At 63.4% G+C, this 916,925-nt stretch carries 793 protein-coding genes, 4 tRNA genes, 18 pseudogenes and 1 riboswitch (2 of these 816 cut by a window edge); of the genes and pseudogenes, 387 read left to right on the top strand and 428 right to left on the bottom strand.

The window, feature by feature from the left end:
• Positions 1–563, bottom strand: partial view of a TonB-dependent receptor plug domain-containing protein gene (locus M1D87_RS17965; RefSeq protein WP_183596767.1) — the beginning only. Its footprint begins 1,585 nt before the window's first position; the window shows 563 of its 2,148 coding nt (coding positions 1–563); its start codon is at positions 561–563; its stop codon lies off the left edge, out of view.
• Positions 564–747: 184 nt separating this feature from the next.
• Between M1D87_RS17965 and M1D87_RS17960 the strand changes: the two genes are divergently transcribed.
• From M1D87_RS17960 to M1D87_RS17900, 13 genes are all read left to right on the top strand, one after another.
• The gene (locus M1D87_RS17960; RefSeq protein WP_025339958.1) at positions 748–1,773 is read left to right on the top strand and encodes an NAD(P)H-dependent glycerol-3-phosphate dehydrogenase; all 1,026 of its coding nucleotides are present in this window, start codon (positions 748–750) and stop codon (positions 1,771–1,773) included.
• 36 nt (positions 1,774–1,809) lie between these two features.
• Complete coding sequence (locus M1D87_RS17955) at positions 1,810–2,157, top strand: DUF4389 domain-containing protein (protein ID WP_013973424.1); 348 nt, start codon at positions 1,810–1,812, stop codon at positions 2,155–2,157.
• Entirely contained in the window at positions 2,154–2,612 is a 459-nt protein-coding gene (gene sixA / locus M1D87_RS17950; protein ID WP_015271084.1) for a phosphohistidine phosphatase SixA, read from the top strand. The genes M1D87_RS17955 and sixA overlap by 4 nt, the downstream gene beginning before the upstream one ends.
• Positions 2,613–2,847: 235 nt before the next feature.
• Entirely contained in the window at positions 2,848–3,636 is a 789-nt protein-coding gene (locus tag M1D87_RS17945; RefSeq protein WP_123085602.1) for an alpha/beta fold hydrolase, read from the top strand.
• Positions 3,633–4,487 (top strand): alpha/beta hydrolase, encoded by an 855-nt coding sequence (locus M1D87_RS17940; protein WP_123085601.1) that lies wholly within the window; start codon positions 3,633–3,635, stop codon positions 4,485–4,487. Before M1D87_RS17945 ends, M1D87_RS17940 begins: the two co-directional genes overlap by 4 nt.
• A 109-nt stretch (positions 4,488–4,596) precedes the next feature.
• A complete protein-coding gene (locus tag M1D87_RS17935) occupies positions 4,597–5,391 on the top strand; it encodes a DUF4892 domain-containing protein (protein ID WP_023661209.1) in 795 nt (264 codons plus the stop codon).
• Between the two features lie 12 nt (positions 5,392–5,403).
• Positions 5,404–6,456: an AI-2E family transporter gene (locus M1D87_RS17930; protein ID WP_061304235.1), complete on the top strand. Its 1,053-nt coding sequence runs from the start codon at positions 5,404–5,406 to the stop codon at positions 6,454–6,456.
• Between the two features lie 239 nt (positions 6,457–6,695).
• Entirely contained in the window at positions 6,696–6,785 is a 90-nt protein-coding gene (gene kdpF, locus M1D87_RS17925) for a K(+)-transporting ATPase subunit F (RefSeq protein WP_003251485.1), read from the top strand.
• A gap of 9 nt (positions 6,786–6,794) precedes the next feature.
• Positions 6,795–8,489: a potassium-transporting ATPase subunit KdpA gene (gene kdpA / locus M1D87_RS17920; protein WP_123085600.1), complete on the top strand. Its 1,695-nt coding sequence runs from the start codon at positions 6,795–6,797 to the stop codon at positions 8,487–8,489.
• A 9-nt stretch (positions 8,490–8,498) separates the two neighbouring features.
• The gene (kdpB, locus tag M1D87_RS17915; protein ID WP_123085599.1) at positions 8,499–10,553 is read left to right on the top strand and encodes a potassium-transporting ATPase subunit KdpB; all 2,055 of its coding nucleotides are present in this window, start codon (positions 8,499–8,501) and stop codon (positions 10,551–10,553) included.
• 10 nt (positions 10,554–10,563) lie between these two features.
• Positions 10,564–11,115 (top strand): potassium-transporting ATPase subunit KdpC, encoded by a 552-nt coding sequence (gene kdpC / locus M1D87_RS17910; RefSeq protein WP_123085598.1) that lies wholly within the window; start codon positions 10,564–10,566, stop codon positions 11,113–11,115.
• A 156-nt stretch (positions 11,116–11,271) separates the two neighbouring features.
• Complete coding sequence (locus M1D87_RS17905) at positions 11,272–13,926, top strand: sensor histidine kinase (RefSeq protein WP_123085597.1); 2,655 nt, start codon at positions 11,272–11,274, stop codon at positions 13,924–13,926.
• A complete protein-coding gene (locus M1D87_RS17900; RefSeq protein ID WP_038409994.1) occupies positions 13,923–14,618 on the top strand; it encodes a response regulator in 696 nt (231 codons plus the stop codon). Before M1D87_RS17905 ends, M1D87_RS17900 begins: the two co-directional genes overlap by 4 nt.
• 370 nt (positions 14,619–14,988) lie before the next feature.
• On the opposite strand, the gene M1D87_RS17895 is transcribed toward M1D87_RS17900, so the two are convergent.
• The 5 genes from M1D87_RS17895 to M1D87_RS17875 form a co-directional block, all read right to left on the bottom strand.
• Entirely contained in the window at positions 14,989–15,594 is a 606-nt protein-coding gene (locus tag M1D87_RS17895; RefSeq protein ID WP_311133381.1) for a DUF6708 domain-containing protein, read from the bottom strand.
• A 164-nt stretch (positions 15,595–15,758) separates the two neighbouring features.
• A complete protein-coding gene (locus tag M1D87_RS17890) occupies positions 15,759–18,941 on the bottom strand; it encodes a T6SS effector BTH_I2691 family protein (protein WP_322264609.1) in 3,183 nt (1,060 codons plus the stop codon).
• Positions 18,938–19,897 (bottom strand): hypothetical protein, encoded by a 960-nt coding sequence (locus M1D87_RS17885; RefSeq protein ID WP_123085710.1) that lies wholly within the window; start codon positions 19,895–19,897, stop codon positions 18,938–18,940. Before M1D87_RS17885 ends, M1D87_RS17890 begins: the two co-directional genes overlap by 4 nt.
• A gap of 122 nt (positions 19,898–20,019) precedes the next feature.
• The gene (locus tag M1D87_RS17880; RefSeq protein ID WP_013973410.1) at positions 20,020–20,925 is read right to left on the bottom strand and encodes a LysR family transcriptional regulator; all 906 of its coding nucleotides are present in this window, start codon (positions 20,923–20,925) and stop codon (positions 20,020–20,022) included.
• Positions 20,926–21,287: 362 nt separating this feature from the next.
• Complete coding sequence (locus M1D87_RS17875) at positions 21,288–24,218, bottom strand: aminotransferase (protein ID WP_421091568.1); 2,931 nt, start codon at positions 24,216–24,218, stop codon at positions 21,288–21,290.
• A 327-nt stretch (positions 24,219–24,545) separates the two neighbouring features.
• Between M1D87_RS17875 and M1D87_RS17870 the strand changes: the two are divergent.
• Positions 24,546–24,737, top strand: a pseudogene (locus tag M1D87_RS17870) (ATP-binding protein); the annotation flags it as partial.
• A gap of 476 nt (positions 24,738–25,213) precedes the next feature.
• Here M1D87_RS17870 and M1D87_RS17865 read toward each other — a convergent pair.
• The 7 genes from M1D87_RS17865 to gloB form a co-directional block, all read right to left on the bottom strand.
• Entirely contained in the window at positions 25,214–26,824 is a 1,611-nt protein-coding gene (locus tag M1D87_RS17865; RefSeq protein ID WP_123085708.1) for an ABC transporter ATP-binding protein, read from the bottom strand.
• A gap of 1 nt (position 26,825) precedes the next feature.
• Positions 26,826–27,845: an ABC transporter permease gene (locus M1D87_RS17860; RefSeq protein WP_013973404.1), complete on the bottom strand. Its 1,020-nt coding sequence runs from the start codon at positions 27,843–27,845 to the stop codon at positions 26,826–26,828.
• 1 nt (position 27,846) lies between these two features.
• Positions 27,847–28,920: a microcin C ABC transporter permease YejB gene (locus M1D87_RS17855; RefSeq protein WP_009686399.1), complete on the bottom strand. Its 1,074-nt coding sequence runs from the start codon at positions 28,918–28,920 to the stop codon at positions 27,847–27,849.
• A 1-nt stretch (position 28,921) separates the two neighbouring features.
• Entirely contained in the window at positions 28,922–30,757 is a 1,836-nt protein-coding gene (locus tag M1D87_RS17850; RefSeq protein WP_039613094.1) for an extracellular solute-binding protein, read from the bottom strand.
• Entirely contained in the window at positions 30,754–32,583 is a 1,830-nt protein-coding gene (locus tag M1D87_RS17845) for an extracellular solute-binding protein (RefSeq protein WP_024087409.1), read from the bottom strand. The genes M1D87_RS17850 and M1D87_RS17845 overlap by 4 nt, the downstream gene beginning before the upstream one ends.
• Before the next feature lie 222 nt (positions 32,584–32,805).
• Positions 32,806–34,236 carry a lytic transglycosylase domain-containing protein gene (locus M1D87_RS17840; RefSeq protein WP_013973401.1) on the bottom strand — a complete coding sequence of 477 codons (1,431 nt, stop codon included), beginning with the start codon at positions 34,234–34,236 and terminating at the stop codon, positions 32,806–32,808.
• A gap of 100 nt (positions 34,237–34,336) precedes the next feature.
• On the bottom strand, positions 34,337–35,116 hold the full coding sequence (gene gloB / locus M1D87_RS17835) for a hydroxyacylglutathione hydrolase (RefSeq protein ID WP_123085707.1): 780 nt from the start codon (positions 35,114–35,116) through the stop codon (positions 34,337–34,339).
• Between the two features lie 85 nt (positions 35,117–35,201).
• On the opposite strand from gloB, the gene M1D87_RS17830 reads away from it, so the two are divergent.
• From M1D87_RS17830 to M1D87_RS17815, 4 genes are all read left to right on the top strand, one after another.
• A complete protein-coding gene (locus M1D87_RS17830; protein WP_123085706.1) occupies positions 35,202–35,975 on the top strand; it encodes a class I SAM-dependent methyltransferase in 774 nt (257 codons plus the stop codon).
• A gap of 13 nt (positions 35,976–35,988) precedes the next feature.
• A complete protein-coding gene (gene rnhA / locus M1D87_RS17825; protein WP_003261021.1) occupies positions 35,989–36,435 on the top strand; it encodes a ribonuclease HI in 447 nt (148 codons plus the stop codon).
• Between the two features lie 51 nt (positions 36,436–36,486).
• A complete protein-coding gene (gene dnaQ / locus M1D87_RS17820; RefSeq protein WP_039613097.1) occupies positions 36,487–37,245 on the top strand; it encodes a DNA polymerase III subunit epsilon in 759 nt (252 codons plus the stop codon).
• A 266-nt stretch (positions 37,246–37,511) separates the two neighbouring features.
• Positions 37,512–39,761 carry an Orn/Lys/Arg family decarboxylase gene (locus tag M1D87_RS17815; protein WP_123085711.1) on the top strand — a complete coding sequence of 750 codons (2,250 nt, stop codon included), beginning with the start codon at positions 37,512–37,514 and terminating at the stop codon, positions 39,759–39,761.
• On the opposite strand, the gene M1D87_RS17810 is transcribed toward M1D87_RS17815, so the two are convergent.
• Positions 39,745–39,963 carry a hypothetical protein gene (locus M1D87_RS17810; protein WP_003261019.1) on the bottom strand — a complete coding sequence of 73 codons (219 nt, stop codon included), beginning with the start codon at positions 39,961–39,963 and terminating at the stop codon, positions 39,745–39,747. The genes M1D87_RS17815 and M1D87_RS17810 overlap by 17 nt on opposite strands.
• A 157-nt stretch (positions 39,964–40,120) precedes the next feature.
• Here M1D87_RS17810 and chrR point away from each other — a divergent pair, with 157 nt between their 5' ends.
• Positions 40,121–40,681: a class I chromate reductase ChrR gene (chrR, locus tag M1D87_RS17805; RefSeq protein WP_123085705.1), complete on the top strand. Its 561-nt coding sequence runs from the start codon at positions 40,121–40,123 to the stop codon at positions 40,679–40,681.
• 172 nt (positions 40,682–40,853) lie between these two features.
• Here the strand turns inward: chrR and M1D87_RS17800 are convergent, their stop codons facing one another.
• The gene (locus tag M1D87_RS17800) at positions 40,854–42,920 is read right to left on the bottom strand and encodes a TonB-dependent receptor family protein (protein ID WP_232881182.1); all 2,067 of its coding nucleotides are present in this window, start codon (positions 42,918–42,920) and stop codon (positions 40,854–40,856) included.
• A 220-nt stretch (positions 42,921–43,140) separates the two neighbouring features.
• On the opposite strand from M1D87_RS17800, the gene M1D87_RS17795 reads away from it, so the two are divergent.
• The 3 genes from M1D87_RS17795 to M1D87_RS17785 are packed head-to-tail and all read left to right on the top strand — an operon-like array spanning position 43,141 to position 44,103.
• Positions 43,141–43,389: a helix-turn-helix domain-containing protein gene (locus tag M1D87_RS17795; protein WP_003261017.1), complete on the top strand. Its 249-nt coding sequence runs from the start codon at positions 43,141–43,143 to the stop codon at positions 43,387–43,389.
• Positions 43,390–43,400: 11 nt separating this feature from the next.
• Positions 43,401–43,748, top strand: a complete 348-nt coding sequence (locus M1D87_RS17790) for a head completion/stabilization protein (protein WP_123085703.1) — start codon at positions 43,401–43,403, stop codon at positions 43,746–43,748.
• Positions 43,741–44,103 carry a hypothetical protein gene (locus tag M1D87_RS17785; protein WP_015271057.1) on the top strand — a complete coding sequence of 121 codons (363 nt, stop codon included), beginning with the start codon at positions 43,741–43,743 and terminating at the stop codon, positions 44,101–44,103. Before M1D87_RS17790 ends, M1D87_RS17785 begins: the two co-directional genes overlap by 8 nt.
• Here M1D87_RS17785 and M1D87_RS17780 read toward each other — a convergent pair.
• Positions 44,100–44,492 carry a helix-turn-helix domain-containing protein gene (locus tag M1D87_RS17780; protein WP_003261013.1) on the bottom strand — a complete coding sequence of 131 codons (393 nt, stop codon included), beginning with the start codon at positions 44,490–44,492 and terminating at the stop codon, positions 44,100–44,102. The genes M1D87_RS17785 and M1D87_RS17780 overlap by 4 nt on opposite strands.
• 200 nt (positions 44,493–44,692) lie before the next feature.
• Between M1D87_RS17780 and M1D87_RS17775 the strand changes: the two genes are divergently transcribed.
• Positions 44,693–44,956, top strand: a complete 264-nt coding sequence (locus M1D87_RS17775) for an Ogr/Delta-like zinc finger protein (protein ID WP_023662582.1) — start codon at positions 44,693–44,695, stop codon at positions 44,954–44,956.
• Between the two features lie 78 nt (positions 44,957–45,034).
• On the opposite strand, the gene nuoN is transcribed toward M1D87_RS17775, so the two are convergent.
• From nuoN to M1D87_RS17705, 14 genes are all read right to left on the bottom strand, one after another.
• Positions 45,035–46,504: an NADH-quinone oxidoreductase subunit NuoN gene (gene nuoN, locus M1D87_RS17770; RefSeq protein ID WP_013973390.1), complete on the bottom strand. Its 1,470-nt coding sequence runs from the start codon at positions 46,502–46,504 to the stop codon at positions 45,035–45,037.
• A 7-nt stretch (positions 46,505–46,511) separates the two neighbouring features.
• The gene (gene nuoM, locus M1D87_RS17765) at positions 46,512–48,044 is read right to left on the bottom strand and encodes an NADH-quinone oxidoreductase subunit M (protein ID WP_015271056.1); all 1,533 of its coding nucleotides are present in this window, start codon (positions 48,042–48,044) and stop codon (positions 46,512–46,514) included.
• Between the two features lie 49 nt (positions 48,045–48,093).
• Positions 48,094–49,947 (bottom strand): NADH-quinone oxidoreductase subunit L, encoded by a 1,854-nt coding sequence (gene nuoL, locus M1D87_RS17760; RefSeq protein WP_013973388.1) that lies wholly within the window; start codon positions 49,945–49,947, stop codon positions 48,094–48,096.
• Positions 49,944–50,252: an NADH-quinone oxidoreductase subunit NuoK gene (gene nuoK / locus M1D87_RS17755; RefSeq protein ID WP_123085702.1), complete on the bottom strand. Its 309-nt coding sequence runs from the start codon at positions 50,250–50,252 to the stop codon at positions 49,944–49,946. The genes nuoL and nuoK overlap by 4 nt, the downstream gene beginning before the upstream one ends.
• A gap of 3 nt (positions 50,253–50,255) precedes the next feature.
• Positions 50,256–50,756, bottom strand: coding sequence for an NADH-quinone oxidoreductase subunit J (gene nuoJ, locus M1D87_RS17750; protein ID WP_003261007.1), 501 nt, complete (start codon positions 50,754–50,756; stop codon positions 50,256–50,258).
• 10 nt (positions 50,757–50,766) lie between these two features.
• On the bottom strand, positions 50,767–51,315 hold the full coding sequence (gene nuoI, locus M1D87_RS17745) for an NADH-quinone oxidoreductase subunit NuoI (protein WP_003251442.1): 549 nt from the start codon (positions 51,313–51,315) through the stop codon (positions 50,767–50,769).
• 11 nt (positions 51,316–51,326) lie between these two features.
• Positions 51,327–52,334 carry an NADH-quinone oxidoreductase subunit NuoH gene (gene nuoH, locus M1D87_RS17740; protein ID WP_003251440.1) on the bottom strand — a complete coding sequence of 336 codons (1,008 nt, stop codon included), beginning with the start codon at positions 52,332–52,334 and terminating at the stop codon, positions 51,327–51,329.
• The gene (gene nuoG / locus M1D87_RS17735; protein ID WP_015271054.1) at positions 52,331–55,045 is read right to left on the bottom strand and encodes an NADH-quinone oxidoreductase subunit NuoG; all 2,715 of its coding nucleotides are present in this window, start codon (positions 55,043–55,045) and stop codon (positions 52,331–52,333) included. Before nuoG ends, nuoH begins: the two co-directional genes overlap by 4 nt.
• 133 nt (positions 55,046–55,178) lie before the next feature.
• Positions 55,179–56,543, bottom strand: a complete 1,365-nt coding sequence (gene nuoF / locus M1D87_RS17730; protein WP_025339923.1) for an NADH-quinone oxidoreductase subunit NuoF — start codon at positions 56,541–56,543, stop codon at positions 55,179–55,181.
• Positions 56,540–57,037 carry an NADH-quinone oxidoreductase subunit NuoE gene (nuoE, locus tag M1D87_RS17725; protein ID WP_003251433.1) on the bottom strand — a complete coding sequence of 166 codons (498 nt, stop codon included), beginning with the start codon at positions 57,035–57,037 and terminating at the stop codon, positions 56,540–56,542. Before nuoE ends, nuoF begins: the two co-directional genes overlap by 4 nt.
• A 2-nt stretch (positions 57,038–57,039) precedes the next feature.
• Positions 57,040–58,821, bottom strand: a complete 1,782-nt coding sequence (gene nuoC / locus M1D87_RS17720; protein ID WP_013973384.1) for an NADH-quinone oxidoreductase subunit C/D — start codon at positions 58,819–58,821, stop codon at positions 57,040–57,042.
• 78 nt (positions 58,822–58,899) lie between these two features.
• Complete coding sequence (locus tag M1D87_RS17715) at positions 58,900–59,577, bottom strand: NuoB/complex I 20 kDa subunit family protein (protein ID WP_003251429.1); 678 nt, start codon at positions 59,575–59,577, stop codon at positions 58,900–58,902.
• 9 nt (positions 59,578–59,586) lie between these two features.
• Positions 59,587–60,000 (bottom strand): NADH-quinone oxidoreductase subunit A, encoded by a 414-nt coding sequence (locus M1D87_RS17710; RefSeq protein WP_003251427.1) that lies wholly within the window; start codon positions 59,998–60,000, stop codon positions 59,587–59,589.
• Between the two features lie 383 nt (positions 60,001–60,383).
• Positions 60,384–61,046 carry a lysoplasmalogenase gene (locus M1D87_RS17705; protein WP_123085701.1) on the bottom strand — a complete coding sequence of 221 codons (663 nt, stop codon included), beginning with the start codon at positions 61,044–61,046 and terminating at the stop codon, positions 60,384–60,386.
• Positions 61,047–61,792: 746 nt separating this feature from the next.
• Between M1D87_RS17705 and M1D87_RS17700 the strand changes: the two genes are divergently transcribed.
• Together M1D87_RS17700 and M1D87_RS17695 are read left to right on the top strand one after the other, a co-directional pair.
• Positions 61,793–62,035, top strand: coding sequence for a hypothetical protein (locus M1D87_RS17700; protein WP_123085143.1), 243 nt, complete (start codon positions 61,793–61,795; stop codon positions 62,033–62,035).
• 156 nt (positions 62,036–62,191) lie between these two features.
• Positions 62,192–62,455: a DUF3077 domain-containing protein gene (locus M1D87_RS17695; RefSeq protein WP_123085142.1), complete on the top strand. Its 264-nt coding sequence runs from the start codon at positions 62,192–62,194 to the stop codon at positions 62,453–62,455.
• Between the two features lie 228 nt (positions 62,456–62,683).
• On the opposite strand, the gene aceA is transcribed toward M1D87_RS17695, so the two are convergent.
• Together aceA and M1D87_RS17685 are read right to left on the bottom strand one after the other, a co-directional pair.
• Positions 62,684–64,009: an isocitrate lyase gene (aceA, locus tag M1D87_RS17690; protein ID WP_013973380.1), complete on the bottom strand. Its 1,326-nt coding sequence runs from the start codon at positions 64,007–64,009 to the stop codon at positions 62,684–62,686.
• 489 nt (positions 64,010–64,498) lie between these two features.
• A complete protein-coding gene (locus M1D87_RS17685; RefSeq protein WP_123085147.1) occupies positions 64,499–65,233 on the bottom strand; it encodes a secretin N-terminal domain-containing protein in 735 nt (244 codons plus the stop codon).
• 164 nt (positions 65,234–65,397) lie between these two features.
• Here M1D87_RS17685 and M1D87_RS17680 point away from each other — a divergent pair, with 164 nt between their 5' ends.
• A complete protein-coding gene (locus tag M1D87_RS17680) occupies positions 65,398–66,840 on the top strand; it encodes a SulP family inorganic anion transporter (protein ID WP_123085141.1) in 1,443 nt (480 codons plus the stop codon).
• Between the two features lie 112 nt (positions 66,841–66,952).
• Here the strand turns inward: M1D87_RS17680 and fusA are convergent, their stop codons facing one another.
• The gene (fusA, locus tag M1D87_RS17675) at positions 66,953–69,064 is read right to left on the bottom strand and encodes an elongation factor G (protein ID WP_013973378.1); all 2,112 of its coding nucleotides are present in this window, start codon (positions 69,062–69,064) and stop codon (positions 66,953–66,955) included.
• A gap of 73 nt (positions 69,065–69,137) precedes the next feature.
• Positions 69,138–69,563 (bottom strand): hypothetical protein, encoded by a 426-nt coding sequence (locus M1D87_RS17670; protein WP_025339916.1) that lies wholly within the window; start codon positions 69,561–69,563, stop codon positions 69,138–69,140.
• Between the two features lie 245 nt (positions 69,564–69,808).
• On the opposite strand from M1D87_RS17670, the gene M1D87_RS17665 reads away from it, so the two are divergent.
• Complete coding sequence (locus M1D87_RS17665) at positions 69,809–70,111, top strand: hypothetical protein (RefSeq protein ID WP_013973376.1); 303 nt, start codon at positions 69,809–69,811, stop codon at positions 70,109–70,111.
• 12 nt (positions 70,112–70,123) lie between these two features.
• Here the strand turns inward: M1D87_RS17665 and M1D87_RS17660 are convergent, their stop codons facing one another.
• Entirely contained in the window at positions 70,124–71,377 is a 1,254-nt protein-coding gene (locus M1D87_RS17660) for a 2-aminoadipate transaminase (RefSeq protein ID WP_123085140.1), read from the bottom strand.
• Positions 71,378–71,612: 235 nt separating this feature from the next.
• Positions 71,613–72,509: a LysR substrate-binding domain-containing protein gene (locus M1D87_RS17655; RefSeq protein WP_061304210.1), complete on the bottom strand. Its 897-nt coding sequence runs from the start codon at positions 72,507–72,509 to the stop codon at positions 71,613–71,615.
• 255 nt (positions 72,510–72,764) lie between these two features.
• Here M1D87_RS17655 and M1D87_RS17650 point away from each other — a divergent pair, with 255 nt between their 5' ends.
• The 3 genes from M1D87_RS17650 to M1D87_RS17640 all read left to right on the top strand — a co-directional run bounded on the left by M1D87_RS17650 (position 72,765) and on the right by M1D87_RS17640 (position 75,489).
• On the top strand, positions 72,765–74,147 hold the full coding sequence (locus M1D87_RS17650; protein ID WP_015271043.1) for an amino acid permease: 1,383 nt from the start codon (positions 72,765–72,767) through the stop codon (positions 74,145–74,147).
• A 61-nt stretch (positions 74,148–74,208) separates the two neighbouring features.
• Positions 74,209–74,706, top strand: coding sequence for a PaaI family thioesterase (locus tag M1D87_RS17645; RefSeq protein WP_039613110.1), 498 nt, complete (start codon positions 74,209–74,211; stop codon positions 74,704–74,706).
• Positions 74,707–74,793: 87 nt separating this feature from the next.
• Entirely contained in the window at positions 74,794–75,489 is a 696-nt protein-coding gene (locus tag M1D87_RS17640) for a glutathione S-transferase N-terminal domain-containing protein (protein WP_085614405.1), read from the top strand.
• Between the two features lie 173 nt (positions 75,490–75,662).
• Here M1D87_RS17640 and M1D87_RS17635 read toward each other — a convergent pair whose 3' ends face one another.
• Positions 75,663–77,279: an inorganic phosphate transporter gene (locus M1D87_RS17635; protein WP_123085139.1), complete on the bottom strand. Its 1,617-nt coding sequence runs from the start codon at positions 77,277–77,279 to the stop codon at positions 75,663–75,665.
• A gap of 128 nt (positions 77,280–77,407) precedes the next feature.
• Between M1D87_RS17635 and M1D87_RS17630 the strand changes: the two genes are divergently transcribed.
• The 7 genes from M1D87_RS17630 to M1D87_RS17600 all read left to right on the top strand — a co-directional run bounded on the left by M1D87_RS17630 (position 77,408) and on the right by M1D87_RS17600 (position 82,181).
• Positions 77,408–77,794, top strand: coding sequence for a DUF488 domain-containing protein (locus M1D87_RS17630; RefSeq protein ID WP_085720500.1), 387 nt, complete (start codon positions 77,408–77,410; stop codon positions 77,792–77,794).
• Positions 77,795–77,978: 184 nt separating this feature from the next.
• The gene (locus M1D87_RS17625) at positions 77,979–78,413 is read left to right on the top strand and encodes a GNAT family N-acetyltransferase (RefSeq protein ID WP_123085138.1); all 435 of its coding nucleotides are present in this window, start codon (positions 77,979–77,981) and stop codon (positions 78,411–78,413) included.
• A gap of 113 nt (positions 78,414–78,526) precedes the next feature.
• Positions 78,527–78,916 carry a helix-turn-helix domain-containing protein gene (locus M1D87_RS17620; protein ID WP_123085137.1) on the top strand — a complete coding sequence of 130 codons (390 nt, stop codon included), beginning with the start codon at positions 78,527–78,529 and terminating at the stop codon, positions 78,914–78,916.
• 63 nt (positions 78,917–78,979) lie between these two features.
• Positions 78,980–79,618, top strand: coding sequence for a response regulator transcription factor GacA (gene gacA / locus M1D87_RS17615; protein ID WP_015271036.1), 639 nt, complete (start codon positions 78,980–78,982; stop codon positions 79,616–79,618).
• Between the two features lie 6 nt (positions 79,619–79,624).
• Positions 79,625–81,448: an excinuclease ABC subunit UvrC gene (uvrC, locus tag M1D87_RS17610; RefSeq protein WP_013973365.1), complete on the top strand. Its 1,824-nt coding sequence runs from the start codon at positions 79,625–79,627 to the stop codon at positions 81,446–81,448.
• A gap of 32 nt (positions 81,449–81,480) precedes the next feature.
• A complete protein-coding gene (gene pgsA, locus M1D87_RS17605; protein ID WP_039613116.1) occupies positions 81,481–82,041 on the top strand; it encodes a CDP-diacylglycerol--glycerol-3-phosphate 3-phosphatidyltransferase in 561 nt (186 codons plus the stop codon).
• A gap of 64 nt (positions 82,042–82,105) precedes the next feature.
• A tRNA-Gly gene (locus M1D87_RS17600) sits at positions 82,106–82,181 on the top strand.
• Between the two features lie 162 nt (positions 82,182–82,343).
• On the opposite strand, the gene M1D87_RS17595 is transcribed toward M1D87_RS17600, so the two are convergent.
• Positions 82,344–82,853, bottom strand: a complete 510-nt coding sequence (locus M1D87_RS17595; protein WP_039613117.1) for an autoinducer binding domain-containing protein — start codon at positions 82,851–82,853, stop codon at positions 82,344–82,346.
• 308 nt (positions 82,854–83,161) lie between these two features.
• A pseudogene (tssI, locus tag M1D87_RS17590) lies at positions 83,162–83,938 on the bottom strand (type VI secretion system tip protein TssI/VgrG); the annotation flags it as partial.
• Between tssI and M1D87_RS17585 the strand changes: the two are divergent.
• From M1D87_RS17585 to tssM (M1D87_RS17570), 4 pseudogenes are all read left to right on the top strand, one after another.
• Positions 83,936–84,136, top strand: a pseudogene (locus M1D87_RS17585) (GPW/gp25 family protein); the annotation flags it as partial. The pseudogenes tssI and M1D87_RS17585 overlap by 3 nt on opposite strands.
• Before the next feature lie 3 nt (positions 84,137–84,139).
• A pseudogene (locus M1D87_RS17580) lies at positions 84,140–84,346 on the top strand (type VI secretion system baseplate subunit TssF); the annotation flags it as partial.
• A gap of 91 nt (positions 84,347–84,437) precedes the next feature.
• Positions 84,438–85,595 (top strand): annotated as a pseudogene (gene tssA, locus M1D87_RS17575) (type VI secretion system protein TssA); the annotation flags it as partial.
• Positions 85,540–87,462, top strand: a pseudogene (gene tssM, locus M1D87_RS17570) (type VI secretion system membrane subunit TssM); the annotation flags it as partial. The pseudogenes tssA (M1D87_RS17575) and tssM (M1D87_RS17570), both read left to right, overlap by 56 nt.
• A gap of 30 nt (positions 87,463–87,492) precedes the next feature.
• Here tssM (M1D87_RS17570) and M1D87_RS17565 read toward each other — a convergent pair.
• The 4 genes from M1D87_RS17565 to M1D87_RS17550 form a co-directional block, all read right to left on the bottom strand.
• The gene (locus M1D87_RS17565) at positions 87,493–89,082 is read right to left on the bottom strand and encodes a methyl-accepting chemotaxis protein (protein WP_123085128.1); all 1,590 of its coding nucleotides are present in this window, start codon (positions 89,080–89,082) and stop codon (positions 87,493–87,495) included.
• Positions 89,079–91,325 carry a putative bifunctional diguanylate cyclase/phosphodiesterase gene (locus M1D87_RS17560; protein WP_039613136.1) on the bottom strand — a complete coding sequence of 749 codons (2,247 nt, stop codon included), beginning with the start codon at positions 91,323–91,325 and terminating at the stop codon, positions 89,079–89,081. The genes M1D87_RS17565 and M1D87_RS17560 overlap by 4 nt, the downstream gene beginning before the upstream one ends.
• A 170-nt stretch (positions 91,326–91,495) precedes the next feature.
• Positions 91,496–91,807: a hypothetical protein gene (locus M1D87_RS17555; protein ID WP_061551120.1), complete on the bottom strand. Its 312-nt coding sequence runs from the start codon at positions 91,805–91,807 to the stop codon at positions 91,496–91,498.
• A 167-nt stretch (positions 91,808–91,974) separates the two neighbouring features.
• Positions 91,975–92,661 carry a FadR/GntR family transcriptional regulator gene (locus tag M1D87_RS17550; protein WP_061551121.1) on the bottom strand — a complete coding sequence of 229 codons (687 nt, stop codon included), beginning with the start codon at positions 92,659–92,661 and terminating at the stop codon, positions 91,975–91,977.
• Positions 92,662–92,923: 262 nt separating this feature from the next.
• On the opposite strand from M1D87_RS17550, the gene M1D87_RS17545 reads away from it, so the two are divergent.
• Genes M1D87_RS17545 through M1D87_RS17530 form a run of 4 tightly spaced genes read left to right on the top strand, consistent with a single transcriptional unit; the run spans position 92,924 to position 95,766 of the window.
• Entirely contained in the window at positions 92,924–93,709 is a 786-nt protein-coding gene (locus M1D87_RS17545) for a transporter substrate-binding domain-containing protein (protein WP_013973355.1), read from the top strand.
• A gap of 22 nt (positions 93,710–93,731) precedes the next feature.
• A complete protein-coding gene (locus M1D87_RS17540; protein ID WP_003258372.1) occupies positions 93,732–94,397 on the top strand; it encodes an amino acid ABC transporter permease in 666 nt (221 codons plus the stop codon).
• On the top strand, positions 94,398–95,045 hold the full coding sequence (locus M1D87_RS17535; RefSeq protein WP_013973354.1) for an amino acid ABC transporter permease: 648 nt from the start codon (positions 94,398–94,400) through the stop codon (positions 95,043–95,045). It begins immediately after the preceding gene.
• The gene (locus M1D87_RS17530; RefSeq protein ID WP_015271020.1) at positions 95,032–95,766 is read left to right on the top strand and encodes an amino acid ABC transporter ATP-binding protein; all 735 of its coding nucleotides are present in this window, start codon (positions 95,032–95,034) and stop codon (positions 95,764–95,766) included. The genes M1D87_RS17535 and M1D87_RS17530 overlap by 14 nt, the downstream gene beginning before the upstream one ends.
• 165 nt (positions 95,767–95,931) lie before the next feature.
• On the opposite strand, the gene M1D87_RS17525 is transcribed toward M1D87_RS17530, so the two are convergent.
• The 4 genes from M1D87_RS17525 to M1D87_RS17510 all read right to left on the bottom strand — a co-directional run bounded on the left by M1D87_RS17525 (position 95,932) and on the right by M1D87_RS17510 (position 99,922).
• A complete protein-coding gene (locus M1D87_RS17525; protein WP_232881178.1) occupies positions 95,932–96,930 on the bottom strand; it encodes a transketolase family protein in 999 nt (332 codons plus the stop codon).
• Complete coding sequence (locus M1D87_RS17520; RefSeq protein WP_013973351.1) at positions 96,927–97,775, bottom strand: transketolase; 849 nt, start codon at positions 97,773–97,775, stop codon at positions 96,927–96,929. Before M1D87_RS17520 ends, M1D87_RS17525 begins: the two co-directional genes overlap by 4 nt.
• A gap of 23 nt (positions 97,776–97,798) precedes the next feature.
• Positions 97,799–99,097, bottom strand: a complete 1,299-nt coding sequence (locus M1D87_RS17515; protein ID WP_013973350.1) for an MFS transporter — start codon at positions 99,095–99,097, stop codon at positions 97,799–97,801.
• A gap of 75 nt (positions 99,098–99,172) precedes the next feature.
• Positions 99,173–99,922 (bottom strand): SDR family NAD(P)-dependent oxidoreductase, encoded by a 750-nt coding sequence (locus M1D87_RS17510; RefSeq protein WP_013973349.1) that lies wholly within the window; start codon positions 99,920–99,922, stop codon positions 99,173–99,175.
• A gap of 198 nt (positions 99,923–100,120) precedes the next feature.
• Between M1D87_RS17510 and M1D87_RS17505 the strand changes: the two genes are divergently transcribed.
• Together M1D87_RS17505 and M1D87_RS17500 are read left to right on the top strand one after the other, a co-directional pair.
• Entirely contained in the window at positions 100,121–101,041 is a 921-nt protein-coding gene (locus tag M1D87_RS17505) for a LysR substrate-binding domain-containing protein (protein WP_123085126.1), read from the top strand.
• A 239-nt stretch (positions 101,042–101,280) separates the two neighbouring features.
• Positions 101,281–102,471 (top strand): Bcr/CflA family efflux MFS transporter, encoded by a 1,191-nt coding sequence (locus M1D87_RS17500; RefSeq protein WP_421091567.1) that lies wholly within the window; start codon positions 101,281–101,283, stop codon positions 102,469–102,471.
• A 53-nt stretch (positions 102,472–102,524) separates the two neighbouring features.
• Here M1D87_RS17500 and M1D87_RS17495 read toward each other — a convergent pair whose 3' ends face one another.
• Together M1D87_RS17495 and M1D87_RS17490 are read right to left on the bottom strand one after the other, a co-directional pair.
• Positions 102,525–103,040, bottom strand: a complete 516-nt coding sequence (locus M1D87_RS17495) for a DUF4880 domain-containing protein (RefSeq protein ID WP_123085124.1) — start codon at positions 103,038–103,040, stop codon at positions 102,525–102,527.
• A 437-nt stretch (positions 103,041–103,477) separates the two neighbouring features.
• Positions 103,478–103,789, bottom strand: a complete 312-nt coding sequence (locus tag M1D87_RS17490; RefSeq protein ID WP_025339827.1) for a DUF6124 family protein — start codon at positions 103,787–103,789, stop codon at positions 103,478–103,480.
• Between the two features lie 130 nt (positions 103,790–103,919).
• On the opposite strand from M1D87_RS17490, the gene M1D87_RS17485 reads away from it, so the two are divergent.
• Positions 103,920–104,585, top strand: coding sequence for a LexA family transcriptional regulator (locus M1D87_RS17485; RefSeq protein WP_013973344.1), 666 nt, complete (start codon positions 103,920–103,922; stop codon positions 104,583–104,585).
• 136 nt (positions 104,586–104,721) lie between these two features.
• Here the strand turns inward: M1D87_RS17485 and M1D87_RS17480 are convergent, their stop codons facing one another.
• Genes M1D87_RS17480 through M1D87_RS17465 form a run of 4 tightly spaced genes read right to left on the bottom strand, consistent with a single transcriptional unit; the run spans position 104,722 to position 110,280 of the window.
• Positions 104,722–106,674, bottom strand: a complete 1,953-nt coding sequence (locus M1D87_RS17480; RefSeq protein WP_123085123.1) for an acetyl/propionyl/methylcrotonyl-CoA carboxylase subunit alpha — start codon at positions 106,672–106,674, stop codon at positions 104,722–104,724.
• Positions 106,671–107,486: a gamma-carboxygeranoyl-CoA hydratase gene (locus tag M1D87_RS17475; protein ID WP_039613144.1), complete on the bottom strand. Its 816-nt coding sequence runs from the start codon at positions 107,484–107,486 to the stop codon at positions 106,671–106,673. The genes M1D87_RS17480 and M1D87_RS17475 overlap by 4 nt, the downstream gene beginning before the upstream one ends.
• Before the next feature lie 3 nt (positions 107,487–107,489).
• Positions 107,490–109,097 carry a carboxyl transferase domain-containing protein gene (locus M1D87_RS17470; RefSeq protein WP_046615628.1) on the bottom strand — a complete coding sequence of 536 codons (1,608 nt, stop codon included), beginning with the start codon at positions 109,095–109,097 and terminating at the stop codon, positions 107,490–107,492.
• Positions 109,098–109,116: 19 nt separating this feature from the next.
• Positions 109,117–110,280 carry an isovaleryl-CoA dehydrogenase gene (locus tag M1D87_RS17465; RefSeq protein WP_013973339.1) on the bottom strand — a complete coding sequence of 388 codons (1,164 nt, stop codon included), beginning with the start codon at positions 110,278–110,280 and terminating at the stop codon, positions 109,117–109,119.
• Positions 110,281–110,600: 320 nt separating this feature from the next.
• Between M1D87_RS17465 and M1D87_RS17460 the strand changes: the two genes are divergently transcribed.
• Entirely contained in the window at positions 110,601–112,283 is a 1,683-nt protein-coding gene (locus tag M1D87_RS17460; RefSeq protein ID WP_232881173.1) for an AMP-binding protein, read from the top strand.
• A gap of 140 nt (positions 112,284–112,423) precedes the next feature.
• Here M1D87_RS17460 and M1D87_RS17455 read toward each other — a convergent pair whose 3' ends face one another.
• Complete coding sequence (locus M1D87_RS17455) at positions 112,424–112,585, bottom strand: hypothetical protein (RefSeq protein WP_003251307.1); 162 nt, start codon at positions 112,583–112,585, stop codon at positions 112,424–112,426.
• 140 nt (positions 112,586–112,725) lie between these two features.
• Here M1D87_RS17455 and M1D87_RS17450 point away from each other — a divergent pair, with 140 nt between their 5' ends.
• From M1D87_RS17450 to glgB, 3 genes are all read left to right on the top strand, one after another.
• Positions 112,726–114,744 (top strand): alpha-1,4-glucan--maltose-1-phosphate maltosyltransferase, encoded by a 2,019-nt coding sequence (locus tag M1D87_RS17450; RefSeq protein WP_013973336.1) that lies wholly within the window; start codon positions 112,726–112,728, stop codon positions 114,742–114,744.
• Positions 114,745–114,883: 139 nt separating this feature from the next.
• Entirely contained in the window at positions 114,884–118,201 is a 3,318-nt protein-coding gene (gene treS, locus M1D87_RS17445) for a maltose alpha-D-glucosyltransferase (protein ID WP_421091566.1), read from the top strand.
• Positions 118,202–120,412: a 1,4-alpha-glucan branching protein GlgB gene (gene glgB / locus M1D87_RS17440; RefSeq protein ID WP_123085120.1), complete on the top strand. Its 2,211-nt coding sequence runs from the start codon at positions 118,202–118,204 to the stop codon at positions 120,410–120,412.
• A gap of 117 nt (positions 120,413–120,529) precedes the next feature.
• On the opposite strand, the gene M1D87_RS17435 is transcribed toward glgB, so the two are convergent.
• The 9 genes from M1D87_RS17435 to M1D87_RS17395 form a co-directional block, all read right to left on the bottom strand.
• On the bottom strand, positions 120,530–121,606 hold the full coding sequence (locus M1D87_RS17435) for an autotransporter domain-containing protein (protein ID WP_100412900.1): 1,077 nt from the start codon (positions 121,604–121,606) through the stop codon (positions 120,530–120,532).
• Between the two features lie 300 nt (positions 121,607–121,906).
• On the bottom strand, positions 121,907–122,716 hold the full coding sequence (locus M1D87_RS17430) for an endonuclease/exonuclease/phosphatase family protein (RefSeq protein ID WP_015271002.1): 810 nt from the start codon (positions 122,714–122,716) through the stop codon (positions 121,907–121,909).
• A 177-nt stretch (positions 122,717–122,893) separates the two neighbouring features.
• Positions 122,894–125,047, bottom strand: a complete 2,154-nt coding sequence (gene glgX, locus M1D87_RS17425; protein ID WP_123085119.1) for a glycogen debranching protein GlgX — start codon at positions 125,045–125,047, stop codon at positions 122,894–122,896.
• A 153-nt stretch (positions 125,048–125,200) separates the two neighbouring features.
• Entirely contained in the window at positions 125,201–125,449 is a 249-nt protein-coding gene (locus tag M1D87_RS17420; RefSeq protein WP_061551133.1) for a DUF2934 domain-containing protein, read from the bottom strand.
• A gap of 14 nt (positions 125,450–125,463) precedes the next feature.
• Positions 125,464–128,238, bottom strand: coding sequence for a malto-oligosyltrehalose synthase (locus tag M1D87_RS17415; RefSeq protein ID WP_322264477.1), 2,775 nt, complete (start codon positions 128,236–128,238; stop codon positions 125,464–125,466).
• Positions 128,235–130,304 carry a 4-alpha-glucanotransferase gene (gene malQ, locus M1D87_RS17410; protein ID WP_123085117.1) on the bottom strand — a complete coding sequence of 690 codons (2,070 nt, stop codon included), beginning with the start codon at positions 130,302–130,304 and terminating at the stop codon, positions 128,235–128,237. Before malQ ends, M1D87_RS17415 begins: the two co-directional genes overlap by 4 nt.
• Complete coding sequence (gene treZ, locus M1D87_RS17405) at positions 130,301–132,043, bottom strand: malto-oligosyltrehalose trehalohydrolase (RefSeq protein ID WP_409280041.1); 1,743 nt, start codon at positions 132,041–132,043, stop codon at positions 130,301–130,303. Before treZ ends, malQ begins: the two co-directional genes overlap by 4 nt.
• Positions 132,044–132,057: 14 nt before the next feature.
• Positions 132,058–133,617: a glycogen synthase GlgA gene (gene glgA, locus M1D87_RS17400; RefSeq protein ID WP_013973326.1), complete on the bottom strand. Its 1,560-nt coding sequence runs from the start codon at positions 133,615–133,617 to the stop codon at positions 132,058–132,060.
• A gap of 594 nt (positions 133,618–134,211) precedes the next feature.
• Positions 134,212–134,379: a DUF6026 family protein gene (locus M1D87_RS17395; protein ID WP_015270996.1), complete on the bottom strand. Its 168-nt coding sequence runs from the start codon at positions 134,377–134,379 to the stop codon at positions 134,212–134,214.
• A 203-nt stretch (positions 134,380–134,582) separates the two neighbouring features.
• Between M1D87_RS17395 and gnd the strand changes: the two genes are divergently transcribed.
• The 4 genes from gnd to M1D87_RS17375 all read left to right on the top strand — a co-directional run bounded on the left by gnd (position 134,583) and on the right by M1D87_RS17375 (position 139,980).
• The gene (gnd, locus tag M1D87_RS17390) at positions 134,583–135,566 is read left to right on the top strand and encodes a phosphogluconate dehydrogenase (NAD(+)-dependent, decarboxylating) (protein WP_461241457.1); all 984 of its coding nucleotides are present in this window, start codon (positions 134,583–134,585) and stop codon (positions 135,564–135,566) included.
• The gene (gene zwf, locus M1D87_RS17385) at positions 135,563–137,068 is read left to right on the top strand and encodes a glucose-6-phosphate dehydrogenase (RefSeq protein ID WP_421091565.1); all 1,506 of its coding nucleotides are present in this window, start codon (positions 135,563–135,565) and stop codon (positions 137,066–137,068) included. Before gnd ends, zwf begins: the two co-directional genes overlap by 4 nt.
• 195 nt (positions 137,069–137,263) lie before the next feature.
• A complete protein-coding gene (locus M1D87_RS17380; protein WP_421091564.1) occupies positions 137,264–139,060 on the top strand; it encodes a glycoside hydrolase family 15 protein in 1,797 nt (598 codons plus the stop codon).
• A gap of 299 nt (positions 139,061–139,359) precedes the next feature.
• On the top strand, positions 139,360–139,980 hold the full coding sequence (locus tag M1D87_RS17375) for a TetR/AcrR family transcriptional regulator (protein ID WP_421091563.1): 621 nt from the start codon (positions 139,360–139,362) through the stop codon (positions 139,978–139,980).
• A gap of 147 nt (positions 139,981–140,127) precedes the next feature.
• Here M1D87_RS17375 and preA read toward each other — a convergent pair whose 3' ends face one another.
• The 3 genes from preA to hydA all read right to left on the bottom strand — a co-directional run bounded on the left by preA (position 140,128) and on the right by hydA (position 144,375).
• Positions 140,128–141,402 (bottom strand): NAD-dependent dihydropyrimidine dehydrogenase subunit PreA, encoded by a 1,275-nt coding sequence (gene preA / locus M1D87_RS17370; RefSeq protein ID WP_322264469.1) that lies wholly within the window; start codon positions 141,400–141,402, stop codon positions 140,128–140,130.
• Positions 141,403–142,770 (bottom strand): NAD(P)-dependent oxidoreductase, encoded by a 1,368-nt coding sequence (locus M1D87_RS17365; RefSeq protein WP_123085113.1) that lies wholly within the window; start codon positions 142,768–142,770, stop codon positions 141,403–141,405.
• Between the two features lie 165 nt (positions 142,771–142,935).
• Positions 142,936–144,375 (bottom strand): dihydropyrimidinase, encoded by a 1,440-nt coding sequence (gene hydA, locus M1D87_RS17360; RefSeq protein ID WP_061551141.1) that lies wholly within the window; start codon positions 144,373–144,375, stop codon positions 142,936–142,938.
• Between the two features lie 340 nt (positions 144,376–144,715).
• On the opposite strand from hydA, the gene M1D87_RS17355 reads away from it, so the two are divergent.
• Together M1D87_RS17355 and M1D87_RS17350 are read left to right on the top strand one after the other, a co-directional pair.
• Entirely contained in the window at positions 144,716–146,206 is a 1,491-nt protein-coding gene (locus M1D87_RS17355) for an NCS1 family nucleobase:cation symporter-1 (RefSeq protein WP_397460688.1), read from the top strand.
• Positions 146,207–146,343: 137 nt separating this feature from the next.
• On the top strand, positions 146,344–147,627 hold the full coding sequence (locus M1D87_RS17350) for a Zn-dependent hydrolase (RefSeq protein ID WP_421091562.1): 1,284 nt from the start codon (positions 146,344–146,346) through the stop codon (positions 147,625–147,627).
• A 139-nt stretch (positions 147,628–147,766) separates the two neighbouring features.
• On the opposite strand, the gene M1D87_RS17345 is transcribed toward M1D87_RS17350, so the two are convergent.
• The 4 genes and pseudogenes from M1D87_RS17345 to nhaB all read right to left on the bottom strand — a co-directional run bounded on the left by M1D87_RS17345 (position 147,767) and on the right by nhaB (position 151,840).
• Positions 147,767–148,726 (bottom strand): ribonuclease Z, encoded by a 960-nt coding sequence (locus M1D87_RS17345; RefSeq protein ID WP_085720537.1) that lies wholly within the window; start codon positions 148,724–148,726, stop codon positions 147,767–147,769.
• A gap of 177 nt (positions 148,727–148,903) precedes the next feature.
• Complete coding sequence (locus M1D87_RS17340; protein WP_013973308.1) at positions 148,904–149,449, bottom strand: lipocalin family protein; 546 nt, start codon at positions 149,447–149,449, stop codon at positions 148,904–148,906.
• An 80-nt stretch (positions 149,450–149,529) separates the two neighbouring features.
• Positions 149,530–150,142: pseudogene (locus M1D87_RS17335) on the bottom strand (dihydrofolate reductase family protein).
• Positions 150,143–150,337: 195 nt separating this feature from the next.
• Positions 150,338–151,840: a sodium/proton antiporter NhaB gene (gene nhaB, locus M1D87_RS17330; RefSeq protein ID WP_322264464.1), complete on the bottom strand. Its 1,503-nt coding sequence runs from the start codon at positions 151,838–151,840 to the stop codon at positions 150,338–150,340.
• A gap of 150 nt (positions 151,841–151,990) precedes the next feature.
• On the opposite strand from nhaB, the gene M1D87_RS17325 reads away from it, so the two are divergent.
• Positions 151,991–152,803: a crotonase/enoyl-CoA hydratase family protein gene (locus tag M1D87_RS17325; RefSeq protein WP_013973305.1), complete on the top strand. Its 813-nt coding sequence runs from the start codon at positions 151,991–151,993 to the stop codon at positions 152,801–152,803.
• Positions 152,804–152,839: 36 nt separating this feature from the next.
• Positions 152,840–153,670 carry an NAD(+) diphosphatase gene (gene nudC, locus M1D87_RS17320; RefSeq protein WP_123084450.1) on the top strand — a complete coding sequence of 277 codons (831 nt, stop codon included), beginning with the start codon at positions 152,840–152,842 and terminating at the stop codon, positions 153,668–153,670.
• A 129-nt stretch (positions 153,671–153,799) separates the two neighbouring features.
• Here nudC and M1D87_RS17315 read toward each other — a convergent pair whose 3' ends face one another.
• From M1D87_RS17315 to M1D87_RS17260, 12 genes are all read right to left on the bottom strand, one after another.
• Positions 153,800–154,579 carry a TSUP family transporter gene (locus M1D87_RS17315; protein ID WP_232881167.1) on the bottom strand — a complete coding sequence of 260 codons (780 nt, stop codon included), beginning with the start codon at positions 154,577–154,579 and terminating at the stop codon, positions 153,800–153,802.
• A 128-nt stretch (positions 154,580–154,707) separates the two neighbouring features.
• Positions 154,708–155,613, bottom strand: coding sequence for an RHS repeat-associated core domain-containing protein (locus tag M1D87_RS17310; RefSeq protein ID WP_322264459.1), 906 nt, complete (start codon positions 155,611–155,613; stop codon positions 154,708–154,710).
• A gap of 230 nt (positions 155,614–155,843) precedes the next feature.
• The gene (locus M1D87_RS17305) at positions 155,844–156,674 is read right to left on the bottom strand and encodes an alpha/beta fold hydrolase (protein WP_039613168.1); all 831 of its coding nucleotides are present in this window, start codon (positions 156,672–156,674) and stop codon (positions 155,844–155,846) included.
• 238 nt (positions 156,675–156,912) lie between these two features.
• Entirely contained in the window at positions 156,913–158,202 is a 1,290-nt protein-coding gene (locus tag M1D87_RS17300; RefSeq protein ID WP_123084455.1) for an NAD(P)/FAD-dependent oxidoreductase, read from the bottom strand.
• Between the two features lie 234 nt (positions 158,203–158,436).
• Positions 158,437–160,380 (bottom strand): DNA topoisomerase III, encoded by a 1,944-nt coding sequence (locus M1D87_RS17295; protein ID WP_169774869.1) that lies wholly within the window; start codon positions 160,378–160,380, stop codon positions 158,437–158,439.
• A 200-nt stretch (positions 160,381–160,580) separates the two neighbouring features.
• On the bottom strand, positions 160,581–161,009 hold the full coding sequence (locus M1D87_RS17290) for a GNAT family N-acetyltransferase (RefSeq protein WP_003258855.1): 429 nt from the start codon (positions 161,007–161,009) through the stop codon (positions 160,581–160,583).
• Complete coding sequence (locus M1D87_RS17285) at positions 161,002–162,168, bottom strand: ribosomal protein uL16 3-hydroxylase (protein WP_123084457.1); 1,167 nt, start codon at positions 162,166–162,168, stop codon at positions 161,002–161,004. The genes M1D87_RS17290 and M1D87_RS17285 overlap by 8 nt, the downstream gene beginning before the upstream one ends.
• Positions 162,169–162,249: 81 nt before the next feature.
• On the bottom strand, positions 162,250–163,620 hold the full coding sequence (gene purB, locus M1D87_RS17280; protein ID WP_013973297.1) for an adenylosuccinate lyase: 1,371 nt from the start codon (positions 163,618–163,620) through the stop codon (positions 162,250–162,252).
• A gap of 249 nt (positions 163,621–163,869) precedes the next feature.
• On the bottom strand, positions 163,870–164,496 hold the full coding sequence (hflD, locus tag M1D87_RS17275) for a high frequency lysogenization protein HflD (RefSeq protein ID WP_015270973.1): 627 nt from the start codon (positions 164,494–164,496) through the stop codon (positions 163,870–163,872).
• Positions 164,493–165,617, bottom strand: coding sequence for a tRNA 2-thiouridine(34) synthase MnmA (gene mnmA, locus M1D87_RS17270; RefSeq protein ID WP_039614508.1), 1,125 nt, complete (start codon positions 165,615–165,617; stop codon positions 164,493–164,495). Before mnmA ends, hflD begins: the two co-directional genes overlap by 4 nt.
• A gap of 60 nt (positions 165,618–165,677) precedes the next feature.
• Positions 165,678–166,118 (bottom strand): NUDIX hydrolase, encoded by a 441-nt coding sequence (locus M1D87_RS17265; RefSeq protein ID WP_023662388.1) that lies wholly within the window; start codon positions 166,116–166,118, stop codon positions 165,678–165,680.
• Positions 166,119–166,309: 191 nt separating this feature from the next.
• Positions 166,310–168,535 carry an NADP-dependent isocitrate dehydrogenase gene (locus tag M1D87_RS17260; protein ID WP_013973293.1) on the bottom strand — a complete coding sequence of 742 codons (2,226 nt, stop codon included), beginning with the start codon at positions 168,533–168,535 and terminating at the stop codon, positions 166,310–166,312.
• 427 nt (positions 168,536–168,962) lie between these two features.
• Here M1D87_RS17260 and icd point away from each other — a divergent pair, with 427 nt between their 5' ends.
• Positions 168,963–170,219 (top strand): NADP-dependent isocitrate dehydrogenase, encoded by a 1,257-nt coding sequence (gene icd, locus M1D87_RS17255; RefSeq protein WP_013973292.1) that lies wholly within the window; start codon positions 168,963–168,965, stop codon positions 170,217–170,219.
• 74 nt (positions 170,220–170,293) lie between these two features.
• Here the strand turns inward: icd and cspD are convergent, their stop codons facing one another.
• The gene (gene cspD / locus M1D87_RS17250) at positions 170,294–170,554 is read right to left on the bottom strand and encodes a cold shock domain-containing protein CspD (protein WP_013973291.1); all 261 of its coding nucleotides are present in this window, start codon (positions 170,552–170,554) and stop codon (positions 170,294–170,296) included.
• 229 nt (positions 170,555–170,783) lie between these two features.
• Between cspD and clpS the strand changes: the two genes are divergently transcribed.
• Both clpS and clpA read left to right on the top strand, forming a co-directional pair.
• A complete protein-coding gene (clpS, locus tag M1D87_RS17245) occupies positions 170,784–171,146 on the top strand; it encodes an ATP-dependent Clp protease adapter ClpS (RefSeq protein WP_013973290.1) in 363 nt (120 codons plus the stop codon).
• Between the two features lie 30 nt (positions 171,147–171,176).
• Positions 171,177–173,447: an ATP-dependent Clp protease ATP-binding subunit ClpA gene (gene clpA / locus M1D87_RS17240; protein ID WP_013973289.1), complete on the top strand. Its 2,271-nt coding sequence runs from the start codon at positions 171,177–171,179 to the stop codon at positions 173,445–173,447.
• Positions 173,448–173,589: 142 nt separating this feature from the next.
• Here clpA and infA read toward each other — a convergent pair whose 3' ends face one another.
• The 3 genes from infA to aat form a co-directional block, all read right to left on the bottom strand.
• Positions 173,590–173,808, bottom strand: a complete 219-nt coding sequence (infA, locus tag M1D87_RS17235) for a translation initiation factor IF-1 (RefSeq protein ID WP_002553999.1) — start codon at positions 173,806–173,808, stop codon at positions 173,590–173,592.
• Positions 173,809–173,910: 102 nt separating this feature from the next.
• The gene (locus tag M1D87_RS17230) at positions 173,911–174,618 is read right to left on the bottom strand and encodes an arginyltransferase (RefSeq protein WP_061551154.1); all 708 of its coding nucleotides are present in this window, start codon (positions 174,616–174,618) and stop codon (positions 173,911–173,913) included.
• 55 nt (positions 174,619–174,673) lie between these two features.
• Positions 174,674–175,354: a leucyl/phenylalanyl-tRNA--protein transferase gene (gene aat, locus M1D87_RS17225; protein ID WP_015270969.1), complete on the bottom strand. Its 681-nt coding sequence runs from the start codon at positions 175,352–175,354 to the stop codon at positions 174,674–174,676.
• Positions 175,355–175,739: 385 nt separating this feature from the next.
• On the opposite strand from aat, the gene M1D87_RS17220 reads away from it, so the two are divergent.
• The 6 genes from M1D87_RS17220 (at position 175,740) to cysG (ending at position 183,399) form a co-directional block, all read left to right on the top strand.
• Positions 175,740–178,289: a DNA translocase FtsK gene (locus M1D87_RS17220; RefSeq protein ID WP_371034493.1), complete on the top strand. Its 2,550-nt coding sequence runs from the start codon at positions 175,740–175,742 to the stop codon at positions 178,287–178,289.
• Positions 178,290–178,351: 62 nt separating this feature from the next.
• Positions 178,352–178,987 carry an outer membrane lipoprotein chaperone LolA gene (lolA, locus tag M1D87_RS17215; RefSeq protein WP_003258873.1) on the top strand — a complete coding sequence of 212 codons (636 nt, stop codon included), beginning with the start codon at positions 178,352–178,354 and terminating at the stop codon, positions 178,985–178,987.
• 12 nt (positions 178,988–178,999) lie between these two features.
• Positions 179,000–180,325, top strand: a complete 1,326-nt coding sequence (locus M1D87_RS17210; protein WP_371034494.1) for a replication-associated recombination protein A — start codon at positions 179,000–179,002, stop codon at positions 180,323–180,325.
• Positions 180,322–180,696: a fluoride efflux transporter CrcB gene (gene crcB / locus M1D87_RS17205; protein ID WP_015270966.1), complete on the top strand. Its 375-nt coding sequence runs from the start codon at positions 180,322–180,324 to the stop codon at positions 180,694–180,696. Before M1D87_RS17210 ends, crcB begins: the two co-directional genes overlap by 4 nt.
• 30 nt (positions 180,697–180,726) lie before the next feature.
• On the top strand, positions 180,727–182,007 hold the full coding sequence (gene serS, locus M1D87_RS17200; RefSeq protein ID WP_003258877.1) for a serine--tRNA ligase: 1,281 nt from the start codon (positions 180,727–180,729) through the stop codon (positions 182,005–182,007).
• Positions 182,008–183,399, top strand: a complete 1,392-nt coding sequence (gene cysG / locus M1D87_RS17195) for a siroheme synthase CysG (protein WP_421091561.1) — start codon at positions 182,008–182,010, stop codon at positions 183,397–183,399.
• 117 nt (positions 183,400–183,516) lie between these two features.
• Here cysG and M1D87_RS17190 read toward each other — a convergent pair whose 3' ends face one another.
• The 8 genes from M1D87_RS17190 to M1D87_RS17155 all read right to left on the bottom strand — a co-directional run bounded on the left by M1D87_RS17190 (position 183,517) and on the right by M1D87_RS17155 (position 189,504).
• Entirely contained in the window at positions 183,517–184,476 is a 960-nt protein-coding gene (locus M1D87_RS17190) for a glutathione S-transferase family protein (protein ID WP_123084463.1), read from the bottom strand.
• Positions 184,477–184,568: 92 nt separating this feature from the next.
• Complete coding sequence (locus tag M1D87_RS17185) at positions 184,569–185,573, bottom strand: glycosyl transferase family protein (RefSeq protein WP_421091560.1); 1,005 nt, start codon at positions 185,571–185,573, stop codon at positions 184,569–184,571.
• The gene (locus M1D87_RS17180; protein ID WP_003258880.1) at positions 185,570–185,905 is read right to left on the bottom strand and encodes a TusE/DsrC/DsvC family sulfur relay protein; all 336 of its coding nucleotides are present in this window, start codon (positions 185,903–185,905) and stop codon (positions 185,570–185,572) included. Before M1D87_RS17180 ends, M1D87_RS17185 begins: the two co-directional genes overlap by 4 nt.
• Complete coding sequence (tusB, locus tag M1D87_RS17175; protein ID WP_371034496.1) at positions 185,902–186,198, bottom strand: sulfurtransferase complex subunit TusB; 297 nt, start codon at positions 186,196–186,198, stop codon at positions 185,902–185,904. The genes M1D87_RS17180 and tusB overlap by 4 nt, the downstream gene beginning before the upstream one ends.
• Positions 186,198–186,557: a sulfurtransferase complex subunit TusC gene (gene tusC / locus M1D87_RS17170; protein WP_326432554.1), complete on the bottom strand. Its 360-nt coding sequence runs from the start codon at positions 186,555–186,557 to the stop codon at positions 186,198–186,200. The genes tusB and tusC overlap by 1 nt, the downstream gene beginning before the upstream one ends.
• 1 nt (position 186,558) lies before the next feature.
• Entirely contained in the window at positions 186,559–186,951 is a 393-nt protein-coding gene (gene tusD, locus M1D87_RS17165; protein WP_013973276.1) for a sulfurtransferase complex subunit TusD, read from the bottom strand.
• Positions 186,952–187,135: 184 nt separating this feature from the next.
• Complete coding sequence (locus M1D87_RS17160; protein WP_013973275.1) at positions 187,136–188,515, bottom strand: nucleobase:cation symporter-2 family protein; 1,380 nt, start codon at positions 188,513–188,515, stop codon at positions 187,136–187,138.
• A 317-nt stretch (positions 188,516–188,832) separates the two neighbouring features.
• Positions 188,833–189,504, bottom strand: a complete 672-nt coding sequence (locus M1D87_RS17155; protein WP_003251184.1) for a Bax inhibitor-1/YccA family protein — start codon at positions 189,502–189,504, stop codon at positions 188,833–188,835.
• Between the two features lie 134 nt (positions 189,505–189,638).
• Between M1D87_RS17155 and M1D87_RS17150 the strand changes: the two genes are divergently transcribed.
• A tRNA-Ser gene (locus tag M1D87_RS17150) sits at positions 189,639–189,726 on the top strand.
• Positions 189,727–190,073: 347 nt separating this feature from the next.
• On the opposite strand, the gene M1D87_RS17145 is transcribed toward M1D87_RS17150, so the two are convergent.
• The 3 genes from M1D87_RS17145 to M1D87_RS17135 all read right to left on the bottom strand — a co-directional run bounded on the left by M1D87_RS17145 (position 190,074) and on the right by M1D87_RS17135 (position 191,479).
• A complete protein-coding gene (locus M1D87_RS17145) occupies positions 190,074–190,259 on the bottom strand; it encodes a hypothetical protein (RefSeq protein WP_085599347.1) in 186 nt (61 codons plus the stop codon).
• 320 nt (positions 190,260–190,579) lie between these two features.
• The gene (locus M1D87_RS17140) at positions 190,580–190,780 is read right to left on the bottom strand and encodes an alpha/beta hydrolase (protein ID WP_123084467.1); all 201 of its coding nucleotides are present in this window, start codon (positions 190,778–190,780) and stop codon (positions 190,580–190,582) included.
• A gap of 120 nt (positions 190,781–190,900) precedes the next feature.
• On the bottom strand, positions 190,901–191,479 hold the full coding sequence (locus tag M1D87_RS17135; protein ID WP_013973220.1) for a cysteine hydrolase family protein: 579 nt from the start codon (positions 191,477–191,479) through the stop codon (positions 190,901–190,903).
• Positions 191,480–191,755: 276 nt separating this feature from the next.
• Between M1D87_RS17135 and M1D87_RS17130 the strand changes: the two genes are divergently transcribed.
• Positions 191,756–192,091 (top strand): hypothetical protein, encoded by a 336-nt coding sequence (locus M1D87_RS17130; RefSeq protein ID WP_148043852.1) that lies wholly within the window; start codon positions 191,756–191,758, stop codon positions 192,089–192,091.
• A 227-nt stretch (positions 192,092–192,318) separates the two neighbouring features.
• On the opposite strand, the gene M1D87_RS17125 is transcribed toward M1D87_RS17130, so the two are convergent.
• The gene (locus tag M1D87_RS17125) at positions 192,319–193,224 is read right to left on the bottom strand and encodes a LysR family transcriptional regulator (protein WP_421091559.1); all 906 of its coding nucleotides are present in this window, start codon (positions 193,222–193,224) and stop codon (positions 192,319–192,321) included.
• A gap of 98 nt (positions 193,225–193,322) precedes the next feature.
• Between M1D87_RS17125 and M1D87_RS17120 the strand changes: the two genes are divergently transcribed.
• Positions 193,323–194,084, top strand: coding sequence for a sulfite exporter TauE/SafE family protein (locus M1D87_RS17120; RefSeq protein WP_421091558.1), 762 nt, complete (start codon positions 193,323–193,325; stop codon positions 194,082–194,084).
• A 1-nt stretch (position 194,085) separates the two neighbouring features.
• Here the strand turns inward: M1D87_RS17120 and M1D87_RS17115 are convergent, their stop codons facing one another.
• The 5 genes from M1D87_RS17115 to M1D87_RS17095 form a co-directional block, all read right to left on the bottom strand.
• Positions 194,086–195,510: a GGDEF domain-containing protein gene (locus M1D87_RS17115; RefSeq protein ID WP_123084471.1), complete on the bottom strand. Its 1,425-nt coding sequence runs from the start codon at positions 195,508–195,510 to the stop codon at positions 194,086–194,088.
• 137 nt (positions 195,511–195,647) lie between these two features.
• Complete coding sequence (locus tag M1D87_RS17110) at positions 195,648–197,477, bottom strand: SLC13 family permease (protein WP_023662098.1); 1,830 nt, start codon at positions 197,475–197,477, stop codon at positions 195,648–195,650.
• Between the two features lie 138 nt (positions 197,478–197,615).
• Positions 197,616–197,999 carry a glycine zipper domain-containing protein gene (locus M1D87_RS17105; protein WP_013973215.1) on the bottom strand — a complete coding sequence of 128 codons (384 nt, stop codon included), beginning with the start codon at positions 197,997–197,999 and terminating at the stop codon, positions 197,616–197,618.
• A 74-nt stretch (positions 198,000–198,073) separates the two neighbouring features.
• Positions 198,074–198,265: a hypothetical protein gene (locus M1D87_RS17100; RefSeq protein WP_003257401.1), complete on the bottom strand. Its 192-nt coding sequence runs from the start codon at positions 198,263–198,265 to the stop codon at positions 198,074–198,076.
• Positions 198,266–198,394: 129 nt separating this feature from the next.
• On the bottom strand, positions 198,395–198,685 hold the full coding sequence (locus M1D87_RS17095) for an RcnB family protein (protein WP_421091557.1): 291 nt from the start codon (positions 198,683–198,685) through the stop codon (positions 198,395–198,397).
• Positions 198,686–198,799: 114 nt separating this feature from the next.
• On the opposite strand from M1D87_RS17095, the gene M1D87_RS17090 reads away from it, so the two are divergent.
• Positions 198,800–199,150, top strand: coding sequence for a hypothetical protein (locus M1D87_RS17090; RefSeq protein ID WP_016498900.1), 351 nt, complete (start codon positions 198,800–198,802; stop codon positions 199,148–199,150).
• A gap of 215 nt (positions 199,151–199,365) precedes the next feature.
• Positions 199,366–200,187: a class I SAM-dependent methyltransferase gene (locus M1D87_RS17085; protein WP_322264419.1), complete on the top strand. Its 822-nt coding sequence runs from the start codon at positions 199,366–199,368 to the stop codon at positions 200,185–200,187.
• Here the strand turns inward: M1D87_RS17085 and M1D87_RS17080 are convergent, their stop codons facing one another.
• The 4 genes from M1D87_RS17080 to M1D87_RS17065 all read right to left on the bottom strand — a co-directional run bounded on the left by M1D87_RS17080 (position 200,188) and on the right by M1D87_RS17065 (position 203,438).
• Positions 200,188–200,955 (bottom strand): SDR family oxidoreductase, encoded by a 768-nt coding sequence (locus M1D87_RS17080; protein ID WP_039614494.1) that lies wholly within the window; start codon positions 200,953–200,955, stop codon positions 200,188–200,190.
• A 36-nt stretch (positions 200,956–200,991) separates the two neighbouring features.
• Positions 200,992–202,059 carry a phosphotransferase family protein gene (locus tag M1D87_RS17075; RefSeq protein ID WP_123084476.1) on the bottom strand — a complete coding sequence of 356 codons (1,068 nt, stop codon included), beginning with the start codon at positions 202,057–202,059 and terminating at the stop codon, positions 200,992–200,994.
• Between the two features lie 294 nt (positions 202,060–202,353).
• Complete coding sequence (locus tag M1D87_RS17070; protein ID WP_003257405.1) at positions 202,354–202,671, bottom strand: SCP2 sterol-binding domain-containing protein; 318 nt, start codon at positions 202,669–202,671, stop codon at positions 202,354–202,356.
• Between the two features lie 56 nt (positions 202,672–202,727).
• Positions 202,728–203,438, bottom strand: coding sequence for a histidine phosphatase family protein (locus M1D87_RS17065; RefSeq protein WP_123084477.1), 711 nt, complete (start codon positions 203,436–203,438; stop codon positions 202,728–202,730).
• 197 nt (positions 203,439–203,635) lie between these two features.
• Here M1D87_RS17065 and sohB point away from each other — a divergent pair, with 197 nt between their 5' ends.
• The 3 genes from sohB to M1D87_RS17050 all read left to right on the top strand — a co-directional run bounded on the left by sohB (position 203,636) and on the right by M1D87_RS17050 (position 205,723).
• Positions 203,636–204,655 (top strand): protease SohB, encoded by a 1,020-nt coding sequence (gene sohB / locus M1D87_RS17060; protein WP_023662815.1) that lies wholly within the window; start codon positions 203,636–203,638, stop codon positions 204,653–204,655.
• 154 nt (positions 204,656–204,809) lie between these two features.
• Positions 204,810–204,883 (top strand) — tRNA-Cys (locus tag M1D87_RS17055).
• A gap of 393 nt (positions 204,884–205,276) precedes the next feature.
• Entirely contained in the window at positions 205,277–205,723 is a 447-nt protein-coding gene (locus M1D87_RS17050) for a hypothetical protein (RefSeq protein ID WP_148043853.1), read from the top strand.
• Positions 205,724–205,846: 123 nt separating this feature from the next.
• Here the strand turns inward: M1D87_RS17050 and M1D87_RS17045 are convergent, their stop codons facing one another.
• The 4 genes from M1D87_RS17045 to M1D87_RS17030 form a co-directional block, all read right to left on the bottom strand.
• Positions 205,847–206,137, bottom strand: coding sequence for a DUF1330 domain-containing protein (locus M1D87_RS17045; RefSeq protein ID WP_123084479.1), 291 nt, complete (start codon positions 206,135–206,137; stop codon positions 205,847–205,849).
• A 39-nt stretch (positions 206,138–206,176) separates the two neighbouring features.
• A complete protein-coding gene (locus M1D87_RS17040; protein ID WP_123084539.1) occupies positions 206,177–206,731 on the bottom strand; it encodes a pyridoxamine 5'-phosphate oxidase family protein in 555 nt (184 codons plus the stop codon).
• Positions 206,732–206,787: 56 nt separating this feature from the next.
• Positions 206,788–207,492 carry an SDR family oxidoreductase gene (locus tag M1D87_RS17035; protein WP_123084480.1) on the bottom strand — a complete coding sequence of 235 codons (705 nt, stop codon included), beginning with the start codon at positions 207,490–207,492 and terminating at the stop codon, positions 206,788–206,790.
• A gap of 98 nt (positions 207,493–207,590) precedes the next feature.
• Entirely contained in the window at positions 207,591–208,484 is an 894-nt protein-coding gene (locus tag M1D87_RS17030; protein ID WP_123084481.1) for a LysR substrate-binding domain-containing protein, read from the bottom strand.
• A gap of 217 nt (positions 208,485–208,701) precedes the next feature.
• Between M1D87_RS17030 and M1D87_RS17025 the strand changes: the two genes are divergently transcribed.
• Positions 208,702–209,916, top strand: coding sequence for an aldose 1-epimerase family protein (locus M1D87_RS17025; RefSeq protein WP_123084482.1), 1,215 nt, complete (start codon positions 208,702–208,704; stop codon positions 209,914–209,916).
• A 78-nt stretch (positions 209,917–209,994) separates the two neighbouring features.
• Here the strand turns inward: M1D87_RS17025 and M1D87_RS17020 are convergent, their stop codons facing one another.
• The 4 genes from M1D87_RS17020 to M1D87_RS17005 are packed head-to-tail and all read right to left on the bottom strand — an operon-like array spanning position 209,995 to position 212,362.
• Positions 209,995–210,462, bottom strand: a complete 468-nt coding sequence (locus tag M1D87_RS17020) for a DoxX family protein (protein ID WP_061305873.1) — start codon at positions 210,460–210,462, stop codon at positions 209,995–209,997.
• 10 nt (positions 210,463–210,472) lie between these two features.
• Positions 210,473–211,228 (bottom strand): HvfC/BufC N-terminal domain-containing protein, encoded by a 756-nt coding sequence (locus M1D87_RS17015; RefSeq protein ID WP_123084483.1) that lies wholly within the window; start codon positions 211,226–211,228, stop codon positions 210,473–210,475.
• Positions 211,225–212,058 (bottom strand): MNIO family bufferin maturase, encoded by an 834-nt coding sequence (gene bufB, locus M1D87_RS17010; RefSeq protein ID WP_123084484.1) that lies wholly within the window; start codon positions 212,056–212,058, stop codon positions 211,225–211,227. Before bufB ends, M1D87_RS17015 begins: the two co-directional genes overlap by 4 nt.
• Positions 212,059–212,074: 16 nt before the next feature.
• Complete coding sequence (locus M1D87_RS17005; protein WP_061305797.1) at positions 212,075–212,362, bottom strand: BufA1 family periplasmic bufferin-type metallophore; 288 nt, start codon at positions 212,360–212,362, stop codon at positions 212,075–212,077.
• A gap of 230 nt (positions 212,363–212,592) precedes the next feature.
• Between M1D87_RS17005 and M1D87_RS17000 the strand changes: the two genes are divergently transcribed.
• Both M1D87_RS17000 and M1D87_RS16995 read left to right on the top strand, forming a co-directional pair.
• Positions 212,593–213,183, top strand: a complete 591-nt coding sequence (locus tag M1D87_RS17000; RefSeq protein ID WP_123084485.1) for a sigma-70 family RNA polymerase sigma factor — start codon at positions 212,593–212,595, stop codon at positions 213,181–213,183.
• A pseudogene (locus M1D87_RS16995) lies at positions 213,170–213,748 on the top strand (DUF1109 domain-containing protein); the annotation flags it as partial. The gene M1D87_RS17000 and the pseudogene M1D87_RS16995, both read left to right, overlap by 14 nt.
• Here M1D87_RS16995 and M1D87_RS16990 read toward each other — a convergent pair.
• The 3 genes from M1D87_RS16990 to adhP all read right to left on the bottom strand — a co-directional run bounded on the left by M1D87_RS16990 (position 213,665) and on the right by adhP (position 215,547).
• Positions 213,665–213,856, bottom strand: coding sequence for a hypothetical protein (locus tag M1D87_RS16990; RefSeq protein WP_461241456.1), 192 nt, complete (start codon positions 213,854–213,856; stop codon positions 213,665–213,667). The pseudogene M1D87_RS16995 and the gene M1D87_RS16990 sit on opposite strands and share 84 nt — an antisense overlap.
• A gap of 278 nt (positions 213,857–214,134) precedes the next feature.
• Positions 214,135–214,371, bottom strand: a complete 237-nt coding sequence (locus M1D87_RS16985; RefSeq protein ID WP_013973199.1) for a hypothetical protein — start codon at positions 214,369–214,371, stop codon at positions 214,135–214,137.
• A gap of 165 nt (positions 214,372–214,536) precedes the next feature.
• Positions 214,537–215,547 carry an alcohol dehydrogenase AdhP gene (gene adhP, locus M1D87_RS16980; RefSeq protein ID WP_013973198.1) on the bottom strand — a complete coding sequence of 337 codons (1,011 nt, stop codon included), beginning with the start codon at positions 215,545–215,547 and terminating at the stop codon, positions 214,537–214,539.
• Positions 215,548–216,006: 459 nt separating this feature from the next.
• On the opposite strand from adhP, the gene M1D87_RS16975 reads away from it, so the two are divergent.
• Entirely contained in the window at positions 216,007–216,204 is a 198-nt protein-coding gene (locus M1D87_RS16975; RefSeq protein WP_013973197.1) for a hypothetical protein, read from the top strand.
• A gap of 1 nt (position 216,205) precedes the next feature.
• On the opposite strand, the gene M1D87_RS16970 is transcribed toward M1D87_RS16975, so the two are convergent.
• Entirely contained in the window at positions 216,206–216,619 is a 414-nt protein-coding gene (locus M1D87_RS16970) for a DoxX family protein (RefSeq protein WP_123084487.1), read from the bottom strand.
• 105 nt (positions 216,620–216,724) lie between these two features.
• Positions 216,725–216,809: transfer RNA gene (locus M1D87_RS16965), tRNA-Leu, on the bottom strand.
• Between the two features lie 202 nt (positions 216,810–217,011).
• Between M1D87_RS16965 and M1D87_RS16960 the strand changes: the two genes are divergently transcribed.
• Genes M1D87_RS16960 through M1D87_RS16945 form a run of 4 tightly spaced genes read left to right on the top strand, consistent with a single transcriptional unit; the run spans position 217,012 to position 220,307 of the window.
• Positions 217,012–217,287, top strand: coding sequence for a hypothetical protein (locus M1D87_RS16960; RefSeq protein WP_024087373.1), 276 nt, complete (start codon positions 217,012–217,014; stop codon positions 217,285–217,287).
• 42 nt (positions 217,288–217,329) lie between these two features.
• Complete coding sequence (locus M1D87_RS16955; protein ID WP_123084488.1) at positions 217,330–218,490, top strand: two-component system sensor histidine kinase NtrB; 1,161 nt, start codon at positions 217,330–217,332, stop codon at positions 218,488–218,490.
• 6 nt (positions 218,491–218,496) lie between these two features.
• A complete protein-coding gene (locus M1D87_RS16950; protein ID WP_039614485.1) occupies positions 218,497–219,942 on the top strand; it encodes an ATPase domain-containing protein in 1,446 nt (481 codons plus the stop codon).
• An 11-nt stretch (positions 219,943–219,953) separates the two neighbouring features.
• A complete protein-coding gene (locus M1D87_RS16945) occupies positions 219,954–220,307 on the top strand; it encodes a response regulator (protein WP_123084489.1) in 354 nt (117 codons plus the stop codon).
• Positions 220,308–220,352: 45 nt separating this feature from the next.
• On the opposite strand, the gene csrA is transcribed toward M1D87_RS16945, so the two are convergent.
• The 8 genes from csrA to M1D87_RS16905 form a co-directional block, all read right to left on the bottom strand.
• Positions 220,353–220,550 carry a carbon storage regulator CsrA gene (csrA, locus tag M1D87_RS16940; protein WP_004375914.1) on the bottom strand — a complete coding sequence of 66 codons (198 nt, stop codon included), beginning with the start codon at positions 220,548–220,550 and terminating at the stop codon, positions 220,353–220,355.
• Positions 220,551–220,803: 253 nt separating this feature from the next.
• Entirely contained in the window at positions 220,804–221,826 is a 1,023-nt protein-coding gene (locus M1D87_RS16935; protein ID WP_123084490.1) for a DNA topoisomerase IB, read from the bottom strand.
• 57 nt (positions 221,827–221,883) lie between these two features.
• A complete protein-coding gene (gene modC, locus M1D87_RS16930) occupies positions 221,884–222,975 on the bottom strand; it encodes a molybdenum ABC transporter ATP-binding protein (protein WP_123084491.1) in 1,092 nt (363 codons plus the stop codon).
• 1 nt (position 222,976) lies between these two features.
• Complete coding sequence (gene modB, locus M1D87_RS16925) at positions 222,977–223,657, bottom strand: molybdate ABC transporter permease subunit (protein ID WP_123084492.1); 681 nt, start codon at positions 223,655–223,657, stop codon at positions 222,977–222,979.
• Positions 223,657–224,415: a molybdate ABC transporter substrate-binding protein gene (gene modA / locus M1D87_RS16920; protein WP_421091556.1), complete on the bottom strand. Its 759-nt coding sequence runs from the start codon at positions 224,413–224,415 to the stop codon at positions 223,657–223,659. Before modA ends, modB begins: the two co-directional genes overlap by 1 nt.
• Before the next feature lie 195 nt (positions 224,416–224,610).
• Positions 224,611–225,699, bottom strand: a complete 1,089-nt coding sequence (locus M1D87_RS16915; RefSeq protein WP_123084494.1) for an NAD(P)H-dependent flavin oxidoreductase — start codon at positions 225,697–225,699, stop codon at positions 224,611–224,613.
• 43 nt (positions 225,700–225,742) lie between these two features.
• Positions 225,743–225,913, bottom strand: coding sequence for a hypothetical protein (locus M1D87_RS16910; RefSeq protein WP_013973186.1), 171 nt, complete (start codon positions 225,911–225,913; stop codon positions 225,743–225,745).
• A gap of 7 nt (positions 225,914–225,920) precedes the next feature.
• Positions 225,921–226,223 (bottom strand): DUF1883 domain-containing protein, encoded by a 303-nt coding sequence (locus M1D87_RS16905; protein WP_013973185.1) that lies wholly within the window; start codon positions 226,221–226,223, stop codon positions 225,921–225,923.
• A 160-nt stretch (positions 226,224–226,383) separates the two neighbouring features.
• On the opposite strand from M1D87_RS16905, the gene M1D87_RS16900 reads away from it, so the two are divergent.
• The 8 genes from M1D87_RS16900 (at position 226,384) to M1D87_RS16865 (ending at position 234,089) form a co-directional block, all read left to right on the top strand.
• Positions 226,384–226,743, top strand: coding sequence for a hypothetical protein (locus M1D87_RS16900; RefSeq protein WP_047933625.1), 360 nt, complete (start codon positions 226,384–226,386; stop codon positions 226,741–226,743).
• A 77-nt stretch (positions 226,744–226,820) separates the two neighbouring features.
• Positions 226,821–227,471: a c-type cytochrome gene (locus M1D87_RS16895; RefSeq protein ID WP_123084495.1), complete on the top strand. Its 651-nt coding sequence runs from the start codon at positions 226,821–226,823 to the stop codon at positions 227,469–227,471.
• On the top strand, positions 227,468–228,382 hold the full coding sequence (locus M1D87_RS16890; RefSeq protein WP_054572095.1) for a c-type cytochrome: 915 nt from the start codon (positions 227,468–227,470) through the stop codon (positions 228,380–228,382). Before M1D87_RS16895 ends, M1D87_RS16890 begins: the two co-directional genes overlap by 4 nt.
• A gap of 302 nt (positions 228,383–228,684) precedes the next feature.
• On the top strand, positions 228,685–229,524 hold the full coding sequence (gene galU / locus M1D87_RS16885; RefSeq protein WP_013973181.1) for a UTP--glucose-1-phosphate uridylyltransferase GalU: 840 nt from the start codon (positions 228,685–228,687) through the stop codon (positions 229,522–229,524).
• Between the two features lie 188 nt (positions 229,525–229,712).
• Entirely contained in the window at positions 229,713–231,068 is a 1,356-nt protein-coding gene (gorA, locus tag M1D87_RS16880; protein WP_123084496.1) for a glutathione-disulfide reductase, read from the top strand.
• A 268-nt stretch (positions 231,069–231,336) separates the two neighbouring features.
• Positions 231,337–231,900 (top strand): alkyl hydroperoxide reductase subunit C, encoded by a 564-nt coding sequence (gene ahpC / locus M1D87_RS16875; protein WP_004375926.1) that lies wholly within the window; start codon positions 231,337–231,339, stop codon positions 231,898–231,900.
• Positions 231,901–232,168: 268 nt separating this feature from the next.
• On the top strand, positions 232,169–233,731 hold the full coding sequence (gene ahpF, locus M1D87_RS16870) for an alkyl hydroperoxide reductase subunit F (RefSeq protein WP_123084497.1): 1,563 nt from the start codon (positions 232,169–232,171) through the stop codon (positions 233,729–233,731).
• A gap of 169 nt (positions 233,732–233,900) precedes the next feature.
• Positions 233,901–234,089 carry a hypothetical protein gene (locus tag M1D87_RS16865; protein WP_013973178.1) on the top strand — a complete coding sequence of 63 codons (189 nt, stop codon included), beginning with the start codon at positions 233,901–233,903 and terminating at the stop codon, positions 234,087–234,089.
• Positions 234,090–234,093: 4 nt separating this feature from the next.
• On the opposite strand, the gene M1D87_RS16860 is transcribed toward M1D87_RS16865, so the two are convergent.
• The 6 genes from M1D87_RS16860 to M1D87_RS16835 form a co-directional block, all read right to left on the bottom strand.
• Positions 234,094–234,741, bottom strand: coding sequence for a YceH family protein (locus tag M1D87_RS16860; protein WP_025339663.1), 648 nt, complete (start codon positions 234,739–234,741; stop codon positions 234,094–234,096).
• Between the two features lie 167 nt (positions 234,742–234,908).
• Positions 234,909–236,120 (bottom strand): serine/threonine transporter SstT, encoded by a 1,212-nt coding sequence (gene sstT / locus M1D87_RS16855; RefSeq protein ID WP_013973176.1) that lies wholly within the window; start codon positions 236,118–236,120, stop codon positions 234,909–234,911.
• Between the two features lie 78 nt (positions 236,121–236,198).
• The gene (locus M1D87_RS16850; RefSeq protein WP_039614474.1) at positions 236,199–236,768 is read right to left on the bottom strand and encodes a GNAT family N-acetyltransferase; all 570 of its coding nucleotides are present in this window, start codon (positions 236,766–236,768) and stop codon (positions 236,199–236,201) included.
• Positions 236,769–236,846: 78 nt separating this feature from the next.
• Complete coding sequence (locus M1D87_RS16845; protein WP_039614473.1) at positions 236,847–237,191, bottom strand: carboxymuconolactone decarboxylase family protein; 345 nt, start codon at positions 237,189–237,191, stop codon at positions 236,847–236,849.
• Between the two features lie 119 nt (positions 237,192–237,310).
• Complete coding sequence (gene lpxO, locus M1D87_RS16840; protein WP_123084498.1) at positions 237,311–238,210, bottom strand: lipid A hydroxylase LpxO; 900 nt, start codon at positions 238,208–238,210, stop codon at positions 237,311–237,313.
• 147 nt (positions 238,211–238,357) lie between these two features.
• The gene (locus tag M1D87_RS16835; protein WP_123084499.1) at positions 238,358–239,158 is read right to left on the bottom strand and encodes a hypothetical protein; all 801 of its coding nucleotides are present in this window, start codon (positions 239,156–239,158) and stop codon (positions 238,358–238,360) included.
• 124 nt (positions 239,159–239,282) lie between these two features.
• On the opposite strand from M1D87_RS16835, the gene thpR reads away from it, so the two are divergent.
• Positions 239,283–239,828, top strand: coding sequence for an RNA 2',3'-cyclic phosphodiesterase (gene thpR / locus M1D87_RS16830; RefSeq protein WP_123084500.1), 546 nt, complete (start codon positions 239,283–239,285; stop codon positions 239,826–239,828).
• Position 239,829: 1 nt separating this feature from the next.
• Here the strand turns inward: thpR and M1D87_RS16825 are convergent, their stop codons facing one another.
• Positions 239,830–240,426, bottom strand: a complete 597-nt coding sequence (locus tag M1D87_RS16825) for an NAD(P)H-dependent oxidoreductase (RefSeq protein WP_039614470.1) — start codon at positions 240,424–240,426, stop codon at positions 239,830–239,832.
• A gap of 93 nt (positions 240,427–240,519) precedes the next feature.
• Here M1D87_RS16825 and M1D87_RS16820 point away from each other — a divergent pair, with 93 nt between their 5' ends.
• Complete coding sequence (locus tag M1D87_RS16820; RefSeq protein WP_100412870.1) at positions 240,520–241,116, top strand: TetR/AcrR family transcriptional regulator; 597 nt, start codon at positions 240,520–240,522, stop codon at positions 241,114–241,116.
• A 329-nt stretch (positions 241,117–241,445) separates the two neighbouring features.
• On the opposite strand, the gene M1D87_RS16815 is transcribed toward M1D87_RS16820, so the two are convergent.
• Positions 241,446–242,351: an AraC family transcriptional regulator gene (locus M1D87_RS16815; protein WP_004375934.1), complete on the bottom strand. Its 906-nt coding sequence runs from the start codon at positions 242,349–242,351 to the stop codon at positions 241,446–241,448.
• A 180-nt stretch (positions 242,352–242,531) separates the two neighbouring features.
• Here M1D87_RS16815 and calA point away from each other — a divergent pair, with 180 nt between their 5' ends.
• A complete protein-coding gene (gene calA / locus M1D87_RS16810; protein ID WP_123084540.1) occupies positions 242,532–243,584 on the top strand; it encodes a vanillin reductase in 1,053 nt (350 codons plus the stop codon).
• A 178-nt stretch (positions 243,585–243,762) separates the two neighbouring features.
• Here the strand turns inward: calA and M1D87_RS16805 are convergent, their stop codons facing one another.
• Complete coding sequence (locus M1D87_RS16805; RefSeq protein WP_123084541.1) at positions 243,763–245,082, bottom strand: PQQ-binding-like beta-propeller repeat protein; 1,320 nt, start codon at positions 245,080–245,082, stop codon at positions 243,763–243,765.
• A 204-nt stretch (positions 245,083–245,286) separates the two neighbouring features.
• Between M1D87_RS16805 and M1D87_RS16800 the strand changes: the two genes are divergently transcribed.
• Positions 245,287–246,486 carry a sugar transporter gene (locus tag M1D87_RS16800; protein WP_123084501.1) on the top strand — a complete coding sequence of 400 codons (1,200 nt, stop codon included), beginning with the start codon at positions 245,287–245,289 and terminating at the stop codon, positions 246,484–246,486.
• Positions 246,487–246,625: 139 nt separating this feature from the next.
• Here the strand turns inward: M1D87_RS16800 and M1D87_RS16795 are convergent, their stop codons facing one another.
• Genes M1D87_RS16795 through M1D87_RS16785 form a run of 3 tightly spaced genes read right to left on the bottom strand, consistent with a single transcriptional unit; the run spans position 246,626 to position 249,062 of the window.
• Positions 246,626–247,210, bottom strand: coding sequence for a LysE family translocator (locus M1D87_RS16795; protein WP_061304060.1), 585 nt, complete (start codon positions 247,208–247,210; stop codon positions 246,626–246,628).
• A 50-nt stretch (positions 247,211–247,260) separates the two neighbouring features.
• On the bottom strand, positions 247,261–248,091 hold the full coding sequence (locus M1D87_RS16790) for an AraC family transcriptional regulator (RefSeq protein ID WP_123084502.1): 831 nt from the start codon (positions 248,089–248,091) through the stop codon (positions 247,261–247,263).
• 47 nt (positions 248,092–248,138) lie between these two features.
• On the bottom strand, positions 248,139–249,062 hold the full coding sequence (locus tag M1D87_RS16785; protein ID WP_003260976.1) for a LysR family transcriptional regulator: 924 nt from the start codon (positions 249,060–249,062) through the stop codon (positions 248,139–248,141).
• A gap of 104 nt (positions 249,063–249,166) precedes the next feature.
• Here M1D87_RS16785 and nfsB point away from each other — a divergent pair, with 104 nt between their 5' ends.
• The 3 genes from nfsB (at position 249,167) to M1D87_RS16770 (ending at position 250,802) form a co-directional block, all read left to right on the top strand.
• A complete protein-coding gene (gene nfsB, locus M1D87_RS16780; protein ID WP_003260975.1) occupies positions 249,167–249,820 on the top strand; it encodes an oxygen-insensitive NAD(P)H nitroreductase in 654 nt (217 codons plus the stop codon).
• A 98-nt stretch (positions 249,821–249,918) separates the two neighbouring features.
• Positions 249,919–250,368 (top strand): antitoxin Xre/MbcA/ParS toxin-binding domain-containing protein, encoded by a 450-nt coding sequence (locus M1D87_RS16775; protein WP_013973163.1) that lies wholly within the window; start codon positions 249,919–249,921, stop codon positions 250,366–250,368.
• Complete coding sequence (locus M1D87_RS16770; protein WP_015270851.1) at positions 250,365–250,802, top strand: RES family NAD+ phosphorylase; 438 nt, start codon at positions 250,365–250,367, stop codon at positions 250,800–250,802. The genes M1D87_RS16775 and M1D87_RS16770 overlap by 4 nt, the downstream gene beginning before the upstream one ends.
• Before the next feature lie 7 nt (positions 250,803–250,809).
• Here the strand turns inward: M1D87_RS16770 and M1D87_RS16765 are convergent, their stop codons facing one another.
• Positions 250,810–251,964, bottom strand: coding sequence for a cysteine desulfurase family protein (locus M1D87_RS16765; protein ID WP_123084503.1), 1,155 nt, complete (start codon positions 251,962–251,964; stop codon positions 250,810–250,812).
• Positions 251,965–252,135: 171 nt separating this feature from the next.
• Positions 252,136–253,062, bottom strand: a complete 927-nt coding sequence (locus M1D87_RS16760) for a LysR family transcriptional regulator (RefSeq protein ID WP_013973160.1) — start codon at positions 253,060–253,062, stop codon at positions 252,136–252,138.
• Positions 253,063–253,202: 140 nt separating this feature from the next.
• Between M1D87_RS16760 and M1D87_RS16755 the strand changes: the two genes are divergently transcribed.
• Positions 253,203–254,432, top strand: a complete 1,230-nt coding sequence (locus M1D87_RS16755; RefSeq protein ID WP_013973159.1) for an acyl-CoA dehydrogenase — start codon at positions 253,203–253,205, stop codon at positions 254,430–254,432.
• 76 nt (positions 254,433–254,508) lie between these two features.
• On the opposite strand, the gene M1D87_RS16750 is transcribed toward M1D87_RS16755, so the two are convergent.
• The 7 genes from M1D87_RS16750 to ribBA all read right to left on the bottom strand — a co-directional run bounded on the left by M1D87_RS16750 (position 254,509) and on the right by ribBA (position 262,691).
• Complete coding sequence (locus M1D87_RS16750; protein ID WP_123084504.1) at positions 254,509–255,573, bottom strand: TerC family protein; 1,065 nt, start codon at positions 255,571–255,573, stop codon at positions 254,509–254,511.
• A 292-nt stretch (positions 255,574–255,865) separates the two neighbouring features.
• A complete protein-coding gene (locus M1D87_RS16745) occupies positions 255,866–257,173 on the bottom strand; it encodes a substrate-binding domain-containing protein (protein ID WP_123084505.1) in 1,308 nt (435 codons plus the stop codon).
• 143 nt (positions 257,174–257,316) lie between these two features.
• Entirely contained in the window at positions 257,317–258,465 is a 1,149-nt protein-coding gene (locus tag M1D87_RS16740) for an ABC transporter ATP-binding protein (RefSeq protein WP_025339644.1), read from the bottom strand.
• Between the two features lie 19 nt (positions 258,466–258,484).
• Positions 258,485–259,294: an ABC transporter permease gene (locus tag M1D87_RS16735; RefSeq protein ID WP_015270845.1), complete on the bottom strand. Its 810-nt coding sequence runs from the start codon at positions 259,292–259,294 to the stop codon at positions 258,485–258,487.
• 6 nt (positions 259,295–259,300) lie between these two features.
• Entirely contained in the window at positions 259,301–260,218 is a 918-nt protein-coding gene (locus tag M1D87_RS16730) for an ABC transporter permease (RefSeq protein WP_015270844.1), read from the bottom strand.
• Positions 260,215–261,240 carry an ABC transporter substrate-binding protein gene (locus M1D87_RS16725; RefSeq protein WP_013973153.1) on the bottom strand — a complete coding sequence of 342 codons (1,026 nt, stop codon included), beginning with the start codon at positions 261,238–261,240 and terminating at the stop codon, positions 260,215–260,217. The genes M1D87_RS16730 and M1D87_RS16725 overlap by 4 nt, the downstream gene beginning before the upstream one ends.
• Positions 261,241–261,569: 329 nt before the next feature.
• Positions 261,570–262,691 carry a bifunctional 3,4-dihydroxy-2-butanone-4-phosphate synthase/GTP cyclohydrolase II gene (ribBA, locus tag M1D87_RS16720; RefSeq protein WP_123084506.1) on the bottom strand — a complete coding sequence of 374 codons (1,122 nt, stop codon included), beginning with the start codon at positions 262,689–262,691 and terminating at the stop codon, positions 261,570–261,572.
• 78 nt (positions 262,692–262,769) lie between these two features.
• Between ribBA and M1D87_RS16715 the strand changes: the two genes are divergently transcribed.
• A complete protein-coding gene (locus M1D87_RS16715) occupies positions 262,770–263,063 on the top strand; it encodes a DUF1330 domain-containing protein (protein ID WP_025339641.1) in 294 nt (97 codons plus the stop codon).
• Between the two features lie 114 nt (positions 263,064–263,177).
• On the opposite strand, the gene M1D87_RS16710 is transcribed toward M1D87_RS16715, so the two are convergent.
• A complete protein-coding gene (locus M1D87_RS16710) occupies positions 263,178–263,900 on the bottom strand; it encodes a pirin family protein (RefSeq protein ID WP_013973150.1) in 723 nt (240 codons plus the stop codon).
• A gap of 54 nt (positions 263,901–263,954) precedes the next feature.
• Entirely contained in the window at positions 263,955–264,974 is a 1,020-nt protein-coding gene (locus tag M1D87_RS16705; protein WP_123084508.1) for an alpha/beta hydrolase, read from the bottom strand.
• A gap of 145 nt (positions 264,975–265,119) precedes the next feature.
• Here M1D87_RS16705 and M1D87_RS16700 point away from each other — a divergent pair, with 145 nt between their 5' ends.
• Positions 265,120–266,004, top strand: a complete 885-nt coding sequence (locus M1D87_RS16700) for a LysR family transcriptional regulator (RefSeq protein WP_123084509.1) — start codon at positions 265,120–265,122, stop codon at positions 266,002–266,004.
• 241 nt (positions 266,005–266,245) lie between these two features.
• Here the strand turns inward: M1D87_RS16700 and M1D87_RS16695 are convergent, their stop codons facing one another.
• The 6 genes from M1D87_RS16695 to purU are packed head-to-tail and all read right to left on the bottom strand — an operon-like array spanning position 266,246 to position 273,070.
• Entirely contained in the window at positions 266,246–266,851 is a 606-nt protein-coding gene (locus M1D87_RS16695; RefSeq protein ID WP_123084510.1) for a sarcosine oxidase subunit gamma, read from the bottom strand.
• A 3-nt stretch (positions 266,852–266,854) separates the two neighbouring features.
• The gene (locus M1D87_RS16690; RefSeq protein ID WP_123084511.1) at positions 266,855–269,758 is read right to left on the bottom strand and encodes a 2Fe-2S iron-sulfur cluster-binding protein; all 2,904 of its coding nucleotides are present in this window, start codon (positions 269,756–269,758) and stop codon (positions 266,855–266,857) included.
• Entirely contained in the window at positions 269,755–270,060 is a 306-nt protein-coding gene (locus M1D87_RS16685) for a sarcosine oxidase subunit delta (RefSeq protein WP_013973145.1), read from the bottom strand. The genes M1D87_RS16690 and M1D87_RS16685 overlap by 4 nt, the downstream gene beginning before the upstream one ends.
• Positions 270,061–270,072: 12 nt before the next feature.
• Positions 270,073–271,314: an FAD-dependent oxidoreductase gene (locus tag M1D87_RS16680; protein ID WP_013973144.1), complete on the bottom strand. Its 1,242-nt coding sequence runs from the start codon at positions 271,312–271,314 to the stop codon at positions 270,073–270,075.
• Positions 271,296–272,207: a bifunctional methylenetetrahydrofolate dehydrogenase/methenyltetrahydrofolate cyclohydrolase FolD gene (gene folD, locus M1D87_RS16675; protein ID WP_123084512.1), complete on the bottom strand. Its 912-nt coding sequence runs from the start codon at positions 272,205–272,207 to the stop codon at positions 271,296–271,298. The genes M1D87_RS16680 and folD overlap by 19 nt, the downstream gene beginning before the upstream one ends.
• Positions 272,204–273,070 carry a formyltetrahydrofolate deformylase gene (gene purU, locus M1D87_RS16670; RefSeq protein ID WP_013973142.1) on the bottom strand — a complete coding sequence of 289 codons (867 nt, stop codon included), beginning with the start codon at positions 273,068–273,070 and terminating at the stop codon, positions 272,204–272,206. The genes folD and purU overlap by 4 nt, the downstream gene beginning before the upstream one ends.
• Before the next feature lie 240 nt (positions 273,071–273,310).
• Between purU and M1D87_RS16665 the strand changes: the two genes are divergently transcribed.
• From M1D87_RS16665 to M1D87_RS16645, 5 genes are all read left to right on the top strand, one after another.
• On the top strand, positions 273,311–273,712 hold the full coding sequence (locus M1D87_RS16665) for a hypothetical protein (RefSeq protein ID WP_023662857.1): 402 nt from the start codon (positions 273,311–273,313) through the stop codon (positions 273,710–273,712).
• Between the two features lie 103 nt (positions 273,713–273,815).
• Positions 273,816–274,037, top strand: a complete 222-nt coding sequence (locus M1D87_RS16660; protein ID WP_003256222.1) for an MbtH family protein — start codon at positions 273,816–273,818, stop codon at positions 274,035–274,037.
• Positions 274,034–274,753 (top strand): thioesterase II family protein, encoded by a 720-nt coding sequence (locus M1D87_RS16655; RefSeq protein ID WP_038409926.1) that lies wholly within the window; start codon positions 274,034–274,036, stop codon positions 274,751–274,753. The genes M1D87_RS16660 and M1D87_RS16655 overlap by 4 nt, the downstream gene beginning before the upstream one ends.
• Before the next feature lie 57 nt (positions 274,754–274,810).
• Positions 274,811–275,362, top strand: coding sequence for an isochorismatase family protein (locus M1D87_RS16650; protein ID WP_123084513.1), 552 nt, complete (start codon positions 274,811–274,813; stop codon positions 275,360–275,362).
• A gap of 26 nt (positions 275,363–275,388) precedes the next feature.
• Positions 275,389–276,441 carry a DUF1615 domain-containing protein gene (locus tag M1D87_RS16645; protein ID WP_123084514.1) on the top strand — a complete coding sequence of 351 codons (1,053 nt, stop codon included), beginning with the start codon at positions 275,389–275,391 and terminating at the stop codon, positions 276,439–276,441.
• A 165-nt stretch (positions 276,442–276,606) separates the two neighbouring features.
• On the opposite strand, the gene M1D87_RS16640 is transcribed toward M1D87_RS16645, so the two are convergent.
• From M1D87_RS16640 to M1D87_RS16600, 9 genes are all read right to left on the bottom strand, one after another.
• Complete coding sequence (locus M1D87_RS16640; RefSeq protein ID WP_123084515.1) at positions 276,607–277,470, bottom strand: metal ABC transporter solute-binding protein, Zn/Mn family; 864 nt, start codon at positions 277,468–277,470, stop codon at positions 276,607–276,609.
• Positions 277,467–278,366, bottom strand: a complete 900-nt coding sequence (locus M1D87_RS16635; protein ID WP_123084516.1) for a metal ABC transporter permease — start codon at positions 278,364–278,366, stop codon at positions 277,467–277,469. Before M1D87_RS16635 ends, M1D87_RS16640 begins: the two co-directional genes overlap by 4 nt.
• Positions 278,366–279,112, bottom strand: a complete 747-nt coding sequence (locus M1D87_RS16630) for a metal ABC transporter ATP-binding protein (RefSeq protein WP_123084517.1) — start codon at positions 279,110–279,112, stop codon at positions 278,366–278,368. The genes M1D87_RS16635 and M1D87_RS16630 overlap by 1 nt, the downstream gene beginning before the upstream one ends.
• Positions 279,109–280,011, bottom strand: coding sequence for a metal ABC transporter substrate-binding protein (locus M1D87_RS16625; RefSeq protein ID WP_421091805.1), 903 nt, complete (start codon positions 280,009–280,011; stop codon positions 279,109–279,111). The genes M1D87_RS16630 and M1D87_RS16625 overlap by 4 nt, the downstream gene beginning before the upstream one ends.
• A 16-nt stretch (positions 280,012–280,027) precedes the next feature.
• A complete protein-coding gene (locus M1D87_RS16620) occupies positions 280,028–280,597 on the bottom strand; it encodes a DUF6162 family protein (protein WP_123084519.1) in 570 nt (189 codons plus the stop codon).
• Positions 280,594–280,914, bottom strand: coding sequence for a hypothetical protein (locus tag M1D87_RS16615; protein ID WP_013973133.1), 321 nt, complete (start codon positions 280,912–280,914; stop codon positions 280,594–280,596). Before M1D87_RS16615 ends, M1D87_RS16620 begins: the two co-directional genes overlap by 4 nt.
• Positions 280,911–281,450: a hypothetical protein gene (locus M1D87_RS16610; protein WP_013973132.1), complete on the bottom strand. Its 540-nt coding sequence runs from the start codon at positions 281,448–281,450 to the stop codon at positions 280,911–280,913. Before M1D87_RS16610 ends, M1D87_RS16615 begins: the two co-directional genes overlap by 4 nt.
• Positions 281,447–282,640 carry a PepSY-associated TM helix domain-containing protein gene (locus M1D87_RS16605; protein ID WP_421091804.1) on the bottom strand — a complete coding sequence of 398 codons (1,194 nt, stop codon included), beginning with the start codon at positions 282,638–282,640 and terminating at the stop codon, positions 281,447–281,449. The genes M1D87_RS16610 and M1D87_RS16605 overlap by 4 nt, the downstream gene beginning before the upstream one ends.
• 305 nt (positions 282,641–282,945) lie before the next feature.
• Positions 282,946–284,280 carry a lysine N(6)-hydroxylase/L-ornithine N(5)-oxygenase family protein gene (locus tag M1D87_RS16600; protein ID WP_123084521.1) on the bottom strand — a complete coding sequence of 445 codons (1,335 nt, stop codon included), beginning with the start codon at positions 284,278–284,280 and terminating at the stop codon, positions 282,946–282,948.
• 201 nt (positions 284,281–284,481) lie between these two features.
• On the opposite strand from M1D87_RS16600, the gene M1D87_RS16595 reads away from it, so the two are divergent.
• Positions 284,482–284,916: a kinetochore Spc7 family protein gene (locus tag M1D87_RS16595; protein WP_123084522.1), complete on the top strand. Its 435-nt coding sequence runs from the start codon at positions 284,482–284,484 to the stop codon at positions 284,914–284,916.
• A gap of 151 nt (positions 284,917–285,067) precedes the next feature.
• On the opposite strand, the gene pbpG is transcribed toward M1D87_RS16595, so the two are convergent.
• The 7 genes and pseudogenes from pbpG to M1D87_RS16560 form a co-directional block, all read right to left on the bottom strand.
• On the bottom strand, positions 285,068–285,994 hold the full coding sequence (gene pbpG, locus M1D87_RS16590) for a D-alanyl-D-alanine endopeptidase (protein WP_023662495.1): 927 nt from the start codon (positions 285,992–285,994) through the stop codon (positions 285,068–285,070).
• A gap of 131 nt (positions 285,995–286,125) precedes the next feature.
• Positions 286,126–286,359: pseudogene (locus M1D87_RS16585) on the bottom strand (hypothetical protein); the annotation flags it as partial.
• A gap of 332 nt (positions 286,360–286,691) precedes the next feature.
• A complete protein-coding gene (locus M1D87_RS16580) occupies positions 286,692–287,465 on the bottom strand; it encodes an amino acid ABC transporter ATP-binding protein (protein WP_123084523.1) in 774 nt (257 codons plus the stop codon).
• A gap of 2 nt (positions 287,466–287,467) precedes the next feature.
• A complete protein-coding gene (locus M1D87_RS16575) occupies positions 287,468–288,142 on the bottom strand; it encodes an amino acid ABC transporter permease (protein WP_123084524.1) in 675 nt (224 codons plus the stop codon).
• Positions 288,143–288,147: 5 nt separating this feature from the next.
• Positions 288,148–288,987, bottom strand: a complete 840-nt coding sequence (locus tag M1D87_RS16570) for a transporter substrate-binding domain-containing protein (RefSeq protein ID WP_221177153.1) — start codon at positions 288,985–288,987, stop codon at positions 288,148–288,150.
• Positions 288,988–289,149: 162 nt separating this feature from the next.
• On the bottom strand, positions 289,150–290,397 hold the full coding sequence (locus M1D87_RS16565) for an NAD(P)/FAD-dependent oxidoreductase (RefSeq protein WP_123084526.1): 1,248 nt from the start codon (positions 290,395–290,397) through the stop codon (positions 289,150–289,152).
• A 34-nt stretch (positions 290,398–290,431) separates the two neighbouring features.
• On the bottom strand, positions 290,432–291,130 hold the full coding sequence (locus M1D87_RS16560) for an aspartate/glutamate racemase family protein (RefSeq protein WP_061305787.1): 699 nt from the start codon (positions 291,128–291,130) through the stop codon (positions 290,432–290,434).
• Between the two features lie 277 nt (positions 291,131–291,407).
• On the opposite strand from M1D87_RS16560, the gene M1D87_RS16555 reads away from it, so the two are divergent.
• Complete coding sequence (locus tag M1D87_RS16555) at positions 291,408–293,117, top strand: thiamine pyrophosphate-binding protein (protein ID WP_221177154.1); 1,710 nt, start codon at positions 291,408–291,410, stop codon at positions 293,115–293,117.
• Positions 293,118–293,229: 112 nt separating this feature from the next.
• Complete coding sequence (locus tag M1D87_RS16550; protein WP_183596601.1) at positions 293,230–294,540, top strand: OprD family porin; 1,311 nt, start codon at positions 293,230–293,232, stop codon at positions 294,538–294,540.
• 37 nt (positions 294,541–294,577) lie between these two features.
• Here M1D87_RS16550 and M1D87_RS16545 read toward each other — a convergent pair whose 3' ends face one another.
• From M1D87_RS16545 to M1D87_RS16535, 3 genes are all read right to left on the bottom strand, one after another.
• Entirely contained in the window at positions 294,578–295,501 is a 924-nt protein-coding gene (locus tag M1D87_RS16545) for a LysR substrate-binding domain-containing protein (protein WP_123084528.1), read from the bottom strand.
• Positions 295,502–295,697: 196 nt separating this feature from the next.
• The gene (locus M1D87_RS16540) at positions 295,698–296,828 is read right to left on the bottom strand and encodes a sensor histidine kinase (RefSeq protein ID WP_061305516.1); all 1,131 of its coding nucleotides are present in this window, start codon (positions 296,826–296,828) and stop codon (positions 295,698–295,700) included.
• Between the two features lie 166 nt (positions 296,829–296,994).
• Positions 296,995–297,669 carry a polysaccharide lyase family 7 protein gene (locus M1D87_RS16535; protein ID WP_123084529.1) on the bottom strand — a complete coding sequence of 225 codons (675 nt, stop codon included), beginning with the start codon at positions 297,667–297,669 and terminating at the stop codon, positions 296,995–296,997.
• Positions 297,670–297,905: 236 nt separating this feature from the next.
• Between M1D87_RS16535 and M1D87_RS16530 the strand changes: the two genes are divergently transcribed.
• The gene (locus M1D87_RS16530; protein WP_061551720.1) at positions 297,906–298,229 is read left to right on the top strand and encodes a DUF1654 domain-containing protein; all 324 of its coding nucleotides are present in this window, start codon (positions 297,906–297,908) and stop codon (positions 298,227–298,229) included.
• A 302-nt stretch (positions 298,230–298,531) separates the two neighbouring features.
• On the opposite strand, the gene M1D87_RS16525 is transcribed toward M1D87_RS16530, so the two are convergent.
• Complete coding sequence (locus tag M1D87_RS16525) at positions 298,532–299,356, bottom strand: S24 family peptidase (protein ID WP_123084543.1); 825 nt, start codon at positions 299,354–299,356, stop codon at positions 298,532–298,534.
• Between the two features lie 162 nt (positions 299,357–299,518).
• Between M1D87_RS16525 and M1D87_RS16520 the strand changes: the two genes are divergently transcribed.
• A complete protein-coding gene (locus M1D87_RS16520) occupies positions 299,519–299,884 on the top strand; it encodes a hypothetical protein (RefSeq protein WP_013973123.1) in 366 nt (121 codons plus the stop codon).
• A 64-nt stretch (positions 299,885–299,948) separates the two neighbouring features.
• A complete protein-coding gene (locus M1D87_RS16515; protein WP_123084530.1) occupies positions 299,949–300,434 on the top strand; it encodes a glycoside hydrolase family 24 protein in 486 nt (161 codons plus the stop codon).
• Between the two features lie 73 nt (positions 300,435–300,507).
• Here M1D87_RS16515 and M1D87_RS16510 read toward each other — a convergent pair whose 3' ends face one another.
• Positions 300,508–300,690 carry a hypothetical protein gene (locus M1D87_RS16510; protein WP_014590513.1) on the bottom strand — a complete coding sequence of 61 codons (183 nt, stop codon included), beginning with the start codon at positions 300,688–300,690 and terminating at the stop codon, positions 300,508–300,510.
• Positions 300,691–300,784: 94 nt separating this feature from the next.
• Positions 300,785–301,129: a hypothetical protein gene (locus M1D87_RS16505; protein WP_039613931.1), complete on the bottom strand. Its 345-nt coding sequence runs from the start codon at positions 301,127–301,129 to the stop codon at positions 300,785–300,787.
• A gap of 162 nt (positions 301,130–301,291) precedes the next feature.
• Between M1D87_RS16505 and M1D87_RS16500 the strand changes: the two genes are divergently transcribed.
• Positions 301,292–302,113, top strand: a complete 822-nt coding sequence (locus M1D87_RS16500) for a shikimate 5-dehydrogenase (protein WP_061304033.1) — start codon at positions 301,292–301,294, stop codon at positions 302,111–302,113.
• 127 nt (positions 302,114–302,240) lie between these two features.
• Here the strand turns inward: M1D87_RS16500 and M1D87_RS16495 are convergent, their stop codons facing one another.
• The 3 genes from M1D87_RS16495 to M1D87_RS16485 form a co-directional block, all read right to left on the bottom strand.
• Complete coding sequence (locus M1D87_RS16495; RefSeq protein WP_023660829.1) at positions 302,241–302,483, bottom strand: hypothetical protein; 243 nt, start codon at positions 302,481–302,483, stop codon at positions 302,241–302,243.
• A gap of 97 nt (positions 302,484–302,580) precedes the next feature.
• Complete coding sequence (gloA, locus tag M1D87_RS16490; protein ID WP_123084531.1) at positions 302,581–303,108, bottom strand: lactoylglutathione lyase; 528 nt, start codon at positions 303,106–303,108, stop codon at positions 302,581–302,583.
• Between the two features lie 225 nt (positions 303,109–303,333).
• Positions 303,334–303,693, bottom strand: coding sequence for a histone-like nucleoid-structuring protein, MvaT/MvaU family (locus M1D87_RS16485; protein WP_015270810.1), 360 nt, complete (start codon positions 303,691–303,693; stop codon positions 303,334–303,336).
• Between the two features lie 361 nt (positions 303,694–304,054).
• Between M1D87_RS16485 and M1D87_RS16480 the strand changes: the two genes are divergently transcribed.
• Positions 304,055–305,344 carry an OprD family porin gene (locus M1D87_RS16480; protein ID WP_039613930.1) on the top strand — a complete coding sequence of 430 codons (1,290 nt, stop codon included), beginning with the start codon at positions 304,055–304,057 and terminating at the stop codon, positions 305,342–305,344.
• Between the two features lie 67 nt (positions 305,345–305,411).
• Entirely contained in the window at positions 305,412–306,161 is a 750-nt protein-coding gene (cobF, locus tag M1D87_RS16475) for a precorrin-6A synthase (deacetylating) (protein ID WP_123084532.1), read from the top strand.
• A 121-nt stretch (positions 306,162–306,282) separates the two neighbouring features.
• Here cobF and M1D87_RS16470 read toward each other — a convergent pair whose 3' ends face one another.
• Entirely contained in the window at positions 306,283–306,633 is a 351-nt protein-coding gene (locus M1D87_RS16470; RefSeq protein ID WP_123084533.1) for a response regulator, read from the bottom strand.
• A 246-nt stretch (positions 306,634–306,879) separates the two neighbouring features.
• Between M1D87_RS16470 and M1D87_RS16465 the strand changes: the two genes are divergently transcribed.
• From M1D87_RS16465 to M1D87_RS16445, 5 genes are read left to right on the top strand one after another with little or no spacing between them, the layout of a single operon-like run.
• The gene (locus tag M1D87_RS16465; RefSeq protein ID WP_123084534.1) at positions 306,880–310,347 is read left to right on the top strand and encodes a response regulator; all 3,468 of its coding nucleotides are present in this window, start codon (positions 306,880–306,882) and stop codon (positions 310,345–310,347) included.
• Positions 310,344–311,165 (top strand): CheR family methyltransferase, encoded by an 822-nt coding sequence (locus M1D87_RS16460; protein ID WP_003259474.1) that lies wholly within the window; start codon positions 310,344–310,346, stop codon positions 311,163–311,165. Before M1D87_RS16465 ends, M1D87_RS16460 begins: the two co-directional genes overlap by 4 nt.
• Complete coding sequence (locus M1D87_RS16455) at positions 311,162–311,737, top strand: chemotaxis protein CheB (RefSeq protein ID WP_123084535.1); 576 nt, start codon at positions 311,162–311,164, stop codon at positions 311,735–311,737. The genes M1D87_RS16460 and M1D87_RS16455 overlap by 4 nt, the downstream gene beginning before the upstream one ends.
• Positions 311,731–312,957 (top strand): hybrid sensor histidine kinase/response regulator, encoded by a 1,227-nt coding sequence (locus M1D87_RS16450; protein ID WP_123084536.1) that lies wholly within the window; start codon positions 311,731–311,733, stop codon positions 312,955–312,957. The genes M1D87_RS16455 and M1D87_RS16450 overlap by 7 nt, the downstream gene beginning before the upstream one ends.
• Positions 312,958–313,001: 44 nt before the next feature.
• Entirely contained in the window at positions 313,002–313,379 is a 378-nt protein-coding gene (locus M1D87_RS16445; RefSeq protein ID WP_003256176.1) for a response regulator, read from the top strand.
• A 110-nt stretch (positions 313,380–313,489) separates the two neighbouring features.
• Here the strand turns inward: M1D87_RS16445 and M1D87_RS16440 are convergent, their stop codons facing one another.
• The 3 genes from M1D87_RS16440 to M1D87_RS16430 are packed head-to-tail and all read right to left on the bottom strand — an operon-like array spanning position 313,490 to position 316,130.
• On the bottom strand, positions 313,490–314,071 hold the full coding sequence (locus M1D87_RS16440; RefSeq protein ID WP_061551712.1) for a TetR/AcrR family transcriptional regulator: 582 nt from the start codon (positions 314,069–314,071) through the stop codon (positions 313,490–313,492).
• A 12-nt stretch (positions 314,072–314,083) separates the two neighbouring features.
• On the bottom strand, positions 314,084–314,932 hold the full coding sequence (locus tag M1D87_RS16435) for a 3-hydroxybutyryl-CoA dehydrogenase (RefSeq protein WP_085720596.1): 849 nt from the start codon (positions 314,930–314,932) through the stop codon (positions 314,084–314,086).
• A 13-nt stretch (positions 314,933–314,945) separates the two neighbouring features.
• Positions 314,946–316,130 carry an acetyl-CoA C-acyltransferase family protein gene (locus tag M1D87_RS16430; protein ID WP_013973108.1) on the bottom strand — a complete coding sequence of 395 codons (1,185 nt, stop codon included), beginning with the start codon at positions 316,128–316,130 and terminating at the stop codon, positions 314,946–314,948.
• A 168-nt stretch (positions 316,131–316,298) separates the two neighbouring features.
• Here M1D87_RS16430 and M1D87_RS16425 point away from each other — a divergent pair, with 168 nt between their 5' ends.
• Positions 316,299–317,309, top strand: a complete 1,011-nt coding sequence (locus M1D87_RS16425) for an AraC family transcriptional regulator (RefSeq protein ID WP_025338699.1) — start codon at positions 316,299–316,301, stop codon at positions 317,307–317,309.
• Positions 317,310–317,440: 131 nt separating this feature from the next.
• On the opposite strand, the gene M1D87_RS16420 is transcribed toward M1D87_RS16425, so the two are convergent.
• Positions 317,441–317,878 carry a carboxymuconolactone decarboxylase family protein gene (locus tag M1D87_RS16420; protein ID WP_023661771.1) on the bottom strand — a complete coding sequence of 146 codons (438 nt, stop codon included), beginning with the start codon at positions 317,876–317,878 and terminating at the stop codon, positions 317,441–317,443.
• A 316-nt stretch (positions 317,879–318,194) separates the two neighbouring features.
• On the opposite strand from M1D87_RS16420, the gene M1D87_RS16415 reads away from it, so the two are divergent.
• Both M1D87_RS16415 and M1D87_RS16410 read left to right on the top strand, forming a co-directional pair.
• On the top strand, positions 318,195–318,653 hold the full coding sequence (locus M1D87_RS16415) for a nucleoside deaminase (RefSeq protein WP_039613922.1): 459 nt from the start codon (positions 318,195–318,197) through the stop codon (positions 318,651–318,653).
• The gene (locus M1D87_RS16410; RefSeq protein WP_123084537.1) at positions 318,650–319,846 is read left to right on the top strand and encodes a CynX/NimT family MFS transporter; all 1,197 of its coding nucleotides are present in this window, start codon (positions 318,650–318,652) and stop codon (positions 319,844–319,846) included. Before M1D87_RS16415 ends, M1D87_RS16410 begins: the two co-directional genes overlap by 4 nt.
• Here M1D87_RS16410 and pdxR read toward each other — a convergent pair.
• The 7 genes from pdxR to glcD form a co-directional block, all read right to left on the bottom strand.
• Positions 319,839–321,272, bottom strand: coding sequence for a MocR-like pyridoxine biosynthesis transcription factor PdxR (gene pdxR, locus M1D87_RS16405; protein WP_123084538.1), 1,434 nt, complete (start codon positions 321,270–321,272; stop codon positions 319,839–319,841). The two genes, M1D87_RS16410 and pdxR, sit on opposite strands and share 8 nt — an antisense overlap.
• Before the next feature lie 86 nt (positions 321,273–321,358).
• Positions 321,359–321,697, bottom strand: a complete 339-nt coding sequence (locus M1D87_RS16400) for a hypothetical protein (protein WP_061551706.1) — start codon at positions 321,695–321,697, stop codon at positions 321,359–321,361.
• Between the two features lie 547 nt (positions 321,698–322,244).
• Positions 322,245–324,416, bottom strand: coding sequence for a malate synthase G (locus tag M1D87_RS16395; RefSeq protein ID WP_123085938.1), 2,172 nt, complete (start codon positions 324,414–324,416; stop codon positions 322,245–322,247).
• A 152-nt stretch (positions 324,417–324,568) separates the two neighbouring features.
• Positions 324,569–324,967 carry a heme-binding protein gene (locus M1D87_RS16390; RefSeq protein ID WP_024087335.1) on the bottom strand — a complete coding sequence of 133 codons (399 nt, stop codon included), beginning with the start codon at positions 324,965–324,967 and terminating at the stop codon, positions 324,569–324,571.
• Positions 324,960–326,195: a glycolate oxidase subunit GlcF gene (gene glcF, locus M1D87_RS16385; protein ID WP_123085939.1), complete on the bottom strand. Its 1,236-nt coding sequence runs from the start codon at positions 326,193–326,195 to the stop codon at positions 324,960–324,962. Before glcF ends, M1D87_RS16390 begins: the two co-directional genes overlap by 8 nt.
• A gap of 9 nt (positions 326,196–326,204) precedes the next feature.
• Positions 326,205–327,257 (bottom strand): glycolate oxidase subunit GlcE, encoded by a 1,053-nt coding sequence (gene glcE, locus M1D87_RS16380; protein ID WP_123085940.1) that lies wholly within the window; start codon positions 327,255–327,257, stop codon positions 326,205–326,207.
• Complete coding sequence (glcD, locus tag M1D87_RS16375) at positions 327,257–328,756, bottom strand: glycolate oxidase subunit GlcD (RefSeq protein WP_123085941.1); 1,500 nt, start codon at positions 328,754–328,756, stop codon at positions 327,257–327,259. The genes glcE and glcD overlap by 1 nt, the downstream gene beginning before the upstream one ends.
• A 194-nt stretch (positions 328,757–328,950) precedes the next feature.
• Here glcD and glcC point away from each other — a divergent pair, with 194 nt between their 5' ends.
• The gene (gene glcC, locus M1D87_RS16370; RefSeq protein WP_013973097.1) at positions 328,951–329,715 is read left to right on the top strand and encodes a transcriptional regulator GlcC; all 765 of its coding nucleotides are present in this window, start codon (positions 328,951–328,953) and stop codon (positions 329,713–329,715) included.
• 126 nt (positions 329,716–329,841) lie between these two features.
• Here glcC and M1D87_RS16365 read toward each other — a convergent pair whose 3' ends face one another.
• Complete coding sequence (locus M1D87_RS16365; protein ID WP_003260922.1) at positions 329,842–330,159, bottom strand: DUF2388 domain-containing protein; 318 nt, start codon at positions 330,157–330,159, stop codon at positions 329,842–329,844.
• 171 nt (positions 330,160–330,330) lie between these two features.
• Here M1D87_RS16365 and M1D87_RS16360 point away from each other — a divergent pair, with 171 nt between their 5' ends.
• A complete protein-coding gene (locus tag M1D87_RS16360) occupies positions 330,331–330,957 on the top strand; it encodes a glutathione S-transferase family protein (RefSeq protein WP_061305479.1) in 627 nt (208 codons plus the stop codon).
• Between the two features lie 94 nt (positions 330,958–331,051).
• Here the strand turns inward: M1D87_RS16360 and M1D87_RS16355 are convergent, their stop codons facing one another.
• Positions 331,052–331,294: a hypothetical protein gene (locus tag M1D87_RS16355; protein WP_052261066.1), complete on the bottom strand. Its 243-nt coding sequence runs from the start codon at positions 331,292–331,294 to the stop codon at positions 331,052–331,054.
• Between the two features lie 20 nt (positions 331,295–331,314).
• Between M1D87_RS16355 and M1D87_RS16350 the strand changes: the two genes are divergently transcribed.
• Complete coding sequence (locus M1D87_RS16350) at positions 331,315–331,647, top strand: hypothetical protein (RefSeq protein WP_183596844.1); 333 nt, start codon at positions 331,315–331,317, stop codon at positions 331,645–331,647.
• Between the two features lie 209 nt (positions 331,648–331,856).
• Here M1D87_RS16350 and mrdA read toward each other — a convergent pair whose 3' ends face one another.
• Positions 331,857–333,752 (bottom strand): penicillin-binding protein 2, encoded by a 1,896-nt coding sequence (gene mrdA, locus M1D87_RS16345; protein ID WP_123085463.1) that lies wholly within the window; start codon positions 333,750–333,752, stop codon positions 331,857–331,859.
• A gap of 396 nt (positions 333,753–334,148) precedes the next feature.
• On the opposite strand from mrdA, the gene M1D87_RS16340 reads away from it, so the two are divergent.
• The 3 genes from M1D87_RS16340 to M1D87_RS16330 are packed head-to-tail and all read left to right on the top strand — an operon-like array spanning position 334,149 to position 338,321.
• Positions 334,149–334,817: an ABC transporter ATP-binding protein gene (locus tag M1D87_RS16340; RefSeq protein ID WP_123085464.1), complete on the top strand. Its 669-nt coding sequence runs from the start codon at positions 334,149–334,151 to the stop codon at positions 334,815–334,817.
• Entirely contained in the window at positions 334,814–337,276 is a 2,463-nt protein-coding gene (locus tag M1D87_RS16335; protein ID WP_123085465.1) for an ABC transporter permease, read from the top strand. Before M1D87_RS16340 ends, M1D87_RS16335 begins: the two co-directional genes overlap by 4 nt.
• Entirely contained in the window at positions 337,266–338,321 is a 1,056-nt protein-coding gene (locus M1D87_RS16330) for a lipocalin-like domain-containing protein (protein WP_123085466.1), read from the top strand. Before M1D87_RS16335 ends, M1D87_RS16330 begins: the two co-directional genes overlap by 11 nt.
• A gap of 352 nt (positions 338,322–338,673) precedes the next feature.
• Here M1D87_RS16330 and M1D87_RS16325 read toward each other — a convergent pair whose 3' ends face one another.
• Positions 338,674–339,420 (bottom strand): enoyl-CoA hydratase, encoded by a 747-nt coding sequence (locus tag M1D87_RS16325; RefSeq protein WP_123085467.1) that lies wholly within the window; start codon positions 339,418–339,420, stop codon positions 338,674–338,676.
• A gap of 102 nt (positions 339,421–339,522) precedes the next feature.
• On the opposite strand from M1D87_RS16325, the gene M1D87_RS16320 reads away from it, so the two are divergent.
• The 16 genes from M1D87_RS16320 to M1D87_RS16245 all read left to right on the top strand — a co-directional run bounded on the left by M1D87_RS16320 (position 339,523) and on the right by M1D87_RS16245 (position 360,074).
• Positions 339,523–340,167: a TetR family transcriptional regulator C-terminal domain-containing protein gene (locus M1D87_RS16320; RefSeq protein ID WP_015270774.1), complete on the top strand. Its 645-nt coding sequence runs from the start codon at positions 339,523–339,525 to the stop codon at positions 340,165–340,167.
• Between the two features lie 75 nt (positions 340,168–340,242).
• Positions 340,243–340,959: a response regulator gene (locus M1D87_RS16315; RefSeq protein WP_013973084.1), complete on the top strand. Its 717-nt coding sequence runs from the start codon at positions 340,243–340,245 to the stop codon at positions 340,957–340,959.
• Complete coding sequence (locus M1D87_RS16310) at positions 340,956–341,732, top strand: substrate-binding periplasmic protein (protein WP_123085468.1); 777 nt, start codon at positions 340,956–340,958, stop codon at positions 341,730–341,732. Before M1D87_RS16315 ends, M1D87_RS16310 begins: the two co-directional genes overlap by 4 nt.
• Positions 341,729–343,981 carry an ATP-binding protein gene (locus tag M1D87_RS16305; RefSeq protein ID WP_421091803.1) on the top strand — a complete coding sequence of 751 codons (2,253 nt, stop codon included), beginning with the start codon at positions 341,729–341,731 and terminating at the stop codon, positions 343,979–343,981. The genes M1D87_RS16310 and M1D87_RS16305 overlap by 4 nt, the downstream gene beginning before the upstream one ends.
• 217 nt (positions 343,982–344,198) lie before the next feature.
• A complete protein-coding gene (locus tag M1D87_RS16300; protein ID WP_123085470.1) occupies positions 344,199–345,605 on the top strand; it encodes an amino acid permease in 1,407 nt (468 codons plus the stop codon).
• 240 nt (positions 345,606–345,845) lie between these two features.
• Positions 345,846–346,640 carry an enoyl-CoA hydratase/isomerase family protein gene (locus tag M1D87_RS16295; protein WP_123085471.1) on the top strand — a complete coding sequence of 265 codons (795 nt, stop codon included), beginning with the start codon at positions 345,846–345,848 and terminating at the stop codon, positions 346,638–346,640.
• Positions 346,641–346,673: 33 nt separating this feature from the next.
• Positions 346,674–347,834: an acyl-CoA dehydrogenase family protein gene (locus M1D87_RS16290; protein WP_015270769.1), complete on the top strand. Its 1,161-nt coding sequence runs from the start codon at positions 346,674–346,676 to the stop codon at positions 347,832–347,834.
• Between the two features lie 17 nt (positions 347,835–347,851).
• Positions 347,852–349,969 carry an acetate--CoA ligase family protein gene (locus M1D87_RS16285; protein ID WP_123085472.1) on the top strand — a complete coding sequence of 706 codons (2,118 nt, stop codon included), beginning with the start codon at positions 347,852–347,854 and terminating at the stop codon, positions 349,967–349,969.
• Entirely contained in the window at positions 349,962–351,569 is a 1,608-nt protein-coding gene (locus M1D87_RS16280) for a 5-guanidino-2-oxopentanoate decarboxylase (RefSeq protein ID WP_123085473.1), read from the top strand. The genes M1D87_RS16285 and M1D87_RS16280 overlap by 8 nt, the downstream gene beginning before the upstream one ends.
• 34 nt (positions 351,570–351,603) lie before the next feature.
• A complete protein-coding gene (gene alr, locus M1D87_RS16275) occupies positions 351,604–352,833 on the top strand; it encodes an alanine racemase (protein WP_013973076.1) in 1,230 nt (409 codons plus the stop codon).
• A 23-nt stretch (positions 352,834–352,856) separates the two neighbouring features.
• Positions 352,857–354,047: a pyridoxal phosphate-dependent aminotransferase gene (locus tag M1D87_RS16270; protein ID WP_123085474.1), complete on the top strand. Its 1,191-nt coding sequence runs from the start codon at positions 352,857–352,859 to the stop codon at positions 354,045–354,047.
• Entirely contained in the window at positions 354,040–355,455 is a 1,416-nt protein-coding gene (locus M1D87_RS16265; RefSeq protein ID WP_061551682.1) for an aldehyde dehydrogenase family protein, read from the top strand. Before M1D87_RS16270 ends, M1D87_RS16265 begins: the two co-directional genes overlap by 8 nt.
• A gap of 42 nt (positions 355,456–355,497) precedes the next feature.
• On the top strand, positions 355,498–356,199 hold the full coding sequence (locus M1D87_RS16260) for an NAD(P)H-dependent oxidoreductase (protein ID WP_015270763.1): 702 nt from the start codon (positions 355,498–355,500) through the stop codon (positions 356,197–356,199).
• A 437-nt stretch (positions 356,200–356,636) separates the two neighbouring features.
• Positions 356,637–357,740 (top strand): polyamine ABC transporter substrate-binding protein, encoded by a 1,104-nt coding sequence (locus M1D87_RS16255; protein WP_123084895.1) that lies wholly within the window; start codon positions 356,637–356,639, stop codon positions 357,738–357,740.
• A gap of 34 nt (positions 357,741–357,774) precedes the next feature.
• Positions 357,775–359,187: an aminotransferase gene (locus M1D87_RS16250; protein WP_123084894.1), complete on the top strand. Its 1,413-nt coding sequence runs from the start codon at positions 357,775–357,777 to the stop codon at positions 359,185–359,187.
• Between the two features lie 53 nt (positions 359,188–359,240).
• Positions 359,241–360,074, top strand: a complete 834-nt coding sequence (locus tag M1D87_RS16245; protein ID WP_232880594.1) for a LuxR C-terminal-related transcriptional regulator — start codon at positions 359,241–359,243, stop codon at positions 360,072–360,074.
• Positions 360,075–360,235: 161 nt separating this feature from the next.
• Here M1D87_RS16245 and M1D87_RS16240 read toward each other — a convergent pair whose 3' ends face one another.
• Both M1D87_RS16240 and catR read right to left on the bottom strand, forming a co-directional pair.
• The gene (locus M1D87_RS16240; protein WP_123084892.1) at positions 360,236–361,570 is read right to left on the bottom strand and encodes a D-serine ammonia-lyase; all 1,335 of its coding nucleotides are present in this window, start codon (positions 361,568–361,570) and stop codon (positions 360,236–360,238) included.
• Positions 361,567–362,445, bottom strand: a complete 879-nt coding sequence (catR, locus tag M1D87_RS16235) for an HTH-type transcriptional regulator CatR (RefSeq protein WP_123084891.1) — start codon at positions 362,443–362,445, stop codon at positions 361,567–361,569. The genes M1D87_RS16240 and catR overlap by 4 nt, the downstream gene beginning before the upstream one ends.
• A 135-nt stretch (positions 362,446–362,580) precedes the next feature.
• On the opposite strand from catR, the gene M1D87_RS16230 reads away from it, so the two are divergent.
• The 5 genes from M1D87_RS16230 (at position 362,581) to M1D87_RS16210 (ending at position 367,967) form a co-directional block, all read left to right on the top strand.
• A complete protein-coding gene (locus M1D87_RS16230) occupies positions 362,581–363,702 on the top strand; it encodes a muconate cycloisomerase family protein (RefSeq protein WP_123084890.1) in 1,122 nt (373 codons plus the stop codon).
• Positions 363,703–363,729: 27 nt separating this feature from the next.
• Positions 363,730–364,020 (top strand): muconolactone Delta-isomerase, encoded by a 291-nt coding sequence (catC, locus tag M1D87_RS16225; protein ID WP_013973066.1) that lies wholly within the window; start codon positions 363,730–363,732, stop codon positions 364,018–364,020.
• Between the two features lie 43 nt (positions 364,021–364,063).
• Entirely contained in the window at positions 364,064–364,999 is a 936-nt protein-coding gene (gene catA / locus M1D87_RS16220) for a catechol 1,2-dioxygenase (RefSeq protein ID WP_013973065.1), read from the top strand.
• A 248-nt stretch (positions 365,000–365,247) separates the two neighbouring features.
• Complete coding sequence (locus M1D87_RS16215) at positions 365,248–365,742, top strand: GNAT family N-acetyltransferase (protein WP_123084889.1); 495 nt, start codon at positions 365,248–365,250, stop codon at positions 365,740–365,742.
• 128 nt (positions 365,743–365,870) lie between these two features.
• Positions 365,871–367,967, top strand: a complete 2,097-nt coding sequence (locus M1D87_RS16210; RefSeq protein WP_123084888.1) for a putative bifunctional diguanylate cyclase/phosphodiesterase — start codon at positions 365,871–365,873, stop codon at positions 367,965–367,967.
• A 173-nt stretch (positions 367,968–368,140) separates the two neighbouring features.
• On the opposite strand, the gene M1D87_RS16205 is transcribed toward M1D87_RS16210, so the two are convergent.
• Positions 368,141–368,965 (bottom strand): aldo/keto reductase, encoded by an 825-nt coding sequence (locus M1D87_RS16205; protein ID WP_123084887.1) that lies wholly within the window; start codon positions 368,963–368,965, stop codon positions 368,141–368,143.
• A gap of 247 nt (positions 368,966–369,212) precedes the next feature.
• Here M1D87_RS16205 and M1D87_RS16200 point away from each other — a divergent pair, with 247 nt between their 5' ends.
• Positions 369,213–370,091, top strand: a complete 879-nt coding sequence (locus tag M1D87_RS16200; protein ID WP_015270753.1) for a DMT family transporter — start codon at positions 369,213–369,215, stop codon at positions 370,089–370,091.
• Positions 370,092–370,268: 177 nt separating this feature from the next.
• On the opposite strand, the gene M1D87_RS16195 is transcribed toward M1D87_RS16200, so the two are convergent.
• Complete coding sequence (locus M1D87_RS16195) at positions 370,269–370,865, bottom strand: hypothetical protein (protein ID WP_123084886.1); 597 nt, start codon at positions 370,863–370,865, stop codon at positions 370,269–370,271.
• A 99-nt stretch (positions 370,866–370,964) separates the two neighbouring features.
• Positions 370,965–371,870 (bottom strand): LysR family transcriptional regulator, encoded by a 906-nt coding sequence (locus tag M1D87_RS16190; protein WP_013973059.1) that lies wholly within the window; start codon positions 371,868–371,870, stop codon positions 370,965–370,967.
• A 362-nt stretch (positions 371,871–372,232) separates the two neighbouring features.
• On the opposite strand from M1D87_RS16190, the gene katG reads away from it, so the two are divergent.
• Positions 372,233–374,479 carry a catalase/peroxidase HPI gene (gene katG, locus M1D87_RS16185; RefSeq protein ID WP_123084884.1) on the top strand — a complete coding sequence of 749 codons (2,247 nt, stop codon included), beginning with the start codon at positions 372,233–372,235 and terminating at the stop codon, positions 374,477–374,479.
• Positions 374,480–374,695: 216 nt separating this feature from the next.
• Entirely contained in the window at positions 374,696–376,024 is a 1,329-nt protein-coding gene (pssA, locus tag M1D87_RS16180) for a CDP-diacylglycerol--serine O-phosphatidyltransferase (RefSeq protein ID WP_123084883.1), read from the top strand.
• A gap of 335 nt (positions 376,025–376,359) precedes the next feature.
• Here the strand turns inward: pssA and M1D87_RS16175 are convergent, their stop codons facing one another.
• Together M1D87_RS16175 and M1D87_RS16170 are read right to left on the bottom strand one after the other, a co-directional pair.
• Entirely contained in the window at positions 376,360–377,319 is a 960-nt protein-coding gene (locus tag M1D87_RS16175) for a DMT family transporter (protein ID WP_015270749.1), read from the bottom strand.
• Positions 377,320–377,578: 259 nt separating this feature from the next.
• Positions 377,579–377,899, bottom strand: a complete 321-nt coding sequence (locus M1D87_RS16170) for a hypothetical protein (protein ID WP_123084882.1) — start codon at positions 377,897–377,899, stop codon at positions 377,579–377,581.
• Positions 377,900–378,234: 335 nt separating this feature from the next.
• Between M1D87_RS16170 and M1D87_RS16165 the strand changes: the two genes are divergently transcribed.
• Positions 378,235–379,380 carry a GGDEF domain-containing protein gene (locus tag M1D87_RS16165; RefSeq protein ID WP_038409787.1) on the top strand — a complete coding sequence of 382 codons (1,146 nt, stop codon included), beginning with the start codon at positions 378,235–378,237 and terminating at the stop codon, positions 379,378–379,380.
• A gap of 419 nt (positions 379,381–379,799) precedes the next feature.
• Here M1D87_RS16165 and ppnN read toward each other — a convergent pair whose 3' ends face one another.
• Together ppnN and M1D87_RS16155 are read right to left on the bottom strand one after the other, a co-directional pair.
• The gene (gene ppnN, locus M1D87_RS16160) at positions 379,800–381,173 is read right to left on the bottom strand and encodes a nucleotide 5'-monophosphate nucleosidase PpnN (RefSeq protein WP_054572595.1); all 1,374 of its coding nucleotides are present in this window, start codon (positions 381,171–381,173) and stop codon (positions 379,800–379,802) included.
• A gap of 212 nt (positions 381,174–381,385) precedes the next feature.
• Positions 381,386–382,447, bottom strand: coding sequence for a YeiH family protein (locus tag M1D87_RS16155; protein WP_061551670.1), 1,062 nt, complete (start codon positions 382,445–382,447; stop codon positions 381,386–381,388).
• Positions 382,448–382,558: 111 nt separating this feature from the next.
• Between M1D87_RS16155 and M1D87_RS16150 the strand changes: the two genes are divergently transcribed.
• Positions 382,559–383,446 carry a LysR family transcriptional regulator gene (locus M1D87_RS16150; RefSeq protein WP_421091846.1) on the top strand — a complete coding sequence of 296 codons (888 nt, stop codon included), beginning with the start codon at positions 382,559–382,561 and terminating at the stop codon, positions 383,444–383,446.
• A 95-nt stretch (positions 383,447–383,541) separates the two neighbouring features.
• On the opposite strand, the gene pncB is transcribed toward M1D87_RS16150, so the two are convergent.
• Complete coding sequence (pncB, locus tag M1D87_RS16145) at positions 383,542–384,741, bottom strand: nicotinate phosphoribosyltransferase (RefSeq protein ID WP_123084879.1); 1,200 nt, start codon at positions 384,739–384,741, stop codon at positions 383,542–383,544.
• On the bottom strand, positions 384,738–385,388 hold the full coding sequence (locus M1D87_RS16140) for an isochorismatase family protein (RefSeq protein WP_013973045.1): 651 nt from the start codon (positions 385,386–385,388) through the stop codon (positions 384,738–384,740). The genes pncB and M1D87_RS16140 overlap by 4 nt, the downstream gene beginning before the upstream one ends.
• Positions 385,389–385,526: 138 nt before the next feature.
• Here M1D87_RS16140 and M1D87_RS16135 point away from each other — a divergent pair, with 138 nt between their 5' ends.
• Entirely contained in the window at positions 385,527–386,231 is a 705-nt protein-coding gene (locus M1D87_RS16135; RefSeq protein ID WP_123084878.1) for an NUDIX hydrolase, read from the top strand.
• A gap of 63 nt (positions 386,232–386,294) precedes the next feature.
• Here the strand turns inward: M1D87_RS16135 and M1D87_RS16130 are convergent, their stop codons facing one another.
• Positions 386,295–386,888: a helix-turn-helix domain-containing protein gene (locus M1D87_RS16130; protein WP_061551665.1), complete on the bottom strand. Its 594-nt coding sequence runs from the start codon at positions 386,886–386,888 to the stop codon at positions 386,295–386,297.
• A 314-nt stretch (positions 386,889–387,202) separates the two neighbouring features.
• Here M1D87_RS16130 and glnT point away from each other — a divergent pair, with 314 nt between their 5' ends.
• From glnT to M1D87_RS16105, 5 genes are all read left to right on the top strand, one after another.
• Entirely contained in the window at positions 387,203–388,537 is a 1,335-nt protein-coding gene (glnT, locus tag M1D87_RS16125) for a type III glutamate--ammonia ligase (protein WP_123084877.1), read from the top strand.
• 66 nt (positions 388,538–388,603) lie between these two features.
• Positions 388,604–389,509 carry a class II glutamine amidotransferase gene (locus tag M1D87_RS16120; RefSeq protein WP_232880591.1) on the top strand — a complete coding sequence of 302 codons (906 nt, stop codon included), beginning with the start codon at positions 388,604–388,606 and terminating at the stop codon, positions 389,507–389,509.
• Between the two features lie 27 nt (positions 389,510–389,536).
• On the top strand, positions 389,537–390,211 hold the full coding sequence (locus M1D87_RS16115) for a GltB/FmdC/FwdC-like GXGXG domain-containing protein (protein ID WP_013973040.1): 675 nt from the start codon (positions 389,537–389,539) through the stop codon (positions 390,209–390,211).
• Between the two features lie 15 nt (positions 390,212–390,226).
• On the top strand, positions 390,227–391,552 hold the full coding sequence (locus tag M1D87_RS16110) for an FMN-binding glutamate synthase family protein (RefSeq protein ID WP_123084875.1): 1,326 nt from the start codon (positions 390,227–390,229) through the stop codon (positions 391,550–391,552).
• Between the two features lie 156 nt (positions 391,553–391,708).
• Positions 391,709–393,013 carry an ammonium transporter gene (locus M1D87_RS16105; RefSeq protein WP_085720635.1) on the top strand — a complete coding sequence of 435 codons (1,305 nt, stop codon included), beginning with the start codon at positions 391,709–391,711 and terminating at the stop codon, positions 393,011–393,013.
• Between the two features lie 126 nt (positions 393,014–393,139).
• Here M1D87_RS16105 and M1D87_RS16100 read toward each other — a convergent pair whose 3' ends face one another.
• Positions 393,140–394,552 carry a purine-cytosine permease family protein gene (locus M1D87_RS16100; protein ID WP_123084874.1) on the bottom strand — a complete coding sequence of 471 codons (1,413 nt, stop codon included), beginning with the start codon at positions 394,550–394,552 and terminating at the stop codon, positions 393,140–393,142.
• 414 nt (positions 394,553–394,966) lie between these two features.
• Positions 394,967–395,419, bottom strand: a complete 453-nt coding sequence (locus tag M1D87_RS16095) for an Lrp/AsnC family transcriptional regulator (RefSeq protein ID WP_015270735.1) — start codon at positions 395,417–395,419, stop codon at positions 394,967–394,969.
• A gap of 112 nt (positions 395,420–395,531) precedes the next feature.
• On the opposite strand from M1D87_RS16095, the gene M1D87_RS16090 reads away from it, so the two are divergent.
• Positions 395,532–396,146, top strand: a complete 615-nt coding sequence (locus M1D87_RS16090) for a LysE family translocator (RefSeq protein ID WP_061551660.1) — start codon at positions 395,532–395,534, stop codon at positions 396,144–396,146.
• Between the two features lie 240 nt (positions 396,147–396,386).
• The gene (locus M1D87_RS16085) at positions 396,387–397,019 is read left to right on the top strand and encodes a LysE family translocator (protein WP_123084872.1); all 633 of its coding nucleotides are present in this window, start codon (positions 396,387–396,389) and stop codon (positions 397,017–397,019) included.
• 3 nt (positions 397,020–397,022) lie between these two features.
• Here the strand turns inward: M1D87_RS16085 and M1D87_RS16080 are convergent, their stop codons facing one another.
• The 10 genes from M1D87_RS16080 to M1D87_RS16035 form a co-directional block, all read right to left on the bottom strand.
• A complete protein-coding gene (locus M1D87_RS16080; protein WP_044047081.1) occupies positions 397,023–398,804 on the bottom strand; it encodes an ATP-binding protein in 1,782 nt (593 codons plus the stop codon).
• Between the two features lie 182 nt (positions 398,805–398,986).
• A complete protein-coding gene (locus M1D87_RS16075; RefSeq protein ID WP_013973032.1) occupies positions 398,987–399,550 on the bottom strand; it encodes an NUDIX hydrolase in 564 nt (187 codons plus the stop codon).
• A gap of 21 nt (positions 399,551–399,571) precedes the next feature.
• Positions 399,572–400,318: a GntR family transcriptional regulator gene (locus M1D87_RS16070; RefSeq protein ID WP_013973031.1), complete on the bottom strand. Its 747-nt coding sequence runs from the start codon at positions 400,316–400,318 to the stop codon at positions 399,572–399,574.
• Between the two features lie 90 nt (positions 400,319–400,408).
• Positions 400,409–400,798 carry a carboxymuconolactone decarboxylase family protein gene (locus M1D87_RS16065; protein WP_008100863.1) on the bottom strand — a complete coding sequence of 130 codons (390 nt, stop codon included), beginning with the start codon at positions 400,796–400,798 and terminating at the stop codon, positions 400,409–400,411.
• Positions 400,799–400,949: 151 nt separating this feature from the next.
• Complete coding sequence (locus tag M1D87_RS16060) at positions 400,950–401,435, bottom strand: flavin reductase family protein (protein WP_003258675.1); 486 nt, start codon at positions 401,433–401,435, stop codon at positions 400,950–400,952.
• Between the two features lie 13 nt (positions 401,436–401,448).
• On the bottom strand, positions 401,449–402,930 hold the full coding sequence (locus tag M1D87_RS16055; protein ID WP_024087305.1) for an aldehyde dehydrogenase: 1,482 nt from the start codon (positions 402,928–402,930) through the stop codon (positions 401,449–401,451).
• Entirely contained in the window at positions 402,927–403,760 is an 834-nt protein-coding gene (locus M1D87_RS16050; protein WP_013973028.1) for an alpha/beta fold hydrolase, read from the bottom strand. Before M1D87_RS16050 ends, M1D87_RS16055 begins: the two co-directional genes overlap by 4 nt.
• 68 nt (positions 403,761–403,828) lie before the next feature.
• A complete protein-coding gene (locus M1D87_RS16045) occupies positions 403,829–404,425 on the bottom strand; it encodes an amino acid synthesis family protein (RefSeq protein ID WP_003258678.1) in 597 nt (198 codons plus the stop codon).
• A gap of 335 nt (positions 404,426–404,760) precedes the next feature.
• Positions 404,761–405,801 (bottom strand): LLM class flavin-dependent oxidoreductase, encoded by a 1,041-nt coding sequence (locus tag M1D87_RS16040; RefSeq protein ID WP_039613864.1) that lies wholly within the window; start codon positions 405,799–405,801, stop codon positions 404,761–404,763.
• Positions 405,802–405,877: 76 nt separating this feature from the next.
• Entirely contained in the window at positions 405,878–406,363 is a 486-nt protein-coding gene (locus M1D87_RS16035; protein WP_003259250.1) for a flavin reductase family protein, read from the bottom strand.
• 318 nt (positions 406,364–406,681) lie between these two features.
• Between M1D87_RS16035 and M1D87_RS16030 the strand changes: the two genes are divergently transcribed.
• A complete protein-coding gene (locus M1D87_RS16030; protein WP_015270727.1) occupies positions 406,682–408,088 on the top strand; it encodes a purine-cytosine permease family protein in 1,407 nt (468 codons plus the stop codon).
• A gap of 153 nt (positions 408,089–408,241) precedes the next feature.
• Here the strand turns inward: M1D87_RS16030 and M1D87_RS16025 are convergent, their stop codons facing one another.
• On the bottom strand, positions 408,242–409,444 hold the full coding sequence (locus M1D87_RS16025) for an NAD(P)/FAD-dependent oxidoreductase (protein ID WP_123084871.1): 1,203 nt from the start codon (positions 409,442–409,444) through the stop codon (positions 408,242–408,244).
• A gap of 258 nt (positions 409,445–409,702) precedes the next feature.
• Between M1D87_RS16025 and M1D87_RS16020 the strand changes: the two genes are divergently transcribed.
• Positions 409,703–410,242 carry an RrF2 family transcriptional regulator gene (locus M1D87_RS16020; protein WP_003259245.1) on the top strand — a complete coding sequence of 180 codons (540 nt, stop codon included), beginning with the start codon at positions 409,703–409,705 and terminating at the stop codon, positions 410,240–410,242.
• Between the two features lie 118 nt (positions 410,243–410,360).
• On the opposite strand, the gene M1D87_RS16015 is transcribed toward M1D87_RS16020, so the two are convergent.
• The gene (locus tag M1D87_RS16015; protein ID WP_123084870.1) at positions 410,361–411,272 is read right to left on the bottom strand and encodes an AraC family transcriptional regulator; all 912 of its coding nucleotides are present in this window, start codon (positions 411,270–411,272) and stop codon (positions 410,361–410,363) included.
• 102 nt (positions 411,273–411,374) lie between these two features.
• Here M1D87_RS16015 and M1D87_RS16010 point away from each other — a divergent pair, with 102 nt between their 5' ends.
• From M1D87_RS16010 to M1D87_RS15990, 5 genes are all read left to right on the top strand, one after another.
• Positions 411,375–411,935 (top strand): carboxymuconolactone decarboxylase family protein, encoded by a 561-nt coding sequence (locus M1D87_RS16010; RefSeq protein WP_085720641.1) that lies wholly within the window; start codon positions 411,375–411,377, stop codon positions 411,933–411,935.
• Between the two features lie 99 nt (positions 411,936–412,034).
• Positions 412,035–413,099 (top strand): acyl-CoA dehydrogenase family protein, encoded by a 1,065-nt coding sequence (locus tag M1D87_RS16005; protein ID WP_085720642.1) that lies wholly within the window; start codon positions 412,035–412,037, stop codon positions 413,097–413,099.
• Positions 413,096–413,917, top strand: a complete 822-nt coding sequence (locus M1D87_RS16000) for an ABC transporter ATP-binding protein (RefSeq protein ID WP_038409780.1) — start codon at positions 413,096–413,098, stop codon at positions 413,915–413,917. Before M1D87_RS16005 ends, M1D87_RS16000 begins: the two co-directional genes overlap by 4 nt.
• Positions 413,904–415,109, top strand: a complete 1,206-nt coding sequence (locus M1D87_RS15995; protein WP_039613858.1) for an ABC transporter substrate-binding protein — start codon at positions 413,904–413,906, stop codon at positions 415,107–415,109. Before M1D87_RS16000 ends, M1D87_RS15995 begins: the two co-directional genes overlap by 14 nt.
• Entirely contained in the window at positions 415,109–415,864 is a 756-nt protein-coding gene (locus M1D87_RS15990; RefSeq protein WP_039613857.1) for an ABC transporter permease, read from the top strand. The genes M1D87_RS15995 and M1D87_RS15990 overlap by 1 nt, the downstream gene beginning before the upstream one ends.
• Positions 415,865–416,358: 494 nt before the next feature.
• Here the strand turns inward: M1D87_RS15990 and M1D87_RS15985 are convergent, their stop codons facing one another.
• Both M1D87_RS15985 and argC read right to left on the bottom strand, forming a co-directional pair.
• Positions 416,359–417,045 (bottom strand): GNAT family N-acetyltransferase, encoded by a 687-nt coding sequence (locus M1D87_RS15985; protein ID WP_232880584.1) that lies wholly within the window; start codon positions 417,043–417,045, stop codon positions 416,359–416,361.
• A 79-nt stretch (positions 417,046–417,124) separates the two neighbouring features.
• The gene (argC, locus tag M1D87_RS15980; RefSeq protein ID WP_123084869.1) at positions 417,125–418,066 is read right to left on the bottom strand and encodes an N-acetyl-gamma-glutamyl-phosphate reductase; all 942 of its coding nucleotides are present in this window, start codon (positions 418,064–418,066) and stop codon (positions 417,125–417,127) included.
• Positions 418,067–418,174: 108 nt separating this feature from the next.
• On the opposite strand from argC, the gene M1D87_RS15975 reads away from it, so the two are divergent.
• Positions 418,175–419,056 carry a LysR family transcriptional regulator gene (locus M1D87_RS15975; RefSeq protein WP_123084896.1) on the top strand — a complete coding sequence of 294 codons (882 nt, stop codon included), beginning with the start codon at positions 418,175–418,177 and terminating at the stop codon, positions 419,054–419,056.
• Between the two features lie 117 nt (positions 419,057–419,173).
• Here M1D87_RS15975 and M1D87_RS15970 read toward each other — a convergent pair whose 3' ends face one another.
• Both M1D87_RS15970 and M1D87_RS15965 read right to left on the bottom strand, forming a co-directional pair.
• A complete protein-coding gene (locus M1D87_RS15970) occupies positions 419,174–419,380 on the bottom strand; it encodes a tautomerase family protein (protein ID WP_039615259.1) in 207 nt (68 codons plus the stop codon).
• Between the two features lie 17 nt (positions 419,381–419,397).
• Positions 419,398–420,132 carry an SDR family NAD(P)-dependent oxidoreductase gene (locus tag M1D87_RS15965; protein ID WP_123084868.1) on the bottom strand — a complete coding sequence of 245 codons (735 nt, stop codon included), beginning with the start codon at positions 420,130–420,132 and terminating at the stop codon, positions 419,398–419,400.
• Positions 420,133–420,256: 124 nt separating this feature from the next.
• On the opposite strand from M1D87_RS15965, the gene M1D87_RS15960 reads away from it, so the two are divergent.
• Both M1D87_RS15960 and M1D87_RS15955 read left to right on the top strand, forming a co-directional pair.
• Positions 420,257–421,165 (top strand): LysR family transcriptional regulator, encoded by a 909-nt coding sequence (locus M1D87_RS15960; RefSeq protein WP_123084867.1) that lies wholly within the window; start codon positions 420,257–420,259, stop codon positions 421,163–421,165.
• Positions 421,166–421,271: 106 nt separating this feature from the next.
• Entirely contained in the window at positions 421,272–421,544 is a 273-nt protein-coding gene (locus M1D87_RS15955) for a hypothetical protein (protein ID WP_013973013.1), read from the top strand.
• A 123-nt stretch (positions 421,545–421,667) separates the two neighbouring features.
• Here the strand turns inward: M1D87_RS15955 and M1D87_RS15950 are convergent, their stop codons facing one another.
• The gene (locus M1D87_RS15950; RefSeq protein WP_123084865.1) at positions 421,668–422,318 is read right to left on the bottom strand and encodes a TIGR04211 family SH3 domain-containing protein; all 651 of its coding nucleotides are present in this window, start codon (positions 422,316–422,318) and stop codon (positions 421,668–421,670) included.
• A 206-nt stretch (positions 422,319–422,524) separates the two neighbouring features.
• Here M1D87_RS15950 and M1D87_RS15945 point away from each other — a divergent pair, with 206 nt between their 5' ends.
• The gene (locus M1D87_RS15945) at positions 422,525–423,004 is read left to right on the top strand and encodes a VOC family protein (RefSeq protein WP_123084864.1); all 480 of its coding nucleotides are present in this window, start codon (positions 422,525–422,527) and stop codon (positions 423,002–423,004) included.
• Positions 423,005–423,070: 66 nt separating this feature from the next.
• Here the strand turns inward: M1D87_RS15945 and M1D87_RS15940 are convergent, their stop codons facing one another.
• Positions 423,071–424,819, bottom strand: a complete 1,749-nt coding sequence (locus tag M1D87_RS15940; RefSeq protein ID WP_123084863.1) for a BCCT family transporter — start codon at positions 424,817–424,819, stop codon at positions 423,071–423,073.
• A gap of 316 nt (positions 424,820–425,135) precedes the next feature.
• Here M1D87_RS15940 and M1D87_RS15935 point away from each other — a divergent pair, with 316 nt between their 5' ends.
• The 4 genes from M1D87_RS15935 to M1D87_RS15920 all read left to right on the top strand — a co-directional run bounded on the left by M1D87_RS15935 (position 425,136) and on the right by M1D87_RS15920 (position 427,306).
• Positions 425,136–425,453, top strand: coding sequence for a hypothetical protein (locus M1D87_RS15935; protein WP_003259233.1), 318 nt, complete (start codon positions 425,136–425,138; stop codon positions 425,451–425,453).
• Positions 425,454–425,458: 5 nt separating this feature from the next.
• Positions 425,459–425,659 (top strand): DUF1289 domain-containing protein, encoded by a 201-nt coding sequence (locus tag M1D87_RS15930; RefSeq protein ID WP_123084862.1) that lies wholly within the window; start codon positions 425,459–425,461, stop codon positions 425,657–425,659.
• A 50-nt stretch (positions 425,660–425,709) separates the two neighbouring features.
• A complete protein-coding gene (locus M1D87_RS15925; protein ID WP_015270713.1) occupies positions 425,710–426,351 on the top strand; it encodes a LysE family translocator in 642 nt (213 codons plus the stop codon).
• 166 nt (positions 426,352–426,517) lie between these two features.
• Positions 426,518–427,306, top strand: a complete 789-nt coding sequence (locus M1D87_RS15920) for a substrate-binding periplasmic protein (RefSeq protein ID WP_123084861.1) — start codon at positions 426,518–426,520, stop codon at positions 427,304–427,306.
• Positions 427,307–427,327: 21 nt separating this feature from the next.
• On the opposite strand, the gene M1D87_RS15915 is transcribed toward M1D87_RS15920, so the two are convergent.
• The 4 genes from M1D87_RS15915 to M1D87_RS15900 all read right to left on the bottom strand — a co-directional run bounded on the left by M1D87_RS15915 (position 427,328) and on the right by M1D87_RS15900 (position 432,564).
• Positions 427,328–428,347, bottom strand: a complete 1,020-nt coding sequence (locus tag M1D87_RS15915; RefSeq protein ID WP_123084860.1) for an XdhC family protein — start codon at positions 428,345–428,347, stop codon at positions 427,328–427,330.
• A gap of 151 nt (positions 428,348–428,498) precedes the next feature.
• On the bottom strand, positions 428,499–429,842 hold the full coding sequence (locus M1D87_RS15910) for a c-type cytochrome (protein WP_123084859.1): 1,344 nt from the start codon (positions 429,840–429,842) through the stop codon (positions 428,499–428,501).
• A 17-nt stretch (positions 429,843–429,859) separates the two neighbouring features.
• Positions 429,860–432,109: a xanthine dehydrogenase family protein molybdopterin-binding subunit gene (locus tag M1D87_RS15905; RefSeq protein WP_061551640.1), complete on the bottom strand. Its 2,250-nt coding sequence runs from the start codon at positions 432,107–432,109 to the stop codon at positions 429,860–429,862.
• Complete coding sequence (locus tag M1D87_RS15900; protein WP_003259224.1) at positions 432,109–432,564, bottom strand: (2Fe-2S)-binding protein; 456 nt, start codon at positions 432,562–432,564, stop codon at positions 432,109–432,111. Before M1D87_RS15900 ends, M1D87_RS15905 begins: the two co-directional genes overlap by 1 nt.
• Before the next feature lie 389 nt (positions 432,565–432,953).
• On the opposite strand from M1D87_RS15900, the gene M1D87_RS15895 reads away from it, so the two are divergent.
• Together M1D87_RS15895 and M1D87_RS15890 are read left to right on the top strand one after the other, a co-directional pair.
• Positions 432,954–435,140 (top strand): OsmC domain/YcaO domain-containing protein, encoded by a 2,187-nt coding sequence (locus M1D87_RS15895; protein WP_013973003.1) that lies wholly within the window; start codon positions 432,954–432,956, stop codon positions 435,138–435,140.
• Positions 435,141–435,421: 281 nt separating this feature from the next.
• Positions 435,422–436,234, top strand: coding sequence for a class I SAM-dependent methyltransferase (locus M1D87_RS15890; RefSeq protein ID WP_039615268.1), 813 nt, complete (start codon positions 435,422–435,424; stop codon positions 436,232–436,234).
• Between the two features lie 17 nt (positions 436,235–436,251).
• Here M1D87_RS15890 and M1D87_RS15885 read toward each other — a convergent pair whose 3' ends face one another.
• Complete coding sequence (locus M1D87_RS15885) at positions 436,252–436,551, bottom strand: hypothetical protein (protein ID WP_003260568.1); 300 nt, start codon at positions 436,549–436,551, stop codon at positions 436,252–436,254.
• A 220-nt stretch (positions 436,552–436,771) separates the two neighbouring features.
• A complete protein-coding gene (locus M1D87_RS15880; protein WP_123084858.1) occupies positions 436,772–438,901 on the bottom strand; it encodes a TonB-dependent receptor in 2,130 nt (709 codons plus the stop codon).
• A gap of 228 nt (positions 438,902–439,129) precedes the next feature.
• On the opposite strand from M1D87_RS15880, the gene M1D87_RS15875 reads away from it, so the two are divergent.
• On the top strand, positions 439,130–439,711 hold the full coding sequence (locus M1D87_RS15875) for a hypothetical protein (protein WP_123084857.1): 582 nt from the start codon (positions 439,130–439,132) through the stop codon (positions 439,709–439,711).
• Positions 439,712–440,204: 493 nt separating this feature from the next.
• Positions 440,205–440,723 (top strand): DMT family transporter, encoded by a 519-nt coding sequence (locus M1D87_RS15870; protein ID WP_123084856.1) that lies wholly within the window; start codon positions 440,205–440,207, stop codon positions 440,721–440,723.
• Here the strand turns inward: M1D87_RS15870 and M1D87_RS15865 are convergent, their stop codons facing one another.
• From M1D87_RS15865 to M1D87_RS15855, 3 genes are all read right to left on the bottom strand, one after another.
• Positions 440,724–441,632, bottom strand: coding sequence for a LysR family transcriptional regulator (locus tag M1D87_RS15865; RefSeq protein WP_123084855.1), 909 nt, complete (start codon positions 441,630–441,632; stop codon positions 440,724–440,726).
• Between the two features lie 261 nt (positions 441,633–441,893).
• Positions 441,894–442,223, bottom strand: coding sequence for a hypothetical protein (locus M1D87_RS15860; protein WP_023660807.1), 330 nt, complete (start codon positions 442,221–442,223; stop codon positions 441,894–441,896).
• Positions 442,224–442,297: 74 nt separating this feature from the next.
• Positions 442,298–442,948 (bottom strand): DUF998 domain-containing protein, encoded by a 651-nt coding sequence (locus tag M1D87_RS15855; RefSeq protein ID WP_123084853.1) that lies wholly within the window; start codon positions 442,946–442,948, stop codon positions 442,298–442,300.
• A gap of 195 nt (positions 442,949–443,143) precedes the next feature.
• Between M1D87_RS15855 and M1D87_RS15850 the strand changes: the two genes are divergently transcribed.
• A complete protein-coding gene (locus M1D87_RS15850; RefSeq protein WP_232880577.1) occupies positions 443,144–443,893 on the top strand; it encodes a FadR/GntR family transcriptional regulator in 750 nt (249 codons plus the stop codon).
• A 173-nt stretch (positions 443,894–444,066) separates the two neighbouring features.
• On the opposite strand, the gene M1D87_RS15845 is transcribed toward M1D87_RS15850, so the two are convergent.
• From M1D87_RS15845 to M1D87_RS15795, 11 genes are all read right to left on the bottom strand, one after another.
• The gene (locus M1D87_RS15845) at positions 444,067–445,647 is read right to left on the bottom strand and encodes an aldehyde dehydrogenase (NADP(+)) (protein ID WP_123084852.1); all 1,581 of its coding nucleotides are present in this window, start codon (positions 445,645–445,647) and stop codon (positions 444,067–444,069) included.
• A 186-nt stretch (positions 445,648–445,833) separates the two neighbouring features.
• Entirely contained in the window at positions 445,834–447,387 is a 1,554-nt protein-coding gene (gene garD, locus M1D87_RS15840) for a galactarate dehydratase (RefSeq protein ID WP_123084851.1), read from the bottom strand.
• A 77-nt stretch (positions 447,388–447,464) separates the two neighbouring features.
• Entirely contained in the window at positions 447,465–448,826 is a 1,362-nt protein-coding gene (locus tag M1D87_RS15835) for an MFS transporter (protein ID WP_075044995.1), read from the bottom strand.
• Positions 448,827–448,930: 104 nt separating this feature from the next.
• On the bottom strand, positions 448,931–449,842 hold the full coding sequence (kdgD, locus tag M1D87_RS15830; RefSeq protein WP_039615340.1) for a 5-dehydro-4-deoxyglucarate dehydratase: 912 nt from the start codon (positions 449,840–449,842) through the stop codon (positions 448,931–448,933).
• A gap of 449 nt (positions 449,843–450,291) precedes the next feature.
• On the bottom strand, positions 450,292–451,101 hold the full coding sequence (locus tag M1D87_RS15825; protein WP_013972989.1) for a gamma-glutamyl-gamma-aminobutyrate hydrolase family protein: 810 nt from the start codon (positions 451,099–451,101) through the stop codon (positions 450,292–450,294).
• A 621-nt stretch (positions 451,102–451,722) separates the two neighbouring features.
• Entirely contained in the window at positions 451,723–452,505 is a 783-nt protein-coding gene (locus M1D87_RS15820) for an amino acid ABC transporter ATP-binding protein (RefSeq protein WP_013972988.1), read from the bottom strand.
• A gap of 22 nt (positions 452,506–452,527) precedes the next feature.
• Positions 452,528–453,772 (bottom strand): NAD(P)/FAD-dependent oxidoreductase, encoded by a 1,245-nt coding sequence (locus M1D87_RS15815; protein ID WP_013972987.1) that lies wholly within the window; start codon positions 453,770–453,772, stop codon positions 452,528–452,530.
• Between the two features lie 16 nt (positions 453,773–453,788).
• A complete protein-coding gene (locus M1D87_RS15810) occupies positions 453,789–454,499 on the bottom strand; it encodes an ABC transporter permease (protein ID WP_004376258.1) in 711 nt (236 codons plus the stop codon).
• Positions 454,496–455,215 carry an ABC transporter permease gene (locus tag M1D87_RS15805; protein ID WP_004376260.1) on the bottom strand — a complete coding sequence of 240 codons (720 nt, stop codon included), beginning with the start codon at positions 455,213–455,215 and terminating at the stop codon, positions 454,496–454,498. The genes M1D87_RS15810 and M1D87_RS15805 overlap by 4 nt, the downstream gene beginning before the upstream one ends.
• Positions 455,216–455,360: 145 nt before the next feature.
• Positions 455,361–456,113 (bottom strand): transporter substrate-binding domain-containing protein, encoded by a 753-nt coding sequence (locus M1D87_RS15800; RefSeq protein WP_004376261.1) that lies wholly within the window; start codon positions 456,111–456,113, stop codon positions 455,361–455,363.
• 22 nt (positions 456,114–456,135) lie between these two features.
• The gene (locus M1D87_RS15795; protein ID WP_123084848.1) at positions 456,136–457,008 is read right to left on the bottom strand and encodes a MurR/RpiR family transcriptional regulator; all 873 of its coding nucleotides are present in this window, start codon (positions 457,006–457,008) and stop codon (positions 456,136–456,138) included.
• Between the two features lie 143 nt (positions 457,009–457,151).
• Between M1D87_RS15795 and M1D87_RS15790 the strand changes: the two genes are divergently transcribed.
• From M1D87_RS15790 to M1D87_RS15750, 9 genes are all read left to right on the top strand, one after another.
• Positions 457,152–458,177, top strand: coding sequence for an Ldh family oxidoreductase (locus M1D87_RS15790; RefSeq protein ID WP_024087284.1), 1,026 nt, complete (start codon positions 457,152–457,154; stop codon positions 458,175–458,177).
• A gap of 225 nt (positions 458,178–458,402) precedes the next feature.
• The gene (locus M1D87_RS15785) at positions 458,403–459,599 is read left to right on the top strand and encodes an amino acid aminotransferase (RefSeq protein ID WP_015270691.1); all 1,197 of its coding nucleotides are present in this window, start codon (positions 458,403–458,405) and stop codon (positions 459,597–459,599) included.
• A 346-nt stretch (positions 459,600–459,945) separates the two neighbouring features.
• On the top strand, positions 459,946–461,226 hold the full coding sequence (locus tag M1D87_RS15780; protein ID WP_013972981.1) for a serine/threonine transporter: 1,281 nt from the start codon (positions 459,946–459,948) through the stop codon (positions 461,224–461,226).
• Positions 461,227–461,391: 165 nt separating this feature from the next.
• Entirely contained in the window at positions 461,392–461,892 is a 501-nt protein-coding gene (gene tpx, locus M1D87_RS15775) for a thiol peroxidase (protein WP_039614183.1), read from the top strand.
• A 458-nt stretch (positions 461,893–462,350) separates the two neighbouring features.
• A complete protein-coding gene (locus tag M1D87_RS15770; RefSeq protein ID WP_123084847.1) occupies positions 462,351–463,673 on the top strand; it encodes an MdtA/MuxA family multidrug efflux RND transporter periplasmic adaptor subunit in 1,323 nt (440 codons plus the stop codon).
• Positions 463,670–466,768: an MdtB/MuxB family multidrug efflux RND transporter permease subunit gene (locus M1D87_RS15765; protein WP_123084846.1), complete on the top strand. Its 3,099-nt coding sequence runs from the start codon at positions 463,670–463,672 to the stop codon at positions 466,766–466,768. Before M1D87_RS15770 ends, M1D87_RS15765 begins: the two co-directional genes overlap by 4 nt.
• Complete coding sequence (locus M1D87_RS15760) at positions 466,765–469,872, top strand: efflux RND transporter permease subunit (RefSeq protein WP_123084845.1); 3,108 nt, start codon at positions 466,765–466,767, stop codon at positions 469,870–469,872. The genes M1D87_RS15765 and M1D87_RS15760 overlap by 4 nt, the downstream gene beginning before the upstream one ends.
• Positions 469,869–471,356 carry an efflux transporter outer membrane subunit gene (locus tag M1D87_RS15755; RefSeq protein ID WP_123084844.1) on the top strand — a complete coding sequence of 496 codons (1,488 nt, stop codon included), beginning with the start codon at positions 469,869–469,871 and terminating at the stop codon, positions 471,354–471,356. Before M1D87_RS15760 ends, M1D87_RS15755 begins: the two co-directional genes overlap by 4 nt.
• Before the next feature lie 272 nt (positions 471,357–471,628).
• The gene (locus M1D87_RS15750) at positions 471,629–473,719 is read left to right on the top strand and encodes a putative bifunctional diguanylate cyclase/phosphodiesterase (RefSeq protein WP_123084843.1); all 2,091 of its coding nucleotides are present in this window, start codon (positions 471,629–471,631) and stop codon (positions 473,717–473,719) included.
• On the opposite strand, the gene M1D87_RS15745 is transcribed toward M1D87_RS15750, so the two are convergent.
• Both M1D87_RS15745 and M1D87_RS15740 read right to left on the bottom strand, forming a co-directional pair.
• Positions 473,716–473,976 carry a DUF1652 domain-containing protein gene (locus M1D87_RS15745; RefSeq protein WP_013972974.1) on the bottom strand — a complete coding sequence of 87 codons (261 nt, stop codon included), beginning with the start codon at positions 473,974–473,976 and terminating at the stop codon, positions 473,716–473,718. The two genes, M1D87_RS15750 and M1D87_RS15745, sit on opposite strands and share 4 nt — an antisense overlap.
• 274 nt (positions 473,977–474,250) lie before the next feature.
• Positions 474,251–474,898, bottom strand: coding sequence for a DUF1345 domain-containing protein (locus tag M1D87_RS15740; protein WP_013972973.1), 648 nt, complete (start codon positions 474,896–474,898; stop codon positions 474,251–474,253).
• Positions 474,899–475,201: 303 nt separating this feature from the next.
• Here M1D87_RS15740 and pgm point away from each other — a divergent pair, with 303 nt between their 5' ends.
• The 4 genes from pgm to M1D87_RS15720 all read left to right on the top strand — a co-directional run bounded on the left by pgm (position 475,202) and on the right by M1D87_RS15720 (position 480,843).
• The gene (pgm, locus tag M1D87_RS15735; RefSeq protein WP_013972972.1) at positions 475,202–476,839 is read left to right on the top strand and encodes a phosphoglucomutase (alpha-D-glucose-1,6-bisphosphate-dependent); all 1,638 of its coding nucleotides are present in this window, start codon (positions 475,202–475,204) and stop codon (positions 476,837–476,839) included.
• Positions 476,840–476,917: 78 nt separating this feature from the next.
• Positions 476,918–477,427 carry a sigma-70 family RNA polymerase sigma factor gene (locus M1D87_RS15730; protein ID WP_013972971.1) on the top strand — a complete coding sequence of 170 codons (510 nt, stop codon included), beginning with the start codon at positions 476,918–476,920 and terminating at the stop codon, positions 477,425–477,427.
• Positions 477,427–478,371, top strand: a complete 945-nt coding sequence (locus tag M1D87_RS15725) for a FecR domain-containing protein (RefSeq protein WP_024087280.1) — start codon at positions 477,427–477,429, stop codon at positions 478,369–478,371. Before M1D87_RS15730 ends, M1D87_RS15725 begins: the two co-directional genes overlap by 1 nt.
• A gap of 66 nt (positions 478,372–478,437) precedes the next feature.
• Positions 478,438–480,843 (top strand): TonB-dependent receptor, encoded by a 2,406-nt coding sequence (locus M1D87_RS15720; protein ID WP_123084842.1) that lies wholly within the window; start codon positions 478,438–478,440, stop codon positions 480,841–480,843.
• 158 nt (positions 480,844–481,001) lie between these two features.
• Here M1D87_RS15720 and M1D87_RS15715 read toward each other — a convergent pair whose 3' ends face one another.
• Positions 481,002–481,418: a RidA family protein gene (locus M1D87_RS15715; protein WP_015270679.1), complete on the bottom strand. Its 417-nt coding sequence runs from the start codon at positions 481,416–481,418 to the stop codon at positions 481,002–481,004.
• On the bottom strand, positions 481,418–482,737 hold the full coding sequence (locus M1D87_RS15710) for a flavin-containing monooxygenase (protein WP_015270678.1): 1,320 nt from the start codon (positions 482,735–482,737) through the stop codon (positions 481,418–481,420). Before M1D87_RS15710 ends, M1D87_RS15715 begins: the two co-directional genes overlap by 1 nt.
• A gap of 371 nt (positions 482,738–483,108) precedes the next feature.
• Between M1D87_RS15710 and M1D87_RS15705 the strand changes: the two genes are divergently transcribed.
• Complete coding sequence (locus M1D87_RS15705; RefSeq protein ID WP_085720659.1) at positions 483,109–483,786, top strand: DUF1028 domain-containing protein; 678 nt, start codon at positions 483,109–483,111, stop codon at positions 483,784–483,786.
• On the top strand, positions 483,779–484,939 hold the full coding sequence (gene argE / locus M1D87_RS15700) for an acetylornithine deacetylase (protein WP_039614196.1): 1,161 nt from the start codon (positions 483,779–483,781) through the stop codon (positions 484,937–484,939). The genes M1D87_RS15705 and argE overlap by 8 nt, the downstream gene beginning before the upstream one ends.
• Positions 484,940–485,058: 119 nt before the next feature.
• Here argE and M1D87_RS15695 read toward each other — a convergent pair whose 3' ends face one another.
• The 3 genes from M1D87_RS15695 to M1D87_RS15685 all read right to left on the bottom strand — a co-directional run bounded on the left by M1D87_RS15695 (position 485,059) and on the right by M1D87_RS15685 (position 489,558).
• A complete protein-coding gene (locus M1D87_RS15695; RefSeq protein ID WP_123084841.1) occupies positions 485,059–486,327 on the bottom strand; it encodes a carbohydrate porin in 1,269 nt (422 codons plus the stop codon).
• 128 nt (positions 486,328–486,455) lie between these two features.
• Positions 486,456–488,873 carry a glucose/quinate/shikimate family membrane-bound PQQ-dependent dehydrogenase gene (locus M1D87_RS15690; protein WP_123084840.1) on the bottom strand — a complete coding sequence of 806 codons (2,418 nt, stop codon included), beginning with the start codon at positions 488,871–488,873 and terminating at the stop codon, positions 486,456–486,458.
• A 334-nt stretch (positions 488,874–489,207) separates the two neighbouring features.
• Positions 489,208–489,558, bottom strand: a complete 351-nt coding sequence (locus M1D87_RS15685; protein WP_061551615.1) for a cupin domain-containing protein — start codon at positions 489,556–489,558, stop codon at positions 489,208–489,210.
• 117 nt (positions 489,559–489,675) lie between these two features.
• Between M1D87_RS15685 and M1D87_RS15680 the strand changes: the two genes are divergently transcribed.
• Together M1D87_RS15680 and M1D87_RS15675 are read left to right on the top strand one after the other, a co-directional pair.
• Positions 489,676–490,581 carry a LysR family transcriptional regulator gene (locus M1D87_RS15680; protein ID WP_039614199.1) on the top strand — a complete coding sequence of 302 codons (906 nt, stop codon included), beginning with the start codon at positions 489,676–489,678 and terminating at the stop codon, positions 490,579–490,581.
• A 105-nt stretch (positions 490,582–490,686) separates the two neighbouring features.
• Positions 490,687–491,886 (top strand): MFS transporter, encoded by a 1,200-nt coding sequence (locus tag M1D87_RS15675; RefSeq protein WP_123084839.1) that lies wholly within the window; start codon positions 490,687–490,689, stop codon positions 491,884–491,886.
• A 57-nt stretch (positions 491,887–491,943) separates the two neighbouring features.
• Here the strand turns inward: M1D87_RS15675 and M1D87_RS15670 are convergent, their stop codons facing one another.
• Entirely contained in the window at positions 491,944–492,555 is a 612-nt protein-coding gene (locus tag M1D87_RS15670; RefSeq protein ID WP_004376275.1) for a LysE family translocator, read from the bottom strand.
• Between the two features lie 106 nt (positions 492,556–492,661).
• On the opposite strand from M1D87_RS15670, the gene M1D87_RS15665 reads away from it, so the two are divergent.
• Entirely contained in the window at positions 492,662–493,633 is a 972-nt protein-coding gene (locus M1D87_RS15665) for a GlxA family transcriptional regulator (protein ID WP_038409758.1), read from the top strand.
• A gap of 156 nt (positions 493,634–493,789) precedes the next feature.
• Here M1D87_RS15665 and M1D87_RS15660 read toward each other — a convergent pair whose 3' ends face one another.
• From M1D87_RS15660 to M1D87_RS15625, 8 genes and pseudogenes are all read right to left on the bottom strand, one after another.
• The gene (locus tag M1D87_RS15660; RefSeq protein ID WP_061551610.1) at positions 493,790–494,641 is read right to left on the bottom strand and encodes a CAP domain-containing protein; all 852 of its coding nucleotides are present in this window, start codon (positions 494,639–494,641) and stop codon (positions 493,790–493,792) included.
• Positions 494,642–494,861: 220 nt separating this feature from the next.
• Positions 494,862–495,473, bottom strand: coding sequence for a cell wall hydrolase (locus M1D87_RS15655; protein WP_039614203.1), 612 nt, complete (start codon positions 495,471–495,473; stop codon positions 494,862–494,864).
• Between the two features lie 35 nt (positions 495,474–495,508).
• A complete protein-coding gene (locus M1D87_RS15650) occupies positions 495,509–496,426 on the bottom strand; it encodes an AEC family transporter (protein ID WP_013972955.1) in 918 nt (305 codons plus the stop codon).
• Between the two features lie 251 nt (positions 496,427–496,677).
• Positions 496,678–497,541 carry a LysR family transcriptional regulator gene (locus M1D87_RS15645; protein WP_038409756.1) on the bottom strand — a complete coding sequence of 288 codons (864 nt, stop codon included), beginning with the start codon at positions 497,539–497,541 and terminating at the stop codon, positions 496,678–496,680.
• Positions 497,542–497,649: 108 nt separating this feature from the next.
• Positions 497,650–498,498 carry an ABC transporter permease gene (locus M1D87_RS15640; RefSeq protein WP_013972953.1) on the bottom strand — a complete coding sequence of 283 codons (849 nt, stop codon included), beginning with the start codon at positions 498,496–498,498 and terminating at the stop codon, positions 497,650–497,652.
• A complete protein-coding gene (locus tag M1D87_RS15635; RefSeq protein WP_061551607.1) occupies positions 498,495–499,511 on the bottom strand; it encodes an ABC transporter substrate-binding protein in 1,017 nt (338 codons plus the stop codon). Before M1D87_RS15635 ends, M1D87_RS15640 begins: the two co-directional genes overlap by 4 nt.
• 105 nt (positions 499,512–499,616) lie before the next feature.
• Positions 499,617–500,129 (bottom strand): annotated as a pseudogene (locus M1D87_RS15630) (methyl-accepting chemotaxis protein); the annotation flags it as partial.
• Between the two features lie 393 nt (positions 500,130–500,522).
• Positions 500,523–501,440, bottom strand: a pseudogene (locus M1D87_RS15625) (methyl-accepting chemotaxis protein); the annotation flags it as partial.
• Positions 501,441–502,272: 832 nt separating this feature from the next.
• Here M1D87_RS15625 and M1D87_RS15620 point away from each other — a divergent pair.
• Entirely contained in the window at positions 502,273–503,592 is a 1,320-nt protein-coding gene (locus M1D87_RS15620; protein WP_421091571.1) for a Na+/H+ antiporter family protein, read from the top strand.
• Between the two features lie 13 nt (positions 503,593–503,605).
• On the opposite strand, the gene M1D87_RS15615 is transcribed toward M1D87_RS15620, so the two are convergent.
• The 3 genes from M1D87_RS15615 to M1D87_RS15605 all read right to left on the bottom strand — a co-directional run bounded on the left by M1D87_RS15615 (position 503,606) and on the right by M1D87_RS15605 (position 508,447).
• A complete protein-coding gene (locus M1D87_RS15615) occupies positions 503,606–504,613 on the bottom strand; it encodes a FecR family protein (RefSeq protein WP_024087268.1) in 1,008 nt (335 codons plus the stop codon).
• Positions 504,614–504,890: 277 nt separating this feature from the next.
• Entirely contained in the window at positions 504,891–506,660 is a 1,770-nt protein-coding gene (locus M1D87_RS15610; RefSeq protein ID WP_123085015.1) for an acyl-CoA dehydrogenase C-terminal domain-containing protein, read from the bottom strand.
• 164 nt (positions 506,661–506,824) lie between these two features.
• Positions 506,825–508,447 (bottom strand): acyl-CoA synthetase, encoded by a 1,623-nt coding sequence (locus M1D87_RS15605; protein ID WP_123085016.1) that lies wholly within the window; start codon positions 508,445–508,447, stop codon positions 506,825–506,827.
• Between the two features lie 194 nt (positions 508,448–508,641).
• Here M1D87_RS15605 and M1D87_RS15600 point away from each other — a divergent pair, with 194 nt between their 5' ends.
• The 5 genes from M1D87_RS15600 to M1D87_RS15580 all read left to right on the top strand — a co-directional run bounded on the left by M1D87_RS15600 (position 508,642) and on the right by M1D87_RS15580 (position 514,060).
• A complete protein-coding gene (locus M1D87_RS15600; RefSeq protein ID WP_123085017.1) occupies positions 508,642–510,048 on the top strand; it encodes a sensor histidine kinase in 1,407 nt (468 codons plus the stop codon).
• 6 nt (positions 510,049–510,054) lie between these two features.
• On the top strand, positions 510,055–510,690 hold the full coding sequence (locus M1D87_RS15595; RefSeq protein WP_061305020.1) for a response regulator transcription factor: 636 nt from the start codon (positions 510,055–510,057) through the stop codon (positions 510,688–510,690).
• Between the two features lie 140 nt (positions 510,691–510,830).
• Positions 510,831–511,304: a MarR family winged helix-turn-helix transcriptional regulator gene (locus M1D87_RS15590; RefSeq protein ID WP_003260288.1), complete on the top strand. Its 474-nt coding sequence runs from the start codon at positions 510,831–510,833 to the stop codon at positions 511,302–511,304.
• 30 nt (positions 511,305–511,334) lie between these two features.
• Positions 511,335–512,528 (top strand): HlyD family secretion protein, encoded by a 1,194-nt coding sequence (locus M1D87_RS15585; protein ID WP_039614211.1) that lies wholly within the window; start codon positions 511,335–511,337, stop codon positions 512,526–512,528.
• Positions 512,525–514,060, top strand: coding sequence for a DHA2 family efflux MFS transporter permease subunit (locus M1D87_RS15580; protein WP_023663084.1), 1,536 nt, complete (start codon positions 512,525–512,527; stop codon positions 514,058–514,060). Before M1D87_RS15585 ends, M1D87_RS15580 begins: the two co-directional genes overlap by 4 nt.
• A 42-nt stretch (positions 514,061–514,102) precedes the next feature.
• Here the strand turns inward: M1D87_RS15580 and M1D87_RS15575 are convergent, their stop codons facing one another.
• Both M1D87_RS15575 and rsxC read right to left on the bottom strand, forming a co-directional pair.
• Positions 514,103–515,053 carry an RnfABCDGE type electron transport complex subunit D gene (locus tag M1D87_RS15575; RefSeq protein ID WP_123085018.1) on the bottom strand — a complete coding sequence of 317 codons (951 nt, stop codon included), beginning with the start codon at positions 515,051–515,053 and terminating at the stop codon, positions 514,103–514,105.
• Positions 515,050–516,450 carry an electron transport complex subunit RsxC gene (gene rsxC / locus M1D87_RS15570; RefSeq protein ID WP_123085019.1) on the bottom strand — a complete coding sequence of 467 codons (1,401 nt, stop codon included), beginning with the start codon at positions 516,448–516,450 and terminating at the stop codon, positions 515,050–515,052. Before rsxC ends, M1D87_RS15575 begins: the two co-directional genes overlap by 4 nt.
• A gap of 250 nt (positions 516,451–516,700) precedes the next feature.
• Between rsxC and M1D87_RS15565 the strand changes: the two genes are divergently transcribed.
• Positions 516,701–517,717 (top strand): FAD:protein FMN transferase, encoded by a 1,017-nt coding sequence (locus M1D87_RS15565; RefSeq protein ID WP_003260284.1) that lies wholly within the window; start codon positions 516,701–516,703, stop codon positions 517,715–517,717.
• Between the two features lie 76 nt (positions 517,718–517,793).
• Positions 517,794–518,540: an SDR family oxidoreductase gene (locus M1D87_RS15560; protein WP_039614214.1), complete on the top strand. Its 747-nt coding sequence runs from the start codon at positions 517,794–517,796 to the stop codon at positions 518,538–518,540.
• Positions 518,541–518,549: 9 nt separating this feature from the next.
• Here M1D87_RS15560 and M1D87_RS15555 read toward each other — a convergent pair whose 3' ends face one another.
• From M1D87_RS15555 to M1D87_RS15535, 5 genes are all read right to left on the bottom strand, one after another.
• Complete coding sequence (locus tag M1D87_RS15555) at positions 518,550–520,244, bottom strand: response regulator (RefSeq protein WP_123085020.1); 1,695 nt, start codon at positions 520,242–520,244, stop codon at positions 518,550–518,552.
• Positions 520,245–520,307: 63 nt separating this feature from the next.
• Positions 520,308–521,963 carry a PAS domain-containing sensor histidine kinase gene (locus tag M1D87_RS15550; protein WP_123085021.1) on the bottom strand — a complete coding sequence of 552 codons (1,656 nt, stop codon included), beginning with the start codon at positions 521,961–521,963 and terminating at the stop codon, positions 520,308–520,310.
• Positions 521,964–522,020: 57 nt separating this feature from the next.
• Positions 522,021–523,430 (bottom strand): GntR family transcriptional regulator MpaR, encoded by a 1,410-nt coding sequence (mapR, locus tag M1D87_RS15545; protein ID WP_039614217.1) that lies wholly within the window; start codon positions 523,428–523,430, stop codon positions 522,021–522,023.
• A gap of 50 nt (positions 523,431–523,480) precedes the next feature.
• On the bottom strand, positions 523,481–524,884 hold the full coding sequence (gene ccoG / locus M1D87_RS15540; protein WP_123085022.1) for a cytochrome c oxidase accessory protein CcoG: 1,404 nt from the start codon (positions 524,882–524,884) through the stop codon (positions 523,481–523,483).
• Positions 524,885–525,005: 121 nt separating this feature from the next.
• Positions 525,006–525,245 carry a DUF3203 family protein gene (locus M1D87_RS15535; RefSeq protein WP_013972933.1) on the bottom strand — a complete coding sequence of 80 codons (240 nt, stop codon included), beginning with the start codon at positions 525,243–525,245 and terminating at the stop codon, positions 525,006–525,008.
• A gap of 250 nt (positions 525,246–525,495) precedes the next feature.
• Between M1D87_RS15535 and M1D87_RS15530 the strand changes: the two genes are divergently transcribed.
• Positions 525,496–526,014 carry an MgtC/SapB family protein gene (locus tag M1D87_RS15530; protein ID WP_123085023.1) on the top strand — a complete coding sequence of 173 codons (519 nt, stop codon included), beginning with the start codon at positions 525,496–525,498 and terminating at the stop codon, positions 526,012–526,014.
• A gap of 532 nt (positions 526,015–526,546) precedes the next feature.
• Here M1D87_RS15530 and M1D87_RS15525 read toward each other — a convergent pair.
• The 3 genes from M1D87_RS15525 to M1D87_RS15515 form a co-directional block, all read right to left on the bottom strand.
• Complete coding sequence (locus M1D87_RS15525) at positions 526,547–527,446, bottom strand: hydroxymethylglutaryl-CoA lyase (RefSeq protein ID WP_015270649.1); 900 nt, start codon at positions 527,444–527,446, stop codon at positions 526,547–526,549.
• A 19-nt stretch (positions 527,447–527,465) separates the two neighbouring features.
• Entirely contained in the window at positions 527,466–527,864 is a 399-nt protein-coding gene (locus M1D87_RS15520) for a MerR family transcriptional regulator (RefSeq protein WP_013972930.1), read from the bottom strand.
• 200 nt (positions 527,865–528,064) lie between these two features.
• On the bottom strand, positions 528,065–528,943 hold the full coding sequence (locus tag M1D87_RS15515; protein WP_123085024.1) for a helix-turn-helix domain-containing protein: 879 nt from the start codon (positions 528,941–528,943) through the stop codon (positions 528,065–528,067).
• A 172-nt stretch (positions 528,944–529,115) separates the two neighbouring features.
• On the opposite strand from M1D87_RS15515, the gene pobA reads away from it, so the two are divergent.
• A complete protein-coding gene (gene pobA, locus M1D87_RS15510) occupies positions 529,116–530,303 on the top strand; it encodes a 4-hydroxybenzoate 3-monooxygenase (protein WP_123085025.1) in 1,188 nt (395 codons plus the stop codon).
• A 217-nt stretch (positions 530,304–530,520) separates the two neighbouring features.
• On the opposite strand, the gene M1D87_RS15505 is transcribed toward pobA, so the two are convergent.
• Positions 530,521–531,171, bottom strand: a complete 651-nt coding sequence (locus M1D87_RS15505) for an ankyrin repeat domain-containing protein (RefSeq protein WP_024087255.1) — start codon at positions 531,169–531,171, stop codon at positions 530,521–530,523.
• Between the two features lie 118 nt (positions 531,172–531,289).
• Between M1D87_RS15505 and ggt the strand changes: the two genes are divergently transcribed.
• Positions 531,290–533,080, top strand: coding sequence for a gamma-glutamyltransferase (gene ggt / locus M1D87_RS15500; RefSeq protein ID WP_123085027.1), 1,791 nt, complete (start codon positions 531,290–531,292; stop codon positions 533,078–533,080).
• 70 nt (positions 533,081–533,150) lie between these two features.
• Positions 533,151–534,032: a LysR substrate-binding domain-containing protein gene (locus tag M1D87_RS15495; RefSeq protein ID WP_015270644.1), complete on the top strand. Its 882-nt coding sequence runs from the start codon at positions 533,151–533,153 to the stop codon at positions 534,030–534,032.
• A 53-nt stretch (positions 534,033–534,085) separates the two neighbouring features.
• Here the strand turns inward: M1D87_RS15495 and M1D87_RS15490 are convergent, their stop codons facing one another.
• From M1D87_RS15490 to M1D87_RS15475, 4 genes are all read right to left on the bottom strand, one after another.
• Entirely contained in the window at positions 534,086–534,685 is a 600-nt protein-coding gene (locus M1D87_RS15490) for an START domain-containing protein (protein WP_003257236.1), read from the bottom strand.
• Between the two features lie 160 nt (positions 534,686–534,845).
• Positions 534,846–535,682: a bifunctional allantoicase/(S)-ureidoglycine aminohydrolase gene (locus M1D87_RS15485; RefSeq protein ID WP_013972924.1), complete on the bottom strand. Its 837-nt coding sequence runs from the start codon at positions 535,680–535,682 to the stop codon at positions 534,846–534,848.
• A 106-nt stretch (positions 535,683–535,788) separates the two neighbouring features.
• A complete protein-coding gene (locus M1D87_RS15480) occupies positions 535,789–537,180 on the bottom strand; it encodes an LLM class flavin-dependent oxidoreductase (protein WP_123085029.1) in 1,392 nt (463 codons plus the stop codon).
• 16 nt (positions 537,181–537,196) lie between these two features.
• Entirely contained in the window at positions 537,197–538,177 is a 981-nt protein-coding gene (locus tag M1D87_RS15475) for an aliphatic sulfonate ABC transporter substrate-binding protein (protein ID WP_039614223.1), read from the bottom strand.
• A 298-nt stretch (positions 538,178–538,475) separates the two neighbouring features.
• Here M1D87_RS15475 and M1D87_RS15470 point away from each other — a divergent pair, with 298 nt between their 5' ends.
• Complete coding sequence (locus tag M1D87_RS15470; protein ID WP_015270640.1) at positions 538,476–539,159, top strand: TetR/AcrR family transcriptional regulator; 684 nt, start codon at positions 538,476–538,478, stop codon at positions 539,157–539,159.
• 99 nt (positions 539,160–539,258) lie between these two features.
• Here the strand turns inward: M1D87_RS15470 and xthA are convergent, their stop codons facing one another.
• Positions 539,259–540,071 carry an exodeoxyribonuclease III gene (xthA, locus tag M1D87_RS15465; RefSeq protein ID WP_013972920.1) on the bottom strand — a complete coding sequence of 271 codons (813 nt, stop codon included), beginning with the start codon at positions 540,069–540,071 and terminating at the stop codon, positions 539,259–539,261.
• A gap of 133 nt (positions 540,072–540,204) precedes the next feature.
• Between xthA and M1D87_RS15460 the strand changes: the two genes are divergently transcribed.
• From M1D87_RS15460 to M1D87_RS15450, 3 genes are read left to right on the top strand one after another with little or no spacing between them, the layout of a single operon-like run.
• A complete protein-coding gene (locus M1D87_RS15460; protein WP_013972919.1) occupies positions 540,205–540,855 on the top strand; it encodes a GNAT family N-acetyltransferase in 651 nt (216 codons plus the stop codon).
• A 52-nt stretch (positions 540,856–540,907) separates the two neighbouring features.
• Positions 540,908–542,650, top strand: a complete 1,743-nt coding sequence (locus M1D87_RS15455; RefSeq protein ID WP_061551773.1) for an autotransporter assembly complex protein TamA — start codon at positions 540,908–540,910, stop codon at positions 542,648–542,650.
• Complete coding sequence (locus tag M1D87_RS15450; RefSeq protein WP_123085030.1) at positions 542,647–546,321, top strand: translocation/assembly module TamB domain-containing protein; 3,675 nt, start codon at positions 542,647–542,649, stop codon at positions 546,319–546,321. The genes M1D87_RS15455 and M1D87_RS15450 overlap by 4 nt, the downstream gene beginning before the upstream one ends.
• A gap of 18 nt (positions 546,322–546,339) precedes the next feature.
• Here M1D87_RS15450 and M1D87_RS15445 read toward each other — a convergent pair whose 3' ends face one another.
• The 7 genes from M1D87_RS15445 to M1D87_RS15415 all read right to left on the bottom strand — a co-directional run bounded on the left by M1D87_RS15445 (position 546,340) and on the right by M1D87_RS15415 (position 554,754).
• On the bottom strand, positions 546,340–546,894 hold the full coding sequence (locus tag M1D87_RS15445; protein ID WP_061304603.1) for a DUF2589 domain-containing protein: 555 nt from the start codon (positions 546,892–546,894) through the stop codon (positions 546,340–546,342).
• A 76-nt stretch (positions 546,895–546,970) separates the two neighbouring features.
• A complete protein-coding gene (locus M1D87_RS15440) occupies positions 546,971–547,627 on the bottom strand; it encodes a DUF2589 domain-containing protein (RefSeq protein ID WP_061551588.1) in 657 nt (218 codons plus the stop codon).
• A gap of 518 nt (positions 547,628–548,145) precedes the next feature.
• Positions 548,146–550,551: a hypothetical protein gene (locus tag M1D87_RS15435; protein ID WP_421091572.1), complete on the bottom strand. Its 2,406-nt coding sequence runs from the start codon at positions 550,549–550,551 to the stop codon at positions 548,146–548,148.
• On the bottom strand, positions 550,545–551,486 hold the full coding sequence (locus M1D87_RS15430; RefSeq protein ID WP_421091573.1) for an AAA family ATPase: 942 nt from the start codon (positions 551,484–551,486) through the stop codon (positions 550,545–550,547). The genes M1D87_RS15435 and M1D87_RS15430 overlap by 7 nt, the downstream gene beginning before the upstream one ends.
• Positions 551,476–553,410, bottom strand: coding sequence for a transposase (locus M1D87_RS15425; protein WP_421091574.1), 1,935 nt, complete (start codon positions 553,408–553,410; stop codon positions 551,476–551,478). The genes M1D87_RS15430 and M1D87_RS15425 overlap by 11 nt, the downstream gene beginning before the upstream one ends.
• Positions 553,411–553,437: 27 nt before the next feature.
• Entirely contained in the window at positions 553,438–554,067 is a 630-nt protein-coding gene (locus tag M1D87_RS15420) for a hypothetical protein (protein ID WP_421091575.1), read from the bottom strand.
• A gap of 39 nt (positions 554,068–554,106) precedes the next feature.
• Positions 554,107–554,754 (bottom strand): hypothetical protein, encoded by a 648-nt coding sequence (locus M1D87_RS15415; protein ID WP_421091576.1) that lies wholly within the window; start codon positions 554,752–554,754, stop codon positions 554,107–554,109.
• 712 nt (positions 554,755–555,466) lie between these two features.
• On the opposite strand from M1D87_RS15415, the gene M1D87_RS15410 reads away from it, so the two are divergent.
• Positions 555,467–556,333, top strand: coding sequence for a hypothetical protein (locus tag M1D87_RS15410; protein ID WP_421091577.1), 867 nt, complete (start codon positions 555,467–555,469; stop codon positions 556,331–556,333).
• A gap of 63 nt (positions 556,334–556,396) precedes the next feature.
• Here M1D87_RS15410 and M1D87_RS15405 read toward each other — a convergent pair whose 3' ends face one another.
• The 3 genes from M1D87_RS15405 to M1D87_RS15395 form a co-directional block, all read right to left on the bottom strand.
• Complete coding sequence (locus tag M1D87_RS15405; protein WP_421091578.1) at positions 556,397–557,404, bottom strand: DNA-binding protein; 1,008 nt, start codon at positions 557,402–557,404, stop codon at positions 556,397–556,399.
• A gap of 119 nt (positions 557,405–557,523) precedes the next feature.
• A complete protein-coding gene (locus M1D87_RS15400) occupies positions 557,524–558,285 on the bottom strand; it encodes an SIR2 family NAD-dependent protein deacylase (RefSeq protein ID WP_421091579.1) in 762 nt (253 codons plus the stop codon).
• 101 nt (positions 558,286–558,386) lie between these two features.
• On the bottom strand, positions 558,387–558,692 hold the full coding sequence (locus M1D87_RS15395; protein ID WP_421091580.1) for a hypothetical protein: 306 nt from the start codon (positions 558,690–558,692) through the stop codon (positions 558,387–558,389).
• Positions 558,693–559,109: 417 nt separating this feature from the next.
• Here M1D87_RS15395 and M1D87_RS15390 point away from each other — a divergent pair, with 417 nt between their 5' ends.
• Positions 559,110–560,018, top strand: a complete 909-nt coding sequence (locus M1D87_RS15390; RefSeq protein WP_421091581.1) for a site-specific integrase — start codon at positions 559,110–559,112, stop codon at positions 560,016–560,018.
• Between the two features lie 1,064 nt (positions 560,019–561,082).
• On the opposite strand, the gene M1D87_RS15385 is transcribed toward M1D87_RS15390, so the two are convergent.
• Positions 561,083–562,233 (bottom strand): IS3 family transposase gene (locus tag M1D87_RS15385; protein ID WP_421091582.1). Its coding sequence is split into 2 segments (ribosomal slippage): positions 561,083–561,996 and positions 561,996–562,233, totalling 1,152 coding nucleotides; the frame shifts between segments, so codons are not numbered across the junction.
• A 481-nt stretch (positions 562,234–562,714) separates the two neighbouring features.
• Complete coding sequence (prpR, locus tag M1D87_RS15380) at positions 562,715–564,667, bottom strand: propionate catabolism operon regulatory protein PrpR (protein WP_090342431.1); 1,953 nt, start codon at positions 564,665–564,667, stop codon at positions 562,715–562,717.
• A 202-nt stretch (positions 564,668–564,869) separates the two neighbouring features.
• Here prpR and M1D87_RS15375 point away from each other — a divergent pair, with 202 nt between their 5' ends.
• From M1D87_RS15375 to M1D87_RS15345, 7 genes are all read left to right on the top strand, one after another.
• Positions 564,870–565,928, top strand: coding sequence for a phosphotransferase family protein (locus M1D87_RS15375; protein ID WP_015270462.1), 1,059 nt, complete (start codon positions 564,870–564,872; stop codon positions 565,926–565,928).
• Positions 565,925–566,281 (top strand): 4-hydroxypentanoyl-CoA kinase subunit LvaB, encoded by a 357-nt coding sequence (lvaB, locus tag M1D87_RS15370; protein WP_015270461.1) that lies wholly within the window; start codon positions 565,925–565,927, stop codon positions 566,279–566,281. Before M1D87_RS15375 ends, lvaB begins: the two co-directional genes overlap by 4 nt.
• Before the next feature lie 53 nt (positions 566,282–566,334).
• Complete coding sequence (locus M1D87_RS15365; protein WP_015270460.1) at positions 566,335–567,507, top strand: acyl-CoA dehydrogenase family protein; 1,173 nt, start codon at positions 566,335–566,337, stop codon at positions 567,505–567,507.
• Complete coding sequence (locus tag M1D87_RS15360) at positions 567,507–568,274, top strand: SDR family NAD(P)-dependent oxidoreductase (RefSeq protein ID WP_015270459.1); 768 nt, start codon at positions 567,507–567,509, stop codon at positions 568,272–568,274. Before M1D87_RS15365 ends, M1D87_RS15360 begins: the two co-directional genes overlap by 1 nt.
• An 83-nt stretch (positions 568,275–568,357) precedes the next feature.
• Positions 568,358–570,010, top strand: coding sequence for an acyl-CoA synthetase (locus M1D87_RS15355; protein WP_043936168.1), 1,653 nt, complete (start codon positions 568,358–568,360; stop codon positions 570,008–570,010).
• A gap of 56 nt (positions 570,011–570,066) precedes the next feature.
• Positions 570,067–570,390 carry a DUF485 domain-containing protein gene (locus M1D87_RS15350; RefSeq protein ID WP_015270457.1) on the top strand — a complete coding sequence of 108 codons (324 nt, stop codon included), beginning with the start codon at positions 570,067–570,069 and terminating at the stop codon, positions 570,388–570,390.
• Positions 570,387–572,045, top strand: a complete 1,659-nt coding sequence (locus M1D87_RS15345) for a cation acetate symporter (protein ID WP_015270456.1) — start codon at positions 570,387–570,389, stop codon at positions 572,043–572,045. Before M1D87_RS15350 ends, M1D87_RS15345 begins: the two co-directional genes overlap by 4 nt.
• A gap of 49 nt (positions 572,046–572,094) precedes the next feature.
• Here M1D87_RS15345 and M1D87_RS15340 read toward each other — a convergent pair whose 3' ends face one another.
• The 10 genes from M1D87_RS15340 to M1D87_RS15295 all read right to left on the bottom strand — a co-directional run bounded on the left by M1D87_RS15340 (position 572,095) and on the right by M1D87_RS15295 (position 583,525).
• Positions 572,095–572,247: a hypothetical protein gene (locus M1D87_RS15340; RefSeq protein WP_043935652.1), complete on the bottom strand. Its 153-nt coding sequence runs from the start codon at positions 572,245–572,247 to the stop codon at positions 572,095–572,097.
• A 66-nt stretch (positions 572,248–572,313) separates the two neighbouring features.
• Entirely contained in the window at positions 572,314–573,222 is a 909-nt protein-coding gene (locus M1D87_RS15335; protein WP_015270455.1) for an NAD(P)-dependent oxidoreductase, read from the bottom strand.
• Between the two features lie 53 nt (positions 573,223–573,275).
• Positions 573,276–574,655, bottom strand: coding sequence for an aspartate aminotransferase family protein (locus M1D87_RS15330; RefSeq protein ID WP_015270454.1), 1,380 nt, complete (start codon positions 574,653–574,655; stop codon positions 573,276–573,278).
• 96 nt (positions 574,656–574,751) lie between these two features.
• On the bottom strand, positions 574,752–576,005 hold the full coding sequence (locus tag M1D87_RS15325; protein ID WP_015270453.1) for an aspartate aminotransferase family protein: 1,254 nt from the start codon (positions 576,003–576,005) through the stop codon (positions 574,752–574,754).
• A 45-nt stretch (positions 576,006–576,050) separates the two neighbouring features.
• Entirely contained in the window at positions 576,051–577,475 is a 1,425-nt protein-coding gene (locus tag M1D87_RS15320) for a gamma-aminobutyraldehyde dehydrogenase (RefSeq protein WP_015270452.1), read from the bottom strand.
• 79 nt (positions 577,476–577,554) lie between these two features.
• Positions 577,555–578,886 carry an APC family permease gene (locus M1D87_RS15315; protein ID WP_015270451.1) on the bottom strand — a complete coding sequence of 444 codons (1,332 nt, stop codon included), beginning with the start codon at positions 578,884–578,886 and terminating at the stop codon, positions 577,555–577,557.
• A 12-nt stretch (positions 578,887–578,898) separates the two neighbouring features.
• On the bottom strand, positions 578,899–580,056 hold the full coding sequence (locus M1D87_RS15310) for an iron-containing alcohol dehydrogenase (protein ID WP_015270450.1): 1,158 nt from the start codon (positions 580,054–580,056) through the stop codon (positions 578,899–578,901).
• A gap of 194 nt (positions 580,057–580,250) precedes the next feature.
• On the bottom strand, positions 580,251–581,126 hold the full coding sequence (locus M1D87_RS15305; protein ID WP_003257190.1) for an alpha/beta fold hydrolase: 876 nt from the start codon (positions 581,124–581,126) through the stop codon (positions 580,251–580,253).
• Positions 581,123–582,649: a flavin-containing monooxygenase gene (locus M1D87_RS15300; RefSeq protein ID WP_043935650.1), complete on the bottom strand. Its 1,527-nt coding sequence runs from the start codon at positions 582,647–582,649 to the stop codon at positions 581,123–581,125. The genes M1D87_RS15305 and M1D87_RS15300 overlap by 4 nt, the downstream gene beginning before the upstream one ends.
• Positions 582,650–582,943: 294 nt before the next feature.
• Positions 582,944–583,525: a TetR/AcrR family transcriptional regulator gene (locus tag M1D87_RS15295; RefSeq protein WP_090342460.1), complete on the bottom strand. Its 582-nt coding sequence runs from the start codon at positions 583,523–583,525 to the stop codon at positions 582,944–582,946.
• Between the two features lie 493 nt (positions 583,526–584,018).
• Between M1D87_RS15295 and M1D87_RS15290 the strand changes: the two genes are divergently transcribed.
• The 7 genes from M1D87_RS15290 (at position 584,019) to M1D87_RS15260 (ending at position 593,916) form a co-directional block, all read left to right on the top strand.
• Positions 584,019–584,906: a phytanoyl-CoA dioxygenase family protein gene (locus tag M1D87_RS15290; RefSeq protein WP_015270447.1), complete on the top strand. Its 888-nt coding sequence runs from the start codon at positions 584,019–584,021 to the stop codon at positions 584,904–584,906.
• 36 nt (positions 584,907–584,942) lie between these two features.
• Positions 584,943–586,310: an NAD(P)/FAD-dependent oxidoreductase gene (locus tag M1D87_RS15285; RefSeq protein ID WP_015270446.1), complete on the top strand. Its 1,368-nt coding sequence runs from the start codon at positions 584,943–584,945 to the stop codon at positions 586,308–586,310.
• 17 nt (positions 586,311–586,327) lie between these two features.
• A complete protein-coding gene (locus M1D87_RS15280) occupies positions 586,328–587,035 on the top strand; it encodes a hypothetical protein (protein WP_015270445.1) in 708 nt (235 codons plus the stop codon).
• A 392-nt stretch (positions 587,036–587,427) separates the two neighbouring features.
• Entirely contained in the window at positions 587,428–588,849 is a 1,422-nt protein-coding gene (locus M1D87_RS15275; protein ID WP_003257183.1) for a DUF1329 domain-containing protein, read from the top strand.
• 84 nt (positions 588,850–588,933) lie between these two features.
• On the top strand, positions 588,934–590,520 hold the full coding sequence (locus tag M1D87_RS15270) for a DUF1302 domain-containing protein (protein ID WP_015270444.1): 1,587 nt from the start codon (positions 588,934–588,936) through the stop codon (positions 590,518–590,520).
• Between the two features lie 8 nt (positions 590,521–590,528).
• Entirely contained in the window at positions 590,529–592,943 is a 2,415-nt protein-coding gene (locus M1D87_RS15265) for an efflux RND transporter permease subunit (protein ID WP_043935645.1), read from the top strand.
• Between the two features lie 10 nt (positions 592,944–592,953).
• On the top strand, positions 592,954–593,916 hold the full coding sequence (locus M1D87_RS15260) for a WD40/YVTN/BNR-like repeat-containing protein (RefSeq protein ID WP_015270442.1): 963 nt from the start codon (positions 592,954–592,956) through the stop codon (positions 593,914–593,916).
• A gap of 111 nt (positions 593,917–594,027) precedes the next feature.
• Here M1D87_RS15260 and M1D87_RS15255 read toward each other — a convergent pair whose 3' ends face one another.
• Positions 594,028–594,897 carry a phytanoyl-CoA dioxygenase family protein gene (locus M1D87_RS15255; protein ID WP_015270441.1) on the bottom strand — a complete coding sequence of 290 codons (870 nt, stop codon included), beginning with the start codon at positions 594,895–594,897 and terminating at the stop codon, positions 594,028–594,030.
• A gap of 179 nt (positions 594,898–595,076) precedes the next feature.
• Between M1D87_RS15255 and M1D87_RS15250 the strand changes: the two genes are divergently transcribed.
• A complete protein-coding gene (locus M1D87_RS15250) occupies positions 595,077–596,390 on the top strand; it encodes a PucR family transcriptional regulator (RefSeq protein ID WP_015270440.1) in 1,314 nt (437 codons plus the stop codon).
• A 60-nt stretch (positions 596,391–596,450) separates the two neighbouring features.
• Here M1D87_RS15250 and M1D87_RS15245 read toward each other — a convergent pair whose 3' ends face one another.
• Positions 596,451–597,017: a TetR/AcrR family transcriptional regulator gene (locus M1D87_RS15245; RefSeq protein WP_015270439.1), complete on the bottom strand. Its 567-nt coding sequence runs from the start codon at positions 597,015–597,017 to the stop codon at positions 596,451–596,453.
• Positions 597,018–597,111: 94 nt separating this feature from the next.
• On the opposite strand from M1D87_RS15245, the gene M1D87_RS15240 reads away from it, so the two are divergent.
• From M1D87_RS15240 to M1D87_RS15230, 3 genes are read left to right on the top strand one after another with little or no spacing between them, the layout of a single operon-like run.
• Positions 597,112–598,245, top strand: a complete 1,134-nt coding sequence (locus M1D87_RS15240; protein WP_043935643.1) for a MexC family multidrug efflux RND transporter periplasmic adaptor subunit — start codon at positions 597,112–597,114, stop codon at positions 598,243–598,245.
• A gap of 15 nt (positions 598,246–598,260) precedes the next feature.
• Positions 598,261–601,389 (top strand): efflux RND transporter permease subunit, encoded by a 3,129-nt coding sequence (locus M1D87_RS15235; RefSeq protein WP_015270437.1) that lies wholly within the window; start codon positions 598,261–598,263, stop codon positions 601,387–601,389.
• Complete coding sequence (locus M1D87_RS15230; RefSeq protein WP_015270436.1) at positions 601,389–602,792, top strand: efflux transporter outer membrane subunit; 1,404 nt, start codon at positions 601,389–601,391, stop codon at positions 602,790–602,792. The genes M1D87_RS15235 and M1D87_RS15230 overlap by 1 nt, the downstream gene beginning before the upstream one ends.
• An 84-nt stretch (positions 602,793–602,876) precedes the next feature.
• Here M1D87_RS15230 and M1D87_RS15225 read toward each other — a convergent pair whose 3' ends face one another.
• The 7 genes and pseudogenes from M1D87_RS15225 to M1D87_RS15195 form a co-directional block, all read right to left on the bottom strand.
• Positions 602,877–603,434, bottom strand: a complete 558-nt coding sequence (locus tag M1D87_RS15225) for a TetR/AcrR family transcriptional regulator (protein WP_015270435.1) — start codon at positions 603,432–603,434, stop codon at positions 602,877–602,879.
• 178 nt (positions 603,435–603,612) lie between these two features.
• Entirely contained in the window at positions 603,613–604,017 is a 405-nt protein-coding gene (locus M1D87_RS15220; protein ID WP_003259136.1) for a hypothetical protein, read from the bottom strand.
• Between the two features lie 10 nt (positions 604,018–604,027).
• Positions 604,028–605,188, bottom strand: coding sequence for a porin (locus M1D87_RS15215; RefSeq protein ID WP_080604876.1), 1,161 nt, complete (start codon positions 605,186–605,188; stop codon positions 604,028–604,030).
• A gap of 29 nt (positions 605,189–605,217) precedes the next feature.
• Positions 605,218–605,733, bottom strand: a pseudogene (locus tag M1D87_RS15210) (methyl-accepting chemotaxis protein); the annotation flags it as partial.
• A gap of 390 nt (positions 605,734–606,123) precedes the next feature.
• Positions 606,124–606,207, bottom strand: a pseudogene (locus tag M1D87_RS15205) (hypothetical protein); the annotation flags it as partial.
• 1,216 nt (positions 606,208–607,423) lie between these two features.
• A complete protein-coding gene (locus M1D87_RS15200) occupies positions 607,424–608,098 on the bottom strand; it encodes a TetR/AcrR family transcriptional regulator (RefSeq protein WP_015270431.1) in 675 nt (224 codons plus the stop codon).
• Between the two features lie 113 nt (positions 608,099–608,211).
• Positions 608,212–608,352, bottom strand: a pseudogene (locus M1D87_RS15195) (integrase); the annotation flags it as partial.
• A 1,012-nt stretch (positions 608,353–609,364) separates the two neighbouring features.
• On the opposite strand from M1D87_RS15195, the gene M1D87_RS15190 reads away from it, so the two are divergent.
• Positions 609,365–609,733, top strand: coding sequence for a histone-like nucleoid-structuring protein, MvaT/MvaU family (locus tag M1D87_RS15190; protein ID WP_421091583.1), 369 nt, complete (start codon positions 609,365–609,367; stop codon positions 609,731–609,733).
• A 138-nt stretch (positions 609,734–609,871) separates the two neighbouring features.
• Here the strand turns inward: M1D87_RS15190 and M1D87_RS15185 are convergent, their stop codons facing one another.
• The 3 genes from M1D87_RS15185 to M1D87_RS15175 form a co-directional block, all read right to left on the bottom strand.
• Positions 609,872–610,138: an antitoxin Xre/MbcA/ParS toxin-binding domain-containing protein gene (locus tag M1D87_RS15185; RefSeq protein WP_421091584.1), complete on the bottom strand. Its 267-nt coding sequence runs from the start codon at positions 610,136–610,138 to the stop codon at positions 609,872–609,874.
• A gap of 179 nt (positions 610,139–610,317) precedes the next feature.
• Positions 610,318–610,686 carry a Mor transcription activator family protein gene (locus M1D87_RS15180; RefSeq protein ID WP_003259190.1) on the bottom strand — a complete coding sequence of 123 codons (369 nt, stop codon included), beginning with the start codon at positions 610,684–610,686 and terminating at the stop codon, positions 610,318–610,320.
• Positions 610,687–610,937: 251 nt separating this feature from the next.
• A complete protein-coding gene (locus M1D87_RS15175) occupies positions 610,938–611,396 on the bottom strand; it encodes a hypothetical protein (RefSeq protein ID WP_044047073.1) in 459 nt (152 codons plus the stop codon).
• 151 nt (positions 611,397–611,547) lie between these two features.
• Here M1D87_RS15175 and M1D87_RS15170 point away from each other — a divergent pair, with 151 nt between their 5' ends.
• Positions 611,548–611,736 carry a hypothetical protein gene (locus tag M1D87_RS15170; RefSeq protein ID WP_003248064.1) on the top strand — a complete coding sequence of 63 codons (189 nt, stop codon included), beginning with the start codon at positions 611,548–611,550 and terminating at the stop codon, positions 611,734–611,736.
• A 36-nt stretch (positions 611,737–611,772) separates the two neighbouring features.
• Here M1D87_RS15170 and M1D87_RS15165 read toward each other — a convergent pair whose 3' ends face one another.
• A complete protein-coding gene (locus tag M1D87_RS15165) occupies positions 611,773–612,147 on the bottom strand; it encodes a fe2+ zn2+ uptake regulation protein (RefSeq protein WP_023661040.1) in 375 nt (124 codons plus the stop codon).
• A gap of 194 nt (positions 612,148–612,341) precedes the next feature.
• Here M1D87_RS15165 and pvdQ point away from each other — a divergent pair, with 194 nt between their 5' ends.
• Entirely contained in the window at positions 612,342–614,657 is a 2,316-nt protein-coding gene (gene pvdQ / locus M1D87_RS15160; RefSeq protein WP_123085031.1) for a bifunctional acylase PvdQ, read from the top strand.
• A 121-nt stretch (positions 614,658–614,778) separates the two neighbouring features.
• Here the strand turns inward: pvdQ and M1D87_RS15155 are convergent, their stop codons facing one another.
• Complete coding sequence (locus M1D87_RS15155; RefSeq protein WP_013972909.1) at positions 614,779–615,501, bottom strand: UDP-2,3-diacylglucosamine diphosphatase; 723 nt, start codon at positions 615,499–615,501, stop codon at positions 614,779–614,781.
• Complete coding sequence (locus tag M1D87_RS15150) at positions 615,498–615,998, bottom strand: peptidylprolyl isomerase (RefSeq protein ID WP_003259195.1); 501 nt, start codon at positions 615,996–615,998, stop codon at positions 615,498–615,500. The genes M1D87_RS15155 and M1D87_RS15150 overlap by 4 nt, the downstream gene beginning before the upstream one ends.
• Before the next feature lie 247 nt (positions 615,999–616,245).
• Between M1D87_RS15150 and M1D87_RS15145 the strand changes: the two genes are divergently transcribed.
• Positions 616,246–617,949: a glutamine--tRNA ligase/YqeY domain fusion protein gene (locus tag M1D87_RS15145; RefSeq protein WP_039614230.1), complete on the top strand. Its 1,704-nt coding sequence runs from the start codon at positions 616,246–616,248 to the stop codon at positions 617,947–617,949.
• A 9-nt stretch (positions 617,950–617,958) separates the two neighbouring features.
• Entirely contained in the window at positions 617,959–619,341 is a 1,383-nt protein-coding gene (cysS, locus tag M1D87_RS15140; protein ID WP_123085032.1) for a cysteine--tRNA ligase, read from the top strand.
• A 122-nt stretch (positions 619,342–619,463) separates the two neighbouring features.
• Here the strand turns inward: cysS and M1D87_RS15135 are convergent, their stop codons facing one another.
• From M1D87_RS15135 to csiR, 3 genes are all read right to left on the bottom strand, one after another.
• Complete coding sequence (locus M1D87_RS15135; RefSeq protein WP_123085033.1) at positions 619,464–620,855, bottom strand: sensor histidine kinase; 1,392 nt, start codon at positions 620,853–620,855, stop codon at positions 619,464–619,466.
• Positions 620,833–621,513 carry a response regulator transcription factor gene (locus tag M1D87_RS15130; protein ID WP_013972905.1) on the bottom strand — a complete coding sequence of 227 codons (681 nt, stop codon included), beginning with the start codon at positions 621,511–621,513 and terminating at the stop codon, positions 620,833–620,835. Before M1D87_RS15130 ends, M1D87_RS15135 begins: the two co-directional genes overlap by 23 nt.
• A 200-nt stretch (positions 621,514–621,713) precedes the next feature.
• Complete coding sequence (gene csiR, locus M1D87_RS15125) at positions 621,714–622,409, bottom strand: DNA-binding transcriptional regulator CsiR (protein ID WP_015270630.1); 696 nt, start codon at positions 622,407–622,409, stop codon at positions 621,714–621,716.
• Positions 622,410–622,604: 195 nt separating this feature from the next.
• Between csiR and glaH the strand changes: the two genes are divergently transcribed.
• The 6 genes from glaH to proP all read left to right on the top strand — a co-directional run bounded on the left by glaH (position 622,605) and on the right by proP (position 630,400).
• Positions 622,605–623,582: a glutarate dioxygenase GlaH gene (gene glaH, locus M1D87_RS15120; protein ID WP_085720687.1), complete on the top strand. Its 978-nt coding sequence runs from the start codon at positions 622,605–622,607 to the stop codon at positions 623,580–623,582.
• Positions 623,583–623,696: 114 nt separating this feature from the next.
• Positions 623,697–624,959, top strand: coding sequence for an L-2-hydroxyglutarate oxidase (lhgO, locus tag M1D87_RS15115; RefSeq protein WP_003260140.1), 1,263 nt, complete (start codon positions 623,697–623,699; stop codon positions 624,957–624,959).
• Positions 624,960–625,110: 151 nt separating this feature from the next.
• Positions 625,111–626,502 (top strand): GABA permease, encoded by a 1,392-nt coding sequence (gene gabP, locus M1D87_RS15110; protein WP_123085034.1) that lies wholly within the window; start codon positions 625,111–625,113, stop codon positions 626,500–626,502.
• 87 nt (positions 626,503–626,589) lie between these two features.
• Complete coding sequence (locus tag M1D87_RS15105) at positions 626,590–627,483, top strand: PA4780 family RIO1-like protein kinase (protein WP_123085035.1); 894 nt, start codon at positions 626,590–626,592, stop codon at positions 627,481–627,483.
• A gap of 280 nt (positions 627,484–627,763) precedes the next feature.
• The gene (gene hemB, locus M1D87_RS15100; RefSeq protein WP_013972900.1) at positions 627,764–628,738 is read left to right on the top strand and encodes a porphobilinogen synthase; all 975 of its coding nucleotides are present in this window, start codon (positions 627,764–627,766) and stop codon (positions 628,736–628,738) included.
• A 159-nt stretch (positions 628,739–628,897) separates the two neighbouring features.
• Positions 628,898–630,400, top strand: coding sequence for a glycine betaine/L-proline transporter ProP (proP, locus tag M1D87_RS15095; RefSeq protein WP_038409740.1), 1,503 nt, complete (start codon positions 628,898–628,900; stop codon positions 630,398–630,400).
• Here the strand turns inward: proP and M1D87_RS15090 are convergent, their stop codons facing one another.
• From M1D87_RS15090 to M1D87_RS15070, 5 genes are all read right to left on the bottom strand, one after another.
• Positions 630,401–631,102, bottom strand: coding sequence for a YoaK family protein (locus tag M1D87_RS15090; protein WP_013972898.1), 702 nt, complete (start codon positions 631,100–631,102; stop codon positions 630,401–630,403).
• Positions 631,103–631,112: 10 nt separating this feature from the next.
• Entirely contained in the window at positions 631,113–631,739 is a 627-nt protein-coding gene (locus M1D87_RS15085; protein ID WP_039614236.1) for a riboflavin synthase, read from the bottom strand.
• Between the two features lie 510 nt (positions 631,740–632,249).
• A complete protein-coding gene (gene treS, locus M1D87_RS15080; protein WP_123085036.1) occupies positions 632,250–634,316 on the bottom strand; it encodes a maltose alpha-D-glucosyltransferase in 2,067 nt (688 codons plus the stop codon).
• 203 nt (positions 634,317–634,519) lie between these two features.
• A complete protein-coding gene (locus M1D87_RS15075; protein WP_013972895.1) occupies positions 634,520–635,362 on the bottom strand; it encodes a TIGR03915 family putative DNA repair protein in 843 nt (280 codons plus the stop codon).
• Positions 635,353–636,573 (bottom strand): putative DNA modification/repair radical SAM protein, encoded by a 1,221-nt coding sequence (locus tag M1D87_RS15070; RefSeq protein WP_013972894.1) that lies wholly within the window; start codon positions 636,571–636,573, stop codon positions 635,353–635,355. The genes M1D87_RS15075 and M1D87_RS15070 overlap by 10 nt, the downstream gene beginning before the upstream one ends.
• A gap of 144 nt (positions 636,574–636,717) precedes the next feature.
• On the opposite strand from M1D87_RS15070, the gene mqo reads away from it, so the two are divergent.
• Entirely contained in the window at positions 636,718–638,295 is a 1,578-nt protein-coding gene (gene mqo, locus M1D87_RS15065) for a malate dehydrogenase (quinone) (protein ID WP_123085037.1), read from the top strand.
• Here the strand turns inward: mqo and M1D87_RS15060 are convergent.
• Genes M1D87_RS15060 through M1D87_RS15050 form a run of 3 tightly spaced genes read right to left on the bottom strand, consistent with a single transcriptional unit; the run spans position 638,285 to position 640,704 of the window.
• Entirely contained in the window at positions 638,285–638,395 is a 111-nt protein-coding gene (locus M1D87_RS15060; protein ID WP_003258571.1) for an NAD-dependent epimerase/dehydratase family protein, read from the bottom strand. The genes mqo and M1D87_RS15060 overlap by 11 nt on opposite strands.
• On the bottom strand, positions 638,383–639,720 hold the full coding sequence (locus tag M1D87_RS15055; RefSeq protein ID WP_003258572.1) for a UDP-glucose dehydrogenase family protein: 1,338 nt from the start codon (positions 639,718–639,720) through the stop codon (positions 638,383–638,385). Before M1D87_RS15055 ends, M1D87_RS15060 begins: the two co-directional genes overlap by 13 nt.
• 48 nt (positions 639,721–639,768) lie before the next feature.
• Entirely contained in the window at positions 639,769–640,704 is a 936-nt protein-coding gene (locus M1D87_RS15050; RefSeq protein ID WP_123085061.1) for a LysR family transcriptional regulator, read from the bottom strand.
• A gap of 119 nt (positions 640,705–640,823) precedes the next feature.
• Here M1D87_RS15050 and M1D87_RS15045 point away from each other — a divergent pair, with 119 nt between their 5' ends.
• The gene (locus M1D87_RS15045) at positions 640,824–641,687 is read left to right on the top strand and encodes a type 1 glutamine amidotransferase domain-containing protein (protein WP_013972890.1); all 864 of its coding nucleotides are present in this window, start codon (positions 640,824–640,826) and stop codon (positions 641,685–641,687) included.
• Between the two features lie 62 nt (positions 641,688–641,749).
• On the opposite strand, the gene M1D87_RS15040 is transcribed toward M1D87_RS15045, so the two are convergent.
• The 7 genes from M1D87_RS15040 to M1D87_RS15010 form a co-directional block, all read right to left on the bottom strand.
• On the bottom strand, positions 641,750–642,994 hold the full coding sequence (locus tag M1D87_RS15040) for a saccharopine dehydrogenase family protein (protein WP_003248123.1): 1,245 nt from the start codon (positions 642,992–642,994) through the stop codon (positions 641,750–641,752).
• 31 nt (positions 642,995–643,025) lie between these two features.
• Positions 643,026–644,123 (bottom strand): carboxynorspermidine decarboxylase, encoded by a 1,098-nt coding sequence (gene nspC, locus M1D87_RS15035; RefSeq protein WP_123085038.1) that lies wholly within the window; start codon positions 644,121–644,123, stop codon positions 643,026–643,028.
• Positions 644,124–644,459: 336 nt separating this feature from the next.
• On the bottom strand, positions 644,460–645,377 hold the full coding sequence (locus M1D87_RS15030) for a pyridoxal-phosphate dependent enzyme (protein ID WP_232880532.1): 918 nt from the start codon (positions 645,375–645,377) through the stop codon (positions 644,460–644,462).
• Positions 645,374–646,048, bottom strand: coding sequence for a helix-turn-helix transcriptional regulator (locus tag M1D87_RS15025; protein ID WP_123085040.1), 675 nt, complete (start codon positions 646,046–646,048; stop codon positions 645,374–645,376). Before M1D87_RS15025 ends, M1D87_RS15030 begins: the two co-directional genes overlap by 4 nt.
• 385 nt (positions 646,049–646,433) lie before the next feature.
• Positions 646,434–648,137 carry an amidase gene (locus M1D87_RS15020; RefSeq protein WP_061304581.1) on the bottom strand — a complete coding sequence of 568 codons (1,704 nt, stop codon included), beginning with the start codon at positions 648,135–648,137 and terminating at the stop codon, positions 646,434–646,436.
• Between the two features lie 196 nt (positions 648,138–648,333).
• Complete coding sequence (locus M1D87_RS15015; RefSeq protein ID WP_123085041.1) at positions 648,334–650,334, bottom strand: peptidase U32 family protein; 2,001 nt, start codon at positions 650,332–650,334, stop codon at positions 648,334–648,336.
• A 216-nt stretch (positions 650,335–650,550) separates the two neighbouring features.
• Positions 650,551–650,931 carry a RidA family protein gene (locus M1D87_RS15010; protein WP_015270613.1) on the bottom strand — a complete coding sequence of 127 codons (381 nt, stop codon included), beginning with the start codon at positions 650,929–650,931 and terminating at the stop codon, positions 650,551–650,553.
• Positions 650,932–651,067: 136 nt separating this feature from the next.
• On the opposite strand from M1D87_RS15010, the gene M1D87_RS15005 reads away from it, so the two are divergent.
• The gene (locus M1D87_RS15005) at positions 651,068–651,760 is read left to right on the top strand and encodes a tRNA (adenine(22)-N(1))-methyltransferase (protein WP_123085042.1); all 693 of its coding nucleotides are present in this window, start codon (positions 651,068–651,070) and stop codon (positions 651,758–651,760) included.
• A 1-nt stretch (position 651,761) separates the two neighbouring features.
• Here M1D87_RS15005 and M1D87_RS15000 read toward each other — a convergent pair whose 3' ends face one another.
• Positions 651,762–652,025: a DUF2790 domain-containing protein gene (locus M1D87_RS15000; RefSeq protein WP_015270611.1), complete on the bottom strand. Its 264-nt coding sequence runs from the start codon at positions 652,023–652,025 to the stop codon at positions 651,762–651,764.
• A 123-nt stretch (positions 652,026–652,148) separates the two neighbouring features.
• Between M1D87_RS15000 and M1D87_RS14995 the strand changes: the two genes are divergently transcribed.
• A complete protein-coding gene (locus M1D87_RS14995) occupies positions 652,149–653,081 on the top strand; it encodes a LysR family transcriptional regulator (RefSeq protein ID WP_013972881.1) in 933 nt (310 codons plus the stop codon).
• A gap of 162 nt (positions 653,082–653,243) precedes the next feature.
• Here M1D87_RS14995 and M1D87_RS14990 read toward each other — a convergent pair whose 3' ends face one another.
• Positions 653,244–654,395 carry an acyl-CoA dehydrogenase family protein gene (locus tag M1D87_RS14990; protein WP_003258582.1) on the bottom strand — a complete coding sequence of 384 codons (1,152 nt, stop codon included), beginning with the start codon at positions 654,393–654,395 and terminating at the stop codon, positions 653,244–653,246.
• Positions 654,396–654,411: 16 nt separating this feature from the next.
• Positions 654,412–655,482: an enoyl-CoA hydratase/isomerase family protein gene (locus tag M1D87_RS14985; RefSeq protein WP_123085043.1), complete on the bottom strand. Its 1,071-nt coding sequence runs from the start codon at positions 655,480–655,482 to the stop codon at positions 654,412–654,414.
• A gap of 252 nt (positions 655,483–655,734) precedes the next feature.
• Here M1D87_RS14985 and mdcA point away from each other — a divergent pair, with 252 nt between their 5' ends.
• The 28 genes from mdcA (at position 655,735) to M1D87_RS14845 (ending at position 685,317) form a co-directional block, all read left to right on the top strand.
• Positions 655,735–657,396 (top strand): malonate decarboxylase subunit alpha, encoded by a 1,662-nt coding sequence (gene mdcA, locus M1D87_RS14980; protein ID WP_123085044.1) that lies wholly within the window; start codon positions 655,735–655,737, stop codon positions 657,394–657,396.
• Entirely contained in the window at positions 657,396–658,340 is a 945-nt protein-coding gene (locus tag M1D87_RS14975; protein ID WP_123085045.1) for a triphosphoribosyl-dephospho-CoA synthase, read from the top strand. Before mdcA ends, M1D87_RS14975 begins: the two co-directional genes overlap by 1 nt.
• 1 nt (position 658,341) lies before the next feature.
• Positions 658,342–658,641 carry a malonate decarboxylase subunit delta gene (locus M1D87_RS14970; RefSeq protein ID WP_123085046.1) on the top strand — a complete coding sequence of 100 codons (300 nt, stop codon included), beginning with the start codon at positions 658,342–658,344 and terminating at the stop codon, positions 658,639–658,641.
• On the top strand, positions 658,634–659,482 hold the full coding sequence (locus M1D87_RS14965) for a biotin-independent malonate decarboxylase subunit beta (protein WP_123085047.1): 849 nt from the start codon (positions 658,634–658,636) through the stop codon (positions 659,480–659,482). Before M1D87_RS14970 ends, M1D87_RS14965 begins: the two co-directional genes overlap by 8 nt.
• Positions 659,479–660,270: a biotin-independent malonate decarboxylase subunit gamma gene (mdcE, locus tag M1D87_RS14960; RefSeq protein WP_123085048.1), complete on the top strand. Its 792-nt coding sequence runs from the start codon at positions 659,479–659,481 to the stop codon at positions 660,268–660,270. The genes M1D87_RS14965 and mdcE overlap by 4 nt, the downstream gene beginning before the upstream one ends.
• A 1-nt stretch (position 660,271) precedes the next feature.
• Complete coding sequence (locus M1D87_RS14955) at positions 660,272–660,886, top strand: malonate decarboxylase holo-ACP synthase (protein WP_123085049.1); 615 nt, start codon at positions 660,272–660,274, stop codon at positions 660,884–660,886.
• Positions 660,883–661,803 carry a malonate decarboxylase subunit epsilon gene (gene mdcH / locus M1D87_RS14950; RefSeq protein WP_123085050.1) on the top strand — a complete coding sequence of 307 codons (921 nt, stop codon included), beginning with the start codon at positions 660,883–660,885 and terminating at the stop codon, positions 661,801–661,803. Before M1D87_RS14955 ends, mdcH begins: the two co-directional genes overlap by 4 nt.
• A gap of 204 nt (positions 661,804–662,007) precedes the next feature.
• Positions 662,008–662,430, top strand: coding sequence for a malonate transporter subunit MadL (gene madL / locus M1D87_RS14945; RefSeq protein WP_003258591.1), 423 nt, complete (start codon positions 662,008–662,010; stop codon positions 662,428–662,430).
• Positions 662,431–662,432: 2 nt separating this feature from the next.
• Positions 662,433–663,197, top strand: a complete 765-nt coding sequence (gene madM / locus M1D87_RS14940) for a malonate transporter subunit MadM (RefSeq protein WP_024087229.1) — start codon at positions 662,433–662,435, stop codon at positions 663,195–663,197.
• Between the two features lie 629 nt (positions 663,198–663,826).
• Positions 663,827–669,673, top strand: a complete 5,847-nt coding sequence (gene mnxG, locus M1D87_RS14935) for a manganese-oxidizing multicopper oxidase MnxG (RefSeq protein WP_123085052.1) — start codon at positions 663,827–663,829, stop codon at positions 669,671–669,673.
• Between the two features lie 20 nt (positions 669,674–669,693).
• Entirely contained in the window at positions 669,694–671,670 is a 1,977-nt protein-coding gene (locus M1D87_RS14930) for a YncE family protein (RefSeq protein WP_039615435.1), read from the top strand.
• Positions 671,667–672,323, top strand: coding sequence for an SCO family protein (locus M1D87_RS14925; RefSeq protein ID WP_015270598.1), 657 nt, complete (start codon positions 671,667–671,669; stop codon positions 672,321–672,323). The genes M1D87_RS14930 and M1D87_RS14925 overlap by 4 nt, the downstream gene beginning before the upstream one ends.
• Entirely contained in the window at positions 672,320–672,985 is a 666-nt protein-coding gene (locus tag M1D87_RS14920; protein WP_123085053.1) for an SCO family protein, read from the top strand. The genes M1D87_RS14925 and M1D87_RS14920 overlap by 4 nt, the downstream gene beginning before the upstream one ends.
• A gap of 221 nt (positions 672,986–673,206) precedes the next feature.
• The gene (locus tag M1D87_RS14915) at positions 673,207–674,727 is read left to right on the top strand and encodes a cytochrome c/ABC transporter substrate-binding protein (RefSeq protein WP_232880529.1); all 1,521 of its coding nucleotides are present in this window, start codon (positions 673,207–673,209) and stop codon (positions 674,725–674,727) included.
• 12 nt (positions 674,728–674,739) lie between these two features.
• Positions 674,740–675,381, top strand: a complete 642-nt coding sequence (locus M1D87_RS14910) for a SurA N-terminal domain-containing protein (RefSeq protein ID WP_123085054.1) — start codon at positions 674,740–674,742, stop codon at positions 675,379–675,381.
• Between the two features lie 248 nt (positions 675,382–675,629).
• Entirely contained in the window at positions 675,630–676,163 is a 534-nt protein-coding gene (locus M1D87_RS14905) for a response regulator (protein WP_031325917.1), read from the top strand.
• Positions 676,164–676,223: 60 nt separating this feature from the next.
• A complete protein-coding gene (locus M1D87_RS14900; protein WP_232880520.1) occupies positions 676,224–678,029 on the top strand; it encodes a GspE/PulE family protein in 1,806 nt (601 codons plus the stop codon).
• Entirely contained in the window at positions 678,013–678,804 is a 792-nt protein-coding gene (locus M1D87_RS14895; RefSeq protein ID WP_085720393.1) for a hypothetical protein, read from the top strand. Before M1D87_RS14900 ends, M1D87_RS14895 begins: the two co-directional genes overlap by 17 nt.
• A 1-nt stretch (position 678,805) precedes the next feature.
• Positions 678,806–679,348, top strand: a complete 543-nt coding sequence (locus M1D87_RS14890) for a PilN domain-containing protein (RefSeq protein WP_085720392.1) — start codon at positions 678,806–678,808, stop codon at positions 679,346–679,348.
• Positions 679,335–679,898 (top strand): GspMb/PilO family protein, encoded by a 564-nt coding sequence (locus M1D87_RS14885; protein ID WP_015270592.1) that lies wholly within the window; start codon positions 679,335–679,337, stop codon positions 679,896–679,898. Before M1D87_RS14890 ends, M1D87_RS14885 begins: the two co-directional genes overlap by 14 nt.
• Positions 679,898–680,407 (top strand): hypothetical protein, encoded by a 510-nt coding sequence (locus M1D87_RS14880; RefSeq protein WP_123085063.1) that lies wholly within the window; start codon positions 679,898–679,900, stop codon positions 680,405–680,407. The genes M1D87_RS14885 and M1D87_RS14880 overlap by 1 nt, the downstream gene beginning before the upstream one ends.
• The gene (locus M1D87_RS14875) at positions 680,404–682,269 is read left to right on the top strand and encodes a secretin N-terminal domain-containing protein (protein WP_015270590.1); all 1,866 of its coding nucleotides are present in this window, start codon (positions 680,404–680,406) and stop codon (positions 682,267–682,269) included. Before M1D87_RS14880 ends, M1D87_RS14875 begins: the two co-directional genes overlap by 4 nt.
• Positions 682,266–682,745: a type II secretion system protein gene (locus tag M1D87_RS14870; protein ID WP_013972858.1), complete on the top strand. Its 480-nt coding sequence runs from the start codon at positions 682,266–682,268 to the stop codon at positions 682,743–682,745. Before M1D87_RS14875 ends, M1D87_RS14870 begins: the two co-directional genes overlap by 4 nt.
• 5 nt (positions 682,746–682,750) lie before the next feature.
• Positions 682,751–683,125 (top strand): type II secretion system protein, encoded by a 375-nt coding sequence (locus tag M1D87_RS14865; protein ID WP_024087221.1) that lies wholly within the window; start codon positions 682,751–682,753, stop codon positions 683,123–683,125.
• On the top strand, positions 683,100–683,627 hold the full coding sequence (locus M1D87_RS14860; protein ID WP_013972856.1) for a type II secretion system protein: 528 nt from the start codon (positions 683,100–683,102) through the stop codon (positions 683,625–683,627). Before M1D87_RS14865 ends, M1D87_RS14860 begins: the two co-directional genes overlap by 26 nt.
• Positions 683,624–684,025, top strand: coding sequence for a curli production assembly/transport protein CsgE (gene csgE / locus M1D87_RS14855; protein WP_013972855.1), 402 nt, complete (start codon positions 683,624–683,626; stop codon positions 684,023–684,025). Before M1D87_RS14860 ends, csgE begins: the two co-directional genes overlap by 4 nt.
• Entirely contained in the window at positions 684,022–684,435 is a 414-nt protein-coding gene (locus M1D87_RS14850; protein ID WP_013972854.1) for a curli assembly protein CsgF, read from the top strand. The genes csgE and M1D87_RS14850 overlap by 4 nt, the downstream gene beginning before the upstream one ends.
• Before the next feature lie 33 nt (positions 684,436–684,468).
• The gene (locus tag M1D87_RS14845) at positions 684,469–685,317 is read left to right on the top strand and encodes a CsgG/HfaB family protein (protein ID WP_038409719.1); all 849 of its coding nucleotides are present in this window, start codon (positions 684,469–684,471) and stop codon (positions 685,315–685,317) included.
• A gap of 167 nt (positions 685,318–685,484) precedes the next feature.
• Here the strand turns inward: M1D87_RS14845 and M1D87_RS14840 are convergent, their stop codons facing one another.
• On the bottom strand, positions 685,485–687,815 hold the full coding sequence (locus M1D87_RS14840) for an nSTAND3 domain-containing NTPase (RefSeq protein WP_409280508.1): 2,331 nt from the start codon (positions 687,813–687,815) through the stop codon (positions 685,485–685,487).
• 710 nt (positions 687,816–688,525) lie between these two features.
• Between M1D87_RS14840 and M1D87_RS14835 the strand changes: the two are divergent.
• From M1D87_RS14835 to qhpG, 6 genes and pseudogenes are all read left to right on the top strand, one after another.
• Positions 688,526–688,755 (top strand): annotated as a pseudogene (locus tag M1D87_RS14835) (hypothetical protein).
• A 645-nt stretch (positions 688,756–689,400) separates the two neighbouring features.
• Positions 689,401–689,637 carry a hypothetical protein gene (locus M1D87_RS14830; RefSeq protein ID WP_015270586.1) on the top strand — a complete coding sequence of 79 codons (237 nt, stop codon included), beginning with the start codon at positions 689,401–689,403 and terminating at the stop codon, positions 689,635–689,637.
• A 641-nt stretch (positions 689,638–690,278) separates the two neighbouring features.
• Positions 690,279–692,189, top strand: a complete 1,911-nt coding sequence (locus M1D87_RS14825; protein ID WP_123085057.1) for a sigma-54-dependent Fis family transcriptional regulator — start codon at positions 690,279–690,281, stop codon at positions 692,187–692,189.
• Between the two features lies 1 nt (position 692,190).
• On the top strand, positions 692,191–693,924 hold the full coding sequence (locus M1D87_RS14820) for an ABC transporter ATP-binding protein (RefSeq protein ID WP_123085058.1): 1,734 nt from the start codon (positions 692,191–692,193) through the stop codon (positions 693,922–693,924).
• Positions 693,914–694,591 (top strand): subtilisin-like serine protease QhpE, encoded by a 678-nt coding sequence (gene qhpE / locus M1D87_RS14815; RefSeq protein WP_123085059.1) that lies wholly within the window; start codon positions 693,914–693,916, stop codon positions 694,589–694,591. The genes M1D87_RS14820 and qhpE overlap by 11 nt, the downstream gene beginning before the upstream one ends.
• Entirely contained in the window at positions 694,584–695,876 is a 1,293-nt protein-coding gene (gene qhpG, locus M1D87_RS14810; RefSeq protein ID WP_421091792.1) for a flavin-dependent monooxygenase QhpG, read from the top strand. The genes qhpE and qhpG overlap by 8 nt, the downstream gene beginning before the upstream one ends.
• A gap of 138 nt (positions 695,877–696,014) precedes the next feature.
• On the opposite strand, the gene M1D87_RS14805 is transcribed toward qhpG, so the two are convergent.
• Together M1D87_RS14805 and M1D87_RS14800 are read right to left on the bottom strand one after the other, a co-directional pair.
• Positions 696,015–697,328: an alginate export family protein gene (locus tag M1D87_RS14805; RefSeq protein ID WP_123085177.1), complete on the bottom strand. Its 1,314-nt coding sequence runs from the start codon at positions 697,326–697,328 to the stop codon at positions 696,015–696,017.
• A gap of 137 nt (positions 697,329–697,465) precedes the next feature.
• Entirely contained in the window at positions 697,466–698,959 is a 1,494-nt protein-coding gene (locus M1D87_RS14800) for an aldehyde dehydrogenase family protein (RefSeq protein ID WP_046614337.1), read from the bottom strand.
• 492 nt (positions 698,960–699,451) lie between these two features.
• On the opposite strand from M1D87_RS14800, the gene peaA reads away from it, so the two are divergent.
• From peaA to M1D87_RS14775, 5 genes are all read left to right on the top strand, one after another.
• Positions 699,452–701,017 carry a quinohemoprotein amine dehydrogenase subunit alpha gene (peaA, locus tag M1D87_RS14795; RefSeq protein ID WP_123085178.1) on the top strand — a complete coding sequence of 522 codons (1,566 nt, stop codon included), beginning with the start codon at positions 699,452–699,454 and terminating at the stop codon, positions 701,015–701,017.
• 49 nt (positions 701,018–701,066) lie between these two features.
• Entirely contained in the window at positions 701,067–702,497 is a 1,431-nt protein-coding gene (gene peaB, locus M1D87_RS14790; protein ID WP_123085179.1) for a quinohemoprotein amine dehydrogenase maturation protein, read from the top strand.
• A gap of 1 nt (position 702,498) precedes the next feature.
• Positions 702,499–702,822, top strand: coding sequence for a quinohemoprotein amine dehydrogenase subunit gamma (qhpC, locus tag M1D87_RS14785; RefSeq protein ID WP_004375838.1), 324 nt, complete (start codon positions 702,499–702,501; stop codon positions 702,820–702,822).
• Positions 702,823–702,854: 32 nt separating this feature from the next.
• Positions 702,855–703,976 carry a quinohemoprotein amine dehydrogenase subunit beta gene (peaD, locus tag M1D87_RS14780; RefSeq protein ID WP_015270567.1) on the top strand — a complete coding sequence of 374 codons (1,122 nt, stop codon included), beginning with the start codon at positions 702,855–702,857 and terminating at the stop codon, positions 703,974–703,976.
• A gap of 131 nt (positions 703,977–704,107) precedes the next feature.
• Complete coding sequence (locus M1D87_RS14775; RefSeq protein WP_123085180.1) at positions 704,108–705,781, top strand: fatty acid CoA ligase family protein; 1,674 nt, start codon at positions 704,108–704,110, stop codon at positions 705,779–705,781.
• A 129-nt stretch (positions 705,782–705,910) separates the two neighbouring features.
• On the opposite strand, the gene mobA is transcribed toward M1D87_RS14775, so the two are convergent.
• From mobA to M1D87_RS14760, 3 genes are all read right to left on the bottom strand, one after another.
• Positions 705,911–706,483, bottom strand: a complete 573-nt coding sequence (mobA, locus tag M1D87_RS14770) for a molybdenum cofactor guanylyltransferase MobA (RefSeq protein ID WP_421091793.1) — start codon at positions 706,481–706,483, stop codon at positions 705,911–705,913.
• Positions 706,484–706,544: 61 nt separating this feature from the next.
• Positions 706,545–709,673 carry an efflux RND transporter permease subunit gene (locus M1D87_RS14765; RefSeq protein ID WP_232880502.1) on the bottom strand — a complete coding sequence of 1,043 codons (3,129 nt, stop codon included), beginning with the start codon at positions 709,671–709,673 and terminating at the stop codon, positions 706,545–706,547.
• Between the two features lie 11 nt (positions 709,674–709,684).
• Positions 709,685–710,860 carry an efflux RND transporter periplasmic adaptor subunit gene (locus M1D87_RS14760; RefSeq protein WP_123085181.1) on the bottom strand — a complete coding sequence of 392 codons (1,176 nt, stop codon included), beginning with the start codon at positions 710,858–710,860 and terminating at the stop codon, positions 709,685–709,687.
• A gap of 272 nt (positions 710,861–711,132) precedes the next feature.
• Here M1D87_RS14760 and M1D87_RS14755 point away from each other — a divergent pair, with 272 nt between their 5' ends.
• Both M1D87_RS14755 and M1D87_RS14750 read left to right on the top strand, forming a co-directional pair.
• Positions 711,133–711,834, top strand: a complete 702-nt coding sequence (locus M1D87_RS14755) for a response regulator (protein WP_003259958.1) — start codon at positions 711,133–711,135, stop codon at positions 711,832–711,834.
• A gap of 6 nt (positions 711,835–711,840) precedes the next feature.
• On the top strand, positions 711,841–713,139 hold the full coding sequence (locus M1D87_RS14750; protein WP_123085183.1) for an ATP-binding protein: 1,299 nt from the start codon (positions 711,841–711,843) through the stop codon (positions 713,137–713,139).
• Positions 713,140–713,255: 116 nt separating this feature from the next.
• On the opposite strand, the gene M1D87_RS14745 is transcribed toward M1D87_RS14750, so the two are convergent.
• The 4 genes from M1D87_RS14745 to nfrB form a co-directional block, all read right to left on the bottom strand.
• Complete coding sequence (locus M1D87_RS14745; RefSeq protein ID WP_123085184.1) at positions 713,256–714,347, bottom strand: GGDEF domain-containing protein; 1,092 nt, start codon at positions 714,345–714,347, stop codon at positions 713,256–713,258.
• 122 nt (positions 714,348–714,469) lie between these two features.
• Positions 714,470–715,309, bottom strand: a complete 840-nt coding sequence (locus tag M1D87_RS14740) for a DUF4434 family protein (RefSeq protein WP_123085185.1) — start codon at positions 715,307–715,309, stop codon at positions 714,470–714,472.
• A complete protein-coding gene (locus tag M1D87_RS14735) occupies positions 715,309–718,314 on the bottom strand; it encodes a phage receptor (protein ID WP_123085186.1) in 3,006 nt (1,001 codons plus the stop codon). The genes M1D87_RS14740 and M1D87_RS14735 overlap by 1 nt, the downstream gene beginning before the upstream one ends.
• On the bottom strand, positions 718,311–720,485 hold the full coding sequence (gene nfrB / locus M1D87_RS14730; protein ID WP_123085187.1) for a cyclic di-3',5'-guanylate-activated glycosyltransferase NfrB: 2,175 nt from the start codon (positions 720,483–720,485) through the stop codon (positions 718,311–718,313). Before nfrB ends, M1D87_RS14735 begins: the two co-directional genes overlap by 4 nt.
• A 193-nt stretch (positions 720,486–720,678) precedes the next feature.
• On the opposite strand from nfrB, the gene M1D87_RS14725 reads away from it, so the two are divergent.
• Together M1D87_RS14725 and ilvA are read left to right on the top strand one after the other, a co-directional pair.
• A complete protein-coding gene (locus M1D87_RS14725; protein WP_003259966.1) occupies positions 720,679–721,110 on the top strand; it encodes a PACE efflux transporter in 432 nt (143 codons plus the stop codon).
• Between the two features lie 181 nt (positions 721,111–721,291).
• Positions 721,292–722,851: a threonine ammonia-lyase, biosynthetic gene (ilvA, locus tag M1D87_RS14720; protein WP_015270558.1), complete on the top strand. Its 1,560-nt coding sequence runs from the start codon at positions 721,292–721,294 to the stop codon at positions 722,849–722,851.
• A 226-nt stretch (positions 722,852–723,077) separates the two neighbouring features.
• On the opposite strand, the gene M1D87_RS14715 is transcribed toward ilvA, so the two are convergent.
• The 4 genes from M1D87_RS14715 to M1D87_RS14700 all read right to left on the bottom strand — a co-directional run bounded on the left by M1D87_RS14715 (position 723,078) and on the right by M1D87_RS14700 (position 730,495).
• Positions 723,078–724,259: a hypothetical protein gene (locus tag M1D87_RS14715; RefSeq protein ID WP_421091794.1), complete on the bottom strand. Its 1,182-nt coding sequence runs from the start codon at positions 724,257–724,259 to the stop codon at positions 723,078–723,080.
• Between the two features lie 56 nt (positions 724,260–724,315).
• The gene (locus tag M1D87_RS14710; RefSeq protein ID WP_061552582.1) at positions 724,316–724,789 is read right to left on the bottom strand and encodes a VOC family protein; all 474 of its coding nucleotides are present in this window, start codon (positions 724,787–724,789) and stop codon (positions 724,316–724,318) included.
• Between the two features lie 110 nt (positions 724,790–724,899).
• Positions 724,900–726,519, bottom strand: a complete 1,620-nt coding sequence (locus M1D87_RS14705; protein WP_024087207.1) for an NADP-dependent glyceraldehyde-3-phosphate dehydrogenase — start codon at positions 726,517–726,519, stop codon at positions 724,900–724,902.
• A gap of 148 nt (positions 726,520–726,667) precedes the next feature.
• On the bottom strand, positions 726,668–730,495 hold the full coding sequence (locus tag M1D87_RS14700; RefSeq protein WP_123085190.1) for a dermonecrotic toxin domain-containing protein: 3,828 nt from the start codon (positions 730,493–730,495) through the stop codon (positions 726,668–726,670).
• 339 nt (positions 730,496–730,834) lie between these two features.
• Between M1D87_RS14700 and M1D87_RS14695 the strand changes: the two genes are divergently transcribed.
• The 3 genes from M1D87_RS14695 (at position 730,835) to M1D87_RS14685 (ending at position 734,007) form a co-directional block, all read left to right on the top strand.
• Positions 730,835–731,989 carry a GNAT family protein gene (locus M1D87_RS14695; RefSeq protein WP_123085191.1) on the top strand — a complete coding sequence of 385 codons (1,155 nt, stop codon included), beginning with the start codon at positions 730,835–730,837 and terminating at the stop codon, positions 731,987–731,989.
• Positions 731,990–732,061: 72 nt separating this feature from the next.
• The gene (locus M1D87_RS14690) at positions 732,062–733,180 is read left to right on the top strand and encodes a glycosyltransferase family 61 protein (RefSeq protein WP_039614698.1); all 1,119 of its coding nucleotides are present in this window, start codon (positions 732,062–732,064) and stop codon (positions 733,178–733,180) included.
• A 44-nt stretch (positions 733,181–733,224) separates the two neighbouring features.
• Positions 733,225–734,007 (top strand): AraC family transcriptional regulator, encoded by a 783-nt coding sequence (locus M1D87_RS14685; protein WP_013972825.1) that lies wholly within the window; start codon positions 733,225–733,227, stop codon positions 734,005–734,007.
• A gap of 99 nt (positions 734,008–734,106) precedes the next feature.
• Here M1D87_RS14685 and M1D87_RS14680 read toward each other — a convergent pair whose 3' ends face one another.
• On the bottom strand, positions 734,107–734,688 hold the full coding sequence (locus M1D87_RS14680) for a LysE family translocator (protein WP_013972824.1): 582 nt from the start codon (positions 734,686–734,688) through the stop codon (positions 734,107–734,109).
• A 395-nt stretch (positions 734,689–735,083) separates the two neighbouring features.
• On the opposite strand from M1D87_RS14680, the gene M1D87_RS14675 reads away from it, so the two are divergent.
• A complete protein-coding gene (locus M1D87_RS14675) occupies positions 735,084–736,655 on the top strand; it encodes a TerC family protein (protein WP_123085192.1) in 1,572 nt (523 codons plus the stop codon).
• Here M1D87_RS14675 and rarD read toward each other — a convergent pair.
• Together rarD and M1D87_RS14665 are read right to left on the bottom strand one after the other, a co-directional pair.
• Positions 736,618–737,505, bottom strand: a complete 888-nt coding sequence (gene rarD / locus M1D87_RS14670) for an EamA family transporter RarD (RefSeq protein ID WP_039614701.1) — start codon at positions 737,503–737,505, stop codon at positions 736,618–736,620. The genes M1D87_RS14675 and rarD overlap by 38 nt on opposite strands.
• Positions 737,506–737,537: 32 nt before the next feature.
• Complete coding sequence (locus M1D87_RS14665; RefSeq protein ID WP_322264060.1) at positions 737,538–739,124, bottom strand: cyclic diguanylate phosphodiesterase; 1,587 nt, start codon at positions 739,122–739,124, stop codon at positions 737,538–737,540.
• Positions 739,125–739,423: 299 nt separating this feature from the next.
• Here M1D87_RS14665 and hppD point away from each other — a divergent pair, with 299 nt between their 5' ends.
• The gene (hppD, locus tag M1D87_RS14660; RefSeq protein ID WP_013972820.1) at positions 739,424–740,500 is read left to right on the top strand and encodes a 4-hydroxyphenylpyruvate dioxygenase; all 1,077 of its coding nucleotides are present in this window, start codon (positions 739,424–739,426) and stop codon (positions 740,498–740,500) included.
• Positions 740,501–740,538: 38 nt separating this feature from the next.
• On the opposite strand, the gene M1D87_RS14655 is transcribed toward hppD, so the two are convergent.
• Both M1D87_RS14655 and M1D87_RS14650 read right to left on the bottom strand, forming a co-directional pair.
• Entirely contained in the window at positions 740,539–741,234 is a 696-nt protein-coding gene (locus M1D87_RS14655; RefSeq protein ID WP_421091795.1) for a CSS-motif domain-containing protein, read from the bottom strand.
• 216 nt (positions 741,235–741,450) lie between these two features.
• Positions 741,451–742,137, bottom strand: coding sequence for a type 1 glutamine amidotransferase domain-containing protein (locus M1D87_RS14650; protein WP_061552573.1), 687 nt, complete (start codon positions 742,135–742,137; stop codon positions 741,451–741,453).
• Between the two features lie 211 nt (positions 742,138–742,348).
• Between M1D87_RS14650 and M1D87_RS14645 the strand changes: the two genes are divergently transcribed.
• A complete protein-coding gene (locus M1D87_RS14645) occupies positions 742,349–744,379 on the top strand; it encodes a hybrid sensor histidine kinase/response regulator (RefSeq protein WP_123085206.1) in 2,031 nt (676 codons plus the stop codon).
• Between the two features lie 6 nt (positions 744,380–744,385).
• Here M1D87_RS14645 and M1D87_RS14640 read toward each other — a convergent pair whose 3' ends face one another.
• The 7 genes from M1D87_RS14640 to gspG all read right to left on the bottom strand — a co-directional run bounded on the left by M1D87_RS14640 (position 744,386) and on the right by gspG (position 755,246).
• A complete protein-coding gene (locus M1D87_RS14640; RefSeq protein WP_123085194.1) occupies positions 744,386–746,002 on the bottom strand; it encodes a response regulator in 1,617 nt (538 codons plus the stop codon).
• Positions 746,003–746,083: 81 nt separating this feature from the next.
• A complete protein-coding gene (locus M1D87_RS14635) occupies positions 746,084–747,139 on the bottom strand; it encodes a tetratricopeptide repeat protein (RefSeq protein WP_039614706.1) in 1,056 nt (351 codons plus the stop codon).
• A 464-nt stretch (positions 747,140–747,603) separates the two neighbouring features.
• Positions 747,604–749,019, bottom strand: coding sequence for an efflux transporter outer membrane subunit (locus M1D87_RS14630; protein WP_061304537.1), 1,416 nt, complete (start codon positions 749,017–749,019; stop codon positions 747,604–747,606).
• Positions 749,016–752,195 (bottom strand): efflux RND transporter permease subunit, encoded by a 3,180-nt coding sequence (locus M1D87_RS14625; RefSeq protein ID WP_039614707.1) that lies wholly within the window; start codon positions 752,193–752,195, stop codon positions 749,016–749,018. The genes M1D87_RS14630 and M1D87_RS14625 overlap by 4 nt, the downstream gene beginning before the upstream one ends.
• 12 nt (positions 752,196–752,207) lie before the next feature.
• Entirely contained in the window at positions 752,208–753,449 is a 1,242-nt protein-coding gene (gene mexE, locus M1D87_RS14620) for a multidrug efflux RND transporter periplasmic adaptor subunit MexE (RefSeq protein WP_015270540.1), read from the bottom strand.
• Positions 753,450–753,618: 169 nt separating this feature from the next.
• Entirely contained in the window at positions 753,619–754,809 is a 1,191-nt protein-coding gene (locus M1D87_RS14615) for a type II secretion system F family protein (protein ID WP_123085197.1), read from the bottom strand.
• An 11-nt stretch (positions 754,810–754,820) separates the two neighbouring features.
• Positions 754,821–755,246: a type II secretion system major pseudopilin GspG gene (gene gspG, locus M1D87_RS14610; RefSeq protein ID WP_003258264.1), complete on the bottom strand. Its 426-nt coding sequence runs from the start codon at positions 755,244–755,246 to the stop codon at positions 754,821–754,823.
• A 186-nt stretch (positions 755,247–755,432) separates the two neighbouring features.
• Here gspG and M1D87_RS14605 point away from each other — a divergent pair, with 186 nt between their 5' ends.
• The 4 genes from M1D87_RS14605 to M1D87_RS14590 all read left to right on the top strand — a co-directional run bounded on the left by M1D87_RS14605 (position 755,433) and on the right by M1D87_RS14590 (position 760,935).
• Positions 755,433–756,017: a lytic transglycosylase domain-containing protein gene (locus tag M1D87_RS14605; RefSeq protein WP_039614709.1), complete on the top strand. Its 585-nt coding sequence runs from the start codon at positions 755,433–755,435 to the stop codon at positions 756,015–756,017.
• Between the two features lie 270 nt (positions 756,018–756,287).
• A complete protein-coding gene (locus M1D87_RS14600; RefSeq protein WP_123085198.1) occupies positions 756,288–757,748 on the top strand; it encodes a sensor histidine kinase in 1,461 nt (486 codons plus the stop codon).
• A 297-nt stretch (positions 757,749–758,045) separates the two neighbouring features.
• Positions 758,046–759,539: a sensor histidine kinase gene (locus tag M1D87_RS14595; RefSeq protein ID WP_123085207.1), complete on the top strand. Its 1,494-nt coding sequence runs from the start codon at positions 758,046–758,048 to the stop codon at positions 759,537–759,539.
• The gene (locus M1D87_RS14590) at positions 759,508–760,935 is read left to right on the top strand and encodes a sigma-54-dependent transcriptional regulator (RefSeq protein WP_015270534.1); all 1,428 of its coding nucleotides are present in this window, start codon (positions 759,508–759,510) and stop codon (positions 760,933–760,935) included. Before M1D87_RS14595 ends, M1D87_RS14590 begins: the two co-directional genes overlap by 32 nt.
• A 153-nt stretch (positions 760,936–761,088) precedes the next feature.
• On the opposite strand, the gene M1D87_RS14585 is transcribed toward M1D87_RS14590, so the two are convergent.
• The 3 genes from M1D87_RS14585 to M1D87_RS14575 all read right to left on the bottom strand — a co-directional run bounded on the left by M1D87_RS14585 (position 761,089) and on the right by M1D87_RS14575 (position 763,470).
• Positions 761,089–761,382 (bottom strand): hypothetical protein, encoded by a 294-nt coding sequence (locus M1D87_RS14585; RefSeq protein ID WP_123085199.1) that lies wholly within the window; start codon positions 761,380–761,382, stop codon positions 761,089–761,091.
• An 84-nt stretch (positions 761,383–761,466) separates the two neighbouring features.
• Entirely contained in the window at positions 761,467–762,819 is a 1,353-nt protein-coding gene (locus tag M1D87_RS14580; RefSeq protein ID WP_015270532.1) for a GntP family permease, read from the bottom strand.
• Between the two features lie 111 nt (positions 762,820–762,930).
• A complete protein-coding gene (locus M1D87_RS14575) occupies positions 762,931–763,470 on the bottom strand; it encodes a gluconokinase (protein WP_421091796.1) in 540 nt (179 codons plus the stop codon).
• A 206-nt stretch (positions 763,471–763,676) separates the two neighbouring features.
• Here M1D87_RS14575 and gntR point away from each other — a divergent pair, with 206 nt between their 5' ends.
• From gntR to M1D87_RS14560, 3 genes and pseudogenes are all read left to right on the top strand, one after another.
• Positions 763,677–764,696, top strand: coding sequence for an HTH-type transcriptional regulator GntR (gene gntR / locus M1D87_RS14570; RefSeq protein WP_024087200.1), 1,020 nt, complete (start codon positions 763,677–763,679; stop codon positions 764,694–764,696).
• 291 nt (positions 764,697–764,987) lie between these two features.
• Positions 764,988–765,758, top strand: a pseudogene (locus M1D87_RS14565) (PAS domain-containing protein); the annotation flags it as partial.
• A 15-nt stretch (positions 765,759–765,773) separates the two neighbouring features.
• Positions 765,774–766,343: a methyl-accepting chemotaxis protein gene (locus tag M1D87_RS14560; RefSeq protein ID WP_230491509.1), complete on the top strand. Its 570-nt coding sequence runs from the start codon at positions 765,774–765,776 to the stop codon at positions 766,341–766,343.
• Here the strand turns inward: M1D87_RS14560 and M1D87_RS14555 are convergent.
• From M1D87_RS14555 to M1D87_RS14520, 8 genes are all read right to left on the bottom strand, one after another.
• A complete protein-coding gene (locus M1D87_RS14555) occupies positions 766,318–769,590 on the bottom strand; it encodes a transporter substrate-binding domain-containing protein (RefSeq protein ID WP_421091798.1) in 3,273 nt (1,090 codons plus the stop codon). The genes M1D87_RS14560 and M1D87_RS14555 overlap by 26 nt on opposite strands.
• A 13-nt stretch (positions 769,591–769,603) precedes the next feature.
• Positions 769,604–770,218: a response regulator transcription factor gene (locus M1D87_RS14550; RefSeq protein WP_123085201.1), complete on the bottom strand. Its 615-nt coding sequence runs from the start codon at positions 770,216–770,218 to the stop codon at positions 769,604–769,606.
• A 219-nt stretch (positions 770,219–770,437) separates the two neighbouring features.
• A complete protein-coding gene (locus M1D87_RS14545) occupies positions 770,438–770,680 on the bottom strand; it encodes a DUF1272 domain-containing protein (RefSeq protein WP_013972792.1) in 243 nt (80 codons plus the stop codon).
• Positions 770,681–770,746: 66 nt separating this feature from the next.
• The gene (cobM, locus tag M1D87_RS14540) at positions 770,747–771,499 is read right to left on the bottom strand and encodes a precorrin-4 C(11)-methyltransferase (RefSeq protein ID WP_123085202.1); all 753 of its coding nucleotides are present in this window, start codon (positions 771,497–771,499) and stop codon (positions 770,747–770,749) included.
• Positions 771,500–771,530: 31 nt separating this feature from the next.
• Positions 771,531–771,917 carry a cobalamin biosynthesis protein gene (locus M1D87_RS14535; protein ID WP_123085203.1) on the bottom strand — a complete coding sequence of 129 codons (387 nt, stop codon included), beginning with the start codon at positions 771,915–771,917 and terminating at the stop codon, positions 771,531–771,533.
• On the bottom strand, positions 771,917–772,603 hold the full coding sequence (locus M1D87_RS14530) for a CbtA family protein (protein WP_421091797.1): 687 nt from the start codon (positions 772,601–772,603) through the stop codon (positions 771,917–771,919). Before M1D87_RS14530 ends, M1D87_RS14535 begins: the two co-directional genes overlap by 1 nt.
• A 9-nt stretch (positions 772,604–772,612) precedes the next feature.
• Positions 772,613–772,801 (bottom strand): CbtB domain-containing protein, encoded by a 189-nt coding sequence (locus tag M1D87_RS14525; RefSeq protein WP_003258255.1) that lies wholly within the window; start codon positions 772,799–772,801, stop codon positions 772,613–772,615.
• Positions 772,802–772,894: 93 nt separating this feature from the next.
• Positions 772,895–773,117, bottom strand: a riboswitch (cobalamin riboswitch).
• 411 nt (positions 773,118–773,528) lie between these two features.
• Complete coding sequence (locus M1D87_RS14520; RefSeq protein WP_003260330.1) at positions 773,529–774,008, bottom strand: GNAT family N-acetyltransferase; 480 nt, start codon at positions 774,006–774,008, stop codon at positions 773,529–773,531.
• A 133-nt stretch (positions 774,009–774,141) separates the two neighbouring features.
• Between M1D87_RS14520 and M1D87_RS14515 the strand changes: the two genes are divergently transcribed.
• The 5 genes from M1D87_RS14515 (at position 774,142) to M1D87_RS14495 (ending at position 778,205) form a co-directional block, all read left to right on the top strand.
• Positions 774,142–774,762, top strand: coding sequence for a LysE family translocator (locus M1D87_RS14515; protein ID WP_015270522.1), 621 nt, complete (start codon positions 774,142–774,144; stop codon positions 774,760–774,762).
• Positions 774,763–774,783: 21 nt separating this feature from the next.
• Positions 774,784–775,668 carry an alpha/beta fold hydrolase gene (locus tag M1D87_RS14510; RefSeq protein WP_123085286.1) on the top strand — a complete coding sequence of 295 codons (885 nt, stop codon included), beginning with the start codon at positions 774,784–774,786 and terminating at the stop codon, positions 775,666–775,668.
• A 120-nt stretch (positions 775,669–775,788) separates the two neighbouring features.
• Positions 775,789–776,676, top strand: a complete 888-nt coding sequence (locus M1D87_RS14505) for a pirin family protein (RefSeq protein ID WP_232880478.1) — start codon at positions 775,789–775,791, stop codon at positions 776,674–776,676.
• A 154-nt stretch (positions 776,677–776,830) separates the two neighbouring features.
• Positions 776,831–777,760 carry a DNA-3-methyladenine glycosylase family protein gene (locus M1D87_RS14500; protein ID WP_123085288.1) on the top strand — a complete coding sequence of 310 codons (930 nt, stop codon included), beginning with the start codon at positions 776,831–776,833 and terminating at the stop codon, positions 777,758–777,760.
• A gap of 184 nt (positions 777,761–777,944) precedes the next feature.
• Positions 777,945–778,205: a DUF1652 domain-containing protein gene (locus M1D87_RS14495; protein ID WP_024087193.1), complete on the top strand. Its 261-nt coding sequence runs from the start codon at positions 777,945–777,947 to the stop codon at positions 778,203–778,205.
• Between the two features lie 18 nt (positions 778,206–778,223).
• Here the strand turns inward: M1D87_RS14495 and M1D87_RS14490 are convergent, their stop codons facing one another.
• Positions 778,224–778,838, bottom strand: a complete 615-nt coding sequence (locus M1D87_RS14490; protein WP_123085289.1) for a Yip1 family protein — start codon at positions 778,836–778,838, stop codon at positions 778,224–778,226.
• A 96-nt stretch (positions 778,839–778,934) separates the two neighbouring features.
• Complete coding sequence (locus M1D87_RS14485) at positions 778,935–779,222, bottom strand: hypothetical protein (protein ID WP_013972780.1); 288 nt, start codon at positions 779,220–779,222, stop codon at positions 778,935–778,937.
• Between the two features lie 291 nt (positions 779,223–779,513).
• Here M1D87_RS14485 and M1D87_RS14480 point away from each other — a divergent pair, with 291 nt between their 5' ends.
• Both M1D87_RS14480 and M1D87_RS14475 read left to right on the top strand, forming a co-directional pair.
• Positions 779,514–780,278 (top strand): RHS repeat-associated core domain-containing protein, encoded by a 765-nt coding sequence (locus tag M1D87_RS14480; RefSeq protein ID WP_183596706.1) that lies wholly within the window; start codon positions 779,514–779,516, stop codon positions 780,276–780,278.
• 96 nt (positions 780,279–780,374) lie between these two features.
• On the top strand, positions 780,375–781,358 hold the full coding sequence (locus tag M1D87_RS14475; protein ID WP_123085883.1) for an IS5-like element IS2000 family transposase: 984 nt from the start codon (positions 780,375–780,377) through the stop codon (positions 781,356–781,358).
• Positions 781,359–781,554: 196 nt separating this feature from the next.
• On the opposite strand, the gene alkB is transcribed toward M1D87_RS14475, so the two are convergent.
• From alkB to M1D87_RS14450, 5 genes are all read right to left on the bottom strand, one after another.
• Positions 781,555–782,199: a DNA oxidative demethylase AlkB gene (gene alkB / locus M1D87_RS14470; protein WP_123085311.1), complete on the bottom strand. Its 645-nt coding sequence runs from the start codon at positions 782,197–782,199 to the stop codon at positions 781,555–781,557.
• Between the two features lie 150 nt (positions 782,200–782,349).
• A complete protein-coding gene (locus M1D87_RS14465) occupies positions 782,350–783,795 on the bottom strand; it encodes a curlin (protein ID WP_123085291.1) in 1,446 nt (481 codons plus the stop codon).
• 16 nt (positions 783,796–783,811) lie between these two features.
• A complete protein-coding gene (locus M1D87_RS14460) occupies positions 783,812–784,285 on the bottom strand; it encodes a curlin (protein WP_123085292.1) in 474 nt (157 codons plus the stop codon).
• A gap of 15 nt (positions 784,286–784,300) precedes the next feature.
• A complete protein-coding gene (locus tag M1D87_RS14455; protein ID WP_123085293.1) occupies positions 784,301–786,532 on the bottom strand; it encodes an Ig-like domain-containing protein in 2,232 nt (743 codons plus the stop codon).
• A 32-nt stretch (positions 786,533–786,564) separates the two neighbouring features.
• A complete protein-coding gene (locus tag M1D87_RS14450; RefSeq protein ID WP_123085294.1) occupies positions 786,565–787,893 on the bottom strand; it encodes a hypothetical protein in 1,329 nt (442 codons plus the stop codon).
• A gap of 443 nt (positions 787,894–788,336) precedes the next feature.
• Between M1D87_RS14450 and M1D87_RS14445 the strand changes: the two genes are divergently transcribed.
• From M1D87_RS14445 to M1D87_RS14410, 8 genes are all read left to right on the top strand, one after another.
• Complete coding sequence (locus M1D87_RS14445; protein ID WP_123085295.1) at positions 788,337–789,077, top strand: gluconate 2-dehydrogenase subunit 3 family protein; 741 nt, start codon at positions 788,337–788,339, stop codon at positions 789,075–789,077.
• 3 nt (positions 789,078–789,080) lie between these two features.
• Positions 789,081–790,865, top strand: a complete 1,785-nt coding sequence (locus tag M1D87_RS14440) for a GMC family oxidoreductase (protein WP_123085296.1) — start codon at positions 789,081–789,083, stop codon at positions 790,863–790,865.
• 12 nt (positions 790,866–790,877) lie between these two features.
• Complete coding sequence (locus M1D87_RS14435) at positions 790,878–792,122, top strand: cytochrome c (protein ID WP_123085297.1); 1,245 nt, start codon at positions 790,878–790,880, stop codon at positions 792,120–792,122.
• 272 nt (positions 792,123–792,394) lie between these two features.
• Complete coding sequence (ptxS, locus tag M1D87_RS14430; RefSeq protein WP_123085298.1) at positions 792,395–793,414, top strand: transcriptional regulator PtxS; 1,020 nt, start codon at positions 792,395–792,397, stop codon at positions 793,412–793,414.
• Between the two features lie 67 nt (positions 793,415–793,481).
• Positions 793,482–794,270: a TIM barrel protein gene (locus tag M1D87_RS14425; RefSeq protein ID WP_013972768.1), complete on the top strand. Its 789-nt coding sequence runs from the start codon at positions 793,482–793,484 to the stop codon at positions 794,268–794,270.
• Positions 794,263–795,213, top strand: coding sequence for a sugar kinase (locus M1D87_RS14420; protein WP_123085299.1), 951 nt, complete (start codon positions 794,263–794,265; stop codon positions 795,211–795,213). Before M1D87_RS14425 ends, M1D87_RS14420 begins: the two co-directional genes overlap by 8 nt.
• Before the next feature lie 58 nt (positions 795,214–795,271).
• Complete coding sequence (locus tag M1D87_RS14415; protein ID WP_039613684.1) at positions 795,272–796,564, top strand: MFS transporter; 1,293 nt, start codon at positions 795,272–795,274, stop codon at positions 796,562–796,564.
• A gap of 11 nt (positions 796,565–796,575) precedes the next feature.
• The gene (locus M1D87_RS14410) at positions 796,576–797,538 is read left to right on the top strand and encodes a 2-hydroxyacid dehydrogenase (protein ID WP_123085300.1); all 963 of its coding nucleotides are present in this window, start codon (positions 796,576–796,578) and stop codon (positions 797,536–797,538) included.
• 107 nt (positions 797,539–797,645) lie between these two features.
• Here the strand turns inward: M1D87_RS14410 and M1D87_RS14405 are convergent, their stop codons facing one another.
• Positions 797,646–798,950 (bottom strand): MFS transporter, encoded by a 1,305-nt coding sequence (locus tag M1D87_RS14405; protein ID WP_123085301.1) that lies wholly within the window; start codon positions 798,948–798,950, stop codon positions 797,646–797,648.
• Between the two features lie 324 nt (positions 798,951–799,274).
• Here M1D87_RS14405 and M1D87_RS14400 point away from each other — a divergent pair, with 324 nt between their 5' ends.
• The gene (locus M1D87_RS14400) at positions 799,275–800,150 is read left to right on the top strand and encodes an AEC family transporter (protein WP_061304514.1); all 876 of its coding nucleotides are present in this window, start codon (positions 799,275–799,277) and stop codon (positions 800,148–800,150) included.
• A gap of 117 nt (positions 800,151–800,267) precedes the next feature.
• On the opposite strand, the gene M1D87_RS14395 is transcribed toward M1D87_RS14400, so the two are convergent.
• From M1D87_RS14395 to M1D87_RS14285, 23 genes are all read right to left on the bottom strand, one after another.
• On the bottom strand, positions 800,268–800,861 hold the full coding sequence (locus M1D87_RS14395) for a hypothetical protein (protein ID WP_015270503.1): 594 nt from the start codon (positions 800,859–800,861) through the stop codon (positions 800,268–800,270).
• 212 nt (positions 800,862–801,073) lie between these two features.
• Positions 801,074–803,590 (bottom strand): excinuclease ABC subunit UvrA, encoded by a 2,517-nt coding sequence (gene uvrA / locus M1D87_RS14390; RefSeq protein ID WP_123085302.1) that lies wholly within the window; start codon positions 803,588–803,590, stop codon positions 801,074–801,076.
• Positions 803,591–803,745: 155 nt separating this feature from the next.
• Entirely contained in the window at positions 803,746–804,843 is a 1,098-nt protein-coding gene (tssA, locus tag M1D87_RS14385; RefSeq protein WP_003260519.1) for a type VI secretion system protein TssA, read from the bottom strand.
• 94 nt (positions 804,844–804,937) lie between these two features.
• Positions 804,938–805,456, bottom strand: a complete 519-nt coding sequence (locus M1D87_RS14380) for an Hcp family type VI secretion system effector (RefSeq protein WP_039613679.1) — start codon at positions 805,454–805,456, stop codon at positions 804,938–804,940.
• A 143-nt stretch (positions 805,457–805,599) separates the two neighbouring features.
• On the bottom strand, positions 805,600–808,095 hold the full coding sequence (gene tssM / locus M1D87_RS14375; RefSeq protein WP_123085303.1) for a type VI secretion system membrane subunit TssM: 2,496 nt from the start codon (positions 808,093–808,095) through the stop codon (positions 805,600–805,602).
• Complete coding sequence (gene tagF / locus M1D87_RS14370) at positions 808,092–809,000, bottom strand: type VI secretion system-associated protein TagF (protein WP_123085304.1); 909 nt, start codon at positions 808,998–809,000, stop codon at positions 808,092–808,094. The genes tssM (M1D87_RS14375) and tagF overlap by 4 nt, the downstream gene beginning before the upstream one ends.
• Positions 808,997–812,800: a type VI secretion protein IcmF/TssM N-terminal domain-containing protein gene (locus M1D87_RS14365; protein ID WP_421091842.1), complete on the bottom strand. Its 3,804-nt coding sequence runs from the start codon at positions 812,798–812,800 to the stop codon at positions 808,997–808,999. Before M1D87_RS14365 ends, tagF begins: the two co-directional genes overlap by 4 nt.
• A gap of 30 nt (positions 812,801–812,830) precedes the next feature.
• Positions 812,831–813,547 (bottom strand): type IVB secretion system protein IcmH/DotU, encoded by a 717-nt coding sequence (gene icmH, locus M1D87_RS14360; protein WP_023661181.1) that lies wholly within the window; start codon positions 813,545–813,547, stop codon positions 812,831–812,833.
• Positions 813,544–814,887, bottom strand: a complete 1,344-nt coding sequence (gene tssK / locus M1D87_RS14355; protein ID WP_061552524.1) for a type VI secretion system baseplate subunit TssK — start codon at positions 814,885–814,887, stop codon at positions 813,544–813,546. Before tssK ends, icmH begins: the two co-directional genes overlap by 4 nt.
• The gene (gene tssJ / locus M1D87_RS14350) at positions 814,884–815,606 is read right to left on the bottom strand and encodes a type VI secretion system lipoprotein TssJ (protein ID WP_013972753.1); all 723 of its coding nucleotides are present in this window, start codon (positions 815,604–815,606) and stop codon (positions 814,884–814,886) included. Before tssJ ends, tssK begins: the two co-directional genes overlap by 4 nt.
• 24 nt (positions 815,607–815,630) lie before the next feature.
• Complete coding sequence (tssH, locus tag M1D87_RS14345) at positions 815,631–818,228, bottom strand: type VI secretion system ATPase TssH (protein WP_015270494.1); 2,598 nt, start codon at positions 818,226–818,228, stop codon at positions 815,631–815,633.
• Positions 818,225–819,295 carry a type VI secretion system baseplate subunit TssG gene (gene tssG / locus M1D87_RS14340; RefSeq protein WP_015270493.1) on the bottom strand — a complete coding sequence of 357 codons (1,071 nt, stop codon included), beginning with the start codon at positions 819,293–819,295 and terminating at the stop codon, positions 818,225–818,227. The genes tssH and tssG overlap by 4 nt, the downstream gene beginning before the upstream one ends.
• Entirely contained in the window at positions 819,259–821,079 is a 1,821-nt protein-coding gene (gene tssF, locus M1D87_RS14335; protein ID WP_123085306.1) for a type VI secretion system baseplate subunit TssF, read from the bottom strand. The genes tssG and tssF overlap by 37 nt, the downstream gene beginning before the upstream one ends.
• Positions 821,079–821,561 carry a type VI secretion system baseplate subunit TssE gene (gene tssE / locus M1D87_RS14330; protein WP_013972749.1) on the bottom strand — a complete coding sequence of 161 codons (483 nt, stop codon included), beginning with the start codon at positions 821,559–821,561 and terminating at the stop codon, positions 821,079–821,081. The genes tssF and tssE overlap by 1 nt, the downstream gene beginning before the upstream one ends.
• Positions 821,562–821,587: 26 nt before the next feature.
• Positions 821,588–823,090 (bottom strand): type VI secretion system contractile sheath large subunit, encoded by a 1,503-nt coding sequence (gene tssC / locus M1D87_RS14325; RefSeq protein ID WP_039613672.1) that lies wholly within the window; start codon positions 823,088–823,090, stop codon positions 821,588–821,590.
• Positions 823,091–823,104: 14 nt separating this feature from the next.
• Positions 823,105–823,644 (bottom strand): type VI secretion system contractile sheath small subunit, encoded by a 540-nt coding sequence (gene tssB, locus M1D87_RS14320; protein WP_012272397.1) that lies wholly within the window; start codon positions 823,642–823,644, stop codon positions 823,105–823,107.
• 64 nt (positions 823,645–823,708) lie between these two features.
• Positions 823,709–824,458 (bottom strand): hypothetical protein, encoded by a 750-nt coding sequence (locus M1D87_RS14315; protein ID WP_123085312.1) that lies wholly within the window; start codon positions 824,456–824,458, stop codon positions 823,709–823,711.
• A 439-nt stretch (positions 824,459–824,897) separates the two neighbouring features.
• On the bottom strand, positions 824,898–825,467 hold the full coding sequence (locus tag M1D87_RS14310; RefSeq protein ID WP_015270490.1) for a hypothetical protein: 570 nt from the start codon (positions 825,465–825,467) through the stop codon (positions 824,898–824,900).
• Positions 825,468–825,494: 27 nt separating this feature from the next.
• The gene (locus M1D87_RS14305; RefSeq protein ID WP_123085307.1) at positions 825,495–825,995 is read right to left on the bottom strand and encodes a hypothetical protein; all 501 of its coding nucleotides are present in this window, start codon (positions 825,993–825,995) and stop codon (positions 825,495–825,497) included.
• Between the two features lie 40 nt (positions 825,996–826,035).
• Positions 826,036–826,338 (bottom strand): immunity protein Tsi6 family protein, encoded by a 303-nt coding sequence (locus M1D87_RS14300; RefSeq protein WP_024087174.1) that lies wholly within the window; start codon positions 826,336–826,338, stop codon positions 826,036–826,038.
• A gap of 1 nt (position 826,339) precedes the next feature.
• On the bottom strand, positions 826,340–826,477 hold the full coding sequence (locus M1D87_RS14295; protein WP_232880450.1) for a hypothetical protein: 138 nt from the start codon (positions 826,475–826,477) through the stop codon (positions 826,340–826,342).
• A 178-nt stretch (positions 826,478–826,655) separates the two neighbouring features.
• Positions 826,656–827,198, bottom strand: coding sequence for a hypothetical protein (locus tag M1D87_RS14290; RefSeq protein ID WP_065110705.1), 543 nt, complete (start codon positions 827,196–827,198; stop codon positions 826,656–826,658).
• A 10-nt stretch (positions 827,199–827,208) separates the two neighbouring features.
• Entirely contained in the window at positions 827,209–828,225 is a 1,017-nt protein-coding gene (locus tag M1D87_RS14285) for a hypothetical protein (RefSeq protein ID WP_183596708.1), read from the bottom strand.
• 319 nt (positions 828,226–828,544) lie between these two features.
• Here M1D87_RS14285 and M1D87_RS14280 point away from each other — a divergent pair, with 319 nt between their 5' ends.
• The 16 genes and pseudogenes from M1D87_RS14280 to M1D87_RS14205 all read left to right on the top strand — a co-directional run bounded on the left by M1D87_RS14280 (position 828,545) and on the right by M1D87_RS14205 (position 845,546).
• Positions 828,545–830,395 carry a type VI secretion system Vgr family protein gene (locus tag M1D87_RS14280; protein WP_123085308.1) on the top strand — a complete coding sequence of 617 codons (1,851 nt, stop codon included), beginning with the start codon at positions 828,545–828,547 and terminating at the stop codon, positions 830,393–830,395.
• Positions 830,396–830,406: 11 nt separating this feature from the next.
• Positions 830,407–830,994, top strand: coding sequence for a hypothetical protein (locus tag M1D87_RS14275; RefSeq protein WP_123085309.1), 588 nt, complete (start codon positions 830,407–830,409; stop codon positions 830,992–830,994).
• A gap of 39 nt (positions 830,995–831,033) precedes the next feature.
• On the top strand, positions 831,034–831,501 hold the full coding sequence (locus M1D87_RS14270) for a DcrB-related protein (protein WP_123085310.1): 468 nt from the start codon (positions 831,034–831,036) through the stop codon (positions 831,499–831,501).
• 4 nt (positions 831,502–831,505) lie between these two features.
• Positions 831,506–835,717, top strand: coding sequence for an RHS repeat-associated core domain-containing protein (locus M1D87_RS14265; RefSeq protein WP_421091841.1), 4,212 nt, complete (start codon positions 831,506–831,508; stop codon positions 835,715–835,717).
• 7 nt (positions 835,718–835,724) lie between these two features.
• Positions 835,725–836,039, top strand: a complete 315-nt coding sequence (locus tag M1D87_RS14260; protein ID WP_061305611.1) for a DUF7716 domain-containing protein — start codon at positions 835,725–835,727, stop codon at positions 836,037–836,039.
• A 314-nt stretch (positions 836,040–836,353) separates the two neighbouring features.
• Positions 836,354–836,539: pseudogene (locus M1D87_RS14255) on the top strand (RHS repeat-associated core domain-containing protein); the annotation flags it as partial.
• Between the two features lie 27 nt (positions 836,540–836,566).
• Complete coding sequence (locus M1D87_RS14250; RefSeq protein ID WP_311133383.1) at positions 836,567–836,809, top strand: AHH domain-containing protein; 243 nt, start codon at positions 836,567–836,569, stop codon at positions 836,807–836,809.
• Between the two features lie 304 nt (positions 836,810–837,113).
• On the top strand, positions 837,114–837,470 hold the full coding sequence (locus M1D87_RS14245; protein WP_421091840.1) for a hypothetical protein: 357 nt from the start codon (positions 837,114–837,116) through the stop codon (positions 837,468–837,470).
• Positions 837,471–837,572: 102 nt separating this feature from the next.
• Positions 837,573–837,965: pseudogene (locus M1D87_RS14240) on the top strand (RHS repeat-associated core domain-containing protein); the annotation flags it as partial.
• Positions 837,966–838,081: 116 nt separating this feature from the next.
• The gene (locus tag M1D87_RS14235) at positions 838,082–838,357 is read left to right on the top strand and encodes a hypothetical protein (protein WP_148043887.1); all 276 of its coding nucleotides are present in this window, start codon (positions 838,082–838,084) and stop codon (positions 838,355–838,357) included.
• Positions 838,358–838,768 (top strand): immunity 22 family protein, encoded by a 411-nt coding sequence (locus M1D87_RS14230; RefSeq protein WP_061305778.1) that lies wholly within the window; start codon positions 838,358–838,360, stop codon positions 838,766–838,768.
• Between the two features lie 240 nt (positions 838,769–839,008).
• A complete protein-coding gene (locus M1D87_RS14225) occupies positions 839,009–839,992 on the top strand; it encodes an IS5-like element IS2000 family transposase (protein WP_123085883.1) in 984 nt (327 codons plus the stop codon).
• Between the two features lie 692 nt (positions 839,993–840,684).
• A complete protein-coding gene (locus M1D87_RS14220; protein ID WP_123085882.1) occupies positions 840,685–841,860 on the top strand; it encodes a M20 aminoacylase family protein in 1,176 nt (391 codons plus the stop codon).
• Positions 841,861–841,942: 82 nt separating this feature from the next.
• Positions 841,943–843,253, top strand: coding sequence for a citrate-proton symporter (locus tag M1D87_RS14215; protein WP_015270478.1), 1,311 nt, complete (start codon positions 841,943–841,945; stop codon positions 843,251–843,253).
• Positions 843,253–844,707, top strand: coding sequence for an amidase (locus tag M1D87_RS14210; RefSeq protein WP_183596836.1), 1,455 nt, complete (start codon positions 843,253–843,255; stop codon positions 844,705–844,707). The genes M1D87_RS14215 and M1D87_RS14210 overlap by 1 nt, the downstream gene beginning before the upstream one ends.
• A gap of 65 nt (positions 844,708–844,772) precedes the next feature.
• Positions 844,773–845,546 carry an IclR family transcriptional regulator gene (locus tag M1D87_RS14205; RefSeq protein ID WP_061304489.1) on the top strand — a complete coding sequence of 258 codons (774 nt, stop codon included), beginning with the start codon at positions 844,773–844,775 and terminating at the stop codon, positions 845,544–845,546.
• Positions 845,547–845,894: 348 nt separating this feature from the next.
• On the opposite strand, the gene M1D87_RS14200 is transcribed toward M1D87_RS14205, so the two are convergent.
• From M1D87_RS14200 to M1D87_RS14190, 3 genes are all read right to left on the bottom strand, one after another.
• On the bottom strand, positions 845,895–846,806 hold the full coding sequence (locus M1D87_RS14200) for a LysR family transcriptional regulator (protein ID WP_003260483.1): 912 nt from the start codon (positions 846,804–846,806) through the stop codon (positions 845,895–845,897).
• Positions 846,807–847,087: 281 nt separating this feature from the next.
• Entirely contained in the window at positions 847,088–847,744 is a 657-nt protein-coding gene (locus tag M1D87_RS14195; RefSeq protein ID WP_061551812.1) for an HAD family hydrolase, read from the bottom strand.
• A gap of 356 nt (positions 847,745–848,100) precedes the next feature.
• The gene (locus tag M1D87_RS14190; RefSeq protein WP_123084069.1) at positions 848,101–848,496 is read right to left on the bottom strand and encodes a RidA family protein; all 396 of its coding nucleotides are present in this window, start codon (positions 848,494–848,496) and stop codon (positions 848,101–848,103) included.
• Between the two features lie 141 nt (positions 848,497–848,637).
• On the opposite strand from M1D87_RS14190, the gene M1D87_RS14185 reads away from it, so the two are divergent.
• From M1D87_RS14185 to M1D87_RS14165, 5 genes are all read left to right on the top strand, one after another.
• Positions 848,638–849,552, top strand: coding sequence for a LysR family transcriptional regulator (locus M1D87_RS14185; RefSeq protein WP_061304487.1), 915 nt, complete (start codon positions 848,638–848,640; stop codon positions 849,550–849,552).
• A gap of 138 nt (positions 849,553–849,690) precedes the next feature.
• Entirely contained in the window at positions 849,691–850,299 is a 609-nt protein-coding gene (gene lexA / locus M1D87_RS14180; RefSeq protein ID WP_013972727.1) for a transcriptional repressor LexA, read from the top strand.
• Positions 850,299–850,919, top strand: a complete 621-nt coding sequence (gene imuA / locus M1D87_RS14175; protein ID WP_025339259.1) for a translesion DNA synthesis-associated protein ImuA — start codon at positions 850,299–850,301, stop codon at positions 850,917–850,919. The genes lexA and imuA overlap by 1 nt, the downstream gene beginning before the upstream one ends.
• 6 nt (positions 850,920–850,925) lie before the next feature.
• Positions 850,926–852,344, top strand: coding sequence for a Y-family DNA polymerase (locus M1D87_RS14170; RefSeq protein ID WP_123084070.1), 1,419 nt, complete (start codon positions 850,926–850,928; stop codon positions 852,342–852,344).
• On the top strand, positions 852,341–855,421 hold the full coding sequence (locus M1D87_RS14165; RefSeq protein WP_123084071.1) for an error-prone DNA polymerase: 3,081 nt from the start codon (positions 852,341–852,343) through the stop codon (positions 855,419–855,421). The genes M1D87_RS14170 and M1D87_RS14165 overlap by 4 nt, the downstream gene beginning before the upstream one ends.
• A 172-nt stretch (positions 855,422–855,593) precedes the next feature.
• Here the strand turns inward: M1D87_RS14165 and M1D87_RS14160 are convergent, their stop codons facing one another.
• Positions 855,594–856,415, bottom strand: coding sequence for an aldo/keto reductase (locus M1D87_RS14160; RefSeq protein ID WP_013972723.1), 822 nt, complete (start codon positions 856,413–856,415; stop codon positions 855,594–855,596).
• Positions 856,403–857,308, bottom strand: coding sequence for a LysR family transcriptional regulator (locus M1D87_RS14155; protein ID WP_013972722.1), 906 nt, complete (start codon positions 857,306–857,308; stop codon positions 856,403–856,405). The genes M1D87_RS14160 and M1D87_RS14155 overlap by 13 nt, the downstream gene beginning before the upstream one ends.
• 140 nt (positions 857,309–857,448) lie before the next feature.
• Between M1D87_RS14155 and M1D87_RS14150 the strand changes: the two genes are divergently transcribed.
• The 9 genes from M1D87_RS14150 to M1D87_RS14110 all read left to right on the top strand — a co-directional run bounded on the left by M1D87_RS14150 (position 857,449) and on the right by M1D87_RS14110 (position 865,976).
• Positions 857,449–858,147 (top strand): CoA transferase subunit A, encoded by a 699-nt coding sequence (locus M1D87_RS14150; protein ID WP_015270421.1) that lies wholly within the window; start codon positions 857,449–857,451, stop codon positions 858,145–858,147.
• A gap of 35 nt (positions 858,148–858,182) precedes the next feature.
• Positions 858,183–858,839: a CoA transferase subunit B gene (locus tag M1D87_RS14145; protein WP_003260585.1), complete on the top strand. Its 657-nt coding sequence runs from the start codon at positions 858,183–858,185 to the stop codon at positions 858,837–858,839.
• Between the two features lie 171 nt (positions 858,840–859,010).
• A complete protein-coding gene (locus M1D87_RS14140; protein WP_123084072.1) occupies positions 859,011–860,429 on the top strand; it encodes a short-chain fatty acid transporter in 1,419 nt (472 codons plus the stop codon).
• A 222-nt stretch (positions 860,430–860,651) separates the two neighbouring features.
• Positions 860,652–861,194 (top strand): helix-turn-helix domain-containing protein, encoded by a 543-nt coding sequence (locus M1D87_RS14135; protein WP_015270419.1) that lies wholly within the window; start codon positions 860,652–860,654, stop codon positions 861,192–861,194.
• A gap of 250 nt (positions 861,195–861,444) precedes the next feature.
• On the top strand, positions 861,445–861,621 hold the full coding sequence (gene eppA / locus M1D87_RS14130) for an EPS-associated small membrane protein EppA (RefSeq protein WP_013972718.1): 177 nt from the start codon (positions 861,445–861,447) through the stop codon (positions 861,619–861,621).
• Between the two features lie 258 nt (positions 861,622–861,879).
• Positions 861,880–862,437: a polysaccharide biosynthesis/export family protein gene (locus M1D87_RS14125; protein ID WP_015270418.1), complete on the top strand. Its 558-nt coding sequence runs from the start codon at positions 861,880–861,882 to the stop codon at positions 862,435–862,437.
• A gap of 24 nt (positions 862,438–862,461) precedes the next feature.
• Entirely contained in the window at positions 862,462–863,577 is a 1,116-nt protein-coding gene (locus tag M1D87_RS14120; protein ID WP_024087164.1) for a hypothetical protein, read from the top strand.
• Positions 863,578–863,596: 19 nt separating this feature from the next.
• Entirely contained in the window at positions 863,597–865,159 is a 1,563-nt protein-coding gene (locus M1D87_RS14115) for a GumC family protein (protein ID WP_232881253.1), read from the top strand.
• A 10-nt stretch (positions 865,160–865,169) separates the two neighbouring features.
• A complete protein-coding gene (locus M1D87_RS14110; RefSeq protein WP_123084074.1) occupies positions 865,170–865,976 on the top strand; it encodes a CpsD/CapB family tyrosine-protein kinase in 807 nt (268 codons plus the stop codon).
• A gap of 423 nt (positions 865,977–866,399) precedes the next feature.
• Here the strand turns inward: M1D87_RS14110 and galE are convergent, their stop codons facing one another.
• The 3 genes from galE to M1D87_RS14095 all read right to left on the bottom strand — a co-directional run bounded on the left by galE (position 866,400) and on the right by M1D87_RS14095 (position 871,604).
• The gene (galE, locus tag M1D87_RS14105; RefSeq protein ID WP_013972713.1) at positions 866,400–867,377 is read right to left on the bottom strand and encodes a UDP-glucose 4-epimerase GalE; all 978 of its coding nucleotides are present in this window, start codon (positions 867,375–867,377) and stop codon (positions 866,400–866,402) included.
• A 79-nt stretch (positions 867,378–867,456) separates the two neighbouring features.
• The gene (locus tag M1D87_RS14100; RefSeq protein WP_123084075.1) at positions 867,457–870,072 is read right to left on the bottom strand and encodes a cellulase family glycosylhydrolase; all 2,616 of its coding nucleotides are present in this window, start codon (positions 870,070–870,072) and stop codon (positions 867,457–867,459) included.
• 5 nt (positions 870,073–870,077) lie between these two features.
• Positions 870,078–871,604, bottom strand: a complete 1,527-nt coding sequence (locus M1D87_RS14095; RefSeq protein WP_013972711.1) for an O-antigen ligase family protein — start codon at positions 871,602–871,604, stop codon at positions 870,078–870,080.
• A 96-nt stretch (positions 871,605–871,700) separates the two neighbouring features.
• Here M1D87_RS14095 and M1D87_RS14090 point away from each other — a divergent pair, with 96 nt between their 5' ends.
• The 11 genes from M1D87_RS14090 (at position 871,701) to M1D87_RS14040 (ending at position 883,776) form a co-directional block, all read left to right on the top strand.
• A complete protein-coding gene (locus M1D87_RS14090) occupies positions 871,701–873,077 on the top strand; it encodes an oligosaccharide flippase family protein (protein WP_123084076.1) in 1,377 nt (458 codons plus the stop codon).
• 236 nt (positions 873,078–873,313) lie between these two features.
• Positions 873,314–874,780, top strand: a complete 1,467-nt coding sequence (locus tag M1D87_RS14085) for an FAD-dependent oxidoreductase (protein ID WP_123084077.1) — start codon at positions 873,314–873,316, stop codon at positions 874,778–874,780.
• A 105-nt stretch (positions 874,781–874,885) separates the two neighbouring features.
• A complete protein-coding gene (locus tag M1D87_RS14080; protein WP_024087161.1) occupies positions 874,886–875,503 on the top strand; it encodes an acyltransferase in 618 nt (205 codons plus the stop codon).
• On the top strand, positions 875,496–876,452 hold the full coding sequence (locus M1D87_RS14075) for a glycosyltransferase family 2 protein (protein WP_039613634.1): 957 nt from the start codon (positions 875,496–875,498) through the stop codon (positions 876,450–876,452). Before M1D87_RS14080 ends, M1D87_RS14075 begins: the two co-directional genes overlap by 8 nt.
• An 8-nt stretch (positions 876,453–876,460) precedes the next feature.
• On the top strand, positions 876,461–876,985 hold the full coding sequence (locus tag M1D87_RS14070; protein WP_013972705.1) for a serine O-acetyltransferase: 525 nt from the start codon (positions 876,461–876,463) through the stop codon (positions 876,983–876,985).
• Positions 876,986–876,990: 5 nt separating this feature from the next.
• On the top strand, positions 876,991–877,968 hold the full coding sequence (locus tag M1D87_RS14065) for a glycosyltransferase family 2 protein (RefSeq protein WP_123084078.1): 978 nt from the start codon (positions 876,991–876,993) through the stop codon (positions 877,966–877,968).
• A 9-nt stretch (positions 877,969–877,977) separates the two neighbouring features.
• A complete protein-coding gene (locus tag M1D87_RS14060) occupies positions 877,978–878,982 on the top strand; it encodes a VirK/YbjX family protein (RefSeq protein ID WP_123084079.1) in 1,005 nt (334 codons plus the stop codon).
• Positions 878,983–879,042: 60 nt separating this feature from the next.
• A complete protein-coding gene (locus M1D87_RS14055; RefSeq protein ID WP_013972702.1) occupies positions 879,043–880,245 on the top strand; it encodes a glycosyltransferase in 1,203 nt (400 codons plus the stop codon).
• A complete protein-coding gene (locus tag M1D87_RS14050) occupies positions 880,242–881,429 on the top strand; it encodes a glycosyltransferase family 2 protein (RefSeq protein ID WP_123084080.1) in 1,188 nt (395 codons plus the stop codon). The genes M1D87_RS14055 and M1D87_RS14050 overlap by 4 nt, the downstream gene beginning before the upstream one ends.
• Positions 881,429–882,205, top strand: coding sequence for a WecB/TagA/CpsF family glycosyltransferase (locus tag M1D87_RS14045; protein ID WP_123084081.1), 777 nt, complete (start codon positions 881,429–881,431; stop codon positions 882,203–882,205). The genes M1D87_RS14050 and M1D87_RS14045 overlap by 1 nt, the downstream gene beginning before the upstream one ends.
• A gap of 149 nt (positions 882,206–882,354) precedes the next feature.
• On the top strand, positions 882,355–883,776 hold the full coding sequence (locus M1D87_RS14040) for an undecaprenyl-phosphate glucose phosphotransferase (protein WP_123084082.1): 1,422 nt from the start codon (positions 882,355–882,357) through the stop codon (positions 883,774–883,776).
• Between the two features lie 226 nt (positions 883,777–884,002).
• Here M1D87_RS14040 and M1D87_RS14035 read toward each other — a convergent pair whose 3' ends face one another.
• The gene (locus M1D87_RS14035; RefSeq protein ID WP_013972698.1) at positions 884,003–884,944 is read right to left on the bottom strand and encodes a LysR substrate-binding domain-containing protein; all 942 of its coding nucleotides are present in this window, start codon (positions 884,942–884,944) and stop codon (positions 884,003–884,005) included.
• A gap of 146 nt (positions 884,945–885,090) precedes the next feature.
• On the opposite strand from M1D87_RS14035, the gene M1D87_RS14030 reads away from it, so the two are divergent.
• Positions 885,091–886,467: an L-serine ammonia-lyase gene (locus tag M1D87_RS14030; protein WP_123084083.1), complete on the top strand. Its 1,377-nt coding sequence runs from the start codon at positions 885,091–885,093 to the stop codon at positions 886,465–886,467.
• Positions 886,468–886,607: 140 nt separating this feature from the next.
• On the opposite strand, the gene M1D87_RS14025 is transcribed toward M1D87_RS14030, so the two are convergent.
• Positions 886,608–887,285 carry a DUF3313 domain-containing protein gene (locus M1D87_RS14025; RefSeq protein WP_024087157.1) on the bottom strand — a complete coding sequence of 226 codons (678 nt, stop codon included), beginning with the start codon at positions 887,283–887,285 and terminating at the stop codon, positions 886,608–886,610.
• A 211-nt stretch (positions 887,286–887,496) separates the two neighbouring features.
• Here M1D87_RS14025 and M1D87_RS14020 point away from each other — a divergent pair, with 211 nt between their 5' ends.
• Both M1D87_RS14020 and M1D87_RS14015 read left to right on the top strand, forming a co-directional pair.
• A complete protein-coding gene (locus M1D87_RS14020) occupies positions 887,497–887,811 on the top strand; it encodes a type II toxin-antitoxin system RelE/ParE family toxin (protein WP_437370199.1) in 315 nt (104 codons plus the stop codon).
• A 45-nt stretch (positions 887,812–887,856) separates the two neighbouring features.
• Positions 887,857–888,162: a helix-turn-helix domain-containing protein gene (locus M1D87_RS14015; RefSeq protein ID WP_003260255.1), complete on the top strand. Its 306-nt coding sequence runs from the start codon at positions 887,857–887,859 to the stop codon at positions 888,160–888,162.
• A 103-nt stretch (positions 888,163–888,265) separates the two neighbouring features.
• Here the strand turns inward: M1D87_RS14015 and M1D87_RS14010 are convergent, their stop codons facing one another.
• The 3 genes from M1D87_RS14010 to M1D87_RS14000 all read right to left on the bottom strand — a co-directional run bounded on the left by M1D87_RS14010 (position 888,266) and on the right by M1D87_RS14000 (position 892,212).
• The gene (locus tag M1D87_RS14010; RefSeq protein WP_421091839.1) at positions 888,266–889,561 is read right to left on the bottom strand and encodes an NAD(P)/FAD-dependent oxidoreductase; all 1,296 of its coding nucleotides are present in this window, start codon (positions 889,559–889,561) and stop codon (positions 888,266–888,268) included.
• Between the two features lie 13 nt (positions 889,562–889,574).
• Complete coding sequence (locus M1D87_RS14005; RefSeq protein ID WP_024087156.1) at positions 889,575–890,663, bottom strand: polyamine ABC transporter substrate-binding protein; 1,089 nt, start codon at positions 890,661–890,663, stop codon at positions 889,575–889,577.
• 190 nt (positions 890,664–890,853) lie between these two features.
• Complete coding sequence (locus tag M1D87_RS14000) at positions 890,854–892,212, bottom strand: glutamine synthetase family protein (protein WP_013972693.1); 1,359 nt, start codon at positions 892,210–892,212, stop codon at positions 890,854–890,856.
• A gap of 183 nt (positions 892,213–892,395) precedes the next feature.
• Between M1D87_RS14000 and M1D87_RS13995 the strand changes: the two genes are divergently transcribed.
• Both M1D87_RS13995 and M1D87_RS13990 read left to right on the top strand, forming a co-directional pair.
• Positions 892,396–893,295: a helix-turn-helix domain-containing protein gene (locus M1D87_RS13995; protein WP_232881251.1), complete on the top strand. Its 900-nt coding sequence runs from the start codon at positions 892,396–892,398 to the stop codon at positions 893,293–893,295.
• 190 nt (positions 893,296–893,485) lie between these two features.
• Positions 893,486–895,396: a DEAD/DEAH box helicase gene (locus tag M1D87_RS13990; RefSeq protein WP_123084087.1), complete on the top strand. Its 1,911-nt coding sequence runs from the start codon at positions 893,486–893,488 to the stop codon at positions 895,394–895,396.
• 325 nt (positions 895,397–895,721) lie between these two features.
• Here M1D87_RS13990 and M1D87_RS13985 read toward each other — a convergent pair whose 3' ends face one another.
• Positions 895,722–897,107, bottom strand: coding sequence for an aldehyde dehydrogenase family protein (locus M1D87_RS13985; protein ID WP_039613622.1), 1,386 nt, complete (start codon positions 897,105–897,107; stop codon positions 895,722–895,724).
• Between the two features lie 107 nt (positions 897,108–897,214).
• Here M1D87_RS13985 and ptrR point away from each other — a divergent pair, with 107 nt between their 5' ends.
• From ptrR to M1D87_RS13965, 4 genes are all read left to right on the top strand, one after another.
• Entirely contained in the window at positions 897,215–898,081 is an 867-nt protein-coding gene (ptrR, locus tag M1D87_RS13980; RefSeq protein WP_061551842.1) for a putrescine utilization regulator PtrR, read from the top strand.
• Between the two features lie 125 nt (positions 898,082–898,206).
• On the top strand, positions 898,207–898,650 hold the full coding sequence (locus tag M1D87_RS13975; RefSeq protein WP_054573257.1) for a hypothetical protein: 444 nt from the start codon (positions 898,207–898,209) through the stop codon (positions 898,648–898,650).
• Positions 898,651–898,704: 54 nt separating this feature from the next.
• A complete protein-coding gene (locus M1D87_RS13970; RefSeq protein WP_061551840.1) occupies positions 898,705–899,451 on the top strand; it encodes a phytanoyl-CoA dioxygenase family protein in 747 nt (248 codons plus the stop codon).
• A gap of 197 nt (positions 899,452–899,648) precedes the next feature.
• The gene (locus M1D87_RS13965; protein WP_015270391.1) at positions 899,649–900,170 is read left to right on the top strand and encodes an acyloxyacyl hydrolase; all 522 of its coding nucleotides are present in this window, start codon (positions 899,649–899,651) and stop codon (positions 900,168–900,170) included.
• 118 nt (positions 900,171–900,288) lie between these two features.
• Here the strand turns inward: M1D87_RS13965 and M1D87_RS13960 are convergent, their stop codons facing one another.
• On the bottom strand, positions 900,289–902,424 hold the full coding sequence (locus M1D87_RS13960; RefSeq protein WP_061551841.1) for a TonB-dependent siderophore receptor: 2,136 nt from the start codon (positions 902,422–902,424) through the stop codon (positions 900,289–900,291).
• Positions 902,425–902,870: 446 nt separating this feature from the next.
• Entirely contained in the window at positions 902,871–903,761 is an 891-nt protein-coding gene (locus M1D87_RS13955; protein WP_013972683.1) for a universal stress protein, read from the bottom strand.
• A 147-nt stretch (positions 903,762–903,908) separates the two neighbouring features.
• Here M1D87_RS13955 and hisN point away from each other — a divergent pair, with 147 nt between their 5' ends.
• A complete protein-coding gene (hisN, locus tag M1D87_RS13950; protein WP_061551251.1) occupies positions 903,909–904,700 on the top strand; it encodes a histidinol-phosphatase in 792 nt (263 codons plus the stop codon).
• A 71-nt stretch (positions 904,701–904,771) separates the two neighbouring features.
• Here hisN and M1D87_RS13945 read toward each other — a convergent pair whose 3' ends face one another.
• Positions 904,772–906,406, bottom strand: a complete 1,635-nt coding sequence (locus M1D87_RS13945; RefSeq protein WP_232881250.1) for a S8 family serine peptidase — start codon at positions 906,404–906,406, stop codon at positions 904,772–904,774.
• Positions 906,407–906,779: 373 nt separating this feature from the next.
• Here M1D87_RS13945 and M1D87_RS13940 point away from each other — a divergent pair, with 373 nt between their 5' ends.
• The 10 genes from M1D87_RS13940 to M1D87_RS13895 all read left to right on the top strand — a co-directional run.
• Complete coding sequence (locus tag M1D87_RS13940; RefSeq protein ID WP_061551252.1) at positions 906,780–907,511, top strand: hypothetical protein; 732 nt, start codon at positions 906,780–906,782, stop codon at positions 907,509–907,511.
• 258 nt (positions 907,512–907,769) lie between these two features.
• On the top strand, positions 907,770–908,726 hold the full coding sequence (gene benR, locus M1D87_RS13935) for a benABC operon transcriptional activator BenR (RefSeq protein ID WP_061551249.1): 957 nt from the start codon (positions 907,770–907,772) through the stop codon (positions 908,724–908,726).
• Between the two features lie 94 nt (positions 908,727–908,820).
• A complete protein-coding gene (locus tag M1D87_RS13930; protein ID WP_123084090.1) occupies positions 908,821–909,528 on the top strand; it encodes an RHS repeat-associated core domain-containing protein in 708 nt (235 codons plus the stop codon).
• A gap of 83 nt (positions 909,529–909,611) precedes the next feature.
• On the top strand, positions 909,612–910,970 hold the full coding sequence (benA, locus tag M1D87_RS13925) for a benzoate 1,2-dioxygenase large subunit (protein ID WP_123084091.1): 1,359 nt from the start codon (positions 909,612–909,614) through the stop codon (positions 910,968–910,970).
• Positions 910,967–911,452, top strand: a complete 486-nt coding sequence (gene benB, locus M1D87_RS13920) for a benzoate 1,2-dioxygenase small subunit (RefSeq protein WP_013972678.1) — start codon at positions 910,967–910,969, stop codon at positions 911,450–911,452. Before benA ends, benB begins: the two co-directional genes overlap by 4 nt.
• 72 nt (positions 911,453–911,524) lie before the next feature.
• A complete protein-coding gene (benC, locus tag M1D87_RS13915; protein WP_013972677.1) occupies positions 911,525–912,535 on the top strand; it encodes a benzoate 1,2-dioxygenase electron transfer component BenC in 1,011 nt (336 codons plus the stop codon).
• A gap of 144 nt (positions 912,536–912,679) precedes the next feature.
• The gene (locus tag M1D87_RS13910; protein WP_013972676.1) at positions 912,680–913,441 is read left to right on the top strand and encodes a 1,6-dihydroxycyclohexa-2,4-diene-1-carboxylate dehydrogenase; all 762 of its coding nucleotides are present in this window, start codon (positions 912,680–912,682) and stop codon (positions 913,439–913,441) included.
• A gap of 57 nt (positions 913,442–913,498) precedes the next feature.
• Entirely contained in the window at positions 913,499–914,827 is a 1,329-nt protein-coding gene (locus tag M1D87_RS13905; RefSeq protein WP_123084093.1) for an MFS transporter, read from the top strand.
• Positions 914,828–914,857: 30 nt separating this feature from the next.
• Entirely contained in the window at positions 914,858–915,772 is a 915-nt protein-coding gene (gene catA / locus M1D87_RS13900; protein ID WP_061551245.1) for a catechol 1,2-dioxygenase, read from the top strand.
• Positions 915,773–915,933: 161 nt separating this feature from the next.
• Positions 915,934–916,925: the 5' portion of a benzoate/H(+) symporter BenE family transporter gene (locus tag M1D87_RS13895; RefSeq protein ID WP_123084094.1), read on the top strand. 208 nt of this gene lie beyond the right edge of the window; only the first 992 of its 1,200 coding nucleotides appear in the window; its start codon is at positions 915,934–915,936; its stop codon lies beyond the right edge, outside the window.

The following is a 916,925-nucleotide window of genomic DNA, read 5'->3' as shown; positions in this document are numbered from 1 at the left end:
CCACGGGTCATCTTCAACCGCGTGCCATGGCTGTCGGCAGGGTTGCGGGTAAGGATGTTGACCACAGCCATCAGCGCGTTGGCGCCATAGCTGACCGTGTTGGGGCCGCGGAACACCTCGATGCGCTCGATATCCTCCATGGCCAGCGGGATGTCGCTCCAGTCCACCGTGGCCAGGCCGGCGCGGTACACCGAACGGCCATCGATCAGCACCTGCATGCGCCGGGCATCGTTGACGTTGCTGCCGTGGTAGTTGACCGTGGGTTGGTTGCCGGCGTTGTAGCCCACCATCATGCCCGGCACCAGGCGCAGCAGCTCGGGGATGTCACGGGCACCGCTGGCCCGGATCAGCTCGCTGTCGAGCACGGTCATGCTGCCCGGGACTGCGGCGGGGGATTGTTTCAGGCGCGTGGCGGTCAGAACCTGCGGCAGGTCCGTGTTGTCGATGAACAGGTCATCGGCCACGGCCGGGCCGCCGAGCAGGGCAGTCAGTATGAGCAGGCGCGGGTACGAGGGCGTGCCAGGGAACACAAAGCGGCCTTGTATCAGGATTGAAACAGGCATGGTAACTGACCGTGGGGGTTTTGCCAGTGATCTGCTTGCCAGTGAAGCCCGATCTAAGGACATGCACGGTACCTGTAGGAGCAGCCTTGCGCTGCGAAAGGGCCGGTACTGACACTGGTTCTGTAGCAGGCGAGCCGTATAATGGCTGGGTCGCCACTTAACTTTTGGCTTTAACGGATTGGATATGACTGAACAGCAACCTGTTGCAGTTCTGGGAGGCGGCAGCTTCGGCACCGCCGTGGCGAACCTGCTGGCAGAAAACGGTGTGCCGGTGCGCCAATGGATGCGCGATCCGGAACAGGCCGAGGCCATGCGCGTCAATCGCGAGAATCCGCGCTACCTCAAGGGCATCCGCCTGCACGACGGCGTCGAGCCGGTCAGCGACCTGCTGGCCACCTTGCAGGCCAGCGAGCTGATTTTCGTCGCCCTGCCATCGAGCGCCTTGCGTAGCGTGCTGGCTCCGCATGCCGAGTTGCTGCGCGGCAAGGGCCTGGTCAGCCTGACCAAGGGCATCGAAGCGCAAAGCTTCAAGCTGATGAGCCAGATCCTCGAGGAAATCGCCCCCGAGGCGCGCATCGGCGTGCTGTCCGGCCCCAACCTGGCCCGTGAAATCGCCGAACATGCGCTGACCGCCACGGTGGTCGCCAGCGAGGATGAAAAACTGTGCCAGCAGGTGCAGGCCGTGCTGCATGGGCGTACCTTCCGCGTCTACGCCAGTGCCGACCGCTTTGGCGTCGAGCTGGGCGGGGCGCTGAAGAACGTCTACGCCATCATCGCTGGCATGGCGGTGGCCCTGGGCATGGGCGAGAACACCAAGAGCATGCTGATTACCCGCGCCCTGGCCGAGATGACCCGCTTCGCCGTCAGCCAGGGTGCCAACCCCATGACCTTCCTTGGCCTGGCCGGTGTCGGTGACCTGATCGTCACCTGCTCCTCGCCAAAGAGCCGCAACTACCAGGTCGGCCACGCGCTGGGCCAGGGCCTGAGCCTGGAGCAGGCGGTCAACCGCCTGGGCGAAGTAGCCGAAGGCGTCAACACCCTCAAGGTGCTCAAGGCCAAGGCGCAGGAAGTGCAGGTATACATGCCGCTGGTGGCAGGCCTGCATGCCATCCTGTTCGAAGGCCGCACGCTGAACCAGGTGATCGAGCACCTGATGCGTGCCGAGCCAAAGACCGATGTCGATTTCATTTCCATCAGCGGTTTCAACTGAGCCTTCAGCGGCTCTGACAACAGCAAGGAGCAACACATGAACGATACGCCCGAACGCGCCCAGCGCGAGTCGATCATCCTGCGGGCCCTGTGGATGCTGGTGTTCCTGGTGGTCTGGCAGCTGGCCGAGCTGTTGCTCGGTGGCCTGGTGCTGGTACAACTGATCTACCGCCTGGTGTACGGCGCCCCCAGCGCCAGCCTGATGAACTTCGGCGACAGCCTGAGCCAGTACCTGGCGCAGATCGGCCGCTTCGGCAGCTTCCACAGCGACCAGAAGCCCTGGCCGTTCGCCGACTGGCCGGCACCGCGTGCCCCGGAAGGCGAGGCGCCGCATGCGGTGGCCCCGGCCCCGCACCCGGTGCGTGACGAGGAGCCCAAGCTGTGAAGCTGTGGGTTCTGCGCCACGGCGAAGCGGAGCCGCGGGCCAACAGCGATGCCGAGCGCCGGCTGACCGCCCATGGTCGCGAACAGGTGCTGCATAGCGCCGCCCGCCTGCTGGGCCAGCCGCTGCAGGCGATCATCGCCAGCCCTTACGTACGCGCCCAGCAAACGGCTGCCCTGGTGCATGACACCCTGGGCTTCGCCGAACCGGTGCGCACCGTGCCCTGGCTGACGCCTGACAGTGATGTGCAGCAGGTTATCGGCGAAATCGAGCGCCTGGGCCTGGAGCATGTGCTGCTGGTCAGCCACCAGCCGCTGGTGGGTACCCTGGTAGGGGCGTTGCAGCATGGCCACCAGCAGCAACCGGCGGGCATGAGCACTGCAAGCCTGGCGGAGCTGGAAGGGGACTGGCCGCTGGCTGGGTTGATGACCCTTCGGGCGATCAACTCGCCGGCCTGAGCTCTCAGGCTATCTCGGTTTCCTGTAGGAGCAGCCTTGTGCTGCGAAGAGGCCAGTAGGGCAATAGCTCTTCTCCGGCAGTTATGGCCTCTTCGCAGCACAAGGCTGCTCCTACAGGGAGTGCCCGCGTCCGCAAGCCTGACCTGATAGCCCTCGCCGATGACCTTTCCGGACGTTGCCGAACCGCCCCGCGATACCGACAATGGGCCATCATCTCGCATCCGGACCCGGCGCCATGTCGCAGCAGATCTTCTTCGCCCATGCCAACGGTTTCCCGTCGGCCACCTACGGCAAGCTGTTCGCCGCCCTGGCACCGGACTACCAGGTGCAGCACCTGGCCCAGCACGGCCACGATCCGCGCTTTCCGGTGGACGACAACTGGCAGAGCCTGGTCGATGAATTGCTGCACCACCTGGCCCGGCAGGGCCAGCCGGTATGGGGCGTCGGCCATTCGCTGGGCGGGGTGTTGCACCTGCACGCAGCCTTGCGCTGCCCCGAGTACTACCGCGGCGTGGTGATGCTCGACTCGCCGGTGCTCACCCGCGCCGACCAGTGGCTGCTGCGCACCGCCAAGCGCTTCGGCTTCATTGACCGTATCACCCCGGCTGGCCGCACCCTGGGGCGCCGCGAAACCTTCAATGACCGCGACAGTGCCCGGGACTATTTCGCCGGCAAGTCACTGTTCCGCCATTTCGATCCCGAATGCCTCGATGCCTACATAGAGCACGGCCTGCAGGCGATGGAGCAGGGGCTGCAGTTGCGCTTCGACCCGGCCACGGAAATCAGCATCTACCGCAGCATCCCGCATACCAGCCCTGCGCCCGCGCGGCAATTGCAGGTGCCGCTGGCCATGGTCCGCGGCGAGCGCAGCAACGTCATTCGCCGCCACCACACACTGGCCGTGCGCGGCATGCCCAGGGGCGAGTTCCACAGCGTGCCCGGTGGGCACATGTTCCCGCTTGAGCGACCAACCGACACCGCCAGCCTGATCAAGGGCCTGTTCGACCGCTGGAGCCAGGCATGAGCGCGCAGGTCGAGGAGATCCGCCTGAGCCTGGGCCATATCGAACTGGCGGCGCACCTGTTCGGCCCCGAGGATGGGCTGCCGGTGATCGCCCTGCATGGCTGGCTGGACAACGCCAACAGCTTCGCCCGCCTGGCGCCGCAGCTGAAAGGCCTGCGCATCGTCGCCCTGGACCTGGCCGGGCATGGTTATTCCGAGCACCGGCCGCTCGGCGCCGGTTATGCCCTGGCCGACTACGCCCATGACGTGCTGCGGGTGGCCGAGCAGCTGGGTTGGCAACGTTTCGCCCTGCTGGGCCATTCGCTGGGGGCAATCATTTCGGTGCAACTGGCTGGCGCGCTGCCGGAACGGGTCAGCCATCTGGCCCTGATCGACGGGGTCATTCCGCCGACCGGCGCCGAGCAGGACGCCGGGGAGCGGCTGGGCATGGCACTGCAGGCCCAGTTGCGCCTGGATGGCAAGCGCAAGTCGGTATACACCACACTGGAGCAGGGCGTGCAGGCACGCATGAAAGGCATGGTCGCGGTCAGCCGTGAGGCGGCCGAGCTGCTGGCCCAGCGCGGCCTGATGCCGGTGCCCGGCGGTTACAGCTGGCGCAGCGACAGCCGCCTGACCCTGCCTTCGCCAGTGCGCCTGAGCGAGGGCCAGGCCATGGCCTATGTGCACCGGGTGAGTTGCCCGACGCGCCTGGTCGTGGCCGCCGACGGCATGCTGGCGCGCCACACCGGGTTGCTGGAGCAGCTACCCTTTGAGCAGGTGACGCTGCCCGGTGGCCATCACCTGCACCTGAACGATGAGCAGGGCGCGGCCCTTGTCGCAGACTGTTTCAATCGCTTCTTTGGCTTTGCTTGACTTGCATCGGACAAGTGTCGAGGCTTGGCGGGTTGAACAGGGAGACAACCATGCAACTGCCAGACATCCTGGAGCTTCATCTCGGCGCTGAGCGCCGTCTGGTTCGCCAATGAGCGCGCCTGTTGCCATCCGTAATGCCTTCGCTGCCTGCCTGGTGTTCGCCAGCCCCGTTTTGTGGGCCGGCAGCCTGCCGGTACCGGTGGACGCCAAGGTGGTCGACCAGCGCCCGGCCGTGGAGCAGGAGCGCGTCTACCCCATGGGCCCGCTGCGCAAGATCAGCGGCCGCCTTCGGGTCGAGGACAAGGTCGAAAGCCGTGGCCAGGTCAGCTCGGTAACCTACGAACTGCCGGTCGAGCGTACTGCTCGCGAAGCCTTCACCAGCGCTCGCGAAGCACTGCAGCGCGACGGCGGCTACCCGCTGTTCTGGTGCCAGGGCCGCGATTGCGGCGAGGCCAGCCTGTGGGCCAATGATGTGTTCGGCAATGCCCGCCTCAACGGCGGCGACGAGCAGCAGGCGTTCATCCTTCTGCGCCGCTCGGCGGAGCAGGCCGACACCCTCGTCGCACTGTACAGCGTCACCCGCGGCAACCGCCGCGCCTACCTGCACGTGGAAGAGTTCGTCGCCGGCAGCCCGCTGGGCGAACTGCTGCCGACCGCCGCCACGGTGCTGCGCGAAATGCGCGACACCGGCAAGCTCGACTACCCTGACCTGGCCGCGCCGCAAGACGCCTGGGCGAACCTGCTGGCCCGTAGCCTGAACCTCGACAGCACCCTGCGTGCCAGCCTCAGTGGGGCCCAGGCTGAAGCCTGGCGCGAGGCGCTGGTCAAGGCGGGCGTGCGCAATGGCCGCCTCGAAGTCGGTAGTGCACCTACCGACGGCCTGCACCTTGAACTGATCCGTTGAACGAGCACCACCATGGCTAACAATGACCGCTTGCTGGTCCAGATTCTGCTGCTGGCGCTGCTGGGTGCCGGCCTGTGGGTAATGGCACCTTTCATTTCAGCGCTGTTGTGGGGAGCCATCCTGGCCTTTGCCAGCTGGCCCTTGATGCGCTTGCTGACGCGTGCGCTGGGCGGGCGTGAAACCCTGGCGGCAAGCCTGCTGACCACTGCCTGGATCCTGATCGTAGCGCTGCCGCTGGTGTGGCTGGGGTTCAACCTGGCCGATCATATTCGCGACGCGACGGCTTTCGTGCGTGACGTGCAGGTGGACGGCCTGCCCGACGCTCCGGCGTGGCTGGGTGGCATCCCGGTGGTTGGCGAGCGCCTGGTCAGCTGGTGGCAATCGCTGGACCAGCAGGGCGCGGCCTTGCTGGCCTCGGTCAAGCCGCACCTGGGGCAGGTGGGCAATTGGTTGCTGGCGCGCAGCGCGCAGATCGGCAGCGGCGTGCTGGAGCTGACCCTTAGCCTGGTGTTCGTGTTCTTCTTCTACCGCGACGGGCCGCGCTTGTCGGCGTTCGTCCTGCGCTTGCTGCACCGTCTGATGGGCGACCGTGCCGAGTACTACCTGGAGCTGGTCGCCGGTACGGTGCAGCGGGTGGTCAATGGGGTGATCGGTACAGCCGCCGCGCAGGGCGTGCTTGCATTGATCGGCTTCCTGATTGCCGGTGTGCCCGGGGCCATTGTGCTGGGCCTGGTGACCTTCATGCTCAGCCTGATTCCCATGGGCCCGCCACTGGCATGGATTCCGGCCACCGGCTGGCTGGTATGGAAAGGCGAATACGGCATGGCGGTGTTCCTGGGAGCCTGGGGCACCTTCATTATCAGTGGCGTGGACAACGTACTCAAACCGTACCTGATCAGCCGTGGCGGCAACCTGCCGTTGGTGATCGTGCTTCTGGGCGTGTTCGGCGGCCTGCTCGCCTTTGGCTTCATTGGCCTGTTCATCGGGCCGACCTTGCTGGCGGTCGGCTACAGCCTGCTGCTGGACTGGAGCCGCAACGCCGTCCCGCAGCCGCCTCAGCAGTGAACCTGTACTGGCCTCTTCGCGGGTGAACCCGCTCCCACAAGGATCTCCACAGCCCGGGAGAGCGGTGCGGTCCCTGTAGGAGCGGGTTTACCCGCGAAGAGGCCGGTTCAGGCAACCTCGACTTCCGATCTTTACGCCTTCTTTATCGCCATCCCCACCTCCCAGTCTCGCCCCTTTACGCCCCTCGCTCGGACAATTTCCCCAAAGCGGCCCAAGCCGCACCACGGGGAGAACCACACATGAACATGCTCGACGGGCTGTCACTGCTGCTGGCAGTGGCATTGGCGTTTTATCTGCTGGTGGCGCTGCTGCGCGCCGATCGCAGCTAGGGAGCGGCCATGCACAGTTACGATTTCGCCTTGCTGTTGGCATTTTTCGCCATCGTGCTGCTACCGGCACCCTGGCTCGGGCGGTTCTACTTCAAGGTCATGGAAGGCCAGCGCACCTGGCTGTCGCCCGTGCTGGGCCCGGTCGAGCAAGCCTGCTACCGGCTGGCGGGCGTGCGCGCCAGCCAGGAACAGAACTGGCAGCAGTACACCCTGGCTCTGCTGGCCTTCAACCTGGCCGGGTTCCTGCTGCTGTTCGCCGTGCTGCTGTTGCAGGGCTACCTGCCATTCAACCCGCAGCATCTGCCCGGCCAGGAATGGTCGCTGGCGTTCAACACCGCGATCAGCTTCGTAACCAACACCAACTGGCAGGCCTACAGCGGTGAAGCGTCGGTCAGCTACCTGAGCCAGATGCTCGGCCTGACCGTGCAGAACTTCGTCAGCGCCGCCACCGGACTGGCCGTGCTGGTCGCCCTGTGCCGCGGCATCGCACGGCGCAGCGCCACGACGCTAGGCAACTTCTGGGTCGACATGACCCGCGCCACCCTTTACGGCTTGCTGCCGCTGTGCCTGCTGCTGGCGTTGCTGCTGGTATGGCAGGGCGTACCGCAAACCTTGGCCGACTACGCCCACGCGGTCACCCTGCAAGGCACCGAGCAGACCATCCCGCTGGGCCCGGCCGCCAGCCAGATCGCCATCAAGCAACTGGGTACCAATGGCGGTGGCTTCTTCGGAGTCAACTCGGCGCACCCGTTCGAAAACCCCACGGCCTGGAGCAACCTGTTCGAGGTGGCTTCGATCATCCTCATTCCGGTGGCGCTGGTGTTCACCTTTGGCCACTACGTGAAGGACCTGCGCCAGAGCCGCGCAATCCTCGCCTGCATGCTGGCCCTGTTCCTGATCGGCGGCAGCACGGCGTTGTGGTCCGAGTACCAGCCCAACCCGGCCCTCGAGAGCGCGCAGGTACAGCAAAGCGCCCCGATGGAGGGCAAGGAAGCCCGCTTCGGCACCACCGGTTCTGTGCTGTGGACAGTGACTACCACCTCTGCCTCCAACGGTTCGGTCAATGCCATGCACGACAGCCTCAACCCGCTGACCGGCATGGTGGCGATGGTCAACATGATGGTCGGTGAGGTGATCTTCGGCGGCGTCGGTGCAGGGCTTTACGGCATGCTGTTGTTCGTATTGATCGCGGTGTTCCTGGCCGGGCTGATGATCGGCCGCACCCCGGAATACCTGGGCAAGAAACTGCAGGCCCGCGAGGTGCAGTTGCTGGTGGCGACCCTGCTGGTGATGCCGGTCGGCGTGTTGGTGCTCGGCGCCATTGCCGCCAGCCTGCCAGGCCCGGCAGGTGCGGTCAGCAACCCGGGTGCGCATGGTTTCAGCCAGCTGCTGTATGCCTATACGTCGGGCACGGCCAACAACGGCTCGGCCTTTGCCGGCTTTGGTGCCAACACGGTGTACCACAACCTGATGATCGGCCTGGCCATGCTCATCGGCCGCTTCGGCTACATCCTGCCGGTACTGGCGCTGGCCGGCAGCCTGGCGGCGAAGAAAAGCGCGCCCCAGGGGCTTAACAGCTTCCCCACCCATGGCCCGCTGTTCACCAGCCTGCTGCTGGTCACCATCCTGCTGGTCGGTGGCCTGACCTTCCTGCCGACCCTGGCCCTTGGGCCGATCGCCGAACATTTGAGTCTGGGTTTTTGAGGACCGACCATGAACATGCCCATTGCTGAAGTAAAAGCCCGGCAAAGTGCCAAGGATCAGACCCGTTTCGCCGCATTGTGGCGCCCGGCGCTGGTGCAGGCATTCGTCAAGCTCGACCCGCGCCAACTCAAGCGCTCGCCGGTGATGCTGGTGGTCGCCCTGACTGCGGTACTGACCACCGTCCTGTGTTTCGCTCCCGGCAGCGGTGTGAGCACTGGTGTGGCCGTGCAGATCGCGCTGTGGCTGTGGTTCACCGTGCTGTTCGCCAACTTTGCCGAGGCCCTGGCCGAAGGTCGTGGCAAGGCCCGCGCCGACAGCCTCAAGGCTGGCAGCCAAGGGCTTACCGCCCAGCGTCGCAAGCGTGATGGCAGCTACGAAACCGTAGCAGCCAGCGCGCTGCGCAAGGACGATGTGGTGCGCGTGGTAGCTGGTGAAATGATTCCCGGTGACGGCGAGGTGCTTGAAGGTATCGCTGCGGTCAACGAGGCCGCCATTACCGGCGAGTCCGCGCCGGTGATCCGCGAGTCCGGCGGCGATCGCTCAGCGGTGACCGGCAATACCCGGCTGGTCTCAGACTGGTTGTTGATCCGCGTAACCAGCAACCCGGGCGAATCGACCCTCGACCGCATGATTGCCCTGGTCGAGGGCGCCAAGCGGCAGAAGACGCCCAACGAGATCGCCCTCGACATCCTGCTGATCGGCCTGACCCTGATCTTCCTGATCGTGGTGGTGACCCTGCAGCCGTTCGCCCACTTTGTCGGTGGCAGCCTGCCGCTGATCTTTCTCGCCGCATTACTGGTAACGCTGATCCCCACCACCATCGGCGGCCTGCTGTCGGCCATCGGCATTGCCGGCATGGACCGGCTGGTGCGGCTGAACGTCATCGCCCGCTCGGGCCGGGCGGTGGAGGCGGCCGGTGACGTGCATACGCTGATGCTCGACAAGACTGGCACCATTACCTTCGGCAACCGCCGCTGCAGTGCGCTGCACGCGGCACCGGGCATCACCGCCCGCGAGCTGGGGGAGGGCGCCTTGCTGGCCTCGCTGGCGGACGACACCGCCGAGGGCAAGTCGATCGTCGAGTATCTGCGCCAGCTGCATGATTTTGTCGAACCGTCCGCCGGCCAGTTCGAGGCCGTGGCTTTCAGCGCCGAGACGCGCCTGTCGGGGATCGACTTCCAGCAACACCGCTACCGCAAGGGCGCTGTCGATGCCGTACTGGCGTTCGTCGGCATGCAACGCCTGGAAATGCCACCGGCACTGGCCCGTGAAGTGGAGCGTATTGCCCAGAGCGGCGGTACACCGCTGCTGGTGTGCCTGGACAAGCGCCTGCTTGGCGTGATCCACCTCAAGGATGTGGTCAAACCCGGCATCCGCGAGCGCTTTGCCGAGCTGCGCAAGCTGGGCATCCGCACGGTGATGGTGACCGGCGACAACCCGCTGACCGCCGCCGCCATCGCTGCCGAGGCCGGTGTGGATGACGTGCTGGCCGAGGCCACGCCAGAGAAGAAGCTGGCGCGCATCCGCCAGGAGCAGAACGACGGCCGCCTGGTGGCCATGTGCGGCGACGGTGCCAACGACGCCCCGGCACTGGCCCAGGCTGACGTGGGCATGGCCATGAACGACGGTACCCAGGCGGCGCGCGAGGCAGCCAACATGGTCGACCTGGACAGCGACCCGACCAAGCTGCTGGATGTGGTGCAGGTCGGCAAGGAGTTGTTGGTGACCCGCGGCGCGCTGACCACCTTCTCCATCGCCAATGATGTGGCCAAGTATTTCGCCATCCTCCCGGCACTGTTCGCCGCCATCTACCCGCAGTTGGGCGTGCTCAACCTGATGCACCTGGCCAGCCCGCAGAGTGCGATTCTGTCGGCCATCGTGTTCAACGCGCTGATCATCATTGTGCTGATCCCGCTGGCGCTGCGCGGCGTGCGGGTGCAGGCGGCCAGTGCGGCGCACCTGCTGCGGCGCAACCTGCTGATCTACGGGCTGGGCGGCATTGTCGTGCCGTTTGCCGGGATCAAGCTGATCGACCTGCTGCTCAATGCTCTGCACCTGGTCTGAGGAGGCCACCATGAATGCTTATGTACGCCCGGCATTGAGCCTGGCCCTGTTGATGACCCTGGTGACCGGCGCGCTGTATCCGTTGGCGGTGACCGGTATTGCCCAGGTGTTTTTCCCCAGCCAGGCCAATGGCAGCCTGGTGCGCGATGACCGGGGCCAGGTGCGCGGTTCGGCGCTGATTGCCCAGGATTTCCAGGGCGATGGCTGGTTCCACGCGCGGCCATCGGCAGGCGCCTACGCCACCGTGGCCAGCAGCGCCAGCAACCTGTCGCCGAGCAACCCGGCGCTGGCCGAGCGGGTCAAGGGCGATGCGGCTGCGTTGTACCAGGCGCAGCAGGGGCCGGTGCCCCAGGCGCTGCTCACCACCTCGGGCAGCGGCCTCGACCCGCACCTGCCGCCGGAGGCCGTGGCCTACCAGATCCCGCGGGTGGCGGCGGCACGGCAGTTGCCGGTGGAGCGCTTGCAAGGCTTGCTGGAAGAGGCCACCCTCCACCCATTGATCGGCCCGCCGGTGGTCAATGTGCTGGCCTTGAACCAGGCCTTGGAAAACTTCAGCCATTGATAGATGACTTGAGGGGCTAGCAGGGACCCTGTGGGAGCGGGTTTACCCGCGAATGCGTCGGTGGCGCTTTTACTGCATTCGCGGGTGAACCCGCTCCCACAGGTACGGTGTTTGTCCCTGGATTTGCTGCTTGCTGGAAATAGCAAAGGATGAAAGATGAGTGACTCCGCCCGCGCAGACGCGCTGTTGGCTACCCTCCCGCGAAGCGGCCGGGGGCGGTTGAAGGTGTTCCTTGGCGCCGCCCCCGGCGTCGGCAAGACCTTCGCCATGCTCCAGGCCGCCCACGCCCAGCAACGCCAGAACGTGCAGGTGCTGGCTGGGGTGGTCGAAACCCATGGCCGTGCCGAAACCGAGGTATTGCTCGCTGGCCTTCAGCAGCAGCCCCTGCTGCGTAGCCAGTACCGCGGCGTCACCCTAGAGGAAATGGACCTCGACGGCCTTCTCAAGGCCGCGCCGGCCCTGGTGCTGGTCGACGAATTGGCCCACACCAATGCGCCCGGCAGCCGCCATGCCAAACGCTGGCAGGACGTACAGGAACTGCTGGCCGCCGGCATCGATGTGTACACCACGGTCAACGTCCAGCACCTGGAAAGCCTCAACGACAAGGTCCGCGACATTACTGGCGTGCAAGTGCGCGAAACCCTTCCGGACTGGGTGCTGCAGGAAGCCTTCGAGCTGGTGCTGATCGACCTGCCCCCCCGGGAGCTGCTTGAACGCCTGCGCGAAGGCAAGGTGTACGTGCCCGAGCAGGCGCGGGCCGCCATCGATGCGTTCTTCTCGCAAACCAACCTTACCGCCCTGCGCGAACTGGCCATGCAGACCGCCGCTGCCCAGGTGGATGCCGACCTGGCCCACGGTTATCGCCAACGCGGCCAGGAAGCCCCGGCCCTGCGTGGGCGCTTGCTGGTGGGCGTGGATGGTGACGACCAGGCGGAACGTTTGGTGCGCCATGCCAGCCGCGTGGCGCAACGCCGCCACCTGCCCTGGAGCCTGGTGCACGTGGACAACGGCCGCCTGCGCGACGAAACCGCACGCCAGCGCCTGCAAGCTGCCCAGCAACTGGCCGAACGCCTGGGCGGCGAGGTGGTACTGCTGCGTGCCGGCGAAGTGGTGCGCACACTGATCCAGCATGCTGCCGAACGGCGGGCCAGCCTGGTGCTGGTTGGGCAGTCCCGCGACCGCCTGCGCCGGCGCCTGTTCGGTGCCGGTGTGGCCGCGCGGCTGCTGCGCGAAAGCCACGGCCTGGAAATCAACGTGCTGGACCGCGACGCGCAGCCGCCAGCGCCGCGTTCGGCGGTACGGCGGGTGTGGGTCTGGCGCCATTACCTGCTGGCGCTGCTGGCCACGGTCATGGCCGCAGGCCTGGCCTGGGCGGTGTCGAGTGTGCTGGCGCTGCCCAACATATCGCTGGTGTTCCTGGCCGCGGTGTTGCTGGTGGCAGTGCGCAGCAGCCTGGGGCCTGCGCTGGCCTGCGCGGTGCTGTCGTTCCTGACCTACGACTTCCTGTTCATCCCGCCCAACCTGTCGTTCAGGATCCAGCGCGAAGAAGACGTGCTGACCCTGGTGTTCTTCCTGTTGATGGCCGCGCTCACCGGCAACCTGGCCGCCCGCCAGCGCCGCCAGTTGCAGGCGCTGCGCGAGACCCAGGCGCAGACCAGCCAGTTGCTCGACCTGTCGCGCCGGCTGACCGTGGCCACCGACCGCCAGGCGGTGTTCAACGCCGCCGGCCAGCACCTGGACGGTTGGCAGGACATGCAGGTGTGCCTGCTGGAGCGCAATGTCGAAGGCCAGTTGCAGGTGGCCAGCGGCGAAGCCCATGCCTTCAGCGATAACGAACGCGCCGCCGCAGAGTGGGCCTGGCAGCACGGCCAGGCCGCCGGTCATGGCAGCGACACCCTGCCCAATGGCCGCTGGTGGTGGTGGCCGCTGGCGGTGGATGAGCAGCCCCTGGCATTGCTTGGTGTGCGCCCACGCTCCGGCCAGCCGCTCAGCGACCCGCGCCGGCGCCTGCTCACTGCCCTTGGCCAACCACTGGCCCAGGCCCTGGCCCGCGCCCGGCTGGCCGAACAGCTGGAGGCTGCGCGTCTGCATGGCGAAACCGAGCAGTTGCGCAGCGCCTTGCTCGCGTCCGTTTCCCATGATTTGCGCACCCCGCTGACCGCCATGCGCGGCAGCATCGACAGCCTGCTGGCGCTGGGCGAGGCGATCCCCGCCGCCGACCGCCGCGAACTGCTGGAGGGCACCCGCAACGAGGCCGAACGCCTCGACCGCTACATCCAGAACCTGCTCGACATGACCCGCCTGGGCCACGGCGGCCTCAAGCTGGCCCGCGACTGGGTGGCCCCGGCCGACATCGTCGGTAGCGCGCTCAACCGCCTGCGCGCGGTGCTGGCGCCGCTGCGGGTACACACCGACGTGCCGGCCGAGCTGCCGTTGCTGTTCGTGCATGCGGCGTTGATCGAGCAGGCGCTGGTCAACGTGCTGGAAAATGCCGCGCGCTTCTCGCCAGCCAATGGCCGGCTGGAGCTGCAGGTGACGGTGCAGGACGCCCGGTTGTGCTTTGCCGTCAGCGACCAGGGCCCCGGTATTCCCGTGGAAGACCGCGAGAAGATCTTCGACATGTTCTACACCGCCGCTCGCGGTGACCGCGGCGGGCAGGGCACCGGCCTGGGCCTGGCGATCTGCCAGGGCATGATCGGCGCCCATGGCGGCCAGATCCTGGTGGGCGAAGGCATCGATGGCCAGGGCACCAGCATCACTTTATGCTTGCCGCTGCCCCCTCAACCTGAAACCGAAAGCGAAACCCCATGAGTCAGTCCGCCACCCTCCTGGTCATCGACGATGAACCGCAGATCCGCAAGTTCCTGCGCATCAGCCTGGCCTCGCAAGGCTACAAGGTGCTCGAGGCCGCCACTGGCGCGGAAGGGCTCGCTCAGGCGGCGCTGGGCAAGCCGGACCTGGTGGTACTCGACCTGGGCCTGCCGGACATGGACGGCCAGCAGGTACTGCGTGACCTGCGCGAATGGAGCGCGGTGCCGGTGCTGGTGTTGTCGGTGCGCGCCAGTGAAGTGCAGAAGGTCGATGCGCTGGATGGCGGCGCCAACGACTATGTGACCAAGCCGTTCGGCATCCAGGAGTTCCTGGCGCGGGTGCGCGCCTTGCTGCGCCAGGTGCCGCAGGCCGGTGGCTCGGAAGTGGCGGCCAGCTTTGGGCCGCTGATGGTGGACTTTGCCTTTCGCCGGGTGACCCTGGATGGCGCGGAAGTGGCGCTGACCCGCAAGGAGTATGCGCTGCTGGCGCAACTGGCCGGGCACCCGGGGCGAGTGATTACCCAGCAGCAGCTGCTCAAGGATATCTGGGGGCCTACCCATGTGGATGACACCCATTACCTGCGGATAGTGGTCGGGCATCTGCGGCAAAAGCTGGGCGATGACCCCACGGCGCCGCGGTTCATCATCACCGAGCCAGGTGTGGGATACAGGTTGGTGGCGCCCACCATGTAACCCCTGTGGGAGCGGGCATGCCCGCGAAGAATCCAGCGCGGTGCATGGCACCGGCTGCGCCGGTGTTCGCGGGCATGCCCGCTCCCACAGGGTCCCTGCTAATCCAATGAGTCATGTGCAACCTAAGAGAGATTGCCCAGCCCTTTGGGCTGCGCTGTCGCGTAAAAAACTGAATTCGCAAACGGCCCGCGTACCCTGTGGGAGCGGCTTTAGCCGCGAAGAATCCAACGCGGTGCATGGCACCGGCTGCGCCGGTGTTCGCGGCTGAAGCCGCTCCCACAGAGTCCCTGCTAACTCAATGAGTCATGTGCAGTTCTATGAGAGCTGGCATGCCGGCGATGGGCCAGAGCAAGCAGCGCAAGACAGTAGCTCAGGGGGCGGTTCTCGACTCCTGATCCATTTCCGCTGGCCACTCTACTCGGGGTGCCAGGCGCAGGGCGAACTCACACCAGAGCACATCGTTGTGATCCTTGGGGGGGGCGGGTGGTGGCAGGGCTGAGGGGCCTTCCTGCATGTAGGTGCAGATGTAGGCCCAGACATGTTGGTCGGCCCCCATCGTAACCAGAGGAAAACGGTCGATGACATTGTTTGTGCCTGGTGCAACGATGGAGAGTGTGACACCCCATTTGAAAATTAACCCACCGTTTGGCAGTGCGCCGGTCTGGGACCAGCGCTCGGCGCGGACTTGGGACCAGTCGTAGCAAACTGTTTCTACTTTCCAGTTCGTGAAGGGGTTCCACCAGCAGTACTTGAAATTGTATGCATACAATTTTTTACGTACTCGGTTGAAGCGAAGGGGTTCATCTCGGGGTGGGGATATGCTTACTCGAAGGCAAAATACGGATGCCCATACTCCGCATGCAAGTATTAATATATCAATTAGCACGGATTCGAAGTCTCTCTGCTCTATGTTGGAGTTTATGAAACTGAGCAGAGGGGTGGTGATGGCGATAGTTGGAAGCGAAAGGAAAGCCATTACTTCTCTTGCCCAACCAAGGGGTCTGGGTACTTCAAGGTAGATGGGATCCTGATGGTTAGGGGATTGATTGCCCAGGCTGGCTTCGATCGCAATGGGAGTGTCAGGATGGGGTAGGTCCTCTATCCATCCTGTACATGGCGGGTTAAGGTGCGGGCGGGCCATTAGAATAGACCCCTTAGCGAGGATAGATTGTTTTCTCTCATTGTCACTTTTGCATAACCTGACATGTCATGCTTGTTGGGCCAATAAGTGAGCGTTAGCTCAATGGCTTTTGTGCAATGGTTATCCTGTAGTGGAATTGAAGTGCTGATGTGCAGGGTCTTATCGGTGGTTTTAAAAATTATTCGTTCGCTGACGCTTTCAGGGCTAGCAAAGGTTTTTTTGGTTTCTTCGGGCACGTATTCGACTACTTTTGGATGTAAACTATTACCAGAGAGATGAAAAGGCAGTCGATTTTGCCCTGCTGGGTACACAGTCACTTGCCATTTGTACTGTGCGTCTTCAGTACTGAAATTTGGCAAGCTTATGTACAAATCGAGATAAAAACCTGCCGCAACAGCAGCGTCATCGCTGATGAAGGCTTTAGTTTGGTCTAGCGTGTGGGTACTGTGAGTTGGTTGAAATCTTGTCTCAATTGAAACCTGCGCTTGAACTCCCAAGGCTGCCGCGTTCAGTGAGCCAATTGCGGTATCCAGATCTTGTGGATTCATCCAGCGCCGATGTTCCTCTGGTGTTCCCCATCTACTGTGTCGGGACCAAAGCTCTAATAGTGAAGATTCTTGATTTTTGGCATCCATCGCCAGCGTATAGGCTGCCAGACCAAGGATGATCGTAAAGCCTAAGGGACCGAGTAGCGAACTTGCGAATAATGCCGAGTAAATACCAGAGACAGTGGAAACCGTAGCAAGCACGGCCGCGCGAGCGTACTGGTTTGCAGAGGTACTGTCCCCTTGGTTATTAGTTCTGGCGAGCGCATTCACGTATTGCACTGCATCCATGGCATTGGCGAGTGCAGCGATGGCGCCGCCGTACTTGGCTAGGTTCTTTCCTAGTGAAGCTGTGGTTACCGTTCTGGGCCACGGTATCTTCGGTTGTACAAGTGTGACAGCAAGCCCTGCCGCTTCGACACTCACTCCCAACAACCCAAGCGATGAAGACCAGATCGCGGCAAGCGCCTCTGGATTGTTCTGATGCGTCTCCTGCAACGCCCGATAGTTCTTGCCCAGGCTGTCCTGCTGGAACCATATGCCCCCCAAGGCAAGCATCAGCTTCCCACTTCCACTGCTCGCTGCAGCATCCCGCAGGCTGCGCATCGCATCGCTTGCCAGGCTTTGCGCGGCCGTAGAACTGATCTTCAAACCACCCGTAACCTGCGCACGCAGCGTACCCGCACCAATCGCAACATTGCGTACCAGCGCCCCGACGCCGCCGGCTGCACCCTCGCGCAACTGCACCAGCCGCGCCTGCAAACTCTCGGCGCTTTCCAACGTCCAGAGCATCACCTCGATCATCTGGCTACGGTTACCCGCTGCCGCAATATTGATCGCGCCACTCAGCACCATGGCCCGCACCTTGCGGCCCAGGGGATCACGGAACTGCTTGTCTACCTGCTGCAGAAACGCATCGGTCCGGGCCTCCAGGGCTTCGTTGAGCAGGCTCATGTATTCGCCCACTGTCAGCGACACCCGCAGCGGCGTCACCTGCTGCCCGGCGAAGAGTGCAAGCGCCGAGCGATGCACATGGCCGATCAGGGTCTTGGTCCGTTCACTGATGTGCTGGCTGAGCGCATTCCCGGCGCTGTTGGTCGCGGCCAGCAACTGGCCAACGGCATCCTGTATCGGCTTGATCATCAGCAGTTGGCCATCGGCGGTCCCGGCGATGCCCTTGATGATGTCGTACACCTTGCCGAAGTCGTCCCCGGACAGCGCGCTGGCCACCTGCTGCATCAGCTTCTGATTCTTGGCCAGCAGTGCCTGGTAAAGCAGGCTGCGGTCGTCTTCCAGCAACTGCTGCCAGATATGCTGGGTGATCCCGAGCGGCTGACCCTCCTGAGGCAAGGTTTCAGTGGGCCCGCCGGCCAGGCAGGCGGCCATCATCTGGATGAAGTACTCCACCGAAACGGGGGAGGTCGCGTCATAGTCGTAGTAGCCGATCTGTTGAAACGCCCGCTTGGCATAGTGCCGCGCATACAGATCGCCAACCTGGTCGATCATCGACTGCCAGTTTTTCAGTTCGCGGTCGTAGTCGGCCTGGAACGCTGCGCGGGCGCCTTCGTCGTAACGCTCTTCCAGCCGCTCGCGGGCGTCCTGCTGCTTGCGCGCGGTGTTGCGTTCGGTCTGCGCGTCGATGTCCACCGGCGGCAGATACGCCTTGGCCGCGATCGGGCTGTCGTTCCATTGCTCGACCTGCCGGGCTTCCCGCTGCGCGTCCTCGGCACCCTGCACGGCCGCCATGGCCGCGTGCAATTCGCGGATGCCCAGTAGTGCTTGCGAGGTGAAGTATTCGAAGTGCCGCTGCGGCTGCGCCCGCCATTCCTGCAGGGCCTGCACCCAGCCAGTGCGTTGCGCGTTGAGCTCCATGACCATGCCGACCGGGTCGGGCAGTGTCAGCGCCAGCACGCCATTGGGCAGTTGTTCCTGCTCGATCACATTGCGCACATGAGTGCGGGTTTCATGCCAGCGGCCCAGGCGGCTGTAAAAGCCATGGACGCTGGTAAACCTGGCAGAGGAAAAGGTGGAGAACTCCAGCACCTGTTCCAGGCCGAAGCGGAAGCTGTCGGTCATGGCGATGCCGAGGCTGGCAGGGTCGTTGCGTGCGGTGTTCAGGTCCACTTCGACGAAGCGGGCGAGGGTGCCCGCGTCACTGTCGGCGATGCCTTGCCGATAGCGGTCGAGTACCGCACGGGGCCAAGGGTCGTTGGCGAAGGCGATCCAGGCCTTGCGGTAGAGCAGGGTATCGATGTTGATGAACGAGGCAATCACATCGTGGCCTTCGGTGGCGCATACCTTGGGTAACGGCCTGGGTGGCCCGAAGGGCATCTGCGACACCGGAAAGCGCTGCAAGGTACCTTCCGCCGCTACCTCGTAGGCCTGCCAGATTTCCTGGTCGAGCAGTACGTAGACATAACCCTGGCGCAGGAGGCGCAACTGGTCGGTGTGCATCGGGTGGAAGATGATTTCGCTGTCGTCTGCCAGGCGATAGGGGCGCCCTGTATCCGGGCGCGGGGCGTAGGCCTCGCGCAGCAGCAGAATCGGCAGGCCGGAGCGTTCGCAGGCATTGCAGGTGCCGTAGGTGTTGGGGATCTCTTCCTGCATGGCGATGTGGATGGCTTTGCTGATGCTCATGGGTAACTCCTTGCCTTCGGCAGGCCGGCGACGATGTGCGACCAGGTGCAGTCGTCGTAGCTGGCGAAGCGGTCCGCCAGGCGCTGCTCGCCGGCCGCTGCCCTTTCCACCTCGTGCTGGATGGTCGGGTGCTGAAGGAGCAATGGGTGGATCATGAGCATGTGCAGGCTCATGCACTGGATATCGGCGCGGTCGCGCAGGCCCTGCTTGAACGCCTTGAGGATCAGGTTCATGGCATGGGTGGGGGCGTTTTCCGGCAAGCCTGAGGAGCCTGCGAAGTGCCAAGGTGCATGGGGATGCTGCACGGCACTCAGGCGATGCCAGGCGCCGAGCAGTTGAATGATCTGTGGTGCGACGTGCTGGGTCGCCCTTACGGCCTCGGGGACGGCCAGTTCGCCAGCCATGGGTTCTCGCTCGAATACCTCGCAACTGCCACAACCATCGGGATGTAGCCAACTGCGAACAGGCCCGAGGAGTTCGCCTGCGTTTTTCAGGGTCGCGCGTAGCAGCGCCAGCCGCACGGGCTCGAACCAGGCGGTGATACCGTGCGGTTCTGGTTGGTGCAGCACCTGACACTGGTGGCTGATGTGCTGGGCGATGAGGTCGGCGGGTTGATCGCTGATCAGCCAGCCACACACGTAGTGCCAGGTAGCTGCCGATTCACGAGCGGCGCAGGTCGCGCTTAATAGGGCAAGGGCTGTGGGCGCATCGCCGGGTTCGGCGAGCCGCACCAGAGCTGGCCAGCACTCAGGATCCTGCACCAGCCCGCTGCAGTCGACGCGCGTTACGGCATCACTACCCAGCGCTTCGCTGAGGGCAGCGATGGCCAGCGGGTGCTCAGGCGGGCAGCCGGCGAATGGGTCCAGTAAAAGGTAGAGGGCCTCTTCTGGTTGGCGCTGCTGGTTGGCGAAGTGATCGACCGACTGCACGTAGCCCTGCGTGGACTGGCTCGACATGAGAAGTTCCTTTTCTTCTTGATGGCGAGCAGAAACCTAACGGGGAATCAATGCTGCAGGTAGTTATCGGCTTCCTAACCAGATGTAGGATTTTTCGCTGTCGGACGAGGCAGTCGTATCGCTCAGGACCTCGGGGATTCTGTTTCAAAGCATTGGCGCATCACGTCAAGGTAACGCCGCGCGCCCAGGCCCAACGGGCGCGACTTGACCCAGATGATGTCCACCCACAAGCGCAATCGGCTGGCCATGTTGTCGAAACGCACCTCCGCCAGCGCGCCCGAAGCAATCAACGGCTCTACCAAAGGCTGCGGCAGGTAGGCCCAACCGAGCCCCGATTGCACCAGGTCCAGCGTGGCCAGGTAGCTGTCGGTCAGCCAGATGCGCCGCGACAGCACCATGCGCGGGTCCGACCCGGTGGCCTTGCCCGACGCCACAATGATCTGCCGCTGTTCGGCGAAAGTTTCTTCCGGCAACGGCGTGCCGCTGTTCTGCCCGGCCGGATGGCGGGGGGATGCGACGGCCACCAGCAACTGGCTGCCGGCCTCCAGGAATGACTCGCGCTCGTCGATGCCAGGCCGTTCGAAGACCAGTGCCAGTTGCACGCTGCCGTCATGCAGCAGGCGGATGGCTTCGGCCTGGGTGGCCGAGCGTACTTCGATTTCCAGGCTGGGAAATTCCTGGGCGAGGGTTTCCAGCGGCTGGCTCCAGCGGCCGGTCTGCAGCTCGGGGGCCATGGCGATAGTCAGGCGCTTTTCCAGCCCTTTGTGCAGTTGCAGGGCCTGGGCGTCGAGCAGGTTGAGCTGGCAGATCACCTGCCTGGCCTGGGGCTCCAGGGCCAGGGCGGCGCTGGTGGGCAAGGCTTTGCGCGTGGCCCGGTCGAACAGCACCAGGTCCAGCTCCGCCTCCAGCTGGGCGATGGCCATGCTCACGGCCGAAGGCACACGCCCCAGCTTGCGCGCGGCGGCAGAGAACGAGCCTGCTTCCAGCACCGCGAGGAAGATTGCCAGGGAGTCGCTGGTAAAGGCCATTGTCAGTAAACCTGATGACGGGGAGTGTTATGGAAGAAAATTATGGGGCTTTTGTTTGAGAATGCACCAGGGTGCCGAGCGGTTCGGCGGGGGATTGTCAGCGCCTGTGAGATCGAGCGCCGCCCGCGCGGCGCTTCGCAGCACAAGGCTGCTCCTACATTTGTTTCGGGCCAGTAACGCCTGTACCAGTGCACGCGACCGCCTTGTTTTCCCGACACGATATTGAGGTGGACACCAAGGGGCCGCGCGCCCTCGCCTCAGGATTTATTGGCCCGAAACAAATGTAGGAGCAGCCTTGTGCTGCGAAGCGCCGCGCGGGCGGCGCTCGATCTCACAGGCGCTGAAAAACCAAAGCCAAGCACTTACAGCCCTTCACCCAGCACCCGATCAATGCTGTCGACGAAGTAGTCCACGCTCGCCCGGGTGGTGCACATCGGCGGCTTGATCTTGAGGATGTTCAGGTAATCACCGGTCGGCTGCATGAAGATGCCCAGGTCACGCAGGCGGTTGCACAGGGCCATGGTTTCCTCGGTGGCCGGCTCCAGTGTTGCGCGGTCGCGCACCAGTTCCAGCCCCAGGTAGAAGCCCGAACCATGCGCCGCGCCGGCCAGCGGGTGCTTGTCGACCAGTGCCTGCAGGCGCGCCTTGAAATAGCGCCCGGTATCGCGCGCGTTGTCCCACAGGCCTTCTTCCTGCATCACATCCAGCACCGCCATGCCGATGCGGCAGCTGACCGGGCTGCCGCCGGCCGAGGAGAAGAAGTAGCCCTCGGCCTCCAGCGCTTCGGCGATCTCGCGGCGGGTGATGACTACGCCCAGTGGCTGGCCGTTGCCCATGCCCTTGGCCATTGTGATGATGTCGGGCACCACGCCCTGTTCCTCGAAGCCCCAGAAGTACTCGCCCAGGCGGCCATAGCCGACCTGTACCTCGTCGGCGATGCACACACCGCCCCGGGCGCGGACCTTGGCATAGGCGTCGCGCAGGTAACCCGCCGGCAACGAAATACCACCGGCATTACCGTACACCGGTTCGCAGATGATGCCCGCCAACTGGCGACCACGGGCGTCGAGGTCGGCCAGCTTGGCGTCGACGTCGCGCAGGTAGTGGGTGGCGCTGTCGGCGCCACGGAAGCGGCCGCGGAAGGTGTTCGGCGCCTCGACCGGGTGCACCCAGTCCGGGCGGGTTTCCAGGGCCTGCGGGTTGTCGGCGATGGAAGTGGAAATGGCATCGGTGGCCACCGACCAGCCGTGGTAGGCCTCCAGCACGCTGAGCAGGTCGCGCCCGCCGCTGTAGGCCCAGGCCAGGCGAATCGCCAGGTCGTTGGCTTCGGTACCACTGTTGACCATGAACACCCGGTCGAAGCCTTCGGGTGCCAACTCCAGCAGGCGTTCGGAGAATTCGGTGATGGCCGCGTAGTGGAAGCGCGAGTTGGTGTTCAGCAGCGACCACTGCCGTGCCGACTCGGCGACCATGCGCGGGTGGCCGTGGCCCAGCACCGCGACGTTGTTGAGCATGTCGAGGTACGAGCGGCCCTGCATGTCGATCAGGTAGTTGCGCCAGCCGCGTTCGATGTGAGGCGGTTGCGCGTAGTAATGCTTCTGCGAGCGGGCGAAGCTGGCGTCGCGGCGAGCCAGCAGGGCCTGCGGGTCGGGCAGCGGCTCGGCATTGCAGTCGAAGCCCAGCAACGCAGCTGGCGACGGGCACAGGGCCAGCCAGGCGGCTGCCTGGGATGGGGTGGCGAAGAACGGCGGCTGGATGCCGCTATCCAGGCACAGTTGCACGCAGAGGAAGCCACAACTGCTGCCCAGCGACTGGCCTTTTTCCACGGCCTGGCCATCTGCAGGCGCGTCTTCCAGGCCTTGCAGCCACAACGCCCAGTGCGCGCTGCGCAGGCAGCCACGGCCGTCGCCATGGCGCTGCCAGGTGCCGGCGTCTGGCGCTTGCACCAGGCTGCCGTTGGGTACATGCAGCTCGACGCCCAGGGCACAGGTGGCAGGCTCTTCGGGGCGATCGATATGGGTTTGCGACAGGCGATACTGCCCGTGCAGGCTGCAGGCCGGTGCTGGTTGCGTGGTCAGCAGGTGCTGGTCGAAGCCCGGTTGCTCCCAGTTGCCCGCCTCGCAATGCACGCTGAGCACGCCCAGATCGACGCGCGTCACTGCCTGCTGATCCAGTTCAGGGAGCAGAAGGGCGCAGCCGCTCAGGTCCGGCGTGGCTGGCTGCAGGCCCGCAGCTTGCAGGATGGCCGCTTCCATCAACGCGAAAGGTACGGCGGTGGCAGTGTCGAAGATTTCCCATTCATGGGCGATGTTGTCGCGGGTGTACTGGTTGCCGGGGTCGACGGCGAGCTGTTGCTCGCTGCTCAGCACCAGCACGGCAGCGCGGTTGAGCACCAGTGGCCACAGCGCCCGCAGTTCGGCTTCGCTCAGAGGGTTGAGCGCCTGGTAGGCACGTACTGCCGGCAGGATGCGCAGCGGTTCGCCCTCGGCGTGGTGCAACAACGCAGCGCAGGTCACCGACAGGTCGGCGATGCGCCAGGTGCGCAACAGGTCGCCGAAATCGATCACCCCTTGCAGCTGCCACTGGCGCTCGCCATCGCGGGCCCAGACGGCATTGTCGTCGGTGATGTCCAGATGCACGGCCTGGCTTGGCAGCTGGTCGACCAGCGGCGCCAGGTGCTCGGCGGCCAGCTGGGTGGCCTGCTCGATGCGGGCGCGTTGCTCGGCGTTGCCCAGCACGGGCAGCAGGTGCTGGATCAGTGCCTGGGCATGTTGCGGGTCCCATTGCAGGGTGCGCGCCAGGCCCGGGTGGTCGAAAGTGGCCAGGGCCTTGTCCAGCCGCGCGCAGAGCCCGCCGAGTTCGGCCATCAGGCGTGGCTCCATGTGCTTGAGGCGGGTCAGTGGCTGGCCTTCGATGTAGTCGAGCAGGCGCATGCGCAGCGGTTGCCCGTCTATTTCCAACGCCAGCAGCATCTGGCCATCGCTAGCCGGGCGCACGGCCGGCACAGGCAAGCCCTGTTCGCGCAGGTAGGCCAGGGCCGCGTGCTGGGCCTCGAGCTCCACCTGGGCGTAGCTGCCGTGGCAGGCCTTGAGCACGAAACGGCCTTGTGGTGCGTCTACACGGAAGTTCAGGTCCTGTTGGCTGCCCAGTGCCGAGAGGTTGCCGGTAATGCCGTAGTGCGTTTGCAGCACGGCATGTGCCTGGGCTTCGCCGAGCGCAGGGCTGGGCAGGCCGGAGCGCTGGATCAGCGTGGTCAGGGCAGGGGAGGCGGGCTGGTGTTGTGGGCTGGACATGGGGCTCTACCGTTGCTGCTGGGGTTGACGGTGGAGAATTTATGCCTGATCTGGCTGATGATGGAAGACGATTGTTGTCAGAAAATTTGATGATGGCTTTCGAGCCGACCTGCCTGTACACCGTTACATTAAATTATTCGCTGCCAATAATTATTGGTATTCAATAATTTTCAATAAAGCCATGGTCGACATCTTCCCGCGCCGTGAATTGGCTGCCGACATGGCCAGGTAGCTGTTGAAACCGTCCGCCCTGGATATCGGCCTGAGATCATGGCTGTTTTTCTACGGGCTGCGCAGGACTGGCAAAACCTCTTTTTTAAGATTGCCCGGATCGCATCGGTCGAAGGCGATGCGCGTGGGGTGTTCTCCAACGAAGCGGCGGCCGAGTATTCGAAGGCTGTGGGGCGTGAAGTGCGTGTCGAAGAGATACAGCCGGTTGCCAACGAACTGCTGGCCGCTAACCTGATCATGCGTCGGGGGCATGGGCTGTATGGGGTGACCGACCCCTTTGTACAGTAGATCTGGCGCGAGCGGCAGGAGTTGTTGGGCCGGCTCTGAGCTAGATCAGCCTAGGCCAGCTGGTGCCGGACCCATCAGCGCTTCGGCCATCGCACTCAGGCAGTGGGCAGCCCAGATCATCCTCGGATTCTAGACAGTGAATTGGAGGATTCCGTAGTCATTTTGAATACCCTGAAAATTCTCGACTGCCCGGACCGGCCTCTTCGCGGGCACGCCCGCTCCCACAGGTACTGCGCAAGTCTTGAAGCCTGTGGTGTCCCTGTGGGAGCGGGCATGCCCGCGAAAGGGCCGGCCCTGGCGACATATTAATCAGTCTTGGTGCAAGTCTTGGGTTCGGCGAGGACTGGGAAATGGCCTACAAGGAAGGGGAGAAGTCTGTTTTTCGCCTCGCCGAAAGCGGGCCGCTTTGCGGCCCATCGCCGGCAAGCCAGCTCCCACAGGGATAGCGCATGGCTTGAAGCCGGCGCGGTCAAAAGCTAATTAGCCGCATCCACTTCCAAGAACGCCGCCTCCAGCAACTGCCGGGTATACGGATGCTGCGGCGCATGGAAGATCGCTTGCGCATCCCCTTGTTCCACTACATGCCCATGCTTGATCACCATCAACTGGTGGCTCAACGCCTTGACCACCGCCAGGTCATGGCTGATGAACAGGTAGGTCAGGTTGTATTTCTGCTGCAGATTGCGCAGCAACTCCACCACCTGCCGCTGCACCGTGCGGTCCAGCGCCGACGTAGGTTCATCCAGCAGGATCAGCGCCGGTTTCAATACCAACGCCCGGGCAATGGCAATGCGCTGGCGCTGCCCACCGGAAAACTCGTGCGGATAGCGATGCCGTGTGCGTGGGTCCAGCCCCACTTCCTCCAGGGCCGCAATAATTGCCGCTTCCTGTTCCTGCGCCGTGCCGATGCGGTGGATGCGCAACCCTTCGCCGACAATGTCCTCCACGCACATGCGCGGGCTCAGGCTGCCGAACGGGTCCTGGAACACCACCTGCATTTCCCGGCGCAACGGGCGCACGGCCTTCTGGTTCAGCCCTTCCAGATCCTGCCCATGAAAGCGAATGCCGCCCTGGCTGGAGATCAGCCGCAAGATCGCCAAACCCAAAGTCGACTTGCCCGACCCGGACTCGCCGACAATCCCCAGCGTCTGCCCTTGCGGCAAGCTGAAGTTGATCCCGTCCACCGCCTTCACATGGTCGACCGTGCGCCGTAGCAGGCCCTTCTTGATCGGGAACCACACCTTGAGGTCATCCACCTCCAGCAATGGCGCGCCCACCGGGTTGTGCGCCGGCAGCCCGCTGGGTTCGGCATTGATCAGCATCTGCGTGTAGTGGTGCTGCGGTGCGCTGAACAGCTTGGCGCATTCGGCCTGCTCGACAATCTGCCCGTGCTGCATCACGCACACACGGTGGGCGATGCGTCGCACCAGGTTCAGGTCATGGCTGATCAGCAGCAGGGCCATGCCCAGACGCGCCTGCAGTTCCTTGAGCAGTTCGAGAATCTTCAACTGCACAGTCACGTCCAGCGCCGTGGTCGGCTCATCCGCAATCAGCAGTTCCGGCTCGTTGGCCAGGGCCATGGCGATCATCACCCGCTGGCGCTGCCCGCCCGACAGCTCATGGGGCAAAGCCTTCAGACGCTTGCGTGGCTCGGGAATGCCGACCATCTCCAGCAGCTCCAGGGTGCGCACCGTGGCCTCCTTGCCGGTCAGGCCCTTGTGCAGCAGGAGGATTTCGTTGATCTGCTTCTCGATGCAGTGCAGCGGGTTAAGCGAGGTCATCGGCTCCTGGAAGATCATTGCAATGCGGTTGCCGCGAATGCGCTGCATGGTCTTCTCGTTCTGCTGCAGCAGGTCCTTGCCCTCGTAGAGGATGCTGCCGCTGGGGTGGCGGGCCAGGGGGTAGGGCAGCAGGCGCAGGAGCGAATGCGCGGTGACCGATTTGCCCGAGCCACTCTCGCCCACCAGTGCCAGCGTCTCACCCTTGCGGATGTCGAAGCTGATGCCGTTCACAACGCGGTGGGCCTGGTCCCCGGTGACGAACTCCACCGCCAGGTCGCGCACTTCGATCAGGTTCTGTTCACTCATGTCACTTCCTCGGGTCGAAGGCATCACGGGCGGATTCGCCGATGAACACCAGCAGGCTCAGCATCAGCGCCAGCACGGCGAAGGCGCTGATGCCCAGCCATGGGGCCTGCAGGTTGGACTTGCCCTGGGCCACCAGCTCGCCCAGCGACGGTGCGCCCGGCGGCAGGCCGAAACCAAGGAAGTCCAGGGCGGTGAGGGTGCCGATGGCGCCGGTGAGAATGAATGGCATGAAGGTCATGGTCGAGATCATGGCGTTGGGCAGGATATGCCGGTACATGATCGCGCCATTGCGCATGCCCAGGGCGCGGGCGGCACGTACGTATTCCAGGTTGCGCCCGCGCAGGAACTCGGCGCGTACCACATCCACCAGGCTCATCCAAGAGAACAGCAGCATGATGCCCAGCAACCACCAGAAGTTGGGCTGCACGAAGCTGGCGAGGATGATCAGCAGATACAGCACCGGCAGGCCCGACCAGACTTCCAGGAAGCGTTGCCCGGCCAGGTCGACCCAGCCGCCATAGAAGCCCTGCAAGGCGCCGGCGATCACGCCGACGATGGAACTGAGCAGGGTCAGCGTCAGGGCGAACAGCACGGAAATGCGGAAACCGTAGATCACCCGTGCCAGCACGTCGCGGCCCTGGTCGTCGGTGCCCAGCCAGTTGTCCGCCGACGGTGGGGCCGGGGCGGGTACCCGCAGGTCATAGTTGATGCTCTGGTAGCTGAACGGGATCGGTGCCCACAGCACGAAGCTGTCTTTCTTCTCCAGCAGTTCGCGGATGTACGGGCTCTTGTAGTTGGCTTCCAGCGGGAATTCGCCGCCGAAGGTGGTTTCCGGGTAGCGCTTGAATGCCGGGAAGTACCATTCGCCGTCGTAGCGCACGGCAATCGGCTTGTCGTTGGCGATCAGTTCGGCGCCCAGGCTCAGGCCGAACAGGATCAGGAACAGCCACAGCGACCACCAGCCACGGCGGTTGGCCTTGAAGCGCTCGAAGCGCCGGCGGTTGAGGGGGGACAAGGCCATGTCAGTGCTCCCGGCTGGCGAAGTCGATGCGTGGATCGACCAGGGTGTAGGTCAGGTCGCCGATCAGTTTCACCACCAGCCCCAGCAGGGTGAAGATGAACAGGGTGCCGAAGACCACCGGGTAGTCACGGTTGATGGCTGCCTCGAAACTCATCAGGCCGAGGCCGTCGAGGCTGAAGATCACCTCGATCAGCAAGGAACCGGTGAAGAAGATGCCGATGAACGCCGAAGGGAAACCGGCAATCACCAGCAGCATGGCGTTGCGGAACACATGGCCGTACAGCACCCGTGGCCGGCTCAGGCCCTTGGCCTTGGCGGTGACCACGTATTGCTTGTTGATCTCGTCTAGGAAGCTGTTCTTGGTCAGCAAGGTCATGGTGGCGAAGTTGCCGATGACCAGCGCGGTGATCGGCAGCACCAGGTGCCAGAAGTAGTCCAGCACCTTGCCGGTGGTGCTCAGCTCGTCGAAGTTGTTGGAGGTGAGGCCGCGCAGCGGGAACCAGTCGAAGTAGCTGCCGCCGGCGAACAGCACGATCAGCAGGATGGCGAACAGGAACGCGGGGATGGCGTAGCCGACGATGATCGCCGAACTGGTCCACACGTCGAAATGGCTGCCGTGGCGCACGGCCTTGGCGATGCCCAGCGGGATCGACACCAGGTACATGATCAGCGTGCTCCATAGCCCCAGCGAAATCGACACAGGCATCTTCTCGATGATCAGGTCGATAACCTTGGCATCGCGGAAGAAGCTGTCGCCGAAGTCCAGCCGGGCGTAGTTCTTGATCATGATCCACAGGCGCTCGGGCGGCGACTTGTCGAAGCCGTACATGCGTTCGATCTCGGCGATCAGTGCCGGGTCCAGGCCCTGGGCTCCACGGTAGTTGGAGCCGGCCACGGACACTTCGGCACCGCCACCGGCAATGCGGCTGGTGGCGCCTTCGAAACCTTCGAGCTTGGCGATCATCTGCTCGACCGGGCCGCCGGGGGCGGCCTGGACGATGATGAAGTTGATGATCAGGATGCCGAACAGGGTCGGGATGATCAGCAGCAGGCGGCGCAGGATGTAGGCCAGCATGTTATTCGGCCTCGTCCGCAGTGGTTTCGCTGACGGCCGGGGTTACGCCGGGCTTGATCCACCAGGTATCGATGCCGATGTCGTACTTGGGCGAGACGTCCGGGTGGCCGATGTGGTTCCAGTAGGCCACGCGCCAGGTCTTGATGTGCCAGTTGGGGATCACGTAGTAGCCCCACAGCAGCACGCGGTCGAGGGCCCGGCAGTGGTCGATCAGGCTCTGCCGCGAATCGGCATTGATCAGCTGTTCCACCAGCTGGTCGATGGCCGGGTCGCGCAGGCCGATGAAGTTGCGGCTGCCGGGGTTGTCGGCGGCGGCACTGGACCAGAACTCGCGCTGCTCGTTACCCGGCGAGTTGGACTGCGGGTAGCCACCGACGATCATGTCGTAGTCGCGCGAGCGCAGGCGGGTGATGTACTGGGACACGTCGACCCGGCGGATGTTCAGGTCGATGCCAAGGTCGGCGAGGTTGCGCTTGAACGGCAGCAGGATGCGTTCGAACTCGGTCTGTGCCAGCAGGAATTCGATGCTTACCGGCTTGCCCTGGGCGTCGACCATCTTGTCATCGACGATTTTCCAGCCGGCTTCCTGCAGCAGCTTGTAGGCCTGGCGCTGCTGTTCGCGGATCATGCCGCTGCCGTCGCTGACCGGGTTGCGGAAGGCTTCGCTGAATACCTGCTCGGGGACCTTGCCACGTAGCGGTTCGAGGATTTTCAGTTCGCTGGGGCTGGGCAGGCCGCGGGCGGCCATTTCCGAGTTTTCGAAGTAGCTGCCGGTGCGGGTGTAGGCACCGTTGAACAGCTGCTTGTTGGTCCACTCGTAGTCCAGCAGCAGGCTCAGCGCCTGGCGCACGCGCACGTCCTGGAACACCGGTCGGCGGATGTTGAAGATGAAGCCCTGCATGCCCGTGGGGTTGCCGTTGGGCAACTCTTCCTTGATCAGGCGGCCATCGCGCACGGCGGGTACGTTGTAGGCGGTGGCCCAGTTCTTCGCGCTGACTTCCAGCGCATAGTCGAACGCACCGGCCTTGAGTGCTTCCAGGGCGACAGTGGTGTCGCGGTAGGAGTCGAAGGTCATCACGTCGAAGTTGTAGAAGCCGCGGTTGATCGGCAGGTCCTTGGCCCAGTAGTCCTTGACCCGCTCGTAGCGCACCGAGCGCCCGGCCTTGACCTCGGCAACCTTGTAAGGGCCGCTGCCCAGCGGGATTTCCAGGTTGCCGCGGTTGAACTCGCGGCTTTCGTACCAGTGCTTGGGCAGTACCGGCAGCTGGCCGAGAATCAGCGGCAGCTCGCGGTTGTTCTTGTGCTTGAAGGTGAACAGCACCGTCAGCGGGTCTTCGGCGACCACTTCAGCGACGTCGGCATAGTACTGGCGGTACAGCGGCGCGCCGTCCTTGATCAGGGCATTGAAGGTGAACACCACGTCGTCGGCGCGCATCGGGTGGCCGTCGTGGAAGCGTGCCTCGGGGCGCAGGTAGAAGCGCACCCAGCTGTTGTCCGGGGCTTTTTCGATCTTGCCGGCCACCAGGCCGTACTCGGTGAACGGCTCGTCCTGGCTCTGGCGCATCAGGGTGTCGTAGATGCTGCCGATGTTCTCGGCCGGCACCCCCTTGTTGATGAACGGGTTGAGGCTGTCGAAGCCGCCGAAGCTGGACTGGCGGAAGGTGCCACCCTTGGGTGCGTCAGGGTTGACGTAGGCAAAGTGCTTGAAGTCGGCGGGGTATTTTGGGGGCTCGTCGTACAGGGTGAGCGCGTGTTGCGGTGCGGCCAGGGCGGGAAGGCTCAGGCAGGCAAGCAACAGGCTGCCGGCCAACCGGCGCAGTCGGTGCGTTGGCGTCATTGGGCTTTCTCCGAAGTCTTGATCCACCAGCTGTTCAGCCCAAGGGTGTAGGGCGGCGTGGTGACGAAGGCGAACCGGTTGCGGTAGGCCAGGCGATGATTGTCGAGGTACCAGTTGGGGATCATGTAGTACTGCCATGAGAGCACGCGGTCCAGGGCGCGGGCGGCGGCGACCTGATCATCGCGGGTGCGGGCGGCCAGCAGGGTGTCGAGCAGATGGTCGACCACCGGGTCCTTGACCCCAGCATAGTTCTTGCTGCCCTTGGTGGTTGCCTGGCTGGAGTGGAAGTACAGCCACTGTTCGAGGCCCGGGCTCAGGGTCTGGTTCAGGGTCATCAGAATCATGTCGAAATCGAACTGGTCCAGGCGTTGTTTGTACTGGGCGCGGTCCACGGTACGCAAGCGCGCATCGATGCCGATGCTGGCCAGGTTTTCGACATAAGGTTGCAGGATGCGTTCAAGGTTGGGGTTTACCAGCAGCAGTTCCATGCGCAGCTGCTGGCCCTTGCTGTCGACCAGACGTTGGCCGTTCAGCTTCCAGCCGGCCTCGGCGAGCAGGCCGAGGGCCTGGCGCAGGGTCTGGCGGTTGATGCCACGGCCATCGGTATGGCTGACCTTGTAGGGTTCGCTGAACAGGCTGGCCGGCAACTGGTCACGAAACGGTGCCAGCAACAGCCATTCCTTGCCGGTGGGCAGGCCGGTGGCGGCGAATTCGCTGTTTGGGTAGTAGCTGGTCGAGCGGCGGTAGGCGCCGCTGAACAGCGCGCGGTTGGTCCACTCGAAGTCGAGCATCAGCCCCAGTGCCTGGCGTACCCGTGGGTCGCTGAAGGTGGCCCGGCGGCTGTTCATGAACAGGCCCTGGGTTTGCGTGGGGATGCGGTGCGGGATCTGCGCCTTGATCACCTCGCCCCGGCGCACGGCCGGGAAGTTGTAGCCGTTGGCCCAGTTCTTCGCCTGGTGCTCGATATAGATGTCGAACTCGCCGGCCTTGAACGCCTCGAAGGCGACCGTAGCGTCGCGGTAGAACTCGTATTCCACGCGGTTGAAGTTGTACTTGCCACGGTTCACCGCCAGGTCCTTGCCCCAGTAGTTCTTCACCCGTTCGAACACCAACCGGCGCCCAGGCTGGACCTGGGTGATGCGGTAAGGGCCGCTGCCCAGTGGAGGCTCGAAGGTGGTGGCCTTGAAGTCACGCTTTTGCCAGTAGTGCTTGGGCAGCACCGGCATTTCGCCCAGGCGCAGGATCAGCAGCGGGTTGCCGGCGCGCTTGAATACGAAGCGGATGCGCAGCGGGCCAAGGATGTCCACCCGCTGCACTTCCTGCAGGTTGGTGCGGTAGATCGGGTGGCCATCCTTGAGCAGCGTGCGGTAGGAGAAGGCCACGTCTGCCGAGGTGATCGGCTTGCCGTCATGCCAGCGGGCCTCCGGGCGCAGGTTGAACACCACCCAGCTGCGGTCCTCGCTGTACTCCACCGAGCGGGCGATCAGGCCGTAGCTGGAGGTCGGTTCGTCGCCGGACGGGTCGTACTGACCGGTGCCGACCATCAGCGGCTCGTTCAGCTCGCTGATGCCGTACTGCTGGAAATTGGGCGTGGTAATCGGGCTCGACCCCTTGAAGGTGTAGGGGTTGAGGGTGTCGAAGGTTCCGAAAGCCATCGCCCGCAAGGTGCCGCCCTTGGGCGCTTGCGGGTTGACCCAGTCGAAATGGGTGAATGTGGCTGGGTACTTGAGCGTGCCGAACTGCGCGTATCCGTGGCTTTCGCTCACCATCGCGGCTGCGGGAAAGCTCAAGGCCAGGCTGAGAGACAGCAGGAGGGGACGTATCAAGTCGGCATCCGATCCAGAGGCGTTGGGCTTTGATCGGGGTACAGTAACAGCTTGGTGGGGTTGGAAAAAGAGAGGGGGCAGGGGTTTTCCAGTGTGTATTTCTCAGGCCCATTCGCGGGCACGCCCGCTCCCACAGGTACAACACCGGCCTTGATGGCGGTGAAAAACCTGTGGGAGCGGGCGTGCCCGCGAATGGGCTGCAAAGCAGCCCCTGTAACTACATCAATGCGAGAGGTAGACGGTCAGGGTCTGGCCTGGCTTCAGGGCATGGCCGCTGCGCGGGTTCCAGCGCTTGAGGTGTTTCATTTCCACGTTGAAGCGCTTGGCCACCAGGTACAGCGAATCGCCTTTGCGTACCTTGTACTGCGTGGAGCGCTGCCCGGAGGCGGCTACCCGATTGCCAGCAGCGCTCGGCGCGCTGCCGCCGCGCAGGGCCAGGACCTGGCCAGCGCGCACGTTGTTGCCGGAGAGACGGTTCCAGCGCTTGATGTCCTTGACCGAAACGCGGTTGGCCTTGGCGATGGCGCCCAGGTTGTCGCCGCGCTTGACCCGGTAGCTGCGCGCCGCCACTGGGGCCTTGGCTTCGGCCACGGCGCGGGCGAACACAGCCTTGTTCGGCTGCAGGCTGACCAGCTGCTCGGGTTTGAGGTTGGACAGGCTGTCGCTCAGCAGCTGCGCCTTGGCGGTGGGTACCAGCAGCTGCTGCGGGCCGTCCACGGTCATGCGTTTCTTGAATGCCGGGTTGAGCTGGATCAGCTCGTCCTCGTCGATGTTGGCGAAGGCCGCTACCCGCGACAGGTCCAGGCGGTCGTTGATGGCCACCGCCTCGAAGTAGGGTTCGTTGGCGATCGGGTTCAGGTTCACGCCATAGGCTTGCGGCGTGAGTACCACCTGCGACAGGGCCAGCAGCTTGGGCACGTAGTCGCGGGTTTCCTGCGGCAGCGGCAGGTTCCAGTAGTCGGTGGGCAGGCCGAGCCGCTCGTTGCGCTCGATGGCGCGGCTGACCGTGCCTTCGCCGGCGTTGTAGGCAGCCAGGGCCAGCAACCAGTCGCCGTTGAACATGTCGTGCAGGCGGCTGAGGTAGTCCAGTGCGGCGTTGGTCGAGGCGGTCACGTCGCGACGGCCATCGTAGAAGTTGGTCTGGCGCAGGTTGAAGTGACGACCGGTGGACGGAATGAACTGCCACATGCCCGCGGCATGGGCGCGCGAGTAGGCCATAGGGTTGTAGGCGCTTTCGATGGCTGGCAGCAGGGCCAGCTCCAGCGGCATGTCGCGTTCTTCGAGGCGCTCGACAATGTAGTGCAGGTAGAGGCTGCCACGCTCGCCGGCGCTTTCGATGAAGCTTGGATTGCTGGCGAACCACAGGCGCTGCTGTTCGATGCGCGGGTTGACGTCGATGTTGTCCTGCAGGGCGAAGCCCTGGCGCATGCGTTCCCACACGTCCTGCGGTGCCTGTTCGGCCGGCTTTACCAGCAGCGGTGAAGGCTTGTGCTTGATCCGCGCCTGGTAGTTGTGCGCGCGAACGCTATCGGATTCGTCGAGCTGACGGGTGCTCTGGCAGCCCACCAAAGTGGCGGCCAGGGCCAGCGCACTGATTTGGGCCAGGCGCGTCAGGGCGACGGAATGAGAGGTTCTGCGGCTACGTGAAGACATCGGCTGACACAGGTTTCCGGGCGAAAAATTTCGGCGATTCTAGAAACCGCTCCGGGCCTGGTCAACCTTTGACCATCGCTTGCGATATATCTTGAGGTTATCAGAAGGTGTCCTTCCAAGACCTCAAGGCAGCAAAAACAGCGACATGCGAGGGGTTTGAATGTCCCTTCCATTCGTCTGCTTTTTGTTTAACTAATGTTTCAGAGGTGCGCAGGAAGGGGTTGGTCAGGCGCTCCAGACCGATCGTTGATGGCAATGTGATGCGATTTTCGGCACGCAAACGGGTAACGTCCTCGAACCGCTGCTGAACGTGCGGGTTGTCGGGTTCCACCGCCTTGGCGAAACGCAGGTTGCTCAGGGTGTATTCGTGGGCGCAGTACACCTCGGTCTGCTCTGGCAGGGCTGCCAGGCGGGCGAGGGCTGGCTGCATCTGTTCGGGAGTGCCTTCGAACATGCGCCCGCAACCGGCGGCGAACAGCGTGTCGCCACTGAACAGCACCGGCGTTGCCGGCTGGTCGCTGAACAAGGCGATGTGCCCCAGGGTATGGCCGGGCACGGCCAGCACCTGGAAGGTCACGCCCAGCACGGTCACCTGGTCACCTTCGTCCAGCGCCAGGTCACGGCAGGGGATGCGCTCGTGGGCCGGGCCGCAGACCCGGGCCCCGGTCAGCTGCTTGAGCCTTTCCACGCCGCCGACGTGGTCGTTGTGGTGGTGGGTGACCAGGATGTCACTCAGCACCCAGTCGGGGTTGGCCGACAGCCAGCGTTCCACTGGGCCGGCGTCACCCGGATCGACCACCGCGCAGCGGCGTTTGGCAGTATCCTGTAACAACCAGATGTAGTTGTCGGAGAAAGCGGGGAGAGCATCGATCTGTATCATGGTGCGGATCCGATTCGCCTAGCGTGGCACATGAAGGCATCTTATCCGCGATGGCGCGGTGCGAGAACCTTCGAGGGAGAGCGCAATGACCGACCAAGCCTTTGCCCAGGCCGACCCGGACTGGGTCAAGCTGATCAGCCTGGCCCGTGAGTGGTTCAACGGCCCACTCGGCCAACTGATGCTCAGGGAGGAGGAAAAACTGCTGGAAGAAGAGCTCGGGCGCTTCTTCGGGGGTTACCTTGTGCACTACGGGCCCTGCGCCGAGCCACCGCCCAGCGCACCCCAGGTACAGCGCAGCGTGCGCCTCGGTGCACCGCTGCCGGGGGTGGAGATTGTCTGCGAGGAGCAGGCCTGGCCGCTGAGCGAGCACGCCGCCGACGTGGTGGTGCTGCAGCATGGCCTGGATTTCTGCCTTTCGCCCCACGGCTTGCTGCGCGAGGCGGCCAGCGCCGTGCGCCCTGGCGGGCACCTGCTTATCGTCGGGATCAACCCCTGGAGCAGCTGGGGCATGCGCCATTTCTTCAGCCACGGCGCCTTGCGCAAGGCCCGTTGCATCTCGCCGTCACGGGTGGGCGACTGGCTCAACCTGCTGGGCTTCGCGCTGGAGAAACGCCGCTTCGGGTGCTATCGTCCGCCGCTTGCCTCACCGGCCTGGCAGCAACGCCTGGCGGGCTGGGAACGGGTGGCTGGCGGCTGGCAGAGTTCCGGTGGCGGTGTGTACCTGCTGGTAGCACGCAAGATGGTGGTGGGCCTGCGGCCGTTGCGCCAGGAGCGTCGCGAGCCGATGGGCAAGCTGCTGCCGCTGCCCCTGGCCAAGGTCAACCGCACGGCGGCCAACCCGGATACTGAAAAGCACTGAACATGAGTGGTACATGAGCGAAAGCGTCGAGATGTTTACCGATGGTGCCTGCAAGGGCAACCCTGGCCCTGGCGGCTGGGGCGTCCTTATGATCTACAAGGGCGTCGAGAAGGAACTGTGGGGCGGCGAACGCGAAACCACCAACAACCGCATGGAACTGATGGCCGCGATCCAGGGCTTGATGGCGCTGAAGCGCGAATGCGAAGTGGTGCTGACCACCGACTCGCAGTACGTGATGAAGGGCATCAACGAATGGATGACCAACTGGAAGAAGCGCGGCTGGAAAACCGCGGCCAAGGAGCCGGTGAAGAACGCCGACCTGTGGCAGCAGCTGGATGAGCAGGTCAACCGCCACAAGGTGACCTGGAAGTGGGTGCGCGGACATATCGGCCACCCCGGCAACGAACGCGCCGACCAGCTGGCCAACCGTGGGGTCGATGAAGTGCGCGCCAAGCGTTGAGCTGGGGTACAATTCCGGCCTTTGTAACTGATGCAAGTTGGAGCGCCCCGCGTGGAGCAGCAGCAAGATAAACGGTTCGTCATTCTCGATACCGAAACCACGGGTATGCCGGTCAGCGAAGGCCACCGGATCATCGAGATCGGCTGTGTCGAGGTCATCGGCCGGCGCCTGACCGGGCGGCACTTCCACGTCTACCTGCAGCCAGACCGCGAGAGTGACGAGGGCGCCATCAACGTCCACGGCATCACCGATGCCTTCCTGGTCGGCAAGCCACGCTTTGGCGATGTCGCAGAGGAGTTCTTCGAGTTCATCCAGGGCGCCACGCTGGTCATCCACAACGCGGCGTTCGACGTTGGCTTCATCAACAACGAATTTGCCTTGCTGGGCCAGCAGGACCGCGCGGACATTTCGCAGCACTGCACCATCCTCGACACCCTGCTGCTGGCGCGCGCGCGCCACCCGGGGCAGCGCAACAGCCTGGATGCGCTGTGCAAACGCTACGATATCGACAACTCGGGCCGTGAACTGCATGGCGCATTGCTCGACTCGGAATTGCTGGCTGACGTCTACCTGGCAATGACCGGTGGCCAGACCAGCCTGTCGCTGGCCGCGCATGGGGCAGAAGCCGGGGATGAAGGGACGGGTGCTGGTGGCAGCGAGATTCGCCGTATTACCGGGCGTGTGCCCGGGCGGGTGATCATGGCCAGTGCCGAGGAGCTGGAGGCGCATGCCGAGCGCCTGGCGGCCATTGCCAAGTCGGCGGGTGGGCCATCCATGTGGCAGGCTCTGACCGAGACACCTGCTGGCTGATCTTTCGCCTGCTCCGGCCCTTTCGCGGGTGAACCCGCTCCCACAGGTTCATCACAAGTTCCGAAGCCGGTGATGTACCTGTAGGAGCAGCCTTGTGCTGCGAAGAGGCCATTTCTGCTGAAGAAGATCTGTTGCCCTACCGGCCTCTTCGCAGCACAAGGCTGCTCCTACAGATCCTGCGCATGTCTTGAAGGCGATACCGGTCCTGACCACACAGGTTCTACTACCCTGAAATGGACGCCATGTCCTTCGGAGGTAGCCACCTGATGTACAAGGACCTCAAGTTCCCCATCCTCATCGTGCACCGCGCCATCAAGGTTGACAGCGTCGCTGGGGAGCGTGTGCGGGGCATCGCCGAGGAGCTGCGCCAGGATGGCTTTGCCATCCTCGCCGCCGCCGACCATGCCGAGGCCTGCCTGGTCGCTGCCACCCACCATGGCCTGGCCTGCATGCTGATTGCCGCCGAGGGCGTCGGCGAGAATACCCACCTGCTGCAGAACATGGCCGAGCTGATCCGCCTGGCCCGCCTGCGCGCCCCCAACCTGCCGATTTTCGCCTTGGGCGAACAGGTGACCCTGGAAAACGCCCCCGCCGAAGCCATGAGCGAGCTCAACCAGTTGCGGGGCATCCTCTACCTGTTCGAAGACACCGTGCCGTTTCTTGCGCGCCAGGTGGCGCGTGCCGCACATATCTACCTGGACGGCCTGCTGCCGCCGTTCTTCAAGGCCCTGGTGCAGCACACCGCGCAGTCCAATTATTCCTGGCACACCCCGGGCCACGGCGGCGGCGTGGCCTATCGCAAAAGCCCAGTGGGCCAGGCCTTTCACCAGTTCTTCGGGGAAAACACCCTACGCTCGGACCTGTCCGTTTCCGTGCCCGAGCTGGGCTCGCTGCTCGATCACACCGGCCCCTTGGCCGAAGCCGAAGCCAGGGCTGCGCGCAACTTTGGCGCCGACCACACCTTTTTCGTCATCAACGGCACCTCCACGGCCAACAAGATCGTCTGGCACGCCATGGTCGGCCGCGACGACCTGGTGCTGGTGGACCGCAACTGCCACAAGTCGGTAGTGCATGCGATCATCATGACCGGTGCCATTCCCCTCTATTTGTGCCCGGAGCGCAACGAACTCGGGATCATCGGCCCGATCCCGCTCAGCGAGTTCAGCCCCGAGGCGATCCAGGCGAAGATCCAGGCCAACCCTCTTGCTCGCGATCGCGGGCAGCGCATCAAGCTGGCGGTGGTGACCAACTCCACCTACGACGGCCTGTGCTACCACGCCGGGCTGATCAAGCAGACCCTGGGCGCCAGTGTCGAGGTGCTGCACTTCGACGAGGCCTGGTTCGCCTATGCGGCATTCCACGAGTTCTTTACCGGGCGCTATGCCATGGGCACGGCCTGCGCGGCAGACAGCCCGCTGGTGATCAGCACCCATTCCACCCACAAGCTGCTGGCCGCGTTCAGCCAGGCCTCGATGATTCATGTGCAGGACGGGGCCAGGCGCCAGCTGGACCGTGACCGCTTCAACGAAGCGTTCATGATGCACATCTCGACCTCGCCGCAGTACAGCATCCTCGCTTCGCTGGACGTGGCCTCGACCATGATGGAAGGGCCGGCCGGGCGTTCGCTGCTGCAAGAAATGTTCGACGAGGCGCTGAGCTTTCGCCGTGCCCTGGCCAACCTGCGCGAGCACATCGCTGCCGACGACTGGTGGTTCAGCATCTGGCAGCCGCCGAGCGCCGAAGGCATCCACCGCCTGGCCGCGCAGGACTGGCTGCTGCAGCCGGGGGCGGAGTGGCACGGCTTTGGCGAAGTGGCGGACGACTATGTGCTGCTCGACCCGCTGAAGGTGACCCTGGTGATGCCGGGCCTGAGCGCGGGCGGTGCACTGGGCGAGCATGGCATCCCGGCGGCAGTGGTCAGCAAGTTTCTCTGGGAGCGGGGGCTGGTGGTGGAGAAAACCGGCCTGTACAGCTTTCTGGTGCTGTTCTCCATGGGCATCACCAAGGGCAAGTGGAGCACCTTGCTCACCGAGTTGCTGGAGTTCAAGCGCCACTATGACAGCAATACCGCCCTGAGCAACTGCCTGCCGAGCGTGGTGGCTGCCGATGTCTCACGCTATCAGGGCATGGGCCTGCGCGACCTGTGCGACCAGTTGCATGGCTGCTACCGCGCCAATGCCACGGCCAAGCAACTGAAACGGTTGTTCACGCGCTTGCCGGAGGTGGCCGTGAGCCCGGCCCGGGCCTATGACCAGATGGTGCGCGGTGAGGTGGAGGCGGTGCCGATCGAGGCGCTGCTGGGGCGTGTGGCAGCGGTGATGCTGGTGCCGTACCCGCCTGGTATTCCGTTGATCATGCCGGGGGAGCGGTTTACCGAGGCGACCCGCTCGATAGTCGATTACCTGGCCTTCGCCCGGGCGTTCAACCAGGGCTTCCCAGGTTTCGTCGCCGACGTGCACGGCCTGCAGAATGAAAGCGGCCGCTACACGGTGGACTGCATCAAGGAATGCGAATGATCTCGACGCCGCTGCGTGCCAGTTCGAAGCGGTTTTCACCCAGATGGTTGACCTTGTCGCCGATGGCCAGGCGATAGGTGGTTATGGGCGCGCCCAGCGTGCTGCCGTCGGTTTGCAGGGTCGACTCCTGGAACTCGTGCACGGGGTAGATGCGGCCTTCGGCGTCACGGGCGTGGAATTGGCCGACCATTACTGCTGCCATTTGGGTGGAAACCTCTGAATTGCGTGGGAAATGTCTGCAGGCATAGACCGTGTAACAGCGTCGGAAGTTTTCGCCCCGCGGAAAAAAAAACCAAAGCGCCGAGGAACGGTCATCTATAACTACAACGTCCCTTTACTCAGCAAAGGTTGGAATTGCCATGAGCCAGGTGTATTCGGTAGCGGTTGTCGTCGGTAGCTTGCGCAAGGACTCCTACAACCGCAAGATCGCCCGCGCACTCTCGGAGCTGGCGCCGTCCAGCCTTGCCCTGAAGATCGTCGAGATTGGCGATTTGCCGCTTTACAACGAGGATGTCGAGGCCGAAACAGCGCCGGAAGCGTGGAAGCGTTTTCGCGACGAGATCCGCCGCAGTGATGCGGTGCTGTTCGTCACCCCGGAGTACAACCGCTCGGTGCCTGGCGGCCTGAAGAATGCCATCGATGTGGGTTCGCGGCCCTACGGGCAAAGTGCCTGGAGTGGCAAGCCGGCGGCGGTGGTCAGTGTGTCGCCTGGGGCCATTGGTGGCTTTGGCGCCAACCATGCCGTGCGCCAGTCGCTGGTGTTTCTGGACATGCCGTGCATGCAGATGCCCGAGGCCTACATCGGTGGTGCGGCTAGCCTGTTCGAGGATTCGGGCAAGCTCAATGACAAGACCCGGCCGTTCTTGCAGGCGTTTATCGACAAGTTCGCTTCCTGGGTGAAGTTGAACAGGGCGGTTTGACCTGCCTTGAGCAATTATCGCTGAGGGCACGAACCCTGTAGGAGCGGCCTTGTGTCGCGAAAGGGCTGCGCAGCAGCCCCAGGATTTCAGCTTCGCAACATAAATTGCCGGGGCTGCTGCGCAGCCCTTTCGCGACACAAGGCCGCTCCTACAAAAAGCTGTGCACAGCGGCCTAGCGGAAGCTGTAGGAAACCCCGGCATACACGCCAAAGCCTTCGCCCGGTGTCGAACGGGCTCTATCCAGGCCTGCATCGTCGTAGGTGGGGGTCACCGTCGCCGCATAGCGCTTGTTGGTCAGGTTGCGCAGGTCCAGCCAGGTCTGCCAGTCCTGCTTCGGTGAATCCCAGCCCAGGCGTGCGCCGAGCAAGGCATATTCATCGGCGTGGTAACTGTTGGCGTAGTCCACCTGCACCTTCGACGCCATCTGCGTGTTCACCCCGGCGTAGAAACCGCTCGGCCAGTCATAGCGCAACTCGGCCTGGTAGTAGTGCATGGGGATGCCCGGCAGGCGGTTGTCGCCGAACTTGTCGTCATCGCGGTAGTGGAAGTCACTGAGGGTGTAGGCCTGGCGCAAGCTCAGCCTGCCAGTACCGGCGCGTTCCCACAGGGTACTGTCGAGGCCGGCTTCCACGCCCTGGTGCACGGTGGCGCTGGCGTTGAATTCCTTGGCCGGAGCGCCTTGCACGATCTCCACCGCCAGCAATTCATGGCGAACCTGCGAGTAGTACCACGCCAGGTCCCAATGCCCCAATGCCGATTCGCCGCGTGCACCCAATTCCAGTGTGGTGGCCGTCTGGTTTTGCATCTCGATCGGTTGGTTGGCTGTGGGCGCACTCCAGATCAGGGCCCAGGGATGGGGCGGCTCTACCGAGCGGCTCAGATTGCCGTACACCTGCAAGTCCGGGCTGATGTCATAGCGCAGCCCCAGGCGTGGTGCATAGTCCCAGTCATGCTGGCTCACTTTGCCGCCCCCGGCAGGGTGGTAAGTGACATCACTTTCACGGCGGGTATAGATCATCGCCAGGCCAGTGGTCAGCCACAGGTTCGGTACCAGCTCCAGGTCATTGCCCACATGCAGCACGGTGTCCGAACCCTGGTAGCTGAAGTCACGGGTGCGCTCACCGAACACGTCGCCATTACGGGTGAACTGTGAAGCACCGCTGTTGGGCAGGTGCTTGGTGGTGCGCCAGCCGACGGTGGTCTTGCTCTCGTGGCCGAACAGGGTGTCGCGGCGGAAGTAGTTCAAGGTGCCGCTCACATCGGTATAGGCCACCTTCAGGCGCATCGGTCCTTCGCGCAGGTCCATCGGGTAGTCGTGGTAGACCAGGCCGGCTTCCAGGCGCGCATCGTCGTCGAGGTAGAAGGTGGTCTTGTTGCCCACCCAGGTGCTGCCCGGCTGCGGGCGGCTGTCGTCGCGGGCCAGGTAGGCCGGGTTGGCCGCGCGTGGGTGATGCTTGATCTGCTCCTTGGTCAGGCGCCCGGCCAACTCGTTCTCGGTTTCCCGGTAGCGCAGGTAGAAGCGGGTTTCCAGGTTCGGGTTGAAGCGGTAGCCGACATTGACCGCCACACCCTTGGCACTGCCGCTGCTGTGCGCCTGGTAGCCGTCATATTCCGAATCGGTCAGGGCCACGTAGTAGTCGAGGTTGCCCAGTACCTGCCCCGAGCTGATGTGCCGATGCTGGTAGCCGCGGCTGCCGACTTCGTAGCGCACCTGCAGCGGCGCTGCGTCGTAGCCGGTGTGGGTGACGTAGTTGATCGCACCGCCCAGGGCGAGGGAACCCTGGTCGAAGCCGTTGGCGCCGCGCAGCACTTCGGCACGGCTCAGCCACAGCGGCTCGAACAGCTCGTAGGGCGTACCGCCCGGGCCGGTCAGGGGCAGGCCGTCGAACATCGTGTACACCCCGGAGCCATGGGCCCCCGGTGCGCGGTTGATGCCCGAACCGCGGATCGACAGTTTGATGCCATCGTTGCCCGCCGATTGCGCGAACACCCCGGGCTGGTAGGCCAGTACATCCTGGTTGCTGGCAACCCGGCCTTGCCCTACACGCTGCATGTCCACCAGGTTGCTTGCGCCCGGCACTTCGTGCAGGCGTTCGCTGGCTGCAGTCAGGTCGTTCTGCTCCTCATCGGTGATCAGCACCTGGCCCAACTCGACCGAAGGTGCCGCCAGGGCGGGCTGGGAGGCAGCGAAAGCAGCCAGCAGGCCGAGGCAGGATGGTGGGGGCAAAACGCAACGCATTGTACGACTCCAGGCGAAAGGCGAATGGACAACGGCGTTGAGACGAGCGAAATGCCGCTTGGAGCACGAGGAAAGTCGACAAAAATCGCGCAACCTTCGTCAGACGGTTTTGTACGAAAGTTCTTTACAAGCCGTAGCGATGGAGCAGGGCGACCCGCGCTTCGTAAGGTGATTGCAGACCGGCAGCGATGCCTCGCTCAATCACCCGTGGAGTTCAAACATGACTGACAACGCACGACACTCGCAGCAACCCCTGGCGGACGCCCCGGTTCGCCTGACGCCACGTGAACGGCAAGTGCTGTTGTGGTGTGCCTACGGAAAGAGCTCGTGGGAGATTGGCCAGATCCTGGAGTGCAAGGAATCGACGGTGAACTTCCATGTGTCGAACATCCTGCGCAAGTTCGATGTGCCCACGCGGGTGGCTGCAGTGATCAAGGCCATTCGCTACGGCATGCTGGCCGAGCAGTGAGGGGGTGAAGCATGGGCAACGATCCTCGGTTACGGCGTTTTGCCGATTGCCATGACCCCTTCTGGCCACGGGTGGAACTGAACAGGCTGCGTGAGCGCCTGAACCTGCAGCGGCCTGTCAGTGAGGCTGTGCTGGAAGTGGCCGCACGCTGCGCTGCCATCGACGCTGTACGCGAATTCGCGCGCTGGCGCGCGGTGTTGCGAGAACGGGGCTACAAGCGCCTCGAGGATGTGGCCGGGCATGACCACGGGCGTGCATTGCGGGTGTGCTATATCCGCTTTGTCGAAGCCGCGGTCATGCATTACCTGGGCTCGACCGCCTACCTGCCCGCCGCACACCGAGGGGCTGCCCATGACTGAAAAATCTGTTGTCGACAGCCTGGCCCCGGCGCTGGTGGAGTTGCTGGGCGTGGATGGCAATGTCCTGTTCGCTGCGCTGCTGGGGGCTTTGCTGGTGAGTGCGGCGCGCGACCGCTTGATCACCAACACGGCCAGGCGCCTGACGCTGGGCAAGAAACTCTTGCTGGTGTTCGTGACCGTGGGGGTTGGCCACCTGTTCGAGCCGCTGGTTTCGTCACTGGTACCCTTGCTGAGCCGTGGCATGGCAGGGTTCGTGGCTGCCGTGGTGGTGATCCCCATCAGCCTCAAGGTGATGGTCTGGCTGGATACGCTGGACCCGCGCGAACTCATCCAGCGCTGGCGCCGCCGGGGCTAGCCGCTGGCGGCATTGGGCGAGCGACTGGTCAGCGCGCTCAATTGCCGCTCAAGCTGCTGGATGCGTTGCTTGTCCTGAACCAGCAGGAGAACGGCTTGGCGATCGGCAAGCGACAGGGTGCGCAGGCGCGCGAGCATGTCCTGTTCCCAGCCTTCGTCGTCCAGGCCTGCGCGATGTCGTTCGGGTTCACCCAGCAGAAGCCAGTCCAGTGAGCATGCATACTGCCTGGCGATATCTATGCAAAGTGAATAAGGAATGCTGTCGCGTACCTTCCAGCTGCTCAATGTCTGCGGGCTGATCGAGAGCGCTCTGGACAGCTCGGCGTCCGATTCCGTAGCGGTCAGAAGCTTCAGCCTGGTAAGCACCGAAGCAAGTACGTGGGTACTCATAACAAATATCCATGACTGGTTTAATGATATTCCATGGGCTTAAACTACTCGTTATGAATACAGCCCTGCGTTTTAAGGAGCATTCCTGCAATGAGAAACATCAAACTGAAGAATACACCTATATATGCAGCCAATACTGACAAAACCGGACGACTATTCTCACAGAAGGTAAGCCCGAACAATGCTTGCAGGTACTTGCCGTGAGTACATACAAGCTGGTTTGCCCGCATTGCCACAGCCGGATGCGTATACGCACCAGTGAAGGGCGTCATATTTTCCTGCGGATCGCCTATTTGCAATGCACCAACGAGGCGTGTGGCTGGTCGGTGCGTGCCGAGTTCGAGATGACCCATGAGCTCTCGCCCAGCGGCATGCCCAACCCGGAAGTGTACCTGCCTTCGGCCAACGGTGATTTACGCAAGGCAGCGCTGCCGGGGGCCGTCCAGGACAATCCTGGTGAATAAGCCTTCATGCTCACGGATAAAAGCGTGCAGATAAAAAAACACCCCGCATAAGCGGGGTGTCTTGTTTTGCCGGGGCGATCAGCCGATCAGTTGCAGGCCGGCTTGCTGGACCATTTCCAGCAGCGGTTGCGGGTACACACCCAGCACGAAGGCGAGAATGGCGATGGCCAGCAGCATGACGCCGCCGGTGCGCTGTTCCCATTTCAGCGGGGCGTCGTGGCGACGCAGGTTCGGCTCGACCAGGTACAGGGTGACCATGACGCGCAGGTAGTAGTAGACACCGATGGCGCTACCGATCACCAGGGCACCGACCAGCCACCACAGGTGCGACTCGACGCCGGTGGCGATGATGTAGAACTTGCCGATGAAGCCGGCGGTCAGCGGGATACCCGCCAGCGACAGCATCATCACGGTCAGTACCGCAGTCAGGTACGGACGGCGCCAGAACAGGCCGCGGTACTCGTACAGTGCATCGGCGTCACGGCCGCCGTAAGGCGAGGACATCAGGGTGATGACACCGAAGGCGCCCAGGCTGGTGATCACGTAGGTGACCAGGTACACGCCCATGGCTTCCAGGGCCAGGCCCTTGCTGGCGACCAGGGCGATGACCAGGTAACCGAAGTGGGCGATGGACGAGTAACCGAGCAGGCGCTTGAGGTTGCTCTGGGTCAGTGCCAGCAGGTTGCCGATCAGGATCGAGGCCACGGCAATCACCGCCAGTACGGTGCTCAGCGCGCCGCTGCTGGCAGCAGGGGAGAGCATGAACAGGCGCACGACCACGGCGAACACCGCGACCTTGCTGGCGGTGGCCAGGAAGGCGGCGACCGGTGCCGGGGCGCCTTCGTACACGTCCGGGGTCCACAGGTGGAACGGTACCAGCGACAGCTTGAAGGCCAGGCCGACCAGCATCATGCCCAGGCCCAGTTGGGCCACCAGGCTTGGCATGCTGGTGGCGGCCAGGGCCTTGCCGATCTGGTCGAAGCTCAGGCTGCCGGCGTCGGCGTACAGCAAGGCCATGCCGAACAGCAGGAAGGCCGAGCCTGCGGCCGACAGCACCATGTACTTGATGCCGGCTTCCAGCGAGCGCTTGTTGAAGAAGGCATACGCCACCAGGCCATAGACCGGTACCGACAACAGCTCCAGGCCGATGAACAGGCCGGCCAGGTGGTTGGCGCTGACCAGCACCAGGCCACCGAGGGCCGACATCAGCAGCAGCAGGTACAGTTCTTCACGGTTGCCCGGGAAACCCTTGGAGCCTTCGCCGAGGTAGGCGTGGGCAAGGGTGACGCAGGCCAGCGTCGCCACCAGGATGATCGCCATGTACAGGCAGGCGAACTTGTCGATGGTGATCAGCGGGGTGACCGCCAGCGGCGCAACCTTCAGCGCCGGCAGGATCGACAGCAGGGCCAGGTTGAGGCCCACGGTGGACAGCAGGAAGGTCTGCGAGTGGTTGCGCTTCCAGGCGATCGCCAGCATCACCACCACCGTGGTGATGGTGGTGATCAGCATCGGCGCCAATGCGATGAAGTGTTGAGTGGTGAATTCCATAGCGCTCTTACCGGGCCGAAGCGAGTTGAGTGAAAGCGGAACCGAGCCACTGCTGCACACCACTCATGGTGGCGGCAGAGGTGTCGAGGAACGGCTGCGGATACACGCCCAGCAGGATCAGCAGTACCGCCAGGCCCAGGACCATGATCAGTTCGCGTCCGTCCATGCCGGCCAGCACGGTGTCGGTCTTGGCCGGGCCGAAGTAGGCGCGGTGGATCATAATCAGCGAGTACACCGAACCGAACACCAGGCCAGTGGTGGCGATCACGGTGATCCAAGGCACGCTGGCGAAGCTGCCGATCAGGATCAGGAACTCGCCGACGAAGTTGCCTGTACCGGGCAGGCCCAGGGAGGCGGCGGCGAAGAACAGGCTGATGGCCGGCAGGTAGGCGATGCGGTGCCACAGGCCACCCATCTGGCGCATGTCACGGGTGTGCAAGCGCTCGTACAGCTGGCCGGCCAGGATGAACAGCGCGGCAGCGGACAGGCCGTGGGCCAGCATCTGGATCACCGCGCCTTGCAGGGCCTGCTGGCTGCCGGAATAGATACCGATCAGCACGAAGCCCATGTGCGAGACGCTGGAGAAGGCGACCAGGCGCTTGATGTCGGTTTGCGCAAAGGCCAGGAAGGCACCGTAGAAGATACCGATCAGGCCCAGGGTCATGGCGATTGGCGCAAACTCGGCCGAAGCGTTCGGGAACAGCGGCAGGGCGAAGCGCAGCAGGCCGTAGGCCGCAGTCTTCAGCAAGATACCGGCCAGGTCCACGGAACCTGCGGTCGGTGCCTGGGCGTGAGCGTCAGGCAGCCAGGAGTGGAACGGCACCACCGGCAGCTTCACCGCGAAGGCGATGAAGAAGCCCAGCATCAGCAGGTATTCGGTACCGGCTGGCAGTTCTGCCTTGAGCAGGTCGCTGTAGTTGAAGGTGATCACGCCGGTGTTGGTGTAGTTGACCAGCACCAGGCCGAGGATCGCCACCAGCATGATCAGGCCGCTGGCCTGGGTGAAGATGAAGAACTTGGTCGCCGCGTAGATCCGGGTCTTCTTGCCGTCCGACGAGCTGTGACCCCAGAGCGCGATGAGGAAGTACATCGGCACCAGCATCATTTCCCAGAAGAAGAAGAACAGGAACAGGTCCAGGGCCAGGAACACACCGACCACGCCGCCAAGGATCCACATCAGGTTGAGGTGGAAGAAGCCGACGTGACGCTGGATCTCTTTCCAGGAACACAGTACCGACAGCACACCGAGCAGGCCGGTGAGCAGGATCATCAGCAGCGACAGGCCGTCGAGGGCCAGGTGGATGCTGATGCCGAAACGCTGGATCCACTGGACTTTGTATTCCAGGGCCCAGGCAGGCTCGGCGCCCGGAGCGGGTGCCAGGGTGTAGTCGCCGTTACCCCACAGCCACAGGCCGATGCCGAGCAGAAGGGACATGGTCAGCAGCGCGATCCAGCGTGGCAGGGTGGCGCCGAAGCGCTCACCCAGCCAGCACAGGAAGCCGCCGATGAAGGGGATCAGGATCAGCCAAGGCAAAATCATGACGGGTTCGTTTCCTTTTGCAGGGTCGCAAGGTTCGCAAGGTTCATGGTCATACCGCGGCCACTACCACAGCGCCGAGTACCAGCACTGCGCCAACGGCGATCGAAGCGGTGTACCAGCGCAGCTGGCCGGTCTCGGTCTTGCTCATGGCGACGTGGCCGCCGCGAGCCAGGCGAGGAATCAGGCCGATGCTGCGGTCAACCGGATCCTTGCGCAGGATGTGGCTGATCAGCAGGTAAGGTTTGACGAACAGCTTGTCGTAGATCCAGTCGAAGCCCCAGGCGGCGAACCACCAGGCCGACAGGACACGACCGATACCGCTGTTGGCGACGGCGCTGACGAAGCGGCGCTTGCCCAGGAACAGCAGGGCCGACAGCAGGATACCGGCGATGGCGATGGCGCCCGAAGTGATCTCCAGCGCGTGCTTGGCTTCGCCACCGGCGTGGCCGGCGCTTTCAGGCAGCACACCTGCCAGTGGCGGGGTGATCCAGGCGCCGACGAAGGTCGACAGCACGATCAGCACGCCCAGCGGCAGCCAGTGGCTGATGCCGTGGCCAGCGTGGGCTTCGGTCTTGGCTTCGCCGTGGAAGGCGATGAAGATCAGGCGGAAGGTGTACAGCGAGGTCATGAACGCACCGACCAGGCCGGCGTACAGCAGGCCGGTGTTGCCGCTGGCGAAGGCTTCCCAGAGGATCTCGTCCTTGGAGTAGAAGCCCACGGTCACGATCGGCAGGGCAGCCAGGGCAGCGCCACCGACCACGAAGCTGGCGTAGGCCAGCGGCAGTTTCTTCCACAGGCCGCCCATCTTGAAGATGTCCTGCTCGTGGTGGCAGGCAACGATCACCGCACCGGAGGCAAGGAACAGCAGGGCCTTGAAGAAGGCGTGGGTCATCAGGTGGAAGATCGCCGCGTCCCAGGCGCCAACGCCCAGGGCCAGGAACATGTAGCCGATCTGGCTCATGGTCGAGTAGGCGAGGATACGCTTGATGTCGGTCTGCACCAGCGCGGCGAAGCCGGCCAGTACCAGGGTCACGCCACCGACCACCCCTACCAGGTGCAGGATGTCCGGCGCCAGCAGGAACAGGCCGTTGGTACGGGCGATCAGGTACACGCCCGCAGTCACCATGGTTGCCGCGTGGATCAGCGCGGAGACCGGAGTCGGGCCGGCCATCGCGTCGGCCAGCCAGGTCTGCAGTGGTAGCTGGGCCGATTTACCGACCGCACCACCCAGCAGCATCAGGGTTGCCAGCACCATCCAGGTGTCGCCAGCCTGGAACTTCTGCGGTGCCAGCACCAGCAGTTCCTGCACGTTCAGGGTACCCAGCTGGACGAACAGGATGAACAGGCCGATGGCCATGAACACGTCGCCGATACGGGTGACGATGAATGCCTTGAGTGCCGCGTTACCGTTGTTGCGGTTGCTGTAGTAGAAACCGATCAACAGGTACGAGCACAGGCCCACGCCTTCCCAGCCGAAGTAGATGAACAGCAGGTTGTCGCCAAGCACCAGGAACAGCATGCTGGCGATGAACAGGTTGGTGTACGCGAAGAAGCGCGAGTAACCGGCTTCGCCACGCATGTACCAGGAAGCGAACAGGTGGATCAGGAAGCCGACACCGGTGACAACGCCGAGCATGGTGACCGACAGGCCGTCCAGGTACAGGGTGAAGTTCGGCGCGAAGCCGTCCACCGACATCCACTGCCACAGCAGCTGGCTGTACGCGCCGCCTTCAGGCGGGGCGACATTGAATTGCCAGATGACGTAGGCGGCGGTGGCCGCCGAAAGGCCTACCGAGCCGACGCCGATCAGGGCGGACAGGTTCTCCGAGAACCGCCCGCGCGAGAACGACAGCAGCAGGAAGCCGACGAGGGGGAAGACGAAAGTCAGGAAGAGAAGGTTCATCCGCGCATCTCACTGGCAGCATCGATGTCGAGAGTGTGGAAGCGGCGATACAGCTGCAGCAGGATGGCCAGGCCAATACTGGCCTCGGCGGCTGCCAGGCTGATCACCAGAATGAACATCACCTGGCCGTCGGGCTGGACCCAACGGGCACCGGCGACGACGAACGCCAGGGCAGAGGCGTTCATCATGACTTCCAGGCTCATGAGCACGAAGAGGATGTTGCGGCGGACCATCAGGCCAACCAGACCTAAGCATAACAGGATGCCGGCGACCGCCAGACCATGCTCGAGAGGGATAGCACCCATGATTTACTCCTTCGCCTCGTTGCGGCCCAGGTGGAAGGCGGTGACGGCCGCGGCCAGCAGCAGCATCGAAGCCAGTTCGACCACCAGCAGGTAAGGGCCGAACAGGCTGATGCCGACTTCTTTCGGGCCCACGGTGGTACCGCTGATGCCGGCGCCGCTCGGGGTGACGAACAGCACGTACAGCAGCTCCAGCAGCAGCAGGGCGGCGAGGATCACCGGCCCGGCCCAGATACCGGGCTTGAGCCAGCCCCGTTCCTGGGCGACCGAAGCCGGCCCGAGGTTGAGCATCATCACCACGAACACGAACAGCACCATGATGGCGCCGGCGTAGGCGATCACTTCCAGGGCGCCGGCGAACGGCGCACCCAGGGCGAAGAAGATCATGGCCACGGAAATCAGCGAAATGATCAGGTAAAGCAAGGCGTGCACGGGGTTGGTGCCGGTCACCACCCGAAGGGTGGAGACCACGGCGATCCCGGATGCGAAGTAGAAAGCGAATTCCATCTTTCTGTCCTTATGGGAGCAAGCTCTTCACGTTGATCGGCTCGGCTTCGTTCTGTGCAGAGCCCTTCGGCTTGCCAGCGATTGCCATGCCGGCAACACGGTAGAAGTTGTAGTCAGGGTTCTTGCCGGGGCCGGAGATCAGCAGATCTTCTTTCTCGTACACCAGGTCCTGACGCTTGAACTCGGCCATTTCGAAATCCGGAGTCAGCTGGATCGCGGTGGTCGGGCACGCTTCTTCACACAGGCCGCAGAAGATGCAGCGCGAGAAGTTGATGCGGAAGAACTCCGGGTACCAGCGGCCGTCCTCGGTCTCGGCCTTCTGCAGCGAGATGCAGCCGACCGGGCAGGCCACCGCGCAGAGGTTGCACGCTACGCAGCGCTCCTCGCCATCGGGGTCGCGGGTGAGGACGATGCGGCCGCGGTAGCGCGGCGGCAGGTACACGGGTTCTTCGGGGTACTGCAGGGTGTCGCGCTTGCGGAACCCGTGGGAGAACACCATTGCCAGGCTGCGCAGCTGGGTGCCGGTGCCCTTAACGATGTCGCCGATATACTTGAACATGGGTCAAATCCTCACTGGGCCGCGACGGCTGGCGTGTTGTAGAGCACGATCGCAGCGGTCACCAGCAAATTGATCAGGGTCAGCGGCAGGCAGAACTTCCAGCTGAAGTCCATCACCTGGTCATAGCGTGGGCGCGGGATCGAGGCGCGCAGCAGGATGAACAGCATGATGAAGAACGCGGTCTTCAGCGCGAACCACAGGAACGACAGTTGCGGCAGGATGCCGAACGGGCCGTGCCAGCCGCCGAAGAACAGGGTTACCAGCAGCGCCGAGATGAGGATGATGCCGATGTACTCACCGACGAAGAACATGCCCCATTTCATGCCGGCATACTCGATGTGGTAGCCGTCGGCCAGTTCCTGTTCCGCTTCGGGCTGGTCGAACGGGTGACGGTGAGTCACGGCGACGCCAGCGATGAAGAAGGTGCAGAAGCCGAAGAACTGCGGAATGATGAACCACAGGTTCTGGGCCTGGTATTCAACGATGTCGCGCATGTTGAACGAACCCACCTGCACCACCACGCCCATCAGCGCCAGGCCCAGGAACACTTCGTACGACACGGTCTGTGCCGAGGCACGCAAGCTGCCCAGCAGGGCGTACTTGTTGTTCGACGACCAGCCGGCGAACAGCACCGCGTAGACCGACAGGCCGGCCATGGCGAAGAAGAACAGCAGGCCGATGTTCAGGTCGGCGACGCCCCAGGTCGGGGTGATCGGGATGACCACGAAGGCGATCAGCAGGGCGCTCATGGCCACTACCGGTGCCAGGGTGAAGATCACGCGGTCGACGAAGGGCGGGTTCCAGTCTTCCTTGAAGAACATCTTCAGCATGTCGGCAGCGATCTGGAACATGCCGAACGGGCCGACGCGGTTCGGACCGTAACGGTCCTGCCACCAGCCCAGCAGGCGGCGCTCGACGAAGCTGAGCAGCGCGCCGCAGACCACCACCGCCAGCAGGACCACGATGGCCCGCAGCACGGTCAGGATCACATCGATCACTTCGGGGGTGAACCAGCTCATTGTGCTGCCTCCTGCAGACCTTCGACGGATGCACCGAAGATGGCAGGCGGAATGCCGGCCAGGCCTTTCGGCAACGCGACCAGGCCAGCGCCCAGCTCTTCATTGATACGCAGCGGCAGGCGCAGGGCCACACCGGCAACGTTCAGGCTCAGCAGGGCACCGTCGTTGACGCCCAGGCGGTCGGCTTCGGACTTGGCCAGGGCCACGTAGGCTGCCGGGATGCGCTCTTGTACCGGTGCGGCGCGCGAGGAGCTTTCTTCGCTGCCGAACAGGTGGAAGAATGGCACGGCAGTCCAGGTACCACGGGCCGGGTTGAAGGCGCCCGGAATGGTATTGAACCAGTGCAGGCGGTCGCCTTGCGGTTCGATCAGGCGTACGCCCGGGTCACCTGCACGCAGGTGGCCACCGACCTCGTCCTGGAACTTGTTCCAGGCTTGCGGCGAGTTCCAGCCCGGCGACCAGGCGAACGGCACTTGCTGACGCGGTTCGGCCGAACCCGAGTAGCCTTCCATGGAGAAGGCGAACGCGGTGTCCTTGTCTTGCGGAGTACGCGGCTCGTGCACGCTGATGTTGGCGCGCATGGCGGTACGGCCGGAGTAGCGCAGCGGCTCACGGGCCAGTTTCATGCCCTTGATGCGGAACGCGGCGCTTGGCGCGGCGTTGACGATGCCGGCCAGTTGCGGGGCGGCTTCGGCGCAGGCGCTGGTGACGTGGTCCAGCTGGGTCCAGTCGACCGGCTTGTTCAGCAGGGTGGCACGCAGGGCGTGCATCCAGCGCCAGCCTTCGTGGATCTGGATGCTGCTGTCCAGGTATTGCGGGTCGAAGACCTGGAAGAAACGCTGGGCGCGGCCTTCCTGGCTGACCAGGGTACCGTCGCCTTCGGCGAACGAGGCGGCCGGTAGCACCAGGTGGGCGCGGTCGACAGTCGGGGTTTTCGAGTGGTCGGCAACGATCACTACCTTGGCCGCGGCCAGGGCTGCATCGACCTTGGCGGCCGGTACGCGGGCGTACAGGTCGTTTTCCAGCACGACGATGGCGTCGGCCTTGCCGCTGATGACCGCGTCCAGCGCGGCATCGACCGACTCGCCACCGAGCATGGCCAGGCCGAGGCTGTTGGCTTCAGGCACCACCAGGCTCAGTGAGCCGTTCTTCTCGCGCAGTTTCAGCGCCTTGGCGATGTTGGCGGCGGCTTCGATCAGCGCCGGGTCGGCCAGCGAAGTACCGGCTACGACCAGTGGGCGCTTGGCCGCGACCAGGGCGTCGGCGATGCGCTGGGCCAGGGCTTTCGCTTCGGCGTCCAGGCCTTCGACGGCAGGGGCGCTCGGGTCGATGGCGTGGGCCACGGCAAAACCGATGCGGGCCAGATCGGCCGGGGCGGCGTGCACGCATTCTTCGGCGACGTCGTCCAGCTTGGTTTCAGCCAGCGAAGCGATGAACAGCGGGTACAGCGCGTGCTGGCCGATGTTCTTCACGGCGGCGTCGAGCCACGGCTGCACCTTCATCGCTTCGGCCATGGCCTCGGCCTTGCCCTTGGTGGCCTGGCGCACGGCCAGGGCGACGCGGGCGGCGGTCTGGGTCAGGTCTTCACCGAGCACGAACACGGCGTCGTGGTCTTCGATGTCGCGCAGGGTCGGGACCGGCAGCGGGCTGTTGTTCAGCACGTTCAGGGCCAGGCGTACGCGGGCCAGTTCGCCGGCTTCCATACCCGAGTAGAAGTACTCGGCACCGACCAGCTCACGCAGGCCGTAGTTGCTTTCCAGGCTGGCGCGTGGCGAGCCGATACCGACGATGGTACGGCCGCGCAGCAAGTCGGCGGCCTTGTCCAGAGCGGCGTCCAGGCCCAGCTTGGTGCCGTCGGCCAGGTGTGGCTGGCGTGGGCGATCCTTGCGGTTGACGTAGCCATAGCCGAAGCGGCCACGGTCGCACAGGAAGTACTGGTTGACCGAGCCGTTGAAGCGGTTTTCCACCCGACGCAGTTCGCCGTAGCGCTCGCCCGGGCTGATGTTGCAGCCGCTGGAGCAGCCGTGGCAGATGCTCGGGGCAAACTGCATGTCCCACTTGCGGTTGTAGCGCTCGGAGTGGGTCTTGTCGGTGAACACGCCGGTCGGGCAGACCTCGGTCAGGTTGCCGGAGAATTCGCTTTCCAGCACGCCGTCTTCGACGCGGCCGAAGTACACGTTGTCGTGGGCGCCGTAAACGCCCAGGTCGGTACCACCGGCATAGTCCTTGTAGTAGCGCACGCAGCGGTAGCAGGCGATGCAGCGGTTCATCTCATGGGCGATGAACGGGCCGAGGTCCTGGTTCTGGTGGGTACGCTTGGTGAAACGGTAGCGGCGCTCGTTGTGGCCGGTCATTACCGTCATGTCCTGCAGGTGGCAGTGACCGCCTTCCTCGCACACCGGGCAGTCGTGCGGGTGGTTGGTCATCAGCCATTCGACGACGCTGGCGCGGAACGCCTTGGACTCTTCATCGTCGATGGAGATCCAGGTGCCGTCGGAGGCAGGGGTCATGCAGGACATGACGATACGACCGCGGGTGTCGTTCTCGTCGGTGTACTGCTTGACCGCGCACTGCCGGCAGGCGCCAACGCTACCAAGCGCCGGGTGCCAGCAGAAATAAGGGATGTCGAGGCCGAGCGACAGACAGGCCTGTAACAGGTTGTCTGCACCGTTGACTTCGAGCGCTTTGCCGTCTACGTGGATAGTGGCCATTGTTCAAAGTTCTTCGTTGGCCCGCGTGAGCGGGCGTGGCTAATGGAAATCGGTGAGCTTGCGACACGCCACGATTTCTCGGGCCTGCCGGCAAGCTGGCGAGTGGCACGGACCACCCGCCTTAATCATCTTGTTATGCGCCGACCACGATCGGCTTCGCCAGGTTCGGGCGCAGCGCATCGCCAGCACCAGCTGGAGCGACACCTGCCTCGAATTCCGAGCGGAAGTATTTGATGGCACTGCCCAGCGGCTCGACGGCACCTGGTGCGTGAGCACAGAAGGTACGGCCAGGGCCGAGGAAGTTGACCAGGCCCAGCAGCGTCTCGATGTCTTCGGCGCGGCCCTGGCCTTTTTCCAGTGCGCGCAGCATCTTCACGCTCCATGGCAGGCCGTCACGGCATGGGGTGCACCAGCCGCACGATTCGCGGGCGAAGAACTCTTCCATGTTGCGCAGCAGCGAAACCATGTTGATGCTGTCGTCCACCGCCATTGCCAGACCGGTACCCATACGGGTGCCGACCTTGGCGATGCCGCCGGCGTACATCTGCGCGTCGAGGTGCTCGGGCAGCAGGAAGCCGGTACCGGCGCCGCCTGGCTGCCAGCACTTGAGCTTGAAGCCGTCGCGCATGCCGCCGGCATAGTCTTCGAACAGTTCGCGGGCGGTGACGCCGAACGGCAGTTCCCACAGGCCCGGGTTCTTCACCTTGCCGGAGAAGCCCATCAGCTTGGTGCCATGGTCTTCGCTGCCTTCGCGGGCCAGCGACTTGTACCAGTCGTTGCCGTTGGCGACGATGGCCGGGACGTTGCACAGGGTTTCGACGTTGTTCACGCAAGTCGGCTTGCCCCACACGCCCACGGCGGCAGGGAAGGGCGGCTTGGAGCGCGGGTTGGCGCGGCGGCCTTCCAGCGAGTTGATCAGTGCGGTTTCTTCACCGCAGATGTAGCGGCCGGCACCGGTGTGCACGAACAGCTCGAAATCGAAACCGCTGCCGAGGATGTTCTTGCCCAGCAGGCCGGCGGCCTTGGCTTCCTCGATGGCGCGGTTCAGGTTCTTCGCTGCGGTGGTGTATTCGCCACGCAGGAAGATGTAGCCACGGTAGGCCTTCAGGGCGCGGGCGCTGATCAGCATGCCCTCGACCAGCAGATGGGGCTGTTGCTCCATCAGCATGCGGTCCTTCCAGGTGTTCGGCTCCATTTCGTCCGCGTTGCACAGCAGGTAGCGGATGTTCATGGATTCGTCTTTGGGCATCAGGCCCCACTTCACGCCAGTGGGGAAGCCTGCACCACCGCGGCCCTTGAGGCCGGAGTCCTTGACGCTTTGCACGATGTCGTCGGCCGACATCTGCGCCAGCGCCTTGCGGGCGGCAGCGTAGCCGTTCTTCGATTCGTACTCGGCAAGCCAGACCGGCTCGCCGTCGTCACGCAGGCGCCAGGTCAGCGGGTGGGTTTCGGCCGTGCGCGCGATGCGGTTGGCCGGGCCGAAGGAAGTAATGGTCATACGTAACCCTCCAGCAATTTGGAAACGCCAGCCGGCTGTACGTCACCGAAGGTGTCGTCGTCGATCATCAGCGCCGGGGCCTTGTCGCAGTTGCCCAGGCAGCATACCGGCAGCAGGGTGAAGCGGCCGTCGGCGGTGGTCTGGCCCAGGCCGATGCCCAGTTCGCTTTGAATCTGGCTGACCACGGATTCATGGCCGCCGATGTAGCAGACCATGCTGTCGCACACGCGGATGATGTGGCGGCCGACCGGCTGACGGAAGATCTGGCTGTAGAAGGTGGCGACACCTTCGACGTCGCTGGCCGGGATGCCCAGTACTTCGCCGATGGCGTGGATGGCGCCGTCCGGCACCCAGCCACGTTCCTTCTGGACGATCTTCAGGGCTTCGATGGACGCCGCGCGTGGGTCCTCGTAGTGATGCATTTCGTGCTCGATGGCCGAGCGCTCGGTTTCGCTCAGGGCGAAACGGTCTGTCTGGATAAGCGTACTGTTCATGCTTAGCGGTCCACGTCAGCCATAACGAAGTCGATACTGCCCAGGTACGCAATGAGGTCGGCGACCATGCTGCCTTTGATCACCGAAGGGATCTGCTGCAGGTGCGGGTAGCTCGGGGTACGGATCCGGGTGCGGTAGCTCATGGTGCCGCCATCGCTCGTCAGGTAGTAACTGTTGATGCCCTTGGTCGCCTCGATCATCTGGAACGACTCGTTGGCCGGCATGACCGGGCCCCACGAGACTTGCAGGAAGTGCGTGATCAGGGTTTCGATGTGCTGCAGGGTGCGCTCTTTCGGCGGCGGCGTGGTCAGCGGGTGATCCGCCTTGTACGGGCCTTCCGGCATGTTGCGCAGGCACTGGTCGATGATGCGGATACTCTGGCGCATCTCCTCGACACGGACCATGCAGCGATCGTAGGCATCGCCATTGTGGGCCAGCGGTACTTCGAACTCGAAGTTCTCGTAACCGGAGTAGGGGCGGGCTTTACGCAGGTCGAAGTCGCAACCGGTGGCACGCAGGCCGGCACCGGTGGTACCCCAGGCCAGGGCTTCCTTGGTGTTGTACGCGGCAACGCCGATGGTCCGGCCCTTGAGGATGCTGTTCTGCAGGGCGGCCTTTTCGTACTCGTCGAGGCGCTTGGGCAGCCATTCGACGAAGTCCTTGACCAGCTTGTCCCAGCCGCGCGGCAGGTCGTGGGCGACGCCACCGATGCGGTACCAGGCCGGGTGCAGGCGGAAACCGGTGATCGCTTCGATCACGGTGTACGCGCGCTGGCGGTCGGTGAAGGTGAAGAACACCGGGGTCATGGCGCCGACGTCCTGGATGTAGGTGCCCAGGAACAGCAGGTGACTGGTGATACGGAAGAACTCGGCCAGCATCACGCGGATGGTGTCGACCTTCTGTGGCACCTTGATGCCGGCCAGCTTCTCGACCGCGAGCACGTACGGCAGGTTGTTCATTACCCCGCCGAGGTAGTCGATACGGTCGGTGTAGGGGATGAAGCTGTGCCAGGACTGGCGTTCGGCCATTTTTTCGGCGCCACGGTGGTGGTAGCCAATGTCCGGTACGCAGTCGACGATCTCTTCACCGTCCAGCTGCAGGACGATACGGAAGGCACCGTGCGCGGAAGGGTGGTTGGGGCCGAGGTTGAGGAACATGTAGTCCTCGTTGGCGCCCTGGCGCTTCATGCCCCAGGCTTCAGGGTTGAAGCGTGCCGATTCCTCTTCAAGCTGCTGCTTGGCCAGGGTCAGGCTGTAGGGATCGAACTCGGTGGCGCGGGCCGGGTAGTCCTTGCGCAGCGGGTGGCCTTCCCAGGTGGGTGGCATCATGATGCGGCTGAGGTGCGGGTGGCCGGCAAAGTCGATGCCGAACATGTCCCAGACTTCGCGCTCGTACCAGTTGGCGTTCGGCCAGATACCGGTCACGGTCGGCAGGTTCAGGTCGCCTTCGCTGAGCGACACCTTGATCATCACATCGCTGTTACGCTCGATCGACAGCAGGTGGTAGAACACGCTGAAGTCGGCGGCTGGCAGGCCGCGGCGCTGGGTGCGCAGGCGCTCGTCGACGCCGTGCAGGTCGTACAGCATGCTGTAGGGCTTGGCTACGCCGCGCAGGAAGCTGAGCACTTCCTTGAGCTGCTCGCGCTTGACCCACAGCACGGGCATGCCGGTGCGGGTTTCCTGGGCGACGAATGCTTCGGCGCCAAAACGATTGTGCAGTTCGACGACCACATCCTGGTCGTCAGCCTTGTAGGGCGGAATGAAAATAGCGTTGTCCGCTGTCATGGTCTCGGTCGCTTTGGGTCAACGTTAAGAATGAAGCCAGGCCGCCGGCTCCAGGGGAGCGGGCGGCAGGTCGCTGGATCAGACTTCGTCGGGGCTGCGCAGGTTGGTTACTGCAATGCGCTGCTCACGACGCAGGTCTTTCTGGGCTGGCATCTCGGCACGGTAAATACCTTGATCACCAACAACCCAGGAAAGCGGGCGTCGTTCTTGGCCGATCGACTCCTGCAGCAGCATCAAGCCTTGCAGGAAAGCCTCAGGGCGTGGCGGGCAGCCGGGCACATAGACGTCCACGGGGAGGAACTTGTCGACCCCCTGAACGACCGAGTAGATGTCGTACATGCCGCCGGAGTTGGCGCACGAACCCATGGAGATTACCCATTTCGGCTCGAGCATCTGCTCGTACAGGCGCTGGATGATCGGCGCCATTTTGACGAAGCAGGTACCGGCGATGACCATGAAGTCGGCCTGACGCGGCGATGCCCGGATGACTTCGGCGCCGAAGCGGGCGATGTCGTGGGGTGCCGTGAAGGCCGTGGTCATTTCCACGTAGCAGCAGGACAGGCCGAAGTTGTACGGCCAGAGGGAGTTCTTGCGACCCCAGTTGACCGCGCCACGCAGCACATCTTCAAGCTTGCCCATGAAGATGTTCTTGTGGACCTGGTCCTCCAGCAGTTGATCGGTGACGGTTTCCCGTTCACCGACCGGGTACTGCTCGTTGGGCGCATCCGGATCGATTCTGGTGAGATTGTATTGCATGCCAAAGCCTCATTGTTTCAGCTTCGCTTGCCGCTTGCGGCGACCTTCGGGAGCCCAATCAAGTGCCCCGACGCGCCATAGGTAGACAAGACCAGCCAACAGAATTGCTATGAAAACGAGTGCTTCGACGAATCCGGTCCAGCCGCTTTCGCGGACGGACACAGACCATGCAAAGAGAAAGAGGGCTTCGATATCGAAGATCACGAACAGCATCGCGACCAGATAGAATTTGGCGGACAGGCGCAGGCGGGCGCTGCCGACGGGCAGCATGCCGGATTCGAAGGGTTCGTTCTTGGCGCGGCCCCAGGCCTTGCTACCGAGCAGGCTGGAAAGGCCGAGCATGAAGGCGCACAGGCCGACGACACCCAGGAGGAAGATGGCAAAGCCCCAGTTGTGGGCGATGAGTCCTGCCGAATCGGACATGCTAGAGATCCTTATACAGAGACCCAGCTCTGCAGTCTGAAATAAGTGTAGAGCGGCGACCTGGTGTCGCACATGCAGTGACCAAATGTCGCAGCTGAATCAATCGCGCTGATTTTATGGGTAAACCCCGTGCAAGTAAAATTTCTGTAGCAAATTTATTCGTAGGATTAAGTACAAAAGCCGCTTGTAACTGGCTGAAAGCCTTGAGATTCGGGCATTGCGTGCGGTTTTGTTAATTATGTTTCCTGCGAATGGTAACGAATTGCAAGTTTCGAAATGATAATTAATATCATTTGATCTGATGTCTGATATTTCCGTTGTTCTGTGTCTTGTAAAGTTCATCTGGCGATTCCCCCTACTTGCAAATGCAAAAAACGCCTGTTCTAGCAGCTTCTGACGCCGCTTGCCCCGCCCTGGGTCAATACTTTACCGATTGAGCGATGACTGGCTGATGAAGCGATCGCCCATTGGCCGAGCCAGTAGGTGAGGATGATCAGGTACGGCGCGGCGGCGAACGGGCTGACGAAGCGGTCGATACCGATCAGGCTGTCGGAGAGCACGAACAGGCAGGCGCCGAGCGCGGCGAGCCCGCCACAGGCCAGGGCGCGCCAGAGCATGGCGCTGATGGCCAAGGCATAGAGCACGATCGGGATCAGCAGCGGGCCGAGGCCGTGGCTGGCCAGCACGCCGAGCAGAGTGATGCCGGTAATGGCGCTCAGCAGCAGTGCGGGCAGGGCTGGGCGCAGGGTCTGGCTGCAATAGGCGCGCAGGTAGGCCAAGTGGGCGCAGAGGAAGGCAGCCAGGCCGAACACGAACAGGTCGGCGGGGATGGCCAGCAGGATGTCGCCGAGTACCGAGAGTGCCAGGCCGAGGGTGATCCACTGGCGATAAGGTGTGGCAGAGGTGCTGCGCAGCCAGGCGATCAGGGTCAGTACCGGGATTGGTTTGGCCAGGAGGGCAAGCAGGGTGCTGTCGCTGGCCAGTGCATATATATAGAGGGCGGCGGCGGTCAGGGCGAGAATCATCAGGTGGCTTGGACGAAGCATGGGCGGTCCTTGCGGCTGTGCTGCCTCAAGCATAGACCTGAATATGGGTTTTGCCGGTGATGCCTTTGGATTGTGTTGGGGCTGCCATGGGCTTGATGAAAGGAATGTGGCGCCTGTGAGACCGAGCGCCGCCCGCGCGGCGCTTCGCGGGACAAGCCCGCTCCCACATTTGTTGCAACGTGCCGAACCTGTCAGGCCATGGTTGTCAGCCTGGTTGCCCTGGCCTGATTTCTCGACTGGCGCTGCTGCCGTCCCATCTGTCTCAAGTCATGCGCCAAGGCGGACAACGCGTCTCCCACAGGCATGGCCACGTTGCAACAAATGTGGGAGCGGGCTTGTCCCGCGAAGCGCCGCGCGGGCGGCGCTCGATCTACGCAACACCGCAAAAACCAAGGCAGGCACCTCGCCGCCCTGACGCAACCGGGCGCAGAACACCTGAGATGTCGGATTTAACCCCTTCCATGTAGGCCATTTCCCAAACATACTCTTGCCGCCTTTTTTCCGTTGCGGCTGCTGTGGCAGCGCTCTAGTCTCGGCGTGCCGTTGCACATCAACGACAAGGCTTTGACAGGCCGGAATTGAAAGAAGGTGCACTCGCTTTGCCTCAATGGCGGCTGTGCGTGTGGGCACGCTCGCGTGCGCCGGTCTTTCTTTCTTTCCACCGGTCTGTCAACCCGCGCATAGCTGCCACCCAACCGTTTGACAGCGGGCGGATGGTAGCCAAACAGGAAAGAAAGGAGCGAGTCATGCTGAAAGTTGTCCCCGATCCACCCCACAACCCCCATTCCCTCGAAGACACCCTGATCCAGGCCACCGACTACGCGCTGTGCGCGGCGACCGTGGTGCATCAGGCCTTGCTGCTGCAGCCCAAATCACCAGCGTCGATCCTGATGATGACCTCGATGCATGACCTTGAGGCGCTGCGGGCTTTGCTTGAGTCGGCATTGATTCAGGTGCAGATGCCTTCTGAGCCTCGGACTTTGCACTGAGGCTTGAGTGATGTGTTGTCTGGGCGGGCCTCTTCGCGGGTAAACCCGTTCCCACAGGTTCACCACAGTCTTCAAGACTTGCACAGTCCCTGTGGGAGCGGGTTTACCCGCGAAAGGGCCCGTCCAGGCAGTCGAGAATTTTCAGGGGATTCAAAAATGACCACAGAAGACACCCAATTCACTGTCGGCAAGACCACCTTCTACCAAGGCGAATACGGCACCCACCCACTGTTCCGCATCGAGCCAGGTATTCCCTGTCGCGACGCCCGCGAGCAGTCTTCGGAATTGATGGGTTACGTGCGCGAACTGACCATCACCGGCCTGATGGATGAGAAACCGATGATGATCTGGGCCGCCCACTATCTGAGCGCGATGGCCAAGGCACTGATGGATGATGCGGAACTGGGCATGAAGCACTGAGGTAGTGCAGGGCTTCGCGATTGCTTTGTAGGAGCGGCCTTGTGTCGCGAAAGGGCCGCAGAGCGGCCCCAGGATTTAAGCATCGAGGCAAAAAATGCGGGGGCTGCTTTGCAGCCCTTCGCGACACAAGGCCGCTCCTACAGGGTCCGTGTATTTCTGGGTACAGACCAAAAAGAAAGGCCCGGGGCTTTAACAAGCCTCGGGCCTTTCTTCAACAGCAACCCACTATCAGTGGAACTGCTCTTCCTCGGTCGAACCGGTCAGTGCAGTCACCGACGATGCGCCACCCTGAATCACGGTGGTCATGTCGTCGAAGTAGCCAGTGCCCACTTCCTGCTGGTGCGCCACGAAGGTGTAGCCTTTGTTGGCGTCAGCGAATTCCTGCTCCTGCAGCTTCACGTAGGCGGTCATGTCGTTGCGGGCGTAGTCGTGCGCCAGGTTGAACATGCCGTGCCACATGTTGTGGATGCCGGCCAGGGTGATGAACTGGTGCTTGTAGCCCATTGCCGACAGCTCGCGCTGGAACTTGGCGATGGTCGCGTCGTCCAGGTTCTTCTTCCAGTTGAAGGAAGGCGAGCAGTTGTACGACAGGATCTGGTCCGGATACTCCTTCTTGATCGCTTCGGCGAAGCGGCGGGCTTCGTCCAGGTCCGGCTTGGCGGTTTCGCACCAGATCAGGTCGGCGTACGGCGCGTAGGCCAGGCCGCGGGCGATGGCCTGGTCGAGGCCGGCGCGTACCTTGTAGAAGCCTTCACGGGTGCGCTCGCCAATCACGAACGGCTGGTCGTACGGGTCGCAGTCGCTGGTCAGCAGGTCGGCGGCGTTGGCGTCGGTGCGGGCCAGGATGATGGTCGGCACGCCCGATACGTCAGCTGCCAGGCGCGCGGCCACCAGCTTTTGCACGGCTTCCTGGGTCGGTACCAGTACCTTGCCACCCATGTGGCCGCATTTTTTCACCGAGGCCAGCTGGTCTTCGAAGTGCACACCGGCGGCGCCTGCTTCGATCATGTTCTTCATCAGTTCGTAGGCGTTCAGCACGCCACCGAAACCGGCTTCGGCGTCGGCCACGATCGGTGCGAAGTAGTCGATGTAGCCATCGTCGCCCGGGTTCTTGCCGGCTTTCCACTGAATCTGGTCGGCGCGGCGGAAGGCGTTGTTGATGCGCTTGACCACGGTCGGTACCGAGTCGACCGGGTACAGCGACTGGTCAGGGTACATGGACTCGGCCGAGTTGTTGTCGGCGGCAACCTGCCAGCCGGACAGGTAGATGGCCTGGATGCCGGCCTTGACCTGCTGCACTGCCTGGCCGCCGGTCAGGGCGCCCATGCAGTTGACGAAATCTTTTTCTGGGCGGAAGGACGGGTGGGCACCTTCGGTGACCAGCTTCCACAGTTTTTCTGCACCCAGGCGGGCCAGGGTGTGCTCCGGCTGCAGGGAGCCACGCAGGCGAACGACATCAGCGGCGGTGTAGGTACGGGTCACGCCTTTCCAGCGCGGGTTCTCGGCCCAGTCTTTCTCGAGGGCTGCAATTTGCTGTTCGCGTGTCAGTGCCATGGAAATAAACCTCGTCGCATCGATCTTGGGGTAATTGTGCTGATGCTCGGAGCAGATCAGGAGCTGGCGGCTGTCCTGTTCGCAGGAGTGCGGCGGCGAACGCGAAGGCTCGAAGGGGAAGGGTGTGCAGGCCAGGCGAAAGGGTGCTCCGGCAGGTTGGCTCGTGGTTGCCTTGCTGCGGTGCTACGCGATTGCCAGTACTGCGGTGATGCGCTTCCGTCCCTCGGGACAACTTCTTCGTTGCAGTCGCAATCCCGTCGAACCGCCTTGTGGGCCGTATAGACACGAGACGCCTCCAGGGGTGGGAGGAGCGCGCCTCGAAGGCCCTTGCCAGGGCCCCTGATTAGCGGGAGCGAGGCCATCATGCCCTTGGGAAAAAGACCCTGTCAAATGTTTTGTAGTGGTTTTTTTCACTTACTACATCTTTGGTCTAATGCGACTTGGCAGTCAGTTTCAAGGCCTTTGGTCGAGGCCTTGAATTGCCTGGGATCAGTCGAGAAGGTCGACTTTGACGCGCAAAGTCATGTTTTCACCCCGTTGGGTGCTGTAACTGTGGCTTGAGGCGCTACGGTCGGCTTGGCTCTGCTGGTTGTAGCCCGCCAGTGTGATCCATTCTCCGAGCTTGCCGGTGATTGTCGTGTCGGTGCTTTGCACTTTCACTACATCAGCACGTTCCTGGCTGATACGGTCATTATTGGTGCTTATTTGCAGACGAACCGTATCGCCACTCAAGCTGGGGGTGACGTAGAAGCCCTGGGGCACGTTGCGGTATTCGGTATTGCTCTGGATGCGCCCGTAGCCGTCGGTGCTGGTGCTGGTGATCGGGATGCTCTGGCCAATCTGGATCAGCGCCGGCTGGCCTTCGCTGGCCTGAATCTGCTGCATGCCGCCGTCACGGTTGCTGGTGCCATAGTGGATGACGCGCGCGTTGCCACGGTTGTCCTGGAAGTTGCTGTCGTTGTTGTCGACGCTGATCAGCAGGCGCTTGGGTGCGGTGTCCAGCTGTTGCAGCAGGGTGCGCAGGTCGTCGATGCGTTCGGGGCTGGCGTTGACGATCAGCTTGTTCTCGAAGGCGCTGACCGTGCCGTCCTTGCCGATGAATGCCTGGGCGGCGGGCAGCAGTTCGGCGCTGCTGCGGTGTTGTAGCGGCAATACCTCGGTGGCGGCCTGGGCGGTGAGGCTGGCGGCCAGCAGCAAGGCGGCGAATAGGGGGCGTAGCGGCATGTCCATGATCTCCGCAGGTGGAATGTTCATGATGGCAAATTTGCCCAGCTTCTGCTGGTTTCACGTTACAGAACCCCTTGAGCGGTGGCCGCTGTCAGACAAATTCCGTAACATCGCGCCCCTTGTTTTTGTACCGTCCGCCCGGATTGCCTCACAGGATGCCCATGAAACCCGCCCGACTTCGCGCCGACGTGCTCGCCGGCCTGACCACCTCGTTCGCCTTGGTGCCCGAGTGCATCGCCTTTGCCCTGGTGGCTCACCTGAACCCGCTGATGGGCCTGTATGGCGCCTTCATCATCTGCACCCTGACGGCGCTTTTCGGTGGTCGACCGGGGATGATTTCCGGTGCCGCCGGCTCGATGGCGGTGGTGATCGTTGCGCTGGTGGTGCAGCACGGTGCGCAGTACCTGCTGGCCACGGTTTTGCTGGGCGGCGTGGTGATGATGCTGTTCGGCTTGCTGCGCCTGGGCAAGCTGGTACGGTTGGTGCCGTACCCGGTGATGCTCGGCTTCGTCAACGGCCTGGCCATCGTTATCGCCTTGGCCCAACTGGAACACTTCAAGGAGGGCGGGCACTGGCTCAGCGGTACGCCGCTGTACCTGATGATCGGCCTGGTGGCGCTGACCATGGCGGTGGTCTACGTGCTGCCGAAGTTGACCCGTACGGTGCCGCCAGCGCTGGTGGCGATCCTTGGCGTTGGTTTGCTGGTGTACCTGCTTGGCCTGCCCACACGCACCCTGGGCGATATGGCGCGCATCGCCGGTGGCCTGCCGCAGCTGGCCCTGCCGGACGTGCCGTGGAACCTCGAGACCCTGAAGATCATCGCCCCCTATGCGGTGCTGATGGCCATGGTCGGCCTGCTTGAGACCCTGCTTACGCTCAACCTGACCGATGAAATCACCGAGAGCCGTGGCTACCCGGACCGCGAGTGCGTGGCGCTGGGCGCGGCGAACATGGTTTCCGGCCTGTGCGGTGGCATGGGTGGTTGCGCGATGATCGGCCAGACCATGATCAACCTCAGCTCCAATGGCCGTGGTCGGCTATCGGGGGTGGTGGCCGGGGTTATGGTCTTGTTGTTCGTATTGTTCCTGTCGCCGTTGATCGAGCGTATTCCGCTGGCGGCGCTGGTCGGGGTGATGTTCGTGGTGGCGCAGCAGACCTTTGCCTGGGCGTCTTTGCGGGTGCTGCACAAGGTGCCGCTGAGCGATGTGCTGGCGATCATTGCGGTGACCGTGGTCACGGTGTTCACCGACCTGGCCGTGGCGGTGCTGTTCGGCATCGTCATCGCGGCGGTGAACTTTGCCTGGCAGCATGCGCGGGAGCTGTATGCCGACAGCCATGAGGATGCAGAGGAGGGCAAGCATTACCAGGTGCATGGCACGCTGTTCTTTGCCTCGACTACGGTGTTCCTGAACCAGTTCGACCCGGCTAACGACCCGGCCAAGGTGACCCTGGATTGCCAGCATTTGAGCTTTGTCGATTATTCGGCGATTGCGGCGTTGAAGACCTTGCGGGAGCGGTATGCGAGGGCGGGCAAGCAACTGCGGGTGGTGCATTTGTCCGAGCGCTGCAAGAAGCTGCTGAAGCGGGCTGGGGAGCAGCACTGAGAAGGGTTGTTGCCTGTGCTGGCCTCTTCGCGGCTAAAGCCGCTCCCACAGGGAACGCATATCCCCTGTAGGAGCGGCTTTAGCCGCGAAGAGGCCAGCACAGGCGAACGAATCACTCCCCGCGGTTCTTCTTGACGATGGCATCGGCAATGCTCGCCGGTGCCTCGGCATAACGGGTGAACTCCATCGAGAAGCTGGCCCGGCCCTGGGTCATGGAGCGCATCGAGGTGGCGTAGCCGAACATCTCGCCCAGCGGCACCTCGGCACGGATCACCTTGCCGGCCGGCGTTTCGTCACCGTCCTGGATCATCCCGCGGCGCCGGCTCAGGTCGCCGAGGATGTCACCCTGGTACTCCTCCGGGGTCACCACTTCCACCTTCATCACCGGCTCCAGCAACACCGCCCCACCTTTCTGCGACAGCTGCTTGGTGGCCATCGAGGCGGCGATCTTGTAGGCCATTTCGTTCGAGTCGACATCGTGGTACGAGCCGTCGAACACCGCCGCCTTCAGGTTGATCAGCGGGTAGCCGGCCAGCACGCCGTTCTTCATCTGCTCCTCGATGCCTTTCTGGATAGCCGGGATGTATTCGCGTGGGACCACGCCGCCAACGATCTCGTTGATGAACTCCAGGCCTTCCTTGCCCTCGTCGCCGGGGGCGAAGCGGATCCAGCAGTGGCCGTACTGGCCCCGGCCGCCGGACTGGCGGACGAAGCGGCCCTCAATCTCGCAGGTGTTGCGGATTTTCTCTCGGTAGGCCACCTGTGGCTTGCCGATGTTGGCTTCGACGTTGAACTCGCGGCGCATGCGGTCGACGATGATGTCCAGGTGCAACTCGCCCATGCCCGAGATAATGGTCTGGCCGGTCTCCTCGTCGGTGCGCACGCGGAATGACGGGTCCTCCTGGGCCAGCTTGCCCAGGGCGATGCCCATTTTTTCCTGATCGGCCTTGGTCTTTGGCTCCACCGCCACGGAAATTACCGGGTCGGGGAAGTCCATGCGCTCGAGGATGATCGGCTTGTCCATGTCGCACAGGGTGTCGCCGGTGGTCACGTCCTTCATGCCGATCAGCGCGGCGATGTCGCCGGCGCACACATCCTTGATTTCAGCCCGCTGGTTGGCATGCATCTGCACCATGCGGCCGATGCGTTCCTTCTTGCCCTTGACCGAGTTGAGCACCGCGTTGCCGGAGCTGAGCACGCCGGAGTACACCCGGGCGAAGGTCAGGGTGCCGACGAACGGATCGGTGGCGATCTTGAATGCCAGGGCGGAGAACGGTTCGCTGTCGTCGGCGTGTCGCTCCAGGTGCTTTTCTTCGTCATCCGGGTCGGTGCCCTTGATGGCCGGAATCTCCGAAGGGGCGGGCAGGTAGTCGATGACCGCATCGAGCATCAGTGGCACGCCCTTGTTCTTGAACGACGAGCCGAGGATGGTCGGTACGATTTCGTTGGCGATGGTGCGTTGGCGCAGAGCTGCCTTGATTTCGTCGACGCTCAGTTCCTGACCTTCGAGAAACTTCATGGTGAGCTCGTCATTGGCCTCGGCCGCTGCCTCGACCATGTGCGCGCGCCACTCGTCGGCCAGCGCCTGCAGCTCGGCAGGGATGTCTTCTTCGCGGTAGCTGGTGCCCTGGTCGGCATCGTTCCAGTAGATGGCCTTCATTTTCACCAGGTCGATCTGGCCGATGAAGTTCTCTTCACTGCCGATGGCCAGCTGGATCGGCACCGGGTGGTGGCCCAGGCGCTGGTCGATCTGCTTGACCACGCGCAGGAAGTCGGCGCCCTGGCGGTCCATCTTGTTGATGTAGGCCAGGCGCGGCACGTGGTACTTGTTGGCCTGGCGCCATACGGTCTCGGACTGCGGTTCGACCCCGTCCGCGCCGCTGAACACCACTACCGCGCCATCGAGCACGCGCAGCGAGCGCTCCACCTCGATGGTGAAGTCGACGTGGCCCGGGGTGTCAATGATGTTGAAGCGATACTTGTGGGCGAACTGCTTGGTCGAGCCCTGCCAGAAGGCAGTGGTCGCCGCCGAGGTGATGGTGATGCCGCGCTCCTGCTCCTGGGCCATCCAGTCCATGGTCGCGGCACCATCGTGCACTTCGCCCATCTTGTGGTTGACCCCGGTGTAGAACAGGATCCGCTCGGTGGTCGTGGTCTTGCCGGCGTCCACGTGGGCGACGATACCGATATTGCGGTACAGCTCGATGGGCGTTGTACGGGCCATGGCGGACTACCTGCGGATGAGCGGATTCTCCCACGGTAGCAGAACGGGAGAATCCTGCTTTACCGCCGGGCCGTCAGTCGGCCTGGGCTTGCAGCAGCCACTGGCCATCCACTTCGCGGGCCAGGCCGCTGGCTGGCAGCAGAGCCAGCAGGCGCGTGTGCAGGGCGGCTTCGGTGAAGGTCTTGAGGGTGGCCAGGTCCAGTGCGCCGACCAGGTTGAGATCGGCCTTGGTGTACGACAGCCAGGCCTTTTTCAGGGCTTGGGCGACGTCGCTGCCGGAGGTGCTGGCAAAGCGGCGGTGCCATTGGCGGCCGTCGAAGGTGAAGGTGTGGGCGTGGCTGTAGGTGCCTTGGTCGCCCCCTTCGGTGCAGCGATGGCAACGGCACGGGCCTTCGCCGAAGGCGTTGCGCAGGTAGCTGTTGAAGTCCACCACGGGCTTGAGGGACAGGCGTTTGTCGACTTCGAACAGGTCGGCGATCAGGGGTTCTTCGGCGCTCACTCGGGATCCTCGTGTGGTGTGGCGTGCATCGGCGGGCACCCTAACAGATCGGGGAATTCAGATCACCTTTTGCAGGCCCGGCCTCTTCGCGGGTAAACCCGCTCCCACAGGTACTGCGCAGGCCTTGGGCAATGTGCGGTCACTGTAGGAGCGGGTTTACCCGCGAAGAGGCCAGTAGAGACAATAGAGATCACCTGCCGTACTCTACGCGCCCATACGCCTACACACCCACAGAGGTAACCCGCTTGAGCACCAAGTACCCGTACATCGCCACCATCACCGTCAGCGCCGAAGACCGTGGCGGCGACGCCGAGGCCTCGGAAAACCCCAATATGCGCGTTGGTCTGGAAGCGGTGACCGAAACGCTGAAGAAGGTGCATTTCGTCGGTACGCTCGCAGCCCCCGAAAAGAACGCCACGCACATCTGCGTGACCCTGGAGAACGGCCTGACCTACTACGGCCCGATCGTCAACGGGCACGCCGAACTCGAAGGCGGCTGGATTGCCTTCGAGTCCGACATGCTCACCCCGCAGGAACTGGGTCTTTAAGCCCCGTTCTTCTCAGGAGCCCAGCTCCGCCAGGCACTGCTCGAGGATATCCAGGCCCTCCTCGAGCACTTCGGCCTCGATGGTCAGCGGTGCCAGCAGGCGGATGATGTGCCGCGCCTTGCCGCTGGGCATCAGCAACAGGCCCTTGGCCCGCGCCGCTTCCATCACCTTGGCCAGTTGCGCCGGTGCCGGGCTGCCGTCGGCATTGACGAACTCGATCCCGCGCATCGCGCCGACGCCGGTGAGGCGGCCGATGAACGGGCTCAGTCCCGAGGCCTTCCAACACTCGAAGCGGCGCACGATTGCCTGCTCCTGGCGCTCACCCCAGGTAGCGACGTTCTCGTCGGTCATCTGCGCCAGGCTGGCCAGGGCCGCTGCGCAGGCGATCGGGTTGCCTGAGTAGGTGCCACCCAGGCCGCCCTTGGGCAGCGCTGCCATCAACTCCTTGCGCCCGACCACCGCACCCAGCGGCATGCCGCCGGCAATGCTCTTGGCCAACAGCAGCAGGTCGGGCTCGATGCCCAGACGCGGGAAGGCGAAGCGCTGGCCGGTGCGGCCGAAGCCCGACTGGATCTCGTCGATGATGATCAGGATGCCGTGCTCGTCGCAGAAGCGGCGCAGGGCCTGGGCGAAGGCTGGGTCAAGGGCGAGGAAGCCGCCTTCGCCCTGCACCGGCTCGAAGATGAACGCCGCCACGTCCTCCACTGCCAGCTCGACGCTGAACAGGCGGTCCATGGCCTTGAGGGCCTGTTCGCAGGTAACCCCGGTGTCGGCGCTGGGGTAGGGCAGGTGGTACACCGGCCCCGGCAGTTCACCGACCCGCTGCTTGTATGGGGCGACCTTGCCGTTGAGGTTCAGGGTGGCCAGGGTGCGACCGTGGAAGCCGCCGTCGAAGGCGATGATGGCGCGTTTGCCGGTGGCACCACGGGCCACTTTCAGGGCGTTTTCCGCAGCTTCCGCGCCGCTGTTGGTGAGCATGCCGGCCAATGGGTAGCTGACCGGTACGAATTGGCTCAGTTGCTCCATCAGCGCCAGATATGGGCCGTGGGGGGCTGCGTTGAAGGCGTAGTGGGTCAGGCGAGCGGCCTGGGCCTGGATCGCTTCGACCACGGCCGGGTTGCAGTGGCCCAGGTTGAGTACACCGATACCGCCGACGAAGTCGATGTAGCGATTGCCGTCGGTGTCCCAGACTTCGGCATTACGGCCATGGGAAAGTGTGATCGGGTGAACGATGGCAATGGATTGGCTGATACTTTCCTGGTTCATGGGCACGCGGACCTTTGTTCGAATTTCTTATTATCCAAGCGTGTTGGCAGGTTATTCCGCAAACGAATTATTCGATTGCGGTCATTCCCTGGATTCTTGATCTTGGCTGATTTTGTATTGCTAGCACTGGCCTCTTCGCGGGTGAACCCGCTCCCACAGGTACGGCGCCACGCTTGAAATGTGTGCGATCCCTGTGGGAGCGGGTTTACCCGCGAAGAGGCCCGCCCATGTGATATCAGTCCCCCTCGGCCACCCGCTCCCGAATCCACTGCACGAAGGCCCTGACCTTGGGCACTTCGGCCGCATGCTCGGCATGGGCGATGAAGTGCCGGCCGTTGCTCGCCACCGGGTGGTCCCAGGCCACTACCAGCTTGCGCTCGCTCAACTCTTCGGCCACCAGGTAGCGCGGAATCAGGGCGATGCCGCAGCCGGCAATGGCTGCGCGGATGCACAGGTAGAACGTGTCGAAGCGGGGCCCGTGGTAGCTGTTCTGGCTATGCAGCCCCAGCCCCAGGAACCATTCGTGCCAGGCCTCCGGGCGTGACACACACTGCAACAGGCGGTGCTCGGTCAGCGCCTGGGCGCTGTCGAACCGGTGGTTGGCCAGCAGCTGCGGGCTGCACACCGGCACCACTTCCTCGCTGAACAGTTCGATGCAGGTTGCCCCGGGCCAGGTGCCCTGGCCGAAGAAAAACGCAATGTCGGCCTTGGCCTGCACCAGGTCGAACGGCTCCAGTTCGTTGCGGATATCCAGGTGAATGCGCGGGTAGCGGTCGCCAAAACCCTTCAGCCGAGGTACCAGCCAGCGCGCGCCGAAGGTGGGCTGGGTGGCGATACGCAGCACTTCGGTCTCGTCGCCGTAGCTGAGGATGTAGCGGCTGGAAATGTCGATCTGGGTGAGGATCTTGTTCACTTCGGTGAGGTACAGCGCGCCAGCCGGGGTCAGGTGCAGGCGCCGGCGAATGCGCTGGAACAGCGAGTGCGACAGCATGTCCTCGAGCTGCGCCACCTGCTTGCTGACGGCGCTCTGGGTCAGGTGCAGTTCCTGGGCCGCGCGGGTGAAGCTGAGGTGGCGGGCGGCCGCTTCGAAGCACTGAAGGGCGGTGGTCGAAGGCATCAGGCGTTTGGACATGACGGGCAAATACCGAGCAAAAAAGGAAGGAGTTCATTCCATAACGGAATCATGTGTTTCGAAAAGGTCGTTTGTTGACCTCGGCCTATAGATTAATACTGACCTGGATCAACGATTACAACCGGTCGTGCGAAGAGGAGGTCAGTACCCGCTTCCGGCATCTGCAAAACAACAAAAACGAACATCAGAAATTTATAAGAATTCTGCTCCAGTCTTCAGCCGCCCCGCTGCGGCCGACCCATTCGAGGGTTCTTCATGGCTTCGCCAAACAACAACAAACAGCGCTCCCTGCAGCACGGCCTGACGTCCCGTCAGGTATCCATGATCTCCATCGCCGGCATCATCGGTGCCGGCCTGTTCATCGGTTCTTCCAACGCCATCGCCACCGCCGGCCCGGCCATCCTCATCTCCTACGCCATGACCGGTCTGCTGGTCTTGCTGGTGATGCGCATGCTGGGTGAAATGGCCATCGCCAACCCCAACAGCGGCTCGTTTTCCACCTATGCCTCCGAAGCCATCGGCCCTTGGGCGGGCTTTACCATCGGCTGGCTGTACTGGTGGTTCTGGGTACTGATCATTCCGGTCGAGGCCATTGCCGGCGCCGACATCCTGCATGCCTACTTCCCTGGCGTGCCGTCGTGGCTGTTCGCCTTCCTGATCATGCTGGTGCTGTCGGGTACCAACCTGATCAGCGTGAAGAACTTCGGTGCCTTCGAGTACTGGTTCGCGTTGGTCAAGGTGGTGGCGATCATCGCCTTCATCGTGGTCAGCAGCCTGGCGGTGTTCGGCGTCTGGCCGCTGGCCGAGGTGTCCGGGGTCAGCCGGTTGTGGGACAACGGCGGCTTCATGCCCAACGGTTTCGGCACCGTGCTCGGCGGCGTACTGATCACCATCTTCTCTTTCTTCGGCGCTGAAATCGTCACCATCGCCGCTGACGAAACCGCCAACCCGAAAGACAAGATCCGCCGCGCTACCAACCTTGTTGTGTACCGCATCGCCATCTTCTACCTGGCGTCGATCTTCCTTGTGGTGTCGCTTGTGGCGTGGAACGACCCGGGCCTCAAAGCGGTAGGTTCGTTCCAGCGCGTGCTGGAAGTGCTGAACGTGCCGGGCGCCAAGCTGCTGGTGGATATCGTGGTGCTGGTTGCCGTGACCAGTTGCATGAACTCGGGCCTGTACACTGCGTCGCGCATGCTCTATTCGCTGGGCGCCCGTGGCCAGGCGCTGAGCGTTACCAAGCGTATCTCCGGCTCGGGCGTACCGACCGTGGCGGTCATCTTCTCGACCCTGGCCGGCTTTGCCGGGTGCTTCGTCAACTATGTGTTCCCGGGCAAGGTATTCGGCTTCCTGCTGTCCACCACCGGCGCCATCGCCTTGCTGGTGTACCTGGTGATTGCCGTTTCGCAGTTGCGCATGCGGGCCCGTGCCGAGCGCGAAGGGCGGCCGCTGGAGCTGAAGATGTGGCTGTTCCCATGGCTGACCTGGCTGGTGATCGGCACCATCGTCATGGTGCTGGGCTACATGCTGTTCAGCGATGCCTACCGCTACGAGACGCTGATGACCGCCGGGGTGACCGCGTTCATCCTGCTGGTTTCGCTGACCCAGCGGCGCGCCAGGGTGGTTGCCCAGACGGCTTGATGTTTCTGCTTTAATGTGGGGGCGTTGCGCGCCCCCCCATATCAATAAGTACAGGAAGCGTATGAACGACCACCCCCTTTCCCTCCAGGCTCTCGCCGCACCCGACGGCACTTGCTACGGCTGCGGTTGCTCCCACCCCAGCGGCCTGCACCTGCAAAGCCACTGGGACGCCGACGGCATCCACCTGGTGTGCCGGCACGCGCCCGACAGCACCTTCATCGGCTGGCCCGGCCTGGTCTACGGCGGGCTGCTGGCGATGCTGGTCGACTGCCACTCCAACTGGACGGCAATGGCTTACCACTACCGCAACGAAGGTCGCGAAGCGGGCAGCCTGCCGCGTATCGACTGTGTCACTGGCAGCCTTGGCCTGAACTACCTCAAGCCCACGCCCATGGGTGTGGAATTGTTGCTCAAGGCGCGTGTGGAAGGTGAGGTGGGGCGCAAGACCCGGGTGCTCTGCGAAGTCTGGGCCGACGATGTGCTGACAGTGACTGCCGACTCGGTGTTCGTTCGCGTCGATACCGAAAAGCTCAAGCTCAAGGCCCACGGCCAGGCCTGAGCCGCCGGTGCTGATGAGTGGTCGGTGATGGTCAGCGGCCGGGGATGTCTCTAGAGTGAGAGGTTCATTCCCCAGGCCAGGTTGATCATGACCGATCTCAGTGCTTTCCCCATTACCCGCAAGTGGCCCGCCAGACACCCCGAGCGCCTGCAGCTGTATTCGCTGCCGACGCCCAACGGCGTCAAGGTGTCGATCATGCTCGAAGAGATCGGCCTGGCCTATGAGCCGCACAAGGTCAGCTTCGACAACGATGACCAGCTGAGCCCCGAGTTCATCTCGCTCAGCGCCAACAACAAAATCCCCGCCATCCTCGACCCCAATGGCCCGGGCGGCCAGCCGCTGCCGTTGTTCGAGTCGGGGGCGATCCTGCAGTACCTGGCAGAGAAGAGCGGCCAGTTGCTCAGCCAGGACCCGGCCCAGCGTTACCAGACCTTGCAGTGGCTGATGTTCCAGATGGGTGGCATCGGGCCGATGTTCGGCCAGGTCGGGTTCTTCCATTTCTTTGCTGGCAAGGAATACGAGGACAAGCGCCCGCGGGACCGTTATGTCAATGAGTCCAAGCGCCTGCTTGGTGTTCTGGACCGGCATCTGAAGGGCCGGGAATGGATGGTCGACGAGTACAGCATTGCCGATATCGCGATCTTCCCGTGGGTGCGTAACCTGGTTGAGCGTTACAACGCCCGAGACCTGGTTGGCTTCGATCAGTTCAAGGAAGTGCAGCGAGTGCTGGCGGCGTTCCTCGAGCGGCCGGCCGTGCAACGGGGCCTGAAAATCCCAGGCTGATCAGGCAACACCGGCCTTATGTGCATGCACCGGCCATTGTAGGAGCGGCCTTGTGTCGCGAAAGGGCCGCAAGGCGGCCCCGGGATTTCAGCACTGATGCATAAATCGCCGGGGCTGCCTTGCGGCCCTTTCGCGACACAAGACCGCTCCTACAAGGGGCGTATTCCAGCTTTTCAGAAAATGTGGTGCAGAAGCCAGTACAGGCTGCCGGCCAACAGCATCGCTGCCGGCAAGGTCAGCACCCAGGCCATCAGCAGGTTGACCAGCGTGCGCTTCTGAATCCCCGAACCGTTGGCCACCATGGTCCCGGCCACCCCGGAGCTCAGCACATGGGTGGTCGACACCGGCAACCCGAACATGTCGGCCGCACCAATGGTACACATTGCCACCACTTCGGCCGAAGCCCCCTGGGCATAGCTGAGGTGGGTCTTGCCGATCTTCTCGCCTACCGTCACCACGATGCGCCGCCAGCCGACCATGGTGCCCAGCCCCAGTGCGATGGCCACGGCCACTTTCACCCACAGCGGGATGTAGCGGGTGGCATCATCCAGTTGGGTCTTGAACAGCAGCACCTGGCTGCGTGTACCTGCATCGAATGCCACCAGCTGGTTCTTCTCGATCAGGCGGATGGCTTCGCTGGTCAGGTACATGTCGTTGCGCACGTTGGCCATGGCTTCGGCCGGTACTCGTTTGAGCGAGCCATAACCTTTGACCTCTTCGCCGATCATGCCGGTCAGCGCCGCCAGCGCCGGTATCAGTTGCGGGTTGGCCCTGGGCTCGGCAATGAACGTGGTCAGCACCTGGCGTGGGTCGGCCGGTGCCGCTTGTGGGGCGCCGCGCACCAGTGCCTGGCGGGTTACCTCGGCGACCGCGGAAAACTGCAAGGCCTGTTCATTGGGCATGGTCTTGTTCAATGCGTAAGCCATCGGCAGGGTGCCAACCAGGATCAGCATGATCAGGCCCATGCCTTTCTGGCCGTCGTTGGAGCCGTGGGCAAAGGACACCCCGGTGCAGGTCAGGATCAGTACACCGCGAATCCACCATGGTGGTGGTGTCTGGCCTTCCGGCGCCTGGTACAGCGCCTTGCGCTTGACCAGCGCGCGCAGGGCCAGCAGCAACAGGGCGGCACAGGCAAAGCCGAGCAGTGGCGAGAACAGCAGGGCATAACCGACCTTGCTGGCCTGGGCCCAGTCCACACCACTGGTGCCGTCGCGCCCATGCATCAGGGCATTGGCCACGCCCACGCCGATGATCGAACCGATCAGGGTGTGCGAGGATGAGGCCGGCAGGCCCAGCCACCAGGTGCCGAGGTTCCAGATGATCGCTGCCAGCAGCAGGGCGAAGACCATGGCGAAACCGGCCGAAGAGCCGACCTGCAGAATCAGCTCCACCGGCAGCAGGGCGATGATGCCGAACGCCACCGCGCCACTGGAAAGCAGCACGCCGAGGAAGTTGCACAGCCCGGACCAGACCACGGCGACGGGGGCAGGCAACGAGTGGGTGTAGATGACGGTGGCCACTGCGTTGGCGGTGTCATGGAAGCCATTGACGAACTCGAAGCCCAGTGCAATCAGCAATGCCAGGCCCAGCAGCAGGAATGGCGTGACCGTGGTGATTACCGTGCCGCTGGCCGTCACATCCTGCCTCAGGCTCCAGGCGGTGTAGGCAATGCCGGCCAGCAGCAGGCCGAAGAACAACACCAGGGTGGCTCGCCCGGGCTTGTGGGCAAGTTGCGGGCGGGCATCGCGTTGGGCCAGTTGCGGCAGGCTGGCCAGTGAGGGGGTTGCCATGGTGGCTCCGGTCGGGGTGTGGCAAGGGTGCCGAAGGCCTTGAGCATAGAAACAATTCGTAACCCGGCCGTGACCTCGATCAATGATTTATCTAGGCTCAAGACGGACGGTAGTGGCAGGAGAAACCCATGATTCGCTGCAAGCGTGTCTACGATGCGGTTGAGCAAGACGACGGCCAGCGCGTGCTGGTCGATCGCCTGTGGCCGCGTAACAAGCGCAAGGAAGACCTGCACGGGCAGTGGTTGCGCGAAGTTGCACCCTCGGATGAGTTGCGCAAGGCGTTTCACCAGGGTGAAGTGGATTTCGCCGGCTTCACCCAGCGTTACCAGCACGAACTGGCGGCCCACCCCGAGCACTGGTATCCGCTGCTGGACCTGGCCGGAAAGGGCACGCTGACATTGCTTTATGCGGGCAAGGATACCGAGCACAACAATGCCCGGGTGTTGGCTGAATGGCTGGAGGACGAACTGGACCGGCGTGGGCCCGGCAGTTCGCCCGTGTGCTACGCCCAATGAGCGATAATGATTTATCGGGACTGTGCTGACCCCTGTAGGAGCGGCCTTGTGTCGCGAAAGGGCCGCAAAGCGGCCCCAGCAATTTTGCAGGAATGCGAAGACCCTGGGGGCGCTTCGCACCCCTTTCGCGACACAAGGCCGCTCCTACAAACGACAGTGCAAGAGCTGCCAGACCAGAGAACCCATGCCTCTACAACTGACCCCCGCCAACGACACCCACCGCACCTTCGCCCGCGACCTCACGCGCCGCGCCATGCTGCCGTACTACCGCGAATACGACCTGCTGTGGCTAGAGGAAGCCTTCGACGAAGCCTGGGGCTGGCGCGAGCAGTGGCTGGTGACCGAAGGCGACACGGTACTCGGCTTCTGCAGCCTCAGCCAGGACCGCCAGGCGCTGTTCATTCGCGAGTTGCACCTGCTACCCGAGCACCGTGGGCGCGGGGTCGGCAGCTGGGTGCTGGAGCAGCTGGCACTGTGGGCCCGCCAGCGGCACCTGCCGCTGCTGCGGCTGATGGTGTTTCGCAGCAACCCGGCGCGGGTGCTCTACCAGCGCCACGGCTTCGTCGAAATGGGTGAGGACGAATGCTTCGTGCGCATGCAGCGCACGATCGACCAATAACTCAATGATGGCTTGTCGCCACTGGTGAGCATCGGCATAGTGAACCCAAGCGTTCACGGCTACCTGCAGCGGGTAGTCCGTACATGAGTATGACCAGGGATAAGGAGACCCCCATGAATGGAATCGGTCCGCGGCTGCGGGAAGAGCGAGAACGCCTGGGGATGACCCAGCGCGTGTTTGGCGATATCGGCGGCGTCGAACCCAATGCCCAGGGCAAATACGAGAGTGGTGAACGATTGCCGCGGCTCGATTACCTGGCGGCATTGGCAACCCGAGGCGTGGATGCACTATATGTGCTCAGCGGTATCCGCACCCCGGCACCGCTAGAGGGGCTGAGCGCCGATGAGTCCCGTTTGCTGGGGGCTTTCCGGCAGTTGTCGTTCGACGATCAGGCGGCACTTTGGCACTTGTTGCGGCGTTTGACCAACAACGACAAATCCCGACAGACAGTGAGACCGCCTACGGTTGAACCTCAGGCGTTTCTTACGGACGGAATGCGTTAGGTCCGCCGTGAAAAATTTTGTTAAGGTGGCGGGATCCAATCGCCCTGCTGACGAGGTGTGTGCTTGATTAGGGTCTTAGTGGTCGACGATCACGATCTGGTACGAACCGGTATTACACGCATGCTGGCCGACATCGATGGCCTGCAGGTGGTGGGTGAGGGCGATTCGGGCGAGTCGGCGCTCAGGCTGGCCCGTGAACTGAAGCCGGATGTGGTGCTGATGGACGTGAAAATGCCCGGCATCGGCGGCCTTGAGGCCACCCGCAAGCTGCTGCGCAGCCACCCGGACATCAAGGTGGTTGCCGTGACCGTGTGCGAGGAAGACCCGTTCCCCACGCGCCTGCTGCAGGCCGGCGCTGCTGGCTACCTGACCAAGGGCGCCGGCCTCGACGAAATGGTCCAGGCCATCCGCCTGGCCTTCGCCGGCCAGCGCTACATCAGCCCCCAGATTGCCCAGCAGATGGCGCTGAAGCCATTCCAGCCACAGGGCTCACCGTTCGATGCCTTGTCGGAACGGGAAATCCAGATTGCCCTGATGATCGTCGGCTGCCAGAAAGTGCAGATCATCTCCGACAAGTTGTGCCTCTCGCCCAAGACCGTCAATACTTACCGTTATCGGATCTTTGAAAAACTCTCGGTCACCAGCGACGTCGAACTGACCTTGCTGGCCGTTCGCCACGGCATGGTCGACGCAAGCCTGTAAAACCTCATGTCCCAAGTTTTCGATGCCAGCGCATTCCTGGCTACCTGCAGTGGTCGCCCGGGCGTCTACCGGATGTTCGACGGCGAAGCCCGGCTGCTTTACGTGGGCAAGGCCAAGAACCTCAAGAAGCGCCTGGCCAGCTATTTCCGCAAGACCGGCCTGGCGCCCAAGACCGCCGCGCTGGTGGCCCGCATCGCCCAGGTCGAAACCACCATCACCGCCAACGAAACCGAGGCGCTGCTGCTGGAGCAGAACCTGATCAAGGAGTGGCGGCCGCCGTACAACATCCTGCTGCGCGATGACAAATCCTACCCCTACGTGTTCCTTTCCGACGGCGAGTTTCCGCGGCTGGGCATTCACCGTGGGGCGAAGAAGGCCAAGGGCCGCTACTTTGGCCCGTACCCCAGCGCAGGCGCCATTCGCGAAAGCCTCAGCCTGCTGCAAAAGGCCTTTTCGGTGCGCCAGTGCGAAGACAGCTACTACGCCAACCGCACCCGGCCATGCTTGCAGTACCAGATCAAACGCTGCAAAGGGCCCTGCACGGGCCTGGTGACCGCCGAGGAATATGCCGAGGACGTGCGCCACTCGGTGATGTTCCTAGAAGGGCGTAGCCAGCAACTGGGCAACGAGCTCAATGCCGAGATGGAGAAGGCCGCCATGGCCCTCAATTTCGAGAAGGCCGCCGAGTTGCGCGACCAGATCGCCTTGCTGCGGCGCGTCCAGGACCAGCAGTACATCGAAGGCGGCAGCGGCGACGTCGACGTTATCGCCGCCTTCGTCAACCCCGGTGGCGCCTGCGTGCACCTGATCAGCGTGCGTGGCGGGCGGGTGCTGGGCAGCAAGAACTTCTTCCCGCAGGTGGGCATCGAGGAGGAGGTGGCCGAAGTAATGGCCGCTTTCCTCTCCCAGTATTACCTGGGCAATGCCGAGCGCGAATTGCCGGGCGAACTGATCGTCAACGTGGTGCACGAAGACTTCGCAGCCATCAGCGAAGCCCTGCAGACCTTGCGCGGCCGCGAGTTGACCATCAGCCACCGGGTACGCGGTACCCGCGCCCGCTGGCAGCAGCTGGCGGTGACCAACGCCGAGCAGGCGCTCAATGCGCGCCTGGCCAACCGCCAGCACATGGCCGCACGTTTCGAGGCCCTGGCCGAGGTGCTGGGCCTGGACGAGGTGCCGCAGCGCCTGGAGTGCTACGACATCAGCCATTCCAGCGGCGAAGCCACCGTGGCCAGCTGCGTGGTGTTCGGCCCCGAAGGCCCGCTCAAGTCCGACTACCGCCGCTTCAACATCGAAGGCGTCACCGCTGGTGACGACTACGCCGCCATGCACCAGGCCCTGACCCGCCGCTACGGGCGCATCAAGGATGGCGAGGGCAAGCTGCCCGACGTGCTGCTGGTGGACGGCGGCAAAGGCCAGTTGAACATGGCCCGTGACGTGATGCAGGAGCTGGGCTTCAGCGACCTGACCCTGCTTGGGGTGGCCAAGGGCGTGACGCGCAAGGCCGGTTTCGAAACCCTGTACCTGAACGACGTGCACCATGAGTTCACCCTCAAGGGCGACTCACCGGCCTTGCACCTGATCCAGCAGATCCGCGACGAGGCCCACCGTTTCGCCATCACCGGCCACCGCGCCCGCCGCGGCAAGGCCCGCCGGGTGTCCAGCCTGGAGGATGTGGCCGGGGTAGGGCCCAAGCGCCGGCGCGACCTGCTGAAACATTTCGGCGGCCTGCAGGAGCTCAACCGCGCCAGTGTCGATGAAATCGCCAAAGCACCCGGCATCAGTAAAAAGCTTGCCGAGTCGATTTATGCCAGCCTGCATAGCGAGTAGAATGCGGGCTCAACTTGCGGCCAGTCGTACCGATGAATATTCCAAACCTGCTCACCGTTCTACGCGTCCTGCTCATCCCGATTTTCATCCTGCTGTTCTATATGCCCTACCACTGGAGCTACATGGCCGCCAGCAGTGTGTTCGCCGTTGCCGCCGCCACCGACTGGCTGGACGGCTATCTGGCGCGTCGTCTGCAGCAGAGCACGCCGTTCGGTGCCTTCCTCGACCCAGTGGCCGACAAGCTGATGGTGGCGGTGGCCCTGGTGCTGCTGGTGCAGACCCACGCCAACTTCTGGCTGACCTTGCCGGCCGCGGTGATCATCGGCCGCGAGATCGTGGTTTCGGCGCTGCGCGAGTGGATGGCCGAGCTGGGCGCGCGGGCGCATGTGGCGGTGTCCAACCTCGGCAAGTGGAAAACCGCGGCACAGATGCTGGCGCTGGTGATCCTGCTGGGCAACCCGCCGGCGGTGACCTTCTGGGTAATCCTCGGCTACGCGCTGCTGCTGGTGGCGGCGGGGCTGACGCTGTGGTCGATGGTGCACTACCTGCTGGCCGCCTGGCCGCACCTGCGCGAAGGCTCGGAGCAGAAATAAAAGTTTTTTTGAATCAAGGGGTTGACGCTGTTTTAGAAATCGCTAGAATGGCACCCATCACGACGCGGGAATAGCTCAGTTGGTAGAGCACGACCTTGCCAAGGTCGGGGTCGCGAGTTCGAGTCTCGTTTCCCGCTCCAAATATAGATTTACAGGGTTCCATAGAAGTCTGTAGATCATTGAAAAAAGACGCTTCGGCGTCTTTTTTCGTTTCAGTCAAAGCCACTATTTCACTGTCGCGGTAGCGGACCGTCGTTAGGCCTACTGCAGGCCGATGATAGCGTCCGATGGCTGACTCCAGGTTACTCGTTATAATGCGCACGGAGGTCCATAGGGCTCGTGAGCGTAGCTGAGTGCTGCTCCCCTTGAGTTGCCGCCAAGTGCAGGCGTTCACTCAGCCACATGATCTGCGCAGCTTTCTGATAGAGCTCCTGTACCGAAAGACTCACATGTGGCCGTAACAGCGCCAGGCTGCTTTGCCTGGCGTCATCGTGCACGGGTTGGATCAACCCGTGGCGTAGTCCAAGCCCCTGCGCGACCTCCCACAACCGGGGCCTATTCAAGAAGACATCCTTGGTCCAAAGGACGGGAACAGTCGCTTGTTGGCGATGATGGGGCCTGAAGTCCAATGCGGTCTGGACAAGTCGTTCTCCACCCGGTGGAAGGTTGCCCGCATGAACCTCGTGGGTGGGACAGGTGCAGCTGAAGCTGTAGAAATGGAAGCCCAGTTCATCCGTGATTGCAGGGAGTTCCTTGAGCAAGGCGGGCAGCGCTCGCAAACGCTCCCAGTCTTGTGCTGTTCTGTTGAGCATCGTACCTCCCTGTAGGATCGCTCGTACGGTCGGAGGACTGGCACTCAGCGTCTTCAAATACCAACCGGCCCCATCAACTATAAGCGGGGCATAGCGTCGAAGAAATAAACAAAATGTTTAAAGTCTTATCGCGTGGATGAAAAATTGTTCATCGTGGCCAGGCAGCAACAGAAATTCTGGCTCATAGCTGTTCGGGCTCGTATAGACATACAGGCTGGGCAGCCCGCTCTGCACTTCCTGCAGCAAGCGCAATCCCTGCCAGTGAAACAGCGTCCGGTATATCGGCTCGGCTTCGCCTGGCTTGTACACCGCTTTGCTGATCCGTCGCCCCAGCTGCCACCGGCCCAGCCTTGCGACACACGCACCCAGCAGGAGCTGAACTCGTCGTTCTGGCTTTCACGGTCCCAGGGAAAGCTGACCTTCACCCGGCCCCACTCATCGCAATAGATCTCTTCTCCCTTCGGGCCGACCACGGTAGCCATGTGCGGGCCATCAACGCGTGGTTTTGATAGTGGGGCAGGGCGCCATTCGGTCCGACCGGGGACCAGCACGGCGGTCTGCTCGTAGCGCGTGCCTTGTTCCACACCTGCGGCTTCTTCTTGCAGGCTGGTGAACTGGATGCCTGTGTGGGTAACCGTGTTCACCCGCCAGTGCGTGTTGAGGTCGTCACGTGGGTGACCTGTCAGGGTGAAGCTCAGGCCCGGTTGCAGGCGAACATCGTCACCCTCAACTTCGGCAATACGTACATCGTGGCGCAGCGCAGTGATGCGGTTCTCAGTGAACGGCTTGCCGACCACATCGCGTTTGTAACGGCCCGGGTAATCGAAGAATTCGTACTCTTTGGACTGATGCTCCAGGAAGGGCCCGGCAGCTCTGTGTTCCTGGCGGTAGGCCGGGTTGGTAAAGGTGTAGTCACGCTGAACCTGGCGAGCGGTGCGCACCTGCTCGCTGTAGCGCAAACGGCGAAGGCACGGCATGGCTTGATCGCCACCGCCGGTGGCTTGGTACAGCACGCTGTTGGGGTCTACAGGCTCGTCGGCATCAAATAAGCCCTCGTCGTCATCCTCGGCCTTGATGGTCCCATGAGCGCGGACATCCGCCGCACCATTCAGCGCTTTGAGCCGCGTGTGCACGTGCGCGCGCTCAAGGCCGTCCCCGATTGCCATGCCCCGCTGGAACTGCATTTCAGGCTGGACTGCCACGTGCAGGTCAACAACCACACGGAGCAGCTGCAACTGGAGCTGCTGGTCAATGGCCATAACCGCCACACCCGAGTGAGGTGACCTATGTCACTCAAGGACCGATTCAGCGAAGAGTTGCGTTACCTCCATGAACTGGGGAACGACTTCGCTCAGGACAACCCACAACTTGCCCGCCTGCTCGGCAAGGGTGGCAGCGACCCGGATGTCGAACGCCTGATGGAAGCCTTTGCATTCCTCACGGCCAAACTGCGGCTCAAGCTGGAGGACGACCTGCCCGAGCTGACGCACCCGGCAGACCCGGACTTCCAGCTACGTGGCGGCTACGACAACCTGATGCTGGATGCAGCTGCGCCACTGTTTGGCCTGGTGATACGCCTGCGCACAGGAGTGCAAGCACCTGCGCATCGTCGCGCACCTGGGTGTCGCTTGGCTGCGCAGCCAATGCTGGGAGCGCTGGGGTTATACCGTCGCACTGCTGGCCGGCATGGTCGAAGCCTATTGGGAAAGCGCATACCCGAAACCGGGCCCCAAAGGGTTCCTCGGCAAACGCAAGCTGGTTGGCCTGATGCTCAACCGTTTGCTCGTGGCGTTGCCGCGCCTGGACCGCTTCACGTTCAGCCCCGCGCACGCCGCGGCGGCTCAGGGCGCGCTGCAACGCCTGCAACAGCAGCAGGAAGCAGCGCAGCTCGATGAAGCGGCCCTTGGCGAACTGGAGCGCCTGCTACGCAAGCACACGGAGCTTTCGAACGGCCTTGCCGAGCCCACCACGGACAAGCCCCCTGCAAAGGCCATCAAGTCTGCGCCACTGGCCGAGGTCATTGCCACGCCGACGCCCCGTGTGTCGTTGGGCAACGAGCGGGAATCACGAAGGGCCATGCTGACCATGGCCGAGCTGATCAATCAACAGGACCCTTACGATCCTGCTGGCTACCAGTTGCGTCGGTTCGGCTTGTGGGCGCACATCCAGACACCGCCTCAAACCAGGCAGGGCAACCGCACGGAGCTGATGGCGGTGCCGCAGGACATTGCCGGGGACTATGAGGATGCCATTGCCGCTACTGCAATCGACGCGGCCCTGCTGCTGCGGATCGAAAAGAGCGTGACGGCTTGCCCCTACTGGATTCGCGGCAGCTTTCTGGCAGCGAGCGCTGCCACGCGGCTGGCGATGGGCGAGGTGGCTGAGGCCATTCGCGCTGCGACCGCGCGGTTCGTGCAGCGCATGCCCGCGCTGCAGCAGTTGTGCTTCAGCGACGGCAAGGTATTTGTCGATGACCAATGTCTGGCGTGGCTCAGGGGGGCACAAGGGCAATCCGATTCGGACGCAGCCTCTCAGGAATTCGCCACGTTGCGAGAGGAGCTGGCCTGCCAACTGGAAACCAGCGGCGTGGAAGCGGTGTTGCTCAGGCTGCAGGGCATGCAGGCGGACTTCCGCAGCCTGCGTGAGCGCTGCCATACCACGGTGATCGCGGCTGATCTGCTGGCGGCTCGACGAGGCCTACCTGAGCTTGCTCTCCAGGCGCTTCCTGCCAGCCTTGGCCAGCGGTGTGATCGATGCCATGGACGCCGCGCCGCCGGGCAGCGAACAGCAGATGGCTGCGCTTCGGGTTTATCGAATGCTGGAGGACCGCCAGAGCCGCCGCCCCGAATGGGTCGAGGACTGGATGGCCCGCCAGTGGCAACAGAAGTTCCCCGGGCAGGGGCAATTGCAAGGCGACCTCATGCGGCACCTGAAGTATGCCTTGGCCTATGCCGATACCGATCTGCCGCAGTATCGCCAGCGTATTGCAGAGGTGCAGCAGGTCCTGCGCAAGGTACCTTTGCCAGAGCGGGTGTACGCGAGCCTGAAACAGCAGGCTGGAGAGCAGTTGAATGCCGGCCTGGACCTGCGTCATCAGGTGGGGCCAGCGTTCGATGTGGTGTATCAGTCGTCTCCTGGCTTCAGGCAGGGCGATGGTGTCCTGATAGCGCCGATGCTCACCGCCAAGGGCTTCAAAGAGTACTTCGAACCACGTAGTCAAAGGTTTGCAGATATGGCCATGATCGACCAGTGGGCACTTGGAGAACGTGGCCAGCTCGATTACTCGGATGCCGACCGGGAGGCGCTGGGCGAACGGCTACGTAACTTGTACAGCGCCGATTTCATTGACAGTTGGCGTCGTGCCTTGAATGCCTTTTCGGTGGCTGACTTCCACGACCTGGATCATGGCGTAGCGATCCTGGGGCAGTTGACCGGGCCAGCAGCGCCCCTGCATCGGTTGCTGGACACAGTGAGGGACAACACATCTCTTTCATCAGCCGTTGTCGCTGAGGCACCCGGGGAGGTCGAAGCGTTGCGACCGACAAGTGGCAGGCCTGATCAACAACAGGCCTGGGCCATTCAGCGGGCCTTTGCCGGGCTGAGTGCCATGCTGCAGGCAACCGGTGAGAAACCCAGCTACTACGATGAAACTCTTGGTGCCATCGCGGCCGTGCACGACTATGCCAAGGCGGTGCAGGACAGCCCCGACCGAGGCAAGGCTGCCCTGCAGGCCGTGCATCAGCGATTCTCGATGACAGGGCAAGACCCCATCGGCACCCTGCAGCGGGTGGCCACCGGCTTACCGGAACCGATCAACCACCAGGTCAGAAAGATGGCCGATCAAACAGCACAGGTGCTGAATGTCGAAGCCTTGCGCGAATTGGAGCGACGCTGGGACGCCGAGGTATACAGCTTCTTCCAGCAGCGCCTGGCAGGGCGTTACCCCTTTGTCGTGAAGGCTCCCGACGCTTCGCTGGACGACTTTGAGGCCTTCTTCGGGCCGAAGGGGCGGCTGCAGCGGTTCCATGATCAATACCTGAAGGTCTTCCTGAGGGATAACCTCGAAGCCCTGCAGGCCGGCCAGCAGGGGCAGTCGCTGATCCGCAGTGATGTGCTCGAACAGCTGGAGCGGGCAGATCGTATCCGCGAGACCTTCTTTGATCAGCGCGGCAACCTGAGTGTGCAGTTCAGCATCGAGCCGTTGGGCCTGAGTGCCAACCAACGCACGAGCTTGCTGGACCTGGACGGCCAATTGATTCCCTACACCCATGGCCCGAGCCAGATCACCGGTATCGTCTGGCCCAATACCTTGGGGCAGCAGGTGCGCAGTAACCTGACCTTGCTCCGGCAGAACGGCAACAGCAGCAGCCTTGAGTACCGTGGCCCCTGGTCGATGTTCCGCTTGCTCAGCCGTGGCTCGCTCAATGGGCGCACGGCGACCAGCGTGGACCTGAGCTTCAGGACCGGCGATGGCGTGATGCGCTACAGGCTTAACGCGCAGAAAGCCTTCAACCCTATTACGCAAGAGCCTTTCAAAGGTTTCCAGTTGCCACGAGGGTTGTTGCAGAAGTCGCCCAAGCTGGGGCCGACCACGCAGGCCGGCTTGTGAGGGTTGGCTTGGGAGTACGGTGCGAACCGGTCACCCATTGCGCTGGCGCCCCCAAAGTTGCGCCGACAGCAGTTGAAGGCGCTCGGCCAGCTTGGCGACATGGGCGGCAGTGGTTCGACTCTGGTTGCTGGCGAGCACGCTTTTCTGGGTGGTTTGACTGATATCGGCCAGGTTGCACTGGATGCTGTCACCCACCGCGCTCTGCTCCTCTACGGCGGCAGCGATCTGCACGCTCATGCCGCTTATTTCATCTACGCGCTGGGTGATCCCGTCCAGCGCCCGGGCAGCCAGCAGTGCCTGTTCGACACTGACACCGGCCTTGCTGTGACTGCGCTGCATCGCAAGCACGGCATCCCCCGTGGAACGCCGCAGGGTGTCGATGGTGCCCTGGATGTGAGCAGTGGATTGCTGAGTCCGCGAAGCCAACCCGCGCACCTCGTCGGCGACCACCGCGAAACCCCGGCCCGCCTCTCCAGCGCGGGCAGCCTCGATGGCGGCGTTGAGGGCAAGCAGGTTGGTCTGTTCGGCGATGCTTTGAATCACCTCGAGTACGCGGTCAATTTCATTGCCATGCTGTTCCAGTTGATGAATCACCAAGCTGGTCTGTTGCACCTCGCTGGCGAGGCTATCAATGTGCTGGCGGGTCTGCTCAACCAGTTGGTGGCCGCGGTCGGATTCCTGGTTGGCCAGGTTCGCGGCGCTGGCGGTGAGCTGAGCGTTGCGCGCCACTTCCTGCACACTGCTGGCCATCTGGGTTATTGCGCTGGCAACCTGGGCAGTTTCCCCCTGCTGGCGGAGGGTCGCGCAATTGTTGTTGTCCACAGCAGACAGAAGCTCTTCGGCTTCCTTGCTCAACTGGCGGGACGAATCGGCAATGCGTCCGACTATTGCCCGGGTCTCGGCTTCGAGCATTTGCAGGGTGAAATCGATCTGGCCAAACTGGTCGCGGCGGCCGCTGTAGAGAATCTGGCTCAGCGGATTGTCGGCGATATTCCTGGCTTTTCGGGCAAGGGCGTCGAGGGGGCGCAGGCTGAAGCGCAACACGCCGCCAAGCAGCAAGCTCGATAGCGTCATGGAGAAAGCGGCATGGCTCCAGGACAACGCACCCAACAAGCCCAAGGCAGCAAAGCACAGCAGGTTCACGCCAGTGCTGGCAAGTGCCAGACGCATGCCGACGGACAGCCGTGACATACGCAGGCAGTTGGTCTTTTTACCACTACGCAACTGTGCATAGAGATGTTCAGCAGCTTCCACCAGCGCTTTGGCCGGTAGCGTGCGAACCGATTGGTATTCCACTGTTTCGCCATTGCGCTGCATCGGCGTGACGTAGGCGCTGACCCAGTAGTGGTCACCATTCTTGCAGCGATTTTTTACCAGCCCCATCCACGAGCGCCCATCCTTGAGTGTCTGCCACATATGCGCAAAAGCTTCTGGCGGCATGTCCGGGTGGCGCACGATGTTGTGATTGACGCCGAGCAATTCGGCTTCACTGAATCCGCTGATGTTGATGAAATCGGGATTGACGTAAGTGATGGCGCCCTTTGGGTTGGTTGTTGAAAGAATGTTCGCGTTTGCGCTGAATTCGACGGCACGACCACTGACCGGAAGATTGGTTTTCATTGTTTTTCTCCTGAACTGACAGGTACGCGCCGCGTAACTGCGCTTCCTTCGAAACGGTCTTCTGTGCTGAGCAGGTGTTGTATCTGAGCGGCGGGTTGTGGCCGGCTGAACCAGTAGCCTTGGGCGTAGTGGCAGCCTTCACCGACCACGAATTCGAGTTGCGCCGAACTCTCGATGCCTTCGGCCACTACTTCCAGGCCGAGGCTACGGCCGAGAACGATGATTGCCTGGCTGATCGCGCTCTGTTTGTTCTCGTAAGGCACGCCGGTGATGAAGCTCTTGTCGAGCTTGAGGATGTGCAGCGGAAAGCGCGTGAGGTAGCCGAGCGAGGAGTAACCCGTGCCAAAATCGTCCAGCGCCAGCAGAACACCAAGGCTGGTCAGCTCATGCAGACAGGCCAGCGTGTCCATGTCGTCATGCATCAGTTGGCTTTCGGTGATCTCCAGGATCAGGCTGGCGGGAGGCAGGCCGCTTTCTTGCAGGATATCGATCAGCCGGAGGGTGAAGTCGGCTTGTTGCAATTGCGTGCTGGAAATGTTCACCGAGCAGCGCAGGCGCTCATGCCCGGCCAGTTGCCAGGCCCGGGCCTGCTGACAGGCCTGGCGCAGTACCCATTCGCCGACGCGGATGATCTCTCCCGATTCCTCCAGCGCAGGGATGAACTCCAGTGGCGAGATCAAACGTTCGCCATGGCGCCACCGCAACAGCGCCTCGACCCCGGTCACCACAGGTGTCCCTTGGTCCAGGTGATAGATCGGTTGGTAGTACAGTTCGAATTCATTCTGTTGCAGTGCCTGGCCTAGCGCGGATTCCAGTTCCAGATGCTGCTGCGCGGTATCTTGCAGTGTTTCGTCGTAGTGGGCGTACCGCGCCTTGCCGGCAGACTTGGCTCGGTAGAGGGCAAGGTCGGCAGCCTGCAGCACATCCAGGGCTTTGCCATTGTCGTGCAACGGAGCGATGCCGATGCTGGCGCTGACCACCAGGGTTCGACCGTCCATGTGCAGCGGTTGGTGCAGGTTGTCGAGGATGCGTTGGGATATCTGCTCGGCGTCGCGGTCGCAGGTGAGGTCGTGAAGCAAAACGATGAATTCGTCTCCGCCGAAGCGGAACAGTTGGTCAGTGGGGCGCAGCGACTCTTTCAAGCGCCTTGCCACTTCCACCAGCACGCGATCACCGACGTTGTGGCCGAGGCTATCGTTGATCAACTTGAAGCGGTCCAGATCGATGAACAGCAGCGCTTCGTAGTCACCGCCCTTGCGCTGCTTCCTGAAGGTCTTCTGCATTTGCTCGTCAAGCCGGATGCGGTTGGCCAGGCCGGTCAACGGGTCATGCTGGGCGGTATGTTGGAGGCGCTGCTCGGCATCCTTGCGTGCACTGATATCAGACTGCGAGCCAGCCATGCGTAGCTCGCCAGGGTTGGTCATTTCGGCGACCCCTCGCACGAGGACCCAGATGTAGTCGCCGTTGTGCTTGCGGATACGGTACTCGTGGTGAACGGATGATGTCTGCCCTTGAAGATGGGCATCGATGGCATGGCGGAAATCGGGCAGGTCGTCCGGGTGCACGCGACCGAACCAACTGGAACTGCTCTCGCCGATGCTGTCGCGGCTGAGGCCAAGCATGCTGGCCCAACGCTCTGAAACGTAGAGCCGGTCCTGATCGACATGCCAGTCCCACAGCCCGTCGTTGGCACCGCGCAGCGCGCGGGCGAAGCGAGCCTCACTATCTTCCAGCGCCTTGTGCTGGGCCGCACTGTAGGTATCGATGGCCAGCGTCATGTCGAAGAACACTGCCTTCAACAGGCTGGAATACAGCGTGGCATCCGGGCTGTCGCCGAACACGCTTTCAAGCATGTCGTCGAGGTAAAGCCGATAGCTGCCGAGATACCACTTCAGCTCCAGGCCGATCTGCTGATGGATCACACCGATGCGCAGGCGGCCGTTGACGTAGGTTTCATCGTAGGGGCCGCTCCACAAGCGCTGGTAATACTCAGCCTGGCTCTGCTTCAAACGGGCGGTGACTTCCGGCGTGCGAAGCAACGCGGACGGCGTGGAAAATTCCGCCAGGTGACGGTACAGATGGTCGACGAAAGCTTGCTGGGACGGGGCCATGTACTGAGCTGCTACGCCTAGTCGTCTGGCATCTTCGGCGCTCCAGTCGAGAAAGCGAAAGCGTTCGACAATCTCCGCATGGTCGAGACGGATACGCTTGAGTAATTCCTCGAGGTCTTTTGTCACCTTCATTCACATCCCCCGGTGTTGGAGAAGATTCCTTTTTGCTGAACAAAAAAAAGCGCCGTGACAACAAGTTCTGCTCAAGAACTTGTTGTCACGGCGCTTCGTCTTTCAGGCCTATTATCCTGCTCGGCAAAGCCGGTTCCCGCAGGGCGGAACCTGGTGATGGCACATTCACATCACTGGGGATCTTCCGACAATTTATCCAGCAATGCAACCAGGCGTCGCCGCAGCAGCCCCAGTTCGCGGGATTTGAAGGCGTGTCGGGTCTGTTCGAGAACCTCGGTGGCATCCAGCAAGGCAGCCTGTATCTGCCCAGCCGAGCCCAACTGGGTTTCACCGAGCCAGCGGCAAAGCGGGGCGACGCTGCAATTGCCAGGCGTACTCAGCACCTCGCAATCGGGTGCTACAGGCGCCAACAACTGGCGCAATTGATCGGCCAGTTCAAGATTGTTGCAGATAATTCTGGTTGCCTGGTTGGACTCGCTCATCAAACTGCATTCCCATATGTTTGGTGTGCTGTTTACAACACCGCCCATGGTGTTTGACTGATTCAGGTCAATGCTGAAGCCTTTCCACTTACCCTGTGAGGGTGATGTTGCCGTGTGTTGTCATGCACGGGGTCGCTGGCCTGGTATTGCGGTGTTTGGCTGACCAGTCAACATGGGAACACCACGTTCGTGCGCGATGCCGCGTTGCGGATATGCTCCTGCATTGCACGCTGTGCCCCGGCCTGGTTGCCACGGGCAAGCTGGCGCAGGATCTTGCGGTGTTCCTGCCAGGTCTCCATGGCGCGTTCAGGGCGAATGAAAGGCAGCTTCTGGCTCTCCAGGAAAATGTCCTGGCTGGTGGTGATCACCTGCAGCATGGCGTGGTTGCCACTCGCTTCCAGGAGGCGGCGGTGAAAGGCGAAGTCCAGGCGCGCTGCGGCCTCGAAATTGCCGGCGCGCAGCTCTTGGCGCATCGACTCGACATTGGCTTCGAGCGCATCGATGTCCGCTGCCGTCAGGTACAGCGCCGCCAAGCCGGCGGCAAACCCTTCGAGTGCATAGCGCAGTTGGAAGGTATCGACGGCGGATACCTGTTCGGCATAGGGCCAGGAGAAGCCGGTGGCGGATGGCGGCGCCTGGACGAATACCCCCTTGCCCGGTTGTACGCTCACCAGCCCCAAGGCGCTCAAGGAGGACAGCGCCTCGCGCAGGGAGGCGCGGCTTACACCCAACTGCTCTGCCAGGTCACGTTGGGAGGGCAGGGCATCACCGGGCTGGTAGTCGCCTTCCTGGATCAGTTTGCGGATAGCCTGCAAGGCGATTTCCGGAACTGCGCGGGGGAGTGTCTCGAGCATCTGTTCAGACCAGCTGGCAAGGGGTCTGCGCTTTTTAAAGGCTTTACCGGTTGCCTGGCAAGTATCGCCCCATGCTGACGCAGCGGGGCAGGTGGCTGCACGAAAGGGGGGCGATGGCAGAGGGTAGGCGCTAGCTGTTCAGACCAGTAAGACCGCGTGATGCCAAGGGGCGAAAGCGTATTCCGGGGCTGCCGGGCAACACTGGCACGGCCTGTGCTTTTCGGGCTAGGCAACTTCTTCGCATGCACCCGAGGCATTTTCCATGAAAAACATCCGTTCCTTGCTTCTGGCCGCCCTGGTTTGTGGCGGCGTCATGAGCGTTTCCCACGCCCAGGCCGATGCGCTGGCCGACATCACTGCCCGGGGCGTGCTCAAGGTAGCCGTACCCCAGGACTTCCCTCCCTTCGGCTCGGTGGGGCCGGACCTCAAACCTCGCGGCCTGGACATCGACACCGCGCAGTTACTGGCTGACAGGCTCGGCGTCAAGCTGGCGCTGACCCCGGTCAACAGTACCAACCGCATTCCGTTCCTCACTACCGGAAAGGTCGACCTGGTGATTTCCAGCCTGGGCAAGAACCCGGAGCGGGAAGCGGTGATCGATTTTTCCCGCCCCTACGCACCGTTCTACCTGGCAGTGTTCGGGCCGGCCGAGACGTCGATCGACAATATCGGTGCCGTTGCCGGCAAGACCATCAGTGTCACGCGTGGCTCGATCGAGGACATGGAGTTATCCGCGGTCGCCCCTCAGGGTGCGGTCATCAAGCGCTTCGAGGACAACAACTCGACCATCGCCGCCTACCTGTCGGGCCAGGTCGAGCTGATCGCCAGCGGCAGCGTGGTAATGGCTGTCATTGCCGAGAAGAACCCGAACAAGGTGCCGGTCATGAAGGTCAAGCTCAAGGACTCGCCAGTGTACGTGGGGCTGGCCAAGCAGGAGCCGGCCTTGCTCGAGAAGGTCAACGCCACTCTGAATGCGGCCAAGGCCGACGGCAGCCTCGACCGCAATGCCGAAAAGTGGCTGAAGCAGCCATTGCCGGCCGACCTTTGAACGGCCCTGGAGTCGCCGACCCATGGCCTATCAATTTGACTTTTCCCCTGTGCTGGCCCAAGGCGGCCTGCTGCTCGAAGGGGCTGTGTTCACGCTAGAGCTGACGTTGATCGGCACCCTGTTCGGGGTGGCTATCGGTGTGCTGGGTGCGGTGGTGCGCGCCTGGCGACTACGGCCGTTCGATGCGCTGTTCGGCCTTTACGTGGAGCTGATCCGCAACACGCCCTTCATCGTCCAGTTGTTCTTCATCTTCTTCGGCCTGCCCTCGCTTGGCGTTCGGTTGACGGAATGGCAGGCGGCGGTACTGGCCATGGTGATCAACCTTGGGGCCTATTCCACCGAAATCATTCGGGCGGGTATCCAGGCCATTCCCAGAGGGCAACTGGAGGCTGCGGCGGCATTGGCCATGAGTCGTTTCGAGGCTTTTCGCCATGTGGTGCTGCAACCTGCACTGGCCAAGGTCTGGCCGGCCCTGTCGAGCCAGATCGTGATCGTAATGCTCGGGTCGGCGGTGTGCTCGCAGATCGCCACAGAAGAACTGTCGTTCGCTGCCAACTTCATCCAGTCGCGCAACTTCCGGGCTTTCGAGACATACCTGCTGACCACGGCTCTGTACCTGGTCATGGCCATCCTGGTGCGCCAACTGCTGGCATGGATCGGCCGGCGCGCTTTGACGGGGAGACGCTGAATGGATTTCACCTTGTGGGACATCGTGCGCAACCTGCTCGCAGGTTTGCAATGGACCTTGCTGCTGTCGCTGGTGGCGTTCGTCTGCGGTGGTATTGCCGGGCTGTTGCTGCTGTTGGCGCGAATCTCCGATAGCCGGATGCTGCGTGGCGCGGCCAGGAGCTACATCGAGCTGTTCCAGGGGACGCCGCTGCTGATGCAGCTGTTCATGGTGTTTTTCGGCATCGCCCTGTTCGGCATCGATGTTTCGGCCTGGATGGCGGCGGCCATCGCCTTGACGTTGTTCACCAGTGCCTTTCTCGCCGAGATCTGGCGAGGCTGCGTCGAGTCCATACCACATGGCCAGTGGGAGGCTTCCGGCAGCCTGGCCATGAGCCGTCTGGAGCAGTTGCGCCACGTGATCCTGCCCCAGGCCCTGCGCATTGCCGTCGCGCCGACTGTCGGGTTCTCGGTGCAGGTGGTCAAGGGCACGGCGGTGACCTCGATCATCGGTTTCACCGAGCTGACCAAGACCGGCGGCATGTTGGCCAACGCCACTTTCGAACCGTTCCTGATCTACGGTCTGGTGGCCGTGGGTTACTTCGTCCTTTGCTACCCGCTCTCGCTGAGCGCCCGTTACCTGGAGAGGAGGCTGCATGCCCCTGCTTAGAGTGTCCGCATTGCACAAGTACTACGGCGACAATCATGTGCTCAAGGGTGTCGACCTGGCGATCGAGGAGGGCGAGGTGGTCGCCATCATCGGCCGTAGCGGTTCCGGCAAGAGTACCTTCCTGCGTACCCTCAACGGCCTGGAGTCGATCAGCGATGGGGTGATCGAGGTGGACGGCGAATACCTGGATGCCGGCCGCGCCGACTTGCGCTCGCTGCGGCAGAAGGTTGGCATGGTGTTCCAGCAGTTCAACCTCTTCCCTCACCTGACAGTGGGCCAGAACGTGATGCTTGCGCCCCAGGTGGTGAAGAAGGCCGGCAAGGCCGAGGCCCGCCAGTTGGCCGAGCAGATGCTCGCCAGGGTTGGACTGGGCGACAAGTTCGACGCCTACCCGGACCGCCTTTCCGGCGGCCAGCAGCAGCGGGTGGCGATTGCACGGGCGCTTGCCATGTCGCCAAAGGTGTTGCTGTGCGACGAGATCACCTCGGCGCTCGACCCCGAGTTGGTCAACGAAGTGCTCGGTGTGGTGCGCCAACTGGCCAGTGAAGGCATGACCCTGATCATGGTCACCCACGAAATGCGTTTTGCCCGGGAAGTCGGTGACAAGCTGGTCTTCATGCATCAAGGCAAGGTCCACGAGACTGGCCATCCACGCGAGGTTTTTGCGGCGCCCCGAACAGCTGAGCTGGCGAATTTCATCGGTAGCGTGGCAGGAGGTTAGGTGGCGTCTGCAGGTTTCGTCGCCCCAAAAAATGCTCCGTATCGAATGTTACGGAGCATTTTTCATCATTGCCTGGATCCCAGGGGCTGCGGTGTGCCTTTGTCATGGGCCAGGTATCCATCACGCTTGCATCCACCGCGCTTCAGGTTTGACCCACGGCTACGGTCAAAGCCATGCCTTGATCTGCCTCGACACAGCGTCAGTGGAGATCCCGTATCGGTCATGCAAAGTCGGCAGTGCCCCTGCATCGAGAAACGCATCCGGTAGCGCGATCTGGCGGAAGGTTGGTGTGACCCCGTTGCGCAGCAGTACGCCGGCCACAGCTTCCCCCAGGCCCCCTATGATCGAGTGGTTTTCCGCAGTGACCACCAGGCGACCAGGCTTGCGTGCCTCGGCGAGGATGGTCTGTTCATCGAGCGGTTTGATGGTAGGCACGTGCAGTACCGACACGTCCACTCCGTCCTTTTGCAACTGCTCGGCAGCCTCCAGCGCGCGCATGGTCATGAGGCCGCTGGCAATCAACAGCACATCCCGGCCACCGCGCAGCACCTGTGCCTTGCCCAGCTGGAACTGGTAATCGTAGCGATCGAGCACCAAGGGTACGCTGCCGCGCAGCAGCCTCATGTAGACCGGCCCCTGATGGGCGGCGATCGCTGGCACAGCCTGCTCGATCTCCAGCGCATCACAGGGGTCGACGATCATAAGGTTGGGCATCGCCCGGAAGATGGCCAGGTCATCCGTGGCCTGGTGGCTAGGACCATAACCGGTGGTCAGGCCAGGCAGCCCACAGACGATCTTGACGTTGAGGTTCTCTTCTGCGATTGCCATGCAGATGAAGTCATAGGCCCGACGGGAAGCGAACACCGCATAGGTGGTGGCAAAGGGGGTCATGCCTTCTCGTGCCATGCCGGCAGCGGCGCTCATCAGCAATTGTTCGGCCATGCCCATTTGATAGAAGCGCTCGGGGTGGGCTTTGGCGAAGATGTGCAGGTCGGTGTACTTGGACAGATCGGCACTTAGGCCAACTATATCCTGACGTTGCTCGGCAAGGCTTGCCAGGGCATGGCCGAACGGGGCAGGGCGGGTCGGCTGGCCGTCGGCGGCAATCGAGGCGATCATGGCCGAGGTGGTCAGGCGTTTCTTGGGTGAGTTCACAGTGCTCATGCTTGGCTCCCGGCGTCCAGCGCTTTCAGGGCGAGGTCCCATTCGTTTTCATCGACGCGAATGAAGTGCGTCTTGTCGCGGTTTTCCAGGAAAGGCACGCCTTTGCCCATGCGGGTATCGCAGATGATCACGCGCGGTTGCGCCCCGGCGTGGGCACGGGCCTGGTCGAAGGCGCCGACCAGCGCATCCAGGTCATTGCCGTCCACGCGTTGAACGAACCAGCCAAAGGCTTGCCAGCGGTCGACGATTGGTTCGAAGGCCAGTACCTCGCTGGAATGGCCATCCGCCTGCTGGTTGTTCACATCGATGATGGCGATCAGGTTGTCCAGGCGCCAATGGCTGGCCGACATGGCGGCCTCCCAGGTCGAGCCCTCGTTGAGCTCTCCATCGGACAGCAGGTTGTACACCCAGCTGTCCGACCCCTTGCGTTTGAGCCCGAGGCAGGCGCCGACGGCGATGCCCAAGCCGTGGCCGAGCGAGCCACCGGTGATCTCCATGCCGGGGGTATAGGCAGCCATACCAGACATGGGCAAGCGGCTATCGTCGCTACCGTAGGTTTCAAGCTCATCCTCTGGGATTACGCCGGCCTCGATCAGTGCGGCATAGAGGGCAATCGCGTAGTGCCCGATGGACAGGTAGAAACGGTCGCGCTGCTCCCATTCGGGGTTGCCGGGGTCGAGGCGCAGCGCATGGAAATACGCGACCGCCAGCAGGTCGGCGGCGCCCAGCGCCTGGCCGACATAGCCCTGGCCCTGGACTTGCCCCATGCGCAATGCGTGGCGGCGGATATTGCGAGCGCGCACAGCCAGCGGCAGCGCCTCGGTGTAGGTAGGCACAGCAGTCATTGAAGTGACTCCTTTCTATCGAATCAACGATTGACCAGATGAGCCGGTACTCGCGACACCAGGAAGGCGCCAAACATGAGTACGGCCGTGATGAGATACATGCCGATGGCATTGCTGCCCAAGGTGGTAGTGACCCAGCCGATCAGGTAGGGCGAGCAGAAGCCGGCGAGGTTGGCGAAACTGTTCACCGCCGCGATGCCTGCCGCCGCCGATACACCTCCCAACAGCGTGGTGGGCAGCATCCAGAACAGTGAAGAGGCGGATAGCACTCCAGCCGCAGCGAGGCACAGGCTGAGGATCGACAGCGTCAGGCTGCTGCCCAGTGCTGCGGCGAGGCTCAGGCCCAGAGCGCCGATCAGCATGGGGATCGCCAGGTGCCAGCGGCGTTCACGGTGACGGTCGCCGCTGCGCCCGGCCCACAGCATCGCGACGATGGCACACAGGTACGGCAGGCTGGTCAGCAGGCCGATGTGCAAAGGTTCGCTGACGCCGGCATTGCGTACCAGTGTGGGTAGCCAGAACGTGATTGCGTACTGGCCCATCACTACGCAGAAGTAGATGCCCGCCAGCAACCAGAGCCGACGGTCGCGGATGAAGTCGGCCACCGAGCCGTGGTTTACCTTGTGTTGTTCGTCTTCAGCCAGCTCCTTGCGCACCAGGGCTTTTTCTTCGTCGCTCAGCCAGTGAGCCTGATCGACGCCATCCTTCAGGTAGCTCAGCACCAGGACGCCCACCAGTACCGTGGGGATGGCTTCGAGCAGGAACATCCACTGCCAGCCCGCCCAGCCGTGAACGCCGGCAAAGCGCTCCATGATCCAACCCGACAAGGGGCCGCCGATCATGCCCGACAGCGGAATCGCGATGAACCACAGTGCGGTCATCTTCGCTCGGCGGTAAGACGGGAACCAATAGGTCAGGTACAGCAGAAGCCCTGGTGCCAGGCCTGCTTCGGCGATCCCCAGCAAAAAACGCAGGGTATAGAATTGCCAGGCTGTCTCCACCAGGGCGAACATCGCCGAGATGATGCCCCAGGTGATCATGATGCGAGCGATCCAGCGTCGAGCGCCCACTTTGTGCAGAATGATGTTGCTGGGCACCTCGCAGAGAAAGTAGCCAATGAAGAACATGCCGGCGCCCAGCCCGTAGACCGCTTCGGAAAGGGCCAGGTCGTCCATCATCTGCAGCTTCGCAAAGCCGACATTGACCCTGTCCAGATAGGCGCACAGGTAGCAGAGCATGAGAAAAGGCATCAGTCGCCAGGCCGTTTTACGGTAGGCACTGCTGCGTGCGGCGGATACCGCATCGAGCGCTAATGTGGTCATTCGTTCTGATCTCTTGTTGTTATCGAACGCGTGGCCTGCGCCGGGCTCGGGTGCAGGTCACGATGCACCGGGTGCTCAGTGGATCAGCATCCCGCCGTTGACATCCAGGGTAATGCCCGTCAGGTAGCTGGACAGGTCACTGGCCAGGAACAAGGCCGCATTGGCGACATCGCGCGCCTCGCCCAGGCGGCCCAAGGGGATGCCTTCGATGATGGCGTGACGGCGCTCATCCTGCATGAGGCCTCCGGTGATGTCAGTGTGAATCAGGCCTGGCGTGATCGAGTTGACGCGAATATTGTCCGGCCCCAGCTCGCGGGCCATCGCCTTGCCCAATCCAAGCACGCCAGCCTTCGCCGCGCTGTAGTGAGGGCCACCGAAGATGCCGCCACCACGCTGGGCAGACACAGAGGACATGCAGATGATGCTGCCGGCGCGTTGCGCACGCATGGTTGGGATCACCGCCTGGGACATCAACAATGTGCCACGAAGGTTCACGTTGAGAATCCGGTCATAGTCGGCCCCGGTGATTTCCAGGGTTTTCACCGGTTGAGTGATGCCGGCATTGTTTACCAGCACGTCGATCCGACCGAATTGCGCGAGCACTTGAGCGATGGCATCACGCACTTGTGCTTCATCGGCAACGTTGGCAGCCACGCCGAGGTGGCCTTCGCCCAGTGAAGCGGCAGCCTCGGTCGCGGCGGAGGCGTCCAGGTCCAGGATCGCGACTTTGGCGCCCTGAGCGGCAAACGCCTGGGCTGTTGCGCGGCCGATGCCGCGGGCAGAGGCCGCGCCAGTGATCACGGCAAATTTTCCTGTTAACAGCATCGAAGGTGCTCCAGATGGTTGTTGTTGTGAGCGGCGGTTCCAGGCAGAACCGATAGGCACAGCTTCGTCCCGGACAGCACCCCGAGCAACGCTGCCTCCTTCACCCGGTGCTGAAAAAAATTCAGCCCTCGACTTGTGCCTTGGGCTTACAGGAAGGTAAAAGCCTTGGTATCGCTTCGAATCCTTCAGGAAATGGTCATGAGCCTGGACATCCTCAGAAAATCGCCTCAGATCCCTTCCCTGAAAGCAATTCAGGCCTTCGAGCAAGTCGCTCGCTTCGCCAACGTTGCACGGGCCGCAGAGCAGTTGAACCTCACGCCCTCTGCGGTGAGCCACCAGATCGCCAATCTGGAAGCCTTGATCGGTCGTCCGTTGTTCATTCGCGAAGCGCGCGGTGTTGCATTGACCCCGGCCGGAGAGCAGTACCTGCGCGAGGTATCAGGCATATTGCAAAGCCTGGCTACGGCCACCGAGCGCGCCGGCAACTCGGTGGGCTTCGATTGCTTGCGGCTTCATTCCGCGCCCAGCTTTGGCCTGCTCTGGTTGCTGCCGCGCCTGGACCATTTTCGTAACAGTCATCCGCAGATCCAGATCAACCTGTCGTGCTCCTACGAGTCGCTGCACTTCGGCCGCCATCAGATCGATCTGGATATCCGTCATGGCTATCCCAACTGGCCCAGCCTGGAAGTGCGTACCATCCGGCATGAACGTGCAACTGTGCTGGCCTCGCCACAGCTTCTCGAGCGTACGCCTATCAAGCAGCCGGGCGATCTGCTGGGGCAGAACCTGATTCTTTCGGAAGCCGCATTGGTGCAGTGGCCCCAATGGTTCGCCCAGCAAGGCGTGGCGTTGCCTCAAACCCCCTACGCCCTGAGCTTCGATCGCTCCTACATGAGCCTGGAGGCCGCCAGCCACGGGTATGGGGTGGCCTTGGAGAGTTCCCTGCTGGCGCAGGACTACATTGCCCGAGGCGAGTTGGTACCGGTATTTACAGAAGACCTGGCGACGCCCGTCAGTGCCCACCACCTGGTTTTTCCTCGAGGCCATGCTGAAACCCCCAGGGTTCGACAGTTCCTTGAATGGATGCAGGGCCAGCTCGGTCATGACTTCAATTACTGAGAGCAGTTTGCACAACAGATGAACTGCGCTATGGGCCGGCTATCAAGTCAGCAGAATGTTGGATAGCACCAGAACTCAACGGTAATAAGCAACAAGGGAAAAGCCCTACAACCCTATCGGAAGTTTCGCTGCCGGGTTCGGGTTGTACATCTTCAGGGTGTCGCTACCATCAGGGCTCGGCGCTTCCATGGAGATTCCAGTGACTACTTCCGGCAATACAAGAAGGCGGGGTTGGTAGCGTGAATCAGCCCTTGGGTTCGTTCACTAGCTTTCTGCGCTCGGCCTTGCTGATTCTGTTGTGTCTATTGGGCGTATTCCCTCTGGATGTGACCCTGCCATCATTCCCGGCGCTCGCAGACGAGTTTCACGTCGAGCCAAAGCAGATAGCCTACTCGGTGAGCTTCTTTGCGTTTGGTGTCGCCTTGGCGCAAATCGTGATCGGGCCATTGTCGGATGGCATGGGGCGCAAGCGGTTGTTGCTCGCTGGGTTGGGAGTGTCCATTGCAGGGGCAGTGGGTTGTGTACTTGCAACCCGCTATGAGACGTTCATGGCGTTCCGTTTGCTGCAGGCCCTGGGTTGCGGGAGTTTCGTGCTGGGCCAGGCGCTCGTGCAGGATCTGTACAGCGGTAGACAACGCAATGCCATGCGTATCCTGCTGACCAGCGCAAGTGGGCTGTTCATTTCGTTGTCACCGGTCGCAGGCGCTTTTCTCCAACAATCCTTTGGCTGGAAGGGCAGTTTTACGGTATTCGCTTTCATAGCCGTGATCGTTTCATGCCTGTCATATGCATTGCTGCAGGACACGCCTGCATCGCGAGGCCGTACGTCGGGCATGCGCAGCTACTGGGTCATGCTGCGTGATACGACCTATCTTGCGCACGCCCTGTTGTCCAGCCTCGCGTTTGCCTGCCATTTTTCCTTCATCGTTGTCGCGCCATTGGCGTTGATGGACAGCCTGGGGCTGACGCCATATCAATTCTCGGTGGTATTTATCGCCTATGGGCTTGCGTATATCGCTGGCGGAGTAGCCGCGACCTATTTGAACAACCGCGTAAGCCCGCAGGTTCAGATCAAGACAGGATTCCTGCTCATAGCTGCCGGGGGCATCACACTGTTGATCTGGGAGCAGGTTGCAGGGTTGACGGTGGCGAGTCTTATGCTGCCGATGATCATCTGCACGACGGGGACAACGCTGGTGCGTCCTGCTGCGACGACCCAAGCCTTGGCGCGTTACCCGCAGCAAGCCGGTGCGGCAGCGTCGCTCAATACGACATTGTTGTTCGCAGGTGGCGGTTTGGCCGGCAGTCTTGTTGCTGGCGTCGAAAGCGAGCTGCCGATGAGCCTGGGGCTTCTGTTCCTGGGTGTCAGTTTGTGCGGATGGCTACTGCTTGCATGCCTGACGGAAACGCTGACCAGCACTCGAACTTGATAACAAACGAGCCATCCGCAGTGAAAACGATAACGGTGTAGCGCAGGTGTTGATCAGGCCCAGAAACCAAACAGCACCAACGCCGCCACGCCAAGCCCGACCGCAACCGAACAGCCGCCCAACGACAGTGCCGCCCGACCTTGCCGGTACCAACCATCCTGGCCCAGCTGCCGTGCCGGTGCCAACAGGCTGCGCCAGTGCATTTCCGTGTCATGAAACGCCTGCAAGTTCGCCATGTCCGCATCCAGCCAACGGCGAAAATCGATCCGCTCGCACGCCGTCACCTGTGGGCTCTGCAAGCGCACATACCATTGCCCGGCAACACTCGCCAGCACATCCCGGCGCGAACGACCAGCCTGCAGTGCCTGGGCCATGTGCCGCTCGATGCTCGCCAATGGCAGGTCGAGGCGGGCGGCGATGCTGGAGAAGTCCAGTTGGTCGAGGCGGTTGAGCAGGAATACTTGTTGGACACGCCGTGGCAGGCGTTTCAGTGCGTACAGCAGGGCGTCGTCGGCATGATGTTCGGCAGCAGGGGTTGGGTACTCAAGGGGCAGCAGCAGACGGGTCATGGACAGCTCCTTGCTCTGTGGAGGGGGAGGGATGGGGGCATCTTCCGTGATGCGTGATCAGCGTAGGTTAAACGATATTGATTCTCAAGTGCTGATTCCGCAAAGTTTTGTAATGAGCGTTCACGCCCTGAAACACCTTTGCTATCATGCGCGCCATCACGATCTTCATTAGCCTGAAGAGCCAAAAAAAAGACCCAGCAAAAAGCTGGGTCAAAAACCGTGATTAGCCTGATGAGGAGATAATCTGAGAGCGACCTAAGCTCCAGGTTATCCAGCAGATCTCGCGATCAGCTGAGTGCAATAATAATCGTTATCATTTGCCAGTCAAATGAATTTTCGCTAATCCGGTAAAAAAGTTTTACCGGTGCGCTTCCTTGTCCCGGCAATCGGGGCCTTCGCCGTTACCCGGCCATCACGTTCTCTCCCTTCTTTCTTGCTTACAAACCCGATTCCACGGTGCGTTTGTGCTCGAGCAGTGCGCGCGCCATGTCCATCATGTGCATCAGGGCAAAGGTCAGTTCGCGCTGGCTGCCGTGCTGGTGGGTAGCAGTTTCCTGCGCGGTGGCGGCGGCGCAGCGCAGCAGGGCGATGGCGTGTTCCTGGGCCTGGTCGCCGGTTACACCCTCGTGCAGGGTCCAGATCCTGTTGTCCAGGGTGGGACGCGGCGGGTTGGGGTTGAGGTAGTAGTCGAGGGCGCGGCGGGCGGCTTCGCTGTCGAGATCTGTTTCGTCGTTTTTCGGGGGTTTCATCCTGATACCTGCTAACACCAGTGGGGAAAGGGCTCAGGTCGATACTAATACCTAAAGTATTTTTGTGCTTTCCGATAAATAATACTGAATGTTTATTGAGCGCTAGAAGGCAGTCCGTATCGTGCCAGCGATGAATATGGATAAATGGATTGCCCTCGTCCGTGACCGGATGGAGGAGCTAGGGCTCACTCAGGAGCAGCTTGCCGAGCGCGTTGGCGTGTCTCAAGGCAGCGTGGGGCATTGGGTGAACAAGCGGCGTCAGCCGAAGATCGAGTCGATGAACCGCACGTTCGTCGAGATTGGCATGCCCCATTACAACGTCAGCCTGCAGTTGCGCATTGTTGGTCAGGTCGGCGAGGAGCGTGGCATTTACGAGGTCGATGACTCCGATGATGACCTGGACCTCATGCAATACATCGTGTGCTTCCGCTACCCGGTGCTGGGCTGGGATGAGTTAGGTATCGCAGAGGGGGCGGAGCCAGGTGTGTTCGAGCAGACGGACTACCTGGCCCAAGGCAAGGCGTTCTGGCTGACTGTCGAGAATGATGCGATGAGTGCCGCCAGTGGCCGCAGTGTGCCGCAGGGCATGCGGATGTTGGTGGATCCTGGGGTAGATGCCGAGCCAGGGCGTCTGGTTATCGCTCGTCAGCCGGGCAAACCGGCGATTTTCCGTGAGTTGGCGGAGGAAGGTGGGCAACGGTACCTGAAGGCACTCAACAGCAACTACCCGGCGCTGTTGTGTGAGGAAGGCTGCGAGTTTCTGGGTGTGGTCGTGCGAGTGCATGGCTCCTTCTAGATTGCCGGGGCTGCTGCGCAGCCCTTTCGCGACACAAGGCCGCTCCCACAAGTACCGCACCAACCTAAGGGTATGCACCGTACCTGTAGGAGCGGCCTTGTGTCGCGAAAGGGCCGCAAAGCGGCCCCCAGGACTCTTACTCCGCCAGTTCGACCAGCACCGTCCCTTCGCTGACCATATCCCCTTCCTGGCAGAACAACGCCTTCACCGTGCCGCCATGCGGCGCGCGAATGCTGTGCTCCATCTTCATGGCCTCCAGCACTACCAGCGCCGTACCTGCCTCCACCACCTGCCCAGGCTCCACCAGCACCCGCACGATGCTGCCGTTCATGGGCGCGCCCAGGCCGCCCTGGTGGCTGTGGCTGGCCTCGGCCTCGGCGATCGGGTCGAAGGCTTCGATGGCATGCATCTCGCCGTCCCAGTGCAAGTACAGCGTGCCACCGCGGCGGATCGCCAGATGCTGGCGACGCACACCAGCCTGGTCATGCACCAACTGCTCGCCCAGCAACTGCCAGGTAGACGCAGCGCTGCGCTCCAGGGCGACTGCCTGGTCCTGCCCGCCACTGACCAGGTGCAGGCTGCTGCGCGCCGGCAGGCCCAGGCGCAGGCCGTTGCGCTCGGCCCACGGCGAACTGCGGTCGTCCTCCCGCTGGTGTGCGGCCTGGCCCTGCAACCAGGCCTCGGCCGCGGCTTCCCAGAAGCCTGCCGGCAGCGCTTGCGGCGCGGGCAGCAAAACCTCCTGGTGACGCGGAATGAAGCCAGTATCCAGTTCCGCTGCAGCAAACGCCGGGTGGGCGAGAATGCGCCGCAGGAAGGCGATGTTGGTCTTCAACCCGCCAATGGCAAATTCGTCGAGCATGGCCAGCAAACGCAGGCGCGCCTGCTCGCGGTCTTCGCCCCAGGCGATCAGCTTGCCCAGCATCGGGTCGTAGAACGGCGACACCACGTCACCCTCGCTGACCCCGCTGTCCACCCGTCGCCCTTCGCCGGCTGCCGACTCGCGGTACAGCGCCAGCTTGCCGGTCGCGGGCAGGAATTCGTTGGTCGGGTCCTCGGCATACAGGCGCACTTCGATGGCATGGCCGATCAGCGGCACCTGTTCCTGGGTGATCGGCAGGGCCTCGCCGCAGGCCACGCGAATCTGCCAGGCCACCAGGTCGAGCCCGGTAATGGCCTCGGTGACCGGGTGCTCCACCTGCAGGCGGGTGTTCATCTCCATGAAGAAGAATTCGCCACGGGCATCGAGCAAAAACTCCACGGTGCCGGCGCCCACGTAGCCGATGGCCTGGGCCGCGCGTACCGCCGCCTCACCCATGGCACGGCGCAATTCGGCTGACAGGCCTGGCGCTGGGGCTTCTTCCACCACCTTCTGGTGACGGCGCTGTATCGAGCAGTCACGCTCGTTGAGGTACAGGCAGTTGCCGTGCTGGTCGGCGAATACCTGGATTTCCACATGGCGCGGCTTGAGCACGTATTTTTCCACCAGCATGCGCGCATCGCCGAACGACGACTGCGCCTCACGCTGGGCCGAGGCCAGGGCGTCGGCCAGCTGGCTTTCTTCCTCGACCACTTTCATGCCTTTGCCACCGCCGCCGGCGCTGGCCTTGAGCAGTACCGGGTAGCCGATGCGTTCGGCGGCGGCGCGGAAGGTGTCCAGGTCCTGGGCTTCGCCATGGTAGCCCGGCACCAGTGGCACGCCAGCGGCTTCCATCAGTGCCTTGGCCGCCGACTTGCTGCCCATGGCGTCGATGGCGCTGGCCGGTGGGCCGAGGAAGATCAGTCCGGCCTCTTCGATGGCACGGGCGAAGCCTGCGTTCTCGGACAGGAAGCCATAGCCCGGGTGGATGGCCTGGGCGCCGCTGGCCTTGGCTGCGGCCAGCAGCTTGTCGACCAGCAGGTAGCTTTCGGCAGCCTTGGTGCCGCCGAGGTCGACGCGGATATCGGCTTCGCGGCTGTGCCGGGCATCACGGTCGGTGGCACTGTGCACGGCCACGGTGGTCAGGCCCATGGCCTTGGCGGTGCGCATCACCCGGCAGGCGATTTCGCCGCGGTTGGCGACCAGCAGGGTGGTCAAAGCGGGGCGGCTCATGGGCGCGGCTCCTTCTTGTCGTCGGTTTGCCAGGCGGGGCGGCGTTTTTCCAGGAAGGCGCGCAGGCCCTCCTGGCCTTCGGCGCTGACTCGGATGCGGGCGATGGTGTTTTCGCAGTAGCGGCGCAAGGCCGGGCTGAGTTCACCGTCGTCCACTTCACGCAGCAGGTCCTTGGTGGCGCGCAGCGCTTGCGGGCTGTTCTGCAGCAGGTTGCTCACCCAGGCTTCGACCTGGGCGTCCAGTTCGCTGGCCGGGTAGACCTCGGCCAGCAGGCCCAGCTCGCGGGCCCGCACGCCGCTGAAACGCTCGGCGGTAAGGGCATAGCGGCGCGCGGCACGCTCGCCGATGGCCTTGACCACGAACGGGCTGATCACTGCCGGGGCCAGGCCGATGCGCACTTCCGACAGGCACAGCTGAGCGTCTTCGGCACCGATGGCCATGTCGCAGCAACTGATCAGGCCCAGCGCGCCGCCAAAGGCCGCGCCTTGCACCACGGCCAGGGTCGGCGCCTTGAGGCGGTGCAGGGCATACATCAGCTCGCCCAGCTCGCGGGCATCATCCAGGTTGGTGTTGAAGTCCAGCTGCGCCGACTGCTGCATCCAGGCCAGATCGGCGCCGGCGCTGAAGTGCCGGCCGCGGCCGCGCAGCAGCACGAAGCGCAGGCTGGCGTCCTCGGCCAACTGGTCGAGGGCGACGATCAGCTCGCGGATCATCAAGGCGTTGAAGGCGTTGTTCTTGTCCTCGCGGCTCAGCCACAGGGTGGCGAAGCCGCGCGGGTCGCGGATCACTTCGAGAGTGCTGAAATCGCTCATGGGTCACATCCGGAAAATGCCGAAGCGGCTCTGTTCGATCGGTGCGTTCAGCGCGGCGGACAACGCCAGGCCGAGCACGTCGCGGGTCTGTGCCGGGTCGATGACACCGTCGTCCCACAGGCGGGCGCTGGAGTAGTAGGGGTGGCCCTGGTGCTCGTACTGGTCAAGGATCGGCTGTTTGAGCCGGGCTTCGTCTTCGGCGCTGAACGGGTGGCCACTGCGCTCGCTCTGTTCGCGCTTGACCTGGGCCAGCACGCCGGCAGCCTGTTCGGCCCCCATCACGCCGATCCGCGCATTGGGCCACATCCACAGGAAGCGCGGGTCGTAGGCACGGCCGCACATGCCGTAGTTGCCGGCGCCAAAGCTGCCGCCAATGATCACCGTGAACTTCGGCACCTGGGCGCAGGCCACGGCAGTGACCAGCTTGGCGCCGTGCTTGGCGATGCCGCCTTCTTCGTACTTCTTGCCGACCATGAAACCGGTGATGTTCTGCAGGAACAGCAGCGGGATGCCGCGCTGGCAGGCCAGTTCGATGAAGTGCGCGCCTTTTTGCGCCGCTTCGGCGAACAGGATGCCGTTGTTGGCGAGGATCGCCACCGGGTAGCCGTGCAGGTGGGCGAAGCCGCACACCAGGGTGGTACCGAACAGCGCCTTGAACTCGTCGAACACCGAGCCGTCGACCAGACGCGCGATAACCTCGCGCACGTCGAACGGTTGCTTGGCATCGGCCGGCACCACGCCATACAGCTCATCGGCGGCGTACAGCGGTGCCACCGGGGCCAGGCGCTGCAGCTTGCCCAGCTTGTGCCAGTTGAGGTTGGCCACGCTGCGTCGGGCCAGGGCCAGGGCATGTTCGTCGTTGTCGGCATAGTGGTCGGCCACGCCGCTGGTGCGGCAGTGCACATCGGCACCGCCAAGGTCTTCGGCGCTAACCACCTCGCCAGTGGCCGCCTTCACCAGTGGCGGGCCGGCGAGGAAGATGGTCGCCTGCTGGCGCACCATGATCGCTTCGTCGGCCATCGCGGGCACGTAGGCACCGCCGGCAGTGCACGAGCCCATCACCACGGCAATCTGCGGAATGCCCAGCGCGCTCATGTTGGCCTGGTTGAAGAAGATCCGCCCGAAGTGCTCGCGGTCGGGGAACACTTCGTCCTGGCGTGGCAGGTTGGCGCCGCCGGAGTCCACCAGGTAGATGCACGGCAGGCGGTTCTGCAGGGCGATGGTCTGCGCACGCAGGTGCTTCTTCACCGTCAGCGGGTAGTAGGAACCGCCTTTGACCGTGGCGTCGTTGGCCACGATCATGCATTCCACGCCTTCGACGCGGCCGATGCCGGCGATCACGCCCGCAGCGGGCACGTCTTCGCCATACACCTCATGGGCAGCCAGTTGGCCGATTTCGAGGAACGGCGAGCCCGGGTCCAGCAGGCGGTCGATACGCTCGCGTGGCAACAGCTTGCCACGCGAAGTGTGCCGCTCCTGAGCCTTGGGCCCACCGCCCTGGGCCACCTGGGCGAGCAGGCCGCGCAGGGCCTGGACCTGTTCGAGCATGGCCGCGCTGTTGCTGGCGAACTCTGCCGAACGCGGGTTGATCTGGGTGTGCAAGGTAGCCATGTGCGCCCGTCCCTTGTGCTCAGCGGGTTTCGTTGAACAGTTCGCGGCCAATCAGCATCCGGCGGATTTCGCTGGTGCCGGCACCGATCTCGTACAGCTTGGCGTCGCGCAGCAGGCGGCCTGCCGGGAATTCGTTGATATAGCCGTTGCCGCCGAGAATCTGGATCGCCTCCAGGGCCATTTGCGTGGCGCGCTCAGCGGTGTACAGGATCACCCCGGCGGCGTCCTTGCGGGTGGTCTCGCCACGGTCGCAGGCCTGGGCCACGGCATACAGGTAGGCACGGCTGGCGTTGAGCTGGGTGTACATGTCGGCGATCTTGCCCTGGATCAGCTGAAACTCGCCGATGCTCTGGCCGAACTGCTTGCGGTCGTGAATGTAGGGCACTACCAGGTCCATGCAGCTCTGCATGATGCCGGTCGGGCCGCCGGACAGCACCACGCGCTCGTAGTCCAGGCCGCTCATCAGCACGCGCACGCCACCGTTGAGCTGGCCGAGGATGTTTTCTTCCGGCACTTCGACGCCGTCGAAGAACAGCTCGCAGGTGTTGGAGCCACGCATGCCCAGCTTGTCGAACTTGTTGCTGCGGCTGAAGCCTTTCCAGTCACGCTCGACGATGAACGCGGTGATGCCGTGCGCACCCTTTTCCAGGTCGGTCTTGGCATAGATCACGTAGGTGTTGGCGTCCGGGCCGTTGGTGATCCAGGTCTTGCTGCCGTTGAGCACGTAGTGGTCGCCGCGCTTTTCCGCGCGCAGCTTCATCGATACCACGTCGGAACCGGCGTTGGGCTCGCTCATGGCCAGGGCGCCGATGTGCTCGCCGCTGATCAGCTTGGGCAGGTACTTGAGCTTCTGCTCGTGGCTGCCGTTGCGGTTGATCTGGTTGACGCAGAGGTTGGAGTGGGCACCGTAGGACAGTGCCACCGAGGCCGAGCCACGGCTGATTTCTTCCATCGAAACCACGTGGGCCAGGTAGCCCAGGCCGGCACCGCCGTATTCTTCCGGCACGGTGATGCCCAGCAGGCCCATGTCGCCGAACTTGCGCCACATGTCGGCAGGGAACAGGTTGTCGTGGTCGATTTGCGCGGCGCGCGGAGCCAGTTCGGCGGCGACGAAGGTGCGCACCTGGTCGCGGAGCATGTCGATGGTTTCGCCCAGGGCGAAGTTCAGGGTGGGGTAATGCATGCTGGGGCACCTTCTTGTTCTTGAAATTGGGTAACACCGTAGCTCAAGGGCTATCCACCGGCCCTGTGGGAGCGGGTTTACCCGCGAATGCGTCAGCAGGGCCACCGTCATTGCCTGGATGATCGCATTCGCGGGTAAACCCGCTCCCACAGGGTCGGTGGTGCGCCGACAAACCCGATGTCGTTTTCACCTTTACGTTAACGTAAACCTGCATGCACTTACTGTCAATCGACTCATCACCTTTACGTAAACGTAAATCTGCGCCAGAGTATTCCCGCTTGCTTCAGTCGTGCCCAGAACAACCACAAGAAGGGACACCCATGAGTCAACCAAGCTATACCCGCGGTCGCCAGGACCAAGCCTTGCTGACCCAGACCATCGGCCAGGCCTTCGACGCCACCGTGGCCCGTTGTGCCGACGGCGAGGCCCTGGTGTCGCGCCATCAGGGCCTGCGCTACAGCTGGCGGCAGTTGGCCGAGCAGGTCGAGGTGCATGCTCGTGCCCTGATGGCCCTGGGCGTGAACACCGGCGATCGGGTCGGCATCTGGTCGCCCAACTGCGCCCAGTGGTGCATCCTGCAGCTGGCCAGCGCCAAGGTCGGTGCCATCCTGGTCAACATCAACCCGGCCTACCGCGTGGGCGAGCTGGAATACGTGCTGCGTCAGTCCGGTTGCCGCTGGCTGGTGTGTGCCGATGCCTTCAAGACGTCCGACTACCACGCCATGGTCCAGGAACTGGCGCCGGAGCTGGCCAGCGCCACCCCGGGTGAAATGGCCAGTGAACGCCTGCCCGACCTGCGTGGTGTGGTCAGCCTGGCCGCCAACCCGCCGGCAGGCTTCCTGCCTTGGCAAGCGCTGGCCGAGCGGGCAGGGCAGACCTCCGTCGAGGCTTACGCGAAGCGCCAGCAAAGCCTGCAGTTCGACCAGCCGGTGAACATCCAGTACACCTCCGGCACCACCGGCGCACCGAAGGGCGCCACGCTCAGCCACTACAACATCCTCAACAACGGCTTCATGGTCGGCGAAAGCCTGGGCCTGACCGCACGCGACCGCATGGTGATCCCGGTACCGCTGTACCACTGCTTCGGCATGGTCATGGCCAACCTCGGCTGCATCACCCATGGCAGCACCATGATCTACCCCAACGACGCCTTCGACGCCGAGCTCACCCTGCGCGCCGTGGCCGAAGAGCGTGCCAGCATCCTCTATGGCGTGCCGACCATGTTCATCGCCATGCTCGACCACCCCGCGCGCGGGCAAATGGACCTGTCGACCCTGCGCAGCGGCATCATGGCCGGCGCCACCTGCCCGATCGAGGTGATGCGCCGGGTCATCGACCAGATGCACATGGCCGAAGTACAGATCGCCTACGGCATGACCGAAACCAGCCCGGTGTCGCTGCAGACCGGCCCGGACGACGACCTGGAGCTACGCGTGACCACCGTCGGCCGCACCCAGCCGCAGCTGGAGAACAAGCTGGTGGACGCCGACGGCTGCATCGTCCCGCGCGGCGAGATCGGCGAGCTGTGCACCCGCGGCTACAGCGTGATGCTCGGCTACTGGGACAACCCCCAGGCCACGGCAGATGCCATCGACCCGGCCGGCTGGATGCATTCTGGCGACCTGGCGGTGATGGACGAGCACGGCTACGTGCGCATTGTCGGGCGCAACAAGGACATGATCATTCGCGGCGGCGAGAACATCTACCCGCGTGAACTGGAAGAGTTCTTCTACACCCACCCGGCGGTGGCCGATGCCCAGGTGATCGGCATCCCGTGCAGCCGTTATGGCGAGGAGATCGTCGCCTGGATCAAGCTGCACCCGGGGCACAGTGCCACGGTCGAGGAACTGCAGGGCTGGTGCAAGGCGCGCATTGCACACTTCAAGGTGCCGCGGCATATCCGCTTTGTCGACGAGTACCCGATGACGGTGACTGGCAAGGTGCAGAAGTTCCGCATGCGGGAGATCAGTGTGGCGGAGATCTCGGCTTTAACTGCTGGTTGATGTATTGATGCTGCCGGCCCTTTCGCGGGTAAACCCGCTCCTACAGGTACAGCGCCGCGTTCGAAATCGGCGTGGTCCCTGTGGGAGCGGGCGTGCCCGCGAAGAGGCCGGCCCTGCCAGCACAAGATCCTGGTCTACCCTTAAGCCTTCACCGGTGGTTCCTGGCTCGGCGGGTCGCCTACCGTCGGCGGGACGGTCGGCTTGATCGGCAGCTCGTCCGGGTCTTCCTCCGGCACGGGCGGCGGCAGGCTCGGGTCGTCGATGTTGGGATCGGGAGTCTCCGGTGGAATGGGAATGTTCATGGCCTGACCTCGCTTGGGTAATTGAAGAGGTGCTGCAGGCTTCGACCCCTCGCAGCTGCCGTTCGCTCAATTTTTTTGAACCCCACGCCTGTGCCCGGCTCTGAACCCTTACCGCCACCAGCCTGAGGGAGCAAGGTCCGATGTCACGAAACGAGCCCTTCGAAAGCGTGCCCATGGCCAACGATCACCCGGACCAGGCCATCAGCCTGTCCCAGGCGCTGCTGGCGCCGCGCATCGTGATCGAAGACACCCAACCCGTGCTCGAGGCCGGCACCTTCGCCGCCAAGGCCATCAGTGGCCAGCCGGTGGCGGTCAGCAGCAAGGTCTACAGCGACGGCCACGACCGCCTGGCCGTGATGCTCAACTGGCGCCAGGCCCACAGCCGGCGCTGGCATTGCGTACCCATGCACTCGCCGGGCAACGACCTGTGGCTGGCCGAGTTCACCCCCACCGAACTGGGCCCGCACCTGTTCAGCATCGAGGCCTGGATCGACCCGTTCGCTACTTACTGCCACGACCTGGAGAAGAAGTACCACGCCGGTGTCGAGGTCCGGTTGGAGCTGGAGGAAGGCCGATTGATGCTGGGCAAGGGCATCGAGCTGTGCAACGGTGCCCTGCGCGAGGAGCTCCAGGCATTGCAGCAGCGCCTGCCCACGCTGAATGCCGACGACCAGGTGGCACTGTTTCTCGACCCCGCTACCGCCCGCCTGATGAGCGACGCCGAGCACCGCAGCTACCTGGCCCGCAGCCGCGAATTCCCCGTCGATGTCGACCGCCCGGCCGCGCAGTTCGCCAGCTGGTACGAGCTGTTCCCGCGTTCGGTCACCGACAGCCCCGAGCGCCACGGCACGTTCAACGATGTGCACGAGCGCCTGCCGATGATCCGCGACATGGGCTTCGACGTACTGTATTTTCCGCCGATCCATCCCATCGGCATGCAGCACCGCAAGGGCCGCAACAACGCCCTCACCGCGGAGCCCGGCGACCCGGGCAGCCCGTATGCCATCGGCAGCGCGGAAGGCGGCCACGAGGCGATTCACCCACAACTGGGCAGCCGCGACGACTTCCGTCGCCTGGTGGCCGCAGCGGCCGAGCATGGCCTGGAAATCGCCCTCGACTTCGCGATCCAGTGCTCCCAGGACCACCCCTGGCTCAAGGAGCACCCCGGCTGGTTCAGCTGGCGACCGGACGGCACCATCCGATATGCCGAGAACCCGCCGAAGAAATACCAGGACATCGTCAACGTCGATTTCTACGCGCCCGAGGCCGTGCCCTCGCTGTGGCTGGCTTTGCGTGACGTAGTGGTTGGCTGGGTCGAGGAGGGTGTGAAGACCTTCCGCGTCGACAACCCGCACACCAAACCACTGCCATTCTGGCAATGGCTGATCGCCAATGTGCGCAGCCGGCACCCGGAGGTCATCTTCCTCGCCGAAGCCTTCACCAAACCGGCGATGATGGCCCGCCTGGGCAAGGTCGGGTACGCGCAGAGCTATACCTACTTCACCTGGCGCAATCACAAACAGGAACTGCGCGAATACTTCGAGCAGCTCAACCAGCCGCCATGGAGCCAGTGCTACCGGCCCAACTTCTTCGTCAACACGCCCGACATCAACCCGTACTTCCTGCATACCTCCGGCCGTGCCGGCTTCCTCATACGCGCTGCACTGGCCACCATGGGGTCGGGGCTGTGGGGCATGTATTCGGGCTTCGAACTGTGCGAAGGCACACCGCTGCCGGGCAAGGAGGAGTACCTGGATTCGGAGAAGTACGAAATCCGCCCACGCGATTTCAGCCAACCCGGCAACATCATTGCCGAGATCGCCCAGCTCAACCGCATCCGCCGGCAGAACCGCGCCTTGCAGACCCACCTGGGCGTGGCGTTCTTCAACTGCTGGAACGACAACATCCTGTACTTCGCCAAGCGCACGCCCGAGCGCGACAACTACATTCTGGTGGCAATCAGCCTCGACCCGCACAACGCCCAGGAGGCGCACTTCGAGCTGCCGCTGTGGGAGCTGGGGCTGGATGACAACGCCGAAACCCATGGTGAGGACTTGATGAACGGACATCGCTGGTCGTGGTACGGCAAGACCCAATGGATGCGCATCGAACCCTGGCATCTGCCTTTCGGTATCTGGCGCATCGAAAAGGCCCGCTAACGGTGGTTCGCGATCCTCTGTAGGAGCGGGCGCGCCCGCGAACACCGGCACAGCCGGTGCCATACACTGCGGTGTCTGTTTCGCGGGCAAGCCCGCTCCTACAGGGGCCAGAGCAACCAGAAATTGAAAGGAGTCGCACATGGCCAAGCGTTCCCGCCCGGCAGCCTTCATCGACGACCCGCTGTGGTACAAGGACGCCGTCATCTACCAGCTGCACATCAAGTCGTTCTTCGATTCGAACAACGACGGCATCGGCGACTTCGCCGGCCTGATCAGCAAGCTCGACTACATCGCCGAGCTGGGCGTCAACACCCTGTGGCTGCTACCGTTCTATCCCTCGCCACGCCGCGACGACGGCTACGACATCGCCGAATACAAGGCCGTGCACCCCGACTACGGCAACCTGGCCGATGCCCGCCGCTTCATCGCCGAGGCGCATAAACGCGGCCTGCGGGTAATCACCGAGCTAGTCATCAACCACACCAGCGACCAGCACCCCTGGTTCCAGCGCGCCCGCCATGCCAAGCGCGGCAGCAAGGCACGGGACTTCTACGTGTGGTCGGATGATGACCAGAAGTACGACGGCACGCGCATCATCTTCCTCGACACCGAGAAGTCCAACTGGACCTGGGACCCGGTCGCCGGCCAGTACTTCTGGCACCGCTTCTACTCGCACCAGCCCGACCTCAACTTCGACAACCCGCAAGTGCTCAAGGCCGTGATCGGGGTGATGCGCTTCTGGCTGGACCTGGGTGTCGATGGCCTGCGCCTGGACGCCATCCCTTACCTGATCGAGCGTGACGGCACCAACAACGAGAACCTTGCCGAAACCCACGACGTGCTCAAGGCGATCCGCGCCGAAATCGACGCCAACTACCCCGACCGCATGCTGCTGGCCGAGGCCAACCAGTGGCCCGAGGACACCCGCCCGTACTTTGGCGAAGGCGAGGGCGACGAATGCCACATGGCCTTCCACTTCCCGTTGATGCCGCGCATGTACATGGCCCTGGCCATGGAAGACCGCTTCCCGATCACCGACATCCTGCGCCAGACCCCGGAAATCCCCGCCAACTGCCAATGGGCGATCTTCCTGCGCAACCACGATGAGCTGACCCTGGAAATGGTTACCGACCGCGAGCGCGACTACTTGTGGAACTACTACGCCGAAGACCGCCGCGCCCGCATCAACCTGGGCATCCGCCGCCGCCTGGCGCCGTTGCTGCAGCGTGACCGCCGGCGCATCGAACTGCTCACCAGCCTGCTGCTGTCGATGCCCGGCACGCCCACCCTGTACTACGGCGACGAACTGGGCATGGGCGACAACATCTACCTGGGCGACCGCGACGGAGTGCGCACGCCCATGCAATGGTCGCCGGACCGCAACGGCGGTTTCTCCCGCGCAGACCCGCAGCGCCTGGTACTGCCGCCGATCATGGACCCGCTGTATGGTTACCAGACCGTCAACGTCGAAGCCCAGGCCAACGACCCGCATTCGCTGCTGAACTGGACCCGGCGCATGCTGGCGGTGCGCAAGCAGCAGAAGGCCTTCGGCCGCGGCAGCCTGCGCACCCTCACGCCGAACAACCGGCGCATCCTCGCCTACTTGCGCGAGTACACCGACGCCGATGGCAACACTGAAGTCATCCTGTGCGTGGCCAACGTTTCCCGCGCCGCCCAGGCAGCTGAACTGGAACTGTCACAATACGCCGACAAAGTACCGGTGGAGATGCTCGGCGGCAGCGCCTTCCCGCCAATCGGGCAACTGCCGTTCCTGCTGACATTGCCACCCTACGCCTTTTACTGGTTCCTGCTGGCCAGCCACGACCGCATGCCCAGCTGGCACATCCAGGCCACCGAGGGGTTACCCGAATTGACCACACTGGTATTGCGCAAGCGCATGGAAGAACTGCTGGAGGCCCCCTCCAGCGATACCCTGCAAAGCGCCATCCTGCCGCAGTACCTGCCCAAGCGGCGCTGGTTCGCCGGCAAGGAAGGGCCGATCGACCAGGTGCGCCTGTGCTACGGCGTGCGTTTCGGCACCGCCACCACGCCGGTGCTGCTCGGTGAAATCGAAGTGCTCAGCGAGGGTGTGGCTACCCGCTATCAGCTGCCGTTCGGCCTGCTGCCCGAAGAGCAGATCAGTACCGCGTTGCCGCAGCAGCTGGCCCTGGCGCGGGTGCGCCGTGCCCATCAGGTTGGCCTGATCACCGATGCCTTCGTCCTCGAGCCATTCATCCGCGCGGTGCTGCGTGCCTGTGAGGGCGGCATGCATCTGCCTTGTGGCAACGGCGAGGGCGAGCTGCGCTTCGAAAGCACGCAGCAGTTGGCGAGCCTGGCGTTGAACGACGAAAGCAGCGTGCGCTACCTCAGCGCCGAGCAGTCCAACAGCTCGGTGGTGATTGGCGACCAGGTGGTGCTCAAGCTGATTCGCCGGGTCAACCCGGGCGTGCACCCCGAGCTGGAAATGAGTGCCTACCTGACCGCCGCAGGCTTTGCCAACATTTCGCCGCTGCTGGCCTGGGTCAGCCGGGTGGACGAGCAGGGCGCGCCACACCTGCTGATGATCGCCCAGGGCTACCTGAGCAACCAGGGTGACGCCTGGGCCTGGACCCAGAACACCCTGGAACGGGCGATCCGCGACCAGATGGAGCCCTCCAGCCTCGACGCCGATGCGCACACCGATGCACTGGCCGAACTCACCGGCTTTGCCGCCTTGCTCGGCCAGCGCCTGGGCGAGATGCACCTGCTGCTGGCGACACCGACCAATGACGAAGCCTTCCAGCCGCGCCCAAGCGATGCCGACGACAGCGAACGCTGGAGTGCGCAGATCAGCGCCGAACTCACCCATGCCCTCGACCTGCTGGCCCAGCACCGCGACAGCCTAGACAGCGAAAGCCAGGCGCTGGTCGACGATTTGCAGCAACAGCGCGACGGCCTGGCCCAGCACATCGCCAACCTGACCCGCCAAGCCCAGGGCGGCCTGCTGATGCGCGTGCACGGCGACCTGCACCTGGGCCAGGTGCTGGTGGTGCAGGGCGACGCCTACCTCATCGATTTCGAAGGTGAACCGGCCCGGTCGCTGCAAGAGCGTCGGGCAAAACACAGCCCGTACAAAGATGTCAGCGGCGTGCTGCGATCCTTCGACTATGCTGCTGCCATGATCTTGCGCAGCGCGTCTGCGGTCGACCTTTCCGACCCGGCGCGCCAAGCCCGGCAACGGGTTGCCAGGCAGTACCTGCACCAGTCGCGGCATGCCTTTGTCGAAGCCTATGGCCTGGCCACCGCGGCCATGCCTCACGCCTGGCAACAGGCCGAGGGTGAGCGTGCTGCACTGGAGCTGTTCTGCCTGGAAAAAGCCGCCTACGAAATCACATACGAAGCCGAGAACCGTCCGAGCTGGCTGGCCGTGCCTTTGCATGGCCTGCATGGACTGATCAGTACCTGGGGAGAGTCATAGATGAATGCAACCACGCGTGAAAACGGCGGCCTTCGGCAACGGGACCTCGACGCCCTGGCCCGCGCCGAGCACGCCGATCCATTTGCGGTACTCGGCCCCCATGGCGATGGCGCCGGCGGGCAGGTGGTCCGCGCCTTCCTGCCCAACGCCCTGAATGTGCGCATCCTGGCCCGGCATGACGGGCGCATCCTCGCCGAAATGGAGCAGGGCAGCCTGCCAGGGTTGTTCACCGCGCACCTCGATGAGGCACACCCGTACCTGCTGCAGATCGGTTGGGCCGGTGGCGAGCAGATTACCGAAGACCCCTACAGCTTCGGCCCGCAATTGGGCGACATGGACCTGTACCTGTTCGCCGAAGGCAACCACCGCGACCTGTCCGGGCGCTTCGGCGCCCAACCCATCCAGGTCGATGGCGTCGATGGCGTGTGTTTCTCGGTGTGGGCACCGAACGCCCGGCGGGTGTCGGTGGTGGGTGACTTCAACAACTGGGATGGCCGCCGCCACCCCATGCGCCTGCGCCACAGCGCCGGGGTGTGGGAGCTGTTCGTGCCGCGCCTGGGCGTGGGCGAAACCTACAAGTTCGAGGTGCTGGGCAAGGACGGCATACTGCCCCTGAAGGCCGACCCGCTGGCGCGCGCCACCGAACTGCCGCCGAGCACCGCATCCAAGGTGGCAGGGGCGCTCAGCCACGACTGGCAAGACCACGACTGGATGGCGCAACGCGCGCAACGCCATGCCTACAGCGCGCCGCTGTCGATCTACGAACTGCACCCGGGGTCGTGGCGCTGCGAGCTGGATGAGGCGGGCGAGGTCGGGCGCTATTACAACTGGCGCGAGCTGGCCGAGCGCCTGGTGCCGTACGTTCAGGAACTGGGCTTCACCCACATCGAACTGCTGCCGATCATGGAGCACCCCTTCGGCGGCTCCTGGGGCTACCAGCCGCTGTCGCTGTTCGCGCCCACCTCGCGCTACGGCAGCGCCGAGGACTTCGCCGCGTTCATCGACGCGTGCCACCAAGGGGGCATTGGTGTACTGCTGGACTGGGTACCGGCGCATTTCCCCACCGACGAACACGGCCTGGCGCGTTTCGACGGCACCGCACTGTACGAATACGACAACCCCCTGGAGGGCTACCACCAGGACTGGAACACGCTGATCTACAACCTTGGCCGCAACGAAGTGCGCGGCTTCATGATGGCCTCGGCGCTGCACTGGCTGAAGCACTTCCACATCGATGGCCTGCGCGTCGATGCGGTGGCTTCGATGCTGTACCGCGACTACTCGCGCAAGGCCGGCGAATGGGTGCCCAACCGCCACGGCGGGCGCGAGAACCTGGAGGCCATCGACTTCATCCGCCACCTCAACGGCGTGGCGGCCCACGAGGCCCCGGGCGCGCTGATCATCGCCGAGGAGTCCACCGCCTGGCCCGGCGTCAGCCAGCCGACCCAGCAGGGTGGCCTGGGCTTTGCCTACAAGTGGAACATGGGCTGGATGCACGACACCTTGCATTACATCCAGAACGACCCGGTGCACCGCACTTATCATCACAACGAGATGAGCTTCGGGCTGATCTATGCCTATTCCGAGCACTTCATCCTGCCCATCTCCCACGACGAAGTGGTGCACGGCAAGCATTCGCTGATCGACAAGATGCCCGGCGACCGCTGGCAGAAGTTCGCCAACCTGCGTGCCTACCTCACCTTCATGTGGGCGCATCCGGGCAAGAAGCTGCTGTTCATGGGCTGCGAGTTCGGCCAGTGGCGTGAGTGGGACCACGATAGCGAGCTGGACTGGTACCTGCTGCAGTACCCTGAGCACCAGGGTGTACAGCGCCTGGTAGGCGACCTCAACCGCCTGTACCGCGAGGTGCCGGCGTTGCATGAGCAGGATTGCCAGCCGCAGGGGTTCCAGTGGCTGATTGGTGACGATGCGCAGAACAGCGTGTATGCCTGGTTGCGCTGGAGCAGCAGTGGCGAGCCGGTGCTGGTGGTGGCCAACTTCACCCCGGTGCCGCGCGAGGGGTATCGCATTGGCGTGCCGTTTGGCGAGCGCTGGCAGGAGCTGTTGAACAGTGATGCGGAGCTGTATGCCGGGTCCAATGTCGGCAACCTGGGGAGGGTGGAGAGTGAGCAGATAGCCAGCCATGGGCAGCCGCAGTCGCTGGCCCTGAACCTGCCGCCGCTGGGTGTTCTGATAATGAAACCAGCCTGATGCTTTGCCAGTACTGGCCTCTTCGCGGGTAAACCCGCTCCCACAGGTATTGCACAAGCTTCAGACCCTGTGCGGTCCTTGTGGGAGCGGGTTCACCCGCGAAAGGGCCGACCCTGCCTACCACCGCATCCGCACCCCAAGGCTGCCAATCAACCCATTCAGATCATTATCGTCCACGTCACTGCTGTAATCGGCACTGACGAACAGCGCCACCGTGGGTGTCACCCGCGCCACCAGCCCCAACCCCAGTTCCACCGTGGTCGAGTAGCGCGAACTGGAGATCTTGTCGACCTGGTCCAGCTTCACCTCATCGGCATTGCTGAAGTCATACCACACGTTGGTCCGCACATAGGGTTCGATCGGCATGCCGCGTACTTCATAACGCCCGGACAGCCTGGCGCCGACCCGACCGCTCCAGCTCGGCTGGCTGTCGAAGGCCTGCAAGGTCTCTTCCTGCGCCCGGCTGCCGGGGAAGAACTGCTGGTTGATCAACTGTGCCTGTGGCTCGATCACCCAGCCGCCACCCAGGCCGATGGGGATGCCGCCTTCCAGCGAAAAGGTCATCGCGTGGCCGCTATCGTCCAGACGCTGGCCGTTTTCGCCACGGCCGTTGACGTCGATGCGTGAGCCCATGGCCACGGCATCCAGGTGCCAGCCCTGTTCATGGGTCATGCTCCAGTACACCCCCAGGCTTTCGCCGCTGAGGTTCACGGCGTTGCGTTGCTTGTCGCCCAACAGCTGGCGCATGCCGTTGAAGTTGGTCTGCAGGTTGTTTTGCCCCACGAAGATCCCCGCGCGGTGCACATTGCCCGCTGCAGTTTCACGCACGAACAGGTCCGGGCCGATCATCAGTTGCTGGCTGGGGGCCTCCAGCTGGTCCGGAGGCTGCACGCCACTGCGCGCGGTGGTGGGGAAGAACTGCGCCCACTGGCTGGCGACCAGGTCCGGTGCAGGCTGCCCATGGCGCTCGCTCATCTTTTGCGAGAACGCGTTCAAGGTACCGATACTCAAGCCACTGGCGCTGACCGGGTCGAGCGTAAGCTGTGGTACTGCCGGTTGTTGCAGGAAGCCGGGCGAGGTCGGGTCGTCCTGCAGTTCATACGCGATAGTTTCCACCGGGGTTGCCAGAAGCAGCGACGTGGAAACCGCGTAGAAAATGCTTTCGAAGCGCAAGGGGCTCGAGGTGCTTTTCATGGCGGATCTCCTCTGTTTTTGTGTTACAGCCCTAGGACCTGGCCTGTTGTCACGAGCTGTACGGCAAAAACAGTGGGCGACCCAAACCAGCACGCCTGGCTTTGTGCAACGCGCACGAAGGCGCGAGCTAGAGGCCCTGCGCGAGATCATTACTGCTTGATATGTTCAGCTAAGGAGAAGGCGCCGCTTGCGTCAAGAAAGCGTGAAGGAAGTGTTCAGGTTCCGTGGCTTTGTTCAACTTGTTGAATCACAAGATAATTCCGCTAGGTATAGCCAGGTTCGCTATTTGCCGTGCTGCGGCTATGAAGAATGATTGCTAAGCCTGACTTCTACCGACAACGGCAGGTGGTCCGACAGGTGCGACCAAGGTTTGTGCCCCAGAATCCGCGGCCCATGGCTTTCGGCGTTGCGCAGGTAGACACGGTCCAGGCGCAACAGCGGCAGCCGCGCAGGATAGGTGCGGGCCAGGTGGCCATGGTGGCGTTCGAAGGCCTCGTGCAGGTCACGCTGCAGGCCCAAGGTGCGGTTGCCGTGGGATTTCCAGTCGTTGAAGTCGCCAGCGATGATCACCGGGGCGTCGGCGGGCAAGGATTCGAGCAGCTTGCGCAGCAGTTGCAGCTGCTTCTGGCGGTGGCTTTCCAGTAACGACAGATGTACGCAGATGGCATGTACCTGATGCTGGCCAGGCACGTCGAGGACGCAGTGCAGCAGGCCACGTCGTTCGGGGCCGGTGATCGACACGTCGAGGTTGCGATGTTCGATGATCGGGTATTTGGACAGCAGCGCGTTGCCGTGGTGGCCGTCGGGGTAGACCGCGTTGCGCCCGTAGGCGAAGTCGCTCCACATGCTGTCGGCGAGGAACTCGTACTGCGAGGTCTGCGGCCAGCCGGGGTAGCGCGCGGCGTGGCGGTCGTGGCTGCCGAGCACCTCCTGGAGAAAGACGATGTCGGCCTGGGTGCTGCGCACCGCCTCGCGCAGTTCCGGCAGGATGAAGCGCCGGTTGAAGGCGGTGAAGCCCTTGTGGGTATTCACCGTCAGCACCCGCAGCCGCTTCACGGCCGGGGCCTGGTTGACACTGGCGAAACCTTTACTGCCGGCTTCGGGGTTCACGGTTACTCCTCGGTCACGGGTTTGCGCGGATCCTTGTAGGAGCGGCCTTGTGTCGCGATCGGGCCGCGCAGCGGCCCCGTTTGTCAGCACCAAGGCAAGAATAGCTGGGGCCGCTGTGCGGCCCGATCGCGACACAAGGCCGCTCCTACACAAGGGACACATACCAGCGTTTCAGGTTCACTCCTCATCACGCTGCAACACCAGCAGCAGCAACGACCGCCCCTTCACCTCGAACGTGCTGTCGAACTGCAGATGCTGCCCCTTGCGCAGCTCTGGCCGGTCGGTATCGACCAGGCAGCTCCAGTAATCCCCCTCGGGCACGGTTGGCAGCTGGAACGGCACGATGTCATGGTGGGCATTGACGATCAGCAGCACGGTGGCCTCGGCGCCTGGCCTGGCAATGCCGCTGACCTGGGCACGGCCATCGATCAACATGCCCAGGCAACGCCCGTGCGGGTCTTCCCATTGTTCCACGCTCATCTCGTTGCCATCCGGTGCCAGCCAGGTCACATCCTTGACGCCGATCGCCTCATTGTAGTCGCCAACCAGGAAGCGCGAGCGGCGCAGTACCGGGTAGGCCAGGCGCAGGCGGGTGAGGCGCTTGACGAAAGCCAGCAGCTCTTTGCCCTCCTGGTCCAGGTCCCAGTTCACCCAGCCGATCTCGCTGTCCTGGCAATAGGCATTGTTGTTGCCGTGCTGGGTACGGCTGAACTCGTCACCGGCGACGATCATCGGCGTGCCTTGGGCCAGCAGCAGGGTTGCGAAATAGTTGCGCATCTGGCGCATGCGCAGGGCATTCACGGCCGGGTCGTCGGTTGGCCCCTCGACACCGCAGTTCCACGACAGGTTGTTATCGGTGCCGTCCTGGTTGTTCTCGTCGTTGTCTTCGTTGTGCTTGTGGTTGTACGACACCAGGTCGCGCAAGGTGAAACCGTCGTGGGCGGTGACGAAGTTGACCGAGGCATAGGGACGCCGGCCACGGTTGTTGAACATGTCCCCCGAGGCTGTCATGCGCGAGGCAAAGTCGGCCAGTTGGCCTTCGTCGCCTTTCCAGAAGGCGCGCACGGTGTCGCGGAAGCGGTCGTTCCACTCTGCCCAGCCCGGGGCAAAGTTGCCCACCTGGTAGCCGCCCGGGCCGCAGTCCCATGGTTCGGCAATCAGCTTCACCTGGCTCAGCATCGGGTCCTGGCGGCAGGCGACGAGGAAGCCGTGGCGTTCGCTGTAGCCGTCGTGGTAGCGGCCAAGGATGGTCGCCAGGTCGAAGCGGAAGCCGTCCACGTGCATTTCGCCGGCCCAGTAGCGCAGCGAGTCGGTGACCAGCTGCAGCACGCAGGGGTGGCTCAGGTCCAGGGTGTTGCCGGTGCCGGAATCGTTGATGTAATAGCGCTTGTCGTCCGGCATCAGGCGGTAGTACGAGGCGTTGTCGATACCGCGCATCGACAGCGTGGGGCCGCGCTCGTTGCCTTCGGCGGTGTGGTTGTAGACCACATCCAGGATCACCTCCAGCCCGGCGTCGTGCAGGTGTGCGACCATTTCCTTGAACTCGGCGATCTTGCCGCTGGCCAGGTAACGCGGGTGGGGAGCGAAAAAGGCGATGCTGTTATAGCCCCAGTAGTTGTTCAGGCCCTTGTCCAGCAGGTGCTGGTCGTTGACGAAGGCGTGAATCGGCAGCAGCTCGATGCTGGAAACGCCCAGCTCCTTGATGTGCTTGAGCAACTCGTCATTGGCCAGGCCGGCGAAGGTGCCGCGCAGTTCTTCCGGCACCGCTGGGTGGCGCATGCTGATGCCACGGGTGTGGGCCTCATAAATGATCGTACGCTCCCAGGGGATCTGCACGCGCTGGTCGCGGCCCCAGGTGAATGCAGGGTCGATCACCTTGCACTTGGGCACGAAGGGCGCGCTGTCGCGCTCGTCGAACGACAGATCGCCGTCGGGGTGGCCGATGGTGTAGCCGAACAGTGCTTCGGACCATTGCAGGCTGCCGACCAGTTGCTTGGCATACGGGTCGATCAGCAGTTTGTTGGGGTTGAAGCGGTGGCCGTTCTCCGGCTCGTAGGGGCCGTGCACGCGGTAGCCGTAGACCAGCCCTGGGTGAGCGTCAGGCAGGTAGCCGTGGTAGATCTCGTCGGTGTATTCGGGGAGCTCGATGCGTTCGATTTCGTGCTCGCCGGTGGAGTCGAACAGGCACAGCTCGACCTTGGTGGCATTGGCCGAGAACAGGGCAAAGTTGACCCCAAGGCCATCCCAGGTGGCGCCGAGGGGGAAGGGCAGGCCTTCGCGGATACGCGACGGGGCTACCGAGCGGGTTTTCTTCGGGGTGCGGGGGCTCATGGCGGTCCTCTGTGGCCGTGGTGGTGGAGGGAGCTGCGTAGGCCTGTACCGGCCTCTTCGCGGGTGAACCCGCTCCTACAGGGATAGCGCCAGGCTTGAGGATGACGGTGTACCTGTGGGAGCGGGTTTACCCGCGAAGAGGCCGGTGCAGGCTCAACCGGCAGCCGGCTTTTTCACCGCCCGGGGTTTCTTCACTGCCACGGCCTTCTCGACCGGCTCAGCCGCTACCTTGGGCTTGGCCGGGGCCCGTTTGCGCGGCGCCGCCTTGGGTGCCAGTGCCTCGGCTTCGGCCAGCTTGCGAGCCATGTCCCAATGGCGGTCTTCCTGGCCGGCGGGCTTACCCTCGGACTCCCAGATCTGGTAGGCAAATTCGCGGATACGTTTTTCATCAACACTCATCATGACGCTCCTGATGTTCAAGATTGTTGTATCAGCAGGTTGACCGGAAACTCCGCCAGCACGGCGCTCAACATCAGCTCCCTGCAAGAGCTGACCGCAGCGCTGGGGAAAAGTCCCGTCGAGTTGGCAGGCGACAAGGCAAACGGCAGGTTTACCCGGGTGTCGTCCCAGTTCTGTGCCGGGATCAGGGGTATCGGTGCACCTGCCAGCAGGGTACTGGCCAGGCGTGGCGCGATGATGACGGCCCGTTCGCCCTCGCCAAGGCGAGCGAACGCGATCACCTTTTCGGCATGCCGACCCTGCACGGTCAGGGGCAGGTAGGCGCCACGACGGAACAGCTCGGCATGGGCCTGGCGGCAGTCCAGCACCCGGGCGATCAGCGCCTGCTTGAGGCGGCCATCGCGCCAGTGTTCCAGCAGCTCGGCAACCGGCGTTGCATCGTCCAGGGTGCGACGCCGGCACGCGTAGTCCACCGCGCGCCGGTTATCCGGGTCGACCAGGCTGAAATCCCAGTATTCGTTGCCCTGGTACAGGTCCGGTACGCCCGGCGTGGTCATGCGCAGCAGGGCCTGGACCAGGCCGTTGAGGGCACCGGGGCAGGCCAGCAGCTGTGAGGCGTCGGCCAGCGACTTGCGCAGCTGCTGGTTCTCGCCGTCCAGCAGCAGGCCATCGATGTAGCGGGCACAGGCGCTTTCGTAGGCTTCGTTCGGGGCGCTCCAGCTGCTGCGCAGCTTGGCCTCGCGCAGGGCTTTCTGCTGCCACTGGCGAATGCGTTCGGCGTACTGGCCAAGGGCGTTGACATCGTGCAGGTCGAGGTCCAGCGGCCAGCTGCCCAGCAAGGTCTGCAACAGCATCAGCTCGTCGCCGGGGCTGGGCGCCAGGCCGTCATCCAGTTGCGTGCGCAACGGCGTGGCCAGTTCGCGCCAGTGTTCCATTCGGCTGGCCAGCCACGGGCCGCGCTCGCTGAGCACGGCCAGGCGTGCACGAGTGTCTTCGCCGCGCTTGTGGTCATGGGTGGCGCTTGCCAGCAGGTTGTCGGGGAAGTCGCGCAGGCGCCGCTGGGCCTCGTTGTGGAAGTGCTCGAGCGGGGCGCTGAAACGCTCGGCGTCGAAGCCCACATCGTTGCGCGACAGCAGCCGCGCGCTGCGGTAGAAGGCGGTGTCTTCCACGGCCTTGGCGGCGCTGGGTGCGGTCAGTTGCTGGAAGCGCACGCAGGCGTGGCGTAGCTGCTTGCGCGCCCGGCCTGCTGGCAGGCGGCGCCAGGCTTGCCCGCCCAGCCATTGTTGCAGGTGCTCGAGCAGTGGCCAGTCGGCTTCGCCGAGGTCGAGGCGGGCATTGGCCAGGGCCTGCTGGAAAAACCCTTCGTCTTCTGCCGGGCGCCCGCAGGCATTGAAGTAGGTGCGATACACCGGGTAATGCGCCACCAGCGCCTGCAAGGCACGGCGAATCGCGCCCAGGGTCAGGTCGCGGGTCATCAGGTCGTTGCGTGCCACCTGCAACAGCGCCTGGGCCACCGACTCGCAGTCGCCGGCCAGGCTGGCATTGAGTACCAGGTGGCGGGCCTGACGTACTTCTTCGGGGAAGTCGGGGCGTTCGCTCACATTGGCCCACAGCTCGGTCAGCGCTGCTTCGCCTGCCGGGTCGTGCTGCAGCAGCGAAACCTGGTTCATGAATTCGTAGCCGGTAGTGCCATCGGTAAGCCAGTCGCGGTGCAGGTGCTCGTTGGCGCCGAGGATCTTCTCCACGTAGATCGGGAAATGCTCCAGGGCGGCATTCAACGGCCGCCGTGCCAGCAGGCCATCGACCCGTCGGCGCAGCTTGCGACAGTAACCGCGCGGGTCGGCCAGGCCGTCGATATGGTCGATGCGCAGGCCGTCCACCAGGCCGCGCTCGATCAGTTCGAACAGCTTGGCGTGGGTGGCCTCGAACACCACCGCGCGTTCCACCCGCAAGCCGCCCAGCTCGTTGATGTCGAAGAAGCGCCGCCAGTTGATGTCGTCGGCGGCGGTACGCCAGCTGGCCAGGCGGTAGGTCTGGCGTTCCAACAGCAGGTGCAGGCGCTTGAAGCCATTCTCGCTGCGGCTGTCGAACGCCACCAGAGCCGATTCGAGGTCAGCGCCTTCGCCCGCCAGGCGCGCCAGTTCAGCTTGCAGGGGCAGGGCGTCGGCCAGCGGCGTGGCCGATGCGTTCAACGCGGTGAAGCGTTCCGCCAGGGCCTTGAGCGCCGGCTCCGGGCTGAGCGCGAGAATCCAGCCATAATCGACCGGGCAGATCGGGAAGCGGTGTTGGTAATGGGCGACCTGCAGCAGCCCATGGTGCTTCTCGAACTCGAGCGGTATCTCGCCATTTTTCAGCGCCACGCCATAGTCGCTGGCGAGGAACGGCAACAGCAACTGGCCGGCCAGCAGTGGGTCGCTGGAGTGCCACTGGATGTCGAAGAACTCTGCATACGGGCTGCGCCGGCCCCAGGCCAGCAGGCTCTGCCACCAGGGGTTGTCGGCACCGCCCACGGCCATGTGGTTGGACACCGTGTCGAGGATCAGCCCCATGCCGTGCTGACGCAGGGCGGCGACCAGCCGTTGCAGCGCCGCTTCGCCGCCCAGCTCGGGGTTGACGCAGGTCGGGTCGACCACGTCGTAGCCATGGCGCGAGCCGGCGCGGGCCTTGAGGATGGGCGAGGCATACAGGTGGCTGATGCCCAACTGGGCGAAGTACGGCACCAGCGGCACGGCGTGATCGAGGGTGAAGTCACTGTGAAACTGCAGGCGCAGGGTCGCGGTCAGCGCTTTCATCGGTCACGCTCCCAAGCCTGTTCGCGGGCCTGGGCCAGCAGTTCCAGGCGCCGCGCAGCGTCCTCGTCGTCGAGCAGTTCACGTACCGGCCGGGCAAAGCGTCGGCGCCAGTTGGGGTGGCCGGAGGTGGTGCCCGGCAGGTTGGGTTGCTCGTCACAACCCAGCAGGTCTTCCAATGGCACCAGCACCAGCGGTGCGCGGGTGTGGCCAACGTAACGGATGGCAGCGTCGATCAGCGCGTCGTTGTTCGGCAGCGTGCCGTAGTTGGCCTCCAGGGTGCGGCGCAAACCATCGTGCTCCTTCTGCCGCTCGTGGCGCCAGTGCAGTTCGGTGGCAGCATCGATCAGTTGCAGGCGGTGGCTCCAGTCGATGTCGCGGTTTTCCAGCCAGCCGGCCAGCGGCGCCAGGTCGTGGGTGCCGGTGGTGGCCAGGGCGTTGTCCGGCCAGTCGAGAATCGGCTTGAAATGGCCGGGCTGGGTCTGCTCGAAGGGCAGCACACGCATGCCCAGCACGGCCTTGGCCGCCAGTTGCTCGCGCAGGCCGTCCGGCACGGTGCCCAGGTCTTCGCCGAGGATGATTGCCTGGTGGCGCACCGACTCCAGGGCCAGCAGGCGTAACAGATCTTCCAGCGGGTAGTTGAGGTAGGCGCCTTCGCTGGGCTTGGCCCCCTGCGGGATCAGCCACAGCCGGCGCAGGCCCATGACATGGTCGATGCGCAGGCCGCCGGCGTGGGCGAGGTTGGCCCGGAGCATTTCTATGAAAGCGCGGTAGCCGTTGCGCTTGAGCCCTTCAGGCGAGAAGGCGCAGATGCCCCAGTCCTGGCCGGCACGGTTGAGGATGTCAGGCGGTGCACCCACCTTCAGGCCTGCCAGCAGCTCGTCCTGGCGGCTCCAGGCCTGGCTGCCGGCACCGTCGGCGCCCACCGCCAGGTCAGCGATCAGGCCGACCGCCATGCCGTTGCCGCGCGCTGCTTCCTGGGCGCGTTGCAGGCCCCGTTCGGTCAGCCATTGGCAGAAGGCATGGAACTCGACCTTGGCCGGGTAGGCGTTGGCGAAGGCCTCCACTTCCGGGTGGTATGGGTCGTGCCAGGCCTTGGGCCAGTGGCGCCAGTCGGCGCCCAGGCCATGCTCCACGGCTTGCGCCTGCAGCACTTCGAAGCGGCAATGGTGCTCCAGCGCCTGGCCACCGGCTTTGCGGAAACTGTCGAAGTCCTTGCGTAGCGGGTGGTCGCCCTGGCTGAAGCCCTGATACAGGGCTTCGAGCAGGCGCTGTCGGGCGCTGGCGGCACGCGGCCAGTCTACCAGCGGGCCTTGCTCAAGGTCTTCGAGCTGTTGCTCCAGGCCGCAGGCTTCGATGGCCACGCGCACCTCCCGCTCGCCCAGCAGCGCGGCTGGGCTGGCGTACAGGGTATTGAGCAGCAGGCGGCTGGAGGGCGAGTAGGGGCTGTAGTGCGTCTGGTCGATGGCCGACAGGGCGTGTATCGGGCTGATGGCCAAGGCATCGGCGCCGCGTTCGGCAGCCGCGCGGGCCAGTTGTTCCAGGGCCAGGCAGTCGCCATAGCCGCCATCGCCGGGGCGGCGCAAGCTGTACAGCTGCACCGCCAGGCCCCAGCAGCGCGGTGGCGGCTGTTGCACCCGGTCTTCAAGGCTGTGGCAGCGCAGCGGGGCCACGGCCACGGTGAAGCGGCGGCTGTCGATTTCCACCTGGTGGTAGCCGATGGGTAGCGCGCCGGGCAGGCGGGCCTGGTCGTCAAGGCTGAGGGTGAGGGCGCTGTGGTCCTCCAAGGTGCAGTGCGCGACGCTGGCGGCGCTGAAGTAGCGCGCCAGTGCCAATGGCTGGCCTAGGTCGGCGGTCAGCAGCGGCGGCAGGTGCTCACTGTCTTCGGCAGCGTCCACGGCGCGCAGGCTGGCGGCGATGGCGGCGTCATCGTTGGCAGGGTGGCCAAGGCCTTCAAGTATGTTGCGCAGTACCTCGTCGCTGACACGCTGGGGCCGGGCATTGGCGTCGATCCAGTCGCGGCTCAGCCCGACGCGGCTCGCCAGACGGTGCAGGGCGGTTTCGCTCATGGGCACTCCTGGGCAGGGGGAAGCAGGCTGACCACGCAGCTGTAGGCGGCCAGATGGTTATCGGGGTGCCGGGTGTCGCTGCTGTCGAACAGGCGGTTGGCCGGCGCGGGCAACTCGACCACCTGCGGGGTTGCGGCCAGGTTCAGGTCGATGCGCAGGGTGGTGCCATTGCCCAGGCACCAGCGTGCGGTCAGGGCCTTGTCGCCGTGTACTTCGGCACCCAGCGCACGGCTGCCCGGCAGGTGCGGGATCACATGGCGGCGGCGCAGTTCGAGCAGGTGCTGGTAAAGGCCGTGCCAGCCGGCGATCACTTCCTTGCCTTGCGGGCGGGAGGCCTCGAAGGTCTGTTCGGCGTTGGGGTCGGGGATGCGTTGGCGCTGCTCGGGGTCGGCGAAGGCGGCGAAATGGGCGAACTCGCCGCGCCGGCCTTCGCGCACGGCGTCGGCCAGCTGGTCATGGAAGTCGGTGAAGAACAGGAACGGCCGGCAGCTGCCATCGTCGTCGCCCATGAACAGCAGCGGAATCATCGGCGCCAGCAGCAGCAGCCCGGTGGCCGCCCGCAGCGCCTGCGGTGGGCACAGGCGGGTCAGGCGCTCGCCCAGGGCGCGGTTGCCGACCTGGTCATGGTTCTGCAGGAACAGCACGAAAGCGCTGGGTGGCAGGTGCGCGCTGGGCTCGCCGCGGGGCGTGCCATGGCGGTTGGCCTGGCCCTGGAACACGAAACCTTCGGCAAGGCAGCGGGCCAGCTGGTCGATGGGGCGCTGCTGGTAGTCGGCGTAGTAGCCTTCGGTTTCGCCGGTCAGCAGCACATGCAGGGCATTGTGGCCGTCGTCGTTCCACTGGGCGTCGAAGCCTTGCTCCAGCAGGAAGGCCTGGTTGTGTTCGTTCTCAAGTACCAGCCATACGTGGCGGCCCGGTTCCACCGCAGCGCGTACCCTTTGCGCCAGCTCGACCAGAAAGTCGGGCTGGTCGATGGCGTGCACGGCATCCAGGCGCAGGCCGTCAAAGCGGTAGTCGCACAGCCACATCAGGGCGTTCTGGATGAAGAATTCGCGCACCTGCGGGCGACGGAAGTCGATGGCTGCGCCCCAGGGGGTCTGCCGGTCTTCGCGGAAGAACGGGCTGGCGTACTGGTGCAGGTAATTGCCGTCAGGGCCGAAGTGGTTGTACACCACATCGACCAGCACCATCAGCCCGTGGCCATGTGCCTGGTCGACCAGCGCACACAGCTGCTCGGGGCTGCCATAGGTGTTTTGCGGCGCATAGGGCAACACGCCGTCGTAACCCCAGTTGCGCTCGCCGGGGAACTGCCCCAGCGGCATCAGTTCGACGGCACTGATGCCCAGTTCGGCCAGCCGCGGCAGTTGCCGGGCGACCCCGGCGTAGCCATCGAGCAGGCCGACATGCAGCTCCTGTATGACCGCCTCGTGCCAGGGCCGGCCTTGCCAGGGGTGTCGCCAGGCATAGCTGGCCACATTCACCACCTGGCTCGGCCCCTGCACGCCATCGGGCTGATAGCGCGAGGCCGGGTCGGCCACCTTCAGTGCACCGTCGATACGGTAGTGGTAACGGTCACCGGCCTGGCACGGGGCCACGCCGGTGAACCAGCCATCATCGTCGGGCAACAGCTCGATGGCCGGCTGCTGCTCCAGTTCCACGCTCACGCTGCGCGCATCCGGCGCCCAGAGGGCGAAGCGCGCCGACGTGGCGTCCAGCAGGTGTGCGCCATGCCTGTGCATCTTCAACTCCCCGCTCAGTAGTGGCTGTGCTGCGCCTGCTTGACCAGGTCCTCGTACAGACGTGCATAGGGCTCCACGGCCTGGCACCAGTTGAACGGTTGGGTCATCGACAGGCAGCGCATGGCGTTCAGCAGGTCCTTCTTGCCATATACATAGAAGGCGCGGCTGAGTGCCTCGCGATAGCTCTCGACGGTGGACTCGTTGAATAGGAAGCCGGTAACGCCGCACTCGATGGTGTCGGCCAGGCCACCGGTCTTGCGCGCTACCGGCAGCGAGCCGAAGCGCTGCGCGTACATCTGGCTGAGGCCGCATGGCTCGTAGCGAGACGGCATCAGCAGGAAGTCGCTGCCGGCGAACATGCGCCGGGCATCGGTTTCGTTGAAGCCGATGCGCACGCCGATACGGCCCGGGTGGCGTAGCGCCAGTTCGCGCATAGCCTGCTCTTCTTCCGGCTCGCCACGGCCGATGATCGCGATTTGCCCGCCTTGCTCGACGATGTAGTCGGCCACACCCAGGGTCAGGTCCAGGCCTTTCTGGTAGACCAGGCGCGAAACCACTGCGAACAAGGGCCCTTCGGAGGGCTGCAGTTCGAACAGCGCGCGTACTTCCTGGGCATTGCGCGCCTTGCCTTCCCAGTCGTTGATGCTGAAGTTGTGCTGCAGGTGCTTGTCGGTGGCCGAGTCCCAGCTTTCGTCGATGCCGTTGGGAATGCCGCCGAGCAGGCCTTGCTGGGCCTTGCTGGCGAGGAAACCGTCCAGGCCGCAGCCAAATTCCGGTGTCGTGATTTCCCGGGCATAGGTGGCGCTGACCGTGGTGATGTGGCTGGCGTAGGCCAGGCCAGCCTTGAGGAACGACAGCTTGCCGTAGAACTCCATGCCTTCCTGCTGCATGGCGTGTTCGGGGATTGCCAGTTCCGGGCTGCAGCCGCGGCTGTACACACCTTGGTAGGCCAGGTTGTGGATGGTGAACAGGGTTGGCGTGCTCAGCCCGCGCCAGTGCATGTAGGCCGGTGCCAGGCCGGCGGGCCAGTCGTGGGCGTGCACCACTTCGGGCTTCCAGTGGATCCTGCCTTCGCCGGCGGCGATTTCGGCGGCGGCCAGGCCCAGGCGGGCGAAGCGGATGTGGTTGTCGGGCCAGTCGCGGCCGTTGTTGGCACCATAGGGAGTGCCGTCACGCTGGTACAGCTCGGGGCAGATCAGCACATAGATGACCAGGCCGTCGGCCATGTCCATGCGCCCGATCTTGCACGGCGGCAGTGCGGCGTGGCCACCCAGTTCACCGACGATGTGGATGGGGTTGTCGCTTTCCATCACCTGCCGGTAGCCGGGGATCAGCACCCGCACATCATGCAGGTGCGCCAGGGCGCGGGGCAGGGCGGCGGACACGTCTCCCAGGCCACCGGTTTTCACCAGGTCGGCGATTTCCGAGGTCACGAACAAAATCTTGCGCTTGTTGCGGTTGTGCTGGCGCTGGGCGCCGGGTGCCTTGCCTGTCGTGGCGAAGTCCGGGGTGAGCGGTTCGCGGTTGTCCGGGTTGAATGAATCTACGTGAGGCTCGACAGCGGCACTGATCATACTTCTCTCCGTCCCTATGCTTGGCCGGGTGCTGGCACCCGTGGCGATGTTTCGTGTTGGTTCTCTCTGATTCTGGATTCTGCGTAGTGCGTTCCATGCCCCAGGGTCGTGCGCGCAGGCACGGCGCGATCGGCATTCCGGCCGAAGGCGATTGGGCTGGTGGGGTATGTGGGCCGATGCTGGGAAGTCCCTTTGCGTTTGGCCTACTTAGTTCCTGACCTGCCCGCGTTCCGGAAAGTTCGACTTTTTTTCGTCACTCTTCCGTTGAGCAAATGGCGGGCCGAAACCCGAGTGTAGGAGAGAAATAGATGAAAAGGTGACCCGCTGGTCACTATTGTCATGCCGCGGAGTAGACGCAAACGTTGGCGGTTGTGACCGGATGTGAAAAGGTGCGGGCGGGGTTACGGGGATGGTGCGCCAAATTGTGGCTTTCAGGTGCTGATGCACCAGAGTGGGGCGCAAGGCAGATGTTGGATTCTTTCGCAGTCTTCGTGGGAGCGGGCGTGCCCGCGAAGAAGCCGGGCCTGGAAAAGAGGAATCAGAGAGAGACAAGCAGGGTGGGAGCCGTTCAGCTCCCACGAGAAGAAGGTAGAATCAGAGGCTGACAGCTTTGTCTTCAGCGCGTTGTTGCGCCAGCAGCAGGTTCAGTTGGGCGACCTGCTGGCGCAGCTGGTCACGTTCGTCCTTCAGTTTACGCAGCTCATCACGGCGCACGGAGACATAGAGGGTCTGGGTTGGAGTTGCAGGCATCAAGGTACCCATGAGCACACCTCGCGGTATTGGCTAGTGACAAGTCAAAGCGTAGACGCTTCACGCGGGCGCATTCTGAATTCTTTCGCAGGTCTTGGGAACTTTTTTGTTTATCGTGGTCCCGCCGTTCGTCGCTGAACCCTCGAGCGGTACGCTGGACTAATCTGAAAAGCTGGATTGTGTTGTCATTTATTTCGAAAGGGGAGCATCGGCTCATGCAACTGGGAATCATCGGGCTGGGCCGCATGGGCGGCAATATCGCAAGGCGCCTGATGCGCGCCGGCCACCGTACTGTGGTGCATGACCGCAACCGTGAGGCCATCACCGGTCTGGAGGGCGAGGGCGCCCAGGGTGCGCACGACCTCGGTGCGCTGGTACAGAAGCTGAAAGCGCCGCGCGCGGTGTGGGTCATGTTGCCCGCCGGCGAGCCCACCGAGCAGACCATCGCCCAACTGGCCGAACTGCTGGAGCCGGGCGATGCGATCATCGACGGCGGCAACACCTTCTACAAGGACGACATGCGCCGCGCCGCCGAACTGGCCAAGCGCGGGCTGCATTACCTGGATGTCGGCACCTCGGGCGGTGTGTGGGGCCTGGACCGTGGCTACTGCATGATGATCGGTGGCGAAACGGACGTGTTCGAGCGCCTGGAGCCGCTGTTCAAGGCGCTGGCCCCGGGCGTGGGTGACATCCCGCGTACCCATGGCCGCAGCGGCGAGCACCAGCGTGCCGAGCACGGCTACATCCATGCCGGCCCACCCGGTGCCGGGCACTACGTGAAAATGGTGCACAACGGCATCGAATACGGCCTGATGCAGGCATACGCCGAAGGCTTCGACCTGCTGCGCAGCAAGGGCGGCAACGAACTGCCGGAAGACCAGCGTTTCGACCTGAACGTTGCAGAAATCGCCGAAGTGTGGCGGCGTGGCAGCGTGGTCACCTCGTGGCTGCTCGACCTCACTGCCGATGCGCTGGTGGCCGACCCGCAGCTGTCGCAATTCAGTGGCTCGGTGTCCGACAGTGGTGAGGGCCGTTGGACCATCGACGCCGCCGTCGAGCAGGCGGTGCCGGTGCCGGTGCTGTCCAGCGCGCTGTTCGCCCGCTTCCGCTCGCGCCAGCAGCAAGGCACCTATGGTGACAAGATTCTCTCGGCCATGCGCCTGGGCTTCGGTGGCCACGTCGAGAAAAAAGCCGAATGACCAAACAGAGCATTCCGGCTGCTCCGCCATGCACCCTGTTCCTGTTCGGCGCCAATGGCGACCTGGTAAAGCGCCTGCTGATGCCGGCGCTTTACAACCTCAGCCGTGACGGTCTGCTGGACCGCAACCTGCGCATTGTTGGCGTCGACCACAACCCGGCCACTGCCGAGGAATTCGCCGAACGCCTGCACGCGTTCATGGTCGAGCGTGACAAAGGCGGCGAGGGCACGGCCAAGTGCCTGGATGAGAAGCTCTGGGCACGCCTGGCCAAGCGCCTGGATTACCAGACCGGGGACTTCCTCGACCCGGCCACCTACCAGGCCCTTGCCAAGCGCATCGACACAACCCGCCATGGCAACTCCATCTTCTACCTGGCGACCTCGCCGCGCTTCTTCCCCGAGGTGGCGCAGCGCCTGGGGCAGGCCGGGCTGCTCGACGAATCTGCCGGCGGCTTTCGCCGGGTCGTGGTGGAAAAGCCCTTCGGCACCGACCTGGCCAGCGCCGAGGCGCTCAACGCCTGCCTGCTGAAGGTGATGGGCGAGCGGCAGATCTACCGCATCGACCATTACCTGGGCAAAGAGACGGTGCAGAACATCCTGGTCAGCCGGTTCTCCAACGGCTTGTTCGAATCGTTCTGGAACAACCACTACATCGACCATGTGCAGATCACCGCCGCGGAAACCGTCGGCGTCGAGACCCGTGGTGCGTTCTATGACAGCACCGGAGCGCTGCGCGACATGGTGCCCAACCACCTGTTCCAGTTGCTGGCGATGGTGGCCATGGAGCCCCCGGCCGCGTTCGCCGCCGATGCCGTGCGCAGCGAAAAGGCCAAGGTGGTCGGCGCCATCCGCCCATGGTCGGCGAAGATGGCCCTGAAAAATTCCGTGCGAGGCCAGTACGGCGCCGGCAAACAGGGGCGCAAGCAGTTGCCTGGCTACCGCCACGAGCCCAACGTCGCGGCGGATAGCCAGACCGAGACCTATGTGGCGCTCAAGGTGATGATCGACAACTGGCGCTGGGCCGGCGTGCCGTTCTACCTGCGTACTGGCAAGCGCATGAGCGTGCGTGATACCGAAATCGCCATCTGCTTCAAGCCTGCGCCCTATGCGCAGTTCCGCGAGTCGGAGCTGGAGCGACCCAAACCCAATTACCTGAAGATCCAGATCCAGCCCAACGAAGGCATGTGGTTCGACCTGCAGGCCAAGCGCCCCGGGCCGGAGCTGGTGATGGAGAATGTCGAGCTGGGCTTTGCCTACAAGGACTTCTTCAAGATGACCCCGGCGACCGGCTACGAGACGCTGATCTACGACTGCCTGACCGGTGACCAGACCTTGTTCCAGCGGGCTGACAACATCGAGAACGGCTGGCGCGCGGTGCAGCCGTTCCTCGATGCCTGGGCCCAGGGCGGCGAGGTGCATGAGTACCCGGCCGGAGAAGACGGGCCCGAGGCCGGCAATGAATTGCTGGCGCGGGACAAGCGCGAGTGGCATCGCTTGGGGTGAGGTTTCTGGAAGGCCTGTGCCGGCCCCTGTCTCAGGGGTTGCACTGACCTGTAGGAGCAGCCTTGTGCTGCGAAAGGGCCGGGAAGGTTCATCAAATTGTGTAGGCCTTACTGGCCTCTTCGCAGCACAAGGCTGCTCCTACAAGTCAGCGAGATCCCTGGGAGCAGGTACAGGCAACCACACAAAGGAGCCCCAATGCCTGCCCACATCGAAGACTATGCCCTGCTGGGCAACTGCCGCAGCGCCGCCCTGGTCAGCCGCGATGGCTCGCTCGACTGGCTGTGCCTGCCACGCTTCGACGCCCCCGCGGTATTCGCCGCACTGCTGGGCAACGAGGAAAACGGCCGCTGGCGCCTGGCCCCCTGCGACCCGGTCGAACACAGCAGCCGCCAATACCTGGACGACACCCTGGTGCTGGAAACCACCTGGGTCACTGCCACCGGCCGCGCCCGCGTGCTCGACTTCATGCCGCTGGGCGAGGTCAACTCGCTGGTGCGTATCGTCGAGGGCCTCGCAGGCGAAACCAACTTCGAGATGGACCTGGTGATGCGCTTCGACTATGGCCGCAGCGTGCCCTGGGTAGAACGGCTGGACCCGCTGACCCTCAGCGCCGTCGCCGGCCCCGACCGGCTGATCCTGTGCAGCACCGTCCCCCCGCATGCCCGCGACCAGCACACGGTCGCCCGCTTTCGCGTTGGTGCGGGCGAACGCCAGGTGTTCAGCCTGCGCCACCAGCCCTCGCACCTGCCGGTGCAGCCCGGCTGTGATATCGACCAAGCGCTGGCGCAGACTATCGACCAATGGCAGGCCTTCGCCGCCCGCTGCCCACAGGTGGGCCCATATTCCGCCCTGGTGCGCCGCTCGCTGCTGACCCTCAAGGCCATGACCTACGCGCCCACCGGCGGCATCGTTGCCGCCGTCACCACCTCGCTGCCCGAGCGCATCGGCCACGAGCGCAACTGGGACTACCGCTTCTGTTGGCTACGCGACGCGACCATGACCCTGCTGGCCTTCATGAACCTCGGCTACTTCGACGAAGCCCAGGCCTGGCGGGAATGGCTGTTACGCTCGGTGGCCGGCAACCCCGAGCAGATGCAGATCATGTACGGCCTGGCCGGTGAGCGCGACCTGCAGGAATACACCTTGCCGTGGCTGGCCGGCTACGAGCACTCGCAACCGGTGCGGGTGGGCAATGCAGCGTCAGGGCAGATGCAACTGGACATCTACGGCGAACTCGCCGATGCCATGACCCAGGCAATAAAGGGTGGCTTGCCCCGCCATCCACGTAGCGCCGCCATCTCACGTCTGATCCTGCCTTACGTCGAGCGCATCTGGCGCCAGCCGGACGAAGGCATCTGGGAAGTGCGCGGCGGCCGGCAGCAGTTCGTGCACTCCAAGGTCATGGCCTGGGTTGCCTTCGACCGTGCCGCAGGGCTGGCCGACACCACCGAGGAAGGCCGCGAGCGTGGTCAGCATTACCGCCAGGTGGCTGACGAGATTCGTCGTGAAGTATGCGCGCGGGGCCTGGACCCCAGCGGCCGTTTTTTCGTCCAGGCCTATGGCTCGACCGAGATGGACGCCAGTTTGTTGCACATCGCCCTTACCGGCTTCCTGCCGGCGGATGACCCACGCTTCTTGCGCACGCTCGAACAGGTCGAACAGCGCCTGCTGAAAAACGGCCTGCTGCTGCGCTATGACAGTGACCGCTGCAGCGACGGCCTGACGCCCGGGGAGGGCACCTTCCTGGTGTGTTCGTTCTGGCTGGCCGACGTGTATGTATTGCTGGGCCGCCAGGCACAAGCGCAGGCACTGTACGAACGCCTGACCGGCCTGTGCAACGACCTTGGCCTGCTGGCCGAACAGTACGACCCGGCGGGCCAGCGAATGCTCGGCAACTTCCCCCAGGCGTTCAGCCATATCGGCATCATCAACACCGCACTGAACCTGCACCGCGCACAGTGCCCGGTGCGCGATCGGGCGAGTTGCAGCTAAGTCAGGTGGCGGTCTCCCCCTGTAGGAGCGGCCTTGTGTCGCGATCGGGCTGCAAAGCAGCCCCGGCAATTCATGCAGTGAGGCTGAAATCCCGGGGGCGCTACGCACCCCTTTCGCGACACAAGGCCGCTCCTACAGGGATTGCGCTGGCTTGGAGTAAGCGGAGTAGACTAGGGCATACCCCTTCGGCACGGAGCACACATGGGCATTTGCGGTACTGATCGGCAGATCGACAACATCGAGTTCAATTTCATCTACCCAGACGGTTATGAGCTGGCGGTGTGGACGGCCCAAGCCTGATGGCCAATCACAAGATCGAAATACGTCGGCGCAATATCGAGAAGATCCTGCAGGCGGCGGAAAAGGTGTTCGCCGAGAAGGGCTACGGCGCCACGTCGATGGGTGATATCGCCGAGCAGGCCGAGCTGCCGCGTTCCAACCTGCATTATTACTTCAGCACCAAGGACGATCTGTTCCGCGCGGTGCTGCAGGACCTGCTGGATGTGTGGAAGCAGGACGCGCTGTGCTTCGAGAACTTCGACGACCCGCGCGTGGTGCTGACCAGTTACATCCGGGCGAAGATGGGCCACTCGCGCTCGCGGCCGCTGGGGTCGAAGATCTGGGCCGAAGAGATGCTGCACGGGGCGCCGGTGTTGGGGGTGAACCTGAATGAAAGCCTGGTGCCCTGGGCCAAGCTGAAGGAAGCCAAGATCCGTCGCTGGGTGGAGGAGGGGCGCATCCTGCCCGTGGAGCCCTCGGCACTTTTGTACATGATCTGGGCCTCGACCCAGCACTATGCCGACTTTGGTTACCAGGTGACGTTGCTCAATGGCGGGGAGGCGTTGTCGGACATGGCCTTTGAAAATGCCGTGCAGACGGTGACCAGCGTGATCTTGCGGGGGATCGGGCTGGAGCCTTGAGGTCGGAGTACGCTGAGCGATTGGGGCCGCTTTGCGGCCCTTCGCGGGCACGCCCGCTCCCACAGGTGTTTCGCTGCCCTCCCAAGCGGCGCGATCCCTGTGGGAGCGGGCGTGCCCGCGAAGGGCTGCAAGGCAGCCCCAATTGCCTCAACTGGCCTCGCGGTAGGGATTGCGCGGGTCCTGTGTCCAGTTCAGGTACGGCTTGCCGGTATCCTGAGCCACCATCTCGATGCAGCTCTCCACCGGGCAGGTGATCTGGCACAGGTTGCAGCCCACGCATTCCTCCTCGATCACGCTGTAGGCATGCGTGCCATCGGCCTGCAACGTACTGGCAATCGCCTGGTGCGAAGTGTCCTCACAGGCAATGTGGCAGCGCCCGCAGCCAATGCATGCTTGCTGGTCGATGTGCGCCACCGACTTGTAGTTCATGTCCAGGTACTTCCAGTCGGTGGTATGCCCGACCGCCTGGCCGCGGAACGCTTCGATGTTGGGGTGCCCGTGCTGGTCCATCCAGCGCGCCAGGCCGTCCTTCATGTCCTCGACGATGCGGAAGCCGTGCAGCATCGCTGCCGTGCACACCTGTACAGCGCCACTGCCCAGGGCCATGAACTCGGCTGCGTCACGCCAACTGCCGATGCCGCCAATACCACAGATCGGCAAGCCGAGCGTTTGCGGGTCGCGGGCGATTTCCGCGACCATGTTCAGGGCAATCGGCTTCACCGCCGAACCGCAATAACCACCATGGGTGCTCTGGTCGCCAACGATGGGGTGGGCGACCATGCGATCGAGGTCGACGCTGGTGATCGAGTTGATGGTATTGATCAACGACACCGCATCCGCCCCGCCACGGTGCGCGGCGCGGGCCGACTGGCGGATATCGGTGATGTTCGGCGTGAGTTTGACGATCACCGGCAGCGAGCAGTACGTCTTGCACCAGCGGGTGACCATCTCCACGTACTCCGGCACCTGGCCGACCGCCGCGCCCATGCCGCGCTCCGGCATGCCGTGCGGGCAGCCGAAATTCAGTTCGATGCCATCGGCCCCGGTGGCTTCCACCAGCGGCAGTATGAACTTCCACGAGTCTTCCACGCAGGGCACCATCAGCGACACGATCAGTGCGCGGTCGGGCCAGTCCTTCTTCACCTGGGTGATTTCGCGCAGGTTGATGTCCAGTGAGCGGTCGGTGATGAGCTCGATGTTGTTGATGCCCTGCACCTGGCGGTTGGGGCCGTAATGCGCCGAGTAGCGCGACGACACGTTGACTGCCGCCGGGTCTTCACCGAGTGTTTTCCACACTACGCCACCCCAGCCGGCCTCAAAGGCGCGGACCACGTTGTAGGCCTTGTCGGTTGGCGGAGCGGAGGCCAGCCAGAAGGGGTTGGGTGCCTTGATGCCGGCAAATTCGATGGACAGGTCGGCCATTTACGCAGCCTCCACGTTGAGCATGAGTTGGGCATGGATGGCTTCGGCGGCCAGCTTGCCGTGTTGCACGGCCTGGACGGTAAGGTCCTGGCCCAGGGCGGTGCAGTCGCCGCCGGCATAGACGCCCGGCAGGCTGGTCTGCATCGTTTCGTCGACGCGGATGCGCTCGCCATCGCGCGCCAGTTGTGCGGCCACCGGGTCGACGAGGCTGGCGTCGTCGAAGCGTTGGCCGATGGCCTTGAAGATGGCATCGGCAGCCAGTTCGAAGGTTTCGCCGGTGTCGCGCAGGCGGCCGTCTGCCAGCTCGGTGCGGGCAAAGCGCATACCGCGCACCTTGCCGCTGTCGTCCAGCAACACGGCATCGGGGCGGGCCCAGGTATGCAGGCGCACCTGGTTGGCCTTGGCGATGTCCTGCTCGTGGCCGGTGGCGCCCATGTCGGCATGGCCACGGCGGTACACCAGGTTGACGTCGCGGGCACCCAGGCGGCTCATCTGCACGGCCATGTCGATCGCGGTGTTGCCGGCGCCGATCACCAGGCAGCGGTCGGCCAGGGGCAACTGGCTCAGGTCGTCGGTCTGGCGCAGTTCGCGTATGTATGCGGTGGCGGCGAGCAGGCCAGGGGCTTCTTCATCAGGCAGGCCGAGCTGGCGCACGGCATTCAGGCCCAGGCCGAGGAACACTGCGTCGAACTGGTCGCGCAGCTCGCCCAGGCCAAAGTTGCTGCCCAGGCGCTGGCCATGGCGGATCTCGATGCCGCCGATGCCGAGCAGGAATTCCACTTCACGCTGGGCATAGTCGTCCACCAGCTTGTAGCGGGCGATGCCGTACTCGTTGAGGCCACCGGCCTTGTCGCTGGCCTCGAACACCACCACATCATGCCCGTGCATGGCCAGGCGGTGGGCACACGACAGCCCGGCAGGGCCGGCACCGACCACGGCGATGCGTTTGCCGGTGGCCGGCGAGCGCTGGAACGGGTGCTTGGTGAAGTGGGCATTGTCCAGAGCATAGCGCTGCAGCTGGCCGATCAGCACCGGTGCGCATTCCTGCGCGTTGTTGCGCACGCAGGCTTGCTGGCAAAGGATTTCGGTGGGGCAGACGCGGGCGCAACTGCCGCCGAGGATGTTGGCCGAGAGGATGCGCTCGGCGGCGCCTTGCAGGTTTTCGTCGCTGATGCGGTGGATGAACGACGGGATGTCGATGTCGCTGGGGCAAGCGTTGACGCAGGGGGCGTCATAGCAATACAGGCAGCGTGCGCTTTCGACGGCGGCCTGGCGGGCGGTGAGGGGTGGGGCCAGGTCGCTGAAGCGCTCGGCCAGCTGGTCGGCGCCGGCCCGTGGGCGCGGCAAGTGGTTCAGGGCGTCGATCACGGTTGTAGCCTCTCTATTTTTTATGGATGCAGGCGACAAGCATTGCGGTGGTTTCTGGGGCCGCTGCGCGCCCCATCGCGACACAAGGCCGCTCCTACAAGGAACCGCGCACTCCTGTAGGAGCGGCCTTGTGTCGCGATGGGCTGCGCAGTAGCCCCAATGGCTTCAGCGCTGGACGGGCGTCGGCCGCTGCACTTCGGCCCTGCGCCCCAGCACTTCATACACCGACGGATACGCCGGCCGTTCCACATACCGCCCCGCGCCTTTTTCCGCGCGCAGGTCGCCATCGGCCCAGAGCACCTTGCCCTGGCTGATGGTATGGCTGGGGATGCCGCGCACGGTACGGCCTTCGAAGATGTTGAAGTCCACCTGCTGGTGGTGGGTCTTGGCCGAGATGGTGCGCGTGCCTTGCGGGTCCCACAGCACCAGGTCGGCGTCGGCACCAACACGAATGGCACCCTTGCGAGGGAAAAGGTTGAAGATTTTCGCGGTGTTGGTGGAGGTCAGCGCAACGAACTCATGCATCGACAGGCGCCCGTTGTTGACCCCTGCATCCCACAGCACCGCCATGCGGTCCTCGATGCCGGCAGTGCCATTGGGGATACGGCTGAAATCGTCGCGCCCCATGGCTTTCTGCTCGGCGCAGAAGCAGCAGTGGTCGGTGGCGGTGGTGTGCAGGTTGCCCGATTGCAGGCCACGCCACAGCGCCTCCTGGTGTTCACGCGGACGGAACGGGGGACTCATCACGTAGCCTGCGGCGGTGGCCCAGTCAGGGTCACGGTAGACGCTGTCATCCAGCAGCAGATGGCCGGGCAGGACTTCGCCGTAGACCGGCTGGCCCTTGCCTCTGGCATAGGCGATTTCATCCAGCGCTTCGCGGCTGGAAACGTGCACCAGATACAGTGGTGTGCCCAGCGTCTCGGCAATGCGGATGGCTCGGCTGGCCGCTTCACCCTCGACCTGGGATGGGCGTGACAGCGGGTGGGCTTCCGGCCCGGTCAGGCCCTGGGCCAGCAGTTTTTTCTGCAGGTGGTACACCAGTTCGCCGTTCTCGGCATGCACGGTGGGCACCGCACCCAGTTGCAGGCAGCGCTCGAAGCTGGCCACCAGGGTGTCGTCGGCGGCCATGATCGCATTCTTGTAGGCCATGAAGTGCTTGAAGCTGTTCACCCCATGTTTGGCCACCAGTTCGCCCATCTCTTCGGCTACCTGCTCGCTCCACCAGGTGATGGCGACATGGAAGCCGTAGTCGCTGGCGCTTTTCTGCGCCCAGCCGCGCCAGGTGTGGAAGGCCTCAAGCAACGACTGCTGCGGGTTGGGGATGACGAAGTCGATGATCGAGGTGGTGCCACCGGCCAGGCCCGCGGCGGTGCCGCTGAAGAAATCCTCGCTGGCCACCGTGCCCATGAACGGCAGCTGCATGTGGGTGTGCGGGTCGATGCCGCCGGGCATCAGGTACTGGCCACTGCCGTCGAGGATCTGGCAGTCGGTGGGCGGTTCGAGGTTTTGCCCAATGGCACGGATCAGGCCATCGGCACACAGGACATCAGCGGGGTAACTCTCTTCGTGGGTGACCACGGTGGCGCCACGGATCAACAGGGACATGCCGTTTTCCTCGCAGGCTGACCGGTCTGGGCCGGTTCTTGGAGTTTTCTTGATGCAGGGCGGGCAGGGCGGTTAATCCTGTCAGGCCTGACAAGATTCGAGGCTAGATGCTGATCCGCGATTCGGCAAGAAAATTTCCCATTAATTTTGTGGTTTTTAAGTAATTGAAATTAAAGGGTTAATTTAATTATTGGCGCTGGCTGCGTAGCTTTCTGATGCTTTGACTTACTTGACAAGATGAAAATCTGGTCGAGATTTTCAAGCACATGAACCGTGAGTACTCCGGCCATCGCATCAGCCCGATGGGCAACAACTAGAAGAAAATCTGGAGAAAGCCCCCATGCAGCAGAGCAGATCGGAAGTGGTCGAGCGCGATGGCCTGTTCGAGCTGTCCGAAGGTAGCGATGTCCTCGACAGCCCGCGCTACAACCGCGACATCGCCCCGACCAAGGTGCACCAGCGCACCTGGAACAAATGGCACATCACCGCCCTGTGGGTGGGTATGTCCATCTGCGTGCCCACCTACACCCTCGGTGGCGTGCTGACCGCCTACTTCGGCCTCAGTGTGGGCGAGGCCTTGCTGGCTATTCTGCTGGCCAACCTGATCGTGCTGATCCCGCTCACCCTCAACGCCTTCCCTGGCACCAAGTATGGCATTCCGTTCCCGGTGCTGCTGCGTTCGTCGTTCGGCATACTCGGCTCAAACGTGCCATGCCTGATCCGGGCGGTGGTCGCCTGTGGCTGGTTCGGCATCCAGACCATGTTCGGTGGCCTGGCCATCCACCTGTTCCTTGGCTCGGTGTTCGACGGCTGGAAGGCCCTGGGCGGCACCGGCGAGGTGATCGGCTTCATGATCTTCTGGTGCCTGAACCTGTGGGTGGTGCTGCGTGGCGCCGAGTCGATCAAGTGGCTCGAAACGCTGTCGGCACCGCTGCTGGTGGCGGTCGGCGTCGGCCTGCTGTTCTGGGCCTTGCCGCACATGTCGATGACCGAACTGCTGGCCCAGCCGCCCAAGCGCCCAGAAGGGGCGAACATGCTCGGCTACTTCTGCGCCGGGCTTACCGCCATGGTCGGTTTCTGGGCCACGCTATCGCTGAACATCCCCGACTTCAGCCGCTACGCCCGCAGCCAGAAGGACCAGATTCTCGGGCAGATCTTCGGCTTGCCGCTGACCATGTTCCTGTTCGCCTCGCTGGGCGTGGTGCTGACTGCTGCCTCGGCATCGCTGGTTGGCGAGACCGTGTCCGACCCGGTCAGCCTGATCGGCAAGATCCACAGCCCGTTCTGGGTGGCCCTGGCCATGGCGCTGATCGTGATCGCCACGCTGTCGACCAATACTGCAGCGAACATCGTGTCGCCGACCAACGACTTCCAGAACATCGCCCCACGCCTGATCGGGCGCAGCCGCGCGGTGTGGTTGACCGGTTTCATCGGCCTGGCGCTGATGGGCCATGAGTTGCTGAAGAAGCTGGGCTGGATCGTTTCCGACCTGAGCCTGGAGAGCGTGTACTCCAACTGGCTGCTGGGGTATTCGAGCCTGCTGGGGCCGATCGCCGGGATCATGGTGGTGGACTACTTCCTGATCCGCCGGCAGGAGCTGGACCTGGCCGGGCTGTACCGTGACGACGTATACCCGGCATGGAACTGGGCCGGTTTTGCCGCCTTTGCGTTGCCGGTGGCGCTGACCGTCATGGCGATTGGCAACAGCAGTTTCAGCTGGTTCTACGACTACGGTTGGTTCACCGGTTCGCTGCTGGGTGGGGCGCTGTATTACCTCTTGGCCCGTGTGGTCGCGCGCAGCCCGGCGCGGGTGGTCAAGCCTTTGCCGTGAGACCGCGCCGGCTTCTTCGCGGGTAAACCCGCTCCCACAGGTACAGCGCAGGTCCTGAGGCCAGCGCTGTACCTGTGGGAGCGGGTTTACCCGCGAAGAGGCCGGCACAGACAACAAAAATGCCTGAGGAAAATCCCATGACCCCAGCCCAACAAGTACTGCAATCCACCCAGCACCACATCGACAGCACCCGCCTGTGGCAGTCCCTGATGGACCTGGCCCGCCTCGGTGCCACCGCCAAGGGTGGCGTGTGCCGCCTGGCCTTGACCGACCTCGACCGCCAGGCCCGCGACCTGTTCGTGCAGTGGTGCGAGGCCGCCGGTTGCACGGTCACCATCGACGCCATCGGCAACATTTTCGCCCGTCGCCCTGGGCGTAACCCCAAGCTGCCCCCGGTGATGACCGGCAGCCATATCGACACCCAGCCCACCGGTGGAAAGTTCGACGGTTGCTTCGGGGTGATGGCCGGGCTGGAGGTAGTTCGTACCCTCAACGATCTCGGCGTGGAAACCGAAGCACCGCTGGAAGTTGTGGTGTGGACCAACGAGGAAGGCTCGCGCTTTGCGCCGTGCATGATGGGTTCCGGGGTATTCGCCAGCAAGTTCACCCTGGAAGAAACCCTGGCCAAGCGCGACGCCCAGGGTGTCAGTGTTGGTGAGGCGTTGAACGCCATCGGCTACGCCGGCCCGCGTGCTGTATCAGGGCACCCGGTGGGGGCCTATTTCGAAGCGCATATCGAGCAAGGCCCGATCCTCGAAGATCAGGGCAAGACCATCGGCGTGGTGCTGGGCGCGCTGGGCCAGAAGTGGTTCGACCTGACCCTGCGCGGTGTCGAGGCCCATGCCGGCCCTACGCCCATGCACCTGCGCAAGGACGCCCTGGTCGGCGCGGCGGCAGTGGTGGAGGCAGTCAACCGCACCGCCCTCGGCCACCAGCCCCATGCCTGTGGGACGGTGGGTTGCCTGCAGGCCTACCCGGGCTCGCGCAACGTGATCCCGGGCGAAGTGCGCATGACCCTGGATTTCCGTCACCTGGAGGGTGAGCAGCTGAATGCGATGATTGCCGATGTGCGTGCGGTGATCGAGGCGACCTGTGCCAGGCATGGCCTGAGCCACGAATTGGTGCCTACGGCTGATTTCCCGGCGTTGTACTTCGATAAAGGGTGTGTCGATGCCGTGCGCGAATCGGCGCAGGCGCTGGGCCTGCCGCACATGGACATCGTCAGCGGCGCGGGGCACGACGCGATCTTCCTGGCCGAACTGGGGCCGGCGGGGATGATATTCGTGCCGTGCGAGAACGGTATCAGCCATAACGAGATCGAGAACGCCACGCCCGAGGACCTGGCTGCGGGCTGCGCAGTGTTGCTGCGCGCGATGCTGGCGGCGTCGGAGGCGATTGCCAGTGGGCGGTTGGCGGCATAGTGGAGCGGCTGGTTGTGGAGGGCTTCGCATGTGTTCGCCACAACATCTTCATCGCCTGTGAAATCGAGCGCCGCGCGGGCGGCGCTCGATTTCACAGGCGATGAAGATGTTGTGGCGAGCACCTGCGAATCTCCACAATTCATCCCGCGGGCTCAAGACAGCCATCGCGCCCGATGTGATAGCGCTGCAGGTCCTGCGCCAGGGTAAGCTGCCCGCTGTAGTGGGCGAGGGCTTCGTCGCGCACGTTGTCGATGCTCGGGCTGCGCCGTGGGTCGTGCTGGTAGCGGGCGCTGAAATGCGTCAGCACCAAATTGCGCACGCCCGCAGTTTCGGCAAAGCGCGCCACCGCAGCTGCGGTGCTGTGGCCGAAGGTGACCCCCGTGCGCTCGACCACCGCCTGGGTGAACGTGGCTTCGTGCACCAGCACGTCCGCGCCCCTGGCGACGTCGGCCAACAGCTCGGGGTTGTCGTTGTCGCCGCACACGATCACCCGCCGCGGCGGGCGCGAAGGGCGCAAGTAGTCATTGCCGTGCAGCAACTGCCCGGCATGCTGCACCGTCAGGCCCTTGGCCAGGTCGCCCCACAGCGGGCCGCGGGGGATACCTTCGGCTTCCAGGCGCGGGATGTTCAGTCGCGGTTCGGGGTTGAGCTCGGTGAACACGAAGCCGACGCTCGGCACCCGGTGCGACAACTGTACGCTGGTCACTTCCAGGGCGTCACTGTGCCATTCCACCAGCTCTTCCACGGCCAGCAGGCGCAGTTCGAACGGCAGGAAGGTATCGCTGGCCACCAGCCCCTGGCGCACCCAGTCGTGCAGGGCGGCGGGCAGGACAAGGTCCAGCGGCTGGGTGCGCCCGCTCATGCCGGCGCTGGCCAGCAGGCCCGGCAGGCCGAAGCAATGGTCGCCGTGCACGTGGGTAATGAAGATGGCGCGCAGGTCGCGGATCGACAGCGGTGTGTGCAGCAGCCGGTGCTGGGTGCCTTCGCCACAGTCGACCAGGTACCAGTGGCTGCCACTGGCCTCGATCACTGCGGTACCGCTCACATTGCGTGCCTTGGTCGGCACGCCGGCGGAGGTGCCCAGGAACAGCAAATCCATGGTCTGGCTCCTTGTTTCAGCCCAGCAGTAACGTCTCCACCAGCGGGCCGATGGGTGTCGGGCGGATGCAAGGTGCTGGTGGCGGCGTGGTACTCAACGGGCTCGTTCCTTCGAGGTAGTAAGGGCGCACACCTTAGCCGGATTGCCGCATGTCGTCGATGGCCTGCCAGGTCTTGCCTACTCGGCCTGCCGCCAGATGAGCTTGCTGGTGTCATAGCCTTGCTCCCGGGCGATCGTCAGCAGTTGCTCGCGCATCTGGTCCGTGACTGCAGGCGTGCGTGAAAGCAGCCACAGGTATTCTCGGTTCGGGTGGCCGACCAAGGCTACGCGGTAGTCCTGGTCGTGGTACAGCACCCAGTACTCGCCCTTGGTAAGGCCGGGCGCGAGGCGGCTGAACCAGTTGTCGAAGCGCACCCAGAGCTTGTCGGTGCTGCCCGGTTGCTGGGCTTCGGCGATGCCCTTGGCCTGGTTCCACTGGCCGTCCTTTTCCTGGCAGCGGTTGGTCACGTCGAGGCGACCATCCTCTCGCAGGCCATACTGCGCCTCGGACTGCACGCAGTTGCGCTGGAAGAACATCGGCAGCCGGGCGAGTTCGTACCAGGTGCCCTGGTAACGTTGCAGGTCGACCTGCTGGGTACGCGGCGGTGCCGGGTGATCGTTGCCGGCGCAGCCGAGCAGGGCCAAGGTCATGCAGGAAAGCAGCAACGTGGTGCGTAGCGCCATGGTGAACCTCCTTGATACGGACGGGGCTTACTTGGGTTTCGATGCGAGCGAGAGGCAAAAGTTGTACAGGATTATGCCTTTCAGAACGAACCGGTCTGCACTTCGCCTGCACGCACGTAACGGGCGATGAGCACGCCTGTGGGCGAAACCTGCGAATGCTGCAGTGTGAAGGCCGCCGCTGCCGCATCGTCGCCGAACAGGCGCTTGCCGTGGCCGAGCAGCAACGGGTGGATCAGCAGTTGCAGTTCATCGACCAGGCCCGCCGCCAGCAGTTGCTGCACCAGATCGCTGCTGCCCTGGGTCAGCAGGTTGGCGCCGTCCTGTTGTTTCAGCGCGTGGACCGCTGCGGTGATGTCTGCGCCCAGTGCATGGCTGTTGTGCCAGTCGAGGGTTGCGGGGGTGTGGGTGGCCACGTGCTTGGGCACGCTGTTGAAGGTTGGCGATGGAGAAGTCTTCCGAGCTGCCTTTTACCTTTGGCCAGTAGCCGGCGAAGATGTCGTAGGTGCGCCGGCCCAACAGCAGTTCGAAGGGCTGGCTGAACAGGGCTTGCATGGCTTGGCCGAAGATTTCCTCGGCGTAGGGTACGATCCAGCCGCCGTAGGTGAAGCCGCCGCTGGTGTCTTCCTGCGGACCACCGGGGGCCTGCATGACACCGTCGAGGCTGATGAAGGCGGCTACGATGAGTTTGCGCATGGGGACTCTCCTGTGTGCAGCCGGGGTGGCTGGGGGCATGGGATAGTCGAATGGCGGCGGACAGAATCGACAACGCAAACCTGTGCCGGCCCTTTCGCGGGCATGCCCGCTCCCACAGGATCACCACAGCTCCAGAAAGCGGTGCAGTGCCTGTAGGAGCAGCCTTGTGCTGCGAAGAGGCCGATGCAGGCTACCTCAAAGCCAGTAGGTCACCGCCCACCACCCCAGCCCACCCATCACTACGGTATAGGGCAAGGCCATCCACACCATTCGCCCATACGACAGCCGGATCAGCGGCGCAATCGCCGAAGTCAGCAGGAACAGGAACGCCGCCTGCCCATTCGGCGTCGCCACGCTCGGCAGGTTGGTGCCGGTGTTGATCGCCACCGCCAGCGTCTCGAAATGCTCGCGGCTCATGCTGCCATTGAGGAACGCCTGCTTCACCTCGGTGATGTAGATGGTGGCAACGAACACGTTGTCGCTGATCGCCGACAGCAGGCCGTTGGCCAGGTACAGCATGCCCGGTTGCTGCTCCGCCGGCAGCGCCAGCACCCAGGCAATCAACGGGCTGAACAGTTGCTGCTGATGAATCACCGCCACCACGGCGAAGAACACCACCAGCAAAGCGGTGAACGGCATGGCGTCCTGGAAGGCACGGCCCAGGCGGTGTTCGTCGGTAATGCCGGTGAATGCCGTGATCAGCACGATCACCATCAGGCCGATCAGGCCGACCTCGGCAACGTGCAGCCCCAGGCAGACGATCAGGATCAGTGCGGCGAACCCTTGCACCCACAGTGCGATGCGCTGGGCAGTGGTGCGTGCAGCATCGTCCTCGGCGGCGTAGGCGGCCAGTACCTGACGCACCGGCTCGGGCATCAACGTGCCGTAGCCGAACAGGCGCAGCTTCTCCAGCAGCACGCAGGTCAGCAGGCCGGCGCCCAGCACCGGCAGTGACACCGGTGCCACCTTCAGGAAGAAATCGGCAAAGTGCCAGCCCATTTCGTGGCCGATCAGCAGGTTCTGCGGCTCGCCCACCAGCGTGCACACGCCGCCCAGGGCGGTACCCACCGCGCCATGCATCAGCAGGCTGCGCAGGAAGGCGCGGAACTGGTCGAGGTCTTCACGGTGCAACTGTGCGACCTGCTGGTCGCTGTCCAGCGCACTGTCTTCGCGCGGGTTGTCCCCGGAGGCAACGCGGTGGTACACCGCATAGAAACCGACCGCGGCGCTGATGATCACGGCGGTCACGGTCAGCGCATCGAGAAACGCCGAGAGGAATGCCGACAGCACGCAGAACAGCAACGCCAGGATCGCCTTCGAACGCACCCCCAGCAGGATGCGCGAAAACAGGAACAGCAGCAGTTCCTTCATGAAGTGGATGCCCGCGACCATGAACATCAGCAGCAGGATCACCGGGAAGTTGTGCTGCAGCTCTTCGTACAGGGCTTGCGGGGTAGTCATCTGCAACAGCAGGGCTTCGACCAGCAGCAGGCCGCCAGGCATGAGCGGGTAGCACTTCAGGGCCATGCCCAGGGTGAAGATGAATTCGAGCACCAGTGCCCAGCCGGCAGCGACCGGGCCGACGGTCACCAGCAGCAGCGGGTTGAGCACCAGGAACAGGCAGATGACTGCCTTGTACCAAAGCGGCGACTGGCCCAGAAAGCTGTGGGCGAGGGCGCCGGTCAGGGAGCGCGACATGAATTTGTATCCTTATGATTCGGCGATGGCGCACGGTGCCGGATCAGCGCCTCTTAGGCAAGGCGTAAAGTCCCGTTTTTGGCACAAGTGCGGTCATCGGGCTGGGTTAACATCCAGGCCATGAACCCTTTATCCGCAGGAGTGCCGCCCGTGACCGAGTACAGCGCATTCAAGGTCGAACTGACCAACAGCATCGCCCACGTTCAGATCAACCGCCCGGACAAGCGCAATGCGATGAACGCTGCCTTCTGGGAGGAGATCATCGACATCTTTCAGTGGGTCGACGACACCGATGCAGTGCGAGCGGTAGTGATCAGCGGTGCCGGCAAGCATTTTTCCGCCGGTATCGACCTGATGATGCTGGCTTCGCTGGCCGGGCAGATGGGCAAGGACGTGGGTCGTAACGCGCGCTTCCTGCGCAGCACCATCCTGCGCCTGCAGGCATCGTTCAATGCCGTGGACAAATGCCGCAAGCCGGTACTGGCCGCGGTGCAGGGTTACTGCATTGGCGGCGCCATCGACCTCATCTCGGCTTGCGACATGCGCTACTGCAGCAGCGACGCGCAGTTCTCGATCAAGGAAATCGACATGGGCATGGCCGCCGATGTCGGCACACTGCAACGTTTGCCTCGTATCATCGGTGACGGCATGATGCGTGAGCTGGCTTTCACCGGGCGCAATGTCGAGGCAGAAGAGGCGCTGCGCATCGGCCTGGTCAACCGGGTTTATGATGATCAGGCCGCGCTGATGGACGGGGTCTTTGCCATCGCTGGCGAGATTGCCGCAAAATCGCCGATCGCCGTGGCCGGCACCAAGGAAATGCTCAGCTACATGCGTGACCATCGCATCGATGATGGCCTGGAGTACATCGCCACCTGGAACGCCGCGATGCTGCAGTCCGAAGACCTGCGCGTGGCGGTGGCGGCGCACATGAGCAAACAGAAACCGACGTTCGCCGACTGATCAGGCCGGGGGACGCGAAGTAAGGGAACCCCCGACATGTCAGCACGCTGGACTACCGCAGTACTCGACCCGCAGATCACCGGGGGGCTGGCCGTGGCCCGCAGCCCGGAAGGGTTCCTGGTGGACGACAACGGCGCGCTGTTCCCTCGCGACTGGCTCAAGCGCCAGGACCTCGACGTACTGTGCGAGCACGGCATCGGCCACTTCGACGGCCAGCCGGTGTTCCTGCTGGAGCTGCGCAGCGCCACCGATGTGCCCGGCTGCTCCTGGCGCGGCCTTCGCGCGTTCATGCTCGAAGGTGACTCCGACACATACAAGGTGCTGGGCTATGCCGCGCAGATCGGCACCTGGGCCCGCGAGCACCGATTCTGCGGCAGCTGTGGCCAGGCGATGACGCAAATTCGCTGGGAACGGGCAATGTACTGCCAGCCGTGCGACCTGCGCAGCTACCCGCGCATTTCGCCGAGCATGATCGTGCTGGTGACCCGTGGCGACGAAATCCTGCTGGCGCGTTCGCCACGCTTCGTCACCGGGGTGTACAGCACACTGGCAGGCTTTGCCGAGCCGGGCGAGTCGGCCGAGGACTGCCTGGTGCGCGAAGTGCGTGAAGAAGTGGCGGTGGAGGTGCAGAACATCCAGTACGTCGGCAGCCAGTGCTGGCCGTTCCCGCATTCGATGATGCTGGGCTTCCATGCCGAGTATGCCGGCGGCGAGATCGTCATGCAGCCGGACGAGATCGAGGACGCCAAGTGGTTCAGCGTTCACGACCTGCCGCCGCTGCCGGCCGGGCGGTCCATCGCCCGGTATCTGATCGACCTGTATGTTGCACGGCGGCTGGGCTGTGATATCCCTGCTTTCCCGTCCTAGCTGCAGTGAGAAATGTTCTCCGACTAGGCGCAGGACTTGGCAATGGTCATTCCATTGCCAAGTCCTGCAACGACGGCGGAGGACATTTCTCGCGCAGATAGGGCGGGAAAGCAGGGGTATCACAGCCCATCAGGCTTGGCCGAACCAGTGCTGCCACGCTAGACGCACGGTCAGTGCCAGCACCACGGTGATGAACACTGGGCGGATGAACTTGCTGCCGCCACTGATCGCCGTGCGTGCGCCGAAGAATGCGCCAACCATCACCGACAGGCCCATGCACAGGCCGACGATGTAGTCCACCTGCCCGGAAATGATGAACACCGTCAGCGCTGCGATGTTGCTGACGAAGTTCATGCTGCGCGCCACGCCGCTGGCACGGACCAGGTCGATGGGGTAGAGCAGCAGGGTGCTGACCGTCCAGAACGCCCCGGTACCCGGGCCGGCCACGCCGTCATAGAAGCCCAGGGTAATGCCTTGCGGTACTTGCCACTTTTTCCTGATCGGCGCATCGGCATCCAGCGGCGCCTTGGGCGTGCCGCCGAACAGCAGGTAGACACCACAGGCGAAGACGATCACCGGCAACATCTTGTTCAGCCATTCGGCCGGCATGTAGTGGGCGATCACTGCACCGAGCAAAGCGCCGACCAAAGTGGCGAACAATGCCGGGCGCCACTGCGCCGGGTGGAACAGTTTGCGCCTGTAGTAGGTGAAGCTGGCGGTGGCCGAGCCGAAGGTAGAGCTGAGCTTGTTGGTGCCCAGTACCAGGTGCGGCGGCATGCCCGCGGTGAGTAGCGCCGGGGTGGTGAGCAAGCCGCCACCGCCGGCGATGGCATCGATGAAACCGGCGACGAAGGCGACCAGGGCCAGGATCAGCAGGGTGAGGGGTTCTACGGTGAGTTCGAAGGGCATGGGAGGCTTCAGGCTGAAGGATCGGTTTGCGGCTAATGGAGAGATAAACGGGCATGATAATCCCACGTCCCCAAGGCTGTCAGTGTTTCCGGCCGCTTACTTGTTTCAAACCAACCCTGCAGGGGTATCTAGGTACCACGTATCGCTGATCTGGCAGTTGTGGGGCGTGATACCTCAGGTGAAGCAGGTGACAACTGACTGCTCGAATTCATTGTAGTGGGTTCATGTGACGCCAAGTTGCTCAGTAGGGTTCTGTACTTAAGGATTTTTGCCTCTAGGGCTATGTAATTAAGCTGCTCGTCCATGTACAGGTGTTTGTAGTAGTTAAAGTCATGAGTGATGGGGACTTCAATGTTGCCATGCTTTAAGCGCCAGTTGCGGACTGCTGTATCCTTGAGATCGCTGAGCATGGCATCACTCTTCGGAAGCTTGTAAATCGCCTTGAGGGTTTTTATGGTTACGTTCTTGTCATCAATGACTGCGGAATACTTTTCGAGATTCGGATTCTCGGTAATTGCTTTCCTTGCTTTATCGATGTAGTGGATTCTGGGTTTTACAACTTTATCCTTTACGTTATTCCATACTTTCCTGGCGCGACGCAACATATGCCCTGAAGGGTCGTGATGGTTCACGGGGTCTCCCAAGCAATAGGCGTAGGCGTTATGTGTGTGTTTCTTAAACGGGCTGAGGCTGTCCGCTGAGTAAAATCGCGCCAGCCTAGTACTAAAGGCACGATAGCCGTTGCCAAGGAGGTAGCAGTTTGTGACGCTATCGGAGCGTTGTCCGGTGAAGCCCATCATATGAGCTGTGGAGCTGTATCCGTAAGCGGTGTAGGCCAGGTTGTGAATGCTTTCGCGATGAGAACGGTTGATTATGGAGCTCTGAGAGTCTGCCGCCAGTAGTAGTGTCTCGGTCGAGCGTTGCGCTAGAGAAAGGTTTGAGATTGAAAAGACTGTGACGGAACGATCGCTGCCGATCTCCAAAGACAGTTGGCCATTCTTGTAGAATAAACGCTGCTTCCTGTTCTGTGCCATGGTCAGCCTGCTGGTGCGAGAAGTACTGAATTTAAATTACCTTCATGCAAAATAGACAGGCGCGCAACTGGCAGTTTTGCCAGTTGCATACACTCATGAAATAAGTATGTTGACAGTGCCGGCCCTTTCGCGGGCTCGCCCGCTCCCACAGGTTATATGTATATCTCAAGACCTATGCAGTACCTGTGGGACCGGGCGTGCCCGCGAAGAGGCCGGTGCAGGCGACTACATCAGCTACGTATGAACGCCAGCAAATCCGCATTGATCACATCGGCATGGGTGGTCGGCATGCCATGCGGGTAGCCTTTGTAAGTCTTCAACGCGCCATTGGGCAGCAGCTTCGCCGACAGCACTCCGGAGTTCTCATACGGCACGATCTGGTCATCATCGCCGTGCATCACCAGCACAGGTTGCTGGATGCCCTTCAGGTCCTCGGTAAAATCGGTCTGGGAAAATGCCACGATGCCATCGTAATGGGCCTTGGCGCTGCCGATCATGCCCTGGCGCCACCAGTTACCAATGATGCCCTCACTCGCTTCTACACCAGGGCGGTTGTAGCCGTAGAACGGCCCGGCTGGCACATCCCGGTAGAACTGCGCGCGGTTGCTGGCGACCTGGGCCTGGAAGCCGTCGAACACTGATTTGGGCAAGCCGCCGGGATTACCGGGGGTCTGCACCATCAGTGGCGGTACGGCGGCGATCAGCACGGCCTTGGCCACCTTGTCTTCAGGGTGCCGGGCCATGTAGCGCACCACTTCACCGCCACCGGTCGAGTGGCCGACATGCACGGCGCCCTGGATGCCCAGGTGAGCGACGACCGCCGCCACATCGTCGGCGTAATGGTCCATGTCGTGGCCGTCCCATACCTGACTGGAGCGGCCATGGCCGCGGCGGTCGTGGGCGACCACGCGGTAACCATGGGCGAGGAAGAACAGCAACTGGGCATCCCAGTCGTCGGCGCTGAGAGGCCAGCCGTGATGGAAGTGGATAACCGGTGCATCGCGCGGGCCCCAGTCCTTGTAGAAGATCTGTACGCCGTCCTTCGTGGTTACATAGCTCATGGTCGGTCTCCTGTGTGCAGGAAGCGAAGGGAGCTATTGAGAATAGGAGGGATTTTGCCTGGTACTGGAATTTATGGAGCACTTCCGGCCCTGCTCGGTCCCCTGTAGGAGCGGCCTTGTGTCGCGAAAGGGCTGCAAGGCAGCCCCAGGGGTTCAGCACAGATGCACACATTGCCGGGGCTGCTTTGCAGCCCTTTCGCGACACAAGGCCGCTCCTACAACGGGCTGTGTCAACCGATCAGACGCGGTCGCGCATCCGGTACCAGGCCTTGGCTGCAGCTTCCAGCGGTGCTGCCAGCAGGTCGCCGCCGGGGAAGCGGCCGTTGTCGATGCCTTGGTACAGCGCCAGCAGGTCGTCGTCGCCAAGAATGGCATCGCTGACCGCCCGCGCCGCCGCCAGTGTAGGCAGCACGCCATGGCCGGAGAAGCCCTGCAGCCAGTAGCGCTGGCCCTCGCGACCGACATCCGGGGTGCGCTGGATGCTGCAGTCGATATGGCCGCCCCAGGCATAGTCGATGGCCACCCCGGCCAGCTGCGGGAACACCCGCTCCAGGTAGGGGCGGGTGGCGCTTGCGACGTCCTTGGGAATACCGCCCAGATAGGTGCAGCCGCCGCCGAACAGCAGGCGATGGTCCGGAGTGAGGCGGAAATAGTCGGGCACGAACTGGTTGTCGATCACGCAGCTGTTGCGGGGCAGCAGCGAGCGGGCAAAGTCGGCGTCCAGTGGCGCGGTGGCCACCTGGTATGAACCGACGGGCAACAGGCGGCGGGACAGGCCGCGGTCGAGGCGGTCGATGTAGGCGTTGCAGGCCAGTACCAGCACGTCGCTGCGCACTTCGCCACGCTCGGTGCGGGCGGTGTAGCCGCTGCCGGTCCGTTGATAGTCGAGCACCTGGCTTTGTTCGAAGATGAGCCCACCGGCAGCTTCGATGGTGCTGGCCAGCCCCTGAGCCAGCTTGAGCGGGTTGAGATGGGCGCCTTTGGCGTCGTATAGCGCGGCCTGGTAGCGCGGGCTGTCGATCCATTGAGGCAGCTCGTCGCGGCCGATCAGGCGCAGGGCGTCGTAGCCCCATTTGTGTTCGGCCTCATGCAGGGCTTCTTCCAGCATCTTTACCCGGCGCGGCAGTACGGCGGTCCACAGGCTGCCCAGCCGGTAGTCGATGTCGAAGCCGTGGCGCTCGGGCAGTTCGCGCATTTCATCGGCGGCCCAGCACATGCTGGCCCACAGGCGTTGGGTGCGTTCGGTGCCCAAGGCCTTTTCCAGCGGCGGCATGTCGCACGACCAGCCGAGCAGTGCCTGGCCGCCGTTGCGGCCGGACGCGGCCCAGGCCACGCGGCTGGCTTCCAGCAGCGTTACACGCTTGCCGGCCTGGGTCAGGCGCAAGGCGGTGTGCAGACCGCTGAAGCCGGCGCCAATGATCAGGACTTCGGTGTCGTGGCTGCCTTGCAGGGTAGGGTGCAGGGGAATGCTGGCGGGGTAGGTCTGGGCGTAGTAGCTGGCGACGTGCTGGGCGGATTGTTTGAACATGCAGGGGTCTCATGAAAATTATTGTGTTTATTTTCATGAAAACTTAGCAGGTAAATTTCATGGCGCCAATGCATTGGCCGGGTTTGTGGTTTACCTCGGGTTGTTGTGTTGCCTGTCCAGGCCCTTTCGCGGGTAAACCCGCTCCCACAGAGTCATCAACGGTCTCGAGGTCGGCGCTGTAACTGTGGGAGCGGGTTTACCCGCGAAGGGGCCTGACCTGAGAGTGCAAAATCTTCAGGTTGTCGCCTTTTTTCGAGGCTGTCTTGGCTTGCCTGCGGCCGCTTTGCCTTTCCCGCCACCCCTCCGCTTTTTCTTCCACGGCGGCGCAGCCCCGGCTGCCGGCCCGCTGATGGTCATGCGCATGCCGCTGCACCGTTCGACCAGCTTGCCCATCCATGCCGACTGCCGGGCGACGAACTCTTCCAGCGTCATCTCGCCACTCTGCACCATGTCCAGCGCCTGCTCCCAGATAGCTGTGGTACCAGGGTCGGCAATGGCGCGAGGTACGGCGTCGATCAGGCTGAAGGCCGCAGGGGTGGCGGATAGCGCCTTGCCGTTCTTCACCAGGTAGCCGCGGTCAAGCAGGCCCTGGATGATGCTGGCGCGGGTGGCTTCGGTGCCGATACCGGTGGTTTCCTTGAGCTTCTGCTTCAGCCGCGGGTCGTCCACCAGCTTGGCCACGTTCTTCATTGCCTTGATCAGGTCGCCTTCGGTAAACGGCTTGGGCGGCTGGGTCCACAGGTCTTTCAGTTGCAGGCCCTGCACCGTGCAGTCCTGGCCTTCGCGCAGCGCCGGCAACACCTGGGCCGGTGGTGCTTCGCGGCCCTTGGCCGGGGTCAGCGCCTCGGGCAGCGCACGGCGCCAGCCTGGTTCGACGATCTGCTTGCCTACGGCACGCAGGGCATGGCCGGCGCAGTCGAAGTCGGCCTGGGTGCGGTCGTACTCATGGTTGGGCAGGAACTGCGCCAGGTAGCGGGCGCGGATCAGGGTGTACACCGCCTTGTGCTTGGCCGGCAGGCGCGACGGGTCGCTGGCGGCGGCGGTGGGGATGATGCCGTGGTGGGCGCTGACCTTGGCGTCGTTCCACGCCCGTGAGCGGCGTTGCGGCTCCAGGTAGGGCTGCAGCGGCGCCAGGCTGGCATCGGAACGTTGCAGGGCGGCGAGGATGGCTGGCGCTTCGGCGTGCTGGCTTTGCGGCAGGTAGCCGCAGTCGCTGCGCGGGTAGGTGATCAGCTTGTGGGTTTCGTACAGGGCCTGGGCGATGTCGAGGGTTTCCTGGGCGCCGAGGCCGAACTTTTTCGAGCACAGCTCCTGCAGGGTGCCAAGGTCGAAGGGCAGGGGTGCCGCTTCACGCACGCGTTCGGTGGTCACCTTCACGGCCCGGGCAGTACCCGCATTGCCGATGTCGGCGGCAGCCTGCTGCGCCAGGGCCTGGTTCAGGCAGCGGCCCTGGTCGTCGCAGGCGTCATCGGGGGCGCGCCACTGGGCGTTGAAGCCAAAGCCTGCGTGTTCGAGCTGCACGTCGATGGCCCAGAACGGTACCGGCACAAAGTCGGCGATGCTGCGGTCTCGGTCGACCACCAGGCGCAAGGTGGGCGTTTGCACCCGGCCCACCGGCAGCACGCCCTGATAGCCCGACTGGCGGCCCAGCAGGGTGAACAGCCGGCTCATGTTCATGCCGATCAGCCAGTCTGCGCGCGAACGGCCCAGCGCCGAGTGGTACAGGTTGAAGGTTTCGTGGCCCGGCAGCAGCCGCGCCAGGGCCTTGCGAATGGAGGCGTCGTCCAGTGCCGACAGCCACAGGCGCTGCACCGGGCCGCGGTAGCGGCAATGCTCGACCAGTTCGCGGGCGATCATTTCGCCTTCGCGGTCGGCGTCGGTGGCGATCACCAGTTCGCGTGCTTCGCCGAGCAGGCGCTTGACTGCCTTGAACTGGCTGGCGGTCTTGGGCTTGACCAGCATCTTCCACTTTTCCGGGATGATCGGCAGGTCGGCCAGGTTCCAGCGCTTGTAGCGCTCGTCGTAGCTGTCGGGCGGGGCGGTTTCCAGCAGGTGGCCGATGCACCAGGTCACGCAGACGTCGGTACCTTGCCAGCAGCCATCGCCCTTGCGGTTGGCGCCGAGCACTTTGGCGATGTCTTTTGCCTGGGAGGGTTTTTCGCAGAGGAACAGGCGCATGGCCGGGGACGCTTCATCGGGGGTGATGGGCGATAGGATGCGCAAGCGAGGGCGCGGAGGCAAGTTTTATCTGGATGGATGTACAGGTTTTTTTGTCAGAGGGGATGTCTTGGCTGTGCCGGCCTCTTCGCGGGTGAACCCGCTCCCACAGGCTCCCCACAATCTTCAGAATTTGTGGGGGCCTGTGCGAAGGTCCTGGATCAGGCGCGCGAGTCGCGCACCATGTCCACGTGCGGGATGCCGGCTTCGAGGAACTCTTCGCTGACTACGCGAAAGCCCAGCCGCTCGTAGAACGGCGTGGCGTGCACCTGGGCACTGAGCATCTGCTGCTTCAGGTCGCGGTTCTGTGCTTCGACAATCACCGCGTTCATCAGCGCGTCACCCACCTTCAGCCCGCGCCAGTCCTTCAGCACCGAGACCCGGCCGATGGTGCCGTCAGGCAGCAGGCGCGCGGTGCCGATCGGGTAGTCGCCTTCCAGGGCCAGGAAGTGCGCGGCGGTCGGGTCATCCGAATCCCACTCCAGTTCTGGTGGAACGTGCTGTTCGGCAATGAACACCGCTTCGCGGATGCGGCGGATGTCGGCGTTGTCCTTGTGCCAGTCGGCGAGGCGCACACGAATCTTATTCATTGGCGAATCCCAGGCTTCCTTGTTTGACCAGCTGCTGTACCAGCATAAGGCCATCTTCATCCTGCAGCCATTCGCCCAGGTTGTCGATGTGCAGGGCGTCGGCCGCGCAAACCAGCTTCAGCAGCTCGCGCAGTTTGCCCGGCAGCGGGCAGCTGCGGCCGCTGGCGAACAGCAGCAGGTCTTGTTCGAACTCCGACCAGGCCAGGCGCGCGCTCGGGTTGCGGATCAGGATGGCGCCTTGTTCCAGGGCATCGATCAGCTCTTCCTCGGACAGCTCTTCACCGACGATCTGCTCGGGGTAGCGTGGCTCGGTCATGAACTGGCCGAACCAGGTCAGCAGCAGGTCCTTGTCGCCCATGTGCTTGTCGAGCAGCGCCTTGAGGCGGTCGAGGGCGTCGTGCTGGATCTGGTGCGGGTCGCTGACCGGCTGGGCATCGGCGTCGCTGTAGCGTTCTTCATCGGGCAGGAACTGGCCGAGGAAATCGGTGAAGTGGGTCAACACTTCGGCGGCGCTTGGCGCGCGGAAGCCTACCGAGTAGGTCAGGCAGTCATCCACGGCCACGCCGTAGTGGGCCAGGCGTGGTGGCAGGTAGAGCATGTCGCCCGGCTCCAGGGTCCACTCATCGCTCTGCTCGAAATCAGCGAGGATGCGCAGGTCGGCGTGCTCCAGCAGCGAGCTGTCGCTGCTGCACATCTGGCCGATTTTCCAGTTGCGCTGGCCGTGGCCCTGCAGCAGGAACACGTCGTAGTTGTCAAAGTGCGGGCCGACACTGCCACCAGGGGCAGCGAAGCTGATCATCACGTCATCGATGCGCCAGCTGGGCAGGAAGCGGAAGTTTTCCAGCAGTTCGGCTACTTCCGGGACGAACTGGTCCACGGCCTGCACCAGCAGGGTCCAGTCCTTTTCCGGCAGCTCGGCGAAGGTGTCTTCGGTGAACGGGCCGCGGCGCAGCTCCCACGGGTGCGCGCCGTGCTCGAGCACGATACGCGACTCTACTTCCTCTTCCAGGGCCAGGCCGGCCAGCTCGTCGGGGTCGATCGGGCTGATGAAGTCCGGGAATGCCTGGCGCACCAGCAGCGGCTTCTTCTGCCAGTAGTCGCGCATGAATTCGCGGGCCGAGATGCCGCCGAGCAGCTGCAGTGGAGTATCAGGATTCATGTTCAACCTATTGAAAAAATGTAATTTTCGTCCGGGAATAAAAACGCCCGGCCAGGCCGGGCGTTGAACGCGACGGTCAGCTTAGATGCGTTTGGCCTGTGCTGCCGCGTTGCCGATGTAGGTAGCAGGGGTCAGCTGCTTGAGCTCGGCCTTGGCTTCGGCTGGCATGTCCAGGCCGTCGATGAAGGTCAGCAGCGCTTCCGGGGTGATGCCCTTGCCACGGGTCAGCTCCTTGAGCTTCTCGTAGGGGTTCTCGATGTTGAAGCGGCGCATCACGGTCTGGATCGGCTCGGCCAGCACTTCCCAGCAGGCGTCCAGGTCGGCGGCAATGCGGGCTTCGTTGACTTCCAGCTTGCCGATGCCTTTCAGGCTGGCTTCGTAGGCGATGACGCTGTGGGCAAAGCCCACGCCCAGGTTGCGCAGCACCGTAGAGTCGGTCAGGTCACGCTGCCAGCGCGAGATCGGCAGCTTGCTGGCCAGGTGCTGGAACAGCGCGTTGGCGATACCCAGGTTGCCTTCGGAGTTTTCGAAGTCGATCGGGTTGACCTTGTGCGGCATGGTCGACGAGCCGATTTCACCGGCAACGGTCTTCTGCTTGAAGTAGCCCAGCGAGATGTAGCCCCACACATCGCGGTCGAAGTCGATCAGGATGGTGTTGAAGCGGGCGATGGCGTCGAACAGCTCGGCAATGTAGTCGTGCGGCTCGATCTGGGTGGTGTACGGGTTGAACTGCAGGCCCAGCTCGTCTTCGATGAAGGCGCGGGCGTTCTGCTCCCAGTCGATCTGCGAGTAAGCCGACAGGTGGGCGTTGTAGTTGCCCACGGCACCGTTGATCTTGCCCAGCAGCGGTACGGCGGCAACCTGGGCGATCTGGCGCTCCAGGCGGTACACGACGTTGGCCAGTTCCTTGCCCAGGGTGGTCGGCGAAGCCGGCTGGCCGTGGGTGCGCGACAGCATCGGCACGTCGGCGTGGGCGTGGGCCAGGGCGCGGATGGCGTCGGCGATCTGGCGCATCAGCGGCAGCAGCACTTCGTCACGGCCGGCGCGCAGCATCAGGGCGTGGGACAGGTTGTTGATGTCCTCGCTGGTGCAGGCGAAGTGGATGAACTCGCTGACCTTGGCCAGCTCAGGCAGCTTGGCGGCCTGCTCCTTGAGGAGGTATTCGATCGCCTTGACGTCGTGGTTGGTGGTGCGCTCGATTTCCTTGACGCGTTCGGCGTGCTCGAGCTTGAAGTCGGTGGCCAGGCTGTCCAGCAGGGCGTTGGCTTCGGCGGAGAACGCCGGCACTTCGCCGATCTGCGGGTGGGCGGCCAGGCGCTGCAGCCAGCGCACTTCGACCAGGGCGCGGAAACGGATCAGGCCGAATTCGCTGAAAATGGGGCGCAAGGCCTGGGTTTTGCCGGCATAACGGCCGTCTACAGGGGAAACCGCAGTGAGCGAAGAGAGCTGCATGGGGTGTTCTCGGACAGTCAGGCTTTTGGAAGGGCGCATATCATACATGAAAAATGCGCTCAGGTCGGGTGGCTGACCAAAGGTCGGGCCTATAAAAATATGTCACAGGCTCTGTGTAGGAGCAGCCTTGTGCTGCGAATGGGCTGCGCAGCAGCCCTGGCAATCTGTGCAAGAGCCCAAATCCTGGGGCCGCTGCGCTGCCCATTCGCAGCACAAGGCTGCTCCTACATTGGGTTCGGCGTCGCTTTTTCAGGAGGGGCTGCGCATCATGTCGTACAGTTCGTTCAACAGCTTGCGCCGGCTGAATACCAGCTGCCAGCGGTGCCCGCCCAGTTGGCGCCACAGGCGTGCGGCGCGGATGCCGGCCAGCAACAGGGCGCGGATTTTCGAGGCATTGCTGGCCTGCTGCAGGAAGCGCATGTCGCCATGCACCTGGATGCGCTGGCGCAAGGTGCTCAGGGTGTCCTGGTACAAGGCTCCGCTGGAAGCGATGACGTTTTCATGAACCAGGCCAAAATGCTCGGCCTGGGACTGGATTTGCGGCAGGCGGTTGCCGATGGTGTCGAGCAGGTCGCCGCGCTTGTTCAACTGGCGTTCAAGGCCCAGCATCGACAGGGCGTAGCGCAGTGGCTCGCGCTGCAGGCTGCTGGGGTCGCGCTCCAGCGCACCGACCAGCGCGCGATAGCCGTCGCGCAGGTTCAGGTCGTCACCGCCGAAAACTTCCAGGGTGTCCTTGGGGTCACGGACCAGCAGGCTGCCCAGCATGCAGCCGATGTTGGCCTCGCTGGCCTGGCCGGTGCGGGCGATGCGGTCGACCAGTACGGCGGCCTGGAACACACCGCCCAACGCAATCAGCTGCTCCTGCAGGTTACTCATGCGCGCGGGCTCCACGGCTCGGCAGCTTCGATCACGCCGCCGCCCAGGCACACTTCGCCGTCGTAGAACACCACCGACTGCCCCGGGGTGACGGCGCGTTGCGGTTCGTCGAACACTGCGCGGTAGCCGCTTTCGGTCAGCTCCAGGGTGCACTGCTGGTCGCTTTGGCGGTAACGCACCTTGGCGGTGAGCTGGCGCGGGTTGCTGAGGTCGACCGGGTTGACCCAGAAAATTTCCGAAGCGAGCAGGGCGCGGGAGAACAACCACGGGTGTTCATTGCCCTGGCCGACCACCAGCACGTTGCGGGTCAGGTCCTTGTGCAGCACGTACCACGGCTCGTCACCGGCGTCCTTCAGGCCGCCAATGCCCAGGCCCTGGCGCTGGCCGATGGTGTGGTACATCAGGCCGTGGTGGCGGCCGATCACTTCACCGTCGGTGGTCTCGATGTTGCCCGGCTGGGCCGGCAGGTATTGCTTGAGGAAGTCGCTGAAGCGACGCTCGCCGATGAAGCAGATGCCGGTGGAATCCTTTTTCTTGGCGGTGGCCAGGCCGTGCTTTTCGGCAATGGCGCGTACTTCGGGCTTTTCCAGCTCGCCAACCGGGAACAGGGTACGTGCGATTTCCTTGCCGCCGACGGCGTGCAGGAAGTAGCTCTGGTCCTTGTTCGGGTCCAGGCCCTTGAGAAGCTCGGTGAGTTCACCGGTGTCGCGGCGGCGCACGTAGTGGCCGGTGGCGATCAGGTCGGCACCCAGCGACAGGGCGTAGTCGAGGAACGCCTTGAACTTGATCTCGCGGTTGCAGAGGATGTCCGGGTTGGGCGTGCGGCCTGCCTTGTACTCTTCGAGGAAGTGCTCGAACACGTTGTCCCAGTATTCGGCGGCGAAGTTGGCGGTGTGCAGCTTGATGCCGATGCGGTCGCACACGGCCTGGGCGTCGGCCAGGTCTTCACGGGCGGTGCAGTATTCGGTGCCGTCGTCTTCTTCCCAGTTCTTCATGAACAGCCCTTCCACCTGGTAGCCCTGCTCCATGAGCAGAAGGGCGGAGACGGAAGAGTCCACGCCGCCGGACATGCCGACGATGACGCGGGTCTTGGCGGGGTCTTTGAGTGCTGGGCTGGTCATGGGTACCGGTGTGTATCAAAGGGGGAAAAACGCCAATTCTATCAAACCTGCGGCGGCGCGTCAGTCGCGCAGCAGGTCGAGGCTGTGCAAGGGGCCTTTGAGGTAATCGTCGAGACAGCGTGGCACCAGTTCGCTGCGCCAGCGGGCAGGGTCGGCCAGCAGTTCGTCGCGGGTCAGCCAAACGGCGCGGACGATGTCGCTGTCCAGTGCCAGGTCGGCGTGATGGCGCACGGGGCGGGCGGCGAAGCAGACGCGCTGGTAGGTCACGCCGTTGCTTGGGGCGGTGTACAGGTAGATGCCGACCACGCCGGTGAGCTCGACTTCCCAGGCGGTTTCTTCGAGGGTTTCGCGCAGGGCGGCCTGGGGCAGGGTCTCGTTGGGTTCGAGGTGGCCGGCGGGCTGGTTGAAGACGTGCTGGTTTGCTTTGAACTCTTCGACGAAAAGGAACTTGCCTTCGTGTTCGACGATGGTGGCGACGGTGATGTGGGGTTGCCAGGTCATGAACAGCTCCTTAGAGGCCTGCACAGCCCTTGTGGGAGCGGGTTTACCCGCGAATGCGTCAGTGGATTCGCCATCGCATTCGCGGGTAAACCCGCTCCTACAGAGTCCGCGCTGGCGGCCAGAAATCGTTTATCCAGAAAGCACAAACCCCGGTGCGTGGCCGGGGTTTGTGCTGTTACTTCAAGCGAACCTTACAGGGCGGCAATAGCGCTGTTCAGGGTCTGGCTTGGGCGCATCACCTTGGCGGTCAGCTCGGCATCCGGAGCGTAGTAGCCACCGATGTCGGCCGGCTTGCCCTGGACGGCGTTGAGCTCGGCGACGATGGTCTCCTCGTTCTCGGTCAGGGTCTTGGCCAGTGGAGCGAAGCGTGCCTGCAGGGCAGCGTCGTCGTTCTGCGCAGCCAGGGCCTGGGCCCAGTACAGGGTCAGGTAGAAGTGGCTGCCGCGGTTGTCGATACCGCCAACTTTGCGCGAAGGCGACTTGTTGGTGTCGAGGAACTTGCCGGTGGCCTGGTCCAGGGTATTGGCCAGCACTTTGGCGCGCGGGTTGTCGTAGGTGTTGCCCAGGTGCTCCAGGGAAGCGGCCAGGGCCAGGAATTCACCCAGCGAGTCCCAACGCAGGAAGTTCTCTTCCACCAGCTGCTGCACGTGCTTCGGTGCCGAACCGCCGGCGCCGGTTTCGAACAGGCCACCGCCGTTCATCAGCGGCACGATCGACAGCATCTTGGCGCTGGTGCCCAGTTCCATGATCGGGAACAGGTCGGTCAGGTAGTCGCGCAGCACGTTGCCGGTCACCGAGATGGTGTCCTTGCCTTCGCGGATGCGGGCCAGGGAGAACTTTATGGCGTCGACCGGTGCCAGGATGCGGATGTCCAGGCCGGTGGTGTCGTGATCCTTCAGGTACTTCTGCACCTTCTCGATCATCACGCCGTCGTGGGCGCGGGCCGGGTCCAGCCAGAACACTGCAGGGGTGTTGCTCAGGCGGGCACGGTTGACGGCCAGCTTGACCCAGTCCTGGATCGGCGCGTCCTTGACCTGGCACATGCGGAAGATGTCGCCGGCTTCGACGTTCTGCTCGAGAACGACCTGGCCTTTGCTGTCGACCACGCGCACGACACCGTCAGCCTTGATCTGGAAGGTCTTGTCGTGGGAGCCGTATTCTTCGGCCTTCTGTGCCATCAGGCCGACGTTCGGTACGCTGCCCATGGTGGTCGGGTCGAAGGCGCCGTTGGCTTTGCAGTCTTCGATGGTGGCCTGGTAGATGCCGGCGTAGCAGCGGTCCGGGATGATCGCCTTGGCATCCTGCAGTTCGCCGGCGGCGTTCCACATCTTGCCCGAGTCACGGATCATGGCTGGCATCGAGGCGTCGACGATGACGTCGCTCGGCACGTGCAGGTTGGTGATGCCTTTGTCGGAGTTGACCATGGCCAGGGCCGGACGCTGGGCGTACAGGGCCTGGATGTCGGCTTCGATCTCGGCCTGCTTCTCGGCTGGCAGATCCTTGATGCGGGCGTACAGGTCGCCGATGCCGTTGTTGGCGTTGAAGCCTACTTCAGCCAGGGCGGCGGCGTGCTTGGCCAGCACGTCGTTGTAGAACTCTTCGACGATGACGCCGAACATGATCGGGTCGGAGACCTTCATCATGGTGGCTTTCAGGTGTACCGACAGCAGCACGCCGGAAGCCTTGGCATCGGCGATCTGCTCGGCGATGAAGGCTTTCAGGGCCTTGCGGCTCATGGTGGCGCAGTCGATGACTTCGGCAGCTTTTACCGCAGTCTTTTCTTTCAGTACGGTGGTGTTGCCGTCTTTGCCGACCAGCTCGATGCGCAGGCTGTCGTCAGCTTCGATCAGTGCGGCTTTCTCGCTGCCGTAGAAGTCGCCCTGGGTCATGTGGGCAACGTGCGACTTGGAGTCGGCAGCCCAGGCGCCCATCTTGTGCGGGTGCTTGCGGGCGTAGTTCTTGACCGACAGCGGCGCGCGGCGGTCGGAGTTGCCTTCGCGCAGGACCGGGTTCACGGCGGAACCTTTGATGCGGTCGTAGCGGGCGCGGGATTCTTTCTCTTCCGCGGTGGCCGGCTCGTCGGCGTAGTCAGGGATGTTGAAGCCCTTGCCTTGCAGTTCCTTGATCGCGGCTTTCAGCTGCGGTACCGAGGCGCTGATGTTCGGCAGCTTGATGATGTTGGCTTCAGGGGTGGTAGCCAGCTGGCCCAGTTCCGCCAGGTGATCGCCTACTTGCTTCTCTGCGCCCAGTTGCTCCGGGAAGGCGGCGAGGATGCGGCCAGCCAGGGAGATGTCGCGGGTTTCGACGGCGATGTCAGCCGAAGCGGTGAAGGCTTCGATGATTGGCAGCAGCGAGTAAGTGGCGAGGGCGGGGGCTTCGTCGGTGAAGGTATAGATGATCTTGGAACGGGTGGGCATGCGGGTTAACTCTCTGTGTGCTGAGCGTGCTCGAGTCTCGTGGTGCGCAGGGTAGGCGCATCGCCCTGGCAGCGCCATGAGCGGAAAGTCGAGAGGCTGCGAGCGGTGATGGTGGATGCATCAGTCGAGCGTCAAGTGCTGGGCTGCGGTAACAACCCAGGCTTTATGGCCAGGCTTTGTGTCCATTCATGGCCAAGGGCGGTCCGCATTTTTCCAAGGGATCGCCCCGATGACCCTTCGGTCGCGGCGGAGTATACCAAACCATTCGGGCTAATCAGCAAGGCCAAGTGATATCGGCCCATTTATAAGACCAAAGACTAAGCGGCAATGTGGCGGGTTGTCGCATGCCTTGCAGGTCGGCAGATGTGGTTTAGGCTCAGTGGATCGCATGATGTCCAATCACACCCGACAGCGGAGTAGTGCAAGCATGGGATACCAGAAAATCAAGGTTCCGACCGACGGCACCAAGATCACCGTCAATGCCGACCATTCGCTCAACGTTCCTGACAACCCGATCATTCCCTATATCGAGGGCGACGGGATTGGCGTCGATGTCTCGCCGGTAATGATCAAGGTGGTCGACGCCGCCGTGCAGAAGGCCTACGGCGGCAAACGCAAGATCGCCTGGATGGAGGTGTACGCCGGCGAAAAAGCCACCCAGGTGTACGACCAGGACACCTGGTTGCCGCAGGAAACCCTCGATGCCGTGCGTGATTACGTGGTGTCGATCAAGGGGCCGCTGACCACGCCGGTGGGCGGGGGTATCCGGTCGCTCAACGTGGCCTTGCGCCAGCAACTGGACCTGTACGTGTGCCTGCGCCCGGTGCTGTGGTTCCAGGGCGTGCCCAGCCCGGTGAAGAAGCCAGGCGATGTGGACATGGTGATCTTCCGCGAGAACTCCGAGGATATCTATGCCGGCATCGAGTGGAAGGCCGGTTCGCCCGAGGCGAACAAGGTGATCAAGTTCCTCAAGGAGGAAATGGGCGTTACCAAGATCCGCTTCGACCAGGACTGCGGCATTGGCGTCAAGCCGGTGTCTCGCGAGGGCACCAAGCGCTTGGTGCGCAAGGCCCTGCAGTACGTGGTGGATAACGACCGCGAGTCGCTGACCCTGGTGCACAAGGGCAACATCATGAAGTTCACCGAGGGTGCCTTCAAGGACTGGGGTTATGAAGTGGCGCGCGACGAGTTCGGGGCCGAGTTGCTCGATGGTGGCCCGTGGATGAAGTTCAAGAACCCCAAGAGTGGGCGCGAGGTCATCGTCAAGGACGCCATCGCCGACGCCATGCTGCAGCAGATCCTGCTGCGCCCGGCCGAGTACGACGTGATCGCCACCCTCAACCTCAACGGTGACTACCTGTCCGATGCCCTGGCGGCGGAAGTGGGTGGTATTGGCATTGCGCCGGGTGCCAACCTGTCCGACACCGTGGCCATGTTCGAGGCCACCCACGGCACCGCGCCCAAGTATGCCGGGCAGGACAAGGTCAACCCGGGTTCGGTGATCCTGTCGGCGGAGATGATGCTGCGGCACATGGGCTGGACCGAGGCGGCAGACCTGATCATCAAGGGTACCAACGGCGCGATTGCCGCCAAGACCGTGACGTATGACTTCGAGCGCCTGATGGACGGCGCCACACTGGTGAGCAGTTCAGGCTTTGGCGATGAAATGATCAAGCATATGTAGGGCAATGGAAAACCGGCCGCTTCCATTAAAGAAGCGGCCGGCTTTGTTCGTATACCGGCAGGCGGCTCAGCAGATCAGGCGTCGGCAGTGCTGCCGGCTGGTCGTGCGCTGGTCGGCGCAGGCGCGGCAGTGGAAGCGCTGCAGATCTTGACTGCGTGCAGGCCTTTGGGGCCTTGGATAATCTCGAAACTCACGGCCTGGCCGGCCTTGAGCGTCTTGTATCCGTCCATCTGGATGGCTGAGTAATGAGCGAACAAGTCTTCATCCTTGCCCTCTTCATTGATGAATCCGTAGCCCTTGGCATTGTTGAACCACTTGACTTTACCGCTTGCCATCCCTATGTCCCTCTGCAAAGGACTCCATCACTGGAGTATCATCCACTCATCCGCATACGAACCATGCGAAAAATCTGGTTGACTGCGCGGATCTTTATCGACCACGGTGGGTTCTTATTGGTTGTAACACCGTTTTGCCGATAGTCAAGGTCGCCCGGCGCCTGCGCTGGCCGTGCCCTTCGCAGTCAACCCACAACCTTAACCTGTCGCTCATGATGAAATTCTTTCCATGCATGCACCTAGTGAGATTCGACTAACATTCAATCAGGATCGCCCGCAATCGAATGAGGACGACGGCTCAGGTCTTGCAGTTCAGGAAGCCAAGCCGATCCTGCAGGCGCCACCTATGTACAAGGTGGTTTTGTTCAACGATGACTACACGCCGATGGATTTCGTCGTCGAAGTGCTCGAGACGTTCTTCAATCTGAACCGCGAGCTGGCGACCAAGATCATGCTGACCGTCCATACCGAAGGGCGGGCAGTGTGCGGATTGTTTACCCGTGACATCGCCGAAACAAAGGCTATGCAGGTCAACCAATACGCCAGGGAAAGCCAGCATCCGCTACTCTGTGAAATCGAGAAGGACGGTTAATCGCCGACCACTTGGGTATGAGGTGAAGCTATGTTAAACCGCGAGCTCGAAGTCACCCTCAATCTTGCCTTCAAGGAGGCTCGTTCGAAGCGTCATGAGTTCATGACCGTCGAACATCTGCTGCTGGCACTCCTTGACAATGAGGCTGCCGCGACCGTTCTGCGCGCCTGTGGCGCCAATCTCGACAAACTCAAGCACGACCTGCAAGAGTTCATCGATTCCACCACACCCCTGATTCCGGTCAACGACGAAGATCGTGAAACCCAGCCGACCCTGGGCTTCCAGCGTGTACTGCAGCGTGCCGTGTTCCACGTGCAAAGCTCCGGCAAGCGTGAAGTCACTGGCGCCAACGTGCTGGTTGCGATCTTCAGCGAACAGGAAAGCCAGGCCGTGTTCCTGCTCAAGCAGCAGAGCGTGGCCCGCATCGACGTGGTCAACTACATCGCCCATGGCATCTCCAAGGTGCCGGGCCATGGTTCGCATTCCGAAAGCGACCAGGAAATGCAGGACGAAGAGGGCGGCGATACCGCCTCTTCGAGCAACCCGCTGGATGCCTATGCCAGCAACCTGAACGAGCTGGCCCGTGCCGGCCGTATCGACCCGCTGGTAGGCCGCGAGCAGGAAGTGGAGCGCGTGGCGCAAATCCTTGCCCGTCGGCGCAAGAACAACCCGCTGCTGGTGGGTGAGGCAGGCGTGGGCAAGACCGCCATCGCCGAAGGCCTGGCCAAGCGCATCGTTGATGGCCAGGTGCCCGACCTGCTGGCGCAGAGCGTGGTGTATTCCCTCGACCTCGGCGCACTGCTGGCTGGTACCAAATACCGTGGCGATTTCGAGAAGCGTTTCAAGGCGCTGCTCGGCGAGCTGCGCAAACGCCCGCAGGCGATCCTGTTCATCGATGAAATCCACACCATCATTGGTGCTGGCGCGGCGTCGGGCGGGGTGATGGATGCGTCCAACTTGCTCAAGCCACTGCTGTCGTCCGGTGAAATCCGTTGCATCGGTTCGACCACCTTCCAGGAATTCCGCGGCATCTTCGAGAAGGACCGTGCCCTGGCACGGCGCTTCCAGAAGGTTGATGTCAGCGAGCCGTCGGTCGAAGACACCGTGGGCATCCTGCGTGGCCTGAAAGGGCGCTTCGAAAGCCACCACAACATCGAGTACAGCGACGAAGCCTTGCGCGCCGCCGCTGAACTGGCCTCGCGCTATATCAATGACCGGCACATGCCGGACAAGGCCATCGACGTGATCGACGAAGCCGGTGCCTACCAGCGCCTGCAGCCGGAGGCCAACCGCGTCAAGCGCATCGACGTGCCGCAGGTCGAAGACATCGTCGCCAAGATTGCGCGCATTCCGCCGAAGCACGTCACCAGTTCCGACAAGGAACTGCTGCGCAACCTCGAGCGTGACCTGAAGTTGACCGTATTTGGTCAGGACCAGGCGATCGATTCGCTGGCCACCGCTATCAAGCTGTCCCGCGCCGGCCTCAAGTCGCCGGACAAGCCTGTCGGTTCGTTCCTGTTCGCCGGCCCGACCGGCGTCGGCAAGACCGAAGCAGCACGGCAGCTGGCCAAGGCGCTGGGTGTCGAGCTGGTGCGCTTCGACATGTCCGAGTACATGGAGCGCCACACCGTGTCGCGCCTGATCGGTGCGCCTCCTGGCTATGTTGGCTTCGATCAGGGTGGTTTGCTGACCGAGGCGATCACCAAGCAACCGCACTGCGTATTGCTGCTCGACGAAATCGAGAAGGCCCACCCGGAAGTCTTCAACCTGCTGCTGCAGGTGATGGACCACGGTACCCTGACCGACAACAACGGGCGCAAGGCCGACTTCCGCAACGTGATCCTGATCATGACCACCAACGCTGGCGCTGAAACCGCCGCGCGGGCCTCGATCGGCTTTACCCATCAGGACCATGCGTCCGATGCCATGGAAGTCATCCGCAAGAGCTTCACGCCGGAGTTCCGCAACCGCCTGGACACCATCATCCAGTTCGGCCGCCTGAGCCACGAGACGATCAAGAGCATCGTCGACAAGTTCCTTATCGAACTGCAGGCGCAGCTGGAAGACAAGCGTGTGCTGCTGGAAGTCAGCGATGATGCGCGCGGTTGGCTGGCGGCCTCGGGCTACGACGTGCAGATGGGTGCGCGGCCGATGGCGCGGCTGATCCAGGACAAGATCAAGCGGCCGCTGGCCGAGGAGATCCTGTTTGGCGAACTGGCCGAGCATGGTGGCGTGGTGCACGTCGACCTGCGCGATGGCGAGCTGGTGTTCGACTTCGAGACCACGGCTGAGGTTGCATGACAGCGGGGGCCGCGTTGCGGCCCATTCGCAGCACAAGGCTGCTCCTACAGGGAATGCACGCTCCCCTTGTAGGAGCAGCCCCCTGCAATCTGACAGACACAAAAAAGCCCGGCACATGGCCGGGCTTTTTCATGGCTTGAGCTTAGCGCGCACGGTAGGTGATGCGGCCCTTGCTCAGGTCGTAGGGCGTCAGTTCGACGCGGACCTTGTCGCCAGTGAGAATACGGATGTAGTTCTTGCGCATCTTTCCGGAGATGTGCGCGGTTACGACGTGCCCGTTTTCCAACTCCACGCGGAACATGGTGTTGGGCAGGGTGTCGACGACAGTACCTTCCATTTCGAAGCTGTCTTCTTTCGACATGCAGTAGAGCCCTCGGATCCAGTGTTGGCCCGACGCATAACCGCACCGGGCAAAAAAGTGGCGTGGATTATGCCCGAAAACTGTGTGTCAAGCCAATGCCTTTCAGTTGAGGGTGACCCAGCGCTGGTTTATCAGCAATTCGATAGGCCGATACTGTGTCTTGTAGTTCATTTTCTTGCAGTTCTTGATCCAGTAACCCAGGTAAACCGCTTCCAGGTCCTGGCGCAGGGCTTCGGTGATCTGCCAGAGAATGGCAAAGCGGCCCAGGCTCCGGCGTTCTTCGTCCGGCTCGTAGAAGGTGTACACAGCCGACAGGCCGTTGGGCAGCAGGTCGCACACCGCCACCGCCATCAAGCGGCCATCCAGGCGGAACTCATAGAACCAGCAGAACGGCAGGTCGCGCACCAGGAAGGTGGAGAACTGATCGCGGCTGGGCGGGTACATGTCACCGTCGGCATGGCGCGTTTCGATATAGCGCCGGTACAGTTCGAAGTACTCTTCCTTGAACGCTGGACGTGCGGCGGTCACGGTCAGGTCGGCGTTGCGCTTGAGGATGCGCCGTTGCTGGCGGTTTGGGATGAAGCGCGCCGCCGGGATGCGTGCCGGCACGCAGGCATTGCAGTTCTGGCAGTGCGGGCGGTACAGGTGGTCGCCACTGCGGCGGAAGCCCATTTCCGACAAATCGGCGTACACGTGCACGTCCATCGGCTGGCTGGGGTCGAGGAACAGCGTGGTTGCCTGTTCGTCGGGCAGGTAGCTGCAGGAGTGGGGTTGAGTGGCATAGAACTTCAACCGCGCCAACTCTGTCATGATCAACCCCCTCGGTGAGACTTTGTTTAAGTGTAAGCCAGCTACGGGAACTCGCCTAGGGAAGCCATGTGGCGCTGTTGGGCTGGTCGAGGTGGCGTGCCAGGTAGTCGGCAAACTCGGCGCGGCTGATGGCGTGGGCTCCCAGGCTGTGCAAATGGTTGGTTGGCATCTGGCAGTCGATGAGGACGAAACCGGCCTGGCGCAGGTGGTTGACCAAAGTCACGAAGCCGACCTTGGAAGCGTTGTCGGCGCGGCTGAACATCGATTCACCGAAGAACAGCTGGCCCATGGCCAAGCCATACAGACCACCGACCAGCTCGCCGTCCTGTCGCACCTCCACCGAATGGGCGATGCCGCGTCGGTGCAGCTCGCAGTAGGCGGCACGCATGGTGTCGGTGATCCAGGTGCCGTCGGCGTAGTCACGTGGCGCGGCGCAGGCGGCGATCACCGCGGGGAAGTCTGTGTCGAAGCTGACCTGGTAGCGGCCCTGGCGCATCAGCTTGGCCAGCGAGCGCGACACGTGCAGCTGGTCCGGGAGCAGCACCGTGCGCGGGTCGGGTGACCACCAGAGGATCGGCTGGCCGTCCTGATACCACGGGAAGCAGCCATGGCGATAGGCCTGCACCAGGCGCTCGGGGCTCAGGTCGCCGCCGGCAGCGAGCAGGCCGTTGGGGTCATGCAGGGCCTTTTCCAGAGGCGGGAAGGTCAGCGAGTCGCGGGTCAGCCAGGTGAGCATGGTCTATCGTGCGGTGGGGGAGGGGAGAGGGCAGCATGGCGCGGGTGAAAAGCAGGGTCAATCTCTTTGGCTTCTTCGCGGGCGCGCCCGCTCCCACAGGCCATGTGCAGGCTCTGAAGCCTGCGGGGTGCCTGTGGGAGCGGGCAAGCCCGCGAAGAGGCCGGCACAGGTGATGAAAATAGGCAATTTCCTACACATTCATGAAACCGCAGGCACCATCCGCTACATTTGCTGTCACACCTGTGCAAAAACACAGCATAAGCCTTTGTCACAAAAGAAAATGCATGCTCAAATTGCAGCTATATGAAAGTCGCCCCCGGCCAAACCCCCATCTGGCGTGCCGCCATGGCGGCTGGCGGGCAGTAATGTTAAAAGTAGTGGTTCATTGGCCGCACCGTCGGCCGATCACTATTGGACGCGCAGCACGCGCAGGAATAGACGCGTTTTGAAGAAATCCACCGCAACTCCAGCTCCCTTGCCCGTCCCTCTGTGGCGGCAGCAGCTGCATTATCGCCTCAAGGAAGGTGCGTTGATCGCTGTCGGCGCCCTGTGCCTGTACCTGTGGATGGCGCTGCTGACCTACGATACGTCGGACCCGGGCTTCAGCCACACCAGCAACGTCGACCAGGTGCAGAACGCCGCCGGGCGTGCCGGTGCCTACTTCGCCGACATCCTGTTCATGGTGCTGGGGTACTTCGCCTACATCTTCCCGCTGCTGCTGGCGATAAAGACCTGGCAGATCTTCCGCGAACGCCACCAGCCCTGGGACTGGAGCGGCTGGTTGTTCTCCTGGCGGCTGATCGGCCTGGTGTTCCTGGTGCTGTCTGGTGCGGCGCTGGCCCATATCCATTTCCACCCGCCTGCGAGCATGCCGTTCTCCGCCGGTGGTGCATTGGGCGAGAGCCTCGGCGACCTGGCGCGCAACCTGCTGAACGTGCAGGGCAGCACGCTGATGTTCATTGCCCTGTTCCTGTTCGGCCTGACCGTGTTCACCGACCTGTCGTGGTTCAAGGTGATGGACCTGACCGGCAAGATCACCCTCGACCTGTTCGAGCTGGTGCAGGGCGCCGCCAACCGTTGGTGGGAAGCGCGCAACGAGCGCAAGCGCCTGGAGGCGCAGCTGCGCGAGGATGAACCGGTGGTCAAGGCCGCGCCAATGGCCGCCGACAAGCGCGAACCGGCCAAGCCGGCGCTGCGCGAGCGCATTTTCAAGCGTGAAGAAGCACCTGCCCAGCCGGTCGAACCACGTGAGCCAACCCTGTCGCGCGAGCCTGTGGTGCCACGCGAGTCGCCGGCACCTCGTGAGCCGGTAATCTCTCGCGAACCACCTGCCGCGGCCCCGATGATCGTGCCGCCGACACCCGCCAGGGCGCCGGAGCCGAGCAAGCGGGTGATGAAGGAGAAGCAGGCGCCGCTGTTCGTCGACAGCGCGGTGGAAGGCACCTTGCCGTCGATCTCCATCCTCGACCCGGCCGAACAGAAGAAGATCGAGTACTCGCCGGAATCCCTGGCCGGTGTCGGCCAGCTGCTGGAAATCAAACTCAAGGAATTCGGCGTGGAAGTGGCGGTGGACTCGATCCACCCGGGCCCGGTGATTACCCGTTACGAAATCCAGCCGGCCGCCGGTGTGAAGGTCAGCCGTATCGCCAACCTGGCCAAGGACCTGGCGCGTTCGCTGGCAGTGACCAGTGTGCGTGTGGTCGAGGTCATCCCCGGCAAGACCACCGTGGGTATCGAGATCCCCAACGAGAACCGGCAGATGGTGCGTTTCTCCGAAGTGCTGGCCACGCCGCAGTACGACGAGCAGAAATCGCCGGTTACCCTGGCCCTGGGCCACGACATCGGCGGCAAGCCGGTGATCACCGACCTGGCCAAGATGCCGCACCTGTTGGTGGCCGGTACTACCGGTTCCGGTAAGTCGGTGGGTGTGAACGCGATGATCCTGTCGATCCTGTTCAAGTCCAGCCCGGAAGACGCGCGGCTGATCATGATCGACCCGAAAATGCTCGAACTGTCGATCTACGAGGGCATCCCGCACCTGCTGTGCCCGGTGGTCACCGACATGAAGGACGCCGCCAACGCCTTGCGCTGGAGCGTGGCCGAGATGGAGCGGCGCTACAAGCTGATGGCGGCCATGGGCGTGCGTAACCTGGCCGGCTTCAACCGCAAGATCAAGGACGCCCAGGAAGCTGGCGAGATCATCCATGACCCGCTGTACCGCCGCGAGAGCATGGACGACGAGCCGCCTGCGCTGAAAACCCTGCCGACCATCGTGGTGGTGGTCGACGAATTCGCCGACATGATGATGATCGTCGGCAAGAAGGTCGAAGAGTTGATCGCCCGTATCGCCCAGAAGGCGCGGGCCGCCGGTATCCACCTGATCCTCGCTACCCAGCGCCCGTCGGTGGACGTGATTACCGGCCTGATCAAGGCCAACATCCCGACCCGCATGGCATTCCAGGTATCGAGCAAGATCGACTCGCGGACCATCATCGACCAGGGTGGTGCCGAGCAGCTGCTGGGCCACGGTGACATGCTGTACATGCCGCCGGGCACCAGCCTGCCGATTCGTGTGCACGGCGCGTTCGTCTCCGACGACGAGGTGCACCGCGTCGTCGAAGCGTGGAAGCTGCGCGGCGCTCCGGACTACAACGACGACATCCTCAACGGCGTCGAGGAGGCCGGCAGCGGCTTCGAAGGCGGCGGCGGTGGTGGCGATGGCGAAGATTCGGAAAGCGACGCCCTGTATGATGAGGCCGTGCAGTTCGTGCTGGAAAGCCGCCGCGCGTCCATCTCGGCCGTGCAGCGCAAACTGAAGATCGGCTACAACCGCGCCGCCCGCATGATCGAAGCCATGGAAATGGCCGGCGTGGTCACCCCCATGAACAGCAACGGCTCGCGGGAAGTGATAGCCCCGGGCGGCCCGCGCGACTGACGAACACCTTGCCGGGCGCCAACGGTGGCGCCCGGCCTTTTCAATGCTCGATGAGGACTCCCATGCGCGCGATTCGCATGCTGTTGGTTTCTGCCCTGGCCGCGGCTTCTGTGTCGGCCACCGTATCGGCTTTTGCCGGTGAGCAAGACGTACAACGCCTGACCCAATTGCTGGAAAAGTCGCAGACCATCGAGGCCAACTTTTCCCAGCTGACCCTGGACGCCGGCGGCACCAGCCTGCAGGAAACCTCCGGCAAGATGACCGTCAAGCGCCCGGGCCTGTTCTACTGGCACACCGATGCGCCGCAGGAGCAGGTGGTGGTATCCGACGGCAAGAACGTCACCCTGTGGGACCCGGACCTGGAACAGGCGACCATCAAGAAGCTCGACCAGCGCTTGAACCAGACCCCGGCGCTGCTGCTGTCCGGTGACGTGTCGAAGATCAGCCAGAGCTTCGACATCAGCTCGAAGGAGCAGGGCGAAGTGATGGACTTCACCCTCAAGCCGAAGACCAAGGACACCCTGTTCGACTCGCTGCGCGTGTCGTTCCGCAAGGGCCTGATCAACGACATGCAACTGATCGACAGTGTCGGCCAGCGCACCAACATCCTGTTCAATGGCGTGAAAGCCAACCAGGCGGTGCCGGACAGCAAGTTCAAGTTCGACATTCCCAAAGGCGCGGACGTCATCAAGGAGTAACCAGAGCTCGCCATGGACCTGTTTCGAAGCGAACCCGTCGCCCAGCCCCTGGCCGCTCGCCTGCGCCCGTCCAACCTGGACGAGTACGTCGGCCAGGAGCACCTGCTGGCGCGCGGCAAACCGCTGCGCGAAGCGCTGGAGCAGGGTGCGCTGCACTCGATGATCTTCTGGGGGCCGCCGGGGGTGGGCAAGACCACCCTCGCGCGGCTGCTGGCGCAGTTCTGCGATGCGCACTTCGAAACGGTGTCGGCGGTATTGGCCGGGGTGAAGGAGATTCGCCAGGCGGTCGAGGTGGCCAAGCAGCAGGCTGGCCAGTACGGCCGCCGAACCATCCTGTTCGTCGACGAAGTGCACCGTTTCAACAAGTCGCAGCAGGATGCCTTCCTGCCCTATGTGGAAGACGGCACCCTGCTGTTCATTGGCGCCACCACCGAAAACCCGTCCTTCGAGCTGAACAACGCACTGCTGTCGCGGGCGCGGGTGTATGTACTCAAGAGCCTGGACGAGGCGGCGCTGCGCAAGCTGGTCAAGCGCGCGTTGACTGAAGAGCGCGGCCTGGGCAAGCGCAACCTGCGGGTTGGCGACGACGCCTTCAAGATGCTGATGGCCGCCGCCGACGGCGATGGCCGGCGCATGCTCAACTTCCTGGAAAACGCCTCGGACCTGGCTGAAGACGGCAGCGAGATCGATGTCGAGATGTTGCAGAGCCTGCTCGGCGACAGCCGCCGCCGCTTCGACAAGGGTGGCGAGGCGTTCTACGACCAGATTTCCGCGTTGCACAAGTCAGTGCGTGGCTCCAACCCCGATGGCGCCCTGTACTGGTTCGCGCGCATGCTCGATGGCGGCTGCGATCCGCTGTACATTGCCCGCCGCGTGGTGCGCATGGCCAGCGAAGACATCGGCAACGCCGACCCGCGCGCGCTCAGCCTGTGCCTGGCGGCCTGGGATGTGCAAGAGCGCCTGGGCAGCCCCGAGGGCGAACTGGCGGTGGCCCAGGCCATCACCTACCTTGCCTGTGCGCCGAAGAGCAACGCGGTGTACATGGGCTTCAAGACTGCCCTGCGCGAGGCTGCCGAGCATGGCTCGCTGGAAGTGCCGTTGCACCTGCGCAACGCCCCGACCAAGCTGATGAAGCAACTGGGCTACGGCGACGAGTACCGCTATGCCCACGATGAACCCGACGCCTATGCCGCCGGCGAAGACTACTTCCCCGAGGAGCTCGAGCCGCGCCAGTACTACCAGCCGGTGCCCCGTGGCCTGGAACTGAAGATTGGCGAGAAGCTGCGCCACCTTGCCGACCTTGACCGCAACAGCCCCCGCCAACGGAGAAAGCCGTGATTGCACTGATTGCCGCCGTCAGCGCTGGCGGTATTGCCGGTACCTTGTTGCGCTTTGCCACCACCAACTGGGTGTCTGCCCACTGGCCACGGCACTTCTATCTCGGTACGCTGGCGGTCAACCTGGTTGGCTGCCTGCTGATCGGCCTGCTTTATGGTCTGTTCTTGCACAAGCCGATCGTGCCGGTCGAGCTGCGCGCCGGGCTGATCGTCGGCTTCCTCGGCGGCCTGACGACTTTTTCCTCCTTTTCGCTGGATACCGTACGCCTGCTGGAAAGCGGGCAAGTGCCCCTGGCTTTGGGCTATACCGGTATCAGCGTGGTGGGCGGGCTGCTCGCGACCTGGGCCGGCCTGTCCCTGACCCGATTCTGAACCAACACCTACACATAACGAGAGAACGATATGCTCGATTCCAAACTGTTACGCGGCCAACTTCAGGAAGTGGCGGATCGCCTGGCCTCCCGTGGCTTCAGCCTGGATGTCGCGCGCATCGAATCACTGGAAGAGCGCCGCAAGGCGGTGCAAACCCGCACCGAGCAGCTGCAGGCCGAGCGTAACGCCCGTTCCAAGTCCATCGGCCAGGCCAAGGCCAAGGGCGAAGATATTGCGCCGCTGATGGCTGACGTCGAGCGCATGGCCAACGAACTGGCTGCCGGCAAGACCGAACTGGACGGCATCCAGGCCGAACTGGATGGCATCCTGCTGACCATCCCCAACCTGCCGGACGCCAGCGTACCGGTTGGTGCCAGCGAAGACGACAACGTCGAAGTGCGCCGTTGGGGTACGCCGAAGGCTTTCGATTTCGAAATCAAGGACCATGTCGCCCTCGGCGAAGTCAGCGGTGGCCTGGACTTCGAAGCTGCCGCCAAGCTGTCTGGCGCGCGTTTTGCCGTGCTGCGTGGTCCAGTTGCCCGCCTGCACCGCGCCCTGGCGCAGTTCATGATCAACCTGCACACCGGCGAGCACGGTTACGAGGAGCACTACACCCCGTACCTGGTCCAGGCCCCGGCCCTGCAGGGTACCGGCCAGCTGCCGAAGTTCGAGGAAGACCTGTTCAAGATCAGCCGCGAAGGCGAGGCCGACTTCTACCTGATCCCGACTGCCGAAGTGTCGCTGACCAACCTGGTGGCCGGTGAAATCCTTGATGCCAAGCAGCTGCCGCTGAAGCTGGTTGCCCACACCCCGTGCTTCCGCAGCGAAGCCGGTGCTTCCGGCCGTGACACCCGCGGCATGATCCGCCAGCACCAGTTCGACAAGGTCGAGATGGTGCAGGTGGTCGAGCCGTCCAAGTCGATGGAAGCCCTGGAGGGCCTGACTGCCAACGCCGAGCGCGTGCTGCAGCTGCTGGAGCTGCCGTACCGCGTGCTGGCCCTGTGCACCGGCGACATGGGCTTTGGCGCGGTGAAGACCTACGACCTGGAAGTGTGGGTACCAAGCCAGGACAAGTACCGCGAAATCAGCTCGTGCTCCAACTGCGGCGATTTCCAGGCGCGCCGCATGCAGGCCCGCTGGCGCAACCCGGAAACCGGCAAGCCAGAGCTGGTGCATACCCTCAACGGCTCCGGCCTGGCCGTAGGCCGTACCTTGGTTGCCGTACTGGAAAACTACCAGCAGGCCGACGGTTCCATCCGTGTGCCGGAAGTGCTGAAGCCTTACATGGGCGGCGTCGAGGTCATCCGCTAAATGGATTACCTGCCGCTGTTCCACAAGCTGCAGGGCGGCCGCGTGCTGGTCGTTGGCGGCGGTGAGATCGCCTTGCGCAAGGCGCGCCTGCTGGCCGATGCTGGCGCCGCGCTGCGCGTGGTGGCACCGGATGTCGACGGCCAGTTGGCCGCGCTGGCCCGGGAAGGTGGCGGCGAGGTGCTGGTGCGCGGCTATCAGGCAGCCGACCTGGTCGGTTGCCGGCTGGTGATTGCGGCCACCGACGACCCCGGGCTCAATGCCCAGGTGTCGGCGGATGCGCAGGCCCTCAGCCTGCCGGTCAACGTGGTGGATGCGCCGGCCCTGTGCACGGTGATCTTCCCGGCGATCGTCGACCGTTCGCCGTTGGTGGTTGCGGTGTCCAGTGGCGGTGATGCTCCGGTGCTGGCGCGTTTGATTCGCGCCAAGCTGGAGGCCTGGATCCCGTCCGCCTACGGCGAACTGGCCGGCCTGGCCGCACGCTTCCGCGACAAGGTCAAGGCCTTGTACCCGGACGTCAACCAGCGCCGAGGCTTCTGGGAAACCGTGTTCCAAGGGCCGATTGCCGAGCGTCAGCTGGCCGGGCAGGGCGCCGAGGCCGAGCGCCTGTTGCAGGCGATGGTCGACGGTGCACCGGTGCAGCAGGGCGGTGAGGTGTACCTGGTGGGGGCTGGCCCGGGCGATCCGGACTTGCTGACCTTCCGCGCCTTGCGCCTGATGCAGCAGGCCGACGTGGTGCTGTACGACCGCCTGGTGGCACCGGCGATTATCGAGATGTGCCGACGTGATGCCGAGCGTATCTACGTGGGCAAGCGTCGCGCCGACCATGCCGTGCCTCAGGACCAGATCAACCGCCTGCTGGTCGACCTGGCCCGGCAGGGCAAGCGTGTGCTGCGCCTGAAGGGCGGCGACCCGTTCATCTTCGGCCGGGGCGGCGAAGAGATCGAAGAGCTGGCCGAGCACGGCATCCCGTTCCAGGTGGTGCCGGGCATTACCGCAGCCAGCGGTTGTTCCGCCTATGGCGGGATTCCGCTGACTCACCGCGACTACGCCCAATCGGTGCGTTTCGTGACCGGGCACCTGAAGGATGGCACCAGCAATCTGCCGTGGCATGACCTGGTAGCGCCGGCGCAGACCCTGGTGTTCTACATGGGCTTGGTGGGGTTGCCGACCATCTGTGCCGAGCTGATTCGCCATGGCCGCGCGGCCAGTACCCCTGCGGCGCTGGTGCAGCAGGGGACTACGCGTAATCAGCGGGTGTTCACCGGCACCCTGGCCAACTTGCCGGAGCTGGTGGCCCAGCATGAAGTGCATGCGCCGACCCTGGTGATTGTCGGGGAAGTGGTGCAATTGCGTGACAAGCTGGCCTGGTTCGAAGGCTCGCAGAACAGCTGAAATCGTTGGGGCCGCGTTGCGGCCCATTCGCAGCACAAGGCTGCTCCTACAGGGGGTCGCGTTTCCTGTAGGAGCAGCCTTGTGCTGCGAACGGGCTGCAAAGCAGCCCCTGCAATCTCAAGCCTGCCAAATCCCCTTGCCTGCCAACCGCTCCCGATCATGCGGCAGATTGAAGTCCTGCAGTGGCCCCTTGGGCACGATCCCGTTCGGGTTGATGGTCTTGTGGCTCATGTAGTAGTGCTTCTGGATATGCTCCATGTCCACTGTGCCCGCCACCCCCGGCCACTGGTACAGCTCACGCAGCCAGTTCGACAGGTTGTGATAATCGCTCAGGCGGCGCAGGTTGCACTTGAAGTGCCCGTGGTACACCGCATCGAAGCGCACCAGGGTGGTGAACAGTCGCACATCGGCCTCGGTCAAGTATTCCCCGGCCAGGTAGCGGTTGCGGCTCAGCAAGTCTTCCAGGTGGTCCAGTTCGTTGAACACTTCGTCAAACGCAGCCTCGTAGGCTTCCTGCGTAGTGGCAAAGCCTGCGCGATATACGCCGTTGTTCACCGCCGGGTAGATGCGCTCGTTCAGCGCCTCGATGGTCGGGCGCAGCGGCTCTGGGTACAGGTCCAGTGTATTGCCGGTCAGTTCGTTGAACGCGCTGTTGAAGATGCGGATGATCTCCGACGACTCGTTGTTGACGATGCGTTTCTCTTTCTTGTCCCACAGCACCGGTACAGTCACGCGGCCAGTGTAGTGCGGGTCATCCTGGGTGTAGCGCTGGTGCAGGTACTGCAGCGCGTCGAGGTGGTCACCGCTGGAGCCTTGCTGCTGGTCGAACGTCCAGCCATGGTCCTGCATCAGCCAGCTGACCACAGACACGTCGATCAGGGGCTCCAGGCCCTTGAGCGCACGGAAGATCAGGGTGCGGTGTGCCCATGGGCAAGCCAGCGAGACGTACAGGTGGTAACGGCCGGCTTCGGGAGCGGGCAGCTGATTGCGGCGTTGGGCATTTTCACGTTTGAAGGTGCCATCCTTGCCGTTTTCATACCACTGGTCATGCCAGCGGCCGTCGATCAAAAGGCCCATGGTGAGCTCCTCGGAACAAAGTCGTTTGTCGTTGGAGCCCAGTCTAGGGGAAATCGTTCGAATAAACAGCGCAAAGAATGCCCCCTTATTATCTATTTATTCGATTGGTTCCGTGCGCTCCAGTAACCACGCGCGGTGGCAAAAGCCTGCTCACGGTCGCTGCCCAGGCCGCGCAAGGCCAAGGCCATGGTCGCGACCACGGCCATTTCACCGTAGCTGTCCTCGGCCTCGCCGCGCCAGACCGCCAGCAATTGCTCAGGCTGCAGGCTTGGCGGCTTCACGTGGCGGCGTTCGCTCAGCGCTGGCCACTCCTCGTCCCAGGCTTCGCCGGCGGTTGTGCCGTATAGATGGCTGATGACATCGGGATTGACCTCGATCTCGCCGCCATCACCCTTGATCACCACGGCATGGTCGCCCAGCAGGCGGCTGGCTTCGCGGTGCACCGCCTGGTAACCGGGGTGGAAGATGCTCTGCAGGCCACAACGCGCAGCCAGTGGGTTGAGCACCCGGGCCAGCGAATGGATGGGCGAACGCAGGCCCAGGGTGTTGCGCAGGTCGATCATGCGCTGCAACTGCGGCGCCCAGTCCTGCAGCGGGAAGAAGGCCAGGCGTTGCTGGTCCAGGGCCCGGCTGACCGCAGCCCAGTCACGGCACAACGGAATTTCCAGCAAGGACAGCAACTGCTCGGTGTACATGCGCCCGGCGGTATGTGCACCGCCACCGTGCATGACGATGCGCACGCCATTGTTGGCCAGGCATTTGGCAGCCAGCAGGTACCAGGGTAGGTGGCGCTTCTTGCCGGCGTAGGTGGGCCAGTCCAGGTCCACGGCGATGCGCGGCGACTGCAAGTGGGCGCGCAGGGCCTCAGTGAAGCCGGCCAGTTCTTCGGCGCTTTCTTCCTTGTGCCGCAGCAGCATGAGGAAGGCACCGAGCTGGGCATCTTCGACCTTGCCTTCCAGCAGCAGGGTCATGGCCGTGCGGGCTTCTTCACGGGTCAGGCCACGCGCGCCGCGCTTGCCTTTGCCAAGAATGCGCACGAACTCGGCGAACGGGTGTTCGGCAGGGGTTTCCAGGGTAAGCGGGCGAGGTTCTGTCATATGCAGTTGGTCGGCTTGGGCAGGCCCGCCAGCTTGGCGGCCAGTTTGGCGGGAGTGCCGTTGAACAGGCGGTTGAGGTGCGGGCTGTTGCCCTTGTCCGGGCCCAGTTTGAGGGCCGTGTACTTGATCAGCGGGCGCGTGGCCGGGGACAGCTGGAATTCCTGGTAGAACTGGCGCAGCAGTTCGAGGATTTCCCAGTGGTCCGCCGTCAAAGGGATGCCCTCGCGCGCGGCCAAAGCCTCGGCGGCGGCATGCGACCAGTCTTGCAGGTCGACCAGGAAGCCGTCCTTGTCCAGGGCGATCGCCTGATCGCCAACGTTGAGGGTATTCATAGCCAGCTGTTGACCTTGTCGTAATGCAGCGACAGTTCGACGAACCCGGGGTAGTCCACGGCCTTGGCCAGCTCGTTGCCGACCGCGCGGGCCTGCACGTCTTCTTCCAGGGCGAACAGGCGCTGGGCCAGGCCGGCGGCTTGCAGCTGGCGGTGCGGTTCGCTGCCGCTGCGCAGGGCATATACAGCATCGCCGCACAGCAGCAGGGCGTCGTCGGCGCCGAGCAGGCGCAGGCAGCTGGCCAGGCGCTCGTCGCCAAACGGGGAGTGGGCAATTACATGCAGGGTCGTCATCAGAGCGTTACCACCTGGTCGAAACGGGCGATCAGTGCGGTCAGGGCCGCGTCGTCCAGCACTTGCACCGGCAGCGCCAGGTTGTCGGCTGCCAGGCCGCGGCGAGTGAGGCTGTGGCTGCAGGCGAACAGTTCCTCGACGCCGAACATTGGCAGCGCCTGCAAGTTGGCGGCCAGGTTCTTCTGTTGCACGGCGGTGGGCTGCTGGTCTGCGGCGAGCTGGAACACGCCGTCATCGAGGAACAGCATGCCCAGCGGCAGATCGAACGCGCCGCCAGCCAGGGCGATGTCCAGTGCTTCACGGGCCGATGGGCCGTTCCACGGCGCCTGGCGGCTGATGATCAACAAGGATTTGGCCATTTCAGTCGCCTCCGAAGCAGACAAGGCGATCGGCAACTTGCGCCGCCTCATGCAACTGGCCAAGCCCCGACAGCTCCCAAGGCTTGGGCAGGTTCACGGCCGGGCGCTGGTAGCGGTTGGCCTCGGCCTCGTCGAGCACGCCACGGCGCAAGGCAGCGGCGATGCACACCACTGCGTCCAGCTGGTTGGCTGCAATGAAGGCGCGCCATTGGCCGGCAACATCCAGCTCGTCCTGGGGGGCGACCACGTTGGCCGAGGCACTGTGTACCCCGTCCTGGTAGAAAAACAACCGGGCAATCTCATGCCCGCCGGCCAGCACCGCTTCGGCGTAGCGCAGGGCACGCCGCGAGGAGGGCGCATGGGCCGGGGAGAACACCGCGATAGCGAATTTCATGGATAACTCATGCAAAAGGAATGGTGCCATGATAAAGCAAAAAAGCCCGCGCCCGCTTGTGCATGGCGGGGCGGGCTTTCTGTCTTGCACCAATCTTCAGGTCTACGCGGCCTCGTGTAGGAGCGGCCTTGCGTCGCGAGGGGCTGCATAGCAGCCCCATGGCCCTGACAGAAGGGCTCCAGGCTCAAGCCTGTTCCTTGCTCTCCGGCAAGAACCAGTTCAACACCAGGGCACAGATACCCCCGGTAGCCACGCCCGACTCCAGCACATTGCGAATCGCCGCCGGCATGTGCGCCAGGAACTCCGGCACCTGCGCCACACCCAGGCCGAGGGCCAGGGATACAGCGATGATCAGCAGGGCACGACGGTCCAGGCGAGTGCTGGCGAGGATATTGATCCCCGAAGCCGCAACCGCCCCGAACATGACCATGGCCGCACCGCCCAGCACCGGTTCCGGTACCGCTTGGATGACCCCGGCAACGCTCGGGAACAACCCCAGCAGCACCAGCATCACGGCAATCCACATGCCGATATGGCGGCTGGCGATCCCTGTCAGCTGAATCACGCCATTGTTCTGGGCAAAGATCGAGCTCGGGAAGGTGTTGAACAAACCGGCCAGCAGCGAGTTGGCCCCGTTCACCAGCACACCGCCCTTGATCCGCTGCATCCACACCGGCCCTTCGACCGGCTGGCGCGACACCTTGCTGGTGGCGGTGACGTCACCGATGGCTTCCAGCGAAGTTACCAGGTAGATCACCAGCATCGGGATGAACAGTGCCCAGGAGAAACCAAGGCCGAAGTGCAGCGGTGTCGGCACCTGGAACAGCGCGGCTTCGTGCATGCCGGTGAAATCCAGGCGGCCAAGGTAGCCGGCCAGCGCATAGCCGACCGCCAGGGCGATAACGATGGCGCAGCTGCGCATCCACACCACCGGGATGCGGTTGAGGATGACGATGATTGCCAGCACCACGCCCGACAGCAGCAGGTTCTCGCCATTGGCGAAGGTGCCATTGGCCATGGCGCCGAAGCCGCCACCCATGCTGATCAGGCCGACCTTGATCAGGGTCAGGCCGATCATCAGCACCACGATGCCGGTTACCAGCGGGGTAATCAGGCGTTTGACGAAGGGCAGGATGCGCGACACGCCCATCTCGACGAACGAGCCGGCGATTACTACGCCAAAGATAGCTGCCATGACGCCTTCCACTGGGGTGCCTTGCTTGACCATGAGCGCTCCGCCGGCGATCAGCGGGCCGACGAAGTTGAAGCTGGTGCCCTGGACGATCAGCAGCCCGGCACCGAATGGCCCGAAGCGCTTGCACTGGACGAAAGTGGCGATACCCGAGATTACCAGTGACATGGAGACGATCAGGTTGGTATCTCGTGCCGAAACACCCAGAGCCTGGCAAATCAGCAGGCCAGGGGTGACGATCGGCACGATGATCGCCAATAGGTGCTGCAGTGCTGCCAGCAGGCCGATCAACAGCCGTGGCTTGTCCTCCAGACCAAGCACCAGTTCATTGGCAGGCGCCGCCGCGCCTGGGCTGTGTTCGTGTGAGCTCATTGCGAAAAGCTGCCCCGGAAGAAAAAAGGAGCGCATTCTACGGGGTGATGGCGAATTGGGGTAGAGAAAAGCACGATGGCGGCATGATCGACGACCATTCGCCCGGTTATCTGACTTTATGGTCAATTATTGGGCGCTTTTTCCCAGGAGTCGAACCTGTGGGAGCGGGCGTGCCCGCGAAGAATGCGACTCGGTGTATGGCACCGGCTTCGCCGGTGTTCGCGGGCTCGCCCGCTCCCACAAGGCTCCAGCTAAATCGATGAGTTGAGCGCCCACAAAAAAGCCCGCCGAAGCGGGCTTTCTCTTGCCGATATCAATCAGTCATCACGACCCATGATGCCAAACAGCTGCAGCAGGCTGACAAACAGGTTGTAGATCGACACATACAGGCTGATGGTCGCCATGATGTAGTTACGCTCGCCACCGTGAATGATCGCGCTGGTCTGGAACAGGATGCAGACCGACGAGAACAGCACGAAGCCAGCGCTGATCGCCAGTTGCAGGCCGCTGATCTGGAAGAAGAAGCTGGCCACGACAGCACCCAGCAGGACAAAGAAGCCCGCAGTGATGAAGCCGCTGAGGAAGCTCATGTCCTTGCGGGTAATCAGCACATAAGCCGACAGGCCGCCGAACACCAGGGCAGTCATGGCAAATGCCGAGCTGACCACCTCGGCGCCACCGGCCATGCCCAGATAGCGGTTGAGGATAGGGCCGAGGATAAAGCCCATAAAGCCGGTGAGCGCGAAGGTGGATACCAGACCCCAGGCCGAATCACGCAGTTTGTTGGTAAGGAAGAACAGCCCGTAGAAGCCGATCAGTACCACGAACACGTTCGGGTAGCCGACGCGCATCTGCTGGGCCACGAAGGCCATGACACCGCTGAAGGCGAGCGTGAGCGCCAGCAGGCTGTACGTGTTGCGCAGGACCTTGCTGATCTCCTGCTGCTCGACCTGCTGGCCGTGGTGTACGGCGTAATCCTGTTCGCGCATGGCGACACTCCTTGGTAAACCTGTGGTTTTCAAACGTTCAGATGCTAGGAGTCTATCAGAGCTCCCGCAACCCGCGACACAGAGAGTTTGACAGCTTGTTTCATTACGGTATTATGGCGGCCGCAAAACGAGCTGGAAGCGTGGCCGAGTGGTTTAAGGCAACGGTCTTGAAAACCGTCGATGGGCAACTATCCTAGAGTTCGAATCTCTACGCTTCCGCCATATTCAAAGCCCTGATTATTCAGGGCTTTTTGCGTTTTTGGGGCATAGGAAACCATCCATGGGACCATCCGTGGGTATCGTTTGTTTAGGCGCTTCCGATACTTTTTGCTTGGTCGGTTTCGCCAAGGCTCCAACTTAACTGGCTTCATCCCATTCTTGCAGGCACGAAAAAGCCCGCCGAGGCGGGCTCCTCGCTTGCGACTGAGCGCTAGCCGCAGCCTCTCAAGCCAAATTGCATTACTGACAACTGCGCGGAAATCGGATCCGTAGGCTGGACCCAACCTTGCTCCACATCAGTAGCCTGCAGGCGTTTGATGCAGGCGTGGTCATGCCCGCCCCCGCAGGTTTTATTGCAGGGTCACTGGCTTCATGTCATCCGGTAATTGACGAATAGCTGCCTCTATCCGCTCGATCGGTGCCGCGAGTTCGTCCGCTTCCGTGTCCTTGCCCTCCCTTCTCAGGCGATCGCGCTCAATGCGCAGGTTAAGCAAATTCTTCTGTAGTTTCAGGGCCGAGGTATTGAACGGATCCATGCTTTTCTCATGCTGAAGGCTTCCGTGCCGCTGTAGGAAAACTGGACCGTAGCAGTTCGAATTTGCTGGAGAAACTGATGTTTCATACAGGCAAATTCCACTACATAGATTCTTCCTACTCCGCGCGGTAAAAGATCCTACAGGCGGCGTTTCAAATCATGTCTTTCAAACCCTCCTGAGCCCGCATGGTAGGTGGCGATGATAGGTGTTTGGCAATGGAGGCCCTCAAGGCGGATTGATCCAGAGGCTGCAGTGCTTTTCGAAACCTTATGTAGCAATTGCTGCCCCGCAAGCTACAGGTGGTCCGCATCCACCACCGCCTAGGTGAATGTCTGAGGCGCTTCCTGCGGCAAGTTGTCAAGCGGGTCGAAGTCATCCGCCGCTGTAGCGGCTGGCTGGGGCTGCTGTGCTACAGCCGTGGTGATGTCCGCCGTCAGCAGGCCAGGTGGCAGCAGGGTACAGGCGAGCAGTGTACGGCTGAAACGGTGTGGCAGGGTGGTGGTCGAGTGGCGGGTAGACATCGGGCATCTGCGCCCATCCGCTTCGCCAAGAGCAGGTGCAGATGGTGCGCCCGCTCAATGGCTGGGTCTGGTGTCGCCGCCATGGCAATGACGAGTTGGCTGGTTGCCTGCGCAGAAGCTTCAGCGGTTGACCTGAAGCGAGTCACCGATCAGAACCTGCTCCGTGCGCAGGATGCGCGCGTAATCCAGAGCCAGGTTGCTCAACGACAGCGCATGTACATCCTCCGCCGGCCAAAGCCGGCCTTGCAGGTCGTGCTGGTCAAAGGTGAAGCAGGCATCTTCCACCACCACCACATCGAAACCGAGATTGCCCGCCGAGCGTGCGGTGGATTCCACGGAGTTGTTGGTAATTACCCCGGCGATGACCAGTGCGTTGATGCTGCGCGCATGCAGCCAGCGCTCCAGGCCGGAGTTGGCGAAGGCATCGGGCACATGTTTGTCGAACACGGTTTCGCTGGCCAGTGGGGTAAATGCGGGCTGGAATTCGCAACCGGACTGGCCCGGCCAGAACACCGAGTCTACCGAGCGGGACAGGTGGCGCACATGGATCACCGGGCGTCCTGACCGACGCCACGCAGCCAGCAGATCGCCTATACGCAGTTCGGCCTCAGGGTTGTTGCGCCGGCCCAGGCGCGGGTGGTGGATGCCAATCTGAAGGTCGATCAACAACAAGGCAGCGTTGGTCGCGAAAGCGGTCATGAAGGGATGGCACTCCTGGGCAGGTTCGAGCGCTTGACCCTAGCACAGCGTGGATGACTGTAAAAATTGCTGTCACGCGTAAGGGCCAGATGCGCTGCTCTTGTGGGAGATGGCCCAGCCCTTTGGGCTGCGCTGTCTCGTAGATAACTGAAATTGCAAGCAATCCGCGTACCCGGTGGGAGCGGCTTTAGCCGCGAAGAATCCAACGCGGTGCATGGCACCGGCTGCGCCGGTGTTCGCGGCTGAAGCCGCTCCCACAGGGCCCCTGCTAATTCAATGAGTTATGTGCAGTTCTATGGGCGCGGCGCCTTGTGTTGCGAAAGGGGCGCGCAGCGGCCCCAGGTTTTCGATGCATCCCTCAAGATTGCCGGGGCCGCCATGCGGCCCTTTCGCGAAGCAAGGCCGCTCCCACAAAAGAACCGGTGCCTCACATCTGATCCGCTTTTTTTCCATAAAGCTGAATCTGTAACGGTATCAGCCCAAGCCCGACAATATGCCCATTCCCGCATCACACTTGTAGAGGTTCCAATGGGCAAGCTCGCGCTATTCCTGGGTGGTTTTCTGCTGCTGACCATTCTGATCGGTATCCTTGGCACCATTCCGCCAAGCTGACGTTCACCACACCTATCCCTCGCGGCCTGCCTGTCCTTCGGGCGGGCCCATTCCTCTTCATTGTTGGCCGATTCACCCTACCGATTTGTACGATAAGTCTTTCTTTGCACTGGGAAAACTGTCCACAAAAAACGTGGGTAGGTCTGTGGATAAAGTTCTGCAAGCCAAGCCCGCGGCGGGCTCTGTTAAATTGAGCAGAAATTGAACAGCCGTTTCAGGGCGTTGTTTCAGTAGGCCAGGCCGGCGCGGCGCAGGGCTGCCAGCAGTTCGCGTACCCGCGCCGGCAGCTCACCGGCGGGGTACACGGCATGCATCTGCGGGTCCTGGCCGTTGCTGGAGGTCAGGCGGTACTGCGGGCATACCCGCACCAGCCGCCCGGCCTTGACCTGTGCTTCGCCGACCCAGGCGGCCAGGCGGGCGATACCGGCGCCGGCCAAGGTGCTGTGGTACACCGCGTCACCTGAGTCCAGGCGCAGCCTGGGCCTGGGGCGCAGGCTGGTGATCTGGCCGTCGCGGCAGAAGTGCCAGGCCTTGAGGATGCGCGGGGCGGTGTGCAGGATCAGCGCGTGGCCTTCGAGGTCCTCGGGTTGTTGTGGCGTGCCGGCCAGGGCCAGGTATTCAGGGCTTGCATACAGGTGGCGCTGGTAATCCCACAGTGGGTAGCCGATCAGCTCGCTCGACTGCGGGAAGGCACCGCGCACCACGAAATCGAACTTGCCTTGCAGCGGGTCCAGGGCCCCGTCGCTGTACTGCACATCCAGGGTTACCTGGGGGTGGCAGCGGGAAAACTCGGCAAGCACCTGGGGCAGTACATGTTCACCCAGTACCTGCGGCACGGCGAAGCGGATCCAGCCTTGTGCACTGCCGCTGAGCGCGGCCAGTTCGTCGGCGGCATCACGTTGCACATCCAGCAAGCGTTCGGCGTGTGGCAGCAGGCGCTCGCCGGCTTCGGTCAGGGTCACGGCATTGGCGTTGCGGTTGAGCAGTTTGCTCCCGGCGTTGTCTTCCAGGGTTTGCACCGCGCGGGTAACCGCGCTGGGTGAGCGCCCCAGGGCGCGGGCGGCGGCGACGAAGCTGCGCTTGTGCGCCACGCTGACGAACGCCTGTATTTCCCGCAGCATGTCCAACGCCATTGCCTGCTCCTCGTTGCAGTTTTCGCAATATGGCATTTCAACACAAGCGCGGCACTTTGATTAGCCTTGCAGGCGTCTTAACTGCCTGGAACCGCGTCATGATGGATATCGCTGTGCTTTCCGTATTCGCCTTCGCCGCTGGGCTGATCGACGCCGCCGTGGGTGGCGGTGGGCTGATCCAGATTCCGGCCTTGTTCAACGTGCTGCCCACCGCGCAACCGGCGGCACTGCTCGGTAGCAACAAGCTGGCGTCGGTGTGTGGCACGGCCTTCGCTGCGCGTTCGTTCATCCGCAGGGTGACGCTGGACTGGGGATTGATCGTGCCGGCAGCGCTCAGTGCGTTCGTAATGTCGTTCGCCGGTGCCGCCACGGTGTCGCTGGTGCCGCCCAGCTTGATGCGCCCGGCGGTGCTGGTGCTGATCGTGCTGATGGCCATCTACACCTTCTGCAAGAAGGACTTCGGCACGCTGCACAAACCCACAAGGATCGGCCGCAAGGAGCAGTGCCTGGCGGTACTGATCGGTGGTGCGATCGGCTTTTACGATGGCCTGTTCGGGCCGGGTACCGGCAGCTTCCTGATCTTCCTGTTCATCCGCTTCTTCGCCTTGGACTTCCTGCACGCCTCGGCGTCGGCCAAGGTGGTGAACATCGCCACCAACCTGGCGGCGCTGGTGTTCTTCGTACCATCAGGCAATGTGCTGTACGCCATCGCCTTGCCCATGGCGGTGTGCAACATCCTCGGCGCGCTGACCGGTACCTGGCTGGCGGTGCGCAAGGGCGCGGGCTTTGTGCGTGGGTTGTTCCTGGTGCTCTTGTGCGTGCTGATCGCCAAGTTGACGTGGGACCTGCTGGGTGGCTAGTTCACATCGCCTGGCGTTGTGGCTCGGCCTGTTCGACGCGATTGCGGCCATGGGCCTTGGCGCGATACAGCGCCTGGTCGGCGCGTGCCAGCAGTTCATCGAGGGTGGGGGCCGGCATGTCGGTGGCACAACCGGCCAGGCCGATACTGACGGTAATCTGCAGGGACTGGCCGGCCTGCATCACATGCAGGTCCTGCACCGCACGGCGCAGGCGCTCGGCAGTGAACTTGGCCCGATCTGGCGCGAGGCCCGGTAGGACCACGACAAATTCCTCGCCGCCCAGGCGAGCGAACAGTTCACCATCGTGCAACTGGTCCTGCAGGATGCTGGCGAACTGGCGCAGCACCTGGTCACCGACCGCATGGCCATGGACATCATTGATCGACTTGAAGTGGTCGATGTCCAGCATCATCAGGGTCAGCGGCAGCGCCTGGGCGTGTTGCTGGCGGCTTTCCAGCAGCGCGTTGGCGCGGCGGGTGAAGGCGCTGCGGGTGAGCACACCGGTGAGGTGGTCGATGCTGGCCTGATGCGCCAGGCGGGCCATCAGGCTGCGGTTGGCCTGGCTGACGCAGGCCACCACCAGCGGCCCGAGCACCAGCATGGCGATGCCCAGGCGCGCCGACATCAGTGTGGTCACTCCGGGCTCGCTTTGCGGCACGCTGAAATGCATGAGGTTTTGCGCCACCGCCACGATCAGCGTGCTGCCAGCGGTGAGTGTCAGCAGAGAAACCAGGAACGGTGAGTAAGTCCAGGCGCACCACAGCAGCGCGGCAATCGGGAAGGCAATGGCCCCGGGGCCGCCGAAGGCAATGCTGAACGCCAGCGAGGCCAGCAGCACCAGCAACGGCGCCAGGCGGATGGCCTGGGCGCCACCGCGCACCAGCGCTCGTGCCGAAGGGGTCGTCAGTAGCACTGGCAGCACCAGCACGCTGGTCGAGAACTGTTCACTGAACCAGGCCAGCCAGGTAGCGCGCAACGACTGTTCGAACCACGGCGCGGCCACTGCCGCCGCCATGCTGGCAGCCACTATTGCCCCGGCGGCACTGGCGCCGAACACGCTGAGGACGCCGTGGGGAGTACGCATCCGTCGGTGCAGGCGTGGCAAGCGCGAGAGCATCAGCCAGAGGGTGACCACCACGCCCAGGTTGCACAGGTTGAACCACAGGGCAGGCACCCAGGCGCTGCCGCACAGCAGGTCGGCGCCGACCATGGCCAGCCAGACCAGGGTAAAGCCCGTCAGCGTGGCTTGGCGGGGGTAGCGCAGTAGCACCCCAGCCAGGACCGCATTGACCGGCCAGAACAGCGACAGGGATTCGATCGGGCGGGCCAGGATGCCGCCCAGGGTCAGGGCGAAGGTCAGGCCGAGTAGAACGACGTAGTGCAACAAGCGCGATTGGGCTGGAAAAACCATGGGCTCGACCGGCAAGGCGGAAACGAAATCCAGGACAACGGCTTGAAGCACCTGGGGCAATTGCGCATAAGTGTGTTTCGTCAGGGGACTTGATGTCAATCTGCCGCGATCGGTCGAGATAATGCCAAATCGCCTTCATTCGTAGCCAAGCCCTACAGCCCAAAGAACCACGGCACCATCAACACGGTCACCAGCATCACCAGTATGGTGAACGGCACACCAACTTTGACGAAGTCGGCGAAGCGGTATTGCCCCGGGCCAAGTACCAGGGTGTTCACCGGCGATGACACCGGCGTCATGAAGGCCGCCGAGGCAGCCAGTGCCACGGTCATGGCAAAAGGGTAGGGCGACATGCCCAGCTGCGTGGCGGTGCTGACGGCCACGGGGGCCATCAGTACCGCAGTGGCCGTGTTGGAGATGAACAGGCCGATCACCGCCGTGACCGCGAACAGGCAGGCAAGGATGGCACTGGGGCCGGCACCGCCCAGCACGCTGACCAGGCCGCCCACTGCCAGGTCGATGCCGCCGGTTTTCTGCAGTGCCTGGGCAAAGGGCAGCATACCGACGATCAGCACCAGGCTTTGCCAGTGGATGGCCCGGTAGGCGCTGTTCATGTCGATGCAGCGGCCTGCGCCCATCAGCAGGCAGCCGATCAGCGCGGCAATGACATTGGGGACCGCGCCGCTGACCATCAGCCCGACCATCACCGCCAGGCTCAGCAACGCCTGTGGTGCGCGGGTGCGGGCGGGCGCGACCAGGTCGATTTCCGCGGGCAGGCTCAGTACCAGGAAGTCCTTGGGCTTGCTTTGCAACTGGCGCACGGCTTTCCACGGGCCGACTACCAGCAGGGTGTCGCCCAGGCGCAGCTTTTCTTCCACCAGCTGTTCTTCGATCGCCACCTGCTCGCGGCGCAAGCCGACAACGTTGAGGTCGAAGCGCGTGCGGAAGGCCAGTTCGAGGACGCTCTTGCCGAGCAGTTTCGAACCCGGTGGCAGCAATACCTCGGCCATGCCCAGCTCCTGGGACTGGTCGATGAAGTAGGCCGCCTTGAAGTGCAGCGGCTCCAGCTGCATGGTCTGGCACAGGCTGCGCAGGTCGTCGCGGTTGGCGAACAGGTCGAGCAGCAGCACATCGCCCTGGTGCAGCACGGTGCTGGAGTCGGCGGCGATCACCCGCGTGGTGAACTTGTGCTGGCGCTCGATGCCGATCACGTTGGCGCCATGCCGGGTGCGCAGCTCCAGCTCGCCCAGGGTATGACCGATCAGCGGTGAATGGGGGCGGATGCGCAGGCGCCGTTCACGGCCATTGAGCTTGTAGTCCAGCACCAGGTCCAGCAGGGTGCGGCGGCTTTCCACGCGGCCGTCCTTGCGCACTTCGCCATTCAGCCAGTGCCGGGTCAGCAGCATGTAGCCGATGCCCAGCACCAGCACCACCAGGCCGAACGGGGTGAAGCTGAAGAAGCTGAAGCCCGCTTCGCCATGGCGTACCAGCTCGCTGTGTACCACCACGTTGGGCGGTGTGGCCACCAGGCTGAGCATGCCGCTGATCAGGCCGGCGAAAGCCAGCGGCATCATCAGGCGGGCGGGCGAAAGCTGCAGGCGTGCAGCGATGCTCAGCACCACCGGAATGAAAATGGCCACCACGCCGGTGGAGCTCATCATCGAACCCAGCCCCGCCACGGCTACCATCAGCAACACCAGCAGGCGCGCCTCGCTGTTGCCGGCCCGCTCGCTCATCCATTCGCCGATACGGTAGGCAATGCCGGTGCGCACCAGGCCTTCACCGATCACGAACAAGGCGGCGATCAACACCACGTTGGGGTCACTGAAACCGGCCAGCGCCTGCTCCACGGTGAGGATGCCCGACAGCGGCAGGGCGAGGATCACCAGTAGCGCGACCACGTCCATGCGTGGGCGGTTGATGACGAACAGGGTGATGACGATGGCCAGCAGGCCAAGGACCCATAGCAGCTCTTGGTTCATGGGGAGGCGGTGTTCCTTCACACGGGGGCACGATAGACAGTAGCAGCCAGTGTGCCGGATTGTGCTGAAGGGGGTGTTGATGTACTGCAGGGTTTGCAAAACAAAAGGGGCCGCATTGCGGCCCCTTTGTCACTGGAATCAGTGACGGTGACGGTGGTGCTTGCCGTTGTTGTCGCCCAGGTGGTTGCCGATGGCACCACCGGCCGCACCACCCAGGCCGGCACCCACGGTGGAGCCGGTCTTGCCGCCCACCGCGCCGCCCAGCAGCGAACCGCCCGCCGAGCCCAGGCCACCGCCAATGGCGGCTTCGGTACGGTTGCCCTTGCGTGCACCTACCGCACTGCCGGCTGCGCCGCCGAGGCCGGCGCCGATGGCCGCCCCCGTTTTGCCGCCGATCTGTTGACCGACAACGTTACCCAGAACACCACCCAGGCCACCGCCAATGGCGGCGGTACCGTCACCGGCGAAAGCGCCCTGGCACAGCAGCAGGCCGAGGGCAAGGGAAGGCAGAGTCAGACGCATGATACGAACCTCAAAGGAATCATCAGGTTAAGGTGCCGCGCAATGGGCGGCGGGCCAGGGTTGAAAAAGACGTTTCAGCGGTAGTAGCGGTCACCACGATATCGACGATAGTCGTCATCATCGTCGTCGCGGTCATGCCGATGGTGGTGGCGATGGTCACGGTCACGGTCACGCCAGCCATCGTCGTCGTCATGGTAGCGATGGCTATGGCACCCGGCAGTCAGCAGGACAACAGCAATCAGCGAAAGGCTTGCAAGACGGGTCATCACGATATAGGTCCTTGATCCGCAAAGGTTTACGGCACACCTCCTGAGACTGGAAAGGATCCATTTGGTTTCGCTGGCAGGCAAAAAATTGTCGTGCCAGCGAGAGCGGCGGGAGTGAAGAGTGTTGAATCAGCGGGCTGACTGGATCGCCAGCACCACACCGTTGGTGATCTGCACCAGCACGTAGCGCCCACCCATGTCTACCCAGTGGCTTTCCTTTTCCGGTGCTGGCAGGCCCTTGGCTTTCCAGTCGTTGATAGCCTGGTCATCGCGTTTGTACTGGTCGGGTGCCTTGTCGCCGACCTTGAGCTCGCGGTTGTGGGTTTCTGGTGCGGTGACGCTTTCTTCGCTGGAGGGGGCTGCGGTGGCAGCCAGGGGCAGGCTGGCAAGGACGGCGAACAGCAGGTGGGGCAGTTTCATGGTTATCTCCTTGTGAAGGAATGCCTTAACTGCGACAGCCACCTGAGCGCGACAATTCACTCGCGATGCTTGCCAGTGCTAGAGTCGCCTTCTTTTTTATCCTGAGGATGGAACATGCGTGCGATTCTGCCGATGGCCGCGGCGTTGATGCTGGTCGGTTGTGCTTCTGCGACCATGGAAACGGCCCGAGGCGGCAAGCCGACCGCGCAGCTCGACTCGCACAAGGCGCCGGAACTGGTGGCCCAGTGCATCCAGTTCAGCTGGCAGGAAGAGAAGGTATTCGGCGACGACGCCAGTGGTTATCTCGAACCACGCAAGCAAGGTGGCTTCACCGTGTATACCCGTGAGGCCGAGGCGTTCGTGGACGTGTACCCGCAGGCGGGTGGGGCGCGGGTGGATTACTACGCGCAGAAGAACGACGGTGTGGCCCTGCAGCGCCGGGCGGCGGCGGCGACCTGCCTGTAACGGCTGGTTGACTTGGCAGGGGCTCTGTGTGGTCGGGTGGGAGCGGGCGCGCCCGCGAACACCGGCGTAGCCGGTGCCAGTCACCGCGTTGTTTCTTCGCGGGCACGCCCGCTCCCACAGTGACCGCACCAGCTTTACAATTTTTAGCAAGGCTGTCCTGTCGCAGGGAGATTGGTGGAGGCTAGCATGAGCCCCCAAGAATCAAGGAAGACACCATGGACCGCTCACTGCAACTCAACCGCGCCAGCTGGGATGAACGTGCCCCGCTGCACGCTGCTTCCAACGACTACGAAGTCGAACGGCTCGTCCAGCATCCCGAACACCTTTCCGAAACCGTACGCTTCGACCTGCCATTGCTTGGCAATATCGACGGGCTCAACGCCGTCCACCTGCAGTGCCACATCGGTACCGATACCCTCTCGCTGGCGCGCCTTGGTGCCAAGGTCTGTGGCCTGGACTATTCCGCGGCTTCGCTGGCCGAGGCGCGTGCGTTGGCCCAGCGCTGTGCGGCACCCATCGGGTATGTCGAGTCCGACGTCTACGCCGCCGACAAGGTGTTGCCGGCCGGCACGTTCGACCTGGTCTACACCGGCATCGGCGCGCTCTGCTGGCTGCCTCGCATCGAGCCGTGGGCGCGTACTGTCGCGGCCCTGCTGAAGCCGGGTGGGCGGTTGTTCCTGCGCGACGGGCACCCGATGCTGATGGCAGTCAACGAAGACCACCAGGACCGCCTGCAACTCGAATACCCGTATTTCGAACACGAAGAGCCGACGGTGTGGCACAACGACCAGACCTACGTCGAAACCGAGCAGCGCCTTTCCCACACCGAAACCCACGAGTGGAACCACGGCCTGGGCGAGGTGATCAGCGCCTTGCTGGCCCACGGCCTGCAACTGACCGCCCTGGTCGAGCACCAGAGCATCCCCTGGGAGGCGCTGCCGGGGCAGATGGTCAAGGGCGACGACGGTGAATATCGCCTGCGCGAGCAGCCCGCACGCCTGCCCCTGAGCTACACCCTGGTTGCAGTAAAAGCCTGATCAGGACAGGTAGCCACCGTCGACATTGAGTGCGGTACCGGTGGTGTAACTGGAGGCATCGCTGGCCAGGTACAACACGGCACCGGCCATTTCCTTGGGGTCGGCCACGCGCTTGAGCGGGATCTGCTGCAGCGCGGCGTTGAGGATGGCGTCGTTCTTCACCAGTGCCGAGGCGAACTTGGTGTCGGTCAGGCCTGGCAGCAGGGCGTTGCAGCGGATCCCGAACTGCGCGCACTCCTTGGCGAAGACCTTGGTCATGTTGATGACTGCCGCCTTGGTCACCGAATAGATGCCCTGGAACAGGCCGGGTGAAACCCCGTTGATCGACGCCACGTTGATGATGCTGCCGCCACCTTGCTCGCGCATCAGCTTGCCGGCCTCGACCGACATGAAGAAGTAGCCCCGGATGTTCACGTCCACGGTCTTCTGGAAAGCACCCGGGTCGGTATCCAGCACGTTGCAGAACTGCGGGTTGGTCGCCGCATTGTTGACCAGGATGTCCAGCCGCCCGAATTGTTCGCGGATGCCGGCAAACACCTGCTGGATCTGCTCCAGTTCACCGATGTGGCAGGCCACCGCCGTTGCCTTGCCACCGGCGGCGATGATGGCGTCAGCCACCTGCTGGCAACCGTCGAGCTTGCGGCTGGACACGATCACATGGGCACCTTGCTGAGCCAACAGGTGGGCGATGGCCTCGCCGATGCCACGGCTGGCGCCGGAAACGAAGGCAATCTTGCCGTCGAGGTCGAACAGGTGGGTCTTGGACATGCTGTTTTCCTTGTTATCCGTCGTCGAGGTCGGGGCTCAGAGGCTGGACTTGGCGATGACCTGCATGGTCATCTGCTCCAGCAAGCGGTTCATGTGGATGAACTGGGCGAAGCGCTTGTCCTGGGTCTGGCCGTGGTAATAGCGGTAGTAGATCTGCTGGACGATGCCGGCCAGGCGGAACAGGCCATAGCAATAGTAGTAATCGAAGTTGTCCAGGCGGATGCCGGCGCGCTCGGCGTAGTAATCGACGAACTGGCGGCGGGTGAGCATGCCCGGCGCGTTGCTCGGCTGGCGACGCATCAGCTGCACCGGCGCCGGGTCGTCGGCCTCGATCCAGTAGGCCAGGCTGTTGCCCAGGTCCATCAGCGGGTCGCCCAAGGTGGCCATTTCCCAGTCCAGCACGCCGATGATGCGCATGGGGTTGTCGGCATCGAGGATCACGTTGTCGAAACGGTAGTCGTTGTGCACGATGCCGGGCCTCGGGTGGTCGGCGGGCATTTTCTCGTGCAGCCAGGCAGTCACCTGTTCCCAGCGCGGGGCGTCGGGGGTCAGGGCCTTTTCATAGCGGCTGGTCCAGCCCTCGATCTGGCGCTGCACATAGCCTTCCGGTTTGCCCAAGTCGGCCAGGCCGCAGGCGTTGTAGTCCACCTGGTGCAGTTCCACCAGGCGGTCGATGAAGCTCTTGCACAGGGCCTCGGTGCGGTTGGCGTCGAGGCCCAGCTCGGCCGGGATGTCCGAGCGCAGGATAACGCCCTTGACCCGCTCCATCACATAGAACTCTCCGCCGATCAGGCTGCTATCGGTGCAGTGCACATAGGCCTTGGGGCAGTAGGGGAAGCCGCTGTTCAGCTGGTTGAGGATGCGAAACTCGCGGCCCATGTCGTGGGCCGACTTGGCCTTCTGCCCGAACGGTGGACGGCGCAGCACGAAGTCGCGGCCCGGGTAGCTGACCAGGTAGGTAAGGTTGGAGGCGCCGCCAGGGAACTGGCTGATGCTCGGCAGGCCATCCAGGCCGCGGATGTTGGCTTTGAGGTAAGGGTCGATGACAGCCGCGTCGAGTTCTTCGCCGGGGCGTACCTGGGTGGACTGGTCGGTGAGCGTCATGCGTTTTCCTTATTCTCGATCGCAAGGACTATTGGCTAATCTAATGGTCTGCCTAGGATGGAACAAGCGTGCCAGATGCCATATAGGTGAGGGTGTTGCTGCCTGATCAACTGCTTTGATGAAGCGACTGCCCCTATCGCCGGCAAGCCAGCTCCCACAGGTAAAGCGACAACCTCGAGAGCAACGCTGTACCTGTGGGAGCTGGCTTGCCGGCGATAGGGCCCGAACAGGCGGGCAAAAAAAAACCGAAGCCGGTCAGGCTTCGGTTTTTCGATCATCCGCTATTTCCAGCCCTCAGGACGGGAACAGCTCGCTGAGCTTCATCGACAGCATCATGTCGCCTTCAACGCGCAGCTTGCCGCCCATGAATGCCTGCATGCCGTCGGTTTCGCCGCTGACGATACCCTTCAGGGTTTCGCTGTCCATCACCAGGGTGCAGTTGGCATCCGGGTTTTCGCCTTCCTGCAGGTCGCAGGTGCCGTCCTTGACGATCAGCGCGTAGTGCTTGTCTTCGTCGGTGATGTTGAAGCCGAACACCAGGTCCAGGCCGGCGGCAGCGGATGGGTTGAACTTCTCTTGCATCTTTTTGACGGCATCAGCTACGGAGGTCATGGCGCATTCCTTATAGAGTGATTTACACGTCCCTGCAGGGACACAACAAACCGGGCTCATCGATAGGTGACAAGCTCCGGCGCCCTCAACAGCTGCACATGGGCCTGGCTGTTGAAGGAAGACAGTGCCACGTCGCGGCCGCGGAACTTCAGTTGGCTGAGCGACGTGTTGATGATCTGCCAGTTCAGGGCGAACGCCTGGCCGGGGGTAATACAGGTAACCAGGTGGAGCAGGGCGGCAATGGTACCGCCCGAGGTGAATATGGCGATATTGTCACCGCTGCCGGCGGCATCCAGTACGCGCTGCAGGCCGCCTTGCACGCGGGCGGTGAACGCCTGCCAGGTTTCCAGGCCGTCATCGGCATGTTCGCCGTCATGCCATCGCTGCACCATCAGTGCGAACAGGCGCTGGAACTCGCTGCGGTGCTGCGCGCCATTGCGCAGGATGTGCAGGGCGTCGGGCTCCTGCGGCAGCAACCCGGGCAACAGGGCACGAATCACGCCATCGGCATCGAACTCATTGAATGCTGTATCGGTCTCAACAGCCGGCACCGGGCAGCCATTGGCGTGCAATGCTTCAAGGGTAAGGCGCGCGGTATCCTGCTGGCGGCGTAGGTCGCCTGCCACGCAGCGGTCCAGCCGTACTCCGAGCTTGGCGAGGTGTTCACCCAGAGCCTGGCTCTGGCGCACGCCTACGGGCGAGAGGACATCGTAGTCATCGGCGCCGAAGGAGGCTTGGCCATGTCGGATCAGGTAGAGGTTGCCCACGAAAGGTTCCGGCCTGTTGGAGGTTGCTGCGAGGTTAGGATGCGGCACACGGGCTGTCAACGAAAAAACATACAAGCGTTTGAAAAGGTTGTTTGAAAGATGTTGCCAGCGTTTGCCACGGCTGGCAGCACCTCAGGCGCAACGGTATGCTTGCTACAGTTACGCGCCGTAGTGGCGCAAGTCTTTAAGGAGTCAACGTGGAGTTTCTTGCTGAATACGCAAGCTTTCTCGCCAAAACCGCCACCCTGGTCATCGCCATCCTGATAGTGCTGTCGGCCATCGCCGGGCTGCGCGGCAAGGGGCGGCGCAAATCGGGTGGGCAATTGCAGGTCACCCGCCTGAACGAGTTCTACAAGGACCTGCGCGAGCGCCTGGAATCCGGCCTGCTGGACAAGGCCCAGCTCAAGGCCCTGCGCAAGCAGCAGGCCAAGGCGGAAAAGCGGCAGAAGAAGGGCAAGGCCGAGGAAAAGGGCCGGGTCTTCGTGCTTGATTTCGATGGCGACATCAAAGCTTCTGCCACCGAAAGCCTGCGCAACGAAATCACCGCGCTGCTCACCCTCGCCACCCCGCGCGACGAGGTGGTGCTACGCCTTGAAAGCGGTGGTGGCCTGGTGCACAGCTATGGCCTGGCCGCATCGCAGCTGGCGCGCATTCGCCAGGCCGGCATCCCGTTGACCGTGTGCATCGACAAGGTGGCCGCCAGTGGCGGGTACATGATGGCCTGCATTGGCGAGAAGATCGTCAGCGCACCGTTCGCCGTATTGGGTTCCATTGGCGTGGTGGCGCAGCTGCCCAACGTCAACCGCCTGCTGAAGAAGCACGACATCGATTTCGAAGTGCTGACCGCCGGTGAATACAAGCGCACCCTGACCGTGTTCGGCGAGAACACCGAGAAAGGCCGGGAGAAGTTCCAGGAAGACCTGGACATCACCCACCAGTTGTTCAAGGACTTCGTTGCCCGCTATCGCCCGCAGCTGCACATCGACGAAGTGGCCACCGGCGAAGTCTGGCTGGGCGTCGCGGCACTCAACCGCAAGCTGGTGGACGAATTGCAGACCAGCGACGAGTACCTCAGCGAACGCGCGCGCAACGCCAACCTGTTCCACCTGCACTACGCCGAACGCAAGAGCCTGCAGGAGCGAATCGGCATGGCTGCCAGTGGCACCGTGGAGAACACAGTGGTGGGCTTGTGGAGTAAACTCGGCCGCCTGCGCTAACACCTTGAACCCGTTGAAATTTTTTTTCGTTCAGGGGGTTGCAAGGTTAAAGGAATGAAGACATAATGGCGCCCATCGAAACGCAGCAAACTTTGAAAAAGGTTCAGCGTTTCAAGGAGATAGCGAAGCGCAAGCTGCTAGATCCGACCTTTGAGGCCGAGTAGCAAAGTGGTTATGCTCCGGATTGCAAATCCGTCTACGCCGGTTCGATTCCGACCTCGGCCTCCACCATTCGAAAGCCCCGCAGATTAACGTCTGCGGGGTTTTTCTTTGCGGGTTGGAAAAACTACGAGTTCCGAAACTGCAGGCTTTCGAGTGCTTGGTGATCGCACCGACGCGACGGTAAGCGCAGTCGGTAATGTGCATGAGCGTTTTGTATGCCGTAGAAGCACCAGCCCAGTGCTCCAGCCACTTGGCATATCTCCGCTTCTCATCATCGGGCATTCGCACCCTTCATGTGAGTAGTTGGGCGGGTGTAAGGCACACAGATGGGATGGAGGGGCGGGTTGTTTGTGGGCCTGGTAAGTCGTGAATAGCGCTCGGATAAAGTCGCGTAGTGCGCTGATGTATGCAATTGCCTTAGAATGCTCGCCTTTCACCCCTCAAAGGAATGAATACGTGGTGAGCAATAACGCAATCTGCTGCCCGCAATGCCAAGGTCAAAACGTCCAGCTTCTGTCTATCATCCATGCTGCTGGCACTTCTCACATACAAGCAACCCACCAAGCGCAATCCCAATCCGGATTCGGACCAAGCGTGACCGTTGAAACTTCAGGTCGGCATCAGACCAATTTGGCGGCAAGCGTCGGTCCACCTCCAGGTAAGCGCTTGCTTGGCCCGGTCATCCTTACAGGGGTTGGCGCAATCATCTTGTACGATGGCCTCAAGCTTATGAACACGTTCTGGGGCGTTGATTGGTCAAGGTTCTTCATAGGCGTGATATTTATCACCGTCGGTGTAATTGGATTCGTTCGCCACTGGAAATTCAACGTCGCACAGTACGACAAATTGGAAGAGTGGCGCCGCACTTGGATGTGCCACGCTTGTGGCACTCGATTCATTCCGTAAACGGTATTGAGAGGGCACCTGCGGGTGCCTTTTCTTTTGGCAGAGCTATTCAGTATTGCACTGGAGGAGGGGAACGATGCCGGACGCTATCGTCCCATGGCATCCGTATCATCGAACCCTTGATCAGCCTATATCCCCCTCAACGATGAGCAACTCACGACGATAGGCGCGTAATGCCATCGCCTTTGCTTCCGAATAGGCGGGATCGGCATAGCACGCTTTGGCCTGGGCATAACTGTCGAACTCGACCGCCAGCGCCCGCGTGCTGGTATGCGACTCAACCAGCGCTGTCGAATCGAGAACCTTGAGCCTGGCGCCATACTGCTCGGCGATTGGCGCCCACAACCGGCCATATTCCTGCTGCGCCTGCGTGTCGGTAACAGCAGTCCCCAGAATGATCCAGTAACCTTTCATCAATTACTCCTGTTTGCATGTTCTGTACGAGAAGCCGCCTCAGGGAGCCAGCCAGGAGGATTGCCACAATCCTTCATGGCGCAGGAAGCGAGCTCGTTGCTGAACGGGGCGTGTGAGATCCAACCACTCCAGCGCTCGCGGCTCGATGCATAGGATTGCGAAGTGCTCGAAACCGCCCTGGATGCATTCGTAGGCGACTTCAGGGCTTTCAATCACCTGCCCCGGCACAGCGCCATGACGGAACAATGCCTGTGTCTTGTCACGCGCCGCCGACCAGCAGCGTCGTCGATGCCCGATATCCTCGACCAGGGTGGCGAGCCCCTCCATGCGCACCTGGGTCAGGCCGCAGGGGCTCAGTGCCGTTAGTGCAACGCGTGGATCAACGGCAATCTGCGTGCATTTTGCCGAGCGCCTGTCCGCGTAAAAGTACAGCGCGCCTGCACGGGCATCGGCATCCCGCAGTACAACTGTCCTGGAAACGGGCCAACCTTGCTCGTCCAGGGTGGACAATTGCATGAGCCGATAAGGGTTGCGCACCGGGCCGACCGGGATCGCCAGTTGCGTCCATATGGTCTGAAACAGATCGTCCAGCATGAAATAAACCATGTTCCATGAAACGAGGGCCGCAGCAGTGCTGCGGCCACGGACGATCAGATGCTGCGTGTTACGCCGCCATCGACCCTGATGTTCTGCCCGGTGATGTAGGCCGCGCCTTCGCTAGCAAGGAACGCAATGGTCGCAGCGATTTCTTCGCTGGTGCCGTAGCGCTTGAGCGGCACGCTGTCGCGGCGTTGCTCGGTGCTCGGCAAGCTGTCGATCCAGCCAGGGAGGACGTTGTTGATGCGCACGTTATCGCCGGCGAAATTGTCGGCGAAGATCTTGGTGAACGCGGCAAGGCCCGAGCGGAATACCGCAGAAGTGGGGAACAGTTCGCTGGGTTCGAACGCCCAGGCAGTGGAGATGTTGATGATCGCTCCGCTCTTCTGACGCTGCATGTAAGGCGTCACCAGGCGAGTCGGGCGAATGACATTGAGCAGGTAAGTATCCATGCCCTTGTGCCAATCCTCGTCGCTGATTTCCAGGATTGGCGCGCGCGGACCATGGCCGGCGCTATTGACCAGCACATCGATACGGCCCCACTTCTCCACGACAGCGTTGACCAGGCGTTGCAGGTCTTCAACCGACTGGTTGCTACCGGTTACACCAATACCGCCGAGTTCGGCAGCCAACGCCTCGCCCTTGCCCGAAGAGGAGAGAATCCCAACCTTGAAGCCGTCGGCGGCCAGGCGTCGTGCTGCCGCTGCGCCCATGCCGCTGCCACCTGCCGTGATAATTGCAACTTTTTCTACTGACATGCTGCCTCCAATCTCTCAATGCTGATTTTTCAGGTGCATTCACCTTAGCAGCAGCCCCATTGGTGAGGGAGACAGCTAAACTTCACTATTACGATAGATTAACTATCGGCAGCTTGTTGCTTGAGCCAGCGTTGGACCACGCTCAACGAGTCCGGCTGTTTCATCTTGCGTGGCCAGACCAGATAAAACGACTTGTCGATCCTGAGTTGCTGGGTAAAAACCTGCATCAGCCGGCCTGCGGCAATGTCATCACCGACGAACGCAGGGCTGGCCAGGGCAATGCCCTGGCCGCTGATTGCCGCTTCAATGGCTAATGAGGTCTGATTGAAACGCAGGTTTCTGGCTGTGGGCTGCATGTGTTGTGGGAACAGCTCTGCAAGGAACTGAGGCCAGAAATTATGGGCATCGTGCAACATGACGAAATCCTGCAATTGCGCAAAGCTTGCAGGTATTTCGCTGTCTTCGAACAGCTTTGGGCTGGCCACCGCAACGATTAGCTGCTCCATCAGCAGTTCGCTATTCAAGCCCGCTCCGAACTCGGGCTTGCCATAACGGACAGCGATATCCACACCATCGGTGCTGAAGTGTGATAGCCGATCGGTTGCCAGCACACGCAAATCGATGTCTGGATGACTCTGCGCAAAATTGCCGAGCCTGGGAATCAGCCATTTTGAGGCGAAGGTAGGTGTAACGCTGACTGTCAGGTGAGAAGTCTGTGGCCGAAGCAGGCGTGTTGCCTCGTCGATCATGGCCAGTGCACTTCGAATGCTCCCGCTATAGCCCAGGCCTGCATCAGTCAACGCCAAACCGCGGGGTAGGCGTTCAAACAAACGCAGATCCAGGCTCGCTTCCAGCCCGCGTATCTGCTGGGCAACTGCCGCCTGGGTCACACCCAGTTCCTCGGCAGCCAAACGGAAGTTCAAGCGGCGAGCCACCACTTCAAAAACACGCAACGCGTTCAGCGAGGGCAAATCAGGGAAACCGTCTGGCATGGCAATGAAAATTCTATCGAGTTGTGCAGTTTTTCTGTTTCTCTGATGCCTTCACAAGGTTGATAACCTGATCGGGCTCGAAAGATTCACTGTGTCGAGGCTACTCCCCGAAAATAGCTAAAGAAACCCGTGCCAATCGAAAGCATCGCTTGGCTAGCTTGCTGAAACGTTTCTTCGTGTCTATAAAGGGGAACAACTCCAAGAAAGGCAACCTGTTATGCCCCTCCTCAAATTCTTCGTTGCACTCGGCGCCCTGTCCGCAGCCTCCCACACCATGGCCTGGGATTACGTTCTGCTCGACACCGACAAAGCCGCCCAGAACTGGCAGATCACCAGCCAGCAACTTGGCGTAAAAACCGACAAGCCCTTCAGCGTTACCTTGCGCACCTTGCACGGAGGCCGGCAAGAGGGTGTCAGCATCGTCGACATCGATAACGGTACGATGAAACTTTCGGTCGTGCCGACCCGTGGAATGAACGTCTTGCAGGCGTCGGTCGGCAATGTGCGCATGGGCTGGGATTCGCCGGTCAAGGAAGTGGTCAACCCGTCCTTCATCGACCTCAACGGGCGCAATGGCCTGGGCTGGCTGGAAGGTTTCAATGAACTGGTCACCCGCTGCGGTTACGAATGGGTCGGCCACCCTGGCGTCGACAACGGCGAACTGCTGACCCTGCACGGTCGGGCTGCCAACATTCCTGCGAACCAAGTCACCCTGCACATTGATGAGAAGCCCCCTTACGCCATTACCTTGCGTGGTGTACTGAAAGAGCAGGCATTCAAGAAAGTCGACTTCTCCGTCGTGACCGAACTGGTCACCGAACCCGGCAGCGTGAAGTTCGCCCTCAACGACACCCTGACCAACAACGGCGACTATCCGAAGGAATACCAGGCGCTTTATCACAGTAACTTCAGCACCCCGTTTCTGGAGCAGGGCGCTCGTTTTGCCGCGCCAGTGAAACAAGTGTCGCCGTTCAACGACAAGGCACGGGGCGATCTGGCCGATTGGCAAACCTACCGAGCACCCACCAAGGACTATGACGAAACGGTTTACAACGTGGTGCCGTATGCCGATGACCAGGGCAATACGTTGACTGTGTTGCATGACAAGGCTGGCAATCTGGGCGTTTCGGTCGGCTTCAATACTCGGACATTGCCTGTATTTTCCCTGTGGAAAAATACCGATACACAAGGCCAGGGTTATGTGACCGGGCTCGAGCCGGGGACGAGTTTTTCCTACAACCGCCGTTACCAGCGGCCACTGAACCTAGTGCCGACAATCGGGCCGAAGGAACACAGGCAGTTCCACATCAGCTACAGCTTGTTGGCGGACAAGGTGGCAGTGGACAAGGCCTTGAAGCAGGTTGGCGAGATACAAGGTGGGCGCGAAACCGAGGTGCGGCAGACGCCATTGGTTGATCTGACCAAGGGGTAACGCCGACGACCCTTTGCAGCCCCTCGAGCCGTCCATGAAACCATGGGTGATTCAATTCGCCGGTTGCAGGCGAAGCAGTCATCGAATACCCAGCACTCGATCCAGCGACCAGCTTCCGGCCCCTCGGCCGATCAGCAACAGCAGCAGGCCCGCCCAGACCAAGTGGGTGGGCCAGGCGTCCGGGTAGACGAAGACCTCGATTACCGTAGTCATGCCCAGCAGCGCGAGGGCCGATAGGCGGGTAAACAGGCCCAGTACCAACAACATCGGGAAGAAGTGCTCTGCATAGGTTGCCAAGTGCGCGGCGATGTGCGGTGGAAGCAGCGGCAGCATGTACTCGGTGCGGAACAGCTCGTAGGTGCTCGGGGTGATGCTCAGGAGGCCCTCGACCTTGGTGCGCCCGGAGAGAAAGAAGGTCGCGGCGATCCCGAATCGCGCTACCAGGAAGAGAAACGCGTCGCCGAGCCGGTGCTGCAATATGTCGGCCAGGCGATTCCAGCGCTGGCGCAGGCCGGTGCGGTGAAGGGGAGTGCGGGCGATATCCATGGTGGCTTTCTCAGGTGACGTTGATGGGACGGAACACCCCGGCGCCGAACAGGTGGCCGAGCAGGTCGTGGAAGTCGAGATCAGGTTGTGCAGCGAGCGCCAGGGCTGAGGCTCGGTCCAGATCGTTGCCGGCTGCGCAGGCGTCCAGGAAGGCGCAGCCGCCAACCTCCAGCGCATGCCAGGTGACGCCTTCGGCATGCCCGACGAGCAATGCGCCCTCACCTCGCCAGGGCAGTTCCTCCGGTATCGGCAGGGCCTCGCGGTTGTAACGCCAGATGCTGTAGATCGGTTGCCCGCTGAACCAGCTCCAGCGCACGCAGGTGCGCGGTACCAGGTGGCAGGCGGCGAGGTCGGAGGCGGTCATGCCTGCGAGGCTGGCGAGTTCCAACAGCGCTTGCGCAGGGGCGATGAAGGCCTCGGTCCACAGCCGGTCCAGGCGCGCCACGGGGCCAAGGTAGGGTAGTTCCCGCGCGGGTTCGAAGGCTTCGAGGAAGTTTGCGAAACCTTCCCCGTAAAGAATCAGCCGGGCGTCGCTAGGCGGCGTCTCGCGAGCGTGGATGGCGGCCGCTGCACGAAGCCAGTCTTTCCCAACCAGGCGTTCGATGGTCGGGAAGTTGTCGCACAGCGCATCGACGCAGCCCTTGAACACGGTATTGCGATACACCTCGAAGGCCGCCTGCGCGGTGACGCTTTGCAGTTCCGGGGCAGTGCGCTGGTAGAGGGCATAGACGAAGGCGTCCTGGAAGGCGCCGAGTGCCGTTTTCATGTGGTCACCTGAGCCAGGTTGAGGATCGCCTGGGCGCGCTCGCGCTCAGCCTGCAGAACGTCGAAGGCTGGCAGATGGTCGTCGCGCTCGATCAATGTCGGCCTAGGTCCGATACGTTGAATCAGGTGCCCGTAAAGCGCCCAGACCGGTTCGGCGACAGGTGCGTCGTGGGAATCGATTAGCAACTCGCCGCCCTCGTCGTGACTGTATCCGGCCAGGTGGATTTCGAGGATGGCCGCCGCCGGGAAGCGATCAAGATAGCGCTTGGTATCGAAGCCCAGGTTGTGTGCGCTGACGTGCACGTTGTTGACGTCCAGTAGCAGGCCACAGCCAGTGCGCAATGCCAGTTCCGCGAGGAAGTCGATCTCATCCCAGTCGTGGCCCTGCAGACGCACGTAATGGCTGGGGTTTTCGATGGCGATGCGCCGGCCCAGAGCTTCCTGGGTGCGTTGGATGTTTTCGGTTATGCGCCCCAGGGCCGCATGGCTACGCGGGAAGGGCAGCAGATCCGGGAGATACTGCCCGCGCCAACTGGACCAGGCTAGGTGCTCGGAAATCAGCAGCGGTTGCACCCGCTCGACCAGCACCCGCAAGCGTTGAAGGTGTGCCTCGTCAGGTGCGGCATCGGCCGCCAGGGACAGCGAAACCCCGTGCAGCGACAGTGGATGCCGCTCGGCGATCCGCTCCAGCCAGGCAAGGCGGGGACCGCCGACCATGTAATTCTCCGGATGCACTTCGAACCAGAGACCTTGGGCGGAGCAGGCGAAGGCCTGGGCATAGTGGTCGCCCCTCAACCCCAGCCCGGCGCCCAGTTTATGGATTGCGCTCATGGTCGGCGGCCTTGGCTCAGGCTTTGCTCGGGGTCAGCGAGCCCATGCCCTTGGGCGTTTTGATGGTAGTGCAGGTGCCGGCCGGAACGTTTTTCCAGTGCATACCGTCGTAGTCCTTCTTGGCGCTGCCCGCACAAGTGGTGCCGGCACCGGCCTTACAGTCATTCTTGCCGGCCTGGGCGACGCCGTAGCACTTCTCCATGGCCGCGCCATTGCTGGCTTTGGTGTTCATGTCGTCAGCCACAGCGCTACCGGTGATGGCGGCAAGAGCGAGGGCGGCGGTGGCGAGGGTCAGGGTTTTCATGGTGCGGTCTCCGGTTCGAATGAAGGGTCGCGGAAGGCTTTCCGGCGGCTCGATGAGTAGTTCGCTAGGGGAGGTGATCCGGTTACAGTGCCGCAAAACTTTTTTTGAGAATTCTTCGCCGCGGCCCTAACGTATTGAACGAATGCCTGTTTTTCTGCAAGCCAACGGCACGCCAGTTGGCTGGGGCGAGAGCGTGAAAGAATTCATTTACGGTGTAACCAGGACGGCCAATGCAACGAACTACCAGCCAGGAGGTGCTGATCGCACGTGAGGCTCAGCTGCAGGGGTTGTTGCTGCGTGGCCTGGACGGTGACGGCAGCGCGTACCGCGAGTTCCTCAGTGCGCTCGGCTCGCACCTGCGGGCGTTCCTAGGCCGGCGCCTGAGCCAGCGCCCCGGCGAGGTCGAAGACCTGCTGCAGGAAGTGCTACTGGCGGTCCACAATGCCCGCCACACCTACCGCGCGGACCAGCCTTTGACTGCCTGGGTGCAGGCCATCGCGCGCTACAAGCTGGCTGACTACTTCCGCGCCTTTGCGCACCGGGAGGCCCTCCACGATCCGTTGGCGGACGACGAGGGAGAACTGTTCGCCGTCGAGGATGGCGAACCCGCTCAGGCCAGCCGTGATCTGGGCAAGCTGCTGCGGCAGCTACCCGACAAGCAGCGCCTGCCAATCGTTCATGTAAAGCTGGAGGGCCTGTCGGTGGAGGAAACCGCCAGTCTGACCGGGCTTTCCAGCTCTGCCGTGAAGATCGGCATCCACCGAGGTCTCAAGGCCCTGGCGACTATCATCCGAGGATTACGAAACGATGAAGACCAATGAACTGATCGACCTGCTGAGCGCCGGTGAGGGCGCGGTGGACCGACACGTCTCTGGCAAGCGTTTCGCCTTTGGCTTGTTGGCCGGAGCTTTGGGCGCACTGCTGCTGATTACGGCCATCTTCGGTGTACGACCTGACCTGGGCGAGGTCGTACGCACGCCGCTGTTCTGGGCCAAGGTTGCGTTACCCGGCAGCCTTGCCTTTATTGCCCTGTGGCTGAACAGTCGCCTGGCGCGGCCAGGCGTGAATGGTGGGGCGGCCTGGGTGCTGCTGGTGCTGCCCGTACTGCTGGTCTGGATAGGCGGAGCGGTAGAGCTGACCGGAATACCTGCCGACGCCCGCGCCAGCCTGATCCTTGGCAAGACCTGGCGCACCTGCCCGCTGAACATTGCGCTGCTCTCGGTGCCGACCTTCGTCGGCGTGTTCTGGGCGCTGCGCGGCCTTGCGCCAACCCGCCTGCGCATTGTCGGCGCGGCGGGCGGGCTACTGGCGGGAGCCACGGCGACCCTGGCCTACTGCCTGCACTGCCCGGAGATGGGCATTCCATTCTGGGGCGTTTGGTATCTGCTTGGCATGTTGCTGCCGACCGTCATGGGCGTGCTGCTCGGACCTCGCTTGTTGCGCTGGTAGCGCGGCATTTCCGGTCTGGATGAGGCGACTGGCGTATCGCCGCACAAGCAGCGGTGCGCTAGGGTTATCGCAGGTGCGGGACGGTTCGGCGATTCATCCGGCCAGCATGTCGTCCCTATGGGGCGGCCTAATTGCATGAGCTTTGAATCGCCCCTGGTTTCGTGGACGCCTCGACCGGCCGCATCACGCCCTGAGGAAGTCAGTCAAGCCAAATCGAGGGTCTTGAGAAGCGGTGAACCGCGCTTCTCTGCGAGGATGTGCAGTATGTTCAGGCTTGAGAACGGCCGCAGGATCCATCGCCCGCCGCTCCGCCCATTCAAACGCTAGCCTTCAGGCGGGGATATCCCACAAACGAATTCATCCGATCCCAGGCGGTGCGAGCCGAACTCCACAACATAGCCTGCCCCGCGGCGCACCGCCTCGGCCCTGGCGGTCCTCTGGTCGGCAAACACATCGACGAAATGCCAGGGATGCCGGTCTCTCAGTACGCCCCATCCAAGTACCCAGCCGTCATTGTCCGGGTCGGGTGGCAGGTTTTTCGCCAAGCTGCGGATGCCCATACGTTCACTCCGATGTGCTAGCCAGTCTTCTGCTTGCGAACCGACTACAAACCACGACTTGGATAAAATCGTGTATCAAGCATAGCGCTTACCTGAAACCAGGACCTAAGGCGCGCCCATTTCAGGGTAGTGTGCGCTGCACCAACAGCCAGCGCACATGGGTCATCACCCCTCGAACTGAATCACCATCCGCCCTTTGATCTTGCCCTCCAGCATCTCATCGAAGATCTGGTTGATATCCTCGATCGGCCGCAGAGTCACCTTCGGCACCACTTTCCCTTCCGCCGCAAACTGGAAAGCTTCCTGCAGGTCCTGGCGGGTACCGACCAGCGAGCCGATCACTTCGATGCCGTCCAGCACCAGGCGAGGGATATTCAGGTTCATGGCTTCCGACGGCAGGCCGACCGCAACCAGGCGGCCACCCGCACGCAGGGCATCAACGGCCGAGTTGAAGGCAGCCTTGGCAACGGCGGTAACCACGGCGGCATGGGCGCCACCGGTCTTGGCCTGGATGACCTTGGCGGCATCCTCGGTGCGTGAGTTGATGACCAGGTCAGCGCCCATCTCGCTGGCGAAGCGCAGTTGCTCTTCATTGACGTCGATGGCGATCACTTTGGCGTTGAAGACGTTCTTGGCATATTGCAGGGCAAGGTTGCCCAGGCCGCCGAGGCCGTAGATGGCGATCCATTGGCCGGGGCGGATGTTGGAGATCTTCACCGCCTTGTAGGTGGTCACGCCGGCGCAGGTAATACTGCTGGCGGCAGCGGAGTCGAGCCCGTCGGGCACTTTGACCGAGTAGTCGGCCTTGACGATGCAGGCTTCGGCCATGCCGCCGTCCACGGTGTAGCCGGAGTTCTTCACTTCGCGGCACAGGGTTTCGTTGCCGCTGTTGCAATACTCGCAATGCCCGCAACCCTGGTAGAACCAGGCCACGCTGGCGCGGTCGCCCGGTTTGAGCGAGGTGACGCCTGGCCCTACTGCCTGGACCACGCCGATGCCTTCGTGACCTAGCACCACACCGGTCTTGTCACCGAAGTCGCCATTTTTCACATGCAGGTCGGTGTGGCACACACCGCAGCATTGCATCTTCAGCAGCGCTTCACCGTGCTCGAGGGGGCGCAGGGTTTTCTCCACAACTTCCACGCGACGGCCTGGTGCAACAACAGCAGCTTTCATAAGAGCCTCCGTATCCTGTTCCGAATGGGCTTGCTTATCGCCGGCTAAGCATAGCCCTGGGCCGATACGGTAAAACTGCCTCAGGTCATGGTCAGAGGCACTGTGCATGCCACAAAAAGAAAAGCCCGCGGCAACGATGCGGCGGGCTGTAAGAACATAGGGAGCAGGTTCAGTGTGCCCAGCGGGATGTCAGCATTTTGTGAAGCTCAGGTGATGGACTTGTCATGCATGGCTCAGCTCGAGGGTGGCCAGCATGGGCCGGGTTCCATGTGATTTCACTGCACTGGACGGAGGGGGAGTGGCAGCAATAAAAAAGCCCGCCGGGTATGGCGGGCAAGCAACGTTTGAAGGGAGAGCCTGCAGCTTGGGTCTGGCCGGTTAACCCAGCATTAAGCGGTAATGCATTGACCTGTGCAGCCGATCCGCCTATACAGGCCTGCCACCAGCCCAGGAGTCAGCATGCGCGACGAAGATGACCTGCACGAACCCGAACATGATCACCTGCTTGATCACGAATTCCTCTACGACGACACTGAAGCAGAAGCCGATGCCCGAGGCGTCGAGGATGACATCGAGGAAGACGAAGAAACGCTGGACGACCTTGATGAAGAAGAGCGTGATCACCCAGCCTGGTTCGACGACCGCGAAGACGACTGACTCAGCGCCCGTCCACCGAAAAACGCCCGGGGCCGCTTACCACCAGTAACAACATGCCGCCCATGATGCTGAGGTTTTTCAGGAACTGGGTCATGTTGGCGCTGCGCTCAGGGTCGACCATGTTCCAGAACGGGTGGCCCAGCAGCGCCGTGCCCAGTACGAACAACGCAAACAGTAAGGCCAGCGGCCGGGTGTAGAATCCGAGGATCAGCAGGATGCCGACGGCGAATTCCATGAGCACGGCTACTGCCGCTGCCAGCATGGGGGCAGGAGCGCCCAGTGAAGTCATGTAGCCGACCGTGCCTTCGAACCCGGTCAGCTTGCCCCAGCCAGACAAGACGAACAGGATCATCAGCAGCACACGGGCAATCAGGATAATGATGTCGCGTTGACCATCGAACAGGGAGTAGCGCATGGCGGCGTTCCAGTGGACGGGTTCAAGCTCCACTCTAGCAGCTGCGCAACACCTTGCAGGCGGGCAGCAAAAAGGCGCCGCGAGGGCGCCTTTTGCGAAGAAATTTGGTGCGAGTGGCGGGACTCGAACCCGCAAGGCTCACGCCGACAGATTTTAAGTCTGCTGTGTATACCAATTCCACCACACTCGCATGCTTGAAGGGGCCGTAACGACCAGCTCGCTTCTAAGCAGAAGGGCCTCGCAATCAAGCGCGCTTTATAACCCATTGTTATAGTTGAGTCAACCACAGCGCCTATGATCAACAGAATGAAGGGTCGATCGAATGGGCAATTGACACCTTGCTGTCATTACGCCACTGTTGCCCTTTTATTGGATCCAAAGAGTGTGCGGTCATGACTCTGTCCGATACTTCCGAGCGTATCGTGCACCCACGGCTGTTGTGGCGACTTTTGTTCGTGCTGGTCGTGGTGCTGGCGGCATTTCTCTACCTGAGCCTGATCAGCCTGGGCGGTTATCTGCTGATGCTGGGGTTCGATGCCGAACACTCTCAACCGCAGCGGCTGATGGCCCTGGCCGGTGGCGGGCTTATCCTGCTGGTCGGCTTGTGGCTGCTGAAAGTGGCGATGCCTCGGCGCATCAGCCCTGTGCTGGTTGAGCCTGGGCGTTGAACCTCGCAATGTTTTCCCTCCTGCTGTGCCGGTGGAGTTCGCATGGTTTCAGCTGACCGTCTCGATCACCCTGTCATGCCTGCCCACCGCTATGAACAACTGGTTCAGTCGGTGGTGGATTACGCCATTTACATGCTCGATCCTTCCGGCCATGTGGTGTCGTGGAACGCAGGCGCGCAACGTATCAAGGGGTACCGTGCCGATGAAGTGATCGGCCAGCATTTCTCGTTGTTCTTCACTCCGCAGGATTGCACCGAGGGCCGCCCGGAGCGCTTGCTGCGCCAGGCGCTGGAGCAGGGCGTGGCGCAGGATGAGGGCTGGCGCGTACGCAAGGACGGCTCGCAGTTCTGGGCGCTGGCCGCCCTGGATGTGATTCGCGATGACCAAGGCCAGATTGTCGGCCTGGCCAAGGTGACCCGGGACATCACCGACCGCCGCGAGTCGGCGCTGCAACTGGACGCGGTGCGCGCCCAGCTGTTCCAGGCACAGAAGCTGGAGGCCTTGGGCCAGTTGACCGGTGGCCTGGCGCATGACTTCAACAACATGTTGACCATCATCATCAGCTCGGCGCGCCTGGCGCTGGCCACCCAGGACCCGGCACGCGCCCAGCGCATGCTGCAGCATATTCTCGATGCCGGGCAGCGGGGCACCGAACTGACCCAGCAGCTGCTCAGCTTTGCCCGCCATCGCAAGCTTGATGTGGCTTGCGTCGCCCCGGCGCACCTTGTTACTGCCACCCGTGGTCTTCTGGAGCATGCGCTGCCTGGTTCGATCGACCTGAAGGTGCTGTTGCAACCGGATCTGCCCCTGATCGAGGTGGATGCTGGGCAATTGCAGATGGTGCTGCTCAACCTGTTGTTCAATGCCCGCGATGCCATCACGGGGCAGGGCCAGATCGGCTTGACCGTCGATGTGGTCGAGCTGACCGGCGAGGTGGAGGGCCTGCACGGCGGGTTTGTGCGTTTCGAGGTCGAAGACAGCGGCGAGGGCATCGCGCCAGCGGTACTGCCGCGGATCTTCGAACCATTTTTCACTACCAAGCCCTTTGGCAAGGGGACTGGTCTGGGCCTCAGCCAGGTGTATGGTTTTGCCAGGCAGAGCGGTGGTGCCATTTGCGTCGACAGTGAGCCCGGCCGGGGAACTTGCATGCAGCTTTACTTGCCAATCTATCAGGGCCAGACGGACAGCCAACTCGACAGGTAGAACACCATGGCACAGGCACTCAGGCGGCTGGTGACGGGGATCGATGGGCTCGATGCGTTGCTCCAGGGTGGCCTGGTGGCTGGCGCGTCCTACATCATTCAGGGCCCGCCGGGGGCTGGCAAGACCATCCTCGCCAATCAGCTGGCCTGCGGGCATGTGCGCGGTGGTGGCCGGGTGCTGGTGGCCACGTTGCTCAGCGAGTCGCACGAGCGGCTGTTCCAGTACCTGGCGACCCTGGAGTTCTTCGACCCGGCGCTGGTCGGTGATCCGATCCAGTTCGTCAGTGCCTTCGATACCCTGGAGCAGGAAGGCCTGGACGCCGTGGTACGGCTGCTGCGTCAGGAAATCGCCCGCCAGCAGGCCAGCCTGCTGATCGTCGATGGCGTGCTAAATGCCCGGGTGCGTGCGGAAACCGCGCTGGATACCAAGAAATTCGTCTCTGAACTACAGGGCCATGCGGCCTTTGCGGGCTGCACCGTGCTGCTGCTGACCAGCGCCCGGCTGGAAGAGGGTAGCCCGGAGCACACGATGGTCGACGGGGTGATCGAACTGGGCGAGCAACTGTTTGGCAGCCGCGCCGTGCGTCATATCCAGCTGCGCAAGACGCGGGGCAGTGCGGCGTTGTCGGGGCGCCATGAATGCCTCATCGATGAAACCGGCATGCATGTATACCCGCGCCTGGAGTCACTGTTCAGCCACCCCAGCCAGGCGGGCAGCGCCACCTTGGAGCGCATCGGCAGCGGGGTGGCGACCCTGGATGATATGCTCGGTGGCGGCTTGGCCACGGGCTCGGTCAGCCTGCTGATCGGGCCCTCGGGTATTGGCAAGACGTCATTGGGCCTGGCATTTCTCGGTGCCAGCAGCCTGCAGGCGCCGGGGCTGCATTTCGGCTTTTACGAAACGCCGGAGCGCCTGCGTATCAAGGCCGCGTCGCTGGGTTACGATTTTGCAGCCATGGAGCAGGCTGGCATCCTGCAGCTTTGCTGGCAGCCGACTACCGAGGGCCTGCTGGACCAGGTCGGTGCGCGCCTGCTCGAGCGGGTCGAAGCGCAAGGCAGCAAGCGCGTGCTGATCGACAGCCTGGGGGCGTTCAGCCGGCTGGCCATCGACCCCGCGCGGCTCAATGCGTTTTTCCGCGCCTTGGTCGGCGAACTGCGCGCGCGCGATGTCAGCGTGATGCTGACCTGGGAAATGCGCGACATTTTCGGCGCGGAAATCAGCGCCCCGGCCCCGGACCTGTCGAGCATCGTCGACAACTTGATGCTGATGCGCTTCGTCGAGCTGGATTCGCAGCTGCGGCGCATGCTGTCGATCCTCAAGGTGCGTGACAGCCACCATGACCCTGCCTTGCACGAGCTGCTGATCGGGCCGCAAGGCATTACCCTGCGCAAGGCGTTCGAAGGCGCCTGCGGTGTGCTTTCGGGAACGCCGGTGCCGCAGGGGAGCGGGTGACGGGGCGGGCGATGAACACCATCCTGATCGTCGATGACGAGTACCTGATTGCCGACATCCTCGGTTTTGCCCTGGAGGACGAGGGTTTTCTGGTGGAAAAGGCGAGCAACGGCTGCAAGGCGCTGGAGGCACTGAAGGAAAAGCGCTTTCAGCTGGTCATCACCGACTACATGATGCCACTGCTCAACGGTGAGGAGCTTGTGCGCTCGATGCGTGAAGACCCGGCCTTGAGCGAGTTGCCGGTCATCCTCATGAGTGGCGCGCAGGCCAATCAGGGATGCCCGGAACTGTTCGCCGCGGTGTTCGACAAACCGTTCGACATGGACTGTATGATCGCCAAGGTGCACGAACTGCTGGGCACCTGAGGCGCGGGGCGATCAGGCGCGTTCGTGCGGCTTGAGGCAGGTCGCTCAGTGCGAGTCGTCGTGCTTTTCCGGGGCCGGGCTGCCGGCCTGGATACGCTTGAAAATCTCTTCTCGATGGACCTGGACGTCTTTCGGTGCATCGATACCGATCCTCACCTGCATCCCTTTGACGCCCAGAATGGTGACTTTGATGTCATCGTTGATGACGATGCTTTCGCCAACCTTGCGGGTGAGTATCAGCATGTAGTTCTCCTTGGTGATGTAAAAGTCCGTCGGGCTAGTTGCCACGGCGGCGGGAGCTTGTCCCTCTTCCTTCTCATTAAAGACGCTTTCGGCGGATAGTAATTCCCCGACAGACAAATTCTGTTGCGTGTCTTCAGTCGCAGGTGCCGAAGCAAACCGCCAGCGGTTTGTCGGCCAAGGTGCTCGGTGGCAAGAATAGGGGGCTTGGCGGCCAATGGGAAATTTCTTCGCATCATGGTCTGAATAGACCGGGTTAATGGTCATCCTGTTCCTCGAGTGCCTGAAGAAATAACAGCAAGGCTACTTCTTCACGGTCCAGGCCTTTGCGCACACGGTTCTTCGGCAAGTTGGCCAGGCGCCCCAGGGCATAGTGTTCAAGTACAGCCGGGTGAATGTAACAGCGCCTGCACACTGCCGGTGTATTGCCCAGGCGTGATGCTACCTGACGGACGATGGCGGCGACCTGGCGCTTGGCTTCGCTCTCGGGCTCCCAGGCCAAGGGCCTCAGCAGGTCCAGGGCGAGGCTGCTACCGGCCCAGGTGCGGTAGTCCTTGGCGGTGAAGTCGGCACCGGTCAGCTGCTGCAGAAACTGGTTGACCTCGCTGGAGCCGACGCTATGGCGCTGGCCGTCGTCGTCCAGGTACTGGAACAACGCTTGGCCGGGCAACTCCATGCAGCGCTTGAGCAGGTTGGCCAGGCGCCGATCGTTGAGGCTGACGTTGTGCTCGACGCCGCGCTTGCCGCGGAACTGGAAGCGGATGCTGCTGCCCTTCACCTCGACATGGCGGTTGCGCAGGGTGGTCAGTCCATAGGACTGGTTGTCACGCAGGTAGCGCTGGTTGCCGATGCGGATCAGGGTGTGGTCCAGCAGGCTGATCACCAGCGCCATCACCTTTTCCCGGTCCAGGCCTGGCCGGGCAAGGTGGTCGTGCAGCTGTGCGCGCAATTTCGGCAGGGCCTGGGCAAACGCCAGCATGCGCCCGTACTTGTGCTGGTCGCGTATTTCGCGCCACTGCGCGTGGTAGCGGTATTGCTTGCGGCCACGGGCATCGCGACCTGTGGCTTGCAGGTGGCCTTGCGGGTCGGCGCAGATCCACACCTCGCTATAGGCCGGGGGGATTGCCAGTGCAGCGATGCGGGCAAGGGTATCGCTGTCGCGCACCCGCTGGCCGTCGGCATCCAGGTAGATGAAGCGCCCTCTCCAGCGCCGCCGGGTCAGGCCCGGCTGGCTGTCGTCGACGTAGTGCAGGGTGCGCGGCAGGGGGCAGTCAAGCATGGTTGGCAGGCCTCGATCAGGTCACTGATCAATGGACACCAGCGATGGGGCCGATGCTCAGCCCAGCAGCGCCACCGACTTGATCTGGGCAAACAGCACCTGGCCCGGGTGCAGGTCGAGCTGGTCTGCCGAGAAGCGGGTGATGCGCGCGAGCAAGGCATTGCCGCCAGCATCCAGGCTGACCAGTACATGGGCCGGGTTGGCGGCCGGGCGGCTTTCGCGCACGCGCACCGGCAAGCGGTTGAGAATGCTCGAAGTGCTGTCGGCTGCCAGGGCCAGGCTGACGTCACGCGCCTGCACCTTGACCCGCAAGGTGCTGCCCATCACCTGGGCAGGGTGGGTGATACGCAACAGCGGCCCGTCGTTGCCGGGCAGGCGCAGGTCGAGCAGGTCGTAGTGCGCGTCATGTGCCACCACCAGGCCTTCGAACACCACGCCGGCATCCTCGCCCTCGGCCAGCGACAGGTCGAGACGGGCCAGGGTTTCGCCGATCGGGCCGCTGGCCACTGCCTGGCCTTGCTCCAGCAACACCAGGTGGTCGGCCAGCCGCGCCACTTCTTCCTGGGCATGGCTGACATATACCAGCGGGATGTCCAGTTCGTCGTGCAGGCGTTCCAGGTAGGGCAGGATTTCGCGTTTGCGCGGCCCGTCGAGTGCAGCCAGTGGCTCGTCCATCAACAGCAGGCGCGGGCTGCTGAGCAGGGCGCGGGCAATGCCCACCCGCTGCGCCTCGCCACCGGACAAGGTCGCCGGCCGGCGTGCCAGCAAGTGGCCGATACCCAGCAGCTGGCAGGCCAGGTCTAGGCTGACCTTGCGCTCGGCAGCGGCCACCCGGCGCCAGCCGAACTCCAGGTTGCCGCGTACCGACAGGTGCGGGAACAGGCTGGCCTCCTGGAACACGTAGCCTACCGGGCGCAGGTGTGGTGCCAGGAAGAATCCGCGGGCGCTGTCTTCCCAGACTTCGCCGTTGACCTCGATGTAGGCGCTGGCGGCCCGTTCCAGCCCCGCCAGGCAACGCAGGCAGCTGGTCTTGCCAGAACCGGAGTGGCCGAACAACGCACTGATGCCGCGGCCGGGCAGGTGCAGGTCTACGTCCAGGGTGAAGTCGTCGCGTGCCAGTTGCAGGCGCGCCACAATCGATGCGCTCATTTCAGCTCCAGCCAGCCTTGCCGCGGCGTCCTGCGTAAAGCAGGAGCAGCACCAGGAACGAGAACACCAGCATGGCACCGGCCAGCCAGTGCGCTTGCGAATAGGCCATGGCCTCGACATGGTCGAAGATCTGCACCGAGACCACGCGTGTCTTGTCGGGGATGTTGCCGCCAATCATCAGCACCACGCCGAACTCGCCCACCGTGTGGGCGAAACCGAGGATGCTGGCGGTGATGAAGCCCGGACGGGCCAACGGCAGCACCACGTGGACGAAGGTGTCCCAGGGGCTGGCGCGCAGCGTCGCGGCCACTTCCAGCGGGCGCTGGCCAATGGCGCCGAAGGCATTCTGCAGCGGCTGGACCACGAACGGCATGGAATAGATCACCGAGCCGATCACCAGGCCGGTGAAGCTGAACACCACGCTGCCCAGGCCCAGCGCCTGGGTCGCCTGGCCCAGCCAGCCATGCGGGCCGAGGGCGATCAGCAGGTAGAAGCCGATCACCGTGGGTGGCAGCACCAGCGGCAAGGCCACTACCGCGCCCACCGGCCCGCGCAGCCACGAGCGCGTGTGCGCCAGCCACCAGGCGATGGGCGTGCCGACGATCAGCAGGATGAGGGTGGTCATGCTGGCCAGTTTCACGGTCAGCCAGATGGCACCCAGGTCACTGGCATTCAGTGGCATCAGATTTCATAACCGTAGGATTTGATCACTGCCGCGGCTTTCGGGCCTTTCAGGTAGTCGACCAGGGCCTTGGCGGCGGGGGTGTCCTTGCCTTTTTCGAGGATTACCGCGTCCTGGCGGATGGGTTCGTGCAGGGACGAGGGAACGATCCAGGCCGAACCGCTTTCGACCTTGCCGTCCTTGTAGATTTGCGAAAGGGCGACAAAGCCCAGCTCGGCGTTGCCGGTGGATACGAACTGGAACGCCTGGGTAATGTTCTGCCCTTCGACCAGCTTGGGCCGGGTGGCTTCGGTCAGCTTCAGCTTGTCCAGCACCTGGGTGGCGGCCAGGCCGTAGGGCGCGGTTTTCGGGTTGGCAATGGACAGGTGCTTGAACTGGTTGTTCTTCAGCACTTCGCCGTTGGCGTCGACATAGCCGGGCTTGGCCGACCACAGCGCCAGGGTGCCGATGGCGTAGGTGAAGCGTGAGCCCGGGGCAATGGCGTTTTCCTGCTCGAGCTTGGCTGGGGTGCTGTCGTCGGCAGCGAGAAATACCTCGAACGGCGCGCCATTTTTGATTTGTGCGTAGAACTGGCCGGTGGCGCCATAGGCAGCGATCAGCTTGTGGCCGGTGTCTTTCTCGAAGTCCTTGGCAATGGCCTGGATAGGGGCTGTGAAGTTCGCTGCGACCGCGACCTGGACTTCATCGGCCCAGGCAGTGTTGAAGGCAAGCAGGCTGGCCAGGGCGGTGGCAGCCAAGTGGGGCGGGCGGATACGCATGAAGACAGCTCCTTGGGGCTTATCGTTATATCCTTAACTATATAGCGATAGGCCGTGGGCCGGGAAGGGGGCAGGATGATGCATGGGCAGGTCCGGCCCCTTCGCGGGCTTGACCGCTCCCACAGTACTGCGCAGCATTCAAAATCAGTGGTGAACCTGTGGGAGCGGGCAAGCCCGCGAAGAGGCCGAACCTGCTTATGCAGACGCCTGGCGGCCGACCACGGCCAGCGCCTTTTCGGCAATCTCCCGGGTCAACTCACCCGCCGGCATATGCCTGCCCAGCCGCAACGCCTGCCCCGACCAGAGGTTGCTGAAATCGCTATTGCCCTGCGGATCCGTAATCGCCCGCAAAGGCATCAAGGCCCCACCGGCCAGCGGGAAGCGCGGGGCCAAATCGCTCATCGGCCCCAGCTCGCGCATGATGCGGTTGTTGATGCCACGCGCCGGTCGGCCGGTGAACAGGTTGGTCAGCGCCGTGTCGCTGGCAGGTGCGCTGTCCAGGGCCTGGCGATGCGCCGGCGACACCTTGGCCTCGGGGCAGAACAGGTACGCCGTTCCGATCTGCACTGCCGAAGCCCCCAAGGCCAATGCCGCCAACAGGCCGCGGTGGTCAGCAATGCCGCCGGCGGCAATCACCGGCACGCTGACCGCATCGGCCACCTGTGGCACCAGCGCGAAGGTGCCGATCTGGCTGGTGATATCGTCGCTGAGGAACATGCCGCGATGGCCGCCCGCCTCATAGCCCATGGCAATGATCGCATCACAGCCGTGATGCTCCAGCCACACGGCTTCCTCTACGGTTGTGGCGCTGGACAGCACCTTGGCACCACTGGCCTTTACCCGTTGCAGCAGGTCGGCATGTGGCAGGCCGAAGTGGAAGCTCACCACCTCCGGGCGCAGTTGCTCGACCAGCTGGCAGCTCTGTTCGTCGAAAGGCGCCCGGTTGGACACCGGCGTGGGCGCCGTGAAGTCGGCTCCCACTTCGCTGTAATAGGGCTGTAGCGCCTGCTTCCAGCGTGCATCGCGCTCGGCATCGGGCGCTGGCGGCTGGTGGCAGAAGAAGTTCAGGTTCAACGGGCGGCCCGGGCAGCCGGCGCGGAAGGCAGCGATCTCGGCGCGCACCTGGTCGCCCGTGAGCATGGCGCAGGGAAGGGCGCCCAAACCGCCCGCCAGGCCCACGGCAGTGGCCATGCCCGAGCCCGTCGCACCGGCCATGGGGGCCTGCAGAATGGGCAACTCGATACCCAGCAGGTCGAGGATGCGGCGGTCGGGCCAGTGGCTCATGCGATTCTCCTTGCGCGGGCGGGCAGTACGGTGGGGCGGGTGTTTACAAGGCTTTGCTGACCTGGATGTCGCTGATCTTCTCGGCGTCTTCGCCGTGAATCTTGCGCAGGGCTTCCAGGGCTTGTTCAAGGGAGGCGTCGGGCATCAACGCGAAGTCCCAGCGGCGCTGGCCGTCGAGCTTGTACTTGATGACGTACTTGGTGGTCTGGGTCATGGTGGCCTTATCTGAGTTTCGACGATGAACGACGGATGATCTTGATCTTGTGGGTCAAGGTTGGCTTGCGGGTAACCGAGATCGGGCGGGTGGTCACGGTATCGATGGTGATGTTCCAGAAGCCGGTGCTGGGCACGGTGATCTTCGCCGGGAACTTGTCGAAATGGCCACCGTGGTAGGTATGACGACCGCCGTTCTTGAAGCTGCGGAAGTTGGCGTCGTTCATCAGGCGGATATTGCAGCGCTGGGAGCACTCGATGACGACGATATCGTCCTCGTTCAGGTGCTCGCGCTGGTGTACGAATTTCATGTGATGCTCCGCAAGGATTGGTTCTGCAAAGGCGAAAGATACCACGATGTCGGGTTACACTGCCGCGCTGTTCCGCCAGGCGTAGATAAATCTGCCAAAGCAGGGAGCAAATCGGCCTGGCTGTGGTCGAAGCGGATTCTTGAAGGCAGAGGTGCTGCAAATGAAGTGGATGGTGGCGGCGTTGGCGATGACGCTGGGTGGCTGTGTGAGTGTTACGGAACTGGAACAGTCGCGCGAAACGCTGGATGTAATCTCGGGCAAGTCCCCACGCGCGTATGCCGATTGCGTCAAGCAGAAGCTGGCCGATACCCGCGACCCGCTGGTGGAAGAGCAGCGTGGCGATGGCCTGCGGCTGATCGTGCCGCAGAAGATCAGCTCGGGTGTGGGCCCGGCGGCGCTGGTGGATATCGACAAGCGTGGCAGCGGCAGCAGCATCAAGCTGCACGAGCGGCTGAACAATTTCCCGCTGCGCCTGGGCGACGTGCGCACCGCAGCCACCCAATGCATTTCGGGTAGTTGATCCAGGGCAACTGATTACGCTCCTTTTGCTTATATGTTTTAAGCCTAAGCTTATAACAATAGAAAAGGAGATTCGTGATGACACCGTTGAGTCGCGCCTTGGTCGGCAGCCTGCTGATCCTGGCCTGGCCCACGGCGCATGCCGCCGATGGCCAGAAAGTCTTCACCCAGGGTGGGACCAACCCCGCCGCCATGGCTTGCCTGGGTTGCCATGGCCCGGACGGCAAAGGCATTGCCGCTGCCGGCTTCCCGCGCCTGGCCGGGCTGCCGGCCGCTTACCTCAGCAAGCAATTGCGTGACTGGCGCAGCGGCAGCCGCAAGCAGCCGGTGATGGAGCCGCTTGCCAAAGCCCTGACCGAGGATGAGATCAAGGCGGTCAGCACCTATCTGGCCAGCCTGCCGGCAGACCCTGCCGGCGACCTGCGTCGCCAGCAGATCGCCGATGATCCCACCACTCGCATGGCCCTGTACGGCGACTGGAGCCGGCAGATTCCTGGCTGCGTGCAATGCCATGGCCCGGGCGGTGGCGGGGTTGGCGAGCATTTCCCGCCCTTGGCCGGTCAGCCCGCGAGTTACCTGATGGCGCAGCTCAACGCCTGGCGTGACGGCACCCGCAGCAATGACCCCAACCAGCTGATGGTCGGTGTGGCCAAGGCCATGACCGATGACGAGATCAAGGCCGTTGCCGAGTTCTTCGCCCGCCCCGCCAGCCAGGAGGTCACGCCATGAAACCGATGATTCCAGCCCTGCTGCTGCTGGCCATGGGCAGCGCACACGCCGCCCAGATAGCCATGGAAGACCAGTCGCAGTTGAAAGTGCCTGGCGTGCAGGCCGCGCCGCAGTTCGTGCCACCAGCGGAAAGCGAGTTGCCTGACAATGCCTTTGGCAAGATGGTACGCGAGGGGCATGCCTTGTTCGTCGACACCCGCAGGTTGATGCCCGAGGCTGTGGGCAACGGCATGAACTGCAGCAACTGCCACCTTGACCAGGGGCGGCTGGCGCATTCCGCGCCGATGTGGGGGGCGTACCCGATGTACCCCGCCTACCGCAAGAAAAATGACAAGGTCAACACCTATGCCGAGCGCATCCAGGGCTGCTTCCAGTTCAGCATGAACGGCAAGCCGCCTGCGGCCGATAGCCCGCAGATGACGGCGCTGGCGGTGTATTCCTACTGGCTGTCGACCAAGGCGCCGACCGGCGTCGAGATTGCCGGGCGCGGGTACCCGGAGGTGCCGCAACCAAAGGGAGGATACGACTTCAAGCGCGGTCAGCAGGTTTATCGCGAGCAGTGTGCGATTTGTCACGGCGACAATGGCGAAGGGCAGAAGGTGGCGGGCGAGTACGTGATGCCGCCGTTGTGGGGCAAGGACTCCTACAACTGGGGCGCCGGCATGCACCGGATCAATACCGCGGCGTCGTTCATCAAGTACAACATGCCGCTGGGCAAGCCGGGCAGCCTTAGCGATCAGCAGGCCTGGGATGTGGCGGCCTGGGTCAACCGCCATGAACGGCCGCAGGATCCGCGGCTGGTGGAAGGCTCCATCGAGAAGACGCGGGTGAAGTTCCATGCCAATGACGGGGTGAACCTGTATGGGCAGAAGGTCGATGGTGTGTTGATCGGGCAGGGCACCGGTAGCTGATGTATTGCCTGTACTGGCCTCTTCGCGGGCAAGCCCGCTCCCACAAGGATCACCACAGACTCTGAATGCTGTGCAGTACCTGTGGGAGCGGGCTTGCCCGCGAAGAGGCCAGTACAGGAAACCCCGATTTCCTGTCATCCAACGGTCATGGATGACAGCAATATTTACGATCCCCCGGAACTATCTACACTGGGTTATCTCTATCTTCCCATCGATCGGCCACAGGTAGGGCATTGTAAGGTGACTGCCGCCTGATTAGACTGCGCCGAATTCCACTGGCCTAGCCTTTTGTAAGGACGTATATGATCAAAAAATGCTTGTTCCCGGCAGCCGGTTACGGCACCCGCTTCCTGCCTGCTACCAAAGCCATGCCCAAGGAAATGCTGCCGGTGGTCAACAAGCCACTGATCCAGTATGGCGTTGAAGAGGCACTGGATGCCGGCCTGAACGAGATCTCCATCGTCACCGGGCGCGGCAAGCGTGCTTTGGAAGACCACTTCGACATCAGCTACGAGCTGGAAAACCAGATCAAGGGCACCGACAAGGAAAAATACCTGGTTGGTATCCGTCGCCTGCTCGACGAGTGCTCGTTCTCCTACACCCGCCAGACCGAAATGAAAGGCCTGGGCCACGCCATCCTGACTGGCCGCCCGCTGATCGGCGACGAGCCGTTCGCCGTGGTGCTGGCGGACGACCTGTGCGTGAACCCGGAAGGTGACGGCGTACTGACCCAGATGGTCAAGCTGTACAACCAGTTCCGTTGCTCGATCGTCGCCATCCAGGAAGTCGATCCGCAGGAAACCAACAAGTACGGCGTGATCGCCGGCGACATGATCCGTGACGACATTTTCCGTGTCACCAACATGGTCGAGAAGCCAAAGCCGGAAGACGCCCCGTCGAACCTGGCGATCATTGGTCGCTACATCCTGACCCCGGACATCTTCGACATCATCGCCAACACCGAGCCGGGCAAAGGTGGCGAGATCCAGATCACCGACGCCCTGATGCAACAGGCGCAGAACGGCTGCGTGATCGCCTACAAGTTCAAAGGCAAGCGTTTCGACTGCGGTGGCGCCGAGGGTTACATCGACGCGACCAACTTCTGCTTCGAGAACTACTACAAGACTGGCAAGGCTTACTGATAAGCCGCTACTTGTATCAAAGCTGATAACTGGGGCTGCTTTGCAGCCCTTCGCGGGCACGCCCGCTCCTACAGGTATTGTGCAGGCCTTCAAGGTTGCGCCGGTACTGTGGGAGCGGGCGGGCCCGCGAAGGGCCGCAAAGCGGCCCCAGTGCGTTATGCTGGGCGCCTGCCTAGGAGAGTGAATACATGGCCTACGATTTTGATCTGTTCGTGATTGGTGCCGGGTCCGGCGGTGTGCGCGCGGCGCGGTTTGCCGCCGGCTTCGGGGCAAAGGTGGCAGTGGCCGAGAGCCGCTACCTGGGCGGCACCTGCGTCAACGTCGGCTGCGTGCCGAAAAAGTTGCTGGTGTACGGCGCACACGTCGCCGACGAACTGGAACAGGCCGCAGGCTTCGGCTGGACCCTGGAAGAAGGGCACTTCGACTGGGGCACCCTGATTGCCAACAAGAACCGGGAAATCGAGCGCCTCAACGGCATCTACCGCAACCTGTTGGTCAACAGCGGAGTTACCTTGCTGCAGGGGCATGCGCGCTTGACCGGTGCCAATGAAGTGGAAGTGGAAGGCCAGCGCTATACCGCCGAGCACATCCTCATCGCCACCGGTGGCTGGCCACAGGTACCGGAAATTCCGGGCAAGGAACTGGCCATCACCTCCAACGAAGCCTTCTACCTCAAGGACCTGCCACGCCGGGTGCTGGTGGTGGGCGGTGGCTACATTGCCGTCGAGTTCGCCGGTATCTTCCAGGGCCTGGGGTCGGCTACCACACTGCTGTACCGTGGCGACCTGTTCCTGCGTGGCTTCGACGGTTCGGTGCGCACGCACCTGAAGGAAGAACTGGAAAAGCGCGGCCTCGACCTGCAGTTCAATGCCGACATCCAGCGCATCGACAAGCTCGAGGACGGCAGCCTCAAGGCCACCCTGAAGGATGGCCGCGAGCTGGTCACCGATTGCGTGTTCTATGCCACCGGCCGGCGCCCGATGCTGGACAACCTTGGCCTGGAGAACACCGGCGTCGAGCTGGATGAACGCGGTTATATCCGGGTAGACCCGCAATACCAGACCACCGCGCCGTCGATTCTGGCGATTGGCGATGTGATTGGCCGCGTGCAACTGACCCCGGTGGCACTCGCCGAGGGCATGGCCGTGGCCCGGCGCCTGTTCAAGCCTGAGCAATACCGCCCGGTGGACTACCAGAACATCCCCACCGCAGTCTTCAGCCAGCCGCCCATCGGCACCGTGGGCCTGACCGAGGAGCAGGCGCTGGAGGCAGGGCACAAGGTGCAGGTATTCGAGAGCCGCTTCCGTGCGATGAAACTGACCCTGACCGACATCCAGGAAAAGACCTTGATGAAGCTGGTGGTCGATGCCGAAACCGACAAGGTGCTGGGCTGCCACATGGTTGGCCCTGATGCTGGCGAGATCATCCAGGGCCTGGGCATTGCCCTGAAGGCCGGTGCGACCAAGCAACAGTTCGACGAAACCATCGGCGTGCACCCGACGGCGGCCGAAGAGTTCGTGACCATGCGCACGGTCACTCGCTGATGCCACTGGCCCCATCGCCGGCAAGCCAGCTCCCACAGGGATTGCACAAGTGCAGAGACCTGCGCGGTACTTGTGGGAGCTGGCTTGCCGGCGATGGGGCCCTTGAATGCACCGCAATCCTTTGCTCAGCCCATTCCCTTCTATCAATTATCCTCGGTTATAGCCAAAACCAATCAAAAGCATGAGCTTTGCCAATGAGCCTTTATCGGGACCAGCGGTTAGGATTCTCTCCATCAACTGATTCCAACCCCATGAAGGAGCGTCTCTCATGCCAATCATCAACAGCCAGGTCAAACCGTTCAACGCCACCGCCTACCACAAAGGCGAGTTCGTCCAGGTCAGCGAAGCCGACCTGAAAGGCAAGTGGTCTGTCGTGTTCTTCTACCCGGCCGACTTCACCTTCGTCTGCCCGACCGAGCTGGGTGACCTTGCTGACAACTACGCCGAATTCCAGAAGCTGGGCGTGGAAATCTACGGCGTGTCCACCGACACCCACTTCACCCACAAAGCCTGGCACGACACTTCGGACACCATCGGCAAGATCCAGTACCCGCTGATCGGTGACCCGACCCACGTTATCTCGCGCAACTTCGACGTGCTGATCGAAGAAGCCGGCCTGGCCGATCGCGGTACCTTCGTGATCAACCCGGAAGGCCAGATCAAGATCGTCGAACTGAACGACGGTGGTGTAGGCCGCGATGCTGCCGAACTGCTGCGCAAGGTGAAGGCTGCCCAGTACGTTGCCGCTCACCCAGGCGAAGTTTGCCCGGCCAAGTGGAAAGAAGGCGAAGCCACCCTGGCGCCGTCGCTGGACCTGGTCGGCAAGATCTAATTTTCGCCCGATAAGCGCCTGCGCGACGACCATGCTGCGTTGAAAACAGGCTCGGAATGCTCATTGACAACCTGTCAACTCCGCTTCCTCGCCTGTTTTCGCCTTGCCTGATCGCCGCGCAGGCACTTCTCGAACGAAAATCCGATCATGCGCTTAACGCGGGCGGTAGCCAGCCGCCAAAGCTGAAGTACCTACCGCCCCGTAAAAGCGCCCGGGCGACCTCGCCTGGGCGTTTTTGTATCCGAGTTTTGAAAAAGGAATCGCCCGTATGTTGGACGCCACGCTTAAATCGCAACTGAAAACCTACCTGGAGCGGGTCACCCAGCCGATCGAGATCGTTGCCTCCCTCGACGACGGCGCGAAATCCCGCGAATTGCACGACCTGCTGGTGGAAATTGCCAGCCTGTCGAACCTTATTACCTTCAGCGCGGACGGCAACGATGCCCGTCGTCCATCGTTCTCGCTGAACCGCCCGGGAGCCGACATAAACCTGCGCTTCGCCGGCATCCCCATGGGCCACGAATTTACCTCGCTGGTGCTGGCACTCCTGCAGGTCGGGGGCCACCCGTCCAAGGCCAGTGCCGAAGTGATCGAACAGATCCAGGCGCTGGAAGGCGAGTTCACCTTCGAGACCTACTTCTCGCTGTCGTGCCAGAACTGCCCGGACGTGGTCCAGGCGCTGAACCTGATGGCGGTCCTCAACCCCAACGTGCGCCACGTGGCCATCGATGGCGCGCTGTTCCAGGCGGAAGTGGAATCGCGCAAGATCATGGCGGTGCCGAGCATTTACCTGAACGGCGAAGTGTTTGGCCAGGGCCGCATGGGCCTGGAAGAAATCCTCGGCAAGATCGACACCAGCGCAGGCAGCCGCCAGGCCGAAAAGATCAACGCCAAGGGCGCCTTCGATGTGCTGGTGGTCGGTGGTGGCCCAGCCGGCGCTTCGGCAGCCATCTATGCCGCGCGTAAAGGCATCCGCACTGGTATTGCGGCCGAGCGTTTCGGCGGCCAGGTGCTCGACACCCTGGCCATCGAGAACTTCATCTCGGTACAGGAAACCGAAGGGCCGAAGCTGGCCACGGCGCTGGAAGAGCACGTCAAGCAGTACGACGTGGACATCATGAACCTGCAGCGCGGTGAAGCGCTGATCCCGGCCACCGATGGCGGCCTGCACGAAGTACGCCTGGCCGGCGGTGCCTCGCTCAAGGCCAAGACCGTTATCCTGGCTACCGGTGCCCGCTGGCGTGAGATGAACGTGCCGGGCGAACAGGAATACCGCGCCCGTGGCGTGGCCTACTGCCCGCACTGTGACGGCCCGCTGTTCAAGGGCAAGCGCGTGGCGGTGATCGGTGGAGGCAACTCGGGCGTGGAAGCGGCCATCGACCTGGCGGGTATCGTCGCCCAGGTAACGCTGATCGAGTTCGACAGCCAGCTGCGTGCCGATGCGGTACTGCAGCGCAAGTTGCACAGCCTGCCGAACGTCAAGGTGATCACCAGTGCGCTGACCACCGAAGTGCTGGGCAATGGCGAAAAGGTGACCGGCCTGCGTTACAAGGACCGCACCACCGACCAACAGCATGAAGTGGCGCTGGAGGGCATCTTCGTGCAGATCGGCCTGCTGCCGAACACCGACTGGCTGAAAGGCACCGTCGAGTTGTCGCCGCGTGGCGAGATCATCGTCGATGCCAAGGGCCAGACCAGCATCCCTGGTGTGTTTGCGGCGGGTGACGTGACGACTGTGCCGTACAAGCAGATCGTGATTGCGGTGGGTGAGGGGGCCAAGGCATCGCTGGCGGCCTTTGACCACCTGATCCGCACTTCGGTACCGGCGTAAGCCTGTACTGGCCTCTTCGCGGCTAAAGCCGCTCCCACAGGTACTGCGCAGATTTTGAAAACTGTACAGATCCCTGTAGGAGCGGCTTTAGCCGCGAAAGGGCCGGCAAAAGCAAAGAAATAACCGAGGATGTCTATGATTACTGCAGACACCCTCAGGAATCACACCCATGACCCTGATCAGCCGCGAACCCTGGTGGCTAGTCCCCCCAAAGCCCGGGCAGCAAGAGCAGGACCTGCATTGGGGCTACCTGGAAATCTACGCCGACGGCCGCACCGTGTTCGTCGACCAGCGCCCCAGTGACCGGGAGCTGGCCGAGCGCAAGAGCTGCCGCAACTTCCCCGACCCCGAGCCGTGACGGCTCAGCCTTCCAGTTCGGCCAGGCGTGCCTCCAGCGCCGCGATGCGGGCTTCGAGGGCTTCGATGCGTTCTTCCGACACATTGCCGCCGCTGCTGCGTGCCCCGCCTTCCTGCTGCCGGGCAGCCAGGATTGCCTCGATTTCGGCCGGGTCGCCCAAAGCATGGGTGTAACGGTCTTCGCGCTGGCCGGCCTGACGCGGCAGGTGCAAGGCCAGGCCGCGCGAGATCAGGCGCTCCAGCTGGTGCTGGATCTGCTCGGTGTCGTCGAAGTCGTGCAGGCGGTTGCTGCGGGTCAGCAGTTCGTTGAGGGTTTGCGGCCCGCGCAGGAACATCAGGCCCATCAGCACCAGTTGCGCCGGCACCAGCTCAAGCGCCTTGTCCACCCGTTGTTCCCAACGGTCGGCGCGGCTGCCCATCTGCAGACGGGTCATGTCCTGCCCTTCGAGGGCGCGCAGGGCTTGGCCGACCTGGCCTTGGGTGAGGTTCATGACCGGCTCGCGACTGGTCTTCTGGTTGCAGGCCAGGACCAGGGCGTTGAGGGTCAGCGGGTAGCTTTCCGGGCTGGTGGCCTGCTTCTCGATCAGCGAGCCGAGAATACGGATCTCGATGCTGTTGAAGCGGCCTTCGCCGGCGGTTTCGTGTTCTGACATGGCCCTGTCTCATTGCTGGGGAAAGGCCACTAGGGTAGGTAATGCCATCGTGTTAGGCAATTGGCACCTGTGGGAGCGGGTTCACCCGCGAACACCGGCGCAGCCGGTGCCATGCACCGCGTCGCCTGATTCGCGGGTGAACCCGCTCCCACAGGGGCCCGGCAAACTCAAGCGTTGCGCCGCTCTTCAGCCTGGCACGCCGCCGCGGTAAACAGCACATCGGTAGAAGAATTCAGCGCCGTCTCGGCCGAATCCTGCAGCACGCCGATGATGAAGCCAACCGCCACCACTTGCATGGCAATTTCGCTAGGGATACCAAACAGGCTGCACGCCAGTGGAATCAGCAGCAGCGAGCCACCGGCCACGCCCGAGGCGCCGCAGGCACAGACCGCCGCCACCACGCTGAGCAGCACGGCGGTCGGCAGGTCCACCGGAATACCCAGGGTATGTACAGCCGCCAGGGTCAGGACGGTAATGGTGATGGCGGCACCGGCCATGTTGATGGTCGCACCCAGCGGGATCGACACCGAATAGGTGTCCTCATGCAGGCCAAGGCGCTCCGACAGGGCCAGGTTGACCGGGATGTTGGCTGCCGAGCTGCGAGTGAAGAACGCGGTGATACCGCTTTCGCGCAGGCAGAGCAGGGTCAGCGGGTAGGGGTTGCGGCGGATTTTCCAATATACGATCAGCGGGTTCATCACCAGCGCCACGAACAGCATGCAGCCGATCAGCACCGCCAGCAGGTGCAGGTAGCCAAGGAGGGCGTCCAGGCCCGATTGGGCCAGCGTGGCGCTGACCAGGCCAAAGATGCCCACCGGGGCGAAGCGGATGACCACGCGTACGATCAGGGTCACGCCATTGGACAGGTCCTCTACCACGGTGCGGGTGGTTTCGCCGGCATGGCGCAGGGCTACGCCCAGGCCGATGGCCCAGGTCAGTACGCCGATGAAGTTGGCGTTGAGCAGGGCGTTGATCGGGTTGTCGACCGCACTCAGCAGCAGGTTCTGCAGCACCTCGGTAATGCCCCCCGGCGCGCTCAGCGCAGCGTCGCTGGTAGTCAGCACCAAGTTGGACGGGAACAGCATACTGGCGACCACGGCGACTACCGCTGCGCTGAAGGTGCCCAGCAGGTACAGCCAGAGAATCGGGCGAATATGGGTTTCCTGGCCGTGACGGTGGTTGGCGATCGATGCCATGACCAGAATGAACACCAGCACGGGCGCCACCGCCTTGAGGGCGCTGACGAAGACTTTCCCGAGGAAGGCCATGTCGCGGGCGATGGCGGGCGCAAGCAGGGCCAGGGCGATGCCGGCGATCAGGCCGATGACGATCTGCGTCACCAGGCTGGTGCGGTTGAGGAAGCGGAGGACGGGGGTCATGTGCAACGATATCCCAGCATGTTCAAAAAGGGCGCGACTTTACCATAGACCTTCGTCGAGCAGGGCGGCCTGAAGAAGTCAGCGCCCGCGCCGCCGCGACACCCGCGCCTCGATGTTCTTGCGCCCGATCAGCAGTGGCGGCTTCTCCACTACCGGCTCGTCCGCCAGCCACTTGTACATCACCAGGCAGTCCACCAGCCCCAGGCGGGCATGGCGATAGGCCTTGGGCAAGCGGCCAACGGTTTCGAAGCCCAGCTTGTGCCACAGCGCCACTGCCACCTCATTGGTGGCCACCACCGAGTTGAACTGCAGGGCCAGAAAGCCCTCCTGGCGTGCCTGTTTCTGGGAGTGCTCGCACATCAACCGCGCGACGCCGCGGCCGCGTGCCGTTTCACAGACCATGTAGCCGCAATTGCCCACGTGCCCACCGGGCCCGGCGGCATTGGCCTTGAGGTAATACGACCCCAGCATCGCGCCGTCTTCTTCGGCCACGAATGTGCGCATGGGCAGTTCCAGCCACAGCTGGCGGGCCTGTTCGAAGCTGAGGGCCGGGTCGAATGCGTAGGTTTCACGGGCTTGTACGACGGCCTGGAAGGTGGGCCAGAAGTGTTCGAAGTCTTCCGGCGTCATGGGGCGGATGTGGATCATGCGGGTTCCTGCAAGGGCTGGGCCGCCCAGTCTGGGTGGCGCGGCGCCGTCGCGCAAGGGCGGCGACGCCATTTGCGTTCAGCTGTTGGCCTTGCCCACCGCATCCATGGCACGTGCCGAGTAGACCAGCGCGGCGCCGGCATTCATCGCCACGGCCACGCCCAGGGCCTCGGCGATTTCCTCGCGGCTGGCGCCGTGTTTGACGGCCTGCTGTGAATGCACGGCGATGCAGCCATCGCAGCGGGTGGTCACGGCCACGGCGAGGGAGATCAGCTCGCGGGTCTTGGCGTCCAGGTGGTTGGTCTTGGCCCCTGCGCCGCTGGCGGTCATGTAGCCGGCCACGGTGTCAGGGGATAGCTGCTTGAGATCGCCGATGCCGGCCATCAACTGCTTACGGTAGGCGTCCCAGTCCATCATGCTCATCGTCTTCACCTTGGGGAGGTTGCGAGTGGAGCTTTCAGGCTAGTCGAAGAGTGGAAAGTGTGAGGCTTGTACTTTGGTTGGTTGCGCGCAGGCCTTTGGACTGCGCGCTCCCACATCGATCAGATATAGATGAACACCAGCACCAACGCCGCGACGAACGCCCACTTTTCCAGGTAGTAGCGCGTGCGGTTGCGCTTCTTCAGCGCCTTGCCACGTTCGCGGATCTTGTAGATACGAGTGAACAGCCGGTTGATGCCACCGGTCTTGTCGCCGGCATCGTTGGGGGCGGCGGCAGCGGCCATGACGTTGCGGCTGAACCAGCGGTTGAACGCGGTTGCCCAGCGGTATTTGAGCGGGCGTTCCACGTCGCAGAACAGGATGATGCGGTTGTGCTCGGTGGTATTGGCCGCGTAGTGGATGTAGGTCTCGTCGAAGATCACGCCCTCGCCATCGCGCCAGGAATACTTCTCACCGTCCACATCGATGTAGCAACCATCGTCGTTAGGCGTGTCCAGGCCCAGGTGGTAGCGGTACGAGCCGGCATACGGGTCGCGGTGGCGCACCAGCTTGGCGCCCGGTGGCAGGGTGGCGAACATGGCGGCCTTGACCGTGCCGATGCCTTTGAGCAACTCGGTGGTGCGTGGGCACAGGGTCATCGCCGACGGGTGGCTTTCGCCGTACCACTTCAGGTAGAAGCGCTTCCAGCCGGTCTTGAAGAATGAGTTGAAACCGACATCATCGTAATTGTCGGACTTCTTGATTTCGCCCACATGCAGCAGCTGTTGGGCTTCCTCGCGTATTTCCTGCCAGTGATCCTGCAGCGTCTGCAGTTCAGGGAAGGCCTCCACCGGCAGGTAAGGCTTGGCCGGGTGCCGGGAAAACAGGTACAGGAAGCTGTTGACCGGGGCCAGGAAACTGGAGTGGTCGCCCAGCTGACGGGTCAGCTTGTGGCGAACGCGACCGCGCAGGTGAACATAGGCGATAGAGAGGATGAAGATGAGGACTAAGGCGATTTTCATGGGCGGATACGTCAAGTAATGGCCACGCGTGATGGCTAAGCCCGCCAGCATAAACAATCGAGTCGATGCTTTATAGAAGAATGTGACGCAACAGTGGCAGACCTTGGTACAAGCGTCACCGCTGTATCAAGGTCTGCAGGCGATGCATCAGGCCAGGGTCACCTCGATGCTGCCACCGGTGATGTGATGGTCCTTGCCTTGGTAGCTGATTACATAATCAGTGAATTCGGCGGTCAGGGTCCTGTTCTCCACGTTCCACTCATGCTTCACGCAGCCCCCAGTCATGGGAAAGCCCAAACTGCCAATCAAGAAAAGCAGGCGTGCATGTTGCTCATTGAACAGCATCAGGATGCCTTGGGAAGCGTTGTCCACTTGCTGCCTGGCGGAGAGTTGGATGCGCCCGTCTTGAAGTACCTTGGATTTGATGGTTTGAGCGTCAAGGTTGCCCAGCGAGGGGAAAATAGTGGGGTCGAGGTTGGCGGTGACCCGGCCGGTGCCGTTGGTCTTTGCATCGTCGGCCAGTGACAAGGACAACGAGCCATCCACGATCTCGACCATGCCCATGGTGTGTTCAATGGTGTAGTGGAACGTTGCGGCAAATGCCTTGGAAGCCTCATCCATCTCGGTAATATCGATTGAGCCCCCGGTCGCCCAACCTGAGCGACCAATCGAAGTCGAACCGAAATAGGCGTTGATCTCGGCTTTCTCACCTGCACCGATCTTGAGGGATGCGCCCGCCACCAGATAACGTTCCGGGATATTCAGGAATATATAGCTATAAGCGGTATCTGATCCCTCCGTGTACTGAATGGCGAAAAATGAGCGGTTGCCATTACTGACATCTGTATCTATGACATCAGTCGTGAACTCGCGCTCACGCTGGTTGCCCCACTTCAGTTTCGCTTGCATGGCAGGCTGGGTATTCCGTGTTTGCTGGTGCTGTTTCATGGCCGTATCTATGTGATTGAATTGAGGACTCAGCGTATGGTTTGGGTGCCTGCCCGCGAAAATGACAGACCTGCGGGTTTCCCAACGCATCAGTACGTGCTTTGCCATCTTGAGGAGCGGCACGATGACACCGGTCAGCGGACGTATCGAAAAACCATTCAAGCGCCTGTTCTTCGCCTTGCCGGTCAGCGATGCCCAGCGCCGCGCCCTGGCCCAGTGGCGACGTGGCCTGAACCTGCGCAGCGGAAGACCGGTGCCGGCCGCCAACTTCCATGTGACACTGCTGTTTCTCGGCGATGTGGATACCGCCCATGTGCCTGCTATTTGCGCGGCGGTCGACCAGCTGGCGCTACCGGCCACGGCACCAAGGCTGTTGCTGGACCGCCTGCAGGTATGGCAGCGGGCCAGCGCCCTGGTGCTGGAGGCGCAGCAGACCCCACCGGCCCTGTTGCAACTGGTGTACAGCTTGCAGCAGGCGCTGCTGCCGTTGGGGGTGGAAGCGGCCGACCGTGAGTATCGCCCGCACCTGACGCTGGCCAGGGATTACCGCGGCCAGCCGCCAGAAGCCAGTAGCGCGCCGGATTTCTACCTCGCCGCCCGCCATTTCACACTGTACGAGTCGCGCAAGGGCGCTTACTGGCCATTGGCGCAATGGCCGCTTTCAGGCTGATTCAGGCCATGGCCTCGCAGTCTGCGAACATCTGCTCGCCCAGCGTGCGTGCAGTGTGCAGGTGCAGTGCCGGGGCTGCGCCTTCGCTGTCGTCCAGCAGGGTGGAGCTGAGTACCTCGGCGCCGCAGTAGTCGAAGATGCCGTGCTCGATCTGCACGCGCATCGCCTCGCCATAGCCGTGACGTTCGAAAGTGCCGCTGTCGGCACCGGCGACACCGACCAGGTGCACCTTCATGCCGCGCAGCTTCTTGACGGTGATGCCCCCTTCATAATCGAAGGCCCAGCCATTGCTGAACACCCGCTCGACCCAGCCTTTGAGCAAGGCCGGCAGCGACCACCAATAGATGGGGTAGACCAGCACCAGCGCATCGGCGCGATCAATACGCGCCTGCTCCCTGAGTACATCCGCCGGCGGGGCTGCCAGCCTGCGGTGCACCGCATGGTCGGCCAGGCCGAAACGCGGGTCGAAACCTTCACTGGCCAGGTCGGCGATTTCGCTGCCGTGGCCGGCGTTGGTCAGGCCGGCGGCGATCTGTCGGGCCAGGGCATGGGTGAGGGATTGCGGGTCGTGATGACCGACGACGATCAGGGCATGCATGGTGGGCTCTCCAAGATTGGGATGCAGGGTTACCCAGAGCGCTATATACTCAAGGTAAGTTACGTTTAGTAAGTTACTTTTGGTAGGTAAACGATGTCAAGCGATGATCAAGGCCGCTCGCGCAAGCGCCTGAGCCGCGAAGAGCGCCGTCTGCAGTTGCTCGATGTGGCCTGGCAGCTGGTACGGGAGGAGGGCACCGATGCCTTGAGCCTGGGGCGTTTGGCCGAGCAGGCGGGGGTGACCAAGCCGGTGGTCTATGACCATTTCGAGACCCGGACCGGGTTGTTGGTGGCGCTGTACCAGCAATACGATGCACGGCAGTCGCGGATGCTGGAGCAGGCGCTGGCGCGTTGTGACGCTAGCCTGGCCAGCCGCGCCGGGGTGATTGCCGAGGCGTATGTGGACTGTGTGATGAGCCAGGGGCTGGAGATACCCGGAGTGTCAGCGGCATTGGCCGGCTCGCCGGAAATGGAAGCGCTGAAGCGGGCCTATGAGCAGCCGTTTCTGGACAAATGCCGTGAGGCGTTGGCCGGGTTTTCGCCCAGTGGCAACATCGGGGTGGCGGGCATGCGCTTGCTGGTAGGGGCGGCGGATGCCTTGTCGCAGGCGGCTGCTGCGGGGGAACTGGAGGTGGGGCAGGCCAAGGCCGAATTGCAGGCAGCAATAGTGGCGATGGTCGAGCGGCAATGAAGCCTTGAGAGTGCCGCGGCTGCTCTGCAGCCCATCGCCGGCAAGCACCACCTCGACTGCATCGACCTCAAGCCTTGTGCAGTATCTGCGGGAGATTGCCCAGCCCTTTTGGGCTGCGCTGTCGCGCAGAGAACAACTATCTCTCGTTTGCCGCGTCCTTTGTAGGAGCAGCCTTGTGCTGCGAAGAGGCCGGCACAAGCAATAGACAGGCTTTGGCAGTATCGGCCTCTTCGCAGCACAAGGCTGCTCCTACAGAACCTTGCTGAACCAATAAGTCATGTGTTGTTCCATGAGAGCCGGCTTGCCGGCGATGGGGCCAGGGCAGGCGATTACACCGGCAGGCTCTGGTACGGCAATTCATCCCCCGGGCTGCGGGCGAACTGGCGCTTGTACTCGCGGCTGAACTGCGAGGTGCTCTGGTACCCCACCCGGTGCGCGGTCTGCGCCACCCCCAGGCCTTCACCGATCAGCATCTGCTGCGCCTTCAGCAGCCGCAGGCGCTTGAGGTATTGCATCGGCGCCATGTCGGTGCAGCGCTTGAAGTGCTCGTGGAAGGTCGAAACGCTCATGTTGGCGCGTGCGGCCAGCGCTTCAACGCTCAGCGGCTCGGTGTAGTGTTCGCGCAGGTGGGCAAGGGCGGCGCCGATGCGGGCGAAGTGCCCTTGTTGCTCCACCAGCGCCCGCAACACGCCCGCCTGTGGGCCGCGCAAGGCTGTGTACAGCACCTCGCGTACCCGCGCCGGGCCCAGCACCTTGGCGTCCACCGGGTCCTGCAGGCAGCGCAGCAGCCGTTCCACGCATTCGCGCATCGGCGCATCGAGTGCAGCCGAGGTCATTGAATGCGGGGTTTGCGCCTGCACCGCGGCATCCGGCGCCAGGGCCATGCTTTGCACCAGTTCACCCAGCACGCCGCGGTCGATGTCCACCGCCACGCCCAGCAACGGTGCTTCGGGGGTGGCAAAGGTTTCGCACATGAACGGCACCGACAATGCCTGCACCAGATAATGCCCGGCGCCATATTCCAGGGTACGCGGCCCCAGGCGCGCCAGCTTGCTGCCCTGGGCCAGGATCATCAGGCTGGGTTCGTAGATCTGCGGGCTGCTGGCCACATAGTGGTCCCAGCTCAGCACCTGCACCTGGGGCAGATGCGTGGGCACGAAGCCCGGGCGCGTGGCAAGGCTGCGGATCAGTGTGCAAAGCGGCGCATTGGCGTCGACGTGGCGGGTCAGTTGCATGATGGACCTGGGCAGAGGATCAGACAGTTTGATCATCGCAGAATGAACGCTCGGCGCCAGATGCTGCATGGCATCTTCGGAGAATCAGGCATCGATACCGGAGAATCAGTCGTGGGCGAAGCGACGCACGGCGCGCAGAATGCGCAGCCTGAATCGTTTCACTTCATAGCGAGGCCCTGCATGTATACCGCCATCGGTTACGCCGCCCAGACCCCCACCAGCCCTCTGGCTCCCATGACCTTCGAGCGTCGCAGCCCGCGCCCTGACGACGTCGCCATCGACATCCTTTACTGCGGCGTATGCCACTCCGACATCCACCAGGCGCGCAACGAATGGGGCATTGCCGTGTACCCGCTGATGCCTGGCCACGAGATCATCGGCCGCGTCACCGCTGTGGGCGACAAAGTGACCACACACAAGGTCGGCGACCTGGTCGGCGTTGGCTGCATGGTCGACTCGTGCCGACACTGCGAAGCCTGTGCCAAGGACCTGGAGCAATATTGCCTGGAAGGCCCGACCATGACCTATGCCACCCCGGACCGAATCGACGGTAGCAACACCATGGGCGGTTACTCCAGCAGCATCGTGGTCAGCGAGCACTTCGTGGTGCGCATCCCGGCCGGCATGGACCTGCCCAGCGCCGCGCCAATCCTCTGCGCCGGCATCACAACCTATTCACCACTCAAGCACCACGGCGTCGGCCCTGGTCACAAGATCGGCATCCTCGGCATGGGCGGCCTGGGTCACATGGCTATCAAGCTGGCCAAGGCGCTCGGCGCTGAAGTGACCCTGTTCACCCGTTCCCAGGCCAAGGCCGAGGAAGCCCGTCGCCAGGGTGCCGACCATGTGATCGTGTCCACCGATGCCGAGCAGATGCGCGCCGCGGCGGGCCGTTTCGACTTTCTGCTCGATACCATCCCGGTGCAGCACGACCTGAATCCGTACCTGGAAACCCTTAAATTCGATGGCGTGCACATCCTGGTCGGCCTGATCGAGCCGATCGATCCGGCAGTGCATGCGGCCAATCTGGTGATGAAGCGCCGGGTGCTGGCAGGGTCGTTGATCGGTGGTATTGCCGAGACGCAGGAAGTGCTGGATTTCTGCGCCGAGCACGCGATTCGTTGTGATATCGAGTTGCTGGATATCCGCAACATCAACCAGGCGTATGAGCGGATGATTGCCGGGGACGTGAAGTACCGGTTCGTGATCGATATGGCGACTTTGCAGGGCTGATGGTTGCCTGCCCCGGCCTATTCGCGGGTGAACCCGCTCCCACAGGTATCGTGCAGGTTTCAGGTTCTGTATTGAACCTTCCCACAGAGACTGCGCAGACCTTGGCGCCTGTGATGTCCCTGTGGGAGCGGGCGAGCCCGCGAAGAGGCCGGTACAGGCAATGAAGATGCTGGATCTGTTACCAGGCCAATGCCCTGTCCCAGCCTTTCCAGAACAACCACCGCCGTACCTCGCCATGCGCCCCGGTACCGATCTGCCAGGCCGGCCGCCCGTTGTCCAGGGCAATCACCGAAACGAACCCGGCATGGCTCGCCGCTACCAGCGTACGCCCGTCGGCACTGATATCCAGCGCGCTGATGGTCGACCCCAGGTAATGCTGCCAATGCTCCGTGCCATCTTCGCCAAATGCCCGCAGGTAACCATAGGCATCCCCCACGATATATTCGCCCTCGCGCGCCACGCCGGCATACACCCGTGCGCCATCCTGTACCAGCGGGGTACGCGGGTCCTGGCTGTAGTAGTCGGTATCCAGCCCCGGCAAGTCGGCTACCCTGACGGCCAGCGTGGCACCGCTATAGAAATGGCAGGCATTGACTATCAACTGGTCACCTGCACGATTGAACAGCGCAAAGTGCGGATACTCGCTGGCCGGGCCGATGGCCGCCACGGGCCGGAGCTGGTCATCCAGCACCAGGTGGCGGCTGCCTTGCTCGCCAACCACGATCAACCGACCATCCGCCGATACCGCACCGTGCTCCATGCTCAGCCCCAGGCTGATGTCGTCCGGGTCGGTGCCTTCGTCCAGTTCGTCGAGCACCCGCGCCTGGTGCGGCAGCAGGCGGGTCGCACCGTGGCGGGTCAGCAGGAAGACACCCTCGGCGCTCACCAGCAGCACCCGCTGGCCATCCGGAAAGGGGATCAGCGTGGTCGGCGTGGGCGGCAGGTCGAAGGGCTCGAACGGGTAACCCGGCGGCAACCCCTCCAACCCCGTGGGCCAGGCCAGACGCAGCACCTGCGGGCCGCCCCAGCCATCGGTCACGCGTATGCCCTCGGCATTGGCCAGGGCGAAATAGCGGCGGGCCGGGCAGCGGCCGAAGTGATCGACGCCGATCACCGGGGTCACCCCGAAAGGGTCAATGCGCACCACCTGGCCTTTGTCATGCGGCATGCCGATACGTGCCAGCAGGCTGCCATCCTCCAGCAGCAGGACGTTGCCGATACCTTGCCCGTGCTCCTTGATCAGCGGCAGCAAGGGGTGGTGGGCGGGCGGCCAGGCTTCGCGGAAGGCTTGCTGCTCAAAGGCTTCGACGCCGGGCCGGTTGGCTGCTTGCAGGGCCTGCAGCCAGGCATCGAGCAAATGCTCGGTGGCCTGCGGCAGGGGCTCTTCGAGGTCATCCCAGCCTTGCGCGCGGCCCTGCGCGACATAGTCGTTGACGGCCTGGGCATAGGCGGTGACCGCCTGCTGCCACTGTTGCTGCTGGGAGTGCTGCTGGTCCATGAGCGGATCGGGCTCCTTGTTGCATACGCGTTCGCACAAAGCGCGCATGTTACTCCTTCTGCCCGCCTCGCGGTTGTGAGCCCCCGGCTTGACGCGTACCATGCCGGGCATTCCTTCCAATAACAAAGCGTGCGTCGACACCCCGGCAAGTGGGTGGCTGACGTGCGTCCTGTTGCCTTGCCTGCGGAGAAGCGGTTTGTACCCATGAATGGACCCATACCCACCAACATGCCACCCACGGCGGGTAGCGGCAGCTGGCTGAGCGTCATTGCCCTGGCCCTGGCGGCCTTCATCTTCAACACCACCGAGTTCGTCCCGGTGGCGCTGCTCAGCGACATTGGCCGCAGCTTCGACATGAGCACCGCGCAAGTCGGCCTGATGCTGACCATCTATGCCTGGGTGGTGGCGCTGGCCTCGCTGCCGATGATGCTGCTGACGCGCAACATCGAGCGGCGGCGGCTGTTGCTGTTCGTGTTCCTGGTGTTCATCGTCAGCCACTTGCTGTCGTGGATGTCACAGAGCTTTGCCATGTTGCTGGTCAGCCGTATCGGTATTGCCTTGGCGCATGCGGTGTTCTGGGCCATCACGGCTTCTCTGGCGGTGCGCGTGGCGCCGCCCGGGCAGCAGGCCAAGGCGCTGGGCCTTTTGGCCACTGGCACCACCCTGGCCATGGTCCTGGGCATCCCGCTGGGCCGCGTGGTGGGCGAAGCGCTGGGCTGGCGCATCACCTTCCTGAGCATTGCCGGGGTGGCGCTGGCGACCATGCTGTGCCTGATGAAGTCGCTGCCGCTGCTGCCCAGCCAGAACTCGGGCTCGCTGCGCAGCCTGCCGATCCTGTTCAAGCGCCCTGCGCTGGTGATCACCTATGTGCTGGTGACGCTGGTGATTACCGCGCAGTTCACCGCCTACAGCTATATCGAGCCGTTCGCCCTGCACGTGGCGCAGATAGGCGCAGAGCGCACCACGCTATTGCTGCTGCTGTTCGGCGGCGCCGGGGTGTTCGGCTCGGTGCTGTTCAGCCGTTACAGCGACCGCTTCCCGCATGGCTTCCTGGTAGGTTCGATCGGCCTGCTGGCGGCGTGCCTGTTGCTGCTGTTGCCGCTGTCGGGCAACTTCTATGTTTTCGCCGCGTTGAGCATGTTCTGGGGTGTGGCGATCCTCAGCTTCAGCCTGTCGCTGCAGTCCAAGACCCTGAAACTGGCGTCCGATGCCACCGATGTGGCCATGGCGCTGTTCTCGGGTATCTACAACATCGGTATTGGCGGTGGCGCGTTGCTGGGCAGTATCGTCAGCAGCCAGCTGGATGTGGCGGATATCGGCCTGGTGGGCGGTAGCGTGGCAGTGGCCGGGTTGCTGCTGGCTGTGGCCAGCACCCGGCGTTTCCGCGAGGCGCTGACGCACTGACCTGGCGCTGGCGCGTTCTTTGTAGGAGCGGCCTTGTGTCGCGATGGGGCGCGCAGCGGCCCCGGATTTCAGCGTCACAGCGAATATCGCCGGGGGCTGCTGCGCAGCCCTATCGCGACACAAGGCCGCTCCTACAGGCTCAAGCCAGTACGGCAGCCCATGCAGAAATCAACAGCACCCCCGCCAATACCTGGTTGAACACCCGCATCCGCCGCGGTGCCTGCAACCATCGCGCGCTGCCCACCCCCAGCAGCGCCCACGCCGCCATGCATGGCAGGGCAATCAGCCAGAACACCAGCGCCAGCTGCCATACCGGCAACGACGGCGAGGCAAACACCCCGACCACCGCCACGGCCATCAACCACACCTTGGGGTTCACCACCTGCAACGAGGCCGCGCTGAGTGCGCTGAAGCCTTGCGCCGTGGCCGCCTGCAGCGGGGCGGCGGCACTGCGCAGCATCTTCCACGCCAGCCAGCTCAACCACAAAACCCCGGCCCAGCTCATCAACTGCTGGGCCAGCGGGTGGCGCAGCAGCAGTTCACCTAGCCCCAGGCCCACCATCAGCACGATCGCCGCTGCGGCACCGCAGGCCGCAACGACCGGCGCCAGGCTCGCGCACAGGCCAAAGCGGGCCCCATGGGCAAGAATCAACAGGTTGGTCGGCCCCGGGCTGATGCTGGATACCAAGGCAAACAGGATGAAGGGCAACAACGACTGCGACATGATCAAGGGCTCCGGATAAACGAAGCACCATGCTCGCTGCCCGCCGCCTTTCAGTCTGGAAGGTTTGAGCAGCGCCTGCGGTAGTCGGCCGGGGTCAGCTGGTAGGCACGGCGGAACCAGCGCCCCAGGTGGCTCTGGTCGGCAAAGCCCAGGGCCATGGCCACTTCGGTGGGAGTCTGGCCCTGGGCGAGCAGGCGCCGCGCCCGGGCCAGGCGCAGCTGGATCAGATAGGCATGCGGCGCCAGGCCGAATGCGGCCTTGAATGCGCGGGTGAGGCGGAAGCGGTCGATGCCACAGGCCTGGGCCAGGTCTTCCAGGCCGATGTCGCGCTCAAGGTTGGCGTGCAGGTAATCCCGCGCGCGCTGCGCGGTCAGCGGCAGGCGCGGGTCCGGGTTCAGGCGCCGGCGCCAGTGCAGGTGGCGGGTCAGGCAGGCCAGCAGGTCGTCCATGGCCGTCTGCCGGACAATGCGCAAATCCTGGGTATGCACGGCCTGGAAGGCGAGGGCAGTGGCACGCGCCAGGCGCTCATCGTGGCACAAGGTATCGGCGAAGCTGGGCAGGCTGTCGCCCGGCGCGTGTTCGAAAAGTGCCCGCAGTTGGCTGTCCACCCAGGTGGGTTCCAGGTACAGGGTCGAATAGGTGAAGCCGTCCTCGGTGGGCGCATTGCCGTTATGGATTTCACCTGGCTCCAGCAGGAATACGTTCCCCGGCGTGCTGCGATGGCGCACTCGCCGGCAATCGAATTGCTGCACGCCCTGCTCGGTAACGCCAACCAGGAAGCTGTCGTGCCAGTGCGGGTCGTAGGCATGCCCGACGAAATGCGCGCGGACCGACTCGATGCCGGTGTCGGCGTCTTGCTTGAGGTCGATCCAGTTGCTCATGGGGGCGTGCCGTGGCAGAAATCGTTACCTTAGCGCAACGGCCAGGCTCAGTCTGGAACGATTGTGCAGCCGTTGGCCAGCGCCCGGTTACGCAAGGCCTCGAAGCGTTCGCGCAGCCACAGATGCAGTTGTGCCACTGCGGGCGTGAGCTGCTTGCGGTGCGGGCACACCAGGGTGACCGGGGCGGGTTCACCAAAGTGCTCGGGCAGGATGATTTCCAGTTCGCCGGCCGCGATGTTGGCGCTTACGTCCAGCCACGACTTGTAGACGATGCCTTCGCCCTGCAAGGCCAGGCGGCGGATCACGTCGGCATCGTCGCTGACCAGCGGCCCACGCACCTGCACGGTGCGGTTGCCCACCCGCCACTTGTCGTAGACCCGGTTGTGCTGCATGTACAGCAGGCAGGCATGCTGCTGCAGGGCGTCGGGCGTGAGGGGGCGGCCGTGACGGGCCAGGTAGTCGGGCGCCGCCACCAGCACCCGGCGGTTCCAGTCTGCCAGCGGCAGGGCAATGTAGTTGGCGTCCTGGTTGAGGCCGTAGCGGATCGCCACATCTACCGGGTCGCGGTTGAGGTCGGCAATCTGGTCAGACAGGAAGAAGCGAAGGTGTAGGGCCGGGTGCTCGCGGCGGAAGGCGCTCAGCCACGGCAGCAACATGTTGCGGCCCAGGTCGGACGGTGCCGAAACCTGCAGGGTACCGCGCAGGGTTTTGGCGTTGCCATGCAGGTCTTCACGCCCCTGGCGCAGGCTCTCCAGCACATTCAGGGCAGTCGGCAGGTACAACTCGCCTTCGGCGGTCAGGCGCAGGCTGCGGGTAGTGCGGGCGAACAGGCGCACATCCAGGTCGCGCTCCAGGCGCTTGATCGCGGCGGCCACCTGCCCCGGCAGCAGTTCGGCCTCATGGGCGGCGGCGGTGAAGCTGCCCAGCACGCTGCTGCGGACGAACAGTTCGAGGTCGGCGATGCGCAGCATTTTCACTCCAAGGATGAAAGTGTTGCTGCATTGTGCCGGTTTTTCTTTTCTGCAGGAAAGATAAGATGCCCGGCAAATCCTCTGTTCATTCCCGGAGTTGTTGCATGGATACCGTCTCTCTGGCCAAGCGCCGCTACACCACCAAAGCCTACGATGCCTCGCGCCGCATTCCCCAGGCGACTGTCGATGCCCTGCTCGAGCAACTGCGCCATAGCCCTTCCTCGGTCAACTCGCAGCCGTGGCATTTCATCGTTGCCGACAGCGCAGAAGGCAAGGCTCGCCTGGCCAAAAGCACCGCAGAGCGCTATGCCTACAATTCGCCGAAGATCCTTGATGCCTCGCATGTGATCGTGTTCTGCACCCGAACCGAGATGACCGAAGCGCACCTGGATGCCGTGCTTCACCAGGAAGCCGCCGATGGCCGCTTCCGCGATGAGCAGGCGCGTGCCGGGCAGAACCAGAGCCGTCGGCATTACGTCGACCTGCACCGCTTCGATCAGAAGGACGTGCAGCACTGGATGGAAAAGCAGACCTACCTGGCGTTGGGTACTGCCTTGCTGGGGGCTGCGGCACATGGGCTGGATGCCACCCCGATCGAAGGCTTCGACAGCAAGATTCTCGATGCCGAGCTGGGCTTGCGTGAGCGTGGATACACCAGTGTGGTCATTCTCAGCCTGGGCTATCGCAGCGAGGCGGACTTCAATGCCGGGCTGAACAAGTCGCGGTTGCCGGCTTCGCAGGTGTTCACCTTCCTGTGAGGTTGCCGGGGCCGCTCTGCGGCCCCGTCTTTCCGGTCGGCTTGCAAAATCCGGCATATGCCGCATACTTGTCGGCAAACGCCGGAAAGGAGAGAGCCATGCTTGCCGAAGTGCTTCGCGACAACGGTTACCACGAGTACCGGGCGCGCCTGCATGCACTGCTGGAAATCCCCGAACTCGCCAGTGACTTCGAAATCCACACCCGCATCACCCATGGCTTCGCTGCCACCTGGCTGGTGAAACTGACCGAACTCGGCGTATTCACCCCTGTGGAGCGTGACCAGATCATTCCCCTGCGCACGCTGAAAACCCGCATCGAACGTGACCAGCCGCTGACCGTGGAAGAAAGCGACCGGCTGTTCCGCTCGGCCCATATCACCGCCATGGCCGAAGCCGTGTTCGGTGAGGCAGGCAAGGCAAAACGCTGGCTGTCCAAGCCCAAGGAGCGCTTCTCGGGGCTGACGCCGATGCAGATGCTAACCACCCAGCAGGGCACCACCCAGGTCGAAGAGATGTTGCTGCAGATCGCCGAGGGCTTCGGCCTGTGATTCTGTGGCGTATCAGCGCCTATGCAGACTTGAGCGGAACGGGCGGCTTGCGTGTCAGCGGCCGCTGGCACCAGGCGGGCCGGCCAGTGGTGTATGCCGCCACCAGCCCGGCCGGGGCGATGCTGGAGGTGCTGGTGCACCTGGAGATCGACCCTGAGGATTTCCCCACCACCATGCGGCTGCTGCGTATCGAGTTGCCCGACACCGTTTCGCAAGCGCAGTTGCCCGCCTTGCAGCCTGGCTGGTCGAGCCAGACCGAACTGACCCGGGGCCTGGGCAACCGTTTTCTGGATGAGTGTTCGGCGTTGCTGCTGCCGGTGCCGAGCGCGATCATGCCCAGCACCACCAATTACCTGTTCAACCCGCGCCATCCGCAGGCAAACAGCGCCAGGCTCGAGGTCGAGGACTTCACCCCGGACAGCCGGCTGTTTTAGGGAAGTTTCACCAAAGTGCCGCTGACGCCGCTGTCAGCACCCGGCCAAACACTTCGAGGGCCTTGTCCACTTCGGCCTCGTTGCTGAAACGCCCGATGCTCAGGCGCACACTGTTACGTGCCTGGCGTTCATCCAGCCCCAACGCGAGCAGCACATGCGAGGCTGCATTGCTCGCCGAATTGCAGGCCGAGGTGGTCGACAACGCCAGCTCGCTGGCCAGCGCCGCGCTGTTGAAGCCCTTGCTGTCGATACACAGGTTCAGCGTATGGGGAATGCGTTGTTTGGCGCAGCCGTTGAGGGTGACGCCGGGCAGGGCCAGCAGGCCTTCACGCAGGCGCCTGGCCAGTTGTTCGAGGCGCAGGTGTTCGCTGTCGCCGGGCTGGCCGGCCAGGGCAAAGGCACTGCCCATGCCGGCAATCTGGTGGGTCGCCAGGGTGCCGGAGCGCAGGCCTTGCTCATGGCCGCCGCCGTGCATCTGCGCACGCATCAGCGTGCGGGCGCGTGGCCCCACGTAGAGCGCACCGATGCCCTTGGGCCCATACACCTTGTGCGCCGAGAACGACATCAAGTCCACGGCCATGGCGTTCAGGTCGATGGCCAGTTTGCCCACCGCCTGCGCCGCATCCACGTGCAGCAGGGCACCGTGGGCACGTACCTGTTCGCCAATCGCGGCAAAGTCGGTGATCGTGCCCAGTTCATTGTTCACCGCCATCAGCGATATCAGGCGTGTGTCGGCGCGCAACGCTGCCTGCACCGCCGCAGGCTGAATCAGGCCGGCGGCATCCGGTGCCAGGCGGGTAACGGCCCAACCCTGGCGCTCCAGTTCGGCCACCGTGTCGAGCACGGCCTTGTGTTCCAGTTGGCTGGTGATCAGGTGCCCGGGCTGGCCGAGGCCCTGGGCAATGCCCTTGAGCGCCAGGTTGTTGGACTCGGTCGCACCTGAGGTCCAGACCAGTGCATCGGCCTGTGCGCCGACGCGTTCGGCCACTTGCTGACGGGCCTGCTCCACGGCGTGGCGGGCTGCCTGGCCGAAGGCATGGCCACTGGACGCCGGGTTGCCGAAGTTGCCCTGGCTGCCAAGGCAGGCGAGCATGGTTTCGATGACCCGGTCGTCGACCGGAGTGGTGGCGGCGTAATCGAAATAGAGCGGGGCGCTGGGCATGAGGGCGGGTCCGTGTCTGTCGCCGTGAAATCGGCAATCGTTGGAGCAAGCGTACCCGCTACTTCGGAGATATTTTTCACTTCCAGCGGCTCCATTCTGGAAATGATCAAGAAAAATTTCTCTCTATCGAGTTTTTCTTGGGATTTTTTTCTCCGCATCCCGCCATTCTGTTCAGGCTGGTTCCAAGGCCCTTTCTTCCTCGGCCACCACACGTTCGCACAACTCGGTGATCTGCTCGCGCATCCAGCGGTTGGCCGGGTCCTGATCGGTGCTTTCATGCCAGTACAGGTGCGTTTCCAGCGCAGGCACCTCCACCGGCAGTGGCTGGTAACGCAACTGATGGCGGCGGGCGAAGCGCTCGGGGACGGTCATCGCCATGTCGGTCTGCTGCAACACCTGCGAGGCCATAAGGTAATGCTGCGAGCGCAAGGCAACCTTGCGCTGCACGCCCATCTTGCCCAGGGCCAGGTCGACATAGCCCAGGCCGTTGCGGCGGCTGGAAATATGGATGTGGGTCATGCCGAGGTAGTTGTCGAGGGTCAGCTTGCTGTCGGCCAGCGGGTGGCCCTGGCGCAGGGCGCAGACATAGCGGTCTTGCATCAGTTTGACGTGGCGTACTTGCGGGTCGGTGTTCAACGGTGCGTCGATGGCGAAGTCCAGGCGGCCGGCGGCAAGTTCCTTGGTGGTCTCGCGGCGCTTGCACAAAAAGCTTTCGATCAGCACCGCCGGCGCCAGGCGGCGCAAGCGCTGGAACAGCGGCGGCAGGATGACCGCTTCGGTCAGGTCGGTCATGCTGATGCGGAAAGTCTTGTTGGCCTGTTGCGGGTTGAAGATGCGGCTTTCCTGCACCGAGGTGCGCAACAGTGCCAAGGCATTGCGCACCGGGCCGATGATGTTCTGCGCCATGGGCGTTGGCACCATGCCTTGCGCGGTGCGCACGAACAGCGGGTCATTGAAGGTTTCGCGCAGCCGCGAAAGGGCGTTGGACACTGCCGGCTGGGTGATGCCGACGATCTGCCCGGCGCGGGTCAGGTTGGCTTCGGTGTAGATCGCATCGAACACGATGAACAGGTTGAGGTCGACCTTGCTGAGGTTCATGGGCGCCGCTCTTTGTTGGAATTATTGGCCGATCATATATCGGTTATGAATGTTTATACACGCGGAAAATAGGCTAGGTGGATGAGGCCATGCTGCTCTAGGCTCTGGCCCATGTACTCCGAACCGTGAAGGTAGCCCCGATGGATTTCGCCTATTCGCCCAAGGTCCAGGCACTGCGTGAGCGCGTCAGCGCGTTCATGGACGCCTATGTCTACCCCGCCGAGGCGGTGTTCGAGCGCCAGGTCGCCGAGGGTGACCGCTGGCAGCCCACCGCGATCATGGAAGAACTCAAGGCCAAGGCCCGCGCTGAAGGGCTGTGGAACCTGTTCCTGCCCGAATCGGAATACGGTGCCGGCCTGAGCAACCTGGAATACGCCCCGCTGGCGGAAATCATGGGCCGTTCGTTGCTCGGCCCGGAGCCGTTCAACTGCTCGGCGCCGGACACCGGCAACATGGAAGTGCTGGTGCGCTATGGCAGTGAAGCGCAGAAGCGCCAGTGGCTGGAGCCGCTGCTGCGTGGCGAGATCCGTTCGGCGTTCGCCATGACCGAACCGGACGTGGCCTCCTCGGATGCCACCAACATGGCCGCCACCGCCGTGCGTGACGGTGACCAATGGGTAATCAACGGCCGCAAGTGGTGGACCTCCGGCGCGTGCGATCCGCGCTGCAAGGTAATGATCTTCATGGGCTTGTCCGACCCTGAAGGGCCACGCCACCAGCAGCACTCGATGGTGCTGGTGCCCACCGATGCGCCTGGGGTGAAGATCGTCCGCCCGCTGCCGGTGTTCGGCTATGACGATGCTCCCCACGGCCACGCCGAGGTGCTCTTCGAGAATGTGCGGGTACCGTATGAGAACGTGATCCTGGGTGAAGGCCGTGGCTTCGAAATTGCCCAGGGGCGCCTTGGCCCTGGCCGTATCCACCACTGCATGCGCTCGATCGGCATGGCCGAGCGCGCGCTGGAACTGATGTGCAAGCGCTCGGTGGAGCGTACCGCCTTCGGCCGGCCACTGGCGCGTCTGGGCGGCAACGTCGACAAGATTGCCGACTCGCGCATGGAGATCGACATGGCCCGGCTGCTGACGTTGAAAGCGGCCTACATGATGGATACGGTCGGCAACAAGGTGGCCCGCAGCGAGATTGCGCAAATCAAGGTAGTGGCGCCGAACGTGGCACTGAAGGTGATCGACCGGGCGATCCAGATTCATGGCGGGGCAGGGGTGAGTGGCGATTTCCCGCTGGCTTACATGTACGCCATGCAACGCACCTTGCGCCTGGCCGACGGGCCAGATGAAGTGCACCGGGCGGCGATCGGCAAGTATGAGATCGGCAAGTACGTGCCGGCGGAGATGATGCGTAGCGGGCGGTGATTTACCGGCTTGTTCCGGCCTCTTCGCGGGCTTGCCCGCTAAGAGGCCCTTGAAGGCTCACTGGTTCTCTGGATGGTCAGACCCGCATCTGCGGGTCTTCCTCCTTCTCGCTGACCGTGCGATCGGCATTTGAAGGCTGTCTGGGTTGAGCACCCTTGATTTCCGGCTTTTTCCCCCGCGTCTTGACCAACGAAACCACCACCCCACCCAGCAACAACCCGAACGTCACCCCCAGCGACAGCAATGCCGGCACCTTGCCCACCATGCCGTGGTAGAAGATCTTGCAGCCAATGAAGATCAGCACCAGCGCGAGCGCGTACTTGAGGTAAACGAACCGGTGCATCAGCGCCGCCAGCGCAAAATACAACGAGCGCAAGCCGAGGATGGCGAAGATGTTCGAGGTGTAGACGATGAACGGGTCCTGGGTGATGGCGAAGATTGCCGGGACACTGTCGACGGCGAACACCAGGTCGGCCAGTTCGATCAGCACCAGCGCCATGAACAGCGGGGTGGCATGGCGTAGCGCCTTGTGCTGCCCGGGCGGGGTCTGCTGCACGAAGAAGTGCGAGCCGTGGATCTGCTCGGTGACCCGCATGTGCCGGCGCACGAACTTGAGGATCGGGTTGTTGGCCAGGTCGGGGCGGCTATCTTCCTTCGACAGCGCCATCTTCACCCCGGTAAACAGCAGGAAGGCACCGAAAATATAGAGTACCCAGGCGAAGTTCTGCACCAGCGCCGCGCCCACGCCGATCATGATCGCCCGCAGGAACACCACCCCGAGGATGCCCCAGAACAGCACGCGGTGCTGGTAGCGGCGGGGGATGGCGAAATAGCTGAAGATCATCGCCATGACGAACACGTTGTCCATCGACAGCGACTGTTCGACCAGGAACCCGGTGTAGAACTCCAGCGCCGACTGCGCGCCCAACTGGTACCAGACACCGACGCCGAACAGCACGCCGACGCTGAAATAGCCCGAATACAGCAGCAGGCTCTCGCGCATTTCGATTTCCCGGTCGTGACGGTGCAGCACGCCCAGGTCGAGTACCAGCAAACCGATGACGATGGCCATGAACACCAGCCACAACCAGGTGCTGGTACCGAGGAACGGGGTGGTGAGGAATGTGTGTAGAGCTGTCATGAGCCCCTCCTTGAATGTCGACGTTGCATGGCAACAGTGATCCGACATGGCGGCCTGGCAGCCGTCAGAGGGGCCCGGTATCACATGGGCTTGAGCCTAGACCCGTTTGCCGGTGATGCCGAATGGGGAGCTGTTACATTTCTTTGCCAAGCACGGCACACACTTAAGCACGCTTCTTGTAGGAGCAGCCTTGTGCTGCGAAGAGGCCGGTCAACCTTGCACAAATGTGTTGGCCATACTGGCCTCTTCGCAGCACAAGGCTGCTCCTACAGGGATGTGTGCTGCTTTCAGATCAATGCACCCACACTTCCACCCGGCGATTACGCAGTCGCCCTTGCTCCAGTTCGTTCCCTGCCACTGGCAGTTCATCCCCCATCCCCGTCACCTCCAGCACCTCCACGCCATCGCGCGCCAGCTCACGACGCACCGCTTGGGCCCGCAGGCGGGAGAGCAGGGCGGCGCGACCGGGTGTCTCCTTGGGGTCGCCAAAGCCCACCAGCACCGCCTTGCGCTGCAACTTGCCCGCTTGGCGCAGGTAGTCGGCAACCCGCTGGACATCGCGCAGGGCCTTGTTGTCTAGGCTGGCGCTGCCTTCCTGGAAGCGGAAATTCACGCTCAACCGTTGCGCCTGTAGGGCGAGGGTGCGATAGCGCGGCGGCATGTCGGCCTGAAGGGGCACAGGTTGGGCCTTGATCTGCTGCGAAACGAAACCCTGCTGGGCGACGATCGCCTGGCCCGCGGGACTCTGGGTGAAATCGGCCAGCGCCTTGGCCTGGGGCTTGGGGTTGGCCGGCAGGTAGAAGTACAGGCGCCGCGATAGCGGGTAGTCCTCGCTGGCCACCAGTGCACGCTCCGGCAGCATGGCCGGCGCGTCACCTTCGGCCACCGCCAGCACCTTGGCCCCATGCACCGCCGCCAGGCTGCTGAAACCGATGGCCTGGCGGTCGGCGCCCACTCGCGCGGCCAGCTCGTCGCTGGACTCGAAGCGTTGGGCCTTGGGCGAGAGCTCGCTTTGCTGGGGTTCCAGCACCAGGGCCTTGAAGGTCTCGAAGGTACCGGAGCGGTCGTCACGGGCGTACAGGTGGATGGCCCCGCCGACAACACCCAATTGCTCCCAGCGCTGGATCTGCCCGGCAAAGATCTGTGCCAGTTGCCCCGTGGTGAGCTGTGGTAGCGGGTTGTCGGGGTGAACGATGACCGCGACGCCATCCAGGCCGATGACTTGTTCGGCGGCAGCGGCGCGCAGGTCGCCCAAAGCGTGCAGTTGGCTTGCTTCGTTGTCGTTGATAGGCCGCGACGCGGCGGCCAGGTCGGCCTCGCCATGGCCCAGGGCGACGAAGCCGGTGCTGGAACCGTGTGCGGCGATGTCGATGCGCAAAGGCTGGCCATGCGTATCGCGAGCGGTGATGACAGTCTCGTTGGCCAGCTTGCCTGGGTATTGTTCGATGGCGGTAGCTTGCTGTGCGCGCAATTGCCCTTGCACCAGCGCTGGCAGCAAGGCCGCGCCGATGGTGTTGGAGCCTTGCACGCGCAGGTGAGCGGGCTCGGCCAGGGTCGCCAGCGGCAGCAGGGTGAGCAGCAAGACAAGCAGGCGGGGCATGCCGGAAGGCCTATGGCATAGAGATGGCCGGCAGATTACGACAGTGGCGTGATGATAATGTGACAGTCCATGGGGCAGTGAAAGGCCGCCCCTGTAGGAGCGGCCTTGTGTCGCGAAAGGGCCGCAAAGCGGCCCCAGCGGTTTCAATGCGCCCCGGCAGACTTGCTCAGGTCACTTTCCGCCCACTCGGTATAGATGCACGCATCCGCCACCGCCCAGCGCACCTTCACGGTATCCCCTGGCTGCATCGGCATGCCCGCCGCCGACAAAGCCTTGACCGTCAGCTCGGTTCCGCCCGCGGTCACTACGTGGCAGGTCTGGCTCTCGCCCAGGAACAGCACTTCACCAACCTTGGCACTGACCTCGTTCCACCCCGCCGGCAGCGGCTCGCGTGCGGCCTGTTCGGCGGTCAGGGCCAGGGCCTTTTCCGGGCGTACCATGATCAGTGCATCCTGCGAGGCGGCCAGGCCCGGGGTCAGGCGGATGGCTACCGGCTGGCCCTCGAAGCTGCCCGCGCCATTGCTGCTGGCCTTGATCCGCAGGAAGTTGGAGTTGCCCAGGAACGAGGCGACGAAGGCATTCGGCGGGTTTTGGTACAGGTCGTAACCGGTGCCCAGGCCGACGATCTTGCCATGGCTGAAGATGGCGATGCGCTGGGACAGGCGCATGGCTTCTTCCTGGTCGTGGGTGACGTAGACGATGGTGATGCCCAGGCGCCGGTGCAACTGGCGCAGTTCATCCTGCAGGTCTTCGCGCAGCTTCTTGTCCAGCGCGCCGAGCGGTTCGTCCATCAGCAGGATGCGCGGTTCGTACACCAGCGCCCGGGCGATAGCCACGCGCTGCTGCTGGCCACCGGACATCTGCGACGGCTTGCGGTGGGCGAACTTTTCCAGCTGCACCAGCTTGAGCATGGCATCGACGCGCTTGCTGGTTTCGCTGGCGCCGAGCTTGCGAATGGCCAGCGGAAAGCCGATGTTGTCGCGCACGTTCAGGTGCGGGAACAGCGAATAGCGCTGGAACACCATGCCGATGTCACGCTTGTGCGGCGGCACGTTGACCAGTGACTGGCCATCGACCAGGATCTCGCCGCTGCTCGGTGTTTCGAAGCCGGCCAGCATCGACAGGGTGGTGGACTTGCCCGAGCCGCTGGAACCGAGGAAGGTCAGGAACTCGCCGTCCTGGATTTCCAGGTCGAGGTTGTCCACGGCGGTGAAGTCGCCGTAGTGCTTGTTCAGGCCGCGCAGGCTGACCAGGGTCTTGCCGTGCGCGTTGTCTTTGATCACTGCACTCATTGTTGTTTTCTCCGCGCGTTCAGGCGTTGGCTTCGGTGCGCCGGCGCAAGGCGGCGGCAATGAACATGACAAGCAGCGACAGGCCGATCAGCAGGGTCGAGGCCACGGCGATGACCGGGCTGAGGTCCTGGCGCAGGGTGGTCCACATCTTCACCGGCAGGGTCTGCAGGTCGGGGCTGGCCATCATCACGCTCAGCACCACTTCATCCCACGACACCAGGAAGGCGAACAGGCCGCCGGCGATCATCCCCGGGCGAATCGCCGGGAAGGTTACCTTGAAGATCGCCTGCAGGCGCGAGGCGCCGCAGATCACCGCGGCATCCTCGATGGATTGGTCGAACAGCTTCAGCGAATTGATGATCGAGATGATGGTGAAGGGCAGGGCGACGATCACGTGGCTGACCACGAAGGCGAACAGCGTGCCGGTGTAGCCGAGCTTGAGGAACAGCGCGTACACCGCCACGGCAATGATCACCAGCGGCACGATCATCGGCATGGTGAACAGCCCGTACAGCAGCTCGCGGCCGGGGAAGCGGCCACGCACCAGGGCAAACGCGGTGGGCAGGCCGAGCAGCACGGCGGCGATGGTGGTCAGCACGGCCACCTTCAGGCTGGCCAGCGCGGCGTCCATCCACTCCGGGTTGGAGAAGAACTGGCCGTACCACTTGAAGGTCCAGCCCGGTGGCGGGAACACCAGCCACTGCGACGAGCCGAACGACAGCAACACGATGAACACCACCGGCAGCAGCAGGAAGGCCGCGATGACCCCGGTGGTCAGGTACAGGCCCGTACGCAGCGGGCGGCCCATGGCATTGGGAGACAGGAGCATGGCGGTTTACCTCGCGTTGCCAACCGGGGATTCCGGCTGCAGCTTCAGGTACAGGTAGAAGAGCACCAGGGTGATCACCACCAGCAGTGCGGCGGCGGCGCTGGCCAGGCCCCAGTTGAGGAACGACTGCACCTGCTGGATGATGAATTCGGGCAGCATCATGTTCTGCGCACCGCCCAGCAGGGCCGGGGTGACGTAGTAACCGAGCGACATCACGAACACCATCAGTGCCCCGGAGAACAGCCCCGAGCGGCACAGCGGCAGGAACACTTTCCAGAAATTGGTCCACGGGCTGGCGCCACAGATCGAGCCGGCCTGCAGCACCATCGGGTCGATGGCGTGCATGGTCGCCTGCAGCGGCAGCACGATGAACGGGATCATGATGTAGCTCATGCCGATCACCACGCCGGTCAGGTTGTGCACCATTTCCAGCGGGGCATCGATGATACCCATGGCCATCAACGCCTTGTTGATCACCCCCGAGCTCTGCAGCAGCACCAGCCACGAGTAGGTGCGCGCCAGCAGGCTGGTCCACATCGACAGCAGCACGATGTTCAGCAACCAGCGGCCCCAGCCCTTGGGCACCAGGGTAATTGCCCAGGCCAGCGGGAAGCCCAGCAGCACGCTGATCAGGGTGACCACGCCGGCCACCGAGAAGGTGTTGAACAGCACCCGCGCATAGGCCGAGTTGGCGAACAGCTGCTCGTAGTTGCCCAGGCCCGGCGTTGGCTCCAGCACCCCGCGCAGCAACAGGCCGGCCAGCGGGGCGAAGAAGAACAGGCCAAGGAACAGCAGCGCCGGCAGCAGATTGCGGCTGCCTTTCCAGCGCTGGCTCAGGCTGACGCGGCGGGGGGCCGTTCCCGGGGCGCCGGTGCCCGTGGGGGCACCTTGCGCGTTATGCAGGGCGTTGATGGCGACTTTCATTTGACCAACCACTCATTCCAGCGGGCTGCGATGGCCTGGCCGTTCTTGGCCCAGTAGGCGAAGTCGAGGGTGACCTGGTCCTGGGCGTAGGCGGTCGGCAGGTTCTGCGCGAGGTCTTTGTCCAGCTTGGCCACGCTGTCGACGTTCACCGGCGCGTAGGCGGTCTTGTTGGCGAACTCGGCCTGGCCTTCGGCGCTGCTGGCGTTGGCCAGGAACTTCATGGCCGCGTCCTTGTTCTTGGCACCTTTGGGGATGACCAGGAAGTCGGCCATGACCAGGTTCTGCTTCCAGCTCACGCCCACCGGTGCACCGTCTTGCTGCAGGGCATAGACGCGGCCGTTCCAGAACTGGCCGAGCGAGGCTTCACCCGAGGCCAGCAGTTGCTGCGACTGGGCGCCGCCGCCCCACCAGACGATGTCTTTCTTGATGGTGTCGAGCTTCTTGAAGGCGCGGTCCAGGTCCAGCGGGTACAGCTTGTCGGGGGCTACGCCGTCGGCCAGCAGGGCCAGTTCCAGTACGCCTGGGCTGGGCCATTTGTACAGGGCGCGCTTGCCGGGGTAGGTCTTGGTATCGAACAGTGCGGTCCAGTCCACCGGTTTGTTGGCACCGAGCTTGCCTTCGTTGTAGCCGAGCACGAAGGAGAAGAAGAACGAGCCGACGCCATGGTCGGAGACGAAGCGCGGGTCGATCTTGTCGCGCTTGATCTGGGTGAAATCGAGGGGTTCGAGCAGGCCTTCGCTGGCGGCACGCAGGGCGAAGTCGGCTTCGACGTCGACCACGTCCCACTGCACGTTGCCGCTCTCGACCATGGCCTTGAGCTTGCCATAGTCGGTGGGGCCGTCCTGGACGACCTTGATATCGGTGGCTTTGGTGAATGGTACTGCCCACGCTTCTTTCTGGGCGTCCTGGGTGGTACCGCCCCAGCTGACGAAGTTCAGGCTGTCGGCGGCCTGGGCAGCCTGACATGCCAGGGTCAGCAGGCTGGCGGACAGCACTGCGGTTACACGTTTGCTCAACAGCATGGTTACGCCCTCGTTGCTTTTGTTATTCGAGGCGGGGCTTGTGGTGCGCCCGCCAACAGTGTTCGGGGAGCAGCTAAAACAAAGTGTTTTTTGGCCGTTTTTGATTGTAGGTGCCGGCCTGCAGATTCAAGGTCTACGGGATATCATATTATGGTATTCCAAACTTTTGGCAAGAGGTATGAGGCTACCGGCCATCACTCCGTCCCTTTCAGAAACAGCGCGGGCCCTGTAGGAGCGGGTTCACCCGCGAATGCGTTGGTGGCTTCACCATCGCATTCGCGGGTGAACCCGCTCCTACAGGGCCCTGCCAAGTCAGTTGCTTCGGTGTTTTAGCCGACCATGTCCGGCTCGAAGGGGATGCTCTGCACCACCTCCAGCTCATACCCCGCCAGCCCCGCGTATTTCAGCGGCGGGCCCAGGTGGCGCAGCTTGCCCACGCCCAGGTCCTGCAGGATCTGCGCGCCTGTTCCCACCTCCGAGTACACCTTCGATTGCCCACGCTGGTAAGGCCGCACCGGCTGGGTCAGCTGCGGCACGCGCTCCAGCAGCGCCTGCGAGGACTCATGGTTGGCCAGGATCACCACCACGCCGGCGCCTTCCTCGGCCACCTTCTGCAGCGCCGCCCAAAGCGTCCAGTTGGCGGGGCCGGCGTATTCGGCGCCGACCAGGTCGCGCAGCGGGTCGATCACGTGCACTCGCACCAGGGTCGGCTGCTTGCGGCGGATATCGCCCATGACCATGGCCATGTGTACGCCACCTTCGATGCGGTCTTCGTAGGTGACCAGGCGGAAGGTGCCATGCACGGTCGGCAGTTCGCGTTCGCCGATGCGCTTGATGGTCTGCTCGGTGCTCAGGCGGTAGTGGATGAGGTCGGCGATGGTGCCTATCTTGATGCCGTGCCGGGCAGCGAACACCTCCAGGTCCGGGCGGCGGGCCATGGTGCCGTCATCGTTGAGTACTTCGACGATAACCGACGCCGGGGTGAACCCGGCCAGGCGCGCCAGGTCGCAGCCGGCTTCGGTGTGGCCGGCGCGCGTCAGTACACCGCCTTCGCGGGCGCGCAGGGGGAAGATGTGGCCGGGTTGCACCAGGTCTTCCGGGCGGGCGTCGGGGGCCATCGCCGCTGCCACCGTACGTGCCCGATCAGCAGCGGAAATACCGGTGGTAACGCCCGTGGCAGCCTCGATCGACACGGTGAAGGCGGTGCTGAAAACGCTGCCGTTGGCCGGCACCATCTGCTCCAGGCCCAGACGTTGGCAGTGATCGTCGGTCAGCGTCAGGCAGATCAGCCCGCGCGCTTCACGGGCCATGAAGTTGATAGCCTGGGCGTCGCAACGCTCGGCGGCGATCAGCAGGTCGCCTTCGTTTTCCCGGTCCTCGTCATCCACCAGCAGGACCATCTTGCCTTGCCGGTAGTCCTCGAGAAGTTCTTCGATGGTGTTGAAAGCCATGTTGCACGCTCACTGTGGTGGGATGATTATTATGGTATACCATCATACACAAATATCGCCGTAACAGGAGAGCAGCGCATGAAGGCCTATTGGATCGCCCATGTGGACGTGACTGACCCCGAGCAATACCAGCAGTACACCCAGCGCGCCCCGGCTGCCTTCAAGGCATTCGGCGGCCGCTTCCTGGCCCGTGGCGGGCGTAGCGAGGCAATGGAAGGGCGGCCTACCCCTCAGCGTAGCGTGGTGATCGAGTTCGATTCGTACGAGCAGGCGCTGGCGTGTTACCGGTCCGAGCTGTACCAAGAGGCTTGCAGCCATCGCCAGGGGGTGGCGAAGGCTGAGGTGATCATCGTCGAAGGGTTCGAGCCCTGAGTTGGATTTGCGGCCTCTTCGCGGGTAAACCCGCTCCCACAGGTACGCCACAGATTTCGAAGTCTGTGGCGTACCTGTGGGAGCGGGTTTACCCGCGAAAGGGCCGGACCTGCCTCAAGGCATGCCAGGCAACTCATGCGGCCGCAGGTCGAATACCAGCACCTCGGCATCCACCCCGTTGCCCAGCTCCAGCACCTGTTCCTGCCTCACTCGCACCCCATCCCCTTCATTCAGCACTTGCCCATTGAGCTCGATGCTGCCCCGGGCCACATGCACATAGGCATGGCGGTTTTCCGGCAAGGTCAGGATGGCACGCTCGTCACCGTCGAACAGGCCGGCATACACCCGCGCATTCTGCCGTACCTGCAATGACCCCTCGGCGCCATCCGGCGAGATGATCAGGCGCAGCTTGCCGCGCTTTTCCTCGGCACTGAAATGCTGTTGCTGGTAACGCGGCGTTGCCCCCTGCACGTTCGGTACGATCCAGATCTGCAGGAAGTGCACCGGCTGCACCTGGCTGTGGTTGAACTCGCTGTGGGCCACGCCGTGGCCAGCGCTCATCAGCTGCACATCGCCCGGGCGGATCACCGAGCCGGTGCCCAGCGTGTCCTTGTGCTCCAGCGCGCCTTCCAGCACGTAGGAGAAAATCTCCATGTCGCGGTGCGGGTGCTGGCCAAAGCCCTTGCCGGGGATGACGCGGTCGTCGTTGATCACCAGCAGGTCCGAGAACCCTTGCTCGTCCGGGTTGCGGTAGTGGCCGAAGGAGAAGGTGTGGAACGATTTCAGCCAGCCATGAAAGGCCAGGCCGCGGTCTTTGGCGTTGCGTACGGTGAGCATGACGGGTCTCCTGAACCGGCAGGGCACCAGGCCCTGCCGCATGCGTGGATGAGGTTACTGCAGGTGCACTTTCAGCTCGTCGGCGGCCTGGCGCATGGCCGCTTGCACGGCCGGCACCTGATGCAGCGGGTTGAGCAGCCCGTAGTCATGGATCATGCCGTTGTAGCGCACCGAGGTAACGGTTACCCCGGCAGCATTCAGTTTACGAGCATAAGCCTCACCTTCATCGCGCAGCACGTCGAACTCGGCCGTTTGCACCAGGGCCGGCGGCAGGCCCTTGAGCTGTTCACTGCTGGCCCGCAGCGGCGAGGCGTAGATCTGTTCCCGCGCCTTGGCATCGGTGGTGTAGTTGTCCCAGAACCACTTCATCATCCCGGTGGTCAGGAAGTGCCCCTCGGCAAACTGCTTGTACGACGCAGTTTCGAAGCTGGCATCGGTCACCGGCCACAGCAGCAGCTGGAAACGCAGGGCCGGGGTGCCGGCCTCTTTGGCTTTCAAGGCCACTACTGCCGCCATGTTGCCGCCGACGCTGTTGCCGGCCACGGCCAGGCGCTTGCCGTCCACGCCAATTTCCTTGCCATGCTCGGCCACCCAGCGGGTGGCGGCGTAGGCCTGGTTGATCGCGGTCGGGTAGTGCGCTTCCGGCGATGGGGTGTAGTCGACGTAGACCGCCACTGCGCCAGAGCCAACCACCAGGTCGCGGATCAGCCGCTGGTGGGTCGGGAAATCGCCGAGCACCCAGCCGCCACCGTGGAAGAACATGAACACCGGCAGGTCACCCTTCACGTTGGCCGGGCGCACCACTTGCAGTTTGATCGACTCGCCGTTGGCCTGGATGGTGCGTTCCTTCACCTCGATACCCGAGAGATCGACCTTTACCGAGGCCTGGGCACCGGTCAGCACCGCGCGGGCGTCTTTCGGGCTGAGCTGCTCCAGTGGCTTGCCGCCGCCTTGTTCCAGGGCTTCGAGGAAGGCCTGGGTGTGCTGTTCGATACCCGGGCTGCCAGCAGCGAAGGCGCTGGAAACGGACAGGGCCAGAAGGGAAGCGGTAAGGGTTTTGTGGACAATGTTCATGAGCGAATCCTTTTCTGTTGAATGTTGGTAGTGGGCGTCTTGCCTGGCCTTCAGGGCCATCGCTGCGACTTGTGCGTAGATTAGGGAGATGCGTTGATGGGAAAAAGCCGCTATAAAGCGTTTGACTGTCACCAAGAGCGAGACAATGAACCCTTACGAAGACATGCGGATCTTTGCCCAGGTCATGGAAGCTGGCAGTTTCACTGCGGCTGCCGACCGCCTGGGGATGTCCAAGCAATCGGTCAGCCGGCGCCTGATGCAGCTTGAGGAGCGCCTGGGCGTGCGCCTGCTCAACCGCTCCACCCGGCGCCTGGATGCCACGCCGCTGGGCCAGCACTACTACCAGTCGGCGTTGCGCCTGCTCGGCGAAGTGCAGCAGGTGGAGCACGACATCAGCGGCCAGGCCCAGGCCTTGCGTGGCACCTTGCGTCTGAGCGCGCCGCTGTCGTTCGCCATGGCGCACCTGGGGTGCCTGCTGACCGAGTTCCTGCAGTTGCACCCGCAGGTGGATGTGGAGGTGGACTTGAGCGACCGCGCAGTGGACCTGATCGGCGAGGGCTATGACCTGGCGCTACGGATTGGTGCGCTGGAGGATTCCAGCCTGATTGCGCGGCGCATTGCCAGTGTCGAGCGGGTGTATTGTGCGAGCCCGGCGTACCTGGAGGCTCGGGGCGTGCCGGCCAGGCCGGAGCAACTGGCTGGGCATGATTGCCTGCCGTATGGTCATTCGCGGCAGGTGCAGTGGCAGTTCCGCCAGGGCGGCAAGGTACAGACGATCCAGGTAGTCGGGCGGATGCGGGCTAACAATGGCGAGCTGCTAAGGGATGCGGCGATTGCCGGGATGGGGGTGACCTATCTGCCAACCTTCATCGTGGGACAGGCGCTGGCGGATGGGCGACTGGTGACAGTGCTGGATGAGTGGCGGCCGCCAGCACTGCAGCTGTCGGCGGTGTACCCCCAGCACCGGCAGGTGGCGCGGCCGGTTCAGGGGTTTGTGAACTTCCTGCGTGAGCGGTTGGTGCAGCTCTGACCTTCGGGAGATTGCCCAGCCCTTTGGGCTGCGCTGTCGCGCAGAGAACCAATATCGCTCGTCTGACGCGTCCTTTGTAGGAGCAGCCTTGTGCTGCGAAGAGGCCGGTACAGCCAATAGACAGGCTTTGTCAGCCCCGGCCTCTTCGCAGCACAAGGCTGCTCCTACAGGACCTCGCCGAACCAATGAGTCATGTGTTGTTCTATGAGAGCGGGTTTACCCGCGAAGAGGCCGGTGCAGGTCAACGCATCAATTCATCTACCCCGACCCACCCACCATCGAACTCATCCATGGCATCCAGCACCGCTTCACGGAAATACGCCAGCGATGCCCGATCAAACAGCAACTGCAGCGCCGGCCTCTCATCGCTCCCCACATTCAGCACGATCACGTTGATCCGCGCCGCCGAGGTCTGCGCCACCGCCCCAACGGGAAACGCCCGGGTGCGCAAGTCCACCCCGCACAACTTGGCCATCACCGCGCTGCAATGCACCCCCGAGAGCTGCAGCCAGGCATGACTATCCTGGCGCGGCAGCAGGTAGTTGCGCCGGGTATCCTGCACCCACCCGGCCTCTTCGGCAGCCACCCGTGCACCGCCGTCGGCCAGGCTGCCCAGCAACAGGTACTCGGTCTGTGACAAGCGCGCTATCCAGCCACCGTCTTCTTGGCGCACGGCCTGGTTGGGTAGCGACGGCAAGCGGTAGCCACGCGCCTGCAGGCAAGCGGCACTGTCGCCCCCGCGAAACCCGACCCGTGCCAGATCGGTCAGGTCAGTCAACGCGCAGGTATGCAGCAGTTCGGCCTGCGGGCCGGGTGAAATAAAAGCTTTGGCTTGCAAACTGGTCATGGCTCAGAGCTCCTGGCGCAGGTTGTCGGGATCGTGGAACGGCAGTGGCACCACTTTGGCATTGACCATCACACCGCCCTCAACGCGGATCGGGATGTGCATGCCAGGCGTGGCCTGATGGGCACCGGCGTAAGCCAGGCCAATGATCTGCCCCAGGGTTTGCGAGTATTCGCAGGACGTGACGTTGCCGCTGATGTCCGCCCCGTCCAGCACCAGATGCCCCTCCAGCGGCTGTGGGCTGCCCTTGGGCAGGGTGAAGCCGACCAGTTTGCGCTTGAGCGGCTGCGCTTCGAGGATCTCGATCGAGCGTTTGCCGACGAAGAATGGCTTCTTGCGGCCGATGGCCCACTGCATGTCGATCTCCGCCGGGTGGGTCATGCCGTCGGTGTCCTGGCTGATGATCACGTGGCCCTTTTCCAGGCGCAGCAGGCGTTGGGTCTCGACGCCGAACGGGCGAATGCCCAACCCCGCGCCAGCCTCCATCAAGGTATCCCACAGGCACTCGGCGTGGCGCGCCGGCACGTGCACTTCGTAGCCCAGTTCACCCACAAAGCCCACCCGCAGGATGCGCGCGGCAATGCCGGCCACTGTGCCCTGGCGTACGCCGAGGTAAGGGAAGGCCTCGGCCGACAGGTCCACATCGTCACACACCTTGGCCAGCACCTGGCGTGACAGCGGCCCGGCCAGGTTGACCGCGGCCAGCGCGGCGGTGACATTGGTGACGTCCACATCCAGACGCCATTGCGCATTCCACTTCAGCATCTGCTGGTAGATGCGGTCGACGCCGCTGGTGGTGGCGGTGACGTAGAAGTGCTGCTCGCCCAGCCGGGCGCACACGCCGTCATCGATCACCACGCCATGCTCGTTGGTCATCAGCGCGTAGCGGGTGCGGCCGATGGCCAGCTTGGCGAAGCCGAAGGTGTAAAGGCGCTCCAGCAGTTCGGCGGCGTCGGGGCCGCGCACATCCAGGCCACCGAGGGTGGAAACGTCGATCAGGCCGACCTTCTCGCGCACATGGCGGGCTTCCTCCTGCATGCAGCGTTCGCGGTCCTCGGGCTTGCCATAATAGGCCGGGCGCTGCCAGATGCCGGCCGGCATCATCTTCGCCCCGGCTTCCAGGTGGCGGCGGTGCATGGGCGTTTGCCGGTACGGGTCGAAGGCGCGGCCGGCGACGTGGGCCAGTTTTTCCGCCTGGAACGGTGGCCGGGCGGTGGTCACCCCGGTTTCGCTGATGCTGCGCCCGGTGGCGTGGGCCACCAGGCGGGCGGTCGGCAGCGCCGAGTGGCGGCCCTGGGACGGGCCCATGCCGACCGTGGAGAAGCGCTTGACCAGTTGCACATCGCGGTAGCCGCTGCGCGTGGCGTTGACGATGTCGCGCACTTGCAGGTCTTCGTCGAAGTCGACGAAATCCTTGCCCTTGGGGTGGGGGAAGATCGGCCAGGGGAAGTTGACCTTGGCTTCGGCACTGAACACTGGCTGCACCGGCGCTTCCAGGCCCAGCGCTGCCAGCGCATCGGCAGCCCCGCGAGTGGCGTCGGCCAGTACATTACCCAGAGCGTGACGGCCGTTCACCGAGCCGGCGATGTCCAGCCCGGCCGGCAGGTTGCTGATGGCGAACTCGTCGCGGTTGACGTCGTAGGCCAGCTTGCCGCCAGCCTGGCACGGCAACTGGTACACCGGCATGTAGCCTGCCGACATGCACAGCAGGTCGCAGGCCAGGCGCAGGCCATGCGGGCCGACCTTGCCCTGGCCGGTGATCGGGCGAATATCCACGCCACTCACGTGGCGCATGCCCGCTTCGTGCAGGGCTTCGTACACGGTGCTGCCCAGGTGCACGGGTATATCGCGGCGCTTCAGTTCTGCGGCCAGTGCGGCATCGGCTGGCGCAGCGCGCATGTCGACCACCGCGGCCACGGCCACGCCTTGCTCCTGCAGGTCGAGGGCGGCGAGGTAGCCGTCATCGTGGCCGGTGAGGACTACCGCGCGCTGGCCCGGCTTGACCGCGTACAGCTTCATCAGCCGCTGCACGGCGCTGGTCAGCATGACCCCCGGCAGGTCGTTGTTGCGGAACACCACCGGCTGGTCGAACGAGCCGGCCGCCACCAGGCAGCGGATGGCGCGCACCTTGTACAGGCGTTTGTGCTGGATCACCGGCAGGTAGTTGTCGGTGAACCAGCCGTTGCAGGTGGCGTCCAGCAACACCTGGATATTCGGGTGGCCCTCGACGGCAGCCAGCAGTTCCTGGCGCAGGCTGGTGGCGCGGGTGCCGGCAATGTCGAAGCGGGCGTAGGTGAGCGAGCCGCCAAGTACCGGCTGTTGCTCGACAAGCAACACCTTGGCCCCGGCATTGGCCGCGTCCAGTGCCGCACGCAGGCCAGCCGGGCCAGCGCCGATCACGGCCAGATCGACGAACAGATAGGCCTTGTCGTAGTACTGCGGCCTGAAGCCTAGGTCGAGCACGCCCAGGCCGGCCTTCTTGCGGATCAGCGGCTCCCACACCTTCCACATGCCCTTGGGCTTGTAGAACGAGCGGTAATAGAAGCCCACCGGCATGAAGCGCGAAAACTTGCCCAGGTAGGCGTCGCGATCGTGCGCCAGGCTACCGTTGAAGTTCTGCCCTTCGACTACCTGGCCATCGCGGGCGGCTTCCAGGTCGGCCAGCACATTGGGCTCGTCCGGCAGCTGCACCAGGGTGTTGGCATCCTGCCCGGCCATGCTCAGCGGGCCGCGCGGGCGGTGGTACTTGAACGAGCGCGACAGCAGCCAGCGGCCACTGCCGAGCAGGGCGCTGGCGATGCTGTCACCGGCAAAGCCCTGGCAGGCCTGGCCGTCGAACTGGAAGTGCAGGGGCTGCTCGCGGTCGATCAGCAGGCCCATGGGCGCGGGGAGGCGAGTGTGGCTGTTCATCCGGCAATCTCCGGGGTGGCGGCGGGGGTGAAGTCGACGCGGCGGTCGAACAGTTCTTTCGGGTCAAAGGTGCGCAGCACCTGGTCGCTCACCGTGTGGCGTTCGGCCAGGAACCAGTAGCTGGAGGCATTGTGCAGCCACCACTCGGTCACCACCCCGGCCAGGTTGTCGCTGTTGAACACATAGTCGGCCCATTGCGCATCGCTGCAGCTGGCCGGGTCGGGCATGTGCCTGAATTCGCCGCCGTAGGTGAACTCGCTGATATTGCGCGGGCCGTTCAAGGGGCAGGTCAGGATCTTCATCGTCGTCGCTCCTTAGTGGCTGGCCGCGGTGGCGCCCATTTCGTTGACTTGCTGGAAGCGGCTGAAGCGCTCCAGGGCAAAGGGTGCGATCAGTTCCGGCACCTTGCCGCCACTGGCGACCAGCTCGGCCATGGTCTTGCCGCAGATCGGCGTGGCCTTGAAACCCCAGGTGCCCCAGCCGGCGTCCAGGTAATAGTTGTGCACCGGCGACAGGCCCATGATCGGGCTGTAGTCCGGGGTCATGTCGGTGATCCCGGCCCACTGGCGCATCAGCTTGGCGTTGGCCATGAACGGGAACATCTCGATGGCGTGTGCCAGCAGGCTCTCCTTGAGGTCGAGGGTGGAGCGGGTGTTGTACAGCGGGTAGGGGTCGGAGCCGCCGCCAAAGACGATCTCGCCGCGGCTGGTCTGCTGCACGTAGCAGTGCAGCGCCGAGGAGCTGACCAGCGGATCGAGAAACGGCTTGAACGGCTGGGTGACCATGGCCTGCAGCGGGTAGGTGTGGATCGGCGCACGAATGCCGGCCTTGGCCATCAGCAGCGAACTGGCCCCGGCCACGGCCTGTACCACGCAACCGCACTGCACGGTGCCACGGTTGGTCTTCACCGCCTCGATGCGGCCATTTCGGATCAGCAGGTCCTGCACTTCGGTCAGCTGGTGGATCTCGACGCCGCGCTTGGCAGCCTGCTTGGCGTAGCCCCAGGCCACCGCGTCGTGGCGGGCGGTGGCACCATCGATGTGCCAAAGGCCGGCGAGTACCGGCAGGTGACCGGGGTCGAGGTTCAGGCTCGGCACCAGCTCGCGGATCTGCTGGCGGTCGATCATTTCAGTGCGCCCGCCAAAGTGCTTGTTGACCTCGGCGCGCTGGCGAAAGGCGCGCACGGTGGCGTCGGTGTGCGCGAGGGTGAGCTGACCGCGCTCGGAATACATGATGTTGAAGTCGAACTCGTTCGACAGATTCTGGAACATGCGCACCGATTCTGCGTAGAAGCGCACACCCTCACTGGTGAGGTAGTTGGAGCGGATCACCGCTGTGTTGCGCGCAGTATTGCCACCGCCCAGGTAGGCCTTCTCCAGCACGGCGACATTGGTGATGCCATGGTACTTGGCCAGGTAGTAGGCGATGGCCACCCCGTGGCCGCCGCCGCCGATGATCACCACGTCATAGCGTGGCTTGAGTTCGCACGGTGGTGGCAGGTCGACCTCCACCGGGTAGTCGGCGCTCAGGCCGTATTTCAGCAGGGCGAAAGGCATGCGGTGCGCTCCTGGTGGGCGGCCTGTTGTTGCAGGTCGAGGGCGAGCAGGGTGTTTTTCATCAGGTAGGCGATGGTCATCGGGCCGACGCCGCCGGGTACCGGGGTGATGCCGGCCACCTGGGGCAGGGCGGCGGCGAAGTCGACATCGCCGACCAGGCGGCTGTGGCCGCCTTCGTCGATGCGGTTGATACCGACATCGATCACCACCGCGCCAGGCTTGAGCCAGTCGGCACCGATCAGCCGTGGCTTGCCCACTGCGGCCACCAGGATGTCTGCCTGGCGACACAAGGCCTGCAGGTCGCGGCTGCGCGAGTGCACCACGGTCACCGTGCAGTCGGCCTGCAGCAGCAGGGCGGCCATGGGCTTGCCGACGATGTTCGAGCGGCCGACCACCACCGCATGCTTGCCACGCAGTTCGCCACAGGCATCGCGCAGCAGGCGCATGCAGCCGCTGGGCGTGCACGGGGTGAGCACATCGCGGCCCTGGGCCAGGCCGCCGACGTTCTCGCTGTGGAAGCCGTCCACATCCTTCAGTGGGCTGATCGCCTGGAGAATGCGGTGTTCGTCGATATGGGCCGGCAACGGCAGTTGCACGAGGATGCCGTTGACCTCGGTGTCGCGGTTGAGGCGGTCGATCAGGGTCAGCAGCTCGGCCTGGCTGGTGTCTGCGGGCAGGCGATGCTCCAGCGAGCGGATGCCCACCTCTTCGGCACGCAGCACCTTGTTGCGCACGTACACCTGGCTGGCAGCGTCGGCGCCGACCAGCACCACCGCCAGGCCCGGTTGCACGCCGCCCTGGCGCAGCTCCTGCACCTGCTCCCGTACCTCGGCCAGCACCCGCGTCGCGGTGGCCTTGCCATCGATCAGCTTGATACCGGGAGTGGCGTTCATTTGAAGATCACCGTGCGGTCGTGGTTCAGGAACACCCGATGCTCCAGGTGGTATTTCACGGCGCGGGACAGGGCGATGGTCTCGGTGTCGCGGCCGATGGCCACCAGGTCATCCGGTGCGTAGGCATGGTCCACGCGCTGCACTTCCTGCTCGATGATCGGGCCTTCGTCCAGGTCGCTGGTGACGTAGTGGGCGGTGGCACCGATCAGCTTCACCCCGCGCTGGTAGGCCTGGTGATAAGGCTTGGCGCCTTTGAAACCGGGCAGGAACGAATGGTGGATGTTGATCGCCCGGCCTGACAGCTGGCGGCACAGGTCGTCGGAGAGGATCTGCATGTAGCGCGCCAGCACCACCAGTTCAGTACCGGTGTCCTCGACGATGCGCAGCAGCGCGGCTTCCTGTTCGGCCTTGGTGTCCTTGCTGACCGGCAGGTAGACGAAACGGATGCCCTGGCGCTCGGCCATTGGGCGCAGGTCCAGGTGGTTGGAGACCACGGCGGTGATCTGCATGTCCAGCTCGCCCTTGGCATGGCGGTACAGCAGGTCGGACAGACAGTGGTCGAACTTGCTCACCATCAGCAGCACGCGCATCGGCCGGGCACTGCTGTGCAGGCTCCACTGCATGTCGAAGCGCTGGGCGACATCGGCAAAGCCGGCTTCCAGCTGCGGTGTGTCACCCGTGACACCGGTGTTGTAGCGGAACACCGCGCGCATGAAGAAGCGCCCGTTGTCCTCGTCGTCGAACTGCGCCATCTCGCTGATGTAGCAACCGTGCTCGGCCAAGTAGGTGGTCACCGCGGCGACGATGCCGGACACGGCCGGGCAACTGACGCGCAGGATGAAGTGATCGGGAGCGGGATGCATGTCGGATAGGCCTCGTGATGGAGTGGGGCAGGTCGGGCACAAGGGCAAAAGAGGCTTCGCGTGGAGGCGAAGAAATATTTCTTGGTAGGAATATAAATTTCCTTTAGGCGATTTATAGGCGAAGAGCCGGGTGACGGTCTAGAGGTTTGTGAATTTTTTTTGCCTTACAGGAAAGTTTTAGCCGGGACCTGTAGGAGCGGGTTCACCCGCGAATAGGCCGGTACAGGCTATGATTGCTCCATGAGCACTACACCGCCTCTGCGCCAACCTTGTCCCCCTGGCGCCTGCGACTGCGGCCGCGAACACTTGGTCGATCACCCGCAGGCCGCTCAGCGCATCCTCCTGCTGACCCGCCAGGAGGAGAAACGCCTGCTCGACCGCCTGGAAAACCTCAAGGACCTGGAAGACCTGCAACGCCTGCAGCAGCGGATGTATGAAAACCTCGGCATTCGCGTGCACATTGCCCCCGGTTTCAACGAAGTGCGAACCATGCGCGGCATCGTCATCGAACTGGACGACCAGCTCGGCCTATGCCGCAAGACCCGGCAGTCGATCCCGGCGGCGATCCGCCGTGGGCTGGAGCGCAACCCGCAGGTGGCCTTCCGCTTGCTCGATACCCACGACCTGTTGCGGGATACCTGAAGACCGCGTCAGCCCCACTAATTTTTTCGCCGCACGCCACGTCTACTTGAAGGCCCCCCTGCGCCAGGCGCGCAGCAGCACCCATCACTCAAGGAGACAGGCAATGACTTCCGTTTTCGACCGCGACGATATCCAGTTCCAGGTAGTGGTCAACCACGAAGAGCAATACTCGATCTGGCCCGACTACAAAGCCATCCCCAACGGCTGGCGTGCCGTAGGCAAGAGCGGCCTGAAGAAGGACTGCCTGGCCTACATCGATGAAGTCTGGACCGACATGCGCCCGCTGAGCCTGCGCCAGAAAATGGCCGAAGCCGCCGCCCAGTGACTGCATTGAACCTGCTGTGCCTGCCGTATTCCGGGGCCAGCGCCATGGTCTACAGCCGCTGGCGGCGCAAGCTGCCGACGTGGTTGCAGGTGCGCCCGGTGGAACTGCCCGGGCGTGGCGCGCGCATTGCCGAGCCACTGCACACCGACATGCAGGCCCTGGCCCGGCAACTGGCCGCCGAACAGCGCCTGGCGGCCAGCACCCCCTACGCGCTGCTCGGCCATAGCCTGGGCGCCTTGCTGGCCTTCGAGTTGGCCCATGAGCTGCAAGCGCTGGGCTGCCCGGCGCCACTGGCCCTGTTTGCCTGCGGCACCGCAGCACCGACCCGGCGCGAAGACTACGACGGCAAGAACTGGCGCGAGCCCAAGAGCGATGCCGAGTTGATCGGCGAGTTGCGCGAGCTTCAGGGCACGCCCGAGGAAGTGCTGGCCAACGCCGAGCTGATGAGCCTGACCTTGCCCACCCTGCGCGCCGACTTCCTGCTGTGTGGTACCTACGCCTACCGCCAGCGGCCGGCGTTGCAGTGCCCGCTGCACGTGTTGGGCGGCATGCAGGACCGCGCCAGTGACGAGCAATTGCAGGCCTGGCGCAAGGAAACCCTCGGGGCGTTCTCGCTGCAGATGTTCCCAGGCGGCCACTTCTTCATCCATGAGCATGAAGACCGGGTGCTCGCTGCGCTGACCGCGTCGCTGCAACCGCTTCGGCTGTCCGCCTGATTGACGTCACCGCTTGCCTGGGGGAGGCTAGGCCTTTTCCCAGGCAAGAGGCAGACAATGCTGATCGATCCCCACAAGGCCACGCTGCTGGTCGTCGACATCCAGGAAAAACTCATCGGCGCCATGAGCGACCCTGAAGGCACCCGCGCGCGGGCCCGATGGCTGCTGGCAGCGGCGAACGAGCTGGAACTGCCGACGGTGATTTCCGAGCAGTACCCCAAGGGCCTGGGCCATACCCTGGCCGAACTGCTGGCCGCAGCGCCGGCCGCCGAAGTGGTGGAGAAAAGCCATTTTTCCTGTGTGGCCGCCGAGTGCCTGCCAGCAAGTTTGATGGCGCGTGAGCAAGTGATTGTCTGTGGCATGGAAACCCACGTGTGTGTGCTGCAGACCGTGCTCGGCCTGCTGGCACTGGGCAAGCAGGTGTTCGTGGTCGAGGATGCCTGTGATAGCCGTACCCCGGCGAGCAAGGCCGCAGGGCTGGCGCGCATGCGGGCCGCGGGGGCGCAGGTGGTGACCCGCGAAATGGTTCTGTTCGAGCTCATGGGCAGTGCCAGCCACCCGCTGTTCCGGCACATCAGCAAGACCTACCTGGTCGGTGAACAGCCCTGAACGGCCGGTTACTGGCTGCCGGGTTGATGGCCCTGGCGCTGCTGCAAGGCTGCGCCGGGCGCCGTGAGGAAGCGCCCGAGACGGACCCGGCCAAGGTCCGCTCCCAACTGCTGCGGCTGTTACCCGCCCAGGCCAAGGACCGCGAGGGCTGGGCCCGGGACATCCAGGTGGCGTTCGACGCCCAGCGAATTGCCCCCAGCAAGAGCAACCTGTGCGCGGTGCTGGCGGTGACCGAGCAGGAATCGACCTTCAATGCCGACCCGCAAGTGCCCAACCTGGGGCGTATCGCCCGAGAGGAAATCGACCGCCGCGCTGCGCGCCTGCACATCCCCAAGCTGCTGGTCGACGGTGCACTGAAGGCGCCGTCGGGTAATGGCAAGAGCTACCAGCAGCGTTTGCAGGCGGTGCGCAGCGAGAAGCAGCTGAGCGAACTGTACGACGAAGTCATCGCTCGCGTACCGCTGGGCAAGACCTTGCTGGGCGGGCTGAACCCGGTGCATACCGGTGGGCCGATGCAGGTCAGCATCGACTTTGCCGAAAAGCATGCGCGGGATTACCCCTACAGCCATGATGGCAGCATTCGCCAGGAAGTGTTCACCCGGCGCGGCGGCATGTATTTCGGTATCGCCCACTTGCTAGGCTATTCGGCCAACTATGATCGCCAGCTGTATCGCTTTGCCGATTTCAACGCGGGCTGGTACGCAAGCCGCAATGCGGCATTCCAGGCGGCACTGAGCAAGGTGACGGGGGTAACGCTGGCGCTGGATGGCGACCTGGTGGCGCCGGGCTCGATCATGCCCGGGACCACTGAAAAGGCGGCACGCAAACTGGGAGGAAAGCTGGGCCTGCGCAACCCGCAGATTCGCAGCCAGCTGGAGCAGGGCGATAGTCTGGCCTTCGAGGACAGCAAGCTGTACAGCGGGGTTTTCGCCCTGGCCGATGCAGCGGCCGGCAAGCCGGTGCCACGGGCGGTGCTGCCGGGGATCCAGCTGAAAAGCCCGAAGATCACCCGCAAGCTGACCACGGCGTGGTTTGCCGGGCGGGTGGATGAGCGTTATCAGCGGTGCATGAAGCGTTGATGGTGGCCTGGCTGTAGGAGCGGCCTTGTGTCGCGATGGGCTGCGCAGCAGCCCCAAGGGTTTAGCGGTGCTGCACAATCTCTTGGGGCTGCTGCGCAGCCCATCGCGACACAAGGCCGCTCCTACACAGGGACCGTGCAGGCCTGTGGGACTGCGAGGAGAACATCAGCTTTCGCCCAGGGCGGCAACTACCTGATCCACACTGGCCTTCAACCCGGCAAACGCATCCTCAGGGTCACTCTCCACGACCACCAGCTTCGCCCCGGACGCCTTGATCACCTCGGCCACAGCCGCTTCCGGCTGCCGATGGTCCAGCACCAGCGCCACATCCTGCGCTTTCAGGTTGTCCCCCAGCGCCTTCAGCGCAGTCGCATCCCACTCGGCTGGCAGCGGCTGCTCGACCATGTCCAGGTTCAACCCGCTGGCCAGATAACCCAGCCGTTCCGACAGGCTCACCACCGTCAGGTTGTCGACCTTGGCCAAGCGTGTCTGGCTGCTCGCCGAAAGCTCCAGCAACTGGCGTTTGAGCCCGGCCAGGTTGCCCTGGATCTGCGTCTTGTCGCCCGGCGCCAACCGCTCCAGGTCATTGGCTACCACATCGGCCATGCGCCCGAAGTTGGTCGGGTTGAGCCAGGGGTATGCGCCATAGGCCTCGTCGCCGCTCACCGCTATGCCCGGCAGCGCGCCATCCACTGGCCGTGCTGCGTCGATTTCGACGATCCGGATATTGCTACGCCGGGCCATCGGGTACAGCGGGTCGTCACGCCAGATCGAGCGCACGCCGATCACCGCGTCGGCCTGCTGCGCGGCCTTGTGCAGGCTGGCGCCACCGCGTCCGCTGAAATAGGAAGGCTGGCGGCTGGCAGGCAGGTTGGCGGGCGCTGCATGCTTGAGCTGCACCTTGGTGCCCTCGAGCAAGGCGCTGGCCAGGCTGTGGGTGACGGGCAGGGTGGTCAGCACTTGCGTGGCGAAAGACAGCGACGGCAGGCCGGCCAGGGCCAGTGCCAGGGTCAGGCGTTTCAGGTTCATGCCGGGTTTCCTTGCAGGCGGGGGACGATGGCGCGGGCCAGCGCCGCCAGGGCGAAGCAGATGCCCGCGACCAGGATGATCGCGGCGCCGGACGGCACCGGCAGGTCGAAAACGATCGGCAGCAGGATGCCCAGCAACGTGCTCAGCGTGGCGATCAGCACCGACAGGAAGAAAAAGCCCTTCAGCGACTGGCTGACCAGGCGTGCGGCGGCAGCGGGGATCACCAGCAGCGCCCCGACCAGGATGGCCCCGATCACCTTCACCGAGGCCACGGTGACCAGGGTCACCAGCACCACGAACAGGTAGTCCAGGGTTTTCACCGCCACCCCGCGCACGGCTGCCAGCTGTGGGTTGAAACTGGCCAGCATGATGCGGTTGTACAGCGGCACTGCCAATGCCAGCACCAGCACCGCGACGATGCCCAGCACCACCAGGTCCTGGCCGCTGACGGTCAGCACCGAGCCGAACAGCACGTTCTCGAGGATGTGCACATTGATCTTTCCGGCCAGCATCAGCAGCAGGCTGGCACCCAGCGCCAGCGAAACAGAGAGGAACACGCCGATCAGCGTGTCCGGCGACAGCCCGGTGCGGTTGCGCAGGAAGTTGAGCAAGATGCCGAACAGCAGGCAGTAGCCGAACAGGCTGCCGTAGGGGCCGGTGTAGGGCTCGCCCAGCAGGATGCCGATGGCCACGCCGGTCAGCGCGGCATGGCCGACCGCCTCGGAGAAGAAGGCAAAGCGCTTGACCACCACCAGGGTACCCAGGCCGCCCAGCACCGGGCCGATCATCAAACCGGCCAGCAGAGCGTTGACCACGAAGCCGTAGGTCAGCGCCTCGGGCAGGTAGCCGGCAGTGGCCCAGTCCTGGACCGTTTGCCGAAAGATTTCAAAACTCATCAGGCAAGGCTCTCGCTACGCGGGTGAACGGAGAACAGGCCGAGCAGGCGCTCCGGGGTCAGGGCCTGGGCGGGCGGGGCGTCGAACAGTACCTGGCGGCTCAGGCCGGTAACTCGGTCGGCCAGACGCATCACGGCTTCCAGGTCATGTTCGATCCACAGCACGGTGGTGCCGGCCTGGCGCCAACCCTGCAGCAGTTGTTCGAACACCTGGATGCCGGCTTCATCCAGGGCCGACATCGGTTCGTCCAGCACCAACAGTTGCGGCTCGGGGATCAGGCCCTGGGCCAGCAGCACGCGTTGGCGTTCGCCACCGGAAAGCGCGCCCATGCGCCGTTTGCGCTTGTCGAGCATGCCGACCTGCGCCAGGGCTGTGTCGATGGCCGGCTGCACGCGACGCGACAAGCCGAGGAAGGCAGGGCGGCGCTGGCACATGGCAGCCATGAAATCGTCCACGGTCATCGGCAGGCCACGGTCGAATTCCAGCGCCTGCGGCACATAGCCGATCACTTCGCGTTCGCCGGGCCAGTGCAGGGTCAGCTGGCCCTGGTGCGGCATCTGCCCGAGCAGGGTCTTGATCAGCGAACTCTTGCCGCCGCCGTTGGGGCCGACGATGGCATGCACGCTGCCGGCGGCGACGTTGAAGCTGACATTCTCGAGGATGCGGGTGCGGCCCAGGGTGAGGTCGATGCCGGCGAACTCGATGCGCGGCCCGCAGGCTGTCACCAGGTTGGCGGCGGCGGTCATGCGCGGTTCTCCTGGATGGCGCGGACCACGGTGTCGAGGTTGCGCTTCATCTCCACTTCGTACTTGTCCTTGGTGTATTCGCCGTAGGAAATGTGCGTAAGCGGGTACAGGCGCTCGCCGGATTCACGCTGGATGGTTTCGACATAGGCCGACGGGAAGTCCATTTCCGAGAAGATCACCCGCACGTCCAGCGCCTTGAGCTGGTCGATGGTCTTCTTCAGCTGGGCCGGGCTGGGTTCGATGCCATGGGCTGGCTCGACCACCGCAGTCACCTCCAGGCCGAAGTCACGTACCAGGTAGTCGTAGGCGGCATGGATGGTGGCGACCCGGAAGGTGGCGCTGGGCGCCTCGGTGACCTTGGCCAGTGCTTCGGCACGCAGTGCGCGCAGGCGCTTGGCATAGGCGCGGGCGTTTTGCGTGTACAGCTTGGCGTTGTTCGGGTCGAGCTTGCCCAGTTCGCGGGCGATGTTGTTGACCTGGGCGATGGTGGTGCTGATCGACAGGAAGGTGTGCGGGTTGACCACCTTGCCGGCGCCGCGGGCGGCAATACCGGTGGCCGCCAGCAAGGGTACGTTCTGGTTGGCCTCGATGGTGTTTATGTCGGGCTTCTCGCTGGCGGCGATCATGCGGTCGGCGAAATCGTCATGGCCGACGCCGTTCAGTACCACCACGTCCAGGGTACCGATGCGCTTGATGTCCTCGGCCCGTGGCTCGTAGGCATGGGGGTTGAACCCTGCCGGAATCAGCGGCACCACTTCGGCCTTGTCGCCGACGATGTTGCTCACATAGCTGTAGTAGGGGTGCAGGGTAATGCCGATACGCAGGGGCTTGCCGTTATCGGCCAGGGCCTGTGCCGGCAGGGCAATGGCCAGGAGCAGGGCGAGGGCGGAGCGGAGCATGGGGAATTCCTTGGGTTCAATGACGGTGTTCGCGGGTGACCCCGGCGTCGTAATGGCTGACCACCTGCTGCCAGCCGGCGGCGATCAGGGCGGCCTGGCCAAGGTCGTCCGGGGTCACGGCGGCGCTGTCGCGGCGCAGCCAGACATCGGCCTGGCCGGTGCTGTTGGCCGGCAGGATCAGCAGCAGGCTGCCGGCCACTTCCGGGGCCTGGCTGCGGCCAAGGTACGCCCCGGTCTCCAGCCACGACCATTGGTGGCTGCCGCGGCCCTGGCTGCCGGCATCGACCACGAACGGCGGCAGGCCTTCCTCGGCAAGTGCCTGTACGCTGGGCGCAGCGGTGTTCTCTTCACGCAGCAGCTGGATTTCGTCGAAGGCCACCCGCAAGTCGGTGTACAGGCCTTGCTCGGCGGCGGTCAGGTCGCGACGGGCGTCTATCTGGTGGCTGGCGATGGCCTGTTCATCCTCGCGTTCGCCGCGCAGCAGCACCACGCCGGTGGCGAGTACCACGATCAGCAGGCTGACCAGCAGCACGTACAGGGTTTCGTGCCCGGCGCCGGCCGGGCGAATCACTTGGACGCGGCTCATGGCTGGGCTATATCGGCGTAGTCGACTTCCACCACGTGCCCGGGGCCGGCATCGAACAGCACGTAGAACTCGCCGTCCGGGCGCTTGAAGGTCAGGGTCGAGTCATCACCGAGCTTGCCGCCGACCAGCACCTGTTCGTCGTAGCCGATCACATCCAGGGTAACTCCGGGGGCGCCGCTGCCGTCCGAGAAGCCGCCGGTGCACTTGACCTGGCCGCCGGCCAGCTCTTCACACTCGCACATCGGGTTGTGCGCCAGGGCCGGGCAGGCGGCCAGCACCAGCAAGGGCAGGGCGAGGGTGCGTATCAGGTGTTTCATTTCTTGCCTCCTTGTTTCTCGAGCCAGGCCACGGTGGCTGGCGATGCCTTGGCCAGAGGGACCGACGCCTGGTGCATGCTGCCGTCCCAGCCTTCCAGGGTGATCCAGATCTGCGCGTCGGGCTTGGTGCGTGGCGGGATCGGCAACGAGGTGCCCATGTTGTACGGCGCACCGAAGAAAATCGTGCCGGCGGCGCGCAGGCTGCGCGGTTTGCCGATGCGCAGGTAGGCCGCCTTGACGCCGTTGACGCAGGCCTTGCACAGCGATGCATTGAAGACCTTGAAGTGGCCGGCCGGGCCATCGGCGCGGGGCGCCTCGTCACGCATCTCGGCCAGGTCCAGGGTATAGGGGCCGACCTGGATGTCGTGGATCACATTGGCGCCGAGCCCCGCTTCGCCGCGAAACAGCTTGGCCTCGGCGAAGTACTTGGGCATGAAGCCCAGCGGGATGAGAATCAGCAGGATGTTCAAGTGAAAACGCCACTTCAGCCACAGTTGCTTCAGCGGGCTGACGGTCACGGCTTGGGCCTGGCTCATGGGCGGATCTCCACGGTGGGTTCATGGCGCGCCATGCGCGGTGCGCGCTCGCTGCGCTTGAGGGCGGCGGCGGTGGCCTGGGCGGTGCGTTTGGTCCAGATCAGCAAACCGCTGAACACCATCAGGGTGAGGACCAGGCCGAAGAAGAACCACACCAGCTTGATCGGCAGGCCGCCGAAATCGCCGGTGTGCAGCGGGCGCATCGACTCGGTGACGAACTCCAGGGCGGAGCGGTCGCTGATCAGGAACTGACTGTCGACATTACGCGTGTACGGGTTTACCGAGGCGCTCTGGAACATCAGCGGGTACCAGCCTGGTCCGGCCAGGGTGATGTGGCTGTAGGCGGTAGCCGGCAGCGAGATGAAGCTGATCTCCAGCCCCGGAACCGCCAGGCCGGCGATGCGTGCCGCTTCATCCAGGTCGATGCGCGCTGCCGGGCTGCCATTCGGGGTTTGCGGCACGTCCTCACGGGCGATCACCGGCACGATGGGCCGGCTGGAAATGGTGATGTGGTTGTCGGCCAGGATTGCCTGGATCAGGAACCAGGTGCCGGTGATGGAAATGACCGCGATGGACCAGATCGACCAGACCCCGGCCAGGCGGTGCAGGTCGCCCCAGAAAATTCGCGAACCATGGCCGGTGCGCACCGGCTTGAAGAACCCCTTCCAGAACTTCTTGTACACCACCAGGCCGGTGACCAGTGAAGCCAGCATGGGCAGGCCGAGCAGCGACACCAGGTACCAGCCCCAGCTGAAACCGCTGGTGAACGGCACCAGCCACCAGCCGTGCAAGGCGCGGGTGAAGGCTTCGAAGTTGAAGTCCGGGGTCTTGCCCTGGATGGCCCCGGTGTAGGGGTTTACATACAGTGTCGGGCTGGTGCCGTCAGGCAGGGTGACATTGGCCTTGACCGCGAAGTGCGAACCGTCGGGCTGGATCAGCCGCTCCACCACCATGTCCGGCTCGGCCTTGTGCAGGGCGTCCAGTACCTGCTGGAAGCTCAGGCGCTCGGCGTCGGCGCCGGGCTTGTTGGCGCGCACGGCGGGGTCGGCCAGCCAGACGATTTCCTGGCTGACCACCGCGAGCATGCCGGTGAAGCAGACGATCAGGACAAAGAACCAGATCGGCAAGGCGAGCCAGCTGTGGACCAGGAACCACAGCCTGGATTTGGATTTTTTCGGTGATTTGGCCATCTGACGGTCTTCTGCAATGGGGAGTCGAGCGTGTGCCCAGCCAAAGAGGGGCTGTATTGATAAGGACGAATGAGAATCGAAAACCTGCCGTTTTAAATGCAAGCAAATGTTTCGGGCAAAGAAACCTGAAAGCTGGCGCGACCGCTGTAGGAGCGGCCTTGTGTCGCGAAAGGGCTGCGCAGCAGCCCCAGGGTTTCAGCGCAGACGCACAAATTGCCGGGGCTGCTTTGCAGCCCTTTCGCGACACAAGGCCGCTCCTACAGGACCTGTACATGCCTGGAGGGCAGTGCTGGTCTTGCAGGGGATCAGGCGCGGGTCAGGGCCACTGCCGGTTGCGGCTTGCCGTGCAGCTGCGCCAGGTCCTGGTACAGCGCGCGGCCAATTTCCGCAGCGCGCGCCGGCAGCACCGAGAGCAGGGTGTCACTCAGGCCGTGGCTGTTTTCGCAGAAGCCCTGCAGGTACACCGAGGCCTGCAGGTCGGGGCTGGCCAGCACGCGGTAGTTGCGGTCGACGCTGAAATCTTCCAGGTAGCCGGCCAGGGGCGCCAGCAGGTCACGGTGCGAGCGGCGCTCGTAACCGGTGGCGAGTATCACCGCGTCGTAGCGGTGGGTCTGCTGCTGGCCGGTGGCGAGGTCGCGCAGTGTCAGCTCCAGGCCTTCGCGGGTGGCCACCACGGCTTCGACCTGGCGCCGGCACAGCACGTTGTGGCGGTACTGGTGGGCGACCTTCTGCCGGTAGAGGATGCCGTAGATGCGTTCGATCAGGTTGAGGTCGACCACCGAATAGTTGGTGTTGTGGTATTCGCCTAGCAGCTTGCTGCGCTGGTCGGCCGGTTCGTTGTAGACCAGGTCGGTGTAGTCCGGCGAGAAGATCTCGTTGACGAACGGGCTGTCATCGGCAGGCTTGAGCGCCGAACCGCGCAGGATCATGTCGACCTTGACCGACGGATAGCTGTCGTTGAGGTCGATGAACGCCTCGGCGGCGCTCTGGCCCGAGCCGATCACGGCAATGCGCATCGGCTTGCCGGCAGTGCATGGCAGCTTGTTCAGGCTGCTCAGGTACTGGGAATGGTGGAATACCCGCGGGTCGTCCTTGAAGGCACCGAACTTTTCCGGGATTTTCGGCGTACCGCCGCTACCGACCACCACCGAACGGGTGCGGCGGCTGTATTCGCGGCCTTGGGCGTCGCGCGAGACCAGGCGCAGGTGCTCGACCCGGCCGGCCTGCACGTCCGGCTCGATGCGCAGCACTTCCTCGCCATATACCGCCTGGGTGGCGAAGTGCTCGGCGGCCCAGCGCAGGTAGTCGTTGTACTCGAGGCGGCAGGGGTAGAAGGTGCCGAGGTTGATGAAGTCGGCCAGGCGCTGCTTCTGGTGCAGGTAGTTGACGAAACTGTAGGGGCTGGTGGGGTTGCGCAGCGACACCAGGTCCTTGAGGAACGAGATCTGCAGCTCGCTCTGGGTGGCCAGGGTTTCGCCATGCCAGCGATAGTCCTGCTGCTTGTCGATGAACAGCGCGTCGAGGGCATGGCCGTGGGACTCGGCGAGTTCTTCCAGGGCGATGGCCAGGGCCAGGTTGGAAGGGCCGAAGCCCACGCCGATCAGGTCCTTGATGGTTTCCGGTTTTGCAGACTGGCTCATGGCTGCGGTTCCATAATGGTCGAATGTTGACGCTCGCCGGGAGAGACCGGCGCCTGCGTTTGTACATTGGGTGGAACGAGCCAAACGATGGGGAATTTACTGGCGGCCGATCGGCCACTTGCAGCAGGGGCTAAAGGCCTGCGCCTGTCGGCCGATAGGCAGAACAACCCAAGGACCCATTTGCAACGCAGGGAGAAAGACATGACAGGTATTGCAGCAGTCAGCATCAGCACCACGAGCCAGGCGCTGAGCACAACCCAGGCCGCCGACAGCCAGGATGCGCAAAAGACTGAAGAGAATGGGGTCGGCACCCAGGCCGACACGTCGAAGGTGAACGGTGGTGGCCAGACTCAAGGTGCCCAGAGCAGCAGTGAAAGTTCGGAGCCTGCGCACATCAGGCAATTGCGCGAGATGATCAAGAAGCTGCAGAAGCAATTGGCCGAGGAGCAGAAGCAACTGGCCCAGTTGATGGCGCAGAAGATGGACGAAACCACCAAGCTGGCAGCTGTGTCCGCCAAGCAGGCGAGCATCGCCACCATCAATGGTGAAATCCTGCAGGCCACCGCGCAGTTGCTCGAAGCATTACAGAAAACGGGTGGCAGCAGCGCGGGCGGGATGGTCAGCACCACGGCCTGACGAACTTGGGGCTGCTGTGCAGCCCATCGCCGGCAAGCCGGCTCCCACATGGACCGCGCAGGGCAGTTGCTCTCGCAGGCCTGGTGCTGTCACTGTGGGAGCTGGCTTGCCGGCGATAGGGCCGGTGCAGGCCCCATCATTCCGGCTTCGGTCATTCGGCCGCCAGGCGCCCCTTGTTCTGCCGCTCTGCCTTGTACTGCATGGCCACCGCCGGCGCCGGCTTGGCAGCACCGGTTTCCAGCCACTGACGCATGCGGCTGGCATCGGCGAAGTGGGTGTACTTGCCAAAGGCGTCGAGGATCACCATGGCCACCGGGCGGTTGTCCATGCGGGTCAGCAGCACCAGGCAGTGCCCGGCTTCATTGGTGAAGCCGGTCTTGGTCAGCTTGATGTCCCAGTTGCTCTTGTTCACCAGGTGGTCGGTGTTGCGGAAGCCCAGGGTGTAGTTGGGCTTGCGGAAGGCCACGGTCTTCTCGCGGGTGGTCGACAGCTCGCTCAGCATCGGGTACTTGCGCGACGCCATCAGCAGCTTGGCCAGGTCACGGGCCGTGGACACGTTCTGCGTCGACAGGCCCGTTGGCTCGACGTAGCGGGTGTGCGCCATGCCCAGGCTGCGGGCCTTGGCGTTCATCGCCTTGATGAACGCCGGGTAGCCGCCAGGGTAATGGTTGGCGAGGGTGTTGGCCGCACGGTTTTCCGATGACATCAGGGTAATCAGCAAGGTTTCGCGGCGGTCGAGCTGGCTGCCTAGGCGCACACGCGAATACACGCCTTTCATTTCCGGGTTGTTGGCAATGGTCATGGTGAGCATCTCATCCATGGGCTGCTTGGCATCCAGCACTACCATCGCCGTCATCAGTTTGGTCACCGAGGCAATCGGCACCACGCGGTCGGCATGGCTCGAATACAGCTCCTGGTTGGTGTTCAGGTCGATCAGCAGGGCGCTGCCCGAGGCGAGGTGCAGCTTGGATGGGTCACGTTGAACCTGGGCCGGGGGTTGTGCAGCAGCGGTCGACGGAAGGGTCGCAGTACCTGTGAGCAACAGCAGCAGGCTGAGGATGGACAGGGATGTTTTCACGTTGAGGCTCACTAAAAGTTGGTATGTCGTTGGCTGTGCAAGGGTTTTCCCCCAAAAAACCGCTGCATTCTGGAGTATGGCTGATTTGCTGTCGAATGCCTTATGACTAAAGGGCGCAACGTGAACGAAATTTAATCCTGTACCAATTCTGTACCAGTTACGTTCGCTTCCAGCTTCGCCAGTTCGGCCCAGTCGTTGGCGGAATTCAGCCATTTTGCATAGGTCATCATTCGTTTGAGATTGTAAGCAAGCACATGAAGGCTCACCTCGGTGCGTACGTTGGGCAGGGTTTTGGCCAAAAAGTGGGTACTTCCGATCCAGCATTTGGGCGTGCCAAAAGCATGTTCCACAGTCTGTCGGCGCAGCTTCATCTTGCCTTGGGGCAGGTTCCAAGCGGAACGGTACTGCTTAAACTATTGCTTTATGTCGCCAGCGATTTAGCCGCGCTCCTTACCATTCGTGCACTGCTTGAGTAGTGCACGAATGGCAGCCTGAGAATCAGTAGCAGTGCGGTAGCATGCCGTCGTCAACTGAAGAGTGCGCGGATGATGAGAAATTTCTATTCGTTGAGTGGCAGAGATTTTTGCGAGAGGAGGGCGGTCTCTGAAAGCTCAGGGGGGACACTCATTGGGGGCGGAACACGGTGGAACAGCACCCCAATGCAAGCGCTTCCAGGATCAAGTGAATGCTTCAAGGATCAAGCGTTGTTACCGTAAAAGTGGCTGAGGAAGCTACGAGTGGCATCACACTTGGGGTTGTCGATGACGATCGAGGGTGGCCCAGCTTCCACCACAACGCCATCTCTCATGAAAACGACTTTGTCTGCCACTTCCCGGGCAAAGGCAATTTCATGGGTGACGAGAATCATGGTCATGCCCTCGCTGGCGAGGGATTTCATGACGCCCAGTACTTCGCCCACCAGTTCAGGGTCCAGCGCGGACGTGGCTTCGTCGAACAGCATAACTGTCGGCTCCATGGCGAGCGCCCGGGCGATCGCAACCCGTTGCTTCTGGCCGCCCGACAGCATGTCCGGGTAATAATCCGCGCGGTCGGCCAGGCCGACTTTGCCCAGCAGTTTCAAGGCCAGGGCCTCGGCTTGCGCCTTGGGCATCTTCTTGACGGTCACGGGCCCTTCCATGACGTTCTGCAGAACGCTCATGTGCGGGAATAGGTTGAACTGCTGAAAGACCATGCCGGTATTGGCACGGAACTGTGCAAGCGCTTTGTCCTTGGGCAACTTCGAGTGTTTGCCGTTGGTAAAGGTCATGGTGTTGTCGTTGATCTGGATCGAGCCGCCATCCGGTACGGTGAGCAGGTTCAGGCAGCGAAGCAGGGTGGACTTCCCGGAGCCGGATGGCCCCAGGAGCGCGACGACTTCCGCCTTGTTGACCTCCAGGGACACATCCTTGAGCACCGACAGCTGGCCAAAGGATTTCTTCAGGTTATTGATGCTGATGATCGGCGAAGTCATGTTCAAGCTCCTGCAGTGCGGGTCAAGCGGGTTTCAAGGCGCTTGGACAGCATGGTGGCCGGAAGAAGGATGATGAAGTAGATGACGGCGATCGCAGAGTAGATCTCAAGCGGGCGGTAAGAGTCGTGGGCAATGATCTGCCCCTGATACAGCAGGTCGGGCAGCGCCAGAACCGACAGCAACGAGGTGTTCTTCAGTTGCATGATCGACTGGTTGACCAATGGCGGTACCATCCGTTTGAGTGCCTGCGGCAGCACCACCCGCCGCATGACCTGACCACGCCGCATGCCCAGGGCCTTGGCCGCCTCGGTCTGCCCGTCATCCACCGAGATGATGCCACCGCGGAAAATCTCGGAGTAGAACGCGCCACCGTAGAGCGACAGGCACAAGATGGCGGCCGTCGTGGCCGAGATCTGGATGCCGGTCAGTACCGGCAGTGCATAGTAGAACCACACCAGCTGAACCAGCACCGGCGTGCAGCGGAAGACTTCCACGTAAGCCCGGAACGGGGCGCACACCCAGAGGCTGTTGGATAGGCGTGGTAGAGCGGTCAATACACCGATCAGCATGCCCAGGACAACGCAGATCAGGGTGAAGAGCAGGGTGTAGCCGATCCCTGTCAGCAACAGCGAGCTGTAGGTGGAGAGGAAGGTGAAATCCCAGATATACGAAGGCATGACGATTACTCGAACTTGACCGAAGCGGGGAAGGACTCAGGCGCGACACCTGCCAGTTTCTGCATGTTGGCAAGCACCACCTGCCTGACGTCGCCGCTTTTCTGTTCTTTTGCCAGCCAGCGGTTCACCACGTCGGTGAATCCGGTATCGGTTTCCTTCTGCATGCCGATGGTGACGGGGGCCGCCAACACGGGTTCTGGCACCTGGATGGTGCCGATGTCAGGGACTTTTTTCAGCAGTGGTTGTGCCAGCAGCACCACCAGTACCTGGCAGTCCACCCGCCCGGACTGCAGCGCCATGGTGGCCGCACTGGTGCTCTCCAGTCGCGAGATGCTGGCCTTGGGCAGCATGCTGGTCACGAAGTTGTCCATGGACGAGCCGACATCGACGGAAATCTTGGCGTCGGGCGCATTGAACTGCTCCCAGGTTTTCTCCGGGTAACCTTTCTTGCACACCATGGTGTAGGTGTTCTGGAAGATAGGGTTCGAGAAGTTGACCATTTCCCGGCGCGCGGGGGTTGCGGCCATGCCGAACATGACGTCGATCTTGTTGGCCTGCAGGTCCAGTACGGCATTGCCCCAGGTGGTTTCGACGTACTGGACCTTCACGCCCATCTCGTCAGCGAGGTTCTTGGCGAAATCCGGCCCGAAGCCTGACCACTCGCCCGTGACCAGGTTCTTGTTGAAGTAGGGGATGGCGCCATTGACCGTGCCGACTCTCAAGGTCTTGGTCCGCTCCACGCGGGCCAGAGACGTTTCGGTTTCGGCAAAGGCCGGACTGGCGCTGCCAAACAGGATCAAGGCGGCGCCCAGCATCGCACTGAAAGATTGGAATTGAAGCTTCATTTGCTGACCCTCGGTTGTTTGGATGATTTATTTTCGAGGCAGTTACAGGGTTATCGCACCCTCTGTTGTTGTGACTTCGCTCCCTGCGAACGTTTCGTTTTCTCTGGGTGCCCGTTGATGACAAACGTTGTTTCCGGTGGCGCATGCGCCTGCACGGGGCGCTCAATAGAATCGTTCGACAGCGTAATCGTCGCAGCCTGCACTGTCAGCCTTGCCCATCATCAGCGCCACCAGCAACTGCGCGGTTTTCGGCGCCGATGCAAGGCCAATGTGGCCGTGGCCGAATGCGTAGAAAATATGCGCTGACGCGCGGGACCTGGAGATCACCGGGAGCCCATCGGCTACCGAGGGGCGCCTGCCCATCCAACGTGTCATCCGCGCCGGGTCGAACACCGTGTCCTGGATGGCGGAATAAGTCGTGGCCGCGTGCTGCAACAGGATGTCGCTGCGTCGCCAGTCGGGCGCCGCCGCCTCATCGGCCAGCTCGACCTGGCCGGAAAAGCGCAGCCCGGCATTGGTCGAGGTGTTGGCCATGCGGCCGTCACTGGGCATGACCGGTATCGGTAGCTCGAAACCGGGATCCTTGATCACGATGTTGTAGCCGCGCTCACTGCGCATTGGTATGTCATCGCCGAGCATTTTGCACAACTCGCCCGAGCCGATACCGCAGGCAATCACAATGTTGTCTGCCGACAGCGTACCGCCAGCGACTGTCAGCTGCCCCTTGGCGTCGATATGGCTCACGCTGCCACTGATGAAGTCGGCACCCAGGCTGATGGCGTGTTCGACCAGGCCGCGCACGTAGTCGCCAGGGTTCAGGCAGTGTGCGCCATCCTCGACCCATGCGCCAAAGCGATATTTCCCTGCCAGTTGCGGCACTTTTTCCTGGATCCTCTGCTGGTCCCATTCCTGCCAGCGCACGCCGTTGATACGGCGTAGCCGCCAGGCCAGGCTCTCGGCGTCGAATGCCGCTTTGTCCGGGTACACATACAGCAGGCCGTTGCGGCATATCAGGTGATCAAGCCCCGCTTCGCGGGCCAGCGCCGCATGCCGGTCGGGCGCGTCGCGCAGCAGCCGGTTGAGCGATCTGGCGGTCTGCTCCACCTTGGACAGGGTCGAGCCGGCGCGGGTAAAGCGCCACAGCCAGGGGGCCAGGCCGGGCAAGGATGACAGCCTGATGGTCAGTGGGCCGCTTTTGTCCATCAGGTAGCCTGGTACTTTTTTCCATAGCCCAGGTGTGGACATCGGCACGATGGAGGCAGGGCTCAGCCAGGCGCCGTTGCCATGGCTGGCGGCCTGTTCTGCACCGGGTGTACCGGCATCGATGAGGGTGACTCGGGCTCCGCTTTTAAGAAGCTCGATCGCTGTACAGGCACCGACGATGCCGGCGCCCAAGACCATAACGTTCATATCAGATTCCAGATGGGCAAGGTACAGGGCGCGTTCAGCGTGCGTTATGCAACTGCATGTCGGGCATCACGCTGGCCAGCGCGGAGAAAATGTCGTACACCGGCAGGCCGAAGCGTTTTTCCACCGCTTTACGATAAGGTGGCAAGTTGGTGCATTCGAATACGATGGCCTTGCTCGATGGGTAGGTGTCGAGCACAGTGGCGACACTGTTCAGTACATCGTCCTCGGCCAATTGCGTATTCAATGCTGGGCGATCATTCTTGATGACGGGGTATAACTCTTGCCCCCCTTCAATGCCTTGAATAACGACATTGTTTGACCAGAATCGGCCGAAATGCTGTTTGGATAATATACGCCCATCATAAGTGATCACGGGCAGGGTTGTATGCCGGCCATATTGTTTGGCCAATGTCGGAATCAAGTTGAGTGCGGAGGACACAAACGGCACGGCAATAGCCTGTTCCAGCTCCTCATGAATTGCGCAGGCGAAGCCGCAGGAGGTGGTGATCACATTGCATCCCCGCTCGATGAGTCTTTGTGCCCCCTCGATGAAGCATTGAACGACGTGCGGGGCGATGGTCTCGCGGCTGACCACCGTGCCGGGCGTGGCAGATGGGACCGTCAGGAATTCAACCGGAACGGTGAACGAGTCCGGGTGCCCGATATCGCCTAGGGGCCGCGGAAAACGGGTATTCAGCATGAGTACGCCGAGTTTGTATGCTGGCTTCGACACACACGACTCCTTGAATGATTCGCCGGACGGGCTGGGCGCGGTCCGAGCAACGCTTTTCAGCATCTTGGCGAACGCTGTGGGGCAGGGCAAGCGAGTATAAGTTGCTTGGTCATTACTTTTAGTCAGGGCGTCGCCGGCATGAGGAAAAGTCAGCGACGCACAACTTTTATCCGCTTGTTTGCCAACTTTTATTGCTGCGTAATGTTTTCGTCATTCACTTGCCTATGTCTCGGTATTCTCCCCGAGGCATGCCCGTATTTAGCGAGGACCCTCTTTCATGACGGAAAAAAGTGCCCCGAATGCAACCATGAGTGGCGGCGATGCGTTGGTGCGCATGTTGCAACTGCAAGGGGTTAAACACATATTTGGCGTTACCGGCGATACCAGCCTGCCGTTTTATGATGCCCTCTATCGGTTGGATCATGGTATTACCCATGTGCTGGCCAGGGATGAGCGCTGTGCCAGTTACATGGCGTATGTTTATGCCAAGTTGACCGGCAAAGTAGGTGTTTGTGAAGGGCCCAGTGGTGCCGGCGCGACCTATATGCTGCCAGGGATTGCCGAGGCCAACGGTTCATCCGTGTGTGTGCTGGGTATCAACTCGGACATCCCGGTGGCCGGGCGTGACAAGTTCGTGCTGACCGAGCTGGACATGAAGGCGTTGTTCAAGCCGGTTACCAAGTGGAACGCGGTGATCGAAACCCCGGCACGACTGCCCAAGGTATTGCGCACGGCCTTTCTGGAAATGACCAGTGGCGCGCCGGGCGCCGCACACATCGCCGTGCCTTACGATGTGATGAAGGGTGAGCTGGACGCGCGCGAGGTCTATGCCTATGCCCAGTTCAACCACTTCCCGGCCGTGCGCCCCGGCGCAGACCCGCAGACTGTGCGCGACACCGTCGAGGCCCTGCGCAGTGCCCGGCGCCCCGTGTTCGTCTGCGGTGGCGGCGTTGTCCTGGCTGATGCCTGTGAGGTGCTGGAGAAGGTCAGTGCCCACTTGGGAGTTGCCATTGCCACCTCGATCAGTGGCCAGGGGGCCGTATCGGACCGCAACCCCTATGCTGTCGGCGTGGCCGGCACCAATGGCTCGACCCCTGAGGCCCGCGCTTTCATGGCCGGCTGTGACCTGGTGGTGTTCATCGGCACCCGCGCAGGTTCGGTGGTTACGGAGAAGTGGTGCAATCCGCAAATCGGCGAAAAAGTCATTGGCCACATCGACATCGACGCCCATGTCATAGGCAGCAACTACGAAACCCGCTTCCCGCTGATGGGCGATGCCCGCACCATCCTTGGCCAGTTGCTGGAAGAGGCCTTGCGAGGCGATCAGGTTCAGCGCGATGACCTGCTCGATGCCGTGGCAACGGTGAAGGCTGCGCGCAAGGCCGCCTTGGAGCGAGCGATTCGCTCCGCAACCGACAAGGTCGAGCCGGAAATCGTGGTTCGGGCGTTGAAGGCCACATTGCCGGACGACGCCGTGCTGGTGATCGACCCTGGCACGCCCACCCCATTCCTGTCGGCCTACCTGGATACCGAAGTGGCAGGGAACAACATTGTCTACAACCGCTTCCACGGTGGCCTGGGCTTCTCCTTGCCGGGCGTAGTCGGGGCCTACTTCGCGCGCCCTGGGCAGAAATGCGTGGCCATCATGGGCGATGGCAGTTTCGGCTTCTCGTCCAGCGAGCTGGAAACCATCAGCCGCCTGGGCATCCCGGTCACCCTCATCGTCCTTAGTAACAGCAACTACGGCTGGATCAAGGCTGGTCAGTTCGCCAGCTACGGTGAGCGCTACTTCTCCGTGGATTTCAGCCCCTCCAACAGCGCGCGCATTGCCGAGGCCCACGGCATTCGGGCCTGGAGCGTTGGCGAGGACGATGACGTTCAAGCCGCGATCGAACAAGCCCTGCACTTCAATGGCCCGAGCCTGGTGGAGGTCCGCGTCAGGGAACTCCACGAAACACAGGCCCCAGTCAGTGCCTGGATGGGCTGAGCCTGTTATCCGGCGGGCCTGGCGCAGACCAGGCCCGGCCGACCTTGAGTCAAAACCAACAATAACCAGGCATTCCTTCACACATCTGCCAACCCACAGGTCGGGAACCCGAATGAAAACTACTTATGCAGTCACCGTGCTGGCGCTGCTTCCCTGGCTGGCCCAGGCCGAGCCATCTGCACAATCACAGGCCAAGGGCTTCGTCGAAGATTCGACCCTCGACGCCCTCTACCGCAACTTCTACTTCCATCGCAACTTCGTCAACCGGCCTGCCGGCACGCAGAACTATGCAGAGGAGTGGGCCCATGCGTTGATACTGAACTACCGCTCCGGCTACACCACCGGCACCGTCGGTTTTGGGGTCGACTTGCAGGAGTATCTGGCGCAAAACCTCGATGGTGGCCCGGGACGGGTTGGTTCCGGGTTGATGCCGGTGGGCAGCGACGGGCATCCGCAGGCGTTCCAGCAGCGTTTCAACCCGGTGGTCAAGATGCGAATTTCCAACACGGTGCTGAAATACGGCAGCCAGCAACCTGACAACCCGGTCTTCAACTATTCGGACAGCCGTTTGCTGCCCCAGAGCTACACCGGCTTTTCTTTGCAGAGCAACGAAGTCAAGCAGGTGTTGCTGGACGCAGGCTATTTTACCAGCGGCAGTTCACGGGTGGACCAGGACCATGACAGCGCAATCGGTCTGACCTTCACTAACAGCAACGCCAGCATCGATGCCCGCTCGGCGCGCTATGCCGGCATCGTTTACAAACCGATGAATGAGCTTTCGTTGCTTGCATACGGATCCGAGCTCGAAGACATCTGGCACCAGTACTATGTGGGGGCCACCTACGCCACGCCAATCGGTAACGGCCTGGCCTGGGACACCACGTTCAACCTGTACCGAACCCTGAGCAGTGGTGCCGAAAAAGCCGGGTCAATTTCCAACACCACCTGGAGCCTGGCCAGCGGGCTTAAATTTGGTGCTCACCGCATTGGTCTGGCGTTCCAGCAAGTACAGGGTGACGAGGCGTTCGACCACCAGGGCACCCCTGGCCAATATGGCCGCCTGTGGTTGGCGAACTCGGTGCAGTATTCGGACTTCAACGGGCCCAACGAAAAGTCGGCACAACTGCGCTATGACTATGACTTTGCGGCACAGGGTATTCCGGGCTTGAGCCTGATGGCGCGTTACGTGCGGGGCTGGGATATCGATGGCACCAAGGCCAATAGCTTCTACGCCAACCGCTATGGCGATGATGTGAAGCATTGGGAGCGCGACATCGACCTGAAGTATGTGGTGCAGAGCGGCACTGCCAAGGGGCTGTCGATGCAAGTGCGTTATGCCACCGCCCGTGGTTCGAGTGCCAATGCACTGAGCGACCTGAACGAGCTGCGCGTGATTACCTCGTATCCGCTGAAGATTTTCTGAGTGCAGCCAGCGAAGGGTGCCTGGCACCCTTCGTTCATTACGCCTCGCGCATCAAGGCCTGCATGAAGGACGTATCCTTGCGCGCCTGCTGGATCAGCCAGTCGCGAAAGTCCAGTGCGTGCTTCTTGTGCTGCTTGCGCTCGGGGCTGACAACCCAGTACGAATCGCTTGAACGTGCTGGTGCCCCGAATGGCAAGTGCAACTCACCTTGCTCCAGTTCCTTTCGCACGTAGTGTATGGGCACCACCGCCAGGCCCAACCCGGCAACTGCTGCACTGATTAGCATTTCACTTTGCGAGAATCTGGCGCCCTGGATCTGGCCGGTATGTGCAACCCCCGAGGCCCTGAGCCACTGCAACCAAAGGCTAGGCCTGCTGGAATTTTGCAGGGTAGGGATACTGCAGAAGTCCAGATGGTCCAGCTTTTCGTGCAAGGGGATCAGCCGGGGAGCCGCCACGACCACCAATTCTTCGGCAAACAGTTCAAGGGCACGGGCACCGGCCCAGGCGCCGGCACCTCGGGCAATGGCGATGTCGATAGCACTGGTCTGGAAGTCAATTTCATCAGAGATGGGGAAGACGTCAATTGGCACCCCAGGAGCCAAGTGAAAAAAGCCTTCAAGGCGGGGTATCAGCCAACGAGACAGAAACGTTGGATTGCCCCCGACCATCAGTGAGAGGTCAGCCTTGCGCCCCCGAACGAGGTCGATGGTCACTTCCTCCAACTGGTTGAGCATCTGGTCGACATCGCGCAAGTATGTCCTGCCTGCGTCGGTCAAGATTAGGCGGGATCCGGCGCGTTGGAAAAGCTCGACACCCAATTGTCGTTCGAGGTTGGAAATTTGCCGGCTGACACCGCTTTGGGTGATTTGCAGGTCTTCGGCTGCACGGGTGAAACTCAGGTGGCGTGCTGCTGCTTCAAATGCTTGCAGGGCAGACAGGGAAGGTAGAAAACGGCGCATGAATGGCACCTTTACAGCTCAGTTGTCGTGGACAGGCGTACTTGAGTAGAGAGGATACCCATAACTTGCCAAATTAAGTACGGTCTTTCATGCAAAGTTGTTACCAAGGTGCAGGAAGGTGGGGGGCCTCGATCGCCTGTTAGCCTTGGGCGCAACGTGAACGAAATTTAATCCGGTACCTGTCCTGTACCCATCATCACTCTGCCGAAGACAGCAGAACAACCTCGAAGGTCGTCCCTTCCTCTTCAGTCGACTCCACCTCAATTCTGCCACCGTGGTTCGCCACGATCTCCGATGCGATGAACAGGCCAAGGCCAAGCCCCGCTGCTGAGCCTCGCTCTCCGGATGAATAGCTCGAGTATCTCCCTTCCGGCTTGAAGATGTAGGGCATCACGTCGGGTGGAATAGGTTCTCCGGAATTCTGAATGCTGACCCGTGGAACACCATCCACCTTGGCCAGCGTGACCTTGATCGGGGCCGTTGCATCGCCATGGCGCAGGGCATTGCCTATCAGGTTGGAGAAAACCTGAGAGATGCGGTCAGGGTCGAATTGGCCCGTGATGTGCGCCTGCTCATCCAGGATGATCCGCGCGTGCGGGAACGCCGTGCGCAGTTCGTCAATGACAGCCTTGCAGATTGGATTCAAATCCATTTTCCGCAAATCCACTGGAATACCAGTCCCCAGATTGCAGCGGGCCAGATCCAGCAGATCGTTGATCATGACATTTGCCCGATGTGCACTGGCACAAACCTGGGTCGCAAGTAACTTTCCCTTTTCATCCAGACCGGCCTGCCGCTGGATCATCCCGCCAGCCATGAGTATCGCGCCCAAGGGCGAACGCAAATCATGACCGAGCACGGCTAGCACCATTTTCCGGGTCGCCTCGACTGCCGTTCCGTAGGCAGCGATCGACTCTGCGAGCGCCTGGTCAATCGCTTCATTGAACCGGATCATGTCCTGAACATGATGCGCGTCTGCGAACGACTCCTGGGTAAGCCAGAGTGACAGAACGCTTGCGCGCAATGCCCGGTATTCGGACACCATCTGGTCCATCGAGAACCCAGCTATCAAGCGAGCAACCGCGTGGGTCTGCGCTGCGGTTTCGCTTGAACTCCTGGGGCCTCTGCCTTGTGCCTTCTCGGACTGTTGTTGCCTGCTCTGAGGCGTTCTCATGTCTGTGGCCACGGTGCGGAGCATCTTTTCGGCATGATCGCGCAAGCCGGAGGAGTCCTGCTTCGGCAGCTCTGTTTCAACCGAGCGGGCGTAGTTTTCCCAAGCCTGGAGAATGGGTTCCATACTGCTATCAATGAAATCGAACAGTCTCATGGGGCCTAACCCTGTCTGGAAAAAAGAGACCCGAACAGCTTAGTTCATCCGGGAATCAGGAAGTTTGGGCGGCAGCCATTCGAGCTGAACGCTAAATGCAGGGCGATCCCGATGCAACCTGTGCTTGGATGCAGGGGCATCGGGATGTCTCGCCGGGTGCCTGGGTTCAGGTATGGATCAGCGAGAGGTCGCTGATGATGCAGATCGAGCCGTCATCGGCGGGCGTCGTGTCGGAGTAGTCCACCTGGTTGTACACCCCGCCGTGGAACTCGAATAACTGCGAAGCCCAGGTGCTGTCGAACTGCAGATCGCCGGACGATCCGGTCATCCCGTTGTACCTGGCGGTAACGTTGATCACGCCCGCCGAGGTAGCGTGGATGCTCACCTCGAACTTCGCCCCCAGCGGTACCCCCTTGAGCACCGTCGAATTCACAGGATCCGCCTGGTTGTAGGTCCGCCGAAACCCCAGGGTGATGTCGCCCTTTTTCCAGAACACCTTCACGGGCGGGCTGTCGTCCCCGTAGACGTGCATCTGCGCGATGACCACCTTCTGCGCCCAGTTGACCTTTGTCAGTGTCATTTCCTGGCGATTCCAGTGATCCAAGGCGCCGCCCAGGCTCCAGTATTCCGGCTCCGACCACTCGCAGCGGGTCCTGCGGGTGCTTTTGCTCGAAGCGCCTTTGGTGGGGGCAGACAACTGGACCGAACCATCGCTGAGCACTGTCACGTAGTTCGGGTACAGGGCAATCGCTTCGCTGCCGGTGAGTTCGACCGCTACGGTGCTGATCGACGATTCGGCTACCGGAACGGCGATGGTGAGGTTGCTGATATCTACGCTCATGGGGGAACTCCTGAATGGAAATGTCGGTTGGTGCCGCAGCAGCACGGTGGCGGCTGCTGGAGTGAAAATTAGCCTTGCGCTAAATCACCGTCAATAGCTTATGGCTAAAATTATTTCGCCGGGCGACAAATTACCTGTTGGCGAAAATTTTCCGCAGCGGGGCTTTACGCTTGATTTGGCGGTGAGATAAGCTTCCCTTGAATACTGTACGAATATACAGCTGTCAGGATAAGAATATGTCTAAGCACATGAAGTCGACGCCCCATCAGCGCCAGGAAATGACCGGAATGGAGCGGCTGAGCTTGCGCGTGTCAGCGATGATCAACCACCCGCTCGCGCAGACGCAGCGCTGGGTGACGGTGCATCGCCTGGATACCGACGGTGATGCCGAGTGGGAGGAGGTGATGGGCCTGCTGGCCGAGACGCCCGAGTTGGAACTGACCTTCAACGACGACGAGAGCGTGACGGTGCGCTGGGAGCGCAGCAGCGTGGAGGAGCGCGACGACTTTATCGTCGAGCAGGACAGCGAGCAGCAGGCCGAGGAGGCGGCACCTTTCTGAATGTCAGAAAGAGCCTGCGGGGTAACGTAATACTGTTCACTCGAGTCTGATGTGGCATCGATGGGGCTGCCTTGCAGCCCTTCGCGGGCAAGCCCGCTCCCACAGAACTGCACATAACTCATTGAATTAGCAGGGGTTCTGTGGGAGCGGCTTTAGCCGCGAACACCGGCGAAGCCGGTGCCATGCACCGCGTTGGATTCTTCGCGGCTAAAGCCGCTCCCACAGGGTACGCGTACCGCTTGGCTGTGGGAGCGGGCTTGCCCGCGAAGGGACAGCATTACGCCGGGGTGGTGGGCTTCGCTTTACACAAGGTGCGCATTCCACACCAGCAGCACCCTGGCCTGGATGTAGGTCTCTTCCCGGCGAATCATGCGGTCCTTGTGCCGCGAGTTGTCGGAAATCATCTCGAAGTGGTCTTCGTCCGCAATCTGCAATCGCTTGATATAGATGTGGTCGCCCCAGGAGAAGAAGTAGATTCCGTCACCGACGAACTCGCGAATACTGACGTCCACGATCAGCGGGTCGCGGTGCTTGATGGTCGGCTCCATCGACTGGCCCCAACCGGTCACCATCTTCAGGTGGTGGTGCTCGCTGAACTCCACGCCCAGCTCGCGCAGGTGGCTTGGGCTGACGCGAACATCCTTGAACATCTCGGGGTAGTCGTGGGGGATCTGCCCGCCACCCATGGCTGCGCGGACGTCGTAGTGGGCAATCCACACTTCGTCGCCCACCAGGCCTGGCCGAGCAGGTTCAGCGGCCACCAGTGTCGAATCTGCCGGCTCCTCGGCGGCTGCCAGCAGCCTTTGCCGGGTTTCTTCGGGGATGCCTCTGCCGCTTCTGGCAAGCATCTGCTTGACCAGGTCGGCTGCGGAAAGCTTGCTGTCGCCAGCCTCGGCCGGCGACTGCGCCTGGTCGCCCGCTGCCATCGCGTCGAACCACCCCCGCGGCAAGCCTTCGATGCCCTCGATCCTGCGGGCCACGTCATCGCCCAGGTTCTTCGCTGTCTTGTCCGAAAGGATCTGGCTCAGGTGCGCGGGCGCCATCCCCCAGCGCTCCGCGCAGGATCCCTTTCTCTGGCTGCCGATCAGCTTGACCAGGTTGTGCTTGCGAATTTCGTAGATGTCCATGGGGCGAAGCATGCCAGTGTTTAGCTTGCTGCTAAATATGCTCATAGCTAAATTTCCTTGTCATGAGATTAGCTGTAGGCTAAATTGATCATGCAAGCAAGGAAAGCCACCGAGAAGCTGTTCTCCAAGGCTTACGACATCACCATTGGTAATGAGGTTTTCATGGATCCGACTGACCTCGGCCCAGGCACCATCACCTGGCTGGGCGGAACAGGCACCGTGTTGCTGGGCGCATTCCTCTGGCTGCGCAAGTGGCTGTCCAGGGATGCGGCTGACCGTGCCATGGACAACGCTGATATTGGCGTGGTCCGGCGCCTGAACGAGTTGCTCGATATCGAGCGTGATGCCCGAAGGGAAGCGCAGGCCAGGGCCGATCAGTTTGCAAAGGAACGCAATGAACTGGTGATCACTGTAGGGCGCCTGGAAGGCAAGATCGAAGCGCTGACCAGTCGAGGTGGCCATCCACCCCGGCAGGTCACCGTCCAGGGCGAGGGCGTCGCCCGCCTGCGCGGGAAGCAGGGTGAGTGAGGCGGCCCGCAAGACAAATTCTGTTCACGCCCATGCGTATGGGCTTCTTCTGCATGGAGACAACATGGCTCGGTTGGATTCTGCCGCTGTCGGCGGCGCGAACGTGCTCGCATTCCTGGACATGCTGGCCTGGTCCGAGGGTACCTCGACCATCGCTGCCAGCGACGATGGCTACAACGTCCTGGTCGGCGGCCAACTGTTCAACGACTACAGCGGGCACCCGAAGCAGAGGGTGTGGTTGCCCAGCTACGGCATCTACAGTTCTGCGGCTGGGCGGTACCAGATTCTGGCCGGTACCTGGGATGCCATCGTGAGCACCTATGGCTTCAATGGCCGCTTTACCCCTGAGGCCCAGGACCTCGCGGCAATCAAGTTGCTGAGCGAACGCGGTGCCTTGGCGCTGATCAAGGCTGGCCGCATTGCCCAGGCGATCGCCAAGGCCGCGCCTATCTGGGCCAGCTTGCCTGGCGCGGGCTACGGTCAGCGTGAGCACCAGTTGGCCGCGTTGTTGGCAATGTTCATTGCCTGCGGCGGGGAGGTGCAGGCGTAACGCCCAGGCAAAAAAAGACCCGCCAGGTAGGCGGGCCAGAAGGGCGTAGGGAGCAACGCACAACAAATACGGGTCAGGCGACCAAGGTGCCTGGTTGCAACTGTTCGACCAAGGCCTGGGCCGAGGCGCGGGTCGGCATCGGGCCGCTTACGGCTTCGCCGTTGCGCACCAGGTACCAGCATGCGAGCAGGCCCTGCTCACGCAGCGAAGCGGGGACGGCACTGCCGACGACGGACATGATCTGGATAGTGGCCATGTGGACCTCCTGTAAAACATGGCCCTACCTTACGCAGCAGCCGATGCGGTTTGAAATTAACTTCCTCGATAGTGGTCATTGGTTCCATCAACATTTACCAGCGCGGCGGGCCGTAATACACCGGTGGCGGGCCGTAGTAGGTGCGGTAGCCCGGGGGCGGTGGTGCTGGCACGTAGTACGGCTGGTAGTACACCGGCGGTGGCGGTGGTTGCACGTACACGGGTGGCGGCCCGTAGTAGACCGGCTGGCGCTCGACGTACACGGTACGGTCACGCCCGCCATAAACCGTCGCCCCGACCACGGCGCCAACCACGGCCGCACCCAGCAGCGGGCCGGGGCCATACCAACCGCCATGGCCATGGCCGCCGTGGGCGACAGCGGGTGCGCTGATGGCCAGGGCACCGACCAGCAGGGCGACTCCGGGAATGTGACGGTTCATGAAGAAACCCTCGCAAGGACACCCCAAGTGTGGGGTCCTATTACTATGACTCCACTCTTCGTCAGCTGAGCACGGGGGAACGGTAAAGGTTGTGTAAGGGACGACCAGCGGTTACCTCTGTTACGCTGAACAAACGTTTCAGTTATGACAAAGGAGCAGGTTATGTCGGCAACTCCAAGCAGAGACACCGTGCTGTGCATCTCCCTGGCCGGCCGCCCCGGCACCTTCGGTGTACGGTTCCACAACCACCTTTACCAGCAGCTGGGCCTGGACTTCTACTACAAGGCCATGCGCACCGATGACCTGCCGGCGGCGGTGGCGGGCATTCGCGCTTTGGGTATCCGCGGTTGCGGGGTATCGATGCCGTACAAGGAAGCCTGCATGGCCCTGGTCGACGAGATCGACCCATCGGCTGCGGCCATCGAGTCGGTCAATACCCTGGTCAATACCAATGGCCACCTGAAGGCCTACAACACCGATTACCTGGCCGTGCGCCAATTGCTGGCGCAGCACAAGGTCGACCCGTCCACGGCGTTTGCCCTGCGCGGCAGTGGCGGCATGGCCAAGGCGGTAGCCAGTGCCTTGCGCGATGCCGGGTTCGCCGAAGGCATCATCGTTGCGCGCAACGAGCAGGCGGGGCGGCAGCTGGCGGATGTGTGTGGTTATCGCTGGGTGCCGGAGCTGGGCGACCTGTGCCCACCCATGCTGGTGAACGTGACACCGATCGGCATGGCGGGCGGGCCCGAGGCCGAGGAGCTGGCGTTTTCCGAGAACGCCATCGCCGCGGCGGCGCGGGTGTTCGATGTTGTGGCGATGCCGGAGAGCACTCCGTTGATCCGCCGAGCGCGGGCGTTGGATAAGCCGGTGATCACCGGGCTGGAGGTGATTGCGCTGCAGGCGCTGGAGCAGTTCGTGCTTTACACCGGGGTGCGACCCACCCTGGCGCAGGTGGAGGCGGCGGTGGCGTACGCCCGGGATATCTGATTATTCCTGTGCCGGCCCTTTCGCAAGCTTGCCCGCTCCCACAGGAATAGCGCACGCATGTAGCAACGGCGCTACCCCTGTGGGAGCGGGTTTACCCGCGAAGAGGCCGGCACAAGCATTGACAAGGTCAGAACACCTTGTGCCCTTCATCCAGCTGCTGGTCGACCAGCGCCCGGCCATGGGCCAGCGACACATGCTGTGCGTTCTCGAGGTCGGAGAAGAACTTCATCGGCATCGACATGCGCCTGCTGGTGTGCCCTTCGGGGTCGGTAATCAGGCACCCGGCGGCGTAGGGCAGGGGGGAATCGGGGTGGGGCATCACGCTGGCGGTGATGGTGTGCTTGCGATATTCACAGTGAAGAGATTGCATCGTCCTTACCTCGCTGTGGCATGTGAAGCAGTTACCTTCATATACCACAGCAAAGGGCCGGGAGTTCCCGGCCCGACGAGCGAGCAGCGATGAGTGCTCAGCCTTTGAGTTCGGTCGGCTGGATGACTTCGACCCAGTAACCGTCCGGGTCCTTGATGAAGGCCAGGTGGTTCATGCGCCCGTCCTGCAGGCGTTTCTGGAACGGTACACCCAGTGCCTCGAAGCGTGCGCAGGCTTCGCGTACGTCCGGTACCGAGACGCAGATGTGGCCAAAGCCGCGCGGTTCGGTGTTGCCGTTGTGGTAGGCGAACTCGGCATCGTTTTCGGTGCCGTGGTTGTGGGTCAGTTCCAGCACGCCCGGAATAGACTTCATCCACTGGTGGCGTTCGTTGTCATCGGCCGGGATCTGCGCCGGGTCGACCAAGGCCAGGAAGTACAGGCTGAAGGCAGCTTCGGGGAAGTCGCGCTTGTCTACCAGGCGGAAACCCAGCACGCGGGTGTAGAAGTCCAGGGACTTTTCGATGTCCTTTACCCGCAGCATGGTGTGGTTGAAAACGAACTGGGCGGTGGCGGCATCCGGTTGGGCGGTGACGCCAGGCAGGGTTTGCAGATCGTGCAGGCTCATGGGAACTCCTGAGACGGGGCCGGGCGCAGGGCACCGGCAAAACAGACAGGCTGGCCATGATACGGCAGTGTGCCAATTGCGCAAATGAAAGCGCCCTGCACAAGGCAGGGCGCTGGAATTAGAGGCCCGCATGTGCGGGCGCGTGATGGGGTCGCTAGTCCTTTAGCTGTCTCGATACTGAGCCAGCCCTTGTGAAAAAAGTGTGAAGTGCGTGTGGACGTTTCATCAGCGTACCCAGCTTTCTACCGTGGCGGCGCCGTATTGCTCTTTCCAGGCCTTGAGCCCACGGTGGTTGCCGCCTTTGGTCTCGATTCGCTCGCCGGTATGCGGGTTGGTGTAAACCTTCACCACGCGCGCGCGGCGCTGTTGCTTGGGTGCTGCACTGGAAACCCGGGCCACTGCCTTCGGGTCGAGGATGGCGATGATATCGCGCAGGCTCTTGTCGTAGCTTTTCATCAGGCCGACTAGTTTCTGCTCGAATTCGATTTCGCGTTTGAGGCCGGCATCCTTTTTCAACGCTTCCAGTTGCGCCATCTGTTCCTGGAGCGCTTTTTCGGCAGCACGAAACTCTGCAAGTCTGGACACTGTAATCACTCCTGTACGTCGGTCGTGGCAGGGCGTGACGAACATTGAAGAAGAATAAAAACGCCGGCCACGCGGGTGGGTTCCGCTGTTCGCTGATATCGAGTGTAGTCATTCATGGGTACTGGGTAAACTGCAAACTTTTTGTAAGTAAGCAGGGAACTTTCCTAGTTTTGCGCGCGGTATTGTCCGGTTTTTCCACGGTTGTCTTGTGGCGCGCTTAGACCATGGTCCAATGGCCCGTGCCAGAGCCTTCGCGCGATCATTTCAGATGATGGCCGGCTATTGTTCGGCCCCCTCGCAGTACCGTGGCCAGCACGTGCCACAGGTTGTTTACTCGCCTTGATTCTGGATGTTTTCTCCCATGTTTGCCCCTTTCCCCCTCGCCCCCGGGCGTCGTGTTGCCGGCTTGTTCCTGTTGTGTGCCGGCGTCAATGCCCAGGCCGCCGGTTTTCTTGAAGACAGCAGTGCAAAGGTCGAAGCACGCAATGTCTATTTCAACCGGGATTTTCGTGACGGCCACAGCAGTTCCAGCCAGGGTGCGTCCAAACGCGAAGAATGGGCACAAGGTTTCATCCTCAATGTGCAGTCGGGTTATACCCAGGGCCCGGTAGGTTTTGGCGTGGATGCGCTGGGCATGTTCGGCTTCAAACTTGACTCCAGCCCGGCGGACAGTAACAGCGGCCTGTTGCCGTCTTCCGGACACGACCCGCGCCACTCGGCCGACCAGTACGCGAAGATGGGCCTGGCGGCCAAGGTCAAGGTTTCCAGTACCGTGCTCAAGTACGGTTCGATGATGCCGGATGTACCGTTGCTCAAGTACAACGATGGCCGCCTGCTGCCGACCATGTTCCATGGCGCCATGCTCACTTCCGAAGAAGTGCGCGACCTGAAGTTCACCCTGGCCCGCCTGGACAAGTACACCGCACGGGATTCCACCGACCGCCAGGACATTCGCGTGCATTGCAAGAACAAGCGCTATGCCTGCGATATCGAGGCTGATCACTTTGACCTGGCTGGTGTCGATTACCGTTTCAACGAACGCTTCAGCGCCCAGTACCAGGTGGCCAAGCTGGAGAACATCTACCGCCAGCACTTCCTCGGCCTGGTCGCCAGCCAGCCATTGGCGGTGGGCAGCCTGTCGGCAGACCTGCGCTTGATCAAGAGTGATGACATCGGCAATGCCCGCGCCGGCGAAATAGACCATCGCGCGTTCAGCGGCATGCTCGGCTACAGCCTGGGTGGCCACAAGCTCAGTGCCGGTTGGCAGCGCATGTATGGCGACAGTGCCATGCCATACCTGGATGGCAGCAACCCGTACCTGGTCAACTATGCCCAGGTCAACGACTTCGCCGCCGCCCAGGAGCGTTCCTGGCAGGTGCGTTATGACTATGACTTCAAGGCCCTGGGCGTGCCTGGCCTGACCTTCTTCACCCGTTACATCAACGGTGACAATATCAAGGTGCCGGGCAGTACGGCCGAAGGCAAAGAATGGGAACGCGACACCGAGTTCAAGTACCAGGTGCAAAGTGGCACGTTCAAGGACGTAAGCGTGCGCCTGCGTAATTCCACTTACCGCAGCAATTATGAAAAATGGGCGCGTGACATGGACGAGACACGGGTCATCGTCAGCTACAACTTCTCCATCTTCTGACGGGGCGCTTTGCCAAATACCGGCAGCCACCTGACAATGGCTGCTGGTTCCCGCAAAGGGCAGGGCAATGAAAGACCTGTTGTTGATCGGCATCGGCCCGGGTGACCCGCGCCAGGTCACCTACGAGGCGGTCGATGCACTGCGCCAGGCCAGTGTGTTCTTCGTGCTCGACAAAGGCGGCGACAAGGACGAACTGCTGCACCTGCGCAAGGCCATCCTGCAACGCTACCGGCCCGAGGGCGGCTACCGCCTGGTGCAGGTGGCCGACCCTGCACGCGATGGCCAGGCCGATGACTACCTGGGCGCGGTGCAGGACTGGCACCGGCAGCGTGCGGCGCTGTATGCCCAACTGATCGAACAGGAGATAGGCGAGGGCGAAACCGGCGCCTTTCTGCTGTGGGGCGAGCCGACGCTGTACGACAGCACCCTGCGCATCCTTGGCCTGGTCCGCGAGCGTGGTGTGGCGCTGCGCCTGCAGGTCATTCCGGGCATCAGCAGCGTGCAGGCGTTGGCAGCGCGCCATCAGGTGCCGCTCAACCGCATCGGTGAGCCGTTGACCGTATTGCCAGGGCGGCGCCTGGCCGGGCAGGGGCAGATCGACAATGTGCTGGTGATGCTCGACGGGCAGTGCGCGTTTGCCCGGCTCGATGATCCGGCGTTGATGATTTACTGGGGCGCGTACCTGGGGACTGCGGATGAGGTGCTGATTGCCGGGCCGTTGCAAACGGTGAAGGCACAGATACTGGAGGTGCGTGAGCGGGAGCGGGCGCGCAAGGGGTGGATCATGGATAGCTACCTGTTGCGCAGGGAGCTGTAGTCAGCTACAGCCTGTGCCGGCCTCTTCGCGGGCTAGCCCGCTGCCACAGGTATTCCACTGCACTCAAACTTGTGCTGACCCTGTGGGAGCGGGCAAGCCCGCGAACCAGGCGACACCGATTTCAAGGGTTACCCAGAATGGCCTGTACCTTGTCGCGCAACTGGTCGATGCTGAACGGCTTGCCGATCAGATGCATGCCCTCCGGTACATTGACGTTCTCGGCATAACCACTGGCGAACAGCACCGGCAACAGCGGCCGCAGGTCGCGCGCCTTGTCGGCCAGCTCTTCGCCACCCATGTCTGGCAACCCCACGTCGGTCAGCATCAGCGCCAACTCCTGGCCCGGGTCCTCGATAATGCGCAGCGCCGCGCCGGCACTGTCCGCCTCGATGACCGTGTAGCCCAGTTCGTCGAGCACTTCGACCATCAGCATGCGTACGATGTCGTCGTCTTCGACTACCAGAAGGTGCATGGTTCGGATCCTGTGCTAATGAATGTCTTTAATCTGTGCTCCAGATGGCAGCAGAAGTTCCCGAGGATACCGGGCACTGCAATCAGATGGAACGTTTGGCGCACGCTGCCTTCAAATACTGGCTAAATGCCCTGCCAGACCCGGCAAAGCTGGTTAGACTCGCTTAACAGGACGGCGCAGTGGCAGATAATGACAAAGACAGATCCGCCACACTTTTCAATGGACTTTTAGCTCGGGCGTTTTCACATGATTCAAGCAGCCTCGATGGACCAGCGAAGCTTCCGCAAGCTGTTGAGCCGCAACATCGGCCTACCCCTGGGGGTTGGCCTGCTGGGGGCCGTGGCCTTCGTTGCGGTGATCAACTACCTGCTTTCGGCCTTGCAGTGGGTCGAGCACACCGACCGGGTGATCGGCAATGCCAACGAAGCGGTCAAACTGTCGATCGACATGGAAACCGGCATGCGTGGCTTCCTGATCACCGGCGATGAGCGTTTCCTCGACCCCTACGAGGTGGCCAAGCCGCGCATTTTCGGCAGCCTGCAGAGCCTGCGCGGCATGGTCGAGGACAACCCGCAACAGGTCGAACGCATCGACCGGCTGATCGCCCTGCAGCAAGCGTGGAACACCTTCGGCAGCGAGATGATCAACTTGCGCCGCAGCCAGGGTGATTACCGCGCCTTGATCGGCAATGGCCGCGGCAAGCGCCTGACCGATGAGATCCGCAAGGAGTTCGACAACCTCATCGGCAGCGAACAACAATTGCGCATGGCGCGCAACGAGCGGGTCAACAGTGTGACCGTCACGGTCATGTCGTCCTTCGTGCTGTTCATCGTCGGCCTCAGCGCCTTGCTGGCCTACCTCGGGCGGCGCGACCTGCTGGCGCTGTCCGCTACCTATGACGAAAATTTCCAGGCCCAGCAGCGCGCCGCCGAACGCCTGGAGCATCAGGCCTGGCTGCGCAACGGGCAGACGCAACTGTCCGAACAGGTGCTCGGCCAGCTGACCTTGCCCATGCTCGGTGACAACATCCTGCGTTTCTTCGCCAGCTACCTGGGCAGCGTGGTAGGCGCGTTGTACGTGCGTGACGAACATGGCCGCCTGGTGCGTGTTGCCAGCTATGGCCTGGATGCCGAGGAGCAGGCGCGCGAGCAGGTACTGGGTGACCACGAGGGGCTGCTGGCCCAGGCCGTGCGCGAAGCGAGGCTGCTGCGCCTGGACGACTTGCCCGAAGACTATTTCCACCTCAGTTCCGGCCTTGGCAGGGGCCTGCCGCGCAGTGCCATGCTGATGCCCTGCAGTGATGACGGGCAGATCAACGGCGTGCTGGAGCTGGGCTTCCTGCGGCCGTTGCAGGAGCGTGACGAAGAGATGCTGCAGCGGGTCCGTGGCAACGTCGGTATTTCCATCGAAAGCGCCCGTTACCGGCAGCGCCTGCAGGAGGTGCTGGCCGAAACCCAGCAACTGAACGAAGAGCTGCAAGTGCAGCAGGAAGAACTTAAAACCGCCAACGAAGAGCTCGAAGAGCAATCCCGCGTGCTCAAGGAGTCCCAGGCCCACCTGGAAACCCAGCAGGCGGAGCTTGAGCAGACCAACGAGCAGCTGTCGGAGCGCACCGAGGCGCTGGACCGCAAGAACGACGAACTGCTCCAGGCCCAGGACGAGCTGCAGGCGCGCGCCGAGGAACTGCAGCGTTCGAGCAAGTACAAGTCCGAATTCCTCGCCAACATGTCCCACGAGTTGCGCACGCCGCTGAACAGCTCGCTGATCCTGGCCAAGCTGCTGGCGGAAAACGGCGAGGGCAACCTCAGCGACGAGCAGGTCAAGTTCGCCGAATCCATCTATTCGGCCGGCAACGACCTGCTCAACCTGATCAACGACATTCTCGACATCGCCAAGGTGGAAGCAGGCAAGCTCGAAGTGCGCCCCGAAAGCACCCAGTTGGAACGCCTGGTCGAAGGCCTGCGTGGCATGTTCGAGCCGTTGGCCGGGCACAAGGGCCTTGCCTTCGAGGTGACCACCGAGGCGCAGGTCCCGGCCACGCTGTTCACCGACCGCCAGCGCCTGGAGCAGATTCTCAAGAACCTGCTGTCCAACGCCATCAAGTTCACCGAGCGCGGCCAGGTCAGCCTGAACATCGGTTACCAGCCTGGCACCGGCATCGTCTTTGCCGTGCGCGATACCGGCATCGGCATCGCCGCCGACCAGCAGCAGGCGATCTTCGGCGCATTCCACCAGGTGGATGGCACCAGCAACCGCCGTTATGGCGGCACCGGCCTGGGCCTGTCCATTTCCCGCGACCTGGCGCACCTGCTGGGTGGGCAGATCAGCGTCGACAGCAGCCCCGGCCAGGGCAGTGTATTCAGCCTGATCCTGCCGGAGCGCTATGAGCGCGTGGCGCAGGATATCGAGCCGCTCAGCCTGCGCCCTGCGGTCGATAGCCTGCCACCCGCGCCGCAGGCACCAGTGGTGGCGGCACCGAAACGCCCGACACCAGTGTTTGCCGATGACCGTGAGCGCGCGCCGTTCGGCAACCGCTGCATCCTGGTGATCGAAGACGAACCGAACTTCGCCCGCATCCTCTTCGACCTGGCCCACGAGCTGGGTTACAGCTGCCTGGTGGCGCAGGGCGCCGACGAGGGCTTCGAACTGGCCGTGCAGTACATCCCCGATGCCATCCTGCTGGACATGCGCCTGCCCGACCATTCCGGCCTGACCGTGCTGCAACGCCTGAAGGAGCAAGCGAGCACCCGGCACATCCCGGTGCATATCATTTCCGTTGAGGACCGCGTCGAGGCCGCCATGCACATGGGTGCCGTCGGCTACGCGGTCAAGCCCACCAGCCGTGAACAACTCAAGGAAGTTTTCGCCCGGCTGGAGGCCAAGCTGACCCAGAAGCTCAAGCACATCCTGCTGGTGGAAGACGACGACCTGCAGCGCGAGAGCATTGCCCGCCTGATCGGCGACGACGATGTCGAGATCACCGCTGTGGCCATGGCCCAGGATGCCCTGGCGTTGCTGCGCGAGAATATCTACGACTGCATGATCATCGACCTCAAGCTGCCGGACATGCTCGGCAACGAGTTGCTCAAGCGCATGACCGCCGAAGACATCCGTGCCTTCCCGCCGGTGATCGTGTATACCGGGCGCAACCTTACCCGCGAAGAAGAAGCCGACCTGCTCAAGTATTCGCGCTCGATCATCATCAAGGGCGCCCGCTCGCCGGAGCGCCTGCTCGACGAAGTGACGCTGTTCCTGCACAAGGTCGAGTCGCAGCTGTCCAACGAACGCCAGCGCATGCTCAAGACCGCGCGCAGCCGCGACAAGGTTTTCGAAGGCCGCAAGGTGCTGCTGGTGGACGACGACGTGCGCAACATCTTTGCCCTGACCAGCGCGCTGGAGCACAAGGGCGCGATCGTCGAAATCGGCCGCAACGGCCGCGAGGCCATCGAGCGCCTGGAGCAGCATGACGACATCGACCTGGTGTTGATGGATGTGATGATGCCGGAAATGGACGGCTTCGAGGCTACCCGGCTGATCCGCCAGCAACCACGCTGGCGCAAGCTGCCGATCATTGCCGTGACCGCCAAGGCGATGAAGGATGACCAGCAGCGTTGCCTGCAGGCTGGCGCCAACGATTACCTGGCCAAACCGATCGACCTGGACCGCTTGTTCTCGCTGATCCGTGTGTGGCTGCCGCAACTGGAGCGAATTTGACTAGCGAACGTAACACCGATATCGAAATCCGCTTGCTGATCGAGGCCATCTACCTCAAGTACAGCTACGATTTCCGCAACTATTCCGGCGCGTCGATCAAGCGCCGGATCCTGCATGCGCTGCGCCAGTTCGACTGCCTGACGGTGTCGGCGCTGCAGGAGCGCGTGCTGCACGACCCTGGCATGTTCATGCAGTTGCTGCAGTACCTGACGATCCCGGTCAGCGAGATGTTCCGCGACCCGGGGCACTACCTGGCGCTGCGCAACGAAGTGGTGCCGCTGCTGCGCACCTGGCCGTCGATCAAGGTGTGGATTGCCGGCTGCAGCACGGGCGAGGAGGTGTATTCGATGGCCATCCTGCTACGCGAGGAGGGCCTGCTGGAGCGCACCATCATCTATGCCACCGACATCAACCCGCATTCGCTGGACAAGGCCAAGCAGGGTATCTATTCGATGCAGAGCATGCGCGAGTACGCCGAAAACTATCGCATCGCCGGTGGCCGACGGGACTTTGCCGAGTACTACACGGCAGCCTACGGCAACGCCATCATGGACAGTACCCTGCGAGACAACGTGACTTTCGCCGACCACAGCCTGGCCACCGACAGCGTGTTTTCCGAAACCCAGCTGGTGTCGTGCCGCAACGTGCTCATCTACTTCAACAAGGAACTGCAGGACCGCGCCCTGGGCCTGTTCCACGAGTCCCTGTGCCACCGCGGCTTCCTGGTGCTGGGCAGCAAGGAATCGGTGGATTTCTCCGCCTACAGCGAGCGCTTCGAGCCGCTGGTCAAGCCCGAACGGATCTACCGCAAGTCATGAAAGGCGTACGCGCGATGGTGATCGGCGCCTCGGCCGGCGGCGTTACAGCGCTATTCAGTGTGCTGTGCGCGTTGCCGGCCGGCTTCGCCATTCCGGTGATATGCGTGCTGCACCTGCCGGATGACCGCCACAGCCAGCTGGCCGAGGTGCTGCAACGTCGCCTGCGGCGGCCAGTGTGCGAGGCCTGTGACAAACAGCCGCTGCGCCCCGGGCAGATCTACGTGGCCGGGCCGGGTTATCACCTGTCGGTGGAGCGTGACCTGACCCTGTCGCTGAGCCAGGAGCCGCCGGTGCATTTTTCCCGGCCGGCGATCGACTACCTGTTCATGTCGGCGGCCGATGCCTATGGTGCCGGCCTGCTGGGCATGTTGCTCACCGGGGCCAACGAGGATGGCGCAGAAGGCCTTGCCTATATCAAGCGCAACGGGGGCCGGACCGTGGTCCAGGACCCTTGCGACGCACAGGTGGCGCTGATGCCGGAGGCCGCACTGGCCCTGCACCAGCCCGACCATATTCTTTCTCTGAGTGGCATCGAGCGATTGCTCGCTGCCCTGGAACCCAGCGCATGCTAAGCCACACCATCGCCAAACTGCTGATCGTCGACGACCTGCCAGAAAACCTGCTGGCCCTCGACGCCCTGATTCAGGGCCAAGACCGCGAGGTGCACCAGGCCGAGTCGGCCGAGGCAGCGTTGTCACTGTTGCTCGAGCACGAGTTCGCCCTGGCCATCCTCGACGTGCAGATGCCGGGCATGAACGGTTTCGAGCTGGCCGAGCTGATGCGCGGCACGGAAAAGACCCGCAACATCCCCATCGTGTTCGTCACTGCCGCCGGGCGCGAGATGAACTACGCGTTCAAGGGTTATGAAAGCGGCGCGGTGGACTTTCTGCACAAGCCGCTCGACACCCTGGCGGTGAAGAGCAAGGTGTCGGTGTTCGTCGACCTGTACCGCCAGCGCAAGGTGCTCGACCGCCAATTGCAGGCCCTGGAACGCAGCCGCCAGGAGCAGGAACTGCTGCTGGCCCAGCTGCAGACGGCGCGGGGTGAACTGGAGCATGCCGTGCGCATGCGCGATGACTTCATGTCGATCGTGTCCCACGAGGTGCGCACCCCGCTCAATGGCCTGATTCTGGAAACCCAGCTGCGCAAGCTGCACCTGGCACGCGGCAACCTTGCCGCCTTCAGCGTCGACAAGCTGCAGGCCATGGTCGAGCGCGACGAGCGGCAGATCAACAGCCTGATCCGCCTGGTCGAAGACATGCTCGATGTATCGCGCATCCGCACCGGCAAACTGTCGCTGCGGCCCAAGGCGTTCGACCTGGGCCTGCTAGTGCGTGGCCTGGTGGAAAACTTTGCCGCCCAGGCCAGCGCACTGGACACCCATTTCGAGTTGCAACGCTGCGAACCGCTGCTGGGCGAGTGGGACGAGTTTCGCATCGAGCAGGTGTTGGCCAACCTGTTGTCCAATGCCTTGCGTTATGGTGAGCGCAAACCGGTGCAGGTGCGGGTATTCGAGCAGGACGGCCTGGCCTGCGTGCAGGTGCAGGACCATGGCATCGGCATCTGCGTTGCCAACCAGCAGCGCATATTCCAGCAGTTCGAGCGGGTCGCCACCCAGCAGGCCAGTGGTGGGTTGGGCCTGGGGCTGTACATATCGGAGCAGATCGTCCAGGCCCATGGCGGGCGCATATTGGTGGAGAGTGAAGAGGGCAAAGGCGCCACCTTCACCTTGCAATTGCCACTGGCAACCTGCGAAAAACAAAACGACCAGGCAAGGGCAACCTCTGCGTGAGCCTGGGGTCTGATGGCCAGCTGTAAGTATTTCAAGGCGTTGACATGAGTGAAGATGCACAAGATGTAGTACTGGTGGTCGAGGACGAACCGGCGATTCGCATGATCCTGCGTGATTACCTGGCAGGCGAGGGCTACCACGTGCTGGTGGCCGAGGATGGCGAGCAGGCGTTCGCGATCCTGGCGAGCAAGCCGCACCTCGACCTGATGGTGACGGACTTCCGCTTGCCGGGCGGGATTTCCGGGGTGGACATTGCCGAGCCGGCAGTGAAGTTGCGGCCGGACCTGAAGGTGATCTTCATCAGCGGCTATCCGGCGGAGATTCTCGAGTCCGGCAGCCCGATCACCCGCAAGGCACCGATCCTGGCCAAGCCGTTCGACCTGGATACCTTGCACGAGCAGATCCAGTCGCTCCTGCGCTAGCCTGCACTGGCCCTTTCGCGGGTAAACCCGCTCCCACAGGAACTGTGCAAGTCTCAAGGTTTGCACAGTTCCTGTGGGAGCGGGTTTACCCGCGAAAGGGCCGGAACAGGCTAGCGCAGTGTCCGCTCCAGCCCACCCACCAGCATGCTTTCCATCAACCCCAGCCCCTGTTCTTCGGGCAAGGCCTTCAACAGCCCCGGCAACTGGTTCAGCAGTGTCGCCACCACATGCGCGGTGGCCATCAAGGCCTCCCCCTGCAACTTCGCCTGCGGTGCGATCAACCTCAGCAACCCCGCCTCATAGCGCTTGCGCAACAAGGCCAGGCGCGCCTGCTGGTCGTCGCTCAGGCAACAGAAGTCGCGCTCCGCCAGGCGAAACTGCATGGGCCGCTCGGCATGCAGCTGCCAGTGCGCGGCAATCAGGCAACTCAGCGCCGACGACCCGCGAGCCATTGCCCGGCGCCCCTGGTCCAGGGTGGCCTGCAATTCCTCGTACAACTCCTCGATCAGGTCGTACAGCAGGTCCTGCTTGCTGGGGAAGTGGTGATACAGCGAGCCTGCGGTAAGCCCCACATGGGCCGCCAGCTCGCGCATGCTGACCTGGCCGAAGCCCTTTTCGGCAAACAGCGCCATGGCCCGGTCACGTCGCTCTTCAAAGTTGGCACAGCGCATCGCGGCATTGACCGGGGGCATGGTGTTCGCTCCTCAGTAGGTGAAGAAACCGCGGCCGCTCTTGCGCCCCAGCCAACCGGCCGCGACCATTTCCTTGAGCAGCGGGGCAGGGCGGTACTTGCTGTCGTTGAAGCCTTCATGGAAGGCCTCCATGATCGCCAGCAGGGTGTCCAGGCCGATCAGGTCGGCCAGGGCCAGCGGGCCGATCGGCTGGTTGCAGCCCAGGCGCATGCCGGTGTCGATGTCCTCGGCACTGGCCAGGCCTTCCTGGCGCACGAAGATCGCTTCGTTGATCATCGGCACCAGGATGCGGTTGACCACGAACCCAGGGCGGTTGCCGGCGGTGATCGGGGTCTTTCCGACCTTTTCGGTCACCACCAGCGCCTGGGCGTAGGTGCTGTCGCTGGTCTGCAGGCCGCGAATGATCTCGACCAGCGCCATCATCGGCACCGGGTTGAAGAAATGCACGCCGATGAAGCGTTCGGGGTGCTCGATGCCTGCCGCCAGCTGGGTGACCGACAGCGACGAGGTGTTGGTGGCGATCAGGCAGTCGGCGGCGACGTTGGCGGCCACCTGCTGCAGGATGCGCTGCTTGAGCTGCAGGTTCTCGGTGGCGGCTTCGATCACCATTTGCGCGCTGCTGAGCTGGGTGTAGTCGGTGCTGGTGCGAATGCGGGTGCGGGCAGCTGCCGCCTTGTCGGCGTCGAGGGTACCCTTGGCGACCTGGCGCTCGAGGTTCTTGCTCAAGGTGGCCACGCCGCGCTCCAGCGCAGCGTCGGACACGTCCACCAGCAGCACCTGGTAGCCGGCCACCGCACACACCTGGGCAATGCCGTTGCCCATGGTGCCTGCGCCGATCACGGCAATCTGTTCAATGCTCATGTGTCAGGCTCCCTCAGACGCGCTCGAAGACCAAGGCGATGCCTTGGCCACCACCGATGCACATGGTGGCCAGGGCATAGCGGCCCTGGATGCGCTGCAGCTCATGGATGGCCTTGGTGGCGATGATCGCGCCGGTGGCACCCACCGGGTGACCCAGGGAAATGCCCGAACCGTTGGGGTTGACCTTTTCCGGGTCGAAGCCCAGTTCGCGAGCCACGGCGCAGGCCTGGGCAGCGAAGGCTTCGTTGGACTCGATCACGTCCAGGTCCTGCACACTCAGGCCGGTCTTCTCCAGCACCTTGCGGGTGGCCGGGATCGGGCCAAGGCCCATCAGTTCAGGCTCGACGCCGGCATGGGCATAGCCCACCAGGCGGGCCAGGGGCTTCAGGCCCAGGCGGCGCACCGCATCACCAGTGGCCAGTACCAGGCCGCCAGCGCCGTCGTTGATGCCACTGGCGTTGCCGGCGGTAACGGTACCGTCTTTCTTGAACACCGCCTTCATCCCTGCCAGTTGCTCGGCGGTCACCTCGCCACGCACATGCTCGTCGGTGCTGAACTGAACGCTGCCCTTGCGGGTTTTCAGTTCCAGCGGAACGATCTGGCTGGCGAAGCGGCCCTCGGCAATGGCGCGGGCAGCGCGGCGCTGGCTGGTCAGGGCCAGTTCATCCTGCATTTCTCGGGTAATGCCGTGCTTGGCCGCAACGTTCTCGGCGGTGATGCCCATATGGAAGTGTTCGAACGGGTCCTGCAGCACGCCGACGGTGTAGTCGATGCCTTGCAGGTCACCCATGCGAGCGCCCCAGCGTGCCTGCGGCAGCAGGTACGGGCCACGGCTCATGGATTCGGCGCCCGCCGCCACGGCCACATCGGTGTCGCCCAGCAGCAGGCATTGGGCTGCCGAGACGATGGCCTGCAGGCCCGAGCCGCACAGGCGGTTGACGTTGAATGCCGGGGTTTCCTTGGGGATGCCGGCGTTCATTGCCGCTACGCGGGCCAGGTAGGCGTCACGCGGTTCGGTGGGGATCACCGTGCCCATCACCAGGTGGCCGACTTGCTCGGCGGCCACGCCCGAGCGCTCGATGGCGGCGCGGGTGATGGCGCTGGCCAGGTCGGCCAGCGGCAGGTCCTTGAGGGAACCGCCAAAGCCACCAATGGCTGAACGGACGGCACTGACGACGTAGATTTCTGCGCTGCTCATAGGGGCTCCGATTGCGAAGGCATGGCGGGACCGGGCCAGGCTCTGCGAGAATGGCCGACGATCCCGGAGTGGGACCGAGTCTAGGCAAAGGCTCTGTAGCAGCCTATGCCGGAACTGTTCAGACAACCTGGCACTTTTTGCCACTCAGCATAGACAGCGAAAACCGCCATGCGCGATAGCGATTCGGTCGCCGTGTACTTCCTCAATGCCATGCTCCACGCCCTGCGCGACTGCCCCGCCGAACGCGATGCGCAGCTGCGTGCGGTGGGCATCGACCCACAACTGCTCGAGCAGCCCCAGGCCCGGGTACCGGCCAAGGCCTTCGCCCAGCTGTGGCTGGCGCTGATCCAGCGCCTGGACGATGAGTTCTTCCGCCTCGACAGCCACGGCATGCCGCCGGGCAGTTTCGCCCTGATCTGCCGGGGCCTGATCCTGGAGCCGAACCTGGAGAAGGCCTTGCGCCAGTGCATGGGCGGTTTTGGCCTGTTCCTGCGCGATCTGCGCGGCAGCCTGACGCTGCGTGGCGGGCGGGCGCTGATCAGCGTGCAGTCGAGCATCGCCGACCCGCTGACCCGGGTATATGCCGAGGAAACCTACCTGGTGCTGATGATCGGCATGCTGTGTTGGCTGGCCGGGCGGCGGATCGCCATCGACCGCACCGAGCTGGCGGTGTCGCGCCCGGCCCAGGAAGACGACCTGCTGCTGTGGGGGCCGGACCTGCGCCTGGGCAGCGGGCGCACCGAGGTGGAGTTCGACAGCGCCTACCTGCGCCTGCCGGTGGTGCAGGATGTGGCGGCCCTGAAAACCTTCCTGCGCAGTGCGCCACAGGGGCTGGTGATTCGCTTTCGCAACCAGAACGGGCTGGTGGCCGAAGTATACCGGCACCTGCGGGCGCGGCGTTATGGGCAGTGGCCGACGCTGGCGGCGCTGGCGCAGCAGCAGGGGGTCAGTGCCAGTACTTTCCGTCGGCAGCTGGAGCGGGAAGGGCGTTCGTACCAGCAGATCAAGGATGAGGTGCGTCGGGCAATGGCCTTCGAGCGGTTGCGCGAAGGGGAGTTGAGCATTGCCGAGATTGCCGAGCAGACCGGGTTCCAGGAGCCCAGTGCGTTTCACCGGGCGTTCAAGAAGTGGACCGGGCAGAGCCCTGGCAGCTACCGGGCGCGGTTGGCCGGGCGTTGAGATGTTGCCAGTGCCGGCCTCTTCGCGGGTAAACCCGCTCCCACAGGGGACTCACAGAATCTGAAAAATGTGCTGTACCTGTGGGAGCGGGTTCACCCGCGAAGAGGCCGGTACAGGCTACCGCTCAATGATCAGGCCGGCACCATGGCAAACCCGACCCCGAAGCGGTTCCAGGCATTGATGGCGGCAATTGCCAGGGTCAGGTTGGCCACCTCGGCCGGCTCGAAGTGTTCCTGCAAGGCTTCATATTCGCCCTGCGGCGCGCCATGCTCGGGCAGCCTGGTCAGGCTCTCCACCCAGGCCAGCGCAGCACGTTCGCGCGGGGTGAAGTAGGCGGTTTCCTGCCAGACGCACAGGGTCTGCAGGCGTGCCTCGGTCTCACCGGCCTTGCGCGCGTCGTTGGCGTGCAGGTTGACGCAGTAGGCGCAGCCGTTGATCTGCGAAGCCCGCAGGCGCACCAGTTCCAGCAGGGAATTCTCCAGGCCGCTCTTGGCCAGGGCCTGCTCCAGGCCGACCATGGCTTTGTAGGCCTCGGGGGCGTGCTTGGCCCATTCGATACGGTTGTGCATGTTTATCTCCAGTATTCGAGGCTGGCATCGTCCCTGTAGGAGCAGCCTTGCGCTGCGAAAGCGCCCGTGCGGGCAGTGCCGATTTGGCGCATGGCGCTTTCGCAGCGCAAGGCTGCTCCTACAGGGAAATGCGTTGCTGGTTGAAAGTGAGCTGATGGTAGCGCCGGCCCAGGTCCTCCCCGATAGCCAATCACGCGCATAAACGGGAGGCCAATCGGCCATTCGGGAGGCCACTGACAGGCATCCAATCTCTTCATTTCTGCCAGGCCGCCGAAGCCCGGATAATGATCAGGTCTTGCAACAGGGGAATCGATTCATGTCCGAAGAACGCTACATGCGCGAAGCGCTCGACCTGGCCCGCGCCAACATTCAGGCCGGTGGCCGGCCCTTCGGTGCCGTGCTGGTGTACCAGGGGCAGGTGCTGGCGCGTGCGGTCAACGAGATCCACAGCACCCAGGACCCGACCGCCCACGCCGAGATGCAGGCCATCCGCAAGGCCAGCCATGCCCTGGGTCAGGCACGCCTGGACGGCGCCGAAATCTACGCCAGCGGCCACCCATGCCCGATGTGCCTGGCGGCCATGCACCTGTGCGGTATCGAGCGGGCCTGGTTTGCCTACGACAACGCCGAGGGCGAACCCTACGGCTTGTCCACCGCGGCGGTATACGCGCAGATGGCTCGCCCGCCCCAGCAACAGAGCCTGCCGCTGCGCGCCCTGAAGCCCAGCGGCGAAGCCGGTCTTTACCTTGAGTGGAAACAGGCCAACGCACAATGAGAGCAGCATTGAACCTGCTGCTGGTCATGCTGCTGGCACTGAACCTGCGGCCGATCCTGACCAGCATCGGCCCGTTGCTCGAACCCATGCGCGCAAGTACTGGCCTGGGTTACCAGCAGGCGGCCTTGCTGACGGCGTTGCCGGTGCTGTGCATGGGCCTGGTGCCCTTGCTTCAACCCTGGTTGCGGCGCTGGATCAGCGAACACGGCGGCATGCTCGCTGGCCTGTCTGCCATCGCCCTGGCCTGCCTGTGGCGCCTGCAACTGGGCAGCGCCTGGGCGCTGATTGCCAGTGCGGTGGTCGCCGGCCTGGGGGTGGCGGTAGTGCAGGGCATGATGCCGGGGCTGGTCAACCGCTGGTTTCCCGGCCGCCTGGCAGGGGCGATGGGCCTGTATTCGGCAGCGCTGATGAGCGGCGGCGGCCTGGCCGCCGTGCTCGGGCCACACATCAGTGGCTACTTCGGCCACTGGCAGGTCGGCCTGGGCGTGTGGGCGATCCCGGCCGTGCTGGCGGTGCTGGCCTGGGCCGTGCTGCGGCCACGCCAGGAGGCGCCGAAACTTGCCGGTGCCACCGGCGGTCACTGGTTCGGTACGCGTCGGGCCTGGTTGCTGGCGCTGTACTTTGGCTTGATCAACGGCGGCTACACCAGCATGGTGGCCTGGTTGCCGGCCTATCACATCGAGCATGGTGGCAGCGTCCAGGGCGGTGCCGACCTGGTGGGCCTGATGACCATCTTCCAGGTGGCCGGCGCACTGGGCCTGCCGCTGTTGCTGCGGCGCTGGGCAGACCGGCGCCCGGGCCTGTGGCTGGCCTTGGCGATCCAGCTGGTGGGTTTTCTCGGCCTGCTGCTGGCACCCACGCTGGCCTCGGGGCTGTGGGTGGCGATGATCGGTTTCGGCCTGGGCGCCTGCTTCAGCCAGAGCCTGACGCTTACCTTGGAGCACCTGAAGACGCCTGCCGAGGCTGGCAGCCTGGCGGCGTTCGTGCAGGGCATCGGCTTCATCATCACCGGCATCGTGCCTTACGTCACCGGCTGGTTGCGCGACATGAGCGGTGATTTCCAGGCCTCATGGACGCTGCTGACCGTGAACGTGGTGGCGATGCTGCTGGTTACCACGTGGTTCAACCCTCGCGGTTATGCCGCGGCGATTGCCCGCCCGGTAGTGGCGGGCAAGGCCGCACCGGTCAACTGAGGCGCTGCAGGGTGTCGCGCACCCGGTCCAGCGCCGGGTCGATGTCCAGCAGCTCGATGGCGCCGAAGCCCAGCAACAGCCCCGGGCGCACTGGCGCTTCGCTGAAGAACGGCGCCAGCGAATACAGGCCGACCTCCACCTTGCGTGCGAGGTTGGCCAGCATCTCGACATCGACCCCAGGTCTGGCCAGGGCGCTGAGGTGGAACCCGGCGCTGGCGGGGATGGCGCTGAACCACGGTGCCAGGTCGCCGCCCAGCCGCGCGAGGATGCGTTCGCGACGGGCGCTGTAGACCTCGTGGCAACGGCGGATGTGCTTGTTCAGGTGGCCTTCGCCGAGAAAGCGCGCCAGTGCCCACTGCAACAGGGTCGGGCTGTGCCAGTCGCTGAGGTGCTTGGCCACGCAGGCGGCCTTCAACACGTCGGGCGGCAGTACGGCGTAGCCCAGGCGCAACTCGGGCAGCAAGGTCTTGGAAAAGGTCCCCACATAGGCCACCAGGCCATGGCGGTCGAGGCGCTGCAGAGCGTCGGCGGCTGGGCCGTGGTAGCGGAACTCGCAGTCGTAGTCGTCTTCGATGATCAACGCACCCAGCTCGGCGGCCCGTGCCAGCAGGGCGTGCCGGCGTGGCTCGCTCATCGGCATGCCCAGCGGGAACTGGTGCGAGGGCGTCACATAGATCAGCCGGGTGCCGTCGGCGATCTGCTCCACGCACAGCCCTTCATCGTCCACCGGTACCGATTGCAGGCGCGCGCCGAGGGCCAGGAACAGTTGCCGCGCTGGCGGGTAGCCCGGGTCTTCCATGGCTACCTGGCAACCCGGCTCGACTAGCACCCGTGCGATCAGGTCCAGTGCCTGCTGGGCGCCGTTGCACACCAGCAGGTCAGCGGCGCTGCAGTGCACGCCGCGGGCATAGGCGACATGATGGGCAATGGCCTCGCGCAGCTCCGGCAGGCCCTGGGCAGGGAACTGCCGTTCGGGATGGCGCTGGCTGCGGCGCAGGGCATAGTTCAGGCAACTGCGCCACTGGTCGAACGGGAACTGCGCCTTGCTCGAGGCCCCGCCGATGAAGTCGTAACGCGACGGAGCCTCCAGCTGGCGTCGGCTCAGCACGGTGGCGCGCTGCTGCCAGCGCTCGAGCGACGCGGCACCAGCCAGGGGAATGGCAGGCGATTCGCTGCTGCGCAGCGGCTGGCGCGGGGTGACGAAGGTGCCCCGGCCGACCACGCCGCTCAGCAGGTTGTCGTAGGTCAGCCGGGAATAGGCCTCGGCCACGGTCTTGCGCGACACGCCCAGCTGCTCTGCCAGCAGGCGGCTTGGCGGCAGTTGGGTGCCGGCGGCCAGGTGGCCGCTGTCGATGCCGGCGCGCAATTGCCGGTAAAGCTGGTCGGCCAGGCCTTTGCGGCCTTCCAGGCGAATGTGCAGTTCCATGGAGCGGTCCGGAGCGGGGAAGTGCTCAGGATAGCGGATTGGCCGGCGATGGGCAGCAGAGCAGCCCCCAGGCAAGCGGCCGGTAATCAGAAGCGTGCCGTACTCACCGTGATGTAGCCCTTGTCCGCCAGCGCGATACGTATCACCGTTTCGTCCGCCGGCGCCTTGCGGTTGCGCTTGATGCGCACGCCTTCCACCGCCGCCGCTTTCATATGCTCGGTGATGGCCCGCCCGTTCGGGTCGAAGAACAACTCGCTGGCCAGCAACTCGATACGCTCGATCAGTTGGCGGGAGCGTTCATCGGTGGCGCAGAAGAACATCACCCCCGACAGGTGGGGGTCTTCGTCCGGGTTGTTCATGTCATGGGCCAGCAGTTCGCGCAGGGTGCTGCGCAATTCGGCAGTGGGGTGGGCGTACAGGTGCATGCGGAACCTCCTCTGGATCGCGACCTTGCGTCATCCAGTGCCGATCATGTTTTCAGTGGGCAGGGGGCAACAAGTAGGACGCATCCGAGCAACGCGTAGGAGTTTTCTGAAGATGCAGGAGTGACACCGCAAGCTGGCGGGAGGACGGCGCATGGTTCATCACGAAATGGGGGGAGTGAGCAACCGGCGATGTGCTCGCCTGGGGATGGGGTTAAGGCTAGCAAGTGCCTGTCTTGAGTTTTGAGGTGGTGCGTAAATCGAGCGCCGCCCGCGCGGCGCATCGCGAGCTACGCTCGCTCCTACGTTTGTTTCAGGCCAGTCATGCCTGTGCCATCTGCGCGCGACCGCCTTGTTTGTACGACGCGATAATGAGCCATGCGCCAAGGCGTTCGCGCGCAAATCCCATAGGATTAATTGGCCCGAAACAAACGTAGGAGCGAGCGTAGCTCGCGATGCGCCGCGCGGGCGGCGCTCGACCTCACCGGCGCCACAAAACCCACGCCAAGCATTTTTTTACGGTTGGACCTCATAGCGGCCCCTGTCAGCATCAGCGCCCGACCTCCTGCTTGAAGCGCAAGCGCCAGCCATGCAGTAACGGTTCGGTATAGCCACTGGGCTGCTGCCGCCCCTTGAACACCAGCTCCCGCGCAGCGCGGAAGGCATGCGATGCCTCGAAGCCCGCCGTCATCGGCCGGTACGCCGGGTCCCCGGCATTCTGCTGGTCGACCACGCCGGCCATGCGCTGCAAGGTCGCCTCGACCTGGTCGGCATCGACCACCCCGTGGTGCAGCCAGTTGGCAATGTGCTGCGCCGAAATCCGCAAGGTCGCACGGTCTTCCATCAGGCCCACATCATGGATATCCGGCACCTTGGAACAGCCCACCCCTTGCTCGACCCAGCGCACCACGTAACCGAGGATACCCTGGCAGTTGTTGTCCAGCTCGGCCTGGATTTCGGCTGCGCTCCAGGGCCGCTCGGGGCTGACCGGGACACTGAGCAGGTCATGCAGCAACTCGGCGCGCTGGGCATTCAGGTCAACCTGTTCCAGCGTTTGCTGCACGGCCGCCACATCCACCTGGTGGTAGTGCAGCGCATGCAGTGTCGCGGCTGTGGGCGAGGGCACCCAGGCCGTGTTGGCGCCGGCCCTGGGCTGGGCGACTTTCTGTTCCAGCATGGCCGCCATCAGGTCGGGCATGGCCCACATGCCCTTGCCGATCTGCGCCTTGCCGCGCAGGCCACAGGCCAGCCCCACCAGTACGTTGCTGCGCTCGTAGGCCTGGATCCAGGCACTGCCTTTCATGTCGCCCTTGCGCAGCATGGCGCCGGCTTCCATGGCCGTGTGCATCTCGTCACCGGTGCGGTCGAGGAAGCCGGTATTGATGAACACCACCCGTGACGCGGCGCTGGCGATGCAGGCTTTGAGGTTGACGCTGGTACGCCGCTCCTCGTCCATGATGCCCATCTTCAGCGTGTGTGCGGGCAGGCCCAACAGGGCTTCGACGCGGCCGAACAGCTGGTCGGCAAAGGCCACCTCGGCCGGCCCGTGCATCTTCGGCTTGACGATGTACAGGCTGCCCTCGCGGGAATTGCCACGGCGCTTGAGGTCATGCAGGCCAATCAGGCTGGTGACCACGGCATCGAGGATGCCTTCCGGGATTTCCCGGCCATCGCGGTCGAGGATGGCCGGGTTGGTCATCAGGTGGCCGACGTTGCGGATGAACAGCAGCGAGCGGCCCGGCAGGGTCAGGGGCTGGCCGTCTGCGCCGTGGTAGTGGCGGTCTTCGGCCAGGGTGCGTTCGAAGGTCTTGCCGCCCTTGCTGACCTGTTCGCTGAGGTCGCCCTTCATCAGGCCGAGCCAGTTGCGGTAGACGTTGACCTTGTCGTCGGCATCCACGGCGGCTACCGAGTCTTCGCAGTCGATGATGGTGGTGAGCGCGGCCTCCAGCAGGATGTCCTTGACCCCGGCCGGGTCCTGCCGGCCGATGGCGTTGGCTGGGTCGACCTGGATTTCGAAATGCAACTGGTGATGCTGCAACAGGATCGCTGTTGGCGTGTTCGGCTCACCTTGGTAGCCACGCAATTGCGCGGGGTGCCTGAGGCCGACCTGGCGGCCATCGGCCAGGGTTACCTGCAGCGTGCCCTGGCTGATCGCGTAGGCCTTGGCGTCGTTGTGCGACGCACCGTCGAGCGGGGCCGCGGTGTCGAGGAACTGCCGGCCATAGGCGATCACCTTGGCGCCGCGTTGCGGGTTGTAGCCCTGGCCACGCTCGGCGCCCTCGGTTTCGGCGATGGCATCGGTGCCATACAGGGCATCGTACAGCGAGCCCCAGCGGGCGTTGGCGGCGTTGAGGGCGTAGCGGGCGTTGCTCAGTGGCACCACCAGTTGCGGGCCGGCCTGCACGGCGATCTCGCGGTCAACGTTGCGGGTGCTGACCTGCACGCTTGCCGGGGGCTCTACAAGGTAGCCGATGCCTTGCAGGAAATGCTGGTAGGCGGCCATGTCACGGATCGGGCCGGGGTGCTGGCGGTGCCAGTTGTCGAGTTCTGTCTGCAGGCGCTCGCGTTCGGCGAGCAGGGCGCGGTTTTGTGGTGCGAGGTCGTGGATCAAGGTGCTGAAGCCTTGCCAGAAGGTGCGGGCTTCGATGCCGGTGCCGGGGAGGACTTCATCTTCGATGAAGCGCTGCAGGGTGGGGGCGATCTGGAGTGGATGGTTTGGCATTGTCTGTTCGCTCGATGTTCAGGTTTCTGGATAAATGTTGCTTTTGCCGGCCCTTTCGCGGGTGAACCCGCTCCCACAGGGCTCTCACAAGGCCTGAGGCCTGTGCAGCACCTGTGGGAGCGGGTTTACCCGCGAAGAGGCCGGCACAGGATTCAGAGAGCAGCCGCCCCGGCCTTGGCCACCTGGGCATCCTGCTCGGCCTTGACCCCGGACACGCCGATCGCCCCCACCACCTGGCCATCCACCCGCAGCGGCACGCCACCTTCCAGGCTGGTCAGCAGCGGCGCGGTGACGAAAGCGGTACGGCCACCATTGACCATTTCCTCGTAATCTCGCGTCTCCTTGCGCCCCAATGCGGCAGTGCGGGCCTTTTCCATCGCGATGTAGGCGCTGGCCGGCGCGCAGCCGTCCAGGCGCTCCAGGGCCAGCGGGTGGCCGCCGTCGTCGACCACGGCAATGGTCACGTTCCATTGTTGTGCCTGGGCTTCCTGGCGGGCGGCGGTCAGCACTTTGGCGACTTCCGCCTGGCCGATAACGAACTTGCTATGCATGGTGGTTCTCCGGGTTCAAGGCTGCTTCGACGATTTCGATCCAGTGCCGCACCGGTGTGCGCCCGGCCCCGTCGAGGTGGGCCTGGCAGCCGATGTTGGCGGTGGCGATGACTTGCGGTTTGCCGCTTTCCAGGGCGTTGAGGCGGTTGTCGCGCAGTTGTAGCGACAGCTCGGGTTGGGTCAGCGAATAGGTGCCGGCCGAGCCGCAGCACAGGTGGCCGTCCGGTACCGGGGTCAAGGTGAAGCCAAGGCGTGTCAGCAATGCCTCCACCGCACCCCCCAGCTTCAGCGCGTGCTGCAGGGTGCATGGGCAATGGAAGGCCAGGCGCTGTTCGACGCACACGCCCAGTTGCTCGACCGGCTCGTCGCGCAGCACCTCCACCAGGTCGCGGGACAGAGCGCTGACCCGTGCGGCCTTGGCGGCGTAGCGCGGGTCCTTTTCCAACAGGTGGCCGTAATCGCGCACGAACGCGCCGCAGCCGCTGGCGGTTTGCACGATGGCCTCGGCGCCGGCTTCGATGGCAGGCCACCAGGCATCGATATTGCGCCGCGCCCGTTGCAGGCCTTGTTCCTGGGCATTGAGGTGATAGTCCACCGCGCCACAGCAGCCGGCCTGCCGGATTGGCACCACGCTGATGCCCAGGCGGTCCAGCAGGCGTGCGGCGGCGGCATTGGTGTTGGGCGACAGGGCCGGTTGCACGCAGCCTTCCAGCATCAGCACCCGCCGCGCATGGCGCGGTGCGGGGCGTTGGCCGGGGGCGGTGACCCGCGCCGGCAGCTTGCGCTTGAGCGTGGCCGGTAGCAGTGGGCACAGGGCCTGGCCGCTTCGGGTCAGGGCCTTGAACAGCGCCGGGCGTGGCACCACTGCGCGCAGGCCCTGGCGCAGCAGGCGCTGGCCGAGCGGGCGTGGCACCTGCTGTTCGACCACGGCGCGGCCAATGTCCAGCAGGTCGTGGTACTTCACCCCGGAAGGGCAGGTGGTTTCACAGTTGCGGCAGGTCAGGCAGCGATCCAGGTGCAATTGGGTGCTGGCGGTGATCGGCGCGCCTTCGAGCATCTGCTTGATCAGGTAGATGCGCCCGCGTGGGCCGTCCAGTTCATCGCCCAGCAGCTGGTAAGTGGGGCACGTGGCGGTACAGAAGCCACAGTGCACGCAGGAGCGCAGGATGCTTTCGGCCTCGTCGGCGCGGACCAGGCGTCGGGCGGTTTCGCTCAGGTTGGTTTGCATGGTCTGGCCTCACAGGTCCGGGTACAGGCGGCCAGGGTTGAACACACCCTGGGGGTCGAGTTGCTGCTTGAGCGCTCGGTGGTAGCGCATCAGCGCGGCGGGCAGCGGTGGGCTGCTGGCAGCGCCAGGGACATGGCAGGTGGCGTGGCCACCAACCTTGGCGACCTGCTCGCGGATGTGCTGCGCCGGTGCCGTGGACTTGAGCCAGCGCTGCGCGCCGCCCCAGTCGATCAGCTGCTGGCCGGGCAAATCCAGCTCGCCGGTGGTGTTGGGCACGGACAAGCGCCACAGCGGCTCGGGGCCAGTAAAGAACGCCAGGCGCTGCTCGCGCAGGTCGCTCCAGAAGCTGCTGTCCAGTGCCTCGCCGCCCAGGCGCTGGCGTGCCGACTGCACCGAGCCTTCGCCGCCTTCCAGGCGCAGGTACAGCGCGTCACCGTCATGGCAGGCCGCACTGATCGGCAGTGGCTGCTGGCCCCATTCAGCCAGCTCCGCCAGCGCCTGGTGGCGGCCCATCGGCAGGCGCAGGCTGAGGCACTGGCGCGGGCGTGGCAGCACTTTCAGCGACACCTCGGTCAGCAGCCCGAGGCAGCCGAAGCTGCCCGCCATCAGCCGCGACACGTCGTAGCCGGCAACGTTCTTCATCACTTCGCCACCAAAGCGCAACAGCTTGCCGTGGCCGGTGATTACCCGTGTGCCCAGCACATAGTCGCGCACCGACCCGGCCCACGGCCGCCTGGGGCCCGACAGCCCGGCCGCGACCATGCCACCCAGGGTGGCGTCGGGGCCCAGGTGCGGTGGTTCGCAGGGCAGCATCTGGCCAGCCTCGTGCAGCGCTGCCTCGATCTCGCGCAGCGGCGTGCCGGCGCGGGCAGTGAGCACCAGCTCGGTCGGGTCGTAGCTGACGATGCCGCGGTGGCTGCGGGTGTCGAGTACCTCGCCGGCCACCGGGCAGCCGAGCATGGCCTTGCTGTTGCCACCCTGGATACGCAGCGGTGTGGCCTGGTTCAGCGCCTGGTTGACCTGCTCCAGCAGGGCCTGGCTGATGTCGCGGTCCATGCTCATCAGAAGCGCTCCAGTTCGGGAAAGGGCAGTTGCCCATGGTGCACGTGCATGGCGCCGAATTCGGCGCAGCGGTGCAGGGTGGGGATGTTCTTGCCGGGGTTGAGCAGGCCTTGCGGGTCGAAGGCAGCCTTGATCGCATGGAACAGGGTGATTTCGTCGCTGTTGAACTGTGCGCACATCTGGTTGATCTTCTCGCGCCCCACGCCGTGTTCGCCGGTGATGCTGCCGCCTACGGCCACGCACAGCTCGAGGATTTTGCCGCCGATGGCTTCGGCACGTTCCAGCTCGCCTGGCAGGTTGGCATCGAACAGGATCAGCGGGTGCATGTTGCCGTCGCCGGCATGGAACACGTTGGCCACGCGCAGGCCGTATTCGGCGGACAGGTCGCTGATGCCCTTGAGCACCCGTGGCAATTCGCGGCGCGGGATGGTGCCGTCCATGCAGTAGTAGTCCGGGGAGATGCGCCCCACCGCCGGGAAGGCGTTCTTGCGCCCGGCCCAGAAGCGCACGCGCTCGGCCTCGTCGCAGGCCAGCCGCACATCACGCGCACCGGCCTGGGCCAGCACGGCGGCCACCCGTTCGCAGTCATCGTGCACATCGGCTTCGACGCCATCCAGTTCGCACAGCAGGATGGCCGCAGCGTCAACCGGGTAGCCGGCGTGGATGAAGTCCTCCGCAGCGCGGATCGCCAGGTTGTCCATCATCTCCAGGCCGCCGGGGATGATCCCGGCAGCGATGATCTCGGCCACTGCCCGGCCGGCGTCCTCGACGCTGTCGAAGCTGGCCAGCAGCACCCGCGCCACCTGGGGCTTGGGCAGCAGCTTGACGGTGACTTCGGTGACGATGCCGAGCATGCCTTCAGAGCCGGTGAACAGTGCCAGCAGGTCGAAACCGGGGCTGTCCAGGGCATCGCTGCCGAGGGTCAGGCGTTCGCCCTCGACCGTGAGGATTTCCACCTTGAGCAGGTTGTGCACGGTCAGGCCGTACTTCAGGCAGTGCACGCCACCGGCGTTCTCCGCGACATTGCCGCCGATGGAGCAGGCTATCTGCGAGGATGGGTCCGGCGCGTAGTACAGGCCGTGGGGCGCGGCAGCCTGGGAGATGGCCAGGTTGCGCACGCCGGGCTGCACACGGGCGAAGCGGCCTTGCGGGTTGACCTCGAGAATGCGGTTGAAACGCGCCATTACCAGCAGGATGCCTTTTGCCAGCGGCAGGGCGCCGCCCGACAGGCCGGTACCGGCGCCGCGTGCCACCACCGGCACACCACGCTGGTGGCAGAGCCTGAGCAGGGCCTGCACCTGCTCCAGGCGCTCGGGCAGCACCACCAGCAGCGGCACCGTGCGATAGGCCGAGAGGCCGTCGCATTCATAGGGCTTGAGGTCTTCCTCGCGGTGCAGGATCTCGAGGTCCGGCAGGGCAGCGCGCAGCGCTTGCAGCAGCGCCCCCCGGTCCACGTCAGGCAGCGCGCCATCGACGCGTTCGTCGTACAGGATATTCATCGGCTCACTCGGCAACGGTTTTTGTTGTTGTTGGCAAAGCGCTCGCCCTTGCAGCCTGCGCGTGGTAGCTGTCGGGGTCGAGTACAGGGTGAGCTGGTCCTACCAGTTTTTGCGGCGGGTACTGGTTATTGACAGCTTTGCCCGGCTAAATTGAGGCAAGTGGTCGAAGTGGTCATACCAGCAGGAGGGGCGCAGTGGGTAGTGAAGGCAAGGCCAAGGTCGCCGACCAGGTGGCCGAACGGGTCGAGCGGTTGATCGTCGACGGCGTGCTCAAGGTGGGCCAGGCCCTGCCGTCGGAGCGGCGCCTGGTGGACAAGCTGGGCTGCTCGCGCTCGGCGCTGCGTGAGGGCCTGCGCATCCTGCGCGGGCGCGGCATCATCGACACCGAGCAGGGGCGGGGCTCGTTCGTTGCCGACCTGACGGGCCATGCGGGCGCCACGCCGTTGATGCACCTGTTCGGCTCGCAGCCGCGTACGCTGTTCGACCTGCTGGAAGTGCGGGCGTTGCTGGAAGCCGAATCGGCGCGCCTGGCGGCACTGCGCGCCACCGAGGTCGACCGTTTGCTGATCCGCCGGCGCTATGAAGAGATGCTGGCTGCGCACGAAGCCCCCGAAGCGATCGATGCCCGTGAACATGCCCGCCGCGACCATGCCTTTCACCGGGCGATCAGCGAGGCTTCGCACAACCCGGTGCTGGTGCATACCTTGCAATCGCTCAGTGACCTGACCTTGAGCACGGTGTTCGCCTCGGTCAACAACCTGTATTGCCGGCCGGCGCAGAAGCGCCAGATCGACCGCCAGCATGCGCGGTTGTATCACGCGGTGATGGAGCAGTTGCCCGAGCAGGCGCAGCGCGCGGCGCGCGAGCATATCAACGGGATCCGCGACAGTTTGCGGGAGATCGAGCAGGAAGAGCAGCGGCTGGTAAGGGCTACCATGCGCATGGATGGCTGGGGTTGAGGTTTTGCCTGCCGGCCCTTTCGCGGGTAAACCCGCTCCCACAGGGGGCTGCACTGGGTTTGAAGTCGGTGCGGTGCCTGTGGGAGCGGGTTTACCCGCGAAGAGGCCGGTGCAGGATTAGCTCAATCAATGATCGGCTATGCGGTCATCCTGCGAGAGGAGGGCCCGGGCCAGCTCTTCATCATTGGCCTGCAGGCCTGGGTTATCCTTGCGGGCCTGTTCCAGCGCCGACTCCACATAGGCGCCACGGATTGCACCACCGCTGGCGACGTAGGCCGAAAGCTCGTCACGCGCCGGGATGATCCGTTTGTCGTCCTTGAAGGTCGAGTAAAGCGAAGCGGAAACACCGGCCGAGGTTGCGACGTCGCCTGCGTCGACGTCAGCCAGGGCAGCACCGGCGGGCAGCAGGAGCAGCAGCGCAGGGGCGAGGAGTAGGTGGCGCATGGTGTGTTCTCCAGTAGCGTGAAGCCCAAGTAATTGAACCACTCAGTGATTAAGAAAGCGCAGGTGGGGAGGTAGTTCCCTTCGTATCGGAAACAGGCATTGACCCTGTCGAGCCAGGCGTGATCTGCTCGGGCTGCTGGCCCAATCATTCAATGGATGAAGGTTCTCCCCATGCCCGACTACAAGCTGCATTGTTTCGCCGAATCCGGTAACGCCTACAAGGCCGCCCTGATGCTTGAACTCACAGGCCAGGACTGGCAGCCGGTGTTCGTCGATTTCTTCAATGGCCAGACTCGCGAACAAGCCTGGCGCGACGACGTGAACGAACAGGGCGAGGTGCCGGTGCTGGAACACGCCGGCAAATCCTTTACCCAGTCTGCGCTGATCCTCGACTACCTCGCGGAGAAAACCGGGCAGTTCGGCCCCAGCGACGAAGACGAAAAGCGCGAGATCTGGCGCTGGATGCTGTTCGATAACCATAAGTTCACCAGCTACTACGCGGCGCTGCGTTTTCTTTTCTGCCTGAAGAAAACCGGTGAAACGGATGTGACCCGGTTCCTGCGTGAACGTGCCATGGCGGCCTACCGTATCGTCGACGCGCACCTGGCGAAGACACCGTTCATGGTCGGTGGCCGGCTGACGATCGCTGACCTGTCGCTGGCCGGGTATGTGTTCATGCCGGAGGACACTGGCATTGCGTTGGCGCAGTTCACCCACATCGAGGCATGGAAAGCGCGAATCCAGGCGTTGCCAGGGTGGAAGCACCCGTATGAACTGATGCCCCGCGCGGCATCCTGAGCAATCCGGCTCGCCAGGCCATGGTGCAGTGGGCCTTTGGCGAGCCAGCCATTCTGATGGCCGGTCGGTGACAAGCGCAGCGGCGTGGCTACGCTCAAAAATCAAGAAACATCCCGAAATATTTGGCCGGCAGGCCCTGAAGGATCTCGTTCAACCGCTGCAGATGGAAGGCCGCGCTGGTTAGCAAGTCGCCCCATGGGGGGCCGGAAATCACAGGGTGCGTCGTGCAACCCGGTGCTACTCCAAGCGGAGGCATCATGATGCTCAGGAAATGCTTGTTGGCTTTGGCTATCGGTACAGTGTTGTCGGCTTCGGCCGTGTTGGTGCCGGACTCCATTGGCGGTACCTCCAGCGCGTATGCGAAGGATGGTGGCGGTGGCGGTGGCCATGGCGGCGGAGGTGGTGGTAGTGGTGGTGGCGGTGGCCATGGCGGCGGAGGTGGTGGTAGTGGTGGTGGCCATGGTGGCGGCGGTGGTAGTGGCGGCGGCGGTGGCCATGGCGGTGGAGGTGGCGGTAGCGGCGGTGGTGGCTCGGGTGGTGGCCACGGCGGCAGTGGCAGCGGGCACAGTGGCGATGGTGGTGGGCATGATGGCCGCGGGCGCAATGGTGCAGATGATGGTGCCGACCACGAGGCCAACCACGAAGCCAATCATGAGGCGAATCACGATGTGGGCGAGCCCCACGGTGTAGGGCATGGCGCCGACGATGGGGCTGACCATGACGTTGGGGATGATCGCGGAGGCGATCGGAGCTAGCAGTTTGGGTGTCTGTGTCGACCTCTTCGCGGGCACGCCCGCTCCCACAGGTATCGCGCCGCTTTCAAGGTTGGCGCAGTACCTGTGGGAGCGGGCGTGCCCGCGAAGAGGCCCGAACAGGCCATAGAGCGGCTTCCAGCGGTCTCAGGCATGCGGCACGCTGCGAGGCGCGACCCCACCTGCATACTGCGGCTTCAGATGTCCCTGCTCATCCAGCAGATAGGCATCCATCACCTCCCGCACAACCGGCCCTGCCACCCGCCCGCCGGCTTCGCCGTTCTCGATCATCACCGCCACCACCACACTCGGGTGATCAGCCGGGGCAAAGCCTACGAACAGGGCGTTGTCGCGGTGCCGCTCCAGGGTTTTGTTGCGGTTGTAGCGTTCGCCCTGCTTGATCGCAACCACCTGCGCGGTGCCGCTCTTGCCGGCAATCCGGTACTGCGCACCGGCTGCGGCAGCGCGGGCGATGCCGCGCGGGTCGTGCATAACCATCTGCATGCCCTGGCTGACCTGGTCCCACGCGTGCCTGTCGTGCAGCACGATATTGGGCATCGGGTTGGGATCTACCGGCGCATCGCCACCCACGGTCATGGCCAGGTGCGGGCGGTGCCACACGCCCTTGCTCGCCAGCAGGCTGGTGGCCTGGGCCAGCTGCAGCGGGGTGACCTGCATGTAGCCCTGGCCGATGCCCAGGATCAGCGTCTCGCCCGGGAACCAGGCCTGGCGCCGGGTGGCGCGCTTCCACTCGGCCGACGGCATCAGCCCGGACGCTTCCTCGAACATGTCCAGCGACACCTTCTGGCCCAGGCCGAACTCGGCCATGTAGTCGTGCAGGCGGTCGATGCCCAGCTTGTGCGCCAGGTCGTAGAAGTAGGTGTCGTTGGACCGCATGATGGCGGTGTACATATCCACCCAGCCATCGCCGCTGCGGTTCCAGTTGCGGTACTTGTGGTCGTAGTTGGGCAGCTCGTAGTAGCCGGGGTCGAACACCCGGCTGCCCGGGGTGATCACGCCGCTGTCGAGGCCGGCGATGGCCACTTCCGGCTTCACCGTCGAACCGGGGGCATACAGGCCGCGCAGCACGCGGTTGAACAGCGGGCGGTCGATGGAATCGCGCAGGGCGGCGTACTGCTTGAAGCTGATGCCCTTGACGAACAGGTTGGGGTCGAAGCTGGGGTTGCTGACCATCGCCAGCACGTCGCCATTGGCCGGGTCGAGCACCACCACCGAGCCGCGGCGGTCGCCCAGGGCCTTTTCCGCGGCCAGTTGCAGGTGGGCGTCCAGGGTCAGGACGATGTCCTGGCCCGGGATCGGGTCCTTGTGGTTGAGCACGCGCATCACTCGGCCCTGGGCGTTGGTCTCGACCTCCTCGTAGCCCACGTGGCCATGCAGCTGGCTTTCGTAGAAGTGCTCGATGCCGGTCTTGCCGATCGACTGGGTGCCCCGGTATTCGGTGCTGTCGAGGGTCTTGGCCTCTTTCTCGTTGATGCGCCCCACATAGCCCACCGAGTGGGCGAAATGCTCGGCCAGCGGGTACTCGCGGATGAACTGTGGTTCCACCTCCAGGCCTGGCAGGCGGAACTGGTTCACCGCCACCAGGGCGATCTGCTCCTCGCTCAGGCCGACCATCAGGGTCACTGGCTCGAACGGCTTGCGGCCACGGCGCAGGTCCTTGTCGAACTGCTTGCGGTCGTCGTCGGTCAGGCTCAGCACCTGGGCCAGGGTATCGAGCACCTTGGCCGTGTCGCCGCCGGCCCGCTCACGGGTCATGGTCAGGTCGAAGCTGGGCTTGTTGTCGGCCAGCACCACGCCGTTGCGGTCGTAGATCAGCCCGCGCTCGGGGGCGATGGGCAGTACGTGCACGCGGTTGTTTTCCGATACGGCGGTCTGCTGGTCGTGTTGCAGCACCTGCAGCACATAGAGCCGGCCCACCAGGACGGCGACCAGGCTGAAGACCAGGGCGGCGCAGGCCAGAAGCCGGCGGTTGACCAGGTGCTTTTCCTTTTCGTGGTCCTTGAGGGGTATGGGTTGCGGCATCGGTGACTCTGTCCTGACGGGTAGCAGTGCCTGTAGGAGCAGCCTTGTGCTGCGAAGAGGACGGTAGCACCGTAGTAGTTCAGCAGGCCACGACGGCCCATTCGCAGCACAAGGCTGCTCCTACAGGTGGCGCGGTGGTTGTACGCGCGCGATCGGGCCGCGGATGCTACGCAACCCGCAACGCACCCTCAAGGCAAGTGCCGGCTGGCGGTAGGCTGGTATTGGCTGTGTGCCCCGTGATCAGGGCGCTTGCCAGCAAAATGAAGATTTGTTCATGGCGGTGGGGTGGTGATGGAACTTGTTGATGGAACGATGCAAGTTGAGTCCATGAGCACGCCCATGTCGCCATGAACCTGCTATTCCTAAGAAGACACTTGAACCCACCAAGGCCCGTCGATGCTGGTCATCGAAAACCTCCACAAATCATTCCCCACCCACCAAGGCCCGCTTCCGGTACTGCAGGGCGTCGACCTGCGCCTGGCGCGCGGCAGCAGCCTGGCGCTGATGGGCGAGTCGGGTAGCGGAAAGAGTACCTTGCTGCACCTGGTGGCCGGCCTGGACCGTGCCGACAGTGGCCGCATCCTGATCGACGACACCCCGCTCGACAGCCGTTCCGAGGCGTCGCTGGCGTTGTGGCGGCGGGAGGGCATCGGCCTGGTGTTCCAGCAATACAACCTGATCAGCAGCCTGGACGTGGGGGCCAATCTTGCGTTCCAGGCCCGGCTGGCCGGTCGGCATGATCCCGATTGGCTGGCCTACCTGGCGCAGCGCCTGGGTTTGGCGGACTTGCTGGCGCGTTACCCGGAGCAATTGTCTGGCGGCCAGCAACAGCGGGTCGCCATCGGCCGCGCCCTGGCCGGGCGCCCGGCCTGGTTGCTGGCCGACGAACCCACCGGCAGCCTCGATGAAGCCAGCAGCGATGAGGTGTTGAGCCTGCTGTTGCAGCTGGTCGCCGAGGCTGGCAGCGGGGTGCTGATGGTGACCCACAGCCCGCGGCTGGCGGCGCGCTTGCAGCAGCGTTGTTACCTGCAGGCGGGCCGTGTGCGGCCCGAGCCGGGCGGATGAGACTTCTATCGCTGGCCCTGCTGGCGCTGCTCAGCCACTGGCGGCGCCATCGCGTGCAGTTTTTCAGCATCTTCACCGGCCTGTGGCTGGCCACGGCGCTGTGGACCGGCGTGCAGGCGCTGAACAGCCAGGCACGCAGCGACTATGCCCGGGCCAGCGCGGTGCTGGCCGGGCCGTTGCAGGCGCAACTGGTGCCGCGCCGTGGCGAGCGCTTCGACCAGGCACTGTACGTGCAGTTGCGCAGGCTGGGCTGGGCGGTGACGCCGGTACTGGAAGGGCGCTTGCGCTTTGCTGGTGAGCCGGCGCGCAGCGTGCGGTTGATCGGCATCGAGCCGTTGAGCCTGCCGCCGGCCAGCAGCATCGCCGGTGTGCAGCCCGGAACGTTCGATCTGCAGGCGTTTGTCGGCATGCCCGGGCAAGCCTGGGTCGGGCCAGACACCTTGCGCCAGCTGAATGCAGGCCCCGGGGCGTCAGTACGCGACAGCGAAGGGCAGCTGCTGCCGCCGTTGGTTCTACAGCCAGCGCTGGCCCCGGGGGTGATCGTGGTCGATATCGGCCACGCCCAGGCGTTGCTGCATGCACCCGGGCAGTTGTCGCGCTTGCTGTTGGCTGCCACGCCGGGGCCATTGCCGACGGACATCGCGCCTTACCTTGAGCTGCAACCCCGGCAGGACGATGGCGGCTTGCAGCGGCTGACCGACAGTTTCCATCTCAACCTGACAGCCCTTGGCCTGCTGGCGTTTGTCGTCGGCCTGTTCATTGCCCATGCCGCAATCGGTTTGGCACTGGAACAGCGGCGCGGCCTGATTCGCAACCTGCGCGCCTGTGGCATCAGCCTGCAAACCCTGCTGTGCGCCTTGGTGCTGGAGCTGGGGCTGTTCGCGGTGCTGGGCGGCCTGGCCGGTGTGGCCAGTGGTTACGGGCTGGCCGCGTGGTTGCTGCCCGATGTGGCCGCCAGCTTGCGCGGCCTGTATGGCGCCCAGGTCGCCGGGGCGCTGAGCCTGCCTGCAGGGTGGTGGCTGATGGGCGTGCTGGTGAGCGTGCTGGGGGCGCTGCTGGCGGGTTTGGGTAGTGTACTGCGTGCGGCGCGGTTGCCGTTGCTGGCGCTGGCGCAACCTCAGGCATGGCGGTTGGCCCAGGGGCCCTGGCTGCGGCGCCAGGCCCTGGTGGCCGGCCTGTTGCTTTTGCTGGCCCTGGGCTGTGGCGTGCTGGGCGACAGCCTGCCCAGCGCGTTCGGCCTGCTGGCAGGCTTGCTGCTGGCGGCGGCGCTGCTGCTGCCGGCCTTGCTCGACCGGGTGCTGGCCTGGCTGGCGCGCCATTGCCGGCGGCCTTTGTCGCAATGGTTCGTCGCCGACAGCCGCCAGCAACTGCCGGCCCTGAGCCTGGCGTTGATGGCACTGTTGCTGGCGCTGGCGGCCAGCGTCGGCGTGGGCAGCATGACCGAGGGCTTTCGCAAGACCTTTGTCGGCTGGCTTGACCTGCGCCTGTCCGCCGACCTGTATGTCACCCCAAGGGACACCGCCCAGGGCTTGCAGATAGCCGAGTGGCTTGGGCAGCAACCTTCGGTGAGTGTGGTGTTGCCCGGCTGGCGTGTGGAAACACAGCTGCAGGGCTGGCCGGTGCAGCTCCAGGGCATCGTCGATCATCCCGTCTATCGCACTCGCTGGCCATTGCTGGCGCAGCAAAAGCAGGCCTGGCAACAACTGGCCGCCGGGCAGGCCGTGATGCTCAGTGAACAGTTGGGCAGGCGACTGAAGCTGCAGCTGGGTGATCGCCTGAGGCTGCCCGCAGACACTTCGCCAGCCCTGAGTGTTGTGGGCATCTATGCCGATTACGGCAACCCCAGAGGGCACATGCTGGTCAATGCCGGCTGGCTGCGCGGGCATTGGCCACAGGCAACCCTGACCGGGTTGAGTGTCGATCTGGTGGGCGATCAGGCGTCGGCGCTCGAGGCTGCATTGCAACAGCGCTTCGCCCTGGACGACAGCCGGGTGGTCGAGCAGGCGCGTCTCAAACGCTGGTCGACCGACGTGTTCAACCGCACCTTCGCCGCCACCGCCGCGCTCAACAGCCTTACCCTTGGCGTGGCAGGCGTGGCGCTGTTCATCAACCTGCTGACCTTGGGCCACACCCGCCTGGGCCAGCTGGCGCCGCTGTGGGCACTGGGTATGCGGCGCACGCATCTGGTGTGGCTGAGCCTCGGGCAGACACTGCTGCTGAGCAGCCTTACCGTGCTGCTGGCGATACCGCTGGGCATCCTGCTGGCCTGGTGCCTGGTCGCGGTGGTGAACGTGCAGGCATTCGGCTGGCGTTTGCCGCTCTACGTGTTCCCTGCGCAACTGCTGCACCTGGCCGTGCTGGGCATGCTTACCAGCCTGTTGGCCAGCGCGTGGCCCTTGTGGCAGCTGGCGCGTCGCCAGCCGCGCGAACTGTTGAGGCCGTTTGCCGATGAAGCGTAGCGCCTGGCTGTTGCTGTGTGGGTTGCTGGGCGGCTGTGACCAGCCCGCCGAGCAAAGCTATGCCGGGCTCGGGCAGCAGGCGGGTGAATTCAGCCAGGTAAGCCGCGGCCATCGCCTGGAATTTCCGCGTGACCATGGGGCCCACGATGGCTTTCGCATCGAATGGTGGTATGTCACCGCCAACCTCCAGGACTTCCAGGGGCGGGACTGGGGCGCGCAGTGGACGCTGTTTCGCTCGGCCCTGCGCCCAGGCCCCGAGACTGCCGGCTGGAACAGCCCGAACCTGTGGATGGGGCACGCGGCGCTGACCGGCCCCGGAGGGCATAGGTCTGGCGAAACCTTGGCGCGCGGGGGTATCGGCCAGGCCGGTGTGCAGGCCCAGCCGTTCCGGGCGTGGATCAATGACTGGTCGTTGCAGGGCAGCAGTGGCATCGAGCACCTGCAGATGGTCGCCGGTGGTGACGGCTTTCGCTATGACCTGCAACTGCACAGCGATCGGCCCTTGGTGCTGCACGGGGAGCAGGGCTACAGCGAGAAGTCCGGCAAGGGGCAGGCTTCGTACTATTACAGTCAGCCGTTCTATCGGGTGAGTGGGGAAGTGCAGCGTGACGGCCAGTGCATTGCCGTCACCGGCCAGGCCTGGCTGGACCGGGAATGGAGCAGCCAGCCGCTGGCTGCCGGGCAGACGGGTTGGGACTGGTTTTCCCTGCACCTGGACAGTGGCGCCAGGCTGATGCTGTTCCAGGTGCGCGAAGCGCAGGGGGAGACGTATCGCGCCGGGACCTGGGTTGGCCCGCAGGGTGAAGTGGTGGTGCTGCAGGGTGCGCAGATCCAGCTACAGGCGCTGGCCTGGGCTCGGCAGAAGAACGGCAAGCAGGTGCCGACGCGATGGCGGGTGCAAGTGCCGGGGCATGGCGTGGATGTGCAGGTCGAGGCTGTGGAATCGCAGGCCTGGATGGAGACACGGTTCCCGTATTGGGAGGGGCCAGTGCGCTTGACCGGGAGTGCGGTTGGCCGTGGGTATCTGGAGATGACCGGCTATTAGCAATCCTGGGGTTCCTGAGTTTTCCTGGGGCTGCTTTGCAGCCCATCGCCGGCAAGCCAGCTGTCATGGAACAACACATGACTCCTCGGTTCAGTGAGGTTCTGTAGGAGCAGCCTTGTGCTGCGAAGAGGCCGGTACTGACAAAGCCTGTCTGTTGCTCGTGCCGGCCTCTTCGCAGCACAAGGCTGCTCCTACTAAGGACGCGTCAAACGAGCGGTATTTGTTCTCTGCGCGACAGCGCAGCCCAAAAGGGCTGGGCAATCTCCTGCAGATACTGCACAAGGCTTGAGGTCGATGCAGTCGAGGTGGGAGCTGGCTTGCCGGCGATGGGCCGCAACGCGGCCCCTGGGTTTCAATCTTTGATCAACCCTCGCAACACCGCTCGCGCTTCTTCAGTGCGCAAGCACTCGATGAACAACCGGGCCTCCCGCGCCACTGTCGCCTCGAGCTCGGCCCGCTGGCCGTCCTTGAGCAGCCGCTTGCTGATGCGCAGCGCCGCCTGCGGGTAACCTAGCAGCTGCCGTGCCAGGCGCCGGGCAGCTGCAAGGCACTGTTCACCGTCTTCATGCAGTTCATTGGCCAGCCCCCAGGCCACCATCCGTTCGCCATCAAGCAACTCGTTTGCCAGCAGCAGGCGAGCCGCCCGGGCATGGCCAAGCAAACGCGGCAGCAGCAGGCTGGAACCAAACTCCGGGCACACGCCCAACGGCGCGAAAGGGATGCGCAGCTTGGTCGTTCGGCTGACCAGCACCTGGTCGCAATGCAACAGCAAGGTGGCACCGATGCCGATCGCCGCGCCACTGACCGCGGCGATCAGCGGTTTGTCCAGGCCCATCACCACCCGCATCAGGCGGAACACCGGGCTGTCCAGGTCGGCAGGCGGGTTGTCGAGGAAGTCGCGCAAGTCATTGCCGGCGGTAAAGCACTGCGGCCCACCGGTGATGATGATGGCTTCGACATCAGGGTCTTCACCTGCCGCCAGCAGCAGGTCGCCCAGCTGTTGGTACATGGCGGTGTTCAAGGCATTGAGCTTGTCGGGGCGGTTGAAGGACAGGGTCAGCAGGCCCTGGTCCAGGTCACGTGTGATCAGGTCGTTCATGGCAGCCGTTTTTGTTGTTGTGGGCAAGATTGGCAAGGGTTTATCACGCAGTCCGGCTTGTTGTACAGTCGTTCAGTCCAGCCCCTAGCCCGAGAGCCACCGATGAACCAGGAAGCCCGCTACCACCGCATGCTGCCGGAATTGCGCAAAGCCAACCTGGTCGAGGCGACCCTGGTTTGCCTCAAGCGCCATGGCTTTCAGGGTGCGTCGATCCGCAAGATTTCGGCAGAAGCCGGGGTTTCGGTCGGGTTGATCAGCCATCACTACGCCGGCAAGGATGAGCTGGTGGCCGAAGCCTACATGGCGGTCACCGGTCGGGTGATGGGCCTGCTGCGCGAGGCCATGGCCCAGGCCGCGCCCAATGCCCGCGAGCGGCTGTCGGCGTTCTTCCGCGCCTCGTTCTGCGCCGAGCTGCTCGACCCGCAGTTGCTCGACGCCTGGCTGGCGTTCTGGGGCGCGGTGAAGACCGCCGATGCGATCAATCAGGTGCATGACCATTCCTATGGTGAATACCGCAATGAACTGAGCGGGCTGCTGGCCACACTGGCCGGGGAGGAGGGCTGGCAGGGCTTCGATGCTGACCTCGCGGCCATCAGCCTGAGCGCCTTGCTCGATGGCCTGTGGCTGGAGTCGGGGCTCAACCCCGGTACCTTCACCCCCGAGCAGGGCGTGCTGATCTGCGAGGCCTGGGTCGATGGCCTGCAGGCCGGTGGCCGGCGTCGCTTCAGCCTGCCGGAGGGCTGTTGATCGCCTGTTCAGTAACGAGTAGGCTGCTGTCGCGAGTGTGTAGAACAAACCAATAAAAAAAAGAGACGACACGCAATGACGCCTCGGGTATTGATCGTCGATGACGATCCGCTTATTCGTGACTTGCTGCAGGCCTATCTGTCCCAGGAAGGCTATGACGTGCACTGCGCCGACACCGCGGAAAAGGCCGAAGCACTGCTCGGCAGCCAGGATGTCGACCTGGTGCTGCTGGACATCCGCCTGCCCGGCAAGGACGGCCTCACCCTGACCCGTGAGCTGCGGGTACGTTCGGAGGTCGGCATCATCCTCATCACCGGCCGCAACGACGACATCGACCGTATCGTCGGCCTGGAATGCGGCGCCGACGACTACGTGATCAAGCCGCTCAACCCCCGCGAACTGGTATCCCGCGCCAAGAACCTGGTCCGCCGTGTGCGCCATGCCCGCGAGGTGCACCCGACGCCGGCCTGCGCGCAATCGCTGAAGCAGTTCGCCGACTGGGCGCTGGACACCGACCGCCGGCGCCTGATCGACGCCCGTGGCGGGCAAACCCTGCTGACCCATGGCGAGTTCCAGTTGCTCAGCGTGTTCCTGCGCAACAGCGGCCACACCCTCAGCCGCGACCAGTTGATGGACCAGATCCGCAACCGCGAATGGGTGCCCAACGACCGCTCCATCGACGTGCTGGTCGGCCGCCTGCGGCGCAAGCTGCACGACGACCCGGCCGAGCCCCAGCTGATCATCACCATCCACGGCACCGGCTACCTGTTCACCGCCAGCGTGGCGGCATGACCCGCAGCGCCTGGGTGCTGGCCTTGGCATTGTTCGCCGTGCAGGCCAGTGCAAAGCAGCCGGTGCGCTATTGCGACTACCCGGTGTACCCGCCGATTTCCTGGAGTGACGGCCACCAGGTACGCGGCCTGGCCCCCACCGTGGTGCGAGAGCTGTTTGCGCGCATGGGCTACGAAGTGCAGACCGTGGTGCTGGGCAACTGGAAGCGCTGCCTGATGGACGCCGCCGCCGGGCGGGTGGATGTGGTGCTGGCCTACAACAGCGACCAGCGTGACCAACGCATGCGCTTTTCCACGGTGCCGGTGGTGCGCGAGGAAGTGGCGGTGTTCTACAACCGCCTGCGGCCGGTGCAGTTCCAGCGCCTGGAAGACCTGGCCAGTTACCGCGGCGGTCTGCTGTACGGCGAAAGCTACGGCGCCGACTTCGACCGCTTCGTCGCCCGCCACCAGAACATCGAACGGGTTTCGTCCAGCCAGCAGAACTTCGGCAAGCTGATCCGTGGGCGCATCGACTACCTGATCCAGGAGCGGCGCACCGGCCAGCTGTTCATCGAAAAGCTGCCCGGGGCGCAGGACATCCGCGTATTGCCCACGGCCCTGAGCGTGGACTACCTGCGCGTCGCGATATCACGGCAATCGCCCTTGAGCCAGCATATGGACGAAATCGACGCGCAGCTGCTGCGCATGAACCAGGCGGGCGAGATCGAGCGCTGGCTGGAGCAGAGCGAAGTTATCTACCGCGACATGGTCAACCTGCCGGCGGACTCCCGATGATCCGCCTGCGCACCGATGGCTTGCTGCGCCGCCTGCTGCTGTTCATCCTGCTGTTCAGCCTGTGCTTTACCGTGCTGGCCAGCTCGGTGCAGCTGTACTTCGAATACCGCCGCGAGATGCGCGATATCGAGGCGCGCATGGCGCTGATCCGCGCCGGTTACCTGGCCAGCCTGGAGCGCAGCCTGTGGGACCTGGACGAGGCACAGCTGGATACACAACTGCGCGGCCTGGTGGACTTTTCCGATGTCGCCCGGGTGCGTCTGGTCAGTGACGATTTCCAGATGCTGCGCGGCCTCGCCGAACCCAAGGGGCCGCTGCGCATCGAACGCTTCGCCCTTGACTACCAGCCGCCCTCGGGGCCGGCCAGGCACCTGGGCGAGCTGGAAGTGAGCATCGACCTGGGCGCGGTGCACCGACGGCTGTATGCCACTGGCCTTGCCAGCCTGCTGTGGATGGGCGTGTTCCTGTGTGGCCTGGCGGTGGCGCTGTCGGGGCTGTTCTACCGCCTGGTCACCCGCCACCTGCAAGTGATGGCCGAGTTCGCCCGGCGTATTGGCGCCGGCCAATGGCAGGAACCATTGCGCCTGGGGCGCCGCCCGTCGACGCGCCCGGACGAGATCGACACCGTGGCCAATGCCCTGGATGACATGCGCCGCGCCATCCTCAGTGACATCGAACGCCGAGAGCGCGACCGCCTGGCGCTGCAGGACAAGCGCGACGAACTGCAGGCCATGGTCGAGCGGCGTACCGCCAGCCTGGCCCGGGCCAAGGACGAGGCCGAAGCCGCCAACCTGGCCAAGTCACGCTTCCTGGCGACCATGAGCCATGAGCTGCGTACCCCGCTCAACGGCATTCTCGGCATGGCCGAGCTGCTGCGCGGCGGCCGGCTGGAGGCGGCCGACCGCCAGCGCGTCGAGGCCTTGTACAAGGCCGGCGAGGGGTTGCTGGCGATTCTCAACGAGGTGCTGTATTTCGCCCGGCTCGAGGAGGGCGAGAGCCGCGCCGAGCTGGTCGGTTTTTCGCTACGCCAGTTGTGCCAGGAAGTGCTGGCGCTGCTCGAACCCATGGCCCGGGACAATGGCGACACCCTGCAGCTGGATATCGACGAGCAATTGGCCGATTACCAGCACGGTGCCGAACAGTACCTGCGCCAGGTGCTCAGCAACCTGCTGGCCAATGCCATCAAGTTCACCGAACAGGGGCAAGTGCGGCTTGCGGTGCAGGTACTGGCCAGTGACCAGGGCTCGCAGCGCCTGCGGGTGTCGGTCAGCGACAATGGCATCGGCATCGAGCCGGCTGTGCAGGCCAGGGTTTTCGACCGCTTCGTCCAGGCTAGCGAGGCGGTGGCCCGGCGCTACGGCGGCACCGGCCTGGGCCTGGCGATCTGCAAGCACCTGGTGGAAAAACTGGGGGGCTGCATTGGCCTGGACAGCGTGCAAGGGCAGGGCAGTCGCTTCTGGTTCGAACTCGACATGGCCCGCGGGCAGCCAGTGCTGGCCAGTTCACCAGCCCCGTCGCCCATGGCCAGCCTGGACATCTTGGTGGTCGAAGACGTGGCACTGAACCGCGAGGTGGCCGGCGGTTTGCTGCTACACGATGGCCACCGGGTGAGCTTTGCAGAAGACGCCGTGCAAGCCTTGCAGGCCTGCGCACAGCGGCGCTTCGACCTGATCCTGCTCGACGTGCATCTGCCCGGCATGAGCGGGGTGGAGCTGTGCCGGCAATTGCGTGCCACGCCCGGGCCGAACCGCCATAGCCGGGTCCTGGCACTGACGGCTGGCGTGCAGCCGGGGCAAGTCCCAGGCTACCTGGATGCCGGCATGCAGGGAGTGCTGGCCAAGCCCCTGCGGCTGGACAACCTGCGCCAGGCGCTGGCCGAAGCGGCGCCCGCTGAAGTGGCTGGCGTCGACGCGACAATGGACTGGTCGTTGCTGGACACCCACCGCTCGCTGCTGGGTGAACAGAAGCTGCAAGGCCTGTTGAAGGTGCTGCGCCAGTCGCTGGAACATCACGCCACGGCGTTGGCCGAGGCGCTGCCGGCCCAGGACTTTACCGAAGTGCTGCACCTGGCCCACCGCCTGGCCGGCAGTTGCGATTCCCTGGGCTTTTGTGGGCTGGCTGCGCTGTTGCGTCGCCTTGAGGACGCTGCCCGGCAGCATGACGAACAGGCATTGAAAGCGCTCGCCGCGCCGCTGGCCACCGAGCTTGCCCAGGCCCGCGCCACCCTGGAACAGTTGATCCAGAGCTGACGTACAAAAACCTTACGACTTTTTACATCTTCGATCCGTTCGTTCAACGGCACCTTACATCCGTTTCCAATAATCCAAGGCAACCGTGTTGCACGCGGTCCATGAGGCTTATTGGAGACAAGAATAATGACATGCCGTAGCGCTCAGCCCCTCCTTCCCAACACACCGTGCGGCACCCCCGCGCGGCCTGGCACCAGCCGCAAAGGCGAGGTGCGCCATGACTGACAACCGCGAAAAGATCCAGCTCACCCGCGCGCTGAAAAGCCGGCACATCTTCATGCTGTCGCTGGGCGGGGTGATCGGCACCGGGCTATTCATGGGCTCGGGCGTGACCATCAACCAGGGCGGCCCGATAGGCGCGATCCTGGCCTACCTGGTCGCGGGTTTGCTGATGTACCTGGTAATGGTTTGCCTGGGCGAGCTGTCGGTGCAGATGCCGGTGTCCGGTTCGTTCCAGGCCCACGCCACCAAGTTCATCGGCCCGGCCACCGGCTTCATGATCGGCTGGGTGTACTGGATGAGCTGGGCCACCACCGTGGGCCTGGAGTTCACCGCCGCCGGCATGCTGATGACCCGCTGGTTCCCGGAGGTGCCGATCTGGTATTGGTCGGCGCTGTTCGTGGTCGTGCTGTTCGGCCTCAACGCCCTGGCCACCCGTGCCTTCGGCGAGGCGGAGTACTGGTTCTCGGGGATCAAGGTGGCGACCATCCTCGGCTTCATCATCATCGGCCTGTTGGTGATCTTCGGCGCCATCCCGCTGACCAGCGGGGCGCCAGCACCGATGCTGGACAACCTGGTGGGCGAGTCGCTGTTCCCCCATGGCCTGTCGGCGGTGTTCGCGGTGATGATGACCGTGGTCTATGCCTTCCAGGGCTGTGAAATCATGGGGGTGGCGGCCGGCGAGACCGAGCACCCGGAAAAGAGCATCCCGCGGGCCGTGCGCAACGTGGTGTTCCGCGTGCTGATCTTCTACGTGCTGGCGATTGCCGTGCTCTCGGCCATCGTGCCGTTCGAGCAGGCCGGGCTGATGGAAAGCCCGTTCGTGCAGGTGTTCGACATGGTGGGTATTCCCTTTGCCGCCGACCTGATGAACTTCGTCATCCTCACCGCCATCCTCTCGGTGGGCAACTCCGGGCTGTACGCCTCCACGCGCATCCTCTGGGCCATGTCCAAGAGCGGCATGGCGCCGAAAAGCCTGTCGCCGCTGAGCAAGCGTGGCGTGCCGTTGCGGGCGCTGAGCATCACCTTGTGCTTCGCGCTGATCTCGCTGATGACCAGTTTCATTGCCGCCGACACCCTGTTCATGGTGTTGATGGCGGTGAGTGGCATGTCCGGCACCGTGACCTGGATCGTCATCGCCCTGGCGCAATACCGCTTCCGCAAGGCCTACCTGCGAGATGGTGGGCAACTGCAGGACCTGAAGTACAAGGCGCCGCTGTACCCGCTGGTGCCGCTGCTGTGCATCACCCTGTGCAGCTCGCTGTTCGTGTTCCTGGCGCTGGATGAAACCCAGCGGCCGTCGTTGTACTGGGGCTTTGGCTTCATTGCCCTGTGCTACGCGGCGTACTTCTTCGTCAACCGCCGTCGGCAGGGGGCCTTCGAGCCGAGCGTGCCAGGGGTTTGATGTTGTGGGTCGTTGGTTGTAAGTGTTCGTCGAAGCATTTTTATTGCCTGTGAGATCGAGCGCCGCGCGGGCGGCGCTCGATCTCCCAGGCAACGAAAATGCCATGCCAAAACAGCACCGCGTAACAGCAAAAACCGAGTTGTGCGAAGTTGTAACAGCCCATCCCGCCTTGTTGAACACTCGTTTAGTATCTCCCTCATCAAGCCCTCTCAAACCATCACAACAACACCGAGGCCCCCCATGACCACCGCGTCGTCGTCACTGTTGAGCAAGGTCGAAGCCGGCGTTGCCTGGATCACCCTCAACCGCCCCGAGCAGCGCAATGCGCTGGACATCCCCACCCTCAAGCAACTGCACGCCCTGCTGGAAACCTGCAACAGCGACCCGGCCGTGCGCGTGGTGGTGCTGACCGGCAGCGGGCGCAGCTTCTGCGCCGGTGCCGACCTGGCCGAATGGGCTGCGGCCGAGGCCCAGGGCACCCTGGAAAGCTACGGCTGGACCGAAACCGCCCACGCCCTGATGTTGCGCCTGCACAGCCTCGACAAGCCCACCATCGCTGCCATCAACGGCACCGCCGTGGGCGGTGGCATGGACCTCAGCCTGTGCTGCGACCTGCGCATCGCCGCGGCCTCGGCGCGCTTCAAGGCCGGCTACACCAGCATGGGCTACAGCCCCGATGCCGGGGCCAGCTGGCACCTGCCACGGCTGATCGGCAGCGAGCAGGCCAAGCGCCTGTTGTTCCTCGATGAGCTGTGGGGTGCCGAACGTGCCCTGGCGGCCGGGCTGGTCAGCGAAGTCTGTGCCGACGAGCAACTGCCCGCCGTGGCCGCCGAGCTGGCCGGGCGCCTGGCCAACGGCCCCACCTTCGCCTACGCGCAGACCAAGCGGCTGATCCGCGATGGCGCCCGGCGCACCCTGGCCGAGCAGCTGGAGGCCGAGCGCCAGGCCGGCCTGCTGTGCGGCCGCAGCCAGGACGGTGCCGAGGCACTGCAAGCCTCGGTGGAGCGCCGCGCACCCCGTTTTACCGGCCAGTAACCCGATAACCGACCCTCACCAGGACCTTCGCAGATGAATTTCCAACTGACCCAAGAACAAGAAATGTTGGTGGAAGCGGTACGCAGTTTTGTCGCCAAGGAGCTGCTGCCCCATGAGGAGGCAGTGGACCGCGCCGATGCCGTGTCGCCCGAGCTGGCTGCGCAGATCCGCGGCAAGGCCATCGCCGCCGGGTTCTATGCCTTCAACATGCCCGAGGAGGTCGGCGGCGGTGGCCTGGACTATCTGTCCCAGGCGCTTATCGAGCGCGAACTGTCCAAGGTGTCCTGGGCCCTGCACGTGTTCGTCGCGCGGCCATCGAAAATCCTTATGGCCTGCAAGGACGAGCAGATCAACGACTACCTGTTGCCCTGCGTGCAGGGCGAGAAGATCGACTGCTTCGCCCTCACCGAGCCGGGCGCCGGCTCCGATGCCAACGCCATCAAGACCCGTGCCGTGCGCCAGGGTGACGACTTCGTCATCAACGGCAGCAAGCACTTCATCAGCCATGCCGGCCACGCCGATTTCGCCATCGTCTTCGCCGTCACCGACACCTACGAGCACAACGGGCGCAAGCGAAATGCGGTAACGGCCTTCCTGGTCGACCGTGGCACGCCGGGCATGACCATTCGCCGTGGTCCCAAGTGCGTGAGCAACCGTGGCTACCACACCTACGAGCTGTTCTTCGACGACTGCCGGGTGCCGGCCAGCAAGGTGCTGGGCGAGGTCGGCAAGGGCTGGGAGGTGGCCAACGCCTGGCTCACCGCCGGCCGGGTGATGGTCGCCGCCAACTGCGTGGGCCAGGCCCAGCGTGCCCTCGACCTGTCGCTGCAATGGGCCGCCGACCGCAAGCAGTTCGGCCAGGCCATCGGCAGCTACCAGGGCGTGTCGTTCAAGCTCGCCGACATGGCCACGCAGATTCGCGCTGCGGAAATGCTCACCCTGCACACCGCCTGGAAGATGGACCAGGGCAGCATGACCGACGGCGAGGCCGGCATGGCCAAGCTGTTCGCCAGCGAGGTGCTGGGCAAGGTTGCCGACGAAGCCGTACAGATCTTCGGCGGCATGGGCCTGATGGATGAAGGGCCGGTCGAGCGCATCTGGCGCAACGCACGCATCGAGCGCATCTGGGAAGGCACCTCGGAAATCCAGCGGCACATCATCGCCCGCGAACTGCTGCGCCCGCTGCTGCGCTGAGCGCCAGGAGAACACCCATGTCGCATTCGATTCGTGACAACCTCAAGCGCCTGCTGGCACCCCGGCACCTGGCCTTCGTCGGCGGGCGCAGCATGGCGCGGGCGCTGAAGCGCTGCGCCGAAGGTGGCTTTGGTGGCGAGCTGTGGCTGGTCAACCCGCAGCATGACAGCCTCGAAGGCATTCCCTGTGTGGCACGGGTGGCCGACTTGCCCCATGCCCCGGACGCGGTGTTCATCGCCACCAACCGCGAACTGACCCTGCAGTGCGTTGCCGAGCTGGCCGCACGCGGCGCCGGTGGCGCCATCTGCTATGCCTCGGGCTTTGCCGAAAGCGGCGAAGAGGGCCGCCAGCTGCAGCAGCGCCTGCTCGCCGCCGCCGGCAACATGGCCTTGCTCGGCCCCAACTGCTACGGCCTGCTCGACCACCTGCACGGCGCTGCCCTGTGGCCGGTGGCCCATGGTGGCCAGCAGGTGGAGAAGGGCGTGGCGATCCTGACCCAGAGCGGCAACTTCGCCTACAACCTGTCGATGAGCGACCGCTCGCTGCCGGTGGCCTACATGGCCTCGGTCGGCAACCAGGCACAACTGGGCGTGGCCGAGCTGATGGACGTGCTGCTCGACGACCCACGGGTAACCGCCATCGGCCTGCACCTGGAAGGCCTGAAGAACGTGCCGGGCTTCGCCCGTGCTGCCTGCAAGGCATTGCAGCAGGGCACGCCGATCATTGCGCTGAAGACTGGCGTGTCGCAGATCGGCGCCGAACTGGCGCTCAGTCACACCAGCTCGCTGTCCGGCTCCGATGCCTTGTACGACAGCCTGTTCCAGCGCCTGGGCGTGATCCGCGTCAGTGGCCCGGTGAGCTTCGTTGAAACCCTCAAGGCCGCCGCCTGTGGGCGCCTGCCGGTGAATGGCGAGCTGATCGCCCTGGCCTGCTCGGGTGGCGATGCCGGCTTGATCGCCGACTATGCCGAGCGCAACCAGCTGGTCCTGCCGAAGCTCGCACAAGGGCAGGTGGCGCAGTTGGCCGAGGTGCTGCCGGCCTATGCCAACCTGGTCAACCCGCTGGACTTCACCACGGCCATCTGGGGTGATGCAGCGGCCCTGCAACGCATGCTCGACAGCACCCTGAGCGGCGCAGCCGACGCGGCCATGCTGGTGCTGGACTACCCGGCGGCGTTCACCGGCGAACGCAAGGAATGCGACCTGCTGCTGGCGCTGTACTGCGATGCACTGGAGCGCCACGGCAAGATCGGCTTCGTCACCTCGGCATTCCCGGAGTTGTTGCCCGCCTGCGCGCGCCAGCGTTTGCACGCCCGTGGCATCGCCGCCCTGCAGGGCGTGGAGGATGGCCTGGCAGCCTGGGGGCGCATCGTCGCCTACCAGCGCAACCGCCAGCGGCTGCTGGAACAGGGTGAGGCCGCGCGGGTGCCGCTGTGCCCGCAGGCCCTTGAGGGCGAGGGCCAGCTGCTGGACGAATGGCAATCCAAGCAAGCTCTGCGTGCCTTCGGGCTGCCGGTACCGGCAGGGGTGCTGAGCACACCCGAGCGCGCTGTGGCAGATGCCGCCCGCGTCGGCTACCCGCTGGTACTGAAGGCGGTCAGCGCGCAACTGCCGCACAAGACCGAAGCCGGTGCGGTGGCGCTGAACCTGCGCGATGCCGCCGCCCTCGAGGTTGCGCTGGTGCAGATGCGCCAGCGCATCGCCGCCTACGCCCCGCAGGTAGCGTTCGACCAGGTGCTGCTCGAACCGATGGCCGAGCCGCCGCTGGCCGAACTGATCGTCGGCATCAAGCGCGAGCATGACTTCGCCCTGGCCCTGGTGATCGGTGCCGGTGGCGTGCTGGTCGAGCTGCTCAAGGACAGCGTCAGCCTGTTGCTGCCAACCACCGACGATGCCATCCGCAGCGCGCTGCTCGGCCTGCGCAGCGCCAGCCTGCTGCAAGGCTTCCGTGGCCGCCCGGCCGCCGACCTCGACGCACTGGTTGCGGCTATCCGCGCGGTGGCCGACTACGCCTGCGAGAACGCCGGGCAACTGCTGGAACTGGATGTGAACCCATTGATGGTCGGTGCCCACGGCACCACCGCGGTCGACGCGCTGATCCGCCTCGGCCAGGCGCAAGGAGAACGACATGAATAAGCACACCCCGACCGCCGGCCAGGCGTTGGTGCGCCTGCTGGCCAACTACGGCGTGGAGACGGTATTCGGCATCCCCGGCGTGCACACCCTGGAGCTGTACCGCGGCCTGCCGGGCAGCGGCATCCGTCATGTGCTGACCCGCCACGAGCAGGGCGCCGGCTTCATGGCCGACGGCTATGCACGGGTAAGCGGCAAACCGGGGGTGTGCTTCGTCATCACCGGCCCGGGCGTGACCAATGCCGCCACCGCCATCGGCCAGGCCTACGCCGACTCCATCCCGATGCTGGTGATTTCCAGCGTCAACCACACTGCCAGCCTGGGCAAGGGCTGGGGCTGCCTGCACGAAACCCAGGACCAGCGCGCCATGACCGCGCCGATTACCGCGTTCTCCGCCGTGGCCCTGCGCGGCGACGACCTGCCCGAACTGATCGCCCGCGCATGGGCTGTGTTCGACAGCGAACGGCCGCGCCCGGTGCACATCTCGGTGCCGCTGGACGTGCTTGCCGCACCGGTCAGCCGTGACTGGAGCAATGAGGTAGTGCGCCGTCCCGGGCGCGGCCAGCCTTGCCGCGACATCCTCGACCAGGCCGCCATGAAACTGGCCGCCGCCAAGCGCCCGATGATCATTGCCGGCGGTGGGGCACTGCACGCGGCCGAGCAGCTGCAGCAGCTGAGCACTCGGCTGGCAGCGCCATTGTTCACCAGCGTGGCCGGCAAGGGCCTGCTGCCAGCGGACGCGCCACTGAATGCCGGCGCCAGCCTGTGCGTCGAGCCCGGCTGGCAGCTGATAAGCCAGGCCGACGTGGTGCTGGCAGTGGGTACCGAAATGGCCGACACCGATTTCTGGCGCGAGCGCCTGCCGATCAGCGGCGAGCTGCTGCGCGTGGACATCGACCCGCGCAAGTTCAACGACTTCTACCCCTGTGCCATAGCTCTGCACGGTGATGCCCGGCAAACCCTGGCCGGCCTGCTCGAGCACCTGCCAGCGCTGGACCGTGACCCGGCCCAGGCCAGCGAAGCCGTGGCCAACCTGCGCCAGGCCATTCGCAGCGGGCATGCGCCACTGCAGGCCGTGCACCAGGCGATTCTCGACCGCATTGCCGCCGTGCTGCCCGACGATGCCTTCGTCAGCAGCGACATGACCCAGTTGGCCTACACCGGCAACTACGCCTTCGCCAGCCGGGCGCCGCGCAGCTGGCTGCACCCCACCGGCTACGGCACCCTCGGCTATGGCCTGCCGGCCGGCATCGGCGGCATGTTCGCCAGCGACCATCGCCCAGGCCTGGTGCTGGTGGGCGACGGCGGCTTCCTCTACACCGCCCAGGAGCTGGCCACGGCAGTCGAAGAACTGGACCGGCCACTGGTCGTGCTGTTATGGAACAATGACGCCCTCGGCCAGATCCGCGACGACATGCTCGGCCTGGACATCGAGCCGGTCGGTGTACTGCCACGCAACCCGGACTTCGTCGGCCTGGCCCGCGCCTTCGGTTGCGCGGTGCGCCAGCCGCGTGACCTGGACGCGTTGCAGGCCGATCTGGCCAGCGGTTTCGCCACCCCCGGCGTCACCTTCATCGAACTCAAACACACCTGCGTCTGCTAAGCGGCAGACACCACGAACAACAAGAGAAATCACCATGCAATTTAGCCGTACCCTCCTGGCTGCATCCCTCGCTCTGCTGATCACTGGCCAGGCCCCGCTGTACGCCGCACCGCCCCTGTCGATGGACAACGGCACCACCGCCCTGACCGCGCAGAACAGCAACGCCTGGGTCGAAATCAGTGCCGGCGCACTGCAACACAACATCCGTACCTTGCAGGCCGAGCTGGGCGGCAAGTCCAAGCTGTGCGCCGTGCTCAAGGCCGACGCCTATGGCCACGGTATCGGCCTGGTGATGCCGTCGATCATCGCCCAGGGCGTGCCCTGCGTGGCGGTGGCCAGCAACGAGGAGGCACGCGTGGTCCGCGCCAGCGGCTTCACCGGGCAACTGGTGCGGGTACGCCTGGCCAGCCTCGGCGAAGTGGAAGATGCCTTGCAGTACGACATGGAAGAGCTGGTTGGCAGCGCCGAGTTCGCCCGCCAGCTCGATGCCATCGCCGAACGCCACGGCAAGACCCTGCGCATTCACATGGCGCTCAATTCCAGTGGCATGAGCCGCAACGGCGTGGAAATGACCACCTGGTCCGGCCGGGGTGAAGCGCTGCAGATCACTGACCAGAAGCACCTCCAGCTGGTCGCGCTGATGACTCACTTCGCCGTGGAAGACAAGGACGATGTGCGCAAAGGCCTGGCAGCGTTCAACGAACAGACCGACTGGCTGATCAAGCACGCGAAGCTTGATCGCAGCAAGCTCACCCTGCATGCCGCCAACTCCTTCGCTACGCTGGAAGTGCCGGAAGCGCACCTGGACATGGTGCGTACCGGTGGCGCGCTGTTCGGCGACACCGTGCCGACGCGCACCGAATACCAACGTGTCATGCAGTTCAAGTCGCACGTGGCGGCGGTGCACAGCTACCCGGCAGGCAACACCGTCGGCTACGACCGCACCTTCACCCTGGCGCGTGATTCGCGCCTGGCCAACATCACCGTGGGTTACTCCGATGGCTACCGCCGGGTGTTCACCAACAAGGGCCATGTGCTGATCAACGGCCACCGAGTGCCAGTGGTGGGCAAGGTGTCGATGAACACCTTGATGGTCGATGTCACCGACTTCCCCGATGTGAAGGGGGGCAACGAAGTGGTGCTGTTCGGCAAACAGGCCGGGGGGGAGATCACTCAGGCCGAGATAGAAGAAATCAACGGCGCGTTGCTCGCCGACCTTTACACCGTATGGGGCAGTTCCAACCCGAAGATTCTCGTCGACTGAACTGCCAATGAAGGGAGATTGCCATGCGCTACGCCAAGCTCACTCAACACATCGCCGGCGACGGGGCTGCGGCCTGGGACATCCACTATCGCGCCCTGGCGCTGCAGGCCGAGGGTAGGGATATCCTGCTGCTTTCGGTGGGTGACCCGGACTTCGACACCCCCGCGCCGATCGTCGAGGCGGCCATCGACAGCCTGCGTTCGGGCCACACCCATTACGCCGATGTGCGTGGCAAGCTGGCGCTGCGCCAGGCCATCGCCAACCGCCACCGCCAGCGCAGCGGCCAGGCCGTCGATGCCGACCAGGTGACGGTGCTGGCGGGGGCCCAGTGCGCGTTGTACTGCGTGGCCCAGTGTGTGCTCGACCCGGGTGACGAGGTAATTGTCGCCGAGCCCATGTACGTGACCTACGAGGCGGTGTTCGGGGCTTGTGGCGCCAAGGTGGTACCGGTGCCGCTCAAGCCGGAGAACGGCTTTCGCGTGTGCCCGCGTGACGTGGCCGCGCGCATCACCCCGCGCACCCGCGCCCTGGCCCTGAACAGCCCGCACAACCCCTCGGGGGCGAGCCTGCCGCGTGCCACCTGGGAGGCGCTGGCCGAGCTGTGCATCGCCCACGATCTGTGGTTGATCTCTGACGAGGTGTACAGCGAGCTGTTGTACGACGGCGAGCATGTCAGCCCTGGCAGCCTGCCGGGCATGGCCGAGCGCACCGCCACCCTCAACAGCCTGTCGAAGTCGCATGCCATGACCGGTTGGCGGGTGGGCTGGGTGGTCGGTTCGACCGAACTTGCCACCCATCTGGAAAACCTCGCCCTGTGCATGCTGTACGGTTCGCCGGACTTCATTCAGGACGCCGCCGTGGTGGCACTGGAGCAGCAACTGCCGGAACTGGATGTTATGCGCGAAGCCTATCGCCAGCGTCGCGACCTGGTGTGCGAGCAGTTGGCCGACTGCCCGGGCATCAAGGTGCTCAAGCCCGATGGCGGTATGTTCGTGATGGTCGATATCCGCGAGACCGGCGTATCTGCCCAGACCTTTGCCGACTACCTGTTGGACAGCCAGGGCGTGTCGGTGCTTGCCGGCGAAGCGTTCGGTCCCAGCGCTGCCGGGCATATCCGCCTGGGCCTGGTGCTGGGCAATGCGGCGCTGATCGATGCCTGCCGACGCATCGCCTGCTGTGCCGACGAACTGAAACGGGACTACGGCCATGCGTGAGTATGCGCGGCTGTACATCGACGGCGCCTGGCAGGTACCGAGCGGGCAGGGCATGGCCGAGGTGATCGACCCGGCCACCGAACAGGCCATCGGCCGGGTGCCGCTGGGCGCCGAGGCCGATGTCGAACGAGCGGTGATGGCCGCGCGGCGGGCCTTCGATGGCTGGTCGCGCACGCCGTCCAGCGTACGTGCCGGCTATATAACGGCGCTGGCTGCACAGCTGAAAAGCCGTGCGGCGGAAATGGCCTCGGTCATCACCGACGAGTTGGGCATGCCGGTGCAGTGGTGCCAGGCGGTACAGGTGGAGGGCCCGATTGCCGGGCTGGAGCAGTACGCCGAACTGGCCGGGCTGATGGATGAGGTGCGCGAAGTCGGCAACTCGCTGGTGTACCGCGAAGCCGTTGGCGTGTGCGCGTTCATCAACCCGTGGAACTACCCGCTGCACCAGATGATCGGCAAGCTGGCGCCGGCCCTGGCCGCCGGCTGCACGGTGGTGGTCAAGCCCAGCCAGGAAACACCGCTGCATGCGTTCCTGCTGGCCGAGATGATCGAGGCCATCGGCCTGCCTGCCGGGGTGTTCAACCTGGTCAGCGGGCCGGGGGCCAAGGTTGGCGAGGCCCTGGCCCGGCACCCGCAGGTGGACATGGTGTCGTTTACCGGCTCCACCGGCGCCGGGGTGCGCGTGGCCCAGGCGGCCGCGCCGACGGTGAAGCGGGTGTGCCTGGAGCTGGGCGGCAAGTCGCCGCTGCTGATCACCGCCGACGCCGACCTGCACGCGGCGGTGCGCCATGGCGTGCAGGACGTGATGATCAACTCGGGGCAGACCTGCACGGCCCTGACCCGCATGCTGCTGCCGGCCAGCCGCTACGCCGAGGCGCTGGAGATTGCCGAGGCCGAGACCCGTGCGCTGGTCATGGGCGACCCGCGTGACCCGGCCAGCTTCCTCGGGCCGATGTGTTCGGCAGGCCAGCGGCGCACCGTGCTCGACTACATTCGCCTGGGCCAGGAAGAGGGCGCGCGCCTGCTGTGCGGCGGTGATACGCCAGCCGGCTTCGAGCGCGGGTTCTACGTGGCGCCGACGTTGTTCGCCGATGTCGACAACCGCATGCGCATCGCCCAGGAGGAAATCTTCGGCCCGGTGCTGTGCCTGATCCCCTATGCCGACGAGGCCCAGGCGCTGGCCCTGGCCAACGATTCGCCGTTCGGCCTGTCCAGTGCGGTGTGGGCCGGTAGCCGCGAGCACGGCCTGGCCCTGGCGCGGCAGATACGCGCCGGGCAGTGCTTCATCAACGGTGGCGGGTTCAACTACCAGGCACCGTTTGGTGGCTACAAGCAGTCGGGCAACGGGCGCGAGTGGGGCGAGGAGGGCCTGGCCGAGTTCGTCGAGGTGAAAGCGGTGCAGTGCTGAGCACAGCTGGAAGACAACCTGTTTTGTGTGAGGAGAATGTTTGTGAATGTACTGATCGTCCACGCTCACCCCGAGCCGCAATCGTTCACCGCTGCCCTGCGTGACCAGGCCGTGGAAACCTTCCGCGCCCAGGGCCACCAGGTGCAGGTCAGCGACCTGTACGCCATGGGCTGGAACCCGGTGGCCAGCGCCGATGACTTCAGCCAGCGCGAGAACCCCGAGTACCTGGTGTATGCCCTGGAGCAGCGCCAAGGGGTCAAGCGTGGCGCTATTGCCGCGGATATCCGGCAGGAGTTGGACAAGCTGCTGTGGGCCGACTTGCTGGTGCTGAACTTCCCGATCTTCTGGTTCTCGGCGCCGGCCATGCTCAAGGGCTGGATCGACCGCGTGCTGGTGTCGGGGGTGTGCTATGGCGGCAAGCGCTTCTATGACCAGGGCGGTTTGGCGGGCAAGAAAGCGCTGGTGACCGTGACCCTGGGCGGGCGCGAGCACATGTTTGGCGACGGGGCGATTCATGGGCCGCTGGAGGACATGCTGCGGCCGATCTTGCGCGGCACGCTGGCCTACGTGGGTTTCGAGGTGCTGCCGCCGTTCGTGGCCTGGCATGTGCCGTACATCAGTGACGAGGCGCGGCAGGCGTTCTTGCAGCAGTACCGGCAGCGCCTGGAGCAGCTCTCGGACGACCAGCCACTGGTGTTCCCGCGCCTGGAGCAGTTTGATGAGGCGCTTTACCCGCTGGCGTGATTGACTGTTCTGGCCCAATCGCCGGCAAGCCAGCTCTCATAGAACAACACATGACTCATTGGTTCGGCGAGGTTCTGTAGGAGCAGCCTTGTGCTGCGAAGAGGCCGGTACTGACAAAGCCTATCTGTTGCTTGTACCGGCCTCTTCGCAGCACAAGGCTGCTCCTACAAAGGACGCGTCAGACGAGCGATATTGGTTCTCTGCGCGACAGCGCAGCCCAAAGGGCTGGGCAATCTCCCACAGGGAAATCACAGGGCTTCAGGACTGTGGAGGACCTGTGGGAGCTGGCTTGCCGGCGATTGGGCCTGTGGCCTTCATACAAAATTCACCGGCAAAAAAAGCGACCACCCACACATTCGGGGTATGTCCCCCTTCGGCAAATCCCTCGATAGTGCCCCCATCGGCTCGATCCCGAGCACTCACACGATGGAGTTGCCATGCGCAAGGTACTGAAGGTGATTGGCGGTCTGCTGCTGGCGTCTGGCGCCAGCCTGGTCCAGGCAGAAGAGGTGGACAGCGGTAACACGTTGCGGTTGTACAACTGGACCGACTATATCGGCGAAACCACCCTGGCCGATTTCGAGAAGGCCACCGGCATCAAGGTCATCTACGACACCTTCGACGGCTACGAAACGGTGCAGACCAAACTGCTCACCGGCCGCTCCGGCTACGACCTGGTCATGCTCAACGCGTCCCTGGTTCCCCCGCTGATCAGCGCCGGGGTGTTCCAGGCGCTGGACAAGCGGCAACTGCCCAGTTGGCACAACCTCGACCAGCAGGTGGTGAACAACCTGCAAGGCTACGACCCCGGCCTGAAATACTCGGCGCCCTACACTTGGGGCAGCTCGGGGGTAACCTACAACGTCGACAAGATCACCGCGCGCATGCCCGATGCCCCCATCGGCTCGCTGGCCATGCTGTTCGACCCCAGGATCGTCTCGCGCTTCGCCGACTGTGGCGTCACCCTGATGGACGCGCCGACCGAAGTCATCCCGCTGGCCCTGCAATACCTGGGCAAGGACCCACGCAGCGCATCACCGGCCGACCTCAAGGCGGCCGAACAACTGCTGTTGGGCATTCGCCCGTACATTCGCAAGTTCGATTCGGTCAACTACCTCACCAGCCTGCCCAACGGCGATGTCTGCCTGGCCCTGACCTGGTCCGGCGACTACGCCACCGCGCAGGCCCGCGCGGTGGAAGCGAAGAAGGACATCAAGCTGTCGTTCTTCATCCCCCAGGAAGGCTCGCTGATCTGGTTCGACAACCTGTACATCCCCAAGGATGCGCCGCACGCGGCCAACGCCCACCGCTTCATCGAGTTCCTGCTGCAGCCGCAGACCATGGCCAAGGTCACCGACTACATCCACTACGCCAACAGCAACGCCGCCGCCACCGCGCTGGTGCGCGACGAGATCCGCCAGGACCCGGCCATTTACCCCGACGCGCAAACCCGCGAGCGCCTGTTCGCGCAGAAAACCCAGAGCCCGAAGGACATGCGCGCCATCACCCGGGTCTGGAGCACGGTCAAGACCGGTTTCTGAACACTGCCCAACGATCACTGCCAAGGAGCTGCCCATGGCCACCCCAAGCAAAGCATTCGCCATTGCCCACGATCCGCTGGTGGAAGCCGACAAGGCCCACTACATGCACGGCTACCACGTGTTCGACGAGCACCGCGAGCAAGGCGCGCTGAACATCGTTGCCGGCGAGGGCGCCTACATCCGCGATACCCACGGCAACCGCTTCCTCGATGCCGTCGGCGGCATGTGGTGCACCAACATTGGCCTGGGCCGCGAGGAAATGGCCCTGGCCATCGCCGACCAGGTACGCCAGCTGGCCTATTCCAACCCGTTCTCCGACATGGCCAACGATGTGGCCATCGAGCTGTGCCAGAAGCTTGCGCAGCTGGCGCCGGGTGACCTGAACCATGTGTTCCTCACCACTGGCGGCTCGACCGCGGTCGACACTGCCTACCGGCTGATCCAGTACTACCAGAACTGCCGTGGCAAGCCGCACAAGAAGCACATCATCGCCCGCTACAACGCCTACCACGGCTCCACCACGCTGACCATGTTGATTGGCAACAAGGCCGCTGACCGGGTGCCGGAGTTCGATTATCACCACGACCTGATCCACCACGTGTCCAACCCCAACCCGTATCGCGCCCCGCACGACATGGACGAGGCCGAGTTCCTCGACTTCCTGGTGGCCGAGTTCGAGGACAAGATTCTCTCGCTGGGGGCCGACAACGTGGCGGCGTTCTTCGCCGAGCCGATCATGGGCTCGGGCGGGGTGATCATTCCGCCCAAGGGCTACTTCCAGCGCATGTGGCAGCTGTGCCAGACCTACGACATCCTGTTCGTCGCCGACGAAGTGGTGACCTCGTTCGGGCGCCTGGGCACCTTCTTCGCCAGCGAGGAACTGTTCGGCGTAACCCCCGACATCATCACTACCGCCAAGGGCCTGACCTCGGCCTACCTGCCGCTGGGGGCGTGCATCTTCTCCGAGCGCATCTGGCAGGTGATCGCCGAGCCGGGCAAGGGCCGCTGCTTCACCCACGGCTTCACCTACAGTGGCCACCCGGTGTGCTGCACCGCGGCGCTGAAGAACATCGAGATCATCGAACGCGAGCATTTGCTGGAGCACGTCAAGGACGTTGGCGGCTACCTGGAACAGCGCCTGCAAAGCCTGCGCGAGCTGCCGCTGGTGGGGGATGTGCGCTGCATGAAGCTGATGGCCTGTGTCGAGTTCGTTGCCGACAAGGCCAGCAAGGCGCTGTTTGCGGACGAGGTGAACATTGGCGAACGCATCCACAGCAAGGCCCAGGCCAAAGGGCTGCTGGTGCGGCCGATCATGCACCTGAACGTGATGTCGCCGCCGTTGATCATTACCCATGCGCAAGTGGACGAGATCGTCGAAACCCTGCGCCAGTGCATCATCGAAACCGCGCACGAACTCACGGCGCTTGGCCTGTACCAGGGCCGATGAACCTGGCGCAAAGGGCTGTGCGCGGGCGTGCCTGGCAGGCTAGACTGCCGGGCATGACCCAGGCCTCTCCCGACACCCCGCTTACCCTTTCACTGGGCGCGCTGCAGCAATGGCATGCGGCGCTGCAGCGCGCACTGGCCCACAGCGAAACGCCCGAGGCGCTGGCGCATGTGGCAGCCGCCATCGGCCAGCTGGTGCAGGTGGAATCGATGATGATCAGCCTCGAGTGCCAGGGGCGGGCACCGCAACTGCTGTACCAGCAAGGCATCCCCGACCTGCACCGCGCCGCTGTGCTGGAGCGCTACTTCACTGCCGGCTACCTGCTCGACCCGTTCTGCCTGGCCGTGCAGAGCGGCCTGGCCGAGGGCTTCTACCACCTGCAGGACATCGCCCCGGACAACTTCTTCGACAGCGACTACTACAAGGCCTACTACCTGGGTACCGGTTGCAGTGAAGACAGCTACTACATCGTCGACCTCAGCGCTGGCCGCAAGTTGTCGCTGAGCCTGTTCCAGGGCTGCAGCGGCACACGGCTGAGTACGGGGCAGATCGACCTGCTGCGTGCGCTGGAGCCGATGGTACGCGAGCTGCTGGGGCGCTACGCCCGGCACCATCTGGAGCCCGGCCCCGCTTCGGCGGAGCGTGGCAGCCTGCAGGCGGCGTTCGACAGTTTCGGCTGCCAGGTGCTGACCGACCGTGAGCGGGAGGTGGCGCACATGATCTTGCGTGGGCATTCGGTGAAGTCCACCGCGCTGGAGCTGGGCATCTCGCCGGAAACCGTGCGCATGCACCGCAAGAACCTGTACCTGAAGCTGGAGATCAACTCGCAGTCGGAGTTGTTTGCGCGGTTTATCGACTGGCTGCGCGGTGATCACCTGGCGGTTTAGCAGCAAAGGAGCAACTGCCTTGCTCACTATTTGAAAGCTGGCGCGATCCCTGTGGGAGCGGGTTCACCCGCGAAGCAGACACCGCGGTGGATGGCACGGGCTTCGCCCGTGTTCGCGGGTGAACCCGCTCCCACAGGTATAGCGCTGCCTCCCAATACCTCTCAGCCCCTGCCTTTAGCCAGATAGGCCGCAAACTCCGCCTCCGGCACCATGCTGCCACCGGTCCCCCAGACCAAATGCGTGGCCCTTTGCATGCGCCCGGCCGACAGGCCCATGCGCGCCAAGTACTCAGGCGCTTCAAGCACCCTGACCATGCCCGGCATCCCCGCCAGCGCCGAAGGCTCCAGCCGCGCATTCTCCTGGTCATGGGCCAATACCAACAGCCGGTACAGCGCCTCGTCGCTGACTGTGTAATAGCCATCGAGCAAACGCTGCATCGCCTTGCCGACAAAGCCGGAAGGGCGGCCCACCGCCAGGCCGTCGGCGGCGGTCAGGTTGTCGATGCCGAAATCCTGCACGCTGGTGGCGTCATGCAAACCGCTATACACCCCCAGGAACATGCACGGTGAGTGGGTGGGCTCGGCGAAGATGCAGTGCGCATGGTCGCCCCAGATCAGCTTCAGGCCGAACGCCACGCCACCGGGGCCACCGCCGACCCCGCAGGGCAGGTAGACGAACAAGGGGTGCTCGGCATCTACCTTGATGCCCGCGGCTTCGAACTGGGCGGCCAGCCGCTCGGCCGCCACGGCATAGCCGAGGAACAGGTGTGGCGAGTTCTCGTCGTCGACGAAGTAGCAGCCCGGGTCCGTCGCCGCCTGCTGGCGCCCTTGCTCCACCGCCACGCTGTAGTCGCTTTCGTACTCGACCACCTTCACGCCATGGGCGCGCAGTTTGTCCTTCTTCCATTGGCGGGCATCGGCCGACATGTGCACGGTCGCCTGAAAGCCCAGTCTGGCGCTCATGATGCCGATCGACAGGCCGAGGTTGCCGGTCGAGCCGACCGCAACCTTGTACTGGCTGAAGAATTGCCGGGCCTGGTCGCTGGCCAGTTCCCGGTAATCGCTGTCGAGGCTGATCAGGCCGGCTGCCAGGGCAAGGTCTTCGGCATGCTTGAGCACTTCATGAATACCGCCGCGGGCCTTGATCGAGCCAGAGATCGGCAGCTCGCTGTCGGCCTTGAGCCAAAGTGAACCGCTGGAAGGCAGGCCCGCTGCCTGCAGCAAGGTGGCATGCAGTTTGGGCAGCGGGCGCAGTGGCGACTCGATGATGCCGCCGGTGGCGGCGGTATCCGGGAACACGCTGGCCAGGTAGGGGGCAAAGCGTGCCAGGCGGGCACTGGCAGCACTGACATCGGCGGCGCTCAAACCGACGTCGGCCAGGGCCTGGGCGGCCGGGGCAATGTGCGGGTTGAACCAACGGGTTTCGCGCAGGGCCACCAGGTCTTCGATCAGGGGGTGGGAGCTGCACCATGCTTGCAGTGTCTTGCCGTGAATCATGCTGGTTTTTCCTGTTGTGCAATCAATGTCAGGCAGCGCTGCACGATCGGGCTCACATCGCCCTTGCGTCGGCTGAGGATGATCGGGCTGACGGCGCCGCTGTCGAGCAGGCTTACATATTCGATATCGGTGCGGTGCTGCTGTTGCACCGACGCCGGCACCAGGGTCACGCCTACGCCGACGGCCACCAGACCGATGGCGGTCTGCAGTTCGTTGGCCCATTGGCTGACGCGGATGCTCATGCCGTGGTGGGCGAACAGTGCCAGCACATGGTCGGCATAGCTGGGCCGCGGGTTGGCCGGGTAGAGGATGAACGCCTCGCCAGCCAGCTGGGCAAGTGTAAGCGGGCTGCTCGCCAGCGGGTGACCCTTGGGCAATACCGCCACCAGCGGGTCCTCGCACAGCACTTGCTGGTGAATGGCCGGGTCATCGATGCGAATGCGCCCGAAGGCGATGTCGATGCGCCCGCTTTTCAACGCCTCCACCTGCTGCAGCGTGGTCATCTCGTTGAGGCCCAGTTCCAACTCGCTGTCCTGGCGCAGCTCGCGGATCAGCTCCGGCAGCACCTTGTACAGGGTCGAGGGGGCGAAGCCGATCCCCAGCCACTGGCGCTGGCCCTGGCCGATGCGACGGGTGTTGTCGCTGATGTTCTGCAGCTGCTGCAGCACGGTGCAGCTCTGTTCGTAGAAGAAGCGACCCGCCTCTGTCAGCCGCAGCGGGCGCTCGCGCACTACCAGCAAGGTACCGAGCTGGTCCTCGAGTTGGCTGATCTGCCGGCTCAGCGGCGGCTGGGCAATGTGCAGCAGCTCGGCGGCGCGAGTGAAGTTCAGGGTTTCGGCCAGGACCTTGAAGTAACGCAAGTGGCGCAGCTCCATCAGACCTCCAGGGTATGGTGGGAGATTCATTCGATATTGGACGGCTATCAGGGTCTCGCGCAATCCTTGAACAAGCAAGTAAATGCACCACTCGGGCCTGCGGCTGGCAGCCCGAAACAACGGGACCTGGCAACAATGACAAGCGTGCTGATTGAACGTATCGAGGCAATTATCGTCGACCTGCCGACCATTCGCCCGCACAAGCTGGCGATGCACACCATGCAGCAGCAGACCCTTGTGGTATTGCGTGTTCGCTGCAGTGATGGCGTGGAAGGCATCGGCGAGGCCACCACCATCGGCGGCCTGGCCTATGGCTACGAAAGCCCGGAGGGCATCAAGGCCAACATCGATGCGCACCTGGCGCCGGCGCTGGTTGGCTTGCCGGCTGACAACATCAACGCCGCCATGCTCAAGCTGGACAAGCTGGCCAAGGGCAATACCTTTGCCAAGTCGGGTATCGAAAGCGCCTTGCTCGATGCCCAGGGCAAACGCCTGGGCCTGCCGGTCAGCGAACTGCTGGGTGGCCGCGTGCGCGACAGCCTGGAAGTGGCCTGGACCTTGGCCAGCGGCGATACCGCCCGCGACATCGCCGAAGCCCAGCACATGCTGGAGATTCGTCGGCATCGGGTGTTCAAGCTGAAGATCGGCGCCAACCCGTTGTCCCAGGACCTCAAGCACGTGGTGGCGATCAAGCGCGAGCTGGGCGACAGCGCCAGCGTGCGGGTCGACGTCAACCAGTACTGGGACGAATCCCAGGCCATCCGTGCCTGCCAGGTGCTTGGCGACAACGGCATCGACCTGATCGAGCAACCGATTTCGCGTATCAACCGCAGCGGCCAGGTGCGCCTGAACCAGCGCAGCCCGGCACCGATCATGGCCGACGAGTCGATCGAAAGCGTCGAGGACGCCTTCAGCCTGGCTGCCGACGGCGCGGCCAGCATCTTCGCCCTGAAAATAGCCAAGAACGGCGGCCCGCGCGCCGTACTGCGTACCGCGCAAATCGCCGAGGCTGCCGGCATCGCCTTGTATGGCGGGACCATGCTCGAAGGCTCGATCGGCACCCTGGCTTCGGCTCATGCCTTCCTGACCCTGCGCCAGCTCACCTGGGGCACCGAGCTGTTCGGGCCGCTGCTGCTGACCGAAGAAATCGTCAACGAGCCGCCGCAATACCGCGACTTCCAGCTGCACATTCCACGTACCCCAGGCCTGGGCCTGACCCTGGACGAACAGCGCCTGGCGCGCTTCGCCCGCCGCTGATCGTACAGCCAAGCAAGGAGATCAATGATGCTGTTCCACGTGAAGATGACCGTGAAACTGCCGGTCGACATGGACCCGGCCAAGGCCGCCCGGCTCAAGGCCGACGAAAAGGAACTGGCCCAGCGCCTGCAGCGCGAAGGCACCTGGCGCCACCTGTGGCGCATTGCCGGGCACTACGCCAACTACAGCGTGTTCGATGTACCCAGCGTCGAGGCGCTGCACGACACCCTGATGCAGCTGCCGCTGTTCCCGTACATGGACATCGAGGTAGACGGCCTGTGCCGGCACCCCTCGTCGATTCACAGCGACGACCGCTGAGTGGCACCTGTCTACCTGACAAGAACAAGATGAGGCAAGCGCGATGACCGTGAAAATTTCCCACACTGCCGATGTTCAGGCGTTCTTCAAGGAAGTGGCCGGCCTGGGCCATGCCGAAGGTAACCCACGCTTCAAGCAGATCATCCTGCGTGTGCTGCAGGACACTGCACGCCTGGTCGAGGACCTGGAAATCACCGAAGACGAGTTCTGGCATGCCGTCGACTACCTCAACCGCCTGGGTGGCCGTAACGAAGCCGGCCTGCTGGCGGCGGGCCTGGGCATCGAGCACTTCCTCGACCTGTTGCAGGACGCCAAGGACGCCGAGGCCGGCCTGACTGGCGGCACCCCGCGCACCATCGAAGGCCCGCTGTATGTGGCAGGCGCGCCGCTGGCGCACGGTGAAACGCGCATGGATGACGGCAGCGACCCGGGCGTGGTGATGTTCCTCCAGGGCCAGGTGTTCGATGCCGAAGGCAAGCCGTTGGCCGGCGCCACCGTTGACCTGTGGCATGCCAACACCCAGGGCACCTATTCGTACTTCGACACTACCCAGTCCGAATACAACCTGCGCCGGCGCATCATCACCGATGCCGAAGGGCGCTACCGCGCGCGCTCCATCGTGCCGTCGGGGTACGGTTGCGACCCGCAGGGGCCAACCCAGGAATGCCTGGACCTGCTCGGTCGCCACGGCCAGCGCCCGGCGCATGTGCACTTCTTCATCTCTGCGCCTGGGCACCGCCACCTGACCACGCAGATAAACCTGGCCGGCGACAAGTACTTGTGGGATGACTTTGCCTATGCCACCCGTGACGGGCTGGTCGGCGAGCTGCGCTTTGTCGAGGATGCTGCGGCAGCGCGTGCTCGCGGCGTAGAGGGTGAGCGCTTTGCCGAGCTGGCGTTCGACTTCCATCTGCAGGCGGCCAAGGCGCCAGACGCCGAGGCACGCAGCCACCGCCCGCGTGCTTTGCAGGGGGCCTGAGTGGTGTTATCGCTCCGGTTGTAGAGGTCGTTGTGGGAGCGGGTTTACCCGCGAAGAATGCGACACGGTGTATGGCACCGGCTGTGCCGGTGTTCGCGGGTGAACCCGCTCCCACAGGGGCCTGCTAAATCAATGAGTGATGTGTTTGTGTTGGTTTTGCCTGGGCCTTTCCGTGCGGGGAGGGCCTGGGCTTTTTGCTGACAGGGGCGGTTGATCTAGAATCCGCCTTTTTACCCGAGCCCCTCACCATGCTGCCCATCGAACTGTTGGCAACCACTGCCGACCAGGCCCCGCTGATTCGCAACCTCTATCAGTTCTACGCCTACGAGTCCTCGGACTGGGAGCAGGAAGACGTCGAAGTGGACGGCCGCTTCTATATCCATGACGAGCACCTGCAACGTTACTGGGGGGGCGATGGCTGGGGCGCGTACCTGGTGCTGGCAGACGGTTTCATCGCCGGTTTCGTGCTGGTCGAACGCAGCGAGCTGCCGGGCATCGACGCGTTCGAACTGGCTGACCTGTTCATCCTGAAAAAGTACCGCCGACAGGGCATCGGCCGGGCGGTGGCATTGCAATTGCTGGGCGGCGAGGGCGACTGGTTGATGCGCTGTTACGCACAGGACATGCCTGCCGTGGCTTTCTGCAATGCCGTGCTGGCCGAGCTGTCGCGCCCGGCGCAGCCCATAGCCCTGGATGACGAACCGGGCTTGCTCAATTTCCTGGTCACGGGCGCCCGCCATTGAGGGGGTTGCCAGCCTTCGTTCGCTAATTGAAGGGATCGTGGCTTTTTGTGAGCTACTTCACAAAGTCGTCGTCGAAGGCATAATGCCACCAATCCTTTTCATGCCTTTCGAAGGCCCAGGTAAAAGTCATGTCGCTAGTCGCAAGCCCCGACATCATGTACCGGCTGTTGATCCAGAGTGTGGTGGACTATGCCTTCTACCTGCTCACCCCCGAAGGTATCGTCGCCAACTGGAACCCCGGCGCCCAGCGCGCCAAGGGCTACCTGGCCGAGGAAATCGTCGGCAAGCACTACTCGTTGTTCTACACCGATGCCGAGCGCGCCGCCGGGCTGCCGGCGCTGAACCTTGAGCAGGCCCGCAGCACCGGGCGCTTCGAAGAGATCGGTTCGCGCCTGCGCAAGGACGGCACGGTCTTCCATGCCCATGTGGTGATCGACGCGGTGTACGACGATGCCGGGCAACTGGTGGGTTTTGCCAAGGTCACCCGCGACATTTCCGAGCGTCACCGGCAAGAGCTGGAACTGCTGCAGGCCAAGGAGCTGGCCGAACAGTACAGCCAGGAAATGGCCAAGCTGTCGCAGTTCCTCGATTCGGTGATTGCCAACATCCCCGCCAGCGTCATTGTCCAGGACCTGGAGAGCCAGCGCATCCTGCTGGCCAACCAGCAGGCCGAACGCCTGTTCGGCGGGCCGCAGCGCAGCATGATCGGGCAGTTGCCCGGCGAGTGCCTGGCACCGGGCGTTGCCGGTTACCTGGAACAGCAACTGGCCCGTGGGGCCCGCAGCACCAAGGGGCATGCTGCCGAAACCCGGGTCGACACGGCCTGTGGCCCACGCACCCTGCGCAGCCGCACCTTGCTTAGCCAGAACCGTGAAGGCCAGGCCGACTATGTGTTGTTCGTTGCCGAAGATGCCACCGAAGAGCTGGCCGCCCACGCGCAGATCCACCACATGGCGCACCACGATGCGTTGACCGGGCTGCCCAACCGCACCCTGTTCAACGAACGCCTGCGCCAGGCCCTGGTGCGTGACAGCGAGCACGCCAAGCTGACCGCCGCACTGTGCCTGGACTTGGACAACTTCAAGAACATCAACGATTCGCTGGGCCACGCCTTTGGCGACAAGCTGCTGCGCGCGCTGGGCAAGCGCCTGCGCCGCGAGCTGCGCGAGCACGACACCCTGGCCCGCCTGGGCGGCGACGAGTTTGCCGTGGTGCTGACCGGCCTGGAAGGCCGGGAGGCCGCATGCAACACTGCGCAGCGCCTGATCAACGCGATCTGCCCACCGTTCCAGATCGAGGGGCACCAGTTCACGGTGGGGGTGAGCATCGGCATTGCCATTGCGCCGGATGACAGCGACCAGGCCGAGCAACTGCTGGGCTACGCCGACATGGCGCTGTACGAGGCCAAGCGCAACGGTCGCAACCGCTACGAGTGCTTCAGCGTCGAACTGGACGTCGCCGCCCGCCAGCGCCGCCTGGTGGAAACCGACCTGCGCACTGCGCTGCACCTGGGCCAGTTGCAGCTGCACTACCAGCCGGTGGTCGACCAGCAGACCAGCAGCGTTACCGGCTACGAGGCGTTGCTGCGCTGGGAGCACCCGACCCGTGGCATGGTCATGCCCATGGACTTCATCCCCATCGCTGAGGAAACCGGGCTGATCCACGAACTGGGCACCCGGGCGCTGAACCTGGCCTGCCAGGAGGCGGCCAGCTGGGACAGCGAGCAGACGGTGTCGGTCAACCTGTCGGCAGTGCAGTTCAAGAATGCCAACCTGGTGCACACCGTGGCCCTGGCGCTGGCCGACTCCGGCCTGCCGCCACAGCGGTTGGAACTGGAGGTCACCGAGTCGGTGCTGCTGGGCAACAGCGAGGAAAACGTGCGTACCCTGCGTGCACTGAAGGACCTGGGCGTGTCCATTTCGCTGGACGATTTCGGCACCGGATACTCCTCGCTGGGTTACCTGCGTTCGTTCCCGTTCGACCGGATCAAGATCGACAAGTCGTTCGTGCATGACATGTGCGACAGCCGCGAGGCAATGTCGATCATTCGCGCCATTACCGACCTGTCCAACAGCCTGATGATCAAGACCACGGCCGAGGGGGTGGAGTCGGAGGAGCAGATGCGCCGGTTGGTGGCGGAGGGGTGCTCGCACTTCCAGGGCTACCTGTATGGGCGACCGGCACCGGCGAACGAGCGGTTGAAGCAGGTCGTGACGCCGGCATAGTGCCCTTGCGCGGGCCTGCAGAATCACCGCAGCCGATCGGCCCGGCGCAGTACCTGTGGGAGCGGGTTCACCCGCGAAGCAGGCGACACGGTGGCTGGCACCGGCTGCGCCGGTGTTCGCGGGTGAACCCGCTCCCACATGGGCAGTGCAAGCTTTCAAGGCTTGATCAAGGCTTAGCTGTTCCAGTCCGGCGCAAACGCGGGGCTCACCACCCGCTGGTCCTTCGGCAACCCGGCGATCGCCGCGCGGTCCTCGTCATCCAGTTGCACGTTCGACGCTGCCAGGTTGGCCAGCTGGTTCTCGCGGCTGCCGGCCTTGGGGATCACCGCCACGCCGTCCTGGTCCAGCAACCACTTCAGCGCCACCTGGCTGGGCAGTACGCCATGCTTGCGGGCGATCGCCTGGATCACCGGCTGCGCCGCCGCCTGCCCACGGACCAGCGGGGTGTAGGCGGTGAGCAGCAGGTCGTGGCGGCGGGCATAGTCCAGCAGCGGTTGCTGGCCGAGCAGCACGTGGTATTCCACCTGGATCGCCGACAATGGCGCGCCCAGGGTTTCCACCACCTGGCGCAGCAGCCCCAGCGGGAAGTTGGCCACGCCGATGCTGCGCGCCTTGCCCTCGTCACGCAGGGCCACCAGGGTTTCGATGCTGCGGGCCAGGTCCCAGTCCTGGCTGGGCCAGTGGATGTGGAACAGGTCGACCTGCTCGGTACCCAGGGCGCGAAGGCTGTCCTCCAGCGACTGGCGCATGGCCTTGGGCGTCAGGCGATCCCACCATACCTTGGTGGTCAGGTGAATCTGCTCGCGCGGTACATCGCTTTCGCGCAGTGCCTGGCCGACGGCGGCTTCGTTGTCATAGGCAGTGGCAGTGTCTATGTGCCGGTAACCCAATTCAAGCGCCTGGCGCACGGCCTGGGTGCACTCGCTGCCGGTCATTGGCCAGGTGCCCAGGCCGATCGCGGGCAGGGCCAGGCCGTTACGGGTGGTGAGCCTTTGCATGTAAATTCCTTGTAGGGTGTGCAGGGTTCGCATTCGATGGTCGGCGATCAGCACGGCACGGGCCATGCGCGTGGGGCGGAAAGTGGTCGATCAGCGAACAGAAATTGCAGTCGGCCTTGGCTGGCGGCGATTGAACTTCCTTATTCTTCGGCATCTCTTCTAAAATTCGAGCTGTTGCATCCGCCAGGCTATGCCTGCGCGGCCTTCCCTGGGCGCCGCATCCAGCCGCGCCGTCATCGAGAGTGCCATGAGTTCCAGCACACCGCTGTCCGGAGTCAACCAACCCCTGCGCGGCATCGCCCTGGTGGTGGTGGCGACGTTCCTGTTCGCCAGTCACGATGCCCTGTCCAAGTTCCTGGGCGGTCTGTACCCGATCATCATGGTGGTGTGGGCGCGGTATGTGGTGCACACGCTGCTGATGGCCGGCATCTTCCTGCCCAAGGCCGGCCTCAACGTGCTGCGCACTCGCCGCCCTCTGTTGCAGACGTTACGCGCCCTGAGCCTGCTGAGTACCAGCCTGCTGTTCACCACAGGCCTGCAGTACCTGCCACTGGCCGAGGCCACGGCGGTCAACTTCCTTGCCCCGGTGCTGGTCACTGCGCTGTCGGCGCCACTGCTGAAGGAGCGGGTGACGGTGGGGCAGTGGGTGGCGGTGGTGATGGGCTTCATCGGCGTGCTGGTGGTGGTGCACCCGGGCGGGGCGATGTTCACTCCGGCCATCCTGTATCCGTTTGGTTCGGCGCTGGGCTTCTGCTTCTATCAGTTGCTGACGCGCATCCTGGCCGCGCACGACAGCCCGACCACCAGCAATTTCTATGCGGGGTTGTGCAACACCCTGGCGATGAGTGCGTTGGTGCCGTTCTTCTGGGAGATGCCGCGTTGGGACCATGCGCTGCTGATGCTGGCGCTGGGCGGCTTTGGCATGACGGCGCACCTGCTGCTGACCCAGGCCTTCCGCCATGCGGCACCTGCCTTGCTGGCGCCGTTCAGCTATTGCCAGATCGTGTTCGCCGGGTTGCTTGGGTTGGTTGTCTACAGCCAGGTGCCGGACACCCTGAGCCTGGTGGGCATCTCGGTGATCTGCCTCAGCGGGCTGGGGGCGGCGTGGATGCAGCGGGGTAAGTAGAAGCTTTACCGCTGTTATTACAGCTACAGCACTGACCTGTAGGAGCAGCCTTGTGCTGCGAAAGGGCCGATGTGGCAAAAGAAATTCTGTGGCGGTACTGGCCTCTTCGCAGCACAAGGCTGCTCCTACTGGCCGGTGCTGTGCCCGAGCATTTGCGCTATATCAGTGAAGGGGGCCTCAAACGCGACCCTTCAACAGCGCCTGCAACGAATCGTCAAAGTCCCGCAGCGCATGCGCCTGCACCGCCCGCTCATCCTCGATCACCCTCGCCACATCGCCCAGACTCTTGCTTGCCCGCCCCTCAGCGCGGCCGATATAGGTCAGCTGGTCATCGAAAAAGCGCGCTACTACCCGGCTTTCGATCTCCGCACTGGCCAAACGGCTTTCGGTGTCCAGCAGCACGATCACGTCCGGGTGGTCGCCCAGCAGTGTGTCCAGGTCATCATAGAAAGTCACTTCGGCAAACTGCTGCGCCAGTGATCGCGCCAGCCAGTCATACGCCTGGCTTTCGCTGCCCAGGGTCGCAACAGGGACACGCTTGCCCTGGGCCGGTGCGCCTGCCTGGGTGCGATGGCTGCCGAGGTATTCGAGGGTCGCTTCGGCATCACGCCCCAGCAGTACCGCCACCCGTTGGCCAGTGGCCAGGGCGACACTGGAAATGGCCGTGGCCGAATAGAAGTGCCCGTAAGGCTGCGTGTCGGTAGCTGCCGGGCTGGCACAACCGCCAAGGGCGGCCAGCAAGGCGAGCAGGGCAGCGATCATGCCGGTTTTCATGGGAGGCCTCATCAATCGGTGAATGCCGCCATCTTCCGCCCGGGCTGGCTGCAGCGGAACTTGATGGCATTCATGGTGGCTATCGATGAGGTCGATGCATCACTGCGTGGCCATGAACTGCAGGATGCGCTCGCGCAGCCAGCGCTCGGCCGGGTCATTGTCCTGGGCACCGCTCCAGACCATCGACAGTTCGGCCTCGGTGATGTCGAACGGCGCCGGATCGGCGCGCAGGCTGCCGTCGTCGGCCAGGGCGCAGGCGGCATAGTCCGGCACCGTGGCGATCAGCTCGGTGTTGCGCAGCAGGGCGCGCAGGCTGCCGAACTGCGGTACCGCCAGCACCACCTTGCGGCAGCGGCCGATGCGCGCTAGGTCGAGGTCGATATTGCCGCTCATGTCACCGGAGAACGACACCATCACATGCGGGCGGGCGCAGTATTCGTCGAGGGTCAGCGGGCCCGGGCGGTCATCGGCGCGCAGCACCCGCACGCCGATGTTGCGCAGCTTGCGGCGCTTGGCTGTGGCCGGCAGGTCCGTGGTGTAGCTCACTCCCACCGAAATTTCGCCGCTGGCCAGCAGCCCCGGCATCAGCAGGAAGTTGGCCCGGCGCACCACCACACTGATATTCGGGGCCTCTTCGCGCAGCGCCTGCAGCAGGGCCGGGAACAGGCCGAATTCGGCATCGTCCGACAGGCCCAGGCGGAACACGTTGCAGCTGTTGACCGGGTCGAACTCGCGGGCGCGGCTGATGGCGGCGGAAATCACATCCATGGCCGGCCCCAGCTCGGCGAAGATCTGCATGGCCCGTGGCGTGGGCTCCATGGCCCGGCCGTTGCGGATCAGCAGCGGGTCGTCGAACAGCTCACGCAGGCGGGCGAGGGCGGCGCTGACGGTGGACTGGGTAATGAACAGCTTTTCGCCGACCCGGGTCAGGTTGCGTTCGATCATCAGGGCTTCGAACAGTACCAGCAGGTTCATGTCGACGCGGCGCAGGTCGTTGCGATTCATGAGGGTACGGGTTCCGGGTTGGAAGGGTTGGCGTTGTATTGGAGCATGCGGACAGCTTGGTTGCCTTGTATGGATGTGCCGGCCTGTTCGCGGGCTCGAACCTGACAGAGCCAAGCTATCGCCCCTCAATAGGCACTCTATTAGAACTCTGCCCAAGCTCGGCTAGTCTTTCCCCTGGCCCCGCGAATTCTGCCAGCGGGCGGCATGTCAGCACCTGTGTGCAAGACCACGCCAACCCCGTCATGACAGCTTCGCAAGCCCCGTGTAGACCTGATGAGGGGTAGCACGAGCCCACGCGCTCGGCTGAAAGAACACCTGGCATAGACCGGAAATCTGGATAACCGACCCAAAGGTACCCGCAGATGTCGAACGAATCGAAATGCCCGTTCCATCAAACCGCAGGTGGCGGCACCACCAACCGTGACTGGTGGCCTGACCAGCTCAACCTGAGAATTCTTCATCAACATTCCTCCAAATCCGACCCGATGGACCCGGATTTCGATTATGCCAAGGCGTTCAAGAGCCTCGACTTCCAGGCGCTGAAGAAAGACCTGACCGCCTTGATGACCGACTCCCAGGACTGGTGGCCCGCCGACTTCGGCCATTATGGCCCGTTGTTCATCCGCATGGCCTGGCACAGCGCCGGTACCTACCGCATCGGCGATGGCCGGGGTGGTGCGGGCTCTGGCCAGCAGCGCTTCGCCCCGCTCAACAGTTGGCCGGACAACGTCAGCCTGGACAAGGCCCGGCGGCTACTGTGGCCGATCAAGCAGAAGTACGGCAACAAGATTTCCTGGGCCGACCTGATCGTGCTCACCGGCAACGTCGCCCTCGAATCCATGGGTTTCAAGACCTTCGGCTTCTCTGGCGGGCGTGCCGATGTGTGGGAGCCGGACGAAGATGTGTACTGGGGCTCGGAAAAGGTCTGGCTGGGCGGTGACACCCGCTACGGCAAGGCCCAGCCGCCCGGCAAGGGCGACCTGGTGGCGGAACCGGCCAAGCGCCCCGAGGAGCAGGGACGTACCCTGGAGGGCGAGCGCAACCTGGAAAACCCGCTGGCCGCCGTGCAGATGGGCCTGATCTACGTGAACCCGGAAGGCCCGGAGGGCAACCCCGACCCGGTAGCCTCGGGCAAGGACATCCGTGAAACCTTCGGCCGCATGGCCATGAACGATGAAGAAACCGTTGCGCTGATCGCCGGTGGCCACGCCTTTGGCAAGACCCACGGTGCCGGCCCTGCCGACAACGTCGGCCCCGAGCCGGAAGCAGCAGGCCTGGAGCTGCAGGGTTTGGGCTGGGCCAACAAGTTCGGCAGCGGCAAGGGTGGCGATACCATCACCAGCGGCCTGGAAGTGACCTGGACTTCCACCCCCACCCGATGGAGCAACGAATACCTCAACAACCTGTTCAACTTCGACTGGGAACTGACCAAGAGCCCGGCTGGTGCCCACCAGTGGCGGCCAAAGGAGGGCAAGGGGGCAGGCACCGTGCCGGATGCCCATGACCCGGCCAAGCGCCACGCGCCTTCCATGCTCACCTCCGACCTGGCGCTGCGTTTCGACCCGATCTACGAGCCGATCGCCCGCCGCTTCAAGGATAATCCTGACCAGCTGGCGGACGCCTTCGCCCGCGCCTGGTACAAGCTGATCCACCGCGACATGGGCCCATTGGCGCGCTATCTGGGCCCGGAAATGCCCAACGAAGAGCTGCTGTGGCAAGACCCGCTGCCAAAAGTGGATCACCCGCTGGTAGGCGAGCAGGACATTGCCGCGCTCAAGGCCAAGGTGCTGGCGGCGGGCCTGAGCGTTGGCGAGCTGGTGGCCACTGCCTGGGCAGCGGCGTCGACCTTCCGCGGTTCGGACAAGCGTGGCGGGGCCAATGGTGGCCGCCTGCGCCTGGCGCCGCAGAAGGATTGGGCGGCGAACCAGGGCACAGGCAAGGTGCTGGCGGCGCTGGAGAAAATCCAGGCCGAGTTCAATGCCGGTGGCAAAAAAATCTCCCTGGCCGACCTGATCGTTCTGGCCGGTGGCGCCGCAGTGGAAAAGGCTGCCAAGGACGCCGGGCACAACGTCAGCGTGGCGTTCCGCCCTGGGCGTGTCGATGCCTCCCAGGCGCAGACCGACGTCGAGTCGTTCGCCGTGCTGGAACCGCTGGCCGATGGCTTCCGCAACTTCACCAAGGCCCGCTACAGCGTCAAGGCCGAGAAACTGCTGCTGGACAAGGCCCAATTGCTGACCCTGACCGCGCCGGAACTGACCGTGCTGATCGGCGGCCTGCGTGTGCTCGGCGCCAACCATGGCGGCAGCCAACAGGGCGTGTTCACCGACAAGGTCGGTACCCTGAGCAACGACTTCTTCCGCAACTTGCTGGACATGGGCGTTGAGTGGAAGCCGACCTCGGCGGATAACGAAACCTTCGAAGGGCGCGATCGCAAGACCGGCCAGGTGAAGTGGACCGGTAGCCGGGTTGACCTGGTGTTCGGCTCCCATGCCCAGTTGCGGGCATTGAGCGAGGTGTACGGCAGCAGTGATGGCCGGGACAAGTTCGTGCGGGACTTTGTCGCGGCCTGGGTAAAGGTCATGGAGCTGGATCGCTTTGACCTGAAATAGCTTCGTCAGAAATGGGGGCGCTTTGCGCCCCTATCGCGACACAAGGCCGCTCCCACAGGTTCGGCGCCGCATGTGGATTCGGCGCTGGCTTGTAGGAGCGGCCTTGTGTCGCGACAGGGCTGCAAAGCAACCCCATGCTATCCGGGGGCTGGACCATTTCAAACTTCCTGTGCAAGCTGATGCACGACAGTGATTGCACACAGAAGGTGATCGTTCTTGAACCCCGAATCCATGCTGGCGGCATTGCCAGGCTACGCCATGTCGGCCGAGTCGATCCGGGTGCTGCCCGATGCCAAGGCCTACCGTGCCTGCCTGCTCGAGCGCATCCGCGCCGCAACCCGGCGTATCGTCATCGTTGCGCTGTACCTGCAGGAAGATGAGGCTGGCCAGGAAGTGCTGGATGCCTTGTACCAAGCCAAGGCCGCGCGGCCCGGGCTGGAAATCACCATCGTGGTGGACTGGTTCCGTGCTCGCCGCGGCCTGTTGGGCGCCGGGCGCCAGCCGGGTAACGCCGCCTGGTACCAGGCCCAGCGCCAGCACCATGGGCTGGATATCGTCATCCATGGCGTACCTGTGCAGACCCGCGAGCTGTTTGGCGTGTTGCACCTGAAGGGCAGCATCATCGACGACTGCGTGATCTACACCGGCGCCAGCCTTAACAACGTGTACCTGCACCGTTTCGACCGTTACCGCCTGGACCGCTACCACCTGTTCCAGTCACCAGCGCTGGCCGACGCCATGGTCGGGTTGGTGCGTCGCCTGCTGCACCACACCGCCACACCGCGCCTCGACCTGCCGGCGCCACCCTCCACCCGCAGCCTGCGCGGCGACATCCGGCGCTTGCGCGCGCGGCTGCGGCGCATGGCCTATGAGGCTCCGGCCAGCGGGGCGGGGCAGGGCCTGCGGGTTATCCCGCTGTTGGGTGTGGGCCGTGGCAACCCGCTGAACCGTGCAGTGTGCGCCTTGCTGGCGGCGGCACGCACGCAGGTCATCATCAGCACGCCGTATTTCAACCCACCCCGGGTGCTGATGCGCGAACTTGACCATGCCCTGGCGCGTGGCGTGCGGGTGGAACTGATCGTTGGTGATCGCACGGCCAACGACTTCTATATCGCCCCCGGCGAGCCGTTCAGTGCCAGCGGCGCGTTGCCCTACCTGTACGAAGACAACCTGCGTGCCTTCACCCGACGTCGCCACGCTGCGATTGCCAGCGGCCAGCTGCAGGTGCGGATCTGGAACGACCCCGGGCATACCTTTCATGCCAAGGGCGTGTGGGTCGACCAACGCTATTCGTTGCTGACCGGTAACAACCTGAATCCGCGCGGCTTCAATCTGGACCTGGAGAACGGACTGCTGATCGATGACCCGCAAGGGCAATGGCTGGGGCCACGGGAAGCAGAGCTGGCCGAGCTGCGCCGGCATGCGCCGAAGATCGGCTCGGCAGAGGAGTTGGGCGCCAAGGCCGAGCACCCCAAGGATGTGCGCAGGTTCCTGCGGCGGCTGCGCTATAGCCGGCTGGAGCCGCTGATCAAGCGGGTGCTCTGAGGGATTTACGCGTTTTTGTGGGAGTGGCCTTGTGTCGCGAAAGGGCCGCAAAGCGGCCCCAGACGTTGGTGTTGCTACCAAAATTGCCGGGGCTGCTCTGCAGCCCTTTCGCGACGCAAGGCCGCTCTCATAGAACTGCACATAACTCATTGAATTAGCAGGGACCCTGTGGGAGCGGCTTTAGCCGCGAACACCGGCGCAGCCGGTGCCATGCACCGCGTTGGATTCTTCGCGGCTAAAGCCGCTCCCACAGGGTACGAGGATCGCTTGCGAATTCAGTTATCTGTGCGACAGCGCAGCCCAAAGGGCTGGGCAATCTTCCACAGTGACCGCAGTCAGGCTGCTGCACCTTTGGCCTCAGCCACCTTTGTTTCCTGTTTGCCCCGCGGCTTGAGCCGCGACACCGCAAACAGCACCACCGCCAACCCGACGACCTGATACAGCGAAATCTCCTCGCTCAGGATCGCCCACGATGCCAGCACCGTCAGCACCGGCCCCAGGTTGCCCACTGCCGCAGTATGGGTCGGCCCCAGGCGCTGTATCGCCAGCGCCACCCAGTAGATCGGCAGCACCGTGGAAAACATCGCCATCAACCCGGCATTGGCCCACACTGCGCCCGGCAACTGCCACAACTGCCCGACCGGTGCCACCACCAGGTAATGCGCCAGCACCATCAGCGAGGACGCAGTACCGCACAGCCCGGCCAGGCGCATCGAGCCCATGCGCTTGAGCATCATTCCGGTGCCGGAGTAATACAGCGCGTAGGTCACTGCACTGGCGAACACCCACAGCGAGCCCAGCACTACCTGCTGGCCAGCCCCGGCCACACTGACGTCGTGGACAAAGGCAATGCCCAGCCCCAGGTAGCACAGGCCCATGGCCGACAAGGTGCGCAGGCTTGGCCGCTCACGCAGGGCGATGGCCTGGAACACCAGCACCAGGGTCGGGTAGGTGAACAGAATCAGCCGCTCCAGCCCGGCGCTGATGTACTGCAGGCCATAGAAGTCGAACAGGCTGGCCAGGTAGTAGCCCAGCAGCCCGAGCAACGCGACACGCAGCCCATCGCCCAGGTTGAGCGGTGCGCTGCCCTGACCACGGCTGGCCCATACCAGCCAGGCGAACATCGGCAGCGACAGCCCCATGCGCAATGCCAGCAGGCTGATGGCGTCCACCGGCCCTGCGGCATAGGCGAGCTTGACGAAGATGGCCTTGAAGCTGAAACCCAGGGCCGCCAGCACGGCGTAAAGGGCGCCGCTTTGCAGTTGGCGCTGGATCAGGCTGCGTAATGCGTTCATGGGGTACCCGCGGCAGAAGAAAGACAGGGTTATTCTGAACTGAAGGCAGCCCCACTAGCAGCGCTTTATCGAGGAATTGGCGATGAACCTGGCCATGCTGCCCGAACAGCCGCCGTGCGCGCCGAGCAGGAGCTGCCGGCGCGTCGGGTGGCCCTGGCGGAAAGCTGGGCCACCCTGGAGCTACGTTTGTGTTTCCGCGACTGGGAGCGCCTGAGCTCACATGGGCGGCAACTGGTGAGCTTTTTGTCCGGGCAACGGCTTACTGCGCCGGGGCCAGGCGCATACCACTCACCTGCACCTGATCACCGGGCTTGAAGCGGGCATTGGGCGAGCGATAGCGCTGGGTACTGCCGTCGTCATGGCGTACCACGTACGCTGCATCGCTGTGCCCGCTGCCTTGTTGCACGGCGGCGCCGCCAAATGCACCCAGGGCTGCACCGACGATGGCGCCGAACGGGCCACCGAGCGCGGCGCCGACCATCAGGCCGGTGACGCCCCCGGCGCCATAGCCCACCGTGTTGTCGGGGCTTTCCGAGAGCACCTCGTCGGCGCAGGCGGGCAGGGCGATGGACAGGGACATTGCCAGAGGGAGGAGGATATTTCTCATGATGGTTATTTCCGCAAGGCAGGTAGTGGCGAAAGAGAATGGTTCAGCTTTCGTGCCAGCTGGGCAGCCCCTGCAGATGGGCGTGTTGCGCTGGTGCGTTGTCATAACGACAGCGGTTTTTGTGGTGCAAATGACACGCTGATGTCAATATGACATTTCACCCGCATGGGTATTGGCCAGGGCTGGGCTATCATTTGCAGGCTGATGGTGCAAGGCTCCTCTGAAAAGTCATCACGAGCGCATACAATCGGGCCTTTTCCTCGTTAACCAGATAGGCCAATCCGTTTATGGCGCTTGATCCATCCACGATGCTGACTATCTCGATCGCCCTGGCTGCCGCGGCTGCGTTGTACCTGGCGATCGAGTGGCGCAGCGTTCGCGAGCCGTCGCTGCTGTTCTGGAGCGCAGGCTTTGCCACCATCACGATTGGTTCCACCCTGGCCTTGCTGCGCGGCATCGGTTTGTTGCTGATCGGTATCTGGTTCGCCAACGGCTTGCTGGTGGTGGCGCATTGGTTCTTCCTGATGGGCGTGTTGCGCTTCACCCAGGTGCGGCTGTCGCGTATCTGGTTATTGGTGGTGCTGGTGTGGTTCGCCTTGCTGCTGTTGCCTGTGGGGCCGCAGTGGTCGAAGGTGATGCTGATGGTCAACTCGTTGCTGGTGGCGCTGTTGACGCTCAAGGCCAGCTGGCTGTTGCGGCCGCATGGCAAGTCGCTGAGTGTCGGCGCGGTGCAGTTGCGCTATGTGTTGCTGGTTCATGGGTTGTTCTATGTGGCCAAGGCGATCATTGCGATCACACCGGGTACGCTGATTGACCTGGCCACCTTCGGTGGGTTGATCATTCAGGTTTCGTTGGTCGAAGGTGCGATGGCGATCATGCTGATTGCCTTGTCGATGACCGGCACCGTGCGCTACCGCCGAGAGGAGCGGATTGCCCGTCTGGCAGCCCGTGACCCGTTGACGGCGCTGTACAACCGGCGCGCACTGGAGGTTCGGGCGGGGCCTTTCTTCAAGGCAGTGGATTCAACGCAGCCCGGGGCCTTGCTACTGATCGACATCGACAACTTCAAGCTGGTCAACGACCTGCACGGGCATGTTGCAGGGGACCGCTTGCTGATTGCCCTGAGCGAGATGATTCGCACGGTGCTGCCCGAGCGCTCGCTGGCGGCGCGGCTGGGCGGTGATGAGTTCGTCATTCTGCTGTGTGGTGCGAGCAGCGAGCGGGTCATGGAACTGGGTGGACTGCTGCGCGAGCAGTTCCAGCAGTATGCAAGCAAGACGGTGCCTACGCCGCAGCCGGTCACCTTGAGCATCGGCGCCAACCTGTTCGACCAGCCGCCGACGAGCCTGGCGGCCTTGATCGAACAAGGGGACGTGGCGTTGTACCAGTCCAAGCGCGGTGGGCGCGACAGCATCCGCTTCGTCGAACGGCCGATGGCCGACCTCAGCCAGTAGCAGTTTTGCCTTTGCTTCTGCTTTTGCCTTTGCCTTTGCTTTTTGCTTTTGCTTCTAAGCGCGCGATAGTTCAGGCGCCGCCGATTGCGACTTCAGGAGGCCGAGCGAAGGGACTGCGCAGGGAGGTGACGGGCATGGATGCCCGTCAAGCGCTGAGGCCCCATGGATGGGGCCTGCAGCGCGTACTCCCGGGAGCAGGCCCGTAGCGAGGGGACCCCGGAGCGAAGCGTAGGGGCCGGATGATGGGAGCCGACGGTTTTTGGTTCCTTTTTGCCACGACAAAAAGGGACCCGCCGTAAGGGCGGAAAGGTGACTCAGCGCCAGCATCGCGAATGAATGTCTACTAGATGTGAAGGCCCACATCCAAAAAGCCAAATAGCTGCAGGCCCCATTCATGGGGCCTCAGCAAGAATGGCGAATCAGGTCACCACCTGGTAGCACGGTACATACGCCGCGCCGCCCGGCAACTTCATTCGGTGCTGGTCGACGAACGCCTGCAACAACCGGCCCAGTGGGTCCAGCACGGCGCTGTCGCCACGGATCTGATACGGCCCGTGTTCCTCGATCAGGCGGATGCCCTTGTCCTTCACGTTGCCGGCGACGATGCCGGAAAACGCCCGGCGCAAGTTGGCAGCCAGTTCGTGGGCCGGCAGCTCGCGGCGCAGGTCGAGGTCGGCCATGGCCTGGTGAGTCGGGTCGAACGGGCGCTGGAAGCTCTCCTCGATCTTCAGCAGCCAGTTGAAATGGAAGGCATCGTTGCGCTCGCGGCGGAACTGCTTCACCGCCTTGAGCCCTTCGACCATGTGCCGGGCAACTTCCGCCGGGTCATCGATGATGATCTCGTACAAGCGATGCGCCGCCTCACCCAGCGTGGCGCCGACGAATGCGTGCAGCTGTTGCAGATACGGCTCGGCGCTGCGCGGCCCGGTGAGTACCACCGGGAACGGCAGCTCCTGGTTGTCCGGGTGCATGAGGATGCCCAGCAGGTAGAGGAACTCCTCGGCCGTGCCGGCACCGCCCGGGAAGATGATGATGCCGTGGCCGACACGGACGAAGGCTTCCAGGCGCTTCTCGATGTCCGGCAGGATCACCAGTTCGTTGACGATCGGGTTGGGCGCTTCGGCGGCGATGATGCCGGGCTCGGTCAGGCCCAGGTAGCGGCTGCCGTGCATGCGTTGCTTGGCGTGGGCAATGGTGGCGCCCTTCATCGGGCCCTTCATCACACCCGGGCCGCAGCCAGTGCACACGTCCAGCTTGCGCAGGCCCAGCTCGTGGCCGACCTTCTTGGTGTACTGGTACTCCTCGCTGCTGATCGAATGGCCACCCCAGCACACCACCATCTTCGGCTCCACGCCCGGCCGCAGGGTGCGAGCGTTGCGCAGCAGGTGGAACACGTAATCAGTGATGCCCTGGGAGCTTTCCAGGTCGATGCGCTGGCTGGCCAGCTCGCTTTCGGTGTAGACGATGTCGCGCAGGGCGCTGAACAGCATTTCACGGGTGCTGGCTATCATTTCGCCATCAACGAAAGCATCGGCCGGGGCATTCAGCAGCTCCAGGCGCACGCCGCGGTCCTGTTGATGAATACGCACCTCGAAGTCCTGATAGGCCTCGAGGATGGTCTTGGCATTGTCGACATGGGCGCCGGTGTTGAGGATGGCCAGGGCGCACTGGCGGAACAGGGTGTAAAGGCTACCGGTACCGACTTCACTCAGTTGCTGCACTTCACGTTGTGACAGCGTCTCCAGGCTGCCTTTGGGGCTGACGGATGCATTGATGACATGGCGTTGAGGCATCTAAGTCTTTCCTGTGCGGGTAAAACATCCTTCTTTGACAACACCATACCGAGAAATTTGGACGGCAACGAGGGGGGGCAACAAAAACCTCATCAGACCGAGCCGCCTGCTTCGCGGGTAAACCCGCTCCTACAGGTATCGCGTTGCTTTCAGAACCTGCGCCGTACCTGTGGGAGCGGGTTTACCCGCGAAGCAGGCGACTCGCTCTCAAGTCATCCCAACAGCCTCTGCACGGCCAGGGTAATCGCCACGCCACCAAACACCAGCCAGAGGTTGAGAATCGCCCCGGTGGCCAGGGCCCGCGGCCCGGCCTGGCGAATCTGGCTGAAGCGTGTCTCCATCCCCAGCGCGGTCATGGCCATGGTCAGGGCAAAGGTATCCAGGCTGTTGACCGCCTGCGTCACGCTACCCGGCAACACCTGCAGCGAGTTCACCAGTACCAGCGCGAGGAAGCCGAAGGCGAACCAGGGCATGGCGATGCGCCCGTTGCCCTGTGCCTGGCCCGGCTGGCGCGCGCGGCTGATCCAGAGGCCCACCACCAGCAGCACCGGTACCAGCAGCATCACCCGGGTCATCTTGACGATGGTGGCGATATGTGTGGCCTCGGGGCTGACGTTGCTGGCCGCACCGACCACCTGGGCCACCTCGTGAATGGTGCCACCCAGGAACAGCCCGGCGCCCATGGTATCCAGGTGCAGCCAGCCGGCATTGATCGCCAATGGGTAGAGGAACATCGACAGGGTGCCGAACAGCACCACGCTACCAACCGCCATGGCGCTTTTATGCGGTGCGCTGCGCAGGGCCGACTCGAAGGCCAGAACCGCAGCGGCGCCGCAGATGGCGCTGCCTGCGGCGGTCAGCAAGGCGGTATCGCGGTCCAGCTTGAACAGCTTCATGCCACACCACAGGCCAATCAGCAGGGTGCTGGACACCACCAGCAACGACACGATGAGCCCGGACCAGCCGACTTCGGCAATTTCCTGCAGGCTTACCCGCAGGCCGAAGAAGGCCACGGCAATGCGCAGCAGGCCGCGGGCGGAAAAGTTGATACCCGCTGCCCAGCTGGCGGGAACGCCGTCACGCAGTGCATTGCCGTAAAGCGCACCGGCGACGATACCGACGATCAGCGGGCTGATACCCAGGTTGGCGATGACGGGCAGGGCGGCCAACTGGGTGACCGCAAGCGCGAACAGCGCGACGAACAGGATGCCATTGAGCCGCCCTCGGGTAGAGAGGGTAGGTGCAAAGGCGGGGTTGGACGGAGCCGTGGCCATGTGAGTCCTCCGGAAAGGTGTTTCGACATGGCTTACGTTAATCTGGTTATAAGCTTATAAAAAATCGTAATTTGGGATGGCAAATATCCGTTTAGCTGATATTTTTTATTCATGACCCCAGAACAACTGATAACTTTCGCCACCGTCGCCGAGCACGGCAACATCAGCCATGCGGCCCAAGCCCTGCATTTGTCGCAGCCGGCGGTGTCTGGCCAGCTCAAACTGCTGCAGGAGGCATTTGGCGAGCCGCTGTATCAGCGCGCCGGCCGTGGTGTGCGGCTGACAGCAGCCGGCGAGCAATTGCTGGCCCATGCCGAGCGCCTGCGCGAAACCTTCAGTCAGGCCCAGGCACTACGCGAGGCCATGCGCGGGCTGGAGCGCGGTACCTTGCGCATCGGCGCCAGTACCACGCCGGCCAGCTACCTGCTGCCTTACCTGATTGCCGATTTCCATGCCCGCTACCCGGAGGTGCTGGTGAGCACTTCCAACGGCAATACGACAGAAATCGTCGCTGCGCTCGACAGCGTCGATATCGCCCTGATCGAAGGGCCGCCTGGGCAGGAGCTGCCATTGGGTACGGCGGTGACGGCGTGGCGGGAAGACGAGATCGTGGCCATCGTGCCACGTGGTCATCCGCTGGCTGGCAGTGACCGACAGACGCTGGCGTCGCTGGGGGCTTACCCGTTGGTGCTGCGCGAGAGCGGCTCGGGTGTGCGACAGATCGTCGAGCGGGCATTTGCCCGCAGCGGCGTGGCGATGCGCGTGGCGCTGGAAATTGCTGGCGTGGAAGGGGTGAAGGAGGCAGTGCGAGCCGGGATGGGGATTGGCTTTGTGTCGGCGATGTCGATCCGACATGAGGACGGGGCGTTGCAGCGGTTGCAGGTTATGCCGCAGGCGTTGGTGCGCCGGTTTTCCATTCTGGTGCCGCATGCAGCCACCCCGTCGCGGGCTGCGGCGCGGTTCCTCGAGTTGTGTGTAGGCCTTCAAGAGGTGGGGTGACACTACCGGCCTCTTCGCGGGCTTGCCCGCTCCCACAGGTTTCTCACGGTTCTGTGGGAGCGGGCGAGCCCGCGAAGAGGCCAGTGCAGGCACCCTCAATCTATCTTGAAGACATGCTTCAGATAGGCCACGAAGTTCTCATCCCGGCACTGTGTCTTGCCCGGGCTGTCGGAAATCTTGGCCACTGGTGCTCCATTGCAGGCCGTCATCTTGATCACGATATTCATCGGCTCCACGCCCGGGATATCGCAGGTCAGCCTGGTACCAATGCCAAAGCTCACATTGATGCGCTCATGCAACGCCCGGTACAACCCCAGCGCCTTGGCAAGGTCCAGCCCGTCGGAAAAGATCAGGGTCTTGCTCTTCGGGTCGATCCCCAGCCGCTCATAGTGGGCAATGGCCTTTTCCGCCCAGGCCAGCGGATCGCCCGAATCGTGCCGCAGGCCATCGAACAGCTTGGCGAAGTACAGGTCGAAGTCGCCCAGGAACGCGTCCATGGTAATGCAGTCGGTCAGGGCGATGCCCAGCAGCCCCCGGTACTCCCGCACCCAGCATTCCAGCGCGGCAGCCTGGCTGTCGACCAGGCGCGGGCCGAGTTGCTGGTGGGCCATGAACCACTCGTGGGCCATGGTGCCGATCGGCTTGAGCTGGTATTCGCGGGCCAGGTGCACGTTGCTGGTACCGACAAAGCGGCCCGGGAAGTCACGCTTCAGAATGTGCACCACCTCTTCCTGCACCCGGTAGGAGAAGCGCCGCCGGGTGCCGAAGTCGGCCAGTTGGAAACCGGCCAGTTCTTCGGCGCTGGCCTCGGCCTTCAGCCAGTCGAGGTTCTGATACAGGCGCTCGCGGACCTGCTCGATCACCACCTCGCGATAACGGTAGCGGTTGCGCACCTCGCTGATGATCGCCAGCAGCGGGATCTCGTAGAGAATCACGTGCAACCACGGCCCGCGCACGCGAATCGCCAGTTGCCCGGCATCATCCAGCCCCACCTGCACATAACGCAGGTTGAAGCGGAACAGGCTGAGAAAACGGATGAAATCCGGTTTGATGAACGGGATCTTCTCCAGGTAGGCGAGCTGGTCATGCGTGACGCTGACATCGGCCAGTTGCTCGACCTGATACCGGATTTCCGCCAGGTAAGGTGCGAGGTTCTCGCCGTTACGGCAGCGAAACTCCCATTCCACCTCGGCATTGGGGTAGTTGTGCAACACCGCCTGCATCATGGTGATCTTGTAGAAATCGGTGTCCAGCAGGTTCTGGATGATGCGTGGGCCGAAAACGCTGTCGCTCATGGGCGGTCTTCCTTGATCAGAGAGAGCTGGTAGTCGAGCGCGGCTTCGTCGCCGCAGAGGATCACGCCCTCGGCGGCCAGGGCGCCACATGCTTCGATGGCGCCTGCCTGGGTGAGGGCGCGGCAGGCCGGCAGGTACAACAGCACCTGGAAGCCGGCCTGGCGCAATTGGCGCGCAGTGGTCCTGACGCAATAGTCCAGGGCCAGGCCACCGACGATCACCGCGCCCACCTGCTGCACCTTGAGGTACTCGATCACCCCGGTGGAGCGGCGTTCGGCCAGGTCGTGGTAGCAGGCGCCGTAGGGGTGCAGGTCGGGCTCGACGCCTTTCCATACGAAATAGTCATAGTCGATGGGGGCCGGCAGGCCGGGCAGCAACTCGAAGCCGGGTGTGCCGGGCACGCAGTGGCTGACCCAGGTCAGGTCGGCGTTGGCCAGCTGCAGGGGCTGCAGCATGTGCGCGGGGTCGGCGACTACCCAGGCGGCGTTGGCCGGATGGGCGTCCTTGCTGCCCAGGCGCAGGTCGGCGCGTAACGCCATGGTATTAAGATCTACCGCGATTTCATCGCCTTCAGGAACCGGCAGTTCTTGTGGCACGTTGTTGGTGAAGCCGTTCTGGGCGTCGACATCGAAACTGGCGATCTTCATGGCGGTTCTCCTTGCTGACATGGCTATATAGTTCACCTGGTGTATTAAGTATGTCAAGTTCCATCTTGTTCGGGATTTGTTGTTGCCTTACTTATACACCCTGGTGGATTATGAGGGCCTTGAACAAGGAGTCCCCCGGTGAATGCAGTCGAAGTCCTGGCCAGCGTCGATATCGTCGCCCTGCGCATGGCCCCCGAAGCTCAGCATCTGCAGGTGCTGTTGCACCGTCGTGAGCGTGAACCGCATGCCGGCCAGTGGGCCTTGCCCGGGGTGATCGTCAATGGCCGCACCCCCGACACCAGCCTGGAAGCTGCAGCCGAGCGTGCACTGCGCGAGAAAACCCAGGTTGTACCGTGCTACATGGAACAGGTAGGTACCGAGGGCAATGCCTTTCGCGACCCGCGTGGATGGTCACTCAGCACCTATTACCTGGCTTTGCTCGAACCCGGGCAGGCCGTCGAGGGCGAGCAACTGGCGTTTTTCGACTTGGACAGCGTATTGGCGCGCAAGGTGCTGTTGCCCTTTGATCACAACCTGTTGGTGGAGCGCGCCCGTGAGCGGCTGGCGGCGAAGACGGTGTACAGCAGCCTGCCGCTGTACCTGCTGGCGGAGAAGTTCACTGTGCTGGATGCGCTAGGTGCGGTGCAGGCGTGCCTGGGGCAGGCGGTGAACAACACTTCGCTGCGCAAACGCCTGGAGCGCTTGCGCGAGCTGGGGTGGGTGAGGGACACCGGGGAGAAGAACCAGCCCAGGCTGGGCCGGCCGCAGCAGTTGTATCAGTACACGCCACAGGGGGAGCGGGCGTTCATGTTCGATCGCAGTCTGCTGCCTGAGGGTGCTTAGTCGCCTGCATCAGTGTGCGCAGCGGTTGGCATCCTGTTCTCCGCGGGTGCCTGGCGCGCCGCGTCACTCGTCGCTGTAGTTCATGATCGACAACAGGCGGATGGGTACTTGCACCAACTGCTCGGGGCCGTGCGGGGTCTCGCCGTCGAAGGTCAGGCTGTCGCCGGCCTGCATGTGATAGAGCTGGTTGCCGTGGCGGTACACCAGTTCACCCTCCAGCAAGTGGAGGAACTCGGTGCCGGGGTGGGCGAAGGTCGGGAACTCTTCGCTGGCGTCGTCCATGCTCACCATGTACGCCTCGAAGTTCTTCTTCGGCCCCCTGGCGTGATTGAGCAAATGGTAGGTGTGGCCCTTCTCGGTACCGCGGCGCACCACCTCCAGCCCTTCACCGGCTTTCACCAACAAGGCATTGCCGTCGGGCTGGTCATATTGGCTGAACAGCTTGGCCATCGGCATGCCCAGCACGTCGCACAGGCGGCTGAGGGTGTCGAGGCTGGTGGATACCTGGGCGTTCTCGATCTTGCTGAGCATGCCTTGGCTGATGCCGGCGATGCGCGCCACGTCGGCGAGCTTGAGGGACTGGGCCTGGCGCTGGCGCTTGATCTGCAGGCCCAGGTACTGCTCCAGGCGAAGGCGCGGTTCGGTTTCGGTTGGCATCGAATGTCCTGCACGGTTTCAGTTCAAGAATAAAGTTTTCGCACTGGGAAAGTGCGAAATGCAGCTACGGTGGCCGCATCTTTCCTCGGGTGAAAACAAGTTTCCCATAAATGGAGCATGGAAATCTGCTTGGGTTTTGGGTTGCCGGTGCGGGCCTCTTCGCGGGTGAACCCGCTCCCACAGGCCCGCGAAGAGACCCGAACAGGCACAACAAGGTTGCACCCTGAACAAAGTTGGCAAGCGCATTGCATTCCTGTGAGGAAAGTAAGTTTCTCATGCGGAATCATTGCCCCTTGCCCAGGAGTGTTCAACCCATGTTGCCAACAGAAACCCAGCGCACCCTCGATCAGCACGGCATCAAGTACGTGCTGGCACAGTTCGTCGATATCCATGGCTCGGCGAAGACCAAATCGGTGCCGGTCTCGGGCCTGAAGATGGTGGCCGAGGAGGGCGCCGGCTTTGCCGGGTTCGCCATCTGCGGCATGGGCATGGAGCCGCACGGCCCCGACTTCATGGCCCGCGGCGATCTTTCCACCTTGATCCCGGTACCGTGGCAGCCCGGCTACGGCCGGGTGGTGTGCGTAGGCCACGTGAACGGCCAACCCTGGCCCTACGACAGCCGTTATGTGTTGCAGCAGCAGGTGCAGCGCCTGGCCGACAAGGGCTGGACCCTGAACACCGGCCTGGAACCCGAATTCAGCCTGTTCCGCCGCGACGAGGATGGCAAGCTGCAACTGGTGGATGCCTCCGACAACCTCGACAAGCCGTGCTACGACTACAAAGGCTTGTCGCGTTCGCGGCTGTTCCTCGAGCGCCTGACCGAGGCGTTGCAGCCGGTGGGCTTCGACATCTACCAGATCGACCACGAGGACGCCAACGGCCAGTTCGAGATCAACTACACCTACAGCGACGCCATGGAGTCGGCCGATCGCTTCACCTTCTTCCGCATGGCCGCCGGCGAGATCGCCAACGACCTGGGCATGATCTGTTCGTTCATGCCCAAGCCCGACCCCAAGCGCGCCGGCAATGGCATGCACTTCCACCTGTCGCTGGCCAGCAGTACCAACAAGAACCTGTTCCATGACCCGTCCGACAGCAGCGGCATGGGCCTGTCGAAGCTGGCCTACCACTTTGCCGCAGGCCTGCTGGCCCATGGCCCGGCGCTGTGCGCCTTCGCCGCGCCCACGGTCAACTCGTACAAGCGCCTGGTGGTCGGCCGCTCGCTTTCCGGCGCTACCTGGGCCCCGGCGTTTGTCGCCTACGGCGCCAACAACCGCTCGGCGATGGTGCGCATCCCCTATGGCCGCCTGGAGTTCCGCCTGCCGGACGCTGGCTGCAACCCGTACCTGGTCACCGCCGCGATCATTGCCGCCGGCCTCGATGGCATCGACCGCCAACTGGAGCCGGGCGAGATGTGCAACGAGAACCTCTACAACCTGAGCCTGGAAGAGATTGCCGCACGTGGCATCAAGACCTTGCCGCAGTCGTTGAAGGAAGCCGCCGACGCCCTGGAGGCCGACCCGCTGTTCCGCGAAGTGCTGGGCGCCGAGATCGTCGATGAGTTCATCAAGCTCAAGCGCATGGAGTGGGTGGAGTACTGCCGCCACGTCTCCGACTGGGAAATCCAGCGTTACACCGAATTCTTCTGAGCGCCCCCAATCCCTTGGGCAGCCAGCACGAAAGCGGTCGCCCACTGCCTAGTAAGGAGCATCATCATGTGTGGAATCGTAGGTCTGTACCTGAAAAAACCCGAGCTGGAAGCCCAGCTCGGCAAGCTCTTCGAACCCATGCTCAAAGCCATGACCGACCGTGGCCCGGACAGCGCCGGCTTTGCCATCTACGGCGACGAAGTGGCCGATGGCTGGGTCAAGCTGACCCTGCAGGCCACTGACGTCAACTACCCCTGGGCGGCCCTGATGGGCCAGCTGGAAGGGCGCCTGGGCTGCTCGCTGGACTGGTTCCAGAACGCCAGCGCCGCCGTGCTCAAGGTGCACACCCGCGAGGCGTCGGCCCGCCAGGCCCTCAGCGAACTGGCCCCTGAAGTGCGCATCATGAGCGCCGGGCAGAGCATCGAGATCCTCAAGGGCATGGGCCTGCCGGCGGAAATCTCCAGCCGCTTCGGCCTGGCCGGCATGAAAGGCAGCCACATCATCGGCCATACCCGCATGGCCACCGAGAGCGCCGTGACCATGGAGGGCAGCCACCCGTTCTCCACCGGCGCCGACCTGTGCCTGGTGCACAACGGCTCGCTGTCCAACCACTTCCGTCTGCGCCAGGAGCTCAAGCGCGAAGGCATCAGCTTCGAGACCGACAACGACACCGAAGTGGCCGCCGGCTACCTGACCTGGCGCCTGCAGCAGGGCGACAGCCTGGCCCAGGCCCTGGATGGCGCCCTGGAAGACCTGGACGGCTTCTTCACCTTTGCCATCGGCACCCGCAATGGCTTTGCCGTGATCCGCGACCCGATCGCCTGCAAACCCGCCGTGCTGGCCGAGACCGACGACTACGTGGCCATGGCCTCGGAGTACCAGGCACTGGCCAGCCTGCCGGGCATCGAGAATGCCAAGGTCTGGGAACCGGCCCCGGCCACCCTGTACGTCTGGGAACGCGAAAGCGCCTGACCTGCCACCGACCCACTGGAGAACCACATGAATACGATCGACCTTTCCAGCACCTCGGTGCGCGTCCTCAACCAGTCCCTGCACGGTGAGGTGCAGGACCACGAATGGCGGGTGACCCACCCCGACGGCAAGCACAACCTGGCCGTGGGCATCAACGCCGCCGTGGCCGTGGATATCGAAGGCCATGCCGGCTACTACTGCGCCGGCATGAACCAGCAGGCCAGCGTCACCGTGCATGGCAACGTCGGTGTCGGCGTGGCCGAGAACATGATGTCCGGCACGGTGCGGGTCAAGGGCAGCGCCTCCCAGGCCGCCGGCGCCACAGCCCATGGCGGGCTGCTGGTGATCGAGGGTGATGCCGGCGCGCGCTGCGGTATTTCCATGAAGGGCGTGGATATCGTCGTCGGCGGCAGCATCGGCCACATGAGCTGCTTCATGGGCCAGGCCGGGCGTTTGGTGGTGTGTGGCGATGCCGGCGATGCGCTGGGCGATTCGCTGTACGAGGTGCGCATCTACGTAAAGGGTTCGGTGCAGTCACTGGGTTCGGACTGCATCGAGAAAGAGATGCGCGCCGAGCACCTGCAAGAGCTGCAGGAGCTGCTGAACAAGGCGGGCCTGGACCACAAGGCTGCCGATTTCAAACGCTACGGCTCGGCTCGCCAGCTGTACAACTTCAAAGTCGACAACGCCAGCGCGTACTGATCCAGGAGCATTCCCATGAGCGAGCAATTCCCCCCGGTACTGCGTGAGTCGGCCACCTTCGACCGCCTGACCATCCAGGAAATCCAGCGTGCCGCCGAAACCGGCATCTACGACATCCGCGGCGGCGGCACCAAGCGCCGCGTGCCGCACTTCGACGACCTGCTGCTGCTCGGTGCCAGCGTGTCGCGCTACCCGCTGGAAGGCTACCGCGAGAAGTGCGGCACCGATGTGCTGCTGGGCACCCGCTTCGCCAAGAAGCCGATGCACCTGAAAATTCCGGTGACCATCGCCGGCATGAGCTTTGGCGCGCTGTCGGCCAACGCCAAAGAGGCCTTGGGCCGTGGTGCGACCATCGCCGGCACCAGCACCACCACTGGCGACGGCGGCATGACCCCGGAGGAACGCGGCCAGTCGCAGCACCTGGTGTACCAGTACCTGCCGTCGCGCTACGGCATGAACCCCGACGACCTGCGCAAGGCCGATGCCATCGAGATCGTCCTCGGCCAGGGTGCCAAGCCGGGCGGTGGCGGCATGCTGCTCGGCATGAAGGTGACCGAGCGGGTGGCGGGCATGCGCACCTTGCCGATCGGCGTCGACCAGCGTAGCGCCTGTCGCCACCCGGACTGGACCGGGCCGGATGACCTGGCGATCAAGATTGCCGAGATCCGCGAAATCACCGACTGGGAAAAACCCATCTACGTGAAGATCGGCGCCAGCCGCCCGTACTACGACGTGAAGCTGGCGGTGAAGGCCGGTGCCGATGTGATCGTGCTCGACGGCATGCAGGGCGGTACCGCCGCGACTCAGGAAGTGTTCATCGAGCACGTCGGCATCCCGATCCTGCCGGCCATTCCGCAGGCAGTGCAGGCGCTGCAGGAAATGGGCATGCACCGCAAGGTGCAGCTGATCGTTTCCGGGGGTATTCGCAATGGCGCCGACGTGGCCAAGGCCATGGCCCTCGGGGCTGATGCGGTGGCCATTGGCACTGCGGCGCTGATCGCGCTGGGTGACAACCACCCGCGGCTGGATGCCGAACTGAAGAAGATCGGTTCTGCGGCCGGATTCTATGACGACTGGCAGAACGGCCGCGACCCGGCCGGCATTACCACCCAGGACCCGGAGCTGGCCAGGCGCCTGAACCCGGAGGAGGCCGGGCGCCGGCTGGCCAACTACTTGCGGGTGCTTGTGCTGGAGGCGCAGACCATGGCGCGGGCGTGTGGCAAGTCGCACTTGCACAACCTCGACCCGGAGGACCTGGTGGCGTTGACCGTGGAGGCTGCGGCGATGGCACGGGTGCCGTTGGCGGGGACTGCCTGGGTGCCGGGGCAGGCGCAGTACTGAGTTATCGGTAATTGGGGCCGCTTTGCGGCCCATTCGCGGCACAAGGCCGCTCCTACAGGGGACCGCGTCTCTGAGCCTGCGCGGCCCCCTGTAGGAGCGGTCTTGTGTCGCGAATGTGCTGCAAGGCAGCCCCACCATTCACACAGGAGTGACTCCATGAAGCACCTCACCCTCGCTGTAATGTTGTTAGCCCTGACCACCCAGGCCCACGCCGCCGACCCCACCCTGGACACCGGCAACACCGCCTGGATGATCTGCGCCGCGATGTTCGTGCTGATGATGTGCATCCCGGGCCTGGCACTGTTCTACGGTGGCATGGTGCGGGCCAAGAACTTCCTCTCGGTATTCACCCAGCTGTTCGCCGTTGCCGGGGTGATCGGCATTCTCTGGGTGCTGTTCGGCTACAGCCTGGTAGTGGACACCGCCGGCATGGTCGAGGGCCAGCTGACCCTCAACAGCTTCATTGGCGGGCTGGGCAAGGCGCTGATGCTGGACATCGGCCATGACAGCCTGGTCGGCACCATCCCCGAAGGCGTGTTCGCAGTGTTCCAGCTGACCTTCGCCATCATTACCCCGGCGCTGATTGCCGGTGGTTTTGCCGAGCGCATGAAGTTCAGTGCTTCGTTGCTGTTCATGGCCGCCTGGTTCGTGCTGGTGTACGCGCCGATCGCGCATATGGTCTGGGGCGGGCCGGGGGCATTGATGGTCAACTGGGGTGTGCTGGACTTTGCCGGCGGTACCGCCGTGCATATCAACTCCGGCGTGGCAGCGCTGGCTGCGGCGTTGATGCTGGGCAAGCGCAAGGGCTACCCGCAGGTGGCCATGCCGCCGCACAACCTCGGTTTCACCCTGGTGGGCGCCGGGTTGCTGTGGGTGGGCTGGTTCGGCTTCAACGTCGGCTCGGGGCTTGCGGCCAACCAGGCGGCAGGGGTGGTGATGCTGGCGACCATGGTGGCGGCCTGTGCGGGGATTGTCGGCTGGTTGCTGACCGAGAAGGTGGCGCATGGTCGGCCGACGGCCTTGGGTGCGGCTTCAGGGGCTTTGGCAGGGTTGGTCGGCATTACCCCGGCCTGTGCATTCGTTGGGCCGTTGGGCGCGCTGGTGATCGGGTTGTTGACCGGGGCCATCTGCTTCTTTGCCGTGACCCGGTTGAAACAGGCGCTGGGTTATGACGACAGCCTGGATGTGTTCGGCCTGCATGGCGTGGGCGGAATGGTCGGCGCGATCCTTACCGGGGTCTTTGCCGCGCCTGCGTTGGGCGGCTATGTGGAGGGTGCATCACCGGTCGGGCAGGCATTGGTGCAGTTGAAGGGGGTGGCGTTCACCTTCGTGTATTGCTTTGTGGTGAGTTGGGCGATTCTGGGGGCGATCAAGCTGACCATCGGGCTGCGGGCCAGCCGGGAAGAGGAAGAACAGGGGCTGGACCTGGCGGAGCACAATGAGCGGGCCTACAACCTCTGATTGATGTGTTGCCTGTAACGGCCTCTTCGCGGGTAAACCCGCTCCCACAGGGAAAGCACAGATCCTGAGACGTGCGCTATCCCTGTAGGAGCGGGTTCACCCGCGAAGAGGCCAGGACAGTTCGAATCAGTGCCCCATGGCCACCTTGGCATTCATCTGCCGGCGACGGTAGGCGCTATCACGGCTGGCCAGCCACCAGTAAAGCGGCGAAGTAACCGCCAACCCCACCAGCCAAGACAGATCCGCTCCGTTGATATGCTCGGAAATCGGCCCGACATACAGCGGCGTGTTCATGAACGGGATCTGCACCACGATACCCACGGCATAGGCGATCAGCGCCTGCGGGTTGTAGCGCCCGTAGATACCGCCATCGACCTGGAAGATCGACTGGATATCGTAGTCACCCTTGTGGATGGCATAGAAGTCGATCAGGTTGATTGCTGTCCACGGCACCAGCACCACCAGCAGCACCAACACCATGTCGACGAAGTGGCCGATGAAGTCCGCCGAGGCGAACACCGCCACCACGCAGCAGGCCGTCAGTACTACCAGCGACAGCACGGCGCGGCTCTTGGCGGTGGGGATCCAGCGGTGGGCGAAGGTTTGCACCAGGGTGATGATCGACAGCACTGCGCCATACAGGTTGAGTGCGTTGTGGCTGATCACGCTGAGCAGGAACAGCACCAGCATGATCGGGCCGAGGGTACCGGTGGCCAGCTTGACTGCATCCATGGTGTCCATGCCGGCCGGGATCGCCAGCACCGCCACAGCGCCGAAGATGAACGACAGGCTCGAACCCAGGGCCGAGCCCAGGTAGGTAGTCCAGAACGTCGAGCTGACCTTCACGTCCGCCGGCAGGTAGCGCGAGTAGTCCGACACGTAGGGTGCAAAGGCGATCTGCCACAGCGCCGCCAGTGACACGGTGGCCAGCCAGCCGGCCAGGTTGAAGCCGCCGCGGGTGAGGAAGTCGTCGCTTTGCACGTGGCTGAAGATGTAGCCGAAGCCGACCACGATGCCGATACCCAGCACCCAGGTGCCGATGCGGTTGAGCACGTGGATGAAGCGGTAGCCGATGATGCCGATGATGCCCGAGCCCAGCGCACCGATGACGATGCCCACCGGTACCGGCACGGCATCGACCACGCCGTGCAGCGACTTGCCGGCGAGGACGATGTTGGAGGCGAAGAAGCCGATGTACATGACCCCGGCGATCACCACCACCAGCAGCGCGCCGAGCGAGCCGAACTGGGCGCGGCTCTGGATCATTTGCGGGATGCCCATCTGCGGGCCCTGGGCCGAGTGCAGCGCCATCAGTACGCCACCGACCAGGTGACCGACCAGGATGGCGACGATGCCCCACACCAGGTTCAGGTGGAACAGTTGCACGCCCAGCGCGCCTGTGACGATGGGCAGCGGCGCGATGTTGCCGCCGAACCACAGTGTGAACAGATCCCTTACCTTTCCATGGCGGTCTTGCGGGGGCACGTAGCCGATCGTGTGTTTTTCTATGAGGGGTGCCGAATTGGCTGCACTGGTCATGACTGACTCCAAGGCAAGGTAGGGCATCGGGAGCTGCCCGGGGGCGTGCCGGCGAAGGGCGACGCGTTCTTGTTGGAGCGATGATGCGGGGCGCGGGGATAACGAGAAATTAGTAAATATGTGCCCATAAACCTTAAAAAACCTAAGGCTGACAAAAGGTTAAGCGGAGGACAGTAGCAAGGAGGGTGCCAGGGTGCGGGAGGGCTTGGGCTAGAGGGGTTTGGGCAATATTGAGGTAAGAAGCGGTGTGCTTTTCTGGGGCGCCGTGCGCGTTTGCAGGGCAGATAAAAATGTCGCCCGTGTCGGCCCTTTCGCGGGTGAACCCGCTCCCACAGGTAATGCGCATGACTTGAAATCAATGCGGTCAAGGTGGGAGCGGGTTTACCCGCGAAAGGGCCGGCACAGGCAACAACGCTACATCGGCAACAACCGATCCTGAATCACCTCTTTCATCACCAGCGTCGAACTCAACCGCTTCACATTGGGAATGCTGGTCAGCTGCTCGTCATACAGCTTCTGGAACGCCGGCAAATCCTTGGCCACCACATGCAGCAGATAATCCGGGTCGCCAAACAGCCGCTGCGCCTCGACGATCTGCGGGATTTCGGCCAGCGCCGCTTCAAAGTCCGCTACCGGCTGGCGAGTGACTTCGCGCAAGGTCACGAATACCAGCGCGGCAAAGTTCAGCCCCAGGGCGCTCGGCGCCAGGCGGGCGTGATAGCCAAGAATCGCCCCGGACTCCTCCAGCGCCTTCAAGCGCCGATGGCAGGGCGACAGGCTGAGCCCCACACGGTCGGCCAGTTCGGTCACCGATAGCCGACCATCTTTTTGCAGTTCGGCAAGGATTTTTCGATCAGTCCTGTCCATTGAGAAGGATCTTCCAGTAATTGAGGGCTGTTGGGGAATATACGAAAGAAAATCCCTCGGCGGAATCCGTAATCTTTCGTCATCCCAAAGCAGTGGAAAAAGGAAGATTCAAGTGGCTCTCAGTGTTCTGACGGCGTTCTGGGCCGTGTCGATGCTGTTCGTGATTACGCCGGGCGCGGACTGGGCCTATGCCATTTCGGCCGGCATGCGGGGGCGCTGGGTGATGCCCGCGGTGGCGGGGATGTTGTCGGGGCATTTCCTTGCGACCCTGGTGGTGGCGGCAGGGGTCGGCAGCCTGCTGGCCGGCCACCCGCTGGCGCTGACCTTGCTGACCCTGGCGGGGTGTAGCTACCTGCTGTGGCTGGGTGGCAACCTGCTGCTGAGCCCGGCCTTGCCGGCGGCCGGGCAGGATGGTGCGGGGGAGTCGGGGTCCCGCTGGGCATTGAAAGGGTTTTGCGTCAGTGGCCTGAACCCGAAAGTGTTTTTGCTGTTCCTGGCGTTGTTGCCGCAGTTCACCGACCCGCAGTCGAGCTGGCCGGTGCCGTTGCAGATCTTGCTGCTGGGCCTGGTGCACCTGTGCAGCTCGCTGGTGATCTATTCGCTGGTCGGTTTTGGCGCCAAAGCCGTGCTGAGCACCCGGCCTGGGGCGGCGAAACTGGTTGGCCGGGTGTCGGGGGTGGCGATGATTACGGTGGCCCTGGGCTTGATAGCCGGCCAGATCAGCTGACTCACTGGCGTGCGTTAGCCCTTGTAGGAGCGGCCTTGTGTCGCGATAGGGCTGCAAAGCAGCCCCGGCGATTTGTGCACCTGCGCTGAAATCCTGGGGCTGCTTTGCAGCCCTATCGCGACACAAGGCCGCTCCTACAGGTTGCCGCGTTAACCTGGCAGGCGAGAGCCAAGGGTAAAGACGACATGCATGGCCTCGGATAGACTCGCAGCACTTCAACGCACAACCAGGATGTGCCCCATGCCCGAAACCACGCAACTGCTCACCTTCGCCCTGATCTGCCTCGGCATGGTCCTGACCCCAGGGCCGAACATGATCTACCTGATCTCCCGATCGATCTGCCAGGGCCGCAAGGCCGGGCTGATTTCGCTGGGTGGTGTGGCCCTTGGCTTCGTCATCTACATGTTCTGCGCCGCGCTGGGCATCACCGCCCTGGTGATGGCCGTGCCTTTTGCCTACGACGCGCTGCGCATCGGTGGCGCGCTGTACCTGTTGTACCTGGCCTGGCAGGCGCTGCGCCCTGGTGGCCGGTCGCCGTTCCAGGTTCGCGACCTGCCTGCCGACAGCCCGCGGCGGCTGTTCACCATGGGCTTTGCCACCAGCCTGCTAAACCCCAAGATCGCCGTCATGTACCTGTCGTTGATGCCGCAGTTCATCGAGCCGGGGCATGGCAGCGTGCTGCTGCAGTCGCTGGTGCTGGGGTCGACGCAGATCGCCATCAGCGTTTCGGTCAATGCACTGATCGCGATCATGGCCGGGTCGATCGCCGTATTCCTCGCCGGTCGCCCGCTATGGCAGCAGGTTCAGCGCTGGCTGATGGGTATAGTGCTGGCGGGCCTGGCCGTGCGCATGCTGGCCGAAGGGCGGCGTTGACCGCTAGGCCTCAGGCGGCGGCTCCTGGGGCAGGTACAAGGTGAAGGTGGTGCCCTGGCCCGGCACACTCTTCACCTGCACATCGCCCCCGGACTGCCTGGCAAAACCGAACACCTGCGACAGCCCGAGCCCGGTGCCTTCACCCGGTGCCTTGGTAGTGAAGAACGGGTCGAAGATACGCTCCAGCAGTTCGGTGGCAATGCCGACACCGCTGTCGCTTACCGAAATCGCCGCGAACGGGCCCGGCTGTGGCGCCTGGCCGCGCAGGGCGGGCAGTGACTGGTCAGCCTGCAGGCGCAGCTGCAAGGTGCCTTCGCCGGCCATGGCGTCGCGGCCGTTGAGCATCAGGTTGATTACCGCGGTTTCCAGTTGATTGAGGTCGGCGCGGATATGGCAAGGCGCCTGTGGCAACTGCAGCTCGACCTGGATCCGCGCACCGGTGGCAGTGTCGAGCATGTCGGCCATGGCCTCCAGCCGTGGCCCTGCCTCGAACACTTGCGGGCTCAAGGCTTGGCGGCGGGCGAAGGCCAGTAACTGGCCGGTCAGCTTGGAACCGCGGTCGACAGTGTCGGACATGGTCTTGAGATAGCGTTCGCGACGCTGTGCATCGAGGTTGGGGCGCTGCAGAAAATGCAGCGACGAGCGAATGATGGTCAGCAGGTTGTTGAAGTCATGAGCCACGCCACCGGTAAGTTGGCCAATGGCTTCGAGCTTCTGGGTCTGGCGCAGCACGGCTTCTGTGTGCAGCAACTGGCTGGTGCGTTCATCCACGCGCTGTTCGAGGGTGGCATTCAGCGCCTCCAGTGCCGCCATGGCTTCGCGGACTTCGGCGTGGGCCTGTACCCGCTGGATATGCGCCCAGCAGCGCTCGGTGACTTCACTGATCAGCGTCTGTTCATAGTGGGTCCACTCCCGTGGCACCTTGTCGTGGATGGCCATCAGCGCGGTCAGTCGGCCGCCTTTGATCAGGGGCATGCAAATGGTCGCGGTAATGCCGATGGCCTGGAAGGTGGCAGCTTCCTCCGGGGATAGCTCGCTCAGGTTGTCCTGGATGACCAACGGCAGGCCATTGCGCAGGCGGCCGAGCGCCAGCTTGCCAAAATCCTGCAACCGATAGCGGCCCAACAGATGCGGCGAGCCGGGCGCCACGGCGTCACCGCAGATGGTGAAACCGTCTTCGTCGGGCTCCATCACCGCATAGGCGCAACTCGACAGTTGCAGGTGCTCGACCAGCATGCGCGTGGTAGTGGCAAGGATCTGGTCCGGGTCGGTGGCGTCTGCCACGGCGCGGCCCAGGTCGTCGAGGAAGTTCAGGCGCTGGTTGGCGAGCACGCTGGCGGTGGTTTCGGTGACTGTATCGAGCATGCCCAGCACCTTGCCGTCGTGGTCGCGTATGGGGCTGTAGCAGAAGGTGAAATAGGCCCGTTCGGGGCCGCCGTTGCGGTCGATGACGAGCGGGAAGTCTTCGATGTACACCGCCTCGCCGGCCAGGGCGCGGTTGGCCATGTGGCCGATGTCGGCCCAGGCCTCCTGCCACACGGCGCGGAAGGGGATGCCCAATGCCGAGGGCTTTTGTCCGAGAATCTGCGAGAAAGCGTCGTTGTGCAGGGTGAGCAGGTCAGGGCCCCAGAGCACGGCTTGCGGAAAGCGCGAGGCCAGGCACAGCGCCAGGCTGGTTTTCAGCGGGTCGGGCCAGTGCTCCAGCGGGCCCAGCGGGGTGGCGGCCCAATCGTGGTTGCGGATGCGCTCGGCCATCAGCCCGCCGCCGTCTAGCCATTTTGCCATGTGCACTGCTGGTCCTTTTGCGTAAGGCCTTAAGGGTGCATCCAGAATAGACGTTTGGCGAGAATTTTTGGTGGCTGTACCGGCCCTATCGCCGGCAAGCCAGCTCCCACCTGGACCGCATCGACTTCAAGTCATGTGCAGTCCTTTGGGAGCTGGCTTGCCGGCGATAGGGCCGGTACAAGCTAGCGAATGAAGTGCACCTTGCCAGTGTCGTCATTGCCCATGTAGATGCCATAAACCCCGGCTTGCCGCTCGAGGATATAGCGCTCGAGAATCTGCCGGATTGCCGGATAGTAGATTTCATCCCACGGGATCTCGTCGGGCTCAAAGAACCTGTAGGCCAGCGTTTCCGCCCCGTACTGCCCGGTTTCCTCGGTGGCGATGGCGCGGAAGATGATGTAGACCTCGCTTATCTTCGGGACGCTGAAGATCGAGTACGGCGAGACGATTTCGGCGCGTACGCCGCTTTCCTCCCAGACCTCGCGCAGGGCCGCCTGCTCGGTGGTTTCGCCGGCCTCCATGAACCCGGCCGGCAAGGTCCAGGTGCCGGGGCGCGGCGGGATGGCGCGCTGGCACAGCAGGTACTTGCCATCACGCTCGATGATGCAGCCGGCGATGATCTTCGGGTTGATGTAGTGGATGTAGCCGCAGCCGGTGCAGTGCAGGCGTTCGTGGGTGTCGCCTGTGGGAACGCCCCGGGCCAGTTCCGTGGTGCAGTGCGGGCAGTAGCGCGGGGCGTTGGGCATGATCGGTGGCCTGTGGGTTGCTTATATGCGGGGATCCTTCAAGGCCAGGGGCTCGACCATCTCGCGCACCTTGACGTTGTCATCCTGCTTCTGGCGCAGGTAGTCCAGGGCCACCTTGGCGGCGGCGCGGACGTGGTCGACCGAGGCCTGGTGGGCAACCAGCGGGTCGCCGCTCTTGATCGCCTCGACGATCTTTTCCATTTCGCGGTTGCTGGCGCCGCGGCGGTTCTCCTGCGACACCGAGGTGGCGCGCAGGTAGCTGATGCGCGCCTGCAACTGGCGCAGCTGCTGGGCGGCCACCTGGTTGCCGGAGCCTTCCAGCAGCACATCGTAGAAACCTTGTACCGAGTCCAGCACCTGTTGCAGTTCGCCTTCCTCGAGGGCTTCGCGGTTGACCTCCAGCGCGCGTTCCAGGGCGCGGATGTCCTTGGCCTTTGCGTTCAGGGTGAACAGCTGCACGATCAGGCCTTCGAGCACGCAGCGCAGCTCGTAGATATCGCGGGCGTCTTCCAGGGTGATGATGGCCACGCGCGGGCCCTTGGCGTCGGCGAATTCCACCAGGCCTTCGGATTCCAGGTGGCGCAGGGCTTCACGCACCGAGGTGCGGCTGACGCCGAGGCGGTCGCAGAGGTCGCGCTCGACCAGGCGATCGCCTGGCAGCAGGTGGAAGTTCATGATCGCGGCGCGCAGCTTGTCGAGCACGATTTCGCGCAGGGTAACGGGGTTGCGATTGACCTTGAAGCTGTCGTCGAGTGGCTGGCGTTTCATCAAGTGCGCTCTTAAAGAGGCTGCCCGGCCGCAACCGCAACAGCACCACGAACCTTGGGTGCTCCTTGCGTGGGTTCGAACAGCCCGGTGTTAACGGGTTGACTCCGCATCGGCTTCAGCGAACGCTTCGCGGGCCAGGCGGAAACTGTCCACCGCCGCGGGCACGCCGCAATAAATGCCGACCTGGAGCAGGATCTCGCGAATCTGTTCACGGCTCAGGCCATTACGCAAGGCGCCGCGAATGTGCAGCTTGAGCTCGTGGGGCCGGTTGAGCGCGGAAATCATGGCCAAGTTTATCATGCTGCGCTCTTTGAGCGACAAGCCTTCGCGGCCCCAGACGTGGCCCCAGCAGTATTCGGTGACCAGCTCCTGCAACGGCTTGGTGAAGTCGTCGGCGTTCTGGATCGAGCGGTTGACGTAGTCCTCGCCCAGTACCTGGGTGCGGATCTGCAGGCCTTTTTCGTACTTTTCATTGCTCATGTGCAGTACTCCGGATTTAAACAGGGTCATTTGCGTTGGCTTCTTCGCGGGTGAACCCGCTCCCACAGGTACTGCACAGGTTTCAGCATCTGTGCGATCCCTGTGGGAGCGGGTTTACCCGCGAAGAAGCCAACGCCGAGCTCAAGGTCCATCAGCCCAGGGGCGGCAGGGCGCCCAGCTTGCCCTTGTGGTACACCATCGGCGTTACCGGCTCGGCCGGCAGCACCAGGTTCTTCACCGCACCGACGATGATCGCGTGGTCACCGCCGTCGTACTCGCGCCACAGCTCGCATTCGATGATCGCCGTGGCCTTGGCCAGCAGCGGGTTGCCCAGCTCGCTCAGGTGCCAGTCGATGCCTTTGGCCTTGTCCTTGCCCTTGCCGGCGAAGGCATAGGCCTCGGCGGTCTGGTCGGCGGATAGCAGGTGAATCGCGAACTGCTTGCTGTCACGCAGGATGGGGTAGGTGTCGGAGGCGTAGTTGGGGCAGAACAGCACCAGCGCCGGGTCGATCGACAGCGCGCTGAACGCGCTGGCGGTGATGCCGACGATGCCACCGTCGGCGTCCAGGGTGGTGACCACGGTGACGCCGGACGGGAACGAGCCCATCACGTCTTTGTAGATGCCTGGTTCGATCATCTCGTGCTACCTCTTAGCGCATCACAAACGGGTCGGGCATCGGCGCCGTGGACAGGTTGATCCACACGGTCTTCAGCTCGGTATAGGCCAGCACCGAATCGATGCCGCTCTCACGGCCGTAGCCGCTGTTCTTGAACCCGCCGATCGGCGCCATGGCCGACACGGCACGGTAGGTGTTGACCCAGATGATCCCCGAACGCACGTCGCGGGCCAGGCGGTGGGCACGGCCCAGGTCGCGGGTCCAGATGCCGGCGGCCAGGCCGAACTGCGAGTCGTTGGCGATGGCCAGGGCCTCTTCCTCGGTCTTGAAGCGGATTACCGCGGCAACCGGGCCGAACACCTCTTCCTGCATGATGGTCATCGAGTTGCTGTCGCACTCGAACAGGGTCGGCTCGTAGAACCAGCCGTCACCCTCGACCTCGGCACGCTTGCCGCCCATGTGCAGCTTGGCGCCTTCGGCCTTGGCAGCGGCCACCAGGCCTTCGACCACGGCCAACTGTTGCGCGGTGGCCATGGGGCCCATTTCGCTGGCATCGTCCTGCGGGTTGCCGATGCGGATGCGCCTGGCGCGGGCGATCAGGCGTTCGACGAACTCGTCGAAGATCTCGTCCTGCACCAGCAGGCGCGAGCCGGCCACGCAGCTTTGCCCGGAGGCGGCATAAATGCCTGCCACGGCGCCGTTGATGGCGCTGTCCAGGTCGGCATCGGCGAAGATGATGTTCGGCGACTTGCCGCCCAGCTCCAGCGACAGTTTGGCGAAGTTCTCGGCGCTGCTGCGCACCACGTGGCGGGCGGTGGCGGCGCCGCCGGTGAAGGCGATCTTGCGCACCAGCGGGTGGCGGGTCAGCGCCGCGCCGGTGCTTGGGCCGTAGCCGGTGACCACGTTGACCACACCGGCCGGGAAGCCGGCCTCGAGGGCCAGGCGGGCCAGCTCGAGGATGGTCGCCGAGGCGTGCTCGGACGGCTTGAGCACGATGGTGTTGCCGGCGGCCAGGGCCGGGGCCAGCTTGATGGCGGTGAGGTACAGCGGGCTGTTCCACGGGATGATCCCGGCCACCACGCCGATCGGCTCGTGCACGGTGTAGGCGAACAGGTCGGGCTTGTCCAGCGGCAGGGTGCCGCCTTCAAGCTTGTCGGCAAGGCCTGCGGTGTAGTGGAAGAACTCTGGCAGGTAGCCGACCTGGCCGCGGGTTTCGCGGATCAGCTTGCCGTTGTCACGGCTTTCCAGCTGGGCCAGGTGTTCCTTGTTTTCGGCAATCAGGTCACCCAGGCGACGCAGCAGCTTGCCGCGCGCGGTGGCGGTGATACTGCGCCACTCCTTGCTGTCGAAGGCACGCTGGGCGGCCTGCACGGCCAGCTCTACATCGGCCTCGTCGGCGTCGGGCAGTTGCGCCCAGGCTTGGGCGGTGGCCGGGTTGAGGCTGTCGAAGGTCTTGCCGCTCTGGGCATCGCGCCATTGGCCGTCGATGCACATCTGGAAACGAACGAGGGTCATGCAACAATCCCCTTGGCGGATTCGGTGAGGGTGCGGGCTTGCGCGAGGAAGTCCAGCAGCATCTTGTTGACTTCACGCGGTGCTTCCACCGGCATCATATGCCGTTGCTCGGCGAGGACCACGCTGTGTGCGCCAGGAATGCTGGCAGCAAGCTGGCGGGTCATGGCCGGGGTGGAGCCCGAGTCGAGTTCGCCGGTGGCGATCAGCGTCGGCACCTGGATGCTGGCCAGGTCGGCGGCGCGGTACATGTCCTGGGTGGCGAACAGCGAATAAGTGGTGTGGTAGCCCTGCGGGTCGTTGCTCGCCAGCACCTGGCGAATGGCGGCGACCTGCGCCGGGTTGGCAGCCTTGTATTCACGGCTGAACCAGCGGTCGAGCGCGGCGTCGACGTTGGCGTCAGGGCCAAGCTGCGCAGCCTGGGCGGCGCGGGCGATAACGCCGGCACTCTGCTCGGGGGTGCGGTTGAACACGCTGTTGAGCACTACCAGTGCAGCCAGGCGCTGTGGGTATTCGAGGGCGAACGCCCGGGCGACCAGGCCGCCCATGGAAAAGCCGATCACGGTGGCTTGCGCGATCTGCAGGTGGTCGAGCAGTTCGGCGAGTTGCGCGGCATAACCTTCCAGGCCGATGTCGGCGGCTGGCAGCGCGCTCTGGCCGTGGCCGAGCATGTCGTAGGCGATGACGCGGTAGTCGTTGGCCAGGCCAACGAACTGACCGCCCCACATTTCCTTGTTCAGGCCCACGCCGTGGATCAGTACCACGGGTTGGCCCTGGCCGACGGACAGGTAGCTGGTGCCGGCGGGTGTGCGTTCAGCGACAGGCTGAATCATGGAGGGCGCTCCTTGAAGGTCGGGCGCGGCGGGTAAGCACGCCACGCCCCGGCCCGTCTTGGTTGTTGTTATTGAGCGTTGGCTTTTTCGGCAGCCAGTTCTTCCAGGTCGATGTAGCGGTTGCCGATGCGCGGGTGCAGGCGACCGCCGTCGGAGGCGCCCAGGACCACGACGATTTCATCGGCGCGCGGGGCATCTTCGATCTGCATTTCCAGGGTGATGTAGTGCGAACGCAGGCCTTCGTCGTCCTTCTGCATCATCGGGATCTGGATCGAGGTGCCCGGGCCGCCGCGCTTGTTGGTGAAGCTCAGGTAGCTCTTGGCCTGTACCGCTTCACGGTAGTGGTTGCCGAAGCGCAGGGTGTGGATCACCGCCGAGGCGTGTTCGATTTCGCCGTCGGCACCGACGACTGCGGCCTTGCCGTAGGCTTCGATCTTGTCGGCGCCGCCGATGGCTGCAGTCAGGCGCTCGACCATCAGGGCACCCAGGTCCGAGCAGTTGGCACGGATTTCCGGCTTCAGATCTTCAACGAAACCGCGACCGGCCCATGGGTTCTTGATCACGACGGCCAGGCCGACCATGGTCACCGGTTTGTCGGTGGCCTTGCCGCCTTCGATGCGGGTCTCTTCGGAGTAGGTGACGATCTTGCGGATTTCGAAACTCATGGGTGGCTCCTGGTGAGGGTTATCAGCTCTTGTTGTCTGATGGTATACCATAATATTTGTTGTGCAAGAGGTGGCTGGAAATTTCTCTTGCGAGGGGACGAAAGGCGCTGTGTATCGGGGTTTTTGTGGCGTTCTGTACCGGCCTCTTCGCGGGTGAACCCGCTCCCACAGGTACCCCACAGGGTTCATGGTCTGCGCCATACCTGTGGGAGCGGGTTTACCCGCGAAGAGGCCGGTACAGGCAACGGATCAATCCCCCAAAAAAAGCCCGCTCACGCGGGCCACAGGGGCCCACGAGAGCGGGCGCGTCCCGCAATGTTTCAGGCAATGGGAAATCAGGCGAACGCCGGCACCACTTCCTTGATGAACAGCTCCAGCGATTTCTTCTTCTCGGCGTGGGGCAGGCTGTTGTCGCACCAGAAGCTGAACTCGTCGACGCCGAGTTCCTGGTAGTACTTGATACGCGCGATGATCTCTTCCGGCGTGCCGATCATGGTGTTCTTGCGGATGTTCTCCAGATCGAACGCCGGCACTTCGGCGAACTTCGATTCCGGGCTCGGCTCGAGGAAGCCGTTGACCGGGGTGGTCTTGTTGCCGAACCAGGCATCGAAGGTGCGGTAGAAGCGCGAGATGGCCTGGGCGCCGACTTTCCAGCCTTCCGGCTCGGCCGGGCTGTGCACGTGGGTGTGGCGCAGCACCATCAGTTGCGGGCGCGGCACGCCCGGGTTGTTGTCCAGGGCGGCCTGGAACTTGTTCTTCAGGTCCAGCACTTCCTCGTCACCCTTCATCAGCGGGGTGACCATGACGTTGCAACCATTGGCCACGGCGAAGTTGTGCGAGTCGGGGTCGCGGGCGGCGATCCACATCGGCGGTACGGCGTTGTAGGGCTTCGGCACGCTGGTGGAGGTGGGGAACTTGTACACTTCGCCGTCATGGGCGTAGTCGCCTTCCCACAGCTTGCGCACCACCGGCACCATTTCGCGCAGGGCCTTGCCGCCGTCGGTGGCCGGCATGCCACCTGCCATGCGGTCGAATTCGAACTGGTAGGCGCCACGGGCCAGGCCCACTTCCATGCGGCCCTTGCTGATCACGTCGAGCAGGGCGCATTCGCCCGCCACGCGGATCGGGTTCCAGAACGGCGCGATGATGGTGCCGGCGCCCAGGCGGATCTTGTCGGTGCGCGCAGCCAGGTAGGCCAGCAGCGGCATCGGGCTTGGCGAAATGGTGTATTCCATGGCGTGGTGTTCGCCGATCCACACGGTGCTGAAACCGCCGTTCTCGGCCATCAGGGTCAGTTCGGTCAGGTCTTCGAACAGCTGGCGGTGGCTGACCTGTTCATCCCAACGTTCCATGTGCACGAACAACGAAAATTTCATGGGGGCTTTCCTCAACGCTTGAAAGGGGCTGGCGCCTGGCAGGGTTGGCGCCAGCGGTCTCGATTCAGAATAGGCTTCAGGCAAAGGCCGGCAGGCTGGCCATCTTGCCGCGGCAGTACACCATCGGCCGTGGCGCCTCTTCAGGGACGATCAGGTTGTGCACCTTGCCGACCATGATGGCGTGGTCGCCACCTTCATATTCGCGCCACAGTTCGCATTCGATGACCGCGGTGGCACCGGCCAGGATCGGGTTGCCCAGTTCGCTCAGGGACCACTCGATGCCGCTGGCCTTGTCCTTGCCCTTCTTGGCGAACGCATAGGCTTCGGCCTGCTGTTCACCGGACAACAGATGAATGGCGAAGCGCTTCTGCCTGATCAGCACGGGGTAGGAGTCGGAGGTGTAGTTGGGGCAGAACAGCACCAGCGGCGGGTCCATCGACAGGGAGGAGAAGGCGCTGGCGGTCAGACCGACGACCGAGCCATCGTCGTCCAGGGTGGTGATGACGGTAACGCCGGACGGGAAGGAGCCCAGGACATGCTTGTAGACGGTTGCGTCGATCATCTGGTGTACCTCTATAGGGCTGCGGTGGTCCGCGGTTTTTATCGTTGATGTGTCTGATGGTATACCGTAATACCTATTTTGCAAGCGGAATTTTCAAGCAGGGGTGTTGCGCGATGAACGGCTCAAGCCCGCGTATACCGTGGGCTTGAGCGGTGAGGCGGCTTGCCGCAGGGGTTGCGCGAGCGGATCAGTGGGCGTTTTTTCCTACGGATCAGTGTTGTCAAAAGTTTGGAATACCATAATATGGTCCGCAGCTGAGAGGCCGCCTAGATGCGGTTTCCTTACAAAGATAAAAACGACCTTTCGAGCTGAAATCCTATGTCCCAACCGTCGTCGCAACACCAGTTTGTCGAGAATCACACGGTCGATTACGTTCCACCTGCCGAGCGCCACGGGAAGGCGCGCGACCTGTTCACCCTCTGGTTCAGTACCAACATCGCGCCACTGCCCATCGTCACCGGCGCCATGGTGGTCCAGGTGTTCCATCTGAACCTGTTATGGGGGCTGGTCGCCATCGTGCTGGGCCATCTGGTCGGGGGCGTGGTCATTGCCCTTGCCTCTGCGCAGGGACCGCAGCTGGGCATTCCGCAAATGGTGCAGAGCCGTGGCCAGTTCGGCCGCTACGGCGCCTTGCTGATCGTGTTCTTCACCGCGCTGATCTATGTCGGCTTCTTCATTTCCAACATCGTCCTGGCGGGCAAGACCATCCACGGCATCACCCCGAGCGTGCCGATGCCCGGCGCGATCGTGATCGGTGCGCTGAGTGCCACCGCCATTGGCGTGATCGGCTACCGTTTCATTCACATCCTCAACCGCATCGGTACCTGGGTGATGGGTTCGGCGCTGCTGGCCGGCTTCATCATGATGTTCGCCCAGGAACTGCCGGCCGACTTCTTCAGCCGTGGCGCGTTCAACCTGTCGGGCTTCATCGCCACCGTGTCGCTGGGCACCATCTGGCAGATCAGCTTCTCGCCGTATACCTCCGACTATTCGCGCTACCTGCCGCGTGAAGTGGGCATTGCCAAGCCGTTCTGGGCCACCTACTTCGGCGCTACCCTGGGCACCATCCTGTGCTTCAGCTTTGGTGCGGTGGCGGTGCTTTGCGTGCCGGAAGGCACCGATGCAATGGATGCGGTCAAGCAGGCCACCGGCTGGCTGGGCCCGATCCTGATGGTGCTGTTCCTGCTCAACATCATCAGCCACAACGCCCTCAACCTGTATGGCGCGGTGCTGTCGATCGTCACCGCGATCCAGACCTTTGTCGCCGAGTGGACGCCGAGCATCAAGGTGCGGGTGGTGCTGGCTTCGGTGATTCTGGTGGGCTGCGGCCTGGTAGCGCTGAATGCCTCGGCGGACTTCATCGGCCAGTTCATCGGCCTGATCCTGGCACTGCTGCTGGTGCTGGTGCCGTGGGCGTCGATCAACCTGATCGACTTCTACCTGATCAAGAAGGGCCAGTACGACATCGCCTCGATCTTCAGTGCTGATGGCGGCATCTATGGCCGCTTCAACCACCACGCGATCATTGCCTATGCGTGCGGCATCCTGGTGCAGTTGCCGTTTGCCAACACGTCGCTGTATGTGGGGCCGTATTCCAATATCGTCGAAGGGGCTGATCTGTCGTGGCTGTTCGGCTTGCTGGTGACGGTGCCGCTGTATTACTGCCTGGCGACCCGGGGCAAGGCTGCCGAGAAGGCGGGGCGGGTTGTGAGTGTGAATGACTGATAGATTGGCGTTGCTGTAACAGGGGCTGCGTTGCAGCCCATTCGCAGCGCAAGGCTGCTCCTACAAAGGAATCGCGTTGCATGTAGGAGCAGCCTTGCGTTGCGAATGGGCCGCAACGCGGCCCCAGCTATTTCAGCTTGCACCTCGCTGCGGTCAGACGATCGCGATCAGCGGGTCGGCAGCGGCCAGTGCCAGGGCGCGATCAGCCGCTGGCGGGTAGATCCACACCGAGTTGATCTGGCGCTTGAGGTCTTTGCCTTCCTGGCCGTGCAGCTTCAGTTCGCGCTCCCAACCCTCGCTGAACGTCGCGCCCCATTCGCCCAGGTCCAGGCAGGTGACGTACTTGGGCTGGCGGTACACCACCGGCTGCAGGCCGAGCAGGTCGGCCGCGGCGTTGTTGCCGGAGTGGCGGCCCATGGGGATGGCGTGCTGGCAGGTCATCAGGGCATGGTTGCCCAGTTCGTCCACAGCGGCCCAGGCGGTGTCGCCCGTGGCGTACACATGGTCCTGGCCGAGCACCTTCAGGTGGCCGTCCACTTTCAGCCGGCCGAAGTGGTCACGCTCGCCGGCAACCTGTGCGGTCAACGGGCTGGCCTTCACGCCAACGGTCCAGATCACGGTGTTGCTGGCGATATGGTCGCCGTTGTCCAGGGTAACGCCACCGGCATCGACAGCCACTACCGAGGCCCCGGCCTTCCACTCGACCCCGGCCTGTTCGCAGGCGGCGATGATCGACGGCGTGATACCGGCGCCCAGCGCCGCACCAACTTGCGGACCGCGGTCGACCACCACCACCCGCACCGCTGCACTGGCACCGAGGATGGCACGCAGGCGGGCAGGCATTTCCGTGGCGGTTTCAATACCCGTGAAGCCACCGCCACAGACCACCACAGTGTTGCGTGCAGGCGAAGCTGGCAGGGTGGCCAGACCGACCAGGTGCTGTTCCAGGCGCATGGCCGATTCCATCTGGTCGACATCGAATGCATGTTCGGCCAGGCCAGGCACTGCCGGGCGTGCGACCTGGCTGCCGGCGGCGAGGATCAGGCGGTCGTAGGCGATCTGTTGCCGGTGCCCGTGGGCGTCGGTGTAGCTGACGCTGCGCCCTTCGGTATCGATGCTGTCGGCGTTGCCCGGGATGAAATGAATGCCCACTGCTTCGAACAGCTCGCCCAGCGGGGCCTTCATGCCGTGCACGTCGGCCTCGTAGAAGCGCGGGCGGATGCGCAGTTCAGGCTGTGGAGCGAGGAGGCTGACGTTGATGTCGGCGCGCTGGGCCTGATCGAGCAGGCGCGCAGCGCTCAGGGCGCTCCATACACCGGCAAAGCCGGCACCGATGATGAGGATGTTCGATTTCATGAAGGTGCTCCGCAAGGTTCGAAAGGGGCTTCGAGGGCGGGTTGTGTGCCTCTCGAATAACTACGACTGTATTGATCGTAGTTAGTGCGTGCAAGTCTTTTTTCCCACAGGCCGACACTCCGCATGACCATTTCACGGCTCGAATAGCTGTATTTACTGGGCTTAAGGGATAAACAAGGCCGATAGACGGCAGCTTTGCGCTTTGCGGTGCGGATGCTATAGGCGTATTATTTGCGACAAGATTGGTCGGAGATAGATATGTCGCTCTACAGTGCTGGCGTCGAATACGGTATCCATTGCCTGCTGTTCCTGGTGGACGAGCGGGGCGACTCGCGCGAGTCCAGCGTGCGCGACCTGGCGGAGTTGCAGGGTGTACCTCAGGAGTACCTGGCCAAGGTATTCACCAAGCTGGCCCGTGCCGGTCTGGTGGCCGCCACCGAGGGCGTGCGTGGCGGCTTCCGGCTGGCGCGGCCGTCGGATGAAATCACCGTGCTGGATATCGTCAATGCCATCGACGGGCCGAAGAAGATCTTCGACTGCCGCGAAGTTCGCGAGCGTTGCAGCCTGTTCGAGGGTTCGCCGCCGGGTTGGGCGACCGAGGGCACCTGCGCGATCCACGCGGTGATGCTGGGTGCGCAGAAGCGCATGGAAGAGGCCCTGGCGCAGCAGACCATCCTTGATCTGGCGCGGCGGTTCGGGCGCAAGGCGCCGGCCGAGTTCGGGCAGAAGGTCAATGCCTGGATGGGTGAGCGGCGGGAGGGCAAAGGGGCAGGGGATATTCCGGTCAGTCAGGTCTGAATCTGCTGCCTGTACTGGCCTCTTCGCGGGTAAACCCGCTCCCACAGGTACACCACAAGTTCCAGAGATTGTGACATCCCTGTGGGAGCGGGTTTACCCGCGAAGAGGCCAGTGCAGGCTAACGCCCCTCATGCTGCCGCCGATACGCCCCCGGCTGCACCCCCACCGCCTTGGCAAACGCCCGGGTAAACGCCGCCACTGACTGATACCCCACCTGTGCCCCCACCTGCTCCACGGTATGCCCCGCCCGCAGCAACTGACTTGCAAGGCGCATGCGCAGCGCCAGCAGTACTTGCCCCGGCGACTGTCCGGCCAGTTCATTGAAACGCTTGAAAAACGCCGACCGCGACAACCCGGTACAGGCGGCCATGCTTTCCAGCTTCCACGCTTGCCCCGGTTGCTCGATCAACTGCTCCAGCAAACCGGCAAACGCCGGTTGCCGGGCGAGGGCGACCAGCCCGCCCAGCGTCTGCCCGGCATGCACCTGCTGGCGTAGCACATACAGGAACAGCAAGTGCGTCAGCCGCTCCAGCAACGTCTGCGACGGCCCGGCGGCGCGCCGGCACTCCTCCAGGATCAGCTCGAACAACGCCCGCGCCGCATGCCCGGCCGGTTCATCGGCGCGCAGCAATATCCAGTCGGCCAGGCCGTCGACGATCAGCGCCGACAACCCCGGCCTGAAGTGGAAGAAACCACATACCAGGCCCACGCCATCGACCGCATCGGCGTCCATGGGCTGCATGTGCTGGCGTGGCTGGGCGCAGACACTGGCCGGGTCCTGGTCGCTGGCCAGGCGATAGCCGAGGTCGCGCAGCAGGAACACCGCATCGCCCGCCTCCAGGCGCAGTGCCTCGGGCTGGCCATCGATGTGCAGCCAGCAATGCCCTTGCACCACCAGGTGGAAGCTGGCCCGGCCCATGCCTTCGGTGCTGGCGTGCCAGCCGCCGCAGTAGCGGCCCACATGGAACAGGCTGGCATCGAGCTCCAGGCCCTCTAATAACCAATCGACAAGGTGGCTGGACGAAATCATCTAATGCAAAGACTCAAGAGCAAGGAAAGGCGACTGATGAATATGGAGGGTAGTTCTTATAACCAACAGACTGTAGTGACACTCATCAAAGGAGACCACTCCATGTCCTCGCGCATTACTTTACACACGCTGCAGAGCGCCCCGGAAGCGGCCCGTCCGTTCCTCGAGAACGCCCAGAAGAATTCCGGCTTCATCCCCAACCTGCTGGGCGTACTGGCCAATGCCCCGGCTGCGCTGGAAACCTACGTGACCGTTTCGGCACTCAACGGCAAAGCCGAACTGAGCCTGGCCGAGCGTGAAGTGGTGCAGCTGATTGCCGCCACCCAGCATGGCTGCGACTTCTGCGTGGCCGGCCACACGGCCGTGGCCCTGAACAAGGCCAAGCTGCCGCAGGAAGTGGTCGATGCCCTGCGTGCCCGTGGCGAGCTGCCCGATGACCGGTATGAAACCCTGGCCGCGTTCGCCCGCGAAGTAATCGCCACCCGCGGCAATGTCAGCGAGGCCACTTACCAGGCCTTCCGCGCAGCCGGTTTCAGCGAAGGCAACGCCCTGGAGGTGATTCTGGGCGTGAGCCTCGCAACCCTGTGCAACTTTGCTAATGTGTTCGCCCAGACGCCGCTCAATGACGAGCTCGGCAAGTACCGCTGGCAACCTTCTGCATGATCCGCGCGTGACACCGGTCGTACCGCGATCGTTGTAGGAGCGGCCTTGTGCCGCGAATGGGCCGCCAAGCGGCCCCGGCGTTTTCAAAGGAGCAAGACCATGCAAGATTGTGCATTTCGACACTGGCTGGATGCCAATGCCGAGGCCATTGACCGGGGCCAGTGCGAGCCGCAGCTGGTGCTGGCGCAAATCGCCGAGTCGCAGCTGCTGCGCGTCGGTGTCGACCCCGCCCAGGGCGGCACGGGCGGGCAGGTGACCGACGCGGTCGAGGCCATCGCCGCAATCGCCAGCCGCTCGCTGGCAGCGGCGTTCGTCTGCTGGGGCCAGCGCGCTTTCATCGAATACCTGTTGCACAGCCCCAACCAGCCCCTGCGCGAGCACCTGTTGCCGCGCCTGCTGACTGGCGAACTGGCCGGCGCCACCGGGCTGTCCAACGCCATGAAGTTCCTGTCCGGCATCGAAGCGCTGCAGGTGCGCGGGCGCCCGCAAGCCGATGGCTGGCAGCTGGAAGGGCGCCTGCACTGGGTGACCAACCTGCGCAAGAGTGGCTTCGTGGTGGCTGCGGCTATCGAAGACGAAGCCGGTGGTGCACCGTTCGTGCTGGCCATCCCGTCCGACGCGCAGGGCCTGGAGCGCTCCGACGACCTGCAACTGATGGGCCTGCAGTCGAGCAACACCGCGGCACTGGCCTTCCATCAGGTGCAAATGCAGCGTGGCTGGTTGCTGCACGAAAATGCCCGTGAGTTCCTGCCCCGGGTACGCCCGGCGTTCCTGGCGCTGCAGTGCGGCATGGCCATTGGCCTGGCGCGGCGGGCGCTGGCGGAAGTGCAGGCACACCTGCATGGCCGTGCCTCGTTCCTCGACGAAGCACGTCAGGTGCTCAGCGAACGCCTGGAAAACACCGTGAACGAGCTCAAGCAGGGCCTGCTCGATGGCCGCTTCCAGCAGCAGCCGGCGGCCCTGTTCAAGCTGCGCATCACCCTGGCCGAAAGCGCTGCCGACGCCGTACAGCTGGAGTTGCAGGCCAGTGGTGGCAAGGCCTACCTCAGCGAGTACGGTGAAGGCTTTGCCCGCCGCTGGCGCGAGTCGGCCTTCGTGCCGATCGTCACGCCCAGCCTGGTGCAACTGCGCGCCGAACTGCAACGCCAGGCGGGCGCGGCATGAGCCAAATGTTGCTCGAAGCCCGCGACATCAGCCTGGGCTACCCCCGCGAGGGTGGCTGGCAGGCGGTGCTGGCGCAGTTCGACCTGCAGCTGGCCCCCGGCGAAGTGGTGACCATCCTCGGCCCCAGCGGGGTCGGCAAGTCCAGCTTGCTGCGGGTACTGGCCGGCCTGCAGCAGCCCCGCGGTGGCAGTGTGACCCTGCACGGCCAGCCGCTGCAGGGCCCGCACCCACGCCTGGCGGTGGCCTTCCAGGACCCGAGCCTGTTGCCCTGGTTGAACCTGGAGAAGAACGTTGCCTTCGGCCTGGACTTCGCCCGCCAGCCAAAACTTGCCGCCGCCGAACGGCGCGCACGCATCGACCATGCGATTGCCGCCGTGGGCCTGGCCCATGCCCGTGGCCAGTACCCGGCGCAGTTGTCCGGCGGCATGGCCCAGCGCACCGCGCTGGCCCGCTGCCTGGCCCGCCAGCCCGAAGTGCTGTTGCTCGACGAGCCGTTCGGCGCGCTGGATGAAGTGACCCGGGCCGACATGCAGCAACTGCTGCTGCAACTGATCGCCACCCATAACACGGCGGCGGTGCTGATCACCCACGATATCGACGAAGCCCTGCTGCTGTCCGACCGGGTCCTGCTACTGGGCAACCACCCAGCGCACACCCTCGGCCAGTGGCACATCGACCTGCCGCAACCACGGACGCAGCGGGTCGAGGAACTGGGCGCCTTGCGCATCGAAATCCTCAAAACCCTTCGGCGGGCAAGCCGCACAGTCGAACCTACCCCAACCCCGTTGCCCTCGGAGGCTGTCCATGTGCATGGATGACTGCTGTTCCTCTTCTTCGCGTCGCGATTTCCTCAAGCTCGGCGCCATGCTCACGGCCGCCGGAGCACTGCCGTTGCTGTCGAGCCTGCAGGCCCGTGCCGCCGCCGAGCCGGACGCGCCGGTGCGTATCGGCTACCTGCCGATCACCGACGCCACGCCGCTGCTGGTGGCACACAACAACGGCCTGTTCGAGGCCGAAGGCATCAAGGCCGAGCGCCCGGTGCTGCTGCGCAGCTGGGCGCAGGTGATCGAGGCGTTCATCTCCGGCCAGGTCAACGTCATCCACCTGCTGTCGCCGATGACCGTGTGGGCCCGCTACGCCAGCAAGGTGCCGGCCAAGGTGGTGGCCTGGAACCACGTGGGCGGTTCGGGCCTGACCGTGGCCCCGGACATCAGCGACATGAAACAGCTGGGCGGCAAGACCGTGGCCATCCCGTTCTGGTACTCGATCCACAACGTGGTGCTGCAACAGATGCTCGACGACAACGGCCTGACCCCGGTGTCGAAGCCGGCCAATGCGCCACTGGCCGGCAACGAAGTCAACCTGCTGGTGCTGCCGCCGTCCGACATGCCGCCTGCACTGGCCAGCAAACGCATCGCTGGCTATATCGTCGCCGAGCCATTCAACGCCCTGGCCGAGAACCTCAAGGTTGGCCGCGTGCAGCGCTTTACCGGCGATGTGTGGCGCAACCACGCCTGCTGCGTGGTGTTCATGCATGAGCACGACCTGAACAACCGCCCGGAGTGGTCGCAGAAGGTGGTCAACGCCATCGTCAAGGCCCAGCACTGGACCCGTGACCACCGCGCCGAGGCCGCCGCATTGTTGTCCAAGGCCGGCCCCAACAAGTACACCCCGCATGAACCAGCGGTGCTCGGCAAAGTGCTGGCCCCGGCCGCTGAGGACCGTGCCGGTTACATTGCCAGTGGCGCCATTCGCCACCAGCAGTGGGACGAAAAGCGCATCGATTTCCAGCCTTACCCGTTCCCCAGCTACACCGAAGAACTGGTCAAGCGCCTGAAAACCACCCTGATCGAGGGCGACAGCGCGTTCCTGGCCGGCCTTGACCCTGCACAGACCGCCCGCGACCTGGTCGACGACCGCTTCGTGCGCAACGCCATCGCCAGTGTTGGCGGGCCGTCGGTGTTCGGCATCGCCGATAACTTCGAGCGTAGCGAGGAGTTCGCGGTCTGATGCGCACGCATGTCGTTCATGCCGCCCTGGGGCTGGCAGGGTTGCTGGGTCTGTTGCTGTTGTGGTGGGCCGGTGTCGCGCTGTTCGGCCAGGCCGATGGCCTGTCGGCGCGCTTTTCGCCGGCAGCGACCCTGGCCAGCCTGGTCGAGTTGCTGGGGCAGGGCGAGGTGTACGGGCATATCTGGGTCAGCCTCAAACGTATCCTGGTCGGGCTGCTGCTGGCGCTGCTGATCGGCGTGCCGCTGGGCTTGCTGGTGGGCAGCTACCGGCACCTGGAGGCGGCGACCACGCCGGCGTTCCAGTTCCTGCGCATGATCTCGCCGCTGTCGTGGATGCCGGTGGTGGTAATGCTGATGGGCGTGGGGGACCAGCCTGTCTACTTCCTGCTGGCGTTTGCCGCGTTGTGGCCGATCTTGTTGAACACGGCGGCCGGGGTAAGGCAGCTGGACCCGCGCTGGTTGCAGTTGAGCCGCAGTTTGAGTGCCACGCGCCGGGAGACCTTGTGCAAGGTGATCGTGCCCGGGGTGATCGGCCATGTGCTGACCGGCGTGCGCCTGGCCATCGGTATCCTGTGGATCGTGCTGGTGCCGTGCGAAATGCTCGGGGTGAGTGCGGGGCTGGGGTACTTCATTCTCGATACCCGCGACCGGCTGGCGTATTCCGAGCTGATGGCGATGGTACTGCTGATCGGGGTGCTGGGGTTTGTGCTGGATGCCCTGGCGCGTGGGCTGCATCGGCGCTGGGTGCATGGCTGACAGGCCAGTGTGGCTTCTTCGCGGGTAAACCCGCTCTCATAGAACTGCACATAACTCATTGAATTAGCAGGGACCCTGTGGGAGCGGCTTTAGCCGCGAACACCGGCGCAGCCGGTGCCATGCACCGCGTTGGATTCTTCGCGGCTAAAGCCGCTCCCACAGGGTACGAGGATCGCTTGCGAATTCAGTTATCTGTGCGACAGCGCAGCCCAAAGGGCTGGGCAATCTCCCACAGGTCCTTGGATCAATGCACGGTCTTGCGCTGCCGTACACACTCCCGGGCCTCTCATAGAACTGCACATAACTCATTGAATTAGCAGGGACCCTGTGGGAGCGGCTTTAGCCGCGAACACCGGCGCAGCCGGTGCCATGCACCGCGTTGGATTCTTCGCGGCTAAAGCCGCTCCCACAGGGTACGAGGATCGCTTGCGAATTCAGTTATCTGTGCGACAGCGCAGCCCAAAGGGCTGGGCAATCTCCCACAGGCCCTTGGGTCAATGCACGGTCTTGCGCTGCCGTACACACTCCCGGGCCTGAGCGGTCAGTTCGTCCAGCCGCTCATCCCGCATCTGTTCCGCTTCGATCATCGCATCCTCACCCTGCTGGTTGAGCAGGTAGGTATGGATCTGCATTACTTCCGCCGTCTGGTAGATCGGCGCAATATCCAGTCGCCCGATCAGCGCGCCGCTAGCCCGCCCGGTACTGCTCATCAGTACCTGCGGCCCATTGGCGGCCACCACCTGCATGCCCATCGCCTCGAACCACGGTACCTGGCTGGCAAAGGCATTCAGCTCGACGCAGGCATGGCGTGCCTGCAGGTCGCTCAGCAGGGCGCGGGCGATGCCTTGGCGTCGATGGCTGGCGCGCACGGCCAGGAACGCCAGGGCGCACGCCTGTTCATCGTCCTCGGCCGGCAGCGACAGGGCAAACCCCAGCAATTGGTCTGGCTCTTCGGCATCCAGCGCCAGGGTCAGCGCCACGGCCAGGCCGCGGGTGCCGTCCAGTGCTTGCAGGTACTGGTGCACCTCCATGCCAACGCCGTACTGGTACAACGGGTACAGCGGGTTGTCGGCGCTGATGGCTACACTGCTCAGTTCGCCGACGTGGTGGATCACCAGTTCGCGGATCTGGTTCTGGAAGGATTCAGGCGGCACGCTGTCGAGGCGGCTCAGGATGAACATCGGGGGGCGGGCTCCGGCGGGTAGATGGACGGCCCGCGCCATGCGGGCGCGGGCTGTACAGTCTAACCGTTTTTGCCGATCAGCCTTGTACCTGCAATGCACCGAGCATCAGGTCGAGGTTTTGCACCGCCGCACCGGAGGCACCTTTGCCGAGGTTGTCGAACACTGCGGTCAGCAGCACCTGGCCATGCTCAGGGTTGGCGTAAAGCGCCAGGCGCAGGTCGTTGCTGTCGTTCAACGCCTCGGGGTCGAGGTTCGGCGCCGCGCCGTGCTGGTGCAGGGGCATCAGCTGGATGTGGCGGGCACCCTGGTAGTGCTGCTGCAGGCAGGCCTGCAGCTGTTCGGCACTGACCTGGCCGGGCAGCAGGCGCAACTGCAGCGGGATGCTCAGCACGATGCCCTGGCGGTAGGCACCGTAACCGGGCATGAACATCGGCCGCGCCGACAGCCCGGCGTGCTGCTGGATTTCCGGCACATGCTTGTGCGCCAGTTCCAGGCCGTACAGTTGCAGGGCCGGGGTTTTGCCGGCGGCGGGCTGTTCATGCCGTTCGACTGCGGCGCGGCCACCACCGGAATAGCCGGAGATGGCGTGGATGTTCAGCGGGTAGTCCGCTGGCAGCAGGCCGGCCTTGACCAGTGGGCGCAACAGGGCGATGGCGCCGGTGGGGTAGCAGCCGGGGTTGCTGACGCGCTTGCTGTGCGCGATGCGCTCGGCTTGCTGCTCGTCGAGCTCCGGCAGGCCATAGACCCAGCCTGGGCTGGTGCGGTGCGCGGAGCTTGCGTCGATCACCCGCACCTGCGGGTTGTGGATCGCCGCCACGGCCTCGCGGGCGGCATCGTCGGGCAGGCAAAGCAGGGCGATGTCGGCGCTGTTGATTGCCTCGCGGCGGCGTTGCGGGTCTTTGCGTTCGGCTTCGGGCAGGGTCAGCAGGCGCAGATCGCTGCGGCCTTGCAGCCGGGCATGGATCTGCAGGCCGGTGGTGCCTTGGTCACCGTCGATGAAGACAACAGGTGTGTGCATGGTCAAAGTCCGGTCGGGTAGGGATGGTCTATGCTCGCTTGTGGCTCTGGTAAAGAAAATTTGAATATGATGATCGATATATTCATCTTTTCTGAACGAGATTGGCCCATGCGCGAAATCAGCCTCGATCGCCTCCGCACCTTGGTGGTCATCTCCGACCTGGGCTCGTTTGCCGAAGCCGCCCGCCAGCTCAACCTGGCACCGCCCACCATCAGCCTGCACGTGGCCGAGCTGGAAGCGCGCATTGGCGCACCGTTGCTCACCCGCACCCGCGGCCAGGTGCGGCCCACGGTCATCGGCGAAACCCTGCTGGCCCGTGCCCGCCGCCTGTTGGCCGACGCCGACCTGGCGCTGGATGAAGTGCGCCGGCAGGTCGAGGGCCTGACCGGCCGGGTGCGCCTGGGCGCCTCCACCGGTGCCATCGCCCACTTGCTGCCGCAGGCGCTGGAGCACCTGCGTACGGTGCACCCAGGGATCGATGTGCAGGTCCAGGTGCTGACCTCCCAGGCCTCGTTGGCGCGCCTGCGCGAGGGCACGCTGGATATCGGCCTGGTGGCCTTGCCACAGGTGGCCGGCAAAGGGCTTGCGGTTACGCCCTGGCGGCGCGACCCGATCCTGGCCTACGTGCCGGCCGACTGGCAGCCACCGGCCACGGTTACGCCGGCCTGGCTGGCGCAGCGGGCGTTGATCCTCAACGACAGCAGCACCCAGCTTTCGCGGGTGACCGGCGAGTGGTTCGCGGCAGCGGGGTTGTACCCTGAGCCGCGAATCGAGCTGAACTACAACGATGCGATCAAGAGCCTGGTCGGGGCCGGGTATGGGGCGACATTGCTGCCGCAGGAGGGGGAGTCGGCCGAGCTGGACCGGCGCATTGCCCGCCGGCCGCTGCGGCCGGGGTTGTGGCGGCAACTGGGCATTGCCTGCCGGGAAGGGCAGGTGGAGCGGGCCACGGGGTATGTGTTGCAGGCGTTGGAGCGGTTGCGCCAGTGAGGGCCCTGGGGGCTGCTTTGCAGCCCTTTCGCGACACAAGGCCGCTCCTACAGGGGAACGCGACCTCTTGTAGGAGCGGCCTTGTGTCGCGAAAGGGCCGCACAGCGGCCCCAAGCTTCAACCCCGCTCTCGGGCCCGCACCGCAGTCACTGTCTCCCCGCCAACCCCCCAGTTATCGGTCGGCACCTCCTCGATCACCACAAAGGTACTGGCCGGCGGCTTGCCCAGCACCTGCTCCAGCATGCGGGTCGTCTGTTCTATCAGTTGGCGCTTGTGCTCAGCACTGACGCCTTCATCGGTCACGCGAATATGGACATAAGGCATGGTTGATCGCTCCTCTGTTAATGCCAGGTGCCAGCGGTGCTACCGCCATCCACCGGCAGGATAACGCCGCTGACGAAGCGTGAGTCGGCCAGGTACAACACTGCATCCACGACATCCTGTGGCAAGCCGGTGCGGCCACTGGGTGACAGCGCGCCCATGCCTTGTGTGTTGCCGCCATGCAGCGGTGTTTCGATGATCCCCGGCGCCACCGCATTCACCTGCACGCCGCTGGCTGCCAGTTCAAGTGCCAGGCCTTTCACCGCCTGGTTCAGGCCACCCTTGACCAGTACCGGCAGCAGGGCCGGCACGCGGGTGTCCGGTTGCAAGGCAATGGAGGCGGTGATGGCGATGATCTGCCCATGCCCTTGCCTGGTCATGATCCGCGCCGCTTCCTGGGCCGGGTAGAAGAAGCCCTTGAGGTTGGTGCCGACCAGGGCGTCGACATCCGCTTCGCTGTACTCGGCAAACGGCTTGGCAATGAAAATGCCGGCGTTGTTGATCAGCAGGTCGACCCCGCCAAAGGCTTGCTCGGCGCTGGCGAACAGGCGCTGGGCCGTGCCCTGCTCGGCGATGTCGCCAGCCACGCCGATGAAGCGCGATGGGTTGCCGAGGCGGGCGGCGGCTTGCTCAAGGCGGGCCTGGCTGCGGGCGTTGCCGACCACGTTGTCGCCGCGTTCGAGGAACGCCTCGGCCAGGGCGAAACCCAGGCCGCTCGAGGCCCCGGTAATGATGACGGTGCGTGGCGTGTTCATGTGCATGATCTCCAGTGAAGTGAGCCATGGGCTCGGTGTGAAGCCACTGTAGGTTGCAATCAGAACTTGAAAAATGAGGCGCTGGGCATTTCAATCGATACATCATGTAATCAATCGAGCCGACATGACCCGCCATTTCGATGACCTGCAACTGGGCAGCCTGGAACTGTTCTGCCTGGCCGCCGACAGCGGCAGCTTCACCGCTGCGGCCACGGAAGCCGGCGTTACCCCGGCGGCGGTCAGCCGCAGCGTGGCGCGCCTGGAAGAGCGCCTGGGCGTGCGCCTGTTCGTCCGCACCACCCGGCAGATGCGCCTGTCCGCAGCCGGCCAGGCCTACTATCAGCAATGCCGGCAGGCACTGGGGCAGTTGGTGGAGGCCGAGCGCCAGGTCACGGGCGGGCAGGTCGAGCCGAGCGGTCGGCTGCGTATCAGTGCACCCACGCCCTATGCTCATCACCGGCTGTTGCCGCTGCTGCCGCGGTTTCGCCAACGCTACCCCAAGGTGCAGGTGGATGTGCATGTCAGCAACCGCAACGTCGACTTTGCCGAGGAACCGTTCGACCTGGCCATTCGTGGCCGCGAGCCGGCCGATTCGCGGCTGGTGGCGCGTCGCCTGGAAGATGCCGAACTGGTGGTGGTGGCCACGCCGGGCTACCTGGCCCGTGCCGGCACGCCACGAACACCGCACGACTTGCTGCAGCATGAGTGCATCCAGTTCGAACTGCCCAGCAGTGGCCGCCGCCCGCCGTGGAGCTTCCTTCAGGATGGCCAGCAGGTGGAGATCGAAACCCAGGGTGGGTTCACCTGCCTGGGCGACTTCCTCGCCACCGCCACGCTGGTGCGCCACGGCGGCGGGCTGATGCAGGCTTACCGCTTTACCGTGCAGAACGCACTGGCCAGTGGCGAACTGGTGGAAGTGCTCGCCGAGTTTGGCGGCACCTCGCGGCCGTTCATGCTGATCTACCCCCAGGCCCGGCACATGCCGTTGCGGGTGCGGGTGTTCATCGATTTCCTGTTTGCCGAGGGGGCATAGCCCCCGGGCTGAGCCGAGGCGCCGGGGCGTATGGCCGACTATGCTGTTTGCTGCGTCGAGCCAGTGTCATCTCGACGACCCTTCAGGTTTTCCAGGAGAACGCTCCATGAAATCCACTAAATGCATACCTTTGCTGGTGATTGCCTCGGTCCTCAGTTTTGCCGCACACGCAGACCCGGCGAGCAACTGTGCGGCCAAGATCAAGGAGCTTGAGGATTTCGAAAAGGCCAGTGGCCAGGCAATGCATGGCGGCATGGCCCATGACTTCAAAGTCCACTTGCAAAATGCCAAGGATGCTCAGAGCAAGGGCGATATGACTCAGTGTCAGGCCTCGGCGGACCAAGCCAAGACTATCTACAACAAGGCACGTAGCAAGTAAGCCCTTGCTGGCCTCTTCGCGGGTAAACCCGCTCCTACAGTATCTCCAACAGGCTCAAGGCCAGCGTGGTTACTGTGGGAGCGGGTTTACCCGCGAAGAGGCCAGCGCAGGCTGGCGCCGTCTTCAGAACCAGCGATCGTTCTTCCTGCGCCCACGGGTCAGAGCCGGCAGGATCAGCCCCGCCAGCAAGCCCGCGCCGGCAATGCTGCCGCCATACACCATGTAGCGCATCATCACCTGCTTGTTCTCGTCCCCCAGGCGGGCCTGGGTATCGCGCAGCTGCGACTGGCTCTGGTCGAGCTGTTCATTCAGCGCCTGGTTGCGCGCTTCCAGTTCGTCGATCAGCTTCTTGCGTGAATCGAGGGTTTCCTGCATGCCCTGCACGCGGTTCTTCCAGCTGTCGTCGATGTTCTTCAACTGCCCGGTCAGGTCCGCGACCTGGGCATCGAGCTGCGGCAGGCGCTCGCTCTGGCCTGGCACCGCCTGCAGGTCGTTGCTGAGAATCCACACCACATCGCCGTTCTGCCCGCGCACCTGGCTGTAGTTGCCCTGGCTGCCGATCAGGGTCAGCTTCTGCCCGGACTTGAGCGTACCGACAATGCGGTGGCCATCGGTGGGGCCGCTGCGCACGTAGGTGCTCAGGCTGTCGCTGACCCAGCGTGCATCGCTGGCAGGCTCTTCGGCGTGCACCGGTGCGGCAAGGGCCACCAGGGTGGCGATCAGGCCGCCGCGCAGGGCAGTGAGGGCGGAAGCAGTTGGGCGGGAATCGGGCATGTTGGGTCTTCGCTGAAACAGGACAAAAAGTAGGCCCGGTGACTGGGCCGATGAACCGGTCGGTGGGTTGACCGTCAGCGAAAGACCGTTTTTTTGTCAGCAGGTTCACTACCTGATGTCGGAAATGTCTGCAGGATGTTGCAGGACTTCAACCGGCGACTGTGAGACTAGACTCAAAGGCTCACACCCTTTCTTGGAACAAGACCATGACAGCCAAGAACACAATCTGCCTCTGGTACGACAACGACGCCGAGGAGGCCGCGAATTTTTACGCCAGCATTTTCCCTGAGACCACGGTGATAGCGGTGCATCAGGCACCTGCTGATTATCCATCCGGGAAACAGGGTGACGTGATTACCGTGGAGTTCAGTGTCATGGGTATTCCCTGCGTGGGGCTCAACGGAGGCAAGGCCTTCACGCATTGCGAGGCGTTTTCATTCCAGGTCAGCACCGAGGACCAGGCCGAGACCGACCGCTTGTGGGATGCCATTGTCGGCAACGGCGGGGAGGCCAGTGTCTGCGGCTGGTGCAAGGATAAATGGGGGATTTCGTGGCAGATCACCCCGCGCATCCTCATCGAAGCCATCGGCCACCCCGACCGGGCGGCGGCCAAGCGGGCGTTTGATGCCATGATGCAGATGGGCAAGATCGATGTGGCCAGGATAGAGGCGGCGTTGAAGGGCTGATCACGGCAGTGAAGGCATCTTGATCGGGGGCTGCGCAGCAGCCCCCGATTCCACAAAGTTGCCAGGTCAGTTGCCGGTCACTTCGGCCTCTGCCGACGCCGGCTTGGTCGAAGTCTTCTTCTCCTGCACCACGATGTAGAACTCATCGCCATGCTTCACCGCGCCATACAGCACTGCCTTCTCGATCAGTTCGTTGCCGCGCAGGTGGCGCAGCATCATCGGGTCCTTGCGCAGGTCGCGGTACAGCGCCAGGCACAGCAGCACCATCACCACCACGAACGGCAGGGCCACGACGATGGTCAGGTTCTGCAGGCCGGTCAGTGCCTCGCCGGGGTCGCGCGGGTCGCCGATTGCCAGCATGATCGCCGCCACCGTACCGGTCAGCGCACCCCAGAAGATCACCGTACGTCGCGATGGCGTGGTGGTGCCGTGTTCCGAGAGCGTGCCCATCACCAGCGAGGCCGCGTCGGCACCGGAGACGAAGAATATGCCTACCAGAACCATCACCAGCACTGATGTCGCCGAGGCCAGCGGGTAGCTGTCCAGCAACTGGTACAGCGCGTGGTTGCTGTTGACCGCACCATTGGCCAGCTGGAAGGCGCCTTCACGCAGTGCGTCGATACCCGCGCCGCCAAAGATGGTGAACCACACCAGGCTGACCAGGCTCGGTACCAGCAGCACCCCGGTAACGAACTGGCGGATGGTGCGGCCGCGGCTGATGCGGGCGATGAACATGCCTACGAACGGCGTCCAGGAAATCCACCAGGCCCAGTAGAACACGGTCCAGCCGGCCAGCCAGTTGTTCATCTGTTCACCGCCGCTGGCGTTGGTACGGGCCATCATTTCCGGCAGCATCTTGACGTAGATGCCGATCGAGGTTGGCAGCAGGTTGAGCATCAGCAGGGTCGGGCCGACCATGAACACGAACACCGCCAGCACCAGCGCCAGCACCATGTTGGTGTTGGACAGCCACTGGATGCCCTTGCCGATGCCCGACACCGCCGAGGTAACGAAGGCAATGGTCAGCAGGGTGATGATCGAGATGTAGAACAGCTTGCCGGGGCTTTCGATCCAGCCGTTGTATTCCAGGCCACCGGCAATCTGCAACGCGCCCAGGCCCAGCGAGGCCGCCGAGCCGAACAGCGTGGCGAAGATCGCCATCATGTCGATCAGGCGGCCGAGCGGGCCGTTGGCATGCTTGCCGATCAACGGCCGGAAGGCGGCGGAAATCAGCTGCGAGCGGCCGCGGCGGAAGGTGCCATAGGCAATCACCAGGCCGACGATGGCGTACATGGCCCAGGGGTGCAGGGTCCAGTGGAACAACGTTGTGGCCATGGCCACCTGCATCGCTTCGCTGGACTGCCCGGTGGCCGTCCCTGGTGGTGGCGATACATAGTGCGACAGCGGTTCGGCAACGCCGAAGAACATCAGGCCAATGCCCATGCCGGCGCTGAACATCATCGCCACCCACGACACCGTGCGGAATTCTGGCTGTTCGCCATCACGGCCCAGCGGGACCCGACCGTACCGGCTGGCGGCGAGCCACAGCACGAACACAACGAACAGCGTGGAGGTAAGCACGAAGAACCAGCCGAAGTTGAGAATGACCCAGGATTGCGCGCTGGAGGCGCTGCTGGCGAGGCTTGCCTGGTTGAGGAAGCCCCAGAGGACGAAAGCGATGGCCAGGAGGCTGGTGAAACCAAAGACGATCCAGTCGATCTTGCCCTCGAAACGCCGGTCCTGGCGTGCTTCCGCGGTTTTCGAGGGATCCGTCACGCCAAGGTCGAGCGTTTCGGTGATGTGTTCCTTTGCCATGAATGATGAGGCCCCTTTCTGGCTTACCGGCTGGTGCAGGCTTGTAGTTTTGTGTGGGCTACCGAGTTCGATGACTGCCTCGGCGGGGAGATTGCTGGCGGGATTATCCTGCGCACTAAACGGCGGCTCCTGTCCCGATAACGCCCCAGGGCGTCCATTACGCGACCTGCCAGATACTTTTAGTTCTGGGGGCGATGGCCCTTTCTGCCTCGGGTTCTGGTACCCTGTGGGCATTACCCAGGCCTGCACATCCGGGCATCGTAGAAGCGCTGCCGCTTGTGGGCCTGGCCGTACCAGGAAACGGAGATTCGTCCAGATGGCCACTGACCGTGTGAGCCTGATTCATTTCGATAAATTGAGCATGAGCCCTGCCGCTGCCGATCGGTTCCAGAAAGCCCTCGACGCGCTGGAAGCGCTCAAGCTGCAGGACCGTTACGTGTATCTCATCGCTCCTTATCTGGGTGATATCGCTGACGCCTCCGACCGCGAGCAACTGGCCACCGCCCTGGAACAGGGCTTGCGCGTGGTCGACGAGCTGCTGGCTGCCAGGTCGGTCACCAAGGTCAAGGCCGAAGAAGTACGCCAGGTGTTCCACGCTGCCGCCGAGCGCGCGCAGGCTGAAATGCCCGGCTGAGCGGCATGGCCAAAGACATCGACAACCCCTGCGTCTCGCTGTGCCAGCTCAATAGCGAGCTGTGCGTGAGCTGCGGTCGCACCCGTGACGAAATTCGCAAATGGCGTGGCATGAAGCGCCCCGAGAAGATGGCCACCGTGCAGCGGGCGGCAACGCGAATGAAGGCTATCGCCAAGAAGACGGCCAAGCGGCAGAATGGCGACTGAACCTGCGCACCCTGTGCGCGGCCTTTCCTGATTGCCTGACGAGCCTGAAAATGGATTCTCACTCGCTGTTTGCCTTTACCCTGGTCGCTGCCATCGCGATCGCCAGCCCCGGCCCTGCCACCCTGATGGCCATCAACAACAGCCTTGCCCATGGCCAGCGCAGCGCGATCTGGTCGTCGCTGGGCAATGGCTCAGGCCTGTTCTGCCTGTCGGCAGCCGCCATGCTGGGGCTGGGCGCGCTGCTGGCCAGTTCCGAAATGCTGTTCAACGCCGTGAAGATCCTGGGGGCGGGCTACCTGTTCTATTTGGGCGCGCGGCAGTTGCTGAAAAAGAGCCCGATGCTGGCGCAGGGCGACGCAGAGGGTGTGGCCAAGGTTCGGCCCACGCCGCTGAAGCTATACAAGTCGGCCTTCCTCACGGCAGTGACCAACCCCAAGGCGACCATGTTCTTTACCGCGCTGTTCCCGCAGTTCATCGACCAGGGGGCGGCGCTGTTGCCGCAGTTCCTGATCCTGACCGGGATATTCGTAGCGTTGTCGCTGGTTTCGCTGAGCCTGTATGCCGCACTGGCGGCGCGGGCCAAGGGCGTGCTGACCCGGCCGTCCCTGTCGCGCTGGGTGAGCCGGGTGGTGGGCACTACCTTTATCGGTTTTGGCGCGGCAATCCTGGCGATGCGCCGGCAGGGGGCCTGAAGTACGAGGGGCGCTCCATCTGGCCGATAAAAGGCCAACCTGATGGCCATACATGGTCCAGACTGTCTGCAGCACGCACAGATGGGTGCTGCAGTCGACCACAGGACGTGGCAACCATTGGCCGCCGCTCCGGGTCTGCGGATGTCACATGTGCCGAGGGTTGTCGATGATCGAGCGCTGCTTTCGCCACGCCTTGCTGCTGTTGCCGTGCCTGCTGCTGCCGCTGGTGGCGGTAGCGCATGAGGAATGCCGGCGGCTGACTGCCACCGGCAACCCGGAATACCCCCCCTACCTGTGGCGCGACCCGCAAAACCCCCAGAAACTGATCGGTGCCAATGCCGACCTGCTCAAGTACCTGGGCAAACAACTGGGGCTGGAAATCGAGGTGGTCTACGGCGGGCCGTGGTCGCGCGCCCAGGAAGAAGTGCGCACGGGCCGGATCGACCTGATGGCCGGGTACTTCCTGACCAAGACCCGTCAGCAGCAGATGGACTTCATTACCCCCGCATTCCTGTATACCCCAAGTGTTATCTGGGTGCGCCAGGACAATACCTTTGCCTACCAGCAATGGGCCGACCTGAAGGGCCGCAAAGGCGGCACGCTGGTCAACAATAGCCACGGCCAGCAGTTCGACGACTACGCCAGAACCAACCTCACCCTCGAAGCGGTACCCGGTGCCAGGCAGGCATTCGAGAAGTTGATGCACAAGCGCAGCGATTACGTGGTGTACGAGCAGTATCCCGGCTTGGCGCTGGCACGCACCTTGGGGATTGCCGACAATTTACAGGTGCTGGAACCACCGGTATCCAGCGAAGGGCTGTACCTGGCGCTTTCGCATGACTCGCCCTGCAATCAGCCGAAGCTGCGTGAGGCACTGACAAGGGCGATGGAAAAGATCGTTGCCGGGGCGTTGCCGGAGCAACTGGTGCAGCAAAACCTGGAGCGTTGGCAATAAATAGCAGCCTGGCATGCGCTCCTACAGGGCTCGGGCCAGCTGCTCGGCTTCCTTGGCCCGGGTCACGCTGACTGCGCCGGGCAGGGTGACATCGTTCTTCGCCGCGAGGATCTCGGCCATGACGCTGACGGCAATCTCGGCTGGGGTCTTGCTACCGATATAAATGCCGATAGGGCCGTGCAGGCGACGCAACGACGCTTCGCTTTCGCCAAAGTGTTCGATCAGGCGCTCGCGGCGCAGCTGGCTGTTGCGCCGTGAGCCGATGGCACCGATATAGAACGCCGGGCTGTGCAACGCTTCGAGCAGGGCCAGGTCGTCCAGCTTGGGGTCGTGGCTGACGGCGACGATGGCGCTGCGAAGGTCCGGGGCGAAGGCGCGGACGACGTCGTCCGGCATGCCGGCAAGGTGGTTGACGCCGGCAACGTTCCAGCCTGCTGTGTACTCGGGGCGCGGGTCGCACAGTGAAACGCTGAAGCCATTGAACAGGGCCATGGTCGCCAGGTATTCGGCGAGCGCGCCGGCACCGATCAGCAGCAGGCGGTAGCCGGGGCCCAGAGTGCTGAGCATGTGCCGGCCATCGAAGCTGAACAGTTCGGGCGTGGTGGTGGCGCTGAGGCTGGCTTCACCGCTGCGCAGGTCGAGCCCACGCCGTACCAGGCTGCCGCCGTCGAGGCCGGCGAGCAGTTGTTCGAGGTGTTGCAACGACGGGGCAAATTCCAGCACCAGTTCGAGGGTACCGCCACAGGGCAGGCCAAAGCGGTGGGCCTCGTCGGCACTGACGCCATAGCGTACCACCTGGGGCAGGCCGCTGGGCATGCCGGGGCCGCCGTAGGCGTTGGTGTAGCGGTGAATGAGGTCGTCCTCGATGCAGCCGCCAGAGACACTGCCAACCACACGGCCGTCGCTGCGCAGGGCCATCATCGAGCCCACCGGGCGGGGGGAGGAGCCCCAGGTGCGGGCGACCGTGGCGAGCAGGGTGCGATGGCCGGCGGCGAGCCAGTCACGGGTGGTGCGCAGGACCAGCAGGTCGATGCTTTCCATGGGTACTCCGGTAAAGCCTGGTATTCAAGGGTGGCTGTACCGGCCTCTTCGCGGGTGAACCCGCTCCCACAGGTACTGCACAGGTCTTAGGGGTGGTGCAAATCCTGTGGGAGCGGGTTCACCCGCGAAGAGGCCGGTACAGCCACCAAATTCATCGCATATGCAAAATGATCGGGCTACTGCTGGCCGGGTCGGTATGCCCACGCAACTTGCCCACCGCCTGCGCATTCACCGCGCCACCATTGTTCCCCCAGGCACTGCGCACGAAACCCAGCACATCAGCAATTTCCTGGTCACTCAGTTGCTCACGGAAGGCCGGCATGCGATAGGCATCGGGCAACCCGGCCGTCACCACCCGCTGCGAACCATTGAGGGTGATGTTGATCGCCGAGGCGTCTTCCTTGGCCAGTGCTGAAGTAGCGCCGGCCAAAGGCGGCATCCATTCGGCCTGGCCCTTGCCGTCCAGGCCGTGGCACGACGCACAGCGGGTTACATAGGTATGCGCCCCAGGGCTGTCGAGCCGCGCCGCCGTCGTTTCGGCCTGGTATTGCCACGGCGCACCGTCGCGTTGCGGGTCGCCGGGCAGCGACTTCAGGTAGCGGGCGATGGCGGCCAGGTCGTCGTCACTCATGAACTGCGTGGAGTTGTTGAAGGCCTCGGTCATCGAGCCGAATACCACCGCATGCCGGTTGCGCCCGGTCTTGAGGAACTGCGCGATCTCGGCTTCGCTCCAGCGCCCCAGCCCGGTGTTGGGGTCGGCACGCAGGCTCGGTGCATACCAGCCATCGAGCAGGGCACCAGCGAGGAACGGCTTGCCGCTGTCATCCAGGGCCTTTTCGTTGAAGGCCAGGCCGCGCGGCGTATGGCAGCTGCCACAGTGGCCTGGGCCCTGGACGATGTAGGCGCCGCGGTTCCACTGGGCATCCTGCCCGGCCTGGTTGGTGTAGGGCGTGGTGGCGGCGAACACGCCGTTCCACAAGGCGATGGGCCAACGCAGGTTCAGCGGCCAGGGAATGTCGCTGGCCAGGTTGGCCTGTTGCACCGGCTGCACGCCGTGCATGAAGAAGGCGTACAGCGCCTTTACATCGTCATCGCTGAGCTTGGCGTAGGACGGGTAGGGCATGGCCGGGTACAGCCGTCGGCCACCGGGCGCTACGCCCTGGCGCACGGCACGGTCGAAGTCGGCCAGGCTGTAGCCACCGATGCCGGTGTCGCGGTCGGGGGTGATGTTGGTGGCGTGGATCGTCCCTAGCGGGGTGGCCATTTCCAGACCGCCGGCGAACGGTTTGCCGTCCGCCAGGCTGTGGCAGGCCACGCAGTCACTGAGGCGGGCTACGTACTCGCCACGGCTGACCAGCGCCGGGTCGGCGGTGGTGGGCTGCGCATCGGCAAATGGCGAGGCAGGCTCGCGGGTGACGTACCAGGCCAGCAGGCCTGCCGCGACCAGGCACGGCAGCGCCAGCCAGCCAGCGGTTCTTGCGAAACGATGGGTCATGGGGCGTCCTTGTGTGCTCAGCTGAAGGTATGGCGGCTCAATGGCAGGCTGCGCACGCGCTGGCCGGTCAGTTGCGCGACTGCGTTGGCCACCGCCGGTGCCACTGCGGGCAACGGTGGCTCGCCGATGCCGCCCATCTTCGCCCCGCTTTCGACAATGCGCACATGCACCCTGGCCATGCGCGACGGCGGCAGGATCGGGTACAGGTCGTAGTTGCGCGCGCGCGGCTTGCCATCGACGTACACCGCTTCTTCCAGCAGTGTCTGCGACAGGCCCAGGGCGACGGCGCCGTTGACCTGATGCTCGATGATCGCCGGGTTGACGATGCTGCCCGGGTCGATGGCCTGCCAGATGTCGTGCACTTTGACCTGGCCGTTCTCGATCGATACCTCGGCAATGACCGCTGCCTCCGAGCCGAACGGCGAGGCCATGGCCACGCCACGCGCCCGCTTGCTGCCGTCCTCGGCGGTGAACGGCCCGCGCTTCCAGCCGCCGGAAAGCTCGGCGACGGCCTGCAGCAGGTTGGTCAGGCGCGGGTTGTCGCGCAGCAGGTGCAGGCGCAGTTCGAACGGGTCCTTGCCGCCTTTGTCGGCCAGTTCGTCGAGGAACGACTCATAGAAGAAGTCGTTCAGCGAGTTGCCCACCGAGCGCCAGTAGCCGAGCATGGCCGGGCCTTTCACGTAGATCTGCGCGATACGCTTGTTGGCGATGGCGTAGGACTTGCCCGACAGGCCTTCGAGCGCGGTCGGGTCGAGCTTTTCGCCTTGCTTGCCTGCGAGGGCCTCGGTCGGGCCTTCGGTGGCGCTCACGGCTTCGAGGGCCACCGGCAGGCCGTCGGCATCCAGCCCGGCGCGGAACTTCACCACGGCGACCGGGCGCAGCACATCGCGGAGGAATTCTTCCTCGCGGCTCCAGATGAGTTTCACCGGCCGGCCGACCGCCTTGGCCAAGGCAATGGCCTGTGGGTAGGGGTTGGCCGAGTCGTACAGGAAGTGGCGGCCAAAGAAACCGCCCAGCAACGGCGAATGCAGGGTGATCTGTGCCGGGGCCAGGCCGGTGCGCTTGGCAATGTCGTCACGGAACATGTCCGGCGCCTGGTTGGGCAGCCATACCTCCAGGGTGCCGTCCGGGTTGAAGCGCGCCAGTGCCGACGGCGGCTCCAGCTGGGCGTGGTTGAGGTACTGGTTGTGGTAGGTTGCCTCGACCCGGGTCTTGGCACTGGCCAGCATGCCGGCCACGTCGCCCTGGTTTTCGTCATCGCGCGCCGGGCCCGTGACCGTGGCCAGGTGCTCGCGCCAGCCATCGCTGGAGAAGTCGGCCGGCATTGGCCGTACCGGGCTGTCGGCCGCGGGCTCCTTCCAGTCCACCTGGATGGCTTCGACCGCGCGCTTGGCGTGCCACCATCGTTCGGCAACCACGGCCACGGCACCCGGCAGCTGATGCACCGAATGCACGCCCTTCATGGCCTTGACCTGGTCTTCGTTGCGCAGGCTGCCGACGGTCATGCCCAGGCGTGGCGCGTGCTGCACGGCAGCGTGGAGCATGCCGTCGACCTTGATGTCGATGCTGTACACCGCCTTGCCGGTGGACTTGTCGTAGGCATCCAGGCGACGTACCGGCTTGCCGATCCAGCGAAACTGGCTGGGGTCGCGCAGCTTGACGCTGGCCGGGTCCGGCACCGGCAGGTCCATGGCACGCCCGGCTAGTTCACCATAGGGGATGGAGCGGCCAGTCGTGGTATGTACCACGTGACCCGGCGTGGTGGAGAGTTCTTCGACCGGCACGCCCAGCTGCTCGGCACCCGCCTGCAGCAGCATGGCCCGGGCGAGGGCGCCCAGGCGGCGCATGGTCGGGTAGCTCATGCGCACCGACATGCTGCCGCCGGTGATGCGCATGCCGTTTTCCATCACTACATAGGCTTCGCCGGGCGGCGCGCTGTCGACCACGAAATTGGCCGGGTCGACGTCCAGCTCTTCACCCACGATCTGCGCCATGGCGGTGAAGGGGCCTTGGCCACCTTCCATGAACGGGCTGAGCAGGCGTACTTTGCCGTCCGGGCGGATCTCCAGAAACGCCGGCACCTGGGTGCCGCGCTCCGGGGTTGCTGCGGCAGCTGCCTGCACGCGGGCCGAGCCCATGGGCAGGCCGAAACCCAGCACCAGGGCACCGACAGCCGTGCCGGCAAGAAAGCGCCGGCGCGACAGGTTGACGGTTTCGCCCAGTTGCAGCTTGAGCAGTTCGGCGGGGGTATCGACTGGTGTGTTCATCAGGCCTTCTCCCCTTGGGCCAGCTCATGCACGGCAGCATGGATGGCGTTGTAGGTGCCGCAGCGGCACAGGTTGACCATGGCTGCCTCGATCTGTGCGTCACTGGGCTTGGGCGTGTGCTTGAGCAGCGCCGTGGCGGCCATTACCTGGCCGGACTGGCAGTAGCCGCACTGGGCCACCTGGTGCTCGACCCAGGCCGCGACCACCCGTTTGCCGACGGCATCGGCCTCGATCGCCTCGATGGTGGTCACCTCGCGCCCGACCACGCCGGCCACCGGGGTGACGCAGGCGCGCACCACGTTGCCGTCCACCAGCACCGAACAGGCGCCGCACTGGGCCAGGCCGCAGCCATACTTGGTGCCGGTCAGCCCCAGGTCGTCGCGGATCACCCACAGCAGGGGCGTGTCGGCGTCTGCCTCGACCTGGTAGGTCTTCTGGTTGATGCGTAGTTCCATGGTTCACCTGCCCGTCAACGGTTGCTGTCGCTTGGTTTCTTGTGATCGGGGAATACGGTGCTCCCCAGTGCAGAAACGCTAGCACAGCGGGGTGACCGCCGGTCTGCTGACGGGGGCAGGTTCAGAGGATCAGGCAAGCAATTCGGTGAAATGCGCAAGCGGCGATGTGCGCTATCGCCTGTAGGAGCGGCCTTGTGTCGCGATGGGGCGCGCAGCGGCCCCAGGATCTTGGCAGCATGCAGTATTGTAAGGGGCCGCTTTGCGGCCCATCGCGACACAAGGCCGTTCCTACAAGAAAGCGCATTTGGAGGTGAGGAGGACTTCCGCAACGAAAACCCGGATAATGCCGGCCAATTTCGTTTTGCACGCTTAAATCACGGTAATCCCGCATGGAAATCAAGGTCAATTTTCTCGACAATCTCCGTCTCGAAGCCAAGTTCGACGACTTCACGGTGATCGCCGACCAACCGATCCGCTACAAGGGGGATGGCTCGGCCCCAGGGCCGTTCGACTATTTCCTGGCGTCTTCGGCCTTGTGCGCGGCTTACTTCGTCAAGCTGTACTGCCAGACCCGCGACATTCCCACCGAAAACATTCGCCTGTCGCAGAACAACATCGTCGACCCGGAAAACCGCTACAACCAGGTCTTCAAGATTCAGGTCGAGCTGCCCGAGGACATTTCCGAGAAGGACCGCCAGGGCATCCTGCGCTCCATCGACCGCTGCACCGTGAAGAAGGTGGTGCAGACCGGCCCCGAGTTCGTGATCGAAGTGGTCGACAACCTCGATGCCGATGCCCAGGGCCTGCTGATGCCGGTGGCGGACACCAGCACCTACATCCCCGGCAAGGACCTGCCGCTGGAGCAGACCATCGCCAACATGTCGGGCATCCTCGCCGGGCTGGGGATGAAGATCGAGATCGCCTCGTGGCGCAACATCGTGCCTAACGTGTGGTCGCTGCATGTGCGCGACGCCCAGTCGCCGATGTGCTTCACCAACGGCAAGGGCGCGACCAAGGAGGCTGCGCTGGCCTCGGCGCTGGGCGAGTTCATCGAGCGGCTGAACTGCAACTTCTTCTATAACGACCAGTTCTGGGGCGAGGACCTGGCCAACGCGCCGTTCGTGCACTACCCGAACGAGCAGTGGTTCAAACCCGGCCCGCGCGATGCGCTGCCGGCCGAGATCCTCGACGAGCACTGCCTGGCAATCTACAACCCGGACGGCGAGCTGCGTGGCTCGCACCTTTACGACACCAACTCGGGCAACACCGCGCGCGGCATCTGCTCGTTGCCGTTCGTGCGCCAGTCCGACCAGCAGGTGGTGTACTTCCCGTCCAACCTGATCGAAAACCTGTTCCTCAGCAACGGCATGAGCGCCGGCAACACCCTGGCCGAGGCGCAGGTGCAGTGCCTGTCGGAAATCTTCGAGCGCGCCGTGAAGCGCGAAATCCTCGAAGGCGAGCTGTGCCTGCCGGATGTGCCGCAGGAGGTACTGGCCAAGTACCCGGCCATCGTCGCCGGCATCCAGGGCCTGGAAGAGCAGGGCTTCCCGGTGCTGGTCAAGGATGCGTCGCTGGGGGGCGAGTTCCCGGTGATGTGCGTGACCTTGATGAACCCGCGCACCGGCGGCGTGTTCGCTTCGTTCGGCGCCCACCCGAGCCTGGAAGTGGCGCTGGAGCGCAGCCTCACCGAACTGCTGCAGGGCCGCAGCTTCGAAGGCTTGAATGACCTGCCGCAACCGACCTTCGAAAGCCACGCGCTGACCGAGCCGAACAACTTCGTCGAGCACTTCATCGACTCCAGTGGCGTGGTGTCGTGGCGCTTCTTCAGTGCCAAGGCCGACTTCGAGTTCGTCGAGTGGGACTTCTCCGGCCACGGCGAGGATTCCAACGTGCAGGAGGCCGCGACCTTGTTCGGCATCCTCGAGGACCTTGGCAAGGAAGTGTACATGGCGGTGTACGACAACCTTGGCGCCACCGCCTGCCGCATCCTGGTGCCGGGTTATTCGGAGATCTACCCGGTCGAGGACCTGATCTGGGACAACACCAACCGCGCCTTGTCGTTCCGCGCCGACATCCTCAATCTCCACAGCCTGGACAACCGTTCCCTCAAGCTGCTGCTCAAGCGCCTGGACAACTGCGATGTGGATGACTACACCACCATCACCACGCTGATCGGCGTGGAGTTCGACGAGAACACGGTGTGGGGCCAGTTGACCATTCTCGAGCTGAAGCTGCTGATTTGCCTGGCTGTGCAGCGCTTCGAGGATGCCAAGGAACTGGTGGAGGCGTTCCTGCAGTTCAACGACAACACCGTCGAGCGCGGCCTGTTCTACCAGGCGCTGAACGTGGTGCTGGAAGTGCTGCTGGACGACGAACTGGAAATGGACGACTACGAAGCCAACTTCCGCCGCATGTTCGGTAACCCGCGCATGGACGCGGTGCTGGGTTCGGTGGACGGCAGCGTGCGCTTCCATGGCCTGACCCCGACCAGCATGAAGCTCGAAGGCCTCGATCGCCACCTGCGCCTGATCGAAAGCTACAAGAAGCTGCACGCGGCCCGGGCCAAGTTCGCCTGACTCCTGTAGGAGCGGCCTTGTGTCGCGATGGGCCGCAAAGCGGCCCCGGCAATATCAGCTTCAATGCCAAAACGGGGGCCGCTTTGCGGCCCATCGCGACACAAGGCCGCTCCTACAGCGACGTCGATCGCCTTCATATATCGGTTTCAAATAACCGCTATCCCCAATCTGTCTTGCCGCTTCGCCTGCCAGGCGCGTAGCGTTTTGCTCCCATCCCCTCGATCCATGGCGCGTTGACTGCCAGAAGGACCTCGGCCGCGCATAACAAGAAGGCGCAGACCATGAGCACCCCTTTGGATACCAATGCCCTCAAAGCCCGCCAGCAAGCCGCGTGGGCCAGTGGCGACTACGCGGTAATCGGCACCACCCTGCAACTGGTTGGCGAACGCCTGGCCGAAGCCTGTGACCTGCGCTGGGACGAGCAGGTGCTGGATGTCGCCGCCGGCAACGGCAATGCCACCTTGGCTGCTGCCCGGCGCGGCTGCCGTGTCACCTCCACCGACTATGTGCCCGAGCTGCTCAAGCGCGGTGAAGAACGCGCGCGGGCCGAGCACCTCAATGTGGTGTTCCAGGTCGCCGATGCCGAAGCGCTGCCGTTTGCCGATGGCACCTTCGATGCCGTGCTGTCCACTTTCGGCGTGATGTTCGCGCCCGACCAGGCCCAGGCCGCACGCGAACTGAGCCGGGTGTGCCGGCCCGGTGGCCGGATCGGTCTGGCCAACTGGACCCCGCAAGGGTTCGTCGGGCAGATGTTCAAGACCCTCGGGCGGCATGTACCGCCACCAGCCGGGGCTCTGCCGCCTTCACGCTGGGGTGATGAAGAACAGTTGCGCGTGATGTTCGAGGGGGCGCTGGGCGAATTGAAGGTCAGCCGCCAGCACTTCAACTTCCGCTATCGCTCGGCGGCGCATTTCATCGAGGTGTTCCGCACCTGGTACGGGCCGGTGCACAAAGCGTTTGCCTCGCTGGAGCCGGAAGCGGCCGGGGCGCTGGAGCGGGATCTGACCCAGTTGCTGAATGAAAGCAATGTGGGCGGGTCGTCGTCGTTGGTGGTGCCGAGCGAGTACCTTGAAGTGGTGATCATTCGAGGTTGAGCCCACGGGCCAAGCGCTCAGTTCTTGCACTTGGCCATCACCACCTGGCAAGTCTTCGGTGTGCCTCCTGACCGGCTTGCATAACGCACGCAGTTGTTCAGCGATTTCTGTCGGGCAATGCTCAGCGTATTGCCCCACGCGAGGCCGCCTTCGCCGGTGGTGGGGACGGCCTTGGCGAAGCAGTTGGAGCCCGTTGCCGGCGTCGCGTACCTGGCCTTGCTGGCTTTGCTGGAGCAGCCGGCGGTGAGTGCCAGGCTGAAGGCGAGCAGGGTGGTCAGCGCCCAGGACGTGGAGGGGCGAATCGGTTTACTGCTCATATGCTCTCCTTACCGAGGCGCAGGACTCTGCGATCGCAAGCAAGGTGCTGCCCCTGTGGGAGTGGGTTTACCGAGGCGTCGAAGCGCCGCGAACACTGGCAAGGCCGGTGCCATCCACTGCACAGGATATTGCATTCAAGCGAAGCGGTGAACGCTTGCGTTGCATCAGAAGCAGCACAAGGCCTCGCACCATGGCAAGGCCTTGCGCCTGGGGCAACGATCAGAACCGGTAGTTGAAGCTGGCTTCCAGCGTGCGCGGTGCACCCGGGGTGATCAGGTCAACCGAACCGTGCGCGGAAGCATAGTAGTCGCGGTCGAACACGTTCTTGAGGCGCAGCGCGGCATCCCACTGCGGCACGCTGTACAGCAGCGCGGCGTCGAAGGTGGTGTAGCCCGGCATCACCACCACGTTGTCGAGTGCGGTGTAGCGCTCGTCGACGTAGTTGGCGCCGGCGGCCACGCGCCATTCCGGGGTCAGCGTGCGCACCAGCCAGACGTTGGCGCTGTTACGCGGCGTCAGCGTAGGAGTCTGGCCTTCGTTGGCCACGCCATTGGTCTTGCTGTTGGACTTGGTGATCTGGGCATCCAGGTAGGCGTAGCCAGCGTAGATCTGCCACTTGTCCGTGAGCTGCCCGCTGACGGTGGCTTCGAAACCGTCGGTGCGCTGTTCGCCGGCCAGCACAGTCAGGTTGGGGTTGGCCGGGTCGGCGGTCTTCATGTTGGTGCGCTCAAGGCGGAATACCGCTGCGGTCACCGACAGGCGGCTGTCGAGCAGGTCCCACTTGGCGCCGATTTCGTAGTTGGTGGTTTCTTCCGGCTCCAGATGCTGGTTGGTCGGGCTGACCGCGAACACTTCGCCCGAAGGCTGGTAACTGCGGCTGACCGACACATAGTAGGACTGGATGTTATCCGGCTGGTACACCAGGCCGGCACGTGGGCTCCAGGTCTTGTCGGTACGGTCGAGGTCTACGTTCTGCGCGCGGTCGTCGTCGTACTCCTGGCCGAAGATGTCATAACGCACACCGACCAGGGCCTTCCAGTGCTCGTTCAGCTCGATCATGTCCTGCACATACAGGCCGGCGGTCTGCTGGAAGTTGGTGCCCTTGGACGACAGGTTGGCGGCGTGCTCCGGCACCGGCACCAGGGCGTCGCGGTACACCGGCACCTGGGCCACGTTGTTCTGGCTCCGCACCCGCTGGTGCTTGTCCTGGAAGCCCACTTCAACGCCATACAGCAGGTTGTGCTGCATGCCGGCAAGCTGCGCCTGTTGCTTGAGTTCGGTCTGGTTGAACATGCCGTACTCGTCGCGGGCGACGTTGCCACGGTTGAGCTTGACCAGCAGTTCGCCGTCAGGCGCGGTGACGAAGCGCGTCGGGCTGCTGTCGGCCAAGGTGTTGTTGCGGTCCAGGTCGTAGCGGTAGTACCGGCTGGTGTTGGTCAGGGTGAAGTCGTCGTTGATGCGGTAGTCCAGGCTGGCAGTCAGCGAGAACACTTCGCTACGGGCGTAGTCCTGGTCGGCATCGCCGGAGCCGAAGCGCTTGTCGCGGTCCACATCTACCGGGCGGTTGCCCAGCGCCGGGATGCCGAAGTCGATCAGGCGCTTGTCGTACAGGTAGGTGGCGCCCAGGTTCAGTTCCAGGTCGTCGGAGAGGCGGAAGTAGGCCGATGGCGCGATGGCCTTGCGGTCGATATAGCCATCGTCGCGGAAGGTGTCGCTGTCTTCGAAGGCGCCGGTCACGCGGTAGGCCTGGTTGCTTTGCGGGTCGGCCCAGCCGGTGTCGAACTGGGTGCGGCGCTTGCCTTCGCTGTCGAAGCTCATGCCGACTTCGCGCTTGGGCGTGAAGCTCGGCTTCTTGCTGATGCTGTTGATCAGGCCGCCCGAAGAGCCGCGGCCATACAGCACGGCGGCAGGGCCCTTGATCACCTCGACCCGCTCGATGTTGGACAGGTCGCGGAAATACAGCGCGTCGTCGCGCACGCCGTCGATGTACATGTCGCCAATGGCGCTGAAGCCGCGAATGGTCACCTGGTCACGCTGGCCGTCGCCGTTGGACAGGCCGACGCCGGGCACGTTCTTCAGCACGTCTTCCATAGACTGCGCACCCTGGTCCTTGATCACGCTTTCGGGCACGACGTTGACGGTTTGCGGGATGTCGCGCAGCGGGGCGTCGATCTTCATGGCGCTGCGGCTTTCGCTGGCCTTGTAGCTTTGCTGCTCGTAGGCGCTGGTGACCGCAGTGGCGGGCAAGGCGAGGGAACCCTGCGATTCAGGTTGGACCGCGTTAACAGCAGGTACAACCAGAATGCCCAGCACGGAAATGGATGCTGGGACAACAGACTTTTTTGCCATTACAGGTGACTCTTTGTTGTATTTGAAGGTCACGAATAGTAATGATTTGCAAATGTAAAGCAAGTGTAAAGAGTTCGTATTTGCTATTGCAAGAATGCAGCTGGCAGAAAAAGCGACAAAACGCGTCGTGAGGGGGAAGGGCCGGCAATGTGTCAGGCAAGGGCTATGCTTGTTGGCGCGTGAACATTTCACGTCCCTACCCGGTCTCGATTACATGGAAGCAGGCCTATGAATCCAATTCGCTCTCTCGCTCGTGCCATTGCCGTTGCCACCCTGGCGTCCGCCGCCAGCTTCACGGTGCAGGCTGCCGGTATTCCCATCGGTAGCGAGGCGCTGGAAAGCCACGTCACCACGCAGGTCACGGCCATCGACCTGGCTAACCGACAGGTCACGGTGAAAGGCCCTGACGCCAAGAAGGATGTGACCTTCCAGCTCACTGAAAAGGCCAAGGCGCTGCCCAACCTCAAGGTGGGTGACCAGGTCGACATCTACGTAACCCGTGCTGTGGCCTATGTGCTGAATCCCGAGGTGGGCGGTGCACCGAAGGCGACTGAAGAGTCCGGTACCATTCGCGCCACCGCAGACAACCCCAACCCGGGCGGCGAGGCGTTCCGCCAGGTCAGGGTGACCTCGCAGATCAAGAAGATCGACCTCAAGACGCATGAAGTGAGCCTGTTGCCGCCGGAGGGCAAGCTGCAGGTGGTCAAGGTCGAGAACCCTGACCTGCAGGCACGCATGAAGAACCTCAAGGTCGGCCAGACGGTCGACGCGATCTACACCGAAGTGCTGCGCGTCGAAACCTCGCGCTGACCATTCATTGGGGCAGGCTGTGGGTTGCCCGCCTATGGGATCGCCTTGCATTGATGCTCTTTTAGCTAATCGATTGGGGCCGCTGTGCGGCCCATCGCCGGCAAGCCAGGGACTTTGTGGGAGCGGCTTTAGCCGCGAACACCGGCGCAGCCGGTGCCATGCACCGCGTTGGATTCTTCGCGGCTAAAGCCGCTCCCACAGGGTACGCGTACCGCTTGCGAATTCAGTTCTTTACGCGACAGCGCAGCCCAAAGGACTGGGCGATCTCCCACAGAGATCGCGCCAACTTTTGGAATTTGAGCAAGACAGTTGCTCTCATAGGTACGGCTCAGGCTTCAGGACTGCGCGGTACCTGTGGGCTCTGGCTTGCCGGTAATGGGCTGCGTGATCGTGTATCCATGTGGTGAATAAAGTACGTGCACACTTTCGATTTCCATGGATGAAGGGAATTTCCCGATCATCGCCTGAACATCTGTCACGAATGAGGACTGCCATGTTCAGCAAGACCTTGTGCCTTCTGGTACTTCCCTTTGCCCTGGCGTTGCTTGCCGGTGCCGTGCTGCCGTTCCAGGCTGCGGGTAATGCCGCCGTCGGCCGGGCGCTGGGGCACTGGTTGTGGGGTGCGTTCACGTCATTGACGGTAAGTTCGCTGGTAGTGATCGCCGCGCTGCTGGTCCTCAGGGTGCCGGCGCCGGACATGGGCAACGCCTTGCAGGGGCCCTGGTGGCTGTGGGTTGGTGGTGTGCTGGGGGCGCTGTACGTGGCCGGTGCTGCTGCGCTCACCCCCCGGCTTGGGGCGGCGGGGTTCCTGGTGCTGGTGGTGGCGGGGCAGATCATCACGGCGGTGGTCGCAGACCACTTCGGGGTGATGGGGTTGGGGGGCAAGCCGCTCAACCTGGCCAGGTTGGCAGGTGTGGTGCTGATCCTCTGCGGCGTGCTGCTGGTGCAGGGCACCTGGGCAGCAGGCACGCCGGCCAGTGCCACTACCGTGGAGAAACAGTCGGAAGGCTGATCAGCGCCCCGGCTGGCTGCACGCCCACACGGTTTCCCGCAGCCAGCGATGCCCGGGGTCGTCGTCCTTGCGGCTATGCCAGGCTTGCTGGTAATCGAACGAAGGAATCGCCAGTGGCGGCTCGAACTGGCGCAATGTCTTGTGCTGGTGCAGCGAGCCCACCGCGCGGCTGGCCACGGTCAGGATCAGGTCGGTGCCGGCCAGCACCTCGACCGCCGCACTCCAGTGCGGCAAGGCCAGGGCAATCCGCCGACGCAGGCCTTGCGCGGCCAGGGCGCGTTCGATTTCATCGAAGGCATCCGGGTGCATGGCCATCAGCACATGCGGACGGGCCAGCCAGTCGTCCAGGGCCAGGCCGCCGCTGGCCGGCAGCACCTGGCGGTCGGCAACGCTGATGAAGCTGTCGGTGAACAGCGGCTGCGCCGTGATGGCCTGGGGCAGGTCCGGGAAGATGCCCAGGGCCAGGTCCAGTTCAGCATCGAGCAACTGGGCCAGCATGGTTTCGCGGCTGGCCTGGCTGATGGCCAGGTCCACCCCGGGCGCGACCTGGCGCAGGTGGCGCAGCAGGGGTGGCAGGATGATCCGCGAGGAATAGTCGGACAGCGAGAGCCTGAAGCGACGCTGGGCCTTGGCCGGTTCGAACTGTGGGGCGGCCAGCAGGCCGTTGAGGTTGCCCAGGGCGTCGTGCAGCGGTTTGGCCAGCGATTGGGCGCGGGCGGTCAAGGTCATGCTGCCGTTCTGGCGCACCAGCAAGGGGTCGTCGAAGTGCTTGCGCAACTGCGCCAGTGCGTGGCTTACCGCCGGTTGGCTGCGGTGCAGGCGCAGGGCGGCGCGGGTCACGTGCTTTTCGCTCAGCAGGGCGTGCAGAGCGAGCAGCAGGTTGAGGTCGATCTTGCGTAGTTCATCCATGTTGCGAATGGTCTTGGTTGCGTCCGACAGTTTTCATCAGTTTAACAAATGCCCAAGGCCGCTCTCATAGAACAACACATGCCTCATTGGTTTAGTGAAGTTCTGTAGGAGCAGCCTTGTGCTGCGAAGAGGCCGGTACTGACAAAGCTTGTCTATTGCTTGTACCGGCCTCTTCGCAGCACAAGGCTGCTCCTACAGAGGACGTTTCAAACGAGCGATATTTGTTTTTTGCGCGACAGCGCAGCCCAAAGAGCCAGAGCTTTATCGCCTTGCTACAGCATGCTGCACGCACTGCTCGTAATAGGTCTGCTTGATCGCTGCAGGCTTTAGCCGGGAGCGACTGTTGTAGGTCTGTTCGGTAATGCCGAAGGCGGTCATGCGCATCCACGGTTTGGGGAATTTGCGCGCCTGCAGCTTCTTGCGCGTGGCATACAGGGTTACCCCGGAAAGCTTGGCCTGCTGGGCCTCGGCGGCTATCTGCGCGCCCCAGCCGCAAGTGTGGCGATCGTTCTGGCTCAGCGCCCGTGCCTGGGCGCCGAAAGCGAGCGTGGCTAGCAGGCAGCCGGCCATCGTTGCTAGAAGTACTCGCATGTTGCTGTCCTAAGCATTTGAAGGAAAACGAAGTTTGCCTTCACAAGCAGCTACCGGGGGCCAGCAAATTGCCGTCAGGTTGTTGCCATCCGCAACGGGCTGGCGCGGTGGGTGCGCAGGCTGGTCCAGGCCAGGCTGGCGACCCAGATCACCGATACGCCGTAGTTCAGGCGCTGGTACAGGCCGAACCATTGGCCGCTTTGCGCTGCCTTGCCCATGAGTACGACGGTCACGACCGCCAGCACCACGCAAGCGAGGGAAAACAGCCCCAGTGCCCTGGAGCCGGCAATGCGATTGCCCAACCAGGCCCACAGTGCGCTTGCAAGGGTCAGCGAAAGGAACATCAGCAAGCCGGACAGGTTGTGTAGCTGCTGTGAAGGGGAAGGCTGCGCCGGAGCGCAACCTTGGTCGCAGGGAAACCAGCCGGTACCCAGGCTGCCCAGACCATGCAACAGCACCAGCGCCGCACTCAGCAATGCCAGCTTCGAACCACGCCAGCGCCGCGCCAGGCCACAGGCAAACAGGGTGAACAGCATGGCAAGGGGGAAGTTGTTGACCAACGGCGACCAGTTCTGGGTCGGCGAACCGACGGCGCCGAGCTGGCTCATGGCTTGTTGCAGGTGGTCGTAGCCGGGGTAGGCCAGGGCGGTGAACCATACGCCTGCCAGCAGCCAGAAGGGGATCAACAGGCCACTGGCTAGCAACAAGCGGTCGAGGGGTTTCATACGGTGTTTTCCTTCCATGGATGAGCGTGAAACCGCACAGTACCGGCTTGCACCTGCGAGGGGCCAGCATTTCCAGTGTTGCGTTAAGGGCTGCGTGTCGCCTGCGGACGCCGAGAAATACCGCACTGCGTGTATGTGATCGTACAACTGCTTGCGCTATGATGAGCGCTGTCTTTCAAGGTGAAATACAGGGCAATGACAGAGCAGCAGGTACAGGCAAAGACCCGGCGCAAGCCGCGCAGTCTGGCCCAGGAACTGGTCACGGTGCTGACCGAGCGCATTCGCAGCGGCCAGCTCAAGCGCGGCGACAAGCTGCCGACCGAATCGCAGATCATGGCCGAAGAGGGTGTCAGCCGCACGGTGGTGCGTGAAGCGATCTCGCGGCTGCAGGCTGCCGGGCAGGTCGAGACCCGCCACGGCATCGGCACCTTCGTGCTGGACGCGCCAGCCACGGGTGGTTTCCGTATCGACCCGGCGACCGTGGTCACCCTGCGCGAAGTGTTGGCGGTGCTGGAGTTGCGCATTGCCCTGGAGATCGAATCGGCGGGCCTGGCGGCGCAGCGGCGCAGCGATGAAGAGCTGGCCGGCATGCGTGCGGCGCTGGACGAACTCAACGAAGGGGCTGCCCGCGCCACGGATGCGGTGTCGGCGGATTTCCAGTTCCACCTGCGCATTGCCCAGGCCAGCGGCAACCACTACTTCGCCGACATCATCAACCACCTGGGCACCAGCATCATCCCTCGTACCCGGTTGAACTCGGCGCGGCTGGCCCATGATGACCAGGCGCACTACATGAGCCGGCTGATGCATGAGCACGAGGCGATCTACGAAGCCATCGCCCGGCGTGATAGCGAAGGGGCGAAGATGGCCATGCGCATGCACCTGAGCAACAGCCGCGAGCGCTTGCGCCAGGCGCATGAAGAGGCCGAGGTGCAGGGGGCCTGAGGCTTCTCTGTTGCCTGACCTGGCCTCTTCGCGGGTAAACCCGCTCCCACAAGGTTATCCATTACCTGTAAGTACGGCGCGGTCCCTGTAGGAGCGGGTTTACCCGCGAAGAGGCCGGTACAGCCAAAAGAAAAGCCCCGCCATCCGCGGGGCTTTCTGGTTTCAAGGGGCGATCAGATCGCGCCCTCACTCCACTGGCCATTCACCAACCGGCGCAGCCCAAGCGGGTTGCTGTCGCGCAGTGCCTCAGGCAACAGCGCCTGCGGGTAGTTCTGGTAGCACACCGGGCGCAGGAAGCGGTCGATGGCCAGGGTGCCGACCGATGTGCCGCGCGCATCCGACGTGGCCGGGTAAGGCCCGCCGTGCACCATCGCATCACACACCTCGACACCGGTCGGGTAGCCGTTGACCAGGATCCGCCCGACCTTCTCTTCCAGCAGGGGGACCAGCCAGGCGAAGGCCTGCAGGTCTTCCGGCTCGCCGATCAGGGTCGCGGTCAGCTGGCCGCGAAGGCCGAGCAAGGCGGTGCGCAACTGATCGTTGTCCTGCACTTCCACGGCAACAGTGGTCGGGCCGAACACTTCTTCCTGCAGTAGCGGGTCAGACTCCACCAGCAGGCGGGCATCGGCCTTGAACAGCTGGGCGCGCGCCTGGCTGCCTGCTTGCGCCTGGCCGGCCAGGTGCTCGATACCGGCATGGGCGTGCAGGTGCTCCAGGCCACCGACGTAGCTGCGCAGGCCACCTGCGTTGAGCATGGTCTGGCCGGCCTGCTGGCTCAGGTGCTGGCCAAGCTCGGCCAGCAGTTGGCTGTACTGCGGCGACTGCAGGCCGATCACCAGGCCCGGGTTGGTGCAGAACTGGCCTGCGCCCAGGCACACCGAACCGGCCAGTTCTCGGGCGATGGCTTCGCCACGCTTGGCCAGGGCGCCCGGCAGGATGATGACCGGGTTGATGCTGGACATCTCGGCGAACACCGGGATCGGCTGCGGGCGCTCGGCGGCCATGCGGCACAGGGCGTCACCGCCTTTCAGCGAGCCGGTGAAGCCGACCGCCTGGATGGCCGGGTGCTTGACCAGCCACTCGCCGACGCCGCCACCGAACACCATGTTGAACACGCCCTTGGGCATGCCGGTGCGCTCGGCGGCGCGCTGGATGGCACAGCCGACCAGGTCGGCGGTGGCCATGTGGCCGCTGTGGGCCTTGAACACCACCGGGCAACCGGCGGCCAGGGCCGCAGCGGTATCGCCACCGGCGGTGGAGAAGGCCAACGGGAAGTTGCTGGCGCCGAACACGGCGACCGGGCCGACGCCGATGCGCATCTGGCGCAGGTCCACGCGTGGCAGGGGCTGGCGCTCGGGCAGGGCCAGGTCGATGCGCGCACCGAGGAAGTCACCACGGCGCAGCACCTGGGCGAACAGGCGCATCTGGCCGCTGGTGCGGCCGCGCTCGCCCTGGATACGGGCGGGGGGCAGGGCGGTTTCACGGCAGACGATGGCGACGAAAGCGTCGTCAAGTTCGTCCAGCTCGGCGGCGATGGCGTCGAGGAATTCGGCGCGCCGCGCCGGGGCCAGCTGGCGGAATTCGGCGAAAGCGGCGGCCGCGGCCTTGGCGGCCTGGTCCACTTCGCTTTCGGTGGCCTGGGCGAAGCTGTAGGGCAGAGCCTCGCCGGTGCTGGCGTCCAGGCTCTGCAGGCGCTGCGGGCCAGCGGCGCTGCGCTGGCCGGCGATGAAGTTGTGGCCGAGGATTTCAGGCATGGGGTGCTCCTGTAGAGAGTAGTGAATGAAGAGAACGTGCTTGAGGCGTTTGCTCGGACCCTGTGGGAGCGGGTTCACCCGCGAAGCAGGCAACTCGGTGTATGGCACCGGCATTGCCGGTGTTCGCGGGTGAACCCGCTCCCACAGGGACCGCGTTGCAATGTTGAATTGGGCAAGCCCTTGACATCAGGTAATCGGTGCCGGGTTGAACAGGGTGATGTCGTTGTGCAGGCGATGCTGTTCGGCCCAGGTCTGCTTGCGGCCGCTGGCCACGTCCAGGTAGTAGTGGAACAGCTCCCAGCCCAGCTCCTCGATGGTCGAGCGGCCGCTGGCGATGCGCCCGGCGTCGATGTCGATCAGGTCGGGCCAGCGTTGGGCCAGCTCGCTGCGGGTGCATACCTTGACCACCGGCGCCATGGCCAGGCCGTACGGGGTGCCGCGGCCAGTGGTGAACACATGCAGGTTCATGCCGGCAGCCAGTTGCAGGGTGCCGCAGACAAAGTCGCTGGCCGGGGTGGCGCAGAAGATCAGGCCTTTGCGGTTGACCCGCTCGCCCGGGCCGAGCACGCCCTGGATGGCGCCGCTACCGGACTTGACGATCGACCCCAGGGACTTCTCGACGATATTCGACAGGCCGCCTTTCTTGTTGCCCGGCGTGGTGTTGGCGCTGCGGTCGGCGGCGCCTTGCTGCAGGTAGCGGTCGTACCAGTCCATTTCGCGCACCAGGGCGTTTGCGACCTCCTGGTTTTCCGCCCGCGAGGTGAGCATGTAGATGGCGTCGCGCACTTCGGTCACCTCCGAGAACAGCACGGTGGCGCCGGCGCGTACCAGCAGGTCGGCGGCGTAGCCCAGCGCCGGGTTGGCGGTGATGCCCGAGAAGGCATCGCTGCCCCCGCACTGCATACCCAGGATCAGTTCGCTGGCCGGTACGCTTTCGCGGCGGCGCTGGTCGAGTTTCTTCAGGCGGGTCTCGGCCAGTTGCATGATCTGTTCGATCATTTCCACAAAGCCCAGGCTGGCGTCCTGCAGGCGGTACAGCCACGGGTCGCTGAGGTCCACCGACGGGTCGTTGTCGTGCATCACCTGGCCGGCCTGCAGCTTCTCGCAGCCCAGGCTGATGACCAGGGCCTCGCCGCCCAGGTTGGGGTTGCGCGCCAGGTTGCGCACCGTGCGGATCGGGATGTAGGCATCGCGCGCGTTTATCGCCACGCCGCAACCATAGCTGTGGGTGATCGCCACCACGTCATCGACATTGGGGTACTTGGGCAGCAACTCGCTGCGAATGCGCTTTACCGCATGCTCCAGCACGCCGGCCACGCACTGCACAGTGGTGGTGATGCCGAGAATGTTGCGGGTGCCGACGGTGCCGTCGGCGTTGCGGTAGCCTTCGAAGGTGAAGCCTTCGAGCGGCGGCTGCGGCTGCGGGACGGCGTCGCAGCGTGGCAGGCTGTCCAGCTCCGGCGCGGCCGGCATGGCCAGCTGGCTTTCCTGCACCCAGCTGCCCTGGCGCAGGTCTTCCAGCGCGTAGCCGATGATCTGCCCGTAGCGGCGCACCGGTTCGCCCTTGGCGATGGCTACGGTGGCCACCTTGTGGCTCTGTGGCACGCCTTCGACCAGGGTCAGGCCGTCGGCGAAGCGGGCGCCTTCGCCCAGGCCGCCATCATTGACCACCACCACGACATTGTCGTCGTCGTGCAGGCGGACGTAGCGGGGCGAGTCGGAATGTTCGATCAACTGCATGTTCGGGCCCTACTTGTCAGGTTCTCAGGCTTTTGTACATCCGCCCGCGGCGGGGTGGCCGCCGCGGGCGTGTTCACTCAGTGGCGCGAGCCGGCCAGTTCGCTGCCGGTCGCTGGCTCGGCGTCAGGCTTTGGGCTTTCACGCAGCTCGATGCGCTTGATCGGGCCGACGATCACCAGGTAGCTGAACACCGCCACCAGGGCGTTGGCGCCGACGTACACCAGGGCCCACTTGAACGAACCCGTGGCGCTGATGATGTAGCCGATCACGATTGGCGTGGTGATCGAGGCGATGTTGCCGAAGGTGTTGAACAGCCCGCCCGACAGCCCGGCGATCTGTTTCGGCGAGGTGTCGGCGACCACCGCCCAGCCCAGCGCGCCGATGCCTTTGCCGAAGAACGCCAGGGTCATGAAGCCGACCACCATCCACTCGGCGTCGACGTAGTTGCAGAACACCATGGTGGTCGACAGCAGCAGGCCGCAGACGATCGGCAGCTTGCGCGAGAAGGTCAGCGAGTTGCCGCGGCGCAGCAGCCAGTCGGAGATCACCCCGCCCAGCACACCACCGATGAAGCCGCAGACCGCCGGCAGCGAGGCGATGAAGCCGGCCTTGAGGATGGTCATGCCGCGCTCCTGTACCAGGTACACCGGGAACCAGGTGAGGAAGAAGTAGGTGATGGCGTTGATGCAGTACTGGCCCAGGTACACGCCCAGCAGCATGCGGCTGGTCAGCAGTTGCTTGATGTAGCCCCATTTCGGGCCGTCGTTGCCGCGCTTCTGGTCCATGTCCACCAGCCCGCCATTCTGCTCGATGTGTTCGAGTTCACCTGGGCTGATGCGTGGGTGTTGGCGCGGGTTGTAGATGGTCTTCAGCCACACCATGGAGAACACGATGCCCAGTGCGCCCATCACCACGAACACGTGCTCCCAGCCGAAGCTGAACACGATCCAGCCCATGATCGGTGCGAACAATGCGGTGGCGAAGTACTGCGCCGAGTTGAAGATGGCCGAGGCGGTGCCGCGTTCCTGGGTCGGGAACCAGGCCGCGACGATGCGCGCATTGCCGGGGAACGACGGGGCTTCGGCAAAACCGACCAAAAAGCGCAGGGTGAACAGTGTCACCACCGCCCAGGCCACCGGCAGGCCACCGACAAAGCCCTGCAGCAGGGTGAACAGCGACCAGGTGAAGATGCTGAAGGCGTAGACGTTCTTGGAACCGAAGCGGTCGAGCAGCCAGCCACCAGGAATCTGGCCGGCCACGTATGCCCATCCGAAGGCGGAGAAGATGTAGCCGAGGGTCACGGCATCGATGCCGAGGTCTTTCTGCAGGCTGGAACCCGCGATGGCAATGGTGGCGCGGTCAGCGTAGTTGATCGTGGTCACCAGGAACAGCATGAACAGGATCAGGTAGCGCACATGCGTCTTCTTCGTCGCTTGCATGCTGGTAGTACTCCCACTAGTTATTTTTGTGCGGGCTCACGAATTGTAACCGGAGCGGGGCTGGCCCACTCCGGGTGCGGCATCTGGCAGGCCGCGGGCGGCGCTTACTGCGGGCCCATCTTGTCCATCAGCGCGGCGAGTTTTTCGTACTCGTCGGCGGTGAGGTCGGTAAGCGGAGTACGCACCGGGCCGGCGTCGTAACCGGCGATTTTGGCGCCGGCCTTGACGATGCTCACGGCGTAACCGGCCTTGCGGTTGCGGATGTCCAGGTACGGCAGGAAGAAGTCGTCGATCAGCTTGGCCACGGTGGCGTGGTCGTCACGGGCGATGGCGTTGTAGAAGTCCATGGCGGTCTTCGGCACGAAGTTGAACACGGCGGAGGAGTACACCGGCACGCCCAGGGCCTTGTAGGCGGCCGCATACACCTCGGCGGTCGGCAGGCCACCCAGGTAGCTGAAGCGGTCGCCCAGGCGGCGACGGATCGACACCATCAGCTCGATGTCACCCAGGCCGTCCTTGTAGCCGATCAGGTTCGGGCAGCGCTCGGCCAGTTTTTCCAGCAGGTCGGCGTTCAGGCGGCAGACGTTGCGGTTGTAGACGACTACGCCGATGTTTACCGATTTGCACACGGCTTCGACGTGGGCGGCGACACCTTCCTGGCTGGCTTCGGTCAGGTAGTGCGGCAGCAGCAGCAGGCCCTTGGCACCCAGGCGCTCGGCTTCTTGCGCGTATTCGATGGCCTGGCGGGTGGAGCCACCGACGCCGGCGAGGATGGGGACCGATTTGGCGCAGGTGTCGACGGCGGTCTTGATCACCTGGCTGTATTCGCTGGCAGCCAGCGAGAAGAACTCACCGGTGCCACCGGCGGCGAACAGGGCGCTGGCGCCGTACGGGGCCAGCCATTCCAGGCGCTTGACGTAGCCAGCCGGGTTGAAGTCGCCCTGGGCGTTGAAGTCGGTCACCGGGAAAGACAGCAGGCCGTGGGAGAGGATGGATTTGAGTTCTTGTGGAGTCATTGTTGTGGGCATCCTGTGGCGCTTGGGTGAAGGGTGTTGTTTTGCGTTGGAGGTAAGTTATCGTACAACTTGTACGATGACTAGTCCCTTTGGGAGATTTTTTTGTGGAGGGGCGGAAGGAGTGTTATTGCCTGTGCTGGCCTCTTCGCGGGTAAACCCGCTCCTACACGGACCGCGTCGCGCTTGAAATTTGCGGAGATCCCTGTAGGAGCGGGTTTACCCGCGAAGAGGCCAGAACAGGCGACAACAAGAAATGCATGAGACACAGATGGCAGACTCACTGCGATCAGTCATCGTATCTCTTGGTGGGGTAGGAAAAAAAGATCGCGGAGACAGGCACAAGCCCGCCGCCCGTTTCCACGGGAAGTGTTCTGGGACCAGCAGAGGGTGACCGGGGAAAACGAGGGCGGCCTTGCGCCGCCCCGCGATCAAAGCAGAGGAAACTGGGGTCAGGCAGCGTGCTGGCGCTTGATCTGCGCCTTGCGTACCTGGGCCCGGCAAGCGTCGCCGAAAGCCTGGAAAATCTTGATCGAATCCGGGTTCTTCGCCGCTTGCCACTCCGGGTGCCACTGCACGGCGAACAGGAATGGCGAGATGCTCGGGGCATGGATCGCCTCGACCAGGCCGTCTTCGGCGTGGGCGATGGCCTCGATGCCGGTGCCGAGCTTGTGCAGGCCTTGGCCATGCAGCGAGTTGACGCGAATCTCGTCGGTACCCAGGGTGTCACGCAGCCAGCTGTCCGGCTTGATCTTCACGCCGTGCACCTGGGCGTATTGCACCTCGACCGGGTCTTCCGGGTTTTCCCGGTGGTCGTTGAAGCCTGGCTCGGCGTACACCTTCTGGTAGATGTCGCCACCCAGGGCCACGTTGATTTCCTGCATGCCACGGCAGATGCCGAAGATCGGCAGGCCACGCTTGATCGCGGCCTTGACCAGCGGGATGTCGAACAGGTCGCGGTTCTGGTCCTGGCCTTTGCCGGGGGTCTCGTTTTCCTGGCCGTACAGGGCCGGGTCGATGTTGCTGCCGGCGCCGGTCAGGTACACGCCGTCGGCCATGTCCAGATAGGTCTCGAGGTCTTCGATGCCGCAGCAGGTGGGCACCAGCACCGGGACGCAATCGGAAAACTCGACCAGCGGGGTGATGTATTTGTGGGTCATGACCTGATAGTCATGGCCTTTGCGCTCTTGGCTGCCCATGGTCATCAGGACGACGGGTTTGCGCAGGGAGGGTTGCTTGTTGCCAATGTTGCTGTTGGACATATGTCACCTTGGGACAGGTTCGGCCTGTCGTTGTTGTGCAGGTGCACGGCGCGGGGCCATAGGTGCAACCTGTAGCCCCGAGCACTGCCGGCTCGTCGGAGGCGACGATTCCGGTCGGGGCTTGTAGATAGCTTGCCAGAGCCGTTCGATATGTCAAACGACGGAGCAGGGCTTGATGGCAGGGAATGCGCCGGATTCTGGGGTCTTAAACCGATGCGGGCCTGTAGTGGCGTGGGTTTGGCGGGGGTTAAGGTCAATAATATTTAACGATGCAGTTGGGTCTTTGCAGCGGTGCAATGAAGGTATCGCCTGTTCCGGCTTCTTCGCGGGCATGCCCGCTCCCACAGGTTGATCACCGGTCTCGAAGGCCGAGGTGATCCTGTGGGAGATTGCCCAGCCCTTTGGGCTGCGCTTTCGCGCAGAGAACCAATATCGCTCGTCTGACGCGTCCTTTGTAGGAGCAGCCTTGTGCTGCGAAGAGGCCGGTACAGCCGATAGACAGGCTTTGTCAGCCCCGGCCTCTTCGCAGCACAAGGCTGCTCCTACAGAACCTCGCCGAACCAATGAGTCATGTGTTGTTCTATGAGAGCGGGCGAGCCCGCGAAGAGGCCAGAACAGGTGTCAGTGCAGTATTTGCGCCAGGAACCCCTTGGCCCGCTCGGTACGCGGCTGGTTGAAGAACACCTGCGGCGGGCTGTCTTCAATGATCTGCCCGCCCTCGAGGAACAGCACCCGCTCGGCTACCTGGCGGGCAAAGCCCATTTCGTGGGTGACGCAGAGCATGGTCATACCGGTGCCGGCCAGTTGCACCAGCACATCCAGCACCTCGGCGACCATCTCTGGGTCAAGCGCCGAGGTGGGCTCGTCGAACAGCATGATCCGCGGCTTCATGCACAGCGCCCGGGCAATCGCCACGCGCTGCTGCTGGCCGCCGGACAGCTGGCTGGGGTACTTGTGCGCCTGGCTTTCGATGCCGACCTTGCTCAGATACATGCGCGCCCGCTCCTCGGCGTCCTTGCGCGACAGGCCGCGCACGCTGGTGGGGGCCAGCAGGCAGTTGTCGAGCACGCTCATGTGCGGGAACAGGTTGAAGTGCTGGAACACCATGCCGATGTCGCTGCGCACCTGCGCCGCTTCGCGGGTGGTGGCCGCCAGGTCGATGCCATCCACCTTGATGCTGCCCTGCTGGGCCACTTCCAGGCGGTTGATGCAGCGGATCAGGGTCGACTTGCCCGAGCCGGACGGCCCGCACAGCACGATGCGTTCGCCTTCGCGCACCTGCAGGTCGATGTCGCGCAGCACATGGAACGCGCCGTAGTGCTTGTTCAGGCCTTCGATGCGGATCAGCACCGGGCGTGGGTCGGGTTCGGGGGCAAGGGTGGCAAGGCTCAGTGGTGCGGTCATCTTGTTGTTCTCCCGCAGGGGTTCAGTCGAAACGGGTCGCGCTGTAGGGCGCGGGGTCGGTGAAGGGGCGTTCGCCGGTGACCAGTTCGGCCACCAGCCGGCCGCTGACCGGGCCCAGGGTGAGGCCGTGGTGGGCGTGGCCGAAGTTGAACCACAGCCCTGGGTGGCGCGGCGCCGGGCCGATCACCGGGCGCATGTCGGGCAGGCAGGGGCGGCGGCCCAGCCACGGGGTGTCGTCCAGGCGCTCACCCAGGGCCGGGAACAGCTTGCGCGCCAGGGCTTCGCAACGGCCAAGCTGGATCTGGTTGCCCGGCGCGCTGCTGGCGTCGAACTCGATGCCGGTGGTCAGGCGCACGCCGCGGGCCATCGGCGCCAGCACGTAGCCGCCCTGGGTGTCGCAGATGGAATGCTCCAGTTGCGCACCGTCACGGGTGCTGTAGTGCATGTGGTAGCCACGCTTGATCGCCAGCGGTATCTGGTAGCCAAGGCCGCTGAACAGGTCGGCTGACTGCGGGCCGAGGCAGGCCACTACCTCGTTGGCGGTGATCGGGCCGCGGCGGCTGTCTACCTGCCATTGGCCGTCGACCTGGCGCAGGCTGCGCGCATCGCCATGCAGGAACTGCCCGCCGCGCTGCGTGAACAGGGTGGCGTAGCCGCGGGTGAGGGCGCCGGGGTTGTTCACGGTCTTGGGGTCGAGCCAGTGAATGCCGCCGACCACGCTGGCGTCCAGCTGGTGCTCGCGGGCCTGCAACTGCCCGCATTCGAGGATTTCGAACTGCAGGCCATAACGGCTCAGGCCCTTGGCGTCGGCCTTGGCCTGCTCGAACAGCGCCGGGTCACGGAACACTTCGATCCAGCCTTTGGCCTGCACCAGCCCTTCCAGGCCGGCGGCAGCAATGAATGCGTCGTGCTCTTCGACGCAGCGTTGCACCAGCGGCAGCATATCGGCGGCGGCCCCGGCCAGGCGCCCGGGGGCCGATTGGCGCCAGTAGCGCCACAGCCAGGGGGCGGCCTTGGGCAGGTGCAGCAGGCTGTAGCGCACATCGGGCTGGCGGTTCAAGCCGTAGCGCAGCAGCGCGCCCAGTTGCCGCGGGAAGGCATAGGGGATCACGCTGGAGCGCTCGATCAGCCCGGCGTTGCCGTGGCTGGTGCCGCTGCCCGGTTCGTCGCGGTCGATCAGGATCACCTGGCGCCCGCGGGCCTGCAGGTGCAGCGCGGTGCTGACGCCGACGATGCCGGCGCCGAGGACAAGGGTCTGGCAATGCATGGAACGTATCCTTCGGTCAGTTCAGGTGGCGGCCCAGGCGGGCTTCCAGGTGTTTCAGCAGGCGCCGCACCAGTTCGACGATCAGCAGGTAGAGCACGGCGGCCCACAGGTAGATCTGGAAGTCGAAACTGCGCGAGAAGGCCAGTTTGGTCACGCCCATCAGGTCGTAGATGGTCACCAGCGAGGCGATCGCGCTGGCCTTGATCATCAGGATCAGTTCGTTGCCCAGCGGGCCGATGGCCACCAGCAGCGACTGCGGCAGGATCACCTTGAAAAAGGTGGTCGAGCGCTTCAGGTTCAGCGCCCGCGCCGCCTCATGCTGGCCGGGGGCGACGGCCATCAGGCTGCCGCGGAAGATCTCGGCCTGGTAGGCGGCGGTGTTCAGGGTGAACGCCAGCAGGGTGCAGAACCACGCCTCGCGGAAGAACCACCACAGGCCGACGTCCTGCCAGAAGCCTTTGAGCGAACCCAGGCCGTAATACAGAAGGAACAGCTGGGCCAGCAGCGGCGAGCCGCGGAAGAAGTACACATAGCCGGCGGCCATGCGCTGCAGCAGCAGGCTGCGTGACATGCGCGCCAGGGCCAGCAACAGGCCGAGCACGGCACCCAGGCTGAAGGAAATCGCCACCAGCTTGGCCGTTACCAGCAGGCCATCGAGGAAGCGTGGGCCGTAGCGTTCCAGCAGGTCGGGGTCGAGTACCAGCGCCAGCAGTTGTTCGAAGCTCATGCGCGTGCTCCTTGCAGGTGGCGGTTGCTGCGCCGTTCGATGAAGGCGAACACGCGCCCGGAAATGGCGGCGAACAGCAGGTAGCCCAGGCAGGCCACGCCATAGAAGAACATCGGCTCCTTGGTCACGCTGACGGCCAGGTTGGTCTGGCGCATCAGGTCGACCAGCGAGATGGTGGAGACCAGCGAGGTGTCCTTGAGCAGCGACAGCCAGTTGTTGGACAGGCCGGGCAGGGCGATGCGGGTCAATTGCGGCAGCAGCACCTTGAAGAAGCCGGTGCGCTTGCTCAGGCCCAGCGCCGAGCAGGCTTCCAGCTGGCCCTTGGGCAGGGTCTTGAAGGCTGCCAGCCAGATCTCGCTGGAGAACGCGGCGAACACCAGGCTGAAGGCGATCATCGCGGCGAGGAAGGTATTGATCAGGAACTCACCCTGGTAGCCCATGGCTGCGAGAATTTTCTGTGCGGCGATCTGGCAGCCGTAATAGATGATCAGCAGCGTCAGCAGTTCGGGCAGGCCACGGAACACGGTAGAGAAGGTGGTGGCCCAGGCGCGCGGCAAGCGCTTGCGCGAGCGTGCTGCAAGGGCGACGACCAGGCCCAGCGGCAGGCCGATGGGCAGGCAGGCCAGGGCCAGGGAAACGGTGACCAGCGCGCCGGCCAGCAGCGCCTGGCCCCAGCCTCCACTGGCGAAGGACAGCAAGGATAATTGATCGAGCATGACGAACACCTTGTGTTGACCTCACCGGCCTCATCGCCGGCAAGCCAGCTCCCACAGGTACACCGCTGTTCTTCAGGTCAGTGAGCAACCTGTGGGAGCTGGCTTGCCGGCGATAGGGCCCGGTCAGGCAATGAGGGCTTGAAGATCAGTTGTAGATATCGAAAGCGAAGTACTTGCTGGCGATCTTCTGGTAGGTGCCGTTGGCCACGATCTGTTGCAGCGCGGTGTTCAGGCGCTGGCGCAGGGCTTCGTCGTCCTTGCGCACGGCAATGGCGGCATCGGCCTTGGTGTCGGCCACGTCGCCGAGGATCTTGCAGCAGTCCCCGCCGTTCTTGGTCATCCACTCGTTCAGTGGGAATTTGTCGGCAATTACGCCATCCAGGCGGCCCGCGGCCAGGTCGGCGTTGGCTTCGTCCATGGTCGGGTACAGCTTCACATCCGCACCGGCCTTGGCGTAGACGTCTTCGGCGTAGATGGCCTGGGTGGAGGACGACTGGGCGCCAACGGTGTAGCCGTCGAAGTTGGTCTGGGCGTCGGTGATCTTGCTGTCCTTGGCCACGGCGACAGTCAGCGGGGTGCGGTAGTAGTGGTCGGTGAAGGCGATTTTCTTGCGCCGTTCTTCGGTATTGATCATCGACGCGACCACTGCGTCGTACTTGCGTGCCATCAGCGCCGGGATGATGCCTTCCCAGTCCTGGGCCACCAGCGTGCACTCGACTTTCATCTGCTCGCACAGGGCGTGGGTGATGTCGACGTCGAAGCCGTGCAACTGGTTATTGGCGTCGACATAGTTGAAGGGCGGGTAGGCGCCCTCGGTGGCGAAGCGCAGGGTTTCGGCACTGGCGGCACCCGACAGCAGCAGGGCGCACGCACCCACCAAGGCCATGGTCTTTTTCATCTCGCACCTCATTGCACTCTTGCTATTGTTGTTTTCCCGTCGACCACGAGGTGTAGCCGACGAATTCGTTATGTAGAGCGGCAGTTGCTTCCAAGCGTTTTTCAACATCCGGCCCGAGCTTCTTGCAGACCTCGTTGACCATCAGGTGCACCCACGACAGCATGGTCGAGGTGGACTCCCAGAACAGGTTGAACTCGGTGGGGATGCGGAACACCTCGTCGGCGTTGGCATCGGCCCAGTCACAGAAGGTGTCGGTCACCAGCGTGACCGCTATGCCAGCCTCGCGCGCCTTCTGGCACAACAGCAGGGCATGGCGGGAATAACGGCGGGCTTCGAACACCACCAGGGCGCTGTCTTCGGCGCGGCCCAGCAATACTTCGCCAAAGTGCCCGGCACTCATATCCACCAGCTGCACGCCATCGCGCAGGTACTGCAGCAGGTGGCTCATGCACATGGCGATGCCGCGCTCGGTCTGGAAGCCGGCGATGAACACCCGCTGCCTGCTTGCCAGGCGCTGCGCGACGCTGTGCCAGGCGCTGCTCTGGCGATACTCGTGCACGCGCACCAGGGCGGCGATTTCCAACTCCAGGCTGCCGGCGTTGTCACTGGCGTCCTGGTTCTGGCGGTAATCTTGCAGGCGGTCACCCACCAGCCACGGGCCATCGCCCAGGTCGTTCTGCAGGTCTTGCTTCAACGCCTTGAGATGGGCATAACCCAATGAGCGGCAGAAACGGCCGACGCTGGATTCGCTGACGCCCAGCTTGACGGCAATGCTGGCCGAGGTCTGGAACGGCAGTTCATGCAGGTTGGCGAGCATGTAGGTAGCGATCTTGCGGCCCGAAGCAGCGGCCCCTTCGAGGCTGTTTTCCAGGCGTTGCTTGATCGGTTGGCTCATGCTGCGGCTCCAGGGGTAAGGCTTGCGAAAGAAAATGGCTGTTTTCTGTCATCAAGTCAACATTTGACAGATAGCTGTCACATGCAGGAAAGTTTTTGTCGTTGCAACGCTGTAGCCATTCCAATTCCAACAAGGAGCTTCAGATGTCCGCACCTTCCACCAGCACCGTCGTGCGTGTGCCTTTTACCGAGCTGCAGGGCCTGTTGCAGAGCATTTTCCAGCGCCATGGCTGCAGCGAAAGCGTGGCCCGGGTGCTGGCCCACAACTGCGCCAGCGCCCAGCGCGATGGTGCCCATAGCCATGGGGTGTTCCGCATGCCCGGCTATGTTTCGACATTGGCCAGCGGCTGGGTCGATGGCCAGGCCACGCCGAAGGTCAGCGACGTGGCGCCCGGTTATGTTCGCGTCGATGCCGCAGGCGGCTTCGCCCAGCCGGCGCTGGCGGCGGCCCGTGAACTTCTGGTGGCGAAGGCACGCAACGCGGGCATCGCCGTGCTGGCGATCCACAACTCGCACCACTTCGCCGCGCTGTGGCCGGATGTGGAGCCTTTCGCCGACGAAGGCCTGGTAGCCCTGAGCGTGGTCAACAGCATGACCTGCGTGGTGCCGCACGGCGCCCGCAAGCCGCTGTTCGGCACCAACCCCATCGCCTTTGCCGCACCTTGCGCCGAACATGACCCGATCGTCTTCGACATGGCCACCAGCGCCATGGCCCATGGCGACGTGCAGATTGCCGCACGTGCTGGCCAGCAATTGCCGCAGGGCATGGGGGTGGATGCCAATGGTGAGCCGACAACCGACCCCAAGGCGATTCTGGAAGGCGGCGCGTTGCTGCCATTTGGCGGGCACAAGGGCTCGGCCTTGTCGATGATGGTCGAGTTGCTGGCGGCGGCGCTGACCGGCGGGAATTTTTCCTGGGAGTTCGACTGGTCGGGGCACCCGGGGGCGAAGACGCCGTGGACCGGGCAGTTGATCATCGTCATCGACCCGAACAAGGCCGAGGGCGAGCGGTTTGCCCAGCGCAGCCGCGAGCTGGTCGAGCAGATGCAGGCGGTGGGGCTGACGCGCATGCCGGGCGAGCGGCGTTACCGCGAGCGCGAGGTGGCCGAGGAGGAGGGGGTGGCGGTGACCGAGCAGGAGTTGCAAGGCCTGAAAGAATTGCTTGGCTGACCCGGCCTCTTCGCGGGTAAACCCGCTCCCACAGGGTTATCACAGGCTTCGAAAATTGTGCATGACCTGTGGGAGCGGGTTTACCCGCGAAGAATCCAGCACCAATCCTCAGCCATGCAATGTTGCATAGACAACCTTGCACAATAGTTGATGTTCCTGAGCCCGCACTCCGGGTATGCTCAGGGCTGCCTTTTCGAACTGTCCTGATCCAAGGAGCTGCACGCTGTGTTCAAACATGTCGATGCCTATGCCGGCGACCCGATCCTCTCGTTGATGGAAACCTTCAAGGCCGACCCGCGCGCCGACAAGGTCAACCTGAGTATCGGCCTGTACTACGATGAGGCCGGCGTGGTGCCGCAGCTGGCGGCTGTGGATGCGGTGGAGAAACGCATCGCCGGCCAGGACCACGAAGCCTCTCTGTACCTGCCGATGGAAGGCCTGGCCAGCTACCGCCAGGCGATCCAGGCGCTGCTGTTCGGTGCCGATCACCCGGCTGTTACCGGCGGGCGCGTGGCCACCGTGCAGACCGTAGGCGGTTCCGGCGCCCTCAAAGTCGGCGCCGACTTCCTCAAACGCTACTTCCCGCAGTCCGAAGTCTGGGTCAGCAACCCGACCTGGGACAACCACCGCGCCATCTTCGAAGGCGCCGGCTTCAAGGTGCACACCTACCCGTACTTCGACCAGGCCACCCGTGGCGTGGACTTCGACGGCATGCTGGCCACCCTGCAGACCCTGCCGGCCAACAGCGTGGTGCTGCTGCACCCGTGCTGCCACAACCCCACCGGTGCCGACCTGGAACAGCACCAGTGGCAACAGGTGGTTGAAGTGGTCAAGGCACGCCAACTGATCCCGTTCCTCGACATCGCCTACCAGGGCTTCGCCGAAGGCCTGGTGGAAGACGCCTACGCCATCCGCGAAATGGCCCGCGCCGGCGTGCCGTGCCTGGTCAGCAACTCGTTCTCGAAGATCTTCTCGCTGTACGGCGAGCGTGTCGGCGGCCTGTCGGTGGTCTGCGACGATGAAGCCACTGCCCAGAGCGTGCTCGGCCAGCTGAAGGCTACCGTGCGCCGCAACTACTCCAGCCCGCCCAACTTCGGCGCCCAGCTGGTCGCTGGCGTGCTCGGCGATGCCGCCCTCAATGCCCAGTGGGCCGAGGAAGTCGAAGTGATGCGCAAACGTATCCTCGACATGCGCCAGGCGCTGGTCGATGCCTTGGCCGTGCTGCTGCCAGGCCAGGACTTCCAGTTCTTCCTGCGCCAGCGCGGCATGTTCAGCTACACCGGCTTCAGCGTCGAGCAGGTGCGCCGCCTGCGTGACGAGTTCGGCGTGTACCTGATCGACAGCGGCCGCGTATGCATGTCCGGCCTGCGCCCGGCCAACCTGCAACGGGTTGCCGAAGCCTTCGCCGCCGTCCAGAAGTAACACCGTACCAGGCCGCTTCTGTGGGGCGCGGCCTTTGTAGGAGCGGCCTTGTGTCGCGAAAGGGCCGCAAAGCGGCCCCGGCAATATTCGCGGCGAAGCTGCAAACGTTGGGGGCGCTGCGCGCCCCTTTCGCGACACAAGGCCGCTCCTGCACCTGTCAAATCCCTCCTGCAGCCCACGGGCACAACCCGCTTGTAAAGACAAGTGCAACCGCTCCTCGGAAAAGGGCTTCGCAAGTGCAACCTTTCCGTGCACAATCGCGCTCCCTTTTTCGGTTGAGTTGGGCGAAACGTCTATTTCGCCATTCTCAGCCTGTTGCAGTCTTGCGAGTGGAGCTTCACCCGGAATGAATGAGCAGGCCCCAAGCGTTGAACAACGCTTTGCAGAATCGACCCCCGCCACCCTCGGCAGCTGGTCGCGTCACGACACCACCTGGATGCTGGGCCTGTTCGGCACAGCGATCGGCGCCGGAACCCTGTTCCTGCCGATCAACGCCGGCCTTGGCGGCTTCTGGCCGTTGCTGATCCTGGCCATGCTGGCCTTCCCGATGACCTATTTCGCTCACCGCGGGCTGACCCGTTTCGTCCTTTCCGGGCGCAATGACGGCGATATCACCGAAGTGGTCAAGGAGCACTTCGGCATTACCGCCGGCGCCTCGATCACCGTGCTGTACTTCTTCGCGATCTTCCCGATCCTGCTTATCTATAGCGTGGCGCTGACCAACACCGTGTCCAGCTTCATGGAGCACCAGCTGCACATGCAGCCGCCGCCACGGGCCATCCTGTCGTTCGTGCTGATCCTCGGCCTGCTGGCCATCGTGCGCTGCGGGGAGCAGGCCACGGTCAAGGTCATGAGCCTGCTGGTCTACCCGTTCATCGTCGCCCTGGCATTGCTGGGCCTGTACCTGGTGCCGCACTGGACCGGTGGCATTCTCGACAGCGCCACCCAGGTACCACCGGCCTCGGCCTTCCTGCACACCCTGTGGCTGGCGATTCCGGTGATGGTGTTCTCGTTCAACCACTCGCCGATCATCTCCGCCTTTGCCGTCGACCAGAAGCGCCGCTACGGCGAGCATGCCGATGAGCGTAGCGGCCAGATCCTGCGCCGTGCCCACCTGCTGATGGTGGTGATGGTGCTGTTCTTCGTGTTCAGCTGCGTGCTCACCCTGAGCAGCGCCCAGCTGGCCGAGGCCAAGGCGCAGAACCTGTCGATCCTGTCGTACCTGGCCAACCACTTCAGCAACCCGACCATCGCGTTCGCTGCACCGCTGATCGCCTTCGTGGCCATTGCCAAGTCGTTCCTCGGTCACTACATCGGCGCCAGCGAAGGCCTGAAGGGCATCATCACCAAGGCCGGTGCACGCCCGGCGGCCAAGACCCTGGACCGGGTGGTTGCCGCGCTGATGCTGGTGGTGTGCTGGATTGTCGCCACCCTCAACCCGAGCATCCTCGGCATGATCGAGTCGCTCGGTGGCCCCATCCTCGCGGTGTTGCTGTTCCTGATGCCGATGTACGCCATTCGCCGCGTGCCATCCATGCGCAAGTACAGCGGTGCTGCCTCCAACGTGTTCGTGGTAGTCGTCGGCCTGGTTGCGCTGACCTCGGTGGTATACGGCCTGCTGGGCTGATACGCCATCCGCAAAAGTAATGCCCGGGGCGCTTGTAGCCACCCGGGCATTTTTTTTGTCCACAAGAATTGTCCGGTAATAGAACAATTTCACTGCCCCCATAGGCACCCGGCCGCCTTCATGCTTAACTCAGTGTCCTTTTCAAACCCGCATAAGGATTTCGTCATGGCTCAAGTGACTCTCAAAGGCAACCCGGTTCAGGTCAACGGCGAGCTGCCGAAAGCCGGCGCCCAGGCTCCGGCTTTCTCCCTGGTAGGTGAAGGCCTGGCTGACAAGTCGCTGACTGACTACGCCGGCAAGCGCAAGGTGCTGAACATCTTCCCGAGCGTCGACACCCCGACCTGCGCTACCTCCGTGCGCAAGTTCAATGCCCAGGCCAACGATGTGGCCAACACCGTGGTGCTGTGCATCTCCGCCGACCTGCCGTTCGCCCAGGCACGCTTCTGCGGCGCCGAAGGCCTGGACAACGTGAAGAACCTGTCGACCCTGCGTGGCCGCGAGTTCCTCGAAAACTACGGCGTGGCCATCGCCGATGGCCCGCTGGCCGGCCTGGCTGCCCGTGCCGTGGTGGTGCTGGACGAAAACGACAAGGTGCTGCACAGCGAGCTGGTTGGCGAAATCGCTGATGAGCCGAACTACGATGCAGCGCTGGCTGTACTGAAGTAAGAGTTGTGTGGGGCAGGGCGGGCGTCGATCGCCTGTACCGGCCTCTTCGCGGGTAAACCCGCTCCCACCGGTACTGCACAATGCTTCAGGACTGCGCGGTACCTATGTAGGAGCAGCCTTGTGCTGCGAAGAGGGCATTACTGCCACAGAGTCTCTTTTGCCGTGCCGGCCCCTTCGCAGCACAAGGCTGCTCCTACAGGTAGTGCACTGCACCTGTGGGAGCGGGTTTACCCGCGAAGGGGCCGGCACAGGCAACCGAAACCTTTCAGCCCGCCACCGCTCAAGCAACACCCTGTAAACGGCCCGGAACGCTTTCCGGGCCGTTTTCATTTAAAGTTCAACCCCTTGGCAACGTCAGGCAAAGGTAAACCTCTGGTAAAGGCGCTTTGCTAAAACGATGCCAGTGCTTATCGTTCATTCTCCCCAAGCCGTCATTCCGAACAAGGTTCGTTCAACCCATGCAAGTGTCCAATTCCCGCTCCCCTCGTCGCTGGCTCGTCGGCCTGCTGATCCTGCTGCTGGTGGCTGCACTGGCCTGGTGGCTGTGGCCCGCGGCGACGCCTGCGCATAAAGAAGCCGGTGGCGGGCGCGGCGGCAAGGGCATGGGCATGATGGGCGGTCGCCCGGGCTTCGGCGGCTCCAGCGACCCGGTGCCGGTGCGCGTCGAGCCGGTGCGGGTGGGCGACTTCCCGCTGTACTACAAGGCCCTGGGCACAGTCACCGCGACCAACACCGTCAACGTGCGCAGCCGCGTGGCTGGCGAGCTGGTCAAGATCCACTTCAAGGAAGGCCAGCAGGTCAAGGCCGGCGACCTGCTCGCCGAAATCGACCCGCGTCCGTATCGCATTGCCCTGCAGCAGGCCGAGGGCACCCTGGCGCAGAACCAGGCGCAACTGAAGAACGCCCAGGTCGACCTGGCCCGCTATAAAGGCCTGTACGCCGAAGACAGCATCGCCAAGCAAACCCTCGACACCGCCGAAGCGCAGGTGGCACAGTTCCAGGGGCTGGTGAAGACCAACCAGGCGCAGGTCAACGACGCCCGCCTGAACCTCGATTTCACCCAGATCCGCGCGCCGATCAACGGCCGCGTAGGCCTGCGCCAGCTCGACCTGGGCAACCTGGTGGCGGCCAACGACACCACCGCGCTGGTGGTGATCACCCAGACCGAGCCGATCAGTGTTGCCTTCACCCTGCCGGAAACCGAGTTGAGCACCGTGCTGGAGCGCTACCGCAGCGGCGCCAGCCTGCCGGTCGAAGCCTGGGACCGCAGTGACAGCAAGCTGCAGTCCACCGGCGTGCTGGGCAGCATCGACAACCAGATCGACACCACCACCGGCACGCTCAAGTTCAAGGGCCGCTTCGAGAACAAGGACCTGGCCCTGTTCCCCAACCAGTTCGTCAACGTGCGCCTGCTGGCCGACACCCTCAAGCAGGTGACCATGGCCCCGGCGGCGGCCATCCAGTTCGGCAATGACGGCTCCTTCGCCTACGTGGTCAATGACCAGAACACGGTCAACATCCGCAAGCTCAAGGTCGGCGCCAGCGACGGCGAGAACAGCGTCATTCTCGAGGGCCTCAAGGCCGGCGACCGCCTGGTGCTGGAAGGCACCGACCGCCTGCGCGAAGGCACCAAGGTGGAAGTTGTCGAAGACAGCTCGCAGGTGCCGACCACCCCGGGCCAGCACCTGCAAGGCCAGGAAGCCAAGGGTTCGGCAAGCACTGGCGATGTGCAGCCCGGTGAAGCACAGCCTGGTAGCGCAGCAGGCAAGGCGGGCGCATGAACCTCTCGCGTCTGTTCATTCTGCGGCCGGTTGCCACCACGCTGAGCATGCTGGCCATCGTCCTGGCCGGCCTGATCGCCTACAAGCTGCTGCCGGTTTCCGCATTGCCGCAGGTGGATTACCCGACCATCCGGGTCATGACCCTGTACCCAGGCGCCAGCCCGCAGGTCATGACCAGCGCGGTTACCGCGCCGCTCGAACGTCAGTTCGGCCAGATGCCAGGCCTGGAGCAGATGGCCTCGACCAGCTCCGGCGGCGCCTCGGTGCTGACCTTGCGCTTCAACCTCGACATGAACATGGACGTTGCAGAGCAACAGGTGCAGGCCGCGATCAACGCCGCCAGCAACCTGCTGCCCAGCGACCTTCCGGCGCCGCCGGTGTACAACAAGGTCAACCCGGCCGACACCCCGGTGCTGACCCTGGCCATCTCCAGCAAGACCATGCCGCTGCCCAAGCTCAACGACCTGGTCGATACCCGTGTGGCACAGAAGCTCGCACAGATCAGCGGTGTGGGCATGGTCAGCATCGCCGGTGGCCAGCGCCAGGCGGTGCGGATCAAAGTCAACGTCGATGCCCTGGCCGCCAACGGCCTGAACCTGGAGGACGTACGCACCCTGATCGGCGCTTCCAACGTCAATCAGCCCAAGGGCAACTTCGACGGCCCGACCCGGGTGTCGATGCTCGACGCCAACGACCAGCTGCGTTCCCCTGAGGAATACGCCAACCTGATCCTGGCCTACAACAATGGCGCGCCTCTGCGTCTGAAGGATGTTGCAGAAATCGTCGACGGCGCCGAAAACGAGCGCCTCGCTGCCTGGGCCAACGAAAACCACGCCGTGCTGCTGAACATCCAGCGCCAGCCGGGCGCCAACGTCATCGAAGTGGTCGACCGCATCAAGGCCCTGCTGCCGTCGATCACCGACAACCTGCCGGCCGGCCTCGATGTGTCGGTGCTCACCGACCGCACCCAGACCATCCGCGCCGCGGTCAAGGACGTGCAGCACGAACTGCTGATCGCCATCGCCCTGGTGGTGATGGTCACGTTCGTCTTCCTGCGCCGTTTCAGCGCCACACTCATCCCGTCGATCGCCGTGCCGTTGTCGCTGATCGGCACCTTCGGCGTGATGTACCTGGCCGGTTTCTCGGTCAACAACCTGACCCTGATGGCCCTGACCATCGCCACCGGTTTCGTGGTCGACGACGCCATCGTCATGCTGGAGAACATCTCCCGGCACATCGAGGAGGGCGAGACGCCCATGCAGGCGGCGCTCAAGGGCGCCCGGCAAATCGGCTTCACCCTGATCTCGCTGACCTTCTCGCTGATCGCGGTACTGATCCCGCTGCTGTTCATGGCCGATGTGGTCGGCCGCCTGTTCCGCGAGTTCGCCATCACCCTGGCGGTGGCCATCCTGATTTCCCTGGTGGTATCGCTGACCCTCACGCCGATGATGTGCGCGCGCCTGCTCAAGCGCGAGCCCAAGGAAGAGGAACAGGGCCGGTTCTACCGCGCCAGTGGCGCCTGGATCGACTGGCTGATCAGGCACTACGGCAGCGCCCTGCAGTGGGTGCTCAAGCGCCAGCCGTTGACGCTGCTGGTGGCCGTGGCCAGCCTGGCGCTCACCGTATTCCTGTACATGGTGGTGCCCAAGGGCTTCTTCCCGGTACAGGACACCGGGGTGATCCAGGGCATTTCCGAAGCGCCGCAGTCCACCTCGTTCGCCGCCATGAGCGAACGCCAGCAGGCCCTGAGCAAGGTGATCCTGCAGGACCCGGCGGTGCAGAGCCTGTCGTCCTACATTGGTGTCGATGGCGACAACGCCACGCTCAACAGCGGCCGCCTGCTGATCAACCTCAAACCCCATGGCGAGCGTGATGTCACTGCCAGCGAGGTGATCAACCGCCTGCAGCCGCAAGTCGATCGGCTGGTGGGCATCCGCCTGTTCATGCAGCCGGTGCAGGACCTGAGCATCGAGGACCGGGTCAGCCGGACCCAGTACCAGTTCAGCCTCTCGTCGCCCGACGCCGACCTGCTGGCGCAGTGGAGCGGCAAGCTGGTGCAGGCGCTGCAGCAGCGCCCCGAACTGGCCGACGTGGCCAGCGACCTGCAGGACAAGGGCCTGCAGGTGTACCTGGTGATCGACCGCGACATGGCCGGCCGCCTGGGCATCAGCGTGTCGCAAATCACCAACGCCCTGTATGACGCCTTCGGCCAGCGTCAGATCTCGACCATCTACACCCAGGCCAGCCAGTACCGCGTGGTGCTGCAGTCGCAGGATGCGGCGGTGATCGGCCCACAGGCGCTGGAGTCGATCCACGTCAAGGCCACCGATGGCGGCCAGGTGCGCCTGTCGGCGCTGGCGCGCATCGAGCAGCGCCAGGCCCAGCTGGCCATTTCCCACATCGGTCAGTTCCCGGCGGTGACCTTGTCGTTCAACCTGGCCCACGGCGCTTCGCTGGGCAAGGCGGTGCGGGTGATCGAGCAGGTGCAGAAGGACATCGGCATGCCGCTGGGCGTGCAGACCCGCTTCCAGGGTGCGGCGGAGGCCTTCCAGGCATCGCTGTCGAGCACCTTGCTGTTGATCCTGGCGGCGGTGGTGACCATGTACATCGTGCTGGGCGTGCTGTACGAGAGCTACATCCACCCGGTGACCATTCTTTCGACCCTGCCGTCGGCAGCGGTCGGCGCCTTGCTGGCCTTGCTCATCAGCGGCAACGACCTGGGCATGATCGCCATCATCGGCATCATCCTGCTGATCGGCATCGTCAAGAAGAACGCGATCATGATGATCGACTTCGCCCTCGAGGCCGAGCGCCAGCAGGGCATGAGCCCGCGCGATGCCATCTACCAGGCGGCGCTGCTGCGCTTCCGGCCGATCCTGATGACTACCCTGGCCGCGCTGTTCGGCGCGGTGCCGCTGATGCTCGCCACCGGTTCCGGTGCCGAGCTGCGCCAGCCGCTGGGCCTGGTGATGGTCGGCGGGTTGCTGGTCAGCCAGGTGCTGACGCTGTTCACCACCCCGGTCATCTACCTGTACTTCGACCGCCTGGCCCGCCGCTGGCGCCCGGCCACTGACGTGAAGCAGGCCGAGGCATGAACCTGTCCGGTCCTTTCATCCGTCGCCCGGTTGCGACGATGCTGTTGAGCCTGGCGATCATGCTGCTGGGCGGGGTCAGCTTCGGCCTGCTGCCGGTGGCACCGCTGCCACAGATGGACTTCCCGGTAATCGTGGTGTCGGCCAACCTGTCAGGCGCCAGCCCGGAAGTCATGGCCTCCACCGTGGCCACGCCGCTGGAGCGCAAGCTTGGCAGCATTGCCGGCGTGACCACCCTGACCAGCAGCTCCAACCAGGGCTCCACACGGGTGATCATCGGCTTCGAGATGGGCCGCGACATCGACGGTGCGGCGCGCGAGGTGCAGGCGGCGATCAACGCCACCCGCAACCTGTTGCCCAGTGGTATGCGCAGCATGCCCACCTACAAGAAGATCAACCCGTCGCAGGCACCGATCATGGTGCTGTCGCTGACTTCGGACGTGCTGCAGAAGGGCCAGCTGTACGACCTGGCCGACACCATCCTGTCGCAGAGCCTGGCCCAGGTGCCCGGGGTAGGGGAGGTGCAGATCGGCGGCAGTTCGCTGCCGGCGGTGCGCATTGCCGTCGAGCCGCAATTGCTCAACCAGTACGGCCTGTCGCTGGATGAAGTACGTACTGCCGTGTCCAACGCCAACCAGCGCCGGCCGATGGGCTTTGTCGAGGACGCCGAGCGCAACTGGCAGGTGCGCGCCAATGACCAGCTGGAAAGCGCCAAGGACTACGAGCCGCTGGTGATCCGCCAGCAGAACGGCACCATCCTGCGCCTTTCCGACGTGGCGACCATCACCGACGGCGTCGAGAACCGCTACAACAGCGGCTTCTTCAATGACCAGAGCGCGGTGCTGCTGGTGGTCAACCGCCAGACAGGCGCCAACATCATTGAAACGGTCGACCAGATCAAGGCGCAGTTGCCGGCCCTGCAGTCGCTGCTGCCGGCCAGCGTGGAACTGAACGTGGCCATGGACCGTTCGCCAGTGATCAAGGCAACCCTCAAGGAAGCCGAGCACACCCTGCTGATCGCCGTGGTGCTGGTGATCCTGGTGGTCTACCTGTTCCTCGGCAGCCTGCGTGCTTCGCTGATCCCCAGCCTGGCGGTGCCGGTCTCACTGGTGGGCACCTTCGCGGTCATGTACCTGTGCGGGTTCTCGCTCAACAACCTGTCGCTGATGGCGCTGATCCTCGCCACCGGCCTGGTGGTGGACGATGCCATCGTGGTGCTGGAGAACATCTCCCGGCACATCGAGGACGGCCAACCGCCTATGAAAGCGGCCTTCCTGGGCGCCAAAGAAGTGGGTTTCACCTTGCTGTCGATGAACGTGTCGCTGGTGGCGGTATTCGTCTCCATCCTGTTCATGGGTGGCATCGTGCGCAACCTGTTCCAGGAGTTCTCCATCACCCTGGCGGCGGCGATCATCGTGTCGCTGGTGGTGTCGCTGACCCTCACGCCGATGCTGTGCGCCCGCTGGCTCAAACCGCACCAGGCCGAGCCGACACGTCTGCAGCGCTGGAGCGAACACTTGCACCAGCGCATGGTCGATGCCTATGACCGCAGCCTGGGCTGGGCCTTGCGCCACAAACGCCTGACGCTGATCAGCCTGCTGGCCACCATCGGCATCAACATCGCCCTGTACGTGGTGGTGCCGAAAACGCTGATGCCGCAGCAGGATACCGGCCAGCTGATAGGCTTCATCCGTGGCGACGATGGCCTGTCGTTCAGCGTCATGCAACCGAAAATGGAAATCTACCGCCGCGCCTTGCTGGCCGACCCGGCAGTGCAGAGCGTTGCCGGCTTCATCGGTGGCAACAGCGGCACCAACAATGCCTTTGTGCTGGTGCGCCTGAAGCCGATCAGCGAGCGCAAGCTCGACGCCCAGAAGGTGATCGAACGCCTGCGCAAGGAAATGCCCAAGGTACCCGGCGGGCGGCTGTTCCTGATGGCCGACCAGGACCTGCAACTGGGCGGTGGTGGCCGTGACCAGACCTCTTCGCAGTACCTGTACTCCCTGCAGAGCGGAGACCTGGCGGCCCTGCGCGAATGGTTCCCGAAAGTGGTGGCGGCGCTGCGTGCACTGCCGCAACTGACTGCCATCGACGCCCGCGACGGTGCCGGCACCCAGCAGGTGACCCTGGTGGTCGACCGCGACCAGGCCAAGCGCCTGGGCATCGACATGGACATGGTCACCTCGGTGCTGAACAACGCCTATAGCCAGCGGCAGATATCCACCATCTACGACAGCCTCAACCAGTACCAGGTAGTGCTCGAGATCAACCCGAAGTACGCCTGGGACCCAAGCACCCTCGAGCAGGTGCAGGTGATTACCGCCGACGGTGCCCGCGTACCGCTGTCGACCATCGCCCACTACGAGAACAGCCTGGCCAACGACCGGGTCAGCCACGAAGGCCAGTTCGCCGCCGAAAGCATCGCCTTCGACGTCGCCGAAGGCTACAGCCCCGACCAGGCCATGGCGGCGCTGGAGCGTGCGGTGGCCAAGCTGGGCTTGCCCGAGGAAGTGATTGCCAAGCTTGGTGGTACCGCCGATGCCTTCGCCAAGACCCAGGAAGGCCAGCCGCTGATGATTCTTGGCGCGCTGGTGCTGGTCTACCTGGTGCTGGGCATTCTCTACGAAAGCTACATTCACCCGCTGACCATCCTCTCGACACTGCCCTCGGCCGGCGTCGGTGCCCTGCTGGCGCTGTACGCCACCGGCGGCGAGTTCAGCCTGATCTCGCTGCTGGGGCTGTTCCTGCTGATCGGCGTGGTGAAGAAGAACGCCATCCTGATGATCGACCTGGCCTTGCAGCTGGAGCGCCACCAGGGCCTGACACCGGAAGAGTCGATCCGCCGGGCCTGCCTGCTGCGCCTGCGGCCGATCCTGATGACGACCCTGGCGGCCATCCTCGGTGCCTTGCCGCTGCTGCTGAGCCGCGCCGAAGGCGCGGAAATGCGCCAGCCACTGGGCCTGACCATCATTGGCGGCCTGGTGTTCAGCCAGGTCCTCACTCTTTACACGACACCGGTGGTCTACCTGTACCTGGACCGCCTGCGTCACCGTTTCAACCGTTGGCGTGGCGTGCGCACCGACGCCGCCCTGGAAACCCCGCTATGACTTTTGCCCAGACCCCACTTCACCGCGCCCTGCAGACGCTGACCCGTGGGCGTGGCTCGCGCCTGCTCGGCGCCGGGTTGTGCGTCGCCTTGCTCAGCGCCTGCACCCTGAGCCCGGACTACCACCGCCCGGAGCTGAGCAGCACGGCGCAGTTCAAGCACGCCGAAGGCTGGACCCAGGCCACGCCGTCCGATGCCATCGCCCGCGGCGCCTGGTGGGAAATCTACGGCGATGCCGGGCTCAATGCACTGGTCGAAGAGCTCAACCGCAGCAACCAGACCGTGGCCCAATCGGAGGCCCAGTATCGCCAGGCCCAGGCGCTGGTGCGCAGCAGCCGGGCGGCGCTGTTCCCCAGCCTGGACCTGAGCGTCGGCAAGACCCGCTCGGCCCAGGGTACCGGCAGCTCCAGCTCGAGCCTGTCCAACAACAGCAGTGGCATTCGCAACACCTACAATGCCCAGCTCGGCGTCAGCTGGGAAATCGACCTGTGGGGCAAGCTGCGCGAGACCCTGAACGCCAACGAAGCCAGTGCCGAAGCCAGTCTGGCCGACCTGGCCTCGATCCGCCTCAGCCAGCAGTCGGAACTGGTGCAGAACTACCTGCAGTTGCGGGTGATCGACGAGCAGAAACGCCTGTTGGAAGCCACCGTGGCAGCGTATGAACGTTCCCTGCGGATGAACGAAAACCAGTATCGCGCTGGCGTCGCCGGCCCTGATGCAGTGGCCCAGGCGCGTACCCAGCTCAAGAGCACCCAGGCCGACCTGATCGACCTGGTCTGGCAGCGCGCACAGTTCGAGAATGCCATTGCCGTGTTGCTGGGCAAGACCCCGGCGGACTTCGCCCTGGCCGACAGCAAATCCATTCCGGCGCTGCCGCAAATTCCGGTGGCCTTGCCTTCGCAGTTGCTGGAGCGACGCCCGGACATCGCTGCGGCCGAGCGCAACGTGATGGCTGCCAACGCCAACATCGGCGTGTCGCGGGCGGCGTACTTTCCGGACCTGAGCCTGAGCATGAGTGGCGGTTACTCCAGCAGCAGCTTCAGCAACTGGATCGAACTGCCCAACCGCTACTGGTCGGTGGGCCCGCAGCTGGCGCTGACCTTGTTCGACGCCGGCAAGCGCAGTGCCGAGGTGGACCGCACGGTGGCGGTGTATGACCAGACCGTGGCGCAGTACCGCCAGACCGTGCTCGACGGCTTCAAGGAAGTGGAAAACCTGCTGGTGCAGTTGAAGGTGTATGGCGATGAGGCGGTGGTGCGCCAGGAGGCACTGGATGCCGCTCGCGAGTCGCTGCGCCTGACCGAGAACCAGTACCGCGCCGGGCTGATCGGCTACCTGGATGTGGTCAACGTGCAGACCACGGCGCTGAGCAACGAGCGCAGTGTGTTGAACCTGCTGCAAGGGCGCCTGGTGGCCAGCGTGCAGCTGGTTGCCGCGCTGGGTGGTGGTTGGGATTCGGAACAGGCGTTTGCCGAGCAGGACTGAAATATTGGCAGTGCTTTGTGGGAGCGGCCTTGTGTCGCGAAAGGGCCGCAAAGCGGCCCCAGGTTCTCGGCACAATGGCTGATATTGCTGGGGCTGCTTCACAGCCCTTTCGCGACACAAGGCCGCTCCCACAAAAGAGAGTGCATTTCTGCGAGGCCGTATAGCGTCTTCCCTTTGGATCCATTCCCATTCGCAAAAACCCCGTGCGTTTCGCCTGACCTTGAGTACAATCGTCAGCTTTTTCCGGGCCTCCCGCCCCGCTGGAACTCTCGATGCTGATCGGTAGCTACTCCTCTTCGCTGGTGTTGATTTCGCTGTGCGTGGCGATTCTGGCGTCCTATACCGCCCTTGACCTGACCGGCCGCATCGCCACGGCCAAAGGCCGGGCTGCCTGCCTGTGGATGGGGGGGGGCGCGTTGGCCATGGGCATCGGCGTGTGGTCGATGCACTTCATCGGCATGCTCGCCTTCAGCCTGCCCATCGACCTGGGCTACGACCTTGCCCTGACCGCGTTCTCGCTGCTGATTGCCGTGTTGTCCTCGGGCTTTGCCCTGTGGCTGGTCAGCCAGCCGAGCCTGCCGTGGCAGCAATTGGCATTTGGCGCTCTGATCATGGGCACCGGCATTGCCTGCATGCACTACACCGGTATGGCCGCGCTGCGCATGCTGCCGGGCATCGACTATGACCCGACGCTGTTCGGGGCCTCGCTGCTGATTGCCGTGGCCGCCTCGGCAGCGGCGTTGTGGATCGCCTTCCGGCTGCGTGCGCATACTCCTTATGTGAGGCAGATTCGCGGCCTGGCGGCAGTGGTGATGGGCTTTGCCATCGTTGGCATGCACTACACCGGCATGGCCGCGGCGAATTTCCCCGAAGGCAGCTTCTGCGGTGCGCTGGCAGCGGGAGGCCTGCAAGGCGACGGCCTGGTCTACCTGGTGCTGATCACCACGCTGGCGGTACTGGCGGTAGCCTTGCTCACCTCGGTACTGGATGCCCGCCTGGAGGCACGCACCGCCGAGCTGGCCCGTTCGCTGACCCTGGCCAACCAGGAACTTACCCAGCTGGCCCTGCACGACACGCTCACCGACCTGCCCAACCGTACGTTGCTGGCCGACCGCATCGAGCAGGCCATTGCCAAGGTAGCGGAGCAGGGCGGCTACTTTGCCCTGATGTTCATCGACCTGGACGGCTTCAAGCCAGTCAACGATGCTTTCGGCCACCACATCGGCGACTTGCTGCTCAAGGCCGTGGCGGCGCGCCTGCGCGGGCACCTGCACAGCCAGGACACGCTGGCGCGCATCGGCGGCGACGAATTCGTGCTGCTGGTGGAACTGCGCGAGCCGAACGATGCCATGGATGTGGCGGTCAAGCAGGTCAACCTGGTGTCACGGCCATTCCGCGTGGCCGAGCATGACCTGCAGCTGACAGCGAGCCTGGGCATCGTCCTGTACCCGGGCAATGGCCTGGACCAGCATGAGCTGCTGCGCAATGCCGACGCTGCCATGTATCACGCCAAGAGCGCCGGCAAGAATGGCTACAGCTTCTTCGACGCGTCGATGAACAGCAACGCTCGCCAGCAATTGCAGCTACTGCAGGACCTGCGCCAGGCCCTGGAGCAGCGCCAGTTCCGCCTGCACTACCAGCCCAAGTTCGACGCCCAGAATTGCCAACCGATCGGTGCCGAGGCGTTGCTGCGCTGGGAGCACCCGCAGCAGGGCCTGTTGCTGCCCGACCGTTTCATCGGCCTGGCAGAAAAGACCGGCCTGATCATCCCCATTGGCGAATGGGTGCTCATCGAGGCCTGCCGGCAGATGCGCCAGTGGCTGGACCAGGGGCACCACGGCTGGCGCATGGCGGTGAACCTGTCGGCCATCCAGTTCTGCCATGCCGGGCTGGTCGAGAGCGTGGCCCGAGCCCTGCAGCAGAACAGCCTGCCGGCCAACTGCCTGACCCTGGAAATTACCGAAACCACCGCCATGCACGACGCCGATGCCAGCCTGACGGTGCTGCAACGGCTGTCCGACATGGGCGTGGACCTGTCTATCGATGACTTCGGCACCGGCTATTCCAGCCTGATGTACCTCAAGCGCCTGCCGGCCAACGAGCTGAAGATCGACCGCGGTTTCGTGCGCGACCTGGAGCAGGACAGCGATGATGCGGCGATCGTTTCGGCAATCGTGGCGCTGGGCCAGGCGCTGGGGCTGCGCATCGTTGCCGAAGGGGTGGAGACTGACAGGCAGCAGGACTTCCTGACCCGCCTGGGCTGCGATTCGCTGCAAGGCTACCTGCTGGGCCAGCCGGTGCCGGCCGAGCAGTTCATGGGCAAGTTGCAGGCCATGCGCCAGGAAAGTACCGCAGTGGGCTAGACTGCGTCGCGCAGGGTGAAGGCGGGCATGAAAGTATCCATCTCCGCCTCGACGGCCTCGATGATGCGCTCTACGTCGGCGGCGGCCATGATTGCCGAGCAGGGGATGCCGGCAATCGCCAGCAGGGTTTCACCGGTGGCGCGGTCGAACAGCCGCGCGACCATGCTGCGTGGCGCATCCATGCTGGCTTCGAAGCCCAGCGGGTGGAAATGCCAGCGCATCACCTGGCAGGCGTTGGGGAACGTCATCTTGTTCATGCCAGCCTCCTTGTTCGTACCTGGACGTGGTGAGCGGGTGGCCACATCGATGCGGCCGCCGGGAAAGTAACCATAGCACCTGTCACGCACTATTCTCGGCGGCCAATAAGACAAATTCACTGATGCATGACAGAGGTCACATCTTTGTCATGGACGGCATTTTGCGCAGGCCCGCAAGGCAAACGTTTTCCTGGCATGTTGACAGCAGATAACCCGCCAGGTGCTGCCAATTTGATCGAATTTGCCGCGCGATGTTTTCGGACGAGCGGTGTGATCAGCCGAGCAACCCGGCAGCGATGTTGATGGTGAATCCCAGGATCGCCGTGTTGAATACGAACCCCACCAGCGAATGCGCCAGCACCACCCGCCGTAGCCCCCGCCCAGCGACGCCCACGTCTGAGGTTTGTACCGCCACGCTGATGGTGAACGAGAAGTAGTGGAAGTCCCAGTAATCGGGGTTGCGTTCGCCATCGGCGAAGCGCAGCGGCGGTTCGTGGTTTTGTCCGGTATAGAACAGCCGCGCATAGTGCAGGCTGAAAATGCAGCCGATCAACAGCCAGGAACCGGCCACGGTCAGGCCGGTGTAGAGGTAGTGCACGACCAGCGCCGTGCCTTGCAGGCCACGGCTGGACACCAGTTGCAGGGTGACGGCGGCGAGGCTGGCGATGGCGGCGATGCACACGGTGAGCAGGACCAGGCCGGCGTTTTCGTCTTCGACGCGGGCGACCTTGCGTACCTTTTCCGCATTGGCGCTCAAGGTCAGGTAGAGCACCAGCAGCAGGTACAGCCATACGCCAAGATTCCAGCCGGCGAGGATGTGCTGCACGCTGTCGCTGGCGGGGATCAGCCAGGCGCCGAGCAGGCCGACCACAGTGGCGATGCTCAGGCGCGGGTGGGTGTGGGTCAGGCGGTGGAAAGCCATGGGGTCTCTTTTGCGGGGTGCATGGTTTCTACTCTAGACCGTCATGAGGCAGATGAGCGGCATGCGCTGGCCCATGTAGGAGCGGCCTTGTGCCGCGAAAGGGCCGCAAAGCGGCCCCGACAATTCCTGAAGGTGCGAAGATCCTGGGGGCGCTTCGCACCCCTATCGCGACACGAGGCCGCTCCTACAAAAAAGCGGGCTGCATGGCCTGATGTTTCTTTGCTGCCGCCCATCGCACGGCATTGCAACTCTCAGTACACTGCACGCTCCAACACCAACATCCGTTGAACTCGAGGTTTCTGCATGACGCTCAGTCCTTTGGCAGGCAAGCCGGCTCCGGCCAGCGTGCTGGTCGATATTCCCCGACTGCTCACCGCCTACTACACCGGCCGCCCCGATGCTGCCGTGGCGGCCCAGCGGGTGGCCTTCGGCACCTCGGGGCACCGTGGCACTTCGCTTGAATTGAGTTTCAACGAGTACCACGTCCTGGCCATTACCCAGGCCATCTGCCTGTATCGCCAGGAGAAGGGCATCGATGGCCCGCTGTTCATCGGCGCCGACACCCACGCACTGTCGGCACCGGCTACCGCCAGCGCCCTGGAAGTGCTGGCTGCCAATGGCGTGCAGGTAATGCTGTCCAAGGACGACGAATACACGCCAACACCAGCGGTTTCCCATGCCATCCTCTGCCATAACCGTGGCCGCGAGCAGGGCCTGGCCGACGGCATCGTCATCACCCCGTCGCACAACCCGCCGCAAAGCGGTGGCTTCAAGTACAACCCGCCCAATGGCGGCCCGGCCGACAGCGACGTGACCAAGTGGATCGAGGCCAAGGCCAACGAACTGCTGGCTGCTGACCTGGCGGGCGTCAAGCGCATGGACCATGCCCAGGCGCTGCAGGCATCCACCACCCAGCGTCACGACTACGTGAGCAACTACGTGGCTGACCTGGAAAACGTCATCGACTTCGACGTCATCCGCGCTGCCAAGCTGCGCCTGGGCGTCGACCCGCTGGGCGGGGCAGGGGTGCGCTACTGGTCGGCGATTGCCGAGCATTACCAGCTGGACCTGGAAGTGGTGAACACCGAGGTCGACCCGACCTTCCGCTTCATGACCGTCGACTGGGACGGCCAGATCCGCATGGACCCGTCCTCGCCCTATGCCATGCAGGGCCTGATCGGCCTGCGCGAACGCTTCGACGTGGCTTTCGCCTGCGACCCCGACCACGATCGCCATGGCATCGTCACCCCCGATGGCCTGCTGCAGCCGAACAACTACCTGGCCGTGGCCATCGACTACCTGTACCGCCACCGCCCGCAATGGCGCAGCGATGCCGCCGTCGGCAAGACCGTGGTGTCCAGCGGCCTGATCGATCGCGTCACCCAGCGCCTGGGCCGTGAACTGTACGAAGTACCGGTGGGCTTCAAGTTCTTCGCCCAGGGCCTGTTCGACGGCACGCTGGGCTTTGGTGGCGAGGAAAGTGCGGGGGCTTCGTTCCTGCGCCGCGATGGCTCGGTCTGGGCCACCGACAAGGACGGGCTGATCCCGGCCTTGCTGGCTGCCGAGATGACCGCCCGCACCGGGCGCAACCCAAGCCAGGCCTACGCCGACCTGACCGAGGCGCTGGGCAAGCCGTTCGCCACCCGTGTCGAAGCCAAGGCCGATGCCCGGCAGAAGGCTTTGCTGAGCAAGCTGGCGCCGGAGCAGGTGAAGTCGACCGAGCTGGCGGGTGAGCCGATCGTGCAGATCCTCAGCCATGCACCGGGCAACGGCCAGGCGATCGGTGGGCTGAAGGTGATGACCGCCAATGGCTGGTTCGCCGCGCGCCCTTCGGGCACCGAGGATATCTACAAGATCTACGCCGAAAGCTTCATCGACGAGGCGCACCTGCAGCGCCTGGTGCAGGAAGCGCAGGTGCTGGTGGATGCGGCGATTGCCTGACTGGTAACAAACCGCTTGGTTCTGTGGCATGGTGTAAATTAGAATTAATCTTATTTACACCACCGCAGGGCCTTCCCCATGATCGACGCCGCGCCGCCACCGGAGCATAGCCTGCCTGCCCTGTACCGGGAACACCGCGGCTGGCTGGAAACCTGGCTGCGGCGGCGCATGGGCAATGCCTGGGATGCCGCCGACCTCAGCCAGGATACCTTCCTGCGTATCCTGGCCAGCGCCCAGCCGTTGGCAGACATTCGCGAACCGCGTGCCTACCTGCTGACCGTGGGCAAGCGCCTGCTGAGCAACTTCCACCAGCGGCGCAGCCTGGAACAAGCCTACCTCGATGCACTGGCGCAGTTGCCCGAGCAGCATGTGCCCTCGCCAGAGCAGCGTTGGGTACTGCTGGAAACCCTGCAAGCCCTCGACGAGTTGCTCGACGGCCTCAAGGCGCCGGTACGCAAGGCCTTTCTCTGGAGCCAGCTGGAGGGCCTGGGCTATGCCGAGATCGGCAAGCGCCTGGGCGTTTGCGAGCGCTCGGTCAAACGCTACATGGCGCAGGCCTACGAGCATTGCCTGCTGGCCGAACTGTAATGACCAGCCATTCCCCCGAAACCCGCGAGGCACTGCAGGCCGCCGCGCGCTGGCTGGCACTGGTGGACTCTGGCGCTGCCAGCGAGGGTGACCTGCAGCGCCTGGAACAATGGCGCACCAGCAGCACCTTGCACGAACACGCCTGGCAAAAGGCACTGCTGTTGCGCCAGCGCTTTTCCGCGCTACCCGGCGCATTGGCCATGGCCACCCTGGACCGCCCGGATAGCGGCCGCCGGGCGCTGCTCAAGCAGGCCCTGGGCGTGGCTGCATTGTTGCCGGCGGCCTGGCTGGCAAGCCGCGAATTGCCGCTGGAGGCCTGGGCCGCCGACATGCGCACCGCGGTCGGGGAGCGCCGGCAGGTGCTGCTGAGCGATGGCACATTCGTGCAGTTGAACACCGACAGTGCGGTGGATATCGACCTGGGCGCGCGTCGCCTGACATTGCTGCGTGGCGAAGTGGCAGTCAGGTTGCCCGGCAACCTGAGCCTGACGTTGCAGGTGCCCTATGGCCAGGTCGCGCTGGATGCTGGCGAGGTGTGCTTGCGCCTGGTCGATCAGGCTTGCCGGGTATCGGTGCTCAAGGGCACGGCCAACCTGCAGCCGCGGCAAGGCCCGGCGCTGCTGCTGCAGGCCGGGCAGCAGGCCAGCCTGCAAGTGGCCGGGGTTGGCCCTGTCACCGGCCTGGACGCATGGCTGCTGGGCTGGCGCGAAGGGGTACTGCGCCTGGAGGACCGCCCCTTGGGTGAACTGCTGCACGAGCTGCGCAGGTACCGCCCCGGCGTGTTGCGCTGGGCGCCCGAACTGGAGGCCCTGCGCGTGACCGGTACGTTCCGCCTCGACGACACCGACCGGGTGCTGGCCTTGCTCGCCGCCAGCCTGCCGTTGCAGGTGCACACGCGCACGCGTTACTGGGTGAGCCTGGCCGCGCGGGAAAATCGCGCATGAGGCTGTCCCCTTTTTTTCGCTCACCGGTCATTACCGGTAGGAGCAAATAAAGGGGAGCCTTGTTCAATGCCTGTTGTCATGTCCAGCCGCCTGCGCCCACTGGCGCGTGCGGCACATCCGTTGTTCGCCATGAGCCTGTTGTTGTGTGCACCGGCCTGGGCCGATGAACCTGCCCGGCGCAGCTATCAGGTGCCAGCCGCCAGCCTGGGTGCGGCACTTACCCAGTTTGCCGACCAGGCCGGGGTCAGCCTGTCGCTGGACCCGGCGCTGGTCAACGGCCGGCAGAGCAATGGCCTGTCCGGCCGCTACAGCGTCGACGAAGGCTTCACCCAGCTGCTGCGCGGCAGCGGCCTGCAGTTGCTGCCGGTGGGCGAGGGCGCTTTCACATTGATGCCGGCACCCCAGGCGGGTGGTGCGCTTGAAATCGCCCCGACCAGCATCGTCGGTGGCCTGGCCGCAGGCAACGAAACACAACCTTATGCCGGTGGCCAGGTGGCCCGTCAGGGTTCACAGGGCCTGCTCGGCACGCGCGACTTCATGGAAACCCCGTTCAGCATCACCAGCTACACCAGCGAACTGGTGAAGAACCAGCAGGCGCGGACCTTGGGCGAGCTGATCGCCAGCGACCCATCGGTACGCGCCACCAACCCGGCGGGTGGGCGCTTCGAGCAGTTCACCATTCGCGGCTTCAGCCTGTTCAACAGTGATGTGGCCTACAACGGCCTGTACGGCATCCTGCCGACCTACTCGATCGACATGGAAATGGCCGACCGGGTCGACATCATCAAAGGCCCCAGCCAGCTCATCAATGGCATTTCGCCGCGAGGCAGTGTCGGCGGCGGCATCAATGTGCAGCCCAAGCGGGCCGGCGACCAGCCGCTCACCGAGTTTACCGGCAGCTATGCCTCGGCGGGTCAGGCAGGCGGTGCGGTGGACGTTGGCCGGCGCTTTGGCGAAGGCCAGCAGTTCGGCGTGCGCTTCAATGGCGTGAAACAGGCGGGCGATACCGAATGGGACCACCAGCGAGTCGAACGTGAAATGGCGGTGTTGGGCCTGGACTTTCGTGGCGAGCGCCTGCGGCTTTCGGCGGACCTTGGCCATACCGAGCGCGATACCGATGCACCGCAGGAGCGGGTGCTGGTCGGTGCCAATGCCAAGGTGCCGGATGCCAACGACGTACGCCACAACTACGCCCAGGCCTGGAGCAAGGCGCGCACCAACGACACCTTCGGTGCGCTGCATGCCGAGTACGATATCAGCGAGTCGCTGCTGGCCTATGGCGCGGTCGGCGCGCGCAAGAGCAACCATGACTTCCTGCGCCACAACGTGTCCATCAGCAACGATGCCGGCGACTTCACCGTGCAGCCGCGCGACTTCACCCGGGATGAAACCGTGCGTACCGCCATGGCCGGCGTGCGCAACTGGTTCCATACCGGGCCGGTCAGCCACGAACTGAACCTGGCCGCCACCTACTTCTACATGGACTTCACCAACGGCGGCGCCCGCTATGCCTCGGCGCCCAGCAACCTCTACCACCCGTTGGCCACGCCGACACCGGGCACGCCAACCCGCATCGACCCTGAGGTGTACACGGAAAACCGCTTTTCCGGCGTGGCCCTGGCCGACACCCTGGGCTTCTTCGATGACCGCCTGCTGCTGACCCTGGGCGCGCGCTGGCAGCGGGTGCAGGTGGATGACTGGAGCGACGGCATCAAGGGGGATACCGCCTACGATGAAGAGAAGGTGTCGCCCTCGGGCGGCGTGCTGCTCAAGGTCAACGACCAGCTGTCGTTGTATGCCAACTACATGGAGGGCCTGAGCCAGGGCAAGATTGCGCCGTCGACATCGGTCAACGAAGACCAGATCTTCCCGCCGTTCACCAGCCGCCAGGTCGAGGTGGGGGCCAAGTACGACCTGGGCCAGGTCGCCTTTACCGCCAGTGCCTTCCGCATCCGCCAGCCCGCCTACGAAACCAACCCCACATCGCGGGTGTTCGGCCCCAATGGCAAGCGCGACAACCGCGGTATCGAACTGAGCGTGTTCGGCGAGCCCGTGCAGGGCGTGCGTGTGCTGGGCGGGGTGATGTATATCGACAGCGAACTGACCGACACCATCGGTGGCGCCTACGATGGCAACCGCGCGCCGGCCACGCCCGAGTACAACGTCAACCTTGGCGCAGAATGGGATGTGCCTGGGGTGAACGGCCTGACCCTGACGGCGCGGGGCATCCACTCGAGCTCGCAGTACCTGGACCAGAACAACAGCAAGCAGATAGACGGTTGGGAGCGTTACGACGTGGGAGCGCGTTATGCGTTCAAGGTGGATGCCACTCAGGTGACCTTGCGTGCCAGTGTCGAGAACGTGCTGGACGACCGCTACTGGAGTTCGGCCGGGGCCTCGGATGACAGCGAGCCGGGGCTGACGCTGTCTACGCCGCGTACCTACCTGCTGTCGGCGACAGTGGGTTTCTAGCCCATTTTAAAAGTGGGCGCGTTCCCTGTAGGAGCGGCCTTGTGTCGCGAAAGGGCTGCAAAGCAGCCCCAGCAATTTCAAGTGTTGCGCATCAATACCGGGGCCGCGTTGCGGCCCTTTCGCGACACAAGGCCGCTCCTACAGGTTGAACCGATCGATCAGACCGAATCAGGCACCACGGCGATCACATCGATCTCCATCAGCCACTCGGCCTGGGCCAACCCGGCCACCACCAGCCCGGTGGAAATCGGGAACACGCCCTTGAGCCACTTGCCTACCTCCTTGTACACCGGCTCGCGGAAGCGCGGGTCGGTGATGTAGGTGGTGGTCTTGACGATGTGCGACAGGTCCGAGCCGGCTTCTTCGAGCAGTTGCTTGACGTTCTTCATTGCCTGCTCGGCCTGCGCCCGTGGGTCACCCAGGCCCACCAGGTTGCCTTCGAAGTCGGTGCCGACCTGGCCGCGCACGTAGATGGTGTTGCCGGCGCGCACCGCCTGGCACAGGTCGTTGTCCAGGGTCTGGTTGGGGTAGGTGGCCTTGGTGTTGAACATGCGGATGCGGGTATGAGTAGGCATCAGTGGGCTCCGAGGGTGCTGACGTTGCTGATCTTGGGTTGCTGCTGCTCATCCGCTGCGCGTTGCTCGCGGTCGCGGTAGGCGGCATAGGTGCGTTGCGTGGCGATGTGGCCGGCGACGTGCTTGGCGTCGTGCCACACGCCCCAGATGAACGACGAGCCACGACGCGACAGCCACGGCAGGCCAAGGAAGTACACGCCCGGCTCGCGGGCCACGCCGCGTTGGTGCTGGGGCTTGCCGTTGGCGTCGAAGGTGTCGACCTGCAGCCAGCTGAAGTCGACACCGTAACCGGTGGCCCAGATGATGCTGGTGACGCCGGCCTTGGCCAGGTCCAGCTGCTGCAGCGGGTTGCGCATGCACTCCGGGTCGGCCAGGCGTTTGCGGGCTTCGGGCTCTTCCGGCAGGTCCAGGCCGTTGCGTTCGATGTAGGCATCGGCGGCATCCAGCAGGGCCAGGTAGTTTTCGTCGCCGCGGTTGATGTTCTCGACCAGGTTGTCCTGGAAGCGTGCCACGCCGTTCTCGAACGACTGGGTCAGGCCGACCAGGGTCATGCCCTGGTGGGCGAGGGCGCGGAAGTCCACGGTGTGGCCGCCACGGGCGCCACTGACGGCAATGGTCACGTGCTCGCGGCCAGGCTTGGCGATTTCCGCATCCCACTCACCCAGCACGCCCAGCCACCAGCAGAAGTCGCGGTTGCGGTAAGCGCGTGGCGGGCGATCGTGGGCGCCGACCGAGAGGTACACCTGGCGCCCGGCACGCATCAGTTCTTCGGCGATCTGCACGCCCGAGGAGCCGGCGCCGACCACCAGCACAGCGCCTTCTGGCAACTGCTCGGGGTTGTAATAGGCAGCGGAGTGGATCTGGTGCAGGTTGCTGTCTTTCGGCGCGATGGCCGGGATTACCGGTTTCTGGAACGGGCCGGTGGCGGCGACCACACGGTTGGCGCGAATCACGCCTTCATTGGTTTCGATGGTAAAACCGGGGCGGTCGCTGTTGCGCAGCACTTTCTTCACTTCGATGCCGGTGCGTACTGGCAGGTTGTACTTGCGTACGTACTGCTCGAAGTAGTCGGCCACCTGGTCCTTGCCGGCGAAGGCGTCGGCGTCGAGGTTGAATTCCAGCCCCGGGAAGCGGTCGTGCCAGACCGGGCCGTTGGCCACCAGCGAGTCCCAGCGGCCGGTGCGCCAGGCCTCGGCGATACGCTTGCGCTCTAGCACCAGGTGCGGCACGCCAAGCTTGCTCAGGTGTTCGCTCATGGCCACGCCGGCCTGGCCGGCGCCGACGACGAGGGTGTCGATTTCGAGGTTGTTCAGTGTCATGTCCGAGCCCTTGTTCAGGCGGTTTTTGTCAGGTCGGTTTGGAGGACCGCCGTTGCCTGGGGCCAGACTAGGGATGCCGTGGAAATGGCGAAAATAGTATTTAGCTGGGGCTTGCCGATAAAACGGCGAAGGCCCTGGATTCTGCGGCTTGCGAGTTGGACGCCAAGGGGCCGCGCGCTGTGCCGACAGGAATAATTGGCCCGAAACAGATGTAGGAGCAGCCTTGTGCTGCGAAGCGCCGCGCGGGCGGCGCTCGATCTCAGCCAGAGCAAAGTTTTTTCCTGCCTAACCCCTCGGAAAAAGGTCGTTTCGCCGGCCGAAAGGTTCAACCCAGAATGCCGTGTATCGCACAGCACAACAGGAAGCATGACATGACTTTTTCCATCATCGGTCGTTGCCAGGAAACCGGCCAGGTCGGTATCGCCATCAGCTCTTCGAGCATCGCCGTGGGCGCCCGCTGCCCGTGGGTGCGTGCCGGTGTGGGTGCGGTCGCCACCCAGAACATCACCTTGCCGGCGCTGGGCCCGCAGATTCTCGATGCCCTGGAACAGGGCCAGTTGCCGCCTGCCGCTGCGCTGGACCGGGTGCTGAGCGCCAATGGCTGGAGCGAGTACCGCCAGGTCACCGTAATCGACAGCCATGGCCAGGTGGCGCTGTTCACCGGCAAGGAAGCCCTTGGCACCCACCACGCCGTAGCCGGTGAGCAATGTGCGGCGGCAGGCAACCTGTTGGCCTCGACCCAGGTGATCGAGGCGATGGTGCAGGCCTTTGAACAAGCCGGCGGGCATCTGGCCGACCGCCTGCTGGCGGCCATGCACGCGGCGATGGCCGCAGGTGGCGAGGCGGGGCCTGTGCACTCGGCGGCGTTGAAGATTGCCGGCGAACTGACCTGGCCACTGGTGGACCTGCGTGTGGACTGGGCCGAAGCAGACCCGATTGGTGTGCTCGATGGCCTGTGGCAGGCGTATCGGCCGCAGATGCAGGACTACGTCACCCGCGCCCTCAACCCGACTGCCGCGCCAAGCTACGGGGTGCCGGGCGATGAGTGAATTTGCCAGTCGCGCGCTGCTGGCCAGGCTGATCGGCTTTGCCACGGTCAGCCGGGATTCCAACCTCGAACTGATCAGCTTCATCCGCGACTACCTGGCCGAGCTGGGGGTGGAAAGCGAACTGTTCCATAACCCGGAAGGCACCAAGGCCAACCTGTTCGCCACCATCGGCCCCCGGGACGTTGGCGGCGTGGTGTTGTCCGGGCATACCGATGTGGTGCCGGTGGACGGCCAGGCCTGGACAGTCGAGCCGTTTGCCCTGAGTGAGCGCGACGGGCGTCTGTATGGCCGTGGTACGGCCGACATGAAAGGCTTCATCGCTTCGGTACTGGCGGCTGTACCGGCGTTTCTCGCCCAGCCGTTGCGCATGCCGGTGCACCTGGCGTTCTCCTACGACGAGGAAGTCGGCTGCCTGGGGGTGCGCTCGATGCTGGCCGCGCTGGAGCAGCGCCCGCACAAGCCACGGTTGTGCCTGATTGGCGAGCCCACCGAACTCAAGCCGGTGCTGGGGCACAAGGGCAAGCTGGCGATGCGTTGTCAGGTGCATGGCGCGGCCTGCCACTCGGCGTACGCGCCGTACGGGGTAAATGCCATCGAGTATGCGGCGAAGCTGATCGGCAAGCTGGGTGATATCGGTGATGCCCTGGCGTTGCCGGAGCATCACGACGAGCGCTTCGACCCACCATTCTCCACCGTGCAGACCGGTGTGATCAAAGGGGGCAGGGCGCTGAACATCGTGCCGGCGGAATGCGAATTCGATTTCGAAGTGCGGGCTTTGCCGGGGTTCGAGGCGCAGGCAGTGGCCGACCAGTTGCAAACCTATGCCGAGGCCGAACTGCTGCCGCGCATGCGCAAGGTCAATGCCGCCAGCGCCATTCGCCTGCAGCCGTTGAGTGCGTATCCGGGGCTGGCCACGCCAGCGGATAGCGAGGCGGCTGGCCTGGTGGCGTTGCTCAGTGGTTCGGATGAGTTCGGTACGGTGGCGTTTGGTACCGAAGGTGGGCTGTTCGACCAGGCGGGCATCCCGACTGTGGTGTGCGGGCCTGGGAGCATGGACCAGGGGCACAAGCCGGATGAGTTCGTCAGTGTCGAGCAGTTGCGGGGGTGTGATGCCATGTTGCTGAGGCTGGTGGATTACCTCAGGCAGGGTTGATTGCGCTGGCCTCTTCGCGGGTGAACCCGCTCCCACAGGATCTCGTCAGTCTCAAGGGCTGTGCAGTACCTGTGGGAGCGGGTTCACCCGCGAATGGGCCGCAGCGCGGCCCCGGGTATTCAGAAGGTAGCCTTGACCTGCAGGCCAACTACCAGCGCGTTGTCGATGTCCTTCCCGGAGAACGCGCCCGGCTCGATGATGTACTGCACATCCGGGCGCAGGTTCAGCCACGGTGTGGCCTGGTAGCCATAGCTCAGCTCGACCAGCTGCTCGGCGCTGTCGATATCGGGGAACTGCTGCCCGGCATCGAACGCGGCATCTTCCAGCACGTCGCGGCTACGCGGGTTGGGCACGGCACGGCCATAGCCCAGCGCCACGGTATCCTTCGGGCGGCCTGCGAACGGCTTGTACAGCACCACGCCGGCGCCATACCACTTGGTGAATGGCGATGCGGCCTTGCTCGACGCCGAGTACTGGCCGAAGGCATGCAGGCTGCGGCCCGGCAAGCCCTGGTCGTTCCACACCGCCTGGTCGATCAGCAGGTAGTGGCCGCCACGGCCGGACACTTCCTCGTCGCTGCCGATGCGCTTCACGTCGGAGCTGTCGTAGTAGTAGCCCAGTTTGTACTCGCCAGGCAGCTCGCCCTGCAGCTTGTAGACCAGCTCTACCGGTACCACGGTGCCGGTGGTGTGCTTGGGGCCCAGGTGCCAGGCGCGGCTTGAATTGCCATTGCTTTCCGGGTCGACGTTGAACGCCGCCACACGCAGTTGCCAGGATGGCGACAGGTCGTACTTCACCCGTACGCCCAGGTGGGCATTGGGGTAATTGGTCCAGCCACTGCCGCCAGACATGTTCAGCGGGTGACCGCAGAAGCCGGCGTTCATGAAGTTGCACAGGATGCCACTGTCCAGGCCGCCGAGGTCGTTGCCCATGGCCATGTAGCCGAGCTTGACGTTGAGCGCCGGGGTGAACAGGGTACGCTCGTAGCTCAGCTCGGTCAGGCGGGTGTACAGGCCACCGAAGTTTTCCTGGATCGGCAGGCGGTTGCCCACCAGGTCTTCCGAGGCGCTGTTGCCGCGGCGGTCGTTGATGGTCAGCTGGACCTTGCCGCCGTTGTCCAGGCCATACAGTTTCGACAGGTCGAACTGCACGCCCAGTTTCAGGTTTTGCGAGTAGCGCGCCGAGCGGTGCAGGCCACCGTGGGCGTTGTAGGCGGTTTCGCCGCTGTAGTCGCCGGTGAACCTGACGCCGTCTTCTTCCAGCTGGTGACGCAGGCCGCCCCAGTCACCGGTCAGGGTGCTGCGGGTCATCAGGTCGCCGTCGGCCAGGGCGGTGCTGCTGGCGAGGGCCAGCAATAGGGTGGGGGTGATGCGAATTGCGGATGGCATTGCTGAATCTCGGGTTGTCTTCTAAGACCTCTTCGCGGGTGAACCCGCTCCCACAGGATTTTCACTGCCCTTGCAAACTGTGCAGTTCCTGTGGGAGCGGGTTTACCCGCGAAGGGGGCGACGCGGTGTTACGGCAAGGCGTAAGAAATCACGTAGTCGCCACGGTCAGTCGACTGGCGCGCACCGCCAGCCGTGACCACCACGTACTGCTTGCCGGTTTTCGGCGAAACGTAGGTCATCGGGCCGCCCTGGCTGCCCACTGGCAGGCGAGCCTTCCAGATTTCGTTGCCGTTGCTGCTGTCGTAGGCGCGCAGGTAGAAGTCCTGGGTGCCGGCGATGAACACCAGGCCGCCCTGGGTGGACAGGGTGCCGCCGAGGGTCGGCAGGCCGATCTTGATCGGCAAGTGCATGCGGATGCCGAGCGGGCCGGTGTCCTCGACCGTACCCACAGGTACCTGCCACGCCACCTTGCGGGTCTTCATGTCGATGGCGGTCAGGGTGCCGAATGGCGGCGCCTGGCACGGAATGCCGGCCACCGACAGGAAGCGGTTCTTGTTCACTGCATACGGGGTGCCCTTGAGCGGTACTGCACCCATGCCGGTGTTCAGCGCTTCGCCACCGGAAGCGGCACCGCCCTTGTTCTGCGACGGGATCATCTGGATCCACAGGCCCAGGCGCATGTCGTTGACGAAGATGAAACCATGTACCGGGTCGGTGGAAATGCTGCCCCAGTTCATGCCGCCCAGCGAACCCGGGAAGCTCAGCGACAGGTCGGTGCCCGGCGCGGTGTACAGGCCGTCGTAGCGCATTTTCTTGAAGTCGATGCGGCACAGCAGCTGGTCGTACGGGGTTGCGCCCCACATGTCCGATTCGGTCAGGGTCTGCGCGCCGATCTGCGGCATGCCCACCGACTTCGGCTGGGTTGGCGAGTACGGCTCATTGGGGATGTTGCTTGGCTTGACCGGTACTTCGTCGACCTGGGTCAGCGGCTTGCCGGTGGCGCGGTCGAGCACGTAGATCTGCCCGGCCTTGGTGCCGATTACCACTGCAGGTACCGACTGGCCGTCGTCCTTGGTGAAATCGATCAGGCTCGGCTGCATCGGCAGGTCGAAGTCCCACAGGTCGTTGTGCACGGTCTGGAACACCCACTTCTGGTTGCCGGTGGTGGCGTCCAGCGCCAGTACCGAAGCGCCATAGGTGTGGTCCAGCTTGCTGCGTTCGACACCGTAGATGTCGGTGGACGACGAGCCCATCGGCAGGAACACGGTATTCATCGCCGGATCGTAGGACATCGGGGCCCAGCTGTTGGGGGTGCTGCGCACATAGGTGCTGTCGCCCTGCGGCGCCTGGCGATCTTCCGGGTTGCCGGGGTCGAAGGCCCAGCGCATTTCACCCGTGATCACGTCGAAACCACGGATCACGCCGCCTGGCATGTCGGTCTGGACGTTGTCGGCGACGCGGCCGCCGACCACCACGGTGGTGCCGGCCATCAGTGGGGCCGAGGACAGCTGGTAGTAGGAGTCCGGTACATCGCCCAGGCCGGCCTTGAGGTCGACCTGGCCGTTGTTGCCGAAGCCCTGGCAGAACTCGCCGGTGTCGGCGTCGACGGCAATCAGGCGGCCATCGATGGTATTGGTCAGCAGGCGACGCTGGCAGTTGGCACCGGCCGGTACGCTGGCCGCGGTGATTGGCGAGCTGTTCGGCTGGGTCGGCTGGGCGATGGCGGCAGTGGCGTCGAAGTAGGCCATGCCACGGCAACGCTGCCAGACCTTGGACTGGGCGTTGATCGCGTTCTTCCACAGCTCTTTGCCGGTGTCGGCATCAAGGGCGATCAGGTTGTTGTGCGGGGTGCAGATGAACACCTTGTTGCCGACCTGCAGCGGGGTCAGCTGGTCTTCGGCGCCGTTGCCGTCGCTGAGCGCCACGTCACCGGTGCGGTAGGTCCAGGCCACTTTCAGCTTGTTGACGTTGTCGCGGTTGATCTGGTCCAGCGCGGCGAAGCGGCTGCCACCTTCGGTGTTGCCGTAGTGAGCCCAGTCCTTCTGCGCCTTGCCGGCCTCGACCGGGGTCATGCCCGGGCCTTTACCGGTGGGGGCGACGCTTGGGTGGGCGACGAACATGTTGCCGGCGGCGATCACCAGCAGCACGGCCAACACCCCGGCAACGCCATAGGCACCGCGGCCGGCGCTGGTGCCATTGGCACGGGCCAGCAGCGGGTAGACCAGTGCCACCACCATGCCGATTGCGCCGAACATGAACAGGCGCGAGAACAGCGGCCAGAACACCAGGCCTGCGTCGATCAGCGCCCAGATGGCAGTGCCGACCAGGAACGCCGCGTACAGCCAGGCGCCAGCCGGCTTGCGGCGAGCGATGAGAACGCCGGCGATGGCCATGGCCAGGCCGCCGATCAGGAAGTACCAGGAACCTCCCAGGCCGGCCAGCTTGACGCCGCCCGCAGCCAGGAGGAGGCCGAGCAGGGCGATGATCACGCCCAGGCCGACCAGGATGATGTTTGTGGCGCCAGAGGCGCGCGGTGTTTCTTTCATGCCAGGGATCTCAGCAGGTGGAATGCGCGCAGTGTAATCTCTTAGCTTGCTAATTAACAAGTTGGTACATAATTTTGTGGGGCGGATTGTCGCAGGGTTGAACTCTGCAAGGTGTGGCTAAAAGTCTAGATCATGCGCTTAAAATTGCATCTTATGAGGTGTTCGTGCTGATTCATGTAACGGGCACTCAGGCTTTGTTTGAGTGTGAAGGTCGGCGGTGTGCTCTGTGTAGGAGCAGCCTTGTGCTGCGAAGAGGCCGCTACGAGTGCAGCGGGTGTGTCGGCAGGACTGGCCCCTTCGCAGCACAAGGCTGCTCCTACAGGCGGCCACCGTTTCATGTTGGCCACGGTGCGCCGCTGCTGTAGAACACCGCGAGCCAGATGGTGGCGGTGCCGGGGGCGGTCCATTCCACGCGGTGGCGGTAATGCGGCGGGATGTCCAGGCAATCGCCCGGCGCCAGCAGGCGGGTATGGCTCTCGTGCTCGAAGCGCAGGCCGGCGGCGCCACTGAGCAGCACGATCCATTCGCCTTCGGCCTGGTCGTACCAGAAACCGGGCGGGCTGGCCTGGCCGCTGGAAACGATACGCTCCACACGCACACCCGGGCGGCTGAGCAGTTGATCGACCCGTTCGGAGCTGGTGGGGTCGCAAGGGGGCAGGGCAGTCAGCAGGTTGGTCGGGATCATGGAAAACCTCGCTTGGAAGGGGGTAGTTCCACTATGGACGCAATTGCCGTGCGCCGCGCTTCTTGACCAGCCCGGCTGTTTGTAAGAACTTTCCGGGATTTGGAAGACGGGCAACAAATGGACAAACTCCTGGCGATGAAAATGTTCGTGGCCACCGTCGATGCCCAAGGCTTTTCTGCCGCCGCACGCCAGCTTGGGCTGGCGACATCGTCGGTGACGCGCCTGGTCGATGCCCTGGAAGCGGCGTTGGGCGCCACCTTGCTCAACCGCTCCACGCGCCAGGTCAGCCTGACCGAGGCCGGCGCCCGTTATTACGAGCGCGCGCGGGGTATTTTCGAGGCCCTGGACGAGGCCGATGCCAGTGTCGCCGACCGGGGCGAGGAGCCTGTCGGTGTATTGCGCCTGTGCTTGCCGGTGGAGTTCGGCAGGCGGGTCATCGCCCCGCACCTGGGGCCGTTCCTGGCGCAACATCCGGCTCTGGAGCTGGACATCGACCTCAGCGACCGCCTGGATGACCTGCTTGACGGGCGCTATGACCTGTCGATCCGCCTGGGCGACCCCTCGCCCAATGACGAGCTGGTATGCCGCCAGCTGGGTCGCTTCCAGCGTTGGCTGGTGGCCAGCCCGGGCTACCTGGCCGGGCGTGACGCGCTGGAGCATCCGCGGCAGCTGCTCGAGCACGCCTGCCTGCGCTTTCGCTACGGGCAGAAAGGCCGCCCCTGGCGCCTGGCCCGTGGGCAGGACAGTCTGGAACTGGACGTGAGCGGGCCGTTGCGTAGTGCCAATGCCGACATGCTGCGCGAAACCGCACTGGCGGGCAGCGGCATCGCGCTGCTGGCCGACTGGCTGGTGCGTGAGGATGTGGCGGCCGGGCGCCTGCAGCGGCTGTTCCCCGATTGGCAGGCCAGCCCCGGCGCTGCCAATGACAGCATCAACGCCTTGTATCTGCCCAATCATCGTGGTTCACGGCGGGTGAATGCCTTTATCGACTTTTGCGAAAACCTGTTGCAGCGCAGCACCTAGTGTTGCGCAGTGCGCAAAGCCCTGTTGCGCCAGCGCTGGATTCTCGTCAGGAGTGCGTCTGGGTAAGGTGGCCGACATATTCCAGCTATCGCCGAGGACACTCGCATGAATCCCTCCCTTGCCGCCGCGCAGCCTGCCGCCACCGGCCTCAGCCGGGCCCTGGTCGCCCTGCTGGCGTTCTGCTGCGGCGCGATCGTCGCCAATATCTACTATGCCCAGCCCATCGTTGGCCTGATCGCCCCGGATTTGGGGCTGTCCACCGAGCATGCCAGCCTCATCGTTTCGCTCACGCAGCTTGGCTATGCCTTGGGCCTGCTGTTGCTGGTACCGCTGGCCGACCTGTTGGAAAACCGCCGCTTGATGGTGGCTACCGCCGTGCTGGCCTGCGTCAGCCTGCTGCTGGCGGGCACCAGCAGCAGCGGCCAGGGCCAGCTGTTCCTCGGCTATGCACTGCTGATCGGTTTCAGTTCCGTGGCGGTGCAGATGCTCATTCCGCTGGCGGCGCACCTGGCGCCGGAGCAGCAGCGTGGGCGGGTGGTCGGCAACATCATGGGCGGCCTGCTGCTGGGTATCCTGCTGGCGCGGCCGTTGTCCAGCCTGGTGGCCGACTACTTCGGCTGGCGGGCGGTGTTCATTGGCGCTGCCGGGGTGATGCTGGCGATCATCCTGCTGCTGGCCCTGACCTTGCCGCGGCGGGTGCCCGAGCACAAGGCCAGCTATGCCGGGCTGATGCTGTCGCTGCTCACGCTGCTGCGCCGTTATCCCTTGCTGCGCCAGCGCTCGCTGTACCAGGCGTTGATGTTCGCGGCGTTCAGCCTGTACTGGACGGCGGTGCCGATGGCCCTGGCAACCGAGCATGGCCTGTCGCAGAGCCAGATCGCAGTATTCGCCCTGGTGGGCGCGGTAGGCGCCGTCGCCGCACCCATGGCCGGCCGCCTGGCCGATGCCGGGCATGCCCGGGCCGGTTCGCTGCTGGCGTTGTTTCTGGCGCCGGCGGCACTGTTGCTGGGGCTGACCTTGCCGGGCTACAGCGTGATCGGCCTGGGGCTGACTGGCGTGCTGCTGGATTTTGCGGTGCAGATGAACATGGTCATCGGCCAGCGTGAAGTGTACGCGCTGGACCCGGCCAGCCGCGGGCGGCTGAACGCGGTGTACATGACCAGCATCTTCCTGGGTGGGGCGCTGGGTTCGGCTGTGGCCAGCGCGGTGTTCAGCCAGTTCGGCTGGCACGGTGTGGCGCTGGTGGGGGCGGGGTTGCCGGGCGTGGCCTTGATCATCTTCCTGACCAAAGCACGCCGGGGTTGAATGCGAGCCCGCAGGTTGTCGCGATCCCTGTACGAACGCGACAGCCTTTGCATAGTGCTACCGCCCAAGCGGCAACGCCACACCAATCAAGGCAAACAGGCTGCCGCAGCAGCGGTTGAAGCCCTTGCCGCCCTTGGCCAGCCATGGCCGGATGCGAAACGCCAGGCGTGCCAACAGGTATTCGACCAGGAACTCGACACTGGCAAAGGTCGCCGCCATCACCACGAACTGCAGCAGCAACCCACGCTGCGGGTCGATGAACTGCGGCAGGAAAGCGCCGTAGAACAGCAGCACCTTGGGGTTGGCCATGGCCGACAGCAGGCCCTGGCGGAACAGGCCGGCATTGCCCAGCCGCGCACTTTGCGCGGTCAGTTCCAGGTGCAGGCCCGGGCTGCGCCACAGCTGGATACCCAGCCAGACCAGATAAGCGCCACCCACCCACTTGAGCACGCTCAGCACCGAGGCCGAGGCCTGCAGCAATGCGCTGAGGCCGAACATGGCCAAGGCAATCAGGGCGCTGAAGCCAAACACCCCGCCGATGATGGTGAACAACGTCCGGCGTGCGCCATACAGGGCACCGTGGGTCAGGGCCAGCAGGCTGTTGGGGCCTGGGGTCAGCGACAGGCCGATGCTCGCCAGCAGGTAGATGAGCCAGGTGTCGAGTGCCATGGTGGGGAATGCCTTGTTGATGGAGAGGGCGCCAGTCTATGGCGCCGATCTTGTCTGGCAAGGGTATGATCCGGACATTGAATGGTCGTTTCTGGACGCGAAGCCAATGCAGCCCGACATCCGCTTGCTGATCTTGCCGTTACCGGATTTTGCCCTGCTGCCGTTCGGCGCCTTTCTCGACAAGTTGCGTTTCAGCGCCGACGACGAGGACTACAGCCAGCAGCGCTACTGCAGCTGGACCGTGGCAGGGCTGACACTCGACCCGGTGCCTTCGAGCAGTGGCGCGGTGGTGCAGGTCGAGGCCGTCGCTGGCCAGCTCGAGCTGGCCAGTTTCGACTACCTGGTGGTGTTCGGCGGGCGCAACGCGCTGGCCACTGCCGCGCTGGCGCCTCGCTACCGGGCCTTGCTGAGGCAGGCTGGCAAGGCCGGCGTCAAGCTGGTAGCGGTCGACAACGGTGCTTTCCTGTTGGCTGCCTGCGGGTTGCTGCAGGGGCACAAGGTAGTGGTGCACTGGCGCCACGAAGCCGAATTCCGTGCAGCCTTCCCGCATTTGCAGGTACTGAGTGAGCAGCTGTATTGCATCGACGGTAGCCGCATCACCTGCGCCGGCGGCACCGCGGCCATCGACCTGGCCGTCGCGCTGTTGTCACGCGCCTGCGGGAGGGCCAGGGCGCTGAAGGGCCTGGCCGACATGCTGGTGGATGAAACCCGTGACAGCCGCCATGCCTTGCGCTCGTTGGAGCTGGGGGCCGGGCAGGGGCGGCAGGTGCAGCGCGCGCAGGCATTGATGCGTCATCACCTGGGTACGCCGTTGACCGCGGAGCAGCTGGCGGCTGAGCTGGGCATCAGCCGGCGCCAGCTGGACCGGCAGTTTCACGCCAGCCATGGCATGAGCGCCAAGGCCTGGTGGCTGGAGATGCGCCTGCAACAGGCGCGTTGGCGCCTGCTCAATTCCAGCCACAGCCTGGCGCAGATTGCCGATGAAGTGGGCCTGGGCGATGCCAGTTACCTGGGCAAGTGCGTGCGGCGACGGTTTGGATGCACGGCCCTTGAGCTGCGCTGTCACGTAGAGAACTGAATTCACAAGCGGTCCACGTACCCTGTGGGAGCGGGTTTACCCGCGAAGAAGCCACCGCGGTGCATGGCACCGGCTGCGCCGGTGTTCGCGGCTAAAGCCGCTCCCACAGGGTCCCTGCTGATTCAATGAGCCATGTGCAGTCCTGTGGGAGCCGGCCTACTGCGGCGTCCCGAACAACCCTGTCCAGTAAATCCCCGCATCACTCTTCGGGTCCACTGCATACGCAGCGCCCAGCTCGCGGAAGTCCGGGTTCATCAGCGTCGCGCAATGCCCCGGGCTATCCAGCCAGCCATCGACCACCTTACGCGCGGTGTCACGCCCGGCGGCGATGTTTTCGCCGATCTGCTGGTACAGGTAGCCGGCCAACTCTGCCCGGTCACCGGGGGTGCGGCCATCCTTGTCGATGTGGTCGAAGAAGTTCTGGTTGGCCATGGCCCGGGTGTGGTTGGCGGCAACCCCGGCCAGCACCGTGCTCCAGCTCAGTGCGGGGGCGGCGGCGAAGGGCTGGCCACCGCATTGGCGCGGCACCTTGCGCGCGGCGTTGATCTCCTGCAGCACCTTCTGCCCCTCGGCCTGCCAGTCGCCCAGGCGGCCACTGAGCAGCGGCCGGGCAAGCACGATGCGCCAGTCGCGGCCTTCCTGGCTGACGCCGATATCGACGAACTGCGGGTCCAGCACCACCTGGCAGAAGCTCTCTTCGATGGCATGCATGGCAGCGCGCGCATCACGTGGCCCCGACAGGCTGATGGCCTGCACGTTGACCATCGGGTAGGCGGCGCGGGTCATGGCCTGCTGCAGGTCGCGGGTACCCTCTGGCGACAGCGCCAGGCGGGTATCGCTGTTGAGCGGCGGCAGTTCCAACGACGCTTCGCCACCGCAGGGCTGGGCCTTGCTGCGGTAGACATTGATCGAATCGATCAGTTGCGCTTCTTCGCCGGTGGCAGCCATGGCCCCGGCCGAGACGAGCAGGCCCAGCGACAAGGCGGCAACGGATGACAGGACGCGCATGTGGATCTCCCTATGACTGGCAGCGTCGGGGTTCGCGCTGCTCATCCTACACAAGCCCGGGGCTTTTGGCCCGGGCTCGTGTAAAGCAATGAGAACGCCAACATTCGTTGCTGGCGGCAAAAGAGGGAGTAGACCACTGTTCATCTGAAAAGTGCGAATAGTTGGTAATCATTCCTATCGAACCACGCCTGTCTGCCGGTTTGCTGGCGCCCGGCGTCTATCAGCGCGCCACCGCCTGGTTCGGTTTGTAGAACAGAAAATGCCTGGTCTGCGCCGTCCGGCGGTAGGCTTTGGCCCAGTCCGGGTGCACATTGCGGTCATGGAAGTACAAGGCACCCCCGGTGCGGTCTTTCAATTGCTGGTTGAGCGCCTTGCGCGCAATCTCCTTGGCAATGTCGTAGCGTTGCGCTTCTTCGACCTGGTCCGGGCGCCCGTCGCACCACCAGGAGAACTGGCAGGCCTTGCTTTCCACCCCCTGCTTGACCACGCCGCAGATGGTATCCGGGAAGCCATCGTGGCCCAGGCGGTTGAGCACGACGTTGGCCACGGCGGCCATGTCTTCGGCGTCGGCACCCTTGGCTTCCCAGTAAATGGTGCGGGCCAGGCAGGTGATGCTGTCATCCAGCGGCGCCTGGCCGGCCGGGTCCACTGCCTGCGCTTCGCCGGGTGTGAGGGTCTCGGCCTTTTTCGGGGGTGGTGTGTCATTCACCACTTTTTCCTCGAGCACCTCGGCCTTGTCCTCGGCGACGGCAGCCTTGGCCGGGTCGGCCGCGTGCAAGGGGCCTGCGAGCAGGGCCGAAACCAGGCCGATCACCATCCACGAAAGGCGCATGATGCAAGCTCCCGAACTGTGGGCTGGTTCACAGTCTAGCCAAGCGCAAGCATCAGCACCAAAGGCAGGGTGGCGGCGGCCAACACGGTCTGCAGGGCGATGATGGTGGCCATCAGCGGTGCGTTACCGCCCATTTGCCGGGCCATCACATAGGAAGATGACGCGGTCGGCAGTGCCTGGAACAGCACCGCCACCACCGCTGCCTGGCCACCCAGGCCAAGCAGGCGGCACAAGCCCCAGGTGGTCAGCGGCATGACCAGGAACTTGAATGCCGACGCCGCCATCAGCGGGCGCACCTGCTGGCCCAGGCGGGCACCACCCAGGGCTGCGCCGACGCACAGCAGGCCCAGCGGCAGGGCGGCCTGGCCCAGGGCCTTGACCGTGGGTTCGATACCCGCTGGCAAGCCCAGCCCGCTGGCGCGCAGCAGCAACCCACCGGCGCAACCGACGATCAAGGGGTTGGCGAAGATGGCCCGCAACACCGTGGCCGGTGAGCTATGGCGGGCGCTGAAGCGGGCGAATACCAGCACACAAAGCAGGTTGACCAGGGGCACGATGGCGGCGTTGGCCACCGCTGCCAGGGCGATGCCGGCGCTGCCGTAGATACCCGCTGCAAGGGTGGCGCCGATGTAGTTGTTGAAGCGGATGCCGCCCTGGAACACCGAGGTGAAGTCGGCACCGTCGTGGTTCATGGCGCCCTGGTACAGCACCAGCAGCACGGCCCCGGCCAGGGTCGAGAGCATCAGCACGCCAACCATGCCCAGCACCGGTACGCCATCGAGGTTGGCGGTGGCCAGGCCATGGAGGAACAGCGACGGCAGCAGTACGTAATAGCTCAGGCGCTCGGCGCCGGGCCAGAAGTTATCGGCGAGAAAGCCGCGCAGGCGCAGGAAAGTGCCCAGGGCAATCAGCAGGATGATCGGCAGCAGGGTAGTCAGCAGCAGGTGGAGCATGATCGACGTTCCGTGGTCGGGTACGGGGCACAGACTACTGGTGCGGATCGATCTGTAAAAACGTTGTTTTCTGCACTGACCATTGAGGAAAAATGCATGGTTGAAGTCGACACTTGCTCTTGTAGGAGCGGCCTTGTGTCGCGAAAGGGGTGCGAAGCGCCCTCAGGATATCGGCATCGCCGCAAAATTGCCGGGGCCGCTTTGCGGCCCTTTCGCGACACAAGGCCGCTCCTACAAGGCCCTGCGAACCTTCACGCCTCCAGCGCAGTCTTCAGCACCGCGCTCAAATGCCGCCGCTGGCTCTTCTCATGCTCCAGCAACACCACGCGCCGGGTCAGCTGCGGTTCGCCAAATGGCAGGCAGGTAGCCGGTGGCAAGCGTTGCAGGTCGTCATCGGCCATGGGGATGATGGCCACGCCCAGGCCCATCACCGCCATGCGCGCCAGCGCTTCCTGGCTGTCCAGCTCCATCTGCTCGCTCACCTGCAGATGCTGGCGGCGCAGCTCCTGCTCGATCTGCCGCCCGGCCCAGGCACGCTTGTCGAAGCGCAGGAACGGCTGGCTGGCCAGCAACTGCGGCACGCTTAGCCCGGCCAGGTCGGGGCTGGCGATCGCCCAGAAGCGGTCTTCGAACAACGGCGTGAAGTCCAGGCTTTGCGGGTAGGGGCTGACCGGCTCGGTGGTGATCGCCGCATCGAGCTCGCCGTCTTCCACCCGCCGTGCCAGTTCCGCTGACATGCCGGAGGCCACGCTGACATGCAACTGCGGATGGTGCGCCTTGATCCATACCAGCGCCTTGGGCAGGCGCCGCGCCAGCACCGTGTGGATCGCCCCCAGGCGCAGGCGGCCGCGCAGGCTCGGGCCGCTGGCCAGGGCGTCGGCCAGTTCGTCATAGCTAGCCAGGATGGTCTCGGCGCGGGCCACCGCCAACTGGCCGGCTTCGGTCAGCGACACCTGCCTGCGGCTGCGGTCGAACAAGGTCACCTGCAGTTCGTCTTCGAGGGTCTTGATGTGCAGGCTTACCGCCGAAGGGGTGAGGCTGAGCAGGTCGGCGGCACGGGCGAAGGTGCCGTGGCGGGCGATGGTCACCAGGGTGCGCAGGGCTTTGAGGGACATGCGGGTGTGGTCCGGTTTCAAGCTGACAGAGATGCATTGTCAGGCCCGGCCCCTTCGCAGCACAAGGCTGCTCCTACAGCGAGTCAAGACTGGTAGAGGCAGTATTTCTCAGCGCCCACCACGCCCATAGGCCTGGCTGATCCGGTCGATCACCATGGCCAGGGCGACGATCGCCAGCCCGGCCTCGACGCCTTGGCCGACATTCAGCGTCTGGATCCCCGACAGCACGTCCTCGCCCAGCCCGCGGGCACCAATCATCGAAGCCACCACCACCATCGACAGGGCCATCATCACCGACTGGTTGAGCCCGGCCATGATGCTCGGCAGCGCCAGCGGCAGGGCGATGCGCCGCAACCGCTGCCAGCGGCTGGCCCCCAGGCCATGGGCGGCTTGCAGCAGCGAAGGGTCGATCTGGCTCAGGCCCAGTTCGGTCAGCCGCACCAGCGGTGGCAGGGCATAGATCAGTGTGGCGAACACGGCGGGCACCTTGCCCAGGCCGAACAGCATCAGCACCGGGATCAGGTAAACGAAGGCCGGCAAGGTCTGCATCACATCCAGTACCGGCAACAGCAAGCGCTTCGCCAGTGGCCGGGCAGCCAGCAGGATGCCCAGCGGCACGCCCACCAGCACGCAGAGGCCGGTACTGACCAGCACCAACGCCATGGTCTGCAGCAGTTTGTCCCACAACCCGAGCATGCCGATCAGGGCCAGCAGCGCCACCAGTACCGCGCTGCGCAGCACGCTGCGGCTGGCATGCCAGGCCAGCAGGCCGATCAGCAACAGCAGCAGCCACCACGGCAGCAGGCGCAGCAGGGTTTCCAGGCCGACCAGCAGTTGCAGCAACTGGTCCGAGACGCTGCGCAGGTGATCGCCGTAATGCAGTACCAGCCAGTCGACCAGGCGGTTGACGCTGTCGGCAAAGGAGAATTGCAGGGCCTCGGGGAAGCCGCCGCTCACAGGCTGGCCTCGACCTTGGTGGCAATGTCCGCAGGCAACCAGGCTTTCCACACCTCGCGGTTATCGCGCAGGAAGGTGAGGGCAGCGTCGCGGGGCGGCGTTCGCTTTTCGCTCATGTCGGCCAGCGCCTTGTTCAGTCGGTCGATGGGCAGGTCGACCCGCTCGAACATGCTCACCAGTTCCGGGTAGCCCTCGCGAAAGGCCTTGGACACGCCAATCGACAATTTGGCCGGCAGCGAGCTGCTGCCCTTGGGCTCGGGGTTGCCGGCATCGGTGAGGGTGGCCCAGGCCTGGGCATCGAACGGCGGCTCTTGCAGGCGTATGAGCTTGTAACGCCCCATCAAAGGGGTCGGGTTCCAGTAGTAGAACAGCACCGGTTGGCCACGGCGGATGGCCGAGCCGATTTCGGCATCCATTGCAGCCCCGGAGCCACTGCGGAAGTTGGTATAGAGATCATTCAGCCCGTAGGCCTTGAGTTTCTGGCTGTTGACGGTTTCGGATGTCCAGCCGCTGGGGCTATTCAGAAAGCGCCCTTTACCGGGTGACTCGGGGTCGCGAAACACCTGCGGGTAACGTTTCAGGTCCTCGACGCTGCGCAATTGCGGCGCCACGGGTTTCAGCTTGCGTGCGGCATCGCCTTCGATCACGTAGGCCGGCACCCACCAGCCTTCTTCGGCATTCTTGACCGTGTCGCCCAAGGCAAACACCTGGCCGGCCTGTTCTGCCTTGACCCAGGCAGGGCTGCGCCCGGCCCATTCCTCGGCGATTACCTGCAGGTCGTTGCGCGCCAGGGCCACTTCCATGCTGACGGTGCTGCCGGGCAGGGTGTCGGTGGTGTAGCCGTAGCCACGCTCCACGATCAGCCGCAGGATCTCGGTGGTGAGGGCACCGCTTTCCCAGCCGATGGCGCCAAAGCGGATGGGCGTGGTGCGTTCTGCGGAGGCGGCGCTGTCGGTGCTGGCCAGGCCGACGGCGAGCAGCAGGCCGGCCAGCAACGTCGGAATCTTTTTCATGGGGCCTCTTGGAGTGGCGCTACTGAGTTGCCGCAAGTGTAGACGACCGGCTCCAGGCCCGGCAGGAAGGCCGCTGCACGCGATTGGCAGCGGCCTGCAAGTGACTCAGACGCGGAACTGGTCCATCAGCGCCTGTTGCTGGTTGGCCAGGCTGTTCAGCGACTGGCTTACCCGCGCCGACTCGTTGGCCTGCCCCGACAGCGATTCGGTGACATCACGGATGGTTGCCACGTTGCTGTTGATTTCCTCGGCCACTGCGCTTTGCTCCTCGGCGGCCGAGGCGATCTGCAGGTTCATGTCGGTGATCACCGTCACTGCCTGGCCGATGCGCTGCAGCGCGGTGACTGCCTGGCCAACCTGCTGCACGCCGCTCTGGGCCTGGCGGTGGCTGTTGTCCATGGCCCCCACCACCTCGCGAGTGCCGTTCTGCAAGGCCTCGATCACCTGGCGCGTTTCTTCCACCGATTCCTGGGTACGCTGGGCCAGGTTGCGTACCTCGTCCGCGACCACGGCAAAGCCACGGCCGGCTTCACCGGCGCGGGCCGCCTCGATGGCGGCGTTGAGCGCCAGCAAGTTGGTCTGTTCGGCGATCGAGCGGATCACCTCCAGCACCGAACCGATCTTCTCGCTGTTCTGCGCCAGGCCCTCCACTTCGCTCATGGCGTTGCTCATGTCGGCGGCCAGGGCATCGATGCTGTGGGTGGTGCGGTCGATCACCGCCAGGCCTTCGCGGGTGGCCTGGTCGGCATCGCGGGCGGCCTGCGCGGCCTGGGCGGCGCTGCGGGCGACGTCCTGGGCAGTGGCACTCATCTCGTGCGAGGCAGTGGCCACCTGGTCGACCTGGCGGTACTGCTGCTCCATGCCGGCGCTGGTCTGGGTGGCAATTGCCGAAGACTGGTCGGCGGTGCCACGGGCGGCCTGCACCGAGCGTTTGACCTCGGCAATGGTCGGCTGCAGCTTGTCGAGGAAGCGGTTGAACCAGCCGGCCAGTTCGCCCAGTTCGTCCTGCTTCTGGTAGGTCAGGCGGCGGGTCAGGTCACCTTCGCCGCTGGCAATGTCCTTGAGCATGCTTGCCACGCCGAGGATCGGCCGGGTAACGCCGCGGGCCATCAGCCACACCATCAGCAGGCCGGCAATCGCCGCCGCCAGGCCCAGGCCAAGTTCCAGCAGGGTGCCGCTGGTGTTCAGCGCGTCCAGTTCCTGTTTCAGCGTTTCGGCCGGCCCGGTCAGGGCGTTTTCCGGCACATCCAGCAGCACGCCCCAAGGCTGGGCATCCGGAATCGGCTGGAAGGCGGCCAGCACCTTAAGGCGCTGCTGGTCGTGCACGATGGTCATCTTGCCGTCGGCCAGCTTGCGCACCAGTTCAGCACCCTTGGCGGTGTCGACCTGGTCGAAGCGCTGGGCCAGCTTGCTGGCATCGGCGCTGTAGCCGGCCAGCAGGCCGACCGGGCTGAGGATGCCGACCGTGGTGCGGCCTTCGTACAGGCTGCGGCTGGCCTCCTGGCTCAGGGCCTGCAGGCTGTTGAGGTTGATGTCGATGGACAGGGTGGCGATCACCTTGCCGTCGACTGCCAGCGGGAAGACGATGCTGGTCATCAGCACCTGCTGGCCATCGATGTCGTAGAAGTAGGGCTCCACCACGCACACCTTGCCGGATGTGCGCGGGCACACCCACCAGGTATTGGCTGGCTGGCCGCTGGGGCCGATCTCGGTGTTGGCCATGTCATGTTCGGGCAGGGCCATGGCCGTCAGCTGGCCGACACGCGGCTGCGACCAGTACAGGGCGAAGCGTCCGGTTTCGTTGCTGCCCAGTTCTGCCTTGCCGGCGAACAGGCTGTCCTTGTTGTCCAGGGCGTTGGGCTCGAATACCAGCGACAGGCCGAGCAGCTCAGGGTTGGCCTGCAGGGCGGCGCGCACCTGGCGGGTCATGTCCTCGCGCAGGTCGAAGGCATCGAGAAAGCGCTTTTCCGCCTGCTCGCGCAGGAACAGCACCTGGCGGGCGAAACCGGCGCCGTACTGGTAGGCGTCCATGAACTGGCGGCGGATGTTCAGCGCCTGCACCTCGCCCTGCGACTCGATGCGCGACTGGGCCGACTCGGTCAGCATCTGCATGCTGCTGGCCTTGACCAGGTCCGAGCTGTGGTCCATGCGATACAGCGACAGGCCGACGAGCAGGGTGACGATGCCGGCCAGGCAGAGACCGGCGAGCAGGGTGATCTTCCACTGGATGGAAAGTTGTCGCAAAGGCATGGGGCGTATCCCTTTTTTTGGACAGTAAGGGTTATGGCTTTGGGGCTGGGCGGGGTTGAGAGGTGCCTGGCTGGAGATGTGTGTCGTCTGTGAGATCGAGCGCCGCCCGCGCGGCGCTTCGCAGCACAAGGCTGCTCCTACATCTGTTTCGGGCCAGTAACGCCTGCGCCAGCGCGTGCGACCGCCTTGTTTGTCCGACACGATATCGAGATGGACGCCAAGGGGCCGCGCGCCTCCACCTCAGGAATAACTGGCCCGAAACAGATGTAGGAGCAGCCTTGTGCTGCGAAGCGCCGCGCGGGCGGCGCTCGATCTCACAGGCGACAGAAATCTCCAGCCAGGCATCTCCCAGCCTTCCCACCATATCGGCCCATCCCATTTTTTCTTTATTCAAACATTCAATTTAAATTTCAGCCCTCGTGTAATCCGCCGCAACATGGCGCTTTTGACATCTGCTGCCCACTGCTTCAGAGTGCGCGCTTTTTTTCTGTCGCAATGAGGTAAGCCAACCATGAATGCAGTGATCGCCGCGGTCGGCATCATGCTGATACTCAGCCTGTCCCGCGTGCACGTGGTCATCGCCCTGATCGTCGGGGCCCTGGCCGGTGGGCTGGTGGGGGGCCTGGGCATCGAAGGTACGCTCAAGGCCTTCAACGGCGGCCTCGGCGGCGGGGCCACGGTAGCCCTGTCCTATGCACTGCTGGGCGCCTTTGCCGTGGCCATCGCCAAGTCCGGCCTGGCCCATGCCCTGGCTGACCGCGCCCTGGCCATGATCGACCGCCGGGGCCATGCCAGTGGCGGCAAGGTCAAATGGTTGCTGGTGGGCCTGATGCTGGTGGTGGCAGTGTCGTCGCAGAACATCCTGCCTATCCACATCGCCTTCATCCCCTTGCTGGTGCCACCGCTGCTGTACGTGCTGACCCGCCTGCGCATCGACCGTCGGCTGATCGCCTGCGTGATCACCTTTGGCCTGATCACCCCGTACATGTTCCTGCCGGTGGGCTTTGGCAACATCTTCCTCAACGAAATCCTGCTGGCCAACGTCGCCCGCGCGGGTGTCGACGTGAGTGGCGTGAATGTCACCCACGCCATGGCCATCCCGGCCGCTGGCATGCTGGCTGGCCTGTTGCTGGCGGTGTTCGTCAGCTACCGCAAGAAGCGTGACTACGACCTGGCGCGCATCGAGCAGGTGGAGCAGGTGAGCGTGCAGTACAACCCGCTGACCCTGCTGGTGGCCGGGCTGGCGATTGCCTCGGCGTTCATCGTCCAGTTGTGGCTGGACTCGATGATCATCGGCGCCATGGTCGGCTTTCTGATCTTCTCGCTGTCGGGCATCGTGCGCTGGAAGGACACTGACGACCTGTTCACCGAAGGCATGAAGATGATGGCCATGATCGGCTTCATCATGATTGCCGCCTCAGGCTTTGCCGACGTGATGAAGGCCACCGGTGAGGTGAACAGCCTGGTGGAAACCTCGGCGCAGTGGATCGACCACAGCAAGGGCGTCGGTGCCTTGCTGATGCTGCTGGTGGGCCTGCTGGTGACCATGGGCATCGGCTCGTCGTTCTCCACCGTGCCGATCCTGGCCGCGATCTTCGTGCCGCTGTGCGTGCAGCTGGGCTTCGACCCGCTGGCCACCGTGTGCATCGTTGGTACCGCCGGTGCCCTGGGCGACGCGGGCTCGCCTGCCTCGGACTCGACCCTGGGCCCGACCTCGGGGTTGAACGTGGATGGCCAGCACCACCACATCTGGGACACCGTGGTGCCTACCTTCATCCACTACAACCTGCCACTGCTGGCGTTCGGCTGGTTGGCGGCGATGACGCTGTAAGACGGGGAGGGCGTCAGCCCTTGTCGGGCGGCGGCGAGATGCGGTTGAGCACGGTGCTGCCGTCCTTGCTGCGGGTCAGGTAGACCGGCAGCACCTTGGGCAGGTTGTTGACCAGGCGCCCCACCTCACGGGTGTTGTAGATACCGCTGATGCGGATGCGGCCGGTGCTGGCGTCGGCCAGCAGCAGCGGTGCGTCGAGGTAGCGGTTGATTATCGGCAGGGCCTGTTCCAGGCTCAGGTTGTCGAGCACCAGCTTGCCGTCGCGCCAGGCCAGGCTGTTGCCGTAGTCCTCGCTCTGCTCCAGTTGCGGCTCGAAGTCGCCCTTGTGATAGCTGGCCTGCATACCAGGGCCCAGGCGGTAGCCACCGGTGCTGCCGTCGCTGGATACCAGTACCGAACCTTCCACCAGGGTGACCTTGACCTGGTCCTGGTACTTCCACACGTTGAACTGGGTGCCGGTGACGCGGGTCTGGCCACGACCGGCATGCACGATGAACGGGTGGCTGCTGTCGTGCTGCACCTTGAAGAACGCCTCGCCACGCTTGAGCGTGACCTGGCGCTGGTCCTTGTAGTTGAGGTAGGTGAGCTCGGTGTTGAGGTTGAGCTGCACCGTGCTGCCGTCGCTCAGCTGCACGGTCTGCATGTGCGCGCCGGCTTCGAAGTGCTGGTAGCGATTGGGCAGCCAGCCTTGTTCCCAGCCCACCCAGCCGGCCAGCGGCAGCACTGCCAGGGCGATCGCGGCGGCGGATGCCAGCGGCCGCCAGTTGCGCTGGCGCGCAGCCTTTTGCAGCGGCGGGTTGAAGTCGATGACGGTGGCATTGCGCGGCAGCAGGTCGGCGGTTTGCCAGATTTCCAGCATCGCCTGGTATTCCTCGGCATGCCGCGGGTCGGCCGCCAGCCAGCGGGCGAACGCCTCGCGCTCGGCCACCGAGCAATCTTCGGCGTGCAGGCGCATGCACCAGTGCGCGGCGGCGTCGGTGATGGCATCGTCTGGGCTGGAATTGAGGCGGTCGTGGTTCATTGCGGCTCCGGGTTTTGCGCATTCTACCCTTGTGGGAGGGCTCCCGAGAACCGAGGTAATGGCGAATGACTATCAGTTGTGCCGGTTTTCGTCGGATTGGTGATGGTTTTTCAGCGTTTGAGAACCCTTCGCGCACAAGTACAGGGGCAGAAATACCGGGGCTGCTCTGCAGCCCATCGCCGGCAAGCCAGGCTCCCACAGGGGCTGCACAAGGTCTTGGGCCTGTGCGATCCCTGTGGGAGCCTGGCTTGCCGGCGATGAGGCCGGAGCAGGAAGATCAGAATTGTTCGGCTGTCATCCCATAAAGGCTGCCACTACCCGCCCGGATACTGGCCTCCAGCCCCAACCCGCGCGGCAAGACCCGCTGGAAGAAGAACTCCGCACACGCAAGCTTGGCCCCATGAAATGCGACATCCTCGTCACGCCTGGCCAACGCCACCGCCGCCATCCGCGCCCACATGTAGGCGTACGCAGTCAGCCCGAACAGCTGCAGGTATTCCACCGCCACCGCGCTGACCAGGTTGGCATCCTCGCCGGCCCGCGCCCGCAGCCAGGCGCTGGTGGCCTCCAGCCGCGCCAGGCTCGCTTGCAGGGCTTCACGGTGCAGCGGCGCATCAACGCTGAAGGCCCGCACCTCGGCGGCAAAGCCGGCCAGCGCCTGGCCACCGTCGGCCAGCACCTTGCGCCCGAGCAGGTCGAGGGCCTGGATGCCGTTGGTGCCTTCATAGATCTGCGCGATGCGCACATCGCGCACCCGCTGCTCCTGGCCCCATTCGCGAATGTAGCCATGGCCGCCATACACCTGCTGGCCGAGCACACAGCTTTCCAGGCCGTTGTCGGTGAAGAACGCCTTGGCCACCGGCGTCAGCAGCGCCACCAGGCGTTGCGCATGTTCGCGCTCGCCGGCGTCTTCGGCGTAGCGTGCCAGGTCCAGCTGCTGGCCGACGTAGGCGGCAAACGCCCGGCCACCTTCGGTGAGGGTGCGCATGGTCAGCAACATGCGCCGCACATCGCCATGGTGGATGATCGGGTCGGCAACCTTGTCCTGTGCCTGCGGGCCGCTGGCGGCGCGGCTTTGCAGGCGCTCGTTGGCGTAGCGGGCGGCGCTCTGGTAGGACGCCTCGGCACAACCGATGCCCTGGATGCCGATGGACAGGCGCTCGTAGTTCATCATGGTGAACATCGCCGCCAGGCCCTTGTTCGGCTCGCCGATCAGGTAGCCGACGGCGCCATCGAAGTTCATCACACAGGTGGCCGAGGCCTTGATGCCCATCTTGTGTTCGATCGAGCCGCAATGGGCGGCGTTGCGCGCCCCCAGGCGGCCATCGGCCTCGACCAGGTACTTGGGCACCAGGAACAGCGAGATGCCCTTGGCGCCGGTGGGCGCATCCGGCAGCTTGGCCAGCACCAGGTGGACGATGTTCTCGGTCAGGTCCTGTTCGCCGCCGGTAATGAAGATCTTGCTGCCGCTGATGCGATAGCTGCCGTCGGCCTGGGGCTCGGCGCGGCTGCGGATCAGCCCAAGGTCAGTGCCGGCATGGGGTTCGGTGAGGCACATGGTGCCAGCCCAGCGGCCTTCGTACAGGGGCGGCAGGTAGGTGGCCTTGAGTGTTTCGCTGGCGTGGGCATCGATCGCCAGGCAACTGCCGGCGCTCAATGCCGAATACAGGCTGAAGCTGCAGTCGGCGGCGTAGAGCATTTCTTCGAACAGCACACCGAGCATTTTCGGCATGCCCATGCCGCCATGTTCAGGATTGCCGCCCAGGCCGACCCAACCGCCTTCACGGTAGGTGTGCCAGGCCTCGCGGAAGCCGTCAGGGGTAGTGACTTCACCAGCGGCGAAGCGCACGCCTTGCTCGTCACCGTTGCGGCTGAGCGGGGCAATCAGCTGGCCGGTGACTTTGGCTGCTTCCTCGAGGATGGCATCGGCGGTATCGGCGTCGATGCGCTCGGCCAGGGCGGGCAGGCGGGCCCACAGGGCCGGGGCGTTGAACACGTCATGCAGGACGAAGCGCATGTCGCGCAGGGGGGCGGAGTAGGTGGTCATCTGGGCTCTCGGAATGTCAATGATATCTTCGAAGCATGCGCTGTACCTGTAGGAGCAGCCTTGTGCTGCGAAAGGGCCGGTGTGTCTGAAGAAGACTCATGGCAGTACCGGCCTCTTCGCAGCACAAGGCTGCTCCTACACAGCGGAGCGAGGCCGCTACGGGTTCAGAGGGCTTTGGCCCGGTCGCGCAGCACGTACTTCTGGATCTTGCCGGTGGAGGTCTTGGGCAGTTCGCCGAACACCACGGTCTTCGGCACCTTGAACCCGGCCAGGTGCTCGCGGCACCAGCTGGTGATGTCGGCTTCGCGGGTGTCTTCGCGGCCCGGTTTGAGGGCAACGAAGGCGCACGGGGTTTCCCCCCATTTTTCATCCGGGCGTGCCACCACCGCGGCCTCCAGCACCGCCGGGTGCTTGTACAGGGCGTCTTCGACCTCGATGGTGGAAATGTTCTCGCCACCGGAAATGATGATGTCCTTGAGCCGGTCCTTGATCTCGACATAGCCGTCGGTATGCCACACAGCCAGGTCACCGGTATGGAACCAGCCGCCACGGAAGGCTTCGGCGGTAGCCTCGGGGTTCTTCAGGTAGCCCTTCATCACCGTGTTGCCCCGCATGAAGATCTCGCCCAGGGTGTTGCCGTCGCGCGGTACCGGCTCGAGGGTTTGCGGGTCGGCGACCATCAGGCCGTCGAGGGTCGGGTAGCGCACGCCCTGGCGGGACTTGATCCGTGCCCGCTCTTCCAGCGACAGGTCATCCCATTCGTCATGCCAGGCACACACGGTCACCGGGCCGTAGACTTCGGTCAGGCCGTAGGTGTGGGTGACCTGGATGCCCATCTCTTCCACTGCGCCGATGACCTTCGCAGGTGGCGCGGCGCCGGCGACCATGGCCTGCACCGGGTGCTCGATGGCCGCCTTGGCCGCCTCGGGCATGTTGACCAGGGCGTTGAGCACGATCGGCGCACCGCACAGGTGGCTGACCCGGTGCTCGCGGATCAGGGTCAGGATCTTCTGCGGGTCGACCCGGCGCAAGAACACATGGGTGCCGGCCAGCGCGGTGATGGTCCATGGGTAGCACCAGCCATTGCAGTGGAACATCGGCAGGGTCCACAGGTACACCGGGCGATGGCCCATGCCCCAGACCATCTGGTTGCCCAGGGCGTTCAGGTAAGCGCCACGGTGGTGGTAGACCACGCCCTTGGGGTTGCCGGTGGTGCCGGAGGTGTAGTTGAGCGAGATCGCCTGCCACTCGTCATCGGGCCATTCCCAGGCAAAGTCCGGGTCGCCTTCGGCGAGGAACGCTTCATAATCCAGTTCGCTGGCCGCACGGCCTTCGCCGTACTCCGGGTCATCCACATCCACCACCAATGGCGGGTGCTCGAGCAAGGCCAGGGCAGCCTCGATGACCGTGTGGAACTCGCGGTCGGTGATCAGCACCTTGGCCTCGCCATGCTGCAGCATGAAGGCGATGGCCTCGGCGTCCAGGCGTACGTTCAGGGTATTGAGCACGGCGCCGGTCATGGGCACGCCAAAATGGGCTTCGAGCATGGCCGGAATGTTGGGCAACATCACCGCCACAGTGTCGCCACGGCCGATACCCCGGCCCACCAGGGCGCTGGCCAAGCGTCGGCAGCGTTGGTAGGTCTGCTGCCAGTTACGGCGGATGGCACCGTGGATCACCGCCGGGTAGTTGCCGTATACGGCAGCGGTGCGTTCGATGAAACTCAGCGGGGTGAGGGCGACATGGTTGACGGCAGCGGGCATCAGGCCCTGGGCATAGATCGACATGCGGTAATCCTGTAGAGGAGGCAGGCACAACCTGTGCGCTTGACCCCCGGTGGCTGATTGTTAGCTCTGTTCAGGGTGCAGGGAGGCGGACGGTGGACCGCTCCCCTTGTCGCAGTTTTACGCGAGTCGCTATGGTATTAGGAATATCGACTATAGCAATATAGTAAAACTACTATAACAACGAGCCGCCTACCGTGGACAACACTGCCTATCCCTTGCTCGCCAAGGACCCGCAACCCAGCCTGATGCTGGCCGGCGACGCCAGGCCGCTGGCACTCAACCCGGCGCTGCAGGCCTGGGTCGATGAAGGCCCGGCACTGGCCAGCTGGCTGCCGGGCAACTGCGCCGCCCTGGTGCGCGCCTGCCTGCGCCAACGCCGGGCGATCGCCGATGTCGAGGTGCAGGTCGGTGAACGCATCGTGCTGTGGAGCTTCATCCCTGACGACCAGGGCCAGCAGGTGCTGGCGCGTGGCCGCGACGCCAGCGACGAGCGCCATGGCGCACGCGAGGCCAGCCGCGCCCGGCGCCTGTACCGGCTGATCATCGAGAACACCACCGACCTGATCTCCCGGCATAGCCCCGATGGCCGTTTCCTCGATGCTTCGCCGGCAGCATTCCGCCTGCTTGGCCTGTGGCCCGAGCAACTGCGCGGCATGGCCGTACATACCCTGCTGCACCCGCGCGAGCGCCGCCAGGTGCTGCGCCAGGCCGCCGCCTCCCTGGACCAGGACGGCTACCACACCATGACCTGCCGTGTGCGCCAGGCCGCAGGTGGCTACCGCTGGTTCGAGATCGCCAGCCGGGCCATCCGTGAAACCTACACCGGCGCGGTGGTGGAGGTGGTCAGCGTGTCTCGCGACATCACCCTGCGCATCGAGGCCCAGGAAAGCCTGGCGCACAGTGCCCGGCTGGCCACCTTGGGCGAGCTGGCTTCGGGCATTGCCCACGAGATCAACCAGCCGTTGGCCGCGGTGGTCAACTATGCCAACGCCAGCCAGCGTTACCTGCAGGGCCTGGAACGCGACCCGCAGGCCCGCGAGCGGGTAGGGCAGGGCCTGCAGCGCATCAGCGAACAGGCTACCCATGCCGCCGAAGTGATCCGCCGCCTGCGCGCCTTCCTGCGCAAAGGGCCGCGCCGCCTGCAGGCGCTGGACGTGGCCGAGGTGGCCGGCGAAGCCATGCGCCTGTGCGCCTGGGAAGCCGCGCGTGATCAGGTGGTGGTCGAGCTGCGCATGAGCGCGCAGCTGCCCTTGGTGTATGCCGACCGGGTACTGCTGGAGCAGGTGCTGTTGAACCTGTTGCGCAACGCCATCGATGCCAACCGCGAGCAGCATGGCGAGCGGCCGTCACGTATCCAGCTGGGCGCTGCGCGCGATGGTGATGGCGTGCTGGTCGAGGTGGCCGACCAGGGCCCGGGCGTGGCGCCCGAGCGCCTGGATGAAATCTTCACGCCGTTCACCACCAGCAAGGCCGACGGCCTGGGCCTTGGCCTTAGCATGAGCCGCAGCCTGATCGAGGGCTTTGGCGGCAGCCTGTGGGCGCGAGCCGGTGACAATGGCGGACTGGTACTGTGCTGCCGCCTGGCGGTCAGCAGGGGGTAAGGGGAGATGGCGGTGCAAGCGAAAGTGTATGTGGTCGATGACGACCAGGGTATGCGGGACTCGACGGTGTGGTTGTTGCAGTCGGTGGGTTTGCAGGCCTTGCCGTTCGCCGGCGGGCAGGCGTTTCTCGACGCCTGCGTCGACGATGGGCCGGCCTGTGTGCTGCTGGATGTGCGCATGCCGGGGCTGGGCGGGTTGGCGGTGCAGCAGGCGATGCGCGAGCGTGGCCTGGGTTTGCCGGTGATCTTCGTCAGCGGGCATGCCGATGTGCCGATCGTGGTGCGGGCATTCAAGGCCGGCGCCTGCGACTTCATCGAGAAACCCTACAACGACCAGTTGCTGCTCGACAGCGTGCAGGCCGCGTTGGAAAGCGCCGGGCGGGCACGCCAGGACGACCAGGCGCTGGCCCGGGTGCAGGCGCGCATCGACGGCCTGACCCCACGCGAGCGCGACGTGTTCGTGCCGTTGGCCCAAGGGTTGAGCAACCGCGAAATTGCCGAGCGGTTGGGCGTCAGTGTGAAGACGGTGGACCTGTACCGGGGGCGGGTGATGAAGCGGTTGCAGGCCGATAGCCTGGCGGAGTTGGTGGGCATGGCCATTGCCTGCGGGGCGGTGGAGGCACTGGGCCTGCGAACACCGTAGCAGGCCTGACGCAAGGCCGCTCCTACAGGGGGCTGCGCAAGGGGCAGAAATCATGAAATTTTCCATAGCAACCTAATCAAAGCTTTGACATTCACTGCCTAGGCAGTAATATTTCTACACAATTACCCGAGCAGCCTCCGATGGCCCATTTCTCTCCCGAAAACTTCCAGACCTGCGCCATTGGCATGCTGCTTGGCCGGGCGGCGATCCTGAAGGACCGCATTCTCGACTGGCACCTCGAATCCGAAGGCGTCACCGCCGCGCAGTTCAAGGTGCTGATCATCGTCACCCAGTACCAGGTGGACACCCCGGCCGAGCTGTGCCGGTACCTGGGCCTGGACAGCGGATCGATGACCCGCATGCTCGACCGCCTCGAGCAGAAGGAACTGATCGTGCGCAACCGTTGCGCCGACGACCGTCGCCAGGTGCGCCTGGCGCTTACCGCCGATGGCCAGCGCCTGGCTGATCGCCTGCCGGAAATCGGCGCGGCGGCCATGAACGAGCTGTGCGGCGCGCTGGCACCCGAAGAGCTCGCGACCCTGGAAGGCCTGCTGGCCAAGGTCCTGCTCGCTGCCGGCGACCCGTTGACGATCCGCCGCTTCGGCGATCGTTGATCCCTGTCACGAATTATCCAAGGTATTGCCATGGCCACTCCCGCAGACACCCCGACTCCCTCCGCCGCGCCCGAACCGTCGCGCAAGCGCAAGGCCTGGCTGCTTGGCCTGGTGTTGCTGCTGATCCTTGCCGGCGTCGGTGCCTGGGCCTGGTACAGCCTGGTCGGGCGCTGGCACGAAAGCACCGACGATGCCTACGTCAACGGCAACGTGGTAGAGATCACCCCGCTGGTCACCGGCACTGTCACCAGCATCGGTGCCGATGACGGCGACCTGGTCCACGCCGGCCAGGTATTGCTGCAATTCGACCCGGCCGACAGCCAGGTGGCCTTGCAGGCCGCGGAAGCCAGGCTGGCGCGCAGCGTGCGCCAGGTGCGCGGGTTGTACAGCAACGTCGACGCGCTCAAGGCCCAGCTGGAAACCCGCCAGGCCGAGCTGCGCAAGGCCCGCCAGGACTTCAATCGGCGCAAGGTACTGGCCGACAGCGGCGCGATAGCTGCGGAAGAATTGTCCCATGCCCGCGACGACCTGAGCGTGGCCGAGGCCGCCGTCAACAGTGCACGCCAGCAGCTCAGCACCAGCAGCGCACTGGTCGACGACACCGTGGTGTCTTCGCACCCCGAGGTGATGGCCGCCGCCGCCGACCTGCGCCAGGCCTACCTCGACCATGCCCGCACCACCCTGGTGGCACCGGTAACCGGCTACGTCGCCAAGCGTACCGTGCAGCTGGGCCAGCGCCTGCAACCGGGTACCGCGACCATGGCGGTGATCCCGCTGGACCAGGTGTGGATCGATGCCAACTTCAAGGAAACCCAGCTGCGCGACATGCGTATCGGCCAGCCGGTGCAGATCAGCGCCGACCTGTACGGCAGCGAGGTCAGGTACAGCGGCACGGTCGACAGCCTTGGCGCTGGTACCGGCAGCGCCTTCGCCCTGTTGCCGGCGCAGAATGCCACCGGTAACTGGATCAAGATCGTCCAGCGCGTGCCGGTACGCATCCACCTCAGCCCCGACCAGCTCAAGGACCACCCGCTGCGCATCGGGCTGTCCACCGTGGTCGAGGTCGACCTGCACGACCAGAGCGGCCCGACCTTGGCCCAGCAGCCACCGCAGCAGGCCAGCTATACCACCCAGGTGTATGACCGCCAGCTGGTCGAAGCCGACAACCTGATCGCCCGGCTGATCCACGAAAACAGCGCAACCGGCAAGACGGCCCAGCGATGAGCAACAACGCTGCTGCCCAGTTCACGCCGCCGAGCCTGCTGCTGACCACCATCGGCCTGTCGCTGGCGACGTTCATGCAGGTGCTCGACACCACCATCGCCAACGTGGCCTTGCCGACCATTTCCGGCAACCTGGGGGTGAGCTACGAACAGGGCACCTGGGTCATCACCTCGTTCGCGGTGAGCAACGCCATCGCCTTGCCGCTCACCGGTTGGCTCAGCCGACGGTTTGGCGAGGTGAAGCTGTTCATCTGGGCCACGCTGCTGTTCGTGCTGGCCTCGTTCCTGTGCGGTATTGCCCAGTCGATGCCGGAGCTGGTCGGTTTTCGCGTGTTGCAGGGTGTGGTGGCCGGGCCGTTGTACCCGATGACCCAGACCTTGCTGATCGCCGTTTACCCGCCGGCCAAGCGCGGCATGGCCCTGGCGCTGCTGGCGATGGTCACGGTGGTGGCGCCGATTGCCGGGCCGATTCTCGGCGGCTGGATAACCGACAGCTACAGCTGGCCTTGGATCTTCTTCATCAACGTGCCCATCGGCCTGTTCGCCGCCGCCGTGGTCCGCCAGCAGATGCGCACCCGGCCGGTGGTCACCAGCCGCCAGCCGATGGACTACATCGGCCTGCTGACGCTGGTCATCGGCGTTGGCGCCTTGCAGGTGGTGCTGGACAAAGGCAACGACCTGGACTGGTTCGAATCGTCGTTCATCATTGCCGGAAGCCTGGTCTCGCTGGTGTTCCTGGCGGTGTTCGTGATCTGGGAACTGACCGACCGTCACCCGGTGGTCAACCTGCGCCTGTTCGCGCACCGCAACTTCCGCGTGGGCACCATCGTGCTGGTAGGGGGCTATGCCGGGTTCTTCGGCATCAACCTGATCCTGCCGCAGTGGCTGCAGACGCAGATGGGCTATACCGCTACCTGGGCTGGCCTGGCGGTGGCGCCGATCGGCCTGTTGCCGGTGCTGATGTCGCCGTTCGTGGGCAAGTACGCGCACCGCTTCGACCTGCGCGTGCTGGCGGGGCTGGCGTTCCTGGCGATCGGCAGCAGCTGCTACATGCGTGCCGGGTTCACCAGCGAGGTGGACTTCCAGCATGTGGCGCTGGTGCAGTTGTTCATGGGTATTGGCGTTGCGCTGTTTTTCATGCCGACCTTGAGCATCCTGCTGTCCGACCTGCCACCGCAGCAGATCGCCGACGGTTCGGGCCTGGCGACCTTCCTGCGTACCTTGGGCGGCAGTTTCGCGGCGTCGCTGACCACCTGGATCTGGATTCGCCGGGCGGACCAGCACCATGCCTACCTGAGCGAGCACATCAGCCAGTTCGACCCGGCCACGCGGCATACCCTGGAGCAGCTGGGCGGGGCCAGCCCGCAGAGCTATGCGCAGCTGGAGCAGATACTCAACGGGCAGGCGTACATGATGTCGACGGTGGACTACTTCACCCTGATGACCTGGGTGTTTGCCGGGTTGATCCTGCTGGTGTGGTTCGCCAAACCGCCCTTTACCGCCAAGGCGGGGCCGGCGTCGGCAGGGCACTGAGCCGGGCCAGAACAAGGCCCAGGCTCTTTGCCAAATGCCATGTCAGACACTCGCTGCTGCGTACCAGGGCCGCTGCATGCGCAGCACCAACCGGTCGATTTGCGGCACCAGCAGGTTGCCGGCCAGTACGGCGAAGCAGAGGCCATCGGCGTAAAGCCCGAACTCGCGAATCAGCTCGGTCAGCGTGCCGACGGTCACGCCGAAGAGGATGCGACCGGCGCGGGTATCGGGGCTGGTGACCGGATCGGTGGCGATGAAGAAGGCGGTGAAGAGATAGCCGCCGAGGCTGAGGTTGTAAACGGCTTCCTGCAGGCTGTGGCCGGCAGCCATGCACAGCAATACTGTGCTCGCGATCATCGCCAGCGGAATCTCGATGCGGATCACCCGCAGCGAAGCCAGCAGCAAACCGCCGGCAATGTAGCCGAACCCCGACAGATTGTGGGTGACATGAGTGAACTCGTTCTGCGCCAGTTGAGTGGCGCCGGCGAACGCATCGAGCTCCAGGCGTGGCACCAACTGTAGTTGTTGGAGCAGAACCGCCTTGGCGTCCAGGGTTGCGGTCCAGGGGGCATGGTTCGATGGCGCGGGGTACAGCTGCTGATAGAAGCAGATGGCAACGACCCCCAGGCCAACCATGGCAGGGTTGAGACGGTTGCGACCAAGGCCTCCACTGGCGTGCTTGCATAGTGCCAGAGCAGCAAAACTGGCCAGGGCGATCATCCACAACGGCACCATCAGCGGCAATGCCCGAGCCAGTATCAGGCCCAGCACCAGCCAGCTGAAGTCGCTCAAACCCTTGCGTACGTCATGCCCGCGCAGGCGCAGCAGGGCGGCTTCGAAGCCCAGGGCGAACAGCACGCACCAGAACACTTGCAACCAGACCACGACGCCGAATTGCCAGGCATACAGGACGGTGCCCGGCAGCAGGCACAGGACGACCAGCAGCATCACCGTGCGCAGCCGTTGCGGGATGGGGTGGCGTATCAGGCTCATGCGCGGACCTCCGTCTTGCTTTGGCGGAAGCGTTCGCGCAGCGGGATATTGCTTGGGCAGATGCTGCTGCAGCTGCCGCATTCGATGCAGGCATCCAGGCGCAGTTCCTGCAGGCTGGCCTTGTCCAGGCGCTCGGCTGCAGCGTAGAGGTCCAGCGGCCGCAGCGACATCGGGCAGACATCCACGCAGCGCGTGCAGCGAATGCAACTGCTGGCGGGGCGAGCAGCCGGCAGGTAGCGCTCGGCGCCGAAAATCAGGCAACTGCTGGTCTTGCTGACGAAGGCGTTGGCGTCCGGTAGCGGCAGCCCCATCATCGGGCCGCCGACCTGGGTCAACTGCCCTGTGGGGGACGCGCCAGCAATTGCGCGCAGTTCGCTGACCGGGTAACCCACCGGCACCCGCACATTGCCGGGGCGCTCGCAGTCACCTGTCAGCGTCAGCACGCGGCTGGTCAGTGGTTCGTCCTGGAAGACAGCCCGGCCCAGCGCGTAGAGCGTTGCGACATTCAGGGCGAGGACGCCGATATCGGCAGGGCGGCTCCCCGGGGCCAGGTTGCGGCCACTGAGGCTCTTGATCATCAACGGCTGCCCACCTGCTGGGTAACGCTCCGGAAGTGGACAAATCTCGACCCGGGTGCGCGCCTGGCGTGCGGCGGCACGTAACGTGGCCATCGCCTCCGGTTTGTTGGTTTCGATGCCGAAACGGGTTGCCGTTACTCCCAGCAGCGCGGCGACATAGTCGGCGGCCTCGATCAACGCTTCGGCATTTTCACGCATGAGGCGGTCATCGCAGGTAAGGAAGGGCTCGCATTCGGCACCGTTGATCAGCAGCAGGTCGGGCTGCTGTGCGTCGGCCAGCTTGAGGGCCGTGGGGAAACCCGCACCACCAAGGCCGACTATGCCCATCTGCAATGCGCGCTCGACCAGCGCCTCTGGCGTTTGCGGCAGGCCCGGTGCCGGGCGTTCGAGCCACTCGTCCAGGCCATCTGCGTTCAGGATGACGGCCATGACTGGCTCGGCCGAGTCGGCCGCGAAGACGTGATCGATCCGGTCCACGATGCCGGAGGTACTGGCATGCACCCAAGCGGTGGTGTTGTCGCCAATACCGATCACTTCGCCCTTGCGCACATGCTGCCCCGGCTGCACGCAAGGCTGGACAAACCGCCGACCCCGCCCGAGCGGAATCGCCAGCTGGATTTTACCGACCAAGACCGGGGCAACCGGCGTAGCGTTGGATAGTTCCTTGTATCCCCTGAGCTCGATCCCTCCGTGCCAACTACGCTGAGAGGATGAGGCGATGGCCAGCAGACGGCGCCAGAAAGGTTTCTGTTGCGGCTGACGCTGGGCGCGGATGCGGCTCTGCAGGCGTTCGACGCTCTGCAACGAATGGCTAGACATGTAATGTCCTCCAATTTTTGGGCAAAGAACGCCCCTGTGCGCTTATGCACATGGTTGTTTTATTGCTTCCGGGACGTTAAGCGGAAAGGGAGGGGGATGAATGATCACCCGCGCAGATCAGAGTGTTCGATGAGGAGTTTGTTCGGTTTTTGACCAGGTTTGCTGATGAACGGTAGGCCAATTGCCATCTCGCAACTCTGGTGAAATAGCCTGCGCCGCGAACGGGCGGCCAGAGTCTGCGAGGTGTCCAATGATGCGCGCAAGCCTGCTGGTGATGCTGGTGACGTTGCTGTATGGCTGCGGCGACAGGATTGAACGCTTTGGCGGGCCGACCATGGGGAGTACGTATTCGATCCAGTACATACCCACTGCACAGACGCCCGATTCGCGACAAGTAAAGGCCGAAGTCGAGCTTGTTCTCCAGGCCCTCGACAAGCAGTTCTCCAACTGGCGCGGCGATTCCGTGGTTTCCCGCTTCAACAACCTGCCGGCCGGCGCCTGTCAGGCCGTGCCGCAAGAGATGCAGCAATTGCTGGCGTACGGTGTTTCTCTGTTCCGCGAGAGTGGCGGGGCTTTCGACCTGACGGTCTTGCCATTGATGAACCTCTGGGGCTTCGGCCCGCAGTCACGCGGTAGGCAGGTGCCGGACGCCAGCACGCTGGCACGGGAGCAGGCACGGGTAGGGCTGCAGCACTTGCACCTGGATGGAGAAAAGCTGTGCAAGGATGTGGCGGCGCAGCTGGATTTCGACAGCATGCTCGCCGGTTATGCAGTGGATCGGGTGGGCGACAGGCTTGCGGCCCTGGGTATCCAGGCCTATCTGGTCGAGATCACCGGTGAACTCAAGGGCGTCGGCCGCAAACCGGATGGCTCGCCCTGGCGCATCGCCCTCGAGGTACCGAGTGGTGGGGGCGAACAGCAAGTGGAGCGCGCCATCGCCCTGGATGGCTACGGCGTTGCCACCGCCGGCGATTACCGCAACTATTTCGAGGAAGGTGGCCAGCGTTATTCGCACACCTTCGATCCCCGTGTCGGCAGGCCGGTCAAGCACGCGCTGGCGGCAGTGTCGGTGGTCGACCCTTCGGTGTTGCGTGCCGATGCCCTGGACACACTGTTGATGGTGCTGGGCCCGGAGGAAGGCTATGCCTTCGCCGAGCGGAATGAAATCGCTGCCTACTTCATCATGCACCAGGGGCTGGGTTTCGTTGCGCGGGCGACGCCGCGGTTCGAGACGTTGTTTCCCGGGCAAGGCAAACCCACGCAGTAGCAGAAGGAAAGGTCATTCCCACGCGCTGCCTTTTCCCCTATTGTCGATGCTCCCTTTCCAAACGATTGGCAGACCCATGGAGCAAGTCATAGTCATCACCGGTGCCAGCCGCGGCATCGGCGCCGCCACGGCGCTGCTGGCCGCCCGTCAGGGCTACCGCATCTGCATCAACTACCACGCCGACGACCAGGCCGCCGAGGACATCCTCGGCCAGGTCCGAGCCTTGGGCGCCAAGGCCATCACCGTGCGCGCCGACGCCAGTGTCGAGGATGAGGTCATCCAGCTGTTCCAGCGCGTTGACGAAGAACTCGGCCCGGTCACCGCGCTGGTCAACAACGCAGGCACCATTGGCCAGCAAAGCCGGGTCGAGGACATGTCCGAGTTCCGCCTGCTCAAGGTCATGAAGACCAACGTCGTCGGCCCCATGCTCTGCGCCAAGCACGCACTGAAGCGCATGGCACGCCGGTACGGCGGGCAGGGCGGGGCCATCGTCAACGTGTCGTCGGTGGCCGCCCGCCTGGGCTCGCCCAACGAATACGTGGACTATGCCGCTTCCAAGGGCGCCCTCGACACCTTCACCATTGGCCTGGCAAAGGAAGTGGCAGGCGAGGGCGTGCGGGTAAATGGTGTGCGGCCAGGCTACATCCATACCGGGTTCCACGCGCTGTCGGGCGACCCCGACCGGGTCAGCAAGCTCGAGCCCGGCTTGCCCATGGGCCGCGGCGGGCGCCCCGAGGAAGTGGCCGAGGCCATCCTCTGGCTGCTCTCGGACAAAGCCTCGTACTCCACCGGCAGCTTCATCGAGCTGGGCGGCGGGCGCTGAACGCGCCGGTCAATCCTCCAGCAGCGTGCGTACCCGTTCGGCCAGCACTGCCAGCTCGAACGGCTTGGTCAGCACCTCAGTGCCTTGCAGCAACTGGCCGTCACTGAGCGCCGCGCTTTCGTCGTAGCCAGTGATGAACAGCACCCTGAGGTCGGGGTGGCGCTCGCGGCAACGTTCAGCCAACTGGCGGCCATTCAGGCCGCCGGGCAGGCCGATATCGCTCAACAGCAGGTCTGGCCGCTCGCCAGCTTGCAGATGGGCGAGGGCAGCCGGGCCGTTCTCGAATGCATCGACCCGATAACCCAGTTCTTCCAGCACCTCGCAGACGACCACGCGCAAGGCGGCCTGGTCTTCGACCAGCAGGATACGCTGCGTGGCGCCGCTGCTTTTTTCCAGCAGTGTGCGCAGTGGCCTGGGTGCCGGGGCTTCGGGGTGCTGGTGGTGGCGGGGAAGCAGCAGCTCGATGCGGGTGCCTTCGCCAGGTGTCGACAACACCCGTAGCTGCCCGCCCGACTGGCGCACGAAACCATAGGTCATCGACAAGCCCAGCCCAGTGCCCTGGCCCATGGGCTTGGTGGTGAAGAACGGGTCGACGGCGCGCTCGGCCACCTCCGCCGACATGCCATTGCCGTTGTCGCTGATGCTCAGCCGTACGTATTCGCCAGCTGGCAGTTCCAGTGCACGGGCTTGCTGGTCGTCGAGCAGCAGGTTGTCACCGAGGATATCGATCACGCCGCCGGCAGGCATGGCATCGCGGGCATTGAGGCACACGTTGAGCAGGGCGCTTTCCAGTTGCGGCGGGTCGATGAAGGTCGGCCACAGCTGGCAGGGGAATTGGCTGGTCAGGGTGATGGAGGGGCCGATGGTGCGGCGCAGCAGCTCTTCCATGCCGCCCACCAGCGTGGCCACCTGCGTAGAGCAGGGCTGCAGGGTCTGCTGACGGGAAAATGCCAGCAGCCGGTGTACCAGCGAAGAGGCCCGCTGCGCCGAGCCGTTGGACAGCTTCAGCAATGGCTCCAGGGCGTCGAAACGGGATTGCTCCAGGCGCTGGCGCATCAGCTCCTGGGCACTGAGGATGCCGCCCAGCAGGTTGTTGAAGTCGTGGGCGATGCCGCCACTGAGCTGGCCGACCGCTTCCATCTTCTGTGCCTGGCGCAGGGCTTCCTCGGCCTTGGCCTGTTCTGCCAGTGCCGCATTCACCCGTTGTTCCAGTTCCTCGTTCAGGCGCTGCAGGGCCTGCTCTGCCCGTCGGCGTGCAGTGACGTCCTTGAACAGTACCGCCACCTGGCGCTTTTCGGCAGGCTCTACGCGGAAGGTGGTCACCGACAACACATGGCCGGTGGCGACCAGTTCCTGCTCGAAATGCAGCGGCTCGCCCGTGCGCAGCACCGCGCTATAACGGGCGACCCAATCGTCGGCCTCATCGGGCACCATCTCGCGCAGTTTCTGCCCGACCACGTTGGGGATGCCGGCGTGCTTGGCATAGGCCGCATTGGCCAGCACATGCACATAGTCGCTCAGTGGGCCGTGCGGGCCGTCGAAGAACTCGATGATGCAGAAGCCTTCGTCCATGGTGTCGAAGAGCGAGCGGTATAAGTCCTGATCGTGTTGCTGATGGCTTGCCAGGCGGGCTTCCAGCAGCGCGTTCTGTTGCTGCAGGGCTTCGACTTGTTGGCGCAGTGAAAGCAGGTCGCGGGAGGGCATGCCGACGTCCGACAGTGGATGAAGCCCAGACTTTAGCGTGTTCGGTAACAGGCGAATAGCCAGTCAACGCGGGTGTGACGCAATGCCCAACAGGCGCTCGATCCGTTCGCCGAGGGTGTTCAGGTCGAGGGGTTTGTGCAGCAGTTCGGTGCGCCTGCCGGGCCGGGCACAGTGCACCGTTTCGGCAGTCTCGTAGCCGGTAATCAGCAATACCGGGGCATCCGCCACAAGGTCCTGGCAGGCCTCTGCAAGCTGGTAACCGTCGAGTCGCCCAGGCAGGCCGACATCGGTGATCAACAGGTCCGGTGGCGGCCCTTTCTGCAACGATTCCAGAGCCTGGTGGCCACTCTCGAAAGCCTGCACCTGATAGCCCAGTTCTGTCAGCACTTCGACCAGTACCAGGCGCAGGGCCGGTTGGTCCGCCACCAGCATGATCCGGTGCATCCGCGGCTGCAACGTCGCGGTGGCGGATGTGGCTGGCTCGCCGTGGCCGGTTGCGCAAGCGCTCTGGTCACGGGGCAGGTACAGGTGAACGCAAGTGCCTTGCCCGGTGACGCTGTCGATCAGCAACTGCCCCCCGGACTGGCGAACAAAGCCATAGGCCATGGACAATCCCAAGCCAGTGCCCTGGCCCAGCGGCTTGGTGGTGAAGAAGGGCTCGAAAGCGTGTTGCAGCACCTCACTGGGCATGCCCACGCCGGTGTCCTCGACACGAATGTGCAGATAGTGCCCCGTCGGCAGGTCCAGGCGCTTGGCCTCGGCCGCTGCGAGATCGGCGTTTTCGCAGCCGATGCGCAAGGTGCCGCCCAGCGGCATGGCGTCACGGGCATTGATGCACAGGTTGAGCAGGGTGTTCTCCAGCTGTTGCGGGTCGATGCGGATCGACCATTGCGCGGCCCGCGTCCGGTCCTGGAAGTCAATGTGCGGGCCGGTCGAGCTGCGGATCAGGTCATGCATGTCGGCGACCAGGCGTTGCACATCCACCGCTTGTGGCATCAGCGTCTGTTGGCGCGAAAAGGCCAGCAACCGCTGCACCAGGGCTGCGGCGCGCATTGCGTTGCTGCGGCCGAGCCCGAGCATGCGGGCGGTGTCGGCAAGGCGTTGCTCGCCCAGGCGCTGCTCTGCAAGCTCCAGCGCGCCAAGCAGGCTACCTAGCAAGTTGTTGAAGTCGTGGGCGATGCCGCCGGTCAACTGGCCGACCGCCTCCATTTTCTGCGACTGGCGCAGGGCCTCTTCGGCCTGGCGCAGGCGTTCCTGCTCGGCCATGCGCTCGGTGATGTCATAGGCGAACAGGTACCCGCCCTGGACTTGCTGTTGCGCATCGAGCAATGGGTGATAGCGGATTTCGTAATGGCGGGGGGCGTCGGAGGGGCCGAGTGAGATAGTGTCGATGAAGGCTTCGCCGGCCAGCACGCGTGGCCACACCGGTGCCAGGCGGCCCATGATGTCAGGCTGGTTGAGCAGAATTTGTGGCACGTAATCGCCGATCTGCGGCACGAAGCCCCGGTAATGCTCGAAGGTTTCCCGGGCCGTGCGGTTGATCGCGACCAGGCGCATCTCGCTGTCGGCGGCAAACACGTTGGCCAGGCTGTTGTCGAGCAGTTCGCCCAGTAGCTGGATGTGGGCCTGTGCGGTGTCGTCGCGCTCTGCCAGGCGAGCTTCCAGTTCTGCGACACGCGCTTGCAGTTGTGCCAATGACGGGAGCGAGTCTGCTTGCATGGCGAGGGCCCGGTGAGCGGATCAAGCAACTATAGCCGCCTGCCGGGGCGCCAGTCATCAGAACGAGCGGATGATCCGCCCCAGGGTTTCCATGGCCCGTTCGGCATCCTCATGCCAGGGGCTGCCGTAGTTCAGGCGGATGCAGTTGCCGAAGCGCCGGGTGGGCGAGAAGATCGGCCCGGGGGCGATGCTGATGCCTTGGGCCAAGGCCATGTGGAACAGCTTGAGGGCGTCCATCTGTTCGGGCAGCTCCAGCCACAGGAAGTAGCCGCCGGACGGTTGGCTGACCCGCGCCTGCGCCGGAAAGTGCCGGGCGATGGCCGCCAGCATGTTGGCCTGCTGGCCTTCCAGGGCATAGCGCAGCTTGCGCAGGTGGCGGTCGTAGCCGCCGTGCTGCAGGTAGTCGGCGATGGCCGCCTGGGCCGGCATCGAGGCGCACAGCGAGGTCATCAGCTTGAGCCGCTCGATCTTCTGTGCAAAGCGCCCGGCTGCCACCCAGCCGATGCGGTAGCCAGGTGCCAGGCTCTTGGCGAACGAGCCGCAGTGCATCACCAGCCCCTGGGTGTCGAAGGCCTTGGCCGGTTTGGGGGCCTGTTGCGCGTAGTACAGTTCGGCGTACACGTCGTCTTCGATCAATGGCACCTGATGACGCGCCAGCAGCTCCACCAGTGCCTGCTTTTTCGCCTCCGGCATGCTGGCGCCCACCGGGTTCTGGAAATTGGTCATGCACCACACGGCCTTGACCGGGTGCTTTTCCAGCGTTTGCGCCAGCACGCCCAGGTCCATGCCTTCGCGCGGGTGCACAGGAATTTCCACGGCCTTTAGCTTGAGACGCTCCAGTACCTGCAGGCAGGCATAGAAGGCGGGGGCTTCGATGGCCACCAGGTCACCGGGCTGGGTGACGGCCTGCAGGCACAGGTTCAGGGCTTCCAGCGCGCCGTTGGTGATCAGCAACTCCTCCATTGGCAGCATCAGCCCGCCAACCATGTAGCGCAGGGCAATCTGCCGGCGCAGCTGCGGGTTGCCGGGTGACAGGTCGGTCACCACCATGCGCGGGTCCATGCTGCGACTGGCGCTGGCCAGCGAGCGCGACAGGCGTTGCAGCGGAAACAGCTCGGGGCTGGGGAAGGCCGAGCCGAACGGCACGGTGTTGGGGTCCTTGATCGAGTCGAGAATCGAGAACACCAGCGCGCTGACGTCGACATCGGTGGACTCGCTGACCGGCTGCAATGCCTGCGGCTCGCTGAACTGGCGCGGGGCGTGGGCATTGACGAAATAGCCCGAGCGCGGCCGGGCGCGGATCAGCCCGCGCCGCTCTAGCAGGTAGTAGGCCTGGAACACGGTGGACGGGCTGACCCCGTGGGTCTGGCTGGCATAGCGCACCGAGGGTACGCGCTGGCCGGGGCCCAGCACCCCGGAGCGGATCAGTTCGGCGATGTCGTCGGCAAAGCGTTCGTAGCGTTTCATTTTGGCCTTCTGTCGAAGCCTGGCAGGCAAGGTGGAATCAGTGTAAGGGATCAACGGTTCATCGGCGCAACGAAGCGGCTGTGGGCCACGCTGCGGATGGCGGGGTCGTCGCGCTCGCTGATTTCGAAGCTCAGCGTCTGCGAGCTGCTGGCCGGGCGCTCGGCGAGCATCGCCACCGACACCGGCAGTTCACTCATTTCACCGGCCGGGATCATGAATGAGGTCTTGCCCTGCAGGCTGAAGCCGTCGGCGTCCAGCAGGCGCAGCTCATAGTGCCGGGTGCTTTCGGTCTTGTTGATGACCTTGAGCAGGTAGATGTTCTCGATCTGGCCCTGGGCATTCTCGCGGAACAGGCCGCGGTCCTTGATCACGTCCAGCGACACCATCGGGCGCAGCTGCAAGGCCACCACCAGTGCCGCGATCATCACCCCAAGCGCGGCGGCGTAGCCCAGCAGGCGCGGGCGCAGCCAGTGGGTGGTGCCACCTTGCAGGCTGCGTTCGGACTTGTAGCCGATCAGGCCACGGACGTAGCCCATCTTGTCCATTACCCCGTCACAGGCATCGATGCACGCCGCACAACCGATGCACGCCATTTGCAGGCCGTCGCGGATATCGATGCCGGTGGGGCACACCTGCACGCACAAGGTGCAGTCGATGCAGTCGCCCAGGCCCTGGGCGCGGAGGTCGCTGCCTTTCTTGCGCGGGCCACGGGCCTCGCCGCGACGCGGGTCATAGGCGACCGCCAGGGTGTCCTTGTCGAACATCACGCTCTGGAAGCGTGCATAAGGGCACATGTGCAGGCACACCGCTTCGCGCAGCAGGCCGGCATTGATGTAGGTGGCGGCGGTAAAGAACAGCACCCAGAACAGCGCCACGCCGCCCAGTTGCAAGGTGAACAGTTCCGCGGCCAGTGGGCGGATCGGGGTGAAGTAGCCGACGAAGGTCAGCCCGGTGAGCACGCCAATGGCCAGCCACAGGCTGTGCTTCAGCGTGCGCCGGGCCAGTTTGTTCAGGCTCCAGGGCGCGGCGGCCAGTTTGATGCGCTGGTTGCGGTCGCCCTCGGTGACCTTTTCGCACCACATGAACAGCCAGGTCCAGGTGCTTTGCGGGCAGCTGTAGCCGCACCACACGCGGCCGGCATACACGGTGATGGCGAACAGGCCGAAGGCGCAGATGATCAGCAGCGCCGACAGCAGGATGAAGTCCTGGGGCCAGAAGGTGGCGCCGAAGATATGGAATTTGCTGTTGCCCAGGTCCCACAGCACGGCCTGGCGGCCGTTCCAGTTCAGCCAGGCGGTGCCGAAGAACAGCACGAACAGGGCGCCGGCGAAGCCGATGCGCAGGTTGCGGTACAGCCCGGTGAAGCTGCGGGTATGGATGCCATTGTCGGCGCGGCGTGGCTGGGGGCTGGCTGGGGCGGTGGCGATCTCTGTAAAAAGGATTCTATCGTTCATGGCTCGGTGCTCATCAGGCCTCGATCAGGCATGAGCACTATGGCCCTGAGGCTGTTATCAGCACAGGCTCAGATTTTGCGATAAAAACCGTATCAGATTTCCGGGCAGGCCCCGCCAGGCCTCAGATTACCGAGCCTGGCGTGCTGGCCTTCAGATGCCTGCGGCTATCCACCGCACCCGCCACGGTCAGTGCATCGGCCTCGGCTTCGGTGATAGGCACACGCTGGCCGGCGAGCAGGGCCACGGACATGCGCAGCTGTTCGTCGGTGACGATTTCGATGGACGGGCCATCACCCTCGATGCGCAGGTCTTCGGCGATCAGGGTGCAGCGGCGGGTGGTTTCGTCGATTTCAATGGGCATGGGGTGGTTCTCCTGGGGGTTACAGGGGTGGACCACAGGGCGGGGCGGGTTGCTGCATCCGGAAGCTGAGCGGCACTTTGTCATTTGCCCGGAGGTCAACCCTTGCAGATGGCAGGCCCGGCCTCTTCGCGGGTAAACCCGCTCCTACAGGGTTTGCACAGGTTTCAATGCAGTGCAGTACCTGTGGGAGCGGGTTTACCCGCGAAGAGGCCGAACCTGACAACACAATGCTCCACATGGGAAGAAAGCAATGGACCTCATCTGGCAAACAATCCAGGCCGAATTCGCCGATGTCACTGACGAGCGCGAGGTCACGCAAATCCTCGTACGCCTGCTGATGGCAGCCCTGCTTGGCGCTGTGCTGGGCTTCGAGCGCGAGCACAAGGGCAAGGCCGCCGGGGTGCGTACGCATATGCTGGTTTCGCTGGGCGCCGCGCTGTTCGTGCTGGCACCGAGCATGGCCGGGGCCGACGAGCAAGCGCTGAGTCGCGTTATCCAGGGCATTGTCGCCGGTATCGGTTTTCTGGGTGCCGGCACCATTCTCAAGGGCAACGGCCAGGACGCCAGCCATGTGAAGGGGCTGACCACTGCCGCCGGGTTGTGGATGACCGCCGCCATCGGTACGGCAGCCGGCATGGGCCGCGAAGCCACGGCGTTGATCAGCACGATACTGGCCCTGCTGGTGCTGGGCACGATGCCGTTGCTGGTGGACAAGCTCGAAGGGCAGGATGAGGGAAAGCAGGAGGAGGAAGAGGGCAGGAAGCACTGAGGGGAGCCGAAGCTCCCCTCAAAGCGTTGTTGCCTGCTCTTTTTTTATTATTGGGACCGGCCTGTTTTTGTTTTTGTCAGCCTGTCCTGGTGTTGCGGGCGACCCCCATGCGGGGTCAAGAGCAAACGTATTTTTTTGAGCGCTGACCTGCTTTCATCATTGCTGATCCGAACCTGGCTGCCGCTACCTGGAGGTAGTTTTATTGTTCTGTGCCAGACCGCGGGGCGTACCCCTGAAAAGCGTGTCGACTCCAAAAAAATCTGCTTGCTACGCCTCTGCCGTGTTGTTCTTGTTATGTCAGAGCCGTTACCTGTTGTTTTTATTGGGTGTCACATTTTTTTTGTTGTTGTACCAGAGATATAGCAGGGTGCGTGCCAACTTTGGCAAACCCTTTAAAATCAAGCACTTGGCGATTTCAGTCGAAATCGACCGGCCTGAAATTCTGCCGATTTGTTTCCCTGTTACCCGATTTTTTGCTGCAAAACGTGGGGGCGGTAACACTCCACCCACACCAATGTGACACCTGTATGACCTATTGCGCGCTGCGCGCCCGCGCTACCCGCGACCCGTTGTCGCGGCCCAGCACGCTGCTGATGCGGCGGCCGGCGGCGATCAGTCGGTCCAGGTCGATGCCGGTTTCAATGCCCAGCCCTTGCAGCAGGTACACCACGTCTTCACTGGCGATATTGCCGGTAGCGCCTTTGGCATAGGGGCAGCCGCCCAGCCCGGCCACCGAGCTGTCGAACACGCTGATGCCTTCGAGCAGGCTGGCATACACGTTGGCCAGGGCCTGGCCATAGGTATCGTGGAAGTGCCCGGCCAGTTGCTCGCGCGGTACCTGTGCCGCGACCACCTCGAACAGGCGCCGGGTCTCGCCGGCGGTACCGGTGCCGATGGTGTCACCTAGCGATACCTCGTAGCAGCCCATGTCGTGCAGGGCACGGGCCACCGGGGCGACCTGCTCGGCACTGACCTTGCCTTCATAGGGGCAGCCGAGCACGCACGACACATAGCCGCGCACGCGCACACCATGGTTGCGCGCGGCTTCCATGATCGGCTCGAAGCGCTTGAGGCTGTCGCTGATCGAGCAATTGATGTTGCGTTGCGAGAATGCTTCGGAGGCGGCGGCGAACACCGCCACTTCCTTCACGCCGGCGGCCAGGGCGTCCTCGAAACCGCGCAGGTTGGGGGCAAGCGCCGCATAGGTGACACCCGGGCGCTGGTGGATGCCGGCGAACACTTCGGCGGAGCCGGCCATCTGCGGCACCCACTTGGGCGAGACGAAACTGCCCACTTCGATATAGGCCAGGCCCGCTTCGGTGAGGTCGTCCACCAGGCGCACCTTGTCGGCGACGCTGATGGGCTGGGCTTCGTTCTGCAGGCCGTCGCGGGGGCCTACTTCGACCAGGCGGACGTGTTTGGGCAAGGACATGGCGGGTTTCCTGTGGCGTTCAGCGGTTGTCTTTGTTGTTCAGGGTGGCGGCCAGGGCTTGTTCGCAGCGCTCCTGGGCGGTGTCCAGCTCCAGCTGCATCTGGTGGATGTCGAGCATCTGCTGTTCCAGCTGGGCGCGGCGCTCGGCGATTTTCGCCAGCATGCTGTTGAGCTGCTTGAGGTTGCCGCTGGAGGGGTCGTACAGCTCGATCAGCTCGCGGCATTCGGCCAGCGAAAAGCCGATGCGCTTGCCGCGCAGAATGAGTTTCAAACTGACTTTGTCACGCGCCGAATAGATACGCTCCAGGCCACGGCGCTCGGGGCTCAGCAGGCCCTGTTCCTCATAGAAGCGGATGGCGCGGGTGGTGATGTCCAGTTCGCGGGACAGGTCGGAAATGCTGTAGGTCTGGGTGCTCATGCTGGGGCTCGGCGTGGGGTATGCGGGTATCCTGAGGGCAGGTTTACGTATACGTCAAGCAAGAGGCGCGGAATGTGTGTTGCCTGAACCGGCCTCTTCGCGGGCTTGCCCGCTCCCACAGGTATTGCATTGGCCTTGAGGGCACCGCCGTCCCTGTGGGAGTGGGCAAGCCCGCGAAGAGGCCGGCATAGGCGAAAAAATTACTCAGACAACCCCGACCTGCGATACCCATTCGGCGTCTGCCCAGTCAACCGCTTGAACCACCGGGCAAAATACGTCGGGTCGGTAAATCCCAGGCTATCCGACAACTGTCCGATGCTCATCCGCGTATAGATCAGGTTGCGCCGAGCCTCCAGCAGCAACCGCTGGTGCACCACCTGCAGCGCGGTCTGCCCACTCAGTGCCCGGCACAGCTGGTTCAACTGCAAACTCGGAATATTCAACCGCGCGGCAAAATCCTCCACCGACAGGTGCTCACGGTAATGCGCCTCGACCAGGCGCAGGTACTGCCCCAGCAAGTGGCGGTCACGTTCATCGCGGTTGCGCGGTGCCTGCACCAGCTGCTGGCGGCGGCTGATCCACACCATCAGCGCCGTCACCAGTGCTTCGAGCAAGGCCGCCCGCGCCGGGGCGTTGCCCTGGTACTCCTGCTGCAGGGTGTCGATCAGGCTGCGCAGATGTACCCGGTCCCGGCCAAGCGGGTAACACGCCGCCTTCGCCAGTACCGCCAGCGGCGCGCCCAGGCGCTGCTCCAGGTTGGCCACCAGTGCCGAGCCAAAGGTCAGCACATGCCCCTGGATATCGGCGCTGAAGCGAAACCCGTGCACGGTCATCGGCGGTACCACCTGGATTGCCGCTTCGCTGATGGCGCTGCGCACCCCCTCGATTTCCACTTCGGCCCGGCCGCGTTGCACATACAGCAACTGGAACAGCTCGGCGTGCTGGTGCGGCTTGATTTCCCAGTGATGCAAACGGCTACGCGCCGGGATCGACTCGCAGTGCAGCAGGTCGGTGCCGGGCCAGGCCTGGTTTTCGCCGTACAGCTTGAACAAGGGGACGCCGGGGAGGGTGGATTTCATGCGTACAGGCCTGTCCGTTAATCGAACGCTTTTTGTAAAAGTGCAGGTTATGCATGGGATAGCACACTTCAATGGCTGTTTTTGCCAGTAAAAATGCAAGGGCAAACCCTAACAGCAGATGCCGCCCCACTGCCAGTCCAGGGCCGGCATCGTCCGCACAGAGACAACAACAATGAAAACTCAGGTCGCAATTATTGGTGCAGGTCCGTCTGGCCTGCTGCTGGGCCAACTGCTGCACAAGGCCGGTATCGATACCGTCATCGTCGAACGCCAGACGCCCGAATACGTGCTTGGCCGCATCCGTGCAGGGGTGCTGGAGCAAGGCACGGTCGACCTGCTGCGTGAAGCCGGTGTGGCCGAGCGCATGGACCGTGAAGGCCTGGTACACGAGGGTGTCGAACTGCTGGTCGGCGGGCGCCGCCAACGCCTGGACCTCAAGGCCCTGACCGGTGGCAAGACGGTGATGGTATACGGCCAGACCGAAGTCACCCGTGACCTGATGCAGGCACGTGAAGTCAGCGGTGCGCCGATCATCTATTCGGCAGGCAATGTCCAGCCGCACGAACTCAAGGGCGAACGGCCCTACCTGACCTACGAAAAAGACGGCCAGGTGCACCGCGTGGACTGCGACTACATTGCCGGTTGTGACGGCTTCCACGGTGTCTCGCGGCAAAGCATCCCCGAGGGCATCCTCAAGCAGTACGAGCGGGTCTACCCGTTTGGCTGGCTGGGCATGCTGTCAGATACGCCACCGGTCAACCACGAGCTGATCTACGCCCACCACGAACGCGGTTTCGTGCTGTGCAGCCAGCGTTCGCACACCCGTAGCCGCTACTACCTGCAGGTGCCGCTGGACGAGCAGGTGGAGGCGTGGCCCGACGAGCGCTTCTGGGCGGAGCTGAAGGCACGCTTGCCCGAAGATGTGGCTGCGCGCCTGGTCACCGGCCCGGCCCTGGAAAAGAGCATCGCGCCGCTGCGCAGCCTGGTAGTCGAGCCGATGCAGTATGGCCACCTGTTCCTGGTCGGTGACGCCGCACATATCGTCCCGCCGACCGGCGCCAAGGGCCTGAACCTGGCGGCATCGGATGTCAACTACCTGTACCGGATCCTGGTCAAGGTGTACCGCGAAGGGCGCACCGACCTGTTGCAGCAGTATTCGCCGCTGGCCCTGCGCCGGGTGTGGAAAGGCGAGCGCTTCAGCTGGTTCATGACCCAGCTGCTGCATGACTTCGGCAGCCACAAGGACGCCTGGGACCAGAAGATGCAGGAAGCCGACCGCGAGTACTTCCTGACCTCGCCGGCGGGGCTGGTGAACATTGCCGAGAACTATGTAGGGCTGCCGTTCGAAGAAGTGGCCTGACCTGTAGGAGCGGCCTTGTGTCGCGAAAGGGGTGCGAAGCGCCCCCAGGGTCTTCGCATTCCTGCAAAATTGCTGGGGCCGCTTTGCGGCCCTTTCGCGACACAAGGCCGCTCCCACAGGTACAGCAGCGCCTGTGAGGCAAGCGATTACATGTGGGAGCGGCCTTGCGTCGCGATTGGGCTGCAAAGCAGCCCCGGCATTCGAAAGCCAGCATTGGCTAGCGAGCCAGTAACGCCTCCATCTCCCGATACCCCCGCTGCCGCGCATGCTCCAGCGCGGTCACCCCGTCCTTGTCGGCAATCTGCCGATCCGCCCCGGCCGCCAGTAGCCGGCGCACGATCTCAACATGCCGCGGCCCGCCGTCACCGAGGATCACCGCCTCCAGCAGCGCAGTCCAGTGCAGGCGGTTGAGATGGTTCACGTCCACCCCGGCATCGATCAGCAACTGCACGGTCTCGACATGCCCGCGTTCGGCGGCGGGTATCAGCGCAGTGCCTCCATACCGGTTGGTGCTCTTGAGGTCGGCACCGTGGCTCAAGGTCAGCCGCAGGATGTCGTTCAGGCCACGCGCCCCGGCATACAGGTACGGGCTGTCGTCGATGTTGTCCTTGGCATTCACATCGGCACCGGCTTCGATCAGCGCTTTCGCGGCCGCAACCTGGTTGCCATGGGTAGCCACCAGCAGGGCAGTGCGCCCTTGATCGTCACGGCTCTCCAGCTGCGCACCTTGTGCCAGAAGTTGTTGCAGGGTGCGCACATCATCGTGACGGGCAGCGTTGTGCAGGCGGTTGTCCATGGCAGTGCTCTCGGCGTGGGCGGCAAGGCTGGTGCACAGGGCGAACAGCATCGCAGCAAGTAGTGAACGCATGGGGGCAGGCTCCTCGATGACCTGCCCGCATCCTAGAAAAAACACGCCAGGGCTTGAAGTTAAGTTTGCGCATGACAGACAGTGCCTTGCTGAATAGGTAATGGCAGGAAGCACAACGATGACATTCTCCACCCCCCTGATGGGCGCCTTGTGCCTGGTAGCTGCCAGTGGCTGGGCCTGTGCCGACCAGGTGCTGCCCGCGCCACCGGAACTGGCCTCCGGCTACCGCACTGGCCTGCAGCCGGTGCATGCCAGCCGGCACATGGCCGCAGCTGCCAACCCGCTGGCCAGCGAAGCGGGGCGGGCGATGCTGCGTGCCGGTGGCAGCGCCATCGACGCGGCCATCGCCATGCAGATGGTGCTGACCCTGGTCGAACCGCAATCCAGCGGTATTGGCGGCGGGGCGTTCATCCTCTACTGGGACGGCCAGCGCGTGCAGGCCTTCGATGGCCGCGAGGCAGCCCCGGCGGCGGTCACGGAAAACCTGTTCCTGCAAGCCGATGGTTCACCGATGCCGTTCAGGACGGCGCAGATCGGCGGGCGTTCGGTGGGCGTACCAGGGGTTCTGCGTGCCCTGAAGCTGGCCCATGAGCAGCACGGCAAGCTGCCCTGGCGCGACCTGTTCGCCCCGGCCATTGCGCTGGCGCGCAACGGTTTCGCGGTATCCGAACGCCTTCACACCCTGGTGGCGGGCGACCCGTTCATTGCCCGTTCACCCGCCATGGCCCGCTACTTCCTGGATGAACAGGGCAAGCCACTGGCGGTGGGGACTACCTTGCGCAACCCCGAGCTTGCGCAAACCTTCGAGCAGATTGCCGAGCAGGGCCCCGAGGTGTTCTACCGCGGCGAGATCGCCGAAGCCATCGTCGCCAAGGTGCGCAGCCATGCCAATGCCGGCTACCTGTCGCTGCAGGATATGCAGCAGTACCGAGCCAAAGTGCGCGAGCCGCTGTGTGGCCCCTACAAGGCCTGGCGCATCTGTGGCATGCCACCGCCATCGTCGGGCGGGGTGACGGTGCTGCAGACCTTGGGCATCCTGGAGGCACTGCAGCGGGCTTCGCCACAGCGCGACCTTGCCGCCATGCGGCCGCTGCGCAGTTTGACCGTTGCCGGGCTGGAAGCCCCGCCGCTGGCCGTGCATCTGGTTGCCGAGGCCGAGCGCCTGGCCTATGCCGACCGCGCCCAGTACCTGGCCGACAGCGATTACGTGCCGGTGCCGCTCAAGGCCCTGACCGACTCCGCATACCTGACCAGCCGCGCCGCGCAGGTCGGCGAGTACAGCATGAAACGCGCCCGCCCGGGCCAGCCGCAGGGGGCCGATCTGGCCCTGGCGCCTGACCGCTCGCCGCTGCGCATTTCCACCTCGCACCTCAGCGCGGTGGATGACCGCGGCCAGGCCCTGGCCATGACCACTTCGGTGGAAGCAGCGTTCGGCTCGCACCTGATGGTCAAGGGCTTCTTGCTCAACAACCACCTGACCGACTTCTCGTTCATCCCCCGGGAACAAGGCAAGCCCGTGGCCAACCGGGTGCAACCGGGCAAGCGGCCGCTGTCGGCCATGGCGCCGACCCTGGTGTTCTCGCAAGCTTCCGGCGAGCTGGTGGCCAGCCTGGGCTCGCCCGGCGGCTCGCAGATCATCGGCTACGTGAACAAGGCGCTGATCGGCCTGCTGGATTGGCAGCTCGACCCGCAGCAGGCCGCCGGCCTGCCCAACTTCGGCAGCCGCAATGCCGGCACCGAAGTAGAGGCGGGTTTGGCCAGCCCGGCACTGATCCGGCAGTTGGCAGTTTGGGGGCATGAGGTGACGCCGATGATCATGACCAGTGGCATGCAGATCATCCAGCGCAGTGGCGAGGGTTGGTCGGGTGGTGCCGACCCTCGGCGCGAAGGCGTGGCAGTCGGCGACTAGCGGTGTGCGTTGCGGTGCAGCAGGTGGCGTGATAGAAGTCAGTCTTGCCATTCAAAAGTTGAATACCAAGATGTCCATCAGCGTGAAATCGAATAGGGCCCTGTTCGACCTCGACCTGCTGCGTGCCATTGTCGTGGTGGCCGATTGCGGCAGCTTCACCACGGCTGCTGCGCGCCTGCACTCCACCCAATCGACCATCAGCCAGAAGGTGCGCCGCCTGGAGGATATGGTTGGCCACCGTCTGCTGGTGCGTGGCAATCGCGACGTGCTGCCGACCGACGCCGGGCAGACCCTGCTCGGCTATGCCCGGCACATGCTGGCCCTCAACGACCAGATGCTCGAAGCCTTGGCCGGGGCGATGGTTGGCATGACCGTGCGCCTTGGCGTGCCCGAGGACTTCGTGGGCGGGCGTACCACCAATGCGCTGTCGGCGTTCAGCCGGCTGCACCCGCAGGTGAAGCTGGAAGTGACCAGCGGCCTGTGCCGCGACCTCAGCCAGGCCTACGACAACGGTGAGCTCGACCTGGTGTTGCTCAAGCAGCGGCGCAACAGCCGCGAAGGCGTGGCCTGCTGGCCCGAGCGCCTGCAGTGGATCGACAGCGCGCGCACGCCCGCCTTCGAACTGGACCCGATCCCGCTGGTGACTTTCCCGCCCCGCGGCCTGTACCGCGACGACATGATTACCGCCATCGAAGGCATGGGCCGGCGTTGGCGCATCAGCTTCACCAGTTCCAGCCTCAGCGGCATCCAGGCAGCGGTCGCCGATGGCATGGGCATCAGCCTGCTGCCGCCACGGGCGGCGACCGGCGAGCATCGGGTGCTCGGTGCGGAGCAGGGGCTACCTGAGGTCGACAGCTATGAAATCGTCATCGTCCATCGGCCGACGGCGGATGTGATGGTCAAGGCGCTGGCCGAGGTGATGACGCAATTGCTTGCGGGTGGCGGGATCTGACAGGGTTGGGGCCGCTTGCCGGCGATGAGGCCGGTGCAGGTTTTCAATACCCTCTAGGGCTGGCGCTCGGCCACCGCTCGCAGGGTCCGCAACGTCACCACTGGCGCATCCACCACAAACCGGTTGGCCAGCCACCCCGGCACATCCCCCGCAGGGTCGGCCTGCAGCTGGTAAGTCACCTCGGTCCTGCGCTCACCCAGCGGTTTCATCCGCCACTCGCCGTTGAGCTGCTGCACACGGATCAGCCCATCTACCTTGGGGATCCTGTCTGGCTCGGCGCTCAGGTGGCGCAGCAGCGTGCCGTCGTCCAGGCGTTCGGTGGTGACCTTCAGCACGATGTCCCGCGGCATCGTCGGCCACGGCAGGTTGGTGGTCAGGTACACCCAGGTGTTTTCGCCCTGCACATCCAGCAAGCGCATCTCGGCGCAGGCGTACAGCCACTTGCAGGCCACCCGCAGGTTCTCCTGCAGGTCGGTGAGCGTGCGAACGCTGGCTTTCATGGTGCTGACACCACGGAATTGCTGGTAGGGCGAGTCGGGGGCGGCGCTCAGGTAAACGCGAATGCCTTCGCGGTCGTAGGCCAGGTTCCAGTCATCGGCGGCTGGGGCGGGGGTGCAGAACAGCAGGGCGGTGAGCAGCAGGCAGCGGTTCATGGCTGGTACCGCACGGGGGCAGGATTTTCAGTATGCGGCTACTGGGGCTGCCGTGCAGCCCTTTCGCGACACAAGGCCGCTGCCACAGGGTTCGGGGTACACCGTACTTTTGTGGGAGCGGCCTTGTGTCGCGAAAGGGGCGCAGAGCGCCCCCAATGCATCAACGCTTAGGGTTAAGCGTCAGGTGCACATGACGGTTCACGTCCTTGTACAGCAGGTAGCTGAACTTGCCTGGGCCGCCGGCGTAGCAGGCTTGCGGGCAGAAGGCGCGCAGCCACATGAAGTCGCCGGCTTCCACTTCGACCCAGTCCTGGTTCAGGCGGTACACCGCCTTGCCTTCCAGCACGTACAGGCCGTGTTCCATCACGTGGGTCTCGGCGAACGGGATCACGCCGCCCGGCTGGAAGGTGACGATGTTCACGTGCATGTCGTGGCGCATGTCGGCCATGTCGACGAAGCGGGTGGTGACCCAGCGGCCTTCGGTGCCCGGCATCTCGATGACGGTGGCGTTGTCACGGTGGGTGACGAACGACTCGGGAACGTCCAGGCCTTCGACCTTCTGGTAGTGCTTGCGCAGCCAGTGGAAGGTGACGTTGGACTTGCTGTTGTTGCGCAGGCTCCACTCGGCGCCCGGGGCCAGGAAGGCGTAGCCGCCCGGTACCAGGGTGTGGTGCTTGCCTTCGACGGTGATGTCCAGTTCGCCTTCGACGATGAACACCACGGCTTCGGCGTTCGGGTCCAGCTCAGGGCGTTCGCTGCCGCCTTCCGGGGCCACTTCGACGATGTACTGGGAGAAGGTTTCGGCAAAACCGGTCAGCGGGCGGGCGATGACCCACATGCGCATCTTGTCCCAGAACGGCAGGTGGCTGGTGACGATGTCACGCATCACGCCCTTGGGGATGACGGCATAGGCTTCGGTGAACATGGCACGGTCAGTCAGCAGCTCGGTCTGAGCCGGGTGCCCACCGTGGGGGGCGAAGTACGAATGGTTCGACATGGACGATCTCGACTTGTTGTTCTCTCCCCATGCCGTGAACCGCACCGGCCGGTGCGGCGCAGGGGATGTGGCGACAGAATAGGGTCGAGTGCGTGCCATCCACAAATTAAATGTTGGAATACCCGGTATTTGCCGGCTGAATGCGAACCTGCCGGCCAGCGTGCCCTTCCGGCAAGCGGTCGCCCTGGCCGAACAGCTTGTGGCGCAAGGTGCCTTCGGCATAACTCAGCGGGTAGCGGCCACGGCGTTGCAACTCCGGCACCAGCAGCTCGACCACATTTGCCAGGTCGTCCGGTTGCACTGCGTAGGTCAGGTTGAAGCCATCGATGCCGGTCTGGTCCAGCCAGCTTTCCAGCTGGTCGGCCACCTCGCTGGCAGCACCCACCAGCACCGGGCCACGGCCGCCCAGGCCGACGAACTCGGCAGCCTCGCGCACGGTCCAGCGGCGGTTCGGGTCGGCGGCGGTGAAGGCGGCCAGGGCTGCGCGGCCGGCATCGTTCTCGACGTATTCGATGGGCGCATCGGGGTCGAGGCCGGCAAAGTCGATGCCGGTCCAGCCCGACAGCAGTGCCAGGGCGGCGTCCAGGTCGACATAACGGCGGTATTCGGCGAAGCGCGCTTCGGCCTCCTCCCGGGTGGGGGCGACGATCAACAGCGCCTGGGCGTAGATCAGCACCTCGTCCCGGCCACGCCCGGCCACCTCGCTGGCCTGGCGGATGCCGTCGGCGTAGCGGCGCAGTACCGTGGGCGTCGGCCCGCTGATGAACACGCATTCGGCGTGCCGCGCCGCGAACTGCTGGCCGCGTGCCGAAGCACCGGCCTGGAACAGCACCGGCGTGCGTTGAGGCGAAGGTTGGCACAGGTGCATGCCCGGCACCTGGAAGTGTTCGCCCACATGGTTGATGGGGTGCACCCGGGCGGGTTCGATATAGCGCCCGCTGTCACGCTCCAGCAGCACCGCATCGTCGTCCCAGCTTTTCTCCCATAGCTTGTACAGCACCTGCAGGTATTCCTCGGCCAGGTCATAGCGCTGGTCGTGGCCCAGCTGGCGCGCCAGGCCCAGGTTACGCGCGGCGCTGTCGAGGTAGCCGGTGACGATGTTCCAGCCGACCCGGCCATTGCTCAGGTGGTCGAGCGTCGACATGCGCCGGGCGAACGGGTAGGGGTGTTCGTAGGTGAGCGAGAAGGTGACGCCGAAGCCCAGGTGCTCGGTAACCCCGGCCATGGCCGGCACCAGCAGCAGCGGGTCGTTGACCGGCACCTGCACGCCACCGCGCAGGGCGGCTTCGGGGCCGCCCTGGTAGACGTCGTAGATGCCCAGCACATCGGCGATGAACAGGGCATCGAACAAGCCGCGTTCGAGCAGGCGGGCCAGGTCGGTCCAGTAGCCCAGGCGGTTGAAGGCCACGCTGGTGTTGCGCGGGTGGCGCCACAGGCCGGGGGACTGGTGGCTGGCGGCATTCATGCTGAAGGCGTTGAAGCGAATCGGGCGGGGCATGGTGGGCGCGCTCCGCTCAAGGCAATACGGAAGCCGGGTAGACCGCGTCGGCCACCTGCAGCTTGCGGGGAATCAGGCCCAGGCCCTGGAAGGTGTCGGCCAGCTTTTGTTGCTCGGCAACGATCTCTGGGGTGATGGCCACGGCGTTGTAGTTGCGCCGCTCGCTGGCCGCTTGCAGCACGTTGGCGTTGATCCCGAGTTGCGGGGCCAGCAGTGCGGCGACTTCCGCAGGCTTGGCGTTGGCCCATTGGCTGACCTTGGCCAGCTCTGCGAAGAAGGTCTTCAGCAAGGCGCGATGCTGGTCGGCGAAGCTGGCGGTGGACAGGTAGAAGGTGCGGTTGTTGGACAGGCCGCTGCCGTCGCGCAGGTTCTTCAGGCCCGGCTGGCTTTCTGCCGCAGCGAGGAACGGGTCCCACAGGGTCACGGCCTGGACACTGCCCGATTGCAGGGCAGCCACGGCATCGGCGGCGTTGTTGACGTAGGCCGGGGTGATGTCCTGGTAGCTGAGGCCGGCCTGTTCCAGGGCAACGGCCAGCAGGTACTGGGCGTTCCAGCCGCGGCCGGTGGCCACGCGCTTGCCCTTGAGGTCTTGCACGCTGGCCAGGTGGTCCTGCTCACGTACCACGAGGCCGATGCCACGCGGGTAGGGCTGCTCGGCGGCCAGGTACACCACCGGCTTGCCTGCGGCCTGGGCGAACACCGAGGGTGCGTCGGCGGCATGGCCGAGGTCGATGGCGCCGGTGCTCAAGGCTTCGAGCAACTGCGGGCCGGCGGCGAACTCGTGCCAGCTGACTTTCACGCCTTGCGGCGCCAGGGCCTTCTCCAGGGCACCGCTGCCCTTGAGGATGTTGATGCTGTTGAACTTCTGGTAACCGATGCGCAGGGTCCTGGCCTCGTCGGCAAGGGCTTGGGACCAGGGCAACAGGGTACTGGCGACACTGGCCAGCAAGCCGCCGATCAACAGGCGGCGCAGGGGGGAAAAGGCACGGGCGGGCATGGGCATTGCTCCTTGAACGGGGAGGGAAGCGATGCGCCCAGACTAGGGAGGTGGCGTTTGGCATTCAATTTTTATATCTCTTTTTGTTAGATTGTTTTGTTATTTTTATATCCTTTTGTTTTGTCACGTCTGGTCCATTTCACATTCACTTGCCAGGCTCCGGCAGGCCATTCGATGACGAGAGCGTGGAGGGCCTTCGCACTCCGACGTTCCTGTTCTGCGACCAACAGCGCGCTTCCCTGCATGGCCGCGCTCGCGGATAATCCCCCTCATTCCAATAAACAGCCTGTGAGTGGGTATGAGTGATTCCGTAGTCAGCCTCGGCCAGCCTGAAACCGAAGGGGGGCGCAAGACGCGCAAGAACAACCCCGAGAAAACGCGCGAGGACATCCTCCAGGCCGCCATCAACGAGTTCGTCCAGCAAGGGCTGGCCGGTGCCCGCGTCGACGCCATCGCCGAGCGCACCGCCACCTCCAAGCGCATGATCTACTACTACTTCGGCAGCAAGGAGCAGCTGTACTGCGAGTGCCTGATCAAGCTGTACGGCGACATCCGCAAGACCGAGCAAAGCCTGGACCTTGAGTCGCTGCCGGCCGAGCAGGCGATCCGCCGGCTGGTGGAGTTCACCTTCGATCACCACGACCGCAACGTCGATTTCGTGCGGATCATCTGCACCGAAAACATCCACTATGGCGAGTACGTCAAGCAGTCGCCGGCGATTCGCGAAATGAGCAGCCTGGTGCTCGAGGCTCTGGGCAATACCTTGCGCCGTGGGGTGCAGGAAGGTGTGTTCCGCACCGGCATCGAGGTCATCGACCTGCACATGCTGATGAGCTCGTTCTGCTTCTACCGGGTTTCGAACCGCCACACCTTTGGCGAGATCTTCCAGATCGACCTGTCCGATGAACAGGTCAAGCTGCGTCACAAGGCCATGATCTGTGATGCTGTGTTGCGGTATATCCAGACCGAGCACCGCCCCTGAAAATTCTCCAGTGGCTGGGCCGGCTCCTTTGCCGGCAAGCCAGCCCACGGGTGCAAGAACTGGCTTGCCGGCGATGGGCCGCGTAGCAGCCCCCGGCGATCAGCTCAATTCCAGCCAGATCGGCGCATGGTCCGACGGCTTTTCCATCCCGCGCAGTTCGTAGTCCACACCTGCATCCTTGATCCGCGGCACCAGGTGCTGGGAGGCCATGATCAGGTCGATGCGCAGGCCGCGCTTGGGCTCGTCCTCGAAACCGCGGCTGCGGTAGTCGAACCAGCTGAAGCGGTCGGCCACTTCCGGGTAAAGGTGGCGGAAACTGTCCACCAGGCCCCAGCCCTTCAAGCGTTCCATCCACTCGCGCTCTTCCGGCAGGAAACTGCACTTGCCAGTCTTGAGCCAGCGCTTGGCATTGTCCGGGCCGATGCCGATGTCGCAGTCCTGCGGCGAGATATTCATGTCGCCCATCACCAGCAGTGGCTGGTCGTTGCGGAACTGGCCCTCCAGCAGCGCCTGCAGGTCGCTGTAGAAGCGCTGCTTGGCCGGGAACTTGGTGGGGTGGTCGCGGCTTTCACCCTGAGGGAAATAGCCGTTCATGATGGTGATCGGGTTGCCATCGGCATCGGCGAAGGTGCCCCAGATGAAGCGGCGCTGAGCGTCTTCCTCATCGCTGGCAAAACCCTTGTGCAGGCTCAGCGGTGCCTGGCGGGACAGCAGGGCCACGCCATAGTGGCCTTTCTGGCCGTGGTAATGCACGTGGTAGCCCAGCGCCTGCACGTCGGCCAGCGGGAACTGATCGTCGCTGACCTTGGTTTCCTGCAGGCCGATCACGTCCGGCTGGTGCTTTTCGATCAGCGCCGCCAGCTGGTGCGGGCGGGCCCGCAGGCCGTTGATGTTGAAACAGACGATCTTCATGGAAAGATGATCCCGGTAAAAGGCGCGATGCTAGCCGACATCGCTTGCCATCACCAGCATGGCGGCTTCGGCAGCCTGCTGCTAACGTCCTTTCCAAGGCACCCATGAGCCCATTCCAGGAGGACTGCCCGCAATGCCCGAAACCACTGCCGCTCCGGCCCGTGTCTGCCTGCTCGATGACGGCTACAGCCGTGAGGCGCGTTCGCTTCTGTACAACGCCTACCGTCACGAACCTACCTTCGCCTATATCTTCGAGGCTCAGCGCCCAGGCTACGAGCGGCGTCTGCGGGTGATGGTGCGCGAGTGGGTACGCCAGCACTTCTACCTGCAACTGCCCGCCATCGGCCTGCTGGTGGAAGACCGCCTGATCGCCATGGCCCTGATCGTGCCGCCGATGCGCCGGCTGGGCGTGGCCGACAGCTGGGCCTGGCGCCTGCGCATGATAATGGGCACCGGCCTGCGCTGTACGCGCCGCTACATGGACTACCAGGCCGCCCTGGCCACCTGCCTGCCCACCGACGAGGTGCATGTGCTGCCGCTGCTGGGCGTGCACCCGCAGTTCCAGGGCAAGCACTACGGCGAGCAATTGTTACAAGCTGTGCATGACTGGTGTGCAGACGACCCTGGTACGCAGGGAGTGGTGCTGGACACCGGCAACGAGCATTACCTGGCCTTTTACCAGCGCCAGGGCTATGAGGAAATTGGCGAGGTGGCTGTAGGACCAATCCGTGAGAGGGTGTTCTTCCATCCCAACCCGGTCTCTTCCAATTCTGCTTTTGCCTGAGCGGACCGCGCGACGGCTCCCTTGAGCGCCCGGCTCTGGTAGCATGCGCCGCATGACGTATTCAGGAAGATTGACCTGGGGCCTGGTTATCTGGGTCGCCAGTTTCGCAGCATGGGGCCAGAGTGAGTTGCTGGTGAAGGTCAAACCGGCCAACAAGGCGCTCAAGGCCAATGTCGAAGGCTATATCGGTACCCTTGGCGACCGCGATGAAGAAGCGCTGCTGCGCTTCAGTCGCGGCGCCCAGGAGCAGGCGCGCAAAGCCGCGCAGGCACTTGGCTACTACCAGGCGCAGATCGACACAGAGGTCAAGCCCGCCAGCGAGGCTGACCGTTCCCCGCAACTGATCATCACCATCGACCCTGGCGAGCCGATTCGCCTGCGCAACGTGACCATACGCATCGAAGGCCCCGCCAGTGAGATGAAGGCTTTCCGCGTGCCCGACAGCAAGGCCCTGCGCGCGGGTGAACAACTCAACCACGGCCATTACGAAGATGCCAAGCGGCTGATCCAGAACCAGGCGTCGCGCTACGGCTTCTTCAGTGGGCGCTTCAGCCGCCAGCGCCTGGCGGTAGACCCCCAGGCCGGTGTGGCCGATATCGAACTGGTCTACCAGAGCGGCCCGCGCTATCACCTGGGCGCGGTCACCTTCGGTGGCGACACACCGCTGGACGACGACCTGCTGCAGCGTATGGTCTCGTTCAAGCCGGGTACACCTTACGACTCGGAACTGATCGCCGAGCTGAACAATGACCTGCAATCGAGCGGCTACTTCGAAGGCGTGCGCGTGGATGCGGCGCCCACCGCCGCCGTGGGCGAAGAAATCCCCGTGGATGTCCGCCTGCAAACCCGCAAACCGCGCACCATGGGCCTGGGCCTGGGCTTCTCGACCGACGTCGGGCCCCGCGGCAAGGCCAACTGGACCCGCCACTGGGTCAACCCGCAAGGCCATAGCTACGGCTGGGAAACCGAACTGTCGGCACCCCGGCAGAACGTCGGCCTTTGGTACGACATCCCCCTCGACCCGCCGCTGACCGACAAGTTGCGCTTTGCCGGTGGCTACCAGAACGAAGAGATTGCCGGCACCGACACCCTCAGCAAACTGCTGACGGTGGGCCCCGAGTGGCACAGCAAGCTGCCAAGCGGCTGGCAGCGGGTGATTTCCCTCAAGTACCAGCGCGAGGAGTACCGTCTGGGTGATGACTCCGGGCTGAGCAACCTGTTGATGCCGGGGGTGAGTTACTCCTTCCTGCGCAGTGACAACCGCATCGACCCGCATAACGGCTACCGCCTGCAGTTCGATGTACAGGTAGCCAAGGAAGGGCTGGTCTCGGACACCAACCTGCTGCATGGCAACGTGCTGCTCAAGGGCCTGACCACGCTTGGCCATGACCATCGCTTGCTCGGCCGGGTGCAGTTCGGTGGCAGCGCGACCAATGGCTTCAAGAACAACATCCCGCCGTCGCTGCGCTTCTTCGCCGGTGGCGACCAGAGCGTGCGTGGCTATGACTACCAGACCTTGTCGCCGAAGAACAGCGACGGCGACCGCATTGGCGGGCGCTATCTGGTCGCCGGCAGTGTCGAGTACCAGTATTCACTGACCGAGAAGTGGCGGCTGGCAACCTTCGTCGACCAGGGCAACTCGTTCAACGACCTGGAGCTGCCAAGCCTCAAGACCGGTGTCGGTTTTGGCGTGCGCTGGGTGTCGCCGGTCGGGCCGCTGCGCCTGGACCTGGCCAAGGCGCTGGATGATGAAGGGGGAATTCGCCTGCACTTTTCCATGGGGCCTGAGCTGTGAAACGCGTGATCAAGTACATTCTGGCGGGCCTGCTGGGGGTAACCGCAAGCCTGGGCCTGGTACTCGGCCTGTTGCTGGGGACCGAAGCCGGCAGCCGCTGGGTGCTGGGCAAGGTGCCCGGGCTTGAGGTGGCTGATTTCCAGGGCCGCCTGGCCGGTAGCTGGCAAGCCAGCCGGCTTATCTGGGCCGATGCCGGCAGCACGGTAGATGTGCAGGCACCGCTGCTGGCCTGGTCGCCGGCATGCCTGCTGCGCTCTACCTTGTGCATTGACCAGTTGCAGGCGCAACGTATCGACATGGCCTTTGCGCCCAGCGCCGAATCGGCCGACAGTGGCCCGCTGCAGTTGCCGGCCTTGCGCTTGCCGCTGGCCATTGAACTGGGTGATGTCAAGGTTGGCCAGTTGCGCCTGGATGGCAGTGACCTGCTTGGCGACTTGCAACTGGCGGCGCGCTGGACCAATGCCGGGCTGCGCATCGACAGCCTGCAGCTGAAGCGTGACGACCTGCAATTGAGCCTGCAGGGCGACCTGCAGCCCGAAGCTGACTGGCCGGTACAACTCCAGGCGCAGTTGCAACTGCCAACGGTAGACGGCAAACCCTGGCAGCTGGCATTGACCGCCACCGGCGAGTTGCAGAAAACCCTGAAACTCGCCGGCACCAGCAGCGGTTACCTCGACGCCACGCTGAACGGGCAATTGCAGGCGTTGGCCGAGCACCTGCCGGCGACCTTGCAGATCCGCTCCGAGGCATTCAAGCCGGCCGCCTCGTTGCCCGACACCGTGCAGTTCAACCAGCTCAAGCTCGACGCCCGGGGCGACCTGCTCAAGGGCTATCAACTGTCAGGGTCGGCCAGCCTGCCGGCCGAGCAGTCGCCGATCGCCTTGCTGTTGTCCGGGCTGGTCGACAGCAAAGGCGCCAGGCTTGATGCCCTGGACCTGAGCGCCAGCGATACCCAGCGGGTCAAGATGCAAGCCACGGCTGACTGGCAGCAAGGCCTGGTCGCCGACGCCCAGTTGGACTGGCAGGACTTTCCGTGGCTGCGCCTGTACCCGCTGGAGACGCCCCCTGAGGTCACCCTCAAGCGGCTCATGGCCCAGGTGCATTATCGCGATGGCAACTACCAGGGCACCTTCAATGGCGACCTGGATGGCCCGGCTGGCGCGTTCAGCCTGGCCAGTCCCTTCGAAGGTGACCTGAGCCAAGTGAAGCTGCCGCAGTTGGCGCTGACCGCCGGGCAAGGCAAGGCTGCCGGCAGTGTCGCTGTGCGCTTTGCCGACACCTTGGCATGGGATGTCGACCTGCAGTTGTCGGCGCTCGACCCGGCCTATTGGCTGGCCGAGCTGCCGGGTACCCTGGCGGGGCCGCTGCGCAGCAAAGGCGAGATGAGAGGCGACGCCCTGAGCCTCGATGCCCAGCTTGACCTGAAAGGCCGCCTGCGCGGCCAGCCGGCAATGCTCAAGGTCGAGGCCCAGGGGGCAGGGCAGAGCTGGACCTTGGGCGCCCTGGCAATCCAGCTAGGGGATAACCGCATCAATGGCAGTGGCAGCCTGCAGCAACGCCTGGCCGGGCGGCTCGACCTCGACCTGCCGCGCCTGGGCCAGTTGTGGCCAAGGTTGCAGGGCCAGGTCAAGGGCCGGCTTGACGTCGCCGGCACCTTGCAGGCCCCGCAAGGTACGCTGGCGCTGCAGGGCCAGCGGCTGGCCCAGGCGGAAAACCGCGTGCAGCAGCTGGGCCTGGATGCCCGCCTGGACAACGCCCAGCGTGGAGTGATCGAACTGAAGGCCAGCGGCATTCACCTGGGTGACACGGCATTGGGCACCTTGCAGGCCAACGGCAAAGGCGACATTCGCCAGCAAGCCTTGACCCTGGCGCTGGACGGCCCGCAGCTCAAACTCGACCTCGGCCTGGATGGCCAGTTGAACAAGGGTGACTGGCGCGGGCGCCTGGCCAGTGGGCGGATCCAGGCCGGTGGCCAGGACTGGCGGCTGCAGGCACCGGCGCGCCTGCAGCGGCTGGCCAGCGGCCAGCTGGACTTTGCTGCGCACTGCTGGCGCTCCGGCCAGGCCAGCTTGTGCGGCGACGACCAGCGTCTGGCCCCCGAGCCACGCTTGCGCTACCACCTCAAGCAGTTCCCGCTGGACAGCCTGGCCCAGTGGCTGCCGAAGGACTTCGCCTGGCAGGGCCTGCTCAATGCCGACATCAATCTGGACATCCCGGCCAGCGGCCCCAAGGGCAACATCGTCGTCGACGCCAGTGGCGGTACCCTGCGCGTGCGCGACAAGGACCGCTGGGTCGACTTCCCGTACCAGGCCCTGCGCCTGGACAGCACGCTGGCGCCAAGGCGCATCGATACCCGCCTGGCGTTCCGCGGCGAGCGCCTGGGCGAGCTGAACGTCAACACCCGCCTGGATCCACTGGGCAACAACAAACCGCTGTCGGGTGATTTCCAGCTGGCAGGCCTCGACCTTTCGGTGGCACGCCCGTTCGTGCCGATGGTCGAGCGTCTGGCCGGGCAGCTCAATGGCAGTGGCAGGTTGTCGGGCACCTTGCTGGCGCCGCAGGTCAACGGCAACCTGATGCTCAGTGGCGGCGAAGTCAGTGGTGCCGAGCTGCCGGTCAGTCTCGAGGACCTGTCATTGCAGGCGTTGATTGCCGGCGAGCAGGTACAGCTCAACGGCGGCTGGCGCAGTGGCGAGGCGGGGCGTGGCCAGCTCAATGGCAACCTGACCTGGGGCCAGGCACTGGGCATGGACCTGCGTCTGCAGGGCCAGCAACTGCCCGTCACGGTCGAGCCCTATGCGACGCTGGAGGTTGCCCCGGACCTGACCTTGCGCCTGATCGACGACAAGCTGGCGGTGACCGGCAAGGTACAGGTGCCCAAGGGTGCGATCACTGTGCGCGAGCTGCCACCGTCCACCGTCAAGGTCTCGGATGACACGGTGATCGTCGGCCACCAGACCGAAGAGGGCAAACCGCCCATGGCGATGGCCATGGACATTGATGTCGAAGTGGGCCGCGACAAGCTTTCGTTCAGCGGCTTTGGTCTCACGGCCAACCTGCTCGGCCATGTGCACATCGGCGACAACCTCGACACCCGTGGCGAGCTGAACCTGGCCGATGGCCGCTACCGCGCCTACGGCCAGCGCCTGACCATCCGCCGTGCGCGGTTGTTGTTCGCAGGCCCGATCGACCAGCCATACCTGGACATTGAAGCGATCCGCAAGGTCGACGATGTGATTGCCGGTATCCGCCTGAGCGGCAGTGCCGAGCAGCCCACAAGCAAGGTGTTCTCGGAACCGGCCATGAGCCAGGAGCAGGCGCTGTCGTACCTGGTACTGGGGCGGCCGCTGGGCACGTCCGGTGAAGACAACAACATGCTCGCCGAGGCGGCCTTGGGCCTGGGCCTGGCGGGTAGCGCCGGCATCACCGGCAGCCTGGCCTCGAGCCTGGGCATCGACGACTTCCAGCTGGATACCGAAGGTTCGGGTAATACCACCAGCGTGGTCGCCAGCGGCAACCTCACCGAGAAACTGAGCCTGCGCTACGGGGTGGGGGTGTTCGAGCCCGCCAACACCATTGCATTGCGCTACAAGCTGAGCAAGAAGGTGTACCTCGAAGCTGCCAGCGGGCTGGCCAGTTCACTGGACATCTTCTACAAGCGTGACTTCTGAGCTGGCGCGGGGCGGCCGTCAACGGACAGTGGCCGCTTCGATGAACTCATTGGTATCGGGCGATGGCGGCGGGCTGGGGGCGCGAACCGGGATGATCAGGCTGGTGTATTCCTCGATCAACCGGTTGAGGGCTTCCGGCGGTTCGCTGGCCTGGAACTGCATGCGGATCTGCACTTCATCGGGGTCACGGCTGTCGCCCTGACGGCTTTGGCCGCCGATGGTGACCTTGAAGCTGGCCGCCTTGTTTTCGCCTGCAGTCAGCAGTGCCTGCTGTGCTTCGGTGCCTTTGACCCTTACCGAAAGGTCGACCTGCATGCGCTCGAGGGCCAGGCCTTTTGGCGACACCAGCGCGAACAGCGGTACGCGCATGATGTGCTGGCCGTCCATGGCCACTTCGACCATTTTGGCTTTCATGGGCGCGCCCAACGCTTCGGTGTCGCATTCGAAGAACTGGTCGAACAGGTCGATGTACTGCTGCGCGATCAGGCTGTTGGTAGCACTGGCGGCTTCCTGCAGGCCACGGGTGATTTCGCGCAGGTCGATGGAAGTCATGGGGGCGGGGGATTTATCCAATGCTTCGACTCCTCAGGCCAGGTGGTGCCCCCCTGTTGCTGGTCAGGGGGGGCTGTTCGGGGCAGGGAGATGCGTCTCAAGAGGTGGCGGCGGCGAGGGCCGGAGCGCCGTCGGCGGCAGGGTTCAAGGTATCGGCCTGGGAAATCAAGTCCTGGCTTTCCAGTGTGGCGGTTTTGACCACGGTCGGCTTTGTCGCGGCGTCGGTCAGGAAGTCGATCACCCGCATCATCGCTTCAGGCGGGTCCTGGCGCTTCAAGGTCGTGTTGAAGGCGTAGCGGGCGCGGGTGTCAGTCTTGCGGGTTTGCGTGGACTTGTGGCTGACGCTGCCTTTCACGTTGAGCCTGAACGGCCCCCAGCCCAGCGAACCGCTTGCCTCGGCGCTCATGTCCTTGCTGGAAACGTCTTCCGACATCTGGTTGATGACCAGCTCGAACTCGACATTACCTTCTTCGATGGAAATGTTCGGGTGGGTGATGGCTGCCACCAGCGGCACTTTCATGGTCTTGCTGACCACGCCCTTGTACTCGCCTTGTTCGTCGACGATGGTTTCGTCGTAGTCGAACTGGATGGCCACGGCCTTGCCGTCCTGGACGCACACCTGCATCAGGAAGTCGGCGTAGGATTTGCTGGCGGTGACCTGGGCCTGGACCATGGCCTGCAGTGGGCCTGCGATCATGCGGTCCATCGGCAAGGCATTGATTACGGAACCGATGAGGCTGTTATCTATCGACATTGCTGGGTTCTCTTCTGGTTGGGTTCAAAACGTGGCCGTCAGTGGTGGTGACGATGCCGAGGCGTCAGCGCGCGCAATGTTCCTGCCGTAGCTGTTCAAATTTCTTCGAAATTGCCTCGTTGAAAAAGCACAAGTTTTATTTGCGATGTTCAAAGAATATTTGAAGCCCTTTTCAAAAAAATTGTAATGTAGGTTGGTTATGTCAATTAGGGCTGAACTGGGTAGCCTCAGAGTGAGGTTCTGAGTGAGGCCTGGTTTCGAAAGTTTGAATTTCTTGCGCAGGATCTAGAGAATAAGATGGCATTTCGGCGCGAAAATCGTCACGGCTCTGGATTTGAGGCTCATGATTTATCATGGGTCTGATGAATTTTTTTGAGAACTCTTGTGTTAGGGAAGCCCGGGTAACACAATTCGTGCTCGGATTAATTAGATAAAGTTGGATTGCGGCAGGCGTAGCGTGAGTGCTTTTGAGTGAGAGTCGCGAGAGGCTATCGTCGTACGGAGATACAGTGAACAGTCTATTGGCGAGGTTTGGTATAAGTGTTCGCCATAAAAGCATGCGTCTGCAGTGAGTGCGAACGACTATGAGTCAGAAAGCGTTCGTGGACTTTCTGTAATGCGTTTTTTGTAATCATGATCTCGGAGCTTTTTCCGCCTAGTGGTATTTTGGCGGCCTTTATGAATCCAGTCCATACGAGATGGTGTAAGTAACCATTGGCGGCGCCGATGATTGCTGTAGCTTCAGCTAAGGAGTAGTGTGTACTATAAAAATGCTTGATGGCGTTGAAGTCGTGAGGCTTTATATAAATCTGTTGGTTAATTGTAATCCGGAACAGGTGTGCTGGTTTTATAAAGGTGTTGTAGATCTTTTTTTGTTCTCGGTGCGTGATTTTTTCAAGCTTGGCAAGGGGTTGAAGGTTTTTAATGGCGTTTTCGGCGATTTCCACCTCGTTAGGGGTTAGGGTCGTCTGGAAGGCCAAGGTTCGGAAATGCGCTGGGCGCGCCAAGATTAATTGGTCAGTTATTTTTCGTAACTCAACAGGATTGATTTTGTATTTCTGGCACAGTGAACTGCTTTTGATCAGTTGGCCATGGTCTCGGAGGTTTCGGTAGTCCGAAGTGTTGGGGTTCAGCGTTGCGATGATTTCTGGAGTAATGTCTTTGCGATAGTAGACACTATAGAATTTAGGTGTTGTGTTTTTTGTTTCAATGGGGAAGATGCCAAGGTGGGCAAGGTGAATAGGTGGGAAGCTTTTTTGGCTTCCTATCAGAAGTTTTAGTTCTGTGGAGAGTACCAAGTTTTCACGGCACTTTGATACCACGGATTTTGGTACCTGCAGCTTACCGTTTTGTCCGGAATAGCATGGGGTCAGCAGATTGGAGTGAATGAGAAAACGTACCTCGTTTTTTGTGCATTCCAGATATTTCGAGATTTCGACCAGATCCATTACCGGACTATTTATATCGGGTGGTAATGGTGTGATCTTAGCTAGGGAGACCTTTAGGTTGGTGCTTGCAAACAGGGGGTGCTCGTTGGAAACTATTTCGACAGTGCTTACGTCTTCGTTCAGAATGAATGAGGGCGTCGGGGAAATGTTTCGGCGTGAGAGTGCAGTGGAGATGCACTCAAGGTTAAGGTAGTTAACGATTCTTCGTATATGACGAGTCTCTTTGTGGAGATTGGCGGCAATTGACCGCACAGATGTATATCTTTCTAGAAACCTCTCTACCGCTTCACGCTCGAGATAAGCTTCTCCTGGCATGATTTTTGTGGGCCTTTTGCCAAAATAACCTTGGCTGACAAGCTGCGCGAAGTGAGGTCTTGGAATATGCAGTAGTAGTGCCGCCTCGGAATAAGAGATTTGATTGATTGGTGTTGTTGCTATCACTTTGCTGTGATGTGGTGAAATAATTTTATCCGCAATTTTTTTTATGAGAATGATCTCCTCGCGACAGTAAGATGGCTTGGTCCGAGATGAGTGTGGGAAGGTGGGGTGTTTACGTACTTTATGCCAGTTATGCGGACTAATGCTCAGGAAGTTACGGGTCTGTTCCGTTGTCAAGGTCAGATTTTGTGGGGGTGGATTTTTTGAGTGGGACAAAGGCCGTAATTGATCAATGGTCGCACAGAGTGCTGAGTAGGCTTTGGGGCTCAAGATAGGCAGCAGCTTCATCAGGAACATACGTTTTCTAACTGTTGATAGTGGCCCAATCAGGAAGCGGAACGAGGGTGCACCCAGATCAAAGTGCTCTCCTGCAATGCTGATTGCAGTTATGAATATGTGCCTATTCTCAATCTCGGGCTTTGATTCGCTATGACCCAGCGTATGCATGATGTCAGCGTACAAATCGAAGCGTTCCTGCTGCTGAGTTTGCACCCAGCCCAAGAGCAGTTGCTCGGGGGATGCGTCCATTGTTGTAACGGGTGGCGATACCAACTTGACGCCGCAACGACAACGGTCCGCGATCTGGTTGGACCAGGTAAACTGCCGGCTACAAGCCGGGCAGCGGGTCAGATAGCGTCTAGCATGGACAGGACATACTCCAGTCCCTCTGATATCCTTGAAATATTTTTCAACGCCAGTCTCCCAGCATTCCGTACAAATAGCACTCTCGTTGAATCTCAGCAAGGAAAGTGGTATCACCAGAGCATCGAGCCTGGCGCACAGTGCTCTGCTTGTTGGGTGTAGCAACGTGGAATAAAATCCGCTTGAAACGGTGATCCCATAAGTTGTAGCCGCCCGATCCAGGTGCTGGGCTAGGGCCTGTGATGCGAACAGGCAATTCTTCATATAGTCCTTACCAATTAGTCGATCGATGAACACTGTACAGCTGGAATATCCGTTATTGAGAGCTCCCCGTCTGATCACGCTACTAGGAGACTCTCCAGCTTGAGGGATCGGTATGAAGCCGAGCGTCAGCATGTGTATGCCTCCAGCATTTTATCTAAACGGGAAGGCGCTAGTTCGAATGGGTTTTCATCGGTTGCCAAATTCTCGGAAATGTACAATTCAGCTGTTGCGTCACTCAGGTCACTGATGCGCAAAATTCCATCGTTGCGCAGAAGGCAAAACTCTAAGGCATTGCAAATAATGAGTTTCAAGTACTCGAGATTACCTTTTGTCGCCAGATAGAGCTGTGTAGAGACCATGTGGTCGCAAAGATGTAAGCCGCTGCTCAACTCTCCAATCGTGTAGAGCTTTTGGTCCAGAGTGGTGAGTAACGCTTGATAGTCTGAATCAGGGTCGACGCTGAACGCAGGGTAATGGAGTTCAGCGCGGAAAGGGAAGCGTCTGGCAAGGACAGCCCTACTGTAAATCAGGTCCAGGCATTCATCGGTTCCGATGATAACAAACGGAATGTTTGTCAAGTTAATGAGTGTGACAAGGCAGTCGATGATACCTTCCCGCATCAACACGGCATTCGCACGAGTTAATCGTTGAAACTCGTCGATGATGATGACCTCCACCCCTCTGGTCAGTAATAGTCGAGTGCAGCGATGAATGAGATCGACTGTATCGCCTTTGGTATCGCTATTACCCAAATTGATCAGCAGGGTTTTAATGAACGACTTAACGGTCACTTGGGCCGGAATCGTACACAAAAAAGCTGGTGTGATGGTGTACACACCGTCATCGCGAACAACGGTCGATGGCGGGGGGAATGAGTCGCTGAAGAACTTTGCCAGCGTGGATTTGCCAGAGCCTGCAGGACCTGTCACCACCGCGCAGCTTGGAATATTCCTATTTTTAGTACAGGCAACAGATTTTTTCATGATCGCAAGAGCGTTACGGTAGGCGCTGAAGAATACGATCTGATTGGAGAGCTTAAGAATCTTTTCCGACATGTTAGTGTTCATGATCGTCTCCGGTGGTTGTTGGAGGGACATCAACGAGTCTGACTTCCACAACTTCTGCGTTGTTGGGTATGCTGTCAGTAAACGGCAGCCTTGCAGGCGCGGGTCGGCTCTGTTTCCGTGCAGATGTTGGTTTGCGCTCGGGTGTGGCAGTTGCTTTCGCCATTTTCGACGAGTCTTTGGGCTTGTGAGTCGCCTTTTTGTGTTTGGCGCGCATTTTGAGGTTGAGCAGCCGCCGTTGCTCTTTAGCTTTAGCGAAGCTAAAAGCCTTACGACGTTCAGACATAGCGGCGCGAATTTCATCGTGCATGGCCATTGTCAAGCCCACTTGATAGTCGGGATCCACCGCCTCAGCGGCATACAATTTATTGGAGTCTTGAGGGTCACAGACCCAAATGGTGCCTAGTTCACTGACGTCGTAGAAAAACGTCAGCATCACCTCATTCCGACTGCGGGTGGACAAATATGGAATTGCGGGGCAGGTCCATTGCAGATGGTGGTAGCGCACCCGTCCATTGACTGGCTTGGCAGTGGCTTTGCTAAGGAATATCTGGTGAATGTCTTCCAAGCTATAGGTCTTTGGCGGAAAGCAAGGGTCGACGTTATTGTCCCAGACATCGTTGGGGCTCGTGTCATCCAGCGACGAGTGCGGCGTGGCATGGTAGATTTCCAACCACTGCTCAAATAACTCAGTGAATTGCTCGAGGGTGTAAACCGCCTCTTTTTTTGACTCATAATCGCCACACTCGATGGGGTTAGAAAACGTGGTGCCAGGCAGATTATGGGTCAGGTGGGTGTTAAGGGTCTTGAACCAGCGCTCGACGTGAGGTTTCTGATCAGGCAAACCAGGCTCACAGAAAATGACTCGAGCTCCAATCAACGCCAAACTATCAGCCAGCTTTTTTTTGATGAAGTCCGGGCCGTTGTCGCAGGTATAAGAGGCTGCCGCACCCCGTCGGTCGCCAGGCGTCAATGAAACCTTGATGGCACGGATTGTTTTCTCAATGCTTGGATGATTGTGTGAAAGATCCCAGCCGATAATTCGTCTCGACGTTACTTCCAACAACACGGTCAGCCACGCCCTGCCGATATTGCGCCCTTGGTCGTCGACCAACTGCAAATCTACTCGCTGGCTGTCACACTCCACATGTTCCAGCAGATAATTGGGCGTCTTGGCTTTTTTGCTCCACTTCTGCCGCTGCTTGGCAAACTTGTTACCATGCTGACAACTGTCGACGCGAAACTGATCCAGTTCTTTGATGAGTCGGTAGAACGTAGAGTAAGAGGGGATGCGCACTTGCTGGTGCACCGGTCGCTTGCTGTTGTCGACTTGCAGTTGGGCAATGATGCTGTCGATCACCTCGGAAATGGGGAGGGGTGTCCTCGTTAAGTAGAATAATTCGACGTTGTAGTTGAAAACCGATCGCACTTCTTCTGGCTGCCTTGATATCCGGCTTTGACCACGTCTGGGACGAGGCACCAGGGCAATGGCGCTTCCACCTGCTAACCGATAAGCCCTGCACCAGCTATACAGCGTTGGATAGGTCGGACCGGCAGCGTCCCCGCGCTCTAGCTTAACCTGGTTGATCAACTGCAGGGTCTCATCCACTGGCAACTTTGTGCCGAAACGGGCCTCAGCAGCTCTGACATAAGCCAGTCGCTTGTTGTGTGCATGCTGATGTGCTTCGGACAGGCCAGACACGATCCTATTGGGCTGGCCTTTCAAAGGGGCCTCGGCAACCTTGATGTAATAGCCGCGGCTGCAGGCAACTTTGAATCGGTCGATTGATTTACAAGTAATCATGCCGGTGCGGCGCAAGCTGCGCAGTTGCACCGTGCCTTGTTCTACAGACGTGACCTGATAGTCTTCGTCGCCACAGCGATAGTGTTCGCCTGGGGTCACAGTGAAGTCAGCGAGCGTGCGCATTTTCAACCTCCGCCAAGGATTAGTGTGTCACGCTGAGAAATTGCGGTGAGTCTTCAGACTCTGGAAGAAACGCTCGACGTCGGATTTCCGGTCATGCACGCGGGGTGTGACGAAATTGATCTGAACCCCGATCAACGCCAAGCTATCCGCCAGCACTTTAGCGCTGTAATCCGCGCCGTTATCAGGGGTGTACTCCAATCCCGCGCCAAGTCGCGCCCATGCAGTCCATGAGGGTGAGTTGTTCTTGATAAGCCCGGCATCCACAATTATCCGGCTTAACCGATCAACTATTAACCACGACGTGATACCGCGACGGGCGAGAGGATCAATGAGTTTCAGCGATAAAAGAAGGCTGTCGGGCGACCCATGGCTCAGGGGCCCTGAATACTTGTCCTTGTAGCTTCTGAGGTGTGAAAAGAATGCGGGCAAAGCTACTCGGAGGTTTGAGACCGCTGGAAAAACTCTGATGGTGTGTTGCACCATGTCTATCTCATCCACCAGTACACGATGCTCGTGCGGTGAGAAATAGTTGGGCATAGGCACTGATGAAGTCATCTCCACTTTCAATGGTGGACTCTGGCGACGTTGTTTTGCGTGCCCTGGGTAAATATGTTTCCCTTGGCTTGGGGTAAAGGGATAACGGAGAGACTGTCTCATACAAGTGCCTCCTATTTAGCTTAGATTAAATACAAGCAGTCAGTGACTGATGATTTTCGAGCCCAAATGCAATGGCCCAGTGTCCACTCTAAAAAGCATGCGGTAAAACAGTCCGTAAGCAATCTCTTGCATTCGATATCCTTGGCTGAGCAACTGGCCAATTGTTTGGGGGTCCCTAGCCGTAGTGGGAAGAGACTTGGCTAAGAGCGTGGCTTGAGCGGCTACGGCACCGAATGAGTACCAATAGAGTTTTTTCAAATCACAGTCGGCGCCGGCTTGTTGTATTTCGGATTGTCTGATTGTCTTCAGGAAAGAGCCGCACTCAGCAAAGAGCGGTTCGTACAGATGGCGGCGAGCTACGTTGCGCGGACTGTTGTATTTATTATCATGTTTGATTTCGTAGTAAGCCACTTTGCCGCTTTGATACACGACCTCAAAATCTGGGGTGTAGCGAGTGTGTGGTGCCAGCAGTTCTACGGTGCAGGGTTGTGTGGTGTAACTCCTGATATTCGGATTTCGTTCCAGGAGGAGGCAGAAGTCAGCTTCGAGTAATGAATCACAGCCCATGACACGCCCGTTTTTTCGCGAAGGGAACTGTGTGACGCGCCTGCCGTGGCGGCCTCTACTCGGGGCTACAGCTTCGATAATGCTTAGGTTGATGGCTAGGCTCGGCGGTACAGTAAGCATGTTCTTGCTCCTGAAAAGTTTCGCTGAGTTAATGGTTTTCTCTATCATTTGAAATGCGTCTGGCAAGAGCACTCTCTGACTTTGTGGCCTGTAATGGAACAGCATGAATCAGCAGTAGACTCTGCAGTAACTTTGGTGGGCGCGCGTATTGAGGCTTAAATCAAGGTGATCCTGAACGCTTGGATCACCTTGAGTTCACCTCGAACAAAATTACGTTTTTGTAGAAAAGCCAATTTCATCGTTTCGTTTATAAATTCCGCGGAGATTTTTGTTATTGGTTTCTAGCATAAGTCGTCGGCCAGTGGCATGAGCCTTGATGTTGTTCAAAGCCTATCGCTGGGGGAGGACGGCGAGGCAATTTTGCCTGGCACATTTCACCATTTGACACCAGCTCGAAGTAATACATCGGGGCCGAATCCGGGCTGCTAGATAGCTAGGGATATATTCAATCCATTGCTATTTCCTATTCGATAGAGATAGTAAATGGTCTCCTATTAGCTATTGGTCAGCGGTGTCAACACTTGAGAGTGTTGTTCTCGATGACTCCATTGTAGGATGTAACGATGGTGATTTCTAATGGCCAAAAGTGTTGCAGAAGGGCCTCTTTCCGTTTTCCGCGCAAGGCTCTAGCTAAGGCGTTTCAGCCGGATATTGGAGGTTTTCAAAGTCGCGCAAAGGAGATCGCGTACCGAACGTACTCGAGGTGTACAGCGTGGCCATCCTGAACGTTGGATCAATTGGCTCAGTGTTTCGTAGCAAGGTATTGTTTCACGCCACGGCACAATCGATGGGCTGCCCCCACACGCCATACAGCATGGCAAACTGCTGGCATCATTCTCACCCTCACCCTGATAGCGTGTCGCTATGGGAAGGTATGCGGGCTGGTGCGAAACCACAGGACAATAACCAAACCAAGTTATTTGGCGATTTCCCACATCTGCACACGCTGTTTGAAAATCCGTTTTGGTCAGCCATCTCACACCCCGAATGGACGATGGAGTGGGATGAGCTGGCAGATAGCATTCGAGTGGGCGGGATAGCGCTAGATGGTTGCAGCGGCAAGTTGACGCGGCTGTTGCGTGATCGTGTAGATTGGCCTTGTTTAGGTGTTCACTTGGTTTTGCATCAAACGCAAGATACCCGATTTTTCCATCACCGATTGTGGCTGAAGGATAACTTAGCCGCCATGGTTCGCCTGTGCAGTATGCAGCGACCTATGAGTTTCGTTCGCACGGAGTTTCAGGACTTTCTCTTTCGAATGATCTCCGGTGGGCATGCACCGAAAGTCATTATGCAATCTTGTGCCGCGGAAAAGTTCGCAAATGAAACGCTGTTTGAATTTCTGCTGCGGAGGCAGTGGCTACATGGCGAGGATCAACATCTCGCGCTACTGATTTGGAACTTCCGTCAGCAGCTTCAGCACGAGTTGGATATTGGACCTCCCCAGACTATGGGGCCTGCAGGATGTGGATTGCCCCATTCCTTGCGGCAAAAGTGGTACCGCAAACGCTCGCAATGGATGGATCACCCTATCCACTTAAACGGTGTTTGCTGCGAATTCGGCGACCAGTATGCATAGATTGCTGTTTTTTGCGATAAGCAAGCAGCCTCGTCGGTGGTGGAGCCGCCGACCTTTGTTCATTCAGGGAGTGACGTTATCGGGGCCTGAGGCTTGGCGGATGGAAGCTGTTGCGCTGGGCAGGCGGGCCAATAGCTGATGGACCTGGTGCAGTTGTTGCGTGAGGTCGCGAAGACTGCGACGGTCCTGGCGACGATCGAGCAAATACCGGTGTGCGCGTTCCCGTAAGCTGGTCGCTTCAAGCTGCAGCAACTGCTCCCGCTGTTGCAGTTGGCTGATAACTGTATTCAGCTGTTCGTGACTCGCGTGAAGCTGCTTCACCTGTTTCTGTTCGGCCTGCAAGGCGAGGCGATGGGCTTGGTGTTCAGCGTTTTGACGCTCCAGATCACGGTACAGGTGGGTCAACTCTTCCTGTTTGCTCATCAGTTGCTCCTGCAGACGCCGCTGCTCATGCTGGAGCTGCTGTACCTGTGCTTCATGGCGCTGGATGTCAGCCTCTCGCTGCTGACGGCTCTGCTCCCGGAAGTGCACCAACGACTCGCGCGCCTGTTGGTACTTTTCCTCCAGCGACCGAAGCTGTTCGTCGCGATCGCGGACGGCTTGCTGGAGATGGGATTCAGTGGCGAGCAGTCGCTGCCGGTCACCCTCCAGCTGTTCGATGCGCTTGGCAAGGCTGCGCTCTTGCTCGCGTGCTTCCACACGTTCCTCCAGAAGCAATTGATGGTTCCTTTTCAACTCATCATGGCGGGCGCTATCGACCTGCCGTTGCTGTTCGTAAACCTGTCGTTGCCGTTCAAGACGAGCGCGGTCGGCGCTGACCGCTGCTTGTGCATCTGCCGCCAGGCGCTGTACTAAACCGCCTATATAGGTCTGGACCTCTTCGTTCAAGGTGACCGCAGGCGGTCGCGGCTCTTCGCTCGCCAGTTCACGCAGGTAGCGGCTGATCGTGGTTTTCGAACCCGTGTCGCCCAGTTCGACCCGCACCGCGTCAATGCTCGGCGCTTCACCCCGCGCAAGCAGTGCGTCGCGCGCAGATTGCACCAGCGCTTTGTTGATTCCGCTACGGGCCATGGCGTTGATCCGATAGGGTGGTTCCTACACAGTATGGTGCAAACCAGATGCGCTGCTTTATTCACGGTCGCGTGTTGTCTGGGTGGCGCCTTGAGAAGACGCTCTCTGAATGCTGTTCCCTAATTAGCGAGTACCCGTTCGAGCAGGGTGGGCAAGACTTGTCCAGCATTGCCAATCAGCATCAGTTCTTTGGGCTTGTCCATGCTGACGTCGATCGGATTGATGTGGATGACCACGCCGCCTGCCGCGAGGACGAGGTCGGGCAGGCTGGCGGCTGGCATGACCACGCCGGAGGTGCCAATCGACAGCAGCACGTCGCACTCACGCGCCGCTTGCGCGGCGGCTTTCCAGGTTCCCGCCGGCAGATCTTCGCCGAACCACACCACGCCCGGTCGCAGCCGGCCATTGCAGTGGCTACAGCGCGGCGGTTCGACCAGCTCGCCTTCCTCGGAGATGGGCTGCTCAGCGGCAGCGAACTCGGCGGGGCGGTGACAGGCAAAACACTTGGGCGTGATCAGGCTGCCATGCAGGTGTACGACGTCCTGGCTGCCAGCGCGCTCATGCAGGTCGTCGATGTTCTGGGTAATCACCGTGAGGTGGCGTCCGCTGCCGGCCAGCCGGGCGATGGCGCGGTGCGCCGCGTTCGGCTGGGCCTGCAGCATCTGTTGGCGTCGCCACAGGTACCAGCCCCACACCAGCGCCGGGTTCTCGCGAAACGCCTTCGCCGTTTCCAGGCGCTGCGGATCCTGGCGCGCCCACAGCCCCGTCAGCTGATCGCGAAACGTCGGAATCCCGCTTTCGGCCGAGATCCCCGCGCCGCTGAGCACCACGACATGGCGCGCCTGCCGCAAGGCAGTGGCGGCGTCTGTGAGCACATCCATCGACAGTTGGCCTCCTTCGCTAGGGCCTGGATCAACTCAGCGGAGCTGGCCGGTTTTACCCACCCACCAGCGAGTGGTCTGGCGAGTCCTGGTTGCACCTGTTAGCCACCGTCGTGGAACCAATCGTTGCGGCTGACCAGGCCCAGATCCGCTTCGCTGGAGTTGGGGGCGCTGTCAAACAGGTGCGCGGTCCGTCGCTCCTGTTTGAGGAAGGCGAGGGTGGTAAAGAAGCAGCGCTCGCACAGGTGCACTTCATAGCGCTCGCCGTCGTGCGCCGTCCCATAACCCCACTGCGCCTCCAGCGTCCCGTACTGCAGGTTGCCGTTCGTCAGCCGGGTGGACGCATCACAGATATCGCAGCGCACATCGGTCACGGCCTGCTGTTCCACGCGTTCCAGGATTTTCATGGGGCTGCCTCGTTTGCCAGCGTTTCTTTAAGCGTAGAGGTCGGCGGCGTGTGCAATTGGCCATCGGTCGCGCGGGTTCAGGTGTGGCGGGCGGCATTGTGCGGGGACTGCCGCGACGTTTGACTACACTGAGAAATGGATTCGCTCCTGGCGCTGTGCCGCATGCGCGTAAACCGGAGCGACCCGAGCGTCGATCCCGGTTCGGTGAAGGCCGCCGCCGATGGCGTGGTACAGCTGCCCTCGCGGTGTTACGGCCGATTATTTCGTACTGTTTGAGCGGTACGAAATTACAGGTGTACAGCCAGCCGTCCTGAGCGCTCAGCGGGCAGAATACTGAGGTGTGAGAAGCCCAGATTCTCGAACGTGATAGCGTCTTCTGCGCTTTATCTACCGTCAAGGGGTACAACTGGAGGAGGAGTGGACACTTCGTCTGAACGCTACATACGCGCCGCGCGTCGAGCCAGTACAGACAGGCGCTATGCCAAGGCCATTGAGCACTTCGAGGCTGAGTGGGGCGGGCTACTACCGTCTTCCAGCGAAACTGTCGTGCGCTATCTCACACACTACGGCGACCAACTCACGACCAGCACGCTGCGCGTGCATTTGGCGGCCTTGGCCCGCTGGCATCAGCAGCAGGGCTTTGTTGATCCCACCAAATCACCACGCGTCCGCGACACACTGCGCGGTATCCAGGCCCTAAACCCACAGCCGGTGCAGCAGGCCGAAGCCTTTGCGCTGAAGGAGTTAGAGACCTGCATCGCCCAACTGGCGATGGAACTCGATGAACCGGTGCTCGCGGTGAGGTTGCGCGCTGCACGTGACCAGGCATTGATCTTGCTCGGCTTCTGGCGGGCGTTTCGAAGTGATGAGTTGTGCCGGCTGCGGATCGAACACATTCAACTGCGCCAAGCGAAAGGGTTGGAGCTGTTCTTGCCAAGCAGCAAAACCGACCGCAGTAACCGCGGCCGCGTGGTCAAGGTGCCGGCCCTCAAGCGCTTGTGCCCCGTAGCGGCATATGAGGTGTGGTTGGAAGAGAGTAGGCTCAGCGAGGGGGCGCTATTTCGTTCCATCGACCGCTGGGGGCATATCGGGAAGAAGGCGCTTAATGCCAACAGCCTCTCGCGTTTACTACGGCAGGTACTTCTGCGAAGCGGTGTCCACTCGGTAGGTTACTCAGCGCACTCGTTGCGACGAGGGTTTGCCACCTGGGCGAGCGCAAATCAGTGGAGCAGCAAGGATCTGATGGATTATGTCGGGTGGCGCGATGTGCAGACAGCAGTGCGGTACATCGAAGCCGATGCGCCTTTCGGCGATTGGGTACGTTAAGGCTGGGGACCTCATGCTGAGTGCGCTCTTCTTGTTTTCAGTTTCTCGTTCGGAGTAGGTACCTGCGAATATGGTTCCCTAGATTAACGTAGGCACATTGCGTTTTATCAAGTTTTTCATTGCGTAGGTCACGAGGAGACGCAGAGCTACGGTCTAGGTCGAGACTTCAAAGGGAAAGGGGGGGCGGGGCTGTATATTAAACCAGTAATCGCACAAGGCCATCATCTTGTAACATTAGGGAGGTGGTCTTTGGCCTTTTAACCCTCTGATGCGACTTGGTCAGGATGAGGTAATCTCGTACTCATCGTTGAAGCACCCTTCGCCCAGTCAGGTAGCCGAGGAACTGCAGGACCAACAATCTAAATCAGTTGGTTATGATGCGGCCCTCCACGCGATGATAGCGGGGCTGTTGGGAGAGCCGATGACGTATCTACTCCGAGTAGTGGATTCGTACCTATGCTACCAGAGCGAGGGCAGCCCAACCGCATCGACCACATTTTGAACTCCCAGGGTACTCCCAAGGAGAATGAGGGAGGAGGACCAGCAAAAGGTTAATAATCAAATTAGAGCTCAGTTCCGGTTTATGCAGTCATGTCAGAATGGAGATTGATGTGAGTTTAGAACAAGTATTTGATAGTCTTAGCAAGCCAGTCATGCAGGCCTCGCCTTTGATTGCGTCCATATCGGTAAAAGGTTTGTTTGGGCTTTATAATTATGATCTCCCCGCTAGTGGTCTATTCTCTAACGCTGCAATTCTATATGGAGACAATGGTGTCGGGAAGAGTACCCTTCTCCGGTTAGTGTTTCATCTGCTCTCTCCAGGGCCAAGAAATGGCCACAGACAGGCGCTATATGACGCAGAATTTGACGAGCTGAGTGCGGCGCTCGCAAATGGAGTGACTGTTCGAGCTAAGAGACAACTGACGAGGAATCGACTTGCATCTGGAGAGCATTTAAAAAAACTAGTTCTTACCGTAGAGCGTGACACTGCAATCCTTGCGCTCTGGGAGTTTGTTCCCAGAAATCACCGGGCGGATACTACCGACTGAATCGCCCCTGGTTTCCTAGACACTCTCCAAGCTCAGAAAATAGCGTTTCTCATACTCTACTGGCGACAGCTGCATAGCACTGCTGTGTCGACGCTTGGGGTTATAGAACATCTCGATGTAATCGAAAATATCACTTCGGGCTTCGTCACGCGTTGCGTAGATCTTTCGTCGGATTCGCTCCCGCTTCAAAAGCTGGAAAAAGCTCTCGGCTACGGCATTGTCGTGGCAGTTTCCCCTTCGGCTCATGCTGCTGATCACATTGTTGGCTTTCAGGAAGCTTTGCCAATCTGAACTACTGAACTGACTGCCTTGGTCTGAGTGAATCATCACTTGCTGCTGTGGCTTGCGTCGCCACACGGCCATCAGCATGGCGTCGATGGCTAGGTCGCTGCTCATCCTGGGCTTCATTGACCAACCAATGACTTGGCGAGAGAACAGATCCAGCACTACCGCCAGATACAGCCACCCTTCGTAGGTGCGGATGTAGGTGATATCGGTCACCCAGACCTTATTCGGCTCACTGACCTTGAACTGCCTGGCCAGATGGTTGGGCGATGCCGCTTTTGGTTTTCCGCCATAAAACCCAGTACGACGGCGATAGCCCGTTTGCGAACGCAGCCCCTCTGCCTGCATCAAGCGACCGACTCGATTTCGCCCACAGATCTCTCCTAGCTCTCGCAGGTCATCGTGAATCTTGCGATAGCCATACACGCCGCCGCTTTCTAACCAGGCCTGCTTGATCAAGCCAAGCAGGCGCTGATCTTCTTTGGCTCGGGCAGATTGAGGCTCGGCCAGCCAAGCGTAGTAGCCGCTGGGATGCACCTTGAGGGTTTGGCAAAGGCGACGCACTGGGTAATCCGTCGAGTGCTTGTTGATGAAGGCGTACTTCAGCCGCACTCCTTGGCAAAGTACGCGGCGGCCTTCTTTAATATGTCTCGCTCTTCTGTCACCCGCTTGAGTTCAGCGCGCAGCTTGCGCAGTTCAGCCTGCTGATCATTGTCTTGCTGACGCTGCTCTTGGGGCTTGCTGTAGACCTTGATCCAGGCGTAAAGGCTGTGCACGGACATGCCCAGGCGCTGGGCGACCTCGGCGACAGGGTTGCCTTTTTCGGTCACTTGCTTGACCGCTTCGATCTTGAATTCTTCGGGGTAACGCTGACGACTCATGGCACCTCCTATTTGGGCCTCATTATGAGGCTTGGAGGTGTCTACGAAACCAGGGGCGATTCAACTGTTCAGCTGAATGTCCGTAGTTGGCCGATTGCTGCCGCTCTCCACAGGCAGCTTTGGGTCGAAAGCGGTCAGTCGCGTCCAGACCGGCTGAATATGCACATCGCGAAAACGCACCTCCGGACGCCATACTGTCCTACTCCGACTGCTCCGACTGCATCAGCATGGTCCTCAGGCGACTGAGCAAGAATGCCGGACGATACAGTACACCGCGCATAGTCGCCGGATCTGATAGAGGGCAAGCGCTCGCAGAATGAGTATCTCAGGTAACTAAACAGGTTGAGCGCCCCCACAACAAAATCGCTAGCAACCCGGCGATGTACGTCGAGCCAGTCAGTTGGCGGATGATTAGACGGTATCGGGCCTTGAGACTGTCCAACCAGACGTCATGGGTTGAACATGGGATTGGGGCTTTCATTCAATTGGCAGATCGCAAGCGCCGCCACAAGGTTGTGCGGCTGATGCCGAGACGGCGGGCGGCTTCGTCGAGGTTGCCGTGGCAGCTTTCCAGCGTTTCCTTTACATGGCGCAGTTGCGCGATCTTGCCGATGGTGTGCAGGTCCGTTTCGCCTGGCGACTTTTTCCGGGCGGGTGAACGGGGAGGGCCTTCGCACAGTTCAGGTAGCACGCGTGCCAGGTACTGCTCTTTCAAGCGGTGTTCCTCAAGCAGTTCGCGTGCCGAGAGCATCGCGCGCTCGATCACATTCTCCAGTTCCCGGACATTGCCCGGCCAGGCATAGCGTTCAAGGTACGGCAGCAGCGCGGCGGGGATGTCTGCAGCTCCCGGTGGTTGCCCCTGAACAAGCAGGCGCTGGCTAATGACCCGGCAGATCAGGGCAATGTCCTCAGGGCGCTCTCGCAGCGGGGTGGTCTGCAGACGCAGGATGTTGAGCCGGAAATACAGGTCGGTACGGAAATCGCCATCGTCCATGGCGCTGCGCAGGTCCTGGTGGGTGGCGGCAATGATGCGCACGTCGATGGCAATCGGTTCGGTGCTGCCCAGGCGCAGGACTTCGCGCTCTTGCAGCACGCGCAGAAGGCGTGTTTGCAGCGAAACCGGCATGTCGCCGATCTCGTCGAGGAACAGCGTGCCGCGGTGTGCCGCTTCGAACAGGCCTGGCTTGCCACCTTTGCGCGAGCCGCTGAAGGCGCCTTCCTCGTAGCCGAACAATTCACTTTCCAACAACGACTCGGGAAACGCCGCGCAATTGATGGCGACAAAGGGGCCCTGCCGGCGTGGGCTTTCGTTATGGATTCCCTGGGCGAGCAGTTCCTTGCCGGTGCCGCTTTCACCGGTAATCAGGATGGTCGAATGGCTGGTGGCAAAACGCTTGGCCAACTGCAGCATCTCGCGGTTGGCCTTGCTGTTGCCGTTGAGCTGGTCGAGCCGGTAACGGGCAGTGAACGCACCGGGGCGGCGGGTGGATCGGATGCGCTGGTCGGCACGTTGCACAACAGTGATGTCCTGGCAGGTCAGGACCAGGCCGGTACGTTCGCCGTTCTCCAGGATAGGCAGTAAATTGCTCACCACGACGTGCGAGCCGAGCCGCATCACACGGTTTTCTTCACCCGTGCCTTCCTGCAGCGCCTGCTGCATGTCCAGTTCCGGGCACAGCTGCTGCAGCGGCCGGCCCAACGCTGCGCTAACCGGCAGGTCCAGCAGCTGCGCAAGGGCCGGGTTGAGCGACTGCACCACGCCTTGGTTGTCGACCGCTGCAACGCCGGCGGGGATATGCCGCAGCACGGCATTCAGATGCCGCCGTTTGGCGATCTCGACGCGCTGAGTGTCGAGAATGCCCAGGGCTTCCTCCAGCGCTTTGCGCGCGGTTTCTTCGCTCAGCGACAGCACGCCATGCAGCCCTGCCTGCTCCGCCAGCCCCACCACCGTCGACGAGCCGATGATGCTGCGACAGCCTAGCTGGGCCGCCTGTTCGACGGCCTGGCGGGCCTCTTCCAGGGAGGTGTAGGCGGCCTGGTGAACCTGGACGGTGAAGAGCGCGGCCATGGCTTGCAGGTCGTGGTTGATGTGGTTGTAGCTGAGCACGGCCACTTGGGAGGAGCGTTCGCGGGCCTGCCCCAATGCCCGTAGCAGATCGCCGCTGCCCACGCGCATCGCCAGTACCGGGCGTGTCAGGTGTTTGCGCAGGTAGGCGGCGGTCGCCCCGGCGCAGACGAACACATCGACCTTACCTGCCTGCTCCAATTCTTGGGCGGTCTGCAGTGCTTCAGCCACCGAGGTGTCGAGGACTTCGATACGGGTATCGGGGTAGTCCGTCGTGAGCCCGGCCACCACATGGGCGAGCCGGCTCCGTTGTTGGGGGCGCTGCAAGTGGCTGATCAACACGACGACCTGGGAGGCAAGAGCATCCATCACGGGGCCTATTCATATTTGAAATGTTTCGATATTGAATCAATACCTTGCAAATATGCAACGAGCAGCCTGACTTTCGCTCGGCGGTGAGGCGTCAGAACCCAGGCTGTATGCGGCCTGTGGCTGACTTTTGAAGAGTTGGCCCAGGCCTTGCTCTTGGGCTTGTGCCAACCCAGAAACCAAAGGCAGGGCCTACAGACCCATGAGCAGTTCACCAACGATTTCCCCGGCCAGCGATACGTTCGCGGCCATGACTGACGATCACCGCCTGGCCGAGTTCATCCGAGAGCAGGCCTCGGCAACGCGGGTGGTCATCCAGGCGCGCAAGCGCCTGAGCGGCGGTGCCATCCAGGAAAACTGGCTGCTGGACCTGCTGATCGAAGGCGGCCCGTGGGCTGGTGTCCGGCGTTGGGTACTGCGCAGCGATGCGCTTTCAGCGCTACCCGCCAGCCTTGACCGTGAACAGGAGTTCGCCGTGCTGCAGGTGGTTTACCAGGCCGGCGTGAAAGTGCCACGCCCGCTCTGGCTGTGCCGCGATGTGCGCGTGCATGGGCGGGTGTTCTTCGTGATGGAGTATGTGCCGGGTAGCGCTACCGGCCGCGCGCTCAGCACCGGCGCCGGTCCTCAGGGCCGGGCGCAACTGGCGGCGCAGCTTGGCGCCAACCTGGCGCGTCTGCATCAGGTCCGCCCGCCGTGCGCCACGCTGGGCTTCCTGTCCGTTCCGGACAGCTCGCCGGCCCTGGCGACCATCGACGCCTACCGCCGCTACCTCGACACCCTCGCCGATGCCTATCCGGTGCTGGAATGGGGCCTGCGCTGGTGCGAGCTGCATGCGCCGCGCAGCAGCACCCTGTGCTTGTTGCACCGTGACTACCGCACCGGCAACTACCTGGCCAGCGAAGAAGGGCTGGAGGCCGTGCTCGACTGGGAGTTCACCAGCTGGGGAGATCCTTGCGAGGACCTCGGCTGGTTCACCGCCCGCTGCTGGCGTTTTACCCGTCCAGACCTCGAAGCCGGCGGCATTGGCCAGCTGGAGGATTTTCTGCGTGGTTATCACGAGGTGTCTTCGCTGTGCATCGAACGCAGTCAGCTGCACTACTGGCAGGTCATGGCCACCCTGCGCTGGGCAGTCATTGCCTTGCAGCAAGGGCAGCGCCATCTGTCCGGTGAAGAACCGTCGCTCGAGTTGGCACTGACAGCCCGGCTGTTGCCGGAGCTCGAACTCGACATCCTGCACATGACTGGAGCCGAAGCGCCATGACCCAACCCAACGCCCACCAATTGCTCGAGATCGCCCGCGCGACGCTTCTGGAGCAGCTGTTGCCAGCGCTGCCCGGCGAGTTGCGTTACCCGGCCTTGATGATCGCCAACGCCATGGCCATTGCGGCCCGCGAAAGCCGCCTGGGTGCTCAGGCCGAGGATCAGGAGCAGGCGCGTCTGGTCGCCTTGGTCGATGACGCGCCGTCGACATTGCCCGACCTGCGCCGCCAACTGGCTCGCGCCATTCGCCAGGGCAGCCATGACGCCCCGCAAACCCGGCGCACCCTGGTCGAGACATTGCGCCAGATCACCGTTGCCCGATTGGCGATCAGCAACCCCAAGGCCTTGCCCTGAAACTGCATCGACCACCCCATTCCTCCGATAGACAAGAACACACAAGGACAGCCATGAACTTCACTCTCCCGGACGAACTGCTCGCCTTGCAGGCCAAGACCCGAGACTTCATTGCCGAACAGGTCATCCCGTTCGAGAACGACCCCCGCCAGGACAGCCATGGCCCCAGCGACGCCCTGCGCCAGGACCTGGTGGCCCGCGCCCGCGCCGCCGGCTTGCTGACGCCTCACGCCAGCCGCGAAATGGGCGGCCTGGAGCTGAGCCATGTGGCCAAGGCGATCGTTTTCGAAGAGGCCGGTTACTCGCCGCTGGGCCCGGTAGCGCTGAATATCCATGCGCCGGACGAAGGCAATATCCACCTGATGGACGTGGTCGCCACCGAGGCGCAGAAGGACCGCTGGTTGCGCCCGCTGGTCCAGGGCCATGCCCGTTCGTGCTTCGCCATGACCGAGCCTGCTCCGGGCTCCGGTTCGGATCCGTCGATGCTGCGTACCACTGCCACCCGCGATGGCGACGACTATCTGATCAATGGCCGCAAGTGGCTGATCACCGGGGCCGAAGGCGCGGACTTCGGCATTATCATGGCGCGCATGGAGGATGGCACCGCGACCATGTTCCTGACCGACATGAAGCGCGACGGCATCATCCATGAACGTCAGCTGGACTCGCTGGACGGCTGTTTTACCGGTGGTCACGGGCAGCTGCGTTTCGACAACCTGCGTATCCCGGCGAGCGATGTCCTCGGCGAGATCGGCAAGGGCTTCCGTTATGCCCAGGTGCGCCTGGCGCCCGCACGCTTGACTCATTGCATGCGCTGGCTCGGTGCCGCGCGCCGCGCCCACGACATCGCCTGCGACTATGCGCGCACCCGTGACGCCTTCGGCAAGCCGCTGGGCGAGCACCAGGGCGTGGGCTTCATGCTCGCCGACAACATGATGGACCTGCACGTGGTGCGCTTGGCGGTCTGGCACTGCGCCTGGGTGCTCGACCAGGGCCGGCGTGCCAATGTCGATTCGAGCATGGCCAAGGTGATCAGCGCCGAGGCGCTGTGGCGGGTGGTCGATCGTTGCGTCCAGGTATTGGGTGGCCGCGGGGTGACCGGGGACACCGTGGTGGAGCGGATCTTCCGCGACATTCGCCCGTTCCGCATCTATGACGGTCCGAGCGAAGTGCACCGCATGAGCCTGGCGAAGAAGCTGCTCGACCAGCGCCTGGGGGCCCACTGATGCAGCCGAACCTTGTCCGACTGTTCGCCCTTGACGGGCGCCGCGCCCTGGTGACCGGGGCCTCCAGCGGCCTGGGCCGTCACTTCGCCATGACCCTGGCCGCTGCAGGCGCCGAGGTGGTGGTGACCGCCAGGCGCCAGGCGCCGCTGCGGGCGTTGGTGGAGGCCATCGAGGTGGCTGGAGGGCGGGCGCAGGCCTTTGCCCTCGATGTGACCAGCCGTGAGGACATCTGCCGGGTGCTCGATGCCGCCGGCCCGCTGGATGTCCTGGTCAACAATGCGGGGGTGAGCGACAGCCAGCCTTTGCTGGCCTGCGATGATCAAACCTGGGACCACGTGCTCGACACCAACCTCAAGGGCGCCTGGGCCGTGGCCCAGGAAAGCGCCCGGCGCATGGTGGCGGCGGGGAAGGGGGGCAGCCTGATTAATGTCACCTCGATCCTCGCCTGCCGTGTGGCCGGTGCCGTAGGCCCTTACCTGGCGGCCAAGGCCGGCCTGGCCCACCTGACCCGCGCCATGGCGCTGGAGTTGGCGCGCCATGGCATCCGGGTGAACGCCCTGGCGCCCGGCTACGTGATGACTGATTTGAACGAAGCCTTCCTGGCCAGCGAGGCCGGTGACAAGTTGCGTTCGCGTATCCCCAGCCGACGCTTCAGCGTGCCGTCGGACCTGGACGGCGCCTTGCTGCTGCTCGCCAGCGATGCTGGGCGGGCGATGAGCGGCGCCGAGATCGTGGTCGATGGCGGCCATCTGTGCAGCAGCCTGTAACGCGCCCTGGCGCAATAATAACAAGAACAGGAGGTAGGTATGTGCGTGCAAAACCTGAGCAAAGTGTCGATGAGGTGTCTGCCATGATGGTTCCAACCCTCGATCACGAGCTTGCCCCCAACGAAGCCAACCATGTGCCGCTGTCGCCGCTGTCGTTTCTCAAGCGGGCCGCACAGGTATATCCGCAGCGAGATGCGGTGGTCTATGGTAGGCGGCGTTACAACTATCTTCAGTTGCACGAGCGCAGCCGTGCTCTGGCCAGTGCCCTGGAGCGGGTCGGTGTGCAACCGGGCGAACGGGTGGCGATACTGGCCCCGAACATCCCTGAAATGCTCGAAGCCCACTATGGCGTGCCCGGTGCCGGGGCGGTGCTGGTATGCATCAACATTCGGCTCGAGGCACGCAGCATCGCCTTCATCTTGCGGCACTGCGCGGCCAAGGTATTGATCTGCGACCGCGAGTTCGGTGCCGTGGCCAGTCAGGCGCTGGCCATGCTCGATGCGCCGCCCTTGCTGGTGGGCATCGACGATGATCAGGCCGAGCGCGCCGACCTGGCCCACGACCTGGACTACGAAGCGTTCCTGGCCCAGGGCGACCCCGCGCGACCCTTGAGTGCGCCACAGAACGAATGGCAGTCGATCGCCATCAACTACACCTCCGGCACCACGGGGGACCCCAAGGGCGTGGTGTTGCATCACCGCGGCGCCTACCTAAACGCCTGCGCTGGGGCGCTGATCTTCCAGTTGGGGCCGCGCAGCGTCTACCTGTGGACCTTGCCGATGTTCCACTGCAACGGCTGGAGCCATACCTGGGCGGTGACGTTGTCCGGTGGCACCCACGTGTGTCTGCGCAAGGTCCAGCCTGATGCGATCAACGCCGCCATCGCCGAGCATGCCGTGACTCACCTGAGCGCCGCCCCGGTGGTGATGTCGATGCTGATCCACGCCGAGCATGCCAGTGCCCCTCCGGTGCCGGTATCGGTGATCACTGGCGGTGCTGCCCCGCCCAGTGCGGTTATTGCGGCGATGGAGGCGCGTGGCTTCAACATCACCCATGCCTATGGCATGACCGAAAGCTATGGCCCCAGCACATTGTGCCTGTGGCAGCCGGGGGTCGACGAGTTGCCGCTTGAGGCCCGGGCGCAGTTCATGAGCCGCCAGGGTGTCGCCCACCCGATGCTCGAGGAGGCCACGGTGCTGGATACCGATACCGGCCGCCCGGTTCCAGCCGATGGCCTTACCCTTGGCGAGCTGGTGGTGCGCGGCAACACCGTGATGAAAGGCTACCTGCACAACCCAGAGGCCACCCGGGCCGCATTGGCCAATGGCTGGCTGCACACGGGCGACCTGGCCGTGCTGCACCCGGACGGTTACGTGGAAATCAAGGACCGGGCCAAGGACATCATCATCTCCGGTGGCGAGAACATCAGTTCGCTGGAAATCGAGGAAGTGCTCTACCAGCACTCAGAGGTGGTTGAGGCGGCGGTGGTGGCGCGCCCGGACTCGCGCTGGGGTGAGACACCCCATGCGTTCGTCACCTTGCGCGCTGATGCGCTGGCCACGGTTACGGAGGCCGACCTGATCCGCTGGTGCCGTGAACGCCTGGCGCACTTCAAGGCGCCGCGGCATGTGTCGCTCACGGAACTGCCCAAGACCGCCACCGGCAAGATCCAGAAGTTCGTCCTGCGCGAGTGGGCCCGGCAACAGGAGGCGCAGACCGCCGACGCCGAGCATTGATCGAGCTGCAACAGCTGCACACCCCATAACAACAAGTACATTGAGCGAGGTGTCCCATGTCCAGCCTGTTATACGCGCGCGTTCGCGCCAGTGCCCGGTTCCAGCAACTGGTGACGCGCAGAAACCGTTTTACCCTGAGCCTGTTCGTGCTGATCCTGGCCTTGTTCTATGGCTACATCGCATTGGTATCGTTCTGGCCCGAGCTGATCGCCAGGCGCCTGGTCGAGGGGTCGAACATGACCTTCGGCGTCGCGGCCGGCGCTTTCCTGTTCGTGTTCTTCTGTGCGCTGTCGGCGTTCTATGTGTACCGGGCCAATGGCGAATTCGATCGCCTGACGCAGACGCTGGTCGCCGGGCTGGAAGAGGAGTGGGGCGCATGAAGAAACTACTGCCTCTGGCTTTGTTGCTGCACTCCGGCCTGCTGTTGGCTTCGCCTGCGCTCGGCGCGGGCCAGCGTCAGCCGCTCAACCTGCATGCGATAGGCATGTTCATGGTGTTCGTGCTGTTCACCCTGTGCATCACCTGGTGGGCAGCGCGGCGCACCCGCTCGACGGCGGACTTCTACAGTGCCGGTGGCGGCATCCTGGGCTGGCAGAATGGCCTGGCGCTGGCCGGTGACTACATGTCCGCCTCGACGCTGTTGGGGATCACCGCGCTCATCTACACCTCCGGCATGGACGGCTACATCTACCTCATTGCCTTCTTCGCGGGCTGGCCGGTGTTGCTGCTGTTGATGACCGAGCGGCTGCGCAACCTGGGCCGCTTCACCTTCGCTGACATCACTTCGTACCGCCTCGACCAGGGCAAGGTGCGCACCATGGCCGCCATCGGTTCGCTGACCGTGGTGTGTTTCTACCTGGTGGCGCAGATGGTCGGGGCCGGGCAGTTGATCAGGCTGCTGTTCGGCCTGGACTATCACATCGCCTTGGTGATCGTCGGTGCGCTGATGATGCTGTATGTGACCTTCGGCGGCATGGTGGCGACCACCTGGGTGCAGATCATCAAGGCATTCCTGCTGCTGGTGGGCGGCTCCGTGGTGCTGTTCCTGGCGATGCGCGAATTCGACTTTAGCTATGACACCCTGGTCAGCAAGGCCATGCACACCCATGCCCTGGGCGAGCGCCTGCTGGCGCCCGGCAGCCTGCTGGCTGACCCATTGACAGCGCTGTCGCTGAGCCTGGGGCTGGTGTTCGGCACCGCCGGGCTGCCGCATATCCTGATGCGCTTCTTCACCGTCAGCGATGCCCGGGAGGCACGCAAGTCGGTGCTCTATGCCACCGGGTTCATCGGCTACTTCTTCAATGTCATTTTCCTGCTGGGCCTGGCGTCGATCGTGATCGTCAGCCAGCAGCCGCAGTTCTTCGAAGGCGGGCAGGTGGGTGGCAAGCTGGTGGGCGGGGGCAACATGGTGGTCATGCACCTGGCCCAGGCTGTAGGCGGCAACCTGCTGCTGGGCTTTTTGTCTGCCGTGACCTTCGCCACCATCCTGGCCGTGGTGTCAGGCCTGGCCCTGGCCGGGGCGTCCGCCATCGCCCATGACCTGTATGCGCGGGTGATCATGAAAGGCGCGGCCAGCGAGGCCCAGGAGCTGCGGGTGACCAAGCTGGCGACCCTGGGCCTTGGCCTGGTGGCGATAGCCCTGGGCATCGTGTTCGAAAACATCAACGTGGCCTTCATGGTCGCGCTGGCCTTTGGCATCGCCGCTTCGGCCAACTTCCCGGTGCTGTTCCTGTCGATGTTCTGGTCGGGGTTGACCACGCGCGGCGCGTTGGCCGGTGGCTACGTGGGGTTGGTCAGCGCCATGGGCTTCGTGGTGTTTTCCAAGCTCGTGTGGGTGGATGTGTTGCACTTTCCCGAGCCGCTGTTCCCTTATACCCAGCCTGCGCTGTTCTCCATGCCGCTGGCGTTTGCGGTGGCGTATGGCGTTTCCCGGCTAGACCGGACTGCGCGAGCCAAGGCAGAAAGGGCGGCGTTCGCCGACCAGTTCGTAAGGGGCCAGACCGGCCTTGGTGCCAGCGGTGCGGTCGATCATTGATTACCTGCGGCCGCTGGCGGATGCGTGCCAGCGGCCAGGTGAAACCTCGTTAATACCCCCTGAAAATCTCGCCGATGCTGGTGATCGGATGCCCCATGCGCTGCGCCGCCGCTCGGTTGACGAGAGAAGGCCTGGGGGCAAGCAGGGCACTCAGGAAAACGGCCAGCGTCAACACGGCCAGTAGAAAACCAAATCGGCGCATATGATCCTCCAGCGATTTTTATTGTTGTTGTCTTCAGGTTCGATCCGAAAGGCCAGTATCACGCGGTTAGTGCCCGGGCGCTTTGTCGTGGGCGAATGACAGGGTGATGGCTGCAATGTCCTGGTTGCCATAGCCCATTGATGCCGCGCGCTGCGCGACTTGGCATACCGCGTCGAACACTGGCGTCCAGGCCCCTTGTGCATGCAGGGATTGGGCAATGTGCGCGAAGGCATCTACATGTACATCGAGCCTCGCCTGGTCGCCTGCGAAATCCTGCGCTTCGAGCCGGCGTGCCGCTTCCTCGAGTGCGTCGGCGACGAAAAAGCGTGACGTGTCGAGCAGGAGCCTGGCTGTCTTCGAAACCGACAGGCCAAACCGTTCGCTCGCACCCACGGCCTCGAAGAACGCAACCATCGCGGCAAACGCATGGGCGTGGAGCACGCTCGCGAAGGCCAATGCTTCGCCCCAGGGAAGGAACACCGTATGGCCGGCGAGCCCTTCAAGCAGCGACCGGTGCTGCTCGAAGGCCTCACGATCGCCGGTATGAATACTGTGGCTTTCGCGATGGCCGACGTTGCGCGGGTAGGCCACGATCATCCCTTTGACGTAATGGCCGCCCGCCCGATTGACGAGGCCCTGAAGCGCCGGTCCCTCGTCCTGGGCGTTGGTGGTGTAATCGACGATCGTACGGTTGGCCAGTGCATGCATCACACCTGGCATCCCGAGCACCTCGTGGGTCGCGTGGTTGTCCAGGAGCACGAAGATCGTGGCCGGGCTTGCAACCAGCGCGGTTTCAACGCTGTCGCACAGGTGAGCGCCAGCGGCGACGAGCGACGCAGCCTTGCCGGGTGATCGATTCCAGATCGCCACGCGTTTGCCTTGCTTGAGCAACGCGTGTGCCATGAGCGTTCCCATCGCACCGAGCCCGACCACGGACACATCAAACTCGAAACTTTCATCATTTTGTTCGCGCACGTTCAAAGCCTCTTGATGTTGTTTTATGTGATGCCCCACGGGAGAGCCTTTGCTCACCGCAGGTTCTGCGATCGGGCCCAGTCCGTTGCATCAGCCAACGTGCGCTCGAAGGCGCTGAAGATCGCTTCGATGTCGCCCTGCGTGGTAATCAACGGCGGGCAGAACGCGATCGTGTCGTAGAGGGCGCGAATGATCAGCCCATGCTTGTGGGCCTGTGTGAACACGTAGCCACCCAGTGCACCTGGCTGGGCGAACGGTTGGCCGGTGGCCTTGTTCGCAACCAGTTCGATCCCGCCCATCAGCCCGACGCCTCGGACGTTGCCGACCAGCGGGTGGTCTTCGAACGTGCGCAGGTGGCGCTGGAACATGGGGGCCAGGCGCTGGACATGGCCAACCAGGTCGCGCTCTTCGATGATGCGGATGTTTTCCAGCGCAACCGCGGTGGCGACGGGGTGGCCCGTGCAGGTCAGGCCATGGGCGAATGCCCCCAGGCGCTGGCTCTGGCTCACCAGTACATCGTTGATGGCATCGGACACCACCACGGCCGCCAGCGGCTGGTAGGAAGAGGTGAGCTGCTTGGAGAGCACCATGATGTCGGGCTGGATGTCGTACAGCTGAGCCCCGAACATCGTGCCCAGCCTGCCAAAACCGGTGACGATCTCGTCGATCACCACAAGAATGTCGTAGCGCCTGCACACTGTCTGGATCGCCGCCCAGTAGCCAGTGGGAGGAGGGATCACGCCGCCCGCTGCGATCACCGGTTCGCCGACGAAGGCGGCAATGCTTTCCGGCCCTTCGGCGAGGATGTAGCGCTCCAGTTCGTTCGCCAGGCGGGCCGAAAAGGCTTCCTGCGTTTCCCCTGGCCGGGCGAACCGGTAGAAGTTCGGGCACGTCAGATGGTGAACCGGGATGGCCGGCAGGTCGAAGTCGCGATGAATCGAGGGGATGCCGGTCAGGCTCCCGGCAGCGATGGTGGCGCCGTGATAGGCCTGCTGGCGAGAGATGAATTTCTTCTTGTGCGGTTTGCCCAGCGCGTTGTTCACGTACCAGAGCATCTTCACCACCGAGTCGTTGGCTTCGGAGCCTGAATTGGTGAAGAAAACATGGTTCAGGTCGCCCGGCGCCAGCTCGGCCAGCTTGGCGGCGAGCGCCGCCGCCGGGGCGTTGGTCTTGTGGCTGAAGCTGTGGTAGTAGGGCAGTTGCCTGAACTGCTCGACGGCGGCGTCGACCAGGCGCTTTTCACTGAAGCCCAAGGCAACGCTCCACAGGCCCGACATCGCCTCGATGTAGGCGTTGCCTTGCTCATCGAAGACCCGCACGCCGTCGCCGCCGGCGATCACGAGGGGGCCGATTTCCTGGTGCTGCGCCAGGTTGGTGTTGGGGTGTATGAATGAAGCCAAGTCATTCTGGATGGTTGAAGTGACGTTGCTCATTGGTGTGATTTCCTGCCACGGACGGGTTGTCGACTGCACGCGATGAGCCTGCATGCGGCGCTGTATCGATACAGGCCGCACCGCAGGCCCGTGCAGTTACTGGCTAAACGCTGCCGCGACCGATTCGCCGAAGGCTTTCAGGCCTTCTTCGAGCTGGTCGGTCGGGGTGTTCACCGGTGGCATCAGCTTGATGATTTCGCCGTTCGGGCCGCAGCGGTCGACCAGCACACCCGCCTGCAGCACACGCTGCTGGGCATCCTTGGCGAATGCGACGTTGCCGCGACCGAAGTCGATGCCGGCGATCATGCCGCGACAGCGCGCGGAGGCGACGCCAGGAATTTCCGCGAAACCGGCGACCGCGCGCTCCATGGCCGCGCAGTTGGTGGCCAGCAACTTCAGGAACGACTCATCGCGCCAATAGCCGAGCGCGATCTGGGCCGTCAAGAAGGCCAGTTGATTGCCGCGGAAGGTGCCGATGTGATCGCCCGGTTGCCACACATCCAGCCCGGCGCGAATCAACACGATCGCCATCGGCAGGCCGAAGCCGCCGATCGATTTGGCGCAGGTGATCAGGTCTGGCACCACCCCGGAGCGCTCGAAGCCGAAGAAGTCGCCGGTGCGCCCGCAGCCGGCCTGGATTTCGTCGCAGATGAGCAACACGCCGTGATCGCTGGTCCACTTGCGCAAGCGTTGCAGCCATTCGTTGGAAGCCGGGTAGACGCCGGCCTGGATCTGCACGGACTCGACGATCACCGCCGCCGGTAGCTCCGAGCCGCTGCCCTGGTCGTTGGCCAGGCGCTCGAGGAAGCCAATGCTGTCGAATTCGCCGTAGGGGCTGTCTTCGTACGGCACGAACACCACATCGGTGGAAAGCCCAGGGCCACGGCGAGTGCGGTTGCCGGTGACGGCCAAGGCGCCGGCGGTCATGCCGTGGTAAGCCCCATAGAACGAGACGACCTTGGTACGCCCCGTCGCCTTGCGCGCCAGCTTCAACGCCGCCTCGACGGCGTCGGCACCGGTCGGGCCGGTGAACTGCACCTTGTAGTCCCAGCCGCGTGGCTTGAACAGGTCGCGCTCGATCGCTTCGAGAAACTGGCGCTTGGTGGTGGTGTGCAGGTCGAGGGCGTGGGTCACGCCGTTGGACGACAGATACGCGATCAAGGCATCGCGCATGCGCGGGTCGTTGTGGCCATAGTTCAGGGCGCCGGCGCCAGCGAAGAAGTCCAGGTACTCGCGGCCGTCTTCACCTCGGATCTTGCTGCCTTGGGCGGTATCGAACACCAGCGGCAAGTCACGGCAGTACATCCGCACGTTGGACTCGAGCCTTTCGAATGTCTCGATGTTGTTCATGCAAACCTCTTGAAAAATGATCTGGGCTATCTGGGTCGTGGGCGGTCAGTGCTTGAACATCACGTGGCGAACCACGGTGTAGTCTTCCAACCCGTACATCGACAGGTCCTTGCCGTAGCCGGACAGCTTCACGCCACCATGGGGCATTTCGCTCACCAGCATGAAGTGGGTGTTGACCCAGGTGCAGCCGTATTGCAGGCGAGCGGCCAGGCGATGGGCGCGACCCACATCGGCGGTCCATACCGACGAGGCCAGGCCGTAGTCCGATTCATTGGCCCATGCCAGTGCCTGGGCTTCGTCTTCGAATGGCGAAACCGTCACCACCGGGCCGAAGATTTCACGGCACACTACCTCGTCCTCCTGCGTAGCGCCGGCCAGGACCGTCGGCTCGAAGAAGAAGCCGCCGCCCGCAGCGCGCTTGCCGCCGGTGACCACCTCAATGTGAGGCAGTTCCTTGGCACGGTTCACGAAGCCCTCGACACGCTCCAGGTGCTCTTGGGTGATCAGCGGGCCCATCTCGGTCGCCGGGTCATCCTGAAGCCCGCACTTGATGCTGGACACGGCTTCGCCGAGCTTGCGCACGAACTCCGGGTACACCGCCTTCTGCACATAGAGGCGGCATGCGGCGGTGCAGTCCTGGCCGGCGTTGTAGAAGCCGAAGGCGCGGATGCCTTCGACGGCGGCGTCGATGTCGGCATCGTCGAAGATCAACACCGGTGCCTTGCCACCGAGCTCCATGTGCATGCGTTTGACGCTGTCGGCGGTGCCTTCGATGATACGGCTGCCGGTGCGCACGGAGCCGGTCAGCGACACCATGCGTACCTGGGGGTGGCTGGTCAGCGGCTCACCCACCGAGGCGCCGCGACCGTGCACGATGTTGACCACACCGGCGGGGAAGATGTCGGCGAGCAACTCGCCCAGTTTCAAGGTGCTCATCGGCGTGTGTTCCGACGGCTTGAGCACGACGGTGTTGCCGCCGGCCAAGGCTGGGCCCAGTTTCCAGGCTGCCATCAGCAGGGGGTAGTTCCACGGCGCGATGGAGGCGACCACGCCCACCGGGTCGCGGCGGATCATCGAGGTGTGGCCCGGGATGTACTCGCCCGCCGCCGAGCCCTGCAGGCAGCGCACGGCACCGGCAAAGAAGCGGAACACGTCGGATACGGCAGGCAGTTCATCCTGCAACACGGCGGTGAACGGCTTGCCGCAGTTGTCTGCCTCCAGGCGGGCAAACACCGGCGCCTGGGCGTCGATGCTGTCAGCGAGCTTGAGCAGCAGTGCCGCGCGGTCCTTGGGCGGCGTTTGCGACCAGGCGTCGAAGGCCGCATCCGCGCTTTGCACCGCGGCATGGACCTGGGCACGGCTGGCTTCGGTGGTCTGTACCAGGACGCTGCCCAGGGACGGGTTGTACACGTCGAGGTTTTCGCCTTCGCCGGCCACCAGGGCACCGTTGATCAAGAGTTTGGTTTGCATGTCGATTCTCGCCATTGAACGGCAAGGCCATGGCCTTGCCTTGTGGTTGTCGTCAGGGCATTCGATTGGAAGGTGGCCGCTACGCCAGCGCGTCAGGCACTGGGTTGCGGAAGAAGCTGGTCCGGCAGGCGAGGTAAACCGCGCCCAGGGCGAGCCAGCTACAACCCATGATCAGTGCGTCTTTATCCAGGCTGGCCAGCATCCAGCCGGCCGTGACCAGGCCGATGAGTGGGAAAAGCACGCCGTGCAGCAGGCCGGCCCCGTCCTTGACGCGTGCGTCAAAGGTGAGCCGCAACGCGCAGAGGTTGACGGCGGTGAAGGCTAGAAAAGCGCCGAAATTGACCAGGGACGTCGCGGTGGCGATCGTCAGGCCAAAACCTGCGGTGCCGAAAATGCCGCAGAGCAGGATGTTGAAGACCGGGGTCTTGTAACGAGGATGCAAGGCCCCGAATAGCTTGCGTGGCAGTTGGTTGTCCCGGCCGAGGGCGTACAGCAGCCGGCCCACGCTGGCCTGGAATGACATGCCTGCGGCGAAGTGGGCGATGATGATCCCCGCCAGGACCACGACGAAGAACAGGTCGCCGCCGATCATGCGGGCTATCTCGAAGGCAGCCCCGTCCACGAACTCGAATGTGGGGGAGGGGTGCGCCAGGTACATGAAGTACGAGGAGCCGACGTAGACCGAGCCGCCGATCAACGCGACCAGCAGGATGGCGCGCGGCAGTGTGCGGCCCGGGTCGCGGGTTTCCTCGCTGAGCGTGGACAGCGCGTCAAAGCCCAGGAACGAGTACGCGGCGATGGCGGCGCCGGCCATGCTGGTGGCGAAGGGCACGTTCTGGTTGAAGAACGGCTTGGCCGACAACAGCCCGCCAGGGCCGTTGGCCGCGACAATGTAGTGCACGCACAGGCCGATGAACACGACGATGATGGCCAGTTGCGCGACCATCAACAGCACGTTGAAACGGTTGGCAACCTGGATGCCCAGCACGTTCAGCAGCGAGGTGGAGACGATGAACCCGATGATCCACACCCACTGCGGCACTTCTGGAAACGCCATGTTGAGGTAGCTGGCACCGAGCAGCCAGATCAGCATGGGGATGAAGAAGTAATCGAGCAGGGCGGCCCAGCCCACCATGAAACCGAGGTTCGCGCTCAGCATCTTGCGGGTATAGGTGTAGGCTGAACCGGCCACCGGGAACACCCTGACCAGCCGGCCATAGCTCAACGCCGTGAACACCACGCCGGTCGCCGCGATCAGGTAGGCCATCGCCGTGGTGTTGCCGCTGGCCTGGGTAATCACGCCATAGGTGCCGAAGACGATCAACGGCGCCAGGAACGCCAGGCCGAACAGCAGTACCGAAAACGGACCCAGGGTGCGCTTCAGCGAAGCGCTAGGGATTGATTCGCTCATGACTGACATCCCTCACGCTACGAAGTGGTAAGCAGTGGCGACGATTTCACGGTAGGTCTCGACGGTCATTTCCTTGGCATTGCTGGCGTCGGAGAAGTTTTTCTTCGACTTTTCAGCGATGGTCAGGAAGTCTTCCTCGCGCACGCCCTTCACCTCGGCGAAGCGGGGGATGCCCAGATCCTTGCTCATCTGGAACAGGTAACCGACAGCGGCCTCGGCGGCCTCGGCCGGCGAGAGGTTGGGGTCGATCCCGAGCGCATAGGCGACCTGGGCGTGGCGGGTGATGTCGGCATCGCGGTTGTGACCGAACACGAAGGGCAGGAAGATCGCGTTGCCCACGCCGTGCGGTGTGTCGTACATGCCACCGATGGCTTCGGAGATGCAGTGCACGCTGCCGACGTCGGCGTTCCCGAAGGCCATGCCGGCGATCAGACTAGCCACCAGCATCTGCTGGCGGGCGTGCAGGTTGCCAGGCTCCAGCACGGCGGGCTTGAGGTGTTGGCTGATCAGGCGGATGGCGTGCAGCGCCAGGCCGTCGCTGATCGGGTTCGCCATGCGACCGGTGTAGGCTTCGATGGCGTGGGTGAGGGCATCCATGCCGGTTGCGGCGGCAATCGACGAAGGCAGCGTGTCGAGAATATGGGCGTCGAGCAGTGCCAAAACGGGCCCGACCCGGTAATCCTGGACGCTCATCTTGAAATGGCGGACGGTGTCGGTGATCACCGCGAAGCAGGTCACTTCACTGCCGGTGCCGGCGGTGGTCGGGATGGCGACGATAGGTGGAATGGCATGCTTAAGGGTGAAAGAACCCTCGTAGTCTTCGATCCGGCCCTCGTGGGTCAGCAGCAGGCTGATGGCCTTGGCCGCGTCCATCGCGCTGCCGCCGCCGATGGCCAGGAGGCCCTGGATACCTTTGCCGCGGTACAGCTGTGCCGCGCGGTTGATGTCTTCGCTGCGAGGGTTCGCCTTCACGTCCGCGATTTCGTCGAACGAAATGCCCGACCTTTCCAGGCTGGCGTAAACGCTGTTCAGCAGCCCGGCGGCCTTGACCCCGGCATCCGTGACGATCAGAACGTGCTTGAGCCCCAATTCACGCAGATGCTCGCCAGTGCGCTCACGCAGGCCTGGCTCCATCACGACTTTGGTGGGGAGTAAGAACTTGAATTCCATACGTACCTCTTGCTCAGTTGTTGTCGTTGTTGAACGGGCAGTGGAGGAGCATCGCGCCAGGCCGTCGTCGCGGCTCAGGTGTGCTTGAAACTGGAATGTTGTTGTTTTGGGTTTGGGTTAAGCCTGTTGCGAGAAACCTCTGGTGGAATAAAAAGAGGGGCGGCCAAGCAATCCGCCCCTAAATGGAAACGGTGTTAGCGCATGTGCCCTGCCAGCAGGGAAAGCAGTGTGCCCGACAGGCACGTTGGGAAGTCATGCCCCATCCCAGGCAACAGCACCAGGCTCGACTGGCGAATCGCCGCGGCCGTGGCGAAGCCTCCGGTGGTCGCGACCATGAGGTCTTTGTCCCCGTGGATGACCAGCGTGCTGCAGCGAACCCGCTGCAGCTCCTGGGTGCGGTCTCCAGAGTTGATGATGGCGCCGATCTGCCGGGCGGTGCCGAGGTTGCTCACCTCGCCGCCGCCGCGCTCCCAGGCCTGCGTGGCGTAGTTGCGCAGGGCTTGCTCGTCGCATTCGAGGGGCGAGCCGATCAGTCGCATGATGTCCACGTAGTCCCGAACGCTTTCCTGCTGGTTGCGCGGCGGGCGGCGCAGTAGTTGGAAAAGGGCTTTGAGCGCGGGCTGGCCGACGCGCAGCGAGCCGGTGGTCGAGAAGATCGAAGTGAGCGTCCTGACGCGCTCGGGGTACCGGGCCGCGAGGGTCTGGGCGATCATGCCGCCCATCGACATCCCCACCACGTGCGCCGTTTCCAGGTTCAGGCCGTTCATGAGCCCGATCACGTCGTTGGCCATGTCGCCCAGGTCATAGCCGGGAGTGCGCTTGCGCAGGAACTGCTGCATGGCCGTGGGAGGTACCACGTCGGTGAAGAACGATCGGCCCGAGTCACGGTTGTCCAGCGTGATGACGCGGAACCCGCGCTCGACCAGGCCGGCGATGATCGGTTGCGGCCAGTAGGTCAATTGCAGCCCCAGGCCGACGATGAGCAGGACCGCCGGGGCGTCGTCATCGCCGTGAGTGCGATAGCAGAGCTTGCGCTCCCCCGGTAGCTCGCAGAAGCGATCGGCGCTCATCGACGGCTACCTTGTTGCTGCAGCATGACACCAGCGTGCAAAGGCGCGTTGGGCACTGTGGTGAACGAGAGGCACTTGTCGGCAACGTTGCCCCGACGCAGCAGTTTGACGTCGCGGAAGTAGTCCATCGACATCACCCAGGGCTCACGCGGCCCTTGGCGCGGCATGCTGTCCAAGGCGCGTTGCACGTAGCCGGCGCCAAAGTCCAGCAAGGGGCGGGTTTCGATACCGGCTGGCGCCTTGGGTTCGCAGACGTTGTGGCCCTGTTTGTCCATGAAGCCCAGCAGGCGACAGAAATGATCGCACAGCAGGCACACTTTCAAGGTCCAGGACGAGTTGGTGTAGCCCACGGCAAAGGCGAAATTGGGCACACCAGAGAGCATCATGCCTTTATAGGCCAGGGTTTCGCTGAGTATCACCGGTCGGCCGTCCTTGTGCAGGGTGATGCCGCCGAACAGCTGTACGTTCAGCCCCGTGGCGGTGACGATGATGTCGGCCTTCAGTGTCTTGCCCGATTTGAGCAATACTCCGGACTCGGTGAACCGCTCGATGTGATCGGTGACGATGTCGGCTTTGCCTGCGCTGATGGCTTTGAACAGATCGCCTTCGGGGACCGAACACAAGCGCTGGTCCCAGGGGTTGTAGGGCGGGTTGAAATGTACGTCGACCGGGTAGTCTTTGGGCAATTCCTTGCGGGTCAGCCACAGCAGCAGCTTTTTCGAAAGCTTGGGGAAGCGTTGGCAGAATGCCCAGAAAGCCAGGGTGATCTTGGCGTTCTTGTAGCGTGTCAGGGAATAGGCGGTTTGCGCAGGCAGGATTTTGCGCAGAAACGCTGCAACGGAGTCTTTGGCGGGCTGGTTGATGATGTAGGAAGGGGTGCGCTGCAGCATGGTGATGCTGGCGACCTTGTCCGCCATCGCTGGAATCAAGGTTACCGCCGTTGCACCGCTGCCGATGACGACGACACGCTTGCCCGTGTAGTCCAGGTTTTCCGGCCAGTGCTGGGGATGAATGATCTGTCCCTTGAACGCCTCCGTGCCCTCGAAGCGTGGGCTGAACCCTTGGTCATAGCGGTAGTAACCGCCTGCACTGAACAACCAGCGGCACTCGATGATGCGGGTTTCTGCCGTGTGACCATCCTCGACGCTCACTGCCCAGAGCCCTTTATCGCTCTGCCAGTTCGCCGAAACGACTTTCTGCCGGTACTGGATGAAGGACGCCAGTTCATATTCGTCGATGGCTTCTCGCAGGTATTCGAGAATGTCTGCGGCGTCCGCCAGGGACTTTGCCTTGGTCCAGGGCTTGAAGTCGAAACCGAAGGTGTACAGGTCCGAGTCGGAGCGAATGCCAGGGTAGCGGAACAGGTCCCAGGTGCCGCCCATTCGTTCGCGGGACTCGAGAATCGCAAATCGTTTGTGCGGCTGATGACGCCGCAGGTAGGCTGCCGCACCAATGCCAGACACACCGGCTCCCATGATCAAAATATCGAGCGGCTCAACCGGAAGAGCAGTGTGAGAGGACATGTCGCCTCCTATTGTTGTGTTATAGAGACTTGGTCAAATGACTTGATCGTTTGGCAAGAATAGGATTGGCAACGCAGGCGGATCAAGGTGCGAAATGCACCAGGTTTCTATTGGTTTGGGATGATTTGCACCATCGCGCCATGGCGCGGGGGCAGTTCTCTCAAGAAAGGGAGAGGCAAGGAGGGGGCAGGCTGGGGCAGTCGCCCGGTATGAGAAAGGCGGGAAGGTAAGCCAGGTTGATGGCTAGTCAGTACCGATCGCGCCGTACTGAAGCACGGCGCATTCGAACCTTGATCAGTAACTGGCCACCAGCAGTTTTACAGCTTGGCAGGCGGTTTCGGTCTCGGCTTCCAAGCGTTCCCGGTCGCCATGGGCGGACCAAGCCAGCAACAGGCCGTCGAACAGGTTGATGAGCAAGCGGCTGATGGTGGTCAGCCTGGCCTGGTCCAGCCCGGGGCCAGTGACCTTTTCGATGGCTTGCTTGGTCGCTTCGACGGATACGGTATAGATCTTGGTTGCCATGGCCGGGTTGTTGCGCAGGTTCCAGAAGAAGAGCTCGAACTGTGTGGTCGCCAGGTCAGGGTGGGCGGTGAACCATTTGACGAGCTGGCGCAGCATTTCCCCCACCGACTCTGCCGCCGTGGCGCCTGTGGGTACGTCCTGCAACGACTGTTGCGGCATGTTGATCAAGGACTCATAGACCGCATAGAACAACTCGTCCTTGGTATGGAAGACGTAGTGCAACGAAGCCAGTGGCGAATTCGCCTCGGCCGCGATACGGCGAGTGGTGGCGTTGGCTATTCCATGTTCCGCGATCACTTTCACGGTGGCTTCAATAAAGTCTTGTCTGCGCAATTCAGCGCCTATTCGAGCCATTGGGCATTTCTCCCTCTTCGGTATTGCCGCCAGCCATCGGGTCTGGCCTCGGCGGGGACGAATGCTAACGCATGGTTGTTTCCCAATCCATGCGTCGATGCGATTGAGCGTCAGGGGGCGGTCTGCGCGACGCCTTCCCTGGGAAACTTTAGATAACAAGTGTTTCGTTAATACACAATATGGCGTGCCGGGCGAACACGGGGAGGCACCGATTTGGGAACGCCAGTATCACTGTGCATCGGCAGGCCAGGCGCTCGCCCCTGAATTTCCGTGGACGCTGGCGCGGGTCAGGAAAACGGCACGTGAATTGCTTTGGTCATAAGACTTGATCAAGTGATCATGTCGGTTGATCAGTCGATCGCTCTTGTCGGTAGTGCCGGATTTTCGGCGCTCGCGACAGGTGAGCGCAGGGTGCCTACGGCAACTTGTAGCCGGGCCCTGGGCCCAGATCCGCTGACAAACAATGACTCAAAGCACACAGGTAAATGCGCAAATGGATACACGGAAACTTTCGACGGTCAGCAGCGACACACCGGTCGAGCAGGTAGTGGAAATCATCAAGCGTGACGGTGCCGTAATCATTTCCAACTTTGTCTCGGAAGGCACCTTGAAGGCCCTGACCGAGGAGTTGGACACCTTTTTGAGTGTCACGCCTTGCGGTATGGACCCTTACTTTGCCGGCACCCAGACACGCCGCGTCGCCCGAATTCTCGGGCGAAGTGACACGGCGGTAGAGGTGGCGCTGAATCCGTTGTTTCTCGAGTCCGCCAGAAAGATCTTGCAAACACCTACCCATGTCTGGGTCGGAAGCGACCGCGTCGAGATCGAGCCGGATATCCAACTCAGCATTACCCAGGCTATCCAGATCGGCCCAGGCCAGGGTTTGCAACCTTTGCATCGCGACGATGCCACATCGCTCTGGCGGCATCCGCAATATGGTCGTGAGGCTCGGCTGCAAATCATGCTGGCCATTACGGACTTCACCGAAGAGAACGGTGCGACACGTGTCATTCCCGGCAGCCATCAATGGGATGACGAACGCATGCCAACGCAGGAAGAAACAATCGCCGCCGAAATGAAGGCAGGCTCTGCGCTGCTATGGATGGGGTCGGTCTACCACGGTGGTGGCGCCAATACATCCTCAACGCCTCGCACCGGTCTGACCATGGCGTATGACTTGGCTTTCCTGCGACTGGAAGAAAACCACTTCCTGTCCATTCCTGTTGAGCGTGTTCGGCAGCTCCCTGCGCAACTGCAACGTCTGCTGGGTTGGAGTGCCAGCTCCACGCTGCTGGGTTGGGTTGAAATCGATGGGCAGATGCGCGACCCACAAGAGCTTCTGGGCATGGCGTCTTTCTCCGAGCCAGGCAAAGGCTTCTAACCCTTCCCCTTGGCAGAATTCCCTGGAGCGAAGTGAATGAATGCGTCGAACAATGTGGCCGGGAACGGTTCGGAAACACTGAGGTTTCGCAGCCTCGGCGGGTGGGTGGAACGTCCTATCGACCTGCAACCTGAATTGAAAGGTCACGCGCATGCCGATGTGATCGTGATAGGAGCCGGGTTTGCCGGTTTATCGACGGCCTTGGAGCTGTCAGCCCTTGGGGCGAGCGTCATCGTGCTGGAGCAGGAGTTCGCCGGTTTCGGTGCCAGTGGGCGCAATGCCGGTTACCTGCTCGGCAGCATGGGAATCGAGTGCGAAGTCTTCGTCAAGCGCGTGGGGCTGGAACAGGCCAGGACGTTCGTCAGTTTCTACGACGAGGCTGTCACGTATGTGGAAGGGCGTTTCGCGGCGTTGGGTATAGATTGTGACTACATCCCCTCGGGGGTTATCCGAGCTGCCGTGCATCCAGGCCAGGAAAAGCGGCTGCGCGCGAACATGGCGCTTGGGCACACATTGGGCTCTGTGACCCGTTTCGTGGACCAGGCCGAGATGCGCGCCCGCGGGCTCCCACCTGCCTTTTTGTTTGGCAGCGAGCAGCGCGGTGGCACCCTGAACCCAGGGAAGTACATCGGTGGCCTGCGCCGTGCGGCCATCCAGGCCGGCGTGAAACTCTACGAACGCACCCCGTTGGTTTCCTACAGTGAAGGGCAAGTCATCACTTGCAAGACCCCGTTCGGCACTGCAACGGCGCCCGTGATGGTCATGGCGACCAACGCCTATACGCCTCAGGTGGGACTGTTGCGCAACAAGGTGGCGCCGATTCGCGTATCGGCAATCGAAACCGAGCCCCTGTCGACGGAGCAGTTGGCTGCCCTGGGATGGAAAGGGCGAGAAGGGATCATCACCCCGCACTACACGATGGAGAGCCACCGCCTGACGGCGCATGACACCCTGGTGTTGACGGTCAAACAGTTGGGCTATGCCTACGGTTCCAAGACTCCCAACATTCCGGACTACAGCGCCTATGCCGCGTTGGCGCGGGTGTTGCGCCAACGTTTTCCGGGTCTGCAAGGCCTTGGCATTCAGCACTGCTGGAGCGGTTATGTCAGTGGGGCTTACGACTTCCTGCCCGTCATCGGCACGACGGGGGCGAAACAGAACATTTTCTATACGGCGGGATGCTCGGGCCATGGCCTTGCGACGCAATCGCTCATGGGCTCGCTGTTCGCCCAGAGAATCAACGGCCAAAAGCCGCCACTGCTTTCGGCATTGCAGCACAAGACACCGTCCATGCTGCCGGAGCCTTTCCAATGGTGCGCTATAAACACGGCGCTTGCAGCGGCCCGGTTGTTGGATGCCTGGACCGATAAAAAAGTGCGCAAAGACAGTGCATTGAAAAACTGAACAGTGCCGGCGCCTCGATGGCGCAAGGCTGTGGCGCGGCATTATTTACAGAGGCGGTTATCGTGGAGCTCAGAGATCTAGGTGCACTGGTTTCGTGCATTCTGTTGGTGGTGTGCGGGCTGGGTTATGGCATGGCATTCGTCAGGCGGAAGAATTATCTGCTTGGCCTGGAGTTCCTGGTCGTGGGGATTTCCGCATCGAACTTCACGGCGTTCATCGCGACGGGTTGGCAGGCCAATTACAATGTCGCGATTTTTCTCGATGCGTTTTCGCGCGGGGTGGGCGTACCTGTTATCGCAACATTGGGGTTGATGGCGGTTACCCACGGTTACAAACCTTCTATAGCAAAAGACCTGCTGCTGTTCGTGGCCGGTTTTGCCGCCACCTGCGTCTACTACCTGTCTGGCATCGTCAACGATACATTGGCGTTCTTCTACTTGCTCATGTGGTCACTCTACACGGTGTACCTGTGCTACTTCACGTGGCGCCTGGCACGTGCCGGGGAGGTGTTCCATGCATTGGCTACCGTGCTGGGCGGGGCGGCGGGGCTGACGGTGGCGTTGCGGTATGACTTCTTTCCGATTCCGGGCGATGACACGAAGATGGTCTTCATGACCTTCGCCTTCCTGACCTGGTCCTATTCGATCGTGCAGTTGTACTACGCCTATGGCGCGCTTGAGCGCTCCAAGCGGGTTTCCTCTCAGTCGCTCGTTCATTCCCGATAACGTTTACTCCATGGCGGGCCACCGGCCTGCTTTTTTGCCGCCCCTCGGGGCGGTTTTTTTTGGGGGGGCATTTTATGCGCCGTACGGTTGTCGGGTGAATGGCACGCCTCAGCTGGTGTCGTTATGCCCAGCCGTCGATCATCTTTTGGTAACACTTGTTTCGATAATTCACATGATGGTGCATGAAAGCGCTGCGTCCACCGCAGGGAGTATCATCTAACTAATTGATATTGAAAGAATATATTTATTCATGAGGATTCTGGCATATGGCTTGCGTCATGATCTTGCGACATGATCGGTTGATCAGGTCAGTTGATCATGAGATGTGACAGGGCTGGTTTTCCGTCTGGAAAGTCGAGCCACGGTCAAAGCCCTTTGTTGAGGATCCTGCAATGAAAGAAGTGACTGAACGGCTGGAAGGTGAAGTGTCCGCTCGCCGTGTTTTCAGGCAACTGCTGCTGGCTTGCGCGGTATCGACCGCGATCTGCTCGGTTCAGGCAGCGACCCAGGAGCCTGAGGCGCTGGGTTCGAAGCTGACCCCTCTGGGCGGTGAGAGCGCAGCGAGTTCAAGCGGGGATATTCCGGCCTGGGCACAGCCAGGGCAGCAGGGGGCGGGGTGGAGTTACGGCCAGGTACGAGGGGAGCACTGGAAGTTCAAGGGTGATAAGCCCCTCTACAGCATCGACGCGAACAATGTGACACAGCATGCGAGCAAGCTGTCCCCTGGCCAGCTCGAACTGTTCAAGAAAGTCCCAGGCTATCGCATGGATGTCTACCCGACCCGTCGTACCTGCAGCGCGCCGGATTTCGTGATCGAGAACACCAGGCAAAACGTTGGCTTTGCCAAGCTCGACGCTGCCGGTGTAGCCCTTGAAGAAGCCCATGTACCCGGTATCCCGTTCCCAATGCCCAGCACTGGGGCCGAGGTAATGTGGAACATGAAGATGCGCTATCGCGGCGTCGGCGTGGAAATTCCCCGGAGCATTTCAGGCATTTCTCCGCGCAAGGGCGGGGAATGGTTGCGCCAGTCGACCGACACCTTCTTCCTGACCCCTTGGGGCAAGAAGGGGAGCGCGCTTTTCTCTTCCTATGGCCGGCTGGAGAACGCGACCTTCTTCAACTACCTGGAGCCCGCTGCGCTGGCCGGTCAATCCGCCGTGCAAACGGCTGTGGCCGGCGAGCAGGCCACGACCTTCTACTACTTCCCTGGTCAGCGTCGCGTGCGGCGCATGCCGTCGTATTCCTACGACGCGCCACAGATCGGCCTCGACAACCAGTACACCGTGGACGAGGCGAACATCTTCTTCGGCACCATGGACCGTTTCGACTGGAAACTGATCGGCAAGCAGGAACTGCTGGTGCCTTACAACGATTTCGGTGCCTACGACACCGCTGCCAAGGTGGAGGCGTTCGCTGGCAACGACTCGATCTCGCCGCAGTCGCGTCGCTATGAACTGCATCGCGTCTGGGTCGTCGAGGCCAATGTTCGCCAAGGCATGCGCCACCAAGCGCCCAAACGCATGTTCTACATCGACGAGGACAGCTGGAACCCGCTGCTGGCCGTCGACTTCGACAAGCAAGGGCAGATCTGGAAGGTGCGTGAAGGGTTCTCGATTCCCGTGTTCGAGACCGGCGCTTGCGACGTGCAGGCCCAGGTCCAGTACAACCTGGCCGAGGGTCGTTACCTCTTCGACATGACCTCCATCGGGGCAGGCAAGAACGATATTCGCTGGATCACCGAAGACAGTGGCAACCCTCGCCTGAAGCGCGACTTCTTCACCTCCGACAATCTGCGAGCCATCAGCGAGCGCTAAACCGACGCCAGATCGAGAGCCAACATGAAAAAAATAATTACGAAAGCGTCAGGCCTTGTCATCGTGTGCGCAACCCCCTTGGCAATGGGGTTCACATTTGAAACCGAAACCCTCAATGGCTCCTTCGATTCCACGATCACCGCAGGCATGGGCCTGCGTACCGAGTCGCGGGGCTGCAACCTGATCAACCAGGGGCCGATCGGGCACAACGTGCCCTCCGGCTGCCTGGCACAGAGCTCCGGCGTGGCGGACCAGGGCGACCTGAACTACGACCGCGGCGACATGTTCACCAACTACCTCAAGGGCACCCATGAGCTGTTGCTCAAGATGCCCGAGGACGTCACCTTCATGGCGCGTGGCACCTGGATCCGCGACTTCGCTGCCACCGATACCACCGGCACGCTGTCGTTCAACACCCCTGAGAGCGTCGGTAGCAACGGGCTGAGTGACGACGCGCGTGACGACCTCGCCTTCAAGGCTCGCCTGCTGGACCTTTGGGTGAGCAAAGGATTCAACGTGGGCGGGCAGCGGGTCCGCGCGCGCCTGGGTAACCAGGTGATCAACTGGGGCGAAAGCCTGTTCGTGGCCGGTGGCATCAACAACACCAACGCCTACGACTACCAAGCCTTGGCGCGCCCTGGCGTGCAGCTCAAGGAGGCCGTGCTGCCCGCGCCGATGCTCAGTGTCGCCTCGGGCCTGGGCTCGGGTGTCAACGTCGAGGCCTACTATCAATTTCGCTGGAACAAGAGCGAGTTGCCGCCGGTGGGCAGCTACTGGTCCACTACCAACGCGCTGGGTGAGGGCAGGGGAGACTATGGGTTCTCCGAAAAAGACGCCCGCGACAGCGGCCAGTGGGGCCTTTCGCTGCGTTGGCAGCCGGAAGACAGCGACATCAACTATGGCTTCTACGTGATGCGTTATCACGACAAGTTGCCATCATTGCGCGTCGCCATTCTTGACCCTAACACCTTCGCGGCGGCACCGACCTGGGAATACCAGGAAGACCGGATGATGTATGGCGTCAGTGCCAACATGCCGATCGGTGACTGGGCAGTGGGTACAGAGCTTTCTTACCGGCCGAAGGATTCGGTCATGCTCAACCCTGTTGTCGACCTGTGTTCCAGCAATGGGGGCAAGTGCTGGAAAGACGAAAAGAAATTCCAGTGGCACCTCACCGGCCTTTACAGCTTCACACCGTCCAACTCCCCGACGCTGCTCGATTTCACCGGAGCCAGCACGGGTACCCTGCTGTCGGAACTGGTGGTCATCCATTACCCCGGGCTGCATGACGAGTTCAATGGCGAGCCCCTTGCCGCGGGGCTCAATGCCTGGCAGTTGGACCCTGCGACAGCGCCCAAGTCCCGTGGCGACAAGACGTCCTCGGGCATCAATTTGGACTTCAGCCTGACCTACGACGGCACCTTGTTACCGGGCTGGCAGGTCACTCCAGGTGTCTTCTATTCGCGCTCGCTGGGGGGCAGAACGCCGAACTTGAGTGCGACCTTCACCGAAGACGCGAGCAGCATGAACCTGTACCTGAACTTCGTGCGAAACCCGGCCAGTTGGCAGATTTCCCTCAACTACGCGAAGTTCATGGGCGGCGAGACGCCCTACGACCAGCTTTATCGTGACCGCGATTATGTCGGCATCGCGATCTCCCGCACCTTGTGAGGCTTGCCGTGAACGGTTCTGTAAAGCTATCTGAAGCCCCGGCACGTGGCCTGTTGTCACGTGTCGAGGGTGTGTTGTTCGGGCATCGTCGTCTGGTGCTGGCGAGCCTGGCGATGTTCACGCTGATCATGGGCTGGTTCGCCGTGCAACTGCGCATGGATGCCGGCTTCGAAAAGCAATTGCCGGTAGGCCATGAATACATCGAGACATTCGAGGCTTACCGCAATGACCTGCTGGGGGCGAACCGGCTGACCCTCGTGGTCAAGGCCCGACAGGGCGATATCTGGAGCTCCGCAGGTCTGAAACGGCTGTATGACGTCACCCAGGCGGTGACCTTTCTTCCGGGTGTTTCGCGCAGCAGCGTGCGTTCGTTGTGGACGCCCAATGCCTTCGTCAACGAAATCACCGAAGAGGGTTTTCGCGCGGATCCACTGGTACCGGGGACGGTTTCTCCCGAGCACCTGGATGACCAGGTCATCGCGACGATCGCCAACTCCACTGCCCAGGGTGGTTTCATCGGCACGCTGGTTTCCCGTGATCAGCGCAGCGCGATGATCACGGTGGAACTCAACGAGTACGACACCCATGGCGCCCACCTGGACTACGTGGCGTTCAACCACAGGCTGGAAAAAGAGATCCGCCAGCAGTTCGAAGATGGCGATTTCGAAATCCAGATCATCGGTTTCGCCAAACAGATCGGCGACATCGCTGACGGGGCTTCAGCGGTGTTGGAGTTCTGTTTGCTGGCGTTGCTGCTGACGGCGGGGGCAGTGTACTGGTATTGCCACTCCCTGCGCTTCACGCTGCTGGCGCTGGTCTGTTCGCTGGCCTCGCTGGTCTGGCAGTTCGGCAGCCTGCGCCTGTTGGGGTACGGGCTCGACCCGCTGGCGGTGCTGGTGCCCTTCCTGGTATTCGCCATCGGGGTTTCTCATGGCGTGCAGCAAATCAACTTCATCGTGCGCGAGATCGCCATCGGCAAGCGCGCCGAAGAGGCGGCGCGCTCGAGCTTCACGGGGTTGCTGATTCCCGGGACGCTGGCGCTGGTGACCGCGCTGGTTTCCTTCGTGACGCTGCTGTTGATCCCGATCCCGATGGTGCGGGAGCTGGCGATCACGGCCTCGCTTGGCGTGGCCTACAAGATCATCACCAACCTGGTGATGTTGCCGTTGATGGCGTCCTTGCTACGTGTCGATGACAAGTATGCGGCCGCTCAGGAAATTTCCCGGCAGCGGCGCACCCGCTGGCTGCGTGGCCTGGCCCGGCTCGCCGAACCGCGCAAGGCGCAGTGGGTGCTTGGCGCGGCCTTGGTGGTGTTCCTGGTGGCGATCTGGCAAAGCCATGACCGTGTCGTTGGCACGCTGCAGGCGGGCGCGCCGGAATTGCGCGAGAATTCGCGCTTCAATCGCGATGCGGTCTCCATCGCCAGCAACTACGACATAGGTCTGGACTGGCTCAGCGTGGTGTTCGAAGTCAACAAGGCCGCTTCCAGCGAAGGCAGCCAGGTGGCCTGCGAGGATGTCGCCCTGGGCCAGTACCAGGATCGCTTCGTGTGGGCCATGCAGGGGGTGCCCGGTGTCCTGTCGGTCGCGTCTTTCTCCACCAACATGCGCCAGTTCAACGAGGGCTACAACGAAGGCAACCCGAAGATGGCGGCGGTGCCCATCGACCCGATGAACTACGCCGCGCTGGCCACCGAGGTGGCGCGTACGCCCGGGCTGATGCGCACCGACTGCAACATGTCGGCGGTGCACCTGTACCTGGCAGACCACAAGGCCACCACCATCAACCGAGTGGTGGACGCCGCCAAGGCGTTTCGCAGCGAGTACCCGATGCCAGGCATTTCGGTTCGCCTCGCGTCCGGTAACGCCGGCGTCCTGGCCGCCATCAACGAAGAGGTGGAAAAAAGCGAAACCCCCATGCTGCTGTATGTCTATGCCGCCATCGCATTGCTGGTGTTCGTGGTGTACCGGGACCTGCGAGCGGTCCTGGTGTGTTGCCTGCCGCTGACTATCGGCACTTTCATTGGCTACTGGTTCATGAAGGAACTGCAGATCGGCCTGACCATCGCCACCTTGCCGGTGATGGTGCTGGCGGTGGGCATTGGCGTTGATTATGCCTTCTATATCTACAATCGCCTGCAACTGCACCTGGCCCATGGCCAGTCGATTACCAAGGCGGTCGAGTGCGCGCTACTCGAGGTGGGTGTCGCCACTATTTTCACCGCCATCACCCTGGCCGTGGGCGTGGCCACCTGGGCGTTCTCGGAGCTCAAGTTCCAGGCTGACATGGGCAAGCTGCTGGCCTTCATGTTCATCGTCAACATGGTCATGGCCATGACCGTGCTGCCGGCCTTTGCCGTCTGGCTGGAGCGGGTGTTCCCGCGTAAGCGTCCCGTGCGCATGATCGGTGCGCTGGTGCACTGAGGAGAGAAGCATGAAATTCAGGGTTTCATTCACCGCGGCCTTGCTCGCAGCAGCATTGCCGCTGATGTCTCTTCAGGCCGCGCCGTTGCAGGCCGTGCCGGCCGTACAGGCGAGCAATGCCACGCAGGCCACCATGCTGGCCGCCAGCTGGGCCGGGGAGCGCGTGGTTGCCGTGGGCGACCACGGTGTCGTGTTGTTGTCCGACGACCAGGGCAAGCAGTGGCGCCAGGCGAGGTCGGTACCGCTGTCCACGCCATTGACGGGGGTGTCGTTCGTGGATGCCAAGCGCGGGTGGGCGGTGGGCCACTGGGGCGCGATCCTGGCCACCACCGATGGTGGGGAGTCCTGGCAGGTCCAGCGCCTGGCCACCGAAGAAGACCGACCGCTGTTCGCCGTGCACTTCTTCAATGCCCGGCAGGGCGTGGCGGTAGGGCTCTGGTCGTTGGTGCTGACGACCGAGGATGGGGGGCTGACGTGGGCTGAGCAGGCGGTGCAAGCGCCGCCCGGGGCCAAGCGGGCCGACCTCAACCTGATGGGGCTGTTTGCCGACAGCCGCGGCACGCTTTACGCCACGGCCGAGCATGGGCAGGTGCTGCATTCCGAAGACCACGGGAAGAATTGGCGTTACCTGGATACCGGCTACGAAGGCACCCTGTGGTCAGGCGCGGTACTGGCCGATGGGCGTCTGCTACTGGGTGGCCAGCGCGGTACCTTGTTGCAGGGTTCAGCGGACGGCAAGGGCTTTCGCCGAGTGCCCACGCAAAGCAAGGGCTCTGTCACTTGCGTCGCGGTAGCGGGCTCTCGTGTGCTGGCGGTCGGGTTGGACGGGCTGATGGTGCAGAGCAGCGATGGTGGACACAGTTTCGAGGAAACCCAGTCGGCTGATGGCCTATCGCTGACGGCGGCGCTGTTCAATGCCGATGGCACACCGGTTCTGTTTTCACGTCGTGGGGTAATGCCTTATCGGGAGTGAAGGGCTGGCGCTCAAAGGCCAGGCATCGCAAACCGATGCCTGGCCTGTTTCCTTGCCTGGGCGTTTGGATGGTCGTGGCACCTTCAGGGCCAGGCAAGTCAACGCTGGATGCTAGAGCTGAAGGTAATCCGCCAGGTCTGCGTAGTTATGCTGCCAAAGGCCAGGGCTGCCATTGGGGTATTGGGAGCGGAAACCGAGGATCTTCTGAACGCGTGGAGAAAGCGTGCGCACCAGCTCGAGCGGCACGATCAACGGGTAGGCTTCTTCAGGCGTGATGATCGAAGCCTGCATCGGGATCGTCAGCCCGCGACGGTAATAGTCGGCGGTCACGTTGGCCCCGCCACCGTGAACGACCTTGCCGCCGAACAGCACGGCATCCCCGGCTTTCAGCAGGGCGGGGATCGTCATCTCTGGGGTTCCGACGTCGTTGAAGTCATCCCAGTCCTGGCTTCCCGGAATCAAGCGCGTGGCGCCGTTTTCCTCGGTGAAATCGGTCAGCGCCAGCATCAGGTTGGTGATGGCGCGTGGCGCATGTTTGTTCATGGCCACGAACGGTTGGTACTGCGCCATGTCGCGGTGCAGCATTTGCGCTTTGTTGCCCGGGCCGATCTCGATCAACTGGGCCGTGGTCAGCCACCAGTCTCCGCACTCCGGGGCGAAAAGCACGTTTCCCAGTTCGTGGAAGAGGTCGTCATCGAGGATTTCCTCACGAAAGGTCTTGCTGTGGGTGACGAGGTTGGTGAGCCGTTTGGTCTGATGGCCGTGGAACTCGGCGATCAGCGCGTGCTCATGCTTGGAGCCGGCATCGAGCGCGGCCAAGGGAGCGTCGAGTTCGTTGTTGATCCGCACGACTTGTTCGGGGGGCATGAAGTTGCGAATGATGACCGCTCCTGCTTGGTCGCTCAGCAGCGCAATCTCTTGCGCTGAAGTCGAGCGGGTTACCACGGGCAGGCTTGGCATGGAGTCGCGAGAGGCTGACATTGAGAACACTCCAGATTGAAAGAACGGTTGGCGCAGGCGGGTTGATCCCCCCAACTGCTGGCATCAGGAAACAAACCCGCTTGCCACTGCGCTAAACCCAAAAAAGGGACATGAAGCGTCACGGTGCCTCCTTGTATTTTTTGTTCAGGCAGTGAGTTCATGCTAGGTTTCCCCTGGCCTTGAGCCAAGGTACGAACTGCACCATTTACCAGACGATTTTTGAGCGATTTGCACTGATCATGACCAGCACGCCATTCCCCTGGCCACGCCCCTCGGAAGCCGTTCGCGAGCTCATGCGCAAAGGTGCCGAACTCGCTCAGGCGCTGCCGCCCGAGTGGATCGAGCGCCTGAACCAGGCACTGTTTTCTACACCGGAAGATGCCAAGTTGCTGGAGGATCCGGTCATCCTCGCCGCGTGCCGGCGCGCCAATCGGGCAGAGTTGCTGCACTGGGCCAATGCCAATCTGCAGCGCCCTGGGGAGCCGGTGGAGCCCTACGTGTCTGCTGACATGGTGGACACGGCCAGGGAGCTCGCCCGCAGGGGGCTCTCCGAGCTGCTGATGAATGTCGCAAGGTCGACACAGAACGCAGCCTGGGACCTGTGGATGAAGATGGCCTTCAGCCTGACGCAGGATCCCGCGCTGCTCGCGGAGTTCCTGGAGGTCTCGTCGCGGTCGATCTCGACGTTCATCGACAGCAACATGCGTGTGGTGACCCAGATCATCCTCGAAGAAAAGAGCGCCCAGGCCCATGACGACCCTATCGATAAACGCAGCCTCGTAAGCCGGCTGCTCGACGGCAGGGATGTGGACGCCGAGCAATTTGGCAGGCGACTGGGCTACAGCCTGGCTCAGAGGCATCACGCCTGCCTCGTCTGGAGCGAAACCCCGGACGCCGAGATTCGCCCGCTGGAAGATATGGCGCGAGCCCTGGCGCAGCTCACGGGTACGGTAGCGCCTCTGATCGTATTCGCGGGCCCTGCGACCCTGTGGGCCTGGTGCAATGCGGCAAAGCCGCTGGACCTGAACCTTTTGCAAGGTGTCGCTCGACAATTTCCCAAGATACGCGCGGCAATCGGTTCGGCGGGCGCGGGGATGAATGGCTTCCGGCGCTCGCACCTGGAAGCCTTGACCACCCAGCGGTTGATGGGCCGGTTGGCGGGTTCACCTGCCGTTGCCACGATCGATCAGGTGAGGATGGTGTCGCTGATGACCCAAGATGCCCGCGCGGCCAGGCAGTTCGTCTTGAGCACCCTGGGGCGCTTGGCGACCGAGCCCACGGTACTTCAGCATTCGTTGCACGCCTTCCTGGCCAATGGCTGCAACATCACCCAGACCGCCGAGGTACTGCGTACGCATCGCAACACCTTGCTGCGCCGACTGGAGCGCGCCCAGGACCTGCTGCCTGTCCCGCTTGCCGACCATCGCATCCAGATCGCCGCTGCCCTTGAGCTGGTGATCTGGAGTACGCCGCTCGATGGCGACGAGCAATAGCGTTCATTCCCTACCTTTGACGCAATAGCGGCCTCACGGCTGTTGCCTCCATGCGGGCGCTCAACAGGGCGCCCGCGCTGCAATGCCCTGCAGGAACGCGTTCTCCAGCACCGTTGCACTCTCCCTCGGCGCGCGCCCTCGTTGGCGGGCATCGACCATGCCATGCAACAGCGATACGAACATCTCGGTCAGCAATGCCGCGGTGACATCCGCGCGAAATACACCCTGTCGCTGGCCGCTGAAGAACAATGCATCGAGCCGTTCCAGATAGAACCGGAGGTCGTGCTGCACGCTCATGTGCACAGGGTAACGGGAGGCGAGGAATGCGATCAGTTCACTTTGGGCCAGGTGCGCGCGGATCAGCTGACGCAACGCGGCCAGGGGCTCTGTGGAGGCCAACGTATCGCTGTTGTCGAGGATCTGCATCAGCGTGTCTTTGGCGTGCTGTTCGAGCTGGCTATCGAGGTTGTCTCTCGTCCCGCAGTAACGGTGCAAGGTGGCCCGGCTGATGCCCGCCAACGCCGCCAGTTCACCCATGGACGCTCTGGGCCGCAAGGCGGCAGCGGCATAGAGGGCATTCACCAGCTTGGCGGGAAGCGATGAAGGTGGGAAGCCTGAAGTGATCATGAGGAGCCTTGTTTGATTTATATGAGACATCATTGACTCATCTGGGTTTGAAAAGTAGCATTCGCCCCGTTTTCAATCAAGGCTCGGGTGAGTGATGGGCAAGACAGGTTCGATAAGAGTGGGCGTACTCGCTGTGGCGATTGCCTTGGCCGGGTGCGAGCCCGCAGCAGAGCAGTACGGTGCAGCCAATGCGAGCTACCCGGTGGAAATCGTGACGTTGGCCTCCGAGCAGGTGACCTTGGCCGCTGAGTTGCCGGGCCGGGTCGAGCCGATGCGCGTCGCAGAGGTGCGGGCGCGGGTGCCGGGTATCGTGTTGCACAAGCGCTTCGAGGAAGGGGCTGACGTCAAGGCGGGGGATGTGCTGTTCCAGATCGACCCGGCGCCGTTCAAGGCCGCCCTGGCCCGCGCCGAGGCGGACCTCGCCCGTGCCCAGGCCATGCAGCAGGAAGCCCAGGCACGTGTGAAGCGCTATGAGCCGCTGGTCAAGATCGAGGCGGTCAGCCAGCAGGACTTCGACAGCGCCACTGCCGAGTTGCGCAGTGCCCGTGCGGCGGTACGTTCCGCGCAGGCCGATGTGCAGGCCGCTCGCCTTAACCTGGGCTACGCCACTGTCACTGCGCCGATCTCCGGACGCATTGGCCGTGCGCTGGCCACCGAAGGCGCGTTGGTGGGGCAGGGGGATGCGACGCTGATGGCGCGTATCCAACAACTCGACCCGATCTACATCGACTTCACGCAGTCTGCCGCTGACGCGCTGCGCCTGCGACAAGCGGTGAAGGACGGCGCACTTTCGGCCGACAGCCAGCGCCTGACCGCGCAAGTGGAAGGCACCGATTTCCAGCGCTCGGGCGAGCTCATGTTCACCGATGTGAGTGTGGACCGCGGTACCGGCCAGGTCATCCTGCGGGGGCGTTTCGACAACGCGGACGGCACCCTCTTGCCGGGCATGTATGTGCGCGTGCGCACGCCGCAAGGCACCGACAACCACGCCATCCTGGTTCCTCAGCGTGCGGTCCAGCGAGGCAGTGACGGCCAGGCGCGGGTATTGGTCGCCGCCAATGGTATCGCTGAGGCACGCGTCGTGCGAACCGGCGTGATGCAGGGTTCGCGCTGGCAGATTACCGAGGGGCTGGAGCCGGGTGATCAGGTGATCGTCGGCAGCCCGGCCGGGCTGGCCCCCGGTATGCCGGTGGCGCCTGCCCAGAAACAAACGGCTGCCGCCCAGTGATGCGAGGGAAGTGAGATGTCCAGATTCTTCATCCATCGCCCGAACTTCGCCTGGGTCGTGGCGTTGTTCGTTTCACTGGCGGGCCTGCTGGTGATTCCATCCTTGCCCGTGGCCCAGTACCCCAACGTGGCGCCACCGCAGATTTCCATCACCGCCTCCTACCCCGGCGCTTCGGCCAAGGTCATGGTGGAGTCGGTGACCAGCATCATCGAACAGTCGCTCAATGGCGCCAAGGGCCTGCTGTACTACGAGTCCACCAACAACTCCAACGGCGTGGCCGAAGTGATGGTGACCTTCGAGCCAGGCACCGACCCGGACATGGCGCAGGTCGATGTGCAGAACCGTTTGAAACAGGCCGAGGCGCGCATGCCTCAGGCGGTGCTGACCCAAGGGCTGAAAGTCGAGCAGGCCAGTTCCGGTTTCCTGCTGATCTACGCCCTGACCAGCACGGCTGGCAACCGTGGCGATACCACGGCCTTGGCCGACTATGCCGCGCGTAACATCAACAACGAACTGCTGCGCGTGCCTGGCGTGGGCAAGCTGCAGTTCTTCGCCTCGGAAGCGGCCATGCGGGTCTGGGTGGACCCACAGAAACTGGTGGGCTATGGCCTGTCCATCGACGACATCAACACGGCGATTCGCGGCCAGAACGTCCAGGTGCCGGCCGGCAGCTTCGGCAGCACGCCGGGCGCCAGCGAGCAGGAACTGACCGCCACCCTGGCGGTGCAGGGCACCCTCGACACGCCGGAGGCTTTCGCCGGCATCGTCCTGCGCGCCAACCCGGATGGCTCCAGCGTACGCCTGCGTGATGTCGCGCGCATGGCCATCGGTAGCGAGAACTACAACCTGTCGGCACGCCTGAACGGCCACCCGGCGGTGGCCGGCGCGGTGCAGCTGGCGCCGGGCGCCAACGCCATTCAGACCGCGACGCTGGTCAAGGAGCGCTTGGCCGAACTGTCGCAGTTCTTCCCCGAAGGGGTCGAGTATTCGGTGCCGTACGATACCTCGCGCTTCGTCGACGTGGCCATCGAGAAGGTGATCCACACCTTGATCGAAGCCATGGTGCTGGTGTTCCTGGTGATGTTCCTGTTCCTGCAGAACGTCCGCTACACCCTGGTGCCCTCGATCGTGGTACCGGTGTGCCTGCTCGGGACGCTGATGATCATGAAGCTGCTCGGCTTCTCGGTGAATATGATGACCATGTTCGGCATGGTGCTGGCCATCGGCATCTTGGTGGACGACGCCATCGTGGTGGTGGAGAACGTCGAGCGCTTGATGGCCGAGGAAGGCCTGTCGCCGGTGGAGGCGACCATCAAGGCCATGGGGCAGGTTTCCGGGGCCATTATTGGTATCACCCTGGTACTGGCGGCGGTATTCCTGCCTTTGGCGTTCATGTCCGGTTCGGTGGGGGTGATCTACCAGCAGTTCTCTGTGTCTCTGGCTGTCTCGATCCTGTTCTCCGGCTTCCTGGCCTTGACCTTCACCCCAGCGCTGTGCGCCACGCTGCTCAAGCCAGTGCCTCAGGGCCATCATGAGAAGGGCGGTTTCTTCGGTGCCTTCAACCGTGGCTTCGCCCATATCACCGAGCGCTATTCGTTGCTCAATAACGGGCTGGTGGCGCGTGCCGGGCGCTGGATGCTGGCGTATGTCGGCATCCTGGTGGTGCTGGGCTATTCCTACCTGCGTCTACCGGAGGCCTTCGTGCCAGCTGAAGACCTGGGCTACAGCGTCGTCGACGTACAGTTGCCGCCAGGCGCCAGCCGGGTACGCACCGACCACACCGCCGAGACGCTGGAAAAATTCCTGATGTCTCGTGAGGCGGTGGCCAACTCGTTCATCGTCAGCGGCTTCAGTTTCTCGGGTCAGGGCGACAACGCCGCGCTGGCGTTCCCCACCTTCAAGGACTGGTCGCAGCGTGACAAGACGCAATCGGCAGAGGCGGAAACGGCAGCGATCAATGCGCAGTTCGCCGCCAACGGTGATGGTGCCATCACCGCGGTTATGCCGCCGCCCATCGACGGCCTGGGCAACTCCGGCGGTTTCGCCCTGCGTCTGATGGACCGTGGTGGCCTTGGCCGTGAAGCGCTGCTCGCCGCCCGTGACCAACTGCTGGCCCGCGCCAACAGCAACCCGGTGATTCTCTATGCGATGATGGAAGGCCTGGCCGAGGCGCCGCAGTTGCGTGTGCACATCGACCGGGAAAAAGCCCGAACACTGGGGGTGAGCTTCGAGGCCATCAACAGCACCTTGGCCACGGCTTTCGGTTCGGCGGTGATCAACGACTTCACCAATGCCGGGCGCCAGCAGCGCGTGGTGGTGCAGGCTGAGCAAGGCGAACGCATGACCCCCGAAAGCGTGCTGCGCCTCTATGCCCCGAATGCCAACGGCGAGCAGGTGCCGTTCAGCGCCTTCGTCACCACCCAGTGGGAAGAGGGGCCGGTGCAACTGGTGCGCTACAACGGCTACCCGTCCATCCGCATCGCCGGCGACGCTTCGCCGGGGCATAGTACTGGCCAGGCGATGGCCGAGATGGAGCGCCTGGTCAGCGAGCTGCCGCCGGGTATCGGCTACGCCTGGACGGGCCTTTCCTACCAGGAGAAGGTGTCCAGCGGCCAGGCGGCCAGCCTGTTCGCCCTGGCCATCTTGGTGGTGTTCCTGCTGCTGGTGGCGCTGTACGAGAGCTGGGCGATCCCGCTGACGGTCATGTTGATCGTGCCGATCGGTGCTCTGGGTGCGGTGTGGGCGGTGACGCTCACCGGCATGCCCAACGACGTGTACTTCAAGGTCGGCCTGATCACCATCATTGGCCTGGCGGCGAAGAACGCCATCCTGATCGTCGAGTTCGCCAAGGAACTGTGGGAGAAGGGCTACAGCCTGAGCGACGCCGCCATCGAGGCCGCGCGCCTGCGTTTCCGCCCGATCGTGATGACCTCCATGGCCTTCATCCTCGGCGTGGTGCCGCTGGCCATCGCCACCGGCGCCGGTGCGGCCAGTCAGCGCGCCATCGGTACCGGGGTGATCGGCGGCATGCTCAGCGCCACCTTGCTGGGCGTGGTGTTCGTGCCGATCTGTTTCGTATTCGTGCTGAAGCTGCTCAAGCGCAAGCCGGCCCCCGTGCAACACGCTGTCGAGGTAACCCAGTGATGCTCATGCGCAATCTTGCAATTCCGTTCGCGCTGGCCGTCACTTTGGCCGGCTGCTCCCTGGCACCGACCTACCAGCGCCCCGAGGCGCCGGTGGCGACCGCGTGGGGCGATGCCGCCGGCCATCGCGGCCGGGCGGTGGAGCAACTGGACTGGCAGGCGTTCATCGTCGACCCGTCCCTGCGCCAGCTGGTGGGGACCGCGCTGGACAACAACCGCTCGCTGCGCCAGACCCTGCTGGATATCGAGCAGGCCCGCGCGCAGTACCGCATCCAGCGTGCCGACCGGGTCCCGGGCTTGAATGCCGGGGCTTCCGGCAACCGCCAGCACTTGCCGACCGACTTGTCGAGCGATGGCCGCGAAGGGGTCAGCAGCACCTATCAGGTGGGGTTGTCGCTGCCGGAATACGAAGTGGACCTGTTCGGCCGTGTCAAAAGCCTGAGCGATGCGGCACTGGAACAGTACCTGGCCACCGAGGAAGTCGCGCGTGCCGCGCGCATCGCCCTGATCTCCGAGGTGAGCCAGGCCTACCTGACCCTGGACGGCGCCGAGCGGCGCCTGGCGCTGACCCGCCAGACCCTGGCCAGCCGCGAGGATTCGCTGGCCCTGGTCGGCCAGCGGCGCACCGCCGGCACGGCCACGGCGCTGGATCACCAGGAGGCGCTGGGGCTGGTCGAGCAGTCGCGGGCCGAGCTGGAAGGCATCGTGCGCGAGCAGCGCCAGGCCTACAACGCCCTGGTGCTGCTGCTGGGCAGCGCGGACGCGGCGAAGGCGATCCCGGCCGAGCGCGACGAGGCGCCGATGGTCCTGCAGGACATCGCCCCGGGCGCGCCGTCGGCGCTGATCGAACGTCGCCCGGACATCCTCGCCGCCGAGCATCGGCTGCGGGCGCGCAACGCCGATATTGGCGCGGCGCGGGCAGCGTTTTTCCCGCGTATCAGCCTGACCGGCAGCTTTGGGACCGCCAGTGCGCAGATGTCCGGGCTGTTCGACGGAGGCTCGCGTAGCTGGACCTTCATGCCGCAATTGTCGCTGCCGTTGTTCGACGCCGGGCGCAACCGGGCCGGGCTCAGCCTGGCCGAGGCACGCAAGGACTCGGCTGTGGCCGCCTATGAAGGCGCGATCCAGGTGGCCTTCCGCGAAGTGGCCGATGCGCTGGCCGCCACCGACACCCTGCGCCGTGAGCAGGCTGCGCGAAGGGCCCTGGTCGATACCAGTCGTGCGACCCTGGCGCTGGCCAAGGCACGTTACGAGGGGGGAGTGGACAACCATTTGCGCTACCTGGACGCCCAGCGCAACAGCAACGTGAACGAAGCGGCCTTCATCGAAGCCAGTACCCAGCGGCAACTGGCGTTGGTCGACCTGTTCCGCGCACTCGGTGGTGGGTGGTCGGGCAAGGGCTGAAACGGCCTCCTTTGGTTGGCATGTCCAGCCACTTCGCCCTAGGGATCGATGCCCTGGGGCTTTTTTTTTGCGTGCGCAGTCAGGTCAGCGGGCGGGTGCCGCAGCGCCGTCGAGGAACATCAGTTCCAGCGTCTGCACGGACGTCGCGCTGGCCGCCCGCCCGCGTCGTTCGGCATCGACGATGCCGTACACCATGCTCAGGAACATTTCGGTGAAGATCGCCGCGCTGATATCGATACGGAAAGCTCCCGCCTTCTGGCCGCGCAGGAAGAAGGCATCCAGGGCGTCGGCATAGGCCCGCCACGGACGGTTCGCTTCGCTGTCGTCGAACGAGTCCGGGCGGTACTGGAAGAGCAGGAAGATCATCATCTCGCGATGCTTGAGGTGCTCGACGATGAGACGATGCAGGGCTGCGGTCGGGTCGCCGCCGTGCAAGTCAGCGTTGCCGATGACCTGGGAGAGGATCTGGTCGCCATAGCGTTCCAGCATGTTCACCAGGTTGTCACGGGTGCCGCAGAAACGGTGCAGGGTCGCTTTGCTCACGCCCGCCGCCTCGGCCAGCTCCTTCAAGGTGGCTCGGGGGTGGACGACGATCGCGTCGGCCAGCGCTTTGAGCAAGCGCTCATCGGTAGGGAGGTGCATCAGAAGATTCCACACTGCATATCGTGCAGGCATTGTGAAGGAAAACGGCTCATAGGGCACCCATTTGAGTAAATAATGGCTCAACCAAGGCTTGCAGGTCGCAGCCGTGCGGGTCCTTGCTTGCGGGCACCAAGGCACCGCCTCCCTCGGCGTTCCAGGTCGAGGGAGGCGGCGAAGCTCAGGGCAGGGTGAAGAGCACTTTGACCTTGTCATTGACGGCCGAGGTGTCGACATAGCCGATGGCATTCGACTCGCTGCCCACTTTGGCAATCACTGCGGCGTCATCATCCACGCTCTGCAGTGGTTGCCCCTTGCCCGTGAACACCAGGCCTGACCAGTACGACTTGAGCTGAGATTCGTTCTTGTTGGTCAGCGCGCTGTAGAACCTTTCCTTGGTGGGGTTCCAGCCTTTCTGGTCGAGGCCCTTGAGGCTGGTGTTCTTGCCCAGGAATATGTTGGCCACCTCGGCCTGGGACGGTGCGGCGCTGGCGCTGGCATTCACGATCACGGCCACTTCGGCGCGGGCCAGGGTGCAGGCCGTGGCCAGGGCTGCGGCGAACACTGCGGTGATGAGTGGTTTCATGTGGCGCTCCTTAGAAGACGAAATCGACGCCGACGCTGACGATATCGCCGTCGTAGTTGCGCGAAGGAGTGCCGGCGGCACCGTTGCTAGCCGCGAAGACTGCCTGGTCGAAGGTCTCTTGGGCGTTCTGCACGAAGGTGCCGCGGTAGCCGTTGCCGCGCGTGTCCACCCGCTTGTACTCGCCCTTGAGCACCAGGTTCGGCGCCAGGTTGTAGTTCACGCCGTAGGTCCAGGAGCTCTGGCGGCCAGCGTCTTCGTCGAGCTGAGCGTAAGTGAGGTGGAGCAGCACGTCGCCAAAACGGCGCCCGCCCATGAGGTAGAAGGCATCGATGCTGCCTTGCTGGTCACCTTCGGTGTTGTTGCTGGTCCACTCGTTCGAAGAGACCCAGGTGCCATTGTCGTACTGGTAACCGATGGATGCGAAGCGGCCTTTCTTGCGGTTCAGGCTCAGGAAGTCGACACGCGTGGGCGCTCCCCCAGGGGCGACCACCGACGCACTGAGGTCCGTGTCGATGTCTGCTTCGGCATACCCGACGCGCAGCGTGCCGAAGTCGTAGGTTTCCAGGCTGACATTCGCCGCGAAGATTTTCTTGTAGTCGATGTCGTACAGGTCATCCATGGCGAACAGGTTGCGCTTGGCGGCTTGGCCGCCTGCCACCTGGAGCGTCACGGAGCCGATGCCGGTGGGCAGGGTGTAGAGGGCATCGGCGCCTTCGTAGTTGCTCAGTTGGACCTGGCTGTAGACCTCATCCGGCAGCCGCAACCAAGGGTGGGTGACGCCGACGTCGAGGGTTTCGGAGTACATGTAGATCGGCAGGCGCAGCCGGCCTGCGCGCAATGTCAGGCCTTCGGTCGCCTTCCAGGAGAGGTAGGCCCATTCCAGGTTGCCTTTCCAGGTGTCCTGTTCCGGCTTGAGGGTGCCCTGCACGGTCATCCCCAGCTTGTCGGTGAGCCCATATTGGAGTTGGCCGCCCAGCCGGGAGAGCTGGTCACCGCGCCAGGCGTCCGTGGTCTGCCCGCTGATGCCGAAGCTCCGTCCTTGACCCTCGCCTCCCAGGTGGGTGAGGCCGGCAGTGCCGAAGCCGTTGAATCGATAGTCTCCCTGGTCCAGGGCCATTGCCGGGGTGGTCGCGATAAGGCCTGCGATACCGAGTGCTCTAATGCCTTGCATGCTTCAACTGCTCTTGTGGTGGGTAAGGGTCAAATGCGGAACTGAGCGGTGGCGCTGCGAAGGTGGTTGCCCATACCGACCAATTGCTCACCGAGCCGTGCGGTGGCGTCGGCACCTTGCGTGGTGGCCTGGGTATCCTGTTGCAGCTTCTCGGTGTCTTGCTGGATCGAACGGGAAAGGCCGATCTGCTCGTTGGTGAAACGGGCGATGCCGGCGTTCAACTCATCGATCTGGCGAACGGTCTTGGTAATCGCCTCCAGGGTCTGCGTGGCATGTTCTGAGCGCTCGATGCTTGTCCTGGCCTTCTCGCCGTTCAGGTTCATTGCGTGCAAGACGCCGCTGGCGCTGCTTTGCAGGCGCTGGATGATGTCTTGGATCTGCGCGATGGAAGCGGCGGTTTTCTGGGCCAGGTTGCGCACTTCGTCGGCGACCACGGCGAAGCCTCGCCCTTGCTCACCGGCCCGTGCCGCCTCGATGGCGGCGTTCAGGGCGAGCAGGTTGGTCTGTTCGGCGATGCTCCGGATCACCGTCAGCACCGCGCCGACATGCTGGGTTTCTGCTTCCAGTTGTTCCATGGCCTGCACCGAGCCGAGCACGCTGTTGCCCAGGTCGCCGATGCTGGAGGACAGTATGTCGATGTTGTGCCTGGCTTCGTTCGCCTGGCGCGCCGCGGCGCTGGCTTGCTCGGAGGCCTGTCCGGAGCGCTGTGCCACTTCTTGAATGCTGTTGGTCATGGTGTCGATGTCACTGCTGATGGACTCGGTGCGCTCCTGCTGCGAGCGCGCGCTGTCCTCCGCGCCCTGGGTGAGCCGGTGCAGCTCGCGGGACATCTGCTCCAGGGGCGCGGCGGTTTCGATGACCTGGCGCAGGGTGCCTTGCAGGCTGTCCAGCAAGCCGTTGAACAGGCCGATCATTTCGCCGATTTCGTCCGAGGAGTCGACATGCACGCGGCGGGTCAGGTCGCCATCGCCGCTGGCAATGGTCCTGAGCGACGCGATGACGCCGCGGACATTGCCCATGACCTGACGAATCACCCAGGCCGCGCTGGCGCTGACCAACAGCAGCAGGCAAAAGCTGAGCAGGTAGCCGACATGCGTGGTGGTGGCGTTGTCGGCGCGGACCTGGGTCAAGCTGCTCAGGAAGTCGGCGTAGGCGTGGCTGCGAAACTGTTCGCCCAGCGCCTGGGCGTTCTTGAGGTCGCTGGCCATGCGGTCGAAATGGGGGCGCAAATCATCGAACGCGGCCCCGTCGAGCAGTTGGCCGGAGGAGGCGAGCGCGTTATCGGCGTAGCGCTTGATCGCCGCTGACCAGGCTTGAAGCTCCCGGTGTCGGTCGGCCCGTTCAGCGGTCAGCGGTTCCAGGTCGCGCAGCCGCGCATGGACGTCGGCCAGCACGTCGCTCGCTTCATCCAAGGTGTCCCGCTCGCCCGCTGCCACGGCGCTGTTGAGCAGGCCGGGCAGGCGGGAAAACTGGAAGATCACGTTGTCGGCAGCTTCCAGCGTTGGGTAGCGCTGCTTTTCGAGCGATACCAATCGGCTGTCGTTGTCGTCCAGTTGCACCGCGGTGTAGCCCACGAACAGCAACAGACCGAACAGGGCGATGGCGGGTGGCAGGAAGAGTTTCAAGGTGAGCGAGATTTTTTTGAACATGGGCTGTGCGGGCCTCGTCGGAACGAAGGGCAAATCGCAGGCAAGCAGGGCCGCAAAAGCCGGTGCGCTGTTGGCAGGGCCTGCTATCGCTACGCGTCGGACAAAGGGCTGTCCTTCGGAAGTTGGCGTTACGTGATCATGGCGCCCCTCCGTGCCCCGTTGCGAATTGGCCACCCGCTTGCGCGGAGGGTCAGGCCGAGGCCAGGTTGGGAGAGGTGGGGGAAGGTGAGGTCGTCCATTTCAGACAACCTGCGTCTTTGTGGAATAAGGAGCCGGCAGTTCTGGCATGCCTGCTCGGATCGCGACAGCGTCTTGGTGCTAAAGCCCATTTTCGCTCCTGCCACTTGGTTGTGTTTTATTTGTTATATCAAGTGTTTTGTAAAATACAGGAGTTTTGCTTACATGCAAGACGCAATGGCGCCAGAGCCTGCAAAAAAAGCAGGGCAGGCGCTATCGGGGCCTGGTGCTTGGGTTGGGTCGGCAAGGCGCGGGGCGACGGTTGCGCGACGACGGAAGGCGGCGAAGACCGAGCGGTTTGGTGGGGTGACGCCTTCCTGGGAAGGCGCCGGGTTTACCGGGAGGCGACTTAGGACTTGGCGGTTTTAGGGGGAGAAATCATGACAATGAAGGCGTCAATCAAGGCCTTCCCGCGCTCTGCGCTGACAGGCTCGGATTCGAAAGGCAGCATCATGAGCCAGCCATCACTGAACGCGGCAATGTGATCGGCCAACACATCGGCCGGCACATCTTCACGGACCTGGCCCTGGCGCTGGCCGGCCTCCAGCACCGAAGTGGCCACCTCGCGGAAGTTGGTATAGCGCTGCTTGATGACGCTGGCGAACGCGGGCTGGTGCCGGGCATGGGTGAGCAGTTGCAGCCATGCAAGCCAGTTGCCTGGCTCGTCAAGGCTGATCCATTGGTGCCACTGCTCAATGAGCGACTTGATGTCGACCTGATCGAGGTGGATGTCCAGCAGTGCGTCGACCTTGTCGAACAGGGTCTGCGCAACGGCACTGACCATTTCTTCCTTGTTGGCGAAGTAGTAGGTCACCGCGCCTGTGGTGCACCCGGCGTGCTGCGCCACCTTGCGCATGGTGGCACCGGCATAGCCTTCTTGCGCGATCACCGCGATCGCCGCCGCCAGCAACTCGGACCTTTTGGCGTCGCGATCGCCAACCGGGCGCCCACGACGGGCAATCGGTTCGGATTCGCATTCATTGGCCTTGGCGTTGGGAGCAGGGCGGGGATGTGCTTCAGGCATAGGGAGGCGATTTCATCGGACAACCAATAGAGCCGGCAGTTTGCCACAGCACAGCCGACGCGCGCGATGTCAGTGGGTGGCGAGGCTCGTGCTTTTTACCTACCAGCTTTGTGGGCCAAGTGAGCGACGATGAACTGCATTGCGACCTCTACGGTAGGGGCCGTCGCCGAGCGCCCGGTGATGCGCAGTTGAAGCCAGGCCGACCAATAGGCGAGGGCGCTCTGGTAACTGCGCACGGTATTAGCCGCCGTGCCCGGCGAAGACGCCTCGACCGAGGCGCCACTGCATCCACCGCCAGTGGAACTGAGACGGCAATCCTTAATATATTGTATTATTTGACACGTATACCGTATTGTTAATTAAGTTTAATGACGATTAGCTCGGATAAGATTTAATTGTCAGAACTAAAAGCCCTCTTCGAAAGCTGATGAGTTGGTGGGGCTGAGTATAAAAGCGCAGTTCTCCATCGCTGAAGGGGTAGGGGCGGAACCGGGGCAGGTCAGTGTTCGCTCGGTGGCGCACTGCTCATTTAGTGATGCGCTCAGGTGACGGATATACCCTCGAAAAGCGTGCTTGCTGGGCCCCTCAATGGCTCTTGCGGAAATGGCAGTCCAGAGCCCTGAGTTGATATTCGTTTACAGCTTGGAACTCTGCTTCCGCAATTTGAAGGAGACGTTCGATTTCTTCGGTAGGGCAGCCAGAAGCTTGAGCTTCGTGATATCGCTTTAATGCGTCCGTTGCCTGGGTATACATAGGGTGATCAGGATAAAGAAATGGTGATTTTTGCGTCATTTAATGGAAACACCCTAGTGAATGATCGGCAGTGGCTCGCCAGCTTTGACAAGCTGACTATCAATGACAGCTTGGTAAAGCGAATCCGTCAACAGTTTAAGACGCAGCACCTCATCCGCGGGCAAACCAGAAGGGTCAGCTTCATGGGCTTTAGGAATGGACTCCAGAGCTTGCCGTATCAGCGGCTCGCCTGTCCCGATTAGTCCAATGAATGTGTGCTTCATGACCATGACGCTCAGATCAGTTGGCCAGACATGAAATGATCAGCGCGAACATAGGGCGTATGCCAAGCCATCATGTGTCGCGCTGGACTCTTGTCGTAGCTACGGTATGGGTAACCCCATGGCCGGTAGGTTGGTTGACCTAATCGCCGTAGTGGCGGAATTCATCGGGCTATAAAGAAAATTTAAGTGGAATCCTTCCAGATGTGTTAAATGTAATCCATCAATATCATTTGGTAACGAGGAAGTACTTATGTCCCGCTTGGCAGAATTTCGTCAGCTTGAACAGAAATTGGCCGCTCAGTTAGCTGAGCTGGAAGAAATGAAAAGCTCCTCTGAGCTTCAGAGAGAAATTGCATTCGAGACCAAGCTTCGTGATCTGCTCGCCGAGTATGGCTGCAGCCTGCGCGATGTGATCAACATCTTGGATCCACAAGCCAGTCGTCGTGCTGTAGCTTCATCGGTCGATGAGAGAGCCCCGCGCCGGGCACGCAAGGTTAAGCAGTACAAAAACCCGCATAACGGCGAGATCATCGAGACCAAAGGGGGCAATCACAAGCTGCTTAAGGAATGGAAAGCAGAGTACGGGGCAGATGAGGTGGAGGGCTGGCTTACCCGATGAGCTCTTCTTCACGTCAGTGATGTGCAGCCAGAAGCCGTCCTGAGGGGCGGTTTCTTAGAGGAAAGGCCGCTGACATGGATTTTGATGCCCAAAGGTAATTGATATTGGTATGGCAGCCTTATTGTTAATCTGTAGGTTTTATGTGTAAATGCAGTACTCAATTCGGCAAAGATAATTATAAACTTCAGTATAGCCCTCGCTGGTGCCCAGGATCGTGCAAGGCGCTTGGTGTCCAAGTCCCAAAGCGGGATGGGTTAGCCACCGTTCGGCAGCCTCATGGCTTCCCAATACCCCGGTAGCTTTTTGGACGATCCAGTTACACCTAGTCAAGAAGGCGTGATGAGGAGTGGTCCAGCAGTGAGCCGAAAGCTGATCGGCGATTCCGTAAATGATTTTACCATTCATGGAGACGCTCCGAGGTGCGCATGAATACCTCAATACTATGAACTCGCTGAGCGCTGAGCGCCATCCCTTTATGTACTAGGATGAGAGTTAGTAACATCGGTTAGATCCTTGGTAGTAGGGGCGGTAAGTGAGACTTCATTTTATTTTTTTGTGAAAAAATTTTTGTTCAAGTTGAAAAACTACGCCTGCCGGCGGATGTTGCCAATCTGGCGTAGGCTCAGGCCGTACTTGTCGGCGAGCAGGCTGCGCGACAGGCCGCTGGCGCTTTCCTTCTGGATCTGCAGGTTGCGCAACTGGCGCATGAAATGGTCAGCCTTGGGGATTTCCAGGGCGACACCGGCAAAGCGCTTGATCAGCGCGTCGAGCGCTTCGGCCGGCAGTACGTCGGCAAGCTTGGTGCGCTCGCGGTGCTTGGGGATGTACTTGGGCCTGCCGCCGTAGGCGCAGGTCAGCTGGTAGGCGTTGTCGATGCCGATGCAGTCGATCAGGGCCTGCAGCGAGTGGGGCAGTTGGCTGATATCGATGTGGCTCAAGTCTGGCGTTTGCATATGGCGCTCCTTCGGGACGGATGGGCTGTGCTACCCGATCACCAGCGGCGTTATGTCGAAGGTGTGACTGGATTTTCTGTGACAGCCGAGGCATGTCGCTAGGCGGCATATGGGTTGGGGGTTGTAGCTTCCGTGAACAGGTTTTGCAGGCAGCGATATCCGGCGTTGTAGGACATGGCTTCAACATCTGGCTGTAGCGGGTGATTTCCCATCACCTCACTTCTTGTGTTGCGCGATGGGTGTGATAACCATCAATCACACGGATAGCTGCTCAACAAGCTGGCGCTGCGCAGGTAGGCCTGAGGGGAGTCGCGCATGCCTTGTGGCAGCGTGCGCCAATCGACCAGCAGGCACAGGGCATGCAGCGGCTGCCCGTCACGCTGGCCGATGACCTGGTCGGCAAAGCTGCGGCGATACAGTGCCTGGGTCTGCTGTTGCGCTTGTACCCGGTCGGCCTGGGCCAGGGTTTGCCGGGCCAACTCTGGCAGTTGCGCCTGGGGGGCAGTGAAATGCACCGACGCACCTTTTGCCTGCAGGTAACCGGCCTGGCGCACGCGCTGCCACAGTTGTTGCCATTGGCTGGCGCCGGCGTGGGCAGCCAGTTCGCGGCCCAGTTCGAGCAGTTGCTCGGCCGAGGTCTGGCGGGTGTCCAGCGCATGAAGGGAAAAGGGGGTCAGCAATAGCGACGCGAACAGAAGGGGTTTGTACATGGTGCCTCCGGCATGGGTGCTTGGGAGCCCCATGCTTTCAGGCAGGCGCCGCCCCACCCAGCAGGAAATGCAGCGCCGGGGCCGGTGGCCGTTGTATCATTGCTGCGGCTCGTTGCGAGCCATTTGCCCCTGATGTTGCAAGGAACCTTCGATGACACACGTGCAGCGCCTCAAATATTCCCTTCTGATCATCCTGGTGGTACTGGGCCTGATGCTGGGCCTGTCCCACCTGCAGAAGCAGGGCACGATCAGTGAGCAGACCTTCCAGATGCTGGCCATCGCCATCGCCGTGGTGGTCGTGGTGATCAACGGCATCCTGCGGCGCAAGGTCAAACCCTGACTTTGGCGGGCCGGCCAGGTATGGCCGGCCATGCGCTCAGCGCAAAGGCGTTCGTTCCAGCACGGCGCGCGCCTGGGGGTCGAGGCTGTAGCATTTGTCGCTGCCCAGCTGGATGACGCCCTCGCTGCACAGCCGCTTGAGCACTTCGCGCACGCTGAGGAACGACAGCGGGATATCCAGCTGTTCCAGCTGCGCGTGCACGCCGCGCACGCCAATGCTGCGGCCATTGCGGTCGGCGGCGTGCAAGGCATCGATGACCTTGAGGCGGATCAGGCTGGTACGCAGGCCGAAACTGCGCAACAGCTCGCGGATCTGTTCGTTGCCGATGCGTTCGTCAGCAAAAACGTCCTGTTCCCTGGGCGCTTTGCCTGGGACGCGCCCAGCCTGGATCGAGGGTTGCGGGTTGTACATGTGAATGCTCCTTTTCGTGGACGAACCCGAAATTTGGGTGCCTCATTTACTAGGACGAATGAGAACGAAAAAACTGCAGCCCACTCGCAAAAAAAATCTGGTTCTGTTCAAGACGTTCCATTGCCTTGTAATACGTAAAATTTTCATTTGGCCATTCGTCTGATCGGGATGATCCCCGAAGCCGAGGAGTGCCTGTGTTTCCACTTTCCCGTCCCATGACTTGCGCTGGCCTGGCCGCCGCACTGGTAGCCTTCAGCGTTGGCGCAGTGCCGGTGCAGTCCGCCGCAGCCGATGCCAGTGCGCAGATTCGCCGAACCACTTACGGTGTGCCGCACATCGTGGCCAAGGACGAGCGCGGCCTGGGTTATGGCATCGGCTACGCCTACGCCCAGGACAACTTGTGCCTGCTGGCCAATGAAGTGCTGACCGTGAGTGGCGAGCGCTCACGCTACTTCGGTGCCAAGGGCAAGACCCTTGAGCAGCGTGACAATCTGGCCAGCGACGTGTTCTTCACGTGGCTCAACACTCCGGCGGCAGTCGATGCGTTCTTGCAGGCGCAGCCGGCGCCTGTACGGGCGCTGCTGGCAGGCTATGCCAGCGGGTTCAACCGGGCGCTGGCCGAGCGCCGCAGCCAGGGGTTGCCCGCCGAATGTGGCACCGGCGAGTGGCTGCGGCCGATAAGCAGCGAGGACCTGGTCAGGCTGACCCGTCGGCTGCTCGCCGAAGGCGGTGTCGGGCAGTTCGTCGAAGCGCTGGCCGGGGCGCAACCGCCAACGCAGGCCAGCCAGCCGGCGCCGGCAGGGTTTGCCGCGGCGCTGGCCAGGCAACAGCGTTTTGCCACGGAGCGCGGTAGCAATGCGGTGGCTGTCGGGGCCCGGCGTTCGGCCAATGGCCGTGGTCTGTTGCTGGCCAACCCGCACTTCCCGTGGATGGGCGGCATGCGTTTCTATCAGATGCAACTGACCATTCCCGGCCAGCTCGATGTGATGGGGGCGGCATTGCCGGGCCTGCCGGTGGTCAACATCGGCTTCAACCAGCATCTGGCCTGGACGCACACCGTCGATACGTCGAATCACTTCACCCTGTACCGCCTGCAACTCGACCCCAAGGACCCGACCCGCTACCTGCTCGATGGCAAGTCGCTGCCGCTGGCCCGGCAAACCGTCAGTGTTGCGGTAAAGGCCGAGGATGGCAGCCTGAGCCAGGTGCAGCGCCAGGTCTACAGCTCGCAATTCGGCCCGGTGGTGCAATGGCCGGGGCGCCTGGACTGGGATGCACATGCTGCCTACAGCCTGCGCGACGCCAACCTTGAGAACACCCGGGTGTTGCAGCAGTGGTACCAGATCAACCATGCCGACAGCCTGGTGGCGTTGAAAGGCTCGATCGAACAGCTGCAGGGCATCCCCTGGGTCAACACACTGTCGGTGGACCAGGCTGGCAAGGCCCTGTACCTGAACCAGTCAGTGGTGCCTTATGTGGATCAGCAACTGCTGAGCACGTGCAGCAACCCGCAGGCACAAGGGCGCCTGGTAGTACTGGATGGCTCCCGCAGCGCGTGCCAGTGGAAGGTCGATGCGCAGGCCGCACAGCCGGGGATTTTCCCTGCGCGGCTTCTGCCGAGCCTGGAACGCGAAGATTTCGTGCAGAACTCCAACGACCCGGCCTGGATGGCCAACCCGGCGCAGCCGCTGACCGGTTATTCGCCGCTGGTCAGCCGCAGTGACCAGCCGCTGGGCATGCGTGGCCGCTTTGCCCTGCAACGCCTGCAGGGTACGGCCCGCCTGGGCGCTGACGACCTGCAGCGCATGGTGACCGATGACGAGGTCTACCTGGCCAGCCTGCTACTGCCTGACCTGCTGCAGTGGTGCAAGGGCGCCGACGCGGATGTGCGGGCCGTATGCAGCAGCCTGGCGGCCTGGAATGGCAGGGCTGACCTGGACAGTGGCATTGGGCTGATACATTTCCAGAACCTGTACGATGCCCTGGCCGAGCACCCGCAAAGCTGGCGGGTGGCCTTTGACCCTGCTGATCCGCAGCACACCCCGCGCGGGTTGGCAGTCGAGCAGGCGGCCGTGCGCAAGCTGTTGCATCAGGCCGCATTGGCGTCGCTCGAGCAGGTGCGTGACAGCGGTATGGCAGGGGAGGTGCGTTGGGGGCAGGTGCAACAGGCGAGCGATGGCACGCCGGTGCCGGGTGGCCCGCAGGCGTTGGGCGTGTACAACGCGATCTACAGTGTGCCGCATGGGCAGGGTAAGCGGTTGGTGGTCAGTGGTACCAGCTACCTGCAACTGGTCAGTTTTACCGACCAGGGGCCAGAGGCCCGTGGGTTGCTGGCGTTTTCCCAGTCCAGTGAAGCGGCTTCGGTGCATGCCAGTGACCAGGCCAAGGCGTTTGCAGCCGGGCAACTGGCGGTGATTCCGTTTACCGAGGCGCAGATCAAGGCTGACCCGGAGTACCGGGAAGTGGTGATCAGTGAGGGGGACAAGGGGGCGGTGGTCAGCAGGCCTTGAGGCGTTAGCCTGTGCCTGCCTCTTCGCGGGTAAACCCGCTCCCACAGGTACTGCACCAGGGCTGCAAGCGGCACGATACCTGTGGGAGCGGGTTTACCCGCGAAGAAGGCGCCTTGGTCGGTCAGGAAAACTCGAACGGCGCCAGCTGAAAGCCTTGCTCGTCAACCTGCAAGGCCCAGCCACGGCGGTCCCAGTCGCCCAGCACGATACGCCGTGCCGGTTGCCCATCGACCACCAGCTTGTGTATCGCCGGCCGATGGGTATGCCCATGCACCAAGGTACGTACACCATGCGCTGCCATTACCTTCGGCACTTCCTCTGGCGTGACATCGACGATCTCGGTGGACTTCATCCGCGTTTGCGAGCGGCTTTCGCTGCGTAGCTTGCGTGCCAGCTTGTAGCGGGCCGACAGCGGCAGGTGCCGCAACACCCACAGGCTCAGCGGGTTGCGCAGCAAACGGCGCATTTTCATGTAGGCCAGGTCGCGGGTGCACAAGGTATCGCCATGCATCAGCAGCACCTGCTCGCCACCCAGCTCGATCACGCTGGGGTCGTGCAGCAACGTGCAGCCCGCAGCGTCGCAGAAGGCTTGGCCGATCAGGAAATCACGGTTGCCATGCATCAGGTAGATGGCCGTGCCGCTGTCGCTCAGCCGACGCATGGCCTGGCAGACCGACTGCTGGAAGGGCGTCATGGCATCGTCGCCGATCCAGGCTTCGAAAAAGTCGCCAAGGATGTACAACGCCTTGGCGTGGCGGGCACGGCCATCGAGCAGATCAAGAAACGCCCGGGTAATGTCCGGGCGTTCTTCTTGCAAGTGCAGATCGGAGATCAGCAGGATCACTCAACGATCTCGGCTTTCTCGATGATCACGTCGTCCTTCGGCACGTCCTGGTGGCCAGCCTTGGAACCGGTGGCGACCTTTTCGATGGCGTCGACGATTTCACGGCCTTCGATCACTTCGCCGAATACCGCGTAGCCCCAGCCCTGAACGTTCTTGCCGCTGTGGTTGAGGAAGTCGTTGTCGGACGAGTTGATGAAGAACTGCGCCGAGGCGGAGTGCGGCTCCATGGTACGGGCCATGGCGATGCTGTACTTCTTGTTCTTCAGGCCGTTGTCGGCTTCGTTCTGGATGCTGGCGCGGGTCTTCTTCTGGCTCATGCCAGGCTCGAAGCCGCCGCCCTGGATCATGAAACCCTTGATCACGCGGTGGAACACGGTGCCATTGTAGTGGCCGTCCTTGACGTACTGAACGAAGTTTTCGGTAGTCAGCGGCGCTTTCTCGGCGTCCAGTTGCAGGACGATGTCGCCGTGGTTGGTGCTCAGTTTGACTTTGGACATGCTGAAACTCGCTCTTTCAAGGCAATCGGAATTAGGGTGCGCAGGGCGCGGGTCATCACCTGACGCAGGATCAGGCGATCGCGACACATGGCGCGCACTGGCCATTTTGCCAGGCTGCGGCAAAAAGCCGTGATAAATCACGCCAGTTTGTCCGGGCCCGACTGTCAGCAGCTTGACTGCTTCGGCTATGATAGGCCCTTTGATTCAATCGGCCTACCCAGGCCGGACACGTGCATTCAAGGATCCTATGAGCAAGCCCACTGCCGACAACGCGCCCAACGCCGCTGCCAAAGGCGCCCCCGCTGTCCCTGCGAATTTCCTGCGGCCGATCATCCAGGCCGACCTGGACTCGGGCAAGCACAGCAGCATCGTCACCCGTTTCCCGCCGGAGCCCAATGGCTACCTGCACATCGGTCACGCCAAGTCGATCTGCGTCAACTTCGGCCTGGCCAAGGAATTCGGGGGCGTCTGCCACCTGCGTTTCGACGATACCAACCCGGCCAAGGAAGACCAGGAGTACATCGACGCCATCCAGAGTGATGTCAAGTGGCTGGGCTTCGACTGGGCCGGCGATGTGCGCTACGCCTCCGACTACTTCGACCAGTTGCACGACTGGGCGGTCGAGCTGATCAAGCGTGGCAAGGCCTACGTCTGCGACCTTACCCCCGAGCAGGCCAAGGAATACCGTGGCAACCTCAAGGAGCCGGGCAAGAACAGCCCGTTCCGCGAGCGCAGCGTTGACGAGAACCTCGACCTGTTCGCGCGCATGAAGGCCGGCGAGTTCAAGGATGGCGAGCGCGTGCTGCGGGCCAAGATCGACATGGCCTCGCCGAACATGAACCTGCGCGACCCGATCCTGTACCGTATCCGCCATGCCCACCACCACCAGACCGGTGACAAGTGGTGCATCTACCCGAACTACGACTTCACCCACGGCCAGTCGGACGCCATCGAGGGCATCACCCATTCGATCTGCACCCTGGAGTTCGAAGGCCATCGTCCGCTGTACGACTGGTTCCTCGACAACCTGCCGGTGCCGGCGCACCCGCGCCAGTACGAGTTCAGCCGCCTGAACCTGAACTACACCATCACGTCCAAGCGCAAGCTCAAGCAGCTGGTCGACGAAAAGCACGTCGAAGGCTGGGACGACCCACGCATGTCGACCCTGTCCGGCTTCCGTCGCCGTGGCTACACCCCGGCTTCGATCCGCAACTTCTGCGAAATGATCGGCACCAACCGTTCCGACGGCGTGGTCGACATGTCGATGCTCGAGTTCAGCATCCGTGACGACCTGGACCGCACCGCACCGCGCGCCATGTGCGTGCTGCGCCCGCTGAAAGTGGTCATCACCAACTATCCGGAAGGCCAGGTCGAGCAGCTCGAACTGCCGCGCCACCCCAAGGAAGACATGGGCGTGCGCGTGCTGCCGTTCGCCCGCGAGCTGTACATCGACCGTGACGACTTCATGGAAGAGCCGCCGAAGGGCTACAAGCGCCTGGAACCGGCCGGTGAAGTGCGCCTGCGCGGCAGCTACGTGATTCGCGCCGACGAGGCGATCAAGGATGCCGACGGCAACATCGTCGAGCTGCGCTGCTCGTACGACCCGGACACCCTGGGCAAGAACCCGGAAGGCCGCAAGGTCAAGGGCGTGATCCACTGGGTGCCGGCCGAGGGCAGCGTCGAGTGCGAAGTGCGCCTGTACGACCGCCTGTTCCGCTCGCCGAACCCGGAAAAGACCGAGGAGGGCGGCAGCTTCCTGGACAACATCAACCCAGGCTCGCTGCAGGTGCTCAGCGGCTGCCGCGCCGAGCCGTCGCTGGCCCAGGCGCAGCCCGAGGACCGTTTCCAGTTCGAACGCGAAGGCTACTTCTGCGCCGACCTGAAGGACAGCCAGCCGGGCCGCCCGGTGTTCAACCGCACTGTCACCCTGCGTGACTCCTGGGGCAGCTGAGGAACCGCCGTGCTTACCATCTACAACACGCTGAGCAAAACGAAGGAAACCTTCAAGCCGCTGGATGGCAACAAGGTGCGCATGTACGTGTGCGGCATGACCGTGTACGACTACTGCCACCTGGGCCATGGCCGCAGCATGGTGGCCTTCGACCTGGTCACCCGCTGGCTGCGCAAGAGCGGCTACGAGCTGACCTACGTGCGCAACATCACCGACATCGATGACAAGATCATCAACCGGGCCAACGAGAACGGCGAAAGCTTCGATGCCCTGACCGCCCGCATGATCGACGCGATGCACGAAGACGAGCGCCGCCTGAACATCCTGCCGCCGGACCAGGAGCCGCGTGCCACCGACCATATCGCCGGCATGCACGCGATGATCCAGACCCTGATCGACAAGGGTTATGCCTATGCCCCGGGCAATGGTGACGTGTACTACCGCGTCGGCAAGTTCGTCGGCTACGGCAAGCTGTCGCGCAAGAAGATCGAAGACCTGCGCATCGGTGCCCGTATCGAGGTCGACGAAGCCAAGCAGGACCCGCTGGACTTCGTGCTGTGGAAGGGCGTCAAGCCGGGGGAGCCGAGCTGGGAGTCGCCATGGGGCCCGGGGCGTCCGGGCTGGCACATCGAGTGCTCGGTGATGTCCACCTGCTGCCTGGGTGAAAGCTTCGACATCCACGGCGGCGGCAGCGACCTGGAGTTCCCGCACCACGAGAACGAGATCGCCCAGAGCGAGGCGGCCACCGGCAAGCAGTACGCAAACGCCTGGATGCACTGCGGCATGATTCGTATCAATGGCGAGAAGATGTCCAAGTCGTTGAACAACTTCTTCACCATTCGCGACGTGCTCGAGAAGTATCACCCGGAAGTGGTGCGCTACCTGCTGGTGGCCAGCCACTACCGCAGCGCGATCAACTACTCGGAAGACAGCCTGCGCGATGCCAAGGGCGCGCTGGAGCGCTTCTACCACGCCTTGCGCGGCTTGCCACGGGTGGCGGCCAAGGGTGGCGAAGAGTTTGTCGAGCGCTTCAGCGTGGCCATGAACGACGACTTCGGCACCCCCGAAGCCTGCGCCGTGCTGTTCGACCTGGTACGCGAGATCAACCGCCTGCGCGAAAGCGACGTGGAGGCTGCTGCCGGCCTGGCCGGTCGCCTGCGCGAGCTGGGTGACGTGCTGGGTGTGCTGCAGCTGGAAGCCGATGACTTCCTGCGTGCAGGGGCCGAAGGCAAGGTTGATGCGGCCGAAGTTGAAAGCTTGATCCAGGCTCGCCTGCAGGCGCGCGCGGACAAGAACTGGGCCGAGTCCGACCGCATTCGCGACCAGCTGACCGCCATGGGTGTGGTGCTGGAAGACAGCAAGGGTGGGACTACCTGGCGTCTGGCCGACTGATCGGTGCAGTTGGGGCTGCTTTGCAGCCCATTCGCAGCACAAGGCTGCTCCTACAAAGGGAACGCGTATCCTTGTAGGAGCAGCCTTGTGCTGCGAATGGGCCGCATGGCGGCCCCCGGCCTTTACTTGACCAGGCCCGCAAGCGGGCAGTGCAACACCAACCTGGCCCCACCCAGCTCGCTTTCCCCCACCTCCAGCCCGAACCCATGCAGATCGACGATCGCCGCAACGATCGACAACCCCAGCCCGAACCCCGCATGGCGGTGGCCTTCATCGCTACGGTAGAAGCGCTTCAGCACTGCCGCCCGTTCCTCTTCCGGAATACCCGGCCCGCTGTCCTCGATGGCCAGGTGCAGGCCGTTGTCGTCCTGCGTCGCCGTTATCCGCACCAGCCCACCCTCGGGCGTGAACTTGATGCCGTTGCCCACCAGGTTGGCCAGTGCTTCGAACAGCAGTTCGCGGTCACCATGCAATGCCGGCAGTTCGGTTGGCTGCTGCAGTTCCAGGCGGATGCCGCCATCTTCTGCCAACGGCAAGTAGAAGTCGTGCAGCTCGACCAGCAACTCGCGCGGGTCAAGCTGGACGAAACCGGCCCGCCGCTGGCGGTCTTCCAGTTCGCTGATGCGCAACAACCCGCGAAAACGCGCCATCAGGGTGTCGGTTTCGCTGATGGCCTGGTCCAGTGCCTCGGCCTGGGTGGAGTCAGCGTCACTTTGCTGGCGAATGCGGTACAGCTGGGCGCGCAGGCGCGTGAGCGGGGTGCGCAGGTCGTGGGCGATGTTGTCACACACGCCCTTGACCTCGTGCATCAGCCGCTCGATGCGGTCGAGCATGGCGTTGACGATGGCTGCCAGCATGTCCAGCTCGTCGCGCCGGGCCGACAGCGGCAGGCGGTGGGTAAGGTCACCGGCGACGATCAGTTCGGCCTGGGCCTGGATCGCGCGGATGCGCTTGAGCGGGCGGCGCCTCAGCAGGTACCAACCGGCAAAGCCCGGGATCAGGGTCAGCGAGATCCCCCAAAGCAGGGCATGCAGGATGATCCGGGTGACCACGAACAGCGAGCCGTTGTCGCGCACCAGCACCAGCCAGCGGCCATCTTGCACCTTGATCGCCACCGCGTCGCAGCTGTCACGCGGCATGTGCGGGTCGTCGGCGTCCAGGCAGCGCTTGAGTTCGTGAACCTTGCCGTCCAGCCCCAGCTCTGGCGGGATGGCGCGAATGCGCCCGCCGATCGGGTTGAGCTGGTTGTCGAACAGGCCGTAGGCGTCGAAGCTGCGCTCCTCGAAGGCCTGGCTGGCGACCAGGGCGTCGTCCAGCTGTTTGCCGCTCATGTGCGCGAACAGGTGCTGGCGCTGCAGCATCGAATGGCGGGTGAGTTTGTTCAGGTAGCTGGACACCTCGAAGTACAGCACCCCCATGAGGATGCTGCTCCAGGCCACGAACAGAAAGCTGTACAGCGCCAGCAGGCGGCTGGTCGAGGAGCTCCAGCCCTTAGACGGGTTCAGCAATGGCATAGCCGGAGCCCCGTACCGTACGGATCAGCGGCGACTGGCCGGGCGAGTCGATTTTCTTGCGCAGGCGACCGATGTGTACGTCGATCAGGTTGGTGCCCGGGTCGAAGTGGTAGCCCCAGACTTCCTCGAAAATCATCATCCGCGTGATCACCTGGCCGCTATGGCGCATCAGGTACTCCAGCAGCTTGTATTCGGTGGGCAGCAGGTTGAGGGTCTGTTCGCCACGGCGGGCTTCGTGGCTGATCAGGTCCAGTTGCAGGTCGGCGACCTGCAGACGGGTCTGGGTCATGGGCACGCTGTTGCGGCGCAGCAGCACTTCGACCCGCGCGGCCATCTCGTCGGAGGCGAACGGTTTGGTCAGGTAGTCGTCACCCCCGGCACGCAGGCCGCGCACCCGCTCGTCGACGTCGGAGAGGGCGCTGATCATCAGGATCGGCGTGGCAATCTTGAGGTTGCGCAGCGTGGTGACGATGGTCAGGCCATCGACCTCGGGCAGCATGCGGTCCAGGGTGATCAGGTCGTAGCCGCCGGCAATGGCCTTGGCCAGGCCTTCACGGCCATTGTCGGCCCAATCCACCTCAAGGCCGTGGCTGGTAAGTTCGGCGACGATTTCCTGGCCGGTGACGGCGTCGTCTTCGATGGTCAGTACGCGAGGCATGCTGGTTCCCGGGCATCTAATGGAGACTTGATTGTGCCAAAGAATAGCCAAACGGCGATTTAAGAAAAATTCATCTGGCGTGTTTTGCCTGCACTGGCCTCTTCGCGGGTAAACCCGCTCCCACAGGTGCAGCGTCACCCCAAAGGGCGGTGACATCCCTGTGGGAGCGGGTTTACCCGCGAAGCAGGCGCCGCGGTCTTTCAACGTGCGCCAATACCCTCGGCATGCATGATCTGCGCAATGATCGGTACCGGAGTCATCAGGTGCGAGCGCATCATGGCGCTGGCGCGCTTGGCGTCCCGGGCCAGAATCACTTCCACCAGGGCCGCATGCTCCTGGCGCTTGAGCTCCAGGGCCTGTTCGGAAAACACCGTCTGGGTCAGCCACAGGTGCCGGTAACGCTCGGCCTGGTCGAACAGGTAAGTGCGCGCCTGCAGCAGGTGCTTGGAGCCGCAGCCCGAGGCAATGGCCGTGTGGAATGCCTTGTGCCGTTCGTCCCACACATCCAGGCGCTGCTCGCGGGTCTTCACTTCCACCACCTTGGCCAGGGTATGCGAGTGGGCCAGTACCGACGCCTCCCAGGCGTCGTCGCCACGCTCGATGGCCAGGGTGATGATCATCGCCTCCAGGTTGGCGCGGGCATCGTAGATGTCGTTCATCTCGTCCAGCGACATGGGCGCCACACGGTAGCCCTTCTGGCTGATCGCGTTGACCAGGTGCTCGGCCACCAACTGCGACAGTGCTTCGCGCAGCGGGCCCACGCCCAGGTCGTAGCGCTCCTTCAGGGTGCTCATCAGCAGCTTTTCGCCGGGTTTGAACACGCCGCGGATGATGTCCTTCTTGAGCCTCTCATACCCGCTGAATGCTGAGTTTTGTCGGGGGGCGAGCGCTTCCAAAGTCCTGTTCCTCAAACGGTTTTGACGATCATACCGAAAGCGTTCGCCGGCGAAAAACAATGGACAAAAATGCATTCTGTCTTTGAAAAATAAAAATGTAGACATTTTGCGTTTATGGCGATAATTTTAGCTCGCCCGCACTGATCCAGGTCATGACCGGACGGCGCTACTCATTTTTTCTGCCAGGACACTGCCATGAACGCTTTTACGCAGATCGACGAACTTGTGATGCCACTGCCGCTCGAGCCGCGTGGTTACACCATCGCCCCTTCGAAACAGTCGCCGCGCCTGCTTGAGCTCACCTTTGCCCGCGAAACGGTCGAAGCGTTCGTCCAGGCTGTTGCCCAGTGGCCGGTGCAGGCGCTGGAGTACAAGTCGTTCCTGCGCTTCCGGGTTGGCGAGATCCTCGACGACCTGTGCCAGGGCACCCTGCGGCCGGTGCTGCTCAATACCATCCTCAACCGCGCCAGCGGCGGCATGCTGATCACCCCGGTCGGCCTGGATGACGTGAGCCAGGCCGAGGACATGGTCAAGTTCACCACCGCCTGCGCACACCTGATCGGCCGCTCCAACTACGACGCCATGAGCGGCCAGTTCTATGCCCGCTTCGTGGTGGTCAACACCGACAACTCCGACAGCTACCTGCGCCAGCCGCACCGGGTCATGGAGCTGCACAACGACGGCACCTTCGTCAACCAGATCACCGACTACGTGCTGATGCTGAAGATTGACGAAAAGAACATGGAAGGCGGCAACTCGCTGCTGCTGCACCTGGACGACTGGGAGCAGTGCGACGAATTCTTCCGCCACCCGCTGGCCCGTCGCCAAATGCGCTGGACCGCACCGCCGAGCAAGAAGGTGTCCGAAGATGTGTTCCACTCGGTATTCGACACCGATGCCGAAGGCCGCCCGACCATGCGCTACATCGACCAGTTCGTGCAGCCGGAAAACTACGAGGAGGGCATCTGGCTGAACGCCTTGTCCGAATCGCTGGAAGGCAGCGAGAAGAAGCTTTCGGTACCGGTCGGCGTGGGTAGCTTCCTGCTGATCAACAACCTGTTCTGGCTGCATGGCCGCGACCGCTTCACGCCGCACGAAGGCCTGCGCCGCGAGCTGATGCGCCAGCGCGGTTACGTGGCCTTCCCCAAACCGCTGTACCAGCGCGGGCAATAATGACAGGGCGCGGGGCGGGCGCCCGCCCACGCGTCTTTGCACAAAACGATGCCACCAGGGCCCGCGCGGGCCTTGGTGAGCCAGTCAGGCAATGCCTGCGTGTGAGGTAAGGCTGTGTACGATTTCATCATCATTGGCGGTGGCATTGTGGGCATGTCCACGGCCATGCACCTGATCAAGGTCTACCCGGATGCGAAGATTCTCCTGCTGGAGAAAGAGTCCGGCCCGGCCCGCCACCAGACCGGCCACAACAGCGGCGTGATCCACGCCGGCGTGTATTACACCCCCGGCAGCCTCAAGGCGCGCTTCTGCCTGGAAGGCAACAAGGCCACCAAGGCTTTCTGCACCCAGCACGGTATCCGCTTCGATGAATGCGGCAAGCTGCTGGTGGCTACCAACGACCTGGAAATGCAGCGCATGAAGGCGCTGTGGGAGCGCACCGCGGCCAATGGCCTGGAGCGCTACTGGCTGTCGGCGGCCGAACTGCGCGAGCGCGAGCCCAATATCGTTGGCATGGGCGGCATCTTCGTGCCCTCCAGCGGTATCGTCAATTACGCCGAAGTGACTGCGGCCATGGGCGCCGAGTTCCAGCGCGCCGGCGGTGAGATCCGCTATGGCGCCGAGGTGGTCGGCCTGCAGGAGCTGGCCAGCGAAGTGGTCGTGCGCACGCGTGGCGACCATCATGACGATGAGTTGCGCAGCCGTTTCCTGGTGACCTGCTCGGGCCTGATGGCCGACCGCGTGGTGAGCATGCTGGGCCTGCGGACCGAGTTCGTCATCTGCCCGTTCCGTGGCGAGTACTACCTGCTGCCCAAGCAGCACAACCAGATCGTCAACCACCTGATCTACCCGATTCCCGACCCGTCCATGCCGTTCCTGGGTGTGCACCTGACTCGCATGATCGACGGCACCGTGACCGTTGGCCCCAACGCCGTGCTGGCAATGAAGCGCGAGGGTTACCGCAAGCGCGATGTCAGCCCGGCCGACCTGTTCCAGACCCTGACCACCCCCGGCATCCTCAAGGTGCTGGCGAAGAACTTCCGCCCAGGCCTGATCGAGATGAAGAACTCGCTGTTCAAGGGTGGCTACCTCAAGCAGGTCCAGAAATACTGCCCGAGCATCACCAAGGCCGACCTCACGCCTTATCCGGCCGGTGTGCGTGCCCAGGCCGTATCGCGTGACGGCAAGCTGATCGACGACTTCCTGTTCGTCAACACCGCTCGCAGCGTCAACGTGTGCAACGCACCGTCGCCGGCCGCCACCTCCGCCATCCCGATCGGCGCATACATCGTCGACAAGGTATGCGAGCAGGTCGGTCGCCAGGGCGGCAGTTTCCCCAAGGCCGACCTGGCGCCTCGTCAGCGGGCTGCCGGCTGACCTACCCGTAATACGCCCTGCGGTTTCGTTTTCCTCAACCCGTACTGCCCTACTCACCATCTAGGGCAGGGCGGGCTTTTTCGCGCCTGCGTCGGTGACGTGCAAGCCGGCGGCCCCAGCGTGGGCATGACAAAAACAACAAGGTAGCGCCATGCAAACCCACAAGAACAATTTGAGTCATGGATTGAAATCCCGGCATGTCACCATGCTGTCCATTGCCGGCGTGATCGGTGCCGGCCTGTTCGTCGGCTCCGGCCGTGCGATTGCCGAGGCAGGGCCCGCCACCATCCTGGCCTATATCCTGGCCGGCGCGCTGGTGGTGCTGGTGATGCGCATGCTGGCCGAAATGGCCGTTGCTTCACCGGACACCGGTTCGTTCTCGACCTATGCCGACCTCGCCATCGGCAAATGGGCCGGCTACACCATCGGCTGGCTGTATTGGTGGTTCTGGGTACTGATCATCCCCATCGAGGCCAATATCGCCGCCACCATCATCAATTCCTGGGTCCCGCAGCTGGAGATCTGGGTCTTGTCGTTGGTGATTACCCTGTTGCTGACCGCCACCAACCTGTTCAGCGTGAAGAACTACGGTGAGTTCGAGTTCTGGCTGGCGTTGGTCAAGGTGGTGGCCATTGTCGGCTTCATTGCGCTGGGGGTATGCGCCATCTTCGGCCTGCTGCCAGGCTCCGGTGTCAGCGGCGTGTCCCGCCTGTGGGACAGTGGCGGCTTCATGCCCAACGGTTTTGGTGCGGTGCTGAGCGCCATGCTGATTACCATGTTCTCGTTCCTCGGCGCCGAAGTGGTGACCATTGCCGCAGCCGAATCGGATGAAGCGGGCAAGCATATTTCCAAGGCCACCAACTCGGTGATCTGGCGGATCACGCTGTTCTATATCCTGTCGATCTTCATCGTCATCGCGCTGGTGCCGTGGACTGACCCGCGCCTGGCCACCGAAGGGTCCTATGTCACGGTGCTGGACACCCTGGGCGTGCCGAATGCCAAGGCCATCATCGACTTCGTGGTGCTGACGTCGGTGACCAGTTGCCTCAACTCGTCGCTGTATACCGCTTCGCGCATGGTCTACTCGCTGAGCCGCCGCGGTGATGCGCCGGCCTGTGCCCAGGTGACCAGCCGCAGCGGCACCCCCGTGGTGGCCGTGCTGCTGTCCACAGGCGCAGCTTTCCTGGCGGTGATTGCCAATTACCTGGTCCCGGCCAAGGTGTTCGGCTTCCTCATGGCAAGCTCCGGCGCCATTGCCCTGCTGGTGTATCTGGTGATCGCCGTTTCCCAGCTGCGCCTGCGTCAGCGCCTGACTGCACAGGGCAAGACGTTGGGCTACCGCATGTGGCTGTTCCCATGGCTGACCTGGGGCGTGATCCTGTTCATCAGCGGCGTGCTGGTACTGATGCTGTTCCGCCCGGATCACCGTCTGGAAGTGGTATCGACCATGGTGCTGGCGGTACTAGTGGTGTGTTCGGGCCTTCTGGTCACACGGCGCCGGGCGCGCGAGGTGGTGGTTGGCAGCGTAGGGCAGGGCGCTTGAGTCGCCCGGCCTGAAGACAGACGAGCAAGTCGCATCAGGCTGTGAGAGGATGTCCGCCATCACAGCCAGGACCCCGAACGCAGCCTGATGAAGACACCCAAAAGAATCGAACCCCTGATCGAAGACGGCCTGGTCGACGAAGTACTGCGGCCGTTGATGAGTGGCAAGGAAGCCGCCGTGTATGTGGTGCGCTGTGGCAGCCAGGTGCGCTGCGCCAAGGTTTATAAAGAAGCCAACAAGCGCAGTTTCCGCCAGGCTGCCGAGTACCAGGAGGGCCGCAAGGTTCGCAACAGCCGTCAGGCCCGGGCCATGGCCAAGGGCAGCAAGTACGGCCGCAAGGAAGCCGAAGACGCCTGGCAGAACGCCGAAGTGGCCGCGCTGTTCCGTCTGGCCGGCGCTGGCGTGAGGGTTCCCAGGCCCTACGATTTCCAGGACGGCGTGCTGTTGATGGAGCTGGTGACCGATGCCGACGGTGACGCGGCCCCGCGCCTGAACGACGTACACCTCGAAGCCGAGGAAGCCCGGGCGTACCATGCCTTCGTCATTCGCCAGATCGTGCTGATGCTGTGTGCCGGGCTGGTGCATGGCGACCTGTCGGAGTTCAACGTGCTGCTTGGCCCGGACGGGCCGGTGATCATCGACTTGCCGCAGGCGGTGGATGCAGCGGCCAACAACCATGCCTTCAGCATGCTGCAGCGCGATGTGGCCAACATGGCCCATTATTTCGGGCGCTTTGCGCCGGAGCTGAAAAGTACCCGGTATGCGCAGGAAATGTGGGCCTTGTACGAGGCGGGCGAACTGCGCCCGGACAGCCCACTGACGGGGTTGTTCGAGGATGACGAGCAGGCGGCTGACGTGGCCGGGGTGATGCGCGAGATCGATGCCGCCCGGCTGGATGATGCGCGCCGGCGCGCCGCGCGGGCCGAGGCTGAGGCAGGGGTGGCCAGGGCAGAGGAGCCTGCGCCGCCCTGGCTGCAGTAAAATGTTGCCTTGAGGGCTGTACAGTTCTCTGTAGGAGCAGCCTTGTGCTGCGAAGAGGCCTGCAAGGCAACACATCACCTTCGGCTGTAATGGCCCCTTCGCAGCACAAGGCTGCTCCTACAGGACCTGCGCATGCCTTGAAGGCAAGGCCAGGGCTTGCCAGCGATAGGGCCATTGCAGGCTTGTTGCTGTTGACGCAAGACAATATCTCGTCATCCGGCCTTTTCACTGGCGCGCGACAGGCATAAGGTATACGCCGTTCAAATTCCCTGGAGCTGTCATGTCCAACCAATTCCCGTCCGTTCGTCCACGCCGCCTGCGCCAGAACGAGTCCCTGCGCACGATCTTCCAGGAAACCGAGTTCCGCCTTGAAGACCTGATCCTGCCGATCTTCGTCGAAGAGGGTATCGATGACTTCGTGCCGATCACCAGCATGCCGGGGGTCAACCGCATTCCCGAGAAGCTGCTGGCCCAGGAAATCGAGCGCTATGCCCGCGCTGGTATCAAGTCGGTGATGACCTTTGGCGTTTCGCACAACCTGGACGCCGTCGGCAGCGACACCTGGAACGAAAACGGCCTGGTCGCGCGCATGTCACGCATCTGCAAGGACACCGTGCCGGAAATGGTGGTGATGTCCGACACCTGCTTCTGCGAATACACCAGCCACGGCCACTGCGGCGTACTGCACGACCACGGTGTGGACAACGACGCCACCCTGGCCAACCTGGGCAAGCAGGCGGTCATCGCCGCTGCTGCAGGTGCCGATTTCATTGCCCCGTCAGCGGCGATGGACGGCCAGGTCCAGGCCATCCGCAGCGCGCTGGATGGTGCCGGCTTCCACGACACCGCGATCATGGCCTATTCCACCAAGTTCGCCTCGTCGCTGTATGGCCCGTTCCGTGAAGCCGGTGGTACCGCGCTGAAGGGCGACCGCAAGAGCTACCAGATGAACCCGATGAACCGCCGCGAAGCCGTGCGCGAGTCGCTGCTCGACGAGCAGGAAGGCGCCGATGTACTGATGGTCAAGCCGGCCGGTGCCTACCTCGACGTGATCGCCGATATCCGTGCAGCCTCGCGCCTGCCGCTGGCGGCGTACCAGGTGAGCGGCGAGTACGCGATGATCAAGTTCGGTGGCCTGGCTGGCGCCATCGATGAAGGCCGGGTGGTGCGTGAAAGCATTGGCGCGATCAAGCGTGCCGGTGCCGACCTGATCCTCACCTACTTCGCCATGGACCTGGCCCGCGAAGGCATCTGACCGCGAGCCGTTGCCCATGCAAGCCGCTGCCATCGCAGCGGCTTTTCTTTGCCTGCGCCGCAACCGGTGAGGAAAAACACAAAAAAACCGTAAGCGCTGAATTATTTAGTGTCCCGTCGTATCTCATCCCTTAGAGCATTCATCGACAGGGATACGGACATGAAACCTCGCAAGAAAAGCATCCAGCCAATCGGCCTGAAGGACATCACCATCGTCGACGACGGCAAGATGCGCAAGGCAATCACCGCGGCGGCACTGGGCAATGCCATGGAGTGGTTCGACTTCGGCGTCTACGGCTTCGTCGCCTACGCCCTGGGCAAGGTTTTCTTCCCCAATGCCGACCCAAGCGTGCAGATGATCGCGGCGTTGGCCACGTTCTCGGTGCCGTTTCTGATCAGGCCTCTGGGCGGGCTGTTCTTCGGTGCCTTGGGCGACCGGTTCGGGCGGCAGAAAATCCTCGCTGCGACCATCGTGATCATGTCGCTCAGCACCTTTGCCATCGGCCTGATACCGTCCTATGCCAGCATCGGTATCTGGGCGCCGATCCTGTTGCTGCTGGCCAAGATGGCCCAGGGCTTCTCGGTGGGGGGCGAGTACACCGGCGCGTCGATCTTCGTCGCCGAATATGCCCCGGACCGAAAACGGGGGTTTCTCGGCAGTTGGCTGGACTTCGGCTCGATTGCCGGGTTCGTGCTGGGTGCCGGTGTGGTGGTGTTGATCTCTACGGTGCTGGGTGAGGAAAAGTTCCTCGAATGGGGTTGGCGCCTGCCGTTCTTCCTCGCCTTGCCGCTGGGCATCATCGGCCTGTACCTGCGCCATGCTCTGGAGGAAACGCCGGCTTTCCAGCAGCATGTCGACAAGCTGGAGCAGGGCGACCGCGAAGGCCTGGCGTCCGGGCCCAAGGTTTCCTTCAAGGAGGTCGCCACCCAACACTGGCGCAGCCTGGTGACCTGTATCGGTGTAGTGATCGCCACCAACGTCACCTACTACATGCTGCTCACGTACATGCCCAGTTACCTGTCGCACAACCTGCACTACAGCGAAGACCATGGCGTGCTGATCATCATCGCGATCATGGTCGGCATGCTGTTCGTGCAACCAATGATCGGGCTGCTCAGCGACAAGTTCGGCCGCCGACCGTTCATCATCGTCGGCAGCGTCGGCCTGTTTGCGCTGGCCATTCCGGCATTCATGCTCATCAACAGCGGCGTACTGGGGGTGATCTTTGCCGGGCTGCTGATCATTGCCGTGCTGCTGAACTTCTTCATCGGCGTGATGGCCTCGACGCTACCGGCAATGTTCCCCACGCACATCCGCTACAGCGCCCTCGCCAGCGCCTTCAACATCTCGGTGCTGATCGCCGGCCTCACCCCGACCATCGCCGCCTGGCTGGTGGAAAGTACTGGCAACCTGTACATGCCGGCCTATTACCTGATGGTGATCGCCGCCGTGGGGCTGGTCACCGGCCTGACCATGAAGGAAACCGCCAACAAGCCGCTGCGCGGCGCGGCACCGGCAGCATCGGATATCGAGGAAGCGCGTGAGCTGCTGCAGGAGCACCACGACAACATCGAGCAAAGGATAGAGGACATCGATGCGCAGATTGCCGAACTGGAGGCCAAGCGCAAGTTGCTGGTGCAGCAGCACCCGCGCATCGAGTGATCAGTGTGGCATGTAGCCACGCTGCCACGTCCGTGGAATGAACCGCGACACCAGGGCCAGCACGCAGGCCAGCGAGCAGCTGCCGGCTAGCGCCTGCAGGCCCAGGTGGTGCTGCAGCCAGGCACCCAGCGCGGCGCCCAGCAGCATGCCGGCCCAAGGCACCAGTTGCACCCGCCAGCCATTGCGCCGCTCGCCCAGCAGCCAGCGCCCCAGCCCACGACCGAAGCGTGACAGGGCGCCGGTGACGTAGGTCAGGCCGATGGGCAGGCCGTTCACCTGTTCGACCACGGCGTTGATCATGCCCATGGCCAGTGTGGCGGCGAGCAGCGCGGGCAAGGTCGCTGCCAAGGGCCATGCGGCTGCAAAGCCCAGCAGGGCGGCGACCACCAGCAGCACCGGCCAGGCTCGACGGCGGAACGCGCGCGCCAGCAGCACGCCCAGGGCGTTGCCGATGACGAAGCTCAGCACTGCAGCACTCAGGCGCAGCACCAGGGCCAGGTCCGCATCGCTGATGGCGACGGCCAGGCGTGTGGTGTTGCCACTCATGAACGACACGAAGTCGCCCAGCGCCAGCAGGCCGATGGCATCGGTCATGCCGGCCAGTACGGACAGGCCGGCGACCAGGCCGAGGCCGACACGACCACGCAGAATCTGCAGGCGCAGCCGCTTGGCTGTGCGCGCGGGGAGGGTGTTGGGCAGCATCCTCGGGAACTCAGCGAGGCATTTCGCGGGCCAGGGTGCTCTTGATGGTGCGCTCCACTACATCGACCAGCACCATTGTCTGGTGGTCCACTTCGATATTGAGCAGCTCGCCGGCCTTGTAGCTGGGGAAGGTGGTCTGGCGCAGGGTTTCCGGGATCAGATTGATGGTGATCACATTGTCCTCGACATCGGCTACGGTCAGGCTGCAGCCGTTGACCCCGATAAAACCGCGCGGGAATACGTACTTGCCCCATTCCGGTGGCATGCGGAACTTGATGTAGGCGCCGGTTTCCTTGATCGACAGCTCGACGATTTCGGCGGTGGTGGCGATGTGGCCGGCCATCAGGTGGCCGCCGACTTCGGCGTTCATCTTCGCCGAGCGTTCGATGTTGACGCCCTGGCCGGCCTTGAAGTTGCGCAGGTTGGTGCGTTCGAGGGTGGCGGTCATGGCGTCGAACCTGACCTGGGTGCCGTTGATCTCGGTGACCGACAGACAGGTGCCTTCGACACTGACGCTGGCGCCGATCTTCAGCTCGTCGAGCAGTTCGGGGGTGAGGTCGATGGTGAACTGGTTGTGGCCCGGGTAGGTGGTCACATCAAGCAGAGGGCGGACGGCCTGGACGATGCCGGTGTACATGGAGTTGCTCCTGGGCACGGAAAAGAAAACCTCCGAACGCTATGCCCGTGGAGCGGTAAAAGCAAGCCAGCCATTGGTCTGGACACTGGAAACCCACAGGCACGGCGCACTTTGTCAGCTGGAGGTGACCCTGTGGGAGCGGGTTCACCCGCGAAGCAGGCGACGCGGTGGATGGCACCGGCTGCGCCGGTGTTCGCGGGTGAACCCGCTCCCACAGGTATGGTGCATTCCTTCAGGTGGTGGGGCCCCTGTGGGAGCGGGCATGCCCGCGAAGCAGGCGACGCGGTGGATGGCACCGGCTGCGCCGGTGTTCGCGGGTAAACCCGCTCCTACAGGTATGGCGCATTCCTTCAGGTGGTGGGGCCCCTGTGGGAGCGGGCATGCCCGCGAAGCAGGCGATGCGGTGGATGGCACCGGCTGCGCCGGTGTTCGCGGGCGCGCCCGCTTCCACAGGTATCGCGTGGCTGCCGTTCAGAGCTTCACCGGCGAAGGCAATGGAGCAAATACAATTCAGACATGGCCGCTGCTGTTGACGATCCGCAGGCACAGCGCCTCATACGGGTCCAGGTTCACCATCAGCCGCCCATCCTCGGTCAAATCCCCTTCGACCGTTTCATTGATCATGTCCACCACCGGCCCCGGCGTGAACCCGGTCAGTTGCAGCTCCTCGGCAATCACTTCCTGGCCGAAGTTCAGCGCACTGATCTGGATGCCACGCCCGGCCGGCAGCTCATGCACCATCACCAGCAAGCCGGGGCTGCTGACTTCGGGCACCAGCACCTGGCGGCTGGTGGCAATGCCATAGGCCTGGCGCACCGCCAGCAGCTTCTTCACCTTGCAGGCAAACGAATCGCCATTCTCCAGCTGGCTGTCCAGGCTGCCATACAGCGCCCGGGCTCGGGGCATGCCACGCACAGACGTCTGGGCCTGTGGCTCCAGCCCGGCCAGGTCGTAGCCGCCGCGGTGAATCCAGCGGGTATCGCCATCCAGCATCCGCTGGGCGACCGCTTCGGCGGGCAAGGGCAGGGCGCCTACCATGTCCCAGCCGGACAGCGCCACCACACCCGGCTGCATGGCGTTGTACATGACCAGCAGCAGGTGCACCTTCTGGATCAGCTCGATTTCTGCCACCCCGATCTGCCCAAGGTCGCGGATACCCAGCGCGGCAGCGATCAGGCTGGCCGTGGTACAGGCTATGCCATTGGTGACGAAGCGCAGGTTGTATGGCGCATGCTCGCCCGACAGCCGTTCGTAGATCTCTTCGCGGATGTGCTCGCGCAGGATGCCGCCAGGCAAGGTCTGGCCTTTGTACAGGTACATGTCGTGGGCATGCAGGGTCCAGAAATGCACCAGCTCCACGGTCAGCTCGTCGTGGTTCTGCAAGGCATGGATCAGCGAGGCCGGGTCGATGCCGAAAGCATGCATCTCTTTGAGCATCAGGCGCAGGAACTCGGTGTCGCCAGTCAGCAGCGCATGCTGGTAGGCCGGCCGGGTAATGAAATCGTAGGACAGGTCGGCACCACCCCTGGACATCTGCGCGATGTCGTCGAGGGTCAGGTTCAGCTCCTGGAAGCTGAAACCGCCGGCCTTGCGGATCATGCCGCCGATCAGCTGGTTGCCGACGATCGACAGCGGGTGGCTTTCCGACCAGGCAGTGCCGCTGGCGCGGGTCTCCACACCGAGAAAACCGTTGGCATCCAGGCGCAGGCCACGTGCACCCAGGCAGTCCAGGGCGTGCAGGGCATCGCCAATGATCATCTGCTGGGCGGCGAAGGTCGGGTCCAGCCAGTTCAGCGATGGCTGGCCTTCCTTGAAGTAGTGCAGGTACACCCAGCGCCGTGTCTTGCCATCCACACCGGTCACCGGCGGCGTGGCGCTCCAGTCGGTTTCCTTCACACCTGGTTCGAAGAAGATAACCCGTTGCAGCTGGCCAACGATGTAATGGCGGGCCTTGAGCTCGTCGCACTGGGCCGGCAGCAGGTTGACCGCGTCGCGCCCGGCAGGCACTTCGGGCAGCAGCGGCCAGTCTTCCTCGCGGATTTCGACCATGTGGTACAGCCCCGGATAGGGACCGTAGGCCAGCTCGGCCAGGCGAAAGTCGGCGCCCTTGCCCGTGTGCGAGGGGATCAGGTCGTCGATGGTCACGGCGTTGTGCGCGGCGGCCATGCGGCTCATCTGGATCAGCTCCTGCTCGCTGCCGTACAGCGGGTCGATGTCGAAACTGATGCGGTCGAAGTTGCCGTCCACGCTGGGGGTGAGTTCACGGCCACGAATGCCGCCGGACAACTTGATCGGGCCGGTGTGCAGTCCCTGAATGCCGATCTCCGACAAACGCTTCCACAGCGCCTCGTGGCCCAAGGCGCCAAGCACCGAACAACCTTCGGGGGCGATGATGGCATCGGGGTAGACGGTCAGCCAGACCGAAGCGATTTCAGTGGCGCGGCGGGGCTGCGCTTCGGCGTAGGGCTGTTGCCACAGGCGCGACTGGCCCGAGTACAGGTGGGTGCGTTGCTGGGAGGCCTTGAGCATGGCGCGGTCTTCGAGCCATTTGACGTATGACGGGTCGGGTTGGGTCATTTCGCGTCCTCTTTGCGTGTCGGCAGCGGCTCAGGTTATGACGGCTGTGGCGGCTGATCGTTCGGCTTGAGATTGCTTTTGGCAGTTTCGCGGGCGCGCCCGCTCCCTCCGGATCTCTACACACTTCGAGAACTGTGCAATACCTGTGTGGGCGGGCATGCCCGCGAAGAAACTCCCACTGATCAAGGTTTGCGAATACGCAACTACCGTATGGGCTTGCTGATTTGTTTGCCGGCCTGAGAGGCGACCTCCAGTGCTTGGCCGTCCCGTTGCTTGCCTTGCCGAGCCAGGCCTTCGAGCTGCGGAATCAGCATGCCCTCCGGCAAATGACGCCAGAACCGCCCGGGCATGTGCAAGCGCAAGGCGTCGGGGTTGAGGCGGGCGGGATTGAAGGTATGACGATAGTAGGTGCGCCATAATTCGGCACCAGGGTCTTCGGCGTTGCGGGCCCATTGGCGCCAGGGTTCGGGGCACTGTCGCTGGTAGTCGAATGCCTGGCCATCGAAGCGTATGCCGTCGTGGGCCGTGGCAATCATCCAGCGCAAACGCCCCAGGCGGTCGGCGAAATGCCCACTGGCGCTTTCCAGAATGTCATGCGCCGGCTCGTGATAGGCCACCAGGTCGAGTTGCAGCTGTTCAGCCAATACTTCGGGTAGTGGCACGAAGCGTACAAACGCATGCAGGTGGTGTGCTTCGCGATTGACCTGCTTGATCCGTCTATGCAGCTCACTGCCCAATCGGTCACCCGGCAGCATTGCAGTGCGGTCGCCATGGGCCACCCGCCAAAGTACCTCGTAAAGCAGGTTCCAGCGGTGCTCGCCACGGTAGCGGGCCGCCTGTTCCAGCTGGCCGAGCAGCGCCGCAGGCACTTTGGCGCGAAAGGGACCGGAGCCTTCCGGCAGCGCTGTCGGTACGGCCAGCAAATCAGCCACCGGCCCTTGCGCCCAGGTGACCTCCGACGGGTCGATGCCATGCCCCAACAACACCCGGGCCTGGTCACGCCAGGTGGCGAACAGGCCGTCGCAATCGAGCGCGATCATCCCCACAAGCCCATCTGCACCGGCGCCTGCGGCTCACGCAAGCGCGCCCTCAGCAGGCCGCTGCGCAGTTCGGCCTGGGGCGGGCGGTAGTCGCTGGTGACAATGAATGGCCGCGCCTTGTCCAGCACGCAGCGCAACTGGATCAGGTCATCGTAGCGAATGCGCCGTTCGCGTCGCAGGGCTACCAGGCGCTGCACGCTGCGCAGGCCGATGCCGGGGATACGCGCCAGTAGCGCCGGCTCGGCACGGTTCACATCCAGCGGGAACACGTCGCGGTTGGCCAGCGCCCAGGCCAGCTTGGGGTCGATGTCCAGTGCCAGATTGCCGCTCTGGCCCAGCAGCTCGCCGGCCTTGTAGCCATAGCCACGCAACAGGAAGTCAGCCTGGTACAGACGGTGCTCGCGCAGCAGCGGTGGTGCGGCCAGGGGGACGCTGCCGGGGCTGTCAGGGATGGGGCTGAAGGCGGAGTAGTACACACGCTTGAGGCCGTAGCCTTGGTACAGCGATTCGGCATTGCGCAGCAGTGTGCTGTCGTCGGTGCTGTCGGCCCCGACGATCACCTGGGTGCTTTGCCCGGCCGGGGTAAAGCGCGGCGCCTTGGGTTCGTGGGCCACAGCTTGCTGGCCCTGGTGGATCACGCCCATGGCCTGGCGAATGGTGTGCGCCTGTTTTTCCGGTGCCAGGCGTTTCAGGCTGGCGTCGGTCGGCAGCTCGATGTTGACGCTGAGCCGGTCTGCCAGGCGCCCGGCCTCCTCGATCAGCAACGGGTCGGCATCGGGGATGGTCTTGAGGTGGATGTAGCCGCGGAAGTCGTGCTCTTCGCGCAACAGCCGCGCCACGCGGACCAGCTGCTCCATGGTGTAGTCCGCCGAACGGATGATGCCGGAGCTGAGGAACAGGCCGCTTATGCAGTTGCGCCGGTAGAAGTCCAGGGTCAGCCGGACCACTTCCTCGGGGCTGAAGCGTGCGCGTGGCACGTTGCTGGATCGGCGGTTGACGCAGTACTGGCAGTCGTAGAGGCAAAAGTTGGTCAGCAGCACCTTGAGCAGCGATACGCAGCGCCCATCAGGGGTGTAGCTGTGACAGATGCCCATGCCATTGGTAGCACCCAGCCCATCAGCCCCGCGCGAGTTGCGTTTGGGCGCGCCGCTGCTGGCGCAGGATGCGTCGTACTTGGCAGCATCGGCAAGGATGCCGAGTTTGGCGATGAGTTGCATGGGCCTGACCTGTGATACTGAATATTCATACAGTATTTTGAGACGTGACGGATTGCAAGTGATTGTGCACCAGCCACGCCCGACCAAATCCGTCATCTAAGCTTGTGGCTGACTTAGGGATAGCAACGAGGCAAGGGGGCGGTTATGAGAATCACCATCAAGCCGGTACTGGCGCTGACCGGGCTGGCCTTGGCATTCGGCATGCTCGATGCCCAGGCCGCGGAAACCAGAAGAGTCGATGTCATGCTGGTGGGCGGCGGCATCATGAGTTCAACCCTGGCCGTCTGGCTCAATGAGCTGGAGCCGGGTTGGTCGATGGAAATGGTCGAGCGCCTGGACAAGGTCGCCGAAGAAAGCTCCAACGGCTGGAACAACGCTGGTACCGGCCACTCGGCCCTGGCCGAACTGAACTACACCCCGGAGAAGGACGGCAAGGTCGATATCAGCAAGGCGGTGGAGATCAACGAGTCGTTCCAGGTCACCCGTCAGTTCCTTGCCTGGCAGGTCAAGCAGGGCGTGCTGAAGAACCCGCATTCCTTCATCAACACTACTCCGCACATGAGCTTCGTCTGGGGCGACGACAACATTCGCTTCCTGAAGAAGCGCTACGAGGCGCTGCAGGTCAGCCCGTTGTTCAAGCCCATGCAGTACTCCGAGGACCACGAGCAGATCCGCAAGTGGGTACCGTTGATGATGGAGGGCCGCGACCCCAACCAGAAACTGGCCGTGACCTGGACGCCGATCGGCACCGACGTCAACTTTGGCGAGATCACCCGGCAATACGTGGGCTATCTGCAGACCCGGCCGAACTTCGACCTCAAGCTGTCGACCGAAGTGCAGGCGATCACCCGCAACGACGACGGCTCCTGGCATGTCGAATACAAGAACCTCAAGGACGGCAGCAACGCGGCCACCGACGCCAGGTTCCTGTTCATCGGCGCAGGTGGTGCAGCGCTGCCACTGCTGCAGAAGTCGGGTATCGAGGAGGCCAAGGACTATGCCGGTTTCCCGGTCGGTGGTTCGTTCCTGGTCACCGACAACCCGGCCATCGCCCAGCGTCACATGGCCAAGGCCTACGGTATCGCCGCCACCGGCGCACCACCGATGTCGGTGCCGCACCTGGACACCCGTGTGCTCGATGGCAAGCGCATGATCCTGTTCGGGCCGTTCGCCACCTTCTCGACCAAGTTCCTCAAGCAGGGCTCGCTGCTTGACCTGTTCGCCAGCGCCAGTGTGCACAATGCCTGGCCGATGGTAAGAGTCGGGGTGCGCGAGTTCGACCTGGTGCAGTACTTGATCGGCCAGGTACTGCAATCTGACGATGACCGTTTCGAAGCGTTGCGCACCTACTTCCCCGAGGCGAAGAAGGAGGACTGGCGGCTGTGGCAGGCGGGCCAGCGGGTGCAGATCATCAAGAAGGACGAAGCATTGGGTGGTGTGCTCAAGCTCGGCACTGAAGTGGTGACGTCCAAGGATGGCAGCATTGCAGGATTGCTGGGTGCCTCGCCTGGCGCCTCGACCGCGCCGCCGATCATGCTCGATGTGCTGAGCAAGGTGTTCAAGGACAAGATGGCATCGCCGCAGTGGCAGGCGAAGATCAGGCAGATCATCCCGTCCTACGGCATCCGCCTTAACGACCACCCGGACCAGGTGCAGAAGGAGTGGGCATACACCAACGAGGTGTTGCAACTGAATCCTCCCGAGGGCGCCGTTACGCCGTAGCAAAGTACCATGCGGCGACCACCTCGATGCCTGCTTCGCGCAGGCGCCGTGCAATGTGGTCGCCGGTGAAGCCGGCCACGCCGGTAATCAGTACGGGCATGCTGGCTGCACCTGGCCGCGGCCGATGCCGTAGTAAGTCAGGCCGGCGGCGGCCATTTGCTCGGGTTCGAACAGGTTGCGCCCGTCGAACACCACCCGGTCGGCCAGTTGTTGCGGCACCTTGTCCAGGTTGAGGACGCGGTATTCCTGCCATTCGGTGACGATCACCAGGGCATCGGCGCCGCGCAGCGCGTCGTCCTTGCACGGTACCAGTTGCAGGTCGGCGCGGGCGCCATAGTGCCGCTGGATTTCCTCCATGGCCTGCGGGTCATGGGCCTGCACCCGCGCGCCGGCGGCCCACAGCGCTTCCAGCAGGACTCGGCTGGAGGCCTCGCGAATGTCGTTGGTATTGGGCTTGAACGACAACCCCCACACGGCGAAGACCTTGCCTCGCAGGCCGCGTGGGTAGTGGCGTTGGATCTTGCCGAACAGCCGGTTCTTTTGCTGCTCGTTGACCGATTCCACCGCACGCAGCAACTGTGGTTCGAAGCCCTCGGCCTCGGCGCTGCGGCGCAGGGCTTGCAGGTCCTTGGGGAAGCATGAGCCGCCAAAGCCGCAGCCGGCATAGATGAAGTCGTAGCCGATGCGCGGGTCCGAGCCGATGCCGCGGCGCACCAGTTCGATGTCGGCGCCCAGATGCTCGGCCAGGTTGGCGATTTCGTTGATGAACGAGATCTTGGTCGCCAGCATGCAGTTGGCCGCGTACTTGGTCAGCTCGGCGCTGCGCGCGTCCATCACCATCAGTTTTTCGCGGTTGCGGCTGAACGGCAGGTACAGCTCGCGCAGCAGCTCTACTTCGGCGGGCTCCGCGCCACCGATGATGATGCGCTCCGGGCGCATGCAGTCATCGACCGCCGAGCCTTCCTTGAGGAACTCGGGGTTGCTGACGACGCGCAAGCGGCTGGTATCGGCCACGGCCTGGGCGATGCGCGCCTTGATGCGGTGCACCGTACCAACCGGCGCGGTGGATTTGTTGACGATCAGCTTGGGGCCATCGGCATGTTCGAGGATGCTGTCGACCACGGCGAACACGTGCTTCAGGTCGGCGCTGCCATCGGCCTGAGGCGGGGTGCCGACGGCAATGAACTGCACCTTTGCGTAGTTGGCCGCTTCGCTGGCGTCGGTGGTGAAGCGAAGGCGTCCGCAGGCCAGGTTCTTCTCCAGCATCGGCGCAAGGCCGGGCTCGAAGATCGGGCAATGGCCTGCATTGAGGCTGGCGACCCGCTCGGCGTCGACATCCATGCACAACACCGAATGGCCCACCTGTGCCAGGCACACTGCCTGGGTGAGGCCGACATAGCCGGTACCGAAAACCGTGACCTTCATCTGACAGCTCCTTGGCGAGAAAGCTGAAAAAAAATGTCACATCGTTGTTTAGAAATTGTTACTCGCGCAGTCGGCTGCCTCTTGGGCGACGTTCCACAGCTGTTGGCGAAACCAGCGGCGCAAGGGGTCGGCGTGGGTGCGTTCGTGCCAGATCTGCATCACCTCGATCGCTGGCAATGTCAGCGGCAGCGGGTACATGAGCAGGTCGTCGTCACGTTCGACGGCTTCGGTGGCCAGCGAGCGCAGGCAGGTGAGCAGCAGATCGGTGCCGCGCAGCAGGCGCATGGGGGCCAGGAAACTCGACAGGCCAGCCACGACCCGCCGTTGCATGCCCAGGCTGCGCAAGGCGCGGTCGACCAGGCCATCGAGGTCGCCGGTGAGGGTGGTAAGCAGGTGGTCGCTGGCAAGGAAGGTATCGAGGTCCAGGCCGTTTTCCAGGCCTGGATGGCTGCGCGAGGCCAGCACTACCAAGTGTTCACTGAGCAGGCGCTGTTGGTGGAAGGTTTCCGGCAGGTCGGTGTAGAACCCGGCAACGGCCAGGTCACAGGTGCCTTTCTCCAGTTCTTCGCGAGGCAGCAGACCGCGGGTGTTGCAGGTGACCAGCGTCAGGTTCGGTGCCTGGCTACGCAGGATCGGCAGCAGTCTGGGCAACAGGGTCTGCTCCACATAATCGGTGCTGTACAGGTGCAGTCGGGCAGGGCGGGCGAGGAAGTCCTGCCCTTCGCAGCGCTCATAAAAACCTTCCAGGCCCACTACCAGGCGTTCTACCTCAGGCGCCAGTTCGTGGGCGCGTGGTGTCGGGGTCAGGCCCCTGGGCGCGCGCACGAACAGCGGGTCGCCAAACTGATGGCGCAGCTTGTTGAGCTTGTGGCTTAGGGCCGGCTGGCTCAGCGCCATGCGCTGGGCGGCGAGGGTGGCGTTGCGTTCCTGGTACAGCACATGGAACAGGTACAGCAGGTTGAAGTCCTTGCTGGAGATATTCATTTTCTGGATCACAGGCATGAGAGCTTTCGAATTATCGAATCATAGCCTCGCCGTTAGCATGAACGCATCCCCGCCAACATGAGCGGACAGCTCTATTTGCCTGATCAGGAGATTGTTGCATGACCAAGATGTCCCGGCTTGCCCTGGCTGTTGCCAGCACCCTGCTTGCCACCGGCGCCCACGCTGCGCCCAAGGGAGAGGTGCTGGTGCTGTTGTCCAGCGAGCACCAGCTGCCCCTGCAGGACGGCAAGCGCTACGCCACCGGCTACTACCTGAACGAATTCGGCGTGCCTGCCGACCAGTTGCTCAAGGCTGGCTACAAGCTGGTGCTGGTTACCCCCAAGGGTAATGCCCCGAGTGTCGACCAGCGTTCGATCGACCCGAGCTACTTTGCCGGCGATGCGGTGGAGATGCGCCGGATCGAGAAGGTCGTGCAAGGCCTGCCGGGCATTGACGATACCCTGTCGGTGAAAGAAGTACTGGCAGGTGACTTGGGCCGCTATGCCGGGCTGTTCATCCCCGGCGGCCATGCGCCGTTGATCGACCTGGCCAACAACCCGGACGTGGGCGCCTTGCTGCGGCATTTCCATCAAGCCGGCAAGCCTACAGCCGCGATCTGCCACGGCCCCATCGCCTTGCTCTCGGCCCAGCAGGACCCGGCCAGCTACCAGTCGGCGCTGGCGCGTGGTGAAAAGCCGGCAGCCACCGACTGGTTGTACAAGGGTTACAAGATGACCATTTTCTCCGACCCGGAGGAGCAGGTATTCGAAGGTTCGCTCAAGGACCAGCGGCTGCTGTTCTACCCGGCCAACGCCATGGCGATGGCAGGGGGCGACATGGGCTACGCCAAGGCCTGGCAACCCAATGTGGTGGTGGACCGCGAACTCATCACCGGGCAGAACCCGTTCTCGGACAAGGCGCTGGCCAAGGTATTGCTGGAAAAGCTGGCTGAGCAGGCAAAGCCCTCTGGCCAGGGCATCTAGGCTTACACGTGGCCTGCAAAAGCAGAGGGGGCGCCTTGATGGCGCCCCCTCTGCTTTGCTGCTTAGGCTTCAGCGTCCCAAGGACGATCGCCTTTTTCATCCTTGACGCGGGTCGGCAGGCCCATGACGTCCAGTGCCTTGAGGAACGGCTCGGCTGGCAGCTCCTCGACGTTGACCATGCGCTTGGCATCCCACTCGCCACGGGCGACCAGCAGGGCGGCAGCCACTGGCGGTACACCGGCGGTGTAGGAAATACCCTGGCTGTCGGTCTCGGCGTAGGCTTCTTCGTGGTCGGCCACGTTGTAGATGAACACTTCGCGCGGCTGGCCATCCTTGGTGCCCTTGACCAGGTCACCGATGCAGGTCTTGCCGGTGTAGCCCGGGGCCAGCGAGGCTGGGTCCGGCAGCACGGCCTTGACCACTTTCAGCGGTACCACTTCCAGGCCTTCGGCGGTTTTCACCGGTTGCTCGGAGAGCAGGCCCAGGTTCTTCAGCACGGTGAACACGTTGATGTAGTGCTCGCCGAAGCTCATCCAGAAACGCACGTTCGGCACGTTGAGGTTCTTCGAAATCGAGTGAACCTCATCGTGGCCGGTCAGGTACAGGTTCTGCGAACCCACCACCGGCAGGTCGTCCGTACGCTTGACCTCGAACATGGTGTTGCTGGTCCACTGGCTGTTCTGCCAGCTCCACACTTGCCCGGTGAACTCACGGAAGTTGATTTCCGGGTCGAAGTTGGTGGCGAAGTACTTGCCATGCGAACCGGCATTGACGTCGAGGATGTCGATCGAGTCAATGCTGTCGAAATACTGTTGCTGCGCCAGCTTGGCGTAGCTGTTCACCACACCCGGGTCGAAACCGACGCCGAGAATGGCGGTAATGTTCTTTGCCTGGCACTCTTCGAGGTGTTTCCACTCGTAGTTGCCGTACCACGGCGGGGTCTCGCAGATCTTGCCCGGCTCTTCGTGGATGGCGGTGTCCAGGTAGGCGACACCGGTATCGATGCAGGCACGCAGCACCGACATGTTGAGGAAGGCGGAACCAACGTTGATCACGATCTGCGATTCGGTCTCGCGAATCAGCGCCTTGGTAGCCTCGACATCGAGGGCATTGAGCGAGAAGGCCTGGATGTCGGCGGGTACCTTGAGGCTACCCTTGGCCTTGACGCTGTCGATGATGGCCTGGCATTTGGAGATGTTCCGTGACGCGATAGCGATACGACCCAGTTCGTCGTTATGCTGCGCGCACTTGTGGGCCACCACCTTGGCGACACCTCCTGCACCAATGATAAGAACGTTCTTCTTCAATTTATCCCTTGCTCCTTACTGAAAGCCGGTCTTACGACAGGCTGGAAACGTAGTCTTCGAAACCGAACTCGCGCACCACTTCGACGCTGCCGTCGAGTTGCTTGACCACGATGGATGGCATTTTCAGACCGTTGAACCAGTTTTTCTTGACCATGGTGTAACCCGCCGCGTCGACGAACGACAGGCGATCACCGATGGCCAGCGGACGATCGAATTGGTATTCGCCGAAGATGTCACCGGCCAGGCACGACTTGCCGCAGACCATGTAGGTGTGTGCGCCGTCGTTGGGGGCCATCTTGGCGTTGAGGCGGTAGATCAGCAGGTCGAGCATGTGCGCTTCGATCGAGCTGTCGACCACGGCCAGGTGCTTGCCGTTGTACAGGGTGTCGAGCACGGTCACTTCCAGCGAGGCGCTGTTGGTGATGGCCGCTTCGCCCGGCTCCAGGTACACCTGCACGCCGTACTTTTCCGAGAAGGCTTTAAGGCGCGCGCAGAAGGCTTCCAGCGCGTAGTCTTCACCGGTGAAATGGATGCCGCCACCGAGGCTGACCCACTCGACCTTGTGCAGCAGGTGGCCGAAGCGCTCTTCGATGTGCGTGAGCATCTTGTCGAACAGGCCGAAGTCGCCGTTCTCGCAGTTGTTGTGGAACATGAAGCCGGAGATCTGCTCGATCACCTGTTCGACCTTGGCCGGGTCCCATTCGCCCAGGCGGCTGAACGGGCGGGCAGGGTCTGCCAGCAGGTAGTCGGAGCTGCTGACCTGCGGGTTGACGCGCAGGCCACGGACCTTGCCTTCGGACTGTTCGGCGAAGCGCTGCAGCTGGCCGATCGAGTTGAAGATGATCTTGTCGCAGTTCTCGAGCATTTCCTCGACCTCGTCGTCGGCCCAGGCCACGCTGTAGGCGTGGGTTTCGCCGGCGAACTTCTGGCGGCCGAGCTTGAGCTCGTACAGCGACGAAGAGGTGGTGCCGTCCATGTACTGTTGCATCAGGTCGAAGACTGACCAGGTGGCAAAGCACTTGAGGGCGAGCAGTGCCTTGGCGCCGGAGTGTTCGCGCACGTAGGCGATCTTCTCCATGTTGCCCAGCAGCTTGGTTTTATCGATGAGGTAGTACGGCGTCTTGATCATTTAAAGGCCCCCGGCCAGGCCGGCCAAAAAAAGGACACGCATTGTGCCTTCACTTGCCGCAGACCGAAAGGGTGGGTTACGCATTTCGTCGTGGTCGACGCCGTTGCGACGGGAATTTTCCGGTTGCGGTGGGCTTAGTAGAACAGCGGCATGTGACTATCGTAATCAGCAACCGGGTGCCGCAAGGAGAATCCGATGAGTGTTGTATTGGATGGCACCGGCTCCGCCGGTGTTCGCGGGTGAACCCGCTCCCACAGGGAATGCGCTTGCTTCAGACCTTGCGCAGTCCAATCTGTGGGAGCGGGTTTACCCGCGAAGAGGCCGGTACAGGGAACCTCAATCAACCTGCTGCAACCACGCCTGGATCTGCTCCAGCGTGGCGGTAGCCCCGCCACAAACCACCACCAGCACATTCTGGTACTGCGCCAGGGCGCCCGGTGCATAGGCCAACGCCAAGGCTGCTCCACAAGCTGGCTCCACCAGCACGCGATGGTCCAGCAGGAACCGCCCGCACGCCTCCAGCGCAGCGCGGTCACTGACCAGGTGGCTGTGCACCGGATGCTGCTGCACGCACACCAGCGCCTGGTCAGCCACACGCTTGGCCCCCAGCGACGTCGCCACCGAGGCAATACGTTCCAGCTCCACCGAATGCCCCGCCCGCATGGCTGCATGCAGCGATGCCGCGCCTTCGGTTTCCACCGCCAGAACTGGTACATCGCCCCAGCCGTTGCGCTGTAGCCCCTCGACCACGCCACTGAGCAAACCGCCACCGCCCACCGACAACACCACGGCGTCCGGCCTCACGCCGGCCTCGGCGACTTCATCCACCAGGCTGGCATGCCCGGCCCACAGCAGCGGGTCATCGAATGGGTGGATGAAGGCGTCATCCGGGCCGACCAAGGTCTGCGCCAGGGCGTTGGCCTCCTGCCAGGAGCTGCCATGCACCACCACCTTGGCGCCCTCCAGGCGCAGCAGGTCCTTGGCCCGCTCGGTGGTGGTCTCGGGTACCACCACAGTCACTGGCACGCCCAGCTTGCGCCCGGCATAAGCTACAGCCAGGCCGGCGTTGCCGCCCGAGGAAGACACGAAATGCCGAGCGCCACGGGCATGGTGCACCTCGCAGGCATGGCCCACGCCGCGCAGCTTGAACGAGCCGCAGGGCTGCAGGGCTTCGAGCTTGAGCCAGACGTTGCTGCCCGCGGCCAGCGACAGCGGGCGGGACTCGATCAGGGGGGTATGGATATGCAAGGTCATTGGCTAGCTCCGCGCAGTTGCTCGAGGTAGTTGTAAACGGTGTAGCGGGTCACACCCAGGGCGCTGGCAGCCTTTTCCACGCCGCCCTTGACGATGAACAGGCCGCGCTCCTGCATCACTCTTACGGCTTCTACCTTGGCCTGCTTGTTCATTCGCCCCTGGCCGCTGCGCTGCAGGGATGCCTGGATTATCTCGCTCATCAGCAGTTCCATGTCGGCGGGTTCACTGACGGCAGGTGCGGCCGCTGTTGGTTGGAACTGCCGGAGAAAATTCATGGCTGCATCCAGGCCGGTGACGTCGGTGTTGACGCAGAGGCTGGCGAAGGGGTGGCCGCTGCTGTCACGGAAGATGGCCGTGGCGCTGCGCAGTGTGCGGCCCTTCAGCGTGGTGGGGTAGTCGGGCAGCACCACCGGCTCGCAGCCGTGCTGATCGGCCGAGGCCTGCATCAGTGCCTTGAAACCCTGGTCCTGTTCCGGGGCGGCGAGGATCGGGCTACCGACGCTGCGCCCGGAAAGATGGCCGTTGACGATCGCCACCACGGAGTGTTCCGGGTGGTCGAGGTCGTGCAGGAGGATTTCCATGTTGCGCGCGGCAACGCTGCCCAGGGCCTGGATGGCGGCCTTGAGGACGGTGAGGGTGAACTGGCGTTCTTCGCTTGGGGTGATAGGCATGGCAGATCGCAAAGTCAACGTTTTGTGTATTTTTACACATAAAGTTGAATTGGGCGATTTGCTTTTCCAGGCCCATTCGCGGGTAAACCCGCTCCCACAGGGACCCCACGTATTCAATACCTGTGGGGTCCCTGTGGGAGATTACCCAGCCCTTTTGGGCTGCGCTGTCGCGCAGAGAACAAATATCGCTCGTCTGAGGCGGCCTTTGTAGGAGCAGCCTTGTGCTGCGAAGAGGGCGGTACAAGCAACAGACAGGCTTTGTCAGTACCGGCCTCTTCGCAGCACAAGGCTGCTCCTACAGAACCTCGCCGAACCAATGAGTCATGTGTTGTTCTATGAGAGCGGGTTTACCCGCGAATGGGCCGCAAAGCGGCCCTTTTAACCCTCAGCCCAGGGGCGGGGTACGCGGCGGGATCATTCGACGCGACCCGGTCGCCTCGAAGGCTGCACCAAAGCTCAGCAGCGCATTGTCGCTGTAAGCCCGGCCAGCAAAGGTCAGCCCCACCGGCATGCCGATATCGGCCATCACGCCCATAGGCACGGTCACGGTAGGCACGCCCAGGTGACGGATTGCCAGGTTGCCGTTGGCCACCCAGATACCGTTGCTCCAGGCGATGTCCGCCGATGCCGGGTTGACGTCGGCATCGGCCGGGCCCACGTCGGCCACGGTGGGGAACAGCACCGCGTCCAGGCCCAGCTTGTCCATCCAGTCTTCCAGGTCGATCTTGCGGGTCTGCTCCAGGCCGCGCAGGCCGTCGGGCAGGGTCTCGATCTGGTCCCAGGTCTTCAGGCCACGCTTGGCCATGTTGACGTACTCGTCCATGCCAGCGGCCAGGTCGTCCTCACGGTTGGGCAGGGTGCCCGGGTCGTGGGGGAAGATCTGCGGCCCGTCGACATCGGCCAGGCGGTTGAGCCTGGGGTCATCGTTGGCGCGCAGGAAGTCGTCGAAGGCCCAGCCCGACAGCTCCCACAGCTCGTCATGCAGGAATTCCTTGCTTACGATGCCGCGGTTGTACACGGTCGGTGCGCCAGGGCGGTCGCCTTCGCAGTTGGATACCAGCGGGAAGTCCACTTCCAGTACTTCGGCACCAGCCGCCTCCAGTGCCTGGCGGGCCTGCTGCCACAGGTCGATCACCGTGGCGCGGGTGTGGATGCGCTGGCCAGTCGGGCCGCCGATGCCTGGCTTTTCGGAGGTGCCGGCTTCGGCATCGGCATTGATGTACATGCGTGGCACGCCAAAGCGCTTGCCCTTGAGCGCGCTGGCATCCACGGCCAAGTCCAGGTACGAAGCCGGGCGCACCGTCGAAGCCGCCGGGATTGGCACCCAGGGTTGCAGGCGCCACAGGTCGCCGCGCTTGTCGGCGTCGTCGGCTACGACCACGTCGAGGATTTCCAGCAGGTCGGCCATGGTACGGGCATAGGGAACCACCACGTCCATGGTCGGTGTGAGCGGCCAGTTGCCACGCACCGAAATCACCCCACGCGACGGGGTATAGGCGCACAGGCCATTGTTGGATGCCGGGCCACGGCCGCTGGACCAGGTTTCTTCGGCCAGGCCGAAGGCACTGAAACTGGCGGCAGTGGCGGTGCCGGCACCGTTGGACGAGCCCGAGGCGAACGGTGCGGTCAGGTAGTTGGCGTTGTACGGGCTTTCGGCGCGGCCATACACGCCGCGCTGCATGCCGCCGTTGGCCATGGGCGGCATGTTGGTCTTGCCCAGGCACACGGCGCCGGCGGCGCGCAGGCGTTCGATGGTAAAGGCGTCGCGCTGGGCCACCAGGTCCTTGAAGGCAGGGCTGCCGGAGGCAGCGGTCAGGCCTTTGACCAGGTAGCTGTCCTTGGCGGTGTAGGGGATGCCGTCCAGCGGGCTCAGGACTTGGCCTTTGGCGCGACGGGCGTCGGAGGCTGCGGCCTCATTCAGCGCCTCGGGGTTGCGTACCACAACGGCGTTCAGGGCGGTGGCGGTGTCGGCGCCATCGTAGGCGTCGATGCGCGCCAGGTAGGCCTGGACCAGCTCGACCGCCGTCGTGCGGCCCGACTCGAGCGCATCGCGCAGCTCGGCAATGGAAACCTCGGTTACCTCGATCATGCGTTCACCAAAAAATGTGCAGGTGGGGGCTAATGCGAGGAGTGTACAAGAAGGGCTTGGCGGGCGCAGGTTTGCGCGGGGGCAAACGGTTTTTTGCAGGCGAGCATTGTCGGGTCTTCCCGAGTCGTCCCACCATCCCTTCGAGTATCACCATGCAGGCGGCTTCAGCCGCAAAAGGGCCCTTGCAGGCCACCGATCAATGCGGCCCGCGCGGAATGGTCTTCAGCAGGTCTTCCGGGCTGATGTGCCCAACCACCTGGGCCACCGCGCTGCCCGGGGTCGGCAGGTCGATGATGTGGCTTTTCATCTTGCCGATCACGTGCATTTCACAGGGCTTGCAGTCGAACTTCAGGGTCAGCACTTCATCACCCTGGATCAGCTGCATCGGCGCCACCTTGGTGCGCACGCCCGTCACGCCCTTGGCCTGCTTGGGGCACAGGTTGAAGGAGAAGCGCAGGCAGTGCTTGGTGATCATCACCGGCACTTCGCCGTGCTCTTCATGGGCCTCGTAGGCCGCGTCGATCAGCTGCACGCCGTGGCGGTGGTAGAAGTCGCGGGCCTTCTGGTTGTACACGTTGGCCAGGAACGACAGGTGCGAGTCCGGGTAAACCGGCGGTGGCGTGGTCTCGGCCTTGCGCCCGCCACGCGGGTGCGCCTGCACCCGTGCTGCAGTCAGCGCCTCGATGGCTTCGCGGCGCAGGGCCTTGAGCTGCGAGTTGGGAATGAAGTAAGCCTGTGGGGCGTCCAGCTCGATGCTGTCGGCGTGGTACATGGTGGTGCCCAGCTGGCCGAGCAGGTCGTGCAGCTGGTCCAGCGCCTGCTGCGGCTTGTTGGCCGGGCCGAACGGGCCTTCCAGTGCCACTTGCGTGCCCACGCCTTCCTCGCTGGTGACGGTCAGCACCAGGCGTTGCTCGCGCAGTACCGCGTGCCATTGCACGCCGACGCGGCGCTCGGCCGAGGTGCGCTGCAGGGCCTGCTGCCAGTTGTGGTCGAGGTTGCGCGACAGCGGGTGGTTGGGCCGCAGCTTGTGCAGGCCTTCAGGCATTTCGTTGGGCTCGACGCGGTAGCGGTAGCGCTTCTCGCCGTCTTCCTCGAATTCGCCACGCGGTTCGGCGATGTTGGCACGGAAGCCCACCACCTCACGCTTCACCAGCACATTGAGGCCGTCGCCGTTGGTCAGCGGCACCTCGGTGACCACCTGCATGTCACGCTTGCCGACCTTTTCCACCACGCCCACCGGCAGGCCGGTAAAGGTTGGCGAGTCGAAGGCGCCGATGTCGACCTTGCGGTCGGTGACGAAGTAGTCGGTGCTGCCGCGGTGGAAGGTCTTGTCCGGGTCGGGCACGAAGAAGTGCTGGGTGCGGCCGCTGGAGGCACGGGCCAGCTCCGGGCGGCCTTCGAGGATGGCGTCGAGTTCCTTGCGGTAGTGGGCGGTGATGTTCTTCACATAGGCCACGTCCTTGTAGCGGCCTTCGATCTTGAACGAGCGCACGCCGGCGTCGACCAGGTCAGCCAGGTTGGCGGTCTGGTTGTTGTCCTTCATCGACAGCAGGTGCTTCTCGAACGCGACCACGCGGCCCTGGTCATCCTTCAGGGTGTAGGGCAGGCGGCAGGCTTGCGAGCAGTCGCCACGGTTGGCGCTGCGGCCGGTCTGCGCATGGGAGATGTTGCACTGGCCGGAGAAGGCCACGCACAGCGCACCGTGGATGAAGAATTCGATGGCGGCGTCGGTTTCGGCGGCGATGGCGCGGATCTGCTGCAGGTTCAGCTCACGCGCCAGCACCAGCTGGGAGAAGCCGGCCTGGTCGAGGAACCTGGCCCGTTCCAGGGTGCGGATGTCGGTCTGGGTGCTGGCGTGCAGCTCGATCGGCGGGATGTCCAGCTCCATCACCCCCAGGTCCTGCACGATCAGTGCGTCGACACCAGCGTCGTACAGCTGGTGGATCAGCTTGCGCGCGGGCTCCAGCTCGTTGTCGTGGAGGATGGTGTTGATGGTGGTGAACACGCGTGCATGGTAGCGATGGGCGAACTCGACCAGTTCGGCGATATCGCTGACTTCGTTGCAGGCGTTATGGCGCGCGCCGAAGCTCGGGCCACCGATGTAGATGGCGTCTGCGCCGTGCAGGATCGCTTCGCGGGCGATGGCCACGTCACGGGCAGGGCTGAGCAGTTCCAGGTGATTCTTTGGAAGGGACATGTCGTTATAGGTTCGGGCTGTCACGGTTTAGGCGGGCATTGTAGCGGCGAAACGGGCTGGCGGCATCATCGGGGTGCTTGTAGGAGCGGCCTTGTGTCGCGAAGGGCCGCAACGCGGCCCCGGCAATATCTGCTGCGGAGCTGAGAACCTGGGGGCGCTGCGCACCCCAATCGCGACACAAGGCCGCTCCTACAAGGATCGTGCCTCAGGCAAAAGTCAGCGCTTGGCAGCCATTGCGGTCACTTCCACGCGCATGCCTTCGAACGCCAGTGCAGCCACACCCACGGCGGCGCGTACCGGCCAGGGCTTGCTGAAGAAGCGCTGGTACACCTCGTTGAATGCCGCGCGGTCGGCCATGTCGGTGAGGTAGATGGTCAGGTGCAGCACGCGGTCCATGCCGCTGCCGGCCTTCTCCAGCGCCACCTTCAGCGCCTGCAGGGTGCACTCGCTCTGCTCGACGATGCCGCCCAGCTCCAGGCTGCCATCAGCGTGGGTCGGGATCTGCGTGGTGACCAGCACGCCGTTGTATTCGGCGACGTCGGAAGAAATCGACTCGGCGTCCGGGTCCGGGGTGTAGATGATGTCTGCTTGTGCCATGGTGTGTTTTGCCTTGCTACGGAAGGAAAGCGGCAAGCCTACGCGAGCGCGCCGGCCTGGTCGAGGGCGCCCCGGTGTTTGAAATGCGTGGCGTTCGCCGTCAGAATCGCGGCCGATTGCAAAGCAGGGGTTTACGTTGAACGAACAGACATTGTCCAGGCGCCTGGAGCGCGTGGCTGCACAAGTACCGCAAGGCGCGCGCCTGGCCGACATCGGCTCGGACCATGGCTACCTGCCGGTAGCCTTGATGCTGCGCGGCATACTGGACGCGGCGGTAGCGGGCGAGGTGGCGCAGACGCCGTTCGCCTCGGCCCAGCGCAATGTGCGCAGGAACGGCCTGGAAGGACGGGTCAGCGTGCGCCTGGCCGATGGCCTGGCAGCGGTCGAGCCGGGAGATCGCATCTCGGTGATCAGCATCTGCGGCATGGGTGGCGACACCATGTGCGAGATCCTCGAGGCCGGCAAGCAGCGCCTGGCTGGCGTCACGCGCCTGGTGCTGCAGCCCAATGGCGCCGAGCGCGAACTGCGCCAGTGGCTGATGGGCAATGGTTACCGGATCGTCAGCGAAGAACTGCTGCGGGAGAACCGCTTCGACTACGAGATCATCGTCGCCGAGCCGGGCGGGGCGGCGTACACCGCTGAACAGCTGTACTTCGGCCCGGTGCTGGTGCAGGAGAAAAGCGAGGCGTTTCTGGTCAAGTGGCGGCGCATGCTGCGGCAGAAGCAGCAGACCCTGGCCAACTTCGAGCGGGCCCGCGGTGCGGTGCCTCAGGCGAAAATCGACGACTTCAGGCAACAGGTCGGCTGGATCACCGAGGTACTGGCCTGACTCACTGCTGCGAGCAGTTGCCCATTTCCCGGTAGTCGATTTCGCGCTTCTGGCCCTGGTGGTCGACATACACCATGTGCGCGGTACCAACCTGGCAGTCGGCGGCGTTGCTGGGCGGGGTGATGGAGATGACCTTGGCCACGTCCAGCGGCATGCCGTATTCGTAGTTGCTGCTGCTGACCGGCTGGTTGCTGCCGGTGTCGGCAAGGGCACCGAACGAGGCGAGGGCAGCGGTAACGGCAAGGACAGCGATCGAACGTTTCATGGCAGGCTCCTTTTTTCAATGTATGACTAATGATCCATTCATTGGCCATCCACAATAAATGGGCTAACCCGTGATAGATTCCTGCCTGTAACGCAAGAATAAGACCGAACAAGGAGCACCTTCATGGACATGCTGCATGCCATGCGTACCTTCGCCCGTGTGGTGGAATGCGGCAGCTTCGCTGCGGCCGCCAATGCCCTGGATATTTCCGCGGCGCAGGTTTCGCGCATTGTTGCCGAGCTGGAAAACCAGCTGCAGACCCGCCTGCTGCACCGCACCACGCGGCGTTTGCGCATGAGCGAGGCGGGCGAGCGGTTTCTCGAGCGCGCGCGGCAGATCATGTTGCTGACCGAAGAGGCGGTGGGTGAAGCCCGTGGCGCGCACCTCACGCCCCGCGGTCGCCTGCGCTTGCATTGCCCGCACGGGATGGGCCTGTTGCTGATGCCGCTGGTGGCCGGCTACAACGCATTGTGCCCGGAGGTGGTGATCGAACTGACCCTGTCCCAGCGCAACCCCGACCCGCTGGCCGAAGGGCATGACGTGGTGATTACCGTGGACGGTGCGTTGCCGGATTCGCAGCTGATCGCTGTGCCGCTGGGCAACATTTTCAGCATCCCCTGCGCGGCGCCGAGCTACCTGTTGGCCCACGGCGTGCCAGAGCGCCCGGAAGACCTGCACCAGCACCGTTGCCTGCGCATGGCTTATCCGATGTACGAAGGTGACTGGGTGTTTCCGCAAGGGGTGGACCAGTGCGTGATCGCACCGAACGACAGTTTTTCCACCAACGTCGCCGACGCCATGCTGGTGGCCAGCGAGCTGGGCATGGGCATTGGCCTGCTGCCGTTCTACACCGCCAGCCAGGCGATCGAGCAGGGGCGGTTGTGCCGCTTGCTGGCGCCGTATCGCCTGCGCGAGAGCGCGCTGTATGCGATTTACCCGTCACGGCATTATCTGGATGCCAAGGTGCGCACCTGGATCGACTACCTCAAGGAGCAACTGCCGGCGCTGTTCGAGGGGCATGCCAGGGTGGTGGATGATTCGCGGTATTGGCGATAGCCGAGTGCGGGGCGGTTAACGCTGGCCCTTGTAGGAGCGGCCTTGTGTCGCGATAGGGCCGCAAAGCGGCCCCAGGATGTCAGCTTCGATGCACAAATTGCTGGGGCCGCCATGCGGCCCTATCGCGACACAAGGCCGCTCCTACAGGGATCGCGCAAGGTTTTAAAGCGGGTAGTGCTTCAACTCCCGCGCAATCAGCATCCGCTGGATCTCGCTAGACCCTTCATAGATCTGCGTGATCCGCGCATCGCGGTAGTAGCGCTCGACCGGGTAATCCTCCAGGTAGCCATACCCGCCATGCACCTGGATCGCCATCGAACACACCCGCTCGGCCATCTCCGAGGCGAACAGCTTGGCCTGCGAAGCTTCCGACAGGCACGGCTTGCCGGCGCTGCGCAGGCGTGCGGCATGCAGGATCAGCAAGCGCGCGGCATTCACCTGCACCTGCATGTCGGCCAGCAGGTTGGCGATGCTCTGGTGTTCGTTGATCGGCTTGCCGAACTGCACCCGATCACGCGAGTAGGCCAACGCCGCCTCGAACGCGGCGCGGGCAATGCCCAGTGCCTGGGCAGCAATGCCGATACGGCCACCCTCGAGGTTGGACAGGGCGATGGCCAGGCCCTTGCCACGCTCACCGAGGATATTGGCGGCAGGGATGCGGCAGTTGTCGAAGGTGACCGCGCAGGTGTCGGAAGCGCGGATGCCCATCTTGTGCTCGCTGCGATCGACCTTGAAGCCCGGGTTGTCGGTGGGCACCAGGAACGCCGACAGGCCCTTTTTGCCCAGCTCCGGGTCGGTCACCGCGAAGACGATGGCCAGGCCGGCGCGGCGAGCGTTGCTGACGAACTGCTTGGCACCGTTGATCACCCACTGGCCATCCACCAGTTCGGCGCGGGTGCGCAGGTTGTGCGCCTCGGAACCGGCCTGTGGCTCGGTCAGGCAGAAGCAGCCGATCACCTCGCCGGTGGCCAGGCGTGGCAGCCACTGCTGTTGCTGTTCGGCCGTGCCGTAGGCCAGCAGCGGGCCGCAGCCCACCGAGTTGTGGATGCTCATCATCGCTCCGGTGGCACCGCAGCCGGCGGCGATCTCTTCCACCGCCAGGGCGTAGGCGACGTAGTCGGTGTAGCTGCCGCCAAAGTCTTCCGGCACCACCATGCCCAGCAGGCCCAGTTCGCCCATCTTGCGCACCACGCCATCGTCGATCCAGCCGGCCTTTTCCCAGGCCTGGGCATGCGGGGCGATCTCGCCGCGGGCAAAGTCCCGGGCCATGTCGCGGATCATGATCTGTTCTTCGCTCAGTTCCAGGTCTTGCATCTGTGTACTCCCGGGCTCACAGGCCTTCGAAGAATTGGTCGACCCGCTGGCGTTGCAGTGCGGCCAGGGTCGGCGGGTTCCAGCGTGGCTGCTTGTCCTTGTCGATGATCAGCGCGCGCACGCCTTCGATGATGTCGCCGTGCTGGAACCACTGGCGGTCCAGGTGCAGCTCCATGGCAAAGCAGTCGTCAAGGCTCAGGTGGCGACCCCGGCGCAGCATCTCCAGAGTAACCGCCATGGCCAGCGGCGAGCGGCTTTCCAGCTGGTCGGCGGTGGCTACCGCCCAGGCGTGGCTGTCGCCAATGCTCACCGCACGCAGTTGCTCGACGATGGCAGGCACGTCGGGCAGGGCAAAGAAGTGGTCGATGACCGGGCGCAGTTTTTCCAGCGGCGCATCGTCGAGCACCTGGGTGCCGAGCTTGGCCAGCAGGTTCTGCAGGTCCTTGAGTGGCTGGTCGCCGAAGTGCAGCTGGTCCAGGCCCTGGTCGAGGGCTGCCAGCTGGTCGCTGGCGAGGTACCAGTCGGCCAGGCCGCAGTACAGTGCATCGGCAGCCTGGATCTGGCTGCCGCTGACCCCCAGGTAGATGCCCAGCTCGCCAGGGATGCGCGACAGGAAGTAGCTGCCACCCACATCCGGGAAGTAGCCGATTGCCACTTCGGGCATGCCCAGGCGGCTGCGTTCGGTGACCACGCGCAGGTCGCAGCCCTGGGCCAGGCCCATGCCGCCACCGAGGGTGAAGCCGTCCATCAGCACCAGCACCGGCTTGCGGTAGCGGTGGATGGCCAGGTCGAGGGCGTATTCCTCGACGAAGAAGGTTTCATGCAGCGTTTCGCCGGCCTTGAAGCTGTCGTGCAGCGAGCGGATATCGCCACCGGCGCAGAACCCTTTCGGGCCTTCGCCACGCAGTACCACGGCGTGCACGTGCGGGTCTTCGGCCCACTGGTCGAGGTGCTGGCGCAGGCTGCGGACCATGTCCAGGGTCAGGGCATTGAGGCCGGCGGGGCGGTTCAGGGTCAGATGGCCGATCTGGTTGCGGACCTCGGCCAGCACATGGTCGGTTGCCGAGGTATGAGCGTGCGCAGTCATTGCGTTCTCCCTGCTTTGTTATTGATTTTCCAAGTGAAGTCTGGAGTTCGCTGGAGGATCGCAGGATCCTGTCATGCGAATTTGCCTTGCACAATCGACAATTGTGCAAGGGCATCGTGCATTTTTGCCCTGCCCGAAGGTAGCGCGCTCCAATCATTAACCTGACAGTAACGAAAGCGCCAGTAGCTTGATTGATCCCCCCACCACCCCAGCCCTAAGGTGACCCCACGACAGCGAACCCGTGGAGTCACCATGACAACAACCAAGAATCCACCGCCGCAATGGTCGCGGCGGCGCGCCGAAAAGCAGCGCCGCCTTGACCGGGTCCGCCACCTCGCCGACGGCGTGGTGCTGCCCACCGAGCGTATCGTCGAAGCCCTGGAACTGCTGCTGGCCCCCGGCGACCGGGTAGTGCTCGAAGGCAACAACCAGAAGCAGGCCGACTTCCTTTCCCGCGCGCTGGCCAAGGTCGACCCTGCGCGCCTGCACGACCTGCACATGATCATGCCCAGCGTCAGCCGGGCCGAGCACCTCGACCTGTTCGAACGTGGTATAGCCCGCAAGCTCGACTTCTCGTTCGCCGGCCCGCAGAGCCTGCGCATTGGCCAGCTGCTGGAAGACGGCCTGCTCGAAGTCGGTGCCATCCACACCTATATCGAGCTGTACTCGAGGCTGCTGGTCGACCTGATCCCCAACGTCACCCTGGTGGCTGGCTTCATGGCCGATCGCGACGGCAACCTGTTCACCGGCCCCAGCACCGAAGACACCCCGGCCTTGGTGGAGCCGGCTGCGTTCAGCGACGGCATCGTCATCGCCCAGGTCAACCAGCTGGTGGACCGCGTGGATGACCTGCCACGGGTCGATATCCCGGCATCCTGGGTCGATTTCGTGGTGGTTGCCGACCAGCCTTTCTATATAGAGCCCCTGTTCACCCGCGACCCGCGCCATATCAAGCCGGTGCACGTGCTGATGGCGATGATGGCTATTCGCGGCATCTACGAAAAGCACCAGGTGCAGTCGCTGAACCATGGCATTGGCTTCAACACCGCCGCCATCGAGCTGATCCTGCCCACCTATGGCGAATCCCTGGGCCTGAAGGGCAAGATCTGCCGCAACTGGACACTCAACCCGCACCCGACACTGATCCCGGCCATCGAGACCGGCTGGGTGGAAAGCGTGCACTGCTTCGGCACCGAACTGGGCATGGAGGACTACATCGCCCAGCGCCCGGATGTGTTCTTCACTGGCCGTGATGGTTCGCTGCGTTCCAACCGCATGATGTGCCAGCTGGCCGGGCAGTACGCCGTCGACCTGTTCATCGGCGCCACCCTGCAGGTGGATGGCGATGGCCATTCCTCGACCGTGACCCGCGGCCGCCTGGCCGGCTTCGGCGGCGCCCCGAACATGGGCCACGACCCCCGTGGCCGTCGCCATGCGACCCCGGCCTGGCTCGACATGACCGTGCCGGAAACCATGCTCGAACGCGGTCGCAAGCTGGTGGTGCAGATGGTCGAGACCTACCAGGAAGGCGGCAAGCCTACCTTCGTGGAAACCCTCGATGCCGTGGAAGTGGCCAGGAAAGCCGGCATGCCGCTGGCGCCGGTGATGATCTACGGCGACGACGTTACCCACCTGCTGACCGAGGAGGGCATTGCCTACCTGTACAAGGCCCGCAGCCTGGAAGAGCGCCAGCAGATGATCGCCGCCGTGGCCGGGGTTACCGCTATCGGCCTGCGGCACGACCCCAAGGACACTCAGCGCCTGCGCCAGCAGGGCCTGGTCGCCTTGCCCGAAGACCTCGGCATCCGCCGTACCGACGCCAGCCGCGAACTGCTGGCCGCGCGCAGCATCGCCGACCTGGTCGAATGGTCTGGCGGCCTCTACAACCCGCCTGCACGGTTCAGGAGCTGGTGATGAAAGCACTCGACTTGCAACCGCGTGGGCTTCTTCGCCAGCACAGGAATAGTGATGCATCTGGAAATTGCGCGATCCTTGTGGGAGCGGGTTCACCCGCGAAGAGGCCAGCACAAGCAACCGAATTACCCCTGGCCGACCACCTGGCCGACCTGGCCGTGGAAGCCCTGATCGACGAAGCCGACCTGTCCCCCAAACCCGGCCTGGTCGACCGCCGTGGCAATGGCGCCCACCACGACATGACCCTGGCCCTGATGCATGCCTCGGCCCTGGCCCTGTGGCCTTGCTTGCGCAACATGGCCGAAGCCGCCCGGGCCATCGGCACCCTCGGCCAGCCCCTGCGCGCCACCTTGGGCCAGCTCGGCCGCGAAGGCGAGGCGGCGATGCTGGCCGCCACCGGCGGGGTCAACACCCACCGCGGCGCAATCTGGGCCCTCGGCCTGCTGGTTGCATCCAAGGCCCTCGACACCCAGGCCGATACCAACACCCTGGCTGCCCGTGCCGGGCGCATCGCACTGTTCGACGACCCCGCCATGACCACCCAGGACAGCCATGGCCTGCAGGTACGCCGCCGCTATGGCACTGGCGGCGCCCGCGAACAGGCGCAACAAGGTTTCCCGGCGGTTATCGGTCACGGCCTGCCACAACTGCAGCGCAGCCGCGCCGCCGGTGCCAGCGAGCCGCACGCCCGGCTCGACGCGCTGCTGGCGATCATGGCCGTGCTCAACGATACCTGCGTGCTCTGGCGCAGCGGCCCGACCGGGCTGGCTGCCGTCCAGCACGGCGCCCGTAGTGTGCTGAGCGAAGGCGGCAGCGCCACGCTGGCCGGGCGCCGACAGCTGCGCCGGCTGGACCAGCAACTGCTGCAGCTGAATGCCTCACCGGGCGGCGCCGCCGATCTGCTGGCCGCCTGCCTGTTCCTCGACAAAGCCGGGAGCCTGTGACATGGAAACCCTGACCTTTCAATTCCCCGCCGCCGCCCCTGGGCGTGGCCGCACGCTGGTGGGCTGCGTCAGCTCCGGTGACCTTGAAGTGCTGATCGAACCCGGCACCGCCGGTAGCCTGCAAATCCAGGTGGTGACTTCGGTCAACGGCGGCGCTGCCCGCTGGGCGCAGCTGTTCCAGCGCCTGTTCGAGGGCCGCACCTGGCCGGCCGTGAACATCGACATCCATGATTTCGGCGCCACCCCAGGCGTGGTGCGCCTGCGCCTGGAGCAAGGCTTCGAGGAGATCGCCCATGACTGATATCGCACGCTTGCTGCACAGCCGCAGCTTTGTCGAACTGGGCGCCCGCCAGCGCGCCCGCGCCGTGCTCGACCCGGGCAGCTTCCGTGAGCTGCTGGGCCCGTTCGACCGGCTGATGTCACCGTGGCTGCCGCGCCAGGGCATCGTGCCCCAGGCCGATGATGGCGTGGTCATCGCCAAGGGCCTGCTGAACGGGCGCAACGCTGTGGTCGCTGCCATCGAAGGCAGTTTCCAGGGCGGCAGCATGGGCGAGGTGGGAGGGGCCAAGATCGCCGGTGCGCTGGAGCTGGCCATCGAAGACAACCGCAACGGCATCCCCACCTGCGCCGTGCTGCTGCTGGAAACCGGCGGTGTACGCCTGCAGGAAGCCAACCTGGGCCTGGCGGCGATTGCCGAAATACAGGCGGCGATTGCCGAGCTGCGCGCCTGGCAGCCGGTGGTCGGCCTGGTCGCAGGTTCGGTCGGCTGTTTCGGCGGCATGTCCATCGCCGCCGGCCTGTGCAGCCACTTGCTGGTCACCCGCGAAGCCCGCCTGGGCCTCAACGGCCCGCAAGTGATCGAGCAGGAAGCGGGCATCGGTGAATACGACGCCAAGGACCGCCCCTTCATCTGGAGCTTGACCGGCGGCGAGCAGCGCCACGCCAGCGGCCTGGTCGATGCCTGTGTGGCCGATGACATCGAGGCGTTGCGCGAACGCTTGCTGCAATTGCTCGACGAGCCTTCAAGGGATCGCGCCGGTCAATACGCCTGGTTCCTCGAACGCCTGGCCCGGCTGGGCGATGACTGCACGCAACTGGATGCCGCTGCCGTGCGTGACCTGTACCAAGGAGAAGCCAAATGAACCGTGCCTTGAACTGGCTGCCGGGCCTGGCCGGTGGGCAAGCCTTGCCCGGCTACCCCGCGTCGTTGCGGGTAATCGACGGCGAACTGGACAACCGCCTGGCGCGTTTCATCGCCGTGGTGCCGGACGCCGACAACCCTTTCCCCCGGGCGCGCTCGGGCGAAGTCGGCCTGCTGGAAGGCTGGGGCCTGGCCAAGGCCGTGAGCGAAGCGGTCGAGGCTGACCGCCACGGCCAAAAGCGCGCCATCGTCGCGGTGATCGACGTGCCCAGTCAGGCCTATGGCCGCCGTGAGGAAGCCTTGGGGATTCATCAGGCGTTGGCCGCTGCGGTGCAGGCCTATGCCCAGGCACGGCTGGCCGGGCACCCGGTGATAGGCCTGCTGGTCGGCAAGGCCATGTCCGGTGCCTTCCTGGCCCACGGTTACCAGGCCCAGCGCCTGATCGCCCTGGACGATGCCGGGGTCATGGTGCACGCCATGGGCAAGGCGGCGGCGGCGCGCATCACCCTGCGCAGCGTCGAGCAACTGGAAGCCCTGGCCGCCGAGGTGCCGCCGATGGCCTACGACCTGGCCAGCTACGCCTCGCTGGGCCTGCTGTGGCGCCGCCTGACGGTGGACAACGCCGAGACGCCGAGCAGTGCCGACATCGCCCAGGTACGTGCCTGCCTGGCTGATGCGGTGCGCGACATCGGCAGCTCGAGCGACCTGTCGTCGCGGCTGACGGGCGAAAACCGCAGCGCCTCGCGCCAAGTGCGCGAACAGCTGCGCCGCCAGTGGCAGGGCGCTTGAGATGAACGCGCCAAGGCCGCACGACCTGCTCTGGGGCATGCCCATATCGGGCCTGCCTGCTGATGCACCGCAGTGGGCGCAGGATGTGCTGCTGAGCGGCCAGCCGGTGGTGGTGCGCCGTGCCACCTGTGCGAACGGCTGGGTGGCGGTGGGGCTGCGTGGCCAGGGCAGGGCGCAGCGGTCGGGTGTACTGATGCGGCTGGCCGACATCCAGTGTCAGCAAGGCCCCGAAGCGCTGCGCTGGCAAGCTGAGAGCCCTTGGCCTGCATTGCAGGCCCTGGCTTCGGTCGCCCCGGTACTGGATGCCAGCGGCCTGGCCTGGGGGCCGACAGGTGGGGTGGGGTACCAGATCGCCACCGGTATGGAGGTGGTACACGCCGACAGCGACCTGGACTTGCTGCTGCGCGCGCCACAACCGCTGGCCCGGGCGCAGGCGCGTGAGCTGCTGGATATCCTCGATTGCGCGCCTTGTCGTATCGACCTGCAGCTGGAAACCCCGGCGGGTGCCGTCGCCCTGCGTGAGTGGGCCGGCTTCGCCCGCCGCGTGCTGCTCAAGTCGGCCCATGGCCCACGCCTGGTCAGCGACCCATGGGCAGAGATGGAGCGTGCCGCATGAGCAGCCTGTTCGCCTTCCCCGGCCAGGGCGCCCAGCAGGTGGGCATGCTGCAGCGCCTGCCTGAGGGGGCCGGGCAATTGCTGGAAGAGGCCAGTGACACCCTCGGCCAGCAGGCCCTGGCGCTGGACAGCCAGCAGGCCCTGCAGACGACCCGTGCCGTGCAGCTTTGCCTGCTGCTGGCTGGCGTGGCCTGGGCGCGCTGGCTGATGCAGCGCAGCCCCGCGCCGGATTACGTGGCGGGCTTGTCGATTGGCGCCTACCCGGCGGCGGTCACGGCGGGCGCCCTGGGCTTTGCCGATGCCGTGCGCCTGGTTGCCCTGCGTGGCGAACTGATGCAGCGCGCCTATCCGCAAGGCTACGGCATGACCGCACTCAGCGGCCTGGACCTGGCCTGTGTCGAACGCTTGTTGAGCGATACGGGCGGCGAGGTGTATGTCGCCAACCTCAACAGCGACAACCAGATCGTCATTGCCGGCAGCGATGGTGCGATGGCTGCGATTGCCGCCAAGGCACGCCGCCTGGGCCATGGCGTTGCCCGGCGCCTGGCGGTCAGCGTGCCGTCGCATTGCCTGTTGCTGGATGGCCCGGCGGCCGAACTGGCCAGTGCCTTCGCCACGGTCGAGCTGCAGCGACCGCGTATCACCTACCTCAGCGGCAGCAGCGCTCGGCCGATATTCGACCCACAGCGTCTGCGCGACGACCTGGCCGGCAACATGGCGCGGGTGGTCGACTGGCGTGCTACGTTGCGCAACGCCTATGAGCGTGGCGTGCGCCTGCACCTGGAACTGCCGCCCGGCAACGTGCTCGGCGGGCTGGCCCGGCCGGTGTTCGAACAGGGCAGGGTGGTTGCTGTTGAAGGCACCCGCTGGGACACCCTGGATGCGCTGCTGCGCCAGGAGGTGGCCGACGAACGATGACAGCGGCACTGCGGCGGATGGCGACCCCTGTGGGAGCGGCTTTAGCCGCGAAGAATCCAATGCGGTGCATGGCACCGGCTGCGCCGGTGTTCGCGGCTAAAGCCGCTCCCACAGAGTTCAGTTCCATGGGGGCAAAAGCTGCACAAAAGTGTGTTTACGAAGAACAACAACAAGCAACTTCGACACTACCTGAGGACAACAACAATGATCATCTATGGTGTGGCACTGCTGGCGGTCTGCACGCTTGCCGGCGTCATCGTCGGCGACTTCCTGGGCGTGCTGCTGGGCGTCAAATCCAATGTGGGCGGGGTCGGCATCGCCATGATCCTGCTGATCTGCGCACGCCTGTACATGCACCGCAACGGCGGCATGAGCAAGGAATGCGAGTTTGGCGTGGGCTTCTGGGGCGCCATGTACATCCCGGTGGTGGTGGCCATGGCTGCCCAGCAGAACGTGGTCACTGCCCTGCACGGCGGGCCGGTGGCGTTGCTGGCGGCGGTGGGTGCGGTACTGGTGTGCGGTGCGACCATTGCCCTGATCAGCCGCAGCCACCGCGGCGAACCCCTGCCGGCAGTGGAGGCCGGCCCCGAAAGCAATGTGCAGGCTGCCCCTGCAGGAGGGCGTTGATCATGTGGCCGATCATTGACAATGCCCTGGAACATAACGGTTTGATCACTGCCTTTGCGGTGGTGGGCGCGATCATGTGGTTGTCGGTGGTGCTGTCGAAGTACCTGACCTTCGGCCGCGTGCACGGCTCGGCCATCGCCATCGTCATCGGCCTGGTGCTGGCCTGGGTCGGCGGCACCATTACCGGTGGCCAGAAAGGCCTGGCCGACATGGCGCTGTTCTCCGGCATCGGCCTGATGGGCGGGGCCATGCTGCGCGACTTCGCCATTGTCGCCACGGCCTTCGAGGTGCAGGCCACCGAGGCGCGCAGGGCCGGGATGATCGGCGCGGTGGCGCTGCTGCTCGGCACGGTGCTGCCGTTCATTGTCGGCGCTGCGGTGGCCTACGCCTTCGGTTACCGTGATGCGGTGAGCATGACCACCATTGGTGCGGGTGCGGTGACCTATATTGTCGGGCCGGTGACCGGGGCAGCGTTGGGGGCCAGCTCGGACGTGATGGCGCTGTCGATTGCCACCGGGCTGATCAAGGCGATCCTGGTGATGGTGTTCACCCCGGTATCGGCGCGCCTGCTGGCGCTGGACAACCCACGTTCGGCGATGGTGTTCGGCGGGTTGGCGGGGACGGTGTCGGGGGTGACGGCCGGGCTGGCGGCGACCGACCGGCGCCTGGTGCCGTACGGGGCCCTGACAGCCACCTTCCATACCGGGTTGGGCTGCCTGATGGGCCCGTCGATCCTGTACTTCTGCGTACGCGCCCTGGTCGGTTGACAACGATCTGCTGGACTGCGCAGACCCCTTGTAGGAGCGGCCTTGTGTCGCGATCGGGCCGCAACGCGGCCCCGATAATTCCTAAGCGGGTCGTTTCTGAAGTATTTGGTTTCATGTTCAGAAATGTCTTACAGGTGATGGCCTTGTTGGCTGTGGGGTGTAGGGCGAGGGGTTGGGGTCAGGGCTGCCATGTGTCCGGCACTGCATTTTCAGCGCCTGTGAGATCGAGCGCCGCCCGCGCGGCGCTTCGCAGCACAAGGCTGCTCCTACATCTGTTTCTGGCCAGTAACGCCTGTGCCAACGCGCGCGACCGCCTTGTTTGTCCGGCACGATATCGAGGTGGACGCCAAGGGGCCGCGCGCCTTTGCCTCAGGAATAATTGGCCCGAAACAGATGTAGGAGCAGCCTTGTGCTGCGAAGCGCCGCGCGGGCGGCGCCCGATCTCCCAGGCACTGAAAATCTCATGACGAACACCCGCAACCCACCCCCCGTTTCGGGGAAAGCCGCTGGGGAATCCTCCCCAATCTGTTTCGTTTGCCGCTGCAACCTACTGAAAATAAAAGCAATCCGCTCCTGGCATACACCTTGCTCCAGCTCCACGCAGAGATCCTGTGTCCCGGAGGTGCAGCATGTCCATGCCACTCAAAGGCCCCATCCTGTCATCACTCGTTCTGGCCTTGCTCGGCTGGGAGTCGACCAGCGAAGCCGCCGTGCAGTGCCAGCGCACCCTGGTCGCCAACGTGGTGGCGCTGGACCAGCCACTGATGTTCAACCGCCTTGGCGCGCAAAACGCCAACGGCATGATGTTCGCCCTGCGCGAGGATGTGGTGGACGACAAGATGGTCCCCCTCAGCAGCGGCGGGGCGGCAGTACCGGGCAAGGTCACCCTGCGCCCGGACAAGCGCCCGCGGCCCATCGTGCTGCGGGTGGCCGCCGGTGAATGCCTTACCGTCAACCTGACCAACCTGCTCGACTACAAGGCCAACCCCAACAAGCACGGCATCGAGGCCGAAGAGGCTGAGGGCGAAGAGGAGGGGCCGGAGCTCGAAAACGAAGCCGCCGAAGGCTTCGTCGCCGACGAGCAGGTGGCCGAGCGCATGGTCGGCTTCCAGGTCAACGGCATGCAGGCGGTCAACAGCATTGCCGACATTTCTGCCTACACCGGGCGTAACGGCAACTTCTTTGTCAGCCCCGGCAGCACCCGCAGCTATACCTTGTACGCCGAACGCGAAGGCGCTTTTGCCGCTACCAGCAAGGCCGCCACCTTCGGCGGCGAGGGCACTGCGGGCAACGTTGCCAACGGCCTGTTCGGCCAGGTAGTGGTGGTGCCCAAACTCGGCCGCACCTACCGCAATACCCTCACCGAAGAAGAAATGCGCCTGGCCACCACCGGCCGTACCGCCACCGGCCAGCCGGTGATCGACTACGAAGCCCGCTACCCGCAAACGCAACCCTGGATCGCCGAAGGCAAGGCTGGCAAGCCGATCATTGCCATGGTCGACGGCAACCAGATCATCAACAGCGAAACCGATGCCATCGTCATGGGCCCCAACCCCGATGGCAGCTTCCCCAAATCCACCTACCCGCTGGAAAGCCTGGGCAAGCGCAACCCGGCGTTGCCCAACCGCCTGGAGGCGTTCCGTGACTTCGCCTCGCAGTTCGCCGACGAGGTCGCCGGCACCCAGGCGTTCCCTGGCTACTGGGCCGACCCGGTGATGGGCCACGTACTGGAACCCACCCGCGACTCGTTCATGATCAACTACGGTTCCGGTGGCATGGGCGCGGAAGTGGTGGCCAACCGCCTGGGCGTGGGGCCGATGCACGACTGCCTGTCGTGTGCCTATGAGGAGTTCTTCCTCAGTGCGCACACTGTCGGTGACGTCGGTACCCTGGTGGACGTGCCGGCCAACGTCGGCCTGGAGCACATTCGCCCTGGCGAGGTGCCACCGGCCAGCGCCGTCGGGGTCAAGGCCAGCATGGCCCTGTTCCCGGCGGAACCGGCCAACGTGCACCACAGCTACATTGGTGACTTCACCAAGTTCCGCAACACCCACAACGGCCATGAACAGCACATCTTCCACCTGCATGGCCACCAGTGGCTGTTCAACCCCAATGACGACAATTCCGACTACATCGATGCCCAGGGCATCGGCGCGGGGGTCGGCTACACCTACGAAATCGCCAACGGCGGTGCGGGCAACCGCAACCGGGTGGCGGGCGATGCCATTTACCATTGCCACTTCTACCCGCACTTCGCCCAGGGCATGTGGGCCATGTGGCGGGTGCACGACGTGTTCGAGGAAGGCACCCGCCTGGAAGTGAGCGGGCAGGGCGAGAACGGCTTCCACAGCACCCCGTTCGCCCTGCGTAGCGGCAAGCCGGCGGTTGGCGCGCGGGCCTTGCCCGATGGCGAGATCGTTGCGGGTACGCCGATCCCGGCCATCGTGCCGCTGCCCGGCAAGGCCATGGCGCCGATGCCAGGCAAGGTGGTAGTGGTACCGAAGCTGTCCGAAGAGCTGGTTGCCGCCAATGACGACGACGAGCCCGAAGAAGAAGAGGATGAAGAGCCAGCCAACCAGGAGCCGGTTCGCAAGGCCATCGGCTCGCTGGCGCTGGTCGACCGCAGTGACGCCAACCGCAACGCCGACGGCACCTTGAAAAACCCTGGCTATCCGTTCTGGATCGGCGGCATGGAAAGCAGCGTGGGCAACCGCCCACCAACCCCGCCACTGGACATGCTCGACCCGGCCATGGCACGCCAGCTCAAGGAAAGCGGCAAGGCGCTGTGGGCCAACCTTGACCCGAACCAGGTCGATGGCTGGGATGGCGGCCTGGGGCGCCACGCGCTGGACGGCGTATCTGCAGGCGGCGAGGCCGAAACCACCACCACCAAGCTCGATTTCACCAAGGTGGTACAAAAGGCCAAGCCCATCTACCTGCCGGAAGAGGGCACCGATGTCGAGCAGGCAGCCATGCAGTTCCATGCCCAGGCCGAACACCAAAGCTTTGCCCTGATCCCCGGCAGCCAGCCGGTGGCCAAGGCGTTCCGCACCAATGGCGCCTTGCCGACTGCCGGCGCGCCGTTCTACGAGCCGTGCATGGATGACCGGGGCAAACGCCTGACCCAATCTTCCGGGGTAGGCGAGTTCTTCAGCGGCGAAAGCCTTTCGGGCCTGAACTTCCGGGGCTCCTCGGCCTTCACCGCCGACCACCCACGCATCTACAAGGGCGCCAACATCCAGTTCGACGCGGTGTACAACAAGGTCGGCTACCACTTCCCGCAGGCCCGCATCATCGCCCTGTGGGAGGACGCCTGGCCGGTGATCACCAAGCAGCGCCCGCCAGAGCCACTGGTGATGCGCATGAACACCTTCGACTGCACCATGTACCAGCACACCAACCTGATCCCGAACATCTACGAGATGGACGACTACCAGGTGCGCACCCCGACCGACGTGATCGGCCAGCACATCCACCTGCCCAAGTGGGACCTGACCGCCGCCGACGGCTCGGCCAACGGCTGGAACTACGAAGACGGCATCCTCTCGCCCGGCAGCGTGGTCGAGCGGGTGCAGGCCATTCGTGCCTACAACGGCTGCACCCAGGGCGATAGCCGCGACGGCACCGCCGCCTGCCCGCAAGCCCGGCAGCACCCATACTTCGGCCGCTTCGGCCGGGCCGACTGGCTGGGCGCACGCACGGCCATGCAGCGCTGGTTCGCCGACCCGCTGGTGAACGTGTACAACGTCGACCGTGGCCTGGGCACCATCTTCACCCACGACCACCTCGGCCCATCGACCCACCAGCAGCTTGGGCTGTATGCCACCGTACTGGCCGAACCGGCCAACTCCACCTGGTACCACGCCGAAACCGGCGAGAAGCTGTACAACCCGGCCACGCGCCAGGACGGTGGCCCGACCTCGTGGCAGGCGGTGATCCAGACCGGTGACCACGATGGCGACGGCAAGAACGACAGCTACCGCGAGTTCTTCCTGGAATACAGCGACTTCCAGCACGCCTACGAGGCCGGTGTGTACGTCGGCGCCGGGCCGGACGGCATCCCCAATGCCCAGTCCTACCCGGCCACCGCCGACAGCTTCCGCTACGCCATCAACCCGCCGGTGCGCGGCAAGGCGTCGAACCTGCTGGAGGCCATCGTCGAGGAACGCGGCGGCATCAACCCGGGCTGCCCAAGCCGGCCCTGCCCGCAGGCAATCTCGGTGGATGACCCGGGCATGTTCGTCGTCAACTACCGCAACGAGCCCCTGGCCCTGCGTGTGTACGACCCGAACAAGGTCGGCCCGGACGGCAAGCGTGGCATGCAGGCCGACGGCCTGGCCGGCGACCTCAGCTATGCCTTGCAAACCCGTACCGACCGGGCGATTCCCGCCATGAACCTGGCTCCGTCGGCGGTTACTTCGGCCGTGGGCCCCACCGGCGGCACCACGCTGTTCCCGCCGCACATCAACGCGGCCGGCAGCGAACCGGGCGACCCGTTTACCCCGATGCTGCGCACCTACTCCGGTGACAACGTACGCCTGCGCATGCACGCCGGCGGCCATGAAGAGGAGCACAACGTCACCTTGCATGGCGTGAAGTGGCTGCAGAACGGCACCGGCTACGGCAACAGCTCCAACTCGGGCTGGAAGTCATCGCAGATGATCGGTATTTCCGAGCAACTGGGCTTCATGGCGCCGGTGTCAATGATCTCCAGTTCGGCGGCCACCAACGGTGACTACCTGTATTCCCTGGATGCGGCCCTGGAGGGCTACTGGAACGGCATCTGGGGCATCATGCGCAACTACACCGCGCAGCGTGCCGACCTGTTCCCGCTGCCCAACAACCCGCAGCCAGTGGCCATGCGCAACACCGTCAACTTCGACGGCATCTGCCCGAAAACCACGGCCAACCCCAATGGCATCGGCACCCGCCCGACCGTCAAACGCAACTACGAGGTCGTCGCGGCCCTGGCCAACGACATTCTCGAGAACCGCAACGGCGTCAGCATCAACGACCCGGCCGGTGTCGGCCAGCATGTCGGCGGCCCGCTCAAGGCCAATGGCGGCACCTTGGTGTTCAACAGCCGCAAGACCGCCATCCCGCTGGTCAGTGGGGTAGACCCCGAAGACGGGGAACCCTTCACCATCGGTGGCCACAGCGCGCCGCTGCACGACCCGACCGCGATCCTGTACGTGCGCAAGGCCGACCTGGACGCCACCACCGGCAAGCTCAAGGCGGGCGTGCCCGTGGAGCCGCTGGTGCTGCGCGCCAACGCCGGCGAGTGCATCAGCATCACCCTGGAAAACCGCCTGCCGCTGGTGATGCCGGACCTGCCCAGCACGGCCGTGATGCACAACGTGGTCAAGCGTGACCGCTTCGACAGCGAGGGTGCCACCGCCTTTGCCAACAACCTGATGCGGCCGTCCAGCCACGTGGGCCTGCATGCCCAGCTGCTGGCCTACGACATCACCAAGTCCGATGGCGCCAACGTCGGCCTCAACCCGGTGCAGACCGTAGCCCCGCGTGCCGGCACCAGTGGCGCCTGGCCGACCCGTACCTACCAGTACTATGCCGGCCACCTGGAGCGTGAAGGCAAGCCGGTGTCGCAGCTGGGCCGCATGGTGGACAACATCAACACCACGGCCATCGAATTCGGCGGCCTCAACCTGACCCCGTCAGACTTCATCAAGCAGCCGCAGAAAGGCCTGGTGGGTGCCATGAGCATCCTGCCACAGACCGCCACCTGGACCGAGGACACCGCAACACGGGCCCAGGCCACGGTCAAGGTCACCGGCCAGCCCGACTACCGCGACTTCGTCACGGTCTGGCAGCGTGCGCTGAACATGCGCTGGGCCGACGGCCGCCCGGTGGAGGGCATCAATACCGAAGGCAACGGCGCCGCCGGCGACCCGCAGGACAACGGCAACATGGCGGTCAACTACAAGACCGAACCCCTGTGGCTGCGCTTCGGCATGGCCCCCGACTCACCCTTCGGCCGCGCCGGTGGCCTGGGCTTTGGCGATGTGCCCAATGCCCACATGGCCTACGCCAACGCCCTGGTCGGTGGCGACCCGCAAACCCCGGTGCTGTACGCCAAGCCCGGCCAGCCAGTGCGCAACCATATCGTGATGCCCAGTGGTGGCAGCCGCGGCATGGTCTACCAGCTGGATGGCCACTTGTGGCCGCTGCACAACTACCAGGCCGAGAAGAACGACGTGGACGGCTACCCGCTGAGCCTGCCTGGCATCGGCTCGGTGCGCTTCGGCTACAACCCGATGGCCATGTACATCGGTGCCCAGGAAAGCGTGCTGCCGGCCGCGCACTTCAGCTTCATGCTGCCCAGTGCCGGCGGCGCCAACGCGGTGGCGGGTGACTACCTGTTCCGCGACTACGCCGCCTACGGCAACCTCTCGGGGCTGTGGGGGATCTTGCGGGTGACCAATGAAGCGCCGCCGGCAACGGCACCGGCGCAGTGACGGTAAATGGGGGCGCGAAAATGAACAAGAAGACCCGCCTTGCATGCATGGGGGTAGCACTGGGGGCAGCGCTGATCGGCCTGGGCGTGGCCTATGAAAGCCTGTGGTGCGATCCGCGCGAGTATTTGCAGGGCTCTGCCGACCCGCAGGCCCCGCACCGGCTCAGCCGCGACGGTGTGACCGTGGAGTTCGAGGCCCGGCCGCTGGCGGGGGATGAGCTGCAGGAAGGCAGCTTCGCCAACATCCGTTTCAAGGTCAGCGACCAGGCCAGTGGCCAACCGCTGTCGGGCATGGCCCCGGGGGCGTGGCTCGACCCGACGCAGTCGGCCCCGGAGGGCGACCGCGACCAGAGCTGCAAGGCCCGTGTCGCGCTGTTCCTCAAAAGCAGTATTGGCGCCCGGCCTTTGCTCGACCTGAACAGTTACTTCCTGTTGATGATGAACAAGGACGCCAGCCTGACGGTGATCGACCCGACCGTATCGGTGGGCGGCGTGACCAGCACCATGGCCCGCATCGACCTGCCTGGGCGGCCCATGGACTGGGTAGCCACCGCTGACGACAGGCAGGTGTTCGTGTCCATTCCCGAGCGCGGCAAGGTCTCGGTGATCGACACCGAGACCTTCACCCGCGTGGCCGACCTGGACGCTGGCGACCAGCCGCTGCGCGTGGCCCTGCAACCGGACCAGCACCGGCTTTGGGTAGGCAACAACAGCAGCGACCCGGCCAAGGGCGGGGTAACGGTGATAGACGTACCGGGGCGCAACACCCTGAAAACCTTCAACACCGGCGGCGGCCACCACGAAATCGCCTTCAGTGGTGACTCCCGCTACGCCTATGTCAGCAACCGCGACAGCGGCACCCTGAGCGTGATCGACATCCCGGAAATGCGCCTGGCCAAGACCATCAAGGTTGGCCCGCACCCGCTGTCGGTCAGCTATTCGGCGTTGTCCCAGGCGGTGTACGTGGTCGATGGCGAGGAGGGCAGCGTGCGCGTGTTCGATGCCCGCAACCACCAGCTACGCCACACGGTCCAGGCCGAGCAGGGCCTGGGGCCGATGCGTTTCAGCAGCGATGGCCGCTATGGCATCGTGCTCAACACCCTGGAGAACCAGGCCCTGGTGATCGACGCCAGTACCGACAAGCTGATCCACCGGATCCCGGTGGCGGCCGAACCGTATCAGCTGACTTTCACCAAGGGCTATGCCTACGTGCGCGGCCTGGCTTCACCGAAGGTGAGCATGATCAACCTGGCCAGCCTGGGCGAAGGGCGTTCGCCGATCATCCAGGGCTTCGAGGCCGGCCCGGCGGCGCCACGCCAGGCTGGCGACCTGCCGCTGGCTCAGGGGCTGTCGGTGTCGCGCGACGACAATTCGGTGTTCGTGGTCAACCCGGTGGACAACACCACCTACTTCTACGCCGAAGGCATGAACGCACCGATGTCCGGCTACAACAACCGTGGCCACCAGGCCCGTGCCGCCATCGTCGTCGACCGCAGCCTGCGCGAACTGGCGCCGGGCGTGTATGGCTCGACGGTGAAGATGCCCGCCGCCGGCAAGTTCGACGTGGCCTTTTTGCTCAACCAGCCGCAGATCATCCACTGCTTCAGCACCGATGTGGTCGCAGCGCCGAATGCCGGCAAGCGCAAGGGCGCGCATGCCGAGTTCATCGGCCTGGACCGGCCGTTGTCGCAGCACAGCGCCGTGACCGCACGGGTGCGCATCGTCGGCGACGACGGCCTGCCGCGCCTGGGCCTGAGCGACCTGAGCCTGCGCTACTTCCTGGCGCCTTCGTCGATGCCACGCAACCTGCAGCTGGAGGAGGTGGGTGAGGGCATTTATCAGGCGGCCCTGACCCTGCCCGAAGCTGGCGCGTGGTACCTGCACGTGCAGTCGCCGTCGCTGGGGCGCAAGTTTGCCGAAGAAAACTACACCAGCCTGCGCGTGCTGCCGGCCGCAACGTCCACCGTTTCCGATAATGACGTGAGGAATCTGCGATGAACGCCAAGCATGCTTGCACATTGTTGGCCCTGAGCCTCGCTTTTGCCGGCAACCTGGCCCTGGCCCATGGCGGCCACGACCACAACGGCCACGCCGAACAGCCGCCGGCGGCGCGCCAGGAAAAGGCCAGCGTGCGCTTTGCCGATGTCTCGCTGCTGAACCAGGACGGCATGCCGGTACGCCTGGAAAAAGACCTGGTGGGCGACCACCTGGTGGTCATGGGCTTTATCTACACCAGCTGCACCACGGTGTGCCCGGTGGTGTCGTCGATCATGGGCAAGGTCCAGCAGCAACTGGGTGGCCGGGTAGGGCAAGACATTCACCTGGTATCGATCAGCGTCGACCCGCAACGTGACGACGCCAAGCGCCTGCAGGACTACGCCAAGGCCTTCCAGAAGGGGCCGGGCTGGAGCTGGCTGACCGGCACGCCATATGCCATCAGCGAAACCCTCAAGGGCCTGGGCAGCTTCAGCGCCGACCTCAGCCAGCACCCGCCGCTGATTCTGGTGGGGGACGGGCGCACCGGCCACTGGACGCGCTACTACGGCTTCACCGACCCGGCAGTGCTGATCGACGAAATCAACCGCCTAGGCGCCCGCCGGGTGCATGCCAAGAGCACGGCGATTGCCGACCATCACGAGGTGCAACCATGAGCCTGGTAAGCTCCCGTCGCGCAGGCATGCGCGCTTTTGACTGGCTGATGCTGGGTGGCTGCCTGTGGATCCTCGCCTCGGTGGCGTTCGCCCATGAAGGCCATGCCCCGCAGGCGCCAGAACCGCAGCCGGCACCGCAGGCGATGACCAGTGGCGGCGGTACCCGCGATGCCCAGGCCTGGTTCACCGACACCGTGCTCAAGGACCAGAATGGCCGCGAGCTGCGCTTCTACAGCGATGTGCTCAAGGACAAGGTGGTGATGCTCAACGTGATCTTCACCCATTGCACCGACGCCTGCCCGCTGATTACCCGCAAGTTGCGCGAAGTGCGCGAGACCATGGGGCCGCAGCTGGCCAGCCAGGTGACCTTCGTGTCGATCAGCAGCGACCCGCTCAATGACACCCCCGAAGTGCTCAAGGCGTTTGCCGGGAAGCAGGGCGTGGATGGGCCCAACTGGTTGTTCCTGACCGGTGACAAGGCCAATGTCGATTTGGTGCTCGGGCGCATCGGCCAGTTCCTGCCCAGCCCCGAGCAGCATTCGACACAGCTGATTGCCGGCGATGTGGCCGGCAAGCGCTGGAGCAAGATCCGCCCGGATGCACCGCCGGCGGCGATTGCCCAGCGCATGCAGTTGCTGGCACTGCCTTTGGCAGGGCGGTGAGCATCATGCGCAGTACTTCGCCAATGCCGACGCCAAATTTGGCGCGAATCCCGGCGCGAATCCCTGTAGGAGCGGCCTTGTGTCGCGATCGGGCGCGCAGCGGCCGTAAAACCGGCATACCCGGAGTACCTGATGAAACACATTCGCCGGTCCTGCGGCCGCTGCGCGCCCGATCGCGACACAAGGCCGCTCCTACAGGGATTCGCGTCTGTATTGAGGCAGTGCTGCGCTATCTGGCATTCGCATTAGGTATTGCCATATGCAGCGGTGCACTCGCCCTGGACCTGACCGAACATGAACAAGCCGGCAAACACCTCTACCGCCAGGGCGTCTCCAGCAGCGACGCACAACTGCAAGCCCGGGTCGGTGCCAGCGACATGACGGTCCCCGCCAGCGTGCTGCCCTGCGCCAGCTGCCACGGCAACGATGGCCGCGGCCGTGCCGAAGGGGGCGTACGCCCGCCCAGCCTCGACTGGCAGCGTCTGGCGCAAGGCCAGGGCGAACGCGAGGTCAACGGCCGCCGCTATCCGGCTTACACCGACAGCAGCTTGGCCCGGGCGATTCAGCACGGCGTCGACCCGGCAGGCAATCGCCTGGACCCGGCCATGCCGCGCTTCGAACTCACCTTGGCCGACCAGCGCAACCTCACGGCCTACCTCAAGCGCCTGGCCCAGGAGCGCGACCCCGGCGTGGAGGAGGGCGTGCTGCGCCTGGGGACCTTGCTGCCGGCATCCGGCCCGCTGACCGAGGCCGGGCAGGTGGTGCGTGCGGTGCTGGAAGACGGCCTGACGCAACTCAACCAGCAGGGTGGCATCCACGGGCGACGCCTGGAGCTGGTGGTGCTCGACCCGGGATCCGACCCGGCTAGCGCCGAACGGGCGCTGAAGCAGTTGCTGGAGCAGGAGCAGGTGTTCGCCCTGATCGCGCCATTGGCACCCATGCTCGACCAGCGCCTGGCAACCTTGCTGGCGCCACACAATGTACCGCTGATCGGCAGTACCCCACGCAGCGGCGGCAGCCCACAGATTTTCGACCCGTTGCCCGGCTTGCCCGCGCAATTGCTGAGCCTGGCCGGCCACGCCCGCGCGGCGCTGGGGCTGGCTGCCAACGACCTGCGTGTGGTGTATGCCGGCAATGAACAAGCGGCGTTGGCCGAACAGGTGCGCGAACGCCTTCAGCAGCAGGGCTGGTCACCACCTGCGGCCCAGGCCTTTGCTGGCCAGGCCGTGGACGGGCAGGGCATTGTCTTCCTCGGCCGTGCCCAGGCCTTTGCCGAACTGGCTTCGGCGCTGCAGTCAGCCGGCCGCCAGCCGTACCTGTTTGCCGCCTCCAGCCAGGTGACCGGCGCCGTGGCGCGCTTGCCCGAGTTCTGGTCGCAACGGGTGTTCCTGGCTTATCCCTACGTGCCTGGGGACTGGACCGAACAGGGCCAGGCGATTCTGGCCGGCCTGCAGCAGCGTCAGGGCCTCGACCCTCGCCAGGCGTCGTTGCAGGTCAACACCCTGTGCGCGCTGCGCCTGCTGAGTGAAGCGTTGAAGCAGACAGGCCGCGACACCAGCCGCGAGCAGCTGATTGCCGCGCTGGAAGGCCTGCATGATGTGTCCACCGGCCTGACCCCGGCCCTGGGCTTCGGCCCCGGTCGCCGCCAGGGCATGGCCGGTGCCCATGTGGTGGCGGTGGCCCTGCCCGGGCCGCGCTTCACCGCGGTCACCCCATACCGGCCACTGCCGGACAGCCCTTGAGCGGAGGTTGCCATGCGCGTTCTGTTGTTGTGCCTGTTGCAGGTGTTGGCCAAGGCAAGCTGGGCTGATATGCCGGCGGCGCGGGTCAATGGTGTGGAGATCGAGACGATGCGCCTGGAGCGCTATTTCAGCGAATATCTGGATGCCCAGGGCCGCGCGGTGGCCAGTATCCGCAACCCGAACCTGTACCAGCGCCTGCGCGACCAGGCACTGGATGAACTGATCGACAAGGAGCTGTTGTGGCAGGAGGCCCAGCGCCGCGGCATAGCCATCAGCGACGAGCAGGTGTCGGCGCATGTGGGCGAGGTCGAGGCCGCGCTTGGCAGCCCGGCAATCTTTGAACGGCGGCTGGCGGAAGCGGGCTTCGATAGGGCACAGTACAATGAGTACACCCGGCGCGAGCTGGCCGCGCAGCAGGTGTATGCCCAGCTCAGCGCTGTCGCCGCGCCCAGCCAGGCCGAAGTGGAGGCATTCTACGATGCCAGCCTGGAAACCCTGCAAGGAGTGCAGAAACAAAATGACGAACCTTCGGTCATACGCGAACAGGGACTGGTTCAAGCCAGGGCCACGCTCATCGGGCAGCGGGAGGCGCAGGCGCGCCTGTCCGTGCGCCAACGTTTGCGTGCGTCCGCTATCGTGGAGATTGCCGACTGAGGTGACTGATGGCGTTTCCCCAATCATGGGGAATAACGATCTGGCAGTGTGCCATCAGTTTCCCCGCATGTGGGGAACCAGGCCGGTGCGCCTGCCCGCTGCGTTACGGATGTTGATCGGTACCCCTGGTGAATCAATGACTTACAGTGGTGCAGCATGATTTTTCACGCCTGGCACGAAGCCTGCTCAAGCCTGTACAGGGGCGCACTTCGCAGACCGGGTTACCGGGCAGTTCTTGGGAGTCGACCTTGGTGAACAGAGTATTGGTAGTCGATGACGAACAGACTCTTGCGCAGAACCTGCAAGCGTACCTGCAGGCGCAAGGCCTGGAAGTTCATGTTGCCCACGACGGTGCCAGTGGTATCGAGCAGGCTGCAAGCCTGGCACCGCAAGTGATCGTGCTGGATTACCGCTTGCCCGACATGGAGGGTTTTCAGGTTCTGGAGACCGTACGCAGGAACAGGCAGTGCCACTTCGTGCTGATTACCGCCCACCCCACCGTCGAGGTGCGTGAGCGGGCCGCCGAACTGGGTGTGAGCCATGTCCTGTTCAAGCCGTTCCCGTTGGTGGAACTGGCCCGTGCAGTCTTCGACCTGATGGGCATCGAGCGCCGGCGCAGGGCCACGGACAACCCGGCTGAAGGGTTTGTCGAACGACGCCAGAACAGGAACGAATCGTTCCCCCTGCAGTTGTACGATGGAAGCTGGGTATTGGCCGACCGCCGCCGCAACGGCGCCAAGCCCCCGGGGCCCGACGACGATCAACTGCTCACAGGGGAATAGCGGCGCCCGCACCCCTGGCCGAGCCAGCCTGCGACGCGCCCCTGAGCGGAGTCGCAGGCCATGCCAGAAGCATTCGATGCAACCCAGGACGCTCTACCGCCTGCACCGGCCTCTTCGCGGGTAAACCCGCTCCCACAGGGGCACCGCAATTCTGAAGAAATCGGCAATCCCGTGGGAGCGGGTTTACCCGCGAAAGGGCCGGCACAGGTAAAAGCATATTCTGCCTACCCCCGCGACCTACTGGCCCAGGCCCGCCTGCAAACCAGCGACGAACGCCTGCTCACCCGCCTGGAACAGCTGGCCTGCGACACCCCCGACACCTTCACCCAGCGCCTGGGCCTGACCCTGCATTACCCGGTGCTGGACAGCCACACCCTGCTGGCCAGCACCCCACGCTTCGACAAGGTCAGCCTGGCGATGTGCCTGAAGCGTGAATTCGTCCTGATCGAGCAGGGTGGCCAACTGCTGGGCGTGTTCGCCGACCCCTTCGACCACGCCCGCCTGGCCTGGATCGACGATGTGCTGCAAGGCGCACCGCTGTACCTGGCCCACGCCGCGGACCTCGCCACTTTCCTGGCCCGCCACGAAGAAAGCTTCCACGCCGTGGACGCCCTTGACCACGACGCCGAAACCAGCAGCGAAAGCGACCCGCTGCAGCGCCTGTCGCTGGCCAGCATCAGCGAAGACCAGAGCCGCGTGGTCAAGCTGGTCAACTCCACGCTGTACGACGCCCTCAAGCTGCACGCCAGCGACATCCACCTGGGCATGACCGGCCAGGGCCTGACCATCAAGTATCGCATCGACGGTGTGCTCAATGGCGCCGGCAAGGCCAGCGGCAGCGCCTTCGCCGACCAGGTGATCTCGCGCATCAAGGTGATGGCCGAGCTGGACATCGGCGAAAAACGCGTGCCCCAGGACGGCCGTTTCAAGGTTGCCGTGGGCGACCGGCAAATCGACTTCCGGGTATCGATCATGCCCAGCATCTTCGGCGAAGACGCCGTGCTGCGGGTGCTCGACAAGCAGGACCTGTCCGACCGGGTCAGCGGCGTGCAGCTGCAGGCCCTGGGCTTTGCCGAGGAAACCCTGCGCGCCCTGCGCCGCCTGGCCGCCGAACCCTACGGCATGATCCTGGTCACCGGCCCCACCGGCAGCGGCAAGACCACCACCCTGTACGCCATGATCAGCGAGATCAACCACGGCGTGGACAAGATCATCACCATCGAGGACCCGGTCGAATACCAGCTGCCTGGCGTGTTGCAGATCCCGGTCAACGAGAAGAAGGGCCTGACCTTCGCCCGCGGCCTGCGCTCGATCCTGCGCCACGACCCGGACAAGATCCTGGTCGGTGAAATCCGCGATCCGGACACCGCGCAAATCGCCGTGCAGTCGGCGCTCACCGGCCACCTGGTGTTCACCACCATCCACGCCAACAACGTGTTCGATGTGATCGGCCGTTTCAGCCAGATGCAGGTCGACCCCTACAGCTTCGTCTCCGCGCTCAATGCGGTGCTGGCCCAGCGCCTGATCCGCCTGGCCTGCCCGCACTGCGCCACGCCGTGCGAAGTCGACGACGACACCCTGTACGGCGCGGGCCTGACCCGCGAGGGCGTGGCCGGCTGGAAGTTCGTCCGCGCCCAGGGCTGCGGCCAGTGCCGTGGCAGTGGCTACCGCGGCCGCAGCGCCATCGCCGAACTGCTGCACCTGGACGACGACCTGCGGCAGATGATCGTCGAGCGTCGCCCTCTGTCGCAAATCAAGAACCTCGCCTGCCAGCGTGGCCTGCGCCTGCTGCGGGCCTCGGCCCTGGACCTGGTCCGGGATGGCCGTACCACACTCGAGGAGATCAACCGTGTCACATTCATCTGATCGTGGCGCTTACAGATACAGTGCCGTACTCGGTGCCGAAGGTGTGGGCCTGGGTAGCTGGCACGCCAATCACCACCAATGGCTGGGCAGCCGCGACTTTACCTGCGATGCCGCCCAACCGGCCTGGGAGGCCGCCGTCGACGCCCTGGCCATGCTGCTGGCCGAGCATGCCGTGCGCGGTGCCCAGTTGCGGGTACTGCTGTCGGCCCGGTACAGCCGCTTCTGCCTGGTGCCCTGGAGTGATGCCATCAGCCACCCGCGCGAGCTGGACGCCTACGCCCGGGCCTGTTTCGAAAACCTCTACGGGCAGCCGCTGGACGACTGGCGCATCGTGCTGTCGCCCGAGCCGGCCGGTGCCGCGCGCATCGCCACGGCGTTGCCCGAAGCCCTGCTGCAGCGGCTGCAGGCGCTGGGCCGGGAAAGCCACCTGAGCCTGCGCTCGGTACAGCCGTACCTGATGGCCGCTTACAACCGCTGCTCGGCGCAGCTGGGGCAGGGCGACTTCCTGTTCGTCCTGGCCGAACCGCGCCGCAGCGTGCTGCTGCTGGCTGCCGGCGGGGCCTGGCAGCAAGTGCTGACGCAAGGTTGTGCCGACAGTGACCAGGCCCTGCAAGCACTGATCGAGCGCACCTGCGAGCTGTACGGCGAGCACCTGCCACGGGTCTACCTGCATGCCCCGGGTCGGGGTGACGTGCCGCAACTGGCGGCGGTGCAGCTGTGCCAGCCAGCCAGCGATGCCGACCCACTGTGCGCCATGTGGCGGGCGGTGGCCTGACATGCGCCGCCTCGACCTGGAATTCCAGCCCCGGCGCAGCAGCCCGTTGGCCTGGTCGCTGCTGGCCGTGGCGAGCGCCACCGTTGCCGGCCTGGTGCTGCTGCAACAAAGCTTGCAGGCCGAGCAGGTCGTACGGGAGGCCAGCGTGCACAGCCTGGAGCAGCAACTGGGCCGTCGCCCGGCCACTGTCGCGCCGCTGAGCAGCGCCGCCAGCCGCGAACAGGCCGAGCGCCTGGCGCAGATGCAAAGCGTCTCGCAGCAGCTGCAACGGCCCTGGCAGCAGCTGTTCGCCATGCTCGAAGCGCAGCCCCAGGACGACGTGGCGCTGCTCAGCCTGGCCCCCGACGCGCGCAAAGGCCAGCTGCGCATCACCGCCGAGGCGCGCAACCTGGAAGCGATGCTGCAGTACCACCAGCGCCTGGAGGCCAGTGCCGAGCTCAGCGATGTGTCGTTGCTCAACCACGAAGTGCTGGCCGCGCAGCCCGAACACCCGGTGCGCTTCACCCTCACCGCTACCTGGGAGACCGGCCATGCGCGCCCGTGAATCGCTGAACAGCCTGATCCTCCAGGAGCGCCTGCGTCGCGTCGGCCCGGTCGGCCTGGCTGCGGCTGCGGTGGGCCTGCTGGCCGTGGGCGTGCTATGTGCCGGGGTGTTGCCGCAATGGCAGAACCTGCGCGAACTGCGCGCCACCGAAGCGGACGCCAGCGTGCAGGTCGAGCGGGTCAGGCGTGGCGAGCTGAAGATTGCCATCAAACCCGAGCAGCAGGCCCTCGACAGCCTGCGCCAGCAACTGCCGGGGCAGCCCCGGGCCAGTGAGCTGATCGAGCGCCTGTACCACCTGGCCAGCGCCGAGCATATCAGCCTGGCGCGTGGCGAATATGCCCTGGGCATCGACCCCAAGACGCAACTGGCGCGCTACCAGATCGTGCTGCCGGTACGCGGCAGCTACCCGCAGATTCGCGGTTTCCTCAAGGGCCTGCTCAAGCAGTTGCCGACCCTGGTGCTGGAAGACCTGGAGCTGCAACGCAAACGCATTGGCGACAGCGAGCTCAACGCCCGCCTGCGCATGACCCTTTACCTGTCGAGGTCATGATGAACACACAACGTGCTGTCATCTGGGTTGGCTTCCTCGGCGTGAGTGCGGCGCTAGCCTGGGCACCGGGTCATTGGTTCGGCGAGGAAGACAGTGTTGCCCCCTTCGCGGGCGCGCCCGCTCCCACAAAATCGGCGGTATCCACGGTCCCTGTGGGAGCGGGTTTACCCGCGAAAGGGCCGGAACAAGCCTCCAGGGATCTCTTCCCAACCCAGCAATGGACCAAACCCCAGGCCCTGGCCACCGTCACCGAACAACCCGTGGTCACCGCACCCGCCGTAGCCGCAGCCCCGACTGCACCGGCCCTGCCATTCCAGTTCATTGGCCGCATCGGCGACCGCGACGACCTGCAGATCTTCCTGCAGAGCGGCGAAAAACTCTACGTCGTGCGCCAGGGCGACGTGATCGAAGACACCTACCGCCTCGAGCGGGTATCGGCCAGCGAGCTGCACCTGGTCTACCTGCCTTTGCATCAGTCGCAGACTTTGTCTGTAGGGAGCGCACCATGAAGTCGTCAAAGCTGTGCAAACCGGCTCCATTCCTGCTTGTGGCGCTGTGCGTGGCCATTGCCGGCTGCGGCTCCAGTGCGGTACGCAAGGACAGCGAACAGCTGATGAAGGAGGGCCAGTACGAAGCCGGCATCGCCAGCCTGGAAGAAGCCCTGCGCGAAGACCCACGTGACACCGAGCTGAACATCGCCCTGGCCCACAGCCGCCAGGCCGCGGTCGAGGCGCTGCTGACCCAGGCCGACGCCGACCGCATCCGCCACGACTTCGCCAGCGCCCGCATGGGCTATGGCCGGGTGCTGACCCTGGAGCCGAACAACCGCCGCGCCCAGGAAGGCATCCGCCAGCTGGAGCTGATCCGCACCCTCGACGAGCGCGTGGCGCTGGGCCAGGCGGCGCTGCGCCAGGGCGACCTGTTCGGTGCCGAGCGCTACATGCGCGAAGTGCTACGCCTGGACCCGCAGAACCAGAAGGGCATTGCCCTGCGCAGCGACATCGAGAACGTGCAGGCGCGCACCGCGCAACCGTTCCCGCAGCTGCGCAGCAAGCTGGAGCGGCCGGTGACCCTGGAGTTTCGCGATGCCAACCTGAAGACCATCTTCGAGGTGCTGTCCCAGGTTGCCGGCATCAACTTCATCTTCGACAAGGACATGCGCCCGGACATGAAGGCCACCATCTTCGTGCGCGAATTGCGCATCGAGGACGCCGTGGCGCTGCTGCTGGAGCAGAACCAGCTGCGGCAGAAGATCGTCAACGAAAACACCCTGATGATCTACCCCGACTCGCCGCAGAAGACCAAGGACTACCAGGAACTGGTCATGCGCACTTTCTACCTGACCAGCATCGACTCCAACACCGCGCTGAACATGGTCAAGACCATGCTCAAGACCCGCGACGTGTTCGTCGATGAACGCCTCAACACCCTGACCATGCGCGACACCCCCGATGCCGTGCGCATGGCCGAAAAGCTGCTGCAGTCGCAGGACCAGTCCAACCCCGAGGTGGTGCTGGAAGTGGAGGTGATGGAAGTGGCCACTTCGCGCATCCTCGACCTCGGCTTGCAATGGCCCAACACCTTCGGCGTGCTGAGCTCCGACGGCCAGCCGGTGAGCGTGCTCGACCAGCTCAAGGGCATCGACTCCAGCCGCATCAGCATCGCGCCGGCACCGCAGGCCAAGATCAACGCCCAGGACAAGGACATCAACACCCTGGCCAGCCCGGTGATCCGCGTCAGCAACCGCGAGCAGGCGCGCATCCACATCGGCCAGCGGGTACCGATCATCAGCGCCACTTCGGTGCCGTCCACCCAGGGCCCGGTGATCACCGAAAGCGTCACCTATCTGGACGTGGGCCTGAAGCTTGAGGTGCAGCCCACCGTGCACCTGAACAACGAAGTGGCGATCAAGGTAGCCCTGGAGGTGAGCAACGCCACCCCGCTGGAAGCCACCCGCCAGGGCACCATTCCGGTCCAGGTCGACACCCGCAACGCCCAGACCACCCTGCGCCTGCACGATGGCGAAACCCAGGTGCTGGCCGGCCTGGTGCGCAACGACCACAACGCCAGCGGCAACAAGATCCCTGGGCTTGGCGACATCCCTGGCCTGGGCCGGCTGTTCGGCAGCAACAAGGACGACATGAGCAAGTCGGAGCTGGTGCTGGCGATCACCCCGCGCATCGTGCGCAACCTGCCGTACCAGAGCCCGTCGGACATGGAGTTCGCCACCGGCACCGAGTCGGCCATGCAGGTGCGGCAGATGGCGCCGTTGCCGCCAGCGGATGTGCCTGGCAATGCCCCGGCCACCGATGCCCCGGTGGTGGAAAGCCAGATGGCGATCGCCCCACCCAAAGGGAGCCCGCGGCCATGATCGCGCAGCGCCGCATGCAGGGCTTCAGCCTGATCGAGGTGGTGCTGACCCTGGCACTGCTCGGGCTGCTTGCCAGCATGGCCGCGCCGCTGACCGAAACCGTGGTGCGCCGCGGCAAGGAACAGCAGCTGCGCGAGGCGCTGTACCAGATTCGCGACGCCATCGACGCCTACAAGCGCGCGTTCGATGCCGGCTACATCGAGAAGCGCCTGGACGCCAGTGGCTACCCGCCGAACCTGCAGGTGCTGGTCGACGGGGTGCGCGATGTGCGCAGTGCCAAGGGCGCCAAGTTCTACTTCCTGCGGCGCATCCCGCACGACCCGCTGGTGGCGGCCAAGGGTGAGGACGAAGGCGGGTGGGGGCTACGCGCCTATAACAGCAGCCCCGACAACCCGCGCGAAGGCGAAGACGTGTTCGACGTGTATTCCAAGGCCCGCGGCAAAGGCCTGAACAACATCCCCTACGGGCAATGGTGACAGCCATGAAACGCAGCAAAGGCTTCACCCTGATCGAGCTGCTGGTGGTGCTGGCGATCATCGCCACGCTGATGACCATTGCCATGCCGCGCTACTTCAACAGCCTGGAAAGCTCCCGCGAAGCCACCCTGCGCCAGAGCCTGGCGGTGCTACGCGAGGCGCTGGACCACTACTACGGCGACACCGGCCACTACCCGGACTCGCTGGAGCAGTTGGTGGAGCAGCGTTACCTGCGCAACACCCCGATAGACCCGATCACCGAGCGCAGCGATGCCTGGCAGCTGGTGCCACCGCCTGAAGGCGTGGCCGGTGGCGTGGCCGATATCAAGAGCGGTGCCACAGGGAGGGCGCGCGATGGCAGCCTGTTCGCGGAATGGTAAGGCCGACGCCGGCTTCACCTACCTGGGCGTGTTGCTGCTGATTGCGGTCAGCAGCGTGGCCCTGGCCGCCACCGGCACGCTCTGGGCCAGTGCTGCCCAGCGTGACCGCGAACGCCAGCTGTTGTGGGTAGGCAGCCAGTATGCCCAGGCCCTGCGCAGCTACTACCGCGCCTCGCCGGGGCTGGCCCAGTATCCGCAGGAACTGGCCGACCTGCTGCAGGACAACCGCTTCCCGCAGGCCAGGCGGCACATTCGCCGGCTGTACCCAGACCCCATCACCAACAGTGACGATTGGGGCCTGCTGCGCTCGATCGATGGCCGCATCACCGGCGTGCACAGCCGCTCGGACGCCACCCCGTTCAAGCGCAGTGGCTTCAGCGCCGAATGGAGCGGTTTCGACGGGCTGGAACATTACAGCGACTGGCAGTTCGTCGCCGAGCAGGCCTTTACCGAAAGTGCCGGTGGCGTGCAGACCCATGCCGGCCCGGGAGACACGCCATGAGCCGCCTGGCCGCGTTGTGCCTGGGCCTGCTGCTGGTGGCAGTGCTGGCCACCTCGGCCAGGGCCGGGGACGAGGACGAGATGCAAGGCTTCATCGTCGACAACACCATCTCGCACATCGGCCACGACTTTTACTACTACTTCGCCGACCGCCTGCGCGCCACCAGCCGGCTGGATTTCAACCTGGTGGTGCGCGAACGCCCGGATGCCCGCTGGGGCAGCCTGGTCACCGTGGAGTTCGAGCGTGAGGTGGTGTATCGCCGCTTCCTGCCGCCGAACACCACCGAGCTCAAGGACGAGGCCGTTGCAGCAGCCGACCTGGTCAAGCAGCAAATCATCCAACGCAAGTTGCAACGCCTGTTACAGGACACCACCGATCTGGAGAGGGACGAGCTATGAAGCACCACATACCCCGTTGCATCGCCGCCTGCCTGTTGGCCAGCGCGTGTGCCGCCCAGGCCACCGAGCTGGTGTACACCCCGGTCAACCCGGCCTTTGGCGGCAACCCGCTCAATGGCACCTGGTTGCTGAACAACGCGCAGGCGCAGAACGACTACGACGACCCCGACCTCAAGGACCGCTCCTCGGCCTTTGCCGGCACCACGGCCCTGGAGCGCTTCAGCAACCAGCTGGAGTCGCGGATGTTGTCGCAGTTGCTGGACAACATCAGTAACGGCAACACCGGCAGCATGGCGACCGATGCGTTTCTCATCGACGTCATCGACGATTCCGGGGCCTTGAGTATCAAGGTCACCGATCGTGCCACAGGAGAAATTTCGATCATTGAGGTCAGCGGCCTCAACCCCTGAGAGGGAAGGGCTGTTTGTCGGGGAGAGAACAACATGAAACGTCTGCTGAGCACGCTGCTGATCCTCACCGCACTAGGCCTGCACGGTTGCGGCCTGCGCGAACCGATGCCCGCCGAACAGGACTCGGAAACCCCGACCCTGACCCCACGTGCCTCGACCTACTATGACCTGATCAACATGCCCCGGCCCAAGGGCCGGTTGATGGCAGTGGTGTACGGCTTCCGTGACCAGACCGGGCAGTACAAGCCGACCCCGGCCAGCTCGTTCTCCACCAGCGTCACCCAGGGTGCGGCAAGCATGCTGATGGACGCCCTGAGTGCCAGTGGCTGGTTCGTGGTGCTGGAGCGTGAAGGCCTGCAGAACTTGCTGACCGAGCGCAAGATCATCCGTGCTTCGCAGAAAAAGCCCGATGTGCCGGAAAACATCATGGGTGAACTGCCGCCGCTGCAGGCTGCCAACCTGATGTTGGAGGGCGGCATCATCGCCTACGACACCAACGTGCGCAGCGGCGGCGAAGGTGCCCGCTACCTGGGGATAGACATCTCTCGCGAGTACCGCGTCGACCAGGTGACCGTGAACCTGCGCGCGGTGGACGTGCGCACCGGGCAGGTGCTGGCCAACGTGATGACCAGCAAGACCATCTATTCGGTTGGGCGCAGTGCGGGAGTGTTCAAGTTCATCGAGTTCAAGAAGCTGCTAGAGGCCGAGGTGGGGTACACCACCAACGAACCGGCGCAGCTGTGCGTGCTGTCGGCGATCGAGGCGGCGGTGGGGCACTTGCTGGCGCAGGGGATCGAACGGCGGCTGTGGCAGGTGGCGGGGGATGCGGGGGAAGGGCAGGCTACGGTGGACAAGTACCTGAGCCAGAATCAGCAGCCGTGATTGAGCTTGAGGGCCTCTTCGCGGGCTTGCCCGCGAGGAGGCCGTGCAGGTGACACATCATTTCACCACTGCTGATGCTCTGAGCGCGCATTGCGGCCCTTTGTGCCGGAGAGTACGCGGTGCGGCAGTCAAATGTTAAAACTTTAGTTGGCTAGGAAAGGTTCTTGTCAAACTAAGGAGTGGAGCAGCGTTTTATAGTAATGGTCTAAATCCATGTTAACTTCGTCCCCTTCATGTTGTGGTTTTTCGAGAGTTTTTGGCGTCTCTGTGTGTTCTGCTTTTACTGACCCATGACTCAGTGAAAGTGCGATTTTTTCGATTTCCACATGCGAAATTGCGTTAGAGATTGCTAGCATTTCAGAATAGGCAAAAGGGTATTCTGAACGATCGCTAAATATCGCTGTCCTGCCATGCTTTAAAGCGGCATTAACTAACGACGAAAGCGTGCTTTCGCTAATGGTTAATGATAGATGGGAAATGCATGTCGCGATACAGCTTACGGCGCGTAAGCTTGTGCACCAAGCGTTTATGTTGTTGGCAATTATGGAAATTGCTTCTGATAACGATTGGGTAATTTTTTTTTCGAGTACGCCGGGTATGGCGGTTAAGTTGTTAGAAAGCCACTGGACAAGCCGCTCAACTCCATAAGAGTCAAACTCTTTCAATGTGTGACCTCCCATTAACTCCAGCCAGCCTGTAGAAGTTGTTATTCTTTCGGCGGTCTGTGTTTCATTGGGTGGAGTGCGAAGCTTAATTAGTAGTTTCAAATAGCTGATAGTGCGGTCTGCAATGCAAATGGTATCGTGACTATTGTATAGTTGCCTATTGTCCTCTGTGGTTATGACTCTGCCGGTCTCAGTTCTCTCGATTTCGGGAAATCTGTCGAGAATGTCCACGATAAGCCGAGTCAGGTTTGAAGTGTGGTGGCGGGTGCTTGGTAAGTTAATGGAAAGATTTTCGAATTGTTTGAAGAATTTTATTGTTTTTGGCGTTAGTAGGTCTGGTGAGGCTTGGATAAGTCCGTTTATGTAATCTTCGATAGATGGGTTCTGAAATTTGACGATGACTTGAGGATCGTCGCCCTCCCATTTGGGTAACATGTTTGTCAGGGTGATAAAATTCGCCGAAAGCTCTTTGAGGGCCTTGTTGAGTTTAAGGTTGCTGTCGTATCGTTCGTGCTCAGGTTGGAGTTCGGTGATGATTTTTTTTAAGCAGCTGGTCGTGGTGGTTCCGCCAAAAGTCCAGGTGGTCAATAACACGAGTCTTGCTGTTGCAGAAATCTCATTTTCAAAAGGATGTTGCCAAATAGATACTGGGTTGGCGATTTCCTGTCGGATGTAATCTATAAATTCCGAATTACATAGTGAGTGGCTGTTGGCGTCTTTGCAAATGGTGGCAATGACACGAGGAATAAAATATTCTTGGTTAATTATTTCTGCGTATATCTTGCTTTCGATTAGATGTTTGATTTTTTCTTTAGGTAGATCGGAGAAAAACAGATGGTTATAAAGTATTTTTGCTCTGTGTAGCTTGGTGTAATCTCCAACCTCGATAGTGTGTCGGGTGATTTGATCTGCGTAGTCTTGGAAGTGGCGATGGTTGGACTTCGCGTCCTCTATAATGTAATCTCGGGAAGTCATTATGAAGCGCAGATGATCTGATCGCTTAGCGTGATCTAATAAGGTTAGTAGTTCGGCATCTTCGTTTTTACTAAATTTGAGTTCATTGTACCGCGTGGCGCCAAGGAAATCATCGTAATAAATAATTGCCTTGTTTTTTTCTTGGCTTTTAATTAGTCCAAATATTTCATGAATGCCGTTGGTGGCTACAATTGGTGTGAAACCTTCTTTGATGTAGCGGCAAAGTAATAAGTTTGCCAGCGTTGTTTTGCCAATGCCGGGGTTGCCAGTGATGATGCAACTGTGTGAATGTTCAAGCTTTCGGTAGCATTCATCGAAGGCGCTATGAATAACTAGTTTGGCAAAGCTTTGGCGTATTTTTTCGATGGTTATGTCTGTAATGCTTAAGATGTTGTGATTTAAAATTTTTTCAAGTACTGCGGTACTTGAAATCCATAATTTAATATGTTTTTTCTCAATGTCTTCGTTAAGCCTTAAGCGCGCGTTTATATCGTCAAGCCCCCAGATGTCACCTATATCTCTAATCCAGGGGTGCAAGTCCTTTTGTAGATTTTTCTTGTTTTGTGGTGATAGCTTTACAGAGGTTGCTAGTATGTATCTCGGAGGGCGTAGTTTGTCAAGATTGTTTCCCTTTTCTTTCTGCATGGCTTTCTTGAGTGCGGCAATCGCACTTGGTTCATAACGTTTGCATTGAATTATGACTTTTTCATGGCCGTTGCCGTCAGTGACAAGAAGATCAATTCCACCGTCTTTCCCGCTTTTAAATGACTGAGGTAGTACTTTAGTCTCCGCGTAATATAAGTCGCCGATTAATCTTTCGAAGTCTTCCGGTGAAAGTGTTTTGAAGTCGTAGTCCATTATGGTTTCTATTGTATGTTGGGCTTGTAAATTTGATGTCTGACGTATTCTTTTTTTAGGCCTAATCCCAGGCATTGGAGTGATCCAAGGTCATCACCCATAGTATGTACAAGTTGCAATGCGCTGTCACCGCCAAACGGCTCGAGACAGCTTAGTCAATGAGCCGGAGATGTCCCTTGCGCTGCGGCCACTGGGAAAGTCGAAAACGCACGATGGTCATCACCTCACTGAGCACAAGCCGATTCTATGGAAGATCGTTGTTGCTGCAGCGATGCTGTAAAACTGCCTATATGAGCCAGTCAGCAAGGTTCTCAGAGCCTACAGCTGCTGTGTTACAGCGTATGCCTTCGCTTGAAACGCTTCCCGGCAACGATAGTCTTTGCCCGCTGCTGTAGATCCAGCAGTCGGGTTTGGTCACCCACCATCATCAAGGCACACAAGCGCCCGCTCTGCAATACAGTTGGCGCTTTTTGTGCCCGGCTGTTTCGTTTTAAGGCGGCTGTGCATAGTGTGCCCTCCATGTAAGCCGGTTTCCTTGATTCCCGGTCTACCAATCTGGCGTATAGCCGTCCCCATCTCGTTTGGTAGCGATTTGTAGCGACTCTAGTGAATCAAGCAGCAATACAATGACAAAAGGTTTACCCGATCCTCCCGTACGCGCCACTACGACGCCCTCCAATTTCTCCATGTGCGAATGCAGCCATCCGCCGTTGTTTGCCGTGCGTTCGGGGGTACGAAGATGCGCTGGTGCATTTGTTCACGCTGCTCTAAGACGCGTTTGCGACCAATCTCAAGGCACTGGAGCTGGCCAAGGGGACCTGTCGTGATTTGTTGTTGAGCAATGACCACGAGCTGGATTCGGCCAGGGCAGTGGAGGATTTGCTTGATCGGGGTGGAGAGGCAGCAGCTGGTAGGGCGGAAGGCGGTGTCGGCTGTCTGACGGGCGCTTGGGCTTTCTTGGACTCAAGCGGCAGCCGTGATTGACCTTGAGGACCTCCGCGCGTGAACCCGCTCCCACAGGTTCAGCGTCAACTCGAAGCCCGCGCCGTCCCTGTGTGCGGGTTTACCCGCGATGGGCCGGTGCAAGCGACACAACATAGTGATCTCTGCTGATTCCCCGGGGCCGCTTTGCGGCCCTTGCGCGACACAAGGCCGCACACATGGATCGCGTTAGCCGGTGATGAGTGAGAGGCGCCAATGGAGGTGTTACTGCATGTTCCCTTCGCTTGAAACGCTTCCCCGACACCGGTAGTCTTTGCCCGCTGCTGTAAGTCCAGCAGTCGGGTTTGGTCACCCGCAATCATCAAGGCGCACAAGCGCCCGCTATGCGATACAGTTGGCGCTTTTTTGTGCCCGGCTGTTTCATTTTATGGCGGCTGTGCGTGGGGCGCCTCCGTGCGCGCCGGTTTCCTTGATTCCCGGTTGACCAACCCGCGTACAGTCGCCACCCATTCGTTTGGTCACGTTGTGTGGCGGCTCCAGTGAATCAAGGAGCGACACGATGACAAAAGGCTTACCCGATCCTCCCGTACGCGCCACCACGGCGTCCTCCAGTTTCTCCACGTGCGAATGCAGCCATCCACCGTTGTTTGCCGTGCGTTCGGGGGTGGACTACGAAGATGCGCTGGTGCATCTGTCCACGCTGCTCAAAGGCGCGTTTGCGACCAATCTCAAGGCACTGGAGCTGGCCAAGGGGACCTGTCGTGATCTGTTGTTGAGCAATGACCATGGGCTGGATTCGGCCAAGGCGGTGGTGGAGGCGTTGCTGGATGGGGTGGAGAGGCAGCAGCTGGTTGGGCGGAAGACGGTGCCGGGTGTCTGACGGGCGCTTGGGCTTTGTTGGACTCAAGCGGCAGCTGTGATTGACCTCGAGGGCCTCTTCGCGGGTGAACCCGCTCCCACAGGTTCAGCGCCACTCGAAGCCAGCGCAGTACCTGTGGGAGCGGGCGCGCCCGCGAAGCTGACGACGCGGTGGAAGGCACCGGCTTTGCCGGTGTTCGCGGGCATGCCCGCTCCCACAGGCTCAGCGCCAACTCGAAGCCCGCGCCGTCCCTGTAGGAGCGGGCGCGCCCGCGAAGCAGACGACGTGGTGGATGGCACCGGCTTTGCCGGTGTTCGCGGGCATGCCCGCTCCCACAAGTACCGCGTGATCTCAAGTGCGACGCCGTCCCTGTGGGAGCGGGTTTACCCGCGAATGGGCCGGTGCCGGGTGTCTGGCGGGCACCTGGGCTTTGTTGAAATCAAGCGGCAGCCGTGATCGACCTCTAGGAACCCGCTCCCACAAAGCTTGCGCAAGCTTGCAGATCTTGAGCAAGGCGGTGCTCCTGCGTGTACCTTTACGTAAACGTCACCATATGCCACCTTCTACCTCAGCCTGATGACGGCCAGGGATTTCTCCCGCACACTGCGGAAAATTCCCAAGCCCGTTCCCCGCCACCTAGCGGGGCACAGCCGGAGTAGAAAATGGCGCGACAACTAATAACAAACGCCCACGACCCGCTGCACGAATCCCGCCAGGCCCGCCTGAAGCTGGCCAGCGAAGGCGAGCTGCCACTGGGCATGCTGCGCGACGAGATCGATGCCTCCTGGCGCCGCAGCCTGGGCCATGGCCTGGACTGCCTGCAGGGCGAGCAGGTCGGCCTGGGCCAGGAGCAGGGCCACGACCTGCGCATGCTGCTGGAGCGCAACCGCCTGCTGGTCGACGCCGTTACCCCGGAACTGGACTACCTGGTCGCGCGTCAGGGCAAGGCCGGCATCGTCATCCTCGGCGACGCCCAGGCCAACGTGCTGGCCATCGAAGGGCAGAAGCACGTGCTGCAACGCGAGGGCCTGCGCGACCTGCACCCGGGTAGTTGCTGGAGCGAATCACTGCGTGGCACCAACGCCATCGGCACGGCAGTGGTGGAAGGCCGGCCGACGCTGATCAACTGCGGCGAACATTACCTCGACCGCCTCAGCCCGTTCTCCTGCACTTCGGTACCTCTGCGCGACCCGCGCGGCGAGGTGATCGGCGTGCTCGACATCACCCGTGAAGGGGTGATGGCGCAACCACAGGACAGCCTGTCGACGCTGATGCTGGCGGCCGGCAACATCGAAAGCCGCATGTTCGGCCTGTGCCACCCGGAGCAATTGGTGCTGGCTTTTCACAGCCGCCCGCAATACCTCAACAGCGCCTGGCATGGCCTGCTGGCGCTGAGCCTGGACGGTGAAGTGCTGGCTGCCAACGACAGTGCCTGCCAGCTGTTGCAGGTGCCGCGCCATGAGCTGTTGGGCCGGCGCAGCAGTGACCTGCTGGGTGAACGGTCACCGGCCTTCATTGCCCGCCTGTGGCAGGGCGGTGTGAGCAGCGTGCAGACGGCCAAGGGCGAGTTCTACTTCCGCGCCCTGCAGCTGCCGCGCCATGGCCGGGTCAACGGCAGCACGCCGGTGAGCAAGCCGGCGCTGGGCAAGCAGTCGCCGGCCCTCGACGCCCTGGCCGGTGGCGACCCGCGCCTGGCGCGCAACCTGCGCATGGCCCGCCAGGGGCTGGGCAAAGGCCTGCCGGTGCTGTTGCTGGGTGAGACCGGTACTGGCAAGGAAGTCGTCGCCCGGGCCCTGCACCAGGCCAGCCCGCGTGCCGACAAACCGTTCGTGGCCGTCAACTGCGCGGCCATCCCCGAAGGGCTGATCGAGTCCGAACTGTTCGGCTACCGTGAAGGTGCGTTCACCGGCTCGCGCCGGGGCGGCATGGTCGGCCGGCTGATGCAGGCCCACGGCGGTACGCTGTTCCTCGACGAAATCGGCGACATGCCGCTAGCGCTGCAGGCGCGCTTGTTGCGGGTACTGCAGGAACGGCGCGTGGCACCGCTGGGGGCGGGCGACGAGCAGGAGATCGACGTGGCATTGATCTGTGCCACGCACCGCGACCTCAAGCGCCTGGTGCAGGAGCAGCACTTCCGCGAAGACCTTTACTACCGGGTCAACGGCGTGTCGCTGCGCCTGCCGGCACTGCGCGAGCGCGATGACCTGGCGGTGATCATCCAGGGGCTGCTGGACAAGTCAGATGCCCGGGGGGTGACCTTGGACCCGGCCCTGACCGCGTTGCTCGAAGGCTTCGACTGGCCGGGCAACATCCGCCAGCTGGAAATGGTCGTGCGCACCGCGCTGGCCATGCGCGAGGACGGCGAGCAGGTGCTGACCCTGGACCACCTCACCGACTGCCTGCTGGACGAACTGGCCAGTGGCACGGCGCCTTCCGGCAGCCTCAAGGACAACGAGCTGGAGCTGATCCGTGGCGCCTTGGCGCGCCATCAGGGCAACGTGTCCGCGGCGGCCGAGGCGCTGGGTATCAGCCGGGCGACGCTGTACCGCAAGCTCAAACAGTTGCGCGGCTGACGTGGGCGGCCTGTTCGCCCGGCTGGTGGAGTCCAGCGACCCTGTACTCATGCGCCAGGCGTTGGCCTGGCTGTATGGTTTCGTGCGCCCCCATCGACGCGCCATCGGCCTGTTGCTCGGTTTGTCGCTGGGCGCCTCGTTGCTGGCGCTGGCGCAACCCTGGCTGGTCAAGACGCTGATCGACGAGGGGCTGCTGGCCAAGGACTACCAGACCCTCTGGCACATGGCCGCGATCATGATCGGCGCGGGCCTGCTGGGTACCGTGCTGGCCGGGGTCAACCGCTACCTGCACACGCGCTTGTCGGGGCGCATCCTGTTTGCCCTGCGCGACGATCTTTACCGCCACCTGCAGCAGCTGTCGCCGACGTTCTACGGGCGGCGGCGCATCGGCGACATCCTTTCGCGGCTGGATGGCGATGTGGCGGAAATCCAGCGCTTTGCCGTGGATTCGCTGTTTTCGGCGGTGTCGGCGGTGATCGGCCTGGTGGGCGCGGTGGTGTTGATGCTGATGCTTTCGTGGCAACTGTCGCTGCTGCTGGCGCTGCTGGTACCGATAGAAGTGCTGTGGCTGCGCTGGATGCGGCGCAAGGTGGAGCGGGAAGTACGCAACCTGCGCGAACGCTCGGCAGATGTGTCGTCATTCCTGGTCGAAACCCTGCCGGCGATGAAGTTCATCCAGGCCGCCGGCCAGCAAGGCCGCGAGGCGAGGCGCCTGGACCAGCTGGGCCAGGGCTACATGCGCCAGCTGCTCAAGGTGCAGGTGACCGAATTCTTCACCCAGGCCATCCCCGGCACGCTGACCTCCTGGTGCCGCGCTTGCGCGTTCCTGGTCGGCGGCTGGTGGGTGATTCAGGGTACTTGGCAACTAGGTGCGCTGATCGCCTTTTCCACCTACATGGGCATGGCGGTAGGACCGGTGCAGAGCCTGCTGGGCCTGTACGTGGCGGTGCAGCGCATGGCGGTGAGCCTGGGGCGGGTGATGGAACTGAAGCAGGAGGCCGTGGCCGTGCGCCCGGCAGCCAAACCGCAGCCGGTGCCCGACGGCCCGGGCGAATTGCGCCTCGAGGGGGTGAGTTTTGCCCATGAAGGGCGCCAGGGCGCGGTGCTGAACGACGTGCAAGTGTGCGTGCCGGGTGGCCTGAAGGTCGCCATCAGCGGTGCATCGGGGGTGGGCAAGTCGACCCTGATCGATCTGCTGCAGCGCTTCTACGACCCGGACGCTGGGCGCATCCTGCTGGACGGCACCGACCTGCGCGAGCTGGACCTGGCCGCGCTGCGCCGGCGCATTGCGGTGGTCAGCCAGGATATCGTGCTGTTCCGCGGCACCCTGGCACAGAACCTGGCCTACGGCGTGCCCGAGGCCAGCCGTGAGGAACTGGAGCGGGTGGTGCGCCTGGCGCGGCTGGACAGCCTGGTCGACAGCCTGCCGCTGGGCCTGGACGGCCTGCTGGGTGAGCGTGGCCAGCAGTTGTCCGGCGGGCAGAAACAACGCATAGCCATCGCCCGCGCAGTGCTGCAGGCGCCGGCGATCCTGGTACTGGACGAGGCCACCTCGGCGGTGGACGAAGCCACCGAGCGCGAAGTGATCGCGGCCATCGACCAGTTGTTCGCCGGCCGCACGCGCATCCTGATCAGCCACCGTGCTTCGACCCTGGCCGATGCCGACCTGCACCTGCAACTGCACGCTGGCCAGTTGCAGGTGCTGCCCGAGGAGGTGATCAGGCATGGGCACTGACGTGCGTGTTGGCGTGATCGACAGTGGTTGCACGCTTGAGCAGGCCTGCGCCTTGCTGGGCGCGCGCCGCTTCTGGCTGGAGGACGGCCAGTTGCGCGAAGGTGACATGCTGCCCGACCAGCTTGGGCACGGTAGCGCGGTGCTCGCCGGCTTGCAGCGGGAGGCCGGGCCGGTGCCCGTGCTGCTGGCCCAGGTTTTCGGCGCCCAGGCCAGCACCAGTGCCTTGCAGGTGGCGGCCGCGCTGCTGTGGCTGGTGGAAGCGGGGGTTACGCTGGTCAACCTCAGCCTTGGCCTGCAGCAGGACCGGCCTGTGCTGCACCAGGCCTGCGCCGAGGCTTTGGCTGCGGGTGTGCTGTTGTGCGCCTCCAGCCCGGCCCAGGGCGGGCCAGTGTATCCGGCCAGCTACCCCGGGGTGATACGGGTCACAGGCGACGCCCGCTGTGCGCCTGGCCAGTGGTCCTGGCTGGGTACCCGGCAGGCGGACTTTGGTGGTTATGTGGGGGCGGGCGGCAGGGCGGGCGCGAGCCTGGGCTGTGCGGCCCTGAGTGGCAGGATCGCTGCGTTGCTGCGTGACGAGCCGGGCATGGGCCAGCAGCAGGTTCATGACTGGTTGCGCCACCACGCGGCGTTTACCGGCCCCGAGCGACGAGGTGTCGGCCATGGCTGAACCGCGCATTGTGGTGTTGGGGGCAGGCCCTGCGGGTGCGGCCACGGCCATTGGCCTGCGGCGGCTGGGTTATGCGGTGACGGTGGTGTCCGAGTGGCGCCGGTTCGCGGCGGTCGAAGGGGTTTCGCAGCGGGTGCTGGACGGGCTGCGCCACGCCGGTCTTGGTGGGGCGTTGCGCCAGGCGGCGATGCCGGCGACTCGGCAAGTACACTGGAACGGCCAGCAACTGCACCTGAACCAAGAGTTTCTGCTGGATCGGCAAAGGTTTGACCGGGCGCTGCGCGACGACCTTCAGTGCGCGGGTGTGAGCGTGGTCGAGGGGCGGGTGCGTGAGGTGGTTCGCGAAGTCGTTCATGGTATTCGCCTGGACGACGGGCAGGTACTGCAGGCCGATTTCCTGGTCGAAGCCCGAGGCCGCCAGGCCCCGTTGGCCGCCGACCGCCTGCGCGGGCCGGAGACGGTCAGCTTGCTGAATGTCTGGCAGGCCGCCCCCGGGGCGCCCGCGTCGGCGGTGGAGAGCCTGGCGGATGGTTGGGCGTGGATGGCGCGCCTGGAAGACGGCCGCTGCTACTGGCAAGTCACCTTGGACGCGGCCGGGCTGCCAGGCAAGGCCGGCTTGGCGGATTACTGTGCGGCGCGGCGAGCCGGCAGCGTGCTGGTGGCCGAGCTGTTCGATGCCAGGGCCTTGGCTCCGGCAGAGGTGCATGCGCGCAGCAGCACCGCGATTCTGGCCGGTGAGTGCGTCGGGCAGGACTGGATATGCGTGGGCGATGCTGCGATGGCCGTTGACCCGCTATCGGGTAACGGGATCTTCCAGTCGCTGTCTTCGGCGCTGCAGGCGCCGGTGGTGATCAATACCTTGCTGCGCAGGCCCGAGCGGGCCGGGTTGGCGCGGCAGTTTCACCAGCAGCGGATCGAACAGCTGTTTTTGCGTTTTGCCCGGATCGGGCGGGATTTTTATGGGCAAGAACAGGGGCGGGTGGGGCAGCCGTTCTGGGCGCGGCGGCAGGGGTGGCCGGACATGCAGGCATTGCACGTGGCGGCGGACTGGAGCGCGGTGAGGGTCGAGCGGCGGCCGGTGTTGCGTGACGGGCTGGTGGATGAGGCCGAGGTGGTGGTGACGGCGGATCAGCCGTTGGGGGTGTGGCATTTGCAGGGGGTGGAGCTGGCGCCGGTGGTGCGTGGGCTGCGTAGCGGCCGACCTCTCGAGGCAGTGTTGTCAGGCCTGTCGGGGGAGCAGCAGATGATGGTGCGGCGGTGGTTGTTGGAGCAGGGCTTGGCTTGAGATTGCCGGGGCCGCTTTGCGGCCCTTTCGCGACACAAGGCCGCTCCTACAGGTCGGCACAAACCTTGAGGGCAGCGCGGTACCTGTGGGAGCGGCCTTGTGTCGCGATGGGCTGCGCAGCAGCCCCAGGATTTCGAATCAGAAGAAAGTCCCGACGATCAGCTGCATATAGGTGCCGGTATCCCGCCCGCCCAGCTGCGTCCCGCCATTGGCTGCGCTGCGTTCCGGTTTGTAGAACCCTACCAGCGGGCTGATCAGCAGGTGGTCGTTGACCATCCATTCCACATACAGGTCCAGCTCCCGCCCGCCCAGGTTGCCCTGGTCGGTGTCCAGCGTATCGAAGTCGAAGTACAGCGCGCCGACGGTCAGGTTGTCCCGTGGTTTGCCCTTCAACGCCACGTGATGCACCTGGCTGTTGCTGTTGAACGGCCCGGCATAGTTGGCTGCCACCTCACCCTGGAACCAGGTGCCATAGCCACGGCTCAGGCCATAGAACAGCGGGTCGAAATCTTCGGAAAAGCGGCTGTAGCGGTAGGTGGCGGTGGGTGACCAGGGCAGTTCGGAGAAGGTCCAGTTGCCTTCCAGGTACCAGGCGTTCTCCCGCCCGCCGGTTTTGTCCTGGGTCACGTACTCGGCGGCCAGCTCCAGGTCTTTCACCCCCAGGCTGCCACGCCCGCGCAGGCTGGCGGTGTCCATGCCGTCGCGGTGTTCCAGGCCCATGATCTGCGCGTAGCGCTGGTCCACGTCGAGGCCGCGGATCCAGCTCAGGCCGACGGTGCCAGCGTCGGCGACGTGCTCCAGGTTGGCCACCGCCAGCGAGGTGTCGGCCTGGTAGTGGTTGTCGGACTTCAGCCACATCAGGTCGCTGCGCCAGCCTTGCTTGCCGCCCAGGCGCAGCACGGCGGTGCGGTCGAAGGCCTTGCGTGCGGCCAGGTAGTAGGCGCCGCCGCGGTCGAAGTTGGCGCCCAGGTCGACCTTGCCCAGGTTCACCGGGTCGCCCTGGATCAGGAAGCCGTCGCCCAGGGTAACCACCTGGCGGCCGCCGGAAATGTCCACGCCGTCTTCGCCCAGGGCCGGGAACAGGTTGGCCGAGCGCCAGCCCAGGTACAGGTCTTCGATGGCGGTGCGGCGCTCGTCACCCAGGGTCAGGCCGGCGGCATCGCCGTCGCCCCAGGTGGCGGAACTGAGCAGGTTGAAGGCGCCGTAGAGCGCACCGCTGTTGGCCAGGGCCTGGCTGCCGCTGAGGCCATACTTGACGTAGCCTTCCTGCCAGGCGGTACTGCCGGGCTTGCGGTTGCCGGCCAGGTTGAAGCTTTCGTCGCTGTGGAAGGCGCCGAACAGGGCTTCGAGGTCGGCGTTGAGGGTGGTGCCGTCGTGGTTGTACAGCTCGTAAGCCTGGGTGATGGGGGCGGCGAACAGCAGGGCCAATGTGCAGGCGAGTTTGTGCCTCATGGTGTGCTCCATGTTTTTGTTGTTGTTCTCGGGTTGCCTGTGCCGGCGTCTTCGCAGCACAAGGCTGCTCCTACAAGGACCGCGCTACCTTTGTAGGAGCAGCCTTGTGCTGCGAAGAGGCCGGTACAGGAAAATGATCAGAGCTTGATCAACACCGATTTCAGCTCGGTGTAGTGCTCGATGGCAGCCGCCCCCATTTCACGGCCGACGCCGGACATCTTGTAGCCGCCAAACGGCAAGGCAGGGTCGAGGGCGCTGTGGCAGTTGACCCACACCGACCCCGACTTGATGCGCGGGATCATCCGGTGCACGGCGGCCAGGTCGTTGGACCAGATGCTCGCACCCAGGCCATAGGGGTTGTCGTTGGCCATGCCGATCACTTCGTCGATGTCATCGAACGGCATCGCCACCAGCACCGGCCCGAAGATCTCTTCCTGCACCAGGCGGTGGCGCTGGTCGACATCGACGATCACCGTCGGCTTGACGAAGTAGCCCGGCCCGAAGCCTTCGCCACCGCAGGCGATGGTCGCGCCCAGCTCGCGGCCAAGCTCGATGTAGCCGGTGACGCGGTCCTGCTGCTTGGCCGAGATCAGCGGGCCCATCTGCACCGCAGGGTCCAGGCCGCTGCCCAGCTTCATGCCGTTGGCGATGCCGGCAATGTCGGCCACCACGTTGTCGAAGTGCTTGCGGTGCACGTACAGGCGGGACCCGGCGCAGCACACCTGGCCCTGGTTGAAGAAGATCGCCGTGGCGGCGCCGGCGGCGGCTTCCTGCAGGTTGGCGTCGGGCATGACGATGGTCGGCGACTTGCCGCCGAGTTCCAGGGTGACGCGGGTCATGTTGTCCATGGCTGCCTTGCCGATCAGCTTGCCGACCTCGGTGGAGCCGGTGAAGGTCAGCTTGTCCACGCCGGGGTGGCGGCTGAGTGCGGCGCCGGCGTTCAGGCCGGTGCCGGTGACCACGTTGAACACGCCCGCCGGGTAGCCGGCTTCGTCCACCAGTTCAGCCAGCTTGAGCACGCTCAGCGGTGTTTCGTCCGCGGGCTTGAGCACGACGGTGCAACCGGTAGCCAGGGCCGGGCCGAGCTTCCAGCAGGCCAGCAGCAACGGGAAGTTCCAGGCGACGATGGCGCCGACCACGCCCACTGCCTCGCGCCGCACGAAACCATGGAACTGGTCGTTGGGCATCAACGGCATCGAGGCTTCGACAGTGCTACCCTCGATCTTGGTGGCCCAGCCGGCCATGTAGCGCAGGAAGTCGATGGCCAGTTGCACGTCCATCACCTGGGCAACGGCGGCGCTCTTGCCGTTGTTCAGGCATTCCAGTTCGGCCAGCTGGCGGGCGTCGCGCTCCATCAGGTCGGCCAGGCGCCACAGCAGGTTCTGCCGTTCGCGTGGGCGCAGGCGGCTCCACGGCGAATCGTCGAAGGCCTGGCGAGCGGCGCGCACCGCGCGGTCGACATCTTCGGCCTCGGCGGCGGGCACTTCACCCAGTACCTCGCCAGTGGCCGGGTTGCGGAACGACAGGGTGCGACCGCTGGCGGCGTCCTGCCAGTCGGCGCCGATGCGCATCTTCAGCTTGCGTTCGAGAAAGGCGCGGGTGGCGGGCAGGATGGGCAGTTCGGAAAGCATGGGACGGTGCCTCTTGTCATTGGATGTGACAGGCATAGGCGCAATGGGCGTGCCAAGGTCGGTAGATGGCCGCAAGCCGTTGAACGGGTTGGGTTTTGTCCTGGTGCAAGGTTGGGATTGCAGGGCTGCGCTGTTGCACATTGAGACGGTGTGAGACGGTGGTGAAACAGTAAAAGCGGGGGCCGCTGTGCGGCCCTTTCGCGACACAAGGCCGCTCCTACAGGCCGTACGCGATCCCTTGTAGGAGCGGCCTTGTGTCGCGAAAGGCCTGCGCAGCAGGCCCAGTGTCTCAAGGTGAAACACTCAGTCGCGGAATGGGACGCTCAAAGAAGCTGTCCTTGCATTGCCATTATCCGGTAATTGTCCTCAATGGCTTGATTTAAAACACTTTTACAGCACCTGGCACAGTTCCTGTATCGCAACCGTCACATGCACACCTGCTGTACCAAAGCGTGCGAAAACGATAAGAACAACAACCGTGGAGGTCTGACCTTGAAGACGACTCGACTCCGGCGGCATGCGGGCAAACTGGCGCTGGTCGCCGCCGCGCTGCTGAGCACCCAGGCCATGGCGGCCGAGCAGGGCCCGAGCCTGTTGCAGAACAAGTGCATGGGGTGCCATATCCCCGAAGGCAACGACACTTACAGCCGCATCAGCCACCAGCGCAAGACGCCGGAAGGCTGGCTGATGAGCATCGCCCGCATGCAGGTGATGCACGGCCTGCAGATCAGCGACGACGACCGCCGCACCCTGGTCAAGTACCTGGCCGACAAGCAGGGCCTGGCGCCCAGCGAAACCGATGGCGTGCGTTATGCCATGGAGCGCCGGCTGAACACCGTCGAGCAGTTCGACACCCAGCTCAGCGAAACCTGTGGCCGTTGCCACTCCGGTGCCCGTGTCGCCTTGCAGCGGCGCCCGGCCAAGGAATGGGAGCACCTGGTCAACTTCCATCTCGGCCAGTGGCCGTCCCTCGAATACCAGGCCCAGGCGCGTGACCGCGACTGGCTGCCGATCGCCCTGCAACAAGTGGTGCCGGACCTGGCCAAGCGCTACCCGCTGGAAAGCGCGGCGTGGGCCGAATGGCAGAAAGCCAGGCCCAAGGCCGATGCGCTGCCGGGCCAGTGGGCATTCAGCGGCCACATGCTGGCCAAGGGCGATGTGCGCGGGGTGATGAGCGTCACGCCTGACCAGGGTGACACCTTCAAGGTCGAGGTCAAGGGCGCTTATGCCGACGGCACGCCGTTCAATGGCAGCGGTTCGGCGATCCTCTACAACGGCTATGAATGGCGTGGCAACGTCAAGGTCGGCGACGCCAACCTGCGCCAGGTGTTCGCCGCGCTGGATGGCGAAATGAAGGGCCGCATGTTCGAGGCCGAGCACGACGAGCGTGGCCTGGACTTCACCGCAGTGAAGGAGGGCAAGGCGCGCCTGCTGGCGGTGCAACCGGCATTCATCAAGGCCGGTGGCGAAAGCGAGATCACCCTGGTCGGCAGCGGCCTGGCCGGCAAACCGGACCTGGGCGCTGGCGTGGAAGTGACCGAGGTGCTGGAGCAGACCCCGACCCTGGTACGGGTGAAGGCCCGCGCCGCGGCCGATGCCAAACCAGGCCAGCGCGAAGTCGCCATCGGGGCGCTCAAGGGCGTCAACCTGGCGGTGTACGACAAAGTCGAGGAAGTGAAAGTGGTGCCGGCGTTCTCTATCGCCCGCATCGGCGAAAACGGTGCCTCGGTGCCCAAGGTGCAGGGCCGCTTCGAGGCCGAAGCCTGGGGCAAGGATGCCAATGGCCAGCCGCTGCGCATCGGCTACCTGCCGGCCAGCTGGAAGGTCGAGCCGTTCAACGAGCGTGCGGTCGAGGACGAAGACGTCAAGTTCGCCGGGAAGATGCAGGACGATGGCGTGTTCGTGCCAGGCGGTGCCGGCCCCAACCCGGAGCGCAAGATGATGACCAACAACGCCGGCAACCTGAAGGTCATCGCCACCCTGGCCGACGGTGGCCAGACTGGCGAGGGGCACATGATCGTCACCGTACAGCGCTGGAACAACCCGCCGCTGCCGTAACGGCAGGGGGCTTACGGTTTTCCAACGGATCGATTATCGGGAGGTCGCCATGGGCGCGCTACTGAACCTGGTCGAACGCAACCTGCATGAAGTGCAGGTCGACGCCGACCGCATGCTGTTCCATATCCCCAGCAGTTCGCTGTTCACCGCTGACGCGGTGACCGGCGGCATCATCGACACCCTGCGCCAGCAAGGCTGCTCGGCCGAGGAGCTGATGCAGCGCCTTGGCCAGCGGTTTGCCGGCAGCGATATCCAGGACACCCTGCGCGAGCTGATCGCGCTGGAACTGGTCAGCGACGGCTCGCCGCTGACCCCGGAAATCGCCCTCAAGCAGGTCGAGCGCACGGCGCTGAACACCGTGGTGCTCAACGTCAACACCGGCTGCAACCTCAGCTGCACCTACTGCTACAAGGAAGACCTGGACAAACCGTCCGCGGGCAAGAAGATGAGTACCGCCACCGCCGAGGCTTCGGTGGAGATGCTGCTCAAGGAGTCGCCCGACGAGCAGCGCTACAGCGTGGTGTTCTTCGGTGGCGAGCCGCTGTCCAACCGGCCACTGATCGAGCACATGGTCGCCTACTGCGAGCGGCGCTTCACCGAGGCGGGCAAGCAGGTGGAGTTCATCATGACCACCAATGCCACCTTGCTCAACGAAGAGATCGTCGACTGGCTCAATGCCCACCGCTTCGGCCTGTCGGTCAGCATCGACGGCCCCAAGACCGTGCACGACCGCAACCGCATCACCGTGGGCGGGCAGGGCACCTATGACGTGGTGCGGCGCAAGGTCGACATGCTGCTGTCGCGCTACCACAGCCGCCCGGTGGGCGCGCGGGTCACGCTGACCCGTGGCATCACCGACGTCGAGACCATCTGGAACCACCTGTTCAACGAACTGGGCTTCGCGGAAGTCGGCTTTGCCCCGGTCACTTCCGGCGACATGGCCAACTTCAACCTCACCGGCGAAGAGCTGGTGCAGGTGTTCGCCAACATGAAGGCGCTGGGCCGGCGCTACCTGGAGGCTGCGCTGGAGCACCGCAACATCGGCTTCTCCAACCTGCACCAGCTGATCACCGACATCCACGAAGGCCACAAGAAGGCCCTGCCGTGCGGCGCCGGGCTGAAGATGCTGGCAGTGGACCATGAGGGCGAGCTGAACCTGTGCCACCGCTTCACCGGCTCCAGCCTGCCGACCTTCGGCAATGTGCACCAGGGCGTGAAGCAGGCCCAGCTCAACGACTTCCTGTCGCAGCGCCTGGACCGCAGCAACACCGGCTGCGACAGCTGCCGCATCCGCAACCTGTGCTCCGGCGGCTGCTACCACGAAAGCTATGCCCGCTATGGCGACCCGCAGCACCCGACCTACCACTATTGCGAACTGATGCGCGACTGGGTCGACTTCGGCATCGAAGTCTACAGCCGCATCATGGCCGCCAACCCGGCCTTCATCGATCGCTACATCACCCCGCGGAAGGCGCACTGACATGAAGCACTTGAAGCCCCTGAACAACAAGGCGCGCATCCTCGAGCAGGCCGCCGCCGAAGACCGCGTCGAAGAAGTCATGGCCATGAGCGCAGTGGCGGGCTGCACCGCCACCACCGACCCGGGCTGGGAAGTGGACGCCTTTGGTGGCGTGAGCTCGCTGTGCCAGCCGATGGAGGCCGACCTGTATGGCTGCTCCGACCCTTGCTGGTGGCCGGCCCAGGTGCCGGACATGATGAGCACCTACCAGGACTGGAACGCCCAGGCGAGCAACTCGGCGGAAGACTGGCGCAACCTCGGCACCGTGTTCCCGAAAGACAAGTGACCGGCCCAACAAGAATGACAAGGGGAAACCGCATGAAAGCTGGACGCTGCGCGTCACTCGCGCTCACCATCGCCGCCACGGCCTGTGCCGGGCTGGTACAGGCCGCCGACACCGGGCCGGCGTTGAAGGCTGGCCACGAATACATGATCGTGACCAACTACCCGAACAACCTGCACGTGGTCGATGTGGCCAGTGACACGGTGTACAAGAGCTGCGTGATGCCCGACAAGTTCGGCCCCGGCACCGCGATGATGGCGCCGGACAACCGCACCGCCTACGTGCTCAACAACCACTACGGCGACATCTACGGCATCGACCTGGACACCTGCAAGAACACCTTCCACGCCAACCTGTCCAGCGTGCCGGGTGAGGTGGGCCGGTCGATGTACTCGTTCGCCATCAGCCCGGACGGCAAGGAAGTGTACGCCACGGTCAACCCGACCCAGCGCTTGAACGACCACTACGTGGTCAAGCCACCGCGGCTGGAGGTGTTCAGCACCGCCGATGGCCTGGAAGCCAAGCCGGTGCGCACCTTTCCGATGCCGCGCCAGGTGTACCTGATGCGTGCGGCGGACGATGGCAGCCTGTACGTCGCCGGGCCGGACATCTACAAGATGGACGTGAAGACCGGCAAGTACACGGTGGCCTTGCCGCTACGCAACTGGAACCGCAAAGGCTACAGCGCCCCGGACGTGCTGTACTTCTGGCCGCACCAGAGCCCGCGCCACGAGTTTTCGATGCTGTACACCATTGCCAGGTTCAAGGATGACAAGCAGGACCCGGCCACCGCCGATCTGCTGTATGGCTACCTGAGCGTCGACCTGAAGACCGGCAAGACCCACACCCAGGAATTTGCCGACCTGACCGAGCTGTACTTCACCGGGCTGCGTTCGCCGAAAGACCCGAACCAGATCTACGGCGTGCTCAACCGCCTGGCCAAGTACGACCTCAAACAGCGCAAGCTGATCAAGGCGGCGAATCTGGACCACACTTACTACTGCGTGGCCTTCGACAAGAAAGGCGACAAGTTGTACCTGGGCGGCACCTTCAACGACCTGGCGGTGTTCAACCCGGATACGCTGGAGAAAGTGAAGAACATCAAGTTGCCGGGTGGGGACATGTCCACCACCACGCCGCAGGTGTTCATCCGTTAGCTCCAGGGTGGCTTCACTGGCCTCTTCGCAGCACAAGGCTGCTCCTACAGGCTCCTGCACTCCAATGTAGGAGCAGCCTTGTGCTGCGAAGAGGCCCGCTCAATCAACACAAGAACAACAAGAGACCGCCCATGCCCCAGCCAAGCTACTCCCAGGGCAACCAGGACAAACCCCTGCTTACCCAGTGCATCGGCGACGCCTTCGACACCACCGTCGCCCGCTTCCCCGACCGTGACGCCCTGGTCGTCCGCCACCAGGCCCTGCGCTACACCTGGCAGCAGCTGGCCGACGCCGTCGACCAGCACGCCCGTGCGCTGATGGCCCTGGGCGTGCAGCCCGGTGACCGCCTCGGCATCTGGGCACCCAACTGCGCAGAGTGGTGTATCACCCAGTTCGCCAGCGCCAAGGTTGGCGCGATCCTGGTCAACATCAATCCGGCCTACCGCTCCAGCGAACTGGACTACGCCCTCGGCCAGTCCGGCTGCCGCTGGGTGATCTGCGCCGACGCGTTCAAGACATCCGACTATCACGCCATGCTGCTGGGCCTGGTTCCGGGCCTGGCCAGCAGCCAGCCGGGCGCCCTGATCTGCGAACGCTTCCCCGAACTGCGCGGTGTGGTCAGCCTGGCCGTCGCGCCACCGGCGGGCTTTCTCGCCTGGCACGACCTGCAGGCCCGTGCCGCGGCCGTCAGCCGCGAAGCCCTTGCCGAGCGCCAGGCACAGCTACGCTGCGACGACCCGATCAATATCCAGTACACCTCGGGCACCACCGGTTTCCCGAAAGGCGCCACCCTCAGCCACAGCAACATCCTCAACAACGGCTACATGGTCGGTGAAAGCCTGGGCCTGACCGAGCATGACCGGCTGGTGGTGCCGGTGCCGCTGTACCACTGCTTCGGCATGGTCATGGCCAACCTCGGCTGCATGACCCACGGCAGCACCCTGATCTACCCCAACGACGCCTTCGACCCATTGGCCACCCTGCGTGCGGTGGCGGAAGAAAAGGCCACTGCCTTGTACGGTGTGCCGACCATGTTCATCGCCGAACTGGACCACCCCCAGCGCGGCGAGTTCGACCTGTCGAGCCTGCGCACCGGGATCATGGCCGGCGCCACCTGCCCGATCGAAGTGATGCGCCGGGTTATCGGCGAGATGCACATGGCCGAGGTGCAGATTGCCTACGGCATGACCGAAACCAGCCCGGTGTCGCTGCAGACCGGCGCCAGCGACGACCTGGAGCGCCGCGTGACCAGCGTCGGGCGCACTCAGCCAAGGCTGGAGAACAAGGTGATCGATGCTGATGGCAACACGCTGCCGCGGGGCGAGATCGGCGAATTGTGCACGCGGGGTTACAGCGTGATGCTGGGCTATTGGAACAACCCCAAGGCCACGGCCGAAAGCATCGATGAGGAAGGCTGGATGCACACCGGCGACCTGGCGGTAATGGACGAGCAGGGCTATGTGCGTATTGTCGGGCGCAGCAAGGACATGATCATTCGCGGCGGCGAGAACATCTACCCGCGCGAGCTGGAGGAGTTCTTCTTCACCCACCCGGCGGTGGCCGATGTGCAAGTGATTGGCGTGCCTTGCAGCAAGTACGGTGAAGAAATCGTGGCCTGGGTGCGGCTGCACCCGGGGCATACGGCCAGCGCGGAGGAGCTGCGCGAGTGGGCGAAGGCGCGGATCGCGCACTTCAAGGTGCCGCGGTACTTCCGCTTTGTCGATGAGTTCCCGATGACGGTGACCGGCAAGGTGCAGAAGTTCCGCATGCGCGAGATCAGTGTCGAGGAGCTGTCTGCCGGGTGAGGTGTCGCCTGTGCTGGCCTCTTCGCGGGTAAACCCGCTCCCACAGATTCTCCACTGCCCTTGAGGCCTGTGCAGTACCTGTGGGAGCGGGTTTACCCGCGAAGAGGCCGGCACAGGCAGCAAATGACTTCAGCCTTGCAGCAACTCCGGGCTGTTGAAGTTGCTCAACCTGCGATCATCGTCGGCACATTCCAGCCCCTGCACCGCTTCACGCAGCAAGGCCTTCTGCAAACTCCGCTCGCCCGCCGCCCAGGCCTGCTCCAGCACCGGCAACACCCGGCGTGGCAGCACGCTGAACATCGGCTGCCAGTACCCACCCTGGCGCACCATGGCCGCACTGTCACTGGTCACCGCCAGGTGCAGCAGGTCCTCGATCAACCCCCGGTCAACCAGCGGTGCATCACAGGCCAGCAGCACCACCCATTCATGCCGCGCCACCTTGAGCCCGGCAATCACCCCCGCCAACGGCCCGGGGTAGTCCGCCTCGGCATCGCCCACCAACTGGTCGGCATACGCTTGGTAGGCCTGCTGGTTACGGTTGCAGGAAATCACCAGGTCATCGCTGAGCGGCCGTACCACGCGCTGCACATGCGCCACCAGCGGTTCGCCCTGCCAGTCGACCAGGCCCTTGTCGCGGCCGCCCATGCGCTGGCCGCGGCCACCGGCGAGAATGAGGATGGAGCAGGGGGGGGCATCAGGCATGAAAAAGGGTTCCGGGCAGTCAATGCCGGGAACCCTCCCATTTCACGCGGGGCTTGTCCAGTCAGCTGTCGCTGGTCACGGCCTGCGTGTCGGCCTTACCCGCCTGGCGTCGCCCGGCAAGGCGCATCACCACCACGAAGAACACCGGCACGAACACCACCGCCAGGGTGGCGCTGAGCATGCCGCCGATCACCCCGGTACCGATCGCCTTCTGGCTGGCCGAGCTGGCGCCGCTGGCAATGGCCAGCGGCACCACGCCCAGGATGAACGCCAGCGAGGTCATCACGATCGGGCGCAGGCGCAGGCGCGCGGCCTGCACGGCAGCGTCAGCGGCATCGACGCCCTGGTCGACCAGGCTCTTGGCGAACTCGATGATCAGGATGGCGTTCTTCGCCGACAGGCCGATCAACGTGATCAGGCCGACCTTGAAGAACACGTCGTTGGGCATGCCGCGCAGGGTCACCGCCAGCACCGCACCGAGCACGCCCAGCGGTACTACCAGCAGTACTGCGGTGGGGATCGACCAACTTTCGTACAGCGCTGCCAGGCACAGGAACACCACCAGCAACGACAGCGCCATCAGCATCGGTGCCTGGCTGCCGGACAGCCGCTCCTGCAGCGACAGGCCAGTCCATTCCAGGCCGGCACCGGCCGGCAGCTGGGCCACCAGGCGCTCGATCTCGGCCATGGCTTCGCCCGAACTGTAGCCGGCTGCCGGTTCGCCGGAAATCGACACCGCCGGGTAGCCGTTGTAGCGGGTCAGCTGCACCGGGCCGCTGACCCACCTGGCCTGGACGAAGGCGCCCAGTGGCACCATCTTGCCGCTGTCGTTGCGCACGTGGATCTTCAGCAGGTCTTCGACCTGGCTGCGCTGGTCGCCTTCGGCCTGCACCACCACCCGCTGCATGCGGCCCTGGTTGGGGAAGTCGTTGACGTAGCTGGAACCCACGGCCACGTCCAGCACCGAACCGATATCGGCAAACGATACGCCCAGGGCGTTGGCCTGGCGGCGGTCGATTTCCAGTTGTACCTGCGGGCTTTCCGCCAGCGAGGCTTCGCGCACGTTGGTCAGTACCTTGCTTTTGCCGGCATTTGCCAGCAGCTCGTCGCGGGCGGCCATCAGCTCGGCGTGGCCCATGCCGCCGCGGTCCTGCAGGCGGAACTCGAAGCCGGTCGACTCGCCAAGGCCGTCGATTGGCGGTGGCAGCACGGAATAGGCCACGGCGTCCTTGAGCTGGGTAAAGGCCATGGTCGCGCGGTCGGCGATCGACTGGGCGCTGTCGTCGGCACCGCGCTCGGACCAGTCCTTGAGCGTGGTGAAGGCCAGTGCCGCGTTCTGCCCGCTGCCCGAGAAGCTGAAACCCAGGATCAAGGTGGTGTTACCCACGCCGGGCTCTTCGGCGTTGTGCGCCTCGATCTGTGCCGCCACCTGTTCGGTGCGCATGCGGCTGGCGCCTGGCGGCAGCTGGATATCGGTGATGGTGTAGCCCTGGTCTTCGGTGGGCAGGAACGCCGTGGGCAGTTGGCTGAAGCCATAGCCCAGCACTGCCAGCAACAGCGCGTATACCAGCAGGTAGCGGCCGCTGCGCTTGAGCGCCTGCACCACCCAGCGCTGGTAACCGTTGCTCATGCCCTCGAAGCGCCGGTTGAACCAGCCGAAGAAGCCCTTGCGTTCGTGGTGCTCGCCCTTGGCCACCGGCTTGAGCAGGGTGGCACACAGCGCCGGGGTCAGGCTGAGGGCGAGAAACGCCGAGAACAGGATCGACACTGCCATCGACAGCGAGAACTGCTGGTAGATCACCCCCACCGAGCCTTGCATGAAGGCCATGGGCAGGAACACTGCCACCAGCACCAGGGTAATGCCGACGATCGCGCCGCTGATCTGGCCCATGGCCTTGCGCGTGGCCTCCTTGGGCGGCAGGCCTTCTTCGGCCATGATCCGCTCGACGTTCTCCACCACCACGATGGCATCGTCGACCAGGATGCCGATGGCCAGCACCATGCCGAACAGGGTCAGCACGTTGACCGAGAAGCCTAAGGCCTGCATCACGGCGAAGGTGCCCATCAGGGCCACCGGCACCACCAGGGTCGGGATCAGGGTGTAGCGCAGGTTCTGCAGGAACAGGAACATTACCGCGAACACCAGCAGCATGGCTTCGAACAGGGTGTTGATGACCTGCTCGATCGATACCTTGACGAATGGCGAGGTGTCGTAGGGGATGTCGTACTTGACGCCTTCGGGGAAGTAGCGCGCCAGGTCCTGCATCTTCGCCCGCACCAGGGTGGCGGTTTCCATGGCGTTGGCGCCCGGCGACAGCTGCACGCTGAAGGCGGTGGCCGGCTTGCCGTTCAGGCGCGTGCCGTACTGGTATTCCTGGGCACCGATCTCGACCCGGGCGACATCGCCGATGGTCACCGTGGAACCGTCCGGGTTGGCACGCAGGACAATCCCGGCGAACTCCTCGGGGGTGCTCAGCTGGCCCTTGACCACCACGTTGGCGGTGATTTCCTGAGTGCCACGGGTGGGCAGGTCACCAATGCTGCCGGGGGCCACCTGGGCGTTCTGCGCGGCGATGGCCTCGGCCACGTCGTTGGGCGTGAGGTTGAAGCCGATCAGCTTGCGCGGGTCGATCCAGATGCGCATGGCGCGTTCCGAACCGTACAGCTGGGCCTTGCCGACGCCCTTGAGGCGGCGGATTTCGTCCATCACGTTGCGCGCAAGGATATCCGACAGGGCGGTTTCGTCGAGCTTGCCATCTTCGGAGGTGAGGGTGGCCAGCAGCAGGAAGCCGGTGGAGACCTTTTCCACCTGCAGGCCTTGCTGGGTTACCGGGCGCGGTAGGCGCGACTCGACCACCTTCAGGCGGTTCTGCACGTCGACCTGGGCCAGGTCCGGGTTGGTGCCCGGGGCGAAGGTGGCGGTGATGGTGGCGCTGCCCAGGCTGCTCTGCGACTCGAAGTACAGCAGGTTGTCGGCGCCGTTGAGCTCCTGCTCGATCAGGCTGACCACGCTCTCGTCCATGGTCGCCGCCGAAGCGCCCGGATATACGGCGTAGACTTCCACCTGCGGCGGGGCCACGTTGGGGTACTGGGCCACCGGCAGTTGCGGGATGGCCAGGGCACCGGCCAGCAGGATGAACAGGGCGACCACCCAGGCGAATACCGGGCGGTCGATGAAGAATTGCGGCATGAATCAGGCCCTCACTGGCCAGTGTGCTGTGCGATGGGCGATGCCCCTGATGCATTGTCGACCTGCACCTGGTCACCGGCCTTGACGTGTTGCAGGCCCTCCACCACCACCCGTTCGCCGGGGGCCAGGCCTTCGCTGACGATCCAGCGGTCGCCCTGGGCGCTGCCCAGTACTACCTGGCGGTCGCTGACCCGGGCCTGCGGGTCGACCACCAGCACCTTGGGCACGCCAGCGCTGTCGCGCAGGATGGCGCGCTGCGGCACGCTCAGGCCCTTGGGCTGCACGGCCTGCTCCAGGCGCACGCGCACGTAGCTGCCGGGCAGCAGGTCGAGGTCCGGGTTGGGGAACTCACTGCGCAGGGTGATCTGGTTGGTGCTGGGGTCGACGCTGATGTCGGAGAACAGCAGTCTGCCCGGCAACGGGTAGGTGCTGCCATCGTCCTGGATCAGCGTGGCCCGGGCCTGGCCGTCGCCCACCTGCTGCAGCTCGCCGGCACGCATGGCGCGGCGCAAGGCGTTGAGCTCGCGGGTCGACTGGGTGACATCGGCGTGGATCGGGTCCAGCTGCTGGATGGTCGCCAAGGGCGTGGTCTCGTTCTGCCCGACCAGCGCACCTTCGGTGACCTGGGCGCGGCCGATCCGGCCGGAAATCGGCGCGGTCACGGTGGCGTAGCCGAGGTTGAGGCGGGCGCGTTCCAGCGCGGCCCTGGCCTCGGCCACTGCGGCATCGGCCTGCAGGTAGCTGGCCTTGGCGTTGTCGTACTCCTGGCGGCTGACGGCCTTGTCGTCGACCAGTTCGCGGTAGCGCTGCTCCTGCAGGCGTGCCTGGTACAGGGTGGCCTCGGCCTTGGCCAGGGTGGCGCGGGCGCTGTCGTGGTCGGCCTTGAACGGCGCCGGGTCGATCAGGAACAGCACATCGCCCTGCTTGACGTCGCTGCCTTCGCGATACACCCGCTTGAGCACAACGCCCGCGACACGTGCTCGCACTTCGGCGGTGCGCGGCGCGAGGATACGGCCGCTGAGCTCACTGCTGATGGCCAGTGGCTGCAGTTGCAGGGTTTCCACCCGCACTTGCGGGGTGGGGGCCTGTTCTTCCTGTTCGGCGCTGTCGTCGCAGCCGGCCAGGGACAGGCTCAGGAACGCCAGAAGCGCCAACGGGCGCAAGCGTGGGGGGAGGGTAGTAGACATACGGATCTTCCGATGATGACCGCCGGTATGCTACGGCAGGCGTTCCTTGCGTGGCTGTTAATACCTGTAGGACGAGTGTGAAAAAGTGTGAAGAACAATCCTCTCGACCTGTAGGGTTCTATATTCTGCGTGTACCTGTACCGGCCTCTTCGCGGGTAAACCCGCTCCCACAGGGACCGCACAGCATCTGGAATCTGTGCAGTCCCTGTGGGAGCGGGTTTACCCGCGAAGAGGCCGGCAAGGCCTACTACAACCCAGACTTCCAAGCACCTATGCCGAATATTTTCCTGGTCGAAGACGACAGCGCTCTGTCCGAACTGATCGCCAGCTACCTGCAACGCAACGACTTCCATGTCCAGGTGATCGCCCGTGGCGATCATGTGCTTGACGAGTACCGCCGGCAAAAGCCCGACCTGGTCATCCTCGACCTGATGCTGCCGGGCATCGACGGCCTGCAGCTGTGCCGCCTGCTGCGCCAGGAGTCGCAGGGCCTGCCGATCCTGATGCTGACCGCCCGCGACGACAGCCACGACCAGGTTCTGGGCCTGGAAATGGGCGCCGACGACTACGTGACCAAACCCTGCGAACCGCGTGTACTGCTGGCCCGCGTGCGTACCCTGCTGCGTCGCAGCAGCGTCAACGAGCCGCGCCTGGACAACGACCTGATCCTGATCGGTGGACTGCGCATCGACCTGGCCGAGCGCACCGTGAGCTGGCGTGGCGAAGAGGTGGAGCTGTCCAGCGGCGAGTACAACCTGCTGGTGGTGCTGGCGCGCAATGCCGGCGAAGTGCTGAACCGCGACCGCATCCTGCAGCAACTTCGGGGTATCGAGTTCAACGGCACCGACCGCTCGGTGGACGTGGCCATCTCCAAGCTGCGGCGCAAGTTCGACGATAACGCCGGCGAAGCCCGCAAGATCAAGACCGTGTGGGGCAAGGGCTATCTGTTCAGCCGTGTCGAGTGGGAGTGCTGACCGCCCATGCTGAAGATTCTGGTGCGGCTGTACCTGGTGATCATCGTTGCCTATGCCGGTGCGCTGTTGTTCATCCCCGACAGCATCGTCGGCCTGTTCCAGGACCGCTTCATGGCCTACAACCTGGACCAGGCCAAGGGCGTGCAGTCGCTGATCGTGCGCCAGTTCCGCCAGGCCCCGCGCGAGCAGTGGCCGGCGGTGGAGCAAGAGCTGGCCAGTGATTTCGCACCGCTGGAACTGCAACTGCTGCGCATGGACCAGGCCGACCTGAGCGAGGACGAGCAGGCGCGCCTGGAGCACGGCCTGTACGCCGTGCGCATCGCCGAATGGGGCTACTACGAGACGGTGCTGGCGCCGCTGGACAAGGAATGGCTGGTGCGTCTGCACTCACCGCCAGACCCGCTGGATATCAACGTGCTGTCGTGGGGTGTGACCGTGCTGATCGGTGCAGCGATGCTCGGTTGCCTGTTGCTGTGGGTATGGCCGCACTGGCGCGACCTGGAGCGCCTCAAGGAAACCGCCCGGCGCCTGGGTCAGGGGCAGATGGCCGAGCGTACGCACATCTCGCCGCACTCCAACATCGGTGAACTGGCCGGGGTGTTCGACACCATGGCCAGTGACCTGGAACGCCACGTGAACCAGCAGCGCGAGCTGCTCAATGCGGTGTCGCACGAGTTGCGCACGCCGTTGACCCGGCTGGACTTCGGCCTGGTGCTGCTGTTCGACGAAGTGCCGCCGGCCAGCCGCAAGCGCCTGCTGGAGCTGGTGGGGCATGTGCGTGAGCTGGATGAGCTGGTACTGGAGCTGTTGTCCTACAGCCGGTTGTACAACGCCGACCAGGCCCGCGAGCGGGTCGAGGTGTCGTTGCTGGAGCTGGTCGACAGCGTACTCGGCGGCTTTGCCGAGGAACTCGATGGCCGGGGTATCCAGTGGGAGGTGCGGGCCGAGGGAGATTTGCCGCGTTTTGTGCTGGACCCACGGCTGACGGCACGGGCGGTGCAGAACTTGGTGCGCAATGCCATGCGTTACTGCGACGAGAGCCTGTTGCTGCGCTTGCGCCTGGAAGACGATGGCGCCTGCCTGGTGACGGTGGAGGATGACGGGATCGGTATTCCGGTGGAGGAGCGCGAGCGGATTTTCCAGCCGTTCTACCGCCTGGACCGTAGCCGTGACCGCAATACCGGCGGGTTTGGCCTGGGCTTGGCGATCAGCCGGCGGGCGATCGAGGGGCAGGGTGGCTCCTTGACCGTGGCGCAGTCGGCGCTGGGGGGCGCGCAGTTCCGGATTCGCTTGCCTGCCGGGTGATGGGGTGCCTGTACCGGCCCTTTCGCGGGTGAACCCGCTCCTACAAGAGCCGTACAGATTTCACACACTGTGGAGCACCTGTGGGAGCGGGTTTACCCGCGAAAGGGCCGGGCCTGCTAATCACTTTCTGCCAGCCGGGCAGACCACAGCACAAACCGGTCCTTGCCACTGTGCTTGGCCTCGTACAGCGCCTGGTCGGCGCGCACCAGCGCCGTGGTCAGGCTGTCGCCCTGGTCCACCCGGGCCAGGCCGATGCTGATGGTTACCGGGTGTTCGCCAACATCTTCACGTACTCGTTGGCACAGCGCCGCCACTCGTTGCTCGGCGCCTTGCTGGTCCAGCCCCTGGAAAAAGATCGCGAATTCCTCACCACCCAGTCGGGCAAACTCGTAACCGGCCATGCTCGCCTTGATATGCAGGGCCACGCGCTTGAGTACTTCATCGCCCACGTCATGGCCAAAACGGTCATTCACCCGCTTGAAGTTGTCGATGTCGATCATCGCCAGGTACTGCTCGGTCGTGGCCAGGCGCAGCTGGTGGCCGGCCTGGGCCATGAACGAGCGGCGGTTGGGGATTTCGGTCAGGGCATCGACATAGGCCTGGTCCAGCAGCACCTTGGACAGGTAGAAGTTGTGCAGCTTGGCCTTGCGCATCTGCAAGTAGCTGTAGATGACCAGGCCGCTGAGGAACACCGCGTAGCTGAACAGCATGGCGCCTTCGAGTGCGTCCGCTTCGATACGGGTGTGGTAGAACGGGTTGAGCACCACCCAGGTGATGGCCATGGCGCAGAAGAACGACCAGCGCCGCACCGGTAGCACCGAAACGGCATACAGCACGGTGGACACCCCGAGCACCAGCCATACCGGGCGCTGGGCCACCGGGATGCCTTCGATCACCAGGCGCATGCCCAGGGTGATGGCGGCGATGAACAGCAGGTTGAGTACATCGAAGTGATGGCTGCGACGGGTGAACCGCAGTACCACGGTGAGGCTGCCGAGCAGGGTGATGAACAGATAGGACAGCCAGGTGAAACCCTGGCCGCCGAGGAAGCTGACGATCAGGTCGAACACCAGCCAGATCAGGATGCTGACGCAGAATACCAACAGGCAGAACGGGCGCATGACCTCGAATTCGTGCTGGCGGAACTCGGCGCGCAGGGCGGCGGGGGCGACCTGCTTGCGAACGTGGGCTTCGATGGTCTTGAACATTCGGGCTCCTGAGAGTACTACCATGCCGGTCCCGGCCCTTTCGCAGCACAAGGCTGCTCCTACAGGTGACGCATTTCTCCTGTAGGAGCAGCCTTGTGCTGCGAAGAGGCCAGGCCTGGGACTCAATTGGTGGGCAGAACACCCCGGGCCCATGGCCGGTAACGCAGGTCGAACACCGCCTCGGCATGGCACCCGCCGCCCAGCTTCGGCTGGGCAGGCTCAGCCCGAAACGCCTGCCCAGGCGCGCTCACCTGGCGGAACGCTTCGCGCACCACGCCAACCCGGCACGGCAAGGCCTGCTCGTAACCCTGGCGCACCAACGCGGGCAAGCGCCCGGTCCCGGCGCCATCCTGCCACCACACAGTCAAGCCCAACCCGGCCAGTTGATCCAGCCATGCGGCATTGACCCGCGGTGAGAGTTTGCCGGCGCTGAAAGCGCTGATGTGCAAAGGCTTGTCCAGTTGCCGGTTGAAGGCCTGCAACTGGCTGTGCAGGGCATCCCGGCGCTCGGCCTCGCGAAAGTGATGGTCGTCCAGCTCCATGGGCAGGTACCAGCCGTCCACCGGTAACTGCCACGCCTGGCGCAGTTGCTGGTACTGGCTGAGCGAGCGCCCCAGCTGCGCCTTCCAGTAACTGTTCAGGCCTTCACCGTCCAGCTCGTCGATGCGCTGGTAATAGGCCGGGTCCATGTACAGCCCCAGCACCAGTTGCAGGCCCTGGGCACGCGCGCTGCGCAGGCTGTCGGCCAGCCAGCCCCGGGCACCGCCGAAATCGCTGTCGCCATAGGCGCTCCACTGCACGATCAGGGTTTTGCCGCCCTGGGCCACGGTGGCGTGCCACAGCTGCTGCCACTGGGCGGGGGTGACATTGGCGTCGCGGTTCAGGGGTTGGTAGAACAGGCGCTGGTCGGCGCTGGCTGGCAGGCACAGGGCAACCAGGCAGAGGGCCAGGAACGTACGCATCAGAATGTCATCTCCGCACCGACCAGCACGCCATTGGCGCGCTCGTATAGATTGCCGCCCAGCGATTGCTGGTACTCGGCACGCACTTTCAGCGAACCGCGGTAGGCGTTGTAGCGGTCGTCATCGAACCACCATTGCCAGCGCACGCCCACCCCGGCCCGGGCGTCCTGGCGCCAGTCGTTGCTCGGGTCCTGGCTGGAAAACTCGACAAAACCATAGGGCATGATGGTTTGCGGTGAGCTGCCCGGCAGCTTCCAGGCGTGGCCTTGCTGGTAGCGCGACAGCCAGGCGTGGTCGCCGGCACGGGTCCACCAGGCGGCGTCGAGGTAGAGGAAGCGTTCGTTCCAGTCGTCTTCATCGACCCGCCAGTCGTTGCGCCAGTCGCCCTGGTCGAGGAAAGAAGCGGTGGCCCGCAACAGCAGGTCGTTGCTCGATTCGGCGTGGTGACGCAGGTCGCCCCAGTTGCCGCCGACCTTGGCGGGGCTCAGCAGTTGGCCCAGGCTTAGCCCGCGGTAGTGTTCCTCGTCGATCTGACGCTGGTGGTACAGCTCGGCATACAGGTTGAGGTTGGCCTGGCCGAATGGTTTGTAGCGCAGGCCGACACCGGTACCCATGCTTTGCGCGTAGTCGGTGCGGCTTTGCCCACCGAACAGCACGCGGCCATACACCGACAGGGTGCTGCCGTTGCGGCTGGGCTCCTCGCCCAGGGCGTGGTCCCACATGGCCAGTTGCACGTTCTGCGATTGCGCGCGGCGCGAAGTGCCGCTGCGCTGGCCATTGTCGAGGAACTTGTCGTTGGTCGAGGTACCGGCCGGCGACCAGGTGCTGGCCAGGGTGATGGTGTCGCGCCGCGACAGGCTTTCGTGGGCGCGGCGCTGGCGGTACTTGCGCGCTTCCAGGCTGCCGTATTCGTCGTCGCCGTCGACCAGGTCCTGCTCCACATCGAGGATGCGGCGCAGTTCCCGGCGCGCCGAAGCGCTGTCTTCGGCTTCGTCATAGCGCAAGGCCAGCGTCTCGCCAAGGCGGTAGTCCTCGGGGAAGTCGTGGGTGGCGCGTTCCAGGTAGGGGATCGACTGGCGGCGCTGGGCCTTGTCCGTCGAGCCGGCCAGGCGCATGCCGTAGTCGGCGCGGTAGCGGGGCTGGTCGGGAGCCAGGCGCACGGCTTCTGCCAGCCAGGCGCTGCTCTGGGCACTGTCGCCAGCCAGTTGCGCGGTGCTGGAGGCCGCGTAGTAGTGGTCGGCCCGCGGGTTGTGTGCCAGGGCCTGGCGCTGAAAGCCCAGCGCCGCCTGGTAATCGCCCTGGTGCTGGGCGATGGCGGCACCCAGGGCCCAGTCGTCGGCGCTATCGTGTGCAGCGGCGTCCCAATAGCGCCGGGCCGCTTGTGCGTCGCCGGCGTTCAACGCGCCGCGAGCGGCAGTGAGGCGGGCGTTGTCGGTCCAGGCGCTGTCGGGCTGGGTGCCCCAGATGGGTAGGGCCGCTTCGGAGTCGCCAGCGGCTTCTAGGGCATAGGCCAGGGGCAGGCGGCTCCCGCTGTCGCCCAGGCGCTCGGCGGCCTGGTAGTAGACCACCGCTTCGCCTGGCTGGTCGGGCATGGCGCAGCGGCCCAGGGCGCGGTACTGGCCAGGTTCGCTCGGGGTGGCCGGTACTGCCTGGCGCACGGCATCGCACTGGCCAGCCTCGGCAAGGCGGCCGAGCAACTGGGCCCGGGTACTGGCGTCGACCCGAGGGACCAGGCCGAGCATGCGGCGGGTGTCCAGCGGCCCGTCGTTACGTGCATACAGGTTGCCAAGGCGTTGCAGCAGCGACGGTGCAAGGCGGCCTTGGTGGCGGTCGTAGGCCTGCTCCAGCAATTGCCGGGCGTGTTCGTCATGGCCTTGCTGCATCAGCAGGAAGGTGGCTTGCTCCAGTGCGGCCATATCGCCGCTGTGCCGATAGCGTTGCTCCCACTCCGCGGCAGTGCGTGGTTGCGGGGGCTGGGGCGGGTCGCCGTACAGGCGTTGCTTGAGCACGGCATAGGCCCTGGGGGCGGTGCTGGCTGTGCAGCCCTTGAACTGCTCGCGTGCCAGCTGCGGATCGTGGCGCGACAACCAGTCCACGGTTTCCAGGCAGGGCCGTTGCAGTTCGTTGCTCAGGCGCTGTACCAGCGGTGCGTCGTCGCCTGCGCGGGCCAGCTCCCACAGTTGCTGGCGCTGCTCGGGCTGGTTCAGCTCTGCGGTGGGCAACGCCTGCAGCCAACGCTGTGCCTGCTGGTTATGGCCGACGGCAATGGCGCGGTTGGCCATGGCCAGGCGAGCCTGGTTGGCTGCGTCGGGGGAGGGGGCGCTGGGCAGCAGCGCGTTCAGCCCTTTTTCATCCACCTGCTGGATATAGGCATTGGCCAGGCGCTGCCAGTCTTGCGCAGGTAACTGGCCTTGGTCGGCCAGCGGCTGCAGCTGTTCGATGGTTTCCTTCCAGTTGCGCAGTTGCTCGGCGAAGTTGGCCCGGGCCAGGCGCAGCACTTGGCCGTCCCCCTGAGGCGGCAGATGGTTGAGCCAGTCCAGCGCCTTGGCGGCACCACCAAATTTGGCCAGGCTCAGGCTATAGGCCTGCCACAGGCGCACCCGGTGGGTGCCGTCGCTGTTGGCCAGCCATTGTTCCACCTGGCTGGCCGGCGGCGGGTCTTGTTCGATCCAGGTCAGGCGCAGTTCAAGCAGGGCGTTGGCGTATTCAGGGCTGTCGCCCAACTGTTCGGCGAGGGCTTCGGCCTCCTTGTAGCGGCGCTGGTGAGCCAGTGCCTCCACCAGCAGCGCACGGGCTTCGTCGTTGTTCGGCACCCGGCCTAGCACGTGGCGGGTCAGGCGTTCGACCTCGGGCCAGTTGTCCTTCTTCGCTTCGCGGTAGCTGCGCTCCATGAACGGGTAGCTGGTGAACCGCTGAAAGTCGGTCATCGGCGCCGAAGCGGCGCAGGGCAGGGCGGCGGAACACAGCAACAAGCCAGTGAAGGTGAGGGAAAAGCGCGGCTTCATGCCACCTCCCGGGTCAGGTCAAAGGCGGCCTGCTGTTCGCTGGCCTGTTCGATCAGGGCCTGCTGCAGCACCTGCTCGGTGATGATGCCGCGGGCGATCAGGTGCTCGCCGAGGCTCTGGTGTTCCGGGTCGAAGTCGATCAGCGCCTGGTTGAACAAAGTGACCGGGACCATGCCGCGCACCTGCAGCAGGGCGCCGAGCATTACCTGGTGATGGCTGACCTGTTCCAGCAGCACTTCGTCGTCCTGGTGGCGCTCGAGAATGGCCAGCATGTCGCGGGTTTCCGCCTTCTGCCAGGGGCTTGGGTAGTGGTAGCGCAGGCCCAGGGTCACCCGGCCCTGGGGCGCCAGGCGGGCGCTGACCGGGCGCTTCAGGTGGCGGCTGATTACCCCTAGCGACACCTGGCTCACCGGGCTTTCGCTGGCCAGCACCAGCGTGTCGCCGTCTTCGGCCACGGGCAGCACGCCGTAGTGGGTAGCCAGCTTGCGTGGCAGTTTGGCGATCAGCTGCGGGTCGAGCTTGAACGGGTTCAGCGGCGCCCAGGGCAGGTCCATCTGCTCGGCCAGGGTGGCGACCAGCTGTTCGCTGTTCAGCCAGCCGCGCAGCAGCAGCTCGCGGCCCAGGCGCCGGCGTACCGGGCTGGTGATCGCCTGTTGCAGTTGTTCGTCGCTGATCAGGCCCTTGGCCACCAGGCGCTGACCCAGCGGCGTACGGGCGGGGGCAGCGATGGCGGGGAATTCGTGGGTGGTCTTGTCCCAGGCCACGCGCCGCGAGTCACCCATTTCCATCACCTGGCGCAGGGCACGCAGGTTGGCGAAGAAGTTGACGAAGTTGCTCCACATCATCCGCGGTGCCGACAGCAGCCCTTCGCCGATGCCATAGAAGCGGGTGACGAACCAGGCACGCTGGAACAAGCGGTTGACCAGCATCAGCCCGTTCAGCCACAGCAAGGTGGTCAGCAGCCAGCTGTCGCTGAGGATCGACATGAAGCGCCACGACTCCGGCGCAATCACCGTGACCAGCCACATGGCCAGCAACACCAGCAGCAACAGGTTGACCAGGAAACTCAGCAGGTAGGCGAACAGGCCGCGGCGGTCGCGCCAGAGGAAGTAGTTGAGCGCGCCCTTGCGGCTCCAGCCGAGGTTGCTGGTGCCCTGGAACACGATGCCGATGATCCACCGCGACTTTTGCCGGATGGCATGCTGCCAGTCGCGCGGGAAGTGCTCGCGCACGCAGATCACCTGGGAAAATTCGCGGCTCATGCCCGGGCGCCATTCCTGCTTCAGGGTCAGCGCCGGGTCGGTGATGGAGTAGCGGGCGAAAATGCACTTCATGCCCTTCTGCTTCAGGCGGAAGCCGATGTCGTAGTCTTCGGTGAGGCTCTGCACGTCGAAGGCGATGCCGTCACCGTCCTCGAGCAGCGCACTGATGGCGCGGCGGCTGAAGCAGGTGCCGACCCCGGCACTGGGCACCTGGCCGGTCAGGGCCTCGCGCACGATCACGTCCTTGCCGTGGTTCTCGGCGAACTCGTCGACATAGTGGCCGGCGGTGAAGCCTTTCCATTCCGGTGCGTAGGGGTACACCGGGATCTGGATCATGTCCTTGTTCGGCAGCAGGTAGTTGAACAGGCGCAGCTCCATGGGCGAGATCACGTCTTCGGCGTCGTGCAGGATGAAACCGGCAAACTCGATGCCGGCGTCCTGCTGGAAGCGCAGCAGCGCGTCGATGATGTTGTTCAGGCAGTCGGCCTTGCTGGTGGGGCCGGGGCGGGCGCAGACCACCTTGTGTACGTTGGGGTAGTGCAGGCACACGGCGTCGACATCGGCCTGGGTTTGCGGGTCGTTGGGGTAGGTGCCGACGAAGATCTGGTAGTTCTCGTAGTCGATGGTCGAGGCTGCCAGGCGCGCCATCTCGCCCACCACGCCCACTTCGTTCCAGGCCGGGACCATGATGGCCAGCGGTTTCTCCGGTACCTCGAACAGGCGTTTTTCGTCGGCTTTCTCGTACTTGTCGTAGATGCGAAAGCGCCGGATCAGCTTGCGGCCCCAGTAGCACAGGTCGATGAACAGATCATCCAGACCCAGCAGGAACATCAGCGAGGCCAGGATGATCGCGAGGATCTTCAGGCCGAACAGCACGTAGGTGAGGAAGTCGATGAATACCAGGCTCATTTGCCGGTCACCGACAGGAAGGGGTGGGCCATCGTCTTTATCCTCGTTCGATTCCCTGGACGAAGTTGTACGACTTGCTGCCGTTTGTACTGGATAGATACAAGCAGCCGAACGCGGGGTTGTCCAAATTTCAGGCTTTTTCTTGTGGGCCACTTCTTGTAGTTTTACAGGTCGTTTACCCAGGGAGCTGAACATGCAAGGCAAGGCACGCAAGATCGTCCAGGCCATCCTTTACGAGGCCATCGCCGTCGCCTGCGTGGCGCCCGCGCTGGAGCTGGCGTTCGGTGCCGGCATGGCGCAGTCGACCGTGCTGTCGGTGCTGATGTCGGGCATCGCGATGAGCTGGAACATGGCCTACAACTGGGTGTTCGAACGCTGGGAAGCGCGCCAGCACCGGCGTGAGCGCACTTTCCTGCGGCGCCTGCTGCATGCGCTGGGCTTCGAGGGCGGGCTGGTGCTGATCCTGCTGCCGCTGGTGGCGTACTGGCTGGATGTCAGCCTGTGGGCGGCGTTGCTGACCAACCTGGCGTTGTTCGTGTTCTTCTTCGTTTATGCGTTTGTCTTCCAGTGGGGCTTCGACAAGGTATTCGATGTGCCGCTTTCGGCGCAGCAGGCCAAGTGTTGACTTTGTGCTGCGCTACCGGCTAAGTTCCTACCCCATGAAAACTTTCCAGCACGTCAACGCCATTATTATTACCGCCATTATCAGTTTGGCGGGCTAGCGCGTACGTGCACCGAACCCGCCCTGGAGGCGGGTTTCTTCTCTCTGACTCCTGGGCAACGTGAACACAGCCAAGGAGTCATCGATGACCAGCTTCGTCAGCCCTCGTTCTACCGTCACCCCCCAGCAACTGCTGTCGGAGCAGGTGCGGCGCATTCTTGCCGCCCCGGTGTACGACCTGGCCATCGAAACGCCTTTGCAAGCTGCGCCTGCGTTGTCTGCCAGCCTGGGCAACCAGGTATTGCTGAAGCGGGAAGACCTGCAGCCTACCTTTTCGTTCAAGATCCGCGGTGCGTATACCCGCCTGTCACGGCTGAGTACCGTGCAGCGCGAGCGCGGGGTGATCACCGCCTCTGCGGGCAACCATGCCCAGGGCGTGGCCCTGGCGGCATCGCACCTGGGCATGAAGGCCACCATCGTCATGCCTACCACCACGCCGTCGCTGAAGGTGGAGGGTGTACGCTCGCGCGGTGGTCATGTAGTACTGCACGGCGAGAGCTTCCCCCATGCCTTGGCCCATGCGCTGAAACTGGCCGACAGCGAAGGCGCCACCTTCGTGCCACCGTTCGACGACCCGGATGTGATCGCCGGGCAGGGCACCGTGGCCATGGAAATCCTGCGCCAGCGCCCGGGTGCGCTGGACGCCATCTTCGTGCCAGTGGGCGGTGGTGGTCTGATTGCGGGTATTGCCGCTTATGTGAAGTACCTGCGCCCGGAGGTGAAGGTGATCGGCGTCGAGCCGGAGGACTCCAACTGCCTGCAGGCTGCCATGGCGGCCGGTGAGCGGGTGATCCTGCCGCAGGTCGGCACCTTCGCAGATGGCGTGGCGGTAGCGCAGATCGGCGCCCATTGCTTCGAGTTGTGCCGGCACTTCGTTGATGAAGTGGTGACCGTGAGCAGCGACGAGCTGTGCGCGGCGATCAAGGACATCTACGACGATACCCGCTCGATCACCGAGCCGTCAGGCGCCCTGGCCGTGGCGGGGATCAAGAAATATGTGGCGCGCGACGGCGTGCAGGGGCAGACCCTGGTGGCCATCGACTCCGGGGCCAACGTCAATTTCGACCGCCTGCGCCATGTGGCCGAGCGTGCCGAACTCGGCGAGCAGCGCGAGGCGATCATCGCTGTCACCATTCCGGAGCAGCCGGGCAGCTTTCGCGCCTTCTGCCAGGCCCTGGGCAAGCGGCAGATCACCGAGTTCAACTACCGCTATTACCCTGGCAAGGAGGCGCGGCTGTTCGTCGGGGTGCAGACACACCCACTACACGACCCGCGTGAGCAGTTGCTGGCCAGCCTGCGTGAGCAGGGCTACAGCGTGCTGGACCTGACTGACAACGAACTGGCCAAGCTGCATGTGCGCCATACTGTTGGCGGTCATGCCGCGCCCGGGGCTGACGAGCGGGTACTGCGCTTCGAATTCCCCGAGCGCCCGGGGGCTTTGCTGGGCTTTCTGGAGCGGCTTGGCAAGCGCTGGAATATCAGCTTGTTCCATTACCGCAACCATGGCGCGGCAGAAGCACGGGTATTTGCGGCGCTGGAAGTACCGGGGGATGAGTTGGCGGGGTTGCCGCTGGCGCTGGATGAGATGGGGTACCGGTACTGGGATGAGACCGACAACCCGGCGTACAAGCTGTTCCTGGGTTGATACGCAAACCTCATGCAGCCTGTAAGGGCCTCTTCGCGGGCACGCCCGCTCCCACAGGGACGGCGCGTGGCTTGAGGTTGGTGCGGTCCAGAGCTGGCTTGCCGGCGATGGGCCGCGAAGCGGCCCCTGGGTTTCAGACTTGTGCATGAATTGCCGGGGCTGCTTCGCAGCCCACCGCGACACAAGGCCGCTCCTACAAGGTTTTGTGTGTGCCGGTAGAGGGTGCTCAGCGCTCACGCATGAAGAAGCCGGCGACGAATTTGCGGAAGGTTTCCAGGCTCTTGAAGTCGGCGTAGCGCTTGAAGTTCTCGGTATCCGGTTCGGGGCCGATTGGCTGCTCCAGCAACGATACCGACAACACCCGGTCCTGGTCCGAGGTCATTACCAGTTCGTCCATCACCTGGCCGCCGATCACCGGCCGGCGCATCTGCACTTTCACGTCTTTGCCGGCCATCCAGTCGACCAGCGACACCAGGGCCTTGAGCGGCTCGCGTTCTTCATCGCGGTAAACAGGGAACAGATGAGCACGCGATAGCACCGGCACGCTGGCCACATGGATCAGTTCGTAGTAATGGCTGCCGGCACTGGTCGGTGAATAGAGCATCAGCGCCAGCAATGGCCCGCTGGTGCGGTTGCCGCCCCAGTAGAGGTGGTGCCCCTGGAAGTCGAAGCCGTCTTCACTGCGGTTGTTGAACAGCTTGCGCCCTTTGATCTGGTCCACGCAGTCCAGCAGCAGGCCGTGGCGGCGGTGGTTGCCGAACACCGTGGCTTCACGCAGGCGGGACTTGAGCATCATCATGTGCTTCATGTCCAGGCGGGTTTCCAGGTAGTTGCTTGCGGGCACCCGTTCCAGCAGCGGATAGCGGCTGGCAACGCTGCGCAACTCGGCAAACTGCCCGGTCAGGTCCTTTTTCAGGTGCGTGGCATACAGGTTCAGGCCGCTGGTCTCGATCCAGGTCAGCAACAGTGACAGCAGGCGCTGTTGTTCACGCCGTTCGCTGCCGTCGCCACCACTGCTGGTGGTGCTGCTGCGGAAATCACCAATCAGGCGCAACGGTGTGTCAGGCGGCAGCCAGGCAGCGGGTGGCGCGGGGTCGTTCTCGCGCTCGGTCGCTTCGCGCTCGTCCTTGGTGAACGGGCAGCCAGGCGCGTGTTCGGCAGTTCCCGGGTTGTTCTTGAGAAACAGCGTACCGGTGCTGCCGTTGAGGGTGACATTCAGTACCGGCAAGGCATCGTTGCGGCAATCGCAGGCCAGCCACTGGTTGGCGTTGCGCACCTTCATCAGCAACTGGTTGGCCTGCAGCAGGCGCGGGCCGGTGAGGCTGCCGGTGGCAAAGCCGACCAGCAGCTCCTCTTCTGCAGGGGTCAGGCTACGGACCTGTGCGGCGGTTTTGTCGATGATTCGCATGAAGCAGCTCCCAGCTACGAGCCCCAAGCTTCAAGCAAAGTGGCGCCGCTTTCAACTTACTGCGCAGTGCCAGTGAACATCTTCGCAGCACGGGCGCGAATTTCATCGGGGGTCAGGTCCTCCTTGTGGGTGGAAACGAACCAGATGTTGCCGAAGGGGTCTTTCAGGGTGCCGCTGCGGTCGCCGTAGAACTGGTCCGTCACCGCACGCAGCTGGGTGGCGCCGGCCGTCAGGGCCTGGGCATAGACCTTGTCGCAGTCCTCGACATACAGGTGCAGGCCTACGCTGGCGCCGCTGAGCTTCTGGCTGGCGGTGAGGCCGCCTTCCATGTCGCAGGGGTCGCCCAGCATCAGCGACGAATCGCCGATTTTCAGCTCGGCATGGCCAACGCGGCCGCCAGGGGCATCGAGGCGGAACATTTCCACCGCGCCAAAGGCCTTCTTGTAGAACTCGATGGCCTTGGCGGCGTCGTTGATGGCCAGGTAGGGCGTAATGCTGTGCTGGCCTTCGGGAATGGGTTTGGCTGCCATGTTCGACTCTCCTTGGAAGTGGGCGCCGGTTGGCGCCCTTTTGCTTAGAGTCGTTTGCGCTGATGGAAAATCGACAGGGGTGATAGATCGATTCTCTATAAGCGTGGCGGTCAGAAGATGTAGTCGGTGGTCAGGAAGGTCGACTGCCGGTTGCGAATGATCTCGCTGATCAGTTCCTTGTTCGCCTCCTGGAAGCGCGTCGCGACCAGCGTGCGGATAGAGAACACTCGCAGGGCGTCGTGTACCGACAGGGTGCCTTCGGCGCTGTTCTTGCGGCCGTTGAACGGGTAGGTGTCGGGGCCGCGCTGACATTGCGCATTGATGTTGATGCGCCCGACCTGGTTGGCAAAGATGTCGACCAGGCTGCCGATGGTCGCCGGGTCATTGCCGAACAGGCTCAGTTGCTGGCCGTAGTCGGAGTCCAGCACATAGTCGATCACCGTCTGCAGGTCGCGGTAGGGCACTACCGGCACCAGCGGGCCGAACTGCTCCTCGTGGTACACGCGCATGTCGCTCTTCACCGGATACAGCACGGCGGGGTAGAAGAACGAGCCACGGCTGTGCCCGCCGCGTTCGTTGAGCACCCGGGCGCCCTTGGCGGTGGCATCGGCGACCAGGCCATCGAGGTAATCGACCTTGCCGGGCTCGGGCAGCGGTGTCAGCGCCACGCCAGGTTCCCAAGGCATGCCAGGCTTGAGCGCGGCCAGCTTGCGCTGGAACTTGTCGAGGAACGCATCGACCACATCCTCGTGCACGAACAGGATCTTCAGCGCCGTGCAGCGTTGGCCATTGAACGACAGCGCACCAGTGACGGCCTCTTCGACGGCGTTGTCGAGGTCCACCTGGGGCAGCACGATGCCCGGGTTCTTGGCATCCAGCCCCAGCGCGGCGCGCAACCGGTGCGGGCGCGGGTGCAGTTTCTTCAGGTCGCTGGCGGCCTTGTGCGTGCCGATGAAGGCGAACACATCGACCTTGCCGCTGGCCATCAGCGCACTTACCGTTTCCCGGCCACGGCCGTAGATGACGTTGATCACCCCCGGCGGGAAGCTGTCGCGGAAGGCTTCGAGCAACGGCCGAATCAGCAGCACGCCGAACTTGGCCGGCTTGAACACCACGGTGTTGCCCATGATCAGCGCCGGGATCAGCGTGGTGAAGGTCTCGTTCAGCGGGTAGTTGTATGGGCCCATGCACAGGGCCACGCCCAGCGGTGCTCGGCGGATCTGGCCGAGCGTGCCCTGTTCCAGCTCGAAGCGGCTGGAACGGCGGTCGAGGTCCTTGAGGGCGTTGATGGTATCGACGATGTAGTCGCAGGTGCGGTCGAATTCCTTTTCCGAGTCCTTGAGGTTCTTGCCGATTTCCCACATCAGCAGCTTGACCACGGCCTGGCGCTGCTCGCGCATGCGCGCCAGGAAGGTTTCGACATGCTGGATTCGCTCGGCCACGCGCATGTTCGGCCAGGCGCCACGGCCTTTGTCGTACGCCTGCACGGCGGCATCGAGGGCGGTGAGCGCGGTGTCGGCATCGAGCAGTGGAGCGCTGCCCAACACAACCTGGTGCTCATCGTCGCCTTCCTTGAGCCAGACCGGGCTGCGCACTGTGGCCAGTGGGCCGTCCCACCGCCTGAGCTCACCGTTCACCAGGTAGTCGCGTTGTTCCAGGGGGGCTTCCAGGCGCCAGGTTTCCGGGATGTCCTCGGCGCTGGGGAAGAGTGAATCGAGCAGACGGTCCATGGGTACTGCACCTCACATTGCTGGGTGGGTTTCGAGCTGGGTGAAACGCTTCAGCAGCGAGCATGCACCGCTCGCCGGAAAAACACCAGTCTGGCTTAACATGACCACCCGCGCCTGCCTGTTGGACAGGCAGGCATCCGTATTCCTGTCAAAGCGGGAGGTTGAACAGGTCATAGGGTGGGTGCGTCAACCATTGCTGGCGCAGGGCCGGGTCTGCGTCGATCAGGGCCAGGCGCCGCCAGAACTCTGCACGGGCTTGCCGTGGGCGGGACACGAACGGTTCAAGTTCAAGCAAGGGCCTGAGGTCGCGCCGAAACTGCAGCGGCAATCGCTGCCACAGGGCCAGTTCGGCCGGGCCGGTCTGTTCGAAGAATTCCAGGTAGTCGCCATCGCACACCAGCAGGTCCACCTGGTGCATCGCGTTGTAGGCCTCGATCTGCGCAAGCACTGGTGAACCCAGCCATTCGCTTTCCAGGCGCAGGGCGTTTGCGACTTGCCGTGGTACGTTGAAACCGTCAGGCAGCCGCAGCAGCTGGTTGTCGCCAATGTCCAGGATGATGGGCTCGATCATCTGGTCCAGGCCTTGCGGCAATTCGCTGAGCGCACAGTCGTTCAGGAACAGCGTCCTCAGGTAGGCCAGCCCGCGCAGGTCCGGGGCCTCTAGCAGCGGGTTGCCCGAAAGGTCCAGCACGCTGAGCCCGGGGTAGCGGTCCAGGGCCTGCTGGGCCTGGGTACTCCAGGTGATGCGGTTGCCTTCCAGGTCCAGCCAGGCGAGCTGCTCAGGGCTGCCCAGGTGGGGCACGGTGTCGAACCGACAGTCGGTCAGCAGCAGGCGATTGAGGTTGGGGAAGCGTTCGTGGAATTCGGCCGGCAACTGGCTGAGCGAACGGTTGTAGCTGAGCGACAGGTGCTGCACATGGGTGAAGTCGTCCGGCAAGGCCAGGCTGGCCAAGGCCTGGTTGTCCAGGTCCAGGCCGGAAAGGTCCAGGCTGTGCAGGCGGCCACCCCCTTCAAGCGTTATTGTCGACAGCCGTCGCCAGGCGTTGAGGATGGGGCGGATGGCCAGGTGTCGCTGGTGAGGGCGCTGCGGATCGGGCCGGGCCCATTCATGCAGGTCGCGGCGCAAAGTTTCCAGACGCTGCTGCAGGTCATGCAGGCGCTGTGTGGGTGAGCGAATGTCATCGACGTACAGGTTGTCCTCGTCGTTGCCTAGCCAGTTTTCGAATTCCCAGTCGGTGGCGTCAGGGAACAAGCGGCGATAAGCCCCGGCCAGGGAGCTTGCCAGGCGCGGCTGAGGCGGTTCGGGGTCAAGCGGCCGACCGCCGCGCAAGTTGCCCATGGGCTTGCGCAGCAGCGCGCGGTGCCCCCAGAGCCGTTGGGCGAGTGCCTCCCTGTGCTGGTCGACCCAACCCAGTACGCGCTGGCGTAGCGAGCTGCCATCGGCCGTCGTGATGCCCAGCGTATCGCGATGTGGGCGCGGCAGTGCCTGCTCGATGGCGCGGCAGAGGTCTGGATCAAGCGGTGCAGGTGCAGGGCGCTCGCCCCGGTCGACCTCATAGCCTTCGACCGATTTGATCACGCGGCGCAGGGTGCCGGCCTGTTCGCGGCCGGCATGCTCCAGCAAAGGGCCTCCGGGGCTCGCACCGTGCAGCTCCAAGCGCAGGTCCGCGGGCCAGTCAGGCATGGCATCCAGGGCGCTGAACAGCAAGCGTTCGCTGTCGCTGCTGGCCCGGGCTGGCTGAAGCACACCTTCCAGTGCACGTACCAGCGGCAGCTCGCTGTGCACCTGCTCCAGCAACTGGCGAACCTGTGTGGGCAACTGACTGTGCTCTTGCCAGGCGAACGTTTCGGCCTCGCTCAGCGGCGCCAGCAAGCGTCTGGCCAAGGCAGGGGACAGCCGCGCATAGGCGTCGAGCAGCTTCTGCGTTGCCGGGGTGGCGGGCGCGCTGCCATTGTAGAGCCGCTCGAACAGGCCTGGCGGGGCTTTGTCGGCCAACGCCTCTACCTCGGCCTGTGCCGTCATGCGTTGCAGGGTATCGAGCAACAGCGGGGGCGTTGGTTGGCCTTCCAGGTGCACCCGGCGCAAGCGCGCGGTGTCGATGCCGCAGAGGCGCCCTGCCTTGGCCAGCTGTTCTGGTGTGAACGCGGCATACGCCTCGCCAAGACGGCGCGCCAGCTTCGCGAATGGCCACTGGCCGGGCTGTTCATGCTGGCCGCGCCAGGCACCTTGGGCATTGTGCGCCAGCGGTGGCTGCCAGGCATCGGGCGTGTCGGGGTGAATGGCCCGCCATTGCTGCAGGTTGTGGTCAAAGCGTTGTTCGAAGAGCTGGCCGTCCATGCGGATGAAATACCGGCCCTGGTACAGGTACTGGCCAAGTGCATTGGGCTGCAGGGTTTGCGGTAGTGTCACGGCACTGCGGTAGGGGGTGAGGTCTTCATTCCAGAGCCGGTAGCGCCCGTCGCTGCCACGTACCTGCTGCAGGCTTTCCATCAACGGGCTGTTGAACAGCTTGGGTACAACCTTGCCTGCCGCGACGAAGCCGCCGATCAGGGCCAGGTTCAGGCCGACCGCCTCCAGGTGGCGCAGCGCCAGGTGACGGTCGCCTTCATGCCAGGCCTGGTAGCCTTCGAAGGCCTCGCCGAGCAGTTGGCAGGCCGTGACGGCCAGCATCAGGGTGCCTGCACCTGGAATGAAGAACGCGGCAATATTCAGTGCATCCAGGCCAAGGTTTTCCCACTCATCCAGGCGCCTGGCCCGCCCGTTGGCATCGGCCATCGCGGTGGGGACCGCCAGCAGGCTGGCTTCGTGCTTGAGGCGGGCCAGGTGCAGGTCCTGGTAATGGCCGAAAGGCTCGGCTGTGATAGCCACGCGTGTGGGACGCAGGTCCGCTTGCGCTGCGCGCTGCCAAGGGCGGTCATAGGCAGTATTGCCTGTGGCGTCGAGGTTCTGCTGCAACAGGTCGAGAAAGTGCGTGCGCTGGTCCTGCCTGATGTAGGCCGTGAAGGCTTGGCGGTCATCGGGCTCCAGCAGCAAGGTCGCCAGCGTGTCGTGTACCGCGTCCAGGTTGCTGCATTGGCGCAGGGCCGGGTCATGGCCGGGCAGATACAACGCCAGCCCCGCACCGCCTGCATCGATCAGCATGACCTCGTGCAGGGGCGTGCCGAACAGCGCCAGTTGCCAGCACTGTACGGTGCCACCTCGCAACAGCCGTTCGATCTGGTCAAGGGTGCTGCCATCAAGCAGGTGCCGCATATAGGCAAGGTCGGCTGCCAGGCGCAGGCGGTCTTTCTGCACCCTGATGGCCAAGCCCCGTGTGGCGGGTTGGGCGAGGTGCTGTTCCAGGTGGGCCTGGTAAGCCTTGCCCAGGTCCAGGTCACGGCACAGGGTGGCGAAAGCGGCCGGTTCGAGTGGCAGCCGTTCCACCTGGTAGTGCTCCGACTGCAATGGAAAGTGTGCGACGGGCACTTGCATGCCAACAGGGACGGCGCCTTGTATCTGAATCGGCGTGACGTGAATGTTATCTCCCAGGGCAATGGCACTTTCAGCAGTGAACACCTCGTCGCTGGCGAAGTTCTGCAGCGCGGCCTGCAGCAGGTTGTCGCGTCGATGGCTTGATAGATAGCGCAGGGCGGCCCAGTGCCAGCTACGCTTGACCCGCAATAGCTGGCTATTGCGCAGCTGCGCGTGAAAGCCGTGCTCGGCAAGACGCCGTTGCAGCAATGGTTCTGCGAACTCTGTGATTTGTTGCAGGCCTTTGAGTGAGTTGGCCAAGGCTGCTTGCGCCTGCATCAGGCGCGCCTGGCTGGCGCACGCTGCTTCACGCAGGTCGGGGGCAGCATTGGCGAACCAGTCCTGCCTCTTCCACGGGGCGACCTGGGTTTGCTTCAACGCGGCCCACTGATTGAGCGTTACCTGGCGAGCCCAGTGCGGCAGCTGCGCCTGAAGCAGGGGTTGATGGGGGTTGATGGCTGGCATGTCGACGCTCCTTTCAGGCAAAGGGGGCATCAAACGTCAATTCCAGACAGGCGAGTGGTAATGGGATAACGCGGCTTGGATCTATCGATGGAAATTCGCTGTCTGAATCGGTCATTCATGCAGGGAATTTGACGTCATGAAACTTTACATGGCGTGAGGAAGCTTTAAGGAAATGCAATCAAAGTGCCACTTGATAAAGTGTTTGGGCGCACCTTAAATTGTTAGTTGACATGGGGGCTTCTGGATAATTTCAGAATATCAACATGATACGTGCTTTTTACTGAGTTGCTGTCCTTTTCCGATTGACCATGCTGTGTCTCAAAGGACGTCGAAGAAGAAATGAAAGCGACCTTGACGGCAGCGGCGAGGAAACTCGTCTCGCCCTCCATACGCTACGAAATCAGACACCTGGCCAGCAAGGTATCTGAAGTGATGGCGCGTGCCTGTTTCTGGCGCTGGGAAGTCGCCAGGTTCAGGTTGCAGCAGGAAAGCCCCTACGAAATCATCTATATAGGCCGGAAGCAGCAACGGGAAATGGCCAAGCTGCTGATTGCCGGCAAGGGTTCGGGCAATGCTGCAATTGTTGACAGCGCAAGCGCGACGGTAGCAGCCAACCACGTGGTGGTGGTCAGCGAAATGCCGACGTCGGGGGCATTGTCGGTACCGCATTACCTGAGCGCCGTGGTGCCGCTGGGGCGCTCGCTGGAGGATATCACCGCGCGCTACGACAGCGAGTTGCGGCGCAGCATCCGCAAGAACCGGCCGCTGTACCAGATGCGCCAGGCCCGGTCGGATGACGAGATCGCCATGGCCGACCGCAACCTGCTGCGCCCTTATGCCAGCGCCAGGCAAGGTATCCACGCCGCGCAGTTTCCCACTGAAGAAGTGTTCCGCATTGCCAGGGGCGTCGGTCGGCTCGACTTGATCACCTTGGGCGATGAAGTGATCGGCTGCCACCTGGGCTGTGAAGTGGTGCGTGGTGGCAAGCGTTATTGGAGCACCCTGCGTTTCGGCTATTGCGAGGCGGTGTTCACCGATGCGCGGAAGTTGCGCGAGGTAAATTCGATCACTACCTTCATGGCCCTGGAGTGGGCACTGGCGCAGGGCTTCGACTATTACGATATCGGCCTTTGCCTGGCGCGCCCGGATGACGGTTTGTTGAAGTGGAAGCGCCGCCGCGGTGGCGATATCGACCCGCTGGGTAACCATGCCTACCTGTTTGTCCGCTTGCCCAGAACCGGCACGGCGAAGTTCCTCTGGGATACACCGATGTTCGCGGTCGAAGGCGACAAGCTCACGCTGCACCTGGGGTTGCCCGAGGGCGCGAGTGACGAGGAAGTTGCCAGCCGCTACCAGGAAATGGTGTTTGGCGGCCTGCACAAGATCTACTTCTATGGGGGCAACGGTACGGGCGAAACGTTCGTGGAAAGCCTGCGTCACCGTTACGCCAACCTGCGGTCACCGCCCACCATGGAAAGGGTCATGTGCAGCTGAGCGGTTGCCAGGAGGCGTTGATCTGGCGCCTTGCGCCAGGCTTTTGACCTTGTCATCAAGGGAGGACGCTTCATGGGAAGCGACATCTCGAAGTTCAGTGCATCGCCTGCGGCCAGGCAGCACACCTGGACCCTGGCCGCCTACCGCTACATGGCGCGCAAACGGCTAGGCAGGAACAGCGGCATCGACCTCAAGAGCTTGGCGGACAAAAGTTGGGACATTGCCCCGGGGGAAGTCACGGTTTCGCCCCCGGCCGTTTTCCTGCCAGGCCAGCTGGAGCGAGTAACGGGGTGGGAAGGCAAGCGTTTCTATCCCTACGTGCACCCTGCGCGCACCATGGAAGGCGGCATCAGCACGCTGCAAGGGCCAACCCGGGGCTACCTGATCAAGGAGGTATGGCTGGTCGACGGGGCGTTGTACAAGGGCAAGGCCAGCCATTGGCTGTCGTTGAAGCCGGGCCCCTTTCCGAGCATCGTCGTGGAAAACGAAATCGACCGCGCGGCCATCTATTGCACGCAAAACGGCAACACGTGGTTCGGTACCTGGCTGATGGAGGATTGTCCGACCTATGCGCTGGCCTGTAACGAAGGCATACCGGTAACCACCGCGCCCTCGGCCAGATTCCCGCTGTTTGCCCAGGCCCCGGCCTATGAAGACTGGCTGGAAATGAACCCGCTGCGCCTGCGCAGTGCGTTTTTCCGTGAGCTGGTGCTGTTCGATGACCAGGCCAACAACCGCAGCCGGCATGCCCGCTACCGGGCCATGGGCGACAAGTTGCTGTCGCATGTGCCGCATGCGCCACACCCGGGGGTGTTCCTGCTGCGTGGTGGCGATGGTGACCTGCGCCTGCTGCGCAATGAGCTGGCGCTGGCGGAGCATTTGCGCGCCACCCGCGGTTTTCGCATCGTCAACCCGCTGAAGTCCGATGTACCGAGTATCGTCGCGGCCTGCGCCGGGGCGAGGGTGGTAATCGGTGTGGAGGGTAGCCAGCTGGTGCATGGGGTCAACGTACTGCAGGCCGGTGGTTGCCTGCTGACGTTGCAGCCGCCCAATCGGTTTGTCAGCTACTACAAGTACCTGACGGACCGAGACCACCAGCATTTCGGCTTTGTAGTCGGGATACCGGACGGCGATGGTTTCACGATCGATGTCGGCGAAGTTGAGCGGACGCTAGACCTGTTTCCGCGATAGGCGTGTAGTATTCAGGCGCATGGCAGCGGCGAGCGGGGTGAGGGATGATCGAGGTATCACGGTTCTGGCGCGACCCGGCGTTGCCCTTTGTCGAGGCCCGGCGGGTAGGGGACGGGCGCCAGGTGTGCTACGCCGCGCATTCCCATGAGAGCTTTTCCATCGGAGTGATAACGGGTGGGCGCAGCTCCTATCTGTACGGTGACCAGTGCATAGAGGTGGCTGCTGGTACCACGGTGCTGATGAACCCAGGTGTGGTGCATGCCTGCAACCCCATCGACGGGGAACACTGGTCCTACCTGATGATGTTCGTCGATATGCCTTGGTTGCAGGCGCTGGGGTTCACCTTGCCGGCCCGGCCCTGGAGTAGCTCGCCGGTGTTGTACCGGAGCCTGTTGCAGGCCTTTGCCGACCTGTTCGACGCCGGCGTGCCAGACCGGGAAGGGCGCCTGGCGGCGCTGTTTGGCGCACTTCCAGGTTTGCTTGGCGGCGATGCCAGCGTCAACGACGAGGGCAACCCACGACTGGACACGGCGGCAGCGTTCATTCGCGCCCATCGTGGCGACCCGCTGAGCCTGGACGACATCTGCGCGGCGTGCGGCCTGTCGCGTTCCTACCTGATTCGCGCGTTCCGCCAACGCTTCGGCCTGACGCCGCATGGTTACCTGCTCGACCAGCGCGTGCAGCTGGCCAGGGCGCAATTGCGTCAGGGCCGGGCTATTGCCGAGGTTGCGCAGGAGGCCGGGTTTGCCGACCAGGCGCACCTGCAGCGGGCCTTCAAGCAGCACCTGGCGGCGACACCGGGGCATTACCGCAATGCATTCGGCTGAATTGCCATTTTTGGCGGTGGTGGCCCTATCGCCGGCAACCCAGCTCCCACAGGTACTGCGCAGGCCTTGAGGGCAGCGATAGGGTCGGTGCAGCCAGGCTCAAATGACCAGATAGACCGCACTGCCCACGAGCAGCAGCGCCAAGCCCCGATTCAGCAGGCGCATGTGCCGTGGGTTGCCCAGATACTGGCGAACCACGCTCCCGGCCCACGCCCAGCTGGCCACTGAAATGAAGCAGATCGGCCCGTAGATCCAGGCAAACAGCCACAGCAGCTGCTGCTCACCGCCGGTATAGGCACCAACCCCGGCCACCGCTGCCAGCCATGCCTTGGGATTGAGCCATTGCATCGCCGCGCCGTGCCAGGCCGAGGGAGCCTGGGTGGGATGGGCACTGCCCAGTTGCCCATCGTCGCTGGCCAGCTTCCATGCCATGTACAGCAGGAACGCCACGCCGCCCCAGTGCAAAATCAGGCCCAGCAAAGGCCAGCGCAGCAACAATTGATGCAGGCCCAGCCCGACCAGCACCAGCAGCAGGCAGAAGCCCAGCGTGGCGCCAGCCACATGTGCCAGGCTGGCACGCAGGCCATGGCGGGCACCGCTGCCCAGCGCAACGATGTTGACCGGGCCGGGGGAGATCGAGGCCGCCAGTGCGAAAGCGGCCATGGACAGGGACAGGCTCATGAGGGGGATCCGTTTGGTTGAGGTGGACCTTCATGCTCAGGCATTGACAGCCTGCGGTATTGAAGAAAAGTACCTCACGCACGGCCAGCGCATTTTTGTGTAGGAGCGGCCTTGTGTCGCGATCGGGCCGCAGAGCGGCCCCAGCTGTTGATGGAGCGCTCCTGAAACCTGGGGGGCGCTGTGCGGCCCGTTCGCGACACAAGGCCGCTCCTACAAGGTTGTTACAGGTTTTGTAATAGTTTTGCGCTATTACGGAAAGCTGCTGTGCTTGTAGGATCATTTTCCCAATTTGCTGACAAGGTCTATATGAGCACCTTCGCGGAGCCCCCCAGTCCCCGGTCTTCCCGGCCTTCTTTCACCCGTCCTCGTGACGCTGCCCTCGTGAGTACCCGCTAATGGAATGGCTAGCCGACCCCACGGCCTGGCTGGGCCTGTTGACGCTTATCGTCCTCGAGCTGGTGCTGGGTATCGACAACCTGGTGTTCATCGCCATCCTCGCCGACAAACTGCCGCCGCATCAGCGCGACCGCGCACGGGTCATTGGCCTGAGCCTGGCGCTGATCATGCGCCTTGGCCTGTTGGCCAGTATCTCGTGGATGGTCACCCTGACCGCGCCGTTGTTCGAGGTGTTCGAAAAGAGCTTCTCCGGCCGCGACCTGATCATGCTGTTCGGTGGCGTGTTCCTGCTGTTCAAGGCCACCATGGAGCTGCATGAACGCCTGGAAGGCCATGTGACCCAGGCCAGTGGCGCGGTGCGCCATGCTGCGTTCTGGCCGATCGTTGCGCAGATCGTGGTGCTTGATGCGGTGTTCTCGCTGGACGCGGTGATCACCGCGGTTGGCATGGTCGAGCAGTTGTCGGTGATGATGATCGCGGTGATCTTCTCGATCGGCATCATGATCGTTGCCAGCAAGCCGCTGACCCGCTTCGTCAACGCCCACCCCACGGTGATCATGCTGTGCCTGGGCTTCCTGATGATGATCGGCTTCAGCCTCACCGCCGAAGGCCTGGGCTTCCATATCCCCAAAGGCTACCTGTACGCGGCCATCGGCTTCTCGATCCTGATCGAGCTGTTCAACCAGCTGGCCCGTGCCCGCCGCAAGCGCAGCCTGCAGCAGCACCGGCCGCTGCGTGAGCGCACCGCGCATGCCGTGCTGCGCCTGCTGGGTGGCCGCCGGGTCGAGGCTGACGAGGTGGGCGAGGAAATCGCTGACCTGGTCGAAGGCGGTGAGGAGCAGGTGCTGTTCGACCGCCGTGAGCGGGTGATGATCAGTGGCGTGCTGAACCTGGCCGAGCGGCCTATCCGCACGGTGATGACCGCCCGCGCCGAGGTCGATGTGATCGATCTGGCGCAGCCGGCCGACGCCATTGCCCAGGCCCTGGCCAATTCGCCGTACTCGCGCCTGCCCCTGATCCGCGATGGCCGCGTGGACGAGCCACTGGGCTTCGTGCACAAGAAGGAACTGCTCAAGGAGCTGCTGTCGGGCAGCCAGCCCGATCTGGAAGGCATGGCCCGAGTACCGCTGAACCTGCTGGAGAGCTTCAGCATCCTCAATGCCCTGGAGCAGATGCGAGGCCAGTCGACGCACATTGCTTTCGTCGTCAACGAGTTCGGTGACTTTACCGGCCTGCTGACCATGACCGATATCCTGGAGTCGATTGCCGGCGAGTTGCCGGATGCCAGCGAGGTCGAAGGCCCGGGCATCGTTCAGGAAGGTGAAGGCTTTGTGGTCAGCGGCGCGTTGAACCTGAGCCAGGTGCAGGCGCGTACCGGCTTCTGCGCCCGCGCCACCGAGGACTACCAGACCCTCGCGGGCCTGGTGATGAGCCTGCTCGACCGCCTGCCTATGGTTGGTGACCGCCTGGCCTGGAATGGCTGGACGCTGACCGTGGAGGCGGTCGAGGAGCGGCGGGTGCGTCAGGTTCGGCTTACACCGAACGGCGACGTTGACGCAGCAGGTGCTTGAAACCCTCGATCACCAGTACCAGCACCGCGGCCCAGATCGGAAGGTAAGTCAGCCACTGATCCGGGCCGATGGTTTCGCCCAGCAACAGCGCAACGCCTACCAACAGCACTGGCTCGACGTAGCTGAGCAGGCCGAACAGGCTGAAAGGCAGCAGGCGGCTGGCCAGCACGTAGGCGATCAGGGCCGAGGCGCTGATCGCCCCGAGGATCGGGATCAACGCATACAGCCCAGGGTGTACCTGCAGATCCGCAGGGGAAAGCGGGCCCTGGATCACGAAATACAGCGCCCATGGCAACAGCAGGCACATATCGCACCACAGGCCGCCCAAATGGTCGGTGCGGCAGCGCTTGCGCAACACGAAATAGATCGGGTAGCCGATCGTCACCACCAGGGTTTCCCAGGCGAAACTGCCATGCTGATACAGCTCGTGGCCCACGCCCAGAGCAGCGCAGGCCACGGCCACCTTCTGCAGGCGTGACAGGCGCTCGCCATACACCAGCCGCCCGGTCAGGACCATGGCCAGCGGCAGCAGGAAATAGCCCATCGACACTTCAAGGCTGCGCCCGTGCAGGGGTGCCCAGAGGAACAGCCATAGCTGCACGCCCATCAGCCACGAGGTGCCGACCATGCCCAGCAACAGCAGCGGCGTGTGTTTTACCCGGGCGAGCAGTTCGCCCACCCGTTTCCAGTCTTTCGAGACAAGCATGAACAGGGTCAGGCAGGGCAGCGTCAACAGGGTGCGCCAGCCAAAGATCTCCTCGCCATCGAGCGGCGAGAGCAGAGAGGTATAGAAGTACATCACGGCGAACAGACAGGACGCCATGACCGACGAAAGAATGCCTTTTGACACGAATGCCTCGAATAGGGAATTGAGCAGGTGGATCAGCCGCGCATGATCTCAGGGGGCGCGGCTTGCGGCAACCGCGACGCAGCCGGGCGTGCGGCCAGCGCTTCGAGGAACTGGGCAGCCGGCATGGGCCTGGCGAACAGGTAGCCTTGCTGGAAGTCCACCTCATGACGGGCCAGGTAGTCGCGCTGGGCTTCTGTTTCCACGCCTTCGGCAACGATGCCCAGGCCCAGCTTGGCCGATAGCTCGATGATGGTCTCGAGGATGTGCACCGACAGTGCATCGCCACCGATCATGGCCACGAAGCTCTGGTCGATCTTCAGGTAGTCGACCTTGAACTGGCGCAGGTAGTTGAGGCTTGACTGGCCGGTGCCGAAGTCGTCCAGGGCGATCTTCACACCCATGACGTCGAGCTTCTCGAACAGCTCCAGGGCCACCGGCGTGGGCTCGATCAGCTTGCGCTCGGTCAGCTCCAGGGTCAGCACCACCCGGCCTGGCGGGAAGTGCTGGAGGAAGGTTCGGCAATCGTCCAGCAGGCTGAAGTCGCGGCAGTGGTCGGCGGTGATGTTGATGCCGATATGGAAACCGTCCTCCAGCAGCCCGGCAAAGGGAGCCAGGCTCTGCGCGGTGTGCATCATCAGCGCACGGGTCATGGCGACGATCTGCCCGCTGTGTTCGGCGTAGGGGATGAACAGGTCGGGGCGCACCAGGCCTTCGCGCGGGTGGTTCCAGCGCATCAGCACTTCGACGCCGGCCCAGCGGTAGTCGCCCTTGCGCACTACCGGCTGGAAGTACGGCAGGAACTCGTCGGCCTCCAGTGCCCGGCGCAGTTCGGCACGGGGCGAGGTGGCGCGGCGAACCTGCCAGCGGCACACCAGGCCGGCCACTGCGCCCAGTATCAGCAGCAGACCGAACAGGGCGGGATAGTGGCTGCGCCACAGTTGGCCCTGCTTGTCGGCGCCGTAGCCGCCATGCACGCTGAACGGGTAACGGGTCGAGCCCAGCTGCACATTCGCGCTGGCCGCGGCAGGTGGCACGCCCTTGTGCACGATGCCATCCTTGCCCAGCCAGGCATCGCCCACGCGGATCTGCAGCTCTTCATCGGGGCCGATCAGGCGCAGCGCCGTCAGCAGGTGTTCGCCATCGACCGTACTGATCGCGCCGCGGTCGCCGTCGCTGGCCCGATACACCAGCAGCGGGTGCCCAGGGGTGACCGAGTTGCCGTCCATCAGCCACAGCTTGCCGTCGATGTAGTCGCCGGGGTTGACCGGCTCGTCGAATGCGCCAAACAGCGAGGTGCAATAAAGGGCGTTGTGCCGGAACAGGTTGGTCGAGCGTACGAAGGCGTTGCGCGTGACCTGGGCGCGCAGCATGAGCTGGGCCTCGTCGCACGGGCTGTCGACAAGCGGAAGCAGAGCATGGGCAGCGGTGGACAGGTTGTCGAGAATGCGCTCGACGTGCTCCACCACCTGGCGGGTGGTAGCCTGGCTGCTGGCGTGCATTTCACGCTCGATCTGCCAGTTCATCACGGCCAGGCCGCATGCCACGGGCAGCACGCCGACGACCCAGGGCAACAGGGTGCGCCAGCCGAGGCCGGCGCGGCGTTTGACGGTAAGGGGCATGCTGACCTGATCTGTATAAAGGATTACGAGAGGATAGCCGCCTGTCGGAACCGGTGAGCAACTAAAGGGCGACAAACCATTTTACGCAATGTAGAATCCATTTACGAATACAACAATAAGGTCCTTCGATGCCGAAGGATCAAGCCCGCCGAGAATGGGTCCATATGACATACCATGGGTTCAAGCTGATAATAGGTGATTTCCTCGCCCGCAGCGTGCGGGGTATCCCGTGCTCCCCGCCGTTTCCGTTCCACATCCCACGCAATCAATAATTTTTCGCTGCAGATGAGGACACGAACATGGCTGATATCTTCGACAATCCGATGGGCCTGATGGGCTTTGAATTCATCGAACTGGCTTCGCCGACCCCTGGCGTGCTCGAGCCGGTATTCCAGATGCTGGGCTTCACCAAGGTCGCTACCCACCGTTCCAAGGATGTGCACCTGTATCGCCAGGGTGACATCAACCTGATCCTGAACAACGAACCCAAGAGCATCGCCTCGTACTTCGCTGCCGAACACGGCCCGTCGGTATGCGGCATGGCGTTCCGCGTGCGCAATGCCCATGAGGCCTATGCCCGCGCCCTGGAACTGGGCGCCCAGCCGGTGGAAATCGAAACCGGCCCGATGGAACTGCGCCTGCCGGCGATCAAGGGCATCGGCGGTGCGCCGCTGTACCTGATCGACCGTTTCGAGGAAGGCAGCTCGATCTACGATATCGACTTCAAGTTCATCGAGGGTGTGGACCGCAACCCGGTGGGTGCCGGCCTGAAGATCATCGACCACCTCACCCACAACGTTTATCGCGGGCGCATGTCGTACTGGGCCGGCTTCTACGAGAAGTTGTTCAACTTCCGCGAAATCCGCTATTTCGACATCAAGGGTGAGTACACCGGCCTGACTTCGCGTGCCATGACCGCACCGGATGGCATGATCCGCATCCCGCTGAACGAAGAATCGTCCAAGGGCTCCGGGCAGATCGAAGAGTTCCTGATGCAGTTCAACGGCGAAGGCATCCAGCACGTCGCCTTCCTGACCGATGACCTGCTCAAGACCTGGGACGCCCTCAAGGGCTTCGGCATGCGCTTCATGACTGCACCGCCGCAAACCTACTACGAGATGCTCGAAGAGCGCCTGCCAGGTCACGGCGAGCCGGTCGACCAGTTGAAAGCACGCGGTATCCTCCTCGATGGTGCCTCCCAGCCTGACGACAAGCGCCTGCTGCTGCAGATCTTCTCCGAGACCCTGCTCGGCCCGGTGTTCTTCGAGTTCATCCAGCGCAAGGGGGATGACGGCTTTGGCGAAGGCAACTTCAAGGCCCTGTTCGAATCCATCGAGCGCGACCAGGTACGTCGTGGTGTGCTGAGCACCGAGTAACCCCAGGGTACCGCCGTCACGATTCGATGGCGGCGGTATCAACCCTTCTTCTTGCCCGAAATGGTCAGGCCCAGGTACATGATGAACATGCTGGCGACCCCGACCAATACCAGCGAGGGCAGTACCTGATGCAGGGATAGGCGAAACTCCTGGGTGGCGTATCCTTTGGGGTAACCGCCGATCACCACGTAACCATGTTTCTGGGAAACCGATCGCTCGGTGAATTCGACCTGGGAGGGCCGTTGTGCGTCGCGGCTGTCTCCCTCGCTCCAGATATACAGGTCGCCGAATTCCAGAAGCAATATCAGGCCGTCCTGGAAAGCACGCAGTTCGTCACGCAGCTGCCGACCGTACGCTGTTGCGATTATCCCAGGGTTGCTGTTCGGTCTCTGGACTTTGATGATCGCCGCGTTAGGCGACGATGGAGCGTCGAATGCCAGCTCTGTCTGCCGTCCGGACAGGGCAAAAGCCGAGTTATACGCCAAAGGGTCCATGTCCGTCGCACAATACGCTTGTTGGTCGCGGGTGAGTATCAGTGAGCGAAGGTGCTGGCTGTTGGCGACTCTCTGCTCCAGCGTACCGAGCACTTTGTCACAGGGCTTGCCTGCCAATGGCAGGATCAGGTCCAGATCGCCTTCCATGCGGCCCAGTGCCTGGTCGATGCTGAAAATCGCCTCTTGAACAGAAACCTTGGCATTCTCCTCAAGTTTTCTGTCCAGTTGATAGTTCATCATCAGTAATCCGGACAGTACCGGTATTGCGCCGATGGACAATATCAACAGTAACTTCCGCCAGTTGATGCCGAGACTCGGTATTGCTGCCATAGGACCGCCGCTCCGTTGAACCTTGCTGTTCGGGTTGAACAGGTCAGCGCTGATTCTATGTGCTTGATGGTGCTCCGGCTGTAGGCCAAAAGTGTTGCGGTTTTACAGAAAAGTAGAACCTCGTTGTCAGCCTCGCTTCAGCCTGGCGAGCACTTTTTCGGCCAACTGGGCCGTGGAGGCCGGGTTCTGCCCGGTGATCAGCCGATCATCGGCCACCACGAACGGCTGCCACGGGTCTTCATGCTTGCTGTAGGCACCACCGCGGGCACCCAGCTCGGTTTCCGTCAGGAAGGGGACCACCTTGTCCAGTTCGACGAGCTTCTCCTCGGTATTGGAGAAGCCGGTCACCTGACGGTCCTTGAGCAACAGGCTGTTGTCGCTGAGCTTGATGTTCAGCAGGCCGACAACGCCATGGCACACCGCCGCGACGATGCCCTTGTGCTCGTACACCCGGCGGGCCAGCTCTTGCAGCGGCTGGTTGTCGGGAAAGTCATACATCACTCCGTGCCCGCCGGTGTAGTAGATGACGCTGTACTCTTCTGCCTTCACCTGGCCAGGGCTCAAGGTGTTGCCCAGGCGGGTCATGAAGCGCTTGTCGTCATACCACAGCCAGTCCAGGTCGGGGGCCATCTGCAAGCTATGCGGGTCGACAGGGACGTAGCCGCCCAGCGGGCTGACATAATCGACCTCGTAACCGGCTTTTTCGACTTTTTCGACAAAGTGCACCGCTTCCCCCAGCCACAAGCCGGTCGCCCGCTTGAGGGTCGGATACTTGGCTGTATTGGTCAGCACCACCAGCATTTTCTTGCTCATGACCACGCTCCCGTCGGCAACCTGAATGGGCCGTTGCTCCCCCGGCCCGAGGAAAAACCTAATGAGCATAGCTCTCAGGTGCCAGTACGCCATATTGGGTGGCGTGTGTTGTGCTAACGTGAACCACATTCACGCAGCGCCCGTACTTTTTCTGAATCATGCTGGAGTCACGACAGTGGTCACAAATGGTACGCCGCGCGAGCCTGCGTCGATGGTCATCCTGCAGCCGTCTGTGCTGGCACCGGTTGACCTCATGGGCGAACGGATTGCACGGTTCGACTGGGGGCGTACACCGCTCGGGCCGCTGCCGCGCTGGCCGGCTTCGTTACGCATTGCCGTCGACATGATGCAATTGTCACCGTTCCCGTGTGCCGTGGTCTGGGGACCAGACCTCAGCGTGGTCCACAATGAAGGCTATCGGGCATTGCGGCGGGTTGCCCCGGATGCATTGGGCATGCCCTTCGATGCGCTGTGGAGCGATGAATGGCCGGCGATGGGGCCGTGGGTGTTCAAGGCGCTCGAGGGGCGCTCGAGCTTTGTCGAGGACCCACCACTGCGTATTGGCTGCGGCCAAGGCGGGGAGCCGTTGTGGTGTGCGTTCGGTTACACACCGTTGCACGATGAACTGGGCAACGTGGCAGGGTTTCTGCACGCGGTGATCGAAACCACGGCCAGCGTCGAGGCGCATCGCCACTGGCGGGAGCAGGCGCAAGAATTCCAGCGGCAGGTCGAGCGACACCTGGTGGAGCGCGAGCAGTTCTGGCAGCTGTCGCGTGATGCGATGATGACCGTCACTCCCGAGCTGAAGGTGTGTGCCGCCAACCCCGCCTGGTATCGCATCCTGGGCTGGTCTGAAGAGCAGGTACTGGGCACTCCGGTGCTGGACCTGGTACATCCGGCAGATCGCGCTGAGGTAGAGGTGGCTGTTTCCGGGTGCCTGCAGTACCAGGATACCGAGCAGATAGAGACGCGCCTGCGCCACCGCGATGGCCATTACCACTGTTTTCGCTGGAGTGCACGGTTCGATGGCAGCCTGCTGACTGCCGTTGGCCGGGATATCACCGGGGAACGTGAGGAGGCTGCTCGTCAATCCGAAACGCTGATGCGCAACAACGAGCGTCTGGAGGTGGTTGGGCAGTTGGCCGGGGGCATGGGCCATGAACTGAACAACTTGTTGTCCGGCATCGGTGGCAGCCTCGAACTGCTTCAGCGGCGCGTGCAGGAAGGACGGCTGGAGCGGGTGGAGGCGTATGTCGAGGTCGCGCGAGATTCGGTGCAGCGTGCCATGGAGCTGACCCATCGCCTGCTGGCGTTTTCCCGTCATCAACCTTTGGCGCCCAGGCCACTGGACTTCAACCGGCAGTTGCGCTTGAGCGAACCACTGCTGCGGAGCACGCTGGGCGCCGAGATGCGCTTGCACTGGCAGCTGGATGTCACGCCGTGGGCGGTGAACCTTGATGTTTCCCAGCTGGAAAATGCCTTGATCAATCTTTGCACCAACGCCCGCGAAGCGTGCCTTGATCGTGGAAACGTCACGCTGCGCAGCATCAACCAGCGGCTGACAACGTGTTTCCCGGATGAGAGCGGCCTGCCACCAGGCGACTACGTTGCGTTGCATGTGGAGGATGATGGCCATGGCATGCCGGCCGTGGATATTGCCAGGGCCTTTGAACCATTCTTCACCACCAAGCCGGTCGGGCGTGGCTCAGGCCTTGGTTTGTCGATGGTATATGGGTTTGTCGGCCAGTCGGGGGGCTACGCCTGGATCGAGTCGGCGCCGAACCAGGGCACCAAGGTCTGCATGCTTTTTCCAAGGTGGCATGACCCGGTACCCGAGGCGCCTGCGGTTGTGCGCCGGACGCAGCGCATGGCCGGGAGGCAGCGCCTGTTGCTGGTCGATGACGAGCTCGGTTTGCGTGCTGTGATGTGCGAGTACCTGACCGAACGTGGGTTCGAAGTCATTGATGTGGGCGACGCCAATAGCGCACTGGAGCGCTTCCGCCATGACGGCCCGTTCGACCTGGTGATCACCGACATCGGCTTGCCGGGTGGTTTCAGTGGCCGCCAGGTGGCCAAGGCCATGCGCATGCAGCTGCCGTTGCAGAAGATCCTGTTCATTACCGGCTATGCAGGTCAGCCGATCGAAGCGCAGTTGCTCGAGCAGCCGGGCACGGCATTGATGAACAAGCCGTTCCCGCTGGCGGACCTGGTGGATGAGGCGCTACGCATGCTCGAGGAGTGAAGCGGTTCAGGGCTTGCCCAGTATCTGGGTCACCTGGGCCTGCAGCTGCTTCAGCTCGAAGGGCTTGCTGATCAGGTGCATCCCCGCCTCCAGGAAGCCCTCGCGGGCCATGGCCGTTTCCGCATAGCCGGTGATGAACAGTACTGGCAAGCGTGGGCGCAGGTTGCGGGCAATCTCGGCCAACTGGCGGCCATTCATGCCGGGCAAGCCGACATCGCTGATCAGCAGATCCACCGGTTGTGTCGAACGCAGTACCTTAAGGCCCTCATTGGCGTCGGCGGCACTGTGGCAGGCGAAGCCATCCTCGCGCAGGGCCTGGCAGAGCAATTGGCGTACATGGGGGTCGTCCTCGACTACCAGCACGTGATGGCCTTGGTAACCTCGCACGGGTTGTACGGGTTTGACCGGTGCCTGGCCCTGGTCGACGTGGCGCGGCAGATAAAGGTCCACCCGGGTCCCTTGGCCGATCTGGCTGTGCAGGGTGACATGTCCGTGGGATTGCTTGCTGAAGCCGTAAACCATCGACAGGCCAAGGCCGATGCCCTGGCCGACCGCCTTGGTGCTGAAGAACGGCTCGAAGGCATGCTCCAGCGTGCTTTGCGCCATGCCCTGGCCGTCATCGATGACTCGCAGGCGGACATAGTCGCCGGCGCACAGGGCACCGCCAGCGAATTGCCCGGCGCCGATGTGCTGGTTACTTGCCTCGATGCGCAGCTGGCCGCCATTGGGCATGGCTTCGCAGGCATTGAGCAACAGGTTATCGAGGGCTTCCTGTAACTGTTGGTCATCGGCTTCGACCGACCACAGGTTCTTGGCGATTTGCACCTGCAGGGTCACGGTCGGGGTCACGCTAGCCTTCAGGCGTTTTGCCTGGAGCAGGTCGTGCAGGTCGACCTGCTGGGTGTGCAGCGATTGCCGAGAAGAGAAGGCCAGCAGGCGGTGGGTCAGGCGCGCAGCGCGTGACACCGCCTCGCGGCCCATGTGCAGCACGTTGTCCAGGCCATCGCTGCGACCCTGGCGCAAGCGCCGGTCAATCAGCTCGAAGCTGCCACCAATGCTGGTGAGCAGGTTGTTGAAGTCGTGGGCGACCCCCCCGGCCAGTTGGCCGATGGCCTCCATCTTGCGCGCCTGGTGGCGGGCGAACTCGCTGCGTTGCTGCTCTTCGCCGGGAGGTGCGGCCTTGGCGTCAAGGCGTTGCTGCAGGTCTTGCAACTGGTCGCGTGCCAGATACTGCCGACGCCGGTTGCGCAGGGCGGACTGGGTCATGCGCAGCAGCTGGGCGTTTTCGAATGGTGCGACCAGCAGGACCAGGTTGCCCACCGGGAGGTTGGTCGAGCCCTTGGCCGCTTGGCTCCCTTGACCGAGCAGCACGATGGGCAAGTCCGACCAGCACGGTTGCTGGTCGATGAAGTCTTGCAGCAATGCACTTGGGCCCTGTTTGAACGCTTGCTCGGCAATGATCGCCAGGCCTGCGCCTTCGGCCAGGCAGGCTTGCAGGTTGGCCAGGTCGACCGCGCACAGGCTGTCGATACCCGCAGAAGCGAGCAGGCGAGCAGTATCCGCGGCTATTGGCGGGGGCGCCAGGATCAATGCACGTTCGTCCAGCGCCAACGAACTGGCCACAACACACTCTCCTGAAGGGTGGTCCGATATCCACTGGACCCTGGGCACAGCCCCGGGGTTCAACAAATTTTCGGACGTTGCCTACAGGCCCTGTTGCAACACTGGGTCGTCCGGGTTCTGCCGCTCCAGCTCGGCCAGCAGCACCTGCACGTTCTGCAACTGGCCGGTTTCCTTCCAGTACTTAATCAGCAACACCCGTGCCCGGCGATTGGCCGGCTGGCGGTTGAGCACGATTTCCAGTTGCTTTTGCGCGGCGTCGAGTTGTTCCAGTTCATGCAGGGTGACTGCCAGTGTATAGCGGTAGTCGGCGTTGTCCGGGTCCAGTTCGACGGCGCGGGACAAGGCCAGCAGTGCGTATTCGCGCTGTTCGTGACGGTTAAGCCAGAGCCCCAGTTCGTACTGCAGAAAGGCCGAATCGGGGCTTAGCGCCAGGGCTTTGCCCAGTATCTGACGCGAGGCGTCGTGATAGCCCTGGCGCTCCAGCAGGCGTACCTGGGTCGCCAGTGCGTCGAGGTTGCCTGGCGCTACCGCCAGGGCTCGCTGCAGGGCGGTGTCGGCCAGGGTGTAGTCGTTTTCGTGCAGGTAGAGGCGCGCCAGGTGGACTTGGGCGTCGGCGTCTTCGGGTTGTTGCTCGAGGGCCTGCTGGTATTGCTCCAGGGCGACCTGTAGCGGGCCGAAATAAAGGCCGATGTCATCCGGAGCAAGGCCGAGCAGGGCATCTACCGCGGCAAAGCGCACGCTTTGCTCGTCGTCGTCCAGCAGTGGGCCGAGTACCAGGCTGCGTTGCGCCGCCGGCAGCAGGCGGCGAATACCGGCGATGGCTGCACGGCGCACCTGCGGGTCGGCATGCTCGAGGTCCTGACGGGCGAGTTTCAATGCCTGGGGCGAAGGGTAGTTTGGCAGTTCGGCATACAAGGCGGCACGGCGAATGGGCGGCAGGTCGGTGCGCTGCAGTTGCTGGTACAGCACCCGTGCAGCGCCGGGTTGGCCCTCATGGGCCTGGCGCAGGGCCTTGGCGTAGCTGTGCGCAGGCAGGGTAGGCGGGGCTGGCGGAGCGTCGCGCCACAGGTAGCCGAACAGGGCCGATACCAGGATCAACAGCAGCAGGGCGATCAGGTAGCGGTTGCGTCTGGGCATCGGACGATCCGGGGCGGCGGGAAGGGCAGAGCTTGGGCTAGCCGGGGGGTAAATGCAACCGAGTGTGGGTTGCGTGGCGCCTGCTTCGGGTTTTGCGGTGGGGCATAAATCGAGCGCCGCCCGCGCGGCGCTTCGCAGCACAAGGCTGCTCCTACATCTGTCTCAGGCCAGTAACGCCTGCGCCAGCGCGCGCGCCCGCCTTGTTTGTCCGACACGATATCGACGTGGACGCCAAGGGGCCGCGCGCCTCTACCTCAGGAATAACTGGCCCGAAACAGATGTAGGAGCAGCCTTGTGCTGCGAAGCGCCGCGCGGGCGGCGCTCGATCTCGACGACAACGATGATGTCGTGGCGAGCACCCCCAAAAACACCCCCAAAAAACATAAAAAAGCCCCGCGGACCAAGGCCTGCGGGGCAAACGGTTGGGGGAGGGGCCAACCAAAGGAGTCGTTGAAGCGGGTGTATCAGCGCGCGCTGGCTACGGTCTCCGGTTGCCAGCCGCCGCCCAGGGCCTTGTAGATGGAGACGATGCCGCGGTACAACTCGACTTCACCCTGGGCCTGCGCATCTTCAGCGCTCAGCCGCTCACGCTCGGCATCGAGCAGCACCAGGTAGTCCACCGTACCCTCGCGATAACGAATCGAGGCCAGTTCCGCCGCCTTGCGGCTGGCGTCGCTCTGGCGCATCAGCGACAACAGCCGCTGCTGGGTCTTGTCGTAGTCGCTGAAGGCGTTGGCCGATTCTTCCAGGGCCAGCAACACCTGCTGTTCATAGTTGGCCAGTGCCCCTTCGGCATCGGCCTTGGCACCGCGCAGTCGGGCGCGCACGCTGCCCAGGTCGAAGGCGGCCCACGTTATGCTCGGGCCCAGCGCCCAGGCATTGGCTGCCGAGGAACCTATCTGCGAACCACGTGCAGCAGTAAAGCCGAGGAAGCCACTGAGGCTGACGCGCGGGAACAAGTCGGCCGTGGCCACGCCAACGTTGGCGGTGGCAGCCGCCAGCTGCCGTTCGGCGCTGCGGATGTCCGGGCGGCGGCGCAGCAGTTCTCCCGGGTCACCCACCGGTAGCGCCTTGGCGATGGCCGGCAGGGCCTTGGGCGACAGGTCGACGCTGAGCGCCTCGGGGCGCTGACCGAGCAGGGTGGCGATGCGATGCCGGGCCCGTGCCTGTTCCGCCTGCAGTTGCGGCACGGTGGCTTCGACCCCGGCCAGGCGCGCGTCGGCCCGCACCACATCAAGGTCGTTGCCCACGCCGGCATCGCGCAGGGTTTCGGTGATGGCCCGCGATTCCTGCTGGGTCTTGAGGTTGGCCAGGGCGATCTTCTCGCGCAACTGCGCGCCACGCAGCTGGCCGTAAGCATCCACCAGTTCGGCGATCAGGCTGACCTGCAGCTGCTGCAGGTCGGCCGCGGCTGCTGCTTCCTGGGCTTCGCTGGCTTCGATCTGGCGCTGGATGCGGCCGAACAGGTCAAGCTCCCAGGCCATGTCCAGGCCCAGGTCGTAGCGCTCACTGTTTACCCGCTGCGTGGTTTGGCCGGGGATCTGGCCCTTGCCGATGTCGCTGCTGGCGCGGCTGGTGACCACCGGAAACTGATCGTTTTCGGCGTCTTCACGGATCGAACGGGCCGACTTCAGGCGGGCAAAGGCCACGCGCAGGTCACGGTTGCCATCCAGCGAAGCCTGCACCAGCTGGTTCAGCACCGGGTCGTCGAACTGCTTCCACCACAGGCTTTCGAAACGGCTACGGTCGTAGGCCTTGGCCTGTATGTCGCTGGCCAGCTGCGCGGGCTCGGTGGCCGGCGCCTGGTAGTCCGGGCCTACTGCACAGGCCGCCAGAGCGAGCGCCAGCAAGCTCGGGGTCAAGGGTTTGAGCAGGTTCATGCATGGCTCTCCAGCGATTGGGCGCGTTCGGCCTTGCGGGCCTGGCGACGCTCGACGAAACGGCGAATCAGGAAGAAGAACACCGGGGTCAGGAACAGGCCGAACACGGTAACCCCGATCATTCCCGAGAACACCGCCACGCCCATGGCATGGCGCATTTCAGAACCGGCACCGGAGCTGAACACCAGTGGAACCACACCCATGATGAAGGCGATCGAGGTCATCAGGATCGGCCGCAGGCGCAGGCGGCAGGCTTCCAGTACCGCAGCCAGCGGGTCGAGCCCCTTGGCCTGTTCGTCCTTGGCGAACTCGACGATCAGGATCGCGTTCTTGCACGCCAGGCCCACCAGTACGATCAGGCCGATCTGGGTGAAGATGTTGTTGTCACCCCCCGACACGATCACCCCGGTGATGGCCGACAACAGGGTCATCGGCACGATCAGGATCACTGCCAGCGGCAGGCTCCAGCTTTCGTACTGGGCGGCAAGCACCAGGAAGGCCAGCAGCACGCACAGCGGGAACACGAACAGCGCAGTGTTGCCCGAAAGGATCTGCTGGTAGGTCAGGTCGGTCCACTCGAAGGTCATGCCGTTGGGCAGTTCCTCCTTCAGCAGCTTCTCGATGGCAGCTTCGGCCTGGCCGGAGCTGTAGCCCGGTGCCGCGGCGCCGTTGATCTCGGCGGTGATGAAACCGTTGTAGTGCATCACCCGGTCAGGCCCGGAGGTGTCGCTGACCTTGAGGAAGGTCGCCAACGGGATCATCTCGCCGAGGTTGTTGCGCACCTTCAGCTGGCCGATCTGCTCGGCATCGAGGCGGAACTGCTGCTCGGCCTGGACGTTGACCTGATAGGTACGGCCAAAGCGGTTGAAGTCGTTGGTGTACAGCGAGCCCAGGTAGACCTGCAGGGTGTCGAAGATGTCGGTGATCGCCACGCCGTGGGTCTTCGCCTTTTCCCGGTCGATGGCGGCATCGACCTGGGGCACGTTGACCTGGTAGCTGGTGAACAGGCCCGCCAGTTCCGGCACGTTGTGGCTCTTGGCGATGATGTTCTGGGTTTCCTTGTACAGCGCCTCGTAGCCCAGGTTGCCACGGTCTTCGATCTGCAGACGGAAGCCGCCGATGGTGCCCAGGCCTTGTACCGGCGGTGGCGGGAAGATCGCGATGTAGGCGTCCTGGATGTCGGCGAACTGGGCATTCAGCGCAGCAGCGATGGCCGCCGCCGACTGGCTCGGGTCCTTGCGCTCGTCGAACGGCTTGAGCGGGGTGAACACGATGCCGCTGTTCGGGCTGTTGGTGAAGCCGTTGATCGACAGGCCAGGGAAGGCTACCGAGTCGGCCACGCCAGGCTGCTTCAGTGCGATTTCGCTCATGCGCTTGATCACCGCTTCGGTGCGGTCGAGGCTGGCCGCGTCAGGCAGCTGGGCGAACGCCACCAGGTACTGCTTGTCCTGGGCCGGCACGAAACCGGTCGGGGTGGACGAGAAGCCGAGGTAGGTCAGGCCCATCAGGCCGGCATACACGAACAGGGCGATGCCGCTGGAGCGGATGACCCGACGCACGCCGCCGACGTAGCGGCTGGAAGCGCGGTCGAAGAAGCGGTTGAACGGGGCGAACAGCCAGCTGCCCAGCAGTTTTTCCAGGAACCGCGAGAAACGGTCCTTGGGCGCATGGTGGTCCTTCAGCAGCACGGCAGCCAGGGCCGGCGACAGGGTCAGCGAGTTGAACGCCGAGATCACGGTCGAGATCGCGATGGTCAGGGCGAACTGCTTGTAGAACTGCCCGGTGAGGCCGGAAATGAACGCAGCAGGTACGAACACCGCGCACAGCACCAGGGCGGTGGCGATGATCGGCCCGGTCACTTCGCCCATGGCCTTTTGCGTGGCTTCCAGCGGTTTCAGGCCCAGGCCGATGTTGCGCTCGACGTTCTCCACCACGACGATGGCATCGTCCACCACGATACCGATGGCCAGGACCAGGCCGAACAATGACAGCGCGTTGAGCGAGAAGCCGAACAGGTGCATCACGGCAAAGGTACCGATCAGCGATACCGGCACGGCCATCAGCGGGATGATCGAGGCACGCCAGGTCTGCAGGAACAGGATGACGACCAGCACCACCAGCACCAGCGCTTCGAACAGGGTGTGTACCACGGCTTCGATGGAACCACGGACGAACACGGTCGGGTCATAGACGATGCTGTAGTCCATGCCCTCGGGGAAGTCCTTCTTCAGCTCGGCCATCTTCGCCCGCACTTCGTCGGAGATCTCGATGGCGTTGGAGCCTGGGCGCTGGAAGATCGGGATGGCCACCGCCGGCTGGTTGTTCAGCAGCGAGCGCAGGGCGTACTGGCTGGAACCGAGTTCGACCCGGGCGATGTCCTTCAGGCGGGTGATTTCGCCATCGGCACCGGCGCGGATGATGATGTTCTCGAACTCTTCCTCATTCACCAGGCGACCCTGGGTGTTGATCGACAGCTGGAAGCTGGTCGAACCCGGGGCGGGTGGGGCGCCCAGCTGGCCGGCGGCCACCTGGCGGTTCTGTTCGCGGATCGCAGCCACCACATCACTGGCGGTGAGGTTGCGCGAAGCGGTCTTGTTCGGGTCCAGCCACACGCGCAGCGAGTAGTCGCCCATGCCGAACAGCTGCACATCGCCCACGCCGCCCAGGCGCGCCAGCTCATCCTTGATGTTGAGGATGGCGTAGTTGGACAGGTAGAGCATGTCGTAGCGGTTGTCCGGCGAGGTCAGGTGCACGACCATGGTCAGGTCGGGCGAGGCCTTGTCGACCGTGATACCAATGCGGGTCACTTCCTCTGGCAGCTTGGGCTGGGTACGGGTGACGCGGTTCTGCACCTGCACCTGGGCGTTGTCCAGGTCGGTGCCCAGAGCGAAGGTGATGGTCAGCGTCAGCTTGCCGTCAGCGGTGGACTGGGAGGACATGTACAGCATGTTCTCCACGCCGGTAATCGCCTGCTCCAGTGGCGCGGCGACGGTTTCGCCGATGACCTTGGGGTTGGCGCCGGGGAAGTTGGCGCGCACCACCACGGTGGGCGGCACCACTTCGGGGTATTCGCTGATCGGCAGCTGGAACAGCGAGATCGACCCCGCGATCAGCAGCACCAGCGACAGCACCGCGGCGAAAATTGGCCGGGTAATGAAGAATTTCGAGAAGTTCATCGGTGTGGTCCCTTAACCGCGTGGCGCCTGGGCGCTGGCGACTTTCACGTTGTTGCCCGCCACCTTCGGCGCCGGGTTGCTGGCCTCCAGGGCCTGGCGCTGCTGGGCGAGGGCGGCGAGGGTCTGTTCGCTGGCCATCGGTGTCTCTTCCGGGGTGACCGGTGAGCCAGGGCGCACACGCTGCAGGCCCTTGACCACGATGCGGTCGTCCTTGCCCAGGCCGCTGCGCACGATGCGCAGGCCTTCCAGCTTTGGCCCCAGCTCCACGGCGCGGTAGGCGGCCTTGTTGTCCTTGTCCATGACCAGCACGAACTTCTTGCCAAGGTCGGTGCCCACGGCTTCGTCGTTGATCAGCACGGCCTGGTACTGGGCGCTGCCCACCAGCTTCAGGCGTGCATACAGGCCTGGAGTGAACTGGCCGTCGCTGTTGTCGAACACCGCACGGCCACGGATGGTGCCGGTGCGCGGGTTGACCTGGTTGTCGACGAAGTTCATCTGGCCCAGGTGCGGGTTGCCGGTTTCGTTGGTCAGGCCCAGGTACACCGGGGTGCTCTGGCCGCGCTGGCCTTCGCGGGCCAGCTGGGTGTACTTGAGGTACACGCGCTCGTCGGCGTCGAAGTAGGCGTAGACCTTGTCGGTGGAGACCACGCTGGTCAGCGGGGTGACATCGGCGGTGACGATGTTGCCGGCGGTGAACTGGGCGCGGCTGACACGGCCGCTGATGGGCGCGGTGACACGGGTGAAGCTGAGGTTCAGGCGTGCCAGGTCGAGCTGGGCCTGGATCGCGTCGACCCCGGCGCGGGCTTCGGCGGCGGCGCTGCTACGCGATTCGGCCAGTTCTGCGGAAATGGCGTTGCTGTCACGCAGGCGTTCGCCACGGCGGGCTTCGTTGGCGCTGCGAATGGCGGTGGCCTTGGCCTGCTGCAGTTGGGCTTCGAGGCGGCGGACCTCTGCCTGGAACGGGCGTGGATCGATCTGGAACAACAGGTCGCCTTTCTTGACCTGGGCGCCTTCGGTGAAGGCGACCAGGTCGATCTGGCCGGAGACCCGTGGGCGTACCTCGACGGTTTCCGGGGCTTCGAGGCGGCCGGTGAACTCGTCCCATTCATTGATCGGTTGCTCGATCACCTTGGCCACGCTGACCTTCGGCGCGGTGGGAGCCTGCACTGCGTCTGGGGTTCGGCCACAAGCGCTGATCACCACCACTGCCAGGGCAGCGAGGGGGAAGCGCAAGGGTTTGAATGATTGTTCCATGGAGAACTCCGCCAATGTATTAGTAGTGGGCGGAGTGTGAGTGTCTTGCGCGTGAGGCACGAATCGAACGGGACGAAGGTTATTATCACGATGAATGATATGAGCAGATCATTCATCGATTGCAGACATGGCCAGCTCGGTCGTGGGCTTTCATCCTGGGCCTGAGATTTCAGTGAATGCTCGAGGCCAGTTCGAAGATCGGCATGTACATCAGGATCACGATCAGGCCGATCAGCAGGCCGATGAAGGTCATCAGCAGCGGTTCGAACAGCTTGACGAACCATTCCACCCAGCGGCCGATTTCCTGGTCATGGAAGTCGGCGCAGCGCTCCAGCATCTCGCCCAGGTTGCCGGACTGCTCGCCGGCGCGCAGCAGGCGCAACGATACCGGCGTCACCAGTTGCCCGGCCTCCAGTGCATCGGACAGCGGCAACCCTTCGGCGACCCGCTGGCTGGCGTGCTCCAGGCCCTCGGCCGCCGCGCTGCCGAGCAGGCCGCGGGCCATGCCCATGGCGGTGAGGATGGGGATACCGCCTTGCAGCAGGATGCCCAACGAGCGATAGAAGCGCGCCAGTTCGTACATCATCAGGCGTTGGTGAAGTGCCGGCAGGCGCCGCAGCTGGCAGGCTGCCCAGCGCCGTACCCATGGCTGGCGGCGCAGCAGCCACAGCGCAGTGGCCGCACCGAGGGCGCCCAATGCCAGCGGTAGTTGCTGGGCATGCAGGAACAGCCCGACCTGCATCAGCAGCCGAGACAGCCAGGGCAACTCGGTGCCCATGCCCTCGAACACCTGGCTGAAACGCGGCACCACGTAGCCAAGCAGGAACAGCACCACGCCACCGCCCACCAGCAATAGCAGCATCGGGTAGACCGAGGCACCCACCAGCTTCTGCCGGACCAGGTCCAGGCGCTGGCGGTAGCTTATGTAGCGGGCGAGGGCGTCGCCGAGCGCGCCGGTACGCTCGCTGGACTGCACCAGCGCCACGTATAGCGGCGGGAACACCCGTGGCTGCTGGCCCAGGGCCTGGGACAGCGAGCGGCCTTCGTACAGTTGGCGGACCAGTTCGGCGAGCACTTTGCGCGCTGCGGCTGCGGGGGCCTTTTCCGCCAGGCTTTCCAGCGCGTCGATCAGCGGCAGGCCGGCGTTGAGCAGGGTCGAGAGTTCCTGGCTGAACAGCACCAGGTCAAAGCTTGCTTCGCGGCGCCAGGCCATGCCGCGCAAGGCGCCGCCGTGGCCACGCAGGCTGAGCACGCGCAAGCCCTGGTCCTCGACCTGGCGGCGGGCCTGGTCGGCGTCCTCGGCGTCGATCTGCAACTGCACCACACCCTGCCTGCCCAGGGCCTTGAGGCTGTAGCGCATGGCCGTTCTCCCTACTGCCAACTGGTGATTTCTGCGTTTTCCCCGTCGCCACCGGGCTGGCCGTCCTTGCCCATCGACAGCAGGTCGTACTCACCGCCGTTCTCGCCGGGTTGCCGGTAGATGTATGCGCGGCCCCACGGGTCTTGCGGCACGGCCTTCTGCAGGTACGGGCCGGTCCAGCGCGCTTCGCCATTGGGGGCGACCACCAAGGCCTGCAGGCCCTGCTCACTGCTGGGGTAGTGGCCGACTTCCAGGCGGTACAGGTCCAGGGCCTTGCTCAGCCCCTCTATCTGCGCCCGCGCCACCTTGGCCTCGGAGCGGCCGAGCTGGCTGAAGTACTTGGGCGCGACGATACCGGCCAACAGGCCGAGCACCACCAGCACCACCAAAAGTTCGAGCAGGGTGAAGCCACGTTGAGGGTTGGTTCTGCGCTGCATGGTGAAGCCCTCCGCTGCATGGGGACAAGCTTTTGCAGGCTCCATGCAACAGCCGTGCACGCCTGCGCTGGCGCCTTGCACCATGCGGCACGCGAAGCGGCACAGTGCTTGCGTCGTGGTCATCGACCCCGGGTTTTCCGGGGTATATCCCCCAACATCGGGGGAGACCACGAAGAGGCGACCGACATGCGTGGACTCATTCTCGGTTTGATCTGGCTGGTGGCAGGTGCTGCCCAGGCCGATGTGTACATTTCCATCGACGCCAAAGGCAGCTACATACTGACCAACGTCCATCGACCCGGGCGCCTCTATGAAACGGTGATCAGCGAGCCGAAGGCTCAGGCCGGCCCGGCCAACGCGCAGCTCATCACCGGCCGCCCCTACGCCAAGCTGGTCGCCGCCGCGGCGCGCACCCACGACGTACCCCCGGCGTTGCTGCATGCGGTGATCAAGGCCGAGTCCGGTTACAACCCCAAGGCGCGTTCGCCAGCGGGCGCGGTGGGGCTGATGCAATTGATGCCGGATACTGCCCGCGAGATGGGCGTGGAAAACCGCCTGGACCCGGAAGACAACGTGCAGGGCGGGGCCCGCTACCTCAAGCGCATGCTCAATTTGTTCGACAATGACATCACCCTGGCCGTGGCGGCCTACAACGCCGGCCCCGAAGCAGTGTTGCGCCGTGGTGCGGTACCGCCGTTTGCCGAGACCCGGCGCTATGTACCGAATGTGCTGCGGGAGTACCGCCGCTTGCAGGGGTTGACGAGTGATTAGCCTCTGTAGCCCCTTTCAAATCTGGTGCGACACCTGTGGGAGCGGCTTTAGCCGCGAAGAATCCAACGCGGTGCATGGCACCGGCTGCGCCGGTGTTCGCGGCTAAAGCCGCTCCCACAGGGGCCGTGGGAGCATCGGATTTTTGCAAGGCAGGTGCGTTCAATACGGGAAACAAGACAATACCCTTCGGCGGATGCCACCAAGCTGACCCGATGGTTTCCCCAACTCTGGGCTATAACCTTCTGAAGGTGCTCAGTTGTGGAGTCCGCCATGGACATCGCCCCTTGTTCCGACGTTATTGAAGTACCCGCCGGTAACGAACTGGCCACCTCACGCAAGCCGTTCAATCTGCTGCGCTGGTACGCCTGGGTCAGCCTGGCCATCATCCTCTCGGTAGCGGTCGGGCTGGGGTTGATTTCCAGCCGCTTCATCGTCGACGAGAGCATCGAGCGCGATGCCTTGCTCACCGCGCAGTTCATCACCTCCATCGCCGATGCCGAAGTGCGCCATGTGTCGATCCCCAATGTGCGCACCATGGGTGAACTGCTTGACCCCCGCATCGACCGCGCCAACCTGCTCGATGTCGACCCGGACGCCCGGCGCAGGGCGCGTGGCGAGTTCCTGGACCACATCGCGCACCTGCCCGACATGCTGCTGGCCAACATCTATGCCCCGGACCGTACGGTGATCTGGTCCAGCAACCCAGCCCTGGTCGGCAAGCTGATAGAAGGCGACGAGGACCTGGAGCAGGCTTTCGAGTACAAGATGCGAGTCTCGGCCAGTTACCACAACTTCGACCAGGCCCGCGTCGAGCAGAAGTTCGTCATCCCACCCGAGCAGTTGTTCATCGAAAATTATATTCCGCTGTTCGATGCCGATGGCGAGCAGGTCACGGCGATGGTCGAGATCTACAAGGAGCCCCATGACCTGATCGTGCGCATCGAGCATGGGCTGATCCTGATCTGGCTGGCGATCACCATCGGTGCCGCGCTGGTCTATGTAGGCCTGTACGGCATCATGCACCGCGCCGCGCGCCTGCTGGCGGTGCAGCAGAAGCGGCTGATCAGCAACGAAACCTACGTGGCACTGGGCGAGGTGTCCTCGGCGGTGGCCCATAGCCTGCGCAACCCGCTGGCCAGCATCCGTTCCAGTGCCGAGTTGGCCCAGGCGTTCGACGATGGCCCGGCGCAGCGCAACGTCAACGACATCATCAGCCAGGTCGACCGCATGTCGCAGTGGATCCGCCAGATGTTGCAGTCCTTGCGCCCGCTCAACGATGAGGCCGTGGCGGTCGATTTGCCGCTGGCATTGCAGGAAAGCCTGCAGACCTACGCAGTGCCGCTGGCGCGCGGCGGAGTGAGCCTTGACCTGCAACCGATACCGGCCGTGCAGGTGCTGGGGCATCCGGTGTTACTGCGGCAGATTTTCAGCAGCCTGATCGCCAACGCCCTGGAGTCGATGGAGCAGGGTGGGCGGTTGCGTGTCGAGGTGGTGCGCCATGACCGGCGTAACCTGACCCTGCGCCTGTCCGACAACGGCAAAGGCATGACCGAACAGCAGCAGCGCATGGCCTTCCGGCCTTTCTTCACCACCAAGCAGGGTGGGTTGGGCGTAGGCCTGGTGTTAGTGAAACGCATCATGGAACGCTTCGGGGGCGGTGTCCGCCTCAGCAGCAGTGAAGGCCATGGCACCCGGGTTTCGCTGAGTTTCCGGCTGGTCAATGGCTCCTGACTTACATTAATAAATGCTCCTATCTCATTGTTTATGAAGGATTTGAAGTTTTTTGGGTGAAAACCCCCAAACGTGGGGGATAGCCCTCCAAGGTAATTTAAGATGAGCCTGCAAGCGATTGATAATAAAAGATAAATTTAATTGGTATGTTGGCTGGCTGGGTTCTTGCAATGTGACAGGCAGAGCGCGACACACGACAAATGGCGGCTGCGGCTGCACGGGTGAAGTGCTATCAATTGGCTACTATTTGTCGCCTTGATGCATTTCTGAATGGACGCCCTGGGCGGGAAGCACGCGATGCAGATGCTGGATAAAGAAGTTCCTGACAAGGCCAGTACTACCGCCAACGGTGTGGCCGTGCCATTGCGCGAATTCAACCTGCTGCGCTGGTTTTCGGTCATAAGCCTGCTGATCATCGCCTCGGTGGCGGGCGGGCTGGGTTATGTGTCGACGCGTTTCGTGGTGCGCGACAGCGTCGAGCGCGATGCCATGCTCACCGCCCAGTTCATCCAGGCCATGGCCCAGGCCGAAGTACGTCATTCGCAGTTGCCGCCGGGCACCACCATGGGCGAGTTGCTTGACCCGCGCCTGGACCAGCAGCACTTGCAGTTCACCCCGGAGCTGGCCGAATCGACCCGGGTCGAGTTCCTCGACCATGTGGAGCACCTGCCGGACACCTTGCTGGCCAACGTCTATGCCCGCGACCGCACCATTGTCTGGTCGACCAACCGGGAGCTGATCGGCAAGCGAATCGAGGCCGATGGTGACCTGGACCGCGCCTTCCGCTCGCGCAAGGCGGTATCGGCCAGCTACCACCAGGCCGAAGATGACCGCGAAGAGCAGAAGTTCCAGCGTGAACCGCGCTATCTGTTCATCGAGAACTACATCCCGCTGTTCGACAGCCAGGGCGAACAGGTGCTGGCCATGGTGGAAGTCTACAAGGAGCCGCAGGACCTGGTGTGGCGCATCCAGCGCGGTTATGTGCTGATCTGGGCTTCTACCCTGGTGGGCGGGGCGCTGGTCTACTTCGGCCTGTTCTGGATCGTGCGCCGCGCCGCGCAGCTGCTGCACCTGCAGCAGGACCGGCTGGTGGCCAGTGAAACCTATGTGGCCCTGGGCGAGATGTCCTCGGCCGTGGCGCATAGCTTGCGCAACCCGCTGGCCAACATTCGCTCCAGCGCCGAACTGGCTCAGGAAATCGCCAACCCCGCGGCGCAGAAGAACATCACCGACATCATCAGCCAGGTCGACCGCATGTCGCGCTGGGTGCGTGACCTGCTGGTGTCGCTGCGCCCGACCAGTGACGATGCCGAGGCCGTGGACCTGGTGACGGCCATCGAGGACACCCACCTGGCCTTCGCCCAGCAGATCGAACGCAACGGTGTGCACTTCTGCTACGAAGGCCCCCGGTCACAATGGGTGGCCAGCCAGCCGCTACAGCTCACGCAGATTCTCAACACCCTGTTCTCCAATGCCCTGGAAGCCATGCCTGAGGGTGGCATGCTGTGCGCCCAGGTCAATGTGCAGGATGGGCAGCGTGCCGAGTTCGTCCTTAGTGACACCGGCAACGGCATGAGCCAGCAGCAGGAACGGATGGTGTTCAAGCCGTTCTACACCACCAAGCAGGGCGGCCTGGGTGTAGGCCTGGCCCTGGTCAAACGCATCATGGAGCGTTTTGGCGGCTCGGTCAGCCTGAGCAGCCGCGAAGAGGAAGGAACCCGCGTCAGCCTCACATTCAATATCGCAGCGGGAGGGGACCATGGAGCACAGTATCCTGGTAGTCGAGGATGATGAAATTCTCGCCGACAATATTCGCACCTACCTCGGCCTCAAGGGCTTCGAGGTCACCGTGTGCCACAGCGCGGAGCTGGCGCTGGAGCAGATAAAACGGGGCCAGCCCGATGCGGTGCTGACCGACAACTCGCTGCCGGGCATGAGCGGGCACGACCTGCTGCGTACCTTGGTGGCGCAGGTGCCGGACCTGAAAGTGATCATGATGACCGGCTATGGCAACGTGGAAGATGCCGTGCAGGCAATGAAGGAGGGCGCCTTCCATTACCTGACCAAGCCCGTGGTGCTGGCCGAGCTCAAGCTGACTCTGGACAAGGCGCTGGCCGCCGAGCGCATGGAGCGCACGTTGTCGTTCTACCAGGAGCGCGAGGCGCAGAAGTCCGGGTTGCAGGCATTGATCGGTGAATCACCGGCGATGCTCACCCTCAAGCACACCCTGCGCCAAGTGCTGGATGCAGAACGGCGCATGGCCAGCGACGACCTGCCACCGGTGCTGATCGAAGGCGAGACCGGTACCGGCAAGGAGCTGGTGGCCCGCGCCCTGCATTTCGATGGTTCGCGCAGCAAGGGGCCGTTCATCGAGTTCAACTGCGCCTCGATCCCGGCCAACCTGCTGGAGGCCGAGCTGTTCGGCCACGAGAAGGGCGCCTTTACCGATGCCAAGGAGCGCAGGGTGGGCCTGGTGGAGGCTGCCGATGGGGGCACCTTGTTCCTCGACGAGATTGGCGAGATGGACCTGGTGCTCCAGGCCAAGCTGCTGAAGTTGCTGGAAGACCGCAGTATCCGCCGGATTGGCGCGGTGAAGGAGCGCAAGGTCGACCTGCGGGTGATCAGCGCTACCAACTGCAACCTGGAGCAGATGGTGCAGCAGGGCAAGTTCCGCCGCGACCTGTTCTTCCGCCTGCGTATCATTGCCCTGAAAGTACCGCGCCTGTATGCCCGCGGGCAGGACGTGCTGCTGCTGGCGCGGCATTTCCTGGCCCATCATGGCCGGCGTTATGGCAAGCCGAACCTGCGCTTTTCCGCCGAGGCGGAAAGCCTGATGCTCGGTTACAGCTGGCCAGGCAACGTGCGCGAACTGCGCAACATGCTGGAGCAGACCGTGCTGCTGGCGCCGAACGAGGTGGTGCAGGCGCACCAGCTCAACCTGTGCATGACCTTGATCGACGAGCCGCTGGTGCAGCAGGCGGCGCCTGCGGTGTTCGAAATGCCTCGGCACGAACCCGAACCCGGCACCAGCCTGCCGGACATGGAACGTGACCTGGTATGCAAGACCCTGGACCGCACCGACTGGAACGTGACCAAGTCTGCGCGCATGCTCGGGCTGTCGCGGGACATGCTGCGTTACCGGATCGAGAAGCTGGGGCTGACCAGGCCGGACAAGCGCCAGTGGTGAGCAAAGGGGGCCCCTGTGGGAGCGGCTTTAGCCGCGAACACCGGCGCAGCCGGTGCCATCACCGCGTTGGATTCTTCGCGGCTAAAGCCGCTCCTACAGGGATTGCGGCAACTTTTGGAATTTGAACAAGACAGTTGCATTCAGGGGCATTGATCAACGCTGATTATCGGCTGCTCCCTGCCGCCCGGTACCTTCCGAGCCACTGCCATCCATCCCTGGCAAATCCCGGTTGTCATTCTGTTGAGCTGGCGGGCTGTCCGGGTCGTTGCCCTTTATGCGTGGGTCTGTGTCCCGCGGCAAGGGCTTTTCGATCGGGTTGAGGGTGCTGTCCGCACCCGGCTTGGGCGCCGGGTTGTGCGGGTCGTCGGGGTAGGTGGGGCCGGTGCCGGCAGCAATGGCCAACGGCGCGACGAGCAGGGCAATCAGCAGGATGCTTGAGCGGGGCATGGCAGGCTCCTTTGCTTCTGGTAGGGCTGATACTTCCCTTCGGCCCTACCCGAAGCTTCAAGGTGCCATTACCCCGATCAACGGTTACACCACCAGCGAAAGCAACATGATGAAGATGATGCCGACGATCGACAGGATGGTCTCCATCATGCTCCAGGTCTTGAAGGTTTCCGCCACGGTCATGTTGAAGTACTGCTTCACCAGCCAGAAGCCTGCGTCATTGACGTGGGACAGAATCAACGAGCCAGCGCCGGTGGCCAGCACCAGCAGCTCACGGTTGACCCCCGGCACCAGGTCGATCACCGGTGCAACGATGCCCGCACCGGTAATGGTGGCGACCGTGGCGGAACCGGTGGCGATACGGATTACCGCTGCTACCAGCCAGGCCAGCATGATGGGCGAAATCTCCGCCTGTACGGCCATCTGCCCGATCACGTTGCCCACGCCGGTGTCTACCAGCATCTGCTTGAAGCCGCCGCCGGCACCCACGATCAGCACGATCGCCGCAGTCGGTGCCAGGCTCTGGTCGAGCATCTTCATGATCTGCTGACGGTTGAAGCCACGGGCCGAGCCAAAGGTGTAGAAGGCCAGCAGCAGGGCAGCGAGCAGGGCGGTGATGGGGTGGCCGATCAGGTCCATCCACTGGCGCACGATGTGCTCGGCAGGCAGCACCACGTCGGCGAAGGTCTTCAGCAGCATCAGCACCACCGGCAGCAGCACGGTGACCAGGGTGATGGTGAAGCTCGGCAGATTGCCCTGGTCGGACTCCTTGGCGATCTGGTCCATCAGCTCCTGGGACGGGGTGCCCGGGATGTAGCGGGAAATGAAATTACCGAACAGCGGGCCGGCGATGATGGCGGTAGGCAGCGCCACGATCAGGCCATAGAAAATGGTCTTGCCGATGTCGGCATGGAAGATGCCGATCGCCAGCAGCGGGCCCGGGTGTGGGGGCACCAGGCCGTGCACCACCGACAGGCCGGCCAGCAGTGGAATGCCGATCTTGATCAGCGATACGCCGGAGCGTCGGGCAACGATGAACACCAGCGGGATCAGCAGCACGAAGCCGATCTCGAAGAACAGCGGGATACCCACCAGGAAGGCGGCGAACATCATCGCCCAGTGCACGTTCTTCTTGCCGAAGGCGCGGATGAGGGTTTGCGCGATCTGATCGGCCCCCCCGGAGTCGGCCATCAGCTTGCCAAGCATGGTGCCCAGGGCGAGCACGATGCCGACGAAGCCCAGAACACCGCCAAAACCGTCCTGGAACGATTTCATGACCTTGGCCACCGGCATGCCGGAGGTCAGGCCAAGGAAGCCGGCCGCGATGGTCAGTGCGACGAAGGGATGGACTTTGAAGTGGGTGATCAGCAGGATCAGTCCGACGATGGTAACCAGCGCGTCGAGCAGCAGGAAGGTATCAGTAGCCAGTCCGAACATGGTTTGAAGGCCTCGGTCTTATCGTTGTTTTGGCGTAGCTTTTTTGCAAATTTGCTTGCGCTTGAGGGGCAGGGTAGCGCTGTCTCGGTTGGGCCGGGAAAGCCGCCTGGGTCAGGCGGTTTGTGCCAGGCCCGGCTCACTGCGGCCCTTTAGCCAGCTGTCCACCGCTTCGGCAAGCGCTTCGATGGGCTGGGTGGCGTCGAGCGCCAGGGTCAGGGGTTCGCCGTATGGCGGCTCAAGGGCAGCGAATTGGCTATCGATGAGGCTCGCCGGCATGAAATGCCCGGGGCGGGCCAGCACGCGTTTCTCCGCCTCGGCGGGTGACAGCTCAAGGAACACGAACACCAGCCCGGGCATGGCGTCGCGCAGGGAGTCGCGATAGCGGCGCTTGAGGGCCGAACAGGTCAGGATCGGACGTTCCCCGGCCTGGGTCGTGGCTTGCAGTTCCTGACCAAGACGCACCAGCCAACCGGCACGGTCGCTGTCGTCCAGGGGGATGCCAGCGCTCATCTTGCGGATGTTTTCGGCAGGGTGGAAAGCGTCACCTTCGATCAGGCGGCCGCCGCTTCTGGCAGCGATGGCAGCGCCGATGCAGCTTTTGCCGCAACCGGCCACGCCCATCACCACGATGGCGGACAGGGGAGAATTCATCAGTACCTCCTGCGGGTGAGATAGCGCTGTCTCGTTGTCGACGAACAGCCACCTCCCCGGTGTTATTGGTCTTGTCCCTACGCAGTATGGACGCTTGGCGGCGAGCGCGCGTTGGCTGCTGCCAAAGATTACATTGCCTGCGTCCTGAGACAGCGCTACCTTAGTGGCCGTTCCCTTTCCTTGCAAGTAGTAAAATTACAACATCCATGTCCCGCACCGGCTCCCGTACCACAGGTCGTCCCACCCTGGCAGAAGTTGCCAGGCTTTCCGGGGTTTCCCCGATTACCGCCTCGCGCGCCCTGCGTGGGGTCAGCACGGTTGCGCCGGAGTTGGTGGAAAAGGTCGTTGCTGCCGCAGCGAGCCTTGGCTACGTGGCCAACCCGGCGGCCCGTGCCCTGGCTTCGGCGCGCAGCCAGTCGGTGGTGGTGTTGATCCCGTCGCTGTCCAACCAGCTGTTCATCGACACGCTGGAAGCCATTCATGAGGTCATGCGCCCGCGCGGGCTCGAGGTGCTGATCGGCAACTATCACTACGATCTTGCCGAAGAGGAGAACCTCATCCGCAACTACCTGGCCTATCAGCCCTGCGGCATGCTGCTGACCGGTTTCGAGCGCAGCGAGGCATCGCGGCAGATGCTGGCGGCCAGTGGCGTACCTTGTGTGCACATGATGGAACTGAATGGCGAAGCTGGTGCATTGTCCGTCGGCTTCTCGCAGCAGCAGGCCGGGCGCGCCGCCGCCCGCCACCTGATCGAGCGCGGGCGCAAGCGCCTGGGGTTCATTGCCGCACAGCTGGACCCACGAGTGATGCAGCGTGCCGAAGGGTTCCGCCAGGCGTTGGCCGAGGCCGGCTTGCAGGCGACCGAGCTTGAAGTGCTGACGCCGGAGCCTTCTTCCATTGCCTTGGGCAGCGAGTTGTTCAGCCAACTGATGCGGCAGGCGCCGGATGTCGACGGTATCTTCTTCTGCAACGACGACCTGGCCCAGGGCGCGGTGCTGCAGGCATTGCGCCAAGGGGTGGAGGTGCCGCGGCAGGTGGCGATGGTCGGTTTCAACGACCTGCCGGCTTCGGCGCACATGGTGCCGCGGCTGACCTCGATTCGCACGCCTCGCGCCGCTGTGGGGCGCGGTGCTGCGCAGGCGCTGCTGGCGTTGCTCGATGGCAAGCGGGTGCCGAATGCGCAGCAGGACCTGGGCTTCGAGTTGATGGTGCGGGAGAGTTCCTGAGTTTGTCTTGAGTGGTGTGGTGGTTTCGAGACCGAGCGCCGCCCGCGCGGCGCTTCGCAGCACAAGGCTGCTCCTACATCTGTTTCAGGCCAGTCACGCCTGTGCCAGTGCACGCGACCGCCTTGTTCGTACAACCCGATATCGAGCCATGCGCCGGAGCGTTCGCGCACAAACCTCACAGAATAATTGGCCCGAAACTGATGTAGGAGCAGCCTTGTGCTGCGAAGCGCCGCGCGGGCGGCGCTCGATCTCACAGGCGCCACAAAAACCACGACTTACGTCAGGCGATCTATGCTCAGGACACCGCGCATACAGGAGCCCGGCGTCATGTTCGATTTCCACCGCAAGTCCGATCTGGTCGAAATCCAGCGCAGTCATCAGGCATTGGCCAGCTTGCAGGCCAAGCTGGCGGCGATCAGCCGCTCCATGGCAATGATCGAGTTCACCCCCGACGGCACGATCCTCGATGCCAATGAGCGCTTCTGCCAAGCCATGGGCTACAGCGCCGAGGAGTTGCGCGGCAAACATCATCGGCTGTTCTGCGACCCTGGCTACGCGAAAAGCGCCGAATACCAGCAATTGTGGCGTGAACTGGGGCAGGGCAAGGCCATCAGCGGTACCTTCGAGCGCATCGACAAGGCCGGCCGCGAAGTCTGGCTGGAAGCCAGCTACATGCCGGTACTGGACGAGCAGCGCCAGGTCACCAGCGTTATCAAGGTGGCATCCGACATCAGCCAGCGAGTGATGGAGGAGCACGAGAGCGAAAGCCTGCTCAAGGCCATCAGCCGCTCCATGGCGGTGATCGAATTCACCCCGCAAGGCCGGGTGATCAAGGCCAACCAGAACTTCCTCGACACCATGGGCTATCGCCTGGACGAGGTGGTCGGTCGCCATCACGGGCTGTTCTGCCTGGCGCATGAGCGCGAATCGGCCGAGTACCGCGAGTTCTGGGCATCGCTCAACCGCGGCGAATACCACTCGCACCGTTTCGAGCGTGTCGACAAACATGGCCAGACGGTCTACCTGGAGGCCTCCTACAACCCGATCTTCGACAGCAAGGGCCGCTTGTACAAGGTAGTGAAGTTCGCCAGCGACATCACCCGCCAGGTCAGCACCCAGCAAAGCGCGGCCGATGCTGCCCATGCCAGTTCGGTACAGACCGATGCCTGCGCGCGCAAGGGCACCGAGGTCGTACAGCAGGCGGTACAGGTGATCGAGCAGATTTCCCATGAACTCAACGACGCGGCACGCAGTATCGATGCGGTGAGCAAGCAGTCGGATGTGATCGGGCAGATAGTGCTGACCATCCGTGGCATTGCCGACCAGACCAACCTGTTGGCTTTGAACGCAGCCATCGAGGCGGCCCGCGCCGGCGAGCACGGGCGCGGTTTTGCCGTGGTGGCCGACGAGGTGCGCAGCCTGGCGGCGCGAACCAGCAAGGCTACCCTGGAAATCGTCGACGTGGTGCGGCAGAACCACGACCTGTCGCTGTTGGCCGTGGCCAGCATGCAGTCGAGCCTGAAGCGTACCGGCCATGGTGTGGCGCTGGCCAACGAAGCCGGTACGGTGATCATGGAAATCCAGCAGGGTTCACGGCACGTGGTAAACGCTATCAGCCAGATCAGTTCGACGCTGCAATTGCACTGAGCACATCGCCCAGCTCGTCCAGCAGGGTCTCCAGGCTGGCCTGTAGTTGCAGGCGAAGGTCAACCGTCGGCAGGCCTTGGTCGTGGGCCTGCTCGATGGCTTCGCAATCCTTGACCAGCGTGCGTACCTTGAGCATCTTCGCCCCACCTTTGATCCGGTGAGCCAAGGCGCGCAAAGTTTCGCCGGGGGCGTCTGCTGGCAACGCCCGCAAGGTGGCCAGGTCTTCGCTGACGCTTTGTGACAACTGCTGCAGCAAGTTCCGCGTCAGTTGTTCGTCGTCCTGGGTCAGGTGGCGCAGTTCGCCAAGGTTGAACCCGCTGGGGCGCCGTGCTGTCGGCTGCTGCCGGTGGTGGGCGTGGGGCAGGTGGGTCTTGAGCGTACGCAGGCCGATGGGTTTGAACAGGCATTCGTCCATGCCGCTGGCCAGGCAGCGGGAACGCTCCTCGGCCTGGGCGTTGGCGGTGACGCCGAGAATGCGGCATGCCGCCAGGCCGCGTTCGCCCTCGAGGCTGCGGATACGGCGGGTCAGTTCGTGGCCGTCCATGACCGGCATGCTGCAGTCGGTGATTACCAGGTCAAAGCGCGCAGCCTGCCAGCGTGTCAGCGCGATTTCCCCGTTTTCCGCCAGCGTGACCCGATGCCCCAGGGTATGCAGTTGCCGCTCCAGCAGCAGCAGGTTGGCGGGGTAGTCGTCGACCACCAGTACGTTCAAAGGGCCGCTGCTTGTTTCCAGCACAGGGTCGTGCTGATCGGCATGCACCGGTGCAGCGCAGGCGGGCAGCTGCAGGCTGACCTGCACCTTGGTGCCAAGGCCTTCGACGCTTTGCAAGTTCAAGGTACCGCCCATCAACTCGGCCAGCGTGCGGCTGATGACCAGTCCCAGGCCGGCGCCCTGGCGTGCCCGGGGGCCGTCGGCCTGGACGAACGTATTGAACAGCCGGGCCTGGTCGGCTGGGCTGATGCCGATGCCGGTGTCTCGCACACTCAGCTCCACTGCCAGGCTGTCAGTGTCGGTGGGCGAGGGCAGTAGCAGGCTGGCCTGGACTTCACCGCTGTCGGTGAACTTGATGGCGTTGCTGATAAGGTTGGACAAGACCTGCTTGAGGCGCAGCGGATCAGCCAGCACCCACACCGGCGCGGCGGGCAGTTCGCTGTGCAGGTGCAGGCCTTTGGCCCTTGCATTGCCTTCGAACACCCGCACGGTGGCGCGTACCAGTTCTACCAGGTTGGTGGGCACTGGCTGCAGGGTGATATGCCCGGATTCGATACGGGAAATGTCGAGAATATCGCCGATCAGCTCAAGCAGGCCAATGGCCGAATCGTGGGCGGTCTGCAGGGTCTGGGTGTCGCAGCGGCCGCCGCGGCTGTCTTCCAGGGCCAACTCCAGCAGGCCGATCACGGCATTCATCGGGGTACGGATTTCATGGCTCATGGTGGCCAGGAAGGTGCTTTTGGTCTGGCTGGCCTGTTCGGCGTCGTCCTTGGCCTGGCGCAGCTGTTCAAGCAGGCCGCGGCTAAGCGCAAGTTGCGCTTGCAGGGCATGCTGGGCCTCGGTGCGCTGGTTGATCAGCTTGCGCAGGTAGCTGTTCCAGAACACCACCCCGGCCAGCAGCAAGGCCGACAGCACCAGCACTTGCAAGGCCAGCGTGCGGTAGTCGCGCCAGGGGCTGTCACTGACCAGGGTGGTGGTGCGCCAGCGGTTGATCAGCTGGTCCAGCTCTTCGGGTGGAATGCTCAGCAGCGCCTTGTCGAGGATTGCCTGCAGCTGTGGCTGGTCCGCGGCCACGGCGAAGGCGGCGATGGCCGGGTCGTCGTCGAGCACGCTGGCAATGCGCAGGCGGTCCTTGAACACATGGCTGATGTAGTAGGCGGCATTGATATGGCTGCTCAGGGCGACGTCGGCGGCACCGTTGGCCACGGCCTCCATCAGGCCGAGCGGGTTGTCCACCTCGACCATCCTGGCCAACGGGTAGCGTTGTTGCAGCACGGCCCGTTGCGGCGAACCGCGTACCAGGGCGATGCGCATGCCATCCAGCGCCATGGCCTGCGGCGGTGATGCATTGTCGCCACGGGTGACCAGCACCCGTGGGCTGACCAGGTAGGGACGGGTATAACGCAGTTGTTTCGAACGGTCTGTGCTGTAACCCAATGCGCCGATCATCTGCGCATCCCCGCGTGCCAGGCGCTCGATCATTGCTTGCGCCGACGGGCTTTCGACCGGCTTGAAATGCAGCCCCGTGCGCAGCGAGATCTGCTTGAGCAGCTCGAGGGTGATGCCGCTGGGGCGGTGCTTGGTGTCGTTGAAGGTCAGTGGCGCCAGCGAAGTGTTGACCAGCACGCTGACGTTGGGGTTGGCAGCTATCCAGGCTTCTTCTTCGGCGGTCAGGGCGGTGAGGTGGCGCTGCAGCAGCAGGCTGGTGTTGCCACTGCTCCAGCGGCGCAGGATATTCAGGCGTTCGCTTTCGCTGATACGCGCCAGCGCCTTGTTGACCAACTGTTGCAGACGCGGGTTGTCACTGGCCATGGCAAAGGCAAACGCGCCAGGGGCAACCTGACAGAAGTGGTCGATCTTCAGTGTGCCCTGGTAACTCTTGCCAATCGCGAAGTCGGTACTGATGGCATCGCCCAGGTAGGCGTCGGCCTCGCCCAGTTCGACGGCGGCCAACCCGGCCAGGGTCGAGCGATACAAGCTCAATTGCGCCTTGGGGTACAGGCTGCGGACGCTGCTGGCCGGCAGGTAATGATCGACCATGGCCAGGCGCAGGCCCGCGAGGTCGGGGGTGTTCTTCAGGCTGCGCCCCTCGCGGGTGACGATGACCGGCAGGTCGTCGGCGTAGCTTGAACTGAGGCTGAGCTGGGCATCCGCTGCCTCGAAGGCGTTGGAGCTGCCCAGCAGGTCGATACGGCCGTCGCGTAGCGCAGCGATGGCTTCGTGGCGGCTGTCGTAGCGTCGTACTTCAATGGTGGTGCCCAGCTGTTCAGCGATGATACCTGCGTAATCGGCGCTGAGGCCTTCATAGTCGCGCTGGCTGACATTGATTTCCAGCGGTGGGTAGTCGGGGCGCGAACTGCCAAGTACCAGGTGCTGGCGTTGCTGGAGCCATTGCCGCTCTTCGCTGGACAGCGCGAGCGGGGCGGCGGCGCTGACCGAGCGTGCCAGCAACTGGCGGGGTTCGCTGTTGGCCAGCAGCGCGCCGGAATTGGCCAGGCCGATGACCAGAAGGGCGCTTGCCAGCAGGCGCTTCATTGCCACCGAGCGCTCAGTAGACGCTGTTGCGCTTGGCCAGGTCGACCATCTCAACCAGCGATTCGGTCTTGAGCTTTTCCATGATGCGGCCCCGGTAGGTGCTGATGGTCTTGGCACTGAGGTTCATGCAGGTGCCGATATTCTTGTTGTTTTCGCCGCGCGCCAGGCGTCGCAGCACTTCCATTTCCCGGTTGGACAGGCTGTTCAGGCGCACCGGCTCGCTTTCCAGCGAGTTGCTGTTGACCGACATCTGCGGAAAGGTCGAGTAGCCCTTGACCAGGGCCTTCAGGGCAAACAGCAACGCTTCGTGGTCTTCTTCCTTGGTGACAAAAGCGCCGATGCCAGCATCCAGGCAGCGCCGCACATACAGGTCGGTGGCCTGGCCGGTCAGCACCATGATCTTGGGCGCCGGCTCCAGGCATTGCAGGCGCTTTATCACTTCCATGCCATCCAGGCCGGGCAGGCCGATGTCGAGAATTACCACATCCGGTCGCAGGTCGCGGGCCACCTGCGCCACCTCGCTGCCATTGCCGACCTCGCCGACAACACGGAAGCGCTCGCGTTCGAGCAACAAGCGCAAGGACAGCCGGACGATGGGGTGGTCGTCGACGATCAGCACGGTAGTCATGAAGAAAACTCCTGTCAGGATGTGGTCCGCTTCCTGGATCACTCAGGAATACGTCTGCAAGTGGGGTTATCGGAAGCGCTGCACGATACGACCATTCCCGAAGTTTGGTAATGCCGAGTATAGAAGTGTTGAAAGTCCACGTGCTTGTTGTTGAAAAGTCCTACAAAAAGTGGGAAAGACATCACCCTGGCAAAGCGGCGATGCCTGTTTTTGTAGTCGTCATGCGCAGGCGGAGTGTGATTTGCTCACGCGCTGGGTTGAGGCGGGGTTGTTGGCCAGTGCCTGGCCGACCCGTGTCGGGCGTGCCACCAACTGGCCGGTGCAGTTCGGGCAGCGGCCCTGGAAACGGGTTTCGGCGCAGGTGCGGCAGAAGGTGCATTCGAAGGAGCAGATCAGCGCATCGGGGCTGTCACCCGGCAGGTCGGTATCGCAGCACTCGCAGTTTGGGCGTAGGTCCAGCATGGGCATGACTCCTGTTTGCAGGCGGGAAACCGGAGTCTGCTACGCCTGCGGCGAACCTGGCAATGCTCAGTCGCCAGGGCGATACAGGTGGGCGTGCCCGGCGCGATACAAGGCCGATTCGGCAAACGGTGTGTCGCCCAGCACATGGCCCACAAGGATCAGCGCCGTGCGCCGGAAATCCTTGGCCGCGACGCGTTCCACTATATCACCGAGGGTACCGCGCACCCAGTCCTGGTCCGGCCAGGTGGCACGATGCACCACCGCCACCGGGCAGTGCGTGCCGTAGTGCGGCAGCAGTTCTTCGACGATACGCGACAGGTGCTTGACCCCCAGGTGAATCGCCAGGGTGCTGCCATGGCGCGCCAGCTCGCCCAGCTGCTCGCCGGGCGGCATCGGCGAGCTGTCACCATAGCGGGTGAGGATAACGGTCTGAGCTACCTGGGGCAGGGTCAGTTCGCAGCCGAGCAGGGCGGCGCTGGCCGCCGTGGCGGTGACCCCGGGGATGATCTGGTAATCGATGCCCAGCGCCTGCAGATGGCGGATCTGCTCGCCGATGGCGCCGTACAGGCTGGGGTCGCCACTGTGTACCCGAGCTACATCCTGGCCTTGCTCATGCGCACTGCGCATGGCGGCAATGATCTGTTCCAGGTGCAGTTCGGCGCTGTTGATCACGGTCTCGGCCTGGTGGCCCTCAAGCACGGCGGCCGGCACCAGCGAGCCGGCATAGATGATCACCGGGCACTGGCGGATCAGCCGTTGGCCCTTGACCGTGATCAGTTCCGGGTCGCCGGGGCCGGCGCCGATGAAGTAGACCGTCATGGAAAGTCCTTGCAGGAAAGAGGGGAAACGTTCAACAGGCCAGGGCGAGGGTAGCCGGGCCCAGTACCTGGCGTGTCAGCAGCAACCTGGCGGTGCCAACTCGCTGGCTGGCCAGGGCCAGTGCCGCACTCTCCGCCACGCCCCAGCAGCCACAGTGGGCATGGGCAGCGGCGGAACGGTGGCTGAGTCGGGGTTCGTAGGGTTGCAACTGCGCGGTATCGTACAACACCAAAGGCAGACCGAGGCGTTCGGCCAGTTGCTGCAAGCCGGGTTCGTCGGCCTTCAGGCTGATGCTGGCGATGCCTTGCAGGTCAGCCAACGCCAGGCCCTGGGTGGCCAGGGCCTGGCGTAGCAAGATTTGCAGCGTATCCGCCGGGCAACCCCGACGACAGCCGAAACCGGCGTAGAAGGCAGGCATCAGGCCTGGCTGGAGCGCCGGAACAGCCAGGCGCTGAGCAGGCCCAGGGCCAGCCAGAATGCGGCGTTGGTCAGCCAGGAGGCCACTTTGAACTGGGTTTCCAAGGCGGCGGGGGCCAGGCTCTCGTGCACTTCGGGTTGCGGCGCACCGATCACATGGGGAATGACCAGCAGCACAGCGCCCAGCGCCCTCAGCAACCAGTGGCGAGCGAACACCAGCAGGGCCAGGCCCAGCGCGGTGGCACTGGCGGTGCCGATCCACCAAGCCTGGCGTTGCCCCAGGTCGGCTGCGGCAGTACCTGGCAGTTCCGGCGGCAGGCCCAGGGTCGGGGCCAGGCAGAACACAGCGAAGCCGGCCAGGCCCCAGAGTGCGCCGGTGCCGGCTCGCTTGGGTTCACGCAGGCTGTACAGGGCGGTGAGAATCAGGGCGAAGCCGACCGCGACTACCAGGTTGCCGCCGGTGGTGGACAGCACTCGCTGCCAGCCGTCTTCAGGTGCCCAGGCTTCGGCGCTGTGTTCATGCGCTGCCACTTCGCCAACATGCTCGTGCTCGGCAACGGGGGCCGAGGATTCGTAGGTTTCTGCCTCGAGAATCAGTGGGGCGACCCAAAAGCTCTGCAGCAGGGTCAGCAGCAAGGCCGCCAGCAACCCGCTGAAGCCCGCGGTGCGGGCAATGCGTGTGATCATCGGGCGTACTCAGTGGCAGGGGAATGCGGCGCTGTGGCGGGTGTCGTGGGCGGCGTTGTGCACGGCCTCGATGTGCGAAAAGCCGGCGAAGTACACCAGACACAGGCCCAGCAGGCTGGCGCCGATGGCGATGACGACACGCTGGCTGAGGGTGACGGGGGTGGTAATGCTGTGTTGCTTGGCGCTGGTGACGGGCATGACGCGTTCCTCTGCTTTTTGTGGGCAACGGGCAAGCGCGGCAGCCCCGAGCGTGGCAGCCCAGGGGAATGCAACAGCGCCCGCCCACCGCGGGGTGTTCATGAACGCCAGGCCGGTCTCCGGGCTTGCGAGGAGGAGCCAGGCTCCTGGAAAGCGTCACCTTCCCATGCCGGGGATCAGGCACAGTGGTACAGACGCTTCGCTCGCTTACCGTTGCGGGGGCAGCACCGGCCTTGTCCGGCCCTGCTGGAGGGCCTGTGACGCACCGGTTTCCCGTTTCACCCCCATCGGGGGCACCTGAACGCGAGGCATAAGGAGACCATGGGGCGGGGCTGGCGTCAATTGCCCTGATGGTAGGGCTTTGGTTTTGCAGTGCCTGGGAGATCGAGCGCCGCCCGCGCGGCGCTTCGCGGCACAAGGCCGCTCCTACATCTGTTTCGGGCCAGTTACTCCTGTGAGTTCACCTCTGTCCGTCTTGTTTGTTCCATTCCGATATCGAAGGGCGCACGACTGCTCCTCATCAATCTTCAGCCAAGCACCAAGGCGGCAACCCACTTGGCACAGGAGTAATTGGCCGGAAACAGATGTAGGAGCGGCCTTGTGCCGCGAAGCGCCGCGCGGGCGGCGCTCGATCTCACAGGCGCTGAAAAGCTCAAGGCATGCACACTCAAGCCCTCATGTAAGCCGGTTCGGCCTGTAGTGGTCTATGCCGTGAGCATCCCCCCGGTCAGCCCCGGGCAAACGCCGCCAGCTTCTCGCCATCCAACCGGTAGCGCACCCACTCATCCTGCGCTTCGGCCCCCAGCTTCTGATAGAAGCCGATAGCCGGCTCGTTCCAGTCCAGTACGCTCCATTCCAGCCGTCCGCAATTCTTCGCCACCGCCTCGCGGGCGATGTGCCGCAGCAATTGCCGTCCGGCACCGTCGCCGCGCTGCTCGGGCGTTATGTACAGGTCTTCCAGGTAGATGCCGTTGCGCCCGAGCCAGGTCGAGTAGCTGTAGAAATACACGGCAAAGCCGATTGCCCGGCCATCGCGCTCGCACATCAGGCTATGCACGGTGCTGCCCTCGCCAAAAAGGCTGTGCTCGATATCGGCAACGCTCGCGATCACCTCGTGGCGGGCGCGTTCGTACTCTGCCAGTTCGGTGATGAAGGCAAGTATCTGCTCGGCGTCGGCGCGAACGGCAGGACGGATGGTGAGGCTCATGGGACGGCTTCCTTGATCTGATGGTAGCGGTACAGCGATGTGTATCTACACAATTTAGTGAAACTGTATCGGTCGCAGAGGAGAGCGACTCCGTTAGTGTGACAGCACCCATAAAAAAAGTGGATTGCCTGCCATGCTTGCCTCTGCCGACCTGCTGACCGCCTTCGTGCTGTTCGCCTTCGTGTCTTCCATTACTCCTGGCCCCAACAACACCATGCTGCTTGCCTCTGGGGTGAATTTCGGTGTGCGTCGCTCGATCCCCCACGCCCTGGGCATCAGTGTCGGTTTCATGGTGATGGTGCTGGCTGTCGGCCTGGGCCTGGGCGAGGTGTTCAAAGCCTGGCCGGCGCTGTATACGGTATTGCGTTACACCGGTGCCGCCTACCTGCTGTACCTGGCCTGGAAGATCGCCACCTCCGGGCCGGTCGGCACAGCTTCGTCCAGTGCCCGCAAACCGCTGGGCTTCTGGGGAGCAGCGGCATTCCAGTGGGTCAACCCCAAGGCCTGGGTGATGGCAGTCGGGGCAATCACCACCTACACGCCGGCGCAGGGCTATGTGACCAACGTCATTGTCATTGCCGCCTTGTTCGCCCTGGTCAACCTGCCGAGCGTCGGGGTGTGGGTGATGTTCGGCAGCGCCCTGCGCAACTTGTTGCAGAACCCGCGCTGGCTGATGCTGTTCAATGTCCTGATGGCCTTGTTGCTGGTGATTTCACTGTACCCGCTGCTGTTTGTAGAATCAGCGTTTTCCTGACCCCGCGAGTACAGTAAGCCGATGCAGTTGATCCCCTGGTCTCACGAATGCGCCGAAGGCTTCACCCTGCGGGGCTGGCGAACCCCGGCCAGTGGCAAGCCGTTGCTGCATTTTCTGCACGGCAACGGCTTCTGCTGCCTGGCCTACCAGCCATTGCTGATGCGCCTGGGCGAACATTTCGACCTGTGGCTCAGCGATGTGCAGGGCCATGGTGACAGCGACCATGGCGGGGTGTTCCGTGGCTGGAACCGGACCGCTGCGTTGGCGGTGGAGGCTTTTGCAGCCGGGCGAGGCGAGTATGGTGACGTACCGCGCTTTGCCGTCGGGCACAGCTTCGGTGGCGTGCTCACCGGCCTGATCCTGGCCAGTGAACCGCAACTGTTCGCGCGTGCCGTTCTGCTCGACCCGGTACTGTTCAGCCGGCGCATGCTGGGCGTGATGGGGATGGCAGCCCTGGTCGGCTTGCACCAGCGCCATGCCCTGGCGCGCAAGGCTGCCAGCCGTCGCAGCCACTGGCCCGACCGCGAGGCAGCCCTGGCATCACTGCATGGGCGGGGTATCTTCAAGGGGTGGACCGATGCGGCGCTGCGGGCCTACGTGGAGCATGCCATTGGCGACTGTGGCGAAGCGGTGGTGCTCAAGTGCCGGCCCAGCCGCGAAGTAGAAATATTCAGTTCGTTCCCCAAGCGCATGTGGGCGAGCCTGGCGGCAATCCGTACGCCCACGCGGGTGCTGTACGGCGAGCACACCTACCCCTTCGTACCGCATTCGGTGAATCGCCTGGTGGCACTCAACCCTAAGGTCAGCGGCAGGCAGGTTGCAGGTGGGCACTGCTTCCTGCAAGAGCATCCTGAGGCGTGCGCCGAACAAGTGCAGGCCTTCCTGCTGCAGGCACCGGCGGGATAGTTTTTCCAGACAGCTGGCTGTGGATTGTCCTTTAAATGAGACGATGCATGCCATTTTAGCCGGCTATTGCCTGATTGGTCTCACTGGTAAGGTTATCTCAACCAAGAGAGGAGCCTTCTCATGAAAACGATTCTGGGTATTCACCGCAGCCCCCACGCCCACTGGGTAGGTGATGGTTTCCCGGTGCGCAGCCTGTTCACCTACGACAACCTGGCCAGCAAGATCAGCCCGTTCCTGCTGCTGGACTATGCCGGCCCTCATGACTTCACCCCGACCAGTGCGCGGCGCGGCGTTGGCCAGCACCCGCACCGCGGCTTCGAGACCGTGACCATCGTCTACCAGGGCGAACTGGAACACCGTGACTCCACCGGCGCTGGCGGCTTGATCGGCCCTGGCGACGTGCAGTGGATGACTGCTGCCAATGGCATCATCCACGAAGAGTTCCATTCCCCAGGTTTCGCCCGTTCTGGCGGTACGCTGGAGATGGTACAGCTGTGGGTCAACCTGCCGGCGCGGGACAAGCGCGCAGCGGCCGGCTACCAGACGCTGCTGGCCAAGGACATCCCGGTGGTGACGCTGGACGGCGAGGGCGGCAGTCTGCGAGTGATTGCCGGTGACTATCGTGGGCATTCGGGGCCGGCGCGGACCTTTACTGCGATGGATGTCTGGGACCTGCGCCTGAATGCCGGTGCAGCCTTGCAGCTGCCGGTTGCCGCCGGGCGCAATGCGGCGCTGGTGGTGTTGCGCGGCAACGTGCGGATCAACGGCGAGCGAGAAGCCGGCCCATCCAGCCTGGTGCTGTTTGACCGGGGCGGCGAGGATGTCGCGGTCGAAGCGCTGGAAGGTGCCAGCTTGCTGCTGCTAAGCGGTGAACCGATCGATGAGCCGATCGTGGGCTATGGCCCGTTCGTGATGAACAGCCAGGCGGAAATTGCCGAGTCGTTCGACGACTTCCATGCCGGTCGGTTCGGGCAGATGCAGGAAGCGCGGGACGGTGCGGCGCATTGATCCTGGTTGATTGAATGGCTTGTCCGGCCCTATCGCCGGCAAGCCAGCTCCCACAGGTACAGCGATGCTCCCGAGATTGTCGCTGTACCTGTGGGCGCTGTCTTGCCGGCGATAGGGCCGGTACAGGTATTACATTTGCTGGCATGATGCAGCCATGCCAAAGCTCACCCCCCTGCACGCCGTACGCCGATCATTGCCCACCCCCGGCCACCACACCTTGTGGCTGCGCTACCGTGCCCCTTACCACTGGCCCTCGACCCTGGCCTTCCTCGCTGCCCGCTGCATCCCCGGCATCGAGACCTGCCTCGACGGCACCTACCGCCGTACCCTGGTAATTGCCGGCCGCCACGCCGTCTTGCACGCCAAACCTTCGGGCAGCCAGTACCTGCGGGTCCGCCTTGAAGGCGTCCCGGCCCACGCGCTACCCGGCCTGACCGCCAGGCTGAGGCGGGTCTTCGACCTCGATGCCGACCCCGCGCGCATCAATGCCGAACTGTCCCGCGATCCGCTGATGGCCCGCCTGCTACAGGAGCGCCCAGGCCTGCGCGTGCCACAAGGCTGGGACGCCTGCGAACAGGCCATGCGCACTGTGCTGGGCCAGCAAGTCAGTGTGGCTGGGGCCATGACCCTGGCCGGCCGCCTGGTGCAACGCCACGGCGTGCCCTTGCGCTGGCCCGCACCTGGCCTGAGCCACGTATTCCCGGCGTTGCCGGTATTGGCAGTTGCGAAGTTCGATGGCATGGGCATGCCGCGAGCGCGCGCCGCCACCCTGGGCACGCTGGCCAATGCATTGCTCGCCGAGCCCAGTTTGCTGCGCCGCGGGCAGGTGCTGGATGAGTTGCTGCGCAACCTGTGCCAGCTCAAGGGTATCGGCCCCTGGAGTGCGCACTACCTGGCATTGCGCCAGGCCGGCGCGGCCGATGCCTTGCCGCTGGGCGATGTGGCGCTGATCAAGGCGTTGCGCCTGCTCGAAGGCGAGGATGCCCAACTTGCGCAACGAGCCCTGGCGTGGCGACCGTGGCGAGCCTATGCGGCACAGCATCTTTGGGCATCGCTGGGGCCTGCCGGGACCGCTCGTCGCTAAGTCTGCCATTGCGTTCGAACGCGCAGCCCGCGCAGGCAATCTTCCACTAAGGTGCTAGAGGATTCCCTGCATGATCATTGCCCAGGCGCATGAGCGCCTGCCTCGGCATGCGCAATATCAATTGGCACCTCGCCCAACAAAGGCGTACTCACACAACAGGCCATCCCAAAGAGAGGGTCGTACCATGTCGTTGATAGGAGTTTCGATGCTAGAAATGCGGCAGATGATCGAGCAGGCCTGCCTGCCCGACCGTTGCGAAGTCAGCTGCACGGATGGCGCCAACCTGACCATACGCCTGGGTCAGGGCCAGAGCCTCGACGAGGGCGTGACCCTGAGCGGGGTCCCCCTGCAAAGCCTCAACAGTTGCCGTGATCTGGTCAACCTGGTGGGGCAGCTGCACGCGCTGCGTGACAGCCACCCGGCGACACTCAAGGCGATTGCCTGAGGCGCCTGCCGCGCCCGGTCAGCCCACGCTGGCCGGGCGCACATATTCCGGCATCAGGCCGTTGAACCAGAACAGGATCATCGCCACCAGGATGGTGACCAGCAGCAGTAACCCCACCCCCCACACGCAGGTCGCGAACAGCATGGCCTGTTCCTTCTTCAGCCGCAGAAAGGTCTGCAATCCGCCATACAGCAACACGCTGGCATACGCCGAGGCAGCCAGCAGTGCCGCCAGCGCCAGCCAGCGGATCGGTAGCAGGCCGACCACCCCGGCAAAGAACCATGGTGTGGCGCAGTAGGCGGCAAAGCCGATGCACTGGTTGAGGCTGGGCTTTGCATCGAAACCGCGCGACATCCAGCGGATCATCGTGCCCATCAACATTACCCCGACGACCGTTGTGGCGTAGAGCAAGCCCGCCAGTTGGGCGGCGCTGGTCATGCTCAGGCGCACCCGTTCCTCGGCCGCCAGGCTCCAGCCGAAGGTGGTCGTGCCGACGAACAGGCACACAGCGGGGATCAGTGCCAGAGCCAACAGGCGCGGCAAATATTGCTGCGGGTGGTCTTCCTCGGCCCGGCGGATTTCCAGCCAGGCGTCGGCGGGGTGAGTGAAGAGCTTGAGCAACGGACTGTTCATTGACGTTCTCCGCGTTCTCCGGCAGGCATGGGCCCTTTTGCTATGGAGACGTGACGCGCCCGGTGGGTTCAGCCGGGTTGATCGCCGTTGATCGTCTTACAGCAGTTCCAGCAGCAGGTTCAGGCCGCCATCACCGCACTTGCCCTGGTCGCGGACCACTCCGTGGTAACTGCGCCCGTCCCAGACGAAGGCCACGCTGTGGGCGCGGTCGACCTTGTCGGGCAGGGGCGGGCAAATGTGCAGGCGCAGGCCTGGGCGGCCTTGCAGGTCGAGGGCGGCGAGTTGGCACTGGCACTCCACGCTTTGCGCCACCGGGCCGAACAGGGTGTCGCGTACATAATCGAGCTGTAGTGAGGCATTGGGCGCGCGGCAGGGCATTTTCATAGGCGCGCGGCTCCGCTTTGAGAGGGTGGGTAACAGGGCTGGTAGGGCATGGCGGGCTCCAGGCTGAACAGGGCATGGCATATCGTTTGAAGCTTGCCTGGCCAAGATGTTCAACCTGTTTCATGCGCGTTCATCCTGTTTTTCTTGTCAATCTGAACTGAGTAACGTGCAGCGGGCTGGCGAGCACTCGTCCCGCCACCCGAGGGGTTGCCTATCAGAAATGCCAGTTGTGAAACAAATGCATTCATGACTCTAATAGAACTTTCGAAATTTAGGTGTGTAGAGGATCTCATGTCTATTGCTTACAGCGTTTACGGTGTGGGGAGTAATAATGCTTGTGCTTCGCTGATACGCTTTAAAGGCGAATGGCAAGATTCCATAACGCGCTGCTATCTTTTGGGTAATGGCCTACGTGTGTTCTGCCCATTTATAATGAGGTTCATCTCTCCAGATCATTTGAGTCCGTTTTCGCAAGGAGGATTGAACTCATACGCCTTTTGTGAAAATGATCCAGTAAATTTTAATGATCCGAGCGGTTGTGCAAAGACAAAAATGCCCAGCCCGCTGACTCCTCCTGCAAAGGCTCGAATACGCAACCCGGCGTCTCGTAATCCATGGATTCCCGAGAAGCCCTACGCACTTAAGGAACTATCTGGGCACTCTATGGCAGTGGGTTCCGGAGATAGCGTTGCCGGGACTTCAAGAACACAGGCAGGAAATGCAGCTATCGCTCCAAGTCAGCCAGTACAAGATGTTCTGCCCAATGCTCCAGTTGGATCGACGTATTCACGGGGTGGGTGGCGCAGTTCGAAGGCGTCGGCCGATTTTCTGATTGCCGCGAATGCAGAGGTGACGGCGCCGACCGCAAGAAATATCACATATACAACCGAGCACCTTCGGCAGGCCATGTATTATGCGATAGAGAATAAAGAGGGTTTTAAAGGTTATGTTGATAAATATTTCCCTGGAGATAAGCGCGCCTGGAACTCGATAAGGGCGCAAATTAGCAGAATGGAAACAAGGGTCTTGACGCGTAGCGTCAGAGGAGGGGAGTAGATTTAGCTAGGGATTCTCCGATCAAGTCAGCACAGGCCATCTGACCTGTGCTGAAATAGCCCTCCGTCCAACTGCCTTCTACAAGTCCGCCATCCCATGAGTCAGATGAGCTTTTCCGATTTCGAGTACGCCGGCAAGCGCAAGCAAACCCGTCGCGAGCGTTTCCTGGCCGAGATGGAACAGGTGGTTCCGTGGAGTGGACTGGTGGCGTTGATCGAGCCTCACTACCCAAAGGCTGGCGGTGGCCGCAAGCCTTATCCTCTGGAAACCATGCTGCGCATTCACCTGCTGCAGAATTGGTTCTCTTTGAGCGATCCCGCCATGGAAGAGGCGCTGTACGAGATCACTTCGATGCGCCAGTTCGCTCGTCTGACGCTCAGCGCTCCGATCCCCGAAGACACGACGATCATGAACTTCCGGCACCTGCTGGAGAAGCATCAGTTGGCAGTCGGCATTCTGGAAACCATCAACAATTACCTGCAAGACAAGGGCCTGTCGTTGCGCCAGGGCACCATTGTCGACGCTACCATCATCCACGCGCCCAGTTCGACCAAGAACAAGGAAGGCAAGCGCGATCCTGAAATGCATCAAACGAAGAAGGGCAACCAGTACTATTTCGGCATGAAGGCCCACATCGGCGCGGATGCTGAATCGGGTCTGGTGCATCACGTTCATGGCACCGCCGCGAACGTAGCTGACGTGACGGAGGTCGCTCAGCTATTGCATGGCGAAGAGAATGTCGTGTGTGCGGATGCGGGTTACACAGGCGTGGAAAAGCGGCCAGAACACGAGGGACGGCAGGTGATATGGCAGGTCGCTGCCCGCCGCAGCACCTACAAACACTTGAACAAACGCAGCGTGCTCTACCAAGCCAAGCGCAAGATCGAAAAGGCCAAGGCGCAAGTGCGTGCGAAGGTGGAGCACCCGTTCCGGGTGATCAAACGCCAGTTCGGCTATGTAAAGACTCGTTTTCGCGGCTTGGCCAAGAACACGGCGCAACTGACCACGCTGTTTGCCCTGTCGAATCTGTGGATGGTGCGCCGGCAATTATTGCCTGCTGCGGGAGAGGTGCGCCCGTGAGTCCAGATAACCAAGGCTTTGCCTTGGTTATCCAATAATCAGCGACTGAAAAGCGGGCTTTTCGGCATCCCTAAACCGCACATTTCCGACTGATGAGCAACTTGTTCGGAGTTTCCCTAGGTAGGTGGTTCCAGATATACAGTCCATGAATTGGCCCGCTCAACTGCTTATCATGAAATCATCGTTCTGATTGGTCTCAACCGGCCTTGCGCAAGGTCAGGTTGATCCGCCGTTCACCGAGGCGCGGATGCACGCCAGGCTTGATCGTGAGCACGCCGTGAAAGCGCAGGCGGTCCTCGCCACCCCAGACCAGCACATCGCCGTGGCTCAGCGTGATGCGCTGGGTCTTGTCGGTGCGCTGCAGGCCACCGAACAGGAACACCGCCGGCAAGCCCAGCGACACCGACACGATCGGCTGGCCGAAGTCCTGCTCGTCGCGGTCCTGGTGCAGGCTCAGGCGGGTGCCTGGCAGGTAATGGTTGACCAGGCAGGCATCCGGCACGAAACCGTCGAACCCGGCCATGCTCGCAGCGCCGGCGGCCAGTTCGAGCAACACGGGGGGCAGGGCGGGCCAAGGTTTGCCGCTGAGCGGGTCGCAGGGGCTGTAGCGGTAGCCGTGTTCGTCACTGACCCAACCCAACGTGCCGCAGTTGGTCAGCCCTACCGCCATGCGCAGGCCGCCCGGGGTGTGCATGTGCCGGAACGGCGCGGCACGCAGCACCGGGCGCAGGGCATCGAGCAGGGCCTCGATCTCGGCCAGAGCGAAGCCGGGCAGCAGCACGGTGTGGCTGGCCAGGCGTTGCGGCTGGGTGCCGAACAGGTCGAGGTCGGACTGGATCATGGGGCAGGCATCGGTTGGGGTGTGGACCATTGTAATGCGCTTGGCAGGCTTGGCCTATTCGCGGGCATGCCCGCAAACAGGTCGGCAAGAAAAGAAAAAAGGAACCGCGGCACCAGGGAGAGGAGCACCGCGGTTCAAGGGGGGAGCGATCTACTGCTGGGTCACAGTGGCCACGTTCGCGCTGCCCAGCTGGCTGATGGTCGCGGTCTGGGTCTCACCGCTCTGGTCGACATACGCCTTGTTGCCCTGGCCTCCCTGGGTCACGTAGGCAATGTTGTAGCTGTCAACCTGCTTGATGTTGGCCTCGTTGCCGCTACCGTACAGCTGGTTGGTGTAGCTCTGGTTGCTGTAGCCGGACTGGTCCAGGTTGATGACGTTGCCGTTGCCCTGGCTGTTGCCGTAGGCATAGTTGTCGGTGCCACGCTGGTCGGCGATCAGGATGTTGTCGGTGCCGTTCTGTTCGAAGTACAGCTCGTTGTTCATGTCGGCCTGCTTGGTCTCCATTTGGTTGCCGGTGCCTTTCTGGGTCAGCGTGGCCAGCTGGTTGTCACCGTTCTGGGTCAGGTTGACGCCGTTGCCATTGCCATTCTGGTTGATGGTGGCAGTCTGGTTGGTACCGAACTGGCCGCCCATCTTGGCACCTTTCCAGTTGCTGGCGGTGACGCTGTTGCCAGTGCCCTTGGTGTTGATGGTCAGGTTGAGGTTTTCACCGTTCTGGTAGGTGAAATGCACGTTGTTGCTACCAGTCTGGGTGATGGTGGTGGTCGAGTTGCTGGTCTCGAACTGGTCCGACCAGCTGGCGTTGGCCGTGCCCTGTTGCGACAGGCTGACCTTGTTGTTCATGCCGAAGCTCTGGTCGATATAGCCTTCGTTCATCTGGCCGGACTGGGTCACTGATGCCTGGCTGGCGGTCTGGTTGTCCTGCCACACTTCCACCGAGTTGCCGCCACCGTACTGGCCAATGCCGATGGTGCCGCCGGTCCCGTCGCGCTGGTCGCCATACGCCCAGTTGCCCGTGCCGTCCTGGTAGACCTGGATATCACCATCGACGTGGCTCAGGTGCTCGGCGGCGGCGTAGTTTTCCTGGCCGGTCTGGTTGATGCTGCTGCGGTTGTTGCTGCCACCAAAGATCTGCTCGATGAAAGCTTCGTTGCGCTGGCCGGATTGCCAGGTGGTGGCCTTGCTGCCTTCCTGGCTTTCCTGCCATACGGTCGAGGCGTTTTGCGCGCCTTGCTGGGTTTGCAGCGACTGGTTGCCCAAGCCCAGTGACTGGCTGGCGAAGGCATCGTTGTAGCTGCCGCTTGCGTGCTGGGTGACCTGGCTGCCGTTCTCGAACAGCTGGTCGGCGTAGGCTGCGTTGTATTGGCCGTTGGCGCTCTGCTGGATATCGCTGGTGCTATCCGATTGCACCGCCAGGTGGTTGTTGCCCTTGCCGGTCTGGGTCTGGGTAGCCGAAGCGAATGGCGCCAGGGACTGGCTGACTTCAGCGATGTTTTCCTTGCCATCCTGGGTCTGGGACGAGGTGCTGTCAGCAGCCATGGCCTGACCTGCGAGGGCCAGGACGATAGCGGCACTTAACGGAGCGAGCTTATACATGGGGGTGCCTCCAGGTCTATCGGTATTGGGTTATCTGCACGTGCTGGCCATTGCCGGCCTGGGTCACGGAGCTGTTCAGGCCTGTGCCGGACTGCACGATGCTGGCGCTGTTGTCGTTGCCGATCTGCTCGATGGCCGCACTGTTGCTGCTGCCGGTCTGGCGGATCGACGCGCTGTTGCCATTCCCCTGTTGGCTGATGAGGGCCATCAGGTCACTGCCTTCCTGCAAGATGTACGCTTCCTGCGCGCCACCGGCCTGGACGATGCGGCCCAACAGGGCCTGGCCGTTCTGGTCGAGGGCGGCGCGGTTGCCCGCGCCTTGCTGCTCGATCACCGCAGCCTGGCCGGCGCTGGCCGGCAGCAGGCGGATGATCACCGGTTCGCCGAGGTCGATGCCGGGTGCGAGGTCGGCATTGTCCAGCAGGTCCTCGGCCCAGCAGGCCTGGCCCACCACAGCCAGGCCGAGCAGCAGGGAGTACAGGCGTCTCATTGCAACCTCCGGCCTTTACTGCACGGTTACGTTGACGGTGCGTGTGGTGCCCTGGCTGGTGGTGATCGTCGCCGTCGGTGCCGCAGTCGGGATGATCGTGGTGCTGTTGCTCACCGCCAGGCGCCAGCGGCCGGTCAGCGCCACCGTGGCGGTGCCAAGGGTCTGCACGCCGGTAGTGGTGGTTACCCGCACGGTGACGGTATTGCCGGTGGTGACCGACGAAGTACCGCTGAGGTCCCAGTTGTAACGGTTGTTGGAGCGTGCCGTGACCGTGGCGGTCGTGACCGTGAAGGTTTCGGCGGCGGGCCGTGGCGATACGTTGACGGTGACGGTGCCGGCGTTGGACAGGGCCCCCAGCGAGTCACGAGCCTGGTAGGTGAAGGTAGTGGTGAAGGCCGTGGTCACCGTGGCCGGTGGGGTGTAGGTCACCGTGGTGCCGTCGGTACTGACGGTGCCCCGGCCGGCAGCCGGCTGGGTGACGGCAGCAACGCTCAGCGGTACGTTGCCTTCCGGATCGGTGTCGTTGGCCAGCACGTTGATGGTCAAAGGCACGCCCAGGGTGGCGACCGTTTCCGGGTTGGCGGTCGGGGCCTGGTTGGGCGCCACGTTGATGGTGACCGTGGCCGGTTCCGACTTCAGGCCCTTGGCGTCCACCGCCCGGTAGCTGAAGGTGGCCACCACGGGTTGCGTGGCCCCGGCTGGCGGGGTGTAGGTGACCGAGGTGGTGCCGTTCATCACCACGCCGCCAAGACCGGTACCGGGTTGGGTAAGGTCGCTGATGGTCAGCGGTACGTTGCCATCCGGGTCGCTGTCGTTCTGCAGCAGGTTGAGGGTGATCGGGATGCCCACGCTGGTACTGCCGGTATCGGCCTGGGCCAGCGGCGGCTGGTTGGCCGCCTCGACCGGCGCGTTGCCGACCACGACTACCGGTTCGACATCGCTGCCGCCGCGTGCCGACTTCACCGTGATGGTGGCTGGTGGCTGCGGCACGTCGTTGACGGTCAGGCTCTGCAGCGTGCCCGCCTTGGACAGGCGACCGTAGCCTTGGGCGATCAGGTCCGGGACCGCCACTTCGTCACTGGAACTGGCCTCGATCAACAGGCGCTTGTTGGCCCAGTCGTAGCGTGCGGTGCCGACCTTGACCACGTCGGTGAGCTTGCTCGACAGCGCGGTTGGCTGGGTACCGCCGGCGCTGTCGCTGGCGGTGACCACCACCACAGCAGGCGGTGCTTCCTGGCCGAACTGCTGGTGGAAGAACAGCCCGTTGTTGTCGGCGGTGAGGGTGTACTGGCACGGCGAAGGCGGGGTGCCGACCAGGGCAATGCCATTGCGCATGCACAGGCTGGCTGCGCTGGGCGCCTTGGCGAACACTTCCGTACGGGTGCCGGTGGCATTGCGCGAATAGGTGGCGCGCTCCAGGCTGACCGGGGTCTGGGCCCGTTGGTCGAGTACCTTGCCTGAAACAGTGAAGGTGTTGGTCTGAATAGTGCCAGCGGGGCCTTGAATGCGCACGAAGTTGGTATTGAAGGGGCTGCCGGTCACCGCCTCGGTGATGTTGGGGTCGCCGATGTAGGTTTCGACGGTGCCGGTATCGGGGTTGACCTCGGTATAAGGCCCGCCAACACCCTTCAGCCAAGGGCCGATCGCCCCCGCCAGCGCTCCCCGGAAGTTGCCTGGTGCGCCAATGCCAATGTCCCGGGTGATGTTGATCGCCCGACGCCCCGCCGTGGTGACGTTGACCGTCTCCACCCCGTAGGGATGGGTGATGGTGTAGGTACCGGTACTTGGGACCGAAGCACGGATGCGGATCCGGGCGAAGCTTTGCTGGTCACCATCGACAGGGTTTTCGGCGGCGAAGGCAGCCTCCACCCCGGCTACATAAACCTCCAGTTCATAGCCGCTGTTGCCGACCTGCGGAATGGTGGTTTCCGCCAGGAACCAGAACATCTCGGGCGGCCAGTTGTCCGGGAACACCAGCGGCAGGGTATCGTCATAGATACCAGGCTCGGGCAACAAGGTACACATGTAGGCCGGTGCCCCCGGCGCGCCTGGCGCACGCGTACTGGTAGCACGGGACTGGCACAGCTCCAGGGACTGGTCGAGGCTGTCCTTGTACCACATCGGATAGCCACCGGTGGCGAAGGTGTAGGGCCCCGGGTCGACATCGGACAGCGCGGCAAACGCGGCGCTGGTAACGGTAAGGGAAAAACCGGCGGCCAACAGCGCACGGCGCGACCAAGTGTTCATGCTGCCTCCTTGAAGGCTGAGCCTTTGTCTGTTCATGGCACCAGCACCACGTCTTCGGTGTCGCTACCGCCGTTGGTACTGGTGACCTGCACCTTGGCCGGCGGGATCGGCGACAGGCTGGTGCTCAGCGTCTTCACGGCACCTGTGCCGCTCAGGTTGCCGATCAGCGTGCCATTGCCGGTGTGTGCGGTGAGCACTGGCGGCGTGGTTTCGTCGCTGGTGCTGGCCACCAAGGTCAGCTCGCCGGTGGACAGACGGAACTGGGCCTGGGTGATAACGACCAGGTCGGTCAGCGGTACATTGGTGGAGGTCAGGCTGCTGGCAGGGATCGCCACGCTGTTGTCGGCGGTCAGCGTCAGGATCGTCCCGGCGGCCGGGTCGAGCACCGACTGGGCGTACCAGGCACCGGTACCGTTGGCCTCGGTGAGGTTCAGGTTGGGTGTCTGGCTGGTCAGGGTGACGCTGGCCGGTGGCGGCGGGGCCATCACGAAGATGTCCTGCTGGGCGCGCAGGTCGCCGTTCTCGGTATGCCGCGAGTAGGTACTGCGTTGCGGCATCAGCGGGGTTGGCAGGGTCACTTCGGAAAGCTTGCCCGAAACCGCGAACAGCTCGGTGCGCAGGTCGATGCCGCCGGGGCCTTCGATGCGCACGTAGTTGGTATTGAAGGGGCTGCCGGTCACCCGTTCTTCCAGGTTCGGGTCGCCGATGAAGCGCTCGCTGCCTTCGGTGTAGGGGCCGTTGACACTGCGCAGGAACGGCCCGACATCGCCTTTCAGGGCGCCGGTGAAGTCGCCTGCGCCGGCAATGCCGATGTCGCGGGTCATGTTGATTGCCCGGCGCCCGGGCGCAGGTACGTCGAACACTTCGACGCCGTACGGGTGAGTGACCACGTAGGTGCCGGCGGTTGGCACGTCGACCCGGATACGCACCCGGGCGAAGCTGACCTGGTCGCCGTCGACCGGTTCTTCGGCGGCAAATGCCGCTTCGATCGCGGTGCCGTAGCTGAGGTCGATGCCGCGGGTGGCGTCGACGATGGCGGCGTCGGCGGTGAACCAGAACGCCTCGTCAGGGAAGTTGGTGGGGAAGACGATGGGTTGGGTATCGTCGAACACGCCGGGGGTGGGCAGCAGCGTGCACATGTACGAAGGTGCGCCGGGTGCGCCAGGCACACGCGAGCTGACCGCCTTTGTCAGGCACAGGTCGAGGGTACGACCGTGACTGTCCTGGTACCAGGCTGGGAAGCCACCGTTGGCGGGAACATAGGCGCCTGGATCGACAGCGTTCAAGGCAGCCTGCGCCGGGAGTTGGAGCATGCCGGCGAAAATGGCCAATGCCAGCGGGTGGGGTATCGGTCGGTGCATGAGACATTTCCTCCTGCAAACGGGCCCATGGACTTGGGGCGTCTGGCAGGAGATCGGCAATAGGCGTGCCAAGGCAGAAAAAATGTGCTGCAGCCCTTGCAGGGCAAGGGATCCATTTCTCTTGCGAGGGCGATTGCAGGGGGTGGGCCGTTGGGCACTGTGTCCCCAAGGTTGGGGACTGGGGCAGGTGGTACCGACCCAATCAATTGCGTGAACGCGGCCCAGTAGGTGCGGTCTTGCGGCAAATACCCCATGTAGCCAGCCAAGGCAGGTCCGCCGCAAAGCCCGCCAGCCCTTTGAAAGCAAGCCTGAAACCGGTTTCAAAACATTTCTGAACGCGCTAGATTATCCGGCTGTTTTCTTGATGACCCATCAAGACCACCCCCTATATTGAAAATCAGATGGCGCTTTTCAAGGCCGCACACAGCCGATGAGGATTCGCAATGCCTGAGCATGCCCCCGACAATCCGCGCAGGGACTTTCTGCGCAAGACCTTGACCTTGATCCCTGTGGTCACCGTGGCCAGCACGGGGCTTGGCGTGGGTGCCAGTCAGCTGCTTGCGGCCCCGCAACACGAGCCCAAAGTGCCGGCCACGCCGCCAGCAGGCAACTACCAGCCGACTTTCTTCACTGCCGAGGAGTGGGCCTTCGTGCAGGCTGCCGTCGCGCGCATTATCCCGGCCGACGAACTTGGCCCTGGCGCCCTTGAAGCCGGCGCTGCCGAATTCATCGACCGGCAGATGAACACCCCCTACGCAACTGGCGCGCAGTGGTACATGCAAGGCCCTTTCAAGGCCGACGCCGCGCCCGAACTGGGGTACCAGCTGCAACTCAGCCCGCAACAGATCTACCGCCTGGGCATCGCCGCCGTGGATGGCTGGTGCAAGGCCAATTCCGGGCAAGTTTTTGCTGCGCAAGATAGCGCTACCCGAGACCGCATTCTCAGCAAGGTCGAGGCTGGAGAGCTGGTTTTCGACGCCGTGCCAGCCAAGGTGTTCTTCAGCCTGCTGGTGCAGAACACCCGTGAAGGGTTCTTCTGCGACCCGATCCATGGCGGCAACAAAGGCATGGTCGGCTGGACCCAGATCGGCTTCCCCGGCGCCCGTGCCGATTTCATGGATTGGGTCGAGCGCAACGAGCCTTACCCGTTCCCCGCTGTTTCGATCCGTGGCGAGAGGGCCTGAGGCATGGCAACCGTGATGAAGAAAGTGGACGCGGTGATCGTGGGCTTCGGCTGGGCCGGCGCGATCATGGCCAAGGAACTGACCGAGGCGGGGCTGCAAGTGCTGGCCCTGGAGCGGGGGCCGATGCAGGACACCTACCCGGAAGGCAGCTACCCGCAGGTGATCGACGAGCTGACCTACAGCGTGCGCAAGAAGCTGTTCGTCGATGTGTCGAAAGAGACCGTCACCATCCGCCACGGCATGAACGACGTGGCGCTGCCCAATCGCCAGCTCGGTGCCTTTCTGCCGGGCAAAGGTGTAGGTGGCGCAGGCCTGCACTGGTCGGGCGTGCACTTCCGGGTAGACCCGATGGAGCTGCGCATGCGCAGCCACTACGAAGAACGCTACGGGCGCAAGTTCATCCCCGAAGACATGACTATCCAGGACTTCGGGGTCAGCTACGAAGAACTGGAACCGCACTTCGACTTCGCCGAGAAGGTGTTCGGTACCTCTGGCCAGGCCTGGACCGTCAACGGCCAGGTCGTTGGCGAAGGGAAGGGCGGCAACCCCTATGCGCCAGACCGTTCCAGCCCGTTCCCGCTGCCTTCGCAGAAAAACGTGGTGTCGGCCAGGCTGTTCGAAAAGGCGGCGGCCAGCCTGGGCTACAAGCCCTACAACCTGCCCTCGGCCAACACCTCCGGCTCGTACACCAACCCGTACGGGGCGCAGATGGGGCCATGCAACTTCTGCGGTTTCTGCAGCGGCTACGTGTGTTACATGTACTCCAAGGCCTCGCCCAACGTGAACATCCTGCCGGCGCTGCGTCAGGTGCCGAACTTCGAATTGCGGCCCAACGCTCATGTGCTGCGGGTGAACCTGGACGACAGCAAGCGCAAGGCCACCGGCGTCACCTACATCGACGCCCAGGGGCGGGAAGTGGAGCAGCCGGCGGACCTGGTGATCCTGGCGGCGTTCCAGTTCAACAACGTACGCCTGATGCTGCTGTCCGGCATCGGCAAACCGTACGACCCCATCAGGAACGAAGGCGTGGTCGGGCGTAACTTCGCCTACCAGAACATGAGCACGGTCAAGGCGTTCTTCGACAAGGACACCTACACCAACAACTTCATCGGCGCCGGTGGCAACGGCATCGCCATCGATGACTTCAACGCCGACAACTTCGACCATGGCCCGCACGGCTTCGTCGGTGGCTCGCCGATGTGGGTGAACCAGGCCGGCACACGGCCGATTGCCGGCGGCGCCACCCCGCCTGGCACACCGGCCTGGGGCAGCGCCTGGAAGAAGGCCACCGCCGATTACTACACCCACCAGGTGTCGATGGACGCGCATGGTGCCCACCAGTCCTACCGTGGCAACTACCTGGACCTCGACCCGACCTACCGCGACGCCTACGGCCAGCCGCTGCTGCGCATGACCTTCGACTGGCAGGAAAACGACATCAGGATGAACCAGTTCATGGTCGACAAGCTGAGCAAGATCGCCCAGGCGATGAACCCCAAGACCTTTGCCGTGCTGGGCAAGAAGGTCAAGGACCACTTCAACACCGCCAGCTACCAGACCACCCACCTGAACGGCGGCGTGATCATGGGCACCGACCCGAAGACCAGTGCCCTGAACCGCTACCTGCAAAGCTGGGACGTGCATAACGTGTTCGTTCCGGGGGCTTCGGCGTTCCCCCAAGGGCTGGGCTACAACCCGACCGGGCTGGTGGCTGCGCTGACCTACTGGTCGGCCCGCGCCATCCGCGAGCAGTACCTGAAAAGCCCTGGCCCGCTGGTTCAGGCTTGAGGAGCGATGCGCATGAAGACAATGTTGATCGCAACCCTGCTGGGTGCCAGCGTGGCTGCACAGGCTGCGCCGAATGACGATGCGCAGGTGCGCCAGGGCGAGTACCTGGCCCGCGCCGGCGACTGCGTCGCCTGCCATACCGCCAAGGGCGGCAAGCCGTTCGCCGGTGGGTTGCCGATGGAAACACCGATCGGCACGGTGTACTCCACCAACATCACCCCGGCGGCCAGTGGTATCGGCCAGTACAGCTTCGAAGACTTCGACCAGGCGGTGCGCAAGGGCATCGGCAAGGATGGCAGCACCCTGTATCCCGCCATGCCATACCCGTCCTATGCGCGCGTCAGCGAGCAGGACATGCAGGCGCTGTATGCCTACTTCATGAAGGGCGTGGAACCGGTCGAGCAGACGAACAAGGCCACCGATATCCCTTGGCCGCTGAGCATGCGCTGGCCGCTGGCGGTCTGGCGCGGGTTGTTCGCGCCAGAGGCCAAGCCCTGGCAGGCATCGGCGGCGGCCGACCCGGTGGTCAACCGCGGTGCCTACCTGGTCGAGGGCCTGGGGCACTGCGGTGCGTGCCATACGCCGCGGGCGCTGACCATGCAGGAAAAGGCACTGAGCCCACAGGAGGGCGAGCAGTTCCTGGCTGGCAGTGCACCGCTGGAAGGCTGGATTGCCAAGAACCTGCGTGGCGACCACAAGGACGGCCTGGGTAGCTGGAGCGAAGAGCAGCTGGTGCAGTTTCTCAAGACTGGCCGTAGCGACCGCAGCGCCGTGTTCGGTGGCATGAGCGACGTGGTCAAGCACAGCATGCAACACATGAGCGACGCCGACCTGACCGCTATCGCCCGCTACCTGAAGACGTTGCCGCCAGGCAACCCTGACGACCAGCCGCACGTGTACGACAAACAGGTGGCGGATGCGCTATGGAAGGGTGACGACAGCAAGCCCGGGGCGGCGGTGTACATCGACAATTGCGCGGCCTGCCACCGTACCGATGGCCAGGGCTATACCCGCGTGTTCCCGGCCCTGGCCGGTAACCCGGTGGTGCAGACGGCGGATGCCACATCGCTGATCCACGTGGTATTGGCGGGGGGCACGGTGCCAGCGACGCACGCGGCACCGTCGAACTTCACCATGCCGGCGTTCGGCTGGCGCCTCAGTGACCAGGAGGTTGCCGAGGTGGTGAACTTCATTCGCACCAGTTGGGGTAACCAGGGCAGTGCCGTCACTGCCAGTTACGTGAAATCCCTCCGTTAACTGCATTCCCCTGTCTGCACCCCCAATCCACTGTGGGAGCGGGTTTACCCGCGAATGCGTCTGCACATTCAAAATCGCATTCGCGGGTGAACCCGCTCCCACAGGGTTTTGCATTTACTTTTCTATATTTATCAGTTAGTTAAAGAGAATTCTTATTACATTTACTATGCATGGATATCGCACTCCCGACCAACGGCATGTTGACGAACGCGTGCTATTTTGCTGTATTGAAACCGGTTTCATCGCTATCACAACAATCATAAGGACAGCCCATGACCGACGCGCCTGCCCATGCCCGCGAACGGGTCACCATCAGCGAAGTAGCGCGTGTCGCTGGCGTTTCCAAGGCCACCGTCTCCCGTTACATCGGCGGTGACCGCCAGTTGCTCGCCGAAGCCACCGCCAAGCGCCTGGAAGAAGTCATCGAGCGCCTCGGTTACCGCCCCAACCAGATGGCCCGTGGCCTGAAGCGCGGCCAGACGCGCCTGATCGGCATGCTGGTGGCCGATATCCTCAACCCCTATTCAGTGGCCGTGATGCATGGCGTGGAAACAGCCTGCCGCCAGCATGGCTACAGCCTGGTGGTGTGCAACACCAACCGCGACGACGAGCAGGAGCGTCACCATCTGGTGGCCCTGCAGTCCTACAACGTCGAAGGGCTGATCGTGAACACGCTTGGCCATCACCCCGGCGAATTGCTCAACCTGCAGCGCGACATCCCCATGGTGCTGGTCGACCGCCAGTTGCCCGAACTGAATGTCGACCTGGTTGGCCTGGACAATGCCGACGCGGTCGAGCAGGCCCTCGACCACCTGCAAGCTCAAGGTTACCGCGACATCCTGGCGGTAACCGAACCCCTCGATGGCACCAGCTCGCGCCTGGAGCGAGTACAGGCGTTCGGATCCTCGGTCAGCCGTCGGCCCGGCATGCGCCAACAGGTGCTGGAGACCGGCACCGGGCTTGATGAGCAGCTGGCTGCGTTCCTCGCCGGCAACGGCCATGGCCCGCAGGCCATCTTCACCTTCAACGGTGTCGCCACCCTGGCCGTGACCCGGGCCCTGCACGAAGCAGGGCGCAATCTGTTCGTGGACGTCGGGCTGATCGCCCTCGACGACCTCGAGTGGTACCCCTTGGTCGGCAGCGGCATCACTGCACTGGCCCAGCCCACCGAGCGAATCGGCGTGGCGGCATTCGAGAGCCTGCTTGGCCGCCTGCGCGGCGACAGCGGGGCAGCCCGGCGCATCGACTTCAAGGCCGAGCTGATCATCCGAGGTTCAACCCAGCCACAGTAATCACAGGCAGGCACCTGCGTGCCTGCTGTCATCAAAAAATGAAACCGGTTTCATAAGGACAAGAACAATGCACTCGAACCCCGTTTCCATCAGCCTCTCCAGCTACGGTGCCGACTTTGTCCGGCAACGTGGCCAGGAGCAGTTCCTTGACCTGCTGGCTGCCGCCGGCGTTACCCGCGTGGAGCTGCGCGAAGAACTGTTCACTTGTGCGCCGGACACTGCAGCGCTGGCTGCAGCCATTGCCGCGCTACGCCTGGAGTGCCTGTATTCCACGCCCCTGGAACTGTGGACCGCACAAGGCGTGCCTGACCCGCAATTGGCGCAGAAGCTTGAAACTGCCCGTGCCCTTGGCGCGGTCGCGCTCAAGGTTTCCCTGGGCCACTACCATGCGGGCTGTGACGTCGCGGCCTTGGCGACGCTGTTGCCGGCGCATGGGCCATTGCTGCTGGTGGAGAACGACCAGACCGCGCATGGTGGACGGATCGAACCCCTGCAGCAGTTTTTCCAGCGCGCCGACGAGCTCGGGCTGACCCTGGGCATGACTTTCGACATCGGTAACTGGCAGTGGCAGGGCGAGCCTGCCCGACATGCCGCACGCCAGCTGGGCCGCTGGGTGCGCTATGTGCACTGCAAGGCCGTGCAGTGCCGGGCCGATGGGCGCCTGGTTGCCGTACCGCCAGAGGCATCGGACCTGCAGGAGTGGGCCGAGCTGATGGCCGAGTTCACCCCTGGCGTGGTACGCGCTGTCGAGTACCCGCTGGTGAGCGACGATCTGCTGGCGCTGACCCGTGCCCAGGTGCGCGACCTGGCGGCGCTGGGGCAGGGCGTATCGAGCGAGGAGCTGAGCCATGCATGAGCATGACGTGTTGTGTTTCGGCGAGACCATGGCCATGTTCGTCGCCGAGCAGGCCGGCGACCTGGCCAGTGTCGGCCAGTTCGGCAAGCGCATCGCCGGCGCCGACAGCAACGTGGCCATCGGCCTGGCGCGGCTGGGCTTCAAGGTCCGTTGGCTGAGCCGGGTGGGCGACGATTCGCTGGGCCGTTTCGTGCTCGACAGCCTGCGCCGCGAAGGGCTGGACTGCTCCGGCGTCGAGGTGGATGCCAGCTACCCCACCGGCTTCCAGCTCAAGGCCCGCTGCGATGACGGCAGCGACCCGGCGGTGGAGTACTTCCGCCGTGGCTCGGCGGCCAGCCGGCTGTCGCCGGCGCTGCTGCGCCCGGGTTCTCTGCAGGCCCGACACTTGCACGCCACCGGCATCCCGCCGGCGCTGTCGGACGGCTGCCGGGCGCTGTCACATGCGTTGATGGACGCCATGCGTGCCGCCGGGCGCAGCATCTCGTTCGACCCCAACCTGCGCCCCTCGCTGTGGCCTGACCAGAGCAGCATGGTGCGCGAAGTCAATGCCCTGGCGGCCAAGGCCGACTGGGTGCTGCCAGGCCTGGAAGAGGGCCGCCTGCTGACCGGGCAGCACACCCCGGCAGACATCGCCGCTTTCTACCTCGACCAAGGGGTGGAACTGGTGGTGATCAAGCTGGGCGACGCCGGTGCCTACTTCCGCAGCGCCAAGGGCGAAGGCCAGGTGGCGCCAGTGCCGGTCAGCCAGGTGGTAGACACCGTTGGCGCCGGCGATGCCTTTGCCGTCGGCGTGCTCAGTGCGCTGCTGGAGGGCCACCCGGTAGCCGAGGCAGTGGCGCGTGGCAACTGGTGCGGCAGCCGCGCCGTGCAGTCGCGTGGCGACATGGAAGGGCTGCCGCTGCGCCATGAGCTGCAAGCCCACGACCTGCGCAGAAGCGCCTGAACACTTGACCCCGAAACACCTGTTGCAACAAAAACAACAAGCTCAGGAGAAACGAACCATGCAAAGCCAAAGCCTGGCACCTCGCCGCTGGTGGTACATCATCCCGATCGTGTTCTTCACCTATAGCCTGGCGTACCTGGACCGCGCCAACTACGGGTTCGCCGCCGCCTCCGGCATGGCTGAAGACCTGCATATCACCCCCGCACTGTCTTCGCTGCTGGGGGCACTGTTCTTCCTTGGTTACTTCTTCTTCCAGGTGCCCGGTGCCATCTATGCCGAAAAGCGCAGTGTGAAGAAGCTGATCTTTGTCTGCCTGATACTCTGGGGCGGCCTTGCCACGCTCACCGGTGTGGTCAGCAACGTCTACATGCTGATCGCCATCCGCTTCCTGCTCGGGGTGGTGGAGGCGGCGGTGATGCCGGCCATGCTGGTGTACCTGTGCCACTGGTTCACCCGCGCCGAGCGTTCGCGCGCCAATACCTTCCTGATCCTCGGCAACCCGGTGACCATCCTGTGGATGTCGGTGGTGTCGGGCTACCTGGTCAAGCATTACGACTGGCGCTGGATGTTCATCATCGAAGGCTTGCCCGCCGTCATCTGGGCGTTCTTCTGGTGGCGCCTGGTGGATGACCGCCCGGCCCAGGTGAACTGGCTGAGCGCGCAGGAAAAGGCCGCCCTTGAGCAGGCGCTGGCTGCCGAGCAGCAAGGTATCAAGCCGGTGAAGAACTACCGCGAGGCGTTCCGCTCGCCGCAGGTGATCATCCTTTCGCTGCAGTACTTCTGCTGGAGCATCGGTGTGTATGGCTTCGTGCTGTGGTTGCCGTCGATCCTCAAGCAAGCGGCCAACCTCGATATCGTGCAGGCCGGCTGGCTGTCGTCGGTACCTTACCTGGCGGCGGTGCTGGGCATGGTCGGTGTGTCGTGGGCGTCCGACCGCCTGCAGAAGCGCAAGCGTTTCGTCTGGCCGCCACTGCTGATCGCCGCCGTCGCGTTCTATGGCTCCTACGCCCTGGGCAGCGAGCACTTCTGGCTGTCGTACGCGTTGCTGGTGGTCGCCGGCGCCTGCATGTACGCACCCTATGGCCCGTTCTTCGCGATCGTGCCCGAGATCCTGCCGGCCAACGTCGCTGGTGGTGCCATGGCACTGATCAACAGCATGGGCGCGCTGGGCTCGTTCGGTGGCTCGTGGCTGGTGGGCTACCTCAATGGCGTCACCGGCGGGCCTGGTGCCTCCTACCTGTTCATGTGCGGTGCGCTGCTGGCCGCAGTGGCGCTTACCGCCGCACTCAATACTTCCCAGACATCTGGCCGGGCCAAGCGCGGCAACTCGCGTCTGGCCATGAACCATTAGGAACCTGTGCAATGAAGAAGCGAATCGTCCTGTACAAACGCCTGTCCGACGACTTGATGGCACGCCTGCAAGAGCGCGTCGAGGTGACCTGGGTGGATACCTCCCAGCCCGATGGCCTGGCCCGTCTGCGCGATGCCTTGCCGGGGGCGCACGGGCTGCTGGGAGCCAGCCTGCGCCTGGACGCCAGCCTGCTCGACCTGGCGCCACAGCTTGAAGTGGTGTCCAGCGTTTCGGTCGGTGTCGACAACTACGACATCGCCGAACTCAGCCGGCGTGGCGTGATGTTGACCAACACGCCCGACGTGCTGACCGAAACCACCGCCGACACGGGCTTCGCCTTGATCCTGGCCACCGCCAGGCGGGTGGTGGAGCTGGCGAACTGGGTGCGAGACGGGAACTGGCAGGCCAACCTCGGCCCGGCGCATTTCGGCAGTGATGTGCACGGTAAGACGCTGGGCATCGTCGGCATGGGCCGCATCGGCGAGGCCCTGGCCCGGCGCGCCGCGGCCGGCTTTGGCATGCGTGTGCTGTATCACAGTCAGCGTGCCAAGCCAGAGGTGGAGGCGCGCCATGCTGCGCGTCAATGCAGCCTGGACGAGCTGTTGCAGCAGGCGGATTTCGTTTGCCTGACCGTACCGCTGAGTGCCAGCACCGAAGGTCTGATCGGCGTGCGGGAGCTGGCGCTGATGAAGCCCCAGGCAATCCTGGTGAACATTTCCCGCGGGCGCGTGGTGGATGAGCAAGCGCTTATCGAAGCGTTGCGTGCCCGGCGCATACGCGGCGCCGGCCTGGATGTGTTCGTGCAGGAGCCGTTGCCGGCGCAGTCGCCGTTGTTGCAGCTGGACAACGTGGTGGCGACCCCGCATATCGGCTCGGCGACCGAGGAAACCCGCCAGGCCATGGCGCGCTGTGCGGTGGACAACCTGCTCAGTGCCCTGGCTGGTGAGCGCCCGGCCAACCTGGTGAATGGCTAAGTTCGCGGGCGCGCCCGCTCCCACAGGTATGGCGCATTCCTTCAGCTGGTGGGGTCCCTGTGGGAGCGGCCTTGTGTCGCGAAAGGGCTGCAGGGCAGCCCCCGGAGTCAATGCGATTCTGAACGCTGCACCTGCGCTGGCGCAGCACTCTCCACCGGCTCCAGCGGTGGGTGCTCCTGCGCCGCGTGCATCAGGTCTTCGGTCACCCGCAGCTCGGCACCGGTCGGCGAGAAGGTGGTCGAAGCTGTGAACGGAGCCGGGTGTTCTGCCGCCGGGCGCTTGCCTCGGCGCCACATGAAGAAGCACACCATGGCCAGGTTGACCACGGCAAAGGCCCAGAACAACCCGGCCTCGCCAAACTCGGTCATCATCGGCGAAATCGCCACCGGCGCCATGGCCGAACCCAGCGAGTTGATCAGCAGCAGGCCCTGGATCATCGGCACCAGTGCATCCGATGGCGCGCGGTCGGCCGCATGGCTGACCGCCACCGGGTAAAGGGTGAACACGCCACCGCCCAGCAGGAACAGCATGGCCGGGAGTAGGATCGAGTCAGACGGCAGGAACACCGTGACCAGCGACAGCAGCACGCACAGCCCGGCCAGGGCGATCAGCACATCCTGGCGGTCCTTGCGGTCAGACCAGCGCCCGACCGGGTATTGCAGCAGCATGGCACCCAGAATTACCCAGGCCATCATGTTGCCGACCTCGCCCACATCCAGGCCGATGCGCTGCAGGTACAGCGGCAGCAGGGCATAGATGCCAGCAATGGCCACACCCGAACCGAAGCAGCCGACCAGGCCCGACGGCGCAACGCCCAGCAACTGGCGCGGCTTGAGCGGTTCGACCTGGTCCAGCAGTGGCGACACCCGCGGCAGGATCACGATGGGCAGTACCGACAGGGCGGCGAGCACGCCGGCCAGCATGAACGGTGCGGTGTCACCCATCTGGGTGATTTCGCCAAGGCCGGCCTGGGCGATGACCCCGGCGCCGTAGAAGGCGATCATGTACAGCGCCAGCAAGCGGCCGCGGATCTTGGCGTCACCGGCCAGCAGCAGCCAGCTTTCGATCACCAGGAACACGCCCACTGCCGCCCAGCCGTTGATCAGGCGCAGCACCGACCACCAGGTGACGTCGTAGAACAGGCCTTGCAGCAGGATGGTCACGGCGATCAGCGAGGCGAAGCTGGTATAGGCGCGGATATGGCCGATGCGCAGGATCAGCCGGTCGTTGAAGATGGCACCCAGGGTCAGGCCGATGAAGTAGGTCGAGGAGACCACACCGATGGTGGTGGCTGATTCGCCGGCAGCGCCCAGGCGCAGGGTGGTAAGGGAAGACATGAAGCCGTTGCCCAGGGCAATGATGAACAGCCCGAGCAGGGGCGCCAGCGCCATGGCCAGCAAACGCGGAGACATAGGTACCTCTAGTTGGATGAGCGGAATGAGCGCCTTTTCGGACGCGCACACCGGCTCGACCCGAACGGGGCCGAGTGGCTGCACGGATGTGCCTGGGCTGGATGCGACGTTGCCGGTTGCCACCGTTCAAGGCGACGGGCGAAAAGGAAGCGCGATTCTACGGGCTTGCGCGGTTTTGCCCAAGGGGCTTGGGTGTGCGACGAGACGCCGCAGTCTGTGGGCGACACGAATGCGTCTTGGGCGGACATCCCGGGGCCGCAAAGCAGCCCCGGCAATCCCGAAGACTGCGGCATAATGCGGGACCCACCCCCAAGGAAGGCCCCCATGTTCGCTTCGCTGTTCGCCGTCCTGGCCCCGGTTTTCATCGTCGCCGGCATCGGCTATGCCTGGGCCCGCAAGGGCCTGGACTACCCCACCGAATTCATCGCCCGGGTGGTGATGACCGTCGGCACCCCGTCGCTGGTGCTGTCCACGCTCAGCCGCACCGAGCTGGACCCGAACGCTTTCACCAGCATGGCCATGGCCTGCCTGCTGTGCACCTTGGGCATGGCCCTGGCCGGCTTGCTGGTGTGCCGCGCTTCGGGCATGCACTGGCGTGTGCTGTTGCCGGCGTTCATGTTCCCCAACACCGGCAACATGGGCCTGCCAATCAGCCTTTATGCCTTTGGCGAACACGGGCTGGCCCTGGCCGTGGCGTTCTTCCTGACACTGTCGATCGTCCAGTTCACCCTCGGCATGGCCATTTCCGGTACTGCGGCTTCGTTCAAGGCACTGCTGCGCAACCCTATCGTGATCAGCCTGGCCGGTGCCATGCCGATCATCTTTCTCGATTTCAAGTTGCCGCGCTGGCTGGCCAATACCGCAGACCTGCTGGGCGGCATGACCATCCCGCTGATGTTGCTGACACTGGGCGTGTCGCTGGCCAGCATTCGCCTGCGCCATGTGGGCAGCGGCATGCTGCTGGGCGGCTTGCGCATTGGCCTGGGGGCTGCCGTGGGCTGGGCGGTAGGTGCGGCGCTGGGCATGGGCAACCTGGAGCGTGCGGTGCTGGTGGTGCAGTCGGCGATGCCGGTGGCGGTGTTCAATTACCTGATGGCGGTGCGCGCCAACCGCGAGCCGGAGCAGGTGGCGAACCTGGTGATGTGTTCCACGGTGTTGTCGTTTGCCTGGTTGCCGGTGGTGCTGGCCTGGTGGATGTAAGTCTGTACCGGCCCTTTCGCGGGTAAACCCGCTCCCACAGGTACTGCGCAGGTCTCAAGGCCTGTGATGGACCTGTGGGAGCGGGTTTACCCGCGAAGAGGCCGGCACGGCAAACGGCTATTTCTCCTGCAACCGCCACCCCTGGCTGGTCAGCACCATCGCCCGGGTTTCCTTGAGCGGTGCGTCATTGCTGGCCACCGCCTTGCCCAGTTCGGCAATGCTGGCCTTGACCCCGTCATCCCCGGCCCAAGCCGGTAACCCGGTGATCTTGTAGGCATAGGTCACATTCGACATCTTCTGCCCGGTCACCTCGCTCGGCTCACTGAACTGCTCGATCGCGGTGACCTGAGCCTTGCCGAAGCACAGCCCGTTATCTGCCTTGTAATACTTGCGGCCTTCGTCGGTGAGGTCATAGGCGTAATAGATGTCCGTGCGTGCCGCTTGCCACAGGCGGGCGGGCACCTCGGTGCGCGAGATCTCCTTTTCGCTGACCACACCTACCTGGGCCAGGGCATGCAACGCCTTGTTGGTGCCATGGAGGTCGAAGTCCTGGGTCTTGGTCGGGAATGAACTGATGACGAAGCAGTGTGGGTACTGGGTATCGAGGTAGGCCTGGGCGGCCTTCTGGAAACTGGCCTCGCTGGTTTCCTCGCTGTTCGAGCAACCGGCCAGGGTTGCCAACAGCGCCAGCGGCACGATCTTCCTGTACATGGTGACACTTCCTTGGGTGACAAAGGCAAACGGGTCGTGCGCGATTAGAACCTACGGGCTAGAGCGGCGCAATCATGGCAAGACGGCATCTCTGCATGTGCTTCGCTGGCCTCTTCGCGGGTAAACCCGCACCCACAGGGTCACCACAGATCTTGCAAGCTGTGTAAGTACCTGTAGGAGCGGGTTTACCCGCGAAGAGGCCGGTGCAGGCGCTACAAGGTCTTGGCCAGAAACGCCGCAGTGCGGCTTTCAGCACACCCGGCCACCACCTGTGGCGTGCCGCTGACCACCACCTGGCCCCCGGCATCCCCGGCCCCAGGCCCGATGTCGATCACCCAGTCGCTCTGCGCGACCACCCGCATGTCATGCTCGACCACCACCACGCTGTGCCCGCCATCGACCAGGCGGTTGAGCTGCACCAGCAGCCGGTCGATGTCTTGCGGATGCAAGCCGTTGGTAGGTTCGTCCAGTACATACAGCGTCGCCCCGCGGGCCATGCGCTGCAGCTCGGTGGCCAGCTTGATGCGCTGCGCCTCGCCGCCGGACAGTTCGGTGGCCGGCTGCCCCAGGCGCAAATAGCCCAGGCCGATGTCCTGCAGCACCTGCAGGCAGCGGCGCGCCGCTGGCTGCTCGGCGAACACTTGCAGGGCCTGGTCGACGGTCAATTGCAGCACCTGCGCGATGTTCATGCCTTGCCAGCTCACCGCCAGGGTTTCCGGGTTGTAGCGAGCGCCATGGCAGGTCGGGCAGGGCGCGTAGACGCTGGGCATGAACAGCAACTCGACACTGACGAAGCCTTCGCCCTCGCAGTTCTCGCAGCGCCCCTTGGCAACGTTGAAGGAGAAACGCCCGGCGTCGAAGCCTTGTGCCTTGGCCTGTTCGGTGGCAGCGAACAGCTTGCGTACATGGTCGAACAGGCCGGTGTAGGTGGCCAGGTTGGAACGAGGCGTGCGGCCGATCGGTTTCTGGTCGACCTGCACCAGGCGCTTGATGCTGCCAAGGCCGGCGCTGACAAACCCGCCGCTGGCCTGTTCGGGTTCATCTTCCAGGCTCTGCTCCTCAGGCTCGCTGCGCAGGTCGGCATGGCCCAGGTGCGCCCCCACCAGCTCGAGCAGAGCCTGGCTGACCAGGCTCGACTTGCCCGAGCCGGAAATACCGGTGACGGCGGTAAAGCAACCCAGCGGGAATGCGGCACTGAGGTCGTGCAGATTGTTGCGGCTGATGCCTTCGAGCTTCAGCCAGTCGCGGGCCTGGCGTGGTGTGCGCGTGGCCTGGGCCAATGTACTGAACAGGTAGGCCCGGGTGCATGACTGCTCTACCCGGGCCAGGCCGGCGGGCGGCCCGCTGTAGAGAATGGTGCCGCCATGCTCGCCAGCGGCAGGCCCTACATCCACCAGCCAGTCGGCGCGACGCATGGTATCCAGGTCGTGCTCCACCACATACACCGAATTGCCAGCCTGCTTCAGGCGCTGCAGCGCTTCGAACAGGGCTTCGCTGTCGGCCGGGTGCAAGCCGGCCGACGGCTCGTCCAGCACGTAGATCACGCCGAACAATTGCGAGTTCAGCTGGGTGGCCAGGCGCAGGCGTTGCAGCTCCCCAGAGGACAGGGTAGGGGTGCTGCGCTCCAGGGCCAGGTAGCCCAGGCCCAGGTCGAGCAGGGGGCCGATGCGTTCGAGCAGTTCGTTGGCGATGCGTTGCGCGGCGAGGCGTTTTTCCAGGGTCAGGTTGCCGTCGTGCTGCTCCAGATAGCCTGGCGCAGCAACCTGACGGAACACCTCGGCCAGCGCCTGCAACGACAACCGCGACAGCTCGCCTATGTCGCAACCGGCGAAGGTTACGTCCAGCGCCTCACGCTTGAGGCGCTTGCCCTGGCACTGCGGGCATGGGCTGGGGCGCATGTACTGCGACACACGCTTGCGCATCTGCGCGCTCTGCGAGTGCATGAAGGTGTGCAGCACGTAGCGCCGGGCACCGCTGAAGGTGCCCTGGTAACTCGGCTCGAGCTTGCGCTTGAGCGCAGCGCGGGTCTGCGCCGGGGTCAGGCCGGCATACACCGGCACCGTGGGTGTTTCTTCGGTGTAGAGAATCCAGTCGCGTTGCTGCTGGGGCAGGTCGCGCCAAGGGGTATCGACGTCATAGCCCAGGGTCACCAGAATGTCCCGCAGGTTCTGCCCCTGCCAGGCCATCGGCCAGGCCGCTACGGCCCGCTCGCGGATGGTCAGCGACGGGTCGGGGACCATGGTCGCCTCACTCACTTCATAGACCCGCCCCAGCCCATGGCACTCCGGGCAGGCACCTTGCGGGGTGTTGGGCGAGAAGTCCTCGGCATGCAACATCGGTTGCCCGGCCGGGTAGCTGCCGGCGCGGGAGTAGAGCATGCGGATCGAACTGGACAGTGTAGTCACGCTGCCCACCGAGGAACGTGCACTCGGCGTGCCGCGTTGCTGCTGCAGGGCCACGGCCGGCGGCAGGCCTTCGATGGCGTCGACGTCCGGCACGCCGACCTGATCGATCAGGCGCCGGGCATAGGGCGCCACCGATTCGAAGTAGCGGCGCTGGGCTTCGGCGTAGAGGGTGGAGAAGGCCAGCGAGGACTTGCCCGAGCCGGACACCCCCGTGAATACCACCAGCGCGTCGCGAGGGATATCCACATCGATGTTCTTCAGGTTGTGCTCGCGGGCGCCACGAACGCGAATGAAGCCGGTGGGGGCGGGTGAACGTGGCGGCATCTGAGCGGTCCTTGGCGGTTGAGAGCACTCACGTTAGCAGTATTTGTGGTGCCTGTACCGGCCTCTTCGCGGGTAAACCCGCTCCCAAAGGGACCGCGTACAACCTGGGTGGGAGCGGGTTTACCCGCGAAGAGGCCGGTGTAGCCGATACAGCATCAGGATCTTGGCTCGCGGGTGCCCAGCACGTCGCGAATGTTGTCCACCACGTTGCTGTCCTTGATCACATCGCTCAGCCAGCCCTCCAGCGGCATGTTGCCCCACTTGATGGCGCGTTCGATCAGGTAAGGCACCGGGCTCTGCGGTTCGCTCTGCTTGAAGAACTGGGCGATACCCGCAAGCATGGTGAAGGCTTCGTCGCGGGTCAGTGGCGTCGTGCGCATCGGCGCAGGCGTGGTGGCCTGGACGGGTGTGTTCATAGGTTCACCTGCTTCGCTGGTGGGGGCAACAGTGGCTTCGGGCTCTGCCGCTGCCACAGTGGCGGGGTGCAGTTCGACGCCGCGGTCCTTGAGCAGTTTTTCAGCCAGCTGGCTGGCGCGCGACAGCATGTCGGCAAGGCTGGCAAAGCTGGGCGCCTCATGGCCGAACAGGCGGTCGGCACTGGCTTGCAGGGCTTTGCAGGCCTCCAGGCTGGCGGCGATCTGCAGGGCCTTGGTGCGCAGGTGTTCGGTGTCGCTGAGCGCCACCGAGCGCTGGAAGATTTCGGCGTTGATCTTGCCTTCGTTCAGCGCGGTCTGCATTGCCTTGGGGTTCTGCAAGGCAAGGTTTTCTACGTAGCGTGATTCGTCATAGCGCAACACGCCAAAATTCTGCCCTTGGGTAATGGGCAAGCCACCGGCAATGTCGGTGAGCGTGGTCTTCAGCCAGGACAGCCGCGCAGCGCGTTCGTCCAGGCCATCTTCGAGTGTTGGGTACAGCGTGTCCCAGAATGCTTCCAGTACCTGTTCGGTCAGCCGAAGGCCAAAGGTGATGCCTTCGAAATGTTCACGCTGGGCCAACCCTTCGCTGAGCCAGGCTACCAGCATCAGGTCCTTGCTTTGCTGCGCCAGCCCTTGGGCCGACAGGTTGACCACCTGCTCCCAGTCGGCGGTCTTCAGGTCGGTTTGCCAGTCGCCCTGGGTCAGGTAGTCAGGGTCTGCCCGGCGCGCCTCCTTGATCTGGTCGAACAAGGCAGAGAAGCTCAAGTCTTCGCCACTGCCACCCTCGATGGGTGCGGTCAGCGTTGCCAGCGAAAGGTCATTGAGGATTTCAGGCATAAAACACTCTGGTCATGGCAGATGAACAGCGTGCCAGGTCACCTGGCACGCTGTGGGATGTGGGCCGCCGTAGCGGCCCCCGGTACGCAGGTTATCAGGCAAACACTTTGTTCGCGGTGCGGTCCCAGCCGCCGACGATGTTGCCGCCAGCCTGGCCGTCGGTGCGGTTCTGCTGGGTGTAGGTGGTCTTGATGCGGGCGAAGTTGAAGCTGATTTCTTCGACCGGCAGGTCGCTCACAGCCTTGTCTTCACCGTTCTGGTTGCCACCGGCGATGAAGCGCACCGAGGACACCACGACTTCTTCCATGTCGATGGTCAGATAGGTGACCTTGTCACCACCGGCACGGTTCACGTTCAGCTTCAGCTTGGCGATGTGCTTGCCGGTGCAGCAGTGTTCGAACAGCTTGGCCGAAGCCTTGTCCACTGCCTTGCGGATCTTGAAGTCGCTCAGCGCAACACGCTCGGAAGATGCACCGCCCGAGGAGCTGGCAGTAGCCGAGGTGGCCTGGGTGGCGCCGTACTCGTAGCCCAGCACTTCGATCCAGTCCTTGTGCTTGTCATCCAGTACTTCGCCCGGGATACCGTCGATTTGGATATACGCGTCAAATGCCATTGTGAAACTCTCCATTAACAACATTTAAAGGGTTGCTCATGCGCCCCTTGGTTTTGACCTCGCCGAACCTGTCGGCAGAGGTAGCTTTCCGCTACCCGGGCCTCCTCCTGTGAGGCCCGGGTAGCCGGTTCTTGCAGCGGGCTTCAGTTGAGCCCGCGTACTTCGATTTCCACCCGGCGGTTGGGCTCCAGGCACTTGATCAGTTGCGCCCGCGGTTGCTGCAGGTCGCAGTTGACCAGCGGCTTGCGGCTGCCTTCGCCCTGGGCGACCACCAGTTCGGCAGGTACGCCCTTGCCGACCAGGTAGGTGCGAATGGTCTGCGCCCGCTGTTTCGAAACCTGCAGGTTGCCTTGGCTGTCGCCGAGCTGGTCGGCGTGGCCGGAAATGATGATCTTGCCGATGTTGGGCGTGTTCAGCAGTTTGCTGGCAATCGCGCTCAGCTGGCTCTGGCCTTCGCTCTTCAGGCTCTGGAAGTCGGCCCGGCCGAAAGCGAACAGGGTGTCGGACTCCAGCGTGATGGTCTCGATCGAACGCAACGACTGGGCGCGCAGGCTGTCGATGTAATTGCGCGAACTGGACATCAGGAAGGCGTTGTCGAGGATACGCGGCACATCCGGCTCACGAATCTGGTCGCTGTAGAAGGTGATCTGGCGGCTGGCGTACAGGTAGTCCTGGTTGCCGCCGGCCGCGCTTGCGGCCGCGGCCATGCTCTTGCCGGTATGGCGAGCGATGGCCGGGTACCAGTAGTCGGGCAGGTGCGCCTTGAGAAACGCCGGGTCGGCGTTTTCGCGTCGGGCCGGCGAGAGCATCACGTAGGTATCCAGCGCCGCCTTGCCGAAGTCGGCGATCGACTGCGCGCGGTTGTCATGTGGCAGCGCCTCGGCCTCGACGCTGTCCACGCCGCTCACAGGCTGCAGTTCGCGGGTGTTGCGCTGGTACACCTTGATCGTCGTCAGCAGGTACAGGGTGCGGGTCAGGTTGTCTGCCGTGGGCTTGAGCATCACGTTCTGCAGCGTGGAGAAGTAACGGCTGCGCAGCAGCGGCTCGACCTCGTGGCCCTGGTACAGGCCCAGGCGCATGCCCAGCGGCACGCCCTGTTCGCGGTGCTGCTGATAGTAGTGCTCGGCCCAGAAGCGCAAGCGGTCAAGGCTATGCCAGGCGGCGTACTGGCCGCGGGCAGCCTGGTCGTCGGCCTTGGCCTGGGCCAGTTCGCCGGCGATGCTGGCCAGGGTGGCGCGGTTGTTCAGGTACGACCAGCCCCACAGGCTGCACAGCACCAGGGCTGCCAGGCCGGTGGCGGCAACCCAGCCCGCCTTGCGCCGGCGCTCCCGCGTGTTGCTGGTGTACAGCGCCACCAGGTGCTGGTCGGGGATGATCACCTTGCGGAACAGGCTGTTGATGAACAGCGGCGCCGGCTGGCTGACGGCAGTGGCGGTGCCTTCGGCATGTTCGAGGGCGAAGCGTTCGGCCACATGCTGGCCGTGGCTGCCCCACAGGGCTTCGTCGGCCTGCAGTGCGGCAGTGAAATAGAAACCGCGCAGCATTTCGGCGTTCTGGTACGGGTTGGCGCGCAGCAGGCTGTCGACGAATTGTTGCAGGCGCGGCTTGAGTGCGGCCAGCTCCAGCGGGAAGCGATAGGCCGCATTGTTCTGCCGGGTTACCTGAATATCTTGCTGCACCAGTTGCTGGTTCGCCACCTGCTGCCAGTAACCGGTCAGCTCGTCCATCGCCTTGCCGAAACGCTGGCCCCAGTCGGCCTGTTCGTAACCCTTGTGCGAGAAGGTCTTGCCCATCACCTCTCCACGCGCGGCGTCGTCCAGCTGGCGATAGAACGGGGTGAAGCCGGGAATCAGGTCGCACTTGGTGAACACCAGGTAGATCGGCAGGCGCACTTCCAGCAGCGCGCAGCTTTCCTGGATCCGTTCACGCAGGCGCTTGGCCACGCGGTCCTGGTCCTCGGCCGAGCCATGCAGGATGTCGGCGATGCTGACGCTGACGATCAAGCCGTTGAGAGGGCGACGTTGGCGATGCTGGCGCAACAGCTGCAGGAAGCCGCGCCACTTGCCGGCTTCTTCGGGACTGTTCATGTAGCGCCCGGCGGTATCCAGCAGCACGGCTTCGGAGCTGAAGAACCAGTCGCAGTTGCGCGTGCCGCCAAGCCCCGCAACCCGTGCGCCTTCGCGTTCGGCATAGGGGAAGTTCAGGCCCGACTGCAGGATCATCGTGCTCTTGCCGGCGGCCGGCTGGCCGATCACCAGGTACCAGGGCAGGGCGTACAGCGCGTCCTTGGCCGAGGTGCCGCGAGGCGTGTTGCTGCGCAGGCGCTCGATGCTCTGCAGCAGGCGTTCGCGCAGCAGGCTTACTTCTTCGCGGTCGGCGGGGGTGGCGTTGAGTACCGCCTGGTCGGCGTCGTCGCGCAGCAGGCCTTCGAGGTTGTGGTGCTGGCCGGCGCCGCGGTACAGCAGCAGTACATAGCCCGCCGACAGCAGCAGAAACACGCCGATCCCGGCCAGCAGGCTATGCAGCGAGGCGAAGCCCAGGGCGCAACCGATGGCCCAGACCAGGAAGATCGCCAGGAAGAATGCTACCCCCAGCAGGTAGGGTTGGTAGCGCAGGCAGTAGTACTTGATCTTGTTCATACAGGTGTCGCATCCAGCGCATCGACGAACTGGTCGATGACATGTTCAAGAGATCGGTCGTAATCGTGCAGCCGTGGCGCTACCGTCAGCGGGTCGAGCGGCTCCAGATGCTGACCTGCTTCGGCGCAACCACTGAGCAGGCGGTAGGCACAGTTGGCGTGGCGCGACGGCAGGCAGTACAGCCGTGGTTTCATGAAGTCGTCGGCCAGCAGGCTCACCGCCGGCACGCCGGGCTGCCGGCTCATGCGGGTCAGCCAGGTCAGCCAGAGGTCGGCGGTAGGGTTTTTCAGCCCGCGTTCGGCCGGCAAGGGCAGTTCGATACCACCGGCGAAATCGTTGTGCAGCACGGCTCGGCTTGCCTGCAGCAGCGCAAGCGCCTTGTCACTTTTGAAGTCCGGCCAGGAGCGCAGCAGGGCGCGGGCGACATCGGCCAAGCTGAAATCCTTGAGGAATTTGGCGTGCACCTGGCGGAACAGGTCGAGGTCCTGGGCCTGCAGCGGCCGCAGGGCCTTGATGCGTTCGAACAGGCTGGTGCAGTCAGCACCCTGCACCGCCTGGTGCAGCATCGGCTTGATCTGCGCGCTGAACAGCTCGCCGAGGGTGAACGGGTTCACCAGCATCGTGGCTCCCTCGCCCTTGAGCAACTGGAAGATGAAGAACGGGTAGCGTCGCTGGCTGGCATCCCGCGAGCTGAGCAGGCCACCCAGCAGCCAGTTGCCGTTGCTCGCGCGGTAATTGAAGAAGCACATCGGCAGGGCGTCGAACAATGCCTGCCAGTCTTCGCGGTGGCGCATGGCCGCCAGCGCAGACTGCAGCCAGGCGTCGAACTCGCAGACTTCTTCCGCCGCGCCATGCAGGCTGACGAAGTCTGCGCTCGACGGCAGCTTGCCGAAGCAACCGATCATTGGGCGCCCCTGTCGTTGAGGGCGCTCAGCGCCTTGACATCACCCAGGTCGGTCAGTTTCACCCCACCGAAGTTACGCACTACAAGGCTCACGCGGCCGCTGGCGGTGTTCCAGCTGAAGCGTTGCTGAATGCCGTCCAGGTCCTCGACCCGGGCGCTTTCGTTCATGCGCAGCAGGCCCCAGCGCCCGGGGAAGTCGAACACGGTGACCCGCGCGCCACTGAGGGTGACCACATCCAGGCGGGCACCCGGAGCGTTGCTGGTGCCCGGCCAGGCGAAGCGGTTCCAGCTACTGCGGCCGTTGCGGTAGTGCTGTTCCTGGCCATCGAGGGTGAACACGATGTCGGTGAAGTTGGCAGAAGGTTCCAGCATGATTTCGAAGCCGTTGTCACGGTCCGACAGGCTGGCGATCACTTGGCCCACGGAGCTGGCCTTGTCGATGCTGTTGAGCATGCCTGGGTTGACCAGCGCCGGTGCCTTGCCGTCGCCCACACCCAGGCCTTCACCCCCGGCCAGGTTGCCGATTTCGTTGCGCTTGAAGGCCGGCAGCAGGCCACTGTCGGGGTCGACGAAGCGCTGCAGGTCCTTTACCGACGCCTCGTTGCGGCTGCTGCCGGCAATCGGGTAGCGGTGCGCCATGACCTGTTCCCAAGGCTTGGCGATCTGCTGCGCCCAGGCCTTGGCGATCTGCTGGCCGGCCGGATCGCGCAGGGTCGCCCAGGCATACTGGATAGGCAGGCTGAACAGCCCCTGCAGCGAGCGCGACAGGCCGTCCTGGCTGGTGTCGACGCTGCTCTCCACGTAGTTGCGCACGGTGGTGATCTCGCTCGGCTGGCCTTCCAGGGTCTCGCTGATCAGCTGCTTGCTGCTCTTGCCCACATCCTGCGAACGCTGGATGTTGTTCATGCGTACCTTGAGCTTGCGCAAGGCGGCCAGGTAGCGGTCCATGATGGTGCTGTCGGCACCTTCGGCGTTGTTTTCGGCGAATACCCGCGCTACCGGTTCGAAGCGCTTGGCCAGGCTGCCGTCGTCCACCGCCGGCAGGGTCGGGGCGACGTTGGCGGGCAGGGCGTCCTTGGTGTCGAGCAGGCCGGAGACCTTGCTCCAGAAGCCGTCATCGCGGGTACTACCGGGGGCCGGGATGGCGTGCTTGACCGGCAGGTCCCACTGGGTGTTGTCATTGACCGCCGCTAGCAGGTTCTTTACCGGCGAGTTCTGCACATCGCTGAGCAGCCCCAGCTGCTGGGTGGCCGAGGCCAGGTCGGCGAAGTGGCGTACCCCCACGCTGCTGACCATCTTGTACCAGGCCTGGGTGTAGTCGCGTTTGTAGCGGGTCATGAACTCGCGCACGAAGTTGGCCTTTTGCACGATGGCATCGCCACCTTCACCGTCCAGTACCCAGTCCGACTCGTTGCGCAGGTTGCCCGACACCAGCTTGATCAGTTCCGGCTTGACGAAGGTGTCCCAGCCCTGGCGGGTATAGATTGCCGGTACGCCAGCAGAGCCATACAGCAACGCGCGGCCCGGTTGCGGCACCAGGTCGTTCAGGCTCAGTGCCGGGAACTGGCGGCTCGACTCGAGTTGCAGGCGCAGGTACTCGCGATCGACCAGCGAGCTGGAGATCATGAACGACTTGAGATTCTGCCGGGTTTCGTTGATCAGCTGTTCGTTACGCGGCAACGACGGCGCCTGGCCTTGTTCCAGCAACTGTACGTACAGCGGGGCATTTTCTGCGATCACGGCTGCGTCGGCCGGAGTGCCTTCGGTGGCGGCGCTGGCCCAGGCCTGGGGCAGGTTGGCAGCGACGAAGGCCGGGTCCGGATGCCCTTGGGGCTCGGTCAGCAACAGGTACAGCTTGAGGGTGTTGTAGGCATCGATGATCGAGGCCACCTGCTGTTCGTCGAGGCGCCCGAGCATTTCTTCGGACAGTGACAGGCCACCGGTGGTGGCAGACAGCTCGGCGGCATCGCTGGCGGTGGCCAGGTTGACCTTGGCGGCATAGGCACCGGCGCGGCTGTTGCCCAGCGCAGCCTGGGCCTTGGCTGCAATGGCCGGGGCCAGCGGCTTGCCGTTGCGTTTTTTCGGTGTCGGCGCCGGGGTGAATTCCAGCTCCTGGTTGATACCGTTGGCAAAGGTGTTGAAGGCCCGCATCTGCACTTGCAGGCTGCGTGCGATCGGCTCCAGCGCCTGGCTGCGCAGTTGCGCCAGGTAGGCGGTGCGAGTCACCTGGTGGATGGCTTCGCCATGGTACAGGCCACCCCCCAACTGCAGTGGTACACCCTGCAGGCGATGGGTTTCGACGCGGGCCATCTGTTCGCGCAGCACTTCCAGGCCCTTGCCTGCGGCCAGCTGCTGCTCGCGGTCTTCTGCCTGCTCGATCTGCGCCAGCTGCCCGCGCAGGCTGTCCAGCCATTGGCGGTTATTGGTGAACGACAGTGCCTGCCAACCGATGAACAGCAACCCGGTCGCAGCGGCCAGGCCCAGCAGCAGCGGGCTGAACGCAGCCTGGCGGCCCAGGCGCGACTGGTACAGGGTCAGGTCGCGATCGGGGAAGATCACCTGGCGGAAGGTGTCGGTGATGAAGTAGCTGCGGTTGCCCGCGGCCTCGCCGACGTTCTCGGCGTGCTCATCGTAGGCGGCTTGCAGGGCGAATTCGTCGGCGATGACGTCTTCGTATACCTGCCCCAGCTGCTGCCCGGTCTGCAGGGCGCTGGTGAAGTACAGGCCGCGCAGCAGCAGCGGGGCACCGCCGCGATGGCCGCGGGTGAAGTGCTCCAGGAACTGCTCGAGGACACCGCTGAGTGCGGCGAAGTATTGCGGGAAGTTCAGCAGGGTGCTGTCGGCTTCGGCACCGAGGGCGATCACCTGCGCGTCGACATGCTGGCGAATGTGGTTCTGCAGGTTGCCCAGGCGCGTCTGCAGCACGGCGTGCAGGCCGTTGTTGCGGATTTCCGACAGGCCGAAGGTCATGCCCAGCGGTTGCTGGCGTTCATGCAGGTCGAGGCCGTCGAACGCCTGGCTGAAGCCCGGCAACTGGTCAGTCTTGCTCAGCATCAGGTAGACCGGCGGGTTGGCGTCAAGGCACTCGGCGTACTCTTCCACCCGCGCCACCAGCTGGGCCGCCAGGGCATTGCGTTCGTCGCTGTTGGCCGCCAGCAGCTCGGGCAGGCTGACCACCATGACCAGGCCATTGATCGCCGCCTTGCCGCGCTGCTTGCGCAGCATGCGCAGGAAGGCCGAGAACTCGCTGGCCGACTGGTCATCACGCAAATAGCGGCCGGCGGTGTCGATCATTACCGCGTCGGGGCTGAAGTACCAGTCGCAGTGCTGGGTGCCGCTTTCGCTGTCGTTGGCCGTGGCAATGCTGGCCGACAGGCCGGAATGGGTCAGCAGCGAGGTCTTGCCGGCTGCCGACATGCCAACCACCAGGTACCAGGGCAAGTCGGACAGTGCCGCCTTGCCACCGCCTCCAGCGGAGCGGTCGGTGCGCAACATGGCAATGGCATGCTTGAGGCGTTCGCGCAGCACCTGCTGGTCACGGAACTCGCCAGTGGCATTCCACGAGCGATCAACCTCGATCTGCAGCAGGTTCTCCAGGTTGTGCTCGGCGCGAATGCGCTGGTATTGGCGCAGCACGATCACCAGCAGGAAGCAGGCGCTGATGATTGCCAGTGCTTCGGGCAGGTGCTGTTGCAGCCATGGCAGCAACGGGGCGACCAACCAGCAGGTCAACAGGCTCGCCAGCCACAGCAGCAGCAGGAGAAACCAGAAATTCTTCAAAAGGCGCAGTAATGTTTTCATGTCTTCCTGACTCGGCTACCTGACGTTTGCTCAGGCACTGAACAGCTGGCGGATTTGTTCGGAAAGGGCGGCGACGTCCTTGTCCAGCAACCAGTCCAGCGTCAGGTACACGGCGACGCAGACCAGCGCGATCAGCGCCAGGTAAACCCACAGCGGCACCTCGTGGCGCAGCATCTGCGACACCTGGTCGGGCAGTGCCCAGTCCGGTGACAGTGCTTTGGGCGCCTTGCGGTAGCGGGCAATATCCTGGCCCAGGGTATTGGCCAGGTAGCGCAGCTGGTCTTTCTGGCCGAGGCTGAACTTGCCCTCGAAGCCCAAGGCCAGGCACAGGTGGTAGACCTCGAGTACATCGATGTTCTGCTTGACGTCGGCACGCAGCGCATCGACCTTCTCGAAGAAGCCTTCACCCGCCAGGTGCACGCCGAAGTAGCGGAACTGCAGCGGCTGCAGCTCGAAGTGCTGGCGCAGCTGGTTGTCGCTCGCGCGCAGCACGCTCTCGTCGAGGAAGGCACACAGCGCGTACTGGGTGTCCTTGACCTGTTCGGCGCTGTAGTTGGCGGCGCGGGCGTCGCGTTCCAGGTTGGCGAAGAACCGTTCCACGCTGGCTTCGAAGGCCGGCACCGAGGTGACCTGACGACCACGCCGCACGATCAGGGCCATGCTGATGAAGTCCTGGACCAGGTCCTTGAGCGTTGGTTTGTCGTTGGCGGCCGCGACGGCGCCCTGTTGCAATACGGCTTCGGTCATTTGAGCACCGCCATCAGTTCAAGCTTGAGGTTGGTAAAGGCGCTGGGCGCGTAGAAGCAGATGGTCTGGGCATTCATCATTCGCTCGTAGACATGGCCATGCGGCTCGATGGCGAAGTACTGGTTGTCCAGGCGCACCGGAATTGCGTTGGGCAGCCGTGCGGCATGGTTGAGCGTGACGCCGGGCATCGCGCTGTTGACCACCACCTCGATGTCTTCCGGCGAGCCGACCTTGAATGCCCGCGGTACCAGCTCCAGCAGGCTGGCACCAGGCATGTCGGCATGGACCGAGATATAGAAGTCGGCCTCGGTCAGGCGTGGATCGTGCAACTGGCCCTGCCAGTACGACGGCTTGGTCTGGTTGAGGTTGATGACGATGCACTGGTTGGGCACCACGTTGTCGAGCATCACCCGGATCATCTCGTCGAGCTTGACCAGCGACGCGGCCGGGTCGTGATGGTCGTATTCGGGGATGTCGCTGAGCTGGGTGTCCAGGGTGAACGTCAGCAGGCCACCCGCCAGGTCGGCAAGGAACAGGTACAGGCGCTCGGGGTGCAGGCGCGGGTGCGCCAGCAGATGGGCCAGCTGCGGGTGGGCGCGGTTGACGGTGTTCAGCAGCCAGAACAGGGTTACGTCGCTGGAGCCGAACTCGGCGATCTGGTCGGCGCGTTCGCGGCGTCGGCCGGACAGGGCCTTGCTCTTGGCCTGCAGGGCGCCGAGCAGGCGCTTGCCGATGCCGGCCAGGGTCTCGTGGCTGCCCAGATGCAGAGTGGGGTGGACGAAATGCGGGTCGAGATTGAAACCGCCCATGCTGTTGCGGGACAGCCTGGCCAGCGGGCAGTGGCTGTAGCCGTCCAGGCTGTCACCGTCCACCAGCAGCACCACGTTCAGGCGCAGGCTGGTGATTTCGTTTTCCAGCTCGCCTTCATTGAGGTCGGGCAGGGTATCGAACTGCTTGCGGAAACGCCGCGCGGCCTTGTGTTCCTGGCCGTCCTCGACATAGTTCAGGCCGAATGGCTCGGGCAGTTTCAAGGCAGCATGGACCTTGAGGTCGTTGGCCTTTAGCAGGTCCTTGAGGTCGCGGGCAGCCGGCAGCGGGTCATGCTGCGGCGCGTCGTACAGGCTGCCATCGGGGAACACCAGCTTCAGGCGCTTGAGCTGCAGCGAACCGTTGGCCAGGGCGTCCTCATCCACCTGCAGTACCTGAACACCCCAATGGAATGGGGTGGTGCGCAGGGTCGCCTCGGCCAGCTGGTGCTGGTGGAACTCATCCTGGTACTGGAAGTGCTGGGGCAGCAGGAACATGCCTTCCGACCACATCACCCGGCTCTGCTTGCTCATTTGACGCTATCCACTAAAGAGTTGAAGGTTGAATCCATGGTGTTCTGTGCCGATTTGCCGGCGGCATCGCTGGCCTTGTCGAGCACGGCGTCCTGCACCTTGTCGGTGAGCGTCGGTGCGTTGTCCCGGGCCTTCTGCGCGGCTGCCAGCTGGTCGGCGGTCGGCGGTTTGTTCAGTACGTCGACGCCACGCATGGCGCTGATTTCGGTGTTGTCCACCAGTACCCGCAGGCCGTCGGAAGAGAACCAGATACCGTCCTTGCGCAGCGAGTTGGCGTCGAAGGCGACCTTCCAGCGCGCGTCCTGTTCGTTGCGGAAGAACGCTGCCACGCCGACGTAGCGAGCGCTCTTGGCCAGTGGCCACTGGTCGATCTGGCCGATGCCCGGCAGCAGGGTGATCTCGCGGGCTTCCACCAGGGTGTTGCCCAAGGCCTTTTCCGGGGTGTCCCACAGGGTCTCGGCATCGGTCGCGGCGAAGCGTTCGAGGTCGGTCAGCTGGTACACGCGCATCACCACCGACAGCGGCTTGCCCTCGGCATCGGGGTTGAGCTGGTTGCCGCCGTCGGAGGTCAGGATGACCTTTTCGCTGTCGGCCAGCATGTCGGCCGCCCAGCTGTCTTCCATGCGCTTGCCGATACGGTCGGTGACCCCGCAGCCGGCCAGCGCCACCAGCAAGGCAGCTGTGGTCAGGCGTTTGAGGGCGGTGTGCTTGTGTTGCATGACGGCAAAACCTCCGTGTACTGGTCAGGCCACGCGATAGGCGAAATCGCCATCGCTGCCCAGCTCGATCGCAAGACGCTGGATCGGCGTGTCCTGGGCCATGCGCTCGAGCACGCGCTGGGCGAGCTCGGGCATCAGGGTCTGGGACAGGATGTTGTCGATGTTGCGTGCACCGCTGTCGACCTCGGTGCAGCGCGCGGCGATGGCCTTGACCAACGCCTGGTCGTAGCTGAGCTCGGCCTGGTGGTTGCGGGCGAAGCGCTTGGCGATGCGTTCGAGCTTGAGGGCGACGATGCGCTCGAGGATCTGGTCCTGCACCGGGTAGAACGGCACGATGCTGAGGCGGCCGAGGAAGGCCGGCTTGAACACATGGTTGAGCTGGTCACGCAGGTCTTCGACGATCGCTGCGGGCGTCGGTAGCTCGGTGGCGTTCAGGCAGGTCTGCATGATGCGCTCGGTACCGGTATTGGAGGTGAGGATGATCACCGTGTTGCGGAAATTGATCTCGCGGCCTTCGCCATCGTCCAGCACGCCCTTGTCGAATACCTGGAAGAACAGTTCGAGCACGTCGGGGTGGGCTTTTTCCACCTCGTCGAGCAACACCACGCTGTACGGCTTGCGGCGCACCGCCTCGGTCAGCACGCCGCCTTCGCCATAGCCGACATAGCCGGGAGGCGAGCCCTTGAGGCTCGAAACGGTGTGAGCTTCCTGGTACTCGGACATGTTGATGGTGATGAGGTTGCGTTCACCGCCGTACAGGGTATCGGCCAGGGCCAGCGCGGTTTCGGTCTTGCCGACGCCGCTGGGGCCGAGCAGCAGGAACACACCGATCGGTTTGTTCGGGTCTTCCATGCGTGCGCGGGAAATCTTGATGCGCTTGCCGATCTCGTGCAGGGCGTGGTCCTGGCCCAGCACGCGCTCACCAAGCAGGGCCGGCAGGCGCTGCACGGTGTCGATCTCGTCACGCAGCATCTTGCCCAGCGGGATACCGGTCCAGCCGCTGATGACCTGGGCGATGGCGCCGCTGTCGACCAGGGCATGGACCAGGGGCTGATCGCCTTGCACGCGGGCCAGTTCGGCACGCAGGGCGTTGAGCTGCTTGGCATCGGCCTCGCTGGCGGCGTCCAGCGCCTTGAGCTGTTCGACCAGTTCCAGCTCCTGTTGCCACTGCGTGTTCAGCTGCTGCTCCCGCTGCTGCTCGGCCTGAAGGGCAGCCTGCAGCTCGCCCAGGCGGCGAGTGTGGTCGTGGCCTTTGCCGGCTTCGTGGCCGAGCACGGCGATTTCGGCCTGCAGGTTGTCGATCTGGCGTCGGCAGTCTTCCAGGGCGCCAGGTTGCGACGATTGCGCCAGGGCAATGCGTGCGCAGGCGGTGTCGAGCACGCTGACCGCCTTGTCGGGCAGCTGGCGGCCGGTGATGTAGCGGTTGGACAGGCGCACGGCCTGCACCAGCGCTTCGTCCATCACCGCTACCTTGTGGTGTTCGCGCATCTTGCCGAGCAGGCCGCGCAGCATGTGGATGGCCTTGTCTTCGTCGGGTTCCTCCACCTTGACCACCTGGAAGCGGCGGGCGAGGGCGGCGTCCTTCTCGAAGTACTTCTTGTATTCGGCCCAGGTAGTGGCGGCGATGGTGCGCAGCTCGCCACGGGCCAGGGCCGGCTTGAGCAGGTTGGCGGCATCGTTCTGCCCGGCCTGGCCACCGGAACCGATCAGGGTGTGGGCTTCGTCGATGAACAGGATGATCGGGTGCAGGCTGCGTTTGACCTCTTCGATCACTGCCTTGAGGCGGTTCTCGAACTCGCCCTTGACCCCGGCGCCGGCCTGCAGCAGGCCCAGGTCGAGGGTGTGCAGGGCCACATCCTTGAGCACCGCCGGCACGTCACCTTGGGCGATGCGCAGGGCCAGGCCTTCGACCACGGCGGTTTTGCCGACCCCGGCTTCGCCGGTGAGGATCGGGTTGTTCTGCCGACGGCGGGTGAGGATGTCGACCATCTGCCGTACTTCGAACTCGCGGCCCAGCACCGGGTCGATGCGGCCTTCGCGGGCGCTCTGGGTGAGGTTGACCGTGTACTGGTCCAGCGCCGGAGTCTTGCCGCCGGCCTTGCTCGCACTGTTCACTGGCGCCGCAGGGCTGGCCAGCGGGCTGGCCTGCCGGGACTCGGCGCTGCCTTCCACCAGCGCCGCAAGGTTCAGGCGCAGGTCATCGGCGTTGATTTTCTCCAGCTCCGGCGCCGAGGCGATCACCACGCGACGCAGTTCGGCATCGTCGAGCAGGGCCTGCAGCAGGTGAGCGCTGCGCACCTGGCCGACGCCGTATTCGATCGACGCCAGCAACCAGGCCTGTTCGATCATGCGGGTGATGTGCGGCGACAGCGCCGGGGTGCGGGTATTACCTTTCTTGAAGGTGCCCAGGGCCGTGACCAGTTGCGCCTGCAAGCGCTCGGCGACTACTTCGTAGTGGCGCAGGATTGGCGCCAGGTCGCTGTCGCTGTTGTCGAGCAACTGCAGCAGCAGGTGCTCCACCTCCACGTCGTAATGGTGCTCCGACAGGCACAGGGCCGCCGCGCTTTCCGTGGCCGTGCGGCTGGTTTCGTTGAGCTTGGCGAACAGAGACTTCAGGTTCACAAGGCGACCCCATCGTAAGGAATGTGGAAGACGGCGCAACGCGAAGGCTCCGCGTCACGACCAGGGCGTTTGAGCCAGCCCAGCCAGCCCAGGGCGACATTGCCACTGCGGCCCAGCTGGGCGCGTGGCACCGCCTCGCGCTTGAGGCGCGGGGCAATTTCGAAATCCAGTTCGGCGCCTATATAGAAGCGCACCAGCTCGACCAGCTTGCGGTAGCACGCGGTGCCCGGCTGGAAGCGCTGGTAGTCGGCCAGGCTTAGCGGGCCCAGCTCGATGCGGATGCACGACTGGTAGTCCCAGACCCGGTTGCCGGCTACGGCGCTGTGGCCGAGCTGGGCATTGCGGCGGCCGAGCTGGGTGCATTGTTCGGGCTGCAGGTGCAGCCAGCGCCCGGCGAACTGGCGGACCTTGATCGGCAGCGAGAAATAGAAGCCGAGCATGCGTTCGAGGTTCAGCGCGTTGCGCGGCTTCTGGCTGAGCAGGCCGGCAAAGTAGCTGAACAGCTCGCGGCGCAGCGCGGTTGGTTGCTGCTCGAACTTGAGTTGCTGCGCGCGCGGGCCGAGGCCGACCAGGTTGAGCAGGTAGCCATCGAAGCCCGAAGTGCCATTGCGCTCGTGCTCGATATGAAATTTGTACTTCTGCCAGGCTTCGTAGAACAGCGTGGTCATGCGGTGCGAGAAGATGTCGAGAAACGCGTGGGCGGCATCGTCGCGATACTGCACGTGGCGCTCCAGCAGCAGCTCGGTATACGGGCGCGGCAGTACGCCCGACGGCCCGACCAGGCCCATGAAGGTGACCTGCACTTCCGACAGCGGCAAGCCGGCCGGCGACACCTTGCCTTCGCGCTCGAAGTGCAGGTCGCTGACCTCGCTGGCCGGGAACGCCAGCGACAGCTGGGTACGAAAACGCAGCGGGTCTTCGTGCGGCCGGGTTGCCAGGTCCATGCGCCCGGTACGGCTGTAGTGCAGGCGGAGCAGGCGCACCAATTGAAAGAATTCGAATCGGTGCGGCTCGGCTCGGGCCTGATCGATCAGACCAGGGGCTGATCGCCGGTGCGTGCTGGCCATTGGACGACTCTCTTTTCTCGTTGTTGGGTGCGCAGGGCCAGTTGGGTGAAGCTGTTCATCGAGCAGTACTGGCCGAAGAAGTGGTCCAGCACCATGCCGAACAGGTACACGCCACTGCCGATGAACTGGCTTTCGTCCAGGGTCAGGGTGATGCCGACGCCACGTACGAAGTTCGGCCGCGGGTGGCCGATGCGTGCGACCACCGGCTCGCTGCTGATCGCCTTGATGCCGTTGATCTGTTTGCGAATGGCGGAAACATTGCGGTAGTTGTACAGCGACAACAGCTCCAGCAGCACTTCGCGGCCCTGGCTGACCAGCGACATATGGTTCAGCGACAGGTGGGCGATCAACCGCCAGATCAGGCCCTTGCCCAGGGGCACACGCACCGTGGCGGTGGGCTTGCGCAGGCAGCGGATATCCTTGATCACCGAGTTGGCGGGAATGTTGAAGTCACCACGTTCGCCCCCGAACGGCAGCATCAGCGGTACATCGCGGTTGCTGCAGGTAAGGCCGATGCTGAGGGTGTCGCTGCTGGCGTCGATCAGCTCCAGGTCGCGGTCGACCACGCGGATGCTCATGGCGGTGGCGTCACCCTGGATGCGCCGGCGCGCCACCCAGAAGCTGCTGTGCGGGTCCTGCTCGCCACGGGGTTCGAAAAACGGGTGGCAGGTGGCGACCTGGTCGATGCCGCCGAGTTTGCGCACCCGCCGTACGCGGTCGATCGAGACGACTTCGGCAGCGTTGTGCAGCCGTGTATCGGGAGTGACCGGGTATTCGTGCTGGGTGTGGGTCAGCTTGATCGGTTCGGCTTGCTGGCGGAACAGGTTGATGATCGGTGTGCAGTTGAGCTTGAAGTTGTTGCGCCCGATGTTCTGTGTCAGCCGCGCCAGGCGCTCGCTGAGGTCGTAGTCGGAGAAATAGAAGTTGATCTCGACCTGCTCGATGGCCTTGCCCTGCAGGATGCGGGCAAAGCCGTTCAGGTCGAAGAACATGAACTTGTCGGGGAAGGTGAAGTACTCGTGCAGCAGGCGGTAGCCCAGGAACGAGCGCTCGGAGTAGTCCACCAGGCCTTCGTCACGGGCGTAGCCCACGGCTTTCAGGGCATCGGCCGGCAAGGCCACTTCGCGGCTGCGGCCCTGGTCCTGGAAGCTCAGGGTGGCCTTGGCCAGGTTGTTGAACAGCAGCTCGTACAGCTGCAGCATCAGGGTCGCCTCGCCGTCGAGGAAGAACCGCAGGCGGTCCAGTTCCATCTGCCCGAACAGGGCATCGCCGGTGGCTGCCAGGCGGATGCGCAGGCGTGCGACCAGGTCGGCGCTGTGGCCGTTGAAGGCCGAACGCTCCAGTTCGGCGAACGAGGCCTGCTGCACGGCAATCGGCCACAGCTCAACCGGGTAGCAGGTGCGGAACTTGCACACCACACCTTCCACGGCATTGGCATGCATCTCGGTATGGCGCGCCACCCGGTAGGCTTCGGTGACTTTCTCGTGCTTGCCCAGGCTCAGCTCGGCAATCGACATCGATGGGGTAGGGCGCAGGTAGTGTGGGTACAGCACCTCGAGGAAGGATTCGACGATTTCCGGAAACTCGTCATCGAGCTTCTTGTGCACCCGCGCAGACAGGAACGAGAACGCCTCGATCAGGCGCTCGGTGTGCGGGTCTTCGCAGTTGTCGCCCTCGATCAACAGCCGCGAAGCGATTTTCGGGTACTGCGCGGCAAACTCCTGGCCGAGGAAGCGCAGGTGCGACAGTTCCTTTTCGTAGTAGGGCAGCAGTTCGTCGAGCATCAGTTGAGGTTCTGCACTTTGTATTCCTGGGTGTTGACCTGCAGCACGGCGTCGAATGACACCTGGCGGCTGATGTCCTGCAGACGCAACACGGCGTCCACGCGGAAGGTCAACATGCGGTGGCCGTTCTGCTGGGCCAGCAGCTGCACGCGGACACGGCGAAAGCGCCGGTCCCCTGTGCTGATCGCCCGCTCCAGTTGCTGCTGGATCAGGCGCCGATCATGCGGGTCGAGCACGCTGCGGCTGATGAAGTCGGGCATGCCGTATTCGAGGATGGAGCCACCGAGCTGGCTGTAGCCCTCCAGCTCTTCGGCGACCAGGCTCTGGCGAGTGTTCACCAGTACCTCCAGGTCACGGACGATGCTGGCCTTGTACTCGCTCAACGAGCAGGTGCGTTGCACGGCTGGCTCGGCCGACTGGTACGGACGGTCGTCCAGCAGTCGGTCGAGCAGCGAGGGCAGCAGGCGGGCCTGGTTACTCATGTGTCATCCCTGTACACACCGGCCTGTCAGCCGCGCGCGCCCTGTGGCAGCTCGGCAACCAGGCGCAGCGAAGCGGTCAGCTCATCCAGCTGGTAGTGCGGACGCAGGTAGGTCACGGCCTTGTACACACCTGGCTTGCCCGGCACTTCGAACACCTCGGCGCGGGCTTCGCGCAGCGGGAACTTGGCCTTGGCTTCCTGGCTGGCGGTGTCGTCGAGCAGCACGTAGCTGGCCAGCCACTGGTTGAGGAAGCGCTCGACATCCATGCGCGAGGCGAAGCTACCGATCTTGTCGCGCATGATGGCCTTCATGTAGTGGGCGATGCGCGAAGTGGCGAAGATGTACTGCAGCTGGGCCGACAGGCGCGCGTTGGCGTTGGCGATGTCGGTGTTGTACTGCTTCTGCTTCTGCGCCGACTGGGTGCCGAAGAACGCGGCATAGTCGGTGCCCTTGCAGTGCACCAGGGGAATGAAGCCCAGGTCCGACAGCTCTTTTTCGCGGCGGTCGGTGATGGCAATTTCGGTCGGGCACTTGAGGGCGATTTCGCCGTCGTCGGTCTTGAAGGTATGGGTTGGCAAACCTTCGACCAGGCCGCCACCTTCCACGCCGCGGATGGCCACGCACCAGCCGTAGCGGGCGAAGGCATCGGTAACGCGGGTGCCGAGGGCATAGGCGGCGTTCATCCACAGGTACTTGTTGTGGTCGCGGCCATCGACGCTTTCGACGAAGTTGAATTCTTCCACCGGGGTGGTATCGGGGCCATACGGCAGGCGACCGAGCACGTGCGGCAGGGTGAGGCCGACGTAGCGCGAGTCTTCCGAGGCGCGGAACGACTTCCACTTGGCGTATTCGACGGTGTCGAAGATCTTTGCCAGGTCACGCGGGCCGGACATCTCGGTGAAGGAGTCCCAGCCGAACAGCTCGGGGGAGGCGGCCGAAATGAACGGGGCATGGGCTGCTGCGGCGACGTGCGAGATCTCCTCCAGCAGGTACATGTCTTCGGGGTTGCGGTTGAACTCGTAGTCACCGATCAGCATGCCGAAAGGCGCGCCGCCGAAGGTGCCGTACTCTTCTTCGTAGACCTTCTTGAACAGCGCGCTCTGGTCGAATTCGCTGGCGGCCTTCAGGTCGCGTACCAGGTCTTTCTTCGAGGCATTGAGCAGGTGGATCTTCAGCGTGGTGCTGGTCTCGGTCTGGTCTACCTGGTATTTCAGGCCGCGCCAGGAGGCTTCCAGCTGCTGGAACTCACGGGCGTGCATGATTTCGTTCATCTGCTCGGAAAGCATCGCGTCGATCTCGGCGATACGCGAATCGAGCACGGCGATCAGGTCCTTGCTCGGGGTCATCTCACCCTCGAGCACCTGGTTCACCAGTTCGCCAATCAGGTCGCGGGTGCGGTTGCGCTCGGTGTCGGAGCGGGCCACGCGGCTTTGCGAAATGATGCTGTCGAGCAACGATGCCTGTGGCGCGAAGTTTTCCACTTCGACCAGTTCGCCGGCCTGTTGCGGTGCGGTTTGCTTGTCGGTCATGTTCGGGCTCCTGCTCAGGCGCGATCGCTGCTGGATGGGTCTTTCACTTCGGCTTCACGGCCGAATTCCTTGCCCAGGGTCTTGAGCTTCTCGGTGTTCTGCAGCACGTCCATCAGCAGCTCTTCGAGCTTGTCGTTGCCGCCCATCTTGTTACGCAGGTCGGCCAGCTTGTTGCGCACTTCCAGCAGTTTGCGCAGCGGTTCGACCTGCTTGACCACGTTCTGTGGCTCGAAGTCTTCGAGGCTGTTGAAGTTCAGCTCCACGCCCAGCTGGGTGCCGTTCTTGGCCAGGGTGTTGTCGACGCGGTAGGTCAGGCGTGGCTTGATGCCCTTGAGCACGCCGTTGAAGTTGTCGCGGTCGATGAACACGAACTTGCGGTCCTTGAGTTTTGGCAGCGGCTCCAGCGGGTTGCCGGAGAAGTCGCCCAGTACGCCGACGACGAAGGGCAGCTCCTTTTTCTCGATGGCATCGCCGATGTCCACGTCGTAGGTGATATGGACCCGAGGCGCGCGAACGCGGTCGAGTTTGTGCTGAGTGCTTTCCTTCTTCGCCATCGTGTTCTCCAGTGCGAGCAATTCGCTGCGAATCATTGCGCGGCCCGTTGCCGGGCGCTGCGCGTTACAGTCCTTCGATCGTCAGCAGCAGGCGCTGACGGATTTCGTCGTTCATTTCCAGGATGTTGTCGCGGCCCACCAGTTCTTCGAAGCTGGTGTTGCCGGCAATCTGCGTGCTGCTGCGGATGACCGAGTCGTCGGGCAGTTCAGAGCGCACCGGCGAGCTGATGACGCAGAACGGCAGGTCGCCAAAGCCCTTCAGGCGCTCGAAGCTCAGGCTGTAGCGCAGGCCCTCGAACAGCCGGCCAAGGCCAGGCGACTTGCTCAGGCAGTAGAACAGCACCAGGTAGTGCACCACGAAGCGGTACAGCTCGGCGCTGCTGCGGTTGGGGTCTTTGATGACGTTGCGAAACCGCGCCAGGTCGAAGGCGTGGAAGCCCACCACCCAGCGGGTCGGGCTGGTGATGCGGATGACCTGGCCGCTGTGTTCCAGGGCCTTGTCGTATTCCAGCGGGAACAGTTCGGGGGTGGTGCTGATCAGGTTCAGCGGTACTTCCAGCTCGGTGACCAGCTGGAACGGCGCGGCCGAGCCGATACGTTCGTAGAGTTCGACCAGGGCCTGGAAGTGGCCCTGGGTTTCGCGCCCGCTGCTGCGCGGGGCGCCTTGCAGGTATTCGCCAAACAGGGTTTGCGGACGGATCAGTGGTGCCACCGTGGCGAGGTAATCCGCCGCCTGCGCCTTCAGCGCATCGGAGATCGCCCGCGTCTGGCTACGCAGCTTGATCAGTGCTTCGACATCGAATGTCTGTGTCATCGGTGCATCGTCCATGTGCCTGCTTGATCGTCCTGAAACGCCAATGGCGTGGACCTTGAAATTGCGCCTCTCGACGGCGGCAAACTTGAGTGCTGGCACATGAATATCGTGTTGCCAGCAATGCCGAGTAGGGCACCTCGCTGTGGAAGAAGTTCCCGCGAGGGGGGCGATTTTTTCCCTGTTTTGTGATGTGACGCAATGATGGCGCCATGCCATTGGTGAAGGGTTTCGAGTACGGGAAATGGGGCTTTGGCCCCTAAAGTCAGGGGGCGGAAGTACTAAAAGGACGGTAAAAACTGGCGTAAAAAGTTTTTTTCAAAAAGTGAAGCGGGTCTCATTTCTCTGCGTCGAGGTGATGGCATTCGACTGTCATCGCGACACGTTTCAATGATGGCAATGCGACGGAATATGCCGCGCCAAAGCGGTTTGGCATGGGTTGCTACAGCGGCTTTGCAGCGGCCATGCGACCCTCGATTCCCCACTCCCGCAACCACCCGAGCAAGGCGTGTAATTCATCGGTGGCCTCGATCAAAAGCGAGCCGTTTTCATACAGGACGGCATCGCTGAGCGTGCCCATGCCGTAGGGCATTTCGAAAACGCTCAAACGAACCTGCTCGGGGTCGCTGTGCACCCGTGAGTGGTAGCCTAGGAGCGTGTTGGCCCAGCTTGAGTAACCACCATCGCGCAGCAGCAAGGTTGCTGCTCGTGCCAGTACCGCCGAGATTTCGGTCAGATCCCAGGTGCAGGGGGCAGCCGTGCCTCGCTGGGTGCCAGGTTGCATCATCAAGAGGTGGTCCAGTTCGCGGCGGCGGCATCGGACGACCATGGGCAGTGCAGCCGATGGATCCTGTAGCCATGCCGTGTATCGGGCCTTGTCGATACAGTAATACTCTTCGTAATCGGCCAGTGCGTTGCTGACCGGGATCGACAGGTAGCACTGCTGTGAAGTCAGTTCTATCCCTAGCGAAAAGCGGTGCTCGCGGCTGGTGTAGGTGTCGTTGAATTTCATGCTGGGAAGCGCCTTCGAGTTAAGCAGCTAGCGGCCATCCACCTGGACGCAGATGTTCTGCTTGCTCACGATCTTGCATGGCCAGTTATCGTTGATGTAGCTGTCTGGCGTGAAGCACATGCGCTCATCGTTCACCCAGAACATTTGCCATCCAGAACCCGAGATGCGCAGCTTGGGGCACGACCAGTAGCCTTTGGCGGAGAGTGTGGCAGTGGTCAGCGCGATCATGACAGGCGCTACGACCATGAGTGCAACCGTCAATTGCATCGAGCGTAGTTGGAACGCGTAGAGCCAGGATTTTTTGGGCGGGTCGAATTTCTGACCGGTCCAGGCGGCGATCAAGCATCCCGCCACCATTATCGGCGTGAACGGCAATGCCGCGATCGAGAAGAATGACATCAGGGGCGTTTCCACGACCGGTGCATGCCTCCAGATACGACCGTAAAGCGGGACGATTTCAGTCCAGAGCACGTAGACGCCAAGTGCCCCTACGGCCAGTAGGCAAAGGGCCAGGCCAATGCCCGCCAGTTTGCCTGAATGCTTTTGGCGGTCCGCGTCCCCTCGGTAGTTATTTTTCTCCAGGCAGGCGAATCTTCAGGCCGTTGGCGGATTGCTCTGCAATGTAATAAACATGAAGCAATGCCTCGGCGAGGGCTTCGTCCGTGGGTTCAAATTCTTTAGCCGCGATAGCACCAATCGTCAGTCTGTGCAGCTTCGATTTATCCTTCTCCGTACCGTCGAACACGGCCCTGATGTACTTTAACTGATCGATGACGGTGGCGTAGACAGGAAAGCCAGGGATGCGATTTTGGCGGTCAATGGCGAGTGCGAGCGCTTTGTCTACATACTCGAGTGGTGTAGTAGGTTTCATGTTAATCACCTGGGCTTACCAACTTGAATGTAGTGATCCGGCTTGAAGCACACCCGGTCATCATTGACCCAGAACAACTGCAGCCTGGGGCGCTTGGCCAGGTAGGAGAGTACCACATGCTTTGCCGGCCGCCGGGCACCTGGAATTGCCAAAGTGTCTTGCCCCGGTTGCGCTTACGGTAAATTCAGATCTCCAGGCGGGCAACTTCGCAACGCCCAGAACTTGGCCCGCTTTTGATCGATAGGTCGCTTTAAAAATCGGTAGGGGTAGATGTCGGCCAGCAATTCATCACTACTTCAGATCCTCCTTGGAAAAATTTATTCATTCATATTTATACATAACTTTTTGCCGTCTGTCCTCTTGCAAGGCCAGTTGTTTTCTGTATAGCTGTCAGGTGTGAAGCAGAAGCCAGGGTGGCTTACCCAATAGGTCTGCCATGCCGAGCCTGACTTTTTCAGTTGAGGACAGATCGTATAATCTAGCGTGTTGAGCGCTACCGTGGTGATGATGGCGGCCACAGGAGCAAGTATAATCAATGAGTAGACAGAGGCTTTCATCATTCCGGTCTGAAATTGCGCAAGGCCGGATTTGCTGGAGGGGGCAAATTTTTTACCTGTCCATATTGCGAATGCGCTGGCGACGGTGCAGGCGAGCATGACAGGGGGCGCCATGAGCAAGCCAAAAGCCATATAAGGAACTTCAATGGCAGAAGCTCGGCGCCACAGTTGTCCGTAAATTGGCAGTACGTGTGCAATCAGCCAATAGGCGGAGAATATGCCAACACTAGCGCAAATCAGAAAAGTTAATGAAGCGAGTAACCTGAATTTTATGGATGCAAAAAATGGAGGGTTGGTTGTCATGATTGCAGGCTCAAAACTTAGGAAAATTGAAGTTCGGAAGACGAGGGAGGTTGGGCGCTTTTGGCCAGTTAAAGTCTGGACTGTTTGGGATAAAGTGGGTTGGCACTTTCTTTAGTAGCCATGATTTCGCTTCGTCGAAGGCCGTGTCAATAACGGCGTCGGCTACGCTATTGATGAATTCGTTTTTATAACGCTCAAGGGCATGTCTATCTATTGGCTGAATTTTTTCAGTCATTAGTCGAACATTATCAATGGCGTAATTTAAGCTGGCTTTAACAGTCGCTTTTATCTCAAGGTCGTTGTCTATCGCATTGAGGGCAATGCCTACAGCGAAAATCACTGCTGCCCCGGCAACCAAAGGCATCGCTGCGCTGGCTGTAACGCCGGCAACAAGCGTAGCAACCGCATAGCCAATGACAGATCCTATGCCTGCTTTTACTAGCTCGACAAAAACGCCACCTAAAAGATCTGCCACCGTAGCCTCGTCGCTAAACACCCACTCAAGCACCTCGATGCCGACGGCCACGTAACACGAGAGCCTAAATCCGGCAAGGGAAGATCCTCGGATACCGTATTGCCCAATACCGAATTCAACAAGTTGTGCATTGCGAATACCGTATCGAGTACCCCTTAGAATTTGCCGAAGGCCCGGCCGTCCTGTTAGTATGACATACCGTTGGCCTCTGTAAGTACTGTATCGGATCTCAGTTCCGAAACCCCCGATGTTTCTTAATAGCGATGTAAGGTCATAGGCATCATTTACTGCTAAGAGTACGGGTGAACCCCAACTGGTATTTACCAAGCGATGAATGCTATCGTTGTACAGCGGTTGGGTTGCCCCCCGTAAACCATCCAAAATCGCATTTTGTGAGCGGGAGCACACTTTTAGAGGTGTGCATGGACCCTGCCGCTTCTCATTAGAGGATACTAGGTGAATGGCATCTTCGCGGCTCATGATCACCATTTCTGTACGATTTTCATCGATTTGCTTGTCCAGCTGAGTTAGTTGGGTGCTATTCAAACCCATTGTCCACTCCCTGTGTCGTTTGCGATGTTGGTATGTATTTCCGGAGGATAAGGTGCCTCCGGCGAAGCTGAAAGTCAAAGAGGCATATTGCCATCATTTGCGTAGCGTTACCTATGCTTCCAACGCCGGAAATCTCCGGTGAATCTCAACATAGCGGTCCAATCCCCCGATATGTAAGATCTTGTGACAGCAGTTGAGATTTTCTGCTTCTCATGCCATGGTGCGACACGCAGCAGGGTGGCTCAGTGCCACCATTTGACAGCCGAACCTTGTAGCGTTTTGATGGGAAGATTTTCAGCTTAGTGCAGGAAGCAAGAACATGATGACGGACGCCCTCGAGCAGATGCTTTCTCAGCATCGACGCCTGATTACTTTTGACTCTCCTCTTCCAGTCGACCAGGAGCTACAGCTCCTCAGTTTCACAGGCCATGAGGCGATGTCGGAGCTCTTCTATTTCAATGTTGAGCTCATTTCCCAAGATGCTCGGATCGAGCTGAAAAAGCTCATAGGCAAGAAAGTGACAATGGGTATCGAGCTGGCGGATGGGAGCACCAAGTACATCAGCGCCCATGTGTCGGACTTCGTTCATACTGGCGCCGATGCTGGAGTGGCCAACTACAGTGCGGAGCTTGTCCCTTGGCTGTGGATCCTCAGTCGACGTCGCGATTCGCGTATTTTTCAGGACAAGACAACTGAGCAAATCGTCAAGGAAGTCTTCGCTTACTACCTGACGTTGGCTGATCACGAGTTTCGATTGAGTAAACCACTCAAGCCTATCAGCTTCTGCACCCAGTATCAGGAGTCGGACCTTAACTTCGTCTTGCGCTTGCTTGAGCAAGAAGGGCTGTACTTCACCTTTCAGCACAGTCAGGAAGGGCATCGGATGATCATCAGCGACGACAGCAGCGTTCTGACGCAGCTCCCTGGTCAGCCTGTCATCCGTTATCACCGTGCGTCGGTCACCGAGACAGAAGACTCCATTACCGCCTGGTCGTCCAGTCGTCGCTTCCAGCCGACGCAGCTCACCCTCAAGTCCTTCGACTACAAGCAACCCGGTAATCCACATCTGGTTAAGCTCGAATCAATAAACCAGCAGGGCGAGGTTGGCCGGTTGGAGGTCTTTGAGTACGAAGGTCTTTATGGGTATGCCGATGCTGATGAGGGTATGCGCAAGGCACGTCATCGTCTCGAGGCAATGGAAGTCCAAGGCAAAATCTTCAGCGGCAAGAGCAATTGTCGCGCATTGGAGCCTGGGTATTACTTCGAGCTTTCGCAGCACTACGACCATGACAACGATCCCCAAGATGAACGTCAGTTTCTCATACTCTCGGTCAAACACTGGGGGCAGAATAACTACAGCAGTAATGGCCAAGCCGGTTATCAGAACAGTTTCACCTGCATTCGCCGGAAAATCCCGTTCAGGCCAAGCCTAAACACCCCTCGCGGCTTAATCAGTGGCCCGCAAACAGCCATCGTCGTCGGCCCCCCCGGCGAAGAGATCTACACCGATGAACTGGGTCGGGTGAAATTGCAGTTCCACTGGGACCGCAACGGCGAGTTCAACGACCAGAGTTCCTGCTGGGTACGCGTCGCCCAGTCCGGTGCCAGCGGCGGCTTCGGCAGCATCCAGATCCCACGTGTAGGCGACGAAGTGGTGGTGGTGTTCCTCGACGGCAACCCCGACCGCCCGCTGATCATGGGCAGCCTGTACAACAGCACCAACACCCCGCCATGGTCGCTGCCGGCGAACAAGACCCAGAGTGGCTTCCTGACCCGGTCGATGAAGGGCGACGGCGGTACCGCCAACTTCTTCCGCTTCGAGGACAAGGCCGGCGCGGAGCAGATCATCATGCATGCCGAGCGCAACATGGATACCGAGATCGAGCTGGATGAAACCCATGATGTGGGGAACAACCGCACGATTACGGTGGGTGGGGCGCACAAGGAAATTATCAAGAAAGATACGGTGGTGAATGTCACGGAAGGTAGTTACACGCTGAAGGTGGACAACAACCTCATTCAGGTCAGCGCCATGGAGAGCATTCTGCTCGAGGTCGGCACCAGCAAGATCACGATCAAGCCAAACAAAATCACCATCGAAGCAGACAGCATCGACATTCTTGGCAAGAACACCTTTGTCAAAGGTGACCGGGTCGATATCAACGAGTAGGGCGCACAGTGATGGTCAGAGCAAATATCTACGACAGGCTCTCGCAGAGGCGGGAGGCCGCTGAGGCGCTTGCCCGTCAGCAAGCGGACGAGGCACGCATCGCAGCGGAGTCTGCGATCGAGGTTTCGCAGCAGCCACCCGGGCTGGTTATGAATGCAGAAAACAATGCCGTGCGCATTGCGGGTTTGAATCTGCTCATGCCGCAAGGTTTCGCTTTTCGCGATATTGACACCACGCTGGAGTTTGCAGGTTGTCATGTGCAATTTGGCGCTCGCCGCCGGCGAGCCTCTGAAGGCCTTGAACTAGACAAGGCAGCAGAAATATTTACCAGGAAACTGCGCGAGAGCCATTCGGATATTGACCTGGTGCGCCAGGCACCTACGGTGTTGGCGGGCCACCCTGCCGTCAGCCTCGACTATCAGTTCAACGTTGGCCAGGAGCGCCGTCACGGCCGCTCCGTTTGCACGCTCATCGTTTCTGCGGACGGCAACGAACGGCAGTGGCTGACTGTGTTTACTGTGATCGACCCGAGTAAATCGCAACTGGCCGACTGGCTAATCGCATTCGACGCGATGCTCGCCGGCATGACAGCGCAGTAACGCTCAAATTTTTTCACGTTTTCATGGAATATACAGTCAATGGATTATCAACTGCAGGAAGGATCTATCACGTTGCCGGAAGGCTTCCAGGATCGCACGGTAAACATGTTCGTTCTGGGGAACAGCATTCCCGCCCCACTGAATATCACACTTTCGCGCGATAACCTGCTCCCGGCAGAAGACATGAAGGCGTATATCGATCGCCAGATCAAGTTGATTGCCGCCAAGCTTCGCGGCTACACCCTGTTGGGCAAAAAAACGGCACAACTTTCAGCCAGTAAGCCGCTGGCAGGTGTTCAGATCGATGCGTATTACCTGAATGATGGTCGGCCGCTGTATCAGCGCCAGGCTGCTTTCGAGATTGCCCCGGGGCGTATTCTGGTGTTTTCCACCACCAGCCAGGCCGACTTTAGCAGCAAGCAGGACGAGAGTTGGCTGCAGTTGTTGAACAGCTTCGAGCCGCGTCAGAGCACCGCGGAAACCTCCGAAAACGCCGATCAGGAATGATCTCATGTTCGAAGCTGCGCGTTGGGGTGATGAGATTGAACACACCGGTGCCCTGGCTGGGTTCCTTGCTGGTGCGGTGATCGGATTGGCGATAGCGGCCGCGGCCGCTTTCATGATTTGCACGGGTGGTTTGGGTGGTGTTCTGCTGGGTGCGGTCATCGGTTTGGGCGCAAGCATGATCCCGATGCTTGGCGAAAAGTTCGGGTCATCATTTAGTTCACCTGCGGGGCAGATTGAGCTCGCAGGGTGCTCTACGAATGTTTTCATCAACAACCGCAACGCAGCGCATGCTGAACTGAGTACCGCCAAATGTGACAAGCATCCGCCACCTGTTCGGGTCGCGGAAGGGTCGTCCAATGTATTCATCAACGGTGTTGCAGCTTCACGCAAAGGTGACAAGCTGACCTGCGGTGCCAAGATTTCCGGTGGGTCAAACAACGTCTTCATTGGTGGTGGCACAAGTCGCTACTTGCCAGTTGATGAGGAAGTGCCGGAATGGCTGCGAGTGACGGTTGACGTCTTGATGATTGTGGCGTCCATGGGGCGGTCGATAGCTTCGGTCTACCGTCTGGGCTTGCAGGCAGGTCTCAAGGCCGCCGGCCCGTGCGCATTGCGCGTAGGTGCGTCGATTGCAGGGAGCTATCTTGCCGGTCGATTCATTATCGGGCCCGCAATTGAACGTGCCATCGGAGGCTTCGTTGGTAACCCTGTTGATCTGACCAACGGGCGCAAGCTGCTCGGTGATGAAACAGACTTCGTTCTGCCAGGCTTGATGCCTATCGAATGGTCGCGTTTCTATGCCAGTGACCTCACCGTAGAGAGTGTTCTGGGGCAGGGCTGGATATTGCCTTGGGAGCAGAGCCTGCGCCGTAGTGGCGGCTTTGTCTATCACACCGACAATCAAGGCCGCAGTGTTCCGTTCATCGACCTGGAACCGGGCGAAAGCATCTACAACCCTCATGAGCATATACACCTCGTGCGCACCGAGGGCGGGCATTACATCCTGCAGACGCTCGACAACGTCTTTTTCTACTTTGGCGAAGTGCCGAATGACAATACGGGCGTCCCTTTGCAGCGCCTGGAAAATGCATTGGGCCACTATCTTCACTTCACCCGCAGTGCTGACGGTCGCCTGACGGACATCACTGCACCAGGGGCCGTTCGCGTTCACCTGCACTACGACAATCCGCTCGGTCGCCTTACCGACGTCAAGCGGGTGGTCGGTGAAAGCGCCGTCGAAACGTTGGTGCGTTACCGGTACGACGATAACGGCCAGCTCACTGAAGTAATCAACCGCAACGGCGATTCGGTACGCCATTTCGGCTATGCCGAAAACCTCATGACCCGCCACAGCAATGCCCTGGGCCTGATCTGCGAATACCGCTGGGAATCCGAGGGCGGTAAACCGCGCGTAGTCGAGCACTGGACCAGCGACGGCGAGCACTATAACTTCCGTTACGACTTCGCCCAGCGCACCAGTTGGGCAACTGACGTGCTGGGCCGTGAACTGGAGATCCAGTACAACGAGGACAATCGCGTCATCGCCAGCCGTGACTTTGGCGGTGAACGCTATGGCATGGACTTGGACGCCTCCGGCAATCTCGTTGGCATCAAGTTGCCCGACGGCAATCGCCTGGCGCTCAAATACGATGAATTCTCTCGGCTGGTCGAGGAAACCGACCCGCTGGGCCGCAAGATCAGCTACAAACATCACCTCGCCACGCCACTGGTCACCGAAACCCGATTCCCCGACGGCAGCGTGTGGCAGTCGCGCTACGACGACAAAGGCAACCTGATCACCGAGATCGACCCGCTGGGCAACAAGACCCAGTACCTCAACAGCGATGACGGCCTGCCGCACACGATCATCGATGCCAACTTCAAGTCCAAGTACCTGTGGTGGAACGCCTACGCCCAGGTCGAGCGCTTCGAGGACTGCTCGGGCAAGAGCACCTGGTACCGCTACGACGAGCGCCAGCACCTGATCGCGGTGACCGATGCACTGAACCAGACCACTTCGCTGGAACGCAAACCCGACGGTGAAGTGCTGCGCATCCATCACCCGGATGGCACTGCCGAACGCTTCACCTACAACACCCTCGGCCAGGTGCTGACGCACACTGATGGCAAAGGCCAGACCACCTGCCTGCAGCGCACCTCGCGCGGCTTGCCGAGCAGCCGCCAGGACGCCAAGGGCGAGTGGGTCCGTTACGAGTACGACAAGGCCCTGCGCTTGACCGCACTGGTCAACGAGAACGGTGCAGCCTACCGCTTTGCCTACGACGCTTCGGACCGCCTGAGCGAAGAAGTGCGGGTGGATAACCTGACCCGGCGCTTCGGCTACGACGCTGGCGGCCATCTGGTGCGCATGGACGAGATTGGCTACGGCGACAACGGCGAGCGGCCAGAGCGCAACACGCTGTTCGAACGTGATGCCATTGGCCGGCTGATGGCCAAGGTCAACCGCGATGCCCGACAGGATTTCGAATACGACGATGCCGATCGGCTGCTGAGCATTCAGCGCCAGCCGAGCAGTGCGGGCAAGCAGTTGGGCATCACCGAAGAGACATTGAGCTACAGCTACGACCTGCTCGGACGACTGACGCAGGAGCTGACCCCGGGTGGTGCACTGAACTATGAATACGACCCGCTCAGTAACCTGACCACATTGACCCTGCCGGATGGCCGCAAGGTCAACCACCTGTACTACGGCAGCGGGCACCTGCACCAGCTGAACCTGGACGGCCAGGTGATCAGCGACATGGAGCGTGACGACCTGCACCGCGAGGTGTACCGGACCCAGGGCAAGCTCACCAGCTGCTTTGGCTATGACGCCATGGGGCGCAAGGCTTGGCAGTTTGCCTCGAACTTGCCGGCCGACAAGCTCTCGCAGGTGCACAACACCGGGATCAATACCTCGTTGCTGGTGGAGCATGCGTATAACCCGATCCACCGTCGCTATCAGTACGACCCGGCGGGTGAACTGGTGCACACGCTGGACAAGCTACGGGGTGAGATCAAATACGAGTACGAAGCCAACGGGCAGTTGCGCAGCCGCGATACCGGCTCGCTGGTGGGCAGCGAGGAGTTCCGCTACGACGCGGCGGCCAACCGGCTGGACTTCAATGCGCGACAGTTCGCCAAGGTCAAGGACAACCGGATCAGGCAGTGGCGGGATCAGGAGTACCGTTACGATCCGTGGGGTAACCTGATCGAGAAGCGCTCGGGGCACAGCAAGGTGCAGAACTTTAGCTATGACTGCGAGAACCGGCTGGTGCGGGCTGAGACATTGGTCAATGGCAAGCTCGAGAGTACCGGGCACTACCGTTACGACAGCCTGGGGCGACGGGTTGCCAAGCAGTCGGAAATCAACGGCGAAGTCGAGCAGAAGCGCTTCCTCTGGCAAGGGTTGAGGATGCTACGGGAGGAGACGCCGAGGCAGAGCATTCTGTACCTGTATGAGCCGGGTAGCTATGCGCCGTTGGCGCGGGTCGATCAGGCGGAAGGGGAAGAGCAGAAGGTCTATTACTTCCATACTGACCAGATTGGCACGCCGTTGGAACTGACGGACAGTGATGGGAAGATCGTTTGGCAGGCGACGTATCGTTCTTGGGGTGCGATAGATAGTCTGCCAGCTAAGGATGTCGAGCAAAATCTACGGTTCCAAGGTCAGTATTTTGATGGTGAGACGGGGCTGCACTACAATACCTTCAGATATTATGATCCGGAAGCTGGGCGCTTTGCCACTCAAGACCCGATTGGATTGACAGGCGGGCTAAATTTATATTCTTATGCGCTCAATCCCATCAATTGGATTGATCCACTGGGATGGTCTGGTATAGACGGTAGCGGCCGTCCGCTATCTAGTTCACAATATAGCGTATGGACCAGTGTAGAGATGCCGCAAGAAATTCATGGCTCGAACAGGGGGGCGCATTTCAAATATGCTAATGAAGAACTATACAAGCGGACACTACAATACCCTGAACTTAAGGCTGCTTTGCCCGCTGAAGTAGTGGAGCATATTCAACCCGGCCCCAGAGGAGGCTTCAGTGACAGGAGCCCGCCAAACCACTCTTGGCACCATAATGCTCAGTCCCCTAAAGATATCGAGCTTATTCCGAGAGCACAACATCAGGCGAAGGGACCGGTGCAGGCCAGTTTGCACCCTAATCAAAAGGGTGGATTCAAGGCATTACAAAACACATCATGTTAAGGTGATTATGAGAACTTATAGCATACGGGAAGTCCTAGAGAATCTGGATAAAATGCCGGACTCTTGGTTCTATTTGCCAAACACAAGTTGGACCTTGGATACAAAGGGTGCATTTTCATTAGATAGTCGTGACTTTCCTCCAGATTCGACTGATTATCTCCCGCCGCAGGTAGCCAGTGAAGGGTGGATCGAAACACTAGATACGCCAATGATACAGGATGTAATTGATTATACTGATCAGCAACTTCCTGCTGCCACTGTTGAGGATTATTTTGAGGCCTTTAAGTATTATTTTGAGAATGATGCTTTTCTAGAGTTCTAGATGGCGAGATTTTGCTAATGGTTGTTTTGGGTGCGCGTTAGTTGAGATGTTTCTGCAGCAGTAATGATGGGAGTCTTGGCTATGAGGGTTCCTCTTCAAGAACTAGTGGGTAGTGTAAGTGTTAGGTAGAAAGCGCAGCTTAGGACGATCAAAGCTGCGCTTGTTGTACGAAATTTGACGTGTATTCTAAGGAGCAATCATCTCTCACTCAAATGCCCGCCGAACAGTGCGGGCAAGCAGTTGGGCATCACCGAAGAGACATTGAGCTACAGGTACGACCTGCTCGGACGACTGAGCATCTAACCGTTAATTAGGTCAAGCAGAATCTTCGTTTCCAAGACCAATACTTTGATGACGAAACTGGACTTCATTACAACACATTTAGATTCTATGACTGTGAGATCGGGCGATTCCTCTCGCAGGATCCAATAGGACTGGCAGGCGGAATAAATATCTACTCGTACACTATTAATCCTGTTCAGGAAATTGACCCGCTGGGATGGTGTTCGACGAAACTGGGTAATAATATGGGGGCGAGGAAAGGAGATGGAATGGCGAACCATCATCTTATTCCAGAGGAGGTTCTTGGTAATCCACAATATGCTAGGATGTTTGACAGGCTTAAGTCTATGGGTTTCAATGGGGACGGGGCATCGAATGGGATCTTTTTGCCTGGTAGCAAAAATCTAACTCAGTGTATAGATCTTCCTGGTCATTGGTCAAACCATGGCAGTATACCGCAGCGATTGAGTCTAAAGTTTCTAGATTGAATGATTTCTTTGAGGTCGGAGTTCTGTCAGATACTCAGTTGGCTCTAGGCATTGGGAAGATACAAAATTTTGCCAGAGAAGGGCTTGAAGCTAATAATTCGTTGTGGATGCGGTTACGGGGCGATTGTTATGGGTCTGAATGAAAAAATATTATGTGATGCAATATGACTCGTCAGATGACGGATGTCCAATTAGTTTGGCTGGCTTCTTTAATTGCGAAAGGTTTGAGTGGTCTCCGTACGAACTAAATCCTGAAAGGCTGGAGATAAGAAATAAATATCGCCTTAGCCTTTCAGGATTGGAAATGGACGTCGATTCATTGGATTTCGATTTCTATCAGGTCGGTGCGACGTATGTTTCACGCAAGTTTTTAGATGTTTGCGACATGTTTGGTTCCAAGTATAGAGCCATTCCGCTTGAGATCTCGCTTGGCGATAAAATTAGAAAGGACGATTTTTTTATTTTTCTTCCCGGGGAAAGTTTGCCGGCTCTCGATAAGTATTGCTCCGTATATGAATTGGCGAAGGATCTAGAGACAGGGGAAGTTGTCAATAGTCCATTGTTCCCGGGCGAGGTGAGTGTTAGCAGGATTGATTCATTTGTAATTTCCGCTGGTGTTAAAAGTGATGTTTTTCGCTGTCAGGAGATCCGAAGGCGGTAAACCGCGCGTAGTCGAGCACTGGACCAGCGACGGCGAGCACTATCACTTCCGTTACGACTTCGCCCAGCGCACCAGTTGGGCAACTGACGTGCTGGGGCAAGGCAGAGCATCCTGTACCTGTATGAGCCGGGTAGCTATGCGCCGTTGGCGCGGGTTGATCAGGTGGAAGGGGAGGAGCAGAAGCTTTATTACTTCCATACTGACCAGATTGATACGCCGCTTGAGCTGACGGACAGTGATGGCGAGATCGTTTGGCAGGCGACGTATCGTTCTTGAGGTGCAATAGATAGTCTGCCGGTCAAGGATGTCGAGCAAAACCTACGGTTCCAAGGTCAGTATTTTGATTGCGAATCGAGCCTGAATTACAATACTTTTCGGTTCTACGATCCAGAAATTGGGCGATTTGTCACTCAGGATCCAATAGGTGTCAGAGGCGGTGCTAATTTATATGTTTATGTGCCGGCGCCGACTACTTGGGTTGACCCTTTGGGTTGGGTGCCTTGGGAGAAAAACGGGTTTGATAGCTGGTTTAATAGCGCTCAGTTCAAGATATTGTTGATAATAAAAAAGCTGTAGAAGCCGCCCTTAGAAATCCGGGAGGTGAACATGAGATGTTCCCTGTCTCTATAGCGTCGAAGGCAAAAGAACTTGGCTTTACCGCTCAAGAGCTTAAAGAAATGACAGTGCCAACCAAAGATATTACTTTTGTGGGTGTGACAGACAAACATGGTAATCCTGTGCCGGACGGTCCGCACCATGGCAGTAGGGCTGGAAGGCTGTTCCATAATAATTTAATTAAAGACCTGAATGGCGCGCAAAGCAAAGCTCAAGCGCTTAGCGTGATCGATTCACATCACAGCAAACACATGAAGCTAGGAGCATGCTAAATGGATTATTATGATATTGATCGGTATGAAAAAGTTCATGTTTGGGTAGGTACAAACTTCTCTTCGGAGGATGAATATCTAAAGTATTTTGAATTGGACTATTCTGTGGATTTGGATGATCCAGCATATAAGGTTTGTGGGTTTTGCAAAGATATTGGTGTGAGATGGTATGACGAGGATTTCATAGGGATTATACCAAGAAAAGCGGAGGAGGTGAATTTAGAGGAGATCTTGCTTGAATCTGCGGTTGATTCCAGTTGCATTGAGGATCTAAAGGCGGAGTGTTTGAGACTTGGAGTTACTAAGGCTAATGCAATTTTCTGGTACTCTGATGGTGGCACGGTAATTTCCAAGCCGCTAAAGTCGAATTATAATGGTTTGAGGTATGTTGGGATATATGAGGGCGAATAAGCTCGACGAAGGTCCAGAGGAACTTGGAATTGGCGCTCTGCGTCAACATTTTTAGTGTTTAGATCTGATTTGCGATGTGCGGTTAGTGTTGTTTTTAATTTAAAGTTTTTGTTGTGAGTACTGGGGAAATAAGGATTCGATCTTTAATAACTAAGGATTCTCCGATCAAGTCAGCACAGGCCATCTGACCTGTGCTGAAATAGCCCTCCGTCCAACTGCCTTCTACAAGTCCGCCATCCCATGAGTCAGATGAGCTTTTCCGATTTCGAGTACGCCGGCAAGCGCAAGCAAACCCGTCGCGAGCGTTTCCTGGCCGAGATGGAACAGGTGGTTCCGTGGAGTGGACTGGTGGCGTTGATCGAGCCTCACTACCCAAAGGCTGGCGGTGGCCGCAAGCCTTATCCTCTGGAAACCATGCTGCGCATTCACCTGCTGCAGAATTGGTTCTCTTTGAGCGATCCCGCCATGGAAGAGGCGCTGTACGAGATCACTTCGATGCGCCAGTTCGCTCGTCTGACGCTCAGCGCTCCGATCCCCGAAGACACGACGATCATGAACTTCCGGCACCTGCTGGAGAAGCATCAGTTGGCAGTCGGCATTCTGGAAACCATCAACAATTACCTGCAAGACAAGGGCCTGTCGTTGCGCCAGGGCACCATTGTCGACGCTACCATCATCCACGCGCCCAGTTCGACCAAGAACAAGGAAGGCAAGCGCGATCCTGAAATGCATCAAACGAAGAAGGGCAACCAGTACTATTTCGGCATGAAGGCCCACATCGGCGCGGATGCTGAATCGGGTCTGGTGCATCACGTTCATGGCACCGCCGCGAACGTAGCTGACGTGACGGAGGTCGCTCAGCTATTGCATGGCGAAGAGAATGTCGTGTGTGCGGATGCGGGTTACACAGGCGTGGAAAAGCGGCCAGAACACGAGGGACGGCAGGTGATATGGCAGGTCGCTGCCCGCCGCAGCACCTACAAACACTTGAACAAACGCAGCGTGCTCTACCAAGCCAAGCGCAAGATCGAAAAGGCCAAGGCGCAAGTGCGTGCGAAGGTGGAGCACCCGTTCCGGGTGATCAAACGCCAGTTCGGCTATGTAAAGACTCGTTTTCGCGGCTTGGCCAAGAACACGGCGCAACTGACCACGCTGTTTGCCCTGTCGAATCTGTGGATGGTGCGCCGGCAATTATTGCCTGCTGCGGGAGAGGTGCGCCCGTGAGTCCAGATAACCAAGGCTTTGCCTTGGTTATCCAATAATCAGCGACTGAAAAGCGGGCTTTTCGGCATCCCTAAACCGCACATTTCCGACTGATGAGCAACTTGTTCGGAGTTTCCTTAGAGAGTTTGCCTTCAAGGAGATGTTTCGTCTCACTGCGGATGCCGAAATTGCAGGTTACATCTCTGACGATATCGGCTTGCTTGCTGAGGCGCTGGCAAAAGGTCACCTGACGACATGGTGTGAAAAGTTGCTTGCCAGTTACCAATCTGGGCATTTCCCGTGCTAGCCGAGGTTTTCTGGAGCGATATACGGCTTATCGAGTAGAGCTCAAGCCTGCGTGCTGAATGGTAAGTACCGTGGTGGCTGGCACAGGCTTCGCCTGTGTTCGCGGGTAAACCCGCTCCTACAGGGATTGCCCATGCCTTGGGGGGGCAAAAGTGGGGCGGCGCTTCAACTGGAACACTGGCGGCCAGTTCGTGCGTCTGGATGAGATGGTTACGGCCAGCAGGTAGGACCGCCAAAGTGACTGCCTCCCCGGCAAGCCACGTTTCGGTTCCACCGTGCGAAACCAGATTCGATTGTGCTTCATCGCTCCTCGCGCTTATCTGTCAGCCAAGCACGACCTGCCTCACCCGTCGTGACCTCAAGGCGAACAACAAGAACGGGAAACCACCCGCGCGAGGAGACTCTACATGTCCCGACATCAGCACATCCTGGCCTGGCTGAACGATGTGGCCAGCGACCTGCACGCAATCCGTCACGATATCCACGCTCACCCGGAACTGGGGTTCGAAGAAAGCCGCACTTCGGCGCTGGTTGCCCAGCTGCTCGAAGAATGGGGCTATGAAGTGCACACCGGTATCGGCAAGACCGGCGTGGTCGGCGTACTGCGCAATGGCAGCAGCCCACGCCGCCTGGGCCTGCGCGCCGACATGGACGCGCTGCCCATCCACGAGGCCACCGGCGCCGCGTACAGCAGCCGGCACCAGGGCTGCATGCACGCCTGCGGCCATGACGGGCATACCACCATGCTGCTTGGCGCCGCGCGCTACCTGGCGGCCACCCGGCAGTTCGACGGGACGCTGACGCTGATCTTCCAGCCGGCCGAGGAGGGCCAGGGTGGCGCCGAGGCGATGCTGGCCGATGGTTTGCTGGAGCGCTTCCCTTGCGATGCACTGTTCGGCATGCACAACATGCCCGGGCTGCCGGCCGGGCACCTGGGCTTTCGGGAGGGGCCGATGATGGCCTCGCAAGACCTGCTCACGGTGACCCTCGACGGGGTTGGCGGCCATGGCTCGATGCCGCACCTGACCGTCGACCCGCTGGTGGCGGCGGCCAGTGTGGTGATGGCCCTGCAAACCGTGGTGGCGCGCAATATCGATGCGCAGGAGGCGGCGGTGGTTACCGTCGGCGCCTTGCAGGCCGGCGAAGCGGCCAACGTGATCCCGCAGCAGGCGCTGCTGCGCCTGAGCCTGCGCGCGCTGAACGCCGAGGTGCGGGCGCAGACCCTGGAGCGGGTGCGGGCCATTATCGTCAGCCAGGCCGAGAGCTTTGGCTGCCGCGCCACCCTCGAACACCGCCCGGCCTACCCGGTGTTGGTCAACCATGCCGCGGAAAACGCCTTCGCCCGGCAGGTGGGAGTGGAATTGCTCGGTGCCGAAGCAGTGGATGGCAACACCCGCAAGCTGATGGGCAGCGAAGACTTCGCCTGGATGCTGCAACGCTGCCCGGGCGCCTACCTGTTCATCGGCAATGGCGTATCGCGGCCGATGGTGCACAACCCGGCCTACGACTTCAACGACGACATCCTGCTGACCGGCGCCGCCTACTGGGGCGCGCTGGCAGAGCGCTGGCTCGCGCCCGCCTGACCTTTCCTTTTGACGACTGCCGCTGGAACCCGGGCGCGACCGCGCCTGGGCGATCACCCAATCATTGTGTGGAGTGTTTCCTATGCAGACTTCGAGCACCGGCGTGTCGCGTACCCGGCAAGTGGTCGCCGCCGTCATCGGCAACGCCCTGGAGTGGTATGACTTTATCGTGTACGGCTTTCTGGCCAGCATCATCGCCCGGCAATTCTTCCCCTCCGACGACGAATACGCCTCGCTGCTGATGGCCCTGGCTACCTTCGGCGTCGGCTTTTTCATGCGCCCGGTGGGCGGCGTGCTGCTGGGCATGTATTCCGACCGCAAGGGCCGCAAGGCGGCGATGCAGATGATCATCCGGCTGATGACCGTGTCCATTGCCATGATCGCCTTTGCCCCCGACTACCTGGCAATCGGCATGGCCGCGCCGATGCTGATCGTGGTGGCGCGCATGCTGCAGGGTTTTGCCACCGGCGGCGAGTACGCCAGCGCCACGGCCTTCCTGGTGGAGAGTGCGCCGGCCCACCGCAAGGGCCTGTATGGCTCGTGGCAGTTGGTGGGGCAGTGCCTGGCGGTGTTCTCCGGGGCGGCGATGGTGGCCCTGGTCACCCACCTGTGCACGCCTGCGGCGCTGGACAGCTGGGGCTGGCGTATCCCGTTCGTGCTTGGCCTGCTGATCGGCCCGGTGGGGCTGTGGATTCGCAAGCACATGGAGGAGCCCGAGGAATTCATCGAGGCGCGCCGCCAGGCCAAGGGCCAGTCGCCCAGCCTGTGGCAGGTGCTGCGTGAGCATCGGCGCAGCCTGTTGGTATCGATGGGCCTGGCCTGTGGTGCGACGGTGTCGTTCTACGTGGTGCTGGTGAACATGCCGACCTTCGCCCACAAGAACCTCGGGCTACCGCTGGACCAGGTGCTGCTGGTGCAGATGCTTGCGGTTGGGCTGATGACCGTGGTGATCCCGCTGTCCGGGGCGTTGTCTGACCGGCTGGGGCGGCGCCCGGTGCTGATGGCCTTCACCCTGGCGTTCTTCGTCATGGTCTACCCGTTGTATGTGTGGGTGGCTGCCGCGCCGTCGCTGGAGCGCCTGTTGGTGATGCAACTGCTGCTGTGCACCGCCATCGGTGGCTTCTTCGGGCCGGCGCCCACGGCCCTGGCCGAGCAGTTCCCGGTCGAGGTGCGTTCTACCGGTGTGTCGGTGGCCTATAACGTGGCGGTGATGGTGTTCGGCGGCTTCGCCCCGTTGATCGTTACCTGGCTGAGCAAGGTGCTCGGTACCCCGGTGGCGCCGTCGTTCTACGTGCTGTTCGCCTGCCTGCTGACACTGCTGGGCACCTATTGCCTGAAAGAAGCCCCACGCGCGGGCAAGCCTGCCGCTTTCAACCTTGGAGTGAAACCGTGATGCCGCTAGCCATCGACCCCATCGTTGCCCTCGATGCCGAGGCATTGTCCCGGGCCATCCATGCCCGCCAGATGTCGTGCCGGGAGGTGATGCAGGCTTATCTGGCGCATATCGAACGCTTCAACCCGCAGGTCAATGCGCTGGTGTCGCTGCGCCCGGCCGAGGCACTGCTGGCCGAGGCCGATGAGCGTGACCGCGAGCTGGCCCGTGGCCATTCGCGCGGCTGGATGCATGGCATGCCCCAGGCGATCAAGGACCTGGCCGCCACAGCCGGGTTGCGCACCACCCTGGGCTCGCCGCTGTTCGCCGAGCAGGTGCCCGAGCAGGACGCGATCAGCGTGGCGCGGGTGCGGGCCAGTGGTGCGCTGATCGTGGGCAAGAGCAATGTGCCGGAATTCGGCCTTGGTTCGCAGACCTACAACACCCTGTTCGGCACCACCACCAACGCCTACGACCCGGGCAAGGTGGCCGGGGGCAGCAGCGGTGGGGCGGCGGCGGCGCTGGCCATGCGCCTGCTGCCGGTCGCCGATGGCAGCGACATGATGGGCTCGCTGCGCAACCCGGCGGCGTTCAACAACGTGTATGGCCTGCGCCCGTCGCAGGGCCGCGTACCCCACGGGCCGGCGCCGGAACTGTTCGTGCAGCAGCTGGCTACCGAGGGGCCGATGGGCCGCAGCGTGGTGGATGTGGCACGGCTGTTGTGGACCCAGGCGGGCTTCGATGCGCGGGCGCCGTTGTCGCTGGGCGATGGCCGGCACGATTTTGCCGCCGGGTTGCAGCGCGATTTCCGCGGCGTGCGGGTTGGCTGGCTGGGCGACTACGACGGTTACCTGGCGATGGATGACGGGGTGCTCAGCCTGTGCGAAGCGGCCCTGGCAGACTTCGCCGAACTGGGCTGCCGGGTCGAGGCCTGCCAGCCGGCGTTCGACATGGCGCGTTTGTGGCAGTGCTGGCTGACCCATCGCCACTTCCTGGTGCACGGCAACCTCGCTGCGGCCTATGCCGACCCGGGCAAGCGCGCGCTGCTCAAGCCCGAGGCGCAGTGGGAGGTGGAGGGTGGCCTGCAACTGAGCGCGGCGGCGGTGTACCAGGCTTCGGTGGCCCGCAGCGACTGGTACCGCGCGCTGGGCAAGCTGTTCGAGCGTTACGATTACCTGCTGTTGCCATCGGCCCAGGTGTTCCCATTCGATGCATGGCAACCGTGGCCAACGGTGGTCGGTGGGCGGGCGATGGACACCTATCACCGCTGGATGGAAGTGGTGATTGGGCCGACCCTGGCCGGCTTGCCGAGCATCAGCGTACCGGTCGGTTTCAACGCTGCCGGGTTGCCCATGGGCCTGCAGATCATCGGCCCGGCCCAGGCCGACCATGCGGTGTTGCAGCTGGCCCATGCCCATGAACAGCTCACCCGTTGGGTAGCGCGGCGCCCACCCCGGAGCCTGCAAGCGCCATGAAACCGCTGGGCAGGCGCGGATCTTGCTGGCTATCCTGACCATCCAGTTACAGGGAGGTCACACTCATGGGCATCACGGCAGACAGTGGCGGCGTGCGTTCGGTGGAACGGGCGCTGGCCATCGTCGACCTGCTTGGCGAACACCAGGCGCTGGGCCTGGAAGAACTGCATTACCTGACGGCGCTGCCCAAGGCCACGGTGTCGCGCATGCTCGCCACCTTGCAGGAGCAGGGCTGGGTTTACCGCGGCCTCAGCGACAGGCGTTACCGGCTGTGCGCGCGGCGCCTGTTCGGTGACCGCCAGCTGCGTTTCAAACGGCGCCTGGTGGAACACGCCGCGCCCATGCTGCTGGAATTGAGCGAGCGCACCGGGCTGGTGGCCGACCTGTCGTGTTTCGACGGCGAGCGGCTGGAGGTGATGGAAAGCGCTGTGCCCCAAGTATTGCGCAAGCGTTACCCGCACACCTGCCAGATCGTCGGGCATCATGCCAGCCTGTTCCACTCGGCGATGGGACGGGCATGCCTGGGTGAGTTGGCGGTCGATGAAGTGCAGCGCCTGGCGGCCCATGAGCGGGTGGGCGACGAGACGGTGCTGCGCGATATCGAGGAGGAAGCGAACAAGGGGTTCGGCCAGCGCACCGAAGGGCACTGGGAGTACCCGGTGCGCTTGCCGTTCCTGATCCGCGCCATTGCCCTGCCGGTGCATGCCGAAGGGCGCCTGGCCGGGAGCATTGCCTTGCACTGGCCGCTGGACCAGGCGCCGGTGGAGCGGGTGTTGAACCTGCACCTGAACAGCCTGGCTACAACGGTGGGGGATGTGCAGCGGGCCCTGATTGTTTGAGTCAGCCTGTACCGGCCTCTTCGCGGGTAAACCCGCTCCCACAGGGAAAGTGCATTGCCCGAGGCTTGCTCGGTACCTGTGGGAGATAACCCAGCCCTTTTGGGCTGCGCTGTCGCGCAGAGAACAAATATCGCTCGTCTGACGCGGCCTTTGTAGGAGCAGCCTTGTGCTGCGAAGAGGGCGCTACAAGCAACAGACAGGCTTTGTCAGTACCGGCCTCTTCGCAGCACAAGGCTGCTCCTACAGAACCTCGCCGAACCAATGAGTCATGTGTTGTTCTACGAGAGCGGGTTCACCCGCGAAGAGGCCAGTGCAGCAAACAACAAAAGAAGCTGTGTCCGCAGCCCTTCAGCGCTCCAGGCTGTACATCCGGCACTCCGCCAGCAACGCCAGCAGGTTCGGCTCCCGCTCCCGCGCCTTGAGGAACACCACGCCAATATGCTGCTGCAAGCGATATTGCGGCTTCAAGGCAATCAACCTGACCCGGTTTTCATACACCGCTGCGATCCGCCCAGGCAGCAAGGCAAAGCCCACGCCCGAGCTGACCATGCTCAGCAGGGTGAAGATATCGTTCACCTGCATGGCTACCTTGGGTTCAAAGCCGGCCTGCTGGAACACCCGGGCACCATCGCGGTGGGTGGCAAAGCCCTGGGTCAGGGTGATGAAGGTGGAGTCGGCCAGGTCGGCCAGGTCCACCTCGGCCTGCTCGGCGAAGGGTGAATCGATGGGCACGGCAAGGAAGATGTCGTCGGAGAACAGCGGTAACTGCTCGCAGGCCGGGTCGCTGACGCTTTCGTCGAGCGACACGAGGATGGCCTCCAGTTCGTGGTTCTTCAGGCGCTGCAGCAGGTCGACGTTGGAGCCCAGGGTCAGGTCGATGTTGAGTTCGCTGCGGCGCAGCTTGAGGCCCATGACCAGCTTGGGTACGGTTTTCACCGTCAGCGAGTACAGCGCACCCAGGCGGAAGCGCTCGGCGTAGAAGCCGGCGGCCTCGCGGGTAAGGCGAACCATCTGCTCGGCGTCCTGGATCAGTTGGCGGGCTTTCTTTTCCAGCACGTAGGCGCTTTCCAGCGGGATCAGCTGGCGGCCTTCATGCTTGAACAGCGGGCAGCGCAGTGCGCTTTCCAGCGAGTGGATGGCGCGGTGCACGCTGACAGCACTGGTGGCCAGCTCTGCGGCGGCGCGGCCGAGGTTGCCGGTGCGCATGAAGGCGAGGAAGGTTTCCAGCTTCTTGAGGGTCAGTTCTTCGTCGATCAGCATCGGGGCCTGGGGTGTGCGGCTTGGGGGTTATGGTGGATTTGAGATCGAGCGCCGCCCGCGCGGCGCTTCGCAGCACAAGGCTGCTCCTACATCTGTTTCGGGCCAGTATCGCCTGTTCCAATGCACGCGACCGCCTTGTTTGCCCGGCACGATATCGAGGTGGACGCCAAGGGACCGCGCGCTTTCGCCTCAGGAATAACTGGCCCGAAACAGATGTAGGAGCAGCCTTGTGCTGCGAAGCGCCGCGCGGGCGGCGCTCGATCTCAAATCCACCACATACCTCAAGCCCGACGCTCGATCAACGCCCACAACGCCGGGTCGTTGAAATCATCGATCACCAATCCGGCCCCCGCTGCCAGCAACCGCTCCGGCGTCTGCGTAGTGGCCACGCCCACGGTAAAGATCCCCGCGCCACTCGCTGCCGCCACCCCCGGCAGCGAATCCTCGAAGGCCAGTGCCTGCCCGGCCTCGGCACCCAGCCGCTGCAACCCGGTCAGGTAAGGCAGCGGGTCCGGCTTGGGCCGTGCCAGTTCCTCGGCCACCAGCACGTGCGCGAAACGCTGGCCCAGGCCCATGGCGTTCAACATGTGCTCGGCGTTCAGCCGCGGTGCATTGGTCACCACGCACATGCCGATGTCACGAGCCTGGGCATGTTCCAGCAGGCGCACTAGGCCCGGCATCGGCTCAAGAGCCGGCGACATGTCGCGGAACAGCGCCTCCTTGCGGTCGGCCAGCACCTGGCACTGCTCGGCACTGGCACCGGCAAACAGCTCGGCGAACAGCTCGCCGTTGGCGCGGCCGCTGACCTGGGCATCGAACTGCGCCTGGCTCAGCTCGCGGCCGTCATGCTCGCGCAGCAGTTGGCGAAAGGCCTGCAGATGCAAGGTGTCAGTGTCGGTGAGGGTTCCGTCGAGGTCGAACAGCAGGGCAGTCAGCATTGGGTATCCAGGTCCAAAATCATGGGCGGGCCAGAAGGAAGATTCTTTGCCTTTGGAGTCACGTCAGCTACGCGACTTCCTGAGTGTACTGGAGTACGGCAGCCTTGGCAGAGCTGTGCTCGAACGCGAGGTTGAGGCCTGCGCGTCGAGTCAGCAAATGCCAAAGCTGGGGATCAGCAACTGCTTGCTGTCTGGGTTCGATATTGCGTTTTAATATTTAGCGCGCAAAATATATTTCCACTATCCGGTCTATTGGAGCGCTGCATCGCCGGAACGATGGTGCGGATCCTCGCGAGGGCTTCCCGCACACCGTCCTCCGCAGTCAGGTTGCCGGACCAGCCATATAGCCTTCAGCATCATTGCGGTAGTTTAGCGATCACCTTGATCTCGAAGTCGAAGCCCGACAGCCAAGTCACGCCGATAGCGGTCACTGTCGGGTAGGGGGCTTCACCCCAATACTCGGCCGCCACCTCCCAGATGGTTTCGAATTTCGAGTCGGGGTCGACCATGAAGATGGTCGTGTCAACCACATCCTCGAAACTACTGCCGGCTTCGGACAGGATCGCATTGAGGTTGGCGAAGGCCATGCGAACCTGCGCCGCGAGGTCCGGCTCGGCCGAGCCGTCCTTGCGGCTACCTACCTGGCCGGAAACGAACAGAAAACCGTTGGAACGAATCGCTGGCGAGTAGCGGTGGAGCTCATACAAAGCATGGCGATCAGGCGGGAAGACGACATCACGTTTGCTGGGCATTGCATACCTCGTTCGGGGCCCTGGCGGCCCGGTGATTAGGGTGAAGTCACTATAAGAAAGGCCGCCGGCCTGAATAAACGGGCAGCGCTGGCCATGACTGTTTGTATAATCCAAACAATCCAGGCGCGAGTGAGACGTGGAATGGACCGTTTCGATGCAATGCAGGCATTTGTCCGCGTGGTGGAAACCGGCAGCTTCACCAAGGCGGCAGCCACGCTGCACATGAGCAAGACCACCGTGACGCAGCTCGTTCAGCAACTGGAAGCGAGGCTGCGTGTGCGCCTGCTCAACCGCACCACACGCAAGGTGAATGTCACCGCCGACGGTGCGGCCTACTACGAACGCGTCGTCCGGCTGCTGGTCGACATGGACGACGCCGAGACCAGTTTGTCCAGCGCGTCGATGACACCACGCGGGCGGCTGCGAGTGGATGTCCCCAGCCCACTGGCGCGAATGCTGCTCATACCAGCCTTGCCAGGGTTCTTTGCACGCTATCCAGAAATTCAGCTGACTGTGGGCGTGAGCGATCGTATCGTCGACATCATTGGTGAAAACGTCGACTGCGTGGTGCGTGGCGGCGAGATTACCGATCAATCCCTGGTGGCAAGGCACGTGGGCGATTTGAAACTCGGCATCTATGCCGCGCCCGGCTATTTGCAGCGCTTCGGTACGCCGGTGCATCCCCGTGAGCTAGAAGAGAGCCGACACAACACCGTCGGCTTCCTCTGGTTTCGTACAGGCAAAGCCTTGCCCTACGCGATGCAGCGGGGCGAGGAGCGCATGGAAGCCCACGGCCGCTCGCAGCTGATGGTCGACGACGGCAATGCGTACCTTGCCGCCGGCTTGGCTGGCCTGGGGATAATCTGGCTACCGCAGTACATGGCCAGACCGCACCTGGCCAGCGGCGAGCTGCTGCCGCTGTTTGAAGACTGGCAGATGGCGCCAATGCCGATGTACCTGGCATTCCCGCCCAATCGCCATGTCAGCGCCAAGGTGCGGGTATTTATCGACTGGATGATCGAGTTGATGGCCGAGCATGCGCCTGTGGCTGGGTGAAACAGGGGTAAACCCATTTCGCCATCCAAACGCATCAGCCTTTTCCCTGGAGTATCAGCCCAGCTATTGAACGCAGCCGCCAAGCCGTCGACGAAGGGGGCTGTTCAGCGTGCTCGGAAAAGAGTACAAATGTGCTCCATGGACAATCTTACCCCAAAACGCCGCGCCATCTTCGAGTTCATCCGTGAGCGCATCGCCGACCATGGCCAGCCGCCGAGCCTGGCCGATATCGCCACGCGCTTCGGTTTTGCCTCGCGCAGCGTGGCGCGCAAGCACATCACCGCCCTGTGCCAGGCCGGCTACATCGACGTCACGCCGAACCAGGCGCGGGGCATACGCCTGGCCGAACGGCTGCGCCGCCCGGAAATCCTCGAAGTGCCGGTGCTGGGCCAGGTGGCGGCAGGCGCCCCCATCGGCCCGGACCTCGACATTCACGAGCAACTGCTGCTCGACCCCAGCCTGTTCCGCCGTACCCCCGACTACCTGCTGAAGGTGCGTGGCGATTCGATGATCGACGACGGCATTTTCGACGGCGACCTGGTCGGCATCCTCCAGCAGGCCGACGCCCGCGATGGCCAGATCGTGGTCGCCCGCCTGGACGGCGAGGTGACCATCAAGCGCCTGCAACGCCAGGGTGGCAATTACCGGCTGTTGCCACGCAACCCGGCCTATGCGCCCATCGATGTGCGGCCTGAACAGGAGTTCTTCATCGAAGGCGTGTTCTGCGGCTTGCTGAGGCGTGACTGATGGGCGCGGTGGTCGACCTCGACAGGTTGCTCGACCAGCGCCGGGTATGGCGCGGTCGGCAGGCCCAGGCGCGGCCGCTCGGCCTGCAGCCCACGGGCCATGCCGCCCTTGACCAATGCCTGCCGGAAGGTGGCTGGCCGGCGGCTGCGCTCAGCGAACTGTTGCTGGCCAGCCCCGGCTGTGGCGAATTGCAGCTGCTGTGGCCGACCCTGGCCCGCTTGAGCGCTGAAGCCAGCCGAATCGTGCTGGTGGCACCGCCATTCATTCCTTACGCCCCGGCCTGGCAGGCCGCAGGGGTGGACCTGCGCTGGCTGGTACAGGTGGATGCCGCACCTGCCGATGCCCTGTGGGCCGCCGAGCAGTGCCTGCGCTCCGGCAGTTGCGCGGCGGTGCTGTGCTGGCCGGAACGTGCCGATGACCGCGCCCTGCGGCGCTTGCAGGTGGCTGCCGAAACCGGGCAGGCGCTGGCCTTCGCCTGCCGGCCGCAACAGGCGGCGCACAACCCTTCACCCGCGGCGCTGCGCATTGCCGTCGACACCCGCCCGGCACAATGGCGCGTGCTGAAAAGCCGTGGTGGCATGCCACCGGCGCTGCCCATCGCCTGCCCGGGGCGGGGCTGATGCAACATGCTCTGGGCCTGCATCCTGCTTCCGCAGCTGGCGCTGGACACGGTCCTGCGTGAGCGTGACGACCCCGATACCCCCCTGGTGCTGCTTGGCGGGCCGACCCAGCGACGCGTGCTGCAGGCGGTCAACCCGGCGGCGGCGGCGCTCGGCCTGCAGGCCGGGCAAACCCTGACGGCGGCGCGTGCGCTGGCCGATGGCTTCAGCTGCGTCGAAGCCGACCCCAGGCGCATCGACCAGGTGCAGCAGTTGCTGGCAGCCTGGGCCTACCGCTTCAGTGCCCAGGTCAGCCTGCACTACCCACGGGCGCTGTTGCTGGAGGTGGGTTCCAGCCTGCAGCTGTTCGGCCCCTGGCCGCTGTTCGAGGCCCGCCTGCGCCAGGAGCTGGCGGAGCTGGGCTTGCGCCAACGCATCGTCCTGGCCAGCAACCCGGTGGCGGCGCGCATGCTCGCCAATGCTCACGATGGCCTGGCCGTGATGGATGCCGATGCCACCCGTGCGGCGCTGCTGGGCATGCCCATCGAGCGTATCGGCCTGCCTGCGCAGGCTGCCGAGGCCTTTGCCCGCATGGGCCTGCGCCAGTTGAGCCAGGTGTTGGCCTTGCCCCGCGACAGCCTGGCCAGGCGCTTTCCGGCCCAGGTGCAGCTGCACCTTGACCAGTTGCTCGGCCTGCGCAACCTGGGGCTGGGCTTTTACCAGCCCCCGGACCGTTTCGAGACCCGGCTGGAGCTGAACTTCGACGTCGAATCACACCAGGCCCTGCTGTTCCCGCTGCGGCGCATGCTCAACGACCTTGCCGCGTTCCTCGCCGGGCGTGACTGTGGCGTGCAGCGTTTCTGCCTGCACCTGGAGCATGCCGAAGGGCCGGATACCTTGCTGAAGGTAGGCCTGCTGGCCGCCGAACGCGATGCTGCGATGCTGTTCGAACTGGCGCGCGGGCGCCTGGAGCCGCTACGTATTCCCGCACCTGTGCGCAACCTGCGGCTGGTTGCCGAGGACCTGCCACCCTTCGTGCCGCAACACCAGGCATTGTTCGACCCCCGTGCGCAGCAGGCGCAACCTTGGGAACAATTGCGCGAACGGCTACGCGCCCGCCTGGGGGATGAGGCGGTCAAGGGCCTGAGCGCGGCAGCCGATCATCGCCCCGAATGCGCCTGGCAAGCGGTAGAGCAGGGTGCCCAGGGCAGCATGCCGGTCGTTCCTGGCAGCCGCCCTGGCTGGCTGCTGTCGGCCCCCATGGCGCTGGACGAAGGCGGCTATCGCCTGCAAGGCCATGCCGAGCGCATTGAATCGGGCTGGTGGGATGGCGGCGATGTGCGCCGCGACTATTACCGTATCGAAACCCGTGACGGCCTGCGCGGCTGGGCCTACCGCGACCTGGGCAAGGCCGGCCCGTTGTGGCTGCAGGGCTGGTTCGCATGAACACCCCGGGTTATGCCGAGCTGCACTGCCTGTCCAACTTCAGCTTCCAGCGCGGCGCGTCGAGCGCCGACGAGCTGTTCCGGCGCGCGCGTGAACAGGGCTACCAGGCGCTGGCGATCACCGACGAATGCACCCTGGCGGGTATCGTCCGTGCCTGGCAGGCGGCCAAGGAACACCAGCTGCGGCTGATCGTGGGCAGTGAAGTGCAGTTGCAGGACGGCCCCAGGCTGGTGCTGCTGGTGCAGGACCTGGCCGGCTACCAGAACCTGTGCGCGCTGATCACCCGGGCCCGGCGGCGGGCGCAGAAGGGCGAGTACCAACTGTTTCGCGATGACCTGCAGCAGCACCATCAGGGCCTGCTGGCATTGTGGGTTGCCGATGACAGCGGCGATGCCACCCCCGGGCAGTGGCTGCACGGCGTGTTCGGTGAGCGCCTGTGGCTGGCGGTGCACCTGCACCGCGGCAGTGACGATACCTTGCGCCTTGACCGCTTGCGTAGCCTGGCGGCCAGGGTCGGCATCCGCGCCGTGGCCTGTGGCGACGTGCACATGCACGTGCGCGGTCGCCGCGCCCTGCAAGATTGCATGACCGCCATTCGCCAGCATTGCCTGGTGGCCGAGGCCGGGCGCTTCCTGTTTGCCAATGGCGAGCGGCACCTGCGCAGCCAGGCGCAACTGGGCGAACTCTATCCCGCCGACTTGCTGGCCGAGACCCTGGCCATCGCTGCGCGCTGCCAGTTCGAGCTGAGCGAATTGAAATACCAGTACCCCTGCGAATTGGTGCCCCAGGGGCATACCCCGGCAAGCTGGTTGCGCGAGTTGTGCCAGCAGGGTTTGCCGTCGCGCTGGCCAAACGGGCCGAGCAGCAAGGTGAGGGATGTGCTGGCCAAGGAGCTGGCGCTGATCGAGGAGCTGGGCTACGAAAGCTACTTCCTGACTGTGCACGACATCGTCGCCTTCGCCCGCAGCCAGCGCATTCTGTGCCAGGGGCGGGGCTCGGCAGCCAACTCGGTGGTGTGCTTCGTGCTGGGCATCACCGAGCTCGACCCCATGCAACACCACCTGTTGTTCGAGCGCTTCCTGTCGCGCGAGCGCAACGAGCCGCCGGACATCGACGTGGACTTCGAGCACGACCGGCGCGAGGAGGTGATCCAGTATGTGTTCCGCCGCTATGGCCGGCACCGGGCGGCGCTCACTGCGGTGGTCAACACCTACCATGCCGCCGGTGCGGTGCGGGATGTGGCGCGGGTGCTGGGGCTGCCCGCCGACCAGGTGGACGCCCTGGCCAAGTGCTGTGGCCGCTGGAGCGATCGCATACCCGACGACCAGCGCCTGGCCGAGGCCGGCTTCGAGGCGGGCAGCCCTTCGCTGCGCCGGGTACTGGTGCTGGCCGGCGAACTGATCGGCTTCCCTCGGCACCTGTCACAGCACCCGGGCGGGTTCGTCATCTCGCAGCAACCCTTGGACGAGCTGGTGCCGGTGGAGAATGCCGCGATGCCGGAGCGCACGGTGATCCAGTGGGACAAGGACGACCTGGACATGGTCGGCCTGCTCAAGGTCGACGTGCTGGCGCTGGGCATGCTCAGCGCCTTGCGCCGTTGCTTCGACCTGCTGCAACGCCACCGTGGCCGGCACCTGACCCTGGCGACCATCCCCGCCGAAGACCCGGCCACCTACGCGATGATCAGCCGTGCCGAGACCATGGGCGTGTTCCAGATCGAATCGCGCGCGCAAATGGCCATGTTGCCGCGGCTTCGGCCGGAAAAGTTCTACGACCTGGTCATCGAGGTGGCCATCGTCCGCCCCGGGCCGATCCAGGGCGACATGGTCCACCCTTACCTGCGCCGGCGCCTGAAGCAGGAACCGGTGACCTATCCCTCGCCGCAACTGAAGGCAGTGTTCGAGCGCACCCTGGGTGTGCCGCTGTTCCAGGAGCAGGTGATGGAGCTGGCGATGGTCGCGGCCGACTACACCCCGGGCGAGGCCGACCAGTTGCGCCGCAGCATGGCCGCCTGGAAGCGTCACGGCGGCCTGGAACCGCACCGCGAGCGGCTGGTGCAGGGCATGTTGCGCAATGGTTATGACCTGGCGTTTGCCGAGCGCATCTTCGAGCAGATCAAGGGCTTTGGCAGTTATGGCTTTCCGGAATCGCACGCGGCCAGTTTTGCCTTGTTGTGCTATGCCAGCAGCTGGCTCAAGTGCCATGAACCGGCGATTTTCACCTGCGCGCTGGTCAACAGCTGGCCCATGGGTTTCTACAGCCCCGACCAGTTGCTGCAAGAGGCCCGGCGCCAGGGTATCGAGGTCAGGTCGGTCGATGTGTGCCACAGTGACTGGGACTGCACGCTCGAGCCTGAGCCTGGAGAGGTGCTGGCCATTCGCATGGGCTTGCGCCTGGTACGCGGCCTTGCCGAGGCCGATGCCAGGCGCCTGGAGCAGGCGAGGGCACAGCGGCCATGGCGCGATGTCGAAGACCTGTGCCTGCGTGCCGGGCTCGATTCGCGTGCCCGCGCCCACCTGGCCGATGCCGGCGCGCTGCGCGCCTTGGCCAGGGACCGGCATCAGGCGCGCTGGCAGGTGGCGGCGGTGCAGCCGCAGCTGCCTTTGTTCGCCGATATCGAAGCCTTGCCGGAACGTACCGTCGAACTGCCCGTCCCCAGTGTGGCAGAGGACCTGATGGCCGATTACCAGACCCTGGGTACCACGCTTGGGCCGCATCCCCTGACCTTGTTGCGCTCACGCCTGCGGGCCCTGGGCTGTCGCAGTTCGCGCGAGCTGCAAGATGTCGGGCATGGTGACAACATTGCCGTGGCCGGGCTGGTGGTGGGCCGCCAGCGGCCACAGACCGCCAGCGGCGTGACCTTCGTCACCCTTGAGGACGAGCACGGCATGGTCAATGTGGTGGTGTGGCGGGCGCTTGCCGAACGGCAGCGGCGGGCACTGGTGGGGGCGCAGTTGCTCAAGGTCAGCGGGCGGCTGGAGCAGGAGAATGGCGTGCGCCACCTGATAGCACGGCGGTTGGAGGATGTGAGCCCGTTGTTGCAAGGGCTGGATGTACGCAGCCGGGATTTCCATTGATCCTCGGCACCTCACGCAAAACCCTGATTTTTGCGCGGTCCCTGTGGGAGCGGCTTTAGCCGCGAACACCGGCGCAGCCGGTGCCATGCACCGCGCTGGATTCTTCGCGGCTAAAGCCGCTCCCACAGGGTACGAGGATTGCTTGCGAATTCAGTTATCTTCGCGACAGTCGCTACACCATCGCCAACCGCTGCTTGCGCGTCGGTGCCGGGAACGCCCGGTCGATCGCCCGCAGGTCTTCGCCGGTCAGGGTCAGCGCACCCGCAGCGGCATTCAACCGCACATGCTCGGGCGTCACGGCCTTGGGGATGGCTATCACCCCGTCATTGCGTGTCACCCACGCCAGGCTGACCTGGGCCACCGTGGCCCCATGGCGCTCGGCGATTTCCGCCAGCACCGGGTGCTGCAGCAGGCGCCCGGCCTGGGCCAGCGGGCAGTAGGCCATGGTCGGCAGCGCACGCTTTTCGCACCACGGCAACAGGTCGAACTCGATGCCACGCTGGGCCGGGTTGTACAGCACCTGGTTGGTGGCGCAATCGGGGTTGTGCAGTTCGCGCAGGTCGTCGACATCGAAATTGGAAACACCCCAGCGCTTGATCTTGCCTTGCTCGCGCAAGCGCTCGAACGCTTCGACGGTTTCTTCCAGTGGGTGCTGGCCGCGCCAGTGCAGCAGGTACAGGTCGATGCAGTCGGTGCCCAGGCGGGTGAGGCTGCGCTCGCAGGCGGCGGCCATGGCGCGCAGGCTGGCATTGTGCGGATACACCTTGCTGACCAGGAACACCTGGTCGCGGCGCCCGGCAATGGCCTGGCCAACCACTTCTTCCGCGCCACCTTCGGCATACATCTCGGCGGTATCGATCAGGCTCAGGCCAAGTTCGATACCCTGTTGCAGGGCCGCCACCTCGGCCGCCTTGCGAGCCGGATCTTCACCCATGTACCAGGTGCCCTGGCCGATGGCCGGAACGCTCGAACCTGCCAGTTTCACGTAACGCATGTCACCTCCGGGATGCGGGTATTGGAAAGCAGTACCTCGAGCAGCGCTTGCGCTGCCGTGGAAAGCTTGTGTTCGCTAAGAGCAATCACACCGATGCGGCGCTCGACCGTGGGCTCGACCAAGGGCACGCAGCGGGCGCCAAGTTCCTGCATCTGATTGATGCAAAGTGCCGGCACGGCACTGACCCCCAGCCCACTGGCGACCATGCGCCCGACGGTAGACAACTGATGGCTCTCGAAAGCCACCGCGAGTTTGCCGTGGCGGGCGGCCACGTTCTGCTCCATCAGCAGGCGCACCGCCGAAGGGCGTTGCAGGGCCACGAAGTCTTCGGCCAGCAATTGTGCCCAGCTGACCTGGGGCAGCTGCGCCAAGGGCGAATCGGCGGGCACCACGGCGACGAAACGGTCCATGTACAACGGGTGGAAATCCAGGCCATCGTTGTTGTCCGGTTCGAAGCCGATGCCCAGTTCGACGCGGCGATGGCGCACCAGTTCCTGCACCTGTTCGTTGATCACATCGTGCACCGTGACGTTGACCTTCGGGTAACGCTGGCGAAATACCTTCAGCGAGTGGGGCAGCAGGTTGCCGGCAAAGGCCGGCATGGCCGCCACCGAAACCCGGCCCAGTTGCAGGGTGAAACGCTGGCGCAGCATTTCTTCGGTGTCGTCCCAGTCGGCCAGCAGGCGCCGTGCCAGCGGCAGCAGCACCTCGCCCTCGGCAGTCAGGCTGACGCTGCGCGTGGTGCGGCTGAGCAGGGCGCCGCCAAGGTTTTCTTCCAGGGCCTTGATGGTCAGGCTCAGTGCCGGTTGCGAGACATGCAGGTGTTCACCGGCCTGGGCGAAGCTCTGGTATTTGGCCACAGCGACAAAGGCGCGCAGTTGCTTGACGTTCATGACAGGCCTGTTGGTTGTTTTGTAAAAGTTATCAATCGATGATGAAAACAAAATTAACAAATCAGTCGCTTGCGGTGAAGATGTCCCCACACGCTCACCGACAGCCTCGTCGGTTCAACAACTACAAAAGGCGGATCAGCATGGCCGGACTGGACAAGCGCGTTGCAACCTATGAACAGGCCCTCGAAGGCCTGACCGACAACATGACGGTACTGGCTGGTGGTTTCGGCCTGTGCGGTATCCCTGAAAACCTTATCAGCGAAATCAAGCGCCGTGGCGTCAAGGGCCTGACCGTGGTCTCCAACAACTGCGGTGTCGACGGCTTTGGCCTGGGCGTGCTGCTGGAAGACCGGCAGATCCGCAAGATGGTCGCTTCCTACGTGGGCGAGAACGCTGAGTTCGAACGCCAGCTGTTGAGCGGCGAGCTGGAAGTGGAACTGACCCCGCAAGGCACCCTCGCCGAGAAAATGCGCGCCGGTGGCGCCGGCATCCCGGCCTTCTACACCGCCACTGGCTACGGCACCCCGGTTGCCGATGGCAAGGAAGTGCGCGAGTTCAACGGCCGCAAGTACATCCTCGAAGAATCCATCACCGGCGACTTCGCCATCGTCAAGGGCTGGAAGGCCGACCACTACGGCAACGTGGTGTACCGCAACACCGCGCAAAACTTCAACCCGCTGGCGGCCACCGCCGGCAAGATCACCGTGGTCGAAGTGGAAGAGATCGTCGAACCTGGCGTGCTGCTGCCCAGCGAGATCCACACCCCGGGCATCTACGTGGACCGCGTCATCGTCGGCACCTTCGAAAAGCGTATCGAAAAGCGCACCGTCAAGGCCTGAGCGCCATCCACCAGAACAACAAAGAGATCCTGACCATGGCACTGACCCGCGAACAGATGGCGCAACGCGTCGCCCGTGAACTGAAGGACGGCTACTACGTAAACCTGGGCATCGGCATTCCGACCTTGGTGGCAAATTACGTACCCGCCGACATGGATGTGATGCTGCAATCGGAAAACGGCCTGCTCGGCATGGGCGAATTCCCCACCGAAGGCACCATCGATGCCGACATGATCAACGCCGGCAAGCAGACCGTCACCGCCCGCCGCGGTGCCTCGATCTTCGATTCGGCGCAGTCGTTCGCCATGATCCGTGGCGGCCACGTCGACCTGACCGTGCTCGGCGCTTTCGAAGTGGATGTGCAAGGCAACATCGCTTCGTGGATGATCCCGGGCAAGCTGGTGAAGGGCATGGGCGGCGCCATGGACCTGGTGGCCGGTGCCGAGAACATCATCGTCACCATGACCCACGCTTCCAAGGACGGCGAGTCCAAGCTGCTGCCGCAGTGCAGCCTACCATTGACCGGTGCTGGCTGCATCCGCAAGGTGCTGACCGACCTGGCCTACCTGGAAATCGAAGACGGCGCCTTCATCCTGCGCGAGACCGCGCCTGGGGTGAGCATCGAGGAAATCATCGAGAAAACCGCCGGCAAGCTGATCGTGCCGGATGATGTGAAGGAAATGACCTTCTAAGATCGCTAGCGTCACGCCCCTGTAGGAGCAGCCTTGTGCTGCGAAGCGGCCAGCGCAGGCATGCACGAGATGTGTTGTCTGTACTGGCCGCTTCGCAGCATAAGGCTGCTCCTACAGGGGTTTTGCGTTTTTGCTGATGTATCCGATAAAACCAATAAAAGGAATTGAACTGTGGCCGCTGAAATCCAAGACAGCCGTTCCGCGCGCTTTGCCTTGCGCTGCTCCAACTGGGCCGAACGCTGGTTCCCCGATTCCTGGGTGTTTGCCGCCCTGGCAGTACTGCTGGTGTGCATCGGCGCCCTGGCCATGGGCGCCAAGCCGACCGACACCGCCAAGGCCTTTGGCGATGGCTTCTGGAGCCTGATCCCCTTCACCATGCAGATGGCCTTCGTGGTCATCGGCGGCTATGTGGTGGCCAGCTCGCCGCCCGCGGCGCGCTTGATCGACCGCCTGGCGCGCATCCCCGGCAATGGCCGTTCGGCCGTGTGCTGGGTGGCGCTGATCTCGATGTTGGCATCGCTGCTCAACTGGGGCCTGTCGCTGGTGTTCGGCGGCCTGCTGGTGCGCGCCCTGGCCCGACGCACCGAACTGAAGATGGACTACCGCGCCGCCGGCGCCGCCGCCTACCTGGGCCTGGGCGCCGTGTGGGCGCTGGGCCTGTCTTCGTCGGCGGCGCAACTGCAGGCCAACCCGGCCAGCCTGCCACCGTCGATCCTGTCGATTACCGGGGTGATCCCGTTCACCGAAACCATCTTCCTCTGGCAGTCCGGCGTGATGCTGGCGGCATTGGTAGTGGTCTCGCTGGTGATCGCCTACGCCACGGCGCCGGGCCCGAACAGCGCGCGCAGCGCCCAGGACTGCGGGGTCGACCCCAGCTTCACCGCGCCACCGGCACCCCAGCGCACCCGCCCGGGCGAGTGGCTGGAACACAGCCCCATCCTGATCCTGTTGCTGGTGGCCCTGGCCACCGGCTGGCTGTACCAGGAGTTCGCCACCAAACCGGCGATTACCGCCATTTCCGGGCTGAACACCTACAACCTGTTGTTCATCATGCTCGGTGCCTTGCTGCACTGGCGCCCGCGCAGCTTCCTCGATGCGGTGGCGCGTGCGGTTCCGACCACCACCGGGGTGCTGATCCAGTTCCCGCTGTATGGTTCGATCGCTGCCATTCTCACCCAGGTGAAGGGCGTCGACGAGCAGACTTTGGCCCACCACATTTCACTGTTCTTCACCCAGATCGCCACGCATGACACCTATGCCGTGCTGATGGGCGTCTACTCGGCGGTGCTGGGCTTCTTCATCCCATCGGGTGGTGGCAAGTGGATCATCGAGGCCCCGTACGTGATGCTGGTGGCCAATGACCTGCAGTACCACCTGGGCTGGGCAGTGCAGATCTACAACGCCGCCGAAGCCTTGCCGAACCTGATCAACCCGTTCTACATGCTGCCGCTGCTGGGGGTACTGGGGCTCAAGGCACGCGACCTGATCGGCTTCTCGTTCGTGCAGTTGCTGGTGCACGTGCCGCTGGTGCTGGTGTTGCTGTGGGCATTGGGTACGACGTTGCAGTACCTGCCGCCGGTGATGCCGTAACCCTGGGCCTGCGCTGGCTTTTTGTAGGAGCGGCCTTGTGTCGCGATAGGGCCGCAAAGCGGCCCCAGGGTTTCAGCAATAGTGCACAAATTGCCGGGGCTGCTCTGCAGCCCCATCGCGACACAAGGCCGCTCCTACAAGACTCAGCGCAGCAGCCCCAGCATTTCCTGAGCAGTCCACGTATCATTACCAGGCTGCCTTCGCCTGGGAAATCCGCGTCACATGTCTATCCGATTGAAACTGCTGCGAAAGAAACTGGGGATGACCCTGGAGCTGCTGGCCGACAAGACCGGCATGACCAAGAGCTACCTGTCCAAGGTCGAACGTGGCCTGAACACCCCCTCGATCGCCGCCGCGCTGAAGCTGGCGCGGGCACTGAATGTCAATGTCGAAGAACTGTTCGCCGAAGAGCAGACCGGCCAGAACCGCTACAGCCTGGTACGCCATGGCGAGCGCCAGGCATTGGTGGGTGACGGGGCAGGGCCGGGGTACTCGGCCCTCACCAGCCAGGTCGGGCAGCGCAGCCTGCTGCCGTTCCTGATCCAGCCGCCGACCGAGTTCAGCGACCCTACGTTCAAGGAGCACCTGGGCGAAGAATTCCTGTTCGTCCACGCCGGCCAGGTGGAAGTGGACTTCATGAGCGAGCGGGTACTGCTGGAGCAAGGCGATGCCTTGCATTTCAATGCCCAGACACCACACCGGCTAAGGTCGGTGGGGCCGCTGCCGGCGCAGTTGCTGGTCGTGGTGCATCACACAGACGAATAACATGCCGGGGCGCCAAAGCGCCCCACGGCCTTGCCTTTCTCAGCGATGAAACTATGGCGCCACCAATGCAGCGCCCTATGCTCAATTTGCGCGTCGATATTTTGACTATATTGTCCGGCGCCCATTGAATTTTATTATAGTGTCGAATCGTTGACGCAATGTCATTGTGTTCATAAGCTCATCTCAACGGTGAAACAACTCCCGAACACCTCGCCAACAAACAGTTGATTTTCCTCTTCAGGAGGGGCGTATGCGCACGGCTCTGATTATCAAATCGATGTCTTTGCTGGCGCTGTTAAGTGGCGCAGCGCGTGCGGCGGATATGTATATCAATCAGAACAGTATCGTCCCTGTTTCAACGGCAGGGTGGTTCTTTGCATTTGCTGTCGTTGGATTTGTAGCTGTCGCCAACAGGAGAAAGATCTGAATCCGCCAGCCTGGGTTCTAACCTTGACGCCAGCGGCCCGGGGCCTCGCTTGTCAATTCCCCAGCCGTTGCTATATTGCCAGTAGCCCGTGCAGGTCCACGGTTGCAGGCAGCAAAGCCCAGGCTGCACAGCGTCAAGGCAAGGCCTCGTAAAGATCGAGGTCATCGCGGTTGGCGTATGCCGCGAAGCGGAGCGAGAGTTGGTGTGCTGTTCTCATTCAGTGCTCTTTGTCGGGCCTTTTCGGCCGGAGGGACCCTCATGGTGCGTTCAATGTTTGCCGCGTTCTGCATGCTGATGGTGTGGTCTGGTGCCGGTAAGGCCGACCCGAGCAGTGCTACCTACCTGCTCAGCCCCGGCGATGTGGTGATGGTTTCGGTGTGGCAGGAAGATAGCCTGCGCCAGGAAGCCACCGTACTTCCCGATGGCAGTATCACGTTCCCCCTGGCAGGTCGCATCGATGTTGCCGGGCTGGATGTGACGACCGTTGAAAAACAAGTGGCTGCCAAACTCGAGAAATTCCTCCCCGACCCGAACGTCAGCGTTGTCGTCAAGAGCATCGCCGGCAACCTGGTCTATGTACAAGGCAAAGTGATAAAGCCCGGGCCGGTACAGATGGCGGGCCCTACCGCAGTGTTGCAGGCCCTGAGCATGTCCGGCGGCCTGGACAAGTTTGCAGATGAAAGCGAAATCAAAGTGGTGCGCGGCACTGGCGCTTCCCAAAAAATCCTGCCCGTGCGATATAGAGACCTGGTGTCTGGCCGGGATATGTCCACCAACATCCAACTTCAGGCTGGCGATACGCTGGTCGTCCCTTGATCATGCCTTTAATAAGAACACTTAATGCCTCTTCTCAGAACAACTAGTATTGCAACGGCAATCTTGGTGTTGCCGTTTACGAACACGGTCTTGGCAGCAAATTGGCAGTCTACGGTAGTGGTACCGACATCCGTTGAACATGACAGCAACCCCTTGCTGCTGTCGTCGGGTGAAAAGGGCATAACGCGCACGATCATCGCGCCGGATTACACCCTGATCGGTACCTTCGACCGTGACGAACTGAGGTTGGGGCTGGGCATGAATGTATTGCGCTCGTCCGACACGGCGGTGGTCGACAACCGTGAGGACCCTGACGTGAGCCTGGGCTGGCAGCGTCAGACCGAGCGCGGGCGGTTTGGCCTGCTGGCGCGTTACAACGAAAGTTCGACGCTGTCGGGAACGGTGCTGGATACCGGTGTGGTCACCACCGATGGCACGCAAAAGCTGTATACGCTGACCGGCAACTGGAGCCAGGCGGTTACCGAGCGTAGCACCTTGAGCAACGAAACCACGTACAACCGTGCCCGTTATGACATCAGTACGCTGACGGGGTACGAAGAACTGGGCAACGTGTTCACCTGGACCTACGCCTGGAGCGAGCGGGCCGATCTGTACAGCCGCTTTGGTGCCCGGCGTTATGAGCCCGAGGAGGACCAGACGGCGACGGCTTCCAACAGCTACAGCCCCGCGGTCGGGGTCAAGTACCAGTTTTCCGAAAGCCTCAGCGCCGATGCGCATGTGGGTGTCACCGAGGTTTCCGGTGACGAAGGTGGCCGACGCGGGGAGGGTGGGGTTGCGCTGCTGTACACCGGTGCGCGCGCTGTCGCCAGCTTCACCGCCGAACGCAGCACGGTAGCCAGCGCCGAAGGCGGCTTCGCGGAGCTGGACCAGGTGCGCGGTGTGTGGAGTTACGCCGTCAGCGAATTGACCCGGGTGGGCGCGGACGCTGCCTGGCAAGACAGCAAAGGGCAGACCCCCAACACCCTGCAGACCTACAGCGTGTGGGCCAGCCGCGAGTTTTCGCCGTACTGGGACCTGCGCCTGTCGCTGATGTACAAGGAACGGCAGCAGGATAACGAAGCCGATGCGAACGCTACTATCGTGGGTTTGACGTTGACGTACAGGTACCCCGACATCTGAACTTCAGGCAGGTGGCCCCATGAAGTCTGACTACGAGCTCTCCCTCAGAGATTACATTGCCATAATCAAGGACAGGGCCCTGTTATTGGGGGTGAGCATCGTAGTCATCCTGGCCGCGACCGTCGCAGTCGCGGTGATGGTGCCGCCGATCTACCAATCGACCGGCACCATCCTGGTGGAGTCGCAGCAGATTTCCCCTGAGCTGGTGTCGACCAACAACACCAGCTTTGCCGATGAACGCATCGAAGTGATTCGCCAGCGGGTGATGACTCGCGAGAACCTGCTGCGCATCATCGACAAGTACAACCTGTTTCCCGACAAGCGTTTCAGCGATAGCGACAAGATCGACCACATGCGCAGCGCCATCGTCGTCGAAACCCTTACCACATACGTGCGCGGGCGGGGTGAAGCGACCGTGGCGTTCAATGTGTCCTTCGAGCACAAGCAGGCCGAGGTGGCCAAGGACGTCGCCGACGAGTTGGTGACGCTGTTCCTCAACGAGAACCTCAAGCAGCGTACCGAGCGGGCCAACGAAACCACCGAGTTCCTCACTCAGGAGGCGAACAAGCTGGGTGCCGAGCTGGCCAACCTGGAAAACCAGCTGGCGGATTTCAAGCAGGCCCACGCCAACGCCTTGCCCGAGCACCAGACCTTGCGCATGAACATGCTGTCACGGTCGGAGCTGGAGTTCCGCGAGGTCGACCGTGATTACAAGGCCGCCCAGGAAGAACTGCGTTACCTTGAGCTGGAACTGTCCGCGGCCAATGCCGGGCTGGCAACCAAGGCCGGCGAAGGCCCCAGGGCGGCCGGTGCCGAGCAGCCCCAGGACCTGCCCAGCCTGAAGGCCGAATATGCCCGGCTGCTGAGCCGCTACAAGGAAGCCCACCCCGATGTGGTGGCGGTCAAGCGCAGGATCCAGGCGCTCGAAGCCAGTGGCAATCGCACGGCGGCGGCCTCCACGGTCGGCCTCGATGTCGCCCGCGTGCGCGCCAAGATGAGCGCGGCACAGGAGCGCATTGCTTCGCTGGCCGAGCAAAAGCGCGAGTTGACCCGCAAGATGGAAGGCTACGAGGCCGAGATCCTCGAGGCGCCGCAGGTCGAGCGTGGCCTGGTGACCTTGATGCGTGACCACGACAACGCGCGCAAGAAGTACGAGGAAATCCGCGCCAAGGAAATGGGCGCGAAGATTACCGAAAGCCTGGAGCAGGAGAACAAGGCCGAGCGCTTTGTACTGCTTGAACCACCACTGATGCCCGAGAAACCGATCAAGCCCAACCGCAAGAAGATCGCTGCGTTGGGCCTGGTGCTGGCACCGGCAGGTGGCGGTGCGCTGGTGATGCTGCTGGAGATGTTCAACCAGCGCATTCGCGGCGTCGGTGCACTGGAGAACCTGCTGGGCAGGCGGGTGCTGGTGGCGCTGCCATACATCGATACCAAGGCCGATGTGGCCAGGCGCAAGCGTTGGCGCAACTGGCTGATCGTGGCGGCACTGGCGCTGGCGGCTATCATGGTAGTGCTGGTGCACGTGTTCTACATGCCACTGGATGTGCTGTTGTTCAAAGTCATGTCTCGGTTTGCATAGGGAAGCAGTGATGGACAGGACCAAGCAGGCTGTCGGCAATAATCTTCACCAGGTTACCCCGGGTACCCCGCAGGCCTTGTCACCCGCCCCTGGTACGGCACTGGCGGAAGTGCCTGGCCAGTTCGATTACGTGAACACCAAGGTGGTGCCGCTGCGCGCGGAGCACCTGGAGCGTCACCGTATCGTCGCCTACAACAAGAACTCCAACATGAACGGGCCGATCGACCTGCTGCGCACGCAAGTGCTCAGGACCATGGACGAGAATGGCTGGCGAACCCTGGCCATCACCTCGCCAACCCCTGAAGCGGGCAAGACGGTGCTGGCGATCAACCTGGCCATGAGCATCGCCCACCACACCACCAAGACCGCTTTGCTGGTGGACTTCGACCTGCGTCGACCCAAGGTTGGCAGCAGCCTGGGTCTGCCCATGGACCAGGCGTTGAACGAGTTTCTGACGGACAAGGCCGAGTTGCAGGACTGTCTGGTCAACCCGACCTTGCCTCGGTTCGTGGTGCTGCCCACGCGGGTGCCGGTGCCGTTGTCCACCGAAATGCTGTCGTCGCCCAAAGTGAGCAACCTGATCTGCGAACTACGCAACCGCTACGAGTCGCGCATCTGCATTTTCGATTTGCCGCCATTGCTCAGTTCTGACGATGCGATCACCGTGATACCCAAGTTCGACTGTGTGCTGCTGGTGGTGGCCAACGGTATGAACAACAGGAAGGAGATCGAGGATTGCCTGCATCACCTGGCAAGGGTGAACCTGGTGGGAACGGTATTGAACAAAGCTGACGAGCAGCCTCGAACCTATTATTGAGTCTCGGTATTCTGGGGCTGCTTCGCAGCCCATCGCGACACAAGGCCGCTCCTACAGGTACAGCGCATACCTTCAGTTGACGGGGTTTTCTGTGGGAGCGGGCCTGCGAAGCAGGCGATGCGGTGGAAGGCACCGGCTACGCCGGTGTTCGCGGCTAAACCCGTTCCCACAGGTATGGCGCATTCCTTCAACTGGTGGGGTCTCTGTGGGAGCGGGCATGCCCGCGAAGCAGGCGCCGCGGTGGATGGCACCGGCTGCGCCGGTGTTCGCGGGCGCGCCCGCTCCCACAGGTACAGCACATTCCTTCAGCTGGTGGGGGCTCTGTGGGAGCGGGTTTACCCGCGAAGCAGGCGACGCGGTGGATGGCACCGGCTGCGCCGGTGTTCGCGGTCGCGCCCGCTGCCACAGGTATGGCGCACTCTTTCAGCGGGTGGGGTAGCGAGCCCAGGGGTACTGCAACTCCCATTGCCACGCATGCCGCACAATCGACTCCAGCGTGGCAAACTCCGGCCGCCAGCCCAGCATGTGCATGGCCTTGCCAGCATCCGCCACCAACCGGGGCGGGTCGCCGGGGCGGCGGGGGGCGTCGAGGGTGCGGATCTGCCGGCCAGTCACCGCCCGTGCCGTATCGATCACCTGCTGCACCGAAAAGCCCAGCCCGTTGCCCAGGTTGAACGCGGTTCGCTCGCCACCCGCCAGCAGGTAATCCACCGCCAGTGCATGAGCCGCCGCCAGGTCGGCCACATGCACATAGTCGCGTATGCAGGTGCCATCCGGCGTGTCGTAGTCGCGGCCAAACACCGTTACTGCATCACGCCGGCCCGAAGCGGCCTGCAGGATCAGCGGGATCAGGTGGGTTTCCGGGTCATGACGCTCTCCCAGCTGGCCCTCCGGGTCTGCGCCCGCTGCGTTGAAGTAACGCAGGCATACCGACTTCAAGCCATAGGCCCGGTCGAAGTCCTCGAGAATCTGCTCGACCATCCATTTGCTCAACCCATACGGGTTGATCGGCCCCTTGGCATGCGCTTCGTCGATCGGCACGTACTGCGGGTTGCCGTAGACGGCTGCGCTGGAAGAAAAAACCAGGTGCCTGATACCGGCATTCACCATGGCCTGCAGCAGGGAAAGGGTGGCCGCGACATTGTTCTGGTAGTACTTGCCGGGCACGCTGACCGACTCGCCCACCTGGATGAACGAGGCAAAGTGGAACACGGCATCGAAGCGGCAAACACCGAACAGCACATCCAGGGCGGGCTCGTCGGCGATGTCCAGTTTCGCCCACTGGACGCCGGGGCCGGGCGAGACGAGGTCCGCCACCACCACCTCATGGCCCGTACCGAGCAGGTGCTTGACCATGTGCGAGCCAATGTAGCCTGCGCCACCGACAACCAGAAACTTCATCCATGCCTCCTGGACTCTGCTGTTGTACAGCTGCGCTTTTCAGCTACAGGACTGTTGTGAGGGTAGATGGCCATATGCCCTATTTCAAGAACAGCCAGTTGGACATGTACTTGCCGTCGAACGTGATGCTGTAGCGTCCATCCTGGTAAGCCATCGGCAAGGGTTTCAACTGGGCCTGTGCATCCCGGGCGAACAGCTTCAGGCCAGCAGGCGCCTTGATGTTCAAGGTGCCGGCAAACGGCTCTACGTTGAACGGTGTCTTGTCATCGGCCTTGGGCACGGCCCGGGTACCCAGCGACAGCAGCAGTTCACGCGACTGGCCCAGGGGGTTGCCGTCCAGGCTTTGCACCACGACGCTGGCGTACGGCGTTCGTGCTTGCACCTGGATGGCGCCCAGGCTGATCAAGCGACCTCCCAGCCATCCGGTGGAGGCCTGGGTCAGCGGTGTATCGATGGTATAGATGCCCTGTTGCCAGTTGCGCTTGAGTTCGCCCGTATCGCTGACCGCTTCCGTGGCGTCGGCCGGCAGCAAGGACTGCTGCGGGTCCTGCAGTACCTGCGCACCGGCAGGGATGGCGGCGGGTTTCAGCCAGGGTAACTCCGGCGTCTGTGGCAGGGCGATCTGCAGTTGGCCCTTTTCCATGGCCGTGCGCAGCAGTGGCGAGTTGCGCGGGGTGATCTCCTGGTTGTACAGGGTGGCGGGCGTCGGCGCGAACACGTATCGGGTAGTGGCCGGCTTCACATCCGCACGGCGATAGAGCAGGGCGGCAGCGGGCAGGGTGGCGATCATCGCCGGGTCGTTGTACGCGTGCCAGTTATCCGCCGTGCGCCAGCCAGGGTTGAAGGCCTGCTGGCTGTAAGCGTACTGCATCATGGCGTCCCAGCCCTGGTGGGCGGCGGTGCCGGCCACGTACAGCGGCAGCGAGTGGCGGTCGGGCAGCGGGAAGGGTTCGGCGTTCCACTCGGTGACGGTCAGCGGCTTGCCGACTACCTGGGCGGCAGCGAGCCAGTCGATCACGCCGTCGCTGGTCAACGGGTTCTTCTCCAGTTGGCCATTGGCACCGTAGCCATGGGCATCGATGACATCGCCTGTGGTCAGTGCCGGCAGCGCGCTCAGGCCATTGCCGCCCCAGGTACTGGTGGTGGCGATCGGCACTTTCACGCCGAGGCCGCGCAGGTGAGTGATCATGTCGGTGTTGAAGCGCTGTTCCAGGTCGTTGAGAAACAGCTTCGAAGGGCCATGCTCCCAGGCGCGCCAGGTGAGGTCGGTGGGCAGGTCATATTGTTTGGCGAAGGCTTTGGCCGCTTCCATGTAGCGCGCGCTATGGCGCGGCACATCCTTGTTCGGCATCAGGGCGTTACCGTAATGCTGGGTGAGGTCGTTCTCATTGGTGAGCAGCACGGCAGCGATGGCGGGGTCGTCCTTGTAAGCCAGGCCGGTGTATTCATTCACATGAGTCAGGTACTGCTCGGCAAAGCGTTTCATCGCCTGTTGGATGCTTCGGTTCACATAGGCGTAACCCTTCAGGTCGACATGGCTCTCACCCTTGGCCAGTTCCTTGAAGTCATCGATATTGTCATTGGCAGTAAGCGCCCGCTGCACGTGCAGGTCCAGCCAGATATAGATGCCCTCGTCCTTGAGCGCCTTGATCCACAAGTCGAGCTTGCGCAGCGATTCGGCACTGAGCTGCTGGGTATCGCGCACCAGGGTGCCGTCGCCGAACACGTTCGGGCTGACCCAGGGCGAGTCGTGGTGATGCAAACGCACCAGGTTGAACCCCAGTGCCGACAGGCGCTTGGCCTGTTGGCGGATTTCTTCGTCGGGGCTCTTGAACAGCGAATAGGCGGACAGGTTGGTGCCCCAGAAGCGCACTGGGGTGTTGTTTTCGAACATCAGCTGCTCCCCGACAGCCTTGACGAAGCCATGCTTGCCGGCAGGCTTTTCCGGGGCGTTGAGGAATGACAGGTCCACGGGCGAGGTGCGCCAGTCCAGCTGGTCGTCGGGCCAGCCGGCGGGGTCGGCCAGGCCGAAGCGTTCGCTGGGCGTGGGCCCCAGGTCGATGTCGCCGGTGATGTTCAGCACCGCCTTGATCTGCTGCCGACCAGCGTTGATCGGGTCGCTGTAAATGAACGCACGCAGTTCGGACGGGTTGCCGCGCTCGAAATACACCTTGGCCAGCGGCGGGTCGAAGCGCATTTCGATGCGGCGGCCCTGGTCAGCCTTGCCCCATGACCAGCCACGGTTGCCGGGCAGCAGCTGCGGTGCACCCATGCCCCCAGCAATTTGCGCAGGGTCGAACTCGAACACCATGCCACCGCCCATTACTCCGGCCTGGCGGCTGTGGGCCTCGAGGTCGAAGGCCCAGCCCAGGGTTTGCGCCTGCTCCTTGCGGATATCCGCCGCCAGATCGAAGTCCAGTTCCTTGTTCTTGCCCTGCAGCGTGTAGTGGTCGGGGCCAACCACCTTGAACGTGGTGGAAAAACCGGTCCAGCTCCAGTTGGCCGCCCAGAAGTCGAACTTGGCTTTCATCACTGGCCCACCACCGCGGGTCACCAAGGGCAGGCCGTTCTGTTCATCGACACTGACTTGCCACGCTGAGGCCCAGCCGGCGAGCGGCAGTGAGGCCAGCCCGGCGATGGCCGAAACCCGCAGCAGGGTTTGAAAACCCCAGCGGCGCAGGGGGAGCAGGTTCATAGGCGTCACCTGGGTTGAAGGGCGGGGTCGGCCAGCGCGATGGCCTGGCTGTTGTGCAGCTTGCGAACCATCTGGACATAGGCCACGCCCAGTCCGGCGACCGTCCAGTACACCACCGGGATGAAGGTGATGCTGCTGACGGTGAAGATGATCACCAGGATGCCGATCAGTGTCGCCAGCAATGCCCGGCCGAGCTGGCGTCGCTCGTCGTCCTTGTCGGGGAAACTGCGCATGGCCTTGCGGATACCGTGCAGTACGGCAGCGAAGAACGCCACGAACAGGCCCAGCCCGACCAGTCCGACCCGCAGTGCCAGGTTTATATAGGTGTTGACGATGTCGATGATGCCGTCACCCTGGATCATCGATTGCATTTCCGGGGTGTTGCGGAAGTCGAACGAGCCGAACAGTGGGTTGCGCTGGATGACGATCCACGAGTTGTCCATCAGCCGTTCGCGGTAAGTGATGTTCTCTTTCTCGAGGTTGCCAATGAACGGCAGCATGTCCAGTACCTTGTCGCCACCGGGCACGATGGTCAGCAAGGGCAGGGCCAGCATGCCGGCCGCAGCGAGCAGCGCCAGGCGCCTGACCGCACCTTTGCCCAGGGCGATGAACACCACCACGATGACCACGGCACCGATCCACGGGCCGCGGGACAGTGGCGCGAACAGCCCTGCGGCCAGCAGCAGGGCGCCCATGGCCCGCTGCAGGGGGCGGCGCACGTAACCCTGGACGAACAGGAACAGGCCGATGGCCACGCTCATCACATAGCCCAAGGCAATCGCCTGCCCGGTGGTGACGCTGGCGCGCAGCGAACCGCCACGGCTCAGGTAGCCGGACATGCTCCACGGCACGCCCATGGCGTCGACCAGGGCACTGTACAGCAGCCAGTGGCGCACGTACTCGGCCACGCCGATCAGGGCCAGAACGAATGAGGCAAGCACGAAGGCCAGCAGGGTGTCCTTGAAATCGCTGATCTGGCGCAGGCCACGGCTGGCCACGTAATACGGCAGTAACACGTCGACAAACAGGTACAGCGTCTGGCGCAGGGTGTCGGTCAGGGTGGTCTCGCGCAGGTACAGCACGCTCATCAGCAGCAGGCCGGCCGCCAACAGCCTGTCGGGCCAGGTGCGGCCGAAGCGCAGGGTGTCGCCTTGCCGGCGCAGGGCCAGCGCCGCCGGCAACAGCACGCACAGGGCCAGCAGGCGGATATGGTTGAGGTCGACCAGGTAATTGACCACGCCAAACCCGGGCACCTGCACCGAAGCCGGCGGGATCAGGAACAGCAGCATGTAGAACAGCGCCATGGGGTTGTGTTCGCGGCGCCCGGCGATGTACAGGATGACGGCGCCAGCACCCAGGTACAGCCAGAAGCTGTGCGAGAAGAAGGCCAGCAGGGTAAGCAGGAACCACAGGTTGCGTCGGCGCTTGAAGTCGCTCAGCGGAATCAGGTCGGTGGCAGGCCGCCGCGCCAGCAGGAAGACCACGCTCGCCAGAAAAAGGATGACGATCAACGCACGAAAATGTTCAGGCATTGGCTATGTGCACCTTTGCATCGGTGGGCAACGGCTAGCGTCGTGGCTGATTGAAACTATAGTGACCTTTTAGCCAGTCAGTCAGAGATTGCTCTCATGCCGTCGATTGATGTGTCTGCCACCGCGAGCCTGCGCAAGCGGGCCCTGAGGGCCGGGTCATGGAACCTGGTTGCACAAGTGGCGTCACAGGTGATGCGCCTTGGCGGCAACCTGATCATGGCCCGCTTGCTGCTGCCGGAAATGTTCGGGGTGATGGTCATCGCCACCACCGTTTCGGTACTCCTGCATCTACTGTCCGATGTCGGCCTGCGGCAGAACATCATCCAGAGCCATCGCGGTGACGACCCGGATTTTCTCAATACTGCATGGACCGTGCAGATCATCCGCGGCTTCGTGCTGTTCGCCCTGACCTTGCTGCTGGCCTTGGGGGCCTGGTTCGCCCAGCTCGCCGAGCTGTGGCCGGCGGACTCCACCTATGCCGCACCGGTGTTGCCGATGGTGCTGGCGGCAACCGGGCTGTCGGCGGTGATCTGGGGCTTCCAGTCCACCAAGATAGATGTCGCGGTACGGACTTTCCAACAGAAGCGCGTGGTGCTGGTGGACCTGGCCTCGCAGGCGGCCGGCCTGGTGGTGATGCTGGTGCTGGGCTACCTGACCCATTCAGTGTGGGCACTGGTGATCGCCGGCCTGGTGTCTGCCGTGGCCTGGACCCTGCTCGGTCACACCGCCCTGGAGGGGCATGACAACCGCCTGCAGTGGGACCGCAGCGCGCTGACTGAACTGATCGTGTTCGGCCGCTGGATCCTGTTGTCGTCGATGGTCGGCGTGCTGGCCATGTACGGTGACCGCATGTGGTTTGGTGCCAGCATGACAGCGGCACAACTGGGTGTGTATTCGATTGCCGTGTTGATCCTGGGGGCCGTGCAGACCGCGCTGATGAAGGTTTTCGGCGCGGTGGCGCTGCCCGCCTTCAGCGAAGCGGCACGGGCCGATGACAAGGAGCGCCTCAAGGCGCTGTATTACCGCTTCCGCCTGCTGGTCGACCTGCTGGTGTTGTTCATCTGTGGCGGTTTCCTGACCGCCAGCCCTTTGCTGATCGGCTGGCTGTACGACGATCGCTACCGTGAAGCTGGCCCGATGATGGCCATTCTTTCGCTGTCGTTCCTCACATTGCGCTATACCTTGGCTCATCAGGTGTGGATTGCCCTGGGCCTGACCAGGTACCAGGCCATGGATAACATCATCCGCCTGGTCTCGTTGTGGGGGGGGCTGCCACTGTTGCTGGCGATCGGTGGCGTTGACTGGGCGATCTGGGGGGTTGCCCTGCATACCGTGCCAACCCTTGTGTTGATCGTGTACGTGAATCGCAAGCTGGATATGTTCAGCCTGAGGCGTGAGCTGGTGGTACTGCCGATGCTACTGGTCGGGGCGCTTTGCGGGGCGCTGCTGACAGCCTTTTTCAACTGGCTGTAATTCGGCTTGTCGGGTGAAACTTTCTAAGATGCAGGTCATTTGATCATGGGGAAGCTTACGTTTTGTACTGCGCAATTGGGTCGTAGGGGGTTTCTCCAGAGTTGTGTCTTGCTGGGTGTAGGTGGTGTGGTGTTCGCTGCTACGCCAGCCGTCGCCAGCCAACCTGCTGGCAGGCCTGGGTTCGTGGTGATCAACGGCTGGGTACTGCCGTCCCGTTACTTCCGGAACGAGCACGCATGATCAGGGACTATCAGCAGCAGAAGGCGCTGCGCGACAGTTACGATGTCTGCATCATCGGCGCCGGCCCGGCCGGTATCACCCTGGGCCTGCGCCTGGCCGCCGCCGGCTGGAGCGTCCTGCTTGCCGAAGGTGGCGGGCGCGAGTACTCGGCGAACTCGCAAGCCTTGTACGCCTGTGCATCCACTGGCCTGGAGCTGTATGCCGGGGAAGCTCGCCTGCGTTACCTGGGCGGCACATCCAACCATTGGGCCGGCCGCTGCCGGCCGTTCAGCCCCTCGGACTTCGCAGTTCCCCCCATTGGCGACTTGCCTGGCTGGCCCATTCCTTATTCGGAGATCGCAGGCTACCTGCCTGCTGCCATGGATATCGTCGACCTGCCGCCAGGGGCGGACTTTCACGCGTTGAATGATGGCCTCGACGGCGGTGACTTCGAACCGGACCGCTTTCTGCTCAGCCCGCCAACGCGCTTTGCGCAGAAGTACGCCACGGCCCTGGAGCAGACCCAGGGCCTGGACGTATTCATCAACTGCAATTGCGTGAACCTGGAGTTCGACCAGGCCTCCGGTCACTTGGCTGCAGTCGTGCTTTCCGATTACGAGTGCAATCGCCAGCGCCTGGTTGCAAGAAACTTCGTACTCGCTACAGGTGCCATCGAGAATGCCCGGCAACTGCTCAACAGCGAGTCGTTGGCGGCGGCGGGGATAGTGAGCAAGGACGGGCTGGTCGGCGGGTGTTTCATGGAGCATCTGAACATTGACCTGGGCACCTTCATCCTCAACTCGGGGCTGGCCCCTGACCCGCGCGAGTACTACACCACCGATGCCTTCGTTGAGGAGTACAAGGCAGGCAAGGGCAACGTCAGGGCCGCCTTGCTGGCTGATGTGCAAACCTATGGTCGTACTGCCGAGGTGAAGCATTTTCTGGAGAACCTATTCTGCGACATGGGAGTAGCCAGCAAGATCGCCTTCGTGGCCAAGTTCAACTGCCCCGGTGATGGCGTCATCAGCACCATGATCGAGCAGTTTCCCAACCTGCACAGCCGTATTTCGCTGCTGGAGGAGAAGGACGCACTGGGCGTGGCCAAGGTCAATGTCAACTGGGCCCTGACCGCTGATGACCGGCACACCATCAAATGCATCGGAAGCGAGCTGGCCAAGCAGTGGGCTGCCATGGACCTGGGCTACATCAAGCTCAATGACTTCGTTTACGACACCTCGATACCGCTGAAGTTGTCGCCACATGCCCATCACATGGGTACCACGCGCATGGCGTCTTCGGCGCAATTTGGTGTTGTCGATACCAACTGCAAGGTGTTCGGTACCGAAAATCTTTATATCGCCGGCAGCAGCATCTTTGCCACGGGCGGCGCTTGCAATCCGACCATGCCGCTGCTGCAGTTTGCGGTACGCCTGGCCGACCACCTCGATGCCAGGCTGAGCGCGGCCAGCGACGCGGTGGGGTAATGCATGTTGTAAACGGGTTGAGTGCGCGACGGTCAGCACCCACAAGAACGAGACCGGATGCGCCTCAGGGACAGTCCAGATGGCTTTGATTGCGAGGCTGGCAGTATGAAGGGATGGATACGCAAGGCAGTGGCGCACTATGTCCATGCAACGGGGCGAGGAAGCTCCTTCTACAGGAGGTTCTGCAAGCCGTCGGGGCTTGAGTGGGGGGCCTACCTTGCCCGCTGGGGCAACTTCCACTCGGTAGGCAGCAACTTCTATGTCAATACAGGCTGCAAGTTCCTCGACCCTTCGCTGGTTCGCATCGGCAACAGTGTGGGGCTGTCCGACTGCACCCTGATCGGTCATGACGGGGTGGTATTGCTGATCGAACATCGCTTCGGCAAGCACCTGGATTCGGTCGGTTTCATCGACATCAAGGACAACTGCTTCATCGGCCACGGTGCAATCGTCATGCCTCGCGTCACCATCGGGCCTGAGTCGATCGTGGCCGCCGGTGCCGTGGTGACCAAGGATGTGCCGCCGGGCACGGTGTTCGGTGGCAACCCTGCAGAGTTCATATGCACCACCGAGGCGTTGATCAAGCGGGTTGAGGCACGTTGCGAAGCCTACCCATGGATCGACCTGGTCAAGCAGCGCAATGGTGCCTACGACCCGCAACTGGAGCCGCAGTTGATGGCGCAAAGGCGCCAGTATTTCTTCGGGGACGGCAACAATGGCTAGCAAACCTGTGGACGTCATGGTAGTCAATTTCAACACGGCCGGGCTGCTGCAACCGATGTTCGATGCACTGCGTCGGGCCGACAGCGAACGGCTGGCCAGCTACCTTGTGGTGGACAATGCCTCGGCCGATGACTCCCTGCAGCGCATGGCCGAGGTATGCCCGCAGGCGCTGCTGCTGAGCAACAAGCAGAACGTGGGGTTCGGCCGGGCCAACAACCAGTTGCTGGCGCACCTGAAGGGCAAGTACGCCTTGCTGCTGAACACCGACGCCTTTGTCGCCGCCGATTCACTGCAGAAAACCCTCGACTACATGGAAGCCCACCCGGAGTGCGGTGTGCTGGGGGTACGCCTGGAGGGACGCGACGGCGCCCTGCAGCCCAGTTGCCGCTACTTCCCCACACCGTTCAACGTGTTCGTCGGGCGTACCGGGTTGGGGCGTTTCTTCCCGGGCTTGAAAATGGTCGACGAAATGGATTGGGACCACGCTTCGGTCCGCGAGTGCGACTGGCTGCCTGGCTGCTTCTACCTGGTGCGCCGCGAAGTGCTCGACCAGGTGGGCCTGTTCGACCCGCGCTACTTTCTTTATTACGAGGAGGTCGACCACTGCAAGCGGGTGAAGGCTGCAGGCTGGAAGGTGGTGTTCTACCCGCATACCACGGTGGTGCACATCGGAGGGGAAAGCTCCAGATCGGTGGCCGAACTGGAGGCGGCCAGCCGGCAGATCTCGTCATACCAGATCGAAAGCGAGCTGCTGTACTTCCGCAAGCATCATGGGCTGGCGGGCCTTGCCCTGCACATGCTGCTGGTCACCTTGGGCGACCTGGTACTGGCACTCAAGGCGCTGTTGAAACGACGCGGTCGGGGCGCAATACAGGCCTGCTGGCGTCACTGCCGGGCGACCTGGTCTCTGTTGTTCAAGACCCGGTACGCCAGCCAACCGACAAGGTAGGTGGAGCCATGTTCGAGAATATACGTGCCGACCTGCGTGCCCATGGTGGCGACTGGGGCGCCCAGGGCTTCTGGGTATTGCTGGTGTACCGCTTCGGCCGCTGGCGCTATGGGGTGCGCCCGGCACTGCTGCGAAAACTGTTTTCGCTCATCTACAAGGTCCTGTTCAAGTTCGTGCAGATCATCACGGGTGTGGAGCTGCCTTGCGAGGTGGTGATCGGCCGCAACTTCGTCATCGACCATTTTGGCGGCATCGTAGTCAGCGGCTATGCCCGGTTTGGCGATGACTGCCGCATCCGCAACGGGGTAGTGGTGGGCCTGAAGAACGTCGATGAGCCGATTGCACCAGTGTTCGGCAACAACGTCGATATCGGCACCGGGGCCAAGGTGCTGGGTAGCATCCGTATCGGCAACGACGTGATCATCGGTGCCAACGCCGTGGTGCTGGTGGATGTGCCGGACAATTCGCTGGCGGTGGGGGTGCCGGCCATCATCAAGGCCAGGCAACCGGCCGCCACGGCGCCCGTCGAGTGAGGCCCATGGCGAGCGGCATCGGAGTGGTGGTGATTGGCCGCAACGAAGGCCTGCGCCTGGAGCGTTGCCTGCGTTCGCTGCTACAGGGTACCGACAAGATCATGTACGTCGACTCCGGCTCTACCGATGGGTCACCGCACCTGGCCCGCAGCTTGGGGGTAGAGGTATTGGCGCTGGACATGGACACCCCGTTCACTGCCGCACGCGCGCGCAACGAAGGCTTTCTCGCCTTGCAACGGCGGTTGCCGTCGCTGCAACGGGTGCAGTTCGTCGATGGCGATTGCGAGGTGGATGGCGGCTGGCTGGCCGCGGCGCAGGCGTTTCTCGATGACCACCCCGACGTGGCCGTGGTGTGTGGCCGCCGACGCGAGCGCTTCCCCCAGCGGTCGGTGTACAACCTGTTGTGCGACCTGGAGTGGGACACCCCCATTGGCGAGGCCAAGGCGTGTGGTGGCGATGCCCTGATGCGAGCAGATGCCTTTGCCGCCGTCGGCGGCTTTCGCCCCGAGCTGATTGCCGGAGAGGAGCCCGAGCTGTGCGTGCGCCTGCGGGCAAAGGGCTGGAAAGTCTGGCGCCTGGACGCCGAGATGACCCTGCACGACGCCGGCATGACCCGTTTCAGCCAGTGGTGGCGGCGTAGCCTGCGCGCTGGCCACGCCTATGCCGAAGGGACTTACCTGCATGGTCAGCCACCCGAGCGGCACTGGTTGCGCGAATCGCGCCGGGCTTGGCTGTGGGGTCTGGGCATCCCCGTAACAATCGTGCTGGCCTGCCTGCTGCTGGGCGGCTGGGGCCTGCTGTTGCTGGTGGTCTACCCGCTGCAGGCCGTACGCCTGGCCCGCCGTGGTGGCAAGTCGGTGAGGGAGAACTGGCTACAGGCGGTGTTTCTGGTATTGGGCAAGTTCCCGGAAATGCTCGGGCAACTGAAGTTCCTGCGCCACCGCATCGCGGCCGGCAAATCGACGTTGATCGAGTACAAGTGAGAGAGGCCCATGATGCTCGGCACGATCGTCAAAAGCGTGTTTACCTTGCAACCGGGCTACTCGTTGCGGGCGCTGAACAACAAGTGCAGGTTGGCGCTGCAGATTGCCAGGCAATGGCCTGAACTGAATGCCTTCCTGCAGCGCATGACGGCGGCGTTGGGCCAGCAAGGCTTGCAGCGGCTAGGGGTGGATTGCATCGGTGTCGTGCAGTGGCCTTACCTCAGCAAATGCTGGGAAGCCCCGCAGCGCCTGGAGGTGGTGGCTTCGCACTTCGAAGTGCTGGCCGGGCAGTTTCCGGCGCTGTTGCTGCTGGGGCGGGACGAAAGCCTGACGTTGTGCGAGCTGTCCAGCCATTCGCCGGGTTGTCGTCTGGTTTTGGACCGGCCGATCTGGTTCAAGCGCGAAGGCGAGTTGGTATTGAACCTGTTCCAGAGCGACTTGCGCGTGGCATCCCTGGCGTTCAGCCTGTGCCGCAGCCAGGGCGAGCTTTGCCTGTTCATCGGTGCCGTGCAGGGCATCCACAAGGGGATCGACAGCGAAACCTCACTGGCCATCTACCGCGACCTGACCAAGGACTTCGAAGGGCTGCGCCCGCGCAGCCTGCTGATCGAGGCATTGAAGTGCCTGGCCAGGACCCTGGGCGTGGCGCACCTGTATGCCGTCAGTGACGCCTGCCGCCACCATCGGCACACGTATTTTGGCAACGACAAAGGCCACGACCTGGCGGCCAATTATGATGTGATCTGGCTGGAGCACGGCGCTACTGCATCGAACCATGCTGACTTCTTTGCCCTTCCGCTGGCTGCTGTACAGCGGTCGGAACAGGATATTCCGGCGAAGAAACGGGCAATGTACCGCCGCCGCCAGGTGCTGCTCGACGATGTTTTCGCCCGCTTGCAGGCCGTGTTGCCAGGCAGCGGTCACAACCTTGGGCTACAAGGGGAACAGGGGGATGCATCTGACGAGGTGCCATCGGCGGGGCGCCGGCCGCCGGTAGTCGACAGCCTGAAGTAATCGCCAGCCCTGCCGCGGCAGGTCTGAATGTTCACTACGCGGGTCTTGATCTGGATTTCTATGCGCATTGCTTACTTCATAAACCAGTACCCGAAGGTCAGCCACAGTTTCATCCGCCGCGAGATCCTGGCGCTGGAGCGCCAGGGGGTAGAGGTGCAGCGTATTGCCCTGCGCGGGTGGGACGCCGAGTTGCAGGATGCCGACGACGCGAGCGAACGGGCCAAGACCCGCTATGTGCTGCAGCGTGGCATCAAGGGTTTGCTGGCACCGGCCTGGCAAGTGCTGCGGGCACAGCCGCGCCGGTTCTTCCGGGCGCTGCAGCTGGCCATGCGCGTTGGCTTGCGGGCCGACCGCGCCTGGCCCTACCACCTGGTCTACCTGGCCGAGGCCTGCCAGGTACTGCAATGGTTGCAGGCTGGCGAGGCAAGACATGTGCATGCACATTTCGGCACCAATTCCACCGAGGTGGTGATGCTGGCCAATGTGCTGGGCGGGCCGGCCTACAGCTTTACCGTGCACGGGCCGGAGGAGTTCGACAAGCCGCAGTTTCTGCACATGGGCGAGAAGGTGCGGCGTGCCGCATTTGTCGCGGCGGTCAGCTCGTACGGGCGCAGCCAGTTGTTTCGCTGGGTGGCACACGACCATTGGGCCAAGGTGAAGGTAGTGCATTGCGGCCTCGAGCGCAGTTTCCATGAGGTGGCGCCGGTTGGCGTGCCCACGGCGCCGCGCCTGGTGTGCGTCGGCCGCCTGTGCGAACAGAAAGGCCAGCTGCTGCTGCTCGAGGCCGCGCGAGTACTGGCCGCCCGGTCGATCGCCTTCGAACTGGTGCTGGCCGGCGACGGTGAAATGCGTGGCCAGGTCGAGGCGTTGATTGCACGGCATGGCTTGCAGCAGCAGGTGCGCATCACCGGCTGGATCAGCAGCGCACAGGTGCGCGAGGAAATCCTGGCGGCGCGTGCGCTGGTGCTGCCCAGCTTTGCCGAGGGTTTGCCGGTGGTGATCATGGAGGCGATGGCCTTGCGCAGGCCAGTGCTGACCACCTATGTGGCAGGCATTCCCGAGCTGGTGCGGCCGGGCGAAAACGGCTGGTTGTTCCCTGCCGGCGCCGTGGACGAGCTGGCAGCGGCCATGGCCGATTGCCTGGCACAACCTGCCGAAGTGCTGCAGCGCATGGGCGAGGCGGCACGCCAGCGTGTCCTGCAACGGCATGACATCGATACCGAGGCGGCCAGGCTGGCCAGCTATTTCAAGGCATCCGCATGATGAGTGTATTGGCTTGGCTACTGGGCATGCTGGCGGCCATCGTCCTGTTGCCGGTGCTGCTGCTGTTGGTGCAGGTACTGATGGCCTGCCTGCCTGCGCGCGCGCAGCCGATGGGCAACACCGCCCGTCCGCAGGTGGCAGTGCTGGTGCCAGCTCACGACGAGGCTTCGATAATTGGTGCCACGCTGGCGAGCATTGCCCCGCAGTTGCGGCCTGGCGACCGCTTGCTGGTGGTGGCGGACAACTGCACTGACGACACCGCGCAACTGGCGCGCGAGGCGGGTGCCGAAGTGGTGGAGCGCCACGATGCACGGTTGCGCGGCAAGGGCTACGCCTTGGACTTCGGCGTGCGCCACCTGGCCAACCAGCCGCCCGAAGTGGTGATCGTGGTGGATGCCGACTGCCAGGTGGGCGAGGGGGCGATCGAGCGCTTGGCGCGGCGCTACCGAGAAGTCGCTCGCCCGGTGCAGGCGCTGTACCTGATGTACGCACCGGCAGGGGCTGGGTTGACAGTGCAGGTTGCCGAGTTCGCCTGGCGGGTCAAGAATCTGGTGCGCCCGCGTGGTTGGGCGCGGCTGGGCCTGCCATGCCAGCTGATGGGCGCCGGCATGGCATTCGGCTGGCGTGACCTGGCCTTGATCGACCTGGCCAACGGGCACCTGGTGGAGGATGTGAAGCTGGGCCTGGACCTGTGCCAGCAGGGCAAGCCGCCAGTATTCTGCCCCGAGGCCGTGGTCAGCAGCCGTTTCCCTGCCAGCCAGCAAGGCCTGGGCAGCCAGCGCACCCGCTGGGAACATGGGCACCTGAGCCTGATGCTGGCCGATGCGCCCAAGCGTGCGCTGGCGGCAATCACCCAGCGTAACGGCAGCTTGCTGGCCATGACCCTGGACCTGCTGGTGCCGCCGCTGGCGTTGCTGGTGCTGGCCTTGCTCGGCCTAAACCTGGTGGCCTGGCTGGCGTACCTGCTGTTCGGCCTGGCGGCACCTGCGTGGATCGCCCTTTGCGCGCTGGCCTTGCTCGGCCTTGCCGTCGCAGTGGCCTGGGCGCGTTTCTGTCGCGAACTGATCCCGTTCTCCGTGGTGCTGTACGCGCCGTTCTACGCTGCAAGGAAGCTCCCCTTGTATCTGCGGTTCCTGATCAAGCGACAGGTTGAATGGGTACGTTCGAAACGGGATGAAGACTGATGGCTCATTGGCAAGAACGCTGGAACACCCTTGTCGGCAAGCTCGAAGTGGTGCCGGATGCCACTGCCGCGCAGCGCCTGCTGGACAGGCTCAGCGCCCCGGAAGCCACGACCGTGCTGGGTTTCGTCAATGCCCATGCAATGAACCTGGTGGTTCGTGACGGCGCCTGCCACCAGGCATTGTCGGCGGCCGGCGTGCTGCTGCGCGACGGTTCCGGCCTGGCGATCCTGTATCGTCGGCTGGGGCTTGAGCCAGGGCTCAACATGAATGGCACCGACTTCATTCCTCGGCTTCTGGCTGCCTACCGCGGGCGGCGGGTTGCGTTCTGGGGCACCCGACAGCCTTACTTGGACCAGGCCGTGCAGCGCAGCACAGCCACGTTCGGGGTGGTGCCGGTGTCGGTCCACGATGGCTTTGCCAGCGTCGATACCTACCTGCAACTGGCCAGGGAGTCGCAACCTGAGCTGATCGTGCTGGGCATGGGAATGCCCAGGCAGGAGGTTGTGGCGGCAAGGCTGGCGGCCGCTGGGGGGCCGTGCCTGATCGTGTGCGGCGGCGCGATCCTGGATTTTCTCGGCGGCAAGGTCAGCCGGGCGCCCGAGTGGTTGCGGCGGTTGGGTGGGGAGTGGCTGTACCGGCTGTTGCGCGAGCCGAAGCGTTTGTTCATTCGCTATGTCGTGGGCAACCCGTTGTTCCTCGTGCGTACCCTGCTGTTCCGCCGCGACGGCGGACGGCCAGGCACACCGTATGAGCGCCAGAATCCGCACGAACGGTGATTCCGGGCACGCTGATGGCGGATGGCTGCTACAGTTTGATCAATGGCTTGCGGCTGCAGGATTTTGCTCCACGGGCTTTGCATGAGCCGTTGTCAAGGCTTGCTTGTTGGTGGAAGGCATTTGCTGCGCGCAGATTGATGAGGTCTGAAATGGTCTTAGAGCCCAGAAGCAGTCGTTCCTTACTGCAGAGAAGAAGCAGCGTAAGTAACGCCATTCAGGCCGGCCTCGATGGCATTGCAGTCGTCGGCATTGCCTGGTACCTGATCTACGACCAGTTCGGCTACATCACTTCCGATTACGTGATCATGCTGCTGTTGCTGGTTGGAGCACTGGCAGTCATCTACGATCACTATGCGATCTACCGTACCAACGTCGGGCTTTCCATCAAGGCTTTCCGGCTGTTCAAGGCCTGGTCGGCAACCTTTTGCTTCCTGGTGGTCATGGCCTTCCTGGCCAAACAGAGCGAAACCTATTCGCGACTGCTGGTCGTGCAGTTGTTCATCATTGGCTACATCGCCCAGTTGTTCCTGCACTTTGCCGTGCGCGAATTGCAAAAGCGCTTCACCGCCCATGCACGCCTGGACAACGCCCTGATCATTGGCGCCGGTGACTTGGCCAACTTCCTGTATCAGAAAATCAGCAACAACCCCTGGTTCGGCGAACGCGTGCTGGGTTGCGTGCTGATCGACAATGCCGATGAGCCGGGGCGCGAAAGTGCCGAAGGAAAGCAGCGCATGCCGGTGCTCGGGCTTATTGCCGACCTCGACGATATCGTGGCCCGCCATGGCATTCGCACGGTGTACCTGGTGACCCCGCTGGGCGGTTCCGAGGTCATCAACGATGTGTATCTCAAGTTGCTCGACAAATGCATTGCGGTGAACTGGGTACCGGATATCTTCTCGTTGCGCCTGATCAATCACAGCGTGCGGGAAATTGCCGGCATACCTGTGCTGACCTTGTCGGAAACACCGTTGACGGGCATGAGCCTGTTCTTGAAGAACCTCGAGGACAGGGTGTTGGCGGCGCTGATCCTGTTGCTGGCATCGCCGGTGTTGCTGGCCGTTGCGCTGGCCATCAAGCTCGATAGCCGAGGCCCGGTTTTCTTCCGTCAGGAGCGCACCGGCTGGACGGGGGAGGCGTTCCGTATCTGGAAGTTCAGGAGCATGCATGTCCACCAGCCGGAAGATGGCGTGGTGAAGCAGGCGCAGAGGGGTGACCCACGGCTGACCCGGGTCGGCGCCTTTATCCGCCGCACCAGCCTCGATGAACTGCCGCAGTTGTTCAATGTGCTGACCGGGGAGATGTCGCTGGTAGGGCCGCGGCCGCATGCGTTGCAGCATGACACGTTGTATTCGCAGGACATCGTCGACTACTTCGCTCGCCACAATATCAAGCCTGGCATGACCGGCCTGGCGCAGGTGCGTGGGTTCAGGGGCGAAACCAGGGATATCGAGCAGATGATCCAGCGGGTGGACTCGGACATCGAGTACATCAATAACTGGTCGCTGTGGCTGGATTTCGTGATTCTGGTGCGCACACTTAGCGCCTTTACCGGCAAGCAGGCTTATTGAGACCTCCCCAGGTGTCGCTGCGCTGTCGCCGGAGAACAAATATCGCTCGCTTGGCGCGTCCTTTGTAGGAGCAGCCTTGTGCTGCGAATAGGCCCGTACTGACACTACATATCTGTTGCCTGTATCGGCCTCTTCGCAGCACAAGGCTGCTTCTACAGGACCTGCCGAATCAATGATTCATGTACTGTTCTGTGGGAGCGATTTCGTGCAGCCGCAATTGGTTGGCCTAGTCCTTGTTCAGCGGGTGCAACTCCCTGAACCCCCGCGCTTCCTCCACCAGCCAGTCATGCACCGCCCGCGCCCCCGGCTGGTTCAGCCCGCCCGGCGGGTAATGCACTACATAGCGCTTGTGATTGGCGATAGGCACCCCGAACGGCACGATCAGTGCGCCGCGCTCCAGTTCGTCGTTGAGTAGCGTGCGCCGGGCAATCGCCACGCCAATGCCGGCAATCGCCGCCTCGATGGTCAGGTGGTTGCGGTTGAAGGTATGCCCGCGCCGCACATCCAGGCCGGCGGCGCCGATGCCCTCCAGGTAGAACTCCCATTCGGCATATTCCGAACTGCCGCGCCAGGCCGTTATGTCGTGCAGCAGCGGGTAGTGCACAAGGTCCGCCGGCCCGTGCAGCGGCGGGCGCCCGCGCAGCAAGGTGGGGGAGCACACGGGGAAGATCTGCTCGTCCAGCAGTGGTGTCGAGAGCATGCCGGGGTAGCTGCCATCGTTCAGGTCGATGGCCAGGTCGAAATCGCCCGGGGTCAACGCCTGGGCACTGTCTTCGGCCACCAGACGCAGCTCGATGTCCGGGTAGCGTTGTTGAAAGCGCGGAAGGCGAGGCGTGAGCCATTTGGCCAGGAACGACGGGATCGAGCGCAGGCGCAAGGTGCCGCGGATCTCACCTGCATCCAGGCGCAGCAGTTCGGCTTCGATGCTGCCGTAGGCTTCGGTCACCGTCTGTGCCAGGCGTTGCCCTTCGGCGCTCAGTTCCACACCACGTGCCCGACGCAGGAACAGCTGGTAGCCCAGGCGTTCCTCCAACTGGCGCATCTGTTGGCTGACGGCGCCCGGGGTAATGTGCAGCTCTTCGGCACAGCGGGTGAAGGACAAGTGCCGGGCCGCACAGGCGAACACGTGTAGCCAGACGAACGTCTGGCCATTGAGTTGTCGTCGCATCGTTTAGTACCACTAAAGCCTTGCTTAGGAAGTTTCGTTGGTCATCCGTGAGCCAGCGCGGCAGTATCGCGCAAAATCGCAATATCGCTCAATTTCTCCAGATAACCGCGCTGCGGCTTCATACCCGGGCACGGTCAGGCATTAGCATGGCTATCAGTGTTTTCGACCTTTTCAAAATCGGCATCGGGCCGTCCAGTTCCCACACCGTCGGCCCGATGCGGGCGGCGGCTACCTTTGCCCAGGCCCTGCGCGAACAGGGGGTGCTGGCCCGGGCAAGCCGTGTCGAGGTGCGGTTGTACGGGTCGCTGTCGGCCACCGGGGTTGGCCATGCCACCGATCGCGCCTGCCTGCTCGGCCTGATGGGGCAGTGGCCGGACCGCATCGACCCGGCCACCATCGAGTCGCGCATTGGCCAGGTGATGCAGGAGCACTGCCTGATGCTCGATGGCAGCCACCCGCTGGCGTTCGAGTACAGCCGCGACATGCTGCTGCTCGACGAGAACCTGCCGTACCACCCCAATGCCATGAGCCTGGAAGCCATGGACGGGCAGGGCAGCCTGTTGCGCCAGACCTACTATTCGGTGGGCGGTGGCTTTATCGTCGAGCAAGCCGAGATCGATGCGCCAGCGGTCGAAGCGAACGCGGTGGTGCTGCCGTACGAGTTCGACAGCGCTGCGCAATTGCTGGCCTTGTGCAAGGGCCATGGCTTGAGTGTGGCGCAGCTGATGATGGCCAACGAATGCGCCTGGCGCCCGGAGGCCGAGGTACGCGAGGGCCTGCTGCGGATCTGGGGTGCCATGCGTGAATGCGTCGACAATGGCCTGCGCAATGAAGGCATCCTGCCGGGCGGGTTGCACGTCAAGCGCCGTGCGGCGCGGCTGCATCGCAGCCTGCAGGAGCTGGGCAAGCCCAACGTGATCGGCTCCACCCTCAGCGCCATGGAATGGGTCAACCTGTTCGCCCTTGCGGTGAATGAAGAGAATGCCGCCGGCGGGCGCATGGTCACAGCACCTACCAATGGTGCGGCCGGCATCATTCCGGCGGTGCTGCATTACTACATGAAGTTCAACCCGGGGGCGTGCGACGCGGACGTGGTGGACTTCCTGCTGGCGGCAGCGGCGGTCGGTATCCTGTGCAAGAAGAATGCGTCGATTTCCGGGGCCGAGGTTGGTTGCCAGGGCGAGGTAGGTTCGGCCTGTTCGATGGCCGCTGCCGGCCTTGCCCAGGTGCTGGGCGCTACGCCGCCGCAGCTGGAAAATGCCGCCGAGATTGCCCTGGAGCATAACCTTGGGCTGACCTGCGACCCTGTCGGCGGCCTGGTGCAGGTGCCGTGCATCGAGCGCAACGCGATTGCTGCGGTGAAAGCGATCAACGCTGTGCAGATGGCGTTGCGGGGGGATGGCGAGCACTTCATCTCGCTCGACCGGGTGATCCGCACCATGCGTGATACCGGGGCGGACATGCATGCCAACTACAAGGAGACCTCGCGTGGCGGCCTGGCCGTTGCCTTCGTAGAGTGCTGACGCGGTCAACTGTAGGAGCGGCCTTGTGTCGCGAAAGGGCTGCGAAGCAGCCCCAGCGATTTCAGCTTGAATACGTGGATCTGGGGCCGCTCCGCGCCCCATCGCGACACAAGGCCGCTCCTACATGGACCAGTGAGGCTTTAGCGGGCTTTCTGCTTCGCTTCCAGGAAGCTCGCGCGCATGTCCTTGGCCCAGCCATCCAGCACCGGCTTGACGTCATTCAGGGTCAGTTGCGTGGTCTTGTTCTCCAGATCCTGCCCCGTGCCCTTGCGCACGACCTGGGCCAGCACTTTCTGGCTGGCACCATCTAGGAACGCAGCTTCCACGCCGACATCCACCTCTTGGTCACGGCCGCCCATGGCGGTGTTCACACCGGCTGAAATCAGCGCGATAGGGATGACCTCATAAGGTTTGAGACCCTCGTTGCTGGTGGACACCGCAGTGATGGCCGGGCGCACTACGATCACGCCCGGGCCGGGGCCCTTGGCCAGCGGTACCACGCTGCCCATTTCACGGCGCAGCGCTTCGTTGAAGTAGCGGGTGATTTCCTGCAGCGTCTGCGCCGAGATGACCGGCGTCGGCTGCGGCTTGGGGTAGAACTGGCTGGGCTCGATGAACACCTGGCTGTACTGGTTGACGTTGACCTTGGGGTCGATCCAGCGCATCACCGGGTCACCAGACGGGCTCTTGGCTTCCTGCAGCCGGCTGTAATCCTTGAGGAAGCCGGAGTAGTCCTTCGGGTCCACGCGATTGCTGGAGCAGGCGGCCATGGTTAGCAGTGCGGCGCACAACAGGGTAATGCGGGGCAATGATTTCATGATGAAGATGCATCCATGATAGGTCGGCCAGAACAACGCTAGCAGGTGCAGGGCAGTTGGCCAGTGGGCTGGTTCAATCTGTAGTGGGAAGTGGCTATGGTCACGTTCCCAGGCGCGCAAATTCCTACAGTGTCTTGGGACCTCGCCGGCTTTTCAGTTTCTGCCGCTCTTGGAAAACTATGCCCGTTAAGGGTATGGTTGGGGTTCGGTGATGGAAATTTTCAAGCGCAAGGATTTCGCGCGTTGGCAAGCCGCTCACAGGCTCAGCGACGAAGTGCTGTGTAAAGCAGTGGACGAGATGTGCAGGGGCCTGGTCGATGCGAGCCTGGGTGGTGAGTTGTTCAAAAAACGCGTGGCAGCGCATGGTGCGGGAAAGCGCGGCGGTTATCGAACCCTTCTTTCCGCCCGTATCGGCAATCGATGTGTTTTCCTGCATGGCTTTGCCAAAAGTGGCAGGGCAAATATCACCTTGGAGGAAAAGCACTGCGATTCGCTGGCAAAGTCTTTCTGGATTTATCACCGCTAGCGCTCTGCCGGGCGTTGCAGGCGGGTGTGCTGATGGAGGTATGTTGTGAGCAGCAAACTGATTGAATCGTTACGCGAGGACCTTGTCGCCCTGCACGAGGCCGGAGCGATCGGCAAGGTCACGCTTCGGGATTACGAAGCGTTATGCCCTGCACCGGTGCGAGATTTCAGCGCACTGGACATACGCCGTTTGCGCGAGGCACTCAACTTCAGCCAGCCGGTCTTTGCGATGCATTTGCACACGAGCGCATCGACAGTGCGCAAATGGGAGCAGGGCGAGACGCGCCCGTCCGGACCGGCTTTGAAGCTGCTGAATATCATTAAAAACAAAGGGTTACAGGTTCTTCTTTGAGTCCTTTGGTTGGTTTTTGAAAAATTCTTTCAAAACAGTGAATTACGGAATTGTTTGAAAAATTTCCTTTAACTTCCGATTCGCAGGCAAGCCCGCTGCCAGGTCAACCCAGCACCTCCCGCAATCGATACCACAACATCCCCAGCGACAGCAGCGGCGAGCGTAGTGCCTTGCCGCCGGGGAAGGTCAGGTGTGGCACGGCGCTGAACACGTCCAGCCCCTGGCTGTGGCCGAGCGCGATGCTTTCGGCCAGCAGTTTCGCTGTCCAGTGCGTCACGTTCAGCCCATGCCCGGAATAGCCCTGGGCGTAGTAAACATTGGGGTGCTGGCTGAGGCGCCCGACTTGGGGGAAGCGGTTGGCGGTGATGCCGATCATGCCGCCCCACTGGTATTCGATACGCACGTTGGCCAGTTGCGGAAACACCTTCAGCACCTTGGGCCGCATGTAGGCGGCGATGTCCTTGGGGTCGCGACCGGAATAGTGGCAGGCGCCGCCGAACAGCAGGCGCCGGTCTGCCGTGAGGCGGTAGTAGTCCAGGCCGACTTTCTGGTCGCACAGCGCCATGTTCTGCGGGATCAGGCTGCTGGCCAGTGACTCGGGCAATGGTTCGGTAGCCACCACGTAGCTGCCGGCCGGCAGCACCTTGCCGCTCAGGCGTGGCTCCAGTTCATCGAGGTGTGCGTTGCAGCCCAGCACCAGGCTGCCTGCCCGCACCCTGCCACGTGCCGTGTGCAAGGTCACGCAGGGCCCGTGCTCGATGCGCAGCACCGGGCTCTGCTCGAAGATGCGTACACCCAGGCCGTGGGCGGCGCGTGCTTCGCCCTGGACCAAGTCAAGCGGGTGCAGGTGGCCCGAGCCCATGTCCACCAGGCCGCCGGCGTATTGGTCGCTGGCAACGATTTCATGCAGCCGGTCGGCACTGACCAGGCGGGTTTCAGGGCGATAGCCGAGTGCGTCGAGATCGTCCTGTTCGTCCTTGAAGGCGGCGAACTGCGCAGGGGTGTTGGCCAGTTCGCAGAAGCCCCAGCGCAGGTCGCAGGCAATGCCGTACCGGGCGATGCGGCTGGCCACCAGCGCTACCGAATCGATGCCGGCCTGTTTCAGGTATTGCACGCCGTCCTGGCCGACATGCCGGGCAAAGCCGCTGACGTCATGGCCGATGCCGCGAATCAGCTGGCCGCCATTGCGGCCGCTGGCACCCCAGCCGATGCGTCGGCCCTCCAGCAACACCACCGAGAGGCCGCGCTCGGCCAGTTCCAGGGCGGTATTGACCCCGGTCAGCCCGCCGCCGACCACGCACACATCGGCGCTCAGCTCGCCGTCCAGGCTGGGGTAGGGCGCCGCATCGCGTGCCGTGGCGGCATAGTACGAAGCGGTGTGTTGGGTAGTGAAAGACATGGGCGTTCTCGGCTCAGCGGTTGGACTTGATCTTGCTCCAGGAGCGGGTCATGACGCGCATGATCTTCGGGCTCGGCGTGCTGGAGATGTACAGCTTGTCCAGCACGTCCTGGGGTGGGTAGATTTCGGGGTTGTTCACTAGCGACGCGTCCATGTAGGCCTGGGCATCGGGGTTTGCATTGGCATATCCGACCGTGGCGCTGACCTTGGCGATCACCTTGGGGTCGAGCAGGTAGTTGATGAACGCCAGGGCCTGTTCGGGGTTGTTGGCGTCCTTGGGGATGGCCAGCAGGTCGAACCACAGGTTGCTGCCTTCCTTGGGAATGCTGTAGGCGATCTTTACCCCGTTCTTCGCTTCCACGGCGCGGTTGGCGGCCTGGAACACGTCGCCGGAGTAGCCGAAGGCCACGCAGACATCGCCATTGGCCAGGTCGGAAACGTACTTGGAGGAGTGGAAGTAGGTGATATAGGGGCGCAGTTCGAGCAGGCGGGCTTCCGCCTTGGCGTAGTCGGCCGGTTTTTCGCTGCGCGGGTTCATGCCCAGGTAGTTGAGCACGGCCGGGAACAGTTCGTCGGGCGAGTCCATGAACGCCACGCCGCATTGCTTGAGCTTTTTCAGGTTCTCGGGCTCGAACAGCACCGCCCATGAATCGATATGGTCGACGCCCAGGGCCGCCTTGACCTTGTCGATGTTGTAGCCGATGCCGTTGGTACCCCACAGGTAGGGTACGGCGTACTGGTTGCCTGGGTCGTTCTGTTCAAGTTGCTTGAGCAGCTTGGGGTCCAGGTGCTGCCAGTTCGGCAGCTTGCTGCGGTCCAGCGGCAGGAAGGCACCCGCCTGTGCCTGGCGTGCGAGGAAGTGGTTGGATGGCACCACTACGTCATAGCCGGTGCGCCCGGCCAGCAGCTTGCCTTCCAGTGTTTCGTTGGAGTCGAACACGTCATAGACCACCTTGATCCCGCTGCTGGCCTGGAAGTCGGCCACGGTGGTGTCACCGATGTAGTCGGTCCAGTTGTACACGCTGACCGAGGGAGTGGCCTGGGTAGTGGTGGCGAACAGCAGGGTGAATGCGGCGGGGATCAGGGCTTGCAGATGACGCATGGGGACACCTCGTTGGTTTTGTTCTTGGCGTTCGGTTTATGGCGGCCGCTCCCACAGGTGACTCATCACCTTGTAGGAGCAGCCTTGTGCTGCGAACAGGCCGGTAGGGCAAAAGATCTGCTGTGGCGGTACTGGCCCCTTCGCAGCACAAGGCTGCTCCTACAGGTCCAGTGCATGCCCTGGAAGGTGATTACACGCTCAGCATCAGGAATTCACGCTCCCAGGAGCTGATCACGCGCTTGTAGTTCTCGTGCTCGGCACGCTTGACCGCCACGTAACCCTGGACGAATTGCTTGCCCAGGTACTGCTGCACGGTCTCGCAGTCTTCCATGTGCTGCAGCGCGTCCTCGATGGTGATCGGCAGGCGCAGGTTGCGCCGCTCGTAGGCACGGCCCTGCACAGGTGCGCTGGGTTCGATGCGCTCGACCATGCCCAGGTAGCCGCACAGAAGGCTGGCGGCGATTGCCAGGTACGGGTTGGCGTCGGCGCCCGGCAGGCGGTTTTCCACGCGCATTGCCTCGGGGCTTGAGGTGGGTACGCGCAGCCCGGCGGTACGGTTTTCCTCACCCCACTCGACGTTCACCGGTGCCGAGGTGTCCGGCAGGAAGCGGCGGAACGAGTTGACGTTGGGCGCGAACATCGGCAGCAGCTTGGGGATGTACTTCTGCAAACCGCCGATGTGGTACAGGAACAGCTGGCTCATGCTGCCGTCTTCATTGGCAAAGATCGGCTTGCCGGTGGCGATGTCGACCACGCTCTGGTGCAGGTGCATGGCACTGCCGGGCTCATCGGTGATCGGCTTGGCCATGAAGGTGGCGGCCACGTTGTGCTTGAGCGCGGCTTCACGCATGGTGCGCTTGAACACGGTGATCTGGTCGGCCAGGTCCAGGGCGTCGCCATGGCGGAAGTTGATCTCCATCTGCGCCGGGCCGTCTTCATGGATCAGCGTGTCCAGGTCCAGGCCCTGGATCTCGCACCAGTCGTAGACGTCTTCGAACAGCGGATCGAACTCGTTGGCGGCATCGATCGAGAACGACTGGCGGCCGCTTTCGGCACGGCCGGAACGCCCCAGCGGCACCTGCAGCGGCAAGTCCGGGTCTTCGCAGCGCTGGGTCAGGTAGAACTCCATCTCCGGTGCCACGATTGGCTGCCAGCCTTTGTCTGCATAAAGCTTGAGCACTTTCTTCAGCACGTTGCGCGGTGACAGTTCGATGGGGTTGCCTTGCTTGTCGAAGGTGTCGTGGATAACGATCGCGGTCGGCTCGATCGCCCACGGGATCTGGTACACGGCGCTCGGGTCTGGGCGGCAGACCATGTCGATGTCGGCGGCATCGAGCAGGTTGTAGTAGATGTCATCGTCGACATAGTCGCCGGTGACCGTCTGCAGCAGCACGCTCTCGGGCAGGCGCATGCCACGCTCGTGGAGAAACTTGGCGGTGGGTGCGATCTTGCCGCGGGCGATGCCGGTCAGGTCGCTGATCACGCATTCGACTTCGGTGATCCGGTGTTCTTTCAGCCAGGCGGACAGCTGATCGAAGGGGGCGTTCATACAGACCTCTTGGTTGGGTTTTGGTGTGGGAGCAAGCGTGCCAGCGTAAACCGTTCTACGGTTTCGAAGGCGTCCCGCTTCCCAGGTGACGCGCTGGAGACTATCTTGGTCGCAGCCCGCAAGGCTGATCTATCCACTTTCTCCGGCAATGAATGCACCAAAAGAGTGCAACTAGGACCGAGCGTGACAACCGCCAATGCCCTGCAAGTCCAGGCTTACCACACCACCGACGTAACCGAACAAGTACGTGCCACCCCTGGCTGGCAGCAGCAGTACCGGCAGATGTCGCCCGGGCATTTCAGCGGTGAGCTGCGTTGCCTGGGGCTGGACGGGGTGGAGGTGTACGAGGAGCGGCTGAACACCCGGGTGGAGCAGTTTTTCCGCGCGCCGAGCGGTTCGCTGGCGTTCTGCTTCGACCGCAGCGAGAACAGCCTGTACCTGCTGAACGAACAGAGCCGGAACATCTGGATCACGCCAGAGAACTACCAGGAAGTGGCGGTCGTGTTCGACCAGGCCTTCCTGGCCCGCCATGGGCTTGACCCGCAGCGCCTGGAAGGGTTGTTCATGGTGCCGCTGGGCAGCGGGCAGAACGCGCTGTTCGGCAGCTGGCTGAGCGCGACATTGACCCGCCTGGGCCAGGCGGATTGCCCGCTGCAGGGGCAGGCCCTGGCGGAGCAGCTGCTGGAGGACTGCCTGTTCATCCTCGACAACGCCTGCCAGCGCCTGCAGGGCGTGGCGTTGGGCCGGCGTGACGAGGAACGGGCGATCATGCGCCGGGTAAGCGAATGGGCGGCCGACTGCCCGGAGGAGACGCTGAACCTGGTGGAGCTGGCGGATGCTGCCGGGGTTTCCTTGCGTCAGTTGCAACAGGCCTTCAAGACGTTTACCGGAATGCCGCCGGCGCACTGGTTGCGCCTGCGCCGGCTGAACGGTGCGCGGCGCGATCTGTTGCGTGGCGATGGCGTGACCGTGGCCGAGGTGGCGATGCGTTGGTCGTTCTGGCATTTGGGAAGGTTTTCAGAGAGTTACCGGCAGTTGTTCAAGGAGTTTCCCAGCGAGACCTTGAAGCGGGGCAGGGGCTGAATTTGGTGGTTTAGCTTGGTGGTTTAGCTTGGTGGTATAGCTGCTTTTACAGGATTACCTCAGTGCCAGGCATTGTGAGGTCCCTGTGGGAGCGGGTTCACCCGCGAAGAGGCCGGCCCAGGCAATACACAACCCAGCATTCCACAGCAAAAATTGCTATCGTGCCGCCCTGATTCCACCCGAGGTGCCGATGTTCTACCTGCCTTTGCCCAGCGACCAGGCCGACCGCCTCGCCAGCGAGCCCACCACTGACTTCTTCACCACCGCCAGCGTGCTCGCCGCCGCCGCCGTGCTGTTCGTGCAGAACCTGCCGCGCCAGCCCGCCACCGCCTCGGCGGATGCGCAGGAACGCCGCTTTGCCGAAATCGTGCGCATTGCCAACGAGGTCGAAAGCGCCGCACCGGGGCGCTTTCAGGGGCAGGTAGCGCAGCACTTCGATCGCGAAGCCTTCGCCATGGGCCTGGGCATGCTGGGCGAAAACGGGATCGCACTGCTGTCGACCGAGGTGGAGTACCAGGCCGACGAGCTGCTGGACGCCGAGGGCCAGTGGAATTTCCAGTTCGCCGACAGCTACCGTCAGCGGGCAACGCCACTGCACCCGGTGTATCTGCCTTCCCTTGCCAGCGACCTGATGCTCAGCGACCAACAGAACCGCCTGCTGCGCGAATTCCTCAGTGGTATCGATGAGTCGGTGGCGGTGCAGGGCTTTGCCGGCACCGGCAAGACCTTCCTGATTCACCAGTTCGCCCGCCTGCTCGAGCCCCAGCGCACGCTGTTGCTGGCCTTGACCGAAGGCCAGCTGCGCGCCCTGCAGGCGCGGGTCAAGGACGCCGCCGCCTACACCGCGCTGACCTTCGGCCAGTTGGCCGACGAACTGCTCAACCGCGACCTCACCAGCAATGGCTGGCGCCTGCGCGACCCGTATCGCACCAAGCTGTCGTGGCGCCCGCAGGATGCGCAGGTGGTACGTTGGCTGGCCATCCCCGACATCGGCCCGCTCGCCGCGCGCGATGTGGTTGCCTTGTGCATCCGCGCGGTACGCACGTTCTGCCACAGCGCCGACACCCAGCTGCAGTTGCACCACCTGCCGTGGGCCGGGCCGGGTACCACGCCGCTGGACCAGGAAGTGTTGCTGGAAAAGGCACGCCTGTACTGGCAGGAGCTGATTCGCCCGTCGGCACGGGAAATCCAGTTGCCGGTGCGCGATTACCATCGGGTCAAACTGCTTTCGCTGACCGGTCATGTGATCGACAGCCGCTACACCCATGTCATCGTCGACGAGGCCCACGAGCTGTCGGCACCGATGCTTGCCGTGCTCGACCGCAGCCCGCAGTCGATCATTGCCCTGGGTGACGAGCTGCAGAACCTCAACGGCCTCAGCGCGCACCATGGCGGCTTTATCCGCCAGCGTTACATCGACCATTCACTGCGGGCCGGGCCGGCGATGGATAACGTGCTGAACCCGCTGATCAATGCCCACCCGGCGGCGATCCAGGCGGCCTTCAGTGGCAGCGCCGAGCACTACACCCGGGTCAGCTTTTTCGATGTGGTAACGGTGCCGGAACAGCCTACGGCGCTGATCGTCGACGATGAATGGGGCCTGTTTGGCTGGTTCCAGCGCCTGACCCACCAGGGCGTGCCGTTCGTGCTGCTGAAAAGCGCGCGCAAGGACTTCGAGCTGTTCGTTGAAGACTGCATCGAGTTGTACCGCCATGGCACCCGGCCGCGTCACCCGATGCTGTTCCGCTATGCCAGCTGGCAGGCGCTGGAGCAGGACAAGGGTGACGACAAGGCATTCGTCGCCGTGGCCAACATGCTGCGCAAGGGCTACACACCGGAGCACTTTGCCAGGGCCAAGAGCCGTTACCGCTGGGACAAGGCGCCCAAGCTGTTCCTGGGGCGGGTGCGCGATGTGAAGAACATGGAGTTCGCCCGGGTGATGGTGTCGCCGGAGCTGATGGTAGCGCCGCAGGTAGCGGGGAACCGCAATGAACGGGCGCGGATGCTGGCGGGGTTGTATACCGCCTGTTCGCGGGCGCGGCATGAACTGATCGTGCCGGGGGGGATGCTGGACTGGGTCAAGGACCAGATTCGGGATTGAGGCCCCTCGGGCTGCTTTTTCAGCCCTTCAAAGTCCCTGTGGGAGATTGCCCAGCCCAGATAACTGAATTCGCAAGCGATCCTCGTACCCTGTGGGAGCGGCTTTAGCCGCGAAGAATCCAACGCGGTGCCTGGCACCGGCTGCGCCGGTGTTCGCGGCTAAAGCCGCTCCCACAGGGTCCCTGCTAATTCAATGAGTTATGTGCAGTTCTATGAGAGCGGGTTCATCCGCGAACACCGGCGAAGCCGGTGCCGGGCACCGTGTCGCCTGATTCGCGGGTAAACCCGCTCCCGCAGGGCCGCAAAGCGGCCCCTGTTACGCTAAGTCAGTTACGGTCCAGCCACACAGTCTGGGCATTGGTGAACTCACGCACACCAAAGTGCGACAGTTCACGCCCGAAGCCGCTCTTCTTCACCCCGCCAAACGCCACGCGGGGGTCGGAAGCGCAATAGCCGTTGATGAACACGCCGCCGGTATCCAGCGCCGCGGTCATGCGTTCGGCCAGCGCGTAGTCGGCGGTGTAGATGGTCGAGGCCAGGCCGAATTCGCTGTCGTTGGCCAGCTCCACCGCATGCTCCGCATCACGTGCGCTGATGATCGCCGCCACCGGCCCGAACAGCTCCTGCTTGAACGCAGTCATCTGCGGGGTGACGTTGGCGAACACGGTCGGCGCGTAGAAGTTGGCCACGCCATCGACCTTGTGGCCGCCCAGCAGCAGGGTGGCGCCTTCGGCGATGGTCGCCTGGACCTGGCCATCCAGCTCGTCGCGCAGGTCGTAACGGGCCATCGGGCCGATGTAGGTACCTTCTTCCAGCGGGTTGCCGACCTTCAGCTCGCGAGTAGCCTCGACGAACTTGCGGGTGAATTCGTCAACGATGCTTTCCTCGACGATCAGGCGCTTGGCGGCAGCGCAGACCTGGCCGGTGTTCTGGTAACGGCCGATCACCGCAGCTTTCACGGCGGCATCCAGGTCGGCGTCGGCCAGCACGATGAACGGGTCGGAACCGCCCAGTTCCAGCACGCACTTCTTCAGCGCCGCGCCGGCTTGCGCACCAATCGCCATGCCGGCACGCACGCTGCCGGTCAGGGTCACGGCGGCGATGCGCGGGTCATTGATGGCGCGGGTGACGCCGTCCGGGGTCACGTTCAGCACTTCGAACACGCCTTCCGGCAGGCCGGCATCCTTGAACAGCTCGCCCAGCAGGTAGGCGCTGCCCATCACGTTCGGCGCGTGCTTGAGTACGTAGGTGTTGCCGGCCAGGATCGCCGGCACGGCGCCGCGCAATACCTGCCAGACCGGGAAGTTCCAAGGCATCACGGCCAGGATAGGGCCCAGCGGGCGGTATTCGATGCGGGCTTTCTCGACCTGGGTCGGCTCAGCGGCGAGCATGGCCGGGCCATGTTCGGCGTACCAGCGGCACAGGCCGACGCACTTGCTGACTTCACCACGGGCCTGGGCGACAGGCTTGCCGATTTCGCGGCTGATCATTTGCGCGAAGGCTTCGGCCTTGGTTTCGAGGGTGCTGGCCAAGGCAAGCAGGTACTCGCTGCGCTGACCCAGCGACACCTGGCGCCACTGGCGGTAGCCAACCTTGGCGCGTTGCAGCGCCGCTTCCAGTGCGGCGTCGGTGTCGAACGGGTAGGCGCCGATCTGCTCGCCGCTGTACGGGTCGAGGGAGATGGCGTGGGTCAGGCTGCTGATCGCACTCATGGCGGGACACTCTCGTTGTAATTGATCCGTGACGCCAGACTAGTGGGCTATGGCTTTAATGAAAACTGAATAATAATGAGCGAAACATTCACGTTTGGAGAATGGCTGTGGACCTGGTGCAACTCGAGATCTTCAAGGCCGTGGCGGAGCAGGGCAGCATCAGTGCCGCTGCGCAGCATATCCACCGGGTGCCGTCGAACCTGACCACGCGTATCAAGCAACTGGAGGAGGACCTGGGCGTGGAGCTTTTCATACGTGAAAAGAGCCGCCTGCGCCTTTCCCCCGCAGGCTGGAACTTCCTCGAGTACACCCGGCGCATCCTTGACCTGGTGCACGAGGCGCGGCTGACAGTGGCCGGTGAGGACCCGCAGGGCACTTTCGCCCTGGGGTCGCTGGAAAGCACGGCGGCGGTGCGCATTCCGGCCTTGCTGGCGGCCTATAACCAGCGTTACCCCAAGGTCGACCTGGACCTGTCCACGGGGCCTTCCGGGACCATGCTCGAAGGCGTGCTGTCGGGGCGCCTGGTAGCGGCGTTCGTCGACGGCCCGGTGCTGCACCCGACGCTGGAGGGCATGCCGGTGTTCGAGGAAGAAATGATGGTCATCGCGCCGCTCAACCACGCCCCGGTAACCCGCGCCCAGGACGTCAACGGCGAAAGCATCTACGCCTTCCGCGCCAACTGTTCATACCGGCATCACTTCGAGAACTGGTTCGTGCAGGACCAGGCGGTACCGGGCAAGATCCACGAAATGGAGTCGTACCACGGCATGCTAGCCTGCGTCAGCGCCGGCGCCGGCCTGGCCATGATGCCGCGCAGCATGCTCGACAACATGCCCGGTTGCAGCACCGTCAGTGCCTGGCCGATGTCGGAGGATTTCCGCTACCTGAAAACCTGGCTGGTATGGCGCCGGGGCACCGTGTCGCGCAGTTTGAGCATGTTCGTGAAACTGCTTGAGGAAGCCCGTGCAACATGATGTTCCTGCGCAATATTTACCCCGATGAAGCGAATTTCATCCACACGACCACGCATCAGCACGAACGCCGTTACGCCCGAAGGATCAGATAATAGGTAAGCCATCCTCGAAAGGAGGGTCGTACCATGCGTAACCATCACTATGCCCTCGGCGCGGCGCTGCTGATCGCCCTGGCGCTGCCATGGACCCTGGCGGCCGCCGCCGACCTCAATGCCCCTATCGACATGCAGGCCGTGCAACTGCAACAGCAGGAGCAGAACGGCGTCCGCTACCTGCAAGGCGGCATCGGCCAGGATGAAGCCAACGCCCTGCGCAAGACCCCGGGCTATGACCTGCACGTAGAACTCTCCACCGGCCCGGAAGGCAAGTTCCAGAGCGGTGCTACCGTCGACATCCAGAATGCACAGGGCCAGCCCGTGCTCAGTCTTACGGATGCCGGGCCGCTGCTGTACGTGCAGTTGCCTCCCGGCAAATACAAAGTGACTGGCAACGCCCAGGGTGAGACGGTGCAGCAATTGGTGACCGTGAATGGCAAGACCCCCACCACCGTGAACCTGAACTGGCGTTGATGGAAAAACGGGCAGGAGTACAGATGTGCTCCTGCCTGAAAGGAGCACATCGCCATGAGCCTGGATCTTCAGCTGGAGATGTTGGACGAGCGGGGCTATGTGTTGCTCCCCGGTGTGCTCGAGCCCTTGCGTATCGCCTTGCTGCGCTGCGCCATCGATGACCTGCAGCCCATCCACTGGGATTACCAGGGGCTACTGGAACACTACAAGTGCGTGTTCAACCGCAACCCGCTGTGGTTACCCTTTCTCGACCTGCCGCCGCTGATTGCCCTGGCCGAAGCGGCATTGGGCACCGACTGCCATGTGATCGGCCAGACTGCCTGGCGCAGCCACCCGGGCTACCCCGGCATGGCCCTGCACCTGGACCATCTGCCCATGCAGTTGCCCGACTGGCTCAGCGAGCGCGGCGACTTCACCCAGCCCCCGCAGATCCTGACTGCGCAGCTGTACCTCAGCGATATCGACCATCACATCGGGCCGACCTGGATTGTGCCCGGCAGCCACCGCGCGGCACGGCCACCGCAGGCTGGCGAGCAACACTGGCAGGGCCGAGAGGCCCAGCCGGTGCTGTGCAAGGCCGGGGACGCGCTGGTGTTTCGCAGCGATGTCTGGCATAGCGGCGGGGCCAACTGCACCCAGTCACGCCAGCGCGACATGCTGCAAGTGCACTATGGCCGGCGCATGGTCGCGCAGAAGTTTTCGCCATACCTGAACTGGCGTTTCAACCCGCAGGTACTGGAGGAGGCCACACCCAGGCAAAGGCGCCTGTTGGGCGAGCACGAAGAAGCGGAATACGACTGAGTGCTGCTGCTCGGCATGGCAGATGCTGGCGCAGGGTATTAGCCAATGGTGGCAATTCACTTTCAACTTTCTGTTTATCTGGACGATAATCAGAAAAGTATTACTTCCTGTGACCGGTGTGGATGCATCCGGTCACCGCATAAGATCGAGGGGCTCAAGCCCCCGCTTGCCGTATAGACCATCAGGAGAAGTCATTGATGAAAACCCGTCTAGCAGCTTCGCTGGCTGCTGCAGTGCTGGCCTTTGCCGGGGCGAATCTGGCCCAGGCAGCGCAGGTAAGCGGCGCCGTTGGCGCCACTGGCCAAGGTGACATGACCTACCGTATTGGCCTGTCGTTCGACTGGGACAAGAAATGGCTGGAAAGCAGCACCGGTCATCTGACCGGATACTGGGATGCGGCCTACACCTATTGGGAAGGCGGTGAGGCCAGTGGTGCACACTCGCTGTCGTTCAGCCCGGTGTTCACCTACGAGTTCAGCGGTTTTACCTACACCCCGTACATCGAGGCCGGCATTGGTTTGGCGGCGTTTTCCAAGACCGACGTGGGCGACCAGCGCTTGGGCTCGTCGGTCAACTTCGAAGACCGCATCGGCTTCGGCCTGAAACTGCCGGGGGAGCAGAAGGTGGGGATCCGCGCGATGCATTACTCCAACGCGGGGCTCAAGCAGCCTAACGACGGCATCGAATCGTACTCGCTGTTCTACAGCAAAGGGTTCTGACTCCCCGGGGGCCGCTTTGCGGCCCATCGCGACACAAGGCCGCTCCTACAGGAGATCGCGGTTTCCTTGTAGGAGCGGCCTTGTGCCGCGATGGGCTGCAAAGCAGCCCCAGGAACGGTCAGAAGGTATACGAAACCCCAGCCTGCACCGTCCGCGGCGCACCCGGGTAGACGTAGTTGTTGAACGCGCCTTCGTCATAGCCCTTGTTGAACACGTTCTTCACGTCCAGGTTCAGCCGCACGTGTTCGTTGACCTTGTAGAAGCTCAGCAGGTCCACCACGCTGTAGCGCTCCATGGTGTAGGTCGTAGCTGCCGTCTGACCGGCGCGATCATCCACGTACTTCACCCCGACCCCCAACCCCAGCCCCTTGGCCAGGCCATCCTGGAACTCGTAGGTGTTCAGCAGGCTGAAGCTGTTGCGCGGGATGTTGGCCAGGCGTGTGCCCTTGGGCAGGGTCGTATCCTGGGTCACTTCCGCGTCCACGTAGGCATAACCACCGATCACGCGCCACTCCGGCGTCAGGTTGCCAGCGATATTGATGTCCAGGCCACGGCTGCGCACTTCGCCGGCCGCAATACTGTAGGTACCGGTGGGGTCGTTCGGGTCGCGCGCCAGGACGTTCTCTTTGACGATGTGATAGATCGCCGCGTCGATGCTCAGCTGGCGGTCGAGTGCCTCCCATTTCACACCCAGTTCGTAAGACTTGCCTTTTTCCGGGTCGAAGCCTCCGCCTCCGCTTGGCGTGCCGGTGTTGGGCTTGAACGAGCGCGCGGTGTTGGCATAGACCGCAACCGTATCGGTCAGGTCGTAGATCAGGCCGAAGCGTGGGGTGACGCCGTTTTCGCCCTTGCTGAAGTCGCGGTTGGTCGGCAGCTTGTCGTCGTAATCGTGCTCGAAGCGCTCGAAGCGCACACCCGCCAGCGCCTTCAGTCGCTCGGTCAGGGCCACTTGGTCCTGGATGAATGCCGCCCAGGTCTTCAGGTTTTCCTTGTCATGGGTGGTGGTGCGGGTCAGGGCAGGGCGTGGCTGGCCCAGTACCGGGTCGAAGATGTCAATCGGGTACTTATCGGCACCGCTGGCCGAGCGCTGGATGATCGAGTTGTAGTCGTAGTCTTCGTACTCGATGCCCGTCAGCAGTGTATGAGCGTAGCCGCCGGTGTCGAAGTGGCCGGTGAGGTTGAGCTGGTAGTCGCGGTCGGTCCACTCCAGTTTGCGGTAGTTGAAGTTGCGCCCCAGCGTGCGACCGTCAGCCTGCAATGCGTTGGCCTCCACGGCGTTGCCCTTGAGCGAGCCGTCGAGCCACTGCATGCCACCGCCCAGCGTCCAGTTGTCGTTGAGCAAGTGCTCGAAACGCAACTGGGCCATGTTGTTGTCGTTGTGCAGCAGGTTGTCGCTGCCCTTTTCCCAGATGTTGGTGTCGCGCGAAGCTGTGCCGAGCTGGCCGGGCAGGCGGGTCAGGCCACGGTCCAACGGATGGTTGTTGCGCATGAAGTCGCCCTCGAAGACGATCTTCGTGCTGTCGTTGACCTGCCAGCTGACTACAGGCGCCACGTCATAGCGCTCGCTTTCCACATCGTCACGGAAGCTTTCGCCGCCTTCACCCAGCAGGTTCAGGCGGTAGGCCAGCGAGCCGTCCTGATTCAGCGGCCCGGTGGCGTCCAGGGTAGCGCGGTGCATGCCCTGGTCATCGAACTGGCTGCCCAGGGTAACTTTCGACTCTGGCAGCGGCTGCTTGCTGACCACGTTGAAGGTGCCGCCTGGGTCGCCACGGCCGTACAGGCTGCTGGCCGGGCCACGGATCACTTCCAGGCGTTCGACGGTGTTGGCGTCGGGGGCGTTGGGGTAGCCGCGGTTGATCGGGAAACCGTTGCGGTAGAACTCGCCGGTGGTGAAGCCACGCACGGTGAAGGTGGTCAGGCCCTGGCCGCCGAAGTTGTTGGCGCGGCCGACGCCGCCGGCGTAGTCCAGGCCGTCCTGCAGTCGCGTGGCGCCGGTATCTTCCAGTACATCCTTGGGCACCACGCTGACCGATTGCGGGGTTTCGTGCAGGGCAGTGTCGGTGCGGGTGGCGCTGGCCGAGCGGGTAGCCTTGTAACCCTCGACCGGGCCATCGGCACGTTCGCTGTCGGCGCTGCTGGTGATGTTCAGGGCCTGGAGTTCGATCTGGGTGGGTTCGCTGAGCGGTTCAGGCTCGGCAAAGGCCAGCGGAGAGACAGCATGAAGCACACAAAGCGAAACGAACGTGCGACGCATCGACGGTACGATCCTGGAGTAGGGCGCTGAGGGTAGGGTGGGCAAGCGCCGAGAAACTACTACGAATCATTATCAAATGCATTCTTTTTATGTGGCACTGGTGTACCAGATGCCAAGGGTAGAATCCGTGTTGACTTCTTCGCGGGTAAACCCGCTCCCACAGGGGTATCACCAAGCCTGAGGTCAGTGGAATTCCTGTGGGAGATTGCCCAGCCCTTTGGGCTGCGCTGTCGCGCAGAGAACCAATATCGCTCGTCTGACGCGTCCTTTGTAGGAGCAGCCTTGTGCTGCGAAGAGGCCGGTACAGCCAATAGACAGGCTTTGTCAGCCCCGGCCTCTTCGCAGCACAAGGCTGCTCCTACAAAACCTCGCCGAACCAATGAGTCATGTGTTGTTCTATGAGAGCGGGGTCACCCGCGAAGAGGCCGGTGCAGGTATACCAGCACTCACCGAACCGCCTTGATCGCCAACACATTGCACAGCGGATGTTCCAGCACATGCGCCGTGGTCCCGCCCAGGAACGTCTGCATGGCATCATGCCGGTGGCTGCCCATCACGATCACATCCGCCCGGCTGTGGCCGACGAACTGGGCAATCGCCTTGATCGCGGCCCCTTCCAGAAAGTGCCTGCGCTCCAGCGGGATCTGGTGGTGGTCGCCCAGCCGGTTGAACGCCGCCCGCTGCGCGGTGCGCACGCTGACATCGAAGCCGGGCATGGTCACCGTGCCAGCGCCGAAGTCGGCAATGTGTGTCTTTGCCGCGTCGCACACATGCAGCAGGTGCAACTCGGCATTGCACTGCAGGGCCAGGGCATGGGCGCAGCGGATCACCTGCTCATCCAGGTGCTCGCCTGCGCCATGGCTGTTCAGGTCCACCGCGGCGGCAATCTGCCGGGGCAGGGGCAGGCGGATATCGCTGACCAGGTGCACGGCGACCGGGCTGTCCTTCAGCAACTGCCAGTCCAGTGGCGTTACCAGCAAGCGCTTGAGCACCGGTTCGTGCTGCACATCCTTGATCAGCAGGTCGCAGCCCAGGCGCTCGACCCGTTCCAGCACACTGCTCAGCGGGTCGCGGGTCAGCAGCAGTTCGGTAGATACATCCAGGCCGGCGTTGGCCAGTTGCTCGGCTTCGTCCGCCAGCCATTGGCGGTTGTCACTGAGCAGCCGTTCCCGCTCGCGGCTATCGCTCATCAAACCGAAGGTGTCGACATCGTCGACGAACACGTTGATATCCAGCAACGCACCGCTGGATTCCGCCAGCGCCGCAGCGCGTTGCAGCGCTGGCGTGTGGCGCATCTGCGGGCCGAGCATGACGAACAGACGCTTGAACTGGCTCATCTCACACCTCCACGTGTGGCAGCCCCCCGGTGATCTGGTCTTGTTCAGTCTAGACCGCGCAGGGCGCATGAGCAGCCTGGTGGAGGCTGGCGCGGCACTGCGTGTCGGGTATGATGCGGGCCCCATCATTTTCACGAGGCCCGCCCCATGTCCCTGAGTGCTGAACAGATCGGCGAATTCCGCGCCTTTGCCGAGCAGCTGGCCGATGCCGCTGCCGTGGCGATCAAGCCATACTTTCGCGCCAGCCTGGACGTCGAGGACAAGGGTGGGCGCCTGTACGACCCGGTGACCGTGGCCGACAAGGCAGCCGAGGACGCCATGCGCGAGCTGATCCAGGCCCGCTATCCCGACCACGGCATCCTCGGCGAAGAAGCCGGCGTGGCAGTCGGTAGCAGCCCGCTGACCTGGGTGCTCGACCCGATCGACGGCACCCGCGCCTTCATCACCGGCCTGCCGCTGTGGGGCACGCTGATTGCCCTGAACGACGGCACCCGCCCGGTGGTCGGGGTGATGAACCAGCCGTTCACCGGCGAACGCTTTGTCGGAACGCCGGAAGGCGCCTGGCGCAGCGGTGCGCCGTTAAAGACCCGCGCCTGTGCCGACCTGGCCTCCGCCACGTTGATGTGCACCACGCCGGACATGTTCGATACCGCCGCGCGCAAGGCCGCGTTCGAGGCCGTTGCCGGCAAGGCGCGCCTGATGCGTTACGGTGGCGATTGCTATGCCTATTGCATGCTGGCTTCCGGGTTCGTCGACGTGATTGTCGAGGCGAGCCTGCAGCCATATGACGTGCAGGCGCTGATGCCGATCATCGAAGGGGCGGGCGGGGTGATCACGGCGTGGGATGGCAGCAGCGCACAGAATGGCGGGTGCGTGGTGGCCTGTGGCGACCCGGCGCTGCATGCGCAGGTGGTGGAGATGTTGCGTCACGCCATGTAACTTGTGCAGCAACGGTGCCGTGCTGTTCGTGGGGCGCTCCACGATCAGCACGGCAGCTGCTGCAAGCTAAATCAATTTATTGCTGATGATGCTGAAACGAGTTCATACAGGTAGGCAAAAGCAGCCTCGGCGTTCGGCCTGTGGCCAATTTTGTCTTGGCTGCCTTCTGTGTATCCGGTCTTTGCAAGAATAGCGACCAACTCCTTGGCTGTTAGGCAGAGGTTGAATTGTTCGATGCTGTAGGACTGCAGCAGCGCAGCGACGCCGACTACCAGAGGCAGCGCGCTAGAGGTCCCGGCGAACCGTGCTGTGTAATCCCTGGTATGGCTGCTGTCTGGGCTGAAGAGGTCACCATAACCAGTGGTGACGACCCTGGGGCTGCCCCAGGAGTTAACCAGTAGTCCATAATGGTTGTAATTGGAATAGCCCTGAATGCGGCCATCTGAATCTTGACATGCCGCCACCAGGAAAGCGCCACTGTCGCCAAAATCTTCCATCAGGTTCTTTTCAATCAGCCAGGCCAAATCGGAAAGGCCGTTACCCGCCGCCATGAACACGATGCCACCGCGTTCAACCACCGCTTTTATTTTGCTCCACCAACTCCAATAAGCGATGATGGGGTAGGCGTCTGCGGTCTGGATATCCAGGCTGACAATATCGCCAGGCAATACATCATCCAGAATGGGCTCCATGGTTGTACCTTTATCGTAATAGATGAAGTTACAGTCGTGTGCAACGCCTTTGATGCCAACACCATTGTCCATGGCTGCAATTACGCCTGTGGAGGCCGTGCCATGCTCCTTGTTGCTCTTGCCATTGGTTGCAATCGTGATGTGCCCTTTCAGGTCTTCATGGTCCTCATATACACCGAAGTCAAGATGCCTTACGGTGGCGTGTGAACCAACCGATTGCCGCCAGGCTTCTCTCACGTTCATGCCCAATTGACCGGTGGCTGATATTGCATCAAGGTAGCCCTGCCTGTCTGTGAAGTCCGGAGTCTGGTCGCTGTTGAGTTCGGTGACTGGCAGCTTCTCAGTCGTGTTATCGAAGTCCGGCGATTTGGCGTTCAGCGAATGAGGCGTTGGTGTCAGGGCTGCATACCTCACGTAGTCCAGCTTGCTCAAAATTTGGGTGATCGACAGCATGTCCGCTATTTCAATTGTTTGCGTGATGCTGTACAGATCCTGACGACGAACCGGATTTTTTGTCAACTCAAGGTGGCCAACCTTGTCTTGGATGGCGCGCAGCGGGTCGTCTTTGCGGAAGCGTTCCAAACCGTCCGTTTCGAATTGAATTTCAATATAATAGCTGCAATCGGGCGAAGGCCTGAAGTTCTCTTTCGTGGAAAAGTATTTTACGCGTGCAGAGGGGTTGGAGGAGGTGCTGATCGACGGTATTTCTATATCGGTAATCGAAATTTTTTTGGACACGTGCTCTTCGGTTGTACCATCCTGGTAGGAGATGACTACCTTGCCATGGTATTGATTCTTGGGCTCGTGTTTCACTTGGGTGAACGAGCACCCTGTAGTGAATATTCGTTCTTGCACCTCGCTCCCTGAGGGGATGTCATTTGAATAGAGAGTGTATTCTATCGATTTGATGTGTTTGGTTGATCCCCAGGAAACGAGACCCAAATAGCCCAGCAACCTCAAATGGATAGTGTTGTCAAACTTCGCGTGCCTGGAGATTGCAAGTTCTTTTTTCATGTGTATACCGATGCATTGAAGGGCAAGCAGGCGTCTGCTGCCATGATATAGATAGCTATTCCATATAATTCTCTACAGGAAAATTATTAGCCCCTCGAAACAAAGCGTAAACTAGCAAGACTGCGAGGTTGATCTGATGGAGCTTTGAGTGAATGCCTGATGGATTACCCGTACGGGCATGACCGGCGCGGCATTTTGCGCAGTCAATCTGCCATCGTACGGCGTCATCCTGACGTATGGCGTATCCACGTGATGTCAGTTCATCGAGCTCCTCATAATTGGCGCACATAGCACTTTTTCCAATTTCCGGGCTCTATGCTTGGCCAGGCCACACTGATCCACGGTGCGGCCGCCGAATATCGACCCGGTGCCGATGGTTGCAAGCAAGCCAAAATTCTTCCCCCGCGTGCTAATGGCAGGCGCCCTCACATGCCTGTGCGCCTGCACCCAGCAGCAGGGCCGCGACGTGCTCGACCAGTTCGGCAACGGCAAGCCCAGCGAACTGTTCCAGACCAGCGTCGACCGCCTGGCCACGCTGTCCATGCGCGACAACCTGCAGAGCTTGTACCTGCTGATGAACAAGCTGTACCTGCGCAACCCCAACCAGTGGAAGCTGTCCGGCTACGTGGATGCTGCAACTGCCGAGCGGCAGATCCGTATCGCCATCGAGCAACGCCAGCCCTTGCCGCAATTGGGCAACCGTCGCGACCTGGCAGCCTTGAGCTACGCCCTGAGCCCCGAGTTTCGCGGTGACCGGGTCGGTGCGTTCATCTACGCCATCGGCAGCATGCTGATTACCGCGCACGGCGGCCGTACCGAGTTCTACATGACCGATACCATCGACCCGCTGTTCGTCAACAACGCGGCGCGCAATATCGAAAAGGCCACCTGGATGTTGAGCCAGCGGCAGGATGCCAATGGTGTGCTGCTGTTGTTCTCCAACGAGATCTCGGAAGAGGGCAGCAACCTGAGTTTTGCCGTGGAGTTCGGCAAGATCGTGGCACGGCTGGACTTGCTGGCGGAGTTGCTGGATGAGCGTTATCGACGAATTGGGTTGAATTATGCGCAAAGCCTGCTGTTGATGAATTTCCTGCCGGTGCAGTGAAGTGAGCGGTGCCGGGCTGCCTGAGCCGTTCGATAAACGAACACTGACCTGTCCTTACTGTTCGCTATCCGCCCATCCATTCCCAAGGTCGCATTGCCCAACCCCCGCCTTTTTGCTTAAGTGTGCCCATCCACCGGTTGTCGCCTGCCCCCGCGACTCGCAGCCGGCTCGATAGAATGACCGTGACGACCGCAACCACAGCCCGCCGGGCCGTAGGATGCGGCAACCAGAACAATAACGATCCGGGTAACCTTGCCTATGGAAAGCCGCCTGCTGAGCGAGCGCAGTAGCGTGTTTCATCACGCCGACCCTTATGCTGTGTCCGATTATGTCAACCAGCACGTAGGCCAGCATTGCATCGGTCTGTCCCGCACCACTCATCCGCAAGCCAGTCTCAGTCACCGCAAGTTCGCTGAGCTGGACCTGTGCCGCATCAGCTACGGCGGCAGCGTGCGCGTTACCTCGCCGGCACTGGAAACCATCTACCACCTGCAGGTGCTGCTCAACGGCAACTGCCTGTGGCGTGGGCACAAGCGCGAGCACCACCTGGTGCCGGGCGAACTGTTGTTGATCAACCCCGACGACCCGGTTGACCTGACCTACTCGGAAGACTGCGAGAAATTCATCCTCAAGGTGCCGACCCGGCTACTGGACTCGATCTGCGACGAACAGCGCTGGCACCGCCCTGATGGCGGGGTGCGGTTCTTGCGCAACCATTACCGGCTGGACGAGCTGGACGGGTTCGTCAACCTGCTGGCCATGGTCTGCCAGGAAGCAGAGGTGAGCGATTCGCTGCCCAGGGTGCAGGGCCACTACAGCCAGATCGTCGCCAGCAAGCTGCTGACCCTGATGAGTACCAATATCCGTCGCGAATGCCTGAGCGGGCCGCAAGCGGGGCTTGAGCGCATTCTTGACTACATCGAGCGCAACCTGAAGCTGGAGTTGTCGGCTGAGGTACTGGCAGAGCAGGCCTGCATGAGTTTGCGATCACTGTATGCGTTGTTCGACCAGCATCTGGGCACCACACCCAAACATTACGTGCGCCAGCGCAAGCTGGAGAGGGTGCATGCATGCCTGAGCGACCCGACTTGTGGGGTGCGCAGTGTGACGGAGCTGGCCCTGGATTACGGTTTCCTTCATCTGGGGCGTTTTTCCGAGGTCTATCGGCAGCAGTTTGGTGAGTTGCCGTCGCAGACGTTCAAGCGGCGGGGATGACATCCGCCCGCTTGGCCACCTGACATTTCTGCCAGTTGTTTGCATTTCATGCACAACACACCATTTGTCTTATCTCGGGTAAAAGGTTGCAATCATGTCGACTTCATTGCAGTACACCGTTTATGGACATGATGGATGCAGTCAATACGCACCAGTGCTGCGCTTCAGCGGGCAGAGAAAAGCGCCGGTTGCAGGGCACTATTTGCTGGGGAATGGATACCGTGCGTTCAATCCGATATTGATGAGGTTCCTCAGCCCTGACAGCTGGAGCCCGATGGGCGCTGGAGGGTTGAATTGTTACGTCTACTGTGCTGGGGATCCCGTTAATAATACTGACCCGAGCGGTCACTTCAAGCTTCCCAGAGTGCGGTTGCCGAGCGTTCGCCCTAAGGCAGGGTTTCACATGCGAAATCCAGAATCCAAAGGGAAAACAACGACTTCTCCGGTAGTAAGCGAACGTATCGTGGGAGCGGTCAATGAGCTGGGCCGTGGTTATGGGAATCAGTTGAGCCACATAATGACATCGGCGGAATGGTCTGATCCTCAAATTCTGCTGGTGGAAGGCACCACGCTGAAACTGATCAGCAATTATGGAGAAAACTTGAAACGGGAAGCGGGTTGGACAGTCAGCCAAGCTGCAGCACCTATCAGTTCGCAGAGTCGACTAAGCGAGGCGATCGGCGTGCTCGTTCCGCTCTACGAAAAGATGAAGCTCGCCAAAAATACTCCTAGTGCAATCAGCTGGCTACATGACCCCAAACGGCAAATTCCGAACGTGCGAGATCCCGGCAAAGCTGGATAGCACTCTGCACAATCCGGATAGTCCCCCGCAAGCGGTCTCCCTAACCTGACCAGGTCTAAACAATAACAAGGGAGACCCTGGCCATGTCCCTGGGATTCGACTACCTCAATGCCTTGCTCGAGGACGACCGTGAAAAGGGCATCTACCGCTGCAAGCGCGAGATGTTCACCGACCCACGCCTGTTCGACCTGGAGATGAAACACATCTTCGAGGGCAACTGGATCTACCTGGCCCATGAAAGCCAGATACCCGAGAAAAACGACTTCCTCACCCTGACCATGGGGCGCCAGCCGATTTTCATCGCGCGCAACAAGGACGGTGAGCTCAATGCCTTCCACAACGCCTGCAGCCACCGCGGCGCCATGCTCTGCCGGCACAAGCGCGGCAACCGCTCCAGCTACACCTGCCCGTTCCACGGCTGGACCTTCAACAACAGCGGCAAGCTGCTCAAGGTCAAAGACCCGAGCAACGCCGGCTACCCCGACAGCTTCAACTGCGACGGTTCCCACGACCTGACCAAGGTGGCACGCTTCGAGTCGTACCGTGGCTTCCTGTTCGGCAGCCTGAAGGCCGACGTCAAGCCGTTGGTCGAGCACCTGGGCGAGTCGGCCAAGATCATCGACATGATCGTCGACCAGTCGCCGGAAGGCCTGGAAGTGCTGCGCGGCGCCAGTTCGTACATCTACGAAGGCAACTGGAAGCTAACCGCCGAGAACGGCGCCGACGGCTACCACGTCAGCTCCGTGCACTGGAACTATGCCGCCACCCAGAACCAGCGCAAGCAGCGCGAGGCGGGTGACGAGATCAAGACCATGAGCGCTGGCGCCTGGGCCAAGCAGGGCGGGGGCTTCTACTCCTTCGACCACGGCCACCTGCTGCTGTGGACCCGCTGGGCCAACCCCGAGGACCGCCCGGCTTACGAGCGCCGCGACCAACTGGCCGCCGACTTCGGCCAGGCCCGTGCCGACTGGATGATCGAGAACTCGCGCAACCTGTGCCTGTACCCGAACGTGTACCTGATGGACCAGTTCAGCTCGCAGATCCGCATCGCCCGGCCGATTTCGGTGAACAAGACCGAAATCACCATCTACTGCATCGCGCCGAAAGGCGAGAGCGCCGATGCCCGCGCCAAGCGCATTCGCCAGTACGAAGACTTCTTCAACGTCAGCGGCATGGCCACCCCCGACGACCTGGAAGAGTTCCGCTCGTGCCAGACCGGCTACGGCGGCGGTACCGGCTGGAACGACATGTCCCGCGGCGCTGAACATTGGGTGGAAGGCGCCGACGAGGCGGCCCGGGAAATCGAGCTCAAGCCGCTGCTGTCGGGCGTACGCACCGAGGACGAAGGCCTGTTCGTGCTGCAGCACAAGTACTGGCAGGAAACCATGATCCAGGCCTTGAAGGATGAACAGCAACTGATCCCCGTGGAGGCCGTGCAATGAGCCTGTATGCAACCGTGCGCGACTTCCTTTTCCGCGAAGCGCGTTACCTGGATGACGCCCAGTGGGATCAGTGGCTGGAAATGTACGCCAGCGATTGCACCTTCTGGATGCCGAGCTGGGACGATGACGACACCCTCACCGAAGACCCACAAAGCGAAATCTCGCTGATCTGGTACGGCAACCGTGGCGGCCTGGAAGACCGGGTGTTCCGCATCAAGACCGAGCGCTCCAGTGCGACCGTGCCCGACACCCGCACCTCGCACAACATCAGCAACATCGAGATCGTCGAGCAGGGCGAGGGCAGCTGCCAGGTGCGCTTCAACTGGCACACCCTGAGCTTCCGCTACAAGACCACCGACAGTTACTTCGGCACCAGCTTCTACACCCTCGACCTGCGCGGCGAGCAGCCGCTGATCAAGGCCAAGAAGGTGGTGCTGAAGAACGACTACGTTCGCCAGGTCATCGACATCTACCACATCTGATCCAGGGTTTTGCGAGCGCTGCCCGGTGCGTCCTGCGACGTACCGTGGCCCGGCTCGCCCGCGAGGTGCAACATGAGCTACCAGATCGCACTGAATTTCGAAGACGGGGTTACCCGCTTCATCGAGGCCACCGGCCATGAAACCGTGGCCGACGCCGCCTACCGCCAGGGCATCAACATCCCGCTGGACTGCCGCGACGGCGCCTGCGGTACCTGCAAGTGCAAGGCCGAGTCTGGCCGCTACGACCTGGGCGACAACTTCATCGAAGATGCCCTGAGCGAAGATGAAATCGCCGAAGGTTACGTACTGACCTGCCAGATGCGCGCCGAGAGCGACTGCGTCATCCGCATCCCGGCCTCGTCGCAGTTGTGCAAGACCGAACAGGCCAGTTTCGAGGCCGCCATCAGCGATGTCCGCCAACTGTCGGCCAGCACCATTGCCCTGTCGATCAAGGGTGAATCCCTCAGCCGCCTGGCCTTCCTGCCGGGGCAATATGTCAACCTCAAGGTGCCGGGCAGCGAGCAGAGCCGAGCCTATTCGTTCAGCTCGCTGCAGAAGGACGGCGAGGTAAGCTTCCTGATCCGCAACGTGCCGGGTGGGTTGATGAGCAGTTTCCTGACCAACCTGGCCAAGGCCGGCGACAGCATGACCCTGGCCGGGCCGCTGGGCAGCTTCTACCTGCGGCCGATCCAGCGTCCGCTGTTGCTGCTGGCCGGTGGCACCGGCCTGGCACCGTTCACCGCGATGCTGGAGAAGATCGCCGAGCAGGGCAGCGAGCACCCGCTGCACCTGATCTACGGCGTGACCAACGACTTCGACCTGGTCGAACTCGACCGCCTGCAGGCGCTGGCGGCGCGCATCCCCAACTTCACCTTCAGTGCCTGCGTGGCCAACCCCGATAGCCAGTACCCGCAGAAGGGCTACGTGACCCAGCACATCGAACCGCGCCACCTCAACGATGGCGATGTGGATGTGTACCTGTGCGGCCCGCCACCGATGGTCGAGGCGGTCAGCCAGTACGTGCGCGAGCAGGGCATTACACCGGCGAACTTCTACTACGAGAAGTTCGCGGCGGCGGCCTGATTTCCTTCATCCGAACATAACACTGCTTCTGTGGGAGCGGGTTCACCCGCGAAGAGGCCGGCAGGTACAGCGGTTTTGTCTTGTCGGACGCATTCGCGGGTAAACCCGCTCCCACAGGGACCGCGGGCTAGCGGAGATTTGCATATGAACAACCGATTCCAAGGCAAGGTCGCCCTGGTCACCGGTGCCGCCCAAGGCATCGGCCGTGGCGTGTGCTGGCGGCTCAAGGCCGAAGGCGCGCAAGTGATAGCGGTAGACCGCTCCGAACTGGTTCACGAACTGGCCAGCGAGGGCATGCTCACCCTCACCGCCGACCTGGAACAATATGGTGACTGCGCCAGGGTCATGGCCAACGCGGTTGAAGCGTTCGGCCGCCTCGACATCCTGGTCAACAACGTTGGCGGCACCATCTGGGCCAAGCCCTTCGAACACTACGAAGTGGACCAGATCGAAGCCGAAGTACGCCGTTCGCTGTTCCCCACCCTGTGGTGCTGCCATGCCGCACTGCCATACATGCTCGAACGTGGCAGCGGTGCCATCGTCAACGTCTCGTCCATCGCCACCCGTGGCGTCAACCGCGTGCCCTACGGCGCAGCCAAGGGTGGCGTCAACGCGCTGACTGCGTGCCTGGCCTTTGAAACCGCCGGCCGTGGCATCCGAGTCAACGCCACTGCTCCCGGCGGCACCGAAGCGCCACCCCGGCGCGTACCGCGCAACAGTGCCGAGCAGACCGAACAGGAAAAGCACTGGTACCAGCAGATCGTCGACCAGACCCTCGACAGCAGCCTGATGCACCGCTACGGCAGCATCGACGAGCAGGTGGGCGCAATCCTGTTCCTGGCTTCCGACGAAGCCTCGTACATCACCGGCGTGACCTTGCCGGTAGGGGGCGGCGACCTCGGCTGAGCGACACCCCAAGGCAAAAAGCTTTCTTTCACAACAAAAACAAGAGCGACAGATGCCATGCGAACCCTTGACGTACACCCGATCATCGATAACGCGCGCTTTACCCCGTTCCACTGGATGGTCATGGCCTGGTGCGGCCTGCTGCTGATCTTCGACGGCTATGACCTGTTCATCTACGGCGTGGTACTGCCGGTCATCATGAAAGAGTGGGGCCTGACCCCGTTGCAGGCCGGTGCACTGGGCAGCTATGCGCTGTTCGGCATGATGTTCGGCGCCCTGGCGTTCGGCAGCCTGGCCGACCGCATCGGGCGCAAGAAAGGCATCGCCATCTGTTTCGCCTTGTTCTCCGGGGCAACCATCCTCAACGGGTTTGCCAGCAGCCCGAGCGAGTTCGGCATCTACCGCTTCATTGCCGGCCTGGGCTGTGGCGGCCTGATGCCCAACGCCGTGGCACTGATGAACGAGTACGCGCCCAAGCGACTGCGCAGCACGCTGGTAGCGATCATGTTCAGTGGCTACTCGCTGGGCGGCATGCTCTCGGCGGGTGTCGGCATCTTCATGCTGCCGCGTTTTGGCTGGGAATCGATGTTCTTCGCCGCAGCGGTGCCACTGCTGTTGTTGCCGGTAATCCTGTACTACCTCCCTGAATCGATCGGTTTCCTGGTACGCCAGGGCCGTACCGACGAGGCCCGCAAGCTGCTCAAGCGGCTGGACCCGGATTGCGACGTGAAGGCGGACGATGTGCTGCAGGCGGCCGACCGCAAAGGCAGCGGGGCTTCGGTGCTGGAACTGTTTCGCAACGGCCTGGCCATTCGCACCCTGGCGCTGTGGCTGGCGTTCTTCTGCTGCCTGCTGATGGTCTACGCGCTCAGCTCCTGGCTGCCGAAGCTGATGGCCAACGCCGGCTACAGCCTGGGCTCGAGCCTGTCGTTCCTGCTGGCGCTGAACTTCGGTGGCATGGCCGGGGCGATTCTCGGTGGCTGGCTGGGCGACCGTTACAGCCTGGTCAAAGTCAAAGTGTCGTTCTTCATCGCCGCCGCGCTGTCGATCAGCCTGCTGGGCGTGAACAGCCCGATGCCGGTGCTGTACCTGCTGATCTTCATTGCCGGCGCCACCACCATCGGCACGCAGATCCTGCTGTATGCCGGCGCCGCCCAGCTGTACGGGCTATCGGTGCGTTCCACCGGGCTGGGCTGGGCCTCGGGCATCGGCCGCAACGGCGCCATCGTCGGCCCGCTGCTGGGTGGTGCACTGATGGGCGTCAACCTGCCCCTGCAGCTCAATTTCATCGCATTCGCCATCCCTGGCGCAATTGCCGCGCTGGCAATGGCCGTGCACCTGGCCAGCGGCCGTCGGCACGCCCAGGCGGTTGCGGCACAGGCGTAACTCCAGAAAAACAACATGAGGTAAACCACCATGACCGTGAAAATTTCCCACACTGCCGAGGTACAGCAGTTCTTCGAAGAGGCCGCAGGCTTTGGCAACGATGCCGGCAGCCCGCGCCTGAAGCGCATCGTGCAACGCGTGCTGCAAGACACCGCGCGGTTGATCGAAGACCTGGACATCAGCGAAGACGAGTTCTGGCATGCCGTCGACTACCTCAACCGCCTGGGTGGCCGCGGCGAGGCCGGGTTGCTGGTGGCTGGGTTGGGCATCGAGCACTTCCTCGACCTGCTGCAGGATGCCAAGGACCAGCAGGCAGGCCTTGTCGGCGGCACTCCACGCACCATCGAAGGCCCGCTGTACGTGGCCGGCGCGCCGATCGCGGAAGGTGAAGTACGCATGGATGACGGTAGCGAGGAGGGCGTGGCCACGCCGATGTACCTTGAGGGCCAGGTGCTCGACCCACAAGGGCGGCCGTTGCCTGGGGCCACGGTCGACCTGTGGCATGCCAATACCCGTGGCACCTATTCGTTCTTCGACCAGAGCCAGTCCGAGTACAACCTGCGCCGGCGCATCATCACCGATGGCGAAGGCCGCTACCGCGCACGCTCCATCGTGCCGTCCGGGTATGGCTGCGATCCACAGGGGCCGACCCAGGAGTGCCTGGACCTGCTCGGCCGTCACGGCCAGCGTCCGGCGCATGTGCACTTCTTCATCTCGGCACCGGGGTACCGACACCTGACCACGCAGATCAACCTGGCCGGAGACAAATACCTGTGGGATGACTTTGCCTATGCCACGCGGGATGGGCTGGTGGGCGAGGTGGTGTTCGTCGAGGGCGAGGCGGGGCGACATGCCGAGTTGAAATTCGACTTCCAGTTGCAGCAGGCCCGGGGCGGTGCCGATGAGCAGCGCAGTGGGCGGCCGCGGGCGTTGCAGGAGGCCTGATCCACCCAGTTGTCTTCTTCGCGGGTGAACCCGCTCCCACAGGTACGGCGCAAATGCTGGAACCTGTGTAGTCCCTGTGGGAGCGGGTTTACCCGCGAAGAAGGCAACACAAGAACAAGAGCCGGTCACTTAGCCCGGCCAGATGCCTTGCGAGAGGTGCCATGAAAACCCTGATCAAGGACAGTTCACTGTCCGCCATCGTCGCCGGCTGCATCGCCACGATGATCTCCTACGCAGGCCCCTTGGTGATCATCTTCCACGCCGCAGAAGCCGCCGGCCTGTCCCATCGGCAACTGTCCTCCTGGGTCTGGGCAGTGTCCATGGGCAGTGCCGTACTCGGCGCGCTGCTCAGCCTGCGCTACCGGGTGCCGGTGGTGATCGCCTGGTCGATCCCTGGCTCGGCGCTGTTGGTCACCGCCTTGCCGCAACTGGGCCTGGAACAGGCCGTTGGCGCCTACCTGGTAGCCAACCTGGTCCTGCTGCTGATCGGCATCAGCGGGGCCTTCGACCGTATCATCGCGCGCCTGCCGGGCTCCATCGCCGCCGGCATGCAGGCCGGCATCCTGTTCAGCTTCGGCATCGAGGTGTTCCGCGCCTTGCCGGTGCAACCGCTGCTGGTACTGGCGATGTTCGTCACCTACGTGCTGATGCGCCGGGTGCAGCCGCGCTACGCCGTGGCGGCGGTGCTGTGCGTGGGCACGCTGGTGACCGTGGCCAGCGGGGCGTTTCGCAGCGAAGCATTGGTGCTGGAGCTGGCGTCGCCGCAGTGGGTCACCCCGCAGTTCAGCCTGGCAGCGGTATTCAGCTTGGCACTGCCGCTGGTGCTGGTGGCCCTTACCGGGCAGTTCATGCCGGGCATGGCAGTATTGCGCAACGCCGGCTACACCACGCCGGCCAGCCCGATCATCAGCGCTAGCGCCCTGGCCGGTGCCGCGCTGGCGCCGTTCGGTTGCCACGGGCTGAACCTGGCGGCGGTCACCGCCAGCCTGTGCACCGGGCATGAGGCCCATGAAAACCCACGGCGGCGCTATGTCGCGGCGGTGGCTGGCAGTGCGCTGTACCTGCTGCTGGGGATCGCCGGGGCCACGCTGATGTCGCTGTTCGCAGCATTCCCCGCCGCCCTGATCGCCGCCCTGGCCGGGCTGGCCCTGTA

Source organism: Pseudomonas sp. SA233, assembly GCF_054792385.1.
This window is presented reverse-complemented; position numbering and strand designations above follow the sequence as displayed.

Bases quoted from the DNA above. Each gene is read 5' to 3' on its own strand.
- M1D87_RS17960 (WP_025339958.1), top strand. From the start codon at position 748: ATGACTGAACAGCAACCTGTTGCAGTTCTGGGAGGCGGCAGCTTCGGC.
- M1D87_RS17955 (WP_013973424.1), top strand. From the start codon at position 1,810: ATGAACGATACGCCCGAACGCGCCCAGCGCGAGTCGATCATCCTGCGG.
- M1D87_RS17945 (WP_123085602.1), top strand. From the start codon at position 2,848: ATGTCGCAGCAGATCTTCTTCGCCCATGCCAACGGTTTCCCGTCGGCC.
- M1D87_RS17940 (WP_123085601.1), top strand. From the start codon at position 3,633: ATGAGCGCGCAGGTCGAGGAGATCCGCCTGAGCCTGGGCCATATCGAA.
- M1D87_RS17935 (WP_023661209.1), top strand. From the start codon at position 4,597: ATGAGCGCGCCTGTTGCCATCCGTAATGCCTTCGCTGCCTGCCTGGTG.
- M1D87_RS17930 (WP_061304235.1), top strand. From the start codon at position 5,404: ATGGCTAACAATGACCGCTTGCTGGTCCAGATTCTGCTGCTGGCGCTG.
- kdpF (WP_003251485.1), top strand. From the start codon at position 6,696: ATGAACATGCTCGACGGGCTGTCACTGCTGCTGGCAGTGGCATTGGCG.
- kdpA (WP_123085600.1), top strand. From the start codon at position 6,795: ATGCACAGTTACGATTTCGCCTTGCTGTTGGCATTTTTCGCCATCGTG.
- kdpB (WP_123085599.1), top strand. From the start codon at position 8,499: ATGAACATGCCCATTGCTGAAGTAAAAGCCCGGCAAAGTGCCAAGGAT.
- kdpC (WP_123085598.1), top strand. From the start codon at position 10,564: ATGAATGCTTATGTACGCCCGGCATTGAGCCTGGCCCTGTTGATGACC.
- M1D87_RS17905 (WP_123085597.1), top strand. From the start codon at position 11,272: ATGAGTGACTCCGCCCGCGCAGACGCGCTGTTGGCTACCCTCCCGCGA.
- M1D87_RS17900 (WP_038409994.1), top strand. From the start codon at position 13,923: ATGAGTCAGTCCGCCACCCTCCTGGTCATCGACGATGAACCGCAGATC.
- M1D87_RS17895 (WP_311133381.1), bottom strand. From the start codon at position 15,594: ATGGCTTTCCTTTCGCTTCCAACTATCGCCATCACCACCCCTCTGCTC.
- M1D87_RS17890 (WP_322264609.1), bottom strand. From the start codon at position 18,941: ATGAGCATCAGCAAAGCCATCCACATCGCCATGCAGGAAGAGATCCCC.
- M1D87_RS17885 (WP_123085710.1), bottom strand. From the start codon at position 19,897: ATGTCGAGCCAGTCCACGCAGGGCTACGTGCAGTCGGTCGATCACTTC.
- M1D87_RS17880 (WP_013973410.1), bottom strand. From the start codon at position 20,925: ATGGCCTTTACCAGCGACTCCCTGGCAATCTTCCTCGCGGTGCTGGAA.
- M1D87_RS17875 (WP_421091568.1), bottom strand. From the start codon at position 24,218: ATGTCCAGCCCACAACACCAGCCCGCCTCCCCTGCCCTGACCACGCTG.
- M1D87_RS17865 (WP_123085708.1), bottom strand. From the start codon at position 26,824: ATGAGTGAACAGAACCTGATCGAAGTGCGCGACCTGGCGGTGGAGTTC.
- M1D87_RS17860 (WP_013973404.1), bottom strand. From the start codon at position 27,845: ATGGCCTTGTCCCCCCTCAACCGCCGGCGCTTCGAGCGCTTCAAGGCC.
- M1D87_RS17855 (WP_009686399.1), bottom strand. From the start codon at position 28,920: ATGCTGGCCTACATCCTGCGCCGCCTGCTGCTGATCATCCCGACCCTG.
- M1D87_RS17850 (WP_039613094.1), bottom strand. From the start codon at position 30,757: ATGACGCCAACGCACCGACTGCGCCGGTTGGCCGGCAGCCTGTTGCTT.
- M1D87_RS17840 (WP_013973401.1), bottom strand. From the start codon at position 34,236: ATGTCTTCACGTAGCCGCAGAACCTCTCATTCCGTCGCCCTGACGCGC.
- gloB (WP_123085707.1), bottom strand. From the start codon at position 35,116: ATGATACAGATCGATGCTCTCCCCGCTTTCTCCGACAACTACATCTGG.
- M1D87_RS17830 (WP_123085706.1), top strand. From the start codon at position 35,202: ATGACCGACCAAGCCTTTGCCCAGGCCGACCCGGACTGGGTCAAGCTG.
- rnhA (WP_003261021.1), top strand. From the start codon at position 35,989: ATGAGCGAAAGCGTCGAGATGTTTACCGATGGTGCCTGCAAGGGCAAC.
- M1D87_RS17815 (WP_123085711.1), top strand. From the start codon at position 37,512: ATGTACAAGGACCTCAAGTTCCCCATCCTCATCGTGCACCGCGCCATC.
- M1D87_RS17810 (WP_003261019.1), bottom strand. From the start codon at position 39,963: ATGGCAGCAGTAATGGTCGGCCAATTCCACGCCCGTGACGCCGAAGGC.
- chrR (WP_123085705.1), top strand. From the start codon at position 40,121: ATGAGCCAGGTGTATTCGGTAGCGGTTGTCGTCGGTAGCTTGCGCAAG.
- M1D87_RS17800 (WP_232881182.1), bottom strand. From the start codon at position 42,920: ATGCGTTGCGTTTTGCCCCCACCATCCTGCCTCGGCCTGCTGGCTGCT.
- M1D87_RS17795 (WP_003261017.1), top strand. From the start codon at position 43,141: ATGACTGACAACGCACGACACTCGCAGCAACCCCTGGCGGACGCCCCG.
- M1D87_RS17790 (WP_123085703.1), top strand. From the start codon at position 43,401: ATGGGCAACGATCCTCGGTTACGGCGTTTTGCCGATTGCCATGACCCC.
- M1D87_RS17785 (WP_015271057.1), top strand. From the start codon at position 43,741: ATGACTGAAAAATCTGTTGTCGACAGCCTGGCCCCGGCGCTGGTGGAG.
- M1D87_RS17780 (WP_003261013.1), bottom strand. From the start codon at position 44,492: ATGAGTACCCACGTACTTGCTTCGGTGCTTACCAGGCTGAAGCTTCTG.
- nuoN (WP_013973390.1), bottom strand. From the start codon at position 46,504: ATGGAATTCACCACTCAACACTTCATCGCATTGGCGCCGATGCTGATC.
- nuoM (WP_015271056.1), bottom strand. From the start codon at position 48,044: ATGATTTTGCCTTGGCTGATCCTGATCCCCTTCATCGGCGGCTTCCTG.
- nuoL (WP_013973388.1), bottom strand. From the start codon at position 49,947: ATGAACCTTCTCTTCCTGACTTTCGTCTTCCCCCTCGTCGGCTTCCTG.
- nuoK (WP_123085702.1), bottom strand. From the start codon at position 50,252: ATGGGTGCTATCCCTCTCGAGCATGGTCTGGCGGTCGCCGGCATCCTG.
- nuoJ (WP_003261007.1), bottom strand. From the start codon at position 50,756: ATGGAATTCGCTTTCTACTTCGCATCCGGGATCGCCGTGGTCTCCACC.
- nuoI (WP_003251442.1), bottom strand. From the start codon at position 51,315: ATGTTCAAGTATATCGGCGACATCGTTAAGGGCACCGGCACCCAGCTG.
- nuoH (WP_003251440.1), bottom strand. From the start codon at position 52,334: ATGAGCTGGTTCACCCCCGAAGTGATCGATGTGATCCTGACCGTGCTG.
- nuoG (WP_015271054.1), bottom strand. From the start codon at position 55,045: ATGGCCACTATCCACGTAGACGGCAAAGCGCTCGAAGTCAACGGTGCA.
- nuoF (WP_025339923.1), bottom strand. From the start codon at position 56,543: ATGACCATTACTTCCTTCGGCCCGGCCAACCGCATCGCGCGCACGGCC.
- nuoE (WP_003251433.1), bottom strand. From the start codon at position 57,037: ATGAACAGTACGCTTATCCAGACAGACCGTTTCGCCCTGAGCGAAACC.
- nuoC (WP_013973384.1), bottom strand. From the start codon at position 58,821: ATGACAGCGGACAACGCTATTTTCATTCCGCCCTACAAGGCTGACGAC.
- M1D87_RS17715 (WP_003251429.1), bottom strand. From the start codon at position 59,577: ATGCAATACAATCTCACCAGAATCGATCCGGATGCGCCCAACGAGCAG.
- M1D87_RS17710 (WP_003251427.1), bottom strand. From the start codon at position 60,000: ATGTCCGATTCGGCAGGACTCATCGCCCACAACTGGGGCTTTGCCATC.
- M1D87_RS17705 (WP_123085701.1), bottom strand. From the start codon at position 61,046: ATGCTTCGTCCAAGCCACCTGATGATTCTCGCCCTGACCGCCGCCGCC.
- M1D87_RS17700 (WP_123085143.1), top strand. From the start codon at position 61,793: ATGCTGAAAGTTGTCCCCGATCCACCCCACAACCCCCATTCCCTCGAA.
- M1D87_RS17695 (WP_123085142.1), top strand. From the start codon at position 62,192: ATGACCACAGAAGACACCCAATTCACTGTCGGCAAGACCACCTTCTAC.
- aceA (WP_013973380.1), bottom strand. From the start codon at position 64,009: ATGGCACTGACACGCGAACAGCAAATTGCAGCCCTCGAGAAAGACTGG.
- M1D87_RS17685 (WP_123085147.1), bottom strand. From the start codon at position 65,233: ATGCCGCTACGCCCCCTATTCGCCGCCTTGCTGCTGGCCGCCAGCCTC.
- M1D87_RS17680 (WP_123085141.1), top strand. From the start codon at position 65,398: ATGAAACCCGCCCGACTTCGCGCCGACGTGCTCGCCGGCCTGACCACC.
- fusA (WP_013973378.1), bottom strand. From the start codon at position 69,064: ATGGCCCGTACAACGCCCATCGAGCTGTACCGCAATATCGGTATCGTC.
- M1D87_RS17660 (WP_123085140.1), bottom strand. From the start codon at position 71,377: ATGAACCAGGAAAGTATCAGCCAATCCATTGCCATCGTTCACCCGATC.
- M1D87_RS17655 (WP_061304210.1), bottom strand. From the start codon at position 72,509: ATGTCCAAACGCCTGATGCCTTCGACCACCGCCCTTCAGTGCTTCGAA.
- M1D87_RS17650 (WP_015271043.1), top strand. From the start codon at position 72,765: ATGGCTTCGCCAAACAACAACAAACAGCGCTCCCTGCAGCACGGCCTG.
- M1D87_RS17645 (WP_039613110.1), top strand. From the start codon at position 74,209: ATGAACGACCACCCCCTTTCCCTCCAGGCTCTCGCCGCACCCGACGGC.
- M1D87_RS17640 (WP_085614405.1), top strand. From the start codon at position 74,794: ATGACCGATCTCAGTGCTTTCCCCATTACCCGCAAGTGGCCCGCCAGA.
- M1D87_RS17635 (WP_123085139.1), bottom strand. From the start codon at position 77,279: ATGGCAACCCCCTCACTGGCCAGCCTGCCGCAACTGGCCCAACGCGAT.
- M1D87_RS17630 (WP_085720500.1), top strand. From the start codon at position 77,408: ATGATTCGCTGCAAGCGTGTCTACGATGCGGTTGAGCAAGACGACGGC.
- M1D87_RS17625 (WP_123085138.1), top strand. From the start codon at position 77,979: ATGCCTCTACAACTGACCCCCGCCAACGACACCCACCGCACCTTCGCC.
- M1D87_RS17620 (WP_123085137.1), top strand. From the start codon at position 78,527: ATGAATGGAATCGGTCCGCGGCTGCGGGAAGAGCGAGAACGCCTGGGG.
- uvrC (WP_013973365.1), top strand. From the start codon at position 79,625: ATGTCCCAAGTTTTCGATGCCAGCGCATTCCTGGCTACCTGCAGTGGT.
- pgsA (WP_039613116.1), top strand. From the start codon at position 81,481: ATGAATATTCCAAACCTGCTCACCGTTCTACGCGTCCTGCTCATCCCG.
- M1D87_RS17595 (WP_039613117.1), bottom strand. From the start codon at position 82,853: ATGCTCAACAGAACAGCACAAGACTGGGAGCGTTTGCGAGCGCTGCCC.
- M1D87_RS17565 (WP_123085128.1), bottom strand. From the start codon at position 89,082: ATGAAAACCAATCTTCCGGTCAGTGGTCGTGCCGTCGAATTCAGCGCA.
- M1D87_RS17560 (WP_039613136.1), bottom strand. From the start codon at position 91,325: ATGAAGGTGACAAAAGACCTCGAGGAATTACTCAAGCGTATCCGTCTC.
- M1D87_RS17555 (WP_061551120.1), bottom strand. From the start codon at position 91,807: ATGAGCGAGTCCAACCAGGCAACCAGAATTATCTGCAACAATCTTGAA.
- M1D87_RS17550 (WP_061551121.1), bottom strand. From the start codon at position 92,661: ATGCTCGAGACACTCCCCCGCGCAGTTCCGGAAATCGCCTTGCAGGCT.
- M1D87_RS17545 (WP_013973355.1), top strand. From the start codon at position 92,924: ATGAAAAACATCCGTTCCTTGCTTCTGGCCGCCCTGGTTTGTGGCGGC.
- M1D87_RS17540 (WP_003258372.1), top strand. From the start codon at position 93,732: ATGGCCTATCAATTTGACTTTTCCCCTGTGCTGGCCCAAGGCGGCCTG.
- M1D87_RS17535 (WP_013973354.1), top strand. From the start codon at position 94,398: ATGGATTTCACCTTGTGGGACATCGTGCGCAACCTGCTCGCAGGTTTG.
- M1D87_RS17530 (WP_015271020.1), top strand. From the start codon at position 95,032: ATGCCCCTGCTTAGAGTGTCCGCATTGCACAAGTACTACGGCGACAAT.
- M1D87_RS17525 (WP_232881178.1), bottom strand. From the start codon at position 96,930: ATGAGCACTGTGAACTCACCCAAGAAACGCCTGACCACCTCGGCCATG.
- M1D87_RS17520 (WP_013973351.1), bottom strand. From the start codon at position 97,775: ATGACTGCTGTGCCTACCTACACCGAGGCGCTGCCGCTGGCTGTGCGC.
- M1D87_RS17515 (WP_013973350.1), bottom strand. From the start codon at position 99,097: ATGACCACATTAGCGCTCGATGCGGTATCCGCCGCACGCAGCAGTGCC.
- M1D87_RS17510 (WP_013973349.1), bottom strand. From the start codon at position 99,922: ATGCTGTTAACAGGAAAATTTGCCGTGATCACTGGCGCGGCCTCTGCC.
- M1D87_RS17505 (WP_123085126.1), top strand. From the start codon at position 100,121: ATGAGCCTGGACATCCTCAGAAAATCGCCTCAGATCCCTTCCCTGAAA.
- M1D87_RS17495 (WP_123085124.1), bottom strand. From the start codon at position 103,040: ATGACCCGTCTGCTGCTGCCCCTTGAGTACCCAACCCCTGCTGCCGAA.
- M1D87_RS17490 (WP_025339827.1), bottom strand. From the start codon at position 103,789: ATGAAACCCCCGAAAAACGACGAAACAGATCTCGACAGCGAAGCCGCC.
- M1D87_RS17485 (WP_013973344.1), top strand. From the start codon at position 103,920: ATGAATATGGATAAATGGATTGCCCTCGTCCGTGACCGGATGGAGGAG.
- M1D87_RS17480 (WP_123085123.1), bottom strand. From the start codon at position 106,674: ATGAGCCGCCCCGCTTTGACCACCCTGCTGGTCGCCAACCGCGGCGAA.
- M1D87_RS17475 (WP_039613144.1), bottom strand. From the start codon at position 107,486: ATGAGCGATTTCAGCACTCTCGAAGTGATCCGCGACCCGCGCGGCTTC.
- M1D87_RS17470 (WP_046615628.1), bottom strand. From the start codon at position 109,097: ATGGCTACCTTGCACACCCAGATCAACCCGCGTTCGGCAGAGTTCGCC.
- M1D87_RS17465 (WP_013973339.1), bottom strand. From the start codon at position 110,280: ATGCATTACCCCACCCTGAACTTCGCCCTGGGCGAAACCATCGACATG.
- M1D87_RS17460 (WP_232881173.1), top strand. From the start codon at position 110,601: ATGAGTCAACCAAGCTATACCCGCGGTCGCCAGGACCAAGCCTTGCTG.
- M1D87_RS17455 (WP_003251307.1), bottom strand. From the start codon at position 112,585: ATGAACATTCCCATTCCACCGGAGACTCCCGATCCCAACATCGACGAC.
- M1D87_RS17450 (WP_013973336.1), top strand. From the start codon at position 112,726: ATGTCACGAAACGAGCCCTTCGAAAGCGTGCCCATGGCCAACGATCAC.
- treS (WP_421091566.1), top strand. From the start codon at position 114,884: ATGGCCAAGCGTTCCCGCCCGGCAGCCTTCATCGACGACCCGCTGTGG.
- glgB (WP_123085120.1), top strand. From the start codon at position 118,202: ATGAATGCAACCACGCGTGAAAACGGCGGCCTTCGGCAACGGGACCTC.
- M1D87_RS17435 (WP_100412900.1), bottom strand. From the start codon at position 121,606: ATGAAAAGCACCTCGAGCCCCTTGCGCTTCGAAAGCATTTTCTACGCG.
- glgX (WP_123085119.1), bottom strand. From the start codon at position 125,047: ATGAGCCCCCGCACCCCGAAGAAAACCCGCTCGGTAGCCCCGTCGCGT.
- M1D87_RS17420 (WP_061551133.1), bottom strand. From the start codon at position 125,449: ATGATGAGTGTTGATGAAAAACGTATCCGCGAATTTGCCTACCAGATC.
- M1D87_RS17415 (WP_322264477.1), bottom strand. From the start codon at position 128,238: ATGAAAGCGCTGACCGCGACCCTGCGCCTGCAGTTTCACAGTGACTTC.
- malQ (WP_123085117.1), bottom strand. From the start codon at position 130,304: ATGAGCGAAACCGCCCTGCACCGTCTGGCGAGCCGCGTCGGGCTGAGC.
- treZ (WP_409280041.1), bottom strand. From the start codon at position 132,043: ATGCACAGGCATGGCGCACACCTGCTGGACGCCACGTCGGCGCGCTTC.
- glgA (WP_013973326.1), bottom strand. From the start codon at position 133,617: ATGATCAGTGCCGCTGTCGAGCCTCACGTAGATTCATTCAACCCGGAC.
- M1D87_RS17395 (WP_015270996.1), bottom strand. From the start codon at position 134,379: ATGGGTACCTTGATGCCTGCAACTCCAACCCAGACCCTCTATGTCTCC.
- gnd (WP_461241457.1), top strand. From the start codon at position 134,583: ATGCAACTGGGAATCATCGGGCTGGGCCGCATGGGCGGCAATATCGCA.
- zwf (WP_421091565.1), top strand. From the start codon at position 135,563: ATGACCAAACAGAGCATTCCGGCTGCTCCGCCATGCACCCTGTTCCTG.
- M1D87_RS17380 (WP_421091564.1), top strand. From the start codon at position 137,264: ATGCCTGCCCACATCGAAGACTATGCCCTGCTGGGCAACTGCCGCAGC.
- M1D87_RS17375 (WP_421091563.1), top strand. From the start codon at position 139,360: ATGGCCAATCACAAGATCGAAATACGTCGGCGCAATATCGAGAAGATC.
- preA (WP_322264469.1), bottom strand. From the start codon at position 141,402: ATGGCCGACCTGTCCATCGAATTTGCCGGCATCAAGGCACCCAACCCC.
- hydA (WP_061551141.1), bottom strand. From the start codon at position 144,375: ATGTCCCTGTTGATCCGTGGCGCCACCGTGGTCACCCACGAAGAGAGT.
- M1D87_RS17355 (WP_397460688.1), top strand. From the start codon at position 144,716: ATGCAGCAGAGCAGATCGGAAGTGGTCGAGCGCGATGGCCTGTTCGAG.
- M1D87_RS17350 (WP_421091562.1), top strand. From the start codon at position 146,344: ATGACCCCAGCCCAACAAGTACTGCAATCCACCCAGCACCACATCGAC.
- M1D87_RS17345 (WP_085720537.1), bottom strand. From the start codon at position 148,726: ATGGATTTGCTGTTCCTGGGCACCTCCGCCGGCGTGCCGACCAAGGCA.
- M1D87_RS17340 (WP_013973308.1), bottom strand. From the start codon at position 149,449: ATGGCGCTACGCACCACGTTGCTGCTTTCCTGCATGACCTTGGCCCTG.
- nhaB (WP_322264464.1), bottom strand. From the start codon at position 151,840: ATGTCGCGCTCCCTGACCGGCGCCCTCGCCCACAGCTTTCTGGGCCAG.
- nudC (WP_123084450.1), top strand. From the start codon at position 152,840: ATGTCAGCACGCTGGACTACCGCAGTACTCGACCCGCAGATCACCGGG.
- M1D87_RS17315 (WP_232881167.1), bottom strand. From the start codon at position 154,579: ATGCCCTTCGAACTCACCGTAGAACCCCTCACCCTGCTGATCCTGGCC.
- M1D87_RS17310 (WP_322264459.1), bottom strand. From the start codon at position 155,613: ATGGCACAGAACAGGAAGCAGCGTTTATTCTACAAGAATGGCCAACTG.
- M1D87_RS17305 (WP_039613168.1), bottom strand. From the start codon at position 156,674: ATGAGCTATGTAACCACGAAGGACGGCGTACAGATCTTCTACAAGGAC.
- M1D87_RS17300 (WP_123084455.1), bottom strand. From the start codon at position 158,202: ATGTTCAAACAATCCGCCCAGCACGTCGCCAGCTACTACGCCCAGACC.
- M1D87_RS17295 (WP_169774869.1), bottom strand. From the start codon at position 160,380: ATGCGCCTGTTCCTCTGCGAAAAACCCTCCCAGGCAAAAGACATCGCC.
- M1D87_RS17290 (WP_003258855.1), bottom strand. From the start codon at position 161,009: ATGAATAAGATTCGTGTGCGCCTCGCCGACTGGCACAAGGACAACGCC.
- M1D87_RS17285 (WP_123084457.1), bottom strand. From the start codon at position 162,168: ATGAATCCTGATACTCCACTGCAGCTGCTCGGCGGCATCTCGGCCCGC.
- purB (WP_013973297.1), bottom strand. From the start codon at position 163,620: ATGCAGCTCTCTTCGCTCACTGCGGTTTCCCCTGTAGACGGCCGTTAT.
- hflD (WP_015270973.1), bottom strand. From the start codon at position 164,496: ATGAGTAACCTGCAGGAGCAGCTGATTGCGTTGGGCGGTGTGTTCCAG.
- mnmA (WP_039614508.1), bottom strand. From the start codon at position 165,617: ATGACCAGCCCAGCACTCAAAGACCCCGCCAAGACCCGCGTCATCGTC.
- M1D87_RS17265 (WP_023662388.1), bottom strand. From the start codon at position 166,118: ATGACCTGGCAACCCCACATCACCGTCGCCACCATCGTCGAACACGAA.
- M1D87_RS17260 (WP_013973293.1), bottom strand. From the start codon at position 168,535: ATGCCCACCCGTTCCAAGATCATCTATACCTTCACCGACGAAGCCCCC.
- icd (WP_013973292.1), top strand. From the start codon at position 168,963: ATGGGATACCAGAAAATCAAGGTTCCGACCGACGGCACCAAGATCACC.
- cspD (WP_013973291.1), bottom strand. From the start codon at position 170,554: ATGGCAAGCGGTAAAGTCAAGTGGTTCAACAATGCCAAGGGCTACGGA.
- clpS (WP_013973290.1), top strand. From the start codon at position 170,784: ATGCATGCACCTAGTGAGATTCGACTAACATTCAATCAGGATCGCCCG.
- clpA (WP_013973289.1), top strand. From the start codon at position 171,177: ATGTTAAACCGCGAGCTCGAAGTCACCCTCAATCTTGCCTTCAAGGAG.
- infA (WP_002553999.1), bottom strand. From the start codon at position 173,808: ATGTCGAAAGAAGACAGCTTCGAAATGGAAGGTACTGTCGTCGACACC.
- M1D87_RS17230 (WP_061551154.1), bottom strand. From the start codon at position 174,618: ATGACAGAGTTGGCGCGGTTGAAGTTCTATGCCACTCAACCCCACTCC.
- aat (WP_015270969.1), bottom strand. From the start codon at position 175,354: ATGCTCACCTGGCTGACCCGCGACTCGCTGACCTTCCCGCCTCTGGAA.
- lolA (WP_003258873.1), top strand. From the start codon at position 178,352: ATGCGCGCGATTCGCATGCTGTTGGTTTCTGCCCTGGCCGCGGCTTCT.
- M1D87_RS17210 (WP_371034494.1), top strand. From the start codon at position 179,000: ATGGACCTGTTTCGAAGCGAACCCGTCGCCCAGCCCCTGGCCGCTCGC.
- serS (WP_003258877.1), top strand. From the start codon at position 180,727: ATGCTCGATTCCAAACTGTTACGCGGCCAACTTCAGGAAGTGGCGGAT.
- cysG (WP_421091561.1), top strand. From the start codon at position 182,008: ATGGATTACCTGCCGCTGTTCCACAAGCTGCAGGGCGGCCGCGTGCTG.
- M1D87_RS17190 (WP_123084463.1), bottom strand. From the start codon at position 184,476: ATGGGCCTTTTGATCGACGGCCGCTGGCATGACCAGTGGTATGAAAAC.
- M1D87_RS17185 (WP_421091560.1), bottom strand. From the start codon at position 185,573: ATGACAGAACCTCGCCCGCTTACCCTGGAAACCCCTGCCGAACACCCG.
- M1D87_RS17180 (WP_003258880.1), bottom strand. From the start codon at position 185,905: ATGAATACCCTCAACGTTGGCGATCAGGCGATCGCCCTGGACAAGGAC.
- tusB (WP_371034496.1), bottom strand. From the start codon at position 186,198: ATGACGACCCTGCATGTAATTGCCCACTCCCCGTTTGGCGACGAGCGC.
- tusC (WP_326432554.1), bottom strand. From the start codon at position 186,557: ATGGCCAAATCCTTGTTGATCATCAGCCGCCAGGCGCCGTGGAACGGC.
- tusD (WP_013973276.1), bottom strand. From the start codon at position 186,951: ATGAAATTCGCTATCGCGGTGTTCTCCCCGGCCCATGCGCCCTCCTCG.
- M1D87_RS17160 (WP_013973275.1), bottom strand. From the start codon at position 188,515: ATGAGCTCACACGAACACAGCCCAGGCGCGGCGGCGCCTGCCAATGAA.
- M1D87_RS17155 (WP_003251184.1), bottom strand. From the start codon at position 189,504: ATGCGCGAACAGGATTACGCCGTACACCACGGCCAGCAGGTCGAGCAG.
- M1D87_RS17145 (WP_085599347.1), bottom strand. From the start codon at position 190,259: ATGGATCCGTTCAATACCTCGGCCCTGAAACTACAGAAGAATTTGCTT.
- M1D87_RS17140 (WP_123084467.1), bottom strand. From the start codon at position 190,780: ATGTCTACCCGCCACTCGACCACCACCCTGCCACACCGTTTCAGCCGT.
- M1D87_RS17135 (WP_013973220.1), bottom strand. From the start codon at position 191,479: ATGACCGCTTTCGCGACCAACGCTGCCTTGTTGTTGATCGACCTTCAG.
- M1D87_RS17130 (WP_148043852.1), top strand. From the start codon at position 191,756: ATGAGTTATGTGCAGTTCTATGGGCGCGGCGCCTTGTGTTGCGAAAGG.
- M1D87_RS17125 (WP_421091559.1), bottom strand. From the start codon at position 193,224: ATGGCGTTGGACATGCTGCGGGAAATACAGGCGTTCGTCAGCGTGGCG.
- M1D87_RS17120 (WP_421091558.1), top strand. From the start codon at position 193,323: ATGATGGATATCGCTGTGCTTTCCGTATTCGCCTTCGCCGCTGGGCTG.
- M1D87_RS17110 (WP_023662098.1), bottom strand. From the start codon at position 197,477: ATGAACCAAGAGCTGCTATGGGTCCTTGGCCTGCTGGCCATCGTCATC.
- M1D87_RS17105 (WP_013973215.1), bottom strand. From the start codon at position 197,999: ATGCGTCTGACTCTGCCTTCCCTTGCCCTCGGCCTGCTGCTGTGCCAG.
- M1D87_RS17100 (WP_003257401.1), bottom strand. From the start codon at position 198,265: ATGACCCGTCTTGCAAGCCTTTCGCTGATTGCTGTTGTCCTGCTGACT.
- M1D87_RS17095 (WP_421091557.1), bottom strand. From the start codon at position 198,685: ATGAAACTGCCCCACCTGCTGTTCGCCGTCCTTGCCAGCCTGCCCCTG.
- M1D87_RS17090 (WP_016498900.1), top strand. From the start codon at position 198,800: ATGCGTGCGATTCTGCCGATGGCCGCGGCGTTGATGCTGGTCGGTTGT.
- M1D87_RS17085 (WP_322264419.1), top strand. From the start codon at position 199,366: ATGGACCGCTCACTGCAACTCAACCGCGCCAGCTGGGATGAACGTGCC.
- M1D87_RS17080 (WP_039614494.1), bottom strand. From the start codon at position 200,955: ATGTCCAAGACCCACCTGTTCGACCTCGACGGCAAGATTGCCTTCGTT.
- M1D87_RS17075 (WP_123084476.1), bottom strand. From the start codon at position 202,059: ATGACGCTCACCGACCAGTCCACCCAGGTACGCCCCGGCGAAGAACTC.
- M1D87_RS17070 (WP_003257405.1), bottom strand. From the start codon at position 202,671: ATGACCTCCGTAGCTGATGCCGTCAAAAAGATGCAAGAGAAGTTCAAC.
- M1D87_RS17045 (WP_123084479.1), bottom strand. From the start codon at position 206,137: ATGAAAGGTTACTGGATCATTCTGGGGACTGCTGTTACCGACACGCAG.
- M1D87_RS17040 (WP_123084539.1), bottom strand. From the start codon at position 206,731: ATGCTGGACGATCTGTTTCAGACCATATGGACGCAACTGGCGATCCCG.
- M1D87_RS17035 (WP_123084480.1), bottom strand. From the start codon at position 207,492: ATGTCAGTAGAAAAAGTTGCAATTATCACGGCAGGTGGCAGCGGCATG.
- M1D87_RS17030 (WP_123084481.1), bottom strand. From the start codon at position 208,484: ATGCCAGACGGTTTCCCTGATTTGCCCTCGCTGAACGCGTTGCGTGTT.
- M1D87_RS17025 (WP_123084482.1), top strand. From the start codon at position 208,702: ATGCCCCTCCTCAAATTCTTCGTTGCACTCGGCGCCCTGTCCGCAGCC.
- M1D87_RS17020 (WP_061305873.1), bottom strand. From the start codon at position 210,462: ATGGATATCGCCCGCACTCCCCTTCACCGCACCGGCCTGCGCCAGCGC.
- M1D87_RS17015 (WP_123084483.1), bottom strand. From the start codon at position 211,228: ATGAAAACGGCACTCGGCGCCTTCCAGGACGCCTTCGTCTATGCCCTC.
- bufB (WP_123084484.1), bottom strand. From the start codon at position 212,058: ATGAGCGCAATCCATAAACTGGGCGCCGGGCTGGGGTTGAGGGGCGAC.
- M1D87_RS17005 (WP_061305797.1), bottom strand. From the start codon at position 212,362: ATGAAAACCCTGACCCTCGCCACCGCCGCCCTCGCTCTTGCCGCCATC.
- M1D87_RS17000 (WP_123084485.1), top strand. From the start codon at position 212,593: ATGCAACGAACTACCAGCCAGGAGGTGCTGATCGCACGTGAGGCTCAG.
- M1D87_RS16985 (WP_013973199.1), bottom strand. From the start codon at position 214,371: ATGGGCATCCGCAGCTTGGCGAAAAACCTGCCACCCGACCCGGACAAT.
- adhP (WP_013973198.1), bottom strand. From the start codon at position 215,547: ATGAAAGCTGCTGTTGTTGCACCAGGCCGTCGCGTGGAAGTTGTGGAG.
- M1D87_RS16975 (WP_013973197.1), top strand. From the start codon at position 216,007: ATGCGCGACGAAGATGACCTGCACGAACCCGAACATGATCACCTGCTT.
- M1D87_RS16970 (WP_123084487.1), bottom strand. From the start codon at position 216,619: ATGCGCTACTCCCTGTTCGATGGTCAACGCGACATCATTATCCTGATT.
- M1D87_RS16960 (WP_024087373.1), top strand. From the start codon at position 217,012: ATGACTCTGTCCGATACTTCCGAGCGTATCGTGCACCCACGGCTGTTG.
- M1D87_RS16955 (WP_123084488.1), top strand. From the start codon at position 217,330: ATGGTTTCAGCTGACCGTCTCGATCACCCTGTCATGCCTGCCCACCGC.
- M1D87_RS16950 (WP_039614485.1), top strand. From the start codon at position 218,497: ATGGCACAGGCACTCAGGCGGCTGGTGACGGGGATCGATGGGCTCGAT.
- M1D87_RS16945 (WP_123084489.1), top strand. From the start codon at position 219,954: ATGAACACCATCCTGATCGTCGATGACGAGTACCTGATTGCCGACATC.
- csrA (WP_004375914.1), bottom strand. From the start codon at position 220,550: ATGCTGATACTCACCCGCAAGGTTGGCGAAAGCATCGTCATCAACGAT.
- M1D87_RS16935 (WP_123084490.1), bottom strand. From the start codon at position 221,826: ATGCTTGACTGCCCCCTGCCGCGCACCCTGCACTACGTCGACGACAGC.
- modC (WP_123084491.1), bottom strand. From the start codon at position 222,975: ATGAGCGCATCGATTGTGGCGCGCCTGCAACTGGCACGCGACGACTTC.
- modB (WP_123084492.1), bottom strand. From the start codon at position 223,657: ATGCCACTGAATGCCAGTGACCTGGGTGCCATCTGGCTGACCGTGAAA.
- modA (WP_421091556.1), bottom strand. From the start codon at position 224,415: ATGCGTATCCGCCCGCCCCACTTGGCTGCCACCGCCCTGGCCAGCCTG.
- M1D87_RS16915 (WP_123084494.1), bottom strand. From the start codon at position 225,699: ATGAGCCACTGGCCCGACCGCCGCATCCTCGACCTGCTGGGTATCGAG.
- M1D87_RS16910 (WP_013973186.1), bottom strand. From the start codon at position 225,913: ATGACCCAGACCACCAAGTACGTCATCAAGTACAAGCTCGACGGCCAG.
- M1D87_RS16905 (WP_013973185.1), bottom strand. From the start codon at position 226,223: ATGAAATTCGTACACCAGCGCGAGCACCTGAACGAGGACGATATCGTC.
- M1D87_RS16900 (WP_047933625.1), top strand. From the start codon at position 226,384: ATGAAGTGGATGGTGGCGGCGTTGGCGATGACGCTGGGTGGCTGTGTG.
- M1D87_RS16895 (WP_123084495.1), top strand. From the start codon at position 226,821: ATGACACCGTTGAGTCGCGCCTTGGTCGGCAGCCTGCTGATCCTGGCC.
- M1D87_RS16890 (WP_054572095.1), top strand. From the start codon at position 227,468: ATGAAACCGATGATTCCAGCCCTGCTGCTGCTGGCCATGGGCAGCGCA.
- galU (WP_013973181.1), top strand. From the start codon at position 228,685: ATGATCAAAAAATGCTTGTTCCCGGCAGCCGGTTACGGCACCCGCTTC.
- gorA (WP_123084496.1), top strand. From the start codon at position 229,713: ATGGCCTACGATTTTGATCTGTTCGTGATTGGTGCCGGGTCCGGCGGT.
- ahpC (WP_004375926.1), top strand. From the start codon at position 231,337: ATGCCAATCATCAACAGCCAGGTCAAACCGTTCAACGCCACCGCCTAC.
- ahpF (WP_123084497.1), top strand. From the start codon at position 232,169: ATGTTGGACGCCACGCTTAAATCGCAACTGAAAACCTACCTGGAGCGG.
- M1D87_RS16865 (WP_013973178.1), top strand. From the start codon at position 233,901: ATGACCCTGATCAGCCGCGAACCCTGGTGGCTAGTCCCCCCAAAGCCC.
- M1D87_RS16860 (WP_025339663.1), bottom strand. From the start codon at position 234,741: ATGTCAGAACACGAAACCGCCGGCGAAGGCCGCTTCAACAGCATCGAG.
- sstT (WP_013973176.1), bottom strand. From the start codon at position 236,120: ATGACCCCCGTCCTCCGCTTCCTCAACCGCACCAGCCTGGTGACGCAG.
- M1D87_RS16850 (WP_039614474.1), bottom strand. From the start codon at position 236,768: ATGATCCACATCCGCCCCATGACGCCGGAAGACTTCGAACACTTCTGG.
- M1D87_RS16845 (WP_039614473.1), bottom strand. From the start codon at position 237,191: ATGAGCATGATGGACTGGGACGCCTACCGTAAGCAGTTGATGGCCGGC.
- lpxO (WP_123084498.1), bottom strand. From the start codon at position 238,210: ATGAAAATCGCCTTAGTCCTCATCTTCATCCTCTCTATCGCCTATGTT.
- M1D87_RS16835 (WP_123084499.1), bottom strand. From the start codon at position 239,158: ATGAAACAGCACCAGCAAACACGGAATACCCAGCCTGCCATGCAAGCG.
- thpR (WP_123084500.1), top strand. From the start codon at position 239,283: ATGACACCGGTCAGCGGACGTATCGAAAAACCATTCAAGCGCCTGTTC.
- M1D87_RS16825 (WP_039614470.1), bottom strand. From the start codon at position 240,426: ATGCATGCCCTGATCGTCGTCGGTCATCACGACCCGCAATCCCTCACC.
- M1D87_RS16820 (WP_100412870.1), top strand. From the start codon at position 240,520: ATGTCAAGCGATGATCAAGGCCGCTCGCGCAAGCGCCTGAGCCGCGAA.
- M1D87_RS16815 (WP_004375934.1), bottom strand. From the start codon at position 242,351: ATGCAACTGACCCGCCACGTCGACGCCAATGCGCCGCTTTGCACACTG.
- calA (WP_123084540.1), top strand. From the start codon at position 242,532: ATGTATACCGCCATCGGTTACGCCGCCCAGACCCCCACCAGCCCTCTG.
- M1D87_RS16805 (WP_123084541.1), bottom strand. From the start codon at position 245,082: ATGGACCAGCAGCACTCCCAGCAGCAACAGTGGCAGCAGGCGGTCACC.
- M1D87_RS16800 (WP_123084501.1), top strand. From the start codon at position 245,287: ATGAATGGACCCATACCCACCAACATGCCACCCACGGCGGGTAGCGGC.
- M1D87_RS16795 (WP_061304060.1), bottom strand. From the start codon at position 247,210: ATGTCGCAGTCGTTGTTGCCCTTCATCCTGTTTGCCTTGGTATCCAGC.
- M1D87_RS16790 (WP_123084502.1), bottom strand. From the start codon at position 248,091: ATGAGCAACTGGATCGACCTCAAGCAAGACGCCGACACCGGCATCGAG.
- M1D87_RS16785 (WP_003260976.1), bottom strand. From the start codon at position 249,062: ATGCTGCGCATCGCCGACCTCGAACTGTTCGTCCGCAGCAGCGTGCTG.
- nfsB (WP_003260975.1), top strand. From the start codon at position 249,167: ATGGATACCGTCTCTCTGGCCAAGCGCCGCTACACCACCAAAGCCTAC.
- M1D87_RS16775 (WP_013973163.1), top strand. From the start codon at position 249,919: ATGCTTGCCGAAGTGCTTCGCGACAACGGTTACCACGAGTACCGGGCG.
- M1D87_RS16765 (WP_123084503.1), bottom strand. From the start codon at position 251,964: ATGCCCAGCGCCCCGCTCTATTTCGATTACGCCGCCACCACTCCGGTC.
- M1D87_RS16760 (WP_013973160.1), bottom strand. From the start codon at position 253,062: ATGAACCTCAGCAAGGTCGACCTCAACCTGTTCATCGTGTTCGATGCG.
- M1D87_RS16755 (WP_013973159.1), top strand. From the start codon at position 253,203: ATGGATTTCGCCTATTCGCCCAAGGTCCAGGCACTGCGTGAGCGCGTC.
- M1D87_RS16750 (WP_123084504.1), bottom strand. From the start codon at position 255,573: ATGACAGCTCTACACACATTCCTCACCACCCCGTTCCTCGGTACCAGC.
- M1D87_RS16745 (WP_123084505.1), bottom strand. From the start codon at position 257,173: ATGCCCCGCCTGCTTGTCTTGCTGCTCACCCTGCTGCCGCTGGCGACC.
- M1D87_RS16740 (WP_025339644.1), bottom strand. From the start codon at position 258,465: ATGAGTGCAGTGATCAAAGACAACGCGCACGGCAAGACCCTGGTCAGC.
- M1D87_RS16735 (WP_015270845.1), bottom strand. From the start codon at position 259,294: ATGCTCCTGTCTCCCAATGCCATGGGCCGCCCGCTGCGTACGGGCCTG.
- M1D87_RS16730 (WP_015270844.1), bottom strand. From the start codon at position 260,218: ATGAAAGTCGCCATCAACGCCCTGCATAACGCGCAAGGTGCCCCCACG.
- M1D87_RS16725 (WP_013973153.1), bottom strand. From the start codon at position 261,240: ATGCTGTTGAGCAAACGTGTAACCGCAGTGCTGTCCGCCAGCCTGCTG.
- ribBA (WP_123084506.1), bottom strand. From the start codon at position 262,691: ATGGCTTTCAACACCATCGAAGAACTTCTCGAGGACTACCGGCAAGGC.
- M1D87_RS16715 (WP_025339641.1), top strand. From the start codon at position 262,770: ATGAAGGCCTATTGGATCGCCCATGTGGACGTGACTGACCCCGAGCAA.
- M1D87_RS16710 (WP_013973150.1), bottom strand. From the start codon at position 263,900: ATGCTCACCGTACGCAACGCCAAAGACCGCGGCCTGGCCTTTCATGGC.
- M1D87_RS16705 (WP_123084508.1), bottom strand. From the start codon at position 264,974: ATGAACATTGTCCACAAAACCCTTACCGCTTCCCTTCTGGCCCTGTCC.
- M1D87_RS16700 (WP_123084509.1), top strand. From the start codon at position 265,120: ATGAACCCTTACGAAGACATGCGGATCTTTGCCCAGGTCATGGAAGCT.
- M1D87_RS16695 (WP_123084510.1), bottom strand. From the start codon at position 266,851: ATGACCAGTTTGCAAGCCAAAGCTTTTATTTCACCCGGCCCGCAGGCC.
- M1D87_RS16690 (WP_123084511.1), bottom strand. From the start codon at position 269,758: ATGAACAGCCACACTCGCCTCCCCGCGCCCATGGGCCTGCTGATCGAC.
- M1D87_RS16685 (WP_013973145.1), bottom strand. From the start codon at position 270,060: ATGAAGATCCTGACCTGCCCCTTGAACGGCCCGCGCAATATCAGCGAG.
- M1D87_RS16680 (WP_013973144.1), bottom strand. From the start codon at position 271,314: ATGCCTTTCGCCCTGCTGAAATACGGCCTGAGCGCCGACTACCCGGTG.
- folD (WP_123084512.1), bottom strand. From the start codon at position 272,207: ATGAACGCCACTCCCGGTATCAAGCTGATCGATGGCAAGGCCACCGCG.
- purU (WP_013973142.1), bottom strand. From the start codon at position 273,070: ATGCATCCCGCTCCCGATCACTTCATCCTGCGCGTCAGTTGCCCGGCC.
- M1D87_RS16665 (WP_023662857.1), top strand. From the start codon at position 273,311: ATGAGCACTACACCGCCTCTGCGCCAACCTTGTCCCCCTGGCGCCTGC.
- M1D87_RS16660 (WP_003256222.1), top strand. From the start codon at position 273,816: ATGACTTCCGTTTTCGACCGCGACGATATCCAGTTCCAGGTAGTGGTC.
- M1D87_RS16650 (WP_123084513.1), top strand. From the start codon at position 274,811: ATGCTGATCGATCCCCACAAGGCCACGCTGCTGGTCGTCGACATCCAG.
- M1D87_RS16645 (WP_123084514.1), top strand. From the start codon at position 275,389: ATGGCCCTGGCGCTGCTGCAAGGCTGCGCCGGGCGCCGTGAGGAAGCG.
- M1D87_RS16640 (WP_123084515.1), bottom strand. From the start codon at position 277,470: ATGAACCTGAAACGCCTGACCCTGGCACTGGCCCTGGCCGGCCTGCCG.
- M1D87_RS16635 (WP_123084516.1), bottom strand. From the start codon at position 278,366: ATGAGTTTTGAAATCTTTCGGCAAACGGTCCAGGACTGGGCCACTGCC.
- M1D87_RS16630 (WP_123084517.1), bottom strand. From the start codon at position 279,112: ATGACCGCCGCCGCCAACCTGGTGACAGCCTGCGGGCCGCGCATCGAG.
- M1D87_RS16625 (WP_421091805.1), bottom strand. From the start codon at position 280,011: ATGCTCCGCTCCGCCCTCGCCCTGCTCCTGGCCATTGCCCTGCCGGCA.
- M1D87_RS16620 (WP_123084519.1), bottom strand. From the start codon at position 280,597: ATGAGCCGCGTCCAAGTGATTCGCCCGGCCGGCGCCGGGCACGAAACC.
- M1D87_RS16615 (WP_013973133.1), bottom strand. From the start codon at position 280,914: ATGAAACACCTGATACGCACCCTCGCCCTGCCCTTGCTGGTGCTGGCC.
- M1D87_RS16610 (WP_013973132.1), bottom strand. From the start codon at position 281,450: ATGAGCCAGGCCCAAGCCGTGACCGTCAGCCCGCTGAAGCAACTGTGG.
- M1D87_RS16605 (WP_421091804.1), bottom strand. From the start codon at position 282,640: ATGGCCAAATCACCGAAAAAATCCAAATCCAGGCTGTGGTTCCTGGTC.
- M1D87_RS16600 (WP_123084521.1), bottom strand. From the start codon at position 284,280: ATGAGCCAGTCTGCAAAACCGGAAACCATCAAGGACCTGATCGGCGTG.
- M1D87_RS16595 (WP_123084522.1), top strand. From the start codon at position 284,482: ATGACAGGTATTGCAGCAGTCAGCATCAGCACCACGAGCCAGGCGCTG.
- M1D87_RS16580 (WP_123084523.1), bottom strand. From the start codon at position 287,465: ATGACTTCGCCGATCATCAGCATCAATAACCTGAAGAAATCCTTTGGC.
- M1D87_RS16575 (WP_123084524.1), bottom strand. From the start codon at position 288,142: ATGCCTTCGTATATCTGGGATTTCACCTTCCTCTCCACCTACAGCTCG.
- M1D87_RS16570 (WP_221177153.1), bottom strand. From the start codon at position 288,987: ATGAAGCTTCAATTCCAATCTTTCAGTGCGATGCTGGGCGCCGCCTTG.
- M1D87_RS16565 (WP_123084526.1), bottom strand. From the start codon at position 290,397: ATGAACGTTATGGTCTTGGGCGCCGGCATCGTCGGTGCCTGTACAGCG.
- M1D87_RS16555 (WP_221177154.1), top strand. From the start codon at position 291,408: ATGACGGAAAAAAGTGCCCCGAATGCAACCATGAGTGGCGGCGATGCG.
- M1D87_RS16550 (WP_183596601.1), top strand. From the start codon at position 293,230: ATGAAAACTACTTATGCAGTCACCGTGCTGGCGCTGCTTCCCTGGCTG.
- M1D87_RS16545 (WP_123084528.1), bottom strand. From the start codon at position 295,501: ATGCGCCGTTTTCTACCTTCCCTGTCTGCCCTGCAAGCATTTGAAGCA.
- M1D87_RS16540 (WP_061305516.1), bottom strand. From the start codon at position 296,828: ATGAGACTGTTCGATTTCATTGATAGCAGTATGGAACCCATTCTCCAG.
- M1D87_RS16535 (WP_123084529.1), bottom strand. From the start codon at position 297,669: ATGAGCGTAGATATCAGCAACCTCACCATCGCCGTTCCGGTAGCCGAA.
- M1D87_RS16530 (WP_061551720.1), top strand. From the start codon at position 297,906: ATGTCTAAGCACATGAAGTCGACGCCCCATCAGCGCCAGGAAATGACC.
- M1D87_RS16525 (WP_123084543.1), bottom strand. From the start codon at position 299,356: ATGGACATCTACGAAATTCGCAAGCACAACCTGGTCAAGCTGATCGGC.
- M1D87_RS16520 (WP_013973123.1), top strand. From the start codon at position 299,519: ATGGATCCGACTGACCTCGGCCCAGGCACCATCACCTGGCTGGGCGGA.
- M1D87_RS16515 (WP_123084530.1), top strand. From the start codon at position 299,949: ATGGCTCGGTTGGATTCTGCCGCTGTCGGCGGCGCGAACGTGCTCGCA.
- M1D87_RS16510 (WP_014590513.1), bottom strand. From the start codon at position 300,690: ATGGCCACTATCCAGATCATGTCCGTCGTCGGCAGTGCCGTCCCCGCT.
- M1D87_RS16505 (WP_039613931.1), bottom strand. From the start codon at position 301,129: ATGAACCGTCACATTCCCGGAGTCGCCCTGCTGGTCGGTGCCCTGGCC.
- M1D87_RS16500 (WP_061304033.1), top strand. From the start codon at position 301,292: ATGTCGGCAACTCCAAGCAGAGACACCGTGCTGTGCATCTCCCTGGCC.
- M1D87_RS16495 (WP_023660829.1), bottom strand. From the start codon at position 302,483: ATGCAATCTCTTCACTGTGAATATCGCAAGCACACCATCACCGCCAGC.
- gloA (WP_123084531.1), bottom strand. From the start codon at position 303,108: ATGAGCCTGCACGATCTGCAAACCCTGCCTGGCGTCACCGCCCAACCG.
- M1D87_RS16480 (WP_039613930.1), top strand. From the start codon at position 304,055: ATGTTTGCCCCTTTCCCCCTCGCCCCCGGGCGTCGTGTTGCCGGCTTG.
- cobF (WP_123084532.1), top strand. From the start codon at position 305,412: ATGAAAGACCTGTTGTTGATCGGCATCGGCCCGGGTGACCCGCGCCAG.
- M1D87_RS16470 (WP_123084533.1), bottom strand. From the start codon at position 306,633: ATGCACCTTCTGGTAGTCGAAGACGACGACATCGTACGCATGCTGATG.
- M1D87_RS16465 (WP_123084534.1), top strand. From the start codon at position 306,880: ATGATTCAAGCAGCCTCGATGGACCAGCGAAGCTTCCGCAAGCTGTTG.
- M1D87_RS16455 (WP_123084535.1), top strand. From the start codon at position 311,162: ATGAAAGGCGTACGCGCGATGGTGATCGGCGCCTCGGCCGGCGGCGTT.
- M1D87_RS16450 (WP_123084536.1), top strand. From the start codon at position 311,731: ATGCTAAGCCACACCATCGCCAAACTGCTGATCGTCGACGACCTGCCA.
- M1D87_RS16445 (WP_003256176.1), top strand. From the start codon at position 313,002: ATGAGTGAAGATGCACAAGATGTAGTACTGGTGGTCGAGGACGAACCG.
- M1D87_RS16440 (WP_061551712.1), bottom strand. From the start codon at position 314,071: ATGCCCCCGGTCAATGCCGCGATGCGCTGTGCCAACTTTGAAGAGCGA.
- M1D87_RS16435 (WP_085720596.1), bottom strand. From the start codon at position 314,932: ATGAGCATTGAACAGATTGCCGTGATCGGCGCAGGCACCATGGGCAAC.
- M1D87_RS16430 (WP_013973108.1), bottom strand. From the start codon at position 316,130: ATGAGCAGCGCAGAAATCTACGTCGTCAGTGCCGTCCGTTCAGCCATT.
- M1D87_RS16425 (WP_025338699.1), top strand. From the start codon at position 316,299: ATGCGCGATAGCGATTCGGTCGCCGTGTACTTCCTCAATGCCATGCTC.
- M1D87_RS16420 (WP_023661771.1), bottom strand. From the start codon at position 317,878: ATGCACAACCGTATCGAATGGGCCAAGCACGCCCCCGAGGCCTACAAA.
- M1D87_RS16415 (WP_039613922.1), top strand. From the start codon at position 318,195: ATGTCCGAAGAACGCTACATGCGCGAAGCGCTCGACCTGGCCCGCGCC.
- M1D87_RS16410 (WP_123084537.1), top strand. From the start codon at position 318,650: ATGAGAGCAGCATTGAACCTGCTGCTGGTCATGCTGCTGGCACTGAAC.
- pdxR (WP_123084538.1), bottom strand. From the start codon at position 321,272: ATGGAACTGCACATTCGCCTGGAAGGCCGCAAAGGCCTGGCCGACCAG.
- M1D87_RS16400 (WP_061551706.1), bottom strand. From the start codon at position 321,697: ATGCACCTGTACGCCCACCCCACTGCCGAATTGCGCAGCACCCTGCGC.
- M1D87_RS16395 (WP_123085938.1), bottom strand. From the start codon at position 324,416: ATGCCAAACCATCCACTCCAGATCGCCCCCACCCTGCAGCGCTTCATC.
- M1D87_RS16390 (WP_024087335.1), bottom strand. From the start codon at position 324,967: ATGCATAGCAAGTTCGTTATCGGCCAGGCGGAAGTCGCCAAAGTGCTG.
- glcF (WP_123085939.1), bottom strand. From the start codon at position 326,195: ATGCAAACCAACCTGAGCGAAACCGCCCGACGCCTGGTCCGCGCCGAC.
- glcE (WP_123085940.1), bottom strand. From the start codon at position 327,257: ATGAGCATGGACCGCGACATCAGCCAGGCCCTGCTGGAGCAGGTCAAC.
- glcD (WP_123085941.1), bottom strand. From the start codon at position 328,756: ATGAATATCCTGTACGACGAACGCGTCGATGGCGCGCTGCCTGACGTG.
- M1D87_RS16365 (WP_003260922.1), bottom strand. From the start codon at position 330,159: ATGCGCCACCTACTCCTCGCCCCTGCGCTGCTGCTCCTGCTGCCCGCC.
- M1D87_RS16360 (WP_061305479.1), top strand. From the start codon at position 330,331: ATGCCCGACTACAAGCTGCATTGTTTCGCCGAATCCGGTAACGCCTAC.
- M1D87_RS16355 (WP_052261066.1), bottom strand. From the start codon at position 331,294: ATGGAGTCCGGCACCAACACGGCCGAAGCCGACAACACTGTACCGATA.
- M1D87_RS16350 (WP_183596844.1), top strand. From the start codon at position 331,315: ATGCGAAGGATGGTGGCGGTGGCGGTGGCCATGGCGGCGGAGGTGGTG.
- mrdA (WP_123085463.1), bottom strand. From the start codon at position 333,752: ATGCCGCAACCCATACCCCTCAAGGACCACGAAAAGGAAAAGCACCTG.
- M1D87_RS16340 (WP_123085464.1), top strand. From the start codon at position 334,149: ATGCTGGTCATCGAAAACCTCCACAAATCATTCCCCACCCACCAAGGC.
- M1D87_RS16335 (WP_123085465.1), top strand. From the start codon at position 334,814: ATGAGACTTCTATCGCTGGCCCTGCTGGCGCTGCTCAGCCACTGGCGG.
- M1D87_RS16330 (WP_123085466.1), top strand. From the start codon at position 337,266: ATGAAGCGTAGCGCCTGGCTGTTGCTGTGTGGGTTGCTGGGCGGCTGT.
- M1D87_RS16325 (WP_123085467.1), bottom strand. From the start codon at position 339,420: ATGAACGACCTGATCACACGTGACCTGGACCAGGGCCTGCTGACCCTG.
- M1D87_RS16320 (WP_015270774.1), top strand. From the start codon at position 339,523: ATGAACCAGGAAGCCCGCTACCACCGCATGCTGCCGGAATTGCGCAAA.
- M1D87_RS16315 (WP_013973084.1), top strand. From the start codon at position 340,243: ATGACGCCTCGGGTATTGATCGTCGATGACGATCCGCTTATTCGTGAC.
- M1D87_RS16310 (WP_123085468.1), top strand. From the start codon at position 340,956: ATGACCCGCAGCGCCTGGGTGCTGGCCTTGGCATTGTTCGCCGTGCAG.
- M1D87_RS16305 (WP_421091803.1), top strand. From the start codon at position 341,729: ATGATCCGCCTGCGCACCGATGGCTTGCTGCGCCGCCTGCTGCTGTTC.
- M1D87_RS16300 (WP_123085470.1), top strand. From the start codon at position 344,199: ATGACTGACAACCGCGAAAAGATCCAGCTCACCCGCGCGCTGAAAAGC.
- M1D87_RS16295 (WP_123085471.1), top strand. From the start codon at position 345,846: ATGACCACCGCGTCGTCGTCACTGTTGAGCAAGGTCGAAGCCGGCGTT.
- M1D87_RS16290 (WP_015270769.1), top strand. From the start codon at position 346,674: ATGAATTTCCAACTGACCCAAGAACAAGAAATGTTGGTGGAAGCGGTA.
- M1D87_RS16285 (WP_123085472.1), top strand. From the start codon at position 347,852: ATGTCGCATTCGATTCGTGACAACCTCAAGCGCCTGCTGGCACCCCGG.
- M1D87_RS16280 (WP_123085473.1), top strand. From the start codon at position 349,962: ATGAATAAGCACACCCCGACCGCCGGCCAGGCGTTGGTGCGCCTGCTG.
- alr (WP_013973076.1), top strand. From the start codon at position 351,604: ATGCAATTTAGCCGTACCCTCCTGGCTGCATCCCTCGCTCTGCTGATC.
- M1D87_RS16270 (WP_123085474.1), top strand. From the start codon at position 352,857: ATGCGCTACGCCAAGCTCACTCAACACATCGCCGGCGACGGGGCTGCG.
- M1D87_RS16265 (WP_061551682.1), top strand. From the start codon at position 354,040: ATGCGTGAGTATGCGCGGCTGTACATCGACGGCGCCTGGCAGGTACCG.
- M1D87_RS16255 (WP_123084895.1), top strand. From the start codon at position 356,637: ATGCGCAAGGTACTGAAGGTGATTGGCGGTCTGCTGCTGGCGTCTGGC.
- M1D87_RS16250 (WP_123084894.1), top strand. From the start codon at position 357,775: ATGGCCACCCCAAGCAAAGCATTCGCCATTGCCCACGATCCGCTGGTG.
- M1D87_RS16245 (WP_232880594.1), top strand. From the start codon at position 359,241: ATGACCCAGGCCTCTCCCGACACCCCGCTTACCCTTTCACTGGGCGCG.
- M1D87_RS16240 (WP_123084892.1), bottom strand. From the start codon at position 361,570: ATGATTCACGGCAAGACACTGCAAGCATGGTGCAGCTCCCACCCCCTG.
- catR (WP_123084891.1), bottom strand. From the start codon at position 362,445: ATGGAGCTGCGCCACTTGCGTTACTTCAAGGTCCTGGCCGAAACCCTG.
- M1D87_RS16230 (WP_123084890.1), top strand. From the start codon at position 362,581: ATGACAAGCGTGCTGATTGAACGTATCGAGGCAATTATCGTCGACCTG.
- catC (WP_013973066.1), top strand. From the start codon at position 363,730: ATGCTGTTCCACGTGAAGATGACCGTGAAACTGCCGGTCGACATGGAC.
- catA (WP_013973065.1), top strand. From the start codon at position 364,064: ATGACCGTGAAAATTTCCCACACTGCCGATGTTCAGGCGTTCTTCAAG.
- M1D87_RS16215 (WP_123084889.1), top strand. From the start codon at position 365,248: ATGCTGCCCATCGAACTGTTGGCAACCACTGCCGACCAGGCCCCGCTG.
- M1D87_RS16210 (WP_123084888.1), top strand. From the start codon at position 365,871: ATGTCGCTAGTCGCAAGCCCCGACATCATGTACCGGCTGTTGATCCAG.
- M1D87_RS16205 (WP_123084887.1), bottom strand. From the start codon at position 368,965: ATGCAAAGGCTCACCACCCGTAACGGCCTGGCCCTGCCCGCGATCGGC.
- M1D87_RS16200 (WP_015270753.1), top strand. From the start codon at position 369,213: ATGAGTTCCAGCACACCGCTGTCCGGAGTCAACCAACCCCTGCGCGGC.
- M1D87_RS16195 (WP_123084886.1), bottom strand. From the start codon at position 370,865: ATGAAAACCGGCATGATCGCTGCCCTGCTCGCCTTGCTGGCCGCCCTT.
- M1D87_RS16190 (WP_013973059.1), bottom strand. From the start codon at position 371,870: ATGAATCGCAACGACCTGCGCCGCGTCGACATGAACCTGCTGGTACTG.
- katG (WP_123084884.1), top strand. From the start codon at position 372,233: ATGTCGAACGAATCGAAATGCCCGTTCCATCAAACCGCAGGTGGCGGC.
- M1D87_RS16175 (WP_015270749.1), bottom strand. From the start codon at position 377,319: ATGAACGCATTACGCAGCCTGATCCAGCGCCAACTGCAAAGCGGCGCC.
- M1D87_RS16170 (WP_123084882.1), bottom strand. From the start codon at position 377,899: ATGTCCCTGTCCATCGCCCTGCCCGCCTGCGCCGACGAGGTGCTCTCG.
- M1D87_RS16165 (WP_038409787.1), top strand. From the start codon at position 378,235: ATGCTGACTATCTCGATCGCCCTGGCTGCCGCGGCTGCGTTGTACCTG.
- ppnN (WP_054572595.1), bottom strand. From the start codon at position 381,173: ATGCCTCAACGCCATGTCATCAATGCATCCGTCAGCCCCAAAGGCAGC.
- M1D87_RS16155 (WP_061551670.1), bottom strand. From the start codon at position 382,447: ATGGCCACGGCTCCGTCCAACCCCGCCTTTGCACCTACCCTCTCTACC.
- M1D87_RS16150 (WP_421091846.1), top strand. From the start codon at position 382,559: ATGACCCCAGAACAACTGATAACTTTCGCCACCGTCGCCGAGCACGGC.
- pncB (WP_123084879.1), bottom strand. From the start codon at position 384,741: ATGAGCGACAGCGTTTTCGGCCCACGCATCATCCAGAACCTGCTGGAC.
- M1D87_RS16140 (WP_013973045.1), bottom strand. From the start codon at position 385,388: ATGAAGATCGCCAGTTTCGATGTCGACGCCCAGAACGGCTTCACCAAC.
- M1D87_RS16130 (WP_061551665.1), bottom strand. From the start codon at position 386,888: ATGCCAACCGAAACCGAACCGCGCCTTCGCCTGGAGCAGTACCTGGGC.
- glnT (WP_123084877.1), top strand. From the start codon at position 387,203: ATGTTGCCAACAGAAACCCAGCGCACCCTCGATCAGCACGGCATCAAG.
- M1D87_RS16120 (WP_232880591.1), top strand. From the start codon at position 388,604: ATGTGTGGAATCGTAGGTCTGTACCTGAAAAAACCCGAGCTGGAAGCC.
- M1D87_RS16115 (WP_013973040.1), top strand. From the start codon at position 389,537: ATGAATACGATCGACCTTTCCAGCACCTCGGTGCGCGTCCTCAACCAG.
- M1D87_RS16110 (WP_123084875.1), top strand. From the start codon at position 390,227: ATGAGCGAGCAATTCCCCCCGGTACTGCGTGAGTCGGCCACCTTCGAC.
- M1D87_RS16105 (WP_085720635.1), top strand. From the start codon at position 391,709: ATGAAGCACCTCACCCTCGCTGTAATGTTGTTAGCCCTGACCACCCAG.
- M1D87_RS16100 (WP_123084874.1), bottom strand. From the start codon at position 394,552: ATGACCAGTGCAGCCAATTCGGCACCCCTCATAGAAAAACACACGATC.
- M1D87_RS16095 (WP_015270735.1), bottom strand. From the start codon at position 395,419: ATGGACAGGACTGATCGAAAAATCCTTGCCGAACTGCAAAAAGATGGT.
- M1D87_RS16085 (WP_123084872.1), top strand. From the start codon at position 396,387: ATGCCCGAAACCACGCAACTGCTCACCTTCGCCCTGATCTGCCTCGGC.
- M1D87_RS16080 (WP_044047081.1), bottom strand. From the start codon at position 398,804: ATGGCAAAATGGCTAGACGGCGGCGGGCTGATGGCCGAGCGCATCCGC.
- M1D87_RS16075 (WP_013973032.1), bottom strand. From the start codon at position 399,550: ATGCCCAACGCCCCGCGCTACTGCCCGCACTGCACCACGGAACTGGCC.
- M1D87_RS16070 (WP_013973031.1), bottom strand. From the start codon at position 400,318: ATGAAACGCCAGCCACTCGACGACAGCTTCAAGGTCAATCGCAACCCC.
- M1D87_RS16065 (WP_008100863.1), bottom strand. From the start codon at position 400,798: ATGAGCAATGAAAAGTACGAAAAAGGCCTGCAGATCCGCACCCAGGTA.
- M1D87_RS16060 (WP_003258675.1), bottom strand. From the start codon at position 401,435: ATGATCGAACCAGGCATCTACAAAGACGTGATGGGCTCGTTCCCGTCC.
- M1D87_RS16055 (WP_024087305.1), bottom strand. From the start codon at position 402,930: ATGACCCTCGTTCGTTTCCAGATGTGCATCGACGGCCAATGGCGCGAT.
- M1D87_RS16050 (WP_013973028.1), bottom strand. From the start codon at position 403,760: ATGATTCAGCCTGTCGCTGAACGCACACCCGCCGGCACCAGCTACCTG.
- M1D87_RS16045 (WP_003258678.1), bottom strand. From the start codon at position 404,425: ATGAGTTTCGAAATCCGCAAGATCGTCACCTACTCCGAAGAGACCCGC.
- M1D87_RS16040 (WP_039613864.1), bottom strand. From the start codon at position 405,801: ATGAAATTTTCGTTGTTCGTGCACATGGAACGTTGGGATGAACAGGTC.
- M1D87_RS16035 (WP_003259250.1), bottom strand. From the start codon at position 406,363: ATGATCGACGCAACCGTCTACAAGCATGTCCTGGGCTCCTTCCCGTCC.
- M1D87_RS16030 (WP_015270727.1), top strand. From the start codon at position 406,682: ATGTCCCAACCGTCGTCGCAACACCAGTTTGTCGAGAATCACACGGTC.
- M1D87_RS16025 (WP_123084871.1), bottom strand. From the start codon at position 409,444: ATGAAATCGAACATCCTCATCATCGGTGCCGGCTTTGCCGGTGTATGG.
- M1D87_RS16020 (WP_003259245.1), top strand. From the start codon at position 409,703: ATGTCGCTCTACAGTGCTGGCGTCGAATACGGTATCCATTGCCTGCTG.
- M1D87_RS16015 (WP_123084870.1), bottom strand. From the start codon at position 411,272: ATGATTTCGTCCAGCCACCTTGTCGATTGGTTATTAGAGGGCCTGGAG.
- M1D87_RS16010 (WP_085720641.1), top strand. From the start codon at position 411,375: ATGTCCTCGCGCATTACTTTACACACGCTGCAGAGCGCCCCGGAAGCG.
- M1D87_RS16005 (WP_085720642.1), top strand. From the start codon at position 412,035: ATGCAAGATTGTGCATTTCGACACTGGCTGGATGCCAATGCCGAGGCC.
- M1D87_RS16000 (WP_038409780.1), top strand. From the start codon at position 413,096: ATGAGCCAAATGTTGCTCGAAGCCCGCGACATCAGCCTGGGCTACCCC.
- M1D87_RS15995 (WP_039613858.1), top strand. From the start codon at position 413,904: ATGTGCATGGATGACTGCTGTTCCTCTTCTTCGCGTCGCGATTTCCTC.
- M1D87_RS15990 (WP_039613857.1), top strand. From the start codon at position 415,109: ATGCGCACGCATGTCGTTCATGCCGCCCTGGGGCTGGCAGGGTTGCTG.
- M1D87_RS15985 (WP_232880584.1), bottom strand. From the start codon at position 417,045: ATGTTCATCCTGAGCCGCCTCGACAGCGTGCCGCCTGAATCCTTCCAG.
- argC (WP_123084869.1), bottom strand. From the start codon at position 418,066: ATGCACACACCTGTTGTCTTCATCGACGGTGACCAAGGCACCACCGGC.
- M1D87_RS15975 (WP_123084896.1), top strand. From the start codon at position 418,175: ATGCGCGAAATCAGCCTCGATCGCCTCCGCACCTTGGTGGTCATCTCC.
- M1D87_RS15970 (WP_039615259.1), bottom strand. From the start codon at position 419,380: ATGCCTTATGTCCATATTCGCGTGACCGATGAAGGCGTCAGTGCTGAG.
- M1D87_RS15965 (WP_123084868.1), bottom strand. From the start codon at position 420,132: ATGAACACGCCACGCACCGTCATCATTACCGGGGCCTCGAGCGGCCTG.
- M1D87_RS15960 (WP_123084867.1), top strand. From the start codon at position 420,257: ATGACCCGCCATTTCGATGACCTGCAACTGGGCAGCCTGGAACTGTTC.
- M1D87_RS15955 (WP_013973013.1), top strand. From the start codon at position 421,272: ATGAAATCCACTAAATGCATACCTTTGCTGGTGATTGCCTCGGTCCTC.
- M1D87_RS15950 (WP_123084865.1), bottom strand. From the start codon at position 422,318: ATGCCCGATTCCCGCCCAACTGCTTCCGCCCTCACTGCCCTGCGCGGC.
- M1D87_RS15945 (WP_123084864.1), top strand. From the start codon at position 422,525: ATGACAGCCAAGAACACAATCTGCCTCTGGTACGACAACGACGCCGAG.
- M1D87_RS15940 (WP_123084863.1), bottom strand. From the start codon at position 424,819: ATGGCAAAGGAACACATCACCGAAACGCTCGACCTTGGCGTGACGGAT.
- M1D87_RS15935 (WP_003259233.1), top strand. From the start codon at position 425,136: ATGGCCACTGACCGTGTGAGCCTGATTCATTTCGATAAATTGAGCATG.
- M1D87_RS15930 (WP_123084862.1), top strand. From the start codon at position 425,459: ATGGCCAAAGACATCGACAACCCCTGCGTCTCGCTGTGCCAGCTCAAT.
- M1D87_RS15925 (WP_015270713.1), top strand. From the start codon at position 425,710: ATGGATTCTCACTCGCTGTTTGCCTTTACCCTGGTCGCTGCCATCGCG.
- M1D87_RS15920 (WP_123084861.1), top strand. From the start codon at position 426,518: ATGATCGAGCGCTGCTTTCGCCACGCCTTGCTGCTGTTGCCGTGCCTG.
- M1D87_RS15915 (WP_123084860.1), bottom strand. From the start codon at position 428,347: ATGGAAAGCATCGACCTGCTGGTCCTGCGCACCACCCGTGACTGGCTC.
- M1D87_RS15910 (WP_123084859.1), bottom strand. From the start codon at position 429,842: ATGACCCATCGTTTCGCAAGAACCGCTGGCTGGCTGGCGCTGCCGTGC.
- M1D87_RS15905 (WP_061551640.1), bottom strand. From the start codon at position 432,109: ATGAACACACCAGTCGATACCCCCGCCGAACTGCTCAAGCTGCAACTG.
- M1D87_RS15900 (WP_003259224.1), bottom strand. From the start codon at position 432,564: ATGGAACTACGCATCAACCAGAAGACCTACCAGGTCGAGGCAGACGCC.
- M1D87_RS15895 (WP_013973003.1), top strand. From the start codon at position 432,954: ATGGAAATCAAGGTCAATTTTCTCGACAATCTCCGTCTCGAAGCCAAG.
- M1D87_RS15890 (WP_039615268.1), top strand. From the start codon at position 435,422: ATGAGCACCCCTTTGGATACCAATGCCCTCAAAGCCCGCCAGCAAGCC.
- M1D87_RS15885 (WP_003260568.1), bottom strand. From the start codon at position 436,551: ATGAGCAGTAAACCGATTCGCCCCTCCACGTCCTGGGCGCTGACCACC.
- M1D87_RS15880 (WP_123084858.1), bottom strand. From the start codon at position 438,901: ATGGCAAAAAAGTCTGTTGTCCCAGCATCCATTTCCGTGCTGGGCATT.
- M1D87_RS15875 (WP_123084857.1), top strand. From the start codon at position 439,130: ATGAATCCAATTCGCTCTCTCGCTCGTGCCATTGCCGTTGCCACCCTG.
- M1D87_RS15870 (WP_123084856.1), top strand. From the start codon at position 440,205: ATGTTCAGCAAGACCTTGTGCCTTCTGGTACTTCCCTTTGCCCTGGCG.
- M1D87_RS15865 (WP_123084855.1), bottom strand. From the start codon at position 441,632: ATGGATGAACTACGCAAGATCGACCTCAACCTGCTGCTCGCTCTGCAC.
- M1D87_RS15860 (WP_023660807.1), bottom strand. From the start codon at position 442,223: ATGCGAGTACTTCTAGCAACGATGGCCGGCTGCCTGCTAGCCACGCTC.
- M1D87_RS15855 (WP_123084853.1), bottom strand. From the start codon at position 442,948: ATGAAACCCCTCGACCGCTTGTTGCTAGCCAGTGGCCTGTTGATCCCC.
- M1D87_RS15850 (WP_232880577.1), top strand. From the start codon at position 443,144: ATGACAGAGCAGCAGGTACAGGCAAAGACCCGGCGCAAGCCGCGCAGT.
- M1D87_RS15845 (WP_123084852.1), bottom strand. From the start codon at position 445,647: ATGCCTGAAATCCTCGGCCACAACTTCATCGCCGGCCAGCGCAGCGCC.
- garD (WP_123084851.1), bottom strand. From the start codon at position 447,387: ATGCAGTTGATCGAACATTCCGACTCGCCCCGCTACGTCCGCCTGCAC.
- M1D87_RS15835 (WP_075044995.1), bottom strand. From the start codon at position 448,826: ATGCAAGCGACGAAGAAGACGCATGTGCGCTACCTGATCCTGTTCATG.
- kdgD (WP_039615340.1), bottom strand. From the start codon at position 449,842: ATGACTCCACAAGAACTCAAATCCATCCTCTCCCACGGCCTGCTGTCT.
- M1D87_RS15825 (WP_013972989.1), bottom strand. From the start codon at position 451,101: ATGTCCAACAGCAACATTGGCAACAAGCAACCCTCCCTGCGCAAACCC.
- M1D87_RS15820 (WP_013972988.1), bottom strand. From the start codon at position 452,505: ATGACCGCACCACTGAGCCTTGCCACCCTTGCCCCCGAACCCGACCCA.
- M1D87_RS15815 (WP_013972987.1), bottom strand. From the start codon at position 453,772: ATGCATTGCCAGACCCTTGTCCTCGGCGCCGGCATCGTCGGCGTCAGC.
- M1D87_RS15810 (WP_004376258.1), bottom strand. From the start codon at position 454,499: ATGAGCTTCGAACAACTGCTGGCGCTGGTACTCGACCCCGACCTGCTG.
- M1D87_RS15805 (WP_004376260.1), bottom strand. From the start codon at position 455,215: ATGCTCGATCAATTATCCTTGCTGTCCTTCGCCAGTGGAGGCTGGGGC.
- M1D87_RS15800 (WP_004376261.1), bottom strand. From the start codon at position 456,113: ATGAAAAAGACCATGGCCTTGGTGGGTGCGTGCGCCCTGCTGCTGTCG.
- M1D87_RS15795 (WP_123084848.1), bottom strand. From the start codon at position 457,008: ATGAGCCAACCGATCAAGCAACGCCTGGAAAACAGCCTCGAAGGGGCC.
- M1D87_RS15790 (WP_024087284.1), top strand. From the start codon at position 457,152: ATGTCCGCACCTTCCACCAGCACCGTCGTGCGTGTGCCTTTTACCGAG.
- M1D87_RS15780 (WP_013972981.1), top strand. From the start codon at position 459,946: ATGAATGAGCAGGCCCCAAGCGTTGAACAACGCTTTGCAGAATCGACC.
- tpx (WP_039614183.1), top strand. From the start codon at position 461,392: ATGGCTCAAGTGACTCTCAAAGGCAACCCGGTTCAGGTCAACGGCGAG.
- M1D87_RS15770 (WP_123084847.1), top strand. From the start codon at position 462,351: ATGCAAGTGTCCAATTCCCGCTCCCCTCGTCGCTGGCTCGTCGGCCTG.
- M1D87_RS15765 (WP_123084846.1), top strand. From the start codon at position 463,670: ATGAACCTCTCGCGTCTGTTCATTCTGCGGCCGGTTGCCACCACGCTG.
- M1D87_RS15760 (WP_123084845.1), top strand. From the start codon at position 466,765: ATGAACCTGTCCGGTCCTTTCATCCGTCGCCCGGTTGCGACGATGCTG.
- M1D87_RS15755 (WP_123084844.1), top strand. From the start codon at position 469,869: ATGACTTTTGCCCAGACCCCACTTCACCGCGCCCTGCAGACGCTGACC.
- M1D87_RS15750 (WP_123084843.1), top strand. From the start codon at position 471,629: ATGCTGATCGGTAGCTACTCCTCTTCGCTGGTGTTGATTTCGCTGTGC.
- M1D87_RS15745 (WP_013972974.1), bottom strand. From the start codon at position 473,976: ATGAACAAGATGACGTTCCCCAACGCCTGCCAGGTGATGCGCTGGCAT.
- M1D87_RS15740 (WP_013972973.1), bottom strand. From the start codon at position 474,898: ATGGCTTTCCACCGCCTGACCCACACCCACCCGCGCCTGAGCATCGCC.
- pgm (WP_013972972.1), top strand. From the start codon at position 475,202: ATGACGCTCAGTCCTTTGGCAGGCAAGCCGGCTCCGGCCAGCGTGCTG.
- M1D87_RS15730 (WP_013972971.1), top strand. From the start codon at position 476,918: ATGATCGACGCCGCGCCGCCACCGGAGCATAGCCTGCCTGCCCTGTAC.
- M1D87_RS15725 (WP_024087280.1), top strand. From the start codon at position 477,427: ATGACCAGCCATTCCCCCGAAACCCGCGAGGCACTGCAGGCCGCCGCG.
- M1D87_RS15720 (WP_123084842.1), top strand. From the start codon at position 478,438: ATGCCTGTTGTCATGTCCAGCCGCCTGCGCCCACTGGCGCGTGCGGCA.
- M1D87_RS15715 (WP_015270679.1), bottom strand. From the start codon at position 481,418: ATGCCTACTCATACCCGCATCCGCATGTTCAACACCAAGGCCACCTAC.
- M1D87_RS15710 (WP_015270678.1), bottom strand. From the start codon at position 482,737: ATGACACTGAACAACCTCGAAATCGACACCCTCGTCGTCGGCGCCGGC.
- M1D87_RS15705 (WP_085720659.1), top strand. From the start codon at position 483,109: ATGACTTTTTCCATCATCGGTCGTTGCCAGGAAACCGGCCAGGTCGGT.
- argE (WP_039614196.1), top strand. From the start codon at position 483,779: ATGAGTGAATTTGCCAGTCGCGCGCTGCTGGCCAGGCTGATCGGCTTT.
- M1D87_RS15695 (WP_123084841.1), bottom strand. From the start codon at position 486,327: ATGCCATCCGCAATTCGCATCACCCCCACCCTATTGCTGGCCCTCGCC.
- M1D87_RS15690 (WP_123084840.1), bottom strand. From the start codon at position 488,873: ATGAAAGAAACACCGCGCGCCTCTGGCGCCACAAACATCATCCTGGTC.
- M1D87_RS15685 (WP_061551615.1), bottom strand. From the start codon at position 489,558: ATGATCCCGACCAACCTGCTGACTGCCCTGCCCCCTTGCGACCCCACC.
- M1D87_RS15680 (WP_039614199.1), top strand. From the start codon at position 489,676: ATGGACAAACTCCTGGCGATGAAAATGTTCGTGGCCACCGTCGATGCC.
- M1D87_RS15675 (WP_123084839.1), top strand. From the start codon at position 490,687: ATGAATCCCTCCCTTGCCGCCGCGCAGCCTGCCGCCACCGGCCTCAGC.
- M1D87_RS15670 (WP_004376275.1), bottom strand. From the start codon at position 492,555: ATGGCACTCGACACCTGGCTCATCTACCTGCTGGCGAGCATCGGCCTG.
- M1D87_RS15665 (WP_038409758.1), top strand. From the start codon at position 492,662: ATGCAGCCCGACATCCGCTTGCTGATCTTGCCGTTACCGGATTTTGCC.
- M1D87_RS15660 (WP_061551610.1), bottom strand. From the start codon at position 494,641: ATGCGCGTCCTGTCATCCGTTGCCGCCTTGTCGCTGGGCCTGCTCGTC.
- M1D87_RS15655 (WP_039614203.1), bottom strand. From the start codon at position 495,473: ATGCGCCTTTCGTGGATGGTGATCGGCCTGGTTTCGGCCCTGCTCGCA.
- M1D87_RS15650 (WP_013972955.1), bottom strand. From the start codon at position 496,426: ATGCTCCACCTGCTGCTGACTACCCTGCTGCCGATCATCCTGCTGATT.
- M1D87_RS15645 (WP_038409756.1), bottom strand. From the start codon at position 497,541: ATGTCCCTCAAAGCCCTGCGCACCCTGGTGACCATCGCCCGCCACGGC.
- M1D87_RS15635 (WP_061551607.1), bottom strand. From the start codon at position 499,511: ATGAAAAAGATTCCGACGTTGCTGGCCGGCCTGCTGCTCGCCGTCGGC.
- M1D87_RS15620 (WP_421091571.1), top strand. From the start codon at position 502,273: ATGAATGCAGTGATCGCCGCGGTCGGCATCATGCTGATACTCAGCCTG.
- M1D87_RS15615 (WP_024087268.1), bottom strand. From the start codon at position 504,613: ATGAACCACGACCGCCTCAATTCCAGCCCAGACGATGCCATCACCGAC.
- M1D87_RS15610 (WP_123085015.1), bottom strand. From the start codon at position 506,660: ATGACCACCTACTCCGCCCCCCTGCGCGACATGCGCTTCGTCCTGCAT.
- M1D87_RS15605 (WP_123085016.1), bottom strand. From the start codon at position 508,447: ATGTCGATCTATGCCCAGGGCCTGATGCCCGCTGCCGTCAACCATGTC.
- M1D87_RS15595 (WP_061305020.1), top strand. From the start codon at position 510,055: ATGGCGGTGCAAGCGAAAGTGTATGTGGTCGATGACGACCAGGGTATG.
- M1D87_RS15590 (WP_003260288.1), top strand. From the start codon at position 510,831: ATGGCCCATTTCTCTCCCGAAAACTTCCAGACCTGCGCCATTGGCATG.
- M1D87_RS15585 (WP_039614211.1), top strand. From the start codon at position 511,335: ATGGCCACTCCCGCAGACACCCCGACTCCCTCCGCCGCGCCCGAACCG.
- M1D87_RS15580 (WP_023663084.1), top strand. From the start codon at position 512,525: ATGAGCAACAACGCTGCTGCCCAGTTCACGCCGCCGAGCCTGCTGCTG.
- M1D87_RS15575 (WP_123085018.1), bottom strand. From the start codon at position 515,053: ATGAGCCTGATACGCCACCCCATCCCGCAACGGCTGCGCACGGTGATG.
- rsxC (WP_123085019.1), bottom strand. From the start codon at position 516,450: ATGTCTAGCCATTCGTTGCAGAGCGTCGAACGCCTGCAGAGCCGCATC.
- M1D87_RS15565 (WP_003260284.1), top strand. From the start codon at position 516,701: ATGATGCGCGCAAGCCTGCTGGTGATGCTGGTGACGTTGCTGTATGGC.
- M1D87_RS15560 (WP_039614214.1), top strand. From the start codon at position 517,794: ATGGAGCAAGTCATAGTCATCACCGGTGCCAGCCGCGGCATCGGCGCC.
- M1D87_RS15555 (WP_123085020.1), bottom strand. From the start codon at position 520,244: ATGCCCTCCCGCGACCTGCTTTCACTGCGCCAACAAGTCGAAGCCCTG.
- M1D87_RS15550 (WP_123085021.1), bottom strand. From the start codon at position 521,963: ATGCAAGCAGACTCGCTCCCGTCATTGGCACAACTGCAAGCGCGTGTC.
- mapR (WP_039614217.1), bottom strand. From the start codon at position 523,430: ATGAAACGCTACGAACGCTTTGCCGACGACATCGCCGAACTGATCCGC.
- ccoG (WP_123085022.1), bottom strand. From the start codon at position 524,884: ATGAACGATAGAATCCTTTTTACAGAGATCGCCACCGCCCCAGCCAGC.
- M1D87_RS15535 (WP_013972933.1), bottom strand. From the start codon at position 525,245: ATGCCCATTGAAATCGACGAAACCACCCGCCGCTGCACCCTGATCGCC.
- M1D87_RS15530 (WP_123085023.1), top strand. From the start codon at position 525,496: ATGGACCTCATCTGGCAAACAATCCAGGCCGAATTCGCCGATGTCACT.
- M1D87_RS15525 (WP_015270649.1), bottom strand. From the start codon at position 527,446: ATGTCCTTGCCCAAACACGTCCGCCTGGTCGAAGTAGGCCCCCGCGAC.
- M1D87_RS15520 (WP_013972930.1), bottom strand. From the start codon at position 527,864: ATGAGCACCCAGACCTACAGCATTTCCGACCTGTCCCGCGAACTGGAC.
- M1D87_RS15515 (WP_123085024.1), bottom strand. From the start codon at position 528,943: ATGAAATCCACCCTCCCCGGCGTCCCCTTGTTCAAGCTGTACGGCGAA.
- pobA (WP_123085025.1), top strand. From the start codon at position 529,116: ATGAAAACTCAGGTCGCAATTATTGGTGCAGGTCCGTCTGGCCTGCTG.
- M1D87_RS15505 (WP_024087255.1), bottom strand. From the start codon at position 531,171: ATGCGTTCACTACTTGCTGCGATGCTGTTCGCCCTGTGCACCAGCCTT.
- ggt (WP_123085027.1), top strand. From the start codon at position 531,290: ATGACATTCTCCACCCCCCTGATGGGCGCCTTGTGCCTGGTAGCTGCC.
- M1D87_RS15495 (WP_015270644.1), top strand. From the start codon at position 533,151: ATGTCCATCAGCGTGAAATCGAATAGGGCCCTGTTCGACCTCGACCTG.
- M1D87_RS15490 (WP_003257236.1), bottom strand. From the start codon at position 534,685: ATGAACCGCTGCCTGCTGCTCACCGCCCTGCTGTTCTGCACCCCCGCC.
- M1D87_RS15485 (WP_013972924.1), bottom strand. From the start codon at position 535,682: ATGTCGAACCATTCGTACTTCGCCCCCCACGGTGGGCACCCGGCTCAG.
- M1D87_RS15480 (WP_123085029.1), bottom strand. From the start codon at position 537,180: ATGCCCCGCCCGATTCGCTTCAACGCCTTCAGCATGAATGCCGCCAGC.
- M1D87_RS15475 (WP_039614223.1), bottom strand. From the start codon at position 538,177: ATGCCCGCCCGTGCCTTTTCCCCCCTGCGCCGCCTGTTGATCGGCGGC.
- M1D87_RS15470 (WP_015270640.1), top strand. From the start codon at position 538,476: ATGAGTGATTCCGTAGTCAGCCTCGGCCAGCCTGAAACCGAAGGGGGG.
- xthA (WP_013972920.1), bottom strand. From the start codon at position 540,071: ATGAAGATCGTCTGTTTCAACATCAACGGCCTGCGGGCCCGCCCGCAC.
- M1D87_RS15460 (WP_013972919.1), top strand. From the start codon at position 540,205: ATGCCCGAAACCACTGCCGCTCCGGCCCGTGTCTGCCTGCTCGATGAC.
- M1D87_RS15455 (WP_061551773.1), top strand. From the start codon at position 540,908: ATGACGTATTCAGGAAGATTGACCTGGGGCCTGGTTATCTGGGTCGCC.
- M1D87_RS15440 (WP_061551588.1), bottom strand. From the start codon at position 547,627: ATGTCGATAGATAACAGCCTCATCGGTTCCGTAATCAATGCCTTGCCG.
- M1D87_RS15435 (WP_421091572.1), bottom strand. From the start codon at position 550,551: ATGCTGACGCTCGGCTTCATACCGATCCCTCAAGCTGGAGAGTCTCCT.
- M1D87_RS15430 (WP_421091573.1), bottom strand. From the start codon at position 551,486: ATGAACACTAACATGTCGGAAAAGATTCTTAAGCTCTCCAATCAGATC.
- M1D87_RS15425 (WP_421091574.1), bottom strand. From the start codon at position 553,410: ATGCGCACGCTCGCTGACTTCACTGTGACCCCAGGCGAACACTATCGC.
- M1D87_RS15420 (WP_421091575.1), bottom strand. From the start codon at position 554,067: ATGAGACAGTCTCTCCGTTATCCCTTTACCCCAAGCCAAGGGAAACAT.
- M1D87_RS15415 (WP_421091576.1), bottom strand. From the start codon at position 554,754: ATGCTTACTGTACCGCCGAGCCTAGCCATCAACCTAAGCATTATCGAA.
- M1D87_RS15405 (WP_421091578.1), bottom strand. From the start codon at position 557,404: ATGGCCCGTAGCGGAATCAACAAAGCGCTGGTGCAATCTGCGCGCGAC.
- M1D87_RS15400 (WP_421091579.1), bottom strand. From the start codon at position 558,285: ATGGATGTGCTCACAGACGCCGCCACTGCCTTGCGGCAGGCGCGCCAT.
- M1D87_RS15395 (WP_421091580.1), bottom strand. From the start codon at position 558,692: ATGAAAATCCTGGAACGCGTGGAACAGCAGGCCGTGACCGATGTGCGC.
- prpR (WP_090342431.1), bottom strand. From the start codon at position 564,667: ATGGATGCTCTTGCCTCCCAGGTCGTCGTGTTGATCAGCCACTTGCAG.
- M1D87_RS15375 (WP_015270462.1), top strand. From the start codon at position 564,870: ATGAGCAGTTCACCAACGATTTCCCCGGCCAGCGATACGTTCGCGGCC.
- lvaB (WP_015270461.1), top strand. From the start codon at position 565,925: ATGACCCAACCCAACGCCCACCAATTGCTCGAGATCGCCCGCGCGACG.
- M1D87_RS15365 (WP_015270460.1), top strand. From the start codon at position 566,335: ATGAACTTCACTCTCCCGGACGAACTGCTCGCCTTGCAGGCCAAGACC.
- M1D87_RS15360 (WP_015270459.1), top strand. From the start codon at position 567,507: ATGCAGCCGAACCTTGTCCGACTGTTCGCCCTTGACGGGCGCCGCGCC.
- M1D87_RS15355 (WP_043936168.1), top strand. From the start codon at position 568,358: ATGATGGTTCCAACCCTCGATCACGAGCTTGCCCCCAACGAAGCCAAC.
- M1D87_RS15350 (WP_015270457.1), top strand. From the start codon at position 570,067: ATGTCCAGCCTGTTATACGCGCGCGTTCGCGCCAGTGCCCGGTTCCAG.
- M1D87_RS15345 (WP_015270456.1), top strand. From the start codon at position 570,387: ATGAAGAAACTACTGCCTCTGGCTTTGTTGCTGCACTCCGGCCTGCTG.
- M1D87_RS15340 (WP_043935652.1), bottom strand. From the start codon at position 572,247: ATGCGCCGATTTGGTTTTCTACTGGCCGTGTTGACGCTGGCCGTTTTC.
- M1D87_RS15330 (WP_015270454.1), bottom strand. From the start codon at position 574,655: ATGAGCAACGTCACTTCAACCATCCAGAATGACTTGGCTTCATTCATA.
- M1D87_RS15325 (WP_015270453.1), bottom strand. From the start codon at position 576,005: ATGAACAACATCGAGACATTCGAAAGGCTCGAGTCCAACGTGCGGATG.
- M1D87_RS15320 (WP_015270452.1), bottom strand. From the start codon at position 577,475: ATGCAAACCAAACTCTTGATCAACGGTGCCCTGGTGGCCGGCGAAGGC.
- M1D87_RS15315 (WP_015270451.1), bottom strand. From the start codon at position 578,886: ATGAGCGAATCAATCCCTAGCGCTTCGCTGAAGCGCACCCTGGGTCCG.
- M1D87_RS15310 (WP_015270450.1), bottom strand. From the start codon at position 580,056: ATGGAATTCAAGTTCTTACTCCCCACCAAAGTCGTGATGGAGCCAGGC.
- M1D87_RS15305 (WP_003257190.1), bottom strand. From the start codon at position 581,126: ATGAGCGCCGATCGCTTCTGCGAGCTACCGGGGGAGCGCAAGCTCTGC.
- M1D87_RS15300 (WP_043935650.1), bottom strand. From the start codon at position 582,649: ATGTCCTCTCACACTGCTCTTCCGGTTGAGCCGCTCGATATTTTGATC.
- M1D87_RS15295 (WP_090342460.1), bottom strand. From the start codon at position 583,525: ATGGCTCGAATAGGCGCTGAATTGCGCAGACAAGACTTTATTGAAGCC.
- M1D87_RS15290 (WP_015270447.1), top strand. From the start codon at position 584,019: ATGGATACACGGAAACTTTCGACGGTCAGCAGCGACACACCGGTCGAG.
- M1D87_RS15285 (WP_015270446.1), top strand. From the start codon at position 584,943: ATGAATGCGTCGAACAATGTGGCCGGGAACGGTTCGGAAACACTGAGG.
- M1D87_RS15280 (WP_015270445.1), top strand. From the start codon at position 586,328: ATGGCGCAAGGCTGTGGCGCGGCATTATTTACAGAGGCGGTTATCGTG.
- M1D87_RS15275 (WP_003257183.1), top strand. From the start codon at position 587,428: ATGAAAGAAGTGACTGAACGGCTGGAAGGTGAAGTGTCCGCTCGCCGT.
- M1D87_RS15270 (WP_015270444.1), top strand. From the start codon at position 588,934: ATGGGGTTCACATTTGAAACCGAAACCCTCAATGGCTCCTTCGATTCC.
- M1D87_RS15260 (WP_015270442.1), top strand. From the start codon at position 592,954: ATGAAATTCAGGGTTTCATTCACCGCGGCCTTGCTCGCAGCAGCATTG.
- M1D87_RS15255 (WP_015270441.1), bottom strand. From the start codon at position 594,897: ATGTCAGCCTCTCGCGACTCCATGCCAAGCCTGCCCGTGGTAACCCGC.
- M1D87_RS15245 (WP_015270439.1), bottom strand. From the start codon at position 597,017: ATGATCACTTCAGGCTTCCCACCTTCATCGCTTCCCGCCAAGCTGGTG.
- M1D87_RS15240 (WP_043935643.1), top strand. From the start codon at position 597,112: ATGGGCAAGACAGGTTCGATAAGAGTGGGCGTACTCGCTGTGGCGATT.
- M1D87_RS15235 (WP_015270437.1), top strand. From the start codon at position 598,261: ATGTCCAGATTCTTCATCCATCGCCCGAACTTCGCCTGGGTCGTGGCG.
- M1D87_RS15230 (WP_015270436.1), top strand. From the start codon at position 601,389: ATGCTCATGCGCAATCTTGCAATTCCGTTCGCGCTGGCCGTCACTTTG.
- M1D87_RS15225 (WP_015270435.1), bottom strand. From the start codon at position 603,434: ATGCACCTCCCTACCGATGAGCGCTTGCTCAAAGCGCTGGCCGACGCG.
- M1D87_RS15220 (WP_003259136.1), bottom strand. From the start codon at position 604,017: ATGAAACCACTCATCACCGCAGTGTTCGCCGCAGCCCTGGCCACGGCC.
- M1D87_RS15215 (WP_080604876.1), bottom strand. From the start codon at position 605,188: ATGCAAGGCATTAGAGCACTCGGTATCGCAGGCCTTATCGCGACCACC.
- M1D87_RS15200 (WP_015270431.1), bottom strand. From the start codon at position 608,098: ATGCCTGAAGCACATCCCCGCCCTGCTCCCAACGCCAAGGCCAATGAA.
- M1D87_RS15190 (WP_421091583.1), top strand. From the start codon at position 609,365: ATGTCCCGCTTGGCAGAATTTCGTCAGCTTGAACAGAAATTGGCCGCT.
- M1D87_RS15185 (WP_421091584.1), bottom strand. From the start codon at position 610,138: ATGAATGGTAAAATCATTTACGGAATCGCCGATCAGCTTTCGGCTCAC.
- M1D87_RS15180 (WP_003259190.1), bottom strand. From the start codon at position 610,686: ATGCAAACGCCAGACTTGAGCCACATCGATATCAGCCAACTGCCCCAC.
- M1D87_RS15175 (WP_044047073.1), bottom strand. From the start codon at position 611,396: ATGTACAAACCCCTTCTGTTCGCGTCGCTATTGCTGACCCCCTTTTCC.
- M1D87_RS15170 (WP_003248064.1), top strand. From the start codon at position 611,548: ATGACACACGTGCAGCGCCTCAAATATTCCCTTCTGATCATCCTGGTG.
- M1D87_RS15165 (WP_023661040.1), bottom strand. From the start codon at position 612,147: ATGTACAACCCGCAACCCTCGATCCAGGCTGGGCGCGTCCCAGGCAAA.
- M1D87_RS15150 (WP_003259195.1), bottom strand. From the start codon at position 615,998: ATGTCCAAAGTCAAACTGAGCACCAACCACGGCGACATCGTCCTGCAA.
- M1D87_RS15145 (WP_039614230.1), top strand. From the start codon at position 616,246: ATGAGCAAGCCCACTGCCGACAACGCGCCCAACGCCGCTGCCAAAGGC.
- M1D87_RS15135 (WP_123085033.1), bottom strand. From the start codon at position 620,855: ATGCCATTGCTGAACCCGTCTAAGGGCTGGAGCTCCTCGACCAGCCGC.
- M1D87_RS15130 (WP_013972905.1), bottom strand. From the start codon at position 621,513: ATGCCTCGCGTACTGACCATCGAAGACGACGCCGTCACCGGCCAGGAA.
- glaH (WP_085720687.1), top strand. From the start codon at position 622,605: ATGAACGCTTTTACGCAGATCGACGAACTTGTGATGCCACTGCCGCTC.
- gabP (WP_123085034.1), top strand. From the start codon at position 625,111: ATGCAAACCCACAAGAACAATTTGAGTCATGGATTGAAATCCCGGCAT.
- M1D87_RS15105 (WP_123085035.1), top strand. From the start codon at position 626,590: ATGAAGACACCCAAAAGAATCGAACCCCTGATCGAAGACGGCCTGGTC.
- hemB (WP_013972900.1), top strand. From the start codon at position 627,764: ATGTCCAACCAATTCCCGTCCGTTCGTCCACGCCGCCTGCGCCAGAAC.
- proP (WP_038409740.1), top strand. From the start codon at position 628,898: ATGAAACCTCGCAAGAAAAGCATCCAGCCAATCGGCCTGAAGGACATC.
- M1D87_RS15090 (WP_013972898.1), bottom strand. From the start codon at position 631,102: ATGCTGCCCAACACCCTCCCCGCGCGCACAGCCAAGCGGCTGCGCCTG.
- M1D87_RS15085 (WP_039614236.1), bottom strand. From the start codon at position 631,739: ATGTACACCGGCATCGTCCAGGCCGTCCGCCCTCTGCTTGATGTGACC.
- treS (WP_123085036.1), bottom strand. From the start codon at position 634,316: ATGACCCAACCCGACCCGTCATACGTCAAATGGCTCGAAGACCGCGCC.
- M1D87_RS15070 (WP_013972894.1), bottom strand. From the start codon at position 636,573: ATGCAACTCATCGCCAAACTCGGCATCCTTGCCGATGCTGCCAAGTAC.
- mqo (WP_123085037.1), top strand. From the start codon at position 636,718: ATGAGAATCACCATCAAGCCGGTACTGGCGCTGACCGGGCTGGCCTTG.
- M1D87_RS15060 (WP_003258571.1), bottom strand. From the start codon at position 638,395: ATGCCCGTACTGATTACCGGCGTGGCCGGCTTCACCGGCGACCACATT.
- M1D87_RS15055 (WP_003258572.1), bottom strand. From the start codon at position 639,720: ATGAAGGTCACGGTTTTCGGTACCGGCTATGTCGGCCTCACCCAGGCA.
- M1D87_RS15050 (WP_123085061.1), bottom strand. From the start codon at position 640,704: ATGAATATCTCCAGCAAGGACTTCAACCTGCTGTACCTGTTCCATGTG.
- M1D87_RS15045 (WP_013972890.1), top strand. From the start codon at position 640,824: ATGACCAAGATGTCCCGGCTTGCCCTGGCTGTTGCCAGCACCCTGCTT.
- nspC (WP_123085038.1), bottom strand. From the start codon at position 644,123: ATGATCAAGACGCCGTACTACCTCATCGATAAAACCAAGCTGCTGGGC.
- M1D87_RS15030 (WP_232880532.1), bottom strand. From the start codon at position 645,377: ATGACCTTGCATATCCATACCCCCCTGATCGAGTCCCGCCCGCTGTCG.
- M1D87_RS15025 (WP_123085040.1), bottom strand. From the start codon at position 646,048: ATGCCTATCACCCCAAGCGAAGAACGCCAGTTCACCCTCACCGTCCTC.
- M1D87_RS15020 (WP_061304581.1), bottom strand. From the start codon at position 648,137: ATGATCGAGGTAACCGAGGTTTCCATTGCCGAGCTGCGCGATGCGCTC.
- M1D87_RS15015 (WP_123085041.1), bottom strand. From the start codon at position 650,334: ATGTCCCTTCCAAAGAATCACCTGGAACTGCTCAGCCCTGCCCGTGAC.
- M1D87_RS15010 (WP_015270613.1), bottom strand. From the start codon at position 650,931: ATGGCACAAGCAGACATCATCTACACCCCGGACCCGGACGCCGAGTCG.
- M1D87_RS15000 (WP_015270611.1), bottom strand. From the start codon at position 652,025: ATGAAACGTTCGATCGCTGTCCTTGCCGTTACCGCTGCCCTCGCCTCG.
- M1D87_RS14995 (WP_013972881.1), top strand. From the start codon at position 652,149: ATGGACATGCTGCATGCCATGCGTACCTTCGCCCGTGTGGTGGAATGC.
- M1D87_RS14990 (WP_003258582.1), bottom strand. From the start codon at position 654,395: ATGCAAGACCTGGAACTGAGCGAAGAACAGATCATGATCCGCGACATG.
- M1D87_RS14985 (WP_123085043.1), bottom strand. From the start codon at position 655,482: ATGACTGCGCACGCTCATACCTCGGCAACCGACCATGTGCTGGCCGAG.
- mdcA (WP_123085044.1), top strand. From the start codon at position 655,735: ATGACAACAACCAAGAATCCACCGCCGCAATGGTCGCGGCGGCGCGCC.
- M1D87_RS14975 (WP_123085045.1), top strand. From the start codon at position 657,396: ATGAAAGCACTCGACTTGCAACCGCGTGGGCTTCTTCGCCAGCACAGG.
- M1D87_RS14970 (WP_123085046.1), top strand. From the start codon at position 658,342: ATGGAAACCCTGACCTTTCAATTCCCCGCCGCCGCCCCTGGGCGTGGC.
- M1D87_RS14965 (WP_123085047.1), top strand. From the start codon at position 658,634: ATGACTGATATCGCACGCTTGCTGCACAGCCGCAGCTTTGTCGAACTG.
- mdcE (WP_123085048.1), top strand. From the start codon at position 659,479: ATGAACCGTGCCTTGAACTGGCTGCCGGGCCTGGCCGGTGGGCAAGCC.
- M1D87_RS14955 (WP_123085049.1), top strand. From the start codon at position 660,272: ATGAACGCGCCAAGGCCGCACGACCTGCTCTGGGGCATGCCCATATCG.
- mdcH (WP_123085050.1), top strand. From the start codon at position 660,883: ATGAGCAGCCTGTTCGCCTTCCCCGGCCAGGGCGCCCAGCAGGTGGGC.
- madL (WP_003258591.1), top strand. From the start codon at position 662,008: ATGATCATCTATGGTGTGGCACTGCTGGCGGTCTGCACGCTTGCCGGC.
- madM (WP_024087229.1), top strand. From the start codon at position 662,433: ATGTGGCCGATCATTGACAATGCCCTGGAACATAACGGTTTGATCACT.
- mnxG (WP_123085052.1), top strand. From the start codon at position 663,827: ATGTCCATGCCACTCAAAGGCCCCATCCTGTCATCACTCGTTCTGGCC.
- M1D87_RS14930 (WP_039615435.1), top strand. From the start codon at position 669,694: ATGAACAAGAAGACCCGCCTTGCATGCATGGGGGTAGCACTGGGGGCA.
- M1D87_RS14925 (WP_015270598.1), top strand. From the start codon at position 671,667: ATGAACGCCAAGCATGCTTGCACATTGTTGGCCCTGAGCCTCGCTTTT.
- M1D87_RS14920 (WP_123085053.1), top strand. From the start codon at position 672,320: ATGAGCCTGGTAAGCTCCCGTCGCGCAGGCATGCGCGCTTTTGACTGG.
- M1D87_RS14910 (WP_123085054.1), top strand. From the start codon at position 674,740: ATGCGCGTTCTGTTGTTGTGCCTGTTGCAGGTGTTGGCCAAGGCAAGC.
- M1D87_RS14900 (WP_232880520.1), top strand. From the start codon at position 676,224: ATGCCAGAAGCATTCGATGCAACCCAGGACGCTCTACCGCCTGCACCG.
- M1D87_RS14890 (WP_085720392.1), top strand. From the start codon at position 678,806: ATGCGCCGCCTCGACCTGGAATTCCAGCCCCGGCGCAGCAGCCCGTTG.
- M1D87_RS14885 (WP_015270592.1), top strand. From the start codon at position 679,335: ATGCGCGCCCGTGAATCGCTGAACAGCCTGATCCTCCAGGAGCGCCTG.
- M1D87_RS14880 (WP_123085063.1), top strand. From the start codon at position 679,898: ATGAACACACAACGTGCTGTCATCTGGGTTGGCTTCCTCGGCGTGAGT.
- M1D87_RS14875 (WP_015270590.1), top strand. From the start codon at position 680,404: ATGAAGTCGTCAAAGCTGTGCAAACCGGCTCCATTCCTGCTTGTGGCG.
- M1D87_RS14870 (WP_013972858.1), top strand. From the start codon at position 682,266: ATGATCGCGCAGCGCCGCATGCAGGGCTTCAGCCTGATCGAGGTGGTG.
- M1D87_RS14865 (WP_024087221.1), top strand. From the start codon at position 682,751: ATGAAACGCAGCAAAGGCTTCACCCTGATCGAGCTGCTGGTGGTGCTG.
- M1D87_RS14860 (WP_013972856.1), top strand. From the start codon at position 683,100: ATGGCAGCCTGTTCGCGGAATGGTAAGGCCGACGCCGGCTTCACCTAC.
- csgE (WP_013972855.1), top strand. From the start codon at position 683,624: ATGAGCCGCCTGGCCGCGTTGTGCCTGGGCCTGCTGCTGGTGGCAGTG.
- M1D87_RS14850 (WP_013972854.1), top strand. From the start codon at position 684,022: ATGAAGCACCACATACCCCGTTGCATCGCCGCCTGCCTGTTGGCCAGC.
- M1D87_RS14845 (WP_038409719.1), top strand. From the start codon at position 684,469: ATGAAACGTCTGCTGAGCACGCTGCTGATCCTCACCGCACTAGGCCTG.
- M1D87_RS14840 (WP_409280508.1), bottom strand. From the start codon at position 687,815: ATGGACTACGACTTCAAAACACTTTCACCGGAAGACTTCGAAAGATTA.
- M1D87_RS14825 (WP_123085057.1), top strand. From the start codon at position 690,279: ATGGCGCGACAACTAATAACAAACGCCCACGACCCGCTGCACGAATCC.
- qhpE (WP_123085059.1), top strand. From the start codon at position 693,914: ATGGGCACTGACGTGCGTGTTGGCGTGATCGACAGTGGTTGCACGCTT.
- qhpG (WP_421091792.1), top strand. From the start codon at position 694,584: ATGGCTGAACCGCGCATTGTGGTGTTGGGGGCAGGCCCTGCGGGTGCG.
- M1D87_RS14805 (WP_123085177.1), bottom strand. From the start codon at position 697,328: ATGAGGCACAAACTCGCCTGCACATTGGCCCTGCTGTTCGCCGCCCCC.
- M1D87_RS14800 (WP_046614337.1), bottom strand. From the start codon at position 698,959: ATGCTTTCCGAACTGCCCATCCTGCCCGCCACCCGCGCCTTTCTCGAA.
- peaB (WP_123085179.1), top strand. From the start codon at position 701,067: ATGGGCGCGCTACTGAACCTGGTCGAACGCAACCTGCATGAAGTGCAG.
- qhpC (WP_004375838.1), top strand. From the start codon at position 702,499: ATGAAGCACTTGAAGCCCCTGAACAACAAGGCGCGCATCCTCGAGCAG.
- peaD (WP_015270567.1), top strand. From the start codon at position 702,855: ATGAAAGCTGGACGCTGCGCGTCACTCGCGCTCACCATCGCCGCCACG.
- M1D87_RS14775 (WP_123085180.1), top strand. From the start codon at position 704,108: ATGCCCCAGCCAAGCTACTCCCAGGGCAACCAGGACAAACCCCTGCTT.
- mobA (WP_421091793.1), bottom strand. From the start codon at position 706,483: ATGCCTGATGCCCCCCCCTGCTCCATCCTCATTCTCGCCGGTGGCCGC.
- M1D87_RS14765 (WP_232880502.1), bottom strand. From the start codon at position 709,673: ATGCCGCAATTCTTCATCGACCGCCCGGTATTCGCCTGGGTGGTCGCC.
- M1D87_RS14760 (WP_123085181.1), bottom strand. From the start codon at position 710,860: ATGTCTACTACCCTCCCCCCACGCTTGCGCCCGTTGGCGCTTCTGGCG.
- M1D87_RS14755 (WP_003259958.1), top strand. From the start codon at position 711,133: ATGCCGAATATTTTCCTGGTCGAAGACGACAGCGCTCTGTCCGAACTG.
- M1D87_RS14750 (WP_123085183.1), top strand. From the start codon at position 711,841: ATGCTGAAGATTCTGGTGCGGCTGTACCTGGTGATCATCGTTGCCTAT.
- M1D87_RS14745 (WP_123085184.1), bottom strand. From the start codon at position 714,347: ATGTTCAAGACCATCGAAGCCCACGTTCGCAAGCAGGTCGCCCCCGCC.
- M1D87_RS14740 (WP_123085185.1), bottom strand. From the start codon at position 715,309: ATGCGTACGTTCCTGGCCCTCTGCCTGGTTGCCCTGTGCCTGCCAGCC.
- M1D87_RS14735 (WP_123085186.1), bottom strand. From the start codon at position 718,314: ATGAAGCCGCGCTTTTCCCTCACCTTCACTGGCTTGTTGCTGTGTTCC.
- nfrB (WP_123085187.1), bottom strand. From the start codon at position 720,485: ATGAGCCTGGTATTCATCGACTTCCTCACCTACGTGCTGTTCGGCCTG.
- M1D87_RS14725 (WP_003259966.1), top strand. From the start codon at position 720,679: ATGCAAGGCAAGGCACGCAAGATCGTCCAGGCCATCCTTTACGAGGCC.
- ilvA (WP_015270558.1), top strand. From the start codon at position 721,292: ATGACCAGCTTCGTCAGCCCTCGTTCTACCGTCACCCCCCAGCAACTG.
- M1D87_RS14715 (WP_421091794.1), bottom strand. From the start codon at position 724,259: ATGCGAATCATCGACAAAACCGCCGCACAGGTCCGTAGCCTGACCCCT.
- M1D87_RS14710 (WP_061552582.1), bottom strand. From the start codon at position 724,789: ATGGCAGCCAAACCCATTCCCGAAGGCCAGCACAGCATTACGCCCTAC.
- M1D87_RS14705 (WP_024087207.1), bottom strand. From the start codon at position 726,519: ATGGACCGTCTGCTCGATTCACTCTTCCCCAGCGCCGAGGACATCCCG.
- M1D87_RS14700 (WP_123085190.1), bottom strand. From the start codon at position 730,495: ATGCCAGCCATCAACCCCCATCAACCCCTGCTTCAGGCGCAGCTGCCG.
- M1D87_RS14695 (WP_123085191.1), top strand. From the start codon at position 730,835: ATGAAAGCGACCTTGACGGCAGCGGCGAGGAAACTCGTCTCGCCCTCC.
- M1D87_RS14690 (WP_039614698.1), top strand. From the start codon at position 732,062: ATGGGAAGCGACATCTCGAAGTTCAGTGCATCGCCTGCGGCCAGGCAG.
- M1D87_RS14685 (WP_013972825.1), top strand. From the start codon at position 733,225: ATGATCGAGGTATCACGGTTCTGGCGCGACCCGGCGTTGCCCTTTGTC.
- M1D87_RS14680 (WP_013972824.1), bottom strand. From the start codon at position 734,688: ATGAGCCTGTCCCTGTCCATGGCCGCTTTCGCACTGGCGGCCTCGATC.
- M1D87_RS14675 (WP_123085192.1), top strand. From the start codon at position 735,084: ATGGAATGGCTAGCCGACCCCACGGCCTGGCTGGGCCTGTTGACGCTT.
- M1D87_RS14665 (WP_322264060.1), bottom strand. From the start codon at position 739,124: ATGCCCCTTACCGTCAAACGCCGCGCCGGCCTCGGCTGGCGCACCCTG.
- hppD (WP_013972820.1), top strand. From the start codon at position 739,424: ATGGCTGATATCTTCGACAATCCGATGGGCCTGATGGGCTTTGAATTC.
- M1D87_RS14655 (WP_421091795.1), bottom strand. From the start codon at position 741,234: ATGATGAACTATCAACTGGACAGAAAACTTGAGGAGAATGCCAAGGTT.
- M1D87_RS14650 (WP_061552573.1), bottom strand. From the start codon at position 742,137: ATGAGCAAGAAAATGCTGGTGGTGCTGACCAATACAGCCAAGTATCCG.
- M1D87_RS14645 (WP_123085206.1), top strand. From the start codon at position 742,349: ATGGTCATCCTGCAGCCGTCTGTGCTGGCACCGGTTGACCTCATGGGC.
- M1D87_RS14635 (WP_039614706.1), bottom strand. From the start codon at position 747,139: ATGCCCAGACGCAACCGCTACCTGATCGCCCTGCTGCTGTTGATCCTG.
- M1D87_RS14630 (WP_061304537.1), bottom strand. From the start codon at position 749,019: ATGAACCTGCTCAAACCCTTGACCCCGAGCTTGCTGGCGCTCGCTCTG.
- M1D87_RS14625 (WP_039614707.1), bottom strand. From the start codon at position 752,195: ATGAACTTCTCGAAATTCTTCATTACCCGGCCAATTTTCGCCGCGGTG.
- mexE (WP_015270540.1), bottom strand. From the start codon at position 753,449: ATGGAACAATCATTCAAACCCTTGCGCTTCCCCCTCGCTGCCCTGGCA.
- M1D87_RS14615 (WP_123085197.1), bottom strand. From the start codon at position 754,809: ATGCGCTACAGCCTCAAGGCCCTGGGCAGGCAGGGTGTGGTGCAGTTG.
- gspG (WP_003258264.1), bottom strand. From the start codon at position 755,246: ATGCAGCGCAGAACCAACCCTCAACGTGGCTTCACCCTGCTCGAACTT.
- M1D87_RS14605 (WP_039614709.1), top strand. From the start codon at position 755,433: ATGCGTGGACTCATTCTCGGTTTGATCTGGCTGGTGGCAGGTGCTGCC.
- M1D87_RS14600 (WP_123085198.1), top strand. From the start codon at position 756,288: ATGGACATCGCCCCTTGTTCCGACGTTATTGAAGTACCCGCCGGTAAC.
- M1D87_RS14595 (WP_123085207.1), top strand. From the start codon at position 758,046: ATGCAGATGCTGGATAAAGAAGTTCCTGACAAGGCCAGTACTACCGCC.
- M1D87_RS14590 (WP_015270534.1), top strand. From the start codon at position 759,508: ATGGAGCACAGTATCCTGGTAGTCGAGGATGATGAAATTCTCGCCGAC.
- M1D87_RS14585 (WP_123085199.1), bottom strand. From the start codon at position 761,382: ATGCCCCGCTCAAGCATCCTGCTGATTGCCCTGCTCGTCGCGCCGTTG.
- M1D87_RS14580 (WP_015270532.1), bottom strand. From the start codon at position 762,819: ATGTTCGGACTGGCTACTGATACCTTCCTGCTGCTCGACGCGCTGGTT.
- M1D87_RS14575 (WP_421091796.1), bottom strand. From the start codon at position 763,470: ATGAATTCTCCCCTGTCCGCCATCGTGGTGATGGGCGTGGCCGGTTGC.
- gntR (WP_024087200.1), top strand. From the start codon at position 763,677: ATGTCCCGCACCGGCTCCCGTACCACAGGTCGTCCCACCCTGGCAGAA.
- M1D87_RS14555 (WP_421091798.1), bottom strand. From the start codon at position 769,590: ATGAAGCGCCTGCTGGCAAGCGCCCTTCTGGTCATCGGCCTGGCCAAT.
- M1D87_RS14550 (WP_123085201.1), bottom strand. From the start codon at position 770,218: ATGACTACCGTGCTGATCGTCGACGACCACCCCATCGTCCGGCTGTCC.
- M1D87_RS14545 (WP_013972792.1), bottom strand. From the start codon at position 770,680: ATGCTGGACCTACGCCCAAACTGCGAGTGCTGCGATACCGACCTGCCG.
- cobM (WP_123085202.1), bottom strand. From the start codon at position 771,499: ATGACGGTCTACTTCATCGGCGCCGGCCCCGGCGACCCGGAACTGATC.
- M1D87_RS14535 (WP_123085203.1), bottom strand. From the start codon at position 771,917: ATGCCTGCCTTCTACGCCGGTTTCGGCTGTCGTCGGGGTTGCCCGGCG.
- M1D87_RS14530 (WP_421091797.1), bottom strand. From the start codon at position 772,603: ATGATCACACGCATTGCCCGCACCGCGGGCTTCAGCGGGTTGCTGGCG.
- M1D87_RS14525 (WP_003258255.1), bottom strand. From the start codon at position 772,801: ATGCCCGTCACCAGCGCCAAGCAACACAGCATTACCACCCCCGTCACC.
- M1D87_RS14520 (WP_003260330.1), bottom strand. From the start codon at position 774,008: ATGAGCCTCACCATCCGTCCTGCCGTTCGCGCCGACGCCGAGCAGATA.
- M1D87_RS14515 (WP_015270522.1), top strand. From the start codon at position 774,142: ATGCTTGCCTCTGCCGACCTGCTGACCGCCTTCGTGCTGTTCGCCTTC.
- M1D87_RS14510 (WP_123085286.1), top strand. From the start codon at position 774,784: ATGCAGTTGATCCCCTGGTCTCACGAATGCGCCGAAGGCTTCACCCTG.
- M1D87_RS14505 (WP_232880478.1), top strand. From the start codon at position 775,789: ATGAAAACGATTCTGGGTATTCACCGCAGCCCCCACGCCCACTGGGTA.
- M1D87_RS14500 (WP_123085288.1), top strand. From the start codon at position 776,831: ATGCCAAAGCTCACCCCCCTGCACGCCGTACGCCGATCATTGCCCACC.
- M1D87_RS14495 (WP_024087193.1), top strand. From the start codon at position 777,945: ATGTCGTTGATAGGAGTTTCGATGCTAGAAATGCGGCAGATGATCGAG.
- M1D87_RS14490 (WP_123085289.1), bottom strand. From the start codon at position 778,838: ATGAACAGTCCGTTGCTCAAGCTCTTCACTCACCCCGCCGACGCCTGG.
- M1D87_RS14485 (WP_013972780.1), bottom strand. From the start codon at position 779,222: ATGAAAATGCCCTGCCGCGCGCCCAATGCCTCACTACAGCTCGATTAT.
- M1D87_RS14480 (WP_183596706.1), top strand. From the start codon at position 779,514: ATGTCTATTGCTTACAGCGTTTACGGTGTGGGGAGTAATAATGCTTGT.
- M1D87_RS14475 (WP_123085883.1), top strand. From the start codon at position 780,375: ATGAGTCAGATGAGCTTTTCCGATTTCGAGTACGCCGGCAAGCGCAAG.
- alkB (WP_123085311.1), bottom strand. From the start codon at position 782,199: ATGATCCAGTCCGACCTCGACCTGTTCGGCACCCAGCCGCAACGCCTG.
- M1D87_RS14465 (WP_123085291.1), bottom strand. From the start codon at position 783,795: ATGTATAAGCTCGCTCCGTTAAGTGCCGCTATCGTCCTGGCCCTCGCA.
- M1D87_RS14460 (WP_123085292.1), bottom strand. From the start codon at position 784,285: ATGAGACGCCTGTACTCCCTGCTGCTCGGCCTGGCTGTGGTGGGCCAG.
- M1D87_RS14455 (WP_123085293.1), bottom strand. From the start codon at position 786,532: ATGAACACTTGGTCGCGCCGTGCGCTGTTGGCCGCCGGTTTTTCCCTT.
- M1D87_RS14450 (WP_123085294.1), bottom strand. From the start codon at position 787,893: ATGCACCGACCGATACCCCACCCGCTGGCATTGGCCATTTTCGCCGGC.
- M1D87_RS14445 (WP_123085295.1), top strand. From the start codon at position 788,337: ATGCCTGAGCATGCCCCCGACAATCCGCGCAGGGACTTTCTGCGCAAG.
- M1D87_RS14440 (WP_123085296.1), top strand. From the start codon at position 789,081: ATGGCAACCGTGATGAAGAAAGTGGACGCGGTGATCGTGGGCTTCGGC.
- M1D87_RS14435 (WP_123085297.1), top strand. From the start codon at position 790,878: ATGAAGACAATGTTGATCGCAACCCTGCTGGGTGCCAGCGTGGCTGCA.
- ptxS (WP_123085298.1), top strand. From the start codon at position 792,395: ATGACCGACGCGCCTGCCCATGCCCGCGAACGGGTCACCATCAGCGAA.
- M1D87_RS14425 (WP_013972768.1), top strand. From the start codon at position 793,482: ATGCACTCGAACCCCGTTTCCATCAGCCTCTCCAGCTACGGTGCCGAC.
- M1D87_RS14420 (WP_123085299.1), top strand. From the start codon at position 794,263: ATGCATGAGCATGACGTGTTGTGTTTCGGCGAGACCATGGCCATGTTC.
- M1D87_RS14415 (WP_039613684.1), top strand. From the start codon at position 795,272: ATGCAAAGCCAAAGCCTGGCACCTCGCCGCTGGTGGTACATCATCCCG.
- M1D87_RS14410 (WP_123085300.1), top strand. From the start codon at position 796,576: ATGAAGAAGCGAATCGTCCTGTACAAACGCCTGTCCGACGACTTGATG.
- M1D87_RS14405 (WP_123085301.1), bottom strand. From the start codon at position 798,950: ATGTCTCCGCGTTTGCTGGCCATGGCGCTGGCGCCCCTGCTCGGGCTG.
- M1D87_RS14400 (WP_061304514.1), top strand. From the start codon at position 799,275: ATGTTCGCTTCGCTGTTCGCCGTCCTGGCCCCGGTTTTCATCGTCGCC.
- M1D87_RS14395 (WP_015270503.1), bottom strand. From the start codon at position 800,861: ATGTACAGGAAGATCGTGCCGCTGGCGCTGTTGGCAACCCTGGCCGGT.
- uvrA (WP_123085302.1), bottom strand. From the start codon at position 803,590: ATGCCGCCACGTTCACCCGCCCCCACCGGCTTCATTCGCGTTCGTGGC.
- tssA (WP_003260519.1), bottom strand. From the start codon at position 804,843: ATGCCTGAAATCCTCAATGACCTTTCGCTGGCAACGCTGACCGCACCC.
- M1D87_RS14380 (WP_039613679.1), bottom strand. From the start codon at position 805,456: ATGGCATTTGACGCGTATATCCAAATCGACGGTATCCCGGGCGAAGTA.
- tssM (WP_123085303.1), bottom strand. From the start codon at position 808,095: ATGAACAAGATCAAGTACTACTGCCTGCGCTACCAACCCTACCTGCTG.
- tagF (WP_123085304.1), bottom strand. From the start codon at position 809,000: ATGATCGGTTGCTTCGGCAAGCTGCCGTCGAGCGCAGACTTCGTCAGC.
- M1D87_RS14365 (WP_421091842.1), bottom strand. From the start codon at position 812,800: ATGAAAACATTACTGCGCCTTTTGAAGAATTTCTGGTTTCTCCTGCTG.
- icmH (WP_023661181.1), bottom strand. From the start codon at position 813,547: ATGACCGAAGCCGTATTGCAACAGGGCGCCGTCGCGGCCGCCAACGAC.
- tssK (WP_061552524.1), bottom strand. From the start codon at position 814,887: ATGAGCAAGCAGAGCCGGGTGATGTGGTCGGAAGGCATGTTCCTGCTG.
- tssJ (WP_013972753.1), bottom strand. From the start codon at position 815,606: ATGCAACACAAGCACACCGCCCTCAAACGCCTGACCACAGCTGCCTTG.
- tssG (WP_015270493.1), bottom strand. From the start codon at position 819,295: ATGGCCAGCACGCACCGGCGATCAGCCCCTGGTCTGATCGATCAGGCC.
- tssF (WP_123085306.1), bottom strand. From the start codon at position 821,079: ATGCTCGACGAACTGCTGCCCTACTACGAAAAGGAACTGTCGCACCTG.
- tssE (WP_013972749.1), bottom strand. From the start codon at position 821,561: ATGAGTAACCAGGCCCGCCTGCTGCCCTCGCTGCTCGACCGACTGCTG.
- tssC (WP_039613672.1), bottom strand. From the start codon at position 823,090: ATGACCGACAAGCAAACCGCACCGCAACAGGCCGGCGAACTGGTCGAA.
- tssB (WP_012272397.1), bottom strand. From the start codon at position 823,644: ATGGCGAAGAAGGAAAGCACTCAGCACAAACTCGACCGCGTTCGCGCG.
- M1D87_RS14315 (WP_123085312.1), bottom strand. From the start codon at position 824,458: ATGACACAGACATTCGATGTCGAAGCACTGATCAAGCTGCGTAGCCAG.
- M1D87_RS14310 (WP_015270490.1), bottom strand. From the start codon at position 825,467: ATGAAATTCAACGACACCTACACCAGCCGCGAGCACCGCTTTTCGCTA.
- M1D87_RS14300 (WP_024087174.1), bottom strand. From the start codon at position 826,338: ATGAAACCTACTACACCACTCGAGTATGTAGACAAAGCGCTCGCACTC.
- M1D87_RS14290 (WP_065110705.1), bottom strand. From the start codon at position 827,198: ATGACAACCAACCCTCCATTTTTTGCATCCATAAAATTCAGGTTACTC.
- M1D87_RS14285 (WP_183596708.1), bottom strand. From the start codon at position 828,225: ATGGGTTTGAATAGCACCCAACTAACTCAGCTGGACAAGCAAATCGAT.
- M1D87_RS14280 (WP_123085308.1), top strand. From the start codon at position 828,545: ATGATGACGGACGCCCTCGAGCAGATGCTTTCTCAGCATCGACGCCTG.
- M1D87_RS14275 (WP_123085309.1), top strand. From the start codon at position 830,407: ATGGTCAGAGCAAATATCTACGACAGGCTCTCGCAGAGGCGGGAGGCC.
- M1D87_RS14270 (WP_123085310.1), top strand. From the start codon at position 831,034: ATGGATTATCAACTGCAGGAAGGATCTATCACGTTGCCGGAAGGCTTC.
- M1D87_RS14265 (WP_421091841.1), top strand. From the start codon at position 831,506: ATGTTCGAAGCTGCGCGTTGGGGTGATGAGATTGAACACACCGGTGCC.
- M1D87_RS14260 (WP_061305611.1), top strand. From the start codon at position 835,725: ATGAGAACTTATAGCATACGGGAAGTCCTAGAGAATCTGGATAAAATG.
- M1D87_RS14250 (WP_311133383.1), top strand. From the start codon at position 836,567: ATGGGGGCGAGGAAAGGAGATGGAATGGCGAACCATCATCTTATTCCA.
- M1D87_RS14245 (WP_421091840.1), top strand. From the start codon at position 837,114: ATGGACGTCGATTCATTGGATTTCGATTTCTATCAGGTCGGTGCGACG.
- M1D87_RS14235 (WP_148043887.1), top strand. From the start codon at position 838,082: ATGTTCCCTGTCTCTATAGCGTCGAAGGCAAAAGAACTTGGCTTTACC.
- M1D87_RS14230 (WP_061305778.1), top strand. From the start codon at position 838,358: ATGGATTATTATGATATTGATCGGTATGAAAAAGTTCATGTTTGGGTA.
- M1D87_RS14225 (WP_123085883.1), top strand. From the start codon at position 839,009: ATGAGTCAGATGAGCTTTTCCGATTTCGAGTACGCCGGCAAGCGCAAG.
- M1D87_RS14220 (WP_123085882.1), top strand. From the start codon at position 840,685: ATGTCCCGACATCAGCACATCCTGGCCTGGCTGAACGATGTGGCCAGC.
- M1D87_RS14215 (WP_015270478.1), top strand. From the start codon at position 841,943: ATGCAGACTTCGAGCACCGGCGTGTCGCGTACCCGGCAAGTGGTCGCC.
- M1D87_RS14210 (WP_183596836.1), top strand. From the start codon at position 843,253: ATGCCGCTAGCCATCGACCCCATCGTTGCCCTCGATGCCGAGGCATTG.
- M1D87_RS14205 (WP_061304489.1), top strand. From the start codon at position 844,773: ATGGGCATCACGGCAGACAGTGGCGGCGTGCGTTCGGTGGAACGGGCG.
- M1D87_RS14200 (WP_003260483.1), bottom strand. From the start codon at position 846,806: ATGCTGATCGACGAAGAACTGACCCTCAAGAAGCTGGAAACCTTCCTC.
- M1D87_RS14195 (WP_061551812.1), bottom strand. From the start codon at position 847,744: ATGCTGACTGCCCTGCTGTTCGACCTCGACGGAACCCTCACCGACACT.
- M1D87_RS14190 (WP_123084069.1), bottom strand. From the start codon at position 848,496: ATGCCCAGCAAACGTGATGTCGTCTTCCCGCCTGATCGCCATGCTTTG.
- M1D87_RS14185 (WP_061304487.1), top strand. From the start codon at position 848,638: ATGGACCGTTTCGATGCAATGCAGGCATTTGTCCGCGTGGTGGAAACC.
- lexA (WP_013972727.1), top strand. From the start codon at position 849,691: ATGGACAATCTTACCCCAAAACGCCGCGCCATCTTCGAGTTCATCCGT.
- imuA (WP_025339259.1), top strand. From the start codon at position 850,299: ATGGGCGCGGTGGTCGACCTCGACAGGTTGCTCGACCAGCGCCGGGTA.
- M1D87_RS14170 (WP_123084070.1), top strand. From the start codon at position 850,926: ATGCTCTGGGCCTGCATCCTGCTTCCGCAGCTGGCGCTGGACACGGTC.
- M1D87_RS14165 (WP_123084071.1), top strand. From the start codon at position 852,341: ATGAACACCCCGGGTTATGCCGAGCTGCACTGCCTGTCCAACTTCAGC.
- M1D87_RS14160 (WP_013972723.1), bottom strand. From the start codon at position 856,415: ATGCGTTACGTGAAACTGGCAGGTTCGAGCGTTCCGGCCATCGGCCAG.
- M1D87_RS14155 (WP_013972722.1), bottom strand. From the start codon at position 857,308: ATGAACGTCAAGCAACTGCGCGCCTTTGTCGCTGTGGCCAAATACCAG.
- M1D87_RS14150 (WP_015270421.1), top strand. From the start codon at position 857,449: ATGGCCGGACTGGACAAGCGCGTTGCAACCTATGAACAGGCCCTCGAA.
- M1D87_RS14145 (WP_003260585.1), top strand. From the start codon at position 858,183: ATGGCACTGACCCGCGAACAGATGGCGCAACGCGTCGCCCGTGAACTG.
- M1D87_RS14135 (WP_015270419.1), top strand. From the start codon at position 860,652: ATGTCTATCCGATTGAAACTGCTGCGAAAGAAACTGGGGATGACCCTG.
- eppA (WP_013972718.1), top strand. From the start codon at position 861,445: ATGCGCACGGCTCTGATTATCAAATCGATGTCTTTGCTGGCGCTGTTA.
- M1D87_RS14125 (WP_015270418.1), top strand. From the start codon at position 861,880: ATGGTGCGTTCAATGTTTGCCGCGTTCTGCATGCTGATGGTGTGGTCT.
- M1D87_RS14120 (WP_024087164.1), top strand. From the start codon at position 862,462: ATGCCTCTTCTCAGAACAACTAGTATTGCAACGGCAATCTTGGTGTTG.
- M1D87_RS14115 (WP_232881253.1), top strand. From the start codon at position 863,597: ATGAAGTCTGACTACGAGCTCTCCCTCAGAGATTACATTGCCATAATC.
- M1D87_RS14110 (WP_123084074.1), top strand. From the start codon at position 865,170: ATGGACAGGACCAAGCAGGCTGTCGGCAATAATCTTCACCAGGTTACC.
- galE (WP_013972713.1), bottom strand. From the start codon at position 867,377: ATGAAGTTTCTGGTTGTCGGTGGCGCAGGCTACATTGGCTCGCACATG.
- M1D87_RS14100 (WP_123084075.1), bottom strand. From the start codon at position 870,072: ATGAACCTGCTCCCCCTGCGCCGCTGGGGTTTTCAAACCCTGCTGCGG.
- M1D87_RS14095 (WP_013972711.1), bottom strand. From the start codon at position 871,604: ATGCCTGAACATTTTCGTGCGTTGATCGTCATCCTTTTTCTGGCGAGC.
- M1D87_RS14090 (WP_123084076.1), top strand. From the start codon at position 871,701: ATGCCGTCGATTGATGTGTCTGCCACCGCGAGCCTGCGCAAGCGGGCC.
- M1D87_RS14085 (WP_123084077.1), top strand. From the start codon at position 873,314: ATGATCAGGGACTATCAGCAGCAGAAGGCGCTGCGCGACAGTTACGAT.
- M1D87_RS14080 (WP_024087161.1), top strand. From the start codon at position 874,886: ATGAAGGGATGGATACGCAAGGCAGTGGCGCACTATGTCCATGCAACG.
- M1D87_RS14075 (WP_039613634.1), top strand. From the start codon at position 875,496: ATGGCTAGCAAACCTGTGGACGTCATGGTAGTCAATTTCAACACGGCC.
- M1D87_RS14070 (WP_013972705.1), top strand. From the start codon at position 876,461: ATGTTCGAGAATATACGTGCCGACCTGCGTGCCCATGGTGGCGACTGG.
- M1D87_RS14065 (WP_123084078.1), top strand. From the start codon at position 876,991: ATGGCGAGCGGCATCGGAGTGGTGGTGATTGGCCGCAACGAAGGCCTG.
- M1D87_RS14060 (WP_123084079.1), top strand. From the start codon at position 877,978: ATGATGCTCGGCACGATCGTCAAAAGCGTGTTTACCTTGCAACCGGGC.
- M1D87_RS14055 (WP_013972702.1), top strand. From the start codon at position 879,043: ATGCGCATTGCTTACTTCATAAACCAGTACCCGAAGGTCAGCCACAGT.
- M1D87_RS14050 (WP_123084080.1), top strand. From the start codon at position 880,242: ATGATGAGTGTATTGGCTTGGCTACTGGGCATGCTGGCGGCCATCGTC.
- M1D87_RS14045 (WP_123084081.1), top strand. From the start codon at position 881,429: ATGGCTCATTGGCAAGAACGCTGGAACACCCTTGTCGGCAAGCTCGAA.
- M1D87_RS14040 (WP_123084082.1), top strand. From the start codon at position 882,355: ATGGTCTTAGAGCCCAGAAGCAGTCGTTCCTTACTGCAGAGAAGAAGC.
- M1D87_RS14035 (WP_013972698.1), bottom strand. From the start codon at position 884,944: ATGCGACGACAACTCAATGGCCAGACGTTCGTCTGGCTACACGTGTTC.
- M1D87_RS14030 (WP_123084083.1), top strand. From the start codon at position 885,091: ATGGCTATCAGTGTTTTCGACCTTTTCAAAATCGGCATCGGGCCGTCC.
- M1D87_RS14025 (WP_024087157.1), bottom strand. From the start codon at position 887,285: ATGAAATCATTGCCCCGCATTACCCTGTTGTGCGCCGCACTGCTAACC.
- M1D87_RS14020 (WP_437370199.1), top strand. From the start codon at position 887,497: ATGGAAATTTTCAAGCGCAAGGATTTCGCGCGTTGGCAAGCCGCTCAC.
- M1D87_RS14010 (WP_421091839.1), bottom strand. From the start codon at position 889,561: ATGTCTTTCACTACCCAACACACCGCTTCGTACTATGCCGCCACGGCA.
- M1D87_RS14005 (WP_024087156.1), bottom strand. From the start codon at position 890,663: ATGCGTCATCTGCAAGCCCTGATCCCCGCCGCATTCACCCTGCTGTTC.
- M1D87_RS14000 (WP_013972693.1), bottom strand. From the start codon at position 892,212: ATGAACGCCCCCTTCGATCAGCTGTCCGCCTGGCTGAAAGAACACCGG.
- M1D87_RS13990 (WP_123084087.1), top strand. From the start codon at position 893,486: ATGTTCTACCTGCCTTTGCCCAGCGACCAGGCCGACCGCCTCGCCAGC.
- M1D87_RS13985 (WP_039613622.1), bottom strand. From the start codon at position 897,107: ATGAGTGCGATCAGCAGCCTGACCCACGCCATCTCCCTCGACCCGTAC.
- M1D87_RS13975 (WP_054573257.1), top strand. From the start codon at position 898,207: ATGCGTAACCATCACTATGCCCTCGGCGCGGCGCTGCTGATCGCCCTG.
- M1D87_RS13970 (WP_061551840.1), top strand. From the start codon at position 898,705: ATGAGCCTGGATCTTCAGCTGGAGATGTTGGACGAGCGGGGCTATGTG.
- M1D87_RS13965 (WP_015270391.1), top strand. From the start codon at position 899,649: ATGAAAACCCGTCTAGCAGCTTCGCTGGCTGCTGCAGTGCTGGCCTTT.
- M1D87_RS13960 (WP_061551841.1), bottom strand. From the start codon at position 902,424: ATGCGTCGCACGTTCGTTTCGCTTTGTGTGCTTCATGCTGTCTCTCCG.
- M1D87_RS13955 (WP_013972683.1), bottom strand. From the start codon at position 903,761: ATGAGCCAGTTCAAGCGTCTGTTCGTCATGCTCGGCCCGCAGATGCGC.
- hisN (WP_061551251.1), top strand. From the start codon at position 903,909: ATGTCCCTGAGTGCTGAACAGATCGGCGAATTCCGCGCCTTTGCCGAG.
- M1D87_RS13945 (WP_232881250.1), bottom strand. From the start codon at position 906,406: ATGAAAAAAGAACTTGCAATCTCCAGGCACGCGAAGTTTGACAACACT.
- M1D87_RS13940 (WP_061551252.1), top strand. From the start codon at position 906,780: ATGGTTGCAAGCAAGCCAAAATTCTTCCCCCGCGTGCTAATGGCAGGC.
- benR (WP_061551249.1), top strand. From the start codon at position 907,770: ATGGAAAGCCGCCTGCTGAGCGAGCGCAGTAGCGTGTTTCATCACGCC.
- M1D87_RS13930 (WP_123084090.1), top strand. From the start codon at position 908,821: ATGTCGACTTCATTGCAGTACACCGTTTATGGACATGATGGATGCAGT.
- benA (WP_123084091.1), top strand. From the start codon at position 909,612: ATGTCCCTGGGATTCGACTACCTCAATGCCTTGCTCGAGGACGACCGT.
- benB (WP_013972678.1), top strand. From the start codon at position 910,967: ATGAGCCTGTATGCAACCGTGCGCGACTTCCTTTTCCGCGAAGCGCGT.
- benC (WP_013972677.1), top strand. From the start codon at position 911,525: ATGAGCTACCAGATCGCACTGAATTTCGAAGACGGGGTTACCCGCTTC.
- M1D87_RS13910 (WP_013972676.1), top strand. From the start codon at position 912,680: ATGAACAACCGATTCCAAGGCAAGGTCGCCCTGGTCACCGGTGCCGCC.
- M1D87_RS13905 (WP_123084093.1), top strand. From the start codon at position 913,499: ATGCGAACCCTTGACGTACACCCGATCATCGATAACGCGCGCTTTACC.
- catA (WP_061551245.1), top strand. From the start codon at position 914,858: ATGACCGTGAAAATTTCCCACACTGCCGAGGTACAGCAGTTCTTCGAA.